This window comes from Burkholderia sp. AU15512, from assembly GCF_002223325.1.
Classification (GTDB): Bacteria; Pseudomonadota; Gammaproteobacteria; order Burkholderiales; family Burkholderiaceae; genus Burkholderia.
Window position 1 is genome coordinate 1,245,538 of the sequence record NZ_NKEX01000003.1, and the last position, 891,380, is coordinate 2,136,917.

The 891,380-nt window shown below is 66.9% G+C and carries 783 protein-coding genes, 19 tRNA genes, 1 other RNA gene, 8 pseudogenes and 3 riboswitches (1 of these 814 running past the window's edge); of the genes and pseudogenes, 387 read left to right on the forward strand and 424 right to left on the reverse strand.

Annotated elements, in window-relative coordinates; translation table 11 throughout:
* The 7 genes from CFB43_RS08430 to CFB43_RS08460 all read right to left on the reverse strand — a co-directional run.
* Positions 1-407, reverse strand: partial view of a carbohydrate kinase family protein gene (locus CFB43_RS08430; protein WP_089495282.1) — the beginning only. The gene continues 529 nt to the left of window position 1, outside the view; 407 of the gene's 936 nt are visible here — the first part of the coding sequence; the start codon lies at positions 405-407; its stop codon lies beyond the left edge, outside the window.
* A gap of 131 nt (positions 408-538) precedes the next feature.
* Positions 539-1,483, reverse strand: a complete 945-nt coding sequence (locus tag CFB43_RS08435; RefSeq protein ID WP_089425243.1) for an ABC transporter substrate-binding protein — start codon at positions 1,481-1,483, stop codon at positions 539-541.
* Between the two features lie 82 nt (positions 1,484-1,565).
* Positions 1,566-2,603: an ABC transporter permease subunit gene (locus CFB43_RS08440; protein ID WP_039358899.1), complete on the reverse strand. Its 1,038-nt coding sequence runs from the start codon at positions 2,601-2,603 to the stop codon at positions 1,566-1,568.
* Positions 2,604-2,645: 42 nt separating this feature from the next.
* Positions 2,646-4,199, reverse strand: a complete 1,554-nt coding sequence (locus CFB43_RS08445; protein WP_089494742.1) for a sugar ABC transporter ATP-binding protein — start codon at positions 4,197-4,199, stop codon at positions 2,646-2,648.
* A complete protein-coding gene (locus tag CFB43_RS08450; protein ID WP_089494743.1) occupies positions 4,186-5,433 on the reverse strand; it encodes an ROK family protein in 1,248 nt (415 codons plus the stop codon). The genes CFB43_RS08445 and CFB43_RS08450 overlap by 14 nt, the downstream gene beginning before the upstream one ends.
* 357 nt (positions 5,434-5,790) lie before the next feature.
* A tRNA-Leu gene (locus CFB43_RS08455) sits at positions 5,791-5,877 on the reverse strand.
* Between the two features lie 243 nt (positions 5,878-6,120).
* Positions 6,121-6,207, reverse strand: a tRNA-Leu gene (locus CFB43_RS08460).
* Between the two features lie 681 nt (positions 6,208-6,888).
* Between CFB43_RS08460 and CFB43_RS08465 the strand changes: the two genes are divergently transcribed.
* Complete coding sequence (locus CFB43_RS08465) at positions 6,889-9,186, forward strand: CHASE2 and HATPase_c domain-containing protein (RefSeq protein WP_256989951.1); 2,298 nt, start codon at positions 6,889-6,891, stop codon at positions 9,184-9,186.
* 672 nt (positions 9,187-9,858) lie between these two features.
* Here the strand turns inward: CFB43_RS08465 and CFB43_RS08470 are convergent.
* Complete coding sequence (locus tag CFB43_RS08470) at positions 9,859-12,789, reverse strand: glycosyl hydrolase family 18 protein (protein ID WP_089494745.1); 2,931 nt, start codon at positions 12,787-12,789, stop codon at positions 9,859-9,861.
* Positions 12,790-13,098: 309 nt separating this feature from the next.
* Here CFB43_RS08470 and gbpA point away from each other — a divergent pair, with 309 nt between their 5' ends.
* From gbpA to CFB43_RS08565, 19 genes are all read left to right on the forward strand, one after another.
* Positions 13,099-14,559, forward strand: coding sequence for an N-acetylglucosamine-binding protein GbpA (gene gbpA, locus CFB43_RS08475; protein WP_089494746.1), 1,461 nt, complete (start codon positions 13,099-13,101; stop codon positions 14,557-14,559).
* 272 nt (positions 14,560-14,831) lie between these two features.
* The gene (gene gspG / locus CFB43_RS08480) at positions 14,832-15,272 is read left to right on the forward strand and encodes a type II secretion system major pseudopilin GspG (RefSeq protein WP_089425248.1); all 441 of its coding nucleotides are present in this window, start codon (positions 14,832-14,834) and stop codon (positions 15,270-15,272) included.
* A complete protein-coding gene (locus CFB43_RS08485) occupies positions 15,247-15,768 on the forward strand; it encodes a lytic transglycosylase domain-containing protein (protein WP_089494747.1) in 522 nt (173 codons plus the stop codon). The genes gspG and CFB43_RS08485 overlap by 26 nt, the downstream gene beginning before the upstream one ends.
* Positions 15,765-16,949, forward strand: a complete 1,185-nt coding sequence (locus CFB43_RS08490; protein WP_089495283.1) for a type II secretion system F family protein — start codon at positions 15,765-15,767, stop codon at positions 16,947-16,949. The genes CFB43_RS08485 and CFB43_RS08490 overlap by 4 nt, the downstream gene beginning before the upstream one ends.
* Before the next feature lie 54 nt (positions 16,950-17,003).
* Positions 17,004-18,638 (forward strand): GspE/PulE family protein, encoded by a 1,635-nt coding sequence (locus CFB43_RS08495; protein ID WP_089494748.1) that lies wholly within the window; start codon positions 17,004-17,006, stop codon positions 18,636-18,638.
* Between the two features lie 260 nt (positions 18,639-18,898).
* Entirely contained in the window at positions 18,899-19,390 is a 492-nt protein-coding gene (locus CFB43_RS08500; protein WP_089494749.1) for a hypothetical protein, read from the forward strand.
* On the forward strand, positions 19,387-19,917 hold the full coding sequence (locus CFB43_RS08505; RefSeq protein WP_089494750.1) for a hypothetical protein: 531 nt from the start codon (positions 19,387-19,389) through the stop codon (positions 19,915-19,917). The genes CFB43_RS08500 and CFB43_RS08505 overlap by 4 nt, the downstream gene beginning before the upstream one ends.
* On the forward strand, positions 19,914-20,468 hold the full coding sequence (locus tag CFB43_RS08510; RefSeq protein WP_089494751.1) for a hypothetical protein: 555 nt from the start codon (positions 19,914-19,916) through the stop codon (positions 20,466-20,468). The genes CFB43_RS08505 and CFB43_RS08510 overlap by 4 nt, the downstream gene beginning before the upstream one ends.
* Positions 20,465-20,944 carry a hypothetical protein gene (locus CFB43_RS08515; protein ID WP_089494752.1) on the forward strand — a complete coding sequence of 160 codons (480 nt, stop codon included), beginning with the start codon at positions 20,465-20,467 and terminating at the stop codon, positions 20,942-20,944. Before CFB43_RS08510 ends, CFB43_RS08515 begins: the two co-directional genes overlap by 4 nt.
* 31 nt (positions 20,945-20,975) lie before the next feature.
* Entirely contained in the window at positions 20,976-23,393 is a 2,418-nt protein-coding gene (locus CFB43_RS08520; protein ID WP_089494753.1) for a secretin N-terminal domain-containing protein, read from the forward strand.
* Positions 23,390-23,878 carry a type II secretion system protein gene (locus CFB43_RS08525; RefSeq protein WP_089494754.1) on the forward strand — a complete coding sequence of 163 codons (489 nt, stop codon included), beginning with the start codon at positions 23,390-23,392 and terminating at the stop codon, positions 23,876-23,878. Before CFB43_RS08520 ends, CFB43_RS08525 begins: the two co-directional genes overlap by 4 nt.
* Entirely contained in the window at positions 23,853-24,248 is a 396-nt protein-coding gene (locus CFB43_RS08530; protein ID WP_089456124.1) for a type II secretion system protein, read from the forward strand. Before CFB43_RS08525 ends, CFB43_RS08530 begins: the two co-directional genes overlap by 26 nt.
* A gap of 67 nt (positions 24,249-24,315) precedes the next feature.
* Positions 24,316-24,774: a type II secretion system protein gene (locus tag CFB43_RS08535; RefSeq protein ID WP_256940974.1), complete on the forward strand. Its 459-nt coding sequence runs from the start codon at positions 24,316-24,318 to the stop codon at positions 24,772-24,774.
* A 13-nt stretch (positions 24,775-24,787) separates the two neighbouring features.
* On the forward strand, positions 24,788-25,471 hold the full coding sequence (locus CFB43_RS08540; protein WP_089425257.1) for a response regulator transcription factor: 684 nt from the start codon (positions 24,788-24,790) through the stop codon (positions 25,469-25,471).
* A gap of 585 nt (positions 25,472-26,056) precedes the next feature.
* Positions 26,057-26,578 (forward strand): fimbrial protein, encoded by a 522-nt coding sequence (locus CFB43_RS08545; RefSeq protein ID WP_175237217.1) that lies wholly within the window; start codon positions 26,057-26,059, stop codon positions 26,576-26,578.
* A 17-nt stretch (positions 26,579-26,595) separates the two neighbouring features.
* Positions 26,596-27,324 carry a fimbrial biogenesis chaperone gene (locus CFB43_RS08550; RefSeq protein WP_089494755.1) on the forward strand — a complete coding sequence of 243 codons (729 nt, stop codon included), beginning with the start codon at positions 26,596-26,598 and terminating at the stop codon, positions 27,322-27,324.
* A 114-nt stretch (positions 27,325-27,438) separates the two neighbouring features.
* Positions 27,439-30,021, forward strand: a complete 2,583-nt coding sequence (locus CFB43_RS08555) for a fimbria/pilus outer membrane usher protein (protein ID WP_089494756.1) — start codon at positions 27,439-27,441, stop codon at positions 30,019-30,021.
* Positions 30,018-30,986, forward strand: coding sequence for a fimbrial protein (locus CFB43_RS08560; RefSeq protein WP_179254809.1), 969 nt, complete (start codon positions 30,018-30,020; stop codon positions 30,984-30,986). The genes CFB43_RS08555 and CFB43_RS08560 overlap by 4 nt, the downstream gene beginning before the upstream one ends.
* 117 nt (positions 30,987-31,103) lie before the next feature.
* Entirely contained in the window at positions 31,104-31,655 is a 552-nt protein-coding gene (locus CFB43_RS08565; protein ID WP_089494758.1) for a cytochrome b, read from the forward strand.
* Between the two features lie 409 nt (positions 31,656-32,064).
* Here the strand turns inward: CFB43_RS08565 and CFB43_RS08570 are convergent.
* A tRNA-Leu gene (locus CFB43_RS08570) sits at positions 32,065-32,151 on the reverse strand.
* A gap of 249 nt (positions 32,152-32,400) precedes the next feature.
* Here CFB43_RS08570 and rnr point away from each other — a divergent pair.
* From rnr to CFB43_RS08600, 6 genes are all read left to right on the forward strand, one after another.
* Complete coding sequence (rnr, locus tag CFB43_RS08575; protein WP_089494759.1) at positions 32,401-34,869, forward strand: ribonuclease R; 2,469 nt, start codon at positions 32,401-32,403, stop codon at positions 34,867-34,869.
* Positions 34,870-35,017: 148 nt separating this feature from the next.
* Positions 35,018-35,761: a 23S rRNA (guanosine(2251)-2'-O)-methyltransferase RlmB gene (rlmB, locus tag CFB43_RS08580; protein ID WP_059234599.1), complete on the forward strand. Its 744-nt coding sequence runs from the start codon at positions 35,018-35,020 to the stop codon at positions 35,759-35,761.
* A gap of 97 nt (positions 35,762-35,858) precedes the next feature.
* Complete coding sequence (locus CFB43_RS08585; protein ID WP_089494760.1) at positions 35,859-36,731, forward strand: N-acetylmuramoyl-L-alanine amidase; 873 nt, start codon at positions 35,859-35,861, stop codon at positions 36,729-36,731.
* A gap of 91 nt (positions 36,732-36,822) precedes the next feature.
* Positions 36,823-37,518, forward strand: coding sequence for a ribose-5-phosphate isomerase RpiA (gene rpiA / locus CFB43_RS08590; RefSeq protein ID WP_089494761.1), 696 nt, complete (start codon positions 36,823-36,825; stop codon positions 37,516-37,518).
* 279 nt (positions 37,519-37,797) lie between these two features.
* Positions 37,798-38,514, forward strand: a complete 717-nt coding sequence (locus CFB43_RS08595; RefSeq protein ID WP_021161556.1) for a FadR/GntR family transcriptional regulator — start codon at positions 37,798-37,800, stop codon at positions 38,512-38,514.
* Positions 38,515-38,614: 100 nt separating this feature from the next.
* Complete coding sequence (locus tag CFB43_RS08600) at positions 38,615-39,601, forward strand: Gfo/Idh/MocA family protein (RefSeq protein WP_089494762.1); 987 nt, start codon at positions 38,615-38,617, stop codon at positions 39,599-39,601.
* Positions 39,602-39,653: 52 nt separating this feature from the next.
* Here CFB43_RS08600 and CFB43_RS08605 read toward each other — a convergent pair whose 3' ends face one another.
* From CFB43_RS08605 to CFB43_RS08635, 7 genes are all read right to left on the reverse strand, one after another.
* Positions 39,654-40,346, reverse strand: coding sequence for an amino acid ABC transporter permease (locus tag CFB43_RS08605; RefSeq protein ID WP_006484207.1), 693 nt, complete (start codon positions 40,344-40,346; stop codon positions 39,654-39,656).
* Between the two features lie 122 nt (positions 40,347-40,468).
* The gene (locus CFB43_RS08610) at positions 40,469-41,263 is read right to left on the reverse strand and encodes a cystine ABC transporter substrate-binding protein (protein WP_039358847.1); all 795 of its coding nucleotides are present in this window, start codon (positions 41,261-41,263) and stop codon (positions 40,469-40,471) included.
* A 100-nt stretch (positions 41,264-41,363) separates the two neighbouring features.
* Positions 41,364-42,401, reverse strand: a complete 1,038-nt coding sequence (locus CFB43_RS08615; RefSeq protein WP_089494763.1) for a quinone-dependent dihydroorotate dehydrogenase — start codon at positions 42,399-42,401, stop codon at positions 41,364-41,366.
* 98 nt (positions 42,402-42,499) lie between these two features.
* Entirely contained in the window at positions 42,500-43,330 is an 831-nt protein-coding gene (locus CFB43_RS08620) for an arginyltransferase (protein ID WP_089494764.1), read from the reverse strand.
* 33 nt (positions 43,331-43,363) lie between these two features.
* Positions 43,364-44,128 carry a leucyl/phenylalanyl-tRNA--protein transferase gene (gene aat / locus CFB43_RS08625; RefSeq protein WP_089494765.1) on the reverse strand — a complete coding sequence of 255 codons (765 nt, stop codon included), beginning with the start codon at positions 44,126-44,128 and terminating at the stop codon, positions 43,364-43,366.
* Positions 44,129-44,139: 11 nt separating this feature from the next.
* Complete coding sequence (locus CFB43_RS08630) at positions 44,140-44,685, reverse strand: NUDIX hydrolase (RefSeq protein ID WP_089425269.1); 546 nt, start codon at positions 44,683-44,685, stop codon at positions 44,140-44,142.
* 162 nt (positions 44,686-44,847) lie between these two features.
* Positions 44,848-44,924 (reverse strand) — tRNA-Met (locus tag CFB43_RS08635).
* A 197-nt stretch (positions 44,925-45,121) separates the two neighbouring features.
* On the opposite strand from CFB43_RS08635, the gene CFB43_RS08640 reads away from it, so the two are divergent.
* The 3 genes from CFB43_RS08640 to CFB43_RS08650 are packed head-to-tail and all read left to right on the forward strand — an operon-like array spanning position 45,122 to position 47,147.
* Entirely contained in the window at positions 45,122-45,619 is a 498-nt protein-coding gene (locus CFB43_RS08640; RefSeq protein WP_089494766.1) for a heme-degrading domain-containing protein, read from the forward strand.
* A gap of 3 nt (positions 45,620-45,622) precedes the next feature.
* Positions 45,623-45,961, forward strand: coding sequence for a DMT family transporter (locus CFB43_RS08645; protein ID WP_039358831.1), 339 nt, complete (start codon positions 45,623-45,625; stop codon positions 45,959-45,961).
* A 31-nt stretch (positions 45,962-45,992) separates the two neighbouring features.
* A complete protein-coding gene (locus CFB43_RS08650) occupies positions 45,993-47,147 on the forward strand; it encodes an enoyl-CoA hydratase/isomerase family protein (protein ID WP_089494767.1) in 1,155 nt (384 codons plus the stop codon).
* 118 nt (positions 47,148-47,265) lie between these two features.
* Here CFB43_RS08650 and CFB43_RS08655 read toward each other — a convergent pair whose 3' ends face one another.
* Positions 47,266-47,694, reverse strand: coding sequence for a hypothetical protein (locus tag CFB43_RS08655; protein ID WP_006484223.1), 429 nt, complete (start codon positions 47,692-47,694; stop codon positions 47,266-47,268).
* A 340-nt stretch (positions 47,695-48,034) separates the two neighbouring features.
* On the opposite strand from CFB43_RS08655, the gene ssuD reads away from it, so the two are divergent.
* The 9 genes from ssuD to CFB43_RS08705 all read left to right on the forward strand — a co-directional run bounded on the left by ssuD (position 48,035) and on the right by CFB43_RS08705 (position 54,769).
* Positions 48,035-49,192 (forward strand): FMNH2-dependent alkanesulfonate monooxygenase, encoded by a 1,158-nt coding sequence (ssuD, locus tag CFB43_RS08660; RefSeq protein WP_089425272.1) that lies wholly within the window; start codon positions 48,035-48,037, stop codon positions 49,190-49,192.
* A 17-nt stretch (positions 49,193-49,209) separates the two neighbouring features.
* The gene (ssuC, locus tag CFB43_RS08665) at positions 49,210-50,022 is read left to right on the forward strand and encodes an aliphatic sulfonate ABC transporter permease SsuC (protein WP_089494768.1); all 813 of its coding nucleotides are present in this window, start codon (positions 49,210-49,212) and stop codon (positions 50,020-50,022) included.
* A complete protein-coding gene (locus CFB43_RS08670; protein ID WP_089494769.1) occupies positions 50,019-50,978 on the forward strand; it encodes an ATP-binding cassette domain-containing protein in 960 nt (319 codons plus the stop codon). The genes ssuC and CFB43_RS08670 overlap by 4 nt, the downstream gene beginning before the upstream one ends.
* A gap of 57 nt (positions 50,979-51,035) precedes the next feature.
* Positions 51,036-51,251 carry a TOBE domain-containing protein gene (locus CFB43_RS08675; protein WP_006476104.1) on the forward strand — a complete coding sequence of 72 codons (216 nt, stop codon included), beginning with the start codon at positions 51,036-51,038 and terminating at the stop codon, positions 51,249-51,251.
* A gap of 142 nt (positions 51,252-51,393) precedes the next feature.
* On the forward strand, positions 51,394-51,591 hold the full coding sequence (locus CFB43_RS08680; RefSeq protein ID WP_089494770.1) for a hypothetical protein: 198 nt from the start codon (positions 51,394-51,396) through the stop codon (positions 51,589-51,591).
* A gap of 56 nt (positions 51,592-51,647) precedes the next feature.
* Positions 51,648-51,893, forward strand: coding sequence for a hypothetical protein (locus tag CFB43_RS08685; RefSeq protein WP_089425275.1), 246 nt, complete (start codon positions 51,648-51,650; stop codon positions 51,891-51,893).
* 130 nt (positions 51,894-52,023) lie between these two features.
* A complete protein-coding gene (gene dusA / locus CFB43_RS08690; protein WP_256989954.1) occupies positions 52,024-53,010 on the forward strand; it encodes a tRNA dihydrouridine(20/20a) synthase DusA in 987 nt (328 codons plus the stop codon).
* 57 nt (positions 53,011-53,067) lie between these two features.
* A tRNA-His gene (locus CFB43_RS08695) sits at positions 53,068-53,143 on the forward strand.
* An 825-nt stretch (positions 53,144-53,968) separates the two neighbouring features.
* The gene (locus tag CFB43_RS08705) at positions 53,969-54,769 is read left to right on the forward strand and encodes a phosphatase PAP2 family protein (RefSeq protein WP_179254810.1); all 801 of its coding nucleotides are present in this window, start codon (positions 53,969-53,971) and stop codon (positions 54,767-54,769) included.
* Positions 54,770-54,891: 122 nt separating this feature from the next.
* Here CFB43_RS08705 and CFB43_RS38780 read toward each other — a convergent pair whose 3' ends face one another.
* Entirely contained in the window at positions 54,892-55,692 is an 801-nt protein-coding gene (locus CFB43_RS38780) for a VUT family protein (RefSeq protein WP_226275116.1), read from the reverse strand.
* A 542-nt stretch (positions 55,693-56,234) separates the two neighbouring features.
* Between CFB43_RS38780 and CFB43_RS08715 the strand changes: the two genes are divergently transcribed.
* Positions 56,235-56,750 (forward strand): GNAT family N-acetyltransferase, encoded by a 516-nt coding sequence (locus CFB43_RS08715; RefSeq protein ID WP_089494774.1) that lies wholly within the window; start codon positions 56,235-56,237, stop codon positions 56,748-56,750.
* 75 nt (positions 56,751-56,825) lie between these two features.
* Here the strand turns inward: CFB43_RS08715 and CFB43_RS08720 are convergent, their stop codons facing one another.
* Entirely contained in the window at positions 56,826-57,290 is a 465-nt protein-coding gene (locus CFB43_RS08720; protein WP_089456141.1) for a plasmid fertility inhibition factor family protein, read from the reverse strand.
* Positions 57,291-57,434: 144 nt separating this feature from the next.
* Between CFB43_RS08720 and CFB43_RS08725 the strand changes: the two genes are divergently transcribed.
* Positions 57,435-58,010, forward strand: a complete 576-nt coding sequence (locus CFB43_RS08725; RefSeq protein WP_226275118.1) for a hypothetical protein — start codon at positions 57,435-57,437, stop codon at positions 58,008-58,010.
* A 227-nt stretch (positions 58,011-58,237) separates the two neighbouring features.
* Entirely contained in the window at positions 58,238-58,846 is a 609-nt protein-coding gene (locus tag CFB43_RS08730; protein ID WP_226275120.1) for a hypothetical protein, read from the forward strand.
* A gap of 430 nt (positions 58,847-59,276) precedes the next feature.
* Here the strand turns inward: CFB43_RS08730 and CFB43_RS08735 are convergent, their stop codons facing one another.
* Positions 59,277-60,020 (reverse strand): DUF695 domain-containing protein, encoded by a 744-nt coding sequence (locus CFB43_RS08735; RefSeq protein ID WP_089494777.1) that lies wholly within the window; start codon positions 60,018-60,020, stop codon positions 59,277-59,279.
* Positions 60,021-60,106: 86 nt separating this feature from the next.
* Here CFB43_RS08735 and CFB43_RS08740 point away from each other — a divergent pair, with 86 nt between their 5' ends.
* From CFB43_RS08740 to CFB43_RS08760, 5 genes are all read left to right on the forward strand, one after another.
* The gene (locus CFB43_RS08740) at positions 60,107-60,490 is read left to right on the forward strand and encodes a VOC family protein (RefSeq protein WP_089494778.1); all 384 of its coding nucleotides are present in this window, start codon (positions 60,107-60,109) and stop codon (positions 60,488-60,490) included.
* Between the two features lie 46 nt (positions 60,491-60,536).
* Positions 60,537-60,845, forward strand: coding sequence for a phosphatidylserine/phosphatidylglycerophosphate/cardiolipin synthase (locus CFB43_RS08745; RefSeq protein ID WP_046546333.1), 309 nt, complete (start codon positions 60,537-60,539; stop codon positions 60,843-60,845).
* A 208-nt stretch (positions 60,846-61,053) separates the two neighbouring features.
* Positions 61,054-61,296 carry a hypothetical protein gene (locus CFB43_RS08750; RefSeq protein ID WP_089495284.1) on the forward strand — a complete coding sequence of 81 codons (243 nt, stop codon included), beginning with the start codon at positions 61,054-61,056 and terminating at the stop codon, positions 61,294-61,296.
* 178 nt (positions 61,297-61,474) lie between these two features.
* The gene (locus CFB43_RS08755; protein WP_089495285.1) at positions 61,475-62,020 is read left to right on the forward strand and encodes an aspartyl-tRNA synthetase; all 546 of its coding nucleotides are present in this window, start codon (positions 61,475-61,477) and stop codon (positions 62,018-62,020) included.
* A gap of 162 nt (positions 62,021-62,182) precedes the next feature.
* Positions 62,183-62,656: a VOC family protein gene (locus CFB43_RS08760; RefSeq protein WP_046545626.1), complete on the forward strand. Its 474-nt coding sequence runs from the start codon at positions 62,183-62,185 to the stop codon at positions 62,654-62,656.
* A 74-nt stretch (positions 62,657-62,730) separates the two neighbouring features.
* Here CFB43_RS08760 and CFB43_RS08765 read toward each other — a convergent pair whose 3' ends face one another.
* The gene (locus CFB43_RS08765; RefSeq protein WP_089494779.1) at positions 62,731-63,702 is read right to left on the reverse strand and encodes a GGDEF domain-containing protein; all 972 of its coding nucleotides are present in this window, start codon (positions 63,700-63,702) and stop codon (positions 62,731-62,733) included.
* Positions 63,703-63,965: 263 nt separating this feature from the next.
* Here CFB43_RS08765 and CFB43_RS08770 point away from each other — a divergent pair, with 263 nt between their 5' ends.
* Positions 63,966-64,184, forward strand: coding sequence for a hypothetical protein (locus CFB43_RS08770; protein ID WP_089494780.1), 219 nt, complete (start codon positions 63,966-63,968; stop codon positions 64,182-64,184).
* Positions 64,185-64,290: 106 nt separating this feature from the next.
* Here the strand turns inward: CFB43_RS08770 and CFB43_RS08775 are convergent, their stop codons facing one another.
* On the reverse strand, positions 64,291-64,914 hold the full coding sequence (locus CFB43_RS08775; RefSeq protein ID WP_034201824.1) for a phospholipase D family nuclease: 624 nt from the start codon (positions 64,912-64,914) through the stop codon (positions 64,291-64,293).
* Positions 64,915-65,254: 340 nt separating this feature from the next.
* Positions 65,255-65,743: a winged helix-turn-helix transcriptional regulator gene (locus CFB43_RS08780; protein WP_089494781.1), complete on the reverse strand. Its 489-nt coding sequence runs from the start codon at positions 65,741-65,743 to the stop codon at positions 65,255-65,257.
* 178 nt (positions 65,744-65,921) lie between these two features.
* Between CFB43_RS08780 and CFB43_RS08785 the strand changes: the two genes are divergently transcribed.
* Both CFB43_RS08785 and CFB43_RS08790 read left to right on the forward strand, forming a co-directional pair.
* Entirely contained in the window at positions 65,922-66,359 is a 438-nt protein-coding gene (locus tag CFB43_RS08785) for a PaaI family thioesterase (protein WP_039358790.1), read from the forward strand.
* Positions 66,360-66,506: 147 nt separating this feature from the next.
* Positions 66,507-67,559: an NADP(H)-dependent aldo-keto reductase gene (locus tag CFB43_RS08790; RefSeq protein ID WP_089494782.1), complete on the forward strand. Its 1,053-nt coding sequence runs from the start codon at positions 66,507-66,509 to the stop codon at positions 67,557-67,559.
* Positions 67,560-67,646: 87 nt separating this feature from the next.
* On the opposite strand, the gene CFB43_RS08795 is transcribed toward CFB43_RS08790, so the two are convergent.
* Positions 67,647-68,933: an MFS transporter gene (locus CFB43_RS08795; protein ID WP_089494783.1), complete on the reverse strand. Its 1,287-nt coding sequence runs from the start codon at positions 68,931-68,933 to the stop codon at positions 67,647-67,649.
* A 35-nt stretch (positions 68,934-68,968) separates the two neighbouring features.
* Positions 68,969-70,390: a M20 family metallopeptidase gene (locus CFB43_RS08800; RefSeq protein WP_089494784.1), complete on the reverse strand. Its 1,422-nt coding sequence runs from the start codon at positions 70,388-70,390 to the stop codon at positions 68,969-68,971.
* A gap of 165 nt (positions 70,391-70,555) precedes the next feature.
* On the opposite strand from CFB43_RS08800, the gene CFB43_RS08805 reads away from it, so the two are divergent.
* From CFB43_RS08805 to CFB43_RS08820, 4 genes are all read left to right on the forward strand, one after another.
* Positions 70,556-71,509 carry a LysR family transcriptional regulator gene (locus CFB43_RS08805; protein ID WP_089440016.1) on the forward strand — a complete coding sequence of 318 codons (954 nt, stop codon included), beginning with the start codon at positions 70,556-70,558 and terminating at the stop codon, positions 71,507-71,509.
* Between the two features lie 64 nt (positions 71,510-71,573).
* Positions 71,574-72,701: a tRNA 2-selenouridine(34) synthase MnmH gene (mnmH, locus tag CFB43_RS08810; RefSeq protein WP_089494785.1), complete on the forward strand. Its 1,128-nt coding sequence runs from the start codon at positions 71,574-71,576 to the stop codon at positions 72,699-72,701.
* Positions 72,698-73,756, forward strand: coding sequence for a permease (locus CFB43_RS08815; RefSeq protein WP_089494786.1), 1,059 nt, complete (start codon positions 72,698-72,700; stop codon positions 73,754-73,756). The genes mnmH and CFB43_RS08815 overlap by 4 nt, the downstream gene beginning before the upstream one ends.
* A gap of 101 nt (positions 73,757-73,857) precedes the next feature.
* Positions 73,858-74,280, forward strand: coding sequence for a hypothetical protein (locus tag CFB43_RS08820; RefSeq protein WP_021157006.1), 423 nt, complete (start codon positions 73,858-73,860; stop codon positions 74,278-74,280).
* Between the two features lie 36 nt (positions 74,281-74,316).
* On the opposite strand, the gene CFB43_RS08825 is transcribed toward CFB43_RS08820, so the two are convergent.
* Together CFB43_RS08825 and nodI are read right to left on the reverse strand one after the other, a co-directional pair.
* A complete protein-coding gene (locus CFB43_RS08825) occupies positions 74,317-75,150 on the reverse strand; it encodes an ABC transporter permease (RefSeq protein WP_089494787.1) in 834 nt (277 codons plus the stop codon).
* Between the two features lie 6 nt (positions 75,151-75,156).
* The gene (gene nodI, locus CFB43_RS08830) at positions 75,157-76,071 is read right to left on the reverse strand and encodes a nodulation factor ABC transporter ATP-binding protein NodI (protein ID WP_244115410.1); all 915 of its coding nucleotides are present in this window, start codon (positions 76,069-76,071) and stop codon (positions 75,157-75,159) included.
* Positions 76,072-76,407: 336 nt separating this feature from the next.
* On the opposite strand from nodI, the gene CFB43_RS08835 reads away from it, so the two are divergent.
* Positions 76,408-76,905 (forward strand): universal stress protein, encoded by a 498-nt coding sequence (locus CFB43_RS08835; RefSeq protein WP_039358765.1) that lies wholly within the window; start codon positions 76,408-76,410, stop codon positions 76,903-76,905.
* A 97-nt stretch (positions 76,906-77,002) separates the two neighbouring features.
* On the opposite strand, the gene CFB43_RS08840 is transcribed toward CFB43_RS08835, so the two are convergent.
* Genes CFB43_RS08840 through lexA form a run of 3 tightly spaced genes read right to left on the reverse strand, consistent with a single transcriptional unit; the run spans position 77,003 to position 78,752 of the window.
* Positions 77,003-77,713 carry a DUF2939 domain-containing protein gene (locus CFB43_RS08840; protein WP_089494788.1) on the reverse strand — a complete coding sequence of 237 codons (711 nt, stop codon included), beginning with the start codon at positions 77,711-77,713 and terminating at the stop codon, positions 77,003-77,005.
* A gap of 29 nt (positions 77,714-77,742) precedes the next feature.
* Entirely contained in the window at positions 77,743-78,078 is a 336-nt protein-coding gene (locus CFB43_RS08845; protein WP_006476078.1) for a hypothetical protein, read from the reverse strand.
* Positions 78,079-78,104: 26 nt separating this feature from the next.
* Entirely contained in the window at positions 78,105-78,752 is a 648-nt protein-coding gene (gene lexA / locus CFB43_RS08850; protein ID WP_089425347.1) for a transcriptional repressor LexA, read from the reverse strand.
* Between the two features lie 264 nt (positions 78,753-79,016).
* Here lexA and CFB43_RS08860 point away from each other — a divergent pair, with 264 nt between their 5' ends.
* The 16 genes from CFB43_RS08860 (at position 79,017) to CFB43_RS08940 (ending at position 100,107) form a co-directional block, all read left to right on the forward strand.
* Entirely contained in the window at positions 79,017-80,054 is a 1,038-nt protein-coding gene (locus CFB43_RS08860; RefSeq protein ID WP_089440023.1) for a sulfate ABC transporter substrate-binding protein, read from the forward strand.
* Between the two features lie 123 nt (positions 80,055-80,177).
* Positions 80,178-81,077, forward strand: a complete 900-nt coding sequence (gene cysT, locus CFB43_RS08865) for a sulfate ABC transporter permease subunit CysT (RefSeq protein ID WP_089494789.1) — start codon at positions 80,178-80,180, stop codon at positions 81,075-81,077.
* Positions 81,074-82,018 (forward strand): sulfate ABC transporter permease subunit CysW, encoded by a 945-nt coding sequence (gene cysW / locus CFB43_RS08870; RefSeq protein WP_089425349.1) that lies wholly within the window; start codon positions 81,074-81,076, stop codon positions 82,016-82,018. The genes cysT and cysW overlap by 4 nt, the downstream gene beginning before the upstream one ends.
* A gap of 13 nt (positions 82,019-82,031) precedes the next feature.
* A complete protein-coding gene (locus tag CFB43_RS08875) occupies positions 82,032-83,093 on the forward strand; it encodes a sulfate/molybdate ABC transporter ATP-binding protein (RefSeq protein ID WP_089431032.1) in 1,062 nt (353 codons plus the stop codon).
* A 75-nt stretch (positions 83,094-83,168) separates the two neighbouring features.
* Complete coding sequence (locus tag CFB43_RS08880) at positions 83,169-84,095, forward strand: CysB family HTH-type transcriptional regulator (protein ID WP_006484201.1); 927 nt, start codon at positions 83,169-83,171, stop codon at positions 84,093-84,095.
* Positions 84,096-84,605: 510 nt separating this feature from the next.
* Positions 84,606-84,992 (forward strand): DUF805 domain-containing protein, encoded by a 387-nt coding sequence (locus CFB43_RS08885; protein WP_089494790.1) that lies wholly within the window; start codon positions 84,606-84,608, stop codon positions 84,990-84,992.
* 275 nt (positions 84,993-85,267) lie between these two features.
* The gene (locus tag CFB43_RS08890; protein WP_089494791.1) at positions 85,268-86,218 is read left to right on the forward strand and encodes a sugar ABC transporter substrate-binding protein; all 951 of its coding nucleotides are present in this window, start codon (positions 85,268-85,270) and stop codon (positions 86,216-86,218) included.
* Positions 86,219-86,363: 145 nt separating this feature from the next.
* A complete protein-coding gene (locus tag CFB43_RS08895) occupies positions 86,364-87,974 on the forward strand; it encodes a sugar ABC transporter ATP-binding protein (RefSeq protein ID WP_089494792.1) in 1,611 nt (536 codons plus the stop codon).
* Positions 87,971-88,990 carry an ABC transporter permease gene (locus CFB43_RS08900; protein WP_046545645.1) on the forward strand — a complete coding sequence of 340 codons (1,020 nt, stop codon included), beginning with the start codon at positions 87,971-87,973 and terminating at the stop codon, positions 88,988-88,990. Before CFB43_RS08895 ends, CFB43_RS08900 begins: the two co-directional genes overlap by 4 nt.
* Positions 88,991-89,025: 35 nt before the next feature.
* Entirely contained in the window at positions 89,026-90,057 is a 1,032-nt protein-coding gene (locus tag CFB43_RS08905) for a LacI family DNA-binding transcriptional regulator (RefSeq protein ID WP_039358736.1), read from the forward strand.
* Complete coding sequence (gene rbsK, locus CFB43_RS08910; RefSeq protein ID WP_089494793.1) at positions 90,054-90,983, forward strand: ribokinase; 930 nt, start codon at positions 90,054-90,056, stop codon at positions 90,981-90,983. The genes CFB43_RS08905 and rbsK overlap by 4 nt, the downstream gene beginning before the upstream one ends.
* 277 nt (positions 90,984-91,260) lie before the next feature.
* Entirely contained in the window at positions 91,261-93,027 is a 1,767-nt protein-coding gene (locus tag CFB43_RS08915; protein ID WP_089494794.1) for a methyl-accepting chemotaxis protein, read from the forward strand.
* 546 nt (positions 93,028-93,573) lie between these two features.
* Positions 93,574-95,496: a PrkA family serine protein kinase gene (locus tag CFB43_RS08925; protein ID WP_011351905.1), complete on the forward strand. Its 1,923-nt coding sequence runs from the start codon at positions 93,574-93,576 to the stop codon at positions 95,494-95,496.
* Between the two features lie 125 nt (positions 95,497-95,621).
* Positions 95,622-96,890 carry a YeaH/YhbH family protein gene (locus tag CFB43_RS08930; protein ID WP_089456163.1) on the forward strand — a complete coding sequence of 423 codons (1,269 nt, stop codon included), beginning with the start codon at positions 95,622-95,624 and terminating at the stop codon, positions 96,888-96,890.
* Positions 96,887-98,566 (forward strand): SpoVR family protein, encoded by a 1,680-nt coding sequence (locus tag CFB43_RS08935; RefSeq protein WP_089494795.1) that lies wholly within the window; start codon positions 96,887-96,889, stop codon positions 98,564-98,566. The genes CFB43_RS08930 and CFB43_RS08935 overlap by 4 nt, the downstream gene beginning before the upstream one ends.
* A gap of 236 nt (positions 98,567-98,802) precedes the next feature.
* On the forward strand, positions 98,803-100,107 hold the full coding sequence (locus CFB43_RS08940) for an MFS family transporter (RefSeq protein ID WP_089494796.1): 1,305 nt from the start codon (positions 98,803-98,805) through the stop codon (positions 100,105-100,107).
* A 73-nt stretch (positions 100,108-100,180) separates the two neighbouring features.
* Here the strand turns inward: CFB43_RS08940 and CFB43_RS08945 are convergent, their stop codons facing one another.
* Entirely contained in the window at positions 100,181-101,110 is a 930-nt protein-coding gene (locus CFB43_RS08945; protein ID WP_089495286.1) for a LysR family transcriptional regulator, read from the reverse strand.
* 137 nt (positions 101,111-101,247) lie between these two features.
* Between CFB43_RS08945 and CFB43_RS08950 the strand changes: the two genes are divergently transcribed.
* The 15 genes and pseudogenes from CFB43_RS08950 to CFB43_RS09020 all read left to right on the forward strand — a co-directional run bounded on the left by CFB43_RS08950 (position 101,248) and on the right by CFB43_RS09020 (position 120,309).
* Positions 101,248-102,249: an agmatine deiminase family protein gene (locus CFB43_RS08950; RefSeq protein WP_226275281.1), complete on the forward strand. Its 1,002-nt coding sequence runs from the start codon at positions 101,248-101,250 to the stop codon at positions 102,247-102,249.
* Positions 102,250-102,295: 46 nt separating this feature from the next.
* Entirely contained in the window at positions 102,296-103,210 is a 915-nt protein-coding gene (gene aguB / locus CFB43_RS08955; protein ID WP_089494798.1) for an N-carbamoylputrescine amidase, read from the forward strand.
* 10 nt (positions 103,211-103,220) lie between these two features.
* The gene (locus CFB43_RS08960; protein ID WP_089494799.1) at positions 103,221-104,333 is read left to right on the forward strand and encodes a polyamine ABC transporter substrate-binding protein; all 1,113 of its coding nucleotides are present in this window, start codon (positions 103,221-103,223) and stop codon (positions 104,331-104,333) included.
* Between the two features lie 76 nt (positions 104,334-104,409).
* The gene (locus tag CFB43_RS08965; protein ID WP_089494800.1) at positions 104,410-105,522 is read left to right on the forward strand and encodes an agmatine deiminase family protein; all 1,113 of its coding nucleotides are present in this window, start codon (positions 104,410-104,412) and stop codon (positions 105,520-105,522) included.
* Positions 105,523-105,672: 150 nt separating this feature from the next.
* Positions 105,673-107,199, forward strand: coding sequence for an agmatine deiminase family protein (locus tag CFB43_RS08970; protein WP_089494801.1), 1,527 nt, complete (start codon positions 105,673-105,675; stop codon positions 107,197-107,199).
* Between the two features lie 259 nt (positions 107,200-107,458).
* Positions 107,459-107,740: pseudogene (locus CFB43_RS08975) on the forward strand (alpha/beta hydrolase); the annotation flags it as partial.
* 694 nt (positions 107,741-108,434) lie between these two features.
* Positions 108,435-109,013 (forward strand): fimbrial protein, encoded by a 579-nt coding sequence (locus CFB43_RS08980; RefSeq protein WP_089494802.1) that lies wholly within the window; start codon positions 108,435-108,437, stop codon positions 109,011-109,013.
* Positions 109,014-109,037: 24 nt separating this feature from the next.
* The gene (locus CFB43_RS08985; protein WP_089494803.1) at positions 109,038-109,796 is read left to right on the forward strand and encodes a fimbrial biogenesis chaperone; all 759 of its coding nucleotides are present in this window, start codon (positions 109,038-109,040) and stop codon (positions 109,794-109,796) included.
* Positions 109,797-109,964: 168 nt separating this feature from the next.
* Entirely contained in the window at positions 109,965-112,613 is a 2,649-nt protein-coding gene (locus CFB43_RS08990) for a fimbria/pilus outer membrane usher protein (RefSeq protein ID WP_089494804.1), read from the forward strand.
* 4 nt (positions 112,614-112,617) lie between these two features.
* On the forward strand, positions 112,618-113,412 hold the full coding sequence (locus CFB43_RS08995) for a fimbrial biogenesis chaperone (protein ID WP_089494805.1): 795 nt from the start codon (positions 112,618-112,620) through the stop codon (positions 113,410-113,412).
* Between the two features lie 110 nt (positions 113,413-113,522).
* Positions 113,523-116,531: a two-partner secretion domain-containing protein gene (locus CFB43_RS09000; RefSeq protein ID WP_089494806.1), complete on the forward strand. Its 3,009-nt coding sequence runs from the start codon at positions 113,523-113,525 to the stop codon at positions 116,529-116,531.
* Between the two features lie 58 nt (positions 116,532-116,589).
* A complete protein-coding gene (locus CFB43_RS09005) occupies positions 116,590-117,759 on the forward strand; it encodes a fimbrial protein (protein ID WP_089494807.1) in 1,170 nt (389 codons plus the stop codon).
* 186 nt (positions 117,760-117,945) lie between these two features.
* Positions 117,946-118,761 carry an ABC transporter substrate-binding protein gene (locus CFB43_RS09010; RefSeq protein WP_085038977.1) on the forward strand — a complete coding sequence of 272 codons (816 nt, stop codon included), beginning with the start codon at positions 117,946-117,948 and terminating at the stop codon, positions 118,759-118,761.
* 97 nt (positions 118,762-118,858) lie between these two features.
* Positions 118,859-119,581 carry an amino acid ABC transporter permease gene (locus CFB43_RS09015; protein ID WP_089494808.1) on the forward strand — a complete coding sequence of 241 codons (723 nt, stop codon included), beginning with the start codon at positions 118,859-118,861 and terminating at the stop codon, positions 119,579-119,581.
* A 2-nt stretch (positions 119,582-119,583) separates the two neighbouring features.
* The gene (locus CFB43_RS09020) at positions 119,584-120,309 is read left to right on the forward strand and encodes an amino acid ABC transporter permease (RefSeq protein WP_089456601.1); all 726 of its coding nucleotides are present in this window, start codon (positions 119,584-119,586) and stop codon (positions 120,307-120,309) included.
* 163 nt (positions 120,310-120,472) lie between these two features.
* Here CFB43_RS09020 and CFB43_RS09025 read toward each other — a convergent pair whose 3' ends face one another.
* Positions 120,473-121,735 (reverse strand): M23 family metallopeptidase, encoded by a 1,263-nt coding sequence (locus tag CFB43_RS09025; protein WP_089494809.1) that lies wholly within the window; start codon positions 121,733-121,735, stop codon positions 120,473-120,475.
* Positions 121,736-122,073: 338 nt separating this feature from the next.
* Positions 122,074-122,721: a TetR family transcriptional regulator gene (locus CFB43_RS09030; protein WP_089494810.1), complete on the reverse strand. Its 648-nt coding sequence runs from the start codon at positions 122,719-122,721 to the stop codon at positions 122,074-122,076.
* Positions 122,722-122,871: 150 nt separating this feature from the next.
* Here CFB43_RS09030 and CFB43_RS09035 point away from each other — a divergent pair, with 150 nt between their 5' ends.
* The 7 genes from CFB43_RS09035 to CFB43_RS09070 all read left to right on the forward strand — a co-directional run bounded on the left by CFB43_RS09035 (position 122,872) and on the right by CFB43_RS09070 (position 134,394).
* Positions 122,872-124,071 carry a MexX/AxyX family multidrug efflux RND transporter periplasmic adaptor subunit gene (locus CFB43_RS09035; RefSeq protein WP_089494811.1) on the forward strand — a complete coding sequence of 400 codons (1,200 nt, stop codon included), beginning with the start codon at positions 122,872-122,874 and terminating at the stop codon, positions 124,069-124,071.
* A 20-nt stretch (positions 124,072-124,091) separates the two neighbouring features.
* Entirely contained in the window at positions 124,092-127,229 is a 3,138-nt protein-coding gene (locus CFB43_RS09040) for a multidrug efflux RND transporter permease subunit (protein ID WP_089494812.1), read from the forward strand.
* Positions 127,229-128,686, forward strand: a complete 1,458-nt coding sequence (locus CFB43_RS09045; protein WP_089495287.1) for an efflux transporter outer membrane subunit — start codon at positions 127,229-127,231, stop codon at positions 128,684-128,686. The genes CFB43_RS09040 and CFB43_RS09045 overlap by 1 nt, the downstream gene beginning before the upstream one ends.
* A gap of 838 nt (positions 128,687-129,524) precedes the next feature.
* Positions 129,525-130,037 (forward strand): fimbrial protein, encoded by a 513-nt coding sequence (locus tag CFB43_RS09055; RefSeq protein WP_089425375.1) that lies wholly within the window; start codon positions 129,525-129,527, stop codon positions 130,035-130,037.
* A 118-nt stretch (positions 130,038-130,155) separates the two neighbouring features.
* Positions 130,156-132,609 (forward strand): fimbria/pilus outer membrane usher protein, encoded by a 2,454-nt coding sequence (locus CFB43_RS09060; protein ID WP_089494813.1) that lies wholly within the window; start codon positions 130,156-130,158, stop codon positions 132,607-132,609.
* 16 nt (positions 132,610-132,625) lie between these two features.
* A complete protein-coding gene (locus tag CFB43_RS09065; protein ID WP_089495288.1) occupies positions 132,626-133,372 on the forward strand; it encodes a fimbrial biogenesis chaperone in 747 nt (248 codons plus the stop codon).
* Positions 133,369-134,394, forward strand: a complete 1,026-nt coding sequence (locus tag CFB43_RS09070; protein ID WP_089494814.1) for a fimbrial protein — start codon at positions 133,369-133,371, stop codon at positions 134,392-134,394. Before CFB43_RS09065 ends, CFB43_RS09070 begins: the two co-directional genes overlap by 4 nt.
* Positions 134,395-134,503: 109 nt before the next feature.
* On the opposite strand, the gene CFB43_RS38375 is transcribed toward CFB43_RS09070, so the two are convergent.
* A complete protein-coding gene (locus CFB43_RS38375) occupies positions 134,504-134,641 on the reverse strand; it encodes an HHHH-motif protein (protein ID WP_163008971.1) in 138 nt (45 codons plus the stop codon).
* Between the two features lie 47 nt (positions 134,642-134,688).
* A complete protein-coding gene (locus tag CFB43_RS09075) occupies positions 134,689-134,928 on the reverse strand; it encodes a hypothetical protein (protein WP_089494815.1) in 240 nt (79 codons plus the stop codon).
* A gap of 319 nt (positions 134,929-135,247) precedes the next feature.
* Here CFB43_RS09075 and CFB43_RS09080 point away from each other — a divergent pair, with 319 nt between their 5' ends.
* The 7 genes from CFB43_RS09080 to CFB43_RS09110 all read left to right on the forward strand — a co-directional run bounded on the left by CFB43_RS09080 (position 135,248) and on the right by CFB43_RS09110 (position 142,054).
* Positions 135,248-135,904 (forward strand): RNA polymerase factor sigma-70, encoded by a 657-nt coding sequence (locus CFB43_RS09080; RefSeq protein WP_089494816.1) that lies wholly within the window; start codon positions 135,248-135,250, stop codon positions 135,902-135,904.
* Positions 135,905-135,990: 86 nt separating this feature from the next.
* A complete protein-coding gene (locus tag CFB43_RS09085; RefSeq protein ID WP_011351933.1) occupies positions 135,991-136,233 on the forward strand; it encodes an MbtH family protein in 243 nt (80 codons plus the stop codon).
* A gap of 44 nt (positions 136,234-136,277) precedes the next feature.
* Entirely contained in the window at positions 136,278-137,285 is a 1,008-nt protein-coding gene (locus CFB43_RS09090) for a TauD/TfdA family dioxygenase (RefSeq protein WP_089425380.1), read from the forward strand.
* Positions 137,285-138,133, forward strand: coding sequence for an ABC transporter ATP-binding protein (locus CFB43_RS09095; protein ID WP_089494817.1), 849 nt, complete (start codon positions 137,285-137,287; stop codon positions 138,131-138,133). The genes CFB43_RS09090 and CFB43_RS09095 overlap by 1 nt, the downstream gene beginning before the upstream one ends.
* On the forward strand, positions 138,130-140,220 hold the full coding sequence (gene fhuB, locus CFB43_RS09100; protein WP_089494818.1) for a Fe(3+)-hydroxamate ABC transporter permease FhuB: 2,091 nt from the start codon (positions 138,130-138,132) through the stop codon (positions 140,218-140,220). Before CFB43_RS09095 ends, fhuB begins: the two co-directional genes overlap by 4 nt.
* On the forward strand, positions 140,217-141,020 hold the full coding sequence (gene fhuF, locus CFB43_RS09105) for a siderophore-iron reductase FhuF (protein WP_089494819.1): 804 nt from the start codon (positions 140,217-140,219) through the stop codon (positions 141,018-141,020). Before fhuB ends, fhuF begins: the two co-directional genes overlap by 4 nt.
* On the forward strand, positions 141,017-142,054 hold the full coding sequence (locus tag CFB43_RS09110) for an ABC transporter substrate-binding protein (RefSeq protein ID WP_089494820.1): 1,038 nt from the start codon (positions 141,017-141,019) through the stop codon (positions 142,052-142,054). Before fhuF ends, CFB43_RS09110 begins: the two co-directional genes overlap by 4 nt.
* Positions 142,055-142,370: 316 nt before the next feature.
* On the opposite strand, the gene CFB43_RS09115 is transcribed toward CFB43_RS09110, so the two are convergent.
* Positions 142,371-144,116, reverse strand: a complete 1,746-nt coding sequence (locus CFB43_RS09115) for a cyclic peptide export ABC transporter (protein ID WP_089494821.1) — start codon at positions 144,114-144,116, stop codon at positions 142,371-142,373.
* Between the two features lie 274 nt (positions 144,117-144,390).
* Here CFB43_RS09115 and CFB43_RS09120 point away from each other — a divergent pair, with 274 nt between their 5' ends.
* From CFB43_RS09120 to bamE, 11 genes are all read left to right on the forward strand, one after another.
* The gene (locus CFB43_RS09120) at positions 144,391-154,056 is read left to right on the forward strand and encodes a non-ribosomal peptide synthetase (protein WP_089494822.1); all 9,666 of its coding nucleotides are present in this window, start codon (positions 144,391-144,393) and stop codon (positions 154,054-154,056) included.
* A 9-nt stretch (positions 154,057-154,065) separates the two neighbouring features.
* Complete coding sequence (locus CFB43_RS09125) at positions 154,066-159,066, forward strand: non-ribosomal peptide synthetase (protein WP_089494823.1); 5,001 nt, start codon at positions 154,066-154,068, stop codon at positions 159,064-159,066.
* On the forward strand, positions 159,056-160,090 hold the full coding sequence (locus CFB43_RS09130) for a GNAT family N-acetyltransferase (protein WP_089494824.1): 1,035 nt from the start codon (positions 159,056-159,058) through the stop codon (positions 160,088-160,090). The genes CFB43_RS09125 and CFB43_RS09130 overlap by 11 nt, the downstream gene beginning before the upstream one ends.
* Before the next feature lie 32 nt (positions 160,091-160,122).
* The gene (locus tag CFB43_RS09135; RefSeq protein WP_089494825.1) at positions 160,123-161,499 is read left to right on the forward strand and encodes a lysine N(6)-hydroxylase/L-ornithine N(5)-oxygenase family protein; all 1,377 of its coding nucleotides are present in this window, start codon (positions 160,123-160,125) and stop codon (positions 161,497-161,499) included.
* 22 nt (positions 161,500-161,521) lie between these two features.
* Positions 161,522-163,771 carry a TonB-dependent siderophore receptor gene (locus tag CFB43_RS09140; protein WP_089494826.1) on the forward strand — a complete coding sequence of 750 codons (2,250 nt, stop codon included), beginning with the start codon at positions 161,522-161,524 and terminating at the stop codon, positions 163,769-163,771.
* Between the two features lie 86 nt (positions 163,772-163,857).
* The gene (locus CFB43_RS09145) at positions 163,858-164,697 is read left to right on the forward strand and encodes a formyltransferase family protein (protein ID WP_089494827.1); all 840 of its coding nucleotides are present in this window, start codon (positions 163,858-163,860) and stop codon (positions 164,695-164,697) included.
* Positions 164,697-165,713, forward strand: a complete 1,017-nt coding sequence (locus tag CFB43_RS09150; RefSeq protein ID WP_089494828.1) for a GNAT family N-acetyltransferase — start codon at positions 164,697-164,699, stop codon at positions 165,711-165,713. The genes CFB43_RS09145 and CFB43_RS09150 overlap by 1 nt, the downstream gene beginning before the upstream one ends.
* Before the next feature lie 249 nt (positions 165,714-165,962).
* Positions 165,963-166,229: a type II toxin-antitoxin system VapB family antitoxin gene (gene vapB / locus CFB43_RS09155; RefSeq protein WP_089494829.1), complete on the forward strand. Its 267-nt coding sequence runs from the start codon at positions 165,963-165,965 to the stop codon at positions 166,227-166,229.
* Positions 166,226-166,642 carry a PIN domain-containing protein gene (locus CFB43_RS09160; RefSeq protein ID WP_083265877.1) on the forward strand — a complete coding sequence of 139 codons (417 nt, stop codon included), beginning with the start codon at positions 166,226-166,228 and terminating at the stop codon, positions 166,640-166,642. The genes vapB and CFB43_RS09160 overlap by 4 nt, the downstream gene beginning before the upstream one ends.
* A gap of 360 nt (positions 166,643-167,002) precedes the next feature.
* A complete protein-coding gene (locus tag CFB43_RS09165) occupies positions 167,003-168,166 on the forward strand; it encodes a M20 aminoacylase family protein (RefSeq protein WP_089494830.1) in 1,164 nt (387 codons plus the stop codon).
* A 174-nt stretch (positions 168,167-168,340) separates the two neighbouring features.
* Positions 168,341-168,880: an outer membrane protein assembly factor BamE domain-containing protein gene (gene bamE / locus CFB43_RS09170; protein ID WP_089495289.1), complete on the forward strand. Its 540-nt coding sequence runs from the start codon at positions 168,341-168,343 to the stop codon at positions 168,878-168,880.
* Positions 168,881-168,922: 42 nt separating this feature from the next.
* Here bamE and CFB43_RS09175 read toward each other — a convergent pair whose 3' ends face one another.
* The 4 genes from CFB43_RS09175 to cobA are packed head-to-tail and all read right to left on the reverse strand — an operon-like array spanning position 168,923 to position 171,993.
* Entirely contained in the window at positions 168,923-170,227 is a 1,305-nt protein-coding gene (locus CFB43_RS09175; RefSeq protein WP_089494831.1) for a cobyrinate a,c-diamide synthase, read from the reverse strand.
* A 2-nt stretch (positions 170,228-170,229) separates the two neighbouring features.
* Entirely contained in the window at positions 170,230-170,832 is a 603-nt protein-coding gene (cobO, locus tag CFB43_RS09180; protein WP_089425397.1) for a cob(I)yrinic acid a,c-diamide adenosyltransferase, read from the reverse strand.
* Positions 170,833-170,869: 37 nt separating this feature from the next.
* A complete protein-coding gene (locus CFB43_RS09185; RefSeq protein ID WP_089494832.1) occupies positions 170,870-171,247 on the reverse strand; it encodes a cobalamin biosynthesis protein in 378 nt (125 codons plus the stop codon).
* Positions 171,244-171,993 (reverse strand): uroporphyrinogen-III C-methyltransferase, encoded by a 750-nt coding sequence (gene cobA / locus CFB43_RS09190; protein ID WP_089494833.1) that lies wholly within the window; start codon positions 171,991-171,993, stop codon positions 171,244-171,246. The genes CFB43_RS09185 and cobA overlap by 4 nt, the downstream gene beginning before the upstream one ends.
* 170 nt (positions 171,994-172,163) lie before the next feature.
* Positions 172,164-172,400, reverse strand: a riboswitch (cobalamin riboswitch).
* Positions 172,401-172,513: 113 nt separating this feature from the next.
* Positions 172,514-172,780: riboswitch (cobalamin riboswitch) on the forward strand.
* 334 nt (positions 172,781-173,114) lie between these two features.
* Between cobA and cobW the strand changes: the two genes are divergently transcribed.
* The 7 genes from cobW (at position 173,115) to CFB43_RS09225 (ending at position 181,396) form a co-directional block, all read left to right on the forward strand.
* Positions 173,115-174,203, forward strand: coding sequence for a cobalamin biosynthesis protein CobW (cobW, locus tag CFB43_RS09195; protein ID WP_089494834.1), 1,089 nt, complete (start codon positions 173,115-173,117; stop codon positions 174,201-174,203).
* 6 nt (positions 174,204-174,209) lie between these two features.
* Positions 174,210-178,019 (forward strand): cobaltochelatase subunit CobN, encoded by a 3,810-nt coding sequence (gene cobN, locus CFB43_RS09200; protein WP_089494835.1) that lies wholly within the window; start codon positions 174,210-174,212, stop codon positions 178,017-178,019.
* Positions 178,016-179,101, forward strand: a complete 1,086-nt coding sequence (locus CFB43_RS09205) for an ATP-binding protein (protein WP_089494836.1) — start codon at positions 178,016-178,018, stop codon at positions 179,099-179,101. The genes cobN and CFB43_RS09205 overlap by 4 nt, the downstream gene beginning before the upstream one ends.
* 68 nt (positions 179,102-179,169) lie before the next feature.
* A complete protein-coding gene (locus CFB43_RS09210; protein WP_089494837.1) occupies positions 179,170-179,778 on the forward strand; it encodes a vWA domain-containing protein in 609 nt (202 codons plus the stop codon).
* A 60-nt stretch (positions 179,779-179,838) separates the two neighbouring features.
* On the forward strand, positions 179,839-180,291 hold the full coding sequence (locus tag CFB43_RS09215; protein WP_089425404.1) for a YaiI/YqxD family protein: 453 nt from the start codon (positions 179,839-179,841) through the stop codon (positions 180,289-180,291).
* A gap of 174 nt (positions 180,292-180,465) precedes the next feature.
* Positions 180,466-181,038 (forward strand): DUF1993 domain-containing protein, encoded by a 573-nt coding sequence (locus tag CFB43_RS09220; RefSeq protein WP_089494838.1) that lies wholly within the window; start codon positions 180,466-180,468, stop codon positions 181,036-181,038.
* Between the two features lie 31 nt (positions 181,039-181,069).
* Positions 181,070-181,396, forward strand: coding sequence for a low molecular weight protein tyrosine phosphatase family protein (locus CFB43_RS09225; RefSeq protein ID WP_089431071.1), 327 nt, complete (start codon positions 181,070-181,072; stop codon positions 181,394-181,396).
* Positions 181,397-181,417: 21 nt separating this feature from the next.
* Here CFB43_RS09225 and CFB43_RS09230 read toward each other — a convergent pair whose 3' ends face one another.
* Positions 181,418-181,840 (reverse strand): NUDIX hydrolase, encoded by a 423-nt coding sequence (locus CFB43_RS09230; RefSeq protein ID WP_089494839.1) that lies wholly within the window; start codon positions 181,838-181,840, stop codon positions 181,418-181,420.
* A gap of 149 nt (positions 181,841-181,989) precedes the next feature.
* A complete protein-coding gene (locus CFB43_RS09235; protein WP_089494840.1) occupies positions 181,990-182,250 on the reverse strand; it encodes a hypothetical protein in 261 nt (86 codons plus the stop codon).
* 277 nt (positions 182,251-182,527) lie between these two features.
* Between CFB43_RS09235 and CFB43_RS09240 the strand changes: the two genes are divergently transcribed.
* From CFB43_RS09240 to CFB43_RS09255, 4 genes are all read left to right on the forward strand, one after another.
* Positions 182,528-183,706, forward strand: a complete 1,179-nt coding sequence (locus CFB43_RS09240; RefSeq protein WP_089494841.1) for a CaiB/BaiF CoA transferase family protein — start codon at positions 182,528-182,530, stop codon at positions 183,704-183,706.
* A 106-nt stretch (positions 183,707-183,812) separates the two neighbouring features.
* On the forward strand, positions 183,813-185,114 hold the full coding sequence (locus CFB43_RS09245) for a CitMHS family transporter (protein WP_089494842.1): 1,302 nt from the start codon (positions 183,813-183,815) through the stop codon (positions 185,112-185,114).
* A 145-nt stretch (positions 185,115-185,259) separates the two neighbouring features.
* Positions 185,260-186,426: an acyl-CoA dehydrogenase family protein gene (locus CFB43_RS09250; protein WP_089494843.1), complete on the forward strand. Its 1,167-nt coding sequence runs from the start codon at positions 185,260-185,262 to the stop codon at positions 186,424-186,426.
* 60 nt (positions 186,427-186,486) lie between these two features.
* Positions 186,487-187,230 (forward strand): IclR family transcriptional regulator, encoded by a 744-nt coding sequence (locus CFB43_RS09255; RefSeq protein ID WP_089494844.1) that lies wholly within the window; start codon positions 186,487-186,489, stop codon positions 187,228-187,230.
* A 113-nt stretch (positions 187,231-187,343) separates the two neighbouring features.
* Here the strand turns inward: CFB43_RS09255 and CFB43_RS09260 are convergent, their stop codons facing one another.
* Entirely contained in the window at positions 187,344-188,699 is a 1,356-nt protein-coding gene (locus CFB43_RS09260) for a chitinase (protein WP_089494845.1), read from the reverse strand.
* Positions 188,700-188,949: 250 nt separating this feature from the next.
* Positions 188,950-189,852 (reverse strand): LysR substrate-binding domain-containing protein, encoded by a 903-nt coding sequence (locus tag CFB43_RS09265; protein WP_089472778.1) that lies wholly within the window; start codon positions 189,850-189,852, stop codon positions 188,950-188,952.
* A gap of 94 nt (positions 189,853-189,946) precedes the next feature.
* On the opposite strand from CFB43_RS09265, the gene CFB43_RS09270 reads away from it, so the two are divergent.
* Positions 189,947-191,155 carry an MFS transporter gene (locus tag CFB43_RS09270; RefSeq protein WP_089494846.1) on the forward strand — a complete coding sequence of 403 codons (1,209 nt, stop codon included), beginning with the start codon at positions 189,947-189,949 and terminating at the stop codon, positions 191,153-191,155.
* Positions 191,156-191,161: 6 nt separating this feature from the next.
* On the opposite strand, the gene cobJ is transcribed toward CFB43_RS09270, so the two are convergent.
* Genes cobJ through cobG form a run of 4 tightly spaced genes read right to left on the reverse strand, consistent with a single transcriptional unit; the run spans position 191,162 to position 195,600 of the window.
* On the reverse strand, positions 191,162-192,889 hold the full coding sequence (gene cobJ, locus CFB43_RS09275) for a precorrin-3B C(17)-methyltransferase (RefSeq protein ID WP_089494847.1): 1,728 nt from the start codon (positions 192,887-192,889) through the stop codon (positions 191,162-191,164).
* On the reverse strand, positions 192,886-193,620 hold the full coding sequence (locus CFB43_RS09280) for a precorrin-2 C(20)-methyltransferase (RefSeq protein WP_089494848.1): 735 nt from the start codon (positions 193,618-193,620) through the stop codon (positions 192,886-192,888). The genes cobJ and CFB43_RS09280 overlap by 4 nt, the downstream gene beginning before the upstream one ends.
* Positions 193,617-194,243: a precorrin-8X methylmutase gene (locus CFB43_RS09285; RefSeq protein WP_046545711.1), complete on the reverse strand. Its 627-nt coding sequence runs from the start codon at positions 194,241-194,243 to the stop codon at positions 193,617-193,619. Before CFB43_RS09285 ends, CFB43_RS09280 begins: the two co-directional genes overlap by 4 nt.
* Positions 194,236-195,600, reverse strand: a complete 1,365-nt coding sequence (gene cobG, locus CFB43_RS09290; protein WP_306427108.1) for a precorrin-3B synthase — start codon at positions 195,598-195,600, stop codon at positions 194,236-194,238. The genes CFB43_RS09285 and cobG overlap by 8 nt, the downstream gene beginning before the upstream one ends.
* Before the next feature lie 107 nt (positions 195,601-195,707).
* Positions 195,708-195,898: riboswitch (cobalamin riboswitch) on the reverse strand.
* 172 nt (positions 195,899-196,070) lie between these two features.
* Between cobG and CFB43_RS09295 the strand changes: the two genes are divergently transcribed.
* From CFB43_RS09295 to cobM, 5 genes are all read left to right on the forward strand, one after another.
* Positions 196,071-196,337 carry a hypothetical protein gene (locus CFB43_RS09295; RefSeq protein ID WP_089494850.1) on the forward strand — a complete coding sequence of 89 codons (267 nt, stop codon included), beginning with the start codon at positions 196,071-196,073 and terminating at the stop codon, positions 196,335-196,337.
* Between the two features lie 141 nt (positions 196,338-196,478).
* A complete protein-coding gene (gene cbiE, locus CFB43_RS09300; protein WP_089494851.1) occupies positions 196,479-197,732 on the forward strand; it encodes a precorrin-6y C5,15-methyltransferase (decarboxylating) subunit CbiE in 1,254 nt (417 codons plus the stop codon).
* The gene (locus CFB43_RS09305; protein WP_089494852.1) at positions 197,732-198,820 is read left to right on the forward strand and encodes a cobalt-precorrin-5B (C(1))-methyltransferase; all 1,089 of its coding nucleotides are present in this window, start codon (positions 197,732-197,734) and stop codon (positions 198,818-198,820) included. Before cbiE ends, CFB43_RS09305 begins: the two co-directional genes overlap by 1 nt.
* Positions 198,817-199,548 (forward strand): cobalt-precorrin-6A reductase, encoded by a 732-nt coding sequence (locus CFB43_RS09310; RefSeq protein ID WP_089494853.1) that lies wholly within the window; start codon positions 198,817-198,819, stop codon positions 199,546-199,548. Before CFB43_RS09305 ends, CFB43_RS09310 begins: the two co-directional genes overlap by 4 nt.
* A gap of 43 nt (positions 199,549-199,591) precedes the next feature.
* On the forward strand, positions 199,592-200,320 hold the full coding sequence (gene cobM / locus CFB43_RS09315) for a precorrin-4 C(11)-methyltransferase (protein WP_089494854.1): 729 nt from the start codon (positions 199,592-199,594) through the stop codon (positions 200,318-200,320).
* Here cobM and CFB43_RS09320 read toward each other — a convergent pair whose 3' ends face one another.
* A complete protein-coding gene (locus CFB43_RS09320; RefSeq protein ID WP_089494855.1) occupies positions 200,321-201,499 on the reverse strand; it encodes an MFS transporter in 1,179 nt (392 codons plus the stop codon).
* Positions 201,500-201,632: 133 nt separating this feature from the next.
* Between CFB43_RS09320 and CFB43_RS09325 the strand changes: the two genes are divergently transcribed.
* Positions 201,633-202,148: a MarR family winged helix-turn-helix transcriptional regulator gene (locus CFB43_RS09325; protein WP_089494856.1), complete on the forward strand. Its 516-nt coding sequence runs from the start codon at positions 201,633-201,635 to the stop codon at positions 202,146-202,148.
* 218 nt (positions 202,149-202,366) lie between these two features.
* Here CFB43_RS09325 and CFB43_RS09330 read toward each other — a convergent pair whose 3' ends face one another.
* Together CFB43_RS09330 and CFB43_RS09335 are read right to left on the reverse strand one after the other, a co-directional pair.
* Positions 202,367-203,074: a pirin family protein gene (locus CFB43_RS09330; protein ID WP_089494857.1), complete on the reverse strand. Its 708-nt coding sequence runs from the start codon at positions 203,072-203,074 to the stop codon at positions 202,367-202,369.
* 80 nt (positions 203,075-203,154) lie between these two features.
* Complete coding sequence (locus tag CFB43_RS09335; protein ID WP_089494858.1) at positions 203,155-203,919, reverse strand: SDR family NAD(P)-dependent oxidoreductase; 765 nt, start codon at positions 203,917-203,919, stop codon at positions 203,155-203,157.
* A 139-nt stretch (positions 203,920-204,058) separates the two neighbouring features.
* Here CFB43_RS09335 and CFB43_RS09340 point away from each other — a divergent pair, with 139 nt between their 5' ends.
* The gene (locus tag CFB43_RS09340; protein WP_089494859.1) at positions 204,059-204,976 is read left to right on the forward strand and encodes a LysR family transcriptional regulator; all 918 of its coding nucleotides are present in this window, start codon (positions 204,059-204,061) and stop codon (positions 204,974-204,976) included.
* A gap of 180 nt (positions 204,977-205,156) precedes the next feature.
* Here CFB43_RS09340 and CFB43_RS09345 read toward each other — a convergent pair whose 3' ends face one another.
* From CFB43_RS09345 to CFB43_RS09355, 3 genes are all read right to left on the reverse strand, one after another.
* A complete protein-coding gene (locus CFB43_RS09345) occupies positions 205,157-205,861 on the reverse strand; it encodes a glutathione binding-like protein (RefSeq protein ID WP_089494860.1) in 705 nt (234 codons plus the stop codon).
* A 172-nt stretch (positions 205,862-206,033) separates the two neighbouring features.
* On the reverse strand, positions 206,034-207,158 hold the full coding sequence (locus CFB43_RS09350) for a porin (RefSeq protein WP_089494861.1): 1,125 nt from the start codon (positions 207,156-207,158) through the stop codon (positions 206,034-206,036).
* Positions 207,159-207,381: 223 nt separating this feature from the next.
* Complete coding sequence (locus tag CFB43_RS09355; RefSeq protein WP_089494862.1) at positions 207,382-210,084, reverse strand: LuxR C-terminal-related transcriptional regulator; 2,703 nt, start codon at positions 210,082-210,084, stop codon at positions 207,382-207,384.
* 242 nt (positions 210,085-210,326) lie between these two features.
* Here CFB43_RS09355 and CFB43_RS09360 point away from each other — a divergent pair, with 242 nt between their 5' ends.
* From CFB43_RS09360 to CFB43_RS09415, 12 genes are all read left to right on the forward strand, one after another.
* Positions 210,327-211,274 carry a universal stress protein gene (locus CFB43_RS09360; RefSeq protein WP_089494863.1) on the forward strand — a complete coding sequence of 316 codons (948 nt, stop codon included), beginning with the start codon at positions 210,327-210,329 and terminating at the stop codon, positions 211,272-211,274.
* An 18-nt stretch (positions 211,275-211,292) separates the two neighbouring features.
* A complete protein-coding gene (locus CFB43_RS09365) occupies positions 211,293-212,273 on the forward strand; it encodes a quinone oxidoreductase family protein (protein WP_089494864.1) in 981 nt (326 codons plus the stop codon).
* Positions 212,274-212,283: 10 nt separating this feature from the next.
* Positions 212,284-213,132, forward strand: coding sequence for a TauD/TfdA dioxygenase family protein (locus CFB43_RS09370; protein WP_089494865.1), 849 nt, complete (start codon positions 212,284-212,286; stop codon positions 213,130-213,132).
* A gap of 120 nt (positions 213,133-213,252) precedes the next feature.
* On the forward strand, positions 213,253-214,308 hold the full coding sequence (locus CFB43_RS09375) for a 3-keto-5-aminohexanoate cleavage protein (RefSeq protein ID WP_089494866.1): 1,056 nt from the start codon (positions 213,253-213,255) through the stop codon (positions 214,306-214,308).
* Positions 214,309-214,469: 161 nt separating this feature from the next.
* Positions 214,470-215,798, forward strand: coding sequence for an MFS transporter (locus CFB43_RS09380; RefSeq protein ID WP_089494867.1), 1,329 nt, complete (start codon positions 214,470-214,472; stop codon positions 215,796-215,798).
* Between the two features lie 16 nt (positions 215,799-215,814).
* Positions 215,815-216,390 carry an RBBP9/YdeN family alpha/beta hydrolase gene (locus CFB43_RS09385; RefSeq protein WP_089494868.1) on the forward strand — a complete coding sequence of 192 codons (576 nt, stop codon included), beginning with the start codon at positions 215,815-215,817 and terminating at the stop codon, positions 216,388-216,390.
* A 317-nt stretch (positions 216,391-216,707) separates the two neighbouring features.
* Positions 216,708-217,874 carry an ABC transporter substrate-binding protein gene (locus CFB43_RS09390; RefSeq protein WP_089494869.1) on the forward strand — a complete coding sequence of 389 codons (1,167 nt, stop codon included), beginning with the start codon at positions 216,708-216,710 and terminating at the stop codon, positions 217,872-217,874.
* 49 nt (positions 217,875-217,923) lie between these two features.
* On the forward strand, positions 217,924-219,009 hold the full coding sequence (locus CFB43_RS09395; protein ID WP_089494870.1) for an ABC transporter ATP-binding protein: 1,086 nt from the start codon (positions 217,924-217,926) through the stop codon (positions 219,007-219,009).
* Positions 219,010-219,046: 37 nt separating this feature from the next.
* Complete coding sequence (locus CFB43_RS09400; protein ID WP_089494871.1) at positions 219,047-219,919, forward strand: ABC transporter permease; 873 nt, start codon at positions 219,047-219,049, stop codon at positions 219,917-219,919.
* Positions 219,919-220,851: an ABC transporter permease gene (locus CFB43_RS09405; RefSeq protein ID WP_089494872.1), complete on the forward strand. Its 933-nt coding sequence runs from the start codon at positions 219,919-219,921 to the stop codon at positions 220,849-220,851. Before CFB43_RS09400 ends, CFB43_RS09405 begins: the two co-directional genes overlap by 1 nt.
* Positions 220,852-220,973: 122 nt before the next feature.
* Positions 220,974-221,411 carry a hypothetical protein gene (locus CFB43_RS09410; RefSeq protein WP_089425443.1) on the forward strand — a complete coding sequence of 146 codons (438 nt, stop codon included), beginning with the start codon at positions 220,974-220,976 and terminating at the stop codon, positions 221,409-221,411.
* Between the two features lie 290 nt (positions 221,412-221,701).
* Positions 221,702-221,914 (forward strand): hypothetical protein, encoded by a 213-nt coding sequence (locus CFB43_RS09415; RefSeq protein ID WP_006497261.1) that lies wholly within the window; start codon positions 221,702-221,704, stop codon positions 221,912-221,914.
* Positions 221,915-222,201: 287 nt separating this feature from the next.
* Here the strand turns inward: CFB43_RS09415 and CFB43_RS09420 are convergent, their stop codons facing one another.
* The gene (locus CFB43_RS09420; protein ID WP_089494873.1) at positions 222,202-223,167 is read right to left on the reverse strand and encodes a D-2-hydroxyacid dehydrogenase; all 966 of its coding nucleotides are present in this window, start codon (positions 223,165-223,167) and stop codon (positions 222,202-222,204) included.
* 250 nt (positions 223,168-223,417) lie between these two features.
* Here CFB43_RS09420 and CFB43_RS09425 point away from each other — a divergent pair, with 250 nt between their 5' ends.
* The 6 genes from CFB43_RS09425 (at position 223,418) to CFB43_RS09450 (ending at position 228,441) form a co-directional block, all read left to right on the forward strand.
* Positions 223,418-224,608, forward strand: coding sequence for a CaiB/BaiF CoA transferase family protein (locus CFB43_RS09425; RefSeq protein WP_089495290.1), 1,191 nt, complete (start codon positions 223,418-223,420; stop codon positions 224,606-224,608).
* 22 nt (positions 224,609-224,630) lie between these two features.
* Entirely contained in the window at positions 224,631-225,593 is a 963-nt protein-coding gene (locus CFB43_RS09430; RefSeq protein ID WP_089494874.1) for a hydroxymethylglutaryl-CoA lyase, read from the forward strand.
* 22 nt (positions 225,594-225,615) lie between these two features.
* On the forward strand, positions 225,616-225,999 hold the full coding sequence (locus CFB43_RS09435) for a VOC family protein (protein ID WP_089425446.1): 384 nt from the start codon (positions 225,616-225,618) through the stop codon (positions 225,997-225,999).
* A 234-nt stretch (positions 226,000-226,233) separates the two neighbouring features.
* Positions 226,234-227,061 carry an alpha/beta hydrolase gene (locus CFB43_RS09440; protein ID WP_089494875.1) on the forward strand — a complete coding sequence of 276 codons (828 nt, stop codon included), beginning with the start codon at positions 226,234-226,236 and terminating at the stop codon, positions 227,059-227,061.
* Positions 227,062-227,157: 96 nt separating this feature from the next.
* On the forward strand, positions 227,158-228,051 hold the full coding sequence (locus CFB43_RS09445) for a LysR family transcriptional regulator (protein WP_089494876.1): 894 nt from the start codon (positions 227,158-227,160) through the stop codon (positions 228,049-228,051).
* A 123-nt stretch (positions 228,052-228,174) separates the two neighbouring features.
* The gene (locus CFB43_RS09450) at positions 228,175-228,441 is read left to right on the forward strand and encodes a hypothetical protein (RefSeq protein WP_089494877.1); all 267 of its coding nucleotides are present in this window, start codon (positions 228,175-228,177) and stop codon (positions 228,439-228,441) included.
* Positions 228,442-228,592: 151 nt separating this feature from the next.
* Here CFB43_RS09450 and CFB43_RS09455 read toward each other — a convergent pair whose 3' ends face one another.
* The 3 genes from CFB43_RS09455 to CFB43_RS09470 form a co-directional block, all read right to left on the reverse strand.
* Positions 228,593-230,050 (reverse strand): MFS transporter, encoded by a 1,458-nt coding sequence (locus CFB43_RS09455; RefSeq protein WP_089494878.1) that lies wholly within the window; start codon positions 230,048-230,050, stop codon positions 228,593-228,595.
* 382 nt (positions 230,051-230,432) lie between these two features.
* On the reverse strand, positions 230,433-231,047 hold the full coding sequence (prfH, locus tag CFB43_RS09465; protein ID WP_089494880.1) for a peptide chain release factor H: 615 nt from the start codon (positions 231,045-231,047) through the stop codon (positions 230,433-230,435).
* Positions 231,041-232,189 (reverse strand): RNA ligase RtcB family protein, encoded by a 1,149-nt coding sequence (locus tag CFB43_RS09470; RefSeq protein WP_089494881.1) that lies wholly within the window; start codon positions 232,187-232,189, stop codon positions 231,041-231,043. Before CFB43_RS09470 ends, prfH begins: the two co-directional genes overlap by 7 nt.
* Before the next feature lie 732 nt (positions 232,190-232,921).
* Between CFB43_RS09470 and CFB43_RS09475 the strand changes: the two genes are divergently transcribed.
* Together CFB43_RS09475 and CFB43_RS09480 are read left to right on the forward strand one after the other, a co-directional pair.
* Complete coding sequence (locus tag CFB43_RS09475; RefSeq protein ID WP_089494882.1) at positions 232,922-233,791, forward strand: RNA ligase family protein; 870 nt, start codon at positions 232,922-232,924, stop codon at positions 233,789-233,791.
* A 41-nt stretch (positions 233,792-233,832) separates the two neighbouring features.
* Positions 233,833-234,966 carry an AAA family ATPase gene (locus tag CFB43_RS09480; RefSeq protein WP_089494883.1) on the forward strand — a complete coding sequence of 378 codons (1,134 nt, stop codon included), beginning with the start codon at positions 233,833-233,835 and terminating at the stop codon, positions 234,964-234,966.
* A 151-nt stretch (positions 234,967-235,117) separates the two neighbouring features.
* Here the strand turns inward: CFB43_RS09480 and CFB43_RS09485 are convergent, their stop codons facing one another.
* A complete protein-coding gene (locus tag CFB43_RS09485) occupies positions 235,118-235,825 on the reverse strand; it encodes a 5-formyltetrahydrofolate cyclo-ligase (RefSeq protein WP_226208100.1) in 708 nt (235 codons plus the stop codon).
* A 157-nt stretch (positions 235,826-235,982) separates the two neighbouring features.
* Between CFB43_RS09485 and CFB43_RS09490 the strand changes: the two genes are divergently transcribed.
* From CFB43_RS09490 to CFB43_RS09510, 6 genes are all read left to right on the forward strand, one after another.
* Positions 235,983-236,909, forward strand: a complete 927-nt coding sequence (locus CFB43_RS09490; protein ID WP_089440128.1) for a LysR family transcriptional regulator — start codon at positions 235,983-235,985, stop codon at positions 236,907-236,909.
* Between the two features lie 278 nt (positions 236,910-237,187).
* On the forward strand, positions 237,188-238,444 hold the full coding sequence (locus CFB43_RS09495; RefSeq protein ID WP_089494885.1) for an MFS transporter: 1,257 nt from the start codon (positions 237,188-237,190) through the stop codon (positions 238,442-238,444).
* A 261-nt stretch (positions 238,445-238,705) separates the two neighbouring features.
* A complete protein-coding gene (locus CFB43_RS09500; protein WP_089494886.1) occupies positions 238,706-239,806 on the forward strand; it encodes an NAD(P)H-dependent flavin oxidoreductase in 1,101 nt (366 codons plus the stop codon).
* A 195-nt stretch (positions 239,807-240,001) separates the two neighbouring features.
* Complete coding sequence (locus tag CFB43_RS09505; RefSeq protein ID WP_089494887.1) at positions 240,002-240,373, forward strand: GFA family protein; 372 nt, start codon at positions 240,002-240,004, stop codon at positions 240,371-240,373.
* Positions 240,370-240,498 (forward strand): hypothetical protein, encoded by a 129-nt coding sequence (locus tag CFB43_RS38785; protein WP_256989958.1) that lies wholly within the window; start codon positions 240,370-240,372, stop codon positions 240,496-240,498. The genes CFB43_RS09505 and CFB43_RS38785 overlap by 4 nt, the downstream gene beginning before the upstream one ends.
* A 102-nt stretch (positions 240,499-240,600) precedes the next feature.
* A complete protein-coding gene (locus CFB43_RS09510; protein WP_089494888.1) occupies positions 240,601-241,056 on the forward strand; it encodes a MarR family winged helix-turn-helix transcriptional regulator in 456 nt (151 codons plus the stop codon).
* Positions 241,057-241,104: 48 nt separating this feature from the next.
* Here CFB43_RS09510 and CFB43_RS09515 read toward each other — a convergent pair whose 3' ends face one another.
* From CFB43_RS09515 to CFB43_RS09525, 3 genes are all read right to left on the reverse strand, one after another.
* Positions 241,105-241,821: a GNAT family N-acetyltransferase gene (locus CFB43_RS09515; RefSeq protein ID WP_089494889.1), complete on the reverse strand. Its 717-nt coding sequence runs from the start codon at positions 241,819-241,821 to the stop codon at positions 241,105-241,107.
* A gap of 118 nt (positions 241,822-241,939) precedes the next feature.
* Entirely contained in the window at positions 241,940-243,325 is a 1,386-nt protein-coding gene (locus tag CFB43_RS09520) for an ATP-binding protein (RefSeq protein ID WP_089494890.1), read from the reverse strand.
* Positions 243,322-243,987: a response regulator transcription factor gene (locus tag CFB43_RS09525; RefSeq protein WP_089494891.1), complete on the reverse strand. Its 666-nt coding sequence runs from the start codon at positions 243,985-243,987 to the stop codon at positions 243,322-243,324. The genes CFB43_RS09520 and CFB43_RS09525 overlap by 4 nt, the downstream gene beginning before the upstream one ends.
* 284 nt (positions 243,988-244,271) lie before the next feature.
* On the opposite strand from CFB43_RS09525, the gene CFB43_RS09530 reads away from it, so the two are divergent.
* Both CFB43_RS09530 and CFB43_RS09535 read left to right on the forward strand, forming a co-directional pair.
* Positions 244,272-244,799 carry a DedA family protein gene (locus tag CFB43_RS09530; RefSeq protein ID WP_089495291.1) on the forward strand — a complete coding sequence of 176 codons (528 nt, stop codon included), beginning with the start codon at positions 244,272-244,274 and terminating at the stop codon, positions 244,797-244,799.
* A 43-nt stretch (positions 244,800-244,842) separates the two neighbouring features.
* Positions 244,843-245,559: a class I SAM-dependent methyltransferase gene (locus CFB43_RS09535; RefSeq protein WP_089494892.1), complete on the forward strand. Its 717-nt coding sequence runs from the start codon at positions 244,843-244,845 to the stop codon at positions 245,557-245,559.
* Between the two features lie 259 nt (positions 245,560-245,818).
* Here the strand turns inward: CFB43_RS09535 and CFB43_RS09540 are convergent, their stop codons facing one another.
* The 5 genes from CFB43_RS09540 to CFB43_RS09560 all read right to left on the reverse strand — a co-directional run bounded on the left by CFB43_RS09540 (position 245,819) and on the right by CFB43_RS09560 (position 248,159).
* A complete protein-coding gene (locus CFB43_RS09540) occupies positions 245,819-246,148 on the reverse strand; it encodes a DUF4148 domain-containing protein (protein ID WP_089494893.1) in 330 nt (109 codons plus the stop codon).
* A 73-nt stretch (positions 246,149-246,221) separates the two neighbouring features.
* On the reverse strand, positions 246,222-246,548 hold the full coding sequence (locus CFB43_RS09545) for a DUF4148 domain-containing protein (protein WP_089494894.1): 327 nt from the start codon (positions 246,546-246,548) through the stop codon (positions 246,222-246,224).
* Positions 246,549-246,612: 64 nt separating this feature from the next.
* Positions 246,613-246,939: a DUF4148 domain-containing protein gene (locus tag CFB43_RS09550; RefSeq protein WP_089495292.1), complete on the reverse strand. Its 327-nt coding sequence runs from the start codon at positions 246,937-246,939 to the stop codon at positions 246,613-246,615.
* Positions 246,940-247,010: 71 nt separating this feature from the next.
* Positions 247,011-247,430, reverse strand: a complete 420-nt coding sequence (locus CFB43_RS09555) for an organic hydroperoxide resistance protein (protein ID WP_089440138.1) — start codon at positions 247,428-247,430, stop codon at positions 247,011-247,013.
* A 264-nt stretch (positions 247,431-247,694) separates the two neighbouring features.
* Entirely contained in the window at positions 247,695-248,159 is a 465-nt protein-coding gene (locus tag CFB43_RS09560) for a RidA family protein (RefSeq protein ID WP_089494895.1), read from the reverse strand.
* Positions 248,160-248,372: 213 nt separating this feature from the next.
* Here CFB43_RS09560 and CFB43_RS09565 point away from each other — a divergent pair, with 213 nt between their 5' ends.
* Entirely contained in the window at positions 248,373-249,338 is a 966-nt protein-coding gene (locus CFB43_RS09565; RefSeq protein ID WP_089494896.1) for a LysR family transcriptional regulator, read from the forward strand.
* A 31-nt stretch (positions 249,339-249,369) separates the two neighbouring features.
* On the opposite strand, the gene CFB43_RS09570 is transcribed toward CFB43_RS09565, so the two are convergent.
* From CFB43_RS09570 to CFB43_RS09580, 3 genes are all read right to left on the reverse strand, one after another.
* Entirely contained in the window at positions 249,370-250,077 is a 708-nt protein-coding gene (locus CFB43_RS09570) for an SDR family NAD(P)-dependent oxidoreductase (protein WP_089494897.1), read from the reverse strand.
* Positions 250,078-250,749: 672 nt separating this feature from the next.
* Positions 250,750-251,475, reverse strand: coding sequence for an SDR family oxidoreductase (locus CFB43_RS09575; protein ID WP_206137296.1), 726 nt, complete (start codon positions 251,473-251,475; stop codon positions 250,750-250,752).
* Positions 251,472-252,662: a hypothetical protein gene (locus tag CFB43_RS09580; RefSeq protein WP_144023048.1), complete on the reverse strand. Its 1,191-nt coding sequence runs from the start codon at positions 252,660-252,662 to the stop codon at positions 251,472-251,474. The genes CFB43_RS09575 and CFB43_RS09580 overlap by 4 nt, the downstream gene beginning before the upstream one ends.
* A 36-nt stretch (positions 252,663-252,698) precedes the next feature.
* On the opposite strand from CFB43_RS09580, the gene CFB43_RS37610 reads away from it, so the two are divergent.
* The 9 genes from CFB43_RS37610 (at position 252,699) to CFB43_RS09620 (ending at position 271,878) form a co-directional block, all read left to right on the forward strand.
* Positions 252,699-252,941: a hypothetical protein gene (locus tag CFB43_RS37610; protein WP_144023049.1), complete on the forward strand. Its 243-nt coding sequence runs from the start codon at positions 252,699-252,701 to the stop codon at positions 252,939-252,941.
* 416 nt (positions 252,942-253,357) lie between these two features.
* Complete coding sequence (locus tag CFB43_RS09585; RefSeq protein WP_179254812.1) at positions 253,358-254,596, forward strand: thioesterase domain-containing protein; 1,239 nt, start codon at positions 253,358-253,360, stop codon at positions 254,594-254,596.
* Complete coding sequence (locus CFB43_RS09590) at positions 254,589-256,418, forward strand: amino acid adenylation domain-containing protein (RefSeq protein ID WP_179254813.1); 1,830 nt, start codon at positions 254,589-254,591, stop codon at positions 256,416-256,418. Before CFB43_RS09585 ends, CFB43_RS09590 begins: the two co-directional genes overlap by 8 nt.
* Positions 256,419-256,483: 65 nt before the next feature.
* A complete protein-coding gene (locus CFB43_RS09595; protein ID WP_179254814.1) occupies positions 256,484-258,013 on the forward strand; it encodes a flavin monoamine oxidase family protein in 1,530 nt (509 codons plus the stop codon).
* Positions 258,000-267,728, forward strand: coding sequence for a hybrid non-ribosomal peptide synthetase/type I polyketide synthase (locus tag CFB43_RS09600; protein ID WP_089494901.1), 9,729 nt, complete (start codon positions 258,000-258,002; stop codon positions 267,726-267,728). The genes CFB43_RS09595 and CFB43_RS09600 overlap by 14 nt, the downstream gene beginning before the upstream one ends.
* Positions 267,729-267,780: 52 nt before the next feature.
* Positions 267,781-269,019 (forward strand): MFS transporter, encoded by a 1,239-nt coding sequence (locus tag CFB43_RS09605; RefSeq protein ID WP_089494902.1) that lies wholly within the window; start codon positions 267,781-267,783, stop codon positions 269,017-269,019.
* A gap of 76 nt (positions 269,020-269,095) precedes the next feature.
* Positions 269,096-270,379 (forward strand): beta-ketoacyl-ACP synthase II, encoded by a 1,284-nt coding sequence (fabF, locus tag CFB43_RS09610; protein ID WP_218828067.1) that lies wholly within the window; start codon positions 269,096-269,098, stop codon positions 270,377-270,379.
* A gap of 106 nt (positions 270,380-270,485) precedes the next feature.
* A complete protein-coding gene (locus tag CFB43_RS09615) occupies positions 270,486-270,995 on the forward strand; it encodes a winged helix-turn-helix transcriptional regulator (RefSeq protein WP_089425478.1) in 510 nt (169 codons plus the stop codon).
* A gap of 166 nt (positions 270,996-271,161) precedes the next feature.
* A complete protein-coding gene (locus CFB43_RS09620) occupies positions 271,162-271,878 on the forward strand; it encodes a helix-turn-helix transcriptional regulator (RefSeq protein WP_089431111.1) in 717 nt (238 codons plus the stop codon).
* Between the two features lie 165 nt (positions 271,879-272,043).
* Here CFB43_RS09620 and CFB43_RS09625 read toward each other — a convergent pair.
* The 18 genes and pseudogenes from CFB43_RS09625 to CFB43_RS09710 all read right to left on the reverse strand — a co-directional run.
* Positions 272,044-272,208 (reverse strand): annotated as a pseudogene (locus CFB43_RS09625) (ISNCY family transposase); the annotation flags it as partial.
* A 216-nt stretch (positions 272,209-272,424) separates the two neighbouring features.
* On the reverse strand, positions 272,425-273,072 hold the full coding sequence (locus CFB43_RS09630) for a glutathione S-transferase family protein (RefSeq protein ID WP_089494905.1): 648 nt from the start codon (positions 273,070-273,072) through the stop codon (positions 272,425-272,427).
* 100 nt (positions 273,073-273,172) lie between these two features.
* Positions 273,173-276,334, reverse strand: a complete 3,162-nt coding sequence (locus CFB43_RS09635) for a multidrug efflux RND transporter permease subunit (protein WP_089494906.1) — start codon at positions 276,332-276,334, stop codon at positions 273,173-273,175.
* A gap of 21 nt (positions 276,335-276,355) precedes the next feature.
* The gene (locus tag CFB43_RS09640) at positions 276,356-277,717 is read right to left on the reverse strand and encodes a metallopeptidase TldD-related protein (protein ID WP_089494907.1); all 1,362 of its coding nucleotides are present in this window, start codon (positions 277,715-277,717) and stop codon (positions 276,356-276,358) included.
* Positions 277,717-279,168, reverse strand: coding sequence for a TldD/PmbA family protein (locus CFB43_RS09645; protein ID WP_089494908.1), 1,452 nt, complete (start codon positions 279,166-279,168; stop codon positions 277,717-277,719). The genes CFB43_RS09640 and CFB43_RS09645 overlap by 1 nt, the downstream gene beginning before the upstream one ends.
* Entirely contained in the window at positions 279,161-280,804 is a 1,644-nt protein-coding gene (locus tag CFB43_RS09650; protein WP_089494909.1) for an ABC transporter ATP-binding protein, read from the reverse strand. Before CFB43_RS09650 ends, CFB43_RS09645 begins: the two co-directional genes overlap by 8 nt.
* Positions 280,804-281,916: an ABC transporter permease gene (locus tag CFB43_RS09655; protein ID WP_089494910.1), complete on the reverse strand. Its 1,113-nt coding sequence runs from the start codon at positions 281,914-281,916 to the stop codon at positions 280,804-280,806. The genes CFB43_RS09650 and CFB43_RS09655 overlap by 1 nt, the downstream gene beginning before the upstream one ends.
* On the reverse strand, positions 281,870-282,919 hold the full coding sequence (locus CFB43_RS09660) for a microcin C ABC transporter permease YejB (protein WP_089494911.1): 1,050 nt from the start codon (positions 282,917-282,919) through the stop codon (positions 281,870-281,872). Before CFB43_RS09660 ends, CFB43_RS09655 begins: the two co-directional genes overlap by 47 nt.
* Positions 282,920-282,932: 13 nt before the next feature.
* Positions 282,933-284,855 carry an extracellular solute-binding protein gene (locus CFB43_RS09665; RefSeq protein ID WP_089494912.1) on the reverse strand — a complete coding sequence of 641 codons (1,923 nt, stop codon included), beginning with the start codon at positions 284,853-284,855 and terminating at the stop codon, positions 282,933-282,935.
* Between the two features lie 238 nt (positions 284,856-285,093).
* Positions 285,094-287,874, reverse strand: coding sequence for a TonB-dependent receptor (locus CFB43_RS09670; protein ID WP_089494913.1), 2,781 nt, complete (start codon positions 287,872-287,874; stop codon positions 285,094-285,096).
* A gap of 336 nt (positions 287,875-288,210) precedes the next feature.
* Positions 288,211-288,786 (reverse strand): helix-turn-helix domain-containing protein, encoded by a 576-nt coding sequence (locus tag CFB43_RS09675; protein ID WP_011352155.1) that lies wholly within the window; start codon positions 288,784-288,786, stop codon positions 288,211-288,213.
* 300 nt (positions 288,787-289,086) lie between these two features.
* The gene (locus CFB43_RS09680; RefSeq protein ID WP_089494914.1) at positions 289,087-290,277 is read right to left on the reverse strand and encodes a tetratricopeptide repeat protein; all 1,191 of its coding nucleotides are present in this window, start codon (positions 290,275-290,277) and stop codon (positions 289,087-289,089) included.
* 16 nt (positions 290,278-290,293) lie between these two features.
* Positions 290,294-290,725 carry an ExbD/TolR family protein gene (locus tag CFB43_RS09685; RefSeq protein WP_089440151.1) on the reverse strand — a complete coding sequence of 144 codons (432 nt, stop codon included), beginning with the start codon at positions 290,723-290,725 and terminating at the stop codon, positions 290,294-290,296.
* Between the two features lie 273 nt (positions 290,726-290,998).
* On the reverse strand, positions 290,999-291,421 hold the full coding sequence (locus CFB43_RS09690; RefSeq protein WP_021160935.1) for an ExbD/TolR family protein: 423 nt from the start codon (positions 291,419-291,421) through the stop codon (positions 290,999-291,001).
* A gap of 20 nt (positions 291,422-291,441) precedes the next feature.
* On the reverse strand, positions 291,442-292,353 hold the full coding sequence (locus tag CFB43_RS09695) for a MotA/TolQ/ExbB proton channel family protein (protein WP_089494915.1): 912 nt from the start codon (positions 292,351-292,353) through the stop codon (positions 291,442-291,444).
* 86 nt (positions 292,354-292,439) lie between these two features.
* Entirely contained in the window at positions 292,440-293,138 is a 699-nt protein-coding gene (locus tag CFB43_RS09700) for an energy transducer TonB (RefSeq protein WP_089425491.1), read from the reverse strand.
* A gap of 822 nt (positions 293,139-293,960) precedes the next feature.
* Entirely contained in the window at positions 293,961-294,446 is a 486-nt protein-coding gene (locus tag CFB43_RS09705; RefSeq protein ID WP_031401741.1) for an aminoacyl-tRNA deacylase, read from the reverse strand.
* Between the two features lie 124 nt (positions 294,447-294,570).
* Positions 294,571-295,548, reverse strand: a complete 978-nt coding sequence (locus CFB43_RS09710) for a cysteine synthase A (protein ID WP_089495295.1) — start codon at positions 295,546-295,548, stop codon at positions 294,571-294,573.
* Between the two features lie 145 nt (positions 295,549-295,693).
* Between CFB43_RS09710 and CFB43_RS09715 the strand changes: the two genes are divergently transcribed.
* Together CFB43_RS09715 and CFB43_RS09720 are read left to right on the forward strand one after the other, a co-directional pair.
* Entirely contained in the window at positions 295,694-296,182 is a 489-nt protein-coding gene (locus tag CFB43_RS09715) for an adenosine-specific kinase (RefSeq protein WP_089494916.1), read from the forward strand.
* A gap of 224 nt (positions 296,183-296,406) precedes the next feature.
* Complete coding sequence (locus tag CFB43_RS09720) at positions 296,407-296,700, forward strand: YciI-like protein (RefSeq protein ID WP_089494917.1); 294 nt, start codon at positions 296,407-296,409, stop codon at positions 296,698-296,700.
* A 7-nt stretch (positions 296,701-296,707) separates the two neighbouring features.
* Here CFB43_RS09720 and corA read toward each other — a convergent pair whose 3' ends face one another.
* Positions 296,708-297,685, reverse strand: a complete 978-nt coding sequence (gene corA, locus CFB43_RS09725) for a magnesium/cobalt transporter CorA (protein WP_089494918.1) — start codon at positions 297,683-297,685, stop codon at positions 296,708-296,710.
* Positions 297,686-297,863: 178 nt separating this feature from the next.
* Between corA and cydX the strand changes: the two genes are divergently transcribed.
* Both cydX and CFB43_RS09735 read left to right on the forward strand, forming a co-directional pair.
* The gene (gene cydX / locus CFB43_RS09730) at positions 297,864-298,010 is read left to right on the forward strand and encodes a cytochrome bd-I oxidase subunit CydX (RefSeq protein WP_043182986.1); all 147 of its coding nucleotides are present in this window, start codon (positions 297,864-297,866) and stop codon (positions 298,008-298,010) included.
* Positions 298,007-298,624 carry an AAA family ATPase gene (locus CFB43_RS09735; protein ID WP_089494919.1) on the forward strand — a complete coding sequence of 206 codons (618 nt, stop codon included), beginning with the start codon at positions 298,007-298,009 and terminating at the stop codon, positions 298,622-298,624. The genes cydX and CFB43_RS09735 overlap by 4 nt, the downstream gene beginning before the upstream one ends.
* A 96-nt stretch (positions 298,625-298,720) precedes the next feature.
* Here the strand turns inward: CFB43_RS09735 and CFB43_RS09740 are convergent, their stop codons facing one another.
* On the reverse strand, positions 298,721-299,821 hold the full coding sequence (locus CFB43_RS09740; protein ID WP_039357959.1) for a saccharopine dehydrogenase family protein: 1,101 nt from the start codon (positions 299,819-299,821) through the stop codon (positions 298,721-298,723).
* Positions 299,822-300,068: 247 nt separating this feature from the next.
* On the opposite strand from CFB43_RS09740, the gene CFB43_RS09745 reads away from it, so the two are divergent.
* The 4 genes from CFB43_RS09745 to CFB43_RS09760 all read left to right on the forward strand — a co-directional run bounded on the left by CFB43_RS09745 (position 300,069) and on the right by CFB43_RS09760 (position 303,492).
* Positions 300,069-300,851 carry a COG4705 family protein gene (locus CFB43_RS09745; protein ID WP_089494920.1) on the forward strand — a complete coding sequence of 261 codons (783 nt, stop codon included), beginning with the start codon at positions 300,069-300,071 and terminating at the stop codon, positions 300,849-300,851.
* A gap of 47 nt (positions 300,852-300,898) precedes the next feature.
* Positions 300,899-301,339, forward strand: coding sequence for a hypothetical protein (locus tag CFB43_RS09750; RefSeq protein ID WP_089494921.1), 441 nt, complete (start codon positions 300,899-300,901; stop codon positions 301,337-301,339).
* Between the two features lie 81 nt (positions 301,340-301,420).
* Positions 301,421-302,086 (forward strand): response regulator transcription factor, encoded by a 666-nt coding sequence (locus CFB43_RS09755; RefSeq protein ID WP_089440160.1) that lies wholly within the window; start codon positions 301,421-301,423, stop codon positions 302,084-302,086.
* The gene (locus CFB43_RS09760) at positions 302,062-303,492 is read left to right on the forward strand and encodes a sensor histidine kinase (protein WP_089494922.1); all 1,431 of its coding nucleotides are present in this window, start codon (positions 302,062-302,064) and stop codon (positions 303,490-303,492) included. The genes CFB43_RS09755 and CFB43_RS09760 overlap by 25 nt, the downstream gene beginning before the upstream one ends.
* A gap of 3 nt (positions 303,493-303,495) precedes the next feature.
* Here CFB43_RS09760 and CFB43_RS09765 read toward each other — a convergent pair whose 3' ends face one another.
* Positions 303,496-303,960: an Lrp/AsnC family transcriptional regulator gene (locus CFB43_RS09765; RefSeq protein ID WP_006481526.1), complete on the reverse strand. Its 465-nt coding sequence runs from the start codon at positions 303,958-303,960 to the stop codon at positions 303,496-303,498.
* 254 nt (positions 303,961-304,214) lie between these two features.
* Here CFB43_RS09765 and CFB43_RS09770 point away from each other — a divergent pair, with 254 nt between their 5' ends.
* Both CFB43_RS09770 and CFB43_RS09775 read left to right on the forward strand, forming a co-directional pair.
* Positions 304,215-304,766 carry a Spy/CpxP family protein refolding chaperone gene (locus CFB43_RS09770; protein ID WP_089494923.1) on the forward strand — a complete coding sequence of 184 codons (552 nt, stop codon included), beginning with the start codon at positions 304,215-304,217 and terminating at the stop codon, positions 304,764-304,766.
* Between the two features lie 135 nt (positions 304,767-304,901).
* Complete coding sequence (locus CFB43_RS09775) at positions 304,902-305,333, forward strand: PGDYG domain-containing protein (RefSeq protein WP_089494924.1); 432 nt, start codon at positions 304,902-304,904, stop codon at positions 305,331-305,333.
* Between the two features lie 33 nt (positions 305,334-305,366).
* On the opposite strand, the gene CFB43_RS09780 is transcribed toward CFB43_RS09775, so the two are convergent.
* The 9 genes from CFB43_RS09780 to CFB43_RS09820 form a co-directional block, all read right to left on the reverse strand.
* On the reverse strand, positions 305,367-305,729 hold the full coding sequence (locus CFB43_RS09780; RefSeq protein ID WP_047850836.1) for a DUF3022 domain-containing protein: 363 nt from the start codon (positions 305,727-305,729) through the stop codon (positions 305,367-305,369).
* Between the two features lie 13 nt (positions 305,730-305,742).
* Entirely contained in the window at positions 305,743-306,534 is a 792-nt protein-coding gene (locus tag CFB43_RS09785) for a YhfC family glutamic-type intramembrane protease (protein WP_089494925.1), read from the reverse strand.
* 54 nt (positions 306,535-306,588) lie between these two features.
* Positions 306,589-307,632, reverse strand: coding sequence for a LacI family DNA-binding transcriptional regulator (locus tag CFB43_RS09790; RefSeq protein ID WP_089494926.1), 1,044 nt, complete (start codon positions 307,630-307,632; stop codon positions 306,589-306,591).
* A gap of 425 nt (positions 307,633-308,057) precedes the next feature.
* Positions 308,058-309,023 carry an NAD(P)-dependent oxidoreductase gene (locus tag CFB43_RS09795; protein ID WP_089495296.1) on the reverse strand — a complete coding sequence of 322 codons (966 nt, stop codon included), beginning with the start codon at positions 309,021-309,023 and terminating at the stop codon, positions 308,058-308,060.
* Between the two features lie 5 nt (positions 309,024-309,028).
* Positions 309,029-310,309: an MFS transporter gene (locus tag CFB43_RS09800; protein WP_089494927.1), complete on the reverse strand. Its 1,281-nt coding sequence runs from the start codon at positions 310,307-310,309 to the stop codon at positions 309,029-309,031.
* A gap of 310 nt (positions 310,310-310,619) precedes the next feature.
* On the reverse strand, positions 310,620-311,612 hold the full coding sequence (locus CFB43_RS09805; RefSeq protein ID WP_089494928.1) for a sugar kinase: 993 nt from the start codon (positions 311,610-311,612) through the stop codon (positions 310,620-310,622).
* Positions 311,613-311,640: 28 nt separating this feature from the next.
* Positions 311,641-312,405 (reverse strand): xylose isomerase, encoded by a 765-nt coding sequence (locus CFB43_RS09810; protein ID WP_089494929.1) that lies wholly within the window; start codon positions 312,403-312,405, stop codon positions 311,641-311,643.
* 201 nt (positions 312,406-312,606) lie between these two features.
* Complete coding sequence (locus CFB43_RS09815; protein ID WP_089494930.1) at positions 312,607-312,927, reverse strand: aminotransferase class V-fold PLP-dependent enzyme; 321 nt, start codon at positions 312,925-312,927, stop codon at positions 312,607-312,609.
* Positions 312,924-313,931 (reverse strand): iron-containing redox enzyme family protein, encoded by a 1,008-nt coding sequence (locus tag CFB43_RS09820; protein ID WP_089494931.1) that lies wholly within the window; start codon positions 313,929-313,931, stop codon positions 312,924-312,926. The genes CFB43_RS09815 and CFB43_RS09820 overlap by 4 nt, the downstream gene beginning before the upstream one ends.
* A gap of 350 nt (positions 313,932-314,281) precedes the next feature.
* On the opposite strand from CFB43_RS09820, the gene CFB43_RS09825 reads away from it, so the two are divergent.
* From CFB43_RS09825 to CFB43_RS09850, 6 genes are all read left to right on the forward strand, one after another.
* Complete coding sequence (locus tag CFB43_RS09825; protein WP_226207652.1) at positions 314,282-314,488, forward strand: hypothetical protein; 207 nt, start codon at positions 314,282-314,284, stop codon at positions 314,486-314,488.
* Between the two features lie 144 nt (positions 314,489-314,632).
* The gene (locus CFB43_RS09830) at positions 314,633-314,812 is read left to right on the forward strand and encodes a hypothetical protein (RefSeq protein WP_089494932.1); all 180 of its coding nucleotides are present in this window, start codon (positions 314,633-314,635) and stop codon (positions 314,810-314,812) included.
* A 76-nt stretch (positions 314,813-314,888) separates the two neighbouring features.
* Complete coding sequence (locus CFB43_RS09835; RefSeq protein ID WP_089494933.1) at positions 314,889-315,854, forward strand: iron-containing redox enzyme family protein; 966 nt, start codon at positions 314,889-314,891, stop codon at positions 315,852-315,854.
* Between the two features lie 37 nt (positions 315,855-315,891).
* On the forward strand, positions 315,892-316,860 hold the full coding sequence (locus tag CFB43_RS09840; protein ID WP_089494934.1) for a hypothetical protein: 969 nt from the start codon (positions 315,892-315,894) through the stop codon (positions 316,858-316,860).
* Positions 316,861-316,868: 8 nt separating this feature from the next.
* The gene (locus tag CFB43_RS09845; RefSeq protein WP_089494935.1) at positions 316,869-318,356 is read left to right on the forward strand and encodes a hypothetical protein; all 1,488 of its coding nucleotides are present in this window, start codon (positions 316,869-316,871) and stop codon (positions 318,354-318,356) included.
* Between the two features lie 37 nt (positions 318,357-318,393).
* Positions 318,394-319,890 carry a GMC family oxidoreductase gene (locus tag CFB43_RS09850; RefSeq protein WP_089494936.1) on the forward strand — a complete coding sequence of 499 codons (1,497 nt, stop codon included), beginning with the start codon at positions 318,394-318,396 and terminating at the stop codon, positions 319,888-319,890.
* Between the two features lie 16 nt (positions 319,891-319,906).
* On the opposite strand, the gene CFB43_RS09855 is transcribed toward CFB43_RS09850, so the two are convergent.
* Positions 319,907-320,800 (reverse strand): LysR family transcriptional regulator, encoded by an 894-nt coding sequence (locus CFB43_RS09855; protein ID WP_089494937.1) that lies wholly within the window; start codon positions 320,798-320,800, stop codon positions 319,907-319,909.
* Between the two features lie 112 nt (positions 320,801-320,912).
* Here CFB43_RS09855 and CFB43_RS09860 point away from each other — a divergent pair, with 112 nt between their 5' ends.
* Together CFB43_RS09860 and CFB43_RS09870 are read left to right on the forward strand one after the other, a co-directional pair.
* The gene (locus CFB43_RS09860; protein ID WP_089494938.1) at positions 320,913-321,980 is read left to right on the forward strand and encodes a YeiH family protein; all 1,068 of its coding nucleotides are present in this window, start codon (positions 320,913-320,915) and stop codon (positions 321,978-321,980) included.
* A gap of 103 nt (positions 321,981-322,083) precedes the next feature.
* The gene (locus CFB43_RS09870) at positions 322,084-323,817 is read left to right on the forward strand and encodes a ClcB-like voltage-gated chloride channel protein (protein ID WP_208450617.1); all 1,734 of its coding nucleotides are present in this window, start codon (positions 322,084-322,086) and stop codon (positions 323,815-323,817) included.
* Between the two features lie 54 nt (positions 323,818-323,871).
* On the opposite strand, the gene CFB43_RS09875 is transcribed toward CFB43_RS09870, so the two are convergent.
* The gene (locus CFB43_RS09875) at positions 323,872-324,492 is read right to left on the reverse strand and encodes a TetR/AcrR family transcriptional regulator (RefSeq protein ID WP_089494940.1); all 621 of its coding nucleotides are present in this window, start codon (positions 324,490-324,492) and stop codon (positions 323,872-323,874) included.
* Between the two features lie 186 nt (positions 324,493-324,678).
* Between CFB43_RS09875 and CFB43_RS09880 the strand changes: the two genes are divergently transcribed.
* The 4 genes from CFB43_RS09880 to CFB43_RS09895 all read left to right on the forward strand — a co-directional run bounded on the left by CFB43_RS09880 (position 324,679) and on the right by CFB43_RS09895 (position 331,646).
* Entirely contained in the window at positions 324,679-325,788 is a 1,110-nt protein-coding gene (locus tag CFB43_RS09880) for an efflux RND transporter periplasmic adaptor subunit (RefSeq protein ID WP_089494941.1), read from the forward strand.
* Positions 325,785-328,931 (forward strand): efflux RND transporter permease subunit, encoded by a 3,147-nt coding sequence (locus tag CFB43_RS09885; protein ID WP_089494942.1) that lies wholly within the window; start codon positions 325,785-325,787, stop codon positions 328,929-328,931. Before CFB43_RS09880 ends, CFB43_RS09885 begins: the two co-directional genes overlap by 4 nt.
* A gap of 2 nt (positions 328,932-328,933) precedes the next feature.
* Positions 328,934-330,499 carry an efflux transporter outer membrane subunit gene (locus CFB43_RS09890; protein ID WP_089494943.1) on the forward strand — a complete coding sequence of 522 codons (1,566 nt, stop codon included), beginning with the start codon at positions 328,934-328,936 and terminating at the stop codon, positions 330,497-330,499.
* 118 nt (positions 330,500-330,617) lie between these two features.
* Positions 330,618-331,646 (forward strand): MerR family transcriptional regulator, encoded by a 1,029-nt coding sequence (locus tag CFB43_RS09895; protein WP_089494944.1) that lies wholly within the window; start codon positions 330,618-330,620, stop codon positions 331,644-331,646.
* A 107-nt stretch (positions 331,647-331,753) separates the two neighbouring features.
* Here the strand turns inward: CFB43_RS09895 and CFB43_RS09900 are convergent, their stop codons facing one another.
* The gene (locus CFB43_RS09900; protein ID WP_089494945.1) at positions 331,754-332,284 is read right to left on the reverse strand and encodes a M949_RS01915 family surface polysaccharide biosynthesis protein; all 531 of its coding nucleotides are present in this window, start codon (positions 332,282-332,284) and stop codon (positions 331,754-331,756) included.
* 81 nt (positions 332,285-332,365) lie between these two features.
* On the reverse strand, positions 332,366-333,763 hold the full coding sequence (locus CFB43_RS09905; protein WP_179254815.1) for a sigma-54 interaction domain-containing protein: 1,398 nt from the start codon (positions 333,761-333,763) through the stop codon (positions 332,366-332,368).
* 248 nt (positions 333,764-334,011) lie between these two features.
* Here CFB43_RS09905 and CFB43_RS09910 point away from each other — a divergent pair, with 248 nt between their 5' ends.
* The 3 genes from CFB43_RS09910 to CFB43_RS09920 are packed head-to-tail and all read left to right on the forward strand — an operon-like array spanning position 334,012 to position 337,423.
* On the forward strand, positions 334,012-334,896 hold the full coding sequence (locus CFB43_RS09910; RefSeq protein WP_089494947.1) for an MBL fold metallo-hydrolase: 885 nt from the start codon (positions 334,012-334,014) through the stop codon (positions 334,894-334,896).
* 34 nt (positions 334,897-334,930) lie between these two features.
* Entirely contained in the window at positions 334,931-336,598 is a 1,668-nt protein-coding gene (locus tag CFB43_RS09915; protein ID WP_089494948.1) for a bifunctional protein tyrosine phosphatase family protein/NAD(P)/FAD-dependent oxidoreductase, read from the forward strand.
* A gap of 18 nt (positions 336,599-336,616) precedes the next feature.
* Positions 336,617-337,423: a sulfite exporter TauE/SafE family protein gene (locus CFB43_RS09920; RefSeq protein WP_089494949.1), complete on the forward strand. Its 807-nt coding sequence runs from the start codon at positions 336,617-336,619 to the stop codon at positions 337,421-337,423.
* 177 nt (positions 337,424-337,600) lie between these two features.
* On the opposite strand, the gene CFB43_RS09925 is transcribed toward CFB43_RS09920, so the two are convergent.
* The 4 genes from CFB43_RS09925 to CFB43_RS09940 all read right to left on the reverse strand — a co-directional run bounded on the left by CFB43_RS09925 (position 337,601) and on the right by CFB43_RS09940 (position 341,682).
* The gene (locus CFB43_RS09925) at positions 337,601-338,422 is read right to left on the reverse strand and encodes an ABC transporter permease subunit (RefSeq protein WP_089431135.1); all 822 of its coding nucleotides are present in this window, start codon (positions 338,420-338,422) and stop codon (positions 337,601-337,603) included.
* Positions 338,419-339,345, reverse strand: a complete 927-nt coding sequence (locus tag CFB43_RS09930; protein WP_089494950.1) for an ABC transporter permease subunit — start codon at positions 339,343-339,345, stop codon at positions 338,419-338,421. The genes CFB43_RS09925 and CFB43_RS09930 overlap by 4 nt, the downstream gene beginning before the upstream one ends.
* A complete protein-coding gene (locus CFB43_RS09935; protein ID WP_089456287.1) occupies positions 339,342-340,502 on the reverse strand; it encodes an ABC transporter ATP-binding protein in 1,161 nt (386 codons plus the stop codon). The genes CFB43_RS09930 and CFB43_RS09935 overlap by 4 nt, the downstream gene beginning before the upstream one ends.
* Positions 340,503-340,587: 85 nt before the next feature.
* Positions 340,588-341,682 carry a polyamine ABC transporter substrate-binding protein gene (locus CFB43_RS09940; protein WP_089494951.1) on the reverse strand — a complete coding sequence of 365 codons (1,095 nt, stop codon included), beginning with the start codon at positions 341,680-341,682 and terminating at the stop codon, positions 340,588-340,590.
* Positions 341,683-342,102: 420 nt separating this feature from the next.
* Between CFB43_RS09940 and CFB43_RS09945 the strand changes: the two genes are divergently transcribed.
* The gene (locus CFB43_RS09945) at positions 342,103-342,306 is read left to right on the forward strand and encodes a DUF1289 domain-containing protein (protein ID WP_010095552.1); all 204 of its coding nucleotides are present in this window, start codon (positions 342,103-342,105) and stop codon (positions 342,304-342,306) included.
* Positions 342,307-342,381: 75 nt separating this feature from the next.
* Here the strand turns inward: CFB43_RS09945 and CFB43_RS09950 are convergent, their stop codons facing one another.
* From CFB43_RS09950 to CFB43_RS09960, 3 genes are all read right to left on the reverse strand, one after another.
* Entirely contained in the window at positions 342,382-343,023 is a 642-nt protein-coding gene (locus CFB43_RS09950) for an OmpW/AlkL family protein (protein ID WP_039357873.1), read from the reverse strand.
* Between the two features lie 65 nt (positions 343,024-343,088).
* Complete coding sequence (locus CFB43_RS09955) at positions 343,089-344,279, reverse strand: NAD(P)H-dependent flavin oxidoreductase (RefSeq protein WP_089461131.1); 1,191 nt, start codon at positions 344,277-344,279, stop codon at positions 343,089-343,091.
* Positions 344,280-344,402: 123 nt separating this feature from the next.
* Positions 344,403-345,839, reverse strand: a complete 1,437-nt coding sequence (locus CFB43_RS09960; RefSeq protein ID WP_089494952.1) for an aldehyde dehydrogenase family protein — start codon at positions 345,837-345,839, stop codon at positions 344,403-344,405.
* 134 nt (positions 345,840-345,973) lie between these two features.
* On the opposite strand from CFB43_RS09960, the gene CFB43_RS09965 reads away from it, so the two are divergent.
* A complete protein-coding gene (locus CFB43_RS09965) occupies positions 345,974-346,735 on the forward strand; it encodes a hypothetical protein (RefSeq protein ID WP_089494953.1) in 762 nt (253 codons plus the stop codon).
* A gap of 314 nt (positions 346,736-347,049) precedes the next feature.
* Entirely contained in the window at positions 347,050-347,415 is a 366-nt protein-coding gene (locus CFB43_RS09970; RefSeq protein ID WP_069248063.1) for a hypothetical protein, read from the forward strand.
* A gap of 131 nt (positions 347,416-347,546) precedes the next feature.
* Here CFB43_RS09970 and CFB43_RS09975 read toward each other — a convergent pair whose 3' ends face one another.
* Entirely contained in the window at positions 347,547-348,026 is a 480-nt protein-coding gene (locus CFB43_RS09975) for a DUF2501 domain-containing protein (RefSeq protein ID WP_089440193.1), read from the reverse strand.
* A gap of 284 nt (positions 348,027-348,310) precedes the next feature.
* Here CFB43_RS09975 and CFB43_RS09980 point away from each other — a divergent pair, with 284 nt between their 5' ends.
* Both CFB43_RS09980 and CFB43_RS09985 read left to right on the forward strand, forming a co-directional pair.
* Entirely contained in the window at positions 348,311-348,859 is a 549-nt protein-coding gene (locus CFB43_RS09980) for a hypothetical protein (RefSeq protein WP_089494954.1), read from the forward strand.
* Positions 348,860-348,944: 85 nt separating this feature from the next.
* Positions 348,945-349,520 (forward strand): polysaccharide deacetylase family protein, encoded by a 576-nt coding sequence (locus tag CFB43_RS09985; protein WP_089494955.1) that lies wholly within the window; start codon positions 348,945-348,947, stop codon positions 349,518-349,520.
* Between the two features lie 12 nt (positions 349,521-349,532).
* Here the strand turns inward: CFB43_RS09985 and CFB43_RS09990 are convergent, their stop codons facing one another.
* Positions 349,533-350,507, reverse strand: a complete 975-nt coding sequence (locus tag CFB43_RS09990) for a phosphotransferase (protein ID WP_089494956.1) — start codon at positions 350,505-350,507, stop codon at positions 349,533-349,535.
* 25 nt (positions 350,508-350,532) lie between these two features.
* Here CFB43_RS09990 and CFB43_RS09995 point away from each other — a divergent pair, with 25 nt between their 5' ends.
* A complete protein-coding gene (locus tag CFB43_RS09995; protein ID WP_089494957.1) occupies positions 350,533-351,222 on the forward strand; it encodes a cephalosporin hydroxylase family protein in 690 nt (229 codons plus the stop codon).
* On the opposite strand, the gene CFB43_RS10000 is transcribed toward CFB43_RS09995, so the two are convergent.
* The 6 genes from CFB43_RS10000 to CFB43_RS10025 form a co-directional block, all read right to left on the reverse strand.
* Entirely contained in the window at positions 351,179-352,387 is a 1,209-nt protein-coding gene (locus CFB43_RS10000; RefSeq protein ID WP_089495298.1) for a glycosyltransferase, read from the reverse strand. The genes CFB43_RS09995 and CFB43_RS10000 overlap by 44 nt on opposite strands.
* Before the next feature lie 7 nt (positions 352,388-352,394).
* Positions 352,395-353,456, reverse strand: coding sequence for an asparagine synthase-related protein (locus tag CFB43_RS10005; protein WP_089494958.1), 1,062 nt, complete (start codon positions 353,454-353,456; stop codon positions 352,395-352,397).
* Positions 353,453-354,331, reverse strand: coding sequence for a 4Fe-4S cluster-binding domain-containing protein (locus CFB43_RS10010; RefSeq protein ID WP_089494959.1), 879 nt, complete (start codon positions 354,329-354,331; stop codon positions 353,453-353,455). Before CFB43_RS10010 ends, CFB43_RS10005 begins: the two co-directional genes overlap by 4 nt.
* 1 nt (position 354,332) lies before the next feature.
* Positions 354,333-355,325 (reverse strand): phosphotransferase enzyme family protein, encoded by a 993-nt coding sequence (locus tag CFB43_RS10015; RefSeq protein ID WP_089494960.1) that lies wholly within the window; start codon positions 355,323-355,325, stop codon positions 354,333-354,335.
* The gene (locus tag CFB43_RS10020; RefSeq protein ID WP_089494961.1) at positions 355,326-356,075 is read right to left on the reverse strand and encodes an FkbM family methyltransferase; all 750 of its coding nucleotides are present in this window, start codon (positions 356,073-356,075) and stop codon (positions 355,326-355,328) included.
* A gap of 239 nt (positions 356,076-356,314) precedes the next feature.
* On the reverse strand, positions 356,315-357,907 hold the full coding sequence (locus CFB43_RS10025) for an ABC-F family ATPase (protein WP_069248073.1): 1,593 nt from the start codon (positions 357,905-357,907) through the stop codon (positions 356,315-356,317).
* 171 nt (positions 357,908-358,078) lie between these two features.
* On the opposite strand from CFB43_RS10025, the gene CFB43_RS10030 reads away from it, so the two are divergent.
* Complete coding sequence (locus CFB43_RS10030) at positions 358,079-358,531, forward strand: lipocalin-like domain-containing protein (RefSeq protein WP_089494962.1); 453 nt, start codon at positions 358,079-358,081, stop codon at positions 358,529-358,531.
* Between the two features lie 12 nt (positions 358,532-358,543).
* On the opposite strand, the gene CFB43_RS10035 is transcribed toward CFB43_RS10030, so the two are convergent.
* Positions 358,544-360,841 (reverse strand): AsmA family protein, encoded by a 2,298-nt coding sequence (locus CFB43_RS10035; RefSeq protein ID WP_089494963.1) that lies wholly within the window; start codon positions 360,839-360,841, stop codon positions 358,544-358,546.
* Between the two features lie 152 nt (positions 360,842-360,993).
* Here CFB43_RS10035 and CFB43_RS10040 point away from each other — a divergent pair, with 152 nt between their 5' ends.
* Together CFB43_RS10040 and CFB43_RS10045 are read left to right on the forward strand one after the other, a co-directional pair.
* Entirely contained in the window at positions 360,994-361,695 is a 702-nt protein-coding gene (locus CFB43_RS10040) for an ABC transporter ATP-binding protein (protein WP_089494964.1), read from the forward strand.
* Positions 361,692-362,495: an ABC transporter permease gene (locus CFB43_RS10045; RefSeq protein WP_039357836.1), complete on the forward strand. Its 804-nt coding sequence runs from the start codon at positions 361,692-361,694 to the stop codon at positions 362,493-362,495. The genes CFB43_RS10040 and CFB43_RS10045 overlap by 4 nt, the downstream gene beginning before the upstream one ends.
* Before the next feature lie 41 nt (positions 362,496-362,536).
* Here the strand turns inward: CFB43_RS10045 and CFB43_RS10050 are convergent, their stop codons facing one another.
* The 3 genes from CFB43_RS10050 to CFB43_RS10060 form a co-directional block, all read right to left on the reverse strand.
* The gene (locus tag CFB43_RS10050) at positions 362,537-363,010 is read right to left on the reverse strand and encodes a PliI family lysozyme inhibitor of I-type lysozyme (RefSeq protein WP_089494965.1); all 474 of its coding nucleotides are present in this window, start codon (positions 363,008-363,010) and stop codon (positions 362,537-362,539) included.
* Positions 363,011-363,243: 233 nt separating this feature from the next.
* On the reverse strand, positions 363,244-363,795 hold the full coding sequence (locus tag CFB43_RS10055) for a DUF6013 family protein (RefSeq protein WP_089494966.1): 552 nt from the start codon (positions 363,793-363,795) through the stop codon (positions 363,244-363,246).
* A 159-nt stretch (positions 363,796-363,954) separates the two neighbouring features.
* Entirely contained in the window at positions 363,955-364,971 is a 1,017-nt protein-coding gene (locus CFB43_RS10060; protein ID WP_089494967.1) for a zinc-binding alcohol dehydrogenase family protein, read from the reverse strand.
* A 122-nt stretch (positions 364,972-365,093) separates the two neighbouring features.
* On the opposite strand from CFB43_RS10060, the gene CFB43_RS10065 reads away from it, so the two are divergent.
* Positions 365,094-366,035 carry a LysR family transcriptional regulator gene (locus CFB43_RS10065; protein ID WP_089494968.1) on the forward strand — a complete coding sequence of 314 codons (942 nt, stop codon included), beginning with the start codon at positions 365,094-365,096 and terminating at the stop codon, positions 366,033-366,035.
* A 167-nt stretch (positions 366,036-366,202) separates the two neighbouring features.
* Complete coding sequence (gene serB, locus CFB43_RS10070) at positions 366,203-367,048, forward strand: phosphoserine phosphatase SerB (protein WP_089494969.1); 846 nt, start codon at positions 366,203-366,205, stop codon at positions 367,046-367,048.
* Between the two features lie 87 nt (positions 367,049-367,135).
* Here the strand turns inward: serB and CFB43_RS10075 are convergent, their stop codons facing one another.
* The 4 genes from CFB43_RS10075 to rimO all read right to left on the reverse strand — a co-directional run bounded on the left by CFB43_RS10075 (position 367,136) and on the right by rimO (position 371,375).
* Positions 367,136-368,317, reverse strand: a complete 1,182-nt coding sequence (locus CFB43_RS10075) for a cystathionine beta-lyase (protein WP_089494970.1) — start codon at positions 368,315-368,317, stop codon at positions 367,136-367,138.
* 113 nt (positions 368,318-368,430) lie between these two features.
* Complete coding sequence (locus tag CFB43_RS10080; protein ID WP_089494971.1) at positions 368,431-368,973, reverse strand: hypothetical protein; 543 nt, start codon at positions 368,971-368,973, stop codon at positions 368,431-368,433.
* Between the two features lie 110 nt (positions 368,974-369,083).
* On the reverse strand, positions 369,084-370,010 hold the full coding sequence (locus tag CFB43_RS10085) for a sugar kinase (protein ID WP_089494972.1): 927 nt from the start codon (positions 370,008-370,010) through the stop codon (positions 369,084-369,086).
* Positions 370,011-370,013: 3 nt separating this feature from the next.
* Positions 370,014-371,375 carry a 30S ribosomal protein S12 methylthiotransferase RimO gene (gene rimO / locus CFB43_RS10090; RefSeq protein ID WP_089456309.1) on the reverse strand — a complete coding sequence of 454 codons (1,362 nt, stop codon included), beginning with the start codon at positions 371,373-371,375 and terminating at the stop codon, positions 370,014-370,016.
* Positions 371,376-372,212: 837 nt separating this feature from the next.
* Between rimO and CFB43_RS10095 the strand changes: the two genes are divergently transcribed.
* The 3 genes from CFB43_RS10095 to CFB43_RS10110 all read left to right on the forward strand — a co-directional run bounded on the left by CFB43_RS10095 (position 372,213) and on the right by CFB43_RS10110 (position 375,637).
* The gene (locus CFB43_RS10095; protein ID WP_256989964.1) at positions 372,213-373,511 is read left to right on the forward strand and encodes a M16 family metallopeptidase; all 1,299 of its coding nucleotides are present in this window, start codon (positions 372,213-372,215) and stop codon (positions 373,509-373,511) included.
* Positions 373,511-374,857 (forward strand): M16 family metallopeptidase, encoded by a 1,347-nt coding sequence (locus tag CFB43_RS10100; RefSeq protein WP_089494974.1) that lies wholly within the window; start codon positions 373,511-373,513, stop codon positions 374,855-374,857. The genes CFB43_RS10095 and CFB43_RS10100 overlap by 1 nt, the downstream gene beginning before the upstream one ends.
* A gap of 531 nt (positions 374,858-375,388) precedes the next feature.
* On the forward strand, positions 375,389-375,637 hold the full coding sequence (locus CFB43_RS10110) for a hypothetical protein (protein WP_089440216.1): 249 nt from the start codon (positions 375,389-375,391) through the stop codon (positions 375,635-375,637).
* 127 nt (positions 375,638-375,764) lie between these two features.
* On the opposite strand, the gene CFB43_RS10115 is transcribed toward CFB43_RS10110, so the two are convergent.
* The 8 genes from CFB43_RS10115 to CFB43_RS10150 all read right to left on the reverse strand — a co-directional run bounded on the left by CFB43_RS10115 (position 375,765) and on the right by CFB43_RS10150 (position 384,172).
* On the reverse strand, positions 375,765-376,634 hold the full coding sequence (locus tag CFB43_RS10115) for a lysozyme inhibitor LprI family protein (protein ID WP_256989965.1): 870 nt from the start codon (positions 376,632-376,634) through the stop codon (positions 375,765-375,767).
* 48 nt (positions 376,635-376,682) lie between these two features.
* Positions 376,683-376,889, reverse strand: a complete 207-nt coding sequence (locus tag CFB43_RS10120; protein ID WP_089494976.1) for a hypothetical protein — start codon at positions 376,887-376,889, stop codon at positions 376,683-376,685.
* Positions 376,890-377,034: 145 nt separating this feature from the next.
* Positions 377,035-377,601 (reverse strand): polyhydroxyalkanoate synthesis repressor PhaR, encoded by a 567-nt coding sequence (phaR, locus tag CFB43_RS10125; RefSeq protein ID WP_006485265.1) that lies wholly within the window; start codon positions 377,599-377,601, stop codon positions 377,035-377,037.
* A 119-nt stretch (positions 377,602-377,720) separates the two neighbouring features.
* Entirely contained in the window at positions 377,721-378,461 is a 741-nt protein-coding gene (locus CFB43_RS10130) for a 3-ketoacyl-ACP reductase (RefSeq protein WP_027784565.1), read from the reverse strand.
* A gap of 149 nt (positions 378,462-378,610) precedes the next feature.
* Complete coding sequence (locus CFB43_RS10135) at positions 378,611-379,792, reverse strand: acetyl-CoA C-acetyltransferase (protein WP_089494977.1); 1,182 nt, start codon at positions 379,790-379,792, stop codon at positions 378,611-378,613.
* Between the two features lie 99 nt (positions 379,793-379,891).
* The gene (locus CFB43_RS10140) at positions 379,892-381,757 is read right to left on the reverse strand and encodes a PHA/PHB synthase family protein (protein WP_089494978.1); all 1,866 of its coding nucleotides are present in this window, start codon (positions 381,755-381,757) and stop codon (positions 379,892-379,894) included.
* A gap of 360 nt (positions 381,758-382,117) precedes the next feature.
* On the reverse strand, positions 382,118-382,957 hold the full coding sequence (gene pgeF, locus CFB43_RS10145) for a peptidoglycan editing factor PgeF (RefSeq protein ID WP_089495299.1): 840 nt from the start codon (positions 382,955-382,957) through the stop codon (positions 382,118-382,120).
* 6 nt (positions 382,958-382,963) lie between these two features.
* Entirely contained in the window at positions 382,964-384,172 is a 1,209-nt protein-coding gene (locus tag CFB43_RS10150) for an RluA family pseudouridine synthase (protein ID WP_089494979.1), read from the reverse strand.
* 41 nt (positions 384,173-384,213) lie between these two features.
* Here CFB43_RS10150 and CFB43_RS10155 point away from each other — a divergent pair, with 41 nt between their 5' ends.
* Complete coding sequence (locus tag CFB43_RS10155) at positions 384,214-385,038, forward strand: outer membrane protein assembly factor BamD (protein WP_011549700.1); 825 nt, start codon at positions 384,214-384,216, stop codon at positions 385,036-385,038.
* Between the two features lie 121 nt (positions 385,039-385,159).
* Here the strand turns inward: CFB43_RS10155 and CFB43_RS10160 are convergent, their stop codons facing one another.
* The 3 genes from CFB43_RS10160 to CFB43_RS10170 all read right to left on the reverse strand — a co-directional run bounded on the left by CFB43_RS10160 (position 385,160) and on the right by CFB43_RS10170 (position 388,509).
* On the reverse strand, positions 385,160-387,409 hold the full coding sequence (locus tag CFB43_RS10160; protein WP_089431155.1) for an ATP-dependent DNA helicase: 2,250 nt from the start codon (positions 387,407-387,409) through the stop codon (positions 385,160-385,162).
* 55 nt (positions 387,410-387,464) lie between these two features.
* Positions 387,465-387,680 (reverse strand): YdcH family protein, encoded by a 216-nt coding sequence (locus CFB43_RS10165; RefSeq protein WP_006478692.1) that lies wholly within the window; start codon positions 387,678-387,680, stop codon positions 387,465-387,467.
* A 76-nt stretch (positions 387,681-387,756) separates the two neighbouring features.
* The gene (locus CFB43_RS10170) at positions 387,757-388,509 is read right to left on the reverse strand and encodes a hypothetical protein (RefSeq protein ID WP_089494980.1); all 753 of its coding nucleotides are present in this window, start codon (positions 388,507-388,509) and stop codon (positions 387,757-387,759) included.
* 160 nt (positions 388,510-388,669) lie between these two features.
* Between CFB43_RS10170 and CFB43_RS10175 the strand changes: the two genes are divergently transcribed.
* Positions 388,670-390,997, forward strand: a complete 2,328-nt coding sequence (locus CFB43_RS10175) for a Tex family protein (protein WP_089494981.1) — start codon at positions 388,670-388,672, stop codon at positions 390,995-390,997.
* Between the two features lie 111 nt (positions 390,998-391,108).
* Here the strand turns inward: CFB43_RS10175 and CFB43_RS10180 are convergent, their stop codons facing one another.
* The 17 genes from CFB43_RS10180 to ndk form a co-directional block, all read right to left on the reverse strand.
* The gene (locus CFB43_RS10180; protein ID WP_069248096.1) at positions 391,109-393,025 is read right to left on the reverse strand and encodes a potassium transporter Kup; all 1,917 of its coding nucleotides are present in this window, start codon (positions 393,023-393,025) and stop codon (positions 391,109-391,111) included.
* Positions 393,026-393,301: 276 nt separating this feature from the next.
* Positions 393,302-393,898, reverse strand: coding sequence for a phosphoribosyltransferase (locus CFB43_RS10185; RefSeq protein ID WP_011352251.1), 597 nt, complete (start codon positions 393,896-393,898; stop codon positions 393,302-393,304).
* A gap of 7 nt (positions 393,899-393,905) precedes the next feature.
* The gene (locus CFB43_RS10190) at positions 393,906-395,252 is read right to left on the reverse strand and encodes an adenylosuccinate synthase (protein ID WP_011352252.1); all 1,347 of its coding nucleotides are present in this window, start codon (positions 395,250-395,252) and stop codon (positions 393,906-393,908) included.
* Between the two features lie 113 nt (positions 395,253-395,365).
* On the reverse strand, positions 395,366-396,514 hold the full coding sequence (locus tag CFB43_RS10195; protein WP_011352253.1) for an ATP phosphoribosyltransferase regulatory subunit: 1,149 nt from the start codon (positions 396,512-396,514) through the stop codon (positions 395,366-395,368).
* A 114-nt stretch (positions 396,515-396,628) separates the two neighbouring features.
* Positions 396,629-396,820, reverse strand: coding sequence for a DUF2065 domain-containing protein (locus tag CFB43_RS10200; protein ID WP_011352254.1), 192 nt, complete (start codon positions 396,818-396,820; stop codon positions 396,629-396,631).
* 36 nt (positions 396,821-396,856) lie between these two features.
* Positions 396,857-397,756: a protease modulator HflC gene (gene hflC / locus CFB43_RS10205; RefSeq protein WP_089494982.1), complete on the reverse strand. Its 900-nt coding sequence runs from the start codon at positions 397,754-397,756 to the stop codon at positions 396,857-396,859.
* Between the two features lie 15 nt (positions 397,757-397,771).
* Positions 397,772-399,112 (reverse strand): FtsH protease activity modulator HflK, encoded by a 1,341-nt coding sequence (gene hflK / locus CFB43_RS10210; protein WP_089494983.1) that lies wholly within the window; start codon positions 399,110-399,112, stop codon positions 397,772-397,774.
* A gap of 47 nt (positions 399,113-399,159) precedes the next feature.
* A complete protein-coding gene (gene hflX / locus CFB43_RS10215; RefSeq protein ID WP_174946413.1) occupies positions 399,160-400,335 on the reverse strand; it encodes a GTPase HflX in 1,176 nt (391 codons plus the stop codon).
* 72 nt (positions 400,336-400,407) lie between these two features.
* Positions 400,408-400,647 (reverse strand): RNA chaperone Hfq, encoded by a 240-nt coding sequence (hfq, locus tag CFB43_RS10220; protein ID WP_006399927.1) that lies wholly within the window; start codon positions 400,645-400,647, stop codon positions 400,408-400,410.
* 154 nt (positions 400,648-400,801) lie between these two features.
* On the reverse strand, positions 400,802-402,139 hold the full coding sequence (der, locus tag CFB43_RS10225; RefSeq protein ID WP_046545849.1) for a ribosome biogenesis GTPase Der: 1,338 nt from the start codon (positions 402,137-402,139) through the stop codon (positions 400,802-400,804).
* Between the two features lie 247 nt (positions 402,140-402,386).
* Positions 402,387-403,532 (reverse strand): outer membrane protein assembly factor BamB, encoded by a 1,146-nt coding sequence (bamB, locus tag CFB43_RS10235; RefSeq protein WP_089425558.1) that lies wholly within the window; start codon positions 403,530-403,532, stop codon positions 402,387-402,389.
* A gap of 41 nt (positions 403,533-403,573) precedes the next feature.
* Complete coding sequence (locus tag CFB43_RS10240; protein WP_039360256.1) at positions 403,574-404,203, reverse strand: tetratricopeptide repeat protein; 630 nt, start codon at positions 404,201-404,203, stop codon at positions 403,574-403,576.
* A gap of 55 nt (positions 404,204-404,258) precedes the next feature.
* The gene (gene hisS, locus CFB43_RS10245) at positions 404,259-405,599 is read right to left on the reverse strand and encodes a histidine--tRNA ligase (RefSeq protein WP_039360260.1); all 1,341 of its coding nucleotides are present in this window, start codon (positions 405,597-405,599) and stop codon (positions 404,259-404,261) included.
* 16 nt (positions 405,600-405,615) lie between these two features.
* On the reverse strand, positions 405,616-406,920 hold the full coding sequence (gene ispG / locus CFB43_RS10250; protein ID WP_089494984.1) for a flavodoxin-dependent (E)-4-hydroxy-3-methylbut-2-enyl-diphosphate synthase: 1,305 nt from the start codon (positions 406,918-406,920) through the stop codon (positions 405,616-405,618).
* Between the two features lie 112 nt (positions 406,921-407,032).
* On the reverse strand, positions 407,033-408,058 hold the full coding sequence (locus tag CFB43_RS10255) for a helix-turn-helix domain-containing protein (RefSeq protein WP_089494985.1): 1,026 nt from the start codon (positions 408,056-408,058) through the stop codon (positions 407,033-407,035).
* A 164-nt stretch (positions 408,059-408,222) separates the two neighbouring features.
* Complete coding sequence (gene rlmN, locus CFB43_RS10260; RefSeq protein ID WP_069248105.1) at positions 408,223-409,362, reverse strand: 23S rRNA (adenine(2503)-C(2))-methyltransferase RlmN; 1,140 nt, start codon at positions 409,360-409,362, stop codon at positions 408,223-408,225.
* Between the two features lie 55 nt (positions 409,363-409,417).
* Entirely contained in the window at positions 409,418-409,843 is a 426-nt protein-coding gene (ndk, locus tag CFB43_RS10265; RefSeq protein ID WP_006478674.1) for a nucleoside-diphosphate kinase, read from the reverse strand.
* Between the two features lie 249 nt (positions 409,844-410,092).
* Here ndk and CFB43_RS10270 point away from each other — a divergent pair, with 249 nt between their 5' ends.
* The gene (locus CFB43_RS10270) at positions 410,093-410,791 is read left to right on the forward strand and encodes a Bax inhibitor-1/YccA family protein (RefSeq protein WP_006761414.1); all 699 of its coding nucleotides are present in this window, start codon (positions 410,093-410,095) and stop codon (positions 410,789-410,791) included.
* A gap of 63 nt (positions 410,792-410,854) precedes the next feature.
* Here the strand turns inward: CFB43_RS10270 and rlmD are convergent, their stop codons facing one another.
* Entirely contained in the window at positions 410,855-412,309 is a 1,455-nt protein-coding gene (gene rlmD, locus CFB43_RS10275; RefSeq protein ID WP_264171036.1) for a 23S rRNA (uracil(1939)-C(5))-methyltransferase RlmD, read from the reverse strand.
* A 165-nt stretch (positions 412,310-412,474) separates the two neighbouring features.
* Here rlmD and CFB43_RS10280 point away from each other — a divergent pair, with 165 nt between their 5' ends.
* Positions 412,475-413,329: an endonuclease/exonuclease/phosphatase family protein gene (locus CFB43_RS10280; protein WP_089494986.1), complete on the forward strand. Its 855-nt coding sequence runs from the start codon at positions 412,475-412,477 to the stop codon at positions 413,327-413,329.
* Positions 413,330-413,361: 32 nt separating this feature from the next.
* On the opposite strand, the gene CFB43_RS10285 is transcribed toward CFB43_RS10280, so the two are convergent.
* The 10 genes from CFB43_RS10285 to ffs form a co-directional block, all read right to left on the reverse strand.
* Positions 413,362-414,138 carry a 3'-5' exonuclease gene (locus CFB43_RS10285; protein ID WP_039360281.1) on the reverse strand — a complete coding sequence of 259 codons (777 nt, stop codon included), beginning with the start codon at positions 414,136-414,138 and terminating at the stop codon, positions 413,362-413,364.
* 3 nt (positions 414,139-414,141) lie between these two features.
* A complete protein-coding gene (gene rpoS / locus CFB43_RS10290) occupies positions 414,142-415,230 on the reverse strand; it encodes an RNA polymerase sigma factor RpoS (protein ID WP_089494987.1) in 1,089 nt (362 codons plus the stop codon).
* 11 nt (positions 415,231-415,241) lie between these two features.
* The gene (locus CFB43_RS10295; protein ID WP_089494988.1) at positions 415,242-416,129 is read right to left on the reverse strand and encodes a peptidoglycan DD-metalloendopeptidase family protein; all 888 of its coding nucleotides are present in this window, start codon (positions 416,127-416,129) and stop codon (positions 415,242-415,244) included.
* Between the two features lie 5 nt (positions 416,130-416,134).
* Positions 416,135-417,067 (reverse strand): protein-L-isoaspartate(D-aspartate) O-methyltransferase, encoded by a 933-nt coding sequence (locus CFB43_RS10300; protein ID WP_089494989.1) that lies wholly within the window; start codon positions 417,065-417,067, stop codon positions 416,135-416,137.
* A complete protein-coding gene (surE, locus tag CFB43_RS10305; RefSeq protein ID WP_089494990.1) occupies positions 417,064-417,825 on the reverse strand; it encodes a 5'/3'-nucleotidase SurE in 762 nt (253 codons plus the stop codon). Before surE ends, CFB43_RS10300 begins: the two co-directional genes overlap by 4 nt.
* 222 nt (positions 417,826-418,047) lie before the next feature.
* Positions 418,048-419,253 (reverse strand): CaiB/BaiF CoA transferase family protein, encoded by a 1,206-nt coding sequence (locus tag CFB43_RS10310; protein WP_089425563.1) that lies wholly within the window; start codon positions 419,251-419,253, stop codon positions 418,048-418,050.
* Positions 419,254-419,389: 136 nt separating this feature from the next.
* Positions 419,390-419,986 (reverse strand): recombination mediator RecR, encoded by a 597-nt coding sequence (gene recR, locus CFB43_RS10315; RefSeq protein WP_006478665.1) that lies wholly within the window; start codon positions 419,984-419,986, stop codon positions 419,390-419,392.
* A gap of 31 nt (positions 419,987-420,017) precedes the next feature.
* Complete coding sequence (locus CFB43_RS10320; protein ID WP_006482124.1) at positions 420,018-420,344, reverse strand: YbaB/EbfC family nucleoid-associated protein; 327 nt, start codon at positions 420,342-420,344, stop codon at positions 420,018-420,020.
* Between the two features lie 92 nt (positions 420,345-420,436).
* Positions 420,437-422,800 carry a DNA polymerase III subunit gamma/tau gene (locus CFB43_RS10325; protein ID WP_089494991.1) on the reverse strand — a complete coding sequence of 788 codons (2,364 nt, stop codon included), beginning with the start codon at positions 422,798-422,800 and terminating at the stop codon, positions 420,437-420,439.
* A 128-nt stretch (positions 422,801-422,928) separates the two neighbouring features.
* An RNA gene (ffs, locus tag CFB43_RS10330) (signal recognition particle sRNA small type) lies at positions 422,929-423,027 on the reverse strand.
* Positions 423,028-423,430: 403 nt separating this feature from the next.
* Here ffs and trxA point away from each other — a divergent pair.
* The 8 genes from trxA to CFB43_RS10370 all read left to right on the forward strand — a co-directional run bounded on the left by trxA (position 423,431) and on the right by CFB43_RS10370 (position 432,031).
* Positions 423,431-423,757 (forward strand): thioredoxin TrxA, encoded by a 327-nt coding sequence (trxA, locus tag CFB43_RS10335; RefSeq protein WP_006402348.1) that lies wholly within the window; start codon positions 423,431-423,433, stop codon positions 423,755-423,757.
* A 193-nt stretch (positions 423,758-423,950) separates the two neighbouring features.
* Positions 423,951-425,213 (forward strand): transcription termination factor Rho, encoded by a 1,263-nt coding sequence (rho, locus tag CFB43_RS10340; protein ID WP_006478662.1) that lies wholly within the window; start codon positions 423,951-423,953, stop codon positions 425,211-425,213.
* Between the two features lie 133 nt (positions 425,214-425,346).
* A complete protein-coding gene (locus tag CFB43_RS10345; RefSeq protein WP_089494992.1) occupies positions 425,347-425,847 on the forward strand; it encodes a MerR family transcriptional regulator in 501 nt (166 codons plus the stop codon).
* Positions 425,844-427,400, forward strand: coding sequence for an MFS transporter (locus CFB43_RS10350; protein ID WP_089494993.1), 1,557 nt, complete (start codon positions 425,844-425,846; stop codon positions 427,398-427,400). The genes CFB43_RS10345 and CFB43_RS10350 overlap by 4 nt, the downstream gene beginning before the upstream one ends.
* Before the next feature lie 38 nt (positions 427,401-427,438).
* Positions 427,439-428,272, forward strand: coding sequence for a zinc-dependent peptidase (locus tag CFB43_RS10355; protein ID WP_089494994.1), 834 nt, complete (start codon positions 427,439-427,441; stop codon positions 428,270-428,272).
* Positions 428,273-428,429: 157 nt separating this feature from the next.
* Complete coding sequence (locus tag CFB43_RS10360; protein WP_006753671.1) at positions 428,430-428,690, forward strand: type B 50S ribosomal protein L31; 261 nt, start codon at positions 428,430-428,432, stop codon at positions 428,688-428,690.
* 144 nt (positions 428,691-428,834) lie between these two features.
* Positions 428,835-430,667, forward strand: a complete 1,833-nt coding sequence (locus tag CFB43_RS10365) for an ArnT family glycosyltransferase (protein WP_089425568.1) — start codon at positions 428,835-428,837, stop codon at positions 430,665-430,667.
* Positions 430,668-430,669: 2 nt separating this feature from the next.
* Positions 430,670-432,031, forward strand: coding sequence for an MATE family efflux transporter (locus CFB43_RS10370; RefSeq protein ID WP_089473006.1), 1,362 nt, complete (start codon positions 430,670-430,672; stop codon positions 432,029-432,031).
* A gap of 11 nt (positions 432,032-432,042) precedes the next feature.
* Here the strand turns inward: CFB43_RS10370 and lipA are convergent, their stop codons facing one another.
* From lipA to CFB43_RS10400, 6 genes are all read right to left on the reverse strand, one after another.
* Complete coding sequence (lipA, locus tag CFB43_RS10375) at positions 432,043-433,008, reverse strand: lipoyl synthase (protein ID WP_089494995.1); 966 nt, start codon at positions 433,006-433,008, stop codon at positions 432,043-432,045.
* A gap of 2 nt (positions 433,009-433,010) precedes the next feature.
* Positions 433,011-434,126, reverse strand: coding sequence for an acetoin dehydrogenase dihydrolipoyllysine-residue acetyltransferase subunit (locus CFB43_RS10380; RefSeq protein ID WP_089494996.1), 1,116 nt, complete (start codon positions 434,124-434,126; stop codon positions 433,011-433,013).
* Positions 434,127-434,130: 4 nt separating this feature from the next.
* A complete protein-coding gene (locus tag CFB43_RS10385) occupies positions 434,131-435,135 on the reverse strand; it encodes an alpha-ketoacid dehydrogenase subunit beta (RefSeq protein WP_089440244.1) in 1,005 nt (334 codons plus the stop codon).
* A 54-nt stretch (positions 435,136-435,189) separates the two neighbouring features.
* Positions 435,190-436,173 (reverse strand): thiamine pyrophosphate-dependent dehydrogenase E1 component subunit alpha, encoded by a 984-nt coding sequence (locus CFB43_RS10390; protein WP_089440245.1) that lies wholly within the window; start codon positions 436,171-436,173, stop codon positions 435,190-435,192.
* A gap of 77 nt (positions 436,174-436,250) precedes the next feature.
* Positions 436,251-437,027 carry an SDR family NAD(P)-dependent oxidoreductase gene (locus CFB43_RS10395; RefSeq protein ID WP_089494997.1) on the reverse strand — a complete coding sequence of 259 codons (777 nt, stop codon included), beginning with the start codon at positions 437,025-437,027 and terminating at the stop codon, positions 436,251-436,253.
* A gap of 58 nt (positions 437,028-437,085) precedes the next feature.
* Positions 437,086-438,144 (reverse strand): ATP-NAD kinase family protein, encoded by a 1,059-nt coding sequence (locus CFB43_RS10400; protein WP_089494998.1) that lies wholly within the window; start codon positions 438,142-438,144, stop codon positions 437,086-437,088.
* Between the two features lie 529 nt (positions 438,145-438,673).
* On the opposite strand from CFB43_RS10400, the gene CFB43_RS10405 reads away from it, so the two are divergent.
* Positions 438,674-440,590, forward strand: a complete 1,917-nt coding sequence (locus tag CFB43_RS10405) for a sigma-54-dependent Fis family transcriptional regulator (RefSeq protein WP_089494999.1) — start codon at positions 438,674-438,676, stop codon at positions 440,588-440,590.
* 19 nt (positions 440,591-440,609) lie between these two features.
* Here CFB43_RS10405 and CFB43_RS10410 read toward each other — a convergent pair whose 3' ends face one another.
* Positions 440,610-441,044, reverse strand: a complete 435-nt coding sequence (locus CFB43_RS10410) for a carboxymuconolactone decarboxylase family protein (RefSeq protein ID WP_089495000.1) — start codon at positions 441,042-441,044, stop codon at positions 440,610-440,612.
* Entirely contained in the window at positions 441,028-441,495 is a 468-nt protein-coding gene (locus CFB43_RS10415; protein WP_089495001.1) for a MerR family transcriptional regulator, read from the reverse strand. Before CFB43_RS10415 ends, CFB43_RS10410 begins: the two co-directional genes overlap by 17 nt.
* A gap of 275 nt (positions 441,496-441,770) precedes the next feature.
* Here CFB43_RS10415 and CFB43_RS10420 point away from each other — a divergent pair, with 275 nt between their 5' ends.
* Together CFB43_RS10420 and CFB43_RS10425 are read left to right on the forward strand one after the other, a co-directional pair.
* Positions 441,771-442,382, forward strand: coding sequence for a ComEA family DNA-binding protein (locus CFB43_RS10420; protein WP_089495002.1), 612 nt, complete (start codon positions 441,771-441,773; stop codon positions 442,380-442,382).
* A gap of 88 nt (positions 442,383-442,470) precedes the next feature.
* Complete coding sequence (locus CFB43_RS10425) at positions 442,471-442,908, forward strand: YidB family protein (RefSeq protein WP_069248127.1); 438 nt, start codon at positions 442,471-442,473, stop codon at positions 442,906-442,908.
* Positions 442,909-443,011: 103 nt separating this feature from the next.
* On the opposite strand, the gene clpB is transcribed toward CFB43_RS10425, so the two are convergent.
* Positions 443,012-445,609: an ATP-dependent chaperone ClpB gene (gene clpB, locus CFB43_RS10430; RefSeq protein WP_089425578.1), complete on the reverse strand. Its 2,598-nt coding sequence runs from the start codon at positions 445,607-445,609 to the stop codon at positions 443,012-443,014.
* 157 nt (positions 445,610-445,766) lie between these two features.
* Positions 445,767-446,282, reverse strand: a complete 516-nt coding sequence (locus CFB43_RS10435; protein WP_089495003.1) for an Rrf2 family transcriptional regulator — start codon at positions 446,280-446,282, stop codon at positions 445,767-445,769.
* 249 nt (positions 446,283-446,531) lie between these two features.
* Between CFB43_RS10435 and CFB43_RS10440 the strand changes: the two genes are divergently transcribed.
* Positions 446,532-447,092: a group III truncated hemoglobin gene (locus tag CFB43_RS10440; protein ID WP_089495004.1), complete on the forward strand. Its 561-nt coding sequence runs from the start codon at positions 446,532-446,534 to the stop codon at positions 447,090-447,092.
* Between the two features lie 66 nt (positions 447,093-447,158).
* Here CFB43_RS10440 and CFB43_RS10445 read toward each other — a convergent pair whose 3' ends face one another.
* The 6 genes from CFB43_RS10445 to CFB43_RS10470 form a co-directional block, all read right to left on the reverse strand.
* A complete protein-coding gene (locus tag CFB43_RS10445) occupies positions 447,159-447,635 on the reverse strand; it encodes a molybdenum cofactor biosynthesis protein MoaE (protein ID WP_043188206.1) in 477 nt (158 codons plus the stop codon).
* Positions 447,636-447,645: 10 nt separating this feature from the next.
* Entirely contained in the window at positions 447,646-447,903 is a 258-nt protein-coding gene (gene moaD / locus CFB43_RS10450) for a molybdopterin converting factor subunit 1 (protein ID WP_089425581.1), read from the reverse strand.
* 19 nt (positions 447,904-447,922) lie between these two features.
* Complete coding sequence (locus CFB43_RS10455) at positions 447,923-449,170, reverse strand: molybdopterin molybdotransferase MoeA (protein ID WP_089495005.1); 1,248 nt, start codon at positions 449,168-449,170, stop codon at positions 447,923-447,925.
* 242 nt (positions 449,171-449,412) lie between these two features.
* Entirely contained in the window at positions 449,413-450,864 is a 1,452-nt protein-coding gene (thrC, locus tag CFB43_RS10460) for a threonine synthase (RefSeq protein WP_089495006.1), read from the reverse strand.
* A gap of 12 nt (positions 450,865-450,876) precedes the next feature.
* Complete coding sequence (locus tag CFB43_RS10465; RefSeq protein ID WP_089495007.1) at positions 450,877-452,205, reverse strand: homoserine dehydrogenase; 1,329 nt, start codon at positions 452,203-452,205, stop codon at positions 450,877-450,879.
* Between the two features lie 52 nt (positions 452,206-452,257).
* Positions 452,258-453,496 (reverse strand): pyridoxal phosphate-dependent aminotransferase, encoded by a 1,239-nt coding sequence (locus tag CFB43_RS10470; RefSeq protein WP_089425584.1) that lies wholly within the window; start codon positions 453,494-453,496, stop codon positions 452,258-452,260.
* A 317-nt stretch (positions 453,497-453,813) separates the two neighbouring features.
* Here CFB43_RS10470 and CFB43_RS10475 point away from each other — a divergent pair, with 317 nt between their 5' ends.
* From CFB43_RS10475 to CFB43_RS10515, 9 genes are all read left to right on the forward strand, one after another.
* On the forward strand, positions 453,814-454,188 hold the full coding sequence (locus CFB43_RS10475; RefSeq protein ID WP_041492864.1) for an Mth938-like domain-containing protein: 375 nt from the start codon (positions 453,814-453,816) through the stop codon (positions 454,186-454,188).
* Between the two features lie 124 nt (positions 454,189-454,312).
* Entirely contained in the window at positions 454,313-455,989 is a 1,677-nt protein-coding gene (locus CFB43_RS10480; protein WP_089495008.1) for a glycosyltransferase family 39 protein, read from the forward strand.
* 13 nt (positions 455,990-456,002) lie between these two features.
* Positions 456,003-456,374, forward strand: a complete 372-nt coding sequence (locus tag CFB43_RS10485) for an EamA family transporter (protein WP_011352303.1) — start codon at positions 456,003-456,005, stop codon at positions 456,372-456,374.
* Positions 456,375-456,507: 133 nt separating this feature from the next.
* Positions 456,508-457,659 carry a DegT/DnrJ/EryC1/StrS family aminotransferase gene (locus CFB43_RS10490; protein WP_089495009.1) on the forward strand — a complete coding sequence of 384 codons (1,152 nt, stop codon included), beginning with the start codon at positions 456,508-456,510 and terminating at the stop codon, positions 457,657-457,659.
* 6 nt (positions 457,660-457,665) lie between these two features.
* Entirely contained in the window at positions 457,666-458,703 is a 1,038-nt protein-coding gene (locus CFB43_RS10495; protein WP_089440262.1) for a glycosyltransferase, read from the forward strand.
* A complete protein-coding gene (locus CFB43_RS10500; RefSeq protein ID WP_089495010.1) occupies positions 458,700-459,647 on the forward strand; it encodes a formyltransferase in 948 nt (315 codons plus the stop codon). Before CFB43_RS10495 ends, CFB43_RS10500 begins: the two co-directional genes overlap by 4 nt.
* Positions 459,644-460,699, forward strand: a complete 1,056-nt coding sequence (locus CFB43_RS10505) for a bifunctional UDP-4-keto-pentose/UDP-xylose synthase (RefSeq protein ID WP_006482864.1) — start codon at positions 459,644-459,646, stop codon at positions 460,697-460,699. The genes CFB43_RS10500 and CFB43_RS10505 overlap by 4 nt, the downstream gene beginning before the upstream one ends.
* A gap of 13 nt (positions 460,700-460,712) precedes the next feature.
* A complete protein-coding gene (locus CFB43_RS10510; RefSeq protein WP_089495011.1) occupies positions 460,713-461,609 on the forward strand; it encodes a polysaccharide deacetylase family protein in 897 nt (298 codons plus the stop codon).
* A 108-nt stretch (positions 461,610-461,717) separates the two neighbouring features.
* Positions 461,718-462,179: a peroxiredoxin gene (locus tag CFB43_RS10515; protein WP_006756046.1), complete on the forward strand. Its 462-nt coding sequence runs from the start codon at positions 461,718-461,720 to the stop codon at positions 462,177-462,179.
* Positions 462,180-462,371: 192 nt separating this feature from the next.
* Here the strand turns inward: CFB43_RS10515 and CFB43_RS38790 are convergent.
* Positions 462,372-462,616 (reverse strand): annotated as a pseudogene (locus CFB43_RS38790) (hypothetical protein); the annotation flags it as partial.
* On the opposite strand from CFB43_RS38790, the gene CFB43_RS10525 reads away from it, so the two are divergent.
* Both CFB43_RS10525 and CFB43_RS10530 read left to right on the forward strand, forming a co-directional pair.
* Positions 462,512-464,314, forward strand: coding sequence for a PhoH family protein (locus tag CFB43_RS10525; protein ID WP_089425590.1), 1,803 nt, complete (start codon positions 462,512-462,514; stop codon positions 464,312-464,314). The pseudogene CFB43_RS38790 and the gene CFB43_RS10525 overlap by 105 nt on opposite strands.
* A gap of 236 nt (positions 464,315-464,550) precedes the next feature.
* Positions 464,551-465,639 (forward strand): C40 family peptidase, encoded by a 1,089-nt coding sequence (locus CFB43_RS10530; protein WP_089495012.1) that lies wholly within the window; start codon positions 464,551-464,553, stop codon positions 465,637-465,639.
* Between the two features lie 148 nt (positions 465,640-465,787).
* On the opposite strand, the gene CFB43_RS10535 is transcribed toward CFB43_RS10530, so the two are convergent.
* The 10 genes from CFB43_RS10535 to CFB43_RS10580 all read right to left on the reverse strand — a co-directional run bounded on the left by CFB43_RS10535 (position 465,788) and on the right by CFB43_RS10580 (position 473,424).
* Positions 465,788-466,798 (reverse strand): inorganic phosphate transporter, encoded by a 1,011-nt coding sequence (locus CFB43_RS10535; RefSeq protein ID WP_089495013.1) that lies wholly within the window; start codon positions 466,796-466,798, stop codon positions 465,788-465,790.
* A gap of 10 nt (positions 466,799-466,808) precedes the next feature.
* Positions 466,809-467,435 (reverse strand): DUF47 domain-containing protein, encoded by a 627-nt coding sequence (locus CFB43_RS10540; RefSeq protein WP_089495014.1) that lies wholly within the window; start codon positions 467,433-467,435, stop codon positions 466,809-466,811.
* 138 nt (positions 467,436-467,573) lie between these two features.
* Positions 467,574-468,956, reverse strand: a complete 1,383-nt coding sequence (locus CFB43_RS10545; RefSeq protein ID WP_006486249.1) for a replicative DNA helicase — start codon at positions 468,954-468,956, stop codon at positions 467,574-467,576.
* A 139-nt stretch (positions 468,957-469,095) separates the two neighbouring features.
* Positions 469,096-469,548: a 50S ribosomal protein L9 gene (gene rplI, locus CFB43_RS10550; RefSeq protein WP_021156519.1), complete on the reverse strand. Its 453-nt coding sequence runs from the start codon at positions 469,546-469,548 to the stop codon at positions 469,096-469,098.
* Positions 469,549-469,575: 27 nt separating this feature from the next.
* Complete coding sequence (rpsR, locus tag CFB43_RS10555) at positions 469,576-469,851, reverse strand: 30S ribosomal protein S18 (RefSeq protein WP_006486248.1); 276 nt, start codon at positions 469,849-469,851, stop codon at positions 469,576-469,578.
* Positions 469,852-469,855: 4 nt separating this feature from the next.
* Entirely contained in the window at positions 469,856-470,155 is a 300-nt protein-coding gene (priB, locus tag CFB43_RS10560; RefSeq protein ID WP_011657069.1) for a primosomal replication protein N, read from the reverse strand.
* A gap of 40 nt (positions 470,156-470,195) precedes the next feature.
* A complete protein-coding gene (gene rpsF, locus CFB43_RS10565) occupies positions 470,196-470,570 on the reverse strand; it encodes a 30S ribosomal protein S6 (protein WP_006402295.1) in 375 nt (124 codons plus the stop codon).
* A gap of 243 nt (positions 470,571-470,813) precedes the next feature.
* Positions 470,814-471,704, reverse strand: coding sequence for an anti-sigma factor family protein (locus tag CFB43_RS10570; RefSeq protein WP_089495015.1), 891 nt, complete (start codon positions 471,702-471,704; stop codon positions 470,814-470,816).
* Positions 471,694-472,335, reverse strand: a complete 642-nt coding sequence (locus CFB43_RS10575) for an RNA polymerase sigma factor (protein ID WP_089495016.1) — start codon at positions 472,333-472,335, stop codon at positions 471,694-471,696. The genes CFB43_RS10570 and CFB43_RS10575 overlap by 11 nt, the downstream gene beginning before the upstream one ends.
* Before the next feature lie 177 nt (positions 472,336-472,512).
* The gene (locus tag CFB43_RS10580) at positions 472,513-473,424 is read right to left on the reverse strand and encodes a LysR family transcriptional regulator (protein WP_089425595.1); all 912 of its coding nucleotides are present in this window, start codon (positions 473,422-473,424) and stop codon (positions 472,513-472,515) included.
* A 172-nt stretch (positions 473,425-473,596) separates the two neighbouring features.
* Between CFB43_RS10580 and gcl the strand changes: the two genes are divergently transcribed.
* The 5 genes from gcl (at position 473,597) to lysM (ending at position 478,096) form a co-directional block, all read left to right on the forward strand.
* Positions 473,597-475,372, forward strand: coding sequence for a glyoxylate carboligase (gene gcl, locus CFB43_RS10585; RefSeq protein ID WP_089495017.1), 1,776 nt, complete (start codon positions 473,597-473,599; stop codon positions 475,370-475,372).
* Positions 475,373-475,415: 43 nt separating this feature from the next.
* Positions 475,416-476,225 (forward strand): hydroxypyruvate isomerase, encoded by an 810-nt coding sequence (gene hyi, locus CFB43_RS10590; protein ID WP_011657073.1) that lies wholly within the window; start codon positions 475,416-475,418, stop codon positions 476,223-476,225.
* A gap of 41 nt (positions 476,226-476,266) precedes the next feature.
* Entirely contained in the window at positions 476,267-477,160 is an 894-nt protein-coding gene (locus tag CFB43_RS10595; RefSeq protein WP_089495018.1) for a 2-hydroxy-3-oxopropionate reductase, read from the forward strand.
* A 328-nt stretch (positions 477,161-477,488) separates the two neighbouring features.
* Positions 477,489-477,614 (forward strand): hypothetical protein, encoded by a 126-nt coding sequence (locus CFB43_RS38795; protein ID WP_256093589.1) that lies wholly within the window; start codon positions 477,489-477,491, stop codon positions 477,612-477,614.
* An 11-nt stretch (positions 477,615-477,625) separates the two neighbouring features.
* Positions 477,626-478,096 (forward strand): peptidoglycan-binding protein LysM, encoded by a 471-nt coding sequence (gene lysM / locus CFB43_RS10600; RefSeq protein WP_039367010.1) that lies wholly within the window; start codon positions 477,626-477,628, stop codon positions 478,094-478,096.
* Between the two features lie 100 nt (positions 478,097-478,196).
* Here lysM and CFB43_RS10605 read toward each other — a convergent pair whose 3' ends face one another.
* Positions 478,197-479,219, reverse strand: a complete 1,023-nt coding sequence (locus CFB43_RS10605) for an asparaginase (RefSeq protein ID WP_089495019.1) — start codon at positions 479,217-479,219, stop codon at positions 478,197-478,199.
* A 261-nt stretch (positions 479,220-479,480) separates the two neighbouring features.
* On the opposite strand from CFB43_RS10605, the gene CFB43_RS10610 reads away from it, so the two are divergent.
* The 3 genes from CFB43_RS10610 to CFB43_RS10620 all read left to right on the forward strand — a co-directional run bounded on the left by CFB43_RS10610 (position 479,481) and on the right by CFB43_RS10620 (position 481,320).
* Positions 479,481-479,771, forward strand: coding sequence for a PsiF family protein (locus tag CFB43_RS10610; protein WP_043188161.1), 291 nt, complete (start codon positions 479,481-479,483; stop codon positions 479,769-479,771).
* A 281-nt stretch (positions 479,772-480,052) separates the two neighbouring features.
* Positions 480,053-480,502, forward strand: a complete 450-nt coding sequence (locus tag CFB43_RS10615; protein WP_179254817.1) for a hypothetical protein — start codon at positions 480,053-480,055, stop codon at positions 480,500-480,502.
* Between the two features lie 230 nt (positions 480,503-480,732).
* Positions 480,733-481,320, forward strand: coding sequence for a BPSL1445 family SYLF domain-containing lipoprotein (locus CFB43_RS10620; protein ID WP_039367021.1), 588 nt, complete (start codon positions 480,733-480,735; stop codon positions 481,318-481,320).
* 105 nt (positions 481,321-481,425) lie between these two features.
* Here CFB43_RS10620 and CFB43_RS10625 read toward each other — a convergent pair whose 3' ends face one another.
* The 9 genes from CFB43_RS10625 to mltG all read right to left on the reverse strand — a co-directional run bounded on the left by CFB43_RS10625 (position 481,426) and on the right by mltG (position 490,038).
* The gene (locus CFB43_RS10625; protein ID WP_089495020.1) at positions 481,426-482,490 is read right to left on the reverse strand and encodes a glycosyltransferase family 4 protein; all 1,065 of its coding nucleotides are present in this window, start codon (positions 482,488-482,490) and stop codon (positions 481,426-481,428) included.
* A gap of 239 nt (positions 482,491-482,729) precedes the next feature.
* A complete protein-coding gene (locus CFB43_RS10630; protein WP_089495021.1) occupies positions 482,730-483,908 on the reverse strand; it encodes an AAA family ATPase in 1,179 nt (392 codons plus the stop codon).
* 30 nt (positions 483,909-483,938) lie between these two features.
* Positions 483,939-485,111: a mechanosensitive ion channel family protein gene (locus CFB43_RS10635; RefSeq protein WP_089495022.1), complete on the reverse strand. Its 1,173-nt coding sequence runs from the start codon at positions 485,109-485,111 to the stop codon at positions 483,939-483,941.
* 89 nt (positions 485,112-485,200) lie between these two features.
* Positions 485,201-485,557, reverse strand: a complete 357-nt coding sequence (locus tag CFB43_RS10640; RefSeq protein WP_059506076.1) for a Rap1a/Tai family immunity protein — start codon at positions 485,555-485,557, stop codon at positions 485,201-485,203.
* A gap of 119 nt (positions 485,558-485,676) precedes the next feature.
* A complete protein-coding gene (locus CFB43_RS10645) occupies positions 485,677-486,387 on the reverse strand; it encodes an ankyrin repeat domain-containing protein (RefSeq protein WP_089425602.1) in 711 nt (236 codons plus the stop codon).
* 43 nt (positions 486,388-486,430) lie between these two features.
* Positions 486,431-487,210: a TatD family hydrolase gene (locus CFB43_RS10650; RefSeq protein ID WP_089495023.1), complete on the reverse strand. Its 780-nt coding sequence runs from the start codon at positions 487,208-487,210 to the stop codon at positions 486,431-486,433.
* Positions 487,211-487,350: 140 nt separating this feature from the next.
* Positions 487,351-488,379: a DNA polymerase III subunit delta' gene (locus CFB43_RS10655; RefSeq protein WP_089495024.1), complete on the reverse strand. Its 1,029-nt coding sequence runs from the start codon at positions 488,377-488,379 to the stop codon at positions 487,351-487,353.
* Between the two features lie 19 nt (positions 488,380-488,398).
* On the reverse strand, positions 488,399-489,019 hold the full coding sequence (gene tmk, locus CFB43_RS10660) for a dTMP kinase (RefSeq protein ID WP_039367036.1): 621 nt from the start codon (positions 489,017-489,019) through the stop codon (positions 488,399-488,401).
* A complete protein-coding gene (gene mltG / locus CFB43_RS10665) occupies positions 489,019-490,038 on the reverse strand; it encodes an endolytic transglycosylase MltG (RefSeq protein ID WP_089495025.1) in 1,020 nt (339 codons plus the stop codon). Before mltG ends, tmk begins: the two co-directional genes overlap by 1 nt.
* 77 nt (positions 490,039-490,115) lie before the next feature.
* Here mltG and ygfZ point away from each other — a divergent pair, with 77 nt between their 5' ends.
* Positions 490,116-491,150, forward strand: a complete 1,035-nt coding sequence (gene ygfZ / locus CFB43_RS10670) for a CAF17-like 4Fe-4S cluster assembly/insertion protein YgfZ (protein WP_089495026.1) — start codon at positions 490,116-490,118, stop codon at positions 491,148-491,150.
* Between the two features lie 76 nt (positions 491,151-491,226).
* Positions 491,227-492,072, forward strand: coding sequence for an NRDE family protein (locus CFB43_RS10675; RefSeq protein ID WP_089495027.1), 846 nt, complete (start codon positions 491,227-491,229; stop codon positions 492,070-492,072).
* 20 nt (positions 492,073-492,092) lie between these two features.
* On the opposite strand, the gene CFB43_RS10680 is transcribed toward CFB43_RS10675, so the two are convergent.
* The 4 genes from CFB43_RS10680 to CFB43_RS10695 form a co-directional block, all read right to left on the reverse strand.
* Positions 492,093-492,533, reverse strand: coding sequence for a GNAT family N-acetyltransferase (locus tag CFB43_RS10680; protein ID WP_069248160.1), 441 nt, complete (start codon positions 492,531-492,533; stop codon positions 492,093-492,095).
* Between the two features lie 41 nt (positions 492,534-492,574).
* Entirely contained in the window at positions 492,575-493,534 is a 960-nt protein-coding gene (locus CFB43_RS10685) for an alpha/beta hydrolase (RefSeq protein WP_089495301.1), read from the reverse strand.
* 173 nt (positions 493,535-493,707) lie between these two features.
* Positions 493,708-494,187: a PaaI family thioesterase gene (locus CFB43_RS10690; protein ID WP_046545900.1), complete on the reverse strand. Its 480-nt coding sequence runs from the start codon at positions 494,185-494,187 to the stop codon at positions 493,708-493,710.
* A complete protein-coding gene (locus tag CFB43_RS10695) occupies positions 494,184-494,498 on the reverse strand; it encodes a Dabb family protein (RefSeq protein ID WP_027787175.1) in 315 nt (104 codons plus the stop codon). Before CFB43_RS10695 ends, CFB43_RS10690 begins: the two co-directional genes overlap by 4 nt.
* Before the next feature lie 428 nt (positions 494,499-494,926).
* Between CFB43_RS10695 and CFB43_RS10700 the strand changes: the two genes are divergently transcribed.
* The gene (locus CFB43_RS10700) at positions 494,927-495,541 is read left to right on the forward strand and encodes a hypothetical protein (protein WP_089495028.1); all 615 of its coding nucleotides are present in this window, start codon (positions 494,927-494,929) and stop codon (positions 495,539-495,541) included.
* Between the two features lie 1,030 nt (positions 495,542-496,571).
* Here CFB43_RS10700 and CFB43_RS10705 read toward each other — a convergent pair.
* Positions 496,572-496,873, reverse strand: a pseudogene (locus CFB43_RS10705) (DUF2514 family protein); the annotation flags it as partial.
* Between the two features lie 142 nt (positions 496,874-497,015).
* Between CFB43_RS10705 and CFB43_RS10710 the strand changes: the two are divergent.
* From CFB43_RS10710 to CFB43_RS39185, 3 genes are read left to right on the forward strand one after another with little or no spacing between them, the layout of a single operon-like run.
* Positions 497,016-498,128: a pyridoxal phosphate biosynthetic protein PdxJ gene (locus tag CFB43_RS10710; RefSeq protein ID WP_256989967.1), complete on the forward strand. Its 1,113-nt coding sequence runs from the start codon at positions 497,016-497,018 to the stop codon at positions 498,126-498,128.
* A gap of 44 nt (positions 498,129-498,172) precedes the next feature.
* A complete protein-coding gene (locus CFB43_RS10715) occupies positions 498,173-498,514 on the forward strand; it encodes a hypothetical protein (protein ID WP_089495302.1) in 342 nt (113 codons plus the stop codon).
* Positions 498,515-498,552: 38 nt separating this feature from the next.
* On the forward strand, positions 498,553-498,741 hold the full coding sequence (locus CFB43_RS39185) for a helix-turn-helix transcriptional regulator (RefSeq protein ID WP_373452538.1): 189 nt from the start codon (positions 498,553-498,555) through the stop codon (positions 498,739-498,741).
* A gap of 55 nt (positions 498,742-498,796) precedes the next feature.
* On the opposite strand, the gene CFB43_RS10725 is transcribed toward CFB43_RS39185, so the two are convergent.
* From CFB43_RS10725 to CFB43_RS10735, 4 genes are all read right to left on the reverse strand, one after another.
* Complete coding sequence (locus CFB43_RS10725; protein WP_089495029.1) at positions 498,797-500,869, reverse strand: Na/Pi cotransporter family protein; 2,073 nt, start codon at positions 500,867-500,869, stop codon at positions 498,797-498,799.
* Between the two features lie 331 nt (positions 500,870-501,200).
* Positions 501,201-501,329, reverse strand: coding sequence for a hypothetical protein (locus tag CFB43_RS38800; RefSeq protein ID WP_256989968.1), 129 nt, complete (start codon positions 501,327-501,329; stop codon positions 501,201-501,203).
* Between the two features lie 208 nt (positions 501,330-501,537).
* The gene (locus tag CFB43_RS10730) at positions 501,538-502,065 is read right to left on the reverse strand and encodes a 2'-5' RNA ligase family protein (protein WP_089495030.1); all 528 of its coding nucleotides are present in this window, start codon (positions 502,063-502,065) and stop codon (positions 501,538-501,540) included.
* Between the two features lie 79 nt (positions 502,066-502,144).
* Positions 502,145-502,720, reverse strand: a complete 576-nt coding sequence (locus CFB43_RS10735) for a nucleotidyltransferase family protein (protein ID WP_089495304.1) — start codon at positions 502,718-502,720, stop codon at positions 502,145-502,147.
* 126 nt (positions 502,721-502,846) lie between these two features.
* Here CFB43_RS10735 and CFB43_RS10740 point away from each other — a divergent pair, with 126 nt between their 5' ends.
* From CFB43_RS10740 to CFB43_RS10760, 3 genes are all read left to right on the forward strand, one after another.
* Positions 502,847-503,248, forward strand: a complete 402-nt coding sequence (locus tag CFB43_RS10740; protein ID WP_089495031.1) for an NUDIX hydrolase — start codon at positions 502,847-502,849, stop codon at positions 503,246-503,248.
* Between the two features lie 87 nt (positions 503,249-503,335).
* Positions 503,336-503,635 (forward strand): hydrogenase maturation factor, encoded by a 300-nt coding sequence (locus CFB43_RS10745; RefSeq protein ID WP_089495032.1) that lies wholly within the window; start codon positions 503,336-503,338, stop codon positions 503,633-503,635.
* 883 nt (positions 503,636-504,518) lie between these two features.
* Entirely contained in the window at positions 504,519-505,442 is a 924-nt protein-coding gene (locus CFB43_RS10760; protein ID WP_089456365.1) for a recombination-associated protein RdgC, read from the forward strand.
* Positions 505,443-505,722: 280 nt separating this feature from the next.
* Here the strand turns inward: CFB43_RS10760 and CFB43_RS10765 are convergent, their stop codons facing one another.
* Positions 505,723-506,253 carry an isochorismatase family protein gene (locus tag CFB43_RS10765; RefSeq protein WP_089495033.1) on the reverse strand — a complete coding sequence of 177 codons (531 nt, stop codon included), beginning with the start codon at positions 506,251-506,253 and terminating at the stop codon, positions 505,723-505,725.
* Between the two features lie 820 nt (positions 506,254-507,073).
* Here CFB43_RS10765 and CFB43_RS10770 point away from each other — a divergent pair.
* A complete protein-coding gene (locus CFB43_RS10770; protein ID WP_089495034.1) occupies positions 507,074-509,218 on the forward strand; it encodes a hypothetical protein in 2,145 nt (714 codons plus the stop codon).
* 162 nt (positions 509,219-509,380) lie between these two features.
* On the opposite strand, the gene CFB43_RS10775 is transcribed toward CFB43_RS10770, so the two are convergent.
* The 5 genes from CFB43_RS10775 to CFB43_RS10795 all read right to left on the reverse strand — a co-directional run bounded on the left by CFB43_RS10775 (position 509,381) and on the right by CFB43_RS10795 (position 516,872).
* Entirely contained in the window at positions 509,381-510,781 is a 1,401-nt protein-coding gene (locus tag CFB43_RS10775) for a sensor domain-containing diguanylate cyclase (protein WP_089495035.1), read from the reverse strand.
* Positions 510,782-511,042: 261 nt separating this feature from the next.
* Positions 511,043-512,221 (reverse strand): acetyl-CoA C-acyltransferase, encoded by a 1,179-nt coding sequence (locus CFB43_RS10780; RefSeq protein WP_089495036.1) that lies wholly within the window; start codon positions 512,219-512,221, stop codon positions 511,043-511,045.
* A 48-nt stretch (positions 512,222-512,269) separates the two neighbouring features.
* On the reverse strand, positions 512,270-512,902 hold the full coding sequence (gene pncA, locus CFB43_RS10785; protein WP_046545910.1) for a bifunctional nicotinamidase/pyrazinamidase: 633 nt from the start codon (positions 512,900-512,902) through the stop codon (positions 512,270-512,272).
* 40 nt (positions 512,903-512,942) lie between these two features.
* Positions 512,943-515,027: a 3-hydroxyacyl-CoA dehydrogenase NAD-binding domain-containing protein gene (locus CFB43_RS10790; protein ID WP_089495037.1), complete on the reverse strand. Its 2,085-nt coding sequence runs from the start codon at positions 515,025-515,027 to the stop codon at positions 512,943-512,945.
* Positions 515,028-515,228: 201 nt separating this feature from the next.
* Positions 515,229-516,872, reverse strand: coding sequence for a 3-(methylthio)propionyl-CoA ligase (locus tag CFB43_RS10795; protein ID WP_089495038.1), 1,644 nt, complete (start codon positions 516,870-516,872; stop codon positions 515,229-515,231).
* A gap of 146 nt (positions 516,873-517,018) precedes the next feature.
* Here CFB43_RS10795 and CFB43_RS10800 point away from each other — a divergent pair, with 146 nt between their 5' ends.
* The 5 genes from CFB43_RS10800 (at position 517,019) to CFB43_RS10820 (ending at position 520,830) form a co-directional block, all read left to right on the forward strand.
* Positions 517,019-518,587, forward strand: coding sequence for a protein adenylyltransferase SelO (locus CFB43_RS10800; RefSeq protein ID WP_089495039.1), 1,569 nt, complete (start codon positions 517,019-517,021; stop codon positions 518,585-518,587).
* Between the two features lie 44 nt (positions 518,588-518,631).
* Positions 518,632-519,063, forward strand: coding sequence for a peptide-methionine (R)-S-oxide reductase MsrB (gene msrB / locus CFB43_RS10805; protein ID WP_089440292.1), 432 nt, complete (start codon positions 518,632-518,634; stop codon positions 519,061-519,063).
* Between the two features lie 125 nt (positions 519,064-519,188).
* The gene (locus tag CFB43_RS10810; RefSeq protein ID WP_011352350.1) at positions 519,189-519,719 is read left to right on the forward strand and encodes a septation protein A; all 531 of its coding nucleotides are present in this window, start codon (positions 519,189-519,191) and stop codon (positions 519,717-519,719) included.
* A 1-nt stretch (position 519,720) separates the two neighbouring features.
* The gene (locus CFB43_RS10815; protein ID WP_059678099.1) at positions 519,721-520,029 is read left to right on the forward strand and encodes a BolA family protein; all 309 of its coding nucleotides are present in this window, start codon (positions 519,721-519,723) and stop codon (positions 520,027-520,029) included.
* Positions 520,030-520,047: 18 nt separating this feature from the next.
* On the forward strand, positions 520,048-520,830 hold the full coding sequence (locus CFB43_RS10820; RefSeq protein ID WP_089495040.1) for a peptidylprolyl isomerase: 783 nt from the start codon (positions 520,048-520,050) through the stop codon (positions 520,828-520,830).
* Positions 520,831-521,009: 179 nt separating this feature from the next.
* On the opposite strand, the gene CFB43_RS10825 is transcribed toward CFB43_RS10820, so the two are convergent.
* Positions 521,010-521,555: a GNAT family N-acetyltransferase gene (locus tag CFB43_RS10825; RefSeq protein WP_089495305.1), complete on the reverse strand. Its 546-nt coding sequence runs from the start codon at positions 521,553-521,555 to the stop codon at positions 521,010-521,012.
* Positions 521,556-521,560: 5 nt separating this feature from the next.
* Positions 521,561-525,625 (reverse strand): phosphoribosylformylglycinamidine synthase, encoded by a 4,065-nt coding sequence (gene purL / locus CFB43_RS10830; protein WP_089495041.1) that lies wholly within the window; start codon positions 525,623-525,625, stop codon positions 521,561-521,563.
* A gap of 331 nt (positions 525,626-525,956) precedes the next feature.
* Here purL and CFB43_RS10835 point away from each other — a divergent pair, with 331 nt between their 5' ends.
* The 3 genes from CFB43_RS10835 (at position 525,957) to pgi (ending at position 530,592) form a co-directional block, all read left to right on the forward strand.
* On the forward strand, positions 525,957-527,258 hold the full coding sequence (locus CFB43_RS10835) for an FAD-dependent oxidoreductase (RefSeq protein WP_089495042.1): 1,302 nt from the start codon (positions 525,957-525,959) through the stop codon (positions 527,256-527,258).
* A 52-nt stretch (positions 527,259-527,310) separates the two neighbouring features.
* Positions 527,311-528,858 carry an NAD(P)H-hydrate dehydratase gene (locus tag CFB43_RS10840; RefSeq protein WP_089495043.1) on the forward strand — a complete coding sequence of 516 codons (1,548 nt, stop codon included), beginning with the start codon at positions 527,311-527,313 and terminating at the stop codon, positions 528,856-528,858.
* 111 nt (positions 528,859-528,969) lie between these two features.
* A complete protein-coding gene (pgi, locus tag CFB43_RS10845) occupies positions 528,970-530,592 on the forward strand; it encodes a glucose-6-phosphate isomerase (RefSeq protein WP_089495044.1) in 1,623 nt (540 codons plus the stop codon).
* Positions 530,593-530,660: 68 nt separating this feature from the next.
* On the opposite strand, the gene CFB43_RS10850 is transcribed toward pgi, so the two are convergent.
* The gene (locus tag CFB43_RS10850) at positions 530,661-531,374 is read right to left on the reverse strand and encodes an ABC transporter ATP-binding protein (RefSeq protein ID WP_089495045.1); all 714 of its coding nucleotides are present in this window, start codon (positions 531,372-531,374) and stop codon (positions 530,661-530,663) included.
* Between CFB43_RS10850 and CFB43_RS10855 the strand changes: the two genes are divergently transcribed.
* The gene (locus CFB43_RS10855; protein WP_089425623.1) at positions 531,373-532,047 is read left to right on the forward strand and encodes an arylesterase; all 675 of its coding nucleotides are present in this window, start codon (positions 531,373-531,375) and stop codon (positions 532,045-532,047) included. The genes CFB43_RS10850 and CFB43_RS10855 overlap by 2 nt on opposite strands.
* Positions 532,048-532,117: 70 nt before the next feature.
* On the opposite strand, the gene CFB43_RS10860 is transcribed toward CFB43_RS10855, so the two are convergent.
* The 7 genes from CFB43_RS10860 to tig all read right to left on the reverse strand — a co-directional run bounded on the left by CFB43_RS10860 (position 532,118) and on the right by tig (position 540,962).
* Positions 532,118-534,052 carry a SurA N-terminal domain-containing protein gene (locus tag CFB43_RS10860; protein WP_089495046.1) on the reverse strand — a complete coding sequence of 645 codons (1,935 nt, stop codon included), beginning with the start codon at positions 534,050-534,052 and terminating at the stop codon, positions 532,118-532,120.
* A gap of 331 nt (positions 534,053-534,383) precedes the next feature.
* Positions 534,384-534,460: transfer RNA gene (locus CFB43_RS10865), tRNA-Asp, on the reverse strand.
* A 23-nt stretch (positions 534,461-534,483) separates the two neighbouring features.
* A tRNA-Val gene (locus CFB43_RS10870) sits at positions 534,484-534,559 on the reverse strand.
* Positions 534,560-534,763: 204 nt separating this feature from the next.
* Positions 534,764-537,187 carry an endopeptidase La gene (gene lon / locus CFB43_RS10875; RefSeq protein WP_011352361.1) on the reverse strand — a complete coding sequence of 808 codons (2,424 nt, stop codon included), beginning with the start codon at positions 537,185-537,187 and terminating at the stop codon, positions 534,764-534,766.
* 199 nt (positions 537,188-537,386) lie between these two features.
* Positions 537,387-538,658, reverse strand: a complete 1,272-nt coding sequence (gene clpX, locus CFB43_RS10880; protein WP_006489345.1) for an ATP-dependent Clp protease ATP-binding subunit ClpX — start codon at positions 538,656-538,658, stop codon at positions 537,387-537,389.
* Between the two features lie 163 nt (positions 538,659-538,821).
* Complete coding sequence (gene clpP / locus CFB43_RS10885; protein WP_010092137.1) at positions 538,822-539,475, reverse strand: ATP-dependent Clp endopeptidase proteolytic subunit ClpP; 654 nt, start codon at positions 539,473-539,475, stop codon at positions 538,822-538,824.
* Between the two features lie 140 nt (positions 539,476-539,615).
* Positions 539,616-540,962 carry a trigger factor gene (gene tig / locus CFB43_RS10890; protein ID WP_046545923.1) on the reverse strand — a complete coding sequence of 449 codons (1,347 nt, stop codon included), beginning with the start codon at positions 540,960-540,962 and terminating at the stop codon, positions 539,616-539,618.
* A 388-nt stretch (positions 540,963-541,350) separates the two neighbouring features.
* On the opposite strand from tig, the gene CFB43_RS10895 reads away from it, so the two are divergent.
* Together CFB43_RS10895 and CFB43_RS10900 are read left to right on the forward strand one after the other, a co-directional pair.
* Positions 541,351-542,496: a glycerate kinase gene (locus tag CFB43_RS10895; protein WP_089495047.1), complete on the forward strand. Its 1,146-nt coding sequence runs from the start codon at positions 541,351-541,353 to the stop codon at positions 542,494-542,496.
* A gap of 62 nt (positions 542,497-542,558) precedes the next feature.
* Positions 542,559-543,008 carry a MarR family winged helix-turn-helix transcriptional regulator gene (locus CFB43_RS10900; protein WP_039367176.1) on the forward strand — a complete coding sequence of 150 codons (450 nt, stop codon included), beginning with the start codon at positions 542,559-542,561 and terminating at the stop codon, positions 543,006-543,008.
* Between the two features lie 173 nt (positions 543,009-543,181).
* On the opposite strand, the gene CFB43_RS10905 is transcribed toward CFB43_RS10900, so the two are convergent.
* Both CFB43_RS10905 and CFB43_RS10910 read right to left on the reverse strand, forming a co-directional pair.
* Complete coding sequence (locus tag CFB43_RS10905; RefSeq protein ID WP_089495048.1) at positions 543,182-544,180, reverse strand: 2-dehydropantoate 2-reductase; 999 nt, start codon at positions 544,178-544,180, stop codon at positions 543,182-543,184.
* Between the two features lie 109 nt (positions 544,181-544,289).
* Positions 544,290-545,435 (reverse strand): helix-turn-helix transcriptional regulator, encoded by a 1,146-nt coding sequence (locus tag CFB43_RS10910; protein ID WP_089495049.1) that lies wholly within the window; start codon positions 545,433-545,435, stop codon positions 544,290-544,292.
* A gap of 302 nt (positions 545,436-545,737) precedes the next feature.
* Between CFB43_RS10910 and CFB43_RS10920 the strand changes: the two genes are divergently transcribed.
* From CFB43_RS10920 to CFB43_RS10935, 4 genes are all read left to right on the forward strand, one after another.
* Positions 545,738-546,784, forward strand: coding sequence for a porin (locus CFB43_RS10920; RefSeq protein ID WP_089495051.1), 1,047 nt, complete (start codon positions 545,738-545,740; stop codon positions 546,782-546,784).
* 22 nt (positions 546,785-546,806) lie between these two features.
* Positions 546,807-548,015 carry an MFS transporter gene (locus CFB43_RS10925; protein WP_089495052.1) on the forward strand — a complete coding sequence of 403 codons (1,209 nt, stop codon included), beginning with the start codon at positions 546,807-546,809 and terminating at the stop codon, positions 548,013-548,015.
* 16 nt (positions 548,016-548,031) lie between these two features.
* Entirely contained in the window at positions 548,032-549,141 is a 1,110-nt protein-coding gene (locus CFB43_RS10930) for a class II histone deacetylase (RefSeq protein WP_089495053.1), read from the forward strand.
* A 113-nt stretch (positions 549,142-549,254) separates the two neighbouring features.
* The gene (locus CFB43_RS10935; RefSeq protein ID WP_089440309.1) at positions 549,255-549,485 is read left to right on the forward strand and encodes a hypothetical protein; all 231 of its coding nucleotides are present in this window, start codon (positions 549,255-549,257) and stop codon (positions 549,483-549,485) included.
* Positions 549,486-549,590: 105 nt separating this feature from the next.
* On the opposite strand, the gene CFB43_RS10940 is transcribed toward CFB43_RS10935, so the two are convergent.
* Both CFB43_RS10940 and CFB43_RS10945 read right to left on the reverse strand, forming a co-directional pair.
* Positions 549,591-549,887: a hypothetical protein gene (locus CFB43_RS10940; protein ID WP_089495054.1), complete on the reverse strand. Its 297-nt coding sequence runs from the start codon at positions 549,885-549,887 to the stop codon at positions 549,591-549,593.
* A gap of 192 nt (positions 549,888-550,079) precedes the next feature.
* A tRNA-Leu gene (locus CFB43_RS10945) sits at positions 550,080-550,166 on the reverse strand.
* A 241-nt stretch (positions 550,167-550,407) separates the two neighbouring features.
* On the opposite strand from CFB43_RS10945, the gene hpnD reads away from it, so the two are divergent.
* Positions 550,408-551,241: a presqualene diphosphate synthase HpnD gene (gene hpnD, locus CFB43_RS10950; RefSeq protein WP_089495055.1), complete on the forward strand. Its 834-nt coding sequence runs from the start codon at positions 550,408-550,410 to the stop codon at positions 551,239-551,241.
* Between the two features lie 10 nt (positions 551,242-551,251).
* Here hpnD and CFB43_RS10955 read toward each other — a convergent pair whose 3' ends face one another.
* From CFB43_RS10955 to CFB43_RS10965, 3 genes are all read right to left on the reverse strand, one after another.
* Positions 551,252-552,472: a DUF1501 domain-containing protein gene (locus tag CFB43_RS10955; RefSeq protein WP_089495056.1), complete on the reverse strand. Its 1,221-nt coding sequence runs from the start codon at positions 552,470-552,472 to the stop codon at positions 551,252-551,254.
* Between the two features lie 67 nt (positions 552,473-552,539).
* Positions 552,540-554,042 (reverse strand): DUF1800 domain-containing protein, encoded by a 1,503-nt coding sequence (locus CFB43_RS10960; protein ID WP_089495306.1) that lies wholly within the window; start codon positions 554,040-554,042, stop codon positions 552,540-552,542.
* Positions 554,043-554,174: 132 nt separating this feature from the next.
* Positions 554,175-554,453: a hypothetical protein gene (locus CFB43_RS10965; RefSeq protein ID WP_011352385.1), complete on the reverse strand. Its 279-nt coding sequence runs from the start codon at positions 554,451-554,453 to the stop codon at positions 554,175-554,177.
* Between the two features lie 258 nt (positions 554,454-554,711).
* Between CFB43_RS10965 and ompR the strand changes: the two genes are divergently transcribed.
* The 4 genes from ompR (at position 554,712) to CFB43_RS10985 (ending at position 558,190) form a co-directional block, all read left to right on the forward strand.
* Entirely contained in the window at positions 554,712-555,446 is a 735-nt protein-coding gene (gene ompR, locus CFB43_RS10970; RefSeq protein WP_006478565.1) for an osmolarity response regulator transcription factor OmpR, read from the forward strand.
* A 40-nt stretch (positions 555,447-555,486) separates the two neighbouring features.
* Positions 555,487-556,848 carry an ATP-binding protein gene (locus CFB43_RS10975; protein WP_089425640.1) on the forward strand — a complete coding sequence of 454 codons (1,362 nt, stop codon included), beginning with the start codon at positions 555,487-555,489 and terminating at the stop codon, positions 556,846-556,848.
* A gap of 189 nt (positions 556,849-557,037) precedes the next feature.
* Entirely contained in the window at positions 557,038-557,586 is a 549-nt protein-coding gene (locus CFB43_RS10980; RefSeq protein WP_006478563.1) for a peroxiredoxin, read from the forward strand.
* Between the two features lie 76 nt (positions 557,587-557,662).
* The gene (locus CFB43_RS10985) at positions 557,663-558,190 is read left to right on the forward strand and encodes a carboxymuconolactone decarboxylase family protein (protein WP_011352388.1); all 528 of its coding nucleotides are present in this window, start codon (positions 557,663-557,665) and stop codon (positions 558,188-558,190) included.
* A 129-nt stretch (positions 558,191-558,319) separates the two neighbouring features.
* Here CFB43_RS10985 and ispF read toward each other — a convergent pair whose 3' ends face one another.
* Positions 558,320-558,805 carry a 2-C-methyl-D-erythritol 2,4-cyclodiphosphate synthase gene (ispF, locus tag CFB43_RS10990; protein WP_089495057.1) on the reverse strand — a complete coding sequence of 162 codons (486 nt, stop codon included), beginning with the start codon at positions 558,803-558,805 and terminating at the stop codon, positions 558,320-558,322.
* Between the two features lie 28 nt (positions 558,806-558,833).
* Positions 558,834-559,544 carry a 2-C-methyl-D-erythritol 4-phosphate cytidylyltransferase gene (gene ispD / locus CFB43_RS10995; RefSeq protein ID WP_011352390.1) on the reverse strand — a complete coding sequence of 237 codons (711 nt, stop codon included), beginning with the start codon at positions 559,542-559,544 and terminating at the stop codon, positions 558,834-558,836.
* Positions 559,545-559,651: 107 nt separating this feature from the next.
* On the opposite strand from ispD, the gene mfd reads away from it, so the two are divergent.
* The 4 genes from mfd to CFB43_RS11015 all read left to right on the forward strand — a co-directional run bounded on the left by mfd (position 559,652) and on the right by CFB43_RS11015 (position 566,105).
* Positions 559,652-563,122, forward strand: a complete 3,471-nt coding sequence (mfd, locus tag CFB43_RS11000; protein ID WP_089495058.1) for a transcription-repair coupling factor — start codon at positions 559,652-559,654, stop codon at positions 563,120-563,122.
* Between the two features lie 105 nt (positions 563,123-563,227).
* Entirely contained in the window at positions 563,228-564,448 is a 1,221-nt protein-coding gene (gene argE, locus CFB43_RS11005; protein ID WP_089495059.1) for an acetylornithine deacetylase, read from the forward strand.
* 60 nt (positions 564,449-564,508) lie between these two features.
* Entirely contained in the window at positions 564,509-565,528 is a 1,020-nt protein-coding gene (locus CFB43_RS11010; RefSeq protein WP_089495060.1) for a threonine/serine dehydratase, read from the forward strand.
* A 145-nt stretch (positions 565,529-565,673) separates the two neighbouring features.
* Positions 565,674-566,105, forward strand: coding sequence for a DUF3574 domain-containing protein (locus CFB43_RS11015; protein WP_089495061.1), 432 nt, complete (start codon positions 565,674-565,676; stop codon positions 566,103-566,105).
* An 85-nt stretch (positions 566,106-566,190) separates the two neighbouring features.
* Here the strand turns inward: CFB43_RS11015 and CFB43_RS11020 are convergent, their stop codons facing one another.
* Entirely contained in the window at positions 566,191-568,707 is a 2,517-nt protein-coding gene (locus tag CFB43_RS11020; RefSeq protein ID WP_089495062.1) for a penicillin-binding protein 1A, read from the reverse strand.
* Positions 568,708-569,151: 444 nt separating this feature from the next.
* Between CFB43_RS11020 and CFB43_RS11025 the strand changes: the two genes are divergently transcribed.
* The 4 genes from CFB43_RS11025 to CFB43_RS11040 all read left to right on the forward strand — a co-directional run bounded on the left by CFB43_RS11025 (position 569,152) and on the right by CFB43_RS11040 (position 572,531).
* Complete coding sequence (locus CFB43_RS11025) at positions 569,152-569,832, forward strand: PspA/IM30 family protein (protein WP_059233905.1); 681 nt, start codon at positions 569,152-569,154, stop codon at positions 569,830-569,832.
* An 88-nt stretch (positions 569,833-569,920) separates the two neighbouring features.
* Positions 569,921-571,087 (forward strand): tetratricopeptide repeat protein, encoded by a 1,167-nt coding sequence (locus tag CFB43_RS11030; RefSeq protein WP_089495063.1) that lies wholly within the window; start codon positions 569,921-569,923, stop codon positions 571,085-571,087.
* A gap of 232 nt (positions 571,088-571,319) precedes the next feature.
* On the forward strand, positions 571,320-571,751 hold the full coding sequence (gene mscL, locus CFB43_RS11035; RefSeq protein WP_039342842.1) for a large conductance mechanosensitive channel protein MscL: 432 nt from the start codon (positions 571,320-571,322) through the stop codon (positions 571,749-571,751).
* A 333-nt stretch (positions 571,752-572,084) separates the two neighbouring features.
* Positions 572,085-572,531, forward strand: a complete 447-nt coding sequence (locus CFB43_RS11040; protein ID WP_027784713.1) for a hypothetical protein — start codon at positions 572,085-572,087, stop codon at positions 572,529-572,531.
* Between the two features lie 66 nt (positions 572,532-572,597).
* Here CFB43_RS11040 and CFB43_RS11045 read toward each other — a convergent pair whose 3' ends face one another.
* Complete coding sequence (locus CFB43_RS11045) at positions 572,598-573,491, reverse strand: NAD(P)-dependent oxidoreductase (protein ID WP_089495064.1); 894 nt, start codon at positions 573,489-573,491, stop codon at positions 572,598-572,600.
* A gap of 135 nt (positions 573,492-573,626) precedes the next feature.
* Between CFB43_RS11045 and CFB43_RS11050 the strand changes: the two genes are divergently transcribed.
* Positions 573,627-573,836, forward strand: coding sequence for a dodecin (locus CFB43_RS11050; protein ID WP_089495065.1), 210 nt, complete (start codon positions 573,627-573,629; stop codon positions 573,834-573,836).
* Positions 573,837-574,056: 220 nt separating this feature from the next.
* On the forward strand, positions 574,057-574,986 hold the full coding sequence (locus tag CFB43_RS11055) for a LysR substrate-binding domain-containing protein (RefSeq protein ID WP_006762467.1): 930 nt from the start codon (positions 574,057-574,059) through the stop codon (positions 574,984-574,986).
* Between the two features lie 92 nt (positions 574,987-575,078).
* Here CFB43_RS11055 and CFB43_RS11060 read toward each other — a convergent pair whose 3' ends face one another.
* Positions 575,079-576,491, reverse strand: coding sequence for an 8-oxoguanine deaminase (locus tag CFB43_RS11060; RefSeq protein WP_089461207.1), 1,413 nt, complete (start codon positions 576,489-576,491; stop codon positions 575,079-575,081).
* A gap of 522 nt (positions 576,492-577,013) precedes the next feature.
* Here CFB43_RS11060 and uraH point away from each other — a divergent pair.
* Complete coding sequence (gene uraH, locus CFB43_RS11070; RefSeq protein WP_089495067.1) at positions 577,014-577,367, forward strand: hydroxyisourate hydrolase; 354 nt, start codon at positions 577,014-577,016, stop codon at positions 577,365-577,367.
* A gap of 52 nt (positions 577,368-577,419) precedes the next feature.
* Positions 577,420-578,613, forward strand: coding sequence for a urate hydroxylase PuuD (locus CFB43_RS11075; protein ID WP_039342830.1), 1,194 nt, complete (start codon positions 577,420-577,422; stop codon positions 578,611-578,613).
* Between the two features lie 92 nt (positions 578,614-578,705).
* Here CFB43_RS11075 and CFB43_RS11080 read toward each other — a convergent pair whose 3' ends face one another.
* Together CFB43_RS11080 and CFB43_RS11085 are read right to left on the reverse strand one after the other, a co-directional pair.
* Positions 578,706-579,122, reverse strand: coding sequence for an ACT domain-containing protein (locus CFB43_RS11080; RefSeq protein ID WP_089495068.1), 417 nt, complete (start codon positions 579,120-579,122; stop codon positions 578,706-578,708).
* 72 nt (positions 579,123-579,194) lie between these two features.
* Complete coding sequence (locus CFB43_RS11085) at positions 579,195-580,115, reverse strand: LysR substrate-binding domain-containing protein (protein WP_089495069.1); 921 nt, start codon at positions 580,113-580,115, stop codon at positions 579,195-579,197.
* A gap of 133 nt (positions 580,116-580,248) precedes the next feature.
* Between CFB43_RS11085 and CFB43_RS11090 the strand changes: the two genes are divergently transcribed.
* Positions 580,249-581,064, forward strand: a complete 816-nt coding sequence (locus CFB43_RS11090) for an aminotransferase class IV family protein (protein WP_089495070.1) — start codon at positions 580,249-580,251, stop codon at positions 581,062-581,064.
* A gap of 31 nt (positions 581,065-581,095) precedes the next feature.
* Here CFB43_RS11090 and CFB43_RS11095 read toward each other — a convergent pair whose 3' ends face one another.
* Entirely contained in the window at positions 581,096-581,500 is a 405-nt protein-coding gene (locus CFB43_RS11095; RefSeq protein ID WP_089425655.1) for a RidA family protein, read from the reverse strand.
* Between the two features lie 151 nt (positions 581,501-581,651).
* On the opposite strand from CFB43_RS11095, the gene CFB43_RS11100 reads away from it, so the two are divergent.
* On the forward strand, positions 581,652-582,617 hold the full coding sequence (locus CFB43_RS11100) for a LysR family transcriptional regulator (protein ID WP_089495071.1): 966 nt from the start codon (positions 581,652-581,654) through the stop codon (positions 582,615-582,617).
* Positions 582,618-582,698: 81 nt separating this feature from the next.
* Here the strand turns inward: CFB43_RS11100 and CFB43_RS11105 are convergent, their stop codons facing one another.
* From CFB43_RS11105 to CFB43_RS11155, 11 genes and pseudogenes are all read right to left on the reverse strand, one after another.
* A complete protein-coding gene (locus CFB43_RS11105) occupies positions 582,699-583,211 on the reverse strand; it encodes an ureidoglycolate lyase (RefSeq protein WP_089495072.1) in 513 nt (170 codons plus the stop codon).
* Positions 583,208-584,221 (reverse strand): allantoicase, encoded by a 1,014-nt coding sequence (gene alc / locus CFB43_RS11110; RefSeq protein ID WP_089495073.1) that lies wholly within the window; start codon positions 584,219-584,221, stop codon positions 583,208-583,210. Before alc ends, CFB43_RS11105 begins: the two co-directional genes overlap by 4 nt.
* 62 nt (positions 584,222-584,283) lie before the next feature.
* Complete coding sequence (gene uraD, locus CFB43_RS11115) at positions 584,284-584,805, reverse strand: 2-oxo-4-hydroxy-4-carboxy-5-ureidoimidazoline decarboxylase (RefSeq protein ID WP_089473075.1); 522 nt, start codon at positions 584,803-584,805, stop codon at positions 584,284-584,286.
* The gene (puuE, locus tag CFB43_RS11120) at positions 584,802-585,755 is read right to left on the reverse strand and encodes an allantoinase PuuE (RefSeq protein WP_089456400.1); all 954 of its coding nucleotides are present in this window, start codon (positions 585,753-585,755) and stop codon (positions 584,802-584,804) included. The genes uraD and puuE overlap by 4 nt, the downstream gene beginning before the upstream one ends.
* Before the next feature lie 148 nt (positions 585,756-585,903).
* Positions 585,904-586,695 (reverse strand): aspartate/glutamate racemase family protein, encoded by a 792-nt coding sequence (locus CFB43_RS11125; RefSeq protein ID WP_089495074.1) that lies wholly within the window; start codon positions 586,693-586,695, stop codon positions 585,904-585,906.
* A gap of 10 nt (positions 586,696-586,705) precedes the next feature.
* Entirely contained in the window at positions 586,706-588,190 is a 1,485-nt protein-coding gene (locus CFB43_RS11130) for an NCS1 family nucleobase:cation symporter-1 (RefSeq protein WP_089425661.1), read from the reverse strand.
* A gap of 150 nt (positions 588,191-588,340) precedes the next feature.
* Positions 588,341-589,045: a GntR family transcriptional regulator gene (locus tag CFB43_RS11135; protein WP_089425662.1), complete on the reverse strand. Its 705-nt coding sequence runs from the start codon at positions 589,043-589,045 to the stop codon at positions 588,341-588,343.
* A 315-nt stretch (positions 589,046-589,360) separates the two neighbouring features.
* Positions 589,361-590,299, reverse strand: a complete 939-nt coding sequence (gene ldcA, locus CFB43_RS11140; RefSeq protein ID WP_089495075.1) for a muramoyltetrapeptide carboxypeptidase — start codon at positions 590,297-590,299, stop codon at positions 589,361-589,363.
* A gap of 108 nt (positions 590,300-590,407) precedes the next feature.
* On the reverse strand, positions 590,408-591,004 hold the full coding sequence (gene tadA, locus CFB43_RS11145; RefSeq protein WP_089495076.1) for a tRNA adenosine(34) deaminase TadA: 597 nt from the start codon (positions 591,002-591,004) through the stop codon (positions 590,408-590,410).
* Positions 591,001-591,402, reverse strand: a complete 402-nt coding sequence (locus CFB43_RS11150; protein WP_006478536.1) for a DnaJ family domain-containing protein — start codon at positions 591,400-591,402, stop codon at positions 591,001-591,003. Before CFB43_RS11150 ends, tadA begins: the two co-directional genes overlap by 4 nt.
* Positions 591,403-591,680: 278 nt before the next feature.
* A pseudogene (locus CFB43_RS11155) lies at positions 591,681-592,561 on the reverse strand (MFS transporter).
* Positions 592,562-592,884: 323 nt separating this feature from the next.
* Between CFB43_RS11155 and CFB43_RS11160 the strand changes: the two are divergent.
* From CFB43_RS11160 to CFB43_RS11200, 9 genes are all read left to right on the forward strand, one after another.
* Positions 592,885-593,655 carry a GntR family transcriptional regulator gene (locus CFB43_RS11160; RefSeq protein ID WP_089495077.1) on the forward strand — a complete coding sequence of 257 codons (771 nt, stop codon included), beginning with the start codon at positions 592,885-592,887 and terminating at the stop codon, positions 593,653-593,655.
* Positions 593,652-595,391 (forward strand): fumarate reductase/succinate dehydrogenase flavoprotein subunit, encoded by a 1,740-nt coding sequence (locus CFB43_RS11165; protein WP_089495078.1) that lies wholly within the window; start codon positions 593,652-593,654, stop codon positions 595,389-595,391. The genes CFB43_RS11160 and CFB43_RS11165 overlap by 4 nt, the downstream gene beginning before the upstream one ends.
* 10 nt (positions 595,392-595,401) lie before the next feature.
* Entirely contained in the window at positions 595,402-595,647 is a 246-nt protein-coding gene (locus CFB43_RS11170) for a 4Fe-4S dicluster domain-containing protein (RefSeq protein ID WP_089456406.1), read from the forward strand.
* Between the two features lie 31 nt (positions 595,648-595,678).
* On the forward strand, positions 595,679-596,674 hold the full coding sequence (locus CFB43_RS11175; protein ID WP_089495079.1) for a HEAT repeat domain-containing protein: 996 nt from the start codon (positions 595,679-595,681) through the stop codon (positions 596,672-596,674).
* Entirely contained in the window at positions 596,671-596,958 is a 288-nt protein-coding gene (locus CFB43_RS11180; RefSeq protein WP_089495080.1) for a gamma-butyrobetaine hydroxylase-like domain-containing protein, read from the forward strand. Before CFB43_RS11175 ends, CFB43_RS11180 begins: the two co-directional genes overlap by 4 nt.
* A gap of 97 nt (positions 596,959-597,055) precedes the next feature.
* Positions 597,056-597,940 carry an NAD(P)-dependent oxidoreductase gene (locus CFB43_RS11185; RefSeq protein ID WP_089495081.1) on the forward strand — a complete coding sequence of 295 codons (885 nt, stop codon included), beginning with the start codon at positions 597,056-597,058 and terminating at the stop codon, positions 597,938-597,940.
* A gap of 50 nt (positions 597,941-597,990) precedes the next feature.
* Positions 597,991-598,482: an NUDIX hydrolase gene (locus tag CFB43_RS11190; RefSeq protein ID WP_089495082.1), complete on the forward strand. Its 492-nt coding sequence runs from the start codon at positions 597,991-597,993 to the stop codon at positions 598,480-598,482.
* Between the two features lie 116 nt (positions 598,483-598,598).
* Positions 598,599-599,063 (forward strand): acetyltransferase, encoded by a 465-nt coding sequence (locus CFB43_RS11195; protein ID WP_089495083.1) that lies wholly within the window; start codon positions 598,599-598,601, stop codon positions 599,061-599,063.
* Positions 599,064-599,318: 255 nt separating this feature from the next.
* Complete coding sequence (locus CFB43_RS11200; protein ID WP_089495084.1) at positions 599,319-599,936, forward strand: 3'-5' exonuclease; 618 nt, start codon at positions 599,319-599,321, stop codon at positions 599,934-599,936.
* Between the two features lie 393 nt (positions 599,937-600,329).
* Here CFB43_RS11200 and CFB43_RS11205 read toward each other — a convergent pair whose 3' ends face one another.
* Entirely contained in the window at positions 600,330-601,244 is a 915-nt protein-coding gene (locus CFB43_RS11205) for a LysR family transcriptional regulator (protein WP_089495307.1), read from the reverse strand.
* 161 nt (positions 601,245-601,405) lie between these two features.
* Here CFB43_RS11205 and CFB43_RS11210 point away from each other — a divergent pair, with 161 nt between their 5' ends.
* From CFB43_RS11210 to CFB43_RS11225, 4 genes are all read left to right on the forward strand, one after another.
* Positions 601,406-602,155 (forward strand): SDR family NAD(P)-dependent oxidoreductase, encoded by a 750-nt coding sequence (locus tag CFB43_RS11210; protein ID WP_089495085.1) that lies wholly within the window; start codon positions 601,406-601,408, stop codon positions 602,153-602,155.
* A 120-nt stretch (positions 602,156-602,275) separates the two neighbouring features.
* The gene (locus tag CFB43_RS11215; protein ID WP_089495086.1) at positions 602,276-603,136 is read left to right on the forward strand and encodes an alpha/beta fold hydrolase; all 861 of its coding nucleotides are present in this window, start codon (positions 602,276-602,278) and stop codon (positions 603,134-603,136) included.
* A 32-nt stretch (positions 603,137-603,168) separates the two neighbouring features.
* Positions 603,169-603,915, forward strand: coding sequence for an SDR family NAD(P)-dependent oxidoreductase (locus tag CFB43_RS11220; RefSeq protein WP_089495087.1), 747 nt, complete (start codon positions 603,169-603,171; stop codon positions 603,913-603,915).
* Between the two features lie 37 nt (positions 603,916-603,952).
* A complete protein-coding gene (locus tag CFB43_RS11225; protein WP_089495088.1) occupies positions 603,953-604,585 on the forward strand; it encodes a glutathione S-transferase family protein in 633 nt (210 codons plus the stop codon).
* 338 nt (positions 604,586-604,923) lie between these two features.
* On the opposite strand, the gene guaA is transcribed toward CFB43_RS11225, so the two are convergent.
* From guaA to CFB43_RS11250, 5 genes are all read right to left on the reverse strand, one after another.
* Positions 604,924-606,543 (reverse strand): glutamine-hydrolyzing GMP synthase, encoded by a 1,620-nt coding sequence (guaA, locus tag CFB43_RS11230; RefSeq protein WP_089431228.1) that lies wholly within the window; start codon positions 606,541-606,543, stop codon positions 604,924-604,926.
* Between the two features lie 116 nt (positions 606,544-606,659).
* Positions 606,660-607,277: a hypothetical protein gene (locus tag CFB43_RS11235; protein WP_089495089.1), complete on the reverse strand. Its 618-nt coding sequence runs from the start codon at positions 607,275-607,277 to the stop codon at positions 606,660-606,662.
* Positions 607,278-607,283: 6 nt separating this feature from the next.
* A complete protein-coding gene (gene guaB / locus CFB43_RS11240) occupies positions 607,284-608,744 on the reverse strand; it encodes an IMP dehydrogenase (protein ID WP_011352433.1) in 1,461 nt (486 codons plus the stop codon).
* Positions 608,745-609,021: 277 nt separating this feature from the next.
* Entirely contained in the window at positions 609,022-609,828 is an 807-nt protein-coding gene (locus tag CFB43_RS11245) for a DUF2182 domain-containing protein (RefSeq protein WP_089495090.1), read from the reverse strand.
* 28 nt (positions 609,829-609,856) lie between these two features.
* Positions 609,857-610,621 carry a DUF899 domain-containing protein gene (locus CFB43_RS11250; protein WP_089495091.1) on the reverse strand — a complete coding sequence of 255 codons (765 nt, stop codon included), beginning with the start codon at positions 610,619-610,621 and terminating at the stop codon, positions 609,857-609,859.
* Between the two features lie 114 nt (positions 610,622-610,735).
* Here CFB43_RS11250 and CFB43_RS11255 point away from each other — a divergent pair, with 114 nt between their 5' ends.
* The 3 genes from CFB43_RS11255 to CFB43_RS11265 all read left to right on the forward strand — a co-directional run bounded on the left by CFB43_RS11255 (position 610,736) and on the right by CFB43_RS11265 (position 613,794).
* Positions 610,736-611,956 (forward strand): helix-turn-helix domain-containing protein, encoded by a 1,221-nt coding sequence (locus tag CFB43_RS11255; protein ID WP_089495092.1) that lies wholly within the window; start codon positions 610,736-610,738, stop codon positions 611,954-611,956.
* Between the two features lie 31 nt (positions 611,957-611,987).
* Positions 611,988-612,674, forward strand: a complete 687-nt coding sequence (locus tag CFB43_RS11260) for a Vgb family protein (protein ID WP_089495308.1) — start codon at positions 611,988-611,990, stop codon at positions 612,672-612,674.
* A 136-nt stretch (positions 612,675-612,810) separates the two neighbouring features.
* Complete coding sequence (locus CFB43_RS11265; RefSeq protein ID WP_089495309.1) at positions 612,811-613,794, forward strand: DMT family transporter; 984 nt, start codon at positions 612,811-612,813, stop codon at positions 613,792-613,794.
* A gap of 54 nt (positions 613,795-613,848) precedes the next feature.
* Here CFB43_RS11265 and CFB43_RS11270 read toward each other — a convergent pair whose 3' ends face one another.
* Positions 613,849-614,172 carry an RnfH family protein gene (locus CFB43_RS11270; protein ID WP_089495093.1) on the reverse strand — a complete coding sequence of 108 codons (324 nt, stop codon included), beginning with the start codon at positions 614,170-614,172 and terminating at the stop codon, positions 613,849-613,851.
* Between the two features lie 4 nt (positions 614,173-614,176).
* A complete protein-coding gene (locus CFB43_RS11275) occupies positions 614,177-614,614 on the reverse strand; it encodes a type II toxin-antitoxin system RatA family toxin (protein WP_043190873.1) in 438 nt (145 codons plus the stop codon).
* Positions 614,615-614,712: 98 nt separating this feature from the next.
* On the opposite strand from CFB43_RS11275, the gene smpB reads away from it, so the two are divergent.
* On the forward strand, positions 614,713-615,159 hold the full coding sequence (gene smpB, locus CFB43_RS11280; protein ID WP_039342760.1) for an SsrA-binding protein SmpB: 447 nt from the start codon (positions 614,713-614,715) through the stop codon (positions 615,157-615,159).
* A gap of 243 nt (positions 615,160-615,402) precedes the next feature.
* On the opposite strand, the gene CFB43_RS11285 is transcribed toward smpB, so the two are convergent.
* The 3 genes from CFB43_RS11285 to ppsA all read right to left on the reverse strand — a co-directional run bounded on the left by CFB43_RS11285 (position 615,403) and on the right by ppsA (position 619,459).
* Positions 615,403-616,338, reverse strand: coding sequence for an SPFH domain-containing protein (locus CFB43_RS11285; protein WP_089495094.1), 936 nt, complete (start codon positions 616,336-616,338; stop codon positions 615,403-615,405).
* A 33-nt stretch (positions 616,339-616,371) separates the two neighbouring features.
* Positions 616,372-616,806 carry an NfeD family protein gene (locus tag CFB43_RS11290; protein ID WP_046545972.1) on the reverse strand — a complete coding sequence of 145 codons (435 nt, stop codon included), beginning with the start codon at positions 616,804-616,806 and terminating at the stop codon, positions 616,372-616,374.
* Between the two features lie 253 nt (positions 616,807-617,059).
* Positions 617,060-619,459, reverse strand: coding sequence for a phosphoenolpyruvate synthase (gene ppsA, locus CFB43_RS11295; protein WP_089495095.1), 2,400 nt, complete (start codon positions 619,457-619,459; stop codon positions 617,060-617,062).
* Positions 619,460-619,835: 376 nt separating this feature from the next.
* On the opposite strand from ppsA, the gene ppsR reads away from it, so the two are divergent.
* Entirely contained in the window at positions 619,836-620,651 is an 816-nt protein-coding gene (gene ppsR, locus CFB43_RS11300; protein WP_011352445.1) for a posphoenolpyruvate synthetase regulatory kinase/phosphorylase PpsR, read from the forward strand.
* Positions 620,652-620,747: 96 nt separating this feature from the next.
* On the opposite strand, the gene CFB43_RS11305 is transcribed toward ppsR, so the two are convergent.
* The 16 genes from CFB43_RS11305 to rpsB all read right to left on the reverse strand — a co-directional run bounded on the left by CFB43_RS11305 (position 620,748) and on the right by rpsB (position 636,368).
* Positions 620,748-621,530, reverse strand: coding sequence for a TrmH family RNA methyltransferase (locus CFB43_RS11305; protein WP_089473091.1), 783 nt, complete (start codon positions 621,528-621,530; stop codon positions 620,748-620,750).
* Positions 621,527-622,171 (reverse strand): ribonuclease HII, encoded by a 645-nt coding sequence (rnhB, locus tag CFB43_RS11310; protein ID WP_089425680.1) that lies wholly within the window; start codon positions 622,169-622,171, stop codon positions 621,527-621,529. Before rnhB ends, CFB43_RS11305 begins: the two co-directional genes overlap by 4 nt.
* Complete coding sequence (gene lpxB / locus CFB43_RS11315) at positions 622,168-623,337, reverse strand: lipid-A-disaccharide synthase (protein WP_089495096.1); 1,170 nt, start codon at positions 623,335-623,337, stop codon at positions 622,168-622,170. The genes rnhB and lpxB overlap by 4 nt, the downstream gene beginning before the upstream one ends.
* 3 nt (positions 623,338-623,340) lie before the next feature.
* Positions 623,341-624,129, reverse strand: a complete 789-nt coding sequence (gene lpxA, locus CFB43_RS11320) for an acyl-ACP--UDP-N-acetylglucosamine O-acyltransferase (protein ID WP_089495097.1) — start codon at positions 624,127-624,129, stop codon at positions 623,341-623,343.
* A gap of 58 nt (positions 624,130-624,187) precedes the next feature.
* The gene (gene fabZ / locus CFB43_RS11325) at positions 624,188-624,655 is read right to left on the reverse strand and encodes a 3-hydroxyacyl-ACP dehydratase FabZ (RefSeq protein ID WP_011352450.1); all 468 of its coding nucleotides are present in this window, start codon (positions 624,653-624,655) and stop codon (positions 624,188-624,190) included.
* Between the two features lie 129 nt (positions 624,656-624,784).
* Complete coding sequence (lpxD, locus tag CFB43_RS11330; protein ID WP_089425683.1) at positions 624,785-625,864, reverse strand: UDP-3-O-(3-hydroxymyristoyl)glucosamine N-acyltransferase; 1,080 nt, start codon at positions 625,862-625,864, stop codon at positions 624,785-624,787.
* A 16-nt stretch (positions 625,865-625,880) separates the two neighbouring features.
* Positions 625,881-626,378: an OmpH family outer membrane protein gene (locus CFB43_RS11335; protein WP_011352452.1), complete on the reverse strand. Its 498-nt coding sequence runs from the start codon at positions 626,376-626,378 to the stop codon at positions 625,881-625,883.
* A 64-nt stretch (positions 626,379-626,442) separates the two neighbouring features.
* Complete coding sequence (gene bamA, locus CFB43_RS11340; protein ID WP_089473095.1) at positions 626,443-628,752, reverse strand: outer membrane protein assembly factor BamA; 2,310 nt, start codon at positions 628,750-628,752, stop codon at positions 626,443-626,445.
* 61 nt (positions 628,753-628,813) lie between these two features.
* Positions 628,814-630,184, reverse strand: a complete 1,371-nt coding sequence (gene rseP, locus CFB43_RS11345; protein ID WP_089495098.1) for an RIP metalloprotease RseP — start codon at positions 630,182-630,184, stop codon at positions 628,814-628,816.
* Between the two features lie 11 nt (positions 630,185-630,195).
* Positions 630,196-631,392: a 1-deoxy-D-xylulose-5-phosphate reductoisomerase gene (locus CFB43_RS11350; protein ID WP_089495099.1), complete on the reverse strand. Its 1,197-nt coding sequence runs from the start codon at positions 631,390-631,392 to the stop codon at positions 630,196-630,198.
* A gap of 15 nt (positions 631,393-631,407) precedes the next feature.
* Positions 631,408-632,229: a phosphatidate cytidylyltransferase gene (locus tag CFB43_RS11355; protein WP_089495100.1), complete on the reverse strand. Its 822-nt coding sequence runs from the start codon at positions 632,227-632,229 to the stop codon at positions 631,408-631,410.
* Complete coding sequence (gene uppS / locus CFB43_RS11360; protein WP_006478494.1) at positions 632,223-633,005, reverse strand: polyprenyl diphosphate synthase; 783 nt, start codon at positions 633,003-633,005, stop codon at positions 632,223-632,225. The genes CFB43_RS11355 and uppS overlap by 7 nt, the downstream gene beginning before the upstream one ends.
* Positions 633,006-633,054: 49 nt before the next feature.
* Positions 633,055-633,615, reverse strand: coding sequence for a ribosome recycling factor (gene frr / locus CFB43_RS11365; RefSeq protein WP_039342717.1), 561 nt, complete (start codon positions 633,613-633,615; stop codon positions 633,055-633,057).
* Positions 633,616-633,706: 91 nt separating this feature from the next.
* On the reverse strand, positions 633,707-634,420 hold the full coding sequence (gene pyrH, locus CFB43_RS11370; protein WP_011352459.1) for a UMP kinase: 714 nt from the start codon (positions 634,418-634,420) through the stop codon (positions 633,707-633,709).
* Positions 634,421-634,583: 163 nt separating this feature from the next.
* Positions 634,584-635,465 carry a translation elongation factor Ts gene (gene tsf / locus CFB43_RS11375; RefSeq protein ID WP_089495101.1) on the reverse strand — a complete coding sequence of 294 codons (882 nt, stop codon included), beginning with the start codon at positions 635,463-635,465 and terminating at the stop codon, positions 634,584-634,586.
* Between the two features lie 162 nt (positions 635,466-635,627).
* Positions 635,628-636,368, reverse strand: a complete 741-nt coding sequence (gene rpsB, locus CFB43_RS11380; RefSeq protein WP_006752149.1) for a 30S ribosomal protein S2 — start codon at positions 636,366-636,368, stop codon at positions 635,628-635,630.
* A 378-nt stretch (positions 636,369-636,746) separates the two neighbouring features.
* On the opposite strand from rpsB, the gene map reads away from it, so the two are divergent.
* The 3 genes from map to CFB43_RS11400 are packed head-to-tail and all read left to right on the forward strand — an operon-like array spanning position 636,747 to position 642,201.
* On the forward strand, positions 636,747-637,562 hold the full coding sequence (gene map, locus CFB43_RS11390; RefSeq protein WP_012328760.1) for a type I methionyl aminopeptidase: 816 nt from the start codon (positions 636,747-636,749) through the stop codon (positions 637,560-637,562).
* Positions 637,563-637,607: 45 nt separating this feature from the next.
* Positions 637,608-640,184, forward strand: a complete 2,577-nt coding sequence (locus CFB43_RS11395) for a [protein-PII] uridylyltransferase (RefSeq protein ID WP_089495102.1) — start codon at positions 637,608-637,610, stop codon at positions 640,182-640,184.
* A 16-nt stretch (positions 640,185-640,200) separates the two neighbouring features.
* Positions 640,201-642,201 (forward strand): pseudouridine synthase, encoded by a 2,001-nt coding sequence (locus tag CFB43_RS11400; protein WP_089495103.1) that lies wholly within the window; start codon positions 640,201-640,203, stop codon positions 642,199-642,201.
* Positions 642,202-642,291: 90 nt separating this feature from the next.
* Here CFB43_RS11400 and def read toward each other — a convergent pair whose 3' ends face one another.
* The 5 genes from def to CFB43_RS11425 all read right to left on the reverse strand — a co-directional run bounded on the left by def (position 642,292) and on the right by CFB43_RS11425 (position 651,026).
* On the reverse strand, positions 642,292-642,825 hold the full coding sequence (def, locus tag CFB43_RS11405; protein WP_089495104.1) for a peptide deformylase: 534 nt from the start codon (positions 642,823-642,825) through the stop codon (positions 642,292-642,294).
* Positions 642,822-644,897, reverse strand: coding sequence for an NAD-dependent DNA ligase LigA (ligA, locus tag CFB43_RS11410; RefSeq protein ID WP_089473102.1), 2,076 nt, complete (start codon positions 644,895-644,897; stop codon positions 642,822-642,824). Before ligA ends, def begins: the two co-directional genes overlap by 4 nt.
* Positions 644,898-645,063: 166 nt before the next feature.
* Positions 645,064-646,347, reverse strand: coding sequence for a cell division protein ZipA C-terminal FtsZ-binding domain-containing protein (locus tag CFB43_RS11415; protein ID WP_089495105.1), 1,284 nt, complete (start codon positions 646,345-646,347; stop codon positions 645,064-645,066).
* 85 nt (positions 646,348-646,432) lie between these two features.
* The gene (smc, locus tag CFB43_RS11420) at positions 646,433-649,945 is read right to left on the reverse strand and encodes a chromosome segregation protein SMC (RefSeq protein WP_089495310.1); all 3,513 of its coding nucleotides are present in this window, start codon (positions 649,943-649,945) and stop codon (positions 646,433-646,435) included.
* 139 nt (positions 649,946-650,084) lie between these two features.
* Positions 650,085-651,026 carry a DMT family transporter gene (locus CFB43_RS11425; protein WP_089495106.1) on the reverse strand — a complete coding sequence of 314 codons (942 nt, stop codon included), beginning with the start codon at positions 651,024-651,026 and terminating at the stop codon, positions 650,085-650,087.
* A gap of 159 nt (positions 651,027-651,185) precedes the next feature.
* Here CFB43_RS11425 and dapC point away from each other — a divergent pair, with 159 nt between their 5' ends.
* The 6 genes from dapC to cls all read left to right on the forward strand — a co-directional run bounded on the left by dapC (position 651,186) and on the right by cls (position 657,355).
* Complete coding sequence (dapC, locus tag CFB43_RS11430) at positions 651,186-652,418, forward strand: succinyldiaminopimelate transaminase (protein ID WP_089495107.1); 1,233 nt, start codon at positions 651,186-651,188, stop codon at positions 652,416-652,418.
* 43 nt (positions 652,419-652,461) lie between these two features.
* Positions 652,462-653,289 carry a 2,3,4,5-tetrahydropyridine-2,6-dicarboxylate N-succinyltransferase gene (gene dapD / locus CFB43_RS11435; protein WP_014896723.1) on the forward strand — a complete coding sequence of 276 codons (828 nt, stop codon included), beginning with the start codon at positions 652,462-652,464 and terminating at the stop codon, positions 653,287-653,289.
* Positions 653,289-653,657 (forward strand): ArsC family reductase, encoded by a 369-nt coding sequence (locus CFB43_RS11440; protein WP_069248286.1) that lies wholly within the window; start codon positions 653,289-653,291, stop codon positions 653,655-653,657. The genes dapD and CFB43_RS11440 overlap by 1 nt, the downstream gene beginning before the upstream one ends.
* A gap of 90 nt (positions 653,658-653,747) precedes the next feature.
* Positions 653,748-654,887 (forward strand): succinyl-diaminopimelate desuccinylase, encoded by a 1,140-nt coding sequence (dapE, locus tag CFB43_RS11445; protein WP_089495108.1) that lies wholly within the window; start codon positions 653,748-653,750, stop codon positions 654,885-654,887.
* An 11-nt stretch (positions 654,888-654,898) separates the two neighbouring features.
* Entirely contained in the window at positions 654,899-655,807 is a 909-nt protein-coding gene (prmB, locus tag CFB43_RS11450) for a 50S ribosomal protein L3 N(5)-glutamine methyltransferase (RefSeq protein ID WP_089495109.1), read from the forward strand.
* A 108-nt stretch (positions 655,808-655,915) separates the two neighbouring features.
* Positions 655,916-657,355 (forward strand): cardiolipin synthase, encoded by a 1,440-nt coding sequence (cls, locus tag CFB43_RS11455; protein ID WP_089495110.1) that lies wholly within the window; start codon positions 655,916-655,918, stop codon positions 657,353-657,355.
* Positions 657,356-657,418: 63 nt separating this feature from the next.
* Here cls and CFB43_RS11460 read toward each other — a convergent pair whose 3' ends face one another.
* Entirely contained in the window at positions 657,419-657,898 is a 480-nt protein-coding gene (locus CFB43_RS11460) for a glutathione peroxidase (RefSeq protein WP_089495111.1), read from the reverse strand.
* A 136-nt stretch (positions 657,899-658,034) separates the two neighbouring features.
* Here CFB43_RS11460 and CFB43_RS11465 point away from each other — a divergent pair, with 136 nt between their 5' ends.
* Positions 658,035-659,966 (forward strand): ATP-binding cassette domain-containing protein, encoded by a 1,932-nt coding sequence (locus CFB43_RS11465; RefSeq protein ID WP_089495112.1) that lies wholly within the window; start codon positions 658,035-658,037, stop codon positions 659,964-659,966.
* A 209-nt stretch (positions 659,967-660,175) separates the two neighbouring features.
* On the opposite strand, the gene CFB43_RS11470 is transcribed toward CFB43_RS11465, so the two are convergent.
* From CFB43_RS11470 to alr, 3 genes are all read right to left on the reverse strand, one after another.
* On the reverse strand, positions 660,176-660,442 hold the full coding sequence (locus CFB43_RS11470) for a DUF2866 domain-containing protein (protein WP_089495113.1): 267 nt from the start codon (positions 660,440-660,442) through the stop codon (positions 660,176-660,178).
* A 145-nt stretch (positions 660,443-660,587) separates the two neighbouring features.
* Positions 660,588-661,964, reverse strand: coding sequence for a DNA repair protein RadA (radA, locus tag CFB43_RS11475; RefSeq protein ID WP_089456623.1), 1,377 nt, complete (start codon positions 661,962-661,964; stop codon positions 660,588-660,590).
* A gap of 11 nt (positions 661,965-661,975) precedes the next feature.
* Positions 661,976-663,046, reverse strand: a complete 1,071-nt coding sequence (gene alr / locus CFB43_RS11480) for an alanine racemase (RefSeq protein WP_089473110.1) — start codon at positions 663,044-663,046, stop codon at positions 661,976-661,978.
* A 218-nt stretch (positions 663,047-663,264) separates the two neighbouring features.
* Between alr and lplT the strand changes: the two genes are divergently transcribed.
* Positions 663,265-664,572 carry a lysophospholipid transporter LplT gene (lplT, locus tag CFB43_RS11485; RefSeq protein WP_089440452.1) on the forward strand — a complete coding sequence of 436 codons (1,308 nt, stop codon included), beginning with the start codon at positions 663,265-663,267 and terminating at the stop codon, positions 664,570-664,572.
* A 58-nt stretch (positions 664,573-664,630) separates the two neighbouring features.
* Positions 664,631-665,440, forward strand: coding sequence for a bifunctional hydroxymethylpyrimidine kinase/phosphomethylpyrimidine kinase (thiD, locus tag CFB43_RS11490; protein WP_089425702.1), 810 nt, complete (start codon positions 664,631-664,633; stop codon positions 665,438-665,440).
* An 18-nt stretch (positions 665,441-665,458) separates the two neighbouring features.
* On the opposite strand, the gene CFB43_RS11495 is transcribed toward thiD, so the two are convergent.
* The 4 genes from CFB43_RS11495 to tsaB are packed head-to-tail and all read right to left on the reverse strand — an operon-like array spanning position 665,459 to position 668,709.
* The gene (locus tag CFB43_RS11495) at positions 665,459-666,424 is read right to left on the reverse strand and encodes a DUF1853 family protein (RefSeq protein WP_089495114.1); all 966 of its coding nucleotides are present in this window, start codon (positions 666,422-666,424) and stop codon (positions 665,459-665,461) included.
* A complete protein-coding gene (locus tag CFB43_RS11500) occupies positions 666,421-667,458 on the reverse strand; it encodes a uracil-DNA glycosylase (RefSeq protein ID WP_089495115.1) in 1,038 nt (345 codons plus the stop codon). Before CFB43_RS11500 ends, CFB43_RS11495 begins: the two co-directional genes overlap by 4 nt.
* Positions 667,445-667,945: a ribosomal protein S18-alanine N-acetyltransferase gene (gene rimI / locus CFB43_RS11505; protein ID WP_089495116.1), complete on the reverse strand. Its 501-nt coding sequence runs from the start codon at positions 667,943-667,945 to the stop codon at positions 667,445-667,447. Before rimI ends, CFB43_RS11500 begins: the two co-directional genes overlap by 14 nt.
* Positions 667,942-668,709: a tRNA (adenosine(37)-N6)-threonylcarbamoyltransferase complex dimerization subunit type 1 TsaB gene (tsaB, locus tag CFB43_RS11510; protein WP_089495117.1), complete on the reverse strand. Its 768-nt coding sequence runs from the start codon at positions 668,707-668,709 to the stop codon at positions 667,942-667,944. Before tsaB ends, rimI begins: the two co-directional genes overlap by 4 nt.
* 148 nt (positions 668,710-668,857) lie before the next feature.
* On the opposite strand from tsaB, the gene CFB43_RS11515 reads away from it, so the two are divergent.
* The 3 genes from CFB43_RS11515 (at position 668,858) to aceA (ending at position 672,755) form a co-directional block, all read left to right on the forward strand.
* On the forward strand, positions 668,858-669,127 hold the full coding sequence (locus CFB43_RS11515; RefSeq protein WP_011352486.1) for an acyl-CoA-binding protein: 270 nt from the start codon (positions 668,858-668,860) through the stop codon (positions 669,125-669,127).
* Between the two features lie 358 nt (positions 669,128-669,485).
* Positions 669,486-671,036 (forward strand): DEAD/DEAH box helicase, encoded by a 1,551-nt coding sequence (locus tag CFB43_RS11520; protein WP_089495118.1) that lies wholly within the window; start codon positions 669,486-669,488, stop codon positions 671,034-671,036.
* 411 nt (positions 671,037-671,447) lie between these two features.
* Positions 671,448-672,755 carry an isocitrate lyase gene (aceA, locus tag CFB43_RS11525; RefSeq protein WP_089456438.1) on the forward strand — a complete coding sequence of 436 codons (1,308 nt, stop codon included), beginning with the start codon at positions 671,448-671,450 and terminating at the stop codon, positions 672,753-672,755.
* 199 nt (positions 672,756-672,954) lie between these two features.
* Here aceA and CFB43_RS11530 read toward each other — a convergent pair whose 3' ends face one another.
* Both CFB43_RS11530 and CFB43_RS11535 read right to left on the reverse strand, forming a co-directional pair.
* Positions 672,955-673,389 (reverse strand): universal stress protein, encoded by a 435-nt coding sequence (locus CFB43_RS11530; protein WP_031399397.1) that lies wholly within the window; start codon positions 673,387-673,389, stop codon positions 672,955-672,957.
* 159 nt (positions 673,390-673,548) lie between these two features.
* Positions 673,549-674,454 carry a LysR family transcriptional regulator gene (locus CFB43_RS11535; RefSeq protein WP_089495119.1) on the reverse strand — a complete coding sequence of 302 codons (906 nt, stop codon included), beginning with the start codon at positions 674,452-674,454 and terminating at the stop codon, positions 673,549-673,551.
* A 154-nt stretch (positions 674,455-674,608) separates the two neighbouring features.
* On the opposite strand from CFB43_RS11535, the gene CFB43_RS11540 reads away from it, so the two are divergent.
* Positions 674,609-675,370, forward strand: a complete 762-nt coding sequence (locus tag CFB43_RS11540) for a haloacid dehalogenase type II (RefSeq protein WP_011352491.1) — start codon at positions 674,609-674,611, stop codon at positions 675,368-675,370.
* A gap of 67 nt (positions 675,371-675,437) precedes the next feature.
* A complete protein-coding gene (gene aceB / locus CFB43_RS11545; RefSeq protein WP_089495120.1) occupies positions 675,438-677,030 on the forward strand; it encodes a malate synthase A in 1,593 nt (530 codons plus the stop codon).
* Between the two features lie 134 nt (positions 677,031-677,164).
* Here the strand turns inward: aceB and CFB43_RS11550 are convergent, their stop codons facing one another.
* A complete protein-coding gene (locus CFB43_RS11550; protein WP_089495121.1) occupies positions 677,165-677,578 on the reverse strand; it encodes a gamma-glutamylcyclotransferase family protein in 414 nt (137 codons plus the stop codon).
* A gap of 258 nt (positions 677,579-677,836) precedes the next feature.
* On the opposite strand from CFB43_RS11550, the gene CFB43_RS11555 reads away from it, so the two are divergent.
* Entirely contained in the window at positions 677,837-678,712 is an 876-nt protein-coding gene (locus tag CFB43_RS11555; protein WP_089495311.1) for an AraC family transcriptional regulator, read from the forward strand.
* A 26-nt stretch (positions 678,713-678,738) separates the two neighbouring features.
* Here CFB43_RS11555 and CFB43_RS11560 read toward each other — a convergent pair whose 3' ends face one another.
* The 9 genes from CFB43_RS11560 to gltX all read right to left on the reverse strand — a co-directional run bounded on the left by CFB43_RS11560 (position 678,739) and on the right by gltX (position 682,126).
* A complete protein-coding gene (locus CFB43_RS11560) occupies positions 678,739-679,203 on the reverse strand; it encodes a GNAT family N-acetyltransferase (RefSeq protein ID WP_027787064.1) in 465 nt (154 codons plus the stop codon).
* A 353-nt stretch (positions 679,204-679,556) separates the two neighbouring features.
* A tRNA-Asp gene (locus CFB43_RS11565) sits at positions 679,557-679,633 on the reverse strand.
* 73 nt (positions 679,634-679,706) lie between these two features.
* Positions 679,707-679,782 (reverse strand) — tRNA-Glu (locus CFB43_RS11570).
* A gap of 66 nt (positions 679,783-679,848) precedes the next feature.
* Positions 679,849-679,925 (reverse strand) — tRNA-Asp (locus tag CFB43_RS11575).
* Positions 679,926-680,003: 78 nt separating this feature from the next.
* Positions 680,004-680,079: transfer RNA gene (locus CFB43_RS11580), tRNA-Glu, on the reverse strand.
* A 63-nt stretch (positions 680,080-680,142) separates the two neighbouring features.
* Positions 680,143-680,219 (reverse strand) — tRNA-Asp (locus tag CFB43_RS11585).
* 79 nt (positions 680,220-680,298) lie between these two features.
* Positions 680,299-680,374 (reverse strand) — tRNA-Glu (locus tag CFB43_RS11590).
* A gap of 138 nt (positions 680,375-680,512) precedes the next feature.
* Positions 680,513-680,588, reverse strand: a tRNA-Ala gene (locus CFB43_RS11595).
* Positions 680,589-680,716: 128 nt separating this feature from the next.
* Positions 680,717-682,126 (reverse strand): glutamate--tRNA ligase, encoded by a 1,410-nt coding sequence (gene gltX, locus CFB43_RS11600; RefSeq protein WP_089495122.1) that lies wholly within the window; start codon positions 682,124-682,126, stop codon positions 680,717-680,719.
* A gap of 279 nt (positions 682,127-682,405) precedes the next feature.
* Between gltX and CFB43_RS11605 the strand changes: the two genes are divergently transcribed.
* Positions 682,406-683,320, forward strand: coding sequence for a patatin-like phospholipase family protein (locus CFB43_RS11605; RefSeq protein ID WP_089495123.1), 915 nt, complete (start codon positions 682,406-682,408; stop codon positions 683,318-683,320).
* Positions 683,321-683,466: 146 nt separating this feature from the next.
* Here the strand turns inward: CFB43_RS11605 and CFB43_RS11610 are convergent, their stop codons facing one another.
* From CFB43_RS11610 to CFB43_RS11635, 6 genes are all read right to left on the reverse strand, one after another.
* Entirely contained in the window at positions 683,467-684,141 is a 675-nt protein-coding gene (locus tag CFB43_RS11610; RefSeq protein WP_089495124.1) for a C40 family peptidase, read from the reverse strand.
* A 128-nt stretch (positions 684,142-684,269) separates the two neighbouring features.
* Positions 684,270-685,892, reverse strand: a complete 1,623-nt coding sequence (locus CFB43_RS11615; protein WP_089495125.1) for an ABC transporter ATP-binding protein — start codon at positions 685,890-685,892, stop codon at positions 684,270-684,272.
* The gene (locus CFB43_RS11620) at positions 685,889-686,986 is read right to left on the reverse strand and encodes an ABC transporter permease (protein WP_089495126.1); all 1,098 of its coding nucleotides are present in this window, start codon (positions 686,984-686,986) and stop codon (positions 685,889-685,891) included. The genes CFB43_RS11615 and CFB43_RS11620 overlap by 4 nt, the downstream gene beginning before the upstream one ends.
* Positions 686,987-687,034: 48 nt before the next feature.
* The gene (locus CFB43_RS11625) at positions 687,035-688,078 is read right to left on the reverse strand and encodes a microcin C ABC transporter permease YejB (RefSeq protein WP_089440466.1); all 1,044 of its coding nucleotides are present in this window, start codon (positions 688,076-688,078) and stop codon (positions 687,035-687,037) included.
* Between the two features lie 52 nt (positions 688,079-688,130).
* The gene (locus tag CFB43_RS11630) at positions 688,131-690,002 is read right to left on the reverse strand and encodes an extracellular solute-binding protein (RefSeq protein WP_089495127.1); all 1,872 of its coding nucleotides are present in this window, start codon (positions 690,000-690,002) and stop codon (positions 688,131-688,133) included.
* A 139-nt stretch (positions 690,003-690,141) separates the two neighbouring features.
* On the reverse strand, positions 690,142-690,507 hold the full coding sequence (locus tag CFB43_RS11635; RefSeq protein ID WP_089440468.1) for a hypothetical protein: 366 nt from the start codon (positions 690,505-690,507) through the stop codon (positions 690,142-690,144).
* A 297-nt stretch (positions 690,508-690,804) separates the two neighbouring features.
* On the opposite strand from CFB43_RS11635, the gene CFB43_RS11640 reads away from it, so the two are divergent.
* From CFB43_RS11640 to CFB43_RS11655, 4 genes are read left to right on the forward strand one after another with little or no spacing between them, the layout of a single operon-like run.
* Entirely contained in the window at positions 690,805-694,023 is a 3,219-nt protein-coding gene (locus CFB43_RS11640) for an efflux RND transporter permease subunit (protein ID WP_089495128.1), read from the forward strand.
* Positions 694,013-695,188, forward strand: a complete 1,176-nt coding sequence (locus CFB43_RS11645; RefSeq protein ID WP_089495129.1) for an efflux RND transporter periplasmic adaptor subunit — start codon at positions 694,013-694,015, stop codon at positions 695,186-695,188. Before CFB43_RS11640 ends, CFB43_RS11645 begins: the two co-directional genes overlap by 11 nt.
* Positions 695,181-696,596, forward strand: a complete 1,416-nt coding sequence (locus CFB43_RS11650) for an efflux transporter outer membrane subunit (RefSeq protein WP_089495130.1) — start codon at positions 695,181-695,183, stop codon at positions 696,594-696,596. The genes CFB43_RS11645 and CFB43_RS11650 overlap by 8 nt, the downstream gene beginning before the upstream one ends.
* Positions 696,593-696,964 (forward strand): hypothetical protein, encoded by a 372-nt coding sequence (locus tag CFB43_RS11655; RefSeq protein WP_256989970.1) that lies wholly within the window; start codon positions 696,593-696,595, stop codon positions 696,962-696,964. The genes CFB43_RS11650 and CFB43_RS11655 overlap by 4 nt, the downstream gene beginning before the upstream one ends.
* Positions 696,965-697,042: 78 nt before the next feature.
* On the opposite strand, the gene CFB43_RS11660 is transcribed toward CFB43_RS11655, so the two are convergent.
* The 3 genes from CFB43_RS11660 to CFB43_RS11670 are packed head-to-tail and all read right to left on the reverse strand — an operon-like array spanning position 697,043 to position 699,805.
* The gene (locus CFB43_RS11660) at positions 697,043-697,708 is read right to left on the reverse strand and encodes a response regulator transcription factor (RefSeq protein WP_089495131.1); all 666 of its coding nucleotides are present in this window, start codon (positions 697,706-697,708) and stop codon (positions 697,043-697,045) included.
* Between the two features lie 19 nt (positions 697,709-697,727).
* Positions 697,728-699,119: a sensor histidine kinase gene (locus CFB43_RS11665; protein ID WP_089495132.1), complete on the reverse strand. Its 1,392-nt coding sequence runs from the start codon at positions 699,117-699,119 to the stop codon at positions 697,728-697,730.
* An 11-nt stretch (positions 699,120-699,130) separates the two neighbouring features.
* On the reverse strand, positions 699,131-699,805 hold the full coding sequence (locus tag CFB43_RS11670; protein ID WP_039342574.1) for a response regulator transcription factor: 675 nt from the start codon (positions 699,803-699,805) through the stop codon (positions 699,131-699,133).
* 216 nt (positions 699,806-700,021) lie between these two features.
* Between CFB43_RS11670 and CFB43_RS11675 the strand changes: the two genes are divergently transcribed.
* Entirely contained in the window at positions 700,022-700,321 is a 300-nt protein-coding gene (locus CFB43_RS11675) for a DUF4148 domain-containing protein (protein ID WP_039342572.1), read from the forward strand.
* A gap of 108 nt (positions 700,322-700,429) precedes the next feature.
* On the opposite strand, the gene cyoD is transcribed toward CFB43_RS11675, so the two are convergent.
* The 11 genes from cyoD to cysS form a co-directional block, all read right to left on the reverse strand.
* Positions 700,430-700,762: a cytochrome o ubiquinol oxidase subunit IV gene (cyoD, locus tag CFB43_RS11680; protein ID WP_009692722.1), complete on the reverse strand. Its 333-nt coding sequence runs from the start codon at positions 700,760-700,762 to the stop codon at positions 700,430-700,432.
* Positions 700,763-701,371 carry a cytochrome o ubiquinol oxidase subunit III gene (gene cyoC, locus CFB43_RS11685; protein ID WP_089495133.1) on the reverse strand — a complete coding sequence of 203 codons (609 nt, stop codon included), beginning with the start codon at positions 701,369-701,371 and terminating at the stop codon, positions 700,763-700,765.
* Positions 701,371-703,377: a cytochrome o ubiquinol oxidase subunit I gene (cyoB, locus tag CFB43_RS11690; RefSeq protein ID WP_089495134.1), complete on the reverse strand. Its 2,007-nt coding sequence runs from the start codon at positions 703,375-703,377 to the stop codon at positions 701,371-701,373. The genes cyoC and cyoB overlap by 1 nt, the downstream gene beginning before the upstream one ends.
* Before the next feature lie 3 nt (positions 703,378-703,380).
* Complete coding sequence (gene cyoA / locus CFB43_RS11695) at positions 703,381-704,268, reverse strand: ubiquinol oxidase subunit II (RefSeq protein WP_089495135.1); 888 nt, start codon at positions 704,266-704,268, stop codon at positions 703,381-703,383.
* A gap of 275 nt (positions 704,269-704,543) precedes the next feature.
* Entirely contained in the window at positions 704,544-706,073 is a 1,530-nt protein-coding gene (locus CFB43_RS11700; RefSeq protein ID WP_069248321.1) for a complex I subunit 4 family protein, read from the reverse strand.
* Between the two features lie 1,120 nt (positions 706,074-707,193).
* Positions 707,194-707,287 (reverse strand) — tRNA-Ser (locus CFB43_RS11705).
* Positions 707,288-707,397: 110 nt separating this feature from the next.
* Entirely contained in the window at positions 707,398-708,651 is a 1,254-nt protein-coding gene (locus CFB43_RS11710; RefSeq protein ID WP_039364692.1) for an aspartate kinase, read from the reverse strand.
* A gap of 343 nt (positions 708,652-708,994) precedes the next feature.
* Positions 708,995-710,416: a tRNA lysidine(34) synthetase TilS gene (gene tilS, locus CFB43_RS11715; protein WP_089495136.1), complete on the reverse strand. Its 1,422-nt coding sequence runs from the start codon at positions 710,414-710,416 to the stop codon at positions 708,995-708,997.
* A 46-nt stretch (positions 710,417-710,462) separates the two neighbouring features.
* Positions 710,463-711,434, reverse strand: coding sequence for an acetyl-CoA carboxylase carboxyltransferase subunit alpha (locus CFB43_RS11720; protein ID WP_039364696.1), 972 nt, complete (start codon positions 711,432-711,434; stop codon positions 710,463-710,465).
* A gap of 103 nt (positions 711,435-711,537) precedes the next feature.
* The gene (locus tag CFB43_RS11725; RefSeq protein ID WP_089425730.1) at positions 711,538-712,365 is read right to left on the reverse strand and encodes a DNA-3-methyladenine glycosylase family protein; all 828 of its coding nucleotides are present in this window, start codon (positions 712,363-712,365) and stop codon (positions 711,538-711,540) included.
* Positions 712,366-712,408: 43 nt separating this feature from the next.
* On the reverse strand, positions 712,409-713,806 hold the full coding sequence (cysS, locus tag CFB43_RS11730) for a cysteine--tRNA ligase (RefSeq protein ID WP_089495137.1): 1,398 nt from the start codon (positions 713,804-713,806) through the stop codon (positions 712,409-712,411).
* Positions 713,807-714,040: 234 nt separating this feature from the next.
* Here cysS and CFB43_RS11735 point away from each other — a divergent pair, with 234 nt between their 5' ends.
* The 4 genes from CFB43_RS11735 to CFB43_RS11750 all read left to right on the forward strand — a co-directional run bounded on the left by CFB43_RS11735 (position 714,041) and on the right by CFB43_RS11750 (position 716,788).
* The gene (locus CFB43_RS11735; protein ID WP_179254818.1) at positions 714,041-714,763 is read left to right on the forward strand and encodes a tetratricopeptide repeat protein; all 723 of its coding nucleotides are present in this window, start codon (positions 714,041-714,043) and stop codon (positions 714,761-714,763) included.
* Positions 714,764-714,802: 39 nt separating this feature from the next.
* Complete coding sequence (locus CFB43_RS11740; RefSeq protein WP_011352517.1) at positions 714,803-715,384, forward strand: peptidylprolyl isomerase; 582 nt, start codon at positions 714,803-714,805, stop codon at positions 715,382-715,384.
* Positions 715,385-715,472: 88 nt separating this feature from the next.
* Positions 715,473-715,964 carry a peptidylprolyl isomerase gene (locus CFB43_RS11745; RefSeq protein ID WP_006478428.1) on the forward strand — a complete coding sequence of 164 codons (492 nt, stop codon included), beginning with the start codon at positions 715,473-715,475 and terminating at the stop codon, positions 715,962-715,964.
* Positions 715,965-715,987: 23 nt separating this feature from the next.
* Complete coding sequence (locus CFB43_RS11750) at positions 715,988-716,788, forward strand: UDP-2,3-diacylglucosamine diphosphatase (RefSeq protein ID WP_089495139.1); 801 nt, start codon at positions 715,988-715,990, stop codon at positions 716,786-716,788.
* Between the two features lie 48 nt (positions 716,789-716,836).
* Here the strand turns inward: CFB43_RS11750 and cysE are convergent, their stop codons facing one another.
* On the reverse strand, positions 716,837-717,640 hold the full coding sequence (cysE, locus tag CFB43_RS11755) for a serine O-acetyltransferase (RefSeq protein WP_089425733.1): 804 nt from the start codon (positions 717,638-717,640) through the stop codon (positions 716,837-716,839).
* 270 nt (positions 717,641-717,910) lie between these two features.
* Positions 717,911-718,735 (reverse strand): RNA methyltransferase, encoded by an 825-nt coding sequence (locus CFB43_RS11760; RefSeq protein ID WP_089495140.1) that lies wholly within the window; start codon positions 718,733-718,735, stop codon positions 717,911-717,913.
* A 280-nt stretch (positions 718,736-719,015) separates the two neighbouring features.
* Here CFB43_RS11760 and CFB43_RS11765 point away from each other — a divergent pair, with 280 nt between their 5' ends.
* Both CFB43_RS11765 and CFB43_RS11770 read left to right on the forward strand, forming a co-directional pair.
* Positions 719,016-719,819 (forward strand): inositol monophosphatase family protein, encoded by an 804-nt coding sequence (locus CFB43_RS11765; RefSeq protein ID WP_011352522.1) that lies wholly within the window; start codon positions 719,016-719,018, stop codon positions 719,817-719,819.
* A gap of 312 nt (positions 719,820-720,131) precedes the next feature.
* Entirely contained in the window at positions 720,132-721,754 is a 1,623-nt protein-coding gene (locus CFB43_RS11770; protein ID WP_089495141.1) for an NAD(P)/FAD-dependent oxidoreductase, read from the forward strand.
* 331 nt (positions 721,755-722,085) lie between these two features.
* Here the strand turns inward: CFB43_RS11770 and CFB43_RS11775 are convergent, their stop codons facing one another.
* Complete coding sequence (locus CFB43_RS11775) at positions 722,086-723,615, reverse strand: CYTH and CHAD domain-containing protein (RefSeq protein ID WP_089495142.1); 1,530 nt, start codon at positions 723,613-723,615, stop codon at positions 722,086-722,088.
* Positions 723,616-723,662: 47 nt separating this feature from the next.
* Positions 723,663-724,130: an SOS response-associated peptidase family protein gene (locus CFB43_RS11780; protein ID WP_089495143.1), complete on the reverse strand. Its 468-nt coding sequence runs from the start codon at positions 724,128-724,130 to the stop codon at positions 723,663-723,665.
* Between the two features lie 1,203 nt (positions 724,131-725,333).
* Here CFB43_RS11780 and CFB43_RS37635 point away from each other — a divergent pair.
* Positions 725,334-725,642, forward strand: coding sequence for a hypothetical protein (locus tag CFB43_RS37635; RefSeq protein WP_144023050.1), 309 nt, complete (start codon positions 725,334-725,336; stop codon positions 725,640-725,642).
* A gap of 560 nt (positions 725,643-726,202) precedes the next feature.
* On the opposite strand, the gene CFB43_RS11785 is transcribed toward CFB43_RS37635, so the two are convergent.
* Positions 726,203-726,718 carry an HAD family hydrolase gene (locus tag CFB43_RS11785; RefSeq protein WP_179254819.1) on the reverse strand — a complete coding sequence of 172 codons (516 nt, stop codon included), beginning with the start codon at positions 726,716-726,718 and terminating at the stop codon, positions 726,203-726,205.
* Between the two features lie 565 nt (positions 726,719-727,283).
* On the opposite strand from CFB43_RS11785, the gene mutS reads away from it, so the two are divergent.
* Entirely contained in the window at positions 727,284-729,941 is a 2,658-nt protein-coding gene (gene mutS / locus CFB43_RS11790; RefSeq protein ID WP_089495145.1) for a DNA mismatch repair protein MutS, read from the forward strand.
* The gene (locus tag CFB43_RS11795) at positions 729,922-731,193 is read left to right on the forward strand and encodes a hypothetical protein (RefSeq protein ID WP_179254820.1); all 1,272 of its coding nucleotides are present in this window, start codon (positions 729,922-729,924) and stop codon (positions 731,191-731,193) included. Before mutS ends, CFB43_RS11795 begins: the two co-directional genes overlap by 20 nt.
* Here CFB43_RS11795 and CFB43_RS11800 read toward each other — a convergent pair.
* Positions 731,173-731,715 (reverse strand): FKBP-type peptidyl-prolyl cis-trans isomerase, encoded by a 543-nt coding sequence (locus tag CFB43_RS11800; RefSeq protein WP_059554208.1) that lies wholly within the window; start codon positions 731,713-731,715, stop codon positions 731,173-731,175. The genes CFB43_RS11795 and CFB43_RS11800 overlap by 21 nt on opposite strands.
* Positions 731,716-731,747: 32 nt before the next feature.
* Between CFB43_RS11800 and CFB43_RS11805 the strand changes: the two genes are divergently transcribed.
* The 3 genes and pseudogenes from CFB43_RS11805 to CFB43_RS11815 all read left to right on the forward strand — a co-directional run bounded on the left by CFB43_RS11805 (position 731,748) and on the right by CFB43_RS11815 (position 733,464).
* Positions 731,748-732,968: a cupin domain-containing protein gene (locus CFB43_RS11805; protein ID WP_089495146.1), complete on the forward strand. Its 1,221-nt coding sequence runs from the start codon at positions 731,748-731,750 to the stop codon at positions 732,966-732,968.
* Between the two features lie 56 nt (positions 732,969-733,024).
* Positions 733,025-733,271: pseudogene (locus CFB43_RS39125) on the forward strand (hypothetical protein).
* Positions 733,201-733,464, forward strand: coding sequence for a hypothetical protein (locus CFB43_RS11815; protein WP_021162672.1), 264 nt, complete (start codon positions 733,201-733,203; stop codon positions 733,462-733,464). The pseudogene CFB43_RS39125 and the gene CFB43_RS11815 overlap by 71 nt, the downstream one beginning before the upstream one ends.
* 113 nt (positions 733,465-733,577) lie before the next feature.
* Here the strand turns inward: CFB43_RS11815 and CFB43_RS11820 are convergent, their stop codons facing one another.
* The 10 genes from CFB43_RS11820 to CFB43_RS11865 all read right to left on the reverse strand — a co-directional run bounded on the left by CFB43_RS11820 (position 733,578) and on the right by CFB43_RS11865 (position 742,648).
* Entirely contained in the window at positions 733,578-734,354 is a 777-nt protein-coding gene (locus CFB43_RS11820; protein WP_089495147.1) for an MBL fold metallo-hydrolase, read from the reverse strand.
* Positions 734,355-734,358: 4 nt separating this feature from the next.
* The gene (gene bamC, locus CFB43_RS11825) at positions 734,359-735,504 is read right to left on the reverse strand and encodes an outer membrane protein assembly factor BamC (protein WP_089456463.1); all 1,146 of its coding nucleotides are present in this window, start codon (positions 735,502-735,504) and stop codon (positions 734,359-734,361) included.
* A gap of 111 nt (positions 735,505-735,615) precedes the next feature.
* Positions 735,616-736,521, reverse strand: a complete 906-nt coding sequence (gene dapA, locus CFB43_RS11830; protein WP_011352532.1) for a 4-hydroxy-tetrahydrodipicolinate synthase — start codon at positions 736,519-736,521, stop codon at positions 735,616-735,618.
* Positions 736,522-736,569: 48 nt separating this feature from the next.
* Positions 736,570-737,172 carry a class I SAM-dependent methyltransferase gene (locus CFB43_RS11835; protein WP_089495148.1) on the reverse strand — a complete coding sequence of 201 codons (603 nt, stop codon included), beginning with the start codon at positions 737,170-737,172 and terminating at the stop codon, positions 736,570-736,572.
* A gap of 8 nt (positions 737,173-737,180) precedes the next feature.
* Positions 737,181-738,383, reverse strand: a complete 1,203-nt coding sequence (locus tag CFB43_RS11840) for a tryptophan--tRNA ligase (RefSeq protein ID WP_011352534.1) — start codon at positions 738,381-738,383, stop codon at positions 737,181-737,183.
* An 8-nt stretch (positions 738,384-738,391) separates the two neighbouring features.
* Positions 738,392-739,054 (reverse strand): site-2 protease family protein, encoded by a 663-nt coding sequence (locus CFB43_RS11845; protein WP_089495149.1) that lies wholly within the window; start codon positions 739,052-739,054, stop codon positions 738,392-738,394.
* Between the two features lie 49 nt (positions 739,055-739,103).
* Complete coding sequence (locus tag CFB43_RS11850) at positions 739,104-739,736, reverse strand: L-threonylcarbamoyladenylate synthase (protein ID WP_089473141.1); 633 nt, start codon at positions 739,734-739,736, stop codon at positions 739,104-739,106.
* Between the two features lie 73 nt (positions 739,737-739,809).
* Entirely contained in the window at positions 739,810-740,640 is an 831-nt protein-coding gene (locus CFB43_RS11855) for a 3',5'-nucleoside bisphosphate phosphatase (protein WP_179254821.1), read from the reverse strand.
* An 81-nt stretch (positions 740,641-740,721) separates the two neighbouring features.
* Complete coding sequence (locus CFB43_RS11860) at positions 740,722-741,612, reverse strand: alpha/beta fold hydrolase (protein ID WP_089425744.1); 891 nt, start codon at positions 741,610-741,612, stop codon at positions 740,722-740,724.
* A gap of 178 nt (positions 741,613-741,790) precedes the next feature.
* Positions 741,791-742,648, reverse strand: coding sequence for a ferritin-like domain-containing protein (locus CFB43_RS11865; protein ID WP_089495151.1), 858 nt, complete (start codon positions 742,646-742,648; stop codon positions 741,791-741,793).
* A 149-nt stretch (positions 742,649-742,797) separates the two neighbouring features.
* On the opposite strand from CFB43_RS11865, the gene CFB43_RS11870 reads away from it, so the two are divergent.
* From CFB43_RS11870 to CFB43_RS11880, 3 genes are all read left to right on the forward strand, one after another.
* Positions 742,798-743,322: a gamma carbonic anhydrase family protein gene (locus CFB43_RS11870; protein ID WP_071334714.1), complete on the forward strand. Its 525-nt coding sequence runs from the start codon at positions 742,798-742,800 to the stop codon at positions 743,320-743,322.
* A gap of 25 nt (positions 743,323-743,347) precedes the next feature.
* Positions 743,348-744,298 carry an Hsp33 family molecular chaperone HslO gene (gene hslO, locus CFB43_RS11875; protein WP_089440497.1) on the forward strand — a complete coding sequence of 317 codons (951 nt, stop codon included), beginning with the start codon at positions 743,348-743,350 and terminating at the stop codon, positions 744,296-744,298.
* Between the two features lie 134 nt (positions 744,299-744,432).
* A complete protein-coding gene (locus CFB43_RS11880) occupies positions 744,433-744,792 on the forward strand; it encodes a hypothetical protein (RefSeq protein WP_089473144.1) in 360 nt (119 codons plus the stop codon).
* A gap of 90 nt (positions 744,793-744,882) precedes the next feature.
* Here CFB43_RS11880 and ftsB read toward each other — a convergent pair whose 3' ends face one another.
* The 9 genes from ftsB to CFB43_RS11925 all read right to left on the reverse strand — a co-directional run bounded on the left by ftsB (position 744,883) and on the right by CFB43_RS11925 (position 755,898).
* Positions 744,883-745,308, reverse strand: a complete 426-nt coding sequence (gene ftsB, locus CFB43_RS11885; protein ID WP_046546044.1) for a cell division protein FtsB — start codon at positions 745,306-745,308, stop codon at positions 744,883-744,885.
* 81 nt (positions 745,309-745,389) lie between these two features.
* Positions 745,390-746,673, reverse strand: coding sequence for a phosphopyruvate hydratase (eno, locus tag CFB43_RS11890; protein ID WP_011352544.1), 1,284 nt, complete (start codon positions 746,671-746,673; stop codon positions 745,390-745,392).
* A 106-nt stretch (positions 746,674-746,779) separates the two neighbouring features.
* Positions 746,780-747,634 (reverse strand): 3-deoxy-8-phosphooctulonate synthase, encoded by an 855-nt coding sequence (gene kdsA / locus CFB43_RS11895; RefSeq protein ID WP_046546045.1) that lies wholly within the window; start codon positions 747,632-747,634, stop codon positions 746,780-746,782.
* A gap of 2 nt (positions 747,635-747,636) precedes the next feature.
* On the reverse strand, positions 747,637-749,289 hold the full coding sequence (locus CFB43_RS11900; protein WP_046546046.1) for a CTP synthase: 1,653 nt from the start codon (positions 749,287-749,289) through the stop codon (positions 747,637-747,639).
* 181 nt (positions 749,290-749,470) lie between these two features.
* A complete protein-coding gene (locus CFB43_RS11905; RefSeq protein ID WP_089495152.1) occupies positions 749,471-750,316 on the reverse strand; it encodes an alpha/beta fold hydrolase in 846 nt (281 codons plus the stop codon).
* A 180-nt stretch (positions 750,317-750,496) separates the two neighbouring features.
* A complete protein-coding gene (locus CFB43_RS11910) occupies positions 750,497-752,980 on the reverse strand; it encodes a DNA internalization-related competence protein ComEC/Rec2 (protein ID WP_089495153.1) in 2,484 nt (827 codons plus the stop codon).
* 57 nt (positions 752,981-753,037) lie between these two features.
* A complete protein-coding gene (locus CFB43_RS11915; protein WP_089495154.1) occupies positions 753,038-753,826 on the reverse strand; it encodes a TatD family hydrolase in 789 nt (262 codons plus the stop codon).
* 67 nt (positions 753,827-753,893) lie between these two features.
* Positions 753,894-754,652, reverse strand: a complete 759-nt coding sequence (lolD, locus tag CFB43_RS11920) for a lipoprotein-releasing ABC transporter ATP-binding protein LolD (protein ID WP_372684011.1) — start codon at positions 754,650-754,652, stop codon at positions 753,894-753,896.
* Positions 754,645-755,898: a lipoprotein-releasing ABC transporter permease subunit gene (locus CFB43_RS11925; protein WP_043190315.1), complete on the reverse strand. Its 1,254-nt coding sequence runs from the start codon at positions 755,896-755,898 to the stop codon at positions 754,645-754,647. Before CFB43_RS11925 ends, lolD begins: the two co-directional genes overlap by 8 nt.
* A 162-nt stretch (positions 755,899-756,060) precedes the next feature.
* Between CFB43_RS11925 and CFB43_RS11930 the strand changes: the two genes are divergently transcribed.
* The 5 genes from CFB43_RS11930 (at position 756,061) to CFB43_RS11950 (ending at position 762,794) form a co-directional block, all read left to right on the forward strand.
* Positions 756,061-757,125, forward strand: a complete 1,065-nt coding sequence (locus CFB43_RS11930) for a regulator (protein ID WP_089495313.1) — start codon at positions 756,061-756,063, stop codon at positions 757,123-757,125.
* Positions 757,126-757,139: 14 nt separating this feature from the next.
* The gene (recJ, locus tag CFB43_RS11935) at positions 757,140-758,837 is read left to right on the forward strand and encodes a single-stranded-DNA-specific exonuclease RecJ (RefSeq protein ID WP_089495155.1); all 1,698 of its coding nucleotides are present in this window, start codon (positions 757,140-757,142) and stop codon (positions 758,835-758,837) included.
* A gap of 152 nt (positions 758,838-758,989) precedes the next feature.
* A protein-coding gene (gene prfB, locus CFB43_RS11940; RefSeq protein ID WP_111941483.1) for a peptide chain release factor 2 occupies positions 758,990-760,094 on the forward strand; the annotation gives its coding sequence in 2 pieces (ribosomal slippage) (positions 758,990-759,070 and positions 759,072-760,094; 1,104 coding nt in all).
* Positions 760,095-760,176: 82 nt separating this feature from the next.
* Complete coding sequence (gene lysS / locus CFB43_RS11945) at positions 760,177-761,703, forward strand: lysine--tRNA ligase (RefSeq protein WP_089495156.1); 1,527 nt, start codon at positions 760,177-760,179, stop codon at positions 761,701-761,703.
* Positions 761,704-762,050: 347 nt separating this feature from the next.
* Positions 762,051-762,794 carry a glycine zipper 2TM domain-containing protein gene (locus tag CFB43_RS11950; RefSeq protein ID WP_089495157.1) on the forward strand — a complete coding sequence of 248 codons (744 nt, stop codon included), beginning with the start codon at positions 762,051-762,053 and terminating at the stop codon, positions 762,792-762,794.
* Between the two features lie 142 nt (positions 762,795-762,936).
* Here the strand turns inward: CFB43_RS11950 and iscX are convergent, their stop codons facing one another.
* The 12 genes from iscX to CFB43_RS12010 all read right to left on the reverse strand — a co-directional run bounded on the left by iscX (position 762,937) and on the right by CFB43_RS12010 (position 772,060).
* Positions 762,937-763,146 carry a Fe-S cluster assembly protein IscX gene (gene iscX / locus CFB43_RS11955; RefSeq protein WP_069621826.1) on the reverse strand — a complete coding sequence of 70 codons (210 nt, stop codon included), beginning with the start codon at positions 763,144-763,146 and terminating at the stop codon, positions 762,937-762,939.
* A gap of 19 nt (positions 763,147-763,165) precedes the next feature.
* Complete coding sequence (fdx, locus tag CFB43_RS11960; protein ID WP_011352558.1) at positions 763,166-763,507, reverse strand: ISC system 2Fe-2S type ferredoxin; 342 nt, start codon at positions 763,505-763,507, stop codon at positions 763,166-763,168.
* A gap of 88 nt (positions 763,508-763,595) precedes the next feature.
* Positions 763,596-765,464 (reverse strand): Fe-S protein assembly chaperone HscA, encoded by a 1,869-nt coding sequence (gene hscA / locus CFB43_RS11965; protein WP_089495158.1) that lies wholly within the window; start codon positions 765,462-765,464, stop codon positions 763,596-763,598.
* 54 nt (positions 765,465-765,518) lie between these two features.
* On the reverse strand, positions 765,519-766,046 hold the full coding sequence (gene hscB / locus CFB43_RS11970) for a Fe-S protein assembly co-chaperone HscB (protein WP_089495314.1): 528 nt from the start codon (positions 766,044-766,046) through the stop codon (positions 765,519-765,521).
* A gap of 97 nt (positions 766,047-766,143) precedes the next feature.
* Positions 766,144-766,467 carry an iron-sulfur cluster assembly protein IscA gene (iscA, locus tag CFB43_RS11975; protein ID WP_012492710.1) on the reverse strand — a complete coding sequence of 108 codons (324 nt, stop codon included), beginning with the start codon at positions 766,465-766,467 and terminating at the stop codon, positions 766,144-766,146.
* A 64-nt stretch (positions 766,468-766,531) separates the two neighbouring features.
* Positions 766,532-766,939, reverse strand: coding sequence for a Fe-S cluster assembly scaffold IscU (gene iscU / locus CFB43_RS11980; RefSeq protein WP_089425757.1), 408 nt, complete (start codon positions 766,937-766,939; stop codon positions 766,532-766,534).
* A gap of 68 nt (positions 766,940-767,007) precedes the next feature.
* Positions 767,008-768,231 (reverse strand): IscS subfamily cysteine desulfurase, encoded by a 1,224-nt coding sequence (locus CFB43_RS11985; RefSeq protein ID WP_046546057.1) that lies wholly within the window; start codon positions 768,229-768,231, stop codon positions 767,008-767,010.
* A 64-nt stretch (positions 768,232-768,295) separates the two neighbouring features.
* On the reverse strand, positions 768,296-768,835 hold the full coding sequence (gene iscR, locus CFB43_RS11990; RefSeq protein ID WP_009691731.1) for a Fe-S cluster assembly transcriptional regulator IscR: 540 nt from the start codon (positions 768,833-768,835) through the stop codon (positions 768,296-768,298).
* A 114-nt stretch (positions 768,836-768,949) separates the two neighbouring features.
* Complete coding sequence (locus CFB43_RS11995) at positions 768,950-769,432, reverse strand: low molecular weight protein-tyrosine-phosphatase (protein WP_089495159.1); 483 nt, start codon at positions 769,430-769,432, stop codon at positions 768,950-768,952.
* 101 nt (positions 769,433-769,533) lie between these two features.
* Positions 769,534-769,761, reverse strand: coding sequence for a hypothetical protein (locus CFB43_RS12000; protein WP_089495160.1), 228 nt, complete (start codon positions 769,759-769,761; stop codon positions 769,534-769,536).
* Between the two features lie 129 nt (positions 769,762-769,890).
* Positions 769,891-771,303, reverse strand: a complete 1,413-nt coding sequence (locus CFB43_RS12005) for a lactate utilization protein B (protein ID WP_089495161.1) — start codon at positions 771,301-771,303, stop codon at positions 769,891-769,893.
* Between the two features lie 34 nt (positions 771,304-771,337).
* Positions 771,338-772,060 carry a (Fe-S)-binding protein gene (locus CFB43_RS12010; protein ID WP_069248359.1) on the reverse strand — a complete coding sequence of 241 codons (723 nt, stop codon included), beginning with the start codon at positions 772,058-772,060 and terminating at the stop codon, positions 771,338-771,340.
* 182 nt (positions 772,061-772,242) lie between these two features.
* Between CFB43_RS12010 and CFB43_RS12015 the strand changes: the two genes are divergently transcribed.
* Entirely contained in the window at positions 772,243-773,052 is an 810-nt protein-coding gene (locus CFB43_RS12015; protein ID WP_034183553.1) for an IclR family transcriptional regulator, read from the forward strand.
* Between the two features lie 92 nt (positions 773,053-773,144).
* Here CFB43_RS12015 and pbpG read toward each other — a convergent pair whose 3' ends face one another.
* Complete coding sequence (gene pbpG, locus CFB43_RS12020; protein WP_089440510.1) at positions 773,145-774,311, reverse strand: D-alanyl-D-alanine endopeptidase; 1,167 nt, start codon at positions 774,309-774,311, stop codon at positions 773,145-773,147.
* Positions 774,312-774,964: 653 nt separating this feature from the next.
* Between pbpG and CFB43_RS12025 the strand changes: the two genes are divergently transcribed.
* A complete protein-coding gene (locus CFB43_RS12025; protein ID WP_039364780.1) occupies positions 774,965-775,531 on the forward strand; it encodes a phasin family protein in 567 nt (188 codons plus the stop codon).
* A gap of 202 nt (positions 775,532-775,733) precedes the next feature.
* On the opposite strand, the gene lpdA is transcribed toward CFB43_RS12025, so the two are convergent.
* The 4 genes and pseudogenes from lpdA to CFB43_RS39130 all read right to left on the reverse strand — a co-directional run.
* Complete coding sequence (lpdA, locus tag CFB43_RS12030; protein WP_089495162.1) at positions 775,734-777,500, reverse strand: dihydrolipoyl dehydrogenase; 1,767 nt, start codon at positions 777,498-777,500, stop codon at positions 775,734-775,736.
* Between the two features lie 278 nt (positions 777,501-777,778).
* Complete coding sequence (gene aceF, locus CFB43_RS12035) at positions 777,779-779,428, reverse strand: dihydrolipoyllysine-residue acetyltransferase (RefSeq protein WP_089495163.1); 1,650 nt, start codon at positions 779,426-779,428, stop codon at positions 777,779-777,781.
* Between the two features lie 68 nt (positions 779,429-779,496).
* Entirely contained in the window at positions 779,497-782,193 is a 2,697-nt protein-coding gene (gene aceE / locus CFB43_RS12040) for a pyruvate dehydrogenase (acetyl-transferring), homodimeric type (protein ID WP_089495164.1), read from the reverse strand.
* 136 nt (positions 782,194-782,329) lie between these two features.
* Positions 782,330-782,547, reverse strand: a pseudogene (locus CFB43_RS39130) (hypothetical protein); the annotation flags it as partial.
* On the opposite strand from CFB43_RS39130, the gene fixL reads away from it, so the two are divergent.
* The 4 genes from fixL to CFB43_RS12065 all read left to right on the forward strand — a co-directional run bounded on the left by fixL (position 782,467) and on the right by CFB43_RS12065 (position 789,052).
* Positions 782,467-784,983, forward strand: coding sequence for an oxygen sensor histidine kinase FixL (gene fixL / locus CFB43_RS12050; protein WP_046546066.1), 2,517 nt, complete (start codon positions 782,467-782,469; stop codon positions 784,981-784,983). The pseudogene CFB43_RS39130 and the gene fixL overlap by 81 nt on opposite strands.
* The gene (gene fixJ, locus CFB43_RS12055; RefSeq protein ID WP_006493245.1) at positions 784,980-785,618 is read left to right on the forward strand and encodes an oxygen response regulator transcription factor FixJ; all 639 of its coding nucleotides are present in this window, start codon (positions 784,980-784,982) and stop codon (positions 785,616-785,618) included. The genes fixL and fixJ overlap by 4 nt, the downstream gene beginning before the upstream one ends.
* A gap of 238 nt (positions 785,619-785,856) precedes the next feature.
* Complete coding sequence (folD, locus tag CFB43_RS12060) at positions 785,857-786,717, forward strand: bifunctional methylenetetrahydrofolate dehydrogenase/methenyltetrahydrofolate cyclohydrolase FolD (RefSeq protein WP_089425766.1); 861 nt, start codon at positions 785,857-785,859, stop codon at positions 786,715-786,717.
* A 247-nt stretch (positions 786,718-786,964) separates the two neighbouring features.
* Complete coding sequence (locus tag CFB43_RS12065) at positions 786,965-789,052, forward strand: M3 family metallopeptidase (protein ID WP_089495165.1); 2,088 nt, start codon at positions 786,965-786,967, stop codon at positions 789,050-789,052.
* A 61-nt stretch (positions 789,053-789,113) separates the two neighbouring features.
* On the opposite strand, the gene dinB is transcribed toward CFB43_RS12065, so the two are convergent.
* Both dinB and CFB43_RS12075 read right to left on the reverse strand, forming a co-directional pair.
* Positions 789,114-790,277 carry a DNA polymerase IV gene (dinB, locus tag CFB43_RS12070; RefSeq protein WP_089495166.1) on the reverse strand — a complete coding sequence of 388 codons (1,164 nt, stop codon included), beginning with the start codon at positions 790,275-790,277 and terminating at the stop codon, positions 789,114-789,116.
* Positions 790,278-790,459: 182 nt separating this feature from the next.
* Positions 790,460-791,512 carry an RNA-guided endonuclease InsQ/TnpB family protein gene (locus CFB43_RS12075; RefSeq protein ID WP_089495167.1) on the reverse strand — a complete coding sequence of 351 codons (1,053 nt, stop codon included), beginning with the start codon at positions 791,510-791,512 and terminating at the stop codon, positions 790,460-790,462.
* 118 nt (positions 791,513-791,630) lie between these two features.
* Here CFB43_RS12075 and CFB43_RS12080 point away from each other — a divergent pair, with 118 nt between their 5' ends.
* Complete coding sequence (locus CFB43_RS12080; RefSeq protein WP_089425769.1) at positions 791,631-792,323, forward strand: aspartate/glutamate racemase family protein; 693 nt, start codon at positions 791,631-791,633, stop codon at positions 792,321-792,323.
* Positions 792,324-792,420: 97 nt separating this feature from the next.
* Here CFB43_RS12080 and CFB43_RS12085 read toward each other — a convergent pair.
* Positions 792,421-792,497: transfer RNA gene (locus CFB43_RS12085), tRNA-Met, on the reverse strand.
* Between the two features lie 183 nt (positions 792,498-792,680).
* Between CFB43_RS12085 and xth the strand changes: the two genes are divergently transcribed.
* Positions 792,681-793,457: an exodeoxyribonuclease III gene (xth, locus tag CFB43_RS12090; protein WP_089425780.1), complete on the forward strand. Its 777-nt coding sequence runs from the start codon at positions 792,681-792,683 to the stop codon at positions 793,455-793,457.
* A 23-nt stretch (positions 793,458-793,480) separates the two neighbouring features.
* Here xth and CFB43_RS12095 read toward each other — a convergent pair whose 3' ends face one another.
* From CFB43_RS12095 to glnA, 4 genes are all read right to left on the reverse strand, one after another.
* Entirely contained in the window at positions 793,481-795,595 is a 2,115-nt protein-coding gene (locus tag CFB43_RS12095) for a prolyl oligopeptidase family serine peptidase (protein ID WP_089495168.1), read from the reverse strand.
* 89 nt (positions 795,596-795,684) lie between these two features.
* A complete protein-coding gene (ntrC, locus tag CFB43_RS12100) occupies positions 795,685-797,202 on the reverse strand; it encodes a nitrogen regulation protein NR(I) (protein ID WP_089495169.1) in 1,518 nt (505 codons plus the stop codon).
* Positions 797,203-797,248: 46 nt separating this feature from the next.
* Positions 797,249-798,391, reverse strand: coding sequence for a nitrogen regulation protein NR(II) (gene glnL, locus CFB43_RS12105; protein WP_174975551.1), 1,143 nt, complete (start codon positions 798,389-798,391; stop codon positions 797,249-797,251).
* A gap of 161 nt (positions 798,392-798,552) precedes the next feature.
* Positions 798,553-799,968, reverse strand: coding sequence for a type I glutamate--ammonia ligase (gene glnA, locus CFB43_RS12110; protein WP_039364811.1), 1,416 nt, complete (start codon positions 799,966-799,968; stop codon positions 798,553-798,555).
* 404 nt (positions 799,969-800,372) lie between these two features.
* On the opposite strand from glnA, the gene CFB43_RS12115 reads away from it, so the two are divergent.
* Positions 800,373-800,837, forward strand: a complete 465-nt coding sequence (locus CFB43_RS12115; protein WP_089495170.1) for a rhodanese-like domain-containing protein — start codon at positions 800,373-800,375, stop codon at positions 800,835-800,837.
* Positions 800,838-800,952: 115 nt separating this feature from the next.
* On the opposite strand, the gene CFB43_RS12120 is transcribed toward CFB43_RS12115, so the two are convergent.
* From CFB43_RS12120 to hrpA, 5 genes are all read right to left on the reverse strand, one after another.
* A complete protein-coding gene (locus tag CFB43_RS12120) occupies positions 800,953-801,768 on the reverse strand; it encodes a competence/damage-inducible protein A (RefSeq protein WP_089495171.1) in 816 nt (271 codons plus the stop codon).
* Positions 801,765-802,592 carry an EI24 domain-containing protein gene (locus tag CFB43_RS12125; protein WP_089495172.1) on the reverse strand — a complete coding sequence of 276 codons (828 nt, stop codon included), beginning with the start codon at positions 802,590-802,592 and terminating at the stop codon, positions 801,765-801,767. The genes CFB43_RS12120 and CFB43_RS12125 overlap by 4 nt, the downstream gene beginning before the upstream one ends.
* A gap of 111 nt (positions 802,593-802,703) precedes the next feature.
* Positions 802,704-803,678, reverse strand: coding sequence for a sterol desaturase family protein (locus CFB43_RS12130; protein WP_043190403.1), 975 nt, complete (start codon positions 803,676-803,678; stop codon positions 802,704-802,706).
* Positions 803,679-803,694: 16 nt separating this feature from the next.
* Positions 803,695-804,684, reverse strand: a complete 990-nt coding sequence (locus tag CFB43_RS12135; RefSeq protein ID WP_089495173.1) for a YVTN family beta-propeller repeat protein — start codon at positions 804,682-804,684, stop codon at positions 803,695-803,697.
* Positions 804,685-804,864: 180 nt separating this feature from the next.
* Positions 804,865-809,070, reverse strand: coding sequence for an ATP-dependent RNA helicase HrpA (hrpA, locus tag CFB43_RS12140; protein ID WP_089495174.1), 4,206 nt, complete (start codon positions 809,068-809,070; stop codon positions 804,865-804,867).
* A 23-nt stretch (positions 809,071-809,093) separates the two neighbouring features.
* Between hrpA and argA the strand changes: the two genes are divergently transcribed.
* Positions 809,094-810,473 carry an amino-acid N-acetyltransferase gene (gene argA, locus CFB43_RS12145; protein WP_089440565.1) on the forward strand — a complete coding sequence of 460 codons (1,380 nt, stop codon included), beginning with the start codon at positions 809,094-809,096 and terminating at the stop codon, positions 810,471-810,473.
* Between the two features lie 49 nt (positions 810,474-810,522).
* Positions 810,523-810,798, forward strand: a complete 276-nt coding sequence (locus tag CFB43_RS12150) for an oxidative damage protection protein (RefSeq protein ID WP_006478357.1) — start codon at positions 810,523-810,525, stop codon at positions 810,796-810,798.
* A 164-nt stretch (positions 810,799-810,962) separates the two neighbouring features.
* Here the strand turns inward: CFB43_RS12150 and CFB43_RS12155 are convergent, their stop codons facing one another.
* The 3 genes from CFB43_RS12155 to CFB43_RS12165 all read right to left on the reverse strand — a co-directional run bounded on the left by CFB43_RS12155 (position 810,963) and on the right by CFB43_RS12165 (position 815,515).
* Positions 810,963-812,378, reverse strand: a complete 1,416-nt coding sequence (locus CFB43_RS12155) for an MFS transporter (RefSeq protein WP_089495175.1) — start codon at positions 812,376-812,378, stop codon at positions 810,963-810,965.
* Positions 812,379-812,564: 186 nt separating this feature from the next.
* Entirely contained in the window at positions 812,565-813,767 is a 1,203-nt protein-coding gene (locus tag CFB43_RS12160) for a CaiB/BaiF CoA transferase family protein (RefSeq protein WP_089495176.1), read from the reverse strand.
* The gene (locus CFB43_RS12165) at positions 813,764-815,515 is read right to left on the reverse strand and encodes an acyl-CoA dehydrogenase family protein (protein ID WP_089495177.1); all 1,752 of its coding nucleotides are present in this window, start codon (positions 815,513-815,515) and stop codon (positions 813,764-813,766) included. The genes CFB43_RS12160 and CFB43_RS12165 overlap by 4 nt, the downstream gene beginning before the upstream one ends.
* A gap of 173 nt (positions 815,516-815,688) precedes the next feature.
* Between CFB43_RS12165 and CFB43_RS12170 the strand changes: the two genes are divergently transcribed.
* Both CFB43_RS12170 and CFB43_RS12175 read left to right on the forward strand, forming a co-directional pair.
* The gene (locus CFB43_RS12170) at positions 815,689-816,591 is read left to right on the forward strand and encodes a LysR family transcriptional regulator (RefSeq protein ID WP_089495178.1); all 903 of its coding nucleotides are present in this window, start codon (positions 815,689-815,691) and stop codon (positions 816,589-816,591) included.
* Between the two features lie 98 nt (positions 816,592-816,689).
* A tRNA-Val gene (locus CFB43_RS12175) sits at positions 816,690-816,764 on the forward strand.
* Positions 816,765-816,871: 107 nt separating this feature from the next.
* On the opposite strand, the gene CFB43_RS12180 is transcribed toward CFB43_RS12175, so the two are convergent.
* The 10 genes from CFB43_RS12180 to hutH all read right to left on the reverse strand — a co-directional run bounded on the left by CFB43_RS12180 (position 816,872) and on the right by hutH (position 829,241).
* The gene (locus CFB43_RS12180) at positions 816,872-818,266 is read right to left on the reverse strand and encodes an aspartate aminotransferase family protein (RefSeq protein ID WP_089495179.1); all 1,395 of its coding nucleotides are present in this window, start codon (positions 818,264-818,266) and stop codon (positions 816,872-816,874) included.
* A 28-nt stretch (positions 818,267-818,294) separates the two neighbouring features.
* Positions 818,295-819,632: a glutamine synthetase family protein gene (locus CFB43_RS12185; protein ID WP_089431274.1), complete on the reverse strand. Its 1,338-nt coding sequence runs from the start codon at positions 819,630-819,632 to the stop codon at positions 818,295-818,297.
* A 12-nt stretch (positions 819,633-819,644) separates the two neighbouring features.
* Positions 819,645-820,451: a gamma-glutamyl-gamma-aminobutyrate hydrolase family protein gene (locus tag CFB43_RS12190; protein ID WP_089495180.1), complete on the reverse strand. Its 807-nt coding sequence runs from the start codon at positions 820,449-820,451 to the stop codon at positions 819,645-819,647.
* Positions 820,452-821,209: 758 nt separating this feature from the next.
* Positions 821,210-822,007 (reverse strand): N-formylglutamate deformylase, encoded by a 798-nt coding sequence (hutG, locus tag CFB43_RS12200; protein WP_089495182.1) that lies wholly within the window; start codon positions 822,005-822,007, stop codon positions 821,210-821,212.
* 59 nt (positions 822,008-822,066) lie between these two features.
* On the reverse strand, positions 822,067-823,443 hold the full coding sequence (locus CFB43_RS12205; protein ID WP_089425796.1) for a formimidoylglutamate deiminase: 1,377 nt from the start codon (positions 823,441-823,443) through the stop codon (positions 822,067-822,069).
* A gap of 4 nt (positions 823,444-823,447) precedes the next feature.
* Positions 823,448-824,671 carry an imidazolonepropionase gene (gene hutI, locus CFB43_RS12210; protein WP_089495183.1) on the reverse strand — a complete coding sequence of 408 codons (1,224 nt, stop codon included), beginning with the start codon at positions 824,669-824,671 and terminating at the stop codon, positions 823,448-823,450.
* 4 nt (positions 824,672-824,675) lie between these two features.
* Positions 824,676-825,287: a HutD/Ves family protein gene (locus tag CFB43_RS12215; RefSeq protein ID WP_089495184.1), complete on the reverse strand. Its 612-nt coding sequence runs from the start codon at positions 825,285-825,287 to the stop codon at positions 824,676-824,678.
* Between the two features lie 2 nt (positions 825,288-825,289).
* A complete protein-coding gene (gene hutU / locus CFB43_RS12220) occupies positions 825,290-826,978 on the reverse strand; it encodes a urocanate hydratase (RefSeq protein ID WP_089495185.1) in 1,689 nt (562 codons plus the stop codon).
* 39 nt (positions 826,979-827,017) lie between these two features.
* Positions 827,018-827,713, reverse strand: coding sequence for a histidine utilization repressor (gene hutC, locus CFB43_RS12225; protein WP_069248398.1), 696 nt, complete (start codon positions 827,711-827,713; stop codon positions 827,018-827,020).
* 4 nt (positions 827,714-827,717) lie between these two features.
* Positions 827,718-829,241 (reverse strand): histidine ammonia-lyase, encoded by a 1,524-nt coding sequence (gene hutH, locus CFB43_RS12230; RefSeq protein WP_089495186.1) that lies wholly within the window; start codon positions 829,239-829,241, stop codon positions 827,718-827,720.
* A 213-nt stretch (positions 829,242-829,454) separates the two neighbouring features.
* Here hutH and CFB43_RS12235 point away from each other — a divergent pair, with 213 nt between their 5' ends.
* Positions 829,455-830,375 carry a glutamate/aspartate ABC transporter substrate-binding protein gene (locus CFB43_RS12235; protein WP_089495187.1) on the forward strand — a complete coding sequence of 307 codons (921 nt, stop codon included), beginning with the start codon at positions 829,455-829,457 and terminating at the stop codon, positions 830,373-830,375.
* Positions 830,376-830,396: 21 nt separating this feature from the next.
* Here the strand turns inward: CFB43_RS12235 and CFB43_RS12240 are convergent, their stop codons facing one another.
* Positions 830,397-831,152, reverse strand: coding sequence for a 4'-phosphopantetheinyl transferase family protein (locus CFB43_RS12240; protein WP_089495188.1), 756 nt, complete (start codon positions 831,150-831,152; stop codon positions 830,397-830,399).
* 141 nt (positions 831,153-831,293) lie between these two features.
* Complete coding sequence (locus CFB43_RS12245; RefSeq protein WP_089495189.1) at positions 831,294-832,334, reverse strand: alpha/beta hydrolase family protein; 1,041 nt, start codon at positions 832,332-832,334, stop codon at positions 831,294-831,296.
* A 187-nt stretch (positions 832,335-832,521) separates the two neighbouring features.
* Here CFB43_RS12245 and CFB43_RS12250 point away from each other — a divergent pair, with 187 nt between their 5' ends.
* From CFB43_RS12250 to CFB43_RS38805, 3 genes are all read left to right on the forward strand, one after another.
* Entirely contained in the window at positions 832,522-833,463 is a 942-nt protein-coding gene (locus tag CFB43_RS12250; protein WP_089495190.1) for a LysR substrate-binding domain-containing protein, read from the forward strand.
* A gap of 188 nt (positions 833,464-833,651) precedes the next feature.
* Positions 833,652-834,878, forward strand: coding sequence for an MFS transporter (locus CFB43_RS12255; RefSeq protein WP_089495191.1), 1,227 nt, complete (start codon positions 833,652-833,654; stop codon positions 834,876-834,878).
* Positions 834,869-834,991, forward strand: a complete 123-nt coding sequence (locus CFB43_RS38805) for a hypothetical protein (protein WP_256989978.1) — start codon at positions 834,869-834,871, stop codon at positions 834,989-834,991. Before CFB43_RS12255 ends, CFB43_RS38805 begins: the two co-directional genes overlap by 10 nt.
* Positions 834,992-835,013: 22 nt before the next feature.
* On the opposite strand, the gene CFB43_RS12260 is transcribed toward CFB43_RS38805, so the two are convergent.
* Positions 835,014-836,492, reverse strand: coding sequence for a cryptochrome/photolyase family protein (locus CFB43_RS12260; RefSeq protein ID WP_089495192.1), 1,479 nt, complete (start codon positions 836,490-836,492; stop codon positions 835,014-835,016).
* Between the two features lie 356 nt (positions 836,493-836,848).
* Here CFB43_RS12260 and CFB43_RS12265 point away from each other — a divergent pair, with 356 nt between their 5' ends.
* Together CFB43_RS12265 and CFB43_RS12270 are read left to right on the forward strand one after the other, a co-directional pair.
* Positions 836,849-837,328 (forward strand): SRPBCC domain-containing protein, encoded by a 480-nt coding sequence (locus CFB43_RS12265; RefSeq protein WP_089495193.1) that lies wholly within the window; start codon positions 836,849-836,851, stop codon positions 837,326-837,328.
* Positions 837,329-837,341: 13 nt separating this feature from the next.
* Positions 837,342-837,794 (forward strand): nuclear transport factor 2 family protein, encoded by a 453-nt coding sequence (locus CFB43_RS12270; RefSeq protein ID WP_089495194.1) that lies wholly within the window; start codon positions 837,342-837,344, stop codon positions 837,792-837,794.
* A 63-nt stretch (positions 837,795-837,857) separates the two neighbouring features.
* Here CFB43_RS12270 and CFB43_RS12275 read toward each other — a convergent pair whose 3' ends face one another.
* The 4 genes from CFB43_RS12275 to CFB43_RS12290 are packed head-to-tail and all read right to left on the reverse strand — an operon-like array spanning position 837,858 to position 841,988.
* Positions 837,858-838,838: an acetyltransferase gene (locus tag CFB43_RS12275; RefSeq protein WP_089495195.1), complete on the reverse strand. Its 981-nt coding sequence runs from the start codon at positions 838,836-838,838 to the stop codon at positions 837,858-837,860.
* Positions 838,839-838,855: 17 nt separating this feature from the next.
* Positions 838,856-839,647 (reverse strand): SDR family oxidoreductase, encoded by a 792-nt coding sequence (locus tag CFB43_RS12280; protein ID WP_089495196.1) that lies wholly within the window; start codon positions 839,645-839,647, stop codon positions 838,856-838,858.
* Between the two features lie 41 nt (positions 839,648-839,688).
* Positions 839,689-840,882, reverse strand: coding sequence for a sulfotransferase family protein (locus CFB43_RS12285; protein WP_089495197.1), 1,194 nt, complete (start codon positions 840,880-840,882; stop codon positions 839,689-839,691).
* Positions 840,879-841,988, reverse strand: coding sequence for a DUF1214 domain-containing protein (locus tag CFB43_RS12290; protein ID WP_089495198.1), 1,110 nt, complete (start codon positions 841,986-841,988; stop codon positions 840,879-840,881). The genes CFB43_RS12285 and CFB43_RS12290 overlap by 4 nt, the downstream gene beginning before the upstream one ends.
* Positions 841,989-842,118: 130 nt before the next feature.
* Between CFB43_RS12290 and cysD the strand changes: the two genes are divergently transcribed.
* The 5 genes from cysD to CFB43_RS12320 all read left to right on the forward strand — a co-directional run bounded on the left by cysD (position 842,119) and on the right by CFB43_RS12320 (position 849,054).
* Positions 842,119-843,099: a sulfate adenylyltransferase subunit CysD gene (gene cysD, locus CFB43_RS12295; protein WP_256989979.1), complete on the forward strand. Its 981-nt coding sequence runs from the start codon at positions 842,119-842,121 to the stop codon at positions 843,097-843,099.
* Positions 843,099-845,021 (forward strand): sulfate adenylyltransferase subunit CysN, encoded by a 1,923-nt coding sequence (gene cysN, locus CFB43_RS12300; protein WP_089495200.1) that lies wholly within the window; start codon positions 843,099-843,101, stop codon positions 845,019-845,021. Before cysD ends, cysN begins: the two co-directional genes overlap by 1 nt.
* Positions 845,022-845,159: 138 nt before the next feature.
* On the forward strand, positions 845,160-846,347 hold the full coding sequence (locus CFB43_RS12305; protein ID WP_089495201.1) for a helix-turn-helix transcriptional regulator: 1,188 nt from the start codon (positions 845,160-845,162) through the stop codon (positions 846,345-846,347).
* A gap of 303 nt (positions 846,348-846,650) precedes the next feature.
* Positions 846,651-848,018 carry an MFS transporter gene (locus CFB43_RS12315; protein WP_089495203.1) on the forward strand — a complete coding sequence of 456 codons (1,368 nt, stop codon included), beginning with the start codon at positions 846,651-846,653 and terminating at the stop codon, positions 848,016-848,018.
* A complete protein-coding gene (locus CFB43_RS12320; protein ID WP_089495204.1) occupies positions 848,005-849,054 on the forward strand; it encodes a lactonase family protein in 1,050 nt (349 codons plus the stop codon). Before CFB43_RS12315 ends, CFB43_RS12320 begins: the two co-directional genes overlap by 14 nt.
* A 61-nt stretch (positions 849,055-849,115) precedes the next feature.
* Here the strand turns inward: CFB43_RS12320 and CFB43_RS12325 are convergent, their stop codons facing one another.
* Entirely contained in the window at positions 849,116-850,153 is a 1,038-nt protein-coding gene (locus tag CFB43_RS12325; RefSeq protein WP_089495205.1) for an AraC family transcriptional regulator, read from the reverse strand.
* Between the two features lie 205 nt (positions 850,154-850,358).
* Between CFB43_RS12325 and CFB43_RS12330 the strand changes: the two genes are divergently transcribed.
* Positions 850,359-851,468 (forward strand): fatty acid desaturase, encoded by a 1,110-nt coding sequence (locus CFB43_RS12330; protein WP_089495206.1) that lies wholly within the window; start codon positions 850,359-850,361, stop codon positions 851,466-851,468.
* A 9-nt stretch (positions 851,469-851,477) separates the two neighbouring features.
* Here CFB43_RS12330 and CFB43_RS12335 read toward each other — a convergent pair whose 3' ends face one another.
* The 13 genes from CFB43_RS12335 to CFB43_RS12395 form a co-directional block, all read right to left on the reverse strand.
* Positions 851,478-852,098 carry an HAD family hydrolase gene (locus CFB43_RS12335; protein WP_089495207.1) on the reverse strand — a complete coding sequence of 207 codons (621 nt, stop codon included), beginning with the start codon at positions 852,096-852,098 and terminating at the stop codon, positions 851,478-851,480.
* A 144-nt stretch (positions 852,099-852,242) separates the two neighbouring features.
* Positions 852,243-853,115: a hypothetical protein gene (locus CFB43_RS12340; RefSeq protein ID WP_089495208.1), complete on the reverse strand. Its 873-nt coding sequence runs from the start codon at positions 853,113-853,115 to the stop codon at positions 852,243-852,245.
* Positions 853,116-853,166: 51 nt separating this feature from the next.
* Positions 853,167-853,823: a TerD family protein gene (locus tag CFB43_RS12345; RefSeq protein WP_089425818.1), complete on the reverse strand. Its 657-nt coding sequence runs from the start codon at positions 853,821-853,823 to the stop codon at positions 853,167-853,169.
* A gap of 100 nt (positions 853,824-853,923) precedes the next feature.
* Positions 853,924-854,940, reverse strand: coding sequence for a DUF475 domain-containing protein (locus CFB43_RS12350; protein WP_089495209.1), 1,017 nt, complete (start codon positions 854,938-854,940; stop codon positions 853,924-853,926).
* A gap of 44 nt (positions 854,941-854,984) precedes the next feature.
* Positions 854,985-855,731 carry a VWA domain-containing protein gene (locus tag CFB43_RS12355; RefSeq protein WP_089495210.1) on the reverse strand — a complete coding sequence of 249 codons (747 nt, stop codon included), beginning with the start codon at positions 855,729-855,731 and terminating at the stop codon, positions 854,985-854,987.
* A 20-nt stretch (positions 855,732-855,751) separates the two neighbouring features.
* Positions 855,752-856,843 carry a toxic anion resistance protein gene (locus tag CFB43_RS12360; RefSeq protein WP_089495211.1) on the reverse strand — a complete coding sequence of 364 codons (1,092 nt, stop codon included), beginning with the start codon at positions 856,841-856,843 and terminating at the stop codon, positions 855,752-855,754.
* A 430-nt stretch (positions 856,844-857,273) separates the two neighbouring features.
* Positions 857,274-858,611, reverse strand: coding sequence for a virulence factor (locus CFB43_RS12365; RefSeq protein ID WP_089495212.1), 1,338 nt, complete (start codon positions 858,609-858,611; stop codon positions 857,274-857,276).
* Between the two features lie 128 nt (positions 858,612-858,739).
* A complete protein-coding gene (locus tag CFB43_RS12370) occupies positions 858,740-859,003 on the reverse strand; it encodes a PAAR domain-containing protein (protein ID WP_089495213.1) in 264 nt (87 codons plus the stop codon).
* 9 nt (positions 859,004-859,012) lie between these two features.
* On the reverse strand, positions 859,013-860,491 hold the full coding sequence (locus tag CFB43_RS12375) for a virulence factor (RefSeq protein WP_089495214.1): 1,479 nt from the start codon (positions 860,489-860,491) through the stop codon (positions 859,013-859,015).
* On the reverse strand, positions 860,488-862,734 hold the full coding sequence (locus tag CFB43_RS12380; RefSeq protein ID WP_089495215.1) for a T6SS effector phospholipase Tle3 domain-containing protein: 2,247 nt from the start codon (positions 862,732-862,734) through the stop codon (positions 860,488-860,490). Before CFB43_RS12380 ends, CFB43_RS12375 begins: the two co-directional genes overlap by 4 nt.
* Positions 862,735-862,757: 23 nt before the next feature.
* Positions 862,758-865,535 (reverse strand): type VI secretion system Vgr family protein, encoded by a 2,778-nt coding sequence (locus CFB43_RS12385; protein ID WP_089495216.1) that lies wholly within the window; start codon positions 865,533-865,535, stop codon positions 862,758-862,760.
* 230 nt (positions 865,536-865,765) lie between these two features.
* Positions 865,766-866,191, reverse strand: a complete 426-nt coding sequence (locus CFB43_RS12390) for a hypothetical protein (RefSeq protein ID WP_089495217.1) — start codon at positions 866,189-866,191, stop codon at positions 865,766-865,768.
* Positions 866,192-866,236: 45 nt separating this feature from the next.
* On the reverse strand, positions 866,237-866,869 hold the full coding sequence (locus CFB43_RS12395) for a LysE family translocator (protein ID WP_089495218.1): 633 nt from the start codon (positions 866,867-866,869) through the stop codon (positions 866,237-866,239).
* 186 nt (positions 866,870-867,055) lie between these two features.
* Here CFB43_RS12395 and CFB43_RS12400 point away from each other — a divergent pair.
* Positions 867,056-867,146, forward strand: a tRNA-Ser gene (locus tag CFB43_RS12400).
* A gap of 683 nt (positions 867,147-867,829) precedes the next feature.
* Positions 867,830-868,405: a hypothetical protein gene (locus CFB43_RS12405; RefSeq protein ID WP_256989980.1), complete on the forward strand. Its 576-nt coding sequence runs from the start codon at positions 867,830-867,832 to the stop codon at positions 868,403-868,405.
* A gap of 65 nt (positions 868,406-868,470) precedes the next feature.
* Here CFB43_RS12405 and CFB43_RS12410 read toward each other — a convergent pair whose 3' ends face one another.
* The 3 genes from CFB43_RS12410 to acs all read right to left on the reverse strand — a co-directional run bounded on the left by CFB43_RS12410 (position 868,471) and on the right by acs (position 872,900).
* Positions 868,471-870,486 carry a sodium:solute symporter family protein gene (locus CFB43_RS12410; protein ID WP_089495220.1) on the reverse strand — a complete coding sequence of 672 codons (2,016 nt, stop codon included), beginning with the start codon at positions 870,484-870,486 and terminating at the stop codon, positions 868,471-868,473.
* A gap of 3 nt (positions 870,487-870,489) precedes the next feature.
* Positions 870,490-870,834 (reverse strand): DUF4212 domain-containing protein, encoded by a 345-nt coding sequence (locus tag CFB43_RS12415; RefSeq protein WP_089431320.1) that lies wholly within the window; start codon positions 870,832-870,834, stop codon positions 870,490-870,492.
* An 83-nt stretch (positions 870,835-870,917) separates the two neighbouring features.
* On the reverse strand, positions 870,918-872,900 hold the full coding sequence (acs, locus tag CFB43_RS12420) for an acetate--CoA ligase (protein ID WP_089495221.1): 1,983 nt from the start codon (positions 872,898-872,900) through the stop codon (positions 870,918-870,920).
* Between the two features lie 317 nt (positions 872,901-873,217).
* Here acs and CFB43_RS12430 point away from each other — a divergent pair, with 317 nt between their 5' ends.
* The 9 genes from CFB43_RS12430 to CFB43_RS12470 all read left to right on the forward strand — a co-directional run bounded on the left by CFB43_RS12430 (position 873,218) and on the right by CFB43_RS12470 (position 880,524).
* Entirely contained in the window at positions 873,218-874,111 is an 894-nt protein-coding gene (locus CFB43_RS12430) for a DMT family transporter (RefSeq protein WP_071333524.1), read from the forward strand.
* A gap of 113 nt (positions 874,112-874,224) precedes the next feature.
* Positions 874,225-874,848: a TIGR00645 family protein gene (locus CFB43_RS12435; RefSeq protein ID WP_039370107.1), complete on the forward strand. Its 624-nt coding sequence runs from the start codon at positions 874,225-874,227 to the stop codon at positions 874,846-874,848.
* 34 nt (positions 874,849-874,882) lie between these two features.
* Positions 874,883-876,406 carry a fumarate hydratase gene (locus CFB43_RS12440; protein ID WP_039370104.1) on the forward strand — a complete coding sequence of 508 codons (1,524 nt, stop codon included), beginning with the start codon at positions 874,883-874,885 and terminating at the stop codon, positions 876,404-876,406.
* Positions 876,407-876,600: 194 nt separating this feature from the next.
* Entirely contained in the window at positions 876,601-877,077 is a 477-nt protein-coding gene (gene bfr / locus CFB43_RS12445) for a bacterioferritin (RefSeq protein WP_011352652.1), read from the forward strand.
* A 39-nt stretch (positions 877,078-877,116) separates the two neighbouring features.
* Positions 877,117-877,977: a glutamate racemase gene (gene murI, locus CFB43_RS12450; protein WP_089495222.1), complete on the forward strand. Its 861-nt coding sequence runs from the start codon at positions 877,117-877,119 to the stop codon at positions 877,975-877,977.
* A gap of 150 nt (positions 877,978-878,127) precedes the next feature.
* Positions 878,128-878,364: a (2Fe-2S)-binding protein gene (locus tag CFB43_RS12455; protein ID WP_039370093.1), complete on the forward strand. Its 237-nt coding sequence runs from the start codon at positions 878,128-878,130 to the stop codon at positions 878,362-878,364.
* Positions 878,365-878,582: 218 nt separating this feature from the next.
* Entirely contained in the window at positions 878,583-879,314 is a 732-nt protein-coding gene (locus CFB43_RS12460; RefSeq protein WP_089456529.1) for an energy transducer TonB, read from the forward strand.
* 36 nt (positions 879,315-879,350) lie between these two features.
* Positions 879,351-880,082, forward strand: a complete 732-nt coding sequence (locus tag CFB43_RS12465; RefSeq protein WP_089440626.1) for a MotA/TolQ/ExbB proton channel family protein — start codon at positions 879,351-879,353, stop codon at positions 880,080-880,082.
* 13 nt (positions 880,083-880,095) lie between these two features.
* Entirely contained in the window at positions 880,096-880,524 is a 429-nt protein-coding gene (locus tag CFB43_RS12470; RefSeq protein ID WP_039370086.1) for an ExbD/TolR family protein, read from the forward strand.
* A 376-nt stretch (positions 880,525-880,900) separates the two neighbouring features.
* Here the strand turns inward: CFB43_RS12470 and CFB43_RS12475 are convergent, their stop codons facing one another.
* On the reverse strand, positions 880,901-881,875 hold the full coding sequence (locus tag CFB43_RS12475; protein WP_089495223.1) for a LysR family transcriptional regulator: 975 nt from the start codon (positions 881,873-881,875) through the stop codon (positions 880,901-880,903).
* A 122-nt stretch (positions 881,876-881,997) separates the two neighbouring features.
* Between CFB43_RS12475 and CFB43_RS12480 the strand changes: the two genes are divergently transcribed.
* The 3 genes from CFB43_RS12480 (at position 881,998) to hemP (ending at position 883,842) form a co-directional block, all read left to right on the forward strand.
* Complete coding sequence (locus tag CFB43_RS12480; protein WP_089495224.1) at positions 881,998-882,870, forward strand: pirin family protein; 873 nt, start codon at positions 881,998-882,000, stop codon at positions 882,868-882,870.
* A 99-nt stretch (positions 882,871-882,969) separates the two neighbouring features.
* A complete protein-coding gene (locus tag CFB43_RS12485) occupies positions 882,970-883,452 on the forward strand; it encodes an SRPBCC family protein (protein WP_039370078.1) in 483 nt (160 codons plus the stop codon).
* Between the two features lie 138 nt (positions 883,453-883,590).
* Positions 883,591-883,842 carry a hemin uptake protein HemP gene (hemP, locus tag CFB43_RS12490; protein WP_089440628.1) on the forward strand — a complete coding sequence of 84 codons (252 nt, stop codon included), beginning with the start codon at positions 883,591-883,593 and terminating at the stop codon, positions 883,840-883,842.
* 273 nt (positions 883,843-884,115) lie between these two features.
* Here hemP and CFB43_RS12495 read toward each other — a convergent pair whose 3' ends face one another.
* The 5 genes from CFB43_RS12495 to uvrB all read right to left on the reverse strand — a co-directional run bounded on the left by CFB43_RS12495 (position 884,116) and on the right by uvrB (position 889,660).
* Positions 884,116-885,513, reverse strand: coding sequence for a 4Fe-4S binding protein (locus CFB43_RS12495; protein ID WP_089495225.1), 1,398 nt, complete (start codon positions 885,511-885,513; stop codon positions 884,116-884,118).
* Positions 885,510-886,352 carry an FTR1 family iron permease gene (locus CFB43_RS12500; protein WP_027784952.1) on the reverse strand — a complete coding sequence of 281 codons (843 nt, stop codon included), beginning with the start codon at positions 886,350-886,352 and terminating at the stop codon, positions 885,510-885,512. Before CFB43_RS12500 ends, CFB43_RS12495 begins: the two co-directional genes overlap by 4 nt.
* 58 nt (positions 886,353-886,410) lie before the next feature.
* On the reverse strand, positions 886,411-886,743 hold the full coding sequence (locus tag CFB43_RS12505; protein ID WP_027786891.1) for a cupredoxin domain-containing protein: 333 nt from the start codon (positions 886,741-886,743) through the stop codon (positions 886,411-886,413).
* A 55-nt stretch (positions 886,744-886,798) separates the two neighbouring features.
* Positions 886,799-887,350, reverse strand: coding sequence for an iron transporter (locus CFB43_RS12510; RefSeq protein ID WP_021163417.1), 552 nt, complete (start codon positions 887,348-887,350; stop codon positions 886,799-886,801).
* Between the two features lie 219 nt (positions 887,351-887,569).
* Positions 887,570-889,660 carry an excinuclease ABC subunit UvrB gene (uvrB, locus tag CFB43_RS12515; RefSeq protein ID WP_089495226.1) on the reverse strand — a complete coding sequence of 697 codons (2,091 nt, stop codon included), beginning with the start codon at positions 889,658-889,660 and terminating at the stop codon, positions 887,570-887,572.
* A gap of 267 nt (positions 889,661-889,927) precedes the next feature.
* Here uvrB and CFB43_RS12520 point away from each other — a divergent pair, with 267 nt between their 5' ends.
* Entirely contained in the window at positions 889,928-891,127 is a 1,200-nt protein-coding gene (locus CFB43_RS12520; RefSeq protein WP_089495227.1) for an amino acid aminotransferase, read from the forward strand.
* Positions 891,128-891,249: 122 nt separating this feature from the next.
* On the opposite strand, the pseudogene CFB43_RS37660 reads toward CFB43_RS12520, so the two are convergent.
* A pseudogene (locus CFB43_RS37660) lies at positions 891,250-891,380 on the reverse strand (3-hydroxybutyrate dehydrogenase); the annotation flags it as partial.

Sequence of the window (891,380 nt, forward strand, 5' to 3'; positions counted from 1 at the left end):
GGCTCGCGCACGACACCGAGCGAACCGACGTGCACGATCTCGGCCGCGTCGAGTGCGCCGGTGGGCAGGTCCGCCGGATCGAACGCGAGATCGGCGCTGTTCTCGCCGATGAAGAAGTAGTGGGGCGGCTGCTTCGACACGACCATCGCGAGCAGCGGCGCGCGGTCGACCTGCCGGATGAAGCGCAGGTCGAGCCCCGCGTCGGCGCTCTTGCGCATCAGCTCGTCGCCGAAGGTGTCGCGGCTGACCGTGCCGGCGAAGGCCGTCGGCACGCCGAGTCGCGCACCGACGCGCGCGACGTTCCAGCATGAGCCGCCGGCGACGCTATGCCAGTGCTGGTCGTCGTCGCGGATGAAATCGGTCAGTGCTTCGCCGAATACGATCAGGCGGGGAAACGTCGTCGTCATGTCGAAACCTTGTGCCGCGGTGGTGTGCGCGGCGATGCAGCGATTGATCTGAAAAGGCGGGCAGTGCGGGCCGTCGCATGCAGCGACGCAGTCCGGCACTGCCCGGTAGCGCGAGCGGACGGGGGGCGCGATCAGCGCGGGGTGCTCCAGCCCTTGTAGCTCTTCACGTTGTCGCGCGTGATGAGCGTCGGCTCGATCAGGATCATCGGATTGGCCGGCTTCTGGCCGTTCATGATGCCGTAGCCGACGTTGACGGCCTGCTGCGCCATCGCCCACGGGTCCTGGCTCGATGACGCCTGCACGAGCGTATTCGACTTGAGCGCGACCTCGATATCGGGCGCGCCGTCGACCGACGTGATCACGATGTTCGGGCGGTTCAGCTGTTTCGCGGCGAGATCGCTGCCGATCGCCTGCGGGTCGTTGATCGTGAACACCGCATCGAGCTTCGGAAAGCGCGTCAGGTAGCCCTGCATCGCGTTCATCCCGCCTTCACGCGAGCCCTTGCCGTCCTGGTCGCTCGACAGCACCTTGATGCCGGCGCTTTTCGCGAGCACGGTCTTGCAGCCGTTGACGCGATCGATCACGGCCGACACCTGCGGGCCGTTCTCGATGATCACGTTGCCCTTGCCGTTGAGTTTCTTCGCGATGTAGTCGCATGCCAGCTCGCCGGCCTTCACGTTGTTGGTCTGCACGGTCGCGTTCGCGCCGGCCGCGGCGACGTCGACCGCGACGACCGTGATGCCGGCCGCCTGCGCCTTCTTCACCGCCGGCTCGATCGCCTTCGGATCGGTCGCGTTGAGCAGGATCATGTCGACGTGCGCGGAGATGAAGTTGTCGATCTGCGTGAACTGCTTGTTCAGGTCGTAGTCGGCCGACACGGCCGTGACCTTCGCATTCGGGTTGATCTGCCTGGCGCGTGCCTCGGCGCCCTTGACGATCGTGACGAAGTACGGGTTGCCGAGCGACCCGACCGTGACGCCGATCGATTTGAGCGGCTTGTCGGCCGCGTGCGCGGCGGAAGCGCCGAAGGCGAGTGCGCAGGCGACGGCGGTCAGGGCGGCTTTGTGCTTGAACATGTCGTGGTGTCTCCGTGAAGTGGCTTGGCGGGCGGGCGCAGGGATCGGCCTGCGCCGCCAGGTTGAATGGACGGGCAGGGGCTCAGGTGCGCGCCGAATCGCGCTGGCGGTAGCGGTCGAGCGCGACGGCGCCGATGATCACGAGCCCCTTGATGATGTATTGCCAGATGTCGGACACGCCGAGCAGCACGAGCCCGTTGGTCAGCACCGCGATGATCAGTGCGCCGATCAGCGTGCCGACGATCGAGCCGACGCCGCCGACGAAGCTCGTGCCGCCGAGGATCACCGCGGCGATCGCGTCGAGTTCGTACGACTGGCCGAGCTGCAGGCCATTGGCCGCATAGAGCCGTGCGGCCGACATCACCGCGCCGAGGCCGGCGAGCAGCCCCGACGCCGCATACACGAACAGCTGGATCGCCCGCACGTTGATGCCCGACAGGCGGGCGGCTTCCGGATTGCCGCCGACCGAATAGATGCGCATCCCGAGCACCGTGCGGCGCAGGATGAACCACGAGATCGCGATCACCGCGCACGCGATCACGACGAGCCACGGCACGCCGAGGATCGTGCCGTTGCCGATGAACGCGAACGGCAACTGCGGATTGAACACGGTCGTGTCGTTGCCGATCAGGCGCGCGACGCCGCGCACGGCGGTCATCGCGCCGAGCGTGACGATGAACGGCGGCAGGCGCAGGAACGAGATCAGGCCGCCGTTGATCGCGCCGAACACGAGGCCGACGAGGAGCGCGAACGGCACGCCGAGCCAGCCCCAGCCCGGGATGGTCGACGCGAGCAGCGCCGCGACGGCCGCGGCGGCGAGCACCGAGCCGACCGATAGGTCGATGCCGCCCGTCAGGATCACGAAGGTCATGCCGGCGGCGAGCACGATGTTGATCGACGCCTGCTGCGTGACGATCGACAGGTTCTGCAGCGTGAAGAAACCGTCGGTCAGGAAGCCGAAGCCGATGCACAGGACCAGCAGCACCGGCAGCATGCCGGCGGTGCGGATCAGCGACTGCATGCGGGCGCGTTGATCGGCGCCGCGCAACAGCGGCGTACGGGTGGCCACCGGCTGGGCCGTCGCGGAAGCGAGGTTCCGCTGCTTGGTCGGGTTGATCATTTCGGTAACCTGGATGTAAGAAGGAAATGAAAAGGGCGAGGCTCAGTACGCGTCGGCGAGTTCGGCCTGCGAGCCGGTGGCGAGCGCGATGATGGCTTCCTGCGTGATGGGCGTCTGCGTGTAGCCGCCGAGTTCGCCGGCGATCTCGCCTTCGCGCATCACGAGCACGCGGTCGGCGACACCGATGATCTCCGGCAGCTCGCTCGAGATCACGATCACGCCCACGCCGGCCCGGGCCAGTTCGTTGATGATCCGGTAGATCTCGGATTTCGCGCCGATGTCAACGCCGCGTGTCGGCTCGTCGAGGATCAGCACGCGCGGCTTCGTTTCGAGCAGGCGCGACAGCAGCACTTTCTGCTGGTTGCCGCCGGACAGCGCGCCGACGTTGACGTTCGCGTTCGGCACGCGGATCGACAGCGACGCAATGGCGTCCCGCGCGCGTTCGGCGCCGCGCGCGAGATCGAGGGCACCGAGCCGCGCATCGCGGTTGCAGACCGAGATGTTGATGTTGTCGCGCACGCTCATGTCGAGGAACAGGCCCTGGCGCTTGCGGTCTTCGGTCAGGTAGACGAGGCCCGCGTCGATCGCGTCGCGCGGCGAGTGCGCGCCGAACGTGCGTTCGCCCACCTTCACGTCGCCGCGCACACGTGGTTCGGCGCCGAAGATCAGCCGCGCGAGTTCGGTGCGGCCTGCGCCGACGAGACCCGCGATGCCGAGCACTTCGCCGGCGTGCAGGTCGAGGCTGCAGCCGCGCACGCGTGCGCCGTCGGCGATGTCGCGGACCGACAGCAGCAGGTGGCCGGGGTCGTACGGTGCGTGTTCCTTCTTGTAGAAGCCCGAGATGTCGCGGCCGACCATCATCGCGACGAGGCGCTCGGCCGACAGCGATGCGCGTTCGAGCGTGCCGACGTATGCGCCGTCGCGCAGCACCGACACGCGGTCGGACAGCTCGTAGATCTCCGCCATACGGTGGCTGATGTAGATGATCGCGAGACCTTCCTCGCGCAACTGGCGGATCAGGCGGAACAGGTGCTCGGTTTCGCGCGACGACAGCGGCGTGGTCGGCTCGTCCATCACGAGGATGCGTGCGCGGGTGTGCACGGCGCGTGCGATCTCGACGAGTTGCTGCTCCGCGATCGACAGCGTGTCGACGAGCGTGTCGGGCCCGAACGATGCGCCCAGGCGCGCGAGCACGTCCTCGCAGCCGCGCGCCATCGCCGCGCGGTCGATCGTGCCCCAGCGCCGGTTGCCGCGCCGCAGTTCGCGGCCGATGTAGATATTTTCCGCGACGGTGAGGTTCGGCGACAGGCACAGTTCCTGGTAGATCACCGCGACGCCTGCATCGCGCGCGGCAAGTGGGCCGTCGATGTCGATGCGGGCGCCGTCGATCAGGATCTCGCCGCCGGCGTCGGCACGGTAGGCGCCCGACAGGATCTTCATCAGCGTCGATTTGCCTGCGCCGTTTTCGCCCATCAGCGAATGGATCTCGCCGGGATAGACGGTCAGGCTGACGTTGTCGAGCGCACGCACGGCCGGGAACGTCTTGCTGATCCCGCGCATCTCGAGCAACGGGCGGGGCGACTCAGATCGCGACATGGTTGACCTCCTGCGAGTCGGTGCGGGCGCCCTTGAGGATGCCGGCCCGCGGGGAGAAGTTGAAGAACATCGGCAGCGTGGCCGCGCCGATCGCACCGGCGTCGGCGCCGAACGTGCCGCGTACGAGCACCGGCGTGCCGCGCGCTTCGGGCGCGGTGGCCACGAGCGCGGCGCGCAGGCGCGTCGTGACCGCGTCGAGCAGGCCCGCGTCGGTATCGGCGTCGAGCACGACCACCGGCGCGTCGACCACGCACAGCACCGCGCGCAATGCCGGCGCCAGCGCGTCGACGCAATCGTCGATCCATTCGTCGACGGCGGGCAGGCCGCGGGCGATGCACGCTTCGAGATCGGCCCGGTTGTCGACCGTTTCACCGTGATGGCGCAGATGGCGCACCAGCGCATGCAGCGATGCACGCGCGAGCAGGATGTCCCACGGGCCGCGTGGCGGCGGCGCGGAAGCCAGCCGGCTCGGCGGCACGGGAATCACGGCGATGTCGCCTGCATTGCCGGTCACGCCGCGCAGGCAGTCGCCGTCGATCGCGATGCCGCCGCCGATGGCCGGCCCGATGAACAGGTAGACGAAGTCGTCGCACTGCCGGCCGTATCCGTAGAACAGCTCAGCGATCGCGGCTGCGTTGCCGTCGTTTTCGCCGAACACCGGAAGCGACAACGTGCGACCGAGGTCGGCCGCGAAATCGACGTCCTCCCACGCGCGGAACGTGTCGGGTGCGAGGCCCAGCTCGCGCATCCACGCGCCGAGGTTGTACGGCTGCGCGACGCCGATGCCGGTCAGGCGGGCGCGCTCGTGGTCGGGGAGCAGGGCCTGCATCGCGTCGATGTCGTGGCGGACGATCTCGAGCACGTCGGCGGGCGGCGGCAGCAGCGTGTCGTGCGAGCGGCGGCCAAGCACGTCGCCCGCGAAGTTGACGAGGGCCGTTTCGATGCGCATGCGGTCGAGATGGACGCCGATGCCGAACGCACCGCTCGGATCGAGGCGGATCAGCGAGGCCGGCTGGCCGCGCTGGCCTTCGGTGCGGCCCGCGAATTCGATCAGCTTCGCATCGGCGAGCGACGCGATGATGCTGCCGACTGCCGTTCCCGTCATGCTCGCGAGGCGGGCGAGGTCGGCCTTCGACGCGCTGCCTGCGCGGCGCAGCGTCTTCAGCAGCAGGCGCTCGTTGTAACGGCGCACGTTGGCCGAGTTGCTTCCCTGGCCGAAGTGCGGGCTTCTCATGGCGTCTCCTTCCATGGTGCGCTGTCCGGCAGCGCATTAAATAAATCACGTTGATTTATTTAACCGCGCGCACGTCGGCGTGTCAGCCTAGGGAAATCCCGGTTTCGGTGGAGGCGGGACGGTGGTGCGGGGGTGTTCGAAATCGGGGATGGATCGCGGAGATCGAGAAAGTCGGGCGCAGAGTGGTTTGTGGGGCGATCCGAGCGCGTCGCGCCGGGTTGTTGCGGGATCATGCCCTTAGGGCTCGCTGGCACCGGTGTGCAAAGCCAAAGCGACTGGTTTGCTCTCTGGGATGGGGGTGTTTTCGGTGCCGGAAATGAAAAAAGGCCGGCTAGAAGCCGACCTTTTTAAAACAGATGGTGCCCAGGAGAGGACTCGAACCTCCACGATGTTGCCACCGCTAGGACCTGAACCTAGTGCGTCTACCAATTCCGCCACCTGGGCACGTTTCGCTTGTTGCTGCATCGCGAAAGAACGCAATTATAGCGTGTCCGAAGGGGCTGTCAACACAATTTCAGGTCGCGAACGAAAATAATTGAGCACGCTGTTCGGTCGGGCAAAAGAGGGGGGGAGGCGGGCATGCGAGCCGCTTGCATGTGCGACGACGCCATCTTGCGACAGGCGCGTATTTTCGCGCGCCGGAAATGAAAAAAGGCCGGCTAGAAGCCGACCTTTTTATAAAACAGATGGTGCCCAGGAGAGGACTCGAACCTCCACGATGTTGCCACCGCTAGGACCTGAACCTAGTGCGTCTACCAATTCCGCCACCTGGGCACGTTTCGCTTGTTGCTGCATCGCGAAAGAACGCAATTATAGCGTGTCCGAAGGGACTGTCAACACAATTTCATCGAAAGCGATGAAAAGTGTTCACGTCGAACGGTCCGCCACACACTGGCCGGCGCCGGCCAGTCCCGCTGCGAAAATTCAGCCCGACGCCGGCTTCGTCTCGACGCGCGTCGGCAAACCATTCGGTCGGGAAAAACGTGGTGCGAAATTTCCCGCCGTTCATCAAAGTTTGGCAGGATCGCTTCACGGGTGAACAACCTGGGGCGAACAACCGCATTGTCTGCACGAACTCACCCGGGATCGAAGGTTCCGAACGGCGCGCACCGGCACGGTATCGACGCGTCCTGACGACCGTCCGGATGGCAAAAATTAAGACAAGTCCGAAACGAAATAGAAACCATATGGGACAAGGTCTAATTGGACCCGGTGCCTAATAAAAATCGAGATAGTTCCGGCAACATGGCGACATTGGAACCCGCGGCAGCATGCCGTGCGGTTGCCTGTTGAGGGACCCGGGGCCGCCTGAGCGAGTGTCGTGTGGCGGGATCGAGAGCGCGACGAAAAATGTGGCCAAGGCCGCAACCATGCAGGAAGTGCGCGGCTGCAACGAACTCGGGCGAACAAAACAAAAACGTGGACCAAACCATGCCTGACTGGCTCAATCGAGTCTTGAAAACTGCAACATCCGTTCGACCTGCCGTATGGCCGCTCACGGCCGGCGCGGTCCTGCTGGCCGTGCTCAGTTGCACGCCGACCGCCGAGGCGTTGCTGTCGCCGCTCGACCGTTTGTACTGGAACCTGGTGGTGACCGGCGTCGATCACGGGGGGCGTGACGAGGTCGTCGTCATCTCGATCGACAAGAAGACGATCGCCGAACTCGGCAGCGGCGAAAGCTATGCGCGGACGTCCCATGCGCAGGTGCTCGATCGGCTGGGTGCCGCCGCGAGTGTCGTGCTCGACATGACGATGTTCAGCGCGGCGTCCGGCGATCGGGCGCTGGCGGGCGCGATCGCGCGGCAAGGGCACGTCGTGCTGCCTGCCCACGTATCGCAGGAGGCCACACGTGCCGACACCGTGCTGTTGCCCGAGGCGCGCTTGCGCGCCGCGGCCGCGGCCATCGGCCAGCGCAGCGTGATGCTGGGCAGCGACCATCTGGTGCAGGGCATCGTGCCTTATATTCACGCGGACAACGCGGAGGCGGAACTGCCGCACGTGGCGCTGGAGGCGATTCGCGTGGCGGGCGCGTCGCTCCCGGCCGGCGACGTGCGTCACCAGGTGCAGGACCACGTGTCGAATCTGGGGCATGTCGAGACCGGTTCGCTCGCGCTGTTCCTGCCGGCGCGCTTCGACCTCGATCGCTATTCATACGTCGACGTGCTGAAAGGGCGCATTCCCGAGTCGGCATGGCGCGGTCGCATCGTCTTCATCGGCGACGCGATGTCGGACCTTTCCGGTGTGTACGACCTGTCGACGTCGGAAGGGGGGCGGCTGCGGCGCGTCGAGGTCGATGCACTGGTGACCCAGGCGCTGCTCGATGGCCGCATTCTGCGGCGCGAGCCGGCGGCGATCCAGGTTGGCGTCAGCGTCGCGGTCGCGACGGGGATGCTGCTGATCTGCATGCTGGTGCCGGGCTGGCGCATGTACGCAGTCGCGATCGCGTGGATGGCCACGTTCGTCTCCGTCTCGCTGGTGCTGCTGGTGCATTGGTCGTACTGGATGCCGCTCGGCCCGATGTTTGCCGTGTGCGCGCTGATTTTCGCGTTCTGCGGCTGGCGGCGTGCCGGCAGCCTGCGGACGTTCATGCTGAAGGAATACGGGCTGCTGCACCGGCTGGCCGGCAAGCATGCGTTCGCCGGCGTGCCGCACGCGGCGGGCGCCGATACCGAGCTGCCGAGCGCGGACGAAGTCGAGATCGCGATGCAGCATATTCGCGCCTGGCAGACGGCCTATGTCGACATGATCGAGACGTTGCCGTATCCGATCTTCGTCGAACAGCACGGCCGGCTGCTGCTGTGCAATGCGGGTGGCCGCGCGATGCTGGAGACGTTCGACACCGACGGTGACCGCGACGCGGCCGTCCGGCACGTGCTGTCGCTCGCGCACGACGAAGTGCAGATCGCGAAGGCGAGCGGCAAGATCCACTCGGCGGAGCTGACGCTGAACGGGCGCACGCAGATGATGATGGTGACGCCGTTCGGCGACGGCGAGCAGCATCGTTCCACGGCGAGCATGATCTGCTTCGTCGATATCCACAACATCAAGGCCGCGGTCGAAAGCGACCGGCTGACGCTGCGACACATGGCGCACGACCTGCGCAATCCGCTGTCGACCGTGCTGTCGCTGCTCGAGGAGCGCAACCGCGCCGACGGCGCGACCGACGAGGATTTCCTGACGGACCTGCACAAGCTGGTGGACTACAGCCTGCGCGTCGCACAGGATTTCACGCAGCTGTCGCGCGCCGAGCATCTCGACACCCGCGCCTACGTGGCCGTGTCCGCCAACGATCTGGCGACGGAGGCGGTCGATCATCTGTGGCACAGCGCGAATGCGAAGCGGATCCGCGTCGAAGGCCCGCATTACGAGGGCGACGACGTGTTCGTGTCCGGCAATCGCGACATGCTGCTGCGTGCGCTGACCAATCTGCTCGACAACGCGATCAAGTACTCGGACGAGGATACGGTGGTCGACGTGTGGATCGCTGCCGACGATCGGCAGGTGACGATGACGGTGCAGGATCAGGGGATCGGCATCCCCGCCGACGCGCTGCCGCGCCTGTTCGAGCCGTTCTTTCAGGTCGACGGCTCGCACCGCGACGCCAGCCGCGGCGTTGGCCTCGGCTTGCCGTTCGTGAAGGCCGTGGTCGTGCGCCATGGCGGCTCGATCGACGTGACGTCGACGCCGGGGCAGGGCAGCCGCTTCATCGTGCGCTTGCCGAGAGCCGCTGCGGAAACGCTCGAAGACGCGTGAGCTGCGCCGGGCCGCAACGGTAGTGCGGCCGCCAGCTTCGTCGAGGTCGGGTAGAGATTGAACCGGATGGATGGAAAGCCGGACCCTGTATCGCACAGGGCCCGGCTTTTTTGCGTTCGGGCCTGGCGCGTGTCGCGACACGGCGGATGACGAGACCGGCGCGCCTGTCGGCGCTTCGGACTGCGTGACGATCGAGCCGTCCCGGGGCGATGCCGACCTGACGAGACTTGCGGATGGAGGCTCGTCGCCGAGAACCGCGCGATAGCGGACAGTGCGGCGATGGCTTGCCACGTCGACACGAGAGACGAAGGCGCGGGGGCCGCGTGTCGTCTTCCGACGCGGAACTGGCGTCAAGCAGGACTTCGATCCTGCGGGCGCGGCGCGACCCCGGACGCGAAGCTGAGGGAAGGTCGAGGAAGCCATCGACACGACGCGATGACACCGGGGCGACGCCGGTCCTGGCGTTTGCGGTCCGCGTATTCCTTGCGCATCGCCCGCACCTTCCCAACCGTCCCGCCCGCAGCGTTGCGGATGCCCATCCGCCAACCGACACCCAAACGAAAACGCCCTCGCGCGAGGCGAGGGCGATATCGGCATCAGCCGTTGTGCGTCGGAAGACGCGGGTTCGGATTGACCGGGGCGCCGCGCTGGCGCCGCCGGTCGGACCGGGCATTACTCCTTGTGTTCATCCCATGCCTGGTCCCACGCGGTGCCCTTGCCCGGCTCGTACGCCCAGGATGCCATCGAACACCAGTTGGTGTACGGGAACGGCTTGCAACGGAACAGCTTGCCGTTATTGGAAACGATGTCGCCCGCGTTGTACTTCGTGCCTTCCTTGTACTGCGGGTGGTTGCCACCGCTGCCGCCACCTTCGCCGCCGCCGTTGCCACCGTTACCACCGCCGCTTTCGCCACCGCCGCCTTCGCCGCCGTTACCGCCGCCGCCGCTGCCGCCGTCGTTGCCGTAGAGCGTCCACGCGTCGTTCCACGCGAAGCCCTTGCCCGGCTCATACGCCGTCGGCGCGCCCGAGCACCAGCCGCTGTTCGGGAACGGCTTGCACTGGTAAAGCTTGCCGAGGTTCGACACGATGTCGCCCGCGTTGTACTGCGTACCGGCCTTGTACGCAGGGTACTTGCCGCCTTCGCCGCCACCGTTGCCACCGTTGCCGCCGCCTTCGCCGCCGTTACCGCCGCCCGCATCCTTGGCCTTCACGAGGACGGTGTGCTTCGCGGTGCTCGACAGCTTGCCGTCGCTGACCGTGACCGAGAACGTGAACGACTGGTCCTTCGCGAGCGTGGGTGCGGTGAAGTTCAGCTTCGCGCCGGCCGGCGTCGCCTGGATGCCGGTCGGGACGTTCCATTTGAAGCTCAGCTTGTCGCCGTCCGGATCGGTCGATTTCTCTGCCGACAGCACGACAGCCTGGCCGGCTTCAGCCGTTGCCGGGCCGCCGAGTTGCGCGATCGGCGGGTGGTTTTCCGCCGGCGGCGGTTCCACGGCCGTGTCGGCCTTGGCGGTCACGACGACTTGCGCGCTGTCCTTCAGGCCGGCCGGATCGGTGACCGTCACGCGGAACGTGTACTTCGTGTCCTGCTTGACCGACGGAATGTCGACGCTTGCCTTCGCGCTCGTCGCGTTGGCGAGCTGCAGCGGCGCGCCGGCGACCTGGTCCCACTTGTAGGTCAGCTTGTCGCCGTCCGGATCGCGCGACTTCGATGCGTCGAGCGTGACCGTCGCCGGACCGGTGACGGTCATGGCGGCACCGGCGTTCGCGATCGGCGGATGGTTTTCCGCGCCGCCGCCTTCATTGCCGTGGCCGAGGCCCTTGTGCATCGCATTCAGGATGTCGCCGTTGTCCGAGTCGATTTCCCACGAGAACAGGCCGCCTAGCTGGTGGGCGCGCACGTAGTCGCCCTTCGCGAGAACGGAGCGCTCGTCGTCGAAGGTGAGGAGTTCGCCGGTGCTCTTGTTGAATACGTACGGTGCTTCGGCCGTCTGGTCGTAGTGGTACTCGTAGCCGTTGATGCCGGCGTTGTTCGGCCCGATCATCTCCGCCTTGAGTTTCTTGTAGTCGAGGATGCCCGGCTCCCACTGGCCCTTGTGCGCACCCGTCGCCGTGCCGGTGAACGGATTGCCGTCGGCATAGCCGTGTACGCCGGTCCAGCCGCGGGCATAGGCCGCCGCGCCGACCACGAGCTTCTTCGGATCGACGCCCTGCGCGAGCAGCGCCTTGATCGAATTGTGCGTCGTGTACGCGGTGTCCGGCTTCCAGCCCGGTGCATACAGCGCGGTCTGGTGGCCGAGTTCCTTCAGGCTGAACGCACCGTAGAAGTCGTACGTCATATCGAAGATGTAGTCCATGTACTTCGTGGCTTCCTTGTAGTTCACCACGTCGATCTTGTCCTTGCCCGCGCCGATCGCCGACGTCAGTTCGTACGTCCGGCCGGTTTCCTGCGACAGCTTGTCGAGCATCTGCCGCAGTTCCTTCATCAGCGTCACGTACAGCGGGCCGTCCTTCACCGGATCGCCGAGCGACGGGTTCACACCCTTGCCGCCGGGGAATTCCCAGTCGATGTCGACGCCGTCGAAGAACTTCCACGTGCGCAGCAGCTGCTCTGTCGAGTCGACGAACACCTTGCGCTTCGCCGGGTCATGCAGCTTGAAGAACGGATCGGACAGCGTCCAGCCGCCGATCGACGGCAGGATCTTCATGTTCGGGTTGCGTTTCTTCGCGGCCATCATCTGGCCGAGCACGCCCTTGAGCTTCGAGTTCGCGGTCTGGCCCGGCAATGCCTTGGCCATTTCACCGTAGGTGTCGTGGATCGCGACGCTGAAGTCGGGCAGGCCCTTGCAGCTCTGCTGAAGCGTGTTGAACGAGCCTGGCAGGTCCTTCGCGAGCGAGGCGTTCACGTCCGCGCCGCCGCAGATCGGGATGAAGCCGTACAGCATGTGCGTGAGGTTCTCGACCGGCACGTTGTCGACGTTGAACTTGCGGTCGTAGATCGACCAGGTCGCGAAGTACGTGCCGACCACCGAGCCGGACGTGTTCGCGTACGGCTTGTGGTTCTTGCTCGCGTTGTTCGGCAGATCGTCGGCGAGCTCGGGAATCGTGTCGAACACGACCACGTCGAGCGGTGCGCTGTCGGTCGCCGCGCCGTTCGCGTCGATCACGCGCACCTGCATCTTCTTCACGCCGGGCGTCTTCACGTTCGCGACCACCTGGCCGCTCTGCGTGCCGCCGGGCGTCATCTTCACTTCGGACGTGGCGTCGACGACGCCGTCGACCAGCGCGACCGCCTTCACCGCGGTGCCGTTGCTCCAGATGTCGAACGGCAGCGGCACGTCGACCTTCTTGTTCAGCTTGACGATGTCCTTGTACGGCGCGACGCCTGCCTTCTGCATGTCGATTTCGACGAAGCCGTGCGGCTGCGAGGTGATTTCGTACTGTTTCAGGCTGGGTTTGCCGGGGGCGGCGAACGCGGCGTTGGCAAAGCTGAGTGCGCTGGCCGCGGCGAGTGCCGCATAGGCGATGTGCGTGCGGCGCAGCGAGCGGCGTCGAACCACGAGATCAAGAGTCGGTTTCTTCGAATTCAATTTGATAGCCATCCATCCTGGTGTTGAAAAAAAGTGTCGCGAATGCCAGCGCATTTTTCTTCGTGGAGGGTGGGGCGGCAACGAATCTCAATGCAATCTAAACGCGGGCGGCTCAACGCGGGACATGCCTATGTCAGGACTGCGGATGACTCGGGAGGGAATCGTTTAGAGATCGTTGAGGAAGATTCTCGATTGAAAGACGCTTGCCGATACTTCACTCAGCGTTTCGTCAGCAGAACATGCGTCACGCCATTCGAGACGTTCGAACGCGATCCGTCGAACGAAGCCAACCCTGACCCACTTTCAACCAAACGAAATCAGATGAGAACCCGAACTGCGAAAAAGACCCTCTTTACCCTGTCGCCGCTCGTTGCCTGCGCGTCGATGTTCTTCGCCCAGGCCGCATTCGCGCATGGCTACCTGTCCGAGCCGCCGTCGCGCGGCCTGCTGTGCAGCGCGAAAGCGGGGAAGATCGAAAACTTCAACTGCGGCTCGGTCGCCTATGAACCGCAAAGTATCGAAGGCAAGCAAGGCTTCCCGGCAGCCGGCCCGAAAGACGGCGAAATCGCGAGCGGCGGCGTGACGCAATTCAGCGAACTCAACGAGCAGTCGGTCGACCGCTGGAAGCAGACCAGCATCAAGCCGGGCGCGCAGAAGTTCAAGTGGACGTTCACCGCGGCGCACGTGACGAAGGAATTCAAGTACTACCTGACGAAGCAGGGCTGGAATCCGAACGAGAAGCTCACGCGCGACCAGTTCGACCTGAACCCGTTCTGCACGGTCGACGGCGGGATGAAGAAAGCCGACGAGATCGGCCCGCACAACTGCACGATTCCGGCAGACAAGAAGGGCCATCACGTGATGCTGACGACGTGGCACGTCGGCGACACGGCCGGCATGTTCTACAACGTCGCCGACCTGAACATCACCGACGACGGTGGCGCGACCGATCCGGGCAAGCCCTCGTGGTCGAACGTCGGCAGCATCGCGCCGATCATGGACCTGAAGGCCGGCGACAAGGTCACGAACCGCGTGTTCAAGTCGAGCGGCGAAGTGCCGTCGATGAAGACCACGGTGACGATCGGCTCCGCGCAGCAGGGCGAACGCAACATGTGGCCGATGCTGCTCGCGAAGGAAATCAACCGCGTGCAGTCGGCGAACCTGATGGCCGGCGTCGAGCGCGACGGTCGCATCGAGCCGTCGCTCGGCAAGAACGACGTGTTCTCGAAGAAGGGCAGCGGCATCGTGCGCACCGAGACGACGATCGATCACCAGCCGGAAAGCGGGCTCGACGAAGGCTTCAGCATCTCGAACAACGGTGAATTCAAGATCCAGAACGGCAAGGCGACCGCGAAATTCTTCCTGAAGTTCAATCACGCGAAGGACACGAACGTCAACGTGAAGGTCTATGACGCGTCGAATTCGCTGGTCGGCTCGAAGTCGTCGACGATGCGCATGCAGGGCGACGTGAGCGTCGACATCGCGAACGCGAAGGCCGGCCAGCACACGGCCGTGGCGACGTCGCAGATCGAAGGCGGCACGCTGAAGCAGGAAACCACCACGTTCAAGCTGACCGGCGACGCGGGCGGCGGTGAAGGCGCGCAATGCCAGGCCGAGTGGAAGCAGGGCACGGCCTACACGGGCGGCGCGAAGGTGCAGCACAACGGCCGCACGTACGAGGCGCGCTGGTGGACGCAGAACGAGGTTCCGGGCAGCCCGGCCTCGACGGGTGCGGACCACACCGGCAAGGTGTGGAAGGACCTGGGCGCCTGCGCCAAGTAACGACCTGAAAGGCCGTTGAGACGAGCCGCACGCAGCAATGCGTGCGGCTTTTCTTTTGGTGTCGGCGCGTACCGCCCCGCACCTTGAAAACCTTATTGATATTTCGTTGAGGAAGGTGGTGGCGCAGCACGCCCCCCGGGAAAATGACGTCATCGATCGGCGCTTTCCTTCAATCGAATACGCATCAGCGAAAGCGCGATTCACCTGCCGTCTGCGACACGACGGCCTCCGGCCGCGATGCCGCGCCGGGATCTCTACCGAGGGCATACGACGTGAAACCGAACTATCTGAAATGGACGAAACGACGGGGCCAGAAGGGCTTCACCCTGCTGGAGCTGCTGGTCGTGCTGCTGATCATCGCGCTGCTGGCCGGCTATGTCGGACCGAAGCTCTTCTCGCAGGTCGACAAGGCGAAGGTCAAGTCGACGGAAGCGCAGATGAAGACGCTGGGCGACGCGGTCTCGCAATTCCGGCTCGACATGGGCCGCTATCCGACGGCTGACGAAGGGCTCGACGCACTGGTCGCGGCGCCGCAGGGCACCGACGGCTGGAACGGCCCGTATCTGGCGAAGGCCGTGCCGAAGGACGGCTGGGGCCGCGTGTACCAGTGGAACGTGCCGGGCCGCGACGGCGAAGCGGAGATCGTATCGCTCGGGCGCGACGGTCGGGTTGGCGGGAGTGGTCTCGATGCAGACCTCGTCTACGGCATGTAAGGGGCTGCGTCGCTGGGTGGCCGCGGTGGCGCTGTTCGCCGCCGGCACCTCCGGCGTCGCTGCCAGGGATTGCTGGACCTGGGCAGGCGAGCAGCATGGCATCGATCCGCTGCTGCTCGTCGCGATCGCGAAAGTGGAATCGTCGATGAATCCGCGCGCGATGAACTGGAACCGGAACGGCACCTACGACATCGGGCTCATGCAGATCAACAGCACGCATCTGCCGCGTCTGGTCAAGGTCGGCGTGACGCACAAGCGGCTGATCGACGAGCCGTGCACGTCGATCGCCACCGGCGCATCGATCCTCGCCGATTTCATCGATCGGCACGGCTATACCTGGAACGCTGTCGGCGCGTACAACGCCGGGTCTTCGCCGAAGCGCGAGCCGGCCCGCAAGGCCTACGCGACCAAGGTCTGGAAGGAATACCGGGTGCTGACGAGCGATCGTGAGGCGAGCTTCGCGAAACTCGACGAATGGTGGAGGCCGTCGCGATGAACACGTTCCGGGTACGGGTGCTTGCCGACGGCAAGGTCTCGCAGCAGACGGCCGAAGGGGCGAGCGAGGCGGAGGTGCGTGCGCGGCTCGCGGCACAGGGCCGGGTCGTGGTCGAGATCCGGCGCGAGGCGGGCTTCGGGCGCCGCCGCGCGGCGCCGAAGTTTGCGCTGACGCTGTTCCTGCAGGAGTTATCGACGCTGCTCGATGCGGGCCTCGTGCTGATCGAGGCGCTCGAAGCGCTGCGCGACAAGGCGGATTCGGGAAAGGACGCGAAACACGTGATCGACCGGATTCTCGCGGTGATGGTCGAAGGGCAGCCGTTGTCGAAGGCGCTGGCGCAGCAACCGGCGATCTTTCCGCCGCTGCTCGTCGCGACGATCGAATCGTCGGAGGGCAGCGGCCAGTTGCCGGTCGTGCTGAAGCGTTACCAACAGTACGAAGTGCGAATCGAACAGGTTCGCAAGCGCGTCACCGGCGCGCTGATCTATCCGGTCGTCGTGATCGGCGTGGGTATCGCGATCCTGCTGTTCATGGCGTTCTTCGTGATTCCGCGCTTCGCGGTGGTGTTCGAGTCGCTGGCCACGCTGCCGGCGACCGCGCAGGCGATGCTCTGGTGGGCGACCCTGCTGCGCGAGAACGGCATGGCGGTCGGGCTGGCGGTCGTGGCGTCGTTCGTGGGCGCGGGGCTGGCGGTGCGCTCGGCGGCCGTCAAGCGCGCCGCGCAGCGGCTGATGTGGCGCGCGCCGAAAGTGCGCGACATCTGCGCGTTGTTCGCACTCACGCGGTTCTACCGGACCGTCGGCCTGCTGATCGCGGGCGGCACGCCGGTGATCGTCGCGCTGGAGCTGTCCGGCAAGGTGTTGCCCGAGCATTTCCGCGGGCGGCTGGCGGCGGCGCTGACCGACATGCGCGCAGGGCGTCCGGTCGCCGCCGTGCTCGCCGCGCATGCACTGACGACGTCGGTAGCCGAACGGCTGTTGCGCGTCGGCGAACAGAGCGGCGACCTGGGCGGGATGTGCGAACACATCGCGCAGTTTCATGACGGCGCGCTCGACCGCGCAATCGAGATGCTCAGCAAGGTCTTCGAACCGGTGCTGATGCTGGCGGTGGGCGCGACGGTGGGCGCGGTGGTCCTGCTGCTCTACATGCCGATCTTCGAATTGGCCGGCAGCGTCGGATAGCGATCCGGGCCGACCCGGCTCTCGCGATCCCGCTGACCAACAGGAGAAAACTGAATGAAAACGGAACACATCGCTCAACGCTGGCAGTCGGAATCGGAGGCATCCGGCGTTGGCTTCGCGCAATACGTCGACGGCCTGCTGAGCGGCGACGCATCGGTGCTGGCCGAAGTGGCGGCCTGCCTCGGCGTCGACGCGGTCGACGCGCAGACGCTGCAGGCGGCGCCGACGCGCTTCGACCTGCTGCCGCTGCACGATGCGCTGACCTGGCGCGTGCTGCCGATCGAGCGCGACGGTGCGGCCTGCGTCGTCCTGGCCGATCCGTTCGCGCGCCAGGTGCGCGACGAACTGCTCGCGCGCTTCGGTGCGCAGCCGGTGCAGATGGCGATGAGCGTGCCGGGCGAGGTCGAGCGGCTGCTCGGCGACGTCGAGTCGAACGAGCGTCTGATGGACGACGTGACGATCGATGCGCAGGGCGATTCGCTCGCGCAGGCGATCGAGTCGATCTCGCTCGCGAGCATCGCGAAGGACGAAAGCCCGGTCATCCGGCTCGTCAATACGACCCTCTACGACGCGCTGCAGAGTCGCGCGAGCGACATCCACCTCGAAGCGGTACCCGACGGCCTGGCGATCCGCTACCGGATCGACGGTGTGCTGCAGTCGATCCGTCACATCCCGGGGCTCGAGACGGCCGCGCAGACGCTGTCGCGTCTCAAGGTGCTCGCGGCGCTCGACATCGCGGAAAAGCGCGTGCCGCAGGACGGCCGTTTCAAGGTCGTGATGCAGGGCCGCGAGATCGATTTCCGCGTGTCCATCATTCCCGGCACCTATGGCGAGAACGCGGTGATGCGCGTGCTCGACAAGTCGCAGCGCGGCGACAGCGTGAGCCTCGACGTGCTCGGCTTCGACGCGCAGACGGCCCGGCGCGTGCGCGCGCTCGCGCATCGGCCGTACGGGCTGATGCTCGTGACGGGGCCGACCGGCAGCGGCAAGTCGACGACGCTGTATGCGGTGCTGTCGGAAGTCAACACCGGCGACGACAAGATCATCACGATCGAGGATCCGGTCGAATACGAACTGAAGGGCGTGCTGCAGATTCCCGTCAACGAGCGCAAGGGGCTCACCTTCGCACGCGGGCTGCGCGCGATCCTGCGGCACGATCCGGACACGGTGATGGTCGGCGAGATCCGCGACGAGGAGACCGCGTCGATTGCGGTGCAATCGGCGCTCACGGGCCACCGCGTGCTGTCGACGGTGCACGCGAACGACGGCTTCAGCGTGATCGACCGCTTCATCTACATGGGCGTCGAGCCGTCGACGTTTCTCGAGGCGCTGAACGGCGTCGTGTCGCAGCGGCTGGTGCGGCGCATTTGCGAAAGCTGCGGCGGCGCGGCGGCCGACGGTGTCGATCTGTCCGGTGCGTCGCTCGACGACCTGAAGCACGTGGTCACGCCCGGCGAGGGTTGCGAAACCTGCCGGGGCACCGGTTATCACGGCCGGATCGGCCTCGCCGAAGTGCTGACGCTCGATGCGGCGATGAAGGCCGCGTTGCTCGAGCGTTCGATCGAGAAGCGCGCGCAGGCGCTCGCGAACAACGCCGACTACCAGTCGATGCGCGATGCGGGCCTCGCCGCGATTCGCGCGCGACTGACGACGTTTCAGGAGGTGCAGCGTGCGATCGCCGTGGAATAACGTGTTCGCGGTGCTCGACGCCGACCGGCTGCGCGTATGGACGAGCGACGACTGGCGCGCACGGCGCGCGGGCGAGCCGCGGATCGTCGTCGCGCACGACGGCGCGCCCGCCGAAGCGCTGGCGCAGGTGCTGGGCGACCTGCCGAAGGCGCGCCTGCCGATGCTGAACCGCGTGCACGTCGTCGCGGGGCATCCGTGGACGCATGGCGTCGTGTTGCCCTGGCAGGACGGACTGGTGTCGGACGCCGCGTGGGACGGTTATGCACAGCGCGCTGTTCGCCGCCCGTGCGCAGCGCGGCGCGCTGCGGATTCGCCTCGAAGGCGGGCGGCGCGGCCGCGCGCAGCTCGCGGTGGCGGCTTGCGACACGTTGCTCGTGTCGCTCGACGAGACGTGCCGCGCAGCCGGCTGGCGGCTCGTCAGCGTGCGCGACGCGCTGTCGGTGGCGCTCGCCACGCATGCGAAGCACCTGAGCGGCGACGACTACCGCTATGCGTTGCTGCAGCCGCGCATCGTCACTTGCGCGTTCCGGCGTGCGGGCGAGTGGGCCGACGTGGTCACGCTGCCGCGTGCGGGGGGCAGCCGTCTTGACGACTGGTTCGCGGCCGCGGCGTTGATGGCCGGACAGCCGCTGGCCGGCGCGGCTTTCGCGAGCGCGCTCGACGGCACGCTGCCGAGCGCGGCCGCCGAGGGCGTCACGTTGCTCGACGACGACATGGACCAGGCCGTGCAGACGCAGGAGGAGCCGGCATGAAGCGCCTGAATGAACTGGATTTCGTGGCGCCTCGCACGCGTGTCACGCCGTGGGCGGCCGTCGCGCTGTGCTGCGCGCTGCTGACTGGCGCGTTCGTCGCGAGCGAGTGGTCCAACGTCGAGCAGTTGCGCGACGAGGTCGACAGCATCGAAAGCCGCATCGACCAGCGCCAGCGCGCGATCGAGCGCGAGCAGCGCCGGCAGAAGAACATGACGGCGGAGGAGCGCCGCATCGCGCGCGTGCTCGACCAGCAGCGCACGAGCGCGACCGGCGCGGGACCGGCGGTGGTCGACTGGATCGAGCACGCGTGGACGCCGCAGATCGCGCTGAAGCTGCTGACGGTCGACAAGGCCGGGCAGGAAGCGCGCCTCGAAGGCGGTGCCGCGCATCTGTCGCACATCTACATGTTCGTCGACCGTCTGAAGGACCGTCACCCCGACCGCAAGGTCCGCCTGATGCAGCACCGGACGAAAGACGAGGACGGCAAGAACATTTTCTATTTCAGCCTGAACATCGAACACCCATGACGAACCTGAAATCAATCGACATGACCGCGCTCGCCGAGCGGCTGCGCTGGGGCGCCTATGCGGCGTCCCGCAAGCTGGGCATGCCGGGGCTGGTGGCAGGGGGGCTCGTCGTGGCGCTGATCGGCGTGCACGCGTGCTACCTGCAGCCGGGCGCCGAGCAGCTCGAGGCCGATCGCGACGCGCGGACAAAGGCGCTGGCCGCGCTGCCGAAGCCGGGCCAGCAGGCCGGTCCCGGCGGCATGACGCTGCAGCAGGTGCAGCAACTGCGCAGCACCGAGCAGGCGTACTCGATCTTCCAGATCCTGTCCCAGCACGGCATGGAGCGCAAGCACGCGACCTATCGCCGCGAAGTCGAGGTGCAGGGCAAGCTGCGCCGGCTCACGATCAACGTCGCGCTGTCCGGCAGCTATGTCGGGCTGCGCGAAGCGATCCGCGAGATTACGCAGCAGCCGATGGTACGCATCGAGGGACTGTCGGTCGAGCGTGAGCGGATCGACAGTCCCAACGTGATCGCCGACCTGCGGGTCAGCCTGCTGGGGCCGGACGCATGATGCGCGCGCCCCTGATCCCGATCGCGGCCGCGCTCGCGCTGGCTGCCGCGTGCGTTGCCGGCGGCAGCGCGGCGAGCGAAACGCACGCGCTGGCACCGGTCGTCGACCTGTTCCCCGCGCAGAGCTGGGCCTCGCTCGGCGCGGAGACGGCGACCGACGCCGAGCCGCCGCCCGACGCGGCGCCCGAGCCCGACATGCCGCCGCTCGACACGCCGATCGACGCGCCACCGGTTGCATCGGCGCCGTTCGACATTGCCGGCGAGTGGCGCGAGAACGGTCATCGCATCGTCGTGCTGGACGGCGCGGGCAAGACTTTCCTGCTGTGCGAATCGCGTTGCGGCGTGCGTGACGCGGTGCTGCCGGGCGGCGAGATCGCCGAAGGCTACCGGCTGAAGAAACTGGGCAAACAGGGCGCGGTGATCGTGACCCGTGGCAGCAGCGATATCGAGCTGTCGCCGCCCGTCCCGACTCCATGAACCCCGATTTGAATCTGTTCCGAACACCATCATGAAACGTAAACTCAGTCTTTTACTCCTGATCTCGGCGCTCGCGCTGACAGGATGCGCGAGTACCCCGTTCAACGCCGTGCCTGCCGCCGCCACGACACCTGCCGAGCGCCTCAGCACGCTGCAGCAGCAGAAGCAGGCCGCGCCCGACGACATCGCCCTCACCACCGCCGTCGAGGGCAGCCGGCAGGAGTATGTGCGCGCCGAACTGAAGGCCGCCGACGGCCAGGTCGCGCAGGGCAACCATGCCGCCGCGATCGACCACCTGAATAACGTACTGCGCGAGGAGCCGGGCAACTTCAAGGCCAGCCAGTCGCTCGAGCAGGTCAAGCGCCGCCAGCAGATGTCGGTCGACCTCGCGCGCGCGCAGCGCATCGGCGGCGAGAAGCCGCAGGAAGCGCTCGAGATCGTGCGGCGGATTCTCGCCGAGCAGCCGAACCATGCGGACGCGAAGCGCCTGCGCGATACGCTGCTGAATCAATCGCAGGCCGGCCGCACGGTGCGCCCGCAACTGGCCGACGCGCTGCGCAAGCCGGTGTCGCTCAACTTCAAGCAGCAGCCGCTGATGAACATCTTCGACGTGATTTCGCGCGTGTCCGGCGTGAACTTCGTGTTCGACCGCGACGTGGATACCAGCCAGGCCGCGACGCTGTTCGCGGAGCGCACGACCGCCGAAGACGCGATCAACCTGCTGCTGCGCACCAACCAGCTCGAGAAGAAAGTGCTCGACAAGCACACGCTGCTGGTCTACCCGTCGCAGCCGGACAAGGCGCGCAACTACACGGAGTTCGCGATTCGCACGTTCTTCCTGTCGCACGCGGACGCGAAGTCGGTGATGGCCGCGCTGCGCCAGATGATCAAGCCGAAGGACGTCTACGTGGACGAACGCGTGAACGCGGTCGTCATGCGCGACACGCCGGAGACGATCCAGGTCGCGGAGCGCGTCGTGATGGGCCTCGACATCCCGCAATCGGAAGTCACGCTCGACGTGCAGGTGCTGGAGGTCAACATGAATGACAGCCTCGATCTGGGCGTGCAATATCCCGGCAAGGTCCAGTTCAACGCGCTGGGCAGCGTGGAAGGCGGTGCGCTGACGCTCGGCGACCTGCTGCGCCTGAATCGCGATCGCGTCGGCGTGTCGAGCGAATCGGGCGGGCTCGCGCTCGCGATCGACATGTTGCAGAAGCAGGGCAAGACCAAGACGATCGCGAATCCGAAGATCCGCGTGCGCAACATGGAGAAGGCCAACATCAAGATCGGCGAGCGCGTGCCGATCGTCACGACCACCAATGCGAACGGTGTCGTCACCGAATCGGTCAGCTACCAGGACGTGGGCCTGATGCTGAAGGTCGAGCCGCGCATCAGCCTGAACGAGGAGGTGAGCGTCAAGGTGAACATGGAGGTCAGCAGCATCCTGTCGAAGGAAACCACAAAGACCGGGCTCGTCGCCTATTCGCTCGGGACGCGCAACGCGGAGACGCTGATGACCGCGAAGAACGGCGAAACGCAGATCCTGGCCGGCCTGGTGAAGCGCAATGAAAGCGAAAGCATCGCGGGGCTGCCGGGCATGTCGGGCCTGCCGGTGCTCGGCCGGCTGTTCGGCTCGAACGGCCGCAGCAGCGAGCGTTCGGAGATCGTGCTGCTGATCACGCCGCATATCGAACGCAATCTCGACCTGCCGACGTCGGCGGTGACGACCTTCCTGTCGGGCACCGAGTCGCGCGTGACCACCGAAGCGCTGACGCTCGAGTCGGCACGCGCCGTGCCCGCGCGGATGACGTCGTCGGACGGCCCGGACCTGAACGCGCCGATCGAGCCGGTCGAGCCGTCGAAGCCCGCGGGCAACGAGATGAGCGCTGAACCGGCCAACGCCGACGCGGAGCCGCAAGCGCCGGCGCAGGCCGAGCAGGGCGACGCGACGAGCCCGGCAGCCGAGCACGGCGCGCGCGGCACCGGGATGATGCGTACGCGTGCGGATGCCGGGCGGCAACCGGCTGCGGCGATCAAGACCGTAGCGGCTCCGGTCGCACCGGTCGCACAGAACCGTCCGGCCGCGCCGCGCGGCGAGATCACACGCGCCGCCGCTGCAGCGGCACCGGCTGCCGGCCCGCGTGCGGAAGTCGTCGCCGCGCCGATCGGGCAGGCGCGTGCGGGCGACGTCGACGCGGCTCCTCAGGCGGTGCAACCGGCTGCCGTCGTGCGCGCCGTTGCGCCGGTGACGGTGGCCGATGCTGCCGCGCCGCGCGCGGCGCTCGCCGAGCCGCAGGCACGCCGCGAGCATCGCATCACCGCCGCGGTACGTTCGCTGATCGGCTCGCTCCACGCGCTCGTCGCGCGTTTGACGGGCGAGCGCGAATCGGCGCCGGTGCGGTATGCCGACGCGCCGGTACTGCCGTCGCGCGCACGGGGCTTCGCATGAGCCTCCGTCGACGTGCGCGCGCGCGCGGTTTCACGCTGATCGAGCTGCTGGTGGCATTGACGCTGCTCGCGTTGCTCGCGACCGTCTCGCTGCCGCTGACCGACCTGGTCAAGCGCCGCTCGGACGAGGCCGAACTGCGCCGCGCGCTGGTGGTGATCCGCTCGGCGCTCGACGCGTACAAGGCGGCGGCCGATGACGGGCGCATCGAGCGCAGTGTCGACGCGAGCGGCTATCCGCCCGACCTGCACGCGCTCGTCGACGGCGTCGAGGACAAGAAATCGCCGGACGGCGCGAGACTGTACTTCCTGCGCAAGCTCCCCGCCGATCCGATGTGCGAATGCGAGGGCAAGGCGCCGGAGGACACCTGGGAAACGCGCAGCTATGCGAGCGACCCCGATGCATTCTCGTCCGGCGAGGACGTGTTCGACATCCGCTCGACCAACCGCAAGGAGAGCCTCAATGGCGTCCCGTACAACCAGTGGTAAGCGTGCACGCCGCATCGCGGGCTTCACGCTGATCGAACTGCTCGTCGTGATGGCGATCATCGCGTCGCTCACCGCGTTCGTCGCCCCCGGCTACCTGAAGCAGAGCGATCGCGCGAAGGAAACGGTGCTGCGCCACAACCTGAACACGCTGCGCCAGTCGATCGACGACTATAGGGCGGATCACGGCCGCGATCCCGACACGCTCGAGGTGCTGGTCGACAAGCGCTATCTGCGCGAGATCCCGCTCGACCCGGTCACGGGCAAGCGCGGCTCCTGGCAACCGCAGGCCGGCGACCGGGGCGGCGTCGCGGACGTGAAGAGCGGCGCGAAAGGGCGTGCGCTCGACGGGAGCGCATATGGGACGTGGTAACCGGCGGCGTGGCGGCCGATGCCGCGGCCCGCGCGGGCAGCGCGGCATCGCGTATCTCGGCGTGCTGATGCTCGTCGCGGCGCTGGGGCTCGGCATGACGCAGGCCGCGCGCATCTGGCAGACGGTGCAGCAGCGCGATCGCGAGGCGCAGTTGCTGTTTGTCGGCGACCAGTATCGCGCGGCGATCGCAAGCTACTACAATGCGGCGGGAGGCAGCCGCTATCCGGAGTCGCTCGACGTATTGCTCGAGGACCGCCGCGCGCTGCCGACGCAGCGTCACTTGCGGCGTCTGTACGCCGATCCGCTGACGGGGTCGACGCAGTGGGGGCTCGTGAAGGCGCCGGACGGCGGCATCATGGGCGTGTACAGCGAGGCGCCGGGGCAGCCGCTGAAGCGCCAGGGCTTTCCCGCGCGGTACGATACCTTCGGCGACAGCGACGCCTATGGCGAATGGGCTTTTGTTTACTTGCCGCCCGCTCCGGCCGACGGAGTGGCGAACGGGCCTGGGGACGGGGCGGCATCTTGAGACTGGATCGAACATGATTGTCGCAATACTCGAAGACATGGTGACGCAGGCGGGCGTCGTGGCCGGCTGGCTCAACAAGGCCGGCTACGACACGGAGGTGCGTCACGACGGCGACAGCTTCATCGAGCTGGTGCGCACGCAGCGCGTCGACGTGCTGCTGCTCGACTGGGACGTGCCCGGCAAGTCGGGGATCGAGGTGATGCGCTGGGCGCGCGAATCGTTCGCCGACACGCTGCCGATCATCATGATGACGCAGCACGACGGCGAGAACGACATCGTGTTCGGTCTGAACACCGGTGCAGACGACTACCTGATCAAGCCGTTGCGGGAGCGCGAACTTGTCGCGCGCGTCAATGCGCAGGCGCGCAAGTACTACCCGGAGACGCAGCGCGCGAAGGTGGTCGAGGTCGGCAAGTTCGTGCTCGACACGAGCTCGCATGCCGCGACCGTCGACGGCGTGCCGGTCGAGCTGTCGCAGCGCGAGTTCGATCTCGCGCTGATGTTGTTCGAGAGCGTCGGGCGGATCGTGTCGAAGGACATGATGATCAAGCGTATCTGGGGCGTGGTGGACCGGAAGTACGACGCGACGCTGGCCACCTACGTCAGCAAGTTGCGTACGAGCCTTGGGCTGCGGCCGAAGAACGGGCTCGCGATCACGACGATCTACAACTACGGGTATCGGCTCGAGTTGACCTGAGCAATCGGCCGGCCGCGGCGACGCGCGCCGGCTGACCACGGGATCGATATCGCCGATCCTTCCTGTCCCCATCCGTATTCCCATTCCGACAAGGCTGTCGCGGCACGCCGCTTCAGCCGCCGTTCGGCATTGAATCGACGCGCCTGCGCGAGGCTATCCCGAGGCTTTCGCGAGGCACGGCAGCCCGTCTCGCCGCGTTCCGATCACATCCCCCCGTCGTTCGTCACCGCCGCCGCGAGCGGCACGCTCGGCCCTGCCGGCTTCGGGCGCGCTTGCGCACACCATCCGTGTCGACGGCCATCTCGCTGCAGGGTGCATATTTCACCAGATGATGAGGATTCCTTGAGTATTGACTAGGTGCTGTCCGCAACGTCGGCAGGTGTGCCCGGGAAGGGTGGAAGGGGGCGTCGCCGGCGTCGCATTGCATGCGTGATTCATCCGTCCAGGCGGCATGCGTTGAGAATTTTCTTAAGTTTGTTGGGTGGCGATGGCCGGATCGGAATAATGCCTGCGAACTCGACGGGTTCGTTGTTCCGCTGTCAGGGACCGGCAGCGGAAATCCTCAATTCTCTACCCAGATACTCGATGAAAAAGACCCAGAAATCCCTCCTGTTGGCCGCGCTCCTGGCCGCATTCGGATCGACGTCCGCACTTGCCGCGGATGGCACGATCAACTTCCACGGCAAGATCGTCGCGACGACCTGCAAGATCGACAACAGCAATATTCAGGTGCCGCTCGGCGCGATCGGTATCGACCAACTCGCCACCGCCGGCCAGGAAAGTCGCCGCGTGCCGTTCCAGATCGCGCTGAGCGAGTGCAACGACCAGCTGAGCGGCGTACGCGCGCAGTTCGAGGGCACGTCGAACGGCGACGATCCGACGCTGCTCGCGATCGGCACCGGCGCGCAGGACGACGCGAAAGGCGTCGGCATCCAGTTGATGGACGAAGGGGGCAAGCAGATCGGCATCAACAGCGAGACCGACACGCTCAAGCTGACGCCGGGCAGCAACGTGCTGAACTTCGCCGCGAACTACGTCTCGACGTCGAACCAGACCGAGGCGGGCGAGGCGAACGGCACGGCGTCGTTCACGCTGCACTACCGCTAAGCAGACGGGATCGACCGATGACGATTCAATTCGGACAACGTACGCTGGCCTGCGTGCTCGGGCTGTGCATGACCCACGGCGCGCTGGCGGGCGTGGTGGTGGGCGCGACGCGCGTGATCCTGCAGGAGGACCGGCGCGAAGCCGTCGTGCCCGTGAAGAACGCGGACAGCCAGCCTTACGTCGTGCAGGCCTGGATTGACGGCGGATCGACGAAGGGCGGCGCGAAGGCACCGTTCTTCGTCACGCCGCCGCTGTCGCGGCTCGATCCCGGCAAGGAAAACCTGCTGCGCGTGATGCCCGTCAAGCACGGGCTGCCGTCCGATCGCGAGTCGCTGATGTGGCTGAACGTGAAGGAGATTCCGGCCACGCCGAAGCAGGACAACGTGCTCCAGATCGCGATCCAGACCCGGATCAAGGCGTTCTATCGGCCGCAGGGCCTGACCGGCTCGTCGGCCGATGCGCCGGCGGCGCTGACCTGGCACATCGCGCCGTCGAGCGACGGCGCGCTGCTGACGGTGAACAATCCGACGCCTTATCACGTCACGTTCTCGAAGATCGGCATCGATGCCGGAACGACCGAGGACGTCGATCTCGAGATGGTGCCGCCGCTGCAGGCGGCGACCTACAAGCTGCGCTACATCCACGCGGTGCCGGCGCAGCCCGTCACGCTGCGGTTCAGCACGATCAACGACTACGGCGCCGTGACGCCGTCCGTCACGATGAAGGTGCCGACCGGCGCCGTTTGACGCAACGCGGTCGCGGGGCCGGCCAGCGGCCACTCCGCGATCCGCTTTCCCGACTTTCCATTTTTTTGACTTCATGCGGCGTGCGCTCATCCGGCGCGCGCCGTTCACCCATTCATGACACGATGCCTTGACCCGCTGCGCCGATGCGTGCTCGCGCTCGCTTCGACCTTCGCGTTCGGATTGCCGAGCGCGGGGGCGCACGCGCACGCGCACGCGAACACGGCGTTCAATCCCGCGTTCCTCGCGTTCGGCAACCCGCAGGCGGATGTGGATCTCGACGTGTTCGCCGAAGCGAACGTGCTGCTGCCCGGCGTGCACCCGGTCGAGGTGTCGGTCAATGGCGAGGCGTCGGGCATGCACGACATCCGCTTCGAGCGCGATCCACGCGACGAACAAGGCAATGCGGTGCGGCCCTGCCTGGGCGCCGCGCAGCTCGACGGGTTCGGCGTGAACCTCGCGGCCTATCCGCGCGTCGCCGAGGTGGATGCCGCAGATGCGGCCGACGCTACGCTCGCGTGCGTCGATCCGCGCGATGCGATGCCGGACGCAACGGTCACGGTGGATCCGGATCGCCAGACGCTGGCGCTGACGGTCCCGCAGGCGAAGATGAAGCGCGTGCCGCGCGGCTCGGTCGATCCGTCGCGCTGGGACGAAGGCATCAATGCACTGCGCTTCGACTATCGCTTCAACGCCGCGCAGCGGCGTTACGACGGGCCGTCGGGCCACGCGACGGAAGCATACGGCAGCGTGCGCGCGGGCCTGAACCTCGGCGCGTGGCGCCTGCGCAGCAGCGCGATGGTGAACCACAACGCGTCGGGGCTGCAGACGCAATTCATGAATACCTATCTCGAGCGCGACCTTCCCGGCTGGCGCAGCCGCGTCACGTTCGGTGAGAACTTCACGTCCGACAACGTGTTCGACAGCGTGGCGTTCCGCGGCGTGCAGCTCGCGTCCGACGACACGATGCAACCGGACAGCCAGCGCGGCTACGCGCCGGTCGTGCGCGGCATCGCGCAAAGCCATGCGAAGGTCGAGATTCGCCAGAACGGCTATCTGATCTACAGCAGCTACGTGCCGCCGGGGCCGTTCGAGATCGACGACCTGTACGCGATCGCGGCGCATGCGGACCTCGAGGTGACGATCGTCGAGGCGGATGGCCAGAAGCGCAGCTTCATCCAGCCGTCGGCGAGCATTCCGACCCTGCTGCGCCAGAATGCGTGGTCGTATCGCGCGGCCGGGGGGCGCTTGCGTGCCGATTCCGCCCAATCGCAGTGGTTCACGTCGGCGAGCGCCGCTTACGGCTTGCCCGGTGAGACGACGATCTACGGCGGCGTGACGTTCGCGAACGGGTATGCGGCGCTGGCGGCCGGCGCCGCGCGCAACCTGGCGCGGATCGGTGCACTGTCGGTGGACGTGACGCACGCCCGTTATCGCGACCAGGCGGGGCAAGCGGGCGCGGGTAGCGCGGTGCGCGCGATGTACGCGAAGGCGTTCGCGTCGACCGGCACGGAACTGCGCGCCGCGCATCACCAGTACTCGGGCGGCTATCGCAGCCTGTCCGACGTCGTGGTGCGCTACGCGACGTCGGTCGACACGTGGGCGGGCCGCGCGGGCAAGCGCAACCGCAGTGAGCTGAGCGTGTCGCAGAGCCTGGGGCATGCGGGCTCGCTGTACGTCAGTGCGAGCCGGCGAGCCTACCGTGACGGTGCGGGCGAGGACCGGCTGCTCCAGCTCGGCTATTCGGGCAGCGTGTCGCGCGTGTCCTACAACGTGAGCCTGAGCGCCGAGCAGCGCGCGCGCGGCGAGCGCAGCCGGCAGGTATCGCTAAACCTGTCCATTCCGTTCGGCGGCGGGCGCACGACGACACCGCATGCGTACGGCAGCGCGACGCTGATCGCCGGTACCGCGGGCACCGAGCAGCGCGCGGGCGTGTTCGGCACGTTGTTCGACGACGATCGCCTGAGCTACGGCGTCGACGCCGATCGCACGGCACACGGCCTGGGCGGTGCGGTGAACCTGAACTACCGTGCGACGGCCGGCCAGTTCGGGGCCACCCACAACCAGACGCGCAGCGGCTCGCAGACCTCGGTCAGCGCGGCGGGCGGCATGATCGTGCACGGCGGCGGCGTCACGCTGTCGCAGCCGCTCGGCGAAACCGTCGCACTGGTGCGCAGCGAGGGTGCGGCCGACGTCGGCGTGATCGCGCATGCCGGCGTGCGTACCGACCGCGCGGGCTATGCGGTCGTGCCGAACGTCACGCCGTACCGGCAGAACCGCATCGCGTTGCGCACGGCGGAACTCGATCGTCAGCTCGAGATTCGCAACGCGATCGTGCACGTCGTGCCGACGCACGGTGCGGTCGTGCTGGCGCCGTTCGAGGTCGAGGCGGGCCGCCTGATGCTCGACATGACCGACGACGCGGGCCAGCCGGTGCCGTTCGGTGCCGCCGTGATGACGGCGGCCGGCAAGGAGGTCGGCATGGTCGGCCCGAACGGGCAGGGCTTCGTCACCGGCGTCGGCCGGGCCGGCGACCTGTTCGTGCGATGGGGGGCGCGCCCGGACGAGCGCTGCGCGCTGTCGTACAACATGGGCGAGTCGACGCCGCACAGCAATTTCCCCGAACTCGAGGTCGTCTGCTCGCGCACGCATCCGGCGCTGCGGGCCGACGCTGCTTCACCTACTTCACCCCGTTCATGAAACTCACGATATCCCGATTTGCCACGTGCCTGCGCCGCTGGGCGGCGTTCGTCACGCTGATGCTCTGCACGGCGCCCGCGTTTGCCGCATGCCTGAGCCTCCCCGAAGATTTCAATCCGATCGAGTTCGGTTCGATCGCGGCCGACGGCGTCGAGGTCGGCGGCGTCGTCCGGTCGGTCCGGTTCACGCTGACCCTCACCTGTGCGCCGAACGGCCAGGGCGAGCCGCTGGCGCGGACCTTGAACTACTCGAGCGAGTTCGGCCCCGCGCCGGGCATGAACCTGTGGGCAACCAATCTCCCGGGCCTTGCGCTGCGGATGGTGCGCGACGGCGAGGATCTCGGCAGCAAGACGGAAGGCGTGCTCGGGATGCATCCGGGGGACGGCTCGGCGCGCACGTTCGTGATCGACATGGAGCTCGTCAAGATCGGGCCGGTGACGCCCGGCTTCCTGCTGGGCCAGGCGTTTGTCGTCGAGGCGTCGCCCGTGAGCGGCGATCCGGGCCATTACGTGGTGCGCAAGCACATTACGAGCAGTTACGTGCGGGGCGTCGCCTGCACCGTCAATACGGCCTCGAAGCATCTCGTCGTGCCGCTCGGCGCCGTGCCCGCGTCGGCCTTCGACGGTCCGGGCTCGACCCAGGCGTCACGCGAATTCGCGATCGACCTGACCTGCAGCCCGTTCGGCGAGGCACGGCCGACCCCGCTGTCGATCCAGCTGCTCGGCGAGACGGTGCCGGGCACGACCGACGTGCTGAAGCTGATCGGCGACGACGCCGCGCAGGGGGTCGGCATTCGCGTGCTGAAGAACGATGCGCCGGTCACGTTGAATACCTGGCACAGCCTCGGCGACGCGACGGTCGGGGCAACCACGTTGCCGTATACCGCGCAGTACTACCAGTACGGCGAGCGCGTGACGGCGGGGTCGGGCGACGGCGTGATGACGTTCCTGATCGAGATGCGCTGACGTCGCGCCGGGTATTTTGAAATCCTTGAGAATGGTTATCAACACGGGTTTCCGCCTCGATAATTTCATCCACATATCCATGGCAACCATGTCTTCGCAACCGATAAAGGATGAATCATGCAGGTGGCTTCCCAAACAGATTTGCATAACGAAACATTATCCAGCGGTCGATACGACCGCTTTTCCCGCGCGCTGCACTGGATTTTCGCGGCCGTGATCCTGTACACGATGGTGGCCGGAATTTCGCTGCACTTCATCACCCAGCCGGATCTCTGGCGTTTCGTGTCGACCCTGAACATGTCGCTCGCGAGCTGTCTGATCGTGCTGTTTCCGCTGCGCTACGTGTGGTCGTTCTTCCGCCGCACGCCGCCTGACGTCGCATCGATTCCGCGTCAGCAGCAATCGATCGCGCACCTGGTGCACTCGCTGATTTACGCGCTGGTCGCCTTCGTGCTGTTCAGCGGGTTCGTGATGGTGCCGGACGGGTACTGGCTGTTTGGCGTGCTTTACGTGAAGACGCCGTATAGCGCGGGGCCGGTGACCGAGCACTGGTTCGACCTTCACAAGTTCGGCTGCTATACGCTGGCATTCGTGGTGGCGGTACACGCGGCGGCTGCACTCAAGCATCATTTCGTGGCGAAGAACGACGTGCTGAAGCGCATGCTCTGATGGCGACGTGGCGCGAGGCGGATTTCGGTCCGCCACGCGCGCACCATTTTGGTGCTGATTCGCGACGATGCCGAGTGGCCTGCGATGAGCGCCCAAGGCTCGGAAACGAAGGGAAGGTGGCCGGCACGATGCCGGCTTTTTTGAATACAGAGGCGCCGAGGAGAGAACTCGGTCACACATGCGCGACTCCGGCGCACGGTTCCCTGGGCTAGAAATGAAAAAGGCCGGCTAGAAGCCGACCTTTTTATAAAACAGATGGTGCCCAGGAGAGGACTCGGTCACACAAGCGCGACCCCGGCTGCGCTTGCAAGCGCAGCCTTTCGAGTCCTCGCGCAAAGCGCGCAGGCGCTTTGCTTCCTGGGCTAGAAATGAAAAAAGGCCGGCAGAAGCCGACCTTTTTAAAAACAGATGGTGCCCAGGAGAGGACTCGAACCTCCACGATGTTGCCACCGCTAGGACCTGAACCTAGTGCGTCTACCAATTCCGCCACCTGGGCACGTTTTGCAGTAGCTGCTTGCTGCAAAGAAGCGAAATTATAGCGCCCCAATTATTCGTGTCAACACTTTTTTGCGATGCATCGCAAACCGGGCTCCGCCGCGCCTGCCGGCGGCATTCCGGTCTTTTGGTGACACAGGCGGGTGATAGAATGACCCGCCGCCGTCAATATAGAACTGTCTGACGGACACCTCTATGTTGATGCCGTGCACCATCAATCAACGCAACGAGAACAACCATCGACAAACCCTTGAGCAAATATCCGTACCCCATTCCGAGCCGTGAAGAAATTCTCGGCGTGCTGCGTACGAGCGACGCGCCGCTGGCCGCCAACGACATCGCGGAAGCACTGTCGATCAAGCGTCAGGAGCGCGAGGGGTTCTTCCGGCGTGTCGCCGCGATGGAACGCGACGGCCAGATCCGCCTCGACAAGCGCGGCCATTACCAGTTGACCCATCCGTCGAACTTCGTCGCCGGGCGCGTGCAGGGGCATCGCGACGGCTACGGGTTCGTGATCCGCGACGACGGCCAGGACGACCTGTTCTTGCCGAACGGCGAAATGCAGAAGGTGATGCACAACGATCGCGTGCTCGCGCGGATCGTCGGCTACGATCGCCGCGGCCGCCCGGAAGGGCATGTCGTCGAAGTCACCGAGCGCGCGAACAAGCGCGTGATCGGCCGCCTGCTCAACGAGAACGGCGCGCTGATCGTCGCACCGGAAGACAAGCGTATCGGCCACGACATCCTGATCACGCAGAACGTGAAGAAGGCGAAGGTCGGGCAGGTCGTCGTCGTCGAACTGACCGATTTCCCGAGCCGCCATTCGCAGCCGCTCGGCCGTGTCGTCGAGGTGCTCGGCGACATCGACGATCCGGGCATGGAAATCGAAATCGCGGTGCGCAAGTACGGCGTGCCGCATGAATTCAGCCAGCCGGCGCTCGACGAAGCCGCCGCGCTGCCCGACAAGGTGCGGCCGACCGACCTGCGTTTCCGCGTCGACCTGCGCGACGTGCCGCTCGTGACGATCGACGGCGAGGACGCCCGCGACTTCGACGACGCCGTCTACTGCGAGCCGGTCAAGGTCGGCCGCGGCGACGGCTACCGCCTGATCGTCGCGATCGCCGACGTGTCGCACTACGTACAGCCGGGCAGCGGGCTCGATGCCGACGCGCTCGAGCGCAGCACGTCGGTCTACTTCCCGCGCCGCGTGATTCCGATGCTCCCGGAGAAGCTGTCGAACGGCCTGTGCTCGCTGAATCCGCAGGTCGACCGCTGCGTGCTCGCGTGCGACATGGTGATCACCGCGCGCGGCGAGATCAAGGCGTACCAGTTCTATCCGGCCGTCATCCATTCGGCGGCGCGCCTGACGTACACCGAAGTCGCCGCCGTGCTGTCGAACACGAAGGGGCCGGAGGCTGCGCGCCGCGCGGATCTTCTGCCGCACCTGCAGGATCTGTACGGCGTCTACAAGTCGCTGTTCGCCGCGCGGCAGAAGCGTGGCGCGATCGACTTCGACACGACCGAGACCTACATCGTCTGCAACTCGCAGGGCAAGATCGAGCAGATCGTGCCGCGCCAGCGTAACGATGCGCACAAGCTGATCGAGGAATGCATGCTGGCCGCGAACGTCTGCGCCGCCGATTTCCTGAAGCGCAACAAGCATCCGGGCCTGTACCGCGTGCACGCGGGGCCGACGCCGGAGAAGCTCGAGAACCTGCGTGCGTTCCTGCGCGGCATGGGCCTGTCGCTCGGCGGCGGCGACAAGCCGCATGCGAGCGACTACGCGGCGCTGATGGCGCAGATCCGCGACCGGCCCGATGCGCAGATGCTGCAGCCGATGCTGCTGCGCTCGATGCAGCAGGCCGTCTACAGCCCGGACAACATCGGTCACTTCGGCCTGGCCTACGAGGCGTACGCGCACTTCACGAGCCCGATCCGCCGTTATCCGGACTTGCTCACGCACCGCGCGATCTACGCGATCCTGTCGGGCAAGAAATACGTGCCGAAGGCGCCGGAAGGTTTCGAGCTGAACACCGCGCTGTCGCCGCGCGCTCGCGCGATGCAGCAGGCCGACGACGAATCGCGCGGCCGCTCGCGTTCGAACACGGCGATCTGGGAAGAACTCGGCCTGCACTGCTCGGCGAACGAGCGCCGCGCGGATGAAGCATCGCGCGACGTCGAGGCCTGGCTCAAGTGCTACTTCATGCGCGACAAGCTCGGCGAGGAGTACGGCGGGATGGTGAACGGCGTCACGTCGTTCGGCATCTTCGTGCAGCTCGACACGCTGTTCATCGAAGGGCTCGTGCACGTCACGGAACTCGGCTCGGACTACTTCCAGTACGACGAGATCAAGAACGAGCTGCGCGGCGAACGCACGGGCATCCGCTATCGCCTGTCGGATCGCGTGCGCGTGCAGGTGAGCCGCGTCGATCTCGATGCACGCAAGATCGACTTCCGCCTCGTGCGCGATACGCCGGTGAAGGCGCCGCGTCCGTCGCCCGCGCCGGCTTCCGCTGGCGGCGGTGTCGACCGCGGCAATGGCCCGCGCGTACGCACGCTGCCGCAGGTGGAGGATCCCGTGCCGCGCCGCAAGAAGGCCGCGAGTGCGCCGAGCGTCGCGGTGAAGGAAGCGCGCGCCGCGCGCAAGAAGGGTAGCAGCGGTGGCGGTGCGGCGGCGAAGCCGACCGCGAAGAAGGCACGCGCCCGCAAGAAGTATTGAGCGTTCGGGGCGGCGCCAGCGCCCGCCCTGCAGTATCGAGAGACGCCGCGTGACCGGCCATCAGCCGGCCACGCGGCGCTTTCCTTTTCCATGGATCGCGGCTGCGCGCGTCGCGCGGCCGCACGTTTGATCGAAGGTTGTTCCAGTCATGTCACGTCTGAAGGTTCTTTACGGTTTTCATGCGGTGACCGCACGTTTGCGGCACGATGCATCGACGGTTGCGGAGGTGCTGTACGACCAGACGCGCCGCGACCGCCGCATGCAGGACTTCCTGCACACCGCGAAGGAAGCGGGCGTGCGGCTGATCGCGGCCGACGAAACGCGCCTGTGGGGCCTCGCGCATACCGAGCGTCATCAGGGTGTCGTCGCGCGTGTCGAGGACGTCCCGCTCGCGCAGAACCTGTCCGAGCTGCTCGACGGCATCCAGGGCCCGGCGCTGCTGCTGGTGCTCGACGGTGTCACCGATCCGCACAACCTCGGCGCGTGCCTGCGTGTCGCCGATTCGGCCGGCGCGCACGCGGTGATCGCGCCGCGCGACCGTGCGGTCGGCCTGAACGCCACCGCGGCCAAGGTGGCGAGCGGTGCGGCGGATACGGTGCCGTACATCACGGTGACGAACCTCGCCCGTGCGCTGCGCGAGCTGAAGGAGGCCGGCGTGTGGATCATCGGCACGTCGGACGAGGCGTCGGCGACGCTCTACGAAACGAAGCTCGACGGCCCCGTCGCGCTCGTGATGGGCGCGGAAGGCGAAGGCATGCGCCGGCTGACGCGCGACACCTGCGACGAAGTGATGAGCATTCCGATGGCTGGCAGCGTGGAAAGCCTGAACGTGTCGGTCGCAAGCGGCGTGTGCCTGTACGAAGCCGTGCGCCAGCGGCGCGTGAAGGGCTGACGCAGCCCGTCCCGCGCGCCCTGCGCGGGCCTCGAATGACCCGAACGACGCGTGCCGCGATCCGCTGCGGCACGCGGCTCTCCGGAGCTCGCGACCGATGACCCTGTTTCGCGCTGGCGCATCCTGCGCCGTGCTGTGCCTGCTGGCTGCCTGCACGTCGCCGTCGCTCGTCGAACGCGGTACCTACTACGCCGACACGAGCCTGCACGCGCGCGGCGCCGATGCGCGGATCCGCTTTCTCGTGATGCATTACACCGAAAGCGACGAGGCGAAATCGCTGCGCACGCTGACGGGCGATTCGGTCAGCGTGCATTACGTCATCCCGCCGCAGCCGCGCCTCGAGCGCGGGAGGCCGGTCGTCTATCAGCTCGTTCCGGAATCGGAGCGCGCCTGGCACGCGGGCGTCAGCGAGTGGCAGGGCACGACGGAGCTGAACGCGGTGTCGATCGGCATCGAGAACGTGAACCGCGGGCCGCTCGATCCGCAAAACCGCACCTGGCAGCCTTATCCGCCCGAACAGGTCGCGGCGCTGACCCGGCTGTCGAAGGACATCGTCGCGCGCTACGGGATTCCGCCGACGCGTGTGGTCGGGCACAGCGACATCGCGCCGCAACGCAAGATCGATCCGGGGCCGCTGTTTCCGTGGCACGTGCTGGCCGTGGCCGGCGTCGGTGCGTGGCCGGACGAGGCGACCATCACCGCGCGGCTCGGTGGTCGCGATCCGCATGCGCCGGTCGACGTGCGCGAACTGCAGCTCAAGCTCGCGCGCTACGGTTACGACGTGGCCACCGATGGCGTGCTCGACGCACGCACGCGCCGCGTGTTCGCGGCGTTCCAGATGCATTTCAGGCCGTCCGACTATGCAGGCAACCCGGACGCCGAAACCGACGCGATCGCGCAGGCGTTGCTCGACAAGTACTTTCCCGGCACGCAACCGGCGGACAACGCGCCCGCGGCGGGCGCGCCCTGAATCCGCCGCGCCCGGCACGCCGAAAAAGCCGGGCCGTCATCCGAGTCCGGTAAACTGGTGGTTTTCCGCAATCCCGCAGCATTACCACTCCATGACTCAAGACGAACTCAAACGCCTCGTCGGCCAGGCCGCCGCTGATTACGTGATCCAGAACGTGCCGGAAGGCGCCGTGATCGGCGTCGGCACCGGCTCGACCGCCAACTGCTTCATCGACGCGCTCGCCGTCGTCAAGGCGCGCTATCGCGGCGCCGTGTCGAGCTCCGTCGCCACGACCGAACGCCTGAAGTCGCACGGCATCAAGGTGTTCGACCTGAACGAGGTCGATTCGCTGCAGGTGTACGTCGACGGTGCCGACGAGATCGACGCGAGCGGCGCGATGATCAAGGGCGGCGGCGGCGCGCTGACACGCGAGAAGATCGTCGCATCGGTGGCCGATACGTTCGTTTGCATCGCGGACGCCAGCAAGCGCGTGCCGGTGCTCGGCGGGTTCCCGCTGCCGATCGAAGTCGTGCCGATGGCGCGCACGGCGATCGGCCGGCGCGTGACCGCGCTCGGCGGCGTGCCGGTGCTGCGCGTGACGAAGGACGGCGCGCCGTATATCACCGACAACGGCAACGAGATCATCGACGTGAAGGGGCTGCAGATCGCCGATCCGCGCGGTTTCGAAGCCCAGGTGAACGCATGGCCGGGCGTCGTGACGGTCGGCCTGTTCGCCGAGCGCGGTGCGAATCTGTGCTTGCTCGGCACGGAAAACGGCGTTGAAACGATCGTTTATTCGGCTAATTGAAAGATGTGACAAGCAGTCCGTAATGATGAGTCGCGTGTCGTAATGGACTGAATGTTTAAATCTTGTGGAAATCGGGGCCCGGTAGGCGCAATGCGCTTCCCGGGCCTTATTTTTAGCCGTATAAATCACCCGGTCAAAAAGAGGGATAACCCTGTCAGGTGTTTACCAGATAGCGAAATATCCTCGAACTCATCAACTTATAGATCATAAGAACAGTCGTAACCAGGGCCGGCGGAACTGCGGAGCAGGTGTTCGCAAATCGACGCACGGGGAGGTGTCATGGAGCAGGGCAAAGACCGGTCACTGGTCGCGAAAGTGATGGATGGGCTTGTCTCGGGTATCGTCGAGGACAAGTACGGCGGCATCTTGCCGCCGCAGGACGTGCTGTCGAAAGAGTTCGATGTGAGTCGCACCGTGATGCGGGAAGCGCTATCGATGTTGCTTGCGCGCGACATGCTGGACGTGCGCCCGAAAGTCGGCACGCGCGTGCGGCCGATGCGCGACTGGCGGATGATCGACGAAGACGTGGTGAGCTGGCGATTCCGGGCGAAACCCGATCCGCAGTTCATGCGCGACGTCATCGAATTCCGGATGCTGATCGAACCGCGCGCGACCGCGCAGGCGGCGGTGCGCGCGACGGCTGCCGACATCGCGGGCATCCGCGAAGCGTTCGATGCGTTCAAGGTGCTGCAGCCGGGCGACCCCGGCTACGACACGGCGGACGAGTTGCTGCACACGCGAATCGTGCAGGCGAGCGGCAACCAGTTCTTCCAGCAGATGGCGGCGATCGTGCGCGGTGCGGTGCGTCTCGTGAATCCGCGTGTCGTGCAGAAGGAAGGTGCGCACGACGTCGTCGTGAAGGCGCATGCACGTGTGGTCGACGCGATCGAGCGGCGCGACCCGCGCGAAGCCGAAGCCGCTTCGCTTGCGCTGATCGATTTCAGCGCCGACGAGATCTCGCGCGATTTCTCCGTCGACGTGCCCATGCGCGCCTGACGCTGCGCGACTCGCTCATCCGTGTGCCGCGGGCCGTTTATCATGACGGCCGGCCGGCAGCGTGCCGGCCATCGTCATACGACCGACACGGAAGATCAGGATGAACGACAACGACCATCGCACGGTGCGCTTCGGCATCGTTGGCGCAGGCAGCATCGCGCGCCGTTTCGCGCAAAGCCTCGCGCACGTGCCGGGTGCCACGCTCGCCGGTGCCTGGGCCCGCCGCGCCGATGCCGCGGCAGACTTTTGCGAAGCGTACGGCGGTACGCCTGCCGCAAGCCTCGAAGCACTTCTCGCGAGCGATATCGACGCGGTCTACATCGCGACGCTCCATGACAGTCACGGGCAGTACACGCTGGCCGCGCTGGCTGCCGGCAAGGCCGTGCTGTGCGAAAAGCCCGCGACGCTGAACGCGGCGCAGCTCGACACCGTGCTGCGTGCGGCACGCGACGCCGGGCGGCTTTTCATGGAGGCGATGAAGCCGCCGTTCTTCCCGCTGTACCGTCAGTTACGTGCGCATCTGCATGACGATCCGATCGGCGAGATCCGGCTCGTGCGGGCAGGGTGCGCGTCGTCATCGGTGCCGGACGACCATGCCGTCTATCGTCTCGATCGCGCGGGCGGCGCACTGCTCGATATCGGGATCTACGAGGCGTTTCTCGCGGTCGACTGGCTCGGCGCCGCGCGCGACGTGCAGACGCTCGGCCGCGTCGGCGAGACGGGTGTCGATCTGTTCGCAAGCCTGAACAGCGTGCACGCGAACGGCGGGATCGCGCAGCTCTTTTGCGGGCTCGACGTGATGGGGCGCGGCGACGCGCTGATCGCCGCGGCCGGCGGCCACGTGACGATTCACGAGAAATGGTGGAACCCCGCGCGTGCGACGATTCGTTATGCGGACGGGCGCACCGTCGAACTCGACGCACCGTTCGACGGCGGCGGCCTGAACTACGAGACCGCGCACTTCTGCGACCTGCTGCGTGCGGGCCAGACCGAAAGCCCGATCATGACGCACGACCATTCGCGGCAGATGATCGCGATGACCGATGCCGCGCGAGCGGCGCTCGGCGTGCGTTATTCGGGCGAGTAAGCGGGAAGGCGGGAGCCGGGCGCGCGCGAGCGGCCCGGCGCGCGGCGTGCGCTCAGTGCCGCGACGGCAGCGACAGGCGCTTTTCGTACCAGCGCTGCACCCATTCGAGGATCTGGCACAGGATCCAGTACACGGCCGCGGCGGCGAGATAAAGCGGCAGCGGCTGATAGGTTGCCGCGATTACTTCCTGCGCGCTGCGCAGCAGTTCGGTCACGGTGATCACGGACACGAGCGACGTGTCCTTGATCAGGCTGATCAGGCTGTTCGACAGGCTCGGCACCGCGATGCGCAGCGCCTGCGGGCCGATCACGTAGCGCAGCGTCTGCCCCCACGACAACCCGAGGCTGTACGCGGCGAGCCATTGGCCGCGCGCGATCCCGTTGATCGCGCCGCGCATGCTTTCCGACATGTAGGCCGCGACGTTCGCGGACAGCGCGATGACGCCGGCGGGCGTCGGGTCGAGCGAGATCCCGAGGCTCGGCAGCCCGTAGTAGATGACGAAGATCTGCACGAGCAGCGGCGTGCCGCGCATCAGGCTCACGTACGCGCGTGCCAGCCACGCGAGCGCGTTGACCCAGATGCGTTCGAAACCGTCGAGCGCTTCGCTTTGCCGGATGCCCATCATCGCGAGCACGACGGCGCCAAGCAGGCCGAACACCATCGACAGCACGGCGAACTTGACGGTCAGAACGGCGCCTTGGGCGAGCACCGGCAGCGATTGGACGAGCAGGGACGTTGTCGACATGGAATACGAATCGAATGCGTGCGCGAAAGCGCAATCATAAACCGGACGCATAAAACAAAGGGCGGCATCGTGACGGATGCCGCCCTTTCCGGCCCGCCGTCAGGCGGGAAATGCAGGCGTGCTTACTTGATCGGCTTCGTCACGTCGATGCCGAACCACTTGTCCGAGATCTTCGTGAAGGTGCCGTCGGCCTCGAGTTGCGCCATCGCGTCGTCGATCGCCTTCTGGAACTTCGGGTTGCCCTTCTTGAACGGGATGCCCGACGGGTTCGCCGAACCGACGTTCGCGCCCGGGCGCAGCGGCAGTTGCGAGTTCTTCGTCAGGTACGCGAGCATCAGGCGGTCGTTGAGCGCCGCGTCGAGACGGCCGGCCGCGAGATCGCGCAGGTACTCGGGCGCGCCCGGGTACGTCTTCACGTCGATGCCCGGCACCGACTTCGCCATGTCCATGTAGTTCGTGCCGAGCGCGACGCCGAGCTTCTTGCCCTTCAGGTCTTCCAGCGACTTGAAGTCACGCGTGTCGTCCTTGCGCTGGATCAGCTGCGCGGACGAGTACGTGTACGCCGGCGAGAAGTCGAGCGTTTCCTTGCGCTTGTCGGTGATGCCGACCTGGTTGGCGATCACGTCGAACTTGCCGGCCTGCAGGCCCGCGATGATGCCGCTCCATTCGGTCGTCACGAATTCGGCCTTCACACCGAGCTTCGCGGCCACGGCCTTCGCGATGTCGACGTCGAAGCCGACGAGTTCGCCTTGCGGGTTCTTCGAGTTGAACGGCGGGAACGTGCCTTCCAGGCCGACCCGCAGCGTGCCGCGTTGTTTCACCTGGTCGAGGAGGTCGGCCGCATGCGCGGTGGCAGCGGCGAACGACGTGCCGATCAGGCCGGCAACCAGCAGCTTCTTCAGCAGCGCAATCTTCATCGTGTGTTTCCTTGCCCTGTCCGGGTCATTGATTCTGATAACGGGGTCGATGATAGCAAAAATGCAATCGACTTTTAAATATCGTTTGTTTATGCCTATATTACGCGGAGCGTTCGCGGGCGACGGCCTTCACGCATTCCGCGACGAGCGCGGGACCGCGGTAGATGAACCCCGTATAGAGCTGCACCAGCGCCGCGCCGGCCGCGAGCTTCGCGCGGGCATCCTCGCCCGAGAAAATACCGCCGACACCGATGATCGGCACATCGCTGCCGACTTCGGCGTGCAGCTTGCGGATCACTTCGTTCGACGCGTCGAACACGGGGCGGCCGGACAGGCCGCCGGCTTCGTCCGCATGCGGCAGGCCCTGGACGGCCGCGCGCGACAGCGTCGTGTTGGTGGCGATGACCGCCTCGATCTTGTGGCGCAGCAGCGTGTCGCCGATTTCCTTGACCTGTTCGTCGTCGAGATCGGGCGCGATCTTCAACGCGAGCGGCACGAGCTTGCCGTGTAGGTCGGCGAGGCGCTGCTGCTTGTCCTTCAGCGCCGCGAGCAGCGCGTCGAGCTCGCCCGCACCCTGCAGCTGGCGCAGGTTCTTCGTGTTCGGCGACGAGATGTTGATCGTCACGTAGCTCGCGAACGGGTACACGCGCTCGAGGCAGTACAGGTAGTCCTCCGCGGCGCGCTCGATCGGCGTATCGGCGTTCTTGCCGATGTTCAGGCCGAGGATGCCGCGATAGCGGGCAGCCTGGACGTTCTTCACGAACTGGTCGACGCCGTGGTTGTTGAAGCCCATCCGGTTGATCAGTGCTTCGGCCTGCGGCAGGCGGAACATCCGCGGGCGCGGGTTGCCGGGCTGCGGGCGCGGCGTGACGGTCCCGACCTCGATGAAGCCGAAGCCGAGCGCCGCGAGGCCGTCGATGGCCGCGCCATCCTTGTCGAGGCCGGCCGCGAGGCCGACCGGGTTGCGGAACGTGAGCCCCATCACGGTGCGCGGCGCGTCGGGCACGCGGGCCGACAGCGCGCAGGCAAGGCCCGTGCGGCCGGCCGCGCCGAGCGCGCGTAGCGTGAGGTGGTGAGCGTCTTCCGCATCCATCTTGAACAGGGATGCGCGGGCCAGCGGATAAAGGGAACTGAACACGGGAATAGGGCGGACAGCCGGAATGAATGACAACCCGCTATTTTACCGGGAGTTGGGCGGCAGGGGCGCGCTTCGCTTCGTCACCCCCGCGGCGCGCGTCAGCCCGAGCCGGAATGCCCGCCCGGCAACGGCGCACGGGCCAGTGCCGCGTCGACGGGCGGCAGGTCGATCCGTTCCGGATCGAGTATCTTCCAGCGGCCGTCGATCAGCCCTTCGAGCGGGTGGAAGTTCGCCTTGTAGGCCATCTTCGGGCTCTCGCGGATCCAGTAGCCGAGGTACACGTAGGGCAGGCCGAGGCTCTTCGCCTGCTCGATCTGCCACAGGATGTTGTAGGTGCCGTAGCTCGTGTGCCGGTCGTCGGGCTCGAAGAACGTGTAGACGGACGACAGCCCGTCGCCGAGGATGTCGATCATGCTGACCATGCGCAGCTTCCCGGGCTCGCCGCCCGGGACGTCGAGGTCGCGGAATTCGACGAGGCGCGAGTTGATCCGGCTCTGCAGCAGGAATTGCTCGTACTGGTCGCGGCTGTCGCGATCCATGCCGCCGCCCGCGTGGCGCGCGGACTGGTAGCGCATGTAGAGCGCGTAGTGCTCTTCGTCGTAGTGCAGCGGCGAAACCGTCGCGACGAGCGTGCGATGCCGCTTCCACATCCGGCGCTGCGTACGCGACGGCGCGAACGCGGCGACGGGGACGCGCACCGGCACGCAGGCACGGCAGCCGTCGCAGTACGGACGATACGTGAAGACGCCCGAGCGCCGGAAGCCGGCCTTCACGAGCTCGGTGTAGATGTCGGAGTTGATCAGGTGGCTCGGCGTCGCGACTTGCGAGCGCGCGACGCGGCCGTCCAGATAGCTGCACGGATAGGGCGCCGTTGCATAGAATTGCAGCGCCGAAAGCGGTGAAAGCGGCAGCTCAGTCGGGTGAGTCATGGGCAGCTCTCGTTGCAGGGAGGGAGTGCCGCGCTAGCGCTCGATCCCGGAGGGGGCCGCCGTTTCGGCGCGGCCCGTCAGCGCGGCGAGCACGCGCTTGTCGAACTGCCACGGAATCGGCGGTTCGGCTACCGCGCTGCGCACGTGAGCGACAAAGGCCTTGCGTGCGATCTCGCGGCCGCCGAGCGACGCTAGATGCGACGTATTCTGCTGGCAGTCTATCATTTCCAGCCCCTGCTCGCGAAGGTGCGCGACGAGCGCGGCCAGCGCGATTTTCGACGCATCGGTCGCGTCCGCGTACATCGATTCGCCGAAAAACATCCGCCCGAACGACACGCCGTACAGGCCGCCGACGCGCCGCCCGTCGTGCCACGTCTCGATGCTGTGCGCGTTGCCGGAGCGGTAGAGCGACGTGTAAGCGTCGATGATCTCGGCCGTGATCCACGTGCCGCGCTGCCCGCGCCGCGGCGCCTGCGCGCACGCACGCATCACGCCCGGGAAATCGTGGTCGACGCGCACTTCCCAGTCGGGCTCGCGCAGCACGCGCTTCAGCGTCTTGCGCAGCGAGGGCGACACCTTGAATTCGGCCGGCACGAGGATCATGCGCGGGTCGGGGCTCCACCACAGCACGGGCTGGCCGTCCGAATACCACGGGAAGATGCCGCGCAGGTACGCGTCGATGAGGCGCGAGGGCAGCAGGTCGGCGCTCGCGGCGAGCAGGCCGGGCGCGCCGGTCGCGGGACCGAGCGCGCGTTCGATGGGCGGAAACGGATCGTCCGGGCCGAGCCAGGGGACCATGGGGCGGGGGCTCAGCCGTTGCGCAGCGAGCGGAAGATATCGCCGGTGTGCACGCCGTAGTCGCCCGCGGCGCGATCGGCGAAGAAGAACCGCAGGGTCTGGCTGACGGTCGGGAACGCGATTTCGTCCCACGGGATATCGGCTTCGTCGAACAGCTTCACTTCGAGGCTTTCCTCGCCGGCCTCGAACGCCGGATCGGTGAGCCGCGCGAGGTAGAACAGGTGGACCTGGTGCACGTGCGGCACGTTGAGCAGCGTGAACAGGTTCTGCACCTCGACGCGCGCGCCGGCTTCCTCGAGCGTTTCGCGCGCGGCGGCTTCGGCCGTCGTCTCGCCCATTTCCATGAAGCCCGCGGGCAGCGTCCAGAACCCGTAGCGCGGTTCGATCGCGCGGCGGCACAGCAGGATCTGATCGCCCCAGACCGGAACCGTGCCGACGACGTTGCGCGGATTCTGGTAGTGGATCGTGCCGCAGTGATCGCAGATGAAGCGCTCGCGGTTGTCGCCCGGAGGAATGCGCGCGATGACTTCGTGACCGCAGACGGAGCAGAATTTCATGTCGAGTGGAAGGGACGAGGTGATGCGAGTGTATCACCGGGGCGCGGCATTCTTGAACGCCTGCGCGTGCAGGCCGCGTGTCGCGCGAAGCGGGACGAGGCGTGCGGCGGAAAAACAAAAAGCCCGGCGCGGAGCCGGGCTTTTTGCGTAATTCTGGACGGTTGGTTGCGGGGGTAGGATTTGAACCTACGACCTTCGGGTTATGAGCCCGACGAGCTGCCAGACTGCTCCACCCCGCGTCCGTCGAAGAAATGAATTATAAGGAGTAACCCGAATGCGTGCAAGCGTTTTCTGACAATTTCTTGTCGCTGCTTGTGGGGCCGGTACGGCGGGTGCGTGCGCTAGAATCGAGCGGTTTGTTTCGTTTCTTCGGCAGCGGGGCCGCGCGCGATCGCTTCGGCGCTGTTGCGACTCTCATTACTGTATCGACGGATTCATGGATATCGCTCACGATCTGCAATCGATCGGCGCGCAGGAACAGGCGCTCGTATTTCCCCAATTCGACGCGGCCCGCGCATGGGCGCTCGGCAACCGGATGCACGCGCTCGCGACGTCGCGTGGCCATGCGATCGCGATCGACATCGTCACGTTCGGCCAGCCGCTGTTTTACGCGGCGCTCGCTGGCACCACGCCCGACAATGCCGACTGGGTACGCCGCAAGCGCAACGTCGTCGCCCATTTCCGCCGCAGCTCGTACGCGATCGGCCTGCGCATGCAGCAGGCCGGCGCGACGCTCGCCGACAAGCACGGGCTGCCGATCGCCGAATATTCGCCGCACGGCGGCTCGTTCCCGCTGACCGTCGCCGGTGCCGGCGTGATCGGCTCGATCACCGCGTCGGGGCTGCCGCAGCGCGCGGACCACGAATTCGTCGTCGAGGCGCTCTGTGCCGAGCTCGGCCACGACTACGCCGTGCTGGCCCTCGCGAGGAGCTGAGCGATGCAGCTTCCCGGTTACGCCTGGCTCGCGATCGCGATCGTCGCGGAAGTGATCGGCACGTCGGCGTTGCGCGCGGCGGACGGCTTCACGCGCCTCTGGCCGTCTTTGCTGGTCGTGGCCGGTTATGGCATCGCGTTCTACTGCCTGTCGATCACGTTGCGCACGATGCCCGTCGGCATCATCTATGCCGTCTGGTCGGGCGCGGGCATCGTGCTGATCACGCTCGTTGCGATGCTGCTCTATCGCCAGGTGCCGGACCTGCCGGCCGTGATCGGCCTCGGCCTGATCATCGCCGGCGTCGTGGTGCTGAACCTGTTCTCGAAGATGCAGGCGCACTGAGCCTGCGACTGCCATTTGCCGGATGACTCTCATGACCGATTCCTCTCCCGCTGCCGTTTCCGCCGAATCCACTCAGCCCGACGTGCGCGCGACTGTCGCGAACCGCATCGGCTTTCTCGAACTGAACCGGCCGAAGGCGCTGAACGCGCTGTCGGTCGGCATGATCCGGCTGATGCAGCAGGCGCTCGACGCGTGGCGCGACGATCCGGAGGTCGTCGCCGTCGTCGTGTACAGCCCGCATCCGCGTGCGTTCTGCGCGGGCGGTGACGTGCGCTTCTTCCACGATGCGTGGCAGCGAGGCGACCGCGATGCGGTCGACACGTTCTTCACCGAGGAGTACACGCTCAACCACACGATCTTCACCTATCCGAAGCCTTATATCGCGCTGATGCACGGCGTCGTGATGGGCGGCGGCATGGGGATTTCGCAGGCGGCGCGGCATACGGGCGGTCTGCGTGTCGTGACCGACTCGACGAAGATGGCGATGCCGGAAACCCGTATCGGCCTGTTCCCGGACGTCGGGATGAGCTGGTTCCTCGCGCGCACGCCCGGCGCGCTCGGCCGCTATCTCGCCGTGACCGGCGCGACGCTCGACGCGGCCGGCGCGCTGTACGCGCAGCTCGCCGACGTTTATCTGCCCGATGCCGCAGTGCCGGCGCTGCTCGATACGCTGCGCAGCGCGCGCATCGACAGCGGCGCGCAGGCAGTCGCGTGCGTGGCCGACGCGGCGGCCGCACACAAGGTCGTGCCGACGCCCGACACGTCGGCGCTGGCCGACGCGCGTGCCGGGATCGACCGGCATTTCGCGCAGCCGGACATCGGCGCGATCCTCGCGTCGCTCGACGCCGAGCCGGATTGCGCGGCCGTCGACGGATGGGCCGAGAAGGCGACTCACGCGATGCGCGAACAGTTGTCGCCGCTGTCGATGGCCGTCTCGCTGGAAGTCGTCGAACGTGCACGTGGCGCAACGATGGCCGATTGCCTGCGGCGCGATCTCGATCTCACGCGCTCGACGTTCGCGCGCGGCGACGTGATCGAAGGCGTGCGTGCACTGATCGTCGACAAGGACCACCAGCCGGCCTGGCGTTTCAAGTCGTCCGCCGATATCGACCGCACGGACGTGCTCGCGATGTTCGACAGCCCGTGGACGCCGGACACGCATCCGCTGCGGAAGCTGCAGGACTGACGTCGGTCGGACTGGCCGAAGCGCGCGCTGGAAACGACAAGGCCGCCTGCACGTGCAGGCGGCCTTTTGCATGGGTGTCGACCGGTGGGTGGCGAAGGGCGCAGCGCTTGCCGCCGCGTTATTCGTCGCCTGCGTCGTCCGACATGAACGCGCGCATGAACACGAGGGCGCCGAAGCCCCATACCGCATTCGCCGCGAAGCCGGCCGCGAGCACGGGCATCATGTTGCCCGACGGCCAGATGCCGCGCAGCGGATCGATCGCGAACACGCGGGCGGCCGTCAGCACGATGCCGCCGAACACCAGCGCGCCGATCCACGAGGCCTCGCGCTCCGGCGAGACGCGCAGCAGCCACGCCATCGGGATCGCGCAGCACGCGCTGATCAGCGCATTCGCGACAAATTCAGGAATGCCGAGCGGCGCGAACGGCTGCGTGGAGAAGCCGGTTGCGGCGATCAGGTCGGCCGTATGAAGGAGGGCGAGCGTGGCTTCGCGGAAGAACAGGGCGGCCAGGAAGCCGGACAGGAATGGCAGGATGACTTTCTGCATCGATGAGTGCACCGCAGGCGCGCACGGCCGGGGCCGTCCGCGCGGAGTTATTCGGATAGGTGCGCCATTATAGGGCCCGCCCGCCGCGATATTCGCTCCAGCGTCGTGCTAATCACGAAAGCGGAAAACCTAAGCTCAAAAAAATCGTTCCAAAGCCCTGCACCGATCCCTAGACTGATTTCCCAGAAACAGCCGTGCAATCGCGTCCTCGCCCGCTGCACGGCCTGACCGGCGAGCCATCCCGATTCGAACGCACACCATGCATGCGCCGCGCATCCGCGACGCGAGCAGGGAGGTGTTTTTTCAAATTCCGGCAAGGACAGTCAAGCAGGAGCAGCAGATGAATGTGTTCTGGTTTATCCCCACGCACGGCGACAGCCGCTACCTCGGTACGGCCGAAGGTGCGCGCGCCGCGGATTACGATTACTTCAAGCAGGTCGCGGTAGCGGCCGATACGCTCGGCTACGAGGGCGTGCTGCTGCCGACCGGCCGTTCCTGCGAGGATGCGTGGGTCGTTGCGTCGAGCCTCATCCCGGCGACGCAGCGCCTGAAATTCCTGGTCGCGATCCGTCCCGGCATCGCATCGCCGGGGCTGTCGGCGCGGATGGCCGCGACGTTCGACCGCCTGTCGGGCGGCCGCCTGCTGATCAACGTCGTGACGGGCGGCGATGCCGCCGAGCTCGAAGGCGACGGCCTGTTCGCGGATCACGACACGCGCTACGAAATCACCGACGACTTCCTGAACATCTGGCGCGGGCTGCTGTCCGCGTCGCACGACAACGGCGGGTTCGACTACATCGGCAAGCATCTGCAGTCGAAGGGCGGCAAGGCACTGTATCCGCCCGTGCAGCGTCCGCATCCGCCGCTGTGGTTCGGCGGCTCGTCGCCGGCTGCGCACGAGATCGCGGCCGATCACATCGACACCTACCTGACCTGGGGCGAGCCGCCCGAGGCCGTCGCGAAGAAGATCGCCGATATTCGCGCCCGCGCCGAGGCGCGCGGCCGCAAGATCAAGTTCGGCATTCGTCTGCACGTGATCGTGCGCGAGACCGAGGACGAAGCATGGCGCGACGCCGAGCGCCTGATCAGCCGCCTCGACGACGAAACCATCGCACGCGCGCAGAAGGCGTTCGCGAACATGGATTCGGAAGGCCAGCGCCGGATGGCCGCGCTGCACGGCGGCAAGCGCGGCGGCCGCGAGGCGCTCGAGGTGTACCCGAACCTGTGGGCCGGCGTCGGCCTCGTGCGCGGCGGCGCGGGCACCGCACTCGTCGGCAACCCGGAGCAGGTCGCCGAGCGCATGCGCGAATACGCGGATCTCGGCATCGAGACCTTCATCCTGTCCGGCTATCCGCACCTGGAGGAGTCGTACCGTTTCGCGGAACTCGTATTCCCGCTGATCAAGGGCAACGGCGCGGCGAAAGCGACCGGCCCGCTGTCGGGCCCGTTCGGCGAGATCGTCGGCAACAGCTATCTGCCGAAAGCGGCCCAGAGCTGAGCGACAGGAGGCCTGCGATGACAACGAAAACGTCGACGACGGCCGCGGCCCTGGCCGCCCGCGCATGGCGCGGCGTCGCGCCGTGGCTCGTGCCGCTCGCGCTGCTGGCGGCATGGGAAGTGGGCGCGCGCATCGGCTGGCTGTCGACCCGCGTGCTGCCCGAACCCGTGGCGGTCGTGCGAGCGGCCTGGTCGCTCGTGACGTCGGGTGAAATGTGGGCGAACGTGAAGGTCAGCACGTGGCGCGCGCTGTTCGGTTTCGCGATCGGCGGCGGCGTCGGCCTCGCGCTGGGGCTCGCGACCGGCTTGTCGAAGGCGGCCGAGGTCGCGCTCGATTCGACGATCCAGATGATCCGCAACATCCCGGCGCTCGCGATGATTCCGCTCGTGATCCTGTGGTTCGGCATCGACGAGAAGGCGAAGCTGTTCCTCGTTGCGCTCGGGGTGTTCTTCCCGGTCTACATCAACACGTATCACGGGATCCGCTCGGTCGACGCAAACCTGATCGAGATGGCGAAGAGCTACGGCGTACGCGGCTTTGCGCTGTACCGCGACGTGATCCTGCCTGGTGCGTTGCCGTCGATTCTCGTCGGCGTGCGCTTTGCGCTCGGGCTGATGTGGGTGATGCTGATCGTCGCGGAAACGATCTCCGCGCAGTCGGGCATCGGCTACATGACGATGAACGCGCGTGAATTCCTGCAAACCGACGTGGTGGTGGTCGGCATCCTGCTGTACGCGGTGCTCGGCAAGCTGGCCGACGTGCTGGCGAAATGGCTCGAGCGCGTGACGCTGCGCTGGCACCCCGCTTATCAATCAGGAGCAAAGGCATGAATGCGACGACTTCGGCGGCCGCCTACGGCCCGCTTGCCGGCGCAGACCTTGAGGCCGAACTGGTGCAGGCGCGTGTCGCGGACGGCGACGCGCGGGACGCAGCGGTTCTCGAACGTGATGCCGGCGCATCCGTCGTTCCGCTCGCGCGGCGACGGCCGGGAAGCCCGGCACCGGACGATGCGGTGACGCTGTCGGGCGTCAGCAAGCGCTTCGGGGCGCGCACGGTGCTCGACAACGTCGAGCTCGGCATCGCGCGCGGCAGCTTCGTCGCAATCGTCGGCCGCAGCGGCTGCGGGAAATCGACGCTGCTGCGTCTCGTCGCGGGACTGGAGCAGCCGAGCAGCGGCACGCTCGAAACGCGCGGCGAGGGCGGCGGCGAACTCGATACGCGGATCATGTACCAGGATGCGCGCCTGCTGCCGTGGAAGACCGTGCTGCAGAACGTGATGCTGGGCCTCGGACGCGGCGCGCGCGACCAGGCACGCGCGGTGCTCGATGAAGTCGGCCTGCTGGAACGCGCGAACGACTGGCCCGCGCAACTGTCGGGCGGCCAGCGGCAGCGTGTCGCGTTGGCCCGTGCGCTCGTGCACCGGCCCCAACTGCTGTTGCTCGACGAGCCGCTCGGCGCGCTCGACGCGCTGACCCGTATCGAGATGCATGCGCTGATCGAGCGGTTGTGGCGCGAGCATCGATTTACCGCGCTCCTCGTTACGCACGACGTGCAGGAGGCCGTCGCGCTCGGCGACCGCATCCTGCTCATCGAGCAGGGGCGGGTGGCGCTGGATCAGCCGGTGCCGCTCGACCGGCCGCGCGCCCGCGCGTCGGCTGCGTTTGCGGCGCTCGAGGATCGCGTGCTGAAACGCGTGCTCGCTGGCGGGCCCGGTGCGGCCGACCACGACGCACCGCATGAGGCAGACAACGTTCGACCGGTCGGGCAGATCCGCTGGGCCGTTTAATTCCGGGCGGCAGCGGCCGCCCGTTCTGAGATCTTTTTCTTCGGAGCGATCAACCTGATGAGCATCACTGCAATCAACGTACGTAACCAGTTCAAGGGCAAGGTCAAGGAGATCATTCGCGGATCGGTGGTCTCCGAGGTCGACGTCGAGACGCCGTTCGGCATCGTCACGTCGGTGATCACGACCCGTTCGGTTGACGAACTCGAACTGAAGGTGGGCGCGGAAGTCGTCGCGCTCGTGAAATCGACCGAAGTATCGATCGCGCGCCTCTGAGCCCGCGTGTGCTGCACCGCCGCGGCGCCGCGGGCAACCTGCCCGTGGGCGCCGTCCGGCATTGGCGCAGCGCGTTTGCCTTGGTATTCGACGTCCGGACGAAGTGCTAGGATGGAGCGACACCGATGCCGGAGGCCAACGCATGACCCCCATCCTTTCCCCCGAAGCCATCGAGGCGCTGAAATGGATCGACCAGTTCGGTGAAAGCCGACCGGTTCCCGCTGCGTTCGACGACGTCGTCTACGCGTTGCTGAACGAGGGGCTGATCTACCAGGCGGCGGCCGACCGGGTCGACCTGACGGCCGAGGGCAAATCCTTTTTATCCGACGAATACGATTGAGCGCACGGCGCCGGGCCGCCCGGGCGGCTTGGCGCTGCGTCGCCACGGAGCGTGCGATGGAACCGAGAGGCAGCGACCTCGGCGATTTCAGCGAGCCGTACCGCGGCTTCGAGATCGAGGTGAAGACCGAGCAGGTCTGGGACGGCGAGCATGCGCATTACCGCGTGCTGCAGGGCGACGCGGTGCGGATCGACTGGCGGCTCGTCAAGGTCGACGGGATGCTGCTGACCGAACGGCGCGTGATCGAGCGCGTGCTCGACGAGGCCCGGCGGGCGGTCGATGCTGAGCTGGGCGAGGGGTAGCACGCGTGCCGGGCAGGCACAGCCCGTGTTGCGGTAAAATACCGGGTTGTTTCCGCGCCGCCTGGCCTGTTGCCCGAAATCCATGTCCGTACCGTCTTCACTTCCTCCCCGCCGCGTATCCGTCGCGCCCATGCTCGACTGGACCGACCGGCATTGCCGCTCGTTCCACCGTACGCTGACGCGCGACACGTGGCTGTATACGGAGATGATCACGACGGGCGCGCTGCTGTTCGGCGATGCCCAGCGGCATCTCGCGTTCACGCCGAACGAAGCGCCGGTCGCGCTGCAGCTGGGCGGCAGCGAGCGCGACGATCTCGCGCGCGCGGCGAAGCTCGGCGAGCAGTGGGGCTACGACGAAATCAACCTGAATTGCGGATGCCCGTCCGAGCGCGTGCAGCGCGGCGCGTTCGGCGCGTGCCTGATGAACGAGCCGCAACTCGTTGCCGACTGCGTGAAGGCGATGCGCGATGCGGTGTCGGTGCCGGTCACGGTCAAGCACCGGATCGGGGTCGATGCGGTCGAGGACTACGCGTTCGTGCGCGACTTCGTCGGTACGGTGGCCGAGGCTGGCTGCGAAACGTTCGTCGTGCATGCGCGCAATGCGATCCTGAAGGGGCTGTCGCCGAAGGAGAATCGTGAGATCCCGCCGCTCAAGTACGACTATGCGTATCAGCTGAAGCGCGATTTTCCGTCGCTCGAGATCGTCATCAACGGCGGTATCACGACCCTCGACGAGGTTGCGCAGCATCTCGAGCATGTCGATGGCGTGATGCTTGGCCGTGAGGCGTATCACAACCCGTACGTACTCGCCGAGGTGGATACGCGCTTCTACGGGTCGACCGCCGCGGTGCCGACGCGCGAAGAGGCCGAGGCGAAGCTGATCGAATACTGCGCGGCCGAACTGAAGCGCGGGACCTACCTCGGCGCGATCGTGCGGCACGCGCTCGGACTGTATCGCGGCATGCCCGGTGCACGCGGCTGGCGTCGTGTGCTGTCCGACAACAAGAAGCTCGCCCGAGCTGATCTGGCCGTGTTCGACGAGGCGCGCGCGCATCTGAACGAGGCCGAAGAAATTTTTGAAAAAAAAGCTTTGCAAGATTCAAAAGTGTTCGTATAATCTTGTTCTTCGCTGCTGAAACACAAAAGCAGCGAAGAACAAAAAGCAGTAACAGTGGTGGCTGTAGCTCAGTTGGTAGAGTCCAGGATTGTGATTCCTGTCGTCGTGGGTTCGAGTCCCATCAGCCACCCCACAGAATTCCAAGCGGTATCAAGTTGTTAAAAACGGCACTGTCCCAAAAGACAGTGCCGTTTTTGTTTTGGCATTCCACAAAATGGAATTCCCAGTGCTTTCCGATTTTGTTTCGGTCGTACGCCCGTGCGGTTGTCGCGGGGTTCGCATGCAGGTCGGGCAGGGCGCCGCGCTCGCTCTGATGTTGGGTGCGTAATATGCACGCAAGTCATGGAATGCGAATCGATCGGCAATGACCTTCGCCTCGATCGTTTCGCTCATCAACTTCCCTCGGCATCCCTTGAATCCGTCGCGCGTGTAGTGCGTGCCGCGCCTCGGCGTGAACACGGACAGGCATTTCTTCGTGCCGAATCGCCTCCAACCGACCGGGGCGTGCCGCGAGCGTTGGCATGATTTCGAACGGCTCGATTACCTTGCGGCGCATCTTCCGGCATTGCATTGCGCGCTTCACGCGAGTGTCGACCGGCTAAGCGAGTGCCTTCGATCGACACAAGGCGGTCGAGACGCGGAAACGCCCCTTCAACGGCGGAAACACCGCAACCACCTCCGCCATGAGCGCCCGTTCCCGCGATGATTGATTTGGCTGGCCTATGACAAACGCCCAGTGTAATTTTTTGCCGGGCGTGATTGAATATGTGCTGACAGGACGGATACACCGTCAATAAAAAGCATGGCCGGGGAAAATATGAGAACGAGAGTATTGGGGGCGTTTGCGATTGCTTGGATGCTGACGGGTGTCATGTTTGCTGTCGATTTCGCGACCATGGGCCGATTTGGGCTGTCCCTCATTCACGAGTGGTATCCGCAATCGGTCGAGACGTGCGTCATGACGCTACTGATCTGCGGTGTCTTAGTCGGCATCGGACGTATCCCGCGCTATCGGGAAATTGCCGAAAAATTTCGCTGTCGGGATATCGCGCTCTCGGTCCTTTGCTTTCGAACCGTCACGATGAATGCGCAGGCGGCAGTGATTGCGACGTATATCGGGGCGGCCGTCAACCGTCCCGAGATCCAGGGTGCGCTTCTGGCGTGGGAGCAATCGTTCGGATTCGATTGGTTGAAAAGCTACCAATGGGTCGTACGTTACGAGGTTATTCAGCAAGTACTTTTGTTCGCATATAAAACCATTTCGTATCAGATGGTTCTGTTGTGCTTTTTATTCGGACTGTTGCGCCGAAAGCAAGAGCTTTGCGAGATGATGCTGATATTCGTGATTTCGCTGATATTCGTCGTTGCGATTTCGACGTGGTATCCGGCGGCGAGTGCATTCCCGTACTTCGGTATTATCGACTCCGGTCCGGCGTCTCACCTTTCTGATTATTTCAGTGCGAGAACTGGGGCGCCCATGGTGATGAATCCCATGGCGATGCAGGGAATCGTTTCGTTACCGTCATTTCATGCAGTCGTCGCGGTAATGTTGATCTACGTCACACGTAATCTTCGCTTCATTTTTCCCGTCGCGCTCGCGCTCAATTCGGTCATGCTGGCATCGACGTTCTCGGTTGGTGGCCATTACCTGGCAGATATCGGTGCCGGCGTGATCGTGGGCATCGTGACGATAGGGTTGGTGCGTCGCTGGTTCTTGGGGTATGAAATCGCGCGGCGACCGATCCTGACGGGACGCTGAATCAACCTTTCCACCGTCCGCATGCTTACTCCACGCGCTGAAGCTGACACGGGCTGGTACCTGCGCGTCGAACTTCTTCCATCAAAAAAGCGTAGTCAGCGATATCTGGACAGCGCTCGTCGTCACCGATCAACCACATTGCTCGCGATCCCCGCCTGAACCGTTCGAGTGTTTCTAAAAACCACCCACGACCACAAAGCGCCACCCGCCACCTTTGCAACGAACTGCAATGCGGCGATCGTCGGAAACACCGCCCCGAACGCAATAAGCGGAAAGACGATGGAGTCGACAGCCGCACCCGCGACGTTCGCACCGTTGGCGCGCGCCAGTATCGGAAAGCGACGTGCGAGTTGAAACACGATTGCACTTGCTACGGCTGCCGAACCGAACGCTGCGAGAGACGCGAGGGCGATTTCCTTGGCAGCCGGATTGAGCGCGTAACTGACAACACCAGCGGCCGCGATCAACGCAAGCATCCTTGACCAAAGCGCGCGACCGCGCCAGTCCAGATGGAGTCGGTCTCGAATCGCGAGATCGAGTCCGATCAGAAAGAACGCGATGATCGGTGTAGCAGCGGGTCCGAAATGAGCGACCATCAGGTTCGCGACAGCGACTGCTGCGATATAGATCAAGACGTACATGATTCCCCTGCAGTGAAGAGTGCGCGCTGCGCCGATTCGGAGCCGAAGTTTGCCATACATGGCCGATTGAATGGAGTGGTGCTTTGCTACGAGCAAGCCGGGTGGAGCTTCGCACGGTTGGCGGACGGCCAGCGTTGCGGGCGACAGGATATCGTCACTGTGTCGCCGGTTTTCATCAATGGATCTTCGACACGAGATTGGATGGCCGTATCCCGCCGACATGATGTTGCGAAGTTTCCTGTCCCAGCTAAGGTTCTTGCGCTCCGTGCCGTTATCTTCCATGGACAGCCCTCGTGCCTCGAATGCTGATCCGTTTTCTTGCCTGCTCGCGTTCCGCGTGAGCAGGCTTTTTTCGTTTATGGCCGCGCTTTGCGCATGAATGGCGGAATGGGACAGGGACTTGGCGTGAACCGACAGCGCGCAACAGTCTTGCATTGATGTAATGTGTCGGCTTCCTCGTGCCCTCATGCTTTGCAGGGCCGTTCGATCCCGACGACCAATGATGGTGTCGGGATTTTTTTTGCCTTCATTCCGTTGCACAGGCAACGAGTTGCAGCGACGCCCGGCGGGCAGGCGCTGACGCGATCGCGTCAGGCGTGAAGAAGACGAGCGCTGGCGGACGTCACGAGCTGGTGGGTGGCGACGGCGCATGCAAGGTACGCGCCGATTACGTGCGGAGTGCGATGCCGTGATTTCGTCGGCCCGGGACAGGCCGACACGGTATCGTTCGCACGCAGGTCGTCGAGGGTTGCATGCCGCAACGCGCGGTATATTTTGCGGCGGGATGTCCCGATCAAGAGAGCAAGCTGAAGGAGTGACCACCGATGCCGGAAACCCGGGCCACGCTGCGTGCCGCGACAGCGCACGACGCAAACCATATCGCTCGCCTGCACACGCTGAGCTGGCAAACCGCATACAGCCACATCCTGCCGGCTGCCTACCTCGCCGACGAGGTACCGACGGAGCACGCGAACCGATGGCGGCACTATCTGGATCGCAATGAAGAAGAGTGGGGGCTCGTGCTGATCGCCGAGGCGGATGGCGAGCCCGTGGGCTTCGTCAGCGCCGAGCGTCCGGTCGACCCGGTGCCTGGCGTGTTGCTCGACTGCCTGCACGTCCATCCTGCGCATCACGGAAGCGGCACGGGCAAGCGCATGATCGAAGCCGTTCGTGCCTGGGCGCGTACGTTTGGCGTGGACAAGGTCCACCTGAAGGTGCTGGAGGACAACGAACGCGCGATCGGTTTCTATGAACACAACGGATGGCAACTGGCGGGTATCGAGACGAGCCGCATCGGCCAGACGGAGGACACCGACCGGATCTATGCGATACAGGCGTAGCGGCCTGGCGACGTTCGAGCGAACGGTCGCACGAGGTACGGCCGTCGCCGGGCGAAAGCCGAACGGACTCCGTCGCTACTCGCCGCAGTACCGCACGAGCAAATCGGCTTCCGTCTCGTGCACCTCGACGGGCAGGGTCGTTGCGCCTGCATAGGCCAGATAGCGTGCGCGATGCTGGCCGTTGCGGAACGACGCGACGCCGACCTTCGACAGGCCGGGGATGCCGAGCAGCGTTCGCGTTCTCGTCTCGCGAAACGTGATGTACGGCATGTCCGCAATCCTGTCCTGTTCAGGATCGAGGAATTCGCGAATGCCCGCGGCTTTTCCAGGGGCCCAGTACAGAACGGACGGCAACACGTAGTCCGTCGTGTCGCGGTCGGCACATGCCAGCAGTTTCGGCAGGTCGATCGTCACGACCCGATGGCGCGTATCGTCAGACGAGAATACCCGCTTGAGGTGCGTGTAGGCATAGGGTGTGTGCCCGGGAAGCTGGATCACCCAGACTTCTACGCCATTTTCCTGTGCGTGGGCGAGTGCCATTGTTTCCTCTGATGCCGCAAGCGGCCTTATTGATTCCAGTTTAGCAGCGCGATTGCGGCGGCGAGGCAGGACAATACCCGAAATAGGAAATCGGCCCGATTCGCGGCAGAACCTTGGCCGCGAGCAAAAGCGCGGAGAACAATAGTGAGCAAATCGATTGCGGTCATGTGTCGGCGATCGATATCGACAGGTCACGAGAATATCGCGATACTGCTCGCGGACATGATGCGCCGCGCGAATTTCATCGAAGATTCATACAGTGTCGAGGAACCCGATGCGCGGCACATCGTAAGTACAGAGCTGGCAGATCGACCGGAGAAAACCATGTCGTCGAAACTTGAAATCGAGTATCTCGATTACTGTTTCACCGCGATGCTCGAAATCAGGGCGTCCGGTCGGACAGGCGTTGTCGACTGGCATCTCGAATCCGATTCGCGAAGCAAGACGCTTACGTGGGTCGTGTTCGATCGATTTCTGGAGCGACATGATTTCGTCGATGAAGAGGATGCGCGTGCCAACATCATCGACTGGCTGGAGCGGCTGGCCGATCCGAGATCGGGCGCGCCGGTCGAAATGGCGAAGGCGAACGCGGTTGCTGCCGGGACGGTGGCGACGGGCGCATCGACCACATCGACTGCCGAAATCGTCGGCGAAACCGTCATCGATATCGCGGGCGAACTCGACTGGATAGAGATGGTCGCAGAATGGCTTTTCAGCTGACCGTCACGATGACGAAACCCGGTTGTCATGACGCGAGTCACGGCGTTCGCAAACTGCGGTTTCGAAAAAATCGGTGCAAGAAAATGAAACCAGAATCGTCTCGATCGGAAAAATAGAATAAACCTGCTTTGACAACACCTGCGACTTACCGGAGACTGGGCCCGGGCTGAAAATATCCGATTGAATTAAAACAAAATAAAACTCCAGACATGAAAAGAAGAACGCTGTTGACGGCGGGCGCGATCGTTGTCGCTGCCGGCCTGGCAGGCTGCACTGCCATGCTGTTCGAAGACGGCCATTACGAAGAGACAGTCGACCGATTCCTCGTCAGCGAGGACGGCAAGCAATTCGTCGTGCTCGGCAAGAAATATCACTACATCTTCGAGATGCCGGAGCATCTCGGCGCGGTGCTGGCATCGCCTTACCGGAAATCGATCGAGGCGTCGCTATCTGGGTTCGTCGCGCAGGGTAGCAAGATTTCGGGCGACTTCTCGCTGCGGCTCCACCGCGATCACATGACCGATGAGGACTGGAATCGTGCGCTGGAGGACGGCTTCACGAAGCTCGGAGACTGGGATCTGGGGATGAAGGGTGAACTGGCCGGATCGCGCTATCGCGCCGATGGTTTTGCGCAGGGCAAGACATGGTCGTCGTTTGCGCATGCGTACAAGATCCCGGTCACCGACCGCATCACGACGGCGGGCAAGGCCGTGCGCGTGCTCGCGACGCCTGTCACCCTCGCGGCCGACGGCGTGATGATGATCGGGGCCGTGGTGCTGTCGCCCGTCATCGTGGTAATGCTTGCGCCGGTCGCGGGCGTTGCGCTCGGACCGTGACGCGATCCGCGCGGCACGCGAGCGAACCAATTGCTGCGGCATTGTCACCAAATGGTGAGTTGCCGCACAGATCGTTGTGCGGCCCACGCTCACAATTTGGCCGGTTGACCGTTCTTCCCCGGCCCGGTCAACCGTTTCCCCGCTCGCTCGCGCAGGAGCGGGGGCTTTTTGCCCGTCCGACGCGGGAAGGCTGCGTCGACGGAACCGGACAGGCGTCCGGCGGGCGGCGTGAGCGCATCGATTGCGCGCCCCGGCATCCGTTCGCCTGGTCCGCACGAATCGCTTTCCTCGTGCCTGAGCGAACCCTCAGGCCCATCGCCGGTTTCGGCCGGTGATGCCTTGGTCCCGGCGGCGCGCAAGCATGCCGCCGGGATATTTTTTGCGCCGGATGCGTTGCATCACGTGTCGCACAGCGGGCAGGTCGACCCGCTCAGCCAGCCTGTTCGACGCTGGTTTCCCATCCGTCGTAATCCCCTCCGAGTGCACGCACTTCGTGGTTGATCGCGATCGTATGGCGCGTGATGTCGGCCAGCGCCATGGTGCCTTCATGTGAAAACCGGACCGCCGACTTGCCGTCCTCGGTGGGCGCCACCGATTCGACCGGATAGCCTTTCGATTCGGCCCAGTCCGCGAACTGATGCGCGTCGCTCGGGTCGGGGAAGTATGCCCAGTGCATCACGCGCCGGCTTACCTCGCTGGCGTCGCCTTTCTTCCGCAATTCATCCAGCACGCGCATGTCGCGCATGATCAGCCAGTCGTCATCGGTCGGGTAGAGCGTCTGCCAGTACGCTTCCTTGTCCGGATCGTCCTGATGTGCGTACTGCAGGGCGTAAGTCGTCTGATCGGCCAGCGTGTCGACGATCTCCGCCGCTGCCTCTTGGTCGAACGGCACGTAGAAGAGGAAATCCCGGTGGCCGTCGACGGTGATGCGACCAACCTGCACGCCCCCTTTCGCGGTGATCGTGGCGTCGAGCAGATCCTCGATCGTCGCGAGGTCGGTGAATTCGTCGCCGCTCGGCAGGCCTTCCGGTGTCGGATGCGCAAAGGGGACGCGCACGCTGAGCAGCGACGTGCGCGGATCGCCTTCGGCGATTTCCGCAAAGCTGTGGTTGAAGCTGATGAAAGCCTGATGGTCGCCCATTCTGGCAGGGAAGGTTCCCCAGGCGTCGGTCATGTGTTTCTCCCGTGCACGATTGTCTGTTGACGGTTGTAAAGCGTCCCAATGTATCATCGAAAATCACGTGGGCCGGAGAAGCGCGCATGATCGCGAGTCTGGGCATTCTGGTGCCGGTCGAAGACGATCGCTTCCGGGCGGTGGTGGATTTCTATCGGGTGGCGCTCGCGCTGCCCGTGCATGCCGAAGGCGTGTCGGCTGCGGGGAATCCGTGGCATCGCTTTGTCGTGAATGCGGCGACGTTGACCATCCATACGGGTAGCGGTGGCAAGTTTCCGTACCCTGAGTTTCGTCCGACCGGCCATGGCATTGCGCTGGCGATCGAAGTCGCGCACGTGTCGGAAGCCGTCGCGCGACTTGAGTCGTGTCGCGTCAGTATCCTGAACGAATGGGACTACGGCGACGGCACGATCGCGATTTCCGTGGCGGATCCGGCGGGAAACGTCTGCGAGATCTGGGGCCGTCCGTGACCGCGTATCGGTACGGCGGGCCGCAAAAAATTCGAAGGAGATGCCAATGTCGATGTTTGCGGTGAATGGCGTGCGAATCGATCCGCTCAGCGCGCGCGTGACGCACGTGCGCTGGGCGGCCGTGAATCCGGCTGACCGGTCGTGGGCGGCGACGCCGAGCGAAGCACCGGTGGCAGATGTGGCGCGCGCGCTTGCGTCCGGTAACGATGTCCGCGCAATCTTCTCGGCATCGGACGCCACCGCGATCGGGCCCCGGCTGAAGCGCGTGCTGTATCGCGATGCATCGGAAGGCATCGAGCTCGACATCGATGCAACGAACGAGTCGCGCACTTTGCGCGACCTGCCGCAAATCTGACCGGCGCGGCATGCGTCAGCGATGGCGCGTGCCGCCGCATGGAGGGCGGCACCTGGCCGAATGGCCGCTCGCGCGACGTCGATCGCGAGGAGTAGTATTGGATGATCGCCATGCTGCATTGGCGGTTGCGCCGAACGGTCTGACGGGGCACGTGATCTTGAGCGAGCCCGTTTTCCCGGAAGCGAATATCGCAAACGCGTACGAAATCATGTCAAGACCGCTCATCGCCCTGTTGGCATCCGCTCTTTATCTGGCGTTGTCGGCTTGCCAGACAGCGCCCGAGCCGCCTCCGCTCCCGTCGCCCGACACCGCGTCGGCTGCCGCGGCCGTGCCGGCATCTTCGCCGTCCGAGCCGATCCGTGGCGTCGGCCAGGCACCTCATCTGGCAGGGCAGAGCCACTGGGCCATTGGTCAATGCACGACCAACGGTACCGTCAAGGTGTGCAACTGAACATGACCGATGCCGACGGAGCGTGGCCGGTTCCGTGCGGACGAAGGCGTGTTGTCGTGCGTCGATGCTTACCGTCGTCGATCCCGAGCATTTTGCGGCGACAGGCCGCCTGTCTCGGCGCGTCGATCGGGTATCCGGCCGCGATGAGCGGGTTGCCGTCGACGTGAGCGATTGCGCGATGAACGACGAAAGCGAAACCACCGATTCCGCCGGCTGGCACGTCGATTCCGACGCGGGAACCGTCGTCGGCCCGTTGCCGGTGACGCTGGCGGTCGACGGCCGGAGCCTGAAAAGAAGGGCGATCGCGTGCGCGGTGCTGGCCGTGGCGAGCCTGTGCGGTTACGCAGCCGCGCCGGCGCTTTGGCCGGTGGCGGCACTGGCCGTGTTGCTGGCGCTGGCGGGGGCCGCCTTCTTCGTGTCGTCGCGGCGCAGGATGGCGCTGCAGGTCGACGAGATGGGCTTCAGGCTGATCGGGGCTTTGCGCGAGCAACCCGTCACGCGATGGCGTGACGTCACCGAATTCCGGATCATCAGCGTCGCCGGAAATCGCTACATCGGCTACCAGTTCTCGGCGCTTTCATCGCGCAACAAGGTACCGGGTGGCGTGATGCTGCCGATCGCCCGGTTTGCCGATCTGCCGCTCGATGCGGTGGCGGGATTGCTGGAGGCATGCCGCCGGCAGTTCGGCGTGCCGGGCAACGAGGCCGACCTGACGCGCCGATGACGTCCGATGCGGGGAACCCGCGTGCGCCGATACCCGAGAAAACAAAAAAATGTCGGGCGCCGTGTCGATTTCCGCCAGGTTCGTCCGTCGTAGCATCGGAGGCGTGCGCATCGCGCGTCCGTCCCGATTCCGATACGACTACCGCCCGAAGGAGCGACACCCATGTCCACGTCCGTCAAACCGATCCCGGAAGGGATGCGCACGCTGACGCCGCACCTGATCTGCGCCGGCGCAACCGCAGCGATCGACTTCTACAAGCGCGCGTTCAATGCGAGCGAACAGTTTCGCCTGGCGATGCCCGACGGCCGGCTCGCGCACGCGTGCCTCGTGATTGGCGATTCGACACTGATGCTGGTGGATGAAATGCCCGAGCACGGCGCGCTCGGGCCGAAGGCACTGAAAGGCACGCCGGTGTGCCTGCACCTGTACGTGCCGGACACCGACGCGGCGATCGCGAAGGCGGTCGCGGCCGGCGCGACGGTCACGATTCCGGCTGCCGACATGTTCTGGGGCGATCGCTACGGACAGGTCGAGGATCCGTTCGGCCATCGCTGGTCGCTCGCGACGCATCAGCGTGACCTGACGCCCGAGCAGATCGCGGAGGCCATGGCCAGCGCGCCGCCGTGCGGAAGCTGATGCAACCACGCAACCGCAGTTGAGCGGCGGGGCGGCAGGGCGGCGACATGCGCCTGCGCCTGGTCCGCCCGCGCTTACTTGCCGGCCGTCTTGCCGCGCTGCTTGTCCTCGTACATCCGTTGATCGGCCGATGCGAGCAGGTCGGTCACGTCTCGATGCCGTGCGGGATCGTAATCGACATGCCCGACGCTGAACCGGATGTCATAGCCGCGTGCGTCGGCCGCGTTGCGCAGCGCGAGCGCCCGCGTCACGCGTTCGACCGGCTCGGCAACGTCGGCCGGATCGGTGGCGCTCAGCAGCACGACGAATTCGTCGCCGCCAAGCCGGGCGATCACGTCGCTGTCGCGCAGCGCGCCCGTCAGCGTGTCGGCGAAGGCCTTGAGCGCGTGGTCGCCTTCGGCGTGGCCGAAGCGGTCGTTGATCGACTTGAAATCGTTCAGGTCGAAGAACAGCAGCACCGCGTGACGGTCGAGGCGATCGCACAGGCTCAGCACGTGGCGGGCGAGAATCTCGAAGCCGCGCCGGTTGGTCAGTTGCGTGAGCTCGTCGGTGGTCGCGAAATGCAGCGCGGCGATCTCGCGCTCGGTCATGTGGGCGAGATCGCCGAGCAGCGCGAGCTCGTCGGGTTCGAGCGAGCGCGGCCGCGTGTCGATCAGGCAGAGTGTGCCGATGGGCGCACCGTTTGGCGCCGTGATCGGTCGACCGGCGTAGAAGCGGATGCCGGGCGCGCCGGTGACGAGTGGGTTGTCGTGGAAGCGGTTGTCGTTCAGCGCATCCTGGATCACCATCGTATGGCCCTCGTGCAGCGCATGGGCGCAGAACGACACGTCGCGCGACGTTTGCGTGACATCGAGCCCGGCATGGCTCTTGAACCACTGCCGATCGTCGTCGACGAGGCTGACGAGGGCGATCGGTACGTCGAACAGCCTGCGTGCAAGACGCGTCAGGCGATCGAAGCGCTCTTCCGGTGGCGTGTCGAGGATCGAGAGCGAATGAAGCGTATCGAGCCGGGCCGCCTCGTCGGCCGGTTTCGGTGCGATTTGCATGGGCCTTGTCTTTTGTCGCGGCTGCGAGGCCGGTTACGGGATCGTATGTCGGACAGTATCGCGCATTGTTCGGCGCATCGCCACGTTGCGATTCCGCCGACCGGGGGGCGACCCGGCACGAATCGATGCAGATGGGGTGAGAAGCAGGCGCCATGGGACCGCGTTTCGCCCCGATGCGCAATCGGAGGCGCGATACCTCAAGGTACCCCGGCGCATTGCCGTAAACAGGGCGAGTCCATTCGTTCATCGCCGCCCACCGCACCATGGTTCGATTTCTGTACGCGGGCTATCTCGCGTTTGCGCTGTATCTTCTTTATCCGACGGTCCAGAACACGCTGGCATTCGGCGTCGTTTGCGTGAGCAGCGCGCTGCCCGGCGGCTTGCCGACGTCGTCGGCAAGCGGCGCGAGCGGACAGGCGAATCGCTGTGCGCCGACGACGCAGGCCGGTGCGGCGACCGGGCGGACGCCCGACATCCATTGAGTGCGGCGGCGCGCTGGCCATTCGGCTGAATTGAGTTGCGCGCCGCGCTCGCCGATCATCAGCAATACGGCGGATCGAACACGGGGCGCGCGCCGCGCGGCCTGCCTCAGTAGCTGGAGCGGTACGGCGTGCCCTGGTCGAAGCGGCTTTGCCAGTGCGTGAGATAACGCGACGCGAGTTGCGGGTTGTTCCACACCACGACGACGTTCTCGGAATTGCGGCTGGCCGCCGATGCGCTGTAGTTGAACGAGCCCGTTTCGACGTGCTCGGCGTCGATCACGAGGTACTTGTCGTGATGGATCGCATAGGCGTCGATCGTGCGCGTCGGGATGCCTGCGTTGACGAGCAGGTTCAGCGCCTGCTTGCTGCTTTTTGCGCGATTGCCCTTGTCGTCGACGACCACCGCGACATTCACGCCGCGTCGCTTGGCCGCGAGCAGTGCACGCGTGACAGGCGGCGACGTGAACGAATACGCGGCGACGCGGATCGAGCTGCGCGCGGCGCCGATCGCTTTCAGCACGAGCGCTTCGGCACCGCCGTCGGGCGAAAACGCCGATTCGACGACCTGGGTCGCGGGTGCTTCGTGAGTGGGGGCCGGCAGCCAACGCGACACGAGGTCGATCGCCTGTTGAAGCAGCGATTCACTTTGCGTCTTGCCGAAGGCGGCGAACGGAGTGGCGAGCAGGGAGGCGGCGAGACAGGCAGCGGCGAGGCGATTGCGCGACAACATCTTGGACAGCGAACAATTTCGAGACAGCGGGCCGTGAGTGTAACGCAGACGTGGCGGCCCGGTCACGTGTGGATGAGACGGGATGAATCATCGCGATGGACGCGATGGCAGAGACGGTGACGCAAAGTTGCGTTGTGCAGGATCCGAGTGCGTGATCGGGTTGATCAGCGGCTGGAGTCGAAAGCAGCGCGCGATTGCGCGTGCGGTGGTGGGAGAGCCGCGGCATGCAAGCCCTGCGCGAGTGCAGCCGGGTGGGCTCGACGCAGGCACGCAACAGCAGCGTGAGTGCGACTAACGATCCGTGTGCGTTGCGCGTTCATTATGGACGCACGACGCTGCATCAATTCTCGTCCGCAGGCGCCCCGGCTGCCTCGACTGCAATCCACCCGGGGCCACGCTCCGGCTGCACGTCGCGTGCGTCGAGCGGCTCGCCGCATGCGGAGCATACGGTGACCGCATGCATCAGATGGCCGCAAGTGCGGTGACGCAACTGCACCGGCGGCCCCTGGCCGTCGTCTTTCCAGCGGTCGCCCCACGCCGTCAGCGCGAGCAGGGTCGGGTAGAGGTCGAGGCCCTTGTCCGTCAGCCGGTATTCGAACCGCGGCGGCCGCTCCTGATACGCGCGCTTGACCAGCACGCCTTCGTCGACGAGTCGCGCGAGCCGCTCGGCCAGCACATGACGCGTGAGGCCAAGCTGGGCCTGGAATGCGTCGAAGCGGCGGCAGCCGAGGAACGCGTTGCGGAGGATCAGCATGGTCCAGCGGTCGCCGAGCACGGCGAGCGTACGCGCGACCGAACAGTTCAGCGTGCCGATGTCATCCCATTTCATCGTCGAGTCTCTTGCATCCTTGGCGGCAGTTCAGCGAAACAGCGGGTTCGATTATAGAACCCGCCTTCGGTTGTAACGGGCCCGGCCACGTTGACAACGGCCGCCGTCGTTGTCAATAATGAGTTCCAATTTGGAACTTACTCGCGCGGCGACGCGCTTTCAACCCGGAGACAACCCGATGAACCCGCTTTCCTTGTCCGGTCTCGATCTGTTGCGCGCGGCGGTATCGGGCGATGCACCGCTCGCGTCGATTTCCGAGACGATCCCGATGCGTCCGCTCGACGTCGAACTCGGTTACGTGAAGTTTTCGGCGCGGGCGGACGGCCGGCACCTGAATCCGCTCGGCGGCGTGCACGGCGGGTTCGCCGCGACGGTGCTCGATTCGGTCACCGGGTGCGCGGTGCATTCGATGCTGGATGCGGGCGTCGGCTACGGCACGGTCGATCTGCATGTGAAGATGCTGCGGCCCGTGCCGCGCGACGTCGACCTGGTCGCGGAAGGGCGCGTGATCCACCTGTCGCGTTCGCTGGGCGTCGCGGAGGGCACGCTGAAGACCGCGGACGACAAGATCGTCGCGCATGCGTCGGCAACCTGTTTCATCCAGCGGCCGCAGTGACGGCGGGCGGCAGCGCCATCGTCCGGGCCCGCGCGTGAACCTCGTTGCCGGCGCCGAAGGCCGCCTGTAAGCGTAGGCGGAGCCGGTCTGAAGCAGTCGCTTCAATGTGATAGCGTTCCTGCTTTCCACCGACGCGACAGGAGCAGCATGGAATACCGCACACTTGGCGATTCGGGCATCGAGGTCAGCCTGATCGGCCTGGGCACGATGACGTGGGGCGAGCAGAATTCGGAGCGCGATGCGCACGAGCAGATCGACTACGCGATCGGGCAGGGCGTCACGCTGATCGATGCCGCGGAGATGTATCCGGTGCCGCCGAAACCCGATACGCAGGGGCGCACCGAGGCGTACATCGGCACCTGGCTCGCGCAGCATCGCGCGCAGCGCGAGCGCATCGTGCTCGCGACGAAAATCGCGGGGGCGGCGCGGCAGCCGCACAATCCGCGCCATATCCGCGGCGAAGGCAACCAGTTCGACCGCAAGAACCTGACCGAAGCGCTCGACGGCAGCCTCAAGCGCCTGCAGACCGACTACGTCGATCTCTACCAGCTGCACTGGCCCGATCGCAGCACGACCACGTTCGGCCGTCCCGCCTATCCGTGGGTCGACGACGCCTATACGGTGCCGATCGAGGAAACCCTCGGCGTGCTCGCGGAATTCGTGAAGGCCGGCAAGGTGCGCGCGATCGGCGTGTCGAATGAAACGCCGTGGGGCGTCGCGCAGTTCCTGCGCGCAGCCGAGAAGCTCGGGCTGCCGCGCATCGCGAGCATCCAGAATCCGTACAGCCTGCTGAACCGCACGTTCGAGAACGGGCTGTCGGAATTCACGCATCGCGATGGCGTCGGCCTGCTCGCGTATTCGCCGCTCGCGTTCGGCTGGCTGTCCGGCAAGTACGAGAACGGTGCGCGTCCGGCCGGCGCGCGCATCACGTTGTTCGAACGCTTCCAGCGTTACAGCAAGCCGCAGGCCGTCGAGGCGACGTCGCGCTATGTCGCGCTCGCGCGGCGTCACGGGCTGTCGCCCGCGCAGCTCGCGCTGGCGTTCGTCAACAGCCGGCCGTTCACGCGCAGCAACCTGATCGGGGCGACGTCGCTCGAGCAGTTGAAGGAGAACATCGGCAGCGTCGACGTGAAGCTGTCCGAAGAGATCCTCGCCGAGATCGACGCGCTGCACGAACTGCAGCCGAACCCGGCGCCGTGACCTGAAGCAGGCGGCGCCTGGCCCGCGCGGCAGCGATGCCGCGACGGGCCGCGCCGGCGGCGCATCGCTGCGCCGCCGGTTCTTCCGTTAGCGCATCTTGAGCCGCGTGCGCGCGACGAACAGCGCGGCGAGGCTCAGCAGCGCGCACCCCATCAGATAGAGCGCCGGCGACAGCCGGTTGCCGGTCGCGCTGATCAGCCAGGTGATGACGAACGGCGCGAAGCCGCCGAACAGCGTGACCCCGGTGTTGTAGCTGACCGCGAGCCCCGTTGCGCGGGTTTGCGACGGGAACAGCTCGGCCATCAGCGCCGGCAGCGCGCCGCAGTACATCGCCTTCAGCGCACCGATCCAGACCAGGGCAGCGAGCATCGTCGCGAACGACGCGTGACGCGTGAGCCACGCGAACGTCGGGTAAACGGTGACGAGCATCAGGACCGCCGCGACCGCCATCATGCGGATCCGCCCGGTACGATCGGACAGGTGGCCGACGACCGGTGTGACGAGCGTGAGCACAAAGCCGGTCGCGAGCGTGGCCGCGAAGCCGGTCGAGGCGGGCAGGCCGAGCTGCTTGATCGCGTAAGTCGGCATGTACAGGATCATGTAGTTGATCGCGGTCGAGATCACGAGCGCGCCGATCGACAGCAGCACCCGCACCTTTTGTTCCGCGAACAGCTCGCGCACGGGCGCTGCCGAGCGTGCCTGCGTCTTGAACTCGACGCCTTCGTCGACGTAGCGACGGATATACAGCCCGACCGGGCCGATCGCGAGCCCGAACAGGAACGGCACGCGCCAGCCCCAGCTTTCGAGTTGCGCGGTCGTCAGCGTGGCGGTCAGCAGTGCGCCGAAGCCCGATGCGAGCAGCGTCGCGAGGCCCTGGCTCGCGAACTGCCAGCTCGACATGAAACCACGCCGCTGCGGCGCGTGCTCGACGAGGAACGCGGTCGAACTCGCGAATTCGCCGCCCGCGGAAAAGCCCTGCATCAGCCGCGACAGCATGATCCCGAGCGGCGCGAGCAGGCCGATCGACGCGTAGGTCGGCATCAGCGCGATCAGCAGCGTGCCGGCCATCATCATCGCGATCGACAGCAGCAGCGACGCCTTGCGGCCCGCGCGATCCGCATAGGCGCCGAGGATGAAGCCGCCGATCGGCCGGATCAGGTAGGAAAGCCCGAACGTGCCGAGCGTGAGCATCAGCGACGTCGCTTCGCTGGTGGCGGGGAAGAACAGCTTGGCGATCGTCACCGCGAAGAAGCCGTAGACGATCAGGTCGAACCATTCGAGCGCGTTGCCGATCGACGCCGCGAAGATGATGCGCCGGATCTTCGCGGCGCTGGGGCGGGCGGCTTCCTGCGAAGTGAGGGTGGTCGTATTCATCGTGTTTGCACGTCCCGTGAGAAGGGCGAAGCGCGTTACAGGGCGGCGCCGGCTGCGGCGGGCGCGGTGCGGCGAGCGATCGGCGCGTCGTCGCCGAGATCCCAGAAGAGGCCGGCCATCATCTGCAGCCCCTCGCTGACGACGCTCGCGAGCAGGTGCTCGTCCGGTGCGTGCTGCGAGCACGCCGGGTACGAATGCGGCACCCACAGCGTCGGCAGCCCGAGCGTGTCGGCGAACACTTCGTTCGGCAGCGTGCCGCCGAGATTCGGCAGGATCGCGGGCTTCTTGCCGGTGGTCCGCGCGAGCGAAGCGACGGCCCAGCGCACCCACGGATCGTCCGGCGGCACGCGTGTCGCCGGTGCGCCGCGTTCGACGTCGATCTCGATGTCGGCGAAGCCGTGCGCATCGAGGTGCGTGCGCAGATGCGCGGGCAGCGCTTCCCAGTCGGTGCCGACGACGAAGCGCAACTGGCAGTGCGCGTACGCGGCGGGCGGGATCGCATTGACGGGGTGCTCGGGATTGCCGGCCTTGAACGCGAGGATCTCGAACGTGTTCCAGCCGAACACGCGCTCGGGCGCGGTGAGGCCGGGCTCGCCCCAGTCGGCGTCGAGCGCCGGATCGCCGGGGCCGCCGCCGACGGAGAGGTCGGCGAGCGCATCGCGCACGGCGGCCGGGATCGGCGGCGGACGCAGCCCCGCGACACGAATCGCGCCGCGCGCGTCGACGAGGCTCGCGAGCGCATGCGCGAGCACGATCGCCGGATTGCGCAGCAGCCCGCCCCAGTTGCCGGAGTGATGCGCGCCGTCGCGGGCGCGCAGGCTCAGCTTGAAATTGACCGCGCCGCGCGAGCCGAGGAATACCGTCGGGCGCGCGGCGGCGATGCGCGGGCCGTCGGAGGCGATCAGCACGTCGGCCGCGAGCGCGTCGCGCTCCTGGCGGCACAGTGCGTCGAGGCCCGGCGAACCCGTTTCCTCGCCCATCTCGATCAGCAGCTTCGCGTTGAAGCCGAGCCGGCCGCCGCGCGCGTCGAGCACGCTCGCCAGCGCGGCCAGGTTGATGGTGTGCTGGCCCTTGTTGTCGGCGCTGCCGCGGCCGTACCAGCGGTCGCCGTCGGCCGTCAGCGTCCACGGCGACAACGGCGCGCGCCATTGCGCGTCGTAGCCGCGCACGACGTCGCCGTGGCCGTAGATCAGCACGGTCGGCAGCGTGTCGTCTTCGTGGCGCGACGCGACCAGGAACGGGCCGCCGCCGTCGACGGGATTGTCGACGATCCGCGACGTGAAGCCGAGGCGCGCGGCCTCGGGGGCGATCTCGTCGGCCAGGTAGGCGCGTAGCGCGGCTTCGTTGCCGCTGTCCTGGCTTTCGGTGCGCAGGCCGACGCGGCGGCTCAGGGTCGTGAAGAACGTACCGGATTCGAACTGGTTCAGCGCGTGCTGGATGGCGGCGGTACGGCTCAAGTCGGGTCTCCTCTGACGGGTTCCTGCACGCGCCGGATCGGGCACGCAGCGTGAAGTGCGATCGATTCTAGGAAGCCGTTTTTTTTGTCACAATGATCGAATTTCGAACCTTTCCTTGCCGAAAAGGCAAAGCGGCACGGCCGGCAGCCGGGCGGAGACAGAACGATGGCGGCTTTCCTGCATGGCCTGGCATTGCGGTATTTCGTCGAAGTGGCGCGCACCGGCTCGATCAGCGACGCGTCCGCGCGGCTGCACGTCGCCGTATCGGCGATCAGCCGCCAGATCGCGAAACTGGAGAGCGAGCTTGGCGCACCGCTGTTCGAGCGCCGGCCGCGCGGGATGGCGTTGTCGGAGGCCGGCGAGCGGCTGCTGGCGTTCGCGCAGCGCAGCCTGCTGGAGGCCGAGCACGTGATGAAGGACATCGGCGGGCTCGATGCGCTGCACGGCAGCCTGCTGAAGATCGCGTGCTCGGAAGGGTTCGCGATCGATTTCCTGCCCGGCACGCTGGCCAGCTTCAAGGCGCGCCATCCCGGTGTCGACTTCTCCGTATGGGTGGTGTCGCCGGCGGACGCGACGCGGCGTGTGCGCGATGGCGACGTGGACATCGCGTTGAGCTTCAGCCTCGCGCCGGAGAAGGGCGTGCGCGTCGACCACTCCGAGCGCGCGCCGATCTTCGCGCTGGTGCGGCACGACCATCCGCTCGCGACGCGGGAGGCCGTGTCGCTCGCCGATGTCGCGCGTCACCCGCACGTGCTGCCCGAGGCCGGCACGACGGTGCGCCAGCTGATCGACATCGCGTGCGCGCTCGACGGGCTGCTGCTCGAGCCCGAACTGACGAGCAACAACACGGCGGCGATGTACGGTTACGCGCGGCGCACGGGCGCGGTGATGTTCACGGGGCTGCTGTCGGTGCGTGACCGTTGCGCCGCGGACGGCTTCGTCGTCGTGCCCGTGACGAACCCGCAGCTGCGCGAGCGCAGCATCCAGGTGCAGACGATGGCGGGGCGCGATCTGCCCGCGTCGGTTCGCGCATTCCGCGACCATCTGATCGACGCGATGCAGGCCGCGTCGGCGCCGCCGACTGCCGCGCGGGGCCCGAGAGGCCGGCCCGTGAGATAATCGCCAATCCGCCTTCCGTGCCCATGCGGCTCATCGAGCCGCATCGCCCCTGTTCGACGCCAAATTGAAGAACCTGATTGTCACCCTCGATCGCGCCGGCGAGTTCGACGAGATCATCGACGTGCGCACGCCGCTCGAGTTCGCCGAGGATCATATTCCCGGCGCGCTGAACGCGCCCGTGCTCAGCAACGAGGAGCGCGTGCTCGTCGGGACGATGTACCGCCAGGTGTCGCCGTACGAGGCGACCCGGGTCGGTGCGGCCATCGTCGCGCGCAACATCGCGCGCCATCTCGACACGACGTTCGCCGACCGCCCGCGCAACTGGCGGCCGCTGATCTACTGCTGGCGCGGCGGCAAGCGCTCGGGCTCGATGACGACCTGGTTCAACCTGATCGGCTGGAAGGCGCGCCAGCTCGACGGCGGCTACAAGGCGTACCGCCAGTCGGTGTGCGCGACGCTCGACTCGCTGCCGACGCGCTTTCGCTATATCGCGCTCGTCGGCCATACGGGCTGCGGCAAGACGCGTCTGCTGAACGCGCTGCGCGACGTGGGCGCGCAGACACTCGATCTCGAGGCGCTTGCATGCCATCGCGGTTCGCTGCTCGGCGCGCTGCCGGGCAAGCCGCAGCCGGCGCAGAAGGGGTTCGATTCCGGGCTCGTCGAAACGCTTGGACGTTTCGACCCCGAATGGCCCGTGTTCGTCGAATCGGAAAGCCGCAGGATCGGGCTCGTGCAGTTGCCGATCGCGTTGATCGAGGCGTTTCACGCAGGGCCGTGGGTGCATGTCGACGCGGCGCACGACGAGCGCATCGCATTTCTCCTCGACGATTACGCCCACCTGTTCGACGAACCGGACGCGTTCAAGGCGCAGCTTCATCGGCTGATCGGCCTGCATAGCCGTGAGCAGGTGACGCACTGGAAGGCGCTGATCGATGCGGACGCACGGGCCGAACTGTTCACCGAGCTGATCGACAAGCATTACGATCCCGCCTATGCGCGCACCTATCGCGCGACGTACAACAAGCCGAACCGGGCATTGACGTTCACGTTCCGGCCCAATGCCGCGGACGGGCGCGATCAGGCGCGCGCGCTGCTGGCCGAACTCGCGCAGGCCGGGTTGCCCGCATCGGCCGCGCTCGCCGCGGGCGCGACATCCGAAACCGACCAAGACCAATCGACGACCACACGATGACGACCACACGCACCCAACCCAGTCCCGCCCTCGGCTGGATGACCTTCCTGCTGATCGCGGTCGCGGGACTGTTCTATGTGAAATGGTTTCCGTACTACAACAAGGCGTTCGTCGCCGCCGAGCACCATTCGATCGGCCAGTCGATCCTGATGGGCACGTCGGCGACCGCGCCCGAGCCGTCGCTGAAGGCCGCGCTCGACTATGCGTGGGCGTACGGCAAGGCGATCTGGCAGGCGATGGTGCTGGGCCTGCTGCTCGGTTCGGCCGTGCAGGCGCTGCTGCCCGCGCACTGGGTTGCGCGCGTGCTCGGCCGCACCGGCTTCGGCAGCGTCGCCGCGGGCGGCCTGCTGTCGCTGCCCGGCATGATGTGCACGTGCTGTGCGGCGCCGGTCGTCGCGGGGCTGCGTGCGCGCCATGCATCGCCGGGCGGCGCGGTCGCGTTCTGGCTCGGCAACACGGTGCTGAACCCGGCGGCGCTGGTGTTCATGGGCTTCGTGCTCGGCTGGCACTGGAGTGCGCTGCGCCTCGTGCTCGGCATCGCGATGGTGTTCGGGATCGGCTATTTGCTGAACCGTATCGCACGCCCTGAAGACCGCAGCATCGACGATGCGCAGCTCGCCGCGCTGGCGGCCGAGCAGGCCGCGGCCGGCAATCCGTTCGTTCGCTGGATGAAGCTGCTTGCGCGCATGGCCGTGCGGCTCGTGCCCGAATACATCGTGCTCGTGCTGCTGCTCGGCGCCGCGCGCGCGTGGCTGTTCCCGCATATCGGCCCGGACATCGGCAATCATCTCGGCTGGATCATTGCATTCGCGGTCGCGGGCATGCTGTTCGTGATTCCGACGGCCGGCGAGGTGCCGATCATCCAGGCGATGCTGTCGCTCGGCATGGGCGTCGGCCCGGCCGCCGCGCTGCTGATGACGCTGCCGCCGATCAGCGTGCCGTCGCTCGCGATGCTCGCGCGTTCGTTCAAGCCTTACATGCTGGCCATCGTCGCGACGCTCGTCGTCGTGTTCGGGATCGCGAGCGGCCTGCTCGCGGTCGCGCTCGGGTTCTGACGCGCGCGGGCGGCGCGCCAGCAGGGCGCAATCGTCGTATTCATCCGGCGCCGCCGTTTCACGCGTGCGGCGCCATTTACAAGAAGCAAACAGGAAAACGCATGACCCAACCGAAGATCCATCCTCGACTCGAAAAGGCGCTGACGCGCGGCGATCTCGCGATCCGCCAGGCCAATTCCGCGCGGGCGACTGCCGTGCTGAACGCACTCGGCACGATGATCATCGAGGCCTCCGCAACGATCGGCGTCGAGGCCAGCATCGACATTCCGCAAGGCGACCGCATTTACGATCCGGTCAACGGCCTGTGGCCGCAGAAAATGCTGGTGTCGTTCGACGGCCCGGTGGACGAAGCCGACAAGGAAGAGCTGCGCACGGTGTATCTGTTGGCCGACGATCCGGGCACGCAGTTCCGCGTCGAATGGCATCGCGCGGACGGCAAGCTCGGCCGCCAGGAAGGCGGCCCGCTCGCGACCGTCGCGTTCCTGACCGACGTCGAGATCCCGTGGAGCGACGACGACGAGTAAGGTCGTCGCAGAAAGCCGGCGCCCGTGCGCCGGCCGTCAGCGCATCATCCGCCGCCGGAACAGCCACGCGGAAAGCAGGAATCCGCCGACCGCGTAACCGGCGAGCACCGCGACATGCAGCGCGACGTCGGTCGCCGGCCGGCCGAGCATCGCGGGCCGGATCAGCTCGACGGCATTCGCGAGCGGCAGCGCCTGCGCCGCATGCTGTGCGATCGGCGGCAACTGCGTGATCGGGAAGAACACGCCCGACAGCAGCAGCATCGGCGTCAGCACGAGCGTCTGATAAAACATGAAGAAATCGTAGGACGGCGCGAGCGCCGTGACGATCATCGCGATGCTGGCAAACGCGAGGCCCGCGAGCGCGATCACGGGCAGCGCCGCGAGCATCGACGGAAACCGCGCATAGCCGAGCGCCCCCGCGACGAGCATGATCGCGGCCCCCGACAGCATCGCTTTGCTGGCTCCCCAAACGATCTCGCCGAGCACGATGTCGCCGAGCGCGAGCGGCGTATGCATGATCGCTTCCCACGTGCGCTGCACGTGCATGCGCGAGAACCCCGAATACATCGACTCGAAGCTCGCGGACATCATCACGCTCGACCCGACCGTGCCGGCCGCGAGGAATGCGATATACGACACGCCGTCGACATGGCCGAGCATCAGCCCGAGCCCGAACCCCAGCCCGAACAGATAGATCATCGGATCGGCAAGATTGCCGAACATCGACGCGAGCGCGAGCTTGCGCCAGACGAGATAGTTGCGCCGCCAGACGGCGATCCAGTTGGTCGCGTTCGCGGGCATCGCGATCGCGAAGCGCGACACGCGCGGCGGTGCCGACGGTGCGGCGGTCGAATAGTTGCGGACATCCATGATCGATCAGTCCTGCATTTCGCGGCCGGTGAGCCGCAGGAACACATCTTCAAGATTGGCCGGGCGATGCAGATAGCGCAACCCCGTGCGACCCTTGAGTCGCGCGCTCAGCGGTTCCGGATCGCTCACGTAGCAGAACAGCGTCTCGCCGCTGATCTCGGTGTGCTTCGCGAACGCCGACAGTTCGTCACGCAGCGTGGCCGGATCGGGCCCGTAGATCTCGATCACGTCGCAGCCGATCTCCGATTCGATCAGCGCGTGCGGCGCGCCTTCGGCGATCTTGCGGCCTTCCTCGATCACGCACAGGCGGTCGCACAGGCGCTCGGCTTCTTCCATGAAGTGCGTGGTGATCAGGATTGTCTTGCCGCGTGCGAGCAGTGAGCGCAGCCGCTCCCACATGAGGTGACGCGCCTGCGGGTCGAGGCCCGTCGTCGGCTCGTCGAGCACCAGCACGTCGGGATCGTTGACGAGCGCGCGGGCGAGCGTCAGGCGGCGCTTCATGCCGCCCGACAGCTCGCCGACCTTCGCATCGGCCTTGTTCTCGAGCTTCGCGAATTCGAGCAGTGGCTTCACGAGCGCGTGCGCAGCCTGCGCCGACATGCCGAAGTAGCGACTGAAGACGAGCAGGTTCTCGCGCACGGTGAAGTCGGGGTCGAGATTGTCGAACTGCGGGACGACCCCGACGCGCTGGCGCGCATGCCGCGCACGTGATGGAACCGGTTCGCCGCAGAGCGAAATGGTGCCTGCATCGGGATGCGTGAGGCCGAGCAGCATTTTCAGCGTGGTGGTCTTGCCGGCGCCGTTCGGCCCGAGCAGGCCGTAGCATTCGCCGGCCTGGACGGTGAAGGACAGGCCGTTGACGACGAGTTTGTCGCCATAGTGCTTCTCGACGTTCCGGAAATCGATCGGTGCAACGGACATGGGCATGTTGTCGTTGTAGGCGGCGCGGAAGCGCTCCGCTGCCGGATGCGTGGCCGGTTGACGAACCGATCGGACGATTGCGTGTCACACGGGCATGACCGAAGCGCACGACGCCGGCGCCTGATGGCCCGCTGGAGTACGAACGGGCCATTCTAGTGCATCGGCTGCGTCTCTTCAGGGCATGCCTGCACGGTGCGATGCCTGTACGCACCGATCGTGCACTGCATCATCGCGCACGAGCCGAGCGGGGCGAATCAGCGTTTTCCATCCCTTGCGTCCTGAATTGCGGCGCACCATGATGAATGCGTAGGCTCGTTGTTGCGATAGGGAGGTTTCATGGCTAGCTACAACAAGATTTTGCTGTGTTACGACGGCACGCTCGAAGGACGCAAGGCACTGCGTTGCGGCGCCAATCTCGCGATGGACCTCAAGGCCGAGACGCATTTGCTGTCGGTGGTCGACATGCGCTCGAGCATTGCACAGAGCGCGGGTTTGCTGACCGACGTCGCATGTGGCCGGTTCGAGGAAACCGCGCGTGAAATCCTGCAGGAAGGGGTGAACTGGCTGCGCGAGCGCGGCGTGCAGGCCGAGGGCCATTTCGCGTTCGGCTATCCGATCGACGAAATCGCGAATCTCGCGACGGAGCTGAAGGCCGACCTCGTCGTCGTCGGCCATCGGTGCCGTAGCGGGTTGTCCAGATGGTGGATGGGGTCGGGCAACACGCAACTGCTCGATCGCGTGAACTGCAGCATTCTGGTGGCGTGTTCGTCGGCGCAGGAGCAGAAGGAAGAAATCGCGCGGGAGCGTGAAGCGGCCACGGCGAACGGCAAATGATCCAATGATTCGATGACTGCCTGACCGGCGGATCGCGCCGGTCGGGCGTCATGCCACGTCCGTGGGGCGGGCGCTGACCGTGGCCACTCAGGACCGCTCAAGCATGCAGGTCGATTGCGGACAACTTCCACGAGAACAGGCCGAAGCGGTGGAATATCGCCGCATAGCGCGTGCCGTCGGCACTGCGCTGGTAGGTCACGACGAATTCATCGATATTCCGGTAACCGGCGCTGGTTTGCTGCGGGTGCGGCACATGCGTTGCATCGACCGGGCTGGCCGGTGCGGCAGCGGCGGATGGCGGCGATGACGCTGCGGTAGCGGCCGCGTTGCTACCCGGAGCGGCTGCGCTCGCCGGAGGCGCCGGATTGGCCGACGGTGCCGCCGGCGTATTGCTGCCTGGCGGCAGATTCGACCATTCGGGTGGACGCTCTCCTGGATTGCCACGCGGTGGCAATCCGCTCATCAGCGCGGCTACGCCTTCCGGGGTCGCGTACGCATCGACCAGCGGGCCGATCAGTGCCGACCCGATCAGCGCTCCGATCACCGCGAACGGATTGTTCTTCTTCACCGCGTCGATCCGGCGCATCAATTCTTCCGTGACCTGCTGCTTCAGGCTGATGCGCAGCGACGGGAAATCGACATATTCACTGATGGCCTGCGCATCGCGCGCATCGATCGCCGATTTCAGGCGACCGAGCGCGACGTACGGCGACGCGTAGGCATAGCCGATCGCCGCAACGATGGCGACGGCCATCACGACGATCAGCACGGGTTTGAGCCGCCATGCGCGGCCCGAAGATCCGGTCACGTTGCCTCCGGTGCGGGGATGTTCCGCAATCAGAGACCGCCTGGCGTGGCCGATCGTTCCTCTGCAATGCAGCGATCGATCATCCGGCACACGGCATCGATCGTGCCGACCATGATCAGGCGCGAACGGCCGTGATAGACGCGCACCGGTGCACGGCGCGCGGGTTCGGCGTGATTCAGGCCGGCGTTCAGCGATACCCGCGCGAAAGCGGGGAGCGCCGACGGCAGCAGGGACGCCTGCCGTTCGACTGCGACTTCTTCTTGCACAGGCGCCGCCGCGGACAGCGGTGCGCAGGGCGTGCGGCCGCGCAGGTGACGCAGGCGGCCGAATTGACGGAAAGGCAGCAGACGGGCAAGGCGTTCCATGATGTTCTCCTCAGCGAGACGGAATGTCAGAGTTCGCCCGAGCGAATCAGCCCGACGGCGATGCCTTCCAGCGCGAATTCCGCGCTGCCGGCCTTGACGAAGATGTTTTCGTAATCGGGGTTCTCCGCGATCAGCTCGAGACCGCCCGGCCGGCGCATCAGGCGCTTGACCGTGACGTCGTCGCCGAGACGCGCGACGATGATCTGGCCGTCCTTTGCTTCCGTGCGCTTCTGCACGGCGAGGAGGTCGCCGTCGAGGATGCCGGCGTCGCGCATCGACAGGCCGCGCACTTTCAGCAGGTAATCGGGCTTGCTGGAGAACAGCGCGGGATCGCACGCGTAATGCTGCGAGATGTGCTCCTGCGCAAGGATCGGGCTACCGGCCGCGACGCGGCCGACGAGCGGCAGCGACAACTGCATCAGGGCGGCATGCGGCAGCGTGAACTGGTGCGGGGCATCGTCGATGCCGAGCAGGCGGATGCCGCGCGACGCGCCGGCGGCCAGCTCGATCACACCCTTGCGCGCGAGTGCGCGCAGGTGCTCCTCGGCCGCATTCGGCGAGCTGAAGCCCAGTTCGGCCGCGATCTCGGCACGGGTGGGCGGGAATCCGGAGCGCTCGATCGCGCGACGGATCAAGTCGAACACTTGCTGCTGACGGGCGGTGAGTTTGGTCATGGCTCAACTGTATGGATAGACAGTGAGCTGTATTTTTATACAGTAGTCCGCGAATTTCAAGTGTTACTTGAGGTTCGACGCGATCACGCCGGTTCCGACGCGATTTCACGACGCCCGGACGTCGGTTCATCCGCCGCAACCGTCCATCCCGTCTGCGTTAGCACTTTTGAGTATTAAAAAATAAGGAACGATTATTTTTAATCATGTAACCCGTTCGTTAGACTGGCCCGACATCGCAATACCGACAACACTGGAGAACCAAGGATGGGCAAGCGCAATACGGGGCTGGTGGGCGGAGTGGGCCGCCTGATCGCAACACTCGCGCTGGGCGCGGCGGCGGCGCTGGGCGTCGCGACGCACGCACAGGCCGATACGACCTTCCTGAACGTGTCGTACGACCCGACGCGCGAGCTGTATCAGGACTTCAACCAGGCGTTCGGCAAGGAGTGGAAGGCGAAGACGGGCGAGACCGTCAACTTCAAGCAGTCGCACGGCGGCTCGGGCGCGCAGGCGCGCTCGGTGCTCGACGGCCTGCAGGCCGACGTCGTCACGCTGGCGCTCGCGTACGACATCGACGCCCTCGCGAACAAGGGGCTCGTCAACAAGGACTGGCAGAAGCGTCTGCCCGACAACGCGTCGCCGTACACGTCGACGATCGTGTTCCTGGTGCGCAAGGGCAATCCGAAGGGGATCAAGGACTGGGACGACCTGACCAAGCCGGGCATCTCGATCGTCACGCCGAACCCGAAGACGTCGGGCGGCGCGCGCTGGAACTACCTGGCCGCGTGGGCGTACGCGCTGCACAAGCCGGGCGGCAACGAGCAGACGGCGAAGGAATTCATCACGAAGCTCTACAAGAACGCAGGCGTGCTCGATTCGGGCGCGCGCGGCGCGACCACGAGCTTCGTGCAGCGCGGGATCGGCGACGTGCTGATCGCATGGGAAAACGAGGCATTCCTGTCGGTCAAGGAGTTTGGCACCGACAAGTTCGAGATCGTCGTGCCGTCGGTGAGCATCCTGGCCGAGCCGCCCGTCGCGGTGGTCGACAAGGTGGTCGACAAGAAGGGCACGCGCAAGCTGGCCGAGGCGTACCTGAACTTCCTGTACAGCCCGCAGGGCCAGGAGATCGCGGCACGCAACTACTACCGGCCGCGTTCGAAGAACGTGCCGGCGGAGCTGACGAAGCAGTTCCCGAAGCTGAAGCTGTACACGGTCGACGATACCTTCGGCGGCTGGACGAATGCGCAGAAGACGCATTTCGCGGACGGCGGCGTGTTCGATTCGATCTACAAGCCGCAGTAACGCCATAACAACGGCGGCGCGCCACGATAGCGCGCCGCATCCCCGACGGGGCCGCCGGCGCGATTCACTGCGCCGGCGTTTGCGTCGGACCCATGAGCAGCATCGACCCAGCAAGAGCATCCGATGACGACGTACACCTTTCGCAAGCCGAGCGCGCTGCCCGGTTTCGGCGTGACGCTAGGCATCACGGTGGCCTATTTGAGCCTCGTGGTGCTGATACCGCTCGCCGCCACGTTCCTGAAGACCGCGACGCTGTCGTGGGACCAGTTCGTCACCGCCGTCACGTCGCCGCGCGTGCTCGCGTCGTATCGGCTGACGTTCTCGGCCGCGCTCGGCGGCGCGCTGATCAATGCCGTGTTCGGTTTCCTCGTCGCGTGGGTGCTCGTGCGTTACACGTTCCCGTTCAAGCGGCTCGTCGATGCGGTCGTCGACCTGCCGTTTGCACTCCCGACGTCGGTCGCCGGCATTTCGCTCGCGGCCGTTTACGCGACCAACGGCTGGGTCGGCCAGTATCTCGCGCCGCTCGGCATCAAGATCGCGTTCACGCCGGCCGGCGTGCTGGTCGCGCTGACCTTCATCGGGCTGCCGTTCGTCGTGCGCACGGTGCAGCCGGTGCTCGAGGATTTCGAGCGCGAGCAGGAGGAGGCCGCCGCGTGCCTCGGCGCGTCGCGCTGGCTGACGTTCCGCCGCGTCGTGCTGCCGGCCGTGCTGCCGGCGCTTCTCACCGGTTTCGCGCTCGCGTTTGCACGCGCGCTCGGCGAATACGGCTCGGTGATCTTCATCGCCGGCAACGTGCCGATGAAATCCGAGATCACGTCGCTGCTCATCATCACCAAGCTCGAGCAGTACGACTACGCGGGCGCGACCGCGCTGGCGGTCGTGATGCTGGTCGTGTCGTTCCTGATGCTGCTGCTGATCAACACGCTGCAGTGGTATCTGCAGCGCCGTACGAGCAAGGGCGCGAGCGGCCCGGCGCCCGCCACCGTCACCGCCGCCGCAGCAGCAGCAGGAGGCCAGCAATGAGCCAGGAGGCCACCGTCGTGCTGAAAACCCCGTCGCCGGCCGCGCGTGCCACGAAGCGGCTCGACCCCGTCAGCGAGTCGCGCGTCGTGCGCTGGCTGCTCACGGGCATCGCGCTGGCGTTCCTCGCGTTTTTCCTCGTCGTGCCGCTCGCCGCGGTGTTCGTCGAGGCGCTGCGCAAGGGCGTCGGCTTCTATTTCGAATCGCTGGCCGATCCCGATGCGTGGTCGGCGATCAAGCTGACACTGACCGTCGCCGTGATCGCGGTCCCGCTGAATCTCGTGTTCGGCGTGTGCGCATCGTGGGCGATCGCGAAGTTCGAATTCCGCGGCAAGGCGCTGCTGACGACGCTGATCGACCTGCCGTTCTCGGTGTCGCCGGTGATCTCGGGCCTCGTGTACGTGCTGCTGTTCGGCGCACAGGGCTGGTTCGGGCCGTGGCTGCAGGATCACGACGTGCAGATCATCTTCGCGGTGCCGGGCATCGTGCTCGCGACGATCTTCGTCACGTTCCCGTTCGTCGCGCGCGAGCTGATTCCGCTGATGCAGGCGCAAGGCACCGACGAGGAAGAAGCCGCGCGCGTGCTCGGCGCGTCGGGCTGGCAGATCTTCCGCCGCGTGACGCTGCCGAACGTGAGGTGGGGCCTGCTGTACGGCGTGATCCTGTGCAATGCGCGCGCGATGGGCGAGTTCGGCGCGGTGTCGGTCGTGTCCGGCCACATCCGCGGCGTGACCGACACGATGCCGCTGCATGTGGAGATCCTGTACAACGAATACAACTTCGCGGCGGCGTTCGCGGTGGCGTCGGTGCTGGCGCTGCTCGCGCTCGTCACGCTCGCGCTGAAGCTGATCGCCGAGCGTCATCTTGCGGCCGAACTGGCCGACGCGCACGACGCCGTTCCCGCACATGCCGGCCCCGTCGGCGCCGTTTCGTCGAAATCGTAAAGAGGCAACCAGAATGGGTATCACCGTCCGTAACCTTCAGAAGCGCTTCGGCGATTTCACGGCGCTCGACAACGTATCGCTCGACTTCCCGCCCGGCGAGCTGGTCGCGCTGCTCGGGCCGTCCGGCTGCGGCAAGACCACGCTGCTGCGCGTGATCGCGGGCCTCGAGCACGCGGATGCCGGCCAGGTGGTGCTGCAGGGGCTCGACGTCGCGTCGGTCGGCGCACGCGACCGCCAGGTCGGTTTCGTGTTCCAGCACTACGCGCTGTTCCGCCACATGACCGTGTTCGAGAACGTTGCATTCGGGCTGCGCGTGAAGCCGCGCCGCGAGCGGCCGTCGGAAGCCGCGATCCGCGAGAAGGTGCACGAACTGCTGAAGCTCGTGCAGCTCGACTGGCTCGCGCAGCGCTATCCGTCCGAGCTGTCGGGCGGCCAGCGCCAGCGTATCGCGCTGGCCCGGGCGCTCGCGGTCGAGCCGAAGGTGCTGCTGCTCGACGAGCCGTTCGGCGCGCTCGACGCGAAGGTCCGCAAGGAGCTGCGCGGCTGGCTGCGTCGTCTGCACGACGACCTGCACATCTCGACGATCTTCGTCACGCACGACCAGGAGGAGGCGCTGGAAGTCGCGGACCGCATCGTCGTGCTGAATCGCGGCCACGTCGAGCAGGTCGGCAGCCCGCAGGACGTCTACGATCATCCGCAGAGCGCATTCGTCTACGAGTTCCTCGGCGCGGCCAACCGGCTGCCGGGCACGGTCGCCGGGCGCGGCTTCGTCGCCGAGGGGGCGGCCGCGCCGATCGAGGTCGACGCCGATTTCGCCGGCCCCGCGAACGCCTATGTGCGCCCGCACGACCTGCAGCTGTGGCCGGTTGGCGAAGCAGGGCACCGCGACGGCATCGCGGTGGACGTGCGCCGCGTGATCCCGCTGGGCGGCTCGGTGCGCGTGGAGCTCGAGGCGCGCGCGGGCGGCGCGCTCGAGGCCGAACTCGATCGCGATGCATGGCGGGCGCTGTCGCTGCAGGTCGGCGACGGGGCGACGGCGGTGCCGCGCGCGGTGCGTGTGTTTCCCGCGCGTTGACGAGAAAATGCAGGGCAGGGGGCGGGATACGCTCGGAATCGACAATCAAACAACGACAGCCTAAGAGGCATACCCATGAATTTTCAGCAATTGCGGTTCGTGCGCGAAGCGGTGCGCCAGAACATGAACCTGACGGAAGTCGCGAACGTGCTGTACACGTCGCAGTCGGGCGTGTCGAAGCAGATCAAGGATCTCGAGGATGAGCTGGGCGTCGACATCTTCATCCGGCGCGGCAAGCGGCTGACGGGGCTCACGGAGCCCGGCAAGGCCGTGCACCAGCTGATCGAGCGGATGCTGCTCGACGCCGAGAACCTGCGCCGCGTCGCGCGCCAGTTCGCCGACCAGGACAGCGGCCACCTTGTCGTCGCGACGACGCACACGCAGGCGCGCTACGCGCTGCCGAAGGTGATCCGCCAGTTCACCGACGTGTTCCCGAAGGTGCATCTCGCGCTGCGCCAGGGCAGCCCGCAGCAGATCGCGCAGATGATCCTGAACGGCGAGGCCGATCTCGGCATCTCGACCGAGGCGCTCGACCGCTATCCGGACATCGTCACGTTCCCGTGCTATTCGTGGCACCACACGGTCGTCGTGCCGAAGGGTCATCCGCTCGTCGGCCGCGAGAACCTGACGCTCGAGGAAATCGCCGAGTACCCGATCATCACGTACGACCAGGACTTCACGGGCCGCTCGCACATCGACCAGGCGTTCACGCAGGCGGGCGCCGTGCCCGACGTCGTGCTCACCGCGATCGACGCGGACGTGATCAAGACCTATGTCGAACTCGGCATGGGGATCGGCGTGGTCGCGGCGATGGCCTACGATCCGCAGCGCGACACGGGGCTCGTCGCGCTCGATACGCAGCACCTGTTCGAAGCGAGCACGACGCGGGTCGGGCTGCGCAAGGGCGCGTTCCTGCGCGCGTATGCGTACCGGCTGATCGAGATGTTCGCGCCGCATCTGAACGAAGCGGAAATCGCGGGGCTGTTGCGCGAAGCCGTTTGACGGCAGCGCGTCGTGCGTCATCCGCGCGCTCACCGCGGATGGCGCGACATACCGGCGCGGGTTGTCATGTATTGGGCAGCGGCAGGCGATTTGCCGCTGCCTGGGTGATTCGACTCACCGTATCATCGACCGCCATCGCGGTTTCCGTCCGATTCTTCGCCGCGCGCGGCGAACGACATGTATTCGCTTGCCGACCCAACGACAAGAACAAGAGGGTGCGCGTGCACGCCTCGTGTCGGGTTCGGCCATCTGCCATATCGAGCGATCCATTGGCCGGCAAATGTGATTCAATGCGCGTGAATGCCGGGTGACGCGCGCTCGGGCCGTCCCTTGGTCGCCATCCTGCGGCCGGATCGCACCAGCGACGCAACGCGCAACACCGGAACGGAGTGCGAAAAGCAAAGCCGGCAGCCCGTCCGCCCTCAAGAAACAAAGCACGCGGATCGCCGGTCCCGGCACGCTTGGAGACCAACCGCGCAGCCCGCAACACGCGTGACGAAGAGGTAAACAATGAATCTGAAATGGCTTCTCTTTTCGTTCGAAGGCCGGATCGGACGCCTGCCGTGGTGGATCTACGCGCTGGTTTCCACCGTACTCAGCGCGATTTTCGATGCGGGTTCCCGCGGTGCGCCGGAAGACGATCTGCCGCCGCTGGTGATGCTGGTGGCCGTCGTCATCGCGGTCGTCGCGGTGTGGTCGTCGATTGCGGTCGGTGTGAAGCGGCTGCACGACATCGACAAGTCGGGATGGTGGATGCTGCTGCTGTTCGTGCCGATCGTCGGCGCGCTCGCGTTGTTCGTGATGAACGGCTTCATCGCCGGCACGCCGCATGCGAACCGCTTCGGTGAGCCGCCGTCGGCCGATGAAGACGAACCGGCGCCGCGGGGCCCGGCGTGACACGCGCTCCGAATAAACCCTTAAATATTGATCAGACAGGTTGCACGCCGACGCGAATCGGTACAGCATAGCCTTCACTCCGCCGGCGTCCCGCCGGCGGCGGCGCGTAAACGACAGCGCGCCAGGCAGTCGGCCGTCTGCCTCGCTTCCATTCCGTGGTACCGACAGCAGCATCGATGGCCATTGCTCGGGTAGTGTGGCGCAAACGTTTGCTCACATTAAAACAACAGTCAAATAATCGTCCGGCCCTTGGGGCCAGTCGCCAGGAGATGAGTATGAATGTTCGCTTTCGCCGTCGCTTCCTGACCGCCGCGCTCGCCGCCGTCGCGGTCGCCGCCGCACCGGCCGTCCACGCGCAATCGGCAGCCAAGCCGAAGGTCGCGCTCGTGATGAAGTCGCTCGCCAACGAGTTCTTCCTGACGATGGAAACGGGCGCGAAGGAATACCAGAAACACAACGCGGGCCAGTTCGACCTGATCACCAACGGCATCAAGGACGAAACCGACACCGCGAACCAGATCCGCATCGTCGAGCAGATGATCGTGTCGAAGGTCGACGCGATCGTGCTCGCGCCGGCCGATTCGAAGGCGCTCGTGCCGGTCGTGAAGAAGGCGGTCGACGCGGGCGTCATCGTCGTGAACATCGACAACCGGCTCGATCCCGACGTGCTGAAATCGAAGAACCTGAACGTGCCGTTCGTCGGCCCGGACAACCGCAAGGGCGCGCGCAAGATCGGCGATTACCTCGCGAAGCGGCTGAAGGCGGGCGACCAGGTCGGCATCGTCGAAGGCGTGTCGACGACGACCAATGCGCAGCAGCGCACGGCCGGCTTCCAGGACGCGATGAAGGCGGGCGGGATGAAGGTCGTGTCGGTGCAGTCCGGCGAATGGGAGATCGACAAGGGCAATGCGGTCGCCGCCGCGATGCTCAACGAATACCCGAACCTGAAGGCGCTGCTGTGCGGCAACGACAACATGGCGATCGGCGCCGTGTCGGCCGTGCGCGCGGCCGGCAAGCAGGGCAAGGTGCTCGTGGTCGGCTACGACAACATCAACGCGATCAAGCCGATGCTGAAGGACGGCCGCGTGCTCGCGACCGCCGATCAGTACGCGGCGAAGCAGGCCGTGTTCGGTATCGACACGGCGCTCAAGGCGATTGCCGAGCATCGCAAGCAGGCCGACATGTCGGGCGTGGTCGAGACGCCGGTGGATCTCGTGACGAAGTGACGCGGCCCCGATGCGGCCGCCGCCCTCAAGAATCGGGCGCGGCGGCCGTTATCCGGGGTGAGCGCGATCACGGCCACTGCATGCACATGCACTTGTGAGCGTCACACCCGCGCGCCGCGTGCGCGCGGCCGCAACCAGGATCGCGATGGACCCGACTTTCCAACCCTCCCGCGCAGCCGCTCCCGTGCTGTCCGTCTCCGGCATCGGCAAAACCTATGCCGAACCCGTGCTCGCCGACGTCACGCTGACGCTCGAGGCGGGCCACGCGCTTGCGTTGACGGGCGAGAACGGCGCCGGCAAGAGCACGCTGTCGAAGATCATCGGCGGGCTCGTCGAGCCGACCGCCGGCACGATGCAGCTCGGCGGCACGCCGTATGCGCCGGCGAGCCGGACGCAGGCCGAGGCACTCGGCGTGCGCATGGTGATGCAGGAGCTGAACCTGCTGCCGACACTGACGGTCGCCGAAAACCTGTTCCTGAACCGCCTGCCGCGGCGCTTCGGGATCATCGATCGCGCGCGGCTGCGCGACGATGCGCGGGCCGCGATGGCGCAGGTCGGGCTCGACGCGGTCGATCCCGATACGCCGGTCGGCGCGCTCGGCATCGGCCACCAGCAGATGGTCGAGATCGCACGCAACCTGATCGGCGACTGCCGTGTGCTGATTCTCGACGAACCGACCGCGATGCTGACCGCGCGTGAAGTCGAGCTGCTGTTCGAGCAGATCGACCGGCTGAAGGCGCGCGGCGTCGCGATCGTCTACATCTCGCACCGGCTCGAGGAACTCGCACGGGTCGCCGAGCGCGTCGCGGTGCTGCGCGACGGCCGGCTCGTCCACGCGGGCGACATGGCGGCGACGACGTCCGACGGGCTCGTCACGCTGATGGTCGGGCGCGAGATCGGCGAGCACATCGATCTCGGCGAGCGTCATATCGGCGCGCCGCGGCTCGTCGTGTCGGGCCTCAGCCGCGGGACGGCGGTGCGCGACGTGTCGCTCGAGGTGCGCGCGGGCGAGATCTTCGGCATCTCGGGGTTGATCGGTGCGGGGCGCACCGAGCTGCTGCGGCTGATCTACGGCGCGGATGCGCCGGACGCGGGGACGATCGCGATCGGCCAGCCACCGAAGCCGGTGCGGATCGGTTCGCCCGTCGAGGCGGTGAAGCAGGGCATCGCGCTGATCACCGAGGATCGCAAGGGCGAAGGGCTGCTGCTGACGCAGTCGATCACCGCGAACGTGTCGCTCGGCCAGCTCGACCGGCTCGCGCGCGGCGGGATCGTCGACGGCGCGCGCGAAACGGCGCTCGCCGAGCAGCAGATCGACGCGCTGCGGATCCGCGCGCACGGCGCGACGCAGGCGGTCGGCGAACTGTCGGGCGGCAACCAGCAGAAGGTCGTGATCGGCCGCTGGCTCGCACGCGACATGGGCGTGCTGCTGTTCGACGAGCCGACGCGCGGGATCGACGTCGGCGCAAAGTTCGAGATCTACACTTTGATGGGCGCGCTCGCGCGCGAAGGCCGCGCGCTCGTCGTCGTGTCGAGCGACCTGCGCGAGCTGATGCTGATCTGCGACCGGATCGGCGTGATGTCGGCCGGGCGCATGACCGCCGTGTTCGAGCGCGGCAACTGGACCCAGGATGCGCTGCTGGCCGCGGCGTTCGCCGGCTTCGGCCGCGACACGCCGCCGGGCGGCGCGCAGCATCCGGACGCGGGGCACGCGCAAGGCGCTGCTCCCGGTACTTCGAATACAGGACGACCATGACCCAGCCTCCCGTAACCCCGACCGATGCAGGCGCGCAGCAGGACGTGACGGGGCGCCGTGCGCGCACGCTGTCCGGCACGCGGCTCGGCCTGTCGAACTACCTCGGGCTCGCCGGTGCGCTCGCCGCGATGATCGCGCTGTTTTCGGTGCTGAGCTCGCATTTCCTGACCTACGATACGTTCAGCACGATCGCGAACCAGATTCCCGATCTCGTCGTGATGTCGGTCGGGATGACCTTCGTGCTGATCATCGCCGGGATCGACCTGTCGGTCGGCTCGGTGCTCGCGCTCGCCGCGTCGATGGTCAGCGTCGCCGCGCTGAAATGGCAGTGGGGGCCGCTGCCGGCCGCGCTGATCGGCATTGCGGTCGCGACCGTCACGGGCGCGCTGACCGGCGCGGTCACGGTCGGCTGGCGGATCCCGTCGTTCATCGTGTCGCTCGGCGTGCTGGAGGCCGCGCGCGGCCTCGCATACCAGCTGACGAATTCGCGCACGGCCTATATCGGCGACGCGTTCGATTTCCTGTCGAACCCGATCGCGCTCGGCATATCGCCGGCGTTCCTGATCGCGGTCGCGGTGATGATCGCGGCCCAGTTCGTGCTGACGCGCACCGTGTTCGGACGCTATCTCGTCGGGATCGGCACGAACGAAGAAGCGGTCCGACTTGCAGGGGTTAACCCGAGGCCGTATAAAATTCTCGTATTCGCATTGATGGGCGCCCTCGCAGGGCTGGCGTCGTTGTTCCAGATTTCGCGGCTCGAGGCCGCCGACCCGAATGCGGGCGTCGGTCTCGAACTGCAGGTGATCGCCGCCGTCGTGATCGGCGGCACGAGCCTGATGGGCGGGCGCGGCTCGGTGATCAGCACGTTCTTTGGCGTGTTGATCATCTCCGTGCTGGCCGCGGGGCTGGCGCAGATCGGTGCGAACGAGCCGACGAAACGGATCATCACCGGCGCGGTGATCGTGGTGGCGGTCGTGCTCGATACGTATCGCAGCCGGCGCACCCGCGTGCGGTAGAAAGACAGACAGAACAGACCAGAGAGAAACGGGAAATGGCGACGATCAAGGATGTGGCGGCCATGGCGGGCGTGTCGTTTACGACCGTCTCGCACGTGGTGAACAATTCGCGGCCGGTGTCCGCGGATGTGCGTGCGAAGGTCGAGGGCGCAATCCGCGAGCTGAATTACGTGCCGTCGGCCGTGGCGCGCTCGCTGAAGGCGCGTGCGACGGCGACCATCGGCCTTGTCGTGCCGAACAGCACGAATCCGTACTTCGCGGAGCTAGCGCGCGGGATCGAGGATCAGTGCGCGGCCAATGGCTATTGCGTGTTCTTCTGCAACTCGGACGACGATCCCGTCAAGCAGCGCAACTACCTGCGCGTGCTGCAGGAAAAGCGTATCGACGGGCTGATCGTCGCATCGGCGGGCGAGGATGCGGTGCTCGCGCAGACGCTCGCGGATATCCACGCGCCGCTCGTCGTCGTCGACCGCAACATCGAGGGGCTCGCGGCCGACCTCGTGCAGATCGACCACGAGCGCGGTGCGTACCTGGCGACGCGTCACCTGCTCGAGCTCGGGCACGCGAAGATCGGCTGCATCACGGGGCCGACCGACACGGCGGTCAGCGCCATGCGCGTGCACGGCTTCATCCGCGCGATGGCCGAGCGCGGGGTCGACATCGTGCCGGGCGCGATCGCGGAAAGCGATTTCTCGTGCCTCGGCGGTTATCACGCGGCGTCGCGGCTGTTCGAATCGGTGCGGCCGAGCGCGATCTTCGCGGGCAACGACCTGATGGGTGTCGGCGCGCTGCGCGCGGCGGCCGAGCGCGGCATGCGCGTGCCCGACGACTGTTCGATCATCGGGTTCGACGACATCGAATTCTCCCGCTACACGTATCCGGCCCTGTCGACGGTCGGCCAGTCGGTGCGCGCGCTCGGCGAAATGGCCGCGCAGACGCTGATCGAGCGCATCGGCGGCGGCTCGACCGCCGTGCCGAGCCGCCGCCGCGTCGTGTCGCCGCGCCTCGTGCTGCGCGAATCGACGGCGGTCTACCGCGAGCCGCCGGCCTCCGGCGGTCGCGCATGACGGCGCCCACGGCAGGCACCGGCCGCGTGACGGTGGTCGGCAGCCTCAACATGGATCTCGTCGTGCGCGCGCCGCGCCTGCCGCTGCCGGGCGAAACGCTCGCCGGTCATGCGTTCGCGCAGGCGGCGGGCGGCAAGGGCGGCAACCAGGCCGTCGCGGCCGCCCGGCTCGGCGCGCAGGTCGCGATGATCGGCTGCGTCGGCGCGGATGCGCACGGCGCGGCCCTGCGCGCGGGGCTCGAAGCCGAGGGGATCGACTGTGCGGGGCTCGCGACGAGCGCGTCGGCGTCGACCGGCGTCGCGCTGATCGTCGTCGACGATGCGAGCCAGAACGCGATCGTGATCGTCGCGGGCGGCAATGGCGAGGTCACGACCGAGACGGTCGCGCGGCACGAGGCCGCACTGGCGTCGGCCGACGTGCTGATCTGCCAGCTCGAGACGCCGCCGGACGCGGTGTTCGCGGCGCTGTCGGCCGGGCGGCGGCTCGGCCGCACCGTGGTGCTCAATCCGGCCCCGGCCGTCGCACCGCTGCCGGACGGCTGGCTGCCGCTCGTCGATTACCTGATCCCGAACGAGGTCGAGGCGGCCGCGCTGACCGCGCTGCCGGTGCGCGACCCGGCGGAGGCGGAAGCCGCCGCGCGCAGGCTGCAGGCAGGCGGCGCGCGCAACGTGCTGGTCACGCTCGGCGCGCGCGGCGTGCTGGCGCTGACGGCTGATGGCGCGGCGCGGCATTATCCGGCGCCGGCCGTGCAGGCCGTCGACACGACGGCGGCCGGCGATACCTTCATCGGCGGCTTTTCCGCGCAGCTCGCGGCCGGTGCGGACGTCGATACGGCCATCCGCTTCGCGCAACGCGCCGCGGCACTGTCGGTCACGCGAGCGGGCGCGCAGCCGTCGATTCCCACGCTGGCCGAACTGGCCGAATAGGGCCTGATCAAGCATCGCGGCCGGTTCGTCGCAAACGACGGCCGGCCGCCTATCTGCGACGCGCGCCGGCAGCGGAGCGCCGCTCATCCCCTGGCTTCCAACGTGCGCTGAAACACGCATTATTCATTTAGCTGTTTGTAATAAACAGACGAATAATTCGAAAAAATAGCGGAAACACCATCAAGTTGTGCGGTGCATGGTCGTAAATGCACCAAGTGAAGCAATGCTTCGAAGCGACGGGCTGTCCCGTCCATCACGACGCAACACAGGAAGGATGATGGTGTTCAAAAACCTGACGATTCGTGCGCGCATCGGTCTCACGATGGCGTTTCTGGCGGTACTCCTCGGGGTGATCGGCGCGCTTGGCGTGTACGGCATGACGCGCGCAAACGACACGACGCGCGATGTTTTCACGAACCAGATGCCCAGCGCGGTCGACGTTTCGGTGGCCGAGATCTACGCCGCGCGCGAACGCCTGGCGCTCGACCGTGGGGCGTTGCTGGCCGGCACGCCCGACGCGGCGGCGGCTGTCGAACGAAGCCGCGCGATGCGTGCGCAGTCCGATACATGGTGGCAGAAATACCTCGCGTTGCCGCGCGGTCCGGAGGAGGACCGGCTCGCGCAGGACGTCGCCGCGAAGCGGCAGGCGTTGCAGCACGCGTGTGACGCGTTCGCAAGCGTGATCGGAGCGAATCAGGCCGACCGGATCGGCGAAGGCGCGAAGCAGCTCCAGGCGAGCTACAACGACCTCTCGGTGGCGAGCGAGGCGCTGCGCAACTTCCAGTTCACCGATGCGCAAGCCGGCTTCGACCGTGCGGAATCGGCATTCGACACGGTGCGCGTGTTGGCGATCGCCGCGCTGGTGGCCGGCCTTGCCGCCGCGGTGGTGTCGTGGCTGACGCTGAGCCGCGCGATCGGCCGTCCGATTGCCGATGCGCTCGCGCATTTCGATGCGATTGCCGCCGGCGACCTGCGCCGGCCGATCGTCGTGGATCGCCGTGACGAGATGGGCCAGCTTCTCGAAGGCCTCGGCAAGATGCAGCGCGGGCTCGTCGACACGGTGCGCACCGTGCGCGGCGGCAGCGAGTCGATCGCGACCGCGGCGCGCCAGATCGCGGCCGGTAACATCGACCTGTCGTCGCGCACCGAGGAACAGGCCGCGGCGCTGCAGGAAACCGCGTCGAGCATGGAGCAGCTGACCGGCACCGTGAAACAGAACGCGGACAATGCACGCCAGGCGAGTTCGCTGGCCGCGAACGCGTCGGAGATTGCAAACAAGGGCAATACGGTGGTCGGCCAGGTGGTCGGCACGATGGGCGAGATCAACGACAGCTCGGCGAAGATCGCCGACATCATCGCGATCATCGAGGGAATCGCGTTCCAGACCAACATTCTTGCGCTGAATGCCGCAGTCGAGGCGGCGCGGGCAGGCGAGGAAGGCCGCGGTTTCGCGGTCGTCGCGGGCGAAGTGCGCAGCCTGGCCCAGCGTTCGTCGACCGCGGCCAAGGAGATCAAGGTGCTGATCGACGCATCGGTGGAGCGCATTCGGTCGGGTTCCACGCTGGTCGACGAAGCGGGGCGCACGATGAGCGACGTGATCAGTGCGGTGCAGCGCGTGACGGACATCATGGGCGAGATCGCGGCGGCGTCCGAGGAGCAGAGCGGCGGGATCGACCAGGTGGCGCGCGCGGTCGCGCAGATGGACGAGGTCACGCAGCAGAATGCGGCGCTCGTCGAGGAAGCCGCGGCTGCCGCGCAATCGCTCGACGAACAGGCCGGGCGCCTGCGTGAAACGGCAGCGGTCTTCCAGCTCAATGAAGACGAGGCACGCCCGGGTGTCGCGGCCCCGGTTGCCGTGCGTCACGCGCCGCGTGCGGCCGCCGCAACGGTGGCGGTGTCCGTCCAGGCTGCCGCGCGCGACGAGCGCGACGCACCCCCGAAACGCGTCGCCGCACCGGCGCCGGTACGCCGGCCTGTCGCTGCTTCTGCAGCACCCGCGCAAGCGGCCGCTACCGCCGACGCGGACGATTGGGAAACCTTCTGATTCGCGCGCGCCGCGCATCTATCCCCATTTGGTGACGAATGACGCCCGCGACATGCGGGCGTCGTCGTTTCCGCGACGGAAGAAATGTGACAGGCATGAATGACGATCGTGCCGCGTCGCATGCCGGGTGAAACGTGCCTCGAAGGATGCGTGCACAGGTGGTGCGTCATGTTCCCGCATCCGTCGTACGGGTATTTCCGTAAGGGCGCTGCGAAAAAAATTTGTAACGGCGCGCGCAACGTGTCGTCGAAAACGACCGCTCGAACGTATAGGGATGAAGGGGAGAAGCGACGACGTCGGAGGTGTCCAACACACAAGACGTTCCGTTGTTCGACGAGACGCGACGGATGCAGTTTCTGCGGCTCGGGAGGTCGATTGTAAAACGACGAAATGTGTTGTCCAAGCGGTGTTGTCGAGAATGACGAACTTCATACGAAGAGTTCGTGAAAAAAAATAAGAAAGGGTTTAGGATGAATTCGAACGCGCTTGCTTCTGCGCAGTCGTACGAAGGCAGGCACGTCTTCAGACTCAGGCGAGGGAGGTAGCATGGATATTTACAGCAGCTTCGCGAACCGCTTCGAAAAAACGCGAGAGGAAGAGCTCTCGCTGGAGGAGTATCTCGCGCTCTGCAAGAACGATCCATCCGCGTACGCGACGGCTGGTGAACGCATGCTGGAAGCAATCGGGGAACCTGAACACATCGATACCCGCAACGACCCGCGCCTGTCGCGGATCTTTGCGAACAAGGTCATCAAGGTCTATCCCGCATTCCGTGAGTTCTACGGAATGGAGGAGGTGATCGAGCAGGTGGTCGCCTACTTCCGACACGCTGCGCAAGGGCTCGAAGAGAAGAAGCAGATCCTCTATCTGCTTGGCCCGGTGGGCGGCGGCAAGTCGTCGATCGCCGAGCGTCTGAAGCAACTGATGGAGCGCGTGCCGTTCTATTCGCTGAAGGGTTCGCCCGTCAACGAATCGCCGCTCGGGCTGTTCGACTACGACGAAGACGGCCCGATCCTCGAGGAACAGTACGGCATTCCGCGCCGCTACCTGAAGAACATCCTGAGTCCGTGGGCCGTCAAGCGGCTGCACGAATACAACGGCGACATCCGCCAGTTCCGCGTGGTGCGCCGTTATCCGTCGATCCTGCGGCAGGTCGGCATCGCGAAGACGGAGCCGGGTGACGAGAACAATCAGGACATCTCGTCGCTGGTCGGCAAGGTCGATATCCGCAAGCTCGAACAGTATGCGCAGGACGACGCCGACGCGTACAGCTACTCGGGCGGCCTGTGCCTGGCGAACCAGGGGCTGCTCGAGTTCGTCGAAATGTTCAAGGCGCCGATCAAGGTGTTGCACCCGCTGCTCACCGCCACGCAGGAAGGCAACTTCAAGGGCACCGAGGGCTTCGGCGCGATTCCGTTCGACGGGATCATCCTCGCGCACTCGAACGAGTCGGAGTGGAAGGCGTTCCGCAACAACCGCAACAACGAGGCACTGCTCGACCGGATCTTCGTCGTGAAGGTGCCGTACTGCCTGCGCGTGTCGGAAGAGACCAAGATCTACGAGAAGCTGATCCGGAACTCGTCGCTGGCCGAAGCCGTGTGCGCGCCGGGCACGCTGAAGATGATGTCGCAGTTCTCGGTGCTGTCGCGCCTGCACGAGCCGGAGAATTCGAGCCTGTTCTCGAAGATGCAGGTGTATGACGGCGAAAACCTGAAGGACACCGATCCGAAGGCGAAGTCGTACCAGGAATACCGCGACTACGCGGGCGTGGACGAAGGGATGACGGGCGTGTCGACACGCTTCGCGTTCAAGATCCTGTCGCGCGTGTTCAACTTCGATTCGAGCGAGGTGGCGGCCAACCCCGTGCACCTGATGTACGTGCTCGAACAGCAGATCGAACGCGAGCAGTTCCCGCCGGAAACCGAGCAGAAGTACCTGTCCTTCGTGAAGGACGTGCTCGCGTCGCGCTACGCGGAATTCATCGGCAAGGAGATCCAGACGGCGTACCTCGAGTCGTATTCGGAGTACGGCCAGAACATCTTCGACCGCTACGTCACGTATGCGGACTTCTGGATCCAGGACCAGGAATTCCGCGATCACGACACGGGCGAGAGCTTCGACCGCGCCGCGCTGAACGCGGAGCTGGAGAAGATCGAGAAGCCGGCCGGCATCAGTAATCCTAAGGATTATCGCAACGAGATCGTGAACTTCGTGTTGCGTGCGCGGGCGGCGAATGCCGGCAAGAACCCCGTGTGGACGAGCTACGAGAAGTTGCGCGTCGTGATCGAGAAGAAGATGTTCTCGAACACCGAGGAACTGTTGCCGGTGATTTCGTTCAACGCCAAGGGTTCGGCGGAGGAGCAGCGCAAGCATGAGGACTTTGTGAACCGGATGGTCGCGAAGGGCTATACGCCGAAGCAGGTGAGGCTGCTTTGCGACTGGTACCTGCGCGTGCGCAAGTCGTCATGACACGCGCGGTACCGCGCCCGTACGGCGTCGCCGTACGGGTGTTTTCAGAGACGCCGCCCGCATGACGGGAGACGGCATGTGCGGCGAGCGTCCCGGCATATCGACTTTCGAGCGGGAGACCGGGAGTGCTTCATCAAATCATCGACCGCAGGCTGGCCGGCAAGAACAAGAGTATCGCCAACCGCGAACGCTTTCTGCGTCGCGTCAAGAACTACATTCGTCGTGCCGTGTCCGACGCGGTGCGCGACCGTAGCATCAAGGATATCCAGAGCACGCAAAGCATCACGATCCCGCGCAAGGACATCGCGGAGCCGAATTTTCGGCACGCCCCTGGCGGACGTCGTGAATACGTGCACCCCGGCAACGAGGACTACGTGCGCGGCGACAAGATCCCGCGTCCGCAGGGTGGTTCCGGCGGGGGCGGCAGTCAGGCGAGCAACGAGGGCGAAGGGCAGGACGACTTCGTGTTCGAGTTGTCGCGCGACGAGTTCATGCAGTACTTCTTCGACGATCTCGAACTCCCGCGCCTCGTGAAGACGCACCTGCTGACGGTGCCGAGCTGGAAGAACGTGCGCGCGGGCTGGTCGGCGGAAGGCACGCCGAACAACATCGACGTCGTGCGTTCGCTGCGCAGCGCGCTCGGGCGTCGCATCGCGCTCGGCTCGCCGCTCGTCAACGAGTTGCGCGAACTCGAGGCGCAGCTCGAGGCGATGAAGCGCGATCCGGAAGACCGGCGCGCGGAGATCGCGGTGCTCGAGGCCGAGATCCATCACCTGAAGGGGCGCATCTGGCGGATTCCGTTCATCGATCCGTTCGACCTGCGCTACATCAACCGCGTGAAGCAGCCGCAACCGTCGAGCCAGGCCGTGATGTTCTGCCTGATGGACGTGTCGGGCTCGATGGACGAGCAGCGCAAGGATCTGTCGAAGCGCTTCTTCATCCTGCTTTACCTGTTCCTCAAGCGGAACTACGAGCGCATCGAGGTCGTGTTCATCCGTCATCACACGCGAGCCGAGGAAGTGGACGAGGACACCTTCTTCCATTCGACCGAGAGCGGCGGCACGGTGGTGTCGAGCGCGCTCGAGCTGATGCGCAAGGTGATGAACGAGCGCTACTCGCCGACCGAGTGGAACATCTACGGTGCGCAGGCGTCCGACGGCGACAACTGGACCGACGATTCGCCCAAGTGTCGCAAAATCCTGGAAGAGGATATCCTCACGAAGACGCGTTACTTCGCGTATATCCAGGTCGCGCCGGAGGAGCAGAACCTGTGGCTGGAATACGCGCAACTGGCCTTGTCTCAGCCGCACCTCGCGATGAAAAAAGTCGAATCGGCTGCCGACATCTACCCGGTGTTTCGCGAATTGTTCGAAAAGCAGGTGGAAATGTCATGACGACCCGCCATCTGCACAACGAGTCGCGCGGCTATGCGCCGCGCCCTTCCGGCGACGACACGGCCGGCCCTGCCGCATCGCAGCAACGCGGGCAGGCCGAACCACCGCCGCCGGCCGCCGACTTGCCCGGCCCAGGGCAAAAGGAAGCGCGTATGAACGTTGCCGAACGCAAGCCGCTGCCGTGCCCGTCCGACTGGACGTTCGAACTGCTCGAGGAATACGACACGCACATCTCGCAGGTTGCCGAACAATACGAGCTCGATATCTACCCGATCCAGCTCGAACTGATCAGCGCGGAGCAGATGATGGACGCGTATGCATCGGTCGGGATGCCCGTCAACTACCGTCACTGGTCGTTCGGCAAGCATTTCCTGTCGACCGAGAAGAGCTACCGTCGCGGCCAGATGGGGCTCGCATATGAAATCGTCATCAACTCGAACCCGTGCATCGCGTACCTGATGGAAGAGAACACGATGACGATGCAGGCGCTCGTCATCGCGCACGCGGCGTACGGGCACAACTCGTTCTTCAAGGGCAATTACCTGTTCCGGCTGTGGACCGACGCGCACGCGATCATCGACTATCTCGTGTACGCGAAGAACTACGTCGCGGAATGCGAGGAGCGCTACGGCCTCGATCGCGTCGAGGAACTGCTCGATTCGTGCCATGCGCTGATGAACTACGGCGTCGACCGCTACAAGCGGCCGCAGAAGCCTTCGCTGTCGAAGGAAGCCGCGCTGCGGCGCGAGCGCGAGGCGTACCTGCAATCGCAGGTGAACGAACTGTGGCGCACGCTGCCGGGCAAGAAGCCCGAGCTGATGGAAGAGCAGGAAGACCGCTATCCGCCCGAGCCGCAGGAGAACCTGCTGTATTTCGCGGAGAAGAATGCGCCGCTGCTCGAACCGTGGGAGCGGGAAGTGATCCGCATCGTGCGCAAGATCGGCCAGTATTTCTACCCGCAGCGGCAGACGCAGGTGATGAACGAAGGCTGGGCGACGTTCTGGCACTACACGCTGCTGAACACGCTGTACAACCAGGGGAAGCTGGAAGACAGCTTCATGATGGAATTCCTGCACTCGCACAGCAACGTGGTCTACCAGCCGCCCGTCACGAAGCCGTACTACAGCGGGATCAACCCGTATGCACTCGGCTTCTCGATGATGAGCGACATCCGGCGGATCTGCGAAGCGCCGACGGAAGAGGACTACAAGTGGTTTCCGGAGATCGCGGGCACCCCGTGGCTGCCGGCGATGCACTACGCGATGCGCAACTTCAAGGACGAGAGCTTCATCGCGCAGTACCTGTCGCCGAGCCTGATCCGCGACATGCGGCTCTTCTCGGTGCTCGACGACGACATGCGCGATTCGCTCGAGGTGTCGGCGATCCACGACGATTCGGGCTACCAGTACGTGCGGCAGGCGCTGTCGCGGCAGTACGACATCCATCACCGCGAGCCGAACATCCAGGTGTGGGCGGTGAATACACGCGGGGATCGCAGTCTCACGCTGCGCCACTTCATGACCGACAACCGCCACCTGTCGAACGACAGCGACGAGGTGCTCAAGCACATGGCGCGGCTGTGGCAATTCGACGTGTTCCTGGAAAGCGTCGACGAGGCCGGCACCGTGCGCAAGCGCTACGAGTGCCGCTACGTGCCGCCGGAGGTGCGGATCTGAACGTGTTGCCTGCGGAATGTTTGCATCGGACGCCAGCCTTGCGGCTGGCGTTTTCATATGACGAACGCGTGGTGGGAGAAAAATTTTCTACATCCGGACGAACCCGGAGAGCCCGTTACTTTACATTTCGCTAAAATCCCGTAGCGCCGTGCGCCGGAACCGGTGCCACGTACGATCGCACGCGGCGGCCCCCAGCCGTCTCGCCCAGAAAGCACTAAAAAGGAACTGACCCATCCATGGACGTCCAGACCGACCAAGCTGCGCTGTCCGCGCATGACACCCGGCGGCGCGTGTTCGCCATCGTCGGCGCCTCGTCGGGCAACCTCGTCGAGTGGTTCGACTTCTACATCTACTCGTTCTGCGCGCTGTACTTCGCACCGGCGTTCTTCCCGAGCGGCAACACGACGACGCAGCTGCTGAACACGGCCGGTGTGTTCGCGGCCGGCTTCCTGATGCGTCCGATCGGCGGCTGGCTGTTCGGCCGCATCGCCGACCGCCACGGCCGCCGCAACGCGATGATGATCTCGGTGCTGATGATGTGCGGCGGCTCGCTCGTGATCGCGGTGCTGCCGACCTATGCGCAGATCGGCGCACTCGCGCCGGCGCTGCTGCTGGTCGCGCGGCTGTTCCAGGGGCTGTCGGTGGGCGGCGAATACGGCACGAGCGCGACCTACATGAGCGAGGTGGCGCTGAAGGGCCGTCGCGGCTTCTTCGCGTCGTTCCAGTACGTGACGCTGATCGGCGGCCAGCTGTGCGCGCTGCTCGTGCTCGTGATCCTGCAGCAGACGCTGTCGGCCGATGAACTGAAGGCGTGGGGCTGGCGCATTCCGTTCGTGGTCGGCGCGGCGGCCGCGCTGATCTCGCTGTACCTGCGCAAGTCGCTCGATGAAACGTCGACGACCGCATCGCGCGACAAGAAAGACGCGGGCACGATCCGCGGCGTGTGGCAGCACAAGGGCGCGTTCTTCACGGTGGTCGGCTTCACGGCCGGCGGCTCGCTGATCTTCTACACGTTCACGACGTACATGCAGAAGTACCTCGTGAACACGGCCGGCATGCATGCGAAGACGGCCAGCAACGTGATGACCGTCGCGCTGCTCGTCTACATGCTGATGCAGCCGGTGTTCGGCGCGCTGTCCGACAAGATCGGCCGCCGCACGTCGATGATCCTGTTCGGTTCGTTCGCGGTGATCGGCACGGTGCCGCTGATGCATGCGCTGAAAGACGTGACGAGCCCGGTGGCCGCATTCGTGCTGATCACCGTCGCGCTCGCGATCGTCAGCTTCTACACGTCGATCAGCGGGCTGATCAAGGCCGAGATGTTCCCGCCGGAAGTGCGCGCGATGGGCGTCGGCCTGTCGTACGCGGTCGCGAACGCGATCTTCGGCGGTTCCGCCGAGTACGTCGCGCTGTGGTTCAAGTCGATCGGCAGCGAGGAAACCTTCTACTGGTACGTGACCGTGTTGTGCGCGATTTCGCTGCTCGTGTCGTGGCGGATGCGCGATCCGAGCAAGGAGGGGTATCTGCGTCACGAGCCGTGATCGGCTGCGCATGTGCATTTGAAGGTCGACAGACGTCCCGCCATCCGGCGGGACTTTTTTTTGCGGCGTGCGATTACGCGGGCGGAGGCGTCGCGTGGTCGGGCGCCGGATCGGATGCGCTCGACCGGCTGCCTTGCTCGACCAGCCATTCGAACATCCGCTCGACGATCGGCGAGCGCGACGGGCCTTCCATGCGCGACAGCCACCACGTGGTGCCGGGCAGGCGCGGGTAATCGGCGAGCACGGTCAGCGTGCGCTGGTCGATGCCCGCCTGCGCGACGAGGCGCGGCAGGCACGCGATGCCGCGGCCGCGCAGCACGGCGTCCAGCACGAGCCGCTGGTCGTCGTAGATCGCATGCATCCGGAACGCCGACAGCCGCTCGCGGAATACGGTCGCCAGGCGCTCGTCGGTCAGGCTGGCTTCGAGACAGATGACGCCCGCGTGCCGCGGGTGCGCGTCGCGCGGCACGCGTTCGAGTTGTTCCGCCAGCGGCGTCGCGCACACCGTCACCCATTCGTCGCGCATGAACGGGATATCGAGCAGGCCGGGCTGCAGCATCGGCCGCGTGCCGATCGTCATGTCGACGTCGATCTCGTCGACGTAGCGCGCGGTTTCGTCGGTCGACAGCAGCGGGCACAGGTCGGGCAGCGCCTGCTGCAACTGCTCGAGGCGCGGCTGCAGCCAACCATGCAGCAACGGCGCGGGACACACGAGCACGACGAGCCCCGGGTTCAGGTAGGTCGCGATGCGGTCGAGGCCGCCGCGCAACGTGTCCATCGCGCGCTGCACGCTGCGCTGCAGGACCTCGCCGGCGATGGTCAGTTCGACGCCGCGGCCGCGCCGGCGGAACAGCGGCTGCCCGAGTTGCGCTTCGAGCTGCTGGATCTGATGGCTGATCGCCGATTGCGACAGGTGCAGCTCGTCGGCCGCGCGCGAGAAATTACCCAATCGGGCCGCGGCTTCGAAGCCGGTCAGCAGTTTAAGGGACGGAACGCGTTGCATCGAGATATGAGGCAGATTGATTGATTTGGCCAATAAATATCAATATTCATCAAGTTTAACCTGACGCACAATCGGCCATCAATCACAACGGAGGCTGAACGATGGGTCGCTTTGATGCTCGCCAGCGCGGTTACCGGATGCCCGCGGAATGGGAATCCATGGACGCCACGTGGCTCGGATGGCCGGTTCTCCACGATCGCGAGGATCTGTGGGGGAGCCACTATGCGCAGGTGTGCCGCGAATTCGCGCTGGTTGCGCGGACGATCGCCCGCTACCAGCGCTGCGTGGTGGCCGCGCACTACAGCCAGGCCGACGCCGCGCGCGAGATGGTCGGCGCGAGCGTCGACGTGCTGCCGGTCGCGGCCGAGGACAACTGGCTGCGCGACTGCGGGCCGGTCTTCCTGGTGAGCGAACAGCGCAGGCTCGGCGCGGCCGTGTTCCGCTTCAACTGCTGGGGCGAGAAATACCAGCCGTACGACGGCTGCCAGCAGGCCGGGCAGGACATCGCCCGCGCGGCCGGCGCGGAGATCTTCAATTCACACCTGGTGCTGGAGGGCGGCGCGTTCTATGTCGACGGGCAGGGCACGCTGGTCACCACCGAGAGCTGCCTGCTGCATCCGAATCGCAATCCGCACCTGAGCCGCGCGGAGATCGAGGCGGAGCTGCGCCGGATGCTGGGCGTCGAGAAGATCATCTGGCTGCCGGGCAATCCCGATGAAGTGGAGACGAACGGGCACGTGGACGGCATCGCGTCGTTCATCGCACCCGGCCGGATGCTGTGCCAGACCGCGCTGCCGGAGCAGGGCGACTATTTTCACGTGATGCGGGAAAACCGTCGCGCGCTGGAGCGGGCGACCGATGCGGCGGGGCGTCGCTTCGAGCTGCTCGACCTGCCGTCGCCGATCGTCACCGAACGCTTCGGCTCCGAGCGCTACTGCGATTGCTACGCGAACTACATTCTGGTGAACGGCGCGGTGATCGTGTCCGCGTTCGGCGTCGAGCAGGATCAGGCGGCGCGCGAGGCATTCGGCCGCGCGTTTCCCGGGCGTAACGTGGAGATGCTGCCGATCCCGACGTTGTCGATCGGCGGGGGCAGCATCCACTGCTCGACGCAGCAGCAGCCGTCCGTCGCGCACTGAGCGGCGTTTCGTCAGCGGTTTCCGGTTCGACCGAGGAGCAATCGCAATGCCGTCCAAACACATCACCGTCGCCGCCGTCCAAATGGCGTCGGGCAGCTGGAATCTCGAAGACAACATGGCCACCGCGGAGCGCCTGATCCGCGCGGCGGCCGCACAGGGCGCGAATCTCGTGCTGTGCCCGGAGCTGTTCGCGATGCCGTACTTCTGCCTCGACCAGAACGTGCGTCATCTAGAACTCGCGCAGCCGTTCGAAGGCAACGCACAGATCGCCCGTTTCGCGGCGCTGGCCGGCGAGCTCGGCATCGTGCTGCCGATCGGCTTCTTCGAGCGCGCGGGCAATGCCGCGTACAACTCGGTCGCCGTCGCGGACGCGGATGGTCGCGTGCTCGGCGTCTATCGCAAGACGCATATCCCGGACGGGCCGGGTTATACGGAGAAGTTCTATTTCACGCCGGGCGACACCGGCTTCAAGGTGTGGGACACGCGCTTCGGCCGGATCGGCATCGGCATCTGCTGGGACCAGTGGTACCCGGAGACCGCGCGCAGCCTCGCGCTGATGGGCGCCGAGATCCTGTGCTTTCCGACCATCATCGGCTCGGAGCCGTTCAGCAGTGCGTTCGATTCGTCCGGCCACTGGCAGCGCACGATGCAGGGCCACGCGGCCGCCAACATGGTGCCGGTCGTGGCCGCGAACCGGATCGGCCGCGAAGTGGGCTTCGGCAACGGCAATCCGGCGCAGCAGGGGCTCACCGGCGTGTTCTACGGGTCGAGTTTCATCGCGGATCACACCGGCGAGAAGCGGGCCGAGGCGAACCGCACCGATGAAGCCGTGCTCGTGCACACGTTCGATCTCGACGCGATCCGCGCCGACCGGCAATCGTGGGGCTTTTTCCGCGATCGCCGCCCGGAGATGTACCGCACGTTGCTGACCAGCGACGGCGTGTCGTCGTGTTATCGATGAGGGAGGCCCGATGAAACGGAAAGGAGGGTTGCGCTTCGCGGTGCCGGGCCTCGCACTGTGCGTGCTGGCCGGCACGGCCCGCGCCGACGAAGAGAAGGTGCTGAACCTGTACAACTGGAGCAATTACTTCGCGCCGGATACGCTGGCCGGCTTCGAGAAGGAAACCGGCATCAAGGTGCGCTACGACGCGTATGACAGCGACGAGACGCTGCAGTCGAAGCTGCTGACCGGCAACAGCGGCTACGACCTCGTGTGGCCGACCAACGACTTCATGGCCAAGCAGATCCAGGCCGGCGTGTTTCGCAAGCTCGACAGGAACCGGCTGCCGAACCTGAAGTATCTCGATCCGTCGCTGCTGAAGCAGATGGCGCAATCCGATCCGGGCAACCAGTACGGCGTGCCGTACATGTGGGGCACCGTGGGCGTCGGCTACGACCGCGCCAGGGTGCGCGCGATCCTCGGCAAGGACATGCCGGCCGACAGCCTCGACCTGCTGTTCAGGCCGGAGATCGCGGCGCGCGTCGCCGCGAAGTGCGGGCTGGGCCTGCAGGATTCCGCGAGCACCGTGCTGCCGCTGGCGCTGCGCTATGTCGGCCGCGATCCGATGCACCCGTCCGCGCAGGACTATGCGGCCGCGCAGGCGATGCTGATGAAGATCCGGCCGTTCATCCGCGAGTTCGTCAATTCGTCCGATGCCAACGAGCTGATCGACGGCGAGCTGTGCGTGACGGTCGGCTTCTCCGGCGCGATCAACCTGGCCGCGCAGAAGGCGAAGGCGCGCGATCCGAAACGCGACGTGGTGTACGCCATTCCGCGGATCGGCACCCTGATGTGGTTCGACGCGATGGTCATTCCGGCGTCCGCGAAGCATCCGGACAACGCGCATGCGTTCATCAACTACATCCTGCGTCCGGACGTGATCGCGAAGATCTCGAATTCGACGCGCTATGCGAATGCGAACCAGGGCGCGCTGAAGCTGATGGACCCGGCGCTGGTACGCGATCCGGGCATCTATCCGGACGAGGCGACGCGGCGTACGTTGTTCACGCCGATCGCCGAATCGCCGGCCGCGATGCGTCTGGAAGGCCGGACCTGGCTCGGCTTCAAGACGGCGCGGCCGTGACCGCGCATCATGAAGCCGCCGAACGATTGAAACCACCGAAGCAAACGAAGCAATCGGCAAGCGAAAGAGGAATGCCATGACGACGAGACGTCAACTGTTGAAACGCGGCCTGTCCGTATCGGGGGCGGCGCTCGCCGCCGGCGCGCTGGGCGGGTTGCTCGGCCGCGCCGCGCACGCGCAGCAGGGCGCAACCTGGCACATGCCGGACGAGGGCGCGCCGCATACGGCGACCTGGATGGCATTCGGCCCGAGCGAGGACATCTGGGGCGCGCGGCTGTTGCCCGTTGCGCGCGCGAACCTGGCCGCGATCGCGAAGGCGATCGCCGCGCACGAGCCGCTCAAGATGCTGGTGCGCGAGCAGGACTATGCGATCGCATCGCGGCTGTGCGGATCATCGGTCGAGCTCGTCCAGCACCCGGTCGACGATCTGTGGATGCGCGACACGGGGCCCGTGTTCGTGAAGAACGCGTCGGGCCAGCTCGGCGGCGTGAGCTTCAATTTCAACGGCTGGGGCAACAAGCAGGAGCACGACCAGGACGCGGAAGTCGCGCCGTTCGTGGCGGAGCGCGCCGGTGCGCGGCTGCTCGACACGAGGCTGGTGCTCGAAGGCGGCGGCATCGAGGTAGACGGCGAGGGCACGGCGATCATCACGCGCAGCTGCGTGCTCAACCGGAACCGCAATCCGGGCGTCAGCCAGGCACAGTGCGAGGCGGAGCTGAGCCGGCTGCTCGGCCTGAGGAAGATCATCTGGTTGCCGGGCATCGCGGGCAAGGACATCACCGACGGACATACCGACTTCTATGCGCGCTTCACGAGCCCGGGTGTGGTGGTGGCCGGGCTCGATACCGATCCGTCTTCATACGACCACGCGGTGACGCGGCAGCATCTGGAGATCCTGCGGAAAGCCACCGATGCAAAGGGCCGCCCGTTGAAAGTCGTCGTGCTGCCGGGGCCGAAGTCCGTCCGGCATCAATACGAGAACGATGAGTTCGCGGCCGGCTACATCAACTTCTACGTTTGCAATCGTGCGGTGATCGCGCCGGCGTTCGGCGACAGCCGCGCCGACCGCAATACGCGCGACACGCTCGTCGACCTGTTTCCGGGGCGCGAGATCATCCAGCTGAACATCGACGGCATTGCCGCGGGCGGCGGCGGCATCCACTGCACGACGCAACAGCAGCCGGCCTGAGCGCGGCCGCGGGCCGGCATGCGTGACCGGCCCGTACGACCGTAGCAGGCAGCCATTCATTCCGGACTACTGAAAACAATGCGGAGTCCGTCTTGCGAGACGGAAGCCGGCGTGCACGCGTGCGCGCCGACCGCACAAGGGAGTTGAAACATGATGAAACGACGTACCCATGCGAACACCGGTGAGCGCATGCAGCGCACAGCCGATAACGGCCGGCGCGGCTTTATCCGGTATTCGGCCGCCTTTCTCGGCGTGCCGCTGCTGGGCAGCCTGACCGCTTGCGGTGGCAGCGGCGATGGTGCATCCGGCGCGGCTTCCACATCGCCAGGCACGACATCTGGCACGACGCCGTCGACGCGGCAGGTCAAGTACCGGCTGCCGGCCGAAGATGCGCCGCATGCGTCGACCTACATGGCATTCGCGTCCGGCGCGGATGGCATCTGGATGCCCGTCACGCCGCAAAGCACGGATGCCGGCATCGAGCGCGTGCGGGCCGACCTGATGGACGTCGCGAAAGCGATCGGCGCGACCGAACCGGTCGACATGCTGGTGCTGCCGGCCGATCTCGACGCGGCCGGCGCGCTGCTCGCGACCGCGAGCGTCGCGAACCCCGACCTGCACGCGCGCTATGCGGCCCGCGCCGCGGGAGCCGGCGGGATCAACCTCGTGCCGCTCGCCGACGGCTTCAACGATTTCTGGGTGCGCGACACGGGGTGCCTGTTCGTCAGGGATACGACGAACGGCGATGCGCTGAATGCGGTCGGCTTCAATTTCAACGGCTGGGGCAATGCGAACACCGATGGCGCCGGCATGAGCCCGGGCGCGACGGTCCCGCCGGAAGTCGCGGCCGCGAGCAACCGGTCGAAGGCGGGCAAGTTCTTCCAGCCGTTCAGCCGCGACAACGCGGTGGCGGGCTGGATGGCGCAGCGGAAAGGCGCGAGCCTGATCCGCAGCACGCTGACGCTCGAAGGCGGCGCGATCGAATTCGACGGCGATGCGACGGCGATCCTCACCGAATCGTCCGTGCTGCACGTGAACCGGAATCCGCAGCTGTTCGACATCCCGAACGGCGTGATCGCGAATGCGACGCTGCTGCCGACGGCGAAAGACACGGTGCTCGCCGAACTGCAGCGCACGCTCGGCGTGCGGAAGATCATCTGGCTGCCTGGTACGGCGACCTATCCGCGTGGCAGCGGCGTGGGCGGTGCCGGCGGCGCGGCGACCCCGGCCGGCGAGACCGACATCACCAACGGGCACGTCGATTTCTACGCGCGCTTTCTCGCGCCCGGCGTGGTCGCGTGTTGTTACGACGTGTCGAACTCGACCGGCGAGCGCGCGTTGACGGACGCGAACCGGCAACGGCTTGCCGGCCAGACCGATGCGAATGGCCGACCGCTGCAGATCGTCGAGCTGGTGCCGCCGGTCAATTTCGGCACGTCGGCCGGCACCCGCCTGACCGACCGGCAGATGACGAATTTCGCGGCCGGCTACATCAATTTCTACGCCTGCAACGGTGCGATCGTGATGCCGAAGTTCAATGACGCGGCCGCCGACGCGGCCGCGGTCGCCGCGATCCGGCCGTATGCGGGGAACCGGGCGATCGTGCAGGTCGACATCCTCGGCATCGCGTCGGGCGGCGGCGGCATCCACTGCTCGACGCGGGAGGTGCCGGCGTGAGCGAATCCCGTCATATCGATATTGAAATCGATTCGTTGTCCATGACGGGCGAATTCCTTAATCTGGGCCTGTAGTTCGTGTGACACCTCCTTGACTGGGATTCGCGCCCGCTGCTTGCAGCGGGCGTCTTTTTTGATGCGCTGCGTCTCATGCCGGTCGCGGCGGGGTCGGTCGCGCACGGCGGCTCGCCTATGCCGGCTGCTGCATGTCCGCATGATGACCCGGATCGGCCGGGCCGGTGGCGGTTCGATGACTTGCCATGTCAAGGAGAGAAGCGCTCGTGATGGCCGTCACGCGGAAGACGCCGGTGGCGAGCACGTTCGCGGACACCATTCACGCGCCGGCCTGGCGCGTGAAGCCGTCGTGGTACCCGATCTCGAGCGACGACCGGATGATCGCGCCGGAGAACCAGCCGCGGATGTCGGCGCGGATGGACGCGCGCAAGGTCATCACGCTCGATGCAAGCCATGCGTCGCTCACGTCGAAACCGGTTGCGGTCGCAGCGTTGATCGACGAGGCGGCGGCCGCGCTCGCCGGGTGATGTAGCAGGGCACGGCGCGGTGCCGCGCTCCGGGCCGGTGCGGCAACGCACATCTCGTCGCGAAGCGACGGGTCCCACTCCTTCCATACGCCAACAGGTTCCTGCCCGCCAGTGGTGCCGCATGCAGCCGGTTCGTGTGCGATCTGACTGCATGCGACCTCGGTGAAATGCGACGCCGCGACGGGATTTCGATTTCGAAAACCCGATCGACACGTCGACTCTCGATCTTGCGCAACTTACTCATGCTGGAGAGTGGGGATTTGACTTTTCTTATTTTGAAATTTTGAGAAATGGAAAATTCTCAAGATTTTCCAGTTAAAGTCACATTGTTTTGATTATTTATTCAATCAAATTGATTGTTATTTCTTATGTCGACGTGCGATATCGCATTGTCAGTGGCGCATGCGCGATACGTTGCAGCCGCAAGCAGCGCCGCAGTGAGTTGCCTGCCACAATCATCGCCGCGAGACAAGGCGCTCGAATGGCTAAATGGAATTCATATTTCTTACTCGTACTATTTGAGGAAAATTTCCGGGCAAATAGAATTGCGATGTCGTCGTTTTTCGAGGATAAAAATTCATTTATTCGAGATGGCGCGATGCGATCTGTATTTCGGGATTTCAAGTCCCATGGAAACTCCTGAGCCGGTCGGAATGTTTCGAGAAAAACCATCCATTTGAGAGGAATTCCAAAGATGAAAATGAACTTGCTTCGGGGTTGCGTTGCAGCAGGCATCGCCAGCGCCGCGCTGGTACCGTCGCTTGCCCACGCGTTCGACGGTGAGCTGGCCTTCTACGGCAGCATCTCCGACGTCACCTGCAACGTCAACGGCCAGGCACCTGGCTCCAGCAATCGGCAAGAGGTGCAACTTGGCGATCGCGTCGACCCGGCCATGTTCGACGCGATCGGCAAGACGTCGAATGACGTCGAGTTCAGTGTGAAGATTGGCGGCAATACGGGCTGTACTAACGGCACGAAGGTCGTGATGGAATTCGATCCGGTGTCGGTCAACATCAACCCGTCGACCGGCAACCTGAAGCTCATCGGCACCAAACCGGCGGAGGGCATCGAAATCCAGATCAAGGACGCGGGTAACACCAAGAACGGCAAGATCATGCTCGGCACGCCGCAGACCGACCCGCAGATCGCGACCGTCGAGAACAACACCGCGACCCTGACCTACAAGGCGGCATACGTGTCGACGGCCTTGCCGGCTGGCATCAAGGCAGGTTCCGGCAACTCGTTCATCCGGTACGTGCTCGCTTACCACTGATCGGTCCCATTCCCGTTACACGTCATGACATTGTCAATTCGGATTCCTTATTCAAGAGTCGTGGCCGGTGTCGTGGCGTGGGCTGCCTGCGCCACGCTGGCGCAGGCAGCCCTACTGTTGAACGGTACCCGGGTGATCTTTCCCGAGCGTGCCCGCGACGTGACGGTCCGAATGGAAAATTCCGGCACGCAACCGGTCCTCGCCCAGAGCTGGATCGACGACGGTCGCGCCGACGTTCCGCCCGAGCAGATGCGTACGCCGTTTGTCGTTGCACCTGCTCTGGTGCGCGTCGAAGCGGGGCGGGGCGCGGTGTTGCGCATCACGAACATGCAGGCGTCGCTGCCGTCCGACCGTGAATCGGTGTTCTGGCTGAATGTGCTCGAGGTGCCGACGGTGCAGCAAGACGCGGACAACCAGTTGCGCTTCGCGTTCAGAACCCGCATCAAATTGTTCTACCGGCCCTCGGCGCTCGAGAACGACGTCGACATGGCGCAGGACGCGCTGGTCTGGAGAGCGTCTGCCGATGCGCAGCGCGCGGGCGGACGACGGATCACGCTCGAGGTGTCGAACCCGACGCCGTACTACGTGTCGTTCGGGATGGTCGAGGCCGAGGTCGGCGGCACCTTCGTCGAAGCTGGTGGCGGGATGGTCGCGCCGTTCGGTACCCAACGCTTTCCGCTTCCGGGTGTCTTCACGCAGTCGCATCGCGCGAGGGCCGTGCGCTATATGGCCATCGACGATTACGGCGGACGCAGCACGATAACCAAAAAACTGACCGACTGAGCAGTTTTTCCACGCAACGCATCCATCCAGAAGGCACCACCCGGCATGCCGATCCCGATGTATTGGATCGGTATGCGAAATAACTGTAACAACATGCGCAGTTCAGCAGGTTTCCATTCTTCATGCGTATCGGAGTTACCGCTGCGACTACCGCAGCGGCCTTGCCTGATGGCGGTCGCGTCGGTATTTGCGTCGATCGCGATGACGTCGGGTGCAAACGCCGTCGCGGATACGGCCGTCGCGGTGGCGCGGGACGACGAGCGCAGCGAGACCACGGACGTACCGCCGGCGGCCGGCAAGACGCATTTCGACGACTCGATGCTGATGCACGGCCATGGCAGCGAGCCGATTGACACGACGCCGTTCGAGCGTCCGAACGCCGTCGAGCCGGGGCTGCATCGTGTGGATCTGATCGTCAACGGGCAGTGGCGCGGCGTGGAGGGCATCACTTTCCATCGCGACGCGCGCGATGACGTGTTGCCTTGCTACGACCGGCTGCTGCTGCAGCGGGCAGGTGTCGATCTTGACCGGAGCGCGCGCGGGCAGGACGGCAGCCAGCCTCCGAATCCGATGCCCGACGGGCTGATCTGCGAGGCCCTGTCCCGATACGTTCCCGGCGCCATGTTGTCGTTCGATGCGGCCGAGCAGAAACTGTATCTGACGGTTCCGCGGTTCTACATGCGTTTCGCCGGTCAGAGTACCTACGTCGATCCGGCCAACTGGACGAACGGCGTGCCCGCCGCGCGGTTGAACTACAACGCAAGTGTGTTCACGACGCGTTCGGGCGGGTACGAATTCACGCAGTTCTACACAGGCCTCTCGATGGCGGCGAGCGCCGGGCGGTTCCGGATTCGCCACAACGGCAACCTCACCTGGTCGCAGCGAGGCGGCGCCCGTTATCAGCGCGGCTACGTCTACGCGCAAACCGATCTGCCCGACTGGAACGCGCAGTTGCTGGCCGGCGAGAGCTCGACGAGCGGCACACTGTTCGACGCCGTGTCGTTCCGCGGCGTGCAGATCGCCAGCGACGACCGCATGCTGCCCGACGAACAGCGCTACTACGCGCCCGTGGTGCGCGGCGTCGCTCAGTCGAATGCCAAGGTGGCGATCTACCAGCGCGGCTATCTGGTTCACGAGACGACCGTCGCGCCGGGGCCGTTCGCGATCGACAACCTGCAGGCGATGAGCTACGGCGGCGACCTGAACGTGACGGTGACCGAGGCCAACGGTGAAACGCGCAGCTTCGTGGTGCCGTTCGCGACTGCGGTCCAATTGCTGCGTCCCGGCAGCACGCGATTCAGCGCGATGGCGGGCCGGGCGATCGACGTCGGCGGCGGCATTGGCACGCAATACGTCGGCCAGTTCACGGTGCAGCGCGGCGTCAGCAACGCACTGACGGCCTACGGCGGCGCCGCGTTTGCGAGCCGCTACCAGTCGGTGCTGATGGGTGTCGGGCTCAATACGTCGATCGGCGGCTTCGCAGCGGACGTCACGATCGCGCGAACCCAGCCGCCGGGCAGCGAGCGCCTGACCGGTTCGAGTATCCGCGTGTCGTACAGCAAGAACCTGCCGAACAGCGGCACGAACTTTTCGCTGCTCGCGTATCGCTACTCGACCAAGGGCTATCTCGGCCTGCGCGATGCGTTGATACTGAACGGCCGGAGCGATCAGCGCGTGGGCGCCGAGGCATTCGCGCGGCTGCGCAATCGGGTCGATCTCAACGTGAGTCAGCAGATCGGGCGATCGGGCAGCGTCTACGCGAACGGATCGGCACTCAGCTACTGGGCGGGAGGCGGGCAATCGCTCAGCTTCACGCTCGGTTACAGCACGCAATGGCGCGATGCGACCGTAACGGCGTCGGTGCAGCGCGTGCGCAACCTGTCCGCTCGGCAACCGTCGTTCGGCGGCGGGGCGGGCAGCACGCTCGTGAGCCTGAACGTTTCGATTCCGTTGGGACGCAACACGCGGCGCGCGCCGATCTTCAGCACGCTCACGACGCATGACACCAGCGCCGGCACCAGTGCCACCGCGAGCCTGGCCGGCCGTTTCGGCGAGCAGAGCGCCGGATCGTACTCGCTGTCGTCGAGCTACGACGGCAACAACCGCGCGTCGTCGGGCAGTTTCGGCGTGGGCTATCAATTGCCGGCCGTGTCGCTGTCGGCGAACGTCGGCTTGGGAAGCGGCTACCAGCAGGCGTCCGCGAACGCGGTGGGCGGCCTGGTGCTGCACCCGGGCGGCCTGACGCTGGCGCCCACCTTGAGCGAGACGGTCGGCGTCGTGCACGCACCGCACGCGCGCGGTGCCCTGGTGGGGAACTCGAACGCGCGCGTCGACCGGTTCGGCTACGCGATCGTACCGAGCCTCACGCCGTATCAGCTCAACAAGATCGACATCGATCCGAAGGATATCGCCGACGATGTCGAACTCAAGACGGTATCGCGCAGCGTCGCACCCCGCTCGGGCTCGGTCGTCATGCTGTCGTACGACACACTGAAGGCGCGCGCGCTGCTGATCGACGCGCAGACCGACGACGGCCGGCCACTGCCGTTCGCGGCGCGTGCGCTCGACGCACGCACCGGCACTTTGCTGGGCGCGGTCGGGCAGGGTAGCCGCCTGCTGGTGCGCAGTGCCGACGACGACGGGCAGATCCGTGTCGAATGGGGCACGCGCGCCGATCAGCGGTGCGTGATCGACTATGCGGTGCCGGCGCCGGAACGTACGTCCCGCGGCTATGTGACGCTGACGCGTGTCTGCCGCGCACTTCCAGCGATTGTGCCTGTTGCGGCGACGGCGCGCGGCCAGCACGTGGAGCCATAGTTCGATGCGTGTTCTCGATGTCCGTTCCGCCCTGGCGGCGTCCCGGCCGCCGCGCCGTACAGGTCGCTGGGCCGGCTTTGCCCGCATCGTGCGTGCGGCGGTGGCGGCTTGCGCGGCGAGCGTCGGGACAATCAACGGGCACGCGGCGCTGTCCGTGGTCGGAACCCGCTTCATCTATCCCGGCGATGCCCGTGCGCTGACGATCGTCGCGCGCAACGGTGGCGCCGCGCCGATCCTGGTTCAGTCGTGGCTCGACGTGGGCGACGCGAATGCCGATCCCGACCACCTGCGCGTGCCGTTCGTCGTTTCGCCGCCGCTCGCTCGACTCGATCCGGCGCAGTCGCTGGCGATCCGCGTGCAGTCCATCGGAGGCGACTTGCCGCTGGATCGCGAATCCTGCTTCTGGATCAACCTGCTCGAAGTACCGCCGGCCGCACCGGCAAGCGACAACACGCTGCGCATCGCGTACCGGCTGCGCCTGAAGCTCCTGTATCGGCCGCCCGGCCTTGCCGGCGATCCGGATCAGGCGCCGAGCGCACTGACCTGGACGCGCACGGATCAGCAGGACTCCCCATCGATCGTCGCCACCAATCCCACACCGTACTACGTGACGCTCACGCGCGTGCTGTTGCACGGGGAGCCGGTCGCATTGGTCGGTGAGGCTGTGGAGGTTCCGCCGTTCGGCCTGACCCGCGTCCCGATCGGTGAGTCAAGCGGCGTGCGATCGGGCGAGATCGTGTTCGACGCGGTCGACGACAGCGGGGCATCCCAGGAATACCGGAGGCAGCTGGAGCCGTAGCGGAGCGGCGGCACGCGGCACCATGTGCCGTTGCTGCTGCGCGCCGGGAGTTGCAGTACCCGTCCTGTCGGGGAATCGACAGGGTTTCAACCACAACAAGGAAAACGAGAATGAACAAGACATACGCTTTGGTATGGAACGCCGGGCAGGGCGTTTGGCAGGTGGCCGGCGAACGGGTACGCCGGCACGGCAAGTCGGCGACGCGCGCGCGTGTCGTCGCGGTGCTCGCGCTGCTCGCGGGCGGCGCGGCGACGTCCGCCCAGGCGCTTCCGGCGGGCGAGAACATCGTGTCCGGGAAGGCCGACATTCTTCGCTACGACAACGGGAAGCAGATGTCGATCAACCAGCACAGCGACAAGCTGGTGACGGACTGGCAGTCGTTCAACGTCGACAGCGGGCAGCGCGTCACGTTCAACCAGCCGTCCGACAAGTCGCTTGCGCTGAACCGGGTGATCGGCCAGGACGGCAGCACAATCCACGGCAACATCGACGCGAACGGCCGCGTATTCCTCGTCAACCCGAACGGCGTCCTGTTCGGCAAGGGCGCACAGGTCAACGTCGGTGGTCTGGTGGCGACGACGCTCGACATCAAGAACGAAGACTTCGAAGCCGGCCGCTTCCGGTTCTCCGGTCAGTCGCCGAGCGAAGTGCAGAACTTCGGCAATCTCGTCGCGAGCGAAGGCGGCGCGATCGCGCTGCTCGGCGCGAAAGTCGTCAACCGGGGGATCGTCCAGGCGCAGATGGGCACCGTCGCGCTGGGCGCCGGCAGTGACGCCACGCTGAACTTCGACGGCAGCAAGCTGCTCAGCGTGCAGATCGATCAGGGAACCATGAACGCACTGGTCAGCAACGAGCAGTTGCTGAAGGCCGACGGTGGGCGGGTGCTGATGGGCGCGAAGACCGTCGATACGGTGTTGCGCACGGTGGTCAACAACCAGGGCACCATCGAGGCGCGCACGCTCAGGAGTGTCGCGGGCCGGATCTCGCTGGACGGTCACGACGCCGGCACCGTCAACGTCGCGGGCGTGATGAACGCGAGCGCGACGACGCCGGGCAACGGCGGCACGGTCCACACCCGCGGCGCCGACGTGAAGGTGGCGCTGGGCGCGATGGTCGATACGCGCGCGACCAACGGGCGCGGCGGCACCTGGCGCATCGCATCGTCCGACGTGTCGGTCAAGGCGGGCGCGAACCAGCCGGGTACCATCGTGGCCGATACGCTGTCGCGCAACCTCGCGACGACCGATGTCGAACTGGTCGCCGAACGCGGCGGGATGTCGGTCGACGGACCGGTGACCTGGGCAAGCGGCAACCGGTTGGCGCTGGCCAGCCGGAACGGCGACGTGTCGGTCAACGGTGCGCTGCGCGCGACGGGGGCGAACGCGCGGGTGGCCATCGACGCGAAGAACAGCGTGCGGATCGCGGCGCCGATCGCACTGACCGGCGCGAATGCGCTGCTGACGCTCGACTACGGCGTCGCGTATTCGCTGACGGGCGCCGCGGCCGTGACGCTGTCGGGCACCGGAGCCGGCTTCGAGTCGAACGGCTATCTCTACACCGTGATCCAGAACCTGCAGCAGTTGCAGGGCATCAATACGAATCTCGACGGCTTGTACGTCCTCGGCAACAACATCGCCGGCTCCTGCTCCTGGTATTCCTGCCCCACGTTCAGGACCATCGGGTCGGGGGCGTCGTTCTCCGGCGTGTTCGATGGCCTCGGCAATACGATCAGCAACCTCGTCATCACGAGCAGCGATCCGTACGCGGGGCTGTTCGGCCGCAACGCCGGTACGCTCGCCAACCTCAAGCTGGCGTCGTTGCGCGTCAGTGCCGCGTCCGGTGTCGGTCCGGTGGCCATCGGCGGGCTGGTGGGCGAAAACGTCGGCAAGATCACGAACGTGGCCGCGACGGGCATGCAGGTGAGTGCCGGTGCGAACCGCGGCAATGCGTTGGGTGGCCTCGTCGGCATCAATAGCGGCGAGCTTTCGCAGTCGTCATTTGCCGGATCCGTGGCCGGGAACGGGATGTCGTATGCCGTTGGCGGCCTGGTCGGCGAAAACCGCATCGATTTGATGGGGGCAGGGATCGTGTCCGACAGCGAATCCAACGCCACCGTCACGGGCGGCGCATCGAACCAGGCGTCGATCGGCGGTCTCGTCGGCATGAATCGGGGCGGCGACATTCTGAGGTCGACGAGTCGGGGCACCACGTCGGGCGTCAATATCGCCGGCGTGAACGTCGGTGGGCTCGTGGGCGCGAATCTGCTTGGCAGGATCGACGACGGAACGGCTGTGGGGCGCGTGACAGGGGGCTCGGGCGGTACGGCGGGCGGACTCGTCGGCGTCAATACCGGCAAGATTGCCAATTCGAGCGCAAGCGGTGTCGTCGACGGCCGATATGCGCAAGCGATCGGCGGCTTCGTCGGGCTGAACCAGGGCATCGTGACCGACAGCAAGGCGCTGGGCGCCGTCATGAGCGCATCGACGGGTTCGACCGGCGGTTTCGTTGGCATCAACCTGGGCATGTATGCGTTCATCGACATGGCAGAAGCGCACGGCGCGGTCACCGGTGGGCAGGGCACCAATGGCGGCTTCGTCGGCAGCCATCTCGGCGGCCGGATTGCACACTCGGTCGCGCGTGGCAAGACGACCGGCGGCAACTACAGCAAGACGGGTGGTTTCGTCGGCAGCAACGCGGCCGAACTGACCAACGTCGATGCGAGCGGCGACGTATACGGCGGTGTCGGTGCATCGGTGGGGGGCTTCGCCGGCGCCAACACGACATCCGGCGAGATCGACACCGCGTCGGCAACCGGCAACGTGACGGGCGGCTCGTCGAGCACGGTGGGCGGGTTTGCCGGAGAAAACCTCGGTACCGTGCGCGATGCGTCGGCGTCGGGAACGGTCGGCGCCGGCAATTACGCGACCCTCGGCGGCCTGGCCGGCCTGAACGCGGGGCTCATCGAACGCTCGGCCGCGAGCGGGCGGATCAACGGATCGTCGAGTCAGACCTTTGGCGGTCTGGTCGGCATCAACCGGGGCACGTTCCGCAACAGCATTGCGTCCGGCGAGGCCGGGCTGCAGAAGGTTGCCGGTATCAATCTCGGCGTGATCGAGTAATGCAACGGGCGGCGGGCGAGCATGACCGGCGCCTGCCGCTGCCGCAACGGGAGGCAGCATGAAGACGATTCAATGGCGCAGGTCCGGGCGAGTCGGCCGGGCCGTACGTCGCCTGGCGATGGCGGGATATCTGGTGCTTGCATTCGGCCCGCACGTCAACGCGCAGACCGCCAGTGGCTCGACGGCGCAGAAATGCACGTTCAGCAACACCAACGCGTCACCCTGGAAGATGATCAATGCGTTGACGAGTGCGACACCCGTCGACACGATCCTGTATCAACGCACCGTTTCGCTCTTCGTTAAGTTCACATACGGCACTGCGACCGGGGAGCACGAACTGGTGGGGGCCGGGCATTGGAAGACAACGCCTATTGTCACGGACGGAGTCGCGAAGACGAACGTGAACGGTATCGGCTTCAAGTGGGCAGGCGTATCCGGCAACGAAGACGAGAATACCCTGCCGCAAGATTCGCTGCCGATGGTGACCGTGAAGCACAATCTCGGTCGTGGGAACCAAAGCGGTACCGAAAACACGCAGGCGATGATCTTCCGGCAGTATCTCGTCCTCGAAAAGCCGGCCTCGCAGTTGCCGGAAGGCAAGCTGGTCGTCAAGAACCTGCCGGGCAATCCGACCGTCGAGATTTATGCGATCGACTTGCCGAAAGGCGTCGCATCGGTAGGGAGCACGGTGACGGTGCCTGAACAGACGCCCTTGTGCGCACAGGCGATAACCTTCGTCGGCGCGGGCAACGTCTGCATCGGCAGCGAGTGCGAGATCCAGGTGCCGAATCGCTGCGAGATCCAGTCGAACTGGATCAAGCCGGTAACGCTCGGAAATGTCGCGATCGACAATTTCCCGACTTTGAACGCGATGTCGGAGCCGGTCAGCTTCGATATCACGCTCAGCCAATGCGCGGCCGCGGCCAAACCGAAGATCAGTTTCCGCGACAAGGCAGCGCAGCCGAATCCGGACAAGACATTGCTGCAGTTGAGCGCGCCGGCCGGCCGGTCGGTTGCGCACGGGTTCAACATCGTGATGACGCACCGGGATACGAACGAGCGGATCGCCTACGGCGAGCCGGGCACGGCCCCGACCTATCCGATGCATCGCGAAGCCGACACGGCGACGATCCCGCTCAGTGCCCGGTACATCCGAACCGGTGCGGATGGCGAGCTGCGGCCCGGAAACGCAAACGGGGCCGCGGAATTCACGTTCACGTTCCCGTGATGGCGCGCGCCGCGACGGGCGCGCTTCATCACGAAACCCGCTGAGCAAAGCACCATTTGTTGGTTCGGATTCGCGGCATGCGCTGATACGTTAGCGGCTTCGCGACGACACACTCCGTCGCGATGTTCTTCGAACCGGGCCGCCGCGCGATCCGCGGCGGCCTTCATAACAAATCAGGTCGTGCTCATGAAATTCCACACGCTCGCTACGTGGCTCGTCGGAGCCGCGCTCATCACCGCAGGCACCGTCGCGCATGCGGACCGTCTCGACGACATCAAGAAGGCCGGTGTGCTGCGCGTCGCGACGTTCGACAGCAACCCGCCGTTCGGCTATGTCGACGGCAAAAGCAATCATATCGTCGGCCTCGACGTCGACTATGCGAAGGCACTCGCCGACAAGCTCGGCGTGAAGCTGCAGCTCCAGCCGACCAACCCGGCGAACCGCATTCCGTTCCTGACGTCCGGCAAGGTCGATCTCGTGCTCGCGAACTTCACGATCACCGACGAGCGCGCGAAGCAGGTCGACTTCAGCATTCCGTATTTCTCGTCGGGCCAGCAGTTTCTCGCGAAGAAGGGCGTGCTGAAATCGGCCGACCAGCTGAACGCGCTGCGCGTCGGCGCCGACAAGGGCACGACCAACGAGATCACGCTGCGCGAAAAATTCCCGAAGGCGACGATCGTCGCGTACGACGACACGCCGTTCGCGTTCGCCGCGCTGCGCGCCGGCAACGTGCAGGCGATCACGCAGGACGGCCCGAAGCTGATCGGGCTGCTCGCGAACGTGCCGGACAAGCAGAACTACGAGATCCCGGCGTTCACGATCTCGAACGACTACATGGGCGTCGGCGTGCCGAAGGGCGAGACGCGCCTGCTCGGCTTCGTCAACGACACGCTGAAGGGGCTCGAGGCGAACGGCCGCGCCGTGCAGATTTACGACGCATGGTTCGGGCCGACGACGAAGACGCCGCTCACGCGCATCTTCCGGATCGGCGACAAGACCTGATCCGCATCGCACGCGCGCCGCGACTGGCCAAAGCATCATCGGCCGAGCGGCGCTTTTCGCATTCTTCCGATCGCGCGCTTCGCGCCCGCAACACAGCATGCTCGGGTTGGCTCCCAAATACCTGTCCTGGCTCTGGCAGGGTTTCCTGCTGACGCTCGGCCTCGCGGCCGCGTCGGCCGTCGTCGCGACCGCCGGCGGGCTGTTGCTCGCGGTCATGCGCCATGCGCGCGGCACGGCGCCGCGCGCGATGGCGGCCGCGTACGTCGTCACGTTCCGCAACACGCCGCTGCTCGTGCAGTTGCTGTTCTGGTATTTCGGTATCGCGTCGCTGCTGCCCGAGCCATGGATCGCGTGGCTGAACGCGCGTCATGCGTTGAGCATCGGCCCGTTCACGCTTGCGTGGCCGTCGTTCGAATTCGTCGCGGGCTGGGTCGGGCTGAGCGCCTATACGGCCGCGTTCGTCGCCGAGGAGTGCGAAGCCGGCCTGCGCGGCGTGCGGCGCGCGCAGCACGACGCAGCGGCCGCGCTCGGCCTCACGCCGATGCAGTCGCTGCGTTACGTGGTGCTGCCGCAGGCGGTGCGCATCGCGTTGCCGCCGCTGTTCGGCCAATACATGAATCTCGTGAAGAACTCGTCGCTCGCGATGGCGATCGGCGTGGCCGAGCTGTCGTATGCATCGCGGCAGGTCGAGACCGAGACGTTCAAGACCTTCGCCGCCTTCGGCGTGGCGACCGTGCTGTACGTCGCGGCGGTGGCCGCGATCGAAGCGCTCGCGTATGCGGCCACGCAATGGCGCGACCGGCTGGAAGCGGGGCGCTGACGATGGATCTCTCGCTGCTGTTCGCCAATCTGCCGTACCTGCTCGTGGGCGCGTTCCCGGAAGGGCCGCTCGGCGGCGCCGCGCTGTCGCTGCTGCTCGCGATCGCGTCGGCCGTCGCCTCGGCCGTGCTCGGCATCGCGCTCGGCGTGGCGATGGCGCTTGCGCGCGGCCCCGTGCGCGTGCTGCTGCTCGCGTTCATCGGCTTCTTCCGCGCGATTCCGGTGCTGATGCTGATCTTCTGGACCTACTTCCTGATGCCGATGCTGCTGCACATGGACGTGCCGGGGCTCGCGACGGTGGTGTGCGCGCTCGCGCTGATCGGCGGCGCGTATCTCGCGCACGCGGTGCATGCGGGCATCGTCGCGGCCGGCGACGGGCAATGGCAGGCCGGGCTGTCGCTCGGGCTCACGCGCTGGCAGACGGTGCGCTACGTGCTGCTGCCGCAGGCGATCCGGATCATGACGCCTTCATTCGTCAACCAGTGGGTCGCGCTCGTGAAGGACACGTCGCTCGCGTATATCGTCGGCGTGCCGGAGCTGTCGTTCGTCGCGACGCAGGTGAACAACCGGCTGATGGTGTATCCGGCACCGATCTTCCTGTTCGTCGCGCTGATCTATCTGGTGCTGTGCACGTCGCTCGACGGCGCGGCACGCTGGCTGCTGTCGCGGCGCCCGCGCGCGGAACGCGCCGCGCACGCGGCGGCCGAATATACGGAACCCGCGCGGTGACGGCATGCCGCGGCCGTTTCGAATGGCCGAAGACGGCGTGTCGTTAAGTCCGCGCAGCGGACAGCGCGTCACGCAGGCCAGCCCCGCTCGGGGGCAGGGGCACGGAAGGTTGAGCGCCTGCTGTGCGCCGCTGCGAGTCGAACGACGGCGCGCAGCACGTGCATCACGATGCCGAGTAATGCGTATTGAAGACGGCGCGCAGCGTCGATGAATCGGTCGCGAAATCGCCCCACAGCGGCCCGTCGTTCTGCGCGAACGCGAACGGCGTCGTACGGATCGACGCGAGACGGAAGCGCCATTGCGCCGCTTCCTGGCGGAAGGCGGTGAGCTGCATGTCGGACAGTGCCGTCTGCGCGCTCGCGAGCGTGACGAGCGGATCGACCGGATTGTTGGCGACGCGCACCTCGAAATGCAGGTGCGGGCCCGTCGCGGCGCCCGTCATCCCGACCGAGCCGATGCGCTGGCCCTGCTTCACGGTCTCGCCCGTCTTGAGGCCGTGCGCGAACGCGGACAGGTGCGCGTAGTAGGTCGAGTAACCATCGGCGTGATCGACGATCACGTAGCGGCCGTAGCCGCCCGGATCGGTGCCGACGAACGAGACGACGCCGTCGGCCGCCGCATCGACGGGGGTGCCGCTCGGCGCGGCGAGATCGACGCCCGTGTGGAACGCCATCGCCTGCGACAGCGGGTGAATGCGTTCGCCGAAGAACGAGCTGATGCGTGTCCACTTGACCGGCATCGTGAAGGCGGCGGCTTCGAGCGGCGAGCCGTCGAGCGCGTAGTACGCGCCGTGCTCGGCGCCCGGCGCGCGGAACCAGATCGCGCCGAACGTGCGGCCGGCGACGCGCAGTTCGAGCGCGGTGAGGCGCGGCGTGCCGTCGCTCGTATCGAACGCGACGCGGTAGTAGTCGCCGCGCTGCGCGCTCGCCCGCATCGCGACCTTGCCGCTGACGAGATCGCCGAGCTGGATGCGCACCTCGGGCGGCACGTCGAGACGGTTCAGCGTATCGGACAGCGTGAGCTCGATGTCGCCCGCGCGCATCCCGTGCTGGTTTTCAGGGGCCGCGAACTGGAACAGGTTCGCGTAGCCGAGCATCTCGTTGCGGTGCGCGCTGAGCGGCGCGAACAGCCCCGGCTGCTGGCTGCGGTCATTGCGTTCGCCGGCATCGTTGCGCTCGCCGATCGTGCGGGCGAGCTCGCTCGTCACGAAATGCTGCGCGGTGGGAAACGGCGTGTCGGACAGCACGCGCTGCGGCAGCGCGGCCGTGCCCGAATCGACGGCGCCCGGCAGTTGCGACACGGCCGGCAGCGCGGCGAAGCCGAGTGCGGCGAGGGCGCCGAGCACGGCGGCCGGCACGAGCGCGCGCGCAATGCGCTGCGCGCGGCCGGGCGCGAAAGCATCAGGGGTAGCGGCAGACTTGACCAAGGTGTCCACATCCAGGAAAGCGGTTCAAAGGGGTGTGGGCAGGGTCCACCGGCGGCACATCCGTCGGGCAGCGACGGGGCGGGCGGCGGGCGTGCAACAAAACAGGCCCCGCCAGGGGCCTGTATCGTTTCCGTTCGACCCAACGCGCGGGGCGGACCCGCTTCGAACGGCGGCGTGCATGCCGGGTCGTACCCGGTTATCACGAAGACGCTAAAGAAAGATGACAGCGTCAGTCTACCGATGTTCCGCGAAACGTTAAAAATTTTAAAGGGGGTCAGCTCATTCGTTTCGCAGTGCGGTAAATCGGGCTAAATCAGCATTTATTACGACAAATTCCGTCAGTCCGGCAATTTGTGCGCGCGGCCTCGCAGCGCGGCGGACGTGCGCACGGTGTCGAAGCCGGCGTCGAGCATGGCCTCGGCGTCGTTCCACAGGTTGCCGCGCAGCCGGTTGGTCCAGATCATCGACGCGAACACGCCTTCGAGCAGCGACACGAGATAGACGGCGGCCAGGTGCACGTCGAGATCGGCGGCGACTTCGCCGGCCGCGATCGCGCGGCGCAGCAGCGCCTTCGTGATCCGCAGCATCTGCAATTCGAGCAGCATGCGGCGCCGCTGCAGCGCGCCGTTCTCTTCGCTCTGCTCGCACTTCGTATAGAGGATCACGAGCACGCGCTGCATCGGGCCCGGCTCGCCGCATTCCTGCAGATAGTGCGACGCGGCGCGCCGCAGCGTGGCGAGCGGGGGCAGCCCTTCGCCGGCGTCGAAGCCTTCCGACGTGCGCGCGAACGCGCGGTCGCACATCGCGAGACACACTTCCATCTTGTTGCGGTAATGGCCATAGACGGCGCCCCGCGACATCCCGGCGGCCTCGGCGAGGTCCGCCATCGCGGTTTGCGCCACGCCTTTCTCGAGCAGCACGAGCTCGGCGGCGTCGAGGATCCGGTGCTTGATGGCGAGCGATTCTTCGCGGGTCTTGCGAGCCATGTCCTGAAATTCCTTACAGTTCGCTGTCGTTTTATTGAGACAGTGTGACGGTCAGATTGAAACGGCGCGTATTTAATCAGTCGTGACTGATTATAATCGGCCACCCTGAGCCGCCGCATTTTATCGGTGGCGAACGATCCGAGGTCACACATGAATAACAATCGCTCCCTGTTGCGCCACCGACTGGCGCCGTTCGCGCTGGCGGCCGCGCTGGCCCTGGCCGGATGTGGAAAGGGCGACAAGGACGCCGCGCCGGAGGCCGCGAAACAGGCGACGGTCGTAACGGTGCGCCCGACGGCCGTGCCGATGACCGTCGAATTGCCGGGCCGGCTCGACGCGTACCGGCAGGCGGAAGTGCGTGCGCGGGTCGCGGGCATCGTGACCGCGCGCACTTACGAGGAAGGCCAGGAAGTGAAGCAGGGCGCGGTGCTGTTCCGCATCGATCCCGCGCCGCTGAAGGCCGCGCGCGACGCCGCGCAGGGCGCGCTCGCGAAGGCGCAGGCCGCCGCGCTCGCGGCGAGCGACAAGCGCCGCCGTTACGACGATCTCGTGCGCGATCGCGCGGTGAGCGAACGCGACCACACCGAGGCCGTCGCGGCCGACACGCAGGCGAAGGCCGACGTCGCGTCCGCGAAGGCGGAGCTCGCGCGGGCGCAGCTGCAGCTCGACTATGCGACCGTCACCGCGCCGATCGCGGGCCGCGCCCGGCGCGCGCTCGTGACCGAAGGCGCGCTCGTCGGCCAGGACCAGGCGACGCCGCTCACGACCGTCGAGCAGCTCGATCCGATCTACGTGAACTTCTCTCAACCGGCGGCCGACGTCGATGCGCTGCGCCGCGCGGTGAAGAGCGGGCGGGCGACGGGCATCGCGCAGCACGACATCGCGGTGACGCTGCTGCGCGCCGACGGCACCGCGTATCCGCTGAAGGGCAGGCTGCTGTTCAGCGATCTCGCGGTCGATCCGACCACCGACACCGTCGCGATGCGCGCGCTGTTCCCGAATCCGGAGCGCGAGCTGCTGCCGGGCGCGTATGTGCGGATCGCGCTCGATACGGCGGTCGACCAGCGGGCGATCCTCGTGCCGCGCGATGCACTGCTGCGCACGGCCGACCGCACGTCGGTACGCGTCGTCGGCACGAACGGCAAGGTCAAGGACGTCGAGGTCACGGCCGACCAGATGAGCGGCCATGACTGGCGCATCACGCGCGGCCTCGCGGGCGGCGAGCGCGTGATCGTCGACAACGCCGCGCAGTTCGCGCCCGACACGGCCGTCAAGCCCGTCGAGCAGGCGCCGCCGTCGAAGGCGGCGCCGGCCGCGACCGCTTCGCAGGCGGCCGCCCGTCAAACCTGACTGGTCAACACCACACCACCATGGCACGTTTCTTCATCGATCGCCCCGTCTTCGCGTGGGTGATCGCAATTTTCATCATGCTGGGCGGCGCATTCGCGATCCGCGCGCTACCCGTCGCGCAGTACCCGGACATCGCGCCGCCCGTCGTCAGCCTTTATGCGACGTATCCGGGCGCGTCCCCGCAGGTCGTCGAGGAATCGGTGACCGCGCTGATCGAGCGCGAAATGAACGGCGCGCCGGGGCTGATGTACACGTCGGCCACCAGCAGCGCCGGGATGGCGTCGCTGTACCTGACGTTCAAGCAGGGCGTGAACGCCGATCTCGCGGCCGTCGAAGTGCAGAACCGGCTGAAGACGGTCGAGGCGCGGCTGCCGGAACCGGTGCGACGCGACGGCATCCAGGTCGAGAAAGCCGCCGACAACATCCAGCTCGTGGTGTCGCTGACGTCCGACGACGGGCGGATGACCGCCGTGCAGCTCGGCGAATATGCGTCGGCGAACGTCGTGCAGGCGCTGCGTCGCGTCGAGGGCGTCGGCAAGGTGCAGGTCTGGGGCACCGAGTACGCGATGCGGATCTGGCCAGACCCGGTGAAGATGGCCGGTCACGGCCTCACCGCGTCGGATATCGCATCGGCCGTGCGTGCGCACAACGCGCGCGTGACGATCGGCGACATCGGCCGCTCTGCGGTGCCGGAAAGCGCGCCGATCGCGGCGACCGTGCTCGCCGACGCGCCGCTGAAGACGCCGGCCGATTTCGGCGCGATCGCGCTGCGCACGCAGGCCGACGGCGCCGCGCTTTACCTGCGCGACGTCGCACGCATCGAGTTCGGCGGCAACGACTACAACTATCCGTCGTACGTGAACGGCAAGGTCGCGACCGGGATGGGCATCAAGCTCGCGCCGGGCTCGAACGCGGTCTCCACCGAGAAGCGCGTGCGCGCGACGATGGACGAGCTGTCCGCGTATTTCCCGCCGGGCGTGAAGTACCAGATCCCGTTCGAGACGTCGTCGTTCGTGCGCGTATCGATGAACAAGGTCGTCACGACGCTGATCGAGGCCGGCGTGCTGGTGTTCCTCGTGATGTTCCTGTTCATGCAGAACCTGCGTGCGACGCTGATCCCGACGCTCGTCGTGCCGGTCGCGCTCGCGGGCACGTTCGGCGTGATGTATGCGGCCGGTTTCTCGATCAACGTGCTGACGATGTTCGGGATGGTGCTCGCGATCGGCATCCTCGTCGACGATGCGATCGTCGTGGTCGAGAACGTCGAGCGGCTGATGGTCGAGGAGGGGCTCGGGCCTTACGACGCGACCGTCAAGGCGATGAAGCAGATCAGCGGCGCGATCATCGGGATCACCGTGGTGCTGACGTCGGTGTTCCTGCCGATGGCGTTCTTCGGCGGCGCGGTGGGCAACATCTACCGGCAGTTCGCGCTGTCGCTCGCGGTGTCGATCGGCTTCTCGGCCTTCCTTGCGCTGTCGCTGACGCCCGCGCTGTGCGCGACGCTGCTCAAGCCCGTGTCGGGCGACCATCACGAGAAGCGCGGCTTCTTCGGCTGGTTCAACCGCTTCGTCGCGAACGCGACGCAGCGCTATGCGACGCGCGTCGGCACGATGCTGAAGAAGCCGGTGCGCTGGCTCGTCGTATACGGTGCGCTGACCGGCGCTGCGGCACTGATGCTCACGCAACTGCCGACCGCGTTCCTGCCGGACGAGGACCAGGGCAACTTCATGGTGATGGTGATCCGGCCGCAAGGCACGCCGCTCGCGGAAACGATGCAGAGCGTGCGGGAAGTCGAGTCGGCCATCCGCCGCGATGAGCCGATCGCGTTCACGTACGCGCTCGGCGGCTTCAACCTGTACGGCGAAGGGCCGAACGGCGGGATGATCTATGTCACGCTGAAGAACTGGAAGGAGCGCAAGGCCGACGAAGCGCACGTGCAGGCGATCATCGCGCGCATCAACGAGCGCTTCGCGAGCACGCCGAACACGACGGTGTTCGCGATGAACTCGCCGGCGCTGCCCGATCTCGGCTCGTCGAGCGGCTTCGACTTCCGGCTGCAGAACCGCGGCGGGCTCGACTACGCGACGTTCAGCGCCGCGCGCGAGCAGTTGCTCGAGACGGGCCGCAAGGATCCGGCGTTGACCGACCTGATGTTCGCCGGCACGCAGGACGCGCCGCAACTGAAGCTCGACATCGATCGCGCGAAGGCGTCCGCGCTCGGCGTGTCGATGGACGAGATCAACACGACGCTCGCGGTGATGTTCGGCTCCGACTATATCGGCGACTTCATGCACGGCACGCAGGTGCGGCGCGTGATCGTGCAGGCCGACGGGCTGCACCGGCTCGATCCGGACGACGTGAAGAAGCTGCGCGTGCGCAACACGCGCGGCGAGATGGTGCCGCTCGCGGCGTTCGCGACGCTGCACTGGACGCTCGGGCCGCCGCAGCTCACGCGCTACAACGGCTTTCCGTCGTTCACGATCAACGGCTCGGCCGCGGCAGGCCACAGCAGCGGCGAGGCGATGACTGCGATCGAGCGGCTCGCCGGGAAGCTGCCGGCCGGCACCGGCTTCTCGTGGTCGGGGCAGTCGTTCGAGGAGCGGCTGTCGGGGGCGCAGGCGCCGATGCTGTTCGCGCTGTCGGTGCTCGTCGTGTTCCTCGCGCTCGCGGCGCTCTACGAGAGCTGGTCGATTCCGTTCGCGGTGATGCTGGTCGTGCCGCTCGGCGTGATCGGCGCGGTGCTCGGCGTCACGCTGCGGATGATGCCGAACGACATCTACTTCAAGGTGGGGCTGATCGCGACGATCGGGTTGTCCGCGAAGAACGCCATTCTGATCGTCGAAGTCGCGAAGGACCTGGTCGCGCAGCGCATGTCGCTCGTCGACGCGGCGCTCGAGGCCGCACGCCTGCGGCTGCGGCCGATCGTGATGACGTCGCTCGCGTTCGGTGTCGGCGTGCTGCCGCTCGCGTTCGCGTCGGGCGCCGCGTCCGGCGCGCAGATGGCGATCGGCACCGGCGTGCTGGGCGGCGTGATCACGGCGACCGTGCTCGCGGTGTTCCTCGTCCCGCTGTTTTTCGTGATCGTCGGCCGCCTGTTCGACGTCGGCGCGCGCCGACGCGGCGGGGCACAGCCGGCGACGATGGAGGGTTCTCAATGATGTTTGCGCTGAATGCACGCGCCGCGCTGCGGGCCCAGGTTGCGCTGGCCGCCGCGCTCGCGCTGGCCGGCTGCACGCTCGCGCCGCGTTACGAGCGGCCGGCGGCGCCGGTGCCGGCGACCTATGCGCCGGTCGACGGCAGTGCCGCACCGGCGGCCGAGGTGTCGCCCGCCGACGCCGCGCTGCTCGACGACTGGCGCAGCTACTTTACCGATGCCGCGCTGCAGGCGTGGATCGACGCGGCGCTCGCGAACAACCGCGACCTGCGGGTCGCGGCCGGCCGCCTCGAGGAAGCGCGCGCGCTGTACGGCGTGCAGCGCGCGGACCGGATGCCGTCGGTCGATGCGAATCTGGGCTATGACCGTACCCGCCAGTACGACCCGGTCGTGCGCGAAAGCGCGATCAGCGGGCTGTATCGCGCGGGCGTCGGCATCAGCGCATATGAGCTCGACCTGTTCGGCCGCGTGCGCAGCCTGTCGGACGCGGCGCTCGCCGATTATTTCGCGACGGCCAACGCGCAACGCACGGTACGCATCGGCGTGATCTCCGACGTGGCGGGCGCGTACGTATCGGAGCGCGCGCTGCACGAGCAACTTGCGCTGGCGCAGCGCACGCTGGATGCGCGCCAACGCATGGCCGCGCTCACGCAGCGCCGTTATGCGGCCGGCACGAGCGACGCGATCGAGCTGCGTTCGGCCGAGATGCTGGTGGCATCCGCGCGCGCGTCGCAGGCCGCACTGCAGCGCGAGCATGCGCAATCCGTGCGCGCGCTGCAGTTGCTCGCGGGCGACTTCGCGCGCAACGTGCCGGATGACACGACCGCGCTCGACGCACTGTCGATCGCGCCCGTGGCGCCCGGCGCACCGAGTGCACTGCTCGAACGGCGGCCGGACATCCGGCAGGCGGAGGCACGGCTCAAGGCCGCCAACGCGCAGATCGGCGCCGCGCGCGCGGCGTTCTTCCCGCGCATCACGCTGACGAGCGACTACGGCTCGGTCAGCGATGCGTTCTCGAGCCTGTTCGCCGGCGGCACGAGCGTGTGGACGTTCGCGCCGCGCGTCACGCTGCCGATCTTCGCGGGCGGCCGCAATCAGGCGAACCTCGACGTCGCGAATGCGCGCAAGCACATCGCGGTGGCCGATTACGAGAAGACGGTGCAGACCGCATTCCGAGAAGTGGCCGACGCATTCGCCGCGCGCGACTGGATCGATCGCCAGCTTGCCGCGCAACAGGACGTGTATGCGGCCGACGGCGCGCGATTGAAGCTCGCCGAGCGCCGTTACGCGGGCGGTGTCGCGACGTATCTCGAACTGCTCGACGCTCAGCGCAGCACGTACGAGTCGGGGCAGGAGCTGATCCGGCTCAAGCAACTCAGGCTCGCGAATGCGATCACGCTGTACCGCGCGCTCGGCGGCGGCTGGTCGCCGGCGTCGGTGGAGGCCGCGGCATCCGCGTGATGCCTGTCGCCTGACGCGACAACGCGTCGGGCGGCATGAGGGCGGCGGTGCGCTTCGACGTGCCGCCGCCGCTTTCTTCGATCCATACCGCTGTTCCGGCGATATCTTCCCCTTCACTGACAGGCTGGCCAGGACGTTTTTCATCCTGCCGGAACGCGCACGTGCGCGTTCCGGAACAGCCCTCGCCATGCGACCGCTCGTGTCGCCATTCCGCGCAAACGTGTGCGGTCCATTTTTCCTTCCTGCGCTGCCGCGATCCGGACCGGATGACGGGTTCCGGCGACCGCGCATGCATGTGATTTACGATCCGGAATTGACGATCTGATTAATCAATATATTGGAAATAATGAGAGCGGCAAAGTGTCGCAGTAAAACGTTTGTATTCATGTCGCAATCGTTTGCGCGAAAGAATGGAATTGATTGAATCGCCGTTTAATTTCCTGTTTGTTGAAAATGATTTGATATTGGCGTTGTCGTTCTGCAACGATGGCGGCATTGGACAATGCTTTGTCCTTTTCGACGATGATTTCTCGGGAGCCAATCCCAGCATGGGTGAGCAGGGTGGCTGCGGCTGTCGATCAAAAAATTCCTTAATCTTCAATTGCTTCCGGAAAATAAAAAAGGACTGCGGATAAAAGTTGAAGGATTGTAAATCGACAGGAAAGAGTGTGGATTTAGAGGGGTAAATCGGACATTGTCAGATGCATTTGACAATGATTTACAGAAAACTTTCACGATTATCTCGATAATGCCGCCTCGTGTCGGACGGAGCCACCATGCGCTGCCGTTTGTGTCCGCCACGTCAACTACTCCATTTGCAGTCCTTACGGGAAACGTCATGAAAAAATCCATCCTGACCGCTGTCGCACTCGCGGCCCTGTCGACCTCGGCCTTCGCAGCGGGCACCGGCACGATCAACTTCACGGGCGAGATCGTCGCGGGCGCATGCGGCATCGATTCGGGTTCGGTCAACCAGACCGTGAACCTCGGCAAGGTGCCGACCAACGTGTTCAAGCAGGCTGGCGACAAGTCCACGCCGACCAACTTCGACATCAAGCTGACCGACTGCGACACGAGCGTCGCGCAGAACGCGTACTTCACGTTCACGGGCACGTCGAGCGCAGGCCAGCCGAAGCTGCTCGCGACGATCGGTTCGGCGACCAACGTCGGTATCCGCCTGCAGGCAGCGTCGGGTGAATACCTCGACAACGGCGCCGAGCAGAAGGCACCGACCGTGCTGCAGAACGGCACGAACATCGCGCGCTTCGCTGCCATGTACGAGGCGACCGCAGCCGGCGTGACGCCGGGTACCGCCGAAGGCGTCGCGAACTTCACGGTTCGCTACCAGTAAGCCGCCGTACCGGGGAAGGGTGCGCGCACCCTTCCTCGTTCGTTTTTCCTCCTTTTCTCCCTCCCTGGACTTCCGGTAGCGCCGCGTGCGAATCAGACATTCCTTCCTTTGCGTCTCCGTGCTGGTGGTCGGCAGCCAGAGCCATGCGACGGAATTCAATTCGTCGTTCCTGAACATCGACGGCTCGAACAACGTCGATCTGTCGCAGTTCTCGCAGGCGGACTTCACGCTGCCGGGCGAGTACATGCTCGACGTGCAGGTCAACGACCTGTTCTACGGGCTGCAGGCGATCGAATTCATCGCCGTCGATACATCAGGGGCGGGCAAACCGTGCCTGCCGCCGGAACTCGTCGCGCAGTTCGGGCTGAAGCCGTCGCTCCTGAAGGACCTGCCGCGCTTCCAGGGCGGACGTTGCGTCGACCTCGGCGCGATCGAGGGCGCGACCGTGCGCTACCTCAAAAGCGACGGGCGGCTCAAGATCACGATTCCGCAGGCCGCGCTCGAATTCACCGATTCGACCTACCTGCCGCCGTCGCGCTGGTCCGAAGGGATTCCGGGGGCGATGCTCGACTATCGCGTGATCGCGAACACGAACCGCAACTTCGGGACGGGCGGCCGCCAGACGAATTCGATCCAGGCCTACGGGACGGTGGGCGCGAACTGGGATGCATGGCGCTTTCGCGGCGACTACCAGGCGCAATCGAACGTGGGCAATACGGCCTACGCGGACCGCACGTTCCGCTTCAGCCGGCTTTATGCATTTCGTGCGTTGCCGTCGATCCAGTCGACGGTGACGTTCGGCGACGACTACCTGACTTCCGACATCTTCGACACGTTCGCGTTGACGGGCGCGTCGATCCGCAGCGACGATCGCATGCTGCCGCCGTCGCTGCGCGGCTATGCGCCGCTGATCTCGGGCGTCGCGCGCACCAACGCGACCGTGACCGTGTCGCAGGCAGGCCGCGTGTTGTACGTGACGCGCGTGTCGCCGGGTGCGTTCGCGCTGCAGAACATCAATACGAGCGTGCAGGGCACGCTCGACGTCGCGGTCGAGGAAGAGGACGGCAGCGTGCAGCGCTTCCAGGTGACGACGGCCGCCGTGCCGTTCCTCGCACGCGCCGGGCAGTTGCGCTACAAGGCCGCCGTCGGCAAGCCGCGCCAGTTCGGCGGCGCCGGCATCACGCCGTTCTTCGGCTTTGGCGAAATCGCCTACGGTCTGCCGTTCGACGTCACGGCGTACGGCGGCTTCATCGCCGCGTCGGGTTATACGTCGATCGCGCTCGGCCTGGGCCGCGATTTCGGCGCGTTCGGCGCGCTGTCGGCCGACGTCACGCATGCGCGGGCGAAGCTGTGGTGGAACGGCGCGACGCGCAACGGCAACTCGTACCGCATCAACTATTCGAAGCACTTCGACGGGCTCGATGCCGACGTGCGCTTCTTCGGTTATCGCTTCTCCGAGCGCGAATACACGAACTTCGCGCAGTTCTCGGGCGACCCGACCGCGTACGGCCTCGCCAACAGCAAGCAGCGCTACTCGGCGACGCTGTCGAAACGTTTCGGCGATACCTCGACCTATTTCTCGTACGACCAGACGACCTACTGGGAACGCGCGAACGAGCAGCGCGTCGGCCTCACGCTGACGCGGGCGTTCTCGATCGGCACGCTGCGCAACCTGAACGTGAGCGTGTCGGCGTTCCGCACGCAGAGCGCCGGTGCAAGCGGCAATCAGGTCTCGGTCACCGCGACGTTGCCGATCGGCGGCCGTCACACGGTCACGTCGAACCTGACGACGGGCAGCGGCAGCACGAGCGTGAACGCGGGCTACATCTACGACGATCCGAACGGCCGGACCTACCAGGTCAACGCGGGTGCGACCGACGGACGCGCGTCGGCGAACGCGAGCTACCGCCAGCGCTCGTCCGCGTATCAGCTGACCGCGCAGGCGTCGACGCTCGCCAATGCGTATGCGGCGGCATCGCTCGAAGTCGACGGTTCGTTCGTCGCGACGCAATACGGCGTGTCGGCGCACGCGAACGGCAATGCGGGCGACACGCGCCTGCTGGTGTCGACCGACGGCGTGCCCGACGTGCCGCTGTCCGGCACGCTCTCGCATACCGATTCGCGCGGCTATGCGGTGCTCGACGGCATCTCGCCGTACAACGTGTACGACGCGACCGTCAACGTCGAGAAGCTGCCGCTCGAAGTGCAGGTGACGAACCCGATCCAGCGCATGGTGCTGACCGACGGCGCGATCGGCTTCGTGAAGTTTGCCGCCGCGCGCGGCAGCAACCTGTACCTGACGCTGACCGACCCGGCCGGCAAGCCGCTGCCGTTCGGTGCATCGGTGCAGGACGTGGCGAACGGCAAGGAGCTCGGCATCGTCGGCGAGGGCGGTGCGGCGTTCCTGACCCAGGTTCAGCCGAAATCCACGCTGGCGGTGCGGGCGGGCGAACGCACGCTCTGCACGATCGACACGCTGCCGAACCAGCTCCAACTCGAAGGCACGCCGATTCCGGTGACGTGCCAGACGCCCGGTGAGTCGCATGCAGCGGCCGCACGGGTCGAACGATGAATTCACGGATCCCGCGATGAAACATTCCTTCTCCCTTTCCTTTTCGCGGCGCGCATGGTGCGTGCTCGCGACCGCCGGCGCGCTGTTCGCAGGCGCCGCGCAGGCGGCGATCGTTCCCGATCGCACGCGCGTGATCTTCAACGAAGGCGAACAGGCCGCGATCGTCACGATCACCAACAAGAGCACGACGTACCCGTATCTCGTGCAGTCGTGGCTCGAGGACGCGAAGGGCAACAAGATCACGTCGCCGCTGATGGTCGTGCCGCCGCTGCAGCGCGTCGAGGCGAACGAGCGCAACGTGCTGCGGATCGCGAAGCTGCCGGGCACCGAACTGCCGGCCGATCGCGAAACGGTGTTCTACCTGAACATCCGCGAAGTGCCGCCGAAGACGGATACGCCGAACACGCTGCAGATCGCGCTGCATACGCAGATGAAGCTGTTCTATCGCCCGAAGGCCGTGCAGCCGGCGCGCGACGAGGACTGGACGCTGCCGATGACGTTGCGGGTCGACTCGGCCGCGCACACGCTCGTGTTCGACAATCCGACGCCGTATCACATCACGATCGTCAACCTGGCTTCGGGGGCGCAGAAGACGCAGGTGCCGCTGGAGCCGGTGATGGTGAGTCCGATGAGCAGGACGGACGTGCCGTTCAAGGCCGCGACGCCGTCGACGCTGTTCGTCACGCATGTGGACGACTACGGCGGCCAGGTGGCGGTGGAGTATGCGTGTGAGGCAGGGGCTTGCAAGAGCGTGAAGAAATGAGCGCCGTTCGACGAAACCGCATCGCTTCGCCCATGCCGGCCTGGATCAGGTGGTGTGTGCTCGCGCTGTTCGTCGCGGTTGCGCAGCCGGCGTGGGCGCTGAAGTGTATTGCGGACAACGGCGGGCTGTCGCTGACCGAGACGATCGGCAACGTCGCGTCGTATCCGACCGACGCGCCGGATGGTTACGTGATCTGGGTATCGCCGCCGCGCACGACGACGGGCTATTGCTACAAGGATATCGGCGGGCTGCAGGATTTCCCCGAGCAGATCTACTTCTACGCGAACCCGGAGAAACAGAATCCGGCCGCGTGGGGGCTCGAAGTCGGCATTCGCTTCGAGGGCACGGACTATTACGGACGCAGCAGCCAGCCGGGGAACGGCATCGACACGCACCGCTCCGTGAAAATCTGCGAGATGAACGACCGGCAGGTCAATGCCGGGATGTGTCCGAAATGGCCCATCAGCATTACGTATCAGGTGGTCATTCGCAAGCGGGGAGCGTGGACGAGACCGCCTTCGGATATCTACGCGGTGTTTCAGTTCGACGGCGAGCGCGGGCTGAACAGCAAGGGAAGCTTCCGCTACAAGCTGAGCGGTCTGCAGAATCTCAAGCCGACACCCTGCATGGTCGACGTGAAGGTCACACCCGAGCCCGGCATCGTGAAGTTCGGTCAGGTTCAGGCGACGGGCAACGGTTTTTCGCCTGCGGTGCCGCGCAAGTCGTTCAGTCTCGCGCTGACGAAGCAATGCAACGTCCCGGTGCGCGTGGACGGCTACTTCGAGACGTCGCAGACGGTGCGTAACGGGCTGCTCGTACCGGACGCCAACAGCAATTTCGGCATCGGCATCGAGGACCGGAACGGCAAGGCGATCGCGTTCAACGAACAGTTCGTGCTCGCCCAGATGCCGGGAAGCGTGAACTACCAGAGCGTGACGCTCGATGCCGTGCTGAAGGCGTTCGGCCCACCCAAGATCGGGCCGTTCAACGGAACGGCGACGATACGATTGTTCATCTATTGACGCGGTATGCCGGGCGCCAGCCGGTCGGGCGCTACCCCGCGGAGAACAGCATCGGTAAGACGAAAAAAACGCCGGCAAGCCGGCGTTTTTCGCATCTGCTGCGCGATGCTCAGCGCACCCAGCGGCAAACCTTGTGATGGTGATGCTCGAAGTGACACACGCGGTGCGGATGGGCTTCGGCGATCGCCGGCACGAGTACGGCGGCGGCGAGCGCCGCGACGGTCAGGGTCTTGAGTAGCGTCTTCATGTTTGAGGTCCTGTCGTTGAATAGTGGGTCACGGGAGCGGCAGCTTGCTACCACTGCGGCCGCTGATCGTCGCGATGGTCGTCCCGGCGATCGTCGCGGCGGTCGTCATGCCCGCCGCGATGCTGAGCCTCCCAGTCGCGGCGCTCCCAGTAGCGATTTCCGTCCCAGTAACGATCGCCATGCCAGCCGATCGTGACTTCGGCCGGGCCAGGATAGGCCACGCAGCCGGTGAGCAACACGCTCGACAGCGCGCCAATCATGACGGCAGATAACACGATGGATTTCATGTGGTTCTCCCTTGGGGAAACGGCACGTCGATCGTACGGGCCCTCAAAATTTCACGTGGTAAGAAGTTGCTACCGCACATGACATGACCCCAGGCGTTTCGTCAGAACCCCGTGAACGCACGGGCAGCCGTATCCGCCGGACAGACGCATCGATCGCCGCCTGCCACGACCGGCGGCATGCGTCCTATCTGACCCGACAACGATTTCGCCGATTGTTCAGACAAATCCTGACAACCGAAAGGGTCATTTCGTAATCGTATTGAGAATGATTTGCGTTTACGTTAAATTTCGCTATCTCGGAATTTGACGGAGCAGATCGATGGCGATGGCGGAAGTGCTCGACCGACCGGCGGCGGCAGCGGCAAACCCGTTCCTCGGCAGTTATCCCGACCGGCCGCCGCGTGCGCGCCGCACCGCGGAGGCCCGTGCGCAGGGCGCGTTGCTGGACGTGCTGATCTCGCACCGGGCGATGCTCGTCAATGTCGCGCGCGGCTTCGTCGGCTGCGCGAGCCGCGCCGAGGACGTCGTGCACGACGTGTTCGTGAAGCTCGTCGAATTCCCGAACCAGGACGCGGTGCGCCAGCCGGTCGCCTACGTGACGCGGATGGTGCGCAATGCGTCGATCGATGCGTGCCGCCGGCAAAGCCTCGAGAACGTCTATCACACGGAAGAGGACGACGGCTTCGACGTGCCGTCGCCCGAGCCGACGCCGGAAGCCGCGCTGCTGACGCGCGACACGCTGCGGCGCGTGTGGGCGGCGCTCGACGACCTGCCGGCGCGCAGCCGCGCGGCGTTCGAGATGGTGCGTCTGCGCGAGGAGACGCTGCAGACCGCGGCGCGCGCGCTGAACGTGTCGCAGACGCTCGTGCATTTCATGGTGCGCGACGCGGAGCGCCACTGCGCGGAATGCCTCGACGCGTGCCATCGCGGCGTCGCGTGCCCGGTGTTCCTGGGCGGCCGCGCACGGCGCCGGTAAAAATCCGCGCCGGCCAAACGTCTATCAGACAGGAGCGGCCGAAACCGCCGCTTCGCCACCTTCAACCGCCTCAGCGATTTCCGATCATGACGCAAGCCACGACGCCTTCCGCCGACACCGACGACCTCGTCTACACGGTCGTCATCAACGACGAAGAACAGTATTCGATCTGGCCGACGTTCCGGCCCGTGCCGGCCGGCTGGCGCGAGATCGGCGTGAGCGGCCCGAAAGCCGACTGTCTCGCGCATATCGAGACCGTCTGGACCGACATGCGCCCCGCGAGCCTGCGCCGCGCGATGGACGGCGAGCGCGCCTCGCGCGCGTCGTGACCCGCTGCGCCGAGATCCGGCGCGCCACCTGAAGAGGACGTTGCATGACCCTGCTTTCGTTGCCGACGCTCGACGACCTGCGTATCGAGCCGGGGCTGCCCACCGTCGTGTCGCCGCGCGGCAGTGACGGCATGTCGATCGACGACGTCGCGCCGCTGGCGCGCGAGATCGCGGCCGACACGCTCGAACGGGCGGGCGGCGTGCTGTTCACGGGTTTTCACGTGCCGTCGATCGACGCGTTCCAGCAGTTCGCGGCATCGTTCGGCGATCCGTTGATCGGCTATGAATACGCATCGACGCCGCGCAGCCAGGTCGAGGGCGCGGTCTACACGTCGACCGAATATCCGCCGCACCGCGCGATTCCGCTGCACAACGAGCAGTCGTATACGCGCGAATGGCCGCTGCGGATCTGGTTCCACTGCGCGCTCGCCGCGCCGAAGGGCGGTGCGACGCCGATCGCGGACAGCCGCGCCGTCTATCGCGCGCTCGATCCGGCGTTGATTGCGCGTTTCGAGAAGCGCGAGCTGCTGTACGTGCGCAATTTCGGGCAGGGGCTCGACCTGCCGTGGCAGCAGTCGTTCGGCACCGACGAGCCGGCCGAAGTCGAACGGATGTGCGCGGCGCGCGGCATCGAATGCGCATGGCGCACCGACGACGACGGCGAACTGCTGCTGCGTACCCGCGAACGCTGCCAGGCCGTCGCGCGGCATCCGCGCACGGGTGACCGCGTGTGGTTCAACCAGGCGAACCTGTTTCACCTGTCGGCGCTCGACGACGACATGCAGGAAGCGCTCGTCGACGCGGTCGGGCTCGAGAACGTGCCGCGCAACGTGTATTACGGCGATGGCGAACCGCTCGAAGCCGACGCGCTTGCGGAGATCCGCGGCGTGCTCGACCAGCAGCGCATCGTGTTCCCGTGGCGCACGGGCGACGTGCTGATGCTCGACAACATGCTGACCGCGCATGCGCGCGACCCGTTCGAGGGGCCGCGCAAGGTCGTCGTCGCGATGGCGCAGAGCTATACGGTCCCGCGCGGCCGAACGGAGGATTGATGACGCGTCGTACCGCCGCGCTTGCCGCGCGCGGGCTGTCGGTAGGGTATCGCGACCATGTCGTGATCGACGGGCTGGACCTGTCGATCGCGGCCGGCCGCGTAACCGCGCTGTGCGGACCGAACGGCTGCGGCAAGAGCACGCTGCTGCGCACGCTCGCGGGCCTGCAGCCCGCCCGTGCCGGCCATGTCGAAGTCAATGGCCGGCCGCTTGCGGCGTTTCGCCGTCGCGCGCTCGCGCGCGAGCTGACGATGCTCGCGCAGTTCAACCAGATTCCGTCGGGCCTCACCGTGCGCGAGCTCGTCGCGTACGGGCGCTATGCGTACGGCGGCTTCCTGCGCGGCCTGTCGCGGGCCGATCACGCGGCGATCGACGAGGCGCTCGAGACGAGCGGCCTCGCGGGCGACGCGGACCGTGACGTCGGCGCGCTGTCGGGTGGCGAGCGTCAGCGCGCGTGGATCGCGATGGCGCTCGCGCAGCAGGCGCCGATCGTGCTGCTCGACGAACCGACGACCTATCTCGACATCCATCACCAGCTCGACATCCTCGATGCGCTGCGCACGCTGAACCGCACGCGCGGGCTGACGATCGTGTGGGTGCTGCACGACCTGAACCAGGCGGCCGCGTACAGCGATGAAATCGTGCTGATGCGCGCGGGGCGCCTCGTCGCGCAGGGCACGCCCGACGCGATGCTCGATCCGGCGCGGCTGCGCGCGGCGTTCGGCGTCGAGATGCTGAAGCTTTCGCATCCGCAGACGGGCGCGCCGATGTGCGTGCCGGCCTACGGGCCGACGACCGACGGCGTGCCGCAGGCGGCCGGCGTCTTCGACCGGGATCTCGCGGTATGACGACGTTCGCGATGCGCAAGCGCCTCGCGGCGGCGGGGAAGGGCACGGCATCGGGCCGGGCCGGCGCGATCGCGTTCGGCCTCGTCACGTTGATCGCGCTGCTCGCGGCGCTGCGCGTCGCGCCCGATCTGCGCGTGTGGTGGGACGCGGTGCCCGGTAGCGATGCCGCCGCGCTCGCGCACGTGTTCCTGTTCGACCTCAACCTGCCGCGCGTCGCGGCCGCGCTCGTCGCGGGCGGCTGCCTCGGCATCGCGGGCGCGCTGTTCCAGTCGCTCACGCGCAATCCGCTCGCGTCGCCCGACCTGCTCGGCGTGACGGGCGGCGCCCAGCTCGGCCTGCTCGCGGCGATGCTCGTGCCGGCGCTGGCCGGTGTCGCATCGGTGCCGCTGCTGTTCGTCTGCGGGCTGGCCGCGGCCGCCTGCGCGATCGTCGCGGCCGGCGGCTGGCGCGCGACGCCGTTGCGCCTCGTGCTCGCGGGCAGCGTGTGCATGCTGCTGTTCGCGGCGCTGTCGACGCTCGTGCTCGCGTTCTTCGAGCAGAACATCGCGGGCGCCGCGCTGTGGACCAACGGCAGCCTCTACCAGCCGGGCGCGACGGGCCTCGCGCTCGCCGCGCGCTGGCTCGTCGTGCCGCTCGTCGCGTTGCCGTTCGTGATCCGGCCGCTGAATCCGCTCACGCTCGGCGACGATGCGGCGGCCGCGGCCGGCGTGCGCGTCGATGCGACGCGGCTCGCCGCGACGATCGTCGCGGTCGCGTTCACGAGCGTGGCGGTCAGTATCGCGGGCCCGCTGTCGTATGTCGGCCTCGTCGCGCCGAACCTGCTGCGCCAGGTGCGCGGCGCGCGCGCGGCGCGGCTCGGCGTGCTGGTGCCGCTGTCGGCGCTCGCGGGCGGTGCGCTCGTGCTCGTCACCGACAGTGCGGTGCTCGCGTCGGGTCTCGACGCGACGCTGTCGACCGGCGTCGCGATCGCGCTGGTCGGCACGCCGCTGATGCTGGCGATGATCCGGCGCGGCGCCGCGTGGTCGGGCGTGCTGCACGCGGATGCCGAACGCGCATCGGGCGGCGGCTCGACGCGGCTCGTCGGCTGGCTCGAACGGCTCGGCTGGCCGCTGCGCACGGCGCTGTTCGTCGTGGCGGGCGTGCTGATCGTGTTCGTCGGCGTGTCGGCCGGCCCCGAGTGGCTGTCGATCGCGCGCTGGTCGGCTGCGCTGTCCGGCCACGATGCGCTCGCGCGGATGCTGATCGACCTGCGCATGCCGCGCCTGTTGTGCGCGCTGCTTGCCGGCGCGTTGCTGGCGGTGAGCGGCGTCGCGATGCAAAGCGTCGTGCGCAATCCGCTCGCGGGCCCCGAAGTGCTCGGCGTCACGCAGGGCGCGGGGCTCGTCACGCTGTTCGCGTTGTCGACGTGGCCGCTGATGGGCCATGTGACGCTCGCCGCGGCCGCGCTGATCGGCGGCGGGCTGTCGCTCGCGGTCACGCTCGCGTTGAATCACCGGCATCGCTATGCGCCGCTCGCGGTGGCGTTGACGGGTATCGTGATCGGCGCGCTGTGGACCACGCTCGCGCAATGGCTGATCACGCAGGAAAGCGTGCAGCCCGCGCGCTTCGTCGTGTGGCTCGTCGGCGGTACCTATGGCCGGAGCTGGGGCGAGGTGTCGATGCTGCTGCCGTGGTGCGTGCTCGCGGTGCCCGTGTTCGCATGGCTCGCGAAACCGCTCGACATGCTCGCGCTCGGCGACGACCAGGCGGCCGCGCTCGGCCTGCCGGTGGCCGCGTTGCGGCCGCTCGCGCTGACGATCGCGACGCTCGCCGCGTGCGCGGCTGTCGCGGCGGTCGGGCCGGTCGGTTTCATCGGGTTGATGGCGCCGCACGTCGCGACGATGCTCGGCGCGCGCCGGCACCGGACGCGGCTGTGGCTCGCGGCCGCGTGCGGCGCGCTGATCCTCGGCGTGGCGGATCTCGCGGCGCGTACGGTCGTCGCGCCGCGCGAAGTGCCGGCCGGCGTGCTGACCGCGCTGATCGGCGCGCCGTACCTGCTCGGACTGCTGATCCTCGAGGGGCGCCGCGCCCGGCGCGCAGGGCGATGACGCCCGCGCTCGACGACGCGCGCGCCACGCGTTTTTCGACGTTCGCGCCGGAACCGTTCGCCGAACACCTCGACGTCGTCTGGCTTGGCATGCCGGACGACGCTCACGATGCGCCGGGCCGGATCGTCGTACCCGTCAGCACGCTGCCCGATCACCGCGAGGCAATCCTCGACGCGATGGTCGGCCATTACGGCGGCGATCCGGCGCAGCATGCGCGCGCGCTGATGTCGCAATGGAGCAAATACTATTTCGGTCGCGCGGCGCCGGCCGGCGTCGTCGCCGCGCTGACGCTCGGCCGGCCGCTCGACATGTCGCCGGAGCGCACGTTCGTCGCGCTCGACGACGGAATGCCCGCCGCGCTGTACTTCCCGCACGATGCGCTCGGCGTACCGTGCGACGACCCGGCGCCCCGCTATGGGGGGCTCGTCGCGCATCTCGGCGCGGTGATCGACCTGCTCGCGGCGATGGGCCGCGTCACGCCGCGCGTGCTGTGGAGCAACGCGGGCAACCTGCTCGACTATCTGCTCGATACGTATCGTGCGCTGCCATGCGCGGCCGATCCCGTCCGCGATGCGGACTGGCTGTTCGGCTCGCGCTGCGTGCATGGCGAGCCGAATCCGCTGCGCGTGCCCGTGCGCGATGCCGTGCCGCGCTCGGCGCTGCTGCCGACGCCGTTTCGTGCGCGCCGCGTGTGCTGCCTGCGCTATGAAATTCCTGGAGAAACGCAACTGTGTGGAAGCTGCCCCCTGCTACTGACGATGGACGACGCGGCGCTGGCCGAGCAGGACGCGATCCGGTGATGGACGCCGGCCGCCGGCACGCGCTCGGCACACTCGCGGCGCTCGGCGCCGCGTGCTGCGGCGCGCTTGCCGCATCGTCCGGCGCGGTTGCCGCGACCCTCGATGCCCATCGCGAGCAGGGCGCGCGTGCGCCGGGGGCGGTGTCGCTGGCCGGTAACCCCGTCGTGTCGCAGGCGAGCGCGACGATGCCGGTGCGCCCGCAGCGCGTGGTCGCGCTCGACTTCATGTTCGCGGAAAGCGTGATCGCGCTCGACCTCGTGCCGGTCGGGATGGCCGATACCGCGTTCTATCCGGGCTGGCTCGGCTATCAAAGCGAGCGGCTCGCGAACGTGACCGACATCGGTTCGCGTCAGGAGCCGGGCCTCGAGGCAATTGCAGCGGTCAAGCCGGACTTGATCATCGGTGTCGGTTTCCGGCATGCGCCGATCTTCGACGCGCTCGACCGAATCGCACCGACGATCCTGTTCCAGTTCAGCCCGAATGTGTCCGATGGCGGCGTGCCGGTCACGCAACTCGACTGGATGCGGCAGATCTTCCGGACGATCGGTGCGGTCACGGGGCGCGACGCGCGCGCGCAGGCGGTCGATGCGCAGCTCGATGCGGGCATCGCGCGCAATGCGGCGCGGCTCGCGGCCGCGGGCCGCAAGGGCGAGCGCGTCGCGCTGCTGCAGGATCTCGGCTTGCCCGACCGCTACTGGGCGTATACCGGCAACAGCACGTCAGCGGGGCTCGCGCGGGCGCTCGGGCTCGACCCGTGGCCGAAGAAGCCGACGCGGGAAGGCACGCTGTACGTGACGTCGGCCGATTTACTGAGGCAGCGCGAGCTGGCCGTGCTGTTCGTGACCGCGTCGGGGCTGGACGTGCCGCTTTCCGCGAAACTCGATTCGCCGGTGTGGCGCTTCGTGCCCGCGATGAAGGAACACCGGATCGCGCTCATCGAACGCAACATCTGGGGGTTTGGCGGACCGATGTCGGCGCTGAAGCTGGCCGACGTGATGACCGATACGATGCTGAAGCTGCCGGCCATGCGTTGAGCCGAGTGCGCGGCGGTCGATCGGCGGACGACGCTGCTTCGACTTCGACGGGCAGGGCATTGTGGTCGGCCTGCGCGCGCCACGCGGCGATCCGGCTCGACCCGGCCGCGTGGCCGGCGGTCGCGCTCGATGTGATGCGCTTCGGTCGAGCGGCGTCCTTGCCGACGGCGGCCGCTGCAAGTGCGCGGGACGCGCGGTGAATCGCCCCAGGCGTTCTGCGGTCGCGCAACGCGCCAGCCACATCGCTTCCTGAAACGAAAATCGCCGACGCACTGCCCTTGCAGCACGTCGGCGATTTTTTCCATCGACTGTCGAATTACGCGCTCAGCGCATCGACACCATCCTGCGCGCGAGACCGCGCCGGCATCGTATCGCTGACGATGCGCCCGTTGTCGAGCTTCAACAGACGGTCGGCGAGATCGAAGTAGCGGTCGTCGTGCGTGATCACGATCACGGCCTTGCCGCGCGCCCGCAGCTCGGGCAGCAGTTGCTCGTAGAACACGGCCTTGAACGACGGGTCCTGGTCGGCCGCCCATTCGTCGAACAGGTAGAACGGCCGGTCCTCCAGGTACGCGACGACGAGCGCGAGCCGCTTGCGCTGCCCGGTCGACAGTGCGCGGGTCGAGAATGCGCCGTCGACCACCTTCACCTTGTGGTCGAGCGCGAGCTTCGCGACCAGCGCGTTCGCGCGCGCATCGGCCTGCGCACGGGACGGATCGTCGGGATCGACGATGCCGAGCAACGCATCGAACAGGTGGAAATCGTTGAACACCGCGCTGAAGCGCTGCCGGTACGCGGCGCGCTCGCGCCAGCCGATCGTGCGGCCGTCGACCTCGATCGTGCCTTCCTCGGGTTCGTAGAGGCCCGTCAGCACCTTCGCGAGCGTCGTCTTGCCGCTGCCGTTGCCGCCGACGATGAACACGAGCTCGCCCGGCTGGATCGTCAGGTTGATCGGCCCGATGCTGAACATCCGTTCGTCGCGTTCGTGGAAGTACGCATGCGTGACGCCGCGCAGCGTGACGGCGCCGGCCGGCGGCACGTCGGGGGCGTCGGACGCGGGCGGCACCGTGCGCAGCGCGCCGAATTCGGCCATCACGCCTTCGATCCGCGTGAGCGACACGCGGGCCGCGTTGACGGTCGGCAGGTTGTTCAGCAGCCCGTCGAGCGGCACGAGCATGAACAGGAACACGACGACGTAGCCGGCGGCCGCGGCCGGATCGGCATGCACGCCGAGCTGCGGCCAGAACGACGCGATGCCGAGGAATACATAGAACAGGAAGATGATCCAGCCGACGCCGACCGCATACGCGCTGAACGCGCGGCGGCGGTGGTCGCGCACTTCGCCGATCGCGGCGCCGAGCTGGCCGTCGACGAACTGGCGGGCACGTTCATCGTGTAGCTTCAGCTCCTTCGCGCCGGAAAACAGCGAGCCGAGATAGCCGAACAGCCGATCCTGCGCCTGGCCGGCCGCTTCGAGCGATGCGATCGCGCGGCGGTCGCCGGTGTGATAGCCGAGCGAACCGGCGATGATCGCGGCCAATGCCAGCAGGCACACCGGCCACGACAGCCACGCGAGATAGCCGAGGCAGCCGAACACGATCGAGCCGTGCATGACGAGATTCGGCAGCGCGAAGAACAGCATCGACACATTGGTGGCGTCGTCGGTCAGCACCGACTGCACGGGCGCCGCGCCGATCCGCTCGATGTCGCGCAGCTCGGCCGCGCCGACGCGCCGCGCGAGATGCACGCGCAGCCGCGCCATCGTGTCCTGCGACAGGCGGGCGAACAGCGTGCCGGACACGATCCGCGTGACGAGTGCGATCACCGCGCACAGCGCGAAGCGCCACGCGAGCGACGCGTCGGCCGCGCCCGGCTGGGAGAGCGCGCGGTTCAGCGTCGCGACGAGCAGCACGCTCGCGGCGCCGTTCAGCACGCACGCGGTGAGCGCCAGCGCGAGCGACACGCGGCTTTCGCGCAACAGCGCAAGGATCAGGCGCGCCGCGGGGCGGCCGGGGGAAGCGTCGAGGGACGGCGGGGAAGAAGGCTCGTGGGCGGCTGTCATCGGCAACGTCGGTAAAGGGAAGGCAAGCGAAAACGCGGAAACGGCAAAACTGATGCGAAAGCGGCGGACGAGGCGGGGCCCCGTTCCGGCTTTCCTCCCTGATAGACGAACGGGCCGCGCAAATATTTAGCGGCCCGTTCAAAAAAAAGCGTCCGCACGCGCTTTGCGCACAAAACGGTAAAAAATCGGCCGCGCCGTTCGTCACACCAGTGAAGCCGCCCCCAAGCGGCCCCGAGACTTGGCCGAAGCGGCCGGACCGAAGGACTTCACGCACATGACGAGTTTCCCGACTGCGCTGCATCACCGAATCCGCGAACTGGCGCGCGTCGCGCCCGACGCACCCGCCATCGCGGTCCCTTTCCAGAATGACTTGCGCCTGTCGCGCGGCGCGCTCGACGCGCGGGCGTCGCGGCTGGCCCGGCAACTGCGCGCGGCCGGCGTCGGCGCGGAAGTGCGGGTAGGCGTGTGCGTCGAGCGCTCGGCCGACCTGTTCGTCGCGCTGCTGGCCGTGCTGAAGGCGGGCGGCGTGTTCGTGCCGCTCGATCCGCGTCATCCGGCCGCGCGCCTCGACTGGATCGTCCAGGATGCGCAGTTGCGCCACGGGATCGTCGACGCGGCCGGCCGCGCGGCGCTCGGCACGCCGTTCGACCACACGTTTGACGCGGCCGACGGCGCGGCGGAAGGGCAGGAGATCGTTGCGGATGACGAAGCAGTGCCCGTCCACCCGCGTGCGGCCGCCTACATGATCTATACGTCAGGTTCGACGGGCACGCCGAAGGCGGTCGTCGTCGAACACGGGCCGCTCGCCGCGCACTGCGACGCGCTCGCGGCCGCACTGCCGATCGAGGCGGGCGACCGCCTGCTGCATTTCGCATCGGTCAATTTCGACGCCGCGCACGAATGCTGGCTGGCGCCGCTCGCGACCGGCGCCAGCATCGTCGTGGCGCCGCCGCAGCCGTTCGCGCCGGATGCCGCGCATGCGCTGCTGGTGAATGAATCGGTCAACGTGGCCGCGTTCCCGCCCGCATACCTGCGCGAATTCGCGGCGGTGGCTGCACGCGACGGCGTGCCGCCGGCCCTGCGCGTGCTCGCGTTCGGCGGCGAAGCACTGCCGCAGCAGGCGTTCGAATTCGTGCGCGGCACGTTCCCGTCGGTACGCCTGATCAACGGTTACGGGCCGACCGAGGCCGTGATCTCGCCGATGCTGTGGCCGGTCGAGCCGGGCGAGACGCCGGTGCTGGCCGCCGACGATGCGTATGCGTCGTTGCCGATCGGCCGCGTGATCGGGCCGCGCGTCGCGCGCGTCGACGGCGGCGAGGCCGATGGCGTGGGTGAGCTGCTGCTGGGCGGCGTCTGCGTCGCGCGCGGCTATCACGGCCGCCCGGCGCTGACGGCCGAACGCTTCATTCCCGATGCGGACGGCGAACCTGGTGCGCGCGTGTACCGCACCGGCGACCTCGCACGGCTGCGCGACGACGGCGCATTCGATTACCTTGGCCGCCTCGACGACCAGGTTCAGGTGCGCGGCGTGCGTGTGGAGCCCGCTGAAATCGCTGCGTGCCTGCGCTCGCATCCGGCCGTGGCCGATGCGGCCGTGGTCGCCGAAACCGGCAACGGGCCGACGCGGCTGATCGCATGCGTCGCGCTGCGCACGGCGGCCGATGATGCGGCGCTGAAAGCGCATGTGGCCGCGCAACTGCCGGCCGCCTGGCAGCCGCACCGGTTCGTGCGGTGCGATGCGCTGCCGTATACGCTGAACGGCAAGCTCGATCGTGCCGCGCTGCGCGAGCAGATCGCCGCCGCGCGCGACACCGCGCAAGGCAGCGGCGACGCACCGCGCACGCCGACCGAACAGCAGATCGCCGGCCTCTGGCAGACGCTGCTCGGCCTCGACGTCACGCCGTCGCGTGACGATCGTTTCTTCGCGCTGGGCGCCGATTCTCTTGCGGCGATGCAGTTGCAGGCCGCGATCCGTGCCGAAGTACGCGTGAACCTGCGGCTCGACACGCTGTTCGCCGATCCGGCGCTCGTCGAACTGGCCGAAGCGGTCGACCGTGCGGAACGCGAAACCGGCGAGCCGCTGGCCACGATTTCCGCACGCCGTGTACCGGCCGATGCGGCCGTGTCCACCGCACCGTATGTCGACCGCGCCGCATCGCTCGCCCAGCAACGTTTCTGGGTGCTTGCGCAAACGCGCGATGCAAGCGCCGCGTATCACATCGCCGCACACTGGACGATCGACGGCACGCTCGATCGCGCGGCGCTGCAGCGCGCGCTCGATCACGTGATCGGACGCCACGAAGCCTGGCGCACGACGCTCGTCGACAACGACGACGGCGTCGTGATGCAGCGGATTCATGCCCATCTGCCGGTGTCGATCGCCGACCTCGACCTGCGCGACCAGCCGCCCGCCGCGCGGGACGCGCAAGCCGCCCGTCTCGCCGAGCGCGAGGCGGCCGAGCCGTTCGATCTCGCACGCGGCCCGCTGCTGCGCGCGACGCTGGTCGCACTCGCCGACGACCGTCACCGTCTGCTGCTGACCGCCCATCACGCGATCACCGACGGCTGGAGCTCGCGCTGCGCGTTCGACGAACTGTCGGCCGCCTATCGCGCGTATGCCGAGGGCCGCGAGCCGTCGCTGCCCGACCTGCCGATCCAGTACGCCGACTACGCGGACTGGCAGCGCGACATGCTGGCCGGCGGCGAGGGCGAGCGGCAGCTCGATTACTGGCGCGGCGCGTTGCGCGACGTGCCGGGCCCGCTTGCGCTGCCGGTCGATCGCCAGCCGGGCGCCACACGCACGCTGCAAGGCGCGCGCGTGTCGGTGCGGCTGCCCGACGCGGTCGCGGCCGACGTGCGGCAACTCGCGCGCGACGCGCAGGCAACGGTCTTCACGGTGCTGCTGGCCGGGCTCGACGCATGGCTGTCGCGCCTGACCGGCGCAACGGACGTCGTCGTCGCGGTGCCGGTCGCGCATCGCCAGCGCCCGGAAACCCGTGCGCTGCTCGGGCTGTTCCTGAATACGGTCGCGCTGCGTGTGCACGTGGCGCCGACGCTGCCGTTCCGTGCGCTCGTCGATGCGACGCGCACGGCGGCACTCGATGCGGTCGCGCATCAGGACGTGCCGTTCGAGCGTGTCGTCGATGCGGTGAAGCCGCCGGTCAAGCGCGGCGACGAATGGCTGCGCGTGAAATTCGCACAGCAGTTCGACGCGCGGCACGACAGCGTGCTGCCGGGCGCGACGGCCGTTGCCACGCCGGGGCCCGACCTCGCTGCACGCTTCGATTTTGCCGTGGATTTCACCGACGATGCGAATGGCATCGAACTGGTCGCGGCCTATGCGACCGACTGCATCGACGCCGACACCGCGCGGGCGTGGCTCGACAGCTACGCGGCGCTCGTCGGTGCGGCCGCGCGCGATCCCCACCAAACGACGGCCGTATTGCCGTGCGACGCGTCGGCCGCTTCGCGCCAGCCGCGCGACGGGCGTGCGCTGCGCGTCGAACATGCGGACATCGTCGCCGCGTTCGCGCGGCAGGCGGCCGCGTATCCGCACCGCATTGCGCTCGCCGATGCGTCGCCGTCGCTGACGTTCGCCGAACTCGACGATGCGTCGAACCGGATCGCCCGCGCGCTGACCCAGCGAGGCGTGGCCGCCGAAGCATCCGTCATCGTCTGCATCGAACGCTCGGCGCGCTTCGTCGTCGGCCTGCTCGGCGCGCTGAAGGCCGGTGCGCTCGCCGTGTTGCTCGATCCCGCGCAGCCTGCCGCGCGACTGGCCGCGGCGGCAGCGGACTGCGGCGCGCGCTGGGCGCTCGTCGCGGCCCCGGCCGCATGGCCTGCCGGCATCGACGCACAGCCGCTCGACGTCGACGCGCTCGCGCAGGACGCGACGCTCGCCCACGCCACCGGCGTGCGCCTCGCACCGCATCCGGAGCAGGGCGCGTACCTGATCTATACGTCGGGCTCGACCGGCACGCCGAAGGGCGTCGTCGTGTCGCACGGCGCGCTGGCCGACTACGTGCAGGGGATGCTCGACGAACTCGCGTTCGCCCCGGACGCGTCGTTCGCGATGGTGTCGACCGTCGCGGCCGACCTCGGCCACACGACGCTGTTCGGCGCGCTGTGCGCAGGCCGCACGCTGCACCTGCTGCCGGCCGCCTGCGCGTTCGATCCCGACCTGTTCGCCGAAGAAATGCGCCGCCGCGACGTCGGCGTGCTGAAGATCGTGCCGAGCCACCTGCAAGCGCTGCTCGATGCACGTGTGCCGGCCGACGTGCTGCCGCGCCACGCGCTCGTGACCGGCGGCGAAACGCTCACGTGGGCGCTCGTCGCGCGCCTGGCCGCGCTGGCCCCGGCCTGCCGCGTGATCAACCACTACGGGCCGACCGAAGCGACCGTCGGCGCGATCGCCTGCGACACGGCGTCGATCGCCGCCGACGCGCGCGATCCGGCGAGCGGCGTGCCGCTCGGCCTGCCGCTGCCGAATGCGCGCGCGCTGGTGCTCGACGCGTTCGGCGCGTGCGTGCCGGCCGGCGCGACAGGCGAGCTGTATCTGGGCGGGCCGGGCGTCGCGCGCGGCTACCTGGGGCGTCCGGCGCAGACCGCCGAGCGCTTCGTACCCGATCCGTTCACGCCCGGCGCGCGGCTGTATCGCACCGGCGACCGCGTGCGCCTGCGCGCGGACGGCCGCCTCGCGTTCCTCGGCCGTATCGACGACCAGGTGAAGATTCGCGGCTATCGCGTCGAACCGGGCGAGGTGAGTGCGGCGGTGCGCGCGGCCGGCCCGGTCGCGCAGGCCGAAACGCTCGCGATCGAACACGACGGCCGTCTGCGGTTCGCGACGTTCGTCGTGATGCGCGACGGTTCGACATTCGACGAGGCGGCCCTGCGCGCGGCGCTTGCCGCAAAGTTGCCCGACTACATGGTGCCCGCGCAATTCGTCGCACTCGCACGCCTGCCGGTGACCGCGAACGGGAAGATCGATCGCGCTGCGTTGCGCGAACTGGCGGCCGCGCCGGTCGTGACGGCCTCCGGCGATGCGCCGCAGGGCGCGGTCGAAACGGTGCTCGCCGAAGTCTGGCAGGCCGTGCTGAAGGCGCCGAAGGTCGGCCGCGACGACAACTTCTTCGAGCTCGGCGGCGATTCGATCCTCGTGCTGCAGGTGATCGCCCGTGCACGCAAGCGCGGTGTGCGCTTCACGCCGAAGCAACTGTTCGACGGCCCGACGGTCGCCGAACTCGCGCGTGTCGCGAAGACGGAGGACGTGACTGCCGCTGCCGCCGTGAAACCTGCGGTCGCAGCCGCTGCCGGCGCGCCGGTGACGGCGCAGGTCCTCACGCCTGCCCAACAGCGCTTCTTCGCGCTCGATATCCCGCATCCGGGTCACTGGAACCAGTCGGTCACGTTCGACGTACGCGGGCCGTTCGACGCCGACGCATTCGCGCGCGCGTTCGACGCGTTGCTGACGCATCACGACGCGTTCCGCCAGCGTTTCGCGCGCGGCGCGGACGGCACGTGGCACGCCAGCGATGCGGCAAAGCCGTACGACGCGCTGCCGTTCGTCGAAGTCGCCGCCCGCGACGCAGCCGACGCGCTCGCGCGCTTCGACGCATTGCAGCGCCGTCTCGACCTCGGCCGCGGGCCGCTTGCCTGCGCCTGCGCGGCACGCTTGCCGGACGGCTCGACGCAGCTCTATCTCGCGATTCACCATGCGATCGTCGATGGCGTGTCGTGGCGCATCCTGCTCGACGACCTGGACACGGCCTATCGCGCCGCATGCGAACGCGCGCCGGTCCGGCTGTCGCAGCCGGGCCTGCGTGCGGATGCATGGGCGGTACGGCTTGCCCGTGCGGCAACGGAACCGGCATCGCCGTTCGCGGCCGAGGCCGCGTACTGGGCCGGCATGGCGCAGGGCGACGACATCGTGCCCGATCATCCCGACGCAGCGGCGACGAACGCCGATGCGGCCGCTGTCGTGCAGACGATCGACGCGGCCTTGACGCGCGCGGCGCTCACCGACGCGCACGCGGCTTATCGCACGCAGACGATCGAACTGCTGGGCGCGGCGCTCGCACGGGCGCTGGCCGGCGTGAGCGGTGCCGCATCGTGCCGAGTCGAACTCGAAGGGCACGGCCGCGAGGCGCTGTTCGACGACGTGGATGCCAGCCGCACGATCGGCTGGCTGACGAGCCATTACCCGGTGACGCTGCCGGTCGCGGCCACGGCAAGCGACACGCTCTGCGCGGTCAAGGACGCGCTGCGCGCGGTGCCGCACAAGGGGCTCGGCTTCGGCGTCCTCGCGCACTACGGCGATGCGACGACGCGTGCGGCGCTGGCCGCCGTGCCGCGTCCGCGCGTCACCTTCAACTATCTCGGCCAGTTCGACGCGCCGCGCGATGCCACGCTCGTGCCGCGCTTCGGCGGCACCGGCGTCGAGCGCGATCCACAGGGGCCGCTCGGCAATACGCTCGCGATCCACGCGTACCTCGACACGGATCGCGACGGCGCTCGCACGCTGAAAGTGCACTGGGTCTACGGCGCACCGCAATTCGAGCGCGCGACGATCGACGCATTCGCCGAACGTTTCGCGGCGGCGCTGCGCGAACTCGTCGACGCCTGCGCGTCGCGTATGGCGCATCGAGGCGGTGGCGCGACGCCGGGCGATTTCCCGCTCGCGCAGGCCGCCGGGCTCACGCAGGCCGCGATCGAGCGCACGCCGCTCGACTGGCGCACGATCGACGACGTCTATCCGTTGTCGCCGATGCAGCAGGGCATCCTGTTCCATGCGCTGTTCGCCCCCGGTCACGCCAGCTACGTGAACCAGCTCGTCGCGACCGCGGCAGCACTTGACGCCGACCGGTTCACGGCCGCGTTCGACGCGTCGATCGCACGCCATGACATCCTGCGCACGAGCGTGATGCCGGACGAAGCCGCGCCGCTGCAGTGCGTGCATCGCCACGCGCAAATGCCGGTCGAACAGCTCGACTGGCGCACGCGTGGCGACACGTTCGATGCCGATTTCGACGCCTGGCTCGCCGCCGATCGCGCACGCGGCTTCGACTGGCGCGAGCCGCCGCTGATGCGGCTCACGCTGATCCGTGTGAGCGATGACGCGTGGCGCGTCGTGTGGACGCGTCACCACGTGCTGCTCGACGGCTGGAGCACCGCGCGCCTGCTCGCCGACGTGTTGCGCGACTATCGCGACCCGGACGCCGTGTCGCCGTTCGCGAGCCGTCCGGCGCTGCGTTATCGCGACTTCATCGCGTGGCTCGGCACGCGCGACCGCGACGCCGACGAGCGTTTCTGGACCGAACGCCTCGCACGCCTCGACGCACCGACGCTGATCGCGGAACGCACGGCCGACCGCGCGGATGCCGACATGGTCACGTGGCGGGCGACGCTCGATGCCGACACGCTGACGCGTGTCGCGCAGACGGCGCGCGCACTGAAGCTGACGGTCAACACGCTGGTGCAGGGCGCGTGGGCGCTCGCGCTGCAGCGGATGACGCACCAGCCGGCCGTCGCGTTCGGCGCGACCGTCGCGGGCCGCCCCGATGCCCTCGCGGACGTCGATTCGGTGCTCGGTCTCTTCATCAACACGCTACCGGTGATCACGGCGCCCGCGCCGCAGCAACGCGTGGCCGACTGGCTGCAAACGCTGCAACGCGAGAACGCGGCCGCCGCCGAGCACGCGCACACGCCGCTCGCCGACATCCAGCGCTGGGCGCGCGGCGCGGGCGGCGCACTGTTCGACACGCTGGTCGTGTTCGAGAACTACCCGGTCGACGACACGGCGCGCGACGCCGATCCGCGCGCACTCGCATTGAGCGACGTGCGCAGCATCGAATCGACCGATTTCGCGCTGACGCTGGTGATCGAGAGCGGTGCCGAACTGACGATCGACTACGGCTACGACACCGCGCGCGTCGACGCGCGGCAGGTCGAGACCTGGCACCGCGCGTTCGTGTGCGCACTCGATGCACTGGCCCGCACGCCGGATGCGCGGCTCGGCACGCTGTCGATCGCCGACGAAGCCACCCGTGACGCACTGGCGCGGGCGCAAGACACCGCGCAAGCATGGCCGGCGTCGCGGCAACCGCCGCTGCACCTGCAATTCGCCGATGCGGCACGGGCGACGCCCGACGCGATCGCGCTCGAATACGCGGACGTTCACGGTGGCGTGCATCGCGCGACCTATCGCGAACTCGACGTCAGCACATCACGCATCGCGGCTGCGCTCCGCCGGCGCGGCGTGCAGCCCGACACGCCGGTCGCGCTGTGCGTCGAGCGCTCGTTCGACATGGTGATGGCGCTGGTCGGCGTGCTGAAGGCCGGCGCGGCGTACCTGCCGATCGATCCCGACTATCCGGCCGAGCGCATTGCCTACATGCTGCGCGACGCGCGGCCGGCCGTGGCGATCACGCAGGCCCATCTGCGCGAGCAGGTCGAGGCCGCGCTCGGCGAGGGCGTCGCGACACAGCTGCTGACGGTAGCGGACCTGCTTGCCGACGAAGCCGAAAGCGACGCTGCCGAGGTGACCGCCGCGATCGACGACGCCCAGCTCGCGTACCTGATCTACACGTCCGGTTCGACCGGCAAGCCGAAGGGCGCGGGCAACACGCACGGCGCGCTCGCGAACCGGATCGCGTGGATGCAGCACGCCTACGGGCTGACGCGCGACGACGTCGTGTTGCACAAGACGCCGTTCGGCTTCGACGTGTCGGTGTGGGAATTCGTATGGCCGCTGGCGATCGGCGCGAAGCTCGCGATCGCCGCGCCCGGCGACCATCGCGATCCGGCGCGTCTCGCGGCCGCGATCCATGCGCACGGCGTGACGGTGCTGCACTTCGTGCCGTCGATGCTCGCCGCGTTCGCCGCGCATCTCGACGATTTCTCGGCCGCCGCGCAGTGCGACAGCGTGCGCCTGATCGTCGCGAGCGGCGAGTCGCTCGCGCCCGAACTCGTCGCGAAGATGGCGCGGCTGCTGCCGAACGCGACGCTCGTGAACCTGTACGGGCCGACCGAAGCGGCCATCGACGTGTCGCACTGGACCTGCGGCCCCGACGATGCGCAGGCGGCCGCGGTGCCGATCGGCCATCCGATCGCGAACCTGCAACTGCACGTGCTCGACGCGGCATGGCAGCCGGTGCCGGCCGGCGCGACCGGCGAACTGTATCTCGCGGGCGCGGGCCTCGCGCGTGGTTATCTCGGCCGTCCGGCGCTGACCGCCGAGCGCTTCGTGCCCGATCCGTTCGTGCCGGGCGCGCGCATGTACCGCACGGGCGACCTCGCACGCCGGCGTGCCGACGGCGCGCTCGACTATCTCGGCCGCGTCGACACGCAGGTGAAGCTGCGCGGCCAGCGGATCGAGCCGGGCGAAATCGAGGCGCTGCTGCGCGCGGCGCCCGGCGTGAACGACGCGGTCGTGATCGTGCGCGACGAGCAACTGATCGGCTATGTCGCACGCGGCGACGCGGGCCCGCTCGACCGGGCGGCGCTACTCGACACGCTGCGCGCGCAACTGCCGGCCTACATGGTGCCGTCGCAACTGATCGAACTCGACGCGTTGCCCGTGACGCCGAACGGCAAGTGCGACCGTCATGCGCTGCCCGCGCCGGTGCGTGAAGCGGCCGCGGAAGTCGCGCTCGCGACCGACACCGAACGCGCGCTCGCCGGGATCTGGCAACGCGTGCTGCACGTGGACGCGATCGGCCGCGACGGCGATTTCTTCCTGCTCGGCGGCCATTCGCTGCTCGCGACGCAGGCCCACGCGCAGGCGAACCTGCACTGGGGGCTCGCGTTGCCGCTGCGCACGCTGTTCGACACACGCACGCTGGCGCGCTGCGCGGAAGCGATCGACGCGGCCTGCGCGGCCCGCGGCGCGACCGATGCGGCGAGCGCGATCGATGCGCTGCTCGGCGAACTGGAAACCCAATAAGGACGACGGATGACGAAGGCTCAACCCGACTGGCTCGCGCTCGCGACGCGTTTCGCGCAACTGCCGGACGCGCAGCGCGCGGTTTTCATCGACAAGCTCGGCGCGGCCGGCATCGACTTCCGCGTGCTGCCGATCCCGCCGCGCACGCCGCGCCACGACCGCGTGCCGGCGTCGTTCGCGCAGACGCGGCTGTGGCTGCACGCACGGCTGATCGATGCGCCCGATGCGTATCACATCACCGAGCGCCTGGCACTGACGGGCCCGCTCGACTCGCATGCGCTGCGTCTTGCGTGCGATGCGCTGATCGCGCGCCACGAGGCGCTGCGCACGACCTTCGACGAAGCGCAGGACGGCGTCGCGCAAACGATCCACGCACCGTTGCGCTGCCCGTGGCGTGAAACCGATCTCGAAGCGCTGCCGGCCGCGCAGCGCACGGCGCGCGCGGAAGCCGTCGCGACGGCCGACGAAGCCGAGCCGTTCGATCTCGGCGTGGCGCCGCTGATACGCGCGCACCTGGTGCGCTTCGATTCGACGCATCACTGGCTCGCGCTGACCGTGCATCACATCGTGTCGGACGGCTGGTCGTCGAGCGTGATGCTGGAGGAGCTCGCGGCGTTCTATCGCGCGTATGCGTCCAACCGGTCGGTGTCGCTCGCGCCGCTGCCGATCCAGTACGCCGATTACGCGCTGTGGCAGCGCCGCTGGCTCGACGCCGGCGAGCGCGATCGCCAGCTCGCGTTCTGGCGCGAACGGCTCGATCCGCAACGTGGCGTACTGACGCTGCCGGGCGCGACGGCACGACCCGCGCGCCGCAGTGCGCGCGGCGCGCGTCATGTGTTTTCGCTCGATTCGCGCATCGGCGCGCAACTGCGCGCATTTGCGGCCGCATCGGGCGCCACGCCGTTCGCGGTGCTGCTCGCCGCGCTCGATGCGCTGCTGGCGCGCGCGACCGGCGACGCGCGGATCTGCGTCGGCGTGCCGGCCGCGAACCGCGAACGCGCGGAAGTCGCCGGCCTGATCGGCTTCTTCGTCAACACGCTGGCAATCGACGTCGACGTGCCCGCGCACGGCGATTTCTCGTCGCTGGTCGCGCGCACCCAGCGCGCGCTCGTCGACGCGCAGATGCACCAGGACGTGCCGTTCGAGCAGGTGGTCGATGCGCTCGGCGTGCCGCGCAGCGCGAGCCACCATCCGCTGTTCCAGGTGATGGCCGCGTACGGCGAGCGCCGTGCGCTGCCGGCGCTCGGCGCGGCAGCGGCCGCGTTGCTGCCGTCGGGCACGCCATCCGCGAAATTCGACCTGACGCTGTCGGTCGAAGCGACGCCGGACGGCACGTTCGACGCCGCCTTCATCTACGCGCTCGACCTGTTCGAGGCGGACGCGATCGCCCGGCTGGCCGCACGCTTCGTCACGCTGCTCGCCGATGCGCTCGCGCGCCCGGACATGCCGATCGGCGATCTCGACTGGCTGCCCGCCGCTGAACGCGCGCAACTCTTCGCATGGAACGCCCCGGCGGGCGCGACCGAATCCGAACCGTTCGTGCCGGTGCATGCCCGCATCGCCGCGCATGCTCAGGCACGGCCCGACGCACGCGGCGTGGCCGACATCGACCGCGCGCTGACGCGCGGTGAAGTCGACGCACGCGCGGCATGCCTGGCGCGCCACCTGGTCGCGGCCGGCGTCCGCCCGGAAATGCGCGTCGGCGTCGCGCTGCAGCGCTCGGTCGACCTGCTCGTCGCGCTGATCGCGGTGCTGAAGTCGGGCGCCGCGTTCGTGCCGCTCGATCCCGCGCATCCGCGTGAACGGCTCGCGCAGATCGTCGGCGACGCGAACATCGCGCACGTGCTGACCGACCACGCGAGCGCCGCGTCGCTGCCCGAACTGCCGGATCTGCGCGTGTGGCGCGCCGATGAAGTCGATGCCCTCGACGAAGCCGCGCACGTCGTGCTGCCGGACGTGCTGCCGGGCCACGCGGCCTATGCGATCTACACGTCGGGCTCGACCGGCAAGCCGAAGGGCGTGATCGTCGACCACGCGTCGTTCGCGCTGCATTGCGCGGCGATCGCCGAGCGCTATGGCGCGGGCGAGAACGACGTGTTCCTGCTGTTCCAGTCGGTCAACTTCGACGGCGCGCACGAAGGCTGGTTTTCGCAATACATGTCGGGCGCCGCCGTGTCGGTGACGGCCGACGTGCTGTGGCCGCCCGCGCAGACCTGCGCGATGATGGTCCGCGACGGCGTGACGATGACCTACGTGCCGCCCGGCTGCGCCGCGCAGCTTGCCGAATGGGCGCTCGCGCATGGCGCGCCGCCGACGCTGCGTTCGCTGACCGTCGGCGGCGAGGCGACGTCGCGCGAGGCGTTCGCGCTGCTGCGCCGCGCGCTGCCGAACGTGCGCGTGGTCAACGGCTACGGCCCGACCGAGACGGTCATCACGCCGACGCTATGGATGTTCCGGCCCGGCGACGATCTCGCGAAACTCGGCGACGCCGCGTACCTGCCGATCGGCACGCTGGTCGGCGCGCGCACCGCGCACGTGCTCGACGAGCGGCTGCATCCGCTGCCGGTCGGCGTGATCGGCGAGCTGTACCTGGGCGGCGAGGGGATCGGCGTCGCGCGCGGTTATCTCGACCGCCCGGCGCTGACGGCCGAGCGCTTCGTGCCCGATCCGTACGGCGCGCCGGGCGCGCGGCTGTACCGCACCGGCGACCTCGTGCGGCGTCGCGCGGATGGCGTGTTCGACTTCATCGGCCGCGTCGACCACCAGGTGAAGCTGCGCGGGCTGCGCATCGAACTCGGCGAGATCGAGGCCCAGCTTGCCGCGCACGACGCGGTGCGCGAAGCCTGCGCGGTCGTGCACGGGCAGGGCGCACTGGCGCAGCTCGTCGCGTACGTCGAACTGACCGCCGACGCACAGGCGGCCGCGCAGCCGGTCGAAGCCGCGACGCTCGACGCGCACCTGCGCCGCACGCTGCCCGACTACATGGTGCCCGCGCAGCTGATCGTGCTCGACGCGCTGCCGCGCAACGCGAACAGCAAGGTCGATCGCGCACGGCTGCCGGCGCCGGTACGCGTCGAACGTGCGTACGAAGCGCCGCACGACGGCGACGAAGCCGCGCTCGCGGCGATCTGGTGCGACGTGCTGAATCTCGAGCGCGTGGGCCGCGGCGATCATTTCTTCGATCTCGGCGGCCATTCGCTCGCCGCCGTGCGCGTCGCGACGCGCGTGGCCGAACGGCTCGGCCGCGACGTGCCGGTGCGCGCGCTGTTCGAGGCGCCGGTGCTCGCGCAGTATGCGTTGCAGGTGGCAGATGCGCCGCGCGCCGCGCATGCCGGTGCGGCGGCGCCGGGCGTGGCCGTCGCCAAACCCGATGCACACGGCGTGTGGCCGCTGTCGCCGGCGCAGCTCGGCCTGTGGTTCCTGTGGCGCGCGCAGCCGGACAGCGCCGCGTACAACATTCCGGTCGCGCTGCGGGTGCGCGGCCCGCTCGACGTCGATGCGCTGCGTGCGGCCTTCGCGGATGTCACGGCCGCGCATCCGGCGCTGCGCGCGCGGCTCATGGTGCGTGACGGCGCACTGCCGGGCCAGCGGATCGATGCCAATGCTTCTGTCGAACTGCCGGTGATCGACCTGTCCGCGCAAGCCGATGTGCTCGCCCGCGCCGCAGCGCTGACCGACGAGGATGCACTCGCACCGTTCGATCTGGCCGCCGATGCGCCGCTGTGGCGTGCGCGCGTGCTGCGTCTGGATGCGGAAGACCACGTGCTGTCGGTGACGATTCATCACATCGTGTCGGATGGCGAATCGATCGAGCTGTGGCTCGATGCGGTTCGTGCACGCTATGTCGCCCGCGTGCAGGGCGGCGCCGGCGCCGTGCCGGCCGATGAGGTCGTCCAACAGTCCGCCCAACCGCTCGTGCTGCCCGCACCGTGCCATCCGGCCCGCGTCGCCTACTGGCGTGACGCGCTGGCCGATCTGCCGGCAAGCGTGCTGCCGCAGCGCGCGGACGCGCCCGCCGTGCCGCAATGGCGCGCGGCCCGCATCGCGTTCGAATTCGACGGCGCGCTGATCCGCGCCGCACGCGACACGGCGTCGGCCGCGCACGCGACGCTGCCGATGCTGCTGCACGCGGCGCTCAACACCGCGCTGTTCCGCGCGACGGGCGCGGCCGACCAGCCGGTCGGCGTGCTCGCGTCGACGCGCGAGCTGACGGGCGATGCGGCCCGCGCCGCGCTCGGCCTCTTCATCAATTCGGTCGTCGTGCGCACGCGGCTCGACCCGGCCGCGCGTCGTGCGGACGTGCTCGCACAAGTGCGCGACACGGCGCTCGCAGCCTACGCGCATGCGGACGTGCCGTTCGCGGACGTCGTCGCGGCGCTGCGCGCGCCGCGTGCCGCGCAGGCCAATCCGCTGTTCCAGGTGATGTTCAACTACCTGCGCCCGACTGGTGCCGCGGCGCGCGACTGGGCCGGCCTGGCGCTGGCCGGATTCGACGATGTGCGCCATCGCGTCGTGTTCACGCTGGAGCTGGACGTCGTCGAGCATCCGGACGGCCGCGTGAGCGCCGCGTTCTCGTATGCGGACGAACTGCTCGATCGCGGTTTCGTCGATGCGCTCGTCGATCTCTATCACGACGAAGTCGCGCGTTTCGCCGGTGCGCCGGAAGCGGTGCTCGGTGCGCCCGACAAGCGCATCGTTGCGCAGGCGTCGCATCGCGTGCAGACCGACAGCAACGCACGCGCCGCAACGCCACCCCGCGCGCCGCATGCGGCGGCCGTGCTCGCGGCGCTGTGGTCCGACACCTTCGCGACAGCCGCGCCCGAACCTGACGCCGACCTGTTCGAAGCCGGCGCGACGTCGTTCGACGTCGTGCGCTTCGTCGACGCGGCCAGCCGCGCCGGTCACGCGCTGACGGTCGCCGACGTGTTCGCGTCGCCGACGCTCGCGGCACTCGGCGCGCGGCTCGATGCGCACACGGAAACGGGACAGGAGGCGCGCCATGCTGGCTGAAGTGCGTCCGGACGGATTCACGATGCTCGATACCTACCGCCTCGCGTTCGCGGACGGCCTGTTCGCGGTGCGCGACGGCGCGGAGATCCGCGTCGCGCAGGGCGACGGCATCGGCGCGCAGTTGCTGCGCGCCCAACTCGGCGACGACGGCGCGCTGCGCCTCGTCGCCTACAACCATCGCGCGGCGCCGGCCGACCAGCGGCGTGCGCTGCTGGCCGCACTGGCCGCGGCGTTTTCGGACAGCGCGCGCCACGCGGCGATCCGGCTCGACCCGGCCGCGTGGCCGGCGGTCGCGCTCGATGCGCTGCGCGCGAGCGGCGTGCTCGCCGACGGCGGCCGCTGCATGCGTGAAGGCTGGGCGCAGCAGGCTGATCTGTGGCGCGTCGGCGCGCATCTGCCGTGCGCGACGTTGCCGATGTTCACCGACGACCGCCGTCATCCGCGCCGGCCGCCCGCGCCGCGCGGCGAGGTCTACGCGCGCGACCTGCCGGCGCTCGGCGTGCGCTTCACGTTGCGCGGCTGGCAGCCGGCCGAGGATGCCGAACGCCTCGCGCGCTGGTTCGACGAACCGCGCGTGCGCGACGGCTGGCCTGGTGCGCAGCCCGGCTTGAGCGGCCCGCAAGGCGCCGCGCCCGACATCGATCCGCACGTGACTCCGCTCGTCGGCTGCTTCGACGGCGAACCGTTCGCGTATGTCGAGGCGTACTGGCTGAAGGAAGACGCACTCGCGCCGCACGTCGCGGCGCGCGACTACGACCGCGGGCTGCGGATGCTGGTCGGCGAGTCGCGCTGGCGCGGCCCGCATTGCGTGGCGGGCTGGTTGCCGTCCGTCGTGCATTACCTGTTTCTCGACGACCCGCGTACCGAAGCGGTCGGCTGTGCCGTTCCGGCCGGCCACGCGCGGGTTGCCGACCATCTCGCGCGGCATGGCTTCGCGCGGCAGCGCCGTCTCGCGCTGGCCGACGCGCAGCCGCTGTGGATGCACACGCTGCGCGAGACGTTCTTCTCCGGCCGTCACGTCTGACGCGCCGGATTCACCGACAAGGGAGCTGAGACATGCAGAGAGAAACCGTATTCGACCTGATCGGCGTCGGCTTCGGGCCGTCGAATCTGGCGCTGGCCATCCGCCTCGAGGAACGGCGCGCGGCGCGCCCGCTCGCCCATTGCTTCATCGAGCGCCAGCCTGAATTCGGCTGGCATCGCGGCATGCTGCTCGACGACTGCCGGATGCAGATCTCGTTTCTGAAGGATCTCGTCACGATGCGCGATCCGACCAGCCGCTACACGTTCATCAACTACCTGTTCGAACGCGGCCGGCTGAACGAATTCGTCAACCTGAAGAACTTCTATCCGACCCGCGTCGAATTCCACGACTACCTGAGCTGGGTGGCCGACGCGTTCGACGATAGCGTCCACTACAGCGAGACTGTCCTCGCGATCGAGCCCGTGCACGGCGACGGCGCAAAGATCGACGCACTGCGCGTGCTGTCGCGCGACGCCGCCGGCCACGAGCGCCAGCGCGTCACGCGCGCGCTGTCGGTCGGCGTGGGCGGCACGCCGGCGGTGCCGGACGCGTTCGCCGCGCTCGGCCGCGACCGCGTGATCCACTCGTCGTCGTACCTGACCGACATCGACCGGCTCGTCGCGTCGCCGGACGGCGAGCGCCGCCGCGTCGCGGTGATCGGCGCGGGGCAGAGCGCGGCCGAGGTGTTCATCGATCTCGCGCGCCGCTTCCCGCACGTCGACGCGAGCCTCGTGATGCGTGCAGGCGCCTTGAAGCCGGCGGACGACAGCCCGTTCGTCAACGAGATCTTCAGCCCCGAGTTCACCGATGTCGTCTATGCGCAGCCGCACGACGCGCGCCGCGCGCTGCTCGAGCGCTATCGCGACACGAACTACGCGGTGGTCGACCGGCCGCTGATCGAACAGATCTACGAAATGCTGTACCTGCAACGCATCGACGGCACGCCGCGTCATGCGCTGCTCGCGAACAGCGCGATCGAGGCCGCGGTGCACACCGCAGACGGCCGCATCGAGCTGACGCTGCGCGACCGGATGAGCGGCGACACGCGCGTCGAGGGCTTCGACGCGCTCGTACTGGCCACCGGCTACCGCCGCGACACGCATTCGGCGCTGCTCGAGGGGCTCGCGCCGCACCTGGGCGATGCGCTTTCACGCGGCGACGTCACGCGTGACTACCTGCTCGCGACGCCCGAGCACTTCGCGCCGCGCATCTACCTGCAAGGCTGCTGCGAAGACAGCCACGGCCTGTCCGACACGCTGCTGTCGGTACTGGCGCGCCGCGCGGACGAAATCTGCGCGTCGCTGGAAGACGGGATCGCGCCCGCCCATGAAGAAGGCGCGGCCCGGGCAACACAGGAAAAACGACAGGAAAACGGGGCGAGCGCGAGCCGGATGGCTTTCGCTCTTTGACAAAGGCGCGGTCGGAGACCGCATGAAAAAAGTGGAGCAGAGAAAGATGGAGTGGGCAACAGGCACGCGTTTGCGTGCGATCGCAGCCGCGGCGAGCGTGGCGTTCGGGGTGGCGGCAGGGCACGCACAGGCCCAGACGGCGCCGGCCGTGAACGCAGGCGCGGCGGCGTCGGCCAGCAGTGCGCAGAACGGTGCGGCGGCCAGTGCGTCGACCGGTACGCTGCCGACGATCAACGTCAACGCGGCCTCGGAAGGAGACGGCACGGTCGGGCTCGTCGCGAAGCGCAGCCGCACCGGCACGAAGACCAGCACGTCGATCAACGAGATCCCGCAGACGATCAACGTCGTCACCGCGCAGCAGATCGAGATGACCGGCGCGACCGACGTGAACGCGGCGCTGCGCTACGTGCCGGGCTTCTCGTCGTACGGCTCGGACAACCGTTCCGACTGGTACGCCGCGCTGCGCGGCTTCACGCCGACCGCGTACGTGAACGGGCTGCAGGTGCCGAACACGATCAACCTCGCGAGCTGGCGCGTCGATCCGTACATGATCGACAGCATCAGCGTGCTGCGCGGGCCGACCTCGGTGCTGTACGGCGCGGGCGACCCGGGCGCGATCGTCGACGTGCAGACCAAGCTGGCCGACGGCGAGCGCGTGCGCGAGGCCGGCGTGCAGATCGGCAACTACGCGCGCAAGCAGTTCATGATCGACGTCGGCGACAAGCTCGACCCGGACGGCAAGTACGCGTATCGCTTCGTCGGCGTCGCACGCGACGGCAACGCGCTGACCGGCCCGAACAACGACCAGCGCGTCGCGCTCGCGCCGTCGTTCCGCTGGCGTCCGAACGCGGATACGTCGCTGACGCTGTCGGCCACCTATCTGCAGGACTGGGGCGACATCTCGTCGAACTTCCTGCCCGCGCAGGGTACGGTGCTGCCGAACCCGAACGGCCAGATCAACAAGGACGTGTACGAAGGCGATCCGAACTTCAACTACTACCGCAAGAAGCAGTGGTCGGTCGGCTATCAGTTCGAGCGGAACCTGACGCCGGCGTGGACGTTCCGCCAGAACACGCGCCTGATGCACCTGTCGCTCGACAACGGCTCGGTATTCGGCAACGGCTTCGTCGACGGCAGCACGACCGACGTGTCGCGCTGGGCCGGCGTGTTCCAGATGAACTACAGCCGCTTCGACATCGACAACAACCTCGAAGGCCGCTTCGCCACGGGGCCGCTCCAGCACACGCTGCTGCTCGGGTTCCAGTACAACCGCCAGACCGCGACCGACAGCGAGTGGCTCGCCGCCGCGCCGCCGCTGAACATCTACAACCCGGTCTACCTGCCCGTCACGAAGGCGGTGTTCACGCCCGACTCGACGTTCCGCACCAACACGTACACGACGATGAACACGTTCGGCCTGTACGCGCAGGACCAGATCAAATGGAACCGCTGGACGCTGACGCTCGGCGGCCGCGAGGACTGGGTCAACATGCGGATGGACGACCGCGCGGCCGGCACGTCGACGAAGGCGGACGTCACCGCGTTCACCGGTCGCGTCGGCCTCACGTACCAGGGCGATTACGGGCTGTCGCCGTACGTCAGCTACGCGACGTCGTTCAATCCGCTGATCGGCGTGAACCTGGTCGGCGGCGGATTGCCGCAACCGACCCGCGGCAAGCAGATCGAAGCCGGCCTGCGCTGGCAGCCGCCCGGCAAGAACCTGATGCTGAACGCGGCGATCTACCAGATCAACCAGACCAACGTGCTCACGACCGCGCTGCCGAGCCAGGACCCGACCGGCACGAAGTCGGTGCAGACGGGCGAGGTGCGTTCGCGCGGGATCGAGCTGAGCGCGACCGGCAAGGTCACGCGCAACCTGTCGGTGATTGCCTCGTACGTGTACCAGGACGTGAAGAACGTGAAGGCCAACGACGTGTCGCTGAACAACTGGCCGGTCGACATTCCGCGCCCGCGCCAGATGGCGTCGCTGTGGACCGACTGGACGTGGCACACGGGGCCGCTCGCGGGCTTCGGCCTGGGCGGCGGCATTCGTTACCAGAGCGCATCGGCCGGTGGGGCCGACAACTCGCTGACGGTATCGAGCGTCACGCTGTTCGACGCGGGCGTGCACTACGACACGCGTAACTGGCGCTTCGCCGTGAACGGAACGAACCTGGCCAACCGCCACTACATCAGCGGCTGCCAGTCGATGAACGTCTGTGTGTTCGGCACCGATCGTACCGTGATCGCGACCGCGAAATACAACTGGTGACGAGGCGCGCCGCGTCGCGCCGGCCGGCCCTCGCGGCCGGCGCGGGCGGGCCGCGGCGCCTTCGTCCGCTTTTCCACGACGCAACCATGCCGAAGAAAAATCTCGTCTACATCCAGTCGCTGCGCAACGGCGCGGCCGATCGTGCCGGGCAGCCGGTCGCTTATCGGGGCGGCACGCGCTACATGAAGGCGCCGCTCGAATATCTCGTCGAACGCCTGAACGACTCGTCGCTCGGCGAGCGTTACACGCTCAAGGGCGTGATCGTCGACGACGACGACGGTTCGCCGGCCGACCGCGCGAAAGTCGCCGACTACGGCTTCGCCCGCACGCCGGGCCGTCCGTGGATCCTGCCGGAAGGGTTGGCGGTGCAGGGCCGGCCGGTCGACGAACTGTTCTGCACGATTGCATCGACGTACCGGCGGCTGCCGCGCGACGCGCGCGAGCGCGTGGCTGGCAAACAGGCGTTCGAGCGCCGCCTGCTCGAGCGCCTGCTCGAACTCGACGCCGACGTCGTCGTGCTCGACGGGCTGCTCGTGATCCTCGACGAGCTCGTGCGGCCCGGCGCGCGCTTTCACCGGCGCATCGCCAACATCCACCCGGGCATCACCGCCGACGGTTCGCCGTACCAGCGGCGCGGCGCGTGGGCGACGCTCGACGCGCTGCACGGCGCGCGCGGCGAACGGATCGACTGGTCGAACGGCACGACCTCGTCCGTCGCGCCCGTGACGATGACGGGCGCGTCGTTTCACTACGTCGACAACGGCATCGATTCCGGCGAGGTGATCTGCGATGTGCTCGACACGCCGATCTCACCGGACGACACGATTCTCGAACTGCGCTGGAACAACTTCCAGCGCAGCCTGTTTCCGGCACTCGAACGGGGGCTGCACGTCCTCGCCGACCGCCACGACGCGGGAGCACTGTGATGGAAGACACGTTGACGAAACCGGCCGGCACGGCGGATGCCGTCGAAGGTGAAGTGGCCGCCGCGCTCGACGGCGCCGCACCCGGGCAGGCGATGGCCGTCGCCGAGCACACGCTCGACGCGTGGCGGCCCGACGACTCGCCGGACGTATTGCTCGCGGCATTCGTCGCGCTGTTCAACACCGACACGCGCTACGACGCGGCGACGATCACGACGCCGCTCGGCGGCGCCGACGCGGCAGCCGTGGCGGCGTACGTCGCGCGCGCGGTACGCGAGGGCGTGATCGACGGCGCGCAGGTTGCCGGCGACGCGCTGCGCTTCACCGTGTCGCGTGCGACGTTCTGGCAGAACCCGCGGCCGTGGCTGAAGGCGCCCGCGTCGGGTGGCATGCCGCTGCGCCATGTGATCACGAACGGCCACCGGCACCCGGTGCGGCCGCCGTCGCCGGCCGGCGAGATCTACGCACGCACCATGCCGCAGGTCGGGATGACGTTCAGCCTGCGCACCGTCGATGTCGACGCGCACGCGGACCTGTTCAGCGGCTGGATGAACCTCGATCGCGTCGCGCATTTCTGGGACCAGCGCGGCACGCGCGACGAACATGCGGCGTATCTCGCCGAGCGGCTCGCCGATCCGCACATGCACCCGATGATCGGCTATTTCGACGACACGCCGTTCGGCTATTTCGAGTTCTACTGGGCGAAGGAGGACCGTCTCGCGCCGTTCTACGACGCGCACGACTACGACCGCGGGCTGCATCTGCTGATCGGCGATTCGCGCTTCCAGAGCGCCGGCAAGCTGCATGCGTGGTGGAGTGGGGTGCTGCACTACATGTTCGTCGACGAACCGCGCACGCAGCGCCTCGTGGGCGAGCCGCGCGTCGATCACGTGCGGCACATCGCGTACATGCACCGGCTCGGGTTCTACACGCTGAAGGAGTTCGACTTCCCGCACAAGCGCGCGGCGCTCACCGTGATCGAGCGCGATACATTCTTCGACACTTTCAAATTGCCGTGACGGCGCGGGGGCGGGGTGCGGCGCGAGGGTGCGCGCCGCACCGTGGCTCGCGGGCATCGGCCGTCCGGGATATGGACCGCGCGGCCTGCGTCGTGAAGAATGGATCGCTCTCCTCATCGACGACAGGCCCGCGACATGGCAAAAACATCCGCGACAGCATGGGGCGCGACATCCGATTCGCGCGCGCCCGCATTGACATATGCCAGCATATGCCTAGAATGGACGCATCGTACTCCCATGGAGTGGCTCATGCGCACCGTTTCCATTTTCAAGAACGCCCGTAACCAGGCCATCCGCATCCCGAAGGACATGGAGTTCGAGGGCGTGACGGAACTCGAGATCCGCCGCGAAGGCGACACGCTGCTGCTGCGGCCGGTGCGGCCCACGTGGCTCTCGTTCGCGAGCGAACCGCCGGCCGACGCCGACTTCCTCGCCGAACGCCCGGCCGTCATCGAGTCCGGCCGCTTCGACCTGTCCGATGGCGGTGGCGCCGCACCGACGGAGTCCGGCCAGTGACCACGCTCTACATGCTCGATACGAACATCTGTTCGTTCATCATGCGCGAGCGGCCGCCCGTGGTGCTGTCGCGGCTGCAATCGTGCGTCAATGCGCAGCACCGGATCGTCGTCTCGGCAATCACCTATGCCGAAATGCGGTTCGGCGCGGTCGGCAGGAAGGCGTCGCCGAAGCATGCGGAACTCGTGACGGCCTTTGTTGCGCGGCTGGACGGCGTGCTGTCGTGGGATACGGCGGCCGTCGATGCAACGGCCGCGATTCGTGCCGATCTCGCCGCGCGCGGCACGCCGATCGGCGCGAACGACGCATCGATCGCCGGCCATGCGATCGCCGCCGGTGCGGTACTCGTCACGCACAACAGCCGCGAGTTCGGTCGTGTCGCGGGGTTGTCGCTCGAAGACTGGGCGGCGTGAGCGCAGTCGGGCCAGGATGTGCCCATGTCGGGAGTTGTTCACTTTTCAGCCGGCGTACACAAAAAGCGTACGGGGTGAGAAAGTGAACAAGGCGATCGTAAGCCATTGATTGAAAATAAATTCCCAGCCGCCTTCCGCGAATGGGGATCGGCGCGCCGGGGGCCGGAAATCGGGGGCGACGCCCGGCCCGGCTAACCCCGTTTGCCCGTGACAATCGTCCCGAAAATCCATTCAGGCTCGTCCTGCGCGTTGAATCAGCGGCAACCGCCGGTTGCTACCGCGACGACTTTCCATCTGCCCGGTTGCCGTCGAACCCACTATCCTTGCCTGCATATTCCCCACAGGACAGGAGACGACACCGTGACGCACAGCGTGATTCCCGCAAGCCTCGCCGACGAAATGATCGAGATCCGGCACCGCATCCACGCCCACCCCGAGCTCGGCTTCGAGGAATTCGCGACGAGCGACCTCGTCGCGGAGCAACTGCAGTCATGGGGCTACACGGTGCATCGCGGGCTGGGCGGCACGGGCGTCGTCGCGCAGTTGAAGGTCGGCAGCGGCGCACAGCGTCTCGGCCTGCGCGCCGACATGGACGCACTGCCGATCCACGAGGCCACGGGCCTGCCGTACGAGAGCAGGATCGCCGGCAAGATGCATGCGTGCGGCCACGACGGTCACACGGCGATGCTGCTCGCGGCCGCGAAGCACCTGGCGCGCGAGCGCCGTTTCTCCGGCACGCTGAACCTGATTTTCCAGCCGGCCGAGGAAGGGCTCGGCGGCGCAAAGAAGATGCTCGACGAAGGGCTGTTCGAGCTGTTCCCCTGCGACGCGATCTTCGCGATGCACAACATGCCCGGTTTCCCGACGGGCAAGTTCGGCTTCCTGCCGGGGTCGTTCATGGCGTCGTCGGATACGGTGATCGTCGACGTGCAGGGCCGGGGCGGCCACGGCGCGGTGCCGCACAAGGCGGTCGATTCGGTGGTCGTCTGCGCGCAGATCGTCATCGCGCTGCAGACGATCGTGTCACGCAACGTGTCGCCGCTCGACATGGCGATCGTCACGGTCGGCGCGATCCATGCGGGCGAGGCGCCGAACGTGATTCCCGATCGCGCGCAGATGCGCCTGTCGGTGCGCGCGCTGAAGCCGGAGGTGCGCGACCTGCTCGAGACGCGCATCAAGGAAGTCGTGCATGCGCAGGCTGCCGTGTTCGGCGCGACCGCGACGATCGACTACCAGCGCCGCTACCCGGTGCTCGTCAACGATGCGGAAATGACCGCGTTCGCGCGCAACGTCGCCCGCGAGTGGGTGGGCGACGCGAACCTGATCGACGGGATGGTGCCGCTCACCGGCAGCGAGGATTTCGCGTTCCTGCTCGAGAAGCGGCCGGGCTGCTACCTGATCATCGGTAACGGCGACGGGGAGGGCGGCTGCATGGTGCACAACCCCGGCTACGACTTCAACGACGCGGCGCTGCCGACCGGCGCGTCGTACTGGGTGAAGCTGGCGGAGTCGTTCCTGACCTGACACCGCGGCGCGGCGGCGCGGAAGCTGCCACCCGGTGCGCATCCCGTCGCGTCCGCGACATCGGACGCGACGGGATGCGCGTGAATTTGACGCTCCTTGACATCGGCGGGACAGGTCGCGTGCTACGCTGCGCGCGACGCCGAATCGGCTCGATGAATACAGGTGTGGACGAAAATGCGAAAACAGCTTCTGACCGTGCTGACGGCCTGTGCGGTCGGCGTTCTGGTGGCCGGGTGCGACGACCAGAAAGTGGCTGACGCGGTCAATGCGATCAAGCCCGATCCGATGGCGTTCGGTAACCTGCAGCCGGGCGTTTCGACGATCGAGGACGTGCTCCGTCAGGCAGGCAAGCCCGAGATGGTCAGGCAGGGCGAAGACGGCTCGCAGCGGTTCGAGTATCCACGCGGTCCTTATGGCACGAGCACCTACATGCTCGATTTTGGGCCCGATGGCCGGCTCGTGTCGATCACGCAGGCGCTGACGGCGGCGAACATCACGAAGGTCGTGCCCGGAATGTCGAAGGACGACGTGCGACAACTGCTCGGCAAGCCGACCGAGGTCGCGCAATACGCGTTGAGCCATGAAGAGGTGTGGAGCTGGCACTGGGCCGAGGGCGGCGTATCCGGCGACGCGATGTTCAACGCGCATTTCTCGCCCGACGGCACCGTGATCCGGACTTCGCGTTCGGAAGCGCCGGGCCGCGAAAAACCCTGACCTGATGATCGACGCGACGCAAGCGGCGCAGCATCGAGCAAACTAGAACGCTTCCCCGCTGAACAACGCCACGACCGCATCCGGATTCGACGGCCAGTACATGTGCATGTACGTCGCGACGATCGCATCGCAACAATAGACGGCTTCGCCGTAGCCCGCCGCGCCATCGGGACGCGCGGCATGCGCGACCGGTTCCAGCGGCGTCGCGAGCCGCGAGTAGTGGAACGTATGCCCTCGCATCGTCCCGCTGCGCGTGTCGAGTTGCTGCATGCCGAGCGCCGCGAACCGGCGCTGCATCGTCGCGTGACCCGGCAACAGCCCAAGCATCGGCGTCATCACGCCGTCGACATCGGTCAGCGACTCACACAGATACACCATCCCCCCGCATTCTGCGACGATCGGCCGGCCAGCCGCTGCGTGCGCACGAATCGACCGCGCGGTCGCGGCATTCGCCGCGAGTGCCGCCGCATGCAATTCCGGATAGCCGCCCGGCAGGAACAGTGCGTCGCAGTCGTCCGGCACGGGTTCGTCGGCGAGCGGCGAAAAGAATCGCACTTGCGCACCGAGCGGGTCGAGCAACGCGAGATTCGCCGGATAGATGAACGAAAAAGCCGCATCGCGCGCCACCGCGATCCGCTTGCCGGCGAGCGCACGCGGCAGCGGCGCCGCTGCATCCGGTTCCGCGAACGCAACGGCCGGCGGCAACTCGGCAAGCGCCGTTTGCGCGAGCACGTCGGCCGCGCGATCGAGCCGCGCATCGAGATCGTCGATGTCGCCCGGCTGATGCAGGCCGAGATGCCGCTCCGGCAGCGCGATGCCCGCATCGGCCGGCACGTGCCCGAGCCAGCGCAAGTCGTCGGGCAGCGCCTGTTGCAGCAGTTCCGCATGCCGGGCCGACCCGACGCGATTCGCCAGCACGCCATGAAACGGCAGCCCCGGCCGGAACCGCGCGAGCCCGAACGCGATCGCCGCGAAGGTCTGCGCCATCGACTTCGCCGAAATCACCGCGACGACCGGCACGCCGAACGCGGCCGCGAGGTCGGCGCTGCTCGGCGTGCCGTCGAACAGCCCCATCACGCCTTCGATCAGGATCAGGTCGGCCTCGCGCGCGGCGTCGGCCAGCAGCGCGCGGCAGCCGGCCTCGCCGACCATCCCGAGGTCGAGCGCATGCACGGGCGCGCCGCTCGCGCACGCCAGCAGCATCGGATCGAGAAAATCGGGCCCGGTCTTGAAGACGCGCACGCGCCGGCCGAGCCGGCGGTGCAGCCGCGCGAGGCCAGCCGTCATCGACGTCTTGCCCTGGCCCGACGCGGGCGCACTGACGAACAGCGCGGGGCAGGCGGCCATACTCAGAACTCCACGCCGCGCTGCGCCTTCACGCCTTGCTCCTTGTACGGATGCTTGACGAGCCGCATTTCGGTGACGAGGTCGGCCGCGTCGATCAGCGCATCGGGCGCATGCCGCCCGGTCACGACGACGTGCACCGACTCGGGACGCGCGGTCAACGTCGCGAGCACTTCGTCGAGCGGCAGGTATTCGTACTTCAGCACCGTGTTCAGCTCGTCGAGGATCACCATCCGGTAATCGCCGCTCTCGATCATCCGGCGCGCCTCGTCCCAGCCCTTGCGCGCGGTCGCGATGTCGGCGTCGCGGTTCTGCGTGTTCCACGTATAGCCGTCGCCCATCGTCACGAAATCGCATTCGGCCACCGCGCCGAGGAAGTCACGCTCGGACGTGTGCAGCGCGCCCTTGATGAACTGCACGACACCGAGCCGCATGCCGTGGCCGAGCACGCGCACGGCCATGCCGAACGCGGCCGTGCTCTTGCCCTTGCCGTTGCCGGTGTTGACGATCAGCAGGCCCTTTTCGTTGACGGCGGCGGCCTGCTTCTTCTCGTGGCCGGCACGGCGGCGTTCGGTCATCCGTTGATGGGATTCGGCGTCGGTTTTCATCGGATTCGTCCTGTCGAAAGAAAGCGAAACAAAGGGTTCAGAGCGGGCCGGCGAGTGCGACCGTCACGCCGGCCCGGATGGATTTGGGGCCCAGCAGCCGGCCATGCGGCGCCGCGAGCTGCGCGCACGGCTCGGCCACGCCCGCGACGCCGAAGCGGGCGAGCGCGGCGGCCGACGGGCCGCTCGCGGCCAGTTCCGGGCGGCTCGCGAGTTGCGCCGCATCGAACGCGACGAGCGGCCAGCCGCGCTGCGCACACAGCGTGCGCAGCGCGCGGGCACGCGCCTTGTCGGCGAGCGTGGCCACGAGCGCGGGTTCGGCGGCCGGGTAAAGCATCAGCGCCGCGCGGATCGCGGCATCGAGTTGCGCGGCCGTCACGCCTGCACGGAAACCGATGCCGAGCGCGACACGCATCATGCGCCGCCGCCGAGCGCGGCCCGTACCGCGGGATCGTCGGCAAATGCCGCGACGCGCCCGATCACGACGATCGCCGGCGAACCGATACCGGCGGTGCCGATGCGTTCGACGAGCGTGTCGAGCGTCGCGAGCACGTGCCGTTGTTCGGCGCGCGTCGCTTGCTCGATCGCCGCGCACGGCGTCTCGCCGGGCAGGCCGCCATCGCGCAGCGCGGTGGCAATCGCGTCGAGCCGGCGGATGCCCATGTAGATGACGATCGTCATGCGCGTGGCCGCGAGCGCGCGCCAGTCGGGTTCGTCGGCGCCCGCGCCGTGGCCCGTGACGAAGATCACGCCCTGCGCGTCGCCGCGCTGCGTGACCGGGATGCCGATCGCGGCCGGCGCGGCGATGCCCGCGGTGACGCCGTTCACGACCTCGACCGGGAATCCCGCCGCGCCGAGCGCGGCCAGCTCCTCGCCGCCGCGGCCGAACACGAACGGATCGCCTCCCTTGAGCCGCGCGACGCTGCGCCCCGCGCGCAGATGCGCGAGCATCGCGGCGACGATCGTCTCCTGCGGCGTCGACGCATGACCGCCGCGCTTGCCGACGTGCTCGATGTACGCATCGGCGCGCGCATGGCGCAGCACGTCGGGATTCACGAGATCGTCGACGAGCAGCACGTCCGCCGCGCCGATCGCGTGGACGGCCTTGAGCGTCAGCAGGTCGGCGTCGCCGGGGCCGGCGCCGACGAGCCAGGCGCGGCTCATCGGACGCGGCACGGCGCACACCGTGTCGAAACAAGGGAATAGGGCAGGCGGGCGGCGCGGCGGCGGCCAGCGGACAGGTCAACCATGACGGATCGAACGAAGCCCGCGCGGACGCGGGCGGAATGCGCACCTCATCCGTCCCCCGCGGATCGGGCGTTCGGCGAGCGTCGGGCTCGCCCCTTGCGTCGGCCGGTATCCGGGCTGGCCGCTTGCCAGGCCGCAGCCTTCCCGCCCGGCTGACGGGCAGTGGCATCGTGGGCGGCCTGGGCGCGTGCGCGGGGAAGCGCGTCGCGCGGGCGGCGTACCGTTGCGGGGACAGCACAGGCCGGGCGGGGGTCCGCCTCCTGTTTCCCGTTTAACTGCACGCGCGGAATGCGCATGCGGGCACCGAACGCGGCGCTACGATAGCACAGCGCCTCCCCCGCGCGAACCGCCGCGCACGGCTTCCGGCCACGCGAGGCGGTCATCCCGAACCGGGCCCGGCGGCCCGCTCCGCCTTGACGCTCCCCGCACCGCCGCCTACACTCGCACGCGTTTTGGTGCTCGCGCGCGCCGCTCCGGTGCGCGCAGTTAAACGGGAAACAGGGAGCCTGCCTGCACCGCAGTCGAGCCAACCTGTGCTGCCCCCGCAACGGTAAGCGAACGCGTCGCGCGAGAAGCGCCACGCAACGCCGCTTCGCCGCATGCCACGCGCATGCGGACGACCGCCACTGGATGCCGCGCGCATCCGGGAAGGCGAAGCGGCGTGTTCGTCAGCCCGGATACCGGCCGAAACGTTGGGGTTCAGCGCCGCGGGGAGGCGGCGCATCGTCCACGGCCGCAGCCGGCCCGACGCCCGCGTATTGCCCGCTTCCTCCACCGATCCGTCCCCGCGCGAACCCGCGCCGGCCGACCGGCGTGGCGAATGGCAGGCAGCGCGAGCCGGGCCGCCGGCAGCCGTGTTGGCATTCACGATGTCGACCGTTCGCAAGGAAGCACCATGTCCGATTCGTCGTCCCGCCCGTCCCGCGACTGTCCGTGCGGATCGCGCGGCGGCATGCCCGCGATCCGCCAGATGAACTGCCACGCCGCCCTCGACGCGACGATCCCGGGCTGATTCCATTTTCGACACAGGACCTACCATGACCCTACGCAAGCTTCCCGTCACGATCGTCACGGGCTTTCTCGGCAGCGGCAAGACGACGCTGATGCGCCACATCCTGCAGCACGCCGAAGGCCGCCGCATCGCGGTGATCGTCAACGAATTCGGCGAGCTCGGCATCGACGGCGAAATCCTGAAGGGCTGCGGCATCGGCTGCGAGGATGCCGATGGCGCGCAAGGCGAAGCGGCGGGCCAGCTGTACGAACTCGCGAACGGCTGCCTGTGCTGCACCGTGCAGGAAGAGTTCTACCCGGTGATGGAAGCGCTCGTCGAGCGCCGCGCGGACATCGACCACGTGCTGATCGAGACGTCGGGCCTCGCGCTGCCGAAGCCGCTCGTGCAGGCGTTCAATTGGCCGACGATCCGTAACAGCTTCACGGTCGACGCGGTCGTGACGGTGGTCGACGGGCCGGCGGCCGCCAGCGGCCAGTTCGCGGAAAATCCGCAAGCCGTCGACGCGCAGCGCCGCGCCGATCCGAACCTCGACCACGAATCGCCGCTGCACGAGCTGTTCGCCGATCAGCTGTCGTCCGCCGATCTCGTGATCGTGAACAAGGCCGATCTCGTTGGCGACACCGAGTTCGCGCAGATCGAAACCGCGATTCGCGACGAGATCCCGCCGCAGGTGAAGATCGTGCGCGCGACGCGCGGCGAGCTCGACCTCGCGATGCTGCTCGGCCTCGAATCGGCATCGGAAGACACGATCCACCTGCGTCACGACCATCACGGCTCGGCCGACGACGGCGATCACGATCACCATCACGACGATTTCGACTCGGTAGTCGTGTCGGGCGACGCCGGCACGCGCGAAGCGACGATCGCCGCGCTGCAACGCGTCGTCGAAGCGCACACGATTTACCGTGCAAAGGGCTTCGCCGCGCTGCCCGGCGCGCCGATGCGGCTCGTGATCCAGGGCGTCGGCCGCCGCTTCGACAGCTATTTCGACCGTCGCTGGCAGGACGGCGAAACGCGCGCGAGCCGCTTCGTGCTGATCGGCGAGGATCTCGACGCAGCCGCGCTGCAACGCGCGTTCGACGCCGCGTGCGCGGCCGAGCCGCAACAGGCGTAACGCACGATGCATCTGCTGCGCACCACGCCGGGCGGCTTCGTCGACGATACGCAGGGTGTCGTCCGGATCGACCAGCAACCGGCCGACATCGTGATCCTGAGCTCGGCCGACACGACGCTGTCGCTGCTCGCGAGCGTCGTGCCGCATCTGCCGGCCGGCTTCCCGAGCGTGCGGCTCGCGAACGTCACGTTCCTGCGGCAGCCGGCGTCGGTCGACTTCTACGTCGACGACGTGCTGCAACACGCGAAGTCGGTCGTGATCGATCATCTCGGCGGCGAGGCGTACTGGCCGTACGGGATCGAGCAGGCCGTGTCGCTCGCGTCGAAGCGCGGGCAGCAGCTCGCGATGTTTTCGGGCGACCTGCAGGAAGACCCGAACCTCGTCGCGAAGAGCACGGTCGCGCCCGACCTGTGCCGGCTGTGGTGGCGCTACCTGCGTGAAGGCGGCGTGCACAACGCCGAGGCGCTGCTGCGCAGCATTGCGTTCCATACGCTCGGCTTCGGCGACGAACCCGAGTTGCCGCGCCCGCTGCCGGCCGCCGCGCTGTATCACCCGGCGCGCGACCGCGCGAGCGTCGACGACTGGCGGCCGCGCTGGACGCCCGGCGCGCCCGTCGTTGCGATCCTGTTCTATCGCGCGCACTGGCAGGCCGCGAACACGGCCGTGTTCGATGCGCTGGCCGATGCGCTCATCGACGAAGGATTGAATCCGCTGCCGATCGCGGTCACGTCGCTGAAGGACGCGGTGAGCCGCGAAGTCATCACGCAGCTCTGCGACACGCACGACGTCGCGCTCGTGCTGAATACGACCGCATTCGCGGCGGGCGCGATCGACAGCCCCGGGCACGACGTGCTCGCCGGCGACGCGCCGGTACTGCAGGTGATCCTGTCCGGCGGCAATCGCGACGCGTGGGTGGCCGACAACCAGGGCCTGCATGCGCGCGACATCGCGATGCACATCGCGCTGCCCGAGGTCGACGGCCGCATCGTCACGCGTGCGGTGAGCTTCAAGGGGCTCGCGTACCGCTGCCCGCACACCGAGGTCGACGTCGTGCGCTACCAGCCGGACGCCGAGCGGATCGCGTTCGTCGCGGCGCTTGCGCGCGGCTGGTGCCGGCTGCGCACGCTCGACAACGCCGACAAGCGCGTCGCGCTGATTCTCGCGAACTATCCGCAAAGCGAAGGGCGGATCGGCAACGGCGTCGGGCTCGACACGCCGGCGTCCGCGCTGCGCGTGCTCGCGGCGCTGCGCGACGCGGGCTACACGGTGGCCGACCTGCCGCCCGACGGCGACGCGCTGATTGCGCGGCTCACCGAAGGCGTGACCAACGACGCGGCCGTGCATGCGTTGCGCCCCGCATTCCAGAGCTTCCCGCTGGCCGACTACGTCGCGCGTTTCGCGCGCCTGCCGGCGGCCGTGCGCGATGCGCTGAACGAACGCTGGGGGCCGCCCGAAGCCGACCCGACGCTGCGGCAAGGGCGCTTCACGATCGCGGGCTGGCGCGCGGGCAACGTGTTCGTCGGCATCCAGCCGTCGCGCTCGCGCGGCGAGAACGACTACGCGAGCTACCACGACGCGGATCTCGTGCCGCCGCATGCGTATCTCGCGTTCTATTTCTGGCTGCGCGATGCGTACCGCATCGACGCGGTCATCCATCTCGGCAAGCACGGCAACCTCGAATGGCTGCCGGGCAAGAGCGTCGCGCTGTCCGACGCGTGCTGGCCCGACCTGACGCTCGGGCCGCTGCCGCACCTGTATCCGTTCATCGTCAACGATCCGGGCGAGGGCAGCCAGGCGAAGCGCCGCGCGCAGGCGGTGATCATCGATCACCTGATGCCGCCGCTCACGCGCGCGGAAAACTACGGCCCGCTGCAGGATCTCGAGCGGCAGGTCGACGAATACTACGAAGCGCTGATGGTCGATGCGCGGCGCGCGAAGCTGCTTCGCAAGACGATCCTCGCGACGATCGCCGAGCATCGTCTGCACGACGAACTGAGCGTGTCGCCGCCGCGCGACGCGGGCGACGAGGATGCGCTGCTCACGCGCGTCGACGCGTGGCTGTGTGAACTGAAGGAAGCGCAGATCCGCGACGGGCTGCACGTGTTCGGCGTATCGCCGGCCGAGCGTCAGCGGCGCGACACGCTGCTCGCGCTTGCACGCTTTCCGGTAGGCGACGGCAAGGGCGCACGCGCCGGGCTGATCGGTGCGCTGGCGCGCGATCTCGCGCTCGGCGACGACTTCGATCCGCTCGCGGCCGATTGGGCCGCGCCGTGGGCTGGCCCGCGTCCGGCGATCCTGCTGGCGCTCGACGCATCGCCGTGGCGCCATGCGGGGGACACGCGCGAGCGGCTCGAACGGCTCGCGCAGCATTGGCTCGACGGGCTGTGCGCAGCGGACGGCGGCAACACCGGCACGGATTCGACACCGCCCGGCGATTGGCCGCACACGCTCGCCGTGATCGAGCGCGTCCGCGCGACGCTGCTGCCCGCGCTCGACGCGTGCGGCGGCGAGGAAATGCGCCAGCTGCTGCGCGGGCTCGACGGCCGCTTCGTGCCGCCGGGGCCGAGCGGCTCGCCGTCGCGCGGCCGCCCGGACGTACTGCCGACCGGCCGCAATTTCTATTCGGTCGATACACGCGCGGTGCCGACGCAAGCCGCGTGGTCGCTCGGCCTGAAATCCGCGCAGCAACTGATCGAGCGTCATCTGCAGGATCACGGCGACTATCCGCGCGCGATCGGCCTGTCGGTTTGGGGCACGGCGACGATGCGCACGGGCGGCGACGACATCGCGCAGGCGTTCGCGCTGCTCGGCGTGCGGCCGAAATGGGCGCACGGCAGCCACCGCGTGACCGACTTCGAGATCCTGCCGATCGAGATCTTCGACCGGCCGCGCATCGACGTGACGCTGCGCGTGTCGGGCTTCTTCCGCGACGCGTTCCCGAACCTGATGCACCTGTTCGACGCGGCCGTGCAGGCGGTGGCCGCGCTCGACGAACCCGAGGCACTGAATCCGGTCCGCGCGCGCATCGAGCGCGAACGCGAGAAATGGGTCGCGCAGGGCGTGGCGCCGGACGAAGCGCGACGCCGCGCCGGCTGGCGCGTATTCGGCGCGCGGCCGGGCAGCTACGGCGCGGGCCTGCAGGACCTGATCGACCAGCGCCGCTGGCAGACCGACGCCGATCTCGCCGATGCCTACCGCCAGTGGGGCGGCCATGCGTACGCACAGAACAGCGCGGGCGATGCGGCGGCCGACGTGTTCGGCGAGCGGCTCGCGACGATCGACGTCGTCGTGCAGAACCAGGACAGCCGCGAGCACGACATCCTCGATTCGAACGACTACTACCAGTTCCAGGGCGGGATGACGGCGGCCGTGCGGCACCTGTCCGGGCAGCAGCCGAGCATTTACCACGGCGACCACGCGAACCCGGCCGCGCCGAAGATGCGCACGCTGCGCGAGGAAATCGCGCGCGTGATCCGCTCGCGCGTCGTCAACCCGAAATGGCTCGACGGCGTGAAGCGCCATGGCTACAAGGGCGCGGCCGAGCTGGCCGCGACGGTCGACTACCTGTACGGCTATGACGCGACCGCGCGCGTGCTGTCCGACCATCAATACGCGCTCGTGGCCGACGCGTATCTGTTCGACGACGCCACCCGCGCGTTCCTCGAACGCCACAATCGGAAGGCGCTGCACGGCATCTGCGAACGCTTCGTCGAGGCGATGCAGCGTGGCCTGTGGCAGCAGCCGGGCGACTATCGCGAACGGATCGAAGCGGTCTGGCTCGCGAGCGAACAACTCCAGGAAGGGGGACGGCGATGACCGATCCGACGACGCACCGCGCCCGCGCGGTTTTTCCGTTTGCGGCGCTCGTCGCGCAGGATGCGCTGCAGCAGGCGCTGCTGCTCGCCGCGATCGACCCGTCGCTGGGCGGCGTGCTCGTGAGCGGGCCGCGCGGCACCGCGAAATCGACCGCGGCGCGCGGCCTCGCGGAGCTGTTGCCCGAAGGGCAGTTCGTCACGCTGCCGCTGTCGGCGAGCGACGAGCAGGTGACGGGTACGCTCGACCTCGCGCATGCACTCGCCGAAAACGGCGTGCGCTTCCGGCCGGGCCTGCTTGCGCGAGCCCATCTCGGCGTGCTGTACGTCGACGAAGTGAACCTGCTCGCCGACGGGCTCGTCGATACGCTGCTCGACGTCGCCGCGAGCGGCGTGAACATCGTCGAGCGCGATGGCGTGTCGCACGCGCACGATGCGCGCTTCGTGCTGATCGGGACGATGAATCCGGAGGAGGGCGAACTGCGTCCGCAGTTGCTCGACCGCTTCGGTTTGATGGTCGAGCTGGAAAACTGCTTCGACGCCGCGCAGCGCGAGCGGATCGTGAAGGCGCGGCTTGCATTCGATCTCGATCCGGATGCATTCCGCGCCCGTCATGCGTCCGCGCAACGTGAACTCGGCGACCGGATTCATGCAGCACGCGCACGGCTCGCGACGCTCGATTTCGACGATACGGTTCATGCGCGCGTCAGTGCGCTGTGCATCGACGCGGCCGTCGACGGGCTGCGTGCCGATCTCGTGATGCTGCGCGCGGCGCGTGCGCTCGCCGCGCTGGAGCAGGCCGATGCGGTAACGGTGTCGCATGTGGAGCGGGTGGCCGACGCGGTGCTGCGGCATCGGCGCCACGCGGGGCCGCCGCCATCGTCCGGCGCGCAGCAACCCAGCGACGAACGCGACGGTCGCTCTGCGCCCGATACGCCTGACACGCGCGGTCGCCCCGACGATTCGTCGGATGTGACGAAGAACGATGCCACGGCATCGCAGGGCGACTGGGGCTACCTGCCGCCCGAGCCGGCCGGCCTGCGCGACGTGAAAGGCGTGGTGCCGCTGCCGCTAAAAAAACGCTGAGCCATCGAGCCGGCGCCGCCGCGAACACCGTTCGCGGTCCTCGATGGCAATCAGGCGCAGCCGCGCGCGTGCCGGGCACGGTGCGCGCCGGCACGGCCGTGGCGTGGCCGGCGACGCTCGCCGCGAAGCGCGGCGGCCCGCTGCAGCACGACCATCTGCGCTTCCGCCAACGCGCCGGCACCCCGCACGCACTGCATTGCTTCGTGCTCGACTGCTCGGCGTCGATGCTGTCGCACGAGCGGCTCGCACTGGCGAAGGGGCTGATCGTCGCGTATTTCGACCAGGCCGCGCGCGACCGTGTCGAAACCGCGCTGATCTGTTTCGGCGGCCATGGCGCCGTGCGGCGCTTCGGCCCGGCCGTGCCGCGCTGGTGGAATGCGCGCTGGCTCGAACCGGTCGAAGGCGGCGGCGGCACGCCGCTCGCGGACGGCATCGCGGCCGCCGCGCAATTGCTCGCACGCGCGGCGCGGCTTGAGCCCGACAAGCAGCGCTGGCTGTGGGTGCTGTCCGACGGCCGCACGCGCGAGACGCCCGCGAAACCCGCGGCGGCCGATCACGTCGTGTTCGTCGACTTCGACGACGCGGCCGTGCGGATCGGGCAGGGCGCGCGGCTGGCCGCGGCGTGGGGCGCACAGTGGGTGACGGGCGACGCGCTGAGCACGGGCCGCGCCGGCTGAGGGCCGGCCGGCGGTGCGCTATGATCGCCGCTTCTGCTTCAATCCATTGGAAAAACCGCCATGCAAGTACTGGTCGATGCCGACGCGTGTCCCGCCGTCATCAAGGACATGCTGTTTCGCGCCGCGCGTCGTGCCGAAATCTGCGTGACGCTGGTCGCGAACCAGTTTCTGCGCACGCCGCCGTCGCCGTTCATCAAGGCGGTGCAGGTGCCGGCCGGCTTCGACGTGGCCGATGCGCGCATCGTCGAGCTGGTGGAAGCGGGCGACCTCGTGATCACCGCCGACATTCCGCTGGCCGCCGCCGTGCTCGACAAGGGCGCGCATGCGCTCGACCCGCGCGGCAACTGGTTCAGCCGCGAGAACATCGAGGAACGCCTGTCGACGCGCGCGATGATGGATCAGTTGCGCAGCGCGGGCATCGACACGGGCGGGCCGGCGCCGTTCAGCGCACGCGACGGCAAGGCGTTTGCCGCGCAGTTCGACCGGTTCCTGGCGCGACAGGGCAAGCCTTGAGGTGGTGTCGCGGCCGCCGCGTGTCGTGATCGCCCTGCGCGGGGCGACACCTGCGCGCCATGCGCTATATCACCGAATCCGCAATCAATCGCGCGCATCGCCCCTGCGAGGATGCAGGTTTGTCCCTACGCTGCTATCGTGGCGCAAACCACAACACAGCATAGGAGCGCACGCGTGTCACCGACTCAACTTCTCGTTCCGACCTTCTCCCAGATGCTGCGCGCGCAGTCCGCGTGGCTCGACAAGGCTGCCGCACACCGCCAGGCCGCGGGCGACGCGCCCGACGCGGCGATGTCGCTGAAGCTGGCGCCCGACATGTATCCGCTCGCGGCACAGGTGCGCTTCTCGTGCTTCCAGGCGATGGAGCCCGTCCACCGGCTGCGCGGCGAACCGCTGCCGGCCGCACTGCTCGCATTACGCGAGGCGGGATGGCATGCGGATGCGCAGCCCGGCACGCTCGCCGATGCGCAGGCGATCGTCGCCGGCACGCTCACGTTTCTCGGCGACCTCGCGCCGGATGCGCTCGATGGCGGTGCCGCGCGGCCGATCGCGCTCGAGATGCCGAACGGGATCGCGTTCGACATGACGGGCGAGCAGTACGCGCGCGACTGGGCGCTACCGCAGTTCTACTTCCACGCGATCGCCGCTTACGCAATCCTGCGCCACCACGGCGTCGAACTCGGCAAGGCCGACTACGTGCCGCACATGCTCGCGTACGTCCGGCCGGGCACGATTCCGCAAGGTTGAGCGGGCAGCCGCCAGGCAACCGCGAAGCGACTTGACGCGGGCACTTTTCCTCTGCAGCCGCAACCGGCTGCGCAGCCCGACGGCCGAAGCGGTGTTCGCCGCATGGCCGGGCGTCGAAACCGACTCCGCGGGCCTCGCGCCCGATGCCGACACGCGCGTGTCCGCCGAGCAGCTCGACTGGGCCGATGTCGTATTCGTGATGGAGCGGGCGCACAAGGCGCGGCTGGCAGCGCAATTCGGTGCGCATCTGCGGGACAAGAAGATCGTGTGCCTCGATATTCCCGACCGGTACGCCTACATGCAGCCGGAACTTGTCACGTTGCTCGAACGCAAAGCCGGCCCGTTGCTGCGCGCATGACCGGCGCGAGCGCTATCGACGTCAGCGCAGCCGGCCGCTTGCGATCGCCGAGAAACAGTCGAGACGCAGCAGCTCGATGATCTTGCGCGTCGGCACGCTCGCACGCAGCGTGTCGAGCCGGTCGACGGTAAACCACTTGCAGCGGGCGATCTCGTTGCTCGCGCGCGGCGTCAGGTGCGCCGGCACGTCGACCACGAACACGTGATGGAGCTTCGTCAGCCCGCCGAACTGCACCGCGTAGTCGAGCGCGAGCCCCTCCAGCCGCGTTTCCTCGGCAAGCTCCCGCAGTGCGGCATCGAGCGGCGTCTCGCCACGCCGGATCGTGCCGCCGGGCAGCGACCAGCGCGACGCGGTGCGGGCGACCAGCAGCACGCTGCTGCGCTGACGGCACACGATCGTGGCGCGTTCCTTGATGACGGCGAGAGTGTCCAGCCCGGTACGCATGTTCGGTCAAACAGGTGCTGAATCGTGGAGAAAATGCGTGTCGGCGGCACGTGACCCGGCAGCCGCCACCACGGCGTAGAGGCAGCCGCACCGATCTTAGCGGCCGTTCATGACAGTTCCATGCACGCCTTCGCGGGACCCACGCCGGGTCACGCGTGCGTATAGATGCCGCTGCGCGTGGGCTTCGCGTGGCGCGACTGGCGACGCTTGTGAACGGCCCGCCGATGGTGGGACGGCGGCGGCGTGACGTGCCGGCGCGCGGGCGCGGGCCGTGCGGTCGGTGACGCCGACTGCGGCGCGCCACCCGGCATCCCGGTCTGTCCTTCGCCGAAGTGGAACGTCTGGGTTTGCGCATGTCCGACGCCCAGCGTCGACGCCAGCATGAAGGCCGCCAGCAGCATCCGTTTCATGAATGATCCGTCCGATTTTTTTGAGATGAAGATTGCCCGCCAGCTTAACGAAAGGCGGGATGCCACCGCAACCGGCCCGTGTTCGGTGTCGCCCCGACTTGCGCACGGCGGCGTCTTTCGCTTCGCCTCAGGGTGCCGCCGGGGTTGACAACGAATTTCCTGAGTGTGAATATAAATTCACATACAAGAATTATTAGCCGAATCCGGAAGCTCGCGCCTACGCGCCGGAGCCTGTCGGGACCGGCCGTCCGATCAACCGGAACCAGGAGCGGGACGCATGGCGGAACACGAGCAGCAGGGCGCGCTGGCGGGATTGCGCATCATCGATCTGTCGCGGGTGCTGGGTGGCCCGTATGCGACGCAGATCCTGGCCGACCACGGCGCGGAGGTGATCAAGGTCGAACCGCCGTCCGGCGACGAGACGCGCACCTGGGGCCCGCCGTTCGACGGCGATACCGCGTCGTATTTCCTCGGCGTGAACCGCAACAAGCTCGGGATCGCGCTCGACCTGACGCAACCGGCCGACCGCGAGCGGCTGCTCGGCCTGCTCGACCACGCGGACGCGATCGTCGAGAACTTCAAGATCGGCACGATGGAGCGCTGGGGGCTCGGCTTCGACGCGCTGCATGCGCGGTTTCCGCGCCTCGTCCATTGCCGCGTGTCGGGCTTCGGCGCGGACGGCCCGCTGGGCGGGCTGCCCGGCTACGACGCGGCCGTGCAGGCGCTCGCGGGGCTGATGAGCGTCAATGGCGAGGCCGGTGGCGCGCCGCTGCGGGTCGGCGTACCGATCGTCGATCTCGTCACCGGGCTGAACGCGGCGCTCGGCGTGCTGATGGCGCTGCGCGAGCGCGACGCGAGCGGCCGCGGCCAGTTCGTCGAATCGACGCTGTTCGACTGCGCGCTGTCGATCCTGCATCCGCACACGCCGAACTTCTTCCATTCGGGGCATGCCCCGGTGCGCACCGGCAACGCGCATCCGAACATCACACCGTACGACAGCTTTCCGACGGCGAGCGTCGACATCTTTCTGGCGGTCGGCAACAACGGGCAGTTCGCGGGCTTGTGCGACGTGCTCGGCACGCGCGACTGGCTCGACGATCCGCGTTTCGCGGACAACCGCGCGCGCAGCGCGAACCGCGCCGCGCTGCGCACGCTGCTCGAAACGGCGCTGGCCGGACACGACGGCGCGGCGCTCGCCGAGCAGCTGATGCGCCGCGGCGTGCCGTGCGCGCCGGTGCTCGGGCTCGATGCGGCGCTCGACCATCCGCATGTCGCGCATCGGCGGATGAAGGTCGAGCTGGGCCGGCATCGCGGCATCGCGTCGCCGATCAAGCTCGGCCGCACGCCGGCCACGTACCGGCGGCCGCCGCCCGCGCTGAACGAACACGCGGCACAGGTGTTCGCCGACGCCGCGGCCAACGCTGACGACCACGACCACGACACGCACCGGGACTGACCCGCATCGTGGCCGCCGGCCGTGCCGCGCGCCCGACGGCGCCGCACGGCCACTCGAATACCACGCCGGGCGACGACGCGCGCACCGGCTGAAGAGGAGACGCATCATGCTTGCATGGATCGGCGCGATCGCCATCGTCGCGCTGTTCGGCCTGATCATCACGAAGCGGCTGTCGCCGCTCGTCGCGCTGATCGTCGTGCCGGTGGCCGCGTCGCTCGCGGCCGGGTTCGGGCTCGCGACCGGCAAGTTCATCGTGCACGGCGTGCAGAACATCGGCCCGATCGCCGGGATGTTCGTTTTTGCGATTCTTTTTTTCGGAATCCTCACCGACGCCGGGATGCTCGATCCGATCATCGCGGGCGTGCTGCGCGTGATCGGCTGCCATCCGCCGCGTATCGTGATGGGCTCGGCGCTGCTCGCGCTGCTGATCCATCTCGACGGCTCGGGCGCCGTCACGTTTCTCGTCACGCTGCCCGCGATGATGCCGCTCTATACGCGGCTCGGGATGGATCGCCGCATCCTCGCGTGCGTCGCGTCGATGGCGGCCGGCGTCAATTTCCTGCCGTGGGTCGGGCCGATGCTGCGCGCATCGGCGGCGCTGCACATTCCCGGCTCCGCGATCTTCATGCCGATGATTCCGGTGCAGATCGTCGGGCTCGTGTTCGTGTTCGGCACCTCCTACGTGCTCGGCGTGCGCGAGGCGAAGCGGCTCGGGCTCGATCGTGCCGGCGCGGCGTCGCTCGCGATCGCGCCGCGGGCGCTGACCGACGACGAGCGCGCATTGCGCCGGCCGGAGCGCTTCCGGATCAATCTCGGGCTGACGCTCGTCGTGCTCGTCACGCTCGTGTCGGGCATCGTCGACCCGATGGTGATGTTCATGCTCGGCACGGTCGCCGCGCTCGTGATCAATTACCCGGACGTGCAGGCGCAGCGCGAGCGGATCGACGCGCATGCCAAGGCCGCGCTGATGATGGCGAGCGTGCTGCTCGCGGCCGGCGCGTTCACCGGCATCATGTCCGGCACCGGGATGCTGAAGGCGATGGCCGACGTGGTCGTCGCACACGTGCCGGTCGAGCACGCGCGCCACATGCCGTTCGTGCTCGGACTGCTGTCGATGCCGCTCAGCCTGCTGTTCGACCCCGATTCGTTCTACTTCGGCGTGCTGCCGGTGCTCGCGGAAAGCGCGAAGCTGCTCGGCGTGCCGCCGATCCAGATGGCGCAGGCAGCACTGCTCGGCCAGATGACGACGGGCTTTCCGGTCAGCCCGCTCACGCCCGCGACGTTCCTGATCGTCGGCCTGACCGGCGTCGAGCTCGCCGAGCACCAGAAATTCACGATTCCGTTCCTGTTTGCCGCCACCGTGCTGATGGTGTTCGCCGCGGTGATCGTGGGCGTGTTTCCGTTGTGAGCGCCCGGGACCTGCTGCTTCGTGCTTGCGCTCCGCGAGGGCGATCCCGCAAGGGACGCGCGTCGGAGCGCAAGCCTCGACGCCGCCGGGCGTTTTCCTTCTTGAAAGCGGCGAAGCCGCTTGGCCTTTTCCAGGAGTGCATGCCATGCAGTTCGACCTGACCGATGACCAGCGCGCGATCGAAAGCGCGATCGAGAAAATCTGCGCACGCTTCGGCGACGACTACTGGCTCGAACGCGACCGCGCGGGCGGGTTTCCGGCCGACTTCCACGCGGCGCTCGCCGAGGCCGGCTGGCTCGGCATCGCGATGGACCCGGCCCATGGCGGTGCCGGGCTCGGGATGACCGAGGCCGCGCTGATGATGCGCACGATCAGCGCCTCGGGCGCCGGCCTGTCCGGCGCGTCGGCCGTCCACATGAACATCTTCGGGCTGAACCCGGTGCAGGTGTTCGGCACCGACGCGCAAAAGGCGCGCTTCCTGCCGCCGCTGATCGCCGGGCGCGATAAGGCGTGCTTCGCGGTGACGGAACCCGATGCGGGCCTCGACACCACGCACCTGAGCACGCAGGCGCGCCGCGACGGCGCCCACTACGTGCTGAGCGGGCGCAAGATCTGGATCTCGACCGCGCAGGTCGCGAACAAGATGCTGATCATCGCGCGCACGACGCCGCTCGACCAGGTCGCGAAGCCGACCGACGGGCTGAGCCTGTTCTATACCGACCTCGACCGCTCGCGCGTCGAGGTGCGCGAGATCGAGAAGATGGGCCGCAAGGCGGTCGATTCGAACATGCTGTTCATCGACAACCTGCGCGTGCCGGAAGGCGATCTGATCGGCAACGAAGGCGACGGCTTCCGCTACCTGCTGCACGGGCTGAATCCCGAGCGGATCCTGATCGCCGCGGAGGCGATCGGGCTCGGGCAGGCCGCGCTGCGCCGCGCGACGCAGTACGCGTGCGAGCGCGTCGTGTTCGGCCGGCCGATCGGCCAGAACCAGTCGATCCAGCATCCGCTCGCGCAGGCGTGGATGCAGCTCGAGGCCGCGTGGCTGATGGTGATGAAGGCCGCGACGCGCTACGACGCGGGGCAGTCGTGCGGCGCGGAGGCCAACGCCGCGAAGTACCTCGGCGCGGAAGCCGCGTTCCAGGCCTGCCAGACGGCGGTCGCGACGCACGGCGGGATGGGCTACGCGAAGGAATACCATGTCGAGCGCTACCTGCGCGAGTGTATGATTCCGAGGCTCGCGCCCGTGAGTCCGCAACTGATCCTGTGCTACATCGCGGAGAAGGTGCTCGGGCTGCCGAAGTCGTACTGACCGGTCCGACCCGGCAGCCGGCCCGGTGCGCGGTGTCCCGTTCCGATTCAAGCACTCGTCATGGACGTCAAACTCGTTGCCCGCACGCTCGACCTGTTCGAGCTGTTCGCCGCCGAACGGCGGCCGCTGCCGCTCACCGAACTCGCGCGCCTGCTCAATGTGCCGGCGTCGAGCTGCCTCGCGATGGCGCGCACGCTCGTGAGCCGCGGTTACCTGTACGAAGTGCGCAAGCGCGGCGGCTACTACCCGACGCGCCGCCTGCAGACGCTCGCCGCCGCGATCGACGCAACCGACCCGGTCGTCGACATCGTCCATCCGCATCTCGTCGCGCTGCGCGACGCGAGCCGCGAGACGGCCGTGCTCGGCAAGATCCAGGGTGTGTCGGTCACGTATCTCGACGTCGTCGAGTCGGAGCAGGCGATCCGCTATACGCGCGCGCCGGGCGAACTGCGCCCGCTGCACGCGAACTCGATCGGCAAGGCGATCTTCGCGGAACTGGCCGGCGACGCGCAGCAGGCGCTCGGCGCGCAGCTGCCGTTCGAGCGCTTCACCGATGCGACGGTGGCGGATCTACCCGCGCTCGTCGCGCAAACCACGCGGTTTCGCGAACTCGGCTGGGCCGAGAACTTCGGCGAGAGCGCGCCCGAGCTGTCGGCCATTGCGGTTGCGTTGACGCTCGACGGCGACTGGTACGGGCTGTCGGTGGTCGGGCCGACCGAGCGGATTCGCCAGCATCGCGACACGCATGCGGCGCTGCTCGTCGACGCGAAGGCCACGCTGCTGGCCGAGCACGCGCGCGGCTGAAAGCGGGCAGGGCGCGGCCGCCCAAGGGGCCGTCCGCCGGCGATCCCGTAGCGGTCGCCGTGAACGGCCCCGGATGCGCAGGCCGCGCGCCTAGCGCCGGCCGCTACGCCGCATCACGACTTCACCCACACGCCGCCCGCACTCGGGTTGTCGCCTTGCGTCCACCATTTCGCGCAGTATTTCGCGCCCTGGTACATCACGCAGGTACCGCCCGAATACGCGGTGGTGGCCGACCACGTGGCGGTGCCGCCGCCAACCGCCTTCCACACGGCGGCCTGGCCGGGCACGTCGCCCTGCGTCCACCATTGCGCCTGGTACGTCGTGCCCTGGTAGGTGACCGTCGCGCCGGCCGTATAGACCTGGCCGGCCGCCCAGGGCGCGCCCGGCTGCGGCGTGCCGCCGTCCGAGCCGCCGCCGTAGTTCGGATCCTGCGTGACGCCCGTGCCCCACTTGCCGTCGAGCCGCTTGAAGATCGTCGCGAACGCGTACGGCTGCTGCGCGACGCCCGAGCAGGTCGGCGACGCATACGTGCCGCCCGACGGGCACGCCTGATCGCGGCCGACCGACCAGTTGCCGAAGAAGCCGTAGCCGTTGCTGACCGCCGCGTTCAGCACGCTTTGCGCATTCGCGAGCGTGAAGGTTTCGCCTTGCACGTCGTTCACGCCGATCATCGGCGTGACGCCGACCATCTGCCAGAGCTGCGCATTCGTCTTCGGCTGGCCGGCCGACTTGAACGCCGTATCGAGTTGCGAATAGAGCGCCTGCGCGGCACTGATCGCGGCCGCGCCCATGTCGAGGTTCGCGGGGCCGTAGTCCATCGCCATCACGTTCACCGCATCGAACGCGGTCTTGTTCGAGATCGCCGCGTTGACGACGTTCAGGCCGTCCTGCGTGAGCCCGGTCGGCATCGTCGGCAGCGTCAGCGTGACGTGCAGCGGCTTGCCTTTCGCCGCATAGCTCGCCTGCAGTTGCGTGACCGCCTGGAAGTTGCGCGCGACCGCGGCCGTGTCCGTTTGCGACGCACCTTCGATGTCGAAGTCGAGGTGCGTGAGGCCGTACGTGTCGATTACGGTCTGATACGCGCTCGCCAGCGCGGGGACCGTCGTGCAGGCCTGCATCAGCGGCGTGCCGTTCGCACCGCCGAACGACACGGCGACTTCGCCGCCTTTCGCGCGATAGCTCGCGATCGACGTCGACAGCGCGGTCAGCAAGCCGCCGCTCGCGCCGTTGCCGATCGGCTGTACGCCGCCCCATGACGGTATACAACCGTTGCCCGCGACCACGAACGCGAGCGTGAACTGCTGGATGCCTTGCCGGACGCCGATCTGGTCGACGAGCGGCGTCGGGTAGAGCGTCACGTCGACATAGGGCGCATAGACGCCGGCGCCCTGGGACACGCTCGCCACGGCAAGCAGGCAACCCGCTGCAAGCGCGCGCGGGATGAAACGCGGCAACACATTGTTGTGCATTGTGTTCTCCAAGTGGAAGAGGGATACGCTGGCCCGCGTATCGCCGCCGGTCGGGCGACCGGGCATGCCCGGCCGGCGGCGTGCTCATCTTGGAGGATTCGCGTCGAATAGTGAATAGTCAGGAGTTCTTTTTGTTATTTGATTCCCGATACGTAACGATCTTGCCGATTCGACACAGTTCCGGCATGCGTGACGCGGGTGATTTTTCCGATCGACCGGGTGAGGCCCGACGCGTGTCGCTCGTCGCGCTTCAAGCCGATGGCGGCTGGACGAGCGAGCGCGCCAGTGCGACGAAGCGCTCGACGCACGCCGACGCGAACGGCTCGTTCCACGACACGATCTGCTCGACCGCGCGCGTGCCGGCGAGCGGCACGTAGACGACGCCCGGACGCTGCAGCGTGGCCGTGAAACCCGGCACGATCGCGATGCCGCGCTCGGCGGCCACCAGCGACACGAGCGTCGTGATCTGTGCGGCGGTCGCGCCGATCCGCGGCGTGAATCCGGCTTGCGCGCACAGGTCGTCCAGTGCCGCGGTCAATGCCGAGCCGTAACCGGGCGGAAAGGTGACGAAGGTTGCGTGCGCAAGCGCCGCGACGTCGACGCTCGCACGGCTCGCGAGCGGATCGCCGGCCGGCACGGCCGCGACGAGCGGTTCGCGCGACACGACGAGCGATGCCACCGGCACGCCGGGCGCACCGTGCCACGCCCAGCCGAAACCGATGTCCATCGTGCCGTCCGCGATCTGCTGGCGCTGGCTCGCGGTCGCCGCCTCGCGGAACGCCAGCTCGACGTCGGGCATCGTCCGGCTCGCGACGCGGATCACGTCCGGGAACGTGTCGGACATCGGAATCGAACTCGCATAGCCGATCACGATCCGCCCGGCGATGCCCTGCGCGATCTTGCGTGCGCTCGCCTCGGCCTCCGCGGCCGCGCTGACGACGTGGCGCGCATGGTCGAGGAACGCGGCACCTTCCGGCGTCAGCCGCACCGCGCGCGTCGAACGCTCGAACAGCCGGACGCCGAGCTCGCTTTCGAGTGCGGCGATATGGCGCGTCAGCGGCGGCTGCGCGACCCGCAGGCGCAACGCCGCGCGGCCGAAGTGCAGTTCGTCGGCGACGACCACGAAATAGCGGAGGCGGCGCAGGTCGAGCATTGTTGTCGTTCCGGTATCAATCGCGATGAAAACGGTATTGGCGTGCACGCGGCGCGCTCGTCAGACTGTCGGTATCGACGACCGGGCCGCTCCGATGAACGACAGGACCACGCGCATCGCGTTCTTTCTCTGCGGCTTCGCCGCGTTTCTCAATCTGTATTCGACGCAGGGCATCCTGCACGAACTCGCGGCCACCTTCGGTGTCAGCGCGGAGCGCGCGGGGCAGGGCGTGAGCGCCACCACGACGGCCGTCGCCATTATCGCGCCGTTCGTCGGCGTGCTGGCCGCGCGCATCGAGCGGCGCGTCGCAATCTCGCTCGCGGCGGTGGCCGTCGCGCTGCCGGTCGTGTGGTCCGCGCATGCGGGCGGTTTCACGTCGTTCCTCGGCGCGCGCTTTGCAGCCGGTCTCGTCATGCCCTTCATTTTCGCGCTGTCGATCGCCTATATCGCCGAGCGCTTCGATCGCGGCACCTCCGCCGAGATCAGCGCACTGTTCGTCGCCGGCACGACGCTAGGCGGTTTCGCCGGCCGCTTCGCGACCAACCTGATGACGTCGATCTGGGGCTGGCGGCATGCGCTCGACGTCGTCGCGGCACTGTGCCTCGTCACGGGCGTCGCGATCTACGCGAGCCTGCCGGCGTCCGGCGCGATCGCGCGGCGCGTCGAGCACGTTGCGGATAGCGGCGCGGGGCCGTCCTGGCGCATCGTCACGCGCGGCCCGCTGCTTGCATCGTTCGCGATCGGCGCATGCGTGCTCGCGTCGCAGGTCGCGACGTTCACGTTCGTCGGCCTGCGCCTGGCCCGCGCGCCATTCAATTTCGGCACGGTCGGGATCGGCGCGATCTACGCGGTGTTTCTGGTGGCGGTGGTCGTGACCCCGCTGGCAGGACGCCTCGCGCGGCATCGCGGCCCGCGCGCGCCGGGGCTTGCCGCGGCCGCGCTCGCGATCGGCGGGGCGCTGCTCACGCTGTCCGACCACGTGCCGGTGATCCTGGCCGGCCTCGCGCTCAGCTCGACCGCCGTGTTCGTCGAACAGGCGTCGGCCAACACGTTCATCTCGCAGGCGGCGTCGAGCGCGCGCTCGACGGCGATCGGCATCTATCTGTCCAGCTATTACTTCGGCGGCAGCCTCGGTTCGATCCTGCCGGTGCCCGGCTGGCATCGGTGGGGATGGGCCGGCTGCGTCGCGTTCGTGGTCGCGGCGCAGGCGATCGTCGGCGTACTCGTGTACCGGTTCTGGCATGCCGACGGCACAGCCGGCACCGCGCAGGCCGACGCACGCGGCGTCAGGCCAACGCGCTGACCGGGTTCAGCGATACCAGCGCGGCGTATAGACCCACTCGCGTGCGTTGCCGATCGCGAAGCACCGCGTCGTCGACGAGCCGACGATCACCATCGTGCGCATGTCGACCTGGTCGCTGCGCAGCGCGCCGAGCGTCGTCGTCGTGAGCGTGGCGCCCGGCCGGCCGATATCGCGGCCGAGCACGACCACCGTCTCGGCGCTGCGGTGCGCGCGCACGGCATCGAGCGCACGATCGAGCTGCCACGGCCGTGCACGCGAGATCGGGTTGTAGAACGCCATCACCAGATCGGCCTGCGCCGCGTGCCGCAGGCGCGTCTCGATCACGTCCCACGGCTTCAGGTTGTCCGACAGCGAGATCGCGCAGAAGTCGTGGCCAAGCGGCGCACCGGCCTGCGCGGCCGTCGCGAGCGACGCCGAGATGCCGGGCTCAATGCGCAGGTCGACCGCGGCCCAATGCGGGTCGCGCGCTTCGTCGAGCGCTTCGAGCACGGCCGCGGCCATCGCGAACACGCCCGGGTCGCCCGACGACACGACCGCGACGCGCCGGCCCTCGGCCGCGAGTTCGAACGCATGGCGGGCGCGCTGCATCTCTTCGCGATTGTCGGTGCCGTGCACGCGCTGGTCGTCGCGGAACGGGCAGGCCATGTTCACGTAGGTCGTGTAGCCGAGGATGTCGGTCGCGTCCGCGAGCGCGGCGCGCGCAGCCGGCGTGAGCCACGCGGCGCCGCCCGGGCCGAGGCCGAGCACCGTCAGGCGGCCACGCGCACGGCCGAGCGTGGCGGGGTCGACCGGATGCGACGCGACCGCGCATGCGATGCCGTTCGTCGTGGAACGCAGCGTGTGTGCGACGCGCAACGCGCGACCGAGCAGGGTGGCCGCATCATCTGTCGCGTCAGCGTCGCCATCTTTATCGGTATCGGCATCGACGAAGCGCAGCGGCACGTCGAGCGTGTGCGCGGCTTCTTCCAGCACGGCATCACCGATTGCCGATGCGGGCGCAACGATCGCGGCAAGCGCCAGCCGTGCGAGACCTTGCGAATCGAGTGCAGCATCGATGCGTGCGGCAAGCGCTTCATCCGCGTGGATAGCCTGCGCATCGACGCCGATCACCACGCTGCGCGGATGAATCACGAGTTCGTCGCGCGCGCCGCGCCATGCCTCTGGGGTCACGCGGATCGCATGCGCGGCGGCTTCGTCGCGCGGCAGCGCGACATCGTCGAGCCACGGCGCCGCGCCGTCGATGCGCGTTGACGCGCCCGCGAGCAGATCGGACACGAAGCGCTTGCCCTGGCCGAGATCCGCGAGTGCATAGCCTTCCGGCGGATTGAGCACGCACGCGCCGAAACGCAGTTCGCCGCTCGTCGTGATCGCCGGCGCAACGCCGACGCATGCGGCGATTTCCCGCGCGATCACGTTGACGCCCGTCAGCCCGCCGAGCAGCGGCACGACCGCCGAGCCGTCTTCCGCCACCGCGAGCACGGGCGGCTCGACGCCCTTGTCGGCGAGCGCGGCGGCGATGCAGCGGATCACGATGCCGGCCGCGCACAGCGCGACGATCGGCAGTCCGCGCGCATAGAGTTCACGCAGATGTGCGCCGAGATCGTCGAACGGCACATCGGCCGCGACGCGCGATGCGAGGCCATGCACGCGCGCACCCGGATAACGCGCCTGGATGCGCCGCGCGGTTTCGAGCGCGCCCGCGCCGAGAATCACGATCGCGGGCGGAGTCGTCATCCTTGCCATTTTTCCCCCGGCACGACGAGCAGCGAGAAATACGGCGACGCCATCGGGTCGACTTCGTCGAGCGGCACGATGCGCTGGCTCGCCATCGTCGCGCGCTCGACATACAGCGCGCGCTTCGCGAGCCCCAGCGCGTCGAGCACGCGCCGCACCTTGTCGAAATTGCGGCCGAGCTTCATCACGACGGCCGCGTCGGCCCGCGCGAGCCGCTCGCGCAGTTCGGGCTCGGGCAGTACACCCGACAGCACCGACAGGCTCTGGTTGCGATAGACGAGCGGCTGGCCGAGCACCGCGGTGCCCCCAAGCATTGAACACACGCCGGGGATCACCTCGGTGTCGTAGCGCGGCGCGAGGCGGTCGTGCAGGTACATGTACGAGCCGTAGAAGAACGGATCGCCTTCGCAGATCACCGCGACGTCGCGCCCCGCGTCGAGGTGCGCGGCAACGATCTCGGCGGCCGTGTCGTAGAAGTCGGCGATCACCGTCTCGTAGCACAGCGGCGGCGGCAAGGCCTCGGTCGTCACCGGATAGACGAGCGGCAGCTGCGTCTGCGCGTCCTGCAGGTGCGCTTCGACGATGCCGTACGCATTGCCTTTCTTGCCCTTCGCGACGAAATACGCGACCACGGGCGCGGCCTGCAGCACGCGCAGCGCCTTGATCGTCATCAGTTCGGGATCGCCGGGGCCGACGCCGACCCCGAACAGGCGTCCGCGCGCGGTCGTCATTCGACCTCCGTCGCGAGTGCGTTGACCGCCGCCGCCGCCATCGCGCTGCCACCGCGCCGGCCGAGCAGGGCGACGTACGGCACGCCGCGGCTGTCGGCATCGAGCAGCGCCTTCGATTCGGCCGCGCCGATGAAGCCGACCGGGAAACCGAGGATCAGCGCGGGGCGCGGCGCACCGGCGTCGATCATGTCGAGCAGATGGAACAGCGCGGTCGGCGCATTGCCGATCACGACAACGCTGCCCGCGAGATGCGGGCGCCACAGCTCGAGCGCGGCGGCCGAACGCGTGTTGCCGAGATGGCGCGCGAGATCGGGCACCTCGGGCTCGCCGAGCGTGCAGATCACGCGGTTGTCGGCAGGCAGCCGCGCACGCGTGATGCCTTCGGCGACCATCCGCGCGTCGCACAGGATCGGCGCGCCGGCCGCGAGCGCCGTGCGGCCCGCCGTACCGGCGCCGGCCGAGAAGCGCAGGTCATAGACGACGTCGACCATCCCGCACGCATGGATCACGCGCACCGCGAGTTTCTCGAGGTCGGGCGGAACCTGCGACAGGTCGGCCTCGGCGCGGATCGTCGCGAACGACTGGCGGTAGATTTCCTGCCCGTCGCGAATGTAGTCAAGCATCGGTGGTGTCCTGGCTGTGCCGCGCGCCCGTCAGTCGGGCCGCGGCCTGGTCAATCGTCAGATGGCGCGCGAGCGGGGCGCCGAGGCCCGCGGCGGCGTCGCGCCGGTAAAGGTCGTAGTGCGCGGGCGCAACCGCGACGAGCGTGTGCGTCGCGGGATGCGGCAGCGCGCAGTGGCGCTCGCAGCCGGTCAGGTGCACGTCGACTGCGTGGCCGATGCGGGCGGCGAGCGCGCGTGCATCGTGCTTCGTGTCGGCGCGCGCCTTCGCGCAGCCCGCGCTGCCGGTGCACGCGACGAGCGTCGCCAGCGGATCGGACGACGCGCAGACGAGGCCGAGCGACGCGAGCGCATCGAGCGCGGCCGGTGCGCGTTCGCGCGATACGCGATGCAGGAATACGCCTTGCCATGGCGTCATCGACAGCGTGCCGTCGCCGTCGCTTTCGGCCAGCGCCGCGAGCCGTTCCAGTTGGGTGGCATCGAGCCGGCCGAGCACGAATTGCGCGCCGACGTTGCAGCGCGTCGCATCGAGCGACGGGCGCACGCCGAAACGCAGCGTCGGGTCGGTGCACGTGCGGCGCCAGCCGGCGAGTGCCGGATCGGCTTCAAGCGGGAAGGGCAGGTAGTGCTGCGCGCGTTCGAGCAGCGCGCGTTCGCCGCATGTTGCGAGCAGCGCGCGCATCCGCGTGACGTCGGCCGGTGCGAGATCGAGGAACGCGAGCAGCAGCGCGCGGACCAGCGCGACACCTTGATCGGGCGCGACATCGACCGCGGCGGGCGGGTCATCGTGCGCGACCGGCGGACAACCGGCCAGCCCGGCCGCGACGCGCACCGCACCATCGCTGCGGCGCCAGGCGGCCAGCCAGATGTCGTGCGGATGGTCGAGCGCCGCAACCGATTCGCCGCCGTCGAGCTGGATCGAGAATTTCGGCGACAGCTCGCCACGGCGCGGCTCGTGCGCCAGCATGTCGAAGAGCGGTGCGGCGAGTGCGCGGCTGTCGACGAGCGCGGCAGGGTCGTGGCCGGCGAGCGGGCTGAGCATCACGTTGCGCACGTCGTCGCTTGCGGCGAGCGCGGCCGCATCGGCGTCTGCATTCGAGGTGGCGTCGACGGGCGGGCCGAGACCCGCTTCGAGCAACGCACGCGTCAGCGCGTCGGCCGCGCCGTCGCGAATGCCGCGCAGCTGGAGATTCGCGCGATTGGTCGCGTCGATCGTGCCGGAGCCGAAGGCGCGCGCGGCGGCGGCGATCGCACGCGCGTGGCGCGCATCGAGCCGGCCGCCCGGCAGCTTGATCCGGCACAGCCCGCCGTCGGCGGCCGCGACCACGCGCACGAGCCCCGGGCAGGCCGACGGGCGCACGACGGGCGACGCAGGAATCGAAACGGGGGCGGAACTCAACGGGGTACCGGGACAGTGTCGGGCCGCGGCCAACGCATCGGTACACCCCGCCCGACGCCGACTGGCACGCACGCACTTTCTGGCCGGCAGGTCTCCTGGCTGACAGGTCGGCGCCGGCTCCCGGCCTTCCCGGTGGAACCAGTGGCATGAGGGGGAGATCGGCTCGCTGTCTACAGTTGCGGGGGCAGCCACAGCGGCGCGTGGCGCGCCCTGTGTTCCCTCTTCGGCCCCGAGGGGCACCGGCGAACGAACGGCCGTAGGATACCCGATTTTCGAGACGATCCGGCATTGTCGATATGCCGCGCAACCGCGTCACAGCGTAGTTTCAGCCGGTTTTGCTCTATCTCGCAAATGGTACGATTGGCGGCTCGACATTAGACCGGCGACCGCCGGCATCCGCGATGACACTCGGCAGGACGGAGCTGTTCGGCATGGGCATCGCGCTGGGCCTGCTGGCCATCCCGGCCTGGATGCTGCTCGCGTGCATACTGATCCCGCTTGCGCCGTCGGCCGAGTGGCCGAAGAATGTCGGGCTCGCCGGTCTCGGCGTGCCGATCGTGGCGGGCGGCACGTTCCTGTACAGGAAAAGCGGGGCGCGGCCGCTGATGTGGCTGCTGCTCGGCTGGCTGCTGATCGCGTCGATCGGCGGGATGGTTCTGGCCTTGCTGACGTTTGTCGTCGGCGTGCCGCTCGGCTGATGTCGTGGCCGTATCGCACCGGCAGGCGTGCGACAAGCACGGCGCGGGAGCGGATCGGGATCATCAACGAATCAACGCGCGACGGCCCAGCCGCCGCGCATCGCAACACACGGTAGGAAATCGAACGATGGGGAAGGGTGCATGACGGCGTGGCTGACGGTAGTGGGCATCGGCGACGACGGTTACGCGGGGCTCGGACGCAGCGCGCGGCGCGCGCTGCTCGACGCGACGCTCGTCGTCGGCGCGAAGCGGCATCTCGACATGCTGCCCGCGCGGCTGCCGGCCGCGCGCGAAACGTGGCCGTCGCCGTTCGATCTCGCGGGCGTGCTGGCGCGGCGCGCGTCGCCCGTCTGCGTGCTCGCCAGCGGCGACCCGATGCTGTTCGGTGTCGGTGCCACGCTCGCGCGCCAGCTTTCCCCCGACGAATGGCGCGTACTGCCCGCGCCGTCGTCGCTGTCGCTCGCGGCCGCGCGCCTCGGCTGGGCGTTGCAGGATATCGGCGCGGTCTCGCTCGTCGGCCGGCCGCTGGCGACGCTCGCGCGCCACCTGCTGCCCGGGCGCCGCCTGTTCGTGCTGAGCGCCGACGGCCGCACACCGGCCGCCGTCGCGGCCGAACTCGTCGCACGCGGCTTCGGGCTGACGCGCATCAGCGTGTTCGAACATCTGGGCGGCCCGCTCGAGCGGCGTCTCGACGCTCTCGCGCAGGACTGGCGCATCGACGAAACGGCCGCGCTCAACCTGGTCGCGCTCGACTGCCAGGCCGGCCCCGACGCGCCGCGCCGCGCACTTACACCCGGCCTGCCCGACGATGCATACCGTCACGACGGCCAGCTCACCAAGCGCGACCTGCGCGCGATGACGCTCGGGCGTCTCGCGCCCGCGCCCGGCGAGCTGCTGTGGGACGTCGGCGCCGGCAGCGGCTCGATCGGCATCGAATGGATGCGCGCGCATCCGTCATGCCAGGCGATCGCGATCGAAGCGCATGCGGAACGGCAGCGCTTCATCGAGCACAACCGCGACGCGCTCGGCGTGCCGGGCCTGCAGCTCGTCGCGGGCCGCGCGCCCGATGCGCTCGCGGGGCTCGCCGTGCCCGACGCGATCTTCATCGGCGGCGGGGCGACCGCGCCCGGCGTGCTCGACGCGTGCTGGGCAACGCTGAAGCCCGGCGGCCGGCTGGTCGCGAACGCGGTCACGCTGCAGGGCGAGATGACGCTCGCCGCCTGGCGCGAGGTGCACGGCGGCACGCTCACGCGCGTGTCGCTCGCACACGCCGAGCCGCTCGGCCGCTTCGATACGTGGCGACAACCGTTGCCGGTCACGCTGTACGACGTGCGCAAGCCCGACGCGGCCGACATATCCGCCTCGTCGGCCACGACGAACGCAACGGACGCGTGATGCGCGACGAGACCCCCGAACAGCCCGCGCCGCTACGCTTCGGCTATACGACCGGCAGCTGCGCGACCGCGACGTCGCTCGCCGCCGCGCGGCTGCTGCTCGCGGGTAGTGCGGCCGACGCGGTCGAGATCGTGCTGCCGAAGGGGCAGCGCGTGATGATGCGGCTCGCGTTCTGCCGGGCCACCGCCGACGGTGCGGAAGCCGGCACGATCAAGGATGCCGGCGACGATCCGGACGTCACGCACGGCGCGCTGATCTTCGCGCGCGTCGCGCTCGCGGCGGTGCCCGGCGTGCGGTTTCATGCGGGGCCGGGCGTCGGCACGGTCACGCGCGCGGGGCTGACGCTGGCGGTCGGCGAACCGGCGATCAACCCGGTGCCGCGCCAGATGATGACGACGCACCTGGACGCACTGGCGGCCGAGCACGGCTATGCGGGCGGCTTCGACGTGACGATCGGCGTCGAGGGCGGTGAAGCGCTCGCGCTGAAGACGATGAACCCGCGCCTCGGCATCGTCGGCGGGCTGTCGATCCTCGGCACGACCGGCATCGTGCGGCCATTCTCGTGCTCGGCCTATATCGCGTCGATCCACCAGGGCATCGACGTCGCGCGGGCGAACGGCATCGCACACATCGCCGCGTGCACGGGCAACGCGAGCGAAGACGCGATGCGCGCGCACTATCACCTGCCCGACATGGCGCTGATCGAGATGGGCGATTTCGCGGGCGCAGTGCTCAAGCACCTGCGGCGCGCGCCGGTCGCGCGGCTGTCGATGTGCGGCGGCTTCGGCAAGCTCAGCAAGCTCGCGGCCGGCCATCTCGACCTGCACAGCCGCCATTCGAGCATCGACCTGCCGCTGCTCGCGCAGTGGGCGGCCGAGGCCGGCGCAAGCGATGCGCTGCAGGCCGCGATGCGCGCCGCGAACACGAGCCAGGAAGCGCTGAAGCTCGCGCACGCCGACGGCGTGCCGCTCGGCGATCTCGTCTGTGCACAGGCGTTGCGCGTCGCACGCGACATCGTGCCGCCGTCGGTCGCGGTCGAGATGTTCGCGATCGACCGGCAGGGCCGCTTCGTCGGGGAGGCGCGATGAGCACGCGCATCCTGCTGCTCGGCGGCACCGGCGACGCACTGAAGATCGCGCGCGCGCTTGGGTCCCGTCACGTCTATAGCCTGGCCGGCCTCGGCAAGGTACCGGACGACCTGCGCTGCGACGTGCGCGTCGGCGGTTTCGGCGGCGCGGCCGGGCTGACCGCCTATCTGCGCGACGCCGGTATCGGCCTCGTGATCGATGCGACCCATCCGTACGCGGCGCAAATCAGCGCGAATGCCGCCGCCGCGGCGCGTGAAGCGGGCGTGCCGCTGTGGGCGCTGCGCCGCGCGCCGTGGGTGCCGCAACCCGGCGACGACTGGCGCATGGTCGACGACTGGGCCGGCATCGAGGCCGCGCTCGCGCCGTTCAGGCGGCCGCTGTTCACGCTCGGCCGCGAACCGCTCGCGCATCTCGACGCGATCCCGCCGCACCAGTTCTGGCTCGTGCGCTGCCTCGACGCGCATCCCGGCAATGCCCGCGCGCAGATCGTCGCCGCGCGCGGGCCATTCACGCTCGACGGCGAGCGCGCGCTGTTCGCGCTGATGGGCATCGACGTCGTCGTCAGCAAGAACAGCGGCGGCACGGCCACGGAAGCCAAGCTCGAGGTCGCGCGCGAACGCAGGGTGCCGGTCGTGATGCTGCGCCGACCGCCGCTGCCTGACGCCGACCGCGCGTTCGATTCGGCCACGGCGCTCATCGACGCGCTCGATCCGGCCGCGCGCGCATGACGCCGCACGGCCGGTCATCCCATGAATTGACGGAGATTTTTCGATGACGGTGTATTTCATCGGCGCGGGCCCCGGCGACCCGGAGCTGATCACGGTGAAGGGCCAGCGCCTCGTGCGCACGTGCCCGGTGATCCTGTATGCGGGTTCGCTCGTGCCGGCGGCCGTGCTCGACGGCCATCGCGCCGAGCAGGTCGTCAATACCGCCGAACTCGACCTCGACGCCATCGTCGCGCTGCTCGCCGGCGCGCACGCGAAGGGGCAGGACGTCGCGCGCGTGCATTCGGGCGACCCGTCGCTGTACGGTGCGATCGGCGAGCAGATTCGCCGCTTGAAAGCGCTCGGGATTCCGTATGAAATCGTACCCGGCGTCACAGCCACGGCCGCGTGCGCGGCGACGCTCGGCGTCGAGCTGACGCTGCCCGGTGTCGCGCAGACGGTGATCCTCACGCGCTTCGCGGGCAAGACGACGATGCCGGAAGGCGAAGCGCTCGGCTCGCTCGCCGCGCACCGCGCGACGCTCGCGATCCATCTCGGCGTGCGCCATCTCGCCCGCATCGTCGACGAGGTGCTGCCGCATTACGGTGCCGATTGCCCGGTCGCGGTGATCTATCGCGCGAGCTGGCCGGATGAAGAACGTGTGACCGGCACGCTCGCCGACATCGTCGGCAAGGTGCAGGGCACGCAGATCGAGCGCACCGCGCTGATCCTGATCGGGCGCGTGCTCGACGCCGAAGGGTTCGCGGATTCGACGCTGTACGCGAGCGCAGGCTGATCACGCACGCGCCGCGTGCAGCACCCGCTTCGGCGCAAACCCCGCCGCCAGCGCGAACAGCGCGACACACAGGCAGGCCATCGCGATCCACGCGGGCGTCAGATCCGCGAGGTGTTGGCGCACGACGCCCGCCGCGAACGGAAACAAGCCGGCGATCAGGTAGCCGATGCCCTGCACGAACCCCGTCAGCGATGCGGCGTCGGCCGGCGTCGCCGCATGGTCGACGGTGACGATCAGCGACAGCGGAAACAGCGCGCCGATCCCCGCGCCCATCAGCAGCGCGGCCGGCAGCGCGAGCGCTTCCGGTGCGGCCAGCATCACCAGCAAGCCGACGAACAGCGACGCGATCGCCGCATGCAGCGCGGGCCGGCGGTCTGGCAGGCGGTCGATCGTCGCGGAGATCGTCAGCCCCGCGACGACTTCCGCGAGCGTCACGCCGCCGAGCAGGCTGCCGGCCGCCGTCGGCGACCAGCCGAGCCGCATGTAGTACGGCGGCAGCCACGCGAGCACGAGCGTGTACGCGCCCGTCGCGATGCCGAAGAACAGCGCGAGCCGCCACGCGCGCGGCGAGCGCGACGGCTGCGCGTTCGACGCCGACGTCGGCCCGGCGGCGAGCGCGTCGCCGCCGCGACTGGCCAGCGGCCACGCCAGCGCGGCCACCCCGGCCGGCAGCGCCCAGCCCGCGAGCGCGGGGAGCCAGCCCCACTGGGCCGCGGCGAACGGCGCGACGACGCTCGCGAGCACGGCGCCGCCCATGATCGACGTCGAATAGACGCCCATCGCACCGCCGATCCGCGTCGCGAAATGCGCCTTCACGAAGCCGGGCAGCAGCGCCTGCACCATCGCGATCCCGACGCCCGCGCAGCACGCGCTCGCGAGCAGCAGCCACGCATGCTGCGCGCCGATGCGCGACACGCAGGCGAGCCCGATCAACGCGACGCCGAGCCAGACGCCGCCCGCGATGCCGGTCAGGCGCTGCAGGCGCCGCGCACTCAGTGCGCCAAGGCCCATCAGCAGGATCGGGATCGTCGTCAGCAGGCTGGCCGCGCCGTCACTGATGCCGGTCGCGCGCTGGATCATGTCGAGCAGCGGGCCGACCGCGGCGAGCGCCGGCCGCAGGTTCAGCCCGACGAGGACGATGGCGGCAAGCCGCCATCCGGGGGAAGTGAAGCGATTCATTGCAAGGCCCTCGATATCGGTGCGCGGCCGCCTCCGGGGAGGTGCCGCGCGCTTTTCATGTAAAGTATCTCGACATCAAGATAAATGCTGACTTATCTCGACGTCAAGATAACTGGTGAGCCGAGGAGGGTTAATGGATCGAGCCGCGCATGCGCTCGCACAATGGCGCGCCGAGCGCCCGGATCTCGACGCGTCGTCGATGGTGGTGATGGGGCGGCTGCAGGAAGCGGCGCTCGTGATCGCGCGCGACCGTCTCAATCCGCTGTTCGCGCGCTACGGGATGCAGCCGGGCGAATTCGACGTGCTGGCCACGCTGCGGCGCGGCGGGCCGCCGTTCGCGCTGACGCCGACGGCGCTGTACGACGCGCTGATGATGTCGTCGGGCGGGATGACCGCGCGCATCGACCGGCTGCAGAAGGCCGGGTGGGTGGAGCGCCGGCCGAACCCGGCGGATGGGCGTGGGACGCTTGTGGCGCTGACGGAGGCTGGCCGCGCGTTGATCGATGAAGCGGTTGTCGCGCATATCGACAATCAGCGGGAGTTGCTGGCTGTGTTGTCGGATGCAGAACAGGCGCAGTTGTCTGAACTGCTGGGAAAGTTGCTGACGGGGCTGGGAGACGGGGCGTCGAAAGGGGCGGAGGGGAAGTAGCGCCGGAGCATGCGTGAGGCGAACGCACGAGGCAGGCAAAAAAATCGTCATGACTTACGTGGACGCCGCTTGCCGCCCCGTGGCGGACACCCCGTCACGCGGAATCCACGTCTGCCCCTCACCGCAAAACGGCCCATAAAGCGACCCAACCGAGCTTTTCGTACGACGCGCAACCATTGAAGCATGTCGTTGCGGTCGAGCCCGAAGGTACGGCTCCCTTACCGCAACAGCTCGACCATCACGACATCGGTGTCGTCTCGTGCCACCAACGTGAGCCGCGCTTCGTCGCGAACGGCAACCCCGTCGCGCGGCGCGAGCCGGACTTCGCCGACATCGAGCCGGCCATGATCTGCAATCAGATACGCCACGCCTGACCCCGGCAACACGTGATGCACCGTCGTGCCTTGGCGTAACGTCGCGATGCGCACGCGCGCGTCGGCGTGGATGGACAGCGCACCCGCGCACACGTCATCGGGATCGCCGCTCGCCAGCGTGACGAAGCGGCCTTCGCGACATTCGCGCGAACAGGTTCGCGTCGCCGAACGCGGCGTGCCGCCGGGCGTGCGTGGATGCAGCCAGATCCGGAACAGCCGCGCAGCGACGTTCTCCTCGTTGCGCTCGGCAAGGTGGATAGCGGCGCCGGCATGCATCACCTGCATGGAATCGGCGACCAGCCGTGTGCGATTGCCCGCGTCATCTTCGAACGTGATCGCGCCCGAGCGCACCCAGGTCACGATCTCGACGTTCCGGTGAGCGTCTAGGCCAAATGCGGCATGCGGAGCCAACGCTTCGTCGTTCCACGCGTAGAGCGCGCCGAGCGAACCATGATCGGGGCGTCCGCAGGCGCCGACGCGGAAATGCATCCGCGTGTCGCGCCAGTCGCTGCGGGTCGCGCCAAGCAACTGAAACGATCGATGTTCGATCATGAGGTGTCCGGGTTCAAATGCGCGTACGCGCCGGGCGCGGGCTCGATCATCGACGATCGCATCCGCGCCCGGCGCAATGCTTAAATCTGCTGCTGGCCGCCATCGACGAACAGCTCGACGCCGTTCACGAAGCTCGCGTCTTCCGAGGCGAGGAACAGCGCGGCACTCGCGATCTCGCCCGGTTCGCCGAGGCGCCCCATCGGGATCTGGGCCGCCAGGTAATCGGCAAGACCCTGGCGCTGGGCGGCATCGTCACCGGCGAGGTCGAGCAGGCCGGGCGTGCGGGTCGCCCCCGGGCTGATCGTGTTCACGCGGACGCGGCGGTCCTTCAGGTCGAGAATCCAGCTGCGTGCGAAGGCGCGCACCGCGGCTTTCGACGCCGAATACACGCTGAAGGCAGAGGTGCCGGCGCTGCCGGCGGTCGAACCGGTGAGAATCACCGATGCGCCCTCGGCGAGCAGCGGCAGCGCTTTTTGCACCGTGAACAACACGCCCTTCACGTTGCGATCGAAGGTGTCGTCGTAGTGTGCTTCGGTGATGTCGCCGAGCGGCAGCATCGAACCGCCGCCGGCGTTCGCGAACAGCACGTCGAGGCGCCCCTGTTCTTCCTTGATCTGCGCGTACAGCGCGTCGAGCTCATCGAGCTTCGTGGAGTCGACACGGACGCCGGTCGCGTTCCCGCCCGCTGCCTGGATGCCTTTCACGGCGGCATCGAGTTCGGCCTGACGGCGCCCGGTGAGGTAGACGTGCGCGCCTTCCGCCGCGAAGCGTTGGGCGGTGGCGAGACCGATGCCGCTGGTTGCGCCGGTCACGAGGGCGATCTTGCTGTCGAGTTTGCGTGCCATTTTGCTTCTCCTTGCATTCGATAAGTGGGACTGCGTTCGGTGTTGCGTGCTGCGATGTGAGGAGAATATCGACGCCCCGATCATTTCGAAATAGAATTGATTGCAACCTAACGTTGCATAAATGAAAAGATGAGGGGCGATGGCCAAGCTGCCGGATTTCGAAGGACTCGCGATGTTCGCGAAGGTCGCCGAGGAAGGATCGTTCGCGGCGGCGGCGCGTGCGATGGGGGTGTCCGTCGCGACGGTCTCGCGGGGCGTCGCCCGTCTGGAGGACCGGCTGGGTGCGCGGCTCTTCAATCGCACGTCGCGGCAGCTCGCGCTGACCGAGTTCGGCCGGACCATTTGCGAGACGGCCGGCGAGATCTATCGTCGGGCCGAGGAGGCGGAAAACGCCGCGCGCGAGATGTCGTCGCAGCCGCGCGGATTGGTGCGGCTCGCCGTGCCGATGTCGTTCGGGCTGCGCTGGGTTGCGCCGCTGTTACCCGGCTTCTTTCGCGCGTATCCCGAGGTGTCGATCGACTTGCATCTTTCCGATGCGTCGGTCGATCTGGTCGCCGACGGTTTTGACGCCGCGCTGCGCATCGCCGCGCTGCCGGATTCCTCGCTGGTCGCGCGCCGGCTGTGCGCGGTCACCCAGTTCGTGGTGGCGTCGCCGGCGTATCTGGAGCGGGAAGGGCGGCCCGCCCATCCGCGCGAACTGGTGGATCGGCCGTGCCTTTCCTATGCCTATCGCGCACGCGGCGATGTGTGGCGGTTCACGAACGGCGCGGGTGAGGAGGAACCGGTCATGCCGACCGGGCCGCTGCGCGTGACGAATGCCGATGCGTTGCTGCCCACGCTGCTCGATGGCCTCGCGATTGCAGAACTGCCCGAATTCATCGCCGGCGAATATCTGGCCGATGGCCGCCTCGAAGCGCTCCTGACCGACTGGTCGTTGACGAAGGGCGGCCTTTACTTCGTCACGCCGTCCGCGCGTGCCCGTCCGGCCAAGGTGGCTGCGCTGTCCGATTACTTTGCGGAACACCTGTCCGATCCGTCGTGGCGGTGGCCCACGTGACGCGCTGGCGTAACTGGCACCGCTACCTCGGCAACTCGAACGTTCGCCGCCGCGCCGAACAACGACACTCTTCACGGCGCTCCCGGAAAATTCGCGAAGACCTTCAAATAAAAAACCCGCCGCGCAATGCGGCGGGTTTTTTCAGATCGCGGCCTGCACGGTGTGCACCCGCTTAACCCATCAGCCTCGTGCCGGAATATTGAGCCCACGCTCGACAGCCGGCCGCGCAACGAACGCATCGAGCACCCGCTTGACGTTCCGGAATTCGCTGAAGCCGACCAGGTCGCCCGCTTCGTAGAAGCCAACGAGGTTCCGCACCCACGGGAAAATCGCGATGTCGGCGATCGTATAGGTATCGCCCATCACCCATTGCCGATTCGCGAGATGCGCGTCGAGCACGCCAAGCAGGCGCTTGGACTCGTCGACATAACGATCACGCGGACGCTTGTCCTCGTAGTCGCGGCCGACGAACTTGTGGAAGAACCCGACCTGGCCGAACATCGGCCCGATGCCGCCCATCTGGAACATCACCCACTGGATCGTCTCGTAGCGGCCCGCGAGATCCTTCGGGATCAGCTGGCCCGTCTTGTCCGCGAGATAGATCAGGATCGCGCCCGATTCGAACAGCGGCAGCGGCTTGCCGTCCGGGCCGTTCGGATCGATGATCGCCGGGATCTTGTTGTTCGGGTTCAGCGACAGGAACGCGGGCGACAGCTGGTCGTTCGTGTCGAAGCGCACGAGGTGCGGCTCGTACGGCAGGCCGGTTTCCTCGAGCATGATCGACACCTTGACGCCGTTCGGCGTCGGCAGCGAGTAGAGCTGGAGACGGTCGGGATGCTGGGCCGGCCACTTTTGCGTGATCGGGAAGGCGGACAGGTCGGACATGGAGGGTCGCTCGTCGAAGTGAAGGATCCGCGCCCCGTTCCTGCTGCCGCACGCGCCACGGTCGATGGCGAGACGGCAGGGCGGAGCGCGCCGAAAACGCCCACTGTAGCCGATCCCGGCGATCGATGCCGAGGGTGGCCACCACACTGCCGGGAGCCGCCGCCGGCAGAGATCAGAAGTTGTGCCGCAGCCCGATCATCGCGGCCGTCGTGCCGACGCCCGGCGCAACCGGCTGCCCGTACACGAGCATCTGGTCCATCGTGCCGCGGTTGTTCACGTGGCCGATCTGCGCATAGACCATCGTCCGCTTCGACAGGCTGTAGTCGGCCGCCAGCACGACCGCCGTCGACTTGTTCGCCGAGACGTTGCGGTCCTTCAGGTAATACACCGCGGACGTCACCTGCAGCGCGGGCGTGAAGCGATAGCCGAGGCCGGCCGACAGCATGTCGAGGTTCACCTTGTCCGCATGCGACGGATTCCTGCCGTTGCCGTACGACGCCGACACCGAGAAATCGTGGATCGTGTATTTCGCGCCGACGTAGATGAAGCGGTTGTTGTCGACGCCGGTCGGCGCGACGCCCGGCGCCGGGCTCGTGTCGTGGCCGTTGTAGTAGGCGGCCGAAGCGTTCAGCCCATCGTTCGCATACCTGAGCACGACCGACTCGCGCGTGCCGCCCTGGAACTGCCCGGCCACGCCGCCCGGCGCGTATTCGAGCGCGATCGACGCACCCGCGAAGGTCGGCGACTGGTAGACGAGCGCATTGCTGTCGTACAGCGCGCCGATCGCTGCGTTGGTGCTCGTCCCCGACCAGCCGGCCGCCGTGTTCAGGCCGAGCCACGCGATCAGCACGCTGCCGAAGAACTGCGCGTTGCGCACGTCGGTGTCGGCCATCGCGTAGATCATCGGCACGATCTGGCGGCCGGCCGTGAACGTGCCGAACGGGCCCGACACGCCGAGCGACGCGACCTGGTTGAAGATCGCGACGGCGCCCGGCGTATCGCTCAGCTGCAGCTTGCCGCTGCCGCTGTCGAACGAGCCCTGCAGCTTGAAGTTGACCTTGTAGCCGCCGCCGATGTCCTCGCTGCCCTTGATGCCCCAGAAGCTCGAGTAGATGCCGCCGTCCTTCATGCGGAACACCTTGCCCGTGTTCGGCGCGGTCGGGCTGAACGATGCCGCCGACGTGCTCTGGTACAGCAGGCCCGAGTCGATCACGCCGTAGAGCGTGACGGAGGATTGGGCCTGCGCGAGCGCCGAGCAGCCGGCAAGCGCCGCGAGCGCGGCCAGTTTCGTCTTCATCGAAGTCTCCAGGGTCGTATTGGACCGGACGGGATCGAGCCCGTCCGGGTGGAGCAGAGAGGCTGGCGGGAAGGTGTGATAGGCCACGCCCGCATGAGCCGTGCGGAAAGACTACGCAACGGCGGGCGGCCGCTCCCCCCCATGCGCGGGGGGCAGGGTTGCGGAGAATCGGAGGAAAGCGGGCGCGACGATGCGCCCGGCTGGCGAAACCGGCGTTACGACGTCAGGGCGCGCTTTCGAGCAGGCCGAGCACCAGCGCGCGGCGCACCGCGTGCTTGCGCGAGCTGGCGTCGAGCTTGCCGAACAGGTTCTTCAGGTGCCACTTCACGGTTTCCTCGCCGACGGCGAGCGCCACCGCGATCTCCTTGTTAGACAGGTTGCGCGCAAGCAGTTCGAGAATCGCGCGCTCCTTCGGCGTCAGCACGACGCTCGGCACCGCGCGCGGGCTGGCCGCGGCGCGCGGGGCGGGCGGCACGATGCGTGGCAGCGGCAGCGCGTGCCGCGCGGGGCCGGTGCCGGCGGCCGCTTCGTCGCCGGCGCGGCGCGCCCAGTCGGCGATGGCCGGATGCGCGTCGGCGAGCGTGCGCGTCAGCCCGAACAGGTCCGCGAGGTTCATCGCTTCGTCGAGCAACGCGCGGCCGCCGCCGCCCGATTGCTCGCGCGCGAACGCGCTGAGCGCCATGATCTCGATGCGCGCCTGCCCCATGCTCATTTCGCGGGCCAGCACGGCGGCTTCGTCGAGCGCCGCGCTTGCATCGTCCCAGCGGCGCGCGGCCAGCGCGGCACCCGCGTGCGCGGTGGCCTGCAGCAGCACGACGGGGCGCCGCCACAACGGCCCGTGCGACGGAAACTCGGCCGCGGCGATCGCATCGATCCGCTCGACGAGCGCGTGGCAGGTCGCCTCGCGATAACGCGCCGCATGAATGCGCACCTGTTCGGCGAGGCTCGCGACCGACAGGCGCGGCAGGCGGCGCGCGACACCCATCGCGTCGAGCGCTTCGAGCAGGTCGATCGCGCGGTGCTCGACGCCGCGCAGCAGCGCGATGCGCGCGGCGGTGCGATAGCCGAGCAGCACGGTGTCGGGCGTGCCCGCATGTTCGAGCACGTCGAGCCGGTTCGCGAGCAGCGCGGCAGCCTGGTCGACACGGTCGGCCTCGTACGCGAGCGCCGCGCACATCGCCGCGAGCATGCAGGTGAGCGGATGGCGGCGCCCGAGATCGGCTTCCGCACGCGCCAGCGCCGGCGACAACGCGTCGTCGGCCAGCCGCACCTGGCCCTCGCGCAGGTAGCTCAGGCCCGTGATCAGCTCGCCCCAGCGTGCGACGTAGCCGAACCCGGCCGCCGTCTCGCCGCGCGGCGCCGCGTGCTGGAAGCGGCGCGCCTGCGCCGGTTCGCCGACGATGATCGCGCGCGCCGACAGCCGGTTCGCATGCATTTGCGCGAGCCAAGTCGCCGCCGGCGGCGTGAAGTCGGCCCACGGTTCGAACAGCTCGACGAAGCGGTCGATTTCGTCGGCGTAATACGCGGCCGCGCTGAGGATCAGCGCGCACTCGTAGCGCATCGCCGCGGGCGTGCCGGGATCCGCGAGGATGCCCGCGATCTGGCGTTGCGCTTCGACATGGCGCTCGCCGAGCGCCAGCGCCCAGGCCACCGCGACGCGCAGCGTCGGGCGCTTGTCGAGCTCCGCATCGGGCAGCAGCGCGAGCCAGTCGAGCACGTCGTTGATGCGGCCCTGCTTGATCGCATCCTCGAGGCAACGCTGCGCGAGCGCGTACGCCACCTCGAACTGGCCGGCCGCATACGCGTGACGGGCGGCTTCCTCGGTCATCCCGTGCGCGTCGAGCCACGCAGCCGCCCGCGCATGCAGCGCGCTGCGCTCGGCGTCGGAGCCCGCGGCCAGGCGGTCGCGCAGCGTGTCGCGCACGAGTGGATGCAGCCGGCACCAGTCCGAATCGTCCGACGCAATGAACAGCGGCGTGTCGCGTGCGAGCCGGGCGAGACGGCCGGGTGCGCCTGCGTCGTCGAGCAGCGCCGCGCACAGCGACGGATGCAGGCGATCGGCGACGCTCGTGCGCGTCAGGAACGCAGTGTCGTCGGCAGACAGGTTCGCGAGCAGCAGCTCGACGAGGCGGTCGCGTGTGCCGTCCACGCGGGCGGCGAGTGCGTCGACCGCCTGGCGCGGGTCGGCCGAGCGCGCCATCGCGGCCATCGCGAGCTGCAGGCCGAGCGGCCAGCCGTCGACGCGCTCGAACAGCCGCGCGCACGCGTCGGCGTCGACCCGCTGCGCAAAGCGCGCGCCGACCAGCGCGATCGTCTCGTCGAGCGTGAAGCGCAGCCAGTCGGGGCCCGCGAGCGTGCACTGCCCGCCGGCGAGCAGGTCGCCGGCCACGTGATCGAGCCCGCGCCGCGCGGCAACCACGACATGCAGGTTTTGCGGCGCGTTGTGCAGCACGTAGGTCAGCGCATCGAGGCCGGCGGGCGGCAACCGCTCCGCATCGTCGACGATCAGCAGCGCATCGATCGACAGTTGCGCGACCTCGGCCAGCCACGCGGTCACGCCCTCCAGCGCGCGCGCCGCGTCGGCCGCGCCCATCGGGATCAGGCGCCCGAAGCCGGGCCGTGCACAACCGGTCCGCACCGCCTGCACGAGCCCTTGCAGCAACCGCGCCGCATCGTCGCGCTCGTCGGCCGACAGCCATACGACCGCACGGCCGAGCGCGAGGGTTTCGCGGCGCCATTGCGCGAGCAGCGACGTCTTGCCGTAACCGGCCGGCGCCTGCACCAGCGTGACCGGCCGGCCGTCGAAAGCGGGTGCGGCAAGGCTCAGCCGCGCGCGGGCCAGCAACTGCGCCGGCACGCGCGGCGCGGTCGTCTTCAGGACCAGTTCGGTGGGAGGCGCGTCGGCGCGATCGGGTGGGTGGGCCATCGGGGCAGCAGTCGGATTCCGGCGGTGCCGTGGGGGCCAGCGTCCGGGGTGGGTGTGGGGGAAGGATCGGCCGAACCGCATTCGCGCGTCAATCCCCCCCGCGACGAGTGGGGCCGCACCGGCGCCGCATCGATAGCATGGGTTCCGATGCAAGACGAACACCGCGAGGAACCCACCCATGAAGATCGTATCGACCGGCACGCGGCGCAGCGCGCCGCTCGCCGGATAAGCGGAGCGGCACGATGTACCGCCATCTGCTCGTGACGGTCGACGGCTCGCCCGGCGGCATCGACGCGATCGGCCATGCGCTCGAACTGGCGCGTGCGGTCGGCGCCCGGGTCACGTTCATGCTGACCGGCGCCGCACCGGACTCGCGTTTATCCGGAGCGCGGCTGCCGGAGCACGGTGCGAAAGTGGAAGCCGCCGCGCGGGCACAGGGGTTGTCTCATGCGATCGCGGGGGCCGGTCATCCGGGCGCCGGCCATCCGGGGGCCGGCGACGCAGCGCCCGGTGCGCTGGCGGCCGAACTCGGCTGCGACCTGATCGGCGTCGCGGCGCTGCCGCACGAGGCCGATGCGGCGGCCTGCGCGCAACGGCAGCACCTGCTCGCGACGAGCGGCGTGCCGGTGCTCGTGTGCACGTCGCGGCGCACGCCGGCCGAGGCGCGCGTGATGGCGCGTTGCCTCGATGCGCATCGTGCGGTCGAAGGGTGGCTGCGTGCGTTGATGACGACCGGCGTACCCGCAAATATGGACGCGCCGCAGCGGCAAGCGGCCGACACGCAGGAGGCGCTGACATCGCTCGCCGTGCTTCAGCGCGCCCGGTTCGGCACGGCCGCCGAAGCGCGCCTGTTCGCGGCATTGCGCATCCGTGCGGAGTGCGTCGCGGCCGAACTGGACGAACTCGACCGCCAGCGGCAGCGCGATGCGCAAGCGCTCGATGCGCTCATGCGGATCGCCGCGGAAGGGCTGCCGTCGGCCGCGTTCGACACGGCGTTCGCCCGCTACGCGCACGGCGCGTTCGAGCAGATGGGGCGGATGGAAGGCGTGATTTTCCCGGCCGCGCGGCGCTATCTCGGCGACGCGGACTGGGCCGGACTGGATGCATCGCTGGCGGACGGCGCAGCCGCGACCCCACCACGCGCGAACGAACCGAACGAACCCGACGATGCGCGGCGCGCATCCGACTGACACCTTACGGAGAACACCATGGCACATGCAGTGCGATTCCACGAAACCGGCGGCCCCGAGGTCCTGCGCTGGGAGGAAGTCGAGGTCGGCGACCCGGGCCACGGCCAGGTGCGCCTGCGGCACGACGCGGTCGGCCTGAATTTCGCCGACACGTACTTCCGCAGCGGCCTTTATCCGGTGCCGCTGCCTGCCGGCCTCGGCGTCGAGGCGGCCGGCGTGGTCGAAGCGGTCGGCCCCGGCGTGACGCACGTCGCCGTCGGCGACCGCGTGACCTACACGGGCTTCCTGAACACGCTCGGCGCATACAGCACCGAACGGCTGATTCCCGCCGCGCCGCTCGTGCGGCTGCCGGCCGGCATCACGTGCGAAACGGCCGCGGCGATGACGATGCGCGGCCTGACGTCGGCCTACCTGCTGCGCCGCATCCATGCATTCGCGCCGGGCGACACGATCCTGCTGCACGCGGCCGCCGGCGGCGTCGGGCTGATCGTGTCGCAATGGGCGAAGCTGCTCGGGCTCACGGTGATCGGCACCGTCTCCAGCGAGCACAAGGCCGAAATCGCCCGCGCACACGGTTGCGACCACACGATCGACTACAGCCGCGAGGACGTCGCGAAGCGCGTGCGCGAACTGACGGACGGCGCGGGCGTCGACGTCGTGTTCGACAGCGTCGGCAAGGACACCTTCGAAGGCTCGCTCGATTCGCTGAAGCGGCGCGGGCTGATGGTGTGCGTCGGCACCGCGTCGGGCCCGATCCCGCCGTTCGATCCGCAGCGCCTCGCGATGAAAGGCTCGCTATACCTGACGCGCCCGGCGCTGGCCGACTACATCGCCGATCCGGCCGAGAAGAACGACCTGGCCGGCGAACTGTTCGCGCACGTCGCGGCCGGCCGGATCCGGATCGAGATCAACCAGCGCTACGCGCTGCAGGACGCCGCGCAGGCGCATCGCGATCTCGAATCGCGCAAGACGACCGGTTCGTCGGTGTTCATCGTCTGAGGAGACGCGCATGCGAGTCGAACCCCTGACCTGCGCGATCGGCGCGGAACTGCTGGATGTGAGCCTCGCCGACGCCGTGCACGACGACGGCCTGTTCGCCGAGATCCGCGGGCAGCTGCTTCGCCATCGCGTGCTGTTCCTGCGCGACCAGGACATCACGCGCGCCGAGCACGTCGCGTTCGCGCGGCGCTTCGGCGAGCTCGAGGATCATCCGGTGGCCGGCAGCGATCCCGAGCATCCGGGGCTCGTGCGGATCTACAAGTCGCCCGACCAGCCGAACGACCGCTACGAGAATGCGTGGCACAGCGATGCGAGCTGGCGCGTGGCGCCGCCGTTCGGCTGCGTGCTGCGCTGCATCGACGGTCCGCCGGTTGGCGGCGACACGATGTGGGCGAACATGGTGCTCGCCTACGAGCGCCTGCCTGACCACGTGAAGCAGCAGATCGACGACTTGCGCGCGCGCCACAGCATCGAGGCGAGCTTCGGCGCGGCGATGCCGATCGACAAGCGCCTCGCGCTCAAGGCGCAGTACCCGGACGCCGAGCATCCGGTCGTGCGCACGCATCCCGAAACGGGCGAGAAGGTGCTGTACGTGAATGCGTTCACCACGCATTTCACGAACTTCCACACGCCGGCGCGCGTGCGGGTCGGGCAGGACGCGAATCCCGGCGCCGGCCAGTTGCTGCAATACCTGATCAGCCAGGCGTACATCCCCGAGTACCAGGTGCGCTGGCGCTGGAAGAAGCACAGCGTCGCGATCTGGGACAACCGCAGCACCCAGCACTACGCGGTGATGGACTACCCGCCGTGCGTACGCCAGATGGAGCGCGCGGGCATCGTCGGCGACGTGCCGGTCTGAGCCCGCCAACACCGTAGCCCATCTCTGAAACCCCATGCAACGCGCCGGGCCCGCCGCCCGGCGCGGCGGGATACGCACGCCCGTGCGCCCGCAATACAACGATTTCCACTGGAGGACGACATGCAATTTCTCGACGATTCGCTGCACCCGGAAAACCAGGACAAGGTGGTCATCACGGTCGCGCCGTACGGCCCCGAATGGATGCCGGCCGATTTTCCGGAAGACATTCCGGTGACGATGGACGAGCACGTGCAGAAGGCCGTCGACTGCTACAACGCGGGCGCGACGGTGCTGCACATGCATGTGCGCGAGCTCGACGGCAAGGGCAGCAAGCGGCTGTCGAAGTTCAACGAGCTGCTCGGCCGGCTGCGCGATGCGGTGCCCGACATGATCCTGCAGGTGGGCGGCTCGATCTCGTTCGCGCCGGAAGGCGAGGGCGCCGACGCGAAATGGCTGTCCGACGACACGCGCCACATGCTTGCCGAATTGACGCCGAAGCCCGACCAGGTGACGGTCGCGATCAACACCGTGCAGATGAACATCACCGAGCTGATGAACCGCCAGGACATCGCCGGCACGTCGTTGAACGAAGCCGCGTACTGGGACGCGTACCGCGAGATGACCGTGCCGGCCGGCCCGGGCTGGGTCGACGAACACCTGCGCCGCCTGCAGGCGGCCGGCATCCAGCCGCATTTCCAGCTCACCGGCATGCACGCGCTGGAAACGCTCGAACGGATCATCCGCCGCGGCGTCTATCGCGGCCCGCTGAACGTCACGTGGGTCGGGATCGGCGGCGGCTTCGACGGCCCGAATCCGTACAACTTCATGGAATTCGTGCGGCGCTGCCCGGACGGCGCGTGCATCACGCTCGAATCGCTGATGAAGAACGTGCTGCCGATCAACACGGTCGCGATGGCGCTGGGCCTGCATCCGCGCTGCGGGATCGAGGACACGATCATCGACCAGAAGGGCAACCGGATGACGTCGGTGCAACAGGTCGAGCAGTGCGTGCGGATCGCGCGCGAACTCGGCCGCGACATCGCCACCGGCAAGGAGGCGAAGGCGATCTACCGGATCGGCGTGCAGTACGACGGCATCGACGAGACGCTCGCGCACCTCGGGATGGCGCCGAACCGCCGCTCCGGCCAGGTGAACGTGCCGCTGCGGGCCGCCTGACGCGCCGCGCACCCGGGCAGGCGGTCGCCACGGCCGCCGCCCGCCGACCGTTGTGGCGTGGCACCCATCCCCGCGCACGGCGCGGGGGCTGACTCCGGGCCACGGAGCGGGGCCACGCAAGCCGCGCCGGAGCACGACCTCCGGCGCCGGAGGAGACACGCATGCTGATCCATCAAGTCGAGCCGTCGATACAGGACATCGCCGCCGCCGGCCGGCGCGCGCCCGCGTATGCGTGGCTCGTGTTCGGGCTGACCGTCGGCCTGCTGCTGTCGGACTACATGTCGCGGCAGGTGCTCAATGCCGTATTCCCGTTGCTCAAGCACGCGTGGGGGCTGTCGGACACGCAGCTCGGTTCGCTGTCCGGCGTCGTCGCGCTGCTGGTCGGGCTGCTGACGTTCCCGCTGTCGGTACTCGCCGACCGCTTCGGGCGCGTGCGCAGCATCGTGCTGATGGCCGCGTTGTGGAGCATCGCGACGCTCGGCTGCGCGCTGTCGACGAATTACGCGGAGATGCTCGTCGCGCGCGGCCTCGTCGGGCTCGGCGAAGCCGCGTACGGCAGCGTCGGCGTCGCGCTGATCCTCAGCATCTTTCCGGCACGGCTGCGCGCGACGCTGACCGGCGCGTTCATGGCCGGCGGCGCATTCGGCTCCGTGTTCGGGATGGCGCTCGGCGGGCTGGTCGGTGCGCATCTCGGCTGGCGCTGGTCGTTCGGCGTGATGGCCGCGCTCGGCATCGTGCTGCTCGTCGCGTATCGCTGCGTCGTGACCGAACGGCGGCTCGCCGCGTATCGGATCGAACCGTGCCGGCGCGTCACCGGCGCGCCGCGCGACCTGCGCGGCAACGTGCGTGCGCTGATGTCGGGGCTGTTCGCATCGCGTTCGGTGATCTGCGCGTACCTCGGCAGCGGGCTGCACCTGTTCGTGCCGGGTGCGCTGTTCGCGTGGCTGCCGAGCTACCTGAACCGCTACTACGCGATGGCGCCCGACCGCGCGGCGGTGCTCGCGGCCGGCTTCGTGCTGCTCGCGGGCGTCGGGATGGTCGGCTGCGGGATCGTCACCGACCGCGTCGGCAAGATCGACGGCAAGCGCAAGTGGCTGACCGCGATCGCGTATTGCGTCCTCACGGGCGTGTGCCTCGCGATGGCGTTCCGGCTGCCGCCCGGGCCGCTGCAGCTCGCGCTGATCTGCGCGGGGATGCTGGTCGGCGCGGGTGCGTCCGGTGCATCGGGCGCGATGGTCGCGAACCTGACGCCGGCCGCGATCCACGCGTCGGCGTTCGCGACGCTCACGCTCGCCAACAACCTGCTCGGCATGGCGCCGGGCCCGCTGCTGACGGGGTGGGTCGCCGATCGCGCCGGCCTCGTCGGCGCGCTGCAATGGATTCCCGTCGTGCCGCTCATGGCCGCCGTGCTGTTCGCGATCGGACGCGCGAGCTATGTGGCCGACCTCGCCCGCGTCGAACGCGAACGGCGCGCGTCCCACCTTTCCTGAACGTTTCGGAGACAGCATGACCCTGACGACCACCCCCACCATCCTGATCGTGCCCGGCTTGCGCGATCACGTCGAAGACCACTGGCAGACGCACCTCGAACGGCGCCTGCCGAACGCACGCGCCGTCGCGCCGCTCGAAGCCGACAAGCTGAGCCGCGCCGCACGCGTCGCGGCGCTCGATGCGGCGCTGGCCGGGATCGACGGCCCGGTGATCCTCGTCGCGCACAGCGCGGGCGTGATGATCACGGCGCACTGGGCACGGCAGGCCACGCGCCAGATCCACGGCGCGCTGCTCGCGGCGCCGGCCGATCTCGAGTCGCCGATGCCTGCCGGTTATCCGGCGCCCGAGGCGATCGCCGCGAACGGCTGGACGCCGATACCGACCGGACGGCTGCCGTTTCCGAGCATCGTCGCCGCGAGCCGCAACGATCCGCTCGCGGGTTTCGAACGCATCGAGGCGCTGGCGGCCGGGTGGGGCAGCCAGCTCGTCGATCTGGGGGAGGTCGGCCACCTGAACCCGGCGTCGGGGTATGGCGAGTGGCGGGATGCAGAGCGGTTGATCGAAGAAGTGGCCGCTCTCGGCACGGCCTGACTGACCGAATATTCCCGCCTTTCGCGCGCCGCGCCCGACCGGGTGCCCGGCGCGCGCGCCGTCACCGTCGCGTCGCAATGCGGCCTCGAACCGATTCCATTTCGCCGATCGCCGAGATACGACGTCTTAACACGCGGCACAATCGACCCGGCACGACGCCCCAGCATCGGTCGGCACACAAATCCTCAATAAACGGAAGGCATTTGTCAGGGAAAGTCCCGCCCCGCGCGCCGTGGTTTTTTGTTGACCGACATCGTATAACGCCGTCATGATTTCCTGAAAAGAAAGGTCCCATCCACCGACCGAAGTGAGGAGACATGAACGCCACCCCGATCGCTCGCCGTGTCCGCCGGATCGCACTCGCCGTGGGCTTCACGCTGTCTGCCACGGCCGCCGTCGCCGCCCCCGTCTCGCTGAACATCGTCGATGTCGCGGGCAACCTGCAGCTCACGCAGAAGGCCATCGAAGCCTTCAAGGACAAGAACCCGAACCTCGTCTCGAACGTCACGTTCACGAACGCGCCCGCGCCGCAGTTGCCGGGCAAGATCAAGGCGATGCAGGCGGCGGGGCGCGCCGACATCGACCTCGTGCTGACGGGCACCGACGCGCTGGCCGCCGGCATCGAGCAGAACCTGTGGCAGAAGCTGCTGCCCGACGACGCGGCCGCGCTCCCCGGCGTGCTCGACAAATACGCGCCCGGCCCGCGCAAGATGCAGGATCTCGCGCAGGGCTACGGCCTCGAAGTTACCTACATGCCGGCCGGCCCGCTGCTCGAATACAACCCGGCGAAGGTCAGCGACCCGCCGAAGACGCCCGATCAGCTGCTCGCGTGGTGCAAGGCGCACCCGAACAAGCTGATCTATGCGCGCCCGGCGAACTCGGGCCCCGGCCGCACGTTCCTGATGGGGCTGCCGTACGTGCTCGGCGACAAGAATCCGCAGGATCCGATCAACGGCTGGGACAAGACCTGGGCGTTCCTGAAGTCGCTGAACGACTGCGTGCCGTACTACCCGGGCGGCACGTCGGCGGTGATGAAGGAGCTCGGCGAGGGCACGCGCGACATGACCGTGACCGTCACCGGCTGGGATCTCAACCCGCGCGCGCTCGGCATCGTGCCGGCGGAATTCAAGGTCCAGGCCTTCGACAACATGACGTGGGTCAACGACGCGCACTACATGGTGATCCCGAAGGGCGTGCCGAAGGAAAAGCTCGACGTGCTGTTCAAGCTGATGAATTTCCTGCTCGAACCGGCGCAACAGGCGATGACCTACGACGACGGCTACTTCTATCCGGGCCCGGCGGTAAAGGGCGTGACGCTCGAGATGGCGCCCGCGCACAGCCAGGAAGTGATCAAGAAATTCGGCCGCCCCGAGTACGCGAAGCTGCTCGCGGAGCGCCCGCACGTGCAGCCGCTCAACGCGCAGGCAATGGTTGCCGCGTTCCAGAAGTGGGATCGCGAGATCGGTTCGCAGAAGTCGAAGTGACGCATGAACCGGCGGGCGCCGCGGCGCCCGCGTCGAGGGAGTTCGCGCAATGAAGCACAGTTTCGAACGGCTGCGGCTCGATGGCGTATGCCGCAGCTTCACCAATGCGGAAGGCGCGCAGGTCGCCGCGCTGAACGGGCTCGATCTCGAGATCCGGCGCGGCGAATTCATCGCGCTGCTCGGCCCGTCGGGCTGCGGCAAGTCGACCGCGCTCAACTGCATCGCGGGGCTGCAGCCGCTCACGCGCGGCGGCATCTGGCTCGACGACACGCGCATCGACGTGCTGCCGCCCGAGCGCCGCGGCTTCGGGATGGTGTTCCAGAACTACGCGCTGTTTCCGCACATGTCGGTGCTCGACAACGTCGGCTTCGGCCTCAAGATGCGCGGCGTGCCGAAGCAGGAAACGCGGCGGCGCGCGCAGCAGGCGCTCGAACTCGTGCAGCTGGTCGGCCACGAGGGCAAGCTGCCCGGGCAACTGTCGGGCGGGCAGCAGCAGCGCGTCGCGATTGCGCGCGCGATCGTGATCGAGCCGCCGCTCGTGCTGATGGACGAGCCGCTGTCGAACCTCGACACGAAGCTGCGCATCGAGATGCGCGCCGAGATCCGCCGCATCCACACGCAGCTCGAACGCGCGACGATCTACGTGACGCACGACCAGGACGAAGCGCTGTCGATGGCCGACCGCATCGTCGTGATGAAGGAGGGCGTCGTGCAGCAGGTCGCGACGCCGAAGGACGTCTACACACGCCCGCACAACCTGCACGTCGCGCGCTTCATGGGTTATCGCAACGTGCTGCCGTTCACGCTCGAAGGGATGGCCGGCGATTACGTGAACGTCGCGGCCGGTGGCGTGCGCGTCACGGGCGTGCCGATGGCCGGCTTCGATGCGAAGGAGGTCGTGGTCGCGCTGCGCCCCGACGACATCGAGCGGGCAGACGATGCGGGCGACAACACGAACGCGTTCGACTCGACCGTCGAAACGGTCGAGTACGGCGGCCGCGATTCGCTGATCCGCGCGGTCACGCCGTTCGGCCCGATCTGGGCGCGCGTCGCCGGCGAATTCACGGAAGGCGAGCCGCTGCGGCTGCGCGTTGCGCCGTCACGCACGCTCGTCTATCCGGGAGCGCCGACATGAGCGGCGTGACCGCCGCGCCGTCATACCGGGAGGCCGCATGAGCACGGTCGCGTCCGGCGGCACGCCGCGCGACGCGAAAGCGTGGCTCGTCACGCCCGCGCTCGCGTTCATCGTCGCGCTGTTCATCTACCCGTTCGCGTACGGCCTCGTGCTGTCGTTCCAGCCGATGAACGGCGGCGGCGCGCTCGCGAACTACGTGCAGTTCTTCACCGACACGGCCATGTGGCCGACCGTGGTCGTCACGCTGAAGCTCGCGGTGCCGGCGACGCTGCTCAACGTCGGCATCGCGGTGCCCGTCGCATTCGCGCTGCGCCGCCATTCGCCGTACCAGAAGTTCGTCACGACGCTGCTCGTGATTCCCGTGACGCTCGGCACCGTGCTCGTCGCCGACGGGATGCTCACGTATTTCGGGCCGAACGGCTGGTTCCCGCAGGCGCTGCAGGGGCTGCACCTGTACACCGACGAAGTGCGCCTCACGCACAACTACTGGGGCGTGCTGCTGTCGCTGATCGTGTCGGGCTTTCCGTTCGCGTTCCTGCTGATGCTGTCGTACATCAGCGGCATCGACCCGACGCTCGCGCGCGCAGCGGCGACGCTCGGCGCGAACCCGTGGCAGCAGTTCCGGCAGATCTACCTGCCGCTGCTCGTGCCGGGGCTCACGATGGCCGCATGCCTGTCGTTCGTGCAGGCGTTCTCGGTGTTTCCGTCGGCCGTGCTGCTCGGCGCGCCGGCCGGGCCCACGCGCGTGATCTCGATCGCGGCGGCGGAAGCGGCGTTCGAGAGCTACGACTATTCGCTGGCATCGGCGATCGCGATCGTGATGGGCTTCGTGCAATTGCTGGTGGTCGCGTCGATGCTCGGCGCGCGCCGCTTCTTCTATACGGGCGCGGTGACGGGAGGCAAGGGCTGATGGCGACCGACAATCATGCCGCGCGCACCTGGCCGCCGAAGCACGACACGCCCGATGCACCCGATGCGCGCCCCGTCGACGCGAGGAAACCGCGGAAGATGACAAGCAATCTCGCCGGCCGCGCGTGGAAGGCGCTCGTGTGGGGGCTGATGGCGTTCTTCCTGCTGAACGTGATGCTGCTGATCGCGACCGTCGCGGTGAACTCGATCGCGACCCGCTGGTTCGGCACGCCGCTGCCGCAGGGCTTCACGCTGCACTGGTATGCGAAGGCGTGGGAAGACTTCCAGCTCGCGAGCGTGCTGTGGGTGACCGTCGAGGTCGTCGGCGCGGTCGTGCTGCTGTCGATCGCACTCGGCGTGCCGGCCGCGTATGCGCTGGCGCGCGTGCGGTTTCGCGGCAAGCGCTTCGCGCTGCTGGTGTTCCTGCTGCCGCTGATGGTGCCGCCCGTCACGTACGGGATCCCGATGGCCACCGTGATGTACAAGGTCGGGCTCGCGGGCACGCTGCCCGGCGTGATCCTCGCGAACCTCGTGCCGGCGCTGCCGTTCGTGATCCTCGTGATGACGCCGTTCATCGAGCAGATCGATCCGAATCTCGAAGCCGCCGCGCGCATCTTCGGCGCGAACACGTGGCGCTATTTCCGCTACGTGCTGCTGCCGCTGCTGGTGCCCGGCATGCTCGCGGCGGGGTTGCTCGTGCTGGTGCGCACGATCGGGATGTTCGAGCTGACCTTCTTCACCGCGGGGCCGAGCACGCAGACACTCGTCGTCGCGCTGTATTACGCGGTGTTCTCGACCGGCGTGCGCGCGCCGCAATCGATCGACGCGATGGCGATGATCTACATGGCCATCACGCTCGTGTGGGTCGTGATCGCGCTGCAGTTCGTGAGCCCGACGCAGCTCGTCAGTCGCGTGAAGCAGGAGCGGCAATAGGCGAGGGCGACGCTCGGGCACGCGATGCCGCTCGCGCCTCCGTGCAATTGGTTACAAATGGATACCGCGCGCGACACGCGGACGTTGCAGACTACGCGGCATTCCACCGATCACGGATATCCATGAAGTTCCACACGCTGCTGACACTCGCCGGTGCATCGACGCTGCTGGCTGCCTGCAACCTGCTCCACGACGGCCCCGGTTCGAGCGATGTCGACGCCGCCGTGCGCCGCGCGCTCGAGGCGGAAAACCACGGCGGCCTGAACGCGCTGTTCGGCCAGCCGCTGCCCGTCTCGGCCGATGTCGTGTCGGCGAAGCCCGACGGCGACTGCAAGAAGCTCGGCGATCGCACCTACTCGTGCGACGTCGTGGTCACGTGGCGCAATGCCGACTACAAGCCTTCGCGCGCGAACCTGACCTTCGTGCAGGCCGCCGACGGCGCGTGGCAGACCTCCGGCGTCGACGCGGCGATCGTGACGGGCACCGCGAAGTCGCTGGTCGACGAAATCGGCAAGGCGTGGCCGGGCAATGCGGCGAGCGGCGCGTCGGCGCCGCAGTGAAGCGCCGGCGGCGCGGCGTGCCCTGATTCCGCGGGCACGCGGCTTCGTCCCTGCGAGCCGCGATCGTTCCGTTTCTTCAAACCATCGATGACCCTCGCCCCGTGCAGGCACGACCACGGCCGGCGGGGTGGCGCCATTCGGCCGGCGCGACCCGCGTTCGACACCGATTCACCGAAAAGGGGTGCGAACACTGGCCCCAAAAGACCGAACGCATCCTCGGTATGCGGGCTGCGTTATAGGGAAAACCCTTATTTCGAGATATAATCACGGCCTAAGAGATAGGTCGAACCATGCCTGAACGTTTCCAAACCCTTGAAAAATTTGTGTTTTCCCTCGTCGTGATGTCCGCCGTCGTGTGCTCGGCCTTCCTCGCGTACGAGCGTCACCCCGAGATCAAGATCGCGCTGCACGAAGGCGAAGCGCTGATGCGCGAGAGCGCCAAGTACTCGGTCATCTGCTCGCCGTCCAAGGTCGATCCTTGCGTCGAAATGTCGGCTTACTGAGATTCGCGTCGGTCGCGGTGCGCTGCGATCGAAACGGTCGTTTCCAGAATTGGCCCCATTCAGTTTCGGACTTGTCCTATATCGTTGGTCGTCTGGATTCCTTAAAGTAGAGCCCATCAGGAATTCAGAAACCGGCCGCAAGATAGGGCGGATGCACGAACCCGTAACGTGCCGAGTCGCTGGCGTAAGCAGCCCCCGAATTCAGCCGGCCCCGCTTCGAGCCATCGAGCGGGGCCGTTCTGTTTTGCGGTTCAAATAACCTCCCGCCGCACTTTGCGCCACGCACGTCACACCACGTGCCGCGGCGCGCCATCCACGAACGCGGCGACGTTTTCCACGAGCTGATCGGCAAGCGCTTGCATCGCTTCGTCACTCGCCCACGCGACGTGCGGCGTCAGGATGAAGGCCGGATGCGACAGGATCGCGTGGAACGGATGCGCGGCCGGCAGCGGCTCCTGCGTGACCACGTCGAACCCCGCGCCCGCGATCTGCCCCGACTGCAATGCGTCGACGAGCGCGCCTTCATCCACGAGCCCGCCGCGCGCGGTATTGATCAGCAATGGCCGTCGCGCCATCCGCGCGAACGAAGCCGCGTCGATCAGGTGCCGCGTCGCCGGCGTGAGCGGGCAGTGCAGCGTGATCACGTCGCTGTCGCGCAGCAGCGTGTCGAGCGGCACGTAATCGTCTCCCGCCGCATCGCCGTGCGCCGCAAACCGCACCCGCATGTCGAGCGCGCGGGCGATGCCGGCCACCGCGCGCCCGAGCACGCCGTCGCCGACGATCCCGAGCGTCGAGCCGGCCAGGTCGCGAATCGGATGATCGAAAAAGCAGAACTGCCCGCTGTCGAGCCAGCGCCCCGCACGCACCGCGTCGCGGTACGCGACGAGGCTGCGGCGCAGCGCGAAGATCAGCGCGAACGTGTGCTCGGGCACCGTGCGGACCGCATACCCGCGAATATTGCTCACCACGATGCCGCGCGCCGCGCACGCGTCGAGATCGACGATGTCGGTGCCCGTCGCGGCGATCGCGATCATCCGCACGCGCCGCGCGTCGGCGAGCGTTGCCGCGTCGAGCCGCACCTTGTTGGTCACGACGATGTCCGCGTCGGCGATGCGCGCGGCTATCTCGTGCGCGGCCGTCCGGTCGAAGGTCTGCAATACGTGCGGAAACGGAAACGGCTTCAGCACGGTGTGCGGCGACAGCGTCGCGCGGTCGAGAAACACGATCTTCGCGGGAAAGGAAGCAGAAAACATGGCGGGTCTCGCTGACAGGCGCCCGGCGGGCGCGGAACGGGTTCGATTCTGCCGGCGGCGCGCGTGCCGTCGTTTGCCCGTTGCGCGAGCGCGCTTTCCCGGAGGGAAAGGCTGACGCAACGCCTGCATGAGGGGCGCGACGCGCGCCTTTCCGAAACGGAAAGGCTGGTTGAGCATCGATCGATTTTCGCCGGGCGCGAACGCCGTCATCATCGCCTTCATCGACACCACGATTGCATCGGAGACAGCCATGACACGCCCCCTGGACGGCATTCGCGTGCTGGAACTCGGCCAACTGATCGCCGGGCCGTTCGCGGGCCGGATGCTCGCCGAATTCGGCGCCGACGTGCTCAAGGTCGAGCCGCCCAGGCTCGGCGACCCGCTGCGCAAATGGCGGCTGCTGCATGAAGGCACGTCGGTCTGGTGGGCCGCGCAGTCGCGCAACAAGACCTCGCTCACGCTCGACCTGCGCACGCCCGAAGGGCAGGACGTCGTGCGCCGTCTCGTCGCGGAAACCGACGTACTGATCGAGAACTTCCGGCCCGGCACGCTCGAGGGCTGGGGGCTCGGCTGGGACGCGCTGTCAGCGATCAACCCGGGGCTCGTGATGCTGCGCGTGTCGGGCTTCGGGCAGACGGGCCCGTACCGCGACCGTCCCGGCTTCGGCGTGATCGCCGAGGCGATGGGCGGCCTGCGGCACCTGACCGGCGAGCCCGGCCGCACGCCGGTGCGCGTCGGCATCTCGCTCGGCGATTCGCTGTCGGCGCTGCACGGCGTGATCGGCGTGCTGCTTGCGCTGCGGCATCGCGAGCAGCAAGGCGGCAAGGGGCAGGTCGTCGACGTCGCGCTGTACGAGTCGGTCTTCAACATGATGGAAAGCCTGCTGCCCGAATACTCGGCGTTCGGCGCCGTGCGCGAGGCGGCCGGCAGCAGCCTGCCCGGCATCGCGCCGACCAACGCGTACCGCTGCCGCGACGGCAAGTACGCACTGATCGCGGGCAACGGCGACAGCATCTTCCGGCGCCTGATGGAGCTGATCGGCCGGCCCGATCTCGGCAACGATCCCGCGCTCGCGCACAACGACGGGCGCGTCGCGCAGGTCGAGCGCATCGACGCGGCGATCGGCGAATGGAGCGCGCAGCACGATCTCGATGCCGTACTGGCCGCGCTGAACGAAGCACGCATTCCGTCCGGGCGCATCTACGACGTGGCCGACATCGCGGCCGATCCGCATTACCGCGCCCGCGACATGCTCGTCGATGCCGCGTTGCCCGACGGTACGCCGGTGCTCGTACCCGGTATCGTGCCGAAGCTCGGCGCGACGCCCGGGCGCATCGACCACGCGGCGCCCGCGCTCGGCGCGGATACCGACGCGGTACTCGAATCGCTCGGCATCGATGCGGCGACGCGCGGCGACTGGCGCACGCGCGGTGTGATCTGAACCCGAACCCGGAGACGACGACATGAACGGCCAACGCAAACGGCTCTACCTCCACGAAGTCGCGACGCGCGACGGTTTCCAGAACGAAGCGGCCTTCGTCGACACCGACGACAAGATCGCGCTCGTCGACGCGCTGAGCGCGTGCGGCTACGCGAAGATCGAGGTCACGTCGTTCACGTCGCCGAAGGCGATCCCCGCGTTGCGCGACGCGGAGGCCGTGATGCACGGCATCGCGCGCGCACCGGGTGTCGTCTATACGGTGCTCGTGCCGAACGTGCGCGGGGCGGAGCGCGCGCTGTCGTGCGGCGTCGACGAAGTGAACCTCGTGATGTCGACGAGCGAAAGCCACAACCGCGCGAACCTGCGGATGACGCGCGAGCAGTCGTTCGCACAACTGCGCGACGTGATCGACGCGGTACGCGGCACCGGTGTCGCGATCAACGTGTCGCTGTCGACCGCGATGGGCTGCCCGATGGAAGGCGATGTCGCAGCCGAAGGCGTACTCGCATGGATGCAGCGCTTCGCGGATCTCGGCGTGCATGGCTTCACGCTGTGCGACACGACGGGCATGGCGTTTCCGTCGCAGGTGCGCGACCTGTCGGCACGGGCACGCGAACGCTTCGGCGCGCTGCCGCTCACGCTGCACTTCCACAACACGCGCGGGATGGCGCTCGCGAACACGCTCGCGGCACTCGACGCCGGGATCGACCGCTTCGACGCGTCGCTCGGCGGGCTCGGCGGCTGCCCGTACGCGCCGGGCGCGACCGGCAATGCGTGCACCGAAGAACTCGTGCACATGCTCGAACTCGACGGCTACGAGACGGGCATCGATCTCGCGGCCGTGCTGGCCGCGTCGGCACGGCTGCCCGCGCTGATCGGTCATGACGTGCCGAGCCAGATCCTGAAAGCCGGGCGCCGCTCGGACCTGCATCCGCCGCCGCGCGCGGACGCCGGCGACATGCCCGCGCAGCGCGCGTTCTCATGAACCACGAACAGGAGCGAACCTCATGGCGCTGATCGATCACCTCGACCATCTCGTGCTGACCTGCGTCGATCCCGACCGGACGAAGCATTTCTACACCGAGGTGCTGCAGATGCGGCTCGAAACCTTCGGCGCGGGCCGGATCGCCTTCCGCTTCGGCAACCAGAAGATCAACCTGCACGTGCGCGGCGCGGAGTTCGAACCGAAAGCCCATGTGCCGGTGCCCGGTGCGCTCGACCTGTGCTTCATCGCGTCGGTGCCGCTCGACGACGTGATTGCGCACCTGAAGCGCGTCGCCTGGCCGATCGTCGAAGGGCCGGTCGAGCGCACGGGCGCGACGCAGAAGATCCGGTCGGTCTACGTGCGCGATCCCGACCTGAACCTGATCGAGATCTCCGAGTTGATCTGAGCACCGGCGCACCACCGCGTCGTCTCGCCGCTTCGCCCTCACGCGAGCGGACCTGATCACGGTGCGACTGCATGCCGCGCCGATCTCCCGCCGAAATCGGACAGCCGGTTTCCGCGCTCGCCGATTCCGGATAGCCGGCCCGTGCCGCGCTGCGGATAATGCATGCATCGGCGACTGAGAAGCCGCCTTCGCAGCGGACGCAACGCTTGCGCAACCCGACCCAGGCAATTCCCGATGACGATCCTCTATCGCGGCATGGACCGCGCGGCGCTCGACGCCGCTTATCTGAACACGAAGGTGGTACCCGATTTCCCTGCGTTGCTCGCGTCGATGCAGGCGCGCAGCGCAGCGCTCTATGCAGCCGCGTCCGTCCGGCGCGACCTGCGTTACGGCGCGCAACCCGCGCAGCGTTTCGACTGGTTGTCGTGCGGCCAGCCCGATGCGCCGCTGTTCGTGTTCATTCACGGCGGCTACTGGCAGCACTGCGCGAAAGAGGATTTCGCCTACGGGGCGAGTGGGCCGCTCGCGCGTGGTTTCGACGTGATACTTGCCGAATACACGCTCGCGCCGGTCGCGACGATGACCGACATCGTCGGCGAGATCGGCGCGCTGCTCGACTACCTGGCGAACGATCCCGACGGCCTCGGCACCGCGAAGCGACCGATCCACCTGAGCGGCCATTCGGCCGGCGGCCACCTGACGGCCGTGCACCGCGCGCATCCGGCCGTCGTGTCGGCGCTCGCGATCAGTCCGCTCGTCGATCTCGAACCGATCTCGCTGTGCTGCCTGAACGACAAGCTGCAGCTCACCGCGCACGAAGTCGAAGCGTACAGCCCGTTGCGCCATGTCGGGCCAGGCGCACCGACGGTCGTCGCGGTCGGCGAAGCCGAGCTGCCCGAACTCGTGCGGCAAGCACGCGACTACGCGACGGCGTGCGAAGCGGCCGGCGAACGGATCGTCCACGTCGGGTTGCCCGGCATGCAGCACTTCGACGTGCTCGACGATCTCGAGAAGCCGGACGGTGCGATGCTTTCCACGTTGCTGTCGATCGCGTCGCGCTAGGCGCGCCGTATCGCGCGGGGGCGGCCGGGCGTATGATCGGCGTCAGGCCGCTGCGCTGACGCCAAGCGCCGGCACGGCACTCCCGGGAAACACGACATGGTGAATCCGCTTCATTTCGATCTGCAGTCGCTGCGCGTGTTCGCGCTCGTCGCCGAGCACGGCAGCCTGACGAAAGCGGCCGAACACGGCCAGCTCACGCTGTCCGCGGTCAGCAAGCGCATCGCCGAGCTGGAAAGCGTGACGGGCAGTGCATTGTTCGTCCGGCATGCGCGCGGTGTGGAGCTGACGCCCGCGGGCCGCGCGCTGCTCGACCATGCGGCGAAGGTGATCGAGCAGGTCAACCGGATGGCGCACGAGATGAGCGATTACGTCGCCGGCGTGCGCGGTCACATCCACGTGTGGACCAACACGTCCGCGATCGTGCAGTTCCTGCCCGCCGATCTCGCCGCGTTCCTCACCGACCATCCGGGCATCAAGGTCAGCCTCGAAGAGCGGCTGAGCCACGAGATCGTCGACGCACTCGCGTCCGGCAAGGCCGATCTCGGCGTGTTCGCCGACAACGTGCCGGCGCCCGGCATCGAGCGGCGGCTGTACCGGCGTGACGAGCTCGTGCTGCTCGTGCCGCGCACGCACCGGTTCGCCGCGCGCGACAGCATCCGCTTCGCGGATACGCTCGACGAGGACTACGTGGGGCTCAGCGACGGCAGCTCGCTGCTCGCGCGCATGACCGACGCGGCGTTCGCGGTCGAGCGCTCGCTGAAGCTGCGCATCCAGGTGTCGAATTTCGACGGCGTGAGCCGGATGATCGAGGCGGGGCTCGGCATCGGCATCCTGCCGCGCGATGCGGTGACCGGCGAGCGCGCGGCGCGGCTCGGGGTCGTGAAGCTCGACGACGCGTGGGCGACGAGAACGCTGTGGGTGGGGGTGAAGGCTGGCAGCGTGCTGACGACCGATATCGCGAAGCTGTTCGATTTCATGTCGGCGCGGTGAGGCGGGGTCGCGTGCGCAAAGCCGGTTCGGCCCGGATTCCAAAGAACACGATCATGGGTTCACGTTCGCAACGGTTACCGACGTTCTGTCCAATTCCTCAACCGCTGGATCCGGGGCCGCCACATGAACGAATCGAGCTACCGCCTTATCGTCGGCTTTGTCGTTGTCGCTTACGGCATCGCGATGTCCGCCATCATGGCGTTTCGTCCGGAACGGATCTTGGCCTTCCATTGCCGATCGAGGGCCTGGCGATGGACGTACAAATTCTTTTACAACATGTCGACTGAAGACATCATGTCGGCCAGAATGATTCGAATCACCCGATTCCAGGGGTGGGTAGGGCTGGTGTTCTGTACGGTCCTCATGTGGGGCCTCCTGTTCCGCAAGTAGCAAAGCGTCACCGGCTCGCGCATTCATGAGCGCCCCTTCGGGGATCGGGCGAACATGTCACCACAGATGACTGGCGACATATCGCCCAGGAAATCCGGCAGCCATCGAAAATGATGCGGGCGCACGTTCCCATGACCCCGCGTTCCCCCGCTCAAACCGGATTGATCTCATCCTGGCTGCGCCGCGTCGTCAGCGGCCCGAGCACGCGCAGCGTGACCGCGACGATACCGAGCGCGACCGAGATCACCCCGAACATCGCACCCGCGCCATAACTGCCGAGCACCGGCAACAACACGAACGGCAACCCACCACTGACGATCCGCGACAGCGCATAGGTACTGCCAATCGCCGTCGAGCGCACCCGCGCCGGGAAAATCTCCGCCTGGTACACGTGATACGCGTTGCTGAACACGTTCGATGCACAGGTCGTCAGGAACCCGAAGCTAACGATCAGCACGGTATTGCCCGAATACGCGAAACACATCCCGAACCCGGCGATCGACAGGATCGACACGATCACGAGCGTGCGACGCTCGATCCAGTTGAGCAGCGGAATCGACAGCAGCGAGCCGATCGGATAGCCGATGAACGACAGCGCGATGAACAGCGTGCTGTCCGTCACGTCGAAGCCGCGACTTTTCACGACCGTGCCGGCCAGCGTACCGAACCCGTAATAACCGAAGCCCTGAAACAGGTGAAAGATCGCGAGCATCACGTAGCGCGCGCCGTACGGTTCGCGTCGCAGCAGCGCGATACGCTCGCCAAGCCCGAGCGGCCGTTGCGGCTCGACCGGCTCCGCGAACTGCTCGGGCACGCGCACGCCGGTGCCTTCCGCGAAGCGCCGCAGTGCCGCATGCGCGTCGACGGTACGCCCCTGCGCAAGCAGCCAGCGCGGACTCTCCGGCAGCCGATGCTGGACGAGCAGCACGTACACGGCGCCGAGGCTGCCGATCGCGAGGATGATGCGCCAGCCGGCCACGCCGCCGACATGAAGCGGGTTCAACCACAGCGCAAGAAACCCGACGAGCGGGACCGCGACATAGGAAGTCGTATAGGCCCACGCGGCGAGCCGCCCGCGCTTTTCCTTCGGCAGGATCTCGGACAGAAAGCTGTCGGCAACCGGATAGATCGCGCCGACGCCGATGCCGGTCAGGAACCGGCATGCGACGAGCATGTCGGCATTCACCGAAAACGCGCCGACCAGCGAGAATGCGCTGTACCACGTGAGCGTCAGCAGGAACGCCTTGCGCCGGCCGATGCGGTCGGCGAGGCTGCCGAGGCACATCGCACCGACGAACATGCCGATGAACGCCGATGCCAGCAGCAACTTGAAATCGGTGCTCTGCCGGCTCAACCCATATTCGTTCTGCAACGCGGAACCGATCGTACTGACGAGGAAGATCTCGTACATGTCGAAGAACAGCCCGATGCCGATCACCCAGACGACGAACCGGTGCAACGCGCCGACCGGCAGGTCGTCCATGAAATCGCCGAGCGTGACGCGGCGGGCGGGGCGGGCCGACGCATCGGCGCCGGCGGCAGCGGCCGGCGGTCGTGCGGACGCGGGTCCGCCCGCGTTGCCGCCGAGATCGAGGGAATGGCTGTTCATCGTGTCTCCTGATTATCGATACGCCGTGGCGCGAGGCCCGGCCGTTCGCGACCGGCGCGCTGCATCCCGTCGCACGACGTGGCGGCAGGCACCGCAAGGCCAGTGAAAGGGCCGGACAGGCGGGCTGTACCGATCGTTCGACACATGGTGGGCAAATCCGCGGCACGTGATAATTGCGGATGCTTCAAGCGTCCTTTCCTGCGCAGAAAGGGTGCGGAACACGCGGCAGCCGGCATGCACGCGGCAGACCGGTGCAGCCTGCCCGCCGCGCGGTCATGCACCAGAGCCGATTGCGCGCTCGCGCAACCGGCAGGCCGGGAAAACCATGAGGCGGATTGTGTGGCCGCCGGCGCGAAAACCACCGGCGGCCAGGCGTTCGTGCTCAGTCGGCCGGTACGAATGCCGCCCCGTAAAACACGCGCACGGGGTTGCCGCGCTCCAGCGCAAAGTGCTGCATCCGCCGCTGCCGGCGCGCATCGGACGCGTGACGGTCGGCCTCCTGCTGCAGTCGAACCTGCAGCAACTGCGACGCCATGCGCTTGTTCGCGTGCTGGCTGCGCTCGCTTTCCACGCGCACCGACAGGCCGGTCGCGACATGGGTCACACGAATCGCGGAGCTCGTCTTGTTCACGTGCTGGCCACCCGGCCCGCGTGCGCGCATCGCTTCGAACCGCACATCGCCATCCGGCAGCGGCTGCGCGTCGGCGCAGCGCGTGACGCCGATGAACCAGTTCTTGCGCGGATGGCGCAACCGGTACGGGCTCGCGCAAATCCATTGCAGCGTGCCCGTCCAGCGGTCCGCGAGCGCCTGCGCACCTTCGCCTTCGAGGTCGAGCAGCACCGAACGCAGCGTGCCGGAGCGTTCGCCCGGCTGCGCATCGAGCACGGTGACGACGACGCGCTGCGCGTCGGCTTCCGCCTGCAGGCGCCGTAACGCATTGGCCGCGGCCAGCTGGCACTCGAGCGGGCCGTGTGCCGAAGAAATCTGCATCAGCATCGGCCAGCCTCCCCGGACGTCTTGTAGGTCAGCACCGGCGCGAGCCGCGCCAGCTTGCGCAGCAGCCCGGCCGCTTCGAGCGCGTCGACGACGCTGTCGATCGGCTTGTAGGCCTGCGGCGCTTCCTCGTACAGCAGTTCGCGGTCTTCGCAGATCACGTGGCTGCCGAGCGGCGTGCGCGTGAGCTGCGACGGCGTGAAGCGCCGTTCGAGGCGCCCCTTGCAATCGCCGCGCGCCCACTTGCGGCCCGCACCGTGCGCCAGCGACGCCAGGCTGGCCGCATCGTCGGGCCGCACCGGCGCGACGAGGTAGCTGTAGTCGCCGCGCGATCCGGGAATGACGACCGGCCCCGCGTCGGCCGGCGTCGCACCTTTGCGATGCAGCCAGCCCGGCTCGCCGTCGACCCTCGCGCGGCTCACCAGGTTGTGGTTCACGTCGAGCACGCACCGGCCATCGGTGCGCCAGCGCGCCAGCATGCGCCGCGCGATCAGGTCGCGATTCGCGATGGCGTAGCGCAACGCCGCATCGTGACGCGCGAGGTACGCCGTGCAGGCGGCATCCGTGTCGTCGAGGCCGTTGTAGCCATGCTCGCACATGTGCTGCTCGAGGATCGACTGGCCGAAGCCGCGCGATCCGCTATGCACGAGCAGCAGCAGGCGATCGGGATCGAGGCCGAGCGCCGCGACGGCATCGGTGTCGTACACCGCATCGATCCGCTGCGCCTCCGCGAAATGATTACCGCTGCCGATCGTGCCGAGCGATGCCGCGTACGCGTGATCCGCGAACCCGGCGGCGGCGACCAGCGGCTGCCAGCTTGCATCGGGCGGGGCGTCGATCGAGCCGAGCCGGCTCGCGAGCTTCGACGCGCTGACGCGCCGCGCATCGAGCGCGGTTTGCCACAGCGCCATCCCGCAGCCGATATCGCCACCAATCAGCGCCGGATACAGCCGGCCCGTCGAGAAAAACGCGGCGCCAACGGGATAGCCGCGTCCGGGGTGAAGATCGGGCATGCCGGCGACGCGCCGCATGCCGGGGAGGGTGGCAGCATGTTCGAGCTGCCGGATGGCCTCACCTTCGATCCAGGTAGTGGCGCAAGCGCACAACGTGATGCGCTCGCCCAGGTATTGCATGGAATTGCCCATGGAGGTTTCCGTTCGATGAAAAGGAAGAACGGCGGGCCATGGTGCAGGCAGCGCACACAGGCGCTGCCCGACATCGGAAGTCGGGAAGAGGGCGGCACGACCGGATCGGAACGACCCGGCTCATCGCCGTGACGGCGATACGGGGTGCTGCTTGGCGTGAACGATGAGACGAACGGACGCGAAAAACCCGAACTACGACCCGCGACGGGAGGAGTGCTGGCGTGACGTCATGATTTTTTCTCCTTGCGAGTGAGGGGTTGATCGGAATGGCGGCGACTCTAGCATGCATGCGACGCGCGCAACAAGCGGGGAGCGCAGCGTTGCCCATTGAACCACGGTTCGATGTGGCGAAAAACACACAAATAGGAATCCGGACCATTCCCATGTCGATGGCGCGCGTGGCACGCCGCAGCAAGCATTCGACGCACGCCGACAACCGCGACGGCCGTACTCGACCACGCTTGACAGCGCACATGCCGTTTCGTAGCATCCGCCTGCTTCATCCCTGAACCCTCATCGAATCGGTGATCCAAGTGCCCGCAAACATTCGTCCCTTCGCCTGATACGCCGACGACTGCCGTCCCGGCCGCGCGTCGTCCTGCCCGTTCCCGTCTGCCTCGCGGCGCCGGAACCGTGATCGCAGGGCCGCGCCCGGACACGCACTGACACCGCAACGCACACCCATCGTTCGTTCACGTCGTCGGCTTTTTCTGATGTTTCCGGAGAAAGACCATGACGCTGGATTTTCGCGCCTACGCGCAATCGCTCGACCTCGCCCGCTACCCGCGCACGCCGCACCTCGAAGGCTCGCGCCTGCAGGACGGCGACGAAGGTCACGACCACGTTCCCTATCGCACCCTCGCGGGCGCCCATCTCGTCGTCGAGGAAAAGCTCGACGGCGCGAACACGGGCATCAGCTTCAGCCCCGCGGGCGAACTGCTGCTGCAGTCGCGCGGCCACTATCTGGCCGGCGGCGGCCGCGAGCGGCAGTTCGGGTTCGTGAAGACCTGGGCCGCCGCCCATGCGGGCTGGCTGCTCGACCGCCTCGGCGATCGCTACGTGATGTACGGCGAGACGATGAGCAAGAAGCACGCGGTGTTCTACGACGCGCTGCCGCATCACTTTTTCGAGTTCGACGTGTTCGATCGCTCAATGGGCCGTTTCCTGTCGACACCCGCGCGTCGCGCGCTGCTCGCCGATGGGCCCGTGCTGTCGGTGCCCGTGCTGTACGAAGGCATCGCGCCGGCGCGACTCGCGGACCTGAAGGCCATGCTCGGCCCGTCGCTCGCGAAGACGCCGGGCTGGCGTCGCGCCTTCGAGGAAACGGTGCGGCGGCAGGGGCTCGACCTCGCGCGTGCATGGCAGCAGTGCGACAAGTCGGAGCGCTCCGAAGGGCTCTACGTGAAGGTCGAGACGGACGACACGACGATCGCGCGCTTGAAGTGGGTGCGCCACGATTTCGTGCAGGCCATTCTCGAATCGGCGCGCCATCACTCGGAGCAGCCGTTCATCCCGAACCTGCTCGCGCCGGGTGTCGACCTGTATGCGCCGCGCCCGACGGTCACGTGGGCATCGATCCCCGCCGCGCGCCCGAACCCGTGAACGCGGAACGGCCGAGCGCCATTTCGAGAGGAGTCTTGATCATGAAGTACGAACAATTGCAGGCACTCGTGCCCGCACCCGGCCGGCGGCCGGACTATCACGCGTGTCTCGCGGCATTTCCCACGCTCGAACACGCGAAAACGACCCCGCAGGAGCCTGCGCACCACGGCGAAGGCGACGTGTGGACGCATACGATGATGGTGATCGATGCGCTGCTCGCGCTGCCCGAGTACCAGGCCGCGTCGCGTGGCGACCAGGAGATCGTGTTCCTGGCCGCGCTGCTGCACGACATCGCGAAGCACGGCACGACGGTCGTCGATCCCGTTACCGGTGCGATCGGCCATCCCGGCCACTCGCGCAAGGGTGCGATCGATGCGCGGATTGCACTGTGGGATGCCGGCGTGCCGTTCGCGGTGCGCGAGGCAATCTGCCGGATGATCGCCGTGCACCAGGTGCCGTTCTTCGCGATGAGCGGGTCGCGCCGCGGCACACCGGAGTTCATCGCGCGCGAGCTGTCGTGGCAGGTCAGCCTGCCGCTGCTGTGCCTGCTTGCCGAAGCCGATATCCGCGGGCGCATCTGCGACGACACGCAGCGCGTGCTCGACAACATCGAACTGTTGCGCGAACTGGCGCGGGAAGAGGGCTGCTACGGCCAGCCGCGTGGATTCGCCGATGCGCACACGGCGCTCAGCTACTTTCGCGGCGCGGACGTGCATCCCGACTATCCGCTGTTTCGCACACCGGGCGCGCAGGTCGTCGTGATGTCAGGGCTGCCCGCGTCGGGCAAGAACACGTGGGTGGCGCGGCATCATCCGGATCGGCCGGTCGTGTCGTTCGACGATGCGCGCGATGCATTGGGGCTGCGTCATGGGCAGAACGAGGGCGCGGTCGCGCACCATGCGGTCGACGCCGCGAAGGCACTGTTGCGCGCGCAACAGCCGTTCGTGTGGAACGCGACGAACCTGTCGCCGCTGATGCGCAAGAAGACCCTCGACCTGCTGTTTGCGTACAACGCCGACGTGACGCTCGTCTACCTCGAACAGCCGCGCGCGGAACTGTTGCGTCGCAATGCGCGGCGTGACACGTCGCTGACGAACCGCGCGCTCGAGGCGATGCTGCTGCGCTGGGATCTGCCGCTGCCGACCGAAGCGCATGCGGTGCGGTATGAAGTCTGATGCGGCGACGTCACGACACGAGACGGTACGCCGCAATTCACCGCGGCGTACCGGCTCGTTTCATTTCAGCGATGCATTCTGCTGCGTCGCGCAAGCTCGCAGCCGATCCGGAACAGGTGTCCGGCAGGTGAGTTCATCGTGAATTCCGGCCTCAACTCGCCACGATGATGAATGTGGTGAGCGCGATCGGGAACAGCGCGAGGCCGAGCAGGCCCAACGCGCCATCGGCTGCCATCGCGATCGGCGACAACGCCAGCTTGGCGCCGCGGCCGACAGCCGTCAGCTTGTCCGTCACCGTAACCTCGTACGGCCGATTGAACGCCTGCGGGACCGACGAAGGCGTGACGTCGTTCGGCAGATAGCGCTTGCCGCTGATCGCGCCTTTTGACGTCAGGTCGCCACGTTCCTGCTTGAAACCGTCCGCGAGCGCGCGCTCGCGCACGTCGGAGCCGGTCGGCGCATCCGAGTCCTCCAGCCTCATCGTGTATCGACCGGTGATCTCGTCGCCGTGCGCCTCGAAACCGTTGAACGCCGTGTGGATCTTGGGGCGATAGGGCGCGTTGAGCACCGTTCCAAGGCTCGGCGGCATCTCGAAGATGTAGTGATATTTCTTGCCGAGCACGACGAGCTGCTTGCCGTCCGCGGTGATCAGGAACGTCGACAAGGTTTCGTCGTATTCCGAATCCTTCATCCACGCCTTGGTGACGGGACCGAAATCGGCGCAGCCGACAAGCATGCCGGACGCTGCCACGGCGGGCAGCGCGAGAAATGTTCTTCTTTTCATGTGTGCTGTTGGATGTTGTTGGTTATTCAGCGGAACCGCTTGAATGTCGGACGCTGCGTTCGATGAACGCGGCACCCTGACGGCCGATCATGCGGTTTCTTCGCCTGCGCATTGTAGGGCCAAAACGGCAAGCGCAGTATCCCCCGGGCAAAGCGCGTCACCCGCGTGCGGTAGACTGCACGCTCGCTTGCCCACCGCCCACTCCACGACCGCTCGCGCCTGCTGACACGCCATGGATCGAATCGATGCGATGAAGGTGTTCGTCGCCACGCTGGACGAGGGCAGCCTCGCGGGCGCGGGCCGGAAGCTCGGCCGGTCGCCGGCGGCGGTCAGCCGCGCGATCGCGTTCCTGGAAGCACACACGGGCACCGCGCTGCTGTACCGCACGACGCGCACGATCCGGCTCAGCGAGGCCGGCGAACGCTACGCGGCCGCGTGCCGCCGCATCCTGTCCGATCTCGAGGAAGCCGACATGCTGGTCGCCGACGAACGTTCGGCGCCGCGCGGCCTGTTGACGGTCACCGCACCCGTCGCCGCGGGTGAAGACGTGCTGCGCGCGCTCCTCGACGAATTCATCGAACGCCATCCGGCCGTGTCGATCCGGCTGCAGTTGCTCGACCGTCCCGTCAGCCTGATCGACGAAGGAATGGACGTCGCGCTGCGGATCGCGCACCTGTCCGATTCGACGCTGGTCGCGATTCCGGTCGGCGCGGTACGGCGGGTCGTCGTGGCGTCGCCCGATTACCTGGCGAAGCATCCGGCAATCGAAACGCCGGCCGATCTCGCGCAGCACCGGATCATCTCGATGACGCATTTCGGCCTCGACTCGTGGAGCTTCCCGCCGTCCACGCCGTCGGCGCTGCCGCAGGTCGTCCAGTTCGCGCCGCGCTTCATCATCAACACGATCCGCGGCGCGGTCGCGTCGGCCGTCGCCGGGCACGGCGTCACGCGACTCTTTTCGTATCACGTCGCCGAACCGGTGCGGGACGGCACGCTGCGCATCGTGCTGAGCGACAGCGAGCACGCGCCGCTGCCCATCCATCTCGTCACGCCTTACGGACGCCTTGCGGTGCCGAAGGTGCGCGCATTCGTCGATTTCGCGGCGCCGCGCCTGCGTGAGCACTTCGCGCGGCTGGCGGCCATTACCGACGGCGATTGAACCGGGATGCGGAAGAATGGCTTTCGTGTGACGGGGATTCACTCGATAATCGGCTCAATCTAGACTTCCTTCAACCAACGGTCGCGCATGGCGCCCGTTCAGCGAATGGAGGTCGACATGCATCAAGCGCTTCCCGTTCAGCCTCGCGCCCGCGCGTGCGGACTGACACACCACGTGCTCACCGGCGTCGGCAGGGCCGGTTTCGCATTCGCGCCGTCGTCGGCCATCTTCGTCACGCAGGGGCTTCCCGCACAGCCGGCCTCGACGGGGAGCGCGCAATGAGCACGATCTCGCATGCCCCCGCCACGGCACGGGCCGAGCGACCCGCCGCCAGCTACGCCGAACGCAACACGCGCTACTGGCGACGCAATCTCGCCGTCTGCGTGTTCGGCTCGTTCACGACGCTCGTCAGCCTGAGCATGCTGCTGCCGTTCCTGCCGCTGTACGTGCGGCAACTCGGCGTCGAGACGCAGTCGGCCGTGATCCAGTGGTCGGGCGTCGCGTTCGGCGCGACGTTTCTCGGCACGGCCGTCACCGCGCCGCTGTGGGGCCGCCTCGCGGACCGCTTCGGCCGCAAGCCGATGCTCGTGCGTGCCGCGATCGGCATGGCGATCGTGATGTCGTTGATCGGCGTCGCGCACAACGTCGTCGAACTCGTCGCGCTGCGGCTGCTCGCGGGGCTCGTCGGCGGCTACGCGTCGGCGTCGACGGTGATGGTCGGCACGCAGGCGCCGCGCGAACACGCGGGCTGGGCGCTCGGCATCCTGTCGACCGGTGCCCTCGCGGGTAATCTGGTCGGGCCGCTCGTCGGCGGGTTGCTGCCGGGATGGCTCGGCATTCGCGGCACGTTCTTCGCCGGTGGCGCGATGATCGCCGTCGCCGCGCTGCTGACGATCTTCGTCGTGAAGGAAGACTTCCATGCCGGCACCGATGCCGGCACGCGCACCTCGCGCGCCGCGGCCGGCATGCCGCACCGCACGAATCGTGCAGCGGTCGCCGCGCTGCTGGTGACGGCGATGATGGTGCTGCTCGCGAACATGTCGATCGAACCGATCATCACCGTGTATATCGGCGGCCTCGGCGTGGGCGGCGACCACCTCGCGCGTGTCGCCGGCGTCGTGATGGCGTGTTCGGCGCTCGGCAGCATGCTGACCGCCGCACGGCTCGGCGCGCTGGCCGACCGGATCGGCAGCTGGAACGTGATCATCGGCTGCCTGTTGCTGACCGCGCTCGCGATGGTGCCGCAGGCGTTCGTCACGCACTGGTGGCAGCTTGCCGCGCTGCGCGGGCTGATGGGCATGTCGCTCGCGGGGTTGCTGCCGTCGATCGGCAAGCTCGTGCGGCAATCGGTCGACGAGCGCGCGACCGGGCAGATGCTCGGCTACCTGCAGTCCGCGCAGTTCAGCGGGCAGGTGGTCGGCCCGGTGATCGGCGGGCAGATCGGCGTCGCGCTCGGGCTGCATTCGGTGTTCTTCGCGACGGGCGCGCTGCTGGCGGCCTGCGCGGGACTCGCGCACTGGGCGCGCGGCCGATAGCGGCTGGCCGGCGGAGCGCGGGCTGGCGTAGGATGAGCGCAGTGGCCGGTGTCGCGCCGAAAAGCAGAGACAACGTGCACCATCGCCAGCATGGCAGATACCGCCGCACCGCACGGCGACCCGTCGTTTCCAACATGACGCTCACGTGACCGGTCGCGTGCAACGCACGACGAACGCGCACCGATCCGAACCCGACACACGCGCGTCGGCCCGTATCCGGCCGACGCATTTCGACGACGAATCCTGCAGGAGAGGAGCGACATGAATCAATCGACCGACAACCGGACGCTGTTGCGCACGCTCGGCATGCGCGCCCCGATCATCCAGGCGCCGATGGCCGGCGTCAGCACGCCGGCGCTGGCGGCCGCCGTGTCGAATGCGGGCGGGCTCGGCTCGCTCGGCGTGGGCGCGACGAACGCCGACGGCGCCCGCAAGATGATCCGCGACACGCGCGCGCTCACCGACCGGCCGTTCAACATCAACGTGTTCTGCCACCAGCCGGCGCACGCCGACGCGGCCGTCGAACGCGCGTGGCTCGACTGGCTCGCGCCGGTGTTCCGCGAATACGGCGCGACGCCGCCCGCCACGCTGTCGGAGATCTATACGAGCTTCGTCGCGGACGAAGCCATGCAGGCGCTGCTCGTCGAAGAAAAACCGGCCGTCGTCAGCTTCCATTTCGGGCTGCCGTCCGCGGAGGTGATCGCCGCGCTGAAGCGCGCGGGCGTCACGCTGTTCGCGTCCGCGACGCATCTCGACGAAGCGCGCCAGATCGCCGCCGCCGGCATCGACGCGATCGTCGCGCAGGGGATCGAGGCGGGCGGGCACCGCGGCGTGTTCGATTCGACCGCGCATGACGATCGCCTCGGCACGTTCGCACTCACGCGCCTGATCGTGCGCGAATGCGCGCTGCCGGTGATCGCCGCCGGCGGCATCATGGACGGCGAGGGCATCGCCGCCGCGCTCGCGCTCGGCGCGCAGGCCGCCCAGCTCGGCACCGCGTTCGTCGCGTGCCCGGAGACGTCGATCGACGACGGCTATCGCCGCGCGCTGCTGGGCGACGCGGCACGCCACACGACGTTCACCGCCGCGATCTCGGGCCGGATCGCACGCGGCCTCGCGAACCGGCTGACCGCGCTCGGCGACGACCCGCACGCGCCGGTGACTCCCGCCTATCCGATCGCGTACGACGCCGGCAAGGCGCTGCACGCGGCCGCGAAGGCAAAGGGTGAATTCGGCTACGGCGCGCAGTGGGCCGGGCAGGCGGCGCCGCTCGTGCGGTCGCTGCCGGCGGCCGAGCTGTTCGCCGCGCTCGAACGCGAAACGCGGGCGGCGATCGAGCGGCTGCAGCACACGCTGGATTGAGCGCACGATTCGCGGGCAACGGGCCGCAGCCACATGCGGGCGCTCGGTGAACGCACCCTGATCGCCGCGCCGATTTGTCGCCGCCCGCCGCCGATTTGCAATGTTCTGTATCTGCACGAACCGCGGATACATCGCGATACAACGCAGCTTCGGGCGTCCGCTATAAAGCAGGCATGACCTCTTCGGGAGTGCACCATGTCCGCAACCTGGTTCAAAGGGTCCTGCCATTGCGGGGCCGTCAAATTCGAAGTCCGAACGGCCGTGACGCCGGCGACGCGCTGCAACTGCAGCCTGTGCCGCCGGCGCGGCGCATTGATGAGCCCGATGTTCGCGGCCAGCGAACTGACGATCGTCGAAGGCGAGGGCGCGCTGACGTGCTACCAGTTCAACACACGCACGGCCCGCCACTATTTCTGCAGCCATTGCGGCATCTATCCGTTCCATCAAACGCGCATGAACCCCGCCTGCTGGCGCGTCAATCTCGGCTGCCTCGACGGCGTCGACCCGTATGCGCTCGATGCAACGGTCGCCAACGGCGCGAGCCTCTCGGTCGTGGAGGACGCATGAAACGCTGGCTGATGATCCTGCTGTTTGCCGCGGGCGGGCTCGCGACCGAAATCGCGCATCCGGTGCAATGCACGCTGTTGTCGGTCAGCCGCATCCAGACCGGCAAGCGCCGCAGGGCGGGCTGACGGCGCGCCGATTCATCGAGACCGATTATCATGCTTCCGATAAGATCGCACGCGATATATAATGCGTCCATCTGCGGCCGTTCGCGTCGCGGGAGGACGTTCATGAAACCGACCGAAACCCCATCCGACACCGATCCGAAGCTGTCCGAGTTCCTGTGCTTTGCGATCTACTCGACGAACCTCGCATTCGGCAAGGCCTACAAGCCGATCCTCGAAGCGCTCGGCCTCACGTATACGCAATACATCACGATCATCGCGCTGTGGGAGCAGGACAACCAGACGGTCGGCCAGCTCGGCGAGAAGCTGTTCCTTGAATCCAATACGCTGACGCCGATCCTGAAGAAGCTCGAGGCGATGGGCTATCTGGAGCGGCACCGCGATCCGTCGGACGAACGCCAGGTGCTCGTCAGCCTGACGAAGAGCGGCCGCCGCGTGCGCGAGAAGGGGCTCGACATGAACCTGGTCGAAGCCACCGGCTTGAAGCCGGACGAATTCGCGAAGATGCAGAAGGCGATCGTCACGCTGCGCGGCAACCTGATCCGGTCGACCGACGAATAAACGCCTGGTCATGCCGCGGCAGGCACGACCCGCGTGCCGGCCGCGTCGTCATGCGTGCCCGTCGCCCAGCACCAGCAGGTTCATCTCGCGGCGGACGGCGAAACCGAGTGCGAGATAGCGCTCGATCGCCACCTGGTTCGACGTGAGGACGTGCAGGAAAGGCGTATCCGCGCGCGCGTCGATCTCCGCAATCAACGCCCGCATCAGCCGCGCCGCCAGCCCTTGCCGCCGGAACGCGGCATCCACGCAGACGGCGCTGATCTCCGTATACCCGTCGACCCGCATCCGCTCGCCGGCCATCGCGGCCAGCCGGCCTTCACTGCGAATGCCGATGTAATGGCCGAGTTCGAACGTGCGCGGGCCGAACGGGCCGGGCTGCGCGGCCGTCGTCAGCGCGAGCATGTCCGGCACATCGGCTTCGCCGAGCGTGACGTAACCCGATTCAGGCGCCGGGTCGAGCGTCCGCTGCCAGACCATCTGCAACAGATTCGCGCGCCGGATCACCGACCATCCCGCCGGCGGCTCGATCTCGTCCGGCGTGACCAGTGCCGCCGGTCCGTGAGCGGCGATCAGCGCGCGCAACGCGTCGAAGGATGCCGCGCTCGTATCCTCGATCGCGGCAAACGGCGCGACGGCCGCCGGAAACCGCCATGCACGGTCGTGGCCGACCGCAAAGCGGCGCTGCCTGCCCGTCAGCGCGTTCCACACCACACGGTCGAGCGGGTGCGCACGGCCTGGCGCGGTTCCGGTCGTTGCATCGGACATCGGCTGCTCCTCGTCTGAAGGTTTCGATCGCACAGCATAGACCGGGATCGGGCGGGCAGGGCGCGGCAACGTCGATCGCGTCGCCGTCGCGGCGCAGCACGTCCTGCCGGAGCCCGGACTAGCGCTGCCAGCGCTCCGGATCCACCCATATCGGGAACGACAGGATCACCGCCAGCCCGTTCCCCCCGATCCCGGCCGTCACCTCGACCGATCCGCCATGCGATTCGGCGATTCGCGCGACCAGCGACAGGCCAATGCCGCTGCCCGGCTGCACCGTCCCCGGTACCCGGTAGAAGCGTTCGAAGATCCGCTCCCGCTCGCCGACCGGCACACCGGGCCCGTCGTCCGCGATCCGCAGCCTGACCCGAGCGCCGTCCGCATCGGCGGGGACGTCGCTCCCAATCTCGACCCGCCCGCCGTCACGGCCGTAACGCAGCGCGTTGTCGATCAGGTTGCGCACCGCAATGGCGATCTCGTCCAGGTCGCCCCAGACGCGCGCCGGTTCGACCGCGATCCGCATCGTCTGTCGGCGCGCACGGGCGGCCACGTCGAAGTCGCTCGCGATCAGCGCAACGAGCCGCGACAGGTCGACCGGCCCGTGCTGGTCGGCACGTGTCCCCGCGTCCAGCCGCGCCAGTTCGAGCAATTGCCCGGATAGCCGCGCGCTGCGTTCGACGCCTGTTGCCAGCCTGCGTAGTGCCGCGTTCTTGTCCGCCAGGTTGTCCGCCTGCAACGCCACTTCCGCCTGGGCCGACAACGCCGCGAGCGGCGTGCGCAACTCGTGCGCCGCGTCGCCGATGAAACGGCGCTCGGTGTCGACGGCCTGACTCAGCCGCGCGAGCAGGCGATTGAACGATTCGACGAGCGGGCGGAGCTCCCGCGGCAGCGTCGCCAGCGGCAACGGCGAGAAATCGAACGCGGCCTTGCGCTGGATCGCCTGCTGGACGTCGCGCACCGGCCCGAACGACCAGCGGATCACCCACCAGATCACGACGCCCAGCATCCCGAGCATCACCGCCGTATTGAACAGGCCGAGCTGCAGCGCATTGTTCGCCTTCTCCTGCCAGGTCGTGGCCGGCCCGCCTGTCTGAACGTGAATCCGGCCCGCCGGATCCGACAGCGAGTACACCCGCCAGGTCTCGTCGTGCGCGACGCCACGCCCGGTGCTCACGCCGTATCCGTCCCGCAGGTCGGACTTGAGGGCCGGCCCCGGCGCATCCGCGCTGTGCATCACGTTGCGGCCATCGACCCAGACCTGGAACGCGACGTCGTATTTGCCATACGCCGTTTTCGGTACGACCGCCTGCGCGTTCACCGCGGGCAGGCCATTGATCGTATCCGGCAATGCGAGGAGCAGCAGTTGCGCGGCACTCTCGAGCATGCCGTCGCGCCAGCCGCGCTGCTCACGCCACAGGCCGATGCCGAGAAACGCCCCCCAGCTCGCCCAGAACACGACGACCGCCGCCATCACGGTCGCGAGCAGGCGCATGCGTAGCGACTTCATGCCGGGCGCTCCCCGACGCGATAGCCGAAGCCGTGCACCGTCACGATCAGCTCGTCGCCGAGCTTGCGCCGAAGTTGATGGATGTACACCGCGATCGTGTTGCTTTCGATTTCGCTGTCGTTGCCGTACACGCGCGCTTCGAGTTGCGTCCGGGTGACGACGCGGCCTTGCCGCTCCATCAGCGCGAGCAGCGTGCGGTACTCGTGGATGCTGAGCGCAACGGGTTCGCCGGCGCGCGTGACTTCCTTGCGCGCCGGGTCGACGTGCACGTCGCGGTAGACCAGGCGTTCCGACACGCGGCCCTGGCTGCGGCGCGTCAGCGCGCGCAGCCGTGCGTAGAGTTCGTCGAGCTGGAACGGCTTCACGAGATAGTCGTCGGCGCCGGCGTCGAGGCCGCGGATCCGGTCGCTCAGTTGATCGCGCGCGGTCACGATCAATACCGGCGTCGGGTCGTAGTTCGCGCGCATCGCGGCGAGCAGCGTGAAACCGGACGCGCCCGGCAGTTGCAGGTCGAGCAGCACCGCGTCGTAGTGGTGGCCCACGAGCGCGAGCCGCGCGGCCGGCACGTCGGCCGACCAGTCCGCGCGCCAGCCGTTCTGCCTGAGGCCCGCGCAAACGGCGTCGGCCAGCATGGCATCGTCTTCCACCAGCAGGATATCCATCGGTTTCGCTCCTCGAATGTCGAGGTCGCCAGCCTGACCGACCGCGATTAAAAACTTCTTAAAGCCTGGCGGTCACGATGCGTGCCATTCGCCGCATTGCCGGTGCAATGCATCTGGCGTTTTCTCGAGAGGCTCGCGATGACCGTGTCACGTCCTTCAATTCCGTTGTTGCAATGCAATGCCGCACGAGGCTCCACCTGCGCGCCGCGTCGGTGCGGGCCATTCTGGCACGGAAGGCCGCGTGCGTTGTGCGCATTGCACGCCCGCTGCGCGGGAGCGGCGCGATGAACCAGCTCGCCACGCTCGTCCCGTTCGGCCTCGCGCTCAGCGTGGCCGGCGCCAACAGCTTCGCCTGCCTCGTCGGCCTGTCGCTGATCGAACGGCTGATCCCCGTGCTGCCGTCCCACGTGCTCCTCACGCTGATCGGCGTCGCCAGCGCGCAAGGCGCCTGGACATTGCCGGAAGCGATCGTCGTCACGGCGCTCGGCAGCTTCGCCGGCTGCCTGTTGCATTACGCGCTCGGCAACCTGTGGCCGGAAGAGAGCGTGCTGGCCCTGCTGCGCCGCGTCGCGCCCATGGGCAGGCTGCCGCCCGCACGCATGGACGCGCTGATCGACGGCATCCGCGCGCGGCCCACGCGGCTCGCGCTCTGGTCGCAACTGGTGCCGTTCGTGCGACTCGTCGCACCGGCGCTCGCCGGCTTGCTGGAAACGAGCTTCGCGCGGTTCGCGTCCGGTGCCGCGGCCGGTATCGCGCTGTGGAACACGCTGTTCATCACCGCGGGCTATCTGGCGGCGCAAGCGGCCGCCTAGCCGGACCTGCCGTTGACCGATCGATCCCGACTGGAGCCCGTCGATGCGAATCCCTGACTGGATGCTGTTCCTGCGTACCTGGTTGCGCAATCCGCGCCGCGTCGGCGCACTCGCGCCGTCCGGCCCCGCGCTCGCCGCGCTGATCACCGCCGAGATCCCGCGCGATGGCGCCACCGTGATCGAGCTCGGTGCGGGCACCGGCGTGTTCACGCGGGCATTGCTCGCGCGCGGCGTCACGAGTGACCGGCTGGTGCTGGTGGAAGCCGATCCCGCATTCGCGAACGCGCTGCGGCGTCAGTTCCCCGCGTTGAGAGTCATGCAGATGAATGCCGCGCAGCTCGGCGTCACGGGCGACTTCTTCGGCGGGGCGCGTGCGGATGCTGTCGTGAGCGGGTTGCCGCTCGTCGCGATGCCGGTCGAACAGGCCGTCTCGATCGTACATTACACGTTCGCGCGCCACCTGGCTGCCGATGGTGCGTTCTACCAGTTCACGTATGTGCCGCGTTGCCCGATTCCGGCGCGCTACCTGGAGGCCATGCGCATTCGTGCTGTCCGGGTTGGCGTCGCGTGGATGAACATCCCGCCGGCCATCGTGTATCGCTTCGAACGCCGGATCGATGCGGCCGAGCGTCAGTGGCCCGGGGCGCGGCCGCTGCTCGATGCGGTTGCGGAGGCAACTAGTTTGCGCGGCGTCGATACTGCGCCATCACTCGACTCGAGCGTCGTGCAGCCATTGACAGAGGGAAGTGCGTCATCGTGAACGCGCTCGGGTGCCGGTTGCCGATCGGCCTGCCACGGTTGCCGATTCTTCTTCGCCAATCACGGGCCATGAACGTCGGGAGCCGCATCGGTACGCGCACTCCCGAATCCCGGACCAACGCAAGCACGCGGTGCGCGTCGACCTGCCTCACTGCATTTCGTCGACGTCCGGCGAGGAGCGCGCCATGCTCGCGCGCTCCCGCTTCTCGCATGCCGAACCGAACTACCCGGCCGTGCGCGACGATTCCGACGCGCCATGCTCAATGGCCGAAATAGATCGACCGCTCGGCCGTGCGAACCGCGTTGCGGCTGCCCGACTGCGTCGCACTGCCGGCGTCGCTGCCGTAACCGGACGCCTGCGACTCGACCGCGACTGCAGTGGTGTCGTGAACCCGGCGCAGCGCGGCCTGGAGATTGTCCGGATAGTTCGGGTCGTTGGGCCGGTTCGGCAGGTAGCCGGCCTTCTGCAGCGCGGCCAGTTCCGCACGCACTTGCGAGCGCGTCACGGTGCCGTCACCGGCAAACGCCGGCGCGGCAACGGCAGCCGACACGGCAACGAGAAAGGCAGCGATCAGTTGGGTCTTCATCATTCACCTCGACAAGAAAATGGAATTCAGTAGTTGCGCATCGTGCGCCGGCCACCGGCGCCATTCGCGGTGTCGTTCAATGACCGAAGTAGATCGAGCGTTCGGCGATTCGCGCCGCATGCCGGCTGCCCGACTGCGTCGCGGCGGCGGCATCGCTGCCGTAACCGGACGTCGCTGCGTCGGCCACTGCGGTGTCGTTCGCGTGAATGCGCGTCAGTGCGGCCTGCAGATCGTCCGGATAGTGCGGATCGTTCGCGCGGCCCGGCCGATAGCCGGCCTGTTCGAGCTGGACGAGCTCGGCACGCACCTGCGCGCGGGACACGGCGGCTGCATCGGCGAACGCCGGTGCGGCAGCGGAGGCGGAAACGGCCACGAGAAGGGCGGCGATCAATTGGGTTTTCATCGTTTACCTCGACAGAAGAGAAATAGAAGGAAGGCAGGGTTCGCGTATCGACGATGCGTCGCGCTCAATGACCGAAATACACCGAGCGATCGGCCACGCTGACCGCATGCCGGCGGCCCGATTGCGTGACCGCCTCGCCGTTGCTTCCGTAGCCGGACGCCTGCTCGTTACTGGCGACCGCATCGGCGGCATGGATCTGCGTGAGTGCAGCCTGGAGATCATTCGGATAGGTGGCGTCGGTCGCGCGATTCAGCGGGTAGCCGGCCTGTTGCAACTGCGCGAGCTCGGCGCGCACCTGCGCACGCGTCACGGTGGATTCGCTGGAGAACGCCGGTGCGGCAACCGTGGCCGAAACTGCGACGAGAAGGGCGGCGATCAGTCGGGTATTCATCATTCACCTCAGAAAGAAAGAAAGGAAATCGGGCATTCGGCAAGGCGGCGCCAGGCCGCCTGATGCATCGTTCAAGCGATACGGATGTCGACGTCGATGTTGCCGCGCGTCGCCTTCGAATACGGGCAGGTCTGGTGCGCCGCATCGACGATGCGCTGCGCGACGTCGCGATCGAGCCCCGGCACGCTCACGTTCAGCCGGGCCTGCAGGAAGTACGCATTGCCGGCGGTGCCGAGATCCACTTCGGCGTCGACCGCGAGATCGGCCGGCAGCGTCACCTTCGCGGCACGCGCCGCAAGCTGCATCGCGCCGATGAAGCAGGCCGACCAGCCGGCCGCGAACAACTGCTCGGGGTTGGTGCCGGTGCCGGCGCTGCCCGGCGACGACAACTGGATGTCGAGGCGGCCGTCGGAACTGCGCGCCGAGCCGTCGCGGCCGCCCGAAGTCGTATGCGTCTTGCCCGTGTACAGCACTTTTTCGATCTTGCTCATCATTTGCTCCGTCAGTTGGGTGGTTTGTTTCAGATGCGATTCGATCGCATGCGATGGAGTTTCGTCGAGGCCGCCAACTCAGTCAAGCGCATTCGATTAAATCGCATGCGATATTTTGTATTTCAATGTATCTGGATACGTGTACAGCCTTGCGAGAGAAGGCTTTCCGGTGATCGTTCCCCGATATGCGACGCGCGACGCATCCGGGCAGGGCAGGTGAAAACGCCCCGGGAATGGCTGGCCGCCGGCAGGGCGGCCGATCGGTCAGGCCGGGTCGATCTCGGCGATCACGACGAGGATCACGGCCGCATCGGCCGGCAACTGGCGCTGGGAGAACGCCGAGCGCGCGTGGCCCGACTTTTCGCCCAGCACGGCGGCGAACAGGTCCGACGCGCCGTCGATCACGGCCGGCTGCCCGAAAAAGCCATCGGCCGAACTCACGTGCCCCTCGACGCGCACGATCTTGCGCAGGCGCTCGAACCCGCCCAGGTGCCGGCGAATCTGCGCGAGCACGTTCAGCGCCGCGAGCCGGGCGGCATGCTTGCCGTCGTCGACGTTCAATTGCTCGCCGACACGGCCGGTATAGGCAATCTTGCCGTCGACCAGCGGCAGTTGTCCGGAGACGAACAGCAGGTTGCCGGCTTCGCTGGCGGCCGTATAGCTGCCGAGCGGGTTCGGCGGCTCGGGTAACGCGAGGCCGAGGTCGGCCAGTTTCTGTTCGACGGTCATGTCGTGCTCCTTGCGGGAAAAGGGTTCGGGCGATCGGTGAGGCCTGTGAGTCACTGTAGTCAAGCGGCCGAAGCCGGTAAATGTCAGCCGCGCAATTGATTCACGACGCGGTGTAACGAATCGCGCCGTGCGCGTCCGCTGGTTTCCGCCGCGAGATTCATGCACACTCGGCGTCATCGCGGGCCACGCGCCGCAGACGGCAGGAATCGCCTCATGCAACGACAATTCGACGATCTGCTGCTGGGCAGCATCGAGCTGTTCTGCCTCGCCGCCGAACTCGGCAGCTTCACGCTGGCGGCCAACGCGGCGAGTGTCACGCCGGCCGCGGTCAGCCGCTCGGTCGCGCGGCTCGAGGCGCGTCTCGGCGTGCGGCTGTTCGTGCGCACGACGCGCCAGATCCGCCTGACCGATTCCGGCCGCCGCTATTTCGAGCAATGTCGCGACGCGCTGTCGCAACTCGTCGACGCGGAGCGCGAGGCGACCGGCCAGCAGGCGACGCCCGCCGGCGTGCTGCGGATCAGCATGCCGACACCGTACGGGCACTATCGCGTGCTGCCGCTGTTGCCGGCGTTTCGCGAGCGGTATCCGGACGTGCGCGTCGACACCCACCTGAGCAACCGCAACATCGACTTCGCCGAGGAAGGCTACGATCTCGCGATCCGCGGCAGCGCGCCGGCCGATTCGAACCTGATCGCACGCAAGCTGGAGGATGCCGAACTCGTGATCGTCGCGACGCCCGGCTACCTGAAGCGCGCGGGCATGCCGACCGCTGTCGATGACCTGCATGCGCACGAATGCATCCAGTTCGAGCTGCCGAGCAGCGGGCGGACGATTCCGTGGCTGTTCGACGATGGCTCGGACGGAATCGACGTCGCGACGACCGGCAGCTACGGTACGTCGGGCGACTATCTTGCCGGTGTGACGCTTGCGCGCAGCGGTGCCGGCCTGTTCCAGACCTATCGCTTCATCGTCGAACAGGATCTGCGGGCCGGCACGCTCGTGGAAGTGCTGTCCGGCCTCGGCGGCCGGTCGCGGCCGTTCATGCTGCTGTATCCGCATGCGCGCTTTTTATCGTCGCGCGTGCGCGTGTTCGTCGACTTTCTCGTCGAGCATCTGGCGCGCGCGCCGGCCGAGCAGCCGGCCGAGAAACGCGCCAAACGGGCCGGCGCATCGCGCTAAGCGCGCCGGCTCGCGGTGTCGATGCCGCGCCTCAATGCCCGGCGCTCTGGCCGCCGTCGACATGCAGGATCTCGCCCGTGACGAACGGCGCCGAATCCAGGTACAGGATCGCATCGACGATGTCGCTCATTTCGCCCATGCGGCCGACCGGATGCAGCGATGCGAGCGTCGCGTGGGTTTCGGGCGCGTGCATCGGCGACTTGATGATCCCGGGCGACACCGCATTCACGCGAATGCCGGCCTTCGCATACTCGATCGCGAGCGACTTCGTCGCCGCATTCAATCCGCCTTTCGTCAGCGACGCGAGTACCGACGGCACGTTGCTGTTCGCGTGATCGACCAGGCTCGTCGTGATGCTGACCACGTGGCCGCCGCCGTGTTTCTGCATCGCGGCGATCGCATGCTGCGTGACGTGGAAGAAGCCGCTCAGGTTGACGTTCGCGATCTGCGCGTAGTCGTCCGCGGTGTACTGCGTGAACGGCTTCGCGATGAAGATGCCCGCGTTGTTGACGAGCGTGTCGACGCGGCCGAAGCGTTCGATCGCGGCGTCGACCACGCGCCGTGCGACGGCCGCGTCGCCGATGTCGCCCGCGACGGTGACGAGGTCCGGATCGTTCGACGGCCCAATCGAACGTGACGTTGCGACGACGCGATGGCCGCGGGCCCGGAATGCGTCGACCGTTGCCGCGCCGATGCCTTGCGATGCGCCGGTGACGATGATGACTCTGGATGCGCTCATGATTTGCCTCGATAGGTGAAGGGTTCCCGGCTTCGGTGCCGACCGGATCCGTGAATCCGATGGGCGAACTGTAGGCGCGCCGGTTGCGATCTCGAATACCCACCGTGGAGCAACAGTCTTGCGTCGGGGGAACAAATGCGGCCCGCCCAATCGGCGCTCGACGTCGTGCGCAAGCGCCTCGATGCGCTGCGCGAATGTTCAAGCGTAGCGCGACCTCACCAAAGACGACCGATTATCGGACGATTTGACGAGCCGATTCGTCTGCTGCGGAGCACGCAGTTGGATAACACGTCGCTGGTGTCTGGATAACTTTTCTTATCACAATAGCGTGCTTCCATTTCAAAACTGACCAGTCGGCAAACGCGTCAGTCTCGGTAGCCGAGCATGCTGCGGTCAACATCGCCCGCCGGATACCGATGGACAGTCTTTGCGAGGCGGCAGGCGAGCGGGGCACCTGTCCGCGACCGGCGGACAGCGCTCCACGAAAAGCGCCCCAAAAACCGGATCGCTATCCGGCCTTCGGGGCGCAGTTCATCGAGTCGGGTTTCGAGGGTTTTCGACTGGCAGGATCGGGCCGCCGGCACCCTCCGCCGGCAGTTCCCTTACGATTGCGGCAGCCGACACCCGATCCGTCTGCCCGACGCCTCACGACGAATCGCGAGCGGGTTGGCTTCAGGACGTTTGCGCGGTGGACGTCAGGAAGATCTCTCTCATGCAGACGTGCTGCGGTTGCGCATAGGCGAAGCACACCGCGCGTGCGACGTCGTCGGGATGCAGCACCGAAGCCAGCGAACTCATCCATTCGCGAAACATCGTCTTGGCGGACTCCGACGTGGTGGCGTCGAGCAGGGGCGTGTCGACCACACCCGGCGCGATGGTCGACACGCGGATATTGTGCTGGCCGAGATCGGCGCCCAGCGCCGCCGACATGCCGTGCACCGCGAATTTCGATGCGCAATACGCCGAATGAAATGGAAAGGCCTGGCGGCCGGTGATCGAGCTGACATTGAAAATGCTGCCTCGCCGCCGCTCGATCATGCCGGGCAGCACGCTCTGAATCGCGTTCATCGTCCCGACGACGTTCACGTCCAGCATGGTCCGCAGTTCGTCGGCCGATTGTTCGAGCGGCTCGCCGAGCAGCATCGTTCCCGCGCTGTTCACGAGGCAGTCGACACCGCCGAACTGCGCCTGGGCGGCCTGCACCGCGGCCCGCACCGCACGCTCGTCGGTCACGTCCGCCGCGACGCATGCGGCGTTGGGCAAATCGAGCGCCTGCAGCTCGGCCAGCCGCCGCGACACCAGCAGCAGCGGATGCCCGAGCGCCGCGAACGCACGCGCGACCGCCGCACCAATGCCGGAACTCGCGCCCGTCACCATCACCAGCGGCAAAGTCGTCACGACGCGCCTCCCGTGCGGACCCCGCGGTCGCGCTTGCGCTGCGCGCGTTGCTGCACGTCGGCATACATCGCCTTGACCGCATTCGCCGTGAAGAACGCCATGTGCTCGTCAAAACGTCCCGGATGGACGATCGAGAACGGGGCGGGCGGTCGTTTGCCGAGCGTCGCCTCGTAAAGCGGGCCGATCGGATCGTTCATGTGCGAGTTGCGGAAGTTGTGCGCGGTCTGGGCCGCGTTTTCGGCGCCCGAAATCGAGGCCGTCGGCGTGTTGTCTTCAGGACTCACGCCGATCTGCGTCTTGACGAACTGGATGTGCTCGTCACGCCATGTCCGCACATACTGGTACACGTAGACCGTCTGACGAATCATCGCGGCGAGCGCCGGTTGCGTGTTCTGGCGCAGCACCTGTTGCGCCTGCTCGAGCACGGCGTCGTCGTCGCGCGCGGCAGTGTCGTCGAATGCCATCAGCCGCAGGCGGAGCGAACGCACCAGCAGCGGGTAGATCGTCAGGAACAGCCCCTTGCGCAGATTGTGCGAGTGAGACCCGCTCGTGATGCCAAGCGCCGGCCGGATCGCGAAGTAAGCCTTCGGACTCAGCGTCCGCACGATCGGCTTGATGTTGTCGGTGACGATCTGCAGCAACTTGTTGCACAGCGCCAGCGACGTCGCCTCATGCTCGAACGACTCGTTCGCTTCGTTCACGAGCGCCAGAATCGAATCCGCGATCACGTCGTTGACGAGGCCCACGAGGACTTCGCTGATCTGGTGGTACGCACGGAACTGCATCAGGTACGTCGGATCCTTGAGGTCGACGCAGGTGACCGCATCGCGCACCTCGTCGTTCTGCACGACCCGCTGATAGAACTGCTCGGCGCTCTCGCCCTCGAGGCGAAACACGCCCGGCACCCGAACGTGGCGCAGCACGGCCAGCCAGATCGTTTCGTAATTGGTATTGACGAAGGTGTGAAAGAACGTGAAGCGCTGCGGATCGTCGAGGTCCTTCTCCGAAACGTCGCCGACCGCTTCCGGCGCCGATTTCAGCGCTTCGTACATCGCTTCGGTTTTTTTCGCGGCCGCCTGATAGGTGGACGAATCCTCGATCGACAGAAAGTCCCCGCCATTGCGCCCGAGATCCGTTTGCACCAGCAACTGCGAAAAGCGGTACAGGGAATCGTTGAAATGATTCATCCACGAAATCTTGACCGACACGTCGCCGAAGCGGGAATGGCTGATGTCGTCGACGATCCGGTCGGCGAGGACGGAAATGTTATTCAGGCAGATTTCCGTCCCTCTGAAGATGGCGACAATACATTTTGCATCGATTTGCTGCTTTTCGCAGTTTATGAGTCGATCCAGGTATTTCACGCCATGCAGAAGTTCGTAGTTCGCAAGCACCGCGGTGCTGTCGATCTCCGCATGCGTCGAGAACGCCTCGCGCCGCCGCGAGATTTCGTCGAGGTCCAGTGATTTGGCGAGAAGCTTCTCCGTCGCGTGTTCCGCGGTGACGGGGAGATTGCTTTTGCTGCGCAGGAACGACGCGATTTCTTGCCGAATCGACCGAGCCGATTCGCTCTCAGGTGCTTTCACTTCCATTTAAAACCTCTCGATGGTCCGATGTTGATTTAATTGATTTTCAAGACGTATCAGGGTGGAGCGGGGGAGGATTGTATCGACTATTTTCTCGAAATGATCGCTGTCAGAACAGACAGCTTTATTCACACCGATGACACCTGATGTTTGTGTCAGGGATATCTGTCAGATATTGCAGGTTCACGACAACGGATTTTGATTGTCTAATCACATTCCGCAACGGTGATTTGATATTTAATATATTTTTTGCATGTTCAAAGAAACGTGCGGTTTGCAAATCGGGTAAATACAGAATGATGCGGACGGACGATATCGCCCCGCGCCTGCGGGCCAGCCTGGCCCAGGTTCTCGGAGCGCCGCTCCATTACGGTTTTCTCGCGGCGTTGTGCCGCGCCGGGGTGCGCGGCGTCGATGGCGGCAACGCCGCGACCATCACGATCCGCAAACGCTCGGCCGTCGGCGCCGCGCCCCCGGCGATCACGATCGGATCGCCCGAGATCGCCGGTGCTTTCCGCACGCTGGTCCGACGGGTCGCCGATCGTCTCGACGCGGCGGGGGGCGCGGACGCCGGCGCCGCCCTCGATCAATGGGAGCTCGAGGTCCGCGGCGGCGCACACGGCCCCATCGTGCTGCGGCCGCACGACCCGACGCAGGCGAACGCATGGCAGGTGAGCGTTGCCGGCGCGCCGGCGCTCGCGGCCGCCATCGGCGACAGGTGGCGTCACACCGCAGCCGAGCTCGCCGATCAGCTGGCCGTCGATCCGATCGTCGACGTCACGCGCGTGATCGCCGGACGCGCGGCGCGCGATGCAAGCGATGCCGTGCTGACCCTGATTCACGGCGCCGACGGCAGCGTCGTGCCGTTCGCGCCGCTGGCCGCGCGGCTGCCGTTCATCGTCAGGGCGTTTCGCGGGGTGCCGGCGCAACTCGCGCAGGCCGCCGACCTGAAGGACCTCGCGCACCGCTATGTCGATGCACTGTGCGAGATCGACGACCGGCCTTTCCACTGGATCGGCGGTCACTCGTTCGGTGCGGTGGTGGCGCGCGAAATGGCTGCCCTGCTGGAGCAGCGCGGCAAGCGCCTCGGCGTCGTGGTCAGTCTGGATCCGTCGCTGGCCCTGGCGGCCCGCGAGCGTGTGAGCGACGACCGCACGGAGCGCGTCACGCTGCTCAAGGCGATGTTTCCGCCGGCGGAAGCCGATCGCGTCCTCGCCGAATCGCCGAGCGATAGCGAAATCGACGCCTGCCTGCGTCGGCGCATGCCCGCCGCCCGCCTGCGCGAGGTGCTCGACATGCGCCGCACGTGCCTGGCATTGCTGAAGTCCCACCGCACCGCCGCGGCCCCGGCCGCGCGCGTGGCATGCCTGCACGCGCGCGAGCCGCTGCTGCCCGACTGGCATGCGCACGCGCTGCAGCATCGCGTGCAGGGCATCGAAGTACCCGGCAATCACTTTTCAATGCTCTCGGAGCCGCACGTCGCCTGTGTCGCTTCGATCGTTCAATCCCTTCGTCCTGAATCCTGCGATGACTGAATCCATCTATTCACCCCGCATCCCGCATCTGGCCTTCGAGCAGCGCGCCGCAGCGGCACCCGATCGAATCGCGGCCCTCTCGGAGCGCGAACGCGTGACCTACGGTGAGCTGAACGCGCGCGCGAACCGGCTGGCGCGTTTCCTGCGCGATGAAGTCGGCATCCGTGCCGGCGAGGCCGTCGGCGTGTGCACGGATCACGATCCCGTCAGGCTCGTCGCGTTGCTGGCCATCCTGAAGTGCGGGGCCGTCTACGTGCCGGTCGACGCCGCGTGCCCCGAGGACCGGATGCGCCACATGGTCCAGCGCGCGCGCATCGCGTTCGTGCTGACGGCCCTGGAAGGTCGCGCGATGACGCAGCTCGGCGACGTGCCGCAAAGCGACGTCTATGCGGCGTTGAATCGGGCGAGCCAGTTGTCGTCCGACAATCTCGGACTGGATGCCGAGCTGCACGATCCGCTCTACATCATCTTCACGTCCGGTTCCACCGGGCTGCCGAAGGGCGTTGCCGTCTCGCATGCCGCCGCGTGGAATCACTTCAGCTGGATCATCGACTACCTCGGTTTCCGCGAGGACGATCGCTGGCTGCAAAGCATCAACCCGTGTTTCGACCCATCCATGCACGAGCTGCTCGCGCCGCTGACCATCGGCGCGACGGTGTGCTTTCTCGGCGGCACGCACCGGATCGACAGCGTCGAGATCGTGGCCGCGATCCGGCGGCATGCGGCCACGCACATCACCACCGTGCCGACGATGTTCAACCTCATCACGCAAACGCCGGGCTTCGATCAATGCACGAGCCTGAAGGCGATCTGCGTCGGCGGCGAGGTCTTCCGTCCGTCGCTCGCGGAGCGCGCCCGGCGCCTGTTGCCCGACACGGTCGTCCACAACGTGTACGGGCCGACGGAGGCGACGATCATGGCGAGCGCATGGCCGTTCGACGACGCGCCGCGGGATTCGCTGCCGATCGGCGCACCGGTTTCGCACACGCGCTTCTACCTGCGTCGAACCGCGGCGGACGGCGTGACCGACGTGATCGTGCCCACGACGCCGGGGGAGGAGGGCGAACTCTGCATCAGCGGCGCGGCACTGGCCAACGGCTACGTGAACGACGCCGCGGAAACGGCGCGGCGCTTCATCGCGAATCCGCTGTTCGAGACCGGTGACCTGCCGGTGTACTCGCGCATCTACCTGACGGGCGACATCTGCCGGGTCGATGCAGACGGCCTCGTTCACTGCGTGGGGCGCGTGGACGACCAGGTGAAGATCAACGGCCAGCGCGTCGAACTGGCGGAGATCGAATCCGCGGTGCTGCGCTCGCCGATGGTGCGCGATGCCACCGCGCTCGTCGTCGGCGACCGGCTGACCGCCATCGTGGTTCTGGCCGACGGCCACGACGCCGCGTGGAGGCAAACGCTGAGCGAAACCGCTGCCCACGCGCTGCCGGCCGCCTGGCTGCCGAAGGACTGGGTCGCGGTCGCGGAGATCCCGCGCCAGGCGACGAGCGGCAAGGCAGACCGGCGCGCGCTCGTCGACCTCTGCCGCCAGGCCAGCGAGCGCACCCGGGCGGATGACGTGCCGGCCAACGACGTCGAATCCGAAATCGGCCGCGTGCTGGCCCAGTTGATCGGCCTGGGCAGTGATGCGTTGATCGACCGGGACGAACCGTTCGCGGATATCGGGCTCGATTCGCTGGGCGTTCAGGCGCTGTCGCTGCGGCTCAGCGCCGCCTTCGGGGTGTCCCTCCGTGCCGAAGACATGTTCGAGTACTACACGATCGACCTTCTTTCGCGGGAAATCCACTCGCGACTTGCAACGGCATGAGAACGGCACCGGTCGCCGCGCGCAATGGCGCACGCGGCACCGGGTCTTCCAGACGGAGAATTCATTTGGATACCGATGTACTGATCGCCGGTGGCGGTCTGGCTGGCCTGTATGCCGCCTATGAACTGAAGAAGCGTCACCCCGGACTGCGGGTTCGCCTGGTCGAGATGCTGTCTCGCATCGGCGGCCGGGTGCAGACCGACGAGATGCTCGCCGGCGCATTCCGTGCGGAATACGGCGCCGTGCGAATCGAGCCCGATCTTCAGCCGCTCGTCGACGCCTTCGTGCAGGCGCTCGCCGTACCCGTGCAACCCATTTCGTCGCACGAGGCAGGTTCGTCGATCCGTCCGTGCGCGGCGAAGCTGACCGAGGACGAGCGCGCGCTGCTGGCGGATCCGCGCGCGCACGATCCGCCCTGGGCGCTGCTGATGCATGCGGTGCGCGTGATCGTCGCGGACCAGTGGGACCTCGACGGCGACCGCTTCGACCGGCCCGGCCGGGCCGAGGCACTGGCGAGATTCCGCACGCACGCCCAGTTTGGAGGCATGCCGCTTTACCAGCAGGGTATCTGGAACGTGCTGTCGAACGTACTGAGCCATGAAGCGGTCGAGTTCACGCGCGAGAAGGGGGCGTTCTACAACTTCAAGAACGCGAATCCGAATGCCGCGGAATGGATCGCGACGCTGCTCGACCTGCGCCTGCTCGAGCGTCCGTCCTACCTGCCGGTCGGCGGCATGCAGACGCTGATCGACTACGCAGGGCGCGCGGTGCGCGCACTGGGCGTCGACGTGGTCGTGGATCATGCGCTCGTCGACTTGTCGGAGCAGCCCGACGGCGCCATCGCCGCGACGATCGAAGACGTGTCGACCGCGGAGCGGCGCCGCGTCGTCGTCCGGTGCGGGCGCGTCGTGCTCGCGCTGCCGCAGCGCCCGCTCCGGGCGCTTGCCCGCTGCCTGCCGCCGGCCGTGACCGCCAGCCTCGACGCCGTCGTCCCGTTCCCGATCACGTGGGCATGCTGCGTGGTCGAGGACCCGTGGTGGAACGCCGACACGCCGCCAGGCAGCGGCGAAGGCGCGATGGTCCGGGCCGCTCATTTCGAGGTCCACCCCAGCCAGCCTGAACGGTACGGCATGGCGATGTTCTACAGCGACGAACCGTGGCATCAGTACTGGGCCAACCTGATCGACACGGAAGAAGGCCGGCGCGGCTGGCAGTCGGCCCCGTATCGCAACCGGGGCGAGCGCCTGAAGGCGGCGCTCGCCCGGACGCTGCAGCAGACGTTCTCGCGCGACGACACGCCGCGCATCCTCGAATGGGGCATCCGCGACTGGAGCATGGCGCCGTTCGGCGCCGGCGTGCACTTCTGGCGTCCCGGCTACCGCTCGGCGGACGTGATTCGGCAACTGGCCGCCTTCGGCATCGGCGCCGATCCGGCCAACCGGCGCGTGCATATCTGCGGCGAGGCCTATTCGGACCTGCAGGGCTTCTTCGAAGGCGCCTGCCGTTCGGTGCAATGCATGCTGCAACAGATCGACGCGCAGAACGGAACGGAAAAACACAACGCAACGACGGAGTCGAGCAATGAAGCAGCGTGAACGGGTACCGGAGGAAATCTCCATTGTCGGCATGGCGTGCGAGTTGCCCGGTACCGCCCATTCGCTCGATGCTTTCCGTGCCGTGGTGCTGGACGGGCGGGAAGCGACCGGGCCGATGCCGGCCGGCCGTTTCGGCGCGGACGGCGCCGCGACGCCGCCGCAAGCGCTGCATGGAGGCTTCCTTGCCCGCTCGCCGTGGGCATTCGATCCGGCGGTGTTCTCGATCGCGCCGAAAGAGGCCATCTACATGGATCCGCAGCATCGATTGCTGCTGGAAACGAGCTATCACGCCATCGAGGACGCGGGCATCGACCCGTCGTCGCTGAGGAAGCAGCGCTGGGGCGTGTTCGTCGGCCTGAGCACGCTCGACTATGCACGCCGGATGGCGAGCAGCGACGACTACAACGGCTTCCTGAGCCGCGGCGCGCTGGGCAGCATGGCCGCGGGGCGGATCGCCTATCACCTCGGCCTCGAAGGCCCGGCATTCGTCGTCGATACCGCCTGCTCGTCGTCGCTGGTGGCGGTTCACCAGGCGCTCGGCGCGCTGGCCGCGGGCGAATGCGACGCGGCGATCGTGGCCGGCGCGTCGCTCATGCTGACGCACGATTACAGCGTGGATCTGGCGCAGGCCGGCATGCTGGCCGCCGACGGTCGCTGCAAGACCTTCACGCGACACGCCGACGGCTTCGCGCGCGGCGAAGGCATCGGCGCCGTCGTGTTGATGCGCCAATCGGACGCCGTGCGCACCGGCAAGCGGATCTACGCGAACCTGCTCGGCAGCGCCGTGAACAGCGACGGCCGCAGCAACGGCATCACCGCGCCTTCGCAGGCCGCCCAGCGGCGCGTGATCGAAGACGCGCTGTCGAGCGCCGCGCTGACGCCGGCCGACGTCTCCTATGTCGAAACACACGGGACCGGCACCGACCTCGGCGATCGAATCGAGCTGTCGGCGCTCGCCGACGTGTTCGGCAAGCGCATGCATCCGCTGTATCTCGGGGCCGTCAAGGCCAATATCGGCCATTGCGAGGGGAGCGCCGGGATCGCGAGCCTGATCAAGGCGGCTCTGTGCGTGTCCGCGCGGCAACTCGCGCCGCATTGCATGGCCGACGATATCAGCGAGGATCTGCCGCTTGCCCGCTTCCAGGGCGTGATCCCTGCGACTGCCACGGGCTGGCAGCCGGGCGATCCGGACGGGCGGCTGATCGCGGGCGTCAGCTCGTTCGGCATGAGCGGCACCAACGCGCACGTCGTGCTGGGCGAGTCGCGCGCCCATCGTGCGGCCACGCCGGCGGCGGAGCGCCGCAGCGGCGCGAGCCTGCTGTTCCTGTCGGCGCGCACGCCGGCGTCGGTTCAGGCGCTGGCTGACGCCTATGCGGATACGATCGAGGCATCGCCCGATATCGACCTGCACGCACTGTGCGACGCGGCGCTGGCGAACCGCCAGGTGTGGCCGCATGCGTCGATCGCGGTCGCGGCCGGCAGCCCGGCCGAACTGGTCGAACGGTTGCGCGCGCGTTGCGCCGCACCGGTCCCGACGACGCGGCTGCAGCGCGTCGCGATGGTCTTCACCGGGCAGGGCAGCCAGTACGCCGGCATGTCTCGCAGCCTGTTCGACGCCAACCGGCGATTCCGCGCGTTGCTCACGGAATTCGCGGGTCACGTCGACCGCATCGTCGGCTGGAGCACGCCGTTGCTGCCGCGCATGCTAGCCACCGAGCAGGTGGCGGGCGCGACGCTGCCGCTCGCGCGCGAACAACGGACGTCCCAGCTCTCGCTGCTCGTCCTGCAATGCGCGCTCGCGCGGTTCTGGCAGGAACTCGGTTGCCGGCCCTACGCCGTGCTCGGGCACAGTGTCGGTGAATATGCAGCGGCGTGGTTCGCCGGCGCATTCGACTTCGACACGGCGGCCCGCCTGGTGCTGGCGCGCGCCGATGCCATGGAGCGGGCGTGTACGGTCAGCCCCGGAAAGATGCTGTCGATCGCTGCGCCGCGGCAGATCGTCGAGGCGCTGATCGACGAGGTCAATCAGGGCCTGCCGTCGGCCGCGCTGTGGCTGTCGGCGCTGAACGCACCCGAATCGACCGTGGTCGCCGGGTCCGAGGCGGCCGTGCTGGCCGCCGCGGAGCATGCCCGGCGGCAAGGCCTGACGACCCTGCCGCTCGACACGCAGGGCGCATTTCATACGCCGCTGATGCAATCCGCGGCAGACGAATTCGCCGCGCATGCGGCGCGTCTCCTGGCCGGCGGCGTCGCGGTGGCGCGACCGTCCGTCCGTTTCGTGAGTTCCGTCGAGGGATGGGTCGGGTCCGTGCAAATGGACGCGGCACCGGGTTCGCCGGCCTACTGGGCCGAACAGATCGTGCGGCCCGTCGATTTCGCGGCCGCCGCCGCCGGGCTCGTCGGCGACGACGTCGACGCGGTGCTCGAAATCGGGCCGCGTCCGGTGCTCTGCGGCCTCGTCGCGGCCACCGCGCGGGCGACACGGCGCGGGTTGGCGTGCCTGCCCAGCATCGACCGGCGCGGCGCCGACGACGCAACGTTCCTGCGTGCCGCAGGACGCCTCGCGGAAGGCGGCGCACTGGACATCCGGAAGGCCATGCAGGCATTCGGCAATGCGCGGGCCGCCGGGCCGTTCGTCGAACTGCCGACATATCGTTTCGACCACACGCTGCTGCAACCGGCGTCGTGGCCGCACACCGTCTCCCGCGCGAGCACACGCGCCGCGCCGCCACAGCCGCTGCGCGATGCGCCGGCCTGGTCGGGCATCGACTTTCGCGCGACCTTGCAGGTCGACCTCGGCACGCCCGCGCTCGACTGGATCAATCAGCACCGGATTCACGGCCGGGCGATCGTACCCGGTGCGTTCTACCTGTCGACAGGCGTCGCGCTCGCGATGCAGGCGATCGCGCGAGCGCGCCGACAGGGTCCTGCCGGCGCGATGATTCAGCTCGACGATCTGACGGTCAGCCGGCCGCTCGCCTTCGACGATCCGGCGGCGACGCACGAGGTGGCCTGCCACGTGGCCGGTCCCGCGCACGATGGCCGCTACACGATCGTCTATCGGCTGCCGGACGATGGCGATGCCGAACTGGCGCGCGTGCACGTCGCGGCGGAACACGCGCCGCTGCCGCCGTCGAGCGGCCGGTTCGACGAGCAGCCAGGCGAATGGGCGCGCCCGGACGCGTTCTTTGACGAATATGCGCGCCGGGGCGTCCAGTACGGCCCGCTGTTCCAGCGGATCGCCGCCTACCAGCGCGTCAGCGACACCGAGGTACGCTGCCGCATCGCACCTCCGGATGCGCAGCCGGCCCTGCCGCTCAGTCACAGTGCGTTCATCGACACGTGCTTCCAGTCGCTCGGTGTATGCCGAGGCCGTCCGGAGAGCGCCTATGCCCCCGTCGCACTCGAGTCGATCCGGATCGATCCGGACGCGCGCTGGTCGTCGGCGCTGACTTGCCGGGCCGTGCTGCGGGAGTCGAGCGACACGATGCTGGTCGGCGACGTGCTCGTCCAGGACGAATCCGGCCGGGACGTTGCAACACTGCATGGCGTGACCTGCGTGCGCCTGTCGGCAAGCGCCGCCGAGCGCCACGACGTGCATTTCCGGGTCGAATGGGTGCGCGACGGTGTCCCGGCGTTGTCGGCCGGCGCGTCGCTGAGCGGCGAAACGTGGCTGTTGCTCGCACCGGCGGATGCGCCGGCGCCCGATCGCTGGCACGAAGGTCTTGCCGCGCGCGGCGCGGCAAGCCGCTTGCTCGCGTTGCCGGGAGCGTCGCATCGGGACGGCAAGCCGATCGACGAGCCGCACGCGGACGGCGCGCGAGTCCGCACGATCGTCGTCTGGGCGCCTCACGCGTGGCTGTCCGGCGCAGCGTCCTATGGCGCGGTCGCCGCTTTCGTTCGAGACGTGCGGCGCAGCATCGAGACGGTGTCGGACCGGCAACCGGGACAGCCGCTACAGGTCTGCCTCGTGACGGAGACGGGTCATGCCGCGCCGGACGTGCTGGGCGCGGCGACGATGCAGGCGCTCGCGGTCCACTTGCAGGCCGAACTGCCCACGCTGGACGCGGCAATGCTCGAGGTCGCCGTCGCGGGCGATCGCGTCGTCGACGCGATCCTGGCGGTCCGGGACGTCAAGCCGGGCATCACGTCGCGGCGCATCGCGACACCGCTATGGCGTATCGACGACGCTGGGCTGGCGCGCCGCGAAACCGTGGCCGGCCTGCCGGAAGTCGACGGCGACAACGCGCTTCAGCCGCGCGGCGACGGCCGCTACCTCGTAACCGGCGCGTTCGGCGGGGCGGGCAAACATCTCGTCGAACATCTTGTCGACGATTGCGGATGCCGGAACCTCGTCCTGATGCGCCGACGCGCGTTGACGCCGGACGACGAGGATCACCGATGGGTGGCGGGCCTGCGCGAGCGGTCCGGCGCGACGATTCAACTGCTCGTCGCGGATCTCGCCGCCGCCGAGGTCGACGGTGCGTGGCTGACTGCTCATGCGGGTGCGCTGGACGGCATTTTTCACCTGGCCGGCGCGACCGCCGACCGCAATATCCTGGACACCGACGCGGCGCAACTCGACACCGTTCTCGGCGCCAAGTTGCGCGGGGCGTCGGTGCTCCACGACTACGCGTGCGGGCAGCCTTCGATCGGGTTCATCGTGTATTTCTCGTCGCTGGCGTCGCTGGTCGAATCGCCGGGCCAGATTTCGTATGCGATCGCGAACGCGGGGCTGCAACGGCTGGCCGCGCACGGTGCTTCGCTCGGCCTGCCGGCCATCGTGGTCGACTGGGGGCCGTGGGCGGACACCGGCATGTTGAAGCGGGTCGGGGCGCGCGCACCGTCGCGCTCGCTGCGACGGCTGCAACCGCTCGCCCCGCAAGCCGCCTGCGCGGCATTGACCGCCGCGATGGCGCGCATCGGGCACGGCGCGCATCTGGCGATTTATCGCGTCGTCCCGGAAGCGCCCGCACGATCGGGCGACACGCTCGCGACACGCGACGCAGCCGCGGCCACGATCGGGCCGGCGTCGGCCACGACGACAGCCGATGGCGCGTTCGCGCTGCTGAGCGGGCTGATCGCCGCGGAAACGGGCCATGCGCCGCACCAGATTGCCAGGACGTCGACGCTGGACGAACTCGGGCTCGATTCGGTCGGCACGATCCGGATTCGCAGCGAACTGCAGGGGCGGCTCGGGCTGAGCCTGCCCGCGAGCCTGTTCTTCGACAGCGCGACGCTCGCCGATATCCATGACAGATTGGTGGAGTCGATGAGCCAGGCGACGGCGACGGCTCAAGCCGAGGCCGCGCCGGTGAAGGAGGGCGGTGCACCGGCCCGCGTACCGCTCTCGTACAATCAGTTCGCGATCTGGTACGAGCAGATCCGCCACCGCGACAGCCGCGCCTACAACTGCGCAGTCGGCTGGCGCGTGGCCGGCGAGGGGCTCGACCTGGATCGGCTGGCGGCGCGATGGCGCGCGCTGCTTGGCGAACACGAATTGCTGCGCGCGACGTTCGACGAAGTCGAGCACGAGCCGGGATACGTCATTCATTCGCTTGACGAAACGTTCTCGCGTTGCGCGATCGCGACCGAGGACACCGCATCGGGTGTCGACGTCGACGCCCGGATCCAGGCGTTGCTGGCCGCGTCGCCCGACCTCGCGACCGACTTCGCGACGCGCGTGAACGTGCTGCGCGTGTCGCCGCGCGAATGGTATCTGGTCGTGACGTCGAATCACCTCGTGATGGATGCCGCGACCATTTTCATCGTGGGCGTCCAGCTTCTTCAGGCGATGTGCGGCACCACGGCACCGCTGGTCGATTCCGATGCACCCTATCGCGACTTCGTGGCCACGCAACGGGCACTCGATGCGACGACCCTGACGGCCGCACGCGCATTCTTCGTCGAGCGGATCATCGACGGCGACGGCGTCCCCGTCAGCGTCGACCTGCCGGTGGATCGGGTGCGCACGGAGCAGGGCGCGAAGACCGGCGGCACGGTGCGCGTACCGGTGTCACGGCGCCTGGCCGACCAGCTCAACGCGATGCCGGGCGGACGGCGCGCGGCCGTGCATCTCGCCACGTGGCTGTTGCTGCTCGCGCGATACTCGAACCAGAATCGCGTGATCACGGGCGTCGCGTTCAACGGTCGTTCGGCACAACGCTGGCGCAACACGGTTGGCCATTTCGTCAACGTGCTGCCGCTCGTCAGCGAAGTCGACGAAAACCAGACCGTCACGGCGGCGGTCGACCGGGTCCGGCGCGCACTATTCGAGTTGGTCGATTACCAGGACGTCCCGCTCGCGCTGTTGATGCGCGACGAACGCCTGCGTTCCGCCAGCAGTTCGGCAGGGCTGTTCCAGACGTATTTCAACTACTTCGATGCCTCCGAGATGGTGGTCGACGTCGGTGCCCGGTGCGACGCGACACCGCTCGACATCACGCAGCAGGAAGCGCAATTCGACCTGAGTGCGTGGGTGACGCAACGTCAGCACGATTGGGCGATCGACCTCAAGTACGCCGATGCCGTGTTCGACCGCGCGACGGTCGAACAGATCGCGGAGCATTACGCGACGCTGCTGGTGGCGTTGTCCGACCCCGCTCATGCCGAACGCGAAGTGGGCTCGATCACGATGCTGCCCGCCGACCAGCTGCAGTTGCTGGCATCCGGGCGCGGCCCGGTGCCGCGCGACACGCGGGATGTCGATCCGGGCGACACGGCATGCGTGCACGAGCAGTTCGCCCGGCGCGCGCAAGAGACGCCGGACGCGGTCGCCATCGAATGGGGCGAACGACGGCTGACCTATCGTGAATTGAACGCGCTGGCAGATACCGTGGCCGATACGCTGCACCGCCAGGGCGTGGGCAGCGAGACGACCGTCGGCATCCTGATGCCGCGTTTCGGGTGCCCGGAATCCATCATCGCGATCCTCGCGATCTGGAAATGCGCTGCCGCGTACGTCGCACTCGACCTGAAGCATCCGGCGGCGCGCACGGGCTACATGATCGACACGGCCCGCTGCGCGATGGTGTTGACGCAACGGCACCGGCTGTCCGACGACGTGCGGCAGGCGCTCGCCGAGCGCGACGCGCTGGGGCTGTGCGACGTCGTGCTTCGCGCGGACCACTCCGCGATCGACTGCGACGTCGTGCAAGCCGGCCGCGTGCAGCATCACGCTCGACTGGAACCGAACGGCGACTACGCCGATCGCGGCGGCCAGCTCGCTTACGTGCTGTTCACCTCCGGCAGCACCGGCAATCCGAAGGGCGTGCTGGTCGAGCATCTGGGCCTGACCCAGCGCCTGCGCTGGATGGAGCGCCATTTCGGCTTCTCGGCGAGCGACCGGTTCCTGCAAGGGACGGTGCTGACGTTCGATATCTCGGTGCCCGAATTCTGCCTGCCGCTGATGACGGGCGGGGTCGTCGTGCTAATGGAGGAAACGGACGGGCCGGCCGGCCACGCCGCCGTGTGCGTACGCCACGACGTGACCATGATGAGCACCGTGCCGTCGCTGCTGAACCTGCTGCTCGAGCCGCTCACCCGCTGCCCGACGCTGCGCCACGTGATTTCGGTCGGCGAGGCCTTGATGCAGCCGGTGGTGCGCGCATGGCTCGCGTCGGGCACGACCACGACGCTCAACAACCTGTACGGGCCGACGGAAGTGACGATCTATGCGACGCATCATGCATGCACCCAGGTGCCCGACGGGCCGGGCGCATCGATCGGCCTCGCGTGCGACGGCGTGCGCTGCTGGGTGCTGGACGCACACGGCCGCCCGGTGCCGCCTGGCGTGCCCGGCGAGTTGTACCTCGGCGGCAGCGGCGTGGCGCGCGGCTACATCGGCACGCTCAAGACGCCCGACGCGTTCTCCGCCAATCCGTATCAGGACGGTGCGACGCGCATGTACCGCACCGGCGACATCGTCAAATGGCGGCGCGACGGCGAACTCGACTACATCGGTCGCAACGATTTCCGCGTGAAGCTGCGCGGGCTGCTGGTCGAGCTGGGCGAGATCGAACACGTGCTGATGTCGCACCCGGGCGTCCGTCACGCGAGCGCACTCGTGGTCGATGTCGGCGCCGCCTCGTCAGTCGGACGGCAGATCGTCGGCTGCGTCATTGCGGACGGGTTCGACGAGTCTGCCGTGTTGGCCGGCGCGAAAGCGCGGTTGCCGGATTACATGGTGCCGTGGCGCCTGATGCTGTTCGACGCATTTCCGTCGAACAGCAGCGGCAAGGTCGATCGGAAGGCGCTCACGGAACGCGTGCTGGCCCGGATCGAGCAGGACGCCGATGCACGGCGTCCCGCCGACGCGGCGGAGGCGTTGTCGCCGGAACAGGCGGCCTTGTGCACGCTATGGAAGACGCAGCTCGACCTGGCCTCGATCGGGACCCGCGAGAACTTCTTCCAGCTCGGCGGCGATTCGCTGTCGTTGACGCGCATGGTCCTCGCCGCCGAACGCGAGCTCGCGCTGAAGATCGACTTCAGCCGCTTCCTGACCAACCCGACGATCGACGGTTTCCTTGCCGCATGTGCGCACCGGCCCGACGGGGCGACGACGACGAACGACGCCGTCAACCGGCAGGAGGATGCGCCGTATGCGGCGGATCTGGCGGCCGCCGCGACGCTGCCGGCATTCACGGGGACGGCGGCGAAGGCAGCGGACGCCTATCTGCTGACCGGCGCGACCGGGCACCTCGGCGCGTGGCTGCTGCGGATGCTGCTCGAGGAAACGCACGCGGACGTCTACGTGCTGGTGCGCGGCAACGACGACGCCGACGCGCGCGCGCGTCTCGACGCACGCTACCGTGCCATGTTCGGCGGCGCGCTGCCCGTCGCGCGTGTCCGGATCTGCCGCGGCGACGCAACCTTGCCGCGGTTCGGCATGGACGACGACAGCCATGCGCGGTTGCTGACCCATGTCACACAGGTCGTGCATTGCGCGGCGCACGTCAATCACGCGGCCGACTACGCCTTCATGCGCGAGGGCAACGTCGGCGCGAGCCGGCACGTCCTGGCGTTTGCGTCGGCCGCGAAAGTCGCCCACGTGCACTACATTTCGACGCAGTACACGGAGCTGGGATCGCTGCCGGAACAATGGCTCGACCACGCGGCGATCCGCGCGTTGTCGTCGGGTTACGAACGCTCGAAGTTCGTGGCGGAAGCCTGCTTCGCGCAATCGGTACTGCACGGCTATCCCACGTCGATCTATCGGCTGCCGTTGCTGATCGACGACCGCGATCCGAACCTGAAACGGCAGAACCATTTCGTCGCGTTCAGCAATAAGTGCGTGGCGATGGGCGCTTACCCGGATCTTCCCGTTGCGGTGCCGGTCATGCCGACGGAACACGTGGCCCGCTACATCGTCCGTCGCAGCAAGGTCACCATGATGTCGGCCGTGCGCAATGTCCATATCGACGATCTGGATTTTCGCGCGATCGTGGCGCGGCTGCGCAACGGATCGACGCTGCGCGGGATACCGGCCGCCGAATGGGTGGCCCGCGCCCGCGACGAGACGCCCGAATCCGATCCGTTCTTCAGGATGTTGCCGCTGTACAGCGCGCTCGGCGACGGCGTGGGGTGCGGGCGGCCCGTCGAACATGCCGCGTATCTCGACGAACTCGGCCGGCTGGAAATGCCGGCCGCCGACGACTCGGGCAACTGGCTGCTCGACACGACCGCAGCTTGCCTGGACCGGCTCGCGGCGCTTTGATCCCTTTCCCTGAACCCGGACGGACGGTTGCCCGTCCGTCCGCACGCTGACCATGAAGACATCCAAACTTGCCATTGCCTCGCTGTTCCTGACCATCTTTGTCGATGCCGCCGGCATCGGCATCGTGTTTCCCGCACTGACGCCGATGCTGCTCAACAACGAAACCGGCCTGTTTGCAGCGTCGGTGAGCGAGGCCACGCGCTATCAGATCTACGGCATCGTGCTGGCGCTCTATCCGCTGGCCATGTTCGCCGCGTCGCCGCTGCTCGGCGACATGTCCGATCGGTACGGCCGCAAACGGGTGTTGCTGCTGTGCCTGGGCGGCAACGCGCTCGGCATGCTCGGCACCGCTGCCGGCGTGTACGCCGGCAGTCTGTGGGGGGTGCTCGTCGGCCGCGCGATCTGCGGCCTGACCGCCGCGAGCCTGCCGGTTGCGCAGGCGGCCGTCATCGACATCAGCACGCCGGACACGAAAGCCGGCAACCTCAGCATGATCACTGCGGCGAACGGCGTGGGATTCGCGATCGGGCCGGTCATCGGTGGGGTGTTTTCCGGCACGGGCGGCGGTGCGTTCGGCGTCGCGCTGCCGTTCGTCATCGGTGCCGCCCTGGCGGCGCTCACGCTCGCGTTCGTGATCGCGTTCTTCACCGATCGTCGCGCACACGACGGCACCACGCCCGCGCGACGCACCGGCGCATGGCGGCGCATCGTCGCGAATGCGGCATCGCCGGTACTCCGCACGCCGCTCGTCATCCTCGCGGTGTTCCTGACCGGCTACTACATCTTCTTCAACTACATGTCGGCCTTTTCCCTGTTGCGGTATGGATTCGACGCGTTCTGGGAGGCGATGCTGCTGTCGTTCTACTCGGCCTGCTTCGCCGTGTCGCTGCTGTTCATCATTCCCGCACTGGCGAAGGCGTTTTCACCGCGCCAGAACCTCATGGGCAGCCTGATCGCGCAACCGGTCCTGATCGCACTGGTGATGATGGTCGACGCCCCCGTCAGCCTCTGGGCGGCCGTGCCGCTGCTCGCGCTCGCCGTCTCCAACTGCTATGTCACGCTGCTCAGCATCGCGTCGAACCGCGCGACTGCCGACGACCAGGGGCAGGTGCTGGGCGTCGTCTCGTCGATCAATGCGCTTGCCTGGGGCGTCGCCCCGATCGTGACCTCGTTGCTGCAGCCGCACTCGATCGTCCTCCCGGTCGCGACGTCCGCGCTGGTGCTCGTGACGGCGTGTGTGCTGGGCGGTCGCTTCTGCAACCAGGCGGTCGAACTCGAGGTCAGCCGATGAGCCCGCGTCAAGGTCATTCACCGCGAACCAACTGGAGAATTCAATGAATGCCATCACTCCCCAACTGCCTCATCCGCTGGGATTGCGGCGCGTCGTCGTGACGGGGCTCGGCCTCGTGACTCCGCTCGGCGTCGGTGTCGAACACTCGTGGCGGAACCTGCTCGCCGGTCGAAGCGGCATCACGACCATCGATCGCTTCGACACGTCGAATCTGCCTTGCAAGATCGCCGGGCTGATTCCCGCCGGCAACGCGCGCGACGGCGGCTTCGATGCGACCGAATGGGTCGAGGCGAAGGAAGTCAAGAAAATGGATCCGTTCATCGTCTATGCGATCGCGGCCGCCACGGAAGCGCTCGACGACGCACGATGGCATCCGGACGACCGGGCGCTGCAGAATCGCACCGGCGTCATGGTCGGTGCCGGTATCGGCGGGCTGCCGGGCATCGAGGCTGGATCGCGACAAATCGAGCGCGCGCCCGGCAAGCGGCTGTCGCCGTTCTTCATTCCGTCGAACCTGATCAACCTGGCCGCCGGCCAGATTTCGATCAAGTACGGCTTTCGCGGCCCGACGCACGCAACGGTCACGGCATGCGCATCCGGCGCCCATGCGATCGGCGATGCGGCGCGCCTGATCGCGCTCGACGACGCGGACGTGATGATCGCGGGGGGCGCGGAGGCCGCCGTGTGCGAGGTCGGGATCGCCGGTTTTGCCGCGGCGAAAGCGCTGTCCACGGGCTTCAACGACACGCCGGAGCGTGCGTCGCGGCCGTGGGATGCCGACCGCGACGGCTTCGTGATGGGTGAGGGCAGCGGCATGGTCGTCCTCGAGGAATACGGGCATGCGCTGGCGCGCGGCGCCCGGATCTACGCGGAAGTGATCGGTTACGGCATGTCGGGCGATGCTTATCACATCGTCGCGCCGCCGGACGATGGCGACGGCGCGGCCCGCGCGATGCTGGCCGCCCTCAAGCGTGCGCGCATCGAGCCGGACGCCATCGACTACATCAATGCGCATTCGACGTCGACGCCCGCCGGCGATCTGGCCGAGATCGCCGCGCTGAAACGCGTGTTTGGCGAGCATCTGTTCGGTGGTGCGTCGGTGTCCGCCACGAAGGCGTCGACCGGGCACCTGCTCGGCGCCGCTGGCAGCGTCGAAGCGGTGTTCGCGCTGCTGGCGCTCCGCGACCAGGTCGCACCGCCGACGATCAACCTCGATCGCCCGGCCCCCGAATGCGACGGCCTCGATCTGGTGCCGAACCGCAGCAAGTCGCGGCCGGTGCGTTACACGCTGTCGAATTCCTTCGGCTTCGGCGGAACGAACGCCGCGCTGATATTCGGCCCTCCGCCGGCAGACGCCTGATCCAGGGGCGTGCCGGACACGGCCGTCCGGCACGCCCTTGACGCCACAGGGCATCCGTCCGGATAGTCACTTGCATATTAGAAGTCACGATGTTAGCCTTCACGCCATGAGAACGACCAGCTTTAAATCGATGGAGTGCCCGACCGCGCGCGCACTCGACTGCATCGGCGAATCGTGGACGCTCCTGATCCTGCGGGATGCGTTGCAGGGGTGCACACGCTTCGACGAATTCCAGCGCAGTGTCGGGATTGCAACCAATACGCTGACGCGCAGATTGAAACGCCTGGTCGATCAGGGCCTGCTGGAGCGCCGGCGCTACATGACGCGACCCACGCGTTACGAGTACGTGCTGACGCAGATGGGCATCGACCTGTTCCCGCTGCTGGTCGTGCTGTTCGATTGGGGGAGCAAGTATCTCGTCAACGATGGTGTCGCGGTTCAGCAGATCGATCGGGAGAGCGGTCGGGTGTTGGAATCCGTGGTCGTCGACAGGAATGACCTGCAGCCGATTACCGTGGATCGCGTCCTGCTCAAGGCAGGGCCGGTCGCGTCGGCCGCCGTGCATGAACGTGTCGAGCAGGTGCGCGAGCTGCGCGAAAGTGCGTCGGGCAGCTAACCGCTCCCGTACCGTCGGCACCAGCCGGACTCGCCCCGAGTACCGGCCATGAAATACCGGATCGACCCGCGCGGGCGCCGCTTGTCGGCGGGCGAGCGCGGGGTTTCCGATGGTGTTGATGCGTGCTCGCGTTCGAGATCAGTGAAGAGTCAATACGGAGTTTGAATTGGTAGACGAATTCATGCCTATCCTTCAATCGCAGACGATGGAGGAACTCGGGGCCCACGTGGGAAGTTTCTGCCGCGAGGCCGGATACCAAACTTATATGTATTCGGTTGTCTCGTCCGGGTCCGCCGGCGAGACGGCCTTCAGTCACATCATCTCGAACTGCCCGGCCTGGCAGGATGTCTACGCCGAGCGCCGCTACGCGAACATCGACCCGATACTCGCCCACGCACGCACGTCCTCGCTGCCGCTGCGATGGGAGCGCGCGATGTACAGCTCCGGCGAGCAGCGGTGCCTCGAAGCGGACGCGCGTCGCTTCGGTCTCGTTCACGGCCTGAGCTTGCCGGTGCGCGGCCATCGCGGCGACATCGGCGTGCTGAGCGTTGCCTCCGACGGCTCTGAAGGCATCCCGGCGCACGACCTCGGCCAGACCGCGAAACTCAGTCTGCTTTGCGCGTACATCGAGGAAAAGGTCACCATGATCGCGCGGGAAACCAAAGGGCAGGGCACCACGCGGATGTCGGGCATGAGTTCACGCGAACGACAATGCCTGCAATGGTGTTCCGCCGGCAAGACGAGCTGGGAGATCGGCGAGATTCTCGGCATCACCGAGCGAACCGTGAATTTTCATATCGGCAATGTCGTTCGGAAGCTCAATGCCAAGGGCCGTCGCCATGCGGTGACGAAGGCCATCTCGCTCGGGCTGCTGTGCGTCTGACAAGTGCGCGTCGGTTGTCTTGCGGCTTGGGTCTGATTGTTCCGTGTCTGATTGTTCCGTCAAGCTGGCGGAGGGAAACGGAACAGTCATCAATCGGCGGCACCCGGGTCCTGACAGCGGTTAGCGTCCTTCGCCCGGTGTCTCGGCATCGATCGCGTCCGCCTTGCCGTGCTCACGTGGCCTGCCGACGAACCGGCGAATTCGGCGGGTCGTCAACGCCAGCCGTTCGGCCGCACGCCATGGCTTGAGCTTGCCGTCCGCCACGTCCTGAATGACCTTGAATCGGTCCAGCTCGCGCATCGTCATCGTGATCCGTTCCGTTACAGCCATCGCAGCCTCCGGCGCCGGACACCCGGCGACCGAACAGCTTACGCGGCCCGAAAGCGGACATTTCTATGTAGCCAAAAGCGGACATTTCAATCTAGCCACTACAACCAAATCCGTCGATAATGTTGATTATGTCAAATACTATATTTCAGCCCCAAACCCCACGACAAGCAGCCTTCAACCGACCGCTGCCGCACTTTTGAGCGCGTTCGAAAACGCTCAGGCAACCGGATTCAACCACTCCGTCAGTCCTTCGCGCGCGTTCAACTCGATGAACGTCGGCAACGCGCGAAGCGCGTGGATATAGCGCGCCAGATTCACCCACGTCGTTGCCGGACGCGGCATGTTGCGCGTCCAGCGCATGAGCATCAGCGCCAGGAAGTCGACCGTGCTCAACCGATCGTCGATCAAATACGAGCGGCCATCGGACAGCAGATCGTCGAGATGCGCCATCGCCCCCTCGACTTGCCCCTGCGAAAAAACTTTCACCATGTCAGCGCATCGCGGATCGCCATCCGTCTCCGCATAAAACCAGTTTCGCATCGCCGGCAAGACGGAATTGGCGAGATAGATCATCATCTCGAACCACGCGGCACGTTCAGGCGAGCCCGGATCCGGAGCCAGGCGCGGCTCCGGATGGCGTTCGGCGAGCAGCATCAGCAACGCGGCCGATTCGGTCCGCGGTTTGCCATCGACGACCAGCGTCGGCACTCGGCCCGCGGGATTCAACCGCAGGTACTCGGGCGTATGCTGCGCCCCCGTATCGATATCGACGAGGCGCGTTTCGAACGGCACGCCGAGTTCGATCAACATCCAGTGCACGGCCATGCTTGCCGCGCCGGGCGAGTAATACAGAACGTAGGACATGGTCTGAATTCGTCTCCTTGAATTGAAATGTCGGTGAACCGTCTGCACGGTAATCGCATTTAATCAACACAACGCTCGAAAATCACCTGTCGAAGCGACCTCACTCCCCCACCACCTCCGCCTGACGATCGTCCCGCTTCGCCACCGCCACCCGCCGTCCGCGTCGCCCGACCGACGCCACGACCCGAAACGCCACCGGCGCGAACACGAGCCCGAACACCGTCGCCGCCAGCACACCGCCGAACGCGCCCGTGCCGATCGACCGCCGGCTTTCCGCCCCCGCGCCCGTTGCCAGCACGAGCGGCACGACGCCCAGAAGGAACGCCATCGACGTCATCACGATCGGCCGGAATCGCGCGGCGGCCGCGTCGACCACCGCCTGCCGCAACGGCACGCCATGCACGACCAGGTCACGCGCGTATTGCACGATCAGGATCGCGTTCTTCGCCGCCAGCCCGACCACGGTGATCATCCCGACCTTGAAATACACGTCGTTCGGCATGCCGCGCGCGAGCGCCGCCGCGATCGCACCCATCATGCCGAGCGGCACGATCGTCAGCACGGACAGCGGAATCGTCCAGCTTTCGTACAGCGCGGCCAGCGCCATGAAAACCGCGAGCACCGACAACCCGACGAGCAGCGGCGTCTGCCGCGCGGCAACCTGCTCCTCGCGCGCCGCATCGACCCAGTCGAAGCCGATCCCGGCCGGCAGCGCAGCGGCAAGCCGCTCCATCTCCGCCATCGCCGCGCCCGAACTCGTGCCGGTCGCCGCCCGGCCGCTGATGTCGAGCGACGGATAGCCGTTGTACCGGTTCAGCATCACCGGCCCGATCGTCCAGTGCGGCGCGGCAATGGCCGACAGCGGCACCATGTCGCCGGTACGGTTCGGCACGGTCAGCGCCATCAGCTGCGTATCGGTCGCGCGTGCCACCGGATCGGCCTCGATGATCACCCGTCGCATCCGGCCCGACGCCGGAAAGTCGTTGATGTAGTTCGAGCCGAACGTGCCGCCCAAGAGCCCCGCGATCCGCTCGAACGGCACGCCGAGCGCGTACGCCTTCGCGCGGTCGACATCGAGCTCGATACGCGGTGCATCCGGCAGGTCCTCGAAATGCACGGCCGAGAGCGACGTGCTCGCCTTCGCACGCTCGGCAAGCTGCTCGCGGGCCGCCTTCAACGCATCGAGCCCGACTCCGCCGCGATCCTCGAGCCGGAACGTGAAGCCGTCCGAATGCCCGATGCCGCGCACCGAAGGCGGCAGCGCCGCCTCGACGTCGCCGTCGAGGATCGCACTGAAGCGCCCGTTGAGCCGGTCGCGCAACGCCATCGCATCGACGTCGCGCTTCGCCCAGTCCTTCAGTTCCACGAACGCCATCCCGACGTTCTGCCCGCTGCCGACGAAACTCCAGCCGATCACGCTCGTCACGTTCGCAATCGCCGGCTCCCCGTGCAGGATGGCCTCCACCCGCTCGACGACCGCGAGCGTGCGCGCCTGCGTGGCGCCGGCCGGCAACTGGATCATCACCTGCAGTTGCCCCTGGTCCTCGGTCGGCAGGAAACCGCCCGGCATCATCCAGTACAGCAGCCCGCACCCGATCACGAGCACCACATAGACGGCCACGACCATGCCGGTGCGGCGCACCGCAAACACGGCGACGCGGCGATAACCGGTTTCGGCGCGCGCGAAAGCCGTACCGAACCGGTCGGCCAGACGCGCGCCGATGCCGCGTCGCCGCGCACGGCCGGCGCCGCCATCGTGCCGCGCGACCGGCTTCAGCAGGTTCGCGCACAGCGCGGGCGTGAGCGACAGCGCCATGAACGACGACACCAGCATCGACGCGATCATCGCCACCGCGAACTGCCGGTAGATGCCGCCGACGCTGCCCGGGAAAAACGCCATCGGCACGAATACGGCGGTCAGCACCGCGGTCACGCCGACGATCGCCCCGCCGATCCGCTTCATGGCCCGGCGCGTGGCGTCGCGCGGCGACACGCCCTCCTCCATCACGCGATGCACGCTCTCGACGACGACGATCGCATCGTCGACCAGGATGCCGATCGCCAGCACGAGGCCGAACATCGTGAACACGTTGATCGACAGCCCGAACGCCCACATCGCGACGAACGCACCCATCAGCGTGACCGGAATCACGACGGTCGGCACCAGCGTGTAGCGCAGGTCGCGCAGGAACAGCCACATCACGCAGAACACCAGCACCACGGCCTCGACGAGCGTCAGCACGACTTCGTGGATCGCGATCTTGACGAAGTGCGCGCCGTCGAACGGAATCTCGACCGCGACGCCCGGCGGCAGCGTCCGCGAGAGTTCCGCGAGCCGCGCGCGGATCGCATTCGACGTTTCGAGCGCGTTGCCGCGCGGGCCGAGCTGAATGCCGACCGTCGCGGCCGGCCGGCCGTTCAGTCGCGAATAGAACGAATAGTCGTCGCGGCCGATCTCGACGCGCGCGACGTCGGCCACGCGTACCACCGAGCCGTCCTGCTTCGACTTCAGTACGATCCGGCCGAACTCCTCGGGCGACGTGAGCTGGCCCTTGACCACGACCGTCGCGGTGAGCTGCTGGCCGCGCACGAACGGCGCGTCGCCGATCGCACCGGCCGTGACCGTCGCGTTCTGCGCGCTGATCGCCGTGATCACGTCGTCGGCGCCGAGATCGTATTCGCGCAACTTGACCGGATCGAGCCAGACCCGCAGCGCCTCGTCGGCATCCCAAAGCTCGGCCGCGCCCACCCCCGGCGCGCGCTTCAGCTCGCGCAGCACGTAGCGGTTCAGGTAATCGCCGAGCTGCGCGGAATCGCGCGTGCCGTCGGTCGACGTCAGCGTGACGAGCATCAGGAACGTGTTCGCCGCCTTGAACACGCCGATCCCCTGCTGGACGACCTGCTGCGGCAGCCGCGGCTCGACCTGCTTCAACCGGTTGTTGACGTCGACGAGCGCGATGTCCGGATCGGTGCTCGGCGCAAACGTCACGTCGATCTCGAGGTTGCCGTGGCCATCGCTGCTGGTCTCGTAGTACAGCAGCCCGTCGGCGCCATCGAGGCTTTCCTCGATGATGCTGCCGACGTCGGCATCGACCGTCTCGGTCGACGCGCCCGGATAGGACGCGGTGATCACGACCCGTGGCGGCGCCAGGCGCGGATACTGCGCGATCGGCAGTTGCGGAATGGCCAGCACGCCCGCGACGACGATCGCGAGCGCGACGATCCACGCAAAGACGGGACGGTCGATGAAGAATGACGGCATCGGCGAGTGTCGGCGAACGCGCTACAGCGTGAGCTCGAATGAACGCGCGAGCAGCCCCGGCAGCTGCGCGCCTCCGGTGGCGCGCTCGCCGTACGTGTCGTCGCTCGCGAGCAGCGCCGGCACCGCGCCGAGCTGCTCGAGCTCCGACCCGAACAGCCGGTAGAAGCTGTCGTCGAACCGCATCGCATCGACCGGCGCGACGATGCGCCCGCCTTCGACCCAGAAAGTCGCGAACCGCGTCATCCCCGTCATCCGGCACGCGATCGGGTCCGAGAAGTTCAGGTACCAGAGGTTGCCGACGTAGAGCCCCGTGTCGAGCGCGGCCAGCACGTCGGCGTCGGCGAGCGTGCCGCCCGCGATCGACAGCGACTGCGGCGCTTCGGCGTTGTCCGCGCCATTCGGTGTGCGCCCGTGCTCACGCGCGGTGCGTGCACACACGAGCTGCCCGGCGCCCCGCCCTTCGACGACGAGCGGCACGCTGTCGCGCCGGTAGCCGTCCGCGTTGAACGCCGGCGCGATGCCCAGCGTGAAATCCTCGGTGATCGACACGCGCGGATCGAGCGCGACCTCGCCCGCATACAGGCGATGCAGCGGGCTGCGGGCGCTCGCCACCGCGCGCGCCGAAAAGCCGCTCCAGCCGAGCAGGCTCGTCATCTCGTGAATGGCGTCCGGCGCGAAATACGCGCGGTAGCGCCCGGGCGCAAGCGCCTTCGGCGCGCGGCCGAGCACGGGCAGCCGCGCGGCGGCCGCGTCGATCTTCGCCGCGAACGCCGCATCGCGCCAGTCGTCGCCCGCATAGACGGTCTTGATCGCGCGGCCGCTCGGGTCGTATAGCGACCAGCTGAAGTTGAAATTCTCGACCTCGTACCAGCCGCGGCTGCCGGTCGACGACGCGAAGCCGCGCGCCAGCGTGCCGCCCGCGTAAAAGCCGACGAAGTCGAGCCCGCGCGCGCATTCGGCCACGATTCGCGCGAGCCCGTCCACATTCGGCAAGCGCCCGGTGCGGCGCGTTTCCTGCACCCACGTCGAGGTATCGAACAGCAGATGAGGATCGTCCTGCGCATCGCGCAGGCCGTCGCGCAGCACGGCGAGCGCGTCCGCCAGTTCGCGCAGGTCGGCCGCCGGATCGCCGCAGACGGTCAGCGCCGAGTGCGCCTGCCGCGCGCCGTCGATGAGCCGCACGGACAGCCGCCCTTGCGTCGCGCGCCCGGTCTGGCGAATCCTGCCGCCGTTGAAACGGATGAAGTCGGACGTTTCGCCGGAGAAGCCGAGCAGGACGGTTTCGGTCGGCGCGGTCAGCCGTTGCGCGTCGTCGGCGAGCCGTGCGAAATACGCGTGCCAGTCGATTCCGGTACGGCGTGCCATCGGATCGAATCCCGTCATCACGCGCCTCCGAAGACGTCGACGCCGGCGAACACGCAGGCCGGCGCGGCGTGGCCGACACGGATGATCTGCGCAGGCTCGCCCTTCCCGCAGTACGGCGTGCCGTAGATGCCGAACGTGCTCGCATCGCCGACCGCGCGCAGGCTGCGCCAGAACTGGGCGGAGATGCCGCGGTAGTTCGGACGCTTGACGACCTGCGTGAGCCGGCCGTTCTCGATCAGTTGCCCGAATTCGCAGCCGAACTGGAATTTGTTGCGGTGGTCGTCGATCGACCAGGACGTGTTGGTGCGCATCAGGATCCCGTGCTCGGTGCCCGCGATCAGCGCATCGAGCGACTGGTCGCCGGGTTCGACGTTCAGGTTCGCCATCCGGTCGATCGGCGCGCGGTTCCAGCTCGACGCGCGCGAGTTGGCGACGCCCGGCAGGCCCGCGCGCTGCTGCGACAGCGCCCCGCCGAGCAGCCGTTCGAGCACGCCGTTGCGGATCAGGTACTGCTTGCGCGCCGGCGTGCCGTCGTCGTCGAATGCGTAGGACGCGGCTTCGGCCGTCGGCTCCGGATCGAACGTGACGTTCAGCAGTGGCGAGCCATATTGATAGTGGCCGACCATCTCCGGCCTGACGAAGCTCGATCCGGCGAAGTTGCGCTCGTCGCCGAGAATCCGGTCGAGCTCGAGCGGATGGCCGATCGACTCGTGGATCTGCAGCATCATCTGGTCCGGCATCAGCAGCAGGTCGCGCCGGCCGGTCGGGCAGTTCGGCGCGGCGAGCAACTGCAGCGCCTCGTCGGCCACGCGCGCGCCGGCGCCGTCGAAACCGTAGCGCGCCAGCACGTCGATGCCGCCCTGCGCCAGCGTGCCCGATTGGCCGAGCGAGCGCGTCTGCGTGTCGCCGTCGCCATGGGCGACGGCTTGCAGCTCGGGCATCAGGAAGCGGAAGCGCTGGTCGATCCGTACGCCGTCGCTCGTCACGTAATTTTGCTCAGTGTGCACGATCATCACGCTCGCCGAACGCTCGACGATACGCGCGCCGAGGTTCGCCGCCGCGCATTCGTGCGCGAGACGCTCGATCCATTCCGCGCGCGACGGCAGCGTCGCATCGACATCGGGCGACGCATAGGTGCCGCTCGCCTGCGGACGCGCGGCCTGGCGATGATCGACCAGCGCCCACGGCGCGCTGGCCCGGGCCCGCGCGGTCGCGATGTCGAGCGCTGCCTGCAGCCCGGCCGGGGACAGGTCGGGCGTCGCCGCATAGCCGGCGCCCGTGCCGGCCCAGGCCGTCAGCATCGCACCGCGCTCGCGCGTGCGCGAAAACGGCTGCGCGACGTCGTTGCGCACCGCGTGTTCGTCGATCGTCTCGTCGACGATGCGCAGTGACCAGAAATCGGCGTCGCTGCGCAACCCCTGTGCTGCCTGCACGGCTCGGGCGCCCGGCGCCCGGTTCTCGTCAATCATCGGCTCTCTCTTGCCTCTCCTGCGGGCCGCGCTCGGGCGCCAGCATGGACGACGCGAGCAGCGCCCGCGTATACGGATGGGATGGCGCGTGCAGTACGTCGAGCGTCTCGCCCGCCTCGACCACGCGCCCCGCCTTCATCACGATGACCCGGTGGGCCATCGCGCGCATCACCGCCAGATCGTGCGTGATGAACAGGTAGCTGAGTTTGTACTTCTTTTGGAGATTCGTCAGCAGATTCAGCACCTGCTTCTGGATCGACACGTCGAGCGCGCTCGTCGGCTCGTCGAGCACCAGCAGTTCCGGCTCCACCGCCAGCGCCCGCGCGATCGCGATCCGCTGCCGCTGCCCGCCGGAAAACTCGTGCGGATAGCGCAGCATCGCCTCGGGCGGCAGGCCCACTTCCTGCAGCAGCGCGGCGATCCGCGCGCGCCGCGCGTCGCCGGCCACCTGCGGCCGGTGCACGGCGAGCCCCTCGCCGACGATCTGCTCGACCGTCATGCGCGGCGACAGCGAGCCGAACGGATCCTGGAACACCACCTGCATGCGCCCGTACAGCGTGCGCCGGCCCTGCGTCGTGCGCAGCGACGCCAGCGGCATCCCGTCGATCTCGATCCCGCCCGACGCCGGCCGCTGCAGCCCGAGCACGGCCGACGCGAGCGTCGATTTCCCCGAGCCCGACTCGCCGACGATCCCGAGCGTTTCGCCGCGCTTCAGGCTCAGCTGCACGTCGTGCACCGCGCGGAACGTCGTCTTGCCGAGCAGCGAGCGCCAGCCCTTCGCCGCGATGCGGTAGTCGACGTCGAGGTGCTGCACGTCGAGGATCGTCTGCGCGCCGGCGGCAACCGGCTCGACCGCCCGTTGCGGCGCGCTGTCGAGCAACCGGCGCGTATACGGATGTTGCGGCGCCGCGAACAGTGCGGCGGTCGTGTTGGTCTCCACCAGCACGCCCTTCTCCATCACGGCCACACGCTGCGCGAAGCGCCGCACAAGGTTCAGGTCGTGCGTGATCAGCAGCACGGCCATCCCGCGTGCGGCGGCCTCCTGCTCCTGCAGCTCGATCAGCAGGTCGACGATCTGCTGGCGCACCGTCACGTCGAGCGCGGTGGTCGGCTCGTCCGCCAGCAGTAGCCGCGGCCGGCACGCCAGCGCCATCGCGATCATCGCGCGTTGCCGCTGCCCGCCCGACAGCTGGTGCGGAAAGCTGTCGATGCGCCGCTCCGGCTCGGGAATCCCGGTGCGCCGCAGCAGCGCGATCCCGCGCTCGCGCGCGTCGCCCGGGCGCAGCCCCTCGTGCAGCCGCAGGCTCTCGGCGATCTGCTTGCCGATCGTATACAGCGGATTGAGCGCGGTCATCGGCTCCTGGAACACCATCGCGATATCGGCGCCCCGAATCCCGCGCATCTGCTGCTCGGTCTTCGCGAGCAGATCCTCGCCGTCGAACAGCATCCGCCCCGACAGCGTCGCGTGCTGCGCGAGCCGCAGGATCGACAAGGCGGTCACGCTCTTGCCCGACCCCGACTCGCCGACGAGCGCCACGCGCTCGCCGCGGCCGATCGACAGGCTCAGGTCCTGTACGGCCGCGTTCGCGCCGAAATGCGCGGAAAACCCGTCGATCTGCAGCAACGGTCTCGTCATCACCGCCCTCCGCCGAATGCCGAACCGCGCGTGCGCGTGTCGAGCGCGTTGCGCAGCGCATCGCCCATGAAGGTGAGCAGCAGCAGCGTCACCACCAGCGCCGCGAACGCCGCGATCGAGATCCACCACGCATCCAGGTTGTTCTTGCCCTCCTGCAGCAGCTCGCCGAGGCTCGGCGTCGGCGGCGGCACGCCGAGGCCGAGGAAATCGAGGCTCGTCAGCGACAGGATCGCCGCGCTCATCCGGAACGGCAGGAACGTGATCACCGGCGTGAGGCTGTTCGGCAGCACGTGGCGCCACATGATCTGTGCGTTCGTCAGCCCCATCGCGCGCGCGGCCTTCACATAGTCGAGCGCGCGGTTGCGCAGGAATTCGGCGCGCACGTAGTCGGACAGCACGAGCCAGCCGAACATCGACAGCAGGATGAACAGCAGCCACAGCGACGGCGTGAAGATCGACGCGAAGATGATCAGCAGGTACAGGTCCGGCAACGCGCTCCATATCTCGATCAGGCGCTGCCCGACCAGGTCGGTGCGGCCGCCGTAGAAGCCTTGCAGCGCGCCCGTCAGCACGCCGACCAGCACGCCCGATACGGTCAGCGCGAACGCCATCAGCACCGACAGCCGGAACCCGTACAGCAGCCGCGCGAGCACGTCGCGCCCGAACTGGTCGGTGCCGAGCCAGTTGCTCGACGACGGTGGCGCCGGATACGGCCGCGACGCGAAATAGTCGATCGTGTCGTAGCGATACCGGTTCGGCGGATAGATCGCGAAATTGCCGTGCGACTCGATCTTCGTGCGGATATACGGATCGAGATAGTTCGTCATCGCGGGAAAGTCGCCGCCGAACGCCGTCTCCGGATAGTCCTTCACGATCGGGAAGTAATAGTGCCCGTCGTAGCGCACGATCAGCGGCCGGTCGTTCGACAGCAGGTCCGCACCGAGACTGAGCGCGAACAGCACCGCGAAGATCATGAGGCTCCAGTAGCCGAGCGGCTGCGCGCGAAAGCGCAGCCACGTGCGCCGCCACGGCGACGGCGACGCCGCGCACGCGACGCACGCCGGATCAGTGGTCCAGGCGGTTGAACTGGATACGGGGGTCGACGAGGACATAGCAGATATCCGCGATGAGTTTGGTCAGCAGGCCGATCAGCGTGAACAGGAACAGCGAGCCGAGCACGACCGGATAGTCGCGGCGGATCACCGAGTCGTACGACAGTTGCCCCATGCCGTCGAGCGAGAACAGCGTCTCGATCAGCAGGTTGCCGTTCAGGAACGCGCCGACGAACGCGGCCGGCAGCCCGGTGAGCAACGGGATCGCCGCGTTGCGCAGCACGTGCTTCCACAGCACGTCGCGCTCCGGCGCGCCCTTCGCACGTGCGGTCAGCACGTACTGCCGGCCGATTTCCTCGAGGAACGTGTTCTTGGTCAGGATCGTGACGATCGCGAAGTTGCCGACGACCGACGCCGTCACCGGCATCACGACGTGCCACAGATAGTCGAGCGCCTTGCCGATCAGCGTCAGGTCGTCGAAGTTGTCGGACGTGAGCCCGCGCATCGGAAATACCTGCCAGAACGTGCCGCCGCCGAACAGCATCAGCAGCAGCACGCCGAGCACGAAGCCCGGCACCGCGTAGCCGGCCAGCACCAGCACGCTCGTCACGGTGTCGAACCGCGATCCATTGCGCACTGCCTTCGCGATGCCGAGCGGCACCGACACCAGGTACGTGAGGATCACCGTCCACATCCCCAGCGTGATCGACACCGGCAGCTTCGAGCGGATCACCGCCCACACGCTGCGGTGCGCGAAATAGGACTGGCCGAGGTCGAACGTCGCATAGCTTTTCAGCATCAGCACGTAGCGTTCGAGCGGCGGCCTGTCGAAGCCGAACTGCTTGCGGATCTGCTCGATCTGCTGCGGGTCGACGCCCTGGCTGCCGTGGTAGCCCCCTGCGCCGCCCGCCTCCCCGCCGCGCGCACTGCCGTGGCGCAACTGCGCGAGCACCTGTTCGACCGGGCCGCCCGGCACGAACTGCGTGACCGCGAACGTGATCGTCACCACCCCGATCAGCGTCGGGATCATCAGCAGCAAGCGCCTGAGTATGTATGCCAGCATCGTCGTTCCTCCGTCAGGCGGCCGGCGCGGGTTTCGTCGCCGGTTGCTTCACGTACCAGTAGTCGATGATCCAGTCCTCGTATTGATAGGAGTCCGGCACGATAGACGGATGACCGAGCGTCGCCTTGTAGGCGATCCGCGCATTCGGCAGGTAGTACTGCGGGATCAGCGCGTACAGGTTGATCAGCACGCGGTCGAGCGCGTGCGTGGCCGTCTCGAGATCGTCGAGCGTGTCGGCCGCGAGCGCCGCGCGGATCAGCGCATCGACGGCCTTCGATTTCACGCCCGGATAGTTCTCGGAGCCCGGCTGCGACGCGGCCGCACTGCCGAAGCGGCGCGTCAGCTCCGCGCCCGGAATCGTCACGGGCAGGTAGATGTACGTCGTCATGTCGTACTCGAAATTGTCGAGCCGCTTCAGGTAGAGCGCGCTGTCGATCTCGTGGAGATACGCGTGGATGCCGAGCATCGCGAGCGCCTGCGTGTACGGCAGGATCAGGCGGTCCATGCCGGGCTGGTCGTCGATGATCTCGATCGTCATCGGCGTGCCGTTCGCGTCGCGCAGCGCGCCGTCGCGGTAATGCCAGCCGGCCTGCGCGAGCAGGTCGCGCGCCTCCTTCAGGTTCGCGCGCAGCGAGTTCGGCGGCAGCGTCGACGGCTGCCGGACCATCGGGCCGAACACCTCGGGCGGCAGCGTCGCACGGAACGGTTCGAGCAGCGCCAGCTCCTTCCCGCTCGGCATGCCGGATGCCGCGAACGGGCTCGCCTCCCAGAAGCTGTTGGTGCGGCGATACTGCCCGTAGAACATCATCCGGCTCATCCAGTCGAAATCGAACGCCAACGCGAGCGCATGCCGCACCCGCACGTCCTGGAACATCGGCTTGCGCATGTTCATCAGGAAACCCTGCATCTGCGCGGGGCCGTCGGGAAACTCGCCGCGCGTCAGCATGCCGTTGCGAAAATTCTTGCCGACGTACTTGCGCGCCCACTGCGTCGCGCTGTATTCCATGCGCGCGTCGATGTCGCCGGCCTTGAACGCTTCGAGCGCCGTGTATTGATCCAGGTACAGTTTGAACGACACGTGTGCGAAGCGGAACATGCCGCGTCGCGACGGCAGGTTCGCCGCCCAGTAGTGCGGGTTACGCACGTAGCTGATCTGCTTGTCGTTCCTGCGCTGGTCGATCAGGTACGGGCCGCTCGCGATCGGCGGCACGTTCGCGATCTGGTCGAACGGCGGTCGCGTGCCGTCCGCGCGTTGCCCCCATTTCGGCGAGAACACCGGCAGGTCGCCCGCGATCAGCGCGGCGTCGCGCTCCACGTGCTTGAACTCGAAGCGCACCGTGTGTCCGTCGACCACCACCGCGCGCTTGATGATCGAAAACTGTGCGTTGTACAGCGGCGACGCCTGCGGGCTCGACAGCGTGTCGTACGAATACTTGACGTCGGCGGCGGTGATCGGGTCGCCGTTCGAGAAACGTGCGGCCGGGTTGATGTGAAACGTCGCCGACAGTCCGTCGGGCGCGATGTCGACGTCGTCCGCGATCAGTGCGTATTCGGATGCGAGCTCGTCCCAGCTGCGCTGCATCAGCGTGTCGAACATCAGGTTCTTGATGTCCGGTGCGGGCGCGCCGCGCACGAGGAACGGGTTCAGCGAATCGTAGCTCTGCGCTTCGTCGTAGTTTTCGAACTGGAGCGTGCCGCTGTCCGGCGCATCCGCATTCGCGTAGTCGAAATGCGCGAAGCCCGGCGGATACTTCGGATGGTCGTATTGCGAGATCGCCGGCACGGCGAGCGCGGCCTGCGGCATGACGCCGCCCGACACGAGCCACACGGCGCACGCGAGCAGCGCGGCGCGCGTGGCGGTGCGCATCCGCCCGTGCGTGCGCGTCAGGTGCGAGTGGCGCGGCACGCGTGCCCGTCGCCCATTCAACAGTCTCATGGTCAGTCTGTCCGGAAGCGTGCGGGTGTGAAGCCTGCGCGCGGTCGATGCCCGTGCCGGACGCCGCATACGGCCGCGTCCCGCGGATGGTTCGTGCTGTTCACGATCGGATGAACTGCGCCGCCGCGCGTCCCGGTTGCGGGCCGTCGTGGCGCCAGGCGAAAAAAGGCCGCCCCGAAAAGGGGGTAGTGGACGTGGAGCGGCCTGTCCAAAGCCTGTCAGTGCATCGCGATCGCCGTCAGAACTTGTACGTCGCGCCGACCTGCGCGAACCGGCCGATGTACGAGTACACCGACGTGTCGTACCCGCTCTGGCTCAGCGTGCCGTTCGCGAAGATCGGGTCGTACGGCGGCGTGCGGTTGAAGAGGTTGTCGATACCGCCGTAGATCGTCCAGTTCTTGAAGCCCGTGTACGTCACCATCAGGTTGAACTGGCTGTACGAACCGACCTTGCTCGGCTCGGGCATCAGGTTCTGCGCGTACGGGCCCGTGAACTGCCACGTCAGCGCCGCATCGAACTTCCGGTAGTTCCAGTCCAGCGTCGTGTTGCCGCGCCAGCGCGGGAAGCTGCCGCCGAACGGCTGCGTGATCGTGAAGTTGTTGCCCGCGCCGTTGACCGGCGCGGCGCCCGGGAAGCCGATCTTGTAGCTGTTGACGTAAGCCCAGTCGCCCGACAGCGTAATCGTGCCCCAGCCCTTCAACGGCAGGCCCTGGCGGAACGTGCCTTCGAAGCCGTTCGTGTCGAGGTAGCCGAGGTTCTGGTACGGAATCACCTTGTACAGCAGCTGGCCGGTCGTCGGGTCGGTCACGACCTGCGATGGCTTGCCCTGGCCGATCACGTTGTCGATGCGGATCTTGTACCAGTCGAAGCCGAGGTCGGTGTAACGGCTCGGCGAGACCTGGAAGCCGATATTGAGGTTGCGCGTGCGTTCCGGCGCGAGGTTCGGATTGCCGACGGTGATCGACGTGTAGTTCTGGCCGGTGGCCGGATCGACCTGGATGCCGAGCGTCTGCGACTTGCTGTCCTCGACGAAGGTCGGCGCGCGGAAGCCGCGGTTGTACGACGTATACAACGTGAGCGCCTTGATCGGCTGGTATCGCAACGCGAAGCGCGGCGAGAAGGCCCCACCCACGTCGGTGTAGTGATCGTAGCGGCCTGCCTGGCTGAACGTCAGGTTCTCGATGATCGGTATGTTGATCTGGTAATAGATGGCCGCGACGTTGCGCTGGCCATCCACCGTCTCGAGGTCCGGCGTGATGACGGCGCCGCTCAGGTACTCGGAGCCCGGCGTCAGCGTTTCGCTCTGGTGCGTGAACTGCGCGCCGAAGCCGATGCCGACGTCGCCGGCCGGCAGATGGAACAGGTTCGGCGTCGACAGCGTCGCATCGATCGTGTCGAGCTTCGAGATGCCGAGGTTGTTCGCCTCCTGGAACAGCCCGTTGAACGCGTTCGGCGTCGCGGCCGGGTTCGCGAAATTCAGCGTGCCGTTCTGGTAGATGTTGTTCAGCGCGTTCACGTTCAGCTGGTTCGTGAACACGTTCGACACCGTGCTCTGCGAATGGCTGACCGACGTCGCCCAGTCCCAGTCGCCGTACGGCAGCGTGAACGACCCCTTGATGCCGGCGGCCGCCCGCCAGTAGTTGGCCCAGGTCTTTTGCGCGACCGTGTTCGGAAACGCGTAGGTGAGCGGCGTGGCCGCGCCGGTCGTGTTGTACGGGTTGCTGGCCGGCACCGTGTAGTTGAACGGCGACAGCAGCTTCGTCTGCGGATTCCACACGAGCGCCGGGTTCTGCGAGTTGCCGATCACGTTGTTCCACAGGCCGTCGTTGGTCGTGGTCGTGTTGTAGCTCTCCATAAAGTCGGCGAACGCGGTCGTCTTGTCGTCGATCTTGAAGTCACCGTGGAGCTTCGCGTTCAGGCGCTCGGTCATCGGCAGGATCGACGTGCTTTCCGCCGTGTTGTACCCGCAGATGGTGCCCGGCAACCCGGCCGACAGCGAATTCGGCGCGGCCGGATGAACCGAGCCGCCGAACGGGCAGCCGCCGTTCAGCGCCTGCGCACTGCCGTCGGGCATGTTCCAGTAGGACGGCGCGAGCAGCGAGAAGCCGCCCGGCTTGCCCGTGAAGTCCTGGTTGCGCGTGGAATCGCGGTCGGCCAGCGTGAAGCCGTTCGACTTGTAGTAGCTGAGCGCGGCCGTCACGTTGAAGCGGTCGGCGTTCAGGTCGCCGAAGCCGCCGAGCACGCCGAATTTCATCGTGCCGTCGCCGTTGCCGGCGTTGATCGCGCTGCCGAGGCTGCCGTCGAGCTGCAGGCCGCGGAAATTGTGTTTCGTGATGATGTTGACGACACCGCCGATCGCGTCCGAACCGTACTGCGACACGGCGCCCGTCTTCACGATTTCGATCCGCTCGATGTCGTTGAGCGGGATCGTGTTGAGGTCGAAGAACGAATCGACGCTGTTCGAAAAGAACGCATACGGCGCGACGCGCTGGCCGTCGACCAACACGAGCGTGTACTTCTCCGAGAGGCCGCGCAGTGCAATGCCGGCCGCGCCGGCCGCGAAGTTGCCCGATTGCCCTTCGCCCCAGCTGTTCGCCGAGTTGGCTGCCGCATCGCGCAGGAAGTCGGCGACGGTCACCGCGCCGCTGGCCTGGATTTCCTTCGGCGTGATCGTCTGCACCTGCTGGAAACCCGTCTTGTCGGCCTGCCGGATCAGCGAGCCCGTCACTTCGAACCGCTTGATCTGCGCGACCTTGCCCTGCCCGTTCGCGGCGGGTGCGGCAGGCGTCGCGTCGGCCGCTGCACCGGGTGCCGCATCGGGCGCCGCAGCGTCCGGTGCAGCGGCGCTGCCCGCCTGTGCAACGGTCACGGGCGCGCCGCTCGCGACCGCATCCGCGATCGCGACGGCGCCCGGCGCCGGCTGGCTCTGGGCGAACGCCGGGGGCGCCAGTACGGCCGTCAACGCGAGTTCCGCCCAGACTATCCTGTTGATGGCCAACGCCAACACTCTCTGCTTCATCTTGTTCCCTCTCGCTCGTAGTAAGACCCCACCTGCTGTGCGCCGGAACCTTGTGAATTCCTTGCGCGTCCTGGGTGCCCGTGTACCGGAACCCGCGATTGCCACGCTATCGACTGCCACGACTCGAACGGATCGGCCTCGTAGCACCAGCGCCATTCGGCATCACCGTCTTGTTCTATTTTGATTCGTCATACTAAACACCTACATTGAGCGCATTGCCTGCTTCTTCCCGGCTCGACGGGCAGCGGATTCCGTACAACGCGAACCTGTGCATGCGCCGTACCGCGCACCCTCTGCCCTCGACCGGGTACTTCTCCTTCCTGCCGGCCGCCTTCGCTAGAACAGCCTCGGCGTACCAACCCAGACGATCACCGCCTCTTCGTCGGCCGTATTGCGCCACGCATGCGGCATCGTCGATTCGTAATGCGCGGTATCGCCCTCGTTCAGCGTGAACGTGCAATCCTCGAGCGTCAGCGCCACCTGCCCGCGCAACACGTAGACGAACTCCTCGCCCGCGTGCGTCGTCATCTCGGACGACAGCTGCCCCGCCGGCATCCGGACGAGAATCGCGTCGAGCTTGCGGCCGTCCACCAGGTTCGTCAGCCTGGCGAACCGGCTGGCCGAGTTCGTGAACTGGAAATACTGCAGCGCGTTGCCGCGGCATACCGAACGCGCCTCCGTCGGCGTGTCGATGAAGTACTGCATCGTCACGCCCAGCGCCTTCGCGATCCGCACCAGCGACGTGATCGACGGCGTCGCCCGCCCGCGCTCGACCTGCGACAGGAACGGCTTCGAAATGCCGGCGATCGTCGACGTTTCGTCGAGCGTGAGTTTCAGGCGCTGGCGCAGCGCCCGGATCTTGTTGCCGAGCGACATGGCGACGAGCACCGACTCATCAGGGGGCAAAACCATGGAAAGACGGTTCCTCGCAGTCGAAATCGGTTTGATGTCGTCAAGCCTCGACCGATGCCGCGACGCAGCCGGCCCGGCGCGATCCCCCGCCGCACGCTGTCGCGACGTGCAAGCCACGCGCGGTGCGGCAGCGCACCGGCGCCGTGGGGCCGCGCGGCACTCGCCCATTTCATTCGGTTTACTAATTAACAAGGTTTCCCCTTTCCATCGGCTGACATGCCCGTCGTGCATGGGTGCGATCGCGGCGGCACACCGCTTTCCGACCGCTCGCGTTGCGCGCGGCCGTGTACTTCCGTTGCGTTACCGGGAGGCCACCACTGTCCAGAGCCGTGCCAGATCACCGGAACCATCGGTGCCCTTGACCGTGCGCAGCACCTGGACCGCACGCGCCTTCTGGCCAGCCACGTAATACGCCTCGCCGAGCCGCAGCCGCGCCGCGTCGGGATGCTCGAGGCCGCCCTTCGCGATCGCCTGCTCCATCATCGGCAGCCCCTGTTGTGCATGGCCCTCGAAGACGAGGTTCATGCCTGCGTCGATCGGCGCTGCCGGCGTCGTGGCGTCGCCGCCCGATTGCGCGCGCTTCGCGGCGAGCGCCTGCAGCCGCTTCTCGCGATCCGCCTGCGCGTCCTTGCCGAGTACGCCGGATGCGAACCCCTGGTCGATTACCTGCTTGCCCTCGGCGGCCGAGCCCGCCACCAGCGCGAGCTGCGTCATTTCCATGTACGCGTTGGCGGTCGTGAGCGAGCCCGTCGCCCGCCGCAACCGGTAGATGTCGAGGTCGAGCGACGGCAGATACCCGGTATTGCCGCGAATGGCCGTGACCATTTCGTCCCAGTACGCGGGGCTCGGATGATAAGCCACCAGCAGCCCGAGCGCACCGCGATACGCGTTGCCGTCCTTCAATTTCTGCGCGCAGGTCGCCAGCATCTGCAACTGCCCTTCATCCGGTGCGTGTCCGCCATTCGCCTGCGCGTCGGTGCTCGCTTTCAACTGGTTCACGAGCGGAGCGCAATCGTTTGACAGGTAGTAAGACTGCGTGAGCAGCGTGCGCATTTCCGGATCCGAGCCACCCGCCTTCAGGTAGCGCTGCGCGACGCGGATCGCCAGCGGGTAGTTCTTCTGCTGGAAGTAGATGCCGGCGAGCGCCGCCGTAGTCTTCTGCTCGTCGTCGCCCGAGAGCCGCCCCGCGTTCAGCACGCTCTCGTACGCCTGCGCGGCCGTACCCGAGTCACCAGCCGCCATCGCTGCCGCCCCGCGCATTTCTTCCACCACGGTGGTTTCGTACGGCGTCCGGTTCGGCACGGCGGCCGCCTGGGCGATCTTGCCCAGCGCGTCGCGATACTTGTGTGCGCGGTACAGTTCCTGTGCGGCCGCCAACGGTTTCGCCACGTCCGGCCGCAGCGCGTCCGCCGGTAGCGCCGGGCGGCCGAGCAGGGCTGCCGCGCCGAGCGCCGTCACCGCCATCATCCGTTTCCATCGTCGCTGGTTCATCGGCTCGTCCGTGTCGTCATTGCATGAACTGTTCGTTACCGATCAGGCCGATCTTGGTCGCGCCCACGCGTTGCGCGGCGGCGAGCACCGCGGCCACGTCCTTGTACGGCACCAGCTTGTTGGGGCGCAGATGAATCTCCGCCTGCACGGGCTCCGCCGCCACCTGGGTCAGTTTCGACTCGAGCGCCGCGCGGTCGGGCACCGGTGCGCCGTTCCATGTCGTCGTGCCGTCGAAGTCGATGTCGATCTGCACGATTTCCGGCGGCGCGGCCGGCGGCGGCGGATTCCCCACCGGCAGGTCCATCTTTACCGAATGCATCTGAATCGGGATCGTGATGATCAGCATGATCAGCAACACCAGCATCACGTCGATCAGCGGCGTGGTGTTGATATCGACCATCACTTCCGGTTCGGCGTTGCTCCCGCCCGAAGGCACATTCATTCCCATCGTCGACTCCTGTCGACCCACGTTAGCGCTTTAGCGCTTACGCGGGTCCCATGCTTCGCGGTCGACCCACGTTAGCGCTTTAGCGCTTACGTGGGTCCCATGCTTCGCGGTCGACCCACGTTAGCGCTTTAGCGCTTACGTGGGTCCCATGCTTCGCGGTCGATCCACGTTAGCGCTTTTGCGCTTACTTGGATCCCAAGCTTCCCGGTCGACCAGCGTCAGCGCTCCACCATTTGCCGCCAGCCCCATGCTCCCCCCGATTCCGCTGCGCGACTATCCCCCGCGCGCCGGCGGCTCCGTAATGAACGACAGCTTCGCAATCCCCGCGCGCTCGCACATCGTGACCACCCGGCCGATGAACTCATAACGCGTGTTCTGATCGCCCCGCACGTGGACGCTCGGCTGCGGCTGTTGCTGCGACACGTCCTTCAGTTTCGCGAGCAGCGTCTGTGCATCCACCAGCTGCTCGCCCCAGAAGAAATCGCCATCGCGGTTCACCGCGATCTCGATGCTTTTCGGCGTCGTCTGCAGCGGCTGCACCGTCTCCTTCGGCAACTGAAGCTGGATCGTGTGCGTCACGACCGGAATCGTGATCAGGAAGATGATCAGCAACACCAGCATCACGTCGACGAGCGGCGTCGTGTTGATGTTGGCGATCACCTCGTCGCTATCGTCCTGCCCGACGTTCATGGCCATCGCGCGTCTCCGTCAGCCGGTCAGTTCGCGAGCGACGCCGCGGCCGGCGACGACGCGCGTGCCGGGCGCCGATTGCCGGCCAGCAGCACGGTATGCAGCTGCGCGCCGAAGTTGCGCACCCGCTCCATTACCGACTTGTTGCGGCGAACCAGGAAGTTGTAGCCGAGCACCGCCGGCACGGCGACGGCGAGGCCGATCGCGGTCATGATGAGCGCCTCGCCCACCGGACCGGCGACCTTGTCGATCGACGCCTGCCCGGCGATGCCGATGGCCGTCAGCGCGTGATAGATCCCCCAGACGGTGCCGAACAGCCCGACGAACGGCGCGGTGGAGCCCACCGTGGCGAGGAACGCGAGCCCGTCCTGCATCCGGTTCGACACGTTCGTGATCGAGCGCTCGACCGACACGTCGATCCACGTGTTGCGGTCCACCGCTTCCAGCAGCGCGTCTTCATGATGCTCGCCGGCCTCGATCGCCGTTTCGGCGATGAACCGGAACGGCGACGCCTCGTCGAGCAGCTTGGCGCCCTCGGCCAGCGACGGCGCGGTCCAGAGTTGCGCATCCGCCAGCTTCGCGCGGCGATTGGCGCGCAATTGCTCCAGGAACTTCGTGATCATGATGTACCAGCTGCCCATCGACATGATCACCAGCAGGATCAGCACGAAACGGGCGACGAAATCGCCGTTCTTCCATAGCGCACCGAGCCCGTACGGATTCTCGACCGCTTCCGTCGTGGCCGGCGCGGGCGGCGGAGCCGGCTCGGCGGCGGCCGGAACCGGGGCCGGCGCGGCCGACGGCGCCGCGGCCTGTGCCGATGTGCCGGCTGCGCCGCTCGCCTGCGCGTGGGCGAGCTGTGGTGCAACGAACCCGTCGATTGCGGCGACGGACATCAGGATGCTTGCCGCCAGTGCGGCCAGTGAACGCTTCGTCATACCCCACTCCAGTTAATTCGAAGAACTGAATACCCCAGTTCGAGATGGTTTTTTCCGGCCCGGATCGCACCGGGCCGCCCACTGCATCAATTCAGATTGAACGAGAACGGAACCTGGACCCGCACCGACTGGCCCTGCGCGACGCACTTGAAGCGCTTCACGGTGTTGAAGGCGGCACGATCGAGGATCGGATCAGCCGACTGCGCCACACGCTCGTTCGTGATGTTCCCTTCCGCATCCACGACGAACTCGATCGTCACGTCGCCCGTGATGTTGTTTTCCTGCGCCTCTTTCGGATACTGGATCGACGCGCGAAGCGTGTCCGAATTCGGGCAGACCACCCCCACGTCATGGCTGACGGGCTTGGCCGGCGCGGGAGGCGCCACGACCGGCGCCTGCACGGCCGGTGCGGACGGAACCGGGGCCGACTGGTGCGTGATCGTCGCCTGCGGCGGCGCCTGCACCGGCACTTCCGGCGGCGGGACGAACGGCGGCGGCGGCGGCGCGAATTTCGGCGGCGGGAGCTTGACCACGGGCATCGGCGGTGGCGGCGGCGGCTTGACCGGCTCGATGATGCGGGTTTCGATCGGGTGCTGGATCACCTGCACGACTTTCGTCGCGAGGCCGTTGAGCAGCGCATAGATCAGCACGGCATGCAGCACCAGGACGATTCCGATGCCGCCGAACCGGCGCACCGGATTCTGTTGCTTCTTGCCGAACTCTCGCGGACGGCCCAGCGTAGCCAGTCCGCTGTTCGACGTAGCCAGACGTTCTTCGACTTTCATGCCCACCATCCATCCCCCAAGCGATTCGCCCAGTATCGGATTGCTGCCGGCGGCAAAGCCAGGTCGGCATCGCCATCGCATCAACCCGAACATTTCATTTCAAATTCAATTAGCAATCCGAATTGAAAGAATTCAATTCGAAAGCAAATTCATTTTTTCAAGGAATCGTTCCGGCCGGCGCGGCCCGGTTATGCACCGAAAAAAACGCGCCAGCACGTTCAGGCAATTGTCAGCTGAGCGGGCGGCACCTTACATTTCGTATGACGACCCACCGTTCGTTACACGGTGATGTCAGTGGCGCCGCTCACTTGGGTGCAGACAATAGCAAGGAAAAAATTTTGACGTCAAACTTTATTTGATGCTCGAATACAAAGTTTGGAGGGTTTATTCAAATAATATTCCGGTAAGCACAAATCAAACTTTTATTATAAAAACGGTAATTGAATTGTATGGATATATGCAAAACCGGATATTAATCTGCTTCAGCATAAATATCGGCATATTTCCCGCGCCGCACCAAAATGGCCCGCTCCGGATGCGACCGCCAAGATGCACGCATCTCCTCATCGGCGTCCCCATCGGTCGCCGGATACGCTGATCAACTGCCTCGAGCTGGTCGACGCAGCTTCTTCAGAACGCCCGAAACACTCTGGATATCCGGAAAGTTAGTCTGCAATGCGATACAAATTTCATGATGGATTGTGCACTCGACAAACCGTCGCAAATAATTTCGCATACCGAATTAACTATCGCACGACCACTTGCCTCCTCTACACGCGACCCGTCAGACACGCACCGACCGGCGCCCACACACCGCGCGCGTCAGGAGTGCATGCCCTGCATCTTGTGCGAGAAATGCGCGCGCTCGGCCGTCTCCATCAGCATCAGGAATTCGTCCTGCATCATGTGGATCAGCGCTTCGTGGTCGCCGGCCTCGAAATAGACTTCCGGCTGCTGCGCGAGACGTTCCTCGAGAAACGTCTTCATCCCGTACGCCATGCACACCGGCGGCAACGCGCCCATGTCGCAATCCTTGAACAGCTCGCGCAGCTCGACCTCCCGGGCGAGCACGAGATGGCGTCCCGTCTTCACCCAGAGATCCGACAGGCGCACGGCGTGCGTGGTCGGCAATACGGCGGCGACGTAGCCTTCGTCGTCTTCGAGGAGCACGGTTTTCGCGAGGCGATCGCCGGGGATATGCGCGGCGGCGGCCGTCTCCATGCTCGTATGGCTATAGGGGTGGTACACCACTTCGTACCGCGATGACTTCTGACGCAGGCAATCCTGCAGGGTGGCTGACACAGGCATGGCACACCTCGTCTGGGCGAAACGGGCGAACGGCGTTCGCACCGGATTCGTTCAGCATAGGTCGCATTCCGGCGGATGGAAAACCTCACCGCTCCCGCGCTTCGCACCGACTCGACACACGGGTTCAGTCCCCCGGATCCAGTCCCTTTTCACGTAGCCATTCCCGATTGAACAGCCGCGCGCGATAGATGTCGCCACGGTCGCACAGCAAGGTCACGATCGTGTGCCCCGGGCCCATCCGGCGGGCCAGCCAGACCGCCGCCGCGACGTTGATGCCGCTCGATCCGCCGACGTACAGCCCCTCCTCGCGCAGCAGCCGGTAGACCATCGTCACGCACTGCTGATCGTCGATCCGCACGGCATCGTCGATCGGCGTGCCTGCGAGGTTCATCGTGACGCGCGTCGATCCGATGCCTTCCGTGATCGAGCTGCCTTCCGCGCCGAGGTCGCCCGTTTTCACGTAACCGTAGAGCCCGCTGCCGTGCGGGTCGGCCAGCACGATCCGGACGTCCGGCTTCTGCTCTTTCAGATAACGGCTCACGCCGGCCAGCGTGCCGCCCGTCCCGGTCGCGCACACGAACGCATCGATCGTGCCGGCCGTATCGCGCCAGATCTCGGGCCCGGTCGTCTCGTAGTGCGCCTGGCGATTGACGACGTTGTCGAACTGATTGGCCCATATCGCGTTGTCGAGTTCGTCCGCGAGCCGCCCGGCAATCTTCTGGTAGTTGTTCGGATCACGGTAGGGCGCCGCGGGCACCGGGCGCACCTCGGCGCCGAGCGTGCGCAGGATCGCCATCTTGTCCGGCGATTGCGTGTCGGGAATCACGATCACGCAGCGATAGCCGCGCGCCGCGCAGATATGCGCCAGGCCGATGCCGGTGTTGCCCGCCGTGCCCTCGACCACGGTGCCGCCCGGCTGCAGCACGCCACGCCGCTCGGCGTCGCGGATGATGTAGTGTGCCGCGCGGTCCTTCACCGACCCGCCCGGATTCATGAATTCCGCCTTGCCCAGGATCTCGCAGCCCGTCTCGGCGCTGAGCTTCGTCAAGCGAATCAGCGGCGTGCGCCCCACGCAGTCGACGAAGCCTTGTCGCACGTCCATGTCGTCCTCCATTGCCTTCGTGCGGCGCAAGCGCCACACACAACGAAGGATAGGCCGCCCGCGCCGCTTTCGTCGCCGGCTGCAGCGTACTAAGCTTGAAGCGCCCATTGCGGCCCACGCGCCGCATCGCGAGACGAGGTCCGCCATGCTGCAACTGCAAACCGTTGCCGTCGACAAGCCCGAGACCGTGAACTTCATCCTCGGCCAGTCGCATTTCATCAAGTCCGTCGAGGACATCCACGAGGCGCTCGTCGGCACCGTGCCCGGCATCCGCTTCGGGCTCGCCTTCTGCGAGGCGTCGGGCAAGCGGCTGGTGCGCCACTCCGGCACCGATGCGGCGCTCGTCGACCTCGCCTGCCGCAACGCCAGCGCGATCGGCGCCGGTCACGCGTTCATCGTGTTCCTCGGCGACGGATGCTTCCCGGTCAACGTACTCAACGCGATCAAGGCCGTGCCGGAGGTCTGCCGGATCTATTGCGCGACCGCGAACCCGACCGAGGTGATCGTCGCCGAAACCGATCAAGGACGCGGGATCGTCGGCGTCGTCGACGGCTTCGGCCCGCTCGGGGTCGAAAATGACGACGACATCCGCTGGCGCAAGGATCTGCTGCGCACGATCGGCTACAAGGCGTAGGGACGCCCCCCCGCCGGTGGCCTGTAGACCTGGCTGCATGGAAAGCGCGTTGCCGCCGGGATTCGAAGACGGGCAACACTCAGACCGTTAGTTGCATTTATGACCACAGATGCGCGCCGCCCTCCGCGTCGTGTCGCCGCCGTCCGCCTGCCCTATACTGCCCGCAGCAGACTGACTGACGGCGCGCTGACGCACCGGCCGCCGCGATCCTTTCCGGAGCCGCCATGCATTACCAGTTGACTTACGAACTCGTCGACGATTACCTGTCCCGCCGCGAACCGTTCCGCGCCCAGCACCTCGCGCTTGCGCAGGCTGCGACCGAGCGCGGCGAACTCGTGCTCGCCGGCGCGCTGTCGGATCCGGCCGACCAGGCCGTGCTCGTGTTCGAAGGGGATTCGCCGGAGGCGGCCGAGTCGTTCGCGCGCGCCGATCCGTACGTGCAGAACGGCCTCGTGAAATCGTGGCGCGTGCGGCCGTGGCGCGTCGTGGTCGGCAAGCACGCGCCGCCCCGCACGTAAAGCGGGGCTACAGCCACCCTGCCCGCTTGAAGCGCCACCACAACCCGAAGTCGGCGGCCACCATCACGGCGATACAGCCGTAGAAGCCGTATTTCAGGTGCAGTTCGGGCATGTTCGCGAAGTTCATCCCGTAGATGCCGGCGATCATCGTCGGGATCGCGAACAGCGCGGCGAACGAGCCGAGCCGCTTCGTCACCTCGTTCTCGGCCAGCGAGATCATCCCGAGGTTGACCTGGATCGCCGTGACCACCATCTCGCGCCGCCCTTCGATCGTCTTCACGATCCGCTGCAGATGGTCGTACACGTCGCGAAAGTACGGCTCCATGCCGCTGCAGACTTGCGGAATGCGCCCGCCGGTGAGCTTCGCCAGCGGCTCGAGCAGCGGCGCCGTGTGCTGGTACAGCATCACGAGCCGGCGCTTCAGCGAATAGAGATCCTCGATGATCGCGCGCGACGAGGCGGGCGTGGCCTTCGCGAAGATGCGGTCCTCGAGTTCCTCGAGCTCGGCGCCGAGCGTTTCGAGGATCGGGAAATAGCGGTCGACGACCTGGTCCATCAGCGCGTAGAACACGAATGCCGAACCTTCCTGGAGCAGATGCGGCTCGCGCTCGCAGCGCTTGCGCACGTCGCGAAAATCGTGCTCGGTATGGTTGCGGATCGACAGCACGTAGTTCGGGCCGACGAACACGTTCAACTCGCCGACATTGAATTCTTCGTCGTCGTCCAGCTCGACCGTATGCAGCACCGCGAACAGCGAATCGCCGTACTCCTCGATCTTCGGCCGCTGATGCCCCTTGCGGGCATCCTCGATCGCCAGTTCGTGCAGCCCGAATTCCTCGCCCATCAGGTCGAGTTCCTCGGGCGTCGGATCCTTCAGCGCGACCCACACGAAGCACTCGGGCTTCGACACGTAGTCGCTGATGGCGTCGATATCGATGTCGGCCAGCTTGCGGCCGTCCTGGTATGCAGCACAGTTGATCAGCATGGTGTCCGTGACGTTGCGGTTTGCGCATCAGTTTACCGGTTTGCTGCGCGGGCAACCCGGCTTGCGCGGCTCGGCGATATTGGTCATGATCGGGCTGCGTGCGCCGCAGCATGCGCACCCGGCAGTTCGAACCACCCGCCGCACGGCCGTGCGGCCCAACCGTCAAGGAGACAGACCCATGTGGTATTTCTCGTGGATACTCGGCATCGGCGTGGCGCTCGGCTTCGGCATCATCAACGCGATGTGGCTGGAGGCGGAAGTCTTCTCGCGCGGTGACAAGCGCAACGGCGCGTCGAGCCCGCGCTCGGGAGGCAAGGCTTCGTGACGCATCTGGTGTTCTTCTGCGGTCACGCCGGCACCGGCAAGACCACGCTCGCGAAGCGGCTCATCGGGCCGCTGATGCGCGCCACCGGCGAGGCCTTCTGCCTGCTCGACAAGGACACGCTGTACGGCCGCTACAGCTCGGCCGCGATGGGTGCGCTCACCGAGGATCCGAACGACCGCGACAGCCCGCTCTACCTGAAGCACCTGCGCGATCCCGAATATCAAGGGCTGCTCGACACGGCCCGTGAAAATCTCGCGCTCGGCATCGGCGCGCTCGTGGTCGGCCCGCTGTCGCGCGAAGTGCGCGATCGCCGCATTCTCGACCGCGCCTGGCTCGGCATCGCGCCCGACGTCGCGCTGACGGTCGTGTGGGTCCACACGTCGGAAGACGTCGCGCACCAGCGGATCGTGGCGCGCGGCAACCCGAACGACGCATACAAGCTCGCGCACTGGGACGAATACCGGCAGCGCCGCTTCGTGCCGACCGGCCACGAATGCGACGGCATCGTGATGTTCGACAACACCGCGCCCTCCGATGCCGACGTCGATGCGCTGCTGTACCGCATCGCGCCGCCTCCGCCTGCTGCCACGATCGTCCCGCCGCTGCCGGCCTGACCGGCCGCTCTTTTTCGTCACCCGCAAAAAACAACGCCGGAAGCGCTGTTGCGCTCCCGGCGTCGTACGGCCCTCGTGCCAGAGGCTGACGGGTGGTCAGGCCACTTCGTGCACGCGCTCCATCGTGCCGCCTTCGTACAGCTTGCCGAAGCGGTTCGACAGGAACGCCTTCAGCGACACCTTTTCCTGCGGGATGAAACCGCTCTGCGGCAGCTTCTTTTCGCGGAACAGATCCAGCACCGCGCACATCGCGCCGGCCGTCGTGATCTGGATCGCGCTCATGTGCATCCCGCACACGTCCTTCGCGAAGATCTTGCGCGTGAACACGTCCTGCACCAGCTGGCCGTCCTTCACGCCCGTCACCGTGATGAACACGAGCACGACGTCCTGCTTCGTCGACGGCACCGCGCGGCGCATGATCGACTTCAGCGTATCGCGGTCGGTCGACAGGCGCAGGTCTTCGAGCAGGAACTGCACGAGATCGCGATGGCCCGGATAGCGCACCGACTTGTAGTCGAGCGTCTCGACCTTGCCCGACAGCGTCTCGCACAGCGTGCCGAGGCCGCCCGACGTGTTGAACGCTTCGTATTCGGTGCCGTCGAGCGAGAAGTGCTCGAGGCCTTCGAGCGGCTGCACCCACTGCTTGCGGCCGTCGCGGATCGCTTCGCACGGCTGGCAGTATTCGTTGATCAGGCCGTCGACGCTCCACGTCAGGTTGTACTTCAGCGCGTTGGTCGGATACTCGGGCAGCGCGCCGACGCGCATCTTCACGTCGCGCACTTCGCTGAAGCCGTTCACCAGCTCGTGTGCGGCGAGACCGATGAAGCCCGGTGCGAGGCCGCACTGCGGCATGAATGCACGGTCGGAGCCTTCGGCCAGTTCGCGGATCGCGTGGGTTGCGCGCACGTCTTCGGTCAGGTCGAAGTAGTGAACGCCGGCAGCCTTCGCGGCGGCGGCCACGTTGACCGCGAGGTAGTACGGCAGCGCGTTGACGAGCGCATCGAAGCCCTTCACGGCTTCGCGAATCGCGTTTGCATCGGCCGAATCGACCCGTTGCGTCGCGATGCCTTCGCGCGACAGCTTCGCAAGCGCATCCGCGTCACGGTCGAACGCGACGACTTCGTAGTCGCCCGTTTCACGCAGCATGTGAGCAATGGTGTGGCCGATCAGACCTGCGCCGACGATGGCGATTTTCATGCGCTTATCTCCTGATGATGGGTTGGTGTTGTGAACGGCGTTGAGCCATGAACACAGTGTAGGGACGCTCAAAATCAGTTCCAAGACGAAGAATGATGCGAAACGACCGATAATTTCGACGTTTCGACGACACATTTCGTCTAAACGTCGAAATGACGTTTTTTCCCGCCGCCAGCCCCGCTATGGCTGGCCTAAGTCTTCCGTTTCAGACTGCATGCCGACCACCCGACTTCCAAGGAGGCATCGCATGCAATCCCTGCCCGCTCATCGCACGCCGCACTGGCTGAACAAGGTGCCCGACGTCGCGCTGTCGTTCTGGATCATCAAGATCATGTCGACCACCGTCGGCGAGACCGGCGCGGACTTTCTCGCGGTCAACGCGGGGCTCGGCCAGACCGTCACGCGCGTCGCGATGGCGTCGCTGCTCGCGATCGCGCTGTGGCTGCAGTTGCGCACGCGCCGCTACGTGCCGTGGATCTACTGGCTCACGGTGGTGCTGGTCAGCATCGTCGGCACGCAGATCACCGACCTGCTCACCGACGGCCTGAACGTCAGCCTCTATGCGAGCACCGCCGCGTTTGCCGTCGCGCTCGCCGCGATCTTCTTCGTGTGGCATCGCGTCGAAGGCACGCTGTCGATCGACACGATCGTCACGCCGCGGCGCGAGCTGTTCTACTGGTCGGCGATCCTCTGCACGTTCGCGCTGGGCACCGCCGCAGGCGATCTCGCGACCGAGGCGCTCGGGCTCGGCTTCACGCTCGGCGCGCTGTGCTTCGGCGGCCTGATCGCGGCCGTGTTCGTGATGTGGCGGCTCGGCGCCAATGCGGTACTGGCGTTCTGGATCGCGTACATCCTGACGCGCCCGTTCGGCGCATCGCTCGGCGACCTGCTCACGCAGGCCCGCACCTACGGCGGGCTCGGCTTCGGCGCCGCCTGGACGAGCCTGCTGTTCCTGACCGTGATCGTGCTGCTCGTCGCCGTCGCGCAGTTCGGCAGCGGCCCGCGCACGCAGGCCGGCACCACCGAATGACGCCCTTTCCTTTCCGCGCTTTCCATTCATCGAATCGAGGACACGCCATGCGCATCCCCCATCCCGTTTCCCGTCTCGCCGTTGCCGTTGCCACGATTGCCCTGCTGAGCGCCGCCGCCGGCTGCTCGAAGCAGCAGGACGCGAACGCAGCGACGTCGGCGCCGGCCTCCGCCGCCGCATCGCCCGCGGCAGCCCACGCATCGAAGCTCGGCGACCTGTCGCAGTTCCGCACGATCGCCGTCGACGTGAACACGCTCGTCGCCAAGGGCGACCTGCCCGGCGCGAAAACGCGCATCAAGGATCTCGAGATCGCGTGGGACTCGGCCGAAGCCGGCCTCAAGCCGCGCGCCGCCGCCGACTGGCACATGGTCGATCAGGAGATCGACCGCGCACTCTCCGCGCTGCGCGCCGATCATCCGACCCAGGCCGATTCGGCCGCCGCGATGAAGAACCTGCTCGCGACGCTCGACCGGTTCAGCGGCAAATAAGGATCGCAGCGCGCCGCCGCACGTGACGCCCGTGCGGGAATCGCATACGCTGGCGGCGTTTGCGCCGCACGGAGAACACGCATGCGAATACTGCTCGTCGAAGACGACCCGATGATCGGCGAGGCCGTCCATGCCGCGCTGAAGGACGCGTCGTACGCCACCGACTGGGTCACCGACGGCGTGCGCGCGTTGACCGCGTTCGCCGCGCAGCCCTACGACCTGGTCCTGCTCGATCTCGGCCTGCCCGGCCGCGACGGGCTCGACGTGCTGGCCGCCATCCGCGCGAAGGACGCAAGCGCGCCGCTGCTGATCGTCACCGCCCGCGACGGGCTCGACGATCGGCTGGCCGGCCTCGACGGCGGCGCCGACGACTACATCGTGAAGCCGTTCGAGATGGCCGAGCTGCTCGCGCGAATTCGCGTCGCGATCCGGCGCCGGGCCGGTTCGGCCGCGCCGCTGTTGAGCAACGGGATCGTGTCGCTCGACCCGGCGACGCGCGAGGCCGCCGTCGACGGGCACGCGCCGGTGCCGCTGTCGAATCGCGAGTTCGCGCTGCTGCGCGCGCTGCTGGTGCGCCCGGGCGCGATCCTGTCGCGGCGAGAGCTCGAGGATCGCCTGTACGGCTGGGGCGAGGAAGTCGAAAGCAATGCGGTCGAATTCCTGATCCATTCGCTGCGCCGCAAGCTCGGCAGTACCGTGATCAAGAACGTCAGGGGTGCGGGATGGATGGTTTCAAGAAGCGCCTGAGCGAGTCGATCGGCTTCCGGCTGTCGGTCGCGCTGTCGGCCGCGATCCTGGTCGTCGCGACGGCCGCGGCCGCGTTCGCGTTTTCATCGGCGTTCGACGAAGCGCACGAACTGCAGGACGACGTGCTGCGCGAGGTCGCGACGCTGCTCGACCGCGAGCACGCGTCGTCGCTCCATGCCGACGGCACCGGGCCCGCGCGCGAAAGCGACGAGCTGTCGCGCGTGTTCGTGCAGCCGCTCGGCAGTGCACCGCAACCGCAGCCGGGCAGCGACGGCACGCCGCGGCTCGCGCTGGCGCCGACGCTCGCCGACGGGCTGCATACAGTCGATGCCGGCGGCAGCACGTATCGCGTGATGGTTCGAACCTTCGCGAACGGCGAGCGCATCGCGGTCGCGCAGGAAGCCGGCGTGCGCGACGATGTCGCACGCGAAAGCGCGTGGCGCACCGCGTTGCCGCTGCTGATCCTCGTCCCGATCCTGCTGCTGCTCGTCGCCGATCTCGTGCGCAAGCTGTTCCGCCCGGTGGCCGCGCTGTCCGCCGGCATCGACGCCCGCGACGAGCACGACTTGCGCCCGGTGCCGGCCGAGCGCGTGCCGGTCGAGGTGCGGCCGTTCGTCGTCGCGATCAACCGGATGCTGGCGCGCGTCGCGCAGTCGGTCGCCGCGCAGCGCCGCTTCGTCGCCGACGCCGCGCACGAACTGCGCTCGCCGCTCACGGCGATGTCGCTGCAGGCCGAGCGCCTCGCCGAGGCCGACCTGCCGGACGATGCGCGCGCACGCCTCGCCGCGCTGCGCGGCGGGCTCGACCGCAGCCGCCACCTGATCGGGCAGCTGCTTGCGCTCGCGCGGGCGCAAAGCGCGCCGGCCGCGCCGCCCGGCGACGTGTCCGTCCATGCGATCTATCGGCGCGTGCTGGAAGACCTGATGCCGCTCGCCGACGCGAAAACCCTCGACATCGGCATCGAGGACGGCCCGGACACGCACGTGCCCGTCGACGAGCTCGAACTCGTGTCGCTCGTGATGAACCTGGTCGACAACGCCATCCGCTACACGCCGCCGGGCGGACGCGTGGACCTGTCGACGCAACGCACGGACACGCACGTGTGCGTGACGATCGCCGACACCGGGCCGGGCATCGCGCCGCACGAACTCGAACGTGTTTTCGACCCGTTCTACCGGGTGCCCGGCAACGCGCAGATCGGCTCCGGGCTCGGCCTGTCGATCGTGAAGATCGTCGCGGACCGGATGGGTGCCGACATTACGCTCGCCTATGCGGATGAAACGGAAGCGCGCGGGTTGCGCATCTCGGTGCGGATTCCGCTCGTGCGGCCGCCTGGCGCGGCGCAGCCCGACAGCCGGGCCGATACCCCGGCGCAACACGCACGACGCGACGCAGGCCGCGCATGAGCGTCAGCCGCCGATGGTCCCGCGATCGATCTTGCGCGACAGGATGATCGACGTCGTCGTGCGTTCGACGCCTTCGAGCGTGCCGATCTGGTCGAGCAGGTCGTTGAGCCGTTCGGGCGAATCGGCGCGCAGCCACGCGACGTAGTCGTACTCGCCGCTCACCGCGCACAGCAGTTGCACCTCGGGCATCCGGTCGAGCTTGCGCAACACGTCCTTGCCGAACTTCGGCGTGAGGATGATGCCGACGTACGCGTAAATGCTTGCATCGAGCACGTCCTGCCCGAGCCGGACGCTGTAGCCGGCGATCACGTTGGTGCGTTCGAGCCGCGCGATGCGGGCGACGACCGTCGTGCGCGCGACGTCGAGCTGGCGCGCGAGATCCGCGACGCTGGCACGCGCATCGGCCTGCAGCAGCGCGACCAGTTGCCGGTCGAGATCGTCGAGTTGGTCGAGGCGGGGTGGACGCATGAGGCTGGGCCGGGGCACGACGCGCCGGCTGAGTGGAAGGTGACGCGATGATAGCGCCGAACGCCGGCCCGCCCAAACGGCGCCGCCACGATCCGGCCGGATCCTTTCAATTTCGATTCGTATCGGATGTAAGCAAGTGTCGCATTCGCTGCTGCACCGCATTCAACGTGCTACTAATAGCTGGCGACGCGAGAAGCGCGCTTGCGGCACTCGCCGCCGCGCCCGCTCGCAAGACACCACCCGGAGAGCCAACCATGAAGAAAATCTCGCTCACCCTCGCTACGCTCGCCGTTGCAGCCAGCGCGTTCGCGCAAACCCCGGCGCAGCCGCAAGCGCCCGCCCAGGCCCCCGCAACGACGGCCGCGGCGTCGGCCCCGAGCGCCGAGCAGCGCGCGGCGCGCCACGAAGCGCGCGTCGAGCAGCGCATCAAATACCTGCACGACCAGCTGAAGATCACGTCGGCGCAGGAACCCCAGTGGAAGGCGTTCGCGGACACGATGCGCGATAACGGCGACACGATGGGCCGCCTCTATCGCGAGCGGATGGCGAAGCACGACGTCTCCGCACTCGACGACATGAAGCAGTACGCGGAACTGTCGCAGGCGAACGCCGACGGCGCGAAGAAGCTCGCCGACGCCTTCGCGCCGCTCTACGAGAGCTTCCCGGCCGACCAGAAGGCGCTGGCCGACACGACGTTCCGCAGCTGGCTGCACCACGGCAGCGAGCACCGCGGCAAGGGCAAGACGAAGGGCACGGATGGCAAGGCGGCAGCCGCGCCGGCCGCCAGCGCACCCGCGCAGCCCTGACGCCCGCCCTGCCGGCGCCGTACCGCCCGTCCGGGCCGAACGGCGCAGCGCCCCTCCAGGCGACCGGCGCGTCACACGGCGCGCCGGATTCGGGATAAGCTCCCGGCTTTTACCGCTTTCCCGCCCTTTCCCGCCATGCTCGAACTCAAGCACCTCGACCTGCGTACCGATCCGCAGGCCCGTCGCGTCGTCAAGGACGAAACCGTCGCCGTTGCCTTCGCGGAGGCCGACGGCGAACTGATGAGCCTCGAAGGCCCGAACCGCTATGCGGCGGGCGACGCGCTGATCACGGGCTCGACCGGCGACCGCTGGGTCGTGTCGCGTGCGCGCTTCGACGCCAAATACCTGCCCGCCGATCCGGCACTCGCACACGGCGCACCGGGCGCCTACCGGAACCGGCCGGCCGTCGTGCTCGCCCGCCGGATGGACGAGCCGTTCACGATCGCCCGCTCGGAAAACGGCGACACGCTGCGTGGCGTCGCCGGCGACTGGGTGATGCAGTACGCGCCCGGCGACTACGGTGTCGTGCAGGCGCAGCGCTTCGCGCAGGTCTACCGCGACGCGTAATGCAGCGCGCCGGCATGGCGCCGGCGCGAACGGTCACGCAAAGTCTTCGTCGAGTACGAGTTCCGCGTCGCGCTCCACGGCCTCGCCGGCCGCGTGACGCTCCTCGAGCGACCCGAGCATCGCTTCCGTATACGCATGCAGCACCGCATGGCTGCGCGCCCGTTGCATCGGCTTGAGCGCCAGGTAGCGCGCGAGCGCGGCCGGCACGATGCGGATATCGAGCGTCATCCGCTTCGGCGCCGAGCCGAAACGCATCGCGAGCCACTGCACGGACAGGAACCGCCCGCGTGCGTCGCTGCTTTCGGCGAAACGCGTCTGCTCCGGAAAGAGATCGCAGATCACGCGTGCGAGCGCGTCGAATTCCGCGCTCTGGCATTCGATCAGATAGTCATCCATCCCGTCTCTCCCGTCAGGCTGCCGATTGCGACGGCCGGCATGCCTTCACCAGCACGACGACCAGGATCGCGGCGAGCACGAAATACGCGGCCTCGACCCCGGCGGCCGGCAGCACGCGCACCTGGTACAGCAACGCCGGCGCGGCCGCGAGCGCGTGCAGCAGGATCGCCAGCGGCAACACGCCCGCGCGGCCGGCGCGCACGCCACGCCAGACCAGCACCGACAGCGCGAGCTGCAGCACGAATGCCGTGCATCGTTCGAGCAGCAACAGCAGCATCGACTGCGCCGACAGCGTCGCGAGCATCACGTGCAGGCGCACGACGGTATCGCCCGGCAGGTCGGCGAGCTGCGTCTCGAGCTGGCCGCGGCTCGCGAGCCACGCGAGATACGACCACTGGCCCCACACGAGTACGCCGACGAACCATGCTTCGGCGCCACCGTGACCGATCCCGTAGCCGATTCCGCGGCTGTCGCCGGCCGACGACGGGCCATAGCGGCGATTCAGGAAACGCATCCCGAGATAGCGGCCGGCTTCCTCGAACACGGCGGTCGCGAGCGCGCTGTACGCGACGAACGCGAGCGGCTGCGTGAGCCAGCCATCCGGCGGCGTCTGGCTCAGCACGAGCCCGTGGAACGCGCGTTCGAGGATCATCGCGAACAGCGTGAAGACGGCCACGCCGACGATCGTGTCGCGGCGGTTCAGCGCCAGCGGCTTGCGCAGGAGTCGGTAGAGGACGAGCGGCAGGAGCGCGATGATCAGCGTGGCGGCGATCAGCACCGCCAGCGTGACGGGAGCGACAGTCATGTATTTCCTTGTTCGGGGCAGCGCACCTGACGCGCTGCGTGCCCCGAATGATACTCAGCTTGCGGTCGACGCGCGCGCAACCAGCTCGCCCGGCAACAGCGAGACGCGTACGTCGCCCGCCGCGCCGTCGATCCGCTCGTGCACGAATTCGACGGCCTTGTAGCCGATTTCGTAGGTCGGCTGGCGGATTGTCGTGATCCCGATCAGCTCGGCCCATTCCGGATCGTCGATCGACAGCAACGCCGCCCGCTGCTGCCATGCGGTGCCGAAACGCGCGCGCAGGTGGCGCGCGATCGCGAGTGCGACCGGCGCGTTCGCGGCGAACAGCACCGCGCGCACGCCACGCCGTGCCGCGTCGTCGATGCGGGCATCGATGTCGGCCAGCGCCGCCGTGACCGCGTCGGGCGCGTCCAGATCGAGCACGACCGTCGACGGCACCGTCAGCCCGCGCGCCGCCAGTGCCGTGCGGAACGCGGCCTCGCGCAGGCGCCGCGAGCTGACGCGCTCGAACGGCTGCACGACGAAATGGATCGCGTCGAAGCCGTGTTCGACCAGGTGCGCGAGTGCCGTCTCGATCGCGTCGGCGTTGTCGAGGCCGATCAGGTCGGCCTCGAAGCCTTCGACCGTGCGGTCGACGAGCACGGCCGGGATGCCGGCGCCGCGCAGCGGGCGCAGCACGTCCTCGTCGGCGCCGAGCGCGTTGACGATCAGCCCTTCGACGCGGTAGGTCGTGAGCAGCTGCAGGAAGCGGCGCTCCATCTCGACTTCGTTTGCCGCGTGACAGATCAGCGGCATGTAGCCGAGCGCGTGGCATGCGGCCTCGACGCCCTGCAGCACTTCGACGGTATAGGGATTGGTCAGGTCGGCCGCGAGCATGCCGAGCAGGCGGTTGCGGCCGCGCTTGAGCCCGCGCGCCATCTGGTTCGGCCGGTAATTGAGCCGCGCGATCGCCGCTTCGATCCGCTGGCGCAGATCGGTGGACAGCACGTGCGTCTCGCCGTTCAGGTAGCGCGACACACTGGTCTTGCCCGTGCCGGCCTCGCGCGCGACATCGCTGATCGTCGCCGGACGCGTCGTGGTTAGTTGCGAATCGGTCACTGTCGTGCCTCGCGACGTACGATCCGCGCCGCTTCGTGAGCAGACGGACCTTTGTTGTTGGAAACGTAAGCCACCCGGTGGAATCTCCCTGTCGGTCAGCGTTGGCGCTTTAGCGCTTACGCTGACCCCATGCTTCGCGGTCGGTCAGCGTTAGCCCTTCAGCGCTTACGCCGCCCCCCCTGCTTCGCGATGATCAGCGCCGGCGCGTCGGCATCCGCCCCAGTCACCTGCAACAGCAGTCGGCCGCACCGGATCTGGCGCGGATACCCGTCGCGAAACGCCGCCGGCAGCATTGCCGGGCGCGTCGATACGACGCGCGGGGATCATAACGCAGCCAGCCCTCCGGCACCAAGACCATCGACTCTAACGAAGCCGGCGCCCCGCCGGCCGGGGGTCGGCCGGGGTCGCCCCGCTACCGCCGCGGCTCAAGCGCGTGCGCGCGCGTCCGGATTGACGAGATTCGTGCGCAGCGTGCCGGCCAGCGCGCCGACCAGGTTTTCCGCGGCGCAGCGCGCCATCGCGTGGCGCGTCTCGTGCGTCGCCGAGCCGATATGCGGCAGCGCGACGACGTTCTTCATCTGCAACAACGGCGAATCCGCCGCCAGCGGCTCCTTCTCGAACACGTCGAGCCCCGCGCCGCGGATCGTGCCCGCGCGCAGCGCATCGATCAGCGCGGCTTCGTCGACTACCGGCCCGCGCGACGCGTTGATCAGGATCGCACCGCGCTTCATCTTCGCGAATTCGGCCGCACCGATCAGGTGGTGCGTTTCCGGCGACAGCGGCACCTGCAGGCACACGAAATCCGCTTGCGCGAGCAGTTCGTCGAGCGTGACGCGCCGCGCGCCGTACTGTGACTCGGCTTGCGCATGCGCGGAGCGGTTCGCGTACAGCACCTGCATCCGGAAGCCGAGCGCCGCGCGGCGCGCGACCGCGCCGCCGATCCGCCCGAGTCCGACGATGCCGAGCGTCTTGCCCTGCACGTCGGTGCCGTACAGGTCGGGGCCGATGCTGCGATGCCAGTGGCCGGCCTTCACCCACTCGGCCAGCTCGACCACGCGTCGCGCGGACGCGAGGATCAGCGAGAACACCGTATCGGCGGTCGATTCGGTCAGCACGTCCGGCGTATGCGCGAGCACGATCCCGCGCCGCGTGAGATCCGCGACGTCGAAGTTGTCGTAGCCCACCGAGATCGTCGACCACGCTTTCAGCCGCGGTGCGCGGTCGAGCATCTGCGGCGTGACCTTCAGGCTCGCGCCGATCGCGCCGTCCGCGTCGCGGAGCGCATCGGCGAGGGCGGCGGCGCCGTCGGCCGGCACGACGTCCGCATGCTCGCGCAGGTACGCGAGGACGTCATCGGGCAGCGGCTTGTACGCGACGATACGGGGCTTCATCGGATTCATTTTCCTTGCAGCGGCGTCGCGAGCGGATGCGTATCGCGCGCCTGGGGTTTGACGGACAGCGTGAGGATCACCGCGGCGACGAGCGCGGCGCTCATGAACGCGTACGACGCGACGGGCGAGCCGGTCGCCCCGTTCAGGTAGCCGACGAAGTACGAGCCGACGAACGAACCGAGCGCGCCCATGCTGTTGATCAGCGCCATCGCGCCGCCGGCGACATTCTTCGGCAGCAGTTCCGGCACGATCGCGAAGAACGGGCCGTACGGCGCGTACATCGCGGCGCCGGCCACGACCAGCAGCGCATACGAGATCCAGAAGTGCGACGAGCCGAGTGCGTACGATGCGGCGAACGCAGCCGCGCCGATCAGCAGGAACGGCCACACGAAACCGCGGCGGGAGCCGACCTTGTCGGACGCCCACGACGCGGCAATCATCGCGATCGTCGCGGCGAGGTACGGCAGCGCCGACAACCAGCCGGTCGCGACCATCCCGAGGTCGGAGCCGTTCTTGACGATCGACGGCAGCCACAGCACGAAGCCGTACACGCCGATGCTCCAGCAGAAATACTGTGCGCACAGCTTGATCACGGCCGGCGAGCGGAACGCTTCGCCATAGTTGCGCACGGGCTTGATCGTTGCCTGCTCGGCCGCGAGCGCGGCGTCGAGGTCGCGCTTTTCCTGCGCGTTGAGCCACGGCGAATCGGCCGGCTTGTCCTGCACGAGGAACCACCAGCACACGGCCCAGAGCACGGCCGGCACGCCTTCGGCGATGAACATGTGGCGCCAGCCGAATTCGTGCACGAGATAGCCCGACACGATCGACATCCACAGCACGGTGACCGGGTTGCCGAGGATCAGGAACGTGTTCGCGCGCGAGCGTTCGTTCTTCGTGAACCAGTTGCTGATGTAGATCAGCATCGCCGGCATCACGGCCGCCTCGACGACGCCGAGCACGAAGCGGATCGCCATCAGCGACGGGATGTTGCTGACCACGCCCGTGAGCGCCGCGCACGCGCCCCACAGGATCAGGCTGACGAACACGAGCTTCTTCACGCTGCGGCGTTCCGCATAGATCGCGCCGGGAATCTGGAAGAAGAAATAGCCGAGGAAGAACAGCGCGCCGATCAGCGACGACAGGCCCTTGCTGATCCCGAGGTCCTGGTTGATGCCGGCCGCGGCCGCGAAGCCGTAGTTCGCGCGGTCGAGGTAGGCGAGGCTGTACGTGATGAAGACGATCGGCATGATCGTCCACCAGCGGCGGGCAGCGAGTGTGTTGGCCATCAGAATGTCTCCTGTGTCGATCCACGTTAGCGCTTTAGCGCTTACGTGGATCCCATGCTTCGCGGTCGATCAGAGTTAGCGCTTTAGCGCTTGCTCTGATCCCATGCTTCGCGGTCGATCCACGTTAGCGCTTTAGTGCTTACGTGGATCCCATGCTTCGCGGTCGGCCGAAGTTAGCGCTTTTGCGCTTATTCCGGCCCCACGCTTCGCAGTCGACCAGAACAAACGCTTTAGCGCTTATTCCGGCCCCGTACCTTGCCGTGCGCCTGCACGACGAAATGAGTCCGCGGATTGTGCCGTGTCCGGCCTCTCATTGCGCGGTGAAGCTTTCCTCTAAGCGATCGGTGCGATTGCTGACGTTTTCGAATCGATCGAGCGCGGCGCGGGTCGGCAACCCTTCCGAGTCGCCGATCACCTGGATCGCGAGCGCACCGATCCGGTTGCCGCGCGCCACCGCCTGCTCGACCGTCCTGCCCTCCAGCAGCGCGCTGACCACGCCGACCGCGAAGCCGTCGCCGGCGCCGACCGTATCGACGACGTTCTGCACGCGCACGCCCGCCACGGTTCCGTCACGGCCGTCGGCCATCCGGTAGTACGCGCCTTCCGCACCGAGCTTGATCACGACACCGCGCGCGCCCTGTGCAAGATAGAAGCCCGCGATGTCGGCCGGCGTGTCGTGCCCGGTCAGTTGCCGCCCTTCGGCGATGCCCGGCAACACCCAGTCCGCGAGCGACGCGAGCGCGTTCAGCGTCTTCGCCATCACGTCGGCGGACGGCCACAGCGTCGGGCGCAGGTTCGGGTCGAACGAGATCGTCTTGCCGGCCGCGCGCATTTCGCGCGCGAGCTTGAACGCGAGCTCGCACGACGTCGCGGAGAGCGCCGGCGCGACGCCCGTCAGGTGCAGGTGGCGCGCGCCGAGCACGTAGTCGGCCACGTAGTCGTCGCACGACAGGTGGCTCGCGGCCGAGCCCTTGCGGAAATATTCGACGGTCGGGTCGCTGCCGTCGTCGTTGCGCGACTTGAGCTGGAAACCGGTCGGGTAACGCGGATCGACGCTCACGCACGACGCGTCGATGCCCTCGCGCGCCAGCGTGTCGAGCACGTAGCCGCCGAACGAATCGCGGCCGACACGGCTCATCCAGCCGACCCGGAAGCCGAGCCGCGACAGGCCGATCGCGACGTTCAGGTCGGCGCCCGCGACCCGCTTCGTGAACTGCGTCGCGTGCGCGAGATGGCCGGGCTCGGTCGCGACGAACATCGCCATCGCTTCGCCGTAGGTCACGACATCGAGTGCTGCTTTCATGAATGTACTCTCCAGGATCCTTCCGCCGTCACGCCGTGGCGAGCCACGCAACGCGCCGGCATGCATCGCCCGCCAGGTCGGCCGCGTCGAACGGGAACTCGATGCCGCGCGGCGCGTGTTGCGGCAGCACCGCGAGCACGCCGGTCACGAGCGGGTCGTTCGGGGCCGGCGCGGTGGCGAAACGGCGCGCGCCCTCGCCCGCGACTGCCTTGCAGTGAATGTATTCCACATGCGGCGCGAGCACTTGCGCGCAATCAAGCGGCGCTTCGCCCGGCCACTGCCAGTTGCCGATGTCGAACGTCATCCCGAGCGCATCGGGCATGCCCGCCGCGGCCAGTGCGTCGAACAGCCCGCGGAACTGCGCGAGCGCGCCGCCGGCCGGAAGCTGACCGTTCTCGACCACCACGCGGGCCCGCGCGCCGCGCGACAGCGCGACGATCTCGGCCGCGTGCGCGTCGCCGGCGAAGCCGCCGAGCTGGAATTTCACGAAGCGCGCGCCGAGCGCGTCGGCTTCCGCGAGCGCGCTGCCCAATGCGTCCGCATCGAGCGCGCCCGCTTCCGTGTACAGGTTGGCCGGCGTCGAATAGACCGACCACAACCCGTGGCTGGCCAGTTGCGCGCCAAGCGCGGCCAGCGCGCCGGGCGCAGTATCGTCTTCCGACGCGAACAGTTCGCGCCGCACCTCGAAACCGGTCGCACCGGATGCCGCCGCGGTCGCGACGAATGCACGGTGGCCCTCCTGTCGCACCCGGTCCATCCCGAATGCGCTCGCCACGATCACGATGTCTGCCATATTGCCCTTCTATTTCCGGAATGGAACCGGTTCCATTCATTTGAGACGGATGGTGCGCCTCGGACGGGGTCCGCACCATAGTGGAAATCCCTAGCAGGCTGTTCATCGCGGGACGGCCGGCGCCATCACGCTGCGTGGCCGCCGCGGACTGGATCGACGGATACTCGACCGCGCGCACGATGATCCGCCGGGCCGGTGTAGTCATGGCGAAGGCCCGGCGCGCGCGTTGTCCGACCACGCGAAGCCGGCAAGCGCGAGGTTGTTCGCTTCGGTCGCGCCGCTCGTGAACACGATCCATTCGGGCGTGACGCCGACGCGTGCCGCGACGGCCGCCCGCGCGCCGTCGAGCGCATCGCGCGCGAGCCGCCCCTGCCGGTGCGACGCCGACGGGTTGCCGTACACGCCGCGCCAGTACGGCGCCATCGCATCGATCACTTCCGGCGCGACGGGTGTGCGCGCATTGAAGTCGAGGTCGACGAACCGTTCGCCCGCGCCCCGCCCTGTCGCGTCGGCCCCGCTCATAGCGAGAAGAAGTCGACCTTCAGCCGCGGCACGTAGTTCGACATGTCGGTGTAGTACTGGATCACCTGGTCATGGAACTGATCGAACGCGTGCTTCACGTCGTGCATGTGATTGATCGCGACGTGCGCGGCGTCGGCCGACACGTCGGGCGTGCGCGCGAGCGCCTGCTCCAGCAGGCCCGCATGGCCCGCGCCGACGTCGATGCGCATATGGCGCATCAGGCCGTCGAACACGTCCGCGTCGAGCCCGGCGGCGCGCGCGATCTCGCCCCACGCGCCGCGCGCGCCGGCCTCGTCCTCCGGGCTCGCCTCGATCAGCTTCAGGCAGCACAGGTAACCGAGCGACGACGCGCGGCCGACCTCGCACAGCATGTTCACGAGCGACAGCGTACCGATCACGGGATGCGCGTCGCGGATCTGCTCGCGCGGGATGCCGAGCTTCTCGACCGATGCGGCGATCAGCCCGTGATGCGCGTACTCGTCGGCCAGGTAGCCGCACAGCAGCTCGGCCGTCGCCTGGTCGCGGCAGTGCGCGATCGCCGCGCCGACGTGACGCGGCGCGAGCCGCACGAAGTGGTAGGTCTCGAGCAGCAGCCCGGCGATCAGGTCGCGGCCGGCCTCGCCCCGCTCGAGCATGCCGAACAGCCGGTGATAGCCGATCTGCGCGCGCCACATTCGGGCGCTGCGCTCGACCCGCTCGAGAAAGTCCGCCGCGGCGATCGTGGTGGCCGGCCGTTCGCGGCGCAGCAGGCCGAGTTCGTCCAGTTGCCCGACGATCGTCCGCACGCTGCCGAACGACACGTCCGAGCACTGCGCGATGTCCTCGAGCGTGTGCCGCCCGTCCAGGTAGCGCTTCATGCGCAGGAACGCGTCGCGCGTGCCCTGCACCTGCTCGAGCTCGAAGCGCTCGTCGCCCACGATCATTGCCAGCCGCTCGCCGGCCAGCGCGACGAGCGTGCAATGCCGCAGCCTCGGCCGCACGCCGGTTTCCGTCGTCTCGCCCATGTCTTGGTCTCCTGGTTCGCTCGACCACCCGTCGATGCATTTTTCGAAACGATCGACGCATGTGCTGATTCAGGGAAAATAATCGCACATGCCATTAAATCGATCTTGAATCGCGCAAACGTTGTACTAGATTATCTCCAGGATTCCGGTAATTCAAGAAATCCGCAGATGCTTAAAATAACTTTCACTTTTACAAGAAGATAAAACGGGGCTCCATTCCAGCGAATCATTCCACCATATTTGAAGATCGGAGATGCCGCCGCTCCGGTGCCGCCTTGGCCGCGGCATGGCTGCGTGCCGCGCTAATGGCGGCTGGGCGCTTGCGCCCGTTCTCATCGTCGGAGGTTGCTATGAGTGAACCGCTTACTGTCATCGTGCCGCGAGGCACCAAGGTCGCCGTCAAGGAGGTCGACGCGTTGCAGACCGTCGACCCGCGCGCCGGCGCCGATCGCCACGCGCTGATCGTCGGCGGCGCGGATCTCAAGGTCGCGATCGCGAAACAGGCGGACGGCTTGCCGCTTTCGGCACGGGCCGCATTCATGACCATGTGCGGATGAATATCGACCAATTAATCATCCGCACAACGGATGAAAGGAAATAAACCAGACATTCTCATTTCGTTCCGGATTTCGCTGCAAATTCTCCAGCCCGATTATTCGAATCAGGCCGGATGCCCTTTCATTTTTCAAACGGTGATCGATATGGCAAATACTCAGCAGGCAACGGTTCATGAAGTGAAAAACGCCGAACCGGGCAAGAACGTGTTCGACGGCCACAAGGTGGATCTCTACATCAATACGGGCACGCTCGGCGGCAAGCACTACCTTGTCACCGTCAACAAGCCCGATGGCACGCCGACGCTGATCGCGATCCACCTGTAATCGCCGCCGCACCGGTTCAGCCAGTTGCGGGGCGAGCCGCACGCCCGCCCCGCGCGCCCACTTCGGGAGCCTCATCATGGAACGGATCGAATCGCCCGCGCCCCGCCCGCGGCTGGTGGCGCCCGTGGCGCTGCGGCACGTCGACGCGCTGCCCGGCAGCCCGCATGCCGCCGTCGCGCTGGCCCGCACGCTTGACCAGTTCGACGGCCGCCACGATCTCGACGAGATCGCGCGCGACGAGTCCGAGCTGCCGCGCGCGCTGCTCGACGAACTGGTCGGCACGCTCGACGAGGCCGGCCTGATCGACGACGACGCGCCGGTCGCGAGCCGCGCGGGCTCGGAAGTGATCCTCGAGATCGAGGATCTCGTCGAGCAGTACTGCGAGCAGACGCTCTACCGCAATCCGTTCTGGCGCGCGTGCCTCGACACGCGCTCGCCGGGCGACCTGCCCGAACGGCTCGCGATCGGCATGGTGATCGAGAACTGGCACTTCCTGTTCCGCGAAAGCTATTTCGATGCGCCCGTGCTGTCCTACGTGCCGAGCACGCCGGTGCGACTGACGCTCAACCGTTTCTTCTCCGAGGAGTACGGGCACGACGAGATCCTGCTGCGCGCACTGAATTTCGCGGGGCTGAGCCGCGCCGACATGCTCGATGCGATCCCGCTGCCCGAGACGATGGGGCTGTGCAACGCGCTCGCGTACTGGTCGCACAGCGATCCGCTGTTCTTCTTCACGACGCTCGGCCTGCTCGAAGGCCAGGGCATGCAGCACGACAGCTTCATCCAGGCGTGCGAGCGCGCGCAACTGCCCGACGGGCTCGTCGGCCCGCTCAAGACACACGCGAACATCAACCTCAACGCCGCGCACGGCAGCCTGACACGCGCGATCTTCCAGGACGTCCCGGTGCTCGACGCCGCCACCGTCGCGCGCGTGAAGGCCCAGCTGCGGCTGTTCGTCGAGCTCTACGACGACTTCTACACGGCCGTCTGGCATTACTACACTTCCGACGCGCCGCTGCTGCGGCGCGTGTCCGACCTGTGAGGCGACCACCATGGACAGCTCGCTAGCAGCTCCTGCGATGCCGAAATTCCGCGGCATCGTCACCTCGCAGCTCACGGATACCGACGCCGTGCTGTGTGCCGGCGTCCGGCAGTGCACGTTCCGCTTCGCGCCGGACGAGGCGACCGACGTCGCACGCCTGATCGGCGACCTGCACGTGGGCGGCCTGACGCCCGAGGAACTGGCCACGCGCTCGCGCCGCATCGCCGACAAGATTCCGCCTCTGCTCGCCGATTTCAACGCGCTGCGCCTGCTGATCGAATCGGATCCGCGCCGCGCCGCGGTCGCGACGAGCGGCGCGCAGCTGTACCGCGACATCCGCCGGATCGCGGATCGCACCGCCGCGCGCAGCGCGCGCTCGGCATTCCTGCGCGCGCTGGTCGAACAGCGCGCGACACGCCGCCAGTTGATCGGCTATGCCCTCGAGTATTACTGGATCGTGCGCGCGGCGCCGGGGCTGATCGGCCCCGCGCTCGGCTGGGCCGCCAGTACCGCGGAGCGCACGCTGCTGCAGGACTTCCTGAAATCGGAGCTCGGCCACGACCGGTTTCTCGCGGCGGCGCTGAAGGCCGCGGGGCTCGCCGATGCCGAGATCGAGCAGCACCAGCCGCTGCCCGCGACGTTTTCGCTCGCGGCCGCGCTCGGCGTGCACGCGCGCCAGCATCCGCTGTCGTTCAAGGCGAGCCTGTTCCTGTTCGAGCGCGCGCAGCCCGCGTTCATCGACGCGTTCGACGCGCGCTGCGTCGCGCTCGGCCTGCCCGAAGGGTTCTACCGGCCGCTGCGCGCACACGCGGACCTGAACGACACGTACCGGCACGAGGACATCTCGCGGCAGTTGATGGCGCTCGACACCGCGATCGATCCCGAAGCCTGCACCGTCACCAAGCGCAACGTCTCGCTGATGGTCGAGACGCTGGTGCGCCAGGAACACACCATCCTCGCCTACTACGCAGACGACAGCGCGCCGCTGCCGCGCATCTTCCACTGAGGGCCGCCATGGAGCTCTGGACATTTCAGCGTTATCAGTCGCCGCGCCTCGTCATCGACGCGATCCACCACGAGCCCGGCTCGGCGCTCGTCAGCATGCGCGCAGGCGCCCACGAATACCGGCTGGCGTTCGACGCGAGCGACGCCGCCGACCAGATCGCGGCGCAGCTCCACGGCCTGACCGACACGGCGTCGCCGCTGTGGTCGACGCTGCTCGACAGCGAACCCGACTCCGGCTGGCACGCGCTCGGCACGTTTCTCGACACGCATTCGCTGATTGGCGAGGCCGTCGATACGGCCGCCGATGCGCTCGCCGCGCAGGCCGCGCGGATCGACTCGTGCATCGCGCAGACGGTCGCCGCGAGCCTGGCCGGGCTCGACTCCGCGCGGCGCGATGCGATCGCGCGCGACGCCGCGACGCTGCGGCTGCACCTCGACCGGCCCGCCTCCGCGCGCACGCTGTTCGACGCGCACGACGATCCGTTCGACGCGCAGGTCGAACCCAACTTCCATCTCGCGCTGCTGCGCATCGAGTTCGAATACTTCCACCGCGCGGCGCCGCTCACGCTGGCAGCCGTCGACCTGATGCTCGACGTGTTTTCCGGCACGCCCCGCGCGAGCGCCGCGCAGGATCCGCGGTTCGACACGGCCGGACTGTACGACGAGCACGATCTGATGTCGCATCTGTGGCTCGTCGCGTCGAGCCTCGTCGCCGCGAGCGGCGACGACGCGCAGCGGCTGCCGTGCGCGGACCTGCCGGCCGTGTCGCTGTCGAGCGGGCTCGAGTTCATGCGCCAGACCGAACTGATCACGCGCGAAACGCTGAACCGCTGGGGCGCGAATCCGTACGTGAGCGCGATCGATGCGCTGAACGGCGGCTATTCGCCGCTCGTCGCGGGCCCGTTCATCGAGCAGTACCACGTGACGCGGCGCTTCGTCGAAATCATCGCGCCGCTGCTGAGCATGCGGCTCAGCATCCCGCTGCGCGCGATGATGTTCCGCTACTACGGCGAGGAATACGGCCACGAGGCGCTCGAAAGCACGACCTGCGAGGCGCTCGGCGTCGCGCGCCACCTGCTCCCGCAGATCGTGCCGCTGCCGCTGCACTTCGCGTTCGTCGACACGCTCACGCTGCTCGCCGATGCCGATCCGGTGTCGTCGTTCGCCGCGATCATGGTCGTCGAGGGCATCTTCGGCGAGCCGCCGAAGATGTCGCTGCGCCTGATGGCCGCGGTCAAGGACAACGACGCGTTCCACAGCGTATCCAGCGATCACGAGGAGCTGAACGAATCGCTGAACCACAACAGCATCTCCCGCGACATGTTCGAGCGGATCGCCGCGATCGATCCCGCGCGCCAGGCGATCGCGATGCACCGCATCCTGTTCCTGCTCGAACTGAACCACCGCGCGTGGAGCGGCATCGCCGGCTTCTACGGCGCGCAGTCCACGCTCGCGCTGCACGGCCCGTACGGCCGGCTGCTCGACCCGCGCGGCTGACGGCACCGCGCCGGCTCACACGCACCAGGAGAACCCCATGGACGAACACTACGACTACATCGTCATCGGCTCCGGCTCGGCGGGCAGCATCGTCGCCGCGCGACTCGCCGCCAACCCGTCGATCAAGGTGCTGCTGCTCGAGGCCGGGCCGCTCGCGTCGCATTACCCGCCGATCCGCGACCCGAACCAGATCAACTGCCTGTATCGCATCGACGCGATTCACTGGGGCTACAAGAGCGTGCCCCAGACGCGCATGAACGACCGCGTGATGGACGTCTGGCGCGCGAAGGTGACGGGCGGCTGCACCGCGCACAACGACATGGTCTACGTGCGCGGCGCGCCCGCCGACTTCGACCAGTGGGCGAGCCAGTACGGCTGCGCCGGCTGGCGCTACCAGGACGTCGCGCCGCACTTCGAGCAGGTCGAAAGCATGCTGCAGCCGACCACCACGACGCGCAACGCGTTCGGCGAGGCGTTCGTCAGCGCGAGCGAGCAGCTCGGCCACCGCTACAACCCGAACTACAACGACGGGCGTCCGATGGCCGGCGTGTCGCCGCTGCGCTCGACGATCGACACGCGCTTCCAGCGCGTGACGAGCTACCAGCGCTACGTCGAGCCGCTGCTCGCGCGGCAGTCGAACCTGACGCTGGCCGCCGAATCGCTCGTCGAACGGATCGAGTTCAACGGCACGGGGCGCGCCGCCGCGGTGTTCTACATCCGTGGCGGCACGCGCGTGCGCGCGGCGGCCGACCGGGAAATCCTGCTGTGCGCCGGCGCCATCAACTCGCCGCAGATCCTGATGCGCTCGGGCGTCGGCGACGCCGCGCAGTTGCGGCGGCTCGGCATCCCCGTGCAGGCGGACCTGCCGGGCGTCGGCGCGAACCTGATGGACGCGCTGATCTTCCAGGGCATCTGGACGTCGCGGCAGCCGATCCTCGACCAGCCCGTCAACGAGGGCTACGCGATCGTCTGGGCGAACGCGAATGCCGACGGCCAGCCGGCCAATGCGGCCGAGATGATGCGCGGACGCTATACGTGCGGCCAGTCCGAGCAGGAGCTGCGCGGTTTCTATTCGGTCACGGGCGACATGATGCGGCTGCAGAGCCGGGGCCGCGTCGCGCTGCGCTCGGCCGATCCGGCCACCGCGCCGCTGATCGACATGAACTTCCTGTCGGCGCCGGGCGACTTCGAGCAATGCGTGCAGGGCTTCGAGCTGATGCGCTCGCTCGGCAACGCGCCGGGGCTGTCGGCCTGGCGCGGCGAAGAGCAGACGCCCGGGCCGTCGGTACGCACGCCCGCCGAGATCCGCAACTGGATCCTGAGCAATGCGGGCTCGCTCAGCCACCCGGTCGGCACGTGCCGGATGGGCACCGGCAACGACGCGGTGGTCGATCCGCAATTGCGCGTGCGCGGGGTCGAGGGGCTGCGGGTCATCGACGTGTCGATCATGCCGCGCATCACGTCCGGGCACACGCAGGGACCGGCGCTGATGATCGGCGAGAAAGGCGCCGCGCTGGTGCTCGCACACGCGTGACGGCGCGCGCGGCCCGTCACGCGGGCGTCTGCGCGAGGCTCATCGCGAGGAACTGCGCGGCGAGCCGCGACGGCGCGCCGCCATGCGGCACGAGGATCGAGAAGTGCCGCGTGAGCGGCTCGGGCGCGAGCGACCGCATCGCGAGCGCGGCATCGTCGTGACGCAGCGACATCGCCGATACGAACCCGACGCCCATCCCGGCCCGCACGGCTTCCTTCACGGCCTCGACGCCCGCGATCTCGAACGCGACGCGCATCGGCGCCGCGCCTTGCGCGAACGCGCGCTCGACGAGCTGCCGCACGGCGGAACCTGCCTCGCGCAGCACGAGCGGATGGGCCGCCAGCGCGTCGAGCGTGACCCCCGACGCGTATTCGGGCGCCGCCAGCGGATGCCCGGTCGGCACGATCGCCACGATCTCGTCCTCTCGCCACGCGTGCACCGCGGTGCCCGGCGGCAGCGCCTCGCCGGGCGGCCCTTCGATCATCGCGATATCGAGCGACGGCAGCGCCGCGACCACGTCGGCCGTGTTGCCGCTCATCGTCTGGATCGCCACGCGCGGCGCGCGCGGCTGGAACGCCGCGATCAGGTACGGCAGCAGGTAACTCGCGGGCGTCGTGCTCGCGCCGATGCGCAGCGTGCCGGCCTCGAGGCCGCGTACCGCGTCACGAAACGCACGCGCCTGCGCAAACGTGTCGCGCTGCGCCTTCGCGTACTGCGCGAGCTGTTCGCCGACGGGGGTCAGGCGGATGCCGCGGCCGTCGCGCTGGTACAGCGGCTCGCCGAATTCGTCCTGTAGCAGCCGCAACTGGCCCGACACGGCCGGCTGCGACAGATGCAGCGCCACGGCGGCGTGGCTGATGTTCAGGTGCTCGGCGACGGCGGCGAACGTTATCAGTTGATCCGGGGTCATGGGGATAAATTATCGGCTTTCCGGATAGTTTACGTCACAAATCACAATTTTTCATATCGATATAACGAAATTAGGATTACACCATCGCCACACGCTCCATCACGGTGCTTCCATGTCCACTGCTCCGAGTCCCCATCTCAGCCCCGCCGCGCCGTCGATGCGCGGCCAGTTGAACGGCGTGCTGTTCGTCGCGCTGTTCGCCGCCGCCGTCACGAGCCTGTCCCAGCTTCCCGCGATCGCGGGGCTCGGCCTGTCGCCGCTGATCGTCGGCATCGTTGCAGGCGCGTTGTACGGCAACGCGCTGCGCGACGGCATGCCGGCCAGCTGGGCGGCCGGCGTCAATTTCTCCGCGCGCAAGCTGCTGCGCATCGCGGTCGCGTTCTTCGGGTTGCGCGTGAGCCTGCAGGAAATCGCGCAGGTCGGGCTGCCGGGCCTGACGGTGTCGGTGCTGGTCGTCGTCAGCACGCTCGTGATCGGCACCTGGGCCGGCATCAAGATCATGAAGCTCGACCGCGATTCGGCCCTGCTGACCGCCGCCGGCAGCGCGATCTGCGGCGCGGCCGCCGTGCTCGCGTTCGAATCGACGCTGCAGTCGAAGCCGCACCAGAGCGCGATGGCCGTGGGCAGCGTCGTGCTGTTCGGCACGCTGTCGATGTTCCTGTACCCGATCGCGTATCACGCCGGGCTGCTGACCCTCGATCCGGCTGGCCTCGGCCTGTTCTTCGGCGGCACGATCCACGAGGTCGCGCAGGTGGTCGGCGCGGCGAGCGACATCAGCCCGCAGGTCGCGCACATCGCGACGATCGTCAAGATGACCCGCGTGATGCTGCTCGTGCCGGTGCTGCTGGTGCTCGGCGGGTGGCTGGCCCGCTCGGCACGTGCGACCGCCGGCGGCGCGCAAGGCAAGCGCAAGGTGGCCGTGCCCTGGTTCGCGCTCGGTTTCCTCGGTTTCGTGATCGTCAATTCGCTGAACGTGCTGCCCACCGACGTCACCCACACGCTGAACGTGCTCGACACCTTCGCGCTGACGATGGCCATGACCGCGCTCGGCATCGAAACCCGCGTCGCGCAGATCCGCGCAGCCGGCCCCCGGGCGCTGATGACCGGCCTGATCCTGTACGTGTGGCTGATCGCCGGCGGCTACGGGATCACCTGGGCCGTTCAGCACTGGCTTGGCTGAGTTGCCCGCCCGTGACACTTCGCGCGCCGCGCCCGACGGTAGGATCCCGCGGGCGCGGCGCAGTGCTATGCTTCGCGTCGTTTTCCATCGCCCTCTTTCAGCCGTGCTCTCGTTCCTGCTGAAGCTGCGCACTCGCGCCCAAACGCTGTTCCGCCTGTCGGACGCCCATACGATGCTGATCTGGTCGGCCATCGTCGGCGTCGGCGGCGCCTTTGCCACGATGGCGTTCCGCGAAGGCATCGACCTGATGCAGCACCTGATCTCCGGGCAAAGCGGCAGCTTCGTGCAGATGGCCAAGCGCCTGCCGTGGTACGTGCGGTTCTGGATGCCGGCCGCGGGCGGCTTCCTCGCCGGCTGCGTACTGCTGCTCGCGACCCGCGGCGCCAAGCAGGCCGCCAAGACCGACTACATGGAATCGGTCGCGCTCGGCAACGGCATCGTGCCGGTCCGCCAGAGCCTGTGGCGCAGCGTGTCGTCGCTGCTGACGATCGGCAGCGGCGGCTCGATCGGCCGCGAAGGCCCGATGGTGCAGCTCGCGGCGCTCGCCGCGTCGCTGGTCGGCCGCTTCGTGCACTTCGACCCGCCGCGCCTGCGCCTGCTGGTCGCCTGCGGGGCGGCCGCCGGCATCACGTCCGCGTACAACGCGCCGATCGCCGGCGCCTTCTTCGTGTCGGAGATCGTGCTCGGCGGCATCGCGATGGAAAGTCTCGGGCCGATGATCGTCTCGTCGGTCGTCGCGAACATCGTGATGCGCGAATTCGCCGGCTACCGGCCGCCGTACGAGATGCCGGTGTTTCCGGCCGTCACCGGCCCGGAAGTGCTGCTGTTCGTCGTGCTCGGCGCGCTGTGCGGCGTGCTCGCGCCGCAGTTCCTGCATCTGCTCGATGCGTCGAAGAACCAGTTCAAGCGGCTGCCCGTGCCGCTGCCCGTGCGGCTCGCGCTCGGCGGCCTCGTCGTCGGCGTGATCTCGGTCTGGGTGCCGGACGTGTGGGGCAACGGCTACAGCGTGGTGAACCTCATCCTCCACTCGCCGTGGACCTGGCAGGCACTCGTCGCGGTGCTCGTGTTCAAGGTGATCGCGACCTCCGCCACCGTCGGCTCCGGCGCGATCGGCGGGGTGTTCACGCCGACGCTGTTCGTCGGCGCGGTGTTCGGCTCGCTGTTCGGGCTCGCGATGCAAGCGGTGTGGCCCGGCCATACGTCGGCGTACTTCGCGTACGCGATCGTCGGGATGGGCGCGTTCCTGACGGGCGCCACGCAGGCGCCGCTGATGGCGATCCTGATGATCTTCGAGATGACGCTCAGCTACCAGGTCGTGCTGCCGCTGCTGGTGTCCTGCGTATTCGCGTACTTCGTCGCGCGCGCGACCGGCACGACGTCGATGTACGAGATCACGCTGCACCACCACCAGGATGCCGAGGAACGCAGCCGGATCCGCACCACGCAGATGCGCGAACTGATCCAGCCCGCGCAGACGGTCGTGCCGCTCACCGCGAGCGTCGCCGACATGACGCGCGTGTTCCTCGAATATCCGGTGAAGTATCTGTACGTGACCGACGACGCCGGGCGCTTTCGCGGCGCGGTCGCGCTGAAGGACATCACGTCGGACCTGCTCGACAAGCGCGACACGGCCGACAAGACGGCCGCGCACTATGTGCACACGCCGTTTCCGCTGCTCACGCCCGACATGCCGCTCGCCACCGCGCTCGAACGCTTCATGGCGTTCCAGGGCGAACGCCTGCCGGTGATCGAAAGCGAAGCCGAGCCGACGCTCGCCGGGGTCGTCTACAAGACGTCGCTGCTCGATGCGTACCGGCGAATGACCGGCGAACGCTGACCGGCCGGTTCGCCGCCGGCAGCGTGACGAAGGGGGTTCGAGGCCGGGGCCCGCTCAGTCCGGCGCGCGCCCGAGCACCACGCGCGCGAAGAATCCCGCCAGCACCGACTCGGCCACCTCGGCCGACACGTGCTGCGGATCGGCCGAGTAGTACGACTGCACGCCATCGCACAGGCACATCAGCCCGAACGCCAGCGTCTCCGCCGGCAGCAGCAGCGGCGTGCCCGCGCGTTCGGAGAAGCGCCGGATGAACTCCGCCATCTGCAGGCGCTTGCCATGCAGGAACTGGTTGAAGCGCACGCGGAATTTCGCGTCGCGCGCGGCCTGCAGCTTCGCCTCGCCCCACAGCAGCGAATATTCGTCGTCCTGAAACAGCGTCCGGTAATACGCGAGCGACATCGACTCCATCTGCTCGCGCGTTCCGCCCCCGTCGAAGATCGCCTGGAAATCGGCCTGCACCTCCGCGTGATCGCGCTCCAGCAATGCCAGCAACAGGTCGGACTTGCTGCGGAAATTCGAGTAGAACGCGCCGCGCGTATAGCCGGCCGCGGCCGCGATGTCTTCGACGCTCGCGGCGACAAAGCCTTTCTTCAGAAAAATACGGTGTGCGGCAATCAGCAGACGTTCGCGCGTCTGGTCCCTGCTCTGCTCGCGAGTTAAGCGCTGAGGTTTCATGGCGCGCAGTCTAGCACCCTTTCCCTTACGGATTCATCTTTGCATTCAGATACAGGTGTGTATTAGAATTCGCCACAGTTTCTGAAAGATGGTGTCCGCACGCCCGTGCCGGCGCCGCTCGGGGCAAGCGCCCGCCGCGCTTGCCGGCTTCGTTCCGCTCTCGCTCTCACCTCATCTGGGGGTTTCGTGAATCGCTCCGGTTCCCGCGTCGCGCTGCTGGTCGGCGCCGCGCTCGTCGTCGCCGCCTGTCATCCGAAAGAATCCGCGTCGCCCGCCCCGCGCCCCGTCGTCGCGCTGCCCGCCCATGCCGACGACGCTGCCGTCGCACGCACGCTCCCCGGCGAGATCCAGCCGCGCTACGCCACCCCGCTGTCGTTCCGCATCGCCGGCAAGATCATCGAGCGCAAGGTGCGCCTCGGCGATACGGTCAAGGTCGGCCAGGTCGTCGCGCTGCTCGATCCGTCCGACGTCGAGAAGAATGCCGCGAGCGCGCAGGCGCAACTCGATGCCGCGACGCACAGCCTCGCGTTCGCGAAGCAGCAGCTCGACCGCGATCGCGCGCAGGCGCGCGAGAACCTGATCGCGACCGCGCAGCTCGAGCAGACCGAGAACAGCTACACGTCGGCGCTCGCGCAGCGCGAGCAGGCGCAGCAGCAGCTCGCGCTCGCGAAGAACCAGCTCCGCTACGCGACGCTCGTCGCCGATCACGCGGGCTATATCACCGCCGAACAGGCCGACACCGGCCAGAACGTGTCGGCCGGCCAGGCCGTCTACCAGCTCGCGTGGTCCGGCGACGTCGACGTCGTCAGCGACGTGCCCGAGGCCGCGCTTGCATCGCTCACGCCGGGCCACGCGGCCACCGTCACGCTGCCGTCGCTGCCGGGCCGCCCGTTCGCCGCGAAAGTGCGCGAAATCGCACCGGCCGCCGATCCGCAAAGCCGCACGTATCGCGTGAAGCTCACGCTCGCCGCGCCCGACCCGGCGATTCGGCTCGGGATGACGGCCAGCGTCGCGTTCGACGGCGCACCGGCCGCCGGCGACGCGCAGTCGATCACGCTGCCCGCGACCGCGCTGTTCCACGACGGCCCGCAACCGGCCGTGTGGGTCGTGCGCACGAAGGACGACACGCTCGAGCTGCGCCGCGTCGACGTCGCGCGCTTCAACGAGCGCACGGTCACGGTGTCGCACGGGCTGCAGCCCGGCGAGCGCGTCGTGCTGCAGGGTGTGCATACGGTCAGCGCGGGCGAGAAGGTCCGCGCGATCGCGCCGCTGCATCCGGAGGACTTCGCATCGTGAGCGTTTCCTACGAAGAAGGCCGCTTCAACCTGTCGGCGTGGGCGCTGCGCCACCAGGCGCTGGTCGTCTACCTGATCGCGCTCGCGACGCTCGCGGGCATGCTTGCCTACACCCGCCTCGCGCAATCCGAAGACCCGCCGTTCACGTTCCGCGTGATGGTGATCCGCACGTTCTGGCCCGGCGCGACCGCGCGGCAGGTGCAGGAACAGGTCACCGACCGGATCGGCCGCAAGCTGCAGGAAACGCCCGCCATCGACTTCCTGCGCAGCTATTCGCGCCCCGGCGAATCGCTGATCTTCTTCACGATGAAGGATTCGGCGCCGGTGAAGGACGTGCCGGAAACCTGGTACCAGATCCGCAAGAAGGTCGGCGACATCGGCTATACGCTGCCGCCCGGCGTGCAGGGCCCGTTCTTCAACGACGAATTCGGCGACGTCTACACCAACATCTGGACGCTCGAAGGCGACGGCTTCACGCCCGCGCAGCTCCACGATTACGCCGACCAGTTGCGCACCGTGCTGCTGCGCGTGCCGGGTGTCGGCAAGGTCGACTATTTCGGCGACCCCGGCCAGCGGATCTTCATCGAGGTGAACAACGCGCAGCTCACGCGCCTCGGCATCTCGCCGCAGCAGCTCGGGCAGGCGATCAACGCGCAGAACGACATCTCGTCGGCCGGCACGCTGACGACCAGCGACGATCGTGTGTTCGTGCGGCCGAGCGGCCAGTTCGACAACGTCGACGCGATCGCCGACACGCTGATCCGCATCAACGGCCGCACGTTCCGGCTCGGCGATCTCGCGACGGTGAAGCGCGGCTACGACGATCCGGCCGTCACGCAGATGCGTGCGGGCGGCAAGGCGGTGCTCGGCATCGGCGTCACGATGCAGCCGGGCGGCGACGTGATCCGGCTCGGCAAGGCGCTCGACGCCGAATCGAAGGACCTGCAGGCGCAACTGCCGGCCGGCCTCAAGCTGACGCTGGTATCGAGCATGCCGCATGCGGTCGCGCATTCGGTCGACGACTTCCTCGAAGCCGTCGCCGAAGCCGTCGCGATCGTGCTGGTCGTGAGCCTCGTGTCGCTCGGCCTGCGCACCGGGATGGTGGTCGTGATCTCGATTCCGGTCGTGCTCGCGGTCACCGCCCTCTTCATGTACCTGTTCGACATCGGGCTGCACAAGGTGTCGCTCGGCACGCTCGTGCTCGCGCTCGGGCTGCTGGTCGACGACGCGATCATCGCGGTCGAGATGATGGCCGTGAAGCTCGAACAGGGCTACACCCGTGCCCGCGCCGCCGCGTTCGCCTATACGAGCACCGCGTTCCCGATGCTGACGGGCACGCTCGTCACCGTGTCGGGTTTCCTGCCGATCGCGCTCGCGAAATCGAGCACCGGCGAATACACGCGCTCGATCTTCGAGGTGTCGGCGATCGCCCTGATCGCATCGTGGTTCGCGGCGGTCGTGCTGATCCCGCTGCTCGGCTTCCACCTGCTGCCCGAGCGCAAGCGGCAGGCACATGAAGCGCACCTGCCCGACGACCACGAGCACGACATCTACGACACGCGCTTCTACCGGCGGCTGCGCGGCTGGATCGACTGGTGCATCGAACGGCGCTTCGTCGTGCTGCTGATCACGGGTGCGCTCTTCGTCGTCGCGCTGATGGGCTTCACGCTCGTGCCGCAGCAGTTCTTCCCGAGCTCCGACCGCCCCGAGCTGCTCGTCGACCTGCGGCTGCCCGAAGGCGCGTCGTTCGCGGCGACGCTGCGCGAGACCGAACGGCTCGAGAAAGCGATCGACAAGCGCCCCGAGATCGATCATTCGGTGAACTTCGTCGGCAGCGGCGCGCCGCGCTTCTACCTGCCGCTCGACCAGCAGCTTCAGCTGCCGAACTTCGCGCAGTTCGTGATCACCGCGAAATCGGTGAAGGACCGCGAGAAGCTCGCGGCCTGGCTCGAAACCACGTTGCGCGAGCAGTTCCCTGCCGTGCGTTCGCGGCTGTCGCGGCTCGAGAACGGCCCGCCGGTCGGCTATCCGGTGCAATTCCGCGTGAGCGGCGACAGCATCGCGACGGTGCGCTCGATCGCCGAGAAGGTCGCGGCGACGATGCGCGGCGACGCACGCACGGTCAACGTGCAGTTCGACTGGGACGAGCCGGCCGAGCGCTCGGTGCGCTTCGAGATCGACCAGAAGAAGGCGCGCGAGCTGAACGTCACGTCGCAGGACGTGTCGAGCTTCCTCGCGATGACGCTGTCCGGCACGACCGTCACGCAGTACCGCGAGCGCGACAAGCTGATCGCGGTCGACCTGCGCGCGCCGCGGGCGGATCGCGTCGATCCGGGCAAGCTCGCCGGCCTCGCGCTGCCGACCCCGAACGGCCCCGTGCCGCTCGGCTCGCTCGGCCGCTTCAAGCCGACGCTCGAATACGGCGTCGTGTGGGAGCGCGACCGCCAGCCGACCATCACCGTGCAATCGGACGTGCGCGCCGGCGCGCAGGGCATCGACGTCACCCATGCGGTCGACGCGAAGCTGAACACGTTGCGCGCGCAACTGCCGGTCGGCTATCAGATCAACATCGGCGGCTCGGTCGAGGAAAGCGCGAAGGCGCAGAAGTCGATCAACGCGCAGATGCCGCTGATGGCGATCGCCGTGTTCACGCTGCTGATGATCCAGCTGCAGAGCTTCTCGCGCGTGCTCATGGTCGTGCTGACCGCGCCGCTCGGGCTGATCGGCGTGGTCGCGACGCTGCTGCTGTTCGGCCAGCCGTTCGGCTTCGTCGCGATGCTCGGCGTGATCGCGATGTTCGGGATCATCATGCGCAACTCGGTGATCCTCGTCGACCAGATCGAGCAGGACATCGCAGCCGGCCACGGCCGCGTCGACGCGATCATCGGCGCAACCGTGCGGCGCTTCCGCCCGATCACGCTGACGGCCGCGGCCGCCGTGCTCGCGCTGATCCCGCTGCTGCGCTCGAACTTCTTCGGGCCGATGGCGACCGCGCTGATGGGCGGCATCACGAGCGCGACCGTGCTGACGCTGTTCTACCTGCCCGCGCTGTATGCGACGTGGTTCCGCGTGAAGCACGACGAACGCGACCCGCAGGACGGCCCGCCGCCTGGCGGCACGCCTGCCGCGCCGTCGGGAGCCTGACCATGGATCGATCGATGAACCTGAAAACCCAAGCCGTGCGGGCACTCGCGGTGGCGAGCCTCGCCGGCCCGCTCGCGGGCTGCGCCTGGTTCGCGCCGAGCGGCGAGCCGCCCGCGATGCCGTCGCCCGCGCACTACGGCGCCACGCCGCAAGTGCAGCAGACCGTGTCCGCGCAAGGCGTCACGCAGCAGTTCGAGGTCGGCGCGAAGCCGGTGCCCGACTGGTGGAAGCAGTACCGCTCCGACGCGCTGAACGCGCTCGTCGACGAAGGGCTGCGCAACAGCCCGACGTTGAGCGCGGCATCCCACTCGCTCGATGCCGCGCGCGAACAGTTGCGCGGGCAGATCGGCAGCTCGATGCTGCCGTCGATCGACGCGGGCGGCCAGGCCACACGCCAGCGTGCGCTCGGCGTGCCGATTCCCGCGCTCGGAGCGCCGACGCTGCTGTACGACACGTTCGTCGGGCAACTGCAGGCGAGCTACACGATCGACCTGTTCGGCGCGTCGCGTTTCGCGAACCGCGCGCTGGCGCGCCGCGTCGACGTCAGCGCGTTCCAGCTCGACTCCGCACGGCGCGCGCTGGCCGCGAACATCGTCACCGCATCGATCACGGTGTCGGTGCTGAATGCGCAGATCAATACGACCGAGCGGCTCGTCGCGCTCGCCAACGACCAGGCGCACGATGCCGAACGCCGTTACGCGCTCGGATCGGCGTCGCGCAGCGACGCGCTGAACGCGCGGCAAAGCGCCGACACGTTCGCGGCGAGCCTGCCCGCGCTGCGCCAGCAGCGCGACTCGGCACGCCACGCGCTCGCGGTGCTGGTCGGCCGCACGCCTGACCAGCCGCCAGCCGATCTGACGCTCGCCGATCTGCACCTGCCCGAGCAGGTGCCCGTCGTCGTGCCGTCGGACCTGCTGCAAAGCCGCCCGGACATCCAGGCGGCCGACGCGGGGCTGAAGGCGGCCGCGGCCGAAGTGGGCCTCGCGACCGCGCAGATGTTCCCGCAGCTGTCGCTGTCGGCCGCGATGGGCAAAGGCGGCTTCAGTTGGCCGACGATGCTGTCGGGCGCCGGCGCGATCTGGAACGTCGGCGCGTCGCTGAGCCAGCCGATCTTCCATGGCGGCGCGCTGCTCGCGCAGCGCCGCGCGGCGAAGGCGACCTACGAGGCCGCCGTCGACCAGTACAAGCAGGCCGTGCTCGGCGCATTCCAGAACGTCGCCGATTCGCTCGCCGCGCTCGAGCACGATGCGGAGGCGCTCGATGCATCGTCCCGTGCCGCGCTGTCCGCGCGCGGTGCGTACGACGACGCGGCGGCCCGCGTGCGGCTCGGCGCGCTGCCGCCGTCGGCCGCGCGCGCCAGCGAGCTGCAGTACCGCAACGCACGGCTCGACGAGATCCGCGCGACCGGCGCACGGTTCGCGGACACCGCGCGGCTTTACCAGGCAATGGGCACGCCGCCGGTCGACAAGGCCGGCCAGTCCGGGAAGACCGGCAACGCGGCCGACGCTTCCGCCACCGGCCAGCAAGCGCGCGCCACCGGCGCCGACACCCCGCCGTTGCCGCAATAAGCCCGCCCTGCGATCGGGTGCGCGGAATTCCCCCGCGCACCCGATTCCCGATCTTCCGCTTGACCCTCACGTAGCGTAACGTTCGAGACTCCCGTGTGCGACCCGAATGGAGGAACGAATGCGACTGAAAGTGGGAGAACTGGCGAAACGCAGCGGGCTGACCGTCCGCACGCTTCATCACTATCACGCGATCGGTCTGCTGACGCCTTCGGCGCGCGCCGACAACGGCTACCGGCTGTACGACCGCCACGACATCGCCCGGCTCCATCAGATCCAGGCGCTGCGTCGCTTCGGCCTGTCGCTCACCGAAATCGGCGACCACTTGAACCAGCCCGACACGCCGCTCGTCGAGATCGTCGCGAAGCAGATCGCGCTGCTCGACCGTCAGCTCGCGCAGACCGCGCAGTTGCGCGAGCGGCTCGTGAACCTGCACGCGCAGCTCGCTGCGGGCACGGAGCCGGAGCTGGCCGATTGGCTCACCACACTGGAGTTGATGACCGTGTACGACAAATACTTTTCCGAGGAAGAACTCGCGCGCCTGCCGATGTACCAGAAGAGCCAGACGGGCGACGCCGAATGGATCGCACTCGTCGATGAAGTTCGCGCGCTGCACGACGCGGGCGTGCCCGCCGAGGACGAACGCACCCGTGCGCTCGCCAGCCGCTGGATGGCGCTGCTCGTGCGCGACACGAACAACGATCCGCGGCTGCTGGCGAAGCTGAACCTGATGCACGAACACGAACCGGCGATGCAGTCGAAGATCGGCATTTCGACCGCGCTGCGCGACTATGTGTTGCGCGCGTCGTCGGAAACCAAGATGAGGATCTTCGAGAAGTATCTTGCGCCGGACGAGATCCGCTTCATGCGGGCCCACTACGGCGAAAGCGCGATGGCATGGCCGCAACTGATGGGCGACGTGCGCGACGCGATCGATGCGGGCGCCCGGCCGGATTCACCGGAAGGCCGCGCGCTCGCGCAGCGCTGGCTCACGCTGTTCTGCAGCTATGCGGGTAACGATCCGGCCACGCATGCGAAATTCCGCCAGGCGATGATGAACGAGCCGTCGCTGACGAAGGATTCGTGGATCGACGACACGTTGATCGGCTTCGTGCGGGAGGCGATGGCGCAGCTGGCGCCGGCGCGCTGAGCAACGTGAGTGCGTGACCGTGCGGGCGGCAGGCGAGTTTTCCGCGTGCCGCCCGTTTCACCGACCGGGGCCCGTCGCACGCACCGTCGCAATCGCCCAGCGCATGGCTACCGATAGTCGCGCACGCTGATCCCGTGCCAGTGCTTCGTCATGTAGCGCAGAAACTCGGGTTGGGCTTTCAGGTCCGCATTCGGCACGGGCGCCGCGCCGCCGTCCATGAACTTGCCGTTGACCGTGACCGTCTCCTCGCCGCGCAGCACGTACTTCGTGCCCTGGTCGATCAGGAAGTATTTGACCTGGTCGGCGCTGACGTCGCCGCGACAGCCGATCTTGTACGCGAACAGGAACTGCTTGCGGCCGGTGCCGAGCAGGTCGCGCATTTCGATCGACGCGGGGACGACGTCGAGAATCACGTCGACCGGGCAGGCCTTCACGTAGTCGCGCACGGTCCAGTCGGGCCGGCCGTCAAGCGTCGCGGCGACCTTGAGTTCGACGTCGTCGCCGGACTCGGTTCTCGCGAGCGTCACCGCATGCACGCCGGCCGCGTCGGTCCACGTGTACTCGGCGGCGGCCTGCGCCAGGTTGCACAGCGCAGTGGCGGCAAGAAACAGGCAAGGCGAAAGGAAGCGGCTCTTCATCGGCGAAGTGGGGGCTGGATTGAACGCGTCATTATCGACAAAGCCGCTTGCCACTGCCAGCCACCCGTCGCATGCGCCCGTTCAGCGCTCGCGCGCCCCGAGCCCGAGCGCCTTCATCCGCCGGTACAACGTCCGCTCGCTCATTCCGACCTGCTCGGCGAGCGCCTTGCGCGTGCCGTCGAACGTGCGCGCGATCCGCACGAGTTCCGCATCCGACACGCCGCGCGCATCGACAGCCCGGTCCTGCGGCGCGGCCGATGCGGCGACCAGCTCGGCCGGCAGATGCTCGATCCGGATCGTCCCGTCGTCCGCGAACAGGCACGCGCGTTCGAGCACGTTGCGCAGCTCGCGGATATTGCCCGGCCACGCGTACGCATCGAGACACGCGAGCGCGCGCTCGGTCAGCACGAACGGCCGGGCCGCGAACGGCCGCGCGCCCGCGTCGCCCGCGCTGGCGCGCGTGTTCGCGATCCGCCGCAGGATCGACTCGGCCAGCAGCGCGACGTCCCCGCGCCGCTCGCGCAGCGCCGGCAACGGAATCGGAAACGCGTTGATCCGGTAGTAGAGGTCCTGCCGGAACCGGCCGTCGTCGATCATCTCGCGCAGCGGCTTGTGCGTGGCCGCGACCAGCCGGAAATCCGCGCGCAGCGCCTCGACGCCGCCGACGCGGCGGAACGTGCCCGACTCGATCAGGCGCAGCAGCTTCACTTGCATCGGCAGCGGCACGTCGCCGATCTCGTCGAGAAACAGCGTGCCGCCCTGCGCGGTCTCGACGAGGCCCGGCTTGCGCTGGTTCGCGCCGGTGAACGCGCCCTTCTCGTAACCGAACAGCTCGCTCTCGAACAGCGTCTCGGCGATCCCCGAACAATCGACGACGACGAACGGCCCCATCGCGCGGTCGCTCGCCTCGTGCAGCGCGCGGGCGAACAGCTCCTTGCCGGTGCCCGATTCGCCGAGCAGCAGCACCGGCAGCATCGAGGGCGCGACGCGCTGCAGTGCGCCGAGCGCCGCATTGAACGCGTCGGCGCCGCCGACGAGCCCTTCCGCGCTCGGCTGCGCGGATGCGCTGCGCACCGTCGTCAGCCGCTCGACATAGGCGATCACGTTGCCGTCGGCATCGAAGATCGGCCGCAATTCGACGTCGACATGCTCGGGGCCGCGCGGCGTGTGGTGGATATGCAGCACGCGGTTCAGCCCGCGCGATTCGAGCGCCTGCTTCATCGGGCAATGCTCGCCCGCCTGGTCGCACGGCACGTCGTAGTGATGCGAGACCTGGAAGCAGTGCCGGCCCACATGCTCGACGCCCGCGACGCCGAACTGGCGCCGGTACGCATCGTTCGCCGCGAGGATGCGGTAGTCGGGATCGACGACGATCATCGGCTGCGGATCCTGCTCGAGATACGCGACCAGCGCGCGCACGTCGGGCATGACGTCGTGGCGCGGCGCGGGGACGATCGGGATGGTGTCGTGCGGATTCATGCGGACGCTCGGTGAAGGGGCGGACTGACAAACTGCCAGACGGACTGCCAATTCTGCCACGACACTGCCAGATGTGGCAGTCGGCAGCAGCAACCGGATGCCGCCGACACCGGCGCATCACCGCGGCCGCACCGAAAACCCGAGCCGAATCAAGTCCCTGGCGGATCGGCGGCGCTGCGATACAGGCTGGCACGCTTCTTGAGTTACCCATCCCGATTGCAGATGCAGAACCCGATCGAGGACACCCCGTGAGCCATGCCACCACGCTGTCGGTCGAAGGCTTTTTCGACCCGGCAACCCACACCGTCAGCTATCTGCTGCTCGATACCGCGAGCCGCGCGTGCGCGTTGATCGACAGCGTGCTCGACTACGACCCGAAATCCGGCCGCACGCACACCGCGAGCGCCGACCGGCTGATCGCCCGCGTCGCCGAGCTCGGCGCGGACGTGCACTGGCTGCTGGAAACCCACGTGCACGCCGACCACCTGTCGGCCGCGCCGTACCTGAAGGAACACGTCGGCGGCCGGATCGCGATCGGCTCGCACGTGCGCCGCGTGCAGCACGTGTTCGGCACGCTGTTCAACGCGGGCCCCGGCTTCGCACAGGACGGCCGCCAGTTCGACCGGCTGCTCGACGACGGCGACACGCTCGTGCTCGGCGCGCTGACGATCCGCGCGCTGCATACGCCGGGCCACACGCCCGCATGCATGACCTACTGCATCGATGACGCGACACAGCGCGCGGCATTCGTCGGCGACACGCTGTTCATGCCCGACTACGGCACGGCCCGCTGCGATTTCCCCGGCGGCGACGCACGCACGCTGTACCGCTCGATCGCGCGCGTGCTCGGCCTGCCGCCCGACACGCGCCTGTACCTGTGCCACGACTACCAGCCGGGCGGCCGCGACGTGCAGTTCGAGACGACCGTGGCCGAGCAGCGCCGCGCGAACGTGCACGTGAAGGACGGTGTGACCGAGGACGATTTCGTCGCGATGCGCACCGCGCGCGACGCCACGCTCGCGATGCCCGTGCTGATGCTGCCGTCCGTGCAGGTCAACATGCGCGCCGGCCACCTGCCCGAGCCCGAAGACAACGGCGTGCGCTACCTCAAGATCCCGCTCGACGCGATCTGAGCGACACGCCCCGCCCCATCCGGAGACACCCGACATGACCATCCGCAAGCTGACCGACACGCTGTCGGTCTCGCCGCAGATCGCGGCGGCCGACCTGCCCGCGCTTCACGCGGCCGGCATCCGCGCGATCATCTGCAACCGCCCCGACGGCGAAGGCCCCGACCAGCCGACCGTCACCGAGATCCGCGCGGCCGCCGCGCCGCTCGGCATCGACGTGCATTACCTGCCGGTCGATACCGGCAAGGTGACCGACGATCAGGCCGCGCAGTTCGGCGCGCTCGTCGCGTCACTTGAAGGGCCGGTGCTCGCGTACTGCCGCAGCGGCACCCGCTCGGCCACGCTGTGGGCGCTGTCGCAAGCCGGCATGCGCCCGCTGAACGACATCGTCGCGACGGCCGCTGCGGCCGGCTACGACCTGCACGCGATCGCCTCACGCGTCGCGCAAGGCGGCAGGCAGGCGGCACCGGCCGTCGACGCGCGGCACGACATCGTGATCGTCGGCGCGGGCGCAGCAGGCATCGCGGTTGCATCGAGCCTGCTCGCGCGTGACGCATCGCTCGACATCGCCGTAATCGATCCGGCCGACGTCCACTACTACCAGCCGGGGTGGACGATGGTCGGCGCGGGCGTATTCCGGCCCGAGACCACCGCGCGCCGGATGACCGACGTGCTGCCGCGCGGCGTGCACCGGATCCAGGCCGCCGTCGCGGGCTTCGAGCCCGACGCGCACACGGTCGTGCTCGACGGCTGCCGCCGCATCGGCTATCGCAAGCTCGTCGTGTGCCCGGGGCTCAAGCTCGACTGGCACGGGATCGAAGGTCTCGCCGACACGCTCGGCCGCAACGGCGTCACGTCGAACTACCGCTACGATCTCGCGCCGTACACGTGGGAACTCGTTCGCGCATTCCGCGGCGGCAACGCGCTCTTCACGCAGCCGCCGATGCCGATCAAGTGCGCGGGCGCGCCGCAGAAGGCGATGTACCTGTCGTGCGACCACTGGCGGCGCGCGGGCCGCCTCGAGGCCGCGAACGTCGAGTTCCTGAATGCGGGCGCCGCGTTGTTCGGCGTCGCCGACTACGTGCCCGCGCTGATGGAATACGTGAAAAGCTACGACATCGCGCTGTCGTTCGGCCACAACCTCGTCGCGATCGACGGGCCCGCGCGCCGCGCGACGTTCGCGCGCGCGCTGCCGGACGGCGGCAAGGAAACCGTCGTGCGTGCGTTCGACATGATCCACGTCGTGCCGCCGCAGAAGGCGCCCGACTTCGTGCGGTCGAGCCCGCTCGCCGACGCGGCCGGCTGGATCGACGTCGATCCGGCGACACTGCGGCACAAGCAGTATCCGGACGTCTACGCGCTCGGCGACGCCACCAACACGACCAACGCGAAAACGGCCGCGGCCGCCCGCAAGCAGGCGCCGGTGGTCGCGCACAACCTGCTCGCATCGCTCGGCCGCGCGCACGGCGACGCCGCGTACGACGGCTACGGCTCGTGCCCGCTTACCGTCGAGCGCGGCAAGATCGTGCTCGCCGAGTTCCTGTACGGCGGCAAGGTCGCGCCGACCTTCCCCGCGTGGCTGATCGACGGCAAGCGCCCGTCGCGGCTCGCGTGGCTGCTCAAGGAGCGCGTGCTGCCGCCGCTTTACTGGAAGGCGATGCTCAAGGGCCGCGAATGGCTCGCGAAGCCCACGATCGCACGTTGACCGGAGCCCGCTGACGTCATGCTGATTTCCCTCGTACTAGGCGGTTTCGTCGGTGCCGTGCTCGGCCTGACCGGCGCCGGCGGCGGCATCCTCGCGGTGCCGGCGCTCGTCGTCGGCATGAGCTGGCCGATGCAGCAGGCCACGCCCGTCGCGCTCGTCGCGGTGGCCGGTAGCGCCGCGCTCGGCGCGCTCGAAGGGTTCCGCCGCGGGCTCGTGCGCTATCGCGCGGCGCTGCTGATGGCCGTGGCCGGCGTGCCGCTGACCACGCTCGGCGTGCGGCTCGCGCACGTGCTGCCGCAACGCCTGCTGCTCGCACTGTTCGCGCTGACGATGCTGGTCGTCGCCGGCCGCCTGTTGTTGCAGGCGCTGCGGCACGCGCCGGTCGACGCGGAAGCGTCCCCGCTGTGCGTCGGCCGCATCAACCCCGATACCGGCCGGCTCGTGTGGTCCTGGCCGGTTGGCGTCGCGCTGGCGTCGACCGGCGCGATGACGGGCCTGATGACGGGCTTGCTCGGCGTCGGCGGCGGCTTCGTGATCGTGCCGATGCTGCGCAAGTTCACGAACGTGTCGATGCACGGCGTCGTCGCGACGTCGCTGATGGTGATCGCGCTCGTCGGCACCGGCGGCGTGTTCGCGACGCTCGTGTCTGGCACGCGCGCACCGCTCGACGTGACGCTGTGGTTCACCGTCGCGACCGCGCTCGGCATGGCCGCCGGCCGCGGCGCGTCGCGCCACCTCGCCGCGCGGCACGTGCAGGCCGGGTTCGCGGCCGTGCTCGTGTGCGTCGCGCTCGGGCTGCTGGCGAAGGCGGCGTTCGGCGCGTAAGGCGGCGCGCGACCGGGCGCGGGAATCGAACCCGCGTCCCGTCTACGATGCCGTTCATCTGTCGCAATCGCGTATAGACCGGCACCGATCCACACGCAGCGCCACCCAAACAAAACGCCCGGCCCGACTCGTCGTCGGCACCGGGCGTTTTTTACGGCAGCAATCCCAACCCGAACGTCAGGCCGCGAACCCCGCCATCCGCTTGCGCTCCTGGCGCAGCATCACGAAGTTCGCGATCACGACCCCGGCCGTCACCGCGACAATGAACAGCGTCGCGAGCGCATTCATCTCCGGGTTCAGCCCCAGCCTCACACGCGAGAACACCACGAGCGGCAGCGTCGTCGAGCCGGGGCCCGACAGGAACGCCGACAGCACGAGGTCGTCGATCGACAGCGTGAACGACAGCAGCCAGCCCGCGATCAGCGCCTGCGAGATCAGTGGCAGCGTGATCGTGAAGAACACCTTCAGCGGCGTCGCGCCGAGATCGAGCGCGGCTTCTTCCAGCGACGGGTTCAGCTCGCGCACACGCGACTGCACGATGATCGCGACGTACGAGATGCACAGCATCACGTGGCCGAGCCAGATCGTGAACACGCCGCGCTCGGCCGGCCAGCCGATCCACTTCGCCAGCTCGATGAACAGCAGCAGCAGCGAGATCCCCTGGATCACCTCGGGAATCACGAGCGGCGCGTTGATCATCCCGCTGAACAGCGCGAAGCCGCGGAAGCGCCCCATCCGCGCGAGCACGAAGCCGGCCCACGTGCCGATGAACACCGACGCGAACGCGGTCAGCACGCCGATCTTCAGCGACAGCCACGCGGCCGTCAGCAGCTCGTCGTCCTCGACGAGCGCCGCGTACCAGCGGAACGAGAAGCCCGACCACACGGTGACGAGCTTCGACTCGTTGAACGAATAGACGATCAGGCTGATGATCGGGATGTACAGGAACGCGAAGCCGGCAAACAGCGCCGCGAACTGCAGGTAACGATTCGGCTTCATCGGCGGCCTCCCTGCTCCTTCGCCTGGAAGTGCTGGAACATCGCCATCGGCACGAGCAGCAGCAGCACCATCGCGCAGGTCACCGCCGACGCCATCGGCCAGTCCGCGTTGTTGAAGAACTCGTTCCACATCACGCGGCCGATCATCAGCGTGTTCGCGCCGCCGAGCAGTTCGGGAATCACGTACTCGCCGACCGCCGGGATGAACACGAGCAGGCAGCCCGCGATGATCCCGTTCTTCGACAGCGGCAGCGTGATCTGCACGAACGCCTTCCACGGCTTGGCGCCGAGGTCGTACGCGGCTTCGAGCAGGCGCAGGTCCATCTTCACGAGGTGGGCGTAGAGCGGCATCACGAGGAACGGCAGGTACGAGTACACCATCCCGATGTACACCGCGTAGTTGGTGCGATACAGCTCGATCGGCGTATGCGTGAGCCCGATCCACATCAGGAAGTTGTTCAGCAGCCCGTTGTTCTTCAGGATGCCGATCCACGCATACACGCGAATCAGGAACGATGTCCAGAACGGCAGCATCACGCCCATCATCAGCAGGTTGCGGGTAGCCGGGTTCGAGCGCGCGATGTAGTACGCCATCGGATAGCCGATCAGCAGACACAGCAGCGTCGTGATCGCGGCCACCCACACCGAATTCACGTAGGTCGCGAAATACAGGCTGTCCGTGAACAGGAACGCGTAGTGCGACAGGTTCAGCGCGACATGTACGACGCCGTCCGCGTACGACGCGAGCTCCGTGTACGGCGGAATGCCAAGCTGCAGCTCCGCGAAACTGATCTTGACGACCAGCGCGAACGGCACGAGGAAGAACAGCACGAGCCACGTGAACGGCCCGGCGACAACCGCCGTGGCGCCCGTCAGGTTGAAGCGCCGCACCGGCCACTCGAGCAGGGACTTGAACGCGGTCATGACGTCAGCACCACGCCGGCCGTCGCGCTCCAGCGCACGTAGATCTCGTCGCCGAGCGCCGGCGTCTCGAGCTCCGAAATCGCGAGGCTCGACACGTTCGCGATCACCGTCTTGCCGCCGTCGAGCTTCACGTGATACAGCGAGTAGCCGCCCATGTAGGCGACGTTGCTGATCCGGCCGCGCGCCCAGTTGAACGCGCCTTCGGGCGGCTTGCGCGTGAGCGCGATCCGTTCGGGGCGCACCGACACGGTGACCGGCATCCCGAGCGGGCCCGAGATCCCGTGACTCACGTACAGCCGGCTCGGCAGCTCCGGCGACTCGATGTACACGTGGTCGGGCTCGTCCTCGACGGTCACGCCGTCGAACAGGTTCGTCGAGCCGATGAATTCGGCCGAGAAGCGGCTGTTCGGATATTCGTACACCTCGTTCGGCGAGCCGATCTGCACGATCTGCCCTTCGCTCATCACCGCGAGGCGATTGGCCATCGTCATCGCTTCTTCCTGGTCGTGCGTGACCATGATGCAGGTGACGCCGACCTTGTTCAGGATGTTGACGAGCTCGATCTGCGTGCGCTGGCGGATCTGCTTGTCGAGCGCGGACATCGGCTCGTCGAGCAGCAGCAGCTTCGGCCGCTTGACCAGCGAGCGCGCGAGCGCGACGCGCTGCTGCTGGCCGCCGGACAGCTGATGCGGCTTGCGCTTCGCGTACTTGCTCATCTGCACGAGTTCGAGCGCCGAAGCGACGCGCTCTTTCAGCTCGGCCTTCGGCGTGCCTTCCTGCTTGAGACCGAACGCGACGTTCGACTCGACCGACATGTGCGGGAACAGCGCATACGACTGGAACATCATGTTCACGGGCCGCTTGTACGGCGGCATCTGCGCGAGGTCCTCGCCGTCGATCAGGATCTTGCCCGACGTGACCGTCTCGAGGCCCGCGAGCATCCGCAACAACGTCGACTTGCCGCAGCCCGAGCTGCCGAGCAGCGCGAACAGCTCGCCCTGGCGCACGGTCAGGTTGACGCTGCGCACGGCTTCGGTGTCGCCGAATTTCTTGACGACGTCGACGATCTGGACAAAGGACTCGGCGCGCGCATCGGCGCCGGAGGAGGAAACGGAGGACGGCGCGCCCGCGACCGGCGCACCCGACTGGCTATTCATGATGTGCTGCTTCTCTCCTGCGTTGAACGAACAAAGCCCCCGGGGGTACCAGGGGCTTCATGACTGCCGGGAACATCGGCTCGCGTCAGCGGCCCGACTTCAGCTCGGTCCACAGACGCGTCTGCAGACGCTGGATTTCAGGCGGCAGCGGCTTGAGCAGGAACAGCGTCTTCACGACGTCGGCCGGCGGATAGACGGCCGGGTCGTTCGCGACGTCGGGCCGCACGTACTTGCGGGCCTCTGCGTTGGCGCTCGGGTAGTACACCGCATTCGTGATCGCCGCGTGCACCTTCGGATCCTCGATGTAGTTGATCCACTGCAGCGCGGCATCCTTGTTCTTCGCGTCCTTCGGGATCGCCATCACGTCGAACCACACCGGCGCGCCGCCCTTCGGAATGTAGTACTCGACCTTGTACGACTTCTTCGCCTCGATCGCGCGATGCTTCGCGATCACGACGTCGCCCGACCAGCCGAACGCGAAGCAGATGTCGCCGCCGACCAGGTCGTTGATGTAGCCCGACGAGTTGAATTGCGTGATGTACGGGCGGATCTTCTTCAGCACGTCCATCGCGGCCTTGTAGTCGGCCGGGTTCGTGCTCATCGGATCCTTGCCGATGTAGTGCAGCGTCGCCGCGAACATCTGGTCGGGGGCGTCGAGCACCGACACGCCGCAGGTCTTCAGCTTCGAGATGTTTTCCGGCTTGAACAGGATGTCCCAGTTGTCGAGCGGCACCTTGCCGAGCGCCTGCTGCGCCTTCGTCAGGTTGTACGCGAGACCGGTCGTGCCGTACGCCCAGGGCACCGAGAACTTGTTGCCCGGATCGGCGCCGGCGACGAGCGCCATCAGTTGCGGATCCAGGTACTTGAGGTTCGGCAGCTTCGACTTGTCGAGCGGCGCGAAGATGCCGGCGGCGATCTGCTTGCCCGCGTAGTTGCTGGTCGGCACGACGATGTCGTAGCCCGAGCTGCCCGTCAGCAGCTTCGCCTGCAGCGTGTCGTCGCTGTCGTAGTTGTCGTAGCGGACCTTGACGCCCGTCTGCTTCTCGAAGTTCGGGATCGTGTCCTTCGCAATGTAGTCCGACCAGTTATAGACATTGAGCTGCGACTCCTTCGCCGCTGCCGCCGATGCACCCACGCACAGCGCGAGCGCTGCGAACCGGCCCACTACCTTTGCTTTCATCCCGTTCTCCCTCCGGCCGGACCGTGTGTCCGGCTGCCGTCTGCCTCGTCATGACGGCGCATTCTGGCGCGCCGCCCCTCGAAAACCCCGAAAACTACCATCATTCGCGCCCCGTCACAAAAAAATCATGCCGGTGTCGCGCAAACGGAACAGATTACCGCCGCCGGCCAGGCTGGCCGCCCGTGCGGCGGGGCGTTCCCGGGGAATTCTATCGGGTAATCGGCGGCTGTCCACCGGGAAAAACGGGCGGCGGCGCACCCGCGTCCGCCGGCCGGACGCGAACCGCCCGGCGGCCGTGCCCGAACCCCGCCGTACTGTCACGCCGCTGCACCGGTACGGCATGCCGGCGGCGCCCGTCGGATCGTCCGGCCGCGATGCATTAAAATGGCGGCTGACGATTCAACGGCGTGAACCCTTCCGATGGCCTCCAATCTCCACGACCTGCCCGACAGCCCCTGCATCGGCGTGTGCTCGACCCTCTTCGACGAAGTCTGCAAGGGCTGCGGCCGCACGGCTGCCGAAGTGTCGAACTGGGTGTTCCTGAGCGACGACGAAAAGCGCGCGGTATGGGAGCGCATCTCGCGCGAAGGCACCGCGATGCGCTTCCAGTACGACAAGCTGTAAATCCGCCGCGCAAAAAAAGAGCGGCATGCCGACCGCCATGCCGCCAACCCCAACTCTGTTCTTTTCCCGCCGCGTCTAGAACTTCATCCCGACGCCCACGCCGACGATCAGCGGATCGATGTGCAGCGTGCCGATGCCCTTGTCGCCCAGCGTCGCATCGGTGCTCATCCAGATCTTCTTCACGTCGACGTTCATGAAGACCTTCTTCGTCAATTGCACGTCCACGCCGAACTGCAGCGCGGGGCCGAAGCTGCTCTTGTTGATCGACACGCCCTCGCCGCCGACGTTGAGCCCGTTGTTGTAGAAGTACGTGTAGTTCACGCCCGCGCCGACGTACGGACGCACCTTGCCGGCATGGTTGAAGTGGTACTGCAGCAGCAGCGTCGGCGGCAGCACGCCCACGCCGCCGAGATTGCCGATGCTCGACGTCAGCTGGTGCCGCGACGTACCCAGGATCAGCTCGACGCCGAGGTAGTCGCGGATCATGTACGTGAAGTCGAGCTCGGGCACGATCGCGTTGTTCACCCCGACGTTGAGCGCGCCCAGCGTATCGCTCGCGCGTTCGTTCGGCTGGATGCTGATCGCGCGCAGCCGGACCAGGACGTCGCCCTGGTTGATGCCGTCGCCCGGCGAGGCTGCGTGCGACAGCGAAGGCATCGCGGCGAAAGCGGCCGCAACGGCGGCAGCGGTGACACAAGTTCGAATCGTTTTATGCATGGTACGGACCCCCAAAGAATGGTTTCCATTCTCTCTGTAGGGTCTTTTCTTCATCTTGATATTCGTCAAGCCAGCGTAAACGTGGGGCGGTTTGCCGCAGGCTCCGTCGCAGCGCCCGTCAGCAACAGGTCGAGCAGATCGCGCACGCTGCGGATCGCACGGCCGAACGGCAACGCTTCGCGGCCGCGGAAGAACAGCCCGTTCGCGACGTCGCCGCGCAGCGCGGCCGCGAGCCGCGTGTCGATGCAGAAATGGCCGAACTTCTCGATGCCGTCGCGCAAGCCGCATACGCTCAGGCATTCGAGCGCGGTCGGGCAGCGCTGTTTCAGCGCGCCGAGCTTGGTACGGATGCGCGTCTCGTTGCGCAGGTAACGATCGAGCCACGGCGTCTTCACCGCGCGCGCGGGCAACCCCGTCACGCTGACGAAGTCGACGATGTCCTCGGGTGTCGCATCGGCCAGCACGCGCTTGAAGTGCGGATGCGCGTCGCCCTCTTCCGTCACCGCGAACGGCGTCCCCACCTGCACGCCGTTCGCGCCGGCGTCGAACGCCGCGCGCACCGCGTCGTGACTGTTGATCCCGCCCGCAACGATCAGCGGAATCGTTTCGCGTGCGAGGCCGAGCGTCGCCATCACCTGGGCGGTCTCGTCGAGCACGCGCGCGAAATCGAAGCGGGGGTCGTGCATGTCGTCGATCTGCGTGACGCCGAGATGGCCGCCCGCATGCGCCGGATGCTCGATCACGATCGCGTCGGGCAGGCGCCCCTTCTTCATCCACTTCTTCAGCACGAGCGCGATCCCGCGGCTGTCCGACAGGATCGGAATCAGCGCGATGTCGTGTCCCTGCGTGAGGTCGGGCAGGTCGAGCGGCAGGCCCGCGCCCATCACGATCGCGTCCGCCCCCTCGTCGCACGCCACCCGCACGTAGTCCGCATGCGCGCTCACGGCCTTCATCACGTTGACCGCGATCATCCCGCGCCCTTCGCTGTAGGTCTTCGCGAGGCGGATCTCGCGTGCGAGCGCCTCGAGGTTCGCGGCCTCGAGCGTCGCGCGATCGGGTTGCGCGCGGCAACGCGCGAGCAGGTCCGCATGATGGTGGCGCAGGTCGATGCTCGCGATCGTGCCGACCGCGCCTTCGCGCGCGACGCTGCCCGCGAGCCGGTGCGCGGAGATGCCGACACCCATGCCGCCCTGCACGACGGGCAACAAGGTGCGGCCGCGAATCGTCAGCGGCGGAAAGGAAGTGCGTACGGTCATCTGAAACCTCGTCGGAACATCGGAACCGCGATGATCGACGATCCACCGACGCGCACCTTGACGGCCGTCAATAAAAAAACGGCACGCGAGCGTGCCGTTTCCGGTTCAGGCCGTGACAAACGCTCAGGCCGGCTTCGCGGGCTTCAGTTGCATCGACTTGTACTCGAGATATTCTTCGAGCCCGTACACGCCGTTCTCGCGGCCGTGCCCCGACTGCTTGTAGCCGCCGAACGGCGCGGCCATGTTCCATGCGCCGCCGTTGATGTCGACCTGCCCGGTGCGGATGCGGCGCGCGATGCCCATCGCGCGTTCGTCGCTGCCGGCCCATACCGCGCCGCCGAGCCCGTACGGCGAATCGTTCGCGATCCGCACGGCCTCGTCTTCATCGCGATACGTGATGATCGACAGCACCGGCCCGAAGATTTCTTCCTGCGCGATCGTCGATTTCGGATCGACGCGGCCGAACACGGTCGGCTTCACGAAGAAGCCTTTATCCAGCCCTTCCGGCAGGCCCGTGCCGCCCGTCACGAGTTCGGCGCCTTCGTCGATCCCGCGCTGGATGTAGTCCTGCACACGCTGCTGCTGCACGGCCGATGCCAGCGCGCCCAGGCGCGTCGCATCCTGCCGCGGATCGCCGGCGACGTAGGTTTCGGCCGCCGCCTTCGCGAGCTCACGTGCCTCGTCGTAGCGCGCTTCCGGCACCAGCATGCGCGTGTGCGCGGAGCAGGTCTGCCCCGCGTTCAGGTAGCACGCGTTGACCGTGCCCTTCACCGCCGTCGCGAAATCGGCATCGTCGAGGATCACCGACGCCGACTTGCCGCCCAGCTCGAGTGCAACGCGCTTGACGCCCGCGGCCGCCAGCTCGGCCACGCGCTTGCCGGCGCGCGTCGAGCCCGTGAACGACACCATGTCGACGTCCGGATCGGTGGCCAGCACTTCACCGACCACCGGGCCATAGCCGCACACGAGGTTGAACACGCCGGCCGGCAGCCCGGCTGCGTGAATCGCTTCGGCGAGCATGAACGCGTTCAGCGGCGCGACTTCGGACGGCTTCAGGACGACCGTGCAGCCGGCCGCGAGCGCCGGCGCAACTTTCAGCGTGATCTGGTTGAGCGGATAGTTCCACGGCGTGATCGCCGCGACGACGCCGACCGGCTCGCGCACGACGAGCGAGTTGCCGACCTGTGCCTCGAATTCGAACGACTCGGCGAGCTTCGCATACGCCTTCCAGTTGTAGATCGGGCCGCCGACCTGGATCGCGCGCGACAGCTTGATCGGCATCCCGACTTCGCCGGTGATCGACTGCGCGAGTTCCTCGCTGCGCGCCTGCAGATGCTCGACGATCTTGCGCAGGTAGCCCGCGCGTGTCGCGGGCGGCGTGGCCGCCCACGCGTCGAAGGCTGCGCGTGCCGCGCGGATCGCGTCCTGCGCGTCGGACGCGACGCCTTCCGGGATCCGGCCGATCACCGCCTCGGTGCCCGAGTCGATCACGTCGATCGTGCCGGTGCCGGCCGGTTTGCGCCATGCTCCGTCGATATAGAACTGGTCGTAGATTTTCATCGCTTTCCGCCTCCAGGAAAGCCGCCATTCTAGCGAGCGTTCCGGTCCGCCGGTGTGACGCGGCGTGACGATTGACAGCCATTCGAAAGGTCTTTAGCCTCGGCGCCTCATTCATCATAAGAAAGGAGAATGCCTTGAGCATCCTGACCAAAATCGAGGGCGGCTATCTTCAGGTATTGCGCGTGATCGTGCTGTTGTTCGCGACCGCAGTCCTGATCGGCGGGGTCATATTCGGCGTGGTCGCACTCGATGCGCGCCTGTCGAAACCGCCGAAGGTCGATTCGGCCATCCAGGTCGATCCTGCATCGTTCGCGTGGGAGAACGATGCGCCCGCCAAGGCCGCGCCGGCCGCCGGCGGCGCCGCAGCCAAGGACGACGATGCGTCGCCCGCGCTGCGCCTGTCGACGCAACTGTCCGGCATCGTGCAGAAGCACGGCCGGGCGGCCCTGTCGCCGGACTACGCGGTCGATCGCGACGCGTACGAGCCGTCGTTCCAGCGCGTGCTCGGCGACGACGACCATCCGGACGTCGCGTACTACGAGCAGCAGATCGCGTATCTCGACAAGGTACTGTCGCGCCCGGACGTCGCGGCCAGCGTCAAGAAGAAGGTCACCGGGCACGGCGACGAATATGCGCGCGAGCAGGCGTACACCGACGTCGTGTCGGCGGTCATGCGCGACTTCTCGCAGCGCTACGACGCACGCCGCACCGCGATCGACGACGAAAAGAAGGCCGCGGAAGAAACCGCTGCCGAGAACGGACAGACCGCGCGCTTCGCGGGCGTCGCCGCGCTCGTCGCGCTGTATTCGTTCGTGTCGCTCGCGGTGCTGATCATCCTGATCCGCGTCGAGCGCAGCATCCGCTCGATCGCGCGCGCCACGCACACGACGACCTGAGTTCGCTCATCGGCAGCCGGGCCCGCGCGCCGGGCTGCGGCGGGCCCGGCAACGGGCCCGCTTCATGGCGCCGGCGGCCGTTCCCCGGCCGCCTCATCCCGCGCCGCGCCTCACGCGCTTGCGCACTTTCCGTTCCCGCTGCCCGCTCACATCGCCGTCGGCGATCCTCGCCGGCGCGGCGTCCGTTTCACCACCGCGATGTCAGCATCCGCCCGGGTGCGCGGTCGGGCCCGCATCGTGCTATGTTTTTATTATCGGCACCGGCCCAATGCAACCGGCGCCGCCCGGAATCGACGTATTTCGTGAGCGCTGCCATGTCCGACGCACCCCATATCCTCGGCTCGCAAGACCGCCTGGAACTGCTTTGCTGGCTCACCTGCGGCAATCTCGGCGCGTTTTACCTCAACGAATCGTGGCCGGACGCCACGTTCCAGGTCCAGGCCGCTCACCGCTGGCTCGACCGCCATCATCGTCAGGCCGACTGGCTGGCCGTTGCCAAGCTCGCGGCGCTCGCGCAGGACATCGCGAAGCGGCATGCCGGGTTCGTCGATGCGTCATGGGCGCGCGACGCGGTCGAGGAAATCGTCGATACCGACGATCTCGATTATCGGGCGAAACTCGTGCAATGGGTCTACGAAGACTGCTGCAAGGCGCTCGCCGACAAGCGGCTGGCCGATTGAGTCCGTGCGTGCGGGCCTCGGCATCGCGCGGCCGCCCGCCTTCTCCTCGATGATCTGCGCGGGGCGGCCGGAATGGCCTGCGGAAGCGGTACGCATGGCACCGCCCCCTGCACCGCCCCGCGACGAATCGCTTACAGCAGTGACTTCGCCTGCGTCAGCACCTTGTCGCAGATCTGCTTGGTCACCTGCTGCTTCAGGCCGCCGCCGCTCAGGTCGAGCTTGCTGCCGTTGCCGGCATCGAGGACCCCGCTCGCGCCGCTGGTATAGCCGCTGTCGGACGATGCGTTGCCGCCGAGCTTGCCGATCAGCGCGTCCTTCACCGACGACGCACCGCCGGACGCCCCGCCGAGATAGTTGTTCTGGATGCAGAACTGCAACAGGCCGGCGACGTTCCCGGTGCTGCCCGGCGTCAGCGACGCACCGCCCCCGCCCGTCAATGCACCGCCGAGGCCGCCGAGATTGCCGAGCGCACCGCCCGCGCTGCCGCCTGAGTCGCCACCGCCGCCGACCTGCTTCAGGACATCGCCCAGCTGCGCATGCGCCACCGAAAACGGTGCGAGCAATCCGATCAGCGCGCCGGCAACGGTCGCGCGGTATAGACGTGCATTCATGTGAAGCCTCCCGGTTGTGATGGCATGAGTACCGCGAATCGAATCCAAGGATACTCAATCGAACCGTGCATGACAGCCTTCGAAGGCGGCCTGAAACGTCAGGCATCGTGATATCGCCGCAATTTGACAAAGCTTGACGGCGCACCGTGTGCGGAACGTCGGTTTGACGCAGGCTCGCGATCGCTGTGCCGGGTCGCCGGCGCACGTGAAGCGTCATAGAATCGTCGGGCCGGCCGTTCGGACCCTCCGGCCCGATCCCCATCCCGAACCTGAAGGATGCTCGCGTGATGCTTGCCCATCGACTTCTGCTGATCGCCGGCGCGTCGGCCGCGCTGCTTTGCGGTTCCGGCACCGCCCGCGCGGCGACGGCGACGGCCGCCGCCGCATGCCCGTCACCTTCGTTCGACCGCTATCCGGCGCTCGCCGCGAGCGCGCCGCCCAAGCCGGCCGCGGCACCCCGCCTGACCACGAGAGAAACCCGCCTCTACCGCACCGTCATTCGCGACGAATTCACGCAACCGGCCAATTTTGCCGGCCACTACCGGGTCGCGATCTGGGGTTGCGGAACGGATTGCCGGAATTTCGCGATCGTCGACAAGTACACGGGCGCGACGTACACGATGCCCGGCGTACAGGCCATCGCAGGCGTGATGGGCAACGACGAGGAGCGCGTCGATTTCCGCCCCGGCAGCAGGCTGCTGATCGTCGCGGGCTGCTTCAACGACGAATGCGACGACAACAGCGCGAAGGCCGCGCGGTTCTTCTATGAATGGACCGGCACGCAATTGCGTCGGATCGGCACCTGTCCGCTGGCGATCGAGCCGCTCCAGTAGCCGGCCAATGAGCGCGCCGGCCGCCGCTCGCCGCGACTTGCGCTATCGTTGCTCCGGTATAACTTGAACGGCGCCCCCGCCCGCAATGTCCATTCGCCTCAGTTTCGACGACGGGCCCGGTCCCTCGACACCCTTCTTGCTCGATGTTCTACATGCCGCGTCCTGCCAGGCGACCTTCTTCCTGCTCGGCCAGAATCTCGCAGGCGCACTCGACGTCGCGGCAAGAATGGCGAGCGAAGGCCACCTTCTCGGCAATCACACGCATTCGCACGCGAGGCCGGGCGCGCTGACAGACGACGCGCTAATCGACGAAATCGACGCAACCGACGCGCTGATCCGTGAAGCCTATCGTCGAGCCGGCGTTCCGGCGCCAGCCACGATTCCATTGCGCCTGCCTTACGGCCTGATGCCGCAGGACAGTCGCGCCGGCGTGCTGGCGCGGCTGCAGCGCGAACACACGGGCTGGACCGCGATACTGGACGACTGGCAGCGGCCGGCGCCGTCGCCGCAGGCGCTGTTCGACGCGATGTGCGCGCACGTCGACGCCAGCGCGGCACGGCAACATGACGTGCTGTTCTGCATGCACGACGGATCGCGGCGCGGCGAGGCGCGGCCCCATACGGTCGAAGCGGTGCGCCTGTTCCTGAATCGGCCGCGCTGACGAAGCAGCCGGTTAACGTCCCGGCGCCGCACCCTCCAGCAACTGCCACCAGCCGCCGAGAAAACCGATGCCCGCCCCCGGCGTCCACAGCCCGCGCTGTGCAGCTTCGAGATGGATCAGCGTCTGGTCCGCGCAGAACAGGGCCATCAGCGCATCGCGTCGGTCGTGCATCCAGTCCGGCACGTCATCGGGCCGCGTCGCGGCATAGGCTTGCAGGCCGGCGTCCCAGCGCCGCGCATCGAATACGAAGCGGTCGTCCCTGCCCGCATCGCGCGACAGCGCGAACAGCGCAAAAGCCGCTTCGAGCCACTGCGCGCCCTGCCCGACATCGTCGAAATCGAGCACGCCGTTCACCGCGTGCCCCACGTACAGCAAATTGCCCGCGTGATAGTCGCCGTGCAACCAATGCACCGTCCCCGTCAGCCAGCGGGCAGCACCGTCGAGATCCGCGCCGATCCGACGCATCGTCGTCTCGTAGTGGCCGCTCAAGCCACCCGGCAACGACGGCGCGGCACGCGCCGCTACACGTGCGTGGCGTGCCGACAGCCAGGCCAGCGGCGCCGATTCGGTCACGGGCATCACCGCCATCGCCGCCATCGCCGCATGCAGATGCGCGAGTGCACGCATCGCATCGATCGCGCCCGCCTCCGCATCGTCCGGCAGGCCGGGGCGGCCGTCGATATGCTCGAACAGATGCAGCCAGCTTCCATCAGGCAGTTGCACACCGGACTGGGCGTCCACGGTCGGCCGCAGCTTCGGCAGCACAGGCAGCGTCGGCGCCGTACGCGAGCGGCCGAGATGGCCGAGCATCGCCGCCTCGCGATGCACCTGCTCGACCGCCTTGCCGGGCCACGACACGCGCAGCACCGCGCGCCCCGCATCGCACTCGACGAGATACGTTTTGTTAGTATGGCCCGACGCCAGCGCCTGCAGGTGCGCCGGCCCGATGTTCCAGTACCGGTGAAGCCACGGTTCCAGCGTTTTCACGTCACTCCTACTCGTTGCATTGACCATGTCAGAGCGTCCCTCGGCCCGCATGCGGGACATCAATATCGAATGGCTGACGCGCGCTGCCGAATTCGACCATCTGTTCCATACGCGCTGGCTCGGCGAGCGCTTCTTCCACCTGCCCGGCGACATGCTCGCGCTCCAGGAGCTGATCTGGCGCGAGCGTCCCGACTGCATCGTGCAGACCGGGATCGCGGCGGGCGGCGGCGTCGTATTCTCCGCGTCGATGCTGGAGCTCGCTGGCTTCAGCGGCCGCGTCGTCGCGATCGAACCGCGCCTGCGCGATGAGGTCAGGCAGCGCCTCCAATCGCACCGGCTCGCCCACCGGATGACGCTGATCGAAGGCGAATCATGCGCGGCCGACACGCTCGCATCGGTGCGTGCGCAGATCGATGACGGCGCACGCGTGATGGCGATCCTCGATCTCACGCACACCCACACGCACGTGCTGCGCGAGCTCGAATGCTATGCGCCGCTCGTGACGCCCGGCAGTTACGCGATCGTGATGGACACCATCATGGAGTACCTGCCCGCGTCGATGTTCGACGGCAAGCCGTACGGCAAAGGCAACAACCCGGCCACCGCCGCGCATGAATTCCTCGCTCGCGACAACCGCTTCGAGATCGACTACGACATCGAGGACCGCGTCCTCATGACGCTGTCGCCCGGCGGCTTCCTGAAGCGAGTGCGCTGATCAGGCGCGCCGCCTCGGCAGAACCGTCGCACGACGCGTAGCTCGCGCGGATCCGCGCCGCCTGCTCGCGCAACGTCCCGGGCCGCAACAGGCGCTCGAGCGCAGCGGCGATGTCCGCCACGCCGGCCTGCTGCAGATCCAGCACGCACCCCGCGCCGGCCTGCTCGACGAAGTGCGCCGAATGGAACTGGTCATTGCAGAACGGCGACAGCAGCATCGGCACGCCGCACGCAAGCGACTCCATCACCGAATTCGCGCCGCCGTGACTGACGAACGCGTGCGTGCGCTGCAACAGCGCCAGTTGCGGCACGTAGCGCACCGCAATCACGCGCTCGTCGTCGGCCGGCAGCAGATCCGAATCGACCAGTTCGCCCACCGACAGCACCAGTTGCGCCGACGTCGCGCGCGTCGCCTCGATGACCTTCGCAAACACGTCGGGATGGTAGTAAAGCTGGCTGCCGAGCGACATGTAGACCAACGGACGATCCGCATCGACGCGATCCCACGGAAACGGCGTCTCGTCGCCGCGCGGGCCGGACGGCATTGCCGGGCCGACCAGCTCGACACCCGGCGGCGGCGCACCGACCAGCGCGTCGGTCGTGAACGCGAGCGTCAGATGCGGAGAGAGGATGTCGCATCCGCGAAAGCGCGCATCGAGCCCGTAGCGCGCGAACAGCCGCGTGCGTTCCGGCGTGAGCCATCGCACCGTACGCAGCAGTTCCGAATCGAGATCGTCCGGCAGCACCGGATTCAGCGAATTCGACATCGAGACCCACGGCAGCCCTTCCAGTTCAGCGGCAATCGCCGCCGCATAGAGCAGCGGATCGATCACGACCACGTCGGGCCGCCAGTCGCGCAGCACCGTGCGGATACCGTCCACCTGTGCGGGCGCGAGATCGATCAGCAGCGTGCGGATCCAGTGCCGCAGCCAGTCCGCGTCGCGGATGTTCGCGGCGAAGCTCGCGCCGCGCGACAGGTCGTGGCGCTCGGGCGTCTCGCGCGGCCCGACGAATTCGAAGCCGCCGGCACCGTCGAGCTGTGCGCTGAGATCGGCCGGCGCATAGAACGCGACGTCGCACCCGGCGGTACGCAGATGCTGGGCCGGGCCGATACACGGATTGACGTGCCCCTTTTCGGGCACCACGCAGAACAGGATGCGTTTCATGAACGATTCAGGTTGGGCGATGCGCGGCATCGAGGTGGTCGAAATGATCGAGGATCAGCGACAGCGTCGTCCACAGCACGCGTTCGGTATCCGCCTGCAGCGTGGGCGCGGCCAGGCCGAGCGTGTCGGCCAGCGCGTGTGTGCGGTCGCGATCGAGCAGCGCCGCGAGATCCATTGCCGGGGCGAGCCGCCCGCGCTTGGGGCCGTGCACGAGACGGTCCGGCAGGTTCAGGCGCGCACCCAGGTCGCGCAGGCATTGCTTGTCCGGGTCGGGCGCGATGCTCGTCAGATGCGCGACGACGGCAGCGTCGACGAACGGCGGATGCAGGTCGACCGACGCCGCATCGAACAACGCACGGCACAGCGGCAGATAGTTGGCCGACTGGTCGCGGCGCAGCACCTGGTCCGCGCCGTCGCCGGTGATGGCCACCTCGACGCCATCCCCGGCCATCGCCTCGGCGAGCAGCAGCTTCGCGACCGGATGCAGGTTGAACATCGGCTCCTCGACCGCATGCGTCGTTCTCGGCAGCGCCGCGACGAAATCGGCCTCGTTCGCGCGCACGATCTTCACGTTCGCCTGCATCTGCGCGGCCAGTTCGAGTGCGGCATCGCGTTCGCAATAGTCGGGCATGTCGGTCACGAGGACGTAGGACGTCACGTGCCGCTGCGCGCCGAGTTCGCGCAGCAACGCGAGCAGCAGCGCCGAATCGAGCCCGCCGCTCAGCGCCAGCGCAACGCGCTTGCCGCTGTCGAGCGCGCGCTGCAGCGATGCGCGCAGCACGGTTTCCAGATCGGCATGCTGCGGCTGCCCGGGTGCCGGCAGCACGGTCAGCCCTTGCGGCGAACGGATCAGCGCATGGCCGGGCGGCACCGCGCGCACGTCGCGCAACACGGTGCGGCCGACCAGCCGCTCGCCGCTCAGGTAACCGGCGATGGCCGCCGCGTCCGGCTCGCCGGCCGGTTGCCCCGACGCGTGCAGGACGGCCCGGATGCCGGACGCCGCCGCACCGCTGCGCGGATGGTAGTGAAGCCGGTCGAAGCCGAACCGGTCGCGCGTGCCGACGATCATGGATAACGCGCCTTCAAGGCGTCCACTTCGATACGTTTGAGGATGCGATGCGGCGCCACCGGTGCGCTGCCGCCCTGGCAATGCAGGCACGCTTCGAGCGGCGTCTCGCGTTGCAGATAGGCGAGCATCGCGTCGAGCATGCCAGCGTCGTCGCGCAGCGGCAGCCCATCGGACTGAAAATCCTTCTCGCCCTGGTAGAGCGTATGGAAATGCGCGGGACGCGTGCACGTGTAGAACATGCCGTCGCGAATCATATGGCAGCGCTCGCGGATCCAGCAATCGTGATAAAGGCGCTGCGCTGCGTCACGATCGGTGCTGGGCTGCGCGCGGTTCATCGTCGTGAACACGTTCTGCACCTTCCAGTTCAGGCGCACGTCGAAGCGCGCGGCCTGGCGCTCGATGTGCGCGACCAGGTCGGGCGACAGCGACGGCTTCGGATAGCGCGAGATCGTCAGCGCATCCACCGCCTGCCAGAACGCGTCGCGCATCTCGCCGAGCTTCAGGCCGTTCGTCGTGACGGAGATCACGGGCGCGATGCCCGTGGCGCGCACGCGCCGGACGAGTTCGACGAGCGCCGGATGCAGCAGCGGCTCACCGCCGACCAGCTTGAACATGCGCGGGCGCAGCACCTTCTCGGCGCGGCGCAGATCGGCTTCGATCGATTCGGGGCGCGCATACCACTCGGGCAGCAGCGGCGACAGCGAGCAGCATTCCGCGCAGGTCAGGTTGCAGTGATCGACGATGTGCGCTTCGAGCGAGCGCGTCAGCACGCGCCCGTCTTCGACGCGGTAATCGCGATCCAGCGGCGGCGGAAACACATGCTGCCGCTCGGTGGGCGGCGTCGGATTCGACATCCGGTTCAGATTCGCATTCACTTCAGCGTCCTGCTTCCACACAACGGGAAAAGAAATCGACCAGACGGTCGCGCGCATCCACCATCGCGGTGGCCATCGCCACCGCGCCGTTCAGATGCGATGCAAAGCGCGACGGATCGTCGAGCCAGCCTTGCACGATCCAGAGCTTGAGCGCGTGCTGCAGACACGCGGCATCGACCGCCCATGCAAGGCGCGCGGGATCGACCGGCCGGGTCCGCCGATAGGCCAGCACGAACGCTTCCGCCAGATGCGGCGCCTCCAGCGGCAGATGGTTCAGGCAACGCACCAGCTCGTATTCGCGCGGCGCGCCGATCGACGCTTCCCAGTCGAGGATGAGCGGCGGCAGCGTGCCCGTGAACAGATAGTTGAACTGGTTGTAGTCGTTGTGGATCGGGTGCTGCGGATCGTCGGCGGGAAACGCGTCGATGCTGCCCGGATAGTAGCGGTCGAGCAGGCGCAGCGCGAGATCGACGTAGCGGCGCAGGTTGTCGGCGGCGTGGTTCGAGCGTGCGCGATCGAGTGCGTCGTGCAGGCTGCGGCGCACCGCGTCCGCATCGATCGCGGTCAGGCGTGCGCGGATCGTGTCGAGCTGCGGCAAATGAAGCGGCTCGAGACTCAGATGCAACGCGGCCAGGCTCGCGCCGAGCGCATCCCATTCGGCCGGCGAAAACGTGTCGTAGGTTCTGAACTGCCCGGCTTCCCAGTGCGTCAGCATCGCGTGCGAGCCTTGTCCCGTCCACAGCGGCTCGCCGGACGTCGTGCGTTTCAGCGCCTGCACATGGAAACGCGCATCGCGATGCGTCTCGAAGTGCGCGAGCACGGCGGCCTCCTTGGCCGCACGCGCATGATGGTCGAGCGCGTAGAGCTTGACCGCGACGCCGCCGTCATCGGTCGGCAGGTGCCATACGCGTTCGCCGACCTGGCGCGGCGGCCCCATGCGGCCCAACGCGTAGGCCTCGCGGATCTCGTCGAAGGTCGCGGCGAGCGAGTCCATTCAGATGTGCTCGGCCGGCCCGTATCGATACGGATGACCGCTCAGGAACGTGTTGTGACCGACGTAGCGCACCTTGTACATCGCCGGGCGGAACAGCACCGAAGGGTCGTTGTTCGCGATGCCGAGCAGCGGATACAGGTCCTGCCGCACGAAGAACGCGTTGTTGCCCATGTCGTCGCAGCAGACGAGTTCATAGCCCTTCTGCCTGCCGAGATGGACGAGCGATTCGAGACTCGCGCCGTAATACGTCGAGCCGTCCCATTCGTGGTCCGGGTTGAAGCACATGACCCAGCGCTCGGGCGGCGTGTAGTACGGGTTGTATTCGATCACGACGATACGCGGCTGGAACGCTTGCAGGCCGCGCCAGACCCAGTAGTCGTTGCCGTCGATGTCGATTGACAGCAGGTCGAAGTCGGTTGGCGTGTTGGCATCGGCGAGCAACGTGTCGATCGTGTCGGGCTGAACGCGGTCGTGATGCAAGCGAACGCGGTCTACACCTGCGTAGTGGGCGGCCAGCTTGCCGAAGCGGTACGCACTCCCTTCCACCAGCACCCCGGCCCAATCCCGTTCGCGCAGCAGCCGCGCGGTGTTGCTGTTGCGCAGGCCGTCGCTCGCGCCGATATCGACGCAGAAGCGGTTGGTCGGCGCGATCCGCTCCATCAGGCGCGACAGGATGCCTTCCTCGGTGCCCTGTGCATAGAGGCTTGGCGCAAGGCCGGATAAATCGAGCGGGAGAGGATGGTCCTGCATCGAGGGCGGCTCCGGGTCGGAATTGAGGGTGGTATCCGGAGCGTAATTTACCCGAAGTCGATTGCGAGGAGGAAACGGGAATGTGCGCCCCCGCGCTTTACCGGCACGGAAATGAAAAAGCCCGCATCGACAATACTGTCGATGCGGGCCCGATGCGCTTCTCGCGGCTTCGCGTTGCTATGCGCTCCAGCTTCGTACCACGGCCAGACCGCAACACATGAACGGAAGCGTCAGGACACTTACTCCTGCCCCTGACTCGTCAGGAACTCCTCGTAATTGCCGCCGAAGTCGAACAGCGTGCCATCCGTACGCACTTCGATGATCCGGTTCGCCAGCCCGCTCACGAACTCGCGGTCGTGCGACACGAAAATCAGCGTGCCTTCGAACTGCTCGAGCGCGATCTGCAGCGACTCGATCGACTCCATGTCCATGTGGTTGGTCGGCTCGTCCATCAGCAGCACGTTGTGGCGGCCGAGCATCAGCTTGCCCCAGATCATGCGGCCCTTCTCGCCGCCCGACAGCACCTTCACCGACTTCTTGATGTCGTCCGACGTGAACAGCAGGCGGCCCAGCGTGCCGCGCACCATCGTTTCGTCGTCGCCGTCCTTGCGGTACTGGTCGATCCAGTCCATCAGCGTGATGTCGTTCGGGAACTCCTCGTACGTGTCCTGCGGCATGTAGCCGACGTTCGCGTTCTCGGACCACTTCACCGTGCCGTGCTCGAGCTCGAGCGCGCCGAGCAGCGAACGCAGCAGCGTCGTCTTGCCCGCGCCGTTCTCGCCGATGATCGCGATCCGCTCGCCCGGCTGCACCGACAGGTTGAAGTTCTGGAAGATCGTGCGCTCGTACTTCTTCGTGATCTCTTCAGCGACCACCGCGACGTTGTGCAGCTTCTTCTCGAACTCGAAACGGATGAACGGGTTCTGGCGCGACGACGGCTTGAATTCCTCGATCTTGATCTTGTCGATCTGCTTCGCACGGCTAGTCGCCTGACGGGCCTTCGACTTGTTCGCCGAGAAGCGGCGCACGAAGTCCTGCAGTTCCGCGACACGCTCCTTCGCACGCGTGTTCGCCGCGGCCTGGCGCTCGCGCGCCTGTGCCGACGCGAGCATGTAGTCGTCGTAGTTGCCCGGCCAGACCTTCAGCGTGCCGAAGTCCATGTCGGCCATGTGCGTGCACACCGAGTTCAGGAAGTGACGATCGTGCGAGATGATGATCATCGTCGAGTTGTACTCGTTGAGCGTTTGCTCGAGCCAACGAATCGAGTTGATGTCGAGGTTGTTGGTCGGTTCGTCGAGCAGCAGCACGTCCGGCTTCGAGAACAGCGCCTGCGCGAGCAGCACGCGCAGCTTCCAGCCCGGCGCGACGTCGCTCATCGTGCCGTTGTGGAATTTCTCCTCGATGCCGATGCCGAGCAGCAGCGCGCCCGCGCGCGCCTCGGCGTCGTAGCCGCCGTATTCGGCGAACTTGCCTTCGAGCTCGGCGGCGTGCATGTAGTCGTCGTCGGTGGCTTCCGGGTTCGCGTAGATCGCGTCACGCTCGGTCATGGCGGCCCACATTTCGGTGTGGCCCATCATCACGACGTCGAGCACGCGCACGTCTTCGTACGCGAACTGATCCTGGCGCAGCTTGCCGAGACGCACGTTCGGCTCCAGCGCGACGTTGCCGGCGCTCGGCTCGAGGTCGCCGCCGAGGATCTTCATGAACGTCGACTTGCCACAGCCGTTCGCGCCGATCAGACCATAGCGGTTGCCCTCGCCGAATTTGACCGAGATATTCTCGAACAAGGGCTTCGGCCCGAATTGCATCGTGATGTTGGCAGTAGAAAGCACGGCAGGTCCCGTTAAAGGATAAATCGACGGAAAACCGTGTATTTTAGCAGGTGTCGGAGAAACTGCCGACCACGCCGTTCCGGCAGCGCATTTCCGGCCTCCCCGGCCTGCGGCCCGACGGCCCGCCAACACGACGGCACGCGCCCCACCGCCGCCTTACCGGAATCCCGCATGCTTGCCAGCCAGCTTCGCGAACAACTCGTCGGCGCATGGCGCCTCGTATCCTACGAAGTCCGGCCGCGCGACGGCAGCGCGGTCACCTATCCGCTCGGCCGCGACGCGCGCGGCTGGATCCTGTACACGCCGGACGGCTACATGTCCGCGCAGCTGATGGCCGCCGGCCGGCCGCCCTACGCGGACGGCGACCTGCAGGGCGGCACCGCCGACGAGCGCGCGGCGGCCGCCGGCGGCTACATCGCGTATTCCGGCCCCTTTCAGGTCGCCGACGACGGCACGCTGACCCACGAAATGGACGTCAGCCTGTTCCCGAACTGGATCGGCAACGTCCAGCAGCGCGCCGTCAGGCTCGACGGCGATCGCCTGCAGCTCGGCACGGCCGCCCCGGTACGGATCGACGGCCGGGAAGTCGATGCCGTGCTGCTCTGGGTGCGCGCGGGCCGCTGACGCGCACGCGCGTCACTTGCCGGCCTTCGCCGCTGCCCGCTGGGCCGCCTTCGCGTTCATCTGGCCGAACAGCTCCGAACACGGCACGTCGCGGTTGTTGCTCGGCGCGATCAGCGGAATCAGGGCCGCGAACGGGTTGATCAGCCCGAGGCCGACCATCGCGCCGGCGCGCAGCGCGAGCGCACCTGCATCGACGCCGACGTTCGGGTTCTTGAACGTGCCCTTCGCGTACAGCGGCGAGCGCAGCGAGAAGATCCGGAAGCCCTTCGTGTGCGGGTGGATCTTCAGGTTCAGCGTTTCGTCGCGCAGGCTGATCGGGCCGTCGACGTTGATCAGCGCGTCGTCCGTATCGAGCGCGAACACCTTCGGGTCGAGAATGCCGTTGGTCGCGACGAAGTCGATCGCCGCGCAATTGATCTTCACGTCGTTGTTGCCGAACAGCTTCTCGTAGACGACGTTCGCGACGTTCAGCCCCGCCGCTTCCATCAGCAGGCGGCTGATGCGGCCGTCCGTCACGAGCGCCTTCACCTCGCCGGTCGACGTGGCGGCCAGCGCGGCCGGCGAGTTGCCGGTCGCCGACAGCGACGCATCGCCGTTGATCTCGCCGAGCGCCGACTGCATGACCTTCTGCGCCGGGAACAACTGCTTGAGCTTCAGGTGCCGCGCCGCCACCGTGAAGCGCCCCTTCAGCGGCGCGCCGCTGCCGTCGAGATGCGCGGTCGTGGCGAGCGTGCCGCCCGCGACGCCGAACTGCAGCGGCTCGAGCGACAGCACGCCGTCCGTCATCACGATGTGCGTGTACAGGTTGGTGATCGGCAGGTCCGAACTCTTGATCAGCTTGCGCCCCGTGAACTTGACGTCGGCGTCGAGCGCACGCCAGCGGTCGGTGCGGAACGTCTCGACCGGCAGCACGCGGCTCGACGGCTGTTTCGTCGTGTCGCCGCGCTTGGCCTTGCTCGCGGCCGTATCCGCGCCGATCACCGGCGCGAGATCGGAGAATTGCAGCAGGTTCGACACGAGTTCGCCCGACAGCTTCGGCCGCGGCTCGCGCTGCTCGTAGACGAGCGTGCCGCCGAGATCGCTGCCGCCGACGCGGCCGTTGAAGTTCTCGTAACGGAAGGTGCTGGCCTTGCGCTTGAAGTTGCCGATCAGCCGCCCTTCGGTCGCGTAAGGCGGCGTATCGGGCAGCGTGATGCCGCTGAGCTGATAGAGATGCGACATCGACGTGCCCTGCAGCCACAGCCGCAGGTCGATGGCCGCGAGATGCATCGGGTCGGTCAGCGTGCCGACGATCGCGAGCCGCGTGTCGCCGGCCTTCACGTCGGCCTGCAACGGGAACGGCCGCGACGCGTCCTGGATCGCGAGCACGCCGCCCAGCTTGCCGGTGCCGCTGATCGGCACGTTCTTGTAGCGGCCGTCGACCTTCAGCCCGAACGCATAGGTCGGGCCGGACGGCTTCGCGGGCGCTGCGACGCTGCTTGTAACGCTTGCACCCGATGCGGCAGCGGCAGACGATGCCGAAGAGGTAGGCGAGGAAGACGACGCCGACATCACGGCAGACCCGGCCGAAGCACCGGTGGTCGAGGCCGCACTCGCAGCCTGCGCAGCGGACGCACTCGACGCAGCCTCCGCGTTGGCCTTCGCGCTCAACTGCGCGGCGCCATGCTTGCCGACCCGCTGCGCCGATGCCGCCCGCGACGTCTGCTCCTGCTCCTTCAGCACGTCGCCGAGCGGAATCGGCTGCCCGAGCGTATCGATCGCGACGGTCAGGTCGGCCTTCGTGATCGCGTCGCGGTACGTGACGGTGCCCTTCGCGAAGCCGAAGCTGTCGAGCCGCACCTTCCACGGCGACGGCTGCGACGATTGCTTGAACTGGAAGGTCCACGTGTTGCGGCCGTCGGCGAGCCGCTCGAGGTCGACGGCCGGATTCACGACGTCGATCGACGGGATCACGATTTCATGCGCGAGCAGCGGCAGGATCGCGAGATCGAAGTGCGCGGCATCGAGCGTGACGAACTTGGGCATCTTCGCCCAGTCGGGGTTGCCGATCTCGAGCTGCGTGGCCGTGAAGCTCGGCCAGGGCACCCAGGCGCGCCAGCCGGTTTCGCCGTCGGGGCGGCGCCAGCCGACCTTCAGGTCGCCGTTGATCGCGAACGGGCGGCCGAGCGCGGCCGTGACCTGCTCGTTGACCCACGGCTTCGCGCGGTTCCAGTCGAAGATAAAGAGAAAGACGCCGGCCGCCGCGATGAGCACCGCGACGATACCGACGATCCATGCAGCCGATTTGCCGATGGCTCGGGCTAGCGTCATGGCGGTTCCGTTGTTGTTCTGAAATGTTGCCGCACCATGCCGGGCCGCTTGCGTGGACGAACGGCGCACGACACCCGCGGCTTTTCAATCGGTATTATGACGCACGCCATGGTGACGTTTCGGCGCCATTAACGCTTTTTTTCATTTGTGACATGACAGCCCCCACCGGCCTCATCGATGCGGCGCGCATCACGCGGCGCGATGCCAGCAGCGGCAAGACCCTGCTCGCCCCGACCGATTTCAGCCTCGCGGCGGGATCGCGAATTGCTATCACCGGGCCGTCCGGGTCGGGCAAGAGCGTGCTGCTGCGCGCGCTCGCGCTGCTCGACCCGCTCGACGGCGGCCACATCCTGTGGCGCGGCAAGCGGATCCGGCGCAACGCGATCCCGCGTTACCGCCGCAGTGTCGCCTATGTGCGCCAGCGCCCCGCGCAGATGGACGGCACCGTCGAATCGCAGTTGCGCTACCCGTACTCGCTCGCGATCTATCGCGACGTTGCGTTCGATCGCGCGCGCGCCGAAGCGCTCGCCGCGCAGGCCGGCCGGGGTTCCGACTTTCTCGACAAGCGCGCGAGCGACCTGTCCGGCGGCGAAGCGCAGATCACCGCGCTGCTGCGCGTGCTGCAGCTCGACCCCGACGTGCTGCTGCTCGACGAGCCGACGTCCGCGCTCGACCCCGAATCGGCGCGCGCGATCGAGGCGCTCGTCGGCGCATGGTTCGACGCGGCGCCCGACGCCCGCGCGTACTTGTGGATCTCGCACGATCCGGCCCAGGCCGCGCGGATCGGCACGATGCGGCTCGTGATGCAGGCCGGCGTGATGCACGTGGCCAACCCGACGGAGGCCCCGCAATGAGCCCCGCACTGCAGGATCTGAGCCTCGTCGACGTCGGCATCGCCGCCGCGCTCGTCGCGGTCAACGGCGCGATCTCGATGGCCCTGTCGCTCGGCCTCGGCCGCAAGCTCGCGCTCGCGGCCGTGCGCACCGTCGTGCAGTTGCTCGCGATCGGCTACGTGCTCGGCTGGGTGTTCGGTCATCCTCACTGGTACATCGTGCTGCCGCTCACCGCGCTGATGACGCTGATCGCCGGGTTCGCCGGCGCGGGGCGCGGCAAGCGCACGTATCGCGGCCAGCGCATCGACAGCATCGCGTCGATCTGGTTCAGCAGCTGGTTCGTCGCGGCGGTCGGCCTGTTCGTCGTGATCCGCATCCATCCGTGGTACGCGCCGCAATACGCGATTCCGATTCTCGGGATGATTCTCGGCAATACGCTCACGGGCGTGTCGCTCGGTGTCGAGCGGATGATGGAAGAACTCACGGCGCGCCGCGATCGCGTCGAAACCGCGCTGGCGCTCGGCGCGACGCGCTGGGAAGCCGCGCAGGACGCCGCGCGCCAGGCCGTGCGCGCCGGCATGCTGCCGACGCTGAACCAGATGGCCGTCGTCGGCGTCGTGAGCCTGCCGGGGATGATGACGGGCCAGGTGCTGGCCGGCCAGTCGCCGCTGCAGGCCGTGCGCTACCAGATCGTGATCATGTTCCTGATTGCCGCGGCCTCCGCGCTCGGCACGGTCGGCGCGGTGCTGATGACCTATCGCCGGCTGTTCTCGGCGGATCACCGCTTTCTCGCCGCGCGGCTCGAAGAACGCGCGCACTGACACCCGGCGCCATCGCGCGACGCGTTCGCGCGGTTCGCCAGTCAGCGCGCGCCGTGGCGTTTGCCGAGCGCCTGCCGCAACGCGGCTGGGATGTCCGCGTCGGGCGCGAGCCCGTCGACCGACGCGACGAGCTTCACGGCGCGCGGTGTCGTCACATAGGCTTGCGCGCCGACATAGCCGCCGCTGCCGGCCGAGCGCGTCGTCACGACGAGCGCCTGCGGCGCACGTGCACCGAGGTCGGCCGTGAATGCATCGGTAACCGTACCATCACGCGCATGCAGCGCGCCCGTCACGTAATCGTCGGTATCGAAGCCGGGGGCGGCATGCGCGGTCGAATACACGCGCACCGCGTAGCTGCCGGTCGAGCACGGTTCGAGCGCGCCGCTCGACACGACCGCCACCTGCTGCCGCGACGACAGCTCGACTTTCTTCACGAAACCGCAATCGTCGGCCGCGTGCGCGTGCACGGCGACGAACGCAAAAACACACAACAGCGCGCGCATTCGGTATTTCATCGGGATGTCGTGACAGGAAGGTGATGATGCGGGCGAGCATAGCGTGACAGGCTCATGACGTCACGCGGGTCGCTACGCGACGCCACCGCACGGCGAACGGCCGCCATGCCGCTGAAGCAGGTCGCGAGAAAGCACTGTGACGGCGACACGAAACGGTCACGTGTCGCCGCGTGGTACCGCAAGTCGAATCCGTTGCGCGCGCACCGGCTCCGACGCCGGCCCATGCGCACCGCTCAACGCTTGATCGACACCGTCACTTTCGTACTATCGCTCATCGTGACGGACTTCGACCCGCCGTTGGTCGGGATCGACACCCACTTCACCTGGCTCACCGACACGACGTCCGGACACTGCAGCGACTTGCCGCCGGCCGTCACGTTGCGCGTGCCTTTCGGCGCGGCTGCCTGGAAGCTCAGCTGCACGTTGGCGATCCCCTTCGCGTCGATCGACGGCGCGAGCCGCACCTGGGTCTGGCGCACCATCGCGCCGTTCTCGTCGCGCGGCAGGTTGTCGGCGTTCGGGCAACCGTCCGGCATCGCGACCGCCCCGCTCGGCGGCACCGACTTCCAGTTGAAGTCGTCCGTCTCGCCCGAGCGGATCTTGCGGGTCTCCTGCGTATTGCCGAAGCTCTTCGAGTCGACCTTGACGGTGTATTCGAGCTGTCCGGTGCCGCCCCCCTTCAGGCTGCCCTTGACCGGCGGCGCCGCGAATACGCTTGCGCTGACGCACGCCGCCGCGAACACGACCGACCACGTTGCGGCGACTGACAAGCTGCGTTGGCTCATGCTGACCTCCTTGGTATGCGGCGGCACGCGCGTGCCGCGCGGTTTTCGATGCATGATGCGCTGCCAGTCTACCGCCAAGCGGCATGCAATGCGCCGCAAACGCATCGGGTGTTACCCCGCTTGCGTTCGCGGCGCCGCAACCTTACACGCGAGGCCGGCTCAGAAGCCGCTCAGCACGAGCTTGCCGATCGAACGCCCGGCCTCGAGCAGCTGGTGCGCGCGCCGCACGTTCGCCGCGTTGATCGTGCCGAGCTGTTCGCCGACCGTGGTGCGCAGCGTGCCGCCGTCGACGAGCCGCGCGACTTCGCCGAGGATCCGGTGCTGTTCGATCATGTCCGGCGTCTCGAACATGGCGCGCGTGAACATGAATTCCCAATGAAACGCCGCGCTCTTCGCCTTCAGCAGTTCGACCGGCACCGGCTTGTCGTTCTCGACGATCGTGCAAATGCCGCCCTGCGGCCGGATGACCTCCGCCGCGGCAGGAAAGTGACGATCCGTGTCGTTGAAAATCAGCACGTAGTCGACGTTCGGATACCCGGCCTCGCGCAGCTGCGCAGGCAGGTCGCCGAAATGGTCGACCACCGCGTCCGCGCCCAGCGAGCGCACCCACTCGGCCGACGCCGGCCGCGACGCGGTCGCGATCACGTGCAGCTTGCCGAGCGTCTTCGCGAGCTGGATCGCGATCGAACCCACGCCCCCCGCGCCGCCGATGATCAGCACCGACTTGCCGGCGTCCGCGCCCTGCGGCGAGACACGCAGCCGGTCGAACAGCGCTTCCCACGCGGTCAGCGCGGTGAGCGGCAGCGCGGCGGATGCGGCGAAATCGAGCGTGCGCGGCTTCAGCGCAGCGATTCGCTCGTCGACCGTATGGAATTCGCTGTTCGCGCCCGGCCGCGTGATGCTGCCCGCGTAGAACACTTCGTCGCCGGGCCGGAACAGCGTGACGTCGGCGCCGACCGCGACCACCGTGCCGGCCGCATCCCAGCCGAGCACGCGCGGCGTGTCCTCGACCTGCGGCTTCGGCGCGCGCACCTTGAAATCCACCGGGTTCACGGAAATCGCCTCGACCTTCACGAGCAGGTCGCGCGGGCCCGGCACGGGCTGCGGCAGCTCCACGTCGAGCAGCGCTTGCGGGTCGTCGATCGGCAGATAACGGGTCAGTCCAACGGCTTTCATCACGACACTCCTTCAAGGAAACCTGTGGGCCGCGGCGCAGCCCCATGAACGTCATCGTAGGCAACCCGATCATTCGAGAAAAGCGCTATATTTCCTGAAACATTTTCAGGAATTTCAGAATAATGGCCTCCGATCCGATTCCGGCCCCCGACAAGCCGCTCGACCTGCTCGACGTCGCGCTGTTCGTGCGCGCGGCGCTGCTCGCGAACGTCACCGCCGCCGGCCGTGAATTCGGTGTCTCGGCCGCGGTCGCGAGCGCGCGCATCGCGCAGCTCGAACGCCAGCTCGGCGCGCGGTTGCTGCACCGCACCACGCGCCGCATCAGCCTCACGCAGGACGGCGAAGTCTTCATGGCGCACGCCGACACACTGCTGTCGGCCGCCGATGCCGCGCGCGCATCGGTCGGCCACGGCCGCTCCGAGCCGTACGGGCGGCTGAAGGTGTCGATGTCGTCGTCGTTCGGCCGCCAGCATGTCGCGCCGGTGATTCCCGCGTTCCTGCGCCGCTATCCGTCCGTGTCGCTCGACCTGCGGCTGTCGGACGAGATCGTCGACCTCGTCGACGACGGCTACGACGTCGCGATCCGCCTTGGCGCGCTGAAGGATTCGACGCTCGTCGCGCGCAAGCTCGCCACGAACCGCCGCGTGCTGTGCTGCTCGCCCGCGTATCTCGCCGAACACGGCACGCCGCGCCATCCGGCCGACCTCGCGCGGCACGAGTGCGTGATCCTCGGCGACCAGCGCGACTGGTCGTTCGCCACGCCGCAAGGCCCGCTCACCGTGCGGGTGGGCGGTCGGCTCGTCGCGAGCAACGGCGAGGCGATCCGCGAAGCACTCGTCGACGGCTTCGGGATCGCGATCAAGTCGACCTGGGACGTCGGCCCGCTGCTCGCGAGCGGCGCGCTCGTCACGGTGCTCGACGACTATCCGTTCGCGGAAGACATCGCGATCTGGGCCGTCTACCCGAGCCGCGCGCACGTTCCGCTGAAGACGCTCGCCTTCATCACGTTCCTGGCCGAGCATTTCGGCGATCCGCCGTACTGGGATCGCGCGGACGGGCCATGACCGCCCCGCCGCGCACGGTTTCGATCCGCATCCGACCGCCGCGTGCGGCCAACCGGCTACAATGACGCGTTCGCCACGCAAGGGCCCGACGCCGGACGGGGCCCGCTTCGGCAGGCGGCCGCCCGTTGGCCGCAGACGCATTTCATTCGCTTCCCAACCATCCCGTCATGACCCACAACCTCGTCATCCAGAGTCTTGCGCCGCTGTCGGACACCCATCACAAACCGCTGCTCGCGCTGTCGCGCGGCACCCGCATCGTGCAGACCGACGATCATGCGCTGCGGATCGACCACGCAAACCCGGCGCAGCGCCTCGACATCGATGCCTACTGCGGCACGCACGCGCTCGACTTCGCGTTCGTCGAGGCCGGCCTCTCGCTCGGCGATTTCGGGCTCGCCGTGATGGACATGGATTCGACGCTGATCACGATCGAGTGCATCGACGAGATCGCCGATTTCTGCGGGCTGAAAACGCAGGTCGCCGAGATCACCGAAGCATCGATGCGCGGCGAAATCCGCGACTTCAACGAAAGCCTCACGCGCCGCGTCGCGCTGCTGGCCGGGCTCGACGCGCACGCGCTCGAACGCGTGTACGAGGAACGGCTGCAACTGTCGCCGGGCGCCGAGAAGATGCTCGCCGGCGTGAAGGCCGCCGGCATGAAGACGCTGCTCGTGTCGGGCGGCTTCACGTTCTTCACCGAACGGCTGAAGGCGCGCCTCGGCCTCGACTACGCGCATGCGAACACGCTCGAGATCGTCGACGGCAAGCTGACCGGCAAGGTGCGCGGCGAGATCGTCAACGCCGACGTGAAGGCGCGCCTGCTGCGCGAGACGTGCGCGTCGCTCGGCCTCGAGCCGCGCCGCGCGATCGCGATGGGCGACGGCTCGAACGACCTGAAGATGATGGCCGAAGCCGGGCTGTCGGTCGCGTACCACGCGAAGCCCGTCGTGCGCGATGCGGCGACGGTCGCGTTCGATCACGTCGGCCTCGACGGGCTGCTGCGACTGTTCTGATCCCGCGGCAGCCGACATGAAAAACGCCGGCGCGATGCAACATCGCGCCGGCGTCTTGTTTTTCTGCCGAACGTTGTCGGCGCGCGATCAGCCCAGCGCAGCCTGCAGCGCGCGCTCGATGTCCGCACGCAGGTCGGTTTCGTCTTCCAGGCCGACATAGAAACGCACCAGCGTGCCGCGATGCGCCCAGTCCGGACGCATCGACGCGACGTCGTAAGGCATCGCGAGGCTACATGCGCCGCCCCAGCTCCAGCCGATCGCGAACAGCTCGAGCGACTCGACGAAGCGGTCGACCTGCTCCGCACTGTAGCGTTCGTCGAACACCACCGAGAACAACCCGCCCGCGCCGGTGAAATCGCGCATGAACGACGCGTGCCCCGGGCAATCGGCGATCTGCGGGTGCAATACCGCCGCGATCTCCGGCCGCGCCTTCAACCATTGCGCGAGCGCGAGCGCACTCTTGCTGTGCGCGTCGAAACGCACCTGCATGCTCGGCAGGCTGCGCAGCACGAGCGAGCAATCGTCGACCGACACGCCGATGCCGCAGCGCATCCGCGCGAGCTTCAGCTGCGCATGCAGCGCCGCGTTCGCGGTGATCGTCGCCCCCATCAGTACGTCGCTGCCGCCCGACTGGTACTTGGTCAGCGCCTGCACCGAGATGTCGACGCCGTGTTCGAACGGCTTGAACGCGAGCCCGGCCGAAAAGGTGTTGTCGATCGCGGTGACGATGCCGCGCGCCTTCGCGGCCGCCGTGATCGCCTGCACGTCCGGCACTTCCATCGTCACCGAGCCGGGCGCCTCGATCCAGATCAGCCGCGTGTTCGGCTGGATCAGGTCGGCGATGCCGGCGCCGATCAGCGGATCGTAGAAGCGCGCGGTGATGCCGAAATCCTTCGCCAGCCAGTTACCGAAATCGGCGTTCGGCCCGTACACGTTGTGCGGAATCAGCACGTCGTCGCCGGCTTTCACGATCCCGAAGTAGACATTCATGATCGCCGCGAGGCCCGAAGGCTGCAGCAGCGCATGCGTGCCGCCCTCGATCTCGGCCAGCCGCTGCGCGAGCGCGAGCGACGTCGGCGTCGCATGCAGGCCGTAGCGCCACTGGTTGTCGTTGTGCCAGACGAGCGCACGCATCGTCGCGAGATCGGGAAACACGACCGTCGACGCGCGCGCGACCGGCGGCACGAACGAACGGAAGCCTTCCGGGATCACGTCGTCGGGTTGAACGATGCGGGTTTGCAGTGCGCGCTTGGGAGTGGATGCAGTCATGACGGGAAGCCGGGCACGAGGCCGTTCGGTTGCGGAATATGCAGCTAGATTAGCCAAAATCGGCGCAATTGGCCCGGTACAATGCGCGCCGCGCGCACCGAGCCAGCGCGGGTTCAGTCGTCGGTGCGCAGGTTGACGACGCCGCCCACCGTCTCGATTTCCTGTACGCGGCCGTCGCGCACCTGCAGCGCCGCACGCTTGCCCGGCGCGAGACGCAGCACGACGGGCTGCGGATCCGACTCGTCCGAATTCATCCGGTCGGCCTTCAGGGCACCCGTCGCGTCGAAGCGGCCGATCCACACGCCCGTGATGTTCGTGCCGTCGTTCGATTCCTCGATTTCGAGCGTGTCGCCGTCGCGATCGCCCGCGAGCAGCACGACCTCGCCCGTATCGGCGAACTGGTATTCGCCGTGCACGCCTTCCTCGTCCGTCTTCGGGCCGAGATGCACGACGATCGGCCGGTCACCGAGCGTGCCTTCGTAGCGCGGCAGGCGGGCGAACTCGGGATTCGGCTTCAGCGGCCGCGCCATGGCCGGTTCATCCTGCTGCGCGCCCGGCGTGGCGGCCTGCGCCGCCGAGACGCCCGGCATCGCCATGCCCGCCGCCAGCGCGCCCGCGACGACGAGCGCCCGTTGCCATTGCGAATATCGACCCACCGTGTGTTGCTCCTTGCTTCAGATTCGCTCGAGAATCGCGGCGATGCCCTGCCCGCCGCCCATGCACATCGTCACGAGCGCATTGCCGTGGCCGGCGTGCGCATGCCGCGTCAGCCCTGCATCAGGCGCTCCACCGCATCGCGGTGCGGAATCGGCGCGACCGCGCCGTAGCCCGTCGTCGACAGTGCCGCCGCGGCGTTCGCATAACGCGCCGCCGCGAACGGATCGTCGCCCGCGACGATCCGCGCGACGAACGCACCGCCGAAGCAATCGCCCGCGCCCGTCGCGTCGACGGCCCCGACCGCGAAGCCCGGCACGACGCGCCGTTCGTTCGGCGTCGCCACGTAAGCGCCTTCCTTGCCGAGCTTCAATGCGACGATCTGCGGCCCGTGTTCGAGCATCGCATCGACGATCGCATCGCGATCGTTCGCGCCCGTGAGTGCCGTCACGTCGTCCCAGCTGGGCAGGCAGATGTCCGTCTGGCGCAGCGCTTCGCGCATCACCGCGCGGGCGCGCGGCAGCGGCCACAGCTTCAGCCGCAGGTTCGTGTCGAAGCTGACCTTCGCGCCGTGGCGGCGCGCGTGGTCGATTGCCGCGAATGCGGCGTCGCACGCAGCCGTGCTGATCGCCAGGCTGATGCCCGACAGGTGCACCGCTTTCGCGGCAGCCAGCGCTTCGAGCGGCAGATCACCGGTTGCATAACGGCTCGCCGCCGAGCCCGCACGCAGGTAGTCGAACTGGTGACCATCGGCGCCGTGCGTGACGAAGTACACGCCGGTCGGCGCCGTGCGGTCGATCCGCACGTACGTCGTGTCGACGCGTTCCGCGCGCCACATGTCGGCCAGCAGGCGGCCGAACGGATCGTCGCCGATCGCCGACACGAAGCCCGTCGATGCGCCCTGGCGCGCGGCGGCGATGCAGAAGTTCGACGTGTCGCCGCCGAAGCCCTGCAGGAATTCAGGCCGGCCCGGCTGCGACTGGTTGAATTCGATCATCGCCTCGCCGAGCGCGAGGATCTCCGGAAATGCGGCGGCCATCGCTTACACCTCGCCCCACAGATCGTGGCCGTCAGCGCCCGTGATCTTCACGGACACGAAATCGCCGACCTTGTAGCGCTTCGATGCCTTCGCCGCCGGCTCGACATAGACGACCCCGTCGATCTCCGGCGCATCCGCGGCCGTACGGCCGATCCCGCCTTCCTCGCTGACTTCGTCGATCAGCACCTTGAGCGTCTTGCCGACCTTGCGCTGGATGCGGTTCGCCGACACTTCCTCAGCGACTTCCATGAAGCGCGCGCGGCGTTCCTCGCGGACTTCATCCGGCAGCGCGCCGTCGAGTTCGTTCGCGGTCGCGCCTTCGACCGGCGAGTAAGCAAAGCAGCCGACGCGATCGAGTTCCGCCTCGCGGATGAAGTCGAGCAGCGTTTCGAACTGCGCTTCCGTCTCGCCGGGGAAGCCCGCGATGAACGTGCTGCGAATCGTCAGGTCCGGGCAGATCTCGCGCCACTTCTGCACGCGCTCGAGCACCTTCTCGGCGTTCGCCGGACGCTTCATGCGCTTCAGCACTTCCGGGTGCGCGTGCTGGAACGGCACGTCGAGGTACGGCAGCACGTGGCCCTTGAACGGGCCTTCGGCCATCAACGGAATCACTTCGTCGACGCTCGGATACGGATACACGTAGTGCAGGCGCACCCATGCGCCATACTGCGCGGCGAGTTCGCCGAGCGCGGCGACCAGGTCGGTCATGCGCGTCTTGATCGGCTTGCCGTTCCAGAAGCCCGTGCGGTACTTCACGTCGACGCCGTACGCGCTCGTGTCCTGCGAGATCACGAGCAGTTCCTTCACGCCCGACTTGAACAGGTTCTCGGCTTCCAGCATCACTTCGGCGACCGGGCGCGACACGAGGTCGCCGCGCATCGACGGGATGATGCAGAACGTGCAGCGGTGGTTGCAGCCTTCGGAGATCTTCAGGTATGCGTAGTGGCGCGGCGTGAGCTTGATGCCGGCGGCAGGCACGAGATCGGTGAACGGGTCGTGCGGCTTCGGCAGGTGCGAATGCACGGCCTGCATCACTTCGCCCACTGCGTGCGGGCCGGTGACGGCGAGCACCTTCGGGTGGACTTCCTCGATCAGGTTCGACCCGCTGGCGCTCGACTTGGCGCCGAGACAGCCGGTGACGATCACCTTGCCGTTCTCGGTCAGCGCTTCGCCGATCGCGTCGAGGCTTTCCTGCACGGCTTCGTCGATGAAGCCGCAGGTGTTCACGACGACGAGGTCGGCACCGTCGTAGGTGCCGGAGATTTCATAACCTTCGGCGCGCAGTTGCGTGATGATCTGTTCGGAGTCGACGAGCGCCTTCGGGCACCCGAGGGATACGAACCCTACTTTGGGGGATTGGGACATCTGGAATGTGGGGGCGTGGCAGCAAAAGCGTGAGTTTACAGCCATTTAGGGGTGGCGAGGCAAAACAGGCGATCGGCGGCGGCATCGACCGTCGAATCGGATGCACGGCGCGCCGGCGGGGGCGCCGTCATGCGACGGCTGCCCGATGCGCCCCTTTCACTTTGAAACGGTGCATTGCCGCGCGACCCGCTCACGCGATGTCCGAAACCAACGCATTTGAAGCGCTGATGGCGCCGCGCTTCCTTTGATCCCGGTGAGACTCTCGATCGAGCGGAAGGCAAAGCGCACCTGCATTCACGATCTTTCATGGCCGGGGCCTGCCGACGAGTGCGCCGGCTCTGCCCCAAACATTCGAACTCGTCTCATTTCACGATAATGGGGCGCAAAGTAGCATTGCGCATGCGTCGCCCTGCCCCTCGGCTGCACTGCCGCATGGGGTGAAATCTGGCGCATCGGCTTCCTCCCGACGTCGTTTGCCGGCAAACCCAAGGACGATGCGCCACTGAAGAAGTCCAGGCCCGACAATCGCTTTCAGGTGATCTGCACGTTCAACGGGGATCGCGCCGTCCGTCGCTACACGTCGACGGTCAAGCAACGTACGGCCGTCGACGAACGCATCACGGCTGCGACGCCCCCGCAACGCGCCATCGGTCAACACGCATCGAAAAGTATGAAAAACTCCACGTTCGCCGCGCTCGACGCATCGCAGTCAACTGACCGCCGAGCCGGCGCCCGATCTTCCGCGTTCATCCTGCCTATACAAAAGGACGCTACATGTCAGTACGACGTTTGATATGCACCTGGCTCTCGCTGTGCCCGTTGATTGCGGGCACGGCGATGGCCCAACCCGTCGAGGTACCGGGCTTTACCCACGTGCGCTCCTTGGGCGGCATCAACGAATACCGCCTGGATGGCAACGGCCTTACCGTGCTTGCCGTGCCCGATTCCGCTGCGACGGTGGTCAGTTTCCAGGTGTTGTACCGGGTGGGTTCACGCAACGAAGCCGCGGGCACGACCGGCGACACTCACCTGCTCGAGCACCTGATGTTCAAGGGCAGCCTGCACTACAACAAGGCGCTCGGCAATGCACTGAACAGCTACATGGAGCGAGTAGGCGCAACCTTCAACGCCACCACTTCGATGGACCGCACCAACTACTTCGGCACGCTCGGGCGCGATGCGCTGGAAGGCTACATCGCGATCGAGGCCGACCGCATGCGCAACCTCCTGCTGCGCCCGGAAGACCTGGCCAGCGAGATGACGGTGGTACGCAACGAGTACGAGCGAGGCGAGAACAGTCCTTTCACCGCCTTGTTCCAGCAGGTCATGGCCACGGCTTACCAGGCGCATCCCTACCACCATCCCACCATCGGCTGGCGTAGCGACATCGAGCATGCGAGCGTGGACAAGCTGCGCCGTTTCTACGACACGTTCTACTGGCCGGACAACGCCACCGTCATCCTGGTCGGCGATTTCCGGCCGGACCAGGCGTTGGGGTGGGTCAGGCAGTATTACGGCGGCATCCCGCGCGCGCCCCAGGCCATTCCCGCTGTCACGACCGAGGAGCCGCCGCAGCAGGGGCCGCGAAGGCTGGTGCTCAAACGCGCGGGCGCAACGGGCAGTCTGATCATCGCCTTCAAGGGGCCGCGCGCGCTCGACCCCGATGCGCCTGCGTTGACCGTACTGGGCCTGGTATTGAGCCAGGGCAAGAGCAGCCGGCTGTATCGCGCACTGGTCGACACGACGGTTGCCACGCAAGCCGGCGCCGGCTTCCACGCGCTGCGCGATCCCGGCCCGTTCGTCGTGACGGTCAGCCTGCCGCCCGACGCGAAACACGAGCAGGCCGAAAAAATCGCCTGGACCGAACTGGAGCGGATCAAGACCGAGGGCGTCACTCGCGAGGATATCCAGCGGGTGCTGGGCCCCTACCGGGCCGACCAGGTCTACCAGCGTGACGGCGTCCGCGCGACGTCCGCCCGATTGGGCAACGCGGTCTCGCAGGGCGACTGGACACGGTTCGTCACCGAGCTCGAAGAACTCGAAAAGGTGACGCCCGCCGACGTGCAGCGCGTCGCCCGCAAGTACCTCGTTGAAAACCAGAGCACCACCGGCTGGTTCGTCCCGGAGAAATCGTGATGAAGCATGTTCGTTTCAACCCTCTGCGGACGTGGTTCGTGTGGTTCGCCATGCTGTGCCTGCCTGTTGCGGCTCAGGCAGGCATCGCCGACCGTATCGTGCGCGCCCAGGCCGGCAGCATCACGCTATTGACCTATTCGATGTCGCCGCAGGAAATGGTGTCCGTGACCGGAGTGATGCCCCTGGGCGATGCCGACACGGCCAGCAAGGCGGCCAATCCCGCCGTGCCGTTGCTGACCGGCATGTTGCTGCAGGAGGGCACCACCCGTCGCGACAAGGTGGCGATCTCCGCGCTGCTGGAAAGCCTGGGCGCCCAGTTGTCATTCCAGACCGACGGTGGCTATGTCGGCATACACGGCCAAAGCCTGACCAAGGATTTGCCGACGCTGATCGACCTGATGGCCGAGCAGTTGCGCCTGCCGGCCTTCAAGCCGGAGGAGCTGGCCAAGGCCAAGAGCCGGCTGGAGGCCGCGGTCCGTCACGCCGGAGAAAACCCGTCGGTTCGAGCCACCGAGGCGCTGGATCGTTCCATTTACCCCGCTGCCCACCTCAACGCACCGGTGCCACGCGAACGGATGCTCGACGCAATCGCCGCTGCCACGCTGAACGACATCAAGGCCTTTCATCAAGCCTATTACGGGCCCGCCCACATGACGCTCGTCGCGGTCGGCGGCGCGGACCCTCGCCGCCTGCAGTCCATGGTGACCGAAGCCTTCGCGGGCTGGAGCGGGGGCCGGGCACTCGTGCGACAGGGCCCGCCACGCAAAGCAAGCCGGCCCGACACGCAGCGCATCGCCATGGGGGACAAGGAATCCGTCAGCGTGATGCTGGGTCAGGCCATCGACCTGCGCGCCAACGATGCCGACTATCTGCCCCTCAGCGCGGGTGTCAACATCCTGGGCAACGGCTTCACCGGCCGCCTGATGGCAGGAGTCCGCGACAAGGAAGGCCTGACCTATGGCATCCGCGCCGGCCTGTCCGGGCTCTCCCTGATGGACGGCGGATTCGTCATCACCAGCAGCTTCGCCCCGCCCCTGCTGAACAAGGGCGTCGCCAGCACGCGCCGGATTCTGGATGCCTGGTGGAAACAGGGCGTGACCCAAGCGGAACTGGATGCACGCAAGGACGGCATGATCGGCCGCCATCAAGTCGCGATGGAAACCACCAGGCAGATGGCCGCCATGATCGCCCAGACGGTGCTCCAGGATCGCCCGCTGAGCGACCTGGACACCTATCCCGAGCGCGTCCGCGCGTTGACCGTCGAGCAGGTCAACACCGCCATCCGCAGGTACCTGGCCCCCGACAAGATGACGTTGGTGGAAGCAGGCACGTTTGCGGAGAAATAATCGCCGCCTCGCTTCGTGCCGTGCCCCGCCCGGCTTCGGCCGGGCCGCTGCCATTGCACGATCGTGCGTGCGCCTGCGCTTCGCAGAACGCCACCGGATGCACCTTCGCGCCGATGGTCGCACTCACCGACCGGTCTTGATCATCCGCGCCGGTCGCCCAGTCCTTGCTCTGGCTGCCGATCCGTGCACGATGCTGCACATGGATCGCGCCGAAACACGCATGGGAAACATGCGTGCCGCTCACGTCGGTTTGATGCGGGATGACGGGCTGTCGGCTTACCGTCAACGCCACGTGCGGCAAGATGCGTGGCCACTTCCCGAACGACGAGGCGGCGATCAAGCTGCTCTGGCTGGGGCTGCACAACGGGCTGGCCAGGACCGTGCAGTCCGCCTTCGACTGGAAATCGGCGAAGTGACGGGATCCACGCGCACGCGTCACTTCCCGACAATTCCGGCGGAACCGCGCCGTCGCTATGCGAAAATCGCAGCGTCCACGCTCTTCCCTCTCTTCCATTACCCAACGGGGCTCGCATGACCACCCACATCACGATCGAATTCACCGAACACGCAGCCGAAACCATTGGCGAGCAAACCAGCACGAGTTTCTCCTACGACCAGGGCGCGCACGTGCCGCAACCGGGCGACTTCGTCGAGCTCGAGAATTCGCGACAGACGTTCCTCGTGATCGGCCGCGTGTTTTCGCTCAAGGCGAACTACTGCGCGGTCAAGCTCGTGCTCGATCTGCCGCCGCACGACGACGAGCAAGGATTCCCGGCATAAGACAAGCCGGGCCGGTAACGTCGGCCATTGCGCACACCCGGCCCGCCTCGTAGTGAACCGCCAATCGCGAGCACGTAAAAACGCCCGCCGAAGCGGGCCCACACAACAGACCAATCCAATCCGGCGCTCACGGAAACTTCGCAGCGGTCAAGCAGCGCTCGAACCACAAAGCATCGTCGCCATCGCCGATCGGCCACATTTCCGCATCGAGTTGCGGCAGCCCCGCTACCGGCGCTGACGCGTGGTTATCGCCACCGGACGCCCCCGCACGCATCCACGCCGATTGCGCGCCACCGGTGTCGCACGCACTCCCATGGGCCTGCGCTTCGCAATACGCAACGGGTCGCACCTTCCCGCCATCGGCCGTGCTCACCGACCGGTACTGATAGACCGCCCCGGTCGCCCAGTCCTCGCTCTGGCTGCAGACCCGAGCACGATGCTGCACATGGACCGCGCCGAAACATGCGTAGGAAACGTGCGCGCCAGTCGCATCGTCGGGAATGAAGTCGCAGTTTGCATCGAAACCGGTAAGCGGGCCGCCCGTGTATTTCGCGAGCCACTGGCGCTCGGCCTGCGCACGCGCGATCAACCCTTTGTTCGATTGATCGGCCAGTACGGTGGTGCGCCGATCGATTGCCTTGCGCACTTCGTCGACGGCGAGCGGACGACCCTCGTAATCGGCGTCGAGACGATTGTTGCGCGCGCTGATCCAGCGGCGCTGGCTGCGCACCAGCATGTCGCGGGTCGCCGTGTCCGGTGCAGCCTTCAGCGCACCCGTGTACGCCGAATTCATCCGCGCGTCGGCTGCGCGCAGGATGGAGCTCGCGCAGATGCGCTTCTCGATCGACTGCACGGTTTTCGCGCAGTCCATCGCAAAGGCAGGCACCGCCATGCCAACGCCCAGCATGAACATCGAAGCTAAACCAGCCAGCCGGCCGGCTGGTGCCACTCGAATCCCACGCATGCTTTCTCTCAGTCGGTTTTTTCTTGATCGCATTGCCTCGACGCGGCGTCGCGCATCACGGCCTGTCGTGCCCGGGCGGCGTCATTGCATTTCGCCGAACGCAGCTTCCACGCCACACCGCGCAGCGCAGCGCAGCGCAGCGCCGCTCATGGTACGCGTGCCCGCACGAACGCGCACCATGAGGCACGACACGCCCCGGTGTTCCTTCGCAAGCGACGGGATCTCGATCGACTGAACGACGGCCACGCACGCCCGAACCCGGGATGCGCATTCGGTGCCGACGGTCATGAACGACCGTCGGCGAGAGGATCCGGCAGGCGGCGGCCACACACATCGTCGCGCCCGAATGCACGATCGGCCGACCCGCGCCGCGCCGCTTCGCGGCACCGACGCCCGGCGGGTTGCCCGCCGCGGTCGGCCTGCCGCGAGACCGTTACTTCTTTTCCGGCTCCGACGCGCCCGGCTGCTTGAACGGGAACGTGCTGAACATCGACTTCGCCTGGTTCTGCATCTGCTCCTGCATCTGCACGAACATGTTCTTCGACTGCTCGATGTAGCTGGTCATCATCCCTTGCATCATCGGCGCCTGCATGTTCATGAACTGCGACCAGACTTCCGGATTCATCGCATTGCCTTCGTACAGGTTCTTCGACTGATCCGCGAGCTTGTTCTGGATGTCGATGAACGCCTGGATGTTCTTTTCCAGGTACGTGCCCATCATGCCCTGCATCGCATGCCCGTAGAAACGGATGATCTGCGACAGCATCGACGACGAGAACATCGGCACGCCGCCGCTTTCCTCTTCGAGGATGATCTGCAGGAGGATGCTGCGCGTCAGGTCTTCGTTGGATTTCGCATCGACGACCTTGAAGTCCTCCTGCTCCAGCACGAGTTGCTTCACGTCGGTCAGCGTAATGTACGTGCTTGTCTCGGTATCGTAGAGCCGACGGTTCGGGTACTTCTTGATGAGCCGTTCGGCCGTCTTCTTTGTAGTAGTCATGTAACGCCTTTGAGTGCAGCGTAGCGGAAGTGACGAATCCCCGCCGCCCGAATCCGGGAGGCGGGGGCCTTCGGAAAACGTCCGGCTGCGCGGCCACCCGGCCCGCGCAGCGCGGACGCTCAGCCCATGTGCAGGCCGCCGTTCAGCGAGAAGTCTGCGCCCGTCGCGAAACCGGAATCGTTCGACGCGAGCCACGCGACGATCGAACCGATTTCCTCCGGCCCGCCGAGACGCCGCACCGGGATCGTCGCGACGATCTTCTCGAGCACGTCCGGGCGAATCGCCTTCACCATGTCGGTGCCGATGTAGCCCGGCGACACGGTGTTGACCGTCACGCCCTTCGTCGCGACTTCCTGGGCGAGCGACATCGTGAAGCCGTGGATACCGGCCTTCGCGGTCGAGTAGTTGGTCTGGCCGAACTGCCCTTTCTGGCCGTTCACCGACGAAATGTTGATGATCCGGCCCCAGCCGCGTTCGACCATCCCGTCGATCACCTGCTTCGTCACGTTGAACAGGCTCGTCAGGTTGGTGTCGATCACGGCGGTCCAGTCTTCGTGCGTCATCTTGCGGAACACGACATCGCGCGTGATGCCCGCGTTGTTGACCAGCACGTCGATCTCGCCGACTTCGGCCTTGACCTTGTCGAACGCTTCCTTGGTCGAGTCCCAGTCGCCGACGTTGCCTTCCGACGCGATGAAATCGTACCCGAGCGCCTTCTGCTCCTCGAGCCATTTCACCCGGCGCGGCGAGTTCGGGCCGCAACCTGCGACCACCTTGAAGCCGTCTTTCGACAGGCGCTGGCAGATGCTGGTGCCGATGCCGCCCATCCCGCCCGTTACGTACGCAATTCGCTGAGACATAAATCTCACTCCATTTTTTGGTTTCGAGAGCTGCCGGAGGCCCCCTCTGACTTCACGTGACGCCGACCGAAGCCGCAATCGGCCGGCACACGAATTCGGTTCGCTTGTGGCGAATGACCGCTGACGGACAGCCGCTTACGGAGGGCCGCTTACGGACGCTCGACCGCGAGCGCGACCCCCATCCCGCCGCCGATGCACAGCGACGCCAGCCCGCGCTTCGCATCGCGCCTGGCCATCTCGTGCAGCAGTGTCACCAGGATCCGGCACCCCGACGCGCCGATCGGGTGCCCGATCGCGATCGCCCCGCCGTTCACGTTCACCTTCGACGTGTCCCAGCCCATCTGCTTGTGCACCGCCAGCGCCTGCGCCGCGAATGCCTCGTTGATCTCCATCAGGTCCAGGTCGCCCGGCGTCCAGCCCGCGCGCTCCAGGCAGCGGCGCGATGCCGGCACCGGGCCCATCCCCATCACGCTCGGATCCACGCCCGCGTTCGCGTACGCCTTGATCCGCGCCAGCGGCGTCAGGCCCAGTGCCGCCGCCTTCTGCGCCGACATCACCAGCACCGCCGCCGCGCCGTCGTTCAGCCCCGACGCGTTCGCCGCCGTCACCGAGCCGTCCTTCGAGAACGCCGGCTTCAGCCCGGCCAGCGATTCCGCCGTCACGCCGTGACGCACGAATTCGTCGGTGGCGAACTGCAGCGGCTCGCCCTTGCGTTGCGGAATCGCCACCGGCACGATCTCGTCGTCGAAGCGGCCGGCCTTCTGCGCGGCTTCCGCCTTGTTCTGCGACAGCGCCGCGAACGCGTCCTGCTCTTCGCGCGTGATCCCGTATTCCTTCGCGACGTTCTCCGCCGTGATGCCCATGTGGTACTGGTTGTACACGTCCCACAGGCCGTCGACGATCATCGTGTCGACCAGCTTCGCATCCCCCATCCGGAACCCGTCGCGCGAGCCCGGCAGCACGTGCGGCGACGCGCTCATGTTCTCCTGGCCGCCTGCGATCACGATGTCCGCGTCGCCCGCGACGATCGCGTTCGCCGCCAGCATCACGGCCTTCAGGCCCGAGCCGCACACCTTGTTGATCGTCATCCCCGGCACTGCCGTCGGCAGCCCGGCCTTGATCAGCGACTGCCGCGCCGGGTTCTGCCCGGAACCGGCCGTCAGCACCTGGCCCATGATCACTTCGCTGACCTGCTCGGGCTTCACGCCCGCACGCTCCAGCACCGCGCGGATCACCGTCGCGCCCAGCTCGGGCGCCGCAATCTTCGCAAGCGAACCGCCGAATTTGCCGACCGCGGTCCGCGCGGCCGATACGATCACTACGTCCGTCATTTCCCTTTCCTCCAGGCCCGCACGACACGGCGCATCGCTACCGGCCCTGTTAAAAAAACTGCGGTGCACCGGACAGCCTGCGCCGCTGTCCGGTTTTCGTCAATCGCGCTGCAATACGTAGCGGCCCGGCGCCGGCTCGATCACCGGGAACTGCGCGGTACCGGGCTGGGCAGGCGGCTCCACCTTGCGGCCGCCGTACTGGTCGAGCCATTCGACCCAGGTCGTCCACCAGCTTCCCGGGTGCTCGGTTGCACTGGCGAACCAGTCGTCCGCCGATTCGGGCAGGTCGCTGTCGTTGACCCAGTAGCTGCGCTTCTTCTTCGCCGGCGGATTGATCACGCCCGCGATGTGCCCCGACGCGCCGAGCACGAACTTCAGCGGGCCCGACAGGATCGACGTCGACGCATAGGCCGTCTGCCACGGCACGATGTGATCCTCGCGCGAACCGTAGATGAAGGTCGGCACGTCGATCAGCGTCAGGTCCACCGATTCGCCGCACACGGTCAGCGCGCCCGGTTCGCGCAACTTGTTCTCGAGATAGGTATTGCGCAGGTACCACGCGTACATCGGGCCCGGCAGGCTCGTCGAATCGCTGTTCCAGTACAGCAGGTCGAACGGCGCCGGCGTGCGGCCCTTCAGGTAGTTGTCGACGACGTAGTTCCACACGAGGTCGTTCGGCCGCAGGAACGAGAACGTGTTCGCGAATTCGACGCCGCGCATCAGCCCCGGCTGCGCGCCGTTCTTGCCGCCGATGGTCTGCTCGCGCATCTGCACGTGCGCCTCGTCGACGAACACGTCGAGAATGCCGGTGTCGGTGAAGTCGAGCATCGCGGTGAGCAGCGTCATCGACGCGGCCGGATGTTCGCCGCGCGCGGCAAGCACCGCGAGCGCGGTCGCGAGCATCGTGCCGCCGACGCAGAAGCCGAGCGTGTTGATCTGCTCGCGGCCGCTCACCTGCTGCACGGCGTCGATCGCCGCGAGCAGCCCTTCGTTCATGTAGTCGTCCCACGTCTTGTGCGCGACCGATGCGTCCGCGTTGCGCCACGACACGAGGAACACCTGATGGCCGTTCGACAGCGCATGCGCGACGAGCGAATTCTCGGGCTGCAGGTCGAGGATGTAGAACTTGTTGATGCAAGGCGGCACGATCAGCAGCGGCCGCTCGAACACCTTGTCCGTCTTCGGCGTGTACTGGATCAGCTGGATCAGGTCGTTCTCGTAGACGACCGCGCCTTCAGTACACCCGAGGTTCTTGCCGACCACGAACTGCGATTCGTCGGTCTGCGAAATCTTGCCGCGCTGCATGTCGCCGAGCAGGTTCATCATCCCTTGCCGCAGGCTTTCACCCTGCGTTTCGAGGATCGATTTCTGCGCGTCGGGATTGAGTGCGAGGAAGTTGCTCGGCGCGGCGGCTGCCGTCCATTGCTGGACCGTGAAACGAATGCGCTCGCGCGTCTTCGGATCGGTCTGCAGCGCATCGGCCAGTTCCTGCAGATAGCGCGCGTTGAGCAGATACCAGGCCGCCGCGAACGCATGCGCCGGCGACGCCTTCCACGCATCGCCGCTGAAACGGCGGTCCTTCAGCTCGGGCGACTCCAGCTTCGCCGCGGCCGCCTGCTGCATCAGCGCCATGCAATCGCGCGCGTAGTCGGCCTGCAACGCCTGCAGCCGCTCGGGCGGAATCGCGGCGGCCGGCAGCTTCAACCCGGCGAACGGCGACGCCATCGCGCCGAAATCGGGCATCGACGGCATCTGGAACGGGAACGATGTCGGAAACTGGAATGTGGCGAACGGATTCACGGTGGCCGACGCAGTCGCGGCGCGTGCCGGATCCGCAAAACCGCGCCACGCGTTCAACCACGACTCGAACATCTGCTGCATCGGCTGGGCGGCCGGATCGAAACCAATGCTGCCCGGGGAAGTGCCCGCCTGAGCGGACGTCGACGATTTTTTCGATGCTGTCATTACCTGCCTTACCGGTGATTCGTGAGCGTCTATCGTGAAATCCTGCTCGCGCGCGGCATGCCGGCTGCGAGCCGGGCCGTCATGCTCTGGAGAGGCGTCTCCAGATTCTGCCGCAGTGCGGTATTTTTATCATTATCGTTTTCCCCATGTGAAGCGCCATGTCAAACCACTGAACATTTCCGTACGGAGATAATCCTCGCACAACAGACGGGACAAGGGTTCCGGCGAAACATAAAACATTTTGGTTGACTTGACTTCGGGATTTTTCATTCAATCGCGCATGCAGCGCGGCATCGCGGCCGAAATATCGAGATAACCCGATTTTGCGGCGCAATAAACTCCACGCGCATGCGCATGCCGTCAATCGGCCAGCCAGATCGCAGCTGCCATGCGGCCCGTCACGCGATCGCGCCGGTACGAATAGAACCGTGTCTGTTCGGTGACCGTGCAGGCCGTCCCACCGCTCACGTGCGCAACGCCAGCACGAGCGAGACGCAGGCGCGCGAGCGCATAAAGATCGGCGAGAAACTTGCCGGGCGCGCCATCGATCGCGACGAACGCAAGCCGGGTTTCATCATGCTCCGACTGCGGGGCCGTGTCGAGAAACGCGTCACGCACGTCAGCGCCGACCTCGAACGCCCGCGGGCCGATCGCCGGCCCGAGGTATGCATGAAGCGTGTCCGTCGCACCGCCCGCGAGTGCCGCGACACGCGCCGCGGCCTGCTCGACGATGCCGGCCGCCAGCCCGCGCCAGCCCGCATGGGCGGCGCCGACGGCGCGGCCCTGCGTGTCGCACAGCAGCACGGGCAGGCAATCCGCGACCATCACGACACAGACGGCACCCGCCCGGTCGGTGACGCTCGCGTCGGCCTGCACCGGCGCCGTCGCCATCGGCGCCGTCGCGATCACCTCGTCCGCACGCACGATCTTCGCGCCGTGAACCTGCTCGAGCCACGCAGCGCTCGACTGGCCTGCCAGCGCCAGCAAGCGTACGCGATTCCCTGCCACATGGGCCGGGTCGTCACCGGTATGCAGACCGAGATTCATCCCGCCCGGCAGCGCGTCTCCGCGCTGCCAACGCCCGTACGGGCCTTCGCTCACCCCGCCGTCGCGCGTCGTGATCAGCGCGCGCACGCGCGGCGACACCTGCCAGTCGGGCTGTATGCAGTCCTGCCACGTCAACGGCGCCAGGTTCGTCATCGGCACTCACTCCTCCTCATCGTCCAGGTCCGGCTCGTCGTCGTGATACTCGCCGCCGAAATCGTCATCGTCGTAGACACCGTCATCGTCGTCGAATTCCTCGTCGCCCTGCCCGAAGCCGAGCGCCGCGACGAGTGTGTTCAGGTCGTCCGGCAGCGGGCAACGCCACTGCATCGCCTTGCCCGTGACCGGATGCACGAGGCCGAGCCGCCACGCATGCAGCGCCTGTCGCGCGAACCCGTCCGGCAGCGGCGTGACCGAGCGCTTGCCGCGCGCACGTCCGTACACGGGATCGCCGAGCAGCGGATGCCCGGCGTGCGCGCAGTGCACGCGGATCTGGTGCGTGCGACCGGTCTCGAGATCGCACTGGATCGCTGAAACCGGCTGACGTTGCCACAGGCATGTGTCAACCGTGCGGAAATGCGTGCGCGCGGGCTTGCCCGATGCGCCCGTGACGACGGCCATGCGCGTGCGTTCGCGCGGATCGCGGCCGATAGGCGCGTCGATCGTGCCTTCCTCGGGCATCGTGCCCCACACGAGCGCGAAATAGCGGCGCTTCACCGTGCGCGCCTGCAACTGGCGTACGAGGTCCGTCTGCGCGGCCAGCGTGCGCGCCACCACCATCAGGCCCGACGTTTCCTTGTCGAGCCGGTGGACGATCCCCGCGCGCGGCAGGCCGGCCGCCGCGTCGCCGTAGCGATGCAGCAGCCCGTTGAGGATCGTGCCGCTCCAGTTGCCGGCGGCCGGATGCACGACGAGGCCGGCCGGCTTGTTGATGACGACGAGCGCGTCGTCCTCGTAGATCACGTCGAGCGGCACCGGCTCCGGCGTAAAGGCGAGCTGCTCGGGGAGCAGATCGGGCACGAGCTCGATCTTCGCGCCGAGCGGCACCGGCTGGCGGATCTTCGCCGGCGCGCCGTCGACGAGCACGCGCTTCGCCTCGATCCAGCTCTGCAGGCGGCTGCGCGAGAATTCGGGGAACAGTTGGGCGAGCGCCTTGTCGAGGCGTTCGCCCGCGAGCGACATCGGCACTTCGACGATGCGCGGCGCTTCATCGACCGCCGCGGACGGCACGACGGGCGGCTGCATTGCGTCGCCGGTCAGATCGTCATCGAGGGAATCCCCCGAGGCGGCGTCGGCGGGCCGATCGCTTGGGCTATAATCTTCGCGATTTGGTGTGCCCGGCTGGGCATTCTGCGAACTTGAACGGGTCATTTAGACTGGGTCACCGAGACTTGAAGCTAGGACATGCGAGCATGATGAATTCGACCAAACGCACGGCCAGAACCGTCGCCGCCCGGGCTGCGGCGGTAGCGGCCGCGGCCCTCATCGCCGGCTGCCACGGCTTGCCGCAGAAGCAGGACGAGACGGCTACCTGGTCGAACAACAAATTATACTCAGAGGCCCAGGACGCACTGTCCGGCGGCGACTGGGGCAAGTGCGCGAAATATTTCGAATCGCTGCAAGGTCGCGATCCGTTCGGCCATTTCGCGCAGCAGGCGCAGATCAACGTTGCATACTGCAACTGGAAGGATAACGAAGCGGCCGCCGCCGACCAGGCCGTCGATCGCTTCATCCAGCTCCACCCCGATCATCCGGATATCCCGTACGCGTACTACCTGAAGGGGATGATCCACTTCAACGACGATCTTGGCCTGTTCGGCCGCTTCTCTGGCCAGGACATGAGCGAGCGCGATCCGCAGGCACTGCGCGAATCGTACGATGCGTTCAAGGTCGTCGTCGACCGCTTCCCGAAGAGCAAGTACGCGCCCGACGCCGCCGCGCGGATGCGCTACATCGTCAACGCGCTCGCATCGCACGAAGTGCACGCGGCCGACTACTACTACCGGCGCGGCGCCTACGTCGCGGCCATCAACCGTGCGCAGCTCGCGATCAAGGACTACAAGGGCGCCCCGGCGATCGAGGACGCACTGCACATCATGATCCTGTCGTACGGCAAGCTGAACCAGCCGGAACTCGCCGAGGACACGAAGCGCGTGCTCGCCGGCACGTTCCCCGACAGCCCGTACGTCACGGGCCACTCGCGCCCCGGCGCGAAGAAGTCGTGGTGGCAGTTCTGACGACAGCACCGTGCGGCACGCGCTGCACGCACAAAAAACCCGGCCATCGAGCCGGGTTTTTTTATGGGCGCCACATTCAGGCGGCGCCGGTGCGATCGCGCGACGATCGCCGCACGCACCGTCACGTGCGCTTTGCCGAACGGTGCTCGTCGAAGAAGTCCTGGACGACCGCGATCTCGCGGGTCCGCTTGAACGGCGGCAGGCTCTGCCAGATCCGGCGCCCGTAGGGCTTGTCGACGAGCCGCGTGTCGCAGATCATCAGCACGCCGCGATCCGTCTCCGCACGAATCAGCCGGCCCGCGCCCTGCTTCAGCGTGATCACGGCCTGCGGCAACTGGTGCACGGCGAACGGGCTCAGCCCCTTCTTCGTCAGCGCGTCGAGCCGCGCGGCCAGCACCGGATCGTCCGGCGGCGCGAACGGCAGCTTGTCGATCACGACGAGCGACAGCGCGTCACCGCGCACGTCGACGCCTTCCCAGAAACTCTGGCTGCCGACCAGGATCGCGTTGCCATACGCACGGAAACGGTCGAGCAGTTCGGTGCGGCTTGCATCGCCCTGCACGAGCAGCGGCATGTTCCAGCCGCGCGATTCGATCACGTCGCGCAGCTTCGACGCGATCCGGTCGACCGCGCGCAGCGTCGTGCACAGCATGAACACGCCGCCGCCGGACGCCTCGATCGCCGGCAGCGCGGCATCGAAGACGGCATCGGTAAACGCCGGCGAAGACGGTTGCGGCAGATTGCGCGGCACGTACAGCAGCCCTTGCGACTGGTAGTCGAACGGGCTCGCGAGCGTCATCGAGCGACGCGAGCTGAGGCCCATTTGCGCCGCATAGTGCGTGAAGTCGCCGCGCACCGACAGCGTGGCCGACGTGAACACCCAGGCACGCGGCACGCCCGCGCGCTGCTTGGCAAAGATCGGCGCGACCGACAGCGGCGTTTCGTGCAGCTGGACCGTATGCGCGAACACTTCGACCCAGCGCACCTTCTCGTTCGGATCGCCGTCGGAGGCCGCCTTGTCGCCGGCCGCCGTTGCGTCGGCCTTCGCCGCCGCTTCCGTCGCGCCGGGTGCGACCCAGCCGGCCAGCAGGTCCTGCAGCTCGCGTGCGCGCCGCAGGCATGCGCCGAGCGATTCCGCCCGTTCGGCCTGGCTGGCAAGCGCCGACGCCAGCGCGTCGAGCGCAGCCTCGAGCGCGTCGAGCGCACCGAACATCGGGTGATCGTCGCCGAGCTGGGCGAGCGACATGCGGACGATCTGGTCGTTCGCGAACGCCAGGCGCAAGTCGCGCGCCGCGCGCTCGAGATCGCCGCCGAGCTTCACCCACTCGACCGCGTCGCGTGCATGGCTCAGGCCTTCCGCCACCGTGTCGCGGGCGAGCTCGAGAATCTGCGTCGTCGACAGCGTTTCGCCGAAGAACAGCGTCGCCGTTTCCGGCAACTGATGCGCTTCGTCGAAGATGACCGTGTTCGCGTTCGGCAGCAGCTCGGCCATCCCCGTATCGCGCAGCATGATGTCCGCGAAGAACAGGTGGTGGTTGACGACGACGACGTCGGCCTGCTGCGCCTCGCGCCGCGCCTGCATCACGAAGCAATCCTTGTAATGCGGGCATTCCTGGCCGAGGCAGTTGTCGCGCGTCGACGTGACCATCGACCACACGGGTGCCGTTTCCGGCACGCTCGCGAGCTCGGCCTTGTCGCCGCTCTTCGTGATCTTCGCGAAGCGGACGATTTCCTGCAGATACGCCGTATCCTGCCGCGACGGCAACCGGCCGTTGTCGGCCGTGCGCTGCAGGTAGTAGTGGCACAGGTAGTTGGCGCGGCCCTTCAGCATCGCGACCGACACCGGCACCGCCAGCGCGTTGCGCACGGTCGGGATGTCGCGCGCGAACAATTGGTCCTGCAGGTGTTTCGTGCCGGTCGACACGATCACCTTGCCGCCCCACAGCATCGCAGGCACGAGGTACGCATAGGTCTTGCCGGTACCCGTACCGGCCTCGACGATCAGCGTGTTGTCGCCGGCATCGCCGTCGACTTCGGCTGCCGCGGCGGCGTCCGCGCCCGTTTCGGCCGCCTTGTCGCCGTCGCCGAGGCGACGCGCCGGCCGCTTGCGGGTTTCGAAGATCTCGGGTTCGGGCATCCGGCGCGCGGACGCTTCCATCGCGGACGCGACGGCACGTGCCATCTCGATCTGCGACTGTCGCGGCCGATAGCCGTCGAGCGCACGCGCCAGCAACCCGCCTTCGCCGAAGATCGTGTCGAGTTCGTCGACGCGCTTGCGGCTCAGCTCAAAGGTGCCTTCGGGCGCACGAGCGCGCCCGGCGGGCGACACGTCGCGCCGGGCATCGGGGGTGGCTTCAAGCGGTGAATTCAAGGCAAGCGTTCCTGTGTCCAGCGCCCGGGCGGCGCCGGCGCTTGCCAGGCCGCGCTCAGGCGCGCTTATCCGGTTCCAGCTGCGATTGCAGCAAAATGATTTTGTCCTTGGCCGCCAGCTTTTCCTTCTTCAGCCGGTGCAGCGTGATGTCGTCGATGTCGGAGTGCCCTTCCTTCAGCTCGATCTCCCGAGCGAGCTGCTGGTGCTGCTCCTGCAATGCAGCCAAACGGTTGTGCAACTCCTGCTGCTGTTCCGTGTGACGGTTTTGCATACTTGCCTCCTCATCGAAGCAGCGCGCCGACCGGCGTGCCAGCGCGCCCGAGACTGATCTCGATCAATCCAACACGTTACTGCCCCTGCTGTTGCTTCTGCTGCGCCTTCTCGGCCGCTTCCTTCTGACGCTGCTCGACATCGGCCTTGTGCTGCACGGCTTCCTTCTGCTTCTGCTCGTAGCGCGCGGCGTTGTCCGCCCGCTCCTGCGCCTTCTGCGCGGCCTGCTGGTGCGCCTGGTCGAGCTTGCGCTGGAAGTCGCCCTGCTTCTGGTCGTATGCCTGCTTGTTCGCCGCGCGCTGTGGCCCTTCCGCACCACGCTGCGCCTGCTTCAGCGCATTCTGCTCCTGCTTGTCGCGGAACGCAGCCGCGTTTGCCGCGTCGTTCGCCGCGCGCTGCGGTGCTTCCGCCGCGTTCTGCGCCGCCTTCAGCGCCTGCTGCTGGTCGCGCTGCTGCGCATGCACCGCCCGCTGCTCGTCGTTGAGCGCGAGTTGCTCCTGGCGGATGCTCGCCCGCTCGTCGCGCATCTGTTCACGCGCCTTGCCGAGACAGTGATTGACGAAGAACTTGCTGTAGCAATCGTGCTCGGCCACCGCATAACGATAATCGTTTTCTGCGGAGCGTTGATTGAGCACTTTTTGACGGGCGTCGAAATCCGGTGCGGCCGTGGCCGTCACGGGCGCAGCCGCGGCGGCGGCCGGCGCGGTGGCGTCCGACGCTTGCGCGAACGCGCCGGAAGGCCCTGCAGACAAAGCCGCGGCGAGCGCTGCGCCGAGCGCGACGAGAGAAATTCGGGAAGTTGGCAACGTCGTAGGAAAGCTGCGGGACATGTGTCAAATTCTATCACCCCCGGCTGGGCGCTCCGCCATTTATGGCAAAATGCCCCGCTTCACTCACCCGCGGCATCCGGCCCGTCGGGCCCGCCACGCAGCCCGCCGCCTCGGGCCTGCCGGCCCCCGCCGCGATTTCAGCAGGCAGATCATCCACGACATGACGGAAACCGTAGCACTCAAGATCGTACAGCGCATCGCCACCGAACTGTCCGTCCAGCCGCGCCAGGTCGCGGCGGCCGTGCAACTCCTCGACGAAGGCTCGACCGTTCCGTTCATTGCCCGGTACCGCAAGGAAGTGACCGGCAACCTGGACGACACGCAGTTGCGCCAGCTCGAGGAACGCCTCCTGTATCTGCGCGAACTCGAGGATCGCCGTGCGTCGATCCTGTCGAGCATCGACGAACAGGGCAAGCTGACCGACGAACTGCGCGCCGCGATCGACGCGGCCGACAGCAAGCAGGTGCTCGAAGACCTTTATCTGCCGTACAAGCCGAAGCGCCGCACGCGTGCGCAGATCGCCCGCGAAGCCGGCCTGGAGCCGCTTGCCCAGGCGCTCCTCGCGAACCCGCTGCTCGACCCGCAGGCCGAGGCAGCCGCGTACGTCGACGCCGAGAAGGGCGTGGCCGACGTAAAGGCCGCGCTCGACGGCGCGCGCGACATCCTGTCCGAGCAGTTCGGCGAGACGGCCGAGCTGCTCGGCAAGCTGCGCGACTATCTACACAACCAGGGCGTCGTGTCGTCGGCCGTCGTCGAGGGCAAGGAAAACGAGGAAGGCGAGAAATTCCGCGACTATTACGACTACGCGGAAACGATCAAGACCGTGCCGTCGCACCGCGCCCTCGCGCTGTTCCGCGGCCGCAACGCGGGCGTGCTGACGATCAAGCTCGGCCTCGGCGAAGAACTCGACGCGCAGGTGCCGCATCCCGGCGAGGCGATGATCGCGCGCCATTTCGGCATCGCGAACCAGAACCGCCCGGCCGACAAGTGGCTGTCCGACGTATGCCGCTGGTGCTGGCGCGTGAAGGTGCAGCCGCACATCGAAAACGAGCTGCTCACGCAATTGCGCGAAACGGCCGAAACGGAAGCGATCCGCGTGTTCGCGCGCAACCTGAACGACCTGCTGCTGGCCGCGCCGGCCGGCCCGAAGGCCGTGATCGGTCTCGACCCCGGCCTGCGCACGGGTGTGAAGGTCGCGGTCGTCGACCGCACCGGCAAGGTGCTCGCGACCGACACGATCTACCCGCACGAGCCGCGCCGCGACTGGGATGGCTCGATCGCGAAACTCGCACGCATCGCCGCGCAGACGCAGGCCGAGCTGATCAGCATCGGCAACGGCACGGCGTCACGTGAAACCGACAAGCTCGCGGGCGAACTGATCGCGAAGCACCCGGAGCTGCGCCTGCAGAAGATCGTCGTGTCGGAAGCCGGCGCTTCGGTCTATTCGGCATCCGAGCTGGCCGCGAAGGAATTCCCGGAGCTCGACGTGTCGCTGCGCGGTGCCGTCTCGATTGCACGCCGCCTGCAGGATCCGCTCGCCGAGCTCGTGAAGATCGAGCCGAAGGCCATCGGCGTCGGCCAGTACCAGCACGACGTGAACCAGCGTGAACTCGCCCGCTCGCTCGACGCGGTCGTCGAGGACTGCGTGAACGCGGTCGGCGTCGACGCGAACACCGCGTCGGCCCCGCTGCTCGCCCGCGTATCGGGCCTGAACGCGACGCTCGCGCGCAACATCGTCGACTACCGCGATGCGAACGGCCCGTTCCCGTCGCGCGAGCACCTGCGCAAGGTGCCGCGCCTCGGTGACAAGACCTTCGAACAGGCCGCGGGCTTCCTGCGCATCAACGGCGGCGAGAATCCGCTCGACCGCTCGTCGGTGCACCCGGAAGCGTATCCGGTCGTCGAGCGGATGCTCGCGAAGATCAGCAAGCGCATCGACGACGTGCTCGGCAACCGGGAAGCGCTGTCGGGCCTGTCCCCGACGGAATTTGTTGACGAACGTTTCGGCCTGCCCACCGTGCGCGACATCCTGTCCGAACTGGAGAAGCCGGGCCGCGATCCGCGCCCCGAATTCAAGACCGCGACGTTCCGCGAAGGCGTCGAGAAAGTGTCGGATCTCGTGCCCGGCATGACGCTCGAAGGCGTCGTGACGAACGTCGCCGCGTTCGGCGCGTTCGTGGACATCGGCGTCCACCAGGACGGCCTCGTCCACGTATCCGCGATGTCGACCAAGTTCATCAAGGATCCGCACGAAGTCGTGAAGGCCGGCCAGGTCGTCAAGGTGAAGGTGATTGACGTCGACGTGAAGCGCCAGCGCATTGCGCTGACGATGCGCCTCGACGACGACGCGGCGGCGCCCGGCATGTCGTCGCGCGGCGGCCAGGATCGCGGCAACGCGGGGCGCGGCGCGGCCCGCCCGCAGCAGCGTTCGCGCGAGCCGGAACCGGCAGGCGCGATGGCCGCGGCATTCGCGAAGCTGAAGCGCTGAGCACCCGCAAGCCCCTGCGCGACAGATAAAAAAGCCCGCCGAAAGGCGGGCTTTTTTACGACTTCGGCAAACACGGCGCGCGGCCCGACGGCCTACGCGCCACACCTTGTGTCAGATCTCGATCTTCGTCCCGAGTTCGACCACGCGGTTTGCGGGGATCGAGAAGAAGTCGGTCGGCTTCGCGGCATTCTGGTGCATCCAGGCGAACACGCGCTCGCGCCAGATCGACATCCCGGGCAGATGCGTCGGCACGACCGTTTCGCGCGCGAGGAAGAACGACGTGTCCATCAGCTCGAACGTCATGTCGTGCGTGCGGCCGAATTCCTCGAGCACGGCCTTCACGTCCGGCGTCTCGTTGAAGCCGTACTCGGCCTTGACGATATACAGCCCGCCGCCCGCATCACGCGAGGACTGACGCTTGTCGTCGCGCACGTAAGGAAAGTCGCGCGTGACGAACGTGAGGAAAATGGTGCGCTCGTGCAGCACCTTGTTGTGCTTCAGGTTGTGCAGCAGGCTGACGGGCACGAGCTTGTCGTTGCCAGTCAGGTAGATCGCGGTACCCGACACGCGATGCGGCGGATGCGCGAGCAGCCCCTGCAGGAACGGTTCGAGCGGGATACCGTCGGCCGCCGTGCGCTCCTTGACGATGTGACGCCCCTTGTACCAGGTCATCAGCAGGAAGAACAGCAGCGCGCCGATGCCGAGCGGCAACCAGCCGCCCTGCGCGACCTTCAGCAGGTTCGCGCCGAAGAAGCCAAGGTCGACTGCGAGAAACACCGCGATGATCGCGCCGACCAGCAGCCGGTTCCAGTTCCACACCTTCACCATCACGACCGCGGCGAGCACGGTCGTGATCACCATCGTCGCCGTCACCGCGATACCGTACGCGGCCGCGAGGTTGTCGGAGCTCTTGAAGCCGATGACGATGCAGAGGATCACGAACAGCAGCAGCCAGTTCACGACCGGCACGTAGATCTGGCCGATCGCGAGTTCCGACGTGTGCAGCACCTTCATGCGCGGCACGTAGCCGAGCTGGATGGCCTGCGACGTCAGCGAATACGCGCCCGAGATCACTGCCTGCGACGCGATCACGGTCGCGACCGTCGACAGCACGACGAGCGGCAGCAGCCCCCATTCGGGCGCCAGCAGGAAGAACGGGTTCTCGATCGCCTTCGGGTTCTGGATCAGCAACGCGCCCTGGCCGAAGTAGTTCAGCACGAGCGACGGCATCACGAGCCCGTAGGCGGCGATGCGGATCGGCTTCGCGCCGAAGTGCCCCATGTCCGCGTAGAGCGCTTCCGCGCCGGTCAGCACCAGCACGACCGAGCCGAGCACGACGTACGCCTGCAGCAGGTGATCGGCCATGAACGACGCCGCGTAATACGGGTTGATGGCAGCCATGATGCCCGGCACGCGCACGATGTGGTAAACGCCGAGCGCTGCGATCACGACGAACCACAGCACCATGATCGGGCCGAACAGCTTGCCGACCAGTGCGGTCCCGTGACGCTGGATCCAGAACAGCGCGATCAGGATCACGATCGTGATCGGCAGCACGAGATGGGACAGGTGTGGCGTCGCGATTTCGAGACCTTCGACCGCCGACATCACCGAGATCGCCGGCGTGATCACCGCGTCCCCATAGAACATGCACGCGCCGAAGATCCCGAGCGCCATCAGCGCGCCCGCGACGCGAGTCTTCGAGTCGAGCGGCCGCAACGACAGCGCCATCAGCGCGAGCACGCCGCCTTCGCCGTTGTTGTCCGCGCGCATCACGAACAGCAGGTACTTGATGCCGACCACCAGGATGATTGCCCAGAACAGCAGCGAGATCACGCCGAGAATCGATCCTTCGGTGAGCGGAATGCCGTGTGCGGGGCTGAACGCCTCTTTGAGCGAATACAGCGGGCTGGTGCCGATGTCGCCGAACACGACGCCGATGGCTGCTATCGCTAGCGCCCGCATCGAATGTTGTTGCGTCGAATGCGGCGCGTGTGCTGCGTCGGTCGCGTGGATCGTGTCGTTCATATGAAGCGTAATAATCGGGTCCGGGTCGGACAAAACGAGCGCTATTCTACTCGCGCCCCCGTGAAACGCCGCCCTGCTCTGTTGCCTTGTCACCACGTGATCCACGCTGCGCATGCAATCCGGCGCGAGCTGTGGCAGGGCTGCCAATCATAGCCGGGGCAGCGCCGTCTGCCTACCCGAGCCACGGGACGCGCGGCGCCAGCGCGTATGACGCCCCAATGAAAAACGGCGCCGCAAGCGGCGCCGTACAAGGCTTTCCTTCGATTGGCCGGCCGCTTACGCGCCCGAGCCGTCGCGCTGTGCGCGACCGCGCTTGATCCACGCCTCGAGGTTGTGCGGGCGAACCGTGTCCCACTCTTCGAACGGCTGATGAATCCACGGATTCGTCGGCAGGAACTGCGTGTGATAGTCGGGCTTGACCTTCGAGCAACCCTTGTACCAGAGTACCGCCGAGCGCACGGCGGTCACCGACGGATAGCGCTCCTTCAGGTGCTCCTGCACGCGCGCAAGCGTGACGCCCGAATCGACGAGATCGTCGACCAGCAGCACGTTGCCCGCCAAGTTGCCGCGCGTCATCGTGATGTACTGCGCGATGTCGAGGTCGCCCTGCTCCGTGCCGGCCGCTTCGCGGTACGAACTCGTCGCGAGAATCGCGAGTGGCACGTCGTAGATGCGCGACAGTTGATCGCCGACGCGCAGGCCACCGCGCGCGAGGCACAGGATCTGGTCGAACTTCCAGCCCGATGCATGCACCTGGAGCGCGAGCAGCTCGATGAGACGGTGATACTCGTCCCAGCCTACCCACAGGTTCTTGTCGTCGTTGCGCGGATCGGTCATCAAGTCTGCCGCCGTCATCGTGATTTGCTGCGTCATCTGAAAATTACACCTTGAACGGATGGCGGAGCAGGATCGTTTCGTCGCGGTCCGGACCCGTCGACACCATGTCGACCGGCACGCCAGCCACTTCCTGGACGCGGGTCAGGTAAGCCTGCGCATTCGCCGGCAGTGCTTCCCACGTCTTGATGCCGACCGTGCTTTCCTTCCAGCCGGCAAACGTCTCGTAAACAGGCTCGCAACGGGCCACATCAGCGGCGCCGCGCGGCAGGATGTCCGCATCCTTGCCGTCGATCTTGTAGCCGACGCACAGCTTGACTTCGTCGAGGCCGTCGAGCACGTCGAGCTTCGTCATGCACAGGCCCGACACGCCGTTGATCTGGATCGAGCGGCGCAGCGCGGCTGCGTCGAGCCAGCCGGTGCGGCGCGGACGGCCGGTGACCGAACCGAATTCCTTACCGACGTTCGCGAGCGTGACGCCAACCTGGTCCTGACGCTGCGGATTGTCCGCATCGTACAGTTCGCTCGGGAACGGGCCCGAGCCGACGCGCGTGCAATACGCCTTCGTGATGCCGAGGATGTAGTTGAGCTTCTGCGGACCCACGCCCGCGCCAGCCGACGCCGCACCTGCCACGCAGTTGCTCGACGTGACGAACGGATAGGTGCCGTGGTCGATATCGAGCAGCGTGCCTTGTGCGCCTTCGAACAGCAGGTTCTGGCCCGCATTGTTCGCGTCGTACAGGCGGCGCGACACGTCGGCCACCATCGGCTTCAGGCGGTCGGCATAACCCAGCATCGTGTCGAGCGTGGCCTGGAAATCGACAGCCGCGCCGCCCAGGTACTGGGTCAGCACGAAGTTGTGGAAATCGAGGTTTTCACGCAGGCGGTCGGCGAAGGTCTTCGCGTCGAACAGGTCCTGCACGCGCAGCGCGCGGCGGCCCACCTTGTCTTCGTACGCGGGGCCGATGCCGCGGCCGGTCGTACCGATCTTGCCCGCGCCCTTGCGCGCTTCACGCGCCTGGTCGATCGCGATGTGGTACGGCAGGATCAGCGTCGTGGCTTCGGAAATGAACAGGCGGTCGCGCACGTTCACGCCCGCTTCTTCCAGCTCGCCGATTTCCTTGAACAGTGCTTCGGGGGACAGGACGACGCCGTTGCCGATGTAGCAGGCGACGCCTTCACGCATGATGCCCGACGGAATGAGGCGCAAGATCGTTTTCTTGCCGCCGATGATGAGGGTGTGGCCGGCGTTGTGACCGCCCTGGAAACGCACGACGCCCTGAGCGTGGTCCGTCAGCCAGTCGACGATCTTGCCCTTGCCTTCATCACCCCATTGCGTTCCCACGACGACGACATTGCGCCCGGGAGTCACGTTCACTGCGCTGGCAGACATGTTGATTCGTTAGCTGGTTAAAAACGTATTCTACCTATGTTCGCGGGCGATTCCGAATTTTTCCGTTTCGCTTCAACGATATGCACGCCGAAGCACGTCCCGCGAACGCCTGTTTATCGGGGTTCGACCACCCATGCGCCGTTGCGCTCGACGAGCGAACGGTCGCACGCGAACTCGTCGAGCACATGATCGTGGCCCGGCAGCGCCTGGATCACGACCTCGCCCGCATCACGCAGCGCCGCGACGGCCGCGCTCAGCGCATCGTCCTGCGCCCACGGCGCGAGAATCGCGGTGCCGCGCGCCTCGACCGGCGAAATCCGCGCGAGCTCGCGCAGGTCGAGCGAGAAGCCCGTGGCGGGACGGGCACGCCCATATGCCTGGCCGACGTGGTCGTAGCGGCCGCCCCGCGCGATCGCGTTCGGCACGCCGTCGATGTAGGCGCTGAACATCGCGCCGCTGTGATATGCATAGCCGCGCAGGTCGCCGAGATCGATCGCCACTTCGGCACCTTTCGCCTGTGCCGCGAGCTGCGCCAGATCGTCGAGCGCCCGCGTGATTTCGGGCAGCACCGGCAAGCGTGTACGCGCCTCGGCGAGCACGCTTGCGTCGCCATAGAGATGCGGCAGCGCGCGCAGCGCGGCGCGCGTATCGGCGCCGAGATCGTCGGTGAGTTCGTTCAGCAGCGGCACGTCCTTGCCCGACAGCGCGTCGTACAGCGACTCGCCGCGCTCGGCGGCCTGCGCATCGCGCGCCAGCAGCGCCGCGAGCACGCCCGCGTGGCCGAGGTCGAGACGAATGCGCGACAGGCCCGCGAGATGCAGCGCGTCGAGCATCAGCTGCTGGATCTCGAGGTCGGCTTCCAGCCCGGCATGCCCGTAGATTTCGGCGCCGATCTGGATCTGCTCGCGCGTCGCATGCAGGCCGCGCGGACGCGTATGCATCACGTGTCCCGCATAGCAGAGGCGCGTCACGCCCTGGCGGTTCAACAGGTGCGCGTCGATCCGCGCGACCTGCGGTGTGATGTCCGCACGCAGGCCGAGGGTGCGACCCGACAGCTGGTCGACCAGCTTGAAGGTGCGCAGGCGCAGGTCTGCACCGCCGCTCGTCAGCAGCGATTCGAGATACTCGAGCAGCGGCGGCATCACCATTTCGTAGCCATACGAACGGAAGCGGTCGAGCAGCCTGCGGCGCAGCTCCTCGATCTTGCGCGCTTCCGACGGCAATACGTCGGCGATATTCTCGGGAAGTAACCAGGTCGACATCGGTACGGTCCTACGACGGGAAACAGCGCGCGACACGCGCGCCGCGATGTGAATCGGAAATTCTGAATTCGGGCGGGACGAACGGCGGATGAGCCGTCCGGATCAGGTCTCCGGTCAGGTGGCGAGCAGCAGCAGTATGAGCCCGAGCACCATCACGATCAGCCCGCCGATCCGGATATGATGCGGCGGCCGCTCAGCTATTCTACGAAACGTGTCGCGCCAGGCGACGGGAAACACGAAGGGGAACGCCCCCTCGATGATCAGCATCAGCGCTACTGCGAGCAACAACGAGCCAGCCAGGTCCATGCGAGCGACGGCGCCGCTCGACGCGGCGCCCCAAGGTCAGTGTTTGCGGGGAGCAGGCGCCGCCGGTGCGGCACCGCCCGTCGGGCTGCGCATGAAGCGGAAGAACTCGCTGTCGGGATCGACGACGATGATGTCGTTGCGCTTGAACGTGTTCCGGTAAGCCTGCAGGCTCGCGTAGAACTGGTAGAACTGCGGATCGCGGCCGAACGCGTCGGCGGCAATCATCGCGGCCTTCGCGTCGCCCTCGCCCTTGATCGTCTGTGCGGACTTGTACGCGTTCGCGAGCACGGCCTGCTGTTCGCGTTCGGCGTCCGCCTTGATCTGCTCGACGTCGGCCGCGCCTTGCGCACGCACCTGCGCCGCCTGATCTCGCAGCGCGCCGATCATCCGCTGATAGACGGCATCGGTCTGCGCGGCCGGCAAATCGACGCGCGTCAACTGGACGTCGACCACGTCGACGCCGAAACCGGACGCCTTCGCCTTCACTTCGTCACGGGCCGCATCGGCGATCGCACGCTGGCCGCCGAGCGCGTCGTCGAGCGCGCGCTTGCCGAACGCGTCACCGAGTGCGCTCTTCAGCGCGCCGGCGAGACGATCGCCGGCTGCCGACGGGTCACCGCCCGTCGTCGTGAAATACTTCATCGGATCGCTGATCCGGTACTTCACCGCGTAGGCGACGAGCAGGTCGCGCTTGTCTTCCGTTGCCAGTTGCAGCGGATCCGACGACTCGAGCGATTGCAGGCGCGTGTCGATCAGCGTGGCCGTCTGCAGCGGCGGCGGCAATTTGAAATGGATGCCAGGGCCCGCCAATTCGGGTTGCGCGCCGTCGCGCCCCGACAGCACGGCCGCATGGCGCGGATCGACGGTAAGGACGGTCGACGATGCCGCGAAGGCAACGATCACGATTGCGACGACGAGCGCAATGATTCGGTTCATGTTCTGCGCTCCCCGTTACTTCAGATCGTCTTCGCGCGACCGGCTGCGAAACGCCTCGCGCGATCGCAGCACGTCGGTGCCCGACGCCGCCACGGCCGACGCCGCACTTGCGGGCGCCGCTGCAGCCGGCGCGGCAGCCGCCGGTGCCGACGCGGCGTCGGGTGCGGATGCGCCCGTGGACGTCGCGGCGTTTTGTCGCCCCTGCTCGACGAGCTTGTCGAGCGGCAGATACACGACGCTGTTGCCGCCCTTGTTGCCGACGAACACCTTCGTCGAATTCGAATAGATTTCCTGCATCGTCTCGAGATACATTCGCTCGCGGATCACCGCGGGCGCCTTCGAGTACTGCGCATAGACCTGCTTGAAGCGGTCGGCATCGCCTTCGGCTTCCGTGACCACGCGATCGGCATACGCCTTCGCTTCGTCGACGAGCTTCGCCGCATCGCCCTGCGCCTTCGGCAGCAGGTCGTTTGCATACGCTTGCGCGGCGCGCTTCGCGGCCTCGCGCTCGTCGCGTGCCTTCGCGACTTCACCGTACGCGGCCTGCGTCTGCTCGGGCGCCGCAACGCTCTGCATCGTGACGGCCGTCACCTCGAGCCCCGACTGGTAGCGATCGAGATCGCGCTGGATCGCGGCCGCGAGCTGCTCGCGCAGCGCGTCGCGGTCCTGGTTCAGCACGTCGGCCGCGCTGCGCGTGCCGACGATCGCACGTACCGCGGCCTGGGCGGCCTGCGAGACACTGCGCTCGGGGTCGACACTGCGGAACAGGTAATCGGTCGCGGAACGGATGCGGTACTGCACGATGAAGCGCACGTCGACGATATCGGCGTCGCGCGTCAGCATCGCCGCTTCCTTCACGTTCGCGAGACGCACGACGTTGTTGCGGCCGATTTCGATCGAGCGGACCTGCGACGTATCGACGATCTCGTGCGACGCGAACGGATACGGCGCGCGCCAGTGCACGCCCTGACCGACCGTGCCCGACAGCTTGCCGAGCTGCAGCACGACGCCCGTCTGCCCTTCCTGCACGACGAACAGCCCGCTGCCTGCGTAGACCGCGACCAGCACGCCGATCACGATGCCGACGCCGACGCGCGCGGCTCGCCCGTTGTCAGGACGGAAGCCGTTGCCGCCCTTGCCGCCGAACAGGCCGTTCAGGCGCCGGTTGAAGTTGCGCCACATCTCGTCGAGATCGGGCGGACCATCGCCGTCGCCGCCTTGCGGACGCTTCGATTCGTTCGGGCGGGGACGGGATCCGTCTTTGCCATTGCCTTCGCCGCGTCCCCAGCGGGGATCGTTGATCGACAGCAAGGCGCGCATCCGCCGCCAGGTACTCCGCTCGTTGTATTCGTTCACCAGAGTTTGTTCACCAGATTAGACGCCGACGAACCGGCCGGGACCGGTTAGCGCCCGTGTTCGGAAATCGTGTGGTCTTCGTGTGGTTCAGCGGGGGCGCCGTCGAGCGCGCCGTTGGGTAACGTCGCGCTGGAAAGGTGTTCCGCGGAGGCGATTTCGGCGATGGCGGCACGCAACGCGTCAAGACCCTGACCGGTGCGCGCGCTCAAAAAGACGCGCGAAATATTACCATACTCGTCCCGCTCGACCGCGTCGCCGCGGGCCGCCAGTTCAGGCACGGCGTCGATCTTGTTGAACACCAGCACCTGGCGGATCGTGTCCGCGCCGATCTCGTGCAACACGCCATTGACCTGCTCGATCTGTTCAAGCCTGACCGCGCTCGATGCATCGACCACGTGCAGCAGCAGATCCGCGTGGATCGTTTCCTCGAGGGTCGCGCGGAATGCGGCGACCAGCTGGTGAGGCAACTCGCGGATGAACCCGACCGTATCCGACACGACGATCTGGCCGACCTCGTCGCCGAGGTACACGCGCCGCGACGTCGTATCGAGCGTGGCGAACAGCTGGTCGGCCGCGTAGGCCTGCGCTTTCGTCAGCGCATTGAACAGCGTCGACTTGCCCGCGTTCGTATAGCCGACGAGCGACACCGACATCGTGCCGCTGCGCGCACGCTGGCGGCGTTGCGTGCTGTGTTGCCGGCGCAGCCGGTCGAGCCGCGACTTCAGCATCTTGATGCGCTCGCCGATCAGCCGGCGGTCGGTTTCGAGCTGGGTTTCACCGGGGCCGCGCAGGCCGATACCACCCTTCTGCCGTTCAAGGTGGGTCCATGCGCGAATGAGCCGCGTCGACAGGTACTGAAGCTGCGCGAGCTCGACCTGCAGCTTGCCTTCATGGCTGCGGGCACGCTGGGCAAAGATGTCGAGGATGAGGCTGGTGCGATCGACCACGCGCCTGTTAAGTGCCTGCTCCAGATTACGTTGCTGGGCGGGCGCCAATGCGTGGTTGAAGATGACGATTTCGACGTTGTGCGCGTCGCAGGCGAGCCGGAGTTCTTCGGCTTTGCCGCTGCCGATGAACATCTTGGCATCGGGACTGGAACGACGCCCCGTGAGGGTGACTGCGGGACGGGCTCCCGCGCTGGAGGCGAGAAGACTGAGTTCTTCGAGGCTGGCTTCGAAATCGGTCTTGCCGAAATCGATGCCGACGAGCGCTGCGTTGATCAAATTTTCAGGTGTCAAGATAAGGCGGCTGGCATCGGTCGCTCGCGGCGACCGGATGCCGGCCGCTGCGATAGGTTAGGACGAGGCTTCCGCGTCCGGGTGGAAATTCACCGGGCGCGCCGGCACGACCGTCGAGATGGCGTGCTTGTACACCATCTGGGTCACCGTATTACGGAGCAACACGACGTACTGGTCGAACGATTCAATGTTCCCTTGAAGCTTGATGCCGTTGACGAGGTAGATCGAAACGGGAACGTGCTCTTTGCGCAGTGCGTTCAAAAACGGGTCTTGTAACAATTGCCCTTTGTTGCTCATGGCGTACTCCATCTTTTTTTGCAGGTTGATCTGGACTGGCGGCGAAGAAAAAGAGATCCGGCGCCAATCGCTACACTATAGCCGATTTTGCCTGGCCCGCCGGGGGCATAGGCCTTGCGGCCAACCCCTTGCGTGACGCGTGTAACAGACGTCTTCAGCTCTTGTCCGCGTACGGATTGTTCGACGAACGGAACTCTATGCGCAATGGAGTCCCTGTCAGCGAGAAAGTTTCGCGGAACCGGTTTTCCAGGTAACGCTTGTACGTTTCCGTCACGGCGTCGAGCGCGTTACCGTGGATGACGATGATCGGCGGATTCTGGCCGCCCTGGTGCGCGTAGCGCAGCTTCGGACGCACCGGGCCGCGACGGCGCGGCTGCTGGAATTCGACTGCCTCGATCAGCGCGCGCGTGAGCTTCGGCGTCGGCAGCTTCGCCATCGCCGCGGCGTACGCGTCGTCGACCGAGCGCATCAGCGTGCCGATGCCTGTCTTCTTCGTTGCCGAAATGAAGTGCGATTTCGCGAAGTCGAGGAATTTCAGCTTACGGGTCAAATCCGCTTTCGCGCGATCGCGCGCATGCTCGTCGAGCCCGTCCCACTTGTTGACGCCGATCACGAGCGCGCGACCCTGTTCGACGACGAAGCCGGCGATGTGTGCGTCCTGGTCGGAAATGTCCTGCTGCGCATCCAGCAGAAGAATGACCACGTTCGCGTCTGAGATCGACTGCAGCGTCTTCACGACCGAGAACTTCTCGATCGCCTCGAACACCTTGCCGCGGCGGCGCAGGCCGGCCGTGTCGATCAGCGTGTACTTCTTGCCGTTGCGCTCGAAGTCCACGTAGATCGAATCGCGCGTCGTGCCCGGCATGTCGAACGCGATCACGCGATCCTCGCCGATCAGCGCGTTCACGAGCGTCGACTTGCCGACGTTCGGGCGGCCGACGATCGCGATCTTGATACCGCGCGAAGGATCGTTCTCGTCCTCTTCCTCCGGACGGTCCGCGTACGCGACATCCAGCGCCTCGTTGATCATGTCGGTGACGCCGTCACCGTGCGCAGCCGAGATCGCACGCGGATCGCCGAGCCCGAGCTCGTAGAAGTCCGTCGCGACCGCCGTGTACTTCATCCCCTCGGCCTTGTTGACGACCAGGAAGATCGGCCGGCCGGTCTTGCGCAGGTAGTCGGCGATCGACTTGTCCTGCGGCGCGAGCCCGTTGCGGCCGTCGACGATGAACACGACGATGTCGGCTTCCTCGACGGCCTGCCGCGTCTGGCGCGCCATCTCGTGCAGGATGCCGTCCTTCGCGACGGGCTCGAAGCCGCCCGTGTCGACGACCAGGTACGGCCGCTCGCCGACGCGCCCTTCGCCGTAATGGCGATCGCGCGTCAGGCCCGGCAAGTCGGCGACCAGCGCATCGCGCGAGCGCGTGAGCCGGTTGAACAGCGTGGATTTCCCCACATTGGGGCGCCCAACGAGGGCAATGACCGGTTTCATCTGTGTTTTCTACGGTGAAGCGCAGCAGCGGGAGGCCCGCTGCTGCGGGCGGCTGCGCTGAATGAAAATATCACGAATTCGCGCCGCGCCGGATGCGCGCGCCTGGCGCGCGCTGCGCGCCATCGTCTTTCGTCTCGAACTGCCTTTCAAATACCGAGCGGCCGGGAGCACCGGCCGCCTTCAAGTCACGCGGCCGCGGCGCACGGGACAAGCCCGTCGCGCCGCGGCCGCGCATGTTTCCTGCGCGTCAGCGCGGACGGAATCCGTACAGGCCGCCGTCCTTCGTCTGCACGACGAGCGTATTGCCCGCGAGGACCGGCGCCGCCGTAATCGCGCTGCCGTCGGTCTTCATCCGTGCGATGAAGCTGCCGTCTTCACGCGACAGGAAGTGCACGAAGCCCTTGTAGTCGCCCAACACGACCGCATGCCCGAGCAGATACGGCACGCCGACGTCACGGCTCTTCAGCTTGTCGTTGCGCCACAGCTGGTTGCCCGACGCAGCATCGTACGCGGTCACGACCGACCAGTCGTCGCCGCCGGCGACCACCGAATCGTCCTGCGCGAGGCCGCTGCGGCTCGAGAACGCCTTTTCCCACAGCGGGCGGCCCGAGTTCGCATCGAAGCAGCCAAGCTGCCCCTGGAACGTCACCGCGCAGGCTTCCGCGCCCACGAGCGTCGGCGGACCGCTGACGTCGTTGATGCGCTCGACCTCGGTCACACCCTTCGGGAACGACACCGGCGTCTGCCAGAACGGCTCGCCCGTCTGCAGGTTGATCGCGACCAGCCCGCCGCCGGGGAAGCCCGCCAGCACCGCCGCGTCACCCGCGAACGTCATGCCGGCCGACACGCGCAGGTTCAGCGGCACCGCACGGTTGCGGTAGTTCCACTTCTGCTCGCCCGTCTGCGCATTGAACGCGATCACCTGGCCGTCGATCGTGCGGACGACCACGAGGCCGTTGCCGACGAGCGGCGGCGAGAAGATCTCGCCCTGCACGGTGGTCTTCCACAGTTGCTTGCCGTCCGGGCCCAGCACGAACACACCGCCCTTCAGCGCGCCGACCGCGGTCAGGTTGCCGTCGCTGCCGACACCGGCCGACAGGTCGGAGCCGACCTTCGCGCGCCAGAGCGTCTGGCCCGTCTTCGCGTCGATCTTCTCGACCGAACCGTTTTCGCCCGCTGCATAGACGGCGTCGCCCACGGCTACCGGCGAGAACAGGTAGCGCCCGCCCTTGCCGACGCTCGCCTTCCAGACCTGTTGCACGTCCATCACGGGCTTGAACTCGGTGAGCGGCGTCGGCACGCGGCGCGCGTCCTTCGACGACGAGCAGGCCGCCAGTGCAAGGACAGCCGCCGCGCAGGCAACGGGCACAGCGTAACGTTTCAGCAAATTCATCGGTTAGCGAAGCAGAGTTAAGAGGTTGAGGGGACCGGGGTTCAGCCGCCGAGCGCGTCCAGCTTGAACTGCACGAGCTGACGCGCGGACTGGTCGTCCTTCGACAGGCCGTCGAGCGCGAGCTTGTACGCCGCGCGCGCATCGTCGGTCTTGCCTTGCGCGGCAAGCAGATCGCCGCGGCGATCGGCCACGAGGCCCTTGAATGCATCGACCGGCGTACCCGACAGCAGCGCGAGGCCCGCATCGTACGCCTTCTCGTCGAGCAGCAGCGACGCGAGACGCAGCTTCGCGATCTGCTTGTACTCGTCATCCTTGGCGTGATCGACGGCCCATTGCAGCTGCGCCTTCGCACCGGCCGAGTCGCCGGCTGCGTACAGCGTCTTCGCAGCGGAGAGTGCGGTCATCTGCGCATACGGCGTGCTGCCGAACTTGTCTTCCATGTCGGCGGCCGCGCGCGCGATCGTCGCCTTGTCGTTCGCGGCGGCGGCCTTCTGGACCTGTTCGTACAGCCCGGACGCCTCGGCAGCCTGACGGCGCTGCCAGTAGTTCCAGCCGTTGAAACCGGCCGCGACGACGAGCGCCGCGAGCACGATCCACGTGGTGAGGTTGCCCCAGCGGGCCCACCACGCCTTGACACTTTCAATCGATTCTTGTTCGTCGTGGTAACTCATCGGCGAGCGATTCCTTCCTGTTCAGGCTTTTCTTGTCGAGCGGATGCCAGCGCGATCAGTCGTCGCCGTCTTCGGCGGATGCAACCATCGCATTGATTAGGAATTCGGTCAAGCCTTCGACCGGTACGGTCTGCTGAACGTTCTTTTCCCCGTCTCCGCCCGCACCGCGCAGCGCTTTCACGCCCACCGTGCCGTTTGCAACCTCTTCTTCACCGAAGATCACCGCGAACGCGGCGCCGCTTGCGTCGGCCCGTTTCATCTGCGACTTGAAGCTTGCCGGCGCGCCGTCGGCGCTGCAGTGGAAGATCACGTCGAGGCCCGTGTCGCGCAGGCGCTCGGCCGCGATGAACGCCTGTTCACGCGCGGTCTCGCCCTGGTGCACGACGTACACGTCGACGCCTTCCTGCTCGGGTGCGAGATCCTCTTCCTTCAGTAGCTCGAGGATCCGCTCGATGCCCATCGCCCAACCGCATGCGGCGGTCGGCTTGCCGCCGAGCTGCTCGATCAGCGGATCGTAGCGGCCGCCGGCTGCGACCGTCCCCTGCGCGCCGAGCTTGTCGGTGACCCACTCGAACACGGTCAGGTTGTAGTAGTCCAGGCCACGCACGAGACGCGGGTTGATCTTGAACGGAATGTTGTTCGCGAGCAGCAGACGCTGCAGCCCTTCGAAGTGCGCGCGCGATTCGTCGCCGAGGAAGTCGATCAGCTTCGGCGCGTTCTGCGCGATTTCCTGCAGCGCGGGGTTCTTCGTGTCGAGCACGCGCAGCGGGTTCGTATACAGGCGGCGCTTCGCATCCTCGTCGAGCACGTCGGCAAACTGCTCGAGGTACTTGATCAGTTCGACGCGATGCGCGGCACGCTCTTCGGCAAGGCCGAGCGAGTTGATCTCGAGCTTGATGCCGGTCAGGCCGAGGTCGTCCCACAGGCGCTGGCACATCATGATGATCTCGGCGTCCGCATCAGGACCCGCGAAGCCGAGCGCCTCGACGCCGACCTGGTGGAACTGACGATAGCGGCCGCGCTGCGGACGCTCGTGACGGAACATCGGCCCGATGTACCACAGGCGCTTCGGGCCGTCGTACAGCATGTTGTGCTCGATCGACGCCCGCACGACGGCCGCGGTATTTTCCGGGCGCATCGTCAGGTTTTCGCCGTTCAGCGCGTCGGTGAAGCTGTACATCTCTTTTTCGACGATGTCGGTGACCTCACCGATGCCGCGCGTGAAGAGCTGCGTGTGCTCGACGATCGGCGTGCGGATGTTCTGGTAACCGTAGGCGCGCAGCAGCGATTTCACCGTAGCTTCGAAGAACTCCCAAAGGCCGGCATCCTGCGGAAGGATGTCGTTCATGCCCTTGACGCCGGTGAGCTTCTCGATCTTGCGTTTTTGTTCAGTCATCGTGTGTGTGGACGAATTAGTTCGTGGCCTCAGCGCGGCCGTAGTTGCGTTCGACGTAGTCGCTGACGATCTGCTGGAATTCCTCGGCGATCCGCTCGCCGCGCAGCGTCTTGACCTTCTCGCCGTCGATGAAGACAGGCGCGGCCGGGTTCTCGCCCGAGCCCGGCAAGCTGATGCCGATGTTCGCGTGCTTCGATTCGCCCGGGCCGTTGACGATGCAGCCCATCACCGCGACGTTCATTTTCTCGACGCCCGGATACTCTTTGCGCCAGACCGGCATCTGTTCGCGCAGGTAGGTCTGGATCTGCATCGCGAGTTCCTGGAACAGCGTGCTCGTCGTACGGCCGCAGCCCGGGCACGCGATCACCATCGGTGCGAACGAGCGCAGGCCCATCGTCTGCAGGATTTCCTGGCCGACGATCACTTCGCCCGTGCGCGACGCGCCCGGTTCCGGCGTCAGCGAGATGCGGATCGTGTCGCCGATCCCTTCCTGCAGCAGCACGCCGAGTGCAGCCGTCGACGCGACGATGCCCTTCGAGCCCATGCCGGCCTCGGTCAGCCCGAGGTGCAGCGCGAAGCCGCAGCGGCGGCTGAGTTCGCGGTACACGGCGATCAGATCCTGCACGCCGCTGACCTTGCACGACAGAATGATGCGGTCGCGGCCGAGACCGAGTTCGACCGCACGCTCGGCCGAGCCGATCGCCGACTGGATCAGCGCCTCGTACATCACGCTCTGCGCATCCCACGGCTGCGAACGCGCACCGTTCTCGTCCATCATGCGCGCGAGCAGGTCCTGGTCGAGGCTGCCCCAGTTCACGCCGATCCGCACCGGCTTGTCGTACTTGGCCGCCGCCTCGATCATCTGCGCGAACTGCGTATCGCGCTTCGCGCCCTGACCGACGTTGCCCGGGTTGATCCGGTACTTCGACAGCGACTCGGCGCAGCCCGGGTAGTCGCGCAGCAGCAGGTGGCCGTTGTAGTGGAAATCGCCGACGAGCGGCACGGTCACGCCCATGCGATCGAGCTGCTCGCGGATCGCCGGCACGGCGGCCGCGGCCTCCGGCGTGTTGACCGTGATGCGCACCAGTTCGGAGCCCGCGTTCGCGAGTTCCTTGATCTGGATTGCCGTGCCGATCGCGTCGGCCGTGTCGGTATTCGTCATCGACTGCACGCGCACGGGCGCGTCGCCGCCGATCGTCACGAGCTGCCCGCCCCAGCGGACATCCACCGCATGCGATACGCGGCGCGGCTGGTGCCCGCCGAACACCGGCTCGGTTGAACAAATCTGACTGCTGCGTGGGGATTGAGCTTCGGATTGCATCGATAGATCCATTTACGCGGAATGCACCGCGACGCGGCGCATGAATTGAAAAAGCGCCGTGCCCTCGCGGCCTGTCGATATCGACGACAGGCCTTCGCCACGGCGCTTGACGTCAGGGCAACGTGAACCGCGCCACATTACCCCGCGCTGCCGAATATTTTGCCGGATCGACAGGTTTTCCGTCGAACGCGATCGCGTCGAGGCCCGCCTTGTTGCCGATCGTGACCTTGAACGGGCCGTCGCCGGCGACCTGCTTCGCCTCGCCGCCGTGCACCAGCCCGGAGAACAGTTCCTTGCCGCTCTTGTCGCGCACGCTGAACCAGCTGTCCTGCTTGACCTTCAGTTCGATCAGCGACTGGCCGGCCGCCACCGCGACGCTCGCCGGCTGGGCCGGCACGGCGGCGCTTGTCGCCGTCGTTGCCACGACGGGCTGCGATGCGGCTGCCGTCACGACCGGTGCCACGGGCGCAGGCGCCGGAGCAGCCGACGCAACCGCCGGCGCCGGGGCTGCAGACGCAACAGCCGGGGCCGGAACCTCATTCGCGACGACGGCAGACGCACCGCTCGAGGCCGCCTCTTCGACGGAAGACGATGAGGCGGCAGGCGCGCTCGCGGCCGACGCATGCTCGGCATCGCCGCTCTTGAAGCGCGCGAGCAGGCTCGACGAATCGCCGCCAGTGTGCCACATCAGTACGGCAACCACCGCGACGACGACGATCCCCGTGCCCCAGAGCCACGGGTGATGCCGCGACGACCCGCCCAGCGGAATCGACACGCGACCGCGCGGCAGATCCGTGCCCGACGACGCGGGCATCGACAGGTCGACTTCCGGCACCCCGCGCTCGCGGCGCAACGCCTGCGCGAACGGTTCCGGATCGACGCCGAGCATCTTCGCGTAGCTGCGCACGACACCGAGCGCGAACGTCACGCCGGGCAAATGGCTGATGTCACCAGCCTCGAGTGCCCGAAGCTTCTGCGGTGCGACCTTGAGTCGCGCCGACACGTCGTCGACGGTCCAACCCCGTGTCTCCCGAAGCTGCGCCAGTCGGCTGCCGACTGCCGCAAGCGATTCCAACCCTGCCGGTGCCGGCTTCGCGCCATTCGTCTCTGCGCCGTTAGACGGCTGCGGCTCACTCATCCTTGTCCTCGCGTCGATTCTTCTTCACTGGCGGCCGCCGCCGGTTCCCGCCGGCCGGCACCCGCAACTGTCCATACCATGCGCGACGCCGAGGCGCCGCGACCGATCGCTATTCGCGTGTTGTACCGCTTAAAGACCCTGGCATCCCCGGCCAGGCATCCCTGTCAAATCGCCCGAACTTCGATGATTTTTCCTGCTGCGCCCGTCCGTTCCGCGAGGCGCGTGCGGTCCTTCACTGCGCCGGCCAGCTGACCGCACGCGGCATCGATGTCGTCGCCGCGCGTCTTGCGCACGGTCGTGACGACACCCGCGTCGATGAGGACCTGTGCAAAGCGCTTGATCTGCTCCGGCTTCGAGCGGATGAGGCCCGATTCCGGAAACGGATTGAACGGGATCAGATTGAACTTGCACGGCACGTCGCGTGTGACGGCCAGCAGTTCGCGTGCATGCGCTTCGGTGTCGTTGACGCCGTCCAGCATGCAGTATTCGAAAGTGATGAAGTCGCGCGGCGCGACTTTCAGATAACGCTGGCAAGCCGCCATCAGCTCGCGCAGCGGATACTTCTTGTTGAGCGGCACCAGCTCGTCGCGCAGCGGATCGTTCGGTGCGTGCAGCGACACGGCCAGCGCAACCGGCAGCTCGGCGCCGAGGCGGTCCATCATCGGCACCACGCCGGACGTCGACAGCGTGACGCGGCGGCGCGACAGGCCGTACGCGTTGTCGTCGAGCATCAGCCGCATCGCCGGCACGACCGCGCTGTAATTCAGCAGCGGCTCGCCCATGCCCATCATCACCACGTTGGTGACGACCCGTTCGGCCTTGCCGTTCGGGCCGGGCGCGCGGCCCAGGGACGCTCGCAACGCAAATTCGGCCATCCGGAGCTGGCCGATGATTTCGGCTGTCGACAGATTGCGGGAAAAGCCCTGCTTGCCCGTCGAACAGAAGCGGCAGTTGACCGCACACCCGGCCTGCGACGACACGCACAGCGTGCCGCGCGTCTCTTCCGGGATGAACACGGTTTCGACCGCATTGCCGTTTCCGACATCGATCAGCCACTTGCGCGTGCCGTCGGTGGAAACGTGATCGCTGGCGATCTCGGGCATGCCGATCGACGCGCGGCCCTTGAGTTTTTCTCTCAAGGACTTCGCGAGATCGGTCATGCCGTCGAAGTCGCCAGCGTTGTACTGGTGGATCCAGCGCTGCAACTGCTTGGCGCGGAACGGCTTCTCGCCGAGGCTGCCGCAGTACGCGACAAGACCCTCGGCATCGAAGTCGAGAAGATTGACGGAAGTTTCGCTCGTCATGATGTGCTGCCTTGCCGCGTGCGCTGAATCCTGCCTACTTGCTGCCAGCCAGGGCTTAGCGCGAGTAAACGTTCATTTCCGGGAAGAAGAACGCGATTTCGACCGCTGCCGTTTCAGCAGCGTCCGAGCCGTGCACGGCGTTCGCGTCGATGCTGTCGGCGAAGTCGGCGCGGATCGTGCCCTTTTCTGCCTTCTTCGGATCCGTTGCGCCCATCAGGTCGCGGTTCTTCAGGATCGCGCCTTCACCTTCCAGAACCTGGATCATCACCGGGCCCGAGATCATGAAATCGACGAGGTCCTTGAAGAACGGACGCGCTGCGTGAACCGCGTAGAACTTCTCTGCGTCAGCACGCGACAGGTGCGCCATGCGCGATGCGACGATCTTCAGGCCGGCGCCTTCGAAACGGCTGTAGATCTGGCCGATCACGTTCTTTGCCACCGCATCCGGCTTGATGATCGACAGGGTGCGCTCGATTGCCATAAAAACTCCAAAAAATTAAGAAGTTACAGGTTCAAATGAATCCGCTATTGTAGCACGATCCCGTGTATCATTGCGATTGAACCCTTACACACGTGAAAGGTTCCGAATCCATATGTTTTGTGCTGCCTGGCCATTGAAACCTCCCGGCACGGAACGTATCTTAGCCATAGCTGCTCCGGTTTGCTGCGCCGCACACCGCGTGTGCCGAACCGGCCCCGGACGCCCACGCGTTCAATGTTAGGAGAAACCATGAACGACTATCCGTACAATTTCGGCCGCGGCGGTTCCGTCAGCACCGCCGAGGTTCGCAACCGCGTGCTGCGGAACACGTACTGGCTGCTCGCGCTGTCGATGGTGCCGACCGTGCTGGGCGCCTGGGTCGGCGTCGCGACGGGCTTCTCGCTGTTCGCGGCCACGAGCCCGATGATGAGCCTGCTCGCGTTCTTCGCGATCGCGTTCGGCTTCATGTTCGCGATCGAGCGGACCAAAAACAGCGCGGCCGGCGTATTCGTGCTGCTCGGCTTCACGTTCTTCATGGGCCTCATGCTGTCGCGGCTGCTGAGCTTCATCCTCGGCTTCTCGAACGGCCCGTCGTTGATCATGCTCGCGTTCGGCGGCACCGGCATCATCTTCGCCGCGATGGCGACGATCGCCACCGTCAGCAAGCGTGACTTCTCGGGGCTCGGCAAGTGGCTGTTCATGGGCGTGATCGTGATCCTGCTCGCCTCGGTCGCGAACATCTTCCTGCAACTCCCGGCGCTGATGCTCACCGTGTCGGTACTCGCGATCGCGATCTTCTCCGCCTACATGCTGTTCGACGTCCAGCGCGTCGTGAACGGCGGCGAGACGAACTACATCTCGGCCACGCTCGCGATCTACCTCGACCTGTACAACGTGTTCACGAACCTGCTCGCACTGCTCGGCATCTTCGGCGGCAACCGCAACTGACGTTCACTGCACCCCATGAAAAAACCGGCCCGCGGGCCGGTTTTTTTACGTCCGCCGCCTGACTCAGTCGCGCTCGAACAGCGCGATCGATTCGACGTGCGACGTATTCGGGAACATGTTCACGACACCGGCGCCCTTCAGGCGGTAGCCGGCCTCGTGCACGAGCAGGCCCGCGTCGCGCGCCAGCGTCGACGGGTTGCACGACACGTAGACGATGCGCTTCGGCAACGGGCCTTTACCGCTCTGCGCGATCTCGGCCAGCGCCTTCGACACCGCGAGCGCGCCTTCGCGCGGCGGGTCGATCAGGAACTTGTCGAATGCGCCGAGCGCACGCATGTCGTCGCCCGTCACTTCGAACAGGTTCCGGCATGCGAACGTCGTGTGGCCGTCGACACCGTTCTCGCGCGCATTCGCCAGCGCGCGCGTCGTCAGCGTATCGCTGCCTTCGATGCCCATCACCTCGCGCGACAGCCGCGCGAGCGGCAGCGTGAAGTTGCCGATCCCGCAGAACAGGTCGAGCACGCGGTCGTCGCGCGACGGCGCGAGCAGGCGCAGCGCGCGCCCCACCAGCACGCGGTTGATTTGATGATTGACCTGCGTGAAATCGGTCGGCTTGAACGGCATGCGGATGCCGAATTCCGGCAGCGTGTAGTCGAGCGATACGTCGAGCGGATAGAACGGCGTCACCGTGTCCGGCCCTTTCGGCTGCAGCCAGAACTGCACCTTGTGCTCGTCCGCGAACGCGCGCAGCAGCGCTTCGTCGTCCGCGTTGATCGGCTCCAGCACGCGCAGCACGAGCGCCGTGACTTCTGAACCGACCGCGAGCTCGATCTGCGGCATCCGATCGCGGATCGACAACCCCTCGACCAGCCGGCGCAGCGGCACGAGCATCGCCGACACGTGCGGCGGCAGCACTTCGCAGCTCGTCATGTCGGCGACGTAGCTGCTCTTCTTCTCGTGGAACCCGACCAGCACGCCGCCCTTCTTCGCGACGTTGCGCACGGTCAGGCGCGCGCGGTAGCGATAGCCCCACGACGGGCCGTGAATCGGCGCGAACATCGTTTCCGCGCGCAGCTTCGCGAGGTGCCACAGGTTGTCTTCGAGCACGCGCTGCTTGACCGCCACCTGCGCCCGCATGTCGAGATGCTGCATCGAGCAACCGCCGCAGGTGCCGAAGAACGCGCATTTCGGCTTCGTGCGCATCACGCTCGGGCGCAGAATGTCGACGACCGTCGCCTGCTCGTAGCTCGGCTTGCGGCGGAAGCTCGAATAGGTCACACGCTCGCCCGGCAGCGCGCCCTCGACGAAGATGACCTTGCCCGGCTCGCCGTCCGCGGTGATCGTGCGGCCGACACCGCGCGCTTCCATGTCGAGCGATTCGATCTCGAGGACCGGGGCGATTCCGGGCGCGACGGGCGCGTTTCTTGATTTGCGCGCAGAAGTGGGGACGGCTTCGGACACCAGCTTTTCCTGACAAACGTTGAAGAAGGCGAGATTGTAGACGACGCAGGCCCGCATCGCCCGCTTTGCATGCGCCAAGCGCCGATACTTAAGCATAGACGGCCCGGCATTGCGCCGGAACGGCCAGACAGGCGGGCCCCCGAGAGCGCCAGCGGCCACGTGGCCCGTGGCGCCGACTCAGGTAAGCCCGGGCCCGAGATCCCCCCGACAGGAGATTCGACCATGCAACTGATCGACTGGAACATCCAATGGGGTCGGGACGCGGACGGCGGCGTCGATCTTGCGCGCACCGTCGCAGCGATCCGCGCGCTCGGCGACTTCGACGTGCTGTGCCTGCAGGAAGTCACGCGCGGCTTCGGCGCACTGCCCGGCCGGCCCGGTGCCGACCAGTTCGCCGAACTCGCAGCGCTGCTGCCCGGATATACGATCGTCGAAGCGATCGGTGCCGACTTGCCGCCCATTGAAACCGGCGCACCGCGCCGCCAGTTCGGCAACGCAATCGCGACCCGCATGCCGGTCGGGCGCGCACTCCGCCAGTTGCTGCCGTGGCCGGCCGACGCCGGCGCGCCGTCGATGCCGCGCGTCGCGCTCGACGTCGCGTTGCAGGCGCCCTTCGGGCCACTGCGGGTGGTCACCACGCATCTGGAATATTATTCGGCGCGCCAGCGGCTCGCGCAGGTTGACGCATTGCGCGACCGGCACCGCGAGGCCTGCGCGCACGCGGCACGACCAGCGCCCGCCGAAACCGCCGAGGGGCCGTTCAGCGCAACCGGCCAGCCACGCGATGCGATCATCTGTGGCGACTTCAACAGCGCGTTCGGCAGCGACGCCTATTGCCGACTCCTGGAGCCAATCTCGGACGCGCCGCGCTTCATCGACGCATGGGTCGCTCGGCACCCGGGCCGCATGCCACCGCCGACGGCGGGTGTCTACGATACGGTGCAATGGTCGGAGGGGCCGCTCGCGTGCGACTTCGTGTTCGTGACCGATACGCTGCTGCCGCGCGTCATGCGCTGTGAAATCGACGGCGACGTGCGCGCGTCCGATCACCAGCCGGTGCTGCTCGAACTGGCCTGATCGCGCCGCCGGCCGCAGCGCACTCGCCCTCGCTATGCGTCGAAACCGGCCAGGTATTCGGCCCAGTGCGACGCAGGCTCCTGTGCAAGCGAGTTCTTCACGAGCAGGATCTCGTCCGCATACTCGCTCGGCGTCAGGCCGCCGCGCATCAACTGGAACCGGCAGTACAGCAGGTAGGTATTGACGACGTCGGTTTCGCAATAATTGCGGATTTCCTCGATTCGCCCGGCCTGGAACGCCGGCCACACCTGGCTGCCGTCCATGCCGAGCTTGCCCGGAAAGCCGCACATCTTCGCGAGCGCGTCGAGCGGCGCATTCGCGCGCGCCTGATACATCGCGAGCACATCCATCAGGTCGGTATGCCGCGAGTGGTAGCGCGAGATGTAGTTGTTCCACTTGAAATCGCGGTCGTCCTCGCCGAGATCCCAGTAGCGGCTCGCGGGGATGCCGTGCACGAGCGCGCGGTAATGGAGCACCGGCAGATCGAAGCCGCCGCCGTTCCACGACACGAGCTGCGGCGTGTATTTCTCGATCACGCGGTAGAACGACTGGATCAGCGTCGCTTCGTTGTCCTGCGGCGTGCCGAGCGAGCGCACACGAAAACCGTTGTTGTCGCGGAACACGCATGAAATCGCCGCGATGCGCTGCAGGTGGTGCGGCAGGAAATCGCCGCCGGTCTTCTCGCGGCGGGCGGCGAATGCATGCTCGGCCACCGCGGCATCGTCGAGCGTCGCGGGCAGGTCTTCCAGACGGCGAATGCCGTCGACATCGGGAATCGTCTCGATGTCAAAAACGAGAATCGGAGTCATCAGTTACAGAACGGCGTCCTTGCGCACGCCGTTGGAGGCGAAAAACCGCTTGAGGCGCACCAGCGCTTCCTGCTGGATCTGGCGCACACGCTCGCGCGTGAGCCCCATCTCGTCGGCCAGCTCCTCGAGCGTTGCCGGTTCGATGTGGTTCAGGCCGAAGCGGCGCTCGATCACGTGCCGATGCTTGTCGGACAGCCGCGACAGCCACGCGCGCGTCAGCGTCTCGAGCTCGCGGTGCTGCACCTCGGCGTCGGGCGACTGGCTCTGGTCGTCAGGCAGCAGGTCGAGCAGGCTGCTCGCGGGATCGAGGTCGAGCGGCGCGTCGAGCGACGCCGTGTGCTCGTTGAGCGCAAGGATGTCGGTGACTTCCTCGGCGGTCTTGCCGGTGAGATAGGCGATGTCGTCGATGCTGGCTTCGCGGCGCTCGGCCGCCTCGCCCGTCGACATCGAGTTCTTTTCGAGGTGGCGCTTCGCGCGCAGCACCTGGTTCAGTTCGCGGATCACGTGCACCGGCAGGCGCACCGTGCGGGCCTGGTTCATGATCGCGCGCTCGATGCTCTGCCGGATCCACCACGTCGCGTAGGTCGAGAAGCGGAAGCCGCGCGTCGGGTCGAATTTCTCGATGGCATGCATCAGGCCGAGGTTGCCTTCCTCGATCAGGTCGAGCAGCGGCACGCCACGGTTCAGATATCCCTTCGCGATGCTGACGACGAGACGCAGATTGCGCTCGATCATCACCTGCCGCGCCTCGAATTCGCCGGCCTTGGCCAGACGCGAATAGCGCTGCTCCTCCTCGACGGTGAGCAGCGGCTTCACGCTGATGCGGTTCAGGTAATGCTGGATCGTGTCGGCCGTGAGCTCGGCCTGCAGCATCGTGCGGAAATCGTCGACATCGGGCGCCGCCTCGACACGGCCTTCGCGCTCGTCGTCGCCACCGTCCGCGTCGGCGTCGCGTGCCTCGAGATCACGCTCGTTGTCCGCGACGTCGTCTTCGTCGTCCGTCGAAGCACCAGCTCGCCCCACCGATGCTTGCGTGGCTCGACTGATTTTCTCAGACTCGGCTTGCGGCTCGTGGCGCTTCGATTTCGGCATGGTCGTCTCGGTTATTGAGGCGGCAAATACTTCAGCGGATCGACAGGTTTACCCTGCCGGCGAACCTCGAAATGCAGCATCACGCGGTCGGAATCGCTGTTCCCCATCTCGGCGATCTTCTGCCCCTTCGTTACCGCGTCCCCCTCTTTTACCATCAAAGCGCGATTGTGTGCATACGCCGTGAGGTAAGTTGCATCGTGCTTGATGATAATGAGGTTGCCGTAGCCGCGCAGGCCATTGCCCGAGTAGACGACGCGACCGTCGGCCGCCGCCTTCACGGTCTCGCCGGCCGACCCGCCGATATTGACGCCCTTGTTCTTCGCGTCGTCGAAACCGTTCAGCACGGGACCGCGCGCGGGCCATGCGAACGTCACGGGGCCGCTCGGCGCGGCTGCCGTATCGCTCGATGCGGCTGCCGCGGCAGGCGGCGTCGCGACCGACGACGACGTGCCGGCGGCCGGCGTTGCCGGGCCGCTGCTGAGCGGCGCGGTCGCAACAGCGGCGCCCGCGATCGGTGCGGCGACCTGCGTGCCCGTAACGGCGGCACCAGCCTGCGGCGAAACGCGCAGCAGCTGGTCGACTTCAATCTGATTCGGGTTCGCCAGGTTGTTCCACGCGGCGATGTCGCGATAGTTCTGCCCGTTTTCGAGTGCGATCCGGTACAGCGTGTCGCCCGGCTTCACCCGGTAGTAACCCGGCGGCGCCGGAGGAAGCGGCGCCGCGGGCTGCGCGGTGCCGGTCGTGCCGAGCGAACCGGAGCGATCGACGACGGGCGCGTTGTCGAGCCGCGTCGCACAGGCGGCCAGAAGCGTGGAGAACGCAGCTACGCAGATCGCCCGCTGGGCGAGCGTGAGCGGTTCCCTGGAACGGTTGTTTTGCATCGCGCGCAACATACTCATCGGTTTCAAATTACTCCGGATTTTAAAGGGACAAAGAAAACGCGATCAAGCCGTGACTCTCGCCATTGCGCGTGCGCGACGCGCTCGACGAGCGTGAGCACCTGGTGCTGCCCGCTCTGCGCGCCGACCGGCGCGACGAGCCGCCCGCCGATCGCGAGCTGCTCGAGCAGCGCCTGCGGCACGTCGAGCCCTGCCGCCGCGATCACGATCGCGTCGAACGGGGCTGCGGACGGCAAGCCGACACGCCCGTCGCCGTAGTGCAGACGGATGTTCGGCACGCGCAGCGGCCGCAGGTTCAGCTTCGCGCGCTCGTAGAGCGGCTTGATGCGTTCAATCGAATACACGTCGCGTGCCACGTGGCTCAGCACGGCGGCCTGATAGCCGCAGCCCGTGCCGATCTCGAGAACGCGCTCGAGCGTGCGGCCGGCCATCGCGAGCTCGATCATGCGCGCGACGACCGACGGCTTTGAAATGGTCTGCTGGTGGCCGATCGGCAACGCCGAATCCTCGTAGGCCTGCGTCGCGAGCCCCGGATCCACGAACATGTGTCGCGGCACCGCGGCCATCGCTTCCAGCACACGCGCGTCGGTCACACCGTTCGCGCGCAGCCGTTCGACCATCCGTTCGCGCACGCGTTCCGACGTAAGCGCGAACGCGCCGGCCGGCGCGACGCTCGGTGCGGCCGGCTTCGGCATCGCCGGCTTCAGTGCGGTCGGCTTCGGCGCGGTCGCCGGCTTCGCGGCGGCGGAGCCGGGCAACGCCGATCGCGTCGCAGCGGGCTTCACCGCAACCGGTTTCAGCACGGCCGCAGGCTTGTCGGCGGCCTTCGATGCCGCAACCGCCGCATGGCGTTCGCCGGCCCGACCTTCCGACTTGCGTGGCGCTCGCTTGAGATCTTCGAGCGCGAGCGGGAACCGCTTCGCGCGCTCGCCGCTCATGAAGCCCGCCCTCCGGCGCGCGCCCATTCGCGCGTCGCGGACAGCATCTGCGTGTGCGTGAGGTCCAGCTGCAGCGGCGTGATCGACACGAAACCGTTTGCCACTGCATGAAAATCGGTGCCGTCGCTGGCGTCCAGCGCTTCGCCCGCCGCGCCGATCCAGTAGATCGGTTCGCCGCGCGGGTCGGTCTGGCGAATCACCGGCTGCGACGGATGACGCTTGCCGAGGCGCGTGACCTTCCAGCCTTTCAGTTCGTTATACGGCAGGTTCGGAATATTGACGTTGAGCAGCGGCTGGCCCGGCAACGGATGCGCGAGAGAGTGCTCGACGATTTCCGCGGCGACGCGCGCGGCGTCCGCCAGATGGGCCCAGCCCTTGTCGACCAGCGAGAATGCGATGGCCGGCACGCCGAACATGATGCCCTCGGTGGCGGCCGCAACTGTCCCCGAATAGAGCGTGTCCTCGCCCATGTTCTGGCCGTTGTTGATCCCGGAAACGACGAGGTCCGGCCTGGCGTCGGCCATCCCCGTCAACGCGACGTGTACCGAATCGGTCGGCGTGCCGTTCACGTAGAAGAAACCCGTACTCGCCGCGCGCTGCACCGACAGCGGCCGCGACAGCGTGAGGGAATTCGACGCGCCGCTGCAGTTCTGCTCGGGCGCGATCACCGTGAGCTCGGCCAGCGGCTGCAGCGCGTCGCTGAGCGCGGCGAGACCGGGGGCGAGATAGCCGTCGTCGTTGCTGAGTAGGATTCGCATCCGGCGATTGTAACCGAGGAAAGATGGCGCGAGAGCGACAGTCCGGCGACTGCGGAGCGACGGCTGCGGGCACCCGGACACGCTGCGCCGCCGCGTTGCGGCGCGGCGTTCCGCGTGCTCAGGAAAACGTCGCGCCGCCCCGGTTTCCCCCCCGCCAACGGAGCGCCCTGGCAGAATGCGCCGTTCCGGAAGCCCGGCGCGAAGCGACAGGCCCGAGGGTGGTCAAATCGCGCCCGCTTCGCGCAGTGCGGCAATCGCCGGCGCGTCGTAGCCGAGGCCGCGCAGCACCTCGTCCGTATGCTCGCCGAGCTCGGGCCCGAGCCAGCGCGTTTCGCCCGGCGTGTCGGACAGCTTCGGCGTGATGTTCGGCAAAGGAATGTCGGTGCCGTCGGCCAGCTTGAAGCGCTGGATCATCTGCCGCGCGACGAACTGCGGATCGGTAAACATGTCGGCGGCGCTGTAGATGCGGCCGGCGGGCACGTCGGCCGCGTTGAGCACGACGAGAGCTTCTTCGATCGTGCGCGGCGCAAGCCACGCGGCAATCGCGTCGTCGATCTCCTGCGTGCGCGGCACGCGCCCGTCGTTTTGCGCGAGCGCAGGATCGTCCGCGAGGTCGTCGCGCTCGATCGCCTTCATCAGCCGCTTGAAGATCGGGTCGCTGTTGCCGCCGATCACGATGCTGCCGTCGCGGCACGCATACGTATTCGACGGCACGATGCCCGGCAGCGACGCGCCGGTGCGCTCGCGCACCATCCCGTACACGCCGTATTCGGGCACGACGCTTTCCATCATGTTGAAGACGGCTTCATACAGTGCAACGTCGACCACCTGCCCCGCCCCGCCGTTGACCTTGCGGTGATGCAGCGCCATCAGCGCGCCGATCACGCCGTGCAGCGCGGCGATCGAATCGCCGATCGAGATGCCGATGCGCGGCGGCGGCAGTTCGGGATAGCCGGTGATGTGACGCAGCCCGCCCATCGATTCGGCGATCGCGCCGAAGCCGGGCCGGTCGCGGTACGGGCCGGTCTGCCCGTAACCGGACAGGCGCACCATCACGAGGCCCGGGTTCTCGGCCGACAGCACGTCGTAGCCGAGCCCGAGCTTTTCGAGCAGGCCCGGGCGGAAATTCTCGATCACGATGTCGGCCTCGCGCGCGAGTTGCCGCGCGATCGCCTTGCCGGCGTCGGCCTTCAGGTTGAGCGTGACCGATTTCTTGTTGCGCGCCTGGACGGACCACCACAGCGACGTGCCGCCCTGCTCCGGATGGAGCTTGCGCCACTTGCGCAGCGGGTCGCCCCCGTTCGGATCCTCGATCTTGATCACTTCCGCGCCGAATTCGGCGAACAGCCGCGACGCGAACGGTCCCGCGATCAGCGTTCCGAATTCGAGCACTTTGACGCCCGCGAGCGGGCCCTGGCTGGTGCTCATGTGTCTCCTAGGGTCTGTTTACATATGGAACGTGCATGCGTTGCCACGAGAACGGCCGCTCGCGAGGCGCGCGACGCCGCGAATACTGACGTATCGCCAAGGAGCGCAACGCGGCGAGCGGCCGGCGGCGCCCGGCTTACATCGTGCGGCGGTCGAGCATTGCGCGGGCGATGGTGCCCGCGTCGACGTATTCGAGCTCCCCGCCCACCGGCACGCCGCGCGCGAGGCGCGTGACCGCGAGCCCGCGCGCCTTCAGCGTCTGGCCGAGGTAGTGCGCGGTGGCTTCGCCTTCGTTCGTGAAGTTGGTCGCGAGCACGACTTCCTTGACGACACCATCGGACGCGCGCCGCACGAGGCGGTCGAAATGGATTTCCTTCGGGCCGATCCCGTCGAGCGGGCTCAGCCGGCCCATCAGCACGAAATACAGCCCGCGGTAAGTCATCGTCTGCTCGAGCATGATCTGGTCGGCAGGCGTCTCGACGACGCACAGCAGCGTCGGATCACGCTCTTCGTCGCTGCAGACCTCGCAGATCTGCGCTTCGGTGAACGTGTTGCACTTTTCGCAGTGCTGCAGGTGCTCGGTCGCGAACAGCAGCGACCGGCCGAGCCGCTCCGCACCCTCCCGATCGTGCTGCATCAGGTGGACCGCCATGCGCTGGGCGGATTTCGGCCCGACGCCGGGCAGCACGCGTAACGCTTCGACGAGCGCGGACAGGGCGGACGGCTGTTTCATACGGCAGCAAAAAGTGACACGGACGCTACGCTCAGAACGGCAGCTTGAAGCCCGGGGGCAACGGCAGGCCCGACGTCATGCCGCTCATCTTTTCCTGCGACGTCGCTTCGGCCTTGCGCACGGCGTCGTTGAACGCAGCCGCGACGAGATCCTCGAGCATGTCCTTGTCGTCCGCGAGCAGGCTCGGGTCGATCGACACGCGACGCACTTCATTGCGGCACGTCATCGTCACCTTGACGAGGCCGGCGCCCGACTGCCCTTCGACTTCGATCAGCGCAAGCTGCTCCTGCATCTTCTTCATGTTTTCCTGCATTTGCTGCGCTTGCTTCATCAGTCCGGCGAGGTTGCCTTTCAACATGGGAATACTCCTTCTTGATCGTGTGAAAACCGGCACGCGGCGCGTGCCGGCCAATGTGTGGGCGTGATTGTGCCTGTCGCGGGGCGCTCAGTTCAATGCAGCGTCGGCGGCGGGCCGTCCGGCGCCGCGTCGGCGAGCGGGCGCACCGAACCCTCGACGATACGCGCACCGAAATCGCGCACGAGCTGCTGAACGAACGGATCGCCGTGAATCTCCTGCTCGGCCTCACGCTGGCGTGCCGCGCGCGCGGCCGCATCGAGCGCCGCCGCCGTACGCCGCGCGGGCCCGACTTCGACGGCCACCTCGACCGGCTTGCCGAGCGCATCGGCCAGCGCGGCCTTCAGCTTCGCCACCTGCGCGGCGTCCGCATATTGCGGCACCGGCACGGAAAGTTTCAACGTGGTCGCATCGACCGCCGTCAGTTCACTGTTGAACGCGAGCTGGTAGGCGACGCCCTTAAGCGGCAGCTGTGCGGCCAGCGCCGGCCATTCGCCGTCGAAACCGACCGGATCGAGTGCGATCGCGGGCGGCAACGGACGCGTGTCGACCGGTGCGGACGGACGGGTTTCCGCCGGCTTCGGCGTGACGCGCACGTCGTCGGGGCCGCTGTCGAACACCGGCACGAAGCCATCGTCGGGCGGGCCGCCGAACATTTCGTCGGCACTGAGCGGCACGTAGTCGTCGGGTGGAATGTCCTCCCACGGCGGCGACGCCTGGCGCGAATCGGCCGCCTGCGGCGCACGGGCCGCAGCGCGCGGCGTCGGCACCTGGACGGCGGCGGGACGCGGCACGGCCGGCTTCTCGGCGGCCGGCTGGGCTGCCGGTTTCACGGCGGCGGCGCCTGCGCGCCCGCGGTCGGACGACACGCGCATCCCCGCATTGCGCAACACGTCGAGCGCGGCGGCGGCGCCTCCGGAACGTGCCGCCGGACGCGCGGCAGGCTCAGGCGGCGCAGCACGCGGCATCGGTTCGACCGGCACAGCCGGCTCGTCACTTCGCTGCGCAACGGCAGCAGGCGGCTCGGGCTCCTTGCGGACAGGCGTCGGGTGATCGCCGGCCGGTTCCGCTTGCGGTGCTGCAGCCGTCTGCGGCTGCGGCGTTTCGATGACTGGCGCGTCAACCGGGGCCGGCGCGGCTGCTTCGACGGCAGCCGGTTTCACGGCCGGCCGGTCTGTTTCGTCGCCGGACTGCACCGGCGCCGCACGCACAACCGGTGCCGCGGGTGCTACCGGGGCAATAGCCTGCGGCCGCACTGCTTCGGCAGGTGCAGCCGATACCGGCTTCGCCGCAGCGGCCGATGCCGCCGCCACGCGCGAGCCCGGCACCGCACGCGGCGCGGACGGCTGGCCGACCGGCGCACTGCCGGCGGCAACCGCCGGCTCGAACGCAAGCATCCGCAGCAGCGTCATCGTGAAACCGGCGTACTCGTCCGGCGCCAGGCCGAGCTCGGCGCGACCGACCGTCGCGATCTGATAGAACAACTGGACCTGCTCGGGGCTCAGCGTCTCGGCGAAGCGACGCAGGTCGCCCGCTTCGGGCCATTCGTCGAGCACCGAGCCCGGCGCGAACTGCGCCCACGCGATGCGATGCAGCAGGCTCGCGAGATCCTGCAGCGCGGTCGAGAACGACAGGCTGCGCAGCGACATCTCGTCGGCAATCGCGAGAATATCCGGGCCGCCGCCTGCGGCGAGCGCGTCGAGCAGACGCACCATGTAAGTCTGGTCGAGCGCGCCGAGCATGCCCGACACGGCCGACTCGGTCACCTCGTTCGCCGAATAGGCGATCGCCTGATCGGTGAGGGACAGCGCGTCGCGCATGCTGCCCTGCGCGGCGCGCGCGAGCAGGCGCAGCGCTTGCGGCTCGAACGTGATCTGCTCTTCGCCGAGGATCCGCTCGAGATGCGACACGATGTGCCCGGCCGGCATCTGCTTCAGGTTGAACTGCAGGCAGCGCGACAGCACGGTGACGGGGATCTTCTGCGGATCGGTGGTCGCGAGGATGAACTTGACGTGCGGCGGCGGCTCCTCGAGCGTCTTCAGCATCGCGTTGAACGCGTGATTCGTCAGCATGTGCACTTCGTCGATCATGTAGACCTTGAAGCGCGCATCGACGGGCGCGTACACCGCGCGCTCAAGCAGCGCGGCCATTTCGTCGACGCCGCGGTTGCTCGCGGCATCCATCTCGACGTAATCGACGAAACGCCCTTCGTCGATTTCGCGACAGGCGCGACACACGCCGCACGGCTGCGACGTGATGCCGGTTTCACAATTGAGTGCCTTGGCGAAGATCCGCGACAGCGTCGTCTTGCCGACACCGCGGGTTCCGGTAAACAGATAGGCGTGATGGAGACGCCCGCCGTCGAGCGCGTGCGTAAGCGCCCTGACGACATGCTCCTGGCCGACGAGCGAAGCGAAATCCTTCGGACGCCACTTGCGTGCGAGAACTTGATAGGTCATCGGGAAATTGTATCAGTAACGCTGCGTCGCGCCGACACGCGAAACGGTGCGGAAGACAGGCAAACGCGCAGGTAAAACGGAGTGGGGTGCAGAAATAAAAAACGCCCGGCGAACGGGGCGAGATGGAAGGTGACGAGCCCAACCCTCGGCACTGGCGGAAAACGATTGTGGCTGCTTCGTTCCCGACCTGACCAGGTTCACCGCCCCACCATGCGAGGAGGCCCGTCACGGCATATTCTATCACCGCTTCCGGATGAATGCGACCGTTTGTTCGCACCAAAGCGAATATGACCGGACAAACCGACGCGCACCGGGCCACGAAGCTCACCCGACGCGAATGGCCCGCGCGCCCACCCCTTGTAATTTGCGAGCCGGCCTCCACCTGCTGGACACAACGGTCGAACGCCGCGTCGTACCCCTACTCGCGTAGCGGCTACTATCGCCGCCCGCAGCAGATAGCAATTTAGGCTAATATGACGCCCGAACGACCCGCGAGCCGCGGCATGCAGCGCTTACACGCCTCCTTTCCGGAGAGTGGAGTGACCTGCCGCAGCGGCCGGCCGCCCACGGCAGCCGGTACGCCGCAACGCGCAAGCAGGCAGTCCCCGAACCGTAAGAGGTATTGACCCAATGAGCGAACAGATCAAACACATCAGCGACGCATCGTTCGAACAGGACGTCGTCAAATCCGACAAGCCCGTGCTCGTCGATTTCTGGGCCGAATGGTGCGGCCCGTGCAAAATGATCGCCCCGATCCTCGACGAAGTCGCGAAGGACTACGGCGACAAGCTGCAGATCGCGAAGATCAACGTCGACGACAACCAGGCGACGCCCGCGAAGTTCGGCGTGCGCGGCATCCCGACGCTGATCCTGTTCAAGAATGGCGCGGCCGCCGCGCAGAAGGTCGGCGCGCTGTCGAAGTCGCAGCTCACCGCATTCCTGGACAGCCACCTGTAATACAGGCCGTTCCGCGGACGTGTTGTCAGCCGGCAACACGTCCGTCGACAAGCCGCCGATCGCTCGCTCAAGCGCGAATCGGCCTATGCTAGAATTAAAAAACGTCTACAAGACGCATTTAAGTCTCTGAGCGCTTCCGCTCGCCCTCCTCCCTTTATTTCTTTCGTCGTCTCCTCCCTGGCGGGTTCTCCGTATGCATTTATCCGAGCTCAAGTCTCTGCACGTCTCCGAACTGATCGAAATGGCCAATGGCCTGGAGATCGAAAACGCGAACCGCCTGCGCAAGCAGGAGTTGATGTTCGCCATTCTCAAAAAGCGCGCCAAGACGGGTGAGACGATCTTCGGCGACGGTACGCTCGAAGTGCTGCCGGACGGCTTCGGCTTCCTGCGCTCGCCGGAAATGTCGTACCTCGCGAGCACCGACGACATCTACATCAGCCCGTCGCAGATCCGCCGCTTCAACCTGCACACCGGCGACACCATCGAAGGTGAAGTCCGCACGCCGAAGGACGGCGAGCGCTACTTCGCGCTGGTGAAGGTCGACAAAGTCAACGGGCAGCCGCCCGAGGCCTCGAAACACAAGATCATGTTCGAGAACCTCACGCCGCTGCACCCGAACAAGCCGCTGTCGCTCGAACGCGAAATGCGCGGCGAGGAAAACGTCACGGGCCGCATCATCGACATGATCGCGCCGATCGGCAAGGGCCAGCGCGGCCTGCTCGTCGCGTCGCCGAAGTCGGGCAAGACCGTGATGCTCCAGCACATCGCACACGCGATCAAGCAGAACCACCCGGACGTGATCCTGTTCGTGCTGCTGATCGACGAGCGCCCTGAAGAAGTGACCGAAATGCAGCGCTCGGTCGCCGGCGAAGTGATCGCATCGACGTTCGACGAACCGGCCACGCGCCACGTCCAGGTCGCCGAAATGGTGATCGAGAAGGCCAAGCGCCTCGTCGAAATGAAGCACGACGTCGTGATTCTGCTCGACTCGATCACGCGTCTCGCACGCGCGTACAACACCGTGATCCCGGCATCGGGCAAGGTGCTGACGGGTGGTGTCGACGCGAACGCACTGCAGCGTCCGAAGCGCTTCTTCGGCGCGGCGCGCAACATCGAGGAAGGCGGCTCGCTGACGATCATCGGCACCGCGCTGATCGAAACCGGCAGCCGCATGGACGACGTGATCTACGAAGAGTTCAAGGGCACCGGCAACATGGAAGTGCACCTCGAGCGCCGTCTCGCGGAAAAGCGCGTGTATCCGTCGATCAATCTGAACAAGTCGGGCACGCGTCGCGAAGAAATGCTGATCAAGCCCGAGATCCTTCAGAAGATCTGGGTGCTGCGCAAGTTCATCCACGACATGGACGAAGTCGAAGCGATGGAATTCCTGCTCGACAAGATCCGCCAGACGAAGAGCAACTCCGAGTTCTTCGACCTGATGCGCCGCGGCGGCTGATCACCGTCGCTCCGCGCCCCAAAAACGGCCGCCCGCGCATCTTGCCCGGCGGCCGTTTTTCGGCGCCAACCTGAACGTGAACGTACAGGTTGATCTATAATCGCGCCATCGCTCGAACCCCATCCGCCTCCCGATGCCGAATGACACCTCCACCCCGCTGCTGACCGTGAGCGATGCGGCGTCACGGCTCGGCGTCACGCCGCGCACGCTGAAGTATTACGAAGAGCGCGGGCTCGTCACGCCGTCGCGCAGCGAAGGCCGCTACCGCCTGTACGACGAGGCCGACCTCGAGCGCTTCGCACGCATCCTGCGGCTGCGCGCGCTCGGTTTTTCGCTGCACGGCATCACCGAGATGCTGAAGCGCCCGCTGGAAGAAACGGGCGACGGCCGGCGCCGCTATTCGGACGCGTCGCTGCGCGAGATCCGCGCCGGCCTCGCCGAGCAGGTCGACACGCTCGACCGGCGGATCGCGGCCGTCCAGCGCGAACTGACGGAAGCCGTCGCGCTGCGCAAGGAACTGCAGCACGACATCGACTACGTCGAACGGCGTCTTGCCGGCGAAAACGCCGATGCGCTGATCGCGCAGCGGCAGGCCGAAGCCGGCACGCGGCGCGCGCGCAAGGCGCGCGAGTGAGCGCGATGCCCGGTCGCTCGCCACTGTGGAGCCGCGCGAACCTGCGTGCGGACCTGTTCCCGTGGGCGCTCGCACTCGTTACCGGCATCGACTACTTCGACAACGCGATCTTCTCGTTCTTCGCGAGCTACATCGCGGGCGGCATCAACGCATCGCCCGATGAACTCGTGTGGTCGTCGAGCGCCTACGCGGTCACCGCCGTGCTCGGCATCCTGCAGCAGCAATGGTGGGTCGACCGGCTCGGCCATCGCCGCTACGTCGCCGGCTGCATGCTGATGTTCTCGTTCGGCGCGATCGCGGCCGCGCTCGCCGACACGTCGCTCGAGCTCGCGTTCGCGCGCGGCTTTCAGGGTTATTTCATCGGCCCGATGATGGGCGCGTGCCGGATCCTGATCCAGATCAGTTTCAAGCCGCAGGAACGGCCGCCCGCAACGCGCGCGTTCCTGATCATGATCCTGCTCGGCAGCGCGCTCGCGCCGATCGTCGGCGGCCTGCTCGTCGCACATTCGACGTGGCGCGCGCTGTTTGCGTGCTCGGCGCCGGCCGGCATTGCGTTCGCGATCCTCGCGCTACTCACGCTACCCGATTCGGGCCGGACACCCGACGACGAACGCGGCTCCGGACACTTCTGGCCGTATGTCGTGTTCGCGCTCGCGCAAGGTGCGCTGCAGATCGTGCTGCAGCAGGTGCATTACCAGCTCTATAGCGGCTCGCCGATGCTGATCCTGCTGACGATCGCAGGGATCGGCGCGCTTGCGTGGTTCGCGTATCACCAGTGGCATCATCCGACGCCGCTCGTGCGCCTGCACGCGTTCCGCGAGCGGACGTTCCAGGTCGGGCTGCTGCTCTATATGTTCTATTACTACGAGTCGACGGGCTTCAGTTACCTGACGTCGCGTTTTCTCGAAAGCGGGCTCGGCTATCCGGTCGAAAACGCCGGGCGACTGGTGGGCACGATGTCGCTGATTTCGGCCACCGCGCTGTTCGCGTACCTGCGTTACGCGAAATTCGTCACGCACAAGAAGTGGTTCGTCGTGCCGGGGTTCGCGGTCGCCATCACGGCCGCGCTGTGGATGACGCGGATGACGCCGCAGGTCGGCGAAGCCGCGCTGATCGTCCCGCTGCTGCTGCGCGGATTGCTGCTGCTCTTCATCGTGCTGCCCGTGGCCAACCTGACGTTCCGGATCTTCGCGATCGACGAATATACGCACGGCTACCGGTTGAAGAACATCGTGCGGCAACTGACGATCTCGTTCGCGACGTCGTCGGTGATCATCGTCGAACAGCACCGCGTGGCCGTGCACCAGACGCGGCTCGTCGAGCGTGCAAATGTGTTCGATCCGCTGTTCCAGCAGACCGTCGATGCGCTGACGCACAGCTATGCCGCCGCCGGTCATGCGCTGAGCGAGGCGCACGGCCTGGCGATCGCGTCGATCGCGCGCATGGTCGCGCAACAGGCGTCGTTCCTCGCGTCGCTCGACGGCTTTTACTTCCTGGCGGGCGTGGCGCTCGTCGGCGGCCTTTTTGCGGCATGGCAAAAAGAGATCGATTGAGTTAAAAGACAGGCTTTGGATTTCCGCGAGCCGCCTTCATGCTCTCGAAACTGACCCGCTGGTTCGACGACCGCCGCCGCGACCGCGCGCTGCGCAGCCACCCGATTCCCGACACACTGTGGCAGGACACCGTCGAGCGCCTGCCGTTCCTCGCGGCACTGCCTCCCGACGCGCTCGGCCGGCTGCGCGAACTGACGAGCCTGTTCGTCGCGAAGAAATCGTTCTCGACCGCGCACGGGCTCGAGTTGACCGACGCGATGATCGTCTCGATCGCCGCGCAGGCCTGCCTGCCCGTGCTGAATCTCGATCTGTCGCTGTACGACGGCTGGGTCGGCGTCGTCGTGTATCCGGGCGAATTCGTGATCCGCAAGACGGTGCAGGACGAGGACGGGGTCGTGCACGAAGTCGAGCAGGATGCGAGCGGCGAGGCCTGGGAAGGCGGCCCCGTGATCCTGTCCTGGGAAGACGCGCAGATGACGGACGGCCACGACGCGTACAACGTCGTGATCCACGAGTTCGCGCACAAGATCGACATGGTCAACGGCGCGGCCGATGGCTATCCGCCCCTATTTCGCCGCTGGCACGCGCCGCACCTCGATGCGCAGGCGTGGGCCGACGTGTTCGAGCACGCGTACGACCAGTTCTGCGCGCGCGTCGACGCGGTGCCGGACCGTGCGTGGGCGCGCTTCGAGCGGGACTCGCTGATCGATCCCTATGCCGCCGATCACCCGTCGGAATTCTTCGCGGTATGCAGTGAAGCGCTGTTCGTCCGGCCGAAAGCGTTCGAGTCCGAATTTCCGGAGTTGTACCGGCTGCTCGCGCGTTACTACCGGCAGGATCCGGCCGGTACCGGCGCGCTCGACGCACCGTGAAAATTATTCGTCAACCATCTGATTTTCTGGCATAATCGCCGTTTTTCGACCTTAGGCAAGTGGCTCGCGCCGGGCTTGGCGTCGTCTGGTTGGCGCAATGTGCGCGTTCCGGCACGGCAAGCGGCGGGTTGGCTACCGCTCTCACCAAGGAAAGACCATGAAAGAAGGCATCCACCCGAACTACCGCGAAGTCGTCTTCCAAGACATGTCGAACGGCTTCAAGTTCATCACGCGCTCGACGATCCAGACGCGCGAAAACATCGAACTCGACGGCAAGACCTACCCGCTCGCCAAGATCGAAGTGTCGTCGGAATCGCACTCGTTCTACACGGGTCAGCAAAAGATCATGGACACGGCAGGCCGTGTCGAGAAGTTCAAGAACAAGTTCGGCGTTCGCGCCAGCGGCAAGGCGAAGTAAGCTTCGCACTGCATCCGGTGGTTGCATTGCACCGGTACCGCACAAAAGGGCAGCCCAGGCTGCCCTTTTTTGTCTCTGCTCGCCCGGCAGGCGCCAGCCGGCGCCCGGGCATCGACCTGACGCGCAACAGCGGGCGCGTCTACAATGCCGGATGCTCGAAACCGGCTCGACCGCGCGCATCCGCGCCGGCCACCCGCCCATAACAAATCGCTCATCTGCATGAAGCCTGTCGTCCGTCTCACCGCCTCCGCCACGCGCGCGCTGCCGCGCTGGCTGCTGCTCACGCTCTGCTTCGTCTACGCCGCGTTCGGCCTGTTCGGCCGCGACCCGTGGAAGAACGAGGACGCGGCAGGCTTTGGCGTGATGTGGACGATGGCCAAGGGCGGCTGGCACGACTGGCTGCTGCCGAACCTGGTCGGCAAGTTCATCACGACCGACGGCCCGCTCGGCTACTGGCTCGGCGCGCTGTCGATCCGCGGCCTCGGCCCGTGGGTCGACGCAAGCAACGCGTCGCGCGTCGATACCGGCGTGCTGTTTTGCGTCGCGTGCGCATTCGTCTGGTATGCCGCCTACCTGCTCGGCCGGCGTGCCGAGGTCCAGCCGTTCAAGTACGCATTCGGCGGCGAGCCCGAGCCGCGCGACTACGGCCGCACGCTCGCCGACGGCGCGCTGCTGGTGCTCGTCGCCTGCTTCGGTCTCGCGGAGCGCGGGCACGAAACGACGCCGCAGCTTGCGCAGTTCGCGTGGATCGCGATGCTCGTCTACGGGATCGTGCGCGGCATCGACAAGCCGATGCAGGGCGCGCTGTGGTGGGGCCTCGCGATGGGCCTCGTCGCGCTGTCCGGCAATCCGGTGCTGGTGGTCGCGCTGCTCGCCGGCACGGCCGTGCTGTGGCTCGTCACGCCCGAGATGCGCAACCTGCGCCTGCCGCTGGTCGGCGTGCCGCTCGCGGCCGCGATCTTCGCGCTGTGGCCGCTGGCCGCGTTCGTCGCGGCGCCCGACGATGCCGCATGGTTCTTCAACCAGTGGATTCACGGCAGCCTGATGCGCTTTTCGGGCCCGCCGACCGCGGTGCTCGGCTATGCGGCGAAGAACCTGCCGCTGTTCACCTGGCCCGCGTGGCCGCTCGCGATCTGGGCATGGTGGAGCTGGGCCGGTATGCGCCGCCGTGCGCACGTCGCGATTCCGCTGTCGGTCGCGGTGCCGCTCGTCGCGCTCGTGATCCTGCAGAGCCAGCAGTCGAACCGCATGTACATGCTGCTGCTGCCGCCGCTCGCGGTGCTCGCGACGTTCGCGCTGCCGACCCTCAAGCGCGGCGCAATCAATGCGATCGACTGGTTCGCGGTGCTGAGCTTCACGATCCTCGGCACCTTCGTGTGGCTCGTGTGGCTCGCCTCGATCACGGGCTTCCCGCATCCGCTCGCGCGCAACCTCGCCCGCCTCGTGCCCGGCTACGAGCCGCACTTCAAGATCCTGTCGTTCATCTGCGCGGTGATCGCCACCGTATGCTGGTGCTTCCTGGTGCGCTGGCGCATCTCGCGGCAGCCGAAAGTGCTGTGGCGCAGCGTCGTGCTGTCGGGTGCGGGCACCACGCTGATGTGGGTGCTGCTGATGACGCTGTGGCTGCCGATCGTCAACTACGGCCGGACCTATCGCGACGTCGCGCAGCAGATCGCGGTGCACCTGCCGTCCGACTACGAGTGCATCTCGCCGGTGCGGCTCGGTGACGCGCAGATCGCGACCTTCGCGTATTTCGGCAACATGCGCTTCGATTTCTCCGGCGACTGCGACGTGATCCTGCGCCAGGACCGCTCGGATTTCGGCGAGCCGAGCTCGATGTCGCAATACGTGTGGCGTCTCGTGTGGGAAGGCCGCCGCGCCGCCGACCGTGACGAGCGGTTCCGCCTGTACGAGCGCATCGAACGGCCGAAGACGCCCGTCAAGCGGCGCCCGCCGCGCCGCCAGCCGGCCGATTGACGATGTTCGGCGACATCCGCCGGATCGTCGGTCTCGCGTGGCCGGTGCTTGTCGGCCAGCTCGCGATCATCGCGTTCGGCGTGATCGACACCGCGATGGTCGGGCGCTACTCGGCCGTCGATCTCGCCGCGCTCGGGCTCGGTTCGTCGATCTACATTTCGATCTATATCGGCCTGACGGGCATCCTGTCCGCACTGCAGCCGATCACCGGGCAGCTGTACGGCGCGCGCCGCTATGCCGAGATCGGCGAGGAAGTGCGCCAGGCGCTGTGGCTCGCGCTGCTGCTCGCGGTGCCCGGCTTTCTCCTGCTGCATTTTCCCGAACCGCTGCTGCGCGTCGCGCACACGCCCGCCGCGCTGCACGACCGCACCGTCGACTACCTGCGCATCCTGTCTTACGGGCTGCCCGCCAGCCTCGTCTTTCGCATCTACAACGCGCTGACCAATGCGGCCGGCAAGCCGCGCCTCGCGATGATCCTGCAGATCGGCGCGCTGCTGCTCAAGTTTCCGCTCAACGTGTGGTTCATCTTCGGCGGGTTCGGCGTGCCGGCGCTCGGCGGCCCCGGCTGCGGGCTCGCGAGCACGCTGATCAACTGGGCGCTCGCGCTGATCGGCTACACGCTGCTCGCGAAGCTCGACGTGTTCGCGCCGCTCGCGATCTTTTCGCGCTTCTGCTGGCCGGTCTGGGAGCGCCAGAAGGCGATCCTGAAACTCGGCGTGCCGATGGGCCTGTCGTACCTGATCGAGGTCACGTCGTACACGTGCATGGCGCTGTTCATCGCGCAGTTCGGCACGACGACGCTCGCCGGCCACCAGATCGCCGGCAACATCGGCGCGGTGCTGTACATGACGCCGCTGTCGATCGGCGTGGCGGCGTCGACGCTGGTCGCGCGCGCGCTCGGCGCCGGACGGCCCGAGGAAGCCCGGCTGCTCGGCCGGCACAGCGTGATCTTCGCGTGCGGCATCGCCGCGACCTACGGCCTGCTCGTGTTCGTGCTGCGCCCGCTGATCATCGGCGGCTATACGCCGAACCCGGCCGTCGCCGCGGCCGCGATGCCGCTCGTCGCGATCGTCGCGTGCTACCACGTCTTCGATGCGCTGCAGGTCACGTCGGCGTTCGTGCTGCGCGCCTACAAGGTCGCGGTCGTGCCGACCGTGATCTATGCGGTCGCGCTGTGGGGCGTCGGGCTCAGCGGCGGCTATGCGCTGGGTTTCGACGTGGGCGGCATCGCGCCCGCATGGCTGACCGGCGCGCGCGGCTTCTGGTTCGCGAACACGATCAGCCTGATGCTCGCGGGCGCCGGGCTCGTGCTGTACCTGCGCCGCGTCAGTCGTGCGCATGCCGCTGCTTCCACGTCCGCCTGACGCGCCGCCCGCTACGTCTCCTCCAGCACGTCGGCCGCGTGATACGACGACCGCACCAGCGGGCCGGCGACGACTTCCCTGAAACCGAGCAACAGCGCCTCGTCGCGCCACGCGGCAAATGCGTCGGGGCTCACGTAGCGCCGCACGGGCAGATGGTGCGCGGACGGCGCGAGATACTGGCCGAGCGTCAGCACGTCGACGTCATGCGCACGCAGGTCGCGCAGCGTGTCGCGCACTTCGTCGTCGCACTCGCCAAGGCCGAGCATCAACCCCGATTTCGTCACCAACTCCGGCCGTGCCCGCTTCGCCCGCGCGAGCAGTTCGAGCGAGCCGCGATAGTTGGCGCCCGGCCGCGCCGCGCGATACAGCGACGGCACCGTCTCGATGTTGTGGTTGAACACGTCGGGCCAGGCCGTCGACAGCGCATCGAGCGCGCGGGCCACGCGGCCGCGGAAGTCCGGTGTGAGCACTTCGACGCCGATGCCCGGCACGCTCGCGCGCACCGCCGCGATGCATGCGGCGAAATGCGCGGCGCCGCCGTCGCGCAGGTCGTCACGATCGACCGACGTGATCACGACGTAGCGCAGCCCGAGCGCCGCGGCCGCATCGGCCAGCCGCGCGGGCTCGTCGGCGTCGAGCGGTTCGGGACGGCCGTGCGCGACGTCGCAGAACGGGCAGCGCCGCGTGCACAGGCCGCCCATGATCATGAAGGTCGCCGTGCGCTGCGCGAAGCATTCGCCGATGTTCGGGCACATCGCCTCCTCGCAGACGGAATGCAGCCGATGGTCGCGCAGCACGGCCGCCATGTCGGCGACCGCCGCGCTCATCATCGGCCGCGCGCGCAGCCACGGTGGCTTCGGCAACGCCGCACCGGCCGCGGGCTCGACGCGCACCGGAATGCGCGCGAGCTTGTCACGGCTTCTCGCGCCCGGCTGGCCGAGCGCCGTGAGGCTGGGTCGTTCGAGCGCGGCGGCCATCGTCAGTCTCCGAGAAACGCGACGATCAGGCGGTTCACGTCGGCGGCCGCCTCCATCTGCACCATGTGCCCGCTGCCGGCGATCACCTCGGCACGCACGCCGTCAGGCAAGCCCTGCGCGTGCTGAGCCGGGATCACCTGGTCGTGCTCGCCCCAGATCACGAGCGTGCGCGGCGCAAGTGTCGCGAGCCGGTCGCGGAACACGCGCCGCTGCGCGGCGCCGTCGAACGCGGCATGCGCGATCTTCTCCAGCGCGGCCTGCACGCCTTCGAGCCGCTTGTACTTGACGAGATCCTCGACGAGCTGCCGTGTGACCAGCGCGTTGTCCGCGAACAGCGCGCCAAGGTGCGGCTTCAACGTATTGCGGCTGTTGCCGGCGACGAAGCCGTCGATGTAAGCGCGGTTGATGTCGGTGCCGAGCCCCGCGCTCGCGATCAGCGTCAGCGACGCGACCCGTTGCGGCGCGCGCTCGGCCGCCGCCATCGCCACCGCGCCGCCCATCGAATGGCCGATCAGGTGGGCCTGGTCGATGCCCTTCGCATCGAGCAGCGCGAGCACCGCGTCGGCCAGTTCATCGAGGCTGCCCGTCTCGACCGCCTTGCCCGACTCGCCGTGACCGGGCAGGTCGAGCGCCCACACCGGCCGGTGCGCGGCGAGATCCGCGTGATTGAACAGCCAGTTGTTGAGATCGCCGCCGAAGCCGTGGATCAGCACGGCGGGTGTGCCGCTGCCTTCGCCGAGCTTCAGGAAACGCACCGTCCGGCCGCCGATCTGCGCCTTCTCGGGCTGCGGGCCCGCGACTTCGTCGGACGCCGCGCTCGGCACGAAATCGCGCTGGAATTCGGCGATCGCCGCGTCGATGTCGGCATCGCTCGCGTCGGCGGCCGCGACGACGCCGAGCAGCGCGCCGACCGGCAGCGTCTCGCCTTCCTGCGCGACCTGCCGGCGCAGCGTGCCGTCGAACGCGCATTCGACGCCCGACGAGATCTTGTCGGTCTCGACGTCGAGCACTTCGTCGCCCTTCGTCACGCGTTCGCCGAGCGCCTTCAGCCAGCCGTTGACCTGCCCCTGCTCCATCGACAGCCCCCACTTGGGCATCGTGATCATGTGAATCGACATCGTGTCAGCTCCTCGTTTTCAGGACCGCCTGCGCAATCGCATCGGCGGACGGGATATACAGGTCTTCCAGCACGCTCGCGAACGGCGCGGGCGTATGCGGCGCGGTCACGAGCTCGATCGGCGCCTTCAGCGCATGGAACGCACGCTGCGCGACGAGTGCGGCAATATCGGTCGCGATCGAGCAGCGCGGATTCGCTTCGTCGACGACCACCACGCGCCCGGTGCGCTCCGCGCTTTCGAGGATCGTGTCCTCGTCGAGCGGCGACGTCGTGCGCAGGTCGATCACGTCGACCTGGATCCCGTCCTTCGCGAGTTTCGCGGCCGCGTCCATCGCGAGATGCACCATCCGGCCGTACGTGACGATCGTCGCGTCGTCGCCGTCGCGCATCACGTTCGCTTCGCCGAACGGAATCGCATAGGACTCCTCCGGCACGTCGCCTTCACGGGTATAGAGCAGCTTGTGTTCGAGGAAGATCACGGGATCGTTGTCGCGGATCGCCTGGATCAGCAGCCCCTTCGCGTCGTACGGCGTCGACGGGCACACGACCTTCAGCCCCGGAATGTGCGTGAACAGCGACGTCAGCATCTGCGAATGCTGCGCGGCTGCGCGCAAGCCGGCACCGTACATCGCGCGGATCACGACCGGCGTCACGGCCTTGCCGCCGAACATGTAGCGGAACTTGGCGGCCTGGTTGAAGATCTGGTCGAAGCACACGCCCATGAAATCGATGAACATCAGCTCCGCGACGGGCCGCATCCCGCACGCGGCGGCGCCGACCGCCGCGCCGATGTAGCCGCCCTCCGACAGCGGCGTATCGAGCACGCGGCCCGGAAACTTGTGGAACAGCCCCTTCGTCACGCCGAGCACGCCGCCCCACGCGTCGTCCTCGCCCGGCGCGCCCGCGCCGCCCGCATTGTCCTCGCCCATCACGATCACGCTGTCGTCGCGCGCCATTTCCTGCGCGAGCGCCTCGTTGATCGCCTGCGAATAAGTGATTTTCCTTGCCATGTCTGTCTCCTGGAATGTTCGGTTCGCCGTGTCGGCCGTGGTATCAGGCCGCGCTCACGGGTACGACACGTAGACGTCGGTCAGCAGGTCGGCGGCGTCGGGTACCGGCGCGGCCTTGGCCTGCGCGACCGCATCGTCGATCAGCGCCTTCACCTGCGCATCGACCGCGCGCAGGTCGGCGGTCGTCAGCGCTTCGGCCCGCACGACGCGCGTTTCGAAATGCTTCAGGCAGTCCTTCTCGTCACGCAGCTTCTGCACCTCGCCGGGTGCGCGATAGGTTTGCGCATCGCCTTCGAAGTGGCCGAAATAGCGTGTGAATTTCACCTCGACGAGCGTCGGGCCGCCGCCGTTGCGCGCGCGCTCGACGGCTTCGCCGAGCGCTTCATGTACCGCGAAGAAGTCGAAGCCGTCGACGATCACGCCCGGCATCCCGAACCCGTTCGCGCGATCGGCGATGTTGTCGGTCGCGACCGACCAGCTCGACGACGTCGCTTCCGCATAGCCGTTGTTCTCGGCCACGAAGATTGCGGGCAGCCGCCACACCGACGCGAGGTTCATCGATTCGAAGATCACGCCCTGGTTCGATGCGCCGTCGCCGAAGAAGCACACGCCGACGCCGCCGGTCTTCCTGTGCTTCGCCGCGAGCGCGGCGCCGCAGACGAGCGGGCCGCCCGCGCCGACGATCCCGTTCGCGCCGAGCATCCCCATCGACAGGTCGGCGATGTGCATCGAACCGCCCTTGCCGTGGCAGACGCCCGTCTTCTTGCCGTAGATCTCGGCCATCATCCCGTGTACGTCGACGCCCTTCGCGATGCAATGGCCGTGGCCGCGGTGCGTGGTCGCGACGTAATCGTCGAGGCCGAGGTGCAGTATCGTGCCGACCGCGGACGCCTCCTCGCCCGCATACAGGTGAACGAAGCCGGGGATCTCGCCGGTCGCGAATTCGACGTGCAGGCGCTCCTCGAATTCGCGGATCGTGCGCATCAGCCGGTAGGCGTCCAGCAGTTTGTCCCTGCTGAGCTGTGTCGAAGCGGTCATGTGTGTCTCCTGAGTAGGTCTGACTGCGAATGCCGCCGCGGCCGGGCCGCGGCGACGGATTGCACGGCCGGCGGCCGTCAGTGGAACGTGAAGCCGCCGTCGACGTTCACGGCCTGGCCGGTCACGTTGTCCATCGTCGCGAAGAACAGCGCGAGCCGGCCCATGTCCTCCGGCGTCTGCGCGCGGCCCTGCGGAATCAGCGTCAACTGGTGCCGCTGCCACGATTCCTCGACCGATTCACCGTCGGTCTTCCATTCGTCGGACAGCCGGTCCCACATGTACGTCCGCACGATGCCGGGGCAGATCGCGTTGACGGTCACGCCGTCGCGCGCGACCTCCTTCGCGAGCGCGTTCGTGAAGCCGACGACCGCGAATTTCGATGCGCTGTAATGCGCGAGATTCGGAAAGCCCTCCTTGCCGGCGATCGACGCGACGTTGATGATCCGGCCGCGGCCCTGCGCCTTCAGCGGCGCGAGCGCCGCCCGGCAGCCGAGGAACGTGCCCTTCGCGTTCACGTCCATCACGAAATCCCAGTCGCGCTCGGTCAGTTCGCCGACCGGATGAATGCTGATCACGCCCGCGCAGTTCACGAGGATGTCGAGCCGGCCGAGGTCGGCGAGCGCCTGCGCAACCATCGCGTCGACCTGCGCGGCCTGCGTGACGTCGACCTTCGCAACGGCCGCCCGGCGGCCGAGCGCGCGTACTTCGCGCGCGGTGGCGTCGAGTGCGTCGTCGAGCAGGTCGGCCGGCAGGATGTCGGCACCCGCGCCGGCAAGCGTCAGCGCAATGCCGCGGCCGATGCCGCGCGCGCCGCCCGTGACGATGGCGACCTGTCCTTCGAGTGGGGCTGTCATGGCGATGTCTCCTTGATGATCGTTATGGATGTCGAAATGTCACTCGGTAAAACATTGCTCAATAGCGCCACTCGCCGGCATCGCGCAGCAGCTGGCGTGACGACGCGTAGCGCAGCGTGCGCCCGACGTCGACCGTCAACGGCCCGCGCCAGTCGAGCGAGATCTCGTAGCGATCGCCGCGCGCGACCTCGATCTCGCGCTCGCCGTCGAACGCGAGCGTGCCGTGCTCGAACGGAATCGTCTGCCATGCACCCGGCTCGAGCCGCTCGCAGCTGCGCATCACGACGCGATCCACGCGGCCCGGTGCAATCGGCGCGACGAGCGGCGTGCCGGCGGTCTTGCCTTCGGCCGCGAAGCGCATCGCGAGCCCGTGCGGCGCGCTGCGCTCGAGCGGCGCCCACGCGCCGCCGAGCGCGGACAGGCCGATCCCGTCCGGTTCCGCAAACGTCAGGTACAGCGAATCGATGTCGTCGGACCCCGAGATCGCGCGGGCGCCGATGAAGCGCTGCCGCGCGGCGCACACGTCGACGAGTGCGATCTCCTCGCGCCCCGGCTGCGCGCCCGCCACGCAGCGCACGACGAGCCGCTTGTTGCGCGTGAACGCGACTTCGGCCGGCACGGCGCCAGTCGCGGCGAGTCCTGCCGCGACGCCGGCGACGGTGGCTTCGCGATGTTCGGGAAATGCGTTGTTGGTGCCGGTGGACAGCGCGACGAGCGGCGTCGCGCCGCAATGTGCGGCAACCGCACGATGGGTGCCGTCGCCGCCGAGCACGACGATCAGCGCGACTTCCATCCGGTGCAGGTACGCGGCGCCGGCCTGGGTATCGGCGACGGTGTCGGTGATCGGCAGGTCGACGAATTCGACCTCGGGCCAGCGCTCGTGCGGCGCGACCGCACGGTGCGTGTCGATCGCACGCAGCAGCAGCGTCGCGATGCCGGTCCGGTCGCGCAGCGTCAGCACGCGTTCGACGCCCATCGCGCCGAGGCCGGCCAGCAGGCGCACGATCATGTTCACCTTCTCCGCCGTCGGAAACACGGAGGCATGCGTCGTGAGGCGGCGGATGTCGCGCCCCGATGCGGGGTTCGCGATCACGCCGACGGTAACGAGCGTCGTCACGGGTTCGTCTCCATCCAGTTGGCCGGCCGCGGCGCGTGGGCGTGCCGCGGCTCTGCCTGTCTCGTCCGCTGCCATCGCCGGGCGGCGGATCGTCGTCGACGCGACCGCGCCGACTTGCCCGTGATCTCTGCAAGCGGCGTGCCACCCTACGTGCGATGAACGTGAAACCCTTGTGAATGCTGACGCGGCTGGGATGCCCGTGATCCGGAATCGCTGCTGGAAGGACGGAGCGCGCGGCCATTCGGCCCGCTCGTCTCACGGCGTCGATACGACGAAACGGTCACCGCGACGCCGGTGCAAGCGCACCGCCCTGCCCGCAAACCCCGCCATGTCGCGGCGCCGCGCAGGCCGCGTCATGCCGGACGATCTCCGTCTGTCGCACACCAACGCGTCTCAACGACACGAGACAGCCCGCGATACCGTGAGACGAACGTCTCAGGCTCGCCGCGTGCTGCGATGCAATGTGATCCGTCGAACGGGATGTGCTACAAGAACATCGCATCCCCGCCGTACGGAACCGGAGCCGACCATGCCCTACGCCGTCCCCCAGGCCCAGCACGCCGACCGCGTGCTCGGCGCGCTCGCCGGACGCCTGCCCGCGCCGGCCGACTCCACGCGCCTCGTGTCGTCGTGGCAGCGGTCGCTGGAGCGTTACAGCCTCGACCCCGCTTCGTCGATCGGCCCGCGCGTGCTGACCGCGGCCGAGCTCCGTGAAGTACGCGACAAGGAGGAGGCCTTCCTGCGCGCGTCGGGCCAGTGCCTGACGCGGCTGCACGACATGATTCGCGTCGCCGACTACTGCGTGATGCTGACCGACGCGCACGGCGTGACGATCGACTACCGGATCGACCGCGAGCGCCGCAATGACTTCCGCCACGCGGGGCTGCACATCGGCTCGTGCTGGTCGGAAAGCGAGGAAGGCACCTGCGGCGTCGCGAACGTGCTGACCGATCTCGCGCCGATCACCGTGCACAAGACCGATCACTTTCGCGCGGCGTTCACGACGCTCACCTGCAGCGCGGCGCCGATCTTCTCGCCGGGCGGCGAGCTGATCGGCGTGCTCGACGCGTCGGCCGTTCATTCGCCCGACGGCCGCGACAGCCAGCGTCTCGTCTATCAGCTCGTGCGGCAGAGCGCGGCGCTGATCGAGGACGGCTACTTCGTGCACAGCACCACGCAGCACTGGATCCTGTTTGGGCATCCGAATCGTCACTACGTCGAAGCGCAACCCGAGTGGCTGATCGCGTTCGACGAATGCGGCAACATCGTCGCCGCCAACCGGCAGGCGCGCGACGCACTGCCGGCGCTGCGCGAGCCGCGCCATATCGACGAGATCTTCGACGCGACCGAGATGCCGCTGCGCGATGCCGCGCGGCTCGATGCGATCGTCGCGCTGCGGCTGCGCGCGACCGGCGCGCCGCTCTATGCGCGGCTGCGTGCGCCGCTACGGCGCACCGGCCGCGAGCCCGGCACGGCCTCGCGCCGCCCGGGAAGCGCGCAACGCCACGTCGGCGCACTGACGCCGTTTCTGCACAGCAGCGACGCGCATATCGCGCAGCAGGCCGAACTCGCGCTGCGTGTCGCAAGCAAGCGGCTGCCGATTCTCGTGCTCGGCGAAACCGGAGCGGGGAAGGAAGTATTCGCGCGCGCGATCCACGATGCCGGCGCGCGGCGTGCGCGGCCGTTCGTCGCGGTCAACTGCGGCGCGCTGCCGGAAGCGCTGATCGAGAGCGAACTGTTCGGCTATGCAGCCGGCGCGTTCACCGGCGCACGCAAGCATGGCGCACGCGGCAAGATCGCGCTCGCCGACGGCGGCACGCTGTTCCTCGATGAAATCGGCGACATGCCGCTCGCGCTGCAGACGCGCCTGTTGCGCGTGCTCGCCGACGGCGAAGTCGTGCCGCTCGGCAGCGATACGCCCGTCCGCGTCGATCTCGACGTGATCTGCGCGACGCACCGCGATCTCGCACGCATGGTGGCCGACGGCACGTTCCGCGAGGACCTGTACTACCGGCTGAGCGGCGCGACGTTCGAACTGCCGCCGCTGCGCGAGCGTGCCGACGTGCGCGACGTGATCGCCGCCGTATTCGCCGAGGAAGCGCAGGCCACCGGCCACGTGCTGACGCTCGATGCGACGCTCGCCGAACAGCTCGCCGCGTATCCGTGGCCCGGCAACGCGCGGCAATTGCGCAACGTGCTGCGCTATGCGTGCGCGGTGTGCGACGCCGCGCGCGTGACGCGGCGAGATCTGCCGGCCGAGATCGCCGCGCAACTCGGCGGCGTCGTACCCGGCACGCTGCCCGACGACGAACGCGGCCGCATCGTCGCGGCGCTCACCGCGCATCGCTGGCGGCCCGACGCGGCCGCGCAGGCGCTCGGCATCTCGCGCGCGACGCTGTACCGACGCATCGCGAAGCACCGGATCGTCGCGCCGCACCGCGCGTGACGCGCCGGCGCGCGCTTCGTCATGCGGGCTGCCCGGCCGCTTCGTTCGCGCCTGCCGCGTTGCCGGCCGCCTCATCGCGCCGCGTGAACACTTCATGCGCGGCGAACAGCGCGTTGAGCGCGGCCGGCATCCCCGCGTACACGGCCATCTGCATGAACACCTCGACGATCTCGTCGCGCGTGCAGCCGACGTTCAGCGCGGCCTCGATATGCACCTTCAGCTGCGGTTGCGCGTTGCCGAGCGCGGCCAGCGCCGCGATCGTCGCGATCTCGCGCGCTTTCAGGTCGAGTTGCGGCCGGCTGTAGATGTCGCCGAAGCTGAATTCGACCAGGAGCCGCCCGAAGTCCGGCGCGATCGGCGCGAGCGCCGCGATTACGCGCTCGCCCACTTCGCCGTCGATTTCCTTCAGTTTGTTCCAGCCACGCGTGTAGCGGTCTTCAACGAGTCGTTCCATTGTGTCCGTCCTGTTCCGATAGAGAGTGAGAAAGTCTTGCCCGTCGTGCCATCTCCCGCTCCTGTGCCTCATAGTTCACGATCTTGTCGCTGATCACATCGAGGCTCGCCTGCAGCTCCGCGATATGCGCGCGCACTGCCTCGTAATGTGCGACGAGCAGGCTGCGCCGCGCCCCGAAGGTCGACTCGCCTTGCGCGCGCAGCGCCGCGAACGCCTGCATTTGCGCGATCGGCATGCCGGTCGCCTTCAGGCGCATCACGAAGGCCAGCCAGTCAAGGTCGGCCGGTGCATAGAGCCGGTGCCCGGCCGCCGTGCGCGAAATCGCGCGCAGCAGGCCGGCCTGCTCGTAGTACCGCAGCGTATGCGTCGACAGGCCGGTCATTTCGGCGACCTGGCCGATCGTCAGCGGGCCGGCGGGGGCAGAGGAAAGTCGGGTTACGGTTTGCGACATGGCAGGAACAAGGTTAAGAGTTGGAGTTCACTCTAAGTCAAGCCCTGTCGAACAGCCAGTGCAACGTCCATCGGCGACACCGTAAAGAATGGTCAAAACCGCCGCCCGGCGCAGGTTTCGGTCTTTACAGCGCCGCAAGCCTTCAGCAAGATTCGGTCAGCCTGTCTTAAAAAGGGCACGCATTTGTCCTATGCTTAACGGCGACGCCCGGCCGGGCGTCACGCCGCCGTCCGTTGCAACAGCCATTCATCCGTCAGAACCAGGGAGCCTTTGCCATGCTGAAAAAGCTGCTGATGCTGTTCGTCGCGCTATCGCTGTCGCTCGCCGCAGGCCTTGCCGCGGCCGTCGAAGTCAATACGGCTGACCAGGCCGCGCTCGAATCCGTGAAGGGTCTCGGACCCGTGAAGTCGAAGGCGATCATCGACGAACGCACCAAGAACGGCCCGTTCAAGGACGCGGACGATCTCGCGAATCGCGTCAAGGGCCTCGGCACGAAGTCGGTCGGGCATCTCGAGGAAAACGGCCTGACGATCGGCGGTGCGTCGACGCCGCCGAAGGGCGTGAAGCTGTCGAAGCCGGCCGCGACGACATCGACCACCACGTCGGCCACGACGTCGGCAGGCACGGCGTCGACGTCCACGACCGCGACGGCCGGCACGACGGCCACCGCACCGGCACCGGCCGCAAGCGCGCCGGATACGGCGGCGAAGCCGGCCAAGACAAAGCGCCTGACGAAGAAGGAAAAAGCGGCCGCAGCAGCGGCGGCATCCGCCGATGCGGGTGCGAGCGCACCGGCCGCAGCGTCGTCGACAAAAGCGACGAAGGGTTCGAAGAAGAAAGGCAAGAAGGACAAGGCAGCCTCCGCCGCCGCGGCGTCGGGCGCCTGATGTGCGCCGCGCGCGCGACGGCGTGCGCGCGGCATTCGTTCAACGGGCGCCCACGGCGTGGCGCCCTTATCGGTAAAGGTGAAGAACCATGGGTCTCCTCGACATCGTTGGCGGTCTGCTCGGCGGCCAGGCCGGCGGCAACTCGCAAAGCGCGCTGATCACGACCGCGCTCGAATTCATCAACAACCAGCCGGGCGGCCTGAATGGCCTGATCGAGAAGTTCAAGGCCGGCGGCGCCGGCGACATCATCGGCTCGTGGGTCGGCACCGGCCAGAACCAGCCGATCTCGCCGGACACACTGCAGAACGTGCTCGGCTCGGACGCGATCGGTGCGCTCGCGAGCAAGTTCGGTGTCGATCCGTCGATGGCGTCGACCGTCCTCGCGCAAGTGCTGCCGCACGTCGTCAACCACGCGACGCCGGACGGTGCAGTGCCGGCCGACGGCCAGGCACAGGTCGACCCGTCGAACGTGCTCGGCTCGCTGTCGCAGATCGCCGGCATGTTCGGCGGCAACAAGCAGGGCTGACGCGCTGCGTCGTTGCGACGCGCCATAAGCAAACACCCCGCCGAGGCGGGGTGTTTGTTTTTGCGCGCCCGGCGCGAACCGGGCGGCGGCCGAAGGCCTGCGATCAGTGCACGACGCGGTCGAACACGAACTGGCCGTCGTTGACGTCGACCGGAATCACGTCCTTCGGACCGAAGCGGCCCGCGAGGATCAGCTTCGCGACCGGGTTCTCGATCTCCTGCTGGATCGCGCGCTTCAGCGGCCGCGCACCGAACACCGGATCGTAGCCGACCTTCGCGATCTGTTCGAGCGCCGCCGGCGACACGTCGAGCGCCATGTCGAGCTTCGCGAGCCGGTCATGCAGGCGTGCGAGCTGGATCTTCGCGATCGACTCGATGTTGCTGCGGTCGAGCGCATGGAACACGACGACGTCGTCGATCCGGTTCAGGAACTCGGGGCGGAAATGCTGCTTCACCTCGAGCCACACGGCGTCCTTGATCTCTTCCTGCGGCGCACCCGTCATCGCCTGGATGACCTGCGAGCCGAGGTTCGACGTCATCACGATCACCGTGTTCTTGAAGTCGACCGTGCGCCCCTGCCCGTCCGTCATGCGGCCGTCGTCGAGCACCTGCAGCAGCACGTTGAACACGTCCGGATGCGCCTTCTCGATCTCGTCGAGCAGGATCACGCTGTACGGCTTGCGGCGCACGGCTTCCGTCAGGTAGCCGCCTTCCTCGTAGCCGACATAGCCCGGCGGCGCGCCGATCAGCCGCGCGACGCTGTGCTTCTCCATGAACTCGCTCATGTCGATGCGGATCAGGTGCTCTTCCGAGTCGAACAGGAACGACGCCAGCGCCTTGCACAGCTCGGTCTTGCCGACACCCGTCGGGCCGAGGAACAGGAACGAGCCGTACGGACGGTTCGGATCGGCGAGACCGGCGCGTGAACGACGGATCGCGTCGGCCACCGCGCTGATCGCCTCGTCCTGGCCGACCACGCGCTCGTGCAGCTTTTCCTCGATGTGCAGCAGCTTCTCGCGTTCGCCCTGCATCATCCGCGACACCGGGATCCCGGTCGAACGCGACACGACTTCCGCGATTTCCTCGGCGCCGACCTGCGTGCGCAACAGGCGCGGACGCGTCGGGTTGTGCTGCTCCTGCTCTTCGGCCTGCGTGACCTGCTTCAGTTGCGCCTCGAGCTGCGGCAGCTTGCCGTACTGCAGCTCGGCAACCTTCTCCAGCTTGCCGTCACGTTGCAGCCGCGCGATGTCCGCACGCACCTTCTCGATCTCTTCCTTCAGCTGCGCGCTGCCCTGCACCGCGGCCTTCTCGGCGGTCCAGATTTCCTCGAGGTCCGCATATTCGCGGCCGAGACGCTCGATCTCTTCCTCGATCAGCTGCAGGCGCTTCTGCGACGCTTCGTCCTGCTCCTTCTTCACGGCTTCGCGCTCGATCTTCAGCTGGATCAGGCGACGATCGAGCTTGTCCATCTCTTCGGGCTTCGAATCGATTTCCATCTTGATCTTCGAAGCGGCTTCGTCGATCAGGTCGATGGCCTTGTCCGGCAGGAAGCGGTCGGTGATGTAGCGATGCGACAGCTCGGCCGCGGCAACGATCGCCGGGTCGGTGATGTCCACACCGTGGTGCAGTTCGTACTTCTCCTGCAGCCCGCGCAGGATCGCGATCGTCGCCTCGACGCTCGGCTCGTCGACGAGCACCTTCTGGAAGCGGCGCTCGAGCGCGGCATCCTTCTCGATGTACTTGCGGTATTCGTCGAGCGTGGTCGCGCCGATGCAGTGCAGCTCGCCGCGCGACAGCGCCGGCTTCAGCATGTTGCCCGCATCCATCGCGCCTTCGGCCTTGCCCGCGCCGACCATCGTGTGGATTTCGTCGATGAAGACGATCGTCTGGCCTTCGTCCTTCGCGATGTCGTTGAGCACCGCCTTCAGGCGCTCCTCGAATTCACCGCGATACTTCGCGCCGGCGAGCAGTGCGGCCATGTCGAGCGACAGCACGCGCTTGCCCTTCAGCGTCTCGGGCACTTCGCCGTTGACGATCCGCTGCGCGAGCCCTTCGACGATCGCCGTCTTGCCGACGCCCGGCTCGCCGATCAGCACCGGGTTGTTCTTGGTGCGGCGCTGCAGGATCTGGATCGAACGGCGGATTTCGTCGTCGCGGCCGATCACCGGATCGAGCTTGCCCGCACGGGCGCGCTCGGTCAGGTCGACCGTGTACTTCTTCAGCGCCTCGCGCTGGCTTTCCGCGTCCTGGCTGTGCACCTGCGAGCCGCCGCGCACCGCGGCGATCGCGGCTTCGAGCGCCTTGCGCGTGAGGCCGTGCTGGCGGGCGAGCTTGCCGGCGTCGCCCTTGTCGTCGGACACGGCGAGCAGGAACATCTCGCTCGCGATGAACGTGTCGTTGAGCTTCTGCGCTTCCTTGTCGGCCTGGTTCAGCAGCCCGGCCAGTTCACGGCCGATCTGGATGTCGCCGCCCGTGCCCGTCACTTGCGGCAGGCGCGAAATGGCCTCGTTCAGCGCGCCTTGCAGCGCCTGAATGTGAACGCCCGCGCGCGACATCAGCGAGCGGGCGGAACCGTCCTGCTGCGCGACCAGCGCCGCGAGAACGTGAACGGGTTCGATGTATTGATTGTCGCGCCCTGCCGCGAGGCTTTGCGCGTCCGCGAGTGCTTCCTGGAACTTGGTGGTGAGCTTGTCGATTCTCATTTAGTCGAGACCTCCAATTTTCGATTACCACCAAGATGAGGATGGTTATGCGGCTTTCAAGCGAAATTCGGGTTGATTCAGCGCAAAAATCGATGGATATCCTTGAAGCGGCCCCGGGACGGGCCACGGCCGGATCGAGATGCGCGGCGAGCGCGTGTCAGCGCGCCGTCGACGGCGGCTCGACGGACGCCGGTGCGTCTTCCGGCAAAGGCTCGGCATGCAGGCGCACGACCGGGCGGATGCCGAGCAACGCGGCGAGCGGCGAAGCGGGCTCGATCAGTGCGCCGAGCGTGTGACGGTCGAGTTCGGCGAAAAACGCATCGCGCGCGGCCGCCAGTACGCCCTTCAACCGGCAATGCGGCTCGATCACGCAGCCGCGCGATTCGCCATCGGCCGAGAAGCAGCCGACCAGCGCGAAATCGCTCTCGGTCGCACGCACGACCTCGCCGACGGTCAGTTGCAACGATTCGGGGAACAGCCGCAGCCCGCCATTGCGACCGCGGACGGTGTCGACCCACCCCAGCTCGCCGAGCTGCTGCACGACTTTCATCAGATGGTTCTTCGAGATGCCGTAGGCGTCCGAGATCTCCTGGATCGTAGCGAGCCCCTCGCCGCGCACGGCAAGGTACAGCATCACGCGCAGCGAATAGTCGGTGTAGTCGGTGAGTCTCATGGGCGAATACGGAAAAAATCGATCGTACCCCCGATTACGTGAGCCGGGCCGACCGGGATGCGCACGAGGCCGGTTGGCGGCCCTGCACCGCGGCCCCGAGTTGCCGGGATGACGCGCGCGCAATAAGATGCGTGACACTTACACGTTTTTCAGGGGTGTTGGACGCTATTTTGCGTCAAAATTCGGCCGGCGTCCTACTCGATGCCCGCGCCGCCCCTGTCGTTGCCTATTTCTGCCGGCCCTTTTGCCATGACCGTCCTGCCCGCCTCGCCCGATACCGCCCCGGCCCGCCCTCGCGACACCGAGCCGACCGAAGCGAACATCCGCGATCTCGTCTACGCGTTCTACGACCGCGTGCGCGCCGATCCGCTGCTCGGACCCGTGTTCGACGCAAAGCTGGCCGGCCGCTGGGACGACCACCTGCCGAAGATGGTCACGTTCTGGTCGAGCCTCGTGCTCGGCACCAAGGGCTATCGCGGCAACGTGCAGCAGGCGCACCAGCCGCTCGACGGAATCGAGCCCGCCCATTTCAGCCGCTGGCTGTCGCTGTTCCTGAATACCGTCGAGGCGCGCTACGCGCCGCCCGCGGCAATCCGCTTCATGGAGCCGGCGCTGCGGATCGCGCAGAGCCTCCAGTTGAGCCGGTTCGGCTGGGACTACCCGATTCCGCCCGAGCAGCAGGCGCTGCTCGACGCGATCGCGCCACGCCGTCGCGATGCAGGCGACGATCCGCAGGCGTTGCCGTCGCGTGCCCGCGGTGAGCCGTTTCCGACGAAGATCATCGGGCGCAGCAGCGATCCGGACGCGTAACGGGCAGCCGGTGCGCGCGAGGCTTGCGCGCATGCGGCATCGCGCCGCATTACCCTGGCGCTACGCTCAGCGCCGCGTATTCCCCGATTCGATGCCCCAGCGCGCGAGCGCGGCATCGTCGGTGCTGCGCGCATCGACCCAGCGCTCGCCATCAGGCGTCGTTTCCTTCTTCCAGAACGGCGCTTCGGTCTTCAGGTAGTCCATCACGAACTCGCACGACGCAAACGCATCGCCGCGGTGCGACGCCACCGTTGCGACCATCACGATCTGGTCGAGCGGCAGGAGCCGGCCGACACGATGCACGATCGCGACGTCGATGCCCGGCCAGCGCCGGCCGGCCTCGGCGGCAATCTTCTCGAGCGCCTTCTCGGTCATCCCCGGATAGTGCTCGAGTTCCATCGCGGCCACCGAATCGCCTTCGTTCAGGTCGCGCACCGTGCCGACGAAGCACGCGACCGCGCCGATCTTCGGGTTACGCGCACGCAATGCCGCGACCTCGGCGTTCAGGTCGAAGTCGTCGGTCTGGATTCGTACCGTTGCCATCGCCCTCGCCTCAACCGCCCGTCACCGGCGGAAAGAACGCGACTTCGCAGCCTTCAGTCAGCCGCGTATCGGGATCGGTCATTTCGTGATTGCACGCCATGCGCAGTGCGCGCCCTTCCGAGAGCGTCTCGGCCCACGCCCCGCCGCGCACGCGCAGCCACGCGCGCACGTCGCCCACCGTCGTGACGCTGTCCGGCACGTCGGCCTGCTCGTCGGCCACGCCCAGTGCCTCGCGCACGCTTGCAAAAAATTTCAGTTGAATCTTCATGGTTCGGGAAGCCGTCGCGTTACGACAGCAGTTCGGAAAACGGAATGAAACGCACGGTCTCGCCGGCGCTGATCGCGTGCTGCGGCGGATTGTCGATCAGGCCATCGCCCCACACCGTCGACGTCAGCACCGCCGAGCTCTGGTTCGGGAACAGGTCGAGGCCGCCGGCCGCGTTGACGCGCGCACGCAGGAATTCGTTGCGCCGGTCGCCCTTGTTTTGCGAAAAGTCGGCGCGCAGCGACAGCGCGCGCGGCGCGACATCGCGCACGCCCGACAGGCGCAGCAGGAACGGCCGCACGAACAGCAGGAACGTGACGAAGCTCGACACCGGGTTGCCGGGCAGTCCGATGAAGTGCGCGTCAGGGCGATCGTCGCCGCGGCGCACCGCACCGTACGCAAGCGGCTTGCCGGGCTTCATCGCGATCTGCCACAGCGCGAGCCGCCCTTCGGCCTCGACGGCCGGCTTCACGTGATCCTCGTCGCCGACCGACACGCCGCCGCTCGTCAGGATCACGTCGTGATCGCGTGCAGCCTCGCGCAGCGTGTCGCGCGTCGCGGCGAGCGAATCGGGCACGATCCCGTAGTCGGTCACGTGGCAGCCGAGCCGCTCCAGCAGCCCGCGCAGCGTGAACCGGTTCGAGTTGTAGATCGCGCCCGGCTTCAGCGGCTCGCCCGGCATCGTCAGTTCGTCGCCGGTGAAGAACACCGCGACGCGAATCCGGCGCGCAACCGGCAACTGCGCGCAGCCGACCGATGCGGCCAGGCCGAGCGCCTGCGGCGTGAGCCGCGTGCCGGCGGGCAGGATCACCGAGCCCTGCCGGATATCTGCGCCCTGCGCGGTGATCCATTCGCCGGCCTTCGGCGTGTGCAGGATCTCGACCGCATCGCCGTCGGCCGACGTCTGCTCCTGCATCACGACGGCGTCGGCGCCGGGCGGCACCGTCGCGCCGGTGAAGATCCGCGCGGCCGTGCCGATAGCGAGCGGCGCGGCCGGATGACCGGCCGGAATACGCTGCGACACCGGCAAGCGCCGCTCGCCATGCAGCAGGTCGGCGACGCGCACCGCATAGCCGTCCATCGCGCTCGTATGCATCGGCGGCACGTCGAGCGGCGAGCTCACGTCGGCCGTCAGCACGCGGCCGAGCGCGTCGAGCGTGGCGACGGTTTCGGCACCGGGCAACGGCTTCGCGGCATCGAGCAGCGCAGCGAGCGCCTCGGCGGTCGACAGCATCGGCGCGCGCGGCGCCGCGGGATTCGGGTTCGACATCGATGGAATCGGGGATCGTTGGATTCAATACGTCATTGTAGCGACGCCGTCGCGCGGGCGCGCGATATGGCCGACATGCGGAAACTGTGATTCGCGCGAGCACGCCGGTCTGACACTTGTTTCGGTGTAGCGCGTCTGTCGCCGCGCGGCACCGCCAAACGAAACGGCCGGAACCCCGATCCGTTCGACGAATCGGCGTTCCGGCCGTCCTGCGCAACCGGGCCCGCAGGCCCGGCCGTGCGTCATGCGCCCGTATGGGCGGCGATGAAGTCCTTCACCTGCTGCGCGTCGGCCTTCACGACCTCGAAACGCTGCGGCAGCGCCTCGAGACCGTCGAATGCGGCCGGCCGCTCGGCTTCGCGATCGAGTGCTTCGCGAATCGTCTCGCCGAACTTGATCGGCTGCGCCGTCTCGAGCACGACCATCGGCACGCCCGCGTCGAGATGCTCGCGCGCGACTTTCACGCCGTCGGCGGTGTGCGTATCGATCATCGTGTCGTAGCGCGAGAACACGTCGCGGATCGTTGCGATGCGGTCCGCGTGGCTGCTGCGGCCCGACACGAAACCGAACTCGGCGACGCGCGAGAAATCGCCGCTCGCCGCGAGATCGAAGCCGCCCTTCTCCTCGACGTCGCGGAACAGCTGCATCACGCGCGCCGGATCGCGGCCGAGCAGGTCGAACACGAAGCGCTCGAAGTTCGACGCCTTCGAGATGTCCATGCTCGGGCTGCTCGTGTGATAGGTGTTCTCGGCGCTGCGCACGCGATACGCGCCCGTGCGGAAGAACTCGTCGAGCACGTCGTTCTCGTTGGTCGCGACCACGAGCTTCGCGATCGGCAACCCCATCATCCGCGCGATGTGGCCGGCGCAGACATTGCCGAAGTTGCCCGACGGCACCGTGAACGACACGCGTTCGTCATTCGACCGGGTGGCCGCGAAGTAACCCTTGAAGTAGTACACGACCTGCGCGACGACGCGTGCCCAGTTGATCGAGTTGACCGTGCCGATCTTCTGCTGCGCCTTGAACGCGTGATCGTTCGACACGGCCTTCACGATGTCCTGGCAATCGTCGAACACACCTTCGACCGCGAGGTTGAAGATGTTCGGATCCTGCAGGCTGAACATCTGGGCCGTCTGGAACGCGCTCATCTTCTTGTGCGGCGACAGCATGAACACGCGCACGCCGGCCTTGCCGCGCATCGCGTATTCTGCCGCGCTGCCCGTGTCGCCGGACGTCGCGCCGAGAATGTTCAGCGACTGCCCGTGCTTCGCGAGCGTGTACTCGAACAGGTTGCCGAGCAACTGCATCGCCATGTCCTTGAACGCGAGCGTCGGGCCGTTCGACAGTTCGAGCAGCGAGAGCGGCGCGCCGTTCTCGGTACCGAGCGTCTTCAGCGGCGTGATGTCGGACGCGTTCTCGCCATGGCGCGTGTTGCGGTACACGTCGGCCGTGTATGTGCGGCGCGTGATCGCGCGCAGGTCGTCGGCCGGCACGTCGTCGCAGAACTTCGACAGGATCTCGAACGCGAGATCCGCGTACGACAGCGTGCGCCAGCGTGCGAGCTCGTCGGCGGATACCGTCGGATACTCGGCCGGCAGGTAGAGCCCGCCGTCCTTCGCGAGACCGCCGAGCAGGATGTCGGAGAACGTGTGGCGCTCGCCGATGCCGGCGCCGCGCGTGGAGATGTAGTTCATGTCGTCCTCAGCTCAGTTCAGCGCTTCCATGCGCAGCTTCGTCACCTTCGAGACCACCGTCGCGAGGCTCTCGATCTGCGCGATCGCCGCATTCACGTTCTTCTCGACCGTGACGTGCGTGATCAGGATGATGTCGGTTTCGCCGTTCGCACCGTCGACCTGCTCCGACTCCTTCTGCAGCAGTGCGTCGATCGAGATGCCCGATTCGGCGAGGATGCGCGTGATCGCGGCGAGCACGCCGGTCTGATCGGCGACGCGCAGGCGCAGGTAGTAGCCGCTCGTCACTTCCTCGATCGGCAAGATCGGCGTGTTCGACAGGCTGTCGGGCTGGAACGCGAGGTGCGGCACGCGATGCTCGGGGTCCGCCGTGTGCAGGCGCGTGACGTCGACGAGATCCGCGACCACGGCCGATGCGGTCGGCTCCGCGCCCGCACCCTTGCCGTAGTACAGCGTCGTGCCGACCGCGTCGCCGTGCACGACGACCGCGTTCATCGCGCCTTCGACGTTCGCGAGCAGGCGCTTCTCCGGGATCAGCGTCGGGTGTACGCGCAGCTCGATGCCGTTTTCGGCGCGGCGCGTGATGCCGAGCAGCTTGATCCGGTAGCCGAGTTCTTCCGCGTAGCGAATGTCGGTCGCGTCGAGCTTGCTGATGCCCTCGACGTACGCGCGTTCGAACTGCACCGGCACGCCGAACGCGATCGCGCTCATGATCGTCGCCTTGTGCGCGGCGTCGACGCCTTCGATGTCGAAGGTCGGATCGGCTTCCGCGTAGCCGAGCTCCTGCGCCGCCTTCAGCGCGGTCGCGAAGTCGAGCCCGCGATCGCGCATTTCCGACAGGATGTAGTTGGTCGTGCCGTTGATGATGCCCGCGATGTACTGGATGCGGTTCGCGGTCAGGCCTTCGCGCAGCGCCTTGATGATCGGGATGCCGCCGGCGACGGCCGCCTCGAACGCGACCATCACGCCCTTCGCGCGCGCGGCCTCGAAGATCTCGGTGCCGTGCACCGCGAGCAGCGCCTTGTTGGCCGTCACGACGTGCTTGCCGTTCGCGATCGCGCGCAGCACGAGCTCGCGCGCGATGCCCGTGCCGCCGATCATCTCGGCGATGATCGCGATCGACGGATCATCGACGACCGAATTGAAATCGTCGGTGATCTGCGCGGCGCCGGCGTCGCCGCCGAGCGCGGCCAGCGCCTTCGCCGGGTTGCGCACGGCAATGCGCGTCACCTCGATGCCGCGCCCCGCGCGTCGCTTGATTTCTTCCTGGTTGCGGCCCAGCACCGTGAAGGTGCCGCTGCCCACCGTGCCGAAGCCCAACAGGCCAACTTTGATCGGTTCCATGCTGCGTGTGATCGAATGAGTAAGTAGTAGTGAGTCCGTGTGGCCGTGCCGCTCAGGCCGAATGGCGCTTGCGGTAGCCGTCGAGGAAGCGAGCGATCCGGTTGATCGAATCGGTCAGGTCGTCGAGGTTCGGCAGGAAGACCACGCGGAAGTGATCCGGCGTCGTCCAGTTGAAGCCCGTGCCCTGTACGAGCAATACGCGCTCCTCGAGCAGCAGGTCGAGAATGAACTGCTGGTCGTTCTGGATCGGATAGAGCTTCGGGTCGAGGCGCGGGAACATGTACAGCGCGGCCTGCGGCTTCACGCAGGTCACGCCCGGGATCGACGTGAGCATGTCGTACGCGAGTTCGCGCTGCTTGTACAGGCGCCCGCTCGGCACGATCAGCTCGTTGATGCTCTGGTAGCCGCCGAGCGCCGTCTGGATCGCGAACTGGCCGGGGACGTTCGCGCACAGGCGCATCGACGACAGGATGCCGAGCCCCTCGAGATAATCCTTCGCGTGCCGGCGGTTGTCGCCGCCGAGGCCCGACACGGCCATCCAGCCCGCGCGATAGCCGCACGAGCGATAGCTCTTCGACAGGCTGTTGAACGTGACGGTGATCACGTCCTCCGACAGCGAACCCAGCGCCGTGTGCTCGAGGCCGTCGTAGACGATCTTGTCGTACACCTCGTCGGCGAACACGATCAGCCCGTGCTGGCGCGCGATCTCGAGCAGTTCGAGCAGCAATTCGTCCGAATAAAGCGCGCCCGTCGGGTTGTTCGGGTTGATCACGACGAGCGCCTTCGTGTTCGGTGTGATCTTGCGGCGGATGTCGTCCAGATCGGGCATCCACGCGTTCTGCTCGTCGCAGACGTAATGCACCGGCGTGCCGCCCGACAGGCTGACAGCCGCCGTCCACAGCGGGTAGTCGGGCGCGGGCAGCAGCACTTCGTCGCCGTCGTTCAGCAGCGCCTGGGTCGCCATCACGATCAGCTCGGACGCGCCGTTGCCGATGTAGATGTCGTCGAGGCCGACGCCCACGACGCCCTTTTCCTGCGTGTAGTGCATCACGGCCTTGCGCGCCGAGAACACGCCCTTCGAATCCGAATAGCCGGACGACGTCGGCAGGTTGCGGATCATGTCCTGGATGATCTCGTCCGGCGCGTCGAAACCGAACGGCGCGAGGTTGCCGATGTTCAGCTTGATGATGCGGTGGCCTTCTTCCTCGAGGCGCTTCGCGTGCTCGAGCACCGGGCCACGGATGTCGTAGCAGACGTTGAGCAGCTTGTTCGACTTCTGAATCGGTTTCACGACGACACGGTTCCTGGATTGGCCTTGCGGCCGGGGGGGACGGGATCAAAACTGGAAAGCGGCCGGTCTGTGCGCGCTGTCTAGACTGGGAAAAAGCGGGCGGTCGGGCGCGGCTTGTGGCGACGCGCGACGCAAGTGGCGCCCGGGGGCGACCAAAAAGTTATAATTTAGCGGATTTTGGCTGACTTTCGCAATGCACCATAGCCGCGCCGGGCCCGCGCCGTCAGGCGTCCCGCGTGCTCGGGCAAGCGAAACCGGCCATCCGGGCCCGTGTGGCCCTGCGATACATTCCCCCTACGGAACCGCGGAATACCGATTTGAAACTGCACCAGGACGCGAGCGGCGCGCTCAACACCGTCACCGGCTACGGCCCCGATTATGTCGACGTCAACCTCGAACGCCATGAAACGAGCGTCATCGTGCTGCCCGGCGCGCCGGTCCAGGCATGGCCCGTGTCGTCGTTCGACGCGCTCGCGCCCGAGCATTTCGCGATGCTGCTCGACCCGACACCCGAACTCGTGATCTTCGGCAGCGGCGCGCGGCTGCGCTTCCCGCACCCGCGGCTCGTCGCGGCGCTCACGGCGAAGCGGATCGGCGTCGAGACGATGGATTTCCAGGCGGCCTGCCGCACCTACAACATCCTGATGGCCGAGGGCCGCAAAGTCGCCGCCGCGCTCTTAATTGAACGTTAATCCCGGATGCGGTAAAACTCGGGCCGGCGCAGCGGGTCGATCCCCCGGATCGGCCCGGCCAGGCCGCCCGCCCCCGGCGCAACCCGCCGGCGGCCCGTCACAACAACCAACAGGCTGAAAATCCATGAACGATACGCCGTCGAGGCTACCGCTCAATCGCATCACGCTCGCCCTCCTCGTCATCGCGCTCGCGATCGTCTGGTTCGCGCCGCTCGGGCTGCGCCACCTGATCCCGAGCGACGAAGGCCGCTATGCGGAAATGGCGCGCGAGATGTTCGTCACCGGCGACTGGATCACGCCGCGCTACAACGGCTACAAGTATTTCGAGAAGCCGCCGCTGCAGACCTGGCTGAACGCGCTCACGTTCGCGTGGTTCGGCATCGGCGAATGGCAGGCGCGCCTCTACACGGCCGTCGCGAGCTTCGCCGGCATCCTGCTGGTCGGCTACACCGGCGCGCGCCTGTTCAACCCGCTGTCGGGCTTCCTCGCCGCCGTCGTGCTCGCGTCGTCGCCGTACTGGAACCTGATGGGTCACTTCAACGCGCTCGACATGGGGCTCGCGTTCTGGATGGCGCTGTCGCTGTGCTCGCTGCTGCTCGCGCAGCGGCCCGGGCTGCGCCCGGCTGCGGCACGCGGCTGGATGTGGGCATGCTGGGCCGCGATGGCGTTCGCGGTGCTGTCGAAGGGCCTCGTCGGCCTGATCCTGCCCGGCGCCGTGCTCGTGCTCTATACGCTGATCGCGCGCGACTGGGCGCTGTGGAAGCGCCTGTACCTGGTGAGCGGCCTCGTGATCTTCTTCGCGATCGTCACGCCGTGGTTCGTGCTCGTCCAGCAGCGCAACCCCGAGTTCTTCAATTTCTTCTTCATCGTCCAGCAGTTCCGCCGGTACCTGACCCCGGAACAGAACCGCCCGGGCCCGCTCTACTACTTCGTGCCCGTGCTGCTGGTCGGCTTCCTGCCGTGGCTGTCGGTCGCGTGGCAGAGCATCCGCCATGCGCTGCGGATGCCGCGCCAGCCGAACGGCTTCTCGCCGATGCTCGTGCTGCTGATCTGGAGCGCATTCATCTTCGTGTTCTTCAGCGCGTCGCATTCGAAGCTGATCTCGTACGTGCTGCCGGTCGCGCCGGCGCTCGCGCTGATCATCGGCGCGTACCTGCCGCTGATCAGCGCCGACCGGTTCCGCCGCCACCTGCTCGGCTACCTCGTGTTCCTCGTCGTCGCGGCGTTCGGGATCATCTTCCTCGCGTACCAGGGCGATGCCCGTACGCCGAACGCGCTGTACCGCGCGTTCCAGATGTGGCTGTACGCGGGCCTCGCGGTCGCGGCCGCGCTGACCCTCGCGGCCGCATGGCTGAACCGCCGCGCGGGCGTGGCCGCCGCGCTCGCGGCCTTCGGCGCCGCCTGGCTCGCGTTCGGCACGATCGGCGGCACCGGTCACGACGAATTCGGCCGCTACAGCTCCGGCGCGCTGCTCGCGCCCACCGTGCGCGCCGAACTGGCGAAACTGCCGGCCGACACGCCGTTCTACTCGATCGAGATGCTCGATCACACGTTCCCGTTCTACATGGGCCACACGACGATCATGGTCCAGCGCCAGGACGAGCTCGCGTTCGGGATCTCGATGGAGCCGAACAAGTGGATTCCGACCGTCGACGAATGGATCACGCGCTGGAAGCAGGAAACCCATGCGCTCGCGATCATGCCGCCCGGCGAGTACGACACCCTGGTCAAGCAAGGCGTGCCGATGCGCGTGATTGCACGCGACAACCGCCGCGTGATCGTCGAGAAACCGCAATCGTAAGGACGCCCGCTGCATGAATCCCGTTTCGTTCGTCTGCATCATCACCGGCGTGATGCTCAACGCCTGTGCGCAACTTCTGCTGAAAGCCGGCGTCAACGCCGTTGGACACTTTGAATTCAGCCGTGCGAACATCATCCCGGTCGGCCTGAAGATCGCGACCCAATTGCCGATCATCGGCGGCCTCGGCTGCTACGTGCTGAGCGTCGTGGTCTGGATCGTCGGGCTGTCGCGGGTCGACGTGTCGATCGCGTACCCGATGCTGTCGCTCGGCTACGTCGTCAACGCATTCGCGGCCTGGTACCTGTTCGGCGAAGTGCTGTCGGTCCAGCGGCTCGTCGGCATCGGCATCATCCTGATCGGCGTGCTGGTGCTCGCGCGAAGCTGAGCCCGCCCGCCGCGCGCATTAAGCGTCTGCCTACAAAAAATCACGGTGCGATTGCGCCAACCGGTGTTTAATGCCGGTTTCGGCCGGGATCGCCCGACCCTTTTATTACACGCCATTACAGGCCAAAACGTACATGAGCCAGACTACCGCTCCGTTTCTGCCGTTCACCCGCCCCGAGATCGATGAGGAAACCATCCAGGGCGTCGTCGACGTGCTGCGCTCGGGCTGGATCACCACCGGCCCGCAGAGCCAGAAATTCGAAGCGGCGCTGTCCGAATACTGCGGCGGCCGTCCGGTCCGCGCGTTCAATTCGGGCACCTGCACGCTGGAAATCGGCCTGCGCATCGCGGGCGTCGGCCCCGGCGACGAAGTGATCACGACGCCGGCGTCGTGGGTCTCGACCAGCAACGTGATCCTCGAGACGGGCGCGACGCCCGTGTTCGCCGACATCGATCCCGTCACGCGCAACATCGACCTCGACAAGCTCGAGCAGGCGATCACGCCGCGCACGAAGGCGATCATCCCCGTGTTCCTGTCCGGCCTGCCGGTCGACATGGACCGCCTGTACGCCATTGCGCGCGCGCACAAGCTGCGCGTGATCGAGGATGCGGCGCAGGCGTTCGGCTCGACGTGGAACGGCAAGCGCATCGGCGCGATCGGCGACATCGTGTCGTTCAGCTTTCACGCGAACAAGAACCTGACGACGATCGAAGGCGGCGCACTCGTGCTGAACAACGAGGAAGAAGCGACGCTCGCGCAGAAGTACCGGCTGCAAGGCATCACGCGCACGGGCTTCGACGGGATGGACTGCGACGTGCTCGGCGGCAAGTACAACCTGACCGACGTCGCCGCGCGCGTCGGCCTCGGCCAGCTGCCGCACATCGAACGCTTCACCGCGCAGCGCCGCGCGCTTGCGCGTGCCTACTTCGCCGCATTCGACGGCAGTGCGGCCGTGAAGCTCGGCGTCGGCCTGCCGATCGCCGAATTCGAGAACGGCAACTGGCACATGTTCCTGATCACGCTGCCGCTCGAGCGCCTGACGATCACCCGCGCCGAGTTCATGGCGCAGATGAAGGAACGCGGCATCGGCACGGGCATCCACTACCCGGCGATCCATCTTTTCACGCTGTACCGTGCACGCGGCTTCAAGGAGGGCATGTTCCCCCACGCCGAACGGTACGGCGCGTCGACCGTCACGCTGCCGCTCTTCACGCAGATGACGGAAGGCGACGTGCGTCGCGTGGTCGACGCCATCAACCAGATTTGCGAACAATACGGAAAATAAGCGTACATGAGTCACCTTGAAGCACGCGCCGGGCATCCGGCCGCCGGGCACCTGGACGCCGGCCGGCCCGAAGTATCGGTCATCATCCCCGTGTACAACGAGGAAGACGGCCTCGCTGCGCTGTTCGCGCGGCTGTATCCGGCGCTCGACGCACTCGACACGTCATACGAAGTGATCCTGATCAACGACGGCAGCCGCGACCGCTCGGCGGCGATGCTCGCCGATCAGTTCCACGTCCGTCCCGACACGACACGCGTCGTGCTGCTCAACGGCAACTACGGCCAGCACATGGCGATCCTCGCCGGCTTCGCGCAATCGCGCGGCGAGATCGTCATCACGCTCGACGCCGACCTGCAGAACCCGCCCGAGGAAATCGGCAAGCTGATCGCGAAGATGCGCGAGGGCTACGACTACGTCGGCTCGATCCGCAAGCAGCGCCAGGACAGCCTGTGGCGGCGCAAGGCGTCGCAGATGATGAACCGCCTGCGCGAGCGCATCACGCGCATCAAGATGACCGACCAGGGCTGCATGCTGCGCGCGTACAGCCGCCGCATCATCGACACGATCAACGTGTGCGGCGAAGTCAACACGTTCATCCCGGCCCTCGCGTACACGTTCGCGCAGAAACCGACCGAGATCGAGGTCGCGCACGAGGAGCGCTTCGCCGGCGAGTCGAAGTACTCGCTGTACAGCCTGATCCGGCTGAACTTCGACCTCGTGACGGGCTTCTCGGTCGTGCCGCTGCAGTGGCTGTCGTTCATCGGCGTGATCCTGTCGCTCGGCTCCGCCGCGCTGTTCGTGCTGCTGCTCGTGCGACGCTTCATCGTCGGCGCGGAAGTGCAAGGCGTGTTCACGCTGTTCGCCATCACGTTCTTCCTGCTCGGCGTGATCATCTTCGCGCTCGGCCTGCTCGGCGAATACGTCGGCCGCATCTACCAGCAGGTGCGTGCACGGCCGCGCTACCTGATCCAGGCCGTGCTCGAGCAGCACGACGGCGTGCCGCCGGTGCCGGCCGGCGCGAATCGCACGGGTACCGCGCAATGAAGCCGCGCGCAGTCGTCTTCGCGTATCACAACGTCGGCGTGCGCTGCCTGCAGGTGCTGCTCGCGCGCGGCGTCGACGTCGCGCTCGTCGTCACGCACGAGGACAACCCGAACGAGAACATCTGGTTCGGCAGCGTCGCGTCCGTCGCGGCCGAGCACGGCATTCCGGTGCTCACGCCGGCCGATCCCGCCGATCCGGCGCTGCGCCGCGCGGTATCCGACGCGCAGCCGGACTTCATCTTCTCGTTCTACTACCGGCACATGCTGCCGGTGGACCTGCTCGCGATCGCGCCGAAGGGCGCGTACAACATGCACGGGTCGCTGCTGCCGAAATACCGGGGTCGGGTACCGACCAACTGGGCGGTGCTGAACGGCGAAACCGAAACCGGCGCGACGCTGCACGAGATGGCGGCGAAACCCGACGCCGGCGCGATCATCGGCCAGACCGCGGTGCCGATCCTGCCGGACGACACGGCCACGCAGGTGTTCGACAAGGTCACGGTAGCCGCCGAGCAGACGCTCTGGCGCGTGCTGCCCGCGCTGCTCGCGGGCGAGGCGCCGCACCTGCCGAACGATCTCTCGAGCGGCAGCTACTACGGCGGGCGCAAGCCCGAGGACGGCCGCGTCGACTGGTCGAAGCCGGCCGCGCAGGTCTACAACCTGGTGCGCGCGGTCGCGCCCCCGTATCCGGGCGCGTTCACGGACGTCGACGGCACGCGTTTCGTGATCGCGCGCGCGCGCCTGGCGGCACCCGGCAGCGCGGCGGCCGCCGCCGCGGCAGATTTGCCGCCCGGCCTGCACGTAAGCGATAATGCGCTATTCGGCGTCTGCGGCGACAGCCGCGCCCTATCCATTCTCGAGCTGTGGCAGCAGCGCGACGGCAGCGAAACCGTCGTGACGCCCGCGGAATTCGCGCAGTTCATTCATTCTTCCCGTCATTCATGAAAGCAAAAAAAGTCCTGATCCTGGGTGTGAACGGCTTCATCGGCCATCACCTGTCGAAGCGCATTCTTGAAACCACCGATTGGGAAGTGTTCGGCATGGACATGCAGACCGATCGGCTGGGCGACCTCGTCAACCACGAGCGGATGCATTTCTTCGAAGGCGACATCACGATCAACAAGGAGTGGGTCGAGTATCACGTGAAGAAGTGCGACGTGATCCTGCCGCTCGTCGCGATCGCGACGCCCGCCACCTACGTCCAGCAGCCGCTGCGCGTGTTCGAACTCGACTTCGAGGCGAACCTGCCGATCGTGCGTTCGGCCGTCAAGTACGGCAAGCACCTCGTGTTCCCGTCGACCTCCGAGGTCTACGGCATGTGCTCGGACGAGCAGTTCGACCCGGATGCATCGGCCCTCACCTACGGCCCGATCAACAAGCCGCGCTGGATCTACGCGTGCTCGAAGCAGCTGATGGACCGCGTGATCTGGGGCTACGGGATGGAAGGCCTGAACTTCACGCTGTTCCGTCCGTTCAACTGGATCGGCCCGGGCCTCGACTCGATCTACACGCCGAAGGAAGGCAGCTCGCGCGTGGTCACGCAGTTCCTCGGCCACATCGTGCGCGGCGAGAACATCAGCCTCGTCGACGGCGGCTCGCAGAAGCGCGCGTTCACCGACATCGGCGACGGCATCAGCGCGCTGATGAAGATCATCGAGAACAAGGACGGCGTCGCGTCGGGCAAGATCTACAACATCGGGAATCCGAAGAACAACTTCTCGGTTCGCGAACTCGCGCACAAGATGCTCGAACTGGCGGCGGAATTCCCCGAGTACGCCGATTCGGCCAAGCAGGTGAAGCTCGTCGAGACGACGTCCGGCGCCTACTACGGCAACGGCTACCAGGACGTGCAGAACCGCGTGCCGAAGATCGACAACACGATGCAGGAACTCGGCTGGGCGCCGCAAGCGACGTTCGACGACGCGCTGCGCAACATCTTCGAAGCGTATCGCGGTCACGTCGCCGACGCACGCGCGCTCGTCGAACAGCAAGGCTGATCGGGACGTTCGCTTGGCTCGCATCGTCCTCAAGATCGACGTCGACACGCTGCGCGGCACGCGCGAAGGCGTGCCGAACCTCGCGCGCATCTTCGACCGCTTCAATGCGCGCGCGACCTTCCTCTTCAGCCTCGGGCCCGATCACACGGGCTGGGCGCTGCGGCGCGTGTTCCGCCCCGGCTTCCTGAAGAAAGTGTCGCGCACGTCGGTGGTCGAACACTACGGCGTGAAGCAGCTGATGTACGGCGTGCTGCTGCCGGGCCCCGACATCGGCCGCCGTGCAATCGCCGACATGCGTGCGATCCACGAGGCCGGTTTCGAATGCGGGATCCACACGTGGGATCACGTGTACTGGCAGGACAACGTCCGCGCGCGCGATCGCGACTGGACCGCGCGTGAAATGCAGAAGAGTCACGCGCGCTTCATCGAGGTCTTCGGCGCGCCGCCCGTCACGCACGGCGCGGCCGGCTGGCAGATGAACGATTCCGCGTTCGAGCAGATCGACGCATGGGGAATGCGCTACGCCTCCGACGGCCGCGGCCATTCGCCGTACCTGCCCGTCGTCAACGGCTGCACGCTGTCGCACGTGCAGATGCCCACCACGTTGCCGACGCTCGACGAAGTGCTCGGCATCGACGGCATCGACACGCGCAACGTCGCCGCGCACATCCTCAAGTTCACCGAAACCAATCCGCACGACCAGGTGTTCACGCTGCATGCGGAACTGGAAGGCCAGAAGCTCGCGCCCGTGTTCGAGCAACTGCTTGCCGGCTGGCGCGCGCAAGGCCACACGTTCGCGACGATGGGCGACTACCACGCGACGCTGGACCGCGACTCGCTGCCATCGTACCCTGTCACGTGGGGCGAAATCCCCGGCCGCTCCGGCGAACTGATCGTCCAGCCCGACTGAGTTCGCACGAGCCGGCGTCGCCCGCTGCGCCCTTGCGGCGCGCGGCCGCGACGCCCCGCCGAACCGCGCCGCCGCAGCGGCGCCTTTCCATAACAACAGGAGAAACACGTGTCCGTCGAAGTTGACCGTCAAGTTCCCGATTTCACCGCACCGGCCACGGGCGGCGACATTTCGCTGTCCGACCTGAAGGGCAAGAAACTCGTGCTGTACTTCTATCCGAAGGACAACACGCCGGGCTGCACGACCGAAGGGCTGCAGTTCCGCGATCTCTATCCGAAGTTCAAGAAAGCCGGTGCGGAAGTCATCGGCGTGTCGCGCGACAGCCTGCGCTCGCATGACAATTTCAAGGCAAAGCTCGAACTGCCGTTCCCGCTGATTTCCGATGCCGACGAAGCGCTGTGCGCCCTGTTCGATGTCATCAAGATGAAGAAAATGTATGGCAAGGAAGTGCGCGGAATCGAGCGCTCCACGTTCCTGATCGACGCCGACGGCGTGCTTCGCCAGGCATGGCGCGGCATCAAGGTACCGGGTCATGTGGACGACGTGCTAAGTGCTGTACAAGCGCTTTGAGGCGCGTTATATTGGGCCGCAATGAATGCCAGTTCGCCCCATATTTCTCGTAGCTGCGCCGGTGCTCGTTGCGATGCTTGCCGGCACCTGACGCGCATTACGACCGTATCAGCCAAGCCGCATGCCTCTATCGACGAGGCAGCGGCTTTTTTTATGGATTGCGCGCCGGGCCTCGGTCCGGCCCTCACCGCGTCAAGGAGCTGATCGACACTTAGGCGAACCGGCTAGACGAACTTCCTGTGCGCCACCGCGCGCAAACTGCATGCGTCTACGTCACGCAGGATGCGATCAGCGGCGCACGCCATGCGACACGATTCCTCCCGAGGGACACCATGCCTTTGCCTACTCCCCCCAGCAAGCTCGGCAGCCTGCTGCCGCCCGACGAATACAAGGCGAAAGCGCGGCCCGCGAAAGCCGCGAAGAAATCCGCCGAAGGGGACGCATCCACAGCCGGTGACTTTGGTCCGGCGAGCGTGGCCCAACCGATGACCGAAGCCGCGAACACGGCCGCGCCCTTGCGCGCCGTCGCGTCTTCGGCGCAAGATGCCGCGAGCGCACCCGCACGCGGCCGCAAGACCAAACAGACGGCCGCCCTGCTGCAGCCGATGCCGGCGCCCGCCGAACCCGCGGCACCCGTCGTTGCACGCAACGACAAACCGGCTGCCGACAAACCGGCCGCCGCCCCCGCGCGCGATACCGGCGCCGCGACGAAGTCGCGCAGCCGCAAGCCCGCCGAAGCCGAGCTGCAGAAACTGTTCGTGCTCGACACCAACGTGCTGATGCACGATCCGAGCAGCCTCTTCCGCTTCGAGGAACACGACGTCTATCTGCCGATGATGACGCTCGAGGAACTCGACAACCACAAGAAGGGGATGTCCGAAGTCGCGCGCAATGCACGCCAGGTCAGCCGCACGCTCGACGCGCTCGTCGCCGATGCCGGCCCGATCACGGCCGGCATCCCGCTGTCGCGCCTCGGCAGCCGCGAGGCGCTCGGCCGCCTGTACTTCCAGACGAAGCTGGCGGACATCGCGCCCGTCGAAGGCTTGCCCGAAGGCAAGGCCGACAACCAGATCCTCGGCGTCGTGCGCGCGCTGCAGCGCGACCGGCCCGATCGCCAGGTCGTGCTGGTGTCGAAAGACATCAACATGCGGATCAAGGCGCACGCGCTCAGCCTGCCCGCGGAAGACTACTTCAACGACCAGGTGCTCGAGGACAAGGACCTCCTGTACAACGGCGTGCGCGAACTGCCGCAGGACTTCTGGACCAAGCACGCGAAGGGCATGGAGAGCTGGCAGGATACGAAGACGGGCACCACGTACTACCGCGTGACCGGCCCGCTCGTCGCGTCGATGCTCGTCAACGAGTTCGTCTATCTCGAGCCGCAGAACGGCGAGCCGACGTTCCATGCGATCGTCCGCGAGCTGAACGGCAAGACGGCGCTGCTGCAAACGCTGCGCGACTACAGCCACCACAAGAACAACGTGTGGGGCATCACCGCGCGCAACCGCGAGCAGAATTTCGCGCTGAACCTGCTGATGAACCCCGAGATCGACTTCGTCACGCTGCTCGGCCAGGCCGGCACCGGCAAGACGCTCGTCGCGCTCGCGGCCGGCCTCGCGCAGGTGCTCGACGACAAGCGCTACAACGAGATCATCGTGACGCGCGCGACCGTGCCGGTCGGCGAGGACATCGGTTTCCTGCCGGGCACCGAGGAAGAGAAGATGCAGCCGTGGATGGGTGCATTCGACGACAACCTCGAAGTGCTGCAGAAGACCGACGACGCGGCCGGCGAATGGGGCCGTGCCGCGACGCAGGAACTGATCCGTTCGCGCCTGAAGGTGAAGAGCATGAACTTCATGCGCGGCCGTACGTTCGTCGACAAGTACCTGATCATCGACGAGGCGCAGAACCTGACGCCGAAGCAGATGAAGACGCTCGTCACGCGCGCCGGCCCGGGCACGAAGATCGTGTGCCTCGGCAACATCGCGCAGATCGACACGCCTTACCTGACCGAAGGCAGCTCGGGCCTCACGTACGTCGTCGACCGCTTCAAGGGCTGGGGCCACAGCGGCCACGTGACGCTTGCGCGCGGTGAACGCTCGCGGCTCGCCGACTACGCGTCGGACATCCTGTAACGCGGCTGGCCGGCCGATCGGCCGGCTGTCGACGCCTCGCGGCGCTCCTGTCAGGAGCGCCGTTTTTATTTGGGGTCGAAGACGTAAGTAACGCTTCGTCACGCAACAACGCAGTTTACGCGCGAAACTTCAAGTAAATTCTCAAGAATGGTTGCTTAAGCCCCGCCGGAGCGTCTACCATCGGGTCTGTCTGTTGTCATACGATTCGCGAGCGCGCCGCGCTTGTCCGCCTTGCCATGCTTCGAATTTGGGTTCCCGTCGCCGTCGTTTCCCTGCTTGCGGCCTGCTCCAGCGTGCCGCCGCAGTCGGCATCGCGCTCCGATTCAGGTATGAGAATCACGACACCGCGCGCGTTCCCCGCCCCCGCCAATTTCCCGAAGTTCGTCGATCACAGCGTCGGCCAGGAAGAAATCTCGATCCAGGCGATGAGCCTCGTCGGCGTCCCGTATCGCTGGGGCGGCAACACGCCGACGAGCGGCTTCGACTGCAGCGGGCTCGTGCGCTACGTGATCGGCCGGGCGGCCGACGTGAACCTGCCGCGCACGACGGCCGACATGAGCGGCCGCGGCGTGTCGATCGAGCCCGACCAGATCGCGCCGGGCGACCTGATCTTCTTCAATACGACCGGACGGCCGCATTCGCACGTCGGCATCTATGTCGGCAAGCTGCGCTTCGTCAACGCACCGTCGACGGGCGGCACCGTGCGGCTCGACTACCTGACGAACCCGTACTGGGCCAAGCGTTTCGACGGCATTCGCCGCGTCGCGCCGCCGCGCGGGGCGCCGACGCCGTTCGATGCACCGACCTACGATGCGAAGCGCGACGAGCCGCGCAGCGCGACGGCTGCCGCACCGGCCCCGGTGGTCGTGACTGCCGCCGCGCCGCGGCCGCCTGTCTATGCCTCGTCGCAAGCGAGGACCGCGCAGGCGCCTGCGCCGGTCATCGCTGCCGCGCCGGTCGTGACGACCGCCGCAGCCGCACCCACGGCCCCGGCCGCCGATCCGTACGAACCGCCGCCACCGCGCAGGCAGGCCGCGCAGCAACAGGCAACGTCAGTGAATGATGGGATGACCGCGATGACGGCCAATGCAGCGCCTGCCGCCCTGGTCGAGTCCGGCACACAGATTCCGACGACGGCGCTCACGGCCGCCCAGGCTGCCGCATTCGATGCCGAACCGCCGCCTGCCGCCGCGCCGGCATCTCCGCGCAGTATCGAGCCCCCACCTGTGCAGGTATGGCGCGCATCGACGCAATCCGCGCCCGTCAGCCCGCGCACCAGTACAGCAGACGATCCGATCGCGCGGTTTGCGAACGGAAGCTACTGACCGGTTGCCCGAACCTCGACAGTCAATCACGTTGGCGGTATCCGCCGCCGCCCCGCCCGTTCCGCCGCGAACTCCCCGCTCCAAAAGAAAATGCGCCGCAGCCTTTCGGCTGGCGGCGCATCGGATGTCGATCCGGCTACGTCGGCGATCAGAAGATCTGGTGACCGAGCCACCATCCGCCGGCTGCGAACAACGCGGCCGCGGGCAGCGTCAGCACCCATGCCCACACGATGTTGCCGGCTACCCCCCAGCGCACGGCCGACAGCTTCTGCGTCGCGCCGACACCGACGATCGCGCCGGTGATCGTGTGCGTGGTCGACACCGGAATGCCGAGGAACGACGCGAGGAACAGCGTCATCGCACCACCGGTTTCCGCACAGAAACCCCCGACCGGCTTGAGCTTCGTGATCTTCTGGCCCATCGTGCGCACGATGCGCCAGCCGCCGAACAGCGTGCCGAGGCCCATCGACAGGTAGCACGCGCCGATCACCCACGCCGGCGGCGCATCGGCGGTCGCCGACGCATAGCCCGACGCGATCAGCAGCATCCAGATGATGCCGATGGTCTTCTGCGCGTCGTTGCCGCCGTGGCCGAGGCTGTACAGCCCGGCCGACAGCAGCTGCAGCCGACGGAAGCGCCGGTCGACCTTGCTGGGCGCGGTGCGGAAATACAGCCACGACACCCCGAGCATGAACAGCGAACCGAGGATGAAGCCGAGCAGCGGCGAGATGAAGATGAACGCGATCGTCTTCAGCAGCCCGTCGATGTTCAGCGAGCTCCAGCCCGACTTGGCGAGCGCCGCGCCGACGAGGCCGCCGATCAGCGCGTGCGACGAGCTCGACGGAATCCCGTAGTACCACGTGATCACGTTCCAGCCGATCGCACCGACCAGCGCGCCGAAGATGACGTAGTGGTCGACGATCTCGGGGTCGATCGTGCCTTTACCGACGGTCTGGGCGACTTTCAGGTGGAAGATGAAGTACGCGATCACGTTGAACGCGGCCGCGAACACGACGGCCTGCTGGGGCTTCAGCACCCCGGTCGACACGACGGTGGCGATCGAGTTCGCCGCGTCGTGAAAGCCGTTCATGAAGTCGAATATGAGCGCGACGAGCACGAGTGCCGCGACCATCCATAGGGCGAGTTGTATCGAATGCATCGTGGTCCGCTCAGGCGTTTTCCAGCACGATGCCTTCGATGATGTTCGCGACGTCCTCGCACTTGTCGGTGATCTCTTCGAGCAGCTCGTAGATCGCCTTCAGCTTGATGAGCGTCTTCACGTCGTCTTCCTCGCGGAACAGCTTCGACATTGCGGCGCGCAACACGCGATCGGCTTCCGACTCCCAGCGGTCGATCTCCTCGCACTGCTTGAGGATCTGCGCCGACTGCTTCATGTCGGACAGCAATCCGACTGCCTGTTGCACGTGCTGGGCCGACTGCGTGACGATGTGCGCGAGCTGGCTCGCTTCCGACGTGACGGAACGTACGTCGTACAGCGACACGGCCGTCGCGACGTCTTCCATCAGGTCGAGGATGTCGTCCATCGTCGTGATCAGCTTGTGGATCTCGTCGCGATCGAGCGGCGTGATGAACGTCTTGTGCAGCAGATCGATCGCCTCGTGCGTAAGCTTGTCGGCGGCCTTCTCGGCGGTTTGCACGTTTTGCTTGTGAATCTCGGCATCGGCGAGATTGTCGATCAGCAGTTCGAGTTCGCGCCCGCCGGCAACGATGTGCTTCGCGTGCGCGTTGAAGAGTTCAAAGAACTTGCCCTCGGTGGGCATGAATCGACCGAACATGGGATTCCTGAGAGATTGTCAAACTACTGTCACGAAAACGGGCGGTATTGTACCGTTTCCGGTCGCGCCGCGCCGCGCGCATGTGCGCACGGCGGGATTGGATACAACGTTTGGCGATTTAGGACTTTACAACCGGCGTTACTCGCCGTAGAAGGTCTGCGCTCCAGCAAAGTTGTCGAACTTCGTGTATTGCCCCAGGAACGTGAGCCGAACGGGGCCGATCGGACCGTTACGCTGCTTGCCGATGATGATTTCGGCCGTGCCCTTGTCGGGGCTGTCCGGGTTGTAGACTTCGTCACGGTAGATGAACAGGATCACGTCCGCGTCCTGTTCGATTGCGCCCGATTCGCGCAAATCCGACATCACCGGGCGCTTGTTCGGGCGTTGTTCGAGGCCGCGGTTCAGCTGCGACAGCGCGATCACCGGCACGTCGAGTTCCTTCGCGAGGCTCTTCAGCGATCGCGAGATTTCCGAGATTTCGGTCGCGCGGTTCTCGCCCTGCGACGAACCCGACATCAGCTGCAGGTAGTCGACGATGATCAGGCCAAGCTTGCCGCATTGCCGCGCCAGCCGCCGCGCGCGCGAGCGCAATTCCATCGGGTTCAGGCCGCCGGTTTCGTCGATGAAGAGCTGTGCCTCGCTCATCTTCTGCACCGCGTGCGTCAGTTTCGGCCAATCCTCGTCCGTCAGGCGGCCCGTGCGCATCCGGTGCTGGTCGAGCCGGCCGATCGAGCCGAGCATCCGCATCACGAGCTGGGTACCCGGCATTTCCATCGAGAACACTGCGACCGGCAGCCCGTACTCGACCGCGACGTATTCGCCGATGTTCATCGAGAAGGCCGTTTTACCCATCGAGGGTCTTCCGGCAACGATGATCAGTTCACCGCCGTGCATCCCGGACGTCATCCGGTCGAGGTCGACGAAGCCCGTCGGCGTGCCCGTGACGTCGCTCGGGTTCGCCGTGTGGTACAGCGTATCGATGCGCTCGACGACCTGCGTGAGCAGCGGGCCGATCTCGAGAAAGCCCTGGTTGCCGCGCGCGCCCTCTTCTGCAATCGAGAACACCTTCGACTCGGCCTCGTCGAGCAGCTGGCGGACTTCCTTGCCCTGCGGGTTGAACGCATCGGCCGAGATTTCGTCGGCAACCGACACGAGCCGGCGCAGCACCGCGCGGTCGCGCACGATTTCCGCATAGCGGCGGATGTTCGCCGCGCTCGGCGTGTTCTGTGCGAGCGCGTTCAGGTAGGCCAGCCCGCCGACGTCGTCGGCCTTGCCGGACGTGGTCAGCGCTTCGTACACGGTCACGACGTCGGCCGGGCGCGTCGACGCGATCAGGCGGCCGATGTGCTCGTAGATGATCCGGTGGTCGTAGCGGTAGAAATCGCCCTGCGACAGGAAGTCGGCAATCCGGTCCCAGGCCGCGTTGTCGAGCAACAGGCCGCCGAGCACCGACTGCTCGGCTTCGACCGAATGCGGCGGGACTTTCAGCGATTCGATTTGAGGATCTTGCGGCGCGTTCATGGGTTGGGATTATCGCGAATTACACAGGGCGGCGCCATACCGGCCACCGGCGAACGAGCAATAAAAAAGGCAGGCCCCGGTTGCCCGGGCGCCTGCCCTTGTCCGGACGGCGGAAGCCGCCCGGAAAGCTTGCGTACGCTTACGCGTGGTCGCCGATCACGTTGATCGTGACGTCGACGACGACGTCCGTATGCAGCGCGACCTGGACGTTGTGCTCGCCGATCATCTTCAGCGGGCCTTCCGGCATGCGAACTTGCAGCTTCTCGACTTCGAAACCTGCCTTCTTCAACAGTTCCGCGACGTCGCCGTTCGTGACCGAGCCGAACAGACGGCCGTCAACGCCCGACTTCTGCGTGATTTCGAATGACTGGCCGTTCAGCTTCTCGCCGACTGCCTGCGATGCCGCCAGCTTTTCAGCGGCGATCTTTTCGAGTTCAGCGCGGCGAACTTCGAATTCGGCGATCGCTTCCTTCGTTGCACGGCGAGCCTTGCGGTTCGGGATCAGGAAGTTGCGAGCGTAACCGTCCTTGACCTTGACGATGTCGCCGAGGTTACCCAGATTGGCGACTTTTTCCAACAGAATGATTTGCATTCGAATTCTCCTTATTGCGTCGCCTGGTTACGCCTTGTGCTGATCGGTGTACGGCAGCAGCGCGAGGAAACGCGCACGCTTGATGGCCGTATCCAGCTGACGCTGATAGTGCGCCTTCGTACCCGTCAGACGAGCCGGCGTGATCTTGCCGTTTTCGCCGATGAAGTCCTTCAGCGTTTCCGTGTCCTTGTAGTCGATCTGCTCGACGCCTGCAGCCGTGAAACGGCAGAACTTCTTGCGCTTGAAGAGCGGGTTTTGTTGCTGACGACGCTTGTCGAATTTCTTACCAGTCGGGCGGGGCATGATTTCAGTCCTTTCCAATGTCCTGCAATGCTGTGATGTGAAACACCAAGGTTCTCGCGTTGCGGCTTTTCTTTGCCAGGAAGCCCGTGAACAGCGTTTCGACGCCCATTTCACGACTCTCCAGCCTGCCGCTCGCCTCACCGGCCGCCACCGCCTCGATCGTCATTTCGACCTGACGGGGAATGCCTGCTTCGACGACTTCCGTGCGGTGATGCAATGTGGCGCTTGCGATCGGAACACCTGCCGGCGTATATCGCACCGGTGCGCGTTCGACGACGCTTGCCGTCAATTGCAACCTGTTCACGTGAGTGACGCGCTCCTTGATGGCTTAATGAATGACGAACTTAAGCCTGCGCTTCGGTCGGCTGAGCTGCAGCCGCCTTCTTGGCTTCTTCGCGCTGAACTTCCTTCATCATCGGCGACGGGCCGGTTTCGGCCTTCTTCATCTTGACGATGAGGTGGCGCAGCACGGCGTCGTTGAACTTGAACGCGTGTTCGAGTTCGTCGAGCGTCGTCTGGTCGCACTCGATGTTCATGCAGACGTAGTGAGCCTTCGCGAGTTTCTCGATCATGTAGGCCAGTTGGCGACGGCCCCAGTCTTCGACGCGGTGGATCTGACCGCCGTGCGACGTGATCGTGGTCTTGTAACGCTCGATCATCGCGGGCACTTGCTCGCTCTGATCGGGGTGCACGATGAATACGATTTCGTAATGACGCATTACACACTCCTTGTGGATTAAAGCCACCCGGGCGTCTGAACCGGTGTGGCAAGTGAGAAGCCGAAGATTCTAACCCGGATACGGGGCGCATGCAAGGCAAATCGACGGTTCGTGCGCGGATTCGGCCATGTTTTCAAAGACTTGAGGGGGCGAACCCGGGCAGGTCGGGCGCTCTTGGGCGCATTTCCCGGTCAGGGTCGGAACAGAAACGCGCGACAGGCGGCAGGCCGCCGCCCGCCGCCGTCACTCGGTGCGTGTCACGCCGAGTCGCGCATCGAGCGCGGTCCTGAACGCCGCGAGCGCCGACGGTTCGGCGTCGGTCACGGCCCACCAGGTCATGCCGGCCGCCTCCCAGCGGTCGAGCGCGTAGCCTTGCGACACGGTCGTGTACGGCGCCCCCGGCCCCTCCCCGGCCGGCCGCACGTAGACGTCGATCACGTGCTGCCGGTGACGGTAGACGAGCACCGCGACGCGACGCCGCCCGACGTAGTCGAGCCGGCCGCCGACCAGCGCGAAGCCGTCCGCCGCGAGATCCTCGACCGGCGGCGCATAGTCGATCCGGCCGTTGAACCACGGCTTGACCGTGTGCCGGTCGGTCGAGATCACGTCGATGTCGCGCGCCGACAGGTCGGCCCGCACGTGGCTCGACACGAGTTCGTCGACCGTGCGGTCGGTGTCGGCGTGGCGGGCGGACAACGTCATCCCGCCCGCCGCGGCAAGCGCCACCAGCAGCGCGACGCCCCAGCCGAGGCCGGGCAGCGCGGCCACGCGCGGCCCCATGCCGGCCGACGCCGGGCGCGCCGCCCCGCCTTGATCCGTCAGCCACGAAAACCAGCGGCGGCCACGCGGACGCGGCTGCGGCGTTGACCGCGGTTCGGGCTGCGGATGCGCCTGCTCGCGCACGGGCGCATCGGCCGCCGCCGGCAGGCTCGCGAGAATGCTGGCCCGCAATGCATCCGGCGCACGGTGGTAGTCGGCCTGGCGCACGGCCTGCACCAGCGTGACGATCCGCGCGCGTTCGCGGCGGCACGCTTCGCATCCTTCGACATGCTGCTGGACCCGCAACGCATCGGGCGCCGACAGCTCGCGGTCGACGTCCGCGTCCAGCAACGCTCGCGCTTCGTTACAGTCCATCGATAGCCTCCGATGCGGTTCCGCCAGCCGGCGTACGGCCCTGCCTGCCTTCGGCCGCCGGTGCGGGCTCGCCGCCCAGCAGCGCGGCGAGCTTGCGCCGGCCGCGTGCGAGCCGCGACATCACGGTGCCGACCGGCACGTCCGCGATCGCCGCGATCTCGCGGTAGCTCAGGTCCTCCATCTCGCGCAGCACGAGCACCTCGCGGTATTCGGGCGCCAGCTTCGCGAGCGCTTCGTTCACGAGCCGCACGTTCTCGCCGCGCAGCAGGTGCGCGAGCGGATCGTCGGTCGCGGGTTGCCAGTCGTCGGGCACGTCGGTGTCGTCGAGCGTGTCGGGCAGCGCAACCTCGTGCGCATGCGTGCGGCGCCGCCATTCCGTGTACCAGGTGTGGCGCACGATCGTCAGCAGCCACGGCCGGGCGTTGTCGCCACGACACGAATCGACGAAGCGCAGTGCGCGCATGCACGCGTCCTGGACGACGTCGTCCGCATCGCCGGCGTTGCCGCTCAGCCAGCGCGCGAGGTTGTACGCGGCGTCGAGATGCGGCAGCACGAGCGTACGAAACCGCTCGCCGCGCGCCACCGCGTCGTCTGCCGACCGCTCTTCGATCGCCTGTCCGGCTTGCCCCACATGGCCTCCCTGGTCCCGGCGGCCGAAGCCGCGCCCGTTCCGAGCACGACGCCCGGACAGACTGGCAACGTGCACGCTTGATGACCTTACCGTCGTTGCGTCGAGTTTATTCCCGCGCCGCGCGCCCGAAGCGTAAAAAATCGCCGGTCGGTCCTGCGGCCGGGCCGCCCGCGCCGGTTACGGCGTGGTGCTCCAGTAGCCCGGGCTCGCGTAAGCGGCGCGCAGGTAGTCGATGAAGTAGCGCACGCGCGCCGGCACGTAGCGCTGCTGCGGGTAGACCGCGAGGATGTCGTAGTCGGGCAACGCATATTCGTCGAGCACGGTTTCAAGCTCGCCCGTCTCGAGCTGGGCGGCGATCTCCCACGTGGAGCGCCAGCCGAGCCCGAGACCTTCGGCCACCCAGCGGTGCAGCAGCTCGCCGTCGTTGCAGTCGAGATTGCCCGCCACGCGCATCGTCGCGATCTTGCCGTGGCGCTGGAAATACCAGCCGCGGTTCTGCCCGCCCTGCAGGTTGAACGCCAGGCAGTTGTGCTTGAGCAGGTCGTCGAGCGACTTCGGCCGGCCGTGCTGGCGGAAATACTCGGGCGTGCCGCATACGACACGCCGGTTCGATGCGAGCTTCACCGCGACGAAGTTCGGATCGACCGCCCCGCCGATCCGGATCGACAGGTCGTAGCCTTCGCGCACGAGATCGACGACGCGGTCGGTCAGGTTGAACGACAGCTGCATCTCGGGCTTGTCGGCCAGAAAGCCGGGGGCGTGCGGCGCGACGTGCTTGCGCCCGAATGCGGCCGGCGCGGACACGATCAGGTGGCCGCTGACCGCGCGCCGCCCGGCGGCCAGCTCGTTTTCGGCCTGGTCCCATTCGGACAGGAGGCCGCGACAACGCTCGAGGAACGCGGCGCCCTCCTCGCTGACCACCAGCCGCCGCGTCGAGCGGTACATCAGCTTCACGCCGAGACGCTTTTCGAGCGCGTCGATGCGCCGCCCGAGCACCACCGGCGACACGCCCTCCTCGAGCGCCGCCGCCGCGAGGCTGCCGGCATCGGCCACCCGCACGAACGTCTCGATCTGCTTGAAGCGATCCATCTCCCGTCTCCGTCTCTGCGGCGGCACCGGCGGAAAGCCCCGCCCGGCCGTCATTCCATACTTTTAGTTTCGAAAAAAGCGACTTCGGCTGATCTTATCAAACCTTTCCTGCATCCCTAAACTGTCCCCAACAGATCCATTTGCAAGATCCACCCCATTCAAGGAGACATTCATGGCCAAGATGAGAGCCGTCGACGCTGCTGTGCTCGTGCTCGAGAAAGAAGGCATCCAGACCGCGTTCGGCGTGCCGGGCGCAGCGATCAACCCGTTCTACTCGGCCATGCGCAAGTCGGGTGGCATCAGCCACGTACTGGCACGCCACGTCGAAGGCGCGTCGCACATGGCCGAAGGCTTCACGCGTGCGGCCCCGGGCAACATCGGCGTGTGCATCGGCACGTCGGGCCCCGCCGGCACCGACATGATCACCGGTCTCTATTCCGCTTCCGCCGACTCGATTCCGATCCTCGCGATCACCGGGCAGGCACCGCGTGCCCGCCTGTACAAGGAAGACTTCCAGGCCGTCGACATCGAATCGATCGCGAAGCCCGTCACGAAGTGGGCCGTCACCGTGCGCGAGCCGGCGCTCGTGCCGCGCGTGTTCCAGCAGGCGTTCCACCTGATGCGCTCGGGCCGTCCGGGCCCGGTGCTGGTCGACCTGCCGATCGACGTGCAACTCGCCGAAATCGAATTCGACATCGACACGTACGAACCGCTGCCGGTCTACAAGCCCGCGGCCACCCGCGCGCAGATCGAGAAGGCGCTCGCGATGCTCAACGACGCGGACAAGCCGCTGATCGTGTCGGGCGGCGGCGTGCTCAATGCAGCGGCGGAAGACCTGCTCGTCCAGTTCGCCGAAGCGATCGGCGTGCCGGTGATCCCGACGCTGATGTCGTGGGGCGCGATTGCCGACGACCACCCGCTGATGGCCGGCATGGTCGGCCTGCAGACGTCGCACCGCTACGGCAACGCCACGATGCTCGCGTCCGACTTCGTGCTCGGCATCGGCAATCGCTGGGCGAACCGCCACACGGGCAGCGTCGAGGTCTATACGAAGGGCCGCAAGTTCGTGCACGTCGACATCGAGCCGACGCAGATCGGCCGCGTGTTCGGCCCGGACCTCGGCATCGTGTCGGACGCGAAGGCCGCACTGGAACTGTTCGTCGCCGTCGCACGGGAATGGAAGGCCGCCGGCAAGCTGAAGGACCGCAGCGCCTGGGTCGCGGAATGCCAGGAACGCAAGCGCACGCTGCAGCGCAAGACGCACTTCGACAACGTGCCGGTCAAGCCGCAGCGCGTGTACGAAGAGATGAACAAGGTGTTCGGCCGCGATACGTGCTACGTCAGCACGATCGGTCTGTCGCAGATCGCCGCCGCGCAGTTCCTGCACGTGTTCAAGGCACGTAACTGGATCAACTGCGGCCAGGCCGGCCCGCTCGGCTGGACGATCCCCGCCGCGCTCGGCGTGCGTGCAGCGGACCCGAGCCGCCCGATCGTCGCGCTGTCCGGCGACTACGACTTCCAGTTCATGATCGAGGAACTGGCCGCCGGCGCGCAATTCAAGCTGCCGTACGTGCACGTCGTCGTGAACAACTCGTACCTCGGGCTGATCCGCCAGGCGCAGCGTGCATTCGACATGGACTACTGCGTGCAGCTCGCGTTCGACAACGTGAACGCGCCGGAACTGAACGGCTATGGCGTCGACCACGTCGCGGTTGCGGAAGGCCTCGGCTGCAAGGCGCTGCGCGTGTTCAAGCCGGAAGAGATCGAGCCGGCGCTGCGCCAGGCGCAAACGCTCGCGGAAGAGTTCAGCGTGCCGGTGGTCGTGGAAGTGATCCTCGAGCGCGTGACGAACATCTCGATGGGCACCGAAATCGACGCGATCAACGAATTCGAGGATCTCGCCGAAAAGGCCGAGCACGCACCGACCGCGATCTCGATGCTCGACTGAACCGCACGACATTTTTGACTGACCGACCGAAGAGGCTTAGCTCATGCCGAAGTTTGCTGCAAACCTGACCATGCTGTTCAACGAAGTGCCGTTCCTCGACCGCTTCAAGGCGGCCGCCGACGCGGGCTTCGACGCCGTCGAGTTCCTGTTCCCGTATCCGTACGCGAAAGAGGAACTCGCCGAGCGGCTCGAGACGCATCGCCTGCGCCTCGTGCTGCACAACCTGCCCGCCGGCAACTGGGACCAGGGCGAGCGCGGCATCGCGTGCCTGCCCGATCGCGTCGGCGAATTCCAGGAAGGGGTCGGCCGTGCGATCGAGTACGCGAAGGCGCTGAAGGTGCCGCAGCTGAACTGCCTCGTCGGCATCCCGTCGGCCAGCACGGCGCGCGACAAGACGTTCGTCACGATCGTCGACAACCTGCGCTTTGCCGCCGATGCGTTGAAGCGCGAAGGCATCCGCCTGCTCGTCGAGCCGTGCAACAGCTTCGACATCCCGGGCTTCGCGCTGAACCGCTCGTCGGAAGGGCTCGACGTGATCCGCGCGGTCGGCTCGGACAATCTGTTCCTGCAGTACGACATCTATCACATGCAACGCATGGAAGGCGAACTGGCCGCGACGATCGAACGCAACCTCGCATCGATCGGCCACGTCCAGCTCGCGGACAACCCGGGCCGCAACGAGCCGGGCACGGGCGAGATCAACTACGCGTTCCTGTTCGCGCTGCTCGACCGGCTCGGCTATGCCGGCTACGTCGGCTGCGAATACAAGCCCCGCACCACCACGACGGAAGGCCTCGGCTGGCTGCAAAGCGTCGCCGGCTGCGCACCGGGCTCGGCGCGTCGCGCCGCCTGAGATCCGCCCTTTCCGTTTTCAGCCCTATAGGAGACTTTCACATGGCAACCATCGGTTTCATCGGCCTCGGCATCATGGGCGCGCACATGGCGCGCAACCTGCTCAAGGGCGACCACCAGCTCGTCGTGAACGGCGCGTTCCCGATCCCGGACGACCTGCGCACGAGCGCGAAGGTCGTCGCGAACTCGACCGAAGTCGCGAAGAACGCGGACATCATCATCTCGATGGTGCCGGATACGCCGGACGTGCGTAACGTGCTGTTCGCCGACGACGGCGTCGCGAAGGGCCTCTCGGCCGGCAAGCTCGTGATCGACATGAGCTCGATCTCGCCGCTCGACACGCAGGAATTCGCGAAGCAGATCAACGCACTCGGCTGCGACTACCTCGACGCGCCGGTGTCCGGCGGCGAAGTCGGCGCACGCGAAGCGACGCTGACGATCATGGTCGGCGGCCCGGAGGCGGCATTCGAGCGCGCCAGGCCGCTGTTCGAGAAGATGGGCAAGAACATCACGCTCGTCGGCGACAACGGCGCGGGCCAGACCTGCAAGGTCGCGAACCAGATCATCGTCGCGCTGAACATCGAGGCGGTCGGCGAAGCGCTGCTGTTCGCCGCTCGTTCGGGCGCCGACCCGGAGCGTGTGCGCCAGGCGCTGATGGGCGGCTTCGCCGCGTCGCGCATCCTCGAAGTGCACGGCGCGCGGATGACCAAGCGCACGTTCGATCCGGGCTTCCGCATCGAGCTGCACCAGAAGGACCTGAACCTCGCGCTCGACGGCGCACGCAAGCTCGGCCTCGCGCTGCCGCATACCGCGAGCGCGCAGCAACTGTTCAGCGTGTGTGCGTCGCACGGCGGCAAGACATGGGATCACTCGGCACTCGTGCGCGCGCTCGAGATCATGTCGAACTTCGAGATCGGCCAGACGCCGGCCACGTAACACGGCTGCAACGATGCGCGTTTCCGCTGCGATGGCGGACGCGCGCGACAGACACGCGTGACCGGCACGGCCGGTCGCATCGATGCGCGAGGCGCCACGCACTCGCGCATCACGGTGGGGCGCCCCGCCCTGCACTGCCGATGGCATGCGGGACGGGGCGAAAAACGCCGCTCTGGGCTGAGAGCGGCGTGGTGGGGTCCGCAGCGGCACCCGGCGACGCCGGGGAAGCCTTGGTCGGTCAGACGTCGTCGTCGGGTGTCCGCCTGTCGGATTTCGCGTATTACATTTCTTTACGTTCAAGCGTGCGATTTTTCATGCAATCGTCGTCATGAACGCCTACACTTTCGCCACGCCTTTCGAGAAAACCGCCGCGCTAGCGTTCACCTCCGGTGACCGCGCCCAGCGCGGTGTTTTTTTCGCCACTTCACGGCGCGTTTTCTTTTCAACCACCTAAGGAGTGCAACGATGGGTCTTCTTTCGTTTATCAAAGAGGCGGGTGAAAAACTGCTGGGTCATGCCGATGCGCAAGCCGCGGAAGATCCGAATGCTGCAAACCAGACCGCGGCCGATGCCATCAAGAACTACATCAACACGCAAGGTCTCGACACGTCGAACCTGACCGTGGCGTTCGACGGCGCCTCGCGCACCGTGACGCTGTCGGGCAGCGTCGCCGACCTCGACACGAAGGCCAAGGTCAAGGTCGCGGCCGGCAACGTGCAAGGCGTCGCGGGCGTCAACGACGACGATCTGCAGCCGGACGATCCGGAAGTGCAGTACCACGACGTGAAGCCGGGCGACACGCTGTCGGCGATCGCCAAGGAAGTCTACGGCGACGCGAACAAGTACCCGGTGATCTTCGAGGCGAACAAGCCGATGCTGTCGAGCCCGGACCGGATCTACCCGGGCCAGAAGCTCGTGATTCCGCCGCAGTCCTGAGCATTGTTGCCGGACTGACGGACGCTAAAAAGGCAGGCCGATGGCCTGCTTTTTTTCATGATGACGCGCGCGGCCCGCGCCGCGCGTATCGGTCAGCCGGTCACAGCGTATCGAACACGCGCTGCAGCGCGTCGCGGCCGTGAATGCCGTTCGCGAGCGCGAGCATCAGCAGCACGCGCGCCTTGAACGGGTTCAGCGACCCTGCGCTCACGAAGCCGAGCGCATCGTCGCTCGCCGCGCCGTTGCGCATCACGTGCCCGGACCCGACGCGCGACGCGCGAACCACCGCGACGCCCGCGTTCACCGCATCGGCCAGCGCCGCCTGCAGCGTCGCATGGATCGAGCCGTTGCCCGTGCCCGCGACGACGAGACCGCGCACGCCGGCCGCGACGAGCGCGTCGACGGCCGTCCGCGTCACGCCCGCGTAGCTCGCGACGACGTCGACAGGCGGCCACGCGGCGGCGATCGCCAGTGGCGTGTCGCGCGAACGCGTGACGCGGCGGGCGAATTCGACCCGGCCGTCCTGCACCCAGCCGAGCGCGCCGAGTTCCGGCGACTGGAATGCATCGACCGCATAGGTGCTCGTCTTCACGACGTCGCGCGCGCCGTGGATCCGGTTGTTGAATGCGACCAGCACGCCCTGCCCGCGCGCGGACGGATGCGCGGCCACCGTCACCGCATTCAGCAGGTTCAGCGGGCCGTCGGACGACAGCGCGGTCGCCGGCCGCATCGCGGCCGTCAGCACGACCGGCTTGTCGCCGTCGACGACCAGGTGCAGCGCATACGCGGTTTCCTCGAGCGTGTCGGTGCCGTGGGTGATCACGATGCCGTCGACCGCCGGGTCGGCCATCAGCGCGTCGATCCGCGCGGCGAGCGTATTCCACAGCGGCAGCGCGAGATCCTTGCTGTCGATACTGGCGATCTGCTCGGCGTCGACGCGCGCGACGGACGCGAGCGCCGGCACCGCGTCGACCAGGAAAGTGACGCCCAGCGCGCCGGCCTGGTAGCCGGCCGTGCTGGCGGCGTCGGGCGCGGCGCCGGCGATCGTGCCGCCGGTGGCGAGCACGGCGATGCGCGGCAGGGCCGCCGCGGACGAAGGGGATGCGGAATTCGAAGTGTTCATGGCCGCGATTGTAAAGGCTTGCGGCCAGGTTCCGGCGCGGCGACCGAGGCCGGCCGCCGCGCATCATGGTTTGTCCCGATCGTCCGGTGACGCGTGCCGTCAACGGCCGTGGCGTCCGCAACGTTATAGAAAGTGCCGTTTTGGTGTTTTCACATTGATTTGCCATAATCGGAGCGCGCTGTGCGATGCGACCCTATCCTCATTGCACGGTGCTTCGTGGCGGCGTCGATCACACGCAATTCACCCCATGGGAGTGTCGAAATGAAAATCCAATCGCTCGTAGCCGCAGTGCTTCTCGGCGGCATGCTGGCTTCCCCCGCGTTCGCGGCGAACAGCCAGCAGGACAAGATGAAGGCCTGTAACACCCAGGCAGCCGGCAAGACGGGCGATGAACGCAAGGCGTTCATGAAGGACTGCCTGTCGGCGAAGCCCGCGAAAGCCATGTCGCAGCAGGAAAAGATGAAGGCGTGCAACACGCAGGCCACCGGCAAGAAAGGCGACGACCGCAAGGCGTTCATGAAGAGCTGCCTGAGCAGCCAGCCGGCCGCCTGAGTTCCGGCGCTCCCGTATCGAATGCCGCGCACCGCTTCGGCGGGCGCGGCATTTTTGTTTTCGTTGCACGCGCATCGACGCGCCCCGCCCCCGCGTTTCTTCCGCGCATTTGTGACGCCTCCCGCCCCGCTTTCCCGGCCCGCCGTGCCGGCGCCGCCACATGGTGCGGCAATTCGCCGCGTTTTCTTCTATGATGGCTGCAACGCGGCCCATCCAAGTACAAGAAGCGCCATCGGGCCGCCCTCGAGACAGACGCGCACACGCGTCAAACGGAGGCATGGATGGCATGGAGACAACACCGCTGGTTCCGCCGCTGGCTGATCGTGATCGTATTCTGGGCCGTGCCCGTCGCGATCGTCGCCGTGCGCGAGATCCGCGAGGAGATGGCGTACAACAAGGCGGACCTGCAACTCGCGCTGACCACCTGGCAGCTCACCGATGCGCAGCAGGCCGCCGGCGCCGCCGCGAAGTGCCACGGGGAATCTGACGAGGCGCGCGCGGCCGGCTGCCCGGCCGACGTGCTCGCCGCCAATGCGCCGCGCCAGCAGGCGGCCCGCGACGAATACGTGGTGCGCCGCAATACGCTCGCAGGCTATCTGTGGCATGCGTTCGTCGGCTATTGGGTCGTGCCGGCCGCGTTCCTGTTCGCCTGCGGCGTCGTGATCGCGCTGATCCGCCGCGCGCTGCGCCGCCCGCCGATCAAGCCGCCTGTTCCACCCGTCACGCACTGATGCGCGCGGCAGGCGCCGCCATCCGATCGACCATCGTGTTTCCCGCATGCCGATACGACGTCGGCGCGCGGGTGCCGGTTCGTCCGTTGGCGCGCCGCGACATCCCCGAGCGATTTGACGCTTTTTCACGTCGCAACGAAAAGAGGCTGTAATCCGCTGTGATATAACTGCCGACGTGATCCGCTCCCTGAGCGAGACTCACTCCGAACATCATCCGATGGAGAAGAACGATGCAAAAACGGAATCTTGTGCTGAAAGCCGCCGCTGCGCTCATCGTCGGTAGCCTCGCGCTCACCGGTTGCACCACCACCCCGGACAAGCCGGACAACGCCGCAACGAACGCGTCGAAGCGTCAGGCAATCGACTCGAGCGTCGACGCCACGCTGTCGCGCATGTACTCCACGGTCAAGGGCTCGCGCGAACTCGTCGCGAAGTCGCGCGGCGTGCTCGTCTTCCCGGACGTCATCCAGGCCGGCTTCATCGTCGGCGGCCAGTCCGGCAACGGCGCACTGCGCGTCGGCGGCAGCACGGTCGGCTACTACAACACGTCGTCGCTGTCGGTCGGCCTGCAGGCCGGCGCGCAGTCGAAGGCGATCGTGTTCCTGTTCATGACGCAGGAAGCGCTCGACGAATTCCGCGGCTCGGACGGCTGGGCGGCCGGCGCCGGCGCATCGGTCGCGCTCGTGAAGATGGGCGCGAACGGCGCGGTCGACACGACCACGGCCACCGCGCCGGTCCAGGTCGTCGTGCTGACGAACGCGGGCCTGATGGGCGACGTGTCGATCAACGGCACGAAGGTCACGAAGCTGAAGATCTGACGCTCGCGCACCGCCCGTGCGCACCGCGCGCAGGCCATGCACAAACGGCGATGTCCTTGCGGGCATCGCCGTTTTTTCATCCGCGCGCGTCGTGCGCGTCGCGCGTCAGGTCGTCGAGTCGATCACCTTGAAGCGTGCGCGCTTCTGCGCACGGATCACCGACTGGTAGACGTCGACATACTGCTGCGCCATGCGGCGCGACGTGAAGCGTTCCTCGAAGCGCTGCCGCACGCGCGCTCGCGGCAGCAGGTGCAGCCGGTTCACGGCGGCCACCGCGCTGATTTCGTCCTCGACGATGAAACCCGACACGCCCTCGTCCACCACTTCGGGCACCGCGCCGCGATTGAACGCGATCACCGGCGTGCCGCACGACATCGCCTCGATCATCACCAGGCCGAACGGCTCCGGCCAGTCGATCGGGAACAGTAGCGCATGCGCGCCCGACAGGAATTCGGCCTTCTGGTGATCGGCGATTTCGCCGATGAATTCGACGTGCGGCAGCGCGAAGAGCGGCTTGATCTCGCGCTCGAAGTATTCCTCGTCGGCCGCGTCGATCTTCGCGGCGATCTTGATCGGCAGCCCGCACTGGCGGGCGATGCGGATCGCCGTGTCGACGCGCTTCTCCGGCGAAATGCGGCCGAGGAACGCGAGATAGCGCGGCTCGACCGGCTGCGGCATGTACAGCGTATCGGGCAGCCCGTGGTAGACCGTCGTCAACCATTTCGCCTGCGGCAGCGGCTGGCGTTGCGCGTTCGAAATCGAGATCACCGGCGCCGTGTTGAACGTGTCGAACACCGGCTGCTGCTCGGGCAGGTCGAGCCGGCCGTGCAGCGTCGTCACGTAGGGCGTTTCCTGCCGGTTGAAGACCGAGAACGAGTAGTAGTCCATGTGGAAATGGAGCACGTCGAAGTCCTTCGCGCGGCGCGCGACCGTCTCCATCAGCAGCATGTGCGGCGCGACCCGGTCGCGGATCGACGAATCGAGCCGCAGCGCGCGCGGCCAGACCGGCTCGAGCTTCGCCCGCGTCGTCGAATCGCCGCTCGCGAACAGCGTCACATCATGGCCAAGCTCGACGAGCGCCTCGGTGATGTAGGACACGACGCGCTCCGTGCCGCCGTACAGCTTCGGCGGCACCGATTCGGTCAGCGGCGCGATCTGGGCAATTCTCATGGTCCACGTCTCCTGTGTCCTGTCCGTTGCGTCACGGCCGGCGGGCCTTCGGGCTTTCACGCCCCGGCCCCCCATGCAGCGCCAGCCGGATATCCCTTCATTATTCGCGATCCCGCTGCGCGGAACCGCCCGTCTTTCATTTTATGGGTGTTGTTACAGGCAGGATACATTCCGCGTTTCGGGCCGATCCGGCCCCCTATGCGACGATCGCGCCCGAACGCGTGCCGCCGCCCTGCCCGTCAGCGCGACGGCCACTTCCATGGCGGCAGGTCGCGCGTATCGGCATCGACGAGCCCGGTCGCGCCGAGCTGCTTGTCGAGCACCAGCGATTCGCAGCCGGCCTCGCGCTCGAGCGTCGCGATGAGCCGCGCCGCGTGCGACACGACGAGCACCTGCGAACGCTGCGCCGCCTGCGCGATCAGGCGGCCGAGCGCCGGCAGCAGATCGGGGTGCAGGCTCGTCTCCGGTTCGTTCAGCACCATCAGTGCCGGCGGCCGCGGGGTCAGCAGCGCGGCCGCGAGCAGCAGGTAGCGCAGCGTGCCGTCCGACAGCTCGGCCGCCGCGAGCGGCCGCAACAGCCCCGGCTGGCGCATCAGCACGTCGAAGCGGCCACGGCCGCCCGGATTGTCGATCTCGACCGACGCGCCGGGAAACGCGTCGTCGAGCGCCGCATCGAGTGCCGCGCCGTCGCCGATCTCTCGAATCGTCTGCAACGCGGCGGCCAGGTCGGCGCCGTCGTCCGCGAGCACCGGCGTATGGGTGCCGATGTGCGACTGTCGCGCCGGCGCCTGCGCATCGGTCCGGAAGTGATCGTAGAAGCGCCACGAGCGGATCCGTTCGCGCACCGCGATCATCTCGGGCGCGCCGGTTGGATCGGCGAACTCGGTCATCATGCTGTCGAAGCTCGCCACCGGCTGCGGAATCGTCTGCCAGTCGCCCGACGCGGTACGCGCGCGGATCTGCGCGCCCTGACGGTCGACCAGCAGCGTCGACGGGCGCAACATCGCGCCGCCCCAGATGCACTCGCGCTTCACCACCGGATCGAGCGAGAACTGCGTCGCGTCGTTCTTCACCGGCATGCCGAGATCGATCGCATAGCCGAAATCGTCGCAGGCGAAGCCGAGCTTCAGGCTCACGGGCCCCTTGCGCACCGTGCCGGTAACCGGTGCGTCGCCGTCCAGCATCGCCCGCGAAAAGCGCTCGGGGCCGGCCCACAGCGTCGACGGCAACCCGCCTTCGCGGGCGAGCGACGGGATCACGCGCCCCTGCGCGGTGTCGGCGAGCAGCCGCAGTGCGCGGTACACGCTCGACTTGCCGCTGCCGTTCGGCCCCGTGACGACGTTGAGCGCCGAGAGCGGCACGATCAGCTCGCGCAGCGAGCGGTAATTGGCGATGGCGAGCGTGTTCAGCGCGGTCATGACGATGGAGGATGAGCATGCGGGCCGCTGTCAGCGGCCTTCGGCGGTCTGCGGGTCGGCCGCGGTATTGGCCGCCGTGCTGGCGGCAGGCGAGCGCGCGTGCGGCCGTTCGGGATTCGGCGCATCCGGCGCGGCATCGTGCGGATACAGTTCCATTCGGCTGCGCGGCAGGCATTGCGGATAGCGATCCTGCAGGTACGCGATCAACCCTTCGCGCACGCGGCAGCGCAGGTCCCAGCACGACGACGAATCGGCCGCGCTGACGAGCGCGCGCAATTGCATCGTGCGCTCCGTCGCGTCGGTCACCTGCAGCACCTGCACGCGGCCGTCCCACTCCGGCGCCGCGTGGACGAGCCGCGCGAGCTCCTCGCGCAACGGCGCGAGCGGCGTGCGGTAATCGACCGACAGATAGACCGTGCCGATGATTTCCGAGCTGCTGCGCGTCCAGTTCGTGAACGGGTTCTCGATGATCCACTGCAGCGGCACGACGAGGCGCCGCTGGTCCCACAGCCGCACCGACACGAACGACCCGGTGATTTCCTCGATGCGCCCCCACTCACCCTGGATCACGACCACGTCGTCGAGCCGGATCGGCTGCGTGAGCGCGATCTGCAGCCCGGCGATCAGGTTGCCGAGCACCGGCCGTGCGGCAATACCGGCGACCAGGCCCGCGACGCCGGCCGACGCCAGCAGGCTCGCGCCGACCTGGCGCACGTTCGGGAACGTCATCAGCGCGGCGCCGGTGCCGATGATCACGATCAGCACCATCACGGTCCGCACGAGCACCTTGGCCTGCGTATGGATGCGCCGGGCCTGCAGGTTGTCGGCCGTATCGATCGGATGCGCCTGGATGATGGCGTCGCCGACGCCTGCCGCCAGCCGCACCAGCAGCCACGTGAGCGAAACGATGGAGCCGACCGCCGCCGCCGTGCGCATGCCGCGCACGAACGACATGCCGTCGTCGGCCTGGACCCACAGGAATTCGAGCGCAAGCAGCGCGAGCACGACGAGCGACGGCCGGTCGATGTAGCGCAGGATCGCGCTCATCAACGGATACGGCTGCGCGATGCGCTTGACGATGCGTGCGCCGAGACGGTGCACGACCGTGACGACCAGCAAGACGATGATGGACACGGCCAGCGTGCCGAGCCATGAATGCAGCGGCGCATCGGTGATGCGCTGCAGTTCCTCGATTGAAATCATCGGCGCCCTTGGGTAATGAGGCGCGCACGCCTCGTCCTGGATGCGTCGGCGACGCCCGGCCCGCGCGCGGGCCCGGACACGGCGTCAGGTCAGCTGCCGCTCCTGCAGGGAAACGCCTTGCCGAGACCGAGCGACACCGCGGTGCTCGCGTTGTAGTCGGCCAGCTTCGGATTTTCCGCGATGTACTTGCGCACCGCGTCGGTCATCTGCTGCGCCCGGATGTCGGGCGGCAGGCAGAAATACTGGCCGACCCGCGGCCCCGTCGTGCCGCCGATCGCATCGATGGTGTTGTAGACGCCGTCGGCGGCGCCTTCGATGTAGGCCGCGCACGACGCCCGCGACTTGACGTCCGTCTTCGCGCACAGCCGGTCGAGATCAGCGCCCGTGAAAGCCGCCGCCGACAACGGCACGGCAAACGCCGCGGCACAAAACATTGCGCGCAACATGGTGTTCCTTATGTCAATGCGGCCCGAGACCGCCTGCTGCCTTGGCCGGCGCGGCGCCGGGACGCCCTGCTCCGGCCGGAATCCGGCCGGGCGGGCACCGTCTGCCGCACCGAAAACCGTCATTTTGCACTCTTTTGCGCCTCTGCCGGCGTCGATGCCCCGATGCGGGTCGTCCGCTTGCTCAGGATCTCGATCGCGTCCGGCGCGTTGTAGTGCTTCGCGAATTCGAGCGCGGTGATGCCGAGCTGGTTCTTCACCTGCGGATCGGCGCCCTGGTCGAGCAGCAGCGTGACCGTCGACGGATGGTTGCCGCGTGCGGCCATCATCAGCGGCGTCGTGCCGTTCGGCGAGGCGGTATCGATGTACGCGTCGTGGTCGAGCAGCAGCTTCACCACTGCATCCTGGCCATTGGTGGCCGCGTAGTGCAGCGGCGCCCAGCCCTTCTTGCTGACTTCCGCGCCCTTGTCGATCAGCAGCTTCGCGAGGCCGACGTCGCCGTTCAGCGACGCGAGCATCAGCGCGGTTTCGCCGGCCTTGTCTTCCTTCTCGAGGTCGACGTTCGGCGTCGTGGCGAGCGCCGCCGCGACCTTGTCGGACTTCTCGCGCGCGGCGATCACGATCAGCGGGTCGCCGTTCGGCGCGATCGTGTTCGGGTCGAGCTTACCGCTCTTGAGCTGCTTGCCGATGTCGGCGATGTCGTCGAACTTGACGGCCTTGACGATCGCATCGAGCGATTCGGCATGCGCGCCGGCTGCCGCGAACAGGCCGCTCGCGACGAGCGCGGCGGCAACGAGTGCACGTTTCGGCAGATGGTTGGTCGGCTTCGTCATTGTTGTGGGCTCCTTCCCTGGGTTGTCGGCTGCGCACCCGTCGTTAGCGGGCGATCTTGAACAGCCGGAAAAAGTTCTGCGTCGTCGCATCGGCGAGCGCCTCGACGGCGATCCCGCGCTCGGATGCGATAAAGCGTCCGACATGGCTGACGTACGCAGGTTCATTCGGCTTGCCGCGATACGGCACCGGCGCGAGGTACGGCGAGTCGGTCTCGATCAGCAGCCGGTCGAGCGGCACGCGCCGCGCGACGTCCTGCACGTCGGTTGCATTCTTGAACGTGACGATGCCCGACAGCGAGATATGGAAGTTCTGCGCGAGCGCCTGCTCGGCCACCGGCCACGGCTCGGTGAAGCAGTGCATCACGCCGCCCGGCACGCCCGCACGTTCCTCGGCCATGATCCGCAGCGTGTCTTCCGACGACGAGCGCGTGTGGATGATCAGCGGCTTCATCGTCGCGGTCGCCGCGCGGATATGCGTGCGAAAGCGTTCGCGCTGCCATTCCATGTCGTCGATCGAGCGGCCTTCGAGCCGGTAGTAGTCGAGGCCCGTTTCGCCGATCGCGACGACCTTCGGGTGCGCGGCCAGCTCGACGAGCTCCGCGAGCGTCGGCTCGTGCATGTCCTCGTGATCGGGATGCACGCCGACCGACGCATAGACGTTGTCGTGCGCGTCCGCGATCGCCAGGACCTCCGGCAGCGTCTCGAAATCGACCGACACGCACAGCGCGTGCGTAACGTCGTGCTCGCGCATGTTCTCGAGAACGGCCGGCAGGCGGTCGGCCAGGCCCTTGAAATTGATATGGCAGTGAGAGTCGACGAACATCGTGTTTCCTAATACGTAAGGCGGGCGCTCATGCGCGCACCGGCATGCGGCAACGGGCGGCGTTCGCGGGCCGGACGGCCACGGTCGCGTCGCGGCGTGGGCCCGTCATCGTTTCGCAACCCGCGAGAAACAATGCCGGATCACGCGAACATTTCCCGATATCCGAGAAACAGTTCCTCGAATACGAGCCGCGCGTTGAGCGGATGGTTCTCGACCGTCCGCTGCCGCGTCACGGCCTTCATGAAGCGGGCGAACGCGTTCGCATCGACCGCTTCCGCGCAGCGCGCGAGCGCCGCCGCGTGCATCGGGAAGTAGCGCGGCGCGCCCGCCATCCGCTGGGCGAGCAGGTCGTACAGCCAGCGCTGCAGCCAGCCGAGCACCAGCGGCACCGGCAGTTTCTGCAGCGTCTCGCCGCATGCGAACGGGTCGCAGGCCGCCCCGGCCGCGAGCTGCCCGAGCGTGTAGTCGCGCAGCGGGCGGTTCTCGTCGCTCGCGAGCGCCAGCGCGGCGAGCGGCGCACCGCCGGCCTCGGCGAGCAGCGCCGGCGCGTGATCGACGCCCTGCGCGGCAAGCCAGGCCGCGGCCGCGTCGGGCGCCGGCACCGCCATCGGCCACTGCCGGCAGCGGCTGACGATGGTCGGCAGCAGGCGGTCGATGCGCGCCGACACGAGCAGGAACACGACGCCGGACGGCGGTTCCTCGAGCGTTTTCAGCAGCGCGTTCGACGCGGCGACGTTGAGCGCTTCGGCCGGATACAGCACGACGACGCGCGCGCCGCCGCGGTGCGAACCGACCCCGCAGAAGTCGAGCAGCGCGCGCACCTGCTCGATCTTGATTTCCTTGCTCGGCGCCCGCGTCTTCTTGCCGCCTTCGTCCGCGTCGGCCGCCTTCGCGTCGTCCGCAGCGCCCGGCGCCTCGCCCGCCAACGCCTCGGGCAGCACGATCCGGTAGTCCGGATGGTTGCCCTGCGAGAACCACGTGCAGGCCGCGCAGGCGCCGCACGGCTCGCCGTTCGGCCGCGGCGATTCGCACAGGAAGCCCTGCGCGAGATGCTGCGCGAACTGCAGCTTGCCGATCCCGGCCTGGCCATGCAGCAGCAGCGCGTGCGGCCATTGCGCGCGCAGTTGCTGCAGGCGGTTCCAGTCGTCGGTTTGCCACGGATAGATCATGGGGTGCGTTCCTTGCGAATTACAGCGCGGCGAGCACGCGTTCGAGCTGCTGGCGGATCTCGGGAATCGTCTGCGTCGCATCGACGATCGCGAAGCGGTGCGGCGCCTCTTCCGCGCGCCGCAGGTACTCGCTGCGCGTGCGCGAGAAGAACGCGTCGGATTCGCTCTCGAACTTGTCGGGCATGCGCGCGGCACCGCGGCGCTCGCTCGCGACTTGCGGCGCGACGTCGAACAGCACCGTCAGATCGGGTTGGAACCCGCCCTGCACCCAGCGCTCGAGCGTCTCGAGCTTGTCGCGCGGCAGCCCGCGGCCGCCGCCCTGGTACGCGAATGTCGCATCGGTGAAGCGGTCGGATACGACCCAGTCGCCGCGCGCGAGCGCCGGCTCGATCACGAGCGCGAGATGCTCGCGGCGCGCGGCGAACATCAGCAGCGCCTCCGTCTCGAGATCCATCGGCTGGTTCAGCAGGATCTCGCGCAGTTTCTCGCCGAGCTGCGTGCCGCCCGGCTCGCGGGTGACGACGACTTGCCGACCGGCCGCGGCCAGCTTGCCCTGGAGGCGTTCGCAGAACCATTGCAGGTGGGTGGTCTTCCCCGCCCCGTCGATGCCTTCGAACGTGATGAATTTACCGCTCGCCATTATTGACCTCGTATGTACTTGTCCACGGCCTTGTTGTGGTCGCCGAGCGTGTCCGAGAACACGCTCGTGCCATCGCCTTTCGCGACGAAATAGAGCGCGCTCGTCGGTGCCGGATTGATCGCCGCCTGCAGCGCGGCCACGCCCGGCAACGCGATCGGCGTCGGCGGCAGCCCGCGTCGGGTGTAGGTATTGTAAGGAGTGTCGGCCTGCAGGTCGCGCTTGCGCAGGCGGCCGTCGTACGCATCGCCGAGCCCGTAGATCACCGACGGATCGGTCTGCAGCGGCATGCCGATGCGCAGCCGGTTCGCGAACACGGCCGCGACGAACGCGCGGTCGGCCGCATGGCCCGTTTCCTTTTCGACGATCGACGCGATCGTCAGCGCTTCGTAAGGCGTCTTGTACGGCAGGCCCGGCACGCGCGCGGCCCAGGCCTCGTCGAGACGCGCCTGCATCAGATGGTACGCGCGCCGGTAGATGTTCAGGTCGCTCGTGCCCTTGTCGAACAGGTAGGTGTCGGGGAAGAACAGCCCCTCGCCGCTGCCGCGCTGCACCGCGCTTTCCGGCGCGCCGATCGCGCGCAGCAGCTCGGCGTCGCTCATGCTGGCCGTCGCGTGCGCAAGATCGGGGTTCGCGTCGAGTTCCGCGCGCATCCGCTTGAAGGTCCAGCCTTCGATGACCGTCGCGACATACTCGTTCACGTCGCCGCGCGCGATCTTCTGCAGCACCTCGTAAGGCGTGATGCCGGTCTTGAATTCGTAGTTGCCGGACTTGAGCCGGCTCGACAGCCCGAGCACGCGCGTCATCGCGACGAAGCCGAGCGGCTCGACCGGCACGCCGCCACGCTTCAACTGCAGCGCGACGCTCTTCACGCTGCTGCGCGGCTTGATCGTGACGTCGAGCGATGCCGAACCCAGCAGCAGCGGCCGGGTTGCCCAGTAATATCCGCCGCCCGCGCCGGCAGCGGCCACGACGACGGCCAGCGCCACGATCGTCGCGGCGCATTTCTTCAGTAGGGACATGGAAACGTGACTCAGGTAAGACCCATATAATACTTGCTCGCCTCCGTCAAAGTCAGGGTTGACTGTTCCCTCATTCCATGAGCACACCGTTCGCTTCACCGGCAGTCCAGGCCGCACCCGCCTCGCTCCCCGTTTTCCCCCGCCCGTCCGCCGCCGATTTCGATGCGCCGGGCGCATGCATGCCGTTGCCGCAGTTCGGCGTGATCGACGTGGCCGGCGATGATGCCGCGACGTTCCTGCACAGCCAGCTCACCAACGACATCGAACATCTCGACGCCGCGAGCGCGCGGCTGTCCGGCTACTGCTCGCCGAAGGGGCGCCTCCTCGGCTCGTTCCTCGCGTGGCGCGCCGGCCACGGCGTGCGCCTGCTGGTGTCGAAGGACGTGCAGGCCGCCGTGCAGAAGCGGCTGTCGATGTTCGTGCTGCGCGCCAAGGCGAAGCTGACGGATGCGAGCGACACGCTCGCGGTGGTCGGTTTCGCGGGCGACGTGCGCGACGCGCTGTCGGGCATCTTCGACGCGCTGCCGGACGGCGTGCACGTGAAGGTCGACGGCCCCGCCGGCACGCTGATCCGCGTACCCGACGCAGCCGGTCGCAAGCGTTATCTGTGGATCGGCCCGCGCACCGAAGTCGACGCGCGCATCGCCGCGCTCGGCGGGTCGCTGCCGGTCGTGTCGCCGGCCGTGTGGGACTGGCTCGACATCCGCGCGGGCGAACCGCGCATCACGCAGCCTGCCGTCGAACAGTTCGTGCCGCAGATGGTCAACTTCGACGTGATCGGCGCCGTCAACTTTCGCAAAGGGTGCTACCCGGGCCAGGAAATCGTCGCGCGCAGCCAGTACCGCGGCACAATCAAGCGCCGCACGGCGCTCGCGCACGTCGCGGGCGAGACCGATACCGTGCATGCCGGCGTCGAGCTGTTCCACAGCGACGATCCCGGCCAGCCCTGCGGGATGATCGTCAACGCGGCGGCCGCGCCCGCGGGCGGGGTCGACGCGCTCGTCGAGATCAAGCTCGCCGCGCTCGACAACGGCACGGTGCACCTCGGTGCGGCCGACGGCCCGGCGCTCGCATTCGATACGCTGCCGTACGCGTGGCCGACGGAAGCGTGATGCACTGACAACCCGTTCGGGCGCCGGCTCGCGAGTCGCAGCCGGCGCCCGATGTTTCCTGCGAGAGATTCGCCCGATGTGTCTGATTGCCTTCGACTGGCAGCCCGATGCCGCCGCCGGTCCCGTCTTTACCCTCACCGCCAACCGTGACGAGTTCTTTCGTCGAACCAGCGCGCCGCTCTCGTGGTGGGAAGATGTACCGGGCGTGCTGGCCGGCCGCGATCTCGAAGCGGGCGGCACGTGGCTCGGCGTATCGCGCGACGGCCGCTTCGCCGCGCTGACGAACTACCGCGCGCCGTTCGACATCCGCGCGGGCGCACCGACCCGGGGCAAGCTCGTGTCCGATTTCCTCGGCGGCCCGTCCGTCGCGCCGCTCGACTACCTCGGACAGCTCGCGGAGCATGCGGCCGTCTACAACGGCTTCAACCTGCTCGTCGGCGACTGGCGACGGCGTGAGCTCGCGTGGTTCTGCAATCGCGCGCCCGAAGGCGAAAGCAGTGTCGCCGCGCCCGTCGCGATCGCGCCCGGCGTGCATGCGCTGTCGAATGCGCGGCTCGATACGCCCTGGCCGAAAGTGGTGCGCAAGCGCGCGGAGCTCGGCACGCTGCTCACCGACAATCCGACCCCGTCGCTCGACGAACTGATCGCGCTGATGCGCGACCCGCATGTCGCGGACGACGACGCACTGCCGCATACCGGCATTCCGATCGAGCGCGAGCGTGCGCTGTCGGCTGCATTTATCGAGACACCCGAATACGGTACGCGCGGCACGACTGCGCTGCGCGTCACGATGAAGGAAGGCGTGCGGCTGACGGTCGAGATCAAGGAGCGCTGCGACGACGACGGCTCGCACCGCACCGTTCGCCCGGGCACGTTCGAGCGCGCGTTCACGTTCGACCTCGACGCGACGCCGCGGCGCTGAGCGCGCGAACAGGCGCTGCGCTACGGCGCGCGCGCCATCTCGACGTGCGGCACGCCGGCTTCGACGAACGGTTCACCGACCGCCGCGAAGCCGTGCCGCAGGTAGAACGACACGGCCGAATCCTGCGCGTAGAGCCGCACGACGATTTCGCCGCGGCGCCGCGCCGCCTCCAGCAGCGCGTTCAACACGGCTGACCCGACGCCCTGCCCGCGTGCATCGGCCAGCACCGCGACGCGGCCGATCGTACCGGACGGCAGCAGCCGCCCCGTCGCGACCGCGCGCCGCGCGCCGGTCGCCGCATCGACGCGGTACGCCACCGCATGGAGCGACAGCGGATCGTCGTCGTCGAGTTCCCATTCCGGCGGTATCTGCTGCTCGCGCACGAACACCGCGTCGCGGATCCGCGCGGCGTCGCCGCCGAGTACCGTCCAGTCGCCCGTTTCCACCACGCCATTCGTCATCGCAGCTCCCATGCGGCGCGGACGCCGCCAAACAACCACCGTCAAACGTCGTCGAATGCTGCCTTCAACGCCGCGACCGCGTCGGCATGCGCGGCTCGCACCTCGGGCACGTAGCCGCCCATCTTGAAGAATTCGTGGATCATCCCCGGATAGCAGACCAGCGTGACCGCGTTTCCCGCCGCGCGCAACTTCTCCGCATACGCGGCGCCTTCGTCGCTCAATGGATCGTATTCGGCCGTCGCAATCCACGCCGGCGCGACGCCCGCGAACGACGGCGCATCGCGCGTGCCGTCGAGCGGCGCGAAACGCCAGTCGTCGCGGTCCGCCCGATCGCGCACGTATTGCGTGAAGAACCACTGGATCGTGTCCTGCGTCAGCAAGTAGCCGTTCGCGAGCCGTGCGTGCGATTCGGTGTCCTGGAAGCCCGTCACACCCGGGTAGATCAGCATCTGCAGCGCAAGGCGGATGCCCGCATCGCGTGCGAGCACCGCGCAGACGGTCGCGAGCGTGCCGCCCGCGCTGTCGCCGCCGACGGCCAGCCGTTCGGCATCGATGCCGAACGTGGCCGCTTCGCGATGCAGCCATTGCAGCGCGTCGTCGGCGTCGTTCACCGCGGTCGGAAACCTGTGTTCGGGTGCGAGCCGGTAGCCGACCGACAGCACCGCACATTGCGCATCATGCGCGAACATCCGGCACAACGCGTCGTGCGTATCGACGCTGCCGACCGTGAAGCCACCGCCGTGGTAGTAGACGAGCGCGGGCAGCGGCTCCGCGAGGCTCGGCGCGACCGGCAGGTACAGCCGTGCACCGATCGTCCGACCATCGCGCGTCGGCACGACGCACGCCTCGACCGAATGCATCGGCGCCGGTGCGACGTCGAGGATCGGCGCGCTCTTCTCATACGCGGCGCGCGCCTGCTGCGGCGTCTGGTGGTGATAGGACGGACGTTTCGCGCGCTCGATCATGTCGAGCACCTGGGCGATCTTCGGATTCAGCGGCATCGGTGAGGACGGCGCCTGCGGGGCACCGTGAACGAACAAGCGTGCATGATGCCATGCGTGCGTCAGGCGGGCGTGATGCGCCGTACGTTGCGACATGCCGCGGTGGGCGATGCACGCCGCAAAACAAAACGGCCCTGCCGGTTAAGAGGCAGGGCCGCCGTGCGTCCGGGCGCTTACGCGTCGCTCGGGCCGGGCTGGGCGTCCGGCGCGGTGCGCGAACGTTGCCGCTTGATGTCGCGGCCCACCGCGAGCCGCCGCATGTACTTGAACGTGCCGAGCGCCTTCGCGACGAAATTGCCGTCGCTGTCGCGCACTTCGCCTTCGCAGTAGGCCATCGTCGTCGAGCGATGCATCACGCGCCCGTAAGCGCGCAACTCGCCGCGCCCCGGCTGCATGAAGTTCACCTTCATCTCGACCGTGACGACGCCGATACCGTCGTCGGTCAGGCTGCGTGCGGCCATCGCGAGCGCGATGTCCGCGAGCGTCATCGTCACGCCGCCGTGCGCGATGCTCCACGTGTTCATGTGCCGCTCCTCGAGCGGCAGCACAATCTCGCTTGCGCCGTCCTTCGCGGACACGAGCTGCACGCCGAGCATGTCGACGAACGGGCTTTCGATCGACGGGCCGTCCGTCGGGGTTGCCGCGTCGCTCATCGTGCGCTGTCGACGATGTAGTCGACGCACTCGCGCGATTCGGCCACCGCGACGACGAATTTCTTCACTTCCTGGTGAACCGGATGCACCTGGTAGGCATCGAGTGCGGCCTTGTCCGCGAAATCGGATACCAGCACGATGTCGGCGGTCGCGTCGAGGCCGGGCGTCGCCACGCCGACGTCGATCTGCAGCGTGCCCGGCACGAGGTCGCGGCAGCCTTCGAGCTTTTCCTTCAGCTTCAGCGCGTTCTGCGCGCGCGTCGCGCCTTCGGCCGATTCTTTCAACTTCCACATGACGATATGACGGATCACTTCGGTTGCTCCTGTTCGTTCCGGTTCGGCGACTTGCCTGTCACCCTTGCCAATCGGGCATCTTACGCCCTTCGGCCGTTCGCTTGCGTTCGCCGGACAATGCGTCTAGCCGAGAAAGCAGGGGTATTACCGGGGGTATCATTTCAAGCATCCGGGGACGATACCCCCTTCTTCACCGCGCCGCTTAGCGGCATCAGGATCCGACAAGCGAAGGCAGACAACAAGCCTACCAAACTTACTGATGGCTATGGACTGTATCTTGGTAAATCCGCCCAGCTCCAAACTCTAGCGATACAAGTACAGAATTGCCGGGAAGGCGAATCTCTTCGCGATCGACGTATGCCGATGTCCATCGGCTGATTCTCGAAGTGCCACACCTACGAATTGCGCTGCGTGAGATAAGCACCCTGACCGGCAATGCCACGAGAATGATCGCGTACCTCGATCGTGCCGACGAGCTGCAATACGCGGCCCCGCTGCGCCGCCTGTCAAACAAGCTCGACAAGGAGATCATGCGGGCCGGACGCATGGGTAATTCGCGCGCATCCGTTGCTCCGTTCTCTGACGAGTGGCGTGCACGCGAAACCATGAAATGCAGGCGCCACGACGTCCCCGGCGAACCCGATCGCGGCTCCGACAAGGCAACTAAGCTGCCTGAGTTCCAACGCCTGACATGGGAGGAGTTGCGCGACGCATGGAGCGCGACCGCCTCCAAGAAAAATCGGGCACTCACGATCGAACAGCGCTTTGTGTTGGAAGTCGTGCACGTGCGCCGGACGCTGCGGCTCATGGAGAAAATGGTCTGCGCTGCCGAGCTGGAATTGAAGAAGAACGGCTATCCCGACTTGTTCGCGCTCGACCAGCTCCGGCATGATCGAGGGCACTCGCTTCGATTGGCGCTGCCGCCTGCCCGTGAACGCGATGCCGACACGATTAATCGCACCGGCATCATCACCCAGAACAGCCCCACGGGCCGCGCCGCATCAGTTGAAGTAGATAATGACCTGCGGTCGACCGGAACCTGCGTAGGCCGGAGTGCGTAGGCAATCAGTTCCGTCACATGTTGCCTTATAGGGCAGGCCCGGACCATTTATAGCTCCGCTGTCAATTTGTGAAGTCCACTGCCCCGGAAACCCCCAAACATTATAGTCGTGATGCCACTCAACCGGATTACTTGGCCCACCCACGGCAACAATGCTCCACTTCACATATTTCTGCGTCTGAGAACACGACGGCCACGAATCATTATCACTCAAATTTATTTGATATGCCGAACCAGCCGGAATATCAAGAGATTGGTTTCCGGGTCCATACATACACTGGTAGTCGCCTCGCGTGATCTTTAATTCGTAAGAGCCATTACAATTATTGAATGTCACATCATGATACGCTTGCTTCGAACGATGGGCATCGTTGCAATTTATCCAACCATCAAGATTTTGCTCTTTCGGGTTCGGATTTTTCGCCTGAACATCTTCACCTTGCCTCGACGCACTTGGCCCGCCTGCCTCCTCCGCATGCGCAACATTGATTACAAAAAATAAAGCGAAGATTAGCATCACAGACCAGCATGCACTGACTAGCAGAGATGACCTCTTAACACTTTTCAATGACATTGATTTCGAACGGACATGCACTCCCTCGTTAGCCAACTCGAACACCAAGGCACTGACGTCGCCATATGAATTCATACACCCCCCGAAATGAAGCGTTAAATTTTCACAACCGCAAGACATTCAATCCGCTCAACCACCACTCAACATAAAAAGCCAATCCAAAGCCCCCCCCGATACACCGCCTTAAATTTAATAAATTCATTTATTAAAATAAAAAAACAATCACCCTCACCTTATCCACTGATTCCTCAACAATCAATTACAGGCCATTACACACCTTCAATCGCAGCAAAAATTGCCAGCAAATCTTTCAGAGAATCCGGTCCACCTACCCGTAGGTAGCATGGCCTCGGCCGATTCACTGACACAGACAGCCGAAAGGCAACCGGGAAGCGTATCGCTGCACACTTTCCGGCCGCCTTGTTTCTCTCGAGACCGCTCGGCCTCGATTGCCGCGCTACTGCGGCAGATTAGTTTGCGTGTCGCTGCTCAACGCGTCGTAACTCCGCTCGCACTGCCGGCCGGCGACGCCGCGCTCGTCAGCGATCCTCGCCAACTCTCCCGCGCGCTCGTCAGCCCGGCCGAACACATCGGCAAGCAGATCGAGGGGGCACCGGCTGTCGTGCTTCCACCGGCAGCGCCGGCACGCCGGACGTCGGCGATAAGCGCGGCGACCTGCTTACGCAGCCCATCAGCAGCTCCACCAGCAGCGGCGGCATCAGCCACCGCCTGATCACATTCTTTCGCAGCATCGGTTGCGACCGCGAACACGAAAGCTGCAGCAGCCGCTGCCGGTGCAACGTCGGCGGACCTGTGGACGACGCCTTACGAATCACTCCGCTATGACCCACGCGACAACGTTCGCCCGGTCGATCCGGAGTGGGTCAAGGAGCTGACCGCGTTGATGATGCAGAACGGATACGACAAGGCCGCCCCGCTGCACTGCTATGTGCGCAAGGCGGACGGGGAAGACTACTTCTACGTCTTCAAGGGGCAGCACCGCTACCTCTCAGCAGGCGCGGCGATTAAGGCCGGGAAGGATCTGGGAAAGATTCCGATTGTCGTGCTGGATTCTCGCGAAGTGAAGCGACCGAAGATGGTCGTCGACGGTTACTTGAGCAATCGCTCAAAGCCATCGTCGCCGCTCGATCTCGCGACCTCGATCGCTGAACTGCGGGACGTTCACAAAATGAACGCGGACGACATCTGCGCCCAGTTGAACATTTCCGAGCAGTCGATCCGTGATGCAGCACTGCTTGAAAAGGCACCCACCGAACTGCACGACCTCGTCCGCAACGGCTCGATCGCAGGCACCGTCGCGATCGAAGAGATCCACACGCACGGCGGCGACAAGGCGCTTGAACGCATCGTGTCCGGGCCGTCGAAAGCGAAGGAAGCCGGTAGGAACAAGGTCACGAAAAAGCACCTGACCGGCGGCACGTCGAGCACCGAGCCGGCAGCGGCCAAAGCAGCAAAGATCAACGACGCGTGTGCAAAGCAACTTTTGCAAGCGTTGCAGGCGGTCCTGCACGACCCCGTTTTCGGCAAGCTATCCCCCGGAACGATCCGCGGTGTCCACACAGCGCTCTCGCCGCTCGCCGATCTCCTCGACACTCCGCAAAAACCACGAATCTACCCCGTGACCGCACCGGATCAAGACGGCCGCTGTGTCGCGACCGATACGCTTCGCTCACCCAACTGCAAGCGGACGAAGAAACCGATCGCCGAGATCTACGTGGCCCAACCGAAAGTGGATCAGTGGATTTGCGCGGCTATGTACAACTTCGACGACAGCTTCGCATCGACGCCACTGAAATATGGCCCCGGCACCACGAGCTATCCGACGCGGATGCAGGCGGTTCAAGAAGGGGCTCGGTGGCTTAGAAAGGTTCTCGCCAGTGAAAACATCAAGCGACAAAGAGATCTGCCGGTCGTTCTTCAGTGGCTCGACGACATCCTCCAGTTGCCCGACCCCGACTGGACGCCCGAGACGGCGCAGGAGGCCGCCCGATGACCTCGCGCCCGGCTAACGCACTGGCGAGCGTCAGCAGCACTTCGATGCAGTCGAACAACGTCGGGCTGACGCCCGCAAAAGCGATCCAGAAAGACGAAGCGCCGCTCGCGCGGCGCAAACCTATCCAGACGAACGAAGCCTTGGCGAATAGCCGCCAAGTCAGACTCGCGCAACTCGACGCCCTTCGCATCAAGATCCGCTCACTGATCAGCGAGATCTCGCACGCGGCCGACGTCGAGCTGCTGAACCTGATGGCCGACGAGATCGGATCATTCGCTCGCCACAAGGCGGCGCAGGATGCGCGCACCTGGGCCGCGACCGCTACGATCACGCTTGAAACGGGGCTAATGCAACTCGCCCGTGCAACTCAGCCCGTCACCGAATAACGAGGTACAGAGAATTGAGCACCACCACCGAACGACTGTTGCGACTTCCGACCGTTCTGGACATGGTCGGCTTGGGCAAGACGACGATCTACGACTTGATGAAGGAAAGTAGTTTCCCAAGACCACGAAAATTTCGCAATCTCTCACTATGGGCAGAGACAGAAGTACAAGCATGGATTCGTTCCATCACATCGCACGAAACGTCCATCGCCCAATCATCTGCCTAAGTCGAGACCTGATCCGTCAGCCAGCATCGGATCAGGTCTAAAGCTACTTGGGTAGTCACCTCCCTTTGATCAGAAGCAGGACAACCAGGATCGCGACCAGCGCAGCGAGCCACTTCAAGCCAGCGAACACCTTGTCGAGCCGTTCCGTCAGCGCCACGACGGGATTCCTGCCGTCCGTGCGCAGCGGCATCTGCGCTGAGCGGCCATCTCCCGGCAGGCTGACCTTCGGGAAATCAATGGCGAGATACACGACATATCCGCTGGCAGTTGCCGGTGTTTCAAATGTGCTGCCATCCTCGCCGGGCCTGAGGAACGCGCGGAATCCACTCGTCAGCGCAGCACCGGACGGGATCGACGTGTAGACGTCCCGCAGGCACAGCCCGGCCCTGACGGCAGTGACCTGTCCCGCCTCGACGCCGTCGGCAAGTGCCTGCATGCTGCTCGCCGGCACGTCACACATTGCCCACCACTGAGCCGGTTCCAGCATCTCGTCATCGGACTCGTTGTAGCCGAGCCTTGCCGTGCCAAGCGGATCGTCCGAATGGGCGATGCCTAGTGCGTCCTGCAAGTTGCGAAGGCCTTGCCGTTCAGTCTCTCCGATCTCGCGAGCCGCGAAGGTGATGTGTACCGTGCGCGTGTCGTTCTGCCCATCCCCAATGATCGACAGACAGCAGTCGTCCAGACTTGCAGTCCCCTGGACATAGGTTGACAGCATCGAGTGTGTTGTCCCGCCAGCCGGCTCCAGTCGCCTGATGACCTGAATGTCCTGCAGAGTGAGCCACAGCGACTTCGCCGGGTAGTACGTCTGCACGCTGCCATCGGTACTCACCTGCTGAAGCGTGTGGTCGTTGCACTCCCTGATTTCGATACCATTCTGCGCGTCCTCGCGCAATCGGCCACCGCTTTCATGCCGGCGCTGTTCATCGTATCCGGGAAGTTGACCAATATCGGGAAATGTCGCGCACGTCCTGGGCGCAACCTTGACGTTATCCAGAATGTCATCACGAGTGCGGATCTTCGTAACCAGCATTCCGTCGCGTCCGCCCAATGCAGAACAAGATCGTGAGAGCTTCCCGAATTGCGTAACGGTGACGGGAAGCACGTCGCGGGCACCCGGGCCGGGTGTTGCCTCGGTCACCTGCCGCGTGAACGGATCAACATGCTGGGGCCGAGGGGTGTCTGAAACCTTCACAAGCGCCGGAAGCAGCCGGCTCAGCAGGTCTGCGCATGGAGCAAGCAGTGGCAGGAACAGGCAGGCCAGCGACAGATTGAACAGGGTATAAAAATCGGCCACCACCCGCCCGTTGTCCGGCTCGATTCTGACCATGACGCAGCCGATCGGCGTGAGGGCTGCAAGAACAAGCACGACACCGACCGACATGATGAGCAGATTGCCAACCGGCAAGCGCCTGGACACAGGATCGTGCGTGACGGTTCCGTCCAGCACCGGGTGGATGGCAGCGCCCAGATTCGCGCCCAACACCAATGCGAAAGCTGTATCGGGTGGAACCACGTTCTGCCCGCAGAGTGACACGATCAGGAGAACGGCTGCCACGTTCGAATCGGCGGCCCAAGTCAGGCCAGCCGCCAGCAGGAAATCGACCAGCGGTTCCGTCGAGGCGGCACCCAGCAACATCCGAAGGCTCGGCGCATCCTCGTAGTCTGTCATCAATTCCTGCAGGTGATGCAATGCGAGCAGCAACAGGCCCAGACCGATGAACATGCGCCCCAAGTCGTGCGCGCGCGTGTTGGATGCCTTGCGGAACATCAGCACGCCAACGAGGACCAGTGCAGGCGACACGGTCTCGACTGCGAACGAAAGCGCCTGCACGATCAATGTCGCACCCACGTTCGCGCCAAGCATGACGGCCAGCGAGGAAACCAGGTCGACGCGCCCTTCCGTTGCAAACTCCCGCGTCATGACTGCCGTTGTCGCACTGCCTTGCAGCACCGCCGTGACGCCCAGGCCGCCGAAGAAGGCAGGAAATCGCCCGTGAAGCATCCGCCCCAGAAGTGCCCGAAGTTCAGCGCCGAATGCGCGCTGCACGCCGGTCTGAGCCATTTGCGTGCCCAGTAGCACCAGTGCAATTGAGCCCGCGAGATCAATCAGCGTAAACGTGAATGTCATAGTTCTTGCTCCCCGACGCCGATCAGTTGCTTTTTGCAACGTTCTCCGTACTGCGGTTCGCTCACGCCCGTAGCCAGTTCGCAAGAAAAGGCGAACTCGAATGCGTCTCGTCACGATGGAGATACGCACGACCGAACCGTAGATCAGGCGACGCGACCTTCCCCCGAAGACTCCGTGCGCCAGGTTTCGGTCAACCGCGGCGGTTTCCATGAAATCACGCGCCTGAACCCATTCCCCATTGCAAGTGGCGTGCCATCAATGCCGGATGGGCGTGCATGGGGACTTGAAGCCAGAAATACGGAAATGGGCACGCCGGCCGAATGAATGTGTTTCAGCGCTGATACAGGCCCGCATCTATCGTGCGACGGCCTATGTCGATTGCCGCTGCTGCGAGCGCCCAGTGTCCGTGCGGCGGCATCGCCGGCACGAGCCGGCCGAGCGCGTCGCTTTTCAGACGCATCGGATCGTTTCGAAATTGAAACGCGCGGTGCGACACGTCGACGAGTACGGCCAGGTAGGAGGCAGAGAGCGCACCTGGGTCGGCGGCCTTCAGAGATGGCTGTCCAACGTCGATTCCGCCGGAACGACAGGTAGGCCGGTCGACGACGCGTGCGGATGGCGCCTGACGGCCGGTGGCCGCCGGTCGTGACCGCCGGGAACTGGCCGGACTACACGTCGACCGTTGGAAGCGCAATCTCGTGCATCTTCCTCCAGCGGCCCAACGAGTTCTCCAGCAAAGCGACAGAGCGACAGCATGTTCGAATCGCCTCCCGCGCAGACAGACGACGTTCGAGTTCGACGGCCGCCCATTGTGCTGTCGCGGCATCCCCGTGCGCGACAGTCAGATGCGGAACGATGCCATCGTGTGCACCACCATAGTGGCGAAACATGGGAAAGCGCTCGGCCAGCGCAGTCGTCAAGGCGACGAACGGTTCCGCCGGATCGGGAGCAAGATAAGTGGTGACTGCAAACCGCTCGACCTTCCTCAACGAAAATTCGAATGGCTGCACAACACTCAGCGCGCTTTGCGCCTGACGCAGAACGTCGGGCGTAATTTCGTCAGGCGGCATGAAGGGAAACAGAACCGTGACGTGCGCCGGCACGCCCAGGTCGGAGGTAGCATCAAACCGACTCCGAAGGTCCGCTACAGTTGACTCGGCTGCAGGAACCTCAACGACGAACGCTGTTGTGAGCATTCACGAATCCTCTCGCGTCGATTGGCCAATGATGATGAACTTCCGTCGGCAACACTCCTCACGACTGCCAGTAGCATTTCTAAACGATGATGGTCACACGGGGCCAGCGGTCCTTGTATCTTTTCTGCTGGATTCGCCGAAGATAGGTATCCATGCTGACGCGCGCTGGATTGCGTCGCACCACCATGGAAAAAAGGTCATCGAGTCCGTATGGCGCACAGACATCAATTGTCCCGTCGTTCAGCAATGTAAGTCCGACCGCCGTCGCGTACTCTGGCCACGACGCAATAGCTTGGGCCAGTGATCTGAACGGAGACACGGGATGCTCAAAGGTCCTCTCGAACCAGAGATGTACAGCGGCCTGATTAGTCACCTCCCATGGAAGCTCGGGCTGCATGGCCGCCAGCAGAAACTCAAACGTCGCGTCGCGATGCGCAGAAAGATCCGTGCCGTCGAAGTACGCAACATCGATGTCAGACAATGCCGACGGCGCGTCCAGCCCATGCAACGAGTCCCACACAAGGTTTCGGACCGCACCCGCACCGATGCACCACGAAGGTAGATTGAGAGCTCGAACCGCAACCAGTGCAGGCCAAAACCATGACGACTCCCGCGCAAGGGCAATGAGACTTGCTTCGAAATCGGTCGATGACATGAGTAACGAGCCCGCTGCGTCGACGATGACCTGCTGCCTATGGAACTCGCTGCCCGACGGCAGACATCGGACAGGCAATCAGGACCACCGCGCTAGAATACTAAAAATACTCAAGCCGCAGCCGTCATGAGCGTCCAAGATTGCGTCGATGTACCCATAAAAGAACGCGCAACTGTAGTGTGCCTCCAAGGGAACCGTGTGTTGCTGGTCGCGCGCGCGGCATCCCGATGGGCCCTGCCAGGCGGGACAATTAAGGCCGGCGAGACGCCTCTGGAAGCGGCGCATCGAGAGTTGCAGGAAGAGACCGGCTTGGTCGGCCTGGACCTTACCTATGCCATGCACTTCGGCGGTCTCTCAAAGCTGCACCACGTATTTGTTGGCGAACTCAACGCCGACCTGAAGCCGCAACCCAGCAACGAAATCGCCCGCTGCAAACTGTTCCGTCACGATGACGTCGCAAAATTGCGGGCGAGCATTCCTACGAAGAAAATCATCGAGTTGGCCTACGGCAACGACTGGCGCCCATAGGCAAGATTCATGTCGCTTTTCGAGGGCACGTAACTATACTTCGGCGTGCAAACCTTCAGACGTCGCTCTACCCGCAGCGAGGCGAACATGACCAGCTCATACACCTACCGTGGATATACGATCGACGTTCATTGCGAACATAAGACCGAAGTGTCTCGAGAATCTTCGGTCACTTGCGAGACACCGCTCGGCTACCTCGCAATAGTCCAGGTGCGCGCAGCACACACGCGATCTTGCTTCCTAGCGCCGATTCGCTTGGCCGACGATCAGGGCAAGCCGTTTGCCGACAGCCTCGATGCGTTGCGCGCCGGCCGTTCTGCAGGCGAGATCATCGTCGACGACCTACTCGTCGACACATGCAGTGCCAGCATTGGCCTTCAGCGATGATGCTGCCGCAGCGTCTCGCGGACAGCGTAAACGCATAGAAAGATTCCAAGCATCGTAACGCCGGATGAGACGAAATCGTTCAGCGAGCCGGTGCTATCCAGGAGCTTGGGAAAGAGTCCCATGCTGAGCCCAACTGCGGTCAAAAGAAGGCCCCCGACAACACCCCAGATGGGGCCTGCGTTCTCATTGTGCGTGTATTTCATTTTGCCCCCCGTCCTGAGTCCCATCCCCGAGACACTTTCAATATAGCTGATCAATATTTGGGACCAAAGCGACTTTGACGGACACGCCCTACATGCAAAAAATCCCGCCCTCGGGGGGAAAATGAGGGCGGTAATTGAAACGGACACCTCTGGCACGAGACGGTCCAAGAGGGTTATCGGCGGTATTCCAAGAAACTGAAGAAGACCACTGGAGGTACGGAAATTCATCCCTCCCGGCTTCTGCTCCAGCGAGGAAAAAGGGGGAATCGACGGGGGGTATCAATCGATCAATGGAAGTTGAATTTCCTCAAATATCAATAGATTAATCGTTGATATTTCAATGCAACTTCCACATGACGATATGTCGGAGCACTTCGGTTGCTCCTGTTCGTTCCGGTTCGGCGACTTGCCTGTCACCCTTGCCAATCGGGCACCATCCGTCCGGCTCCAGGCGGTGGCCGTACAAGTACAGAATTGCCGGGAAGGAGAATCTCCTTGCCATCGGCGAAGGAAAAGCAACTTTTCGAGCAGGGCGTGACTTCCGTTCCGTGGCGAATTTGGTGAGCGATGCCCACCTACCCGGCACTACATCATCAACGATCGGACCGTCAAATCGCACGAGCGAATCCGCACCCGAAGCATCACCGTCATATAGAATGGTGCGCTTTGCCCGTACTCCTATGTGGTTCAAGAACCTTCAGCTTCATCGTCTTCCGGCACCTTGGGCCGTTACCCCCGATCAGATGGAAAAATGGCTGGCGCCCCATGCGTTTCAGCCGGGCACCAGCGTCGAGATGCAGAGCCATGGATGGGCGTCGCCGCGTGACGACGGCGCACTCGTGTATTCGATCAACCGGCAGATGTTGCTGACGTTTCGTGCCGAGAAGAAGCTGCTCCCGGCGTCGGTCGTCACTCAGGTGACCAAGGCACGTGCGCTTGAAATCGAGGAGCAGCAGGGCTTCAAGGTCGGGCGAAAGCAGATGCGCGAACTCAAGGAGCAGGTGACCGACGAACTGCTCCCGCGCGCGTTCACCATTCAGCGCGATACCCGCGTGTGGATCGATACGGTGAACGGCTGGCTCGTCATCGATGCGGCTTCACAGGCTGTTGCCGACGACGTTCGCGGCCTGCTCGTCAAATCGATCGATCAGTTGCCGCTCGCCGGTGTTCAGGTGGTGCGTTCGCCGGTCGCCGCGATGACGGATTGGCTGTTGTCCGGCGAGGCGCCGGGCGGATTCACCGTGGACCAGGACGCCGAATTGCGCTCGAGCGGCGAAGGCGGCGCCACGGTGCGATATGTCGGCCACGCGCTGGAAGCGAACGACATGCGCCGGCACATCGAGGCCGGCAAACAATGCATGCGCCTGGCGATGACCTGGGACAACCGGATCTCCTTCGTGCTGACGCCGTCGCTGACGATCAAGCGCGTGACGCCGCTCGACGTGATCAAGGAAGCGGCGGATCCGACCGCGCAGAACGACGATGAACGCTTCGACTCGGATGTCACGCTGATGACCGGTGAATTGGCGCGGATGTTGGCCAGCCTCATCGATATCCTGGGTGGCGAGCAGCGCGACTCTGCTCATCAGGCGGCAGCGGCCTGAACGCCGGCGGCGACCGAGAAACCTCGCCGCCCCGCAACGGCGAGGTTTCGAGCCGGCGCGACAGTTCAACGAGGACTGTCGTCGCGCTGTCGGAAGTTCACGACCGGGCACTCGCGCACGATGCCCGATTTTTCTCCGTCTCGCCCACCAACGCGACGGCCCCGCCCGCGACCGCCGGCAGCCAGCCGGCCAAACCTGACGGCGCCAATGCGCCGACATCCCGAGATTCACGCATCCGACTCCAGGAACGCTGTTCCCGTCAGCGCACGAGCGCTGCGGCTCACTTGATCAGGCGCAGCACATCGCGAAAACGCGGATGCCGGCTGGAACCCAGCCATTCGAATCCGATCATCTCGACCGTCGCGATTTGCACTCCCGCCGCCGCGAGCCGGGCGATCCCCGCGTCCCGGTCGATCGTCCTGCGCGACCCCACGGCATCGCTGACCACCGTCACTTTGCGGCCGCTGCGCAACAGCCCGAACGCCGTTTGCAACACGCACACGTGCGCCTCGCAACCGGCGACGATGACGCTGTTGCGCCCGTCCGGCAAGGCCTCGACCAGACCCTCCGCGCACGCATCGAAATGATCCTTGACGACGGTGCTGGAGCACAGATCCGAGATCTCCGGTACGTTCCGGCCCAGCTGGACGGGGCTCTGCTCGGTACCCATCACCGGCAACGCGAGTATCTGCGCAATACGGGCAAGTCGGACAGCCTGCGTGACGACGGACACCCCATCGTGGATCACCGGCATCAGCCGCGTCTGAAAATCAACCAATACGACCACTGAATCGTCGGGCACGTGCAGCACGGCGCATTCTCCGGAGTGAAGGCGACGTCAACCCCCATCGGCCATCGATGGAGAGTCGCTCTGTCGCAAGATCGTCAGTCCCGCAAAAGGCGGATATCGAATCGCATCAATGACCGACTGCGGCAATTCGGTAAGCGGAAGCGGTTCCCAAGCCTACCAAACTTGCCGACACCGCTGGCGCGATCGCATGGAGCCCGATTCACGGAGTCACGCGCCAGCCCGGTCGCAGGAACGCCGGTTGCTCACCCCTCCGTATTGCCGAATCCACCACATTCCACGGCTTCGTTTGCACCGCCCGAGACACGGCGACAGGCAAACCGCCACGATTCAATCCCGGTTCGCAATCAATCACCAATACCGACATCGATTGCCAATCGATTTTCACCAAACTCGATAATCAGCACATCTCCACTCCCCCGTAAAAGCGCACATTTTACCGACCTGACAAGCAATAATTGCACCCCACTCCATAACATTATTCTAAAACCATCAAATCATTATTGACTTCGACTTTATCCGAACTTTAGAATCCCCTACGACAGCTTACGTTTCGCTTTTCACTCCGTGCACGCCCCATGTCGGCACCGCACCGGAACGCCAACAGAGAAGTGTTTCATGCCTGGCCGGGGCAGCGCCTCCTTTTGCCTTCAATTCCGGCATTAACCATCAACCGGTTAATTACCATTCAATTCGCCCCAGAATCACGCCCGGATTAATTCCGAATTTCCCAGGAATTCCGCAATACCGGACGAAGCAGATCGAGCACCCGCTCATTCGATAATTCTCATAAAAATCGCCAGTCATCAGGAGGGACATCAACATGCATCGCCTTGCGAAGTCGCTGTGTCTCGGATTCATCTGCGCCGGCCTGCTCGCGGCCTGCAATGACGACGACGTCAAATCGAGCAACCCGCCGCCGAACAACGCCGCACTGTCGTTCCGCATGGACACCGGCGGCCAGATCAACGCGTTCTATCGGCAGGACAACGTCGCCGCACACCTGCTCGCGCGCTCGTCGACGAAGCCGCGTCTGCTCGTGGTCTTCCCCGCCGGCAACAGCGGCACCGGGCTGTGGTTCGACGACACCGCGCAGCCGGTGAACTGGAGCCTCGACACGCCGCCGTCCGCGCTATCGGCACCCGACACGCACGGCCGTCCGCTGTACGGCATCGGCGCCGACGTGTCGGTGGACACCAACACGCTGACGATCCGACAGGGCGTGCTCAGCAACGTGCGCTTCCTGCGCGACTTCAACGGCGGCGCCACGATTCCGCAGGAGATCCTCGCCGCGCCGACGGTCCAGGGCAGCGCCGCGCAATGGCAACGCGACCGGATCGACGGCGCGCCCGGCTATTCACTGCGCATTACGCTGCGCGACGGTGGCAGCATCGCGCCGGCAGCGGACGGCAAGCTCGTCCTGAGCGCACCGGCGGGCTCGCACACGCTGCGGCTGCATGTCGATGCGCTGTCGGGCGAGACGCCGTTGTCGCCGATCACGCGCGCCGAACTGCTCGGGCCCTCGGTGAACCCCGACCCGGTGAGCCAGAACGTGCTCGAGTTCCTGAGTTTCCACGACAAGCTGCTGGCCGGCTCGTGGCAGTACGACACCTACTTCGGCCGCGACACGCTGATCTCGGTGCGCATGCTGATGCCCGTGCTCGAACCCGCGGCGATCGAGGCCGGCCTGTCGTCGGTGCTGAGCCGGCTGTCGACCGACGGCAAGGTCGCGCACGAGGAAGGGATCGGCGAATTCGCCCTCGTCGACAACCAGAAGAACGGCCGGCCGAACGATCCGACGCCGACCTACGACTACAAGATGATCGACAGCGACTACCTGCTCGCGCCGATCGCGGCCGCGTGGCTGATCGACGATACGCGCGGCCAGGCCCGCGCGGCCGCCTATCTCGCCCAGCGCGGCAGCGACGGGCAGACCAATGGCAGCCGCCTGGTCGTCAACCTGCTGCACGTCGCGACGACCGCTCAGCCGTTCGCGCAACAGCCGACGGTCGCGAACCTGATCCACTTGCGGCCCGGCGAAATCGTCGGCAACTGGCGCGACAGCACCGACGGGCTCGGCGGCGGCGTCTATCCGTACGACGTCAACGCGGTGCTCGTGCCGGCCGCGTTGCGCGCGGCGAACGCATTCCTCGCGCGCGGCCTGCTCGATCCGTATCTGGATGCCGGGCAGCGCGCGACGCTCGCCAACACGGCTAACCAGGCGGCCACGTGGGAAACCCAGGCACCGCCGCTGTTCCAGGTCAGCGTGCCGGCCACACAGGCAGCCACCGACGTGTCGGCCTATGCGCCGTCCGCCGGCGTGCCGGCCGGCGCCGCGCCGGGCACACCGCTGGCGTTCTACGCGCTGTCGCTCGATCAGCAGGGCAATCCGGTTCCGGTGATGAATTCGGACGGCGGCTTCGCGCTGCTGTTCGGCACGCCGCCGGACGACGAGCTTCAGCGGATCGTCACCGACGTCACGCGGCCGTTCCCGACCGGGCTCGTGACCGATGCCGGGATGCTGATCGCGAATCCGGCGTATGCAAGCCAGGCGCTGTGGCCGAAGTTCACCAGTTCCGCGTATCACGGCACGGTGATCTGGTCTTGGCAGCAGGCGATGTGGGTGGCCGGGCTCGATCGCCAGCTCGCGCGCCAGGACCTGTCGGCCGCGACACGCACGCTGCTCACGCAGGCACGGCAGACGATCTGGCAGGTGATCTCGAACGGGCGCGACATGCGCACGTCGGAGATGTGGACGTGGTCGTACGTGAACGGCAAGTACCAGACCGATGCATTCGGCACGCGCAGCGCCGACGCCACCGAAGCGAACGCGGCACAGCTCTGGAGTACGACGTATCTCGCGATCCGCGACCCGCAGCAGCGCGCGGGCAAGTACTGGTGGCAGGCGTCGCAGCGGATGCAGGATGCGCAGCCGAAGCTGAGCGCGGCGGCGCTGGCAGCGCGGTAGCGCGTCGCCAGTCGCGTGCCGACCGGGCATGCAAAAGCCCCGGGGCGTGACCGCCTCCGGGGCTTCGTCAGAAATCGAGGCGCTGGACACAGCTTCTGTACGCCCGGGCGGCCGAATGTTCTGCGTCCGTTCACCCGCGCCCGTGTGCCGCGCCAACCCGTATCACCGCGCCACGACCCGGTTCCGCCCTTCCCGCTTCGCCTGGTACAACCGTTCGTCGACCACGCGCAGCAACGCATCGACCGTGCTGCCGTCGGCCCCGTATTGCGCGACACCGACACTGACCGTCACCTGCACGCGCTTGAAATCGAGCCCGAACGGCGAACTCGCGATCGACGAGCGTACGCGTTCCGCCGTCATCCGCGCGCCTTCGAGCGGCATGTCCGGCAGCAGCGCCATGAACTCCTCGCCGCCGACCCGCGCCAGGCCGCCCGCGGGCCGGATCGCATCGAGGCACTGGCGCACGACGCCGCGCAGCACCTCGTCGCCGATCTGATGCCCGTACGCATCGTTGATGTTCTTGAAATTGTCGAGATCGAGCGCGAGCAGGCAGAACGGTGTGCCGTCGCGCTCGGCCCGCACCATCTCGCGCTCGACCTGCGCGATGAACTGCCGCCGGTTCGACGCGCCCGTCATCGGATCGGTCGCGGCCATGTATTCGAGCTTCTGGTTCGTGCGCCGCAGTTCCTGCAACGCGCTCTCGGTGCGCGCCATCGATTCCGACAGCCGGCTCATCAGGTCCTCCTGGCTGTAGATCGCCGAGAACGAGCGCGTCGTCTGCAGCGCCTGCACGACACCGTAGCTGAGCAGGAAGAAGCCGCCGGCAAAAATCGCATGCGCGAGCCACCACATGTGATTCCACGGCTTGCCGAGAATGAACGCGAGCGACGACAGCGCGAACGCCATGATCGACACGCCGTAGATCACCATCAGCGGCGAGCGGATCCGTCGCGCGAGCAGCACGGCGACGTTCAGCAGCGAGAACACGAGCGCGCCGCCTTCCATCGACAGCCGCGTGCCCGGCGCGCCCGCGACCGGCGAATACGCGATGTACGCCACGGCCACGTTGACGATCACGAAGAACACGATCCACGGCAGCCACGTGCGCACGCTCGTGCGCTTCTCGAGGCGATCGGGCGGACGCGAATACGACAGCAGGCCCGTGAGCAGCAGGATGGACATCACGAGCCGCGACGCGGGTCCGTACAGCAGGAACAGCCAGATGTTGTGATGCGCCATTCCGGTGAACGCACCGTGCAGCGCATAGATCATCGCGAAGCCGAGAAAGCCCAGCGTCAGCCAGCGCAGCAGCGGCTCGCCGGACGACCGGTAGCAGACCCACGTCACGTAGGTGACGAACGCGCCTTCGAGGGTCGCGGCGGCGATCGCGATTTCATGGAACGCGTGGTTCTCGAACACGACGTGCGGGTCGCTGAAGAACCACAGATAGGCGATCAGATAGGCGGGCAGCAACGCGAATCCGACCAGCAGGCATTTCGCGTAGAGCCTTGCGGCCGCGCTGACGACGCGCGGCGGTTCCCCGGCTGCATAGGTCGTACTCATTCGGTCCCCGGTCGGTCTGCTGCGTTGGTTCGAACCTTCGCGGCACGGATCGCACGACGCACGATCCGGCCCATCGTGCCGAAAGGCAAATGTCAGAGCAAGTATAGGTGGGGCAATTCGTTTGACAAGTAAGGGGAAACGGCATTGCCGGGCGCATGCCTTTTGCTTCCCGATTGTTTCGAATGGCGGATCAGTCGCGCCGATTCGCGTCGCGGCCGCCTGTCTCGCCGAAGCGAAACCGCGGCCGCTCCGTGCCAAAGATCAGAGGATTTCGAACAGGCCGGCCGCGCCCTGCCCGCCGCCGATGCACATCGTGACGACCGCGTACTTCACGCCGCGCCGCTTGCCTTCGATCAGCGCATGGCCGGTCAGGCGTGCGCCCGATACGCCGTACGGATGGCCGACCGCGATCGCGCCGCCGTTCACGTTCAGACGATCCTCAGGAATCCCGAGCGTGTCGCGGCTGTACAGCACCTGCACCGCGAACGCTTCGTTCAGCTCCCACAGGCCGATATCGTCGACCTTCAGCCCTGCCTGCTTCAGCAGCTTGGGCACCGCGAACACGGGGCCGATGCCCATCTCGTCCGGCTCGCAACCGGCCACCGCGAACCCGCGGAACACGCCGAGCGGCTGCAGCCCTTCGCGCTGCGCGGCGTCGGCGCTCATCACGACGCAGGCCGACGCGCCGTCCGAGAACTGGCTCGCGTTGCCCGCGGTGATCACGCCACCCGGCACGGCCGACCGGATCTTCGATACGCCTTCGAGTGTCGTGTCGGGGCGAATCCCTTCGTCGGCCGAGACCGTCACTTCCTTCGTGAACAGACGGCCCGTCGCCTTGTCGGCCACGCCCGCGAGCACGGTGATCGGCACGATCTCGTCACGGAAACGCCCGGCTTCCTGCGCGGCCGCCGCGCGCAGTTGCGACTGCACGCCGTACTCGTCTTGCCGCTCCTTCGAGATGCCGTAGCGCTTCGCGACGTTCTCGGCCGTCTGCAGCATGTTCCAGTAGATCTCGGGCTTGTGCTGGACGAGCCAGCCTTCCTGGATCATGTGGTGGTTCATCTCGTTCTGCACGCACGAGATCGATTCGACGCCGCCCGCGACATACACTTCGCCTTCGCCCGCGATGATCCGCTGCGCGGCCAGCGCGATGGTCTGCAGCCCGGACGAGCAGAAACGGTTCACCGTCATCCCCGGCACCGTCACGGGCAGCCCCGCGCGCAGTGCGATCTGCCGCGCGATGTTCGCGCCGGTCGCGCCTTCAGGGTTCGCGCACCCCATGATCACGTCCTCGACGCGTGCGGGGTCGAGCTTCGCGCGTTCGACAGCGGCCGCGACCGCGTGGCCGCCGAGCGTCGCGCCGTGCGTCATGTTGAACGCACCGCGCCAGGATTTCGCCAGCGGCGTGCGGGCGGTCGATACGATTACGGCTTCGGTCATGCGAGTCTCCTTCGGTCCTGCTTCACCTGAATCGGATGGGGAATTGCGCTACGCCGCCGGGCGCGCGCCCGCGGACGTCACATGCGCGACGCCCGCTGCCTGCATCTGCTGCCATGCGTGGGCGAGCGACCCGTTCAGGTCGATCGCGCGGCACGCATCGTTGATCACCGCGGCTTCGAAACCGGCCGCGCGCGCATCGAGCGCCGACCACGCGACGCAATAGTCGGTCGCGAGCCCGCAGCACCACACACGCTTCGCGCCGAGCTCGCGCAGATAGCCCGCGAGCCCGGTGCGCGTCGTGCGGTCAGCTTCGACGAACGCGGAGTAGCTGTCGACCTGCGCGTCGCCGCCCTTGCGGATCACGAGCCGCGCATGCGGGATATCGAGATCGCGATGCAACGCCGCGCCGTCGGTGTCCTGCACGCAGTGCACGGGCCACAGCACCTGCTCGCCGTACGGCAGCGCGAGCGTGGAGAACGGTTCGCGGCCCGGGTGATTCGCCGCGAACGACACGTGCTCGCGCGGGTGCCAGTCCTGCGTCAGCACGACCTGGTCGAAGCGTTGCGCGAGCGCATTGATCACCGGCACGACCGCGTCGCCGTCGGGCACCGCGAGCGCGCCGCCCGGCATGAAGTCGTATTGCACGTCGATCACGAGCAGGACGTCGTCGGTGCGTTTCATTGCGTTTCTCCGGGTGTGCGTGGCGCCGCGATCCGGCGCGTCAGCCGTTGAACCCGCGGCCGGCCTTCGCGAGTTCCGCGATCGACGGCGCGAGTTGCCATGCGTCGCCGTTCGGTGCCGCCGCATAGCGGCGAATCGCGCGCTCGACGTTGTAAAGGCCGACCACGTCCGCGTACAGCATCGGGCCGCCGCGCCACAGCGGGAAGCCATAGCCGGTCAGGTAGACCATGTCGATGTCGGACGCCTTCGACGCGATCTTCTCCTCGAGGATCTTCGCGCCTTCGTTGACGAGCGCGAACACGAGCCGTTCGACGATCTCGTCGTCGCCGATCTTGCGACGCTCGACACCGCGCTCCTTCGAATACGCGACGACCATCTCGTCGACGAGCGACGACGGCTTCGCCTTGCGATCGCCCGGCACGTAGTCGTACCAGCCGGCGCCCGTCTTCTGGCCGAAGCGGCCCTGTTCGCACAGGCGGTCGGCGATCTTCGAGTAGTGGAGCTCGGGCTGCTCGACGTAGCGGCGCTTGCGGATTGCCCAGCCGATGTCGTTGCCGGCGAGGTCGCTCATCCGGAACGGTCCCATCGCGAAACCGAATTTCTCGATCGCACGATCGACCTGCGCGGGCAGCGCGCCTTCCTCGAGCATGAAGAGCGCCTGGCGGATGTACTGCTCGATCATCCGGTTGCCGATGAAGCCGTCGCACACGCCCGACACGACCGCCGTCTTGCGGATCTTCTTCGCGACGGCCATCACGGTGGCGAGCACGTCCTTCGCGGTCAGCGCGCCGCGCACGACCTCGAGCAGCTTCATCACGTTCGCCGGGCTGAAGAAGTGCATGCCGACGACGTCCTGCGGACGCTTCGTGAACGCCGCGATCTTGTCGACGTCGAGCGTCGACGTGTTCGACGCGAGGATCGCGCCCGCTTTCGCGACTTCGTCGAGCTTCTTGAACACCTGCTCCTTCACGCCGAGTTCCTCGAACACGGCCTCGACGATCAGGTCGGCGTCCTTCAGATCGTCATAGGACAGCGTCGGCGTGATCAGCGCCATGCGTGCGTCGAGCTTCTCCTGCGAGAGCTTGCCCTTCTTCACCTGCGCATCGTAGTTCTTGCGGATCGTCGCAACGCCGCGCTCGAGCGCTTCCGGTTTCGTCTCGAGCAGCGTGACGGGCAGCCCCGCGTTGACGAAGTTCATCGCGATCCCGCCGCCCATCGTGCCCGCGCCGATCACGCCGACGCGGCGGATCTCGCGCAGCGGCGTATCGGCCGGCACGTCGGGAATCTTGCTCGCGGCACGCTCGCCGAAGAACGCGTGCCGCAGCGCGCGGCTTTCCGGCGTCATCATCAGCGCGACGAAACCCTCGCGCTCGGCCACGCTGCCCTTGTCGAAGCCGTGCAGCACGCCGGCCTCGATCGCGTCGATGCACTTGTGCGGCGCGGGGAAATTCGGGGCGGCAGCCTTCGCGGAATTGCGCGCGAACTGGATGAAGCCGGCGGCGTTCTCATGGACGATCTTGCGATCGCGCACACGCGGATGCGGCCCCTTCTGCGCGCCGACCTTGCGGGCGAATGCGACGGCCGCGTCGAGCAGGTCGCCATCGGCCATTTCATCGAACAGCCCGCTCTTCGCCAACTGCTCCGACGGCACGGGTGCGCCCGACACGATCATGTTCAGCGCGGTTTCGAGCCCCACCGCACGCGGCAGGCGCTGCGTGCCGCCCGCGCCCGGCAGCAGGCCGAGCTTCACTTCGGGCAGCGCGACCTGCGCGCCCGGTGCCGCGACGCGATAGTGCGCGCCGAGCGCGAGCTCGAGGCCGCCGCCCATCACGACGCTGTGCAGCGCCGCGACGACGGGCTTCGCGCTCGTCTCCACCGCGCGGATCACGGTGTGCAGCGTCGGCTCCTGCAACGCCTTCGGCGTATTGAATTCGGTGATGTCGGCGCCGCCCGAGAATGCGCGTCCCGCGCCGGTCAGCACGATGGCTGTCACCGACGGGTCCTGCGCGGCGCGATCGAGCGCGTCCATGACGCCCTGACGGGTCGACAGGCCGAGCCCGTTGACGGGCGGATTGTTGAGCGTAAGGACGGCCACGCCGTCGCGAGTCGAGTAATCCACTGCCATCTGCCTGCCTCCATGCATCGCGCGCCGGGGTGGCTGCGCTTCATTGTGCGCGGTCGAACAGCCGCATGTCCTGATGAACGGAGGCAGCATACAACGAAAAAGCACGGTCGTTCAATTTGAATTTTGTTCCCGATGCCGGTTGCCCGATCCGGGGACGGATCGGGCAAACGTCTCACGAGCTGCTTCCGGCCCGGACTCGAGTTACGGCTCGCAGACCGCCGTCGGCAACACGTAGTCGCGGAACGTCTCGCGCAGCTTCAGCTTCTGCAGCTTGCCGGTCGCGGTGTGCGGCAGCGATTCGACGAACACGACGTCGTCGGGAATCCACCATTTCGCGACCTTGCCTTCGTAGAACGCGAGCAGCGCGTCGCGGCTCAGGTTCGCCCCTTCGCGCGGCACCACGACGAGCAGCGGGCGCTCGGTCCATTTCGGGTGCGCACAGGCGATGCAGGCGGCCTCGGCCACGCCCGGGTGCGCGATCGCGACGTTCTCGATGTCGATCGAGCTGATCCACTCGCCGCCCGACTTGATCACGTCCTTGCTACGATCGGTGATCTGCAGGAAGCCGTCGGGGTCGATCGTCGCGACGTCGCCGGTCGGGAACCAGCCGTCCGACAGCGGCGACGATTCGCCGCGAAAGTAGTGATCGATCACCCACGGGCCGCGCACCTGCAGTTCGCCGAACGCGACGCCGTCCCACGGCAGTTCGCGGCCGTCCTCGCCGACGATCCGCATGTCGACGCCGCAGATCACGCGCCCCTGCTTCTCGAGCAGCTTGCGCTGCGCGTCGAGCGGCCGCTGCGACTGCGCCCAGTTGAGCTTCGCGAGCGTGCCGAGCGGCGACAGTTCGGTCATGCCCCATGCGTGAATCACGCGCACGCCATATTCGTCCTCGAAGGTGCGCAGCATCGCGGGTGGGCACGCGGAGCCGCCGATCACCGTGCGGTTCAGCGTCGAGAAGCGCACGCCGGCCTCGCGCATGTAGTTGAGCAGGCCGAGCCACACGGTCGGCACGCCCGCGGAAAACGTCACGCGCTCGGTCTCCATCAGCTGGTACAGCGATTTTCCGTCGAGATCCTTGCCGGGCAGCACCAGCTTGCCGCCCGTGAGCGGCACCGCGTACGGCAGCCCCCATGCGTTGACGTGGAACATCGGCACGACGGGCAGTACGGCGTCCATCGCGGACAGGTTCATCGCGTCGGGCAGCGCGGCGCCGTACGCGTGCAGCACGGTCGAACGGTGCGAATACAGCACGCCCTTCGGGTTGCCGGTCGTGCCCGACGTGTAGCAGAGCCCCGACGCCTGCTGCTCGTCGAGGCGCGGCCAGTCGTAGCGGCCATCCTCCGCTTCGACGAGCGTTTCGTAGCAGAGGAACGGTGTCGTGCCGGACGGCAGGTGCGCGGCGTCCGTCATCGCGACCCAGCCCTTCACGTGCGGGCATTGCGGCGCAATGGCCTCGACGAGCGGCGCGAAATTGATGTCGAAGAAGACGTAGCGGTCTTCCGCATGATTGACGATGTACGCGATCTGCTCGGGAAACAGGCGCGGGTTGATCGTGTGGCACACGGCACCCATCCCGCCGATCCCGTAATAGGCTTCCAGATGCCGGTAGCCGTTCCACGCCAGCGTGCCGACGCGATCGCCGGCTTCGACGCCGAGCCGCGTGAGCGCCTGCGCCAGTTGCTTCGCGCGGCGTTCGCAATCGCGGTACGTGTAGCGATGCAGGTCGCCTTCCACGCGCTTCGACACGATCTCCGTATCGCCGGCGTGCCGCGCGGCATGCGAAATCAGCGAGGACACCAGCAACGGCATGTCCATCATCTGGCCCAGCAACGGCTTACCCATCGTCTTGTTCTCCGTGAGGATGCGAATCGGTGCCTCTGCGGCGCGCCCGTCAGCGGCCCCGGACGGGCGTGGCGCACGGTGCGCGGGCCACCATGCGGGCGGCGCGGCGCCGCCTTACAATATCGGCTTACCCAGAGGCGCTCAACATGTCGTTTTCCCGAAGCGCAGCCGATCCGGCTGACACCCTCCCCGACCTCGCCGCCACGCTCGGCGAGCCCGCCACTGGCGCGTTCGTCACGCTCGGCGACGCGTTTCATACGCGGCTGCCGGCCGCGCCGCTTGCCGCGCCGTATGTCGTCGGCTTTTCCGACGAAGTCGCGCAACTGCTCGACCTGCCGCCATCGATCGCCGCGCAGCCCGGCTTCGCCGAGCTGTTCGCCGGCAATCCGACGCGCGACTGGCCCGCGCACGCGATGCCGTATGCGGCGGTGTATTCCGGCCACCAGTTCGGCGTGTGGGCCGGCCAGCTCGGCGACGGCCGCGCGCTGACGATCGGCGAGCGCACCGGCACGGACGGCCGCCGCTACGAGCTGCAGCTGAAAGGCAGCGGCCGCACGCCTTACTCGCGGATGGGTGACGGCCGCGCGGTGCTGCGCTCGTCGATCCGCGAATTCCTGTGCTCGGAAGCGATGCATCACCTCGGCATCCCGACCACGCGCGCACTGACGGTGATCGGCTCCGACCAGCCGGTGGTGCGCGAGGAGATCGAGACGTCGGCCGTCGTCACGCGCGTGTCGGAGAGCTTCGTGCGCTTCGGCCACTTCGAGCACTTCTTCTCGAACGATCGCCCCGACCTGCTGCGCCAGCTCGCCGATCACGTGATCGACCGCTTCTATCCGGATTGCCGCCACGCCGACGATCCGTACCTCGCGCTGCTCGAGGCCGCGACGCTGCGCACGGCCGACCTCGTCGCACAGTGGCAGGCCGTCGGTTTCTGCCACGGCGTGATGAACACCGACAACATGTCGATCCTCGGCGTGACGATCGACTACGGCCCGTTCGGCTTCGTCGACGCGTTCGACGCGAACCACATCTGCAACCACTCGGATACGAGCGGCCGCTACGCATACCGGATGCAGCCGCGCATCGCGCACTGGAACTGCTATTGCCTCGCGCAGGCGCTGCTGCCGCTGATCGGCCTGCAGCACGGCATCGCCGACGACGATGCGCGCGCCGAGCGTGCGGTGGAGGACGCGCAGGCCGTGCTCGCAAAATTTCCGGAACGTTTCGGCCCCGCGCTCGAACGTGCGATGCGCGCGAAGCTCGGCCTGGCGCTCGAACGCGAGAACGATGCCGAGCTCGCCAACAAGCTGCTCGAGACGATGCATGCGAGCCACGCGGATTTCACGCTGACGTTCCGCCGGCTCGCGCAGATCTCGAAGCACGACGCGAGCCGCGACGCGCCCGTGCGCGACCTGTTCGTCGACCGCGACGCGTTCGATGCGTGGGCGAACCTCTACCGCGCGCGGCTGTCCGAGGAAACACGCGACGACGCGGCACGTGCCGCCGCGATGAATCGCGTGAACCCGAAATACGTGTTGCGCAACCATCTGGCCGAAGTCGCGATCCGGCGCGCGAAGGAGAAGGATTTTTCGGAGGTCGAGCGGCTCGCGCAGATCCTGCGCCGCCCGTTCGACGAACAACCGGAGCATGAAGCGTACGCGGCGTTGCCGCCCGACTGGGCCGGGTCGCTCGAAGTGAGCTGCTCGTCCTGAGCCCCGACCCGCGCGACTCGACCGACCGATCAGGAGAACCCCACATGTCCCACGATTCCGACGACAAGACCTTCCCGTACCAGAAGGACGACGCCGAGCTGCGCCGCCGGCTCACGCCGATGCAGTACGAAGTCACGCAGCATGCGGCAACCGAGCGCGCCTTCACCGGCGAATACACCGACACCGAAGACGACGGCATCTACAAATGCGTCGTCTGCAGCACGCCGCTGTTCGAATCCGGCGCCAAGTTCCACTCGGGCTGCGGCTGGCCCAGCTACTTCAAGCCGCTCAACGGCGAGGTGATCGACGAAAAGGTCGACTACTCGCACGGGATGGTGCGCGTCGAGGTGCGCTGCAACCACTGCGGCGCGCATCTCGGCCACGTCTTCGAGGACGGCCCGCGCGACAAGACCGGTTTGCGGTACTGCATCAATTCGGCTGCGTTAAACTTCGAGTCCCGACCCGAAAACGAATGAGCGGCGCCGGGCGGATCCGCGGGGCGCCCCTCGCGCCGCCGCCCCGATCCGCTCCGGCGGTGCCTGGCGGGTCCCTACAACGGTGAAAGGCCGCGCAAGCGGCCTTTCACGCAGCTGCGAGCGCCATGAAATTCCTGTTCGATCTGTTTCCGATCATCCTGTTTTTTGCCGCCTTCAAGGTCTGGGGCATCTTTACCGCCACCGCCGTCGCGATCGTCGCGACGCTGGCCCAGGTCGCCTGGGTTGCCTTCCGGCACCGGAAGGTCGACACGATGCTGTGGGTCAGCCTCGGCGTGATCGTCGTTTTCGGTGGCGCCACCCTCGTCCTGCATGACGAGAAATTCATTCAATGGAAACCGACTGTGCTGTACTGGCTGTTTGCGATCGGGCTGCTCGCCGCGCGCTATGCGTTCGGCAACAACCTGATCGAGAAGATGATGGGCAAGCAGCTCACGCTGCCGCACCCCGTGTGGGACAAGCTGAACGTCGCCTGGGCGCTGTTCTTCGCGGTGCTCGGTGTCGCGAACCTGTACGTGGTGCACAACTTCACCGAATCGCAATGGGTGAACTTCAAGCTGTTCGGCACGACGGGCGCGATGGTCGTATTCATCATCCTGCAGAGCCTGTGGCTCACGAAATACCTGAAGGACGAGTGACATGACGGACGCCTTTCTCCACGCGTCGCCCGACGAACGCATCGCGCTGATCGAAGCGCGCCTCACCGCCGCGCTCGCCCCGCTGTCGCTCACCGTGCGCGACGACAGCGCGCAGCACGCCGGCCACGCCGGCGCGTCCGCCGGCGGCCATTTCACGGTCACGATCGTGTCGGCCGCCTTCACGGGCAAGCCGCGCGTCGCGCGGCACCGGCTGGTGTATGATGCGCTCGCTGATGCGATGCAGCGCGGCATTCACGCGCTCGCGATCGTGGCTTACACGCCCGAAGAATTCAACGAATCTTCAATCTAGTCTCATTAGGAATTCCCGATGATCCTGAAATCCCCCCGCCTGTGGGTCGCGGCGGCTGCTTTTGCAGCGGCACCGGCATTTGCCCAGAACATCGCCGTCGTCAACGGCACGCCGATTCCGAAGTCGCGCGCCGACGCGATGGTGGCTCAGCTCGTCCAGCAAGGCCAGACCGACAGCCCGCAACTGCAGCAGGCCGTCCGCCAGGAACTCGTGAACCGCGAAATTCTGATGCAGGAAGCGATCCGTGAAGGCATCCCGAACCGTCCGGACGTGAAGGCGCAGGTCGCCGTCGCGCAGCAGACCGTCGTGCTGCGCTCGATGATCGAGAGCTTCCTGAAGAAGAACCAGCCGACCGACGCCGAAGTGAAGGCGCGCTACGACGACCTCGTCAAGGGCGCCGGCGGCAATCGCGAATACCACCTGCACCACATCCTCGTCAGCGACGAGCAGCAGGCGAAGGACTTGATCGCGAAGATCAAGGCCGGCGCGAAGTTCGAGGATCTCGCGAAGCAGTTCTCGAAGGATCCGGGTTCGGGCAAGAACGGCGGCGATCTCGACTGGTCCGACCCGAAGGCGTACGTGCCGGAATTCGCGGCGGCCGCGCAGAAGCTGCAGAAAGGCCAGATGACCGACACGCCGGTGAAGACGCAGTTCGGCTGGCACATCATCCGCGTCGACGACATCCGCGACATCGCCCCGCCGCCGCTCGAGCAGGTGAAGCAGCAGATCGCGCAGCAGCTCGTGCAGCAGAAGTTGCAGGCGTTCGAGGAAGGTCTGCGCCAGCAGGCAACGGTCAAGTAACGCCGGCACGCGCCGCACGCGCATCGAAAAGCCGCTCTTCGGAGCGGCTTTTTTATTGCCCGCGCACCCTGCCTGCGGACGAGTCATGATGCTTCGCTTGCAGCCCGGCAAAAGAAACAGGCCGCTCCAAAGAGCGGCCTTTCCCGTGCCGGATTCACGCGCACCGCCAGCGCGGCAGGCTACGCAGGATGGAACACGTCGTGATAGCGAACGTCACCCGACGGCCGCGGCGCCGAATCGTCGAGCGACAGCGCGAGGAAATACTCGGGCGGCACGCCCGGGAACACGATGTCGCCGGATGGCGCAAAGCCGAACCGCGTGTAGTACGCGGGTTCGCCGAGCAGCACGCAACCGCGCGCGCCAAGCCGGCGCAACGCGTCGAGCCCCGTACGCACCAGCCCCGCACCGATACTCCGCCGCTGGCAATCGGGCAGCACCGCGAGCGGCGCCAGCCCGTACCAGCCCTGGCTGCCGGACGGTGCGCCGCCGATCGACACCGGCGAGAACGCAACGTGCCCGATCAGGCGGCCGTCGCGCTCCGCGACGAGCGAGACGCTCAACGCACCGTCCGCCCGCAACGTATCGACGATCCGCCGCTCGAACTGCCCGCCTTCCGGCTCGCCCGCGAACGCGACGACGATCACGCGGCCGATCGCGTCGGCCTCGCTGGCACGCTCATCGCGCAGCGTGACGACCTCGACCGGCGCGTTCGGGTCGAACATCATCCCGATCAGCCGATCCAGCGGCGCGCGTTGCGGAACACGCGCATCCACGGGCTCGCTTCACCCCAGCTTTCCGGGTGCCAGCTCATCGCGACCGTGCGATGCACGCGCTCCATGTGCGGCATCAGCACCGAGAAGCGCCCGTCGGCCGTCGTGACCGACGTGATGCCGGCCGGCGAGCCGTTCGGGTTGAACGGATAACGCTCGGTGGCTTCGCCGCGGTGGTCGACGTAACGCATCGCGACCGCGACGCGATCGATGTCGCCCTGCTGCGAGAAGTCCGCATAGCCTTCGCCGTGCGCGACCGCGACCGGAATCCGCGAACCTTCCATCCCCGCGAAGAAGATCGACGGCGACTTCTCCACTTCGACGAACGAGAAACGCGCCTCGAACTGCTCGGACTTGTTGCGCGTGAACTTCGGCCACGCCTCCGCGCCCGGGATCATCGACGCGAGGCTCGACAGCATCTGGCAACCGTTGCAGATGCCGAGCGCGAACGTGTCGGGACGTGCGAAGAAGGCCGAGAACATGTCGGCGAGGTTCGCGTTGAAGCGGATCGTCTTCGCCCAGCCTTCGCCCGCGCCCAGCACGTCGCCGTACGAGAAGCCGCCGCATGCGACCGCACCCGCGAAATCGGCGAGCGTGGCACGGCCGGCGAGCAGGTCGCTCATGTGCACGTCGTGTGCATCGAAGCCCGCGCGGTCGAACGCGTAGGCCGTTTCCAGATGCGAGTTCACGCCCTGCTCGCGCAGGATCGCGACGCGCGGCCGTGCGCCCGTCGCGATGAACGGCGCGGCGATGTCGTCGGCCGGATCGAAGCTCAGCACCGGCGAGATACCCGGATCGGCCGCGTCGAGCAGTGCGTCGTATTCGGCATCCGCACACGCGGGGTTGTCGCGCAGGCGCGCGATGCGCCAGCTCACTTCGCTCCATGCGCGATGGAGTTCGGTGCGCGGTGCGTCGAAGATCTTCTTCGCGTCGCGGTATACCTCGATCACGTCGCGATCGTTGACCGAGCCGATCACGTGCGAGCACGCCGACAGGCCGAACTCGCGCAGCGCGCCGAGCACCGCGTCGCGATCGGTTGCACGCACCTGCACGACGGCGCCGAGTTCCTCGGAGAACAGCGCGCGCAGCGTGCGATCCTCGCGGCGGCCGCTCGTCTGCTTCGCCCAGTCCTTCGCGTCGCCGTAGTCGGATTCGTGATTCGGGTCGAGCGTCAGCATGTCGACGTTCAGCGACACGCCCGCGTGGCCCGCGAACGCCATTTCGCACACCGTCGCCCACAGGCCGCCGTCCGAGCGGTCGTGGTAGGCCAGCAGCTTGTCTTGCGCATTGAGCGACTGGATCGCGTTGAAGAAGCGCTTCAGGTCTTCCGCGTCGTCGACGTCCGGCGTCGTGTCGCCGACCTGCTGCGTGACCTGCGCGAAGATGCTGCCGCCCATTCGGTTCTTGCCGCGGCCGAGATCGATCGCGATCAGCACGCTGTCGCCCGCGTCGGCGATGCGGCGCAGTTGCGGCGTCAGGTGACGGCGCACGTCCTCGACCGGCGCGAACGCGGAGATGATCAGCGACACCGGCGACACCACTTCCTTCGCGACGCCCTGCTCGTCCCACTTCGTCTTCATCGACAGCGAATCCTTGCCGACCGGGATGCCGATCCCGAGCGCCGGGCACAGCTCCATGCCGATCGCCTTGACCGTATCGAACAGCGCGGCGTCCTCGCCGGCCGTACCGCATGCCGCCATCCAGTTCGCCGACAGCTTCAGCTTGTCGAGCGCCGCGATCGGCGCGCTCGCGATGTTCGTGATCGCCTCGCCGACCGCCATGCGGCCCGATGCCGGCGCATTGATCACGGCGAGCGGCGTGCGCTCGGCCATCGTCATCGCCTCGCCCTTGAAGCCCGCGTAGTCGAGCGCGGTGACCGCGCAGTCGGCCACCGGCACCTGCCACGGGCCGACCATCTGGTCGCGCACCGACGTGCCGCCGACCGAGCGGTCGCCGATCGTGATCAGGAACGACTTGCTGCCGACCGTCGGGTGCTTCAGCACGTCGACCGCGACCGCCGACAACACGATGCCCGTCACGTCGACCGGCGCACGCTCGGTCGCCACGCGCGTGACGTCGCGATGCATGCGCGGCGGCTTGCCGAGCAGCACTTCCATCGGCATGTCGACCGGGTATTCGTCGGCGCCCGTCGCTTCGTCGTCGACGAGCTTCAGCTGGCGCTCGTCGGTCGCGACACCGACCACCGCGAACGGGCAGCGCTCGCGGGCGCAGATCGCCTCGAAGCGCGGCAGATCGGCCGGCGCGATCGCCAGCACGTAGCGCTCTTGCGCTTCGTTCGACCAGATTTCGCGCGGCGACAGGCCCGACTCCTCGAGCGCGACCTTGCGCAGCTCGAAGCGCGCGCCCTTGCCCGCACCGTCGACGATCTCGGGGAACGCGTTCGACAGGCCGCCCGCGCCGACGTCGTGGATGCTCAGGATCGGGTTTTCCGCGCCGAGCTGCCAGCAGCCGTTGATCACTTCCTGGGCGCGACGCTCGATTTCCGGGTTGCCGCGCTGCACCGAGTCGAAGTCGAGTTCGGCCGTGTTCGCGCCGGTCGCCATCGAGCTCGCGGCGCCGCCGCCCATGCCGATGCGCATGCCCGGGCCGCCGATCTGGATCAGCAGCGAGCCGGCCGGCACGTCGTGCTTGTGCGTATGTTGGTCGGCGATGTTGCCGAGACCGCCCGCGATCATGATCGGCTTGTGATAGCCGTGCACCTTCCCGCCGACGTTCTGCTCGTACACGCGGAAATAGCCGCCGAGGTTCGGACGGCCGAATTCGTTGTTGAACGCGGCGCCGCCGAGCGGGCCGTCGATCATGATCTGCAGCGGCGACGCGATGCGGTCGGGGCGGCCGTACGGGCCGTGCGCCTCGTTCGGGTTGCGCTCGCCGACCGGCTGGGCCGCGTCGCGCGCGTTTTCCCACGACTGGCGTGCGTCGGGCAGATCGAGGTTCGACACGGTGAAGCCCGTGAGGCCGGCCTTCGGGCGCGCACCGCGGCCCGTCGCGCCTTCGTCGCGGATCTCGCCGCCCGCGCCGGTCGCCGCACCCGGGAACGGCGAGATCGCCGTCGGGTGGTTGTGCGTCTCGACCTTCATCAGCGTGTGCGTGAGCTCGGTGTGGCGGCCATAGCGTTCACCCGGCTCGCCGGCCGCGCCTGTGTTGCGCGGGAACCAGCGTTCGGCTTCGGCGCCGACCATGATCGACGAGTTGTCCGAATACGCGACGATCGTGCCCTGCGGGTTCAGCTTCTCGGTGTTGCGGATCATCGCGAACAGCGACATGTCCTGCGGTTCACCGTCGATCGTCCACTGCGCGTTGAAGATCTTGTGGCGGCAGTGCTCGCTGTTCGCCTGCGCGAACATCATCAGTTCCACGTCGGTCGGGTTGCGTTCGAGCTTGCGGAACGCGTCGACCAGGTAGTCGATCTCGTCGTCGGCGAGCGCGAGGCCCAGCTCGACGTTCGCGCGTTCGAGCGCGCCGCGGCCGACGCCCAGCACGTCGACGCGCGCGAGCGGCTTGGCCGGCAGTTCGTCGAACAGGTGCTTCGCGTCGTCGCGTGCGGCGACCACGCTTTCGGTCATCCGGTCATGCAGCGCGGCTGCCACGGCTGCGCGCGCGTCGTCCGACAGCGCCTTCTTGCCGCCGAGCAGGCCCGACTTCAGCGTGACCGTGAATTCGACGCCGCGCTCGATGCGGCGCACCTGCGTGAGGCCGCAGTGCTGCGCGATGTCGGTCGCCTTGCTCGCCCACGGCGAGACCGTGCCGAAGCGCGGCAGCACGACGAAGGTCTCGGCGGTGCCCTTCTCGGTCGCCGGCTCGAACGGCGCGCCGTAGTGCATCAGCGCGTCGATGCGCGCGCTGTCGTCGGCCGACAGCGGCTCGGCCGCATTGACGAAGTGCAGGAACTGCCCGCGCACCGCGACGATGTTGGCGTCGATTTGCTTGAGCGTGTCGAGCAGACGGGTTTGACGGAAATCGGAGAGGGCCGAAGCGCCGGGAAAACACGAGAAGTGAGCCATGGGCTGGACTGACGTCGATGAGTCGCGCGAGGTGGCGACGTGGGGCGAAAGGAAGGCCGTAATTATACCCGGAAGTCGGTCGCCCCAGACCGGCCAATCGGTAGCCCTCATGCACCGCAACGGTGCCACGGTGCGCGCCGCGCACAGCCCGCCCGCCGGGCCGCCCCGCGCGGGCGCGGCAGCCGGCGGCCGTGGCGCGGCTGCACGGACCGTGCTCGCCCGGCGCCGGTTCCCGCGATTTTGGCGCTATCATTCCGGGTTCACCGGGCCGGGGCCCTCAGCGAATTCTCACCGGGCGGCGCCTGCGCGCCGCCCGTCATCGAAGCAATCCATGGATGTCATCGTCATCGGCGGCGGAATCAGCGGCGTCGCCACCGCCTACCAGTTGCGCGCGGCCGGCCATCGCGTGTGCGTGGTCGAACGTCACGCCACCGTCGCGCAGGGTGCGACCTACGGCGACGGCGGCGCGCTGCTGCCGAGCCCGCTCGACGTCTGGTTCGGCCCGACCTTCATGCGCCAGCGCCAGCCGCGCGACAGCGGCATCGTCTACAAGCCGGGCTTCAACGGCGGCGTGCGCCGCTTCGTCAAGCAGCTCGGCACGCTGCGCGAACCCGACGCGTTCGCCGCCCAGTACGCGCGGCTGCGCCCGCTGATCGATGCGTCGCGCGACACGCTCGCCGACATCGAGACGCGCCTCGAACTCGAATTCGAACAGAAGCCCGGCATCCTGCACGTGGTGCGCGATCCGCGCGACTGGGACGCGATGCAGCCGGCGCTCGACCTGCTGCGCACGCTCGACCAGCCGTACCGCCTGCTCTCCGCCGACGAATGCGCGACGCTCGAACCGTCGGTGCCGGCCGAACCCGGCTTCGCCGGCGGCGTGCTGCTCGAGACCGAACGCACCGGCAATTGCCCGCTGTTCGCGAAACTGGTCAAGCAGACGCTCGACGAGCACGGCGTGCAGTTCCGCTTCGGCGCGGAAGTCGCCGCGATCCGCGTCGACACCGGCCGTGCCGCGGTCGAGCTCGTCCCGCCCGGCGACCGGCGCGCGTCGAACGCACGCGAGGTCGACGTGATTTCCGCCGATGCGATCGTGGTCGCCGCCGGCGCCGGCAGCCTGCCGCTGCTCGACCGGCTCGGCTGGCGTCTGCCGCTGCACCCGGTGCGCGTCCATACGCTCACCGCACCGGTCGCGTACGAAGAACACGCGCCGCACCTGAACGTCATCGATTCGATTAAGCGGATCTCTATCACGCGCACTCACCAGCGGCTGCGCGTCGGCGGCGGCGCCGTGCTGCAGAGCCTGCCCGATACCGCGAAGCCGCTCGCCGAGCCGCTGTCCGAGGCCGCGCTCGCGCTGCTCGGCCAGGCCGTCCACGACTGGGTGCCCGGCGCCGCGCGCATCTCGGCCGCGTTGTCGTGGCAAGGCACGCAGTTGCTGTCGCCGGACGGCCTGCCGGTCGTCGGTCCGACCCCGCATCCGCGCGTGTTCGTCAATTTCGGACACGGCCCGGCCGGCTGGGGGCTCGCCTGCGGGTCTGCTAAAGTGGTGACCGACTATCTGGGCGGCGACGTGCAGCACTGGCCCGCCGACACGCTCGCCGCGCTGCGCGCCGGGCGCTTCACGACCTGACCGCCGCGGGCCCGCTCCCGGCGGCCACCTAGCCAGCCGCCACGACCCCGCGATGACCGTCAATACCCGCCCGCTCCCCGATTCCGATCCGATCGCGCTGCTGCGCGTCACCGAGCTGCGCACGGCCGAAACCGACGCCGCGGCGGCGCTGCCGCCGCATACGCTGATGGGTCGCGCCGGCGCCGCCGCCGCGCACTGGCTGTCCGAGCGCATGGCCGGCGACGACCGGCCCGTGTGGTTCGCGGTCGGCCCGGGCAACAACGGCGGTGACGCGCTGGTTGCCGCCGCTCACCTCCAGCAGCTCGGCGTCGCCACGCAAGCGTGGATGCCGGTGCCAGTCAAACCAGACGACGCGCAATGGGCGCTCGGCCTCGCGCGCGCGGCGGGCGTACCGCTATCCGCCACACCGCCTGCTTCGCTGGACAGCTTTGCATGGATCGTCGACGGGCTGTTCGGCATCGGTCTCGGCCGCGCGCTCGACGGCGCATTCGCCGAGCAGGCCCAGCGCATCGCCGCGCATGCGCGCAGCGGCGGCCACGTGCTCGCACTCGATGTGCCGAGCGGGCTCGACAGCGATACGGGCCAGATCGTCGGCGCGGGCGTCGCCGTCGCCGCCACCCATACGCTCACCTTCATCGCCGCGAAGCCGGGCCTCTATACGGGCGAAGGCCGCGATCTCGCCGGCGAGATCGACGTCGCCGCGCTCGACGTCGCGCCCCCCGCCGCGCCGGCCATCGTGCTGAACGCGCCCGCGCGGTTCGCCGCCGCCCTGCCCGCGCGCGCATTCGCGTCCCACAAGGGCACGTTCGGCAGTCTCGCGGTACTCGGCGGCGACACGGGCATGTGCGGCGCGCCGATCCTGGCCGCCCGCGCCGCGCTGTTCGCCGGTGCCGGCAAGGTGCACGTCGGCTTCCTCGGCGCCGGCGCGCCGCCGTACGACCCGCCGTTCCCCGAACTGATGCTGCATCCGGCCGACGGCCTCGATCTCGGCGCGATGACCGCCATCGCGGCCGGCTGCGGGCTGGGCACGCGCGAGGCGGCGGCGACGCTCGTGCGCGACGTGCTCGCACACGATGCCGCGACGCTGCTCGATGCCGATGCGCTGAACCTCGTCGCGACACATGCCGATCTCGCGACCGCCGTCGCCACGCGCGGTACGCGCGGCAATCCGTGCGTGCTGACGCCGCATCCGCTCGAAGCCGCCCGGTTGCTCGGCAGCGACACGGCGACGATCCAGCGCGACCGCGTGACGGCCGCGCAAGCGCTCGCGGCTCGCTACGTAGCGAACGTCGTGCTGAAAGGCTCGGGCACGGTGATTGCGGCATCCGACGGCCGCGTGACGATCAATCCGACCGGCAATGCGGCGCTCGCCACGGGCGGCACCGGCGACGTACTCGGCGGACTGATCGGCGCGTTGCTCGCGCAGCGCGTCGCACCGTACGAGGCAGCGCTCGCGGGCGTCTACCTGCACGGCCTCGCGGCCGACACGCTGACCGCACACGGCACCGGCCCGGCCGGCCTCACGGCCGGCGAACTCGCGCCGATGGTGCGCACGCTGATCAATCGCGTTTTTTACGCGTCGCCGCGCGCCGACACATAACGCCGCTATACTGACTGCCCCGCCGCACGGCGGGCCCTCTCGTCCGCCGGCCTTCCGATCCCGATGAGCCGGCGCGGCATTCCTCCCGATTCACGCTTCACTCGAACCGCCATGACGCTGAATTCGCTCCCCGCCTGGACTGCCCTTCAATCCCACTTCGAGCAAATCCGCCATGCTCGCCTGCGCGACTGGTTCGCGCCGGAACACGACCACGCGCCGACGCGTGCCGAGCGCTTCACGCTCGCAGGCGGCGGCCTCGCCGCAGATTTCTCGAAGAACCGCATCAATGACGAGACGCTGCGCCTGCTCGTGCAACTCGCGCGCGACGCGGGCGTCGAAGCACGCCGCGACGCGATGTTCGCGGGCGAGATCGTCAACCCGACCGAGGGCCGTGCCGCGCTGCACACCGCGCTGCGCGCGACCGATCCGCAAGCGCCGTTCCACGCACAGATCAGCGCCGAGCGCGCGAAGATGGCGACCTTCGCGCGCGCCGTGCGCAGCGGCACGTGGACGGGCTACACCGGCAAGCGCATCCGCCACGTGATCAACATCGGCATCGGCGGCTCCGATCTCGGGCCGAAGATGGTCGTGCATGCACTGCATCACGTCGCGACGCCTGACATCACCACGCACTTCGTGTCGAACGTCGACGGCGCCGATCTCGCGCGCGTGCTCGAGCAGGTCGATCCGGAGGAAACGCTCGCGATCATCGTGTCGAAGACTTTCACGACGCTCGAGACGATGACGAATGCTCGCTCGCTGCGCGACTGGTTCGTCGCGCGCGGCTGCCCCGAGGACGCGCTCGCGAAGCACTTCGTCGGCGTGTCGGCGAACCCGGCCGAAGTCGTGAAGTTCGGCATCGCCGCGGACAACGTGTTCGAAATGTGGGACTGGGTCGGCGGCCGCTATTCGTTGTGGTCGGCAGTCGGCCTGTCGATCATGATCGCGATCGGCCCCGAGCAGTTCGACGAGCTGCTGGCGGGCGCGAACGACATGGACCGACATTTCCGCGAAGCGCCGCTCGAGCGCAACCTGCCCGTGCTGCTCGGCCTGATCGGCATCTGGTACCGGAATTTCTTCGGTTCGCAGAGCTATCTCGTCGCACCGTATTCGGAAGCGCTGCACTACCTGCCGTCGTACCTGCAGCAGCTCGAAATGGAGAGCAACGGTAAATCCGCGCGCCTGGACGGCACCTTCGTCGACTACCCGACCTCCGCCGTCACGTGGGGCGAGCCGGGCACCAACGGCCAGCACGCGTTCTTCCAGATGCTGCACCAGGGGCCGACGATCGTGCCGATCGACTTCATCGCGGTGCTGACGCCCGAGCATCCGCTCGCGAGCCATCATCCGAAGCTGCTGGCGAACTGCTTTGCGCAGAGCGAGGCGCTGATGCTCGGCCGCACGCTCGACGAAGCGCGCAAGGTGGCGGGCCCGGGCAAGGAGGCGCTCGCGCCGCACCTGACGTTCCCGGGCAACCGCCCGACGACGACGCTGCTTGTCGATGCGCTGACGCCGCGCACGCTCGGCGCGCTGATCGCGCTGTATGAACACAAGGTGCTCGTGCAGGCAACGGTGTGGGACATCAATCCGTTCGACCAGTGGGGCGTCGAGCTCGGCAAGATTCTCGGCAAGGTGGTGGAAGCCGACCTGACGTCCGAGTCGGTCGATCCGGCCAAGCACGACTCGTCGACCACCGCGCTGATCGAGCGCGCCCGCGCGGCGCTGAAGCGCTGACGCTCTCAGGTATCGGCGTCATGCCGATGCCGGCCGCGCAGCCCTGCTTGCGCGGCCGGCCGCTCAATTCAGGTGCCGCGCTGCTCCGCGTGCGGCTCGACGATGCGTCCGGCGTCGATCGTCACGGTCGTCGCGCAGCGGCGTGCGAGTTCGACATCGTGCGTGACGAGCACGAGCGTGGCGCCGTGCGTGCGGTTCAGCTCGAACATCAGGTCGATGACCGCATGGCCGGTGGCCGCATCGAGGCTGCCGGTCGGCTCGTCGGCGAACAGGATCGCCGGGCGCGTGACGAATGCGCGCGCAAGCGCGACACGCTGCTGCTCGCCCCCGGACAACAGCTTCGGATAATGCGCGGTACGCTCGCCGAGACCGACCTGCACGAGCAGCGCCCGGGCACGATCGGCTGCTTCACGCGCGCTGATGCCGCCCTGCAGCTCGAGCGGCAGCATGACGTTCTCGAGCGCCGTCAGGTGCGGCATCAACTGGAACGACTGGAACACGAAGCCGACTGCGCCGTTGCGCAGCGCCGCGCGCGCATCCTCGTCGAGCTGGTCGAGCGCGCGACCGAGCAGGCGAACCGTGCCGCTCGTCGCGCTGTCCAACCCGGCAAGCAGGCCGAGCAGCGTCGATTTACCCGAGCCCGACGCGCCGACGATCGCGAGGCTGCTGCCCGGCTGCACGGCGAGCGTGATGCCGTCGAGGATCGTCAGCTCGCCCGTTGCATCGGCGACCCGCTTGCATACGTCATGGACTTCGATGATCGGATCGGGAATCTTGAACATGGACACGACATTTCGCTGGAAAAGACGCGCGGCGGTCGCCGCGCTGCTGGGCACCCTGCTCGCTGCCACCGTGCCGGCGCGCGCCGCAACGACGCCGGCGGCGACATCAGGCCAGCCCGTGATCGTCGTGCTCGGCGACAGCCTGTCGGCCGAATACGGGCTGCCGCGCGACACCGGCTGGGTGGCATTGCTGCGGCAACGGCTCACGACCGAGCGAATCGATTATAGCGTCGCGAACGCCAGCGTCAGCGGCGACACCACGAGCGGCGGCCGCGCGCGGCTGCCCGCGGTGCTGCAACGGCTCAAGCCGTCGATCGTCGTCGTCGAGCTCGGGTCGAACGATGCGCTGCGCGGCGTGCCGCTCGCCACGACCGAGCAGAACCTGCGCGACATCATCGCCGGCGCGCGACAGGCGCGGGCGAAGGTCGTGCTGGTCGGCATGTATGTGCCACCCAATTACGGCCCCGACTATACGCAGAAGTTCCACGCCGTCTATACGCGGCTGTCGAAGGATCTCGGCGTGCCGCTCGTGCCGTTCCTGCTGGCCGGCATCGAGAACAAGCCGGAGTTGTTCCAGGCCGACCAGATGCATCCCGCGCAACAGGCGCAAGGCATTCTGCTCGACAACGTCTGGCCTGCGCTGAAGCCGCTGCTCGGCAAGCCGCGCGGCTGACGCTGCCGCCCCGCCGGAAAACAAAAAGCCCCGCATGAAGCGGGGCTTTTTGTTGCGTGCGAAACGACGCTCAGTTGTCGCCGTCCTGCGACTGGCTGGCCGTCGAGCCGTACAGCTTCACCTTCGAGCGGTCACGCAGTGCGGCGAGATACGCTTCGCCTTCGCTCTGCGCGTCGACCTGCGCCATCTGCTGCTGTGCGGCGGCCAGTTGCTGCGGATCGACCGCCGAACCCGGGATCACCGCGTTCACGCGGTAGATCGCATAGCCGTCCGCGCCGAGATCGACACCGACGTACGCCGGCAGCGTCTTCGCATCGACCTTGTACACGGCGCTCAGTGCCGCCGGCGTCAGGCCCTGCGACTGCGTGCGCGACACCTTCTGCGCGGCCGCGAACCCGTCGACCGACTTCGACTTCTGCAGTTCGGCGAGCTTCGCCGCGCCGTCCTTCTTCGCGAGTTCCGCAGCCTGTTCGGCCACGACCTTCTGGCGCACGACGTCCTTGATCGCGTCGAGCGCGGGCACGGCGGCCGGCTTGTAGTCGGTCACGCGCGCCGAGATCAGCGTGTTGTTGCCGACGTCGATCGCCTGCGTGTTGTTCTGGCTCTTCACCGAGTCGTTGGCGAACACCGCGGCCAGGAACTTCGGATTGTTCAGCGGGCTCGTCGGCGGCAGCTGCGGATTCGGCGTCGGCGTGACGGTGGCCGTCTGGATCGTCAGCTTGTACTTGTCCGCGGCCGGCTGCAGCGTCTTCGCCTTTTCATAGACGGTGGACGTGAAGCCTTCCGCGTTGTCCGTGAACGCCTTCGATGCGTACTGCTGCTTGAGCTCGACTGCGATCTGGTCCTTCACGTCAGCGAACGGCTTGACGGCGGCCGGCTTCACTTCCGTTGCCTTCAGGATGTGGAAGCCCAGATCCGACTGCACGACACCGCTCACGTCGCCCTGCTTGAGCGCGAACGCGGCATCGTCGAACGCCTTGCCGCCTGCCGTCGAGCCACGCGTGATGAAGCCGAGGTCGCCGCCCTTCGCGGCCGACGGTGCGTCCTGCGAGCTCTTCTGCGCGATCTGCGCGAACTGGTCCGGATGCGCCTTCACGTCGGCCAGCAGCTGCTCGGCCTTCGCCTTCGCCGCAGCCTTGTCGGCCGCGCTTGCGTTGCCCGGCGCGGCGATGAAGATGTGGCTCACGCGCACCTGTGCTTCGGTGCGGAAGTGCGTCGGGTTGTCGTCATAGAACTTCTTGATGTCCGTCTCGGTCGGCTGCGCGCCCGCGGCCGCTGCGGCGGGCGAATAGACGAGGTACTGGATCGTCGCGGTCTCCGGCGTCGCGAAGCTCTGCTTGTGCGCGTCATAGTACGCGGCGAGCTGCGCATCGGTCGGTTGAACCTTCGCGGCGAAGTCGCTCGTCTTCAGCACGAGCGCCTGCACTTCGCGCTGCTGCGCCGCGAGTTCGGACAGGCGTTGCGCGAGGCTCTTCGGCGTGAATGCGCTCGACACGATGCTGGCCGGAATCTGTTGCAGCGAGAGGCTGTAGCGCACGCGCTCCTGATACTGCTCGGGCGTCATCCCCTGGAACGACAGCAGTTGCGCATAGCGCTCGACATCGATCGAACCGTCGGGCTTCTTCAGCGACGCAATCATCGGGTCGCTCATCAGCGCGTCGCGCACGGCGTTGTCGGATGCGGTCAGGTGCAGACGTTGGGTCTCGTCGGCCAGCACGCGTTGCTGGATCAGGCCGTCGAGCACCTGCTTGCGGTGCTCGGGCGTATCGAACATCTTGATGTCGAACTGCCCGCCGAGCGCCTGACGCGCCTGGTCGATCTGCTGACGGAACGCGCCGTCGAATTCGACCCGCGTGATCTTGTGCCCGTTGACTGCCGCGACGTTCGCGCTGTCGTCGAAGAAGCCGCGGAAGCCTTGGATCCCGACGAAACCCAGCCCCGGCAACACGATCAGGAGCAGGAGCGCCATCATCAGGCGCTGGTGATTACGGAAGAAATCGAGCATGCGTGACGGGAAAATTGGACAAAACGTCCGATATTACAACATACGGGGTGGGACGGGAGAAAAGCAGGCGTCGCGTGGGCGACTACGGCGCGGCAAACAGGCGCACAAAACAAAAATGCCCGCACTCGGCAGGCATTTTTGTTCGTTTGGCGGAGCGGACGGGACTCGCCTACATCCTGCAGGCGGCGGCTGCGCTTGCAAGCGCAGTCCTTCCGGCCCCGCCGGAAGCCGCGCAGGCAGCTTCCTCCACTCCGCAGTCACGCGCCCGGCAAGCGGGCGCAACGGACGATGCAAATGAAAAAGCCCGCACAAGGCGGGCTTCTTCATCTTCTGGCGGAGCGGACGGGACTCGAACCCGCGACCCCCGGCGTGACAGGCCGGTATTCTAACCGACTGAACTACCGCTCCTTGGTCTGGCTGAATCAGGAAACTGGTGGGTGCTGAGGGGTTCGAACCCCCGACCTACGCCTTGTAAGGGCGCCGCTCTACCAGCTGAGCTAAGCACCCGTTTCCGATTCGTTCTGGCTGCGATCTGCGTTTCGGCATCAACAACCAGCGAGCCCGCAAGTTTAATTCATCCCCGATCATTTTGCAAAGCCCTGACGCGAATTTTTTAAACGTTCACGCACACGATTCGGCGACGCATAAAAAAACCCGCGGCCATGCCGCGGGTTTCGTGAACAACCGTCAGGAACGACGATGTTCCGATGCTTAGTGCTTGACGAATTCCGTCGAGCCGGCATCCTTCGCCGCATCAGCAACCGGTGCCGCCGCCTTCGCCTCTTCTTCCGGCGGCAACGGGGTCGGCGAACGCTCGAGCGCGAGTTCCAGCACCTTGTCGATCCAGCGGACCGGCACGATCTCGATCGCGTTCTTCACGTTGTCCGGAATCTCGGCGAGATCCTTCACGTTCTCTTCCGGGATCAGCACGAGCTTGATGCCACCGCGATGCGCGGCGAGCAGCTTCTCCTTCAGACCACCGATCGGCAGGACTTCACCACGCAGCGTGATTTCGCCCGTCATCGCGACATCGGCACGCACGGGAATACCCGTCAGCACCGACACCAGCGCGGTCGTCATCGCACCGCCTGCGGACGGACCGTCCTTCGGCGTCGCGCCTTCCGGTACGTGGATGTGGATGTCCTGCTTCTCGAACGCTTCGTCCTTGATGCCGAGACGACGCGAGCGCGAGCGCACGACCGAACGTGCCGCCTCGACCGACTCCTTCATCACGTCGCCGAGCGAACCCGTACGGATCACGTTGCCCTTGCCCGGCATCACCGCGGCTTCGATCGTCAGCAGATCGCCACCGACTTCCGTCCACGCGAGGCCCGTCACCTGACCGACCTGGTTTTCCTTCGCCGCGAGGCCGAAGTCGTACTTGCGTACACCGAGGAACGTATCGAGGTTTTCGCCGTCGACCTTGATCGCGCCCGATGCCTTCTTCAGCAGCAGCATCTTCACGACCTTGCGGCAGATCTTCGACACTTCCCGCTCGAGCGAACGCACACCGGCTTCACGCGTGTAGTAGCGGATGATGTCGCGGATCGCCTGCTCGGTGACCTCGATCTCGCCTTCCTTCAGCCCGTTGTTCTTCTTCTGCTTCGGCAGCAGGTAACGCTGGGCGATGCTGACCTTCTCGTCTTCCGTGTAACCCGACAGGCGGATCACTTCCATCCGGTCGAGCAGCGGCGGCGGGATGTTCAGCGAGTTCGACGTCGCGACGAACATCACGTCCGACAGGTCGAAGTCGACTTCGATGTAGTGGTCGGCGAACGTGTGGTTCTGTTCCGGATCGAGCACTTCGAGCAGCGCCGACGACGGATCGCCGCGGAAATCCATGCCCATCTTGTCGACTTCGTCGAGCAGGAAGAGCGGATTGCGCACGCCGACCTTCGTGAGGCTCTGCAGGATCTTGCCCGGCATCGAACCGATGTACGTCCGGCGGTGGCCACGGATCTCGGCTTCATCACGCACGCCACCGAGCGCCATCCGGACGAACTTGCGGTTCGTCGCGCGGGCGATCGACTGGCCGAGCGAGGTCTTGCCGACGCCCGGAGGCCCGACGAGGCACAGGATCGGCGCCTTCACCTTGTCGACGCGCTGTTGGACCGCGAGATACTCGAGGATACGTTCCTTCACCTTCTCGAGGCCGAAGTGATCCTCGTCGAGCACCTGCTCGGCGTTCGACAGGTCGTTGTTGACCTTGCTCTTCTTGCGCCACGGCAGGCCGATCAGCGTGTCGATGTAGTTGCGCACGACGGTGGCTTCCGCCGACATCGGCGACATCAGCTTCAGCTTCTTCAGCTCGGCGTCGGCCTTCTTCTTCGCTTCCTTCGGCATGCGCGCGGCATTGATGCGCTTCTCGAGTTCCTCGAGATCCGCACCCTCTTCGCCTTCGCCCAGTTCCTTCTGGATCGCCTTGACCTGTTCGTTCAGGTAGTACTCGCGCTGGCTCTTTTCCATCTGGCGCTTCACGCGCCCGCGGATGCGCTTTTCCACCTGCAGGATGTCGATCTCGGCTTCGAGCTGCGCGAGCAGATGCTCGAGGCGCTCGATGACCGGGAACATCTCGAGGATGTGCTGCTTCTGGTCGAGCTTCAGCGGCAGGCGCTCGGCGATCATGTCGGCGAGGCGGCCTGCTTCGTCGATGCCCGACAGCGACGTGAGGATCTCCGGCGGGATCTTCTTGTTCAGCTTCACGTACTGGTCGAACTGCGACACGATCGCGCGGCGCAGCGCTTCCGTTTCAGCGCTGTCGGCGTGATCGGGCTCGAGCGGCATCACTTCGCAGGAGAATTGCGTTTCCTGCTCTTCGATCGACAACGCCTTCGCGCGCTGCAGGCCCTCGACGAGCACCTTCACGGTGCCGTCCGGCAGCTTCAGCATCTGCAGGATGTTGGCGATACAACCGACCTCGTACATGTCCTTTTCGGTCGGTTCGTCCTTGGCCGCGGTTTTCTGGGCGACGAGCATGATGTGCTTGCCGCCTTCCATCGCTGCTTCGAGGGCCTTGATCGATTTCGGCCGGCCCACGAAGAGCGGAATCACCATGTGCGGGAAAACGACGACATCCCGCAGCGGCAGCAGCGGGAGCGTGATGCGTTCCGGCGGGAGAAGTTGGGTGCCTGACATTTCATTTCCCCATGAGTGGAATCAATTGTTCGGTAATTGAGGCCGCCACAACGAATTGCAAGCCTTCAAGTGCGGGAAATATTCGGTAAGAAAGTAACCACCGCGTGTCGAGTCAGAGTTACCCACAAGATAAACGAAAAAAAGCCGCCCACGGTCTCATGAACGGCCTTTTTCGCAGAACATCGTCTCGGCAAGCCGGTCAGTTCGAACCCGCCACCTTCGGCGTGTCCTCGTAGATCAGCAAAGGCTTGCCGTCGCCATCGATAACGTTCTCGTCGATGATGACCTTGCTGACCCCTTTCATCGTCGGCAGCTCGTACATCACGTCGAGCAATGCCTGTTCGATGATCGAACGCAAACCGCGCGCGCCGGTCTTGCGGCGGATCGCCTTGCGGGCGACTGCCTGCAGTGCGCCCGGCCGGATCTCCAGCTCGACGCGCTCCATCGCGAACAGCTTGTGATACTGCTTGACGAGCGCGTTCTTCGGCTCGACCAGGATCTTCATCAGCGCGGCTTCATCGAGCTTGCCGAGCGTCGCGACCACCGGCAGGCGGCCGATCAATTCGGGGATCAGACCGAATTTGATCAGGTCTTCCGGTTCCGTTTCGCGCAGCACTTCGCCCGCGTCGCGTTCCTGCTTGCTCTTGACCGTCGCGCCGAAGCCGATGCCGGTTTTCTCGGTACGGTCGGTGATCACCTTCTCGAGGCCGTCGAATGCACCGCCGCAGATGAACAGGATGTTGGTCGTGTCGACCTGGATGAAATCCTGGTTCGGGTGCTTGCGGCCACCCTGCGGCGGCACCGACGCCATCGTGCCCTCGACGAGCTTCAGCAGCGCTTGCTGGACGCCCTCGCCCGACACGTCGCGCGTGATCGACGGGTTGTCCGACTTGCGGCTGATCTTGTCGATTTCGTCGATGTAGACGATCCCGCGCTGGGCCTTGTCGACCTCGTAGTTGCAGTTCTGCAACAGCTTCTGGATGATGTTCTCGACGTCCTCGCCGACGTAGCCGGCTTCGGTCAGCGTCGTCGCATCGGCGATCACGAACGGCACGTTGAGCAACCGCGCGAGCGTCTGCGCGAGCAGCGTCTTGCCGGAGCCCGTCGGGCCGATCAGCAGGATGTTGCTCTTCGACAGCTCGACGTCGTCCTTCTTGTCGAGATGCTTCAGGCGCTTGTAGTGGTTGTACACGGCCACCGCGAGGATTTTCTTCGCACGCTCCTGGCCGATCACGTACTGATCGAGGATGTCGCGAATTTCCTGCGGGCTCGGGAGATCCGACCGGGACAGGCTGGCCTCGACGCCGGCGGCAGCCGCCTCGTCGCGAATGATTTCGTTGCAGAGGTCGATGCATTCATCGCAGATGAACACCGACGGGCCCGCGATGAGTTTTTTCACCTCATGCTGGCTCTTTCCGCAAAACGAGCAATACAACAGCTTCTCGCTGTTCGAACCTTTTTTGTCCGCCATGAATGTAGAGCCTCCGGACAGGTAAATGACATGATACGCCGATTGCTCCGGACGCCGCGCCTAGGGCGCGACCGGAGCCGGCTGGATGCGCTTGCCGCAGATGCTCAGGGCACTCGGGACGTTTGATGGCGCCGCCCGAATCGGGGCGGCACCCCGTTTAAGCTCACGGGCGCTTCAACAGCACCTGATCGATCAGCCCGTACGCCTTCGCGTCCTCGCTCGACATGAAGTTATCACGGTCGGTGTCGCGCGCGATGCGCTCGACGTCCTGGCCCGTGTGCTGCGCGAGCAACTGGTTCAGCCGCTCCTTCAGGTAGAGGATTTCGCGTGCCTGGATCTCGATGTCGGATGCCTGGCCGCGTGCGCCGCCGAGCGGCTGGTGAATCATCACGCGCGAGTTCGGCAGCGCGAAACGCTTGCCCTTCGCACCCGACGCGAGCAGGAACGCACCCATACTGGCCGCGAGGCCCATGCACAGCGTCGACACGTCCGGCTTGATGAACTGCATCGTGTCGTAAATCGCCATGCCGGCCGACACCGACCCGCCCGGGCTGTTGATGTACAGGCTGATGTCCTTGTCGGGATTCTCGCTCTCGAGGAACAGCAGCTGCGCGACCACGAGGTTGGCGGTCTGGTCGTTCACTTCGCCGACCATGAACACCAGGCGCTCCTTCAGGAGACGCGAGTAGATATCGTACGAACGCTCGCCGCGGCCGCTCGTTTCGACGACGATCGGCACCAGCCCCAGCGCTTGCGCCTCGAAACCCTGCGGCGCGTTCGAAGCAAGCATGTCCAGCAATTCAGCGCGAGTGATCATTCAATGAACCTTGTTCGAATGGAAAATTGAACGGAAGGAAGCCGCCCGCTCAATCGCCATATTAATGGCAACCGTGCGCTTGACGTAAAAACGGCGTGCGGGCCGTCGCTCCGACAGCCGGCACGCCGCTAGAGCAACACTTACGCTTGCGCCGATGCGCTCGCGAGTGCTTCGAAGCTCACTTCCTTGTCCGTCACCTTCGCCTTGCCCAGCACGAAATCGACGACGTTGCTTTCAACGACGAACGCTTCCATCTCGGCGAGGCGCTGCTGGTTCGAATAATACCAGCGGACCACTTCCTTCGGGTCTTCGTAGCTCTTCGCGAACTCGTCGACTTCCGCGCGGATCTGTTCCGGCTTCGCTTCGAGGCCGTTCGACTTCACGAGCTCGGCCAGCACGAGGCCCAGCTTCACGCGGCGTTCTGCCTGCTCGGTGAACATCTCGGCCGGGATCGGTGCGTCCTTCGCGTTCGGCACGCCGCGCTGCGCCAGGTCCTGGCGAGCCATTTCGACGAGACGTTGCTGGTCCTGCTCGATCAGCGCCTTCGGCACGTCGAGTTCGGAGATCTTCAGCAGCGCGTCCATCACCTGGTTCTTGACGATCGACTGCGTGCGACGCTTCGCTTCGCGCTCGAGGTTTTCCTTGATCTCGGCGCGCATCTTCGTGAGGTCGCCGTCTTCGATGCCGAGCGACTTCGCGAATTCCGCGTCGATTTCCGGCAGGTGCGGCCACTCGATCTTCTTCATCGTGACCGTGAACTGCGCCGTCTTGCCCGCGACGTCCTTGCCGTGGTAGTCCTCCGGGAACGCCAGGTCGAACGTGCGCGATTCGCCGACCTTCAGGCCCAGCGCCGCGGTTTCGAATTCCGGCAGCATGCGGCCTTCGCCGAGCACGAACGGGAAATCTTCAGCCGTGCCGCCCTGGAACGCGACGTCGTCGATCTTGCCGACGAAGTCGACCGTCACGCGGTCGCCGTTCTTCGCTGCGGTGTCCGCGCCGCCGTCGCCGTGCTCGCCGGCTTCGCCACGTGCGTGGAAGTGCACGCGCTGCTTGCGCAGGATGTCCAGCGTGCGGTCGATTTCGGCGTCGCCGATCGACGTCGTCGAGCGCTCGACTTCAGCCGTCGCCAGATCGCCGATCTTGACTTCCGGGTAGACCTCGAACGTCGCGTCGAACGCGTATGCACCTTCAGCCTGCTCCTGCTTCGGCTCGAAGCTCGGCTGGCCAGCGACGCGCAGGTTTTCCGCGCGGCTGATCGTGAAGAATTCCTGGCCGATCTTGTCGCTCAGCACTTCCGCCTCGACCTGGCCCGCGTACTGTTGCGCGACCATCTTCACCGGCACCTTGCCCGGGCGGAAACCCGGCATGCGCACGGTCTTCGCGAGTTTCTGGATACGGGCGTCGATTTCCTTCTGCACGGTGTCTTTCGGCAGGGAAATCGTCACGCGGCGTTCAAGCTTGCCGAGGTTCTCAACAACGTTAGCCATGGCTTCAATCGTCCTAAAATTATTCGAGCGAATCGGGTTTTCCTTGCCGTGCCTGCCTGCGGCGTGATGTGTGTCACATCCACTCGCCGCGCCGGAGCGCCACGCCATCCCTGCACGCGCCGGATGGCTAGCGCAAGCGGCTCGGAGCACGGCTTTGGCCGGAAGAATCGACTATTCTAGCAAACAATTTTCATCACACCGCCAGATCGGCGCGACGCGCATGCGTCCGCGCCGCGTCAACCGCCCTTTGCACGGCAATGCAAGCGGATCGCCGCTATGCCGAACGCCGTATCCACCACGGCCCCGCCATCCTGTAAGCTCCGATTGAGAGGTCGCCGCCGTCGCGGCCCCAATATTCGTCACACCAATCACGCCTTCCGGAGACACCATGCCGCAACACCCGTCCGCGCCTGTCGTCGTCATCGCGCCCGATTCGTTCAAAGGCTCGCTTTCCGCCGAGCAGGTCGCGGACGCGATCGCCACCGGCATCCGCCGGGCCCGGCCCGACGCTGTCGTGCGCTGCTGCCCGATGGCCGACGGCGGCGAAGGCACGCTCGACGCGATGCTGGCGGGCGGCGGCACGCGGCGCGCGCTGCGGGTGGCCGGCGCGTCGCTCGCGGCACGCGATGCGGCGGTCGGCGTGATCGATGCGCGCACCGCGATCGTCGAGACGGCCGAGATCGTCGGCATTACGGATCCGGTCGGCATGAGCGTACCGGTCGACGCGCGCAGCACGCGCGGGATGGGCGAGGCGATCCGCACGCTGCTCGACGAAGGCGTGCGCCGCTTCTTCGTCGCGCTCGGCGGCAGCAGCACCAACGACGCGGGCGCCGGGCTGCTCGCGGGCCTCGGCCTGCAGTGCTTCGACGCGGCCGGCCAATCGGTCGAGCCCGTGCCGTCACGGCTCGCCGACATCGCGCGCATCGACGCGTCGGGGCTCGACCCGCGGCTGAAGGAAACGGAATTCGTCGGCATGTCCGACGTCGACAACCCGCTGACGGGCGCGCACGGCGCGACCGCCGTGTTCGGCCCGCAAAAAGGCGTGACGCCCGGGCAGGTTGCCACCCTCGACGCCGCCCTCGCCCGCTTCGCCGACCTGCTCGAAGCCGCGCTCGACCGTCGCAGCCGCGACCTGCCGGGCGCCGGCGCCGCGGGCGGCCTCGGTTTCGCGCTGCACATGCTCGGCGCGCAGTTCGAAGCGGGCGCCGAAGTGGTCGCGCGGCAGGTCGGGCTCGATACGGCGCTCGCGGGCGCCGACTGGCTGATCACCGGCGAAGGCCGCTCGGACGTGCAGACGCTGCACGGCAAGGCGCCGTTCATCGCATGCCGCCACGCGCAGGCCGCCGGCGTGCCCGCGTCGCTGCTGTCGGGCGCCGTTGACCCGGCCGCGCTGCCGCGCCTGTCCGAACATTTTTCCGGCTGCTTCTCGCCGGCTCCCGGGCCGATCACGCTCGACGTCGCGATCCGCGACGCGGCCAATCTGCTCGCGAACGAAGCGGAGCAATTGACACGCCTGAAGTACGGCGCACACTGACCGTTGACCCGAGCGCGCGATACAGGAACAATCGGGCCCGCCCTTTTTCTTCAGGATTCGACATGAAAGGCCGTCAAGCCGGGCTCGATCAGTTTCTGACCTATCGCCTCCATGCGCTCACGAAGCGCTCCGACCGCGGGATCGGCGAGGTGTACCGGCACAAGCTCGACATCTCGCTGCCCGAGGCGCGCGTGATCGCCGCCGTCGGCGCCTTCGGCCCGTTCTCGATCATGGATCTCGCACGCCACACCAATCTCGACAAGAGCCAGGCGAGCCGGGCAGCCGAGGCGCTGCTGCGCCAGGGGCTGCTCGAGCGCAGCGCAAGCGAGGAGGATGGCCGGATCGTGCTGATCGCGCTGACCGCCGACGGCCGCGCGCTGCATCGCAAGATCATGCCGATCGTGCGCAAGTGGAACGACGGCTTGCTTGCGTGCCTGTCCGACAGCGAACGCCAGACGTTCGAACGGCTGCTCGACAAGGTCGTCGCGCACGCGACCGAGCGCGACGACTGAACCGCGACACGAGCAAGGCGCCCGCAGGTTTGATCCGACGAATTCGACGGGCCGCCCCGGTCGCTTGACCCGCGACTTGGGCGGCCCGCTTTGCGTCATGCCGCGCTACGCGATGCAAACGGACCGCAGCGCCCGGCCTTGCCTGCGTCGAGCATGCAGCGGCCCCGCCCGCGCTACAACCCGCTGTTCGCCGCGCGCTGGCGCAGCAGCCCGAGCACCGCGTCGCAATACGGGGTCGGCACGCCGAGTTTGCGCCCGAGTTCGGGAAACACCCCGAGGATCGGCCCGATCTCGAGCGCGCGCCCCGCTTCGAAATCCTGCAGCATCGACGTCTTGAACGCGCCGAGCTTGCGCGTGACCGCGATCCGCTCGGGCCCGCTCATTCCCGTCGAGAGACCGAGCCTCGCGCCGATCGCGGCCGCCTCTTCCATCATCCGCAGCGCGAGATCCTGCGTGAACGGATCGTCGAGCAACTGCTCGGCCGTCGACCCCGTCAGCGCGCTCAGCGGATTCATGTTCATGTTGCCCCACAGCTTCGTCCAGATCTCGGTCCGGATCGCGGGCGTCGACTCGACGTCGAAACCGCCCGCGGCGAGCGCCGCGGCGAACCGGGCCGTGGCGACGTCAAGCCGCGGATCGGGCGCACCGACGATCAGCCGGTTGCCGCGCCCACGGCGCACGATGCCCGGCGCGTCGGTACTCGACGACAGGTGCACGACGCAACCGATCGCCTGCGCGGGCGGCAACGCCGCCGACACCGCGCCGGCCGGATCGACCGCATCGAGCGACACGCCGTCGAGCGCGCCTGCGAGCCCGTGCGTGAACCACCACGGCAGCCCGTTCATCGCCGCGACGATCACGGTGTTCGGCCCGACCAGCGGCGCAATTCGGGCGGCCAGCGCCGGCAGCACCTGAGCCTTCAGTGCGATCACCACGTAGTCCTGCACGCCGAGCGCGGCCGCATCGTCACTCGCTCGCACCGGAACCGACGATGTCTCGCCCGCCTCGTCGATCACACGCACGCCGTGCGCATTCAGCGCATCGAGCGTTGCGCAGCGCGCATACGCACTCACGGTCATGCCGGCCCGCGACAGCGCGGCCGCGAGCAACCCGCCGATCGCGCCGACCCCGACCACCGCCGCGCGCACCGACCCTGAATTCGTGTCGTTCATGATGGAATTCCGTCTCCTGGGAGCTGACGAGCATAACGCTCAATAGTTGCGGGCACAACCATTCTCGCGACCGCATGCGATGTGCGGCGGTCGTGCGACTCAGCGCAATTCAGCGCGACTCGCCCCCGGCTTCCACCGGCTCGCCGTCGGCTGCGCTGCCCGTTGCGCCGAGCACGCCCGCGATCTGGCTCTTGTCGTGCATGCCGAGCTTGCGGTACGCGCAGCGCAGGTAGTGGCGCACGGTCGTCGGCGAAATCGCCATCTGTTGCGCGACTTCCTTGTGCGAGCGCCCTGCGCCGTAATAGCGGATCGCCGCGAGCTCGCGCGGGCTCAGCCGGTCGAGCAGCGAGCGCGGCCGCGCCTCGATCTGGAACAGGCCCGCAACCGGCACGCACTGGATTCGCAGCGCATCGCCGACGAACGGCTGACCCGGCTGGCGCCGCAAATGCGCGACGAGCGGCTCCGGCACGCGCGCACCGGCCCATGCCGGCCATTCGGTGCGCAGCACGTCGTCGAAACCGTGATCGGCATGGTGAAGCACGCCGAAGTTGTCGCACAGTGCACGCGCCGCCGGCGCGACCGTCTCGCCGCGTTCGCGCGTGAGCTGCGCCGCGCGATTGATCGTCAGCGCCGCCGCGAGATGCGGGATCACTTCCTCGAAGCGGTGTGCATCGTCGTCGCTGAACGGACGATTCAGGCCCTGGCGGTAGATCGACATGAACGTCGTCAGGCCGAACCGGCGATCGAGCGTGCACACGCACATCAGTTGCGCGAGCCCGTACTTTACGCACCAGTCGCGAAACCGCGCATCGAGCCCCGGCTCGACGACCGACAGCCGCACCGCATGGCCATGCGCGCCGCGCAACGTGCGGTGCGCGAGCGGGTCGCAATCGCGCACGCGCTTCCAGTCGCTGAAGAACGCATGCGGCAGACGGTACAGGAAGCTGTTGTGCATCACCGGGCCGGTCGGCACGTGGGTCGCGACGCCCGTCCATGCGGCGTCGAACGGGATGAGCGCCTGCAACAGCGAAAAGAAGCGGAATTCGAATTCGCCGATGCCGGACCGTGCGGCAACCGCGTACAGGTCGAGCAGCATCAGCCCGAGTTCGCGCTTCGATGCGTCGCCGCGCGTGACGCCGTCGAAATCGGCGCGCCGGGACGGCAGCGGCGGCCAGGCGAAGTCGTCGAGCACGATGGCGGCCGGCACGTCGCGCAGCGCATCGAGATCCTGCCCGATATCCGTCGTGATCCTCACCTTCCGCTCCCCTGCCCGATCGGGCTGCTGATGTGCGCAACGACACCGGCCGATTATAGCGATCGGCTTTTTTGACGGGCCACGGTGCCGGAACGGGCGCCAGCCCCATCCATTTGAACGGTGCACGGCACGTTGCTGCTCCGCAGCACGCCGCGCCACGGCTACTCGCCGCTTGCGTGCCGCGCACCACGGGTTTTCCACACCGTTCATCTGTACGACTGTTCGAAGGTTTTCCCGCTGCGGACACTGCGTCGCGACAACACCAACGACAAACCGATGCAGGACGGTATGGAGAACCCCACGTGACGAAACCCCGCTTCATCCGCACGGCCGCGGCCGTCGCGACGCTTGCCGCGTGCAGCGCTGCCGCGCACGCGCAGTCGAGTCTCACGCTGTACGGCGCGCTCGACGCCGGCGTGCAATACCTGACGCATGCCGACGGGCGCCACTCGGCCGTTCAACTGCGGAACTACGGCATCCTGCCTTCCCAGATCGGGCTGAAAGGTCACGAAGATCTCGGCGGCGGCTGGCGTGCGCTGTTCAAGCTCGAACAGGGCCTCAACCTCAACGACGGCACCGCGACCGTGCCCGGCTATGCCTTCTTCCGCGGTGCGTACGTCGGCATCGCGGGGCCCGTCGGCACCGTCACGCTCGGCCGGCAGTTCAGCGTGCTGTTCGACAAGACGCTGTTCTACGACCCGCTCTGGTATGCGTCGTACAGCGGCCAGGGCGTCATCGTGCCGATGACCGCGAACTTCATCGACCACTCGGTCAAGTACCAGTCGCCGACGTTCGCCGGCTTCGACCTCGAGGCGCTTGCCGCGACATCCGGCGTCGCCGGCAATACGCGCGCCGGACGCGTGCTCGAACTCGGCGGCCAGTTCACGAGCAACGGCCTGTCGGTCAGCGCGGTACTGCATCAGGCACATGGCGAGGTTTCGGCGGCCGACGACACGTCGGCGCGCCGCCGCGAACTCGGCACGCTCGCCGCGCGCTATGCGTTCGCCACACTGCCGCTCACCGTCTATGCGGGCGTCGAGCGCCTGACCGGCGATCTCGACGCGGCACGCACGATCGTCTGGGGCGGTGCGCGCTACCAGATGTCGAGCGAGATCGGCCTGAACACGGGCGTCTACCACACCGACTCGCGCACGCCGGCAATCGGCCACCCGACGCTGTTCATCGCGAGCACCACGTACGCGCTGTCGAAACGCACCGTCGCGTACGTGAACCTCGGCTACGCACGCAACAGCGGCCAGAGTTCGCAGACCGTCTACGAATACGACCCGACGCCGCTCGCCGGCGCATCGCAGTTCGGCGCAATGGTCGGCATGTACCACCTGTTCTGATTCCCCCACACGAGAACCCGCCATGAAAACCCTTTCACCGGATGCCGCACTCCCGTCCGACGGCCGCGCATCGACCTTCGCGCGCTCGACGCTCGTCGCGCTCGTCGTGTTCGCGGCCATCACGCCGCTGCTGCTGCTCGTGGCACCCGCCGTCGCGGGGCAGCTCGCGACGCAGCTCGGGCTGTCCGCGTCGCAGATCGGCACCTACTTCTTCGTCGAACTCGGCGCGTTCAGCCTCGCGACCGTGCCGTCGTACCTGTGGCTCGGCCGGGTCGATGCGCGCCGCGTCGCCGCATTCGCCATCGCGCTGTTCGGCGCGGGCAACCTGCTGACCGCGCTGTGGATGCCGGGCTTCGTCGCGCTGCTCGCGCTGCGCGCCGTCACCGCGCTCGGCGGCGGCTCGCTGATGGTGCTCTGCATGACGAGCGCCGCGACGAGCGAGAACAGCGACCGCGTGTACGGCCTGTGGGTCGTCGGCCAGTTGATCGCGGGCGCGATCGGCCTGTTCGTGCTGCCGCATGTGTTCGCGGCGTTCGGGTTGCGCGCGCTGTATGTCGCCCTCGCCGCCCTCGCGCTGATCGCGGCGCCGCTGTCGCGCGGCTTTCCGTCCACGCTGGGCACGCGAGCCCCAGCCGCGCAGAACGCGCGCAACGCTGCGGCGCAGACACCGCAACGCTTCGTCGTGCTCGCGATCGGCGCGGTGCTGACGTTCTATCTCGCGATCGGCAGCGTGTGGACGTTCGCCAGCCGCGCCGCGACCGAAGCCGGGCTCGATCCGCAGTCGACCGGCAACGTACTCGCGATCGCAAGCGTGATGGGCATCGCCGGTGCGGCGCTCGCGTCGTGCGCAGGCGGCCGGCTCGCACGGCGCGCGATGCTCGCGGCCGGTTACGCGCTGCTGGCGGCCTCGCTCGTCGCGCTCGCGGTCATGCGGCACGCCGGCGGCTATAGCGCGGCGATCTTCGCGTTCAAGTTCGCGTGGACGTTCGTCCTGCCGTTCATCCTCGCGACCGTCGCGCGGATCGACACGTCGGGCCGCCTCGTGGCCACGCTCAATTTCGTGATCGGCGCGGGGCTCGCGGCCGGCCCGCTGCTAGCCGGGCTGATGCTCGATGCCGGCGGCACGATGCGCGTGCTGTTCACGGCCGCGACGGCCGTCGCGATCGCGTCGTTCGCCGCGTTGCGCCACATCGATCGCCGCATGCGCCCTTCCATTTCCACCCAACCGTGACAGGTCACGCACATCCATGAATCGCACTGCCTTCTTCACCGACGAACGCACTTTCTGGCACACCGGCGGCACGCACGCGCTGTTCTTCCCGGTCGGCGGCTGGGTCCAGCCACCGTCGAGCGCGGGCTACGCGGAATCGCCCGATTCGAAACGCCGCTTCCTGTCGCTCGTGCAGGCCTCGGGCCTGGCCGCGCAGCTCGACCTGCGCGGCGCCGAGCCGGCCTCGACCGCCGACCTGCTGCGCATTCATCCCGCACACTATCTCGACGCGTTCCGCGCACTCAGCGACGCGAACGGCGGCGACCTCGGCGATCTCGCGCCGTTCGGCAAGGGCAGCTACGAGATCGCTGCGCTGTCGGCCGGACTCGCGATCGCGGCCGTCGATACGGTCCTCGGCGAACGTGCGGCAAACGCCTTCTCGCTGTCGCGGCCGCCCGGCCATCACTGCCTGCGCGACCGCCCGATGGGCTTCTGCCTGCTGGCGAACATTCCGATCGCGATCGAGGTCGCCCGCGCGAAACACGGCATCGAGCGCGTCGCGGTGATCGACTGGGACGTGCACCACGGCAACGGCACGCAGTCGATCTACTACGACGATCCGGACACGCTGACGATCTCGCTGCACCAGGATCGCTGCTTCCCGCCCGGCTACGGCGGCGCGGACGATTGCGGCGAAGGCGCGGGTATCGGTGCAAATCTGAACGTGCCGCTGCTCGCGGGCAGTGGCGACGATGCGTATCGCTACGCGTTCGAACGAATCGTGCTGCCGGCGCTGGAGCGTTTCCGGCCCGAGCTGATCATCGTCGCGAGCGGCCTCGACGCAAGCGCGGTCGATCCGCTCGCGCGCATGCAGTTGCATACCGACAGCTACCGGTTCATGACGCGGGCGGTGAAGGAGGCCGCGCAACGCCATTGCGGCGGGCGGCTCGTGATCGTGCACGAAGGCGGCTATTCGGAGGCGTACGTGCCGTTCTGCGGGCTCGCGATCGTCGAGGCGCTGGCGGATGTTCGCACCGACGTCGCCGATCCGATGCTCGACCTCGCGATCGCGCAGCAGCCCGGCGCGCGGTTCGTCGCGTTCCAGCGCGAATTGCTCGACGAACTGGCTACGTCGTTCGGGTTGTAGCGCGCGCCGGCGGACGCGACGAAGGCCGGCCAGCGCCGGCCCTCTTGCGCGATCGGAGCGGATGGGGTTTCCTGTGCTTTTACCCCCTTCCGGCCCGAAGCCGCACTCTTCCGATGAAATCGTCCCCGCGTGATCACAATGACGATGCCAAGACGCGCCGCCAGCCTTCGAAGCTGGTCCTGAACATCGCCGCCGTGACGGTCGGCCTCATCACGTTCGCGATCGGCGCGGCGTGGGTGATCTATAGCTGGGTCGTCGATCGCGAAGCGCAATATTTCGCGATCCCGCTGGTGTTCTCGGTGCCGGTGATCGTGGCGGTCGCGATCCGGAGCTTCTGGGAATAGGTGCGCGTCAAATGACGCAGCGCCGCGGGTCGGGCGACGCGCGGCGCTGCGTGTCTGGCTTGTTTCAGATGAAGCGGGAATTCCCGCGGTTCGCTCGCGGGCCGGTCACAGCCCCGGGCGCGCACACGGATTGGGGGCTGCGCCCTGATATCCCCCTGCGACCGCGCCCAGCGCGGCGCCGGCCAGCGACGTGCCGACTGCTTTCAGCACGTTTTCCGTCGAGAACGTCTCGCCGCTCGACATCACGCGCCCCGAATACGCAGTGCACGCCGACGGCGACGACGATGCCCCCGTCTGCACGGGCTTGGCGCTCCACGCAATGTTCTCGGCAGGCGTATTGGCAAATGCCGGCGCGACCAGCATCAGCGCCAGTACGGAAATCGGAATGCGTACGTTTTTCATCGTTGGTCCTCGGCGTGATTGTGTTTCTTATAGGTGAAGCGAACACAATATTACACGCGGCACGAATATTCGCGCACCGCTTGCCCGGCTCGCGTACCGGGAGCAGCACCGACATCAACAAAAAAGCGCTGCGGTCAATCGACCGACAGCGCTTTTGGGTGAACGGCCCCTGATTGAGGCGCATTCGACTTCTGGTGCGTGAGGCCGGACTCGAACCGGCACACCCTTGCGGGCGTCAGGACCTAAACCTGGTGCGTCTACCAATTTCGCCACTCACGCGCATTTCTGTCGCCTGACCACGCGGCACGAAAGATGCGTGACCACGCGCCCGGGACATCGCACCGGTTGGTTTGTAACCGGCACGCCCGATCAGGCGAGCGCGAGATTCTACCCGATCCGCGCGGGCTTGTCTCGCCCCTGCCGGCACCCGTCGTGCAGCGGTGCTAGAATGCCGCGCTCGACGTTTCGGCACCGCGCCGCCGCGCGTCCCCCGAACCCCGCCCCCCACACGATTCCGCCCGTGAACTTCGACGACTACTGTCAGCAAAAGGCCGCCCCTGCGGGCTCCAGCGTCTACTACGCGCTGCGCCAGGCACCGCGCGCCACGCAGCCGCGCCTGACCGCGCTGTTCGCGCTGCGCCGCGAACTCGAGGAAACCGTCAAGGAAACCAGCGACCCGACCGTCGGACACACGAAGCTCGCGTGGTGGCACAAGGAACTCGCGGCGCTGGCCGACGGGCAGCCGTCGCACCCGGTCACGAAGGCGCTCGCGCAGCATCATCCGGCGATCGCCGCCGAGGCCGATGCATTGCGCACGCTCGTCAACGGTTACGGGATGGATCTCGAACAGGCGCGCTACCTCGATCTGGCGAACCTGCAGCGCTATATCGCACAGGTCGGCGGCACCTTCGCGTCGCTGGTCGCGCGCGCAAGTTCGCCAAACCCAGCGGACCCGCAACCGTGGGCCGCGCATGCCGGCCGCGCGCTGATGCTCGCGCAGTTCGTGCAGGATCTCGGCAACGATGCACGCCACGGCCGCATCTATCTGCCGATCGACGAACTGCAGCGTTACAACGTGACCGCGGCCGATCTGCTGAACCGCCGCTACAGCCCGGCCTTCACCGAATTGCTGCAATTCCAGACGGCCCGCGCGCGCGAAGCACTCGTGGCCGCCGAAGCGGCGATCCCGGCATCCGAACGCCGCGCCCAGCGCACGCTGCGCGCGCAGATCGCACTGGCCGGCGCGCTGCTCGACGAAATCGCGCGCGACGGCTACCAGGTGCTGCATCAGCGCATCGCGCTGACGCCGATCCGCAAGCTGTGGATCGCGTGGCGCACCGCGCGCCGTCGCTGATCCTCACGCCTCACGCCTTCAACAACGGCAGCGTATCGAAGCGCTGCTGCAGCACGCGGGTGGCATCGAGCCCCCACCATGGCCCGAGCACGGTCGCGTAGAGCTGGCGGAAATCGACCGCGACCGGCAGGTTGCCGTTGCCGTCGAGCCGCCCGAGCGCCGGCGGCGCACCGTACAGCCCGCCGGCCACGCGGCCGCCCATCACGAAATGCGGCGCGGCCGTGCCGTGATCGGTACCGTTACTCTGGTTCTCGCGCACGCGCCGCCCGAATTCCGCATACGTCATCACGAGCGTCTGGTGCCAGCGCCCCAGTTCGATCAACGCGCCGCGCATCGCGCTCATCCCTTCCGCGAACTGCTTGAGCAGCGCGGCCTGCTGCCCCGGCTGGTTCTGGTGCGTATCGAAGCCGTTGAGCGTCAGGCGCAGCACCGCGACGCCATCCTGCGCGCCCGGCCCGGACGCTTCGCACGCGGCCAGCACCTGCATCGCGGTCTTGACCGACGTGCCGAACGCGCCGGCCGGAAAGGCAGTCTTGAATTCACGCATCCCACCACGCGGACGCAGCCGGTCGGCCGCCTTCACGATGTCGTTCTCGACGTCGATGATGTGGGCGAGCGCGGGGTTCTGTTCGCGCAGCGACGACGGCTCGGCAAGCCGGGCCGCACGAATGAACTGCGCGGGATTGACGAGCGCGATCGCACGCGCACCGTTCGAGAGCGGCCCCATCTCGGCACTGCCGAGCACGACGCCGTCGGCGGCGAAACCGGGCGGCACGGGCGCCTGCGCGAACGTGCGCGTCAGCCAGCCTTCGTGCAGATATTGATCCGAGCGCGATGCGGTATCCCAGATCTCGATCGAGCGGAAATGCGACAGGTTCGGCTGCGGATAGCCGACGCCCTGCACGACCGCGACCTGCCCGTCGCGCCACAGCGGCATCAACGGCGCGAGCGACGGATGCAGGCCCGTGTGCGCGTCGAGTTGCAGCACCTGCTCGCGCTTGATGCCGATGCTGCGGCGGAACTGGTAATACAGCGGGTCCGCATACGGCACCACCGTGTTGAGGCCGTCGTTACCGCCCTTCAGCTCGACGAGGATCAGCACGTTCGTGTACCCGGCCGCCGATGGGCGCCCCGCCTGCGCCACGGAAGCCGCCATCGCAGGCGCCTGCCACATCGACACGCCGGCCGCGGCCGCGGCGCCCGTCAGCGTCAGAAAATCACGTCGGTTCATCGCGCATCCTTTGGTTCACCGTCCGACACGTTTGCCGCACCGGCTCCCCGCTTCATCGTCGTTCGAATCATTTCAGTTGATAGGCCGGATCCATCAGCAGCGCCTCGAGATACGCGCTGCCGGTCGAATCCGTGTCGATCGCCGCGACCGGCGACAGTTGCAGCACCGCATGTTGCAGTTGAAGCTCGGTCGACAATCCGGCGATCGCCTGCGGCCGCGCGCGATATTGCGCCAGCCAGCGTTCGAGGTCGAATCGCAGGCCGGCGCGCGCGGGCTTGGCAGGTGTTCCGTGCATGCCGGCAGCGGACGCCGTCTCGACCGCCGGCATCGCATGCGCGCGCGCATTCGGCGGCGGCACCATCGCATGCGCCGACGGGTGCATGCCGGCCGTCTCCGTCGCGCGGAACAGTTGCTCGACGAACTGCTTGCGCGCGAGCAGCGTGGTGCTGTTGATCCACAGCGCGCCGCCCGGCCAGCCCTTCACGTTCGGCGGATAGAACAGGTTCTGCCCGAGCGTGCGCACGGTGTTCGCGAGCATCTGCGGATCGCCGTATGACACGTCGAACAGCCGCACCGACCCGACGACGAACTCCACGGGCGACTTGACGAGCACGCCGCGATTGCGAGGATCCCAGAAGGCGTCGGTCGACCACAGCGCGGCGAGCGTCGCGCGAATGTCGTAGCCGCTCGAACGAAACCGTTCGGCCACCGCATCGAGCGCGCCCGGATCGGGCGTATCCGACACGAACTCGCGCCACAGCTTGGCGGCGATGAAACGCGCGGTACCGGGCCGCTTCAGCAGGATGTCGAGAAAGCCGTCGCCATCGAACGGCCCGGTTTCGCCGAGGATCGTCTTGTCGCCGGCGTCGTGCAGATCCGGCCGAACCTCGAAGCGATACGTATCGGGATCGACCGTCCAGCCCGTCATCGCACGCGCGGCTTCGGTCACGTCGTATTGCGTGTAATGCCCTTCGCCGAGCGTGAACAGCTCCATCACCTCGCGCGCGAAATTTTCGTTCGGGCGCCCCTTGCGATTGCTCGCGCCGTCGAGGTACTGCAGCATCGCCGGATCCTTCGCTACCGCATGCAGCAGCACGCCGAAGTTGCCGAGCGCCTCGCGGCGAAACAGCGCGTTCTGCACCGCCATCGTCTGCGGGTAAGGCACCTTGTCCTGCCCCGACGTGAAGTGCCCGTGCCAGAACAGCGTCATGCGTTCGGTGAGCGGCGACGGCGTGACGATCATCTCGTTGACCCACGCCGCGCGCAGCGCATCGTACCGAACGTTGCGCTCGCGCTGCTCGTCGCGCCGCATGTCGGGCGTCAGCGCCTGGCGCTGCGCGCGCGTCGGCGGCAACTCGGCGATCCAGTCGGGCCAGGTCGTGACGGGATCGCGGCGAACGTTGCCGAGCGTGTCGGCCACGACTTGCGCGCGCGTCATGCCGACGACGCGCGCGACATCGGCGGGCGCAGGAGAAAAACCGGTACGACTCAGGAAAAACAATGCATCGTCGGCGTCGAGCGGCGACTGCATGGCGGGCGACGGCGCCGGTGCGGCAGCGTTCGCTTTCATCGTCATGGACTCCCGGAGCGCACCGGCGGTGCGGATGCCGGTACAACGGCAATCGGCAGGCGAAAGTTGACGGAAAAATTGCTACGAAACTTTTCCGCGCGGTGAATTCCGCGCAGGGAGAAAGACGGCGTGTCAGCGCTTGTACAGCTCGCGAACGGCGTCCTCGATGTGCTGGCGCAAAAGGTGGCGTTCCTCGGGCGTCATGTGCCCGTCGCGGCGGCGCTGTTCGAGATCGGGAGGCACGGCGGAACGAACCGTCATCTCGGCGGTACGATCGGACTGCGGCGCTTTGCCGCGCGGCAGCTTGCGCGACGATGCGCCCTGCTCGGGGCGCTGCGCATACGCGAAGTTCGACGCATACGGACCGGCGAGCGCGATCGTCAGCATCAGTGCAATCCGGGCAGATCGCATGACCGTCCTCGCTTCTTTGGTCGATTTGTTCCCTTCGTCACGCGGCAACCGGCTACCTCTGGTACTTGAAAAACCCTGCGGAATTCGGGTGTGCAAAGATGAATGATGGAGTGCAGGGGAGTATCTACCGAATTTCGGCTTCGAGTAAAGGAATCTCTATAGCCTGCCTTTACTCGGCGCGACACTACGGGTAAATTTTGTAACCGACTGTAACGCACGAAAATTCACGGCCGTGCGTCAATTCCCATTCGCGATAAGATGCCGATCATGGAAACGAAAAACCCCTCCAAGATTCTCGTCGTCGACGACGACCCGCGCCTGCGCGATCTGCTGCGCCGCTATCTCGGCGAGCAGGGTTTCAATGTCTACGTCGCGGAAAACGCGACTGCAATGAACAAGCTCTGGGTACGCGAGCGTTTCGACCTGCTCGTGCTCGACCTGATGCTCCCGGGCGAAGACGGCCTGTCGATCTGCCGCCGCCTGCGCGGCAGCAACGACCGCACGCCGATCATCATGCTCACCGCGAAGGGCGAGGATGTGGATCGCATCGTCGGCCTCGAGATGGGCGCCGACGATTACCTGCCGAAGCCGTTCAACCCGCGCGAACTCGTGGCGCGCATTCATGCGGTGCTGCGCCGCCAGGCGCCGGCCGAACTGCCGGGCGCGCCGTCGGAAACCACCGAGGTGTTCGAGTTCGGCGAGTTCTCGCTGAATCTCGCCACGCGCACGCTGACGAAGTCCGGCCAGGAAATTCCGCTCACCACCGGCGAATTCTCGGTGCTGAAGGTGTTCGCGCGTCATCCGCGCCAGCCGCTGTCGCGCGAAAAGCTGATGGAGCTCGCACGCGGCCGTGAATACGAAGTGTTCGACCGCAGCCTCGACGTGCAGATCTCGCGCCTGCGCAAGCTGATCGAACCGGATCCGGGCAGCCCGCGCTTCATCCAGACCGTCTGGGGCCTCGGCTACGTGTTCATCCCGGACGGCGCCGCCTGATCTTTTTCCTTTCCGGTTTCGCCCGCCCACGGCCCGTCCCATGCGTATCGACCGGCGCCTCCTGCAGCTCGCGTTCGGCGGGCTGTTCTGGCGCACCTTCCTGCTGATCGCGCTGCTGATCTCGGTCAGTCTCGCCGCGTGGTTCCAGAGCTTTCGCGTGATCGAGCGCGAGCCGCGTGCGCAGCGCGTGGCTCTCCAGCTCGTCGCGATCGTGAAGCTCACGCGCACCGCCCTGCTCTATTCCGATCCCGATTTGCGGCGCGCGCTGCTGCAGGACCTCGAGAGCAACGAGGGCGTGCGCGTTTACCCGCGCGAGAAGACCGACAAGTTCAAGCTGCAGCCCGACGAATCGCTGAACCGCCTGATCGAACACGACATCCGCAGCCGCCTCGGCGACGATACCGTGATCGCCCAGTCGGTCAACGACATTCCCGGCGTGTGGATCAGCTTCAAGATCGACGACGACGATTACTGGGTCGCGCTCGACCGCGACCAGCTCGACAACGTCACGGGCCTGCAGTGGGCCGGCTGGGGGCTGTTCGCGCTCGCGTTGTCGCTGTTCGGCTCCGCGTTCATCACCAGCCTGGTGAACCGGCCGTTCTCGCGGCTCGCGCTCGCCGCGCGGCAGATCGGCTCGGGCCAGACACCCGAGCTGCTGCCCGAGCGCGGAATGGGCGTCGCGGCCGAGACCAATCGCAGCTTCAACCAGATGGTGCGCGACCTCGAACAGCTCGAGGCCGACCGCGCGCTGATGCTCGCGGGCATCTCGCACGACCTGCGCACCCCGCTCGCGCGGCTGCGGCTCGAAACCGAAATGAGCCCGTCCGACCAGGCGACCAAGGACGCGATGGTCGACGACATCGAGCAGATGGATCGCATCATCGCGGCCTTCATCGACTACGCCCGCCCGTCGCAACGCAAGCCCGAGCCCGTCGATCTGTCGTCGATCGCGCAGGAAGTCGCCGCCCGCGTGTCGGGCGAGGATGGCGTCGAGATCCGCACGCGGCTCGCGCCGAGCGCGGTGATCGAAGCCGACGAGACCGACATGCGCCGCGTGATCGGCAACCTCGTCGAGAACGCGCGCAAGTATGGCCAGAGCACGCAGGACGGCGTGTCGCGCATCACGCTCGAGACGCGCGTGTCGCATGCGCGCGTCGAGCTGTCGGTGAGCGACGAAGGCCCCGGCATTCCCGAGGATCAGCTGCCGCTCGTGATGCGGCCGTTCTACCGCGTGGACACCGCGCGCACCAAGGCGGACGGCACGGGCCTCGGGATGGCGATCGTGCTGCGCCTCGTCGGCCGCTATCGCGGCGCGCTGCGGCTGCGCAACCGCAACCCTGAAGCGGGCCTCGAAGTCACGCTCGAATTCCCCGGCGCCGGCAAGGCGCGTGCGACTGCGTGACGCGCTCGCGCACGCTTCTTGCGCTGCACACTATCGATCCGGTTGAAAAAAGCTATGAGGCTCGTTAGTCAAAATCTATTGAAGCGACTAACTAATAGTGTTATAGTTTTGCCCATGCTGTCACATCATCGTTGCAGCACCGAGGTAGCTTGACTCAGTCTTCTTCCCAACTCATACAGGAGTATCCGCATGAAAACCGTGGGCGATAAACTCGAAGCTTTCACCGTCGTAGCCGCGAAGCCGGGCTTCAACAATCACGAGGAAAACGGCCAGTCGGCGTTCGAGACCGTCACCGAAGCGTCGTTCCCGGGCAAGTGGAAGATCATCTACTTCTATCCGAAGGATTTCACGTTCGTGTGCCCGACGGAAATCGTCGAATTCGCGAAGCTCACGAAGCAGTTCGAAGAGCGCGATGCCGTCCTGCTGGGCGGCAGCTCGGACAACGAATTCGTCAAGCTCGCATGGCGCCGTGAACACAAGGACCTCGACAAGCTGAACCACTACTCGTTCGGCGACGTCAAGGGCGAGCTGATCGACCAGCTCGGCGTGCGCGACAAGGAAGCCGGCGTGGCCCTGCGCGCAACGTTCATCGTCGATCCCGACAACACGATCCAGCACGTTTCGGTGAACAACCTGAACGTCGGCCGCAGCCCGGAAGAAGTCCTGCGGATTCTGGACGGCCTGCAAACGGACGAACTGTGCCCGTGCAACCGTGCAGTCGGCGGCGCAACGCTGTAAGCGCATCGATGCACGAAGCCCGCGGCGCACGTCCTGCCTGCGGGCTTTTTTAACGGCCAACCCATAGGAGATATCAATGGAATTCATCGACTCGATTAAGGCACGTATTCCCGACTACGCGAAGGACATTCGCCTGAACCTCGACGGCACGATCTCGCGCTCGTCGCTCGAAGGCACCGACGCGGTGGGCGTCGCGCTGGCGGCGGCCATCGCGGCGAAGAGCACGGTGCTCATCAAGACGATCCGCGAAGCCGGCGTCCTGTCGCCCGAAGAGACGAACGCCGTGCTGACGGCGGCCGCGCTGATGGGGATGAACAACACCTGGTATCCGTATGTCGAGATGGCCGACGATGCCGACCTGAAGACGCAACGCGCCGAGCTGCGGATGGGCGCGTATGCGACGCACGGTGGCGTCGACAAGCGCAAGTTCGAGATGTACGCGCTCGCCGCGTCGATCGTCGGCAAGTGCCACTTCTGCGTGAAGTCGCACTATGCGCTGCTGAAGAACGAGCAAGGGATGACCGTCACGCAGCTGCGCGACGTCGGCCGTATCGCGTCGGTGATCAACGCCGCCGCGCAAGTGATCGCCGCAGAAGGCGAATAAGCGGTTGCCCCATCCGGCCGGCAACCGCGCCGGCCCGGTCGCCGCTGCAAACGAAAATGCCACGCACCCGCGTGGCATTTTTCATTTCCGCAGCGCGGCGGGCGAACCGTGCGCCGCCGCAGCCCGGCGTCAGCCGCCCTGCTTCACCAGGAGCGCGGCGGCCTGCGCCTCGATCCCTTCGCCACGGCCGAGATAGCCGAGCTTCTCGTTGGTCTTCGCCTTCACGTTCACGCGCTCGAGCGGCAGCCCGAGATCGGCCGCGATGTTCGCGCGCATCCCGTCGATATGCGGCGCCAGCTTCGGTGCCTGCGCGATCACGGTGCTGTCGACGTTCTGGATCGTGAAGCCGGCAGCCTTGACGCGTGCGGCGCACTCGCGCAACAGCGCGCGGCTGTCGGCGCCCTTGAACGCCGCGTCCGTGTCGGAGAAGTGGCGGCCGATGTCACCGAGCGCCGCCGCGCCGAACAGCGCGTCGGTGATCGCGTGCAGCAGCACGTCCGCGTCCGAGTGGCCGAGCAGGCCGCGTTCGTACGGAATCGTCACGCCGCCGATGATGAGGGGGCGCCCCTCGACGAGCTGGTGCACGTCGTAGCCTTGTCCGATTCTGAAATCCATGCGTATTCCGATTGTGAGGGGGTGAAAGTCAGGAAGCGTTCGTGGAACGCGCGAGGATCGCTTCCGCGAGCGCGAAATCTTCCGGGTACGTGACCTTGAAATTGCGCAGGCTGCCCTGCACGACGCGCGGCGTATGGCCGGCCCATTCGATCGCGCTCGCCTCGTCGGTCAGGTCGTGCCCTTCGCGCTGCGCGCGCAGGATCGCCTCGCGCAGCATGCCGATGCGGAACATCTGCGGCGTCTGCGCCTGCCACAGCGCGTCGCGCGACTCGGTGCGCGCGATCGCGTCGCCGCCGGCCGGCACGCGCTTGAGCGTATCGGCCACCGGCAGCGCGACGATGCCGCCGACCGGATCGTCCTTCAGCGTCGCAACGAGCGTGCGAATCAGCTCTGGCGTGATGCCCGGGCGCGCGGCGTCGTGCACCAGTACCCAGTCGTGGTCGGTCGCGCCGAATTCCGCCAGTTCGAGCAGCCCGTTCAGCACCGACGCCTGGCGCGAGCCGCCGCCGCAGCGGCGCACCGCGAAGCGCAGGCCCGCGAAGCGGCGCGCGTCGAAGTGGGAATCGTCGGGCGCGAGGACGACGAGCGTCTGCGCGAATTCGCTGCACGCGTCGAACGCGGCAAGCGTGTAATGCAGCAGCGCGCGGCCGGCCAGCGTGCGGTATTGCTTCGGCACGGCCGAGCCGGAACGGCTGCCGGTGCCGGCACAGGGAATCAGGGCGAAAAGTCGGGGAGTCACGAAGGGAAACGCCGGAAAGATGAAATCGAGAAGCGGATTTTATAATAGGTCTTTCGTCTCGACCGGCGCACCGCGATGCGCCCGTGCACGCCACCCCTGTCGTCCCTATGCCAGATAACGCTTCCACCCCGTCCGCCTCGCCCGTTGCCCGCGTCAAGCCCGGCCAGCGCTTCGCCTTCGACGGCGCGCATGGTTCCGCCGACGCGCTCGCCATCGCCCGTTATCTCGCCGACAACCGCCAGGACGTGCCGCTCCTCGCGGTGATCTGCGCGAACGCGGTCGACGCGCAGCGGCTCTCGCAGGAAATCCGCTACTTCTCGCCCGACGCGCGCGTACGCCTGCTGCCGGACTGGGAAACGCTGCCGTACGACACGTTCTCGCCGCACCAGGACCTTGTATCCGAGCGGCTGGCCACGCTGCACGACCTCGGCGAGGGCCGCTGCGACATCCTGCTCGTGCCCGCGACCACCGCGCTGTACCGGATGCCGCCCGCGTCGTTCATGGCCGCGTACACGTTCGCATTCGCGCAGGGCGAGCGCCTCGACGAGGCGAAGCTGAAGGCGCAGCTCACACTGGCCGGCTACGAGCACGTGAGCCAGGTCGTGCGGCCCGGCGAATACTGCGTGCGCGGCTCGCTGATCGACCTGTACCCGATGGGCTCGCCGCTGCCGTACCGGATCGACCTGTTCGACGACCAGGTCGACTCGATCCGGGCGTTCGATCCCGACACGCAGCGCAGCCTGTATCCGGTGCGCGACGTGCGCCTCCTGCCCGGCCGCGAGTTTCCGTTCGACGAAGCCGCGCGCACGGCCTTCCGCAGCCGCTGGCGCGAAACCTTCGAAGGCGACCCGAGCCGCGCGCCGATCTACAAGGACATCGGCAACGGCGTGCCGTCGGCCGGCATCGAGTACTACCTGCCGCTGTTCTTCGACGAAACCGCCACGCTGTTCCACTACCTGCCGCAGGATGCGCACCTCGTGTTCACCGGCGATCTCGAGGCGTCGATCCGCCGCTTCACGGCCGATACGAAGCAGCGTCACGCGTTCCTCGCGCACGATCGCGAGCGGCCGATTCTCGAACCGCAGCGCCTGTTCCTGTCCGACGAGGATTTCTTCGCGTTCGCGAAGCCGTTCGCCCGCGTCGTGCTGCCCGCGCAGCCGGCCGGCGGCTGGGCGACGGCGCTGCCCGAGCTCACCGTCGACCGCCATGCCGACGATCCGCTCGCATCGCTGCGCACGTTTGTCGAATCGTCGGGCAAGCGCGTGCTGCTGACCGTCGAATCGGCCGGCCGCCGCGAGACGATCCTGCAACTGCTCGCCGAACACCATCTGCGCCCCGCGTCGAACGACCACTTCGCCGGCTGGCTCGAGAGCGACGCACGCTTCGCGCTCGGCGTCGCGCCGCTCTCGAACGGCTTCGCGGTGCCGGGCGAAGGCTACGCGGTCGTCACCGAAACCGAGCTGTACGGCGCGCTCGGCCGCCGCGCGGGCCGCCGTCGGCAGGAACAGGCGAGCAACGTCGACGCGATGGTGCGCGACCTGTCGGAGCTGAAAGTCGGCGACCCGGTCGTCCACGCGCAGCACGGCATCGGCCGCTACATGGGCCTCGTGTCGATGGATCTCGGTGAAGGCGAAACCGAATTCCTGCATCTCGAATATTCGGGCGACAGCAAGCTCTACGTGCCCGTCGCGCAATTGCACGTGATTTCGCGCTACAGCGGCGCCGATCCCGACAGCGCGCCGCTGCACGCGCTCGGCTCCGGCCAGTGGGAGCGCGCGAAGCGCAAGGCCGCGCAGCAGATCCGCGATACCGCAGCCGAGCTGCTGAACCTCTACGCGCGCCGCGCGGCCCGCGAAGGCCATGCGTTCTCGCTCGATCCGCGCGACTACGTGAAGTTCGCCGAAAGCTTCGGCTTCGAGGAAACGCCCGACCAGGCGGCCGCCATTGCCGCCGTGATCGGCGACATGACGAGCGGCAAGCCGATGGACCGCCTCGTGTGCGGCGACGTCGGCTTCGGCAAGACCGAGGTGGCGCTGCGCGCCGCGTTCATCGCGGTGCTGGGCGGCAAGCAGGTCGCGCTGCTGTCGCCGACCACGCTGCTCGCCGAGCAGCACACGCAGACCTTCGCCGACCGCTTCGCGGACTGGCCGGTGCGGATCGTCGAGCTGTCGCGCTTCAAGACCACGAAGGAAGTCAACGCCGCGATCGCGCAGATCAACGAAGGCAGCGTCGACATCGTGATCGGCACGCACAAGCTGCTGTCGTCGGACGTGCAGTTCAAGCGCCTCGGCCTCGTGATCATCGACGAGGAACACCGCTTCGGCGTGCGCCAGAAGGAAGCGCTGAAGGCGCTGCGCGCGGAAGTCGACGTGCTGACGCTCACCGCGACGCCGATCCCGCGCACGCTCGGGATGGCGCTCGAAGGGCTGCGCGATTTCTCGGTCATCGCCACCGCGCCGCAGAAGCGGCTCGCGATCAAGACCTTCGTGCGCCGCGAGGAGGAAAGCGTGATCCGCGAGGCGATGCTGCGCGAACTGAAGCGCGGCGGCCAAGTGTACTTCCTGCACAACGAGGTCGAGACGATCGAGAACCGCAAGGCGATGCTCGAGGCGCTCGTACCCGAGGCACGCATCGTGATCGCGCACGGCCAGATGCACGAACGCGAACTCGAACGGGTGATGCGCGATTTCGTCGCGCAGCGTGCGAACGTGCTGCTGTGCACGACCATCATCGAGACCGGCATCGACGTGCCGAGCGCGAACACGATCATCATGCATCGCGCGGACAAGTTCGGCCTCGCGCAGCTTCACCAGCTGCGTGGCCGCGTCGGCCGCTCGCACCACCAGGCGTATGCGTACCTGCTGGTCCACGATCCGCAGGCGCTGACCAAGCAGGCGCAGCGCCGGCTGGAAGCGATCCAGCAGATGGAGGAACTCGGCTCGGGCTTCTATCTCGCGATGCACGACCTCGAGATCCGCGGCACCGGCGAAGTGCTCGGCGACAAGCAGTCCGGCGAAATCCACGAGATCGGCTTCCAGCTCTATACGGACATGCTGAACGACGCGGTGAAGGCGCTGAAGAACGGCAAGGAGCCCGACCTCACCGCCCCGCTCGCCGCGACGACGGAAATCAACCTGCATGCGCCGGCGATCCTGCCGGCCGACTACTGCGCGGACGTGCAGGAGCGGCTGTCGCTGTACAAGCGTCTCGCGAACTGCGAGCACGGCGACGCGATCGACGGCATCCAGGAAGAGCTGATCGACCGCTTCGGCAAGCTGCCGCCGCAAGCGCACGCGCTCGTCGAGACGCATCGGCTGCGGATCGCCGCGAAGCCGCTCGGCATCGTGAAGATCGACGCGAGCGAGGTGGCGATCGGGCTGCAGTTCGAGCCGAATCCGCCGATCGATCCGATGCGGATCATCGAGATGGTGCAGAAGCACCGGCACATCAAGCTCGCGGGCCAGGACAAGCTGCGCATCGAGACGCGCTCGCCCGATCTCGCGATCCGCGTGTCGACGATCAAGGAAACGCTGCGCGCGCTCGGACCCAAGCAGGGAGCAGCTGCCGCGGTGCGCTGATGCGCTGGCGGCAGATGCGGCGTTGCTGCACCGCACTGCGCCCGACGCGGGCGGGCCGACGCGTTTTTGAGTATGATTTTCCCATTCATCAGACGGAGTCTTGCCATGTCCACTCTCGACGCGACAGCGCCGTCCGCCGCCCCCCAAGGCGACGCGTCGCTCGTCAGCCTGCCCTGGATCAAGCAACTGGTGTCGATGGACACGACGAGCCGCGTGCCGAACCTCGGCCTGATCGAAACGGTGCGTGACGCGCTCGCCGCGAAAGGCATCGCATCGACGATCACGCACGATCCGCGAGAAGGCTGGGCGAACCTGTTCGCCACCGTGCCCGCGCACGACGGCTCGACGAACGGCGGCATCGTGCTGTCCGGGCATACCGACGTCGTGCCGGTCGACGGCCAGCAATGGGACAGCAACCCGTTCGCGCCGGAAATCCGCGACGGCCGCCTGTACGGCCGCGGCACCTGCGACATGAAGGGCTTCATCGGCGCCGCGCTCGCGCTGCTGCCCGAGATGCAGGCGACGAAGCTCGCGAAGCCGATCCATTTCGCGCTGTCCTATGACGAGGAAATCGGCTGCGCCGGCGCGCCGCTGATGATTGCGGATCTGGTCAAACGCGGCGTGCAGCCATCCGGCTGCATCGTCGGCGAGCCGACCAGCATGCGGCCGATCATCGCGCACAAGGGCATCAATGCCTACCGCTGCTGCGTGCGCGGCCACGCGGCGCATTCGTCGCTGACGCCGAAGGGGTTGAACGCGATCGAGTATGCGGCGCGTCTCATCTGCCATATCCGCGACATCGCCGAGCGCTTTCGCGCCGAAGGCCCGTTCGACGAACTGTACGACGTGCCGTTCACGACCGCGCAGACGAGCACGATCCAGGGCGGCAACGCGATCAACACGGTGCCGGCCGAATGCCGGTTCGACTTCGAGTTCCGCAACCTGCCGACGCTCGATCCCGAGCAGATCTTCACGCGCATCGAAGCGTATGCACGGGACACGCTGCTGCCGCAGATGCTGCGCGAGCATCCGAATGCCGCGATCGAGTTCTCGAAGATCGCCGCGGCGCCCGGCCTCGACGCCACCGAGCAGGCCGCGATCACGCAGCTCGTGCGCGCGCTGACGGCCGACCAGGACAAGCGCAAGGTCGCGTACGGCACCGAGGCCGGTTTGTTCGAACGCGCGGGCATCCCGAGCGTCGTGTGCGGGCCCGGCAACATCGAGCAGGCGCACAAGCCGAACGAATATGTCGAGCTCGCGCAGCTCGCCGGCTGCGAACAGTTCCTGCGCAAGTTCATCCGCAGCATGTCGGTCGACGCGCACTGACTGCCCCCCGCCACGCCGGCCCGCGTGTGCGGGGCGGCCCACTTCGCCACCCGCAACGTCATGTCGACTGAACAACAGGGCGCCGCCCATACGACGATCGACGGCGAGCCGATCCCGACGCTCGACGAAATCGCCGCGCAGCATTTCGCGCTGTCGCCGTGGGTCGCGCGTACGCCCGTGTTCGAACGCGCCGACCTGCCATCGCTTGAAGGCACACACGTCAACTTCAAGTTCGAGCTGCTGCAGGTCAGCGGCAGCTTCAAGGCGCGCGGCGCATTCACGCACCTGCTCGCACTCGACGAGGCGCGCAGGAACGCCGGCGTCACCTGCGTGTCGGCCGGCAATCACGCGGCGGCCGTCGCGTACGCGGCAATGCGGCTCGGCAGCAGCGCCAAGGTCGTGATGTTCCATACCGCCAGCCCGTCGCGCATCGCGCAGTGCAAGCAGTACCGCGCGGAAGTCGTGCTGGCCGGCAGCGCATCGCAGGCATTCGACCTGGTCCGGCGGATCGAAGCCGAGGAAGGCCGCTTCTTCATCCATCCGTTCAACGGCTATCACACGATCCTCGGCACCGCGACGCTCGGCTACGAATGGGCGACCCAGACGCCCGACCTCGACGCGGTGATCGTGCCGATCGGCGGCGGCGGGCTCGCGGCCGGCATGGCGACCGCGTTGCGGCTCGCGAATCCGCGTGTGCACGTGTACGGCGTCGAGCCGGAAGGCGCCGATGCGATGAGCCGCAGCTTCGCGGCGAATCACACGATCAAGATGAGCGCGATGCAGACGATCGCCGATTCGCTGATGGCGCCGCATACCGAGGAATACAGCTACCAGCTGTGCCGGCGCCACGTCGACCGCATCGTCACCGTGTCCGACGACGCGCTGCGGGCCGCGATGCTGTTCCTGTTCTCGCGGCTGAAACTGTCGGTCGAACCGGCGTGCGCGGCTGCGCTGGCCGCCCTGCTCGGCCCGCTGCGCGAAACGCTGCAGGGCAAGCGCGTCGGCGTGCTGCTATCGGGCACCAACACCGACCCCGCCACACTCGGCATGCATCTCGCGCACGCGACACTGCAGCACTAACCCCACATCGGGCACGCGTGGACGAACCTAGGGTTATCCCCAGATTATGTTGACAGCCCTGTTGATAACCCGCCGGACAAGCACGCAAGTGGTTGAGCGCGCAGCGTTTTGCGCGCGCGGAGGTCGATCGTCACGAAATGGGCAGATGCGGCCGCTGGCCGCCTGCGTCATGGCGATCACCCTGCTCGCCGGTTGCGCGGCACCGCCGTCGCCCGTCGTCGACGCACCGCCGGCCTGCACGCAGCCCGGCGAAAACCGCATGCTGCAGGCCGACCTGCTGTTCGGGCGCGACATCACGGGGCGCGGCCCCGTCACCGATCCGGAGCGCGCGGCATTCCTCGCCGACACGGTCACACCACGGTTCCCCGACGGCCTCACCTACTGGGACACACACGGCCAGTGGCGCGACCAGACAAGCGGCCGGATCACGCGCGAAGACAGCTTCGTGATCCGTATCATCGCCGACGATACGCCCGAGACACGTGCGCGGCTCGCCGCGATCCGGCAAGCGTACATGCAGCGATTCCACCAGCAATCGGTCGGCATGACGGTCGCACCGGCCTGCGCATCGTTCTGATTCACGCGTCTCCGTTTGCCGGCCGTTCGCACAAAAAAACGGGCGCCCGAAGGCGCCCGTCGCATGCCGGACCGAAGCGTGCCGCTTACTTGTTCTCGAACATGTCCATGATCTGCTGCTTCTCCTGCGGCGTGACGGGCGGCGGTGCAAGCCCCGCCGCGCCAGCCGAGCCGAGCGCATCGTTCGCGCTGATCGAATTCTCGGCCGGGTTGATGTCGACGTTCGCGACGAAGCCGTTGCCCGGCGTGCGATCGGCGTAGTACAGCTCGCCGTCGATCGACGTCAGGCCGTCCGGCATCGGCATCTGCTGCTCGGGCACGCCGTTCAGCGCGGTGCGCATGTAGTTCACCCAGATCGGCAACGCGAGCTGCGCGCCGAACTCACGACTGCCGAGGCTCTTCGGCTGGTCGAAGCCCATCCACGCGACCGCGACGAGCGATTGCTGGTAGCCGGCGAACCAGCCGTCCTTCGCGTCGTTCGTCGTACCCGTCTTGCCCTGCAGGTCGCTGCGGCCCAGTGCGTTGGTGCCCGCGCCCGTGCCGGCCGTCGCGACCGAATGCAGCAGGCTGTTCATCACGTACGCATTGCGGCCTTCGATCGTACGCGGCGCCGTGCTGCCCGCGAGTACCGGCTGCGACTTCTGCAGCGCCTGGCCGCGTGCGTCGTCGACCTCGGCGATCAGGTACGGATCGACCTTGTAGCCGCCGTTCGCGAACACCGCATAGCCGGTCGCGAGCTGCAGCGGCGTCACGAGGCCCGCGCCGAGCGCCATCGGCAGGTAAGGCGGCGTCTTCGCGGGATCGAAGCCGAAGCGCTGCGTCACGTACTGCTGCGCATACTGCGTGCCGATCGATGCGAGGATCCGGATCGACACGAGGTTCTTCGAACGCTGCAGGCCGGTGCGCATCGTCATCGGGCCGTCCGGCTGGTCGTCGTCCTTCGGCTCCCAGGCGGTGCCGCCCGGGACGCTCGGCGGGAAGTACAGCGGCGCGTCGTTGATCATCGTCGCCGGCCCGAGCCCCTTGTCGAGCGACGCCGAGTAGATGAACGGCTTGAACGACGAGCCCGGCTGCCGCCAGGCCTGCGTCACGTGGTTGAACTTGCTCTTGTTGAAGTCGAAGCCGCCGACGAGCGAGCGGATCGCGCCATCCTGCGGCGCGATCGCGACGAGCGCGCCTTCGACCTGCGGCAGCTGCACGACCTGCCAACCCGTCTTGCCGTCCTTCAGCACGCGCACGACCGAGCCCGGCTTGATGCGCAGCGTGTCGTTCGCGCGGGGGCTGAGCGCGCCCGCCACGAAGCGCAGCCCGGCCGGGCCGATCGTCGTGGTCGCGCCGCCGACGAACTGCACCTCGACCGCGTTCGGCGATGCCGACAGCACGACCGCCGACTGCAGGTCGCCGTTGTCCGGGTGATCGGCGAGCGCGTCGTCGATCGCCTCGTCGCGGTCGTCGCCGGCCGCGGGCAGCTTGATCGACGCTTCCGGCCCGCGATAGCCGTGGCGGCGCTCGTAGTCGAGAATGCCGCGACGCACGGCCTGGTACGCGGCTTCCTGGTCGGACGAGTTGATTGTCGTCGTGACGGTCAGCCCACGCGTATAGGTTTCGTCCTTGTACTGCTGGTACATCATCTGCCGCACCATCTCGGCGACGTACTCGCCGTGCACCGCGTACTGGTTGCCCGGCGTGCGCACGTGGATCTCTTCCTTCACGGCCGCGTCGTACTGCGGCTGCGTGATGTAGCCGACCTCGAGCATGCGCTTCAGGATGTATTCCTGGCGCACCTTCGCGCGCTTCGGATTGACGACCGGGTTATACGCGGACGGCGCCTTCGGCAGCCCCGCGAGCATCGCCGCTTCCGCGAGCGTGATGTCCTTCAGGTCCTTGCCGAAATACACGCGCGCGGCGGCCGCGAAGCCGTACGAGCGCTGGCCGAGATAAATCTGGTTCATGTACAGCTCGAGAATCTGGTCCTTCGTCAGGGCCTTCTCGATCTTGTACGCGAGCAGCATTTCGTAGATCTTGCGCGTGTAGGTCTTCTCGCTCGACAGGAAGAAGTTGCGCGCGACCTGCATCGTGATCGTGCTCGCGCCCTGGCGCGCGCCGCCGTGCATCAGGTCGGCGACACCCGCGCGCAGGATGCCGACGAAGTCGACGCCGCCGTGTTCGTAGAAGCGGTAGTCCTCGATCGCGAGCACCGCCTTCTTCATCACGTCCGGAATGTCCTGGAAGCGCACGAGGCTGCGGCGCTCCTCGCCGAATTCGCCGATCAGCACGTGGTCGGCCGTGAACACGCGCAGCGGCACCTTCGGCTGATAGTTGGTCAGCGCATCGAGCGACGGCAGTTGCGGCGCCATCACGACCAGCGCGTAGCCGACGATCAGCGCGCCGACGATCGCCAGCGTCGCGATGAGGCCGGCGAACCACAGCATGACGCGCGAGCCGAACGAGCGGCCGCGCCCTCCGCCGCCGCTGCGCTGGGTGCGGCGGTCGTCGTCGCGATCGTCGTCATTGGGGTAATAGGCTCCGGACGGCGAACGGCGCAGCGTGTAGTGGGGTTCGTTCCTGTCGGAAGAAGAAGGCGGTCGTTTGATAATTGGCATGTCGGAATGGCGGGCGGTCGTGGCGCCCTCGGACGCATGCGGAAATGCAGGCGAATGAATCAGAGCGGATACAGCGTGATGCGGCTGTCACGTCGACAGACCCCGCCGCGCGGCGATCCGTTCCCGCGACGTGACAGCGCATTTTAATGAAATCGACCGGGTGCCTTCGCGATTTTTTGTAAAAATTCCCGCAATGCCGTGATTTAAGGAACGTATTGTCGGCATCCTCTGCCTATCATGGACACGCGATATCGCGCGCGCGCACCGGCTTTCTTTCAATCGCGAAAGGTTCGACATCCTGATGCGCAAGCCGCTTGAACTCGCGCGTTTAAGCCGTATTTAAGTGAACCGGTGGTGTAATATCCGCCGGCTCATGCGGGTCGGAACCGGCTCGCAACGGGCACTGCCGCTCTCACGCGGCGCCTTTCAACCACGGAGGATTTCATGTCGCTTTTCGACTCTGTTTCGCGCACGATCAAAGGCCTGCTGAACGATGCGGCCGATTCGGTACAGGATCCGTCGCGCGACGCACGGCAGATCGTGCGGGAGCTCGACGACAGCATCGGCCGTGCCGAGAATTCGCTGATCGAGATCGAGGCACAGGTCGCGACCCAGCGCAGCAAGCGCGATGCGGCCGACGACAAGGTGAAGAAGTACGAGGACGGCGCGAAGCGCGCGCTGCAGTCCGGTGACGAAGCGCTCGCCCGCGAAGCCCTCGCCGCACAGTCGAACGCGGAAGCCGAGCGTGACGCGCTCGCAGCCGAATTGACGACGCTCGAGCCGTCGGTCGACAAGCTGAAGGGGCAGATCGCCGACATGCGTCAGCGCCGCAACGACCTGAATGCACGCTCGAACATCCTGCAGGCCAAGCAGGAAATCGCGCAGGCGAAGGACGTCGCGGCCAGCGCCCTGGGCGGCATCGGCGGCAAGAACCTGTCCGAGGACTTCCAGAAGCTCGAGGACAAGGTCGCGCTGCAGAACGCCCGCTCGGACGCGCGCCTGAATTCGGCCGACACGTCGAGCGGCAAGGCGCTCGACGACAAGCTCGCCGCGCTGAACAAGGGCCCGTCGGTCGAGGATCGCCTCGCCGCGCTGAAGAAGCAGCTCGACACGCCCGCGCAGTAACGGCCACTGCGGGCCACCGCGCCGCCGCCCGCCCCGGGCGCGGCGCGAACCGATCGTCAGGAGACGGGCGCCTGCGCCCGGTTCGACCATGAAGAAATCTCTCGCCGCACTCGGCCTCTCGCTGATGGTGCTGTCGTCCGCCGCGTTTGCGGTCCCGTCGCTCCAGCAGGTCGAGCAATCGATCGCGCAACGCAACTGGCAGCAAGCCGACACGCAGCTGTCGCAAGTCATCGACGCCCATCCGAACAACGCGCATGCGCGCTACCTGTACGCACAGGTGCTGGACCGCGAGGGCCGCGCGTCCGACGCACTCGAGCAGCTGCAGCGCGCGAAGACGCTCGATCCGCAACTCAAGTTCACCGACGCATCGCGCTTCGCGCAGACCGAGTCGCGTATCCGCGCCGACGCTGCGCGCGTGGGCGGCAACGTGCCTTCGGCCACGCAGGCCGGGACGCTGCAGCCGGGGCTCGCGCCCGCTGTCGCGCCGGCGGAAAAACACGGCCCGTCGACCGGCATGTGGATCGTCCTCGGGCTGATCGTCGCGGTGATCGCGCTGGTGCTGCGCTGGACGCTGAGGCGCGCACGCACGGCCGACGACAGCCGCGCCGACGACGAACGCCGCACGCAGCTCAAGCGCGCCACCGACGTGCTGAACGACATCCGCCCGCTGAAACTCGACGCGAAGCTGTCGGCGGCGCCCGGCGCCGCGGCGCTCACGGGCGAACTCGATGCGATCGAGACCGATGCGCGCACGCTCGTCGAAACGCTGTCGAACGGCAAGAACCCGGTGCCGCCGTATCGCGTCGATGAACTCGAACAGCGTCATGCAAGCGTGAAGGCACGCGTCGAAGGCCGTCCCGACCCGGCCGCGCAACCCGCGGCACCGGCGAACGGCAGCGGCTCTGTGTATGCGCAGGAAGCCGACCGCATGACGGGCGCGCAAGGCCAGCCGTATCCTCAGCAGCCCTACCCGCAACAGCAACCGCCGGTGGTGATCCAGCAAGGCGGCGGCGGGTTCGGCGGCGGCATGGGCGGGTTGCTGACCGGCGTATTGCTCGGCGAGGCGATGTCCGGCGGTCGCGAGCGCGTGGTCGAACGCGACGTGATCGTCGACGGCGAGCGCCGCCGGCAGGAGAACGACCCGGGCTTCGACCTCGGCCGCGGCGACAGTTCGAACTGGAGCGACGGCAACGTCAGCGGCGGCGGCATGGATCTCGGCAGCAACGACGACGGCTGGACCGACGACAACACTTGAAGCTACGCAGCGCGTCGACGCCCCCGCGACGCGCTGCATTGCACGCCCCGCTCCCCTGCAGGGCCGGCCGCGCCGACGCGCGGATTTGTCAATCATTTCAAGATGGACTACCGGCAATGGGGAGCGTTCGCTATCATGCGGCCATCGGCGTGCCACCGACCCTCATTCGACGCTCTGCATCCCTGCGCGTCGCGGCACGCCTCCCCTCGCCCCAAACAGGAGAAAGCCGCTCATGAGCATCATCAAGGAATTCAAGGAGTTCGCCGTCAAGGGCAACGTCATGGATCTCGCCGTCGGCGTGATCATCGGCGGCGCATTCTCGAAGATCGTCGACTCGGTCGTGAAAGACCTCATCATGCCGGTCATCGGCGTGCTGACCGGCGGCCTGGATTTCTCGAACAAGTTCGTTCTGCTCGGCACCATCCCCCCGACGTTCAAGGGTAATCCCGATTCGTTCAAGGACCTGCAGGCCGCGGGTGTCGCCGCGTTCGGCTATGGCTCGTTCATCACGGTGGCGATCAATTTCGTCATCCTCGCGTTCATCATTTTCCTGATGGTGAAATTCATCAACAAGCTGCGCAAGCCGGAAGACGCCGCACCGGCCGCGACGCCGGAAGATACGGTGCTGCTGCGCGAGATCCGCGATTCGCTGAAGCAGCGCTGATCACCAAGCGCTCCGCCAGCCAGGCCCGCCCCGCGCGGGCCTTTTTATTGCGCGCGCGATGCACCGCCGCGTGCGGCCCATCTCACTTTTTTGTGACGGGCGAATGCACGCGCGGGGAAAGCAGGTCTATGATGGAGACTAAACGACAGTACGGGCGCCAAGACGCTGGCTGTGTCGATCATGGCGAGCAGGTCGACGGGAGACATTGATCGTCGTACTGCACGAAGGCAGCATTTTCGTGTGCTATAAAGGATCGACATGCGGCGTACATAGCCGGGAGTGGGTCGCATGAAAGTGCCGCATTTCTTGCAATTGTTTTTGAGGCGAGTGTTTATGTCCTTCCCGAAAAAACGTCGGCGTGCCCAGCAGGATGGCCAGGAGTCATTCCTCGCGGTATTGCGCCACTCGAAACCGTTTGCCCAGCTCGACACCAAGATTGCCCGCGCCCGCGCGCAGGACGAACCCGTCCTGTACGCACATGTGCTGCCCGGTCTCGACGTGCTCCTGTGCAGCGTACGCGGCGCCCAGCCGCCCTATCCCGCCATCGCCGAGTTGCGCAAGCGCTGCATCGAATCGATCGCCAACGCGCTCGAGCAGCCGCTGGACGGCCTCGAGAACGGCGGATACTGGTATGAAGCAAACGGCTTCGGCTTCCTCGTGTTCGCGAGCCGTGCGCGTGCGCGCATCCTGCCCGAGTTTGGTGCAGGCACGAAAGCGAGCCTGCGCGGCGGGCTCGGTCGCCAGAACGCCGGCGACACGACACCACGCTCCCTCGGCTGATCACCCTGCCATTCGATGGGCCGCCTCCGGGCGGCCCATCTGTCATTCACGCGCCCCGCTTGCCCGTCACGACACCTGCTGACGCCCGTTGCCGGGTCGCACGATGTCGATGAATGCGGCGAAATCGGCACCGGCGAGCCCTTGCGCGGCGCCGAGCCGCAACACCTGCTGCACGGTGGCCAATACGGGCATCACGGCGCCCGTGTCGCGCGCCGCGTCGGCGATCGCATCGACGTCCTTCTGGAACGTGCCGAGCGCGCCGATCGGAGCATGACCGCCCGACGTCATGCGCGGCACGAACGTCTGCAGCAGCACCGAATCGGCCCAGCCGCCGGCCAGCGCTTCGGCCAGCCGCGCGGCATCGATGCCGCTCGCCTGCGCCAGACCGACGGCCTCGGCGATCGCGGTCACCGTCGCGGTGACGATCGCCTGGTTGCACAGCTTCGCCGTCTGTCCCGCGCCCGCGTCGCCCATGTGCGTGATCCGCGACGCGTAGGTACCGATCAGCGGCCGCACCGCGTCGAGATCGGCCGCGCGGCCGCCGGCCATCACCGCGAGCGTGCCGGCCTGCGCGCCGGGCACGCCGCCCGACACCGGCGCATCGACCCAGCCGACGCCGAGCGCCGCTGCACGCGCCGCGTAGTCACGCGTGGCGGCGGGCGCAATGCTCGAATGATCGACGATGCGCTGCAGGCGACGCGCACGCGCATCGCCGGACAGCAGGCCGTGCTCGCCGAACACGACATCGCCCACCGCGCGGCCGTCGAGCACGCACACGAATACCGTCTCGACGCGCTCCGCCAGTTCACGCGGCGTGCCGACCACCTGCGCGCCGTCCTCCACGAGCGCCTCGGCCTTGTCGCGCGAGCGATTCCACACGCTGACCCGATGCCCTGCCGCCAGCAAGTGCCGAATCATCGGCGCGCCCATCAATCCCGGTCCGCAAAATCCGACTTCCACGATGCTCCTCGTCTCCGATATGGGTTGAACTTGCCGCCCATCATACCTATCACTCAAGAAGCCGGGCACGCGCGGCGCCGCTTCGGGACCACGGCTTGCGCCGGCCATTTATACCGACATCCCAGGGAGCGCATCATGAGCGACCACGTGTACAAGATGATCGAGCTGACCGGCTCGTCGAAGCAATCGAGCGACGACGCGATCCGCAACGCGATCTCGAAAGCCGGCAAGACGCTGCACAACCTGCACTGGTTCGAGGTGACCGAAACGCGCGGGCACATCGAAGGCGATCAGGTCGTGCACTGGCAGGTCACGCTGAAGGTCGGCATGCGCATCGACGACTGACGCGCCCCCTGCATCACACGCCGCGCCGCTGACCGGATTCGTGCAACGCGCTTCCGCGCGGCGCCGCGCGCTTCACTTCGCCCCCGTTCGGGCCCCTTGTCGCGGCCCGGCCGGCGGGTACCTGCGGGTATCCATCTCTTGACGCTGATTTTCGTTCATATTAAAAACAATATACCCACCCCACCCCTCGATCAGCCCAGCCATATAAACCGGAGATAACATGAGTCAGCAACGCGAGGCGATCGACACGTACCTCTTGCGCGTCTTGCACACCTTGTTGATGGAGCGCAGCGTCACGCGCGCGGCCGTCAAACTGAACCAGTCGCAACCGGCGATCAGCGCCGCGCTGCGGCGCCTGCGCGACATCACCGGCGATCCGCTGCTGGTGCGCGGCAAATCCGGCATGGTGCCGACCGAATACGGGCTGCGCCTGCTCGAGCCCGTGCAGAACGCGCTGCGTGAAATCGAGCGCATCAAGTTCCAGCAGCACAATTTCGACCCGGCCACGTCGATCCGCTGCTACCGGATCGGCTGCCCCGACTACCTGAACGTGCTGTTCGTGCCGACCGTGGTCGAGCGCTTCCGCCAGGCCGCACCGAACGCAACGCTCGAGTTCCATTCGCTCGGCCCCGCGTTCGACTACGAGCTCGCGCTGGAAGACGGCAAGCTCGACATCGTCGTCGGCAACTGGCCCGAGCCGCCCGAGCAGCTGCACCTGTCGAACCTGTTCGTCGACGAAATCGTCTGCCTGATGAGCAATACGCACCCGTTCGCGAAGCGCGGCGGGCTCACGCTCGACCAGTACCTGAACGCCCCGCATCTCGCGCCGACGCCATACTCGGTCGGCCAGCGCGGCGCGATCGACGTGCATCTCGCGCGCGAACGGCTCAAGCGCCACGTGGTCGTCACGCTGCCGTACTTCAACCTCGCACCGTACGTGCTCGTGAAGTCCGACCTGATCTTCACGACGACGCGACTGTTCGCCGATCACTACGCGAAGTTCCTGCCGCTGTCGGTCGTGCCGGCGCCGCTCGACTTCCCGCCGATGCAGTACTACCAGCTGTGGCACGAGCGCTGCCATTACTCCGACGAAGTGCGCTGGCTGCGCAGCCTCGTCGCCGAAGCCACCCGCACGCTGATCGAAGCGTAACGGCGCGCACCGCCCGCGCCGTTTCGGCGCGGCGACAGCCGGCGGCCTGCCCCGGCGGCAACACCGCCGCCGGATGGCGCCTCAGCCTTCCTTCAGCGCGATGCCTCCACCAGTGCCTGCGCGAGCGCGTTGTGACGCGCGATGACGGGCGGCAGGTCGAGCGTCGCCAGACGTCCTTCCCTTACCACCACCTTCCCGTTCACAACCGTGTACGCCGTCTGCGACGGCGCGCAGAACACGAGCGCCGCGACCGGATCGTGCAGCGCGCCCGCGAACAGCGGCTGGCGCAGGTCGAATGCGGCGAAGTCCGCGGCCATGCCAGGCTTCAGCGCACCGATGTCGTCGCGGTTCAGCACCTTCGCGCCGCCGAGCGTCGCGATCTCGAGCGCTTCACGCGCAGTCATCGCATCGGGCCCGAAGCCAACCCGCTGCAACAGCAGCGCCTGCCGCACTTCCGCGACCATCTGCGCGCCGTCGTTCGATGCCGAGCCGTCGACACCGAGGCCGACCGGCACGCCTGCGAGACGCATCTTCTTCACCGGCGCGATACCCGACGCGAGCCGCATGTTCGAGCATGGACAGTGCGCGACGCCCGTGCCGGTGCGCGCGAACAGGCTGATACCCGCATCGTCGAGCTGCACGCAGTGCGCATGCCACACGTCGTGGCCGACCCAGCCGAGATCTTCCGCATATTCCGCCGGCGTCATCCCGAATTTCTCGCGGCTGTACGCGATGTCGTTGACGTTCTCCGCGAGATGCGTGTGCAGCGACACGCCGTATTCGCGCGCGAGCACGGCCGCGTCGCGCATCAGGTCGCGGCTCACCGAGAACGGCGAGCACGGCGCGACGACCACGCGCAGCATCGCGTAACGGCCTTCGTCGTGATAGGTCTCGATCAGGCGCTGCGTGTCGCGCAGGATGTCGGGCTCGCGCTCGACGACCGAATCGGGCGGCAGCCCGCCGTCGCGCTGGCCGACGCTCATCGCACCGCGGCTCGCATGAAAACGCATGCCGATCCGCTGCGCGGCGCCGATGCTGTCGTCGAGGCGGCTGCCGTTCGGGTAGATGTACAGATGATCGCTCGACGTCGTGCAGCCCGACTGCAGCAGTTCGGCCATCGCGGTGAGCGTCGACACCTCGATCATCTCGGGCGTCAGATGGGCCCAGATCTTGTACAGGTTCGTGAGCCAGCCGAACAGCTCGGCGTTCTGCGCCGCAGGCACCGCGCGCGTCAGGCTCTGGTACATGTGGTGGTGCGTGTTCACGAGCCCCGGGATCACGAGGTGGCCGCGCAGGTCGAGCACTTCGTCGGCCGTCTCGGGCAGCTCGGCGGTCGGGCCGACCGCGACGATCCGGTTGTCTTCGATGTAGAGCCCCGCATCGCGCAGCTCGCGACGCGTGTCGTCCATGGTCACGAGCACGTCGGCGTGCTTGACCAGCAGGGTTGTCGGGCGGGATGAGGAGGGGTTCGGCGCGCGTGCGCCAGCGTGCTGCTCGAGGTTCATGCGTTCTCCGCGTCGGTCTGCCCCCAGGGGCGGATCCTGGGGACGGTCACACAGCCGTTCGAACGCTGAATCGCGGCACGTTCCGGTGCCTGCGTCCGTTCGAACGCCCTGGCCCGGTTACCCGGCGTGCTCGCCGTCTTCGGGGTACGCGCGGGCCACAAGGCCGACGCGCACGCTGGGAGGATCGCCCAAGCGCGCGCCGCACACAATGCGCGATCCGGAATACCGCGTTTCACGGATTCGATATGGTACGCCGCGCAGCGCCCCGCCGGCGGCCCGAAATGCCCGCCGGAAGCCCGCCGGAAGCCGCCTCCGGCGTGCCGTCGACAGCCGCTCATGCGCGGCGCATTATCTTTGATATCGCGCCCGTATTTGCGTGGGGAACCTTTTTACAATGCCTGCACGGCGCTCGCTTCAATCTCGCCGACGGGTATGTAGCCACGTGACGTGGAGCCTCGATCCGCCGCACAGTCAATGGATCGAGTCGCCGCCGAACCTCGCATTCACACAAGGACACAACGAATGGGAAAGCTCACTACCCACGTACTCGATACGGCGCACGGCCGTCCCGGCGCTGCAATCAAGGTGGACCTCTACGCGCTGGACGGCGAATCGCGCCGCGCGATCAAGTCCGTGCTGACCAATAGCGACGGCCGCTGCGACGAACCCCTGCTCGAAGGCGCCGCGCTCGCCGCCGGCGAATACGAACTCGTGTTCCATGCCGGCGACTACTTCGCGTCGCTCGGCGTGAAGGTGCCCGAACCCCGTTTCGTCGATCGCGTCGTGCTCCGCTTCGGCATCGCCGACACCGGCTCGCACTACCACGTGCCGCTGCTCGTGTCGCCGTGGTCGTACAGCACCTATCGCGGCAGCTGACATTCGAATCAGCGCCCGCATCAAACAAACGATTTGAGTCTGGAGGAGTTTCATGGAAGGCTTCATCACCGACTGGCTGAACCTCGCGCTGCGATGGCTGCACGTCATCGTCGCCATTGCGTGGATCGGCGAGTCGTTCTATTTCGTCGCGCTCGACAACAGCCTGAAACCGCCGACCGACCCGAACCAGCGCAAGCGCGGTGTGTTCGGCGAGCTGTGGCACGTCCACGGCGGCGGCTTCTACAACATGCAGAAGTACACGGTCGCCCCGCCGGAAATGCCGGATGACCTGCACTGGTCGAAATGGCCGTCGTACACGACCTGGCTGTCGGGCTTCTCGCTGTTCTTCGTGCTGTACCTGCTCGCACCGAACACGTACCTGATCGACAAGAGCGTGCTCGACATGGGCCCGGTGGTCGCCGTCGCGTCCGCACTCGGCTTCCTCGCGGCCGGCTGGATCGTCTACGACTCGCTGTGCCGCATCCTCGGCACCAACGACCGCGTGCTCGGCATCTGCGTCGGCATCTACGTGGTCGCCGCCGCGTACCTCGCGTGCCACATCTTCGCGGGTCGTGCCGCCTACCTGATCGTCGGCGCGATGCTCGCGACGATCATGTCGGCGAACGTGTTCTTCGTGATCATCCCCGGCCAGCGCAAGATGGTCGACAAGATGCTCAAGGGCGAAGAGCCGAACCCGATCTACGGCAAGCGCGGCAAGCAGCGCTCGGTGCACAACACGTACTTCACGCTGCCGGTCGTGTTCGCGATGCTGTCGAACCACTATGCGATGACGTACACGAACAAGTTCAACTGGGTCGTGCTCGTGCTGATCATGCTGGCCGGCGCGCTGATTCGCCAGTTCTTCGTGATGCGCCACCGCGGCAAGCAGCTGTGGTACCTGCCGATCGGCGGCGTCGCGCTGCTGGCCGGCGCACTGGTCTGGACGACGCCGAAGCCGGTCGCGCCGGAAGCGCAGGCCGCGAACGCGCCGAAGGTCGTGATCAACGACATCATGCCGATCCTGCAGCAGCGCTGCGTCGAGTGCCACTCGGCAAAGCCGACGCTGATGGGCAGCGCGCCCGCGGGCGTGATGTTCGACACGCCGGACGAAGTGTCGAAGAACGCGCAGCGTATCTATGAACAGGCCGTGCGCCTGAAGGCGATGCCGATCGGCAACGTCACGCACATGACCGACGACGAGCGCACGAAGCTCGCCGCGTGGTTCGAGGGTGGCGCGAACAAGTAAGCCGCCGTGCGCCGGGGTCGTGTTCCGGCGCAATCCTTTCCGTTCGCGGGCCCGTTACGGGCCCGTTTTTTTTGCGTGTTGCAGCGGCGTTGCTAGCGCTCACCGCGCATCGCGTCGCGCTGGAGCGCGACGAGCGCGTCGAGTGCGCGCGGGCCATCGTCGAACGGCACGAAGATGTGATCGTGGCAGGCAGCCGCCATCACGTTGCAACTGATGCCGGCCGCGCCGAGCGCGCGTGCGAACGCCGCCGTGAGGCCGACAGCGGCAAGGTCGGAATGCACGGTCAGCGTGATCCAGGCCGAGCGGAACAGCACGGGCCAGCCGTGACGCGCCGCCGTCTCCTCTTCGACCACGACCGTCAGCCCCTCCGCTTCGCGGAACGTTGCAATGACTTCGGATAACGATACGTCTGCGTCGGTCGGCAGCGATACGAAGGCGAACGCGCCAGGATGCAATTCGGGCTGCATCGTGCTCAGCAGGATCGCCAGGTCGTTTTCAGGTTGGCTCATCGGAGGAACATGCCCGGAATCGGGCGTCGCGCGGTGGAGATGCGGGCACGATAGCACGCGCCACCGTCACCGCTACGCGCGCTTCGTCGCGACTTCATCCGCGAGCCAGTCGCGCAATGCGACGATGCGCGGATCGTCCTGCGTGTGCTCCGGATACACGACGTGATAGGCGAGCCCCGGCGCCACGTCGACGTTCACGTCGAACAGTTGCACGACGCGCCCTTCCGCGAGATCGCGCGCGATCATGTGCGGCTCCGCCAGCCCGACCGCCGTGCCATCCGTCACGGCCTGCACGACGTGGCTCGAATCCGGAAACGCGACGCACCGGCTGTCGTCGAAACCGTCGATGCCGGCAGCGGCCATCCATGCGGACCAGCGCGGCCAGGTCACGCCATCGACTTCGCAGTCCACGTGGCACAGCGTGTGGCGCAGCAGATCGCGCGGCTTGCGCAATGGCGGGCCGGCCGACAACAGCGCCGGGCTGCAGATCGCAACGACCGACGTATCGAACAGGCGCTGCGCGTACGCATCGCGATAACGCCCGGTGCCGAAGCGGATCGCGGCATCGACGTCGTCGTCATCGAAATCGCGCAACCGGTCGGTGATATCGAACGACAGCTCGAACGCAGGATGTTCGGCCCTGAAACGCGGCAGGCGCGGCAGCAGCCAGTGCGTCGCGAAGCGCGCGCCGACCGATACGCGCAACTCCGTCTGCTCGCGTGCGACGCGCCGTGCCCGGGCAGTCGCGCGCTGCAGGCCCGCCAGCGCATCAGCGGCCGCGGCAGCCAGCACGACACCGGCCGGCGTCAGCCGGATGCTGCGGCTCGTGCGGACGAACAGCACCATGTCGAGCTGCGCCTCGATTTCCTTGATCTGGTGACTGACGGCCGCCGGCGTCAGCCCGACCTCGTCGGCCGCTCGCGAGAAATTCAGGTGCCGCGCCGCTGCATCGAACGTCCTCAGCGCGCGCGTACCGGGCCACATGCGTTCCATCGATCTTCAAACCGGATTTGATGACCGTTCCAAAACTACTCGTTTTTCAAGACGGCATCAATCGGCAAACAATAGGCTTTCTTGAAGATATCGCGCGCCGCCCCGTGCCCGCGACCAACCTGGAGAGTCGCCGATGACCGCTGCATCATTCCCGTCCGTCGCCCAGATCAACGGCGTCGCCGCCACGCCCGACGCGCTCGCTGCGCTGGCTTTCGCGGGCCACGCGCATTTCACCGCCATGCAGGTACGCGACGGCCACGTGCGCGGCCTCGACCTGCATCTCGCGCGGCTGCGCGATGCGTCGAACACGCTGTTCGGCCAGGCCCTGCCCGACGACCGGATTCGCACGCTCCTGCGCGCCGCGCTCGAGCGCGCGCCGTCGGCGCTGTCGCTGACGGCGACCGTGCATGCGACGACGGGCGAATTCGTCGCGCCGCGCGACGACGAAACGCTCGACGTGCTCGTCCGCACCGCCGCGCCGTCGTCGGGGCCCATGGGCCCGCTCGATCTCGCGCTGTTCGAGTACGAGCGCGTGCTGCCGGACATCAAGCACGTCGGCGAAGTCGCGAAGACGCACTTCCTGCGCCGCGCGATCGCGCAGGGTTTCGACGATGCGGCGTTCGTCGATCGCCATGGGCGCATCAGTGAAGGCTCGATCTGGAATCTCGCGTTCTGGACCGGCGACGCGGTCGTGTGGCCGGTGGCCGGCATGCTCGGCGGCGTCACGATGCGCATCGTGCGTCGGCAACTGGCGCGTCTGGGGGTCGCGCAGCACGATCGCGAACTGACGCCGGCCGACCTGCCGTCGATGGCCGGCGCCGTCGTGATGAATTCGTGGACGCCCGGGATCGCCGTGCGCCGGTTGGGCGCGACGACACTGTCCGACGCATCGTCGTTCGTCGCGCTGCTGCATCGCGCATACGAACAGGAGCCGCCCGTCGCGCCGTGACGCGCGCCGCCACACGCCGCGCGCGCCCTGCTCACCCGTCGACCGTCTCCGGCAGCCGCGCGATCGCCTTGATCTCGAACTGGAACCCATACAGCCAGGTCACGCCGACCGCGGTCAGCGTCGGATGCGGCGCGTCGCCCCAGTATTCAGGAACGATCTCCCAGATCCGCTCGAACGTCGCTTCGGGATCGACGAGGAACACCGTCACGTCGACGACGTCGTCGAACGTGCAACCGGCCGCGCGCAGCACCGCGTTCAGGTTGTCGAACGCGCGGCGGACCTGCGCACCCAGCTCCGGCTCCGGCGAACCGTCCTCGCGACTGCCAACCTGCCCGGACACGAACAGGAAGCCATTCGAGCGCACCGCCGGCGAATAGCGGTTGCGGTCGTACAGTGCCCGGCGACCGGGCGGGAAAACCACGCTACGCTTTACCATCCCCTACCTCCTTCGGTTGGTGGGGCGAAGCCGCCCCGGCATCAACGATGAAGGCACTTTAAGGATCGTTGCGCGGCGAATAAACCGGCAACCCTGTCCAACACTGTTTGCACGCACCAAACAATTCCGACCGACGCGGAGCCCTGACCCGATGGATCGATTCGACGCAATGCAGGCGTTCGCCCGCGTGGTGGAAGCCGGCAGTTTCACGAAGGCGGCCGAGACGCTGCACATGAGCCGCACCACCGTCACGCAACTCGTGCAGCAGCTCGAAGCGCGGCTGCGCGTGAAGCTGTTCAATCGCACGACGCGCAAGGTCGTCGTCACCGCGGACGGCGCCGCGTACTACGACCGCGTCGTGCGCTTGCTGGCCGACATGGACGATGCCGAAACGAGCCTGTCCGCCGCTTCCGCGGCGCCCCGCGGGCGGCTGCGCGTGGACGTGCCGAGCCCGTTCGCGCGCCTGATCCTGATCCCCGCACTGCCCGCGTTCCATGCGCGCTATCCGGACATCCAGCTCGACATGGGCGTGAGCGACCGCGTGGTGGACGTGATCGGCGAGAACGTCGACTGCGTCGTGCGCGGCGGCGAACCGACCGACCGCTCGCTGGTCGCGCGGCGCGTCGGCGACCTGCGGCTGGGCGTGTATGCGTCGCCGGCTTACCTCGCACGCGCCGGCACGCCGACGCATCCGGACGAGTTGGAGGATACGCATCACCGGATCGTCGGTTTTCTGTGGGCGCGCACCGGCAAGGCGCTGCCGTTCGCGATGGCATGCGACGGCGAGCAGGTCACCGTGCGCGGACGCTACGTGCTCGCGGTCGACGACGGCAATGCGTACCTCGAGGCCGGCCTCGCCGGGTTGGGCATTCTGTGGCTGCCCGACTACATGGCCGGCGCGCATCGCGCCCGCGGCGAACTGGTGCCGCTGTTCGAGCAATGGCAACTCGAACCGATGCCGATGTACGTCGCGTTCCCGCCGAACCGGCACGTCAGCGCGAAGCTGCGCGTATTCATCGAATGGGTCGCCGAGCTGATGGCGCAGCATGCACCGATTGCGAACCGGCGTCGCGGCGCCGGCAGCTCGCGCGACACGCGCACAAACGCGGCGACCTGAATCTCGCCGAACTGGCCGCACATAAAAAAACCCGCGCATGATGCGCGGGTTTCGTCGGACGCCAGCAAAAACGCCGGCGACTCAGGCCGTCAGCACGTGCAGCGCCTCGTCGGTGAGCCACAGCGATTCCTGCAGGTCCTGCTCGTTCAGGTTCAGGCCATCACCACCGCGATCGACGACGATGAAGTCGCTGACGCCGCCGAGCGCGATCAGCGGGTGATGCCACACGCCCTTCGCATAGTTGACGCCCTGCCAGCCGCTCGTCACGAACGCGCGGATCTTCGCCGGATCGAGATCGCCCGCGGGCGCGACGACGACGAGATACGGCTGGTCGTTCAGCGGCACGAACGCCTGGCTGCCGAGCGGGTGCCGCTCGAGCATCTTCACTTCGAACGGCAGCGTGCGCGGCTGGCCGCGGAACAGGTTGACGAGCGTGCGGCCGTCTTCATCGGTCACGTCGACTTTCGCGAGATCGTGAAAGCGGATCGTGGTGCCGAGGTTGATCGGGATCTGCTTCGCCCCTTCCGTTTCGATCACGTCGCCGAACGGCGCGAATGCTTCCTTGGTCAGCGGTTCGATGGCAAGCGTCTTCATTTGTCGAGCGTCCCCCACAGACGCAGGCGCGACACGCCGCCGTCCGGAATGATGTTCAGTCGCACGTGCGTGACGGGGCCGAGCGACGCGATGTCCTGTTCGAAGTAGTGCTGCTTGTCCATCTGCAGCTTCTGTTCGCCGAGCAGCACGGGCCAGAACATCGACTGCGTGATCAGCGAGCTGTCCGTGCCGCCCGACACGTACGCGGCCTGGATCGAGCAACGATCCGGGTAGTTGCCCTTGAAGAACGCGGTATCGACTTCGATCTTGCGGATCACGCCCGGCTGCGCGAGCGCGATGATCGCCCAGTCGTTGCCGGGTTCGCGGCGGCGGCGGGTTTCCCAGCCGTCGCCCATGTTCACGCCGCGGCCCGGCAGCAGCAGGTTCGACGCGACGCCGAAGTGCTGGTTGTTCGCGGCCACCACGTAACCGCCGTTTTCCATCGCCGCGAGATCGAACTGCTCGGTCGCGCTCGCGCCGGCCCAGTCGAGCTGCGGCTGGCCGTACACGCGCAGGCGTGCAATGCCGCCATCCGGATAGATGTTCACGCGCAGGTGCGTGAAGGCGCGCGCATCGCTCGCTTCGACATAGTGATGGCTGTTGCCCTGCAGCGTCGTCGACGGCACGATCTCGACCCACTCGGTCGCATGCGTCGGCGCGCCGCCGGCCACGAACGCGGCCTCGATCGACGCAGCCGGCGGGAAGTTGCCGGTGAAGTGGCTCGTGTCGATGTCGAAGCCCTTGATCACGCCCGGGCGCGCGAGCTTGACGATGCACCAGTCGTAGCCCGTCGTGCGCTTGCGGCGCGTTTCCCAGCCGTCCATCCACTTGCCGTGGTCGTCGTACTTGCCGGGGATGAACACGGCCGGCTCGGGGTTCAGCATCCGGTCCTTCGGCGCGAAGAAATCGTCGCTGGCTTCGAGCGCCTGCGCACCGAGACGCGGGTCGGCCAGGTTCACGTAGCGCCGCGTGAAGTCGGGTGCGTTGGGATCGAGAAGCGGAACAGCCATGATGTTTCCTTGTTTCAGTGAGGCGATCAGGCCGCTGCGACGCAGCAGGCCGTATTGCGATGTCAGGCGTCGATCAGGTCGTCGAGGCGGAAGCGCGCGATCCGGTAGATCTGGTCGAGGCTCGCCCGCAGTTCCTCGGTGCGCGAGTGATTCACGCGCGACTCGAAGTTCGCGATGATGCCGTGCCGGTCATAGCCGCGCACCGCCAGGATGAACGGGAAGCCGAACTTCTCGCGATACGTGCGGTTCAGCGTCAGCAGCTTGTCGAACTCCTCCTGCGTGCACTGGTCGAGGCCCGCGCCGCTCTGCTCGCGCGTCGACTCGGCGGTCAGCTCGCCACGCACGGCAGCCTTGCCGGCCAGCTCCGGGTGAGCATTGATCAGCGCGAGCTGGCGCGCTTCGCCGCTCGTTTCCACCGCACCCGACATCGTCTTGTGCAGCGCGTCGATGCTCGCGAACGGCCGCTGGCCCGCAGCGACTTCGGCCACCCACGGCGAATGTTCGAAGATCCCCGACAGTGCCGCGACGAATGCGCTCGGCGCCATCGTATTCAGTTGTTCCAACGTGTAGCGCATCGCCTTCATGCTTTCCCTTCGTTTCGATGATTGGGCTGATACGGATGATGTTCACGCCAGTGACGTGCGATATCGACACGGCGCGTCACCCATACGCGATCGTGCTTCTCGATGTGATCGAGGAAACGCTGCAGCCCGCGGAACCGGCCCGGCCGGCCGAGCAACCGGCAGTGCATGCCGATCGACAGCATCTTCGGCGCTTCGTCGCCTTCCGCGTACAGCACGTCGAATGCATCGCGCAGGTAGTCGAAGAAGTGATCGCCGGTGTTGAAGCCCTGCGGCGTCGCGAAGCGCATGTCGTTTGTGTCGAGCGTGTACGGCACGATCAGTTGCGGCGTTTTCTTGCCGCCCGACACTTCGACGTCCATCCAGAACGGCAGGTCGTCGCCGTAGTTGTCGGAGTCGTACAGGAAGCCGCCGTATTCCGCGACCAGGCGGTGCGTATTGGGGCTGTCGCGGCCGGTGTACCAGCCGAGCGGGCGCTCGCCCGTCACGCGCTCGATCGCTTCCATCCCAAGGCGCATGTGTTCGGCCTCGAGTTCCGGCGTCATGCTCTGGTAGTGGATCCAGCGCCAGCCGTGGCACGCGATTTCATGGCCCAGCTCGACGAACGCGCGCGCGAGCTCCGGATGGCGTTCGATCGCCATGCCGACGCCGAATACCGTCAGCGGCAACCCGCGCTTCTCGAATTCGCGCAGGATGCGCCACACGCCGGCCCGCGAACCGTATTCGTAGATCGACTCCATGCTCATGTGGCGGTCGGGATACGCGGCCGCGCCGACGATTTCCGACAGGAACTGCTCGGAGCCCGGATCGCCGTGCAGCACGCAGTTCTCACCGCCCTCCTCATAATTCAGCACGAATTGCACGGCGACGCGGGCGCGTCCCGGCCAGTTCGCCTGAACGGGATGGCGGCCGTAGCCGATCAGGTCGCGAGGATAGTTGGGATCGAGTGACATGGTTCGAAGTGCGGCGAAAGCTCGCTGAAATAATGGGTTCGCATCGACTGCACGGGGGCCGGAGGCCGGCTGCGCAAGCCGATGCGATGACGGCCCAGTGTAGCGAAAACGCCCATACGCGCCCATACAGCGGCGCAGATAGTGCGTGTCAGACGGTGTGTATGTGCGGTTGCGGCAAATCCGGCACCGGTTCCGCCTGCGCCCCGTCCGGCGGGCTGAAGCGGGCGAACGCGCCGTCGTAGCGCTTCGGCAGCGGCCGCGCGTAGTCGCCGCGCTTCGCGGTCGCGAGGCGCAGCGCGACGAGCGCCTCGGCCCACTTGACGGCCGCCGTCACGCCCTCGACCACCGGCGCGCCGATCTGCTGCTCGATCTCGTGCGCGAACTCGGCCATCCCCGCGCAACCGAGCACGATCGCGTCGGCGCCGTCCTCGTCGAGCGCGCGCCGGCATTCGTCGACGATGATCCGGCGGGCAGCCGAGCCCGGCCGGTCGAGCTCGAGCACCGCGACGTCGGTCGCGCGCACGTTGCGGCAGAACCGTTTCATCCCGTAGCGCTCGGCGAGATGCCATGCCATCCCGCAGGTGCGCGCGAGCGTCGTGACGACCGAGAAGCCCGGGGCGAGCACGCTCGCCGCATGCATCGCGGCCTCGGCGATGCCAACCACCGGCCCGCGTGCGAGCTCGCGCGCCGCATACAGGCCCGGATCGCCGAAGCACGCGATCACGTACGCATCGCAGCCGTCGCGCTCGCCCTGCACGATCTCGGCGAGCAGCCCCGGCGTCGCCAGCGCCTCGTCGTAATACCCTTCGATCGACGGCGGCCCCATCGGCGGACTCACCGCGACGATCTCCGTGCCGGCAGCGGCAACCTCGCGCGCGCAGCGGCCCATCGCGTCGGTCATCCGCTGGGTCGTGTTCGGATTGATCAGTCGGATCTTCATCGCATGCTCCTCAGGCCTTCGCGCTCACGAGCAGCCGGTAGAACACGAAGCCGAGCCCCGCGCCGATGAACCACGAGAAGTTCGCGACGCCCTGCCAGCCCGGCACCATCACGCAGACGATCGCGATCACCGCGGCCGGCAACAGCGCGGCCAGCGCGCGGCGGTTCACGCCGCCCGTGTACCAGTACGTGCCGCTTTCCGACATCGTGTACAGGTCGTCGCGCACGAGCCGGCCGCGCTTGACGAGGTAGAAGTCGGCGATCAGCACGCCGTACAGCGGGCCGATGAACGCGCCGAGCACGTCGAGCGTGTAGTGGATCACGGCCGGGTTGTTGAACAGGTTCCACGGCGTGATGAAGATCGACGCGACGGCCGCGAGCATCCCGCCCGCGCGCCAGCTGATCAGGCGCGGCGCGACGTTCGAGAAGTCGAACGCGGGCGACACGAAGTTCGCGACGATGTTGATGCCGATCGTCGCGATCGTGAAGGTCAGCGCACCGAGGATCACCGCGGTCGGATGGTCGATGCGACCGACCGTCTCGACGGGGTCGGTGATGAGTTCGCCGAACACCGGCAGCGTCGCGGCCGTCGTGATCACCGTGACGAGCGAGAACGCGAGGAAGTTGACCGGCAGCCCCCAGAAATTGCCGCGCTTCACTTCGCCGAACGAGCGGCAGTAGCGCGAGAAATCGCCGAAGTTCAGCATCGGCCCGGAGAAGTATGACACGACGAGCGACACGGCCGTGATCATCACCGGAATCACTTCCGCGCCGTGGTACTTCACGCCGCCGAGGTTGAGGCCGATGTTGCGCCAGCCCGCGCGCCACACCATGTAGCCGGCGAGGATGAACATCACGACGTAGACGGCCGGCCCTGCGAAGTCGATGAACTTCTTGATCGTCTCCATCCCGTTCCAGAACACCAACGCCTGGAGCACCCACAGCAGCATGAAGCCGGCCCAGCCGACCGCCGACAGCCCGAGGAAGCCGTGGCGATGCACGTCCGCGTAAGGCAGCCATTGCGGGAAGAATTTCAGCACGACGATCACCAGCGCGCTAGACGCGAGATAGGTCTGGATCCCGTACCACGCGATCGCGATCAGCCCGCGGATCACGGCCGGCACGTTCGCGCCGAGCACGCCGAACGTCGCGCGGCACGCGACCGGATACGGCACGCCGATCTGCTGGCTCGGCCGCGCGATCAGGTTGCACAGCAGGTTCACGAAGCCGATCCCGACGATCAGCGCGATCAGCACCTGCCAGCTCGTCAGCCCGAGCGCGAACAGGCTGCCCGCGAACACGTAGCCGCCGACGCTGTGCACGTCCGACATCCAGAACGCAAAGATGTTGTACGAACCCCATGTCTGATTTTTCAGGGGTGCCAAATCTTCGTTGTACAGACGTTCGCTGTAACCATTCGGCAGTGTCGGGTCGCCGCCCTCGCCGCCTTCGTCCGCCGGATAGGCGCTGTCGTGCGCCACACTGAACTGAGCCATGACTTCTCCTTGACGCGGCCGCAAGGCCGCTCCACCGTCATCGATATCGCTCCGGATCGACGCCCGGAGTCGGACCAGCGGCCCGCGGCACACGCCGCGGGCCTGCATTTCGCTCGTTCTTGTGGCGCGCGGCCGGGTTCGCGTCGCCGCTCAGGCGCCGCCGAACACTTCGCGCAAATCGACCTGCCCTTGTGCGGGCCGGTCCAGCATCTTCAGTTCGACATGCTGCAGGTGGTGCGCCATCAGCGTCACCGCCCGCTTCGGATCGCCGGCCTCCAGCGCACCGAGGATCTCGTCGTGGTCGTCGCACGAGCACGGGCTGCGCCCGTGCGACTCGTACAGCGCCGACATCAGCGTCGAGCGTGCGACGAGCCCTTCGAGGCACGCGCTGAGCGTCGCATTGCCCATCAGCGTCGCGAGCGCCGTATGGAATTCGCCCGACAGGCGGATCCAGGCCGCGAAGTCCTGCCGCTGGAACGCCTTGCGTTCCTTCTCGATCAGCGAGGCGACGCCCTTCAGCCGCTTCGCACCGGGCCCGGTCGCGAGCCGCTCGACCACGGCGAGCTCGATGATCCGGCGCATCTCGAACACCTCGTGCACGTCCTGCAGCGTCGGGCTCGCGACGAACGCGCCGCGGTTCGGCTCGAGATCGACCAGCTTGTCGGTCGCGAGCTGCGCGAGCGCCTGGCGGATCGCCCCGCGCTTCACGTTGAACACGTCGCAGAGCTGCGCCTCCGTCAGCTTCGCGCCCGGCGCGAGCCGATGCTCGAGGATCGCCGTGCGGATCCGCTCGGCGATCGCTTCGGGACTGGCTGCACCGGACGGGTGGGATTCGGGCTCGTTCATGATCGGCATCGTGTGATGATCCTCATCCTAGGGTGGACATAAAGATTGTCAACAATTCTTTTCAAGCATTGCGCACAATCGGCGTGCATCGCCGCGACCTCGTTCGGTGCACGATGCGTCAAATCCATGCATGGCAAGGCCAAGACGTATGACAGACGTGCTTTTCGTCGTATACCCTCCCCGTCATTTTGTTGACAAAACTGGTGCAGGATCCGGCGGCGAGCTTGCAGATGCCGACGAAAATACTTGACCGTTAGTTGCGCGCTTACATAAAGAAAAAGGCGGGGAATGAGCTGCCCCCGCCTTTCGACCGGCTGCACCGCCTCAACCGAGGTGCGGATAGTCCGACAAAGTGAGCCGGAAACCGTGCGCATTCGCGACCAGTTGCGCCTGTGCGCCGAACGGCAGCGTCAGCAGGTCGGGCACGTGACCGAACTGAAGCCCCGTCACGACCGGAATCCCGATCACCGCGCGCACCTGGTCGATCATCGCCTGCATGTCGTAGCCGTTGTCGTACTCGAACGGCCGCGCACCGGTGAACTGGCCGAGCACGAGCGCCTGCTGGCGCGCGAGCAGCCCCGACAGGTGCAGTTGATAGATCATCCGCTCGATCCGGAACGGCTGCTCGTTGACGTCCTCGATGTACAGGATGCCGCCCTCGATGTCGGGCATGTACGGCGTGCCGACGAGCGACGTGAGGATCGCGAGGTTGCCGCCCCACAGCGTGCCCGTCACGTTCACGCTCTGCACCTGCGGCGCTTCGGCGATGATCGTCGTGCTCGGCTGCGTCAGCGTCTGCCAGAAGTGCTGCATCGTGAAGTCGCTCGGCGTTTCCGCGCCGAAGTCGGCGGACAGCATCGGGCCGCCGAACGTCTTGATGCGCGCCTTCGCGTACAGCGCGAGCTGGAGCGCCGTGAAATCGCTATGGCCGACGAGTGCGACCGGCTGGTCGCGCAGCCTGCGCTCGAGCCCGCGATAGTCGAGCCCGTGCAGGATGCGCGCCGCGCCATAGCCGCCGCGCACCGCGAGCGCGATGTCCGGCAGCGGCCGCTCGGGATCGGCAAGACGGTTCAGGTCGCCTGCCCGCTCGCCGTCGGTGCCGCCGAACCGCTGGAAGCGCCGCTGCGTCGCCTCGATGTTCTCGATGCGATGCTGCGCGGTGCCGAGGCGTTCGAGCGCGCGATTGATCGCGTCCGGATCGTGCGGATAGCCGGACGGCGCAAGCAGGCGGATGGTGTAGGACGCGGCAGGCTGGAAGGACATGGCGAAGAAAGGTGTCGGGTCGTCAAACCCCTTAGAGGGACCGAACCGTCTCCGGTTCACGGAACCGTGCACGCCCGGCTCGCGTCGAGCGATGGGCGCGGCGGGCGCCTATGACGCGCCGGAGTCGGCGTCGCGGGCGAGCCGTGCTTCGCGCAGTGCGCGACGGCGCTCGGCGAAGAACGACTTCAGCGCGGCGCCGCACTCGTCGGCGAGCACGCCGCCGGTCACTTCGGTATGGTGGTTCAGTTGCGGATTCGCGAATGCGTCGATCACGCTGCCGCACGCGCCCGTCTTCGGATCGGCGGCACCGTAGACGACCCGCGCGATGCGCGCATGCATGATCGCGCCCGCGCACATCAGGCACGGCTCGAGCGTCACGTACAGCTCGCAGCCGGGCATCCGGTAATTCTGCAGATGCTGTGCGGCCATGCGCAGCGCGGCCATTTCCGCATGGGCGGACGGGTCGTGCCCGCCGATCGGATGGTTGAAGCCGCGTGCGATCACTTCGTCGCCACGCACGAGCACCGCGCCAACCGGCACTTCGCCGGCCGCGCGCGCCTCTTCGGCGGCGGCCTGGGCGAGACGCATGAAATGCAGGTCGCGCGCCGATACGGGCGCGGCTTCGGGAACGGGAGATTCGGCGGCGGGTTCGGCCGCCGGGGCGACTGCCGACCGGGCTGCGTCGTGCAGCGCGTCGGACGTCACATCGGCCCCGCTTCGGCGGACGCTTCGTCGAGCCCGCGCTCGCACAAGCGCTCCGCGATGCGCCGGCAGTAATCGCGCGGCATCACCATCGGGCCGCCGCGCAGCGATTCGAGCGCCATGTCGAGCGCGAGGATCTTCGCCTGCAGCCGGCACCGCGCGGCGCGGTCGCTGACCGCCTGCACTTCGTCATGCAGGTTGCGCAGCGCGCGCAATTGCTCGACGGCCGGCGGCACGAAGCCCGCATTCTTCAGGATACGGTTGGCCACCCGCACCTCCTCGGGCACGAGCAGGTCGTCATCCAGCGCCTGTGGCGCGCCGGTACCCGGCAAATCGTCGAACTCGCCCCGCGCGGCGGCGGCGGCAATACGTTGTTCGACCAGGGCGTCAAGCAATCTCATCAGTCAATCGGAACAATGCGGCAGGCCGAATTCTAGCAGGGTGACGCGGGTATGACAGGCCCTTCGAATATATGCTCGATATTGTGTTTTTTAGGGGCCGAATCGCGGGGCATGCACGCCGATCGGTCTCATTTGCCGCTCTGCTGCGCCGCAGCGGGCTGCGGGCCGTTCGTACACCCTCCAACGCGTACGGTGCCGGGCCCTATTTTTCTGCGGCAACGCGGACCACGCCGCGCCGATCCGGTGAAACGGAAGCAGTCCCCGCTTCGGTCGCAAGGTCACGCAGCCGCCGCTTCCCGCCGCGCGTTCGCGAACGGACGGAACATCATCGCGATCAGGAACGCGCCGACACCGATCGCAAACGAGCCGAGATACAGCCAGCCGTAGCTGCCGAACGTATCGACGATCAGACCGCCGGCGACGGGCCCCGCGGCCATCCCGAGGCTGCCGGCCATCGCGCAGCCGCCGATCACGGTGCCCATCATCCGCAGCGGGAAGTTCTCGCGCGCCAGCACCGCATACAGCGGCATCACGCCCGCGTAGATGAAGCCGAACACGACCGCGACCGCGTAGAACCCGTCGAGCGTGCGCACGAAGTAGTACCCGAGCGCACCCAGCGCCTGCGCAAGCAGCCCGGCCACCAGCATGCGCTTCGCGCCGAGGCGGTCGCCCAGGATCCCGAACGCGATCCGGCCGCCCATGCCGGCGAGCCCTTCGACGCTGTAGATCGACACCGCGGCGATCAGCGGGATCCCGCACGTCACCGCGTAGCTGACCGTATGGAAGATCGGGCCCGAATGCGTCGCGCAGCAGAAGAAGTTGGTCAGCAGCAGCACGATGAACTGCGGGGAACGCAGCGCGGCCGCGACCGACATCGCCGCCGGCTCGCCAGCGCCAGGCTTGCCGACAGCAGGACGGCGCCCGTCATGACGACCGGGCGCGTGCCGATGCGGTCCGACAGGCTGCCCCACCCCATGCTCGCGAAAGCCATCGCGATGAAGCCGAGCGTCATCGCGCCGGAAATGCCGGTCATCGACCAGCCCGTGTCGCGCGCGATCGCGCGCAGGAACACCGGCAGCGAAAACATCGCGCCGATCGCGATGCAGCCCATCAGGCCGCCCGCGGCGACGATGACCCAGCGGTATCGGGAATCCGGCATGGGGTGCCTCCTTGTCGTGACGGCGATCCTCGGGAACCGGGCGCCACCTGCTTCGCGCAAGGCCCGGTCGACATGGATACGACGGGCGACGCACCGCGAAATCGACATGCGCGGCACACGCGTCGCCGAATTTTTCATTGTCCGCCGATCCGCTCGGCCCGCAACGGGCGGAGCGAGCCGACGCTACATGCCGGGTGGTCCGTTCGGTCTGCCCCCTGTCGCCGCGCTTTTCCGGAATCGGAAAGTCGAAATCAGAAATAGTTGGTTGGGCCGCGCGACCCGGCTGACTACACTCGATCGATCTTGTCATAACAAGTTGACCGATGACCTCCCCCAACGTCGTGCCGCTGTCGGCGGCCCCGCTCTACGTGCAGATCAAGGACACGCTGCGCGCGCGCATTCTCGACGGCACCTATGCGCCGCACAGCCGGATGCCGTCCGAGCACGAACTCTGCGCGATGTTCGACGTCAGCCGCATCACGGTGCGCCAGGCGCTCGGCGATCTGCAAAAGGAAGGACTGCTGTTCAAGCTGCACGGCAAGGGCACCTTCGTGTCGAAGCCGAAGGCGTTCCAGAACGTGACGTCGCTGCAGGGCTTCGCCGAGGCGATGTCGTCGATGGGCTACGAGATCGTCAACCAGGTGCGCAGCTTCCGCACCGTCAAGGCCGACCGCCATCTCGCGACAAAGCTGAACGTGCCCGAAGGCGCGCCGCTCGTCGAGATCCATCGTGTGCGGCTGCTCAATCGCGAGCCCGTGTCGCTCGAGCAGACGTGGGTGCCCGAAGCCCTCGGCAAGCGCCTCGCGGGCGCCGACCTCGCGACGCGCGACATTTTCCTGGTCCTGGAAAACGACTGCGGCATCCCGCTCGGCCATGCCGACGTGTCGATCGACGCGATCCTCGCCGACGACGAGATCGTCGATGCGCTGCACGTCGAGGAAAGCAGCCCCGTGCTGCGCATCGAACGCCTCACGCATGACGCATCGGGCGCACCGATCGACTTCGAATACCTCTACTTCCGCGGCGACGCCTTCCAGTACCGGCTGCGCATCGATCGGCAGAAACCGCGCCAACCTGCAAGGAAACAGCAATGACTACCCATGTGCTCGAATACGACATCGTCGTGGTGGGCGGCGGCACGGCCGGCCCGATGGCGGCGATCAAGGCGAAGGAGCGCGACCCGTCCATGCGCGTGCTGTTGCTCGAAAAGGCCAACGTGAAGCGCAGCGGCGCGATCTCGATGGGGATGGACGGCCTGAACAACGCGGTGATCCCCGGGCATGCGACGCCCGAGCAGTACACGCGCGAGATCACGATCGCCAACGACGGCATCGTCGACCAGGAGGCCGTGTATGCGTATGCGACGCACAGCTTCGAAACGATCGAGCAGCTCGACCGCTGGGGCGTGAAGTTCGAGAAGGACGGCACCGGCGACTACGCAGTGAAGAAGGTCCATCACATGGGCTCGTACGTGCTGCCGATGCCGGAAGGACACGACATCAAGAAGGTGCTGTACCGGCAACTGAAGCGCGCGCGCATCGCGATCACGAACCGGATCGTGGCGACGCGCGTGCTGACCGACGCGCAGGGCCGCGCAAGCGGCGTGCTCGGCTTCGACTGCCGCACCGCCGAATTCCACGTGATCCGCGCGAAGGCCGTGATTCTCTGCTGCGGCGCGGCCGGTCGCCTCGGCCTGCCGGCCTCGGGCTACCTGATGGGCACCTACGAGAATCCGACCAATGCGGGCGACGGCTACGCGATGGCGTATCACGCCGGTGCCGCGCTCGCGAATCTCGAATGCTTCCAGATCAATCCGCTGATCAAGGACTACAACGGCCCCGCGTGCGCGTACGTGACGGGCCCGCTCGGCGGCTTCACCGCGAACGGCAAGGGCGAACGCTTCATCGAATGCGATTACTGGAGCGGCCAGATGATGTGGGAGTTCTACCAGGAACTGCAAAGCGGCAACGGCCCCGTGTTCCTGAAGCTCGACCATCTCGCGGAAGAAACGATCCAGACCATCGAGCAGATCCTGCACACGAACGAGCGGCCGAGCCGCGGCCGCTTTCATGCCGGGCGCGGCACCGATTACCGCAGCCAGATGGTCGAGATGCACATCTCCGAGATCGGTTTCTGCAGCGGCCACAGCGCGTCCGGCGTGTACGTGAACGCCCGCGCGGAGACGACCGTGCCGGGGCTCTACGCGGCCGGCGACATGGCGGCCGTCCCGCACAACTACATGCTCGGCGCATTCACGTACGGTTGGTTTGCCGGGCAGAACGCGGCCGACTACGTGGCCGGCCGCGCGCATGCGCCGGTGGACGACGAACAGGTCGCCGCCGAACGCACCCGTGTGCTTGCGCCGTTGCTGCGCGAGCGCGGCCTCGCACCGGCGCAGGTCGAATACAAGCTGCGCCGCATGGTGAACGACTATCTGCAACCGCCGAAGGTGACGCGCAAGATGGAAATCGGGTTGCAACGCTTTGACGCCATTACTGAGGATATCGAAGCGATAAAAGCGAACCATCCGCACGAGCTGATGCGCGCCGCCGAAGTGCGTGCGATCCGCGACTGCGCGGAAATGGCCGCGCGCGCGTCGCTGTTCCGCACCGAGAGCCGCTGGGGGCTGTACCACCACCGCGTCGACTTTCCGCATCGCAACGACGCCGAATGGTTCTGCCACACCTGGCTACGCAAGGACGCCGCGGGCGCGATGCGCAGCGAGAAGCGTCCGGTCGAACCGTACGTCGTGCCGCTTGCCGACGACGAACGCGGCGCCTACACGAATTTGCGCATCCGCGAACCGGCCGCGCTCGCGGCCGCCCTTTGAGGAACCTGCCATGTCCCATACGCCGCACGACATCTTCCAGCGCAGCAGCGCACCCGTGACGATCGACGAGAACCTCTGCATCGCCGACAAGGGCTGCACCGTCTGCGTCGACGTGTGCCCGCTCGACCTGCTCGCGATCGACGTGACCAAGGGCAAGGCCTACATGCAGTTCGACGAATGCTGGTACTGCATGCCGTGCGAACGCGACTGCCCGACCGGCGCGGTCAAGGTCGACATCCCTTACCTGCTGCGCTGATCGCGTCCCTCAACGCTCTCTCCCGTCGCCCATGACCGACTCCTCCTTCGCTGCCGCGTTGCCCCGCGCACATGCCTCCGACGAAACCGCACTCGTCGCCCGCCTCGCCGCGCCCGATTCCGCCGTGCGCCGCGTCGCCCTGTTCGAACTCGCCGACCTCGAGGACGCGGGGTTCGTGCCCGCGTTCGTCGCCGCGCTGCGCGACGATCCGTCGGCCGACGTGCGCGGCGAAGCCGCCCGTGTGCTCGGCGCATGGGAGCAACCCGACGTCGTCGACGCGCTGTGCGGCGCATTGCTCGATCCGGACGACGACGTGCGCGCCGCCGCCGCGCAGAGCCTGTCCGAACTGAAGGACGCGGCATCGGGCAACGTGCTGTGCCGATGGGCCGACCGGCCCGAGCCGTTCGTGCGCCGTGCCGTGCTGCGCGGATTGCGAGAGCTGCGCGACCCCGGCGCGTTCGCGCCCGCGCTGCACGCGCTCGATGCCGAACACGCCGAGGTGCGCGCCGAAGCCGTGGCGGTGCTCGGCTGGCTCAAGGATCCGCGTGCGCTGCCACCGCTTGCAGGCATCGCGACACGCGATGCCGCAGCGGACGTGCGACGCATCGCGGTCGGCGCGATCGGGTTCGCGACGCCCGACGAGGCGCTCGTCATCCACGCGCTGTTCGCCGCGCTGCGCGACCGCGAATGGCAGGTGCGCGAGGAAGCGGCCACGACGCTCGGCAAGCTGCGCATTGCGACCGCGCGCGAACCGCTCGTCGCCGCGCTCGACGACGACTACTGGCAGGTGCGCCTGCGTGCCGCGCGTGCGCTCGGGCAACTGCGCGACGCGGCCGCGGCGCCGGCCGTCGTCGCGCTGCTCTCGCACGCGATCAGCAACCTGCGCAAGGAAGCCGCGCTTGCGCTCGGCGAATTGCGGGACCGCGCGACGTTGCCCGCACTGACCCGCGCACGGGAGGATCACGATCCGGAAGTCCGCAAGGCCGTGCGGATCGCGATCCGGCAGATCGACGAGGCGTCGCGATGATCTCCCCGACCGAAATCGTGCTCGATCATCCGGCGCGCACGCTGACCCTCCGCTGGCCGGACGGTCATACGCAACGCGTCGGCTATGCGCGGTTGCGCGGCGATTGCCCGTGTGCCGAATGCCGGAGGATCCGGCACGACGGCGGTCGTGTCGATGCGCGGCCCGACCTGATGCTGGACAGCATTGAAGCAGCCGGCTACGGCATCCGCGTGGTGTTCGGCGACGGTCATGCGCGTGGCATCTATCCGTGGCCGTATCTGGCGGGCATGACGGCGCGGCCGTGACGTCGCTCCCGCGGCTGCGCGGACGACATGGCAGGCGTGCGGAAACGCTGCGATACTGACGCCCACGATCGTCTCCACCCATCGTGGGAGCCAGAACATGCAAACCGCAGTCGGATTCATCGGCCTCGGCGTAATGGGCACGCCGATGGCGCTCAATCTTGCGCGGGCCGGCACGCCGCTCGTCGTATGGAGCCGGTCGCACGGCAACGACGATGCACTGCGCGACGCCGGCGCGCGCGTGGCCGAGCACATCGACGACGTGTTCACGGCCTGCCGCACCGTGATCCTGATGCTCGCGAACGACGCGGCGATCGACGGCGCCCTCGCGCGCGGCACGCCCGGTTTCGCCGCCCGTGTCGGCGGCCACGTCATCGTGAACATGGGCACGAACGCACCCGAGTATTCGCGCGCACTGGCCGATGACATCGCCTCCGCGTCGGGCCGTTATGTCGAAGCGCCCGTGTCGGGGTCGCGCAAGCCGGCCGAAGCCGGTCAACTCGTCGTGATGCTCGCCGGCGCACAGGACGACGTCGACGCCGTCCGCGCGCTCGTGAAGCCGCTCTGCCGCGACAGCTTCGTGTGCGGCGACGTGCCGTCGGCGCTGACGATGAAGCTCGCCGTGAACCTGTTCCTGATCACGATGGTCACCGGCCTGACCGAAGCCACGCATTTTGCGCAACGCCACGGCATCGATCTCGCCCGCTTCGCCGACGTGCTGAACGCGGGCCCGATGGCGAGCGATGTGTCGCGCGTGAAGCTCGGCAAACTCGTCGCGGCCGATTTCTCGGTGCAGGCCGCGATCACCGACGTGCTGAAGAATGCGCGCCTCGTCGCCGAATCCGCGCGCGGCATCGGCGTCGCGTCGCCACTGCTCGACATCTGCCATGCGCTGTACGGCGAGACCGAGCGGGCCGGACATGGCGCGGACGACATGGTCGCCGTGATCCGCGCGATCGAGCAGCGCACCGACGGCGCGCAATGAATCGTCGCCGGCCGCCCCAACCACTCGAACGCACCCGCACGTAGCGTCCCATGTCCGACTCACCCCGCTCCCCGACCATCGTCCCCGCTTCCGTCCGCCCGGTTCCCGCCGTGATCGGCATCGTCCTGCGAGAGCGCGACGTGCTGCTGGTACGTCGCGCCAATCCGCCCGATGCGGGCTGCTGGGGCTTTCCCGGCGGCAAGATCGAAGCGGGAGAATCGATTGCGAACGCGGTCGTGCGCGAGATTGCCGAAGAGGCGACTGTCGACGTCGAGGCGCTCGACACCTTTACCGCACTGGATGCGTTCGACTACGATGCCGGCGGCGACGTGCGTCAGCATTTCGTGATGGTCGCGGTGCTGTGCCGATGGTTGCGCGGCGCGCCTGCTGCCGGCGACGATGCACTCGACGCGCGCTGGTTCGATCTCGCCGAACTCGATCGCGATGACTTGCCGATGAGCGTGGGGGTTCGTGATGTCGCGCGACGCGCGATCGAGCGTGCGGCGGCACTTGGTCATGCGCAGCGTCCGGCCAATACTTGAATGCGTGAAGCAACGCTGTCTTTCTCGCAGCGCTTGCGCGCGGCCCGATCGGAACCATAACGGTGCCGGCTACGCGCCGACGAACCGCCAATTACAAATCAAAGATGGGCCAACCCATGATCCGAATTCGCAAGTCCACTCCGGCCGACGGCGCACGCGTGCTGGATATCTGGCGCAACGCGGTCGACGCCACGCACCACTTCCTCAGCAACGACGACCGCCGCGCGATCGAATCCGAAGTCGTCGCGTTCCTGCCCGGTGCACCGCTCGATCTCGCCGTCGACGAAGCCGACCGCGCAATCGGCTTCATGTTGCTCGACGGTAGTCACATGGAAGCACTGTTCGTCGATCCGGCTCACCACGGCGCGGGTGTCGGGCGCCTGCTCGTGGGAGAGGCGCTCAAGCGTCATCCCGACCTGTCGACCGACGTCAACGAACAGAACGAAGCGGCGGCAGGATTCTATGAACGGCTCGGCTTCGAGCGCACCGGGCGATCGGCGCTCGATGGGCAGGGGCGCGCCTATCCGTTGATTCACCTGCGCTATCGAGCGGCACCCCTGTCCTCGCCGCAGCACGCATAACGGTGGCCGGCGCGGGATAGCGCGCCGCCCTCCACGTCATGCGCTCCGGGCACGCGAACGCGGCGACCTGATACCAGGTCCGCTCCACGCATGCCGCATGCGGCCACGTGACGCGTCATGCACGACGCACCGGCACCACGCGCTCGACCCTTGCACGGATGATCGTTTCCCGGACGGAACGAGCCTGTCGAGGGCCGGGAGATGCTAACCTCTCGGCCACTCTAACGACACCGCGTGAAGCCACAGGATTCGACCATGCAAACCGTTGCGGTACTGGACTTCGAAACAACCGGACTTTCGCCGAACATGGGCGACCGTGCGACCGAAATTGCCGTCATCCTGCTCCGGGACGGTGAAATCGTCGACCGTTTCCAGAGCCTGATGAATGCAGGCAGACGCATACCGTCCGATGTCGTCGCGCTGACCGGCATCACGAACGAGATGATCGCAGCCGCGCCGCCTGCATCGAAGGTCATGAAGGAAGCCGCGGCGTTCGTCGGCAAGCATGCGGTCGTCGCCCACAACGCCGGGTTCGACAAACGGTTCTGGCAGTCGGAACTCGGGCTGCTTGGCGTGTCGGCCGAGCATGCCTTTGCGTGCACGATGCTCGTTGCAAGACGTATCTATCCGGATGCCCGGAGTCACCGCCTGTCGAGCCTGGTGGATATGCTGCGGCTGCCGAAATCGGGCCGTGCGCACCGGGCGATGGTCGATGCCGAGATGGCCGGACACCTGTGGTGCCGGCTGCAGCACGACATTGCGCGGACGTACGGACTGAATCGCATCGATCACGCGCTCATGGCCCGTGTGCAGGCAACGGCCAAGGCGAAAGTGCCGACGTACTTGCGTTCGCTCGTGGGCGCACACGCGTGAGCATCCGGGTCGCGATGCTTCCGATTCGCGCAATCCATTGATGAAAAACGGCTTGGCAACCTGCCAGGCCGTTTTCTTGTCGCAGCAGTCTTCCGGTTGATTCCAAATATAAGGCAACGGCAGGACGGCCATTTTGTGGCCGCCCACGACGCTGACTGACTGAGCTGCGATGTGTTCGTGTCATGCAAGGCCTCTTCTTGCACATGATGATGCAGATGGACAGGCTCTCGTCGTCCTGACGCGCCTGCGCGCGCTTGCAGCGCGACATGATGAGCAGGGTGTGCGCCCAACCGATTTCTCCAACCCGTGCGCGGAGCTTGGGCTCGGCACTGTATTGCAAAAAAATTGACGCAGCACCACAGGTTCTGCGCCGAACATGGCAAACCCCTGTCCTTACGACACTCTCGGCTGCATGGCTTGTTTGGCGGCCGCTGGCACCAGTTCGCTCAACCGGGACAGGAAGAGCTTGAGGATTGGAGAGGTGTTGGAACGGCTGTGACCGACAACGAGGTCGATTGTCGGCGCGTCTCCCGCCAACGGGCGGCTTACCACGGACCACGGCAGCAGGTTCTCGACGTAGTCGGGAATCAACGTCAGCCCGCGCGTCGACGCCACGAGCGACATCACCATCGCTGGATTGTCCACGCCCTGGGTGGGCGTAAGCGTCACACCTTCGCGCTGCAGGTACGTGTCCACCACGGAACGCAGCACGCGCGCCTTGTTGGCCATGGCCACGAAGGGCTGTCCCACGAGTTGTTGCGGTCGGATGCGCTCTTGCGAGGCCAAGGTGTGATCGCTCGGCATCAGCACGACCAGCGGCTCTTGCCCAACCGTCGTGTAGTCCAGATCGAAGCCCGGCTCGGCGCGCAGGAAGGCCAGGTCCAGCCTGCCACGCGCCAATGCATCCGCCAGGTCCGGTGAGTAATCGCTGGAGACCGTCACGTCGATGTTCGGCAACTCGTCGCGTAGCAAGTTCAGCGCCTTCGGCAACCAGGTCATCTCCTGTCCGGTCAGGAAGCCCAGTGCAAAACGCTGCTTGCTCGGCTGCGCCGCCCGGCGCGCGGCCTCGATCGCCGCATCGACCTGACTCAGGGCCAATCGCGCGTGATCGATGAACGCTTTCCCCGCCGGCGTCAGTTCGACGCCGCGCGTGCTGCGGCTCAGCAGATCCACGCCGACCTGATCCTCCAGGTCGCGGATCTGCCGGCTCAGCGAAGGCTGGGAGGTATGCAGCCGCCGCTCGGCGGCCACCGTCAGACTGCCCGTTTCCGCCACAGCGATGAAGTAGCGCAGATGTCTCAGCTCCATGCTTGCCCCCATGCTTTTTAGGCATCCCCACCCGCTTACAAAGTCTTTTTGTTTCTGAGGGGGAGCCCCTAAATTCTCACCCATGGCGGCGGGGAAAGCAGATTCGGAACGACAGCAACCCATCGCCCGTACGTCAACCGTCATACCTCAAGGAGCATATCATGAGCCACCACCCCGTCATTCTCATCACCGGCGCGCTGACCGGCATCGGTCGCGCCACCGCCTTGGCGTTCGCGGACAGCGGCGCCCGTCTCGTCATCTCCGGCCGCCGGCCGGCGGAAGGCCAGGCACTCGAGTCCGAACTCCGTCAGCTGGGCGCCGAGGCCCACTTCATCCAGGCCGATGTCCGGCATGACCAGGAGGTTCAGGATCTGGTGGACCAGACCGTGGCTCACTTCGGCCGCCTGGACGTGGCCGTCAACAACGCCGGCACCGAAGGCCAGCCCGGCCTGATCGTGAACCAGACCGCCGACAGCTACGCCGCCACCTTCGACACCAACGTGCTCGGCACGCTGCTGAGCATGAAGCACGAACTGCGCGTGATGACTGCCCAGGGCAGCGGCAGCATCATCAACATCTCTTCGACTTACGGCCATGAAGGCGCGGCCTACGCGTCGGTGTACGCCGGCAGCAAGCATGCCGTCGAGGGCATGACCAAGTCCGCAGCGCTGGAAGTGGCGGCCGCAGGCGTTCGCGTCAACGCCGTGGCTCCAGGTCCGACCGACACCGGCATGCTGGACCGCTTCACCGCCACGCCGGAGAACAAGGCTGCGCTCGCTTCACGCGTGCCGCTGGGCCGCGTCGGCAAGCCGGCCGAGATTGCAGCGGCCGTGCGCTTCCTGGCTTCGGGCGCCGCAGCGTTCGTGACCGGCCAGATCGTCACCGTCGATGGCGGCAAGACAGCCGGCTGATCCGGGCCGCGCCGAGCCGGCGCGGCCCTGCCCGTCACCCAGGCAACGCCCGGCTTTTCACCGAGGCGGGGCAGCACCTTGCCCGCTCAAGGATCCGTCAGCCTCATAGGGAATACGACCATGCACACCTTCACTCATCACACCGCCCCGACCCAGTACATCGAGGCCAATGGCATCCGCTTCGCCTATCGCCGGTTCGGTAAGTCAAGCGGCGTGCCAATCGTTTTCAACCAGCACTACACCGGAACGATGGACTATTGGGATCCGGCCGTGACCGACGGCCTCGCAGAGACGCGCGAGGTGATCCTGTTCAACAACGCCGGCGTGTCCAGCTCGTCCGGCGAGACACCGGCAAGCTTCCCCGAAATGGGCGCCAACGCCATTGCCTTCATCCGCGCGCTCGGCCTCCCCCAGGTCGATGTGCTGGGCATCTCGATTGGCGGTTTTGTCGCGCAAGAGATCGCACTTCAAGGCGGGGATCTCGTGCGCAAGCTCATCCTCGTCGGCACCGGCCATCGCGGCAACGACATGACGGCCAGCCGCTCGGCGGAGATCTTTGCGGGCCGCTACGAGCCGCCTGAACATCTCTGGCTGTCGGTGCACTTCGCTCCGTCCGAGGCCAGCCAGAAAGCCGGCATCGCCTTCCTTCAACGCAAGTGGCGCCGCCAGGATCGCGACCCGGAAGTGAGCGCGCAAACCGTCGCCGCCCAAGGCGCCGCCATCGGCAAATGGATCGCGCCGGACGAGAATGCGCTGGCCTACCTGGAGTCGATCCGGCAGCCCACGCTGATCGTCCAGGGCAGCCACGACGCGATCATCCCGACTGCGCACTCCGTCACGCTGCAGCAGCACCTGCCGAACGCCCAGCTGGTGCTCTATCCGGACGACGGCCACGGCTCGATTTATCAGTACCCGGAGCGCTTCGTCGCACACGCCGTTCAGTTCCTGAACGAAGGCCCGGCCGGCATGGCCAGCGCTTGAGCGACCTCGCAACCTCTTTGGAGACGGACGTCATGAACTCACTCACGGGCAAGACCGCGCTCGTCACCGGTGCTTCGCGCGGCATCGGCCGCGCCACCGCCTTGACGCTGGCCGCGGCCGGAGCGCAGGTCCTGGTTCACTACGGCAGCGGCGAGACGGAGGCGACCGCCGTGGTCGACGAAATCCGCCGGGCCGGCGGCAAAGCCGAGACGATCGCCACCGACCTGCGTTCGCCGGACGGTCCGCACCAGCTCGCCGAACGCGTTCGCACCATCATCGGCGGACGGCTGGATGTTCTGGTGGCCAATGCGGGCATCGCCAAGGCCGCGTCGATCGAGGAGACGACGGTCGAGGACTTCGACGCGCTCTTCGCCGTCAACGTGCGCGCACCATTTTTCCTCGTGCAGCAACTACTGCCTGCACTGTGCAAAGGAAGCAGCATCGTCCTGCTGTCCTCGCTGGCGGCACACGCCTCGGTCGGCACGCTCTCTGCCTACTCGGCCACCAAGGGTGCGATCGATACGCTGGTGAAGCACTGGGCCGCGGCTCTCGGCTCGCGTGGCATCCGCGTCAACGCAGTGGCACCGGGCGTGGTGGAAACCGAGATGTCGAATTTCACCAAGACGGACGCCGGCCGCGAGGCAACCCTCGGCATGCAGGCCTTGCAACGGCTGGCCCAACCCGAAGACATCGCCAGCGTCGTCGCGTTCCTGGCCTCGGACCAGGCGCGCTGGATCACCGGTGACACGTTGCGCGTGGATGGCGGCTCCAAGCTTTGAGGCACCCCCACCCATTCAATCTCTCAAGGAAATTCAAATGAAGCTCTATCACTCCACGTCGTCGCCCAATTCCCGTCGCGTGCGTATCCTGCTCGCCGAGAAGGGCCTCACTCCCACCCTGGTGCCGGTCGACCTGGGCACGGGCGAACAACACGGCGACGCCTACCGCGCCATCAATCCGCGCCGCGTCGTGCCCACGCTGGTGCTGGATGATGGGACGGCCCTCGGCGAAGTGCCCGTCATCAGCCGCTACCTCGATGATGTGTACCCGACGCCGTCGCTCTTCGGCACGACGCCCACGGAGCAGGCCGTGGTCTCGATGTGGGATCGCCGCATCGAGCAGGAAGGATTCGCGTCAGTGATGGAAGCGATTCGGAACAAGGCGCCCGGCCTGAAGGGCCGGGCGATCGCGGGACCGCACGACTACGAGCAGATCCCTGCACTGGTCGAGCGCAGCACGCGGCGCGTGAAGAATCTGTTCGCGGACATGAACGCGCGGCTGGTCGAGTCGCCCTTCGCCGCTGGCGAGAACTTCTCGGTAGCGGACATCACGCTGCTCGCCACTGTGGATTTCGCCGCCAAGGCGATCGACTTGTCGATTCCGGAAGAATTCCGTGCGCTGCGACGCTGGTACGACACCGTCTCGCTTCGCGACAGCGCAACCGCTTGAACGCAGTCCGTTTCGCATATTGCGAAGCGTTCACCGCGTCCAATTTTTTGACGGCGTTACCGTCGGTTTTACCGTCAGGGATCGGGAGAACTGTGGATGCCCGGAAAGCCGCGTAAAACTAGCTTCCCCGGGAAGACTTTTACCGTCAAGGACGGTAAAAGTCTGAATAGTGAACGGGTATGTCTTGATGCGGCCTCGATTTTTACCGCCAACTCTGCCGCCAACTTGTTTTGCAGGCCGGCGGTAGCCACCGATAGACTCCGCGACGTATTGATTTGAAAGTCAAAACGTTACGGCAGTTTTTCGATGGCTGGCGATAATCGTCGAAGGACGTCAATTCATTCCCACTCGATCGTCGCCGGCGGCTTGCCCGAGATGTCGTACACGACCCGGTTGATCCCGCGCACCTCGTTGATGATCCGGTTCGACGCGCGGCCGAGCAGCGCGTACGGCAGGTGCGCCCAGTGCGCGGTCATGAAGTCGGTCGTCTGCACCGCGCGCAGCGACGTCACGTAGTCGTACGTGCGGCCATCGCCCATCACGCCCACCGACTTCACCGGCAGGAACACCGCGAACGCCTGGCTCGTCAGGTCGTACCAGCTCTTGCCGACATCGGCTTCGCCGCACAGGCCGGCGGCCGCATCCTGCGCGGTCGCGGTCGTGTTACGCAGTTCCTCGATGAAGATCGCGTCCGCGCGGCGCAGCAGGTCCGCGAACTCGCGCTTCACTTCGCCGAGAATCCGCACGCCGAGGCCCGGGCCCGGGAACGGATGGCGGTACACCATTTCCGGCGGCAGGCCGAGCGCAACGCCCAGTTCGCGCACTTCGTCCTTGAACAGGTCGCGCAGCGGCTCGAGCAGCTTCAGGCCGAGCGTTTCCGGCAGGCCGCCGACGTTGTGGTGGCTCTTGATCGTCGTCGCCTTCTTCGTCTTCGTGCCGCCCGATTCGACCACGTCCGGGTAGATCGTGCCCTGCGCGAGCCACTTCGCCTTCGACAGCTTCTGCGCCTCGGCCTGGAACACCTCGACGAACTCGCGGCCGATGATCTTGCGCTTCGCTTCCGGATCGGTCACGCCGGCCAGGTGGCCGAGGAACTGTTCGGACGCGTCGACGTGCACGACCTTCGCATGCAGGCGGCCCTCGAACATGTCGAGCACCATCTTGCCTTCGTTCAGGCGCAGCAGGCCGTGGTCGACGAACACGCAGGTGAGCTGGTCGCCGATCGCGCGATGGATCAGCGCGGCCGCGACGCTCGAATCGACACCGCCCGACAGGCCGAGAATCACTTCCTCGTCACCGACCTGCTCGCGGATCTTCGCGACGGCTTCCTCGATGTGGTTGCTCATGATCCAGTCGGGCTTCGCACCGGCGATCTGCAGCACGAAGCGTTCGATGATCTGGCGGCCCTTCACCGTGTGCGTGACTTCCGGATGGAACTGCACCGCGTAGTAGCCGCGCGCCTCGTCGGCCATGCCGGCGATCGGGCAGCTCGGCGTCGACGCCATCAGCGCGAAGCCCGGCGGCAGCTCGGCAACCTTGTCGCCGTGGCTCATCCAGACCTTCAGCATCCCGTGGCCTTCGTCCGTCTTGAAGTCCTCGATGCCGTCGAGCAGGCGCGTGTGGCCGTGTGCGCGCATTTCCGCGTAACCGAATTCGCGGTGATCGCTCCACTCGACCTTGCCGCCGAGCTGCACGGCCATCGTCTGCATGCCGTAGCAAATGCCGAGCACCGGCACGCCGAGATCCCACACGGCCTGCGGCGCGCGCAGCTGATGGTCTTCGTACGTGCTCGCGTGGCTGCCCGACAGGATCACCGCCTTCGGCGCGAACTCGCGGACGAAGTCGTCGGACACATCGTTCGGATGGATTTCGCAGTAGACGTGCGCTTCGCGCACGCGTCGCGCAATCAGTTGGGTGACTTGCGAACCGAAGTCGAGAATCAGGATTTTGTCGTGCATGGCTGCGGACGGGATGAAGAGAATAAGAAAAGCAGCGCATCATTTTCATCATGCGCTGCGTCAATAGCATGGACAGCGGCGTCGGGCGGAAGGCAGCACGCGCGACGCATGGCCGGTCAATCCTGCATCGGCGGGCGCTCGTCGAGTGCGACGGTGCCGGACGACGATGGGCCGGATGCGGCCGGTGACGACGATGCAGCGGACGCTGCGGGACGGCTGACGACGGGTTCGACACGCTGCGGTGCAGGCGACGACGCGGGTGCCGTCGCCGGCTCGGCCGGACGCTGCGCAGGCGCGCGCGCCTCGAGCGCCTGCTCCCGCGCCTGCTCTTTTTCGCGCCGGCGCACAGCCGACGCGAGCCGCACGCCGCCGAGGCCGAGCACGATCAGCGCGACGCCGGCCACGGCCGACAGCACGCGGCCGGCGGCCGCGAGCGCGGGACCGCTGCCGGTGCCGATCGACCAGACGATCGTCAGCGCGCCGGTCAGCCAATACACATGGCCGACCGAACGCGCGACCGGCGCCGTGAGATCCCCGTTGAACGCTGCATGAAACGCGAGCCACGCGAGCCCGAGCAACGCGATGCCGAGCGCCTGGCCGAGCATCGCCGGCTGGACGTTCGCAAGCTGCAGCGCGTTGAAGAGCGACCGCCAGGGCGTCAGCACGAACAGCACGCCGAACGCCAGCAGCAGGACGGCATCGATGATCAGCACGGCTCGCAGCAGCGGTTTCATCGGCAATCAGTCCACGTGGTAGTTCGGCGCTTCCTTCGTGATCTGCACGTCGTGCACGTGCGACTCGCGCATGCCCGCCGCGGTGATCTGGACGAATTCGGCCTTGTCGTGCAGCTCGTCGATCGTCTTGCAGCCGCAGTAGCCCATGCTCGCGCGCACGCCGCCGACCAGCTGGAACAGGATCGCGTTGACCGAGCCCTTGTACGCGACACGGCCTTCGATGCCTTCCGGCACGAGCTTGTCGATGTTCGCCGAGTTGTCCTGGAAGTAGCGGTCTGCCGCGCCGTCCTTCATCGCACCGACCGAACCCATGCCGCGATACGACTTGTACTGGCGCCCCTGGTACAGGAACACGTCGCCCGGCGCCTCTTCGGTGCCCGCGAACATGCTGCCCATCATCACCGCGTTCGCGCCGGCCGCGAGGGCCTTCGACACGTCGCCCGAGAAGCGCACGCCGCCGTCGGCGATGCACGGCACGCCCGTGCCCTTCAGCGCTTCCGCGACGTTCGCGATCGCGCTGATCTGCGGCACGCCGACACCGGCGACGATCCGCGTCGTGCAGATCGAGCCCGGGCCGATACCGACCTTGACCGCATCCGCGCCGTATTCGACGAGCGCCTTCGCGGCGGCGGCCGTCGCGATGTTGCCGCCGATCACTTCGACGTGCGGGAAGTTCTGCTTGACCCAGCGAACGCGCTCGAGCACGCCCTTGCTGTGGCCGTGCGCGGTATCGACGACGATCACGTCGACGCCGGCCTGCACCAGCAGCTCGACACGCTCTTCGTTGTCGGGACCGACGCCGACCGCCGCGCCTGCGCGCAGCTTGCCGTGTTCGTCCTTGCACGCGTCCGGGTGCTCGGTCTGCTTCGTGATGTCCTTGACGGTCATCAGGCCGCGCAGTTCGAACGCGTCGTTGACGACCAGCACGCGCTCGAGGCGGTGGCTGTGCATCAGCGCCTTCGCTTCGGCGAGCGGCGTGCCTTCCTTGACCGTGACGAGGCGCTCGCGCGGCGTCATGATCGACTTGACCGGCTCGTCGAGGCGGGTTTCGAAACGCAGGTCGCGGTTCGTGACGATGCCGACGAGCTGCGGGCCTTCGACGACCGGGAAGCCCGAGATGCCATGCTGGCGCGACAGCGCGATCACGTCGCGCACCTTCATTTGCGGCGGCACCGTGATCGGATCGCGGACGACGCCCGATTCGAAACGCTTGACCTTCGCGACCTCGCGGGCTTGTTCGGCCGGCGTGAGGTTCTTGTGGACGATACCGACGCCACCCTGCTGGGCCATCGCGATCGCAAGGCGACCTTCGGTGACCGTGTCCATCGCGGCGGACACGAGCGGCATGTTCAGGGAGATGTTGCGGGTCAGCTTGGTCTTGAGGCTGGTGTCGCGCGGGAGAACGTCGGAGAAGGCGGGAACGAGGAGCACGTCATCGAAAGTGAGTGCTTTTTGGATCAGACGCATGGCAAATCCTATGGGCGCAAAAGCGAATTATACGCGAAGCGCTGCGAATTTTCACAACACGAACAACGGCTTAGCCGGTTTCGGCCGTTCGGGGGCCGAATCGTTCGGATCGCCGTTCGGTTCGTTTTCGATCGCCTTTCGTTTCACCGCCGCATCGAGCCATTCGCGCAGCCGGCCGCGAAACGGCCTATCCGCCTGTTGCGGACGGGCCACGCGGCGGCGGCGGCGACGATGAAGCCCGGCCCGGCAATGGGCCGGACGGGCCTGCCGTCCGGCCTCATAGCAGCCCGGCCGCGCGGACGATCATCACCATGCCACCGCCGACCACGACGCAGCCGACGATCCGCGCAACCCGCCCGCCGGCCGGCGCCAGGCGCTCGGCGGCGATCGCAACCGTCACGCCCCCCATCACGCGCAGATCCATCATGCCGGCCGCCAGCGCGACCGCCATCAGGTTCCCGCAACACGCCCCGCATCGGATGGCGGCTTGCACCCCGTGCCGCCATGCCGCACCGGCCTCTGCGTGCGGTGGATGCACGCCGGTCGCCGCGTGCCGGCAGCACGTCAGCCGGCGCGTCTTCCATCCGGAGAATTGCAGGACGCCCGCGGCCAATACGACCGTGCCGGCCACGAACGGCATGGCGCGAGCGAGCGCCGGCAGCCGTGCAGCGGCGCTCGTCAGCGCGGCGCCAGCCGGAAACACGAGCACGCCGACTGCCATCCACACGGCGAAATACCCGGCGCCCACCACGGCGACGAGCCAGGTCGAACGCGCCGCCGCCAGCGGCCCGGCGCCCTGCCGGTATCGCCACAGCACCGGCGCGAGCACGGGCAGCATCATCGTCGCCGTCATCGCGCCCCACATGCCGGCGAACGCCTCGAACGCGCGGCCGGCGCCCCATCCGCACGGCCGCTGCCATGCCGCCGGCGTCATCCAGCCGCCGGACATTGGTGCGCCGCCTATCGCGGCCATCGACGCGTGCTGCATCACGGTCGCAACAACGGCAACGGCGAACACGGCCGCGAGCGCCACCGCGAAGGCCCGCGGATCGGGGCCCGCGACGCCTGCGGCAGGCCGAGTCATCGCCCGCCTCCGCCCGTCGCCGGCGCGCTCAGCCGCGTGCGTACTCGTCATGACGGCGCCACCACGGGCCGGTCTCGTTGCGCCCGTGCGGCGCGCGATCGAGCCACTGGTACATCCCCCACAGCCCGTCGAGGCCGCGCGCATAGGTCGAATACGTGTGATAAACCGCACCGTCCTCGCGCACGAACGCGCTCATCCCCGGCCGGTCGAGCGAATACGTGAGCGCGTCGGTACCGCAGGTCGCCGCGAATGCCACGACGGGTGCCGGCGGCGGATCCATGTCCATCGCGTGGCCGGCCCGCGCGTAGTTGTACTCGACGTCGCCCGCGCGCTGCTGCGTTTCGGTAAACGACACGTTGAAGTCGAAGTTGAAATCGCTGCCGACCGACGACGCCCACGGGAAGTGCCACCCCATCCGCTGGCGGTACGCGAGCAGCTTCGCGAGCGGCGCGCGCGACACGGCGGCGAGCGTCACGTCGTGGTTCGCCAGGTGCACGGCGAAGCCGTCGAAACCGTCGGCGACCGACGAACACGACGGGCAGCCGGCCTGGTAGTCGGGGCCGAACATGAAGTGATAGACGAGCAGTTGCGAACGGCCGCGAAACAGGTCGTCGAGCGTTGCCCGCCCGTCTTCGGTGTCGAACCGGTAGGTCTTGTCGACGCGCACCCAGGGCAGTGCCTGGCGCCGCCGCGCGAGTTCGTCGCTTTGCCGCGTCAGCGCCTTTTCCGCGTCGAGCAGCGCGCGGCGTTCGGCCAGCCATTCGTCGCGGGTTCCGGTGAGATGAGTCGTCATGGCGGGTTCCTCCTTCCGATGGGTATCCGGGCACGGCGTCCGGTGCCGTGTGCGTGGTGCTAGATTAGGGGCGGGCATCGGACCGGAGGGAGTGACAAGTGTGTCGGGATTCGGATGGATTCGCTGATCACCGCGGCCGCGCGCGCGCTCGCGGCCGGTGACGCGCTCGGCGCGCTGAACCGCGTCGCGCTGCGCGACGATGCGCCGGCGCTCGCGCTGCGCGGGATCGCGATGGCGCAGCTCGGCGATTTCGAACGGGCTCGCGCACTCGTGCGCGGCGCCGCGCGTGCGTTCGGCGCCAGGGAGGCCGTGGCGCGTGCGCGCTGCGTCGTCGCGGAAGCGGAGATCGCGCTCGCGTCGCGCGACCTGCGCTGGCCGACGCGCGCGCTCGATGCCGCATGCGCGACGCTCGACGCGCACGGCGACCGCGCGAACGCCGCGCATGCGCACTATCTCGGCGTGCGCCGGCTGCTGCTGATCGGCCAGCTCGACGATGCCGAGCGGATGCTCGCGAATCTCGATCCCGCGCCGCTGCCGGCTACATCGCGCGCCGCCCATGAGCTGATCGCGGCCGGCATTGCGATGCGCCGCATCCGCACGCACGCAGCCCGCGCAGCGCTTGCCCGTGCGCGCGCAGCCGCCCGCGACGCGGGCATCGCCGCGCTGACGGCCGAGGTCGAGGCCGCGGCACGCGTGCTCGACGCCCCGGCCGCGCGCCTCATCGCGCGCGGTACATCGCGGCTCGTGCAACTCGACGAAGTCGAAACACTGTTCGCGTCGAACGCGCTCGTCGTCGATGCGTGCCGCCACACGGTGCGCGACGCGCGCACGACCGTGTCGCTTGCGCGGCGGCCCGTGCTGTTCGTGCTTGCCCGCGCGCTCGGCGAGGCCTGGCCGGCCGACGTGTCGCGCAACGCGCTCGTTGCCGTCGCATTCCGCGCGAAACACGCTGACGAATCGCATCGCGCACGCCTGCGTGTCGAGATCGGCCGGCTGCGCGCGGTGCTGCGGCCGCTCGCGAACGTCGTCGCCACCCCGCGCGGCTTCGCGCTCGAACCGCTCGGCATACGCGAGACCGTCGTGCTGGCGCGCCCGGTCGACGATCGCCACGCGGCCGTGCTCGCGCTCCTCGCCGATGGCGAAGCGTGGTCGAGCTCCGCGCTGGCGCTGGCCCTCGGCGCAAGCCAGCGCACCGTGCAGCGCGCGCTCGACGCACTCGCCGAAGCCGACAAGGTCCAGGCGCTCGGCCGCGGCCGCGCGCGCCGCTGGATGACGCCGCCATTGCCCGGTTTCGCGACGACCTTGTTACTCCCTGCCCCGCTGCCGGCCGATTAGGATGACCGCATCGAACGACGAGGTAACGAACATGAAACGCTCCCGAGCAGACATCCTTCGCGAATACGGCCCGTTTCCGGGCGTCGACGGCGTACACGGCGTCACGTACGACGGGCAGTACGTGTGGTACGCGTCCGGCGACAAGCTGAATGCGCTCGACCCGGAACGCGGCACGACCGTCCGCTCGCTCGACGTTGCCGCGCATGCGGGCACGGCGTTCGACGGCCGCCACCTGTACCAGATCGTCGAAGATCGCATCGAGAAGATCGATCCCGAATCGGGCCGCGTGCTCGCGACGATCCCCGCTCCCGGCAAAGGCGGCGATTCCGGGCTGGCCTGGGCCGAAGGCGCGCTGTGGGTCGGCCAGTACCGCGAACGCAAGATTCATCAGGTGGACCCGCAAACGGGCGCCGTGCTGCGCACGATCGAATCGAACCGCTTCGTCACCGGCGTGACGTGGGTCGACGGCGAGCTGTGGCACGGCACCTGGGAAGCCGACCAGGCCGACCTGCGGCATATCGATCCGCGCACCGGCCAGGTACTCGAGCAGATCGACATGCCGACGGGCGTCGGCGTATCGGGGCTCGAATCCGACGGCCACGACCGCTTCTACTGCGGCGGCGGCAACAGCGGAACGCTGCGCGCCGTACGTCGGCCCGCGCGGGCCGGGGCGTCGGGCCACAACGCGGGCGCACCGCCCGATTCGGCTGACGAATGATCCGCAGCCCGTCGTGATCGCTCCCGGGCGCAGCACGCCTGCGCGCCGCCCTGTGCCGAGTGCAGGAATGAACAAGACGACGTGGCAGCCGCGTCGCTACGATGCGCGCTCGTCAGTCATGTGTTCGGAGCGGTCGATGCAGCGCGGTGTGGTCTATGGTGTGTTGGCAGGTGCCCTGTGGGGCATGGTGTTTCTCGTTCCTCGGCTGCTGACCGACTTCTCGCCGCTGCTGCTGAGCGCCGGCCGCTACGCGATGTACGGCCTCGTGTCGCTGGCGGCCGCGCTGCCGGCGGCCCGCTCGCTGCTCGCGCGACTGACCCGCGAGGATCTCGTCGCGCTGGTCAGGCTCGCCGTCGTCGGCAACGTCGCGTACTACATGCTGCTGTCCGGCGCCGTGCATCTGATCGGCATCGCGCCCAGTTCGCTGATCGTCGGCGTGCTGCCCGTCACGGTCACGCTCGCGGGCCTCGGCGACCACGGCGCCGTGCCGCTGCGGCGGCTCGCGGCCCCGCTCGCGCTGGTGATCGCGGGCATCGTCTGCATCAACGTCGACCTGTTCACCTCCGAGGCCGCGCATGCGACGACCCTCGGCCAGAAGCTCGCGGGCATGACCTGCGCGGCCGGCGCGCTCGCGAGCTGGACCTGGTATGCGGTCGCGAACGCACGCTATCTGCAGCGCCATCATCATTTCGGCGGCAACGAGTGGTCGGTGCTGTGGGGTGTCGTGACGGGCCTGATCGGCGGGCTCGTCTGGATCGCGATCCTCGCGCTCCCGGCCGGCACCGTACAAGCAGCGGTCCCGGCGTCGCGCTGGCAACTGTTCTGGCTGCTGAACCTGGTGCTCGCGATCGGCGCGTCGTGGCTCGGCAACGGGCTGTGGAACGCCGCGTCGAAGCGGCTGCCGCTCACGCTGTCGGGCCAGCTGATCGTGTTCGAAACCGTGTTCGCGATGCTTTACGCGTTCGTGTACGACCAGCGGATGCCGCATGCACTCGAGATCGCCGCGCTGGTGCTGCTGCTCGCGGGCGTCTACGGATCGGTGCGGCAGCACGGCGACACGCCCGCCGGCGGCGATACGTCGGAAAGCGCGCCGGCAAACGCAAACGCCGCGGCCCACTGAGCGCCACGGCGTTTGATCAGACGAATCGGGACGAAAGGCGTGGAACGGCCGGCGTCAGCGCGAATCCTTGTGCATCCACTTGCGGCCCTCGATGGAGCCGGCGCGGCGCGACTTGTCGACGCGGCGCTGGCGCGCGAGCTTCGGATCGACGATCAACGGGCGGTAGATCTCGACGCGGTCGTGGTCGGCAAGCGGTGCGTCGAGCGGCGCAAGCCTGCCGTACACGCCCGTCTTCGCGTTCGCGAGATCGATTTCCGGGTGCATCGCGAGCACGCCGCTCGCATCGATCGCCGAACGAACGGTCGCCCCTTCGGGCAGCGACAGCGGAATCAGCGTCTGGCGATCCGGCAGCGCGTAGCAGACTTCGATCGACAGCATCGCGTCACCCCTTCCCGTAGCGCTGGTCGGCGCGCTTCACGAACGAATCGACGAACGTGTTCGCGATATGGCTGAACACGGGCCCGATGATCTTCTCGAGCAGGATGCTCGAGAACTCGTAGTGCAGCGCGAATTCGATCTTGCAGGCATCGGCACGCAGTGCCGTGAAGCGCCACGCGCCCGTGAACTTCTTGAACGGGCCGTCCGTGAACTCCATGTCGATCCGCGTCGGGCGCTGCTGCGTGTTGCGCGTCGCGAAATGCTGCTTGATGCCCTTGAAGTTGATGTCGATGCGCGCTTCCATCCCGCTCTCGTCCTGACGGCGAATCTCGACACCGCCGCACCAGGGCAGGAAATTGGGGTAGTCGGCCACGTCGGTGACGAGGTCGAACATCTGTTCCGCCGAGTGACGGATCAATACGGTTTTCTGGACATCTGCCATAAATCGCGCGGCATCGCTCAAGGTGAGAACGCAAGCCGGGCGATTCCCGCCCCGCTTTGCTAAAATCGTGATTTTAAACGAGTTGGCCCGATCCTTTCATGAGCATCATCGACAACAGGAAAGCGCACTTCGATTACCACATCGAGGAACGCTACGAGGCGGGGCTCGTGCTCGAGGGCTGGGAAGTCAAGGCGCTGCGCGCCGGGCGCGGCCAGATCCGGGAAGGTTACGTCGTGATCAAGCACGCCGAGATCTTCCTGATCGGTACCCATATCAGCCCGCTGCCCGAGGCTTCGACCCACATCACGCCCGACCCGGTTCGCACGCGCAAGCTGCTGCTGCACCGCGAGGAAATCAAGAAACTGATCGGCAAGGTCGAGCAGCGCGGCTACACGCTCGTGCCGCTGAACTTCCACTACAAGGGCGGTCGCGTGAAGTGCGACATCGCGCTCGCGAAGGGCAAGAAGCTGCACGACAAGCGCGAAACCGAGAAGAAGCGCGACTGGGAACGCGAAAAGGCCCGCATCATGCGCGCCGGCACCTGACCTGCGCGACAACACGCATCACACACGACACGGCCCGCTCGAAGCGGGCCGTGTTGCTTGGGTGCCAGGTAAATCGGGCGCGCCGCCCACGCAAGCGACACTCGGCACGCCACGCCGCCGGTTTCGGCTGTACAAAGGCACCGACGACGGCACCGCATGGGCATCATCCGCCTCCGGCTGCGCGACGATTCGCCGCACGTCGATCACACGCGGCGGCCACCGGCGCCCCGCGCCAATCCGGACTCAGGCCTTCCCGCCCGACGCGCCCCCCGCGCTCTTGACGATCGTCAGCGCCGACGAGATCGCCGAGCCGAGATCCGACAGGTTCGATGGCACGATCAGCGTGTTGCCCTGCTTCGCGAGATTCGAGAATGCGCTGACATACTGCTCGGCCACCTTCAGGTTCACCGCGTCCATCCCGCCCTGCGATTGCATCGCGTTCGCGATCTTCTGGATCGCCTGCGCGTTCGCCTCGGCCACCGCCAGAATCGCGGCGGCCTCGCCCTGCGCCTGGTTGATCGCGGCCTGCCGCTCGCCTTCGGATTTCTGGATCGCCGCTTCGCGCGCGCCCGACGCGAGGTTGATCTGCTCCTGCTTGCGGCCTTCGGATGCGGCGATCAGCGCACGCTTTTCACGCTCCGCGGTGATCTGCGCCTGCATCGCGTGCAGGATTTCCTTCGGCGGCGTCAAATCCTTGATCTCGTAGCGCAGGACCTTCACCCCCCAGTTCGCCGCGGCCTGATCGAGCGCCGACACGATGTTGTGGTTGATGAAGTCGCGCTCCTCGAACGTCTTGTCGAGTTCGAGCTTGCCGACCACCGAGCGCAACGTCGTTTGCGCGAGCTGCGTGATCGCGAGCACGAAGTTGCTCGACCCGTACGACGCCTTCATCGGATCGGTCACCTGGAAGTACAGCACGCCGTCGACCTGCAGCTGCGTGTTGTCGCGCGTGATACAGACTTGGCTCGGCACGTCGAGCGGGATTTCCTTCAGCACGTGCCGGTATGCGATGCGATCGACGAACGGCAGCACGATATTCAGGCCGGGCGACAGCGTCGCGTGATAGCGCCCGAAGCGTTCGAGCACCCACGCATGCTGCTGCGGCACGATCTTCACCGTCTTCGACACGATCACGATCGCGATGACGAGCAGGACAACCCAGATGATCAGCGAATCCATGAAATATTCCCTCCTTGTTGTATCGGCGGACGATCAGCCCGCGGGTTTCGCCACGACCACGAGACAATTGCCGCGCACGGCACTCACCTGGTACACGTGCGCGTCGTCGCGCTCGCCGTTCTCGAGCTCGACGTCCCAGTCGGCGCCGCGATACTGCACGCGCGCGCGGCCGTCACGCCACGCGTCGACCGTGACGGTCGCGCCGATATCGAGATTGACGTCGGGATTCGTCGACGTGTCGCGCTTCTGCTTGCGGCCGAGCCCCGAACGCCGCAACACGACCATCGCGACGATCGCGACCACGGCCGCCGCACCGAACTGCACGTGCGGCGCGAAACCGGCCAGCTGCAGCAGCCCGCCCGCGAGAAAACCGAGCGCGATCATCAGCAGGTAGAACGTACCTGTCAGCAACTCGGCCACGACCAGCACGCCCACCGCGACCCACCAGAACAGATGCCCCGACATCATTGTGGTCTCCAGAAAAACATCTCCCGCGCTTACTTGCGTGGCATGGAACCAGAATACGCGCTGAAGCGCTGTTCCGGATCGATTTGTTCGTGACTCCCGGGCGGGCGTTCGGCAGGCCTGGGGCAGCCCGCTTCGTACCGACAAACAAAAACACCCCGGTATCTACCGGGGTGTTTATAGCATGAACCTTGCAATTTGCCTTCAGTGAAGGAGCAGCAGCGCCGCTCCTTCGTCGATGGCACGTTACCGACCGTTACTTCCGGTTGGCGAGCGCCTGCCACGTATCGATGATCGTGTCGGGGTTCAGCGAGATCGACACGATGCCTTCGTCCGTCAGCCATTGCGCGAAGTCCGGGTGATCGGACGGGCCCTGGCCGCAGATGCCGACGTACTTGCCCATCTTGCGGCAGGTATCGATCGCGCGCTTCAGCAGGAACTTGACGGCCGGGTCGCGTTCGTCGAAGTCGACAGCCAGCAGTTCCATGCCCGAGTCGCGGTCGAGGCCGAGCGTGAGCTGCGTGAGGTCGTTCGAGCCGATCGAGAAGCCGTCGAAGAACTGCAGGAAGTCTTCGGCGAGGATCGCGTTGGTCGGGACTTCGCACATCATCACGAGGCGCAGGCCGTTTTCGCCGCGCTTCAGGCCGAACTTCTCGAGCAGGCCGACGACGCGCTCCGCCTGCTTCACGGTACGCACGAACGGCACCATGATCTCGACGTTGGTCAGGCCCATCTCGTCGCGCACGCGCTTCAGTGCACGGCACTCCATCTCGAACGCCTGCGCGAAGTCTTCAGCGATGTAACGCGACGCACCGCGGAAGCCCAGCATCGGGTTTTCCTCGTCCGGCTCGTAACGCGAACCGCCGATCAGCTTCTTGTACTCGTTCGACTTGAAGTCGGACAGACGCACGATCACGGGCTTCGGATAGAACGCCGCCGCGATCGTCGCGACACCTTCCGTCAGCTTGTCGACGTAGAACTGACGCGGCGATGCGTGACCGCGCGCGACGCTCTCGACGGCCTTCTTCAGGTCCTGGTCGATGTTCGGGTACTCGAGGATCGCCTTCGGGTGAACGCCGATGTTGTTGTTGATGATGAACTCGAGACGCGCGAGACCCACGCCGCCGTTCGGCAGCTGCGAGAAGTCGAACGCGAGCTGCGGGTTGCCGACGTTCATCATGATCTTGACCGGGATTTCCGGCAGTTCGCCGCGCTGCACTTCCGTGACTTCCGTCTCGAGCAGGCCGTCGTAGATCTTGCCTTCGTCGCCTTCCGCGCACGACACGGTGACGAGCGCGCCGTCCTTCAGGATGTCGGTCGCGTCGCCGCAGCCGACGACTGCCGGCACGCCGAGTTCACGCGCGATGATCGCCGCGTGGCAGGTCCGGCCGCCACGGTTCGTGACGATCGCGGCTGCACGCTTCATCACCGGCTCCCAGTTCGGGTCGGTCATGTCGGCCACCAGCACGTCGCCCGGCTGCACGCGTTCCATTTCCGACGGATCCTGGATCACGCGCACGGGGCCCGCACCGATCTTCTGGCCGATCGCACGGCCCGTCGCCAGCACCTGCGACTGGCCCTTCAGCTTGAAGCGCTGCTCGGCCTTGCCGGTCGCCTGGCTCTTCACGGTTTCCGGACGTGCCTGCAGGATGAAAATCTTGCCGTCGCGGCCGTCCTTGCCCCACTCGATGTCCATCGGACGCTGGTAGTGCTTCTCGATGATGACCGCGTACTTCGCCAGCTCGATCACGTCTTCGTCGGTGATCGAGTAGCGGTTGCGCTGCTCGTGCGGCACGTCGACCGTCTTCACGCGACCCGGCTCGCCCGGCTGCGTGAATTCCATCTTGATCAGCTTCGAGCCGATCGAGCGGCGGATGATCGGGTACTTGTCCTGTGCGAGCGTCGTCTTGAACACATAGAACTCGTCCGGGTTCACCGCGCCCTGCACGACGGTTTCGCCCAGGCCGTAGCTCGACGTGATGAACACGGCGTCCTTGAAGCCCGATTCGGTGTCGATCGTGAACATCACGCCGGCCGCGCCGACGTCCGAGCGGACCATGCGCTGCACGCCGGCCGACAGGGCGACTTCCGCGTGCGTGAAGCCCTTGTGCACGCGGTACGAGATCGCGCGGTCGTTGTACAGCGACGCGAACACGTGCTTCATGCGGTCGAGCACGTCGTCGATGCCGACGACGTTCAGGTACGACTCCTGCTGGCCGGCGAACGATGCGTCGGGCAGGTCTTCCGCGGTCGCGGACGAACGCACGGCGAACGACAGCTCGCCCGGCGAGCTGTTCTTCAGGGTTTCGAACTGCTCACGGATTTCCTGCTCGAGACGTGCCTGCATCGGCGCATCGACGATCCACTTGCGGATTTCGGCACCGGCTTCGGCGAGCGCCTTCACGTCGTCGATGTCGAGCGACTCGAGACGCTTGGCGATGCGGTCGGTAAGGTCGTTGTGCTTGAGGAAATCGCGGAACGCGAGCGCGGTCGTGGCGAAACCGGTGGGTACGCGAACGCCTGCTTCGGAAAGCTGGCTGATCATTTCGCCCAGCGACGCATTCTTGCCGCCGACGATCTCCACATCGGTCATCCGCAACTGCTCGAACGGAATTACATACGCCTGGTCCTTTGCGACGTTTGCTGCGTTAGTCATACAAGCCCCTAAGTGTGAAAAAAATGCTCGATTGCGCAAGTGGGCTTGGACGCGGGCGCTTGCAAAAAGGCGCGGCGCGTCTTGCGCAACCTGTTGGAGAAACAATCGCAGCGGCGGATGATCTTCCGACCCGATTTGCAAAAATCCCGGCAGAAGAGCGATATTTTCAGACAAATCGCCAAACTTGCCGGGAATTTTGGAATCGAGCGGCGAAGCCTGGGGCGCCGTTCGCGCCCTGCCCCCGCAATTGCTTATCCAACAGGTTGCCGCTATTCTACCGTGCCGGCTGCCGGATGTGGCGCGACCTTGTCACTGCGTCTGGAGGCGAACCTCCAGCCGCCCGCGCAACCGCCCTTCACGTTCGACGCCCAGATTCATGCTGCCTACCGTATTCATCGTCTCCGACGGCACCGGGATCACTGCCGAAACCTTCGCGCATTCGATCCTCTCCCAGTTCGACCAGAAATTCCGTCTCGTGCGCGTGCCGTTCGTCGATTCGCTCGACAAGGCCTATGCGACCGTCGAGAAGATCAACGAGGCCGCCGTGCACGACGGCCGCCGCGCGATCGTGTTCACGACGCTCGTCGACAGCGAGTCGAACGACATCGTCAAGCGCTCGAACGCACTCGTGCTCGACATGTTCCAGCGCTTCGTCGAACCGCTCGAGCAGGAACTGGAGCTCAAGTCGAGCCACGCGATGGGCCGCGGCCACCAGAACGCGGACACCGAGGAATACAAGACCCGGATCGAGGCGATCAACTTCTCGCTCGCGCACGACGACGGCCAGTCGAACCGCAACCTGTCGGAAGCCGACGTGATCCTCGTCGGCGTGTCGCGCAGCGGCAAGACGCCGACGAGCCTGTATCTCGCGATGCAGTACGGCGTGAAGGCGGCCAACTATCCGCTGATTCCCGAAGATTTCGAGCGCGGCAAGCTGCCGTCGGCGCTCGCCGCGTACAGCGAGAAGCTGTTCGGGCTGTCGATCGACCCGCAGCGCCTGTCCGAGATCCGCAACGAGCGCCGGCCGGGCAGCAAATACGCGGCGCCCGAGAACTGCCGCTACGAGATCAACGAAGCCGAAGCGATGATGCGCCGCGAGGGAATCAAGTGGCTGTCGTCGACGCACAAGTCGATCGAGGAAATCGCGACAACGATCCTGCAGGAAATCCGTCTCGACCGGCAGTCGTACTAAGCCGGAGCGCTGGCGGCCGCCTGGTCGCCACTGGAAACGAAAAGGCCGCGTCGAACGCGGCCTTTTTCATGGTGCGGAGCGAGCACGCGTGTGGCGTCACGCACGCCGCTGCTGACGCACCTGCTCGAACAGGCAGACCGCGGCCGCGGCCGCGACGTTCAGCGACTCCATCCCGCCCGGTTGCGGGATCGTCACGCGATGCGTGGCCGCGTCGCGCCAGAACGCCGACACACCCGCCCCCTCATTGCCGAACACCCAGGCAACCGGCCCCGACAGGTCGCAGTCATAAACTGCCTGCGCGCCATGCGAGTCGGTCAGCGCGACCGGCACAGCGAGGCGCTCGGCGAGCGCGCCGGCGTCGACGTCCTCGTGGATCGACAGCAGGAAATGCGCGCCCATGCCCGAGCGCAGCACCTTCGACGACCACGCATACGCGGTGCCCGGCGCACAGAACACGTGACGCACGCCTGCGGCCGCCGCGCTGCGCAGGATCGAGCCGACGTTGCCGGCGTCCTGCACGCCGTCGAGCACGACCGACGACTGCGTCACGCGCGCCGGCAGCGGCTGCGCCGGCCGGTCGACGAGCAGCAGGAAGCCGACGCCGTTGACGACGTTCGACAACTGCCCGAACAGCGCGTCGGGCAGCGTGACGATCCGCTGCGCATCGATGCGCGCGACGATCGCCTGCGCTTCGGCATGCCCGAGTGCGCCTTCGGTCGTGACGCACAGCTCGGGCGTCGCGCCCGTATCGAGGTATGCGCTCGCGAGATGGAATCCTTCGAGCAGCGCCTGACCGCCGCGGCGCTGATGGGACGTCGAACCCGCGAGCGCCTTCAGGCGCTTGTACAGCGGGTTGTCACGGGAAGTAATGCTTTTCATCGAATCAGGTCGAGTGCCGCACGAACCGGCGCGAACGAACGCCGATGGGCTTCGCACGGGCCGTGCTCGCGCAGCGCCGCAAGGTGTTTCACGGTGCCGTAGCCCGCATGCACGTTGAAGCCGTACACCGGGAAGCGTTCGTGCAGGTCGACGAGCATGCGGTCACGGGTGACCTTCGCGAGGATCGACGCGGCCGAGATGCTCGGCACGAGCGCGTCGCCGCTGACGATCGCCTCGGCGCGCACGGTCAGCGTCGGACAGCGGTTACCGTCGATCTGCGCGAGCGTCGGCAGGACCGACAGCCCTTCGACCGCCCGCTTCATCGCGAGCATCGTCGCGTGCAGGATGTTCAGCGTGTCGATCTCGTCGACACTCGCCGACGCGACGCAATACGACAGCGAGCGCGCGACGATCAGCTCGTACAGCGCGTCGCGCTTCTTCGCGGACAACGCCTTCGAATCGTCGAGCCCGTCGATCGGCTGCGCCGGATCGAGGATCACCGCGGCGGCCACCACCGGCCCCGCGAGCGGGCCGCGGCCCGCTTCGTCGACGCCGCAGACGATCTCGTCGGGACGGCTGAAATCGAAACCGCCCTGCACGTCGCTCGACGCGCGGCGGCGTGGTGCACGGACTGCGGTCATGCGCGCCCCTTGCGTTGTTCAAGCACGCGCACGACCGCTTCGGCCGCCTTCACGGCCGTGTTCTGCCGCAGCGAAAGATGCATTTCGGTAAAGACTTCGGTCAGCGTGCGGCGGTTCGCATCGTCACGCAGCTGCGTGAGCGTCGCATCGGCGAGCGCCTCGGGCGTCGCGAAATGCTGCAGCAGCTCGGGCACGACGAAACGCCCCGCCAGGATGTTCGGCAAGCCGACGTACGGCAGGTAACCCTGCCGGCGCATGATCTGCCCGGTCAGCCAGGGCACCTTGTACGAGATCACCATCGGCTTCTTCAGCAGCGCGGCTTCCAGCGTGACCGTGCCGCTCTTCACGAGGATCGCGTCGGCAGCCGTCATCGCGACCTGCGAGCGGCCGTCGGTGATCGTCAGCGCGAGCTGCGGATGCGCGTCGACGAGCGGCTGCAGCAGCGCACGCAGCGTGGGCGTGGCCGCCGGCATCACGAACCGTACGCCGGGTTCGCGCTGCTGCATCAGCGCCATCGCCGCGAAGAAGGTCGGGCCGATCAGTGCGATTTCCGAGCGCCGGCTGCCCGGCAACACGGCGATCACCGGGCCGTCGGCCGGCAGTCCGAGCGCGATGCGCGCGCCGTGCGTGTCGGGCTCGAGCGGAATCTCGTCGGCGAGCGGATGGCCGACGTAGGTCGAGGCAACGCCTGCCTTGTCGAGAATCGCCGGTTCGAACGGGAACAGGCACAACATGTGATCGACGGACTTCGCGATCTTCTTGATCCGGCCGCCGCGCCATGCCCAGATCGACGGGCACACGAAGTGGATCGACGGGATGCCCGCATCGCGCGCCGCCTGTTCGACGTTGAAGTTGAAGTCGGGCGCATCGACGCCGATGAACGCGTCCGGCCGCTCGGCGAGCAACTGGCGCTTCAGCTCGCCGCGAATCCGCAGGATCTCGGGAATCTGGCCCAGCGCCTCGACATAGCCGCGCACGGTCAGCTTGTCCATCTGCCAGTGCGAATCGAAGCCCTGCGCGATCATGCGCGGCCCGCCGATCCCGTAGTACTGGGCCGATTCGGGCAGCCGCTCGCGCAGCCCGCCGAGCAGCGACGCGCCGAGCAGGTCGCCCGACGGTTCGCCGGCCACCATCGCGAGCCGGAGCTGAGAGGTCGGAAGCGGCATCGCTTAGCGGATGATGCCGCGTTGCGACGCGTCGATGAACTCGACGAGCGCCTTCACGGGTGCGTCGCCCTCGCCGCCCGCCGCCGCCAGTTCGCGCAACTGTACTTTCGCCTCCTCGAGCGACAGGCCGTTCTTGTACAGCAGGCGGTATGCGCTGCGCAGCGCGGAGATCGCGTCGGGCGAGAAACCGCGCCGGCGCAGCCCTTCGACGTTGATCCCGTGCGGTTCGGCCTTGTTGCCGGCCGCGATCACGAACGGCGGAATGTCCTGCACGAGCGCCGATGCGCCGCCCAGCATCGAGTGCGCGCCGATGCGCACGAACTGGTGAACGCCCGACATCCCGCCGACGATCGCCCAGTCGCCGATCTCGACGTGGCCGGCCATCTGGGCGTTGCTCGACAGGATCACGTGGTTGCCGACGGTGCAGTCGTGACCGATGTGCACATAGGCCATGATCCAGTTGTCGTCACCGAGCGTCGTCACGCCGACGTCCTGCACGGTGCCCGTGTGGATCGTCGTGAACTCGCGGATCGTGTTGCGGCTGCCGATCACGAGCTTCGTCGGCTCGTCCTTGTACTTCATGTCCTGCGGACGACCGCCGACCGACGCGTAATGGCCGATGCGGTTGTCCTCGCCGAGCGTCGTATGGCCTTCGATCACGCTGTGCGAGCCGATCGTCGTACGCGCGCCGATCGTGACGTGCGGACCAATGATCGCGTACGGGCCGATCTCGACCGATTCGTCGATCTGCGCGCCCGGTTCGACAATCGCGGTGGGATGAATCCTGGTCATGCGCCGTTGCCTCTCGATGTGATGTGTCGCGTTGCGTTGCCTGTCCGTGCCGCGTCGCTCAGGGCGCCACGTCGGTCGTCTTGACCGTGCACATCAGTTCGGCTTCCGCCGCCACCTTGCCGTCTACTTCCGCCACCGCCTTGAACTTCCAGATGCCGCGGATGTAGCGTTCGAACGTCACGTTCAGAATCAGTTGGTCGCCCGGCTCGACCGGACGCTTGAAGCGTGCGCCGTCGATCCCGACGAAGTAGTACAGCGTGTTCTCCGGATCCTTCGGCTGCTCTTCCGAGAAGGTCAGCAGCGCCGCGGCCTGCGCGAGCGCTTCGAGGATCAGCACGCCCGGCATCACCGGCCGCTTCGGGAAATGCCCCTGGAAGTACGGCTCGTTGATCGACACGTTCTTCAGCGCTTTGATGCCCTTGTGCGGTTCGAGTTCGAGCACGCGATCGACGAGCAGAATCGGGTAGCGATGCGGCAGCAGCGTGAGGATCTTGTGGATGTCGAGATTGATTTTTTCAGTGCTCATGATGGTTCGTCTCACGCAGAGGCTGCGCGGTGGTGATGCAAAGGCTGAAGTGGGCCGGCGTGCGGCCCAGTCTGGCAAACCGGGCCGGTTGCGCTGGCCGTACCCGGTTCGAGGTCTCGCATGATGCGCTCAGGCGTCCGTGCCGCCCTGGGCGGCGAGCGCGGCTTCGAGCGCCTTGATGCGCTCGCGCAGCTTGTCGAGATTGCGCACGAGCGCGGCGCTCTTGTTCCATTCGCCATGGTCGACGGCCGGGAACGCGCTGGTATAGATGCCGGCCTTCGGCAGCGACTTCGATACGCCCGACTTCGCGGTGATGATGACATAGTCGCCGAGCGTCACGTGGCCGGCGATCCCGGCCGCGCCGCCGATCATGCAGTGGCGGCCGATCGTCGTGCTGCCCGCGATCCCGGCGCTGCCGGCGATCACCGTATAGGCGCCAATCCGGCAGTTGTGGCCGATCTGCACCTGGTTGTCGATCTTCACGCATTCCTCGATGACGGTATCCGCCATCGCGCCGCGATCGATCGTCGTGTTCGCGCCGATCTCGACGTCCGGGCCGATCGTGACGCCGCCGACCTGCGGGATCTTGACCCAGCTGCCGGTGCGCGCATCGCCGTCGCCGACGAAATCCGGCGCGAAGCCGAAGCCGTCGGAGCCGATCACCGCGCCCGCATGGATGATCGCGCGCGGGCCGACCTTGCAGCCGTGGTACACCGACGCGTTCGGATACAGGTGCGAGCCCGCGCCGATCGTCGTGCCGCGGCCGATGAAGACGTTCGCGTCGAGCTGCACGCCGTCCTCGATCACCGCACCGGCCTCGACCGTCACGTGCGGGCCGATCACGGCACTCGCGGCGACCTGCGCGGCCGGATCGATCGTCGCGCTCGGATGCACGCCGGCGGCGCGCTGCGGCGTGGCCAGGTCGATGAACATCTGCGCGACGCGCGCGAAGTACGCGTACGGATTCGGCGTGACGATGAAGTTGCGACCGCTTGCGGCCGCGCCCAGCTTTTCCAGATCCTTCGGCGCGATCAGCACCGCGCCGGCGCGGGTCGACTCGACCTGCGACAGGTACTTCGGATTCGCGAGGAACGCGAGTTGCTGCGGGCCTGCCTGGTCGAGCGGTGCGAGCCCGCCCACCTTGCACTGTGCGTCGCCGGCGATCTCGCCGCCGAACCGCTTTACGAGTTCCTCAAGCGTCAATGCCATTCGTCGTCTGCTCCGTTCAGTTCGTCGAGCCGGACGCGAGCGCCTTGAGCACCTTGTCGGTGATGTCGATGCGCGGGCTGACGTACACGGCCTCCTGCACGATCAGGTCGTAATTCTGCTGCTCGGCGATCTGCTTGATGACCTTGTTCGCCCGCTCGAGCACAGCCGCCAGCTCCTCGTTGCGGCGCTGGTTCAGGTCTTCGCGGAACTCGCGCTGCTTGCGCTGAAAGTCGGTGTCGAGCTGGGCGAGGTCACGCTGCTTCTGCGCGCGGTCGGCCGCCGACAGCGACGCGCCGTTCTTGTCCAGCGAATCGGACATCGACTTCAGGCGCGCCGCCAGATCCTGCAGATCCTTGTCGCGCTTCGCGAACTCGGCTTCGAGCTTCGTCTGCGCCGCCTTCGCGGGCACCGACTCGCGCAGGATCCGATCCGAATTGACCGCCGCGATGCGGGCGACGTCCTGTGCGTGCACCGTTGCCGCGCCCAAGGCCAGCGCAACGGTCAGCGCGCACATCACTCGTTTCGAAAACTTACCGGTTAGCAAAATTACCCTCTCGTTGCTGTTGTCATGCGTTCGATCAGAACGCCGTCCCGATCTGGAACTGGAATTTCTGGTACTGGTCGCCTTCGTGCTTCTGCAGCGGGAACCCGAGGCTCAGCTTCAGCGGGCCGATCGGCGAGATCCACGCGAGACCCACACCGTAGCCGTAACGCAGGCCGTTGGCGCCCGTACTCGTGCCGCCCGGTGCGTTGCCCCACACGTTACCGCCGTCGAGGAACGTGAACACGCGCAGCGTGCGGTCGTAGCCCGTGCCCGGCAGCGGGAACGTCAGCTCGATGTTGCCGACGACCATCTTCGAACCGCCGATCGGGTCGTTCGTCTTCGTGTCGCGCGGGCCCAGCGAGCTCGGCTCGTAGCCACGCACGGAGCCGATACCGCCCGCGTAGTAGTTCTTGAAGATCGGGTACGGGTTGCCGATACCGTTACCGTAGCCGCCTTGCAGGTTCAGGCCCAGGATGAAGCCGCGCGAGAACGAATAGTAGTACTGGGCCTGCAGGTCGGCCTTGTAGTACTGGATCTTGCCGACCGGCACGCCGTACTCCATGTTCGCCTGCGTGAAGTAGCCGCGGCTCGGAATCAGCGCGCTGTCACGCGCGTCGCGCGACCACGCGACCGTCAGCGGCACCGTGTTCGACACGCGGCCGAACTGGTTCACGTAATCCTGGTAGCTCTGCGGCGTGTTCGAATCGACGTCGAGACGGTTCTGCTCGAAGCCCGCGCCGAAGTAGACGGTGTCGACTTCCGAGAACGGGATGCCGAACTTCAGGTTGCCGCCCGCGCTGATGATCCGGAAGCTCGAGCTCGTCGAATAGTAGAGCGGCTGGTACGTGCGGTAGTAGACGTCCGTGATCCGCTTGATGCCGTCGACCGTGAAGTACGGGTCGACCTGCGTGACGGTCAGCGTACGGTAGCTCTTCGCGGTGTTGACGTTCACCGACAGGCTGGTACCCGAACCGAACACGTTGTCCTGCGACACCCCCGCCGACAGCACGACCTTGTCCGTCGACGAGAAGCCGGCGCCCAGCGTGATCGCGCCGGTCGGCTTTTCGTCGACCTTCACGTTCACGTCGACCTGGTCGTTCGTGCCTTCGACCGGCAGCGTCGTCACGTCGACGTTGGTGAAGTAGCCGAGACGGTTCACGCGATCCTTCGACAGCGCGAGGCGGTTCGAATCGAACCACGAGCTTTCGAGCTGGCGCATTTCGCGGCGCACCACTTCGTCGCGCGTGCGCGTGTTGCCGACGACGTTGATGCGGCGCACGTACACGCGGCGGCTCGGATCGACGACGAGGTTCAGGTTCACCTTGTGGTTCGCCTGGTCGATGTCCGGCTGCGCGTTGACGGTCGCGAATGCGTAGCCGTACTCACCGAGCTTGTCGACGATCGACTTGGTGGTCTGTTGCAGCTTTTCGGCCGAGAAGCGATCGCCCGGCTTGATCTTGATCAGCTTGTTGAGTTCGGCTTCGCGATCGAGCAGGTTGCCCGACAGCTTGATGCCCGACACCGTGTACGGCTCGCCTTCGTGCAGCGTGACCGTCAGGTACATGTCCTTCTTGTCGGGCGAGATCGACACCTGGGTCGAATCGATGTTGAACTCGAGATAGCCGCGGTTCAGGTAGTACGAACGCACCGCCTCGAGGTCGCCGGTGAGCTTTTCCTTCGAGTACAGGTCGTTCTTCGTGTACCAGGAGAACCAGTTCGGCGTCGACAGCTGCATTTCGTCGCGCAGCGTGCTGGTGCTGAAGGCCTTGTTGCCGATGAAGTTGATCTGGCGGATCTTCGCGCTCGGGCCTTCGGCCACCGCGAACAGGATCGACACGCGGTTTGCGTCGACCGGCGTGACCGTCGTCTTGACCTCGGCCGCGTAGAAGCCGCGCGTGAGGTACTGGCGCTTGAGTTCCTGCTCCGCCTTGTCGACGAGCGCCTTGTCGTAGTAGCGGCCGTCGGCGAGGCCGACTGCGCGCAGCGCCTTCGTCAGGTTGTCCTTGTCGAACTCCTTCGTGCCGGTGAAGTCGATCGACGCGATGGCCGGACGCTCCTGCACCTGCACGATCACGACGTTGCCCTGCGTGGCGATGCGTACGTCGTTGAAGAAGCCCGTCGCGTACAGCGCGCGGATTGCTTCGGATGCCTTGTCGTCCGTGAAGGTATCGCCCTGCTTGATCGGCAGGTAGGCGAACACCGAACCCGCTTCGACGCGCTGCAGCCCCTCGATCTTGATGTCTTGCACCACGAACGGTGCCGCTGCATGGGCCGCGAGGCCGTGCGCGGCGAGCGCGGCCGCTGCAACTGTCTTAGGTACAAAGCGATGAGGTTTGAACAACATGCATCCCCAATATTTAGCTGCATCAAATCAGGCGGCTGCCCAGCGGCCGCCGCCTGACGCTTCAGAAATGGATTAACCGAGCCAGATCGTTGAACAGCGCGATCGCCGACAATGCGACGATGCAGATCAACCCGGCTCTTTGCAGAATCAGCTGCCAGCGCTCCGAGACGGCTTTCCCGGTCGCGGCTTCAACCGCATAATATAACAGATGCCCCCCGTCCAAAACGGGAATCGGCAACAAGTTCAGGACGCCAAGGCTAATGCTGACAAGGGCGAGGAACGACAGGAACGCCGACGGACCGAGCCGCGCACTCTTGCCCGCGTAGTCCGCGATCGTCACCGGGCCGGACAGGTTCTTCAGCGATGCGTTGCCCGTGATCATGCGCCCGAACATCTTCAGCGAATACACGGAGATGTCCCACGTACGGTGTGCGCCGAGCTGCAGGCTTTCGATCGGCCCATATCGCACGTCGACGGACGGCGCATGCATCGACAGCGCCGCGCCGATGCGGCCGACCTGCTGCCCCGATTCGTCGTCGCGCTGCATCTGCGGCACGATCGACACCGTCTGCGCGGCGCCGTCGCGCTCGATCTGCAGGTCGAGCGGCTTGCCCGCATGGTGTTTCACGAAATCGATGAAGCGTGACGCGCCGCCGATCGGCTTGCCGTCGAGCGCGACCAGCTTGTCGCCGGTCTTCAGGCCCGCCTGCTCCGCCGCGCTGCCGGGCTGCACCGACGCGACCGACAGCGTGCCGCCGCCGGTCTCGAAGCCCAGATGGGCCATGAAATCGTCGTCGAGCTGACTTTCGGGAACATGGCGGAGGTCGACGCGGAAGTCGAACGTCGTGTTGCCATCGCGTGCGCCGAGCACGATCTCGCGGTGATCGAATGCAGCGGCCAGCAGCTTCCAGCGCAGGTCCGACCACGACCGCACCGGCTCGGCCTCGCCGCCCTGCGCGTTGCGGATCGACACGATCTGCTCGCTGCCGTCGAAGCCCGCGCGCGCCGCCACCGTGCCGGTGGCCGGCGGTGCGACGATCGCGGCCGGCTCGGTTACACCGGTGGCGAATACGACGGAAAACAGCGCGATTGCCAACAGGAAGTTGGCAATCGGCCCGGCTGCAACGATCGCGATGCGCTTGTAGACGGACTGCCGGTTGAACGCCTGGCCGAGCTCCTCGGGCGCGATGCCGGGGCCGGGATCGCGTTCGTCGAGCATCTTCACATAGCCGCCGAGCGGCAGCGCCGACAGCGTCCACTCGGTGCCCGTCCTGCGGCTGACCCAGCGCGCGACGGGCTGGCCGAAGCCGATCGAGAAACGCAGCACCTTCACGCCGCACCAGCGCGCGACGCGATAGTGTCCGTACTCATGCACGACGACCAGCACCCCGATCGCCACCGCAAACGCGATCAGTTCGACCAGCACGTTCATGAGCACTCCATTCAGACAGTGCGCTCCACGCGTGGCGCAGGCGCTTTCGCAATGATCTCGGCGGCGAGGCGGCGTGCCTCGGCATCCGCCGCCAGGACATCCTCGAGCCCGTCGGGCGTACGGTTCGGCAGCGCGTTGAGCACGGCGTCGACCGTCGCCGCAATCGCCATGAAGCCGATGCGGCGCTCGAGAAACGCTTCGACCGCGACTTCGTTCGCCGCGTTCAATGCGGCGCTCGCGATGCCGCCTTCCTCGAGCGCCTTCAGCGCAAGCGCGAGACACGGGAAGCGCGCGTAATCGGGCTTCTCGAACGACAGCTGGGCAATTTGCGCGAGATCGAGTTGTTCGACGCCCGCATCGACACGCTCGGGGAACGCGAGCGCGTGCGCGATCGGCGTGCGCATGTCGGGGTTGCCGAGCTGCGCGAGCACCGAGCCGTCGCGATACGACACGAGCGAATGAATCACGCTCTGCGGGTGGATCAGCACGTCGATGCGCTCGCCCGGCAGCCCGAAGATCCAGTGCGCCTCGATCACCTCGAGGCCCTTGTTCATCATCGTCGCGGAATCGACCGAGATCTTGCGGCCCATCACCCAGTTCGGGTGCTTGCACGCCTCGTCCGGCGTCACATCGACGAGCGTGGCCGGTTCGCGCGTGCGGAACGGGCCGCCCGACGCGGTCAGGATGATCTTCGAGATCCCGCCATGCTCGGCCGCGTCGCGCGGCATGCACTGGAAGATCGCGTTGTGTTCGCTGTCGACCGGCAGCAGGATCGCGCCATGGTCGCGCACGGCGTCCATGAAGATCGCGCCCGACATCACCAGCGCCTCCTTGTTCGCGAGCAGGATGCGCTTGCCGGCGCGCGCGGCCGCGAGGCTCGGCGCCATGCCGGCCGCCCCGACGATCGCCGCGACCACCGTGTCGCAGCCATCGCTCTTCGACACGTCGACGAGCGCCTGCGGCCCGTGCAGCACGGTCGTCTTGCTGCCCGCCGCGCGCAGTTTCGCGTCGACCTGCGCGGCCGTCTCGGCATCGCCCACCACCGCCACCTCGGGCGTGAAGCGCAGGCATTGCTCGACCAGCTTGTCGCCGTTGCGGTGTGCGGTCAGCGCATAGACCGAGAAGCGCTCGGGATGGCGCGCGACGACGTCGAGCGTGCTGTCTCCGATGGAGCCCGTGGAACCGAGCAATGTCAGGCGTTTTTGCATAACAGAATGAGTGGTTTAACCAAGCAGCAGCATCGCGAGCGGCAGCACCGGCAGCAGCGCGTCGACACGGTCGAGCACGCCGCCATGGCCTGGCAGCAGTCCGCTCGAATCCTTCACGCCCGCCTGCCGCTTCAGCAACGACTCGAACAGGTCGCCGATCACGCTGTATGCGACCAGCAGCGTCAGTGCGGCCCATGCGCCGGGCATCCCGTAGCGCACGGCGAACGCGGAAAACAGGGTCGGCTCGAACGCATGCACGGTCATCGCGACACCGGCGAGGACCATCACGGCGAGCCAACCACCGATCGCGCCTTCCCAGCTCTTGCCGGGGCTGATCGTGATGGCCAGTTTACGCTTTCCGAAGGCCTTGCCCGCGAAGTATGCGCCGATATCGGCGAGCCAGACGACCAGAAGCAGCGACAGCACGAACGGTACGCCCTGCGCACGCGCCGCGACGAGCGCATGCCAGCAGGCCGCGAAGACCACGAGGCCGGCCGCGAGCAGGAACGGCCGCCATACGCCGCCCGCGAGCGCCGGCTTGCGCCGCAGCGTGAACGGGCCGACTAGCAGCCAGAACACGCCGGCTGCCATGAAAAGGGGACGGGACGATGCCGCATCGACGCCGAGCGGCGCCGTTGCCGCGAGCGCCAGCGCCGCGACTACTGCATAGACGACCGGGCCGGCGCCGCCGAGCTTGAGCAGGCGCGCCCATTCCCACGCGGCAAACACGAGCACGACGCCGATCAGCGCGCCGAACGCGGCGAGCGGCGCGAACAGCGTCACCGGCAGCAGGACCGCCAGCATCACGATCGCCGTGATCACACGGGTTTTCAGCATGAAAGGGAGTCGGCGTTCTGCGATTGCGGTTCGAGCTGTGCGCTCGTGCGGCCGAAACGGCGCTCGCGCTCCGTATACGACGCCATGGCGTCGGCCAGCGCCGCGCCGTCGAAATCCGGCCAGTATTTGTCGGTGAAATAGAATTCGGCGTACGCGAGTTGCCACAGCAGGAAGTTGCTGACGCGCTGCTCGCCACCGGTACGGATGAAGAGATCGGGCTCCGGCGCATAGGCCATCGCCAGGTGCGGCGCGAATGCGTCCTCGGTCACTTCGACCTCGCGACCCTCGCGCACGGCTTGCTCGACGAGCTTCTTCGTCGCCTGCAGGATGTCCCACCGGCCACCGTAGTTGGCCGCGATGGTGAGCGTAAGACGGGTATTGCGCGCCGTCTTGGTTTCGGCGCGGCGAATCAGCTCGCGGATGCGCGGCTCGAAGCGGTCGAGATCGCCGACGACACGCAGGCGGATCCCGTTCGCGTGAAGCTTGCCGACCTCGCGCTCGAGCGCGGTGATGAACAGGCGCATCAGGAACGACACTTCGTCGTTCGGACGGCGCCAGTTCTCCGAACTGAACGCGAACAGCGTCAGGTACTCGACGCCGGCGCGCGCGCAGCCTTCGACCACCGCCCGCACGGCATCGACGCCGCGGGTGTGCCCCGCGACGCGCGGCAAGCGGCGTTCGGTCGCCCAACGGCCGTTGCCGTCCATGATGATCGCGATGTGACGCGGCACGACGCCGACGTCAGGCACGCGAACGGTAGAGCTGGTATAGGTCATGGCCGTTGAGACAGTAATGCGGGAAGAAGGCGGCGCGCGAGGACGGTCGTCAGACCGTCATGATCTCGGCTTCCTTGCTCTGCACGAGCTTGTCGATTTCGGCAACGTGCTTGTCGGTCAGCTTCTGCACGTCGTCGCTCGCGCGGCGCTCGTCGTCTTCCGAGATTTCCTTGTCCTTCACGAGCTTCTTGAGCGCTTCGTTCGCGTCGCGGCGCAGGTTGCGGATCGCGACCTTGGCCGTTTCGCCTTCGCTCTTGACGACCTTGGTCAGCTCGCGGCGGCGCTCTTCCGTCAGCGCGGGCATCGGCACGCGGATCAGGTCGCCGGCGGTGGCCGGGTTCAGGCCCAGGTCGGCTTCGCGAATGGCCTTCTCGACCTTCGCGACCATGTTCTTTTCCCACGGCTGCACGCCGATCGTGCGCGCATCGACGAGCGTCAGGTTGGCGACCTGCGAGATCGGCACCATCGAGCCGTAGTAGTCGACCTGCACGTGATCGAGCAGACCGGTGTGTGCACGGCCCGTACGGATCTTTGCCAGATCGTTCTTGAACGCTTCGATCGAGCGCTGCATCTTTTGCTCGACGCCCTTCTTGGTATCAGCGACACTCATTTCAACCTCCGAACCTTCTAACCTTCAAAGAACACGGGCCCTGCCCGGCGCATCGGGTGCGCCGCGGCCGATGGCCCGCATCCGCGGGAGTTTACACGTGGACGAGCGTACCTTCGTCCTCGCCCAGCACGATGCGCTTGAGCGCGCCCGGCTTGTTGATCGAAAACACGCGAATCGGCAGCTTCTGGTCGCGGCACAGCGCAAAGGCCGTCGCGTCCATCACCTGCAGGTTGCGGCTGATCGCCTCGTCGAAAGTGATCGTCGTGTAACGCGTGGCCGACGGATCCTTCTTCGGATCGGCAGAATATACGCCATCGACCTTGGTCGCCTTCAATACGACCTCGGCGCCCACCTCCGACCCGCGCAGCGCGGCGGCCGTGTCCGTCGTGAAGAACGGGTTGCCCGTACCGGCCGCGAAGATCACGACGCGGCCTTCCTCGAGCTGGCGGATCGCGCGGGGCCGGATGTACGGCTCGACGACCTGGTCCATCCGCAGCGCGGACTGCACGCGCGCCTCGATGCCGGCGTGGCGCATCGCGTCCTGCAGCGCCAGCGCGTTCATCATCGTCGCGAGCATCCCCATGTAGTCTGCCGTCGCGCGGTCCATGCCGGCCGCGCCACCCGCGACACCGCGGAAAATATTACCGCCACCGATCACGACCGCGAGCTGCGTACCGAGACGCACGACTTCGGCGATATCGGCCACCATCCGTTCGATCGTCGCGCGATTGATGCCGAAGGCATCGTCGCCCATCAGCGCTTCGCCGGAGAGTTTGAGGAGGACGCGTTTATAGGCATTGGACATAGGGGCTTCCGAGCGACGAGAGGATGACAACCACGAACTGTAGGGGCGAAATACTGATTCGGGCAAGCGCCGACGGTCGGACCGGGTTTCCCGGCCGGCCGGCGGCGGCGCCGACCGCGGCGGAGCGGACGCCCGCCGCGGATACTGCCTGACTGCTTACGGCTTACTGCTGCTTTGCTGCTGCGACTTGCGCGGCCACTTCGGCGGCGAAGTCGTCCTGGCGCTTCTCGATGCCTTCGCCGACGACGAACAGTGCGAACTTCTGCACTGCGGCATCCGCTGCCTTCAGCATCTGCTCGATCGTCTGCTTGTCGTTCTTCACGAACGTCTGGTTCAGCAGCGACACTTCCTTCAGGTACTTCTGGACGCTGCCGTCGACCATCTTCGCGACGATTTCAGCCGGCTTGCCCGATTCCGCAGCCTTCTGCTCGGCCACGCGGCGCTCCGTCTCGATCAGTTCCGCCGGCACGTCGGCCGACGACAGCGCGACCGGCTTCATTGCCGCGATGTGCATCGCGACGTCCTTGCCGACCTGCTCTTCCGCGCCCGTGTACTCGACGATCACGCCGATACGCGCGCCGTGCAGGTACGTTGCGATCTTGTTCGCGGTTTCGAAACGGACGAAACGGCGGATCGAGACGTTCTCGCCGATCTTGCCGACCAGCGCCAGACGCACTGCGTCGACCGTCGAGCCTTCGAGCGGCAGCGCCGACAGCGCAGCCACGTCGGCCGGGTTTTGCGTCGCGACGAGTTCTGCAACCGTCTTCGAGAATGCGAGGAAGTCGTCGTTCTTCGCGACGAAGTCGGTTTCGCAGTTCAGTTCGACCAGCGAGCCTGCGTTGCCGCCGACGAACGATGCGACGACGCCTTCTGCCGTCACGCGCGATGCCGCCTTGCTCGCCTTGTTGCCGAGCTTGACGCGCAGCAGCTCTTCAGCCTTGGCCAGATCGCCGTCGGCTTCCGTCAGCGCCTTCTTGCACTCCATCATCGGTGCGTCGGTCTTTGCGCGCAGTTCTGCCACCATGCTTGCGGTAATTGCCGCCATCATTCGCTCCTTGAGTCTGTATTCACAACGCCGCCCGCTTGGACGCGAACGGCCGAGATTCGTTTCCGGACCCGCGCCGATTCGGCGCGATCAGGTCCGGCGCACAAGCTTAAAAAAAGGGGGCCTGTTGAGAGCCCCCTTTTTGCGCCGGCTCGGGGCCAGTTACGCGTTTTCCTCGACGTACTCGTCGTCGCCGCGTGCGGCCTGGACCACTTCGTTGACCGCGTTCGCACGGCCTTCGAGGATCGCATCGGCCACGCCTTCGGCGTACAGCGCGACTGCCTTGCTCGAGTCGTCGTTACCCGGGATCACGTAATCCACACCTTCCGGCGAGTGGTTCGTATCGACCACGGCGATGACCGGCACGCCCAGCTTGTTCGCTTCGGTGACAGCAATCTTGTGGTAGCCGACGTCGACGACGAAGATCGCGTCCGGAATGCCGCCCATGTCCTTCACGCCGCCGATCGACTTTTGCAGCTTGGCGATTTCGCGTTCGAACAGCAGCGCTTCCTTCTTGCTCATCTTTTCGAGCTCGCCTGCCTCGACTGCCGCTTCCATGTCCTTCAGGCGCTTGATCGATACCTTCAGCGTCTTGAAGTTGGTCATCATGCCGCCGAGCCAGCGTGCGTTGACGAACGGCATACCTGCGCGCTGCGCTTCCTGGGCGATCGTGTCACGCGATTGACGCTTCGTGCCGACGAACAGGATCGTGCCGCGGTTCGCTGCCAGCTGGCGCACGTACTTCTGTGCGTCCGTGAACATCGGCAGCGTCTTTTCGAGGTTGATGATGTGAATCTTGTTGCGGTGACCGAAAATGAACGGAGCCATCTTCGGGTTCCAGAAGCGCGTCTGGTGACCGAAGTGGACACCCGCTTCCAGCATTTGGCGCATCGTAACTGCCATGTAAATTCTCCACGAGGGTTGGGTCTTAAGCCGGCCGCCGTACCGCCGCGCGATCCCACCCCGAAGGGCGCGAATGCCGCGCGGCCGGCACCCTGGTTGCGCCGGCTTGCGATTCGGCACGTGCAAACGCCCGTGCCGCAAGCCTTCCATCCGTCATGCCGCCCCAACATGGGGCAAGCTCGGCAATTGGATATCGACTTAGCCAAAGAGTATAGCACGCCGATTTGTCCGCTCTCAAGTCGCTCACCTCTTTCGCTTGCCGCGCGGCAGCCGGCCGGACAATCCGCGAAAACCCGCATCCGCACCGCCGGCAGGGGCTGCGAGGCCTGCCAGAAGGTGCGATAATCCGTCAATTCACCGCATTCCAGGCATACCTCGATGGCTATTACGCTCAAAAACGAACACGATATCGCCGAGATGCGCGTCGCCTGCCGTCTCGCGAGCGAAGTGCTCGACTTCATCACGCCGCACGTCGTCGCGGGCGTCACGACCGCCGAACTCGACCGCCTCTGCCACGAGTTCATGCTCAACGAACAGGGCACGATCCCGGCGCCGCTGAACTACCAGCCGCCCGGCTACCCGCCGTACCCGAAGGCCACCTGCATTTCGGTCAACGACGTGATCTGCCACGGCATTCCCGGCGAGAAGGTGATCAAGAACGGCGATGCGCTGAACATCGACATCACCGTGATCAAGAACGGCTACTTCGGCGACACGAGCCGCATGTTCATCGTCGGCGAGGGTTCGATCCTCGCGAAGCGCCTCGTGCAGACCACCTACGAATGCATGTGGCTCGGCATCGACCAGGTCAAGCCCGGCGCGCACCTCGGCGACATCGGCTACGCGATCCAGAAGCACGCGGAAGCGCAGGGCTACAGCGTCGTGCGCGAATACTGCGGCCACGGCATCGGCACGGTGTTTCACGAAGATCCGCAGGTCGTCCATTACGGCCGCCCGGGCACCGGCATCGAACTGAAGGCCGGGATGATCTTCACGATCGAGCCGATGATCAACGCCGGCAAGCGCGACATCCGCACGATGCCCGACCAGTGGACGGTCAAGACGCGCGACCGCAGCCTGTCGGCGCAGTGGGAGCACACGGTGCTCGTCACCGAAACCGGCTACGAGGTGCTGACCGTGTCGGCCGGCACGCCGGCGCGCCCGGTGTTCGCGCAACCGGCCGCCGCCGTCTGAGCGCCGTCGCGCCAGCCCGCCCCACCCGCACCTGAACGGCCGCCCATGAGCGCTCACGCAGCCCCCTCGCCCGAAGCGCTGTCGCGGCGCGCCGAATTCAAGGCCGCCAAAGCGGAGATGCTCGAGCGCTTTCGCCGCGCGGCGAACGTCGCGTCGCTGATGCACGCGCTGTCGAAACTCACCGACGAAGCGCTGAAGCGCGTGTGGGACGACTGCGGGCTGCCCGCCACGCTCGCGCTCGTCGCCGTCGGTGGCTACGGGCGCGGCGAACTCGCGCCCTATTCCGACGTCGACATCCTCGTGCTGCTGCCCGATGCGCACGATCCGGCCCTCGACGCGCGCATCGAGCGCTTCATCGGCATGGCGTGGGATCTCGGCCTCGAGATCGGCAGCAGCGTGCGCACGGTCGCGCAGTGCATCGAGGAGGCGTCGCAGGACGTCACGGTGCAGACCTCGCTGCTGGAAGCGCGCCGCATCGTCGGCAGCACCGCGCTGTTCGAACGCTTCACGGTGCGCTACCACGAGGCGCTCGACGCCCGCGCGTTCTTCACCGCGAAGGTGCTCGAGATGCGCCAGCGCCACGCGAAGTTCCAGGACACGCCTTACAGCCTCGAACCGAACGTGAAGGAAAGCCCCGGCGGGTTGCGCGACCTGCAGACGATCCTGTGGATCGCGCGCGCGGCCGGTTTCGGCAGCAGCTGGCGCGAGCTCGACACGCGTGGTCTCATCACCGATCGCGAGGCGCGCGAGCTGCGCCGCAACGAAGGTTTCCTGAAAACGCTGCGCGCGCGGCTGCACGTGATCGCCGGCCGCCGCCAGGACATGCTCGTGTTCGACCTGCAGACGCAGGCCGCCGAGAGCTTCGGCTATCAGGCGACGCAGGCCAAGCGCGCGAGCGAACAGCTGATGCGCCGCTATTACTGGGCCGCGAAAGCCGTCACGCAGCTCGCGACGATCCTGATCCAGAACATCGAGGCGCAGCTGTTCCCCGCGACGAGCGGCATCACGCGCGTGCTGTCGCCCGACCGCTTCGTCGAAAAGCAGGGCATGCTCGAGATCGTCGACGACGGCGTGTTCGAACGCCACCCCGACGCGATCCTCGAAGCGTTCCTGTTGTACGAGACGACCCGCGGCGTGAAGGGCCTGTCCGCCCGCACGCTGCGCGCGCTGTACAACTCGCGCGAGATCATGAACAACACGTGGCGCCGCGATCCGCAGAACCGCGACACGTTCATGCGGATCCTTCAGCAACCCGAAGGAATCACGCACGCGTTCCGGTTGATGAACCAGACGAGTGTGCTCGGCCGCTACCTGCTGAACTTCCGCCGCATCGTCGGCCAGATGCAGCACGACCTGTACCACGTGTACACGGTCGACCAGCACATCTTGATGGTGTTGCGCAATATCCGCCGCTTCGCGGTGGCCGAGCACGCGCACGAATATCCGTTCTGCAGCCAGTTGATCGGCAACTTCGAGCGCCCGTGGGTGCTGTATGTCGCGGCACTGTTCCACGACATCGCGAAGGGCCGCGGCGGCGATCACTCGACGCTCGGGATGGCCGATGCGCGGCGCTTCTGCCGCGAGCACGGCATTGCCGGCGACGATGCAGCGCTGATCGTGTGGCTCGTCCAGCATCACCTGACGATGAGCCAGGTCGCGCAGAAGCAGGACACGAGCGACCCGGAAGTCATCAAGCGCTTCGCCGAAGTCGTCGGCAACGAGCGGTACCTCACCGCGCTGTACCTGCTGACCGTCGCCGATATCCGCGGCACGAGCCCGAAGGTGTGGAACACGTGGAAGGGCAAGCTGCTCGAGGATCTGTACCGCATCACGCTCGCGGTGCTCGGCGGGGCCAACCCCGACGCGCATTCGGAGCTGAAGTCGCGGCAGGAGCAGGCGCTTGCGCTGCTGCGTCTCGAGACCGTGCCCGACGATGCGCATTGCGCGCTGTGGGATCAGCTCGATGTCGGCTTCTTCCTGCGTCACGACGCGGCCGACATCGCGTGGCAGACACGTGTGCTGTACCGGCACGTGAATGCCGAAACCGCGATCGTCCGCGCGCGGCCGTCGCCGATCGGCGACGCGCTGCAGGTGCTCGTATACGTGAAGGATCGCCCCGACCTGTTCGCGGGCATCTGCGCGTATTTCGACCGCAACGGGCTGTCGGTGCTCGACGCACGCGTCAGCACGACGCGGCACGGCTATGCGCTCGACAACTTCATCGTCACGCAGACCGAACGTGACGTGCGGTATCGCGACATCGCGAATCTCGTCGAGCAGCAACTCGCGTCGCGACTCACCGAAACCGCACCGCTGCCGGAGCCGTCCAAGGGCCGCCTGTCGAGGCTGTCCCGGACGTTTCCGATCACGCCGCGCGTCGACCTGCGGGCCGACGAACGCGGCCAGTACTACATCCTGTCCGTGTCGGCCAACGACCGGCCAGGCCTTCTCTATTCGATCGCGCGCGTACTCGCCGAGCATCGGATCGGCGTCCACGCGGCGCGGATCAATACGCTCGGCGAACGCGTCGAGGACATCTTCCTGCTCGCGGGTGCCGGCCTGTCCGACAACCGCCTGCAGATCCAGCTCGAAACCGAATTGCTGCGTGCGATCGCAGTCTGAATGAATCCCAGCGTTTATGCGCACCAAATTAACCGTCAAGAATCCGAAGCCGGCGTCGCCGACCCGCGCCCCTGTCCGCTCCGGCAGCCTCGTCGCCCGCAAGGCGGTGCGTCCCGCTACGCCTCCCGCCGGGGACAAGCCGGCCCGCCCGAAGAAAGCGTCCCCGGCCGGCGCCGGCGAACGCACGTTCAAGCCGCGCGCTGCCGCGGGCGCCGAGCGCCCGGGCGCGGATCGCGCACCGGCCAAGCGTGCACCGCGTGACGGCGGTGCGGAACGCGGCACGCGCGCCCCTTATCGCGACAACGCGGCCGGGGAAGGCGCGAAGCGCAGCTTCGGCGACCGCCGCACGTCGTCCGATCGTCCGCCGCGCCGCGATGACGACGCGCGGCCGCGTCGTGCAGGTGGCGAAGGCGGTGCACGCGCGCCGTATCGCGACAGCGCAGGCGGTGAAGGTGCAAAACGCAGCTTCGGCGACCGTCGTACGTCGTCGGATCGTCCGCCGCGCCGCGATGACGACGCGCGGCCGCGTCGTGCAGGTGGCGAAGGCGGTGCACGCGCGCCGTATCGTGACAACGCAGGCAGTGAAGGCGCGAAGCGCAGCTTCGGCGATCGTCGCCCGTCGTCGGATCGCCCGCCCCGCCGCGATGACGATGCACGTCCGCGCCGCGCAGGTTTCAGTGAAGGCAACGCACGCGCGCCATACCGCGACAACGCAGCCGGCGAAGGCGCGAAGCGCAGCTTCGGCGACCGCCGCACGTCGTCCGATCGTCCGCCGCGCCGCGATGACGATGCACGGCCGCGTCGTGCAGGTGCAGGCGAAGGCGGCACACGCGCGCCGTATCGCGACAACGCAGCCGGCGAAGGCGCGAAGCGCAGCTTCGGCGACCGCCGCACGTCGTCCGATCGCCCGCCGCGCCGTGATGACGATGCCCGTCCGCGCCGCGCAGGTTCCAGTGAAGGCAACGCACGCGCACCGTATCGCGACAAGGCAGCCAGCGAAGGCGCGAAGCGCAGCTTCGGCGACCGCCGCACGTCGTCCGATCGCCCGCCGCGCCGTGATGACGATGCCCGCCCGCGCCGCTCAGGCGCCGACGACGGCAAGCGCCCGTCGTATCGCGACAAGCCTGCCGGCGAAGGTGCGAAGCGCAGCTTCGGCGACCGTCCGGCCCGCCCCGCACGCGACGGCGAGCGCCGCTCGTTCGGTGCGGTCAAGACCGCGCAACCGGTCAAGCGCGCCGCCGCCGACTACGGTGACGAATCGGGCCTGATGCGCCTGTCGAAACGGATGTCCGAGCTCGGCATGTGCTCGCGCCGCGAAGCCGACGAATGGATCGAAAAGGGCTGGGTGCTCGTCGACGGCGAACGCATCGACACGCTCGGCACCAAGGTCCGCGCCGACCAGAAGATCGAGATCGACGAACGCGCGAGCGCCGCGCAGGCCGCGCAGGTGACGATCCTGCTGCACAAGCCGGTCGGCTACGTGTCGGGCCAGGCGGAAGACGGCTACGAGCCCGCTGCCGTGCTGATCACGCGCGCGAACCGCTGGAGCGGCGACCATTCGCCGGTACGCTTCTCGCCGCAGCACTTGCATGCCCTCGCACCGGCCGGCCGCCTGGATATCGATTCGACCGGCCTGCTCGTGCTGACGCAGAACGGCGTGATCGCGAAGCAGTTGATCGGCGAGCAGTCGGATATCGACAAGGAATACCTGGTACGCGTGCGCTTCGGCGAGCGGCTCATCGACATCGACCAGCACTTCCCCGCGGAATCGCTCGCGAAGCTGCGCCACGGCCTCGAGCTCGACGGCGTCGCGCTGAAGCCCGCGATGGTGAGCTGGCAGAACGGCGAGCAGTTGCGCTTCGTGCTGCGCGAAGGCAAGAAGCGCCAGATCCGTCGCATGTGCGAGCTGGTGGGCCTCGACGTGATCGGCCTGAAGCGCGTCCGGATGGGCCGCGTGATGCTCGGCGCACTGCCGCAGGGTCAATGGCGCTATCTGTCGGCCGACGAGACGTTCTGATCGCCGGCGCCTACACGTGCACCATGCAATGAGAAAGCCCGCGCAAGCGGGCTTTTTTCTTGTCTGCGAGACGCCGGCGAAGCCGGCCGATCAATCGTCGGAAGTCGGATCGAGCCCCGGGAACAGCACTTCCGTGAAGCCGAAACGCGTGAAGTCGGTGATCCGCATCGGATACAGCTTGCCGATCAGGTGATCGTATTCGTGCTGGACGACGCGTGCGTGAAAACCGTCGGCCACGCGGTCGATCTTCTCGCCGTACTGGTCGAAGCCGCTGTAGCGCACCTTCGCGTAGCGGCTGACGACGCCGCGCATGCCCGGCACCGACAGGCAGCCTTCCCAGCCCTCTTCCATGTCCGGCGGCAGGTACTCGATCTTCGGGTTGATCAGCACGGTCTCGGGCACCGGCGGCGCGTCCGGGTAGCGGTTGTTGTTGCCGAAGCCGAAGATGATGATCTGCAGCCCGATGCCGATCTGCGGTGCAGCCAGGCCAGCGCCGTTCGCGTGGTGCATCGTCTCGAACATGTCCGCGACGATCTCGTGCAGTTCGGGTGTATCGAACCGCTCGACCGGCTTGGCGACTTCGAGCAGGCGCGGATCGCCCATCTTCAGGATCTCGCGAATCATGGCGTATTACCCTCCAGGAGTTGGTGCAGGCCGTCTTCGTCCAGCACGGGGATGCCGAGTTCCTCGGCCTTCGCGAGCTTGCTGCCGGCTTCGGCGCCCGCGACCACGTAATCCGTCTTCTTCGACACCGAACCGGCCACTTTCGCGCCCGCCGCTTCGAGCATTTCCTTCGCGGCATCGCGCGTGAGCGTCGGCAGCGTGCCCGTCAGCACGACCGTCTTGCCGGCCAGCACGCCCTGCGGCGCCTTCGGCGCGGGCGGCCCTTCCGGCCACGTCACCTTGCCCGGCGCGCGCAACTGCTCGATCACGGTCCGGTTGTGCTCTTCCGCGAAGAACTGGTGCAGCGACTCGGCGACGATCGGCCCGACGTCGTTGACTTCGAGCAGTTCTTCGATCGACGCGTCCATGATCGGCGTCAGCGAGCCGAAATGCTTGGCGAGATCCTTCGCGGTCGATTCGCCCACGTGACGGATGCCGAGCCCGTAGATGAAGCGCGCGAGCGTCGTATGCTTCGCCTTCTCGAGCGAGTCGAGCAGGTTCTGTGCCGACTTCTCGGCGAACCGGTCGAGCTCGGCGAGCGTCGCAAAGCCGAGATTGAACAGGTCGGCCGGCGTGCGCACGAGATTCAGCTCGACGAGCTGGTCGATGATCTTCTCGCCGAGCCCGTCGATGTCGAGCGCGCGGCGCTGCGCGAAATGCCACAGCGCCTGCTTGCGCTGCGCCGGGCAGAACAGGCCGCCCGTGCAACGCGCGATCGCTTCGTCCGGCAAGCGCTCGATCTTCGAGCCGCACACCGGGCATTCGGTCGGCATCACGAATTCGGCCGCATCGGCCGGGCGCCGGTCGAGCAGCGCGCCGACCACCTCGGGGATCACGTCGCCCGCGCGGCGCACGATCACGGTATCGCCGATCCGGATGTCCTTGCGGCGCACCTCGTCCTCGTTGTGCAGCGTCGCGTTCGTCACGGTCGCGCCGCCGACGAATACGGGCTCGAGGCGCGCGACCGGCGTGATCGCGCCGGTGCGGCCGACCTGCACGTCGATCGCGACGAGCCTGGTCAGCGCCTCCTGTGCGGGGAACTTGTGCGCGAGCGCGAAGCGCGGCGCGCGCGACACGAAGCCGAGACGCTCCTGTTCGTCGCGCCGGTTGACCTTGTAGACGACGCCGTCGATGTCGTACGGCAGCGACTCGCGCTTCTCGCCGACCTTGCGGAAGAAGTCGAGCAAGCCCTCGGCGCCGTGCACGACCGCGCGCTCGCGGTTCACGGGCAGGCCGAGCGACTCGTACCAGTCGAGCAGCGCGCTGTGCGTATCGGGCATCGGCATCCCGTCGAGCACGCCGATCCCGTACGCGAAGAACGACAGCGGACGCTGCGCGGTGATCTTCGAGTCGAGCTGGCGCAGGCTGCCGGCCGCCGCGTTGCGCGGGTTCGCGAATTCGCGCTGCTCGGCTGCGCGCTGGCGTTCGTTCAGGCGTGCGAAATCGCGCTTGAACATCAGCACCTCGCCGCGCACGTCGAGTACAGCCGGCACGTTCTTGCCCTTCAGCTTCAGCGGAATCGAACGGATCGTGCGCACGTTCTCGGTCACGTCCTCGCCCGTGGTCCCGTCGCCGCGCGTCGATGCCTGGACGAATACGCCCTGCTCGTAGCGCAGCGAGATCGCGAGACCGTCGAACTTCAGCTCGCATGCGTATTCGACGGGCTCCGTCACCGAGCCGGCGAGATCGGTCGTCTTGTCGAGCGCGTCGGCGACACGCTTGTCGAATGCGACGATGTCCTCGTCCGCGAAACCGTTGTTCAGCGACAGCATCGGCGCGTCATGGACGACCGGCGTGAAGCCGCCGGCCGCCTCGCCGCCGACACGCTGCGTCGGCGAATCGGGCGTCACGAGTTCCGGATGGTCGGCTTCGAGCTGCTGCAGTTCGCGGAACAGCCGGTCGTATTCGGCGTCGGGCAGATCCGGCTGGTCGAGCACGTAGTAGGCGTAGTTCGCCCGCTCGAGTTGATCGCGCAGCCACGCGGCACGCGCGTCGGGCTGGCTGGCTGGCGGTTCGGCTTGGGTTCGGGCCATGCTGGCGGCAGAGTCGTTCTGAAAAATCGGAATTCCGATTATCTCAGTTTGACGCCGCAGCGGGGGCACGCGATGCGAGCCGCGCGGGCCCGCTGCAGTGCACACAAGCACGGTGCATTGCAGCGACGGGCGACGGCACCGAAAGCCGCCGCCCGCCGGGCGCGCGTTACTGGCTAAAGAGGCGGCGCGTGACCGGCGAACCGGCCGGGATGCCGGCTTCCTCGAGCTTCGCGTACAGCTTCATCAGTTGCTGATCGATCGCGACCAGCGTCGATTCCGGCAGCGGCCGCCGCGAATCGTCGACGACCCGCGCGCCGATCCGCTCGGACAGCGACTTCGCGTAGTCGCACATCAGCCGGAACGGCAGGATGTCCTCTTCGGCGACCGGCACGTCGAGCACCAGCGTGATCATGTTGCCGCCCTTGTACGTGAGGTCGTCGCGCAGGAAGTTCGTGTCGCCGAACTGCAGCATGAACACGGGGTTCTGCTTCGCGTCGAGCTTCACGAAACGCGTGCCGTCGCGCGACAGCAGCAGCCCGTCCTGCGACGCGACCGCCTGCACGTAGTTCGCCGACCACGGCGCGCCGTCCGACATCACGTTGATCGACAGCTGCGCGTCGCACTGCGCGGCGAACGCGTCGAGCTCGCGCGCCATCGCGACCGTTTCCATCATGTCCGGGAATTCCGGCGCGCCGTCGATCGCGTCGGCGAACTGCTGGACGCCCGTCACGAATTCGGAGAACTCGAGCTCGTTCAGCGCACCGCTGCGGTTCGCGAGCTGCGCGGCCGCGCGCAGCTCCTCGTAGCGCACGCCGTTCTGCAGCAACTCCCACTGGCCGCCTTCCGGCTTGCCTTCGATGTGCACGGGCTTGCTGCCCGCGCGGCGCAGCCGCTGCGCGGCCGGCAGGATCTTGTCGCCCGGCAGCGACCCGCCGAGGCGGATCGGCACGATGCAGTCGATCCGGCGGTCGACGATCGCCGGCGGAGCCGACGAGATCGTCGTGGCGGCCGGCAGCACGGGTTCGGCCGGCTCTGCCGGTTCAGCGTGCGTGTCGTGCGCGGAAGCCGGTGCGGCTGCCTCGCCGGCAACCGGCTCGACCGACTCGGCCGGTGCATCGATACCGGTCGCCTCGGCCTGCAGATCGGCCGGCGTATCGGCAGGTGCCGCTCCACCGAACGTCGGCTCGACGCGCGCGACTTCGGCCGGCGTGCCGCCCGTGGCGGCCGCCGGGGCCGGTGCTGCGGGCTCACGCCGCACCGGCTGGCGCACCGGCTCGATGAACGGCAATTCTTCCTCGCGCTCGGGGCGGTTCATCGCCTCGGCCGCTTCCTCCGGCATCGGGCGCGGCATCCTGCGCCGCACCTTCGCGCCCTGCCATGCGTTGTAGACCACGACGCCGCCCACCACGACGGCGCCCGCGCCGATCAAACCGAGTGTCAACTCGTCCATGCACGCTCCATCAGCAATTCTTGTTCGTCGGAACCGCGAACGGGCGCCCATGCGCCGCGCGAACGCGGTCCGGTTTCGTCAAACGTCAATTCTGGGCAAAACCCGCGGCGGTTTCCATGTCCACCGCAACGATCCGCGACACGCCCTGCTCCTGCATCGTCACGCCGATCAGCTGCTGCGCCATTTCCATCGCGATCTTGTTGTGCGAGATGAACAGGAACTGCGTCTTGTCGGACATCGCGCGCACGAGATTCGCGAAACGCTCGGTGTTCGCGTCGTCGAGCGGCGCGTCGACCTCGTCGAGCAGACAGAACGGCGCCGGGTTCAGCTGGAACATCGCGAACACCAGTGCGGTGGCCGTCAGCGCCTTCTCGCCGCCCGACAGCAGGTGGATCGTCGCGTTCTTCTTGCCCGGCGGCTGCGCCATCACCTGCACGCCGGCATCGAGGATTTCATCGCCCGTCATGATCAGCTTCGCCTGGCCGCCGCCGAACAGGCGCGGGAACAGGTCGCTGAAGTGACGGTTGACCTCGTCGAAGGTGCCCTGCAGCAGCGTGCGGGTTTCCTGGTCGATCTTGTGGATCGCGTCCTCGAGCGTCGTGATCGCGTCGATCAGGTCGGCCGACTGCGCGTCGAGGAACACCTTGCGCTCACTCGCGGCCTTCAGCTCGTCGAGCGCGGCCATGTTCACCGGGCCGAGCGCGTTGATCGCGTTGTTCAGGCGCGTGACCTCGCCCTGCAGGTACGACGGCTTCAGATCCGGCGTGAGCTTCGCGGACAGCGCCACCTCGTCGACCTCGGCCGTCACGAGCTGCTCGGCGAACTGCTCGACCGACAGGCGCGCGGCCTGCTCCTTCAACTGCAATTCGGTGATGCGGTCGCGCAACGGCTGCAGCGAGCGCTCGGCGACGAGGCGCTGCTCGTCCGACGCACGCAGCTTCGCGGTCAGGTCGTCGAGTTCGATCCGCGCGGCCTGCAGCGCCTCTTCCTTCACCGCGCGAATCTCGAGCGCGTCCTGCAGGCCCGTGTGCGCGGTCTGCTCGTTGATCGTCTCGAGCTCGGCGCGTGCGTCTTCCAGCGACGCGGCGACGCGCTCGCTCTGCTCGTGCGCGACCTGGATGCTGCGCTTGAGCTCGTCGATCCGCGTCACGGCATTGCGTGCGGCGAAGCGCGCGTCGTTCGCGCCGCGCTCCAGGTCACGCGCTTCCTGACGCGCCTGCGTCAGCGATTCGTCGAGTGCCTCGAATGCGAGCTGATTGTCCTCGAAGCGCGCCTGCAGTTCGGCCAGTTCGCCGTCGAAACGCTCGAAATTCGCTTCCGACTCCGCGCGCATCGCGCGCTGCTCTTCGATCTGCGCGCCGATTTCCTCGAGTTCCTCGCGGATCTGCGTGCTGCGCTGCGTGTAACGTTCGTGCGCCTGCGCAAGCTTCAGCACGTCCATCTGCAGCGCATGCACGCGCTGCGTCGCACGCTCGGCCTGCGCGCGCACGTCGCCGAGCGCCTGCGTGGCCTGCGTGTGAGCGGCCTCCGCGCGGATAGCGGCCGTGCGCGCCTCGTCGGCGAGCAGCGCCTGCGCGCGCACCTGGCGCGTCAGGTTTTCGATTTCCTGCTGGCGGGCCAGCATCCCGGCCTGCTCCGAATCGGCCGCATACAGCTGCACGCCGACGCGCGTGACGATATGGCCGGCCTTGACGACGAACGCGCCGCCTGCCGGCAGCTGCGTGCGTGTCGCGAGCGCCTGCGCGACGTCGTCGGCGACGTACACGTTGCCGAGCCAGTCGTTCAGCACCGCGCGGATACCCGCATCGTCGATGCGCACGAGCGACAGCACCGGACGCAGACCGGCCACGGCCGCCGGCGGTTCACCGGCCGCGGGCGGCGCATAGAACGCGAGCTTCGCGGGCGGTGCGTCGGTGGCAAAAGCCTTCACCCAGTCGAGATTCGACACTTCGAGCGCGGCCAGGCGCTCGCGCAGCACGGCCTCGAGCGCGGCTTCCCAGCCGGCTTCGACATGCAGCTTCTTCCACAGACGCGGCAGTGCGCCGAGCTCGTGCTTGTCGAGCCACGGCTGCACCTTGCCTTCGGTCTGAACATTTTCCTGCAGCTGCTTCAGCGCGGCGAGACGCGCCTCGAGCTGGTGGATCTGCGCGGCTTCGGCCTGCACGCGCTCCTGCGCGGCACGGCGTTCGCCATCGAGGCGCGGCACCGTTTCCTGCGCGTCGGCGAGGCGCGCCTGCGCTTCGGCCAGGATCTCTTCCTGCTCGGCGAGCTGCATGCGCAGCTCTTCGAGCTGAGCCTCGTCCGGCGCGTCGAGCCCACCCGCTTCGCTCTTCAGGCGCTCATGGCGCTGCTGCAGCTGCTGGAGCTGCTGGTCGGCGTTGCGCTGGTGCGCGGCTTCGAGCTTCAGCGACTGTTCGGTCTGCGCGATCCGCGCGCGCTCGTCGTTGAGCTGCGCCTGCGCATCGCGGAATTTCGCTTCGAGCGCCGGCAGCGCATCGTGCTTCGCGGCGGCGTTGTCTTCGGCGAGCGCGGCCTTCTCGTCGGCCATTGCGCGCGCTTCTTCGGCTTCCTCGAGCTCGTCCTGCGCCTTCTCGGCCTGCGCGCGCCATTGCTCGCGCTGCGCATTCAGTGCGGCGATCTGCGCCTGCACGCGATTGCGCGATTCGACGATGAACTTGATCTCGGCTTCGAGGCGGCTCACCTCGGCGTTCGCTTCGTAGAGCGAACCCTGCGCGCCCTGCATCGCGTCGCTTGCCGAATAATGGGCGACGCGCAGCGTCTCGAGCTGCGCCTCGACCTCGCGCAGCTTCGCCGTTTGCGCCTCGAGGTCGATCTGCGCCTGTTCGATCGCACGCTGCTGCTTCTGCTGCTCGCCGGCGGCCTCGTTCTTGCGCAGCAGCCACAACAGGCGCTGCTTCTCCTCCCCGTCGGCGACGAGTTCCTTGTATTTGGTGGCGACGACGGCCTGCGCCTCGAGCTTCTCGAGGTTCGCGCCGAGCTCGCGGACGATGTCCTCGACGCGGGTCAGGTTCTCGCGCGTGTCATGCAGGCGGTTCTCGGTCTCGCGGCGGCGTTCCTTGTACTTCGACACGCCCGCGGCTTCCTCGAGGAACACGCGCAGCTCTTCCGGCTTCGCCTCGATGATCCGGGCGATCATGCCCTGCCCGATGATCGCGTACGCACGCGGCCCGAGGCCGGTGCCGAGGAAGATGTCCTGGATGTCGCGGCGGCGCGCCGGCAGGTTGTTGATGTAGTAACTTGACGTGCCATCGCGCGTCAGCACGCGCTTCACGGCGATCTCGCCGTACTGGCCCCACTGGCCGGCCGCGCGGCCGTCGGAGTTGTCGAAGATCAGTTCGACACTGGCCCGGCTGCCGGGCTTGCGGGCGGTCGAGCCGTTGAAGATCACGTCCTGCATCGATTCGCCACGCAGCTCGGAAGCGCGCGACTCGCCGAGCACCCAGCGCACGGCATCGATGATGTTGGACTTGCCGCACCCGTTTGGGCCCACCACGCCGACAAGCTGGCCCGGAACCTGGAAATGCGTGGGATCGACAAAGGATTTGAAGCCAGCGAGTTTGATCGAGCTCAGACGCACGGCGGTATCGGATGTGAAGAAGGTGTGAAACGGACGGAGCCGCACTGCGCGAGGCCGGACAGCCCATGCGCGCGATGCGCTCCGGAATTCAAAAGCGGGGCCGCGCGCATACAGCGTTGGGCCCCGCAAACGGCTTCCATCATACCATCGCGCGTGCGGCGTCCCGACCGTCGCCGGGTTTGTCCGGTGCCGGCGCGGCACGATGGACCCGGCTCGACAGCAGCGTCGCCAGCACGATGCACGCGCCGCCCGCCCACTCGCGCGCGCTCGGCAGCTCGTTCGCGAACACCCAGGCCGACAGCGCGGTGATCACGATCTCGAACAGCATGATGATCGACGCACGGTTGGCCGGCACGCGCGCCAGCCCGTACTGCACGAGCAGGTTGTTCGACGCCATCGTCACGCCGATCGCGACGATGATCAGCACGGCCGTGCCGAGGTGGCCGCCCGCCGGCGCAGCCGGGATCCCCTCGAACAGCGACGCGATCGCGCCGAACACCGCCGCGCCGCCGAACAGCGTCGCGGTACGCATCTCGGCGCGCATCTCCGGCAACTCGCGGCTCGCCTTGATCACGAGCACGTTGCTCATCGCGAAGCTCAACCCGGCCGCGAGCCCGGCCCATTCGGCCGGGGTGGCCGGCAGCGGCAGGCCGAGCGTCGGCGACCACAGCATCAGCATCGCGCCGCCGATCGACAGCGCCGCGAGCCCCGCGCCGGCCCAGGTCAGCCGCTCGCGCAGCAGGAAGTGCGCGTAGATCGCGGTCCATGCGGGGGTCAGGTAGAACAGCAGCATCACGCGCAGCACCTCGCCATGGATCGTCCCCCACACGAACCCGAGGTTCGTCACGCCGGCCGTCACCGCGATGCCGGGCAGCACCCAGTGCCAGCGCAGCGTCGCGATCGTGCGGTGGCGCGCGACGATCACGAACAGGAAGGCGACGAGGCTCGTCAGCGCGCTCGCCAGCGTGCCCGTCACGCCGAGCGACGCCAGGATCCGCAGCGGATACCAGATCAGGCCCCATACCGATGCGCCGACCAGGATGGCCAGCGTCGGCAGGCTGCCGCGTACCGCGTTATTCATTTGGTTCAATACCCTTTATTCGACCGGCCCGGCCGCCGTTCCGGCAGGCCGTGACCGCATTCCGTCACGCTATAATCGTCCGTTGCGACCCGCGCGCCGTCGGCGCCCGTTCGCAGCCGCGCGGCGCGCCCGCCGCTTCTTTCGCTCCAACCGGCCGCGATGGCCGCTTCGCCCGTGAACCCTCGACTCGACTCACTCCAGCCCTATCCCTTCGAAAAGCTGCGCGCCCTGTTCAAGGACGTGACGCCCTCCGGCGCCCTCAAACCGATCAGCTTCGGCATCGGCGAGCCCAAACATGCGACCCCGGCGCTGATCCGCGACGCCGTGGTGGCCGCGCTCGACGGTCTCGCGTCGTACCCGGCCACCGCCGGCTCGGACGCGCTGCGCACATCGATCGCGCACTGGCTCGAGCGCCGCTACGGGCTGCCGGCCATCGATCCGGCCACGCAGGTGCTGCCCGTGTCGGGGTCGCGCGAGGCGCTGTTCTCGCTCGCGCAGACGGTGATCGACGCACGCCCGGCCGAACAGGGCGAGAAGGCGATCGTACTCTGTCCGAATCCTTTCTATCAAATTTACGAGGGCGCGGCGCTGCTGGCCGGTGCCGAACCCTATTTCGCGAACAGCGACCCGGCCCGCAACTTCGCGTGCGACTACGCGTCCGTGCCCGACGCAGTCTGGGCGCGCACGCAGCTGCTGTACGTCTGCTCGCCGGGCAACCCGACGGGCGCCGTGCTGACGCTCGACGACTGGCGCGAGCTGTTCGCGCTGTCCGACCTCCACGGTTTCGTGATCGCGTCCGACGAGTGCTATTCGGAAATCTATTTCGACGAAGCGGCGCCGCCGCTCGGCGGCCTCGAGGCCGCGCACCGCCTCGGCCGCGGCTTCGAGCGGCTCGTGATGCTGTCGAGCCTGTCGAAGCGCTCGAACGTGCCGGGCATGCGCTCGGGCTTCGTCGCCGGCGACGCGGCGCTGCTGAAGAAATTCCTGCTGTACCGCACGTACCACGGCGCGGCGCTGTCGCCGGTCTGGCAGCACGCGAGCATCGCCGCGTGGAACGACGAGGCGCACGTGCGCGAGAACCGCGCGCTGTACCTGCAGAAGTTCAATACCGTCACGCCGATGCTGGCCGACGTGATCGACGTGAAGCTGCCCGACGCGGCGTTCTACCTGTGGGCCAACGTGTCGCGCACCGGGCTGTCGGACACCGAGTTCGCCCGCCGCCTGTACGCCGACTATAATGTGACGGTTCTGCCCGGCTCGTACCTGGCGCGTGATGCGCACGGCACGAATCCGGGCCGCGATTTCATCCGGATCGCGCTCGTCGCGGGCACCCCCGAATGCGTCGAGGGCGCGCAACGCATCGTCGATTTCTGCCGCTCTCTCGCGCGGTAATCGTCCATCCGATCAATTCCATCCATCTCCTGCGAAAACGAACATGTCGCAACAACTTCAGCAAATCATCGATACCGCCTGGGACAACCGCGCCGAGCTGTCGCCGAAGGCCGCACCGGCCGACGTCCGCGAAGCCGTCGCGCACGCGATCGAGCAGCTCGACAAAGGCGCGCTGCGCGTGGCCGAGAAGATCGACGGCAACTGGACCGTGCACCAGTGGCTGAAGAAGGCCGTGCTGCTGTCGTTCCGCCTGGAGGACAACGCGCCGATGCCCGCCGGCGGCTACTCGCAGTTCTACGACAAGGTGCCGTCGAAGTTCGCGAACTACACCGCCGAAGATTTCGCCGCGGGCGGCTTCCGCGTCGTCCCGCCGGCCATCGCGCGCCGCGGCTCGTTCATCGCGAAGAACGTCGTGCTGATGCCGTCGTACACCAACATCGGCGCGTACGTCGACGAAGGCACGATGGTCGACACGTGGGCCACGGTCGGTTCGTGCGCGCAGATCGGCAAGAACGTGCACCTGTCGGGCGGCGTCGGCATCGGCGGCGTGCTCGAGCCGCTGCAGGCAAACCCGGTCATCATCGAAGACAACTGCTTCATCGGCGCGCGCTCGGAAGTCGTCGAAGGCGTGATCGTCGAGGAAAACTCGGTGATCTCGATGGGCGTGTACCTCGGCCAAAGCACGAAGATCTACGACCGCGAGACGGGCGAAGTCAGCTACGGCCGCATCCCGGCCGGCTCGGTCGTCGTCGCCGGCAACCTGCCGTCGAAGGACGGCTCGCACAGCCTGTACTGCGCGGTGATCGTCAAGAAGGTCGATGCGAAGACCCGCGCGAAGGTCGGCCTGAACGAGCTGCTGCGAGGCGACTGATGGCAAAGCCGCACACCGTGGTCGTCTACGGCATTCCGAACTGCGACACCGTGAAGAAGGCCCGCGTGTGGCTCGACGATCACGGCGTCGAATTCGAGTTTCACGACTTCAAGAAGCTCGGTGTCAGCGCACCGCTCGTCGAGGACTGGCTGAAGGACGTGTCGCTCGACGCGCTCGTCAACAAGCGCGGCACGACGTGGCGCGGCCTGGACGACGCGATGAAGGCGGCCGCCGAAACGAAGGCCGGCGCGGTCGCGCTGATGATCCACAAGCCGTCGGTCATCAAGCGCCCCGTGCTGGTGGTCAACGGCCGCGTGAAGTCGCTCGGCTTCGTGGCCGATCAATACGCGGCGCTGTTTGCCGCATAGGGCTGCCCGCGCTGCGCCTGTCGGCGCAGCCCGACGTCTTGTCGCTGCCGGCCACCGCGCCGGCATTTTTTATCGAAAGTGGTCCGAACCATGTCCGCCACCCTAGCCCTTACCGAACAGCTGATCGCCCGCGCATCCGTGACGCCCGACGACCAGCATTGCCAGCAGATCATGACCGAGCGCCTCGCCGCGCTCGGCTTCGAATGCGAGACCATCGCGTCGCACGGCGTGACCAACCTGTGGGCCGTCAAGCGCGGCACCGACGGCCGCGACGGCAAGCTGCTCGCGTTCGCGGGCCACACCGACGTCGTGCCGACCGGCCCGCTCGAGCAATGGAGCTCGCCGCCGTTCATCCCCGCCCATCGTGACGGCAAGCTGTACGGCCGCGGCGCGGCCGACATGAAGACGTCGCTCGCGGCGTTCGTCGTCGCGTCCGAGGAATTCGTCGCGGCCCATCCCGGCCACCGCGGCACGATCGCGTTCCTGATCACGAGCGACGAGGAAGGCCCCGCCACCGACGGCACCGTGAAGGTCGTCGAGCTGCTCGAAGCACGCGGCGAGCGCATGGACTACTGCATCGTCGGCGAGCCGACGTCGACCGCCGAGCTCGGCGATGTCGTGAAGAACGGCCGCCGCGGCTCGATGTCGGGCGAACTCGTCGTCAAGGGCGTGCAGGGCCACATCGCGTATCCGCACCTCGCGAAGAACCCGATCCACCTGCTCGCGCCGGCGCTCGCCGAGCTCGCCGCCGAGCAGTGGGACGAAGGCAACGAATACTTCCCGCCGACCACCTGGCAGGTGTCGAACCTGCATGCCGGCACCGGCGCGACCAACGTGATTCCCGGCCACGCCGACCTGCTGTTCAACTTCCGCTTCTCGACCGCCAGCACCGTCGAAGGCCTGCAGGCACGCGTGCACGCGATCCTCGACAAGCATGGCCTCGAATACACGCTGAAGTGGTCGGTGAGCGGCCTGCCGTTCCTCACGCCGCGCGGCGAGCTGTCGGGCGCGCTGGAAAACGCGATCCGCACCGAGACCGGCATCACGACCGAGCTGTCGACCACGGGCGGCACGTCGGACGGCCGTTTCATCGCGCGCATCTGCCCGCAGGTGATCGAGTTCGGCCCGCCGAACGGCAGCATCCACAAGATCGACGAGCACATCGAAGTGCGCTTCGTCGACCCGCTGAAGAACGTGTACCGCCGCGTGCTCGAACAACTGATCGCCTGATGGAGCCTCGCATGACGACACCTTTTGCCACTGTTCGCGACCTGCTGCGCTACGCGGTCACGCGCCTCTCGAAAGCGAAGCTCGCGTTCGGCCACGGCTCCGACAACGCATACGACGAAGCGGCCTACCTCGTGCTGCGCACGCTCGACCTGCCGCTCGACACGCTCGAGCCGTTCCTCGACGCGCGGCTGCTGCCCGACGAAATCGCGGCCGTGCTCGCGGTGATCGAACGGCGCGCGGCCGACCGCGTACCGGCCGCGTACCTCACGCATGAAGCGTGGATGCACGGCCACCGCTTCTACGTCGACGAACGCGTGATCGTGCCGCGCTCGTTCATCGGCGAACTGCTCGACGACGGGCTGCAGCCGTACGTCGCCGATCCCGAGCAGGTCGGCGCGGTGCTCGAACTGTGCACGGGCTCCGGCTGCCTCGCGATCCTCGCGGCGAGCGCGTTCCCGAACGCCGAGATCGACGCGGTCGACCTATCCGACAAGGCGCTCGAAGTCGCCGAGATCAACGTACGCGACTACGGCCTCGAAGACCGTGTCGCGCTGCACCGCGGCGACCTCTACGCACCGCTGCCCACGTTCCGCACCGATCCGGGCTCGCGCTACGACGTGATCCTGACGAACCCGCCGTACGTGAACGCGGCGTCGATGGCCGCGCTGCCGCCCGAGTACCGGCACGAGCCGGAGATGGCGCTCGCGGGCGGCGACGACGGGATGGACATCGTGCGACGCATCGTCGCCGAGGCCCATCGCTGGCTGCACGACGACGGCGTGCTCGTCGTCGAGATCGGCAACGAGCGCGAACACGTTGAAGCCGCGTTCGGCGGCCTCGAGCTCACGTGGCTGCCCACCAGCGCGGGCGACGACGCCGTGTTCCTGATCCAGGCGTCGGACCTGCCCCGCAAGGCCTGAGCCTTCCCGGCTCGCCCACCGTGCGGTGCACCGTTGCGCCGCACGGTTGGGTAAGATGCGCGTAGGCGGCCGCCCGGCCGCGCGACCTCAGGAGTCCGACACGCGCCCATGACCCTCGACTGGCTACATCTCGGCACCCTGATCCTGACCATCCATGTGCTCGGGATCATCGCGGCGTTCCACGCGATCATGAACACGCGCACGTCGCAAGGCGCGATCGCGTGGGCCGTCTCGCTCGCGGCCATGCCGTACCTGACGCTCATTCCGTACCTGTTCCTCGGCCGCAGCAAGTTTTCCGGCTATGTCGACGCCCGGCGCCACGAGCTGGAAATGTTGCGCATGCACACACCGCGCTCGCCCTGGCTCACCACCGACGCGACCGACGGGCCGGCCGCCGACGCGATCGGCCAGGCCGCGGTGCTCGCGCTCACGCGGCTCGGCGGCATGCCGTTCCTCGGCGGCAATTCGGTGCGCACGCTCGTGAACGGCGACGCGACGTTCTCGGCGATCCTGGCGGCCATCGACGCCGCGCGCGACTACGTGGTGGTGCAGTTCTTCATCGTGCGCGACGATGCGCTCGGCCGGATGCTGCGCGACTCGCTGCTCGCGCGCGCGGCGGCCGGCGTGCGCTGCTGCCTGCTGTACGACAGCATCGGCAGCTTCGACCTCCCGCACAGCTACGTCGACACGTTGCGCCGGGGTGGCGTCGAGGTTCATCCGTTCGCGACCAACCGGAAGTTCGTCAACCGCTTCCAGCTCAACTTCCGCAACCACCGCAAGATCGTCGTCGTCGACGGCAATTGCGCGTTCGTGGGCGGCCACAACGTCGGCGTCGAGTATCTCGGCGCAAAGCCGCGCCTGTCGCCGTGGCGCGACACGCACATCGAGATTCGCGGCCCGGTGGTCGCGAGCATCCAGTACGTGTTCGCCGAAGACTGGCACTGGGCAACGCAGAAGCTGCCGCCGCTCGCGTTGCCCCCGCCCGCGCAGCCCGGCGACAACATGCATTGCCTCGCGGTGCCGATGGGGCCGGCCGACAAGCAGGAGACGGGCTCGCTGTTCTTCGTCGAGGCGATCAATGCCGCGCGCGAGCGGGTCTGGATCACCACGCCGTACCTCGTCCCCGACGAAGCCGTGATCGCCGCGCTGAAGCTCGCCGTGATGCGCGGCGTCGACGTGCGCATCCTGATCCCGAGCCGGCGCGATCATTACGTGGTATTCGAGGCGTCGAAGCTGTACGCGCGCGACCTGGTCGATGCGGGCGTCAAGGTGTTCCGCTACCGGCCCGGCTTCCTGCACCAGAAGGTCGTGCTGATCGACCGCATCGCGGCAGCGATCGGCAGCGCGAACCTCGACAACCGCTCGTTCCGCCTCAATTTCGAGATCATGGTGCTGACCGTCGATCGCACGTTCGCCGACGAAGTCGAGACGATGCTCGATGCCGATTTCGCGCAGGCGTACGAGGTCGATGCGAGCGAATACCGCCAATCGCCCGCCTGGCGGCGCATCGCGATGCACGTCGCCCGGCTGTTCGCCCCGATCCTCTAGCGGCCGGGACGGCGGCGGCGCCCGTGCGATCCGCACCGGCGCCGCGAACGCCGCCGGCAGCCGTCACAGCAGCTTGTCGATATCCGCGGCGATTTCGTCCGGCTTGGTTGACGGCGCGTAGCGCTTGACGATGCGCCCTTCGCGATCGACCAGGAACTTCGTGAAATTCCATTTGATCGCCTTGAGACCGAGAATGCCGGGCGCCTCGTCGGTCAGGTAGCGGTACAGCGGATGCGCATGGTCGCCCTTCACGTCGATCTTCGCGAACATCGGGAACGTGACGCCGTAATTGCGCGCGCAGAACGCACCGATCTGCGTGGCGTCGCCGGGCTCCTGCTTGCCGAACTGGTTGCACGGGAAGCCGAGCACATAGAAGCCGCGCGCCGCGTACTGGTCGTACAGCTTCTGCAGGCCCGCATACTGCGGCGTGAAACCGCACTCGCTCGCGGTGTTGACGATCAGCAGCACCTTGCCGCGATACGCGTCGAGCGAGGCCGGTGCGCCGGCAAGCGTCTCTGCGCTGAACGAATACAGGGTGGACATCGGGCACTCCTTTTATGAAACCGGATCGACGTGGAGTCTAGGCGAAATTGCCCCGTTGCGGCATCCGCCGAACGGCCAATGCCCGGCGCGAACGGCGCGCAGTCTAGAATAGCGGTTTTGGCCAGTCATTTCCGCCGTGATCCGTTTCAATCAGTTCAGCCTTGCGCGCGGCACCAAGCCGCTGTTCGAGTCGACCTCCTTCGTGCTCAATCCCGGCGAGAAAGCCGGCCTGATCGGCGCGAACGGCGCCGGCAAGTCGACCCTGTTCTCGGTCCTGCGCGGCGAGCTGCACTCGGACGGCGGCGATTTCTCGATGCCGCCGTCGTGGCGAATCGCCCATGTGTCGCAGGAAACGCCCGCCGTCGACCGCTCGGCGCTCGACTACACGCTCGACGGCGACGCCGCGCTGCGCGAGATCGAGGCCCGCATCGCCGCCGCGTCCGCCGCGCATGACGGCGCCGCCGAAGCCGACGCGCACGCGGCGTTCGCCGACGCCGACGGCTACACCGCGCCCGCCCGCGCCGAGGCGCTGCTGCTCGGCCTCGGCTTCACGCTCGCGCAGACGCGCGAATCCGTCGCCAGCTTCTCCGGCGGCTGGCGCATGCGCCTGAACCTCGCGCAGGCGCTGATGTGCCGTTCCGACCTGCTGTTGCTCGACGAACCGACGAACCACCTCGACCTCGACGCGATCGTCTGGCTCGAAGACTGGCTGCACCGCTACCCCGGCACGCTCGTCGTGATTTCGCACGACCGCGAATTCCTCGATTCGATCTGCAATGTCACGCTGCATCTGGAAAACCGCCAGGTGAAGCGCTACGGCGGCAACTACTCGCAGTTCGAAGTGCTGCGCGCGCAGCAACTGGCGCTGCAGCAAAGCGCGTACGAAAAGCAGCAGAAGACGATCGAGCACCTGCAGAGCTTCGTCGACCGCTTCAAGGCCAAGGCGACCAAGGCCAAGCAGGCACAGAGCCGGATGAAGGCGCTCGAGAAGATGGAGCTGATCGCGCCCGCGCACATCGCGTCGCCGTTCACGTTCGAATTCCGCACGCCCGATGCCGCGCCGAACCCGATGATGGTGATGGAAGACGTCCGCTGCGGCTACCACGCCGACGGCGGAGCGGAAATCCCGATCGTCGAACGCGTCGCGCTGTCGATCCAGAACGGCCAGCGCATCGGCCTGCTCGGCGCGAACGGCCAGGGCAAGTCGACGCTGATCAAGACGCTGGCCGGCACGCTCGCGCCGCTGTCGGGGCACGTCCGCGACGGCAAGGGGCTGACGATCGGCTATTTCGCGCAGCACCAGCTCGAAACGCTGCGCGAGGACGATTCGCCGCTCGCGCATCTGGCACGGCTCGCGCCCGACACGCGCGAGCAGGAACTGCGCGACTTCCTCGGCGGCTTCAACTTCTCGGGCGATATGGCGACCACGCCGGTCGGGCCGTTTTCGGGCGGTGAAAAGGCACGCCTCGCGCTCGCGCTGATCATCTGGCAGAAGCCGAACCTGCTGCTGCTCGACGAACCGACCAACCACCTCGACCTCGAAACGCGTCATGCGCTGACGATGGCGCTCGCGCAGTTCGAAGGCACGCTGATCCTCGTCTCGCATGACCGTCACCTGCTGCGCGCGACGACCGACCAGTTCATGCTGGTCGCGAAGCACCGGCTGCAGCCGTTCGATGGCGACCTCGACGACTACCGCGACTGGCTGCTGCAGCACGCGGCCGAGCAGCGCGCGGCCGCGAAGGCCGACAGCGCGGCCTCTTCGGGTGCGAGTGCCGCAGCCAACCGCAAGGACCAGAAGCGTCAAGCGGCCGAGGAGCGGCAGCGCCTGTCGGTGCTGAAGAAACCGCTGCAGACGCGCATCACGAAGCTCGAAAAGGAAATGGAGACACTGCACGCGGAGAAGGCGCGTCTCGACGCATTCGTCGCCGACCCGGCGAGCTACGAAGCCGAGCGCAAGACGGAACTGACCGACGCGATCCGCAAGCTCGGGGACGTCAACACGCGTCTCGAAACGGTCGAGTCCGACTGGCTCGCCGCGCAGGAAGAGCTCGAGCAGATCGGCTGACCGCCGTCGCGGCACGGTCGGCCACTATGCCGATACGCCGGCCCTGCGCGCCGGCTGCCTCTGCGCCCGGCACCCTGGCATCGCGGCGCGGCGAAAGACCATCCGGCCCTCGGGAGGCCCAGATGCGACAAGGCCGGGCGCTCGGACCCGGCCTGATCATTCACTACCGTCGTCGCACCCTTCTCCGGCTGCTCGCCGCGCTTGCCGGCTCAGCGTCGCGGCAACGTGTCGCGCGGCAGCTGCTCGTCGTCGCCCATCAGGTGCCGGCGCCCCTCGGTCGGCCGCCGGATCGCTGCGGCGACTTCCGCTTCCGTCACGTCCTCAGACACGACCTTGCGCGCCAGGCGCCCCTCGTCGTCGATCCATTCGACGATCCGGCATCCGCCGCCCCAGGGCTGGCGAATCGGCTCCGACACGCGGCAGCCACGCAGGTTGTAAAGGCGTCCGCTCGGCGCTTCCCCGTACGATTTCAACATAGGTTCCCTTCGCATTGCGCGGTTCGACAATCCGGCAAAGGATAGGGAAAAGCGATGTCCGTCGGGTTACATAACCCTACATCTTCTTTACAGCGAATTACGTGACAGATCGCCCGCACGCATGGCCCGGGCGCCTGACGGACGGTCACTCGAGATCGCGCACACGGTCGATCGCCTGTTCGAGCCGATCGACGGCCATCACGTTCAGCCCTTCGATCGGCTGCTTCGGTGCGTTCGCCTTCGGAATCAGCGCGGACGTGAAACCGAGCTTCGCCGCCTCGCGCAGCCGTTCCTGCCCGCGCGGGGACGGCCGGATCTCGCCCGCCAGCCCGACTTCACCGAACACGATCAGCCCCTTCGGCAGCGCCTTGTTGCGCATCGACGAATGGATCGCCAGCAGCACCGCCAGGTCGGCGGCCGGCTCGGTGATCTTCACGCCGCCCACGGCATTGAGGAACACGTCCTGGTCGAAGGCCGCGATGCCCGCGTGCCGGTGCAGCACCGCGAGCAGCATCGCGAGCCGGTTCTGCTCGAGGCCGACCGCGAGCCGGCGCGGGTTCGGCACGTGCGCTGTATCGACGAGCGCCTGGATTTCGACGAGCAGCGGGCGCGTGCCCTCCTGCGTGACGAGCACGCACGAGCCGGGCACGACCTGCTCGTGCTGCGACAGAAACAGTGCGGACGGATTGGCCACGCCGCGCAGCCCGCGCTCGGTCATTGCGAACACCCCGAGCTCGTTAACCGCGCCGAAGCGGTTCTTGAACGCGCGCACGAGCCGGAACGACGAATGCGTATCGCCTTCGAAGTACAGCACCGTGTCGACGATGTGCTCGAGCACGCGCGGGCCGGCCAGGTTGCCTTCCTTGGTCACGTGCCCGACCATGATGATCGCGGTGCCCGACTGCTTCGCGATACGCGTGAGCTGCGCCGCGCACTCGCGCACCTGCGCGACCGAGCCCGGCGCCGACGTGAGCGCTTCCGAATAGACGGTCTGGATCGAGTCGATCACGGCCACGTCCGGCCGTTCCGTGTCGATCGCGGCCTGGATCTTCTCGAGCTGGATCTCGGCGAGCAGCTTCAGCTCATCCGCCGGAGCACCGCCGTCGAGCAGCGCAAGCCGTTGCGCGCGCAACGCGATCTGCGCGGCCGATTCCTCGCCGCTGATATAAAGCGCGCGCCGCTCGCTCGCGATGTCCGCGAGCGACTGCAGCAGCAGCGTCGACTTGCCGATGCCCGGATCGCCGCCGATCAGCACGACGCCGCCCGGAACCAGCCCGCCGCCGAGCACGCGATCGAATTCGCCGATGCCGGTCGAGAAGCGCGGCACGTCGGCCGCTTCGATGTCGACGAGACGCTGGACGGGCGCCCGCTTCGCGAGCGACTGGAATCGGTGTGCCGACGGCGATTCGGCGGCCGATTCAACCAGCGTGTTCCAGGCCTGGCACGACGGGCATTGCCCCTGCCACTTGGGGGTCTGTCCGCCGCACTCGCTGCAGACGTATACGGTTTTCTGTTTGGCCACGCGCAACGCCCTTATTCCGCGCGCACGGGCACGCGGCCGGCGACCGCGCACATCAGCTCGTAGCCGATCGTGCCGCAATGGCGGGCGACGTCGTCGATCGGCAGTGCGTTGCCCCACAGCTCGACGCGCGCGCCGACACCGGCCTGCGGGCACGGGGTCAGGTCGACGGTGATCATGTCCATCGATACGCGACCGACGATCCGCGTGCGGATGCCGTCGACGATCACCGGCGTGCCTTCGGGCGCGACCCGCGGATAGCCGTCCGCGTAACCGCACGCGACCACGCCGATCCGCATCGGCGCCTGCGCGGAGAACGTCGAGCCATAGCCGATGGCCTGGCCCTTCCCGATCGTCTGCACCGCGATCAGCTCGGATGCGAGCGTCATCGCGGGCTTCAGCCCGGTATCGGCGATGTCGGACGACAGCCCGGACGGCGACGCGCCGTACAACACGATCCCCGGGCGCACCCAGTCGAAGTGGGTATCCGGATGCCACAGCACGGCAGCGGAGTTCGCGAGGCTGCGCGCGCCGGCAATGCTTTCCGCGCCGCGCTCGAACGTCGCGAGCTGCTCGGCGACGCCGCGCTCGTTGTCCGCATCCGAAAAATGGGTCATCAACGTGATCTGGCCGATGCCGGGGCACGCGCGGGCGCGCTCCCATGCGGCACGGTATTTTTCCGGCAGGTAGCCGAGCCGGTTCATCCCGCTGTTCATCTTGAGCTGCACGTTGACGGGCTTCGACAGCCGCGCCGTTTCCAGCATCCGCATCTGCTCGTCGTTGTGGACAGTCGTCGTCAGGCTGTAGCGGTCGATCACGTCGATGTCGGTCGAGCGGAAGAACCCTTCGAGCAGCAGGATCGGGCCGGCCCAGCCGAGCTCGCGCAGCTTGACGGCCTCGTCGAGGTCGAGCAGCCCGAAGCCGTCGGTGCCGCGCAGGCCGGGAAACACACGCGCGAGACCGTGACCGTACGCGTTGGCCTTGACGACCGCCCAGACCTTGGACGGGCCGGCAAAGCGGCGGACGACGGAGAGATTGTTCGCGAGAGCGGCGGTATGGATGGTGGCGGAGATCGGGCGCGGCATGGGAAATTTACGTAAAGACGCTTGCGAATCATCAGCTTACCGCGCCTTTTGAGCACTGAAGCCGACAATTTGCGGAACGATCGGGGAATCTTGCTAGTCCGAATTGGCGTATTTTCATGTTATAAAGCCGTGCGCACAACCCATTTCGAACGGAATAAGCCGATCGCACACCAGGCGGCCTACGCGGCCCTGCCGCAGCGACGAAAGCATCGCATCAGATGAAAAAAGGTTTTTACACCATCATGGCCGCGCAGTTTTTCTCGTCGCTGGCCGACAATGCGCTCCTCATCGCCGCCATCGCCCTGCTGAAAGACCTCCACGCCCCCAACTGGATGACACCGCTGTTGAAGCTGTTCTTCGTGTTGTCCTATGTGGTGCTGGCGGCCTATGTCGGCGCCTTCGCGGATTCGCGCCCGAAGGGCCGCGTGATGTTCATCACCAACTCGATCAAGGTCGTCGGCTGCATGATCATGCTGTTCGGCGCCCATCCGTTGATCGCGTACGGGATCGTCGGGTTCGGCGCGGCGGCCTACTCGCCCGCGAAATACGGCATCCTCACCGAGCTGCTGCCGGCCGACCGGCTGGTCGCCGCAAACGGCTGGATCGAAGGCACGACCGTCAGCTCGATCATCCTCGGCACCGTGCTGGGCGGTGCGCTGATCAGCCCGCACATCGCGTCGCACGTGATCGCGCACACGCCCGCCTGGATCGGCACGCCCGCCGAGGCGGCGATGGCGATCATCATGGCGATCTACGTGATCGCCGCGCTGTTCAACCTCCGCATCCCCGATACGGGCGCCCGCTACCCGAAGCAGGAACGCGGCCCGGTCAAGCTCCTCACGGATTTCGCCGACTGCTTCATGGTGCTGTGGCGCGACAAGCTCGGCCAGATCTCGCTGGCGGTCACGACGCTGTTCTGGGGCGCGGGCGCGACGCTGCAGTTCATCGTGCTGAAGTGGGCTGAAGTGTCGCTCGGCATGTCGCTGTCGGAAGGCGCGATCCTGCAGGCCGTGGTCGCCGTCGGCGTCGCGGCCGGCGCCATCGCCGCCGCCGCCCGAATTCCGTTGAAGAAGTCGCTGACCGTGCTGCCCGTCGGCATCATCATGGGCATCGCGGTGATGCTGATGGCGTTCTACACGCGCGACCTGTTCCCGTCGCACTGGGCCGTGCACTTCGGCCACCTGCGCATGCCCGTGTACCTGATCATCGCGTACATCTTCCTGATGTGCGTCGGCGCGTTGTCCGGCTACTTCGTCGTTCCGATGAACGCGCTGCTGCAGCATCGCGGCCACGTGCTGCTGTCGGCCGGCCACTCGATCGCGGTGCAGAACTTCAACGAGAACCTGTCGGTGCTCGTGATGCTGTGCCTGTACGCGGTGCTCGTGTGGCTCGACGTGCCGGTCGGCGTCGTGATCGTGCTGTTCGGCACGTTCGTCTGCCTGACGATGTGGCTCGTGATGCGTCGTCACCAGGCAAACCAGCGCCAGTTCGACTCGGTCGCGCTGATCGGCGAATCGCGGCACTGACGCTACACTTCCCGTTTCCGTCCGCCAGCGCCGGTCCTCGAACCGGCGCGTTGCCCTCATGACGCACCCGATACCCAACATCCTGACGATCGCCGGCTCCGATTCGGGCGGCGGTGCAGGCATCCAGGCCGACCTGAAGACCTTTTCCGCGCTCGGCGCGTATGGCGCGAGCGTGATCACCGCGCTGACCGCGCAGAACACGCGCGGCGTGACGGGTGTGCATGCGCCGGACGCGGCGTTCGTGACCGCGCAACTCGACGCGGTGTTCGGCGACATCCGCATCGACGCGGTCAAGATCGGGATGCTCGCGAACGCGGCGATCGTGCACGCGGTGGCCGACGCGCTGCGCCGTTACGCGCCGCGCTTCGTCGTGCTCGACACGGTGATGATCTCGAAGAGCTCGCACGCGCTGCTCGCACCCGATGCCGTCGACGCGTTGCGCGATGCGCTGCTGCCGCTCGCGACGGTCGTGACGCCGAACCTGCCCGAAGCGGCCGCGCTGCTGAACGATGTGCCCGCCACCACCGAAGACGACATGGTCCGGCAAGGTCAGGCACTGTTACAGACGGGGGCGCGCGCCGTGCTGATGAAAGGCGGCCACCTGCCGGACGCGTCCGCGAGCCCCGACTGGCTCGTCGAAGCGACCCGCACCGTGCGGCTCGACGGCGCACGCGTGCCGGTCAGCAACACGCACGGTACCGGCTGCACGCTGTCGTCGGCGATCGCCGCGCTGCTGCCGCAGCAGCCCGACCTCGAAAGCGCGGTGCGCGAAGCCAAGACCTACCTGACCGGCGCGATCGCCGCGAGCGGCCACCTCGACGTCGGCCACGGCGTCGGCCCCGTCCATCACTTCCACCGCTGGTGGTGAACGCCGGCTGACGCGGCGTCAGTGCTCCTGCGCCGCGAACGCCTGGGCGCGCACCGGCCAGTCGTCCGGCACGACGAAGCCGCGCGCCGTTTCGCGCCACGTGCCGTCACTGCCCTTTTCATGGATGCCGATCAGCGCGGGCGCCTCGCGCGTCATCAATACCGGCGGCAGTTCCAGCGTGGCCGCCAGCGTGTCGGGTTCGAATCCGCTATCGGCGGCAGCCCGTCGCGGCGCTAACCACGCAAGCCGCGGCAACACGCTCCAGGCAACGCCGGCACCCTGCGCGGCCGCCCAGGCCGGCCACTGCGCGTGAGTCAGCCAGAAACCGTGCGGGTGATCCGGCGCGATTTCCGCGGACACCGGCGGCAACGGTGCGCCGTGCGGATAGAACAACCAGCCCTTGATGAACATCTGCGCATCGGACGGCGCACCGTAGCCGAGCCGCGCAAACCCGTCGCGATCGCCGAGCCGCAGCTGATGCTCGAGTAACCGAGTGCGCTTGCGGTCGAACCGGTCGACGAGGTTGGGGCCGACGAAATCGGCAAGCGATGCGCCGGCTTGCACCGGCGCGCACAGGTAGCACTTCACCGCGAGTTCCCAGTGCAGGCGCTGCCCGTCCGGTGCATCGACGAGAAAATCGACTTCGCCGAGCGTCTTGCCGTTGCTGCGCAGCGGCAGATTGGCCGCGACGAGCCGCAGCGACGGCCCGTGCGTCAGGAAATACTCGAGCAGGCATTCGGCGTAGCGGCCGAGCCGGGTGGGCCGGAAACCGTCGAGCGCGCGATGCAGCGGCTCGGGCTGCGCATCGAGCGCGGCGAGCCATGCTTCGACGGCCGACTGTCCCGCTGCATCCGGCCACGGGCGCGCCAGCGGCGCGTCCGGCACCGCGGTCAGCAGGCTCGGGCTGGCCAGCAGCCAGCCCAGATCCCGAACCGCGACGTCGTGCAGCGTATCGACGAATGCGTACGCCGCGCCGGTCGTCATTGCCCGGCCGGCCCGTTCGCGTCGCCGCCCTCTGCACGCCGGAACGTGTCGCGCGCGAGGCACAGGTCGGCCCACGCCTTCGACTTGTCCTGCAGGCTACGCAACAGGTACGCCGGATGGTAGGTCACGATCACCGGCACACCTTCGTACGCATGCGCGCGGCCGCGCAGCGACGCAATGCTCGCGTCCGTCTTCAGCAGCGTCTGCGCGGCGAAGCGGCCGAGCGCGACGATCAGCTTCGGCTTCACGAGCGCGACCTGGCGCTGCAGATATGGCTCGCAGCTCGCGACCTCGTCCGGCTCCGGATTGCGGTTGCCGGGCGGCCGGCACTTGATCACGTTCGCGATGTACACGTTGTCGCCGCGCTTGAGCGACAGCGAATGCAGCATGTTGTCGAGCAGCTTGCCGGCCTGGCCGACGAACGGCTCGCCCTGCTTGTCCTCGTTCTCGCCCGGCGCTTCGCCGATCAGCATCCAGTCCGCTTCGCGGTCGCCGACGCCGAACACGGTGTTGGTCCGCTTCTCGCACAGACCGCACAGCGTGCAGTCGGCCACGCGCGCGGCCAGCGCATCCCAGTCGAGCGCGGCAACCGGCGTACCGACGGGACGCGCTTCGGCCATCGGCACGGGATCGCCCGGCGGCGCCGCATCGAACCACGCGAAATCGTCGGGTCCGGCAGGCGGCATGTCGTCCATCGGCGGCATCGTGTCGATCGACGCGACCGGTGTAACCGGTGCAGGCGCGCGATCGCCGTCGTCGACGCGGCGCGACGGGGCGTCGGCCGGCTCGCGAGCGGGCGAAGCATCGACGCTCCGCGCCGCTGCGGGCGGTGCGTCGTCCTGCACCGGCGTACGCACGGTGCGCGCAGGCCGCTCGGTCGCGACGGCCGGTGCGGCGTCCACCGCACCGGGTTGCGCGGCGGCGTGCGCTTCGGCTGCCGCGCCCTCGTTCGTGCCTGCATCCGCGCCTTGCCCGCGCCGCACCCAGATCTGCGCGAGGCCCATTTCCTCGAGCGCCGCTTCAGCCCATGCCATGCGCGTCCCCTTCGTCCTTGTTCAGCGTCAGACGCATCACGATCGCGTCCTCCCGGCTGCGATGCTTCGCCGGGTAATAATTCTTGCGCCGGCCGATCGTCAAGAAGCCGAAACGCTCGTACAGATGGATCGCGCGCGGATTGGACGGCCGCACCTCGAGCAGCACGCCATCGAGCCCTTCCGCGCGCGTAATGCGCACGGCCTCGCGCAGCAGCGCCAGGCCCGCGCCCGCGCACTGCGCGGCCGGCGCGACGCACAGGTTCAGCAGGTGCATCTCGTCGACCACGGGCATCAGCACGCAATAGCCGATCAACGAACCCGTCACGTGCCGCAGGCACACGCCCAGATAGCCGTTGCGCAACGAATCCTCGAAGTTGCCGCGGCTCCACGGGAATTCGTACGCGACGTGCTCGATCGCGACGACCTCGTCGAGATCGGCATCCGTCATCGGCGCCAGATAGCGGTCGCTCAGCAGTACGCCCGTCATCCCTTCGCTCCGCCCGTCTGCGCGGCACGTGCCGCGACGCGCTCGGCAGTGGTCTGCGCGACCTTGTCGCGCACGTACTCCGGCGCGGCCTGATCGGCGGGCACCGCACGGCCGGCGCGGAACGCACGCAGGGCGGCATGGGCGACCGCCAGCGCGTGCGGCATCGCGTCGCCGTCGATCACGGCCGCGCGCGCCGCAGCCGGCAACTGCGCGCCGAACGCGGCGGCCGCATTGCCCGCAAGCGTGAACGGCACATCGGGCACGCCGACGGCGCCCGGCGCGTCGAGCGAAGCCGGATGCAGTGTGCGCCAGTCGCCGGTGCTGTCGTCCCACGCGAAATCCGCCCAGTAGGCTTCATCCATCCGTGCGTCCAGCGCGGCCAGCACGCGGGTCGTGCCAGGCGCGCGCAGCCGCGCGTGCTCGGCGCACGCGAGCAGCGTGCCGATCGGCACGACCGGCAGCCCGCGCCCGAACGCGAGACCCTGGGTGATGCCCGTCGCGGTACGCAGGCCCGTGAATGAGCCGGGGCCTGCGCCGAACGCGATCGCGTCGCAATCGGCGAGTGTCAGTCCCGATTCGGCGAAAAGGTCCTGGATGGCCGGCAGCACGCGCGTGCTCGACACGGCGCCCGTCAGCTCGTGGCGAACCCAGGTTTGCGGGGTGAAAACGGCGTCATCGGCATGGGCCGAGCGCAGCAGCGCGACCGAGCAGTATTCGGTCGACGTATCGATGGCGAGGAGCACTGTTTGCGTCATGGGCGACATTGTAATGCGGCGCCCCGCTCCCACGGGCGATCGGGCCCGATCCGTGCGTGTGCGCCGCACCGGGGGGCGGTTTGGAAGGATCGCTCGACCCCGCGCGGCGGTCCGCTTGTTAAGATCGCCCGACCTGAAACCCTTACGGAGACACCCGATGAGCGAACTCACCGCCCAATTCGACCAGGCCCAGATCGATGTCAAGCAACTGACGGAACGTCCGGGCAACCTGACCCTGCTGCGCCTGTACGCACTCTTCAAGCAGGCGACCGACGGCGATGCCCATGGCGACAAGCCGGGCTTCACCGACATCGTCGGCAAATACAAGTACGACGCCTGGGATGCGCTGAAGGGCACGTCGCAGGATGCGGCGAAGCAGCAGTACATCGAACTCGTCGAATCGCTGAAGAACGGCACGGCTTCCTGACCGAATCGCCCCCTGCCGCAATAGGCAATCAAATCAGTGGCGCAGCGCAGCAAATCTCTTTATAATGCTGCCTGCGTCATCTTCCGCGCTCGGCTCGCAAGCCGTTCCGGCCTGACGCCTCGTAGCGTTAAGCTCCAATCCGGTTTAGAACCTGTCCCCTCCTGCTTCGACCCTTGCGGTCGTCAACTAGGCTGGCGGCCTCGCTCCAGAAGCGCGCCGCACCCAAAACAGCTTCTAATGCCTCATCCGCCGACGGTTCGGCGGATTGCACCCGTTTCCCGATTTGCTCGCTGAATCCGACGACTTGGGTATGCGCGATTGGCGCCGACGTTTCACCCACTGTGTTTCAAGGATTGTTATGACTTCGAGCATCAACTCCAGCCCGCTCAACGCGATCGCCGACCAGGCGCTCGGTCTCGACGACGCCGCCGCACCGGCCGCGGTCGAACCGGCGTCGGACGAGCCGAACTTCGCGTCGCTCGGGTTGTCGCCGGAGATCGTCTCCGCGCTGCAGGCCGCCGGCTATGTGAAGCCGACGCCGGTCCAGCAGCGCGCGATTCCGGCCGGCATCGCCGGCCGTGACCTGCTGGTCTCGAGCCCGACCGGTTCGGGCAAGACCGCCGCATTCATGCTGCCCGCGATCGAACGTTTCGCGCAGCTCCAGAAGGCGCAGGCGCAGCAACCGCGCGCGCCGCGCGAACCGAACCAGGGCGACCGCCGCGCGCGCCGCCCGCAACCCGTCGCGCGCCCGGGCCTGCTCGTGCTGACGCCGACCCGTGAACTCGCGATGCAGGTCACCACGGCCGCAACGACCTACGGCAAGCACCTGAAGCGCCTGCGCACGGTCAGCATCCTCGGCGGCGTCGCCTACGGCCAGCAGCTGATGCTGCTCGCGAAGAACCCGGAAATCCTGGTTGCCACGCCGGGCCGTCTGCTCGACCACCTCGAGCGCGGCCGCATCGACCTGTCCGAGCTGAAGATGCTCGTGCTGGACGAAGCCGACCGCATGCTCGACATGGGCTTCATCGACGACATCGAAACGATCGTCGCCGCCACGCCCGAGTCGCGCCAGACGATGCTGTTCTCGGCCACGCTCGACGGCAAGATCGGTTCGCTGACGAGCCGCCTGCTGAAGGATCCGGAACGCATCGAGATCCAGCAGCGCCTCGAGTCGCGCGCGAACATCGCGCAGACCGTGCACTACGTCGACGACCGCGACCACAAGGATCGCCTGCTCGATCACCTGCTGCGCGACGACGCGCTCGACCAGGCGATCATCTTCACGGCGACCAAGATCGACGCCGACCAGCTCGCCGGCCGTCTCGCCGACGCAGGCTTCGAATCGGCCGCGCTGCACGGCGACCTGCCGCAGGGCGCGCGTAACCGCACGATCCGTGCGCTGCGCGAGCGCCGTGTGCGCGTGCTGGTGGCCACCGACGTCGCGGCACGCGGCATCGACATCCCGGGCATCACGCACGTGTTCAACTACGACCTGCCGAAGTTCGCGGAAGACTACGTGCACCGTATCGGCCGTACGGGCCGTGCAGGCCGTTCGGGCACGGCCGTGAGCCTCGTGCACCACGCCGAGCAAGGCGCGCTCAAGCGCATCGAGCGTTTCGTGCGCGCGCCGCTGCCGGTCAACGTGATCGAAGGCTTCGAGCCGCGCAAGGCGCCCCCGCGCAACGGCGGCACCGGTGGCCGCGGCCGTCCGGGCGGCGGTAACGGCGGTCGTCGTTTCGGCGGCAAGCCGGGCGGCGGTTATGGCGGCAACGGTAACGGCAACGGCCGCAGCTACGGCGGCGGCAATGGCGGCGGCTGGAGCGGCAAGCCGGGCGGCAGCCGTGACGGCGGCCCGCGTCGCGACGGCCAGCGCAGCGGCGGCCCGCGTCGCAGCAACTCCGCGTCGTAAGGACGCACGGGCGGCCATCTGCCGCCCTCCGGAGGGCAGGCCCGCGGATAACCGCCCTGCCCATCCAGCCAACCGGCGCATCCGCGCCGGTTTTTTTTCGCCCCGCCCCACATTTCACGATGCGGAAAATTTTTTTGTGTCGTAAAAAATCATGCTGCGCGGCACAACCCGGGCGATTGCGGGATGGGAAAAAGCATTTCTTATCTCGAAATTATGGTTTCAAGATATTGATTTAAAACAACTAAAATTTTACCCCACTCATCAGCCGGCCCCCTGTCCTGCTCCAGTCGATTTGCCTAGACTCTTATACAAGACCTCACGAACCGGAACACACCGCTCCCGGCTTCGAGAACAGCCTCAACACCGTCAGAGTCAACCCATCAGGCATCGCACCGCATCAAGGAGCTCATCATGTCGCGACAGCAACAGGCACAGGAACTGCAACAGCAATGGGAAACCGATCCGCGCTGGAAGGGCATCAAGCGCAGCTACTCGGCTGAAGACGTCGTCCGCCTGCGTGGTTCGATCCCGATCGAGCACACGCTCGCCAAGCGCGGTGCGGAAAAACTGTGGAGCCTCGTCAACAACGAGCCGTTCGTCAACGCACTCGGCGCACTGACCGGCAACCAGGCGATGCAGCAGGTGAAGGCCGGCCTGAAGGCGATCTACCTGTCCGGCTGGCAAGTGGCCGGCGACGCGAACGTCGCGGGCGAAATGTACCCGGACCAGTCGCTGTACCCGGCAAACTCGGTGCCGCTCGTCGTGAAGCGCATCAACAACACGCTGACGCGCGCCGACCAGATCCAGTGGTCGGAAGGCAAGAACCCGGGCGACGAAGGCTATGTCGACTTCTTCGCACCGATCGTCGCCGACGCGGAAGCCGGTTTCGGCGGCGTGCTGAACGCGTTCGAACTGATGAAGGCGATGATCGAAGCCGGCGCGTCGGGCGTGCACTTCGAGGACCAGCTCGCTTCGGTGAAGAAGTGCGGCCACATGGGCGGCAAGGTGCTCGTGCCGACGCGCGAGGCCGTCGCGAAGCTGTCGGCTGCGCGTCTCGCGGCCGACGTGATGGGCACGTCGACCGTGCTGGTCGCCCGCACCGACGCGGAAGCAGCCGACCTGATCACGTCCGACGTCGACGACAACGACAAGCCGTTCCTGACGGGCGAGCGCACGGTGGAAGGCTTCTTCCGCACGAAGCCGGGCATCGAGCAGGCGATCTCGCGCGGTCTCGCGTACGCGCCGTACGCCGACCTGGTCTGGTGCGAAACGGGCAAGCCGGATCTCGAGTACGCGAAGAAGTTCGCGGAAGCGATCCACAAGCAGTTCCCGGGCAAGCTGCTGTCGTACAACTGCTCGCCGTCGTTCAACTGGAAGAAGAACCTCGACGACGCGACGATCGCGAAGTTCCAGAAGGAGCTCGGCGCGATGGGCTACAAGTTCCAGTTCATCACGCTGGCCGGCTTCCATGCGCTGAACTACTCGATGTTCAACCTCGCGCACGGCTATGCCCGCACGCAGATGAGCGCGTTCGTCGAACTGCAGCAGGCCGAGTTCGCGGCAGCGGACAAGGGCTTCACGGCGGTCAAGCACCAGCGCGAAGTCGGCACCGGCTACTTCGACGCCGTGACGCAGACGGTCGAGCGCGAAGCATCGACCACCGCGCTGCACGGCTCGACCGAAGACGAGCAGTTCTTCGACGGCAAGAAGGTCGCGTAAGCCGCAAAGCACGACGCGCCACGCGTCATGCCGATGCCCGCCCCGTCTCGCGACGGCGCGGCATCGGCCACCGAACAACAATCAGGGAGGAGACGGCAGGCGCGCGATACCGATCGCGCGACCGGCCGCGCGGCCTGCGGGCCGCCAGCAACGACGCGCGCCGGCTCCGTCCGGCGCGCCCTTTTTCCAGGGCGCCGCCCTACCGATACACGATCACCGGAATTTTCGTATGGGTCAGCACGCGCTGCGTCTCGCTGCCGATCAGCAAGCTGCCGAGCCCGCGGCGTCCGTGGGACGCCATGAAGATCACGTCGCAGCCGCCGCGTTCGGCCGCCTCGATGATGCCGAGATACGGCGACGGATGCACGCTCGTCCAGGTGTCGCAATCGACGCCGGCCGCCTTCGCGGCCGATTCGACCTCGTCGAGGTGCGCACGCGCCTCGCGCTCGCTGCGCGCCCGGAAATCGGCGGGCGGCTCGATGATCACTTCGGAAAACGGCGAGTACGGATACTGCGGCAGGCACGCGTAGGCCGTGACCCGCGCACCGACCGCGCGCGCCAGGTCGATCGCGCCGTCGATCGCCTTCTGCGACAGTTCGGAACCGTCGGTTGGAACGAGGATGTGCCGGAACATCGCGCCCTCCTTCGTCAATCGCACTCCGCGCGCCGCACGTCCGGGCGGTCCGGCTGCGTCGCGTGGGGCATGCCTGTTTCGATTGTAGGACGTGAAAACACGCGGCCGGGCCGCGCAGCGGGTTCGCCCTCATATCGGAAACGCGCGGCTGGCCGCCGCCTACTCGCCCCAATAACCGGGCCGCTCGTACGTGTGCTTCAGGTAATCGAGAAACAGCCGCACGCGCAGCGGCAGATGCCGACGTTGCGGAAACACCGCGTGGATGCCGATCGGCGGGGCGGCGAATGCGTCGAGCACGCTGACGAGCCGGCCGGCCGCGATGTCCTCGCCGACCTCCCACCACGAGCGCCACGCCAGGCCGTGGCCTTCGAGGCACCACTCGTGCAGCACCGCACCGTCCGAGCACTCCATCGTGCCGTTCACGCGGATCGACACGACCTTGTCGTCCTCCTGGAACACCCAGCCGCGTTGCTGGTTCGCGTTTGCCGCGAGCGCGAGGCAGTTGTGCCGCGCCAGCTCGGCAAGCGTGACCGGCGTGCCGCGTCGAGCCAAATACGCGGGCGAAGCGACGCACACGCGACGGTTCTCGCCGAGCTTCAGCGACACGAGCGACGAGTCGGGCAGCTCGCCGAGCCGCACCGCGCAATCGAACCCCTCGTTGACGAGGTCGACCATCCGGTCGGACAGGTCGAGCGTGACCGAGACATCCGGATGCCCGACGCTGAATTCGGGCACGAGCGGCGCGACGTGCCGCCGGCCGAAGCCGGCCGGCGCCGAGATGCGCAGGTGGCCGCTCGCCTTGACGCCGCCGGCGGACACGCTCGCCTCCGCGTTCTGCATGTCGTTGATGACACGCTGGCAATCCTCGAGGAACGCCGAGCCCTCGAACGTCAGCGTGAGCTTGCGCGTCGTGCGCACCAGCAGCTTCACGCCAAGCCGCTCCTCGAGCGCGTCGAGCCGGCGGCCGATGATCGCCGGCGCGACCCCTTCCGCGTGCGCGGCCGCCGACAGGCTGCCCTTTGCCGCGACCGCGGCGAACGTTTCGATCTGCTTGAATCGGTCCATGACTCGCGGGGGCGGCTCCGCTGCCCTTCAAATAGCTTAAACCGCTCAAGATTAGGTAGATGAAAGTAAAAGATCAAGTGATGTTTAGCGTCTTTTTTAGCACATACGATCACGAATAGAATTCACCTGACCTCTGAAACTGGAGCGCAAGGCTATGTCGGCCACAACGACACTCTCCTCTCCCGACGCAATCCTCTTCGACGCATTCGGCACGTTGTTCGACGTGCGTGCGGTCCTGGCCGCGGCGGAGCAGATGTTTCCCGGTCACGGGGAACGGTTGTCGCAGTTGTGGCGACGCAAGCAAATCGAATACTCGCAACTGCGCACGCTCGCCGATCCGGCCGGCGCCCGCTATCGCCCGTTCCGGGACATCACGCTCGACGCGCTGCGCTTCGCCGCGCGTCGGCTCGGGCTCGCGCTGAACAGCGCGGCCGAGAAGCGGCTGATGGACGAATACGCGTGCCTGTCCACCTATCCCGATACGGTGCCGGCGCTGCGCAAGCTGCGCGCGCTCGATCCGCGCCCGCCACTCGGGATCCTGTCGAACGGCACGCCGCAGATGCTCGACATCGCGATCAAGAGCGCCGGCATGTCCGGGCTGTTCGATCGCGTGCTGTCCGCCGACACCGTACGCGCGTACAAGCCGAGCCCCGCCGCCTACGCGCTCGGCACCGACGCGTTCGGACCGAACCGGCGCGGCATCGTGTTCGTGTCGTCGAACGCGTGGGACGTCGCCGGCGCCGTCTGGTTCGGCTACACGACGTTCTGGCTCAACCGCACGGGCGCGCCCGCCGAGGAACTCGGCGCGCCGCCCGACGGCACCGGCACCGGCATGGCCGACCTGCTCGCATTCCTCGCCACCCCGGCTCCGTCCGGCAGACCCGCAAACCGCACGCGCCCCAGCCCGGGTGCATGACGTTCGCAGCGCTGCCGCCTTCCCCCTTCACCGAAACCGCAACTGACCGACCAAGGAGATGAGACTCATGAGCACCCCGATCACGCTGCCGCAAGGCATGGCGATCACCGGCGAAATCAAGCCGGGTTACGAAGCAATCCTGACGCCCGAAGCGCTCGCACTCGTTGCCGCGCTGCACCGCACGTTCGAGCCGCGCCGCCAGGCGCTGCTGCAGGCGCGCGTCGAGCGCACGAAACGCCTCGACGCGGGCGAGCGCCCCGACTTCCTGGCCGAGACGAAGGCGATCCGCGAAGGCGACTGGAAGGTCGCGCCGCTGCCGGCCGACCTGCAATGCCGCCGTGTCGAGATCACGGGCCCCGTCGAGCGCAAGATGATCATCAACGCGCTGAACTCGGGCGCCGATTCGTACATGACGGACTTCGAGGATTCGAACGCGCCGAGCTGGACGAACCAGATCGACGGCCAGATCAACCTGAAGGACGCGGTGCGCCGCACGATCTCGCTCGAGCAGAACGGCAAGTCGTACCGGCTGAACGACAAGGTCGCGACGCTGATCGTGCGTCCGCGCGGCTGGCACCTCGACGAGAAGCACGTGACGGTCGACGGCCAGCGCGTGTCCGGCGGCATCTTCGATTTCGCGCTGTTCCTGTTCCACAACGCGAAGGAACTGCTCGCGCGCGGCTCGGGCCCGTACTTCTACCTGCCGAAGATGGAAAGCCATCTCGAAGCGCGCCTGTGGAACGACATCTTCGTCGCCGCGCAGGAAGGCGTCGGCGTGCCGCGCGGCACGATCCGCGCGACGGTGCTGATCGAGACGATCCTCGCCGCGTTCGAGATGGACGAAATCCTGTACGAACTGCGCGAACACAGCTCGGGCCTGAACGCCGGCCGCTGGGACTACATCTTCTCGGCCATCAAGAAGTTCAAGAACGACCGCGACTTCTGCCTCGCCGAGCGTTCGAAGATCACGATGACGGTGCCGTTCATGCGCGCGTACGCGCTGCTGCTGCTGAAGACCTGCCACAAGCGCAATGCGCCGGCGATCGGCGGGATGAGCGCGCTGATCCCGATCAAGAACGATCCGGAAGCGAACGACAAGGCGATGGGCGGCGTGCGCTCGGACAAGCAGCGCGACGCGACCGACGGCTACGACGGCGGCTGGGTGGCCCACCCGGGCCTCGTGCCGATCGCGATGGAAGAGTTCGTCAAGGTGCTCGGCGACAAGCCGAACCAGATCGCGAAGCAGCGCGACGACGTGCAGGTCGAAGGCAAGAACCTGCTCGACTTCCAGCCGGAAGCGCCGATCACCGAAGCCGGCCTGCGCAACAACATCAACGTCGGCATCCACTACCTCGGCGCATGGCTCGACGGCAACGGGTGCGTGCCGATCCACAACCTGATGGAAGACGCGGCTACGGCCGAAATCTCCCGTTCGCAGGTGTGGCAATGGATCCGCTCGCCGAAGGGCGCGCTCGACGACGGTCGCAAGGTCACCGCCGAACTCGTGCGTGAACTTTCGAAGGCCGAACTCGACAACGTGAAGCGCTCGGTCGGCGGCAACACGCAGCCGTACGAGCGCGCCGCGGCGATCTTCGAGCAGATGTCGACGTCGGAAGGCTTCACCGAATTCCTGACGCTGCCGCTGTACGAGGAAATCTGACGTAGTTGCGCGCCTCGACCGGGGCCGACCCTGCGTCGGCGTCGGTCGCGTGCGATGACGGCATCAAAAAAGCGCCCCGAGGGGCGCTTCTTCTTTTGCGACAGGATCCGCTACCGCGGCTGCCGCACAACCCGTCACACCGCTTCCCGCTCGCGCCGGTGCTGAACCCAGTCGCCTGACGCGATGCGCGGACGCCCGGCAATCGCGTGCGCGGCGACCGGATAGTAAAGGCAGGCGTACTGCCGGCCGCCGAGCTCGACGGTCACGTCTTCCGGCTTGAACAGCGAGTCGACGCCCGGATACACGCGCTCGATCTCGTCGAGCACGGGAACGAGCCGGTCGTCGACCTCGTAGACGTCGCCCCATACCAGCGACTTGCCGGCCGACCCGGCAATCATTCCCGGATACGTACCGAAATCGTACAGTTCGCCCGGCAGCGCGGCGGCGCCGAGCAGCGTCGGCGCGGCAATCCCGTGCCGGGCGGCCGCGTGGTCGATGTCGTTGGCCTCCCCGTTTCTCAAGGTGCCGTAGACGAATACGTAGCGCATCGTGGTTCTCCTCTTTGATTCGTATGTTGTCGTGTTCGCACGCGATTCGTGGCGAAACCGCCCGCGCATCGATAGACCACGATACCGGCCGAATGGTTCGAACCCGCCAGCGCGCGCGGCCCCGGGGCAGTCCGGAAATCGCCGGAGCCCCACACAAAGTTCATTTGAACGCGGCATGATCGCCCGACAAACCGCCGCGTGCACTTTCGCGGCGCCTTCTACAATAACGACATCGCCGCCGCGCTGCCCGAATCGTCCATGAACCCGCCGTTCCAAGCCGACGTACCGAACCCGTACGTCATCGACATTCCGCCCGAATTCGCGCCGACCGCCGTCCATCCGATGCGCGTGCGCGCGCGGCAGGTCGATACCGGGCACCGCATCCCGCTGCATACGCACGCGTGGGCGCAGCTCGCGTACGCGTCGCGCGGCGTGCTGCGCGTCGCGACGACCGGCACGACCTGGATGGTGCCGCCATCCCGCGCGATCTGGGTGCCGCCGCGCGTGACGCACGAGGTCGTGATCGTCGAAGAGGCGTATCTGCGCACGCTGTATATCGACGAGTCGATCGTGCCGGACGGGCTCGACGCGTGCCGCGTCGTCGAAGTGACGGGACTCCTGCGCGAACTGATCGTCGCACTCGACGCGCGCGACCTGAGCACCACGCGCGAGCGCCTGCTGTGCGGGCTCGTGCTCGACGAGCTGAGTCACGCCGAGCCGCTGCCGCTCGCGGTGCCGATGCCCGACGAAAAAAGGCTGCGCATGCTGTGCGAATCGGTCCTCGCGCATCCGGCCCACGCGGAGTCGCTCGAGCATTGGGCCGGCGAGGTCGGCGCCAGCACGCGCACGATTTCGCGGCTCTTCAAGCAGGAACTGGGGGTGAGCTTTTCGCAGTGGCGCCAGCAGGCGCTGCTGGCGCGGGCCATTCCGCTGCTGAACCAGGGGCGCCCGCTGTCGCATATCGCGCGCGAACTCGGCTACCAGAGCCAGAGCGCGTTTTCGGCGATGTTCAGGCGTGCATTCGGCGAAAGCCCGCGCGCATTCATGCTGCGCGGCTACGAGCACCGCGGCCCGGAAGGCAGCCGCGCGGACGACGAAATGCCGGACGATGACGCGATCGACGCTGCCCGCTGAACGCGTCGCTTCAGGTCGTCAGGACTTCAGACAGGTCGCACCATGTGGCGGATCGAGCCCAGTTGCGCGAGCCGCGACCCAGCAACCTGATAGCCCATGCGCAGGTAGAGACGCGCGGCCGGATTGTCGACGAACACGCGCAGTTGCAGTTCGTGCAGCCCGCGCGCACGCGCCCAGCGGTGCGACATGTCGAGCATGTAGGTGCCGGCGCCCTGCCCGCGATGACCGGCCGCGATCTGCACGTCGCGGATGTGCAGCGAGTCGCCCTCCTCGGTCACGCGCAGCACGCCGATGCGCTCGCCGTCGGCCTCGAGGATGAAGTTCTCGGATTCGCGCCAGCTCGCGTAGAACAGGTCGCTGCGCCACACGAGCCCATGGCGCTTGTAGTAACCGCCCATGTTGCCGTGCGTCAGCGCTTCGGCAAACGGAAAATCGCCAGCCTCCGCGGGCCGGAGCTGATACAGGAGTCGCAGGTCGGTCGGATCGAGCATCGCGCAGGGGTCAAGAACGCATCCCGCCACGATAGCGCAGTCGCGTGCGGATGCAATCGCGGATTTCTCGTAGCGGCTCGACACCGGATGACCGGAGGTTACGCGGCCAGCGGGCGCAACCGGAAACGCAAATGAAAAAGCCCGCACAAGGCGGGCTTCTTCATTTTTTTGGCGGAGCGGACGGGACTCGCCTACATCCTGCAGGCCGCGGCTGCGCTTGCAAGCGCAGCCCTTCGAGTCCCGCCGGAAGCTGCGCAGGCAGCTTCCTCCACTCCGCAGTCATGCGCCCGCAAGCGGGCACAGCCGGAAACGCAAATGAAAAAGCCCGCACAAGGCGGGCTTCTTCATTTTTTTGGCGGAGCGGACGGGACTCGAACCCGCGACCCCCGGCGTGACAGGCCGGTATTCTAACCGACTGAACTACCGCTCCAGTCTTGCTACTTGCCTGGCAGGCGTCGGTTGCTTCCTGCCGGCGCATCGTTTGTTCGAACGACGCCGAAATCTGGCGTCCCCTAGGGGATTCGAACCCCTGTACTCACCGTGAAAGGGTGATGTCCTAGGCCTCTAGACGAAGGGGACAACGTACTGCTTACATCTTTAATGCAAAAGCCCGTTCAAAAATCGTTCTTTGAACGGGCTTCGTTCTGGCGGAGCGGACGGGGCTCGAACCCGCGACCCCCGGCGTGACAGGCCGGTATTCTAACCAACTGAACTACCGCTCCAGCTTTCTTGCTCGCACCTGCAGGACATCGTCACGTTCCTGCAGGTGTTGCGACACTTCGATGAAACGCCGCTGAATCTGGCGTCCCCTAGGGGATTCGAACCCCTGTACTCACCGTGAAAGGGTGATGTCCTAGGCCTCTAGACGAAGGGGACAACGTACTGCTTACATCCTTAATACAAAAGCCCGCTCAAAAACGTCTTGAACGGGCTTCGTTCTGGCGGAGCGGACGGGACTCGAACCCGCGACCCCCGGCGTGACAGGCCGGTATTCTAACCGACTGAACTACCGCTCCAGCTTTCTTACCCTCACCCGCAGGACGTCGGTTACGTTCCTGCAAGCGTTGCGACATTTCTACGAAACGCCGCTGAATCTGGCGTCCCCTAGGGGATTCGAACCCCTGTACTCACCGTGAAAGGGTGATGTCCTAGGCCTCTAGACGAAGGGGACAAAATCTTTTCAGATCTGTCTGACTTTCGCTATTCACTTTTCAATCAACAGCGAAGGCCGAAATTCTAACTGCTTTAAATCATTTTGTGAAGCATTTATTACTACCCGTGCTTCGCAAATCAACTCAGCTTGTTCTGATGGTGGAGGTAAGCGGGATCGAACCGCTGACCTCTTGCATGCCATGCAAGCGCTCTCCCAGCTGAGCTATACCCCCTTGCAGAACAGAAATGAGATTATATGGAGCTACTTCGAACTTGTAAATACCCTTTTTGCGATTCGAACGGAATTTTTTGCGAAGCTGCCGCGATGTCACGCACGGGCAGCTTCGCTCGCCCCCGAACCTCAGGCCAGCGCCGCCTCGATGCGCGACACCACGACATCGCGGCCGAACAGCACGAGCACCGCATCGATCGACGGCGTATGCGTCGTACCCGCCACCAGCAGACGCACCGGCATCGCCAGTTGCGGCATCTTCAGCTTGTGCGTGCCGAGCGTCGACTTCAACGCGGCGGACACGGCCTCCTTCGTCCAGTCGGCCGCCTTCAGCGCCGCGACGAGATCGGCCAGCGCCGGACGCACCGCATCGGTCACGTGCTGCGCGAGCGCGTCGGCTTCCGGTGCCGGCACACGATAGAACATCGCGGCGCCTTCCGCGATCTCCTTGACCGTCGTCGCACGATCCTTCATCAGCCCGACCACCGCTTCGAGCGCAGGGCCCGTCGCGATCGCCGCATCGTCGATGCCGAGGGCGGAGAGGAACGGCTTCGCCAGCTCGGCGAGGCGCGCGTTGTCGGCTTCCTTGATGTAATGCGCGTTCAGCCAGCTCAGCTTGCTGTGGTCGTACTGCGCGGGCGACTTGCCGAGATGCTCGAGATCGAACCATTCGACGAACTGCTCGCGCGAGAAGATCTCGGCGTCGCCGTGCGACCAGCCGAGGCGCGCGAGATAGTTGACGACGGCTTCAGGCAGGAAGCCCGCGTCGCGATACGCCATCACGCTCATCGCGCCATGCCGCTTGCTCATCTTCTCGCCCTGCTCGTTCAGCACGGTCGGCAGGTGCGCATAGACGGGCGGCTCGCCGCCGAGCGCATTCAGGATGTTGATCTGGCGCGGCGTGTTGTTCACGTGGTCGTCGCCACGGATCACGTGCGTGATGCCCATGTCCATGTCGTCCACCACCACGCAGAAGTTGTAGATCGGCGTGCCGTCCGGGCGCGCGATCACGAGGTCGTCGAGCTCCTCGTTCGAGATCTCGACACGCCCCTTCACCGCGTCGTCCCACACGACCGTGCCGGTCAACGGATTGCGGAAACGCAGCACCGGCTTCACGCCGGCCGGCGGCTCCGGCAGCACCTTGCCGGGCTCCGGACGCCACGTGCCGTCGTAGCGCGGCTTCAGGCCGGCCTCGCGCTGGCGTTCGCGCAGCGCGTCGAGCTCCTCGGCCGACATGTAGCACGAGTACGCGAGGCCCTTCTCGAGCATCTGCGCAAGCACCTCGCGATAGCGGTCCATCCGCTGCATCTGGTAGATCGGGCCTTCGTCGAAATCCAGGCCGAGCCATTGCATCCCTTCGAGGATCGCGTCGACCGCTTCCTGCGACGAACGCTCGACGTCGGTATCCTCGATGCGCAGCACGAACGTGCCCTTCATCTTGCGGGCGAACGCCCACGGATAGAGCGCGGAGCGGATGTTGCCGAGGTGGATGAAGCCGGTGGGGCTCGGCGCGAAGCGGGTACGGACAGGACGGGTCATAAACGGTAACTCGAACGCCTGGGGCGCATGAATGATTCGACGCGGGATCGACGGCGGCAGCCCGGACAGCAACGGGGCCGGCGACGCCCGGAACGGGAAAGAAGCCGGAATTATACTCGCGCCGGACATCGCGCCAAGCGCGCCGCTTGCTTTATGATGTGCGCGCCGCGGCCGCCAGCCGGCGCGGCGCCGGCCGCACGGAACCGCTGCGCGGCCGCTCGGAACCTATCGCCGCCGCGGGCCGTGACACCCGCCGCCAAGCCGCCGGAGAACCATTCGATGTCGTCCCCTCGCCTGTCGCGCCGCCACTTCACGATCGCCGCCGCGTCCGCCAGCCTCGCCGCCTGCACGTCGTTCGGCGACAAATCCCGCCCCGGCGCCACACTGCCACAGGAAAAGCCGGTGAAGATCGGCATCGCCCTCGGCGGCGGCGCCGCGCGCGGCTTCTCGCACATCGGCGTGCTGAAGGCGCTCGAGGCGCGCGGCATCCCGATCGAGATCGTCGCGGGCACGAGCGCGGGCTCGGTGGTCGGCGCACTCTATGCATCGGGCATGAGCGCCCTTCAGATCAACAAGATCGCGCTCGACATGGACCAGGCGGCGATCAGCGACTGGGCGCTGCCATTCCGCTCGCGCGGGTTGCTGCAAGGCGTGGCGCTGCAGAACTTCCTGAACAAGACACTCAACAACCGGCCGATCGAGAAGATGGCGAAGCCGCTCGGCATCGTCGCGACCGATCTGCAAAACGGCCAGCCGATCCTGTTCCAGCAAGGCAATACGGGGCTCGCGGTGCGTGCATCGTGCAGCGTGCCGTCGGTGTTCGAGCCGGTGAAGATCGGCAACCGCGAGTATGTGGATGGCGGCCTCGTGAGCCCGGTGCCGGCGTCGTATGCGCGCAAGATGGGCGCGAGCTTCGTGATCGCGGTCGACATCTCGTCCCGGCCGGACGGCGCGGCAACCAACAACCCGATCGAGATGCTGCTGCAGACCTTCACGATCATGGGCCAGACGATCAAGACCTACGAGCTCGACAAGTACGCGGACGTCGTGATTCGCCCGAACCTCAACGCGATGGGCGGCAGCGACTTCAACCAGCGCAACGCGGCGATTCTCGCGGGCGAGGAAGCCGTCGCGCGCATCATGCCGGAACTGCAGCGCAAGCTCGCGGCAGCACGCGGCGTGGCGGCCGCGTAACGCACGCGATGCACAGGCCGGCGCGCGCCGGCCCGCCGACGGCGCGACGGTTTTCAGCCCGCCGTTCGCACCGCCCCAAAACAAAAAACCCTGCCGCCTTTCGGTGACAGGGTTTTTTTCGATCCGGCCGGACCGGCCGTCGAACGTCAGTTGTTGCCGTTCGCGGAATCGTCGCCGATCGTCGCGCGCACGCGCTGACGCAGGTCTTCCGGCTTCATCGGGAACTCCGATTCGAGCCGGCGCGCGCCGGTGAAACGCTTTTCCCAGTAGCCGCTGTCGAGATCGTCGACGCGGATGGTGCTGCCCGTCGACGGCGAGTGCACGAACTTGTTGTCGCCGATGTAGATGCCGACGTGCGAGAACGTACGGCGCATCGTGTTGAAGAACACGAGATCGCCCGGCTTGAGGTTGCTCATGCTCACCTTCTCGCCGACGCGGCTCATCTCTTCCGCACGACGCGGCAGCGACATGCCGAGGGTGTCCTGGAACACGTAGCGCACGAAGCCGCTGCAGTCGAGGCCCGAATCCGGCGAGTTACCGCCCCAGCGATAACGCACGCCGATCATGTTCAGCGCACCGACGACCACATCGCCTGCCTTGCCGGCCATGCCCGCGAGGAACGACTTCGCGCCGCCGCTCGACGGCTGCGCGCTGGTCTGCTGGAGGGAGGCATTCGACGCGCTCTGCGTCGAATTCGTGACATTCTGGTTAAAACTGCTGACTTCGTCGGCGAACGCGCCGGGTGCTGCTGCGAACAGGGCGCCGATGAACAGCCCGGCGATGGTGCGCGCGCATGCCTGGGTCAGGGATCGATGCTGCATTGGTCGATGGAATGTGCTTAAAAATCAGCTGATTGGCGGAAAATTTCGGTCGATACTAGCCAGCGCGTAATCGTTTGTCAAAACAAATTAATAAATACAATCGAGATAGTCAGACCATTGGCCGCCTATCACGCTTTCCAGACCGCTTTCAACAGCTTTTGTGTGTAAGGATGTGACGGCCTGGCGAAGATGTCGGCCACTTCTCCCGACTCGACGACAGCCCCGTCCTGCATCACCGCGACGCGGTGCGCCATCGCCCCGATCACCTCGAGGTCATGGCTGATGAAGACATAGCCGAGGTTGTATTTCTGTTGCAAATTCGCGAGCAGTTTCAGCACCTGCTGCTGGATCGACACGTCGAGCGCGGACGTCGGCTCGTCGAGGATCAGGATGCGCGGCTCCAGCACCAGCGCCCGCGCGATCGCGATCCGCTGGCGCTGCCCGCCCGAGAATTCGTGCGGATAACGGTGCAGCACCGTGCGGTCGAGGCCGACTTCGCGCAGCACCGCGAGCGACTTCTCACGCCGCGCGTCGGGCGTCATGTCCGGGCGATGCAGCTCGAGCCCCTCGCCGACGATCCGCTCGATCGTGTGACGCGGCGAAAGCGAACTGAACGGATCCTGAAAGACGACCTGCATGTTCGAGCGCAGCGCGGTCTGTTCGCGGCCGCGATAGGTCGACAGCGCGCGCCCCTGGAATTCGATCGTGCCGCCGGCCGTCTTCTGCAGGCCGAGCAGCGCCATCGCGAGCGTCGACTTTCCCGACCCCGATTCGCCGACGATGCCGAGCGTCTCGCCCTGCCGCACCGACACCGACACGTCGGCTACGGCCGTCACCGGCACCGAGCCGAACCAGCCCGCGATGCCCGGCCGCTTGCGTGCGAACTGCACGCTCACGTGCTGCGCGTCGAGCACGACGGGCGCGATCGGCATCACCGGCGTGACCGCGCGTTGCGGCCGGCTGTTCAAGAGCCGCTGCGTGTACGGATGCTCGGGTTCCGCGAAGATCCGTTCGACGGGCCCGCTCTCGACGAGCCGGCCGTGCTCCATCACCGCGACACGATCCGCGAAGTGCCGCACGAGATTCAGGTCGTGCGTGATCAGCAGGATCGCCATGCCGCGCTTTTCCGCCTCCTCGCGCTGCAATTCCAGCAGCAGGTCGACGATCTGCGCGCGGATCGTCACGTCGAGCGCGGTGGTCGGCTCGTCGGCCAGCAGCAGCCGCGGCCGGCAGGCGAGCGCCATCGCGATCATCGCGCGCTGGCGCTGGCCGCCCGACAACTGGTGCGGATAGCTGTCGACGCGCTTCTCCGGCTCCGCGATGCCCGTGCGCGCAAGCAACGCGATCGCGCGCTTGCGCGCCTCGACCGCCGAGACGCCGTCGTGCAGCACGATCGTCTCGCCGATCTGCACGCCGATCGTATACAGCGGGTTGAGCGCGGTCATCGGCTCCTGGAAGATCATCGCGATGTCCGAGCCGCGCAACCCGCGCATCTCGCGCTCGCTCTTGGCCGTCAGGTCCTGCCCGGCAAAGCGGATCGTGCCGCTCACGTCCGCGTCGCGCAACAGCCGCAGGATCGACAGCGCGGTCACGCTCTTGCCCGACCCCGACTCGCCGACCAGCGCGACGCGCTCGCCGCGGCCGATCGCGAGCGTCACGTCGTCCACCGCGACCGTGTCGCCGAAGCGCACGTGCAGATGCTCGAGCGCCAGCAGCGGCTCGCGCTGCGTCGATACGACCGGTTCGCTCATCGCTGGCCTCCCGCCGCGCGCACCGAATCGGCAATCCGCGTGTCGAGTGCGTTGCGCAGCGCATCGCCCATGAAGGTCAGCAGCAGCAGCGTCGCGACCAGCACGCCGAAGGTCGACAGCGAGATCCACCACGCGTCGAGGTTGCCCTTGCCCTGCGCGAGCAGCTCGCCGAGGCTCGGGGTCGGCGGCGGCACGCCGAGCCCGAGGAAATCGAGGCTCGTGAGCGCGAGGATCGAGCCGCTCATCCGGAACGGCAGGAACGTGATCACCGGCGTGAGACTGTTCGGCAGCACGTGGCGCCAGATGATCTGCCAGTTCGTGAGGCCCATCGCGCGCGCCGCGCGCACGTAGTCCTGCGTGCGGTTGCGCAGGAATTCCGCGCGCACGTAGTCGGCGAGCCCGATCCAGCCGAACAGCGACAGCAGCACGATCAGCAGCAGGAAGCTCGGCTCGAAGATCGACGCGAAGATGATCAGCAGGTACAGCTCGGGCAGCGAACTCCAGATCTCGATCAGCCGCTGCCCGACGATGTCGATGCGCCCGCCGAAGAAGCCCTGCACGGCGCCCGCGGCGATCCCGAGCAGCGTGCCGATCACGGTCAGGATCAGCCCGAACTCGACCGACACGCGGAACCCGTACACGAGCCGCGCGAGCAGGTCGCGCCCCTGCGCGTCGGTGCCGAGCCAGTTCGCACGCGACGGCGGCGCGGGGTTCGGCACGTTCGAGAAATAGTTCAGCGTGTCGTAGTAGTAGCGGTTCGGCGGGTAGACGACGAAGTTGCCGGGCGCCTCGAGCCGCTTGCGCACGTATGGATCGAGATAGTCGGCCGGCGTCGGGAAGTCGCCGCCGAAGGTCGTCTCCGGATACGCGTGGAACAGCGGGAAATAGGTCTGGCCGTCGTAACGCACGACGAGCGGCTTGTCGTTCGACCACAGCGGCGCCGCCACGCTCACGGCGAACGCCACGAAAAAGATCACGAAGCTCCAGTAGCCGAGGCGTTGCTGCCGGAAGCGCTGCCATACGCGGCGCGCGGGCGACGGCGACACGCGGGCGCGCGCCGCGTCGATGCGGGAGGACACGACGGCCCGGTTCATCGCGCACCTCGCCCGGTGACGCCGGGCATGCAGACGGACGGTTTCATGTCAGCGCTCCAGGGTGTCGAATTGAATGCGCGGATCGACCCACACATAGCAGAGATCGGAGATCAGCTTGGTCGCGAGCCCGATCAGCGTGAACAGATAGAGCGTGCCGAGCACGACCGGATAGTCGCGCCGCACGACCGACTCGTACGACAGCAGCCCGAGGCCGTCGAGCGAGAACAGCGTCTCGATCAGCAGGCTGCCGGTGAAGAACGCGCCGATGAACGCAGCCGGAAAGCCGACGATCAGCGGCAGCATCGCATTGCGAAACACGTGCTTCCACAGCACGTTGCGCTCGGAAAGCCCCTTCGCACGCGCGGTCAGCACGTATTGCCGGCGGATCTGGTCGAGGAACGCATTCTTCGTCAGCATCGTGACGACCGCGAAGCTGCCGACGACCGACGCCGTGATCGGCAGCGCGATGTGCCACAGATAGTCGAGCACCTTGCCGACGAGCGACAGCTGCGCGAAGTTGTCCGACGTGAGCCCGCGCAGCGGGAACAGCTGCCAGAACGAGCCGCCGCCGAACAGCACGAGCAGCAGCACGCCGAGCACGAAGCCCGGAATCGCATAGCCGACGAGCACGACGAGGCTCGTCGCGACATCGAACGGCGAGCCGTTGCGCACGGCCTTCGCGATGCCGAGCGGCACCGATATCAGGTACGTGAGGAAGAACGTCCACAGCCCGATGCTGATCGACACGGGCAGCTTCTGCACGACCAGCGACCACACGCTCTGGTGGCGGAAGTAGCTTTCGCCGAGATCGAAGCGCGCGAAGCGCTTGAGCATCAGCCAGTAGCGCTCCAGCGGCGGTTTGTCGAAGCCGTAGAGCGCCTTGAGCTGCGCGAGCTGCTGCGCGTCGACGCCGGTGTGCGCACGCATCCCGAACGGCACCGCGCCCTGCTCCGTCGCGCCCTTGCGCAATTCCTGTACGGCTTGTTCGACGGGGCCGCCCGGCACGAACTGGATCACCGCGAACGTGAGGGTCAGCACGCCGATGAGCGTCGGGATCATCAGCAGCAGGCGTTTGAGGATGTAGCTCCACATAGGGCGTCGACTCGCGATCGGTAGGCGGGATGGGACGTCAGGGCGGCGCGGTTCAGTGATCGGGCTTCGCCCACCACGTCGACACGACCCAGCCCTCGGCCGAATAGTACAGCGGCAGCGTCTGCGGATAGGCAAGCGTGCGCTTGTACGCGACCCGGTGCGTCGTGCTGTACCACTGCGGGACCGCGTAGTAGCCGTGCATCAGCACACGGTCGAGCGCGTGCGTTGCGTCGAGCAGGTCTTCGCGCGTCTGCGCGGTACCGAGCGCGTGCAGCAGCGCGTCGACGGCCGGCGACTTCAACCCGATGAAGTTGTCGGAGCCCGGCTCGTCGGCGAACTTGCTCGCGTAACGCGAGTATTGCTCGGCACCCGGCACCTGCACGCCCGGCAGGCGGATCGTCGTCATGTCGTAGTCGAACGCGTCGAGACGCTTTTGCAGCAGCGCGAAATCGGCCGTGCGAAAACGTGCGTCGATGCCGAGCTTCGCCAGATTGCGCTGATACGCCGCCACGATCCCTTCCATTGCCGCGCCGGAATCGTCGAGGATCTCGAACGTGAACGGCTCGCCCTTCGCGTTGCGCAACGCGCCGTCCCGATAGGTCCAGCCGGCCTGCGCGAGCAGTGCGCGCGCCTTCAGCAGGTTCGCGCGCAGCGAGCCCGGCGGATTCGTGTTCGGCTGCGTGACCACCGGACCGAACACGGCCGGGTCGAGCTGCGCGCGCAGCGGCTCCAGCAGCTTCAGCTCGCCGGGGCCCGGCGTGCCGGTCGCCTGCAGGTCGGTATCGGCGAAGTAGCTGTTCATACGCGTGTAGGCGCTGTAAAACAGCTGGCGGTTCAGCCATTCGAAGTCGAACGCGAGGTCGAGCGCCTGGCGCACGCGCACGTCGCGAAACAGCGGCCGGCGCAGGTTCATGAAAAAGCCCTGCATGCCCGCGCCGTTATGCTGGCGGAATTCACGCTTGACCAGCTCGCCGTTGTCGAAGCGCTTGCCGACGTCGCGGCGCGTCCAGTTGCGCGCGATGTACTCGACGAGCACGTCGTATTCGCCGGCCTTGAACGCCTCGAGCCGCGCGACGCCGTCGCCGTACAGCTTGTAGACGATCCGCTCGAAGTTGTTGGTGCCCACCCGCACCGGCAGGTCGGCGCCCCAGTACGCCGGGTTGCGCCGGTAAGTGATCGTCCGGCCGTTGTCGTAATGGTCGATCACGTACGGGCCGCTGCCGATCGGCTGCTCGAACGCGAGCTGGTCGAACGGGATGCGCGAGCCGTCCGCGCGCAATCCCCACTTGCGGGAAAACACCGGCACGCCGCCTGCGATCAGCGGCAATTCGCGGTTCGCGCTGCGGAACTCGAAGCGCACGGTGGCCGGATCGACGACCACGGCCTTCGCGATCTCCGCGAAATAGGCGCCGAACTGCGGCGCAGCCTGCTTGCTCTTCAGCGTGTCGAACGAGAACTTGACGTCGTCGGCGGTGACGCGCTCGCCGTTCGAGAAGCGCGCGCGCGGATTCAGGTGAAACGTGACCGACCGGCGGTCCGGCGCGATGTCGATGTCGTCGGCGAGCAGCCCGTACGCGGAGGCCGGCTCGTCCGAGCTGCCGGTCGCGAGGCTCTCGAACAGCATGTCGATGCCCGGCGCGGGGTTGCCGCGCATCGTGAACGGGTTGAACTTGTCGAACGACGTCAGCCGGTTCGGGTTCGCCAGCACGAGCGTGCCGCCCTTCGGCGCGTCGGGGTTGACGTAGTCGAAATGCTTGAAGCCCGGCGGATACTTCGGCTCGCCGTACTGCGCAATGGCGTAGGCCGCGTGCGCAGCGGTCGCGGCCAGCACCGTTTGCAGCACGAACACCGCGGCCGCGCGGCCGGCAGTTCGTGCCGCACGGCGGACGCGCGCGGCGGCGGCCCGGGGCGAACCCTTCGTCATAGAGGCCCTGTCGGTCGAATGAGGGGAGTAACGAGGGACGATTCTACCCATTCAAGCCAGCGAGCCAAAAGAAAACCGCCACGCGGGCGGTTTCTTCACGAGCGGATCGGAGGCGCGCATCAGGGGCGCGCCCTGCCGATCAGCGCCAGCCGTTGTGGCGGCCGTTGTCCCAGTGGCCACGATCGCCACGATCGCCCCAGCCACGGCCGTGATGGCGATACCACTCGTCACGGCCCCAGTAGCGGCGGCCGTCCCAGTAGCGGTCGCCGTGCCAGCCGATCACGATGGCCGGTCCCGGTGCATACACAGGGGCCGGCGCGTAGACCGGCGCAGGCTGATAGACGACCGGCGGCGGAGGCGGCGGCGCATACACGGGTGCGGGCGCGACGTAGACCGGCGCCGGAACGCCGAGATTGATCCCGACATTGACTCCCGCCATTGCTGCGCCCGACACGAGCAAGGCCGTCATACCGGTCAAGAGCGAGGCAACACGCAAGGTCTTCATGGATTCCTCTTCTGGTTGTTTCATGTGTGATTCGACTATAACGGCAAGCGCCGTCCCCGCATATTTCCACTTTGTAAGAACTGATGCGCCGCATCGCAACGGTAAGCCCGCGCTAACGTCTTGTAACAATCGTCGCCCGCCCCGCCCCCTCACGCCCCATTCCTAAAACATCTTTCATCCTGCCCCGCGTCCCGCGTTAAGCGGCGCCACGCACACTGCGCGAGCCGAACCGGGCGCCCGCCGCGCTTCGGCACTTCGCTGACAGGCCGGCGCCCCGCGCCGGCGGAGACCTTGCCGATGCTGAATCTCGTCCGACTCGCGCTTGCGCGCCCCTACACGTTCATCGTCCTCGCGCTGCTGATCCTGATCGCGGGGCCGCTCGCGGCGCTGCGCACGCCGACCGACATCTTCCCCGACATCCGGATTCCGGTCATCAGCGTGGTGTGGAACTACGCGGGCCTGCAGCCGGCCGACATGGCCGGACGCATCGTCACCTACTACGAGCGCACGCTCGGCACGACGGTCAACGACGTTGCGCACATCGAGTCGCAGTCGTTCCGCAGCTTCGGGATCGTCAAGATCTTCTTCCAGCCGAGCGTCGACATCCGCACCGCGACCGCGCAGGTCACGTCGATTTCGCAGACGGTACTCAAGCAGATGCCGCCGGGCACCACGCCGCCGCAGATCCTCAACTACAACGCATCGACCGTGCCCGTGCTGCAGCTGGCGCTGACGAGCGACACGCTGAACGAACAGCAGCTCGGCGACTACGCGACCAACGTGATCCGGCCGCAGTTGCTGTCCGTCGCGGGGGTCGCGATTCCGTCGCCGTACGGCGGCAAGGTGCGCCAGGTGCAGATCGATCTCGATCCGCAGGCGCTGCAGGCCAAGGGGCTGTCCGCACAGGACGTCGCGACCGCGCTGGCGCAGCAGAACCAGATCATCCCGGCCGGCACGCAGAAGATCGGCGGCTTCGAGTACAACATCAGGCTCAACGACAGCCCGCTGACCATCGACCAGCTCAATGCACTGCCGATCCGGAGCGTGAACGGCGCGGTGATCTTCATGCGTGACGTCGCGCACGTGCGCGACGGTTATCCGCCGCAGGGCAACATCGTGCGCGTCGACGGCCGGCGCGCGGTGCTGATGAGCGTGCTGAAAAGCGGTTCGGCGTCGACGCTCGACATCATCTCGGGCGTCAAGGCGCAGTTGCCGCGCATCGAGGCGACCCTGCCGCCGTCGCTCAGGCTCGTCGTGATGGGCGATCAGTCCGTGTTCGTCAAGGGCGCCGTCAGCGGCGTGGCCCGCGAAGGCCTGATCGCCGCCGCGCTCACGTCCGCGATGATCCTGCTGTTCCTCGGCAGCTGGCGCTCGACGCTGATCATCGCCGCGTCCATTCCGCTCGCCGTGCTGGCCGCGATCGCGGCGCTCGCGGCCGCGGGCGAGACGCTCAACGTGATGACGCTCGGCGGACTCGCGCTCGCGGTCGGCATTCTCGTCGACGATGCCACCGTCACGATCGAGAACGTGAACTGGCACCTCGAACAGGGCAAGGCGGTGCGCGATGCGATCCTCGACGGTGCGTCGCAGATCGTCGCACCGGCCTTCGTGTCGCTACTGTGCATCTGCATCGTGTTCGTGCCGATGCTGCTGCTCGACGGCGTGGCCCGCTTCCTGTTCGTGCCGATGGCCGAAGCCGTGATCTTCGCGATGATCGCGTCGTTCGTGCTGTCGCGCACGTTCGTGCCGATGATGGCCCGCTACCTGTTGAAACCGCATGCCGCGCATCCGGCGGCCGCGCTCGCGCCGCATGGTGCGCCGTTCCCGCCGCCACGCGCACGCAATCCGCTCGTCGCGTTCCAGCAAGGGTTCGAGCGCCGCTTCGCGGCACTGCGCGCCGGCTACCGCGTCGTGCTCGGTCTCGCACTCGTCCACCGTGCGCGTTTCGTCGCGCTGTTCCTCGCGGCGGTCGCGGTGTCGTTCGTGCTGGTGCCGTGGCTCGGCCGCAACTTCTTCCCGTCGGTCGACGCAGGCGAAATCGCGATTCACGTGCGCGCACCGATCGGCACACGCATCGAGGAGACGGCCGCGCTGTTCGACCACGTCGAGCAGACGGTGCGCGGCGTCGTGCCGCCGCACGCGATCGCGAGCATCGTCGACAACATGGGGCTGCCGAACAGCGGGATCAACCTCACGTACAGCAACAGCGGCACGATCGGCCCGCAGGACGGCGACATCCTCGTGTCGCTCTCGGGCGACCACGCGCCGACCGCCGACTACGTCAAGCAGTTGCGTACGCGGCTGCCGCGCGCGTTTCCCGGCGTGACGTTCTCGTTCCTGCCCGCCGACATCGTGAGCCAGATCCTCAACTTCGGTGCGCCCGCACCGATCGACGTGCAGGTGACGGGCCCCGATCGCGCCGCCAACCACACCTATGCGACCGAGCTGTTGCGACGCATCCGCAGCGTGCCGGGAGTGGCCGACGCGCGCGTGCAGCAGGCGTCGACCTATCCGCAGTTCACCGTATCGGTCGACCGCACGCGGGCCGCGCAACTCGGCATCACCGAGCAGGATGTCACCAATGCCGTGGTCGCGAGCCTGTCCGGCACGAGCCAGGTGTCGCCCACCTACTGGCTCGATCCGCACAACGGCGTGTCGTATCCGATCGTCGCGCAGACGCCCCAGTACCGGATGACATCGCTGGCGGACCTGCGCGCGCTGCCGGTAACGGGCCGCTCGGGCGCGCCGCAACTGCTCGGCGGGCTCGCGACGATCGTGCGCGGACAGACCGACGCGGTCGTGTCGCACTACGACATCGCCCCGCTGTACGACATCTTCGCGACGACGCAGGACCGCGATCTCGGTGCGGTCAGCGCCGACATCGAACGCGTACTGCACACGAGCGCGGCCGGCTTGCCCAAGGGATCGCGCGTGACCGTGCGCGGCCAGGTACAGACGATGAACGGCGCATTCGGCGGGCTGCTCGCGGGCCTCGCCGGCGCGATCCTGCTGATCTACCTGCTGATCGTCGTCAACTTCCATTCGTGGCGCGACGCATTCGTGATCGTGAGCGGCCTGCCCGCGGCGCTGGCCGGCATCGTCTGGATGCTGTTCGTCACGCGCACGCCGCTGTCGGTGCCGGCCTTGACCGGCGCGATCCTGTGCATGGGCGTCGCGACCGCGAACAGCATCCTCGTGGTGACGTTCGCGCGCGAACGGCTCGCGCACACCGCCGATGCGGCCGTCGCCGCGCTCGAAGCCGGCTTCACGCGCTTTCGGCCCGTGATGATGACCGCACTCGCGATGATCATCGGCATGGCGCCGATGGCCCTCGGTCTCGGCGACGGCGGCGAGCAGAACGCGCCGCTCGGCCGCGCGGTCATCGGCGGCCTGCTGTGCGCGACCGTCGCGACGCTCGTGTTCGTGCCCGTCGTGTTCAGCCTCGTCCACCGGCGCGATCGCGCGCCTCGTTCCGAATCCCTGCCCCTCACTCCGGGAGAACAGCATGTCCACTGAATTCGAAGTCCGCCCTCCTGGCACGCCGCGCTACCTGAAACCGCTCGCGATCGCGGGCGCCATCGCCGCGCTCGCCGTCGCGGCGGCCGGCGTCGTCGCCCGCGTGAACGATGCGCACGCGGTCGCCGCCTGGACCGTGCAACAGGCGATCCCGACCGTCGCGACGGTTGCGCCGCAGCCGGCCGCGGCCGACGCGCTGGTGCTGCCCGGCCGGCTCGACGCGTACGTCGACGCGCCGATCTACGCGCGCGTGCCCGGCTACCTGCACGCGTGGTATGCCGACATCGGCGCGCATGTGAAAGCCGGCCAGTTGCTCGCGTCGATCGACACGCCCGATCTCGACCAGCAATTGCAGCAGGCACGCGCGGACCTGCAGAGCGCGAACGCGAACGAACGGCTTGCGGCCGTCACGGCCGCTCGCTGGGCCGAGATGCTCGCGCAGGATTCCGTCTCGCAGCAGGAGGCCGACGAGAAACGCAGCGACCTCGACGCGAAACGCGCGGCCGTCGCGGCAAGCACCGCCAACGTGCGACGGCTCGAAGCGCTCGAATCGTTCAAGCGGCTCACCGCGCCGTTCGACGGCATCGTGACGGCCCGCAAGACCGATGTCGGCGCGCTGATCGACGCGGGCAGCGGCAACGGCGCCGAACTCTTCACCGTCTCGGACGCGCGGCGGCTGCGGCTGTACGTCCACGTTCCGCAAGACGACGCGGCCGCGATCCGCGCAGGCATGCGTGTCGCGCTGACCGTGCCCGAGCGCCCCGGCATGACGTTCGACGCCACGCTCGCGGATTCCGCCCAATCGATCGATCCGGCTTCCGGCACGCTGCTCGCGCAGTTCTCGATCGCCAATCCAGCAGGCACGCTGTTCCCGGGCGAGTACGCGCAGGTGCGGATCGCGATGCCCGGCGCCGCGCATGCGCTGTCGATTCCGGCAAGCACGCTGATCTTCCGCCACGACGGGTTGCAAGTCGCCGTGCTCGATGCGACCGGGCATGCGCGGCTGCGCACCGTATCGATCGCGACCGATCTCGGCACGCGTGTCGAGATCGCATCGGGGCTCGCGGCCACCGACCGCGTGATCGACAATCCGCCCGATTCGCTCGCGGACGGCGACCCCGTGCGTATCGCCGGCACCACGGCGACGGAGCGTGCGCATGGCTGACCGTCTGCTCGCTGTGTGGCTGGGCAGCGTCGCGCTGCTCGCCGGCTGCTCGTTGGCGCCGGCCTATCGCGCGCCAGCAGTTCCGGTGCCGACCGCGTTTCGCGAAACGGGCGCGTGGGTCGATGCCGTACCAGCCGATCGCCTGACGCGTGACGGCTGGTGGCGCGTGTACGGCGACGCGACACTCGACCGGCTCGAACCGCTCGTCGCACGCGCGAATCCCGACCTCGCCGCCGCCGTCGCAAGGCACGACGAAGCCGCCGCGCTGTTCGACGAGGCGCATGCGGCGTTGCTGCCGGCCGTGGGCATCGATGCCGAGACCGATCGCGACCGTCAGTCCGCGCGCCGGCCGCTGCGCGGCAGCGGCCAGCCCGACACCTATGAGTCGAACACGCTCGAAGCGGGATTCGGTTACGACGTCGATCTCTGGGGCAAGGTCCGCAACGCGGTCGCGGCCGGCCGCGACGACGCGCAGGCGGCCGACGACGACCTCGCGTCGGTCCGGCTCAGCCTGCAGGCCGCCGTCGCCAGCACCTACTTCGACCTCGCGGGGCTCGACCGTGAAGCGGACACGCTCGCGCAAACGATCGACACGTACCGTCGTGCATGGCAACTGACGGTCAGTCGCCATCGCGGCGGCCTCGCATCGGGGCTCGACGTTTCGCGTGCGCAAACGCAACTCGCGCTCGCCCAGGCGCGTGCGTCCGACATCGCCGCTCGTCGCGCGCTCGACGAGCATGCGATCGCGGCACTCGTCGGGGAATCCGCGTCGACGTTCTCGCTGCCGCCCGTTGCGGCGCTGCCGGGCGTGCCGTCGATTCCGACCGGACTCGCGTCGACGCTGCTCGAACGCAGGCCCGACGTCGCCGCCGCCGAACGCCGCGTCGCGGCCGCGAACGCGCGAATCGGCGTCGCACGCGCCGCGTACTTTCCCGACCTGTCGCTCGGCCTCGACGCCGGATTCCAGAGCGATACGTTTTCGCCGTGGCTCGCCGCGCCCAACGAGATCTGGTCGATCGGGCCGCGTCTCGCGATGACGCTGTTCGACGGGGGCCGGCGTGCCGCCGGCGTACGCCATGCGCGCGCGCAGTTCGACGAACAGGGCGCGCGCTACCGCGCGGTCGTGCTGCAGGCATTCCGCGACGTCGAGGACGATCTCGCGCAGTTGCATCGCCTCGGCGACGAATCGGACCAGGACGACGCGGCGCTCGTCGCGGCGCGGCACTCGCTTGCGCTGGCGATGTCGCGCTATCGAGACGGCGCGGTCAGCTATCTCGACGTGGTCACCGCGCAGACGACCGAACTCGATACGCAGATCGCGGCGCTCGACGTCGACGCCCGACGCCTGCAGGCATCCGTCGGGCTCGTGCGCGCGCTCGGCGGCGGCTGGCACGCCGCACGTTCATGAACGTTTCTTCATCGGCGCGCCCGGTGCCCGCACGGGCGCATCCGATAACGTCGACCCTGCCGGCATCGCCATCGCAGCACCGGCCACTGTCACTTGAAAAGGATCACGCCATGAAGACATTGATGTTCGCCACCCTGCTCTCCGCCCTGTGCGTCGCGCTGCCCGGCCGGGCCAGCGCAACGCAGCCCGACACCGCGACTGCGCCGCAGACGTACGCCGCGACCGCTTCCGCATCGTTGTCGTCTCAACCGGCATGGAACGCGCGACCGGCGACGCCGCTGACACGTGCACAGGTTTATCGTGAACTCGTCCACGCCGAACGCGATGGCCAGCTCGCGCAACTCAACCGCGAACTCTATTCGCACTGAACGTGCGCAACCGAACCTGCCGCGCGACGCGCGGCATCGCGCTGTGCCATCTGCCAGGCACAGCGCGATGCCGCTCCGTCATCCGCCTGCGTCGAACCTGAACCCGAATCGCGCAACCGTTTCGATGCGCGCGGAAAACGCGTGTGCGGCCAGCTTGCGCCGCAACCGCACGACCAGCGCATTGACCGTCTCGGGTTCGACGTCGGCATCACCCCACGCATAACGCAGCACGGCATCGCGCCCGACCGGTCGCCCCGCTTCGCGCAGCAGGCATTCGACGAGACGAAATTCCCGCATGCTGAGCGCCAGCCTCCGGCCCCGCTCCTCGAGTGCACGCGCGGCCACGTCGAGCCGGACCGACTCGCGCATCGCGATGACACCGTTGCGGCGCCACAGCGCACGCAACCGCTCGTGCAGCTCCACGAACGAACAGGGATGGGCAAGACACACATCGCAGCCGGCCAGCAACATCCGCGCGCGCTGCGCAGGTGTCGTCCCGCCCACGATCGCGGCAATCGTTGCGCCGCCCGCCGATGCGGCGAGTCGCGGCAATGCCTCGAGCATCGTGGGGTCGGCAGCGGTATCGGGCGCAATGATCACGATGGCATCGAACCGGTCCTGGGTCGCCACGAAGCAGCCGTCGCGCCATCCGTCGACGCGCTCGACGCCGTGCGTGCTCTCGCGAAAGGCCTTGTCGAGCCGCGCCGCCTCCGGGTTCGGCGAAGAAATCAGCAGGATGCGCATCGCTCGTTCCCCGACGCCGTCACGCGAGCGAGCGCGGCCAGCATTCGACCGTGATCGCCGCGCCGGCCAGCGGTGCATCGCCGATCCGCAGCGCAAAGCCGTGCACGCGCATCACCGCCGAGACGATGCTCAGCCCCAACCCCGAGCCGCTCACATGGCGCGTGCGCTCGCCGCGATAGAAACGCTCGAGCACCGCGTCGCGTTCGCCGGGCGGGATGCCGGGCCCGGTGTCCTCGATCCGCACGAGCGGCCCGCTCGGCGTTGACTGGAGCGCGACGCGCACGCGGCCGCCCGGCGGCGTGAACTTGATCGCGTTGTCCGCGAGATTGCTGAATGCCTCGAACAGCAACGCACGATCGCCATGAATGCGGTCGACCGATGCTGAAGCGAGTTCGAACGACACGTCGACGGCTTCGGCCAGCGGCTCATAGAGCTCGCAAACGTCGCGCAGCAAGGCCGCGACGTCGACCGCGGCAAAGCCGCCACGCCGGCTCAGCGTGCCGATCTCGGAGATGCGCAGCATCGCGCGAAAGCGCTCGAGCAAGCGGTCGGTCTCGTCGCGCGCCGACGCGAGCAATGCCGACGACGCCGGGTCGTCCACGCAAAACGGCTGCTCCGCGAGCCGGGCCAGCATCGTGTGCACGCGTGCGAGCGGCGTGCGCAGATCGTGCGCGATGCCGTCGCAGGTATGACGCACCTCGCCCATCAGCCGCTCGACTTCGTCGAGCATGTGGTTCACGAGATGCGCGAGCAGGTCGAGTTCGTCGTAGCGTCCGACCGGCAGCCGCTTGCCGAGATCGCCCTCGGCGATCTGCCGCGTGACGCGCCGGATCGCGGCGACGCGGCGCATCTGCCGCATGCCGAGCATGCTGCCGCCCGCGATGCCCGCGATCAGGATCATCACGCCGCCGATCACGAGCCCGCGGATCGCGACATCGCGGATCTGGATGAAATGGGACAGGTCGCGTGCGACGACCAGCGTCATCCCGTTGTCGCGGCGTACCGCCATCGCGCGCGTGATCGGCGCGGGCTGGCCGTCGAGCGGCGCAAGCGTGCGGTTCAGCGTGCGTCCGTGGCGATCCGTGCGCAGCGCGGGCGGCGTAGCGATGTCCCCGGCCACGCGGCGCCCGTTCGCGTCGAACAGCCCGTAGAAACTGGTATGCATGTGCTCGTGCTCGAGCCGCCGGTGGATCGCGAGCGGCAGCTCGGCATCGGGAATCGAATCGAAATAGATCAGTTGCCATGCGAGCACCTCGTCGGTGTCGCGCGCCATCGTGTGCGTCGCGGCCACGCTGATCACGCCCGCGAGCACGAGCAGCGAAACCGAGAAGATCGCCGCATACGCGCACAGCCACCGAAACGTCGTCGTGTGCCAGCGGCGCGTGAAGTTCGCCGCGCGAGCCGCATCCATCCGAGCCTCCGTCATGCGAGCATGTAGCCCGAGCCGCGCACCGTCTGGATCATCGGGGTCACGCCGGGCGGATCGATCTTCTTGCGCAACCGGCCCATGTGGACGTCGATCAGGTTGGTGCCGGGATCGAAGTGATAACCCCATACCGTCTCGAACAGCATCGTGCGCGTGATCGTCTGCCCCGCATTGCGCATCATGAATTCGAGCACGCGGAACTCGGTCGGTAGCAGCGGAATCTCGTCGGCCCCGCGACGCGCGCAGCGCGAAATGAGATCGAGCTCGAGCGCCCCGACCTTCAACAGCGTCTGCTGCGGCACGCCCGACGCCTGCCGGCGACGCAGCAGCACCTCGATGCGGGCGCTCAGCTCGCCGGAATCGAACGGCTTCGTCAGGTAATCGTCGCCGCCCGCGCGCAGCCCGCGGATGCGCTCGTCGACATCTCCGAGCGCGCTCAGCATCAGCACCGGCGTATCGATGCCGACCGTGCGCATCGCGGTCAGGATCGCGAGGCCATCCGCGCCCGGCAGCATCCGGTCGAGCGTGATCGCGTCGTATGATGCGCTCATCGCGCGCAGCATGCCTTCGCGGCCGTTGTCGATCCAGTCGACCTCGAACCCGCGCGCGGTCAATTCGCCGACGATTTCGTTCGCGGTCACCGCATCATCCTCGACCGTCAGTACTCGCATGGTTGCCCTCGCAATGAACGTCATGACGGGCGCACGCGATGCGCCCGCGACTATCGTAGCCGCCTCGATCGCCGTCCGGCGTTACATGAAAAATGCTTCATCCGGCGCCGTGGCGCACGGGTGAAACATGTTTCATCCGGGCGTCGCCCACCCCCTCGTGCACGCCGCCTACGCTGACGTCATGCGGCATCGGGCCGCGCAACCAGGAGCTTCCGGATGAAACTGTCGACTACCGTCGCCTGCATGCTGCTCGCATGCGCCAGCACCGCCGCGTTCGCGGCACCGCACCTGACGCCGCAGGAATGCAACGCGTATCCGTTCGTCCACACCGGCCACGACGTCACGCATGCGGACCTCGTGCGCGAACTGACCGAACTCGAACAGGTCGGCTACGAACCAGCGCATGCAAGCCCGTATTACCCCGACGATCTCGACGGTGCGAAAGATCGGCTCGCCGCCGAGTACCGCGCCGACTGCACGCACGCGCTGACGGCGGATGCGGGCGCACGGCACTGAGTCCGCTGCCCGGCGCGACACGGCCGAAAAAAAGCAAAAGGCGGCACGCGCGTGCCGCCTTTTGTTCATGAACGCGCATGGATATCGACCGCTGCGCCTGGCTGCCGCTCAGCGCGACATCATGTTCATGCTGACGTTGTGCATCACCCACAGCGTGCCGACGATCAGGATCGCCGCGGTCAGCACCGTGTAGCTGAACGCCATCACGTTCCAGCGCTGGCCCGACGAGCCGTTCATGTGCAGGAAGTACACGAGGTGCACGACGATCTGCACGAACGCGAGCACGGCCAGCGCGACCAGCGACGCGTGCGGCGACAGCACGCCGCCCATCACGAGGCCGAACGACGCGGCCGTGAGCAGCACCGACAGGATGAAGCCGGCGACGTAGCCGCCGACACTGCCGTGCCCTTCTTCGAGTTGAGACGAATGCGAATGGGCCATTTAGATCACGCTCGCGAGATAGACAAAGGAAAACACGCAGATCCACACGATGTCGAGGAAGTGCCAGAAGAGGCTCAGGCACGTCAGGCGTCGCAGGTCGCGATCGGTCAGATCGCCGCCGCGCAACACGATCTGCCCGGCGAGCACGATCATCCACAGCAGGCCGGCCGTCACGTGCAGCCCGTGCGTGCCGACCAGCGTGAAGAACGCCGACAGGAACGCGCTGCGCTGCGGGCCTGCGCCCTCCGCGATCAGGTGCGAGAACTCGCGCAGTTCCATCACGAGAAACGCCGCGCCGAGCACGAACGTCACGCCAAGCCACGCGAGCAGCGCGCCGCGCCGCTGCTTGTACGCAGCGAGCATCGCGAAGCCGTACGTGATGCTCGACAGCAGCAGCGCGCCCGTTTCCACCGCGACGCCCGGGATATCGAACAGGTCTTTCGCGGTCGGCCCGCCCGCATACTGCTGGCCGAGCACCGCGAACGTCGCGAACAGCGCCGCGAAGATCACGCAGTCGGTCATCAGGTACAGCCAGAACCCGAACACCGAATGCGACGGCGGATGGTCGTCGTGCTCGAGCAGGGTTGCGCTCAAGGTTTTCTGCAACATCAGTTGGCCTCCAGTTCCACGTCGTCGACGCGCGCAGCCACGCGCTTCGTCGGCTGCTTGTCTTCGATCTTCCGCACCGTCGACGCGGGGATGTAATAGCCGTCATTGTCGCGCGAGCTGTAGATCACGAGCGTCGCGACGATCCCGACGAGCCCGCCGATCGCCATCCACCAGATGTGCCACACCAGCGCGAAGCCGAGCACCAGGCTGAAGATCGCGACCACGAGGCCCGCGCAGGTATTCGACGGCATGTGGATATCGCGAATCGCCGCCGGGTTCGGCCGGCCTTCGCCGTGTGCCTTCATGTCCGCATACGCGTCGAGCGTGCGCACTTGCGGGATCACCGCGAAGTTGTAGTCGGCCGGCGGCGACGAGGTCGCCCACTCCAGCGTGCGGCCGCCCCACGGATCGCCCGTCGTGTCGCGGTACTCGGGCAGGTTGCGGTTGCGGATGCTGACCACCAGTTGCAGCAGCTGGCATGCAATGCCGATCGCGATCAGCACGGCGCCGAATGCGGCGACCAGCAGCCACGGATGCCAGGCCGGGTTGTCGTAATGGTTGATCCGGCGCGTCATGCCCATGAAGCCGAGCACGTAGAGCGGCACGAACGCCACGTAGAAACCGATCTGCCAGAACCAGAACGCCGCCTTGCCGAGCTTCTCGTTCAGCTTGAAGCCGAACGCCTTCGGGAACCAGTAGTTGAAGCCCGCGAGATAGCCGAACAGCACGCCGCCGATGATCACGTTGTGGAAGTGCGCGATCAGGAACAGGCTGTTGTGCAGCACGAAGTCCGCGCCGGGAATCGCCATCATCACGCCGGTCATGCCGCCGAGCGTGAACGTGACCATGAAGCCGATCGTCCACAGCACCGGCGTCGTGAATTCGATCCGGCCGCGGTACATCGTAAACAGCCAGTTGAACACCTTCACGCCGGTCGGGATCGCGATGATCATCGTCATGATGCCGAAGAACGCGTTCACGTTCGCACCCGAGCCCATCGTGAAGAAGTGGTGCAGCCACACGAGGAACGACAGCACCATGATCGCGCAGGTCGCGTACACCATCGTCTTGTAGCCGAACAGCGGCTTCTTCGCGAACGTCGAGATGACTTCCGAGAAAATGCCGAACGCCGGCAGGATCAGGATGTACACCTCGGGGTGACCCCATGCCCAGATCAGGTTCAGGTACAGCATCGCGTTGCCGCCGGCTTCGTTCGTGAAGAAGTGCATGCCGAGGTAACGGTCGAGGCCGAGCAGTGCGAGCGTCGCGGTCAGGATCGGGAACGACGCCATGATCAGCACGTTCGTGCAGAGCGCGGTCCACGTGAACACCGGCATCTTCATCAGCGTCATGCCCGGCGCGCGCATCTTGATGATCGTCACGAAGAAGTTCACGCCGGTCAATAGCGTGCCGACGCCCGAGATCTGCAGCGCCCACAGGTAGTAGTCGACCCCTACCCCCGGACTGAACTGCAGCTCCGACAGCGGCGGATACGCGAGCCAGCCCGTCTGGGCGAATTCGCCGATCACGAGCGACACGTTGATCAGGATCGCGCTGACGGCCGTCATCCAGAACGACAGCGAGTTGATGAACGGGAATGCGACGTCGCGCGCGCCGATCTGCAGCGGCACGATCAGGTTCATCAGGCCCACCATGAACACCATCGCCATGAAGAAGATCATGATCACGCCGTGTGCCGTGAAGACCTGGTCATAGTGGTGCGGCGGCAGGTAGCCGGGCCCGTTGTACGAGAGCGCGAGCTGCATGCGCATCATGATCGCGTCCGCGAAGCCGCGCAGCAGCATGATCAGCGCGACGATGATGTACATCACGCCGAGCTTCTTGTGATCGACCGTGGTCAGCCATTGCGTCCACAGCCATTTCCATCGGCCGGTGATCGTCAGCGCGGCGAGGATGCCCAGCACGACCAGCCCCATGAAGGCGCCTGCCCCCATGATGATGGGCTGATCGAACGGGATCGCCGAGAGTGTGAGTTTGCCGAACATGCGTTACCCCTTCGTGCCGCAGGCGGCGTCCTTCAGGTCGAGGACGTGGCCATCGTTGTATTTCGCGATGATGTTGTGGAAGAGCCGCGGATCGACCGACGAGAAGTAGCGCACGGGCGCCTTCTCGCTCGGCTGCGCGACGGTGCCGTACACGGTCGCGTCGAGCCGGTCCGGCGACGCCTTCACCTTTTGCACCCATGCATCGAACTGTTCGCGCGGCTCGGCGAGCGTGCGGAACTTCATGTCGGAGAAGCCGCGGCCGCTGAAGTTGGCGGACGTGCCCGCATAGTTGCCGGGCTCGTCGGCGATCAGGTGCAGGCGCGTCTGCATGCCGGCCATCGCGTAAACCTGGCCGCCGAGCTGCGGGATGAAGAACGAGTTCATCACCGAATCCGACGTGATGCGGAAGTTCACCGGCGTGCCGACCGGAATCGCGAGCTGGTTCACCGACGCGATGCCGAGTTCCGGATAGATGAACAGCCACTTCCAGTCGAGCGCGACGACCTCGACGTCGATCGGCTTCACCGACGACTCGAGCGGCTTGTACGGGTCGAGCTCGTGCGTGGTCTTCCACGTGAGCACGCCGAGGAACAGGATGATCAGCGTCGGCACCGTCCAGATCACGACCTCGATCGCGGTCGAGTGCGACCAGTTCGGCGCGTAGGTGGCCGTGCGGTTCGACGCGCGGTAACGCCACGCGAACCACAGCGTGAGCAGGATCACCGGCACGACGACGATCAGCATCGCCCAGGTGGACGTCGCGATCAGCGCCTTTTCGGCAGCGCCCACGCTTCCTTTCGGATTTAGTACATCTAAATTACAGCCTGACAGGCTCAAAGCCGCGCCGATCGACATCAGCGCCACTCCGCCTTTTGAAGCTTTTCTTTTCATCACACAGCCCGAGGGTCATTGAATCCGTTTGCGTATGCCCGATGCGCATTCGATCCACGAAAGTGGCCGAATCATACGTCGCGCGAGTGCGATGAAAAACCAGCTAATGCGGAAAATCATCATTGCAGAAACTGCCGTGAGACAGATTGTCGCGGGGCAATTTCACGCAGCCGGAAGCCGGCCGGCGCGGCGTGCGCCGGATCGCGACGGAATCGATGCGCGCGCAACGACCGCACCGCCGTGCGGTGCACCCCACTCCGTGCGACGTGCCGCGATCAGCCGCGCGTCGATGCCATGTACGACGGCTGCGGCTGCGCAGGGCCGTCCCCTGTCGGCAGCTTCGAATGACTCGCGTCTTCGATCAGGCGTCCGACGGTCGGATCGATCGCGTCGGTGAACGGCTTCGGATCGATGCCGACCGCCAGCACCACGAGTGCGAGCGACGCGAACATCACGATCTCGCGACGGTTCAGGTCGGCGAGCTTCGCGATCCGCTGGCTCGCGACCTTGCCGAACACGACGCGCTTGAGCATCCACAGCGTGTACGACGCGCTGAGGATCAGCGTCAGCGCCGCGATTGCGCCGATCCAGAAGTTGAAGCGGATCGCGCCCATGATGACCATGAACTCGCCGACGAAGCCCGACGTGCCCGGCAGGCCGACGTTGGCCATCGCGAACAGCACCGTGAAGGTCGCGAAGCGCGGCATCACGCCCGCGACGCCGCCGTAAGCGGCAATCTCGCGCTGCTTCGTGCGATCGACGAGCACGTTCACGCACAACAGCATCGCGCCCGCGACGAAGCCGTACGACACGAGCTGGACGATCGCGCCTTCGACGCCGATCCGGTTGAACAGGAACAGCCCGAGCGTGACGATCCCCATGTGCGCGACCGTCGAATACGCGAGGAGCTTGCCGAGATCGGTCTGCGCGAGCGCGATCAGGCTCGCGTAGACGATCGCGAACAGCGACAGCGCGATCACGGCCGGCGCGAAGAAGTGGCTCGCATCGGGCGTGACCGGCAGCGCGAAGCGCAGGAACCCATACCCGCCGAGCTTGAGCATCGCGAGCATCAGCGCGGCGCCGGTCGGGCCGTCGGTGTAGACGTCGCTCAGCCACGTGTGGACCGGCCACATCGGCACCTTGACCGCGAAGGCGGCGAAGAAGCCGAGGAACACCAGCAACTGCGGCGCGAAGCCGAGCTGCAGCGTGCGCCATACGGCCATGTCGAACGTATGCGACTGCGCGTACAGGTACAGCATCGCCATCAGCAGCAGCAGCGAGCCGGCGAACGAGATGAAGAAGAACTTCACGGCCGCGTACACGCGACGCTCGCGCCCCCACGTGCCGATCAGCAGGTAAAGCGGGATCAGCGTCGCCTCGAAGAAGATGAAGAACAGCAGCCCGTCCTGTGCGACGAACACGCCGACCATCAGCCCCGACAGGATCAGGAACGACGCGTAGTACTGCGCGACGCGTACCGTGACCGACTCCCACGACGCCACCACCACCACGAGCGTCGTGAACGCGGTCAGCACGACGAGCCACAGCGACGCGCCGTCGATGCCGACCCGCCATCCGGAATTGAATGCCGCCAGCCAGTTGCGGCTTTCGACGAACTGCATCGCGGCCGAGTGCGCGTCGAAACCGGCAACCAGCGGCACGACCGCCGCAAGCCCCACCAGCGCGCCGACGAGCGCGATCAGCCGCGTACGGCGCGGATGATGGTCGGAACCGGCGCGCAGCAGGCACGCGCCGAACAGGATCGGAGCCCAGATAGCCAGGCTCAGGAAGGGGAAATCATGCATGTCAACAAGGCCTTGATGAAGTCGCGCACTGCATCGGGGACAGGCGAGACGAAAGGAACGAAATCAAATCGACAGGTAGATTTCGTGAATCGCCAGCGTTGGCAAAATGTAAAGCGGCATCACCGGAAAACTTGACGCCGCTCAAATGCGATCGGGTTAACCAGCATAAGGCGATTGATTATTTTCTGCAGCGCAGCAGAGCATTGATTTTCATCTCAGATCTATGCCCTTGATTTTTATGTGTAATTTTTTGTATTTCCCGATCAGATCGATCGCGAAAATCGACGCAGTGCCGCATTTTTGACTCAGGCGGCCTATTTCAAAGGGTCCGAGCGCGATAATTGGCGGTCGCCAAGGCAGCGCGTGTACAGCTCTCAATTCTTACAAATATGCTTTCATTTTAATTTCATTCAGCCTTGCTCGACGCAAGTCGAGGGAATGGTTGCCCTCACCTCGCCTTCATGTTCCCGAGCGCGATCGCTGATGACTCAGGCGGCCCGCATGCGCATCTTCATCGCGTGATGACGGCCGTGTTGCGGAGGAAATTGGAGGAAGCGGCTTCCACGCGCGGCATCGGCTAGCCTCGATCATGCCGCTCGCGGCGGGCTGCGCCGACTTCGATGCGGGCGTTGTGACCGCGCATCTAGGGTATGCGCGACATCCTGCGGCGCGGCGTGCGTGTCAAACGCAAGGAACGGATCGAGCGCGAGCGGCAACGTTGCCCTGCTCCATCGCGACACGCTGCGCGATGATCGTCGGGTACCTGCGCGTGATCTGCTGACGCTTGCCGTACACATACATGCTGTCGACTCGCGTATGCCGCTAGCTGTGTTGGCCGTGCGTAACGGCGCGTGGTTGCCGACAAATCCGTCGACGAGCGATGAACGAGGATGGTCAGAACGGGATGCGGGCTTGCTGAAAGCGACACCTTGAATCGCGTCAAACGACAAGCGACATGTCGTGCCGCTCAAGCCAAGCCAAACACGCATCGGACACTGCCGGCCCCGCCCGAATCCACCGGCGAAGAATCCCAGCCACATCCCGCACCAGGCGCTCCGCGGCGCCCGAAAAAGAAAAAGCCCCGCAAGTCCGAGAACTTGCGGGGCTTTGTCACCGCTTTTGGCGGAGACGGAGGGATTCGAACCCTCGATCCAGGTTTTGGCCCAGATGCTCCCTTAGCAGGGGAGTGCCTTCGACCTCTCGGCCACGTCTCCCAAACTTTCGCTCGCACCAGGGAGGCAGTGCGACGAGAACGAAATAATATAGGGTTTCGAACCGCGCGTCAATTTCCGTGATGCATTTTCTTCAATGCATCACGAAAAATTCACGATGCCTGGTCGAGTTCGAATGCCTTGTGCAGCGCGCGGACGGCCAGCTCCATGTATTTCTCGTCGATCAGCACCGAAATCTTGATTTCGGACGTCGAGATCATCTGGATGTTGATGCCCTCTTCCGACAGCGTGCGGAACATCTTGCTCGCGACGCCCACGTGCGAACGCATGCCGACGCCGACGACCGACACCTTCGACACCTTCGGGTCGCCCTGCACGTGCTCGGCGCTCACGTGGCCCTTCACCTGATTGGTGAGGATGTCCATCGCCTTCTGGTAGTCGCCGCGGCCGACCGTGAACGTGAAGTCGGTCTTACCCTGGACGCTCTGGTTCTGGATGATCATGTCGACGTCGACGTTCGCATCTGCGACCGGGCCGAGGATCTGATACGCGATGCCCGGCTTGTCGGGCACGCCCATCACAGCAATGCGTGCTTCGTCGCGCTGGAACGCGATGCCGGAAATGACTGCCTTTTCCATGGTCTCGTCTTCTTCAAAAGTAATCAGGGTGCCCGAGCGCATTTCTTCGTCGAGCGCAATCAGCGGATCGGTCAGGCTCGACAGCACACGCGTCTTCACCTGGTATTTGCCGGCGAATTCGACCGAGCGGATCTGCAGGACCTTCGAGCCGAGGCTGGCCATTTCCAGCATTTCCTCGAACGTCACGCGATCGAGGCGTCGCGCCTCTTCGACGACGCGCGGATCGGTCGTGTAGACGCCATCGACGTCCGTATAAATCAGGCACTCTTCGGCACCCAGCGCAGCCGCGACCGCCACCGCCGACGTATCCGAGCCGCCACGGCCCAGCGTCGTGATGTGGCCGTCCGGATCGACGCCCTGGAAGCCCGTGATGATCACGACCTTGCCTGCATTCAGATCGGCCTTCACGCGTTCGTCGTCGATCGAGTGAATGCGCGCTTTCGTGAACGCGCTGTCCGTCTTGATCGGCACTTGCCAGCCGGCGTAGCTCACGGCCTCGACGCCGATTTCCTGCAGCGCGATCGACAGCAGGCCGACGCTGACCTGCTCGCCGGTCGACGCGATCATGTCGAGCTCGCGCGGGCTCGGCTGGCTCGAAATCTCTTTCGCAAGACCGAGCAGACGGTTGGTTTCGCCGGACATCGCCGACGGCACGACCACCATCTGGTGCCCGGCCTGATGCCATTTTGCGACGCGTTTCGCGACGTTCTTGATGCGCTCGACCGAGCCCATCGAAGTGCCGCCGTATTTGTGTACGATGAGTGCCATTGTCGTTCTGAACTGGAGGAGAAACCGCACGGGCGCGCTGGGCAGGCCGCGTAGCCGTTCGGTCACGCGGCTTGTGGCTGTGGACGGACGACGAGGGGGACGGCTGGGACGCAACACGCAAGCGTGACGGATTTTGCCCGGAAGGCCGATCAGGCCGCGCAAACCGGGTACGTCACGCGGAAAACCTGCACAAATCGCTCAAAAATCGAGCCGAGCAAACGACCGAGCGTACCCGATAGAGGCCCGCTTGACAAGCCGCGCGCGGCGTCCGGGGCCGTTCCGGCGCTGTTTACCAAATGGTGAAAATGCGCGTGCCATCGCGCCGTCAGGCGGGCCGCCGCCGCTATGCGATCAGCAAGTCGGGACGCCACTCGATCCGGCGCCACGCGCCGCCACCGGGCGCCCCGCCGCCGGACAAGCCGGCATCGCGATTCACGCCGAGGCGCGGCACGAAGATCAGCAAATCGCCAGCGAACAGCAGCGGCACGTCGCGCTGCCAGGCCGGCACGCCACGCTCCTGGAACAGGTTCTTCAGCGTACGGCCCGGGCCGCCCGGCGACGTGCGCATCCGCTCACCGCCCGCGCGGGCACGCGCCGCCAGCCGCGCGCCGCGCAGCAGCGCCTCCGGCACCGCGTCGGCGCTTCCCGCATCGGCCGGCGCGAACACGAACGTGCCGCGCCACCCCGGCAGGTGCCAGACGTCCTGCCCGTCCCACGCGAGCATCACTTCCGGATGCAGGCTCCCGGTGCCATCATCGGCCGGTTCGCTGCTGTCGCCCGCTTCCCAGTAGACGACATCGCGATACAGGCGCAGGCATTGCCCCGCGTGATCGACGCGCAGCGCATGGGCGACATGCGTGGCACGCAACTGCCGCATCATGTTGGCGAGCCGGGCAGCCGACGCACCCGGCAAACCGAGCCGGCGCATCCAGAAGCGCAGCAGGTTCGCGCCGCGCGTGTCGTCGAACGCGACCAATGCGTCGCGCGACAGTGCCTGCCCGTCATCGCGCGCGGCAACGGCGAAGTCGAGTTCGGCCAGATCGTCGAGCAGTCGCTGCGCAGCCGCCGCATGCTGGGCCGCACGGCCGAGCGCGTCGCGAAAGCCCGGGAAATGCACGGCCAGCGCCGGCAGCACGTCGATGCGCAGCGCATTGCGCGCGTATCGCGTGTCGTTGTTCGATTCGTCGTCGATCCATGCCAGGTCGCGCTGCGTCGCATAGCGCTCGAGTTGCGCACGCAACAGTCGCAGCAGCGGGCGCACCCGCTCGACGCTCACGCCGTCAGGGCGGTAACGCGGCGCCATGGCGGCAAGCCCCGCGATCCCCGCGCCGCGCAACAACTGCAGCAACACCGTCTCGGCCTGGTCGTCCGCATGCTGCGCGAGCCACAGCGCGGCCGCGCCGTGGCGCTCGCACATCTCGTCGAGCGCCGCATAGCGCCGCTCGCGCGCCGTTGCCTCGACACCGAGGCCGCTGTCGCGCGGCACGTCGACGCGCATCGATTCGAACGCGACACCGAGCCCTGCGGCGCTTGCCTCGGCATGCGCCACCCACGCGTCGGCATTCGCACTCAGCCCGTGATGCACGTGCAGCGCGACGCAGCGCGACGCGCCCGCGACGCGCACGGCCGCATCGAGCAGCACCGTCGAGTCGAGGCCGCCGCTGTACGCGATCGCGATGCGTGCATCGGGCGGCATGCCGGAAAGCGCAACGCCGACCGCGTCGAGAACGACGCGATCGGCGGAGAATTCGGTGGGCGGAATCACGACGGGAACGCGCGCGCAGCGGCGCGCGATTGCAGGACGCAGCCGGTCATGCGCCCGGCGTGGTTTCCTTGAACTTGCCGTAGGCCATCAGGCGCTCGAAGCGACGCTCGCGCAGCGCATCGATGCTCATCCCCTGGAACTGGCGCAGCGAATCGGCCAGTGCACGGCGCAGCAGCGCAGCCATGCCCTTCGGATCGCGATGCGCGCCGCCGAGCGGCTCGTTGATGATCTTGTCGATCAGGCCGAGCGCCTTCAGGCGGTGCGCGGTCAGGCCCAGCGCTTCGGCTGCTTCCGGCGCCTTCGCGGCGCTCTTCCACAGGATCGACGCGCAGCCTTCCGGCGAGATCACCGAGTAGGTCGAGAATTGCAGCATCATCACCGTGTCGGCCACCGCGATCGCGAGCGCGCCGCCCGAACCGCCCTCGCCGATCACCGTCGTGATGATCGGCGTCTTCAGCTCGGCCATCACGTAAAGGTTGCGGCCGATCGCCTCCGACTGGCCGCGCTCTTCCGCGCCGATGCCCGGGTATGCGCCCGGCGTGTCGACGAACGTGAAGATCGGCAGACCGAACTTCTCGGCGAGACGCATCAGGCGTTCGGCCTTGCGATAGCCTTCCGGACGCGGCATCCCGAAGTTGCGCGCGGCGCGCTCCTTCGTGTCACGGCCCTTCTGGTGACCGATCACCATGCACGGATGGCCGCCGAAGCGCGCGAGCCCGCCGACGATCGACACGTCGTCCGCGAATGCGCGGTCGCCGTGCAGCTCGTGAAAATCGGTAAACAGTTCCGCAACGTAATCGAGCGTGTACGGACGCTGCGGATGCCGCGCGATCTGCGAGACCTGCCACGGCGACAGGTTCGCGTAGAGGTCTTTCGTCAGTTGCTGGCTTTTCTTCGACAACCGCTCGATTTCTTCCGAAATGTCGACAGCCGAGTCGTCCTGCACGAATCGCAGCTCTTCGATCTTGGCCTCGAGTTCGGCGATCGGCTGTTCGAAATCCAGAAACGTGGTCTTCATGTGTTCGAATCCTTGGGTCTTGCGGCAGCGCGTATTCTACCCGCGCGGGCGACGCTCAAAACCGGCTCTCAACTATTGATGTTTAAAACCCGATAGCCGCCACTCAGGCGTCGGCGTCGGGCGCATCGAGGCTGCGCCACATATACCAGGTCGCGACGGTGCGCCACGGTTCCCAGTTGGCGGCAACCTCGCGCGCCTCGCTGCGCGTGACGGGTTCCCCGCTGAAGTAATTGACGCTGATCGCGCGGATCAGGCCCGGGTCGTCGAGCGGCAGGACGTCCGGCCGCGACAGGTTGAAGATCAGGAACATCTCGGCCGTCCAGCGGCTGATGCCGCGGATCTGCGTGAGTTCCGCGATCACGTCCTCGTCGTCCATCGACGTCCATTTGTCGACATGCAGCGCGCCCGACACGAAATGCTGCGCGAGATCGAGGATGTATTCCGTCTTGCGCTTCGACAGCCCGCACGCGATCAGCTTGTCCGCGCCGAGCCGGATCACCGGCTGCGGCGCGAGTTTCGGACAGGCATCCCCGATGCGCGCCCACAGCGACTGCGCGGACGGCACCGAAATCTGCTGGCCGACGACCGAGCGCGCGAGCGTGACGAACGGGTCGCCGCGCTTCACGAGGTGTGCGGGACCGAACTTCGGAATCAGTTTCTTCAGGATCCGGTCGCGCTTGACGAGGTCGGCGCATGCCTTGTCCCAGTAAGCAGGACGCACGACCACCTCCTCGCCGTCCGCTTCGGACGCACGGGCCTTGCGGGCCGCGTCGGCGGCCGGCGGTACCGCCGCCGGCTGCGCGTGACCGTTGAGCGCGCCGTTCGGCACGGCGCGCGTCGCGTCCGTCTTCGCCGGCGGCACGCGCTTGGCTGCCGGACGCGCGGCGACCGGGGTCGCGCGCCTGACCGGCGCTTTTCTGGCCGTTGCCATCTTGCCTCCTACCTGACGGATCGGTCAGTGGAACGCACCGCGCTCATACGCGACGCCATTCGGTCGATCCGCCCGGTTTGTCTTCAAGTGCGATACCGGTCTCGAGCAGTTCCGCCCGGATCCGGTCCGCTTCGGCATAGTCCTTCGCTTGCTTCGCCGCGACACGCGCGGCGATCTTCGCTTCGATCTCGTCGGCGGCGAGCCCGCCCGCCTGCGCGGCGCCGGACGCCTGCTGCAGGAACGCGCGCGGTTCGCGGCCCAGCAGGCCGAGCAGGCCCGCCAGCTGTTTCAGTTGCCGCGCGAGCGATGCGTCGCCCGTGCGATTCACCTCGCCCGCCAGCTCGAACAGCGTCGCCACCGCGACCGGCGTGTTGAAGTCGTCGTTCATCGCGGCGGCGAATCGCTGCGCGTGCGGCTCGTTCCAGTCGAGCGCGTGCGTGTCGGCTTCAACATCTTTCAGCGCGGTATAGAGACGCGTGAGCGACGCGCGCGCATCGTCGAGATGCACGTCGCTGTAATTGAGCGGCGAACGGTAGTGCGTGCGCACGATGAAGAAGCGCATGACTTCCGCATCGTAGCGTTCGAGCACTTCGCGGATCGTGAAGAAGTTGCCGAGCGATTTCGACATCTTCTCGTTGTCGACCTGCACGAAGCCGTTGTGCATCCAGTAATTGACGAACGTCTGGCCGGTCGCGCCTTCGCTCTGCGCGATCTCGTTCTCGTGGTGCGGGAATTGCAGATCCTGCCCGCCACCGTGGATGTCGAAATGCTCGCCGAGCAGCGTGCAGCCCATCGCCGAGCACTCGATGTGCCAGCCCGGGCGCCCCATCCCGTACTTCGACGCCCACGACGTGCCTTCCGGATCTTCCGGCTTCGCGCGTTTCCACAGCACGAAATCGAGCGGATCCTCCTTCGCGTCGTTCGCGGCGACGCGCTCGCCCGCGCGCAGGTCGTCGAGCGACTTGCCCGACAGCTTCCCGTAGTTCGCGAACTTGCGCACCGAGTAATTGACGTCGCCGTCGGTCGCCTGGTACGCGTAGCCGTTCGTCTCGAGCGTCTCGATCATGCCGAGCATCTGCGGGATGAACTCGGTCGCGCGCGGCTCGATGTCGGGCCGCTGGATACCGAGCGCGCTTTCATCGTCGTGCATCGCGCCGATGAACCGGTCGGTCAGCGACTTGATCGTCTCGCCGTTCTCGACCGCGCGGCGGATGATCTTGTCGTCGATGTCGGTAATGTTGCGCACATACGTGACCCGGTAACCGATCGCACGCAACCAGCGCTGGACGAGGTCGAACACGACCAGCATGCGCGCGTGGCCCACGTGACAATAGTCGTATACGGTGATTCCGCATACGTACATCCGCACTTCGCCAGCCTGGCGCGGCACGAAGACTTGCTTGTCACGCGCGAGCGTGTTGTAGATGCGCAGTGATTCCATAGAGATGAACCGTGAGCCGAAGGAAACCGCCCTGGCGAAGCTCGCCCAGCATGCGAAACGGACGGACCATCTGCTGCGGCACCAGGCCGAGCGTCCTCGATATCACATGGGGCGGTCAGGCTGCAAGCACAGCGGTGACGGCCACGAGAGGCAAAGAAAGACTGTCTGACGCTCGCCGGAACGCGCAGACGTTTTGTTAGAATGGCTCGGAGTATAACATTCCGATTTACGCCTATGAAACCTCATCGCGGCCGCGCGCAGAGCGCTGCGACCCTCGTTGCGACCACCGTCATGGGCGTCGCGCTGACGCTTTTCGCGGCTCCCGCGGCGCATGCGCAGAAGGCCCCGGCCACCGCCGACGGCACGCCCGAAATCGACGCGTCGATCGCCGGCAAGCAGTGGAAGCAGGCGCTCGCGCAGCTCGACGCGCGCATCGCATCGAATCCGCACGACGTGCAGGCGCAGTTCAAGCGCGGCACCGTGCTGGCCCGCCTGAACCGCGATGACGACGCGATCCAGCAGTTCGTCGCGATCACGCAGGCGTACCCCGAACTGCCCGAGCCGTACAACAACCTTGCGGCGCTTTACGCGAAGCATGGCCGCTACGACGAAGCGCGCACCGCGCTCGTCACGGCGACGCAATCGAACCCGGGCTACTCGCTCGCGTACGAGAACCTCGGCGATCTCTACCTGCGCCTCGCGGCCGAGTCGTACAAGCGCGCGCAATCGCTCGGCCGCACGAGCGGCGCGACCGCGCAGCGCCTTGCCGATCTCCAGAAGATCGTGTCGCCGCCGAAGGCCGCGCCGAATGCCCGCGCAGCCGCACCGGCCACGCGCGACTACTCCGACCGCGCTGCCGCGAACGTGAGCACCACCACGCTGCCGATGTCGCCGACGTTCCAGTTCAGCGGTCCGTCAGGCGCACTGGCGGCGCCGTACGTCGCGCCGTCGAAATAAGCGGCGCGGCCTTCTTTCCCTCCCAACCTGAGGATCGCAATGAAACGTCTGTTGCTGGCGCTTGGCGGCGCCGCCCTTCTCGCGACCGCGACCGCACCTGCGTTCGCGCAATCGGCTACCGCGCACCCCGTCGTGCAGCTGAAGACCTCGCAGGGCGACATCCGCGTCGAGCTCTACCCGGAGAAGGCGCCGAAGTCCGTCGCCAACTTCCTCGATTACGTGAAGGCCGGCCAGTACAACGGCACGATCTTCCATCGCGTGATCAAGGGCTTCATGATCCAGGGCGGCGGCTACAAGACCAACTTCGAGGAGAAGCCGACCCGCGCGCCGATCCCGCTGGAGAGCCGCAATGGTCTGAAGAACCTGACGGGCACGATCGCGATGGCACGCACGAGCGATCCGAACTCGGCCACCGCGCAGTTCTTCATCAACACGGTCGACAACAGCGGCCTCGACTACCCGAACCCGGACGGCAACGGCTATGCGGTGTTCGGCAAGGTCGTGTCGGGTCTCGACGTCGTGAAGAAGATCGAAGGCGTCGCGACGACCTCGCGCGGCCCGATGCAGGACGTGCCCGCGCAACCGATCGTGATCGAATCGGCCAGCATCGTCTCGAAGTAAGAACCTGCCGGCACGTCCGGCGCCTCACGCGGCCGCGTCGCACGACCGGCCGCGTGCCATTTAAACCGCCTCACCGAAGGAATTCATCATGGTTGAACTGCATACGAACCACGGCGTGATCAAGCTCGAGCTCGACGCCGCGAAGGCACCGAAGACGGTCGAGAACTTCCTGAACTACGTGAAGAAGGGCCACTACGACGGCACCGTGTTCCATCGCGTGATCAACGGCTTCATGATCCAGGGCGGCGGCTTCGAGCCGGGCCTGAAGCAGAAGCCGACCGACGCGCCGATCGACAACGAGGCGAACAACGGCCTGAAGAACGACAACTACACGGTCGCGATGGCGCGCACCAACGATCCGCACTCGGCGACCGCCCAGTTCTTCATCAACGTGAACGACAACGACTTCCTGAACCACTCGTCGCCGACGCCGCAAGGCTGGGGCTACGCGGTGTTCGGCAAGGTCGTCGAAGGCCAGGACGTGGTCGACAAGATCAAGGGCGTCAAGACGGGCAACGCTGGTTTCCACCAGGACGTGCCGACTGACGACGTCGTGATCGAGAAGGCCGTCGTGGTCTGACGCGCAGTTACGGAGGCACTTCGATGTTGCAGGAGAGTCCGCCGCGAAGCGTCTCCGCGGGCGTGCCGGGCGAGCGCGAATACGCGCAAGCCGCACGCCCGTTCCTGTTTCTCTCCGATCTGCACCTGAGCGAAGCGATTCCGAAGACGGTCGCCGCGTTCGAGCATTTCGTGAAATACACCGCCGACAGCGCCGACTCGGTGTTCATCCTCGGCGACCTGTTCGAGTACTGGATCGGCGACGACATCCTCGACGACGATCCGTTCGCAGCCCGCATGGCCGCGCTGATGCACACGTTCTCGGAGCGCGGCATTGCGCTCTACGTGATGCACGGCAACCGCGATTTCCTGCTCGGCCGGCGCTTCATGAAGGCAGCCGGCGCGATGCTGCTGCCCGATCCTTCGCTGATCATGGCGTTCGGCCAGCGCATCGTGCTCGCACATGGCGACGCGCAATGCACGGCCGACCGCAGCTACCAGGTATTCCGTCGCTTAGCCCGCAACCGCGCTGCGCAATGGCTGTTTCTCGCCTGGCCGTTCCGTTGGCGCCGTGCGCTCGCGCAGCGCATGCGCTCGAACAGCGAAGCGGGCCGGATGCGCCCTGCTTCGGCGATCTACGATGTCACGCGTGAAGGCGTGGCCGCGCTGTTCCGGAAAAGCCGCGCAAGCGTGATCATTCACGGCCATACGCACCGCCCCGCCCGGCACATGGAACCGGCTGGCATCCGCTGGGTGTTGCCCGACTGGGATCTCGACCACGGCAAGCCGCGCGGCGGCTACCTGCGCGTCGACGCGGAAGGCATCCACGCGATGCCGCTCGACTGACACCGCTGCTGCCGTCGCACCCACCGGCAGCAGCGGGCATCCATTGAATTACGCCTGACGCTCGACCGACTTCCCTTCCAGCACGGCCGACAGCCGGCGCAGATCGAGGCGCGCCGCGTCGGCGCCCTGCAGTGTTTCCAGATGCGTGCCGAGCCGCTCGAGCGCCGCGACGATCTCGTCGACGCGGCGGCTTTCCTTCGCCGCGTGATCGATCAGCCCGTGAATCGCGAGTGACATCGGATCGTCGGCATTCGGCGTGATCCCGTATGCGCAGAACGCCGCGCGCTCGGGCTGCGGCTTCGGCTGCGCCGGCATCACGACGCGCGCCGGATTGCCGACCGCCGTGCCGCCAGCCGGCACCGGCTTCACGACGACCGCGTTCGAACCGATCTTCGCCCCCGCGCCGACCGTGAAGCCGCCGAGCACCTTCGCGCCCGCGCCGACGATCACGCCGGCCTCGAGCGTCGGGTGGCGCTTGGCGCCGCGCGTGAGCGACGTGCCGCCCAGCGTCACGCCCTGGTAGATCGTGCAGTCGTCGCCGACGATCGCCGTCTCGCCGATCACGACGCCCATCCCGTGATCGATGAACACGCGCCGGCCAATCGTCGCGCCGGGGTGAATCTCGATCCCCGTCAGGAACCGGCCGGCCTGCGACGCGAAACGCGCGAGCCAGTAGCGCTTCGCGCGCCAGCATGCGTGTGCGAAACGATGCAGCACGAGCGCATGCAACCCCGGATAACAGGTCAGCACTTCCCATGCACTGCGAGCGGCGGGATCCCGCTCGCGAATCGTTGCAACGTCTTCGCGCAGTCTCGTGAACATGATGTGGTCTGGGAAAAGGCCGGCGCGCATCGCCGGCAACGACCGGCCGTTATCGCGCCCGGTAATTTACTTATGACGTTCGGCGATTGTAGGGCGAGTCACGAACGGCCGCACGCGCTCGCCAGTTCACCCCGCCGCCGGCGCGGGTATTCGGGCGGAACGCCTGCCGTTACTGGGTTGGCGGGGTGATCGACCAAGTGAAGTGATCGGCCCCGGCGCTTTCGGCAACCGACCCGGCACCTGCCGACGGGTGGTTGCCCCGCGCGCCGAGACATCCGCCCCCCCCCGTGCGCCGACCGCTTACGCGTCGCCGTCGGGCTTGCCCGATTTCAGCAGGATGTGCTTCGCGACGCCGCGCAGGATGTTGACCTCCTCACGCTCGAGGCCCGTGCGCGCGAACAGGCGCCGCAGCCGCGGCATCAGCTTCTTCGGGTTGCGCGGATCGAGGAAATCGAGCGCGATCAGCGCGTTCTCGAGGTGCACGTACATCCGCTCGATCTCGTCGCTCTGCGCAAGCGTGCCGGCTTCGGCCGACGGTTGCGCCGACGGCTCGCTCGCCTGCTCGAGAAACGCGACACGCAGCTCGTACGCAAGCACCTGCACGGCCTGTGCAAGATTCAGCGAACTGTAGGCCGGGTTCGCCGGGATGTGCGCCAGCGCGCTGCACTGCTCGACATGCTCGTTCGCGAGGCCCGTGCGCTCGTTGCCGAACACGAGCGCGATGTCGCCCGTGCCGACCTGCGCGCACGCCTGCGCGGCGGCGGCACGCGGCGCCAGGCGCGGCGGCCCGTATTCGCGCGTGCGCGCAGTCAGCGCGATCGACCAGTGAACACCGGACAGCGCGTCGCCGAGCGTCGGCACGACATGCGCGGACGCGAGGACGTCGTCCGCGCCGCTGGCCATCGCGATCGCCTCGGGATCGCTCTGCACGTGCGGCACGCGGGGCGCGACCAGCACGAGACGCGAGAAGCCCATCGTCTTCAGCGCGCGGGCGGCCGCCCCGACATTGCCGGGATGGCTCGGCTCGACGAGCACGAAACGGGTGGACGTGAAGCCGCCGGACGGCGGCTGGGACGAGGCCGCGCCCGGTTCGGACGGCGCGGCGGTGATCTGCGGGGTTTCCACTACGATACGACTCGGTTCATCAGAATGGCCGTATGGTATCGCCATCGCCACGGCAAACCCACTCGTCCGGACGGATAGTGGGGGTTTCCCCGTACGCCGGTCGCCTGAAACCGCCAAAAATCGGGTAAAATCATGCCTTTACGCGCCGCACTCCGTGCGACGCGGGTCGTACCCCGTTCTTTGTCAATTCGCGTCTCATCTCGCCTGCCACGCTTGCGCCGTGCCGGGCGGTTGTTCCACTTCGTGGCGGCCCGTGCCGCCAGCTACAGGATCCAGGCTCATGCATCCCATGCTCAACATTGCTGTCAAGGCTGCGCGCCGCGCCGGACAGATCATCAATCGCGCGTCCCTCGATCTCGACCTGATCGAGATCCGCAAGAAGCAGCAGAACGACTTCGTCACCGAAGTGGACAAGGCCGCCGAAGACGCGATCATCGAGACGCTGAAGACCGCCTACCCCGATCACGCGATCCTCGCGGAAGAATCGGGCGAGTCGGAGAACGAATCCGAATTCAAGTGGATCATCGATCCGCTCGACGGCACGACCAACTTCATCCACGGTTTCCCGTACTACTGCGTATCGATCGCGCTCGAGCACAAGGGCGTCGTCACGCAGGCTGTCGTCTACGACCCGAACAAGAATGACCTGTTCACGGCCACCCGCGGCCGCGGCGCGTACCTGAACGACCGCCGCATCCGCGTCGGCCGCCGCGACCGCCTGTCGGACGCGCTGGTCGGCACGGGCTTCCCGTTCCGCGAAAAGGACGGCCTCGATGCCTACGCGCGCCTCTTCACCGAAATGACGCAGGCCTGCACGGGCCTGCGCCGTCCGGGCGCGGCCGCACTCGATCTCGCGAACGTCGCGGCCGGCCGCCTCGACGCGTTCTTCGAACAGGGCATCAACGTGTGGGACATGGCAGCGGGCAGCCTGCTGATCACCGAGGCCGGCGGCCTCGTCGGCAACTACACGGGCGATGCCGACTTCCTGCATCGCCATGAAATCGTCGCCGCGAACCCGAAGATCTACGCGCAGATGATCCCGATCCTGAAGGGTTACACCCGCGTGCATCCGGCAGCGGAGTAAGCCCCGGCCGCGCCTGCATGGCGCGGCTTGCGCGCACGCCGCTCGCGGGCGTCGTCATGACGGCGCACCGTTCGCCTCCCGGTTGCCGGGAGGCGGGACAATCTTCCCGCACAAGGGTCGCTTCGTGCGCCTATCCTGAAGTTGCCTGAGTTGTACGGGCCGTTCAGCGTACTGCCGCTTGCACGGCCCTTCCCGCAATGACAATGATGGGTTTGCGTCCGGCATGCCCGCACGGCGGACAACACCGCCGGCCTGCCGGCCCCGACCGTATCAACACCGCCACGACGCCGTGGCAATCGCATCCGAGTCCCCATGTTACGGCTAAGCGAAATTAAACTCCCCCTCGACCACCCCGAAAGCGCGCTCGAGGTCGCGATTCGCGCGCGCCTCGCGGAGCTTGGCGTGGCCGCGGACGGGCTCCTCCGTTACACCGTGTTCCGCCGTGCGCACGATGCGCGCAAGCGCGCCGACATCAAGCTCACGTATATCGTCGATGTCGAAGTCACGGACGAAGCGGCCGCGATCAAGCGCCTCGCCGACAAGCCGCATTGCGGCGTGACGCCCGACATGGCGTACCACTTCGTCACGAAGGCGCCCGAGCACGGCAATTTCCTGCGCCCGGTCGTGATCGGCATGGGGCCGTGCGGCCTGTTCGCGGGGCTGATCCTCGCGCAGATGGGTTTCCGCCCGATCATCCTCGAACGCGGCAAGGCCGTGCGCGAGCGCACCAAGGACACCTTCGGCCTGTGGCGCAAGAGCGTGCTCAACCCCGAATCCAACGTGCAGTTCGGCGAAGGCGGGGCCGGGACGTTCTCCGACGGCAAGCTGTACAGCCAGATCAAGGATCCGAACCACTATGGCCGCAAGGTGCTGGACGAATTCGTCAAGGCCGGCGCGCCGGACGACATCCTGTATCTGAGCCGGCCGCACATCGGCACGTTCCGCCTCGTCAGCATGGTGGAAAAGATGCGCGCGTCCATCCACGAACTGGGTGGTGAAGTGCGTTTCGAAACGCGAGTCGACGATATCGAGATCGATCAGGGCAAGGTGCGCTCGCTGAAGCTCTCGAACGGCGAAACGCTGCGGTGCGATCACGTGGTGCTGGCCGTGGGCCACAGCGCGCGCGACACCTTCCAGATGCTGCACGATCGCGGCGTCTATATCGAAGCCAAGCCGTTCTCGCTCGGCTTCCGTATCGAACATCCGCAGGGGCTGATCGATCGCAGCCGCTTCGGCAAGTTCGCGGGCCACAAGCAGCTCGGCGCGGCCGACTACAAGGTGGTCCACCACTGCAGCAATGGCCGCGCGGTCTACAGCTTCTGCATGTGCCCGGGCGGCACGGTGGTCGCGGCGACCTCCGAGCCGGGCCGCGTGGTCACCAACGGCATGAGCCAGTATTCGCGGGCCGAGCGCAACGCGAACGCGGGCATCGTCGTCGGCATCACGCCGGACGACTATCCCGGCGGCCCGCTGGCGGGTATCGCGTTCCAGCGCAAATGGGAAGAGCGCGCGTTCGAACTCGGCGGCGGCGATTACCGTGCGCCGGGGCAGCTAGTCGGCGATTTCATCGCCGGCCGGCCGTCGACGTCGCTCGGCTCCGTGGAGCCGTCGTACAAGCCGGGCGTGAACCCGACCGATCTCAGCACCGCGCTGCCGGACTACGTGATCGAAGCGATCCGCGAAGCGCTCCCCGAGATCGACAAGAAGATCGCCGGCTTCGCGATGCACGATGCGGTGCTCACCGGTGTCGAGACGCGTACTTCGTCGCCGATTCGGATTCGACGCAAGGACGATTACCAGAGCATGAACGTCGAAGGGCTGTATCCGGCGGGTGAAGGTGCCGGGTATGCCGGTGGCATCTATTCGGCCGCCATCGACGGGATCGAAGTCGCGCAGGCGGTGGCGCTCAGCATGACGTCGGGGCAAACGGCCTGATGTACGAAGCGAGTCGGCACGCGAGGGTTCTCGATCTGAGCGACGCCGACTTTCGCATGGCCGGCCGGAAGCGCGGCCGGACAGCGGCGTGAGAACGACCGCCGCCGGTCGCGCAATCTCCGGCAACCTGGCCGAATGGCGAACTTCGCGCGTGCCTGCCGAAGCCACTGGTAAACTCAGGCAACCCAAGCAATAACTTCACGCCTGACTTATGACCCCGCTGTCGCCCGGCGCCTTCGCCGGTCATACTCCAATGATGCAGCAGTACGTGCGGCTTGTCTGACGTGTGGGACATGTTTGCATCAGATCGCCACCCCAATCCCGATCCGATTTAGTGCGGTGGCGATATGCGTTCAAAACGCTTCCACACCTTACTTAGCCTCCGATGATCGGCGGCAACGCGTGAAGCCAGATAACCTCTGACGAAAGCCGCGCCACGATCGGCTTCGGTCGACTTCCGCGACACGATGCGCAGGAGTTTATCCGCGACAACCGCATCGTTGCGCCACCCAAGATCGTCCTGAAGGTCCGTCAGTGCATCGACGTAGTGACGCACGGCCCTTTTGGACACCAACGACTGAAAGAACTCCGTCGCGTAGCGAACCTTCTTCGCCGCGATACGGGCGCGGTGCCGACGGTGGTCGTCCAGATCGGCAAGCTTCTTGCCACGCTTGATCAGCTTCTGGTGCCGACTGTGCAGCACTTCAATGGCGAACTTCCTCGCGGAACCTTCGATCGCCGCGCGCTGTTCGTCGGTCATCGCGTCGCGCCATCCTTTGACTTCCAGCCATAGCGTGAACTCCAGTATCAGCCGCGTGTAGCGAACCGAATCGACCGCGGTCGCCGCTCGTTTGCGGTTGGCCACTGCCATCTGCGTGCAAGCCCGCCGAATCGGCCCCAGCTCCTCTTCATTGCTATCAGCTCCGGCATGATCGAGCGTGGCCCCGGCCAGGACTTCCCAATCGCGCGCCGCACCGAGTTCTGCCGCAATCCAGCGCAGTTCGTCGTCGAGTCCGGAGTATGCGGAAATTACCTTGGCGAACAAGTCCAACGCCGAACGCAAACGCCGGAGTCCCACCCGCATCTGATGCACGCATGACGGATCGTGACCGGAAACGACGCCGCGCGCGTTGGCGTGAACCTGATCCAGGCAGTTACGCAGGATCGCGCAGAACGCATCTTCAATTGAAGCACGCTTGCCGAGGCGGACGGGCTTTGCTCTTACGGCTTCCGCATGCTCCGCGACAAGCAATTCGTAACCGACATCGGCCTTGCTGCGATGGTCGATTCGCATCGGTGCGGCCTTCAGGAGTTCGAGTGCCGTCGCATGGAGGGCTTGCCGGTTGCCCTGCTTGAGTTCGAGTTCGACTGCTGCAAGGGACACGGCCCCCGTTTGCGCCTCAATGGTTCCCTCATCCACGGCTACTTCGATTTCATCTTCCGACGCAACATGTATCGGGATCGCGGTTCGATTCATGCGCGTGACGAAAACGGGAGCGAGGCGCGCGGCAACAGCCTGATCACGAATCAGCTTCCCGCACTCCGTGTCGGCGGGTATCGCCTCATGCAGCAGCGTGAGGTCGGGCGCGTCGCCATTGATCGGCACTTCGAACTCACTCCTGTCGAAAACCCCCGCATCGATAACGCCCCCGAGCTTCAATGTCTGGATCCGCCGCCGGCCGTCGGCCCGCACACGCAGCGACGCGCCGCACCCGTGTAGAGCCAGATCAGGCGTGTCGAAATAGGTGCTGGTCAGGAGTTTCGATGGATTAGCCTCCGTGCGACCATGCACAAGCAGAGGCGCGCGACGAAGCTTGCCAAGGTGCTTGGGGGGGATTCGTAACTTCAACTCCTGTTCCATGGCTGCCTCCGTTCGGGATGTCACCCGTGCTCTGGGTCTAGCAAGTTTCAGTCCGAACTTCGGGCGAGGAACCACGTCTTGGCACCGTACGTGTTGAGCATGGGCGATTGTCGACAGCCACTTTCTTTTAGTCCTCCAGGGGCGGTAAATCCTGCTCCACCGCATCGGACGCTCGGTGGTTTGTCGTCTTTGGTCTCGGCCCAGACGCAAGGCTCGTATATCCATCGGATCGGGATCGAGCAGCGCTGACCGGCTCGCCACGCGTTGCCGTAAAGTCGGGACTCACCGACCGTTTCTGAACGGGCATTGACCGTGTCGAGCTTTCTCCGCTTCTTCCCGTTGTCGTCGACGCGCTCAGGCTGCATGAACTTCGGCCAGAACCCGAACACTGCCTTGACGACGCCAAGGCCGTCCCCATCCGCCCATGCGATCGGCACTGCATAGTCCGGGTACACATTCGGCTCCCACGGGTCGCGGCGGTATAGATCGCCGATGCCGATCTTCAGCTCGTTGATGTCCGGATCTTCGTCTAGCGTTCAGATGCGTGGACGTCACGGATACGCAGAATGCGACCGTTGGCACAGGCGGTGTCACATTTGCGATGCCATCGATACCTTTGCCCTGCTGCGAGCGGCGCGAAGGTATGTACTGACGGTCCGTCTCCGATTTGTGATTCCATATTCGTCGTCTGTTGTAGCGAGGGTTGGGAGACGCTTCGCCTCCACACGCCATCACCCGTCACCGGCCAAACGGCCAACTTCGCGCCCGCACATGAAGCCACCGGTAAACTCGGGCAACCAAAGCAACAACTTCACGCCTGACTTATGACCACGCTGTCGCCCGACGCCTTCGCCGGCCATACCCCGATGATGCAGCAGTACCTGCGCCTTATCTGACAAGCCTCAGCACACAAAGCTACGCCAAGACCTACGCCGGAGCTTTTTGGAGACTTGCCGTTACCGACCGAGGCCGAGTGAAACTCGAAGCTGGCAGGTTTTCGCGTGTCACTTTCCATCCCTCCCGAACCGCTTCAAGGCACGTCCACGGCGTTCTGATGAGCCGAGTTCGTCGGCTGGCGCGTTCGGCGTGAGTTTTCAAATAGCCTCGACCGGTTGCAGTCGTTTGATTTGCAGCTGGCAAGGGCTACTTTGCAGCAGCTGCTGCCGATGACGGCCAGTTGGTAAAATCACGCTACCTGTCAGTGAGCAGTCCTTGGCCTGCTATACGTCTCGGGAGAAAGCGGGGGCGTGATCCAACTGCATGCGCAGATTGCTTCTGATCAGCACCACCGACAAATTTGCTCGATTGCTTCGTCATCTTGCGTGCTTCGTCATCTTGCCGCCAACCTCATCCGATTCATCCCCGAACGAAATCGTCCTCGACCTCCGCAAGCCGAGCCGCACAATCCTTTCGCCGCCAACATCGTTACGTAGGCATCCTTAATTCGAAAGGATTGATTTCGCTGACCCTGAATTTGGCCATCGTGTAATCACGTGTAATTGATCTCGTAATGTGCACGCCCTAATGTTGTGTCCGGGCAATCGCTTTGTACAGGGTCCGCCAAGAATTGCCGCGGAGGTCGAGAGGAGCGTTGTCCATGCAAGTATGGAGTTGTTTTTGTCTGAGTGTGTGGCACTAATCGTATTTTTACCCCTCCGGCCGCTGCGTGCTGGAAGAGGTAATAGTACGTCTTTTAAATCATTCAAATGGTGAAGAAAATGACACAAGTCGCCTCCGAAAGGCTCGATACCGTTTCTTCGGTTGTGGTCGCTTCAGTTCAGGTGCCCGCCCCGAAATTGTCAGATACCAAAAACATCCTTGTTAAATTCAAGACGACGGGTGGCTCGGATGTTCCCGATTCATTCATTATCGAAAGTTCTATTTTGGAGAGATTTGAGAATATCAGGAATGTCATCCTCTCCGCTGCCGCCAACAGTAATCCTCCGACGTTGAATCTCACGACTTCTGGAAGCTATACCAATCAAGGTTACGCGCAGATTGTTGGCGTTGCGTTCCAGTCAGTTTAATCTGGATTGTATTTTGTCGCGCGCCTCATTTTCGCGGACGAAATTGAGGCGCCAACTGAACTTGTGTGATTTACTTAGCGGTGTGCGAGGCTGTCCAAACCAAGAATTAGCCTAGTTAATGGGCTCTCGCAAACATTTCGTGAAGACGGTCCATAAGATGTTTGGTCGATTTATCGAGCAGAGCCCTCTCTTGCAGCGGCTGACATGACGCCAATACCTCGGCTCCCCGGTGGAATTTGATGCCGCGAGGCAGGCAATCGGTCTCGGGGAGTGAGTACGTCAATGTCTGTTTACCGGCCGGTAGCCGCCGGCCGTGGCCGCCGGCTACCGGCCGGACGGCATCCTTCGCGCTCCCGCATCATGGCCGCTGGTAAACTCGGACGGCCAAAGCAACTTTTTCCGGTCACGTGAGCACCCATTCCACCGCGGCAGCCGCCCCCGCCACTCTAATGATGCAGCAGTACCTGCGCCTTATCAGATACGGCTCGGCACACAAACCTACGCTAATTCCTACGCTTGCCCTTTCGCCAGCCGTTGCTGTCCCATTGCGGACATTCCAGCTACGTGATGTTTCGCCCTGCCGCCACCATAGCCTTTAGCCGCTCGATAACGTTGAGAAGCTCCTTGCCTAATGGGTCGCCAGTAAATGCTCGCAGACAAAGATGTCGGTTGGGCTGCCGTTGAAGCTTCTCGGGACTATCGTCAATCATGATGATCTCGTCGACTGAGTATCCGTACTTCATCACTTTTCGGAGATCTTTTACATAGACGTACCCGTTACTTCTAGCGTCAATTTTCTGAACGCACCTAGACATTGACCACGAGAATTTGACTGGAGATGGTGTACCGAGCAGTTCTGCGGTGACTGCCTCCACATACGGATCACTCGACGAGGACCAAACTGCCACATCAGACAAGACGGCACTTATACTGATCAGTTCCGGTGCAAACGGACGGACGTAGACGAAGTACGGACCAACCTGAAAGCTATGTGACCAAGACAAAGGCACCTCGGTGGCATGCACCAAGGTTTCGTCTAAGTCAAAAATAATCAGCCTCACCCTCTTCGTATCCATACCTTTTCCATCGGTACGATAACCCCTCATAGTCAGCCATCTGCGGACATATTGAGCAGGGGGTTGATTATCTGCAGGACATCAGCAATGCCTACCGATCTAGAACCCTCAGCTACTTCAACGCGTCGATCGATCCAAAATGAGTGTGGATATGCCTCGGGGGACAAAAGCCAAACTTCCGCCTTACATTTGCGCCCCGTGCAGACGCCAGTTGCGCCAACGAATTCATGATGTGCAGACGACCAGTAGTCGGCACACACCTTGTAGATCGGACGATAGCCTGAGATGACCTCTTTCAATGAGCCATCTATCTGCGTGCCGTCAGAGTGAAGCTTACGATCAGATCCGGTCGACGGGGCGGACGGGTCATATTGTTACGGATGGATAGCAGGATGCCTTGGAATCTCGATTGTCTACGACTTCGCTCGTCGCGTCGAACGTCCGCTCCCGGCCGGCAGTCGCGGGTCATGCCCCCCGGCAACTGGCCGAACGGCGAACTTCGAGCGGTCCCGTTCAGGCCACTGGTAAACTCGGGCAACCAAAGCAACAACTTCACGCCTGACTTATGACCACGCTGTCGCCCGACGCCTTCGCCGGCCATACCCCGATGATGCAGCAGTACCTGCGCATCAAGGCCGACCATCCCGACACGCTTGTCTTCTACCGGATGGGCGACTTCTACGAGCTGTTCTTCGAAGACGCGGAGAAAGCCGCACGCCTGCTCGACCTGACCCTCACCCAACGCGGTGCTTCCGCCGGCACGCCGATCAAGATGGCCGGCGTACCGCATCACGCGGTCGAGCAGTATCTTGCGAAGCTCGTGAAAATGGGCGAATCGGTCGCGATCTGCGAGCAGATCGGCGATCCCGCCACATCGAAGGGCCCCGTCGAGCGCAAGGTCGTGCGTGTCGTCACGCCCGGCACGCTGACCGATGCCGCGCTGCTGTCCGACAAGAACGACGTTTACCTCCTCGCGATGTGCACGGGCCACAACAAGCGCGGCGTCGCGGTGAACATCGGCCTTGCATGGCTGAACCTCGCCAGCGGCGCGCTGCGGCTCGCCGAAATCGAACCCGACCAGCTCGCGGCCGCGCTCGAGCGCATCCGGCCGGCCGAGATCCTGACACCGGACGGCGCGACCGACGCCGTGCCGGCCGGCGCGGGCGCAAGCAGGCGCGTGCCCGCATGGCACTTCGACATCGCATCGGGCACGCAGCGCCTGTGCGACCAGCTCGATGTCGCGAGCCTCGACGGTTTCGGTGCGCATTCACTCACGAGCGCGTGCGGCGCGGCCGGCGCGCTGCTGCTCTATGCGGCCGCCACGCAGGGCCAGCAACTGCGGCACGTGCGCAGCCTGAAGGTCGAGAACGAAACGGAGTACATCGGTCTCGATCCGGCCACGCGCCGCAACCTCGAACTGACCGAGACGTTGCGCGGCACCGAGTCGCCGACACTGTATTCGCTGCTTGACACCTGCTGCACGACGATGGGCAGCCGCCTGCTGCGTCACTGGCTGCATCACCCGCCGCGCGCGTCGGTCGCTGCGCAGTCGCGGCAGCAGGCAATCGGTGCACTGCTCGATGCACCGGCCAACGCCAGCCTCGATGCGCTGCGCAGCGCGCTGCGCCAGATCGCCGACGTCGAACGGATCACCGGGCGTCTCGCGCTGCTGTCCGCGCGCCCGCGCGACCTGTCGAGCCTGCGCGACACGTTCGCCGCCCTGCCGGCACTGCGCGAGCGCATCAGCGCGATCGTCGCGAACGCGGACGCACTCACCCGCGTCGACGCAGCACTCGCACCGCCCGCCGAATGTCTCGACCTGCTGACCAGTGCGATTGCGCCCGAGCCAGCCGCGATGGTGCGCGACGGCGGTGTCATCGCGCGCGGCTACGATGCCGAACTCGACGAACTGCGCGACATTTCCGAGAACTGCGGGCAGTTCCTGATCGATCTGGAAGCGCGCGAGCGTACGCGCACCGGCATCGCGAACCTGCGCGTCGAATACAACAAGGTGCACGGCTTCTACATCGAGGTCACGCGCGGCCAGACCGACAAGGTGCCCGACGATTACCGCCGGCGCCAGACGCTGAAGAACGCCGAGCGCTACATCACGCCCGAACTGAAGACTTTCGAGGACAAGGCGCTGTCCGCGCAGGAACGCGCACTGGCCCGCGAGCGCGCGCTGTACGACGCGGTGCTGCAGGCCCTGCTGCCGTTCATCCCGGAGTGCCAGCGCGTCGCATCGGCGCTCGCCGAGCTCGACCTGCTCGCCGCATTCGCCGAACGCGCCCGTGCGCTCGACTGGGTCGCACCGACCTTCACCGACGAAATCGGCATCGAAATCGAACAGGGCCGCCACCCGGTCGTCGAAGCGCAGGTCGAACAGTTCATCGCGAACGACTGCCGCTTCGGCACCGAGCGCAAGTTGCTGCTGATCACCGGCCCGAACATGGGCGGTAAATCGACGTTCATGCGGCAGACCGCGTTGATCGCGCTGATGGCTTACGTCGGCAGCTACGTACCGGCCAAGTCGGCATGCTTCGGCCCCATCGACCGGATCTTCACGCGGATCGGCGCGGCGGACGATCTCGCGGGCGGCCGCTCGACGTTCATGGTCGAGATGACCGAAGCCGCGGCGATCCTCAACGACGCGACGCCGCAAAGCCTGGTGCTGATGGACGAGATCGGCCGCGGCACGTCGACGTTCGACGGCCTCGCGCTCGCGTGGGCCATCGCGCGCCACCTGCTGGCGCACAACGCGTGCTACACGCTGTTCGCGACGCACTACTTCGAGCTGACGCAACTGCCGGCCGAATTCCCGCAAGCGGCCAACGTCCACCTGTCGGCCGTCGAGCACGGCCACGGCATCGTGTTCCTGCACGCGGTCAACGAAGGCCCGGCCAACCAGAGCTACGGCCTGCAGGTCGCGCAGCTCGCAGGCGTTCCGGCGCCCGTGATCCGCGCCGCGCGCAAGCACCTCGCGTATCTCGAACAGCAGTCGGCGTCGCAACACACGCCGCAGCTCGACCTGTTCAGCGCGCCGCCGGTGGCCGCCGACGATCTCGAATGCGCGGACGCGCCGGCGCTGCCCGGCACACCGCATCCGGCACTCGAAAAACTGCGCGACATCGATCCCGACGATCTCAAGCCGCGCGAGGCGCTCGACCTGCTGTACGAACTGCGCACGCTGGTCCGGTCGCACGATGTCGACGGACACGCGTAAGCGCATCCCGCGCGGCCTGCCGGCTCGCACGGCCGCCATGCTCGTCGCGGCGGCGCTCGCGCTCGCGCAGGCCACCGCGCTGGCCGCGCCGCCGAAACGCAGCACGACGCCCTACTCGTTCGCGGTCGTGTCGGGTGTGATCAACGTCCCTGGCGACGAACCGGCCGCCCAGCGGCTGCTCGATGCGATCGCGCGCGAGCGCAACCTCGCGTTCGTCGTCTACGCGGGTGATCTCAAGGGTTCCAAGGAAGCGTGCCGCGATGCCCTGTATTCGCAGCGGGGGGCGATCCTGGATGCGGCACGCGTGCCGCTCGTGTTCATTCCCGGCCACGACGACTGGGCAACGTGCAACACCGCGGCCGGCGGCGGCTACGATCCGGTCGAGCGGCTCGACTTCCTGCGGCAGACGCTGCTCGCCGATTCCGCACTGCCCGACCCCGGCGCGCTGCAGATCACGCGGGAAAGCGAAGTCGCACGGTTCCGGCCGTATCGGGAAAACGCCCGCTGGATGCGCGACGACATCGTCTACGTCGCGCTCAACGCGCCGGCGCCCAATAACCATTACCTGACGGCCGGCGGCCGCAACGGCGAATTCGAGGACCGCATCATCGCGAACGGTTTCTGGATCGACCACGCGGCCGAATACGCGAAGCGGCGTGAAGCACGCGCGATGGTGGTGTTGTTCGAAGGCGATCCGCAGTTCGAACGCTATGAACGCGCGGAACGCTTCGCATGGCTGCGTTTCAATCGGCCGCGCGTGCGCGACGGCTTCCGTGAGCTGAAACGAACGCTGGTGAAGGCGGCGGCGACGTTCCGCGGCCCGATACTCGTGATGCACGCGAGCGGTGAGCCGCTTGCGAACGGTTTTCTGATCGACCGCCCGCTGCGTGCAGACGACGGTGAACTGGTGGGTAATGTGACGCGCGTCGCGATCGGACCGCGCCATCCGACGAATCAGTGGGTCAAGGTGAGCGTGTCGCCGGCACGGCAGACGATCTTCAACGTGAGCCTGCAGGAGGTGCCGAAGAACCTGCCCGTGCCGCCCGCGCTGCCGCTCGTGCCGCGTGACGACGTGCCGCTGCCGCAGATGCCGGAAATCCCTGCGTTGCCGGCGCTGCCCGACTCGTCGTCGGTCGCGCCGCAATTGCAGGGTGACGGCGCCGCACCGGGCGGCGCGTCGTGGCCGGCGCCCGCCCCTGCGTCGGGGCCGGCACCCGGCTTGCCTGCGAGCTCAGTGCAGGGTACGCCCTGACGGCGCTTCGCCGTCTTCGTCGTCGTCCTCGTCGACGATCTCGAGCCCTTCCGCACCATGTGCGTGCTCATGCTCGATTTCGTCTTCGGTGGCTTCGCGAACGTCCTTCACGGTGAGCGCGAAACGCAGCGCCATGCCTGCCAGCGGGTGATTGCCGTCGAGCACGACCTTGTCTTCGGCGACGTCGGTGACCGTGTAGATCAGCGAATCGACTTCCTCGTCGCCGTCTTCCGGCGTGCCTTCGAACTGCATGCCCACTTCGAGCGGCTCGGGAAAACGATCGCGCGGCTCGATCTTCACGAGTTCGGGATCGTAGTCGCCGAACGCGTCCTGCGGCTCGAGCTGAACCTGCGCCTCGTAGCCCGGCTCATGGCCGTCGAGCTGTTCCTCGATCTTGGGGAACGTGCCATCATAGCCGCCGTGCAGATAGACCATCGGCTCGTCGCTTTCCTCGATCAGATTGCCCTGTGCATCGGACAGCTTGTAAGTGACCGACACGACGGTGTTTTTTGCGATTTTCATCCAATTCTCCCAAATACAAATCTCATTATACGATGCGCAACCGGTCTCAAGCCGAACCGCGGGATGCCGCTGCCGCCCCGTTCGGCGCGCCACCTTCCGATCTTCCCACACCGCTGCTCGGCGGTCTTACGCCGGCGCAATTCATGCGCGGCTACTGGCAGAAGAAGCCGCTCCTGATCCGCCAGGCAATCCCCGGCGTCGCGTCGCCGGTCTCGCGCGACGCACTGTTCGAGCTCGCCGCGGACTATGACGCGGAATCGCGACTGATCACCCATTTTCGTAACAAGTGGCAACTTGAGCAGGGCCCGTTCGAGCCCGGCTCGCTGCCGGCCGTGACGCGCAAGGCCTGGACCCTGCTCGTGCAGGGGCTCGACCTGCACGTCGATGCGGCGCGCGCACTGCTCGACCGCTTCCGCTTCATCCCCGACGCGCGTCTGGACGACCTGATGATCTCCTATGCGACGGACGGCGGCGGTGTCGGTCCGCATTTCGATTCGTATGACGTATTCCTGCTGCAGGTCGAAGGCCGGCGCCGCTGGCGCGTCGGTGCGCAGAAGGACCTGTCGCTGCAACCGGACGTGCCGCTGAAGATCCTCGAAAATTTCGAGCCGAGCGATGAATGGGTGCTGGAACCCGGCGACATGCTCTACCTGCCGCCGCACATCGCGCACGACGGCGTCGCCGAAGGCGAATGCATGACCTGCTCGATCGGCTTCCGGGCCCCGTCCGCCGGCGAGCTGGGCGCCCAGTTCCTGTACTATCTCGCGGAGCGTGGCGGCCTGCGCGACGGTTGCGGCGACGATCTTTACCGCGATCCGAAGCAGCCGGCCGTCGACACGCCCGCCCAGTTGCCTCCGGCGATGGTCGAGCGCGTGGCCGAGATCGTGGACGCGATCCGCTGGCGCAAGCGGGACGTCGCCGAATTCCTCGGCTGCTACCTGAGCGAGCCCAAGCCGAACGTCGTTTTCGACCCGCCCGCGCGCCCGCTGTCCGAGGCCGCGTTCGTCACGCAAGCGTCACGCCGTGGCGTGTGTCTCGACAGAAGGGCCGCATTGATGTATAACGCGCGCTCGTACTTCATTAATGGTGAAGAAGGACCGCTCGAGCAGGCCAGCGAATGGCTGCCCGAACTGGCCAATCAACGCCAGATGGAGGCGAAACGGTTTGTAACACTATCCCGGGTTCCCTCGATGACAGCCTTGTTGCACGAGTGGTATCGTGCGGGCTGGATACGGGTCGGAAACCGGATTTAGTGTGAGTCGCCCCGTATGCCCGTACGGATCAAATTCTGTATGGGAAAGACAACGTATTGACCCCGCATTTGTCGACGGTCGATAGGAAAGTGCATATAATTTCCGCCCAAGCCGTAGGGAAGATTCACGCTCTAAGAAGTGCATCTCCACCAGCGGCCCAGGTCGGTGTTGGAGCACATTACCGGTATTGTTTCGCGCTGTTGCTTACCTTTAACCATAAAAGGACGTGATCATGAAGAAATCCCTCCTCGTAGCTTCCCTGTTGGCTGCTGTTGCACTGGCTGCTTGCAACAAGAGCGCTGATCAAGCTGCTTCGTCGGCTGCAAGCGACGCGGCTGCTGCTGCTTCGTCGGCTGCTTCGGCAGTTGCTGGTGCTGCGAGCGACGCTTCGGCTGCTGCTTCGTCGGCAACGGCTGCTGCGAGCGACGCTGCTGCTGCAGTGGCGTCGGCTGCTTCGGCAGCGACGGCTGCTCCGGCTTCGGGCGCAAGCCAGTAAGCCTCAGCGTCAGCTGAAAAAAAACCGGCCCGAGGGCCGGTTTTTTTACGTCTGTCGTTTCCGCGCCTATCGCACGGCAGTCGCACCGGGCCGCCGCGGCGGCCCTGCCCCGCTCATCCGAGCGCCAGCCAGTCGAAGCCCGCATCCTGCGTGGCCACGACCACGTCGTCCCCGCTCGTCCCCAGTACACCGCCAAACGCCTGGCGGACCAGTTCCGGCAGGTTGTTCTGCTGGCTCAGGTGCGCGGCGACCAGGTGCTTGAGGCGGCTGCGCTCCAGCGACGCGAGGATGTCCGCTGCGGCGTGATTGCTCAGGTGGCCGTGGTTGCCGCCGATACGCGCCTTCAGCGACTGCGGATAGCGGCTCGAGGCCAGCATCGCGGTATCGTGGTTGGATTCGAGCACCAGCGCGTCACAGCCGCTCAGGACAGCCGTGATGTGCGGCGTGGCCATCCCGACGTCCGTCAGCACGCCGAGCCGGCTGGCGCCGTCCATAAAGACGAACTGGAGCGGCTCACGCGCGTCATGAGGGACGGTATAGGGCATCACGGCCAGATCGCGGATCGCGGCCGTCTCGTCGCCCCACAGCACATTTAGATCGACATCGGCCTCGTCCGCGCCAACCGCGCGCGCGGTGCCCCAGCTCATGTAGAGCGGCAGCGATCCGCGGCGGGCGAGCGTCAACGCGCTGCCGACGTGGTCGCTGTGTTCGTGGGTGATGAGGATCGCATCGAGATCGCCGATGCAGAGATTCAGTCGGCCGAGCCGGCGCTCTACCTCCTTGGCGGAAAAGCCGCAGTCGAGCAGCACGCGGGTGGTCGTCGTGCCGCTCGAGGCCTCGACGACCAGCGCGTTGCCTTCGCTGCCGCTTCCGAGGCTGGAGAATCGCACGCGCTTAGTTCAGCTGCGCGTGGAGCAGCGAAATGATCCGCTGCGCGTCCGACGAGTTGTCGACCTGGCCGTTCGCGCCGACCACCGCAACCTGCGTACTGCCGTTGCCCTGTGCGCGCACGTTGACGAGGTACTCCTTGCCCGGCTTCGCGGCCGACGGACCGCCATAGAACAGCTTGCCGAACAGGCCGTCGCGCTTGAGCTCTTCCATCGTGTTCGCATAGCGCACGGTGTACACGCCCTTCTCGCGATCACGATTGTCGACCGCGAAGTTGGTGCGGTCGAGCGCCAGGCCCACGCGCAGCCATGCGCGGTCGAACGACTCGGCCAGTTGCAGCGTCGCCCCGCCGCTGCTCGTGTCGCTGACCTGCGCCGGCGCCGTCGCGGGACGGGCATCGGTCAGCAGCTGCTTCGCCTGCGCATCGGTCAGGCCGAACTTCTGCATCAGCTTCGACAGGAATACGGCTTCGAGCACCGGATTGCGCGGACGCTCTTCCCAGCGCGACGACGTGCCGCCCTGCGGGCCGACCATCATTTCCTCCATCGCGCTGTGCGTGATCGAGATATCGGTGTTGCCGTCCGACGTGCGGTTCACGAGCGTACGGAAGCGGTCGCGCGTGCCGGACGAGTACGCGAAATCGATGACTTTGCCGATCGTACGGCGGAACCAGTCGTCGGGGATGTTCGCGCGGTTTTCAGCCCAGTCGGTGGCCATGATGCCCGTCGACGGCGCATCGGTCTTCAGCGAGAAGCCGTTCTCCTGCCAGAACTCCTTCAGGATCGGCCACAGCTGCTCGGGCGTGCGGCCATCGACGACGAGCCAGCGGCGGTCGCCGTCGCGCTCGATGTGCATGCCGAGCGGATCCTGCGCGCTCGGGATGCCGTCGGTCGCGTTGCCCGCCTGCGTCGTGACCCGCGGCGGCAGCGTGCCGAGGCCGGCGTTGCTCGGCGGCGCGACGAACTGCTGCGTCGTCGGCACCGGCTTCAGGTCGCTCGGCACCGCGAGCGGCGGCGCCGAACCGGTGTTCTTGTAGTTGACCCGGTCAGGGGCCAGGTAGTCGTTCAGCGTATCGCAGCCGGCGAGCGCGCCCAGCGCCAGCGCCACCACCGACATCTGGATGGCGCGAGAGGAAAAGGCGAAACGTTTCATGAAATCCTTCGTCTTGCTAGAACGCTCGTCAGGAGCGGCGCCGGACGGAGCCGGCCGGTGCGGGTTGATCAGGGTTCGAGCCGGCGGCCGCAGGACGCGGCCGCCTCGGCATCAGGCGAGGACGCCGGCCTCGACGAGGGCCGAACGCACGGCTTCGTGGCAGCGCTCGTCGAGCGCCGTGAGCGGCAGCCGGATGCCGCCCTGCATCTTGCCCATCGCCTGCAGCGCCCACTTCACCGGAATCGGGTTCGCTTCGATGAACAGGTTCTTGTGCAGCGACAGCAGCTTCATGTGCAGCGCGCGAGCCGTCTGTACGTCACCGGCCAGCGCCGCGCGGCACAGGTCGCTCATCGCGCGCGGTGCGACGTTCGCCGTGACCGAGATATTGCCGTGGCCGCCGAGCAGCATCAGTGCGATCGCGGTCGGATCGTCGCCGCTGTAGATCGCGAAATGCTTCGGGGCGGCCTTGATCAGGTGCGCGGCGCGATCGATGTTGCCAGTCGCTTCCTTCACGCCGATGATGCCCGGGACTTCCGCGAGGCGCAGCGTCGTCTCGTTCGCCATGTCGGCCACCGTGCGACCCGGCACGTTGTACAGGATCACCGGCAGGTCGACCGCTTCGGCGATCGTCTTGAAGTGACGGTACATGCCTTCCTGCGTCGGCTTGTTGTAGTACGGCACGACCTGCAGCGTCGCGTCCGCGCCGACAGCCTTCGCGTGCTTCGTCAGCTCGATCGCCTCGGCGGTCGAGTTGCCGCCCGCGCCCGCGATGATCGGGATGCGTTTCGCCGCATGCTCGACCGCCGTGCGGATCATCAGGATGTGCTCTTCGACGTTGAGCGTTGCCGACTCGCCGCTCGTACCGACCACGACCAGCGCATCGGTGCCTTCCGCGATGTGCCAGTCGATCAGTTTGCGAAACGCCGGCAGGTCGAGACTGCCGTCTTCGAGCATCGGGGTGACGATCGCGGGGATGCTGCCGCGGATTTGAATGCCGTCTTGGGTGCCGTTAGCCATGAAACGCGAATGAGATTATGTACCGGTAAACATTGAGATTGTAGCGGATTAGCCGGGCAGTTCGTAACGTGGAATTCCCGCCCCCGCCTTCGGGGTCGCGCCCTCGCGCACTGCGCAGAGACGCTGGACGAACGCCTCGCGCGGCGCGGCGACGAACCCGTCCTCGTACGCAACCACCCGCAGGCGGCCGTGCACGGCGTCCAGCAGCTCGCCCGGGGCGAGCAGGAACGCGGGGTTGGACGGTTTCCCGACCGTTTCGTTTCCTTGCGCGAAGGTTTCGTAGATCAGCACGCCGCCCGGCGCCACCGCATCGAGCAGATGGGGCCAGAGCGGACGGTGCAGATAATTCGTGACCACCACCGCCGCAAACTGCTCGCCGGCCGGCAACGGCCACGGCGCGCCTTCGAGATCGGCGTCACGGGCATCGACGCCCGGAATCGAACGCAACGCGGCCAGCGCGGCCGGGTCGCGGTCGAGTGCGACGACCGGATGGCCATGCGACGCGAACCCGCGCGCATGGCGGCCGCCGCCCGCGGCGACATCGAGCACCGCGCCGCCCGGCGACACGAGCCGCGACCATTGCGCGACCCAGCGCGACGGCTCGGCCTGGGCGACGTGGCCGCCCGCGGCGGCAATGACGGATGCGCTCATGCGGTCGATCAGTTGTACGACAGGCCCATCGCGTCACGCACGTCGCGCATCGTTTCCGTCGCGTACTTGCGCGCCTTGTCGCAACCGTCCGCGACGATCGCGCGCAGCAGCGACGGGTCGTCCATGTACTTCTGCGCGCGCTCGAGCATCGGCTGCTGTTCGCGCAGGATGCCTTCGACGACCGGCTGCTTGCAGTCGAGGCAGCCGATGCCCGCCGAACGGCAGCCTTTCTGCACCCAGTCGTGCGTCGCCTCGTCGGTATAGACCTGGTGCAGTTGCCACACCGGGCACTTGTCGGGATCGCCCGGATCGGTGCGGCGCACGCGCGCGGGATCGGTCGGCATCGTGCGGACCTTCTTCGTGATCGTCTCGGCGTCTTCGCGCAGGCCGATCGTGTTGCCGTACGACTTGGACATCTTCTGCCCGTCGAGGCCCGGCATCCGCGATGCTTCGGTAAGCAGCGCCTGCGGCTCGACGAGAATGATCTTGCGCGCGCCTTCGAGATAGCCGAACAGGCGCTCGCGGTCGCTCATCGACAGGCTCTGCGATTCCTGCAGCATCGCGCGCGCCTGTTCGAGCGCCTCGTCGTCGCCCTCCTGCTGATACGCGTTGCGCAGCTCGTGATAGAGCTTCGCGCGCTTGCCGCCGAGCTTCTTCGCGGCATCGAGCGCCTTCTCCTCGAAGCCCGGCTCGCGGCCGTACAGGTAGTTGAAGCGGCGCGCGATCTCGCGCGTCATCTCGACGTGCGGCACCTGGTCTTCACCGACCGGCACGAGCGAGCCGCGATACAGCAGGATGTCGGCCGCCATCAGCACCGGATAACCGAGGAAGCCGTAGGTCGACAGATCCTTGTCCTTCAGCTTCTCCATCTGCTCCTTGTAGGTCGGCACGCGTTCGAGCCAGCCGAGCGGCGTGCTCATGCCGAGCAGCAGCGCGAGTTCGGCGTGCTCCGGCACCTTGCTCTGGATGAACAGCGTGGCCTGCGCCGGATCGATGCCGGATGCGAGCCAGTCGATCAGCACGTCCCACACGTTCTTCTCGATGACCTCGGGAGTCTCGTAGTGCGTCGTCAGCGCATGCCAGTCGACGACGCAGAAGAAGCACGGGTACTCGGACTGCAGCTTCACCCAGTTTTTCAGCACGCCGTGGTAGTGACCGAGGTGCAGCGACCCGGTGGGTCGCATGCCGGAGAAAATACGTTCAGGGAACATGATTGTCGTTAGAGAAGCGAGGCGAATGGGGACAGGATGGCGCTCAGGACGGCGTAGCCGACGTTGACGAGCGGGCGCAGCCAGAAATTCGTCAGCACACCCGTCGCGACCAGCGCGAGGACGATGATGAAACCGTACGGCTCGATGCGCGACAGCGCGATCGATTGCTTCGTCGGCAGCAGCGCCGCCAGGATGCGGCCGCCGTCGAGCGGCGGCAGCGGAAACAGGTTCAGCACGCCGAGCACGAGGTTCGCGCTGACGCCGGCAAACGCCATCCGCGTGAAGAACGGCTCGTCGATGCCGACGGCCGGCAGCACGAGGGTCAGCACGCCCCAGATCAGCGCTTGCACGAAGTTGCAGGCCGGGCCTGCGAGCGATACCCACAGGCTGCCCCAGCGCGGATCGCGCAGGTTGCCGAACGACACCGGCACCGGCTTCGCATAGCCGAACAGGAACGCGCCGCCCGTCAGGAAATACATCACGAGCGGAATCGCGATCGTGCCGAGCGGATCGATGTGACGCATCGGGTTGAACGACACGCGCCCCATCATGTAGGCGGTGTTGTCGCCGAGCAGGCGGGCGGCGTAGCCATGCGCGGCCTCGTGCAGCGTGATCGCGAAGATCACGGGCAGCGCGTAGACGGCGATGGTCTGTATCAGGGAAGCATCCATATCGCGTTATTGTAACAAGCGCACTCGCGCAAAAAATGGAACGGCGCGCTTACGCGGCCGAGAGTCCGAACGGTTCGAGCGCGCCGCGGCCCGCGCGCACGAGCTCGGGCTCGTCGCCGGTCAGGTCGATCACCGTCGACGGCTCGCGCGGGCACGCGCCTCCGTCGATCACAAGGTCGACCTGCTTCTCGAGCCGCTCGCGGATTTCGTCGGGATCGTTCAGGGGCTCGTCGTCCGGCGGCAGGATCAGCGTCGTGCCGAGCAGCGGCTGGCCGAGCGATTCGAGCAACGCGAGCGTGATCGCGTGATCGGGCACGCGCAGCCCGATCGTCTTGCGCGACGGGTGCGACAGCCGGCGCGGCACTTCCTTCGTCGCCTGCAGGATGAAGACGTACGGGCCCGGCGTCACCGACTTGATCTGCCGGTACTGGCGGTTGTCGACCATCGCGAAGTTGGCGAGCTCCGACAGGTCGCGCACGAGCAGCGACAAGTGCTGCTTCTCATCGAGGCCGCGAATCCGGCGCACGCGCTCGACCGCGTCCTTGTCGTCGAGATGGCACGCGAGCGCATAGCTCGAATCGGTCGGCATCGCGATCACGCCGCCCTTGCTGACGATTTCCACGGCCTGCTTGATCAGGCGCGGCTGCGGATTATCCGGGTGAATCCTGAAGAACTGGGACATGGGGGGCGTAAAGGGGGGAGAAATCGGATGCGCGCGGCCGGCAGCAACGCAGGTGGCAGGCCGCCGCCCGGTGTCAGAGCCAGCGTTCCCAGACCGGAGTCAGGTCGGGCGGCAACGGCGGCAGGCTGCCGAGCTCGACACGGCCCTCGCCTGGCGCATGGAAATCCGAGCCGCGCGACGCTTCGAAGCCGAAGCGGCGTGCGACGTCCGCGTATTCGCGGTACTGGTCGGGGGTGTGGCTGCCCGTGACGACCTCGATCGCGCGGCCGCCCAGATCGATGAACTCGCCGAAGAACGCGTCGAATTCGACGGGCGTATAGCGATAGCGGCCCGGATGCGCGACGATGGCTTCGCCACCCGCCGCCCGAATCCACGCGACGGCGTCGGGCAGCGTCGCCCAGCGGTGCGGGACGAACCCGGGCTTGCCGTCGCCGAGCAGCCGATCGAACACATCGGATGTCGACGTCGCGTGGCCGTTTTCAACGAGGAAGCGGGCGAAGTGCGTGCGCGAGATCAGGTCGGGATTCGACACGTACTTCAACGCACCTTCGTACGCACCGGGAATGCCGAGCGTGGCGAGCTGCTCGCCGATGGCCACCGCGCGCGCCGCGCGGCCGTGGCGCGTGCGGTACAGGCCGTCGACCAGCACCGGATTCGCGGGATCGACATTCAGGCCGACGATGTGCACGGTGCGCGATGCCCACGTGACCGAAATCTCGACGCCGCTCAGGTAGCGCATGCCGAGCGCTTCCGCTTCGCTGCGCGCCGCTGCCTGGCCGCCGATCTCGTCGTGGTCGGTCAGCGCCCACAGGGTCACGCCGCCGGCATGAGCGCGGCGCGCGACGTCGGCAGGCGGCAGCAACCCGTCGGAAACATTCGAATGGCAGTGGAGATCGGCGTTCATTGTCGGCATGGCAGGTAAGGCTTCATTCTACTGCAACGCGGCAATGCGCCGCCCGCGTGCCCCGCCGCCGCCGCCGCGCGCTTACGCGCAGAACGCCTCGATCAGCGCCGCGATCTGCTCGGGCTGGTCGTGATGCACCATGTGGCCGGCGTCCTCGACGAGCTTCTCGCGCCAGTCGGGGAACGCGTTGAAGCGCGCCTTGAATTCCGGCAGCGGGATGTCGCCCGCGATGTGGGCCAGCGTCGGCGAATTGACGGCTTCGACGTGCAGCACCTTCGCGCGCACCTGCGCCCAGGTGGCCATCACTTCGTCGAGCCGGTACAGCTGCGGCCCCGGCATCTTGTGCGCGGGGTCGGCCAGCAGGTGGTACTGGCCGTCGTCGCCACGCTTCGACCAGTGCGCGGCGAGGAACGCCGCACGGCGCGGGTCGAGCCGCGGATTGGTCTTGATCAGGCGCGCCGCCACGTCGTCGAGGGACGCGTAAGGGCGCAGCACGGGCGGTTCGCGCAACTCGTCCAGCCAGCCGCGCAACCGGCGCGGCGCCTGCTCGGCCCGCGCGGGCGCCAGCCCGAAACCCTCGAGATCGACCACGCGCCGCACGCGCTCCGGCCGCGCGCCGGCATACAGGCACACGACGTTCGCGCCCATGCTGTGCCCGACCAGGTTGACTTCGCCGGCCGGCGCATAGTGGTCGACGAGTGCATCGAGGTCGCCCAGGTACTCGTGGAACCAGTAATGCCCGCCGCCCTGCCGCGCGACCGGCCAGTCGGACAGCCCGAAACCGCGCGCATCGGGCGCGATCACCTGCCAGTCGCCCGCGAGCGCATCGACAACGAACTGGAACGATGCCGAGACGTCCATCCAGCCATGCAGCATGAACAGCGTGGGCGCATCGGGCCGGCCCCAGCGCCGGACATGCAGCTGGACGCCGCGCACCGTGACGAAATCGGAAACAGAACTCGATGCACTCATTGCAGCCGCCAGAAAAAAGAATGATCGTTCGATTATAGCGGCGACGCCCTCTTTCCGGCGTCCGGCAATCGAGGCGCCGCTCTAGCGGTGCGCGTACGCCAGGGGCCGGGAGAAGCGCCATGTCCCGGGCACCCGGGACGGCGGGCGGCACGTCGAAGCGCGGCCGAACGCGAGCCGGCTAGCGTGGCGCGTTGCCGTCCGCCATGTCTTGCGCGGCCAGTTCGTCGAGTTCGGCCTGCTCGAATCCGGCATCGCGGCGCGCATCGAAATTGAACGGGCCGCGCAGCCGCGGCGCATGGTATTGCTCGGCGAGCTGCCGGTAGGTCGGCACGGGATCGCGGCCGGCTTCGTCGCATAGATGCCGGAACCAGCGGTTGCCGATCGCGACATGGCCGATTTCGTCGCGCAGGATCACATCGAGGATCGCAGCCGACGCATCGTCGCCCGCCTGCAGGAGCCGCGCGCGGATCGGCGGCGATGCGTCGAGCCCGCGGGCCTCTAGCGTGCGCGGCACGAGCGCCATGCGCGCCAGCACGTCGCCCTTGGTCCGCTCGCACATCTCCCACAGGCCGTTGTGCGCGGGAAAATCGCCGTACGCATGCCCGAACGCCGCCAGGCGTTCGGACAGCAGCGTGAAGTGATAGGCCTCCTCGGCCGCCACCTTCAGCCAGTCCGCATAGAACGGGGCCGGCAGGCCCGCGAAGCGCCAGACCGCATCGAGCGCCAGGTTGATCGCATTGAACTCGATATGGGCAAGCGCGTGCAGCAGCACGGCGCGCCCTTCGGGCGAACGCATGCTGCGTCGCTCGAGCTGGCGCGGCTCGACGAGCGGCGGGCGCGCCGGCCGGCCGGGCAGATCGGCCGGCTCGGGCAATTCGAGCGACGGCGCGATCGCCGCCTGCCCGGCCCGCAACGCATCGTGGAGCGCGCGCACCTGGGCGGCCTTGGCTGCGGGTTCGGCGTCACGCAGCGCGGCAAGCGCGGTGCGGCGCACGCAGGTGGACGCATTGCCGAAGGAAGAAGACTCCATGCTCATAAATGGGGACACCCTGCGTGCGCATCGCGGGAGCGCACGCACGCGACGGTTTACAATAGGCGATTGTTCCGCGGCGCAATGCGCATGCGCCGGGCAAACCAGACGCGCCATTCTACCGGCGCCAATCATCGAAGAGACAAGGAGACTCCGTGACGATCTACAAGCTGGGCGATACGGCCCCGACGATCCACGAAAGCGTATTCGTCGCCGATACGGCGGCCATCATCGGCAAGGTCGTGCTCGAGGAGAACGCGAGCGTCTGGTTCGGCGCGACGATTCGCGGCGACAACGAGACGATCACCGTCGGTGCGGGCAGCAACGTCCAGGAAGGCGCGGTCCTGCACACGGACCCCGGCTTTCCGCTGACGATTGCCGAAAACGTGACGATCGGGCATCAGGCCATGCTGCACGGCTGCACGATCGGCGAGGGTTCGCTGGTCGGTATCCAGGCGGTGGTCTTGAATGGAGCGGTAATCGGCCGCAACTGTCTGGTTGGTGCCGGCGCGGTCGTGACGGAAGGCAAGACGTTCCCGGACAACTCGCTGATTCTCGGCGCACCGGCGAAAGTCGTGCGCGAGCTGTCGGCGGAAGACATTGCGCGGCTGCGCACGAACGCGAAGACGTACGTCGAGCGGCGTGCGCATTTCAAGGAGCAACTCGTGCGGATCGGGTGATTCGCACGGATTTCAAGGAAGAAGAGTGAGCGACCAGTTACAGAAATTCATGTTCAATGCGGCGCCCGTGCGCGGCGAGATCGTTTCGCTGCGCAATACGTGGCAGGAAGTGCTCGCCCGCCGCGACTACCCTGCCCCGGTGCGCACGATCCTCGGCGAGATGATGGCCGCGTGCGCGCTGCTGTCCGCGAACCTGAAATTCAACGGCACCCTGATCATGCAGATCTTCGGCGACGGGCCGGTCCAGATGCTGGTCGTCCAGTGCGGTTCGGATCTGTCGATGCGGGCCACCGCGAAGTTCGCCGGCGACTCCGCCCAGACGATCGGCGACGACACGCGCTTCGCGTCGCTCGTCAACGCGAGCGGCCACGGCCGCTGCGTGATCACGCTCGACCCGGCCGACAAGCTGCCGGGCCAGCAGCCGTACCAGGGCATCGTGCCGCTGAACGGCGTCGACGGCCCGCTTGAATCCGTCTCGCAGGTGCTCGAGCATTACATGCATCACTCGGAGCAGCTCGACACGCGGATGTGGCTCGCGGCCGATCGCGACCGCGCGGTCGGCATGCTGCTGCAGAAGCTGCCGGGCGACGGCGGCATCGTGCCGCGTAACGCCGAAACCGATACCGATACGTGGGAGCGCGTCTGCACGCTCGGCGGCACGCTGTCCGCGCAGGAACTGCTCGAGGTCGAACCGGAAGTCGTGTTCCGCCGGCTGTTCTGGCAGGAAAACGTGCAGCACTTCGAACCGGCCGGCACGCGCTTCCAGTGCTCGTGCTCGCGCGAGAAGGTCGGCGCGATGCTGCGCATGCTCGGCCGTGAAGAAGTCGACAGCGTGATCGTCGAGCGCGGCCATGTCGAGATTCATTGCGAGTTCTGCAACCAGCGCTATGAATTCGATCCGGTCGATGTCGCGCAGCTGTTCGCGGCACCCGGCGTCGAGACGGGCATTGCGCCCGCGACCGAGCAGCGTCACTGATCAGTGGCCCGATGCCCCCCATCCGGGCACGGGCGCATAATGACGCACGAGCGTCGCACGCAAGGCTCCGGCGCCGAAGTCACGCACTTCGGCGCAAGCCGCTTCCCGTCGTCGGCGCGCTGCAGGAGAAACACATGAGCCCGCTTCATCGTCCGTTCCGCACCATCGTCCTGACGAGCGTTGCCGCCGGCACGCTCGCGCTGGCCGGCTGCGCGATGCCGCCGCCGACTTCCACGATCCTGAGCCGCCTGCCCGAACCCGGTGCATCGGGCGGCCAGCCGCCCGCGCTGTCGAGCGCCGAACGCAAGCGCTATGACGAGATCGACCAGCAGGTGCTGCGCGAACAGAACAGCGCGATGGCAGCCGAGGCCGCCGCGCGCGCATGGGCCTATTACTCGCCGCCGCCGGTGACGGTCTACGGCGGGTATTACGGCGGATGGGGCAATCGCTGGGGCTCGGGCATCAGCTACGGCTACCCGGGATGGTGGTGGTGAGCGTGCATCGCCCAGCCGATTGACTACCGGCAGGAAATAAAAAAGCGCGGCATTTCCCGCGCCTTTTCAATGGGTTCGAGCAATCGTGCATCAGTGATGCGCGGCCTTGCCCTTGTCGCCGCCATGATGCCGCGACGGCTTCGCGATCGACTGCGGATTCGGCACGACACGCACCGGTGCCGCGGAGACGGCGCCGCGCGTCGATGTATTCGACGGCGTGTTGTTCAGCGGAACGGCAGGCGCATTCGGCGACACGAACTGCACGAATACCTCGCCGTCCTTCACCATGCCCATCTCGTAGCGCGCGCGCTCCTCGATGGCTGCGGTGCCGCCCTGCAGATCCTGTACTTCGCCTGCGGTGCGCTCGTTGCGCAGCTTCTCGTCCGCGTTCTTCTGGAGCTGGTCGTCGAGCTGCTGACGCAATTCATGCACCCGCAGCCAGCCGCCGTGTCCCCACCATAGGGGGTACTGAATGAGCGCCAGCAAGGCAATCAGGACGACAGTGACAAGCCGCATGTAAGAACCGCAGATATAAGAAGCGCCGCTCCGCGCACATGCACAGAGCGGCGTCGATATGACGAACCCGATAGTAGCGCGTTAGCGCAGGTTATAGAAAGCCGATTTACCCGGGTAGCTTGCGATGTCGCCGAGATCTTCCTCGATGCGCAGCAGCTGGTTGTACTTCGAGATGCGGTCGCTGCGCGACAGCGAACCCGTCTTGATCTGACCGGCGTTCAGGCCGACCGCGATGTCCGCGATCGTCGAATCTTCCGTTTCGCCCGAGCGGTGCGAGATCACGGCCGTGTAGCCCGCGCGCTTCGCCATTTCGATTGCCGCGAACGTTTCGGTCAGCGTACCGATCTGGTTGATCTTGATGAGGATCGAGTTCGCGATGCCCTTCTCGATGCCTTCCTTCAGGATGCGCGTGTTCGTGACGAACAGATCGTCGCCGACCAGCTGCACCTTCTTGCCGAGGCGATCGGTCAGCAGCTTCCAGCCTTCCCAGTCGCTTTCGTGCATGCCGTCCTCGATCGATACGATCGGGAACTTGTCGGCGAGCGTCGCGAGGTAGTCGGTGAATTCGGCCGACGACAGTTGCAGGCCTTCGCCCGCGAGCTGGTACTTGCCGTCGTGGTAGAACTCGGATGCCGCGCAGTCGAGTGCGAGCAGCACGTCTTCACCGGCACGGTAGCCGGCCTTCTCGATCGCCTGCAGGATCGTCGACAGGCATTCGTCGTTGCTGCCGAAGTTCGGCGCGAAGCCGCCTTCGTCGCCGACTGCCGTGCTCATGCCACGGTCGCTCAGGATCTTCTTCAGTGCGTGGAACACTTCCGCGCCGCAACGCAGGGCTTCACGGAACGTCGGCTGGCTCACCGGGACGATCATGAATTCCTGGATGTCGAGGCTGTTGTTCGCGTGCGCGCCGCCGTTGACGATGTTCATCATCGGCACCGGCAGTTGCATCGCACCCGAACCGCCGAAATAGCGGTACAGCGGCAGGCCGGCCTCTTCGGCGGCTGCCTTCGCGACGGCCATCGACACGGCCAGCATCGCGTTCGCGCCGAGACGCGACTTGTTGTCGGTGCCGTCCAGCTCGAGCAGCGTCTTGTCGAGGAACGCCTGTTCCGACGCGTCGAGGCCCATGATGGCTTCGGAGATTTCGGTGTTGATATGCTCGACTGCCTTCAGCACGCCCTTGCCGTTGTAGCGGCCGGCTTCGCCGTCGCGCAGTTCGATCGCTTCACGCGAGCCGGTGGACGCGCCCGACGGCACCGCCGCGCGGCCCATCGTGCCCGATTCGAGCAGCACGTCGCATTCGACGGTGGGGTTGCCGCGCGAATCCAGAATCTCGCGGCCGATGATATCTACGATTGCACTCATGGGTTTCCTCTGAGAATGACGATGGATTCTTCAAACTGCGACGGCGCGCGCGCCCGAACCGCTTTCGCTACAGACGCGCGAAGCCGTCGCAAGGTTCATTCGATCTTTAATTGAAATCGTTTTCCAGGAACGGATTGCGCTTCACCGCCTGGTCGAGCGTGACGAGGGTCTCCAGCAGCGCACTCATCCGGTTCAGCGGCACCGCGTTCGGGCCGTCCGACTTGGCTTCGGCCGGATTCGGGTGCGTCTCCATGAACAGGCCCGCGACGCCCGTCGCGACCGCCGCACGCGCGAGCACCGGCACGAATTCGCGCTGGCCGCCCGAGCTCGTGCCCTGCCCGCCCGGCAACTGCACCGAGTGGGTCGCATCGAACACGACCGGGGCGCTCGTCTCGCGCATGATCGCGAGCGAACGCATGTCCGACACCAGATTGTTGTAGCCGAACGAGACACCGCGCTCGCACGCCATGAAGCGGTCTTCCGACAGCCCCGCTTCACGGGCCGCTTCGCGCGCCTTGTCGATCACGTTCTTCATGTCGTGCGGCGCGAGGAACTGGCCCTTCTTGATGTTGACGGGCTTGCCCGAGCGCGCGCACGCATGGATGAAATCGGTCTGGCGGCACAGGAACGCCGGCGTCTGCAGCACGTCGACGACCGACGCGACCTGCTCGATCTCTTCGATCGAATGCACGTCGGTCAGCACCGGCAGGCCGAGCTGGCGCTTCACCTCGGACAGGATCCGCAGGCCCTCGTCCATTCCGAGGCCACGGAACGACTTGCCCGAGCTGCGGTTCGCCTTGTCGTAGGACGACTTGTAGATGAACGGAATGTTCAGCTTCGCGCAGATCTCCTTCAGGCGGCCGGCCGTGTCGATCGTCATTTGCTCCGATTCGACGACGCAGGTACCCGCGATCAGGAAGAAAGGCTTGTCGAGACCGACCTCGAAATCGCACAGCTTCATGCTTACACTCCGCGCGCTTGTTTGTTGACAAGCGCAGCTTCGACGAACGACTTGAAGAGAGGATGACCGTCACGCGGCGTGGACGTGAATTCCGGGTGGAACTGGACGCCGACGAACCACGGGTGCATCGAACGCGGCAGCTCCATCATTTCCGGCAGATCCTCGCTCGGGGTACGGGCGCTGATGATAAGGCCGCCGGCTTCGAGCTGGGGCACGAAGCGGTTATTGACTTCATAACGGTGGCGATGGCGCTCGTTCACGTCCTTGCCATAGATCTCTTCCGCCATCGTGCCCGGCTTGATCGGGCAGCGCTGCGAACCCAGGCGCATCGTGCCGCCGAGATCGGATTCCTCGGTACGCGTCTCGACCTTGCCGTCGCGGTCGTACCACTCGGTGATCAGCGCGACCACGCGTTCCGGCGTGTCCGGCTCGAATTCCGTGCTGTTCGCCTGCTTCAGGCCGACGACGTCGCGCGCGAACTCGATCACCGCGAGCTGCATGCCGAGGCAGATGCCGAGATACGGCACCTTGGCTTCCCGCGCATAGCGGATCGCCGCGATCTTGCCTTCCGTGCCGCGACGGCCGAAACCGCCCGGCACCAGCACGGCGTCGAGATGCTTCAGGCTGTCGACACCGTTCGTCTCGATCTCTTCCGAGTCGATGTATTCGATGTTGACCTTGGTCGACGTGTGCAGCGATGCGTGGCGCAGCGCCTCGATCAGCGACTTGTACGACTCGGTCAGGTCGACGTACTTGCCGACCATGCCGATCGTCACTTCGTGCTTCGGGTTCTCGAGCTTCTCGACCAGCTCCGACCACATGGTCAGGTCCGCGTCCTTCGGCGACAGCTTCAGTTCCTCGCAGATGATGCGGTCGAGGCCCTGGTCGTGCAGCATCTGCGGAATCTTGTAGATGCTATCGGCGTCCCACACCGAGATCACGGCGTCTTCCGGCACGTTCGAGAACATCGAGATCTTCTTCGATTCGTCGTCCGGAATGCGGCGGTCCGCACGGCACAGCAGCACGTGCGGCAGGATGCCGATCTCGCGCAGCTTCTGCACGCTGTGCTGGGTCGGCTTCGTCTTCAGTTCGCCGGCGGTCGCGACGTACGGCACCAGCGTCAGGTGCACGAAGCACGCGCTGTTGCGGCCGAGGCGCAGGCTCATCTGGCGCGCGGCTTCGAGGAACGGCAGCGATTCGATGTCGCCGACCGTGCCGCCGATCTCGACGATCGCGACGTCCGGCTCACCGCAGGTGGCCGACGCGGCCCCGCGCTCGATGAACGCCTGGATTTCGTTCGTGATGTGCGGAATGACCTGCACGGTCTTGCCGAGATAGTCGCCGCGGCGTTCCTTGCGGATCACCGATTCGTAGATCTGGCCGGTCGTGAAGTTGTTGGCCTTGCGCATCTTCGTGCTGATGAAGCGCTCGTAGTGGCCGAGGTCGAGGTCGGTCTCCGCTCCGTCTTCCGTCACGAACACTTCGCCGTGCTGGAACGGGCTCATCGTGCCGGGGTCGACGTTGATGTACGGATCGAGTTTGAGGAGGGTGACTTTCAGACCGCGCGATTCAAGGATCGCGGCGAGGGAAGCGGCGGCAATACCCTTGCCAAGGGAAGAAACTACGCCGCCGGTGACGAAAACATATTTGGTCATCGCTGGATGCTCGCGGGAAAAACGGATTATACCGTAAAGCCCGCCCTTCTCTCAGCAATTGACTCGATGATCGCGCCCTTTCGCGCCGCCTCGCACCAGCCGTGCGCGCCGGGACGCAGCCGCCCGCCGGCCGGTGCAACCGCGCGTGCCGGAGGCGGCGCCCCGGCCGCCAAACCCTGCGTCAGGCGCGCTTCGCGAGCGGGGTGACTGCGTGTGACACATCGCCCTCGGCCGCCCTCAGCGAATTCAGCATCCGCTGCAATGCGCGCGCGGTCTCGAGCGGCCGCTCCATCGGAAACAGGTGGCTGCCTTCCAGCCATTCGACGCGGCCGCGCGCCGCGCGGCGTGTCGCATCGAGCCCGACCTGGCGCACCTCGCGCGAACGCGTGCCGGCGAGAAAGCCGAGCGGCACCGGCGCGCCGTGCGCGAGCCGCGGGCCGAGCGTATGCGGCAGCGTCCGGTAGATCAGGTATTCGACCTGCCGGTCGAACGCGAGCGAGCGCTCGCCGTCGGCGCCGACCTGCGGGATCCCGTAGTCGATGTAGTCGGCCAGCATCCGTTCGTCCCAGCGGGCGAACGCCGGTTTCTCGCGGAAGTGCCGCCAGACTTCGTCACGGCTGACCCAGTGCGTACGCCGGTTGCGCGTCGCGGCGGCGGGCGACAGCCGCTCGTCGAGCCCCGCCCACTGGCTCGCGCGCAATGCGCCGGCGCGCCAGCCCGCGATGATCGGCGAATCGATCATCACGACGCCGCGCACCCATTGCGGCTTCTTCAGCGCGGCCATCAGCGACAGGTAGCCGCCGAGCGAATGGCCGACGAGCCAGACGGGACGCTCGTAGCGGCTGCCGATGTCGTCGAGCAGTTGCTCGACGAGATGCGGCCAGTCGCGCGTCACCGGGTAGCGGCGGTCGTGGCCGATCCGTTCGATGTAGCGCAGCTCGTAGTCGTCGGCCAGTTCGGCGAAGATCGTGCGGTACGTCGATGCCGGAAAGCCGTTCGCATGCGAGAAGTGGAGGATGTCCTTCAAACGCCGATGTCTCCTTTGTCGACCCGAGTAGGCGCTTCAGCGCCTACTCCGGCCCCATGCTTGGCGGTCGACCGGAGTCAACTTCTCCAGTCTCATGCTTCGCGTTCTGCCGGGGCCCACGCTTCGGCATTGAGCGCGGATCCCGGGCCATCTTTATTGATACGCCGGCTTTCGCCGCGCTCACCGATCCATCCAGTACCGTCGCCAGACGTCGCGATGACGCTCGAAGGCAAACCCGCCGTCGGCCGGCGCGACGTCGAATCGCACGGCGCCGTCGCGATCGGTGCGCGGCAGCGGGATCCCGCGCGCCGCGTAACGGGCGAGCACCGTCCGGTGCGGATGCCCGAAACGATTGCGATAGCCTACAGGAAATACCGCGACGCGCGGCCCGACCGAATCGAGGAAAGGCTCGACCGACGACGTACGGCTGCCGTGGTGCGGAACGACCAGGATCCGTGCGGCCAACGCGTCGGGCGCAGCGTCCACGAGCCGGCGTTCGCCGCTCGCATCCACATCACCCGTCAGCAGCGCGGACGTCTCGCCCGCGTCGATGCGCAGCACACACGACCGCCCGTTCGACGAGCCCGCGCCCGGGCCGCCTTGCGGCCACAGCATCGTGAACGCGACGCCGTCCCAGGTCCAGCGCTGCCCGGCCGCGCACGGCAGCCGGTCGGCGACGCCGGCGGCTGCCGCATCGCGCCACAACCGGCTGTTCGGCACGATGCCGGCCAGCAGCTGGCGCACGTCGGCTGCCGCATAGACGGCCGTTGCACCGCCCGCGTGATCGGCATCCGCGTGACTGAGCACGAGCGAATCGATCGCCGCGATGCCGCGTGCACGCAACGCCGGCGCGACGATCCGCGCGCCGGCGTGGGTCGACTCCGCGCCCGGCCCCGCATCGAACAGCAAGGTGCGCCGCGCGGTCTCCACCAGCACCGACGCGCCCTGCCCGACATCGAGCACGGTCAGTCGGAAGCCGCCCGGCGGCGGCGCATCAGATGCCGGCGCGACGAGCGGCAGCCACGTGATCGGGGCCGCCCAGCGCAACGGCCAGCCGCGCGGCATCAGCGCCCATGCGACGCCCACGCAGGCCAGCACCAGCACCGGCCAGTCGGGCATGCGCAGCCAGAACACGCCGGCCGGCCAGCCGGCGAGGTATCCGAGCAGCGTCATCATCGGTTCGAGCGCCGCGTGCGCAAGCCGGAACGCGTACGCATCGAGCGGCGCGGGTAGCGCGATTCCCGCCAACACGACCGGCGTCACGACCGAACTGACCCACGGAATCGCGAACGCATTGCCAAGCGGACCCGACAGGGATATCTGCGCGAACCAGGCAGCCGTGAGCGGTGCGAGACCGATCGTCACCGCGTACTGCACGCGCGTGGCCTCGGCGATCCGGCGCCCGGCGCGGGCACCCCACGCGCGCAACCGGCTCGACAAGCCGGCCGTGCCGTCGCCCTCCTCGTTTTCCGTATCAACCTCACGCACGCCACGCCAGCCGGCGACGGCCAGCAGGATCACGGCGACCGCCCCGAACGACAGCCAGAATCCGGCCGACAGCACGGCCCACGGGTCGGCAAGCAGCACGCCGCCGAGCGCCGCGCACAGCACAGCGGAAGTCGGCACGCTGCGCCCGGCCAGGTACGCAATGCCGCCGGCCGCGATCATCCACCATGCGCGCTGCGCCGGCACGTTGAAGCCCGCGAGCGCCGCATAGCCGGCCGCAGCTGCCAGCGCGGCGAGCGCGGCCGCGTACGGCGCCGGAAACACGAGCGTTGCGGCCCGTGTGCGCCAGCGCAGGCGGCGCCAGACCATCGACACGAGCCCGCCCGCGATCGCGCCGACGAGCCCGACATGCAGGCCGGAAATCGCAACGAGGTGGCTCGTCCCCGTGCTGCGCAGCACGTGCCAGTCATCGTCGCCGATGCCCGACTGGTCGCCGATCGCGAGCGCGGTGACGATGCCGCGATGGCCCGCGTCGCTGCCGAGCGACTCGTCGATACGCGTGCGCAGCGCGTCGCGCAGCCGATCGATCGACGCACGCCATCCCGCGGCGCGCGCATCGAGCAATTCCGCCCGCCGGGGCGCGCTCACATACCCGATCGCGCGAATGCCTGCGGCCAGCCACGCCGCCTCGCTGTCGCGCACACCGGGATTGGCCTCGGCATGCGGGCGCTTCAGGCGCACGACGAAACGCCAGCGCTGTGCGGCGCGCAGGTCGGGAAGTGGATCGCGTGTCGCCGATGCGCCATATGCGCGCCACGACAGCCGGATCAACGGCGGAAAACGGGCCAGCCCCGCATCGTTCGACTCGACCGCGAACAACAGCCGCGCACCTGTCTCGTCGACCACGGGCAGCCCGCGGATCACGCCGGTGACGACGATGTCGCGCCCTTCCCACTCGACGGGCAGGCTGTCGCGCAGTCGCCATTCGGCCCGCGCGGCCGCGTAGCCGAACCCTGCATCGCAGGCCGCGAGCGCACACAGCATCCATCCGAACATGGCGGTCGTGCGCGTACGCTGACGACGCATGCACCACACGCTCAGCACCGCGCAGCCCGCGAGTACGGCCCCTCCAATCGTCCATGCGAGCGCACCCGGCAACGCCGCCTGCCGCTGCAGTACGGCCACGCCGAGCGCGAACGCGATCCACCACACGCGCATCGCCCCTCCTCGTCGACCCGGCGCCACCATCGAGAATGCGGCGCCTCAGGGCAACGATTATGCGGACGAAAGTGCGAGTCGCGGCAGCGCGGCGAGCGCGTTAGCCGAAGTGCATAGGGACACCGCGCCGGCGTCGATCCCGCGCAGTTCGGCGAGCACGTCGCCGATGCGCGGCACCTGGTCGGGCGTGTTGCGGGATTTGTACGCCCATTCGGGCGCGATGTCGGGGGCGTCCGTCTCGACGACGATCGCCTCGAGCGGCAACTGCGCCGCGAGCCGGCGGATCTGCAGCGCGCGCGTAAAGGTCACGTTGCCGCCGAAACCGAGGTGCAGCCCGTGCGCGAGATACGCCTCGGCCTGCTGGAAACTGCCGTTGAACGCATGCGCGATACCGCGCCGCACGCCGAAACGGCGCAGCCCGGCGAGCACGCGATCCTGCGACTTGCGCACGTGGCACAGCACGGGCAGGTCGAATTCGCGCGCGAGCTTGAGTTGCCCCTGGTAGAAGAACTGCTGCCGGTCCTCGTCGAGCCCCGGCACGAAATAGTCGAGCCCGATCTCGCCGATCGCGACGAAGCGCGGATCGTCGAGGCTCGCCTCGATCTCCATGCGCAGCCGGTCGAGATCCTCGTCGCGTGCGCGTGGCGTATACATCGGATGGATGCCGAGCGCGTAGACCGCGCCCGGCGTGCGTTGCGCGAGTTCGCGCACCGTCGTGAAATTGTCGCGCCCGACGCTCGGGATCACGATGCGCGACACGCCGGCCGCGCGCGCCGCGTGCGCGACCGCGTCGCGGTCGGCGTCGAACTCGGCGGCATCGAGATGGCAGTGCGTGTCGATCCACATGGCGGCAGTCCTGCGCGCCGGCGCCGCACCGGGACCACCCCGGCAGCAGGCCAAGCGCGTTCGCTTCTTACACCGGCAGTGCCGGCTCCTCGTGCAACACGCCGTCGCGCAGCCGCATGATGCGGTCGCAGCGCGCGGCGAGATCGGGATCGTGCGTGACGATCACGAAGCTCGTCTCGAGCGTTTCGGACAGCTCGAGCATCAGGTTGAACACCGTATCGGCCGTCGTGCCGTCGAGGTTGCCGGTCGGCTCGTCGGCGAGCACGCACGCGGGCTTCGTGACCAGCGCGCGCGCGATCGCGACGCGCTGCCGCTCGCCGCCCGACAGCTCGCCCGGCCGGTGCTTCGCGCGCGGGCCGAGACCGACACGTTCGAGCATCGCCTGTGCCTGCTCGCGCGCGTCCTCGGTCGTCATCCGGCGAATGCGCAGCGGCATCGCGACGTTGTCGAGCGCGGTGAACTCGGGCAGCAGATGATGGAACTGGTAGACGAAGCCGAGCGCACGGTTGCGCAGTTCGTTGCGCTCGCGCTCGGCGAGTTGCGTGAACGGCTTGCCGAGCAGCGACACCTCGCCCGCGCTCGGCTCGTCGAGCCCGCCCAGCACGTGCAGCAGCGTGCTCTTGCCGGAACCCGACGCGCCGACGACCGCGAGCTTCTCGCCGCGCCGCACCGTCAGCTCGGTATTGTTGAGCACCTGCACGTTGAAGCCGCCCTGCACGAATGCCTTCGTGATCCCGCGCGCCTGAAGCACGTATTCCTGCATACCGGCCGAATCCTGTCTGTTGTGTTGTTTTGCATCCGCGAATGCGGTCGCGCGATCATTCATAGCGGAGCGCCTCCGCCGGCTTCACCTTCGCCCCGCGCCAGCTCGGATAGAGCGTCGCGACCGCCGACAGCGCGAACGCGATCAGCCCGATCCGGATCACGTCGCTCGCGACGAGTTCGGACGGCAGCTCGCTGATGAAGTACACGGACGGCGGCAGGAACTGCACGCCGAACAGGTGCTCGATCATCGGGATCAGCCACGGGATGCTCCACGCGATCAGGCAGCCGAGCGCGACGCCCGACGCCGTGCCGACGAAGCCGATCGTCACGCCCTGGACGACGAAGATCTTCATGATCGACCCCGGCTGCGCGCCGAGCGTGCGCAGGATCGCGATGTCGGCCTGCTTGTTGGTCACCGTCATCACGAGCGACGACACGAGGTTGAACGCGGCCACGGCGATGATCAGCGTGAGGATGATGAACATCATCCGCTTTTCGATCTGCACGGCCGAGAACCACGTCTTGTTCTGCTGGGTCCAGTCGCGGATGTACAGGCTGCCCGACAGCGTATGCGACAGCTCGACCGCCACGTCCGGTGCCTTCTGCATGTCCTTCAGCCGCAGCCGCACGCCGGTCGGTGCGGCCATCCGGAACAGCGCCTCGGCGTCGCGGATGTTGATCATCGCGAGCGTGCTGTCGTATTCGTAGTGCCCGGACTCGAACACGCCGACGACCGTGAACTGCTTGAGCCGCGGCATCATGCCGGCCGGCGTGATCGACCCTTCCGGCGCGACCAGCGTGACCTTGTCGCCGACCGTCACGCCGAGGTTGCCCGCGAGCGCATCGCCGAGCACGATGCCGAACTGGCCCGGCACCAGCGCGCCGAGCTGGCCCGCCTTCATGTCCTTGCCGATGTCCGACACCTGCGGCTCGAGCGTCGGCTCGACGCCGCGCAGCATCACGCCGCTCACCGCGTCCTGGCGGGTGAGCAGCGCCTGCGCGTCGACGTACGGCGCCGCGCCGATCACCGACGGATTGCGGCGCGCTTCCTGTGCGGTCAGTTGCCAGTCGGGCATCGAGCCCGTCGGCGAGAACACCTCGACGTGCGCGAGCACCGACAGCATGCGGTCGCGCACTTCCTTCTGGAAGCCGTTCATCACCGACAGCACGACGATCAGCGCCGCGACGCCGAGCGCGATCCCGAGCATCGACACGAGCGCGATGAAGGAAATGAAGCCGTTACCGGTCGTGCGTTTGCCGGCGCGCGTGTAGCGCCAGCCGATCTGCCATTCGTACGGAAGTTTCAAGCGAATCCTTTCTACTGGTTACGGCGGGGAGGCGCCCCGCGGCCGGACCGCCGCCCGGTGGCGGCCACCGGCCCGGGCACGGTCGAAAAACGGCCGCCGGACGCGAACGGGCCGTCAGCCGGCCCGATCACGCGCGCAGTTTGCCATACAATGCGCACCATCATGCACGACCGACGCCTCCATTTTCTCGTTCCGTTCGCGCTGCCGTCGGCGGCCGATGCGGCCTCGTCCCTGCACACGCTGGACAGCCCCGCGCTCGAAAAGTTGCTCGCCCGCGCCAGCCTCGTCGAGCGCGTGGCCGGCGAGGACTTCCAGCGCACGCTGCCGCACGAACGCTGGCTGGCCCGCCAGTTCGGCGCCACCCAGGGCAACGCCGCGGACGAGGCGCCGCTCGCGCCCTACATGCTGCTGGCGGACGGCGGCGACCCCGGCGCGCAAGCGTGGGCCTGCGTCGAGCCCGTTCACGTCGAAATCGCGCACGATCACCTGGTGCTCGTCGATCCGGCGGCCCTCGCGCTCGACGAAGGCGACGCCGCCGCGCTGCTCGCAGTCGCGCGGCCGCTGATCGAGGAGCTCGGCGTCCGGCTCGAGGCGCCGAACCCGTCACGCTGGTACCTGTCGAGCGAGCAGCTCGCCCGCCTCGCCGGCGCCGCGCCGCTGCGCGCGAGCGGCCGCAACATCGAGATCTGGCTGCCGCACGAGGCCCATACGGGCGAACGCTCGCGGATGTGGATGAAGCTGCAGAACGAGGTGCAGATGGCCTGGTTCCAGCATCCGGTCAACGAGGCCCGCGAGGCGCGCGGCCTGCCGGCCGTCAATTCGATCTGGTTCCATGCGCAGGGCACGCTGAAGCCGGTCGGCAAGCCGTTCGCGCGCGTGCTGTCCGCGTCGCCCGCGGCGCTCGGCCTCGCGCGCGCCGCGCACGCCGACGCCGGCGCGCCGCCGGCCGCGTTCGGCACGCTGCCCGCCGCCGATGGCGCGACGCTCGTCGAACTGCCCGCGCTGACCACCCCGTTCATCGAGCAGGACTGGGCGCGCTGGCACGACGGACTCGCCGCGCTCGAGCGCGACTGGTTCGCGCCGGCCCTTGCCGCGCTACAGAACGGCGAGCTCGCGAGCGTCGATTTCACGCTGTGCGGCGACACGAGTTCCGTGACGCTGCACGCGACGCGCGGCGACCTGCGCAAGTTCTGGCGCCGCCGCGCGCTGGCCTCCCTGTTCGAATAACAAAGCAGACCCGTATGACCCGGATCGTTACCCGTCCCGTCGCGCCCGCCGACGCCGAAGTGCTCGCGCGCCATGGCCTGCATCCCGTCCTTGCACGCCTGTACGCGTCGCGCGGCGTGCAGTCCCCCGCCGACATCGAGACCGCGCTGGCGCGACTCGTTCCGCCCACCGAGCTGAAAGGCTGCGCCGACGCTGCATCGCTGCTCGCCGACGCGATCGCCGACAAGCGGCGCCTGCTCGTCGTCGCCGACTACGACTGCGACGGTGCAACCGCATGCGCGGTCGCGGTGCGCGGCCTGCGGATGTTCGGCGCGCAGATCGACTACCTGGTGCCGAACCGATTCGAATACGGCTACGGCCTCACGCCCGAGATCGTCGAACTCGCCGCCGCGCGCAAGCCCGACCTGCTGATCACCGTCGACAACGGCATCGCGAGCGTCACGGGCGTCGAAGCCGCGAACGCGCGCGGCATCGACGTGCTCGTGACCGACCACCACCTGCCCGGCGACGCGCTGCCCGCCGCGCGCGCGATCGTCAACCCGAACCAGCCCGGCTGCGCGTTCCCGAGCAAGCACCTCGCCGGCGTCGGCGTGATGTTCTACGTGCTGCTCGCGCTGCGCGCCGAGCTGCGCCGCCGCGGCGCGTTCGCGAGCAAGGAAGCCGAGCCGCGCCTCGACGGCCTGCTCGACCTCGTCGCGCTCGGCACCGTCGCCGACGTCGTGCGGCTCGACGGCAACAATCGCGTGCTGGTCGCACAGGGGCTGCAACGCATCCGCAACGGCCGCATGCAGCCGGGCGTCGCCGCGCTGTTCCGCGCGGCCGCGCGCGAAGCGCGTACGGCCTCGGGCTTCGACCTCGGCTTCGGCCTCGGCCCGCGCCTGAACGCCGCCGGACGGCTGTCCGACATGTCGCTCGGCATCGAATGCCTGATCACCGACGACATCGGCCGCGCGTGGGATCTCGCGCAGCAGCTCGACGTGATGAACCGCGAACGCCGCGAGATCGAGGCCGGCATGCAGCAGCAGGCGCTCGCCGATCTCGCCGACGTCGATCCGGCCGACGCGTGCACGATCACCCTCTTCAACCCCGAGTGGCACCAGGGCGTGATCGGCATCGTCGCCGGCCGGCTCAAGGAAAAATTCCACCGCCCGTCGTTCACGTTTGCGCACGCGGACGACGAAGGCAAGCGGGTCAAGGGCTCGGGCCGCTCGATTCCCGGCTTCCACCTGCGCGACGCGCTCGACCTCGTGTCGAAACGCGAACCGGACCTGATCGTCGCGTTCGGCGGCCACGCAATGGCGGCCGGCCTCACGCTCGACACCGGGAACGTGCCGCGCTTCGCGGCCGCGTTCGAGGCCGTCGCGCGCGAATGGCTGTCCGACGACGCGCTGGCCCGCGTGATCGAAACCGACGGCGAACTCGAGGATGCGTACTTCACGCCGCAGTTCATCGGGCTGCTCGACGAGGCCGTTTGGGGGCAAGGCTTTCCGGCCCCGCTTTTCTCCGGCGAATTCGACGTCGTGTCGCAGTCGCTCGTGAAGGAAAAGCACCTGAAGCTGCAACTGGCGCGCGGCCGCCAGCGCTTCAACGCGATCTGGTTCAATCACACGGAGCCGCTGCCGGAGCGCGCGCTGGTCGCCTACCGCCTCGTCGCCGACACGTGGAACGGCGTCACGCGCGTCCAGCTGATCGTCGAACACGCGGCCGGCTAGGCGCGGGCCGCCCGGCCTGTATTGCCCGCCGATGCATGCACGCCGCGCCGGACGGGGCCGCGGCGCGCGTGCGAGCACCGTTTGCGTCACCGGGCAACCCCGCCGATCGGCTATAATTCCGCTTTTTTACGAAGCAAGAATAGCGAACGATCATGGAAGCGGAACGTCTCAACGCGATCGAAAGCTCCCTGCTCGACCTGCGCAACCGCGCGGGCGAGCTCCGGGGGTATCTTTGACTACGACGCCAAAGCTGCGCGTCTGACCGAAGTCAACAAGGAACTCGAAGACCCGAACGTCTGGAACGATTCGAAGAACGCCCAGGCGCTCGGTCGCGAGAAGAAGCTGCTCGAGGGCGTCGTCACGACGCTCACCGCGCTCGATGGCGACCTGCGCGACGCGCTCGACCTGTTCGAGCTGGCCCGCGAGGAAGGTGACGAGGACACGCTCGTCGCGTCGGAAGAAGACGCCGCGAAGCTCGAGGCACGCGTGGGCGACATCGAGTTCCGCCGGATGTTCTCGAACCCGGCCGACCCGAACAACTGCTTCATCGACATCCAGGCCGGCGCCGGCGGCACCGAGGCGTGCGACTGGGCGTCGATGCTGCTGCGCCAGTACCTGCGCTACTGCGAACGCAAGGGCTTCAAGGCCGAAGTGCTCGAAGAGTCCGACGGTGACGTCGCCGGCATCAAGAACGCGACGGTCAAGGTCTCGGGCGAATACGCGTACGGCTTCCTGCGCACCGAAACGGGCATCCACCGCCTCGTGCGCAAGTCGCCGTTCGACTCGTCGGGCGGCCGCCACACGTCGTTCTCGTCGGTGTTCGTGTACCCGGAAATCGACGATTCGATCGAAGTCGAGATCAACCCGGCCGACCTGCGCATCGACACGTACCGCGCATCGGGCGCGGGCGGTCAGCACATCAACAAGACCGACTCCGCGGTGCGGATCACGCACATGCCGACCGGTATCGTCGTGCAGTGCCAGAACGACCGCTCGCAGCACCGCAACCGCGCCGAAGCGATGGCGATGCTGAAATCGCGCCTGTACGAAGTCGAAATGCGCAAGCGCCAGGCCGAACAGGACAAGCTCGAATCGAGCAAGACCGATGTGGGCTGGGGCCACCAGATCCGTTCGTACGTGCTTGACCAGAGCCGCGTGAAGGACCTGCGCACGAACGTCGAAATGAGCAACACGCGCGCCGTCCTCGACGGCGACCTCGACGACTTCATCAGCGCGAGCCTCAAACAGGGCGTGTAAGCGCCGCGGCGCGACCCTGCCGGGTCGCGCCCCCTTGCCCTTCCCGTTTGCGTTGCCGCACCCACTCCGAATTCCGACCATCATGACCGAACCGACCCAAACGCAGCCCGCCGTCGTCGCGGACGAAAACCAGATCATCGCCGAGCGCCGCGAGAAGCTGCGCGCCCTGCGCGAGCAAGGCGTCGCCTACCCGAACGATTTCCGCCCGGAACATCACGCAGCCGATCTGCAGACGAAATTCGCCGACTCGGACAAGGCCGCGCTCGAAGCGAACCCGGTCGAGGTGTCGGTCGCCGGCCGCATGATGCTCAAGCGCGTGATGGGCAAGGCAAGCTTCGCGACGGTGCAGGACGGTTCGGGCCAGATCCAGTTCTTCGTGACGCCGAACGACGTCGGCGCGGAAACCTACGACGCATTCAAGAAGTGGGACCTCGGCGACATCGTCGCCGCGCGCGGCGTGCTGTTCCGCACCAACAAGGGCGAGCTGTCGGTCCAGTGCAAGGAACTGCGCCTGCTGTCGAAGGCGCTGCGCCCGCTGCCGGACAAGTTCCACGGCCTGTCGGACCAGGAAATGCGCTACCGCCAGCGCTACGTCGACCTGATCGTCACGCCGGAAACGCGCGACACGTTCCGCGCCCGCACCAAGACGATCGCGTCGATCCGCAAGTTCATGGACAACGCCGAGTTCATGGAAGTCGAGACGCCGATGCTGCACCCGATCCCGGGCGGCGCGGCCGCGAAGCCGTTCGTCACGCATCACAACGCGCTCGACATGCAGATGTTCCTGCGCATCGCGCCGGAGCTGTACCTGAAGCGCCTGATCGTCGGCGGCTTCGAACGCGTGTTCGAAATCAACCGTAACTTCCGGAACGAAGGCGTGTCGCCGCGTCACAACCCGGAATTCACGATGATGGAGTTCTACGCCGCGTACACCGACTACCGCTGGCTGATGGACTTCACCGAGCAGCTGATCCGCCAGGCGGCGATCGATGCGCTCGGCACCGCGACGATCCAGTACCAGGGCCGCGAGCTCGACCTGGCGAAGCCGTTCCACCGCCTGACGATCACGCAGGCGATCCAGAAGTACGCACCGGACTACACCGACGGCCAGCTGTCGGACGACGCGTTCCTGCGCACCGAACTGAAGCGCTTCGGCGTCGACGTGTCGCAGCCGGCGTTCCTGAACGCAGGCATCGGCGCGCTGCAGCTCGCGCTGTTCGAGGAAACGGCCGAAGCGCAGCTGTGGGAGCCGACCTTCATCATCGACTACCCGGTCGAGGTGTCGCCGCTCGCACGCGCATCGGATACGGTGCCGGGCATCACCGAGCGTTTCGAGCTGTTCATGACCGGCCGCGAAATCGCGAACGGCTTCTCGGAGCTGAACGATCCGGAAGACCAGGCCGCGCGCTTCAAGAAGCAGGTCGAACAGAAGGACGCAGGCGACGAGGAAGCGATGTTCTTCGACGCCGACTACATCCGCGCGCTCGAATACGGGATGCCTCCGACCGGCGGCTGCGGAATCGGCATCGACCGTCTCGTGATGCTGCTGACCGACAGCCCGACGATCCGCGACGTGCTGCTGTTCCCGCACCTGCGCCGCGAAGACTGAACGCTGCGCCCGCGTGTGCGCCGCGCCCTGCGGTGCGCACGCGTCAGCTTTGTAACGACGCGTAAATCCCGCCAGCCGGCGTCCGCCGGCTTTCGATCCTCCCCCGTTTTATCCCCTCGTCGCGACGGCCTTTTCCGGGTTTTCCCTGTCATGGCTGCCGATGCTCCGCTGCAATTCGTTACACCTTGATACGGCGCGCCGCTGGGCCGTGGACGACACTCCTGTTGCGTCACCACGCATGACCACGGGACCAGAACGAGGCGCCGGAACGCCGAGTCTGCTCGCTCCCGAGCGTGGGATCCTGCTCCGGCGCAGCGCGCCGATCCGGATCGACATTGGAGAACAAAATGGACAACCAGAATCAGACCACGCCGCAAAAGCAACGCCTCCACCCGCTGATCGCCACCGCGGCCGGCGCCGTCATCGTCGCCAGCCTCGCGGCGACGGCAGCGATCACGGGCGTCTTCCCGAAGGCCAACAGCAACAATGCGCAGAACGGTCAGACCCAGGCCGCGCTGATCGCATCGCAGCCGGCCGTCGATACGGCCGCGGCCGCCAGCGCCGCGCTGGCCGCGCAAGCCCAGCAGCAGGCGGCCGAACAGGCCGCCGCGCAGCAGAAGGCTGCCGAGCAGAAGGCCGCCGTCGCGCAGGCTGAACCGAAGCCCGCGCCGCGCCCGGCCGCGCCGCATCGCCGTCATACGACGGCACCGCAGCCGCCGCAATACGCGCAGCAGCCGTCGGCCCCGGCCCAGAGCTACTGCCAGAGCTGCGGCACGGTCGTCGCGATCTCGCAGACGCGCACGCCGGGCCAGAGCTCGGGGATCGGCGCCGTGGGCGGCGCTGCAGCCGGCGGCCTGCTCGGCAACCAGTTCGGTCACGGCAACGGCCGCACCGCGATGACGATCATCGGCGCGCTGGGTGGCGGCCTCGCCGGCAACCAGGTCGAAAAGCAGGTGCGCGCGGAAACCGACTATCAGGTGCAAGTGCAGATGGAGAACGGCGCGACGCGCACGTTCACGTACCACAACCCGCCGCCGTTCGGCCAGGGCCAGCGCGTACGGATCGAGAACGGCACGCTGGTCGGCGCGTAATCGCCAGATCGCGTCGGCTCCCCCTGCCCGCATGTCGTGCGCGTGCAGGCGGCCTGAAAACGAAAACGGCTCGTGAGCAATCTCACGAGCCGTTTTTTCATTGCGCCCTGCGCGCCCATGCGGCGCACACGGTGCCCATCGGTCAGTCTTCGTCGTCGAAGTCCGATTCGTCGATCCAGTGGGCCTGGATCGCTTCGAGGATCTTCTCGCCGGAGTGCGCCGGATCGTCGTTGAAGCCGTCGAGCTCGAGCACCCATTGGCGCAAGTCGACGAAGTTGATCCGCTGCGGGTCGATGTCCGGGTGCTTGTCCGCCAGCGCAATGGCTATTTCACGCGAATCGGTCCATTTCATCGCCTGCCTCCGGTTCCTGTCAGTGGTTTTCCTTCGCGTGGTTGATCGAGTACTTCGGAATCTCGACCACCAGGTCCGAATCTTCCTTCACGATCGCCTGGCACGACAGGCGCGACGTCGGCTCGAGGCCCCACGCCTTGTCCAGCAGATCGTCCTCGTCCTCCTCGGACGGCGTCAGATCGTTGAAGCCTTCGCGGATCACCACGTGGCACGTCGTGCACGCGCACGACTTCTCGCATGCATGCTCGATCTCGATCCCGTGTTCGAGCAGGTTGTCGCAGATACTCTTGCCGGGCGTCGCGTCGATCACCGCGCCATCCGGGCACAGTTCGACGTGAGGCAGCACTACCAGTTGAGGCATGTCCGTTCCGTCAGTCAGGGTGCGGCGCCAGGCGCCGCACGGTTCATTGTCGCGCGGGCCGTTGCCGGCCGATGCGCAGTTCGTGAGTTCAGATCTCGTCGAGCCGGCGGCCCGACAGCGCACGCTTGATGCTCTTGTCCATCCGGCGCGCCGCGAATTCATCGGTGCCGTCGGCCAGCGCCTTGGTCGCCGCTTCGATCGCGTTCGTATCGTCGCCTTGCGCGACCGCGCGCAGCGCGGCGGCCAGCGTGTCGACTTGCGTGCGCTCGCTCGCGTCGAGCAGTTCGCCGTCGGCCGCCAGTGCGGCCTGCGTCGCCTCGAGCATCCGCTCGGCCTCGACTTGCGCTTCGCGCAGCGCGCGGGCGCGCATGTCGATCTCGGCGGTCTTGAAGCTGTCCTCGAGCATCTTCGCGATGTCGTCGTCGGCAAGACCGTACGACGGCTTCACGACGACCGACGCCTCGACGCCCGACAGCTGCTCGCGGGCGAACACCGACAGCAGGCCATCCGCGTCGACCTGGTAGGTCACGCGAATGCGCGCGGCGCCAGCCGTCATCGGCGGAATGCCGCGCAGCTCGAAACGCGCGAGCGACCGGCAATCGGCGACGAGTTCACGCTCGCCCTGCACGACGTGGATCGCCATCGCGGTCTGGCCGTCCTTGAAGGTCGTGAATTCCTGCGCGCGCGCGATCGGAATCGTCGAGTTGCGCGGAATGATCTTCTCGACGAGGCCGCCCATCGTCTCGACACCGAGCGACAGCGGAATCACGTCGAGCAGCAGCCAGTCGTCGCCGGTGCCGCGATTGCCTGCGAGCAGGTCGGCCTGGATCGCCGCGCCGAGCGCAACGACCTGATCCGGATCGAGGTTCACGAGCGGCGGCTGGCCGAAGTACTTCGCAACTGCGTCGCGAATCACCGGCATGCGCGTCGCGCCGCCGACGAGCACGACACCCTTGATGTCGGCCGGCGCAACCTGTGCATCGCGCAGCGCCTTGCGGGTCGGCGTGAGCGTGCGCTGCACGAGCGGCTCGACGAGCGACGCGAACGTGTCGTGCGAGATCGTCTGCACGAGGTGCGCGCCACCCGACAGCGTGACGTCGAGCGACGCCTCCGGTGCGGACGACAGCGCTTCCTTCAGCACGCGCACACGGTCGAGCAGCAGGCGCACGTCCTCGGGTGCGAGCGTCTTCGCGTCGATGCCGGCCTGCGCGAGCACGTGATCGAACAGCGCATGGTCGAAATCGTCGCCGCCGAGCGCGGAATCGCCGCCCGCGGCCAGCACTTCGAACACGCCCTTCGTCAGCTTCAGGATCGACAGGTCGAACGTGCCGCCGCCGAGGTCATACACCGCATAGAGGCCTTCGGCCCCGTTGTCGAGCCCATAGGCAATCGCCGCGGCGGTCGGTTCGTTCAGCAGGCGCAGCACGTTGAGGCCCGCGAGGCGCGCCGCATCCTTGGTCGCCTGGCGTTGCGCTTCATCGAAATACGCGGGCACCGTGATCACCGCGCCAACCAGGTCGTCGCCGAGCGAATCTTCCGCGCGATAACGCAGCGTCGCGAGAATCTCGGCCGACACCTCGACCGGGCTCTTCACGCCGTCGATGGTACGGATCTGCACCATGCCCGGCGCATCGACGAATTCGTACGGCGCGTTCGCCGCGCCTTCGACCTCGGCCTTGCCGCGGCCCATGAAGCGCTTGACCGACACGATCGTGTTGCGCGGATCGGTGGCGGCCTGCTCTTTCGCCTCGTGGCCGATGCGGCGGCCGCCCTTCTCGAGGTAGCGGACCACCGACGGCAGCAGCACGCGGCCCGTTTCGTCCGGCAGGACTTCAGGCACGCTGTTGCGCACGGCCGCGACGAGCGAATTCGTCGTGCCGAGATCGATCCCGACGGCGAGTCGCCGCTGATGCGGCGCCGGCGCCATGCCCGGTTCGGAAATTTGCAGTAAAGCCATCTTGGTTCGTTCGGGCGCTCGGCCCGTTTGCTGCGCGTGCCGCAAGGCACGCGGTTAAGTTTCGAGGCGCTCGATCTGCGCGCCCACTTCCGACGCGACCCGTTCGATGAACATCAGCTGGCGGACGGCCTCGGCGGCCGCCTGATCGGCGCCGCTGTCGAGCAGCGTGCCGAGGCGCTCCACCCGCACGCGCCGCTCTTCGCGCAACTCGGCGAGCAGCACGTCGAGCGCGTCGACGTTGCGGGCGGCCGCGGCATCCTCGATGCCCTCGCGCCACTCCATCTGCTGCATCAGAAACGCAGGCTCCATCGCGGTGTTGTTTTCCGCGCCGATGTCGACACCGCGCAGCGACAACAGATACGACGCGCGCTTCAGCGGATCGCGCAGCGTGCGATACGCTTCGTTCGCGCGGGTGGCCCATTGCATCGCGATGCGCTTCTGCGCGTCGCCGGCCGCCGCGAAGCGGTCCGGGTGCACCTGCGTCTGCACCGTCCGATACGCGGCGTCGAGCGCCGTCTCGTCGAGCGCGAATTGCGCCGGCAGGTGAAACAGGTCGAAATGGCTGTCTTTCAGCGAGACCATCGTCGCGTTCAATTCCGTTTCGTCGCGCGGCAAACGCCGCACATTAAAAAGGCGGCCCGTGCCGCCTCTTGCCCGCATCGCGCGGAGACCCGCGTGATCACACGCGGAACGATTCACCGCAGCCGCACTCGTCCTTCACGTTCGGGTTGTTGAACTTGAACCCTTCGTTCAGGCCTTCGCGTGCGAAGTCGAGCTCGGTGCCGTCGATGTAGGCCAGGCTCTTCGGATCGACGATCACCTTCACGCCATGGCTCTCGAACACCTGATCCTCGGGAGCGAGCTCGTCGACATACTCGAGCTTGTACGCGAGCCCCGAGCACCCGGTCGTGCGAACGCCAAGCCGCAGACCCATACCCTTGCCGCGACGGACGAGGTATTTCTGGACGTGCTGTGCTGCTTTTTCGGTCAGTGTAATTGCCATGATGTCCTTGCCGCGGCGCGCCACCGGGGCCCGCCGCGTTCCTTCTGAAGCCGCTCGATGCCGCTCAGGCTGCTGCCTGATCGCCTGCCGTGGTGTCGTGACGCTTCTTGTAGTCGGCCACGGCTGCCTTGATCGCGTCTTCCGCGAGGATCGAGCAGTGAATCTTCACCGGCGGCAGCGCGAGTTCTTCCGCGATCTGCGTGTTCTTGATCGACAGTGCTTCGTCGAGCGTCTTGCCCTTCACCCATTCGGTGACGAGCGAGCTCGATGCGATCGCCGAACCGCAACCGTAGGTCTTGAACTTCGCGTCTTCGATCACGCCGTCCGCGCCGACGCGGATCTGCAGCTTCATCACGTCGCCGCAGGCCGGCGCGCCGACCATGCCCGTGCCGACCGTGTCGTCGTCCTTCGCGAACGAACCGACGTTGCGCGGGTTTTCGTAGTGATCCAGAACCTTGTTGCTGTAAGACATGACTCAGACTCCTTGACTCGTTACGTCTGCGTGCGCGAATCCGCCCGCGGGTATGTTCAATCCGGCGCTCAGTGTGCGGCCCATTCGATCGTCGACAGATCGATGCCTTCCTGGTGCATTTCCCAGAGCGGCGAGAGTTCGCGCAGCTTCGCGATCTTGCTGTTCAGCAGGTTGATCACGAAGTCGACTTCCTGCTCCGTCGTGAAGCGGCCGACCGTGAAGCGGATCGAGCTGTGGGCCAGTTCGTCGTTGCGGCCGAGCGCACGCAGCACGTACGACGGCTCCAGCGACGCCGACGTGCATGCGGAGCCCGACGACACCGCGACGTCCTTGATCGCCATGATCAGCGACTCGCCTTCGACGAAGTTGAAACTGATGTTGAGGTTGTGCGGGACACGGCGCTCCATGTCGCCGTTCACGTACGTTTCCTCGATTTGCGACAGGCCGCGCAGCAGCTTGTCGCGCAGCATGCGGATGCGCTCGTTTTCCGTCGCCATTTCTTCGCGTGCGATACGGAACGCTTCGCCCATGCCTACGATCTGGTGCGTCGCCAGCGTGCCCGAACGCATGCCGCGCTCGTGGCCGCCGCCGTGCATCTGCGCTTCGATGCGCACGCGCGGCTTGCGACGCACGTACAGCGCACCGATGCCCTTCGGGCCGTAGGTCTTGTGCGCCGAGAACGACATCAGGTCGACCTTCAGCTTCGCGAGGTCGATCGCGACCTTGCCGGTCGACTGTGCGGCGTCGACGTGGAACACGATGCCCTTCTCGCGGCAGATCTCACCGATCGTCTCGATGTCCTGGATCACGCCGATCTCGTTGTTCACGTGCATCACCGACACGAGGATCGTGTCCGGGCGCAGTGCGGCCTTGAACACGTCGAGGTCGATCAGGCCGTCATCCTTCACGTCGAGGTAGGTGACTTCGAACCCGTCGCGCTCGAGCTCGCGGCAGGTGTCGAGCACGGCCTTGTGCTCGGTCTTCACCGTGATGATGTGCTTGCCCTTGCCCTTGTAGAAGTTCGCGGCACCCTTGATCGCGAGGTTGTCCGATTCCGTTGCGCCGGACGTCCAGATGATCTCGCGCGGATCCGCGTTCACGAGCGCGGCCACGTTCTCGCGCGCCTCCTCGACCGCACGCTCCGCGTCCCAGCCATACGCGTGGCTGCGCGACGCCGGGTTGCCGAACTGCTCGCGCAGATACGGCACCATCTTGTCGACCACGCGCGGGTCGACCGGCGTCGTCGCGCTGTAATCCATGTAGATGGGCAGGTGGAGAGTGTCTTGGGTCATCTGTCGCTCCGGGAATTCTGTGCAGGGACTATGTGCGTTATGGGGTATGGCGGCGCCTTCGCGCTCACGAACTCGCGATGTTGAACACCGAATTGGGGCCGAGCGGCATCGTGCGAACCGGCTCGGCCGGTGCCGCAACGGGCTCCGGCGTCCGCCGGTCGCGCAGCACCGCTGGTGCGCCCTCGCGAGCGCGCTGCTGATCGACGAGATCCTGCAGCGACACCGAATCGAGGTATTCGACCATCTTCTGGTTCAGCGTCGACCACAGCTCGTGCGTCATGCAATGGCCGTCTGGCTGTTTCGAGCCGTCGCACGTGCCTTTGCCGCCGCACTGCGTGGCGTCGAGCGGTTCATCGACCGCGATGATGATGTCGGCAACGGTGACGTCCTGCGCGCGACGCGCGAGGTTGTAGCCGCCGCCCGGGCCGCGCACGGATTCGACGATTTCATGCCTGCGCAGCTTGCCGAACAGCTGTTCGAGATACGAGAGCGAAATCCGCTGGCGCTGGCTGATGCCTGCAAGCGTCACCGGGCCCTGCTCCTGGCGCAGTGCCAAGTCAATCATCGCCGTGACGGCGAAACGGCCTTTGGTGGTGAGTCTCATGGTGTCTAGGGGACTGCAATCTTGACGATTTTGGTCAAGTATAAATATTTGACGTTTTTAGTCAAGTATCCATGTCTTTGAAAGGGTATTCGCAGATCGCTGAAAACCGCGCGATCAGCGCTCCGTACGGGCCCTGAGCGCCTCCAGCAGGCCCGCGCACGCGCGCTCGACCTGATCGAGCACCTGCTCGAAGCCCTGCGTACCGCCGAAATAGGGGTCGGCTACCTCGGTCTCGGCCGAATCCGGCGCGAATTCCATCAGCAGGCGCACCTTGTCGCGATGCTGCGGCGGGCAGCGGCGGCGCAGCTCCGCGAGATTCGCCTCGTCCATCGCGAGCAACAGGTCGAAGCGCTCGAAATCCGCCGCGCTCACCTGTCGTGCACGCAGCGCCGACAGGTCGTAGCCGCGGCCGCGAGCGGCCGCCTGGGCACGCGTATCGGGCGGCTCGCCGACATGCCAGTCGCCGGTGCCGGCCGAATCGATCTCGATCCGGTCCGCCAGCGCGGCCGCGTCGACCTGATGACGCATCACGCCTTCCGCGGTGGGCGAACGGCAGATGTTGCCGAGACAGACGAAACAGATCGAAACGCGGGTCATCACACTATCGGAAAGCCGCGGCGGGCCGCGTGGGAGAACAGCCCGCCATTATACAAAGGCGGCCGAAATCGCGCCGCCGCGCAAAGCGACGGCGCCATGCCTTACAGCGCCTTCGGCACGGCGAGCACGACGTCGCCGGACGCCGCCGGCAGCGGCTTCGCCGTATCGTCGACTAGCCCGAACGACACCGCACGCGCCAGCTCGGCGGATGCCTGGTGAACGGCAAGCGGGCCACGCGACGGCGCCTCTGCCATCGCATGCAGATAGGCAGCCGCGGCCAGCGGAACGACGATTGCCAGCGGCCAGTACATCGATATTGTCTTTTTCATGATGCGGACCTCCTTGACCTCGCACCCCGAAACCCAATTCCGGGGACTACAGACAGAATTCTATAGACCGCATCTATCGAGATAAATATGCAAATAGCGAACGCACTGTTGTCGCCGAATGAACAGTCGTCAGCCGAGGTGGCTTTGCGACGCCGCGTACAGCTCGCGAAACGTGCGTCCGGTCGGCGTCGGCATGTCGCGCGTATCCATCCAGCCGCCCATCATCGGCAGGCGCCGCAGCGTGCCGCCGCTGCCGCCCAGCCGCTCGAGGATGCGCACGGCGAGCTTGGTCGTGAGCGCGTACAGCATCGGCCGGCGCGCGAAGAAACCCCATGCGGCGAGCGCCGCCCGCTCGCGCCACGGCCGCAGGTGTCGCTCGACCTGCTTCTCGCGCAGCGTGCGCAACAGGTGCGACAACGGAATCCCGGCCGGGCACACGCTGTCGCATTCCCCGCAAAGTGTTGCGGCCTGCGGCAGATCGAGTGAGCGGTCGAGCCCGACGTAGCTCGGCGTCAGTACGGACCCCATCGGCCCCGGGTACACCCAGCCGTACGCGTGGCCGCCGACCTTCTGGTACACCGGGCAATGGTTCATGCATGCGCCGCAACGGATGCAGCGCAGCATCTCCTGGAATTCGCCGCCGATCAGCCCCGTGCGGCCGCCGTCGACCAGCACCACGTAGTTGTGCTCGGGGCCGTCCTCGTCGCCCGGCCCGCGCGGCCCGGTCAGCAGCGAGAAATAGTTCGACGTCTTCTGCCCGGTCGCGGAGCGCGGCAGCAGGCGCATCGCGGTCCCGAGATCCTCGAGCGTCGGCAGCACCTTTTCGATGCCCGTCACCGCCACATGCACGCGCGGCATCACGGTGCACATCCCCTCGTTCCCTTCGTTCGTCACGATCGCGACCGAACCGGTCTCGGCGATCACGAAGTTGCCGCCCGTCACGCCCATGTCGGCCGACATGAAATGCGGGCGCAGCACCTCGCGCGCCTCGCGCGTCATGTCCGGAATCTCGGTGAGCCGCTCGCGATGATGTGTGCGCGCAAACAGGTCGGCGATCTCGTCCTTGTCCTTGTGCACGACGGGCGCAATGATGTGGCTCGGCGGCTCGTTGTCGTTGATCTGCAGGATGTACTCACCGAGATCCGTCTCGATCGACTGCACGCCCATTTCCGCGAGCACCGCGTTCAGGCGCATTTCCTCCGACACCATCGACTTGGTCTTGATGACCTTCTTCACGTCGTGACGGCGCGCGATGTCGGCCACGAGCCGCGCGGCATCCTCGGTCGTTTCGGCGAACAGCACCGTCGTGCCGCGCCGCGTCGCCTCGCGCTCGAACGCCTCGAGCCACACGTCGAGGTTCTCCAGCGCGCGGTTGCGGCGGGCTTTCAGCGCGGCGCGCGTGGCCGGGAAGTCGATCGCGGTCATCGCATCGGCGCGCGCGGACACGAACTTCGTCGACAGCTTCTTCAGGTTCTGCTGCAGGCGCTGGTCGGCCAGCTTCTGGCCGGCGCGCGCCTTGAAATGCATCGATTGGACTTGCATCGCGGTATCGGGGAAAAGTGAGCGGAACCGGGCGTCAGACGTCGCCCGCCAGCACCTGCGCGACGTGCAGCACGCGCGTGTCGCGGTCGCCGGTGCGGCGCAACCGCCCTTCGATGTTCAGCATGCAGCCGAGATCGCCAAGCACGACGGCGCCCGTGCCGGACGCGCGCACGTTCGCGCATTTCTCGTCCGCGATGGCGGCCGAAATGTCGCCGTACTTGACCGCGAACGTGCCGCCGAAGCCGCAGCAGTGCTCGCAGTCCTTCATTTCGGTGACGGCGATGCCGCGCTGCGCGAGCAGCGCGCGCGGCTGCGCCTTCACGCCCAGCTCGCGCAGGCCCGAGCACGAATCGTGGTAGGTGACGGGCCCCGTGAATTCGCCCGGCGCGAGCGACACCTTCGCGACGTTCGCCAGGAAATCGGTCAGTTCGTAGACTTTCTGCTGGAACCGCGTGTAGCGCCCCATCAGTTCGGGGTCGTCGCGAAACAGGTCGCCGTAGTGCGCGCGAATCATCCCGCCGCACGAACCTGACGGCGCGACGACGTAATCGAACTGCTCGAACTCGCGCAGCGTCTTTTCCGCGAGATCGCGCGCGAGCGCACGGTCGCCCGAGTTGTAGGCCGGCTGGCCGCAGCAAGTCTGCGCGGGCGGCACGATCACCTCGTAGCCGGCGTCGCGAATCAGCTTGAGCGCCGAAAAACCGATTTCGGGGCGCATCAGATCGACCAGGCAGGTCACGAACAAACCGACTCGCATACGTGCTCCTTCGAGAAAACGGCTCTCATTATCCGCCGTTTGGCCAGCAAGACCAACGCCGGCGCTCATGCAAGCCCGCACGGCGCGAAACGAGGACTTCCTCGAACGGCGTTCGCTTTTTTCACAATACGAGATACAATCGTCCCAACACCGCTTGACGCGTCAACCGATTCCCCCCCGACATGAGCCAACCCACCCCGGATTCAAAAACGTCGATCCAGGTGATCGAACGCATGATGCGGTTGCTGGACGCGCTCGCCGCGCACAGTGACCCTGTCAGCCTGAAGGAGCTTGCGCAGCGGACGGAGCTGCACCCGTCGACCGCGCACCGCATCCTCAACGACATGGTGACCTGCCGTCTCGTCGACCGCTCCGATCCCGGCACGTACCGCCTCGGCATGCGGCTGCTGGAGCTCGGCAACCTCGTGAAGGCGCGCCTGTCGGTGCGCGACGCGGCGCTGATGCCGATGCGCGAACTGCACCGCCTCACCGGGCAGACCGTGAACCTGTCGGTACGCCAGGGCGACGAGATCGTCTACATCGAGCGTGCGTATTCGGAGCGCTCGGGGATGCAGGTCGTTCGTGCGATCGGTGGCCGCGCGCCGCTGCACCTCACGTCGGTCGGCAAGCTGTTCCTCGCGGCCGACGAAACGTCACGCGTGCGCGCCTATGCGACGCGTACGGGGCTGTCCGGCCATACGCAGAACAGCATCACCGACATCGCGAAGCTCGAGCGCGAGCTGACGATCGTGCGCCAGCAATCGTGCGCGCGCGACAACGAGGAACTGGAGCTCGGCGTGCGCTGTATCGCGGCCGGCATCTACGACGATTCGGGCAAGCTCGTCGCGGGCCTGTCGCTGTCGGCGCCGGCCGATCGCCTCCAGGATGCGTGGCTCGGCCAGTTGAGCCGCACGGCCCTCACCATTTCGGAATCGCTCGGCTACCGGCCGGCGCCCGCGAAGGATGCGGACGGGCTGCAGCGGCAGGCATAAGCCGCTCCCGCTCGCCCAATGAAAAAGCCCCGCGATTGCGGGGCTTTTTTTCAGCCATCGGCGCGGCGGCGAACCGCCACGCCATCGTGCGATCAGGTCCCGCCGCTCGGCGTGTTGGCCGCCGTCAGGCGCTCGCCGCCGCCCGCATCGAGCCAGTTGCGCAGGCGCGCCGCATCGGCAAAGCGCGAATATTTGCCGAACGAATCGAGCAACACCATCACCATCGGCTTGCCGTGGATCGTCGCCTGCATCACGAGGCACTCGCCCGCTTCGTTGATGAAACCCGTCTTCTGCAGACCGATGTCCCACGAGCCATTGCCGCGGATCAGCGCGTTCGTGCTGTTGTAGACCAGGTTGCGCTTGCCCGTGTACACCTCGTAGGTGCGATCGGTCGAGAACTGACGAATCATCGGGTACTGGTACGCCGCATTGACCATCTTCACGAGGTCGCGTGCGCTCGACACGTTCGAGCTCGACAGACCCGTCGAATTCTCGAAGTGCGTGTCAGTCATGCCAAGCGACTTCGCCTTCGCGTTCATCGCGGCGATGAACGCCGGACGACCACCCGGGTAGTAACGCGACAGCGCGGCGGCCGCGCGGTTTTCCGACGCCATCAGCGCGATGTGCAGCATGTCTTCACGCGACAGCACCGAACCGACCGACAGGCGCGAGCCCGTGCCCTTCTCGTAGTCGCGGTCTTCGTCGGTGACTTCGAGCTGGTCGGTCATCGGCGTCTTCGAATCGAGCACGACCATCGCCGTCATCAGCTTCGAGATCGACGCGATCGGCACGACGGCGTGCGAATTCTTGTCGAACAGCGGCTCGCCCGAATTCTGGTCGACGACGTACGCGACGCTCGAACGCAGCGCGAGCGCGTCCGGCGTGTCGTGCAGGCCGAACGCCTGGCCGACGGTCGGCCGGCGCGGCTGGAACGCGACCTTGCGGACTGCGCCGTGATGGCCGCCATGCACGTTCGACGCGAGCGTCACGCGCTTGCGCGACGCCTTCGCGCGCGGCGCGTCGGCGGCCGCGACCTTCGCGGATTTGTCGGAACTGGCCTTGGCCGACTTCTTCTTCGCGGACGAAGCAGGAGCGACAGCCTTTTTCTTGGCGGCTTGTTGGGTCTTCGCAGTGGCGGCAAAGGCGTCAGCCGGCGCGACGGACGCAGTGGTCGCCAGCAAGGCGACTGCGACCGACACAGCCGTGCCGAGCGTCATGCTCTGCAACAATCTGCGCGGTGAAAACGATTCGGCTTTCATTGGGGTCTGGACAAAGCGGGCGGGAGGTTTCCGCAAGTGTAGTTAAAGCTGAAAAAAAGAGCAATATTAGGCACTTACCGATCGTCGTTAAACCGGAATGTAAGGGTCGGCCAACCTCTGACCAATGAACCCTCCCGCTCCCATCGAAAAAATCGATGGGGTGCGCTGCCCGACAGTACCCGTCTCCCGATTACACACGGTTAATTGAGATAACGTCACTTCAGAGGCAATTTAAAGCGGGGAAACTACGTATCCGGCGCTCGGGGTGCCAGGGGCGCCGGTCTCGGCCGTGGCGGCGGCACGTCGCCACGGGACACGTATCGAAACGGCGCGTTTTCGACAGGAACAGAAGGATAACGTTCCACAGGCCTGTCAGGTTTACCTGTGCATGATCATGGTGCGCCGCGCCTGCCCCTCAGCCGTGCGCACCATCTGGGATCGCGGCATGAAACCGATTCCGAACAGGCACGATAACTCGTTGTTTTATCGATAATTTGTCGCGATTGTGCAACGCACAAAAAATACTTGACATTGGTTTTCTCTGCCCTAAAATAAGCCTCATTGCTGCGTTGCACAAAGCACGCGCATCCGAGGTTCCCCAGCGTAGTGCCCTTTACCCTGCGATCGACGCGATCGCTTTTCAGGAGCTTGACATGTCCTTGCTGACCCCCGAGCAAATCGCCGCCGCCCAGAAAGCCAACCTCGAAAGCCTGTTCGGTCTGACGACCAAGGCGTTCGAAGGCGTCGAAAAGCTGATCGAACTCAACCTGCAGGTCGTGAAGTCGACGCTGGCCGAAGGCCAGGAAAACGCACAGCGTCTGCTGTCGGTGAAGGACGCACAGGAACTGATCGCGCTGCAAGCCAGCCTGTCGCAGCCGGTCGCGGAAAAGGTGCTGTCGTACGGCCGTCACCTGTATGAAATCGCATCGTCGACGCAAGCCGAGTTCGCGAAGGTTGCCGAAGCGCAATTCGAAGAGCAGAACAAGAAGGTCCAGGCACTCGTCGACAACGTCGCGAAGAACGCCCCGGCCGGTTCGGAAACGGCTGTCGCTGCACTGAAGTCGGCACTGAACGCTGCGAACACCACGTACGAAACGGTTCAGAAGGCCACGAAGCAAGCCGTCGAAATCGCTGAAACGAACTTCAACGCTGCTGCTGCCGTCGCAACGAAGGCTGCTACCGCCGCTGCTGCACGTCGTACGAGCAAGCCGGCCGCGTAAGCGTCCCCTGCTCCTGAAAGAGCCGCGCCCAGCGCGGCTTTTTCGTTTCTGGCGCCGGAACATGCTGGAACCGGCGCGTTGCCGACCATGCTCGAACGGTCGTTTGAGCATCGGCCGCCAACAAAAGAAAACGCCGCCGCCCGGATCACCCGGGAGGCGGCGTTTTTTCACGGCCGGCACACTGCCGGCCGAGCCGGCCGCGTTACTTCTTGCGTTGCGGCGGCAGGTCGGTACAGACGCCTTCGTACAGCTCGGCGGCCATGCCGACCGATTCGCCGAGCGTCGGGTGCGGATGGATCGTCTTGCCGATGTCTTCCGCGTCCGCGCCCATCTCGACGGCGAGGCACACTTCGCTGATCAGGTCGCCCGCGTTCAGGCCGACGATGGCACCTCCGATCACGCGATGGGTTTCCTCGTCGAAGATCAGCTTCGTGAAGCCTTCGTCACGGCCGTTCGCGATCGCGCGGCCCGATGCGGCCCACGGGAACACGGCCTTGCCGTACTTGATGCCTTCGGCCTTGCACTGGTCTTCCGTCTTGCCGGCCCACGCCACTTCCGGATCGGTGTACGCCACCGACGGGATCTGCAGTGCGTCGAAGTACGCCTTTTCGCCGTGCGCGGCTTCCGCTGCGACGTGGCCTTCATGCACGGCCTTGTGCGCGAGCATCGGCTGGCCGACGATGTCGCCGATCGCGAAGATGTGAGGGACGTTCGTGCGCATCTGCTTGTCGACGTCGATGAAGCCGCGATCCGTGACCGCGACACCCGCCTTGTCGGCGCCGATCTTCTTGCCGTTCGGGCTGCGGCCCACCGCGACGAGCACGAGGTCGTAGCGCTGCGCTTCCGCCGGGGCCTTCTCGCCCTCGAACTTCACGTAGATGCCGTCTTCCTTCGCTTCCGCGCCGACCGTCTTGGTCTTCAGCATCACGTTGCCGAAGCGCTTCGCGTTGTACTTTTCCCAGACCTTCACCAGATCTCGGTCCGCGCCCATCATCAGGCCGTCCATCATTTCGACGACGTCGATCTCGGCGCCGAGCGTCGAGTACACCGTAGCCATTTCGAGGCCGATGATGCCGCCGCCGATCACGAGCATGCGCTTCGGCAGCTGGCGCAGTTCGAGTGCGCCGGTCGAATCGACGACGCGCGGGTCTTCCGGCATGAACGGCAGCTTCACGGCCTGCGAGCCCGCGGCGATGATGGCCTGCTTGAACTTGACGACCTTCTTGCCGTTTTCGCCCTGCACTTCCATGTGGAACGGATCGACGAAAGCGCCGACGCCCGTGACCACTTCGACCTTGCGTGCCTTCGCCATGCCGGCGAGGCCCGTCGTCAGCTTCTTGACGACGCCGCCCTTGAAGTCGCGCAGCTTGTCGAGATCGACTTCCGGCTTGCCGAACGTGATGCCGTGCGACGCGAGCGCCGCGGCCTCCTCGACGACCAGCGACGTATGCAGCAGCGCCTTCGACGGGATGCAGCCCACGTTCAGGCACACGCCGCCGAGCGTCGAGTAGCGTTCGACGAGCACCGTCTTCATGCCGAGGTCGGCGGCGCGGAACGCGGCCGAGTAGCCGCCGGGGCCGGCGCCGAGCACGAGCATGTCGCATTCGATGTCGGCGGCACCCGCGTAGCTGCCGGCTTGCGGCGCGGGTGCCGGCGCGGCTGCGGCCGGTGCGGGTGCAGCCGCTGCGGGCTTCGCCGGTTCCGGTGCTTTCGCGGGTGCGACTGCGCCTGCCGAGGCTTCGACGATGGCGATGACGGTGCCTTGCGAGACTTTCTCGCCGGCCTTGACCTTGATTTCCTTGACGGTGCCGGCGACGTCGCTGGGCACTTCCATGGAGGCTTTATCGGATTCGAGCGTGATGAGCGTCTGCTCTTTTTCGATCACGTCGCCGGGTTTGACATTGACTTCGATGACATCGACGCCGCTGAAATCGCCGATATCCGGAACCTTGACTTCGATGAGACTCATTACTGTCCCCTTCTTGATTAGCTGCAGACAGAGGGGGGAGAAACCCGCAAAAGAACCCGAGACTACGGCCGGACAAGAAAACGCGAACCTGGGCAAGACCACCTTTGCCGTCCGCCCAAGGACGCGCCTTTCTTTTGGTTACTTTTCTTTGGAAGACAAAGAAAAGTGACCGCCGCCCCGCGCAGGGGCGACGCTAATAGACCGTTAGCAAAACAGGTTCAACGACAGAGCGTGGATAACCAACAAAAAACCCACGCCCCCGCGAGCCCCCCCGCTCATCAAAGAATGATGCGACGGAAATCGGCGAGCAACGCGCCGAGATACGCATTGAACCGCGCGGCTTCGGCGCCATCGATCACGCGATGGTCATACGACAGCGACAGCGGCAGCGTGAGCCGCGGCACGAACTGCTTGCCGTCCCACACCGGCTTCATCTGCCCGCGCGACAACCCGAGGATCGCCACTTCCGGCGCGTTGATGATCGGCGTGAAGTTCGTGCCGCCGATCCCGCCGAGCGACGAGATCGAGAAGCAACCGCCCTGCATCTGGTCCGGCTTCAGCTTGCCGTCGCGTGCGGCCTTCGACAGCTCGGCCATTTCCTTCGCGATGTCGACGAGCCCCTTCTTGTCCGCATCGCGGATCACCGGCACGACGAGACCGTTCGGCGTGTCCGCGGCGAAACCGATGTGGTAGTACTGCTTGAACACCAGGTTGTCGCCGTCGAGGCTCGCGTTGAACGTCGGGAATTTCTTCAGCGCGGCGACGACCGCCTTGATCACGAACGCGAGCATCGTGAACTTCACGCCCGCCTTCTCGTGCTCCTTGTTCAGCTGCACGCGCAGTGCTTCGAGCTCGGTGATGTCCGCTTCGTCGTTGTTCGTGACGTGCGGGATCATCACCCAGTTGCGATGCAGGTTCGCGCCCGAGATCTTCTTGATGCGCGACAGCGGCTTCGCTTCGAACGGGCCGAACTTCGAGAAGTCGACCTTCGGCCACGGCAGCAGGTTCAGCTCGCCGCCGCCTGCCGGCGCGGCTGCCGCGGCCGGTGCTGCGCGCTGGCCGGTCATCACGCCCTTCACGAAGCCCGTGACGTCTTCCTTCGTAATGCGGCCCTTCGGACCCGAACCCTGCACGCGTGCGACTTCGACGCCGAGCTCACGTGCGAACTTGCGCACCGACGGCGATGCGTGGCTGGCGCGGTATTCGCCCGACGGTGCAGCAGCCGGCGCCGGAGCGGCAGCAGCCGGGGCCGGGGCGGCCTTCGCGGGTGCGGCGGCAGATGCCGGCGCCGGAGCGGCAGCGGCCGGAGCCGGTGCGCTCGCCTGCGGTGCGGCAGCAGCGGCACCTGCGGCTTCGAGCAGCACGATCAGCGTGCCTTCCGACACCGAATCGCCCACCTTCACCTTGATCTCTTTCACGACGCCGGCGGCCGGGCTCGGCACGTCCATCGTCGCCTTGTCCGACTCGAGCGTGACGAGCGACTGCTCCTTCTCGACCGTGTCGCCGACCTTCACGCCGATCTCGATCACCGGCACATCCTTGTAGTCGCCGATGTCGGGGACCTTCACTTCGAGCGTGCCGCCGGCTGCTGCCGGTGCGGCCGCCGGTGCTGCAGCAGCCGGTGCCGGTGCTGCCGCCGGAGCCGGAGCAGCAGCGGGCGCGGCCGCGCCGTTCGCCTGCGCCGCGGCGGCGCCTTCGAGCAGGATGATCAGCGAGCCTTCCGACACGGAATCGCCCACCTTGACCTTGATTTCCTTCACGACACCGCCGACCGGGCTCGGCACGTCCATCGTCGCCTTGTCCGACTCGAGCGTGACGAGCGACTGCTCCGGCTCGACGGTATCGCCGACCTTCACGCCGATCTCGATCACCGGCACGTCCTTGTAATCGCCGATATCCGGCACCTTCACTTCGATCGCTTGACTCATCTGTTTCTGTCTCCATGGCCGCGCGCGCCCCTCGCGGGAGCGGCGCGCGGCATCACACGGCGTGTGCGTTAAACGGTCATCGGGTTGGGCTTCGACGGATCGAGGTTGTACTTGGCGATCGCATCCGCGACCACCTTGCGTTCGATCGTGCCCTCGTCGGCCAGCGCGTTGAGCGCGGCGACGGTGACCCAGTGACGGTCGACTTCGAAGAAGTGACGCAGCTTCTCGCGGGTATCCGAGCGGCCGAAGCCGTCCGTGCCCAGCACGACGAAACGCCGATCGATCTGGCCGCGGATCTGGTCGACCAGCGCACGGACGTAGTCGGTCGATGCGATGACCGGGCCCTGCGTGTCCTTCAGGCACTTCTGCACGTGCGACAGACGACGCTCTTCGGTCGGATGGAGCAGGTTCCAGCGTTCGACCTGATGGCCTTCACGCGCGAGCTCGGTGAAGCTCGGCACGCTCCACAGATCGGCGGCGACGCCCCAGTCGTTCTTCAGCAGGTCGGCGGCAGCGATCACTTCGTTGAAGATCGTGCCCGCGCCGAGCAGCTGGACGCGCGGCGCCTTCGCGTCGGCGTCGGCCTTCTTGAACGCGTACATGCCCTTGATGATGTCGGCCGCCACGTGCTCGCCCTGCGGAATCGCCGGGTGCTCGTAGTTCTCGTTCATCACCGTGATGTAGTAGTACACGTCTTCCTGGTCCGCCACCATGCGGCGCAGGCCGTCCTGGACGATCACGGCGAGCTCATAGCCGAAGGTCGGGTCGTAGCTCACGCAGTTCGGCACCGATGCCGCCCACAGGAGCGAGTGGCCGTCTTCGTGCTGCAGGCCTTCGCCGTTCAGCGTCGTGCGGCCCGCGGTGCCGCCCAGCAGGAAGCCGCGCGAACGCATGTCGCCCGCGGCCCATGCCAGGTCGCCGATCCGCTGGAAGCCGAACATCGAGTAGAAGATGTAGAACGGCACCATGATCTCGCCGTGCGTCGAGTACGACGTCGCCGCCGCGATCCAGTCGCACATGCCGCCCGCTTCGTTGATGCCTTCCTGCAGGATCTGGCCGGTTTCCGATTCCTTGTAGAACATCAGCTGGTCGGAATCTTCCGGCACGTACTTCTGGCCCTGCTGGTTCCAGATGCCGATCTGGCGGAACAGGCCTTCCATGCCGAACGTACGCGATTCGTCCGGGACGATCGGCACGACGCGCTTGCCGAGCGCCTTGTCCTTCAGCAGGATGTTCAGGATCCGCACGAACGCCATCGTCGTCGAGATCTCGCGGCCTTCGCCCGTGCCCTTCAGCAGCGGCTCGAACGCGTCGAGCGCCGGCACCGGCAGCGACGTCGCCTTCTCGCGGCGATGCGGCAGGTAGCCGCCGAGGTCCATGCGCTGCTTGCGCATGTATTCGAGTTCCTTCGAGCCTTCCTCGAACTTCAGGTACGGCACGTCGGCGATCTGCTCGTCGGTGATCGGCAGGCGGAACTGGTCACGGAACTTCTTCAGTTGCTCGACCGGCAGCTTCTTCTGCTGGTGCGTGATGTTCATTGCCTGGCCCGACTCGCCCATCCCGTAGCCCTTGATGGTCTTCGCGAGGATGACGGTCGGCGCGCCCTTCGTGTGCGTGGCTTCGTGGAAAGCCGCGTAGATCTTGTGCGGATCGTGGCCGCCGCGGTTCAGCGCCCAGATGTCGTCGTCCGACCAGTCGGCGACGAGCGCCTTCAGTTCAGGCGTGTTGAAGAAGTGCTCGCGCACGAACGCGCCGGATTCCGACTTGTACGTCTGGTACTCGCCGTCGACGACTTCCATCATGCGGCGCATCAGCGCGCCGGACTTGTCGCGTGCGAACAGCGCATCCCAGCGGCTGCCCCAGATGACCTTGATCACGTTCCAGCCGGCACCGCGGAATTCCGATTCGAGTTCCTGGATGATCTTGCCGTTGCCGCGCACCGGGCCGTCGAGACGCTGCAGGTTGCAGTTGATCACGAACACGAGGTTGTCGAGCTTCTCGCGGCTCGCCATCCCGATCGCGCCGAGCGATTCCGGTTCGTCCGTCTCGCCGTCGCCGAGGAATGCCCACACCTTGCGGCCTTCCGTCTTCGTGATGCCGCGCGCTTCCAGGTACTTCATGAAGCGGGCCTGGTAGATCGCCATGATCGGGCCGAGGCCCATCGACACGGTCGGGAACTGCCAGAAGTCCGGCATCAGCCACGGGTGCGGGTACGACGAAATGCCGTTGCCGTCGACTTCCTGGCGGAAGTTGTCGAGCTGCTCCTCCTTCAGGCGGCCGAGCAGGAACGCGCGCGAGTAGACGCCCGGCGACGAGTGGCCCTGCACGAACACGAGATCGCCGCCGTGCTGCTCGGACGCTGCGTGCCAGAAGTGGTTGTAGCCGACGTCATAGAGCGTCGCGGCCGATGCGAACGATGCGATGTGGCCGCCGACGTTCGTGTCCTTGCCTGCGCGCAGCACCATCGCCAGCGCGTTCCAGCGCGTGTACGAACGGATGCGGTGCTCGATGTCCTGGTCACCCGGGATCTTCGCCTGGGCGGCGACCGGGATCGTGTTGATGTACGGGGTATTCGCGGAAAACGGCAGGTGTTCGCCGTGCATGCGGGCGAATTCGATCTGCTTTTCGATCAGGTAGTGCGCGCGGCCAGTGCCCACGGAGGAGATTACGCCGTCGAGCGACTCGAGCCATTCGACGGTTTCCTGCGGGTCGTCGTCATGTTCGGCGGCGACATATTTCATCACTTCGTTCGGTACAGCGGACATTCTCGTCTCCTGGGTCCTGGAATGTGAGGATCGCTCTCATGCAGACGACGCGACGCGACCGGCTGCGGGCAAGCTCCGACGGATTGTAATGAGCGTGCGCGGGCCTGCGCAACAAAATTTTCGAATTGTGAGATCTTTTCTCGTAATGCGAAATATTGCTGCGCTGCACCCATATTTCGGGGCTCTCGGGCGCGCCGCGGCTGAACAAATCCGTTTCCGTTCAACATATCCGGTATAGGTTTTCCATGTATTGCGCTGCGCTACAATCCTGCCATGTTGACCGATCGGCTTTTCGCACGCTCGGCGCGACCGTCGGGCCCGCCGGCGGAGTCGCAGCCGTCCCGTTGGCACCACGGACCGTGGTGGTCCAATTCCTATTTGCTGACGCCCCTGCTGTCGATCCTGGTGTTCCTGGTGGTGATGAGCCTCATCCTCTGGAGCCTCAACCGCCGCGAACAGCAGCAGCAGGAAGACACCCTCTTCCGTAACGTCGCGTGGGCGCAGCAGCAGATCCGCCTGTCGATGACGGGCGCGCAGGAACAACTCCAGGCACTGTCGCGCGATCTCGCCTCCGGCCGCCTCGACCAGAACGCGTTCCAGATGGCGGTCGCGGACGTGATGCAAACGCATCCGGAAATCCTCTATCTGAACTGGTACACGTCGCCCGGCGTGCAGCGCTGGCCGACCGTGCATCCGCCGCTGCTCGGCCAGCGGCTCGCGAAGCCCGGCGACGCGCAGATGCAGGACGCCGTGCGCGGCGCGTACGACGAGGCGCGCAGCACGCGCCGCCAGGCCTATTCGCCGCTGATCTACGACGACTTCGGCAACGGCTTCATCACGCTGCAGACCCCCGTGATGCGCGGCGACCGCGAGTACCTCGGCTCGATCGCCGCGGTGTTCTCGGTCGAAGGCATCCTGAAGCACGACATCCCGCAGGAGTTGTCGTCGAAGTACAAGATCTCGATCACCGACGCGAACAACCGCGAGCTGTCGTCCACGTCGACGCGCCCGCGCCTGCCGCGCGACTCGCACTACGACCTGCCGCTCGATCCGCCCGGCCAGGGGCTGACCGTGCGCGTGTACGCATTCCCGCAGCTCACGAACCTGACCAACAACACGCTCGTGTGGCTCGTCGCAGGCCTGTCGTGCTTCGTGCTGTGGAGCCTCTGGAGCCTGTGGAAGCACACGCGCCAGCGCTTCGAGGCGCAGCAGGCGCTGTACGCGGAAGCGTTCTTCCGCCGCGCGATGGAAAACTCGGTGCTGATCGGCATGCGCGTGCTCGACATGCACGGCCGCATCACGCACGTGAACCCCGCGTTCTGCCGGATGACCGGCTGGGACGAAACCGACCTCGTCGGCAAGGTCGCGCCGTTCCCGTACTGGCCGCGCGACGCGTACCCGGAAATGCAGCGCCAGCTCGACATGACGCTGCGCGGCAAGGCACCGAGCTCGGGCTTCGAGCTGCGCGTGCGGCGCAAGAACGGCACGCTGTTCCACGCGCGCCTGTACGTGTCGCCGCTGATCGACAGCTCGGGCCGCCAGACCGGCTGGATGTCGTCGATGACCGACATCACCGAGCCGAAGCGTGCGCGCGAGGAACTCGCGGCCGCGCACGAGCGGTTCACGACGGTGCTCGAAAGCCTCGACGCCGCGGTGTCGGTGCTGGCCGCCGACGAGGCCGAGCTGCTGTTCGCGAACCGCTACTACCGCCACCTGTTCGGCATTCGCCCGGACGGCCATCTCGAGCTGTCGGGCGGCGGCTTCGACCGCGCGCAGGCCTCATCCGACTCGATCGACATGGTCGACGCGTTCGCGGGCCTGCCGGCCGCCGCGCTGACGAGCAGCACGGCGGACGCGCAGGAGGTGTACGTCGAGAGCATCCAGAAGTGGTTCGAGGTGCGCCGCCAGTACATCCAGTGGGTGGACGGCCACCTCGCGCAGATGCAGATCGCGACCGACATCACGACCCGCAAGAAAGCGCAGGAACTCGCGCACCAGCAGGAAGAGAAGCTGCAGTTCACGAGCCGATTGATGACGATGGGTGAAATGGCGTCGTCGATTGCTCACGAATTGAACCAGCCGCTCGCCGCGATCAACAACTACTGCTCGGGCACGCTCGCGCTCGTGAAGAGCGGCCGCGGCACGCCGGAGACGCTGCAGCCCGCGCTGGAAAAGACCGCGCAGCAGGCACTGCGCGCGGGGATGATCGTCAAGCGGATCCGCGAATTCGTGAAGCGCAGCGAGCCGAAGCGCCAGCCGGCGCGGGTCGCGGACATCGTCGCCGACGCGGTCGGGCTCGCCGAAATCGAGGCCAGGAAGCGCAGGATCCGGATCGTCACGGAAATCCTCGCAAGAATGCCTATTATTTATGTCGACCCCGTGCTGATCGAGCAGGTGCTCGTGAACCTGATGAAGAACGCGGCCGAAGCCATGGCCGACGTGAAGCCGGCGTCGGTGGACGGCGTGATCCGCGTCGTCGCCGACATCGAGGCGGGCTTCGTCGACATCCGCGTGATCGACCAGGGCCCGGGCGTCGACGAAGCGACCGCCGAGCGCCTGTTCGAACCGTTTTACAGCACCAAGTCCGATGGCATGGGCATGGGGCTGAATATCTGCCGTTCGATCATCGAATCGCATCGGGGGCGTCTGTGGGTGGTCAACAACGTCGAGCCGGATGGCCGCATTTCCGGCGCAACGTTCCACTGCAGCCTGCCCATTGGGGAACCCGCTGATCTCGGCCAAGGGGGGCGCGAGGCATCGGCATCACATACCGTTACGGGAGAACTATGAATAGCCCTGTCACCACCACTCAGGAAACCGTCTTTGTCGTTGACGACGACGAGGCCGTACGGGACTCGCTGCGCTGGCTGCTGGAGGCGAACGGCTATCGCGTGCAATGCTTCTCGAGCGCCGAGCAGTTCCTCGATGCCTACCAGCCTGCGCAGCAGGCCGGCCAGATCGCGTGCCTGATCCTCGACGTCCGGATGTCGGGCATGAGCGGCCTCGAACTGCAGGAGCGCCTGATTGCCGACAATGCCGCGCTGCCGATCATCTTCGTCACGGGTCACGGCGACGTGCCGATGGCCGTCTCGACGATGAAAAAGGGTGCGATGGACTTTATCGAGAAACCGTTCGACGAAGCCGAGCTGCGCAAGCTCGTCGAGCGGATGCTCGACAAGGCCCGAAGCGAAAGCAAGAGCGTCCAGGAACAGCGTGCCGCGAGCGAACGCCTGTCGAAGCTGACCGCGCGCGAGCAGCAGGTGCTCGAGCGGATCATCGCGGGCCGCCTGAACAAGCAGATCGCCGACGATCTCGGCATCAGCATCAAGACGGTCGAGGCGCACCGCGCGAACATCATGGAAAAGCTCAACGTCAACACGGTGGCCGACCTGCTGCGCCTCGCGCTGTCGAAGAAGCAGGCCTGAGCGCGCGCCGGCCGCGGCGGCGCTGCCCGCCCGGCCCGCAGCCAGCCCTGGCCGCCCCGCGCGATGCGGCCCACTCGCGCGGCGGCGGCCTTTCTCCCGGCGCGCGAGCGCCGCGGCCATGACGCTTCCTGCTTATTCGCTGTCGGACGGCGGCAGGCGGTTGGTATAATCGCGTGCTTTGCTGCGACGCTTCGGGCGCCGCACGATCGCATTCCAACTTCCCGGCAGGACCACCACCATGACAGCCCTCCTCATCGACGGCAACGCCCTTTCGAAGACCCTGCGCGCACAGGCCGCCGAACGCGCCGCCGCCCTGACCGCACGCGGCCACCAGCCCGGTCTCGCGGTGATCCTCGTCGGCGCCAACCCGGCAAGCGAAGTCTACGTGCGCAACAAGATCAAGGCGTGCGAGGACAACGGTTTCTTCTCGCTGAAGGACGCGTACCCGGACACGCTGTCGGAAGCCGACCTGCTCGCGCACATCGACGCGCTGAACCGCGATCCGAAGATCCACGGCATCCTCGTCCAGTTGCCGCTGCCCAAGCACATCGACAGCCACAAGGTGATCGAGGCGATCGCACCGGAAAAGGACGTCGACGGCTTCCACGTCGCGAACGCCGGCGCGCTGATGACCGGCAAGCCGCTGTTCCGCCCGTGCACACCGTACGGCGTGATGAAGATGTTCGAGGCGCATGACATCCCGCTGCAGGGCGCGAACGCGGTCGTGATCGGCCGCTCGAACATCGTCGGCAAGCCGATGGCGATGATGCTGCTCGACGCCGGCGCGACCGTGACGATCTGCCACAGCAAGACGCGCGACCTCGCCGCGCACACGCGGCAGGCCGACATCGTGGTCGCCGCGGTCGGCAAGCGCAACATCCTGACCGCCGACATGGTGAAGCCCGGCGCGACGGTGATCGACGTCGGCATGAACCGCGACGACGCGGGCAAGCTGTGCGGCGACGTCGACTTCGCGGGCGTGAAGGAAGTGGCCGGCCACATCACGCCGGTGCCGGGCGGTGTCGGCCCGATGACCATCACGATGCTGCTGATCAACACGATCGAAGCCGCCGAGCGCGCCGCCGACGCGGCCGCCTGAGCGCCCGCCCCATTCAGCCGGCGTGCGGTTCCGCACGCCGGCGCCTCGCCGGCCGCACCGCACCCACCGCGTCGGCCGCGCCATCAAACGCCTCCACCCCGCATCCGACCCCGCGTCAATCGCGTCGTTAGAAACTAACGATTGGAAAGCGCGCGATGCGCCCCAATAATGTCGATATCGGGCGCCGCGTTGCCTTGCGCGCCTACCCTTTTCACTCCGGTTCATCCGGCAACAGACAGGGAGTCTTATGTCCGCCAGCGCCAACACCAACCCGCTGCTCGATTTCTCGGGCCTGCCCCGCTTCGGCGAGATCCGCCCGGAACACGTGACGCCCGCGCTCGACACGCTGCTCGATGACGCCAACCGCGCGGTCGAGACGGCCAGCGCGGCCGCGACGCCGGCAACCTGGGCAGCCGTCGTCGAGACGGTCGAGCGCGCGACGGAGCCGCTCGGTCGCGCGTGGGGTATCGTCGGCCACCTGAACGCGGTTGCCGATACGCCCGAACTGCGGGCCGCCTATGGCGAGAATCTGCCGCGCGTGACCGAATTCTGGTCGAGCGTCGGCCAGAACCTCGCGCTGTACGAGAAGTACAAGGCGATCGCCGCAAGCGCCGAATACGCGACGCTGTCCACCGAACGCAAGAAGATTCTCGACAACGCGCTGCGCGATTTCCGCCTGTCGGGCGCCGAGCTGCCCGAGGACCAGAAGCCGCGCTTCGCCGAACTGCAGGAACAGCAGGCCGCGCTGTCGAAGGCCTTCTCCGATCACGTGCTCGACGCGACCAACGCGTACGCGTATTTCGTGCAGGATGAGGCCGACCTGGCCGGCCTGCCCGGCGACGCGATCGAGGCCGCCCGCGAAGCCGCGCAAAAGGATGCGAAGGAAGGCTGGAAATTCACGCTGCACTTCCCGTCGTACTTCCCGGTGCTGCAATACGCGGACAACCGCGCACTGCGCGAGACGCTCTACCGCGCCTATGCGACGCGCGCGTCGGAACTCGGGCCGCAGTACGGTGACGGCAAGGCCGAATGGGACAATACGACGATCGTCGCCGATGCGCTGAAGCTGCGCCGCGAAGAGGCGCTGATGCTCGGCTTCCGCAACTTCGCCGAAGTGTCGCTCGCGCCGAAGATGGCCGAATCGCCGCAGCAGGTGATCGCATTCCTCGAGGATCTCGCCACGCGCGCGCGCCCGCACGCGGACAAGGACTGGGACGAGCTGCGCACGTTCGCCGCCAAGGAACTCGGCCTCGCCGAACTCGCGCCGTGGGACGTCGCATTCGCGGCCGAAAAGCTGCGCCAGCAGCGCTATGCGTTCTCGGAAAACGAGGTCAAGCAGTACTTCCCGGAGCCGGCCGCGCTGAAGGGCCTGTTCACCGTCACCGAGACGCTGTTCGGCGTGCAGATCAAGCCGGACGACGCGCCGGTGTGGCACAAGGACGTACGTTTCTTCCGCGTCGAGAATCGCGACGGCTCGCTCGTCGCGCAGTTCTATCTCGACCTGTACGCGCGCGAAGGCAAGCGCGGCGGCGCATGGATGGACGACGCGCGTTCGCGCGCGAAGCGCGGCAGCAGCGTGCAGACGCCGGTCGCCTATCTCACCTGCAACTTCTCGGCGCCGGTCGGCGGCAAGCCCGCCTGCTTCACGCACGACGAAGTCATCACGCTGTTCCATGAGTTCGGCCATGGGCTGCACCACATGCTCACGCGCGTCGACGAACTCGGCGTGTCGGGCATCAACGGCGTCGAATGGGATGCCGTCGAGCTGCCGTCGCAGTTCATGGAAAACTTCTGCTGGGAATGGGACGTGCTGTCGTCGATGTCGTCGCACGTCGACACGGGCGCCGCGCTGCCGCGCGAGCTGTTCGACAAGATGATCGCGGCGAAGAACTTCCAGAGCGGGCTCGGCACGCTGCGTCAGATCGTGTTCTCGATGTTCGACATGCTGCTGCACGTCGACTTCGACCCGGCGGGCGCCACCGGCGTGACCGCGTTCGCGCGCGAGATCAACGAGCGCTATCACGTGATCCCGCAAGCCGCGTTCTCGCGCTGGCCGAACACGTTCAGCCATATCTTCGCGGGCGGCTACGCGGCCGGTTATTACAGCTACAAGTGGGCCGAGGTGCTGTCGGCCGATGCGTACGCGGCGTTCGAGGAAGCGGCCGCCGCAAGCGGCAGCGTGCTCGACGCGGCGACCGGCACGCGCTATCGCCGCGAAATCCTCGAGGTCGGCGGCAGCCGCCCAGCGATGGATTCGTTCAAGGCGTTCCGCGGCCGCGAGCCGCAGATCGATGCGCTGCTGCGCCATAACGGGATGGCGGCGCCCACGCACTGAGCGGGCCGCCAGCGCGTTCGGTTGCATGTGAGCAAAGGCACCGCTTCGGCGGTGCCTTTTTTCATGGCGCGGGGGACTCGTCGTCGAACAACGAGAACTGTCCGTGGCGCTCGGCGGTATCTTCGTCGATGCGTACGCCGACGCCGAGCAGCCGCACCGCCTGCGCACGCCGTTGCAGCCCCTTCGCGAGCAGCGTGACGGCCGTGTCCGCATTCGTCGCATCGGCCACGCACTCGACCGTCGTGCGCTGGAAATCGGCGAAGCGGATCTTCACGTACAGCTTGCGGATCGAGCGCGCGGCGCCCGCCCGTTCGATCCGCGCGTCGAGTTGCACGACGAGGCGGCGGATTTCCTCCGCGCACTGCTCGAGCGTCGTCAGGTCGGTCACGTAGGTCGTCTCGACGCTGACCGACTTGCGCTCCTGGTCGGCCTGCACGCGCCGCTCGTCGATCCCGCGCGACAGTTCGTACAACCGCCGCCCGAACGCGCCGAATTCACGGTGCAGGTCGATCAGCGGCCAGTCGCGCAACTGCGCGCAGGTCTGGATGCCGAGCCGGTCGAGCCGCGTGGCCGTCACCTTGCCGACGCCGTGCAGCTTGCGCACCGGCAGCGCCGCGACGAACGCGTCGATCTCGTGCGGCCGCACGACGAACAGCCCGTCGGGCTTGTTCCAGTCGGACGCGATCTTCGCGATGAACTTGTTCGGCGCAACGCCGGCCGACACGGTCACGCCGACCGCGTCGAACACGCGCTGGCGGATCTCCCGCGCAATCAGCGTGGCGCTCCCCTGGCAGCGCTCCGACCCGCTGACGTCGAGGTACGCCTCGTCGAGCGACAGCGGCTCGACGTCGGGCGTGTAGTCGCGATAGATCGCCATGATCTGCCGCGACGCCGCGCGGTACTTGTCCATCGCGGTCGGCAGGATCAGCAGGTCCGGGCACTTGCGCATCGCCAGCGCCGACGACATCGCCGAATGCACGCCGTAGCGCCGCGCCTCGTAATTGCAGGTCGCGATCACGCCACGCTGATCAGGCCGGCCGCCGACCGCGAGCGGCCGGTTGCGCAGCGACGGGTCATCGCGCATCTCGACCGACGCGTAGAAGCAGTCGCAGTCGCAGTGAATGATCTTGCGCATGCGCGGCTGCGCGTCGCCCGGCGGCGGCAGGTGCGGATCGGCAGGCGGAATGATGGTCGGGTTCACGGTGCCGATACTGTACAAAAACACAGTGCCGGTTTCAACTGTCGCGTGCGGCCGTGGCCGGCCGCCCGTGGCCGGCCACTCATAACTGGCTGCGCCGTACCGGCCCGGTTTGTGCGGATCGTACCGGCCGGGCACAGACAGCGGCGCCTATACTCGTCTACCGCGAGACACGAAACGCAAAGGTGACGGTTGACGTCCTCGTCCGCCTAAAGGCGGAGGATTCCCACATCTGGCGATGCACGTCCGCATCGGAGAATGTTCAGCGCAGCGTTGATATCACGATCATGCTCGACACCACAGTCACTGCAGGTCCACTCTCTTATTCGCAGTCCCGCGATACCTTTCGGCCGCGTCGTGCTGTCTTTCGATCCGCACGCCGAACAGGACTGGGTCGAACCGCTTTCGTCGACTTCCTCGAACGTGGCTCCGTGCGCGATCGCCTTGTAGCGGAGCTTGTCTCGGAAGGACGACCAGGACGCGTCGTAGACGCTCTTCGCCATCCTGGTTCTGGCGAGTTTCGCGGCCGACACGTTGCCGACCGCGATGTAATCGAACCGCCGCACCAGATCGAGTGCGAGCTTGTGCTGGAAATCGGCACGGGCATTCGCAATCTTGGCGTGCAGCTTCGCGATATGCCGTTTGTGCTTTCGTGCCCGTTGCGCTTTCGCCAGCTTTTCCGCCGCTTGTCGACCGAACCGATCGTTAGGCAGTTTCTCGCCGGTCGAAAGTGTGGCGAAGTCTTTCAGGCCGAGATCGATGCCGACACCGGAACGGATCGGGCGAGCTTGAACATCGGGCACCTCGATCACGATGTTCAAGAACCAATTGCCACGCGCATCCTGCGCGAAGTTGGTCCCGTCCTTGATCTTGCCTTCGGGAAGCGTGCGGCTGTTGAACACGCGAAACGTGTTGCCGGCAAAGCGGAACGCTTCGCCTTCGCGCTTCAGGTCACGCCCCTTCAACGGCACCCAGCCCAGCGATTTCCTGCCGCGATAGCGCAGGTAGGGCCGACGGTGCTGACTGCGCGACTTCGCATATTGCTCGCACGTCGCGTTGATCGTGCCGGAGTGGATGCCGAGCGCCTTGCTGCTCCCCGTCGTCAGCACGTTCAGATCGAATCCCGTCGGCCACTTCCTGCTCCACTGGAGCGCGTGCTTCTGCGTGTCATTGCAGAAGTTCCAGACGAAGTTCACCGCACGGCTCTGCTTGTTAAGCAGTCCGTTGAGCGACTTCACGCGGTAGCGGTAGACAAGAATCATGCAGGTGATCCTAACCCGTGGAAGAAGCTACCTGTCAACAGCACGCCTTTCCTTCCCGCCATCCGCCCCGAAGGAAGTCCCCTTGGGGGAAATGGCGGGTTTCTCGGAGCAAATTCTGATGAAGACAATCGGACTGATCGGCGGGATGAGCTGGGAATCGTCGGCCGAGTACTACCGGATGATCAATCGCCATTCGAAGGCGTTGCACGGTGGACACCACAACGCGAAGAGCGTGCTGGTCACGGTCGATTTCGCGGAGATCGAAGCGCTGCAGCGCACGCACGACTGGGCCGCGCTCGGCGAACGGATGGCCGGCGCGGCACGACAGCTCGAAGCGGCCGGCGCCGATCTGGTCGTGCTGACCACCAATACGATGCATCGCGTCTGCGATGCGATCGAAGCCGCGGTCAAGTTGCCGTTCCTGCACATCGCCGATCCGACCGGCACCGCGCTGCGCGATGCCGGCGTCGAGCGCGTCGCGCTGCTCGGCACGCGCTACACGATGGAGCTGCCGTTCTACGCGGAGCGGCTGCGCGGGAAGTTCGGGATGGAGGTGCTCGTGCCGGACGAACGCGGGCGTGACGACGTGCACCGGATCATCTACGACGAGCTGTGCCACGGCATCGTCTCGCCGGAATCGCGCGCGACGTACGTGACGATCATCGAGGAACTGGCCCGGCGCGGTGCGCAGGCCGTGATCCTCGGCTGCACGGAAATCACGCTGCTGATCGGCGCGGACGACTCGCCGCTGCCGGTGTTCGATACGACCGCGCTGCATGCGAAGGCGGCGGTCGAGTGGGCGGCGCGCTGATCGCTGCCACGCGGAAAACAAAAAACCCGGCACGGGGCCGGGTTCCTGTCGACGAAGCGCGCATCGGTCAATTGCGCTGCACACCGTCTGGTGTGCTTGGTTGCGGGGGTAGGATTTGAACCTACGACCTTCGGGTTATGAGCCCGACGAGCTGCCAGACTGCTCCACCCCGCGTCAGAGAAATAAATTATAGGGTGAGGGAGTACTCACGTCAATACTTTTGTCACAATTTCTTCCCGGTTCATCGAAACGGCTGCGCGCGGCGCCTCCCCCGCCCCGCACGAAGCGCGCGTTCGCGCCCCGTGCTCGCGGTAAGATGGCGGCCTTCGTATTCACCCCGCACGCACACTCCCGTTCATGAAAATCGCCACCTGGAACGTCAACTCGCTCAACGTCCGCAAGCAGCACGTGCTCGACTGGCTCGCGCAAAGCGGAACCGACGTGCTGTGCCTGCAGGAATTGAAGCTGCCGGACGAGAAATTCCCGCGCGCCGATCTCGAGGCGGTCGGCTACCGCAGCTGGTTCACCGGCCAGAAGACCTACAACGGCGTCGCGATCCTCGCGCGCGACACGCTGTCCGTCGACGAATCGGACGTCGTGCGCAACATCCCCGGTTTCGACGACCCGCAGCAGCGCGTGGTCGCCGCGACGGTCGACGGCGTGCGCATCGTGTCCGCCTATTTCCCGAACGGCCAGGCGCCCGACTCCGACAAGTTCGTCTACAAGATGCAATGGCTCGACGCGCTGCAGGCATGGCTGCGCACCGAGCTGCAGCGCTACCCGAAGCTCGCGCTGCTCGGCGACTACAACATCGCGCCGGAAGACCGCGACGTGCACGACCCGGCGAAATGGGAAGGCCAGAACCTCGTGTCGCCGCAGGAGCGCGCCCACTTCGCGCAGCTGATCGAGCTCGGCTTCGTCGACGCGTTCCGCCGCTTCGAACAGCCGGAGAAGACCTTCACGTGGTGGGACTACCGGATGATGGCGTTCCGCCGCAACGCGGGGCTGCGCATCGACCACGTGCTGCTGTCGCCGGCGCTCGCGGAAACCTGCACGTCGTGCGAAGTCGATCGCACGCCGCGCACGTGGGAACAGCCGTCCGACCACACGCCCGTCGTCGCGGTCGTCGGCTGATCTTCCGGGCAGCCCGCGCGCGTTCAGCGCCGCGCGGGCGCCGGCCCGAGATGAGCCCACAGGAACCCGAATTCGGCCGCATCGGCCTCCGCGCGTTCCAGATCGTCGGCGCTGCCGTGGCCGCCGTCGGTGTTCTCCCAGTACCACACCCGTTCATGACCGAGCGCGTGCATGCGCGCGGCCATCTTGCGTGCGTGCGCCGGATGCACGCGGTCGTCGCGCGTCGACGTCGTCAGCAGCAGCGGCGGATACGCGACGCCTTCGCGCACACGGTGATACGGCGAGTACGCGGCTAGCGCCGCACCTTCGTGCGGATCGTCCGGGTCACCGTATTCGTCGAGCCATGCGGCGCCCGCGTGCAGCTTCGGATAACGCTGCATGTCGAGCAGCGGCACGCGGCAGAGCACCGCGCCGAACAACTCCGGCCGCTGCACCATGCACGCGGCGACCAGCAGCCCGCCGTTGCTGCCGCCTTCGATGCCGAGCTGCGCGGCGGTCGTCACGCCGGTCGCGGCCAGATCCTCGGCCACCGCGATGAAATCGTCGAACGAACGCTGGCGGTGTTCGCGCTGCGCATCGACGTGCCAGCGCGGCCCGAACTCGCCGCCGCCGCGGATGTGCGCGAATGCCATCACGCCGCCGCGTTCGAGCCACCCGATACCGAACGCATCGCTGTAGCCCGGCAGGTTCGGAATCGCGAAGCCGCCATAGCCCGACAGCAGGCACGGCCGCGCGACACGCGCGGCGCCGTCGGCCACGTCGAGTGCATCGCGCGGCCCGATCAGCGTGTACGGCACGATCGTGCCGTCTTGCGAGCGTGCGCTCGCGCGGCGCACGACGAGCCCGGCCGCGTCGAACTGCACCGGCGGCCGGTCGAGCAGCACGCGGCGCGACGGCGCATCGTCCGCGCGATCCGCAAGGTCGGCCAGCCAGCATTCGGGCGGATCGAGACAGGTGTCGACGTCCACGTAAATCTCGTCGTTCAGCGTCGACTCGACAGGCTCGACGTCGATCTGCGCATCGCCCGGCCCCGGCCACTCGAACGGCCGCGCATCCCACGTCCACGTACCGTCGTCGGCCTGGCTCGGCTGCCACAGCATCGTGCGGTTGTGCACGTCGTCGAGCCAGCTCGCGATCAGCGTCGTGCGCGTGTGCGTCCACGTGCACGCGGACGTCGACGGTTGCGGCGCGAACAGCGTCGTGAGTTCGCGCGACCCGGCGAGGAACGCCTGCTCGCGGATCGCGAGCAGCGAGCCGCCCGCATGGCGCACGCCGTCGCAATCCCAGTCGAGGCGCGGCTCCAGCATGAGCCAGCCTTCCCAGAACCCGACCTCGACATGGGTCGGCACGTCGTAGCGCACCCACTCGCCCGCTTCCGTCAAGCGGTACGCATGGGCGTCGAAGAAATCGACGCTGCGCCACGCGACGTGACGGTTGTCGATCGGATCGAACCCCGCCCCCGCGCTGATGTCGTCTGGTTCGCCGCGGAAGACGACGGGCGCATCGGCCAGCGCGGTGCCACGCACCCAGCGCCGCGCTTCATACGGATAGCCGGCCGCGGTCGCATGCGCTTCGCCGCGATCCCAGCTCACGTAGACGGTATCGCGATCGATCCAGCCCACCGTGTGATGTCCCGGCTCGTCGATCGTGAAACCGCCGTCGACGAAACGGCGTTCGACGAGATCGAATTCGCGCACGACGACCGCGTCGGCGCCGCCCGGCGACAGCGACAGCAGCGCGCGATCGCCGTCCGGGTACAGGATCGCGTCCTGCTCGAACACCCACGACTCGCCCTCCTCCGCACCGAGCGCGTCGACGTCGAGCAGCGTTTCCCACGCCGGTTTTCCCGCGCGCCAGTCGTCCCAGCGCGTGCGGCGCCACAGCCCCTTCGGATGGAGATCGTCCTGCCACAGGTCGTAGGCCCAGTCGCGCCAGCGCGTCGGAATCACCGGGCGCTCGCGCGGCAGGTACGCTTTGGCGAGGCGCGCCGTCAGCGCGCGATACGCGTCGTCGTCACGCAGCGCGGCGCGCGTGCGCGCATTCTGCTCGTCGACCCATGTGCGGGCGCGCTTGCTGTCGAGCGCTTCGAGGAAACGGAACGGGTCGGCCCCGGCGGGCCAGCGGAAGGAATCGGACATTGAGGATCGGCGGAATGGCAAACGGCGTGCAAACCGCGATTATGTCCGATCGCGGCATGCGCGACGCCCGCGCATGCCGCAAATCGTGCTCAGGGCTCCAGATGGAGTTCCTGGATCTTGCGCGTAATGGTGTTGCGGCCGATGCCGAGCCGCTCCGCGGCCTCGACCTTGCGGCCGCGCGTGAAGTCGAGCGCCTCGCGGATCACGGCTGCCTCGAAGCGGCGTGCGAGTTCGTCCATCACGTCGGCCGAGTTCTCGCGCAACAGCCGTGCGACCTCGGTACGCAAGCCATGCTCCCAGACCGGATAGCCAGCCGGCGCGCCGCCGTTCGGCGCGGCCGCGACGGGCGCGGACACCGCCGGCAGCGCACCGATCGCCGGTTGCGCGAGCGCCGTCTCGCCACCGCCGCCGTGCGCATCCGCACCGTCGCCCGTCGCCGCGACCGGCGCACCGGCCGGCACGAGGTCGGGCGGCAGGTCCTTGATCTCGACCGTCTGCGCGGGCGCCATCACGGTCAGCCAGTTCGCGAGGTTCTCGAGCTGGCGCACGTTGCCGGGAAACGCCAGCGACGTGAGGTAAGCCAGCGCTTCGTCGGACACGCGCTTCGGCTCGACGCCGAGATCGCGCGCGCTCTTCTGCAGGAAGTGGCGCGTCAGCAGCGCGATGTCCTCGCTGCGCTCGCGCAGCGGCGGCAGGCGCAGCCGGATCACGTTGAGGCGGTGGTAAAGGTCCTCGCGGAACAGCCCCTGGCGCACGCGCGATTCGAGATTCTGGTGCGTCGCGGCGATCACGCGCACGTTCGCGCGCAGCGGGTTGTGGCCACCGACCCGATAGAACTGCCCGTCCGACAGCACGCGCAACAGGCGCGTCTGCAGGTCGAACGGCATGTCGCCGATTTCGTCGAGGAACAGCGTGCCGTTCTCGGCCTGCTCGAAGCGGCCCTGCCGCGTCGTCTGCGCGCCGGTGAACGCGCCGCGCTCATGGCCGAACAGCTCGGATTCGAGCAGGTCCTTCGGAATCGCCGCGGTGTTCAGCGCGATGAACGGCCCGTTCGCACGCGGACTGTGACGATGCAGCGCACGCGCGACGAGCTCCTTGCCGGTGCCCGATTCGCCGGTGATCAGCACGGTCGCGGCCGAGTGCGACAGGCGGCCGATCGCGCGGAACATGTCCTGCATTGCGGGCGCCTGGCCAAGCATCTCGGGCGCCTCGGCCACGCGCTCGTCCTGCGGCGCACCGCCGCGCAGGCTTTCTTCCACCGCGCGGCGGATCAGCTCGACCGCCTTGTCGACGTCGAACGGCTTCGCGAGATATTCGAACGCGCCGCCCTGGAACGCCGCGACGGCGCTGTCGAGATCGGAGAACGCCGTCATGATGATGACGGGCAGGCCCGGCAGGCGCTCGTGCATCGCCTGCAGCAACTCGAGGCCCGAGCCGCCCGGCATCCGGATGTCGGATACGAGCACCTGCGGGGTCTCGTGGTCGAGCGCGGCCAGCGCGTCACGCACGTTCGCGAAGCTCTTCGTCGCGAAGCTGTCCCGGGCGAGCGCCTTTTCGAGCACCCAGCGGATCGATTGGTCGTCGTCTACTATCCAGATCGGCTTCATAGGTCGGTCAGATATGGGTAAATCCGGTGAATCGCCATGCCGCCGCTCAATGGTCGAGCGGCAGCAGGATCTGAAATTCGGTACGTCCGGGCCGGCTTTCGACCTCGATCGTCCCGTCATGCTGCTGCACGAACGTCTGCGCGAGCGTCAAGCCGAGGCCGCTGCCGTCGTCGCGCCCGGACACGAGCGGGTAGAAGATCCGGTCGCGGATTTCCTCCGGAATGCCGGGCCCGTTGTCGATCACGTGCAAGTCCAGTGCCAGCCGGTACAGGCGCTTCGCGATCGTCACCTTGCGCGCGATGCGCGTGCGCAGCTCGATCTTCGCGTCGCCCTGCGCGATCCGTTCGCGCAGCGCCTGCGCGGCGTTGCGCACGATGTTGAGCAGCGCCTGGATCAGTTGCTCCTTGTCGCCGCGCAGGTCCGGCACGCTCACGTCGTAGTCGCGCTCGATCGTGAGCCCGCGCGGGAATTCCGCGAGCATCACCGCGCGCACGCGTTCGCATACTTCATGAATGTTCACGTCGCCGACGATGTGCGGGTGCCGGTGCGGCTCCAGCAACCGGTCGACGAGCGTCTGCAGGCGGTCGGACTCCTTGATGATCACCTGCGTGTATTCGCGCAACTCGCCGCGCTCGCGCTCGCCGAGCTCGAATTCGAGCAGCTGGGCTGCGCCGCGAATGCCGCCGAGCGGGTTCTTGATCTCGTGCGCGAGGTTGCGGATCAGTTGCTTGTTGACCGCGGTCAGGTCGTGGATGCGTTCCTCGCGATCGGTGCGCGACTGCCGCTCGTTCTCGAACAGCTCGACGAGCACGAAATCCGGCGCGGTCTCGAGAAAGCCGACGATCGCATGCACATGCAGCGGTTCGCGGCCGGGCCGGTCGAGCACGGTATCGAGGTGCGTCGCGTGAAAGCGTTCCTCGCCGATCGCGGTGATCGTCGATGCCAGCTCGTTCGCATTCGGAAAAATCTCGCCCCATGGCCGCTGCGCGAGCTGCCGGCGCGAGATGTCGAGCATCGCCTCCGCGGACGGGTTCGCGAACGCGATCCGCAGCGTCTTGCGGTCGAGCACGATCACGACCGTCGGCAGCGCTTCCAGCCCCGCCAGCAGGCCCGAGCGTGCGAGCCGCTCGTCGTCCGTCAGTCGCTCGGGCTGCCCCGTTCTCGCCTTGATCAGATTCTTCAGAACCATCTGCGTGCTTGTCGCGCCTCAACGGGCCAGAAAAGGAAAAATCACCGGAACAAAAAAGGGACGGCTCGACGCCGCCCCTTTCAGACTCCGCCGTTCCCGCCGCAGGCCGCGCGACGGGAACGAACCGGCATGACGGCGCTGAATCGAAGCGCCATCGCCGATTAGAGCGAGTAGTACATCTCGAACTCGATCGGGTGCGTCGTCATGCGGAACTTCGCCAGCTCCTGCTCCTTCAGCGCGAGGTACGCGTCGAGCATGCCGTCCGTGAATACGCCGCCGCGGGTCAGGAACTCGCGATCCTTGTCGAGCGCTTCGATTGCCTGGTCGAGGCCCGCGCAGACGGTCGGGATCTTTGCATCCTCTTCCGGCGGCAGGTCGTACAGGTTCTTGTCCGCGGCTTCGCCCGGATGGATCTTGTTCTGGATCCCGTCGAGGCCGGCCATCATCAGTGCCGAGAACAACAGGTACGGGTTCGCCATCGGATCCGGGAAGCGCGTTTCGATACGGCGGCCCTTCGGGTTCGACACGTGCGGAATGCGGATCGATGCCGAACGGTTGCGTGCCGAGTAGGCGAGCTTGACCGGTGCTTCGAAGTGCGGGACCAGACGCTTGTACGAGTTCGTCGTCGGGTTCGTGATCGCGTTCAGTGCACGGGCGTGCTTGATGATGCCGCCGATGTAGAACAACGCCAGTTCCGACAGGCCTGCGTAGCCGTTGCCCGCGAACAGGTTCTGGCCGTCCTTCCAGATCGACTGGTGAACGTGCATGCCCGAACCGTTGTCGCCGACGACCGGCTTCGGCATGAAGGTTGCCGTCTTGCCGTACGAGTGCGCGACGTTATGGATGATGTACTTCGACCATTGCGTCCAGTCGGCGCGCTGGACCAGCGTCGAGAACTTCGTGCCGATTTCGTTCTGGCCCTGGCCCGCCACTTCGTGGTGGTGCACTTCGACCGGGATGCCGAGCTGTTCGAGCAGCAGGCACATTTCCGAACGCATGTCCTGGAACGTGTCGACCGGCGCGACCGGGAAGTAGCCGCCCTTCGTGCCCGGACGGTGGCCCGTGTTGCCGCCTTCGAATTCCTTGCCGGCCGACCACGGTGCTTCTTCCGAGTTGATCTTCACGAAGCAGCCCGACATGTCCGTGTTCCACTGGACCGAGTCGAAAATGAAGAATTCCGGTTCCGGACCGAAGTAGGCCGTGTCGCCGATGCCCGTGCTCTTCAGGTACGCTTCCGCGCGCTTCGCGAGCGAACGCGGGTCGCGCTCGTAGCCCTTGCCGTCGGCCGGCTCGACCACGTCGCAGGTCAGCACCAGGGTCGACTCTTCGTAGAACGGGTCGATGAAGGCAGCGGTCGGGTCCGGCATGAGCAGCATGTCCGACGCCTCGATGCCCTTCCAGCCCGCGATCGACGAGCCGTCGAATGCATGGCCGCTTTCGAACTTGTCTTCGTCAAACGCCGAAACCGGCACCGACACGTGCTGTTCCTTGCCGCGCGTATCCGTGAAGCGGAAATCGACAAACTTGACGTCCTCGTCCTTCACGAGCTGCATGACGTCGGCGACGGTTTTACTCATAACCTCTTCTCCTGATTGAACAATTCCGGCGGACTGGGAACCGCCTCGTTTATCGAGCTGACCGGGGTCTTGCTTTGGCGCAGCGCGCCCCGATTCGACCGAATCCTATAAAGCAGCTTCCGTGCCACCTATGCGCGAGAGGGGCGCGAATCGCGCCGGCGCTCGTCGCGACGGGGCTGTGCTGCGCAATTCCGGGGCTCGGCTGCCCGCCGCCTGCCAACTGAAAGCACCTCGATGGTGCAATCGTCGCGACGCGCCCCATCCCAGGAATCATCTTGGTGCATGCGCGCCATTCTGCACTCTTTTGGTGAGCGCGTGTGGGAGCGCGCACCGTCCCCCACGCGGACATCCGTGCCGCGACGCCGCGCTAGAATGTTCGTTTGACCGATAGGAGACTCCCTGCCATGAGTACGCTCGACCAGCTTTACGCGAAGGCCGACGAACGCCGCGCACAAGCCGCGCTCAACTACGCCGGGGCGCTGCTGCCGGCCGAGGCCTTCGAACTGCTGCAGCTCGATCCGTCGGCGCGCCTCGTCGACGTGCGCACCCGCGCCGAACTCGACTGGATCGGCCGCCCGCTCGTCGGCGACGGCCAGTACCTGCACCTCGAATGGACGCGCTACCCGGGCGGCGTGCCGAACGCCGAATTCGTCAACGAACTGAAGGCGGCCCTCCCGGCCGATACGCCTATCCTGTTCCTGTGCCGCAGCGCCGCGCGCTCGAAGCTCGCCGCGATCGCCTCCACCCAGGCCGGCTTCACGAAGGCCTTCGACCTGCTCGAAGGCTTCGAGGGCGCGAAGGACGCCGAAGGCCACCGCAAGACGGTCGAAGGCTGGTGCTTCCGGAAACTGCCGTGGATCGGCGCCTGACGGCACGCCGCTCCCACCGGTCGCGACAACCCCATCGTCGAGCCGGGCGATGACATGCCGATGACGGGCCGCGTTGCGCGGCCCGTGGTTTTTGTACGGCTGATCGAGGGGCCGCTCAGGCGCGCGGCGTATCGGGTTCGACGACGTCGCCGCCGAGCAGGTGCACGCCTTCACGCAGCTTCACGTATGCGGCTGCGACAGCCTCCGGCTCACCCTTCACGCCGAGGTCGATGTGGCGGCGCGCATAGATCCCGCCGCGCTCCGCATCGCCGACGCTCGGCAGACTGAACACGCGCACGCCCGGGAAATCGCGCTCGATGCGCTCCATCAGCGGCGTGAGCGTCGATTCCGGCAGCTCGAACACGTACAGCGAGCGCTCCGCGTGCGGCGTCGCGTGATGCAGGTGCGCGTACTTCGTGTCGAGCACCCATTCGATCATCGGCCACGCCATCACCGGGAAGCCCGGCACGAAGTGCAGGTCGCCGACCGAGAAGCCGGGAATCCGGTTGTAGCCGTTCGGGATGATCGTCGCGCCCACCGGGAACACGCCCATGTTGAAGCGGTGCTGGTTCTCCGGCGACTCGAAATCGACCGGCGTGGCCGGATCGGTATGCGTTTCGCGGATCCGCTCCGAAATCAGCACCTTCGCTTCCGGATGCAGCTCGAGCGGCACGCCGAGCGCGGCGGCCGCGCACTGGCGCGTGTGGTCATCCGGCGTCGCGCCGATGCCGCCCGTCGAGAACACGATGTCGCCCGACGCGATCGCGCGTGCGAGGGTCGCCGTGATGCGCGCCGGATCGTCGCCGACGTATTCGGCCCAGTCGAGCGTGAGGCCGCGCGCGCCGAGCAGCTCGATGACCTTCGCCAGATGCTTGTCCTGCCGGCGGCCCGAAAGGATTTCGTCGCCGATGATGATGATGCCGATGCTCATGCCTGCCCCATGTCGATTGCGGTGGCGCGCGAACTCGCACGCAGGTCCTCCAGCGCGCGCAGGCAATAGTGCCCGAACCACAGCGCCGAGAAGACGAGGATGAAAGCGTAAACCCAGATCATGGCCGCCGCGACGAACGGAAACAGCACCATCATCCAGACCGACGATACCCACACGAAGGTCGGCACGGTACCGAGCAGCCCGGTCGCGACGCCGATGCCGATCAGCGGCCAGCGGTGCCGCCGCACGAGCGCCCGGCGCTCGTCGCGGCTCGCGTGCAGCGCGAGCGCGTCGTAGGTCATCACGCGGTAGGTGAGCCAGCCCCAGATCACCGGCGGCAGCAGCGCGAAGAACGGCGGAATCAGCCACAGCGGGATCGTGACGACCAGCACGACGACGCCGGCCAGCGCCGCCCCCAGCGAATTGAACACGCTGCCGAAGAAGGTGCCGCCCCGCTTCGCCTCGAGCGCCGCGAACTGCCGGTTCGCGAGGTGCTTGATCACGACCGGCATCGAAATCGTCGCGATCAGCAGCAGCACGGTCAGCACGATCAGCGGAATCGCGAGCGACACGACCACGAACGGCGCGACGACGGCATGCAGCTGCGACATGCCGATCGCGTCGAACGCGCGGTACAGCATGGCCGTCAGCAAGAAGCCGTCGAGCGCGCCGCGTGCGAGGTCCAGCAGCGACTGCCACGAAAACCACAGCACGACGCCCCACAGGACGGCCGAGACGAGAAACGGCATCAGGGTGAGCCACAGCATGCGCGGATGCAGTGCGCTCGCCAATGCGCGGACGAAGGAACGCAGCAAGTCGTTCATGCGAGCCTGTATCGACGGAGAAAAACGGGGAAAGGATAAACCACGCGGCCCGCATGCGCCAAAGCACATGCGGGCCGCGTGGGAGAGCCGCTCAACGTGGGAACGGCCGGATCAGGCCGATGCCGCGCCGCGCTTGGCGGGGAACAGGCGCCGGAAGATCCGCACGAACGCGAGGCCGTGCTGCGCCCAGAAGCCTTCGCCGTAGGACACGCCCTCGACCTGGTCGCGGATGCCGGTCGGCTCGACCGTGCGGTTCCACGACGCGGTGCCGAACATCATGTCCCACCACGGAAACAGCACGCCGAAGTTGCAGCCGTACTTCGTGCCTTCGTGGCCGTAGCCGACCGCGTGGTGGCGGCGATGGAAGATCGGGCTCACGAGCAGGCGCTCGCCGAGCCAGCCGAACGGCAGCCGCGCATTCGTGTGCTGAATGCTCTGCATGAAGTTCGTGAACGCGGTCAGCACGACGAACTGCGACGGCGTCACGCCGATCACGAGCGCGATCGCCGCGAAGAAGCACGACTGGATCACGTCGTCGAGCACGTGGTTGCGGTCATCGCACCACAACGACATCTGGCGCTGGCTGTGATGCACGGCGTGGAGCTCCCACCAGATGCCGAACTTGTGCTGCCAGCGGTGATACCAGTAGCCGGCGAAATCGAGCACGACGAGATAGATCGCGAACGTGACGATCGGCTTCGAGGTCACGCCCGGCCACAGGTAGTCGAGGTTCAGGTTCGCGACGCCGTGCAGGCGCAGCCACGCCTGGAAGTTGTCGAACAGCGGCTGCAGCGCGAAGAAGAAGAACAGCGAGTAGATGCCGAGCTTCGCGATCGCCGTGTAGATCACGTCGACCCGCACGGCCCGGCGGTTCGTCCAGCGCTCGACGGGCAGCAGCGCCTCGAGCGGGCGCAGCAGCACGAACATCAGCACCATCTGCAGCGCCCCGACGATCACCCAGTACAGCGCGTCGTAGGTGTCCTCGTCATAGTCCATCAGGTTGAACTTGAAGAGGAGCGGCTGCACGACGTCGACGTACAGCCAGGTCTGGATGTCCGAGACGAATGCATCGATCAGGTGCAGCATCGTTCTCCCCTGCCCGTCACGCGCCGTTCGCGGCGCGCCACGGCGCGCGGTCGTAGAAATAGATGCCGTGCGGCGAGCGGCCGACGGCGATCGTCTGCACCAGCTTGCGCGACGCCAGGTCGATGATCCCGACCTTCTTCGCGAAGCGGAACGTCACCCACAGCGTCTTCTTGTCGGCGGACAGCTCCATGTCGTCCGGGCCCGGCAGCAGGCCGGTGATGTCGCCGACGTTGGTGAGCGTGTTCTCGTCGATGATGCTGATCGTGTTCGCGACCCGGTTCGTGACCGCGACGTGCGTGCCGTCGGCGAGCGAGCGGAAGTTGTGCGCGCCCTTGCCGGTGTAGATCTGCTTGACGACCTTCTGGTTGCGCCAGTCGACCACCGCGACGTAATCCGCGCCGGTCATCCCGACGAGCAGGTACTTGTCGTCCGGCGTGAGCCACAGGCCGGCCGGCACCTTGCCGACCTTCATCTTCCACTTGACCGTCTGCGTCGGCAGGTCGATCGCCGCGACCTCACCGGAGACCTGCAGCGACACGAGCAGCGTCTTGCTGTCCTTCGTGAACGCGAGGTGGCTCGGCATCACCGCGAGCGGCACGCGCTTCACGAGCTTCAGGTCGCGGCCGTCGTAGCCGTAGATGTCGACGCGGTCGAGCCGCAGGCCGGCCGCCGCGAACCATTTGCGGTCGGGCGAGAAGCCGAGCTGGTACGGATCGTCGATCCCTTCGACGGTGCGCTGCAGCTTGCCCGTCTTCGGATCGAGGAACATCAGGCTGTTCGAGACCGAATTTGCAACGATCAGCGACGAATTGTCGGGCGTCGCCATCAGGTGATGTGGTTCCTTGCCGGTCGGCATCGTGCTGACGACTTCGCGGGTCTGCTGGTCGATCAGGGACAGCGTCGCTTCGGCCGAATTGAGGATGATCACGTTATTCGCGTGTGCGGCGGGCGCCAGCACGGCGGCGGCCAGCGCGAGCGTGCGGCCGAGGGAAAGGAAAGTGCGCATGAAGACTCACGTCGAGGAACAACCGTCATTGTAAAACGTTCAACCGGGCCGGCCGGTTGACCGAAGCCGGCATTGCGCCACTTCGACGCACGCCGCGGCGGCCCGGTCGGCCGGCGCGGCAGGCGCCGCGCGGCCGGCCGGGGCCGGCCGCCGGTGCCGGCCCGGGAAACCGATGTTGCGCTAGCGCTGCATCGACTCCCAGACCTTGTGCAGACGCTTGACAGAGACAGGCATCGGCGTGCGCAGTTCCTGCGCGAACAGCGAAATCCGCAGTTCCTCGAGCAGCCAGCGGAATTCCGCGAGCCGCGCATCGGCGACGCCGCCGCGCTGCGACACCGCGCGCTGGTACTGCTGGGCAAGCGGCAACAGGTCGGCCGACTGCTTCGCGTCGCGCGCCGGGTCGGCTTTCAGCTTGTCGATCCGCAGCGCGATGCCCTTCAGGTAGCGCGGGAAGTGCGCGAGTTGCGCGTACGGCGTATCGATCACGAAGCGTTTGCCGATCAACGCGCCGAGCTGCTGCTGCAGGTCCGCATGCGCCTGCGCGAACGGCTTCGCCTGCGCGAGCTTCTTCACGAGCCCCGCGTATTCGGCCAGGATCTGCCCGACCAGCCGCGCGATTTCCTGCGCGAGCAGGTTCAGGCGGCTCCGGCCCTCGTCGCGGCGCGCGTGGAAGCTCGCGTCGTCGTCGGGCAGCGGATCCTGCAGGCACGCGCGGTCGAGCGCCGTGTCGATCAGCTGGTCGCGCAGCTCGTCCTGCGTGCCGAGCGACATGTACTGCATCGCCATCTCGCGCAGGCCCGGCAGGTTCTTCTCGAGGAACTTGATCGGCTCCTTCAGCTGCAGCGCGAACAGCCGCCGCAGGCCGGCCCGGTGGATGCGCGCGGCCTCCTCCGGCGAATCGAACACCTCGACGTCGCAATGCGTGCCGCGATCGACGAGCGCCGGGTAGCCGTACAGCGTCTGGCCGCGCCGGCGGATCTCCAGCAGCTCGGGCAGCTTGCCGAAATTCCACGTCGTCAGGTTCTCGTACAGCGCGGTCGCACCGGCTTCCGCCGGCGCGGCCGTCTGCGGCGCCGCGCCCTTGCCGGCCTTCGCGCCACGACCGGCGGTGCCAGTCGTCGCGACCGTGGCAGGCGCCTGGCCGATCGGCTCGCCAGCGTCGCCATCGCCGCCGGCCGCGATCGTCGACGCCGCCGCGATCTTCTGGAACTGCTGCTGCGCCTGCGCGCCCAGCTCCTGACGAAGCTGCGCGAGATTACGCCCCATCGCGAGCTGGCGACCGTGCTCGTCGATCACCTTGAAGTTCATGAACAGGTGCGCGGGGAGCGTTTCCAGCTTGAAGTCGGCCGTTTTCATCGCGATTTGCGTTTCACCCCGCACGTCGGCGATCAGCGCCTCGACGAGCCCGCCCGCGCCGAAGCGCTCGCGGCCCATCCGCTCGACGAAGCCGGCCGCGTACTCGGGCAGCGGCACGCAATGCCGGCGCAGCTTCTGCGGCAGCGACTTCAGCAGCAGTTGCACCTTTTCCTTCAGCATCCCGGGCACGAGCCACTCGCAGCGGCGCGCGTCGACCTGGTTCAGCGCATACAGCGGCACCGCGAGCGTCACGCCGTCGCGTGGCGTGCCGGGCTCGAAGTGATACGTGAGCGCCATCTCGACGCCGGCCATCGTCGCCCGCTTCGGGAACAGCTCGGTCGTCACGCCGGCCGCCTCGTGGCGCATCAGGTCGTCGCGCGACAGGTACAGCAGCCGCAGCTTGTCCTCGGGCTGGCCGCCCTTCTTCACCTCGTCGCGATACCAGCGCTCGAACGCGGCGCCCGTGTGAATCCCTTCCGGAATCGCCTGGTCGTAGTACGCGTAGATCAGCTCGTCGTCGACCAGCACGTCCTGCCGGCGCGACTTGTGCTCGAGCTGCTCGATGTCGGCGAGCAGCTTGCGGTTGTGCGCGAAGAACGCGAGCTTCGTGTCGAACTCGCCCTCGACCAGCGCGCCGCGGATGAACAGCTCGCGCGCCCTCGACGGATCCTGCTTGCCGAACGCGACGCGCCGGCGGTGGTAGATCGGCAGCCCGTACAGCGTCGCGCGCTCGTACGCGCTGACCTGCGCCGGGCGCTTTTCCCAGTGCGGCTCCGACAGCGATTTCTTCAGCAAATGCGCGCCGATCTTCTCGACCCATTCGGGCTCGATCTTCGCGAGGCAGCGCGCGTACAGCCGGCTCGTCTCGACGAGTTCGGCCGCCATCACCCAGCGGCCGGCCTTCTTCGCGAGCACGGAGCCCGGCCACAGGTAGAACTTGATCCCGCGCGCGCCGAGATAATGCGGATCGTCGTCGGCCTTCAGGCCGAGGTTGCCGAGCAGGCCCGTCAACAGGGCCAGATGGACCTGTTCGTAGGTCGCCTCGACTTCGTTCAGCCGCCAGCCGTGCTCGCGCACGACGGTCAGCAACTGCGAATGGACGTCGCGCCACTCGCGCAGCCGCAGGTGCGACAGGAAGTTCTGCCGGCACGCGTCGATCAGCTGGCGGTTCGACTTCTTGTGCGCGACCGCCTCTTCGAACCACGCCCAGATCTTCAGCCACTGCAGGAACTCGGAACGCTCGTCGGCGAACCGGCGGTGCGCCTGGTCGGCCTGCTCCTGCGCTTCGATCGGACGGTCGCGCGGATCCTGCACGGACAGCGCGCTCGCAATGATCAGCACTTCGCGCAGCGACTGCTGGTCGCGCGCGGCAAGAATCATCCGGCCGACGCGCGGGTCGAGCGGCAGCCGCGCGAGTTCGCGGCCGAGCGGCGTCAGCGCGTTGTCGTCGTCGACCGCGCCGAGTTCGTTGAGCAGTTGGTAGCCGTCCGCGATCGCGCGGCCGGGCGGCGGCTCCAGGAACGGGAACGATTCGATCGCGGTGAGATGCAGCGACTTCATCCGCAGGATCACCGACGCGAGCGACGAGCGCAGGATTTCCGGATCGGTGAAGCGCGCACGCGCCTGGTAGTCGCTTTCCTCGTACAAGCGGATGCAGACACCGTCGGCCACGCGGCCGCAACGGCCTGCGCGCTGGTTCGCGGCCGCCTGCGAGATCGACTCGACCTGCAGCTGCTCGACCTTGTTCCGGTACGAATAGCGCTTCACGCGCGCAAGGCCCGTATCGACCACGTAACGGATGCCCGGCACCGTCAGCGAGGTTTCGGCCACGTTGGTCGCGAGCACGATCCGGCGCGCGTTCGACGCCTTGAACACCTTGTCCTGGTCGGCCGCCGAGAGCCGCGCGAACAGCGGCAGGATCTCGGTGTGCGGCGGATGGTGCTTGCGCAGCGCCTCGGCCGCTTCGCGGATCTCGCGCTCGCCGGGCAGGAACACCAGCACGTCGCCGGGGCCTTCGCGGCACAGCTCGTCGACCGCGTCGACGATCGCGTCCATCAGGTCGCGCTCGGCTTCGCGCGCGGTCTTCACGCGGTCGCGGCCGCCCGTGCCTTCGGCGTGCTTGACGGCCGGGCGATCCTCGGCCACCGGCCGGTAGCGCATCTCGACCGGATACAGCCGCCCGCTCACCTCGATCACGGGCGCGGGATGCGCGTCGGTGCCGAAATGGCGCGCGAAGCGATCGGCGTCGATCGTCGCGGACGTGACGATCAGCTTCAGGTCCGGCCGCCTCGGCAGGATTTCCTTCAGGTAGCCGAGCAGGAAGTCGATGTTCAGGCTGCGCTCGTGTGCCTCGTCGATGATCAGCGTGTCGTACGCCTTCAGCAACGGGTCGGTCTGCGTCTCGGCGAGCAGGATCCCGTCCGTCATCAGCTTCACGGACGCGCCCGGCGCGAGATTGTCGGTAAAGCGCACCTTGTAACCGACCACTTCGCCGAACGGCGTGCCGAGTTCCTCGGCGATCCGGCGGCCGGTGGACGACGCGGCGAGGCGGCGCGGCTGCGTATGGCCGATCAGGCCCGTGCCGCCGGCGCCGAGGCCGCGGCCGAGATCGAGACAGATCTTCGGCAACTGCGTGGTCTTGCCGGAGCCGGTTTCGCCGCAGACGATGACGACCTGATGACCGGCGATCGCGCGCGCGATTTCGTCGCGCTTGCCCGACACGGGCAGGCTTTCGGGATACGTGATCGGCGGGACCGGGTTCGGCGCGACGACCGCGCGCGGCGGACGCTCGCGGCGCGGCGCGCGCTCGCCCGTCGCAGCGGACGCATCCTTCGCGGCCGGCTGGCGCGCGTCGCGCGATGCGTCGCCACGCGGCCCGCGCGGCCCGTGTGCCGGTTTGCCCGCCTGCTGTTCCTGCGGCCGGCGCGGCGGCTGGCCCTGCTGCTGGCGTGCATCGGCCGCACCATTTGGGTGCCGGGCCGACGGCGCTTTGGCCCGCGTCGGCGCGGGACTTTTAGGTACATTCGACATGGGGGCGCATTATAATCCCGCCCATGAATTCCCAAACCGACCTCCCTCCCGCCCAGACCGGCGCCACGACGCCGCCGGTTGCCGACGACTCGGCCGCCAGTCACGCGCAGTTCGTCGACTGGATGCGCTCCGTCGCGCCCTATATCCACAAGTTCCGCAACAGCACGTTCGTCGTGGGGTTTGGCGGCGAGGTGGTGCAGCAGGGGCTGCTGAATGCGCTCGTGTCCGACATCGCGCTGCTGCAGGCGATGGGTATCCAGATCGTGCTGGTGCACGGCTCGCGGCCGCAGGTCGAGGAGCAGCTGAGCCTGCACGGTGTCGAATCCGAGTTTTCGCACGGGCTGCGCATCACCGATGCGCGCGCGCTCGAATCCGCGAAGGAAGCGGCCGGTGAAGTGCGTCTCGACATCGAGGCCGCGATCAGCCAGGGTCTGCCGAACTCGCCGATGGCGCACGCACACATCAGCGTCGTGTCGGGCAACTTCGTGACCGCGCGGCCGGTGGGGATTCTCGACGGGGTCGATTTCGCGCATACGGGCATCGTGCGCAAGATCGACGCCGAATCGATCCGTCATTCGCTCGCGAGCCGCAAGCTCGTGCTGCTGTCGCCGCTCGGCTTCTCGCCGACCGGCGAAGCGTTCAACCTGTCGATGGAAGATGTCGCGTCGGCCGCCGCGATCGCGCTGCGCGCCGACAAGATCATCTTCCTGACCGAAGCGCCCGGCATCGTCGACGACGAAGGCGAGCTGGTGCGTGAAATGTCGCTCGACGCGGCCGCCGAGCTGCTCGATTCCGGCAACGTCCAGGGCGACGACGCATTCTTCCTGAAGCATTCGATCCGCGCGTGCCGCGGCGGCGTGACCCGGGCGCACCTGATCCCGCAATCGCTCGACGGCAGCATGCTGCTCGAACTGTTCCTGCACGACGGCGTCGGCACGATGATCTCGTACGAGAACCTCGAGAGCCTGCGCGAAGCGACGCCGGACGACGTCGGCGGCATCCTGTCGCTGATCGAGCCGCTCGAGTCGGACGGCACGCTGGTGCGGCGCGGCCGCCACCAGATCGAACGCGACATCGACCACTTCTCGGTGATCGAGCACGATGGCGTGCTGTTCGGCTGCGCGGCGCTGTATCCGTACCAGCAGGAGAAGATCGGCGAGATGGCGTGCCTGACGGTCGCGCCGGAAGCGCAGGGCTCGGGCGACGGCGAACGCCTGCTCAAGCGCATCGAGCAGCGTGCCCGCGCGCGCGGCCTCACGCATATCTTCGTGCTCACGACGCGCACCGAGCACTGGTTCCTCAAGCGCGGCTTCGTCAAGGTCAGCGTCGACGACCTGCCGGAAGACCGCCGCAAACTCTATAACTGGCAGCGCAAGTCGCTCGTGCTGATGAAACAGCTCTGAGCGCAGGCACGACTGCCCTCCCCCAGTCCGATTACAGGAGAAGTACACGATGGCTCGAATGATCCAATGCGCGAAGCTCGGCAAGGAAGCCGAAGGCCTCGATTTCCCGCCGCTGCCGGGCGAACTCGGCAAGCGCATTTACGAGAGCGTCTCGAAGGAAGCGTGGCAAGGCTGGCTGAAGCAGCAGACGATGCTGATCAACGAAAACCGCCTGAACATGGCCGACCCGCGCGCGCGCCAGTACCTGATGAAGCAGACCGAGAAGTACTTCTTCGGCGACGGCGCGGATCAGGCGTCCGGCTACGTGCCGCCGACGGAAGGCTGACCGGCATCATTCGCGACGGCCGGCCGCGCTGGTCGCCTCGCGGGAAACGACAAACGGCACCGTGTCATCGCACGGTGCCGTTTGCTTTTGGCGCACCCGAACCGATGCGACACGGCCGGTGCTTGCGATACCGCCGGGCCGCTGGGTCACACCGACCGCCCGATTCAACCCACCGGCTTCAGCGTGCCGCGATCGTCCGGCGGCGGGACCGCACCGGCCGGGGTGTCGGCGGCGGCGCCTTCCATACCCCATTCGGCCGCGTCGCTGCGTTCGGCCGTCGACAGTTCGTCCGCGCGATACCCGGTGCGATTCAGCAGCGCCAGCATGCACACGAGCGACACGAGCGCGTAAAGCCCCGATGCGACCGCGACGCCGACGATGCTGCCGGTCGAATTGAGGATCGCCTGCGCGAGCACCGGCGTGCCGCCGCCGACGACGAGCGCGCTCAACTGGTACGCAAGCGACAGGCCCGTGTAGCGGATGTTGGCCGGAAACACGCGCGCGAGCACGCCGCCGACCGCGCCATAGAACATCGCCGACGGAATCGTCGAGATGCACATGCCCGCGACGGCCACCCAGTACGACCGCGTCGCGAGCGCATGGAACATCACGGGCATCAGCACGATTTCCGGAATCAGGATCCAGCACATCGCGCGGCGCATGTCGACCTTCGACACGAACCATGCGCCGACCGGCTGCATCAGGAACTGCACGACGAGCGAGATCGACAGGATGCCGAGGAACGTGCCCTGCGCGTAACCGAGTTCCTTGGTCGCCCACGACAGCGCGAACGTGCTGCGGAAGTACGTGACGTTGATCACCGGCAGCGTGCCGGCCGCGAGCAGCACGACGACCCAGTGATCGCGCACGACGTCGCGCAGCGGCAGCTTCACGGTGCGCTTGCGCGCGAGCACGCGCTGCATGTCGGCCGACTCTTCGAGCTTCAGCCGGATCACCATGCCGATGATCACGAGCACGGCCGACAGCAGGAACGGAATGCGCCAGCCCCACATCAGGAACGACGGGGTGGGCAGCGCGCTCAGCGCGAAGAACGCGGCCGTGGCCAGCAGGTTGCCGGTGGGCGAGCCCTGCTGCGCGAACGCCGCATACAGGATGCTGCGATGCTTCGGCGCGTTCTCGCTCGCGATCAGCACCGCGCCGCCCCACTCGCCGCCGACCGCGATGCCCTGCAGCACGCGCAGCACGACGAGGCCGGCCGGCGCCCAGACGCCGATCTGCGCATAGCCGGGCAACAGGCCGATGCCGGTCGTCGCCAGCCCCATCATCACCAGCGTGATCACGAGCGCGGTCTTGCGGCCGACGCGATCGCCGAGATGTCCGAACACGATGCCGCCGAGCGGCCGCGCGGCGAAGCCGGCCCAGAACGTGACGAACGCCAGCAGCGTCGCGACGCCGGGATCCATCGTGCTCGCAAAGAACACCTTGCCGAACACGAGCGCAGCGGCCGTGCCGTAGATGTAGAAGTCGTACCACTCGATCGTGGTGCCGACGAACGCCGCGAAGGCGGTGCGGCCGGGCCGCAGTTGCGGCGCGGCGGTCGGGGATTGCTGGCGGCTCATCGATGTCTCCATGTTGGTGTGTCGGGGGCGCGACTGTCGCGCGCCTTTCCCGGGTGGCCGGCATCGCGCCGCCGGCCGGCGGCGTTGCTTGACGTTGCGTAGCTTGACGTTGCGTTGCTTGACGTTCCGTTGCTTGACGTTCCGTTTCGTCGGCCGGCCATGCTCACCGGCGCGCACGTCGGTCGGTTACGTCTGGTCGGGTGCGATCTTCAGCACGCCGGCGTCGAGCAGTTGCTGCTGGAGCGCGGGATCGACGCCAAGGCGCTCGAGCACCGCGCGCGTGTCGCCGCCGAGTGCGGGCGGCGGCGAACGATAGGTGGCCGGCGTGCGCGACAGCTTCACCGGCGACGCCGTGCCGCGATACGCACCGATCTCGACGAACAGGTTCCGGTGCAGCGCATGCGGATCGTGCGCGACGTCGGCCACCGTGCGCACCGGCCCGCACGGCACGCCGGCCGCCATCAGGTCGCGTGCGAGCGGCTCGCAGGCGTGCTCGGCGAGCCGTGCTTCCAGTTCGGCCTTCAGCTCGGGACGGTGTGCGCAGCGGCTGCGGTTGTCGACGAAACGCGGATCGCCGGCGAGCGCCGGCACGCCGAGATGCGCGACGAGCCGCGCGAATTGCCGGTCGTTGCCGATCGCGAGGAAGATCGGCGCGGTCGCCGTACGGTAGCTGTCATACGGCGCGATGTTCGGGTGCGCGTTGCCGCTGCGCGCCGGCACGCGCCCCGAGCCGAAGAAGTTCGGCAGGTGCGGATGCAGCAGCGACACGCCGCAGTCGTACAGCGCGATGTCGATCGACTGCCCGCGCCCGCTCTTCTCGCGCTCGGCGAGCGCCAGCAGGATGCCGGCCAGCGCGTTGAGGCCCGTGACCATGTCGACGATCGGCAGACCGATGCGCGTGGCGTCGCCGTCGCGCTCGCCGTTGACGCTCATCAACCCCGCCATCGCCTGGATCACCGCGTCGTAGCCGGGCAGCCCGCCGAGCGGGCCGCCTTCGCCGAAGCCCGTCACCGCGCAGTGGATCAGGCGCGGGAAGCGCGGCTGCAGGTCGCGCGCGTAATCCATCCCCCAGCGCGCGAGTGTGCCGGGCTTGAAGTTCTCGACGAGCACGTCGGCCTCTTCAAGCAGGCGCCACAGGATCGCGCGCCCCTCGTCGCGCGACAGGTCGAGCGCGAGCCCTTCCTTGTTGCGGTTCACGCCCATGAAATACCACGCGGTATCGCCGAGGAACGGCGGCCCCCAGCCGCGCGTCTCGTCGCCGTCCGGCGGCTCGATCTTGACCACCGTCGCCCCGTGGTCGGCGAGCGCCTGCGTGCAGTACGGGCCGCCGAGCACGCGGCTCAGGTCGACGACCTTCAGGCCGTCCAGTGCACCACGCGTCGTGCTCATCGTTCGACCTCCGGCAGCAGGTCGAGCGCGGTATCGAGCGGGATCGGCGTACCGCGCAGCAGTGCGTCGTACGCGGCCGATTCGTCGTCGCGCGATGCCGGCGCGAGCGGATCGACCGGCAGCAGCTTGTGGCGCACGACCAGATGCGCGAGCGCGAGCCGCCGGAAATCCGGCGCGAGCCGCACGCCCTCGCACGCCATCAGCACGGCCGCGCTCGCGTAGTACAGCGCGGACGCGGCCTGCCGCACGCGCGCGTCGTCACCTTCGTCAGCGACCCGCGCGAGCGCGTCGCAGGCGCGCGCGAGGATGCGCCGCAGCGCCGCGCGGCTCGCATCGGGCAGCGGCGCCGCGCCGAGGCGGTCGCCGAGGAACGCGCGCAGCGCATCGAGCGCGTGCTCGCGCTGCGCGGCCCGCGCGACGTCGAGCGCGACGATGTTGCTCGTGCCCTCCCAGATCGAGCCGAGATGCGCATCGCGCACGATGCGCGCGTCGCTCCACTCCTCGATGTAGCCGGTGCCGCCGCGCACTTCCATCGCGTCACCCGTCACGCGCCGCGCATCGCGGCACGCGCGGAACTTGATCAGCGGCGTCAGGATCCGCACGCAGCGCGCGGTCTGCTCGTCGCCCGCATCGGCCTGCGGCAGCAGCAGCGCGATCTGCATGAACATCGCGCGCGCGGCCTCGGCCGGCAGCAGCATCTTCAGCAACTGGCGCTGCATCAGCGGCATCTCGATCAGCTTGCGGCCGAAGGCCTCGCGGTGCGCGGCGACGTGCAGCGCCTCGTTCAGCGCGCGCCGCATCAGCCCCGCCGCGCGCACGCCGTTCGACAGCCGCGACATGTTGATCATGTCGGCCATCTGGTGAAAGCCGCGGCCGATCTCGCCGATCAGGTACGCCTGCGCGCCTTCGAGCGCGATCTCGCCGCTCGCCATCGAACGGCTGCCGAGCTTGTCCTTCAGGCGCACGATCCGGTAGCGGTTGCGCGTGCCGTCCGGCAGCGTCTTCGGCAGCAGGAACAGCGCCAGGCCCTTGATGCCATCCGGCGCGCCGTCGGGCCGCGCGAGCACCATCGCGAGTTCGGCATCCGCGTTCGAGCAGAACCATTTGTCGCCGGTCAGGCGCCAGACGGTCTCGCCGTGCGCGCCGGTCTCGGGCGTCGCCCGCGTCGCGATCCGGCCGACGTCGGAGCCCGCCGCCTGTTCGGTCATGAACATCGCGCCCTGGTACAGCGTGTCGAAATCGCGTGACGCGAGCATCGGCAGGTAACGCGCGACGAGCGCCGGATCGCCGAAACGGCGCAGCGTGCGCGTCAGCGAATCGGTCATGCTGACCGGGCAGCACAGCCCGAATTCCGCCTGCACGAACAGGAACGTCAGCGCGTACTTGACGAGCGGCGGCACCGATTCGGCCCCGTGGCTCAGCGACGCAAGCCCGAGCTCGGCATACGCGACGCGTTCGAGCGCGACATACGCGGGATCCTTGTCGATCCGCTGCACGGCCTCGCCGCGCCGGTTGCGATGCTCGAGCACGGGCGGGTGCTTGTCCGCGCGCGACGCCCATTCGTCGAGTTCGCCCGACACGCGTGCGCCGAGCGCGCGCAGTTGCGGCTCGAGCTCGGCATAGCGGGCCTCGCCGAGATGCAGCTTCAGCAACGCGCCGAGATCGGGATCGATGGTGAAGAAATTGATGCCCCGGCTGTCGGGGATATTGGATGCGCCGGTGTCCGGCGTGCGAGCGGTGTCGTGCATGCGTGCGTCTCCTGGGTTGCCTGCACGTCGGCTGGGCCGGGCGCCGCGGCGCCCGGCCAGTCCCGTGCAAAGCCTTCCGCGGAGCGTAGGCGTGCGATCGATAAGCGTCCAATACAGGATTTATCCGGTACGATAGATATCGCTTATCGATGCCGACGCCGCGAGGAGACACCATGGAACTGAGGCAGTTGCGCTACTTCGTGGCGGTCGCCGAGGAGCTGCATTTCGGGCGCGCGGCGAAGCGCCTGTTCATCTCGCAGCCGGCGCTGAGTTTCGACATCCGCAAGTTCGAGGATGCGCTCGGCGTGCAGTTGTTCTCGCGCACCAACAAGACCGTCGCGCTGACCAACGCGGGCGAGGTGCTGCTCGGCGAAGCGCGCCGGCTGCTGCTGCAGGCGGCCGAGGCCGAACGCCTGACGGTGCGCTCCGCGTCGGGGCTCGCGGGCCGGCTGCGGATCGGCTTCGTTCATTCGATGCTGTATCGCGGGCTGCCCGATGCCGTGCGACGCTTCGAGGCCGACTATCCCGGCGTCGAAGTCGTGCTGAGCGAAATGAACACGCAGGCGCAGGTGCAGGCGATCCAGCGCGGCCAGATCGATCTCGGCTACGCGCACTGGGGCCACTTCCCGCCCGAGGTCGAATCGACGCCCGTTTATGCGGAACCGTTCGTGTGCTGCCTGCCGGCCGCGCATCCGCTCGCAAAGCGCAAGCAGGTCGCGCTCGCCGCGCTGGCCGCGGAACCGTTCATCCTGTTCCCGCGCGAAGCGGCGCCGCACTACCACGACCTGATCATCGCGCAGTGCGTGAATGCCGGCTTCAGTCCACTGATCCGCCACGAGGCACGGCTGTGGCAGACGATCCTGTCGATGATCGAGTTCGGGATGGGTATCGCGCTCGTGCCGCGCGTGCTGCAGCAGGTAAAGAGCGAGCGGCTCGCGTTCCGGCCGCTGAAGGATGCGTCGCTCGAATCGCGCACGCTCGCGCTGAAGCGCAGCGGCACCATCGAGCCGGTTGCGCTGCGCTTCGCGGATTACGTGCGCGCGTCGATCGACGCGCTGCCCGCGCTCGCGGGCTGAGCGCACGGCCGGTTGGCAGGTATGCGTGGGTATCTGAAAAATATTTGCAGAAAGTGCTTTACAGACCCTCAAAGCCCTGACATAATTTCAGCTTCTTTGGGCGGTTAGCTCAGCGGTAGAGCACTGCCTTCACACGGCAGGGGTCACTGGTTCGATCCCAGTACCGCCCACCAAAGAATTCAAGGCCCTGCGTCTCACGACGCAGGGCCTTTTCGTTTTGGCTTTCGTTTTGGCGTCGCGCTTGCTCCTCGGCGCAGCACGCGATGCTGCGCCGGCTTACTTACCCCGCGCGCGCCACCCGCTCCGCCGTTGCATCGAACGCGCGCTTTGCCTTGTCGACGATCTCGTCGACCTCCGCTTCGCGAATCACGAGCGGCGGCGACAGCAGCATCCGGTCGCCGGTCGCACGCATGATCAGGTTGCCGTTGAAGCAGAAGTCACGGCAGATCGTGCCGATATCGACGTTCGCACCGAACCGCTCACGCCGCTCCCGGTCGCGCGCAAGCTGAACGCCCGCGACCAGCCCTGCTCCCGCAATCTCCCCGACGATCGGATGGTCGCCCAGCGCATCGCGCAGCCGGCGCTGGAAATACGGCCCGATATCGTTCTTCACGCGCTCGACGATCCCTTCGTCGCGCAGCAGCTTCAGGTTCGCGACCGCGACGGCCGCCGCCACCGGATGGCCCGAGTACGTGAGGCCGTGGTTGAATTCGCCGTTGTCGATGATCGGTCGCGCCACGCGTTCGTGAATGCCGACGGCCCCCATCGGCACGTAGCCCGACGTGAGGCCCTTGGCCATCGTGATGAGGTCGGGTTCGAAACCGAAGTGTTGGTGTGCGAACCATTCGCCGGTGCGGCCGAAGCCGCCGATCACTTCGTCGGCCACCAGCAGGATGTCGTACTTGCGGCAGATCCGCTGGATTTCCGGCCAGTACGTCGACGGCGGGAAGATCACGCCGCCCGCGCCCTGGAACGGCTCGCCGATGAACGCCGCGACGTTCTCCGCGCCGAGTTCGAGGATCTTCGCTTCGAGCTGCTGCGCGCGCGCCAGGCCGAATGCTTCCGGCGTTTCGCCGGCCGCTGCTTCGCCGAAGAAATACGGCTGGTCGATGTGCACGATGTGCTCGACCTTCGACGGCATCTGCTCGTGCATGTAGCCCATCCCGCCGAGCGTGCCGCCGGCGATCGTCGAGCCGTGATAGCCGTTCTTACGCGAGATCACATACTTCTTCTGCGGCTGACCCTGCACGCGCCAGTACTGGTGCACGAGGCGCAGCACGGTGTCGTTGCCTTCCGAACCGCTGTTGCAATAGAAGAAGTGGTTGAAGCCGGCCGGCGTGACTTCCGCGAGCATCGCGGAGAGCTCGATCACCGGCGGATGCGTGGTCTTGAAGAACGTGTTGTAGAACGGCAGTTCCTGGATCTGGCGATACGCGGCGTCGGCGAGTTCCTTGCGGCCGTAGCCGACGTTCACGCACCAGAGGCCGGCCATCCCGTCGATCACCTTGTTGCCGTCCGAGTCCCACAGGTAGACGCCGTCGGCCTTCACGATCACGCGGCTGCCCGCGCGGTTCAGCGCACCCATGTCGGAGAACGGGTGGATGTGGTGCGCGGCGTCGAGCGCACGATAATCCGCGGTCGATTGCGGCGATACAGCGTCATTTCTATCGGTCATGTTTCCTCCGGAAAACCGTGCCGCACGCTCAGACGTGCAGCAGCAAATGCCTGCGCTCCCACGAGCTGATCACGCGGAAGAACGCTTCGTATTCGGTGTCCTTCAGCGCCAGGTACGCTTTCACGAACTTGTCGCCGAGAATGCCGGCCAGCGGCGTGCAGGCCGCCATCAGCGAGATGCCCTCCTCGAGATTGCGCGGCAGCTGGTACGGCAGGTTGTAGCCGTCCGACGCGATCGGCTCGGTCGGCGCGAGTTGCTGGGTCAAGCCGAGATAGCCGGCCGCGAGCGTCGCGGCGAACGCGAGGTACGGATTGCAGTCGACGCCGGGGATCCGGTTCTCGATGCGGCGCGCCGACGCGCCTGACTGCGGAATGCGGAAACCGACCGTGCGGTTGTCGTAGCCCCACTGCACGTTGATCGGCGCGGCCATGAAGCGCGACAGGCGGCGATACGAGTTGATGTACGGCGCGAAGATCGGCATCAGTGCGGGCGTGTACTTCTGCAGCCCCGCGAGATAGCTGTGGAACATCGGCGACACCGTACCGTCCTCGTTGGAGAACAGGTTGCGCCCCGTGCGCGCGTCGGCCAGGCTCTGGTGGATGTGCATCGCCGAGCCCGGCTCGTCCTGCATCGGCTTGGCCATGAAGGTCGCGTACATGTTGTGGCGCAGCGCCGCCTCGCGCACGGTGCGCTTGAACAGGAACACCTGGTCGGCAAGCGACAGCGCATCGCCATGCACGAAGTTGATTTCCATCTGCGCGGCACCGACCTCGTGAATCAGCGTCTCGATATCGAGCCCCTGCATCTCGCAGTATTCGTAGATGTCCTCGAACAGCGAATCGAACTCGTTCACGGCCTCGATCGAATACGACTGCCGGCCGGTCTCCGCACGCCCGGTGCGGCCGACGGGCGGACGCAGCGGCAAGTCGGGATCGGCGTTCATGTCGACGAGATAGAACTCGAGCTCGGGTGCAACGACCGGCTGCCAGCCCTTCGCCTTGTACAGGTCGAGCACGCGTCGCAGCACATAGCGCGGCGAGATCTCGACCGGCGAGCCGTCGAAGTGCACGCAGTCGTGGATCACTTGCGCGGTCGGGTCGACGGCCCACGGAATCAGGCAGATCGTCGACGGATCGGGCACGCACACCATGTCGGGGTCGGTCACGCCGGTGAGCGTGCCGTCCTCCGGATAGTCGCCGGTGACGGTCTGCACCATCACGGCCTGCGGCAGGCGCATCGATTCGCCGGATTCGAACTTGTTGCGCGGAATGATCTTGCCGCGCGCAATGCCGGCCATGTCGGGAATGATCGCCTCGACCTCGGTGATGCGGTGCTGTCGCAGGAATTCGCTCAGTTCGGGTTGCATGATCGGCCTCTATCAGTCGACGTCGGATGCGGCCGGCGACGGCATCGCGCCGCCGGCCGCATGAATGCGATGCGTCATGCGCGCGCGGCACGCCGCGCCGAATGCCGCGAAGATGTCGCGCGACAGCGGCTGCTCCGCGTAGCGCCATTCGGGATGCCACTGCACGCCGAGCGCGAACGCGCGCGCGCCGCGCACGCTGACGGCCTCGATCAGTCCGTCGGGCGCACTGGCTTCGACGACGAGCCCCGCGCCGAGTTGCGCGATGCCCTGGTCGTGCAGCGAATTGACCGTCGCTTCGTGCGCGCCGCGCGCGACCCGCTGCAGCAGGCCGCCCGGCGCGAACCGCACGACGTGCGCCGGGCCGTACTGCCGTTCGAGCGGATCGGCGGGCCGCTCGCGGTGATCGTCGAAGCCGGTCGTCGCGTGCAGCCGCTGATGCAACGTGCCGCCGTAAGCGACGTTCAGCTCCTGCATGCCGCGACAGATCGCCAGCACGGGCACGCCCGCGTCGATCGCCGCACGGATCAGCGGCAGCGCGGTCGCATCGCGCGCGGGGTCATGCAGCGTGTCGGGCGCGCTCGCGGCGCCGCCGTAATGATGCGGCTCGACGTTCGAATAGCTGCCGGTGAACAGCAACCCGTCGACTGCCGCGACGATCGCGTCGGCCGGCTGGCGCGCGCCGAGCGCGGGCAGCACGAACGCAAGCGCACCGGCGCCGTCGACGAGCGCGGCCAGGTACTTCTCCCCCGCCGTATGGTTCGGATGCACACCGCGCAGGATGCGGTCGGCGGTGACGGCTACGATCGGGCGCGCATGCATGGGCGGCTCTCCGGTAATCGCGCGCGACTCGTTCGCACGCGGGACGTTGAAGGTTCGCGCCGGCGCCGCACGCGCGCACCATGACGCGGCGCATGTCCATGCGCGATCCTGCCGCGCGGACGATGCGGCAACAGGCGGTGCGACCCGGAACGGAAACGGAAAACGACGCTAGGGCAACAACGATGCGCTGCCGTCGCACTGCACCGCGCTGAACACATGCGCGGACACGAGATTGAAGCGGCGCAGGCCGCGATGGGAAAGGGCGAAGAAACGAGGCTCGCGTAAAAAGGCGGCACACGTGCCGCGATCAGCATGCCGGGACGGCCCGGCCTGAGGCGGCGCGCCCGCCGACGGACTTCGCGTCCGGCGTATCGAAGGGCTGGCGGCTTTCACGATCGTACTCGACTGACGGATGAAGGCAGGACACGTGTCGCGATCAAGCGCATGCGGCAATGCCGCGCGGCGACACGTCGGCAAGGTGTCTCGCCGCGCATTCCGGCGCGGTGCGGCCACGATCGATGGCCCCGCCGCCGGTGCGCGCGTGACGACTTCCTGACATTCAGCTTATATCACCTAAAAATTGCGTCAAATTTTCAGGTGCCGATGACGACATCGAACAGACGAAAGCCCTACGAAAAAAACGGCATCGATCCCGTGGATCGATGCCGTGTTGTGCACTGCATCGGTGCGGCATGCTGTGCGCCGGCGGGCCGTGACGCACCTGTTCCGCCGCGCTGCCGCATCCGTGCGGCCCGCGTTCAACGATGCGCGAGCGCGGTTTCGACGAGCGTCTGCAATAGCGGCACGATCCGCGCCGCACGTGCTTCGTCATACGCGTAAGGACGCGTCTCTTCCATGTAGGTGATCTGCGAGAGCTCGAGCTGCACGGCCTCGACGCCGGTAGCGGGCACGCCGTAGTGACGCGTGATGTAGCCGCCCTTGAAGCGCCCGTTCGCGACCGCCGTATAGCCGCCCTGTTCGAGCACGCGCGCGGCCAGCGCCTCGGCCAGGCCCGGCGCGGCACTCGCGCCGCTCGACGTGCCGAAGTTGAAGTCGGGCAGGCGGCCGTCGAAGAAGCGCGGCACGTGCGAGCGGATCGAATGCGCTTCCCACACGAGCACGCGGCCGTGCTCGCGCTTCAGTCGCGCGACCTCGCCTTGCAGCGCCTCGTGATACGGCAGCCAGTAGCGATCGCGGCGACGCATGATCTCGTCGTTGTCGGGCAGCGCGTTCGCCGGATACAGCGGCGCCTTGTCGAACGTATCGACCGGCACGAGCCCCGTCGTGTCCTGCCCCGGGTACAGGTTCTCGTTGTCGGGCGGACGGTTCAGGTCGACGACGTAACGCGCATGCGACGGTACGAGGATCGATGCGCCGAGGCCGGCCGCGAACCCGTACAGGCGCTCGAGATGCCAGTCGCAATCGTCGACGAAGCGCGCGTCGGCCGTCATCGTCGCGGCGATGTCGTCGGGAACGTACGTGCCTGCGTGCGGAATCGAGATCAGCAGCGGCAGCGTGCCCTGCTTCAGCGTGAATACAGCCGGTTGTTCAGTCATGTCGCATCACCGTTGGAGGTCTGCCGGCGCACGCTTGCGGCGTGCGCCGGTTGCGCGCGTCAGCGCAGCAGTTGCGCCAGCGCGGCGCGGTAGTCGGCATACGCGACGGCTTCGTCGCGATGACGGCGGCCGCTCACGACGCGCTCGCCGCCCGTGTAGACGTCGAGCACCGGCGTGTCGCCGTGCTCCGCGAACACGATACCCGACAACCACGACGTGCTGTCGTGTTCGGCGATCGCCGGATGATCGGGATCGAGCACGAGCCAGTCGGCGCGGCACCCTTCACGCAGCGCACCGACGCGCCGCCCGCTGGCCTGCGCGCCACCGGCGAGCGACGCATCGAACAGGCGATCGGCGACATGCGCCTGCGACTCGCTCGCCAGCACGTTGCGCGCGCGGTGCACGAGCCGTTGGCCGTATTCGAGCAGGCGCAGCTCGGAGCGCCAGTCGACCGATGCGTGGCTGTCGGAGCCGACGCCGATCACGCCGCCCTGCGCGAGATAGTCGACAGCGGGGAACACGCCGTCGCCGAGGTTCGCTTCGGTCGTCAGGCACAGGCCGGCGACCGCGCGACGCTTCGCGAGCGCCGCCGTTTCGGCCGCGTCGACGTGCGTCGCGTGCACGAGACACCAGCGCGCATCGACGTCGAAGCGATCGAGCAGCCATTGCACGGGGCGCGCGCCGTACGCACGCACGCAGTCGTCGACTTCGGCCGTCTGCTCGGCGATATGGATATGCACGGGGGCATCGTCGGGCAGCCCTGCGAGCAATACGCGCAAGCCGTTTTCGGATACCGCCCGCAGCGAGTGCGGTGCAACGCCGTAGCGCAGCCCGCCGTGCTCCGGCGCCACGCGGCGCATCGCGTCGAGCAGTTCGAGCAGGCCGTCAGGCGTATTGATGAAGCGGCGCTGGTCGTCACGCGGCGGCTTGTCGCCGAAACCCGCGAACTGGTACGACACCGGCAGCATCGTGATGCCGATGCCGGCCGCGCGCGCGGCGTCGATCACGCGCGTGCCGAGCTCGGCGATCTGCGGATAGCGCGAGCCGTCCTGCGTGTGATGCACGTAGTGGAATTCGCACACCGACGTGTAGCCGCACTTGAGCATCTCGACATACAGCCAGCGCGCGATCGCGGCGAGCGCGTCGGGCGTGATCTTCAGCGCGAAGCGGTACATCAGGTCGCGCCAGCTCCAGAAGCTGTCGGACGGATTCGCGCGATATTCGGTGAGCCCCGCCATCGCGCGCTGGAACGCGTGCGAGTGCAGGTTCGGCATGCCGGGCAGCACCGGCCCGGCCGCGCGAGCGACGCCCGCGGGTGCGTCGGTGTCGGGCGTCACGCCGGTCAGCGTGCCGGCCGCGTCCCAGCGCAGCAGGACGTTACGGCGCCAGCCATCGGGCAGGTACGCATGGTCTGCGAACAACGTGGTGTCGGTCATGAGGCTATCCATTCATCCGGCGAAACACGGTCGTGCCGCCGCGTACGACCTGCTCGCACAGCGGCCGGCCGATCCAGTAGGCGAGCTCCGCCAGCGAGCCGACCGACCACGCGGCGAAGTCGGCCTGGCGACCGACCTCGAGCGCGCCGTGGCGATCCGCGCGGCCGAGCGCCGCGGCCGCATGGCGCGTGACGCCCTGCAGCACTTCGGGCACCGTCATGCGGAACAGCGTGCAGCCCATGTTCAACGTCAGCAGCAGCGATTCGAGCGGCGACGTGCCGGGGTTGTGATCGGTCGCGAGCGCGATCGGCACGCCGTGCTTGCGCAGCAGCTCGATCGGCGGCAGTTGCGTCTCGCGGATGAAGTAGTACGCGCCGGGCAGCAGCACGGCAACCGTGCCGGCTGCCTTCATCGCCTCGATGCCGGCTTCGTCGAGAAATTCGAGGTGATCGGCGGACAGCGCGCGATAACGCGCGGCCAGCGCCGTGCCGCCCGCATTCGACAGCTGCTCCGCATGCAGCTTCACGGGCAGCCCGCGCCGCGTCGCGGCCTCGAACACGCGCTCGGTCTGCGCGAGCGAAAAGCCGATGCGTTCGCAGAACACGTCGACCGCGTCGACGAGCCCTTCGTCGGCCAGCGCCGGCAGCATCCGGTCGCACACTTCGTCGATGTACGCATCCGCACGGCCCGCATATTCGGGCGGCAGCGCGTGCGCGCCGAGGAAGGTCGTGTAGACGCTGACCGGAAAGCGTTCGCCGAGCTGGCGAGCAACGCGCAGCATCTTGCGTTCGCTCGCGAGGTCGAGCCCGTAGCCCGACTTGATCTCGATCGCGGTCACGCCTTCGGCGAGCAGCGGCTGCAGGCGTGCTGCAGCCTGCACGAACAGCGCCGTCTCGTCGGCCGCGCGCGTCGCGCGCACCGTCGACACGATCCCGCCGCCCTGCCGCGCGATTTCCTCGTAGCTCACGCCCGCGAGGCGCTGCGCGAATTCGTCGGCACGCGTGCCGCCGTACACGAGGTGCGTATGGCAGTCGACGAGGCCCGGCGTCACCCACGCGCCGTGCAGATCCTCGCGCTGCCAGTGGGCGTAACCGTGCGGCAGCGCGGACATCGCGCCGAGCCAGACGATCGTGCCGGTTTCGTCGACGGCGATCGCCGCGTCGTCGATCGTCTCGTCAGGATGGCCGTGCGGACACAGCCTCAGGTGATGCCAGACAGTCGGTTTCATGCGTTCAGTCTCGTTCGCCGATGGCGAGCGACACGGCGAGCAACGCGCCGCTACCGCTCACGACGACGTCAAACGCACGCCGCGGCCCGTCGAGCCGCAGCGTGTCCATTTCTTCCAGGGTGTAGCGTGTGCCGTCGATTTCGACCGCGGCTGCGCCGGCCGCGCAATACAGCAGCACGGTATCGGCATGCTCGATGCGGTGCGCGCCCGCGCGCCATACGTCGAGCGCGCCGCGCGCGGCCGAACGGCGCGTCATCAGGTTGAAGTCGCGCGTCGCGCCGTCGTGCAGCGTGGCGTCGATCGCCGCTTCCCCCGCGAAATCCGCGCGGGCCAGCGGTGCGTCGAGCGCGTGGCGGGCGCCGCCGGCCTCCGCGAGCGTCATGCCCGCGCCGGACAGCAGCACCAGCGTGCGGTCGATCCCGTCGAAACGCGAGAACGGCCCGGCCGTGCCGACGTCGGCGACGCTCACGCGCCACGCGAACGCGTCGAGCGCGGCGCCCGGCGGAAACGCGCCGATCTCGCGCGTCACGCCGCCGCCGTTCTTCCAGGGCGACGCGACGAGATCCGCTGCGCGGATCATCGTCGCAATCGCCGGCGCCGGGTGGAGCGCCGTCATGCTCAGCGGCCGAGCATCGGCAGCTTCAGGCCGGCTTCGCGGGCCGTCTGCTGCGCGAGTTCGTAGCCGGCATCCGCATGGCGCATCACACCCGTCGCCGGGTCGTTCAGCAGCACGCGGCCGAGGCGCTCGTGCGCTTCGGCGGTACCGTCGGCGACGATCACGACGCCCGAGTGCTGCGAGAAGCCCATGCCCACGCCGCCGCCATGGTGCAGCGACACCCACGATGCGCCGCCTGCGGTGTTCAGCAGTGCGTTCAGCAGCGGCCAGTCGCTCACGGCGTCCGAACCGTCCTTCATCGATTCCGTCTCGCGGTTCGGGCTGGCGACCGAGCCGGTGTCGAGGTGGTCGCGGCCGATCACGATCGGGGCCTTCAGTTCGCCGTTCCTGACCATCTCGTTGAACGCCTGGCCGAGGCGATAGCGATCCTTCACGCCGACCCAGCAGATCCGTGCCGGCAGGCCCTGGAACGCAATGCGCTCACGCGCCATGTCGAGCCAGTTGTGCAGGTGCGGATCGTCGGGGATCAGCTCCTTCACCTTCTGGTCGGTCTTGTAGATGTCTTCCGGATCGCCCGACAGCGCGACCCAGCGGAACGGGCCCTTGCCTTCGCAGAACAGCGGGCGGATGTAGGCCGGCACGAAGCCCGGGAAGTCGAATGCGTTCTCGACACCCATTTCCAGCGCCATCTGGCGGATGTTGTTGCCGTAGTCGAGCGTCGCCGCGCCGCGTTCCTGCAGCGCCAGCATCGCGCGCACCTGGACGGCCATCGACTGCTTCGCGACCTTCACGATGCTCTGCGGATCGACCTTCTGCGCTTCGCGCCATTGCGCGACGGTCCAGCCTTGCGGCAGGTAGCCGTTGATCGGGTCGTGCGCGCTCGTCTGGTCGGTCACGCAGTCCGGCGTGATGCCGCGCGTGACGAGTTCGGCGAACACGTCGGCCGCGTTGCCGAGCAGGCCGATCGACACCGGCTTGCCGGTGCGCTTCGCTTCCTCGATCATGCCGAGCGCCTCGTCGAGCGTCGTCGCCTTCTTGTCGACGTAGCGCGTCTTCAGGCGGAAGTCGATGCGGGTCTCGTCGCATTCGACCGCGATCATCGAGAAGCCGGCCATCGTCGCGGCCAGCGGCTGCGCGCCGCCCATGCCGCCCAGGCCGCCCGTCAGGATCCAGCGGCCCGACGGATCGCCGTTGAAGTGCTGGTTCGCGACCGAGAAGAACGTTTCATAGGTACCCTGAACGATGCCCTGGCTGCCGATGTAGATCCAGCTGCCGGCCGTCATCTGGCCGTACATCATCAGGCCCTTGCGATCGAGCTCGTGGAAGTGATCCCAGTTCGCCCAGTGCGGCACGAGGTTCGAGTTCGCGAGCAGCACGCGCGGCGCATCCTTGTGCGTGCGGAACACACCGACCGGCTTGCCCGACTGGATCAGCAGCGTCTCGTTCTCTTCGAGATCCTTCAGCGATGCGAGGATCTGGTCGTAGCATTCCCAGTTGCGTGCCGCGCGGCCGATGCCGCCGTACACCACGAGCGCATGCGGATGCTCGGCGACTTCCGGGTCGAGGTTGTTCTGGATCATCCGGTAGGCCGCTTCGGCCAGCCAGGTCTTGCAGACTTTCTCGCTGCCGCGCGGCGCGCGGATCGTGCGCGTCGGATCGAGACGGGGATCGATGTGTTTCGGATGGTTCATGACGACTGCTCCCGAAGGAAAATGACTATCAAATAGGAATCAGAAATGCCCGGTGAAGCGATAACGGCTGCCGGGATGCCACAGATTCGCCACCGAGGCGACGACGCCCTGCGACCAGGTGCGTCGATGTAAAACCAGACACGGCTCGACGTCGTCCATCCGCAGCTGCTCGCGCCGCTCCGGCGCCGGGGCCGCCGCTTCGATCCGGTACTCGACGCGCTGCAGCGGAGCCGCGCGCATCAGGTACAGGTTCGGCGTCGTGTTCGTGAAATCCTGCTCGGCGTAATCCGGCGCGACCGCCGGATTCACCCATCGTTCTTCGAGCTGCACGGGCTCGTCGTTCTCGAAGTGCAGCACCTGCGAATGAAACAGCTTCGTGCGCACGGCGACCTGCATCTCGTCGGCGAGCGCGTCGTCGGCGCGGATCGTGTCGAGGCCGAGCACGCTGGCGTGATACGCATGCCCGCGTGCGCCGACTTCCTCCGAGATGCTGCGGATCGCCACCAGCGTCGACTCGTACTTCGGCCGCGCGACGTAGGTGCCCGCCCCCTTCATGCGCGTGAGCACCTGCTCGGCCGTCAACTCGCGCAGCGCGCGGTTGACGGTCATGCGCGCCACCTTGAATTCGCGCGCCAGCTCGTTCTCGGACGGCACCTGATCGCCCTCCTCCCACTCGCCTGCGTGGATGCGGGCCAGGATGAAATCCTTGATCTCCTGGTAGACCGGCGCGCTCATGGGCTTACTGTTCCGACGCGAACGAGAACGGCGCGACCTTCGCGAACGCGCGCTCGCCGACCAGCTTCGCGATCACGGCGATGTCCGGTGCGAAGTAGTGATCGAGCTCGTAGTGCGCGACCTTGCTGCGGATCGTTTCCATCACCGGCGCCAGCTTCGGGCTCGTGTGGTACGGCGCGCGCAGGTCGACGCCTTGCGCGGCGGCCAGCAGCTCGATCGCGAGGATGTGCTTCGTGTTGTCCGCGATGTCGGCGAGCTTGCGCGCGGCGAACGTCGCCATCGACACGTGGTCTTCCTGGTTCGCCGAGGTCGGCAGCGAGTCGACCGACGCCGGATGCGCGAGCGTCTTGTTTTCCGACGCGAGGGCGGCCGCCGTCACGTGCGCGATCATGAAGCCCGAGTTCACGCCGCCGTCCCGCACGAGGAACGGGGGCAGGCCCGACAGCGTCGCGTCGATCAGCAGCGCGATGCGGCGTTCGGCCAGTGCGCCGATTTCCGACGCGGCGAGCGCGAGGTTGTCGGCCGCGAATGCGACGGGTTCCGCGTGGAAGTTGCCGCCCGACAGCACTTCGCCGGTATCCGGGAAGATCAGCGGGTTGTCCGACACGGCGTTCGCTTCGACCAGCAGCACGTCGGCTGCATGGCGCATCTGGTCCAGGCACGCGCCCATCACCTGCGGCTGGCAGCGCAGGCTGTACGGATCCTGTACCTTGTCGCAGTCGCGGTGCGACTGGTTGATCGGCGAGCCTTCGAGCAGGTCGCGATACGACGCGGCCGCATCGATCTGGCCTTGATGGCCGCGCAGCTCATGAATGCGTGCGTCGAACGGCTTCACCGAGCCGGCCGCCGCGTCGACCGACAGCGCGCCGGCGACGAGCGCGGTGCGGTACAGGTCTTCGATCGCGAACATGTTGTCGAGCGCCAGCGCGGTCGATGCCTGCGTGCCGTTCAGCAGCGCCAGGCCTTCCTTCGCCTGCAGCGTCAGCGGCGCGAGGCCCGCGACGCGCAGACCGTCGAGTGCGCTTGCACGCTCGCCGCGGATGAACACTTCGCCGACACCCAGCAGCACGGCCGACATGTGCGCGAGCGGCGCGAGGTCGCCCGATGCGCCGACCGAGCCCTTCACCGGGATCAGCGGCAGCACGTCCGCGTTGAACAGCTTGATCAGCGCGTCCATCACTTCGCGACGGATGCCCGAGTGGCCGCGGCCGAGGCTCGACAGCTTCAGTGCCATCAGCAGGCGCACCGACGAGCGTGCCATCGGCTCGCCCACGCCGACCGCGTGCGACAGCACGAGGTTCTTCTGCAGCAGTTCGAGCTGGTCGTGCGGGATGTGCGTGCTGGCCAGGCGGCCGAAGCCCGTGTTGATGCCGTAGGCCGGCTCGCCCTTCGCGGCGATGTCGGCGACGGCCTTCGCGCCGGCGTCGATCTTCGCGAAGCTGGCCGGGTCGAGCGCGAGCTGCACGGATTCGCGGGCAATCTGGCGCAGTTGCGGGAGGGTCAGATGGCCGGGGGTCAACGTAATCATGTGAGCAATCCTGTCTAGACAAGTTCGGAATGGATTGAAGTGTAGCCACGCCAACTTGTCTAGACAACCCGTTTTTCACCGATTTCGACTCGGGAGTTTCCCTGATGCCCGGTGCGGCCCGCCGCACCGGCCCGTGTGATCCTGCGCTTAACAGTTGTTGCAATTATTTTGTCTTTGGCAACATACGGTTCATCATTCGCCACGGAGACCGCCATGCCCTTCCCGTCACGACTCGCCGCCCGGTTCGGCCGCCCCCTGCTGTTCGCCGCGTGCGCACTCGCGTGCGGCGCGTCGCTCGCCGCGGAGCCGCTGTCAGGCACGCTCGAGAAGATCCGGCAGAGCAACCTGATCTCGATCGGCCACCGCGAAACGTCGGTGCCGTTCTCCTATGTCGACGCGAACGGCAAGGTCATCGGCTTCTCGCAGGACCTGTGCGACCGCGTGATCGCCGCGGTGAAGGCGCGCACCGGCAAGCCCGACCTGCAGGTGCGCTTCATCCCCGTCACGTCGCAGAACCGCATCCCGCTCGTGCAGAACGGCACCGTCGATCTCGAATGCGGCGTCACCACGAACCTCGCCGCGCGTCACGCGCAGGTCGCGTTCTCGACCACCTTCTTCGTCGCGACGACGCGCCTGCTCACGCGCACGACGTCGGGCATCCGCGACTTCCCCGACCTCGCCGGCAAGACGGTCGTGACGAACCAGGGCACGACGTCCGAGCGCCTGCTGCGCAAGATGAACGAGGAAAAGAAGATGAACATGCAGATCATCAGCGCGAAGGATTACGGCGAAGGACGCCTCACGCTCGAATCGGGCCGCGCGGCCGCGTACATGATGGACGACGTGTTGCTCGCGGGCGTGCGCCAGCTCGCCGCGAAACCGGCCGACTGGCAGATCGTCGGCACGCCGCAATCGTCGGAAGCCTACGGGTTCATGCTGCGCAAGGACGATCCGCCGTTCAAGGCGCTCGTCGACGGTGTGCTCGTGCAGTTGATGAAGCGCGGCGAGATCGATGCGCTGTACGACAAGTGGTTCATGAAGCCGGTGCCGCCGAAGGGGCTGTCGTTCGACTTCGCGATGAGCGACGTGATCAAGGCGCGCTATGCGGCGCCGAACGACGCGCCGCTCGAATGAGCGCCGCGCGCTGAGCGCGGCTCACGCACGCGTCCACGCGACGCATGCCGCATAGCCGGGCGCCGCGTCGAGCCACGCCGCATCGAACGCCGCGACGCCGGCGGCGGGCGCGGCCGGCTCGACGATCGTCGTCGCGGGGGTCGCGCCATCGCGCGGTGGCATGACCGCGAACGCGCTCAGCCCGCCGACGATGCCCGTGCCGAGCGCCTTGAGCAGCGCCTCCTTCGCACTCCAGACGCGCATGAATGCGCCGGCGCGTTCGGCCGGCGGCAGGCTGTCGAGATAGGCGGCCTCGGCGGGCGCGCAGACTTCGCGCGTCAGCGCACGCCAGTCGGTCGCGCGGTTGCAGCACTCGATATCGACGCCGACGCGCCCCGCGGGGGCCCACGCAATCAACGCATGGGCGCCCGCATGCGACACGTTGAAGTCGAGCGATGCGCGATGCGCGCCGTCCAGCGACGGCCGACCCGATGCGTCGACGACGATCGCCACCGCGTGCGGCGCGATGCCGAGGGCCGTGCCGAGCACGTCGCGCAGCGCGGCACGCGTCGCGGCGCTGCGCACCGCATCCTCATGCCGCATGAAGCGTGCGGCCCGCGCGCGCTCGCCGTCGCTCAGTGCCGCATACGCGGGCGACGCAAGCGGCACGCGCCAGTCGAAATCGACGCGCGCGATCCGCACGCCGGCGCGGGCCGCGGCGGGCGGCGCGTCGAGCCGCTGCATGCGCCAGGCGCTGGGGCTTTCAGACGGGGAAACGGAATCGGGCGGGACGAGCATCGACGTGCGGCGGCCTGTGGAAGGAAACGTCCGATGTTAATCGATCAGGCGATATGGCGAACCGTTGCGGCCGGCCGGCGTCGATGCTGAGCGCCGGCGCTTGTCCTCTCGGCATGCGTCAAGCATGACGAGGCCGCCCTATCACCCGTTCGCGGCAACGCCCGGCACGCCGCTGCCGGGTCCACGCCCGCGCGATGCCGGGTGAATCGCATGCACGTTGCCCGGCGCATCGGCCGGCAGCGCGCCGTGCTGCAGCCAGTAGAGCGCGAGCGGCCACAGTGTTTCGGTGAAGCGGCTGTGGAAAAACGCGAAATGGCCGATCGCGTCGACGCCGATGTCGGCCGGCGCGATCCGCAGATGCGTGACGTCGCTGCCCGTGTAGTAGCCGACCAGCCGCTCGATCGCCTCGACCGTGCCGAACCCGTCGTCGTCGAGGCCAATCGCGAGCATCGGCGCCGACAGCCCCGCGAAGCGGGCGGGCAACGCGGCGCGGCTCGCGGCGGGTTCGGCGAGCGGGCCGCTCGTATAGCCCTCCTCGAAGCGCGCCTGCGCGCGCACCCACGACAACGCGACGCCGCGCGGCGTGTCCTCCATCCAGCCGAGCCGCTTCGCGGGCACGTAGCCGAACACGGCCGCGAGCACCGGCATCGCGACGTGCCACTTCCACCACATGCGCCGCCGTTCGGCCGGCAGGTAATCGCGCCAGTACGCATACTGCGCGCCGACCGTCACCGCATGCCGCACGTGGACGTTCGATGCGGCGAGCCCGAGCGCGAACCCGCCGATGCTGTGCGCGACGACGTCGATCGGCTGGCCCGGAAACGCGTCGCGTGCGTAGTGCAGCGCGGCTTCGCAATCGAGCCGCCCCCAGTCGAGCCAGTTCGCGCGCAGCTTCGCCAGTTGCGCCGGGCGCGACCCGCCGATGCCGCGATAGTCGTAGACGAGCACGTCGCGCCCCTGGGCGAACAGCCAGGCCGCGAAACGGAAGTAGTAGTCGCAACGCACCGACGTCGCGCAATTGATGACCGTCACCGGCCGCACGACACTGCCGCCGCGATGGCGCCATACATGGCCGCGCAATGTATAGCCGTCGGCCGCGCGCAGCGTCACCGGCTCGGGCGGCAATGCGTCCGCCGCGCGGGAGCCCTGCGTCATTTCGCGGCCTTCATTCGAAATCGTCATCGTGTCTCCGGTCCCATGCTTCGCGGTCCGTCCGGGTGAGCGCGTCAGTGCCTGCCCACGTCCATGCTTCGCAGCCGGCCGGGGCGTCGCCCGCCCCATCCTTCACCGCCCGCACCAGCCTCCATTGAACTTGACGCGCCCCGCGTTCTCAACCAATCTTGCTGCTCCGTTCGCATGAGTCACGCGCATGTCAACGCCGCTCGTCCGCCTCCCGTCGCTCGACCTCGTCCGCGGTTTCGTCGCCGTCGGCCGCCGCATGAGCATCACGCTCGCCGCGCAGGACCTGTGCGTCACGCAATCGGCGGTCAGCCGCCAGGTACACGCACTCGAAGCGCATCTCGGCGTCGCATTGCTGCAGCGCGGCTACCGGAAGATCGCGTTCACGCCGGAAGGCGAGCGGCTGTTTCGCGTCGCGGATGCGGCACTGCACGGGCTGCAGGACACCGTCGCCTCGCTCGCGGCCACGCGCGAGCGCCAGCCCGTCACGATCACCGCCAGCATCGGCGTCACCGCGCTGTGGCTGCTGCCGCGGCTCGGGCGGCTGCAGGCGCGCCTGCCGGAGATCGACCTGCGCGTGGCCGCGAACGACAAGGTACTCGATTTGCGCGCCGAAGGCATCGACCTCGGGATCCGCTACTGTCCGCGCGAGCGCGCGCCGGCCGGCGCGCTGCGCCTGTTCGACGAGATCGTCGTGCCGGTCGCGCATCCGGCGCTCGCCGCGCGGCCCGTCACGAACGCGGCCGCGATCGCCGACCACGTGCTGCTCGAATTCGACGGGCCGCCGCAGCCGCAATTGCAGTGGCGCGCGCACCTGCACGCGGCCGGGCTCGGCGACGCGCGCCCGAAAGGCGTGCTGCGCTTCAACCAGTACGACCAGGTGATCCAGGCGGCGATCGCGGGCCAGGGCGTCGCGCTCGGCCGGCTCGCGCTCGTTGCGCCGATGCTCGCGGACGGGCGGCTCGCGGTGCTCGGGCCGCACACGCAGGCGCTGTCGGATGCGTACGGCTACTGGCTGTTCCAGCACGATCCGGCCCCACGCCGCGAAGTCGCCGACGTGCGCGACTGGATGCTCGCCGAAGCGGCCGATTGCGATACCGCGATGCGTGCGCACGGCACGGCGTCGGTGTAAGCCGACGCGGCCTTTGCGTATCGACCCGACCGCTGCCGGGCACGCCCGCTCCTCCCCCGCGTGCTCCGCATCGCATTCCTGCCAAGCATGCCAACCTGACCGAATGATCGCTTGAGCGACGACGGGCCCGATCGTCTAATCGGATCGAGCGCGGCCGTCTTGCCGCGCGCCTTCATCCGGAGACACGCATGACCCCGATCGAGCAGGAAGTCCGCCGCCGCTGGCTGCCCGTCCTGGCCGGCGGCCTGATCATGGGCGCCGCGCTCGGCATCCGCCATGTGCAGGGCCTGTTCCTCGCGCCGGTGTCGCTCGACCACGGCTGGTCGCGCGAAGCATTCGGGCTCGCCCTCGCGCTGCAGAACCTGATCTGGGGCGTCGCGCAGCCGTTCACGGGGATGGTCGCCGATCGCTTCGGCTCGCTGCGCGTGATCGTCGCCGGGATGCTGCTGTATGCGGCCGGGCTCGTCACGATGGCGCACGCGGCGACGACCGGCATGTTCACGGTCGGCGCCGGGCTCGTGATCGGCATCGCGCTGTCGGGCTCGGCGTTCGCGTCGATCTATGGCGCGCTGAGCCGCCTGTTTCCGCCGGACCGGCGCGGCTGGGCGCTCGGCGTTGCGGGCGCGATCGGCGGGCTCGGCCAGTTCTGCATGGTGCCCGTCGCGCAGACGCTGATCGGCGGCATCGGCTGGCGGCACGCGTTCGTCGCGCTGGCGCTCGTCGCGGCGCTGCTTGCCCCGCTCGCCCTGCTGCTACGCGACCGCCCCGCGCAGGCTGCCGCCGCCGGCCCCGACCAGTCGATCGGCGAAGCCGTGCGCGAAGCGTTCGCGCATCGCGGCTTCTGGCTGCTGAACGCGGGTTTCTTCGCATGCGGCTTCCAGCTCGCGTTCATCGCGACGCATCTTCCCGCGTACCTGCTCGACCACGGGCTGCCGGCACGCCACGCGAGCGTCGCGCTTGCGCTGATCGCGCTCACCAACGTGGCCGGCACCTATGCGTGCGGCCATCTCGGCGGGCTGCTGCGGCGCAAGTACGTGCTGTCGGTGCTGTACCTCGTGCGTGCGCTCACGATGGCCGCGTTCGTCGCGGCACCCCTGTCGCCCGCGAGCGTCTACGTGTTCGCGGCCGTGATGGGGTTCACGTGGCTCGGCACCGTGCCGCTGACGAACGGCGTGATCTCGCAGGTGTTCGGCGTGCGCTACATCGCGACGCTGTTCGGCTTCGTGTTCTTCGGACACCAGCTCGGCAGCTTCTTCGGCGTCTGGCTCGGCGCGGTGGTGTACGACGCGACGCACTCATACATGCCGCTGTGGATCGGCTCGATCGCGCTCGGCGTGCTCGCGGCGTTGCTGCATCTGCCGATCAACGACGCGCGCGTCGCGCGCCCGGCATCGGGCAACGCGGCATGGGCATGATCCGCGCGGCGCTGGCCGCCGGCGCGCTCGCCTTCGTCGCGTGGTGCGGCGCGGCTTATTTCAGCTCGGGCGTCGCGTACGCGCTGCTCGAACACGTCGCGTTCTGCAATTGATGCGGCCATCCGGAGCGTGCGGTCAGCGGCGCTTCGGCAATGCCGCCAGCGCATCGAGCGCGCGGGCGCGCGCGGCCGCATGCTCGACGAGCGGCGCTGGATAATCGACACCGAGCCGCACGCCGGCCGCGGCAAGTTCCAGCGGCGACGCCTCCCACGGCGCGTGGATCGAGGCGTTGTCGAGACCGGCAAGCTCGGGCACCCAGCGCCGCACGTACGCGCCGTCCGGATCGAACTTCTGCCCCTGCGCGACCGGATTGAAGATGCGGAAATACGGCGCGGCGTCGGCACCGCACCCGGCCACCCACTGCCAGCTCGCCGCGTTGTTCGCGGGATCGGCGTCAACCAGCGTGTCCCAGAACCATGCTTCGCCCGCGCGCCAGTCGATCAGCAGATGCTTGATCAGGAACGACGCGACGACCATTCGCACGCGGTTGTGCATCCAGCCGGTCGTCCACAGTTCGCGCAGGCCCGCATCGACGAGCGGATAGCCGGTCAGCCCGCGCTGCCATGCGCGCAGCGCGGCGGGATCGTCACGCCACGGCATCGCGTCGAACTGCGCACGGAAGTTGTCGGTCGCGAGCGCCGGGAAGTGATACAGCAGCGTGTAGCTGAACTCGCGCCAGCCGAGTTCGCTGAGGAATTTGTCGGCGTCCGCGGCAAGCGCCGCGCCGCCTGCGCTCGCGGCGCCCTGCACCGCGTGCCACACCTGTCGCGGCGACACGTTGCCAAAGCGCAGGAACGGCGACAGCCGGCTCGTCGCGGGACGGTCGGGCAGATCGCGCGCGTCCGCATAGCCGGCGAGCGATGTCGTCAGGAACGCGTCGAGCTGCGCGTGCGCGCCGGCTTCGTCGGGCATGGGCCACGCATCGCGCAGGCCGCCGGCCCAATCGGGTGAATGCGGCCGCAACGCAAGCGCGTCGAGCGCCAGCGCGCGGTCACGCACGGCTTTCGGCCACGGATGAAACGCGATCCGCTCGGGTTCCGGCAGCGGCGCGGCGACCGTGCGATCCCGTCGCGCCGCCCGCCAGTACGCAGTGAATACCTGATACGGGGTGCCGCCGCCCGTCAGCACCTCCCAGGGCTCGTTCAGCAGGCTGCCGTTGCTGCTCTCGACCGTGACGCCGCACGCCTTGAGCGACGCCTTCAGCGCCGCATCGGCGTCGCGCTGCGGTTGCGCGTAGCGACGGTTCCAGTACACGGCTTGCGCCCCCGTGTCGTGCACGATGCGCTCGATCTCGCGCGGCGCGTCGCCGCGCAACAGCAGCAGGCGCCCGCCATGACGCGCGAGCGCCGCATCGAGCCCGGCCAGCGACCCGTGCAGCCACCAGCGCGCTGCACCACCGAGCGCGCGCCCGGCGCCGTCGCCCGTGTCGTCGACGAATACGCAAATGAGCGGCCGGCCCGATTCCACCGCGCGCGTCAGCGCGGGCTGGTCGGTCACGCGTAGATCGTCGCGGAACCAGACGATCGCGGGAGCAACGGACGACTTGGCGGACACAGGCACCTCGATGACGAAAGCGGAAAGAGACCCGTATTGTCGCGGCTGCGCTGCGTGGTGTCGACGTTCTGCGTGCATGATGCGCCGGCGCGCCCATGCCGCCGACCATCGCGGCGATCGCACCACCCTGCCGCCCCGGTGAAACGCCTTAGTCCATTCCGACGATTCTTCGCCGCGTGTGCCGACCTACGCTCGATGTCGGGTGCGCTGCGCGGCACGTGCCGGCGAAAACGCCCCGCACGTCCCGAGCCACACCCGTCACGCGCGCCGACCGATGCCGGCGCGGCTCCTTCCGACCGCCGCGACGCGTCCCGCCACCCGGGTCGGCGCGGTTTCATCCGATCCGATACATCGCCATGACCAAACCCTCGAATCTCGTCACCTCGATCACCGTCGACATCGACGCACCGGCTTCCGTCGTCTGGGAAGTGCTGACCGACTTCCCGCGCTACGGCGAATGGAACACGTTCTGCGTCGGCTTCGAAACGACCGGCAGGCTCGGCGATTTCGTGCACATGCAGGTGCGCATCCCGGGCACGGAGACCGTGATTCCCGTCAACGAGATCCTCGTCGCGTACGAACCCGAACGCCTGCTGTCGTGGGAGCAGCGCCCGACCGACGACAACAAGGACGCCGCGCGCCGCGACCAGTACATCGACGCGATCGGCGCGGAGCGCTGCCGCTATTTCACGACCGACCAGTTCGTCGGCGTCAACGCGGACACGATCATGCAGAACCACGGAGGGTGGGTAAAACAGGGTTTTGACCAGTGCGCGCGCGACGTGAAGCAGCGTGCCGAAGCGCTCCACGCGGCACGCCGGCGCAACGGCGCGTGACCGGGAGCCGCCGATGCCCGATCTGCAAACGCTGTCCGACCATCACGACATCCGCGAGCTGATCGTCGCGTATTCGAGCGCGATCGATACGCGCGACTTCGACGCGCTCGACGCGGTGTTCACCCCTGATGCTGCAATCGACTATCGCGCGATGGGCGGCATCGCCGGCCGCTATCCGGAGGTGAAGGCCTGGCTGCGCACCGTGTTGCCGCAGTTTCCGCAGTACCAGCACATGGTCGGCAACCTGTCGATCCGGCTCGACGGCGATACCGCACGCGGCCGCACGATCTGCTTCAATCCGATGGAAGTCGCGCTGGCGGACGGCGGCACGCAGGTGATGTTTCTCGGGCTCTGGTACGTCGACCGTTTCGCGCGCACTGTGCAAGGTTGGCGCATCGCCGAACGCGTCGAGGAACGCTGCTACGGTCACAACGTGCCGACCGTGCTCGCGGGCGCGACCGGTTGATCCATTCGCGATGCGCGCGTCGTGCGCAGGTGCACGGCGCACGCACCGTCGCAGCCCGCTGCGTCAATCGAGCCTGAACGCGGCCTCGAATCGCTCGGCGAATGCGTCGAACTCGGTTTCCGGCAGATGGTTGATCCCGCCCGCGCGCTTGCGCCCGCCGCCGGTCGGAAAGCCGCGACAGAACTCGTCGGCGCCGAGCGGTCGGCCATCGGGCACGCGCACGCTGACGACGAGCCCGCCGTCCGCACGTGGCGACAGCACCGCGAGCGCCGCATGCGGCGCACTGCGCATCCGCTCGTTCGCGAGCATGCCGGTCGCTCGCCGCGCCCACGGATGATCAGGCATCCGGACCAGCGTCGCACCGGGCACCTCGCGCAGCGGCGCGAGCGCGCACGCACGCGCCATGTCGTCGCGGTAGCCGTCGCGCAGCGCGGCGAACACGGTTGTCTCGCGCACGAAATCGAGCGGGTCGACGCACGGCAGCATCGCATCGGCGAGCGCGGCCGGGTCGAAATGCAGATCGCCGACACACTCGCCGTACGCGTTGTAGTTCAGGTAGAGCCCAAGTTCGGCGAGCGTGTCGCGTTGCGCCTCGTCGATCCCGTACTCACTCGCCAGCGCGTGGCCGAGCGCCGGCAACTCGTCGCCGAACGCCGCGACGATCGCCCAGCGCACGTGCCGGCCGTCGAGATAGCGGTTCACGATCGCGCTCGTGCAGACGTCGGCCGCCGTGTCGATATGCGCGTCGAAGCGCGGATCGTCGGGCAGTTCGCCCGCGAAGTGATGGTCGAAATAGCGGATCGTCGCGCCGTCGCGCAGCAGTCGCGCGCACGCGTCGCGATTCTGGTCGTGCGACACGTCGAGCACGGTGACGATGTCGCCCGCCCGCGCGCCGATCCGCTCGAGCAGCTTGATGTCGCGTTTCACGCCGGTCACGAGCGTGCCGTGCTCGCTCTCCGCGAGCCGAAGTTGCTGAAGCGCGCACAGCCCGTCCGCGTCGCCGTTGAATGCAAAGAAGTGTCGTGTGTCGTGGTTGTCCTGCATGATCCTTTGCTCCATCGTCAGGGCATGAAATCGCCGCCATTCGCGTCGAGCGTCGCACCCGTCACCGCATTCGCATAGTCCGACGCGAGGAACAGCGCCGCGCGTGCACAGTCGTCGTCGGTCGGCAACTTCGCGAGCGCGAGATTCGACGCGATCGGCGCGATGACCTGCTCTTCCGTCATGCCGTACTCGGCAGCCGCCTGCCGGAAATACGTCTGGGTCGGCACGCCCCACATCCACCCCATGTGGATGCTGTTCGCGCGAATGCCGTGCACGCCGAGTTCGCGCGCCAGGTATTTTGCCGCAACCGCGAGCGCCCCCTTCGATACAGCGTAGCCGCCTTCCCCTGCAAACGGCTTGCGGGTCGCCTGCGTGTTGATCATCACGATCGCGCCGCGCTTGTGCCGCTTCATGTGCGGCACGACTGCCTGCGTGAGCGCCATCGTGCCGAACACGTTGGTGTCGAACACCGCGCGCCAGCCGTCGAGGTCGGCTTCCTCCACCGGTTCCGGAAACGTGCCGTGCACGAATGCGCTGTTCACGAGCGCGTCGATCCGGCCGAAGCGCTCGACGGCCTGCGTCGCGAGCTGGCGACATTGTGCACGGTCGGTGATGTCGGTCCGCACCTTCAGCACGTCGCAGTCGACGCCGAGTGCGTGGATTCGCGCTTCGGCATCGTCGAGCTTTTCGAGGGTGCGCGCCGCGACGACCACGCCGCGCGCACCCTCGCGCGCGGCCTCGACGGCGAGCTTCACACCAAGCCCCGGCCCGATCCCGGAAATCACGATGATCTTGTCCTTCAGCAACATGGTTGTCTCCTGGTTGTCGTGGATCTCGCGAGCAATGTCCGTCAGCCGGATGCCCGCAGGTGCCGCGCGCGATACGCGGCGAAGTCGCGCGCGAGCTGTGCATCGGTGAAGCCGAAGCGCGCGATCGAATAGTCGTGTGCGGCACGCTTGTCGCGGCCGTTGCGCGCCATCCAGTCCGTCATCGCCGCGCGCTGCCGCGCATCGAGCGGCATCCCGGCAAACGCGTACACGGCCTCGGCGACGCCGAGCGGATTCGACACCGTGTCCTCGAAGCGCACGTCGAGGAAGCGGTCGACCGGCAGCGCATCGCGCGCGGCCATCGCCGCACCGATCGCGCGCGCCATCCCCGCGTTCCACTGCGCGCCGACGGCAAGCGGATCCGGATCGTCCGCATACATCTGCCACAACGTGTGCGCCATGCTCGCCATCGACGGAATCGTCTGCGCCGGATCGCGGTGCGTGAGCACGACCTGCGCACGCGGAAACACGCGGCACAGCACGTCGAGCGCATGCAGGTGCTGCGGCGTCTTCAGCAGCCAGCGCGCGGCCGGCGCGACGCCACGCTGCGCCTTCTGCCATTGCAGGAACTGCAGCATCCGCTTCAGGTATGTATAGACCGGTGTGAGATCCTGCCGCGCGAGCCATGCCGTATAGCGGGGCACGTTCGCATACGAATCCATCGCGCACACGAACGCATGCTCCATCAGCATGAACTCCTCGTCCCCGAGCATCGCATCGAGCGGATGGATCGTCAGGATCTGCGGAATGCAGTCGATCATCGTCGCGACCTCGGCCTGCGCACGCGCAATGCGCACCGTCGGCTCGGCGAGCGTCTCGCCTGCAAGCGGCGCCGGGTAGCGGGTTTCCCACCACGCCGCAGTATGGAAGCGCAGGTCGACGGCCAGCAGGCGCTGCAGCAGCGTCGTACCCGTGCGCGGCAGGCCGACGATCACGAGCGGATCGTCGATCGCGATCTCCGCGATTTCCGGATGACGCCCGAAGTAGTCCTCGATGACGAGCCGGTTCACGAGCTGGCCGACGAGCTTCTCGCGCATCATCTCCGCGCCGCGCGCGGACAGCTTCGCTTCGTCGATCAGCGACGCACACATCACGTCGAGCGCCTCGCGATACGGCCCGTCACCGAACGCGGTCAGTCCGCCCGTGCGCGACACGGCTTCGGCGATCAACCCGTCGGCCGAGAGCAGCGTGCGGATCCGGTCAAGCGGCGCGTTCATGCGGCCTCCTTCAGCGTTGCAAGCTTGACGACCCGCGTGCGCGGATGCACCGGCTGCGCGGCGCCGACCCAGCGCCAGCAGATCGTGCCGGTGCGATGCCCGGCGGTATCGAGCCAGTTCGCATGGCCGGGCCGCACGGCCGCGACGACCACCGTCACGCCGCCGTCCGCATTCAGCCGCGCGCTGTGCTTGTTCACGCAGATATCGAAGTGCCGGTAATCGAGCGATTCCATCCAGTAGTTGTTGAGCTGCACGTTCCAGAAGTCGCAGTCGGGCACCGTGTCGACGTCGATCACGAGTGCTTCGTCATCGGCCAGCGACCAGCACGAGTGGTAGTAGTAGATGTTCGGATCGCCGCCGACCGACTGGCACAGCGCCTGGTCGGCGGGCGGCAGCGCATTCACGTGCGACCGGTAGCTCGCGGCCCAGTCCGCGAACAGCTTCGACGTCTGCTCGACGAACTGCGCCGCGCGCGTGAGGCCGCCCTGCAGCACGAGCGGGTCGAGCGGCGCCGGGCGATCGTCGGCGCCGATGCGCTCGATCTTCAGTTGTGCCGGCGTTTCCGCGCGCCGGTCGAGGAAGGTCTGGCGCACCAGCAACGCGTTGGTGCCCGGCTCCATGCGTACCCAGTTACCCGCGCGCGGCGTTTCGCTCAGCACGATCTCGACGCTGCCGTCCGGCGCGATCTCGAGCTGCTTTGCGTCGAGAAAGCCCGTCTGCAGCATCTTGCCGTCGGTCTCGTAGCCGCCCTTCTGCGTGCCGAAGCTCAGGTAGGCCACCGTGCCGCGCCGCCCCGTCACGCGATATTCGCAGCGGCCGTCGAGACGCGCGTACTGGTACAGGTTGTCGGGATTGTCGGCGCCGATCTTCGCGGTCTCGTGCGACGGCGAGAAAAAGCCGGGCCATGCACCGTCCGCGAACTCGACGTGCATCTCGAGCGCGATACGCATCAGCCGGCTCAGGTAGCGGAATCCTTCCGCGCGCGTCAGCGGATCGTCCGGCGCCTCGGCGCGCAGGATCTGTTCTCCGCTGCGTTTCAGGGTGTCGCAGAAGTCGGCCCAGGTCTGGCCCGAAAGCAATTGCGTGGCACGTGTGTCGTCCGTCATGTGTCGTCTCCGCCGATGGTCGAGCGCTCACCTTAAGCGTCGCCGTCGCGCGCCACTTCGTCCGGGTGGACTAAGGAAAGATCCGCTCCACCGCCGTGCCGCGATTTAGTCCACCCGGACGAAGAGCGGCATGCCGCTCGCCCGATACCGTCGGTGTCATGCACGAAACGCCGCACATGTCGCGCGGCGCCGGCATGAAACAAGGAGACGAACGATGTTGACCCACTTGGAGCGGCTGGAGGCCGAAAGCATCCACATCATGCGCGAGGTGGTCGCCGAGAGCGAGAACCCGGTGATGCTGTATTCGATCGGCAAGGACAGCTCGGTCATGCTGCATCTCGCGATGAAGGCGTTCTACCCGGCGAAGCCGCCCTTTCCGTTGCTGCACGTCGATACGACCTGGAAATTCCGCGAGATGATCGCGTTTCGCGACGAGACGGCCGCGCGCCTCGGCCTCGACCTGCGCGTGCACATCAACCCTGAAGGCATCGCGAACGGCATCGATCCGTTCACGCACGGCTCGGCCGTGCACACCGACGTGTGGAAGACGCAGGGGCTCAAGCAGGCGCTCAATCATTACGGCTTCGACGCCGCGTTCGGCGGCGCGCGCCGCGACGAGGAGAAGTCGCGCGCAAAGGAGCGCATCGTGTCGCTGCGCTCGGAACAGCATCGCTGGGACCCGAAGCGCCAGCGCCCCGAGCTCTGGTCGCTGTACAACGCGCGCAAGCGCAAGGGCGAAAGCCTGCGCGTGTTCCCGATCTCGAACTGGACCGAGCTCGACATCTGGCAGTACATCCAGCTTCGCGACATCCCGATCGTGCCGCTCTACTTCGCGAAGGAACGGCCCGTGGTCGAACGCGACGGCGCGCTGATCATGGTCGACGACGAACGCCTGCCGCTGCGCGACGGCGAAGTGCCGCGGATGCGCAAGGTGCGCTTTCGCACGCTCGGCTGCTATCCGTTGACGGGCGCGATCGACAGCGACGCGACGTCGCTCGACGACATCCTGCGGGAGATGCGCGAGACGCGCACGTCGGAACGGCAAGGACGACTGATCGACAGCGATTCGGCCGGTTCGATGGAAAAGAAGAAACAGGAGGGATATTTCTGATGGCACACGTTCTCACCGCGCCCGACACGCTCGCGCGCCACGCACCCGATTCACGCGCTTCCGGCGAAGCGCATGCGCCCACCCAGGACCTGCTGCGCTTCATCACGTGCGGCAGCGTCGACGACGGCAAGAGCACGCTGATCGGCCGCCTGCTCTACGAATCGAACATGCTGTTCGACGACCAGCTCACGCAGCTCGAGGCCGATTCGAGGACGGTCGGCACGCAGGGCGGCGAACTCGATTTCGCACTGCTCGTCGACGGCCTGTCGGCCGAGCGCGAGCAAGGGATCACGATCGACGTCGCGTACCGCTTCTTCGCGACCGCGCGACGCAAGTTCATCGTCGCCGACACGCCCGGCCACGAGCAGTACACGCGCAACATGATCACCGGCGCGTCGACCGCCGATCTCGCCGTGATCCTGATCGATGCGCGCAAGGGGATGCTCACGCAGACGCGCCGCCACAGTCATCTCGTCGCACTGATCGGCATCAGGCGCGTGGTGCTCGCGATCAACAAGATGGATCTCGTCGACTACGACCGCGCCGTGTTCGAGCGCATCGACGCCGACTATCGCGCGTTCGCGGCCGAGCTCGGGCTGGCGGAGATCGTCAGCATCCCGATGTCGGCGCTGCGCGGCGACAACGTGATCGCACCGAGCGCGCGGATGCCGTGGTACGCGGGCCCGACGCTGATGCAGCATCTCGACACGCTGCCGCTCGCCGCGCGCGTGACCAGCGACGAGCCGTTCCGGCTGCCGGTGCAGTGGGTCAACCGCCCGCACCTGAACTTCCGCGGTTACGCGGGCAGCATCGCATCGGGCGAGATCCGCGTCGGCGAGCGCGTGCGCGTGCTGCCGTCCGGCAAGGAGAGCCGCGTCGCGTCGGTGATCACGCAACGCGGCGAAAGCGACCTCGCGCGCGCCGGCGACGCGGTGACGCTCACGCTCGCCGACGAGATCGACATCAGCCGCGGCGACATGATCGCGCGCGCGGACGCGCCGCCTGAAGTGGCCGACCAGTTCGAGGCGACGCTCGTGTGGATGCACGACGCGCCGCTGCTGCCCGGCCGCCCGTATCTCGTGAAGCTCGGCACGCAGACGGCCGGCGCGACCTGCGCGAAGCCGAAGTACAAGATCGACGTGAACACGCGCGAGCATCTCGCGGCGCGCACGCTCGCGCTCAACGAGATCGGCGTGTGCAACCTGAGCCTCGACCGGCCGGTCGCGTTCGACCCATACGACCGCAACCGCCACACGGGCGGCTTCATCGTGATCGACCGCGTCACCAACGACACGGTCGGCGCCGGGATGCTGCACTTCGCGCTGCGCCGCGCGCACAACGTGCACTGGCAGGCCGTCGACGTCGACCGCGCCGCGCGTGCCGCGCAAAAGGCGCAGACGCCGCGCATCGTGTGGCTGACGGGCCTGTCGGGCGCCGGCAAGTCGACGATCGCGAATCTCGTCGAGAAGCGGTTGCACGCGCTCGGCAAGCACACGTACCTGCTCGACGGCGACAACGTGCGGCACGGGCTCAATCGCGATCTCGGCTTCACCGAGGCCGATCGCGTGGAGAACATCCGGCGCGTCGCCGAAGTCGCGCGGCTGATGCTCGACGCGGGGCTCATCACGCTCGTGTCGTTCATCTCGCCGTTCCGCGCGGAGCGCGACATGGCGCGCGCGATGGCCGGCCCCGACGAGTTCGTCGAAGTATTCGTCGACACGCCGCTCGCGGTGGCCGAGGAGCGCGATCCGAAGGGCCTGTACAAGAAGGCGCGGCGCGGCGAGCTGAAGCACTTCACGGGCATCGATTCGCCATACGAACCACCCGCCCAGCCCGAACTGCGCGTCGACACGATCACCGAGTCGCCGGAAGAAGCGGCCGACCGCATCGTCGCGTACCTGCTGCGCGAGCGCGCGGCGTAAGTGCCTCGGGCGGGCGGCCCGACGCCCGCCCGCTTGCCCGCTTGCCCGCGGCGTCTACTCCGTTCGGGTGACGCGGGCCGCCAGCCGGCCGGTATGCTGGTCCGGGAACCCTTCATCCCGACCAAGGAGAACACGAGCATGCCCATCGCGCTGGCGCCCGGCGACCCGGCCGCGCACGACGGCTTCGACGACGCGGCGTGGACGGCGCGCGAACTCAGCGCGTGGCTCGGGCTCGTCTATCAGGGCCCGTCGGAGCCCACCCCGTGGGCCGGCTTCCTCGAAGCGGTCCGCGCGCGGCTCGACGCGCGCTTCACGACGCTGGTGCTGCGCAACCCCGGCGGAGCACGGCACGGGCTCATCATCAACGCGTCGGCGCATGGCCCGCTGCTGCCCGGCGAGCCGTCGTACAGCGAGCAGTTCTACGCGCTGTGCCCGTTTCTCGACCAGCCGCCCGGCCAGGTCTTCACGGCCGACCGGCTGTTCGGCGAAACCGCGTGGCGCGCGCACGATTTCTACCGGCAGTACCTGCAGCCGCTCGACCTGCGCTACATCCTCGGCGCGAACCTGCGCGGCGAACGTGGTGTCGAGTGTGCGTTCTTCGTGAGCCGCGCGCACGGCAGCCGCGATTTCGACGCCACCGAGCGCGCGCAGGTCGCGACGCTGCTGCCGCACCTGCAGCGGGCGGTCGAGCTGCACGCGGCGTTCGACGTGCTCGATGCCGAACGCGCGCTGTATGCGGGCACCGTCGACCGGCTCGATGTCGGCACCGCGATCGTCGACGAGGACGGCCGCGTGATCAAGCGCAACCGCATCGCCGAGCTGCTGATCGAGCAGCAGGACGGGCTGTGCGTGCGCCAGGAACGGCTCCACGCATCGTGCCCGCTCGACGAACGCCGGCTGCAGAAGGCGCTGCAGGCCGCGCTCGAGCATTTCCGCGCGGGCGCACTCGCGCGCATCGAAGCCACCACGCTGTCGCGCCCCGGCGGTGCGATGCCGTTGAGCGTGCTGCTGCGCCCGCTCGCGCCCTACCGCGGCGCCGAGGACCGCCAGCACCGGCCAGCCGTCGCCGTGTTCGTCCGCGATCCCGCGTCGTCGCCGCAGACGTCGCGCGACATGCTGCACCGGCTGTTCCGGCTCACGCCGATGGAAACCGAAATCGCACTGCTGCTCGTCGACGGGCTGACGCTCGACGAAGCGGCCGCCGCGACCGGCATCACGAAGAACACCGCGCGTGCGCACCTGCGCGGCATCTTCGCGAAGACGGGCGCGACGCGGCAGGCCGTGCTCGTGAAGACGCTGCTCAACAGCGTCGTGTCGATGGCGTAGTCGCGGCGCCGGCAGCTCCCGGACGGGCTGCCCGGCCGATGCCCCCGCGCGCGCAGTGCGGCCCGCGACGGAAGACGCAGCAATCGGCACCTGCCCGTCTCATGTCATACGTCATCAGACATGAACAACCAACCAACACACCTCACGAAATTCCCCAATATCTGAGTAATTTTCGGGTAAACCCGCGACGTCTTCATCGACACTCAGGCGTACCATGTCATACGACGACATACTACACAGACCGCCACCCGGATGCCGACGCGGGCCACCGCCCCGTCCGCCGCCGCCCGACCGGAGACACGCTTGAACCCGCCCTCGCCCGCCCTGCCCGGACGCGACCCGCTCGCGTCCGCCGTCTCGAAAGTGAAGTGGCACGTGCTGCCGCTCGTGCTGATCATGTTCATCGCGAACTACATCGACCGCGTGAACGTCGGCTTCGTCGATCGCCACCTCGAGGCGTCGATCGGCATCGGCGCGGCCGCGTACGGCCTCGGCGCCGGGCTGTTCTTCGTCGGCTACGCGCTGTTCGAGGTGCCGTCGAACCTGCTGATGCAGCGCTACGGCGCACGCATCTGGCTGGCACGGATCATGGCGACGTGGGGCATCGTCGCGGCCGCGATGGCGTTCGTGTGGAACGACACGTCGTTCTACGCGCTGCGCTTCCTGCTCGGCGCGGCCGAGGCCGGCTTCTTCCCCGGCGTCGTGCTGTACCTGTCGCAATGGCTGCCGCCGCAGGAGCGCGGCAAGGCGATGGCGATCTTCCTCGGCGGCTCCGCGTTCGCGTCGGTGCTGTCCGGGCCCGTTACCGGCGCGCTGCTGTCGATCCGCGGTTTCGGCCTCGCAGGCTGGCAATGGATGTTCCTGATCGAAGGGCTGTTCTCGGTCGCGCTGTGCGGCGCGAGCTGGCTGCTGCTGAAATCGCACATCCGCGACGCGACGTGGCTCACGGTCGAAGAACGCACGGCGCTGCAGAACGCGCTCGACGACGAGCGCGCGACGCGCGACGTCCGCTCGAACGTGCCGGTACGCGCCACCGCGCTGCTGCGCGACCCGCAGATCATGCTGTTCTGCTTCCTGTATTTCTCGATCCAGCTGACGATCTACGCGGCCACGTTCTGGCTGCCGACGATCATCCGCAAGATGGGCGGGCTCACCGATTTCCAGGTCGGCCTGTACAACACGATTCCGTGGATGATCGCGATCGGCGCGATGTACGGCTTCGCGGTGCTGTCGTCGAAATGGAAGCATCCGCAGCGCTGGCTCGCGGTCGCGCTGGTGCTCGCCGCATGCGGGCTGTTCGCGTCGACGTCGCACGACCCGGTATGGTCGTTCGCGTCGATCTGCTTCGCCGCGCTCGGCTTCAAGGCCGCCTCGTCGCTGTTCTGGCCGATCCCGCAGGGCTATCTCGACACGCGCGTGGCCGCGGCCGTGATCGCGCTGATCAACTCGGTCGGCAACCTCGGCGGCTTCGTCGCACCGACGGCGTTCGGCTATCTGAAGCAACATACGGGTTCGATCACGGGCGGGCTGTATGCGCTCGCGATCGCTTCGCTCGTCGCCGCGGTCGCCGCGCTGTTCGCGCGCACGCACCGGCGCAGCGATCCGCCGCGCGGCCTGCCGGCCGACGCGTCCTTCACGAACGCCTCGATGCTCCGCCATGCCGAACACTGACCGCCTGACCGTCGTCGTCTCGAATGCCGCCGACGGCGACCTCGCCACCCTCTCGCTCGCGGCCGACGGCACGCTTGTGCCGCTCACCCGTTATCCCGCGGCCGACGTCGCGATGCCGATCGCCGTGCCGGCCGACCGTGCGCGGCTCTACGTCGCGACGCGCGGCGAACAGCCGACGATCGTCGCGTTCCGCGTCGTGCCAGCCACCGGCGCGCTCGTGCGCATCGGCACCACCGCGATCGACGCGAGCCATGCGTACCTGTCGCTCGACTGCAGCGGCCGCTGGCTGCTCGGCGCGTCGTACGGCGGGAATTCGCTGAGCCTCTACGACGCCGCGCGCGTGCGCGACGGCGACGGCACGCCGCTGCAGGTCACGGGCGGCATCGCGAACGCGCACGCGGTGATCGTGTCGCCGGACAACCGCTTCGCGTACGTCAGCTCGCTCGGCTCGGATCGCGTGTTCAGCTTCGCGCTCGTCGAGGACGCGGCCGGCCTGCGCGCGCTCGAACATGGCGAAACGCGCGTGCCGGCCGGGTTCGGCCCGCGTCACCTGCAATTCGCGGATGACGGCCGCACGCTCGTCGTCGTCAGCGAATTCCAGGCCAGGCTTGCGACGTTCGCGCGCGACCCCGACACCGGCCGGCTCGGCGATGCGCGGGTGAGCGCGCGCCATCCGGCCGTCGCCGAACTCGCGCAAGGCCATGCGCGGCCGCCCGCGCCCACCGAACCGTCCGTCTGGGCCGCCGACCTGCACCTGACGCCCGACGAGCGTTTCGCCTACGTGAGCGAACGCACGTCGAGCCGCCTGCTCTGCTATCGCCGTAACGACGACGGCACGTTCGAACCCGCGCACGCGACCGCCACCGAAACGCAGCCGCGCGGGTTCGCGATCGACCCGTCGGGGTGCTGGCTCGTCGCCTGCGGTGAACAGTCTGAATTCGTGTCGGTGTATGCGATCGCGCCGGACGACGGCGCACTGTCGCCGCACGCACGCGTGCCGGGCGGACGCGGGGCGAACTGGGTCGCGATCGTCTGAAACAGTGATACGCGGCGCATGACGCGGCAGGCCTGCCACGCAGGCCGGTGCATAACCGCGTTCAGCGCCGCTCGCTCGGCGCGACGCCCGTCCAGCGCTTGAACGCGCGCGTGAAATTGGCGCGATCCGTATAGCCGACGCGCGCGGCGATCTCGTCGACCGGCAGCCGCGTGCCTTCGAGCAACCGCAGCGCGTCGCGCAACCGGATCTCGTCGAGCAGCGTCGAATAGGTCGCGCCGTACTCGGCGAGCTTGCGCTTGAGCGTGCGCGCCGACACATGCAGCTCGCGCGCGACGTCGTCGACCGACGGATAGCCGCCTTCGCCGCAGATCAGCAGGTTGCGCACGCGCTCGACGATGCTTTCCGCATAGCCGAGCCGCGCGAGCTCGGCCTCGCACTGCTGCACGATCATCTGCGCGGTGTGCGCGTTCGCGGTGCCGATCGGCTCGTCGAGCAACGCGGCATCGCAGCGGATGCGGTTCGCGCTCGCGTCGAAATGACAGCGCGGCAGCCGCACGCGATAACGCTCGAACCACGGCGGCTCCGGCCATTCGAAATGGAGTTCGGCACGCGACTGCAGCGTGCGCCCCGGCACCGGATGCAGCAGCGAGTTGAACAGGATCGCCGTCTCGACCAGGAAGTTCTCGACCGCGAACTGCCGCAGCCGGCCGAGCGGAAACGCCTCGAGCACGTCGATGTCGACGATTCCGTCGAGTTGCGCGAGCCGCACCGAAAAGAACGGCACGCGCGTCGGCAGGTAGCGGATGCCGAGCGCGATCGCCTCGCCGAGCGTCGCGCAGCTCATCAGCCCGAAGCCGATCAGTCCCGCTTTCGTCAGGCTGCTGCGCAGCCCGATCTCGATCGCGATCGACGGGTCGTCCGTCGCGTCGAGCAGGTTGAACACGATCGCCGCCTGCTGCAGCGGCGTGATGCGCGCATCGGGCTGCGCGAGCCGGTCGCGCTCGACGCCCGAGCCGGCCAGCAGGCGGCCGCCGTCGATGCCGCGCTCCTCGGCCAGCATCAGCATGAACAGCGCATACGCGGACGACACCGTCGCCTTGTTCAGCTGGCGCGCGGCATCCGGGACGGACAGGACCATGCGGCGGACTCCGGAGCGGTTTCGGCGGATTGTAGCGTCGCTGGCCCGCAATGACACCGGGGCGTGACTCTAGCCGCGCCGGCCGGCCAACGTGGCCCGAAATGACACCACCATTGGCACCGGCGGCCCTCGCGTGCGGTCCGGTGCGCGCCTATGCTTGTCACATCGGCATTGCGCCCCACCCTTTCCGCAGGAATCCCGGTCGATGAGCCAACCCGCACGAACCGCCTTTCGCCACGACGCGGACAAGGTCGCGTACGTCCGCCGCGAGGTCAACGCCGCGAGCGACGCGATCCGCGTGCGCTTTCCGCTGCTCGACAACCAGAACCTCGTCGGCGCGACCGTGATGGCCGTCTCCGTGAGCACGATGCTCGCGATCGCATGGCTGTACGCGCGCGGCGCGATCGCGTGGTACGTCGCGCTGCCGCTCGCCGCATTCGTCACGTCGCTGATCCACGAGCTCGAGCACGACCTGATCCACCTGATGTACTTCAAGAAGACACCGTGGGCCTATCACCTGATGATGGCGCTGTGCTGGCTCACGCGGCCCGGCACGATCAACCCGTGGACGCGGCGGCGCATGCACCTGCATCACCACAAGGTGTCGGGCGGCGAATCGGATCTCGAAGAATACGGCATCACGAACGGCGAGCGCTGGGGCGTGAAGCGCCTGCTGATGATCGCGGACGGCATGCTCGCCGTCGTGCTGCGGCCCACCGCGATGCGCCGCAAGGTGAAGCAGTACGTGGCCGCGCAGCCGGTGCAGGATCCGTCCGAGCGCCTGCAGTTGCGCGTCGAGCAGGTGTCGTCGTACATGCCGGTCGGTCACGTGTATTACGTGCTGTGGCACGCGTTCATCGTCTATCACGTCGGCCTGTTCGCGCTGCACGCGTTCGGCTACGCGGTGAAGGTGCCGGCCGTCGTCGAGCGCACGATGAGCGTCGTCGATTTCCTGGCCGTGGTGTGGCTCGGGCCGAACTTCGTGCGCAGCTTCTGCATCAACTTCGTCAGCTCGAACATGCATTACTTCGGCGATATCGACTCGCGCAACGTGATCCAGCAGACGCAGGTGCTCAACCCGTGGTGGATGCTGCCGTTCCAGCTGTTCTGCTTCAACTTCGGCAGCACGCACGCGATCCATCACTTCGTGGTGCGCGACCCGTTCTACATCCGTCAGCTGACCGCACGCACCGCGCATGCGGCGCTGCGTGAAGTCGGCGTGCGCTTCAACGACGTCGGCACGTTCGCGCGGGCGAATCGCTGGGGCGGCTATCGTCCGGCGCGCGCTGCGCGCCAGGCTCAGGCCGACGCGTAACGCACCGCCTCAACCGCCGATCGGCGGCATCGGCCCTTGCCCGCGGATCCACGACCAGTTCGCGAGTTCGGCCATTTCCTTGTCGCCGCGGCTGTCGCCATACGCGAACAATTGTTTCGGCGGCCGGTCGCCCCACCACCCGCGCAGCCGCACGACCTTCTGCGGCCCCCAGCAGTTCTCGCCGTCGAGCCGACCGGCGAAGGCGCCGCGCTCGAACGCCAGCCGCGTCGCGAGCACCGCATCGAAGCCGGCCGTCTTCGCCCACTTCTCCAGATACAGCGACGGCGACGCGCTCACCAGCACGACTTCGTGCCCGCGTGCCCGATGCTCGCGGATGCGTTCGAGCATTTCTGGGCGCACGAGGTTCGGCAGATAGGTGTCGACGAACGTGCGCGCCTGTGCATCGAGCGTATCCTCGCGCACCGGCCCGAACGCGAACGACGCGAATTTCGCTTTCGCATCGCCACGCGACAGCAGCCCGGCCTTCATCGCAATGATCCACGGCAGCGCGCGCAGTCCGGCCCACGCGAAGCGCGGCGTGCCGACCGCATAGCGGACGAAATGGCGAAAGCTGTCGGTCGTCGTGATGGTGCCGTCGAAATCGAATGCGGCAACGATGCGGTCAGTCATGGAGAATCGGCGGGAAAGCGATGAGATGCCCGGGAAGATAGCAGACTCGGGCCAGCGCACGTGAAATGGCGTGACGCGACGTGGCCTGCGCAGCGAACACGCGCGCCGCAGCGCACGCGTTCGTGCCCGTCGCGCCGTGTGCTCTCAGCGCTGCGGCCGCGCCGCCAACGCCGCCGGCAGCACGACGTTCATCAGGTGATCGGCGCGCGACAGCAGATCGGTCACGCGCTCGTCGAGCCCGCGCAATTGCGCGGGTTGCATGCGGATCTGCTGCACCGCCTGCCCGACGATGTTACGGCGGTCGAACAGCGTGCGCTCGACACCCGCGTCGTCCGGCGCACGCACGACGTCCGACACCGCGCTCAGCGCCGCGAGCACGACCACGAGGTTTTCTTCCGCATGGCGGACCTTCGCAGCCAGGTCCTCGGTGCGCCGCGGGAAGAAGCCGAGCGACTGCTTCAGCGCCCCGATCGCCGCGCGATAGTCGACATGGCCTGTCGCCGCGCCGAACCAGCGTTCGAACATGCCGGCCTTGCGTGTCGCCTGCGCGAGCATGCCGGCCATCATGTCGGCCGCGCCGAGTTCGTTGAATTCGCGCGTCGTGGCCGCCACGGCTTCGACGAGGTTGCCCGCCGCCTCCAGCGCGCCGTCACCGATCGTCGCGATCGTCGCGAGCTTGAGCGGCACCAGTTGCCGGATGTGCCGCTCGATGCGCGGCGCGTAGTCGGGATAGAGATTCGGGAAGCTGGCCTGCGCGGCGCGGAAGCACGCTTCGAGCTGCGGATGGTTCGATTCGCCGAACACCGCACGGCCGACCGCCTCGGCCGGCGCCGTTCGCACGGTCTTGCCGGACGCGGGCGCCGGCCCGAAGTCGAGCGCCTGCGGCGCAGGCCGCTCGGGCCCGCGCGCAACCGGCGCCGCGGCCGCGGGCGGCGCGTCGAACGCAAGACGCCCGGGCGTGCGCTCGGGCGTCGTATCGAACTCGAGCCGCTTCGGCTCGTCGGACGGATTCGTCATCGCTGCTTCCTGCCCGGCGCGGCGGTATCCCGCCGGCCGGGCTGCCGCCAGTCAGACCGCGCCGCCGTACGCGCGCACGAAGTCGCCCAGGCCACGGTTGTAGCCGGCGCCGACCGCCTTGAACATGAAGTGGCCATCGCGGCGATAGAAGCTGCCGACCTGCACCGACGTCTCCATCGAGAAGTCTTCCTCGAGCGCGTACTTCGCGATCACCGCGCCCGACACTTCGTCGGCGATCTGGATGTAGCTGTTGCGCACCTGGCCGAAATTCTGGCGGCGCGCTTCAGCCTGGTCGATCGTCACGACCACCGAGATTTCCTCGATGTCCGCGGCCAACTTCGTCATGTCGATGAAGATCACCTCGTCGTCGCCGTCGCCGCTGCCCGTGCGATTGTCGCCGCTATGCACGACACCCAGGCACTTCGACGCAGGCATCCCGCGCTTCGGGAAATCGTCGCCCGGCTGGATGAAGGTGTCCTTGCGCTCCATCGTGCGCACTTCGCTGTTGTAGAACACGAAGTGCTGATCCGAGATCAGCTTCGGATTGCTCTGCGCGTCGTACTTGCACAGGAACACCGACACGTCGAGATCGAAGTCCGTACCCGTGTCCGTCGCGTTCGCATCCCAACCGAGACCGATGCGGAACTTCTGCGTGCCGGGCGCTTCCTTCGACAGGTTGACGCGACCGCCTTTCGACAAATTGATCATCTGAACCTCTTCTGCTGGAACCGCCGTTGTGCCGGCGGCAATGCCGGGCCGCCCTGCGCGGCCCCTCGTTGATGGTGTTCGACCCGCACGCGACGCGGGGTCACTCGCCCGCTACAGCCGTGCGGTCTTCCTTGCGTTGCACGACGATCGACGACCACACGGCCGCCGCGATCATCGCCGCACCGACCAGGCCCGTGATGACCTCGGGCACCTCGAACTTCACGCCGAGGAACATGATCGTTGCGAGCGCACCGATTGCCCAGAACGCGCCGTGTTCGAGATAACGGTATTGCGCGAGCGTGCCCTTCTTCAGCAGCACGAGCGTCATCTCCCGGATATAGGCCGCGCCGACGCCGAGGCCGAGCGCGATCAGGAAGATGTTGTTCGACAGCGCGAATGCACCGATCACGCCGTCGAAGCTGAACGACGAATCGAGCACTTCGAGATACAGGAAACCCGCGACGCCTTCGCGCACCACGCGCGTACCCGTCTCTTCGCCGCCGATCAGGTCGCCGATGCCGTGCGCGATCACGAAGCTGATCACGCCGAACGCCCCCGCGAGCAGGAAGGCCACCTGCTCGGCTGCCGGCACGTAGAGCGACGCGACGATGATGATGGCGAGCGTCAGTGCCACTTCCAGCGCCGTGATGCGGCCGAGGTGGCTCATCGGGCCTTCCAGGAAGCCGATCCAGTGTTCGTCCTTCTCGGTGTCGAGCATGAATTTGAAGAACACCATCAGCAGGAACGCGCCGCCGAATGCCGAGACCTGGTGATGCGCGGACGTGAGGATCGACGCGTACTGCGCCGGCGACTCGATCGCGAGCTTCAGCGCGTCCCACATGCCGATGTGGCCGATCACCGCGACGATCAGCAGCGGGAACACGAGCCGCATGCCGAACACGGCGACCGGCAGGCCGAACACCATGAAGCGGTTGCGCCACTTCTCCGACCAGTTCTTGAGCACCGACGCGTTGACGACCGCGTTGTCGAGCGACAACGAGATTTCGAGCACCGACAGGACCGCGACGATCAGCATGTCCTTCACGCCGCCGAGGAGATAGGCCGCGATCAGCGCGAGCACCGTAAGCGACAACGGGATCTTGAAGTCTTTCAACATGATGGGGGTAATCGAGTTCGGGATAAAAGGCGTGCGGGCTGCGCTTACTTCGCGCGCACCCAGTTGCAGAATTCCTGCGTGATCAACTGGTCGTAGATCTGTTCGTCGCTGACGTCGAGCGATTCGAGATGCAGGAAGCCGACGTTCGGCATCTCGTCCGCGACTTCCGCGAGGAAGCCGAATTCGCTCGGATCGCCGACGCCGACAAGCGACCAGTACAGCGGGTAGTGCTGCGACTCGGCGAGCAGCTGGCGCACGCGCTTGCGGTCGTTCTTCGGGTTCTGGCCGTCGGTGACGAACAGCACCCATGCGGGCAGATGGCCGTTCACCGGCGCGGCGGCGGCCGGCGCGGGCGCCTCGTCCGCTCCGCCGAACAGCCGGCTCAGGAAGCCGCGCTTCTCTTCGCGCTTCGGCGACGGCTCCGGCGCACGGAAGAAGAAGTCGACGATGTCGTTCATCACCGGCGCGTACTGCGTGCCGCCCCACTTGTCGATCCGCGCGTTGAGCACGTGGTCGGAAATATACGAGCCGTAGTTGTCCGGCGTCGCGGTCGGCAGGCGGTCGTAGCCTTCGGTGAAGGTCCACGTATCGACTTCGCCGTTGTCGTCGAACTTCAGTGCGATGCCGAGAATCCGGTCGTGCGTGTCCTGGATCACGCCCGACTGGTACAGCGGCTTCGCGGAGCCGGAGATGTCGAGCGCCGCGCCGACGCGCACGACGGGCGGCTTCAGGATCTGGCGTTTTTCGAGGACGATCGCGACCTTCGCCGCGCGTTTCTCAAGCGTAATCATGCGGTGTTCTCTCGGTTCTATCAGTTGTGCTTCGGAGCGAATCGGGTGATCAGGTCCTGTTCGAGCTGGCGCAGGCGCGGTGCGTCCTGCTCACGCTGGCGGCGGCCGTCGGCGATGATCTGCGTGATGTCGTCGAATGCGCCGAACAGCTGCTGCTGCGCGTATTCGAACGTGTCGGTCGAGATCACCGGGCGCTGGCCCAGCTTCGCGACTTCCTGCGCGTTCTGGCGGTTCAGGTCGGCCTGCGCGCGGATCGCCTCGTCGGCCGCGTCGTACGTCGCATTGGCGAGCGCCGCCGCGCGCTTCGTGCTGAGCTGCTCGAGGTAGAGCGCGAACGCGTTGGTCCACGCGGGGATCAGCACGGTCTTGATCGTCATGAACTTCGACGTCAGCGTGCGTTTCTGGTCCTGCTCCATCCGGATCTGCGGCGCGAGCTGCTTCGACATCAGCATCGCGCGGTCGAGGTCGTCGAGCTTGCTTTCGAGCGCGTCGACCGTGCGCTTCACGTCGAGCAGGCGCTGTGCGGCGAACGCGTCGTCCACCGGCTGCTGGCCGGCCGCGAGATGCGCCCGCAGCGCCGCGAGCGCCGCTTCGCCGTGTGCCTTCGACTGCGCGAGCGCCTGGTGCAGCGCGTAGTTGTCGTTGTACATCCGCTCGAGCTCGTCGATGCCGGCCTTCTGGCGCTGCGCATGGTTCTCGAGCTCGACGACGAGCGTGTCCATCCGCTTGCTCACCGACTCGTATTGCGACAGCAGCTTCTCCTTGGTCGAGCGGAACAGCCGCGTGACCTGCGTGAGCAGCCCGCCCTTGTCGGCGCCGCGCGGGTCGAGCCCCTTCGCGGTCGCGATCAGTTCGTTGAGCTTGTCGCCGAACTGGTCGGCATCGGACGCGCGGACGCTGGCGAGAATCTGCTGGGAGAAGGCCGCGATCCGCGTGCCCTGCGTCGCGCCGAGCTGGTCGATCTCGTCGACGGTGATCAGGCGGACGTTCTCCGCCGGGCGTGCAGCCGGCACGGCAACGGCGGCGGCGGGCACGGCGACGGGTGACGAAGACGGGGTGGAAGGACGATCGCTGACCGCATCGGAGTTCTTGTCGTCGAAGAGCGGCTTCATGTGGCTACCACGTTTCCTTTTCTGCTTTCTGCTGCGTGTTGTCATGCGCGCAAGGCGCGCATCCGCGATTGCCGTCGTGCTCTCTCACGTGCGGCAGACGGACAATAAAGGGCGACGACGCGGTGCGTCAAGAGATGCGAAACTTTCAATATCCATACGCTTCGTAATGTATGCGATGGAAGTCTCGATACGGCTCCCGGTGACGTGAGGACAAATGCCTTGATGGTGCGAGGACCTGCAATTCTCGGGAAACGTAGGTAGCGAACAACAGAAAGTATTTTGAAAGAATTGACCTCTGGCCATTCCACTGATTGTTACAGATTGCTTAATGCGCGAGAACCATTGTCGCGACGCATCAAGCGGCGGCGAGTCCGCCGAAGCCCGTCATGCAGACGCGCGATACATTGAGGCAATCGTCCTGTGGCGGGCTTTACTCCGAATAGCCCTGCGACGCCGGACGTGCATCATGACGACGGCCCCACCACGGCAAATACGCGTTGTTTTCACCGCGTGCACGGAACCAGTTCTTGCTGGTGTCGATCGGCGTCAGCTTCGACGGTGCGACCACCACCACTGCCGTCGGATGCTCGGTGTCGGTCGTTCCCGCCACGAGTACGTTTCCGCCGAGGTGCTTCGCTCGGCCGATCGCCAACGCGACATCGGTCAAGGCCGCGCCGGCACCCATGTCACCGAGCAATGCCGACGTATTGAAGGTCTGCGTGTGAAGGTCGTATCCCGGCCGCACCTCGGTCAGTGATCGCGACAACACGGCGGCCCTTGTCGATGCGGCATCGCTGCCCTTGCCTGCGTCGTGAATGACGTAATTCAGTGACGAGACCGTGACGCCTGCGTTGCTCGCCGCCGCGTCGATCGTCGATGCCCATGCCTGCACCACGCGGCTCGTGCGTTGCTTCGTCTCGAAATCGTCGATGTTGCTTCGTGCGGCCTTGCCGATCCAGGCCAGTGGTTCGCGCTCGGTCTTCAGATTCGGGCCGGCGAGGAACAGCAGCACCATGTTCTCGTTGATCTGTTCATCCTGCGGCGGAAAGCTCGGCGCGTCCCAGTTCATCACCCAGACGCTTTTGTCGGGGTGAGCGGCCAGATAATCCAGTGCGGCGTTCAGCGACGTGAAGCCGGCGTTGCCTTGACCTGACGTCACGTGGACATCGGGTGGCGTATCGCGGCTCCACAGATCTTTTGCGGACGGGTTGCCGATTTCGAACATGCTTGCAATCTCGCCGCGCAAATATGACGCTGCCCGCTTGGGGTTCAGTCGATCGCCGGGAATGGCCAGCTCGACGTGTATGCCAGCCAGCTCTCTCCAATTCCATCGCCAGCGCGAGCTGACGGTATAGAAGTAGTCGCTGTTCACGAAATAGCGAATGCGAAAAAGCACCAGGAGTTCGTTGACATACTTTTCATAGAACCCGGAAAACGACTCACGGCCCCGGCTACCATCCGCGACGATGGATATCGGTTGCAAGGTCGTGTATTTCGCGGGCTTGGTCCGCACCATATCGTCGTTGCTATTTGGCTTGACCAGCCCGAGCGTCCACAGCAGTTGCCACTCGGTGGGATAGTCGCGCCGTTGCAGCGGATTGAGCCATGCAAGTCCGACGACCTGGGCCACGCACGGGACTGCGGATGCACCCTCGACGGCTTGCGTCGATGCGGCGTTCATCTCCGCACGCACCGGCAAGACCAACAGGATTGTCGCTGCCGCGATCACAACGGATTCGACGTGTCTGACAAGAGTGAGACGGGACATGAATATTCCTAATCAAGCTGGTCAGCAATACGTTGGCTGTCGACCAGCAGGCACCGGAGCCCGGCCGGAACCGGAACCCGCGTCTTCACTCCCAATGGCGAGTACGTCGTGACAATCGTCCCAACGACTCAATCCCGCCCGGACGACGCCAGACTCGAAATCAGCGTCGCGCCACACGAAGTCTTGTGACCATCGAACGCCGCGGGTTTTCCGTCGACGATCACCTGCGGATCGCCTTCGGCGATAAAGCAGGCCTGATGCCCCGAGATCGGGCAGACGCACGTGTCGCCGAGCCGGGCGACCGGCCGCCCCATCACTTCACTGACCGCGCTGCCGGTCACGACCTGGCCGCCATGGCTCGTCGCGTCACCGACCCGAATGATGCCGCGCATGCGGGCTCCTTATTCCGAATAGCCTTGCGATGCCTGACGCGCATCGTGACGGCGGCCCCACCATGGCAAATACGCATTGTTTTCACCGCGTGCACGGAACCAGTTCTTGCCTGCATCGATCGGCGTCAGTTTCGAAGGCGCGACCACCACTACCGCAGTCGGGTGCTCCGCGTCGGTCGTCCCTGCGACGAGCACGTTTCCGCCGAGGTGATTCGCCCGGCCGATGGCGAGCGCCACGTCGGTCAGCGCCGCGCCGGCACCCATGTCACCGAGCAGCGCCGCCGTATTGAAGGTCTGCGTACGGAAATCATATTCCGGCAGCACTTCCGTCAGCGTTTGCGACAGCGAGGCGATCCGTGTCGATGCTGCGTCGCTGCCCTTGCCTGCGTCGTGCACGATGTAATTCAATGACGAGACCGACACGCCCGCATTGCTCGCCGCCGTATCGATCGTCGACTTCCATGCCTGTACCGCACGGCTCGCGCCTTGCTTCGCCTCGAAATCCTTGACGTTGCCTCGTGCAGCCTTGCCGATCCAGGCAAGCGGTTCACGCTCGGTCTTCAGGTCAGGGCCCGCAAGGAACAGCACCACCATGTTCTCGTTGATCTGTCCATCACTCGGCGGGAAACTGGGTGCGTCCCAGTTCATCACCCAGACGCTTTTGTCGGGGTGTGCAGCCAGATAATCCAGCGCAGCATTCAATGACGTGAAGCCGGCATTGCCGTGTCCCGATGTCACGTGTATATCGGGCGGCGTATCGCGGCTCCAAAGATCTTTTGCGGAGGGATTCCCGATCTCGTAAGCATTGACCATTTCATCGCGCAAAAACGTTCCAGCAAGCGCCGGATCCAGACGAGCATTAGGAATGGCAAGCTCGACGCGAATACCAGCCAACTCTCGCCATTCATTTTTATTATCAGATTTAACCGTATAAAAATAATCCGAGCTTGTCACGTAACGCGTACGAAACAACACAAGCAGCTTACGAATATACTTCTTATAAAACCCCGCAAACGACTCACTGCCCCGCTGTCCGTCCGCCACAATGGAAATTGCTTGCAACGACGAATATTTTTGGGGGTTCGTTCGAACCATATCGTCGTTGCTGTTCGGCTTGACCAACCCGAGCGTCCACAACAGTTGCCACTCTGTCGGATAGTCTCTTCGATGCAGTGGATTCATCCACTCGAGACCGACCACTTGCGCCACAAAGGGTCGTGAAGACTCCGCCCCCGTGCCGACCGCCTTGTTGGCAGCCGGCGCAGCTATCGCTTTGGGCACTGCAAGAACTGTTGTCAACGCCAACACCACAATCGCCAGAAGCCCCGGCAGCAGCACCAATCGCTTCATCAACTCCCCCCAATTTGTTAACCCGCCTGTCGAATCACCGATTGAAATCAAAAGCACCAGTGAAACGATTGAGGACACGACCATCGCAACGCCGGCGATCCCTGCACGACGAGGCCATGTCGCAATCATAGCCCTCATAAGATGCCCCCGATCTTGAGGAACAATCCTCCATCGCGTTCGTCATGTATTTTCGACGGCATCATCGCATCCTTATCGACCTTCACCCAATCTTGAAGGAATAATTTCTGATATTTTCCATAAGAAAAATATTCATAGAATTTTTGGCTCGGATTACTGTCACCCAGATCCTCGACAAACCTCCAGTCCGCCTCGATACGAAGCTTGTAGAAGTCATTCTCCGTCAAATAACAAACCCCAATCGCCACATCATAGGCCAATGCATTTTCAGCATGGTCCTTGTTGGTCATGATGGTCGAATGATTGGTGGGGTTATTCTTGTCCCCGCCGTTCAGAATCTCGAAGATCTCCTTGTTCCGCCATTCGGTATAGTCAGCGCTCGCTGCGTCCGGATCGTCCTCTCCGATCACCTTTCCGTCCTTGTCGACCCAGCGGCGATTCCCCGATCTCCGCGCCTCCATCCGGAGAATGGAATGATCCTCGTATCGCTGCGCAGCCTCGGATGCTGCGTCGCCCTGCGCTTTCAGCGCGTCGCCCTCGGGCGTCGCGAATTTTTCTGACTTTTTGTCGAAGTTGTCGTATGGATCGTCATCCCGTCTGTTCTCCTTGTTGGCATCGAGCCCGGCCGACGGCGGATCATAGCCCTCGTTGAACGCTCCTTCTTCGAGCCGTTTCCCGTCCGCATCGCACGCGCCCGATGGCTTGCCATAGCGCAACGCCTTTGGAAAGAAGCGCGTTTCCTTGTCGAGCATCGGTGCGGTAATCGGGATTTCCCATTTTTCCGGCGGTAAGGCGTTGACCTCCATGTCCGACAAGTTGAACAGGTAGAGAGCCGGGCTCGTTACAAGCGTGAAAAACTTCGCGATCCACCCTTCATTGGAATGCATGCCTCGCGCAAACCCATACCGCGCGGGCGGTGATGGCGGATACCAAAAACCCTCCGTTTTGTTCTTGCTGCTACGCCAGTCATCCTCCCAATACCGGTATAGCTTGTTGTCACCGCCGACTTCGAAATTCGACGCGAACACGCGTTGCGAGAAAACACCCCACGCGTTCGTCGCACTGATCTCTTCGATACTCATCCCGCGCCAGCCGATCCCTTGAACGGTCAGGGCAGAGATGACCTGATCATGCGGGCAGCAGTACAGCGTCACTCTTCCGTAGGTGTTTGTCCCGTACAACCCATGCGCCTCCCGGTCCTTGGCTGCGCTATACGGCTTCCCCCCACACTTCGACGGTCTTGCGTTTTCCATCGCGCGATCGAGATCCTCCGCTGGCATCTCCAGGTCGGCCCGAGCGCGCAGGATATCGAAGTACTCCCTCAGCGTTTCCTTGCGTGCGACATAGGTCTCGCGCCCCACATGCCCGTTCTTGTCGCGTACCCCGCGCTGTGCCCAGGTATCGGTGAAGTTGCTCTCCACGAGGCTGTACGGCGGATTGGCGAGAACATAAGTGTCTGCGACGCAGCGTCCTGTCTTGCCCCACTGATCCGTCACCTCGGGCAACCGGTCGCCAAGGAATGCAGCGGCGAGCCCGATCATGTTTCCCTGGCTGTGGCACACGATCGTGATCGGCACGTCGGCCTGCCGCTTGCGGATCGATTCGACCAGGCGCGCAAGCCGCAGTGCACCCAGCACGCCGTAGGTACGCGGCGGCGTCGAATAGATCTTGCGATTGCCGATCGAATTCATGTGCTGGACGGTCAGCCACAGAAAAAGTCGGTCGTGCAACCCATCGTTCCACAAATCCGGCAAACTCGAACAGCCGCCCGCGAACGGCCCGCCACCCCAGTAGTTCTTCTCGTTGAGCATGATCTTGTCGCCATACTCTTTCAGCTCCTTCAAATTCGCGGAGTAGCCCCACCGAAAGTGAATGACAGGCGAAAAGGACGGGTCGGGCTTGATGTACGTCTGCGAGGACATTTCCGGATTCAAAAATCCGTCAGGCGTCAGGCTGTCGATATAAGTGACTGGCTTCATCTGCCCGGCCGACGGCCCACACTGGAACAACTGATCGTCATACCTCCCCAAGCGCCGGTTCAATCCATCGCACAGCCCTTTTTCGGCCGCAGTAAACCACTCGCCCTCCGAATTCACCCCATGAACGAAAATGACGACGCCCGGCAGCGGCATCTGCATCACGCATTGGAGGTCGTTCCGATTGAACAGCGTCGTCCCCGCTCCACCACCCACCGCCATCTTCGACGGGTCGTCCGGGTTCTGCGAAAAGTTGTAGTTGAACATGTTGTTTTTCTTGAAGACTCAGCTCAGGTTCTCGACTTGAAGAAGCGCACCGCCAATTGTTCGAACTGATCGCTGCTGACCGGCGCCAGCTTGCCTTGCGCATCGGTCTTCCCCTTGATCAACTCGCCCGATGCCTTGCGCACCTCGGCTTCCATCCCTTCGACCGGCTGCCCGTCGGTCGCCCGAACCAGCTTCGGCACCCGCCCCAGCGAACCCTGGTCGAACTTCGGGAAATCGGTGCTCATGCTCGCCGGCCCGGCCCACGTATGCGACGCGGACTTGACGGTGAAACTCCCCGGACACCCGAGCTCGATATCTCCGCCCTGCAGCTTCAGATACGCGCCGCCCGACGTCACGAACACGACCTGCTCGCTGGCCATGCCCGCGAGCTTTCCGCCCCCCGCCGTCATCTGGATGTTTTTCGCGGAATCGATCTGCGTATCGTCGTTCTGGCTCTGCAGCGCCACCTTCCCCTGGTTGGCGATCGCCGAGACCCCTTCGCTGTGTGCAAACATCGCCACGCCATGCCCGGCCTGCAGGTTGATCCGCTGTCCGCTCGTGTACTGCAGGTGGTTCTGCGCGACGATATCGACGTTGCCGCCCGCATGGGTCGTGACGGTCTTCGGCGTCGCGATGCTGATCCCGGCCGGCGCGGTGATGCCGATCGCCGCCATCGCCGCGCCCGACGATTCGCCGCCACCGGCGGCTTCCCCGTTCGGCCAGCCTTTCACCGTGGTCATCAGTGCGTCGTGCGGCTGCGTATCGGGCGCCACGCCCTGATGCTGGCCCGCATAGTCGCCGAGACTCTTGAACAGTTCGACGCATTCCTGCATCAGTTGCAGATACTCGTCCCGCGCCAGGTGGCCGTCGCTCGCGCGCAGCCGTTCCCAGGCCGAGATCAGCATCGCCTTGCCGCTGCGAATCGCCACGTGCGCATCGCTGCGCAACTCGGCGCCCTCGCCGCGCGCGGTACCCTGGCCGTTGTCGCGCGGCTGCGTCAGATAGCCGAGGTTCAGCTGGCTATGCGCATGCTCGCTCGCCAGCTGGCTGCTGATCTGCCCCGGCGTATCGTCGAAGCGGATCTGGTTATACCGCTGCCCCTTGATTTCCTTCGTCTTCGTGCCGGACAGATAACGGTTGCCCGGCAGCGCGCCGGTGTGGCTGAAGGTCGCCGGCATGTTGGGCCCGTTGGCCAGCACGCCCATCACGACGAGCCGGTCCGGATCGCCACCGATATGGCCGATCAGCACCTCCATGCCGACGCGCGGCAAGGTATTCGCGCCGAAGCTCGGCCCGGCGAGCGCGCAGGCGACACGCACCGGCGCGCTGTCGCTCGGCGTGCCGCTCGTGCCGGCGCCCTGCGCATGCGCGTGATCGTCCGCGTTCAGCCCCTGGATCTGCACCCGGATGCGGCCCATTTCATCGCAGAACACTTCTTCCCCGTCGGGTCCGACGACGACGGCCGTCATCGGATGCACGGCCGGCAGGTCGACATGGGGATCGTAGGCCGGGGTCAGCGGCACGCCGCGTCGCACGCACGAGAACGTGTTCTCGTAGCGCCTGTCGTTTTCATCGCCCGGCGTGCTGCTCACGTCGGTCGGCACCGCGTTGAACAGCACGCGGCTTGCCGCGAACAGCGACTGTGCGCGCTCGTTCAGTTCCTTCGGGAGGTTGTTCCGTACACGGTGATGAAGCGACGTGACGACGAACTGCCGCTGCTCGGCCGGCAATGTGTCGAGCTGCGGATGCTCGGCAAGTGCAAACCAGTGGCCGACGGCCAGATCGCGCACATTGCTCACGCCGTCGACGGATTCCGCGCGCAGTTCGTGCGCAAGCATGCGGTCCTTGCCGATCCGGTCGAGATCGGCCGACGAATTTCCCGCGTGCGGAATATCGATGACGCTGTCGGCCAGCAGATGCCCGAGATCGTTGCCGCCGTCGCCCTGGTCGACGATCGTCGCCTGTTCGGTTTGCGACATCCGGCCGGTCTTGTAATCCCATGTCGGCCGGACGATCTTGCCGGGGATCAGGCTGCGGCTCGTCGCCCACAGCGTGATCGAGTCGCGCTCTTCGGTGGCGGCGTCGCGGTGATAGCGAACGGTGCCGGCAATCGTCTCGGGCAACTTCATCGAATCGTCGGCAAAGACCAGCGTATGAACCGGCGTGTCGTTCGCGTTGCCGTTCGCCCGCTCGCCGGCCTTGCCTGCCTTGACGAAGACGGTCGCACCATCGCGCCGCAGCAGCCGCCGGATGAAGTGCGCGTCCGACTCGTTGACCTGCCGCGTGAGTTCACGCGCCGGGTAGCGTTCGCCTTGCAGGCCGGACAGGTCGAATTCGAATGCGCCCGCCAGCGCCGAGCTGCGCTGGCGCCATTCCTGGAGCAGCACGCCGAGGATGTCGGGCAGGTTCTTGGTGCGGAACAGTCGCGAATTGGTCCGCCGCTCCATCACCGACAGCACGTCGCGAATCGTCAACTGGTAGCAGGTGAGCGAACCGTCCGACTGTCCGGTGCGAACGTCGGTGACGATGCCGTTGATGGTATGGAGACGCCCGCGATCGGTCGTCATCTCGACGGAAACCGGTAGCCCGATGAAGCTGCGGATCGGGAGATCGGCCCGCGCGGACACGCAGGTCAGATGCCCCTCGATGCCCGTCATCAACCCTTCCCGGATATCGGCATACTGGAGCGCAAGCACCTGCTCGAGCGTCTTCTGGGCAGGCCCCCAGTTCATGCGAACCGGCCGATTGTTCTGATCGACCACCCCGGACGCAAATGTGCGTAGCAATTCGGCTGTATTCACAGCGTGACTCTCAGGATTTTGTTTTACTTCGTTGTTCACCGGGCAATCACGCCCGCTGGTCCGTCCTGGGAGTGCCGCCCGCCTGTTTTTTCGCGAGCATATCAAATTTGTCAGGCGAGTGACGAAATTTTGAAAGGTTTTAGAGCGCTTTGTGTAATGCTTCCAGCCGGATTTAAAATTTCACACTCTTTCGAATTGATCACACCTCGTCCGGCGACACCCGATCGTCGTCATGGTGCCGCGCCGACAGGCACTTGCCGCATACCTAGCCGTGGCAGCACGATCGGCACCGATCGGTCACGAATCGTGAAATCCCACCGTCCTTCGATGTCCACGAACGTCGCGCTGAAATGCCGGTCGTCGGCCCACGTCATGTCGTCCAGATGGCACGACGCGTACATCGCGCCGACCGTGCGGCGCGCGAGTTCCTTCAACGGATCCTTCGACACGAGCGCGAACGTGACGGCCTCCTCGAACAGGCAGTCGTAGTCGGTGACGAGCAGATAGGCGTCCGGCGTCTCGAACTGGCGAAGCAGCACATAGCCGGAAACGGTGAGGCCGCAACGTTCGCCGTTCGCGAGCACGTGCGTGCGCGACGGCCACGTTTCATACGAACCGTCGTGCGTTTCGAGCGTGAAGCGCTCGATCGGCTTCATCGCCGGGCCAGTTGGCGAGAGGTATGTTCCAGATGCATCGCCGCGTCAGTTCGCGGCCTTGCGATACAGCGCGACGTAGCCCGCGAGCATCAGCAGCAGCGACCCGCTGACACGGTTCAGCCACTTCTCTCCCGCGGCCTTCCACACGCGCACCGAATGCACGCCGAGCAGTGCATAGCCGGTCATCCCGATAACGTCGATCGCGACGATCGTCGCCGCGAGGATCGCGTACTGCGGTGCGATTGCATGCGACCGGTCGACGAACTGCGGCAGCAGCGCAGACATGAACAGGTAGTATTTCGGGTTGCTCATCGCGACGAAAAAGCTCTTCAGGAACGCGGTCCGGCGATCGGGCGTCGCGTGATCGAGCGCCTGCGCAGCGGCGGTGGAGCCGCCGGACGACAGCAGCATCCGCACGCCGACGTAGGCGAGCCACGCCGCACCGGCCAGCTTCAGCGTGACGAAGGCCGTTTCCGACGCGTCGAGCAGCATCCCGAGACCGCACCCGACCAGCGCAACGAGCACGACATCGGCCGTGACAGCGCCCAGCATGCCGACCATCGCGTGACGCAATCCGTATCGCGAGCCGTTGCTCATCGCGAGCAACACCGTCGGACCGGGCGTCGCGACGCCGACGGACAGGATCAGGGCAAAAGCGAGCAAGGCGGACAGCGACATGGCGGGGCGTTCCTGTTGAACGAAGGGCTGGAACATGCAGGCGGACGGAGCATGATCGCATGATGGCGCGACCGCCCACTCGACGATTGTCTGGCGGGCCACCGACCTCGCGCCCCGTCCGATTTGCATGGATCGTCGGACGGAGTGGCGGACTGCCCCCAGAGTTTGCTATACTCTCGGTCTTCCGGAGAGATGGATGAGTGGTTTAAGTCGCACGCCTGGAAAGCGTGTATAGGTTAATCGCCTATCGGGGGTTCGAATCCCCCTCTCTCCGCCAGTATTCAAAAATGCCCGCGCCAGCGGGCATTTTCGTTTCCGGAAAGAAGCCAGCCGACAGGCCGGCTGGCGCGGGGGATTCGAAGGGATTCGCCTGCAAGCGAATCCGCGGCCCGCGCTCGTGTGGGCGAATCCCCGGACATCCGCAAAAACGGGCCGCTCGGCCCGTTTTTCATTTCTGCACGCTGAAGCGTCCGCGGATCGTCGGTGTGGCGACCGTTGGCCGCGCCTCCGATGCGCGCTTGCATCGTCGATTTCCCCTTGCTCCCCCGATGCGCGCTACGCAGACACGCTCGCCATCATGCACTGCGCATTGATGTCCGTCGTCAGGCATCAAGCGCGAGCGACGGCCATGCAATTCAACGCGCTTCTTCTTATCGCTCCATTATCTTTCTCGGCCCGGCGACGCCCGTTCAGCCCGTCAGTCGAAATTGAATAACGATCGGAAATCCGCATCATGGATTCGGCTTCACAAATTTTCCGGAATACGACCGATAAACTGACTTCCGAAAAGCTCTCGAAACCGGCGACCCTGCACAGCCAGCCGCTTCCTCGTTAGAGCCGAGCATGCAGCACACCGCAACTCCCGAACACCCCACGCTAAAGAAGCGTATTCTCCTGACGATATCCAGGGTTTCATCACCGCGAGTCAGCTCCATGCGATTGAGTCCACGGTTCGCCACGATGGCTATTGCTGCGACGATGCTGTCCGCTTGCGCGACGGCATTTTCGCCCGCGTCGATCAGCACCACCATCGCGGTGACCGCTCCCCCACCGCTCGAGAAATCGCTGCGAGACGGCGGCTCGTCGACCGACCTGTCGGTCATCGGTCAGCCCGCCTCCCCATTTCGCACGCTTCTTTCCGTTCGCGAATGCGCCGCCGGCAAATGCGCAGCGGGAATTGCCAAGCCGACGCTCGCGGTCACGGTCCAGCGCGTGTCCGAGGGACAGGCAGCGATACGCTTCTCGGTCAACGGAGAGATCGGCAGCAGCCAGACGCTGACATCGCAAGCCGGGAACGCCACGTCGGAAGTCACCATGTCGATCCCGTCCGGCGTGACACCGATCAACGATCGATTTGCCGTCGATCGGGTCGCGACGATCAAGGTTGGCGAGTTCCGCCACGTGGCCTTGCCGCACGGCATCCGTGCCTATGTCTGCGTCGCCATCCCGAACGCGAAAGGCGTGACGGATGGAAGCTGTGATTTCAGCCGGGTGCAGACGACCAAGGGAGCCGAGCTCGGCATTTCAGCGCTCTGACCCACCCGTCATGGCGCCAACACGAACGGGTCCCGGCACTTGAGCAATGCCGAACGACACTTGCGTCACGGATGCCGGATGTAATCCACCAGCGCCCGCGTATATTCATCCGGCTTTCGATCGCACAAACTCACCACGATCGCCACGGCAAAACCCGCCGGCACCCCGAACACTCCCGAGCTGATCGGCTCGATCCCGAACCACGTGCTCCCCGCGAACCCCGTCAGCTGCGTGAAGTACGGATAGGTCGACACGATGTAGTACACGCACACCGCAAGCCCGGTCACCATCCCCGCGATCGCGCCACGCGTCGTCGTGCGCTTCCAGAACACGCCGAGCACGAGCACCGGAAAGAAGCTCGACGCCGCCAGCGAAAACGCGGCGCCGACGAGAAACAGGATCTTCCCGGTATTGAGCGACGCGACATACGACGCGAACAGAGCGACCCCGAGCAGCAGCACCTTCGAGATCGTCACGCGCCGCTGGCTCGACGCATCGGGCGCGACCATGCAGTAATAGACGTCGTGCGACAGCGCGTTCGCGATCGTCAGCAGCAGCCCGTCCGCGGTCGACAGCGCCGCGGCAAGCGCACCGGCCGCGATCAGCCCCGACACGACATACGGCAGCCCGGCGATCTCCGGCGCGGCCAGCACAACCATGTCCGGCTGCATCTGGATTTCCGACCAGTGCACGATGCCGTCGCGAATCACCTCGACGACGCTGATCAGGTCGGGTTCGAAGTGATGCCATTGCGTGACCCACGCCGGCAATTCGGCGAACGGCCGCCCGACGAGGTTCGCGAGAATCTCGTACTTGATCAGCACCGCGAGCACCGGCACGCTCAGGTAGAACAGCGCGATGAAGAACAGGGTCCACCCGACCGAGCGCCGCGCCGACGCGACCGACGTGGTCGTGTTGTAGCGCGTCAGGATGTGCGGCAGGCTCGCGGTGCCGAGCGACAGGCACAGCAGCAGCGCAAGGAAATTCCGCTCGCGCGGCTTGCGTTCGTCTTCGCTCGCGGCGGGAAACGGCTCATGCATCGGCACGGGCGGCTCGGCACGCGCCAGCAGATCGTCGCGCGCCTGCGTCCACGCGACACGCGCCGCCGCCGGATCGCGCGGGAAGTCGGCCAGCTCGCGCTCGCGCTGGCTGATCTCGCGCAGCGGCCCGTTGTGGCGCCGCAGGTCGGCCAGCTGGTCGGCGAGATGCCGGCGGGCGTCCGCATGGGATGCCGGCAGCCGGTCGAGCCGCGTCTGGATATCCGCGGCCTGCCGGCGATACGCGTCGCGCACCTGCTGCTCGTCGAACGCATCGCGCACCTGCGCCTCGCGCGCCGCGACGCGCTCCATCAGCTTGCCGTAATTGAACTGCGGCACAGGGCCGAGCCCGTTCTTCATCGCGATCAGCGACACCGGAATCAGGATCGCGCTGATCAGGATGATGTACTGCGCGACCTGCGTCCACGTGACCGCGCGCATCCCGCCGAGAAACGAACACACGAGAATGCCCGCGAGCCCGCAGAAAATCCCGATCGCGAAATCGACGCCGATGAAGCGCGTCGCGATCAGGCCGATCCCCTGGATCTGCGCGACCAGGTACACGAATGAACACAGGATCGCCGCACCGGCCGCCAGCGCGCGCACGGCCGTACTCGAAAAGCGCGTGCCGAGGAAATCGGGAATCGTGTAGCGCGCAAGCTTGCGCACATACGGCGCGAGCAGGAACGCGACGAGGCAGAACCCGCCCGTCCAGCCCATCACGTACGCGAGCGCATCGTAGCCGGTCGCGTAGAGCGATCCGGCCAGGCCGATGAACGATGCGGCCGACAGCCAGTCGGCCGCGGTCGCCATCCCGTTGAAGGCAGACGGCACGCGCCGCCCGGCCACGTAGTATTCGACGAGATCGGACGTGCGCGACAGCAGCCCGATCACCGCATACACGGCGATCGGCACGAACAGGAACACGTAGCCGATCCAGACGCCGGAGCCGGTGGCACGCTCGATCCGCCACATCAGCAGCACGAACCCGAGAAACCCCAGCGTGTAGAGCGCGTAGGCGCGGATCAGTCGGCGCGTCAGCATGGATCAGCGCCCACCGTTCGCGTGGCCGGCGCGTGCCGCATGATCGTCGTACGCACGGCGCAGCGTGCGGTCCGCGCGTTGCATCAGCCCGATGTAGACGACGATCAGCACGAGGTACACGAGAATCGCGCCCTGTGCGCCGACGTAGAACGGCAGGCTGAACCCGGCGAAACGGATCCCGGCGAGCGCGGGCCCGAAGAACGGCACGATGAACGATACCGAAAAGCCGATCACCATCAGCACCGCGATCAGCGCGACGTTGAAGCGCCAGTAGCGTGCGTGGGCACGCGCGAGCGGCTCGGGAACGGGAGGGGGCGCGGCAGGCGCGGGACGGGTCGGAACGGTCATGCCGTTATGTAACAAAAAGCCCCTGCGCGGGCAATCGGGATTGCCGCGCAGGGGCTCGTGCGCGTGATGCGCAACCGGTACGATCAGCGCACTTCGGCGAGCTGCTCGAGGATGGCCGGGTTCTCGAGCGTGGACGTATCCTGCGTGATCGCCTCGCCCTTCGCGAGCGAACGCAGCAGGCGCCGCATGATCTTGCCCGAGCGCGTCTTCGGCAGGTTGTCGCCGAAGCGGATGTCCTTCGGCTTCGCGATCGGCCCGATCTGCTTGCCGACCCAGTCGCGCAGCGTCTTCGCCAGCGCCGCCGCTTCCTCGCCTTCCGGACGCGAACGCTTCAGCACCACGAACGCAACCACCGCCTCGCCCGTCGTATCGTCCGGACGGCCGACCACGGCCGCCTCGGCCACGAGCTCGTGCGAGACCAGCGCCGATTCGATTTCCATCGTGCCGAGTCGGTGGCCCGACACGTTCAGCACGTCGTCGATCCGGCCCATGATCGTGAAATAGCCGGTGTCCTTGTCGCGCACGGTGCCGTCGCCGGCCAGATACAGGCGCCCGCCGAGTTCCTCGGGGTAGTAGCTCTTCTTGAAGCGCTCCGGGTCGCCCCAGATCGTGCGGATCATCGCGGGCCACGGGCGCTTGACGACGAGGATGCCGCCCTGCCCGTTCGGCACGTCCTGACCGGTTTCGTCGACCACCGCTGCCATGATGCCCGGCAGCGGCAGCGTGCACGAACCGGGCACGGTCGGCGTCGCGCCCGGCAGCGGCGTGATCATGTGGCCGCCCGTCTCGGTCTGCCACCACGTGTCGACGATCGGGCAGCGCTCCTGGCCGACGTGCTTGTGATACCACATCCATGCTTCCGGATTGATCGGCTCGCCGACGGTGCCGATGATGCGCAGGCTCGACAGGTCGTAGCTCTTCGGATGCACCTTGTCGTCGGCCTCGGCCGCCTTGATCAGCGAACGGATCGCGGTCGGCGCGGTGTAGAACACGGTGACCTTGTGGTCGCCGATCATCTTCCAGAAACGCCCGGCGTCCGGGTAGGTCGGCACGCCTTCGAACACGACCTGCGTGCCGCCGCAGGCGAGCGGGCCGTACGTGATGTACGTGTGGCCGGTGACCCAGCCGATGTCGGCCGTGCACCAGAACACGTCGGAGGGCTTCCAGTCGAAGGTCCACTTCATCGTCTGCGCGGCCCACAGCAGGTAGCCGCCCGTGCTGTGCTGCACGCCCTTCGGCTTGCCGGTCGAGCCCGACGTATACAGGATGAACAGCGGATGCTCGGCGCCGACCCATTCCGGCTCGCACTGGTCGGATTCGCCGGCCGTCAGTTCGTGCATCCACAGGTCGCGCTCGGCGTGCCAGTCGATCTTGCCGCCGGTGCGGCGATAGACGATCACGCTCTTCACGGCCTCGCAGCCGCCCAGCGCGATCGCTTCGTCCGCGATGCTCTTCAGCGGCAGCGTCTTGCCGCCGCGCGCCTGCTCGTCGGCCGTGACGAGCGCGGTCGCGCCGACGTCGACGAGCCGCTCGTTCAACGACTTCGCGGAGAAGCCGCCGAACACGACCGAGTGCGTCGCGCCGATGCGCGCGCAGGCCTGCATCGCGACGATGCCTTCGATCGACATCGGGATATAGATGACGACGCGGTCGCCCTTGCCGATCCCGCGCTTCTTGAGCGCATTCGCGAACCGCGATACGCGTGCGAGGAGATCCGCATAGGTGACGCGCGTCACGGTGCCGTCGTCGGCTTCGAAGATCACCGCGACGCGCTCGCCGTTACCGGCTTCGACGTGACGGTCGAGGCAGTTGTACGACGCGTTCAGCTCGCCGTCGTCGAACCACTTGTAGAACGGCGCGTTGGACTCGTCGAGCACTTTCGTGAACGGCTTGTGCCACGCCAGACCCTCGCGCGCGAGACGCGCCCAGAATCCTTCGTAATCGTTCTCGGCTTCGGCGGCGAGCGCACGATAGGCCGGCATGCCGGAAATGGTCGCCGCCTGTTCGAGCGCCGCGGGCGGCGCAAACTGACGGGTTTCGTGAAGAACCGATTCAATCGCAGACATCGACTACCCCTTGGTGAACATGAATCCTCTGCATGGCGGCGCGATCGTGCGCGCCGCGCGTCTTGGCCGGCGCAAGCGCGCCGCTGTCTCCTACCCACCACCCGCGCACGGCCCGAAGGCCGCTGCGCGATGCTGCGCCGCACCACGTCACACGATGGCGACCGGGCGACCCGACAGTTTCCACGATAAGCGCTCGAACTTACCCGTCACTTACGCGGCACGGCCGTTTCGCCCTTCGGGCGGCGCCCGCGTGCAGCTTTACGCTGTAACGAGCGCGACCCTACAATCCTAACTGAACTCGCCTTCCGGATTCCAGCTTGAATCGCTACGCTTTCTTTCTCGTGCTGTCGATGCTGTTCGTCGGCAGCAATGTCGGTATCGGTAAATCGATCGTCGTCTTCGTTCCCGTCGCCATCCTCGCCACGCTGCGCTTCGTAATCGCGATCGCCGTGCTGTGGCCGCTGTTCAGTCCGGTGAAAATGCGCACGGTCAAGCGCGGCGAATGGCTGAACCTGTTCCTGCAGGCGTTCTTCGGCACCTTCATGTTCACGCTGCTGATGCTGAACGGCGTGCAGCGCACGAGCGCGGTCGCGGCCGGCGTGATCACCAGCACGATCCCGGCGATCGTCGCGCTGTTCGCGTGGCTGATCCTGCGTGAAAAACCGAACGGCCGTGCGCTCGTGTCGATCGCACTCGCGATCGCCGGCGTCGTGACGATCAACCTCGCGAACGGCAGCGCGGCCGGGCACGGCACGTCGTCGCTGACCGGCAACCTGCTGATCCTCGGCGCGGTGTGCTGCGAATCGATCTACGTGATCCTGTCGCGCCGCCTCACGCAGACGCTCGCGCCGATCGACATCTGCGCGTACACGCACCTGTTCGGCCTGTGCCTGATGCTGCCGCTCGGCGCGACGGCCATGTGGCATTTCGATTACGCGAGCGTGCCGGCCGGCACCTGGGCGCTCGTCGTCTGGTATGGCCTGTCGGCCAGCATCTTCTCGTTCTGGCTGTGGATGAAAGGCATCCGGCACGTGCCGGGCAGCCTTGCCGGCGTGTTCAGCGCGGTGCTGCCGGTCGCGGCCGCCGCGTATGGCATCGCGTTCCTCGGCGAGCGCCCGACGCTCGCCCACGGCATCGCGCTCGCGTGCGTCGTCACCGGCATCGTGCTGGCCAGCCTGCGCGTGAAACGCGTGCCGGCCGCCGCCTCCTGATCCGTCCCCGGCAGCGCCGGCGCGTCACTGCAATCGCGCCGGCCGACGCGTTACAATAGCGCGCCTTTTCAAGATTACCCCCGATACCTGCGCACCGCGCCCGACTGTCCACCATGTCTGCCCCGCATTCGCCCGGCCGCCCCGCGCGTCGCCCGCTTCGCCCCCTTCCCGCGCTGATTTTCATGAGCCGCTGGCTCCAGGTTCCGCTTTACCTCGGCCTGATCGTTGCGCAAGCCGTCTACGTGTTCCTGTTCCTGAAGGAAGTCTGGCACCTGCTGTCGCATGCGACGAGCCTCGACGAAATCAGCGTGATGCTCGCGGTGCTCGGCCTGATCGACGTGGTGATGATCTCGAACCTGCTGATCATGGTGATCGTCGGCGGTTATGAGACGTTCGTGTCGCGCCTCGGCATCGAGGGGCACCCCGACGAGCCCGAATGGCTCGACCACGTGAACGCGGGCGTGCTGAAGGTCAAGCTGTCGATGGCGCTGATCAGCATTTCGTCGATCCACCTGCTGAAGACGTTCATCAACCCCGACCAGCACACGATGCACGCGATCATGTGGCAGGTGATCATCCACGTGTCGTTCCTGGTGTCGGCGCTCGTGATGGCGTGGGTCGACCGCCTGACGACGCACACGCACCCGGCCCATTTCCACGAGCCGCACGCCCACGGCGCGCACGCGCCCGCGGCGAACGAGCCCCGCAAGCCGGCCGACGCAGCCGTCAACGCATAAACGCATTCCCCACAGTCCCCACAGAGTCTCAGCCATGACCGTCATCAAACAGGAAGACCTGATCCAGAGCATCGCGGATTCGCTGCAGTACATCAGCTACTACCATCCGCTCGACTACATCCAGGCCCTCGGCCGCGCGTACGAACTGGAAGAGAGCCCGGCCGCGAAGGATGCGATCGCGCAGATCCTCACGAACAGCCGCATGTGCGCGGAAGGCCGCCGCCCGATCTGCCAGGACACCGGCATCGTCACGATCTTCGTGAAGGTCGGCATGGACGTGCGCTGGGACGGCGCGACGATGGGCCTCACCGACATGATCAACGAAGGCGTGCGTCGCGGTTACACGCACCCGGACAACGTGCTGCGCGCGTCGATCGTCAATCCGCCGGAAGGCGCCCGCAAGAACACGAAGGACAACACGCCGGCCGTGATCCACTACGAGATCGTGCCGGGCGACAAGGTCGACGTGCAGGTCGCGGCGAAGGGCGGCGGCTCGGAGAACAAGTCGAAGTTCGTGATGCTGAACCCGTCCGACTCGATCGTCGACTGGGTGCTGAAGACGGTCCCGACGATGGGTGCGGGCTGGTGCCCGCCTGGCATGCTGGGGATCGGCATCGGCGGCACCGCCGAAAAGGCGATGCTGATGGCGAAGGAATCGCTGATGGAGCCGATCGACATCCAGGAAATCATCGCGCGCGGCCCGAAGGACTGGGTCGAGGAACTGCGCGTCGAGCTGCACGAGAAGGTCAACGCGCTCGGCATCGGCGCGCAGGGCCTCGGCGGCCTGGCAACCGTGCTCGACGTGAAGATCATGGCGGCACCGACGCACGCGGCATCGAAGCCGGTCGCGCTGATCCCGAACTGCGCGGCGACGCGCCACGCGCACTTCGTGCTCGACGGCTCGGGCCCGGCCAAGCTTGAAGCGCCGTCGCTCGACGCGTGGCCGAAGGTCAACTGGGAACCGAACACGGAAACCAGCAAGCGCGTCGACCTGAACACGCTGACGCCGGAAGAAGTCGCGAGCTGGACGCCGGGCCAGACGCTGCTGCTGTCGGGCAAGATGCTCACCGGCCGCGACGCGGCGCACAAGCGCATCGCCGACATGCTCGCGAAGGGCGAGAAGCTGCCGGTCGACTTCACGAACCGCGTGATCTACTACGTCGGCCCGGTCGATCCGGTCCGCGACGAAGTGGTCGGCCCGGCAGGCCCGACGACGGCCACGCGCATGGACAAGTTCACCGAGACGATGCTCGCGCAAACCGGGCTGATCTCGATGGTCGGCAAGGCCGAGCGCGGCCCGGTCGCGATCGACGCGATCAAGAAGCACAAGGCGGCCTACCTGATGGCCGTCGGCGGCGCGGCTTACCTCGTGTCGAAGGCGATCCGCGGTGCGAAGGTGCTCGCGTTCGAAGACCTCGGCATGGAAGCGATCTACGAGTTCGACGTGCAGGACATGCCGGTGACGGTCGCCGTCGATTCGTCGGGCACGTCGGTGCACCAGACCGGTCCGAAGGAGTGGCAAGCGAAGATCGGCAAGATCCCGGTCGCAGCCGCTTAAGCGCGATCGAACGAAAGGCCGGACGCGAGTCCGGCCTTTTTACTTCTCATTCTCATTATGGTGCGTGGCCGGATATTCGAGGCTGATTCTCATTACACGCAAAAGGCAGGCCCGGCAAGGCTTCGAGGCTTGGCTTTTCTCGTTCGAGCGATTATCGTTCGGTTTCTGAAGCCCCACTGAACAAGGAACAAGCCATGCAAGGCGACAAGAAAGTCATCGAATATCTGAACGCCCAGTTGAAGAATGAACTCACGGCGATCAACCAGTACTTCCTGCATGCGCGCATGTACAAGCACTGGGGCCTCGAGAAGCTCGGCAAGCACGAGTACGACGAGTCGATCGGCGAAATGAAGCACGCCGACTGGCTGATCGAGCGCGTCTTCATGCTCGACGGCTTGCCGAACCTGCAGGATCTGCACAAGCTGCTCGTCGGCGAGGAAACCGAAGAGATCCTGAAGTGCGACCTGAAGCTCGAACAGATCTCGCAGTCCACCTGCAAGGAAGCGATCGCCTACTGCGAATCGGTGCGTGACTACGTGTCGCGCGAGATCTTCGAAAAGATCCTCGACGACACCGAAGAGCACATCGACTGGCTGGAAACGCAGATCGACCTGATCGGCAAGGTCGGCCTGCAGAACTACCAGCAAACGATGATGGGGTCGCCGGAGTAAACTCGCTCCACGCTTCCCGTTACCGCCCCCGGCCCGTTCATGTCGACACCTTCCGCTATTCCTGCGACGGCCACGACCGTCGCGCCCATCGGCATCTTCGATTCAGGGCTGGGCGGCCTGTCGGTGCTGCGCGCCGTGCGCGCGAAACTGCCCGACGAATCGTTCATCTACGTCGCCGATTCGCACCATGCGCCGTATGGTCCGCGCGACGAGGCGTTCATTACGGAACGCACGCTGGCAATCGGCGAGTGGCTGGCCCGCGAAGGGGCGAAAGCGCTCGTCATCGCGTGCAACACGGCGACCGCACGTGCGATCGCCACGGTCCGCGAACATCTGTCGATGCCGCTCGTCGGCGTCGAGCCGGGCATCAAGCCGGCCGCCGCCGTGTCCGCGAGCGGCGTCGCGGGCGTCCTGGCCACGCAGTCGACGCTGAACAGCCCGCGCTTCCAGGCGCTGCTCGACCGCTACGGCGCCGGCCGCCGCTTCATCTGCCAGCCCGGCCACGGGCTCGTCGAAGCCATCGAGCGCGGCGATACGAATTCGCCCGCGTTGCGCGCATTGCTCGACAGCTACCTGCAACCGATGCTCGACGACGGCGCCGATACGCTGGTACTCGGCTGCACGCATTACCCGTTCTTCACCGAAACGATTCGTGACCTTGTGGGCGACCGCCTGACGCTCGTCGACACCAGCGACGCGATCGCGCGCCAGCTCGTGCGGGTGCTCGACGAACGCCACCTGCGCGCACCGGCCGGCACGCGCGCGGCACCGCCCCGCTTCTGCTCGACCAGCGACGGCCGCCAGTTGCAGGTGCTCGCCTCGACGCTGCTCGGCCTCGCTGCGCCGGTCGAATCCGTCACCATTTCCTCGCCGAACGCGCGCGCCTGCGCGACCGCCTGATACCGGCCGGTACGCCCTCTTCCGCGTGCCGCTCCACCCTCCCGACGTTTCAAGGGTCCGATACCCTTAAAAAAAGCCTGCCCCAGGCTTGTCAACGTCCGCAAATTTAATGATAATAATTCGCATTACCGTTAGCTATCGCAACTCATCATGATCGTCTGCGTGTGCAAGTCTGTTTCCGATCGCAAGATTCGCGCGTCCCTCGCAGAGGGCGTGAACTCTTTCGATGAACTCCAGTTCGAGCTTGGCGTGGCCACGTGCTGCGGCAAGTGCGAGGAGTCCGTACGCGACCTCATGGCCGAACAGGGCGTCTGCGCGAGCCGGTGCGGTGTCGAGCATCACGCTCACCCGATCCCGGTCACGTTCTACGAACGCAAGGCCGCCTGACCGGCGCCGAGTGTGCGCATGCGGCCCAGGCCGCATTTTTTGTTTTGACCGTCAGCAAGCCACCGTCTGCGCGAGCCAGCGGCTTACCTGCCAAGGAGCCTGTCATGGAATTGCTGATCGGATTTGTGACCACCGTTTGCATCTCGCTGCTGATCTTCCGCAAGTGATGCCGATTCACCCGCCGCGCCCCGGGTGCGACATCGTTCTTTCAAGCTAACATGCAGGCTTCGCATCTCGCTCCTGCCGGCGCCGTGCCGGCTGCACCACGTATGAATCCCCGAGTGATCGTCGTCGCGGTCGGTGTGCTTGCCGCACATGCGATCATGCTGACGGCCGCCTGGCTCCATCGCAACGCGCCGCCGCCGCCGAAGGAGATCGAGGTTCAGTCGATCACCGCGCAGCTCATTCCGCCTGCCCCTCCTGCCCAGCCGGTCGCGGTCCAGTCGGCCGCGCAGCAGCCTACGCCGCCCAAGCCCACGCCGCGCGTGAAGCCGAAGGTCGAGCCGAAGCCGGTGCAGAAGGCGGTCCCGACGCCTCAGCCCGTCTCGCAGGCACCGTCGCCGACGCCCGCGCCGGCAGTGGCCGATCCGACACCGGCTCCCGCCGCGCCGGCGCCTGCTGCCCCGGCTGCAGCACCCGGCCCCGCGCGCGAGACGATGCAGGTCAGCGCGCCGAAGAACGTGTCGGCGCTCACCTGCAATTTCGTCAAGCCGACCTATCCGTCGATGTCGCGCCGTCGCGGCGAAACGGGCACGGCCTATGTTCACTTCATCATCGGCGTGACGGGCAAGATCGAAAGCGTCCAGCTGCAGAAGAGCAGCGGCTACCCGCGTCTCGACGAAGCCGCGCTCGAGGCGACGCGCGCGAGCACCTGCCCGCCGTATATCGAGAACGGCCAGGCGATCCGCGCCGCCCATACGCTGCCCTTCAACTTCACGCTTGACGACTAACCCGTCATATTCGGTAGATTCAAAGGAAACAAGAAAATGCAAAGCTACGGTATCGCGCACGTCTGGGCGCAAGGTGATTTCGTCACGCGCGCCATCGCGATCACGCTGCTCGTGATGTCGGTCCTGTCGTGGATCGTGATCGTCATCAAGGGCTGGAACGTGATTCGCCTGAACCGCCTGACGAAGAACGCCGAACAGGCATTCTGGCATTCGGACAACTTCGACGACGGCATCAAGAAGCTCGGCCTCGCCGCATCGACGCCGAACGACAACCCGTTCCTCGCGCTCGCGCTGTCGGGCAAGGAAGCCGCCGATCACCACCACCAGACGCAACCGCACCTGCACGATCGCATGGACGTGTCGGACTGGGTCACGCGCTGCCTGAAGGACACGATGGACGAAGGCATCTCGCGCATGCAGAGCGGTCTCGCGATCCTCGCGTCGATCGGCAGCACCGCGCCGTTCGTCGGCCTGTTCGGTACGGTCTGGGGGATCTACCACGCCCTGCTCGCAATCGGCGCATCCGGCCAGACGTCGATCGACCAGGTCGCGGGCCCGGTCGGCGAATCGCTGATCATGACCGCCTTCGGCCTGTTCGTCGCGATCCCGGCGGTGCTCGGCTACAACGCACTCACCCGCGCGAACAAGGGCGTCGTCAGCAAGCTGCGCCGCTTCGCGCACGGTCTACATGCGTATTTCGTGACGGGCGCGAGCCTGGCCTCGTCGTCGACGCGCGACGGCCTGCGTCTCGCGACGCGCGCCAGCTGAGGCGGGGTGAACCATGGCAATGAACACCGGTTTCAGCGACGATGACGACGATGCAGTGATGAGCGAGATCAACATGACGCCGCTCGTCGACGTCATGCTCGTACTCCTGATCATTTTCCTCGTGACGATCCCGGCGATGCAGCATGCGGTGAAGATCGACCTGCCGCACGCCAGCAGCCAGCCCGTCGACGAAAAGCCGCAGACGGTCGACGTCGCGATCCAGGGTGACGGCACGATCCTGTGGGACGACCACACGGTCACGCGCGCACAATTGCAGGAACGCATCGCGGAAGCGGCAAAGCGCACGCCCCAGCCGGAGTTGCACCTTCGCGCGGATCGCAAGGTCGCGTACGAACACGTCGCGGAAGTGATGTCGGATGCGCAGGCAGGCGGCCTGACGAAGCTCGGCTTCGTGACGGAGCCGGGCGCGAAAGCGAAGTAACGCGCGCACGTCTTGCGGTAGCGCATCGCCGGCCGCACCTAGCCGGCCGCGCACAAAGTAAAAGGCCTTCATCGCCAGATGAAGGCCTTTTTTCATGCGCACGCGGGCGCCTTCGGGCGGCGGGCTCTTTGGCGGTATCGGTTGCGCCTCGAGCAACGCAAATGCGACTCTGCCGTGGTCTGCACGGACTGCGCGTTCTGCCCTATCTGGCTCGCAATATATGCGGCCACCTGATTTCGCTCAGAACTTCCTTCACGAAATGGGATTTCAATATAGGCCCGCGCGCACACGCATTCAAGGTTCCGGCGATTGAAACTTGCGATTGCAGGCGACGCTTCAATGACAAAACAAATTTGCGTCGCCGTGCGCGTCGTGTTCAGGTCGCCGAAACATCGGCCGCCGCTTCCTTCTTCGCGCGTTCCGGGCACCCCGGATCCTGGTAGGCGCCATGATCGAGCTTCTCGACCAGATAGTCGACGAACGCACGCACCGCCGGCGGCATCCCCTGCCGCGACACGAACACCGCATACAGTTGCGGCACCGGCAACGTCCAGCCCGGCATCACCGGCGACAGTTGCCCCGCCCTCAGCGCGTTGCCGTACATCATCTCCGGCAATGCCGCGATGCCGAGGCCATCGAGCACGGCTTCACGGATCGTCATCAGGTCAGCCGTCACGAGCCGCGGGTCGTGCTCGTGCACGTGACGCGTTCCGTCCGGCGCGATCAGGTTGAACAGGTGCCGCCCGTCGACGCTCGGCGTATCGAGTGTCTCGAAGCCGCTCAGGTCGTCCGGTACCAGCGGCGGCGCATTCTGGCTCAGCAGGCTCGGCGCGCCGACCAGCATCTGCTCGGTGCGCCACAGCGGCCGCACGACGATGTTCGCGTTCTGCGGCGGCTCCGAGCGCACGCGCAGCGCGACGTCGATCGAATCCTCGAACAGGTCGATCACGCGATTCGTCACGCGAACGTGCACCTTCACCTCGGGATAGCGACGCAGGAATTCGGGCAGGATGCGCGACAGCATCGTCTGCGACAGCGTCACGGGCACGCTGACGCGCACCGATCCGCGCGGCGATGAGCGCAACTGCTGCACCGCGTTCATCGCCGCCTGCGCTTCGGCCAGCATCGCCTGGCAATGCTGGTAGAACAGCTCCCCCGCCTCGGTCAGCGCGAGCTTGCGGGTGGAACGCTGCAGCAGGCGCACGCCGAGCGCCGCCTCGAGTTCGGTCAGGCGCCGCGACAGGCGCGATTTCGAGATGCCCAGCACGCGCTCCGCGGCCGAGAAACCGCCATGTTCGACGACCTGCGAAAAGTACATGAGGTCGTTCAGGTTATGTGCATCGATATTCATGTCATCGTTCCAATTTCAGAACAATCCATTGCGAACCTTCGCGAATTGAACGGTAAAACGCCCAATATAATAGCGCTATGTTTCAAAAATAACGCTATTCCGTTGATTTCGAGGGTATCCGCATGACGACCGCTCGCTCGCTTGACCGCACCTACCCCGCGCTTCGCACGACCGAAGGCGGCGGCTTCGTGGTTCATCGCCCGTTCCCGACCCGGCTGCTGATGGATTTCGATCCGTTCCTGCTGCTCGACGAAATGGGCCCCGTCGACTACGCGCCCGGCGAAGCCAAGGGCGCCCCCGACCATCCGCATCGCGGCTTCGAGACCGTGACCTACGCCCTCGACGGGCGCTTCCGCCATCGCGACTCGTCCGGCCATGCCGGCACGCTCGGCCCGGGCGACGTGCAATGGATGACGGCGGGCGCCGGCGTCGTGCACAGCGAGATGCCGGATCCGGAATTCGCGCAAGCAGGCGGCCGCTCGCACGGTTTCCAGCTGTGGGTCAACCTGCCGCGCCGCGACAAGCTGATCGCGCCGCGCTACCAGGAGATCCCCGCGGATCGCATCCCGACCGCCACCTCACCTGACGGCCGCGCACGGGTGCGCGTGATCGCCGGCGAAGCGTTCGGCGTCCGCGCCGCGATCGAGACACGCACACCGATCCTCTACCAGCATTTCACGCTGCAACCAGGCGCAACGGTCACGCAGACCGTCCCGGCAGGCTATCGTGTGTTCGCCTATCCGATCGACGGAACAGGACTCTACGGGCCCGCCAGGCAGGCGGTCGACGCACGAAACATGGTCGTGTACTGCGATGACGGCGACACGGTCACGTTCGCCGCCGGCGGCACGTCGCTCGACCTGCTGCTGATCGGCGGCGTGCCACTCAACGAGCCGATCGTCCGCTACGGCCCGTTCGTGATGAACACCGAGGAAGAGATCCGGCAGGCGGTCGTCGACTACCAGACCGGTCGCATGGGGCGCATCGAAGCATGACGCACCGACGGGCGCCCAGGTGCCGCGAAACCGCGCGTTTTGCGTCACAATAACTTCTTGAACCACGTGGCCGCCCGCCACCAGAAGGAACCCGTCCCCTTGAACTTCGAACATCTGATCCAGATCAATTCCGACGATCCGGCCGTGCCGACCCTCACCCGCGACCAGCTCTGGGAAGGTCTCGTGTTGCGCGCCGAACAGCCGCAACTGTTCGTGCTCGGTCTCGACAGCTGCGTCGTCCACGAACGGACGGACACGACGCTCGAACGTGAACTGCACTACGGTCACGCGACCGTGCGCGACCACGTCACGTTCACGCCGAACCAGCAGGTTCGCTACGACATCCTCGCCGCCGATGGCGAGATCGGCGGCTCGCTGACGATGACGATCGAGGAACGCGACGACCACGAGCTGTTCCTGCGTTTCGAATACCGCACGACGCTGGTCGTCACGGACGACAGCGAAGACGCGCGTCAGACGCACGGGATCGTCAAGGAAGCGTACCGCACGTCGGATATCGACACGGTCCGCCTGATCCGCGAGTACGCGCAGGGCCGCAAGGATCCCGATCCGCTGCACTGAACTCGACGGCGGCCTGTGGGCCGCCCCTTTGACTCAAGCTATCGGGCTCACCATTTCGATCGATAAAGAGTTTTTGTAAATGGGAATAGTTATCATTTAGAATTCATTCCATCGTATCGACAGTCACCGATCAAGCGAATGACCGACACCCTGCGCCAGACCCCGACCACGCTGACCTTGCGCCGCACGACCGGCACCGCAGGCAGCAGCCGTCAGAAGACGGCAGCGGTCACCACGCCGGCGAAACCCGCCGGCAACCGCGAAGCAGGCACGCGGGTCGTCAGCAGCGATGCGCTGCTGCAAGGCCAAAGCCACGTCAGCATCGCGCATAACGGAGAGACCTATCAGTTGCGCGCCACACGGTTGGGCAAACTGATCCTGACGAAGTAAGACAGAGTATTGTGGGGACCACCTCCCTGAGAGGTGTTGGGCAGTAGCCAGCGTAACGGCTTGCACGCGAGATCTAGACCCCTTCGTGCAAACACACTCAAGCAGCCGTTGCAGCAAGCCAAGCCACTTTTTTTGGTTCTCGCACAAGGAAGAAAAAAAGCGACACGTCCTTCGACGTGTCGCTTTTTTGTTTGGGTGCCCGACGCGTGAAGCATGCCGCCCGGGTTCGTTACCGCGTCGCTGCGCGACCGCCGAAGCGGCACGCGATCCGCTTCAGAAACCCCAGAACATCAACCACCATGCGCTGTCGATGACGGCAAGCGCGACGGCGAACCACGCGAATGCCGCAAGCCGGCGCGGCCAGCCCGCATAGCGGCCCGTCACTTTCCACGCGAGCCACGCACTCCATGCGTTGGCGCCGACCAGGATCGCGATGCGCACATCGGTCGCCCAGCCGAGCGGTACTTGCTCGGCACGCAGCAACGACAGTGTCGTGGCCGACAGGCCAAGAAATACGCCCGCACCCGCGATCGGGATCAACGCCTGGGCAAGATGATGCAGCCGCACGCGATCGAAGCGGCCGAGCATCAGCGTCGCGCCGGCCAGCAGCACCAGCAGTGCCGTGCCGTACACGAGCCCCGTGCCGACGATGTAGCTGATGACCAGCCCGCCGTCGAGCCACGAAAACACGTCGTTGCGATCCGGATAGTGCGTGAGCAGGAACCACGGCGCATTGGTCTCGAGCGGCCACGTGATGTCATGGTCGATCAGCCAGCCCGCGAGCCATTGCTTGATCTGCACGAACCACGGGCTGACGGTCCAGTGGAACGCACCGATCGCGACGCCAAGCAGGCCGTACAGGATCAGCGCGGTGTCCCACGGGTTCGCCTGCTGCGCGCCGAGGTTCACGACCTCGTCGGACGGCGAGCGCAACGACAGCGAGATCGCATCCCGGTGCCCGCTGCAGCGGCCGCACATGTGGCAGTCCGCCGCGCCCTTCATGTTGCGCAACGGCACGAGCGGCGCGCAGTTGATCGGAATCACGCGATGGCCATGCTCGCCGTTCTTGTACGACCGGCGCCATGCATCCTCGTCGACCTTGTAGCGCATCGGTGCGAGCCGCGCGAGCAGCCCGAACACGCCGTTCACCGGGCACAGGTACTTGCACCACACGCGCTTTTCGCGGCCGTACAGCAAGCCGATCACGATCGCGCCGACGGTCGAGCCGCCGAGTACGAACAGCACCGCGAGCGGGTACTGGTACACGCTCACCATCTGCCCGTAGATCGTCGTGAGCCCGAACGCGACGAACGGCCAGCCGCCCCACCGCATCCAGCGCGGAATCGGGCCGCCGCGGCCGAACTTGCTCGCGAATTCGGTGAGCGCACCTTCCGGACACAGCACGCCGCACCAGACACGGCCGAGCATCACCATCGACAGCAGCACGAACGGCCACCAGATGCCCCAGAACGTGAATTGCGCGATCAGCGTGAGGTTATTCCACAGATGTGCGGAGTCGTCCGGCAGCGGCAACACCGCCGGCACGATGATCAGGAACGCATAGACGGCGACGACGGCCCACTGGATGCCGCGGATCAACGCACCGTGGCGCTGCATCCATTGGCCGGCCTGCGCGAGCCAGCCCTGCTTGGCTGCGGCGACAACGCTCATGCCGCGCGACCTGCCGCGACCGCCGGACGACGGCTCGCGCGCTTCATCAGCAGCCAGACCACCGCCCAGTACACCGCATACGCGACCAGGTTGGTCAGCGCGGGATGAGCACGATAGCCGGTCAGCGTGGCGACGAGCGAGCCGAACGTACCCGAATCATCGAGGATCGCGGACGTGTCCCACACCTGCGAAATGCCGAGCGGCAGGATTTCCTTGTCGATCAGCTTGTCGACGCCGGTCTGGAACAGGCCTGCGCCGAGGAACAGCAGCATCACTTCCGTGACGCGGAAGAAATGCCGCCACGAGAAGTACTTGCCGCCGAGTTGCAGCAGATAGAACGTGAGGAACGCGAGGCCGAGGCCGATCACGACCGCGAGCATCTGGCTGCCGTCGACGTGACCCGACTGGCCGAAACCGAGACCGTACAGGAAGATCACCGTCTCGCTGCCTTCGCGCGCGATCGCGAGCGCGACCAGCACCGCGACACCCCACCAGTTCGAATCGCGCGTGCTCTGCTGCAGCGATTGCTCCATGTCGCGCTTCAGCGTGCGGCCGTGCCGGCGCATCCACAGCACCATCTGCACGATCAGCACGCATGCGATCAGCACCATGGCGGTCTGGAAGTAGTCCTGCGCGTCGCCGGACAGCACTTCGGTGAAACCGACCAGTGCGGCACCAAGGCCGACGGCCATCAGCAGGCCGACGCCGACGCCGGCCCAGAGAAAAGGCAGGCCGCGGCGCGCGTCGTCGTCGCCGTTTTTCAGCCATGCATAGAGAATGCCGACGACGAGCAGCGCTTCGACGCTCTCCCGCCAGACGATGAACAAGATCTGACCCATCGATACCTCCTGACGCGCGGTACACCGGGCAGGTGCGCCCGCGCGCAGATAAAACGCATTACTTCGCGACGATCACGCCCTGCGCCTGCTGGTGGAAATCGTCGAAAAACTTGTATTCACCCGGTGACAACGGTGCGACGACAACGAATGAATCGGCGCCCGGCGCGAGCACCTTCTCCTTGCGCAGTTGCACGCTCTCGAATTCGGCGGCGCCCTTGCCGGTGTTCTTGATCTCGATCTTGAAACGCTGGCCGGCCGGCACTTCGATGCGGGCGGGATTCAGCTTGCCGTCCGTCATCTCGAGCTTGAACGTCGGCAGATCGGCAGCGTACGCTGCGCCGGCAAGCCACAACGCAGCGGCTGCGGCAACGATTTTCTGGGGAATTTTCATTCTGGGTTCTCTACGCCGACGGCGCGCCGAAGCGCGCCGTTCGTGATGCCGCCGATCAGTAACCGCCCTTCTTGCCGATACCGGCGAACGGGAAGTCGTACTCGAGGGTAATGGGCTTGAACCATGCGCCCACGCCCGTTTCCTTGTCGATGTGACGGCCGAACGCCATGTGGCCCGTCTGCATCGGCGGCTTGACGACCATCGTCAGGTGGTACTTGCCCGGGCCGTTCAGCTTCACGTTGTCGCCGTAGTGCGGACCGTCGCTCGCGACCATGCCCATCAGGTCGCCTTCAGCCTTCCACTTCGTGTCGCCCTGCTTCGTCAGCTTGTACGTGACCTGCAGGTACGGCATCCAGTCGCCTTCCGCGAAACCCGTCGGGTTGTTCTTGACCGCATGGATGTCGGCCTCGAGGTGGATGTCGGAATCCGACGCCTTGCGCATCATCCCTTCCGGGTCCATCGTGATCGGCTGCAGGTACACCGCGCCGATTTCCATGCCGCCCTGGATCTGCTGCTTGCCGATCGGATATTCGGCAGCCGAGGCCGACATCGCGGCAAGCGCCGCCGCTACCGCAACCGTCGTGCGGATGAACGAAGAACCCAACATGGACACTCCTTGTTATTTGATCTGGAACCATGCGGACCGACTAACGGCCGGCCCACTGAAAACACTAACGCGACGAAGAACGTTAATGCGAACAATTCTCAATAATCACGAAGTTTAGCACCGAACCTGTTTCGGAACAAACAAAGAGCCGTGTAAACCCCTGATCCGACAAGGCTTACAGGTTCGTTACCGCAGGGTTTCGGTGACGCTTGGAAAGATTTACCGGCCGCCGTTGACGTGATCGCCGACGTTCGCGCCGAACACGCGCTCACGCAGCAGCGCAAGTTGGTCGCGGGTCGCGGCGGCCTTCTCGAACTCGAGGTTCTTCGCGTAGTCGGCCATCTGCTTCTCGAGGCGCTTGATTTCCTTGGCGAGCTGCTTTTCCGACATGTCCTCGAATTTCGCGCGCTGCTGCGCTTCCTTCAGCTCCGCGCGTGCCTCGTCCGCGTTGTAGACGCCGTCGATGATGTCCTTGATGCGCTTCACGACACCGCGCGGCGTGATGCCCATCTTTTCGTTGTGCGCGATCTGCTTCGCACGGCGCCGCTCGGTCTCGCCGATCGCGCGCTTCATCGACTCGGTCATGTTGTCCGCGTAGAGGATCGCCTTGCCGTTCACGTTCCGCGCCGCGCGGCCGATCGTCTGGATCAGCGAGCGCTCCGCGCGCAGGAAGCCTTCCTTGTCCGCGTCGAGGATCGCGACGAGCGACACCTCGGGAATGTCGAGCCCTTCCCGCAGCAGGTTGATCCCGACCAGCACGTCGAACGTGCCGAGCCGCAGGTCGCGGATGATCTCGACGCGCTCGACCGTGTCGATGTCGCTGTGCAGGTAACGCACCTTGACCCCATGATCGGCCAGAAACTCGGTGAGCTGCTCGGCCATGCGCTTCGTCAGCACGGTAATCAGCACGCGCTCCTCGGCCTTCACGCGCGCGTTGATCTCGGCCAGCACGTCGTCGACCTGCGAGCTCGCCGGCCGCACTTCGATTTCCGGATCGACCAGGCCCGTCGGCCGCACGACCTGTTCGGCGATCTGCCCGGTCACGCGCTTCTCGTAGTCGGCCGGCGTGGCCGACACGAACACGACCTGGCGCATCTTGCGTTCGAACTCCGGGAACTTGAGCGGCCGGTTGTCCAGCGCCGACGGCAACCGGAACCCGTAGTTGACGAGGTTTTCCTTGCGCGCGCGGTCGCCGTTGTACATGCCGTTCAACTGGCCGATCAGCACGTGCGATTCGTCGAGCAGCATCAGCGCATCGGGCGGCAGGTAGTCGACGAGGGTCGGCGGCGGGTCGCCGGGCGCCGCGCCCGAGAAATGCCGAGAGTAGTTCTCGATGCCCTTGCAGAAGCCGAGCTCCTGCAGCATCTCGAGATCGAAACGCGTGCGCTGCTCGAGGCGCTGCGCCTCGACGAGCTTGCCGTCGCGGTGAAAGAACTCGAGCCGCTCGCGCAATTCGTCCTTGATCGTCTCGACCGCGCGCATCACGGTGTCGCGCGGCGTCACGTAGTGCGACGACGGATACACGGTGAAGCGCGGGATCTTCTGCCGTACGCGCCCGGTCAGCGGGTCGAACAGCTGCAGCGTCTCCACCTCGTCGTCGAACAGTTCGACGCGCACGGCCAGCTCCGCATGCTCGGCCGGGAAGATGTCGATCGTGTCGCCGCGCACGCGGAACGTGCCGCGCTGGAAGTCCTGCTCGTTGCGTGTGTATTGCATCGCGATCAGCCGCGCGATCACGTCGCGCTGGCCGAGCTTGTCGCCGGCGCGCAGCGTCAGGATCATCTGGTGGTATTCGGACGGGTTGCCGATACCGTAGATCGCCGACACCGTCGCGACGATCACGACATCGCGGCGCTCCATCAGGCTCTTCGTCGCGGACAGCCGCATCTGCTCGATGTGCTCGTTGATCGACGAGTCCTTCTCGATGAACAGGTCGCGCTGCGGCACGTACGCTTCTGGCTGGTAATAGTCGTAGTACGAGACGAAGTACTCGACCGCGTTGCGCGGGAAGAACTCACGAAATTCCGAGTAGAGCTGCGCGGCGAGCGTCTTGTTCGGCGCGAACACGATCGCCGGGCGGCCGAGCCGCGCGATCGTGTTCGCCATCGTGAAGGTCTTGCCCGAGCCCGTCACGCCGAGCAGCGTCTGGAATGAGAGACCGTCCTCGACCCCTTCGACGAGCGTCTCGATCGCGGTCGGCTGGTCGCCTGCGGGCGGATAGGGTTGATACAGCTGGAACGGCGACCCTTCGAAGGTCACGAATTTCGATTCGTCGAGCGCGTCGCCGGTTTCGGCTTTATGTTCGGACATGGAATGCGGCCGGAGCGAGGGCAAAGAAAGCATTCTAGCGCTTCGCGGCCTCGCGAACTGCTGCCGGCTCCTGACGCGCGACAGCCGCCCGAAATCGCGATTCCCGGCCGAATTTCGCCGCCGAAACGCCGCCCCCGCCTGCGTGAATTCGCTACAATGTCAGGCTGCTGCGCTTTCCGGCGTCGTGCCTGCCTGCGCGCGGTCCATCCACCGCGCCCGCCCCGCCCGTTGAAAGCCTGACCCTCTTTTCACTACTGCCGAATCATCATGTCGCTCTTCTCCGCTGTCCAGCTTGCTCCCCGCGACCCGATCCTGGGCCTGAACGAAGCCTTCAACGCCGATGCGCGTCCGACCAAGGTCAACCTCGGCGTCGGTGTGTACACGAACGAAGAAGGCAAGATTCCGCTGCTGCGCGCGGTTCGCGATGCGGAGAAGGCACGTGTCGAGGCCGGCCTGCCGCGTGGCTACCTGCCGATCGACGGTATCGCCGCCTACGATGCGGCCGTGCAGAAGCTGCTGCTCGGCAATGACTCGCCGCTGATCGCAGCCGGCCGCGTGGTCACGGCCCAGGCACTGGGCGGCACGGGTGCACTGAAGATCGGCGCGGATTTCCTGCGCACCCTGAACCCGAACGCGAAGGTCGCGATCAGCGATCCGAGCTGGGAAAACCACCGCGCGCTGTTCGAAGCAGCCGGCTTCGAAGTCGTCGCATACCCGTACTACGACGCCGCCACCAACGGCGTGAACTTCGAAGGCATGCTGTCGGCACTGAACAGCTACGCGGCAGGTACGGTCGTCGTGCTGCACGCGTGCTGCCACAACCCGACCGGCGTGGACCTGACCGAAGCGCAATGGCAACAGGTCGTCGACGTCGTGAAGGCACGCGACCTGGTGCCGTTCCTCGACATGGCCTACCAGGGTTTCGGCGAAAACATCGAGGCCGATGCCGCTGCCGTGCGCCTGTTTGCCGCGGCTGACCTGAACGCATTCGTGTCGTCGTCGTTCTCGAAGTCGTTCTCGCTGTACGGCGAGCGCGTCGGCGCACTGTCGATCATCACGTCGAGCAAGGAAGAAGCGTCGCGCGTGCTGTCGCAACTGAAGCGCGTGATCCGCACGAACTACTCGAACCCGCCGACCCATGGCGGCGCCGTGGTCGCAGCGGTGCTCGCATCGCCGGAACTGCACGCTTCGTGGGTGCAGGAACTCGGTGAAATGCGCGATCGCATCCGCGCAATGCGCAATGGTCTCGTCGAGCGCCTGAAGGCAAGCGGCGTCGATCGCGACTTCAGCTTCATCAACGCGCAGCGCGGGATGTTCTCGTATTCGGGCCTGACCTCGGCACAAGTCGATCGCCTGCGCGATGAGTTCGGCATTTATGCAGTCGGCACGGGCCGGATCTGCGTCGCAGCACTGAACACGCGCAATCTCGACGTGGTCGCCAATGCTGTCGCAGCCGTCCTGAAGTAATGCGGCAAGAGCAGGCGGCAGCCGTCATCGGCCCCGCCCTGCCAAAATGAAAAACGCGCTCCGAGGAGCGCGTTTTTTTATGCCATTGACCGGCGAGCAGCGACCCCGCCCGCCCCCCCGCATCACTGCATGAACCAGCCGTGGCTGACGATGAACGACTGGCCCGTGAGCGCGGCGCTCGGGAAGGCCGACAGGAACAACACCGTCTGCGCGACGTCCTGAACGGTCGTGAACACCCCGTCGACCGTATTGC

Coding starts and splice junctions, on each gene's coding strand:
- argA (WP_089440565.1), top strand. CDS start 809,094: ATGAATTCCCAAACCGACCTCCCTCCCGCCCAGACCGGCGCCACGACG.
- CFB43_RS08755 (WP_089495285.1), top strand. CDS start 61,475: ATGAACGACGAAAGCGAAACCACCGATTCCGCCGGCTGGCACGTCGAT.
- CFB43_RS10675 (WP_089495027.1), top strand. CDS start 491,227: ATGTGTCTGATTGCCTTCGACTGGCAGCCCGATGCCGCCGCCGGTCCC.
- CFB43_RS09270 (WP_089494846.1), top strand. CDS start 189,947: ATGAACGACAGGACCACGCGCATCGCGTTCTTTCTCTGCGGCTTCGCC.
- CFB43_RS10580 (WP_089425595.1), bottom strand. CDS start 473,424: ATGGATCGCTTCAAGCAGATCGAGACGTTCGTGCGGGTGGCCGATGCC.
- CFB43_RS11235 (WP_089495089.1), bottom strand. CDS start 607,277: ATGAAACCGCTGCTGCGAGCCGTGCTGATCATCGATGCCGTCCTGCTG.
- CFB43_RS12325 (WP_089495205.1), bottom strand. CDS start 850,153: ATGGTCCTGTCCGTCCCGGATGCCGCGCGCCAGCTGAACAAGGCGACG.
- CFB43_RS08670 (WP_089494769.1), top strand. CDS start 50,019: ATGAATGCGACGACTTCGGCGGCCGCCTACGGCCCGCTTGCCGGCGCA.
- CFB43_RS10985 (WP_011352388.1), top strand. CDS start 557,663: ATGGAATTCATCGACTCGATTAAGGCACGTATTCCCGACTACGCGAAG.
- CFB43_RS12395 (WP_089495218.1), bottom strand. CDS start 866,869: ATGTCGCTGTCCGCCTTGCTCGCTTTTGCCCTGATCCTGTCCGTCGGC.
- CFB43_RS09390 (WP_089494869.1), top strand. CDS start 216,708: ATGAACGCCACCCCGATCGCTCGCCGTGTCCGCCGGATCGCACTCGCC.
- CFB43_RS11095 (WP_089425655.1), bottom strand. CDS start 581,500: ATGGTAAAGCGTAGCGTGGTTTTCCCGCCCGGTCGCCGGGCACTGTAC.
- CFB43_RS12465 (WP_089440626.1), top strand. CDS start 879,351: ATGCAAAGCTACGGTATCGCGCACGTCTGGGCGCAAGGTGATTTCGTC.
- CFB43_RS08490 (WP_089495283.1), top strand. CDS start 15,765: ATGAACACGTTCCGGGTACGGGTGCTTGCCGACGGCAAGGTCTCGCAG.
- CFB43_RS09205 (WP_089494836.1), top strand. CDS start 178,016: ATGACCGATCCGACGACGCACCGCGCCCGCGCGGTTTTTCCGTTTGCG.
- CFB43_RS11355 (WP_089495100.1), bottom strand. CDS start 632,229: ATGCTGAAAACCCGTGTGATCACGGCGATCGTGATGCTGGCGGTCCTG.
- CFB43_RS11395 (WP_089495102.1), top strand. CDS start 637,608: ATGAGCGCTCACGCAGCCCCCTCGCCCGAAGCGCTGTCGCGGCGCGCC.
- cysE (WP_089425733.1), bottom strand. CDS start 717,640: ATGCGCGCCGGCCTTTTCCCAGACCACATCATGTTCACGAGACTGCGC.
- CFB43_RS12270 (WP_089495194.1), top strand. CDS start 837,342: ATGCCCGATCTGCAAACGCTGTCCGACCATCACGACATCCGCGAGCTG.
- CFB43_RS10435 (WP_089495003.1), bottom strand. CDS start 446,282: ATGAGACTCACCGACTACACCGACTATTCGCTGCGCGTGATGCTGTAC.
- CFB43_RS08995 (WP_089494805.1), top strand. CDS start 112,618: ATGCGTGTTCTCGATGTCCGTTCCGCCCTGGCGGCGTCCCGGCCGCCG.
- CFB43_RS12080 (WP_089425769.1), top strand. CDS start 791,631: ATGAAGACAATCGGACTGATCGGCGGGATGAGCTGGGAATCGTCGGCC.
- CFB43_RS11160 (WP_089495077.1), top strand. CDS start 592,885: ATGACCTCCCCCAACGTCGTGCCGCTGTCGGCGGCCCCGCTCTACGTG.
- CFB43_RS11400 (WP_089495103.1), top strand. CDS start 640,201: ATGCGCACCAAATTAACCGTCAAGAATCCGAAGCCGGCGTCGCCGACC.
- CFB43_RS09855 (WP_089494937.1), bottom strand. CDS start 320,800: ATGACCCCGGATCAACTGATAACGTTCGCCGCCGTCGCCGAGCACCTG.
- CFB43_RS10645 (WP_089425602.1), bottom strand. CDS start 486,387: ATGACGAAGCCGACCAACCATCTGCCGAAACGTGCACTCGTTGCCGCC.
- CFB43_RS10730 (WP_089495030.1), bottom strand. CDS start 502,065: ATGCTCACAACAGCGTTCGTCGTTGAGGTTCCTGCAGCCGAGTCAACT.
- uraH (WP_089495067.1), top strand. CDS start 577,014: ATGGGAAAGCTCACTACCCACGTACTCGATACGGCGCACGGCCGTCCC.
- CFB43_RS10505 (WP_006482864.1), top strand. CDS start 459,644: ATGAAAGCAAAAAAAGTCCTGATCCTGGGTGTGAACGGCTTCATCGGC.
- CFB43_RS08925 (WP_011351905.1), top strand. CDS start 93,574: ATGGATATTTACAGCAGCTTCGCGAACCGCTTCGAAAAAACGCGAGAG.
- CFB43_RS11470 (WP_089495113.1), bottom strand. CDS start 660,442: ATGTTGAAATCGTACGGGGAAGCGCCGAGCGGACGCCTTTACAACCTG.
- CFB43_RS11675 (WP_039342572.1), top strand. CDS start 700,022: ATGAAACTGTCGACTACCGTCGCCTGCATGCTGCTCGCATGCGCCAGC.
- CFB43_RS11880 (WP_089473144.1), top strand. CDS start 744,433: ATGAGCCCGCTTCATCGTCCGTTCCGCACCATCGTCCTGACGAGCGTT.
- CFB43_RS12150 (WP_006478357.1), top strand. CDS start 810,523: ATGGCTCGAATGATCCAATGCGCGAAGCTCGGCAAGGAAGCCGAAGGC.
- CFB43_RS12335 (WP_089495207.1), bottom strand. CDS start 852,098: ATGACTGACCGCATCGTTGCCGCATTCGATTTCGACGGCACCATCACG.
- bamA (WP_089473095.1), bottom strand. CDS start 628,752: ATGTTGTTCAAACCTCATCGCTTTGTACCTAAGACAGTTGCAGCGGCC.
- CFB43_RS09440 (WP_089494875.1), top strand. CDS start 226,234: ATGACGATCCTCTATCGCGGCATGGACCGCGCGGCGCTCGACGCCGCT.
- CFB43_RS09765 (WP_006481526.1), bottom strand. CDS start 303,960: ATGCGTCCACCCCGCCTCGACCAACTCGACGATCTCGACCGGCAACTG.
- der (WP_046545849.1), bottom strand. CDS start 402,139: ATGAAACCGGTCATTGCCCTCGTTGGGCGCCCCAATGTGGGGAAATCC.
- CFB43_RS12160 (WP_089495176.1), bottom strand. CDS start 813,767: ATGAGCACGACGCGTGGTGCACTGGACGGCCTGAAGGTCGTCGACCTG.
- pbpG (WP_089440510.1), bottom strand. CDS start 774,311: ATGAAAGCCGAATCGTTTTCACCGCGCAGATTGTTGCAGAGCATGACG.
- CFB43_RS10955 (WP_089495056.1), bottom strand. CDS start 552,472: ATGAACCGACGTGATTTTCTGACGCTGACGGGCGCCGCGGCCGCGGCC.
- CFB43_RS12320 (WP_089495204.1), top strand. CDS start 848,005: ATGCCGAACACTGACCGCCTGACCGTCGTCGTCTCGAATGCCGCCGAC.
- CFB43_RS12075 (WP_089495167.1), bottom strand. CDS start 791,512: ATGATTCTTGTCTACCGCTACCGCGTGAAGTCGCTCAACGGACTGCTT.
- CFB43_RS11290 (WP_046545972.1), bottom strand. CDS start 616,806: ATGATGTCGGGGCATCTGTTCTGGTGGGTCGCGGTGGGCGTGCTGGTC.
- CFB43_RS08550 (WP_089494755.1), top strand. CDS start 26,596: ATGACGATTCAATTCGGACAACGTACGCTGGCCTGCGTGCTCGGGCTG.
- CFB43_RS11710 (WP_039364692.1), bottom strand. CDS start 708,651: ATGGCACTCATCGTACACAAATACGGCGGCACTTCGATGGGCTCGGTC.
- CFB43_RS08990 (WP_089494804.1), top strand. CDS start 109,965: ATGGCGGTCGCGTCGGTATTTGCGTCGATCGCGATGACGTCGGGTGCA.
- map (WP_012328760.1), top strand. CDS start 636,747: ATGGCTATTACGCTCAAAAACGAACACGATATCGCCGAGATGCGCGTC.
- CFB43_RS09175 (WP_089494831.1), bottom strand. CDS start 170,227: ATGGCCGCCTGCCCCGCGCTGTTCGTCAGTGCGCCCGCGTCGGGCCAG.
- CFB43_RS11720 (WP_039364696.1), bottom strand. CDS start 711,434: ATGAAGACCACGTTTCTGGATTTCGAACAGCCGATCGCCGAACTCGAG.
- CFB43_RS10240 (WP_039360256.1), bottom strand. CDS start 404,203: ATGAGTTACCACGACGAACAAGAATCGATTGAAAGTGTCAAGGCGTGG.
- CFB43_RS09495 (WP_089494885.1), top strand. CDS start 237,188: ATGAGCACGATCTCGCATGCCCCCGCCACGGCACGGGCCGAGCGACCC.
- CFB43_RS10280 (WP_089494986.1), top strand. CDS start 412,475: ATGCAACTGATCGACTGGAACATCCAATGGGGTCGGGACGCGGACGGC.
- CFB43_RS09250 (WP_089494843.1), top strand. CDS start 185,260: ATGCAGTTCGACCTGACCGATGACCAGCGCGCGATCGAAAGCGCGATC.
- CFB43_RS11135 (WP_089425662.1), bottom strand. CDS start 589,045: ATGCCGATCATGAACGAGCCCGAATCCCACCCGTCCGGTGCAGCCAGT.
- rplI (WP_021156519.1), bottom strand. CDS start 469,548: ATGCAAATCATTCTGTTGGAAAAAGTCGCCAATCTGGGTAACCTCGGC.
- CFB43_RS09555 (WP_089440138.1), bottom strand. CDS start 247,430: ATGAGCAAGATCGAAAAAGTGCTGTACACGGGCAAGACGCATACGACT.
- CFB43_RS09295 (WP_089494850.1), top strand. CDS start 196,071: ATGGGCATCGCGCTGGGCCTGCTGGCCATCCCGGCCTGGATGCTGCTC.
- CFB43_RS12215 (WP_089495184.1), bottom strand. CDS start 825,287: ATGACGGCGCTCCACCCGGCGCCGGCGATTGCGACGATGATCCGCGCA.
- cls (WP_089495110.1), top strand. CDS start 655,916: ATGACCCTCGACTGGCTACATCTCGGCACCCTGATCCTGACCATCCAT.
- CFB43_RS08745 (WP_046546333.1), top strand. CDS start 60,537: ATGTCGATGTTTGCGGTGAATGGCGTGCGAATCGATCCGCTCAGCGCG.
- msrB (WP_089440292.1), top strand. CDS start 518,632: ATGTCCCACGATTCCGACGACAAGACCTTCCCGTACCAGAAGGACGAC.
- CFB43_RS09395 (WP_089494870.1), top strand. CDS start 217,924: ATGAAGCACAGTTTCGAACGGCTGCGGCTCGATGGCGTATGCCGCAGC.
- dapD (WP_014896723.1), top strand. CDS start 652,462: ATGTCGCAACAACTTCAGCAAATCATCGATACCGCCTGGGACAACCGC.
- hscA (WP_089495158.1), bottom strand. CDS start 765,464: ATGGCTTTACTGCAAATTTCCGAACCGGGCATGGCGCCGGCGCCGCAT.
- CFB43_RS09795 (WP_089495296.1), bottom strand. CDS start 309,023: ATGAAGCCCCGTATCGTCGCGTACAAGCCGCTGCCCGATGACGTCCTC.
- CFB43_RS08860 (WP_089440023.1), top strand. CDS start 79,017: ATGGGCAAGCGCAATACGGGGCTGGTGGGCGGAGTGGGCCGCCTGATC.
- ftsB (WP_046546044.1), bottom strand. CDS start 745,308: ATGCGGCTTGTCACTGTCGTCCTGATTGCCTTGCTGGCGCTCATTCAG.
- CFB43_RS12280 (WP_089495196.1), bottom strand. CDS start 839,647: ATGTTGCTGAAGGACAAGATCATCGTGATTTCCGGGATCGGGCCGGGG.
- CFB43_RS11765 (WP_011352522.1), top strand. CDS start 719,016: ATGCATCCCATGCTCAACATTGCTGTCAAGGCTGCGCGCCGCGCCGGA.
- CFB43_RS09545 (WP_089494894.1), bottom strand. CDS start 246,548: ATGAAAACCCAATTGATCGCCGCCCTTCTCGTGGCCGTTTCCGCCTCC.
- ppsA (WP_089495095.1), bottom strand. CDS start 619,459: ATGACTAACGCAGCAAACGTCGCAAAGGACCAGGCGTATGTAATTCCG.
- CFB43_RS10690 (WP_046545900.1), bottom strand. CDS start 494,187: ATGAGCGACGCGGCAACCCCGACGGACGGCCCGTCGATCGAAAGCCCG.
- hutC (WP_069248398.1), bottom strand. CDS start 827,713: ATGAGCGCGCCGGTCTACCAGGAGATCAAGGATTTCATCCTGGCCCGC.
- CFB43_RS08740 (WP_089494778.1), top strand. CDS start 60,107: ATGATCGCGAGTCTGGGCATTCTGGTGCCGGTCGAAGACGATCGCTTC.
- hemP (WP_089440628.1), top strand. CDS start 883,591: ATGACCGACACCCTGCGCCAGACCCCGACCACGCTGACCTTGCGCCGC.
- CFB43_RS10295 (WP_089494988.1), bottom strand. CDS start 416,129: ATGAGTATGTTGCGCGCGATGCAAAACAACCGTTCCAGGGAACCGCTC.
- CFB43_RS10175 (WP_089494981.1), top strand. CDS start 388,670: ATGACGGAAACCGTAGCACTCAAGATCGTACAGCGCATCGCCACCGAA.
- lpxD (WP_089425683.1), bottom strand. CDS start 625,864: ATGGCATTGACGCTTGAGGAACTCGTAAAGCGGTTCGGCGGCGAGATC.
- CFB43_RS08775 (WP_034201824.1), bottom strand. CDS start 64,914: ATGTTGTCGCGCAATCGCCTCGCCGCTGCCTGTCTCGCCGCCTCCCTG.
- hflC (WP_089494982.1), bottom strand. CDS start 397,756: ATGAACCGAATCATTGCGCTCGTCGTCGCAATCGTGATCGTTGCCTTC.
- CFB43_RS10960 (WP_089495306.1), bottom strand. CDS start 554,042: ATGAAAGCGAACGCTGCCGCACCGGCGCCGTCGCCCGCCATGCAGTCG.
- CFB43_RS10725 (WP_089495029.1), bottom strand. CDS start 500,869: ATGACATTCACGTTTACGCTGATTGATCTCGCGGGCTCAATTGCACTG.
- CFB43_RS09890 (WP_089494943.1), top strand. CDS start 328,934: ATGGATCGATCGATGAACCTGAAAACCCAAGCCGTGCGGGCACTCGCG.
- CFB43_RS09650 (WP_089494909.1), bottom strand. CDS start 280,804: ATGACGAGACCGTTGCTGCAGATCGACGGGTTTTCCGCGCATTTCGGC.
- CFB43_RS11025 (WP_059233905.1), top strand. CDS start 569,152: ATGTCGCTTTTCGACTCTGTTTCGCGCACGATCAAAGGCCTGCTGAAC.
- hutH (WP_089495186.1), bottom strand. CDS start 829,241: ATGATTACGTTGACCCCCGGCCATCTGACCCTCCCGCAACTGCGCCAG.
- CFB43_RS08845 (WP_006476078.1), bottom strand. CDS start 78,078: ATGGAACGCCTTGCCCGTCTGCTGCCTTTCCGTCAATTCGGCCGCCTG.
- CFB43_RS11615 (WP_089495125.1), bottom strand. CDS start 685,892: ATGAGCGAACCGGTCGTATCGACGCAGCGCGAGCCGCTGCTGGCGCTC.
- CFB43_RS09815 (WP_089494930.1), bottom strand. CDS start 312,927: ATGAGCGGGGCCGACGCGACAGGGCGGGGCGCGGGCGAACGGTTCGTC.
- dapA (WP_011352532.1), bottom strand. CDS start 736,521: ATGGCTAACGGCACCCAAGACGGCATTCAAATCCGCGGCAGCATCCCC.
- CFB43_RS10380 (WP_089494996.1), bottom strand. CDS start 434,126: ATGTCGATTCACATGATCACGATGCCCAAGTGGGGGCTGTCGATGGAG.
- rpoS (WP_089494987.1), bottom strand. CDS start 415,230: ATGCCGAAATCGAAGCGCCACGAGCCGCAAGCCGAGTCTGAGAAAATC.
- CFB43_RS08950 (WP_226275281.1), top strand. CDS start 101,248: ATGCCCGCGGAATGGGAATCCATGGACGCCACGTGGCTCGGATGGCCG.
- mltG (WP_089495025.1), bottom strand. CDS start 490,038: ATGTCCCTACTGAAGAAATGCGCCGCGACGATCGTGGCGCTGGCCGTC.
- iscA (WP_012492710.1), bottom strand. CDS start 766,467: ATGGCAATTACACTGACCGAAAAAGCAGCACAGCACGTCCAGAAATAC.
- CFB43_RS10605 (WP_089495019.1), bottom strand. CDS start 479,219: ATGAACACTTCGAATTCCGCATCCCCTTCGTCCGCGGCGGCCCTGCCG.
- CFB43_RS10535 (WP_089495013.1), bottom strand. CDS start 466,798: ATGCATTCGATACAACTCGCCCTATGGATGGTCGCGGCACTCGTGCTC.
- CFB43_RS11260 (WP_089495308.1), top strand. CDS start 611,988: ATGAAACGCTCCCGAGCAGACATCCTTCGCGAATACGGCCCGTTTCCG.
- CFB43_RS10035 (WP_089494963.1), bottom strand. CDS start 360,841: ATGACGCTAGCCCGAGCCATCGGCAAATCGGCTGCATGGATCGTCGGT.
- CFB43_RS12510 (WP_021163417.1), bottom strand. CDS start 887,350: ATGTTGGGTTCTTCGTTCATCCGCACGACGGTTGCGGTAGCGGCGGCG.
- CFB43_RS09135 (WP_089494825.1), top strand. CDS start 160,123: ATGCAGAGAGAAACCGTATTCGACCTGATCGGCGTCGGCTTCGGGCCG.
- CFB43_RS10045 (WP_039357836.1), top strand. CDS start 361,692: ATGAGCCCCGCACTGCAGGATCTGAGCCTCGTCGACGTCGGCATCGCC.
- CFB43_RS08825 (WP_089494787.1), bottom strand. CDS start 75,150: ATGGATGTCCGCAACTATTCGACCGCCGCACCGTCGGCACCGCCGCGC.
- CFB43_RS10650 (WP_089495023.1), bottom strand. CDS start 487,210: ATGTTCGTCGACTCTCACTGCCATATCAATTTCAAGGGCCTGGCCGAC.
- bamC (WP_089456463.1), bottom strand. CDS start 735,504: ATGAAACGTTTCGCCTTTTCCTCTCGCGCCATCCAGATGTCGGTGGTG.
- trxA (WP_006402348.1), top strand. CDS start 423,431: ATGAGCGAACAGATCAAACACATCAGCGACGCATCGTTCGAACAGGAC.
- aceE (WP_089495164.1), bottom strand. CDS start 782,193: ATGTCCGCTGTACCGAACGAAGTGATGAAATATGTCGCCGCCGAACAT.
- CFB43_RS10355 (WP_089494994.1), top strand. CDS start 427,439: ATGCTCTCGAAACTGACCCGCTGGTTCGACGACCGCCGCCGCGACCGC.
- CFB43_RS09800 (WP_089494927.1), bottom strand. CDS start 310,309: ATGGCCAACACACTCGCTGCCCGCCGCTGGTGGACGATCATGCCGATC.
- cobW (WP_089494834.1), top strand. CDS start 173,115: ATGACCCTACGCAAGCTTCCCGTCACGATCGTCACGGGCTTTCTCGGC.
- CFB43_RS11500 (WP_089495115.1), bottom strand. CDS start 667,458: ATGGCATGGGCTGAAGCGGCGCTCGAGGAAATGGGCCTCGCGCAGATC.
- lpxA (WP_089495097.1), bottom strand. CDS start 624,129: ATGACCAGGATTCATCCCACCGCGATTGTCGAACCGGGCGCGCAGATC.
- CFB43_RS09285 (WP_046545711.1), bottom strand. CDS start 194,243: ATGCTTGACTACATTCGCGACGGGCAGGAAATCTACCGCCAGTCGTTC.
- CFB43_RS09830 (WP_089494932.1), top strand. CDS start 314,633: ATGGCAAATACTCAGCAGGCAACGGTTCATGAAGTGAAAAACGCCGAA.
- CFB43_RS11020 (WP_089495062.1), bottom strand. CDS start 568,707: ATGCCAATTATCAAACGACCGCCTTCTTCTTCCGACAGGAACGAACCC.
- hisS (WP_039360260.1), bottom strand. CDS start 405,599: ATGACTGAACAAAAACGCAAGATCGAGAAGCTCACCGGCGTCAAGGGC.
- CFB43_RS11605 (WP_089495123.1), top strand. CDS start 682,406: ATGTCGTCCCCTCGCCTGTCGCGCCGCCACTTCACGATCGCCGCCGCG.
- CFB43_RS09045 (WP_089495287.1), top strand. CDS start 127,229: ATGTTTGCGCTGAATGCACGCGCCGCGCTGCGGGCCCAGGTTGCGCTG.
- CFB43_RS09950 (WP_039357873.1), bottom strand. CDS start 343,023: ATGCATAAAACGATTCGAACTTGTGTCACCGCTGCCGCCGTTGCGGCC.
- CFB43_RS10285 (WP_039360281.1), bottom strand. CDS start 414,138: ATGACTCCGATTCTCGTTTTTGACATCGAGACGATTCCCGATGTCGAC.
- CFB43_RS11180 (WP_089495080.1), top strand. CDS start 596,671: ATGATCTCCCCGACCGAAATCGTGCTCGATCATCCGGCGCGCACGCTG.
- CFB43_RS09085 (WP_011351933.1), top strand. CDS start 135,991: ATGACGCAAGCCACGACGCCTTCCGCCGACACCGACGACCTCGTCTAC.
- lysM (WP_039367010.1), top strand. CDS start 477,626: ATGGGTCTTCTTTCGTTTATCAAAGAGGCGGGTGAAAAACTGCTGGGT.
- CFB43_RS08965 (WP_089494800.1), top strand. CDS start 104,410: ATGACGACGAGACGTCAACTGTTGAAACGCGGCCTGTCCGTATCGGGG.
- alc (WP_089495073.1), bottom strand. CDS start 584,221: ATGGCTGTTCCGCTTCTCGATCCCAACGCACCCGACTTCACGCGGCGC.
- CFB43_RS09280 (WP_089494848.1), bottom strand. CDS start 193,620: ATGACGACCGCGCGCGGACGCCTGTTCGGGGTCGGCGTCGGCCCCGGC.
- CFB43_RS08565 (WP_089494758.1), top strand. CDS start 31,104: ATGCAGGTGGCTTCCCAAACAGATTTGCATAACGAAACATTATCCAGC.
- cyoA (WP_089495135.1), bottom strand. CDS start 704,268: ATGAAAAGAAAAGCTTCAAAAGGCGGAGTGGCGCTGATGTCGATCGGC.
- CFB43_RS09120 (WP_089494822.1), top strand. CDS start 144,391: ATGACGAGTTTCCCGACTGCGCTGCATCACCGAATCCGCGAACTGGCG.
- CFB43_RS09995 (WP_089494957.1), top strand. CDS start 350,533: ATGTCAGAGCGTCCCTCGGCCCGCATGCGGGACATCAATATCGAATGG.
- CFB43_RS12065 (WP_089495165.1), top strand. CDS start 786,965: ATGTCCGCCAGCGCCAACACCAACCCGCTGCTCGATTTCTCGGGCCTG.
- thrC (WP_089495006.1), bottom strand. CDS start 450,864: ATGAACTACATCTCCACGCGCGGCGCCGGCATCGGCGAGCGCCACACG.
- CFB43_RS10270 (WP_006761414.1), top strand. CDS start 410,093: ATGAACGACTATCCGTACAATTTCGGCCGCGGCGGTTCCGTCAGCACC.
- CFB43_RS11625 (WP_089440466.1), bottom strand. CDS start 688,078: ATGTGGAGCTACATCCTCAAACGCCTGCTGCTGATGATCCCGACGCTC.
- CFB43_RS08600 (WP_089494762.1), top strand. CDS start 38,615: ATGAACGACAACGACCATCGCACGGTGCGCTTCGGCATCGTTGGCGCA.
- cysS (WP_089495137.1), bottom strand. CDS start 713,806: ATGGAATCACTGCGCATCTACAACACGCTCGCGCGTGACAAGCAAGTC.
- CFB43_RS12010 (WP_069248359.1), bottom strand. CDS start 772,060: ATGCGAGTCGGTTTGTTCGTGACCTGCCTGGTCGATCTGATGCGCCCC.
- CFB43_RS11745 (WP_006478428.1), top strand. CDS start 715,473: ATGGTTGAACTGCATACGAACCACGGCGTGATCAAGCTCGAGCTCGAC.
- CFB43_RS10110 (WP_089440216.1), top strand. CDS start 375,389: ATGACCACCCACATCACGATCGAATTCACCGAACACGCAGCCGAAACC.
- CFB43_RS09630 (WP_089494905.1), bottom strand. CDS start 273,072: ATGTCCTACGTTCTGTATTACTCGCCCGGCGCGGCAAGCATGGCCGTG.
- CFB43_RS10940 (WP_089495054.1), bottom strand. CDS start 549,887: ATGAAAAACGTACGCATTCCGATTTCCGTACTGGCGCTGATGCTGGTC.
- CFB43_RS11015 (WP_089495061.1), top strand. CDS start 565,674: ATGCGGCCGCTGGCCGCCTGCGTCATGGCGATCACCCTGCTCGCCGGT.
- gbpA (WP_089494746.1), top strand. CDS start 13,099: ATGAGAACCCGAACTGCGAAAAAGACCCTCTTTACCCTGTCGCCGCTC.
- CFB43_RS10745 (WP_089495032.1), top strand. CDS start 503,336: ATGACCAGCTCATACACCTACCGTGGATATACGATCGACGTTCATTGC.
- uppS (WP_006478494.1), bottom strand. CDS start 633,005: ATGACCTATACCAGCTCTACCGTTCGCGTGCCTGACGTCGGCGTCGTG.
- lysS (WP_089495156.1), top strand. CDS start 760,177: ATGACCGAACCGACCCAAACGCAGCCCGCCGTCGTCGCGGACGAAAAC.
- bamE (WP_089495289.1), top strand. CDS start 168,341: ATGCGAAAACAGCTTCTGACCGTGCTGACGGCCTGTGCGGTCGGCGTT.
- CFB43_RS11635 (WP_089440468.1), bottom strand. CDS start 690,507: ATGAAGACCTTGCGTGTTGCCTCGCTCTTGACCGGTATGACGGCCTTG.
- cobM (WP_089494854.1), top strand. CDS start 199,592: ATGACGGTGTATTTCATCGGCGCGGGCCCCGGCGACCCGGAGCTGATC.
- CFB43_RS12330 (WP_089495206.1), top strand. CDS start 850,359: ATGAGCCAACCCGCACGAACCGCCTTTCGCCACGACGCGGACAAGGTC.
- puuE (WP_089456400.1), bottom strand. CDS start 585,755: ATGTCACTCGATCCCAACTATCCTCGCGACCTGATCGGCTACGGCCGC.
- CFB43_RS12255 (WP_089495191.1), top strand. CDS start 833,652: ATGACCCCGATCGAGCAGGAAGTCCGCCGCCGCTGGCTGCCCGTCCTG.
- CFB43_RS12370 (WP_089495213.1), bottom strand. CDS start 859,003: ATGCGCGGCATCATTCGGGTCGGTGACGCGACGAGCCATGGCGGCCAG.
- CFB43_RS11185 (WP_089495081.1), top strand. CDS start 597,056: ATGCAAACCGCAGTCGGATTCATCGGCCTCGGCGTAATGGGCACGCCG.
- CFB43_RS08445 (WP_089494742.1), bottom strand. CDS start 4,199: ATGTCGCGATCTGAGTCGCCCCGCCCGTTGCTCGAGATGCGCGGGATC.
- CFB43_RS09375 (WP_089494866.1), top strand. CDS start 213,253: ATGCAATTTCTCGACGATTCGCTGCACCCGGAAAACCAGGACAAGGTG.
- CFB43_RS08805 (WP_089440016.1), top strand. CDS start 70,556: ATGGCGGCTTTCCTGCATGGCCTGGCATTGCGGTATTTCGTCGAAGTG.
- purL (WP_089495041.1), bottom strand. CDS start 525,625: ATGGCTCACTTCTCGTGTTTTCCCGGCGCTTCGGCCCTCTCCGATTTC.
- CFB43_RS08785 (WP_039358790.1), top strand. CDS start 65,922: ATGAACCCGCTTTCCTTGTCCGGTCTCGATCTGTTGCGCGCGGCGGTA.
- CFB43_RS11165 (WP_089495078.1), top strand. CDS start 593,652: ATGACTACCCATGTGCTCGAATACGACATCGTCGTGGTGGGCGGCGGC.
- folD (WP_089425766.1), top strand. CDS start 785,857: ATGACAGCCCTCCTCATCGACGGCAACGCCCTTTCGAAGACCCTGCGC.
- CFB43_RS10420 (WP_089495002.1), top strand. CDS start 441,771: ATGCTGAAAAAGCTGCTGATGCTGTTCGTCGCGCTATCGCTGTCGCTC.
- tmk (WP_039367036.1), bottom strand. CDS start 489,019: ATGGCGAGCGGTAAATTCATCACGTTCGAAGGCATCGACGGGGCGGGG.
- CFB43_RS12265 (WP_089495193.1), top strand. CDS start 836,849: ATGACCAAACCCTCGAATCTCGTCACCTCGATCACCGTCGACATCGAC.
- CFB43_RS09930 (WP_089494950.1), bottom strand. CDS start 339,345: ATGACCGCGTTCAAGTCCCTGCTCGAGTGGCCGGTGCGGCGCTTCAAC.
- CFB43_RS09345 (WP_089494860.1), bottom strand. CDS start 205,861: ATGTCCGACCTGTCCGCCTTCCCGATCACGCAAAAGTGGCCGGCCCAG.
- CFB43_RS11460 (WP_089495111.1), bottom strand. CDS start 657,898: ATGTCCACCCTGTATTCGTTCAGCGCAGAGACGCTTGCCGGCGCACCG.
- CFB43_RS12015 (WP_034183553.1), top strand. CDS start 772,243: ATGAGCCAACCCACCCCGGATTCAAAAACGTCGATCCAGGTGATCGAA.
- CFB43_RS09825 (WP_226207652.1), top strand. CDS start 314,282: ATGAGTGAACCGCTTACTGTCATCGTGCCGCGAGGCACCAAGGTCGCC.
- CFB43_RS08535 (WP_256940974.1), top strand. CDS start 24,316: ATGCTCGTCGCGGCGCTGGGGCTCGGCATGACGCAGGCCGCGCGCATC.
- gltX (WP_089495122.1), bottom strand. CDS start 682,126: ATGACCCGTCCTGTCCGTACCCGCTTCGCGCCGAGCCCCACCGGCTTC.
- CFB43_RS10810 (WP_011352350.1), top strand. CDS start 519,189: ATGAAATTCCTGTTCGATCTGTTTCCGATCATCCTGTTTTTTGCCGCC.
- CFB43_RS10310 (WP_089425563.1), bottom strand. CDS start 419,253: ATGAGCACCAGCCAGGGCCCGCTCGCGGGCGTCAAAGTGCTCGAATTC.
- CFB43_RS09020 (WP_089456601.1), top strand. CDS start 119,584: ATGGATCTCTCGCTGCTGTTCGCCAATCTGCCGTACCTGCTCGTGGGC.
- prmB (WP_089495109.1), top strand. CDS start 654,899: ATGACGACACCTTTTGCCACTGTTCGCGACCTGCTGCGCTACGCGGTC.
- CFB43_RS09265 (WP_089472778.1), bottom strand. CDS start 189,852: ATGCTCGACCTGCGCCGCCTCCGCTATTTCGTGGTCGTCGCCGACGAA.
- CFB43_RS10300 (WP_089494989.1), bottom strand. CDS start 417,067: ATGAGCGGCGAGCGCGCGAAGCGGTTCCCGCTCGCGCTCGAAGATCTC.
- CFB43_RS08655 (WP_006484223.1), bottom strand. CDS start 47,694: ATGCAGAAAGTCATCCTGCCATTCCTGTCCGGCTTCCTGGCCGCCCTG.
- CFB43_RS08540 (WP_089425257.1), top strand. CDS start 24,788: ATGATTGTCGCAATACTCGAAGACATGGTGACGCAGGCGGGCGTCGTG.
- CFB43_RS10525 (WP_089425590.1), top strand. CDS start 462,512: ATGCCTTTGCCTACTCCCCCCAGCAAGCTCGGCAGCCTGCTGCCGCCC.
- CFB43_RS09355 (WP_089494862.1), bottom strand. CDS start 210,084: ATGGCCCACCCACCCGATCGCGCCGACGCGCCTCCCACCGAACTGGTC.
- rlmD (WP_264171036.1), bottom strand. CDS start 412,309: ATGCGGGCCTGCGTCGTCTACAATCTCGCCTTCTTCAACGTTTGTCAG.
- CFB43_RS09675 (WP_011352155.1), bottom strand. CDS start 288,786: ATGGTTTTGCCCCCTGATGAGTCGGTGCTCGTCGCCATGTCGCTCGGC.
- CFB43_RS10500 (WP_089495010.1), top strand. CDS start 458,700: ATGAAGCCGCGCGCAGTCGTCTTCGCGTATCACAACGTCGGCGTGCGC.
- CFB43_RS08675 (WP_006476104.1), top strand. CDS start 51,036: ATGAGCATCACTGCAATCAACGTACGTAACCAGTTCAAGGGCAAGGTC.
- CFB43_RS10135 (WP_089494977.1), bottom strand. CDS start 379,792: ATGACGGACGTAGTGATCGTATCGGCCGCGCGGACCGCGGTCGGCAAA.
- CFB43_RS09535 (WP_089494892.1), top strand. CDS start 244,843: ATGCGAATCCCTGACTGGATGCTGTTCCTGCGTACCTGGTTGCGCAAT.
- CFB43_RS09970 (WP_069248063.1), top strand. CDS start 347,050: ATGTCCGACGCACCCCATATCCTCGGCTCGCAAGACCGCCTGGAACTG.
- CFB43_RS10800 (WP_089495039.1), top strand. CDS start 517,019: ATGTCGTTTTCCCGAAGCGCAGCCGATCCGGCTGACACCCTCCCCGAC.
- CFB43_RS12440 (WP_039370104.1), top strand. CDS start 874,883: ATGACCGTCATCAAACAGGAAGACCTGATCCAGAGCATCGCGGATTCG.
- CFB43_RS08610 (WP_039358847.1), bottom strand. CDS start 41,263: ATGAAGATTGCGCTGCTGAAGAAGCTGCTGGTTGCCGGCCTGATCGGC.
- uraD (WP_089473075.1), bottom strand. CDS start 584,805: ATGAAGGCGATGCGCTACACGTTGGAACAACTGAATACGATGGCGCCG.
- CFB43_RS10485 (WP_011352303.1), top strand. CDS start 456,003: ATGAATCCCGTTTCGTTCGTCTGCATCATCACCGGCGTGATGCTCAAC.
- CFB43_RS11060 (WP_089461207.1), bottom strand. CDS start 576,491: ATGAACCTCGAGCAGCACGCTGGCGCACGCGCGCCGAACCCCTCCTCA.
- CFB43_RS10365 (WP_089425568.1), top strand. CDS start 428,835: ATGCCGGATGCTCGAAACCGGCTCGACCGCGCGCATCCGCGCCGGCCA.
- ompR (WP_006478565.1), top strand. CDS start 554,712: ATGCCGATCATGGAAACGAAAAACCCCTCCAAGATTCTCGTCGTCGAC.
- CFB43_RS08770 (WP_089494780.1), top strand. CDS start 63,966: ATGGTTCGATTTCTGTACGCGGGCTATCTCGCGTTTGCGCTGTATCTT.
- moaD (WP_089425581.1), bottom strand. CDS start 447,903: ATGAAGATTCAACTGAAATTTTTTGCAAGCGTGCGCGAGGCACTGGGC.
- CFB43_RS11125 (WP_089495074.1), bottom strand. CDS start 586,695: ATGAAGATCCGACTGATCAATCCGAACACGACCCAGCGGATGACCGAC.
- CFB43_RS11190 (WP_089495082.1), top strand. CDS start 597,991: ATGTCCGACTCACCCCGCTCCCCGACCATCGTCCCCGCTTCCGTCCGC.
- CFB43_RS09090 (WP_089425380.1), top strand. CDS start 136,278: ATGACCCTGCTTTCGTTGCCGACGCTCGACGACCTGCGTATCGAGCCG.
- CFB43_RS10620 (WP_039367021.1), top strand. CDS start 480,733: ATGCAAAAACGGAATCTTGTGCTGAAAGCCGCCGCTGCGCTCATCGTC.
- CFB43_RS38375 (WP_163008971.1), bottom strand. CDS start 134,641: ATGAAGACGCTACTCAAGACCCTGACCGTCGCGGCGCTCGCCGCCGCC.
- CFB43_RS12290 (WP_089495198.1), bottom strand. CDS start 841,988: ATGACGGACGACACACGTGCCACGCAATTGCTTTCGGGCCAGACCTGG.
- CFB43_RS08500 (WP_089494749.1), top strand. CDS start 18,899: ATGCACAGCGCGCTGTTCGCCGCCCGTGCGCAGCGCGGCGCGCTGCGG.
- CFB43_RS11805 (WP_089495146.1), top strand. CDS start 731,748: ATGCGCAACCGGTCTCAAGCCGAACCGCGGGATGCCGCTGCCGCCCCG.
- CFB43_RS09590 (WP_179254813.1), top strand. CDS start 254,589: ATGACTGAATCCATCTATTCACCCCGCATCCCGCATCTGGCCTTCGAG.
- CFB43_RS09445 (WP_089494876.1), top strand. CDS start 227,158: ATGGTGAATCCGCTTCATTTCGATCTGCAGTCGCTGCGCGTGTTCGCG.
- CFB43_RS09755 (WP_089440160.1), top strand. CDS start 301,421: ATGCGAATACTGCTCGTCGAAGACGACCCGATGATCGGCGAGGCCGTC.
- CFB43_RS09380 (WP_089494867.1), top strand. CDS start 214,470: ATGCTGATCCATCAAGTCGAGCCGTCGATACAGGACATCGCCGCCGCC.
- CFB43_RS12360 (WP_089495211.1), bottom strand. CDS start 856,843: ATGAAGCCGCTCTTCGACGACAAGAACTCCGATGCGGTCAGCGATCGT.
- CFB43_RS10795 (WP_089495038.1), bottom strand. CDS start 516,872: ATGGGTAAGCCGTTGCTGGGCCAGATGATGGACATGCCGTTGCTGGTG.
- CFB43_RS08470 (WP_089494745.1), bottom strand. CDS start 12,789: ATGGCTATCAAATTGAATTCGAAGAAACCGACTCTTGATCTCGTGGTT.
- CFB43_RS11090 (WP_089495070.1), top strand. CDS start 580,249: ATGACCGCTGCATCATTCCCGTCCGTCGCCCAGATCAACGGCGTCGCC.
- CFB43_RS11245 (WP_089495090.1), bottom strand. CDS start 609,828: ATGACTCGGCCTGCCGCAGGCGTCGCGGGCCCCGATCCGCGGGCCTTC.
- CFB43_RS10185 (WP_011352251.1), bottom strand. CDS start 393,898: ATGACGCAGCAAATCACGATGACGGCGGCAGACTTGATGACCGATCCG.
- CFB43_RS09515 (WP_089494889.1), bottom strand. CDS start 241,821: ATGTCCGATGCAACGACCGGAACCGCGCCAGGCCGTGCGCACCCGCTC.
- CFB43_RS09510 (WP_089494888.1), top strand. CDS start 240,601: ATGAAACCGACCGAAACCCCATCCGACACCGATCCGAAGCTGTCCGAG.
- mscL (WP_039342842.1), top strand. CDS start 571,320: ATGAGCATCATCAAGGAATTCAAGGAGTTCGCCGTCAAGGGCAACGTC.
- aat (WP_089494765.1), bottom strand. CDS start 44,128: ATGGTCCCCTGGCTCGGCCCGGACGATCCGTTTCCGCCCATCGAACGC.
- CFB43_RS09705 (WP_031401741.1), bottom strand. CDS start 294,446: ATGCCTGTGTCAGCCACCCTGCAGGATTGCCTGCGTCAGAAGTCATCG.
- lplT (WP_089440452.1), top strand. CDS start 663,265: ATGAAAAAAGGTTTTTACACCATCATGGCCGCGCAGTTTTTCTCGTCG.
- CFB43_RS10015 (WP_089494960.1), bottom strand. CDS start 355,325: ATGGACTCGCTCGCCGCGACCTTCGACGAGATCCGCGAGGCCTACGCG.
- ygfZ (WP_089495026.1), top strand. CDS start 490,116: ATGAGCACACCGTTCGCTTCACCGGCAGTCCAGGCCGCACCCGCCTCG.
- CFB43_RS08890 (WP_089494791.1), top strand. CDS start 85,268: ATGAATGTTCGCTTTCGCCGTCGCTTCCTGACCGCCGCGCTCGCCGCC.
- CFB43_RS10495 (WP_089440262.1), top strand. CDS start 457,666: ATGAGTCACCTTGAAGCACGCGCCGGGCATCCGGCCGCCGGGCACCTG.
- rpsF (WP_006402295.1), bottom strand. CDS start 470,570: ATGCGTCATTACGAAATCGTATTCATCGTGCACCCCGATCAGAGCGAG.
- CFB43_RS10740 (WP_089495031.1), top strand. CDS start 502,847: ATGAGCGTCCAAGATTGCGTCGATGTACCCATAAAAGAACGCGCAACT.
- CFB43_RS10595 (WP_089495018.1), top strand. CDS start 476,267: ATGGCAACCATCGGTTTCATCGGCCTCGGCATCATGGGCGCGCACATG.
- CFB43_RS10965 (WP_011352385.1), bottom strand. CDS start 554,453: ATGCGATCTGCCCGGATTGCACTGATGCTGACGATCGCGCTCGCCGGT.
- CFB43_RS38805 (WP_256989978.1), top strand. CDS start 834,869: ATGGGCATGATCCGCGCGGCGCTGGCCGCCGGCGCGCTCGCCTTCGTC.
- CFB43_RS09095 (WP_089494817.1), top strand. CDS start 137,285: ATGACGCGTCGTACCGCCGCGCTTGCCGCGCGCGGGCTGTCGGTAGGG.
- CFB43_RS09425 (WP_089495290.1), top strand. CDS start 223,418: ATGACACGCCCCCTGGACGGCATTCGCGTGCTGGAACTCGGCCAACTG.
- CFB43_RS08880 (WP_006484201.1), top strand. CDS start 83,169: ATGAATTTTCAGCAATTGCGGTTCGTGCGCGAAGCGGTGCGCCAGAAC.
- CFB43_RS12340 (WP_089495208.1), bottom strand. CDS start 853,115: ATGACGAATCCGTCCGACGAGCCGAAGCGGCTCGAGTTCGATACGACG.
- CFB43_RS10030 (WP_089494962.1), top strand. CDS start 358,079: ATGCTTGCCAGCCAGCTTCGCGAACAACTCGTCGGCGCATGGCGCCTC.
- CFB43_RS11425 (WP_089495106.1), bottom strand. CDS start 651,026: ATGAATAACGCGGTACGCGGCAGCCTGCCGACGCTGGCCATCCTGGTC.
- CFB43_RS12240 (WP_089495188.1), bottom strand. CDS start 831,152: ATGCTCGTCCCGCCCGATTCCGTTTCCCCGTCTGAAAGCCCCAGCGCC.
- CFB43_RS10925 (WP_089495052.1), top strand. CDS start 546,807: ATGAAAACCCTTTCACCGGATGCCGCACTCCCGTCCGACGGCCGCGCA.
- CFB43_RS09835 (WP_089494933.1), top strand. CDS start 314,889: ATGGAACGGATCGAATCGCCCGCGCCCCGCCCGCGGCTGGTGGCGCCC.
- frr (WP_039342717.1), bottom strand. CDS start 633,615: ATGAGTGTCGCTGATACCAAGAAGGGCGTCGAGCAAAAGATGCAGCGC.
- CFB43_RS09115 (WP_089494821.1), bottom strand. CDS start 144,116: ATGACAGCCGCCCACGAGCCTTCTTCCCCGCCGTCCCTCGACGCTTCC.
- CFB43_RS10050 (WP_089494965.1), bottom strand. CDS start 363,010: ATGAAATACCGAATGCGCGCGCTGTTGTGTGTTTTTGCGTTCGTCGCC.
- fhuF (WP_089494819.1), top strand. CDS start 140,217: ATGACGCCCGCGCTCGACGACGCGCGCGCCACGCGTTTTTCGACGTTC.
- CFB43_RS11220 (WP_089495087.1), top strand. CDS start 603,169: ATGAACTCACTCACGGGCAAGACCGCGCTCGTCACCGGTGCTTCGCGC.
- CFB43_RS11075 (WP_039342830.1), top strand. CDS start 577,420: ATGGAAGGCTTCATCACCGACTGGCTGAACCTCGCGCTGCGATGGCTG.
- CFB43_RS10905 (WP_089495048.1), bottom strand. CDS start 544,180: ATGAACGACACGAATTCAGGGTCGGTGCGCGCGGCGGTGGTCGGGGTC.
- CFB43_RS08790 (WP_089494782.1), top strand. CDS start 66,507: ATGGAATACCGCACACTTGGCGATTCGGGCATCGAGGTCAGCCTGATC.
- CFB43_RS10390 (WP_089440245.1), bottom strand. CDS start 436,173: ATGACCGCTTCGACACAGCTCAGCAGGGACAAACTGCTGGACGCCTAC.
- CFB43_RS09470 (WP_089494881.1), bottom strand. CDS start 232,189: ATGGGCAATTCCATGCAATACCTGGGCGAGCGCATCACGTTGTGCGCT.
- CFB43_RS10685 (WP_089495301.1), bottom strand. CDS start 493,534: ATGCCGCTGAATCCGAAGATCGCCCAGGTGCTCGACATGATCGAGCGC.
- cyoD (WP_009692722.1), bottom strand. CDS start 700,762: ATGGCCCATTCGCATTCGTCTCAACTCGAAGAAGGGCACGGCAGTGTC.
- hfq (WP_006399927.1), bottom strand. CDS start 400,647: ATGAGCAACAAAGGGCAATTGTTACAAGACCCGTTTTTGAACGCACTG.
- CFB43_RS12365 (WP_089495212.1), bottom strand. CDS start 858,611: ATGTCCCGTCTCACTCTTGTCAGACACGTCGAATCCGTTGTGATCGCG.
- CFB43_RS11105 (WP_089495072.1), bottom strand. CDS start 583,211: ATGAAGACGCTTGCCATCGAACCGCTGACCAAGGAAGCATTCGCGCCG.
- smpB (WP_039342760.1), top strand. CDS start 614,713: ATGAGCATCATCGACAACAGGAAAGCGCACTTCGATTACCACATCGAG.
- CFB43_RS08645 (WP_039358831.1), top strand. CDS start 45,623: ATGCAGCTTCCCGGTTACGCCTGGCTCGCGATCGCGATCGTCGCGGAA.
- CFB43_RS10700 (WP_089495028.1), top strand. CDS start 494,927: ATGATCGCGTACCTCGATCGTGCCGACGAGCTGCAATACGCGGCCCCG.
- CFB43_RS11800 (WP_059554208.1), bottom strand. CDS start 731,715: ATGAAAATCGCAAAAAACACCGTCGTGTCGGTCACTTACAAGCTGTCC.
- CFB43_RS08980 (WP_089494802.1), top strand. CDS start 108,435: ATGAAAATGAACTTGCTTCGGGGTTGCGTTGCAGCAGGCATCGCCAGC.
- CFB43_RS11255 (WP_089495092.1), top strand. CDS start 610,736: ATGGATTCGCTGATCACCGCGGCCGCGCGCGCGCTCGCGGCCGGTGAC.
- CFB43_RS09435 (WP_089425446.1), top strand. CDS start 225,616: ATGGCGCTGATCGATCACCTCGACCATCTCGTGCTGACCTGCGTCGAT.
- CFB43_RS10980 (WP_006478563.1), top strand. CDS start 557,038: ATGAAAACCGTGGGCGATAAACTCGAAGCTTTCACCGTCGTAGCCGCG.
- CFB43_RS10385 (WP_089440244.1), bottom strand. CDS start 435,135: ATGGCAAGGAAAATCACTTATTCGCAGGCGATCAACGAGGCGCTCGCG.
- CFB43_RS10570 (WP_089495015.1), bottom strand. CDS start 471,704: ATGGACTGTAACGAAGCGCGAGCGTTGCTGGACGCGGACGTCGACCGC.
- CFB43_RS08970 (WP_089494801.1), top strand. CDS start 105,673: ATGATGAAACGACGTACCCATGCGAACACCGGTGAGCGCATGCAGCGC.
- CFB43_RS10395 (WP_089494997.1), bottom strand. CDS start 437,027: ATGACAGCCCCACTCGAAGGACAGGTCGCCATCGTCACGGGCGGCGCG.
- CFB43_RS12470 (WP_039370086.1), top strand. CDS start 880,096: ATGGCAATGAACACCGGTTTCAGCGACGATGACGACGATGCAGTGATG.
- CFB43_RS09335 (WP_089494858.1), bottom strand. CDS start 203,919: ATGGCACGCAAACTCGACAGCAAGATCGCCCTCGTGACCGGCGCAACC.
- CFB43_RS08985 (WP_089494803.1), top strand. CDS start 109,038: ATGACATTGTCAATTCGGATTCCTTATTCAAGAGTCGTGGCCGGTGTC.
- CFB43_RS08765 (WP_089494779.1), bottom strand. CDS start 63,702: ATGCAAATCGCACCGAAACCGGCCGACGAGGCGGCCCGGCTCGATACG.
- CFB43_RS09480 (WP_089494883.1), top strand. CDS start 233,833: ATGAAGTACGAACAATTGCAGGCACTCGTGCCCGCACCCGGCCGGCGG.
- CFB43_RS12415 (WP_089431320.1), bottom strand. CDS start 870,834: ATGACCGTTCCGACCCGTCCCGCGCCTGCCGCGCCCCCTCCCGTTCCC.
- CFB43_RS09685 (WP_089440151.1), bottom strand. CDS start 290,725: ATGGGAATGAATGTGCCTTCGGGCGGGAGCAACGCCGAACCGGAAGTG.
- CFB43_RS09130 (WP_089494824.1), top strand. CDS start 159,056: ATGCTGGCTGAAGTGCGTCCGGACGGATTCACGATGCTCGATACCTAC.
- CFB43_RS12520 (WP_089495227.1), top strand. CDS start 889,928: ATGTCGCTCTTCTCCGCTGTCCAGCTTGCTCCCCGCGACCCGATCCTG.
- CFB43_RS08605 (WP_006484207.1), bottom strand. CDS start 40,346: ATGTCGACAACGTCCCTGCTCGTCCAATCGCTGCCGGTGCTCGCCCAA.
- CFB43_RS12305 (WP_089495201.1), top strand. CDS start 845,160: ATGCCCATCGCGCTGGCGCCCGGCGACCCGGCCGCGCACGACGGCTTC.
- CFB43_RS10150 (WP_089494979.1), bottom strand. CDS start 384,172: ATGACCCGTTCAAGTTCGCAGAATGCCCAGCCGGGCACACCAAATCGC.
- CFB43_RS11010 (WP_089495060.1), top strand. CDS start 564,509: ATGTCGACTGAACAACAGGGCGCCGCCCATACGACGATCGACGGCGAG.
- rseP (WP_089495098.1), bottom strand. CDS start 630,184: ATGAACGTGCTGGTCGAACTGATCGCGTTTGCGGTGGCGATCGGGGTG.
- CFB43_RS12495 (WP_089495225.1), bottom strand. CDS start 885,513: ATGAGCGTTGTCGCCGCAGCCAAGCAGGGCTGGCTCGCGCAGGCCGGC.
- CFB43_RS09565 (WP_089494896.1), top strand. CDS start 248,373: ATGCAACGACAATTCGACGATCTGCTGCTGGGCAGCATCGAGCTGTTC.
- CFB43_RS09635 (WP_089494906.1), bottom strand. CDS start 276,334: ATGCCGTCATTCTTCATCGACCGTCCCGTCTTTGCGTGGATCGTCGCG.
- CFB43_RS10130 (WP_027784565.1), bottom strand. CDS start 378,461: ATGTCTCAGCGAATTGCGTACGTAACGGGCGGGATGGGCGGCATCGGC.
- CFB43_RS10770 (WP_089495034.1), top strand. CDS start 507,074: ATGCATCGCCTTGCGAAGTCGCTGTGTCTCGGATTCATCTGCGCCGGC.
- CFB43_RS10140 (WP_089494978.1), bottom strand. CDS start 381,757: ATGACAGCATCGAAAAAATCGTCGACGTCCGCTCAGGCGGGCACTTCC.
- CFB43_RS12475 (WP_089495223.1), bottom strand. CDS start 881,875: ATGAATATCGATGCACATAACCTGAACGACCTCATGTACTTTTCGCAG.
- CFB43_RS12095 (WP_089495168.1), bottom strand. CDS start 795,595: ATGTCCGATTCCTTCCGCTGGCCCGCCGGGGCCGACCCGTTCCGTTTC.
- CFB43_RS10370 (WP_089473006.1), top strand. CDS start 430,670: ATGTTCGGCGACATCCGCCGGATCGTCGGTCTCGCGTGGCCGGTGCTT.
- CFB43_RS09745 (WP_089494920.1), top strand. CDS start 300,069: ATGCAATCCCTGCCCGCTCATCGCACGCCGCACTGGCTGAACAAGGTG.
- CFB43_RS09760 (WP_089494922.1), top strand. CDS start 302,062: ATGGATGGTTTCAAGAAGCGCCTGAGCGAGTCGATCGGCTTCCGGCTG.
- vapB (WP_089494829.1), top strand. CDS start 165,963: ATGCGCACCGTTTCCATTTTCAAGAACGCCCGTAACCAGGCCATCCGC.
- CFB43_RS09455 (WP_089494878.1), bottom strand. CDS start 230,050: ATGAACAGCCATTCCCTCGATCTCGGCGGCAACGCGGGCGGACCCGCG.
- CFB43_RS09875 (WP_089494940.1), bottom strand. CDS start 324,492: ATGAAACCTCAGCGCTTAACTCGCGAGCAGAGCAGGGACCAGACGCGC.
- CFB43_RS10840 (WP_089495043.1), top strand. CDS start 527,311: ATGACCGTCAATACCCGCCCGCTCCCCGATTCCGATCCGATCGCGCTG.
- CFB43_RS09940 (WP_089494951.1), bottom strand. CDS start 341,682: ATGAAAGCAAAGGTAGTGGGCCGGTTCGCAGCGCTCGCGCTGTGCGTG.
- CFB43_RS11855 (WP_179254821.1), bottom strand. CDS start 740,640: ATGAACGCCGATCTCCACTGCCATTCGAATGTTTCCGACGGGTTGCTG.
- CFB43_RS10490 (WP_089495009.1), top strand. CDS start 456,508: ATGAGCCAGACTACCGCTCCGTTTCTGCCGTTCACCCGCCCCGAGATC.
- CFB43_RS11950 (WP_089495157.1), top strand. CDS start 762,051: ATGGACAACCAGAATCAGACCACGCCGCAAAAGCAACGCCTCCACCCG.
- CFB43_RS10655 (WP_089495024.1), bottom strand. CDS start 488,379: ATGATCTATCCGTGGCAAACCGACGACTGGAACCGCCTGCAGCAACTG.
- CFB43_RS11785 (WP_179254819.1), bottom strand. CDS start 726,718: ATGGATACGAAGAGGGTGAGGCTGATTATTTTTGACTTAGACGAAACC.
- clpB (WP_089425578.1), bottom strand. CDS start 445,609: ATGAGAATCGACAAGCTCACCACCAAGTTCCAGGAAGCACTCGCGGAC.
- CFB43_RS08545 (WP_175237217.1), top strand. CDS start 26,057: ATGAAAAAGACCCAGAAATCCCTCCTGTTGGCCGCGCTCCTGGCCGCA.
- CFB43_RS09550 (WP_089495292.1), bottom strand. CDS start 246,939: ATGAATACCCGACTGATCGCCGCCCTTCTCGTCGCAGTTTCGGCCACG.
- CFB43_RS10540 (WP_089495014.1), bottom strand. CDS start 467,435: ATGTTCGGTCGATTCATGCCCACCGAGGGCAAGTTCTTTGAACTCTTC.
- CFB43_RS08650 (WP_089494767.1), top strand. CDS start 45,993: ATGACCGATTCCTCTCCCGCTGCCGTTTCCGCCGAATCCACTCAGCCC.
- CFB43_RS10425 (WP_069248127.1), top strand. CDS start 442,471: ATGGGTCTCCTCGACATCGTTGGCGGTCTGCTCGGCGGCCAGGCCGGC.
- dapC (WP_089495107.1), top strand. CDS start 651,186: ATGGCCGCTTCGCCCGTGAACCCTCGACTCGACTCACTCCAGCCCTAT.
- CFB43_RS09895 (WP_089494944.1), top strand. CDS start 330,618: ATGCGACTGAAAGTGGGAGAACTGGCGAAACGCAGCGGGCTGACCGTC.
- lipA (WP_089494995.1), bottom strand. CDS start 433,008: ATGGCCGCCGCGCTCGAACGACCCAGCCTCACGGCGCTCGGCCAGCCG.
- CFB43_RS09340 (WP_089494859.1), top strand. CDS start 204,059: ATGGCCAAGCTGCCGGATTTCGAAGGACTCGCGATGTTCGCGAAGGTC.
- CFB43_RS09125 (WP_089494823.1), top strand. CDS start 154,066: ATGACGAAGGCTCAACCCGACTGGCTCGCGCTCGCGACGCGTTTCGCG.
- CFB43_RS09505 (WP_089494887.1), top strand. CDS start 240,002: ATGTCCGCAACCTGGTTCAAAGGGTCCTGCCATTGCGGGGCCGTCAAA.
- CFB43_RS10065 (WP_089494968.1), top strand. CDS start 365,094: ATGGCCTCCGATCCGATTCCGGCCCCCGACAAGCCGCTCGACCTGCTC.
- rho (WP_006478662.1), top strand. CDS start 423,951: ATGCATTTATCCGAGCTCAAGTCTCTGCACGTCTCCGAACTGATCGAA.
- CFB43_RS10095 (WP_256989964.1), top strand. CDS start 372,213: ATGGCCCAACCCGTCGAGGTACCGGGCTTTACCCACGTGCGCTCCTTG.
- CFB43_RS08510 (WP_089494751.1), top strand. CDS start 19,914: ATGACGAACCTGAAATCAATCGACATGACCGCGCTCGCCGAGCGGCTG.
- cydX (WP_043182986.1), top strand. CDS start 297,864: ATGTGGTATTTCTCGTGGATACTCGGCATCGGCGTGGCGCTCGGCTTC.
- CFB43_RS11195 (WP_089495083.1), top strand. CDS start 598,599: ATGATCCGAATTCGCAAGTCCACTCCGGCCGACGGCGCACGCGTGCTG.
- CFB43_RS10545 (WP_006486249.1), bottom strand. CDS start 468,956: ATGAACGCGCCGCAAGATCCTCAAATCGAATCGCTGAAAGTCCCGCCG.
- CFB43_RS11770 (WP_089495141.1), top strand. CDS start 720,132: ATGTTACGGCTAAGCGAAATTAAACTCCCCCTCGACCACCCCGAAAGC.
- CFB43_RS09560 (WP_089494895.1), bottom strand. CDS start 248,159: ATGACCGTCGAACAGAAACTGGCCGACCTCGGCCTCGCGTTACCCGAG.
- dusA (WP_256989954.1), top strand. CDS start 52,024: ATGCTCGACTGGACCGACCGGCATTGCCGCTCGTTCCACCGTACGCTG.
- clpP (WP_010092137.1), bottom strand. CDS start 539,475: ATGATCACTCGCGCTGAATTGCTGGACATGCTTGCTTCGAACGCGCCG.
- CFB43_RS09820 (WP_089494931.1), bottom strand. CDS start 313,931: ATGGGCGAGACGACGGAAACCGGCGTGCGGCCGAGGCTGCGGCATTGC.
- CFB43_RS10345 (WP_089494992.1), top strand. CDS start 425,347: ATGCCGAATGACACCTCCACCCCGCTGCTGACCGTGAGCGATGCGGCG.
- CFB43_RS08945 (WP_089495286.1), bottom strand. CDS start 101,110: ATGCAACGCGTTCCGTCCCTTAAACTGCTGACCGGCTTCGAAGCCGCG.
- CFB43_RS09405 (WP_089494872.1), top strand. CDS start 219,919: ATGGCGACCGACAATCATGCCGCGCGCACCTGGCCGCCGAAGCACGAC.
- CFB43_RS11515 (WP_011352486.1), top strand. CDS start 668,858: ATGAGCGAACTCACCGCCCAATTCGACCAGGCCCAGATCGATGTCAAG.
- CFB43_RS08525 (WP_089494754.1), top strand. CDS start 23,390: ATGAGCCTCCGTCGACGTGCGCGCGCGCGCGGTTTCACGCTGATCGAG.
- CFB43_RS08905 (WP_039358736.1), top strand. CDS start 89,026: ATGGCGACGATCAAGGATGTGGCGGCCATGGCGGGCGTGTCGTTTACG.
- CFB43_RS10085 (WP_089494972.1), bottom strand. CDS start 370,010: ATGGCCGCCGCATTTCCGGAGATCCTCGCGCTCGGCGAGGCGATGATC.
- CFB43_RS12390 (WP_089495217.1), bottom strand. CDS start 866,191: ATGAAGCCGATCGAGCGCTTCACGCTCGAAACGCACGACGGTTCGTAT.
- CFB43_RS10735 (WP_089495304.1), bottom strand. CDS start 502,720: ATGTCATCGACCGATTTCGAAGCAAGTCTCATTGCCCTTGCGCGGGAG.
- CFB43_RS11175 (WP_089495079.1), top strand. CDS start 595,679: ATGACCGACTCCTCCTTCGCTGCCGCGTTGCCCCGCGCACATGCCTCC.
- def (WP_089495104.1), bottom strand. CDS start 642,825: ATGATTCGCGAGATCCTGAAGATGGGCGATCCGCGCCTGCTCGAAGTC.
- CFB43_RS08485 (WP_089494747.1), top strand. CDS start 15,247: ATGCAGACCTCGTCTACGGCATGTAAGGGGCTGCGTCGCTGGGTGGCC.
- argE (WP_089495059.1), top strand. CDS start 563,228: ATGTCCACTCTCGACGCGACAGCGCCGTCCGCCGCCCCCCAAGGCGAC.
- CFB43_RS11085 (WP_089495069.1), bottom strand. CDS start 580,115: ATGGAACGCATGTGGCCCGGTACGCGCGCGCTGAGGACGTTCGATGCA.
- CFB43_RS08940 (WP_089494796.1), top strand. CDS start 98,803: ATGGACGTCCAGACCGACCAAGCTGCGCTGTCCGCGCATGACACCCGG.
- CFB43_RS09320 (WP_089494855.1), bottom strand. CDS start 201,499: ATGAATCGCTTCACTTCCCCCGGATGGCGGCTTGCCGCCATCGTCCTC.
- CFB43_RS09475 (WP_089494882.1), top strand. CDS start 232,922: ATGACGCTGGATTTTCGCGCCTACGCGCAATCGCTCGACCTCGCCCGC.
- hutI (WP_089495183.1), bottom strand. CDS start 824,671: ATGAAACCGACTGTCTGGCATCACCTGAGGCTGTGTCCGCACGGCCAT.
- CFB43_RS08620 (WP_089494764.1), bottom strand. CDS start 43,330: ATGACTCACCCGACTGAGCTGCCGCTTTCACCGCTTTCGGCGCTGCAA.
- ssuD (WP_089425272.1), top strand. CDS start 48,035: ATGAATGTGTTCTGGTTTATCCCCACGCACGGCGACAGCCGCTACCTC.
- CFB43_RS10680 (WP_069248160.1), bottom strand. CDS start 492,533: ATGACGAATGGCGTGGTGGAAACGGGCGACTGGACGGTACTCGGCGGC.
- CFB43_RS10625 (WP_089495020.1), bottom strand. CDS start 482,490: ATGAGAATTGCCCAGATCGCGCCGCTGACCGAATCGGTGCCGCCGAAG.
- CFB43_RS09945 (WP_010095552.1), top strand. CDS start 342,103: ATGGCCTCCAATCTCCACGACCTGCCCGACAGCCCCTGCATCGGCGTG.
- CFB43_RS11725 (WP_089425730.1), bottom strand. CDS start 712,365: ATGGCAACGGCCAGAAAAGCGCCGGTCAGGCGCGCGACCCCGGTCGCC.
- CFB43_RS09640 (WP_089494907.1), bottom strand. CDS start 277,717: ATGACGGGATTCGATCCGATGGCACGCCGTACCGGAATCGACTGGCAC.
- CFB43_RS09975 (WP_089440193.1), bottom strand. CDS start 348,026: ATGAATGCACGTCTATACCGCGCGACCGTTGCCGGCGCGCTGATCGGA.
- CFB43_RS09260 (WP_089494845.1), bottom strand. CDS start 188,699: ATGCACAACAATGTGTTGCCGCGTTTCATCCCGCGCGCGCTTGCAGCG.
- CFB43_RS09540 (WP_089494893.1), bottom strand. CDS start 246,148: ATGATGAAGACCCAACTGATCGCTGCCTTTCTCGTTGCCGTGTCGGCT.
- cobO (WP_089425397.1), bottom strand. CDS start 170,832: ATGAAAACCGACGCCGAATCCCATCAACGGATGACCGAACGCCGCCGT.
- CFB43_RS08560 (WP_179254809.1), top strand. CDS start 30,018: ATGAAACTCACGATATCCCGATTTGCCACGTGCCTGCGCCGCTGGGCG.
- CFB43_RS38795 (WP_256093589.1), top strand. CDS start 477,489: ATGAACGCCTACACTTTCGCCACGCCTTTCGAGAAAACCGCCGCGCTA.
- hyi (WP_011657073.1), top strand. CDS start 475,416: ATGCCGAAGTTTGCTGCAAACCTGACCATGCTGTTCAACGAAGTGCCG.
- pgi (WP_089495044.1), top strand. CDS start 528,970: ATGACGCTGAATTCGCTCCCCGCCTGGACTGCCCTTCAATCCCACTTC.
- CFB43_RS10005 (WP_089494958.1), bottom strand. CDS start 353,456: ATGATCGTCGGCACGCGCGACCGGTTCGGCTTCGACCGGCTTCACTAC.
- CFB43_RS09070 (WP_089494814.1), top strand. CDS start 133,369: ATGAGCGCCGTTCGACGAAACCGCATCGCTTCGCCCATGCCGGCCTGG.
- CFB43_RS08795 (WP_089494783.1), bottom strand. CDS start 68,933: ATGAATACGACCACCCTCACTTCGCAGGAAGCCGCCCGCCCCAGCGCC.
- CFB43_RS11200 (WP_089495084.1), top strand. CDS start 599,319: ATGCAAACCGTTGCGGTACTGGACTTCGAAACAACCGGACTTTCGCCG.
- CFB43_RS12355 (WP_089495210.1), bottom strand. CDS start 855,731: ATGATTACGCTTGAGAAACGCGCGGCGAAGGTCGCGATCGTCCTCGAA.
- CFB43_RS09245 (WP_089494842.1), top strand. CDS start 183,813: ATGCTTGCATGGATCGGCGCGATCGCCATCGTCGCGCTGTTCGGCCTG.
- fdx (WP_011352558.1), bottom strand. CDS start 763,507: ATGCCTCAACTGGTAGTGCTGCCTCACGTCGAACTGTGCCCGGATGGC.
- CFB43_RS10020 (WP_089494961.1), bottom strand. CDS start 356,075: ATGCAGGACCATCCTCTCCCGCTCGATTTATCCGGCCTTGCGCCAAGC.
- CFB43_RS08585 (WP_089494760.1), top strand. CDS start 35,859: ATGACCCTGTTTCGCGCTGGCGCATCCTGCGCCGTGCTGTGCCTGCTG.
- CFB43_RS12275 (WP_089495195.1), bottom strand. CDS start 838,838: ATGCAGGACAACCACGACACACGACACTTCTTTGCATTCAACGGCGAC.
- CFB43_RS11170 (WP_089456406.1), top strand. CDS start 595,402: ATGTCCCATACGCCGCACGACATCTTCCAGCGCAGCAGCGCACCCGTG.
- CFB43_RS09985 (WP_089494955.1), top strand. CDS start 348,945: ATGTCCATTCGCCTCAGTTTCGACGACGGGCCCGGTCCCTCGACACCC.
- corA (WP_089494918.1), bottom strand. CDS start 297,685: ATGCTGATCAACTGTGCTGCATACCAGGACGGCCGCAAGCTGGCCGAC.
- CFB43_RS10115 (WP_256989965.1), bottom strand. CDS start 376,634: ATGCGATCAAGAAAAAACCGACTGAGAGAAAGCATGCGTGGGATTCGA.
- CFB43_RS11080 (WP_089495068.1), bottom strand. CDS start 579,122: ATGAGCCAACCTGAAAACGACCTGGCGATCCTGCTGAGCACGATGCAG.
- CFB43_RS10040 (WP_089494964.1), top strand. CDS start 360,994: ATGACAGCCCCCACCGGCCTCATCGATGCGGCGCGCATCACGCGGCGC.
- CFB43_RS12180 (WP_089495179.1), bottom strand. CDS start 818,266: ATGACCGATAGAAATGACGCTGTATCGCCGCAATCGACCGCGGATTAT.
- CFB43_RS12190 (WP_089495180.1), bottom strand. CDS start 820,451: ATGCATGCGCGCCCGATCGTAGCCGTCACCGCCGACCGCATCCTGCGC.
- ligA (WP_089473102.1), bottom strand. CDS start 644,897: ATGGCCCGAACCCAAGCCGAACCGCCAGCCAGCCAGCCCGACGCGCGT.
- CFB43_RS09235 (WP_089494840.1), bottom strand. CDS start 182,250: ATGAAACGGATGCTGCTGGCGGCCTTCATGCTGGCGTCGACGCTGGGC.
- CFB43_RS11270 (WP_089495093.1), bottom strand. CDS start 614,172: ATGCTGTCGATCGAAGTCTGCTACGCGCTGCCGGATCGCCAGACGCTG.
- CFB43_RS12380 (WP_089495215.1), bottom strand. CDS start 862,734: ATGTTCAACTACAACTTTTCGCAGAACCCGGACGACCCGTCGAAGATG.
- CFB43_RS11285 (WP_089495094.1), bottom strand. CDS start 616,338: ATGGATTCGCTGATCATCTGGGTTGTCCTGCTCGTCATCGCGATCGTG.
- CFB43_RS08875 (WP_089431032.1), top strand. CDS start 82,032: ATGGGTATCACCGTCCGTAACCTTCAGAAGCGCTTCGGCGATTTCACG.
- CFB43_RS12135 (WP_089495173.1), bottom strand. CDS start 804,684: ATGCGCACTTTCCTTTCCCTCGGCCGCACGCTCGCGCTGGCCGCCGCC.
- CFB43_RS12375 (WP_089495214.1), bottom strand. CDS start 860,491: ATGAGGGCTATGATTGCGACATGGCCTCGTCGTGCAGGGATCGCCGGC.
- CFB43_RS12345 (WP_089425818.1), bottom strand. CDS start 853,823: ATGATCAATTTGTCGAAAGGCGGTCGCGTCAACCTGTCGAAGGAAGCG.
- CFB43_RS09000 (WP_089494806.1), top strand. CDS start 113,523: ATGAACAAGACATACGCTTTGGTATGGAACGCCGGGCAGGGCGTTTGG.
- pyrH (WP_011352459.1), bottom strand. CDS start 634,420: ATGTCCAATGCCTATAAACGCGTCCTCCTCAAACTCTCCGGCGAAGCG.
- CFB43_RS11555 (WP_089495311.1), top strand. CDS start 677,837: ATGAACCCGCCGTTCCAAGCCGACGTACCGAACCCGTACGTCATCGAC.
- CFB43_RS11150 (WP_006478536.1), bottom strand. CDS start 591,402: ATGAGATTGCTTGACGCCCTGGTCGAACAACGTATTGCCGCCGCCGCC.
- recR (WP_006478665.1), bottom strand. CDS start 419,986: ATGAAACAGCCGTCCGCCCTGTCCGCGCTCGTCGAAGCGTTACGCGTG.
- CFB43_RS10930 (WP_089495053.1), top strand. CDS start 548,032: ATGAATCGCACTGCCTTCTTCACCGACGAACGCACTTTCTGGCACACC.
- CFB43_RS37610 (WP_144023049.1), top strand. CDS start 252,699: ATGGCTGATGTCGTCGACGATCCGGTCGGCGAGGACGGAAATGTTATT.
- CFB43_RS11670 (WP_039342574.1), bottom strand. CDS start 699,805: ATGCGAGTACTGACGGTCGAGGATGATGCGGTGACCGCGAACGAAATC.
- CFB43_RS11350 (WP_089495099.1), bottom strand. CDS start 631,392: ATGCAAAAACGCCTGACATTGCTCGGTTCCACGGGCTCCATCGGAGAC.
- CFB43_RS09520 (WP_089494890.1), bottom strand. CDS start 243,325: ATGAAGTCGCTACGCATGCGCCTGCTCGCGACCGTGATGGCGGCGGTC.
- eno (WP_011352544.1), bottom strand. CDS start 746,673: ATGAGTGCAATCGTAGATATCATCGGCCGCGAGATTCTGGATTCGCGC.
- CFB43_RS09660 (WP_089494911.1), bottom strand. CDS start 282,919: ATGCTGGCATACATACTCAGGCGCTTGCTGCTGATGATCCCGACGCTG.
- iscX (WP_069621826.1), bottom strand. CDS start 763,146: ATGAAATGGACCGATTCGCGTGAAATAGCCATTGCGCTGGCGGACAAG.
- rpsB (WP_006752149.1), bottom strand. CDS start 636,368: ATGGCAGTTACGATGCGCCAAATGCTGGAAGCGGGTGTCCACTTCGGT.
- CFB43_RS10835 (WP_089495042.1), top strand. CDS start 525,957: ATGGATGTCATCGTCATCGGCGGCGGAATCAGCGGCGTCGCCACCGCC.
- rnhB (WP_089425680.1), bottom strand. CDS start 622,171: ATGACCGCAGTCCGTGCACCACGCCGCCGCGCGTCGAGCGACGTGCAG.
- CFB43_RS12435 (WP_039370107.1), top strand. CDS start 874,225: ATGTCTGCCCCGCATTCGCCCGGCCGCCCCGCGCGTCGCCCGCTTCGC.
- CFB43_RS09385 (WP_089494868.1), top strand. CDS start 215,815: ATGACCCTGACGACCACCCCCACCATCCTGATCGTGCCCGGCTTGCGC.
- CFB43_RS09240 (WP_089494841.1), top strand. CDS start 182,528: ATGGCGGAACACGAGCAGCAGGGCGCGCTGGCGGGATTGCGCATCATC.
- rimO (WP_089456309.1), bottom strand. CDS start 371,375: ATGTCCCAATCCCCCAAAGTAGGGTTCGTATCCCTCGGGTGCCCGAAG.
- CFB43_RS38785 (WP_256989958.1), top strand. CDS start 240,370: ATGAAACGCTGGCTGATGATCCTGCTGTTTGCCGCGGGCGGGCTCGCG.
- CFB43_RS10155 (WP_011549700.1), top strand. CDS start 384,214: ATGATGAATTCGACCAAACGCACGGCCAGAACCGTCGCCGCCCGGGCT.
- CFB43_RS09215 (WP_089425404.1), top strand. CDS start 179,839: ATGCAAGTACTGGTCGATGCCGACGCGTGTCCCGCCGTCATCAAGGAC.
- CFB43_RS09365 (WP_089494864.1), top strand. CDS start 211,293: ATGGCACATGCAGTGCGATTCCACGAAACCGGCGGCCCCGAGGTCCTG.
- CFB43_RS08835 (WP_039358765.1), top strand. CDS start 76,408: ATGGCTAGCTACAACAAGATTTTGCTGTGTTACGACGGCACGCTCGAA.
- CFB43_RS08885 (WP_089494790.1), top strand. CDS start 84,606: ATGAATCTGAAATGGCTTCTCTTTTCGTTCGAAGGCCGGATCGGACGC.
- CFB43_RS10530 (WP_089495012.1), top strand. CDS start 464,551: ATGCTTCGAATTTGGGTTCCCGTCGCCGTCGTTTCCCTGCTTGCGGCC.
- CFB43_RS11700 (WP_069248321.1), bottom strand. CDS start 706,073: ATGCATGATTTCCCCTTCCTGAGCCTGGCTATCTGGGCTCCGATCCTG.
- CFB43_RS11130 (WP_089425661.1), bottom strand. CDS start 588,190: ATGGCTCAGTTCAGTGTGGCGCACGACAGCGCCTATCCGGCGGACGAA.
- bamB (WP_089425558.1), bottom strand. CDS start 403,532: ATGAATTTGCTGAAACGTTACGCTGTGCCCGTTGCCTGCGCGGCGGCT.
- CFB43_RS09065 (WP_089495288.1), top strand. CDS start 132,626: ATGAAACATTCCTTCTCCCTTTCCTTTTCGCGGCGCGCATGGTGCGTG.
- CFB43_RS11655 (WP_256989970.1), top strand. CDS start 696,593: ATGAACGTTTCTTCATCGGCGCGCCCGGTGCCCGCACGGGCGCATCCG.
- CFB43_RS09670 (WP_089494913.1), bottom strand. CDS start 287,874: ATGAAGCAGAGAGTGTTGGCGTTGGCCATCAACAGGATAGTCTGGGCG.
- CFB43_RS11560 (WP_027787064.1), bottom strand. CDS start 679,203: ATGCTCGATCCGACCGACCTGCGACTCCTGTATCAGCTCCGGCCCGCG.
- CFB43_RS11415 (WP_089495105.1), bottom strand. CDS start 646,347: ATGGACGAGTTGACACTCGGTTTGATCGGCGCGGGCGCCGTCGTGGTG.
- mfd (WP_089495058.1), top strand. CDS start 559,652: ATGCCAGATAACGCTTCCACCCCGTCCGCCTCGCCCGTTGCCCGCGTC.
- CFB43_RS09040 (WP_089494812.1), top strand. CDS start 124,092: ATGGCACGTTTCTTCATCGATCGCCCCGTCTTCGCGTGGGTGATCGCA.
- CFB43_RS12155 (WP_089495175.1), bottom strand. CDS start 812,378: ATGAGCCGCCAGCAATCCCCGACCGCCGCGCCGCAACTGCGGCCCGGC.
- CFB43_RS10615 (WP_179254817.1), top strand. CDS start 480,053: ATGGCATGGAGACAACACCGCTGGTTCCGCCGCTGGCTGATCGTGATC.
- CFB43_RS11610 (WP_089495124.1), bottom strand. CDS start 684,141: ATGCAGCATCGATCCCTGACCCAGGCATGCGCGCGCACCATCGCCGGG.
- hrpA (WP_089495174.1), bottom strand. CDS start 809,070: ATGTCGAATGTACCTAAAAGTCCCGCGCCGACGCGGGCCAAAGCGCCG.
- cysW (WP_089425349.1), top strand. CDS start 81,074: ATGAGCCAGGAGGCCACCGTCGTGCTGAAAACCCCGTCGCCGGCCGCG.
- CFB43_RS09920 (WP_089494949.1), top strand. CDS start 336,617: ATGCTGATTTCCCTCGTACTAGGCGGTTTCGTCGGTGCCGTGCTCGGC.
- CFB43_RS09145 (WP_089494827.1), top strand. CDS start 163,858: ATGCCGAAGAAAAATCTCGTCTACATCCAGTCGCTGCGCAACGGCGCG.
- CFB43_RS10850 (WP_089495045.1), bottom strand. CDS start 531,374: ATGTTCAAGATTCCCGATCCGATCATCGAAGTCCATGACGTATGCAAG.
- hutU (WP_089495185.1), bottom strand. CDS start 826,978: ATGAACCATCCGAAACACATCGATCCCCGTCTCGATCCGACGCGCACG.
- cysT (WP_089494789.1), top strand. CDS start 80,178: ATGACGACGTACACCTTTCGCAAGCCGAGCGCGCTGCCCGGTTTCGGC.
- CFB43_RS09805 (WP_089494928.1), bottom strand. CDS start 311,612: ATGAAAGCAGCACTCGATGTCGTGACCTACGGCGAAGCGATGGCGATG.
- CFB43_RS12500 (WP_027784952.1), bottom strand. CDS start 886,352: ATGGGTCAGATCTTGTTCATCGTCTGGCGGGAGAGCGTCGAAGCGCTG.
- CFB43_RS09775 (WP_089494924.1), top strand. CDS start 304,902: ATGCTCGAACTCAAGCACCTCGACCTGCGTACCGATCCGCAGGCCCGT.
- CFB43_RS09960 (WP_089494952.1), bottom strand. CDS start 345,839: ATGAAAATCTACGACCAGTTCTATATCGACGGAGCATGGCGCAAACCG.
- CFB43_RS11815 (WP_021162672.1), top strand. CDS start 733,201: ATGAAGAAATCCCTCCTCGTAGCTTCCCTGTTGGCTGCTGTTGCACTG.
- murI (WP_089495222.1), top strand. CDS start 877,117: ATGTCGACACCTTCCGCTATTCCTGCGACGGCCACGACCGTCGCGCCC.
- CFB43_RS08935 (WP_089494795.1), top strand. CDS start 96,887: ATGACGACCCGCCATCTGCACAACGAGTCGCGCGGCTATGCGCCGCGC.
- CFB43_RS12120 (WP_089495171.1), bottom strand. CDS start 801,768: ATGAGCATCGGCATCATCATCATCGGCGACGAAATCCTTTCGGGCCGC.
- CFB43_RS11640 (WP_089495128.1), top strand. CDS start 690,805: ATGCTGAATCTCGTCCGACTCGCGCTTGCGCGCCCCTACACGTTCATC.
- alr (WP_089473110.1), bottom strand. CDS start 663,046: ATGCCGCGCCCGATCTCCGCCACCATCCATACCGCCGCTCTCGCGAAC.
- pncA (WP_046545910.1), bottom strand. CDS start 512,902: ATGAAACGCACCGACGACGTCCTGCTCGTGATCGACGTGCAATACGAC.
- CFB43_RS09955 (WP_089461131.1), bottom strand. CDS start 344,279: ATGACCGTACGCACTTCCTTTCCGCCGCTGACGATTCGCGGCCGCACC.
- CFB43_RS10060 (WP_089494967.1), bottom strand. CDS start 364,971: ATGAAAGCCGTTGGACTGACCCGTTATCTGCCGATCGACGACCCGCAA.
- CFB43_RS09585 (WP_179254812.1), top strand. CDS start 253,358: ATGATGCGGACGGACGATATCGCCCCGCGCCTGCGGGCCAGCCTGGCC.
- CFB43_RS10815 (WP_059678099.1), top strand. CDS start 519,721: ATGACGGACGCCTTTCTCCACGCGTCGCCCGACGAACGCATCGCGCTG.
- CFB43_RS12130 (WP_043190403.1), bottom strand. CDS start 803,678: ATGCTGCACCTGATCGATGCATTCGTCTCGGACATCCAGACCTGGCTG.
- clpX (WP_006489345.1), bottom strand. CDS start 538,658: ATGGCGGACAAAAAAGGTTCGAACAGCGAGAAGCTGTTGTATTGCTCG.
- CFB43_RS11660 (WP_089495131.1), bottom strand. CDS start 697,708: ATGCGCATCCTGCTGATTTCTTCGCCGAACCCGGAGGCGGCGCGGCTC.
- CFB43_RS09150 (WP_089494828.1), top strand. CDS start 164,697: ATGGAAGACACGTTGACGAAACCGGCCGGCACGGCGGATGCCGTCGAA.
- CFB43_RS09005 (WP_089494807.1), top strand. CDS start 116,590: ATGAAGACGATTCAATGGCGCAGGTCCGGGCGAGTCGGCCGGGCCGTA.
- mutS (WP_089495145.1), top strand. CDS start 727,284: ATGACCACGCTGTCGCCCGACGCCTTCGCCGGCCATACCCCGATGATG.
- lon (WP_011352361.1), bottom strand. CDS start 537,187: ATGTCAGGCACCCAACTTCTCCCGCCGGAACGCATCACGCTCCCGCTG.
- CFB43_RS09500 (WP_089494886.1), top strand. CDS start 238,706: ATGAATCAATCGACCGACAACCGGACGCTGTTGCGCACGCTCGGCATG.
- CFB43_RS09185 (WP_089494832.1), bottom strand. CDS start 171,247: ATGATGCGTGTCGCGCTCGGCATCGGTTTCCGTGCAGGCGTGACGGCC.
- CFB43_RS08680 (WP_089494770.1), top strand. CDS start 51,394: ATGACCCCCATCCTTTCCCCCGAAGCCATCGAGGCGCTGAAATGGATC.
- CFB43_RS10200 (WP_011352254.1), bottom strand. CDS start 396,820: ATGGACCTGGCTGGCTCGTTGTTGCTCGCAGTAGCGCTGATGCTGATC.
- CFB43_RS11520 (WP_089495118.1), top strand. CDS start 669,486: ATGACTTCGAGCATCAACTCCAGCCCGCTCAACGCGATCGCCGACCAG.
- tsf (WP_089495101.1), bottom strand. CDS start 635,465: ATGGCGGCAATTACCGCAAGCATGGTGGCAGAACTGCGCGCAAAGACC.
- CFB43_RS11915 (WP_089495154.1), bottom strand. CDS start 753,826: ATGTGGATCGACACGCACTGCCATCTCGATGCCGCCGAGTTCGACGCC.
- CFB43_RS08815 (WP_089494786.1), top strand. CDS start 72,698: ATGACGACCACACGCACCCAACCCAGTCCCGCCCTCGGCTGGATGACC.
- CFB43_RS12285 (WP_089495197.1), bottom strand. CDS start 840,882: ATGAACGCGCCGCTTGACCGGATCCGCACGCTGCTCTCGGCCGACGGG.
- CFB43_RS09720 (WP_089494917.1), top strand. CDS start 296,407: ATGCATTACCAGTTGACTTACGAACTCGTCGACGATTACCTGTCCCGC.
- CFB43_RS09680 (WP_089494914.1), bottom strand. CDS start 290,277: ATGAACCAGCGACGATGGAAACGGATGATGGCGGTGACGGCGCTCGGC.
- CFB43_RS10935 (WP_089440309.1), top strand. CDS start 549,255: ATGAAATCGTCCCCGCGTGATCACAATGACGATGCCAAGACGCGCCGC.
- CFB43_RS09230 (WP_089494839.1), bottom strand. CDS start 181,840: ATGCGTACCGGGCTGGACACTCTCGCCGTCATCAAGGAACGCGCCACG.
- CFB43_RS09900 (WP_089494945.1), bottom strand. CDS start 332,284: ATGAAGAGCCGCTTCCTTTCGCCTTGCCTGTTTCTTGCCGCCACTGCG.
- CFB43_RS09140 (WP_089494826.1), top strand. CDS start 161,522: ATGAAAAAAGTGGAGCAGAGAAAGATGGAGTGGGCAACAGGCACGCGT.
- CFB43_RS08705 (WP_179254810.1), top strand. CDS start 53,969: ATGACGCTACTGATCTGCGGTGTCTTAGTCGGCATCGGACGTATCCCG.
- bfr (WP_011352652.1), top strand. CDS start 876,601: ATGCAAGGCGACAAGAAAGTCATCGAATATCTGAACGCCCAGTTGAAG.
- CFB43_RS11845 (WP_089495149.1), bottom strand. CDS start 739,054: ATGGATGCTTCCCTGATACAGACCATCGCCGTCTACGCGCTGCCCGTG.
- glnL (WP_174975551.1), bottom strand. CDS start 798,391: ATGGTTCTGAAGAATCTGATCAAGGCGAGAACGGGGCAGCCCGAGCGA.
- CFB43_RS08450 (WP_089494743.1), bottom strand. CDS start 5,433: ATGAGAAGCCCGCACTTCGGCCAGGGAAGCAACTCGGCCAACGTGCGC.
- CFB43_RS09905 (WP_179254815.1), bottom strand. CDS start 333,763: ATGAATCCGCACGACACCATCCCGATCGTCCCCGCGCCGCGCCACGAC.
- CFB43_RS09310 (WP_089494853.1), top strand. CDS start 198,817: ATGAGCACGCGCATCCTGCTGCTCGGCGGCACCGGCGACGCACTGAAG.
- nodI (WP_244115410.1), bottom strand. CDS start 76,071: ATGTCCGTTGCACCGATCGATTTCCGGAACGTCGAGAAGCACTATGGC.
- CFB43_RS09860 (WP_089494938.1), top strand. CDS start 320,913: ATGTCCACTGCTCCGAGTCCCCATCTCAGCCCCGCCGCGCCGTCGATG.
- ldcA (WP_089495075.1), bottom strand. CDS start 590,299: ATGTCCTTCCAGCCTGCCGCGTCCTACACCATCCGCCTGCTTGCGCCG.
- CFB43_RS09255 (WP_089494844.1), top strand. CDS start 186,487: ATGGACGTCAAACTCGTTGCCCGCACGCTCGACCTGTTCGAGCTGTTC.
- CFB43_RS12410 (WP_089495220.1), bottom strand. CDS start 870,486: ATGCTGACGCGCCGACTGATCCGCGCCTACGCGCTCTACACGCTGGGG.
- CFB43_RS11100 (WP_089495071.1), top strand. CDS start 581,652: ATGGATCGATTCGACGCAATGCAGGCGTTCGCCCGCGTGGTGGAAGCC.
- CFB43_RS09615 (WP_089425478.1), top strand. CDS start 270,486: ATGAGAACGACCAGCTTTAAATCGATGGAGTGCCCGACCGCGCGCGCA.
- fixJ (WP_006493245.1), top strand. CDS start 784,980: ATGAATAGCCCTGTCACCACCACTCAGGAAACCGTCTTTGTCGTTGAC.
- tig (WP_046545923.1), bottom strand. CDS start 540,962: ATGGCTAACGTTGTTGAGAACCTCGGCAAGCTTGAACGCCGCGTGACG.
- CFB43_RS10975 (WP_089425640.1), top strand. CDS start 555,487: ATGCGTATCGACCGGCGCCTCCTGCAGCTCGCGTTCGGCGGGCTGTTC.
- CFB43_RS08960 (WP_089494799.1), top strand. CDS start 103,221: ATGAAACGGAAAGGAGGGTTGCGCTTCGCGGTGCCGGGCCTCGCACTG.
- CFB43_RS12115 (WP_089495170.1), top strand. CDS start 800,373: ATGAGTACGCTCGACCAGCTTTACGCGAAGGCCGACGAACGCCGCGCA.
- CFB43_RS11050 (WP_089495065.1), top strand. CDS start 573,627: ATGAGCGACCACGTGTACAAGATGATCGAGCTGACCGGCTCGTCGAAG.
- CFB43_RS09845 (WP_089494935.1), top strand. CDS start 316,869: ATGGAGCTCTGGACATTTCAGCGTTATCAGTCGCCGCGCCTCGTCATC.
- CFB43_RS09580 (WP_144023048.1), bottom strand. CDS start 252,662: ATGAATCATTTCAACGATTCCCTGTACCGCTTTTCGCAGTTGCTGGTG.
- CFB43_RS12170 (WP_089495178.1), top strand. CDS start 815,689: ATGGAACTGAGGCAGTTGCGCTACTTCGTGGCGGTCGCCGAGGAGCTG.
- CFB43_RS09840 (WP_089494934.1), top strand. CDS start 315,892: ATGCCGAAATTCCGCGGCATCGTCACCTCGCAGCTCACGGATACCGAC.
- CFB43_RS10635 (WP_089495022.1), bottom strand. CDS start 485,111: ATGATTTCAATCGAGGAACTGCAGCGCATCACCGATGCGCCGCTGCAT.
- CFB43_RS11650 (WP_089495130.1), top strand. CDS start 695,181: ATGGCTGACCGTCTGCTCGCTGTGTGGCTGGGCAGCGTCGCGCTGCTC.
- hutG (WP_089495182.1), bottom strand. CDS start 822,007: ATGACTGAACAACCGGCTGTATTCACGCTGAAGCAGGGCACGCTGCCG.
- CFB43_RS11335 (WP_011352452.1), bottom strand. CDS start 626,378: ATGTGCGCGCTGACCGTTGCGCTGGCCTTGGGCGCGGCAACGGTGCAC.
- CFB43_RS11900 (WP_046546046.1), bottom strand. CDS start 749,289: ATGACCAAATATGTTTTCGTCACCGGCGGCGTAGTTTCTTCCCTTGGC.
- CFB43_RS08820 (WP_021157006.1), top strand. CDS start 73,858: ATGACCCAACCGAAGATCCATCCTCGACTCGAAAAGGCGCTGACGCGC.
- CFB43_RS10360 (WP_006753671.1), top strand. CDS start 428,430: ATGAAAGAAGGCATCCACCCGAACTACCGCGAAGTCGTCTTCCAAGAC.
- CFB43_RS09915 (WP_089494948.1), top strand. CDS start 334,931: ATGACCATCCGCAAGCTGACCGACACGCTGTCGGTCTCGCCGCAGATC.
- CFB43_RS10055 (WP_089494966.1), bottom strand. CDS start 363,795: ATGAGCCAACGCAGCTTGTCAGTCGCCGCAACGTGGTCGGTCGTGTTC.
- CFB43_RS11250 (WP_089495091.1), bottom strand. CDS start 610,621: ATGACGACTCATCTCACCGGAACCCGCGACGAATGGCTGGCCGAACGC.
- xth (WP_089425780.1), top strand. CDS start 792,681: ATGAAAATCGCCACCTGGAACGTCAACTCGCTCAACGTCCGCAAGCAG.
- CFB43_RS09770 (WP_089494923.1), top strand. CDS start 304,215: ATGAAGAAAATCTCGCTCACCCTCGCTACGCTCGCCGTTGCAGCCAGC.
- CFB43_RS09055 (WP_089425375.1), top strand. CDS start 129,525: ATGAAAAAATCCATCCTGACCGCTGTCGCACTCGCGGCCCTGTCGACC.
- CFB43_RS12025 (WP_039364780.1), top strand. CDS start 774,965: ATGTCCTTGCTGACCCCCGAGCAAATCGCCGCCGCCCAGAAAGCCAAC.
- CFB43_RS08780 (WP_089494781.1), bottom strand. CDS start 65,743: ATGAAATGGGATGACATCGGCACGCTGAACTGTTCGGTCGCGCGTACG.
- CFB43_RS10895 (WP_089495047.1), top strand. CDS start 541,351: ATGCCGCAACACCCGTCCGCGCCTGTCGTCGTCATCGCGCCCGATTCG.
- CFB43_RS09645 (WP_089494908.1), bottom strand. CDS start 279,168: ATGATTGACGAGAACCGGGCGCCGGGCGCCCGAGCCGTGCAGGCAGCA.
- uvrB (WP_089495226.1), bottom strand. CDS start 889,660: ATGTCCGAACATAAAGCCGAAACCGGCGACGCGCTCGACGAATCGAAA.
- CFB43_RS09530 (WP_089495291.1), top strand. CDS start 244,272: ATGAACCAGCTCGCCACGCTCGTCCCGTTCGGCCTCGCGCTCAGCGTG.
- CFB43_RS10325 (WP_089494991.1), bottom strand. CDS start 422,800: ATGACCTATCAAGTTCTCGCACGCAAGTGGCGTCCGAAGGATTTCGCT.
- CFB43_RS11735 (WP_179254818.1), top strand. CDS start 714,041: ATGAAACCTCATCGCGGCCGCGCGCAGAGCGCTGCGACCCTCGTTGCG.
- CFB43_RS10715 (WP_089495302.1), top strand. CDS start 498,173: ATGCAGTCGAACAACGTCGGGCTGACGCCCGCAAAAGCGATCCAGAAA.
- CFB43_RS11995 (WP_089495159.1), bottom strand. CDS start 769,432: ATGACCCGCGTTTCGATCTGTTTCGTCTGTCTCGGCAACATCTGCCGT.
- CFB43_RS09810 (WP_089494929.1), bottom strand. CDS start 312,405: ATGGCAGACATCGTGATCGTGGCGAGCGCATTCGGGATGGACCGGGTG.
- CFB43_RS11775 (WP_089495142.1), bottom strand. CDS start 723,615: ATGGAACAGGAGTTGAAGTTACGAATCCCCCCCAAGCACCTTGGCAAG.
- CFB43_RS12460 (WP_089456529.1), top strand. CDS start 878,583: ATGCAGGCTTCGCATCTCGCTCCTGCCGGCGCCGTGCCGGCTGCACCA.
- CFB43_RS10100 (WP_089494974.1), top strand. CDS start 373,511: ATGAAGCATGTTCGTTTCAACCCTCTGCGGACGTGGTTCGTGTGGTTC.
- lpxB (WP_089495096.1), bottom strand. CDS start 623,337: ATGCCGCTTCCGACCTCTCAGCTCCGGCTCGCGATGGTGGCCGGCGAA.
- CFB43_RS09410 (WP_089425443.1), top strand. CDS start 220,974: ATGAAGTTCCACACGCTGCTGACACTCGCCGGTGCATCGACGCTGCTG.
- CFB43_RS10000 (WP_089495298.1), bottom strand. CDS start 352,387: ATGAAACGCATCCTGTTCTGCGTGGTGCCCGAAAAGGGGCACGTCAAT.
- CFB43_RS09370 (WP_089494865.1), top strand. CDS start 212,284: ATGCGAGTCGAACCCCTGACCTGCGCGATCGGCGCGGAACTGCTGGAT.
- CFB43_RS08895 (WP_089494792.1), top strand. CDS start 86,364: ATGGACCCGACTTTCCAACCCTCCCGCGCAGCCGCTCCCGTGCTGTCC.
- CFB43_RS10180 (WP_069248096.1), bottom strand. CDS start 393,025: ATGAACGACACGATCCACGCGACCGACGCAGCACACGCGCCGCATTCG.
- CFB43_RS11535 (WP_089495119.1), bottom strand. CDS start 674,454: ATGGACCGATTCAAGCAGATCGAAACGTTCGCCGCGGTCGCGGCAAAG.
- lolD (WP_372684011.1), bottom strand. CDS start 754,652: ATGAATGATCGCGCGACCGCATTCGCGGATGCAAAACAACACAACAGA.
- CFB43_RS10480 (WP_089495008.1), top strand. CDS start 454,313: ATGAACGATACGCCGTCGAGGCTACCGCTCAATCGCATCACGCTCGCC.
- ispG (WP_089494984.1), bottom strand. CDS start 406,920: ATGCAATCCGAAGCTCAATCCCCACGCAGCAGTCAGATTTGTTCAACC.
- rpiA (WP_089494761.1), top strand. CDS start 36,823: ATGACTCAAGACGAACTCAAACGCCTCGTCGGCCAGGCCGCCGCTGAT.
- CFB43_RS08915 (WP_089494794.1), top strand. CDS start 91,261: ATGGTGTTCAAAAACCTGACGATTCGTGCGCGCATCGGTCTCACGATG.
- cobJ (WP_089494847.1), bottom strand. CDS start 192,889: ATGACGACTCCGCCCGCGATCGTGATTCTCGGCGCGGGCGCGCTCGAA.
- CFB43_RS11205 (WP_089495307.1), bottom strand. CDS start 601,244: ATGGAGCTGAGACATCTGCGCTACTTCATCGCTGTGGCGGAAACGGGC.
- CFB43_RS11860 (WP_089425744.1), bottom strand. CDS start 741,612: ATGAGTGCATCGAGTTCTGTTTCCGATTTCGTCACGGTGCGCGGCGTC.
- phaR (WP_006485265.1), bottom strand. CDS start 377,601: ATGACTACTACAAAGAAGACGGCCGAACGGCTCATCAAGAAGTACCCG.
- CFB43_RS09925 (WP_089431135.1), bottom strand. CDS start 338,422: ATGAAGCCGAATCGTTACCTGCAGTTCGCGGCGCTGTTTGCCGGCTTC.
- iscR (WP_009691731.1), bottom strand. CDS start 768,835: ATGAGACTCACCACCAAAGGCCGTTTCGCCGTCACGGCGATGATTGAC.
- ndk (WP_006478674.1), bottom strand. CDS start 409,843: ATGGCAATCGAGCGCACCCTGTCGATCATCAAGCCGGATGCGGTGGCA.
- CFB43_RS10170 (WP_089494980.1), bottom strand. CDS start 388,509: ATGTCCCGCAGCTTTCCTACGACGTTGCCAACTTCCCGAATTTCTCTC.
- CFB43_RS11440 (WP_069248286.1), top strand. CDS start 653,289: ATGGCAAAGCCGCACACCGTGGTCGTCTACGGCATTCCGAACTGCGAC.
- CFB43_RS08720 (WP_089456141.1), bottom strand. CDS start 57,290: ATGGCACTCGCCCACGCACAGGAAAATGGCGTAGAAGTCTGGGTGATC.
- CFB43_RS11750 (WP_089495139.1), top strand. CDS start 715,988: ATGTTGCAGGAGAGTCCGCCGCGAAGCGTCTCCGCGGGCGTGCCGGGC.
- ppsR (WP_011352445.1), top strand. CDS start 619,836: ATGCTGCCTACCGTATTCATCGTCTCCGACGGCACCGGGATCACTGCC.
- CFB43_RS12480 (WP_089495224.1), top strand. CDS start 881,998: ATGACGACCGCTCGCTCGCTTGACCGCACCTACCCCGCGCTTCGCACG.
- CFB43_RS11215 (WP_089495086.1), top strand. CDS start 602,276: ATGCACACCTTCACTCATCACACCGCCCCGACCCAGTACATCGAGGCC.
- CFB43_RS11620 (WP_089495126.1), bottom strand. CDS start 686,986: ATGAACCGGGCCGTCGTGTCCTCCCGCATCGACGCGGCGCGCGCCCGC.
- CFB43_RS11985 (WP_046546057.1), bottom strand. CDS start 768,231: ATGACCCAAGACACTCTCCACCTGCCCATCTACATGGATTACAGCGCG.
- CFB43_RS09035 (WP_089494811.1), top strand. CDS start 122,872: ATGAATAACAATCGCTCCCTGTTGCGCCACCGACTGGCGCCGTTCGCG.
- CFB43_RS10860 (WP_089495046.1), bottom strand. CDS start 534,052: ATGCTCGATTTCTTCCGTAATCACCAGCGCCTGATGATGGCGCTCCTG.
- CFB43_RS08440 (WP_039358899.1), bottom strand. CDS start 2,603: ATGATCAACCCGACCAAGCAGCGGAACCTCGCTTCCGCGACGGCCCAG.
- rlmN (WP_069248105.1), bottom strand. CDS start 409,362: ATGACGAGCGAAACTTCCGTCAATCTTCTCGACTTCGATGCCGAGGGT.
- guaB (WP_011352433.1), bottom strand. CDS start 608,744: ATGCGTCTGATCCAAAAAGCACTCACTTTCGATGACGTGCTCCTCGTT.
- CFB43_RS10410 (WP_089495000.1), bottom strand. CDS start 441,044: ATGGAACGACTCGTTGAAGACCGCTACACGCGTGGCTGGAACAAACTG.
- rimI (WP_089495116.1), bottom strand. CDS start 667,945: ATGACGGGCGTACTGCTGAGCGACCGCTATCTGGCGCCGATGACGGAT.
- CFB43_RS12235 (WP_089495187.1), top strand. CDS start 829,455: ATGCCCTTCCCGTCACGACTCGCCGCCCGGTTCGGCCGCCCCCTGCTG.
- CFB43_RS09710 (WP_089495295.1), bottom strand. CDS start 295,548: ATGGACGTGCGACAAGGCTTCGTCGACTGCGTGGGGCGCACGCCGCTG.
- CFB43_RS09695 (WP_089494915.1), bottom strand. CDS start 292,353: ATGACGAAGCGTTCACTGGCCGCACTGGCGGCAAGCATCCTGATGTCC.
- CFB43_RS09420 (WP_089494873.1), bottom strand. CDS start 223,167: ATGTTTTCTGCTTCCTTTCCCGCGAAGATCGTGTTTCTCGACCGCGCG.
- CFB43_RS10820 (WP_089495040.1), top strand. CDS start 520,048: ATGATCCTGAAATCCCCCCGCCTGTGGGTCGCGGCGGCTGCTTTTGCA.
- CFB43_RS10855 (WP_089425623.1), top strand. CDS start 531,373: ATGGACACGACATTTCGCTGGAAAAGACGCGCGGCGGTCGCCGCGCTG.
- CFB43_RS11930 (WP_089495313.1), top strand. CDS start 756,061: ATGCACGACCGACGCCTCCATTTTCTCGTTCCGTTCGCGCTGCCGTCG.
- CFB43_RS09350 (WP_089494861.1), bottom strand. CDS start 207,158: ATGAAGACGAAACTGGCCGCGCTCGCGGCGCTTGCCGGCTGCTCGGCG.
- CFB43_RS12455 (WP_039370093.1), top strand. CDS start 878,128: ATGATCGTCTGCGTGTGCAAGTCTGTTTCCGATCGCAAGATTCGCGCG.
- CFB43_RS09325 (WP_089494856.1), top strand. CDS start 201,633: ATGGATCGAGCCGCGCATGCGCTCGCACAATGGCGCGCCGAGCGCCCG.
- CFB43_RS10465 (WP_089495007.1), bottom strand. CDS start 452,205: ATGGAACCGATCAAAGTTGGCCTGTTGGGCTTCGGCACGGTGGGCAGC.
- CFB43_RS11055 (WP_006762467.1), top strand. CDS start 574,057: ATGAGTCAGCAACGCGAGGCGATCGACACGTACCTCTTGCGCGTCTTG.
- CFB43_RS12250 (WP_089495190.1), top strand. CDS start 832,522: ATGTCAACGCCGCTCGTCCGCCTCCCGTCGCTCGACCTCGTCCGCGGT.
- CFB43_RS10075 (WP_089494970.1), bottom strand. CDS start 368,317: ATGACTGCATCCACTCCCAAGCGCGCACTGCAAACCCGCATCGTTCAA.
- CFB43_RS10255 (WP_089494985.1), bottom strand. CDS start 408,058: ATGAGTGAGCCGCAGCCGTCTAACGGCGCAGAGACGAATGGCGCGAAG.
- CFB43_RS12245 (WP_089495189.1), bottom strand. CDS start 832,334: ATGACGATTTCGAATGAAGGCCGCGAAATGACGCAGGGCTCCCGCGCG.
- CFB43_RS08520 (WP_089494753.1), top strand. CDS start 20,976: ATGAAACGTAAACTCAGTCTTTTACTCCTGATCTCGGCGCTCGCGCTG.
- CFB43_RS10610 (WP_043188161.1), top strand. CDS start 479,481: ATGAAAATCCAATCGCTCGTAGCCGCAGTGCTTCTCGGCGGCATGCTG.
- CFB43_RS08685 (WP_089425275.1), top strand. CDS start 51,648: ATGGAACCGAGAGGCAGCGACCTCGGCGATTTCAGCGAGCCGTACCGC.
- CFB43_RS11795 (WP_179254820.1), top strand. CDS start 729,922: ATGTCGACGGACACGCGTAAGCGCATCCCGCGCGGCCTGCCGGCTCGC.
- CFB43_RS38800 (WP_256989968.1), bottom strand. CDS start 501,329: ATGCGTCTGAAAAGCGACGCGCTCGGCCGGCTCGTGCCGGCGATGCCG.
- rbsK (WP_089494793.1), top strand. CDS start 90,054: ATGACGGCGCCCACGGCAGGCACCGGCCGCGTGACGGTGGTCGGCAGC.
- CFB43_RS09075 (WP_089494815.1), bottom strand. CDS start 134,928: ATGAAATCCATCGTGTTATCTGCCGTCATGATTGGCGCGCTGTCGAGC.
- CFB43_RS10790 (WP_089495037.1), bottom strand. CDS start 515,027: ATGGCAGTGGATTACTCGACTCGCGACGGCGTGGCCGTCCTTACGCTC.
- CFB43_RS09030 (WP_089494810.1), bottom strand. CDS start 122,721: ATGGCTCGCAAGACCCGCGAAGAATCGCTCGCCATCAAGCACCGGATC.
- CFB43_RS12350 (WP_089495209.1), bottom strand. CDS start 854,940: ATGTTGAAAGACTTCAAGATCCCGTTGTCGCTTACGGTGCTCGCGCTG.
- CFB43_RS08750 (WP_089495284.1), top strand. CDS start 61,054: ATGTCAAGACCGCTCATCGCCCTGTTGGCATCCGCTCTTTATCTGGCG.
- CFB43_RS11495 (WP_089495114.1), bottom strand. CDS start 666,424: ATGACGACCGGCGCGGCGTACGCATTCGTCGATACGCTGCACGACGTC.
- cobN (WP_089494835.1), top strand. CDS start 174,210: ATGCATCTGCTGCGCACCACGCCGGGCGGCTTCGTCGACGATACGCAG.
- surE (WP_089494990.1), bottom strand. CDS start 417,825: ATGCGAATCCTACTCAGCAACGACGACGGCTATCTCGCCCCCGGTCTC.
- aceF (WP_089495163.1), bottom strand. CDS start 779,428: ATGAGTCAAGCGATCGAAGTGAAGGTGCCGGATATCGGCGATTACAAG.
- guaA (WP_089431228.1), bottom strand. CDS start 606,543: ATGCACGACAAAATCCTGATTCTCGACTTCGGTTCGCAAGTCACCCAA.
- CFB43_RS09360 (WP_089494863.1), top strand. CDS start 210,327: ATGTACCGCCATCTGCTCGTGACGGTCGACGGCTCGCCCGGCGGCATC.
- CFB43_RS09430 (WP_089494874.1), top strand. CDS start 224,631: ATGAACGGCCAACGCAAACGGCTCTACCTCCACGAAGTCGCGACGCGC.
- ssuC (WP_089494768.1), top strand. CDS start 49,210: ATGACAACGAAAACGTCGACGACGGCCGCGGCCCTGGCCGCCCGCGCA.
- CFB43_RS11265 (WP_089495309.1), top strand. CDS start 612,811: ATGCAGCGCGGTGTGGTCTATGGTGTGTTGGCAGGTGCCCTGTGGGGC.
- CFB43_RS08515 (WP_089494752.1), top strand. CDS start 20,465: ATGATGCGCGCGCCCCTGATCCCGATCGCGGCCGCGCTCGCGCTGGCT.
- CFB43_RS09415 (WP_006497261.1), top strand. CDS start 221,702: ATGCCTGAACGTTTCCAAACCCTTGAAAAATTTGTGTTTTCCCTCGTC.
- rpsR (WP_006486248.1), bottom strand. CDS start 469,851: ATGCCCCGCCCGACTGGTAAGAAATTCGACAAGCGTCGTCAGCAACAA.
- CFB43_RS12405 (WP_256989980.1), top strand. CDS start 867,830: ATGGCTATTGCTGCGACGATGCTGTCCGCTTGCGCGACGGCATTTTCG.
- CFB43_RS10780 (WP_089495036.1), bottom strand. CDS start 512,221: ATGACCGAAGCCGTAATCGTATCGACCGCCCGCACGCCGCTGGCGAAA.
- CFB43_RS10445 (WP_043188206.1), bottom strand. CDS start 447,635: ATGGCAACGGTACGAATCCAGACCGACGACTTCGACCTGAACGCCGAG.
- CFB43_RS12005 (WP_089495161.1), bottom strand. CDS start 771,303: ATGCAAGTCCAATCGATGCATTTCAAGGCGCGCGCCGGCCAGAAGCTG.
- CFB43_RS10640 (WP_059506076.1), bottom strand. CDS start 485,557: ATGTTGCGCGCAATGTTTTGTGCCGCGGCGTTTGCCGTGCCGTTGTCG.
- CFB43_RS09750 (WP_089494921.1), top strand. CDS start 300,899: ATGCGCATCCCCCATCCCGTTTCCCGTCTCGCCGTTGCCGTTGCCACG.
- cysD (WP_256989979.1), top strand. CDS start 842,119: ATGCCGCTCGCCCGATACCGTCGGTGTCATGCACGAAACGCCGCACAT.
- acs (WP_089495221.1), bottom strand. CDS start 872,900: ATGTCTGCGATTGAATCGGTTCTTCACGAAACCCGTCAGTTTGCGCCG.
- CFB43_RS11665 (WP_089495132.1), bottom strand. CDS start 699,119: ATGGATGCGGCTCGCGCGGCGAACTTCACGCGCCGCTGGCACACGACG.
- CFB43_RS08505 (WP_089494750.1), top strand. CDS start 19,387: ATGAAGCGCCTGAATGAACTGGATTTCGTGGCGCCTCGCACGCGTGTC.
- CFB43_RS09850 (WP_089494936.1), top strand. CDS start 318,394: ATGGACGAACACTACGACTACATCGTCATCGGCTCCGGCTCGGCGGGC.
- CFB43_RS11225 (WP_089495088.1), top strand. CDS start 603,953: ATGAAGCTCTATCACTCCACGTCGTCGCCCAATTCCCGTCGCGTGCGT.
- ntrC (WP_089495169.1), bottom strand. CDS start 797,202: ATGAAGCCGATCTGGATAGTAGACGACGACCAATCGATCCGCTGGGTG.
- CFB43_RS08555 (WP_089494756.1), top strand. CDS start 27,439: ATGACACGATGCCTTGACCCGCTGCGCCGATGCGTGCTCGCGCTCGCT.
- CFB43_RS09330 (WP_089494857.1), bottom strand. CDS start 203,074: ATGATCGAACATCGATCGTTTCAGTTGCTTGGCGCGACCCGCAGCGAC.
- CFB43_RS12165 (WP_089495177.1), bottom strand. CDS start 815,515: ATGCACGACACCGCTCGCACGCCGGACACCGGCGCATCCAATATCCCC.
- prfH (WP_089494880.1), bottom strand. CDS start 231,047: ATGCTGATGCAGATTTCTTCGGCACACGGCCCGCTCGAGTGCCAGCTG.
- fixL (WP_046546066.1), top strand. CDS start 782,467: ATGTTGACCGATCGGCTTTTCGCACGCTCGGCGCGACCGTCGGGCCCG.
- CFB43_RS09665 (WP_089494912.1), bottom strand. CDS start 284,855: ATGAGACTGTTGAATGGGCGACGGGCACGCGTGCCGCGCCACTCGCAC.
- CFB43_RS37635 (WP_144023050.1), top strand. CDS start 725,334: ATGACACAAGTCGCCTCCGAAAGGCTCGATACCGTTTCTTCGGTTGTG.
- CFB43_RS08760 (WP_046545626.1), top strand. CDS start 62,183: ATGTCCACGTCCGTCAAACCGATCCCGGAAGGGATGCGCACGCTGACG.
- CFB43_RS11630 (WP_089495127.1), bottom strand. CDS start 690,002: ATGACGAAGGGTTCGCCCCGGGCCGCCGCCGCGCGCGTCCGCCGTGCG.
- CFB43_RS11210 (WP_089495085.1), top strand. CDS start 601,406: ATGAGCCACCACCCCGTCATTCTCATCACCGGCGCGCTGACCGGCATC.
- ispF (WP_089495057.1), bottom strand. CDS start 558,805: ATGGATTTCAGAATCGGACAAGGCTACGACGTGCACCAGCTCGTCGAG.
- CFB43_RS11040 (WP_027784713.1), top strand. CDS start 572,085: ATGTCCTTCCCGAAAAAACGTCGGCGTGCCCAGCAGGATGGCCAGGAG.
- CFB43_RS09080 (WP_089494816.1), top strand. CDS start 135,248: ATGGCGATGGCGGAAGTGCTCGACCGACCGGCGGCGGCAGCGGCAAAC.
- CFB43_RS09010 (WP_085038977.1), top strand. CDS start 117,946: ATGAAATTCCACACGCTCGCTACGTGGCTCGTCGGAGCCGCGCTCATC.
- glnA (WP_039364811.1), bottom strand. CDS start 799,968: ATGAGTAAAACCGTCGCCGACGTCATGCAGCTCGTGAAGGACGAGGAC.
- dapE (WP_089495108.1), top strand. CDS start 653,748: ATGTCCGCCACCCTAGCCCTTACCGAACAGCTGATCGCCCGCGCATCC.
- CFB43_RS11530 (WP_031399397.1), bottom strand. CDS start 673,389: ATGTTCCGGCACATCCTCGTTCCAACCGACGGTTCCGAACTGTCGCAG.
- CFB43_RS10405 (WP_089494999.1), top strand. CDS start 438,674: ATGCCCTACGCCGTCCCCCAGGCCCAGCACGCCGACCGCGTGCTCGGC.
- CFB43_RS11645 (WP_089495129.1), top strand. CDS start 694,013: ATGTCCACTGAATTCGAAGTCCGCCCTCCTGGCACGCCGCGCTACCTG.
- CFB43_RS12205 (WP_089425796.1), bottom strand. CDS start 823,443: ATGACCGACACCACGTTGTTCGCAGACCATGCGTACCTGCCCGATGGC.
- CFB43_RS10900 (WP_039367176.1), top strand. CDS start 542,559: ATGAAAGGCCGTCAAGCCGGGCTCGATCAGTTTCTGACCTATCGCCTC.
- aceA (WP_089456438.1), top strand. CDS start 671,448: ATGTCGCGACAGCAACAGGCACAGGAACTGCAACAGCAATGGGAAACC.
- CFB43_RS09935 (WP_089456287.1), bottom strand. CDS start 340,502: ATGAATAGCCAGTCGGGTGCGCCGGTCGCGGGCGCGCCGTCCTCCGTT.
- CFB43_RS08715 (WP_089494774.1), top strand. CDS start 56,235: ATGCCGGAAACCCGGGCCACGCTGCGTGCCGCGACAGCGCACGACGCA.
- cbiE (WP_089494851.1), top strand. CDS start 196,479: ATGACGGCGTGGCTGACGGTAGTGGGCATCGGCGACGACGGTTACGCG.
- CFB43_RS09740 (WP_039357959.1), bottom strand. CDS start 299,821: ATGAAAATCGCCATCGTCGGCGCAGGTCTGATCGGCCACACCATTGCT.
- CFB43_RS08735 (WP_089494777.1), bottom strand. CDS start 60,020: ATGACCGACGCCTGGGGAACCTTCCCTGCCAGAATGGGCGACCATCAG.
- fhuB (WP_089494818.1), top strand. CDS start 138,130: ATGACGACGTTCGCGATGCGCAAGCGCCTCGCGGCGGCGGGGAAGGGC.
- CFB43_RS38780 (WP_226275116.1), bottom strand. CDS start 55,692: ATGGAAGATAACGGCACGGAGCGCAAGAACCTTAGCTGGGACAGGAAA.
- CFB43_RS09785 (WP_089494925.1), bottom strand. CDS start 306,534: ATGACTGTCGCTCCCGTCACGCTGGCGGTGCTGATCGCCGCCACGCTG.
- CFB43_RS11910 (WP_089495153.1), bottom strand. CDS start 752,980: ATGCGCGTGTGGTGGATCGCGTTCGCGCTCGGCGTGGCCGTACTGCAG.
- CFB43_RS10190 (WP_011352252.1), bottom strand. CDS start 395,252: ATGTCTGCCAGCGCAGTGAACGTGACTCCCGGGCGCAATGTCGTCGTC.
- CFB43_RS09400 (WP_089494871.1), top strand. CDS start 219,047: ATGAGCACGGTCGCGTCCGGCGGCACGCCGCGCGACGCGAAAGCGTGG.
- CFB43_RS09015 (WP_089494808.1), top strand. CDS start 118,859: ATGCTCGGGTTGGCTCCCAAATACCTGTCCTGGCTCTGGCAGGGTTTC.
- CFB43_RS11550 (WP_089495121.1), bottom strand. CDS start 677,578: ATGCGCTACGTATTCGTCTACGGCACCTTGAGAAACGGGGAGGCCAAC.
- CFB43_RS10775 (WP_089495035.1), bottom strand. CDS start 510,781: ATGAGTACGACCTATGCAGCCGGGGAACCGCCGCGCGTCGTCAGCGCG.
- hscB (WP_089495314.1), bottom strand. CDS start 766,046: ATGGTCTCGCTGAAAGACAGCCATTTCGACCTGTTTCACCTGCCGGCG.
- lpdA (WP_089495162.1), bottom strand. CDS start 777,500: ATGAGTCTCATCGAAGTCAAGGTTCCGGATATCGGCGATTTCAGCGGC.
- CFB43_RS08495 (WP_089494748.1), top strand. CDS start 17,004: ATGAAAACGGAACACATCGCTCAACGCTGGCAGTCGGAATCGGAGGCA.
- CFB43_RS10165 (WP_006478692.1), bottom strand. CDS start 387,680: ATGCAAAACCGTCACACGGAACAGCAGCAGGAGTTGCACAACCGTTTG.
- CFB43_RS11835 (WP_089495148.1), bottom strand. CDS start 737,172: ATGAGCGCATCCGTCATTGCCGCCGCGGGCGGCCACGTCGCCCAGGCC.
- pgeF (WP_089495299.1), bottom strand. CDS start 382,957: ATGACGAACCTGGCGCCGTTGACGTGGCAGGACTGCATACAGCCCGAC.
- CFB43_RS11540 (WP_011352491.1), top strand. CDS start 674,609: ATGTCGGCCACAACGACACTCTCCTCTCCCGACGCAATCCTCTTCGAC.
- CFB43_RS10440 (WP_089495004.1), top strand. CDS start 446,532: ATGACCGTCCTGCCCGCCTCGCCCGATACCGCCCCGGCCCGCCCTCGC.
- iscU (WP_089425757.1), bottom strand. CDS start 766,939: ATGTCTTACAGCAACAAGGTTCTGGATCACTACGAAAACCCGCGCAAC.
- serB (WP_089494969.1), top strand. CDS start 366,203: ATGACCCACAACCTCGTCATCCAGAGTCTTGCGCCGCTGTCGGACACC.
- recJ (WP_089495155.1), top strand. CDS start 757,140: ATGACCCGGATCGTTACCCGTCCCGTCGCGCCCGCCGACGCCGAAGTG.
- CFB43_RS12505 (WP_027786891.1), bottom strand. CDS start 886,743: ATGAAAATTCCCCAGAAAATCGTTGCCGCAGCCGCTGCGTTGTGGCTT.
- cyoC (WP_089495133.1), bottom strand. CDS start 701,371: ATGTTGCAGAAAACCTTGAGCGCAACCCTGCTCGAGCACGACGACCAT.
- CFB43_RS09690 (WP_021160935.1), bottom strand. CDS start 291,421: ATGGCCATGAACGTCGGGCAGGACGATAGCGACGAGGTGATCGCCAAC.
- CFB43_RS09655 (WP_089494910.1), bottom strand. CDS start 281,916: ATGTCCTCGTCGACCCCCGTATCCAGTTCAACCGCCTGGACCACTGAT.
- CFB43_RS09570 (WP_089494897.1), bottom strand. CDS start 250,077: ATGAGCGCATCCAGAGTCATCATCGTCACCGGCGCATCGCAAGGCATC.
- aceB (WP_089495120.1), top strand. CDS start 675,438: ATGAGCACCCCGATCACGCTGCCGCAAGGCATGGCGATCACCGGCGAA.
- cysN (WP_089495200.1), top strand. CDS start 843,099: ATGGCACACGTTCTCACCGCGCCCGACACGCTCGCGCGCCACGCACCC.
- CFB43_RS10825 (WP_089495305.1), bottom strand. CDS start 521,555: ATGATGTTCGACCCGAACGCGCCGGTCGAGGTCGTCACGCTGCGCGAT.
- CFB43_RS09490 (WP_089440128.1), top strand. CDS start 235,983: ATGGATCGAATCGATGCGATGAAGGTGTTCGTCGCCACGCTGGACGAG.
- lexA (WP_089425347.1), bottom strand. CDS start 78,752: ATGACCAAACTCACCGCCCGTCAGCAGCAAGTGTTCGACTTGATCCGT.
- CFB43_RS08640 (WP_089494766.1), top strand. CDS start 45,122: ATGGATATCGCTCACGATCTGCAATCGATCGGCGCGCAGGAACAGGCG.
- CFB43_RS09525 (WP_089494891.1), bottom strand. CDS start 243,987: ATGGATATCCTGCTGGTGGAAGACGATGCCATGCTGGCCGACGCCGTT.
- rlmB (WP_059234599.1), top strand. CDS start 35,018: ATGTCACGTCTGAAGGTTCTTTACGGTTTTCATGCGGTGACCGCACGT.
- cobA (WP_089494833.1), bottom strand. CDS start 171,993: ATGAGCCGCGCCTGGCTCGTCGGCGCCGGCCCCGGCGACGCCGACCTG.
- CFB43_RS09450 (WP_089494877.1), top strand. CDS start 228,175: ATGAACGAATCGAGCTACCGCCTTATCGTCGGCTTTGTCGTTGTCGCT.
- CFB43_RS08435 (WP_089425243.1), bottom strand. CDS start 1,483: ATGTTCAAGCACAAAGCCGCCCTGACCGCCGTCGCCTGCGCACTCGCC.
- CFB43_RS11305 (WP_089473091.1), bottom strand. CDS start 621,530: ATGAAAAGCATTACTTCCCGTGACAACCCGCTGTACAAGCGCCTGAAG.
- CFB43_RS11030 (WP_089495063.1), top strand. CDS start 569,921: ATGAAGAAATCTCTCGCCGCACTCGGCCTCTCGCTGATGGTGCTGTCG.
- tsaB (WP_089495117.1), bottom strand. CDS start 668,709: ATGTCGCCCATGACGCAAACAGTGCTCCTCGCCATCGATACGTCGACC.
- CFB43_RS11850 (WP_089473141.1), bottom strand. CDS start 739,736: ATGTCCCAGTTCTTCAGGATTCACCCGGATAATCCGCAGCCGCGCCTG.
- gcl (WP_089495017.1), top strand. CDS start 473,597: ATGGCCAAGATGAGAGCCGTCGACGCTGCTGTGCTCGTGCTCGAGAAA.
- CFB43_RS09600 (WP_089494901.1), top strand. CDS start 258,000: ATGAAGCAGCGTGAACGGGTACCGGAGGAAATCTCCATTGTCGGCATG.
- CFB43_RS10320 (WP_006482124.1), bottom strand. CDS start 420,344: ATGTTGAAAGGCAACCTCGCCGGACTGATGAAGCAAGCGCAGCAAATG.
- CFB43_RS10415 (WP_089495001.1), bottom strand. CDS start 441,495: ATGTCGCAAACCGTAACCCGACTTTCCTCTGCCCCCGCCGGCCCGCTG.
- fabZ (WP_011352450.1), bottom strand. CDS start 624,655: ATGAGCACTGAAAAAATCAATCTCGACATCCACAAGATCCTCACGCTG.
- CFB43_RS11275 (WP_043190873.1), bottom strand. CDS start 614,614: ATGGCAGATGTCCAGAAAACCGTATTGATCCGTCACTCGGCGGAACAG.
- cyoB (WP_089495134.1), bottom strand. CDS start 703,377: ATGTTCGGCAAACTCACACTCTCGGCGATCCCGTTCGATCAGCCCATC.
- CFB43_RS12000 (WP_089495160.1), bottom strand. CDS start 769,761: ATGAAAAAGACAATATCGATGTACTGGCCGCTGGCAATCGTCGTTCCG.
- CFB43_RS10195 (WP_011352253.1), bottom strand. CDS start 396,514: ATGTCGACCTGGTTACTTCCCGAGAATATCGCCGACGTATTGCCGTCG.
- CFB43_RS09700 (WP_089425491.1), bottom strand. CDS start 293,138: ATGAAAGTCGAAGAACGTCTGGCTACGTCGAACAGCGGACTGGCTACG.
- thiD (WP_089425702.1), top strand. CDS start 664,631: ATGACGCACCCGATACCCAACATCCTGACGATCGCCGGCTCCGATTCG.
- CFB43_RS09605 (WP_089494902.1), top strand. CDS start 267,781: ATGAAGACATCCAAACTTGCCATTGCCTCGCTGTTCCTGACCATCTTT.
- CFB43_RS10760 (WP_089456365.1), top strand. CDS start 504,519: ATGTGGTTCAAGAACCTTCAGCTTCATCGTCTTCCGGCACCTTGGGCC.
- CFB43_RS10630 (WP_089495021.1), bottom strand. CDS start 483,908: ATGACCGCGCTGAACACGCTCGCCATCGCCAATTACCGCTCGCTGCGC.
- CFB43_RS10120 (WP_089494976.1), bottom strand. CDS start 376,889: ATGACCGTCGGCACCGAATGCGCATCCCGGGTTCGGGCGTGCGTGGCC.
- CFB43_RS08595 (WP_021161556.1), top strand. CDS start 37,798: ATGGAGCAGGGCAAAGACCGGTCACTGGTCGCGAAAGTGATGGATGGG.
- CFB43_RS11865 (WP_089495151.1), bottom strand. CDS start 742,648: ATGAGCATGGAGTCTTCTTCCTTCGGCAATGCGTCCACCTGCGTGCGC.
- kdsA (WP_046546045.1), bottom strand. CDS start 747,634: ATGAAGCTGTGCGATTTCGAGGTCGGTCTCGACAAGCCTTTCTTCCTG.
- CFB43_RS09305 (WP_089494852.1), top strand. CDS start 197,732: ATGCGCGACGAGACCCCCGAACAGCCCGCGCCGCTACGCTTCGGCTAT.
- CFB43_RS09715 (WP_089494916.1), top strand. CDS start 295,694: ATGCTGCAACTGCAAACCGTTGCCGTCGACAAGCCCGAGACCGTGAAC.
- CFB43_RS11740 (WP_011352517.1), top strand. CDS start 714,803: ATGAAACGTCTGTTGCTGGCGCTTGGCGGCGCCGCCCTTCTCGCGACC.
- CFB43_RS10455 (WP_089495005.1), bottom strand. CDS start 449,170: ATGTCGAACCCGAATCCCGCGGCGCCGCGCGCGCCGATGCTGTCGACC.
- CFB43_RS09780 (WP_047850836.1), bottom strand. CDS start 305,729: ATGGATGACTATCTGATCGAATGCCAGAGCGCGGAATTCGACGCGCTC.
- CFB43_RS12185 (WP_089431274.1), bottom strand. CDS start 819,632: ATGCAACCCGAACTGAGCGAATTCCTGCGACAGCACCGCATCACCGAG.
- CFB43_RS12125 (WP_089495172.1), bottom strand. CDS start 802,592: ATGAACGACTTGCTGCGTTCCTTCGTCCGCGCATTGGCGAGCGCACTG.
- aguB (WP_089494798.1), top strand. CDS start 102,296: ATGCCGTCCAAACACATCACCGTCGCCGCCGTCCAAATGGCGTCGGGC.
- CFB43_RS08630 (WP_089425269.1), bottom strand. CDS start 44,685: ATGAAATTCTGCTCCGTCTGCGGTCACGAAGTCATCGCGCGCATTCCT.
- CFB43_RS08900 (WP_046545645.1), top strand. CDS start 87,971: ATGACCCAGCCTCCCGTAACCCCGACCGATGCAGGCGCGCAGCAGGAC.
- CFB43_RS08530 (WP_089456124.1), top strand. CDS start 23,853: ATGGCGTCCCGTACAACCAGTGGTAAGCGTGCACGCCGCATCGCGGGC.
- CFB43_RS11840 (WP_011352534.1), bottom strand. CDS start 738,383: ATGTTCCCTGAACGTATTTTCTCCGGCATGCGACCCACCGGGTCGCTG.